This window comes from Arthrobacter sp. KN11-1C (assembly GCF_052180225.1).
In the GTDB taxonomy this organism is placed as follows: Bacteria; Actinomycetota; Actinomycetes; order Actinomycetales; family Micrococcaceae; genus Arthrobacter.
Genome location: NZ_CP197467.1, coordinates 3,069,284 through 3,992,029, shown reverse-complemented (window position 1 = coordinate 3,992,029; position 922,746 = coordinate 3,069,284). Strand labels below are relative to the sequence as shown.

The following is a 922,746-nucleotide window of genomic DNA, read 5'->3' as shown; positions in this document are numbered from 1 at the left end:
CGCACGAGCAGTTTGTAGGTTCTGTCGCCGACGAAGTCGTAAAAGCGCCGGAGGTCATTCTTGTCGATATCCAGGCTGGCCGCTTGACGGAAGAATTGTTTGAACTGAGGTATGCCCATGAGGTCCATGGCTAGTTCTCCTGACGTGGTGTGGATGGGACCTGTGCGCCCGGAATGGAGTTCCGAAGGGGGCGCCTAGATCACCTCGAGCAGACGTTTGTGGGTGGGCGGGGGATGGGCGCGATCCAGGTCGCAGGGCATGAGCCGAACGTCGAGGGTTCGGTGGGATTCCTGAACATGGTCTTCCAGGGCCGCCACATCGAGGTTGCTCACGCACCATTGCCGGATCTTTCCGGCGCGCTGCAGGTATTCGAAGGCTTCGAGCGTTTCGGCCAAGGGAGCAACGCCCGGCCAATGCAGCAGATATAGGTCGATGCTGTCCGATCCAAGGCGTCGCAGGCTGCACTCGCAAGCGTCGACGGTTCCGCGCAGCGTGGCGTGATGCGGCAGGACCTTGGTGACCAGGAACGCTTCGTGGCGGCGTGCTGCCACGGCCCTTCCGATGAGTTCCTCGGCGGCGCCGTTGCCATGCATCTCGGTGGTATCGACCACGGACATCTTTAGGTCCAAGGCCATCTGGATCGCCCGCCGTATCGCACGCAGCGTTGTCGGGGGACTCACCCATTTCCCACGTTCCGACCCCGAGCACTGGGACAGCTTCGCCGGACGGAAGAAGTATCTCGCGCATCGTAACTCCCGTCAGAAAATGCCCGTTCCCTCAGTGGGATGCACCGCGTCCCGTTTTTCTCGCCGGACTACAGCAGACCGCGCCGCCTCGGTTGTTCCGGAACAAATGAAACACTGTGCCGGTTGCCCGGCAAGGGCTTACTTCTGCCGCTGGTCCAAGCGGCCCACCGGTTGACCTGCCGGATGGTCGGGCCGTGCTGCTGACTACACGGACGGTGACCCTGTCCGGCATCGGCGTGTTTCTTCAATCTACTCCGCCGGAACAGGACACGATAGATGGCTAAGTTCGGGATCGACGCCGCACGGCGTTTGGAGCCGAGTTTTTTGGGTAGCGAAATAGTCTTCACAGGAACCAAGTTTCGAAGTGGAGAGTTATCGTTCGCGGATGCAAAGTTCAAAAGCGGGAATTTGTCGTTTTTTCGGGATTTTTGGGGGCTAGGGTGAAGTTCATTGGCCTTCACCCTAGGTTAGGGGCTTGACTGCTGCGAGCCGTGATGGCATGGAAGTAGATTTCCGGCCACCCACAATGTGGACGACGGCCCTCATCGTTCCCTGGCGAAATGGCGAGTCTAGCGCGGCTTGTAGACGTCGGAGCGGTGTTCGATGCGGTGGACGTAGAGGGTGTGCTCTTCGGTGTCGAGGGTGAATAGCACCCGGTAGTCGCCGCGCCGGGCGGTGCGGAGTCCGAGGGGTTCGTTCGTGAGGGGTTTACTCAGCCGGTGGGGGTTCTCGGCAAGTGCTCCGGTGACGAATTCGACGATGGCGGTTGCTGCTTTCTCCGGCAGCCGCCGGAAACTGTTCAGTGCCGGGCTGGTGACTTCGACGTTCCATTGGGCGGTGCCGGTGGATGCTGCGTCGGTCACAACGGCGGCAGCCCGAATTCACGGCGGAGGTCTGCGCCGCTGGTCATGTTGCCGCCGGCGATGTCGCGCCGGGCCTGGTCCAGGTCTTTGCGGATGCCCGGCTGGGAGAGCCAGTGGATGGTTTCCTGCAGGGATTCCAGGTCATCGGCGGACATCAGCACCGCTGACGGGTGCCCGTGCCGGGTGATCTGGATGATCTCGTGCGTCGTGTCTGCTTCCTCCACGAGGGCGGACAGCTTGTCCTTGGCCACATAGGACGCCTCCAGCAGTTGTTCGCAGGTCAAGGCCTTCCAGTACGGGTTGATCCGGATTGTGTCGAATCGAACACCTATGTTTCCGCGAAGCGGATGACCTCGGTAACAAGGTTCAAGGCGCCGGTGTCCTCGCGTTTCCGCTTGGATCCTGTTGTGCGATCTCTTTGGGCCATCCCAGTCGTTCCCGCATCCCGATAAAGGCCGTCGTATCCGTCCCTGTCGCGCCGTCAAGGGTGGGCCGCAGGCCCATCACGCAGTGACGCGGAGGCGCCCTTGACTGAGCGGCGGGGACGGCGAACATGAGAGGCCGGGATGCGATGCCAAGCGGCGGAGGCAGTGTTCATCCGCCGAAACGTCGGTGACGTGTGCGCGCGACGGCGCCGGTCTGATCGTGGCCCGCTCGCCCGGGCATGTGTACGCGCGTGCGCGTGGCCGCAGGATCGACGGCGGGCAGCTCCACGACCTGTTGGCGGGCCGCGTTCGTGCATGCTTCTAGGCCCAAAGTCAACCACGAGGTGAAGTCACACCGGGCCCATCCGCAGGCCGATTCGGTAGACGCGAACGGGCCGAGCGTCTGCCGCCAAAGACCGGCTCCTGGACCCTAGGGATTACCTGGCCTGTCTGGGAGCGTGTCTGTGCGTCAAGCCATGCCTCTACATCGCTGGCGCGATAGCGGATGCCGCTGCCTAATTTCACGAACTTAGGGCCCATCCCTCTATAGCGCCATTGCGCCAATGCGGGCGCCGTCTTGTGAAGCTTGGCTGCCAGCTCTGCCGGGGTCAGCAGTTCCGATTCCATGAGGCCTATTCCCTTCCGCGAAATCCACGTCATATTAGATACACAGTTCCGTATTAGAAGTGTTGTCTATATAGCGTGTATCGTTTCTTATATGGTACATAGCGGAGAGCGGTTGCGAGGACATGACATTGGCCCAACCGGCAAGACTGTCGCTCGGAACCTAAAGCGTTTGCGGGGGAATGTCACCCTGCGGGAGCTTCAGCAAAGGCTAAGGGGCGTCGGGCACGAAATTTCCGCGAGCGGAATACAGAAGATCGAGGCCGGCGTTAGGCGGGTTGATGTTGATGATCTCGTGGCCCTGGCGGTAGTCCTGGGCGTGAACCCAAATGCACTGTTGTTTCCCAAGTCGGTCGACGAACCGGTGGCCGTCACCGGAGCTGATCCGGCTGACCTGGTACGGGTTTGGGAATGGGCGGATGGCATAACACCGATCGACGGCGACGTGGGCAGTGATGACTACGTACGAGGGCTACGCCCCGACTTCATCCCGGCAGGGAATACCAAAATCGGTCCCGTGACGTTCGAGGACCTCAATTTACGGGTGGACGAGCTCAGCGCGATTATCAAGACTCTGGTTGATCAGAACGCAGCGAAAGAACAATCCGGCGATGGCAACTATTGAACCTTATGAGACACGGGCCGGGCGCCGGTATCAGGTTCGCTACCGGAAACCTGACCGGGTACAGACCAAGAAACGTGGATTCAGGACAAAGAGAGATGCCGAGCTTTTCCTCGCCAGTGTTGAGGTATCCAAGGCCCGCGGGGAGTTCATAGATGCGGCAGCCGCAAAGGCCCTGATCGGTCCGCTTGGGGACGCGTGGTTGTCACGGCAGACCCATTTGAAGCCATCTTCATTGCGCCCCGTGGAGTCGGCTTGGCGTAATCATGTCCTGCCGGTGTGGGGCGGTACGGCAGTCTCAGATATCCGAAAGACAGATGTACAGCAATGGGTCTCAAGTTTGACGAAGGGGGATCAGAGCGCTGTCCCGCCCCGGAAACCGAAGGGGGCAACGCTTGTAATCCGCGCTTACGGAGTCTTGGCGGCCATTCTGGATGACGCCGTGAGCGACCGTCGAACATTGAGTAATCCAGCACGGGGCGTAACCTTGCCGCGCAAGATCAAGAAGCCGCACGTCTACCTGAGTCACGAGCAAGTGCATGCACTCGCGGCAGCCAGTAAATATCCGGCACTGGTTCTCGTGCTTGCCTACTGCGGTTTGCGGTGGGGAGAGGCTACTGGCCTGCGAGTCAAGCATCTGGACATGTTGCGGCGGCGATTCGTGATTGAGGAAAACGCGGTTCAGGTCGGCTCTGTGATCGAAGTAGGCACGCCAAAGAACCACAAGAAACGAACCGTGCCGTTTCCGCGATTCCTCGCTGAGCCCCTGGCGCAGCAGTGTAAGAACAAGGACAGAAATGATCTCGTGTTTCCCGGCGAGAACGGCCACCACCTTCGCCTCGCACGCGTGCACGATGACAACATGAGCTGGTTCGCAGGGGCCGTGAAGAGAGCAGGAGTGCCGCGAATCACGCCTCACGATCTCAGGCATTCAGCCGCGAGCTTTGCTGTATCAGCGGGCGCCAACGTCAAAGCGGTGCAAAGAATGCTCGGTCACAGCTCGGCAGCCATGACCCTGGACATCTATGCGGACCTGTTTGACGGGGACCTGGACAGCGTTTCGGACGCCCTGGACCTTGCAGTGTCCCTGGCGAATGTGCCCAAAATGTGCCCAAAACCCTGATTCCGGCAAAGCGAAAGGCCCTGGTTCCCTTGTAAACAAAGGGAACCAGGGCCTTCTCACGTGGCGGTGACGGTGGGATTTGAACCCACGTTGGCTTTTACACCAAACAACATTTCGAGTGTTGCACCTTCGGCCGCTCGGACACGTCACCAACTGAAATAGGGTACCGGAGTGGAGGCCTGTTCCCCAAAACGGCCCCGCCGGAGCGGCCCGGGACGTCAGCCCGGCCGGCGCCTGACGGGTCGCCCGGGCCCCGCCGGAGCGGCCCGGGAGGTCAGCCCTCTCCAACGATCATCCCTTCCCCAATCGGAGCCTCAGGACTAGATTCGCAAGCACGATGACTTTCCCACAGCCCCCATCGAAGAACGCCCAAACCGCCATGGCCTACTGGACCGTCGGCCCATGCCAAGGCGAGCTCCGGAGCGAGGACCTTCCGGCTCCAGCCCAGGGTCAAGCTCAAGTCCGGGCCTTGTACTCCGGGGTCAGCAGGGGAACGGAACTCGTAGTCCATGAAGCGCACGTCCCTCCACGGGTTGCGAAGAAAATGCGTGCGCCCCATCAAACCGGGGATTTCCCAGCGCCGGTGAAGTTCGGGTATCTGTCCGTCGGCGTCGTTGAAGAAGGTCCCGACGATTGGATCGGCCGGAACGTCTTCTGCCTGCATCCGCATCAGGACCGCTACGTCGTACCGCTCACCTCCCTCACCCGAATACCCGATGGCGTGCCGGCCCGCCGGGCTGTGCTCACCGGCATCGCTGAGATCGCCGTCAATGCCTTGTGGGAGGCCGGGCCTCGCCTCGGTGACCGGATCGCCGTCGTCGGCGCCGGACTGGTAGGCGGCATGACCGCGGCACTGTTGCGCAGCTTCCCGCTGGAACGCCTGCAACTGGTGGAAACTGATCCGGGTAAGCGCGGGTTCGTCGAATCCCTAGGCGTCGAGTGCGTCCTTCCGGAAAACGCGAAGCAGGATTGCGACATCGTGTTCCACTGCTCGGCCACGGATGAAGGGCTGGCCCGTAGCCTGCAATTGGCCGGGGACGAGGCGGAGGTCATCGAGCTCTCCTGGTACGGGGACCGGAAAGTCTCCCTCCCGCTGGGGGAGGACTTCCATGCCCGGCGCCTCTCCATCCGGGCCAGCCAGGTGGGAGTGGTGGCACGTTCGCGCAGGCACCGCCGCACCTCGAGCGAGCGGCTGGACCTGGCCGTGTCCCTGCTGCGGGACCCGGTGTTCGATGCCTTCCTGACGGGAGAGTCGCAGTTCGAGGAGCTCCCCGACGTCTTCCAAGCCTTGGAAAACGGCGAACTGGACGACCTTTGCCGAGTCATCAACTACCCCGCAACCAGGAAGGCCTGACGATGTTCAGCCTCACCGTCCGCCGGCACTTCATGATCGCGCACAGCCTTCCGCGGGAGTCGTTCGGCCCGGCGCAGGGACTGCACGGAGCCACTTTCGTGGCCGAGGTGACGTTCCGCCGGGCAACACTGAACGACGACGCGATCGTCCTGGACATCGGCGCGGCCGGAACCATCCTGGACGAGGTGCTGGCCGGCTTGAACTACAAGAACCTCGACGAGCACCCCGACTTCGCCGGACAACTCACGACGACGGAAGTGCTGGCCCGCTTCATCGCTGAGGCGGTTGCGGCGAAAGTCCGCGAGAGCGACGACGGCGGTGCGCTCGCCGGCGTCGACGTCCTCCTCCGGGAACATCCCGACGCGTGGGCTGGCTTCTCGTTGGATTTCGGGCGGTAGCTCGCGCCGGACTGCCGCGGATGGCTGGCAAACGGTGCAGAATGGGGCCATGACGTCCGCTGTGCTTTCCACCCAAACACTCACGCCCGAACTCCTCCGCGCCTGGGCGTGGCATAGGCAGGGCCTGGACGGTTCCCTCACGGGCAAGACGTCCGAGGAAGTCTTGGACCGAGCCGGCTGGGCCCGCTCCGTGGGCGGCGCCAACCCCTACCTCACGCTCTTCGCCCGGGCCGGGATCCGCCGCGAACAGGTCGATCGGGACGTCGCCGAGCTGAGAATCCACGAGCTTCCCACAGCCCGCGGATGCACCTACGTCCTCGGCCGGGACGACTTCGCGTGGGGCCTCCAAGTCGGCCGGGACGCCGCGGTGGCGCCCTTCAAGGTCCTGGCCCGGCTCGGCGTCGAACGCGGAGAAATTACCCTGCTCGAAGAGCAAGTGCTGCACACCCTCATGGAATCCAGCGACCCCATGGATCCCAAACAGCTCAAGGACGAGCTCGGCGAATCCGTCCGCAGCCTCGGCGAAGAAGGCAAGAAAAAGGGTGCGTCCACCACCCTCCCCACGGCGCTGGGCCTCCTGCAAGCCGACGGCCGCATCCGCCGCGTCCCCGTCAACGGCCGCCTCGACCAGCAGCGCTACGCCTACACGTCATGGGCGCTGCCGCCCAGTACCCTCGACGACGACGCCGCCCGCGCGCGCCTGATCGAACGGTACCTGAGCTGGACCGGCGGAGCGACGTTCAAGCAGAGCCAATGGCTTACCGGCTTCACTGTGGCGCAGAGCAAGGCGGCGCTGACCGCCGTCGGCGCCGTCGAAGTGACGACGGCGGCAGGCGAGCCTCTCTGGATGCTGCCCGACGACGTCGAGCACCTTTCCGCGTTCAAGGCGCCGCAGGAGGAACAGATCCAGCTTCTGGCCGGGACGGATTCTTTGGTGCTGTTGCGCAGGAACTCCGCGGACATGCTGGCTGAAGGGGATCGGGGCCGGAAGGTCCTGGACGGCACCCTGGGGCTGCAGGCGGATCTGTCAGACCACCCGATTCTGGACCGGGGACGGATCATCGGGCTGTGGCAATACGATCCGGGCAAGGAACGGATCGCGGCCTGGACATTCGACAAGCCCACCGCGGCCGTCACCCAGCGAATCAGTGAGGTGGAGAGCTGGATCCACGAAGACCTCGGGGATTTCCGCTCGTTCAGCCTGGACTCCGCGGCCTCGCGACAGAAGCGCATCGACGCCCTGGACAGTGCCAACTCGTAAGGCGGACGCTGGTCTCGGCTTGGGGTGCTTCAGTCCACCCAGAATCCGGAGAACTCGCCGGTGGCTTGTGTGAACGCGGCATCCACGTGTTTCACGCGGCCCGGGGCTTCCCGGGACTGCAGCCATTCCAGCAGGGAATCGACGGCTTCCCGATCACCCTCAGCGATGACCTGCACCGAGCCGTCCAACTGGTTGGCCGCTTCCCCGGTCAGTCCGAGCGAACGGGCTTGGTGCATGGTCGAATAGCGGAAACCGACCCCCTGGACGCGGCCGGTCACCATCGCCGTGACGCGTACGTGGCTCATGCGGCACCCGATCCATACGGCCGCGTGATCGCCTCCAGGAAATGCCCGTCCGGATCGGCGAAGTAGACGCCGCGTCCGCCGTCGTTGTGATTGATCTGCTGGGGGCGGGACCGTGCCGGGTCCGCCCAGTAGGGGATTTCCTCGGCCTGGATCCGGGCGAAAATCCCGTCGAAATCTTCCTCGCTGACCAGGAAGGCGTAGTGCTGGGGAGCGATAGGCCGGTCGGCTGTGGCGAAATCGAGCGCTACTCCGTGTTCAAAGGACACGGTCATGAAGGACCACATGGCTTGCGGCTTCGGGAGTCCAAACACCTTGGCCAGGAACTCCGCGGAGCGCCGCTTGTCCGTTGCGTAGACGATGGTGTGGTTGAAAGAGACGGTCATGAAGTCCTCCTCAGCTGTGCTGCCTGAGACCATCTGACGTCCAACACCTGCGGATTTCAAGGGCGCTTGGGCAGGCGTCGCGGATGATTGTTGGCATGAGCAGCGCACTCCCGGGTGGCACTACCCCGCCGAAGCATCCTGTAACACCCGATTCAGAGTTGATGTACTCCGATCCGCGGACGATTCGTAAGCGCGAATTTCTTCGACAGGGGTGGACTGGTTTCGGAGTTCTCTTCTTGGCCTACGTCTTCGCTTTTTCACCAGCTGTGGTCGAAGGTGTCGCCTACGCGCCACTTGAACCTGACAATACCCTGCTCGTGTCAGGATGGCTTTTGCTTGCGTTCTTCACAACTCACGCGTGGATGCCAAGCAGATGGCGACGGGGGAATCGGAAGCTCACAATATAAGCCACCCTTGTACGACCGATCGAGAAATTGGGCGGCCGTGCGCCCGTCCCGACGCCTTTCTGACTACGACAAGGCCGTGACAGCGGTGTGTTGCGCATAATCCGCCCCAAAGTAGGTCACGAAAGCCCTTTTCGAGATCTATGGCCTGCCCTGCGTTGGATTTTGCTGGATCATCCCCCACTCCAGATGTTGTTCACCGCGCGATTGCAAGGGGGACAGGTTTTGTCCATTCGAATGATTGAGCAGAATCCTTCGCCCCCGATCCGGAGGGCAGCTGCTATTTCCGGTGGGTTGCGAAGAAATCGCGCAACAGGGCCGAGCATTCCTCTTCGCGCACGCCCGCGTAGACCTCCACCCAATGGTTGAGGCGGCGTTCCCGCAGGATGTCGAACACAGATCCGGCTGCACCAGCCTTCTCATCCCAGGCACCGAAGACCACCCGCGGAATCCGGGCCAGCACAATGGCTCCGGCACACATCGCGCACGGCTCCAGCGTCACCACGAGGGTGCAGTCCTCGAGCCTCCAGCCGTCTCCGCCTTCGCCGAGCTCAAGTGCATGGCGCTGCAGGGCGGCTGCCGCCTGGCGGATCGCGACGATCTCGGCGTGTGCCGTTGGGTCGCCGTGCGCTTCCCGTTCGTTCCGCCCGGCTCCCAGCACGCCGCCGTCGGGCCCCAGGACCACGGCGCCGATCGGGACATCCTCCGTATCCAGCGCCCGCCGGGCCTCGTCAAGGGCCAGGCCCATCCAGGCCGCGTGCTCCGCGTGATAAGGCTCGTTGGTGCTCATGCCTCAATGATAGTTTTGGAGTCATGCGCACACTCGTCGTGGACCACCCGCTGGTCGCTCACAAGCTCACCGTTCTGCGGGATAAGAACACTCCTTCCCCGGTCTTCCGGCAACTCACCGAAGAACTCGTCACTTTGCTGGCCTACGAGGCCACCCGCGAAGTCAGGACTGAAGCGGTAGAGATCGAAACCCCTGTCACCAAGGCGATCGGCACCGCCTTCACGAAGCCGACGCCGCTGGTGGTCCCCATCCTGCGCGCAGGCCTCGGCATGCTCGAGGGCATGACCAAGCTGGTACCCACCGCTGAAGTCGGCTTCCTGGGCATGGCCCGCGACGAAGAGACCCTCGACATCATCACCTACGCCGAGCGCCTCCCGGAAGACCTCACCGGACGCCAGATCTTCGTGCTGGACCCCATGCTCGCCACCGGCGGCACCCTGCGCGAAGCCATCAAGTTCCTCTTCAAGCGCGGCGCTTCGGACGTCACGTGCATTTGCCTGCTCGCAGCCCCCGAGGGCCTGGCCAAGCTGGAAGAGGAGCTCTCCGAAGCCAACGTCAAGATCGTGCTCGCGTCGATCGACGAGAGGCTCAACGAGAAGGCCTACATCGTTCCGGGCCTCGGCGACGCAGGAGACCGCCTCTACGGCGTGGCTGGCTAGCGAGCCCGTCCGCCAATTCGTGGGTGCGGGCCGTGGGCTGCGTTCCAGAACGCAGCCCACGGCCCACACCCACGGTTTCGGCAGCTAGGAACTAACCCGCCCGGCGCTGGGCCCGGCTTGCCTTGAGCACCATGGGCAGCTTCGACCGCAGTGTGCATTCAAGCAACTCCTCGGCGGTCTCGTCCTGTTCGTAGACTTCCGGCAGGCGGATGCCGATCAGGGTGTTCATCAGCATGCCCTGCGCAAGGAAGTCGCGGGAGGTTTCGGGGGACAGGCCTGCCTCGTCCCGCACCAAGCGGTAGATATCCAGGAAGCCTTCCCTGGCCCGTGCCCCGATGGCGGGTTCATGGCCTGCCACAAAGGCCTGCATCAGCATCATGAGGATCCCGCGGTCTTCAACCAGGTCCGCATACGCGATGGCCATGAGTTGCTTCAGCTGTTCCGGGCGGCCGTTCCCGGCGGCAGGATCGAGGTGCTGCAGTTCTTCGGCGAGGTCTCCGGCGTCGTACGCGGCGATGACCTCGCGGAATGCGCGCATCAACTTGCCGTGTGCGCGGTCCAGAGCCTCCAGGAACAACGTCTCCTTGGTGCCGAACATCCGCACGACATACGGCTGGCTGATGCCCGCAGCCTTGGCCACTTGGTCGGTGGTGGAACCGGCGTAGCCACGCTCGGCGAAGACACCGGTAGCGGCATCCAGGATCAGCTCGCGCCGTTGAGCCGCAGGTATGCGTTCGGCAGTTGCCTGGCTGCCTGAGCCTGCTTCCGGGGCGCCTGTGCCCACTGTTTTCTTCACCACACTTGACATGTTATCAGTCGATAACTAACTTTGGTTTCTAAGTAATCATTCGATTACAACATTCCAACTTAGCGGCACCTCAGCGACCCCGTGGAGTCATCATGAAACGCACCATTCCCGTTTGGCTGGCCATCGTGGCCGCCTCCCTTCCCGTGTTCATGGCCACCCTGGACAACCTCGTGGTCACCAACGCATTGCCCGTCATGCACAAGGCCCTCGGCGCGAGCGTCGAGGAACTGCAATGGATCGTCAACGCCTACTCCCTGAGCTTCGCGGCGTTCATGTTGCTGGCCGTCGGACTCGGGGATCGCTTCGGACGCCGCCACGTGTTCATCGCCGGCCTCGCCATCTTCACCCTCGCCTCCGCAGCGGCGGCCCTCAGCACGGACCCGGGGCAGCTCATCGCGGCCCGCGCCGTCCAGGGCGTTGGTTCCGCGGCGCTCATGCCGCTATCGCTCACCCTGCTGGCGGGCTCGGTCAGCGTCAAGCTGCGCCCACTCGCGATCGGCATCTGGGGCGGAGTCTCCGGCCTGGGTGTCGCCCTTGGGCCGCTGATCGGCGGCGCCGTCGTTGAAGGCTGGAGCTGGGAAGCGATCTTCTGGCTCAACGTTCCTATCGGCATCCTGTCGATTCCGCTGGCGCTTTTCGCGCTGCCGAACAGCTTCGGTGCCCGGGTCCGCGCCGACGTCGTAGGCCTTCTTCTCTCCGGACTGGGGCTTTTGGGGCTCGTCTTCGGCATCGTCCGAGGGAACGACGCCGGCTGGTCCAGTGCCGAAGTCCTCGGCGCCTTGATCGGTGGCGGGGTCCTGCTGCTTGCCTTCGTTCTGTGGGAATCCCGCGTTGCCGCGCCGCTGCTTCCGCTCCGGCTCTTCCGCGACCGCAGCTTCACCGTGGCCAACCTGATCGGCCTGACCTTCAGCTTCGGGATCTTCGGCTCCGTCTTCATCCTCATCCAGTTCCTGCAGGTGGTGCAGGGCCACGGACCCCTCGCCGCCGGCGTCATGACCATGCCCTGGACCCTGGCCCCCATGTTCGTGGCACCGCTCGCCGGTCTGTTGGCACCGCGGCTTGGCACCAGGACCCTGATGATCGCGGGCCTCGTGCTGCTCACTGCGGGCATGTTCTGGCTGGCCGGAGTCCTTTCCGCGACCGTCCCGTACGAAACCCTGGTGCCCGGCTTCATTGCGGCAGGAATCGGCATGGGCCTGGTTTTCGCCCCGATGTCGACGGCGGTGCTCGCCAACATGGGCGCCGAGGACCATGCGAAGGCGAGCGGCACCAACTCGACCCTCCGGGAGATCGGCGTAGCACTGGGCGTAGCCGTGCTGACCGCAGTCTTCACCGGAGCCGGCGGCAAACTTACTCCCACGGGCTATGTGGACGCGGCCATTCCCGCCGTCTACGTTGGCGCGTCCGTGCTGGTCCTTGCGACTTTGGTGGCGTGGCTCCTTCCGTCCCGAGCCCGCGCCCGTAGCCTCGCGGCCCAACTCGCCGCAAGCCAGACCGAAGCCGAAGCGGGAGTAGGCTCCGCCGTCGAACTCGTCAACGCGGGGTCACTTACGGCCTAATTCGAGCAGCAACATGGGCCGTAAGTGACCCCGCGTTGTGCTCCACCTCTACCGGTTTTCAGGCTCCGCCGATAGCCTTTGGCGCATGGACTGGAAACTTGAACTTGTGTTTGTCCCCGTGTCCGATGTGGACCGCGCCAAGGATTTCTACGTCAACAAGGTGGGCTTCAACGCCGACTACGACGAGCGGCCCATGGACGGCATCCGCTTCGTCCAACTGACTCCGCCCGGCTCGGCCTGCTCCATCTGCATCGGCGAAGGCCTGAACGACGCCCCTCCAGGCACCGCTCCCAGCCTGCAGATGGTGGTGGGAGACATCCAGGAGGCCCACAGCCAACTTAAGGCCAACGGCGTGGAAGTCAGCGACATCGACGTCCAGGATTGGGGCCACTTTGTGTACTTCGCCGATCCGGACGGCAACAAATGGGCTGTCCAGTACATCCCCAACAGGCCCAACGGCTAGGACTCACACCGTAAGAGTTGGGCCGCGGACGAGTTTCAGCAGGCAGGATGGATGCATGAACCTGCCTGCTGAAGCCGTGAAAACCCTGACCGTTCGGGCCGTCCTCTTCGACATGGACGGCACCTTGGTGGACTCCACCGCGATCGTGGAGCAAGTCTGGAGCGAATTCGCGGGCCGGTACGGACTCGACATCAAGGAGATCCTGCGGACTTCACACGGGGTCCAAGCCAAGGACACGGTGCGCCGTTTCGCACCGGCCGGAGCCGACATCGACGCGCTCGCGGAGGAACTCGGCGAGATGGAACGGACCCGGACCGACGGGATCGTGGCGCTACCCGGCGCCTCGGAACTGCTGCGGTCCTTGCCTGCCGACGCCGTCGCCATGGTCACCTCGGCGGATCGGATCCTCGCCGGGGTGCGTATGAAAGCAGCCGGACTTGGGATGCCTGCCACCACTGTCACCTCCGAGGCCGTGACCCGCGGCAAGCCCGATCCGGAAGGCTACCTCACGGCAGCCGCGCTGCTGGGTGCCGAGCCGGCCGACGTCGTCGTCTTCGAAGATGCCCCTGCGGGCATCGCCGCAGCCCGTGCGGCCGGCATGCTGACCGTGGTGGTGGGCGACGCCGGCGGCGAGGCGGCGGAGGGGCTGTGGCAGATCGCGGATTACTCAGCTGTCACTGCCGTGTCCAGCCTGGACGCGTCGGGGCGACGGGTGATCGAGCTCCGGTTCTAGCGTCAGCGGGCTGGATGTAGGCCGGACCCCTCCCGTTGTTCCGCGGAGGACAAGCGTTCCTTCGAAGATGATCCTCGCTCCGGTCAGGCTGGTTGAGCCTGGGTTCTCGGAGAGGGCAGCGACGGCGCGCCGGGCCGCGGCGCCGACATTGACCGCGATCGTGGAAAGGGCGGGAAAGGTCGTGGTGGCGAGGGTGTCGTCGCATCCGATGACGCTCAAGTCCTTCGGGACGTCCACGCCCGCGGCCGCGAATCCACCCATCAGGCCGTGAGCGATGACATCGTCAAAGGCGATGACTGCCGTGACTCCGGATGCAGCTACCGAATCGCTGAGCGCCTTCGCGGCTTCGTAGGTTCCCGGATCCGCACTGAAATGCGTCACCTCGAGGGCGTGGACCTTCGAGAAGTTATCCACAGCCGAGCGGCGCTGCTTGTTTGCCCATGATTGCGGCGGACCGCCGACGTACGCCACGCGGCGGTGGCCGAGCTCCGACAGGTGGGTCAGCGCGGAGCGGATGGCTGCCGTGGTGTCCAGGAGTACCCGGTAGGTCTCGGGAACATCGCGGTTGATGAACGCCACCCGCTGGGAGTCGGCGATTTGCCGGATGCGGGCCGAGGCGAGCCGGGATGAAACGACAATCAGCCCTTCAACCTGGGGAGCCATCCGTGAGATGAGACGGTCTTCCCGAAGGGGATCTTCATCCGTGTCCGCCAGGAACACGGATAGTCCGAGATCGCTTGCGTAGTTTTGGGCCGCCCGGACCAGCGGGGGGAAGAACGGGTTGGCGATGTCCGGCACGATGAGTCCGATGGCGCCCGCACGTCCTGTCGAAAGGGCGCGCGCGTGATGGTTCGGTACATAGCCTGCGGCTTCCGCAGCTTTTTGCACCAGTGCCACCGTCTCCGGTTTGAGCAGGTTTGGCCGGGTGAAGGCCCTCGACACGGTTGAGGGGGCGATGCCGAGTTCGGCCGCCAGCTGCGTGATGGTTGGACGGCCCGTCATTGGAGCTCACCCGTGAGTTCCAAGGCGGCCTGGACCAAGGCTTCGGCACTGCCAGGCGCAAAGGGGGCGGGCATCCCGTAGTAGCGGTGCGCGTCCTCCACTTCGTATCCTCCGAAGTCATATTCGTCGGCGGTCGGAAAGTATCCCGGGCAGCCGTTGGTGTAGCCGGTGACCATGACGGGACCGTCCACCTTGGAGGCGACGGCTTCCGTGGTGGCCAGGAATGGTTCTCCGGGTAATCCTACGAGGGTCAGGCCGTGCCAGTTGAAGACGCTCACCGGTGCGCGCCAGGACATGTCCTCTTCGGGGCTCCGGTCCTTGGCCCATTGCCGCCACGCGTTGAGAAGGGATCGCCGGCCGGGATCCGCCGAAACCGCTTCAGCCTCCCACTTCCGGCCCAACTCCGCGGGGGAATCGGCGTCGCGCGAAGTCATTGCGAGGCTGATGGTCCTCCGGGCGGCGGAGGTCTTCCCGGAATCGAAGACCGGCACTAGCGGGGTCTCCACAACGGATGCCGCCACATGTTCTCCGATCTTGCGCGCCTGCTCCATCGTCCTGCCCGCCGAGCCGGAAAGCGAGTACGACGCGTCGGCGCGATGGCCCGAATTGATGTCCCCGGCGGTCCCGGGCAGGAAAAGGGCCACTGAGCCGGGGGAACGTTCCTCCAGGACGTTCCTGGTGAACGCCGGATAGTCGCCGCTGATGAGGCGGTTTTCCGGGCCCAGGACCACCGGATGGCAGGGATAGAGCACGATCCAGGCCAGCACTTGTCCGGCTGGGTCGCTGAACGTGGCAACTTGGACGGGAGGATCCACTGCGCGTTCGGGATGGCGTCGGTTCCTCGCAACATCTACCCCGCGCGATTCGCCGTAGCGCAGGGTCGCCGGCTGCTGCGCGGCCACGGCGGACTCCGCGGCCTCGTGGCAAGCCACGACGATCTCCTCCAGGATCGCCGGGTCATGGCCCCCGAGCCGGCCCGGCATGACGCACGGACCCGCGTGGGTATGCGTCGCGGTGATCGCGACGCGCTCCGGCACAAAGGGCAAAGCGTGTGCGATGCGGGTGCATGTGTCTTCATGGAGGCCGCATACATCCACGGTGATCAAGCAGGTGTCATCGACGGCCAACGCCCGGACGGTTAGCGGATCGTGGACACCGGTGCTCGGTTCCGTCCTCGCCGCGAATCCGGCCAGCGGTGTACCCGCGGGCGGCGAGATCCCGACGACGGCGGCGCCCACCCGCACGGTGGGCTGCTCGGCTTGGGAGGTGCTCATTCCGGTCCGCCAGATACTTTCCGGCCGGACTGGAAAACCTCGGTAATGGTCCCTGTTTCGGGTCCTTCCCCGGTGATCAAGACAAAATCCGCGGGGGAACCGACTCGAAGGTGGCCGAGCCCCGGACGGGTCCCCGGGATCACCCGGGCGGGAGTGGAGGTCACCATTTTGAGGGCCTCCGGAAGCCCCAGGCCGACGTTTCGGATCACGTTGCGGAAACCGTCCGGCAGGGTGGCGGCGGCCCCCGCGAGCAGATCCGTGCCCACGTGGGAGAGCCTCCCGCCCGGGGCAAGATCCACCAGGCCACCCACGGAAGTGCGATGGCGGCCAGGCTCGCTGCCGGCCAGCGCGGTGCTGTCCGAGACCAGGTAGGCGCGTTCGGGTGTCTTTGCCCGGATCATGACTTTCAACGTGTCGCTGGGCAGGTGGTGCCCGTCCGCTATGAGTCCTGCCGTGAGGCGGTCGTCCGCCAGTTGCGTCCACAGGGCGTTGGGGTGCCTGGGCAGGGTGGTGGCGATCCCGTTGCCCAGATGGGTGGCCAGCCTGGCTCCCGCGTTGATGGCAGCGGTGATTTGTTCGGGACTTGCGTGCGTGTGTCCTATGGCCACTTCGACGCCGAGTTCGCGGATTCGGGCGACCTGGGTCGGGGCGTCAGGGGTATGCGGCGAGACGGTGACGATGCCGACCATTCCGCTTGCGCGAAGCCAGCGCCGGACCTCCTGGACGTCCAAGGGGCGGACGAAATCGGCGTCGTGGACGCCCCTGGGACCGTCCTGGTCCGAGATGAACGGGCCCTCGATATGGACGCAAGGGATGGCTGCGCGGGTGGCTGGGTCAATGTCGCATGCCCGCTTGATCTGTTCGAGCGCGCCAGTGATTGCCTCTTCCGACGCCGTCACAATGGTGGGCACCCACGTGGTGACGCCCAGCTTCGCCAGCTCTGCGCCCATGTCGATGATCGTTTGCGGTGTGACGTCGGGGGCGTTGACATCCAGTCCGCCGTATCCGTTGACCTGGCCATCGATAAATCCCGGTGCGATGACGGGCAGCCCTTGGCCAGGGTCGATCTCCCGCACCGACAGGATGGTCGTGTCGTAGGCGATTTCCAGGTTGACCCCCAGATGGGGGTCTTTGCCCACAATCGTTTTGGGGTGTGTCACAGCTTGTGTACCCGTCCTTTGAAACGTGAAATGAATTGCTGATTGGCTGCGTCCCCGCCGGGCGCGTTTCCCGATCTCCACAATGGCGGCTCAATCCCCATTTCGTTCAGCTTGCTGATGGTGGACATCATGAGCCAGTTCAGGGTGAAGGCGTTGGCGAACGTGGACACGGCGGCCGTTTTCTCCTGTGCCCCCGGAACCTTCATGACGGCGTCTCCGATAGGAACCTTCGTGTCAATGTGGTGGTCGACGACGTCGTGCAGGTTTAGTTTTTGCGGATGCCGTGCAGGGTGGTCACTGGCTGTTTCCTCTGCATGCTCGCGCGAGGAAACGCCAATGGTCTTGACCGATAGTTCGCGTGCCGTCAGGGCCGCGTCGATGAGGGCGCTGTTGATGCCGTACGCGTTGACCAGGATGAGGACGTCCCCTGGTCCGAGGCCCGCATCCTGGATGACGATCCGGCCGTAACCCGGAGTCCGTTCCATGGCCATTGAGCGGAGGGCGCCGTTGGAGAGCAGGGTGCCTTCGTCCAAAATGGCGGAGACGTGCATCAGCCCACCTGCCCGGAAGAACACTTCCTGGCTTGCCAGGTTTGAATGACCGCCCGGGCCGTAGATGTGTACCAGTTGGTCCTCGGCCACCCGGGCCGCGAGAAGGTCCGCGGCAACTCCGATGTTTTCGGCTTCTTCCAAGCGGATTCGCCCGAGGAGCTCGGTGATTTTCCCGAGGTAGTCCGCCGAGAACTGTTCACTTGCGTTCATCGGGGATCCGACTCGGCGTCGAGGTAGATGGTGACGTGGGGGTGCGTGCGCAGCGCAGTACCGGGATGGTCTCCGCTGATCGGCTGGTTCAGCGTGTTGTGGACGGCCATCTTTTTCGCACTGCCGGGAACGGAAGCGATGATTTCTGAGGCGTGCAGCAAGCGCGGGATGGAGACGGTGATGGCGCGCTGCGGAACGTCGTCAAAACCGGGGAAATGCCCTTCGTCCACCTGTTGCTGGCGGCTTACCTGATCGAGGGTAATGACGCGTGCGGGCAACGGGTCGGCAAGGTCGGCCGGGGGATCGTTGAAGGCAAGATGGCCGTTCACTCCCAGTCCCAGCAGCACGAGGTCAAAGGGATCTTGGCCCATCAGCGTGCCGTAGCGTCCAGCCTCCTCTTCGGCGGGATTTCCCGGGTTGATGCGGTGAAAGGTAGTAGGCGGCAGTTGGCTGAAGAACGTGCGCTCCAACCAGTTTCCGAATCCTTGGGGTGCGTCGGCCGGCAGCGCGAGGTAGTCGTCCATATGGAAACACGTCAGCCGGCTCCAATCGATGCCGGGTTCCTGGGCAAGGGCCAGAAGCGTTGCCTCCTGGCTGGGAGCTGCCGCCAGCATCAGCCGGACCTCGTGCTGGTTCCGGAGCGCCCTGCGCAGCGTTTCCGCTGCGTGCGCGCCGGCATGTTTCCCCAATGCGGCGCGGTCGGGGTGTGCGGAAACGGCCGGGCTGTAAGTGGTCAGTTCTGTCACGTGTGAGTCCTTCGGGTTTCTAGTTCTGTGGTCAGGAGGAGTGATCGGGCTATATGGAAGGGGTCCTTGACGGGCAGCGCCACGACTTTGTCGAGGGGGTTCCCATCGCGGTCGCGAATTTGCAGCCACTCCTGGCCGGAGGGGTCCGGAAAAGTATCGAGGGTGTAGGACCAGATGCGCTCATGCCAGTCCAGAAGGTCGGGGCGCCCGAAACGCTCGCCGAGCAGCCTGGTTGCGTAGAGGGCCTCCACCTGGACCCACCACAGCTTGGTGTCCCACGTTTGGGTCACCAGGGCCTCGTAGGGGTCGTTGCCGAAGAGCCTGCCCCGCGGTTCGTCCCCAGTGCTGTCGACGTATCGGAAGATACCGCCATGCCGGTCATCCCAACCGGCTTCCAGGGCCCGGACGGCAAGGTCCGGCAGCCAGTCCGGAATTCCGGGTGCCAGCCCAGGCATGATCTCCGCAGCCTCCATGACCATCCAGAGCATCTCCAGCAGGTGGCCGGGGGTGCGGTGGCGGGCCAGGAGTGTGTCCTGGTCGTCGGTGTTGTCCGGCCGGTATTCCCACCAGGTGCCGGCCTTCCACATTCCTTCGGCGTTTCCGTCGCCGAGCAGCTGGGAAAGCGCGGCACCGGCTGTGCGTGCGCTTTCCGCAGAGCCGCTGGCCAAATGCAGCTGCGCGCCCACATTCAGCAGCAGCATCAGCCCGGCCGCGTCCTTGAATCCGGCCCGGACGGGGTATGGCTCGGACGGAGCGCTCCGGGCCTCGATCCGTTCTTCGGCGTGGGCAAGAAGCGCATGGGCTGATTGCAGCCACTCGTCACGTTCCCGGCCCGCGGCTTGGGGAAGCCGGGCCGCACCCGCCAAGCCCAAGGCCGCAAAGAGGTCAGCCAGGACGCTGACGGCGACCTCCCCGTGCGGCCCGGACGGCAGCGCCTGCCCCTCGGCCGATGTGCGGTACGCGGTCACACTGCCGTCCAGGATCGCGTGTTCGTGGATGAACCTGGCCGTTTCAATCGACAACGTGGCCCACAACCGGGAATCTTCCCCGATGATTCCGGCCTCGCTGTCCAACGCAATCCTTGAACAGAGCCAAGCCCAGCGGCCTTGGGACCACGTATATTTTTCGTTAGAGAGCAATCGCCCCGAGTTGGAAAAGCACGTGAAAACTCCGCCGTCTTTCCTGTCGATTCCATTCTCGAGCCACCAAGGGAGGACGCCCTTGAGCAGCTGATCCCGTATTTCGGATGCCGTTGCGCTCATGCCACGGTGCTTTCAACGGGAAGCGATGTGGCCGGCTCGAGGTCCCGGTCCAGGGACTCAACAAGGGCGTCGGACGCCTCGTTGTGCCAGGGGCGCAACCAGCCGAAGACGCAATAGACGATAGCGGAGGCAACAACGGGGGCGGCCACGTTGATAGTCTGCGCACTTGCCGTGCCCAAGCTCGCGATGGGAGCGGCCAGGGCGTACTTCCCGAGTGCGAAAACGATCAAACCGGTGGCCCAGGAGAACAAGGCCGCCGACGGGCCGCAACGACGGAACGGCCGCAACATCCCCCGCAACATGGGAACGGCGATCGGCCCCACCAAGGCACCGAACCAGAGGATGATCAGGCCCAAAACACCGCCGAATGAATCCGCACTTAGGGCAATGACCATCGACAATCCGATGAACACGAACGTGGAAATCCGGCCTCCCAGTAGTTCAGCACGCGACGTCAGGGGCTGCCGGGAACCGCGCAGCGCAGGGATGATGTCCCGGATGACGACGGCGGAAATCGCGTTGGCGTCCGAAGAGGTCATGGCCATGGTGTGGGAGAACATTCCGGCGACAACCAGGCCTACCAGGCCAGCCGGTAGCAGCTGCTGGGTGAGGAGAGCATAGGCCTGGTCCGGGTGCGTCAGATTGGGCAGGATCAGCGGCGCTGCCCACATGGGGAAGAAAAGCACCAGTGGCCACACGAGATAGAGTGCGCCCGAAAGCAGGACTGATTTGCGGGCCGCTGAGCCGGATGGGGCAGCAATGAAGCGCTGGGCCAGATTCCAGGTTCCTCCGTTATAGGAAATAGTGCTGATCAGGCAGTAGGCAAGGAAGAATCCGATGGTGTAGTCGCCGGCGAATGGCTGCGAATGGGAGGCCGGCAGCCGGGACCAGATTCCTGCGATCGAGGAAACGCCCCCGAGCTTGGCCATGGCGACGATGAGCATCGCGACGCCCGCTACGGACTGGATGATGAATTGGCCCATATCCGTCAAGGCGTCAGCCCACAAGCCGCCAACGGTCGAGTAGATGAGCGTGACCCCGCCGACGATCAGGATGCCAACCGCAATGGGAACCCCGGCGAACACGTTCAGCAGGATGGCGCTGGCCGCCCACTTGGCCGCAACATCGAAGACTTTCAAGGCGGCGCCGGACCATGCCAGTACTTGCTGCGCGGGCAGGTTGTAGCGCGTGGCCAGGTATTCGAGCGGGGAGATGATGCCCAGGCGCTGCCTTAGGCGCGGCCAGCGCGGGGCGAAAAAGACGGAGCCAATGAGGCAGGCGATGGTGATGGTGAGCGCCCACCAGACATACAGTGCGAAGCCGGTGGTGTAGGCGATGGCGGCGTAGGCAACGAAGACGGCTGCCGAATAGCCGGACATGTGGTGGGAGATTCCCGCGAGCCACCACGGCATCTTCCCACCGGCCGTGAAGAAGTCCGCGGCGTTTTTCACTCGGCTCTTGGCCCACCAGCCGATCCCTATCATCACGACGAAGTAGGCCCCTAAAACGAGCCAGTCGGCGAAATACATACATCCTCCTTGATGCAACGAAAGCTTGGAAACGGGATCTGCAGTGGCATCCACTTTTCTCTGCAAACGTTTGCAAAACAAGAGTCTTTTTGAAAGTTTTCCTGCGGGTGCTTCAGTTCCGGATTCAGCCCGCCAGCGCGTACACGGTGGTTCCGCCGATGGACTGTGCCTGGAAGTTCGCGGCCACCCATTGCGCGATCTGGGCAGGGGCTTCGGATCCGCTGCTGCCCTGCATGGTTCCGCCGGCGATGAAGTAGTGGATCTTGCCTTGTGCCACGAGTTGTTGGAACTGTTCGAGCGTGGGGGACGGGTCCGTGCCGTTGAAGCCGCCCACCGCCATGACGGGCAGTTCGGTGGCCAGCTGGTAGCCGGCGGCGTTGTTGGAGCCAACGACGGCGGCCGCCCACGTGTACTTCGAGGCGCCGGATTTCAGCGTGGCGACCATTTCCGACGACGGCGTGGTGGCGCCGAGCAGGCCGCCCATGCCGCCGCCTTGCCGGTTCCCACCGAAGCCGCCGCCTTGGGTGCCCGACTGCTGGAGCGCTTGCGGGGGAGTGTTCTGGGTTCCGTTGTTCTGGCCGGCTTGCCCGAAACCGTTTTGCCCGAAGCCGCCCCGGCCCCCAAAGCCGCCGAAGCCGCCGAACGTCGTCGCGGGACCGGCGCTCGGGATGGCGCCGCTGTGCGTCACGGAGGCGGTGGAGATGGAGTACGCCAAAGGCCCGGCGAGGGAGGCCGCGAGGGCGAGCGCCGCCGTCGTGCGCTGAAGGATGCGGGAGGTGAAGCGTCCCGAAAGGAGTAACCCGGCCGCGGCTGCGAGGGCGCCGAACAGGACTGCCCAGCGCAGCAACGGACCATAGGCCGTGGTGCTGCCCAGGAGCTCGAAGGCCGTGAATCCCGCTGCGGCCACTGCGACGGCGAGCATGACCGCAGCGACAAGTTGCGCACGGTGCTGCCACAGGAGCGCGCCACCCAGGCCGGCGAGTCCGGCGATTCCAGGGGCCAGCGCTACCGCGTAGTACGGGTGGATGATGCCCGCCATGAAGCTGAACACCAGCCCCGTGACCAGCACCCACGAGCCCCACACGATCACGGAGGCGCGCACTGAATCCGTGCGGGGGGCACGGCGGCCCAGCCACAGGAGTCCCGCCCCGAGGACCAGCACCGAGGGGAGCAACCACGCGATCTGGCCGCCGAACTCGCTGTTGAACATCCGGAACAGCCCGGGAACTCCCCAGCCGTTGCCGCCCCCGACGCTGCCGGTCTCCTGGCCGCTCAGCCTGCCGAGGCCGTTGTATCCGAGCGTCAGTTCCAGGATGGAGTTGTTCTGGGAACCGCCGATGAACGGCCGCATGTTCGCCGGAACGAGTTCGACGACGGCGAGCCACCAGCCGGCGGCGACCACCATGGCTGCCCCCGCGCCGAGGAGCCGAAGCAGGCGTCGGCCCACTCCACCCGGCGCGGCAACAACGTACGCCACGGCAAACCCGGGAACCACCAGCAGGACCTGGAGCTGCTTTGTCAGGAAACCGAAGCCCAGGAGCACCCCGGCCAGCAGGAGCCAACGCAGCTTATTGTCCTGGATGGACCGCAGCGTGGCGTAGCCGGCGGCCGTCATGAGCAGCACCAGCAGGGCGTCCGGGTTGTTGAACCGGAACATGAGCGTGGCAACCGGGGTGATGGCCATGACGACGGCGGCCAGCAGCCCGGCCCGGTGGGCGATCCGCGGATCGCCGGTGGCGGGGGCCGCGGCCCGCCGGACTGCGAGATACAGCAGCCATGCTGTGGCAACGCCCATGAGCGCCTCGGGAACCAGGATGCTCCAGGAGCTCAGTCCGAAGACCCGCACCGAGAGGTCCATGATCCACAGCGACGCCGGCGGCTTGTCCACGGTGATGGAGTTGGCGGCGTCGGACGATCCGAAGAACCACGCGGTCCAGTTCTGCGAACCTGCCTGGGCCGCCGCGGAGTAGAACGGGTTGGCCCAGCCGGATGCGCCGAGGTTCCAGAGATACAGGACCGCCGTTGCGAGGAGCACGATGCCGAGCTCCACCCGGTGCCGCAGGGCGTGCGGGTCGCGGGCCTGCGGCTCGCGGTCGCCCCCTGCCTGGGGAGCGGCCGCTACCTGCCGCCCTACCGAACTCGACGGCGGAACCGGCTGCCCCGGCGTGGAATCTGTTTCTGTGGAATAGGACGTGGTCATCGGAATCTACTTTGTCAGCTTGTAGACGGTGGAGTTGCCCACGGTCTGGGCTTGGAAGTTGGCTTGTACCCAGGAGGCTACCTCGGAATTGCCGCTTTGGCCTCCGAATCCGCCGCCGCCACCCATGCCGCCACCCTCGATGTAGTAGCCGATCTGTCCCTTGGCCACCATGGCCTGGAACTGTGCCAGCGTGGGGTAGGGATCGCCGCCGTTCCAGCCACCGAGTGCGATCACGTTGGTGTTCGTGGCGAGTTCAAGGCTTGCGGCCTGCGTGGCGCCGGAGACGCTCGCCGACCACTTCGTGGTGGTGGACGACAGCAGCGCGGTCAGTCCGGCGTCGGCCGTTCCCTCGGAACCGGGCCCTCCTGCCTGGGCCGCGCCACCACCTGCTCCGAACCCTCCAGCGCGGTTTCCGAAGCCGCCCATGGCGGAGCCGGCGGGACCCGACGTCGGGATGGACCCGGAATGCGCGGTAGCCGCCGTCGCGAGCGTCCACGCCGCTGTTCCGAGGCCGCCGGCCAGAAGGGAGACGACGACGACGGCCGCCGCCGCTGCGCTCCGGAACCGGCCCGCGGGCCGCAGTGAGTCGAGGCGGAGCAGGATTGCCGCGGCTGCCACCACGCCCAGGACAACGATCACGATGCGCAGCCACGGAAGCCAGGAGGCGTCGCGGCCGAGGAGAACCGCGGACCACGCTGAACTGCCGAGGACTACCACCGCCAGGACGATCCTGGCCGGCCAGTACCCGCGGCCCCGCCACAGCTCAACGCTGCCAATCCCCACCAGGGCGGCGATTGCCGGTGCGAGGGCTACCGCGTAGTAGGGGTGGACGATGCCGCTCATGAAGCTGAACACTCCCGCCGTGACCAGGAGCCAGCCGCCCCACAGGATGAGCGCGGCACGGGTACGGGAGGCTCGCGCTTCCCTCCGGGTGAACCACAGGCCGGCTGCCAGAAGAATCAGCGCAGCAGGGAGAAGCCAGGAGACCTCGGCACCGAAGCTCGTGCCGAACATGCGGGTGATCCCGGCTGCCCCGCCGAAGCCGGTGTTGCCGCCACCGCCGCCGAAGCCGCCCCCGGCGGGCCCGCCGCCTCCACCGGGCGTGCCCTCTCCCGAGCCGGTGATGCGGGACAGCCCGTTGTAGCCAAAAGTCAGCTCGAGGAAGCTGTTGGTTTGCGAACCTGCCATGTAAGGCCGTGCCGAAACCGGAGTCAGCTGGAAGAGGGCGATGTAGCTGCCGGCCACTACCGCGATACCGCCCACTGCGCCGAGCAGGTGCAGCAAGCGCCGCCGCAGCGGGGTGGGGGCGGCCCAGAGATATGCGAGTCCGAGGCCCGGAACAATCAGGAATCCCTGCAGCATCTTGCCCAGGAACGCGAGTCCCACGACGGCGCCGGCTGCCGCGAGCCACTTCCAGCCCGCGCGTTCGATGGCACGGGTAGTGAAGTACGCGGCCAGGACCAGGCAAAGGGTCAGCATGGCGTCGGGATTGTTGAAGCGGAACATGAGCGCCGCCACCGGAGTCAGGGCCAAAGCGCCACCCGCCAATAGGCCCGCGCCCGGTCCGGAGACCCGTTTGACCGTCAAATAGAGGAAGCCGACGGCGGCCACGCCCATCAGTGCCTCGGGAACCAGCATGCTCAGGGGCGAGAAGCCGAAGATCCGGCCCGCCAAAGCGGGAATCCACAAAGAGGCCGGGGGCTTGTCCACGGTGATGGCGTTGCCGGCGTCGAGCGAACCGAAGAGGAACGCCGTCCAGTCCTTGGTGCCGGCCTGGATGGCCGCGGCGTAGAAGGAGTTTCCGTAGCCGGTGGCAGCGAGGTTCCAGAGATACAGGAACGCGGTGGCTACGAGGAGCCCGGCGGCGGACGGGCGCACCCAGCGGGGCTGCCGTCCAAAGGCGTATCGGGTCCAGCGGGGCGTGGCACCGGGGATTGACGCGCCGGCCGAGTGACGGGGTGCGTCGCCAGAACCAGGAATGCCAGTCCCGACGGCGGCAGGAGCCTCTGCACCGGCGGGTCCTGTGCTTGCGGGAGTAATCGTGGAGGTCATGATGCTGCCGTTTCTGTGCGCGTTGTGGCTTGTGTGGTGGGTGCAGTCGCCTGCGCGGCTGGCTGCCGGAAGACCCAAAGTCGGAACAGGAGGAAGCGGACTGCGGTGGCTGCGAGGTTCGCCGCGACGACGGTGAGGAGCTCACCCCAGCGGTCGGGCGACGTCGTACTGTGCACCAAGGCGAGTGCCCCGGAGGTGAGTGCGAGGCCGATCCCGAAGACGATCAACCCCTCGAAGTGGTGCCGGACGGGATTGCCGCCCTGGATGCCGAAGGTGAAGCGCCGGTTGGCGCCGGTGTTGGCGATGGCCGTGGCGAGCAGCGCCAGGAAGTTGGCCAGCTGCGGGTCCATGAAGCCGCGGCAGAACAGGAAGATGAGTACATAAGCCAGGGTGGAGGCAGCGCCGATCGCGGCGAAACGGACCAGTTGCCCGAAAAGGCTGCTGCGCGGGCTCTGCTCGGCAGTACGCGATGACGCCGGAAGCGGCCCGCGAGCAAGTGCAGCGCGCAGTTCCGGAATGGGGATGCGGCCCGAGACGAGATCCCGGGTCAGCCGGACCATGCCGCGGATGTCTGCCAGGGCGGTCCGCACCACGTCCACGCTGGAATCGGGATCGTCGATCCAGTCAACGGGAACTTCGTGGACCCGGAGTCCGCAGCGTTCGGCGACCACCAGGAGCTCAGTGTCGAAGAACCACGAGTTGTCCATGGTGTGGGGGAGGATCTGCTGGGCGACATCTGCCCGGATCGCCTTGAAGCCGCACTGCGCATCGCTGAAACGGGCGCCCATGAACGAGTGCAGCATCAGGTTGTAGCTGCGCGAAATGAACTCGCGCTTGGGGCCGCGGACAACCCGCGAGCTCCGCGTCAGGCGCGTGCCGATGGCAAGGTCGGAGTGGCCGGAGATCAGCGGTGCCAGAAGGGGCGCCAGTGCGGCGAGGTCGGTGGACAGATCCACGTCCATGTAAGCGAGAACCGGGGACGGCGATGCGAGCCACACTTTGCGCAGGGCGTTGCCGCGTCCCTTTTCCTCGAGATGGACAACAGCGAGTTCGGGCAGCTCCCTCGCCACGCGTTCGGCGATCTTCAAGGTGCTGTCCGTGCTCGCGTTGTCCGCGACGGTGATGCGGAAGCCGTGCGGGAACGACTCGCGCAAGTGGCCGTGAAGCCGGCGCAGGCACTCTTCGAGGTCGCGTTCCTCGTTGAAGACAGGGATCGTTACATCGAGCACGGGGATGGCGGTGTGGGTGTCCACGGGGGCGCGCCGCACCGTGCTGCGCTGGATGGAAGTGCTGCGCTGGAGGGGAGCGTTGGGCTGGAGGGGAGCGTTGGGTTGGAGGGGAAGGCCCGGCGGCACCACCGCGGGGTCCTTCAGGGTACCGGAGGTGGATTCGATGAGCGTCATGTATCCAGAGTGCGGCTGCCGATTATGAGGGCTTTAGGCGGAACCTGTGACATGGCTGTGGATGTGTGACCGGCATGGCGAATCACATGTTTGGCCACTAGACGCAGAGGTCCGCCCCTGAAGGGACGGACCTCTGTGTGCTTTGTGCGTGACTCTTGGCTTAGTACCAGTTGTTCGCGAGGTGGAAGGACCACGCCGCGGAGGGCGATCCGTAGCGTTCCTTGATGTAGTTCAGGCCCCAGCGGATCTGCGTCTGGTAGTTGGTCTGCCAATCGGCGCCTTCTGATGCCATTTTCTCGCCCGGCAGCGACTGCCCGATTCCGTAGGCGCCGCTGGAGGCGTTGGTGGCAGTGGTGCGCCAATCCGATTCCTTGTTCCACAAGGTGACCAGTGCGGACATCTCGCCCTGACCCCAACCGTAGGAGGGGAGAAGGCTTGCGGCATAGGCCTGGGCGCCGGAAGGGTCGTCGAGGGCGACAGGTGCGGCCGGGGCAGCAGGCGCGGCGGGGGCTGCCGGAGCTGCCGCCTGGGGCGCGACGGCGGCCGGAGCCGGGGCGGCTGCCTGGCTCGGAACCGGCGTGGCGCTGGGCTTGGCGCTCGCGCTCGCCGACGGCGTGGCGGTGGCCGATGGAGTGGCTGAGTGGCTAGCCGCGCGGGAGTCCGACGAGCGGCTCATGTCCTGGGCATTGATGGCTTGTCCGGCGGCCTGGGTTGCAGCACCGGCGCCGAGGAACACGGCGACGACGCTGGCAACAACTGCCATGCGCTGGCCGGTGCCGAGGTTCGAGGCGGCTCGCCTCAACGTGGAACGTGACTTGTTTCTCCGGGCAGGTTCGCCGCGGTGGCGCGCAACAGAGCGCGACTGATTCCTGGAATCAGACATGGTGATTGCCTCTCGACGCCTGCGGAGTTAGCTGTCGGATTCGGATGAGGTCATCCGGCCGTGGCCACAGGGAATCGTGGCGGTGCGGCTTCACCCCTAGGGCTGGCTCAACATGAGCGCTTGCCCGGAGACCTGGGTCCCCCGTCTCTGCCTGGACTGTTGGCACCGGGGAGGGGCAGAGCTCGGCGCCTACCCGGCGGCGGCCGGAATGATCCAGCGCACCTATTCGACGGTACAGGAGGATCCGGCTTAAGTCACATTTGGGTAACGGAGATCACGACGCCGGTGCGTCGACTTGCGCTCGTCGCGAACCGGCGTCGTGATTCTGTGAACGGTCTTCAGGCCGTGGCGGTCCTCAGCGCCGGAAGGCGCACCGCAAACTCGGTCCGGCCTGGCCGCGATGCCACTTCGACAGTACCGCCATGCGCCTGAACGATGGATTCCACGATCGATAAGCCGAGCCCTGACGTGCCCTCGGAACCGGAGCGGGCGGCGTCGGCACGGGCAAAGCGCGAGAAGATCCTGCCCTGGAAATCCGGCGGGATGCCCGGCCCGTTGTCGGTCACTGTCACCACGGCGCTGCCATCGGCGGAACGCATGACGCCCGTGACCACCGTGGTACCCGCCTCCGTGTGCTTGCGGGCATTGGAGAGCAGGTTCGCCAGGACCTGGTGGAGTTGTGTGGTGTCGCCGCGGACCGTGAGTGGCTCATCCGGGAGCTTGAGCTGCCAGATGTGCTCGGGGGCCATGACTTTCTCGTCGCTGACGGTTTCGATCACCAACTGGGTGAGGTCCACATCGGTGAACTCCGGGGCCTTTCCTTCATCCAGCCGGGCCAGCAGAAGGAGGTCCTCCACGAGGGTGGTCATGCGTTCGGACTGGCTTTGCACCCGGCCCAGTGACTTGCGGCCGTCCTCGGTGAACGTCTCGGTCATGCGCAAGAGCTCTGTGTAGCCGCGGATGGCCGTCAGCGGAGTCCGTAGTTCGTGTGACGCGTCGGCCACGAACTGGCGCACTTTCGTTTCGCTTTGCTGGCGCGCCTCGAGGGCGCTCGAGACGTTGTCCAGCATGAGGTTCAATGCGTGGCCGACGCTTCCCACCTCCGTGCCCGGGTGGGCAGCCGACGCCGGAACGCGCACCGCGAGTGCCACCTCACCGGCGTCGAGCGGAAGTTTCGATACCTTCGTGGCGACGTCGGAAAGTTGCTCCAAGGGGCGCATGGTGCGGCGGATCAGGACGGTTCCGGCCAGTCCGATCAGGACCAGCCCGCCCAGGGACACCAGCACCATGGTCCACACGAGCGAGGCCTCGGTGTCCTCCTTCGAGGCGAGGGGCAGCCCCGTGATGACAACATCGCCATACGGAGTTTCGGCGGCTACCAGGCGGTAGCCCCCATTGGAGAGGGTGCGATCAACAGGGTGGCCGTCGGAGGGGAGAGCCAACAGTGTTCCGGCATCGCTGGGTGACAACGGCGTTCGGGTGGCATCGGAGGACAGGAATCCTGCGTCGCTGCTCACCTGGCCGCCAAGAATTCGCGCGTTCAGGGTGCCGATGCTCTGGCCCCGGGGATCCAAGGGGTCTGGACGGCCGCCGGGATTGCCTTGCGGCGGGCGGCCGTGCGAGGCCTGCATCAATTGCTGGTCCAGTTGCTTCGTGAGGAACACGTCCATGGAGGCATAGCTGACTATCCCGACTGCGCCGCAGATGGCCACGAGGAGCGCCATGGAAAGGAGGATCAAGCGGGTGCGCAAGTGCCAGGTTGAGGGATTGAACCAGCTGTGGTCGGTCTGGCGGGGGATACCGGAGAGTGCGGACATTCGGCGCCCCGGCTATTCGGCAGGCTTGATGACGTAGCCGGCTCCGCGCACGGTGTGGATCATGGGCGGATGGTGGGCCTCGATCTTCTTGCGCAGGTATGAGATGTAAAGCTCCACGATGTTGGCCTGCCCGCCGAAATCGTAGTCCCACACGCGGTCCAGGATCTGGGCCTTGCTGACCACGCGCTTGGGATTTTCCATGAGGTAGCGCAGGAGCTCGAATTGGGTCGCCGTGAGCGGGATGTCTTCGCCGCCGCGGGTGACTTCGCGGGTGTCGACGTTCAGGGTCAGGTCGCCTACCACCAGCTCGGCCGTGTCCATCGCGGCCACGCCCGAGCGTTGGACCAGGCGGTGCAGGCGCAGGAGGACTTCCTCCATGCTGAAGGGCTTGGTGACATAATCGTCGCCGCCCGCGGCCAACCCCACGATCCGGTCCTGCACGTCGTCCTTGGCGGTGAGGAAAAGCGCAGGCACCTCGGGCGCGAAGGCGCGGATCCTGCCCAGCAGCTCAACGCCGTCGAACCCTGGAAGCATCACATCCAGCACCAGGACGTCCGGACGGAAGTCCTTGGCGAGCTTCACGGCGGCAGGACCGTCGCCGGCCACCGCCACCGACCAGCCCGCCATGCGCAGTCCCATGCTCATGAGCTCGGCGAGGCTGGGTTCGTCGTCCACCACGAGGGCACGGATGGGAGAACCGTCCGGGTGGCTGAGCTGCGGAAGGTTGTTGGTCATGGAGTGCGAGGATGCCATGGGACAACTCTCCAATCTGCCGGTTTGCCGGTGCTTAGCCGTTGCTGTGAGCACCCTGTGAGTCCCAGCCTAGCCACCTGTCCAAAGGTTGCGCGGGTTCCCCCAGCAGAATCCGACACAACACCGCCGCAGGTCACAGGGAAGCCTTCAGTTCGGCACAGCCAACGCACAGCAACGCGGCTGACGCTGATTGGGACAAGAACAACCGCGACCAACCAGTCTCGACTTCGATGGAGAACATCATGGATCAGCAAAACAACCCCTCCGTACCTGGTTCCGAGCCGGAGAACGGGCACCCGCAGCCGGTGATCCGTCCCGTTGATGATTCCGGGCAACCTGCCGCTGGTTGGGGTGCTCCGCCGCAGCCGGTGAACCAGCAGCCAGCCTCTGGCTGGGGCGCTCCGCAGCAGCCGGTGAACCAGCAGCCTGCCGCTGGCTGGGGTGCTCCGCAGCAATACAACGCCGGACAGCCCCGACCCTCGTTTTTCAAGAATTGGAGCCTGAAGAAGGGGCTCATTGTTGGCGGCGTCGCGGTGGTGGTCGCTGCGGCGGCCGGAGCCGGTGCATATGCCGCCGGCAACGGGACCGCGGTGGCTGACACCACCAACGCGCAGGGTCCGGGTGCCGGGCAGAACGGCCAGGGCGGATTCGGAGGCCCCGGCGGCACGAACGCAGGTCCGGGCGGGCTCGGGGTGGGCATGGGCGGCCTGAACGCAGCGGTCCACTCGGAATACGTTGTCCTCCAGAACGGCAGCTACGTCACCATGGCGGGCCAGCTGGGAACAGTCACCGACATCTCGGCGAGCTCCATCACGGTCAAGAGCGAGGACGGGTTCACGAAAACCTACGTGCTGGGATCCGACGTCGTGGTAGCTGAAGGCATGCGGCAACGCGGAAGCGGGACCACCGGCACCACCCTGACACTCGCCGATGTGACGTCCGGATCCAGCGTGCGGGTCACTGCGCTCAAGGATTCCGACAAGTACACGGCCCAGTCCATCCAGATCGTGACTGCCACCGCGTCAACCACACAAGGAACCGGCACCACCAACTAACCCGCAGTTGATGTCGTTATAGGCCCCCAAAACGACATCTAATGCGAGTCAGTTGGGTACGATGACAAGGGCCGTCGGACGTGGGTTCATGGACGAGCCCGGCGCGGATAGTGCGGAGGCGGTCAGGCTGACAGCACAGGAGAGTTGAGGGGTATCCATGACCGCGTCGATGGTTGAGCGGCACAATGTCACGGTCTTGGGGGCCACGGACGGCCAGGTCCTGATGTTCGCGCACGGCTTTGGCACAGACCAGAAGATGTGGGACCGGATTCTCCCGCTCCTGACGGAGCAATACCGCGTGGTTCTCTTCGACCACATGGGCTCGGGGGGATCCGACCAGGCATTTTATGATTCGTCCCGCTACTCGAGCCTTGACGCCTACGTTGCCGACCTCCTGGAGATCTGCGCCGAGCTGGACCTCACGGGCGTGACGCTGATCGGCCACAGCGTCGGGGCCATGATGGCCATTGCCGCGGCCACGGCCGACCAGCAGTCGCGCATCGCCCGGCTCGTGCTGGTGACGGCTTCGCCCAGCTATATGAACCACCCTGACGACGACTACTTCGGCGGTTATTCCAGCCATGAGCTGGACGAGCTCTTTGAATCCTTGGACGCCAACTACCTTGTCTGGGCCTAGGCGATGGCCCCTGTGTTCATGAATGTCCCCTCCTCACCCGAGTTCGGGCGGGAATTGCAGGGCAGCTTCCGCCGGATCAACCCCAGGGTTGCCCGCGACTTTGCCCGCGTCGCTTTCCTCTCCGACGTGCGCCATTTGTTGTCCCGCGTCGAATTGCCTGTGCTCATCCTCCAAAGCACGGACGACGTCGTCACTCCTGAACACATCGGGACCTACCTCCAGGAACGCATGCCGACGAGCGTCCTCGTCAGGCTTGCCGCGACCGGCCATTTCCCGCAGACTTCCGCCCCGGAAGAAACAGTCAATGCACTTCTTGACTACCTCGGCACTCCGGTATGACCGACGGGACGGTTGACTATCGGCAGATCTTCGACGCAGCCCCGGCCGGGTACCTGCTCACCCGGCCGGACGGCACCATCGTCGATGCGAACCGGACGATGTACGAGTGGACGGGACGCGGACACGAAGCGCTGCTGGGGCTGAACCTGCTCTCCCTCTTGCCGGCCGGGGACCGGATCATGTTCATGACCCACGCCATGCCGGCCATCGAATCCAACGGCTCCGTGAAAGAGCTTGCGGTGGAGATCCTCGCCGCCAACGGCGAAAGGCTGCCGGTGTTGCTCGCGGTGTCCCGGACACGGATATTCACGGACGTCCCCTCGCCGGGCGTCTTCCAGCCCGACGCCCTCGACGCGGCTGCCCCCGAACTGAACGTCGTCGTCGTTTTCGGCGTCCACGAGAGGCGCCTCTATGAGCGGGAACTGGCCGCCACGTTGCGCAGGCTCGAAGAATCGGAGCTCGAACGGGCAAAGCTCCTTGAAGAGGCCAGGCACCAAGCCACGCACGATGCCTTGACCCATTTGCCGAACCGGACGTTGTTTACGTCGCGCCTCAATGAGGCTTTGGAGCGTGCCGGCAACCATGGCCTGCACGTCGGCCTGTTGTTTTGCGATATCAACCGCTTCAAGGACATCAATGACACCTACGGCCATGCAGTGGGCGACGAGGTCCTCGGCCACGTCGCCGGGCGCCTCGCCGGGGCGGTCCGCGGCATCGACACCGTCGCGCGCTACAGCGGTGACGAATTCGTCATTCTCCTCCCGGCCCTGGAATCACCCGAGGAAATTGCCGTGATCGCCTCCCGCATCATGAACACCTTCGATCCGGAGTGCCTCGTGGGCGAGTCGCAGCTGCGGGTCGAGCTCGCCGTCGGCCACGCCGTGACGGCTGCGATGAGGCCGATGCTCCCCGGGGCGCGGGAAGAATTGGCGCGGCAACTTCTCACGGAGGCCGACGCCGACATGTACCGATCCAAACCAAGGGCCGGGTCGAAGCTGGAAACCAGCGACGCGATGTGAGGTTTGGAAGCCTTGCAAAGGCCCTGCCAGACGATTTGCCAAAGAATTTTCAAGAGAAGCAGATCGAGGATTGGACAAGGGTTGTTTCATATCTCGAGATTCAAAGGCAAGCGCGTGACGTGACTTGAGATTCAAAAAATGATGATCAGATCAAATTTTATTCGAGTATTGCGCGAAGAACGGCCAGTGTGACGAACGAGAATGGGTCACATTTGGACATGTCTGAATTGTGATGTGCGGCACAATAGTCCGATTCGTCTCAAAATGTGGACGGTTCGCCCCTTTGTTACTTGCAAGTTCCCTTTGTTACGTTGCACACTTCAAATGTGAACAAGAACTCAACAGCATCTGCAGCCGCAGCGATCGAGCCCAGCGCACCCGCTGGTTTTTCGATGAGCTGTTGTCGAATGCATGCCTAACTTCAGACCCCAGGAAGTTTCAGGCATTCGCCCCCTGCCCAGCGTCGGGCGCCCCTCCCCATCTCATTGCGGGGACCAGACCAGCATTCGAAGCCGCGATGACGGCTATTCACTTTGAGGTAAGCAATCCATGTCAGTTGCATCCGGATACGTCCATATCTCCGTCCGTAACGCCAATAAGGCCGCGTCGAACGCCGGCCTGCGTCCCGGCTTCGGAAACCGCCCGGCCTACGCCCAGCCCGCACCGCAAGGTGGCAGCCAGGCGCCCGGTTACGTCCCCCAGGGCTACAACCCGAGCTCCTACGGGCAGCTCCGCGCCGTTCCCGCCAACGAGGCCTCGCCAATGACTGCGCCCACGCCGGTCCTGGCTCCCGCAGACCGCTCCATCCGCCCCGTTGCCAGCGACAATGTGGCCCGTGGGTTCGTGCTCTACATGGGCATTGACGAGGACACCGCGGCTGCCGCAGGAACGTCCATCGCCAAGCTTGCCCAGGAGATCCGGGCCTACGCGCAGTCCCTCGTTGCCGGTGCCGAGAGCTATGCCGCCGTCGCGGTAGCCCCGGCCGGTGCGCCGGGTTCCGCGCTCGACGTCGTCCGCTCGACTTTCGGTGACCCGACCGTTGGCAACCGCCAGCGCTCCGAGGCGCTCCGCCCGCAGCCTGCCCAGGAAGCCCGCCCGTCCGGCGTCTTGATCGACCTTGCCCGTCGCGAGGTGCACCTCGACGGCGAATCCCTGAACCTGACGTTCAAGGAATTCGAGCTCCTCAACTACCTCGTCGAGAACGGCACCCGCACCGTGGGCCGCGATGAACTCCTCGAGGGCCTGTGGCGCAACGCCGAAGAGGTCCCGAACGAGCGCACCATCGACGTCCACATCCGTCGCCTCCGCTCCAAGCTCGGCCGCCTCGCGAACACCGTCCGGACCGTCCGCGGCCAGGGCTACCGCTTCTACGAGCACCCCGAGGTCATCGTCTGGGCCGCTCCGGAATACTCGATCTAGCTAGGTTTCGCACCGCCGGAAGGCGGCACAATCCCTCGGCGCCTGCGCTCGTTCCTCCCCGCCGGCCCCTCGCCTCGCAAGCTCGGCCAGGGAACCCGGCCGGCGTGGGCCCAACGCAACAACGGCGCTTTCGGGATGTGCCGCCTTCCGGCTTCCCTAGTTCAGTGAGCATGTGCCTCCGCGGCGATAGGGTGGGGGGATGAGCGAGCATCACATCAAGCGGCTGGTGATCATGCGGCATGCGAAGTCGGACTGGCCCCGCGGGGTGCCGGACCATGAGCGACCCCTTGCCGAACGTGGCCACCGGGAAGCCCCCCTTGCGGGCAAATGGCTCCTCAAGCACCACGTGATTCCGGACTTCATCCTGTGTTCGTCCGCGCTCCGTACCCGCCAGACCTGCACCTGGGTGTGCAGCGAACTGGGGGACAAGGCACCGACGCCGAAACTCGAGGACGGCCTCTACGCCGCCTCCGCGCAGCGGATGTTGACCGTCATCAACCACGTGCCCGAGACCGTCACCACGCTCATGATCTTTTCGCACATGCCCGGCGTGCAGGACCTCGCGATGCACCTGGCTTCCCGCGACTCGGACCATGACGCCTACATGGATGCCGCAACGCGCTACCCCACGAGCGCCGTGACCGTGATGGAACTCGAGAAGCCGTGGGCTGAACTCGACGGGCAGGATGCCCGCCTGACCCACTTCACCGTTCCCCGCCCCAAGAAATAGCCCCGGCTAGTCCACCTCGAGGCTGGCTGCCACATCCTGCAGCAAGCGCACCACGTGGCGGATGCTGGGGCTTGCCGTCATGGTCTTGCGGTACACGATTCCCACTTGGCGTTGCTGCATCGGGTTCACCACGGGCACCGCCACCACTCCGGCGGGAAGCTCAGGCCTGCCTAGCCGCGGCACGAGCGCCACCGCCACACCCTGCTGGACCATGGCGATATGCGTCGAAAAGTCGGGGTCGTAGATGCGGATGTCCGGCACGCGCCCCAAGCCCGCGAGGATAGCGAGCAACGCCTCGTTGCAAATGGCCCCGGCCGGCGTGCTGATCCAGCTCTCGTCCACGAGGTCTGAAGGCTCGACGGCGGTCCGCTCGGCCAGCGGGTGCGCAGAGTTCAGCAGGACGTCTGCGGTGTCCAGGCAGAGGTCCTCGTGGACCATGTTCTCCGGAATGACGAGGGGCACCGAGTGCCAGTTGTGCACGACGCCGAGATCGGCCTCGCCGGTGGCGACCCTTTGGACGGCCTCGCGCGGGTCCTCGGCCACCACCCGGATTTCAAGCCCCGAGCCCCCATGCCCGGAACGCGCCGCTGCTGACGAGGCGGCCTGGGCCGCGCCCAGTTTCCCCAGCATCGGCCCTACCAGCCCGCGGCAGGCGGTGGAGAATGCCACGAGCCGCAACACGCCGCTTGGCTTCGCGGGGTCGGCGAGCAAGGTGGCTTGCAGCTCTTCCAGCTCGCCCAGGATGCGCCGTCCGTACTCGGCCAGCGCCATGCCGCGGTCCGTCAGCAGCACGCCCCGGCCGTGCCGCTCCAGGACAATCACGCCGCTCTGCTTCTCGAGCTTCTTGATTTGTTGGGAGACCGCCGAGGGGCTGAAGCCCATGGCCTCCGACGCCGCCACCACGGAGCCTTGCTGTTCCACGGCTACGAGGGCCCGCAGCGCCGCAATCTCAATCATGAAGCAAACGTACATGATCTGATGCAGAATTCAACGCTGGTGCTTCATCCGCATGACTGTCAGAGTTGAATCGTGAATATCCGACACTCAGCACTCGCCGTCCTTGTCGCCGTCCTTTGGGGCCTGAATTTCGTGGCGATCGACTTTGGATTGCACCCCGGCAACGGGAGCGGTGGCGCGGCCGACGTGCCGCCGCTGCTGTTCGTCGCCATCCGCTTCGTGTTGGTGGTGTTCCCCTGCATTTTCTTCGTCCGCAAACCGAACGTGAGCTGGAAGGCGATCATCGGCGTCGGGCTGTTCATGAGCGCGGGGCAGTTCGGCCTCCTCTACCTGGGGATGGCCCTCGGCATGCCGGCCGGGCTCGCGTCACTGGTGCTGCAGGCGCAAGTGCTCCTGACGGTGCTGTTGGCGGCCCGGTTCCTTGGCGAGCGGCCCAGCAAGCGCCAGCTGACGGGCGTGGTGCTGGGTGTGGCCGGACTAGCCCTGGTGGCGGTGGGTAGAAGCCTGGTGGCTCCGGTGGTACCGCTCATGATTGTGCTTGCCGCCGCGTTGTCCTGGGCTGCGGGAAACATCATCGCCCGCAAGGCCAAGGCGGCCTCGGGACTGGGGCTCGTGGTCTGGTCCGGAGCAGTGGTCCCGTTGCCTCTTGCTGCCTTGTCGCTCATCGTGGACGGCCCGGCCGCCGTCGTCGGGACCCTCTCCAACCTTCAGCCGGCGACCATCCTGAGCGCGCTGTATACCGCCATATTCGCCTCGCTGGTGGGTTACGGCATCTGGAACCGGTTGCTCAGCCTGTATCCGAGTTCGGCCGTGGTGCCGTTTACGTTGTTGGTACCGGTGGTGGGAATGACCGCGGCGTGGCTGCTCATCTCGGAGGTCCCGACGACGGCGGAACTGGCCGGCGGCCTCCTCCTGCTGGGCGGCGTGGCCACTGCCGTGCTGCAGCGTCGTGCGAAGCCTGGGAATGTGGTCGCGCCCGAAATGCGTCAGCGCCTGGGGGCCGGCTTGCGCTGAGCCGGCGATCCCGACGTCGGGCGCTTGGCGGAGGCGGCCGGGGCCGGTTTCCGCGGGACCGCTCGCTTCACGGCCCCCGACGCCGGACGGGCCGCCGGCCGCTGGGCGGGCCTGGCGGACGGGGGAGCAGGCCTTGAAGCAGGCCGAGGCGCCGGACGCCGGGCAGCCGGACGGGCCACCGCTTTCGCACGGCGGGATGGCCAGACCGCCCCCAGGAACAAGACCAGCAGGGAACTGCAGCCGGCAAGTGCGCCGAGGTAGAAGTAGATGTCCGAGTCCTTGGTGCTCACCGCGCTGCCCAGGGCGTTGTCGTCCTGGTTGAAGGCGAGACCCCACATGCGCAGGAAAGCGATTCCGAACGCGATGAACAGGATGGACGAGATGGCTCCGAGAACCAGCATGAAGTGCCTGCGGCGGACGATGACTTCCGTGACGCACGCGAGGTAGCCGAGCGCCAAGACCCCCAGGAAGGTGTACATCACGGTTTCATCGAGGGTGATGGCAAGGAGCACCAGCAAACCAGCGGACACCACGGCAGAGACGATCGCAAGCTTTCCGCTGTTCCCCATGTGACGCATGGGATTAATCATCCCTGACCGGGTGGCGGCGCCACGCCTCTGACGCGGCAGTTGCCATACCGTTACCGCAGTACGTAGCCGCGCATGATGGTCATGATGGCCGCTATGCTCTGCTCCCGGGTGCGCTCGGGGTTGTACGTCTGCCGGTCAAGGCCCACCACGAAGATCGCCCCGAACATCGCAGCCTCGAGGCTGCCCCGGGCAATGCCCGTATCCACGGGGTACGTGGCGGCGACCTTTTCGATCGCCGCGCCGATCACGGCCAACAACTCGCTGCGGAGTTCGACGAAGAGCTTGCCCCACTCGCTGGGAGTCCGCCAGTTCTCGCTGATCCAGAGCCGCGCGAAGGACGGATAGTCGTCCATGAAATCCATGGCCTGGCCGAGCATGGCTTCCATGGCCTCGAGCGGATCGGCGTGCAGGCCTTCAATTGTCTGGAGCCGCCCGAGCATGATGTCGACGCCGTGGCGCAGCAACTGGGCGATCAGATCGGACTTGCTGCCGAAGTTGTAATATACCGTCCCTTTGGACACCCCGGCTGCGGCCGCGATCTCGTCCACCGTGACCCCCGCCGCGCCGCGCTCGCCGATCAGCTCCATGGAAGCGTCGAAGAGGCGCTGCTTGGTCGCGTTCGTGCGTGCCGGGCGGAGCTTCTTCTCAGCGCCGCCTGACTCCGGGGCGCCAGGACCCGCGGCCGGGAGCCCGGTGACATCCGGCTCGTGCATGCTCATACCGCGATCTCCGGTTTCAGGGTCTTGAGGGTCCAGAACTTGTGCTTACGGACAGCCAGCGTGGAAAGCGCGGCTCCCAGCACAGTGTAGCCAAGCAGGCCCAGGACAATCGGCCAGATCATCGACAGGTCGCCGCCGTAGATCAAGTGCCGCATGCCGGTCACCACGTAGCCCATCGGCATGATCTCGTGCACCACATGCAGAGGCATGGGGGTGGTTTGCCAGGGGAACGTTCCGCCGGACGACACCAACTGGAGGACCAGCAGGATCAGCACCACGAACTTGCCAGGGGTTCCCAGCAGAGCCACGATGCCCTGGATCAGGGCCGTGAATGCCATGACCGCAGCCAGCATGAACAACCACATCCACACGGGGTGCGCCGCGTTGAGGCCCAGCCCCAGGTCCACCACGAGGGTGAGGATGCTTGCCTGCAGCACGGAGACCACGAAGAACGGCAGCCAGCCACCGACGGCGATTTTCCATGACGGAGCGTTCGAGGCCAGGGCCCGCTGCGTGATGGGACGCATCGCCTGGACCAGCATGAACACGCCGATCCAGAGGGACAGCGTCAAGAAGAACGGGGCCAGGCCCGCACCATAGGATCCTGCCTTGGCCTGCGAGACGTTGTTGACCGCCACAGGATCGGCGATCACCTTGGACACCTCGCTCTTTTGGGCGTCGTTCGGGTTCGGGACCTTTCCTGCGCCCTTGGCCAACTCGCTGGCCAAGGTGCGGGAACCGTCCGCGGCCGTGGCTGCACCGCTGGCAAGTTGCGCCGCGCCGTCGTCGAGCTTTGCGGCGCCGTCCGCGAGGGCTGCCGTGCCGTTGACGGCCGACTGCTCGCCGGTCGCCAGCGTCGCGGCGCCGGAGCTGAGCTGGTCTGCGCCTGCCGAGGCCTGGCCGATGGCCCCCGTCAGTGCCGGAGTCGCGCCCGCAAGCTTGGCGGCACCCGCGCTGACCGCGGCCGATCCATCGGAGAGCTGCTGGATTTGGGCGGCGTCCGCCGAGATCTTGGCCTTCGCGCCGGTGACAGGGCTGGACGCCGCGGTGGTGTCGAAGTCGGCCAGGATCTTGTTTGCCTGGTCCTGGGTGATGACGCCACTCGCCACGAGTTTCTGGGTGCTGCCAGCTACGCGGTCCCGCGCTCCGGCGTCGAACGCTGAAAGCTGCCCGACGACGTCCTGGACTCTCGCGTTCAGCTGGGCGTTTCCGGCGGCTACTTGGGCGGCGCCGTCGGCAAGCTTCTGGGAGTCGGCCGGGAGGGACGCGGTCTTGTTCTTCAGTTCCGTGAGCCCTGCGCTGAGCTGCCCTGCGCCGCCGTTCAGCTGATTGGCGCCGTCACGCAGCTTGTTTTGGCCCGCCAGGAGTTCCGACGCGCCGCTGCTGAGCTTGCTGGTGCCGTCGTGGAGGGTGGCCGCGCCGTCGCTCAGCTTGCCGGCGCCGTCGGCGAGCTGGGAGGCGCCATCGGATGCCTTGACGATGGAGGCGTGGATGGTCCCGAAGCCGGTGAGGAGTTGGTTGGCAGTCTCCTCGCCGACTTCCTTGGCCACCGTCGAGTGCACCGCGGTAGTCAGCTTGTCCACGATGGTGCTGAGGAGGTAGTTGTTCGCGTCGTTGGTGGTGACGTTGAGCATCGCCTGGTTGGCTGCATTGAAACTGCCGGGCGAGACCAGGTTGGCCGAGAAGTCCTTCGGGATCTTCAGGGCGAAGGCGTACTTGCCGGATTCAACTCCGGCGTCGGCTTCCGCCGCGGTGGTCACCCGCTGCCAGTTGAAGACGTGGCTCTCGACGAGGCTGTCGGCGACCTTCTGGCCTGCCTGGAGTTCGGGGCCGCTTGCCGGCTGGGCTCCCGCGTCCTCGACCACCAAGGCGGCGTCGATCTGGTTGAGGTTGCCGTACGGATCCCAGTTCGCGTAAAGGTACACGGCTCCGTAGAGCAGGGGCACCATGGTCAGGGCGAGGATGGTCAGCTTGGGCAGGAGCCCGCCGGTCATGCGCTTGAGTTCGGAGCGGGCCAGCCGCAGAACAGTCACTTTGCGGTCCTTTGCAGGGTTTCGGGTACTTCTTCGGGATCTTCTTGCGCGTTGTCGAGGGATACTCCGGGTTGCGCGGGTTCGGCGGGTGCCGTGTGGGTGACCGAGTTGCCGATCACCGCGGCAGGGCCGTGCCAGTTGTCCGGGAGGGCAGAAACAACCGCCACGACGGCGAGCGGCCGCCCGGCGTCGTACGCCAACTGCTCAAGGCGGGGGAGCCAGTCCGCAGGGTTCGCGCTGTGGCGGTCCGGGGAGTCGAGCACCAGGAGGTCAAGGGCCGGGTCCGCGAGAGCCAAGGCGGTCAGCAGCTCGAGGCGTCGGTCCGCGGGGAGCTGCTCAATCCACAGCCCGGCGATGTCCTCGAAACGGTTGACCTTGAGCCACGGCTTGCTGAGGAGCGCACCACGGTAGCGGCGGGGGATAAGGGAGAGGTCTTCGGTGACGAGGTCGCGGACGCTCAAATGCTGCTCGGGCTCGTTGACGCCGGGAGCGTCAATGAGGGCGCTCGCGGCCCGGACCTTTTTCGTCTTCGTGGAGTTGTCCCAGCTCAGGAGGCCTTTGCTGGGCTTCATCCGGCCGCTCAACGCTAGTGCCAATGCCGTGCGCTGGTCCTGACCGTCTCCGCTGACCAGGAGGAGCTCGCCGCGCCTGGCTTCGAGGGACGTGGGAGGCAGGAGATCGTCCCGGCGGCCGTCGATCTGGAGTTGCTGTGCAGACAGCACAATTGGACCTTTCGCAGAACCTGTTATCTGCTCCAATCGTAACTGAACTGACCGGTCAGTTCAAATAGACCTCTATCACAGTCCGTACTTCTCCAACAGGCGCAGCCACACCTCGCTGATGGTCGGGAACGACGGCACCGCATGCCACAGCCGATCCAAAGGCACTTCGCCCACAATCGCGATGGTGGCGCCGTGCAACAGCTCGGCCACGCCGGGCCCGGCAAACGTTGCGCCCAGCAGCACCTTCCGGTCCTCGTCCACCACCAGTTGCGCCCAGCCTTGGTAATTTTCCGAATGCAGCTGTGAGCCGGACACGTTGATGGGGAGATCCACCGAGCTTGCGTTAATGCCCTTTTGCAGAGCCTGCTTGAGGCTCGGACCCACGGATGCCACCTCCGGATCCGTGAAGACCACACTGGGGATCGCATATTCGTCGGCCGTCTTTGCCAGGGAAGTCCACGGTTTCGGGGTGCCGTGGAGGGTTCCGTTGGCCCGGGCCACAATAGCGTCGCCGGTTGCCCGGGCCTCGTACTTGCCCTGGTGGGTGAGGAAGACCGATCCCGCGGCGTCGCCGGCCGCGTAGAGCCACAGCCCGCTGGTGCCGTCGCTCGCTGCGCCTTCCACCAAGCCGCTCGAGTCCGTGGCGAGGCGCAAAGGCTTGCCCTCTTCGGCGTCGAGCCCTACGTTCTCGAGCCCCAAATTATCAAGGGCCGGCCTCCGGCCAGTCGCCACCAGCAACTCGTCACTGTTCAAGACCGTCCCGTCGCCAAGCGTGACGCTGAAGGCATGGTCCGGGTCGTGTTCAACCCGAGCCGTGTCGGCCCCAAGGTGCAGATCGACGCCGTCGGCCCGCAGCCCCGCCGCGACCAAGCCGGCGGCTTCCTCGGGGAACGCGCTCAACAGCCGGCCCCGGGCAACGATCGACACCGACGAGCCCAAGCGGGCGAACGCCTGGGCAAGCTCGACGCTGGCGACACCGCCGCCCAGTACGATGAACCGTTCGGGGATGCGCCGCGCAGACGTGGCGCCGCGGGTTGTCCAGTAAGGGACGTTGCGCAAGCCGTCGATTTTCGGGATGAGCGGTGTGGAGCCGGTGGCCACCACCACGGCGTGATGGGCCTTGAGCGAGTAGCTGGTGCCGTCTTTGCCGTCCACTTGGACTTCTCGCGGGCCGGTGATGCGCGCCCGGCCCCGGATGAGTTCGATGCCGGTGTCCTCGAGCCATTGGACCGCGCCGTCGTCCTGCCATTTGTTGGTGAAGTAGTCGCGGTACTTCAGGACCGGTGCGGCGTCCAGGACTTTCGTGACGGCGTCCGATGCTCCGGGCACTGATTGTGCTGTGTGCAGTGCGGTTCCGGGCCGAAGGAGGGCTTTGGACGGTATGCAGGCCCAATAGGAGCATTCCCCTCCGACGAGTTCGGCCTCCACGATGGCCGCGGTGAGGCCGCCCCGGACCACTCGGTCTGCAACGTTCTCACCCACGGCCCCGGCGCCGATCACGATGACATCGAATTCCCGGATATTCTCCTCAGCCATGGGAGAAGCCTACGCCCGGACATAGGCCGGGATGAGGGACCCGGCGACGGATTCTGCAGGATCATTCCTCGGAGCGGAACCGCGGGGCCCGGATTTGCGCGGATCTTTTTTGGTGGGATGCGAATGATCCAGCAAAATCATGCAGCTTTGGCCTCAGTTAGGCGTCCATTGCGCCCTTGAACCAGCCTGCGATGCTGGCCGGGTGCGTGATGGCGGTACCGACGACGACGGCGAACGCCCCGGCGTCGAGGGCCTGGCGGGCTTGCGCTATGCCCGGACACAGGCCAGGATTAGGGACCCGGCGACGGATTCTGCTGGATCATTCCTCGGAGCGGAACCGCGGGGCCCGGATTTGCGCGGATCTTTTTTGGTGGGATGCGAATGATCCAGCAAAATCATGCAGCTTTGGCCTCAGTTAGGCGTCCATTGCGCCTTTGAACCAGCCGGTGATGCTCGCCGGATGCGTGATGGCGGTACCGACGACGACGGCGAACGCCCCGGCGTCGAGGGCCTGGCGGGCCTGTGCGGGGGTATGGATGCGGCCCTCGGCGATGAGCGGCTTGCCTAGCCCGGCGCCGGCGATCTCCGCGAGAAGTTCAAGGTCGGGTCCGTCCGTCTTGGGACGCTCCCCGGTGTACCCGGCCAGCGTGGTGCCGATCAGGTCAGCGCCGGCTTCGACGGCGGCGGCGGCATCGGCGTAGGAACCGCAGTCGGCCATGACCAAGGCGTGCGATTCGGCGTGGAGTCCCTCAATGGTTTGCTTGAGGGACAAGCCATCAGGACGCGTGCGCCGCGTGCCGTCGATGGCCACGACGTGGGCACCGGCATTTGCGACGGCGAGGGCGTGCCGGAGCGTCGGGGTGATGAATACGCCGTCGTGCCCGTCCTTCCAGAGCCCGATCACGGGAACCTCCACGGCGGTGCGGGTGAACTGGACGTCGGCAAGGCCCTGGACCCGGACTGCCGCAGCACCGCCGATCACCGCCGACGCCGCCACCTGGCCGGTGGTCCGGGGATCGCGCATGGGTTCGCCCGGGTAGGCCTGGCAGGACACGATCAATTGCGAGCGGAGGGCTTCGAGGCCATCGGGGGTCAGGATCATGGGGGTCTCCTTGCGAGGGTTCGGGTGTTTCGGTTTCTGGGTGCGCGGGTGTTTGGGGTCAGTTGAGGACGAGTTTGGCCGCGCCCACAATGGCGGCGGTATTGCCTAGCGCCGCGCGATGCACGGGAATGCCGGCAAGCGGGGCCATGAGCTCCTTGCGCAGGGCGCGTTCCATGGGTTTCCACCAGAAATCTCCCGCATCCGCCAGGCCCCCGGAAACCACGACCGTTTCCGGGTCGAGGATGTTGACGAGCCCGCCGATCGCCTGCCCGGCAGCACCCGCGCCCGCCCCGATGGCCTTGATCGCGGCCACACTGTCAGCGGCGTCGGCACTGTCGCCGTCGTGCGCCAGCGCAAACACGGCACGCGTATCACGGACCTCGGGGGAGCCGCCGAAACGGAGGAAGGATTCGTGGATGGCTGGGCCGGAGGCGATGGCCTCGACGTGGCCCGAGCCGCCGCACACGCACGGGAGGGCCTTCCCCTCGTGATAGGCGTACGGCGACGCAAAGTGCCCCACGTGCCCGCCCACATAGTGGTGCCCCAAAACAGGAGTGCCGTCCAGCACAAAACTGCCGCCCACACCCGTCCCGAACGCCACCATGAGCGAACTCGAAGACCCAGCAGCGGCCCCGCGCCACGCCTCACCCAGAGCATGCGCATGCACATCGTTGACCGCGCAGACCGACCCCCTAGGCAAACCCAGGAGTTGCGCCAACCCCGCCGTCAACCTGGTGCCGGCCCACCCGAGGATCGCATCGGTCGCCGAAACTACCTCGCCATTCACGGCATCGATCACCCCGGCCGAACCCACGCCAACACGCCCGACGTCGATTCCCCCACCCGCCGCCCGCCGCATGAGCCGCGCCACGAGCGCCGCCGTCTCCCGCAAAATCAAGTCGCCCCCACCCCGATTCAGCGTAGGAATCTGCTCCGAAAACAACACCTCCCCGTCGGCCCCCACAACTCCCGCGGCAGTCTTCGTCCCGCCAAGATCGACCCCGACCACGTGCATCATGTTTGTCCTCCGGATCGTTCGATTGCTGGGTTCATTGTTGCTGCGGATGGGCTGTGGCCCGGTCAGTTGTGGTTGCGGTGGCGCTGCGCTGCGGTCTGTTCGTGGTCGGGTTCGTTGTGGCTGGGGCGGCGCCAAACCGCGGCCTTGCCGGCGCTTAGACACCTCCCGACGTCGCCTTTCGGTCGCTGGGCGACCTTCAGACGACTCTGGTCGGCGATGCGCGCCTACGCAAGACCCCGGCCCGGCGCCTCAGGCGATCGACTCACCGGACGCTTCGAACGGTTGGCTCGCCGACCGGGACCTGCCGCCTGAAGCGGCACCGTGCGGATCCGGACCGCCTCGAAAGGTTCCGCAATCGCCCGAGTGTCGGAGGGACGGTTTTGTGTAGTCCCGCATCGCCGACCAGAGCTGCATGGACGTCGCCCAGCGACGGGAATGAAGCGTCGGGAGGTGTCTAAGGGACGGCAAAACTGGACCTGCGGCACGACCCGACCACGTCAACCCACGAAAGGTGAGGTGACGGCAACGCGCCCAGGTGAGGGCGGATCGGAAGCTCAGGCGGGAAGAGCCGCCGAATTTTAGACCAGGCCGTTGCGCTCGAGGATCGTGCGGATTGCGGAGGTTTCTTCGGCGTTGAGGGAGAGCATCGGGGCGCTCATCGTGTTGGATTCGATGATGCCCATGATTTGGAGGGCGGTCTTGAAGGCGCCTAGTCCTGCTGCGCCGCCGGAGACGCGGCCGTTGGGGGTGTAGACGATGTCGAAGAGGTCGGCCAGGCGGTCCTGTTCGGCGGCCGCGGCGGTCCAGTCTCCGTCTTGGGTGGCGTCGAACAGGCGGCGGTAACCGGCGGGGTCGACGTTGCCGAGGCCCGGAACTACGCCTTGGGCGCCGGCGAGGAGGGCGCCGTCGACGACGATTTCGTGGCCCGTGAAGATGTCGAAGTTGGGGATGTCCTTGGCTGCGAGGACGAGCTGGCGGAACGAGACGTCGTCGCCGGAGGAGTCCTTGACGCCTGCGATGACGCCGTCGCGGCCGAGGCGGACCAGGAGGTCGGTGGGAAGCTTGAAGTGGGTGCGGACGGGGACGTCGTAGGCGAATATCGGCTTGTCCACGGCAGCGTGGATGCTGCGGAAGTGGGTTTCGGTCTCCTGGGCGTTGCCGATGGCGTAGTACATGGAGGTGACCACGATGGCGTCGGCGCCGAGGTCCACGACCTTGCGTGCTTCTTCGATGACGCGGTTGGTGGTCTGTTCGTTGGCACCGACGATCAGGGGCACGGCGCCGGCGTTCGCGTCGGCGATCGTGGAGACGACCAGTTCGCGCTCCTCGTTGGTCATGTAGGGGACCTCGCCCGAGGAACCCAGCACGAAGAGGCCGGACACGCCGCCGTCGAGCAGGTGCTTGGTGACGTTCTTCAGGGACGCGGTGTCAACGCGGCCGTCAGCGTGGCGGGGGGTGATGACCGGGGGAATGACGCCCTGGAACTGAGTAGACACAGAAATCTCCGTTGCTTGGATCTGGATGGGAAAAACTTAGGTGTGGAGCAGGCTGGGCGCGGCGCCGAGCAGCTTCTTGGTGTAGTCGTTGCTCGGGTTGTCGAAGACCTGGGCGGCCGGGCCTTCCTCGACGATCTGCCCGAAGTACATGACGCAGATGCGGTCGGAGACGTAGCGGACGGTCTGGATGTCGTGCGAGATGAAGACCATGCCGAGGTTCAGCTGGGTTTTCAGGTCGGACAGCAGGTTGAGCACTTGGGCGCGGACGGAAACGTCGAGGGCCGACGTCGGCTCGTCCGCCACGATGATGTCCGGGTCCAAGGCGAGGGCGCGGGCGATCGCCACGCGCTGGCGCTGGCCGCCGGAAACCTGCGACGGCGTGACCTCGCCTGCCGATTGCGGCAGGCCGACGAGGGCCAGCAGTTCCCTGACCTTGTCCGAGCGCGACGCGGCGTTGCCGATGCCGTGCACCTGCAGGGGATCGGTGAGGATGTCCTGGATCGTCATGCGCGGATTGAGTGCCGTGGCCGGGTCCTGGAAGACCACGGAGACGGCGCGTCCGAATTCCTTGAGCATCCGGGCGTTGCGTTTGATGGCCGGCTTGCCGTGGAAGAGCACCTGGCCCGACGTCGGGGGCTGGAGTCCCACGAGCACTGAAGCGAGCGTGGACTTGCCGCAGCCGGACTCGCCGACGATGCCGACCGTTTCGCCGCGGCTGATGCTGAAGTCCACGCCGTTCACCGCTTTGACGATGTTCGGCCGGAAGAGACCGCCCGTGCGGGCACGGTGGTGGACCTTGACGTCCTTGAGCTCGATGACCGGCTTGCCGGTTGAAACGCTCACTTTGCGTCCTCCTTCAGGTGGCTGGCCCAGTAGTGGTCGCGGTCTGCTCCGTCGCCGGCCGGATCAACGACGGCGAGGACCAATTGCTGGTTCGGGTCGGCGTCGGGCCTCAGCGAGCGGGCCGCAAAGCGGTCGCCGGGAGCGAAATCGCGCGGCGACGGGACGGTGCCGGGGATCTGGTGGAGGCGGACGGCGTCGGCCTCGATCGATAGGACGGCGCCCAACAGGCCGCGCGTGTATTCGTGCCGCGGGTTCTGCAGGAGCTCCGAGGCCTGTGCGGATTCCACCACCTGGCCGGCGTACATGACCGTGATGCGGTGCGCCAGGGAGGCGACCAGGGCGAGGTCGTGGCTGACGAAGACCATGGCGAAGCCGAGCTGTTCGCGCAGTTCGTTGAGCAGTTCCACTACCTGCTTCTGGACGGTGACGTCGAGGGCGGTGGTGGGTTCGTCTGCCACCACGATCTTCGGCGAACGGGAGAGCGCCATGGCGATCAGGACGCGTTGGCGCTGCCCGCCGGAAAGCTCGTGCGGGTAGCTGGCGAGCGTCCGGACGGGGTCGAGCTTGACCATTTCCAGCAACTCGGCCGGGGTCTTGCGGCCGCCGCGCCGGGTCAGCTGCGTCATTTGCTCCTTGATCTTCATGGACGGGTTGAGCGAGCTCAGCGCATCCTGGTAGACCATGGCGATCTGTTCGCCGCGCAGGCCCTGGTAGGCCTTGGCGTTGCTGTGTTTCGAGCCGGAATCCAGGAGTTCCTTGCCGTCGAAGGTGATGGAACCGGTGATCTCGGCGGTCTTTGGCAGGAGGCCCATGATCGCGAGGGAGGTGATGGACTTGCCGCAGCCGGATTCGCCCACCAGGCCCATGGTTTCCCCTTCGCGGACCGTGAAGGAGACGTTGTCCACGATCGCTGTTTCGCCAAAGCGGCCGGGGAAGCGGATGGACAGGTTCCTGACCTCCAGCACGTTGCGGGCATCGGCGGGAACCTGGGGGAGCCGGTCCGTGCGCTTGGCCTCGATGGACGCGAGGAGCTCGAGCTCCTTATCCAACAGGGCGTGGGGATTCGTGGCCGCGACCCTCGGATCGTTCAGGACGCGGGTATCGTTCAGGACGGACGCCGCGTAGTCCTCTTCCGAGAGCGGATCGCCGTTGGCGGCGCGAACGCCGTCGAGCTCGTGCTGTTCCACCACGGAAGACTGGGCTACCGACGTCGCGATCTCGGTATCGACGGAGGCGCCAGTCACCGCCGCGCCCGCAAAGGCAGCGGCAGCACCGTCGTCGTCCTTCACCACCGGCGCTTTGCGTAGCTTCGGGTTCACCATGGCATCGGTGAGGCCCTCGGCGAGGATGTTCAGCGCAAGCACGGTCAGGAGGATGGTGAGGCCGGCGAAGGTGGTTGCCCACCAGCCGCCTGAGAGGACCAGGTTGCGGCCGTAGGAGATCACATTGCCCCACGACGGCGCGGGATCCTGGACACCTGCGCCGAGGAAGGACAACGAGGCTTCGAGGATGATGGCATCGGCCACCATGACCGTGGCGAAAACCAGCACCGGTGCAGCGGTGTTGCGGACAATGTGCTTGAGCAGGATGTAGGCGCGGCCGGCGCCCATCACGCGTTCGGCCCGGACATAGTCTTCACCGTATTGGGAGAGCACATTGGCGCGGACCACGCGGGCGAGCTGTGGAGTGTAGATGATGGCGATCGCGACGATGATGGTGGGCACCGAGTTGCCGAACGCGGCCAGGAGTACGGCTGCGAGGGCGATGCCCGGGAACGCCATGAGGATGTCCATGAGGCGCATGATGACCTCGTTGACTGCTTTGCTGGACGTCGCGGCGAGCGAGCCAAGCACCGCGCCGACGACGATCGCGAGGGCCACAGCGCCGAGGCCGATCATGAGCGAAGACTGCGAACCGTAGAGGAGCCGTGAGAAGACGTCGCGGCCCAGGCGGTCGGTACCGAAGAAGTGGTCGCCGTCCGGAGCTTGCGCCGGGATGAACGTTTCCAGGGGATCGTGGGGCGCGATGACCGGGGCGAAGATCGCCGCGAGGGCGATGATCACGAGGAACAACAAGGCAAAACGCGATCCCCACGGGAGGGACTTGAAGCGGACGCCCGGGGCGCTGAGCCGTTCAGCAAGTTTGCTGCGCATGGCTATACCGTCCTGATTCGGGGGTTGATGAGCAGGTACAGGAGGTCAACCACGATGTTCACCAGAACGAAGGTGACCGAGATGGTGAGGACCACCCCCTGGACCAGGTTGACGTCCAGGTTGGTGATGCCGTTGAGGATCAGCTGGCCCATGCCGGGAAGGGCGAAGATCATTTCAATCACGACGGCGCCGCCCAGGAGGTAGCCGATCCTGAGTCCCAGCACGGTCACCGGAGTCACGAGCGCGTTGCGCAGGACGTTCCGGGACACCACCTCGCGGTAGGGGACCCCGTTGCCGATGGCAGTGCGGACGTAGTCGCGGTCCAGTTCCTCCACCATGGACGTGCGGACCACGCGGATGAGGGAAGCGGAGACCGGAATGCCGAGGGCGAGGGCCGGGAGCGCCATCGAGTTGAGCCAACCGCCGAAGCCGGACTCCGGCGTCGCGATTCCACCCGAGGGAAACAGCGGGTTGTCACCGAGCGCGAACCACTGGATGAGCAGGATGCCAAGCCAGAAGGACGGGGTGGCGATGGCCGCGATGGAGAAGATCCGGACCAGCTGATCTTGCCATTTGTCGCGGTAGAGGGCGCCGATGATGCCGAAGACCAAGGACAGGACGACGGCGATGATCACGCCGAGGAAGGTCAGCTGGAGGGTCAGCGGGAAGGCCGAGGCGATCATGCTTGCCACCGACTTGGACGGCGGGGTGGTGACGCCCAGATCGAGATGCAGGAGCCTGCCGAGGAATCGGAAGTATTGGACGAACAGGGGATCGTTCAGGCCGTTGTCCTGGCGGTACTGCTGTTTTGCTGCCTCGCTGGCGCCTTCGCCGAGGGCCGAGCTGGCCTGGTCGCCTGGTGCTGCTTGAAGGACGAGGAAGACCAGCAGCGTGATGCCCAGGATCATCAAGGGCAATGCTGCGAGCCTGCGTCCAAACAGACGCAATATCATGACCAATTTGTTCTCCGGTTGCTTTGGTGCGGGGCTGCGTGGTGCTCCCGCGGGGTAGTGCGTCTGAGGGGTGCGCCCCGCCCAACTAGCTCGCAGTAAGTGTCGTTTTGAGCCGTCTAAACGACAACAAATGCGAGCCAGTTGGGCGGCTCAGCGTGTGGTGTGGCTAGGAGGTGCGGCCGACGCCGATGAAGGACAGTCCCGTGGTGGGCAGCGGCTTGAAGCCCGACAGCTTCTTTTCGTCCCAGGCACTGGGGAGTTGGCGGTGGAACATCGGGTACAGGGGAAGTTCCTCGGAGACGAGGTCCACGATTTGACCGGTAATGTTCTTCGCATCAGCGGCCGCGGCCTGTGATCCCTTATCCATCAAGCCCTGGAGGGTAGCGCTTTCCGGGGTAGTCCAGTAGGCGCGCTTGGCCATCCAGGTGGCGCCGGAGTAGAACCAGCTCAAGAGCAGGTCCGCGTCGTTGCCGAAAACGGAGGGGTCGCCGGGGGCCGCGACTACCGAGAAGTCGGCCTTGCCGACCCTGTCGGAATACAAGGCTCCGGACTGCAGGTTCTTTGCGGTGACCTTGACGCCGGGGATCTTGTTCCAGGATTCCAGCATCAGCGGGGCAACATCCTTGACCCAGGCGGTATCCGTGGTGAGCAGTTCGAATTCGAGGTTGCTCACGCCGGCCTGCTTGAGGAGGTCCGCGGCCTTCTGGGGATCGTAGCCGTAGACGTTCTTTGCCTTGACGTAGTCCGGGTGGCCCTCCTGGAAGTACGACGACGCGGCCTTCGCATTGCCGAACAAGGCCTTCTTGATGATGGCGTCCTTGTCCAGTCCGTAGTGGAGTGCCTGGCGGACCAGCTTGTTGTCGAACGGGGCCTTGGCACAGTTGAACATCAGGAACAGCATGCCGAAGGACTGCACGGATTCGACCCGTGTCTTGGACTTGAGCCCGTCCATGTCCAGGTAGGGGACGTCTTCGATCGCCTGGACGCGTCCCGACTGGGCTGCGGTGACACGGGCTGCCGCGTCCGAGAGCAACAGCCAGGTCATCCCTTTCGCGAGTGCCGGCTTGGGGCCGTTGTAGTCGGCGAATGCTTCGAAGACGATCTTGTCGTCCTTGACGGCCGAGATCAGCTTGTAGGGGCCGGAACCGACGGGCTTGGCATCGAATCCCTTCTGATCGGCCGAGGCCAACGCCTTCGGAACCACCTTCACCACGGAGATTCGCGGTCCGAAACCGGGGAAAGGGTATTTCAGCGAGAATTCGACCGTCTTCGCATCGAGGGCCTTGACGTCTTTGATGAAGGGAATGAACTGGGAGAACAAGGACTTGTTGGCCGGGTCCATCACGCGGGTGAAGGAGTAGACAACATCGTCGGTGGTGACGGGGGCGCCGTTGTGGAACTTGGCGCCGTCGCGGATGGTCACCTGGTAGGTGGTGTCGTTGACCTTTTTGGGGTCGCTCGCGGCCAGCGCGTTATAGGGCTCGCGGGTGGCGGGGTGGAGTTCCACGAGGCCTTCGAAGATGTGCAGGTTGGCGGCCTGCGGCGTGGCTCCGGAGGACGTCAGCGGGTCGAAACCGGTGGACAGGGCATAGGAGATGCCTGCTTCGATGGTGAGATCCTTGTTGACGGTCGCAGTGTTGTTTGCTGCGCCCGTCGTGGTGGAGGCAGGACCGCCACATGCGGACAGGGTGGCCGTGAACGCTGCCGCGGCTCCGATCGCCCCGGTCAGCTGGAGGAAGTTGCGTCGGCTCGCGTCGCTGACCAGCGGCAGTTTGTTAATCGTGTTGCTCATAAGATGCCTCACCATTCAAGTTTTTCTGGTTATCGGATGTAGGACATCCGATGCTCGTAAAGAAACTGTAAGGGCGGTCACATGAAGTCGTCAAGCGAGATCCGGATCACTGGCGACCCGACGGGCGGCTCCGGCGCTGCCGGCGGGGCTGCCGGTGGGGCTGCCGGCGGGGTCTTGCACCGCGGTTCACTTGCGGGGTCGGCCTGAGGCTCAGTCTGGAGCTCGGCCCCGGGGCTCGGTCAAAAATAAGGGCGAACATCTATCAAGGAGATGGGACATCCGATATTGTATGTTGCGAAGCACTATATCCACGGTGGGCGCTAGGCTCACCTCAACATTAACACTGCACTGATTCCTTGTCCCCGGTCCTCAAAGGATCCAGGCCAAGGATGAGTACTTTTGCAAGGAGAGCCATGACCACTTCCGGTGTCGTTCCGCAGGCGCGGTTCAGCGCACAGGCCCGGCTCAGGGCCCTCCAATCCGACATTATGGAATTGATCCTCGAGCGCGAGCTTGAGGCGGGCGATCCACTGCCCACGGAGAATGAACTCTCCGTGGCGTTGGGCGTCGGGCGCAACACTCTGCGCGAATCCCTGAAAGTTCTGCAGGCCCTCGGTGTCATCGAGATCCGCCATGGATTTGGCATGTTCGTCGCCCCGAGCAACTTCGAGGCGCTCGCCGACGGCCTGACGTTCCGGGGCCGCTTGTCGCTGCGCCACCAGGGGCTCGAGGCGCTGCAACTCGTGGACGTGCGCCAGGCCCTCGAATCGGGGCTCATCGGATCCTCGATGGACGTGATGACCACCGAGCAGCTCGCCTTGATCGAAGAGGCCGTCAAGCAGATGGAGGAGCTCGCGAACTCCGGCGAGAACTTCGTCGCCGCCGACGCCGAGTTCCACCGCCGGCTGTTCGAGCCCCTGAACAACGAACTCCTCATCAACCTGATGGGCGTCTTCTGGAAGGTCTACCGGAAAATACACGTGGAGATCGGCTCCGACAACGAAGACCTCGTAGCCACGGCGGCAATGCACCGAAGCATCTACACCGCCGTCGCCACCGGGGACAAGACCGCGGCAGCCGAACTGCTCAACCGCCACTTCGACGGGATCCGCCGCCGCATCAGCGACGCCGTCGCGGTCTAAAGCCTGGCACCCAAGCTCAAGGGCCGCCGTCGTACTTTGTCATGAAGTACGACGGCGGCCCTTGCCTTTTGGGCGGCTCCTGCCGCGGCGCCCTGTGCCTTCCTGACCTTCTTTGGTGTGGGAAAGCGATTGCGACACGGCGAGTCTCGTCATTTTGTGGCCGCGGCGCGGCAAAAGAGGGTCAGGAAGGCGCGGGCCAAAGGCCGGAGAAGGGAGTGACGTCGCCATCCACTTGGGTGAGCAGGAGCCGGGGCGCGAGGCCTGCCTGGACTGGTACAGGGACCCCTTTCGGCTTTCTGGAGGTCCGCAACCGTCCTCCCCATGTTTGGCTTGGGAAAGCGCTTGCGCCACGGCGGGGTCGCGTCATTGGCGCGGCAAACATGGGGAGGACGATACGGCAAAGAGAGTCAGGAGGGCGCGGTCAACCCCGGAGACGAGGGTATCGTCGGCTTGCGCTTGGGTGATCAGATGCCGGGGTCTGCGTCGGATTCCGCTGGATCAATCTCCATGCCGAAGGCCCCGGCCGCGTGATTCCAAGGGTGCCGGCACATGGCGGCGGCAATGATCCAGCAGAATCGTACGAGCATCTCCGGCCGCTTTAGTGAGGTCTGCTGGCCGGGCAGCGCGGCGTGAGTCCTTCGGTTTCCTGGCGGCGTGCGCCTTCCTGACCTTCTTTGGTTTGGGAAAGCAGTTACGACACGGCGAGTCTCGTCATTTGGTGTCCGTGGCGCGGCAAAGAGGGTCAGGAAGGCGCCAACCAACCCGGCCCGGAATTTAACGAAAAAAGACCCGCACCGGAACCGGTGCGGGTCTTGATTTGTGCGCCCAGAGGGATTCGAACCCCCGGCCTTCTGTTCCGTAGACAGACGCTCTATCCAGCTGAGCTATGGGCGCATCTTGGTGATTCTCGGGAGTTTCAAACTCGTTCCCCCCTCGAACCTCAATAAACTTTACGCGAGATCCCTGTTGGTGCCAAATCGATGCGATGTAATCTGCCTAACTAGACCGGTCTATGTGACCTTGGTCACTAAATTTGGCGAATCTCTGAGGCAGATCCTTGATTTTTAGGGGTTTTGCTCCGAAATGGTCAAGAGATCCCATGTCTGGACCCAGATTGGTCTACTCCGCGACCCCTAGCATTTAGGACACACCACTGAACCCGAGGAAGGGAACCACGATGGGCGATCTGGCGCGACTGCCGTTGCTTGAGAAGGCACCTACTACGCATGCACGCCTGTTGGCCTGGGTGGAGGAAGTGGCCGAGCTGACACAGCCGGACCGCATCCACTGGGTTGACGGCAGCGAAGCGGAAAACAAGAAGCTGACCGACGAACTCGTCGCGGCGGGCACCCTGAAAAGGCTGAACCCGGAGACTTTCCCGAACTCCTTCGCAGCATTCTCCGATCCTGCCGATGTTGCGCGTGTGGAAGAGCAGACCTTCATCTGCTCCGAGAACGAGCGGGATGCAGGCTTCACGAACAACTGGATGGCTCCTGCCGAGATGAAGCAGAAGCTGCGCGGCTTGTTCGCCGGCTCCATGCGCGGCCGCACCATGTACGTCATTCCGTTCGTCATGGGCCACCTGGATGCCGAAGATCCTAAGTTCGGCGTCGAGATCACCGACTCCGCTTACGTTGTTGCGTCGATGCGCATCATGGCCCGTATCGGTACCGACGTCCTTGAGCGCATTACGCAGACCGACGCGTTCTTCGTCCCCGCGTTGCACTCCCTGGGAGCTCCGCTGGAAGCCGGCCAGGCAGACGTCGCATGGCCCTGCAACCCGGACAAATGGATCGTGCACTTCCCGGAAGAGCGCTCCATCTGGTCTTTCGGCTCCGGTTACGGCGGCAACGCCCTCCTCGGCAAGAAGTGCTACGCGCTGCGCATCGCGTCCGTCATGGCACGCGACGAAGGCTGGCTCGCGGAGCACATGCTCATCCTCAAACTGACTTCGCCTGAGCAGAAGACCTACTACGTCTCCGCGGCGTTCCCCTCTGCTTGCGGCAAGACCAACCTCGCGCTGCTCGATCCCACCATCAAGGGCTGGAAGGTGGAGACCCTCGGCGACGACATCACCTGGATGCGCTTCGGCAAGGAAGGCGAACTCCGCGCCGTCAACCCCGAGGCCGGCCTGTTCGGGGTCGCTCCCGGCACCGGTTGGGGCACCAACCCCAACGCGATGCGCGCCATCGCCAAGGGCAACAGCATCTTCACCAACGTGGCGATGACCGACGACGGCGGCGTGTGGTGGGAAGGCATGACGGAGGAGACTCCGGCGCACCTGACCGACTGGCAGGGCAACTCCTGGACCTCCGATTCGGACAAGCCCGCGGCGCACCCGAACTCCCGCTTCTGCACTCCGATCGACCAGATCGACATGCTCGCCGAGGAATACTTCAGCCCCGAAGGCGTGGAGCTCTCCGCGATCCTCTTCGGCGGCCGCCGCAAGACCACCATCCCCCTGGTCACCGAGGCCCGCGACTGGTCCAACGGCATCTTCATGGGTTCCACGTTGTCCTCCGAAACCACTGCTGCAGCGGCCGGTGCCGTTGGCGTGGTGCGTCGCGACCCCATGGCCATGCTGCCGTTCATCGGCTACGACGCAGGCGACTACCTGAACCACTGGGTCAACCTGTCCGCCAAGGCCAACCCTGAGCGACTGCCCAAGATCTTCCTGGTCAACTGGTTCCGCCGCACTGCCGAGGGTGGTTTCGCCTGGCCCGGCTTCGGTGACAACGCCCGCGTCCTCAAGTGGGCCATCGAGCGGCTCGAAGGCAAGGCCGACGCCGTCGAGACACCCATCGGCTTCGTGCCGACCGGCGAGGCCATCGATCTCGAAGGCCTGGACATGACCCCCGCCGAGGTGGAAGCCGCAGTACGCGTCGACCCGGCCGAGTGGGAGACCGAACTGGCATCGATCGAGGAATGGTACGCAAAGTTCGGCGGTTCACTGCCGGCCGCGCTGCTCTCCGAGCTCGACGGACTGAAGGCCCGCCTGGCCTAGCCCACCTGCCGAAATCTGGCTTACGACGACGGCGATCCCGCACCTCGGTGCGGGATCGCCGTCGTCGTTTCCGCATGTTGGAGCAGTCGTCGCGGAGCATTGTGCCGTGATCGGGCCAAGAGTAGCTTTTAGAGAACCAGCAGTTCTCTAATTCCGGGGGTCCGCGCTTTGGACGATGCCCAGCAGCACACCAAAGACTCCACGCCGGGGTCGGGACCCCATGAAGCGTCGAAGCCGACCATCGCGCCCTTGGCCCAATTCGGCGCGGGGGACATCGCCGTTGCCGGTGGGAAGGGTGCCGCGCTCGGGGAGTTGGTGCATCAAGGATTCCCGGTGCCGCCGGGCTTCATCATCACCACGGGCGCGTACCTGTCCTTCCTGGCGGAAACGAACGTGGGTGCCGCGCTCGGCAATTTTCTGTCCGTCGAGCCCGAAGAAGCGCCCGACGAAGTGCTCGACGGCGGTGCGCCCGACGGCGGCCACGGCATCGGCGGTGCGGCCCTCCGGGCACTTTTCGCCGCAGCGGAAATGCCTGAGCGAATGCGGCAGGAGATCCTCGATGCCTATGCGCGGCTGGGCGGCGGGGCAGTCGCGGTCCGGTCCAGCGCGACGGCGGAAGATCTTCCGGGAGCCGCGTTTGCCGGTCAACAGGACACCTACCTCAACGTGCTCGGTGGGGACGAAGTAGTCCAGGCGGTCGCCAACTGCTGGGCCTCGTTGTGGACGGACCGGGCGATGGCCTATCGCCGACGGCAGGGGATCGTCCCGCGCGAGGTGGCGATCGCCGTCGTCGTGCAAAAGATGGTGCCGGCCGCAATGGCGGGCGTCCTGTTTACCGCGAACCCGGTCACGGGCGAGCGCGGCGAGATGGTGGTGGACGCGAATCCCGGGCTGGGGGAGGCCGTGGTTTCGGGGCGGGTGACGCCGGAGCACTACGTGCTGGACCGCTCGGGGAAAACGCTCAGTTTTACGCCCGGTGGCCGCGAGCTGGTGATCAGCGCGGCCGAAGGCGGCGGTACACAGGAAAGCCCCGGCGGTCCGGGTTCGAAGCCCGGGCTCTCCGCGGAGGAATTGGCGGAACTGGCCAGGCTGGGAAGGAAGGCGCAGCAGCATTTCGGCCAGCCACAGGACATCGAGTGGGCGACGGCCGACGGAACGCTGTACGTGCTGCAGTCGAGGCCCATGACCGCGCTCCCGCCCCAACCGCCCGTCCTCAACGCGGTCCAACGGCGCGTGGGGCCGTTCTTCATTGAGATGTTCCAAGAGCGGCCCTATCCCTTGGACGTATCCGGCTGGATGAGCCGGGGGATCCTTGCCATGCTGCACGGGATGGCCGGGAGCGTGGGCGTGGTCTTCCCATCGGTGGAGGAGTTGCTGCCGGAGGAAGACGGGGTGGTGGTGCAGCTCATCCCGCCGGTTCCGCACCCGACCGTCCGGACGCTTGCCGCACCGCTCTCCTTGTTGCGCCGGGCGAGGCGATTCAAGGCCGGCGCCTGGACCCAGGATCCGCGTTTCTCACTGTTCCTCGGCAACATCGAACGGCTGAACGGAACTGACCTCGGCCCGTTGCGGTGGCGTGCGGTCGTTGCATTTGCCGGGGAGTGCTTCGCGGCAATGGAGAGCATCACGGATTTGAGGGTCTCGTATCTGCCCGGCATTCTGGTGCCGGTGCTCAAAATGCGTTTCATGCTTCTGTTCCTGGGCAAGACGAAGCTTGCGCCGGCGTTGATCGCCGGGGCGGAAACGCGGACGAGCCAAGCAAACCGGGCCCTCGAACGCCTCGCCTCCATCGCGGCGGACGACCCCGGGCTTTCGCGGGCCCTCCATGATTCGGGACCTCGTGAATTCCTGGAGTTGGTGGACAAGGAACCCGAACATTGTGCTTTCCGCGAGGCTTTCGAGGCTTTCCAGCTCGAGTACGGCCACCGCGAGACCACGAGCGTTGTCCTCAGCAGTTCGCCCACGTGGAGCGATGCCCCCGAGGTGGTTCTGGGGTTGGTCAAGGCCATGTCCGGAGAGCGGCCCCGAACAGTTGACCAGTCCGGGGATGCGCTTGCGGCATTGAAACGCCATCCGGCTCTCCGTTTCGAACCGCTGCGGCGCAGGGTGCTCGCCGCCGTCGAGTCCGCCCAGGCCGGAATGGCGTTCCGCGAGGACAGCCACTTTTACGCCACCAAAGCGATCCCGCCGATCCGCCGGGCCTACCGGGAGCTCGGCCGCCGGTTGGTGCTGGCCGGCGTACTCGATGAGCCGGACGAAATCTATCACCTGCGGTTCGAGGAACTTGAGTCCATCAATGACGCCGACGACGGCGCGCTGCCGGCTTCGCTCCGTGACCGATTCCGGCCGCTGGTGCTGGCCCGCGCGGCGAAGCGGCGCGCGCTCGAAGGCATTCCGTTGCTCGATCCGGCTTTGCTTTTTGCCGGGAACCGCACGGTGGAAGGGGCCCTGGTCTCCGGCACTGCAGCCAGCCGCGGCCAAGCGACCGGACCAGTCCGTGTGATCCGCGGACCGGCGGAGTTCGGGCGGTTGCGCAGTGGAGAGGTCCTCGTCTGCCCGTACACCAACCCGGCCTGGACTCCACTGTTCCAGCGGGCCGTCGCGGTTGTGGTGGACGCGGGTGGGCTCGGCTCGCATGCGGCGATCGTCGCGAGGGAATACGGCATTCCGGCCGTCATGGGAACCGGTGCGGGCACGAGCATCCTGGCCGATGGCCAACGGGTATTCGTGGACGGAACCCGGGGAGTGGTCCTGCCGGCCGCTTCGACGGAGAGGCCTTGAGATGCCGCAGGAGCGGGATCACCGGAAGCTGCCGCGCCGCCGCGGTGCGGCCCTGAACAGCGCAATCTTCGAGGCGGTCCGGGAGGAGATTGCGGAATCCGGCTACGCAGGGTTGACCATGGACAGCGTTGCCGAGCGCGCCAGGGCGAGCAAGGCGTCGCTCTATAGGCGGTGGCCCGGGCGCGCGGCCTTGGTTCTGGAAGCAGCCTACGATGCCATGCCGGGTCCCGCGTCCACGCCCGATACCGGTAGCTTGCGTGGAGATGCCCTGGCGATATTGCGGCTCGTGGCCCAGCAACTGGAAGGAGCAGTGGGGCAAGCCATGCGCGGGCTCTTGGGGGAGGCGCTGCAGAATCCGGCGGTGGCGGCTGAGATCCGGGAGTACGCCCGCGGCAATGTGGCAAAGATCATGCGCGCCATCATTGAGCAGGCCGCGTCCCGCGGCGAATGCGATCCTAGCGTGGCCACGGAGACCAGGATCGAGGCCGGCCCCGCCTTGTTGCGGCAGCGGTTCATCTTCTCCGGAGCGCCTATCGACGACGAATTCCTGGTGCACGTGGTGGACGAGGTGATGCTGCCCCTGCTGCTGGCTGGGCCGCCCAACTAGCTAGCAGTTGTTGTCGTTATGAGGCCTCTAAACGACACCTACTGCTAGCTAGTTGGGGTCATCTGCTGCTTGCTAGTTGGCGAGCCAGATGTCCGGTCCGAAGACTTCGTAATGAATCCGGGTGGCAGGGATTCCGGCGTTGATCGCTTCGTTGCGGATGTGCTTCATGAACGGCAGCGGTCCGCACAGGTACAACGACGCGTCGGCCGGAAGGTCCACTTCGCGCAGTGACATGAAGCCCGTTTTGGCCCCGGCCTGCGGTTCTTCCAGCCAGAGCTGCAGCTCGGCTGCGTCCAAGCGCTCGACGTCGTCCGTCATCTGGCCGCGAAGCGCCCAACTGTCCAGATTGCTCTCGGCGTGCAGCACCAGGACCCGGCGGTCGGAGCCTGAATCGGCCAGTGAGCGCAGGATGGAAGCCGTGGGGGTGCAGCCGATGCCGGCCGAGGCGAGGACGACGGGACCGTTGCCATCCTTGAGCGTGATTTCGCCGTAGGGATTGGAGATCTCCAGGACATCGCCGACCTCGACGGCGCTGTGCAGCACGGGCGAAACCTCACCGCCGTCGTCGATCTTGGTCGTGAAGCTGCGGCTGGCGCCGGCGTCGCCGGAAAGCGAGTACTGACGGACCTGGCGCAAGCCGTCCGGGAGCGTGACCTTGACGCTGATGTATTGGCCCGGCAGTGCTTCGGTGATGGGGGTGTCGTCGGCCGGCTGGAGGATGAAGGTCATGGACCCGGTGCCGGCGGGAGTCTTGGACGCGACCTTCCATGGACTCCACATTTTGCCATTGGCCTGCGCCGCGTACAGTCCCTTTTCGAGCTTGATCAACGCGTCCGCCATGAGCCAATAGACCTCTGTCCACGCTTCGGCGATTTCAGGGGTGATGACCTCGGCCAGGTCCTCCGCGATCGCGGCGAAGAGGTGCTCATAGACCACTTGGTACTGCGGCTCGGTGATCCCCAAGGATGCGTGGCGGTGTGCAATGCGTGACAGGACTGTCTCCGGCAGTGTGCCCGGGTTGCTCACCAGATGGCTTGCGAAAGCAGCGATGCTTCCGGCCAGGGCTTGCTGCTGGCTGCCGGAGCGCTGGTTCGAACGGCCGAACAGCCCGTCGAGCAGTTCGGGGTGCGCTGCGAAGAGGCGGGAGTAGAACTTGGGGGTGATGTGGCCAATCCGGGAGCCGACGAGCGGCAAAGTGGCCTCGATGACGGGGAAGGACTTGTCCGAGAGCATAGGTACTCCTGTCGTAATGGCCCGCGGGCATGCGGGCCGGCCAATACTTGCATTTGGAATGCAAGTATCTATAGCTAAATTTCTACATGCTGTAGAAGGATTTGGCTAATCGGCAGCCCGCTGGTCGTCGGCGGGCGCTCAGACACGGCCTTACAGGCCGGGGCGTAGCCCGATCGCATGGAATGCCGGCAACATTTGCCGTAGCCGGGGCAGGGAAGAGACGACGACGTCATCCAACTCCCGGTAGAAAGCTTCCCTCGCGCGGGCCAGGGCATGGCGCAGGCCGCACTCAGTAATCAGCGGGCAGTCGCCGTGCACGGATTCGCACTCGGCGGGGTCGGGCCTGTTGTTCAACTCCCGCAGAATCTGGCCAACGGTGGCTTTCTGTCCGGCGGCACTGAGCCGGGATCCGCCGTTGCGTCCGCGCTCGACATCGATCAGGCCCAGCTCGCGCAGGCGAACAATGGCCTTGCTGACATGGTGGTACGGAGTTCCCACGGCGTCGGCGATGTTTTGGGTCGTCAGGAGTTCACCTGCGGGCGCGGACGAGAGAACCAGGAGCGCACGCAGGCTCACATCCGCGAAGGCATTGATCTTCATGCCCTCAAGCTTACGGAGTAAGGTCTAGTCCACCCATACGAGGGGTACATTGGTGTCGGCTTCGGCGTTGTCGAAAGTGAAGCCTTCGGCAGTCCGGACATAGGGGACAACGGCTGCCATCAGCCGGCCGCCGCGATGCTCAGCTGCGGCGTGAATCCCGTCGGAGCCGTGTTCCGGAAGGATCACGTCGCTGGCAATCGCCACCGCACGGTAGTCGTTGCGGCCTTGGCGCAGCAATTCGAGGATGTCCGCCAGCATCAAGTCTGTGTCGACGCTTCCCTCATCGTCCGGCTCTCCAGGGGTTACGAAGACGATCCGAAGTTCGTCATCCCCATCGAGAGTGACAGCGAAGGGCAGGAATCCACCGTTTTGCTCCAAGTGTTCCTGTGCCGTTGCCAAGGCGGCCCCCAGGGTTTCACGCACTTCACGGAGTTCGCGTTCCTCGGTGCTTTCGAGGCCTTTGGTTGTGGTGTTCATGCTGCTGCTCCCTTCCGGGGCTGCCGGTTAGGTCCGGACCAGCGCGAGGACGCGGTCCCGGACCTTTTCCATAGTGGCAACGTCCTTCGCCTCGGCGTTCAGGCGCAAGAAGGGCTCCGTGTTGGACGGACGAAGATTGAACCACCAGCTGCCGTCTTTCGCGGTGAAGGTGCTGCCATCCATGGTGTCCACGTCGACGTCTTCGCCGTCGAAATCGGCGCGGACCCGCTCAATGGCCCCTGCTTTGTCTTCGATTTCGGAATTGATTTCGCCGGAAGAGACATAAGGCTCGTACTGGCGGCCAAGCTCTGACAGCGGACCGTCCTGCTCGCCCAATGCCGCCAAGACGTGCATGGCTGCGAGCATGCCGGTGTCCGCGTTCCAGAAATCGCGGAAATAGAAGTGCGCCGAGTGTTCGCCGCCGAAGACGGCTCCTTCTTCTGCCATGACGGCCTTGATGAACGAGTGCCCCACGCGCGTGCGCACAGCCCTGCCACCATCCATCGCCACGAGTTCCGGGACTGCCCGCGAGGTCAGCAGGTTGTGGATGATCACGGGGGTTTCTTCACCGGCGGCCTGTGCACGGGCGATTTCCCGGCGCGCAACCATTCCGGTGATGGCCGACGGAGATACCGGTTCACCCTTCTCGTCGATCACGAAGCAGCGATCGGCGTCTCCGTCGAACGCCAAGCCGATATCCGCGCCGTGCTCGATGACTGCTGCCTGCAGATCGCGCAGGTTTTCGGGCTCAAGGGGATTGGCCGGGTGGTTCGGGAAGGAGCCATCCAACTCAAAGTACAGTGGGACGATCTCGAACGGCAGGGCGGGAAGCAGCTGGTCGCCAAGCACAGCGGGGGTGGTCAGCCCGGCCATGCCGTTTCCGGCGTCGACGACGATCTTCAGCGGACGGGAGCCGTTCAGGTCAACCAGGCTGCGCAAGTACTCCGAGTAGTCCTTCAGGACATCGCGGGTGCTGATTTTGCCCTGCGCCTCTGCAGCCGGGATGCTTCCCGTGTTGAGGTACTCCTCAGCCAGTGCCTGGATTTCCTTGAGGCCGGTTTCGGATGAGATCGGCTGGGCGCCGACCTTGGACATCTTGATGCCGTTGTACTCTGCGGGGTTGTGGCTTGCGGTAAACGTGGCGCCGGCCGCATTGAGGGCACCGCAAGCATAGTAGAGCTCGTCGGTGGAGATGAGGTCCAGGAGCTGGACATTGGCGCCGCGACGGGCGGCGCCGTCGGCGAATGCCTTGATGAATTCGGGGGATGACGGGCGCATGTCGCCGCCAACCAGCACAGTCTCGCCAGCGAGGCCGAGAGCGTCGACGAAGGCCGCGCCGACGGATTCCACAATGTGGGACGTGATGGATTCGCCGACGATTCCCCGGACGTCATAGGCCTTGAAGGAAGCCGAGAGGTCAAATGTCTTGTTCTGCTCGCTAGTCACGCGCTCAATCTTACTGTGGAGCGGGGTCGTGGCTACGCCGGGACTTCATCTATGTGGAATACGTTTGTCCACATCGATGAAGTCACGGGTTCTGGCTGTCTGTGGGTGCTGGAATACTGAAGCCATGCCCAACAACCCCGATGCCGCCCTACTCGCAGCAGAACAGTCCACCACCCGGCTGCAGGCCCTTGAAGTACTGAAGGAACTGGTCGGAAACGCGGACGCCCGATTCCACGACGGCCAGTACGAGGCGATTGAGGCCCTCGTCGACGCCGGAAGGCGCGCCTTGGTGGTGCAGCGGACGGGCTGGGGCAAGTCGGCCGTGTACTTCGTCTCGTCGTTGTTGTTGAGGCGCCGGGGCGCAGGTCCCACCCTCATCGTTTCGCCGCTGCTCGCACTCATGCGGGACCAAGTGGCGGCAGCCGCACGTGCAGGCGTGCGGGCCGTTGCGATCAACTCCGCCAATCAACTCGAGTGGGACAACGTCCGGGAGCAGCTGGCCGCGGACGAGGTTGATGTACTCCTGGTTTCGCCGGAGCGGTTCACCAATCCTTCGTTTCGGGAAAACCAACTTCCCGAGCTCATCCGGCGCACCGGTCTCCTGGTGATTGACGAGGCACACTGTATTTCGGACTGGGGACACGATTTCCGTCCCGACTACCGGCGCATCTCCGACCTCATCGAGCAACTGCCTGGCAGTGTTCCAGTGCTTGCCACCACAGCCACGGCCAACTCCCGGGTGGTCCACGACATCGAAGAGCAGCTCGGGGCCGGAGTATTGACCATCCGCGGGGAACTCGGCCGTGAGTCCTTGCGGCTGGGGGTCTTGAAGCTCGCCGATTCGCGGGATCGCCTCGGCTGGCTGCTGACCCACCTTGCAGACATGCCCGGCAGCGGAATCATCTATACGCTGACCGTTTCGGCCGCTGAAGACACCGCCAGGCTCCTCTCCGAGGCAGGCCACAACGTCTTGTCCTACACCGGACGGACGGACCCCGCGGATCGCGAACGGGCAGAGCAACTCCTCAAGGACAACCAAGTGAAGGCGCTGGTTGCCACCTCGGCGCTCGGCATGGGCTTCGACAAGCCGGATCTCGGGTTCGTCATCCACCTTGGCGCGCCGTCATCCCCGGTGGCCTATTATCAGCAAGTCGGCCGTGCCGGCCGTGGCGCAGCAAATGCCGATGTGCTCCTCCTTCCCGGATCCGAGGACCGCGAGATCTGGCAGTACTTTGCGACTGCTTCAATGCCGTCGGAGGAAAAGGCCGCCGCCGTCCTCAACGTCTTGGCCGAATCCGGCTCTGCCTTGTCCACCGTGGCGCTCGAAGCGCGCGTGGACCTGCGCCGGACTCCCCTGGAACTCCTGCTGAAGGTCCTGGCCGTGGATGGGGCGGTGGAGCGGGTAGGCGGAGGGTGGAAATCCACGGGGCGCCCCTGGATTTACGACGCCGAGCGCTACGCCCGTATCGCTGAGGCACGGGTGGACGAGCAGGATTCCATGGTGATCTACCAGGACACCGCTGGATGCCGGATGGAATACATCACCGCGGTCCTGGACGACGAGTCAGCGCGTGAATGCGGCCGCTGCGACAATTGCGCCGGCACGTGGTTTCCGGCGGACGTGGCAGCGGCAGCCGCCGACGCTGCCGGGCAAACCCTGCGGCGAGCGGGTCTTGCGCTCGAACCCAGGCTTCAATGGCCGAGCGGCATGGACCGGCTGGGCGTGAGCGTGAAAGGCAAGATCAAGCCGGAGGAGTTGCTGTCCGAAGGGCGCGTCCTGGCACGCCTGACCGACCTCGGCTGGGGTGGTGCCCTCCGTGCACTCTTTGCTGCCGGGGCGGCTGACCGCGAGGTTGAACCTGCCATGTTGCAGGCCTGCGTACAGGTCTTGCGTGAATGGTCTGCCGGAGACGGCCGATCCACAGGGTGGAGCGGTCAAGGGCGCCCGGCTGCCGTCGTGAGCGTTCCGTCCAGGAACAAACCTGCGTTGGTCGAATCCTTGGCCCGCGGCATTGCGGGAATCGGCCAGATGCCGTATTTGGGTTCCCTCGAACTCCAACACGGGGGACCAACGGGCGGGCGCGGCGGCAACAGCGCCTATCGGCTGGCAGGCGTCTGGGAGCGCCTTGTGGTGGGTCCGGAACTTGGCGAGAGCCTTGCCTCGCTCGGCGGTCAAGGCATCCTTTTGGTCGATGACCTGGCGGACAGCCGCTGGACGATGACCGTTGCCGGCCGGGTCCTCAGGCTAGCGGGAGCCGGATCGGTGCTGCCTTTCGTCCTCGGTCAAGCAGCGTGACCGGCACCGTCCCGGACGTCCAGTCCGAGTCCAAGTGGCAGCCACGGCTCGCTTTGCTCGTGGCCGCCACCTTTTTCATGGAGTTCCTGGACGGAACGGTCCTGACTACTGCCATGCCGAGCATCGCGGCCGACTTCAAAGTGGTCTCGGCCGACGTCAACATCACCATGACTGCCTACTTGGTGACCGTGGCCATGGGGATTCCGCTCAGCAGCTGGCTCGCCCAACGCTTTGGTGCGCGTCGGATTTTCTGCCTGGCGATCGCCGTCTTCACCTTGGCTTCGCTGCTTTGCGCTGCGAGCCAGGACCTCACCCTGCTGACCTTGAGCCGCGTGGCACAGGGTGCTGGAGGGGCCATGATGGTTCCGGTGGGGACTCTCGTCGTGTTGCGGGGCACGCCCAAGTCGGAGCTCCTCCGAGCCACGGCATTCCTTGTCTGGCCCGGGTTGCTGGCGCCGGTTTTGGCGCCGCTTGTGGGCGGAACATTCACTACTTATCTGTCCTGGCATTGGATCTTCCTGATCAACGTGCCTCTGGGTCTGGCGGCGTTCATCGCAGCCCTGAGGCTGGTTCCGCGTACAGGAGGCGATGCTGGCCGGCGGCTCGATTGGCTCGGACTCACGCTCACCACCTTCGGCGTCGGATCGCTTGTTGTCGGTCTTGAAGCGATTGGCGGTCATGGTGGCGGCGTGGTCCCGGCAGTCGTGCTGTTGGCCGGTGCATTGGCATTGGCCGGAGCGGCCTGGTGGATGCTCAAGGCCAAGGCTCCGCTCTTCGATCTCCGGGTTTTCGCCACGCGCACGTTCCGGGCCACCTCCACCGGAGGATTCATCTATCGCCTGACCATCAGCTCAGTGCCTTTTCTACTGCCATTGTTGTTCCAGGACGGCTTTGGCTGGGATCCGCTCAAGTCCGGAGCCATGGTGGCCGCGGTATTCGTCGGCAACATCGGCATCAAGCCCGCCACGACGCCCATCATTCGGCGGTTCGGATTCAAACCCGTGTTGGTCTTCGCCTCATTTGCATCGGCCGTCACCTTTGCCGCTTGTGCGGCGCTCAATGCGGGGACTCCGGAGCCACTGATTATCGCCTTGCTCCTGGCCAGCGGGGCTTTCCGTTCGATCGGATTCTCGGCTTACGCCTCCGTGCAGTATGCGGACATCGTTCCGGGGGAGCTTCCCTCTGCCAACGCCGTGTCGGCAACATTGGTTCAACTGGCCGCGGGTGCCGGTATCGCAGTGGGCGCGCTCTTCCTGCGTCTCTTCGACCATGTGTCGCTCTTCGGCGGCGGCCCTTCCTCCGCGTACCGCGGTGCCTTCCTCGCGATGGCTGCCGTGATGCTCCTGAGCACGGTGGACAGTCTCACGCTGCACCGGCACGCCGGAGCCGAAGTCAGTCGCAGTGTTGTGAGCAAAGCCCAGAAGCGGCGCTAGGCCCGGGAACGCAAGAGTTAAAGACGGTGTCCGAAGATCCCTGGGCTCCGATGCCGGAGCTTGTTTGTCGTTCGCCAGTCACAAGAGCCGGTTTGGCAAACGAGCGCCGGTTTCACCACACAAGTGGCCCGGGAACGCAAAAAGGCCCCGGTCCGAAGACCGGGGCCAAAACGCGGAGACGGGGGGATTTGAACCCCCGGTGGAGTTGTGCCCCACACTTCATTAGCAGTGAAGCCCATTCGGCCGCTCTGGCACGTCTCCAGTCGCTATTGCTAGCCAACCAAGGATACGCAGAACTGGGCATCCAGTGCAAAACGGGGGCGCGGGCCGCCGTCGGGCGCCGTGCCGCCGCCTGTCGGAGGTGGCGCGGGCCGCCGTCGGGCGTTCCATGGTTGAGAGCGTTAGTGCCCCGAGCGCTTCTTGCCGGCAAGGGCCCGCCACAGGAAGTGCTGGCTACGGGCTTGGAGCGATGCCGCCTGGCGATTGTCCGACGCTCCCGCGTGGCCGCCTTCAAGTGCTTCGTGGAACCACACATTCGGGATGCCCATTGCCTGCATCCGGGCTGCCATCTTCCGTGCTTGGACCGGGCCCACACGGTCGTCGGAGGTAGCTGTCCAAATGAACGTCTCGGGGTACTCCACTCCGTCGTGCAGGAGGTGGTACGGCGAGAAGGTACGGATGTACTCCCACTGTTCCGGGACGTCGGGATCGCCGTACTCGGCAATCCAGGAGTAGCCGGCCGAGAGCTTGGTGTAGCGGCGCATGTCCAGCAACGGGACCCCGCAGGAAATCGCTCCGAACAACTCCGGGTACTGGGTCAGCATGTTGCCCACCAGCAGTCCGCCGTTGGAGCCGCCCACGCAGCCGAGCCGCCTCGGACTGGTGACACCCCGCGAAATGAGGTGCCGTGCCACAGCAGCGAAGTCCTCGAAGGCGCGGTGTCGATTCGCCTGCAAGGCTGCGCTGTGCCAGGCGGGACCGTACTCGCCGCCGCCTCGGATGTTGGCTACGACGTAGACGCCACCGCGTGAATGCGCCGCGGACCCGTCTTCGGACGTGATGCTTTCGCTCCGGCGCTCCAGCCAGGCGCGACCGATGGCTCCGCTGTACGCAGGGGTCCTGGAGACCTCGAAGCCACCGTAGCCCGAGAGCTGTGTGGGATTCTCGCCGTCGAGGTCCAGGTCCTTGGACGCGACCTGGAAATAGGGAACGCGCGTGCCGTCTGCCGAGGTGGCGAAGTGCTGTTGGACCTCGTAGTCCGCGTCGTTGAAGAACGACGGCGAGGACTTCACCACCGCGTGCGTGCTGGACACACCGCCGTCGTGCCCTGCGTCGAGGCTGTAGCTGGCCATTCCCGGGGACAGGGTGCCGCGCATGAGCGTGGTGGGAGTGGTGAATCCGGTGGCCACGAGCCAGTAGTCGTTGCCGGCGTCGTCACCTTCGGTTTCGTCCTCGTCGTCGACGGCGTAGGCATTCACGTCGTGCAGGGGCGGGCACGCGTCCAACAACGTCGAGGCCCACCCGCCGGCGGAGTCCTCGCTGGCCGGGTCGAGCACCCTGATTTCGGAAGAGACGTCATGCAGCAAGTTCAGGAGCAGGTAGTTCCGCGTCCAACTCCACGACTGGAGGGACGTGTGCTGATCCGGGGTGAAAAGCACCGTGAAGTCGCGTTCTCCGGAAAGATAGCCATCGAAGTCGGCAGCCAGCAGGGACCCGGCGGGGTAGGTGGTTCCGTCCACGGTCCAGTCCTGCCGCGGACGGAACATGAGCCATTCACGGTGGGAACTGAGGTTGACGTCGGTGGGGACATCGATGGCAAACCACGCGTCGTCGCGCAGCACCGACGTGGTCCGGTTGAAGAAGTCGATCCAGTCCACGGCGAAAGTGCGTTCGAAGCCCGGGGTGGAGTCGTGGGCGACGAGCGCCATCATGTGGTCTTCGGGGATCTCGAAAATCCGCTCGGCTTTGGCCAAGGACTGGCCGCGGCGGAGTTTCACGCCCGTGCGGGAGTAGGACGAACTGGTTTTCGGCAGGCCGTCGGCGGTCGTGGCAACCAGCAGGGTGTCGCCGTCGAGCCAGCTCACGTTGCCCTTCGCAGTCGGAAGGTCGAAGCCGCCTTGTGCGGGGTCCACGAAGGTGCGGGTCTCGACGTCGAACTCGCGGTGGCGGTTGGCGTCGCCGCCGTCGGGGGAGAGGGCGATGATGGCGAGGCGGTGCGGTTCACCTTCGGCCGGGCGTAGGAAGTTGGCGCCATGGAAAACCCATTCTTCGCCTTCAGTGGCCGCGAGTGCGTCGATGTCGAGCAGCACGTCCCATTCCGGGGCGTCGCTGAGGTAGCTTTCCCACGTGGTCCGGCGCCAGAGGCCCTTGGGGTTCTGCTGGTCCTTCCAGAAGTTGTAGTAGTGCTCGCCGCGCTTGTTGACCATGGCGATCCTGTCCGTGGAGTCCAGGACCTCAAGGATTCCGGCTTCCAAAGCGGCGTATTCGGCGTCATCGAGCAAGTCTTCGGTGCGGGCATTTTGCTCCCGCACCCAGGCCAGCTGTTCCTCGCCGTGAATGTCTTCGAGCCAGATATTCTCGTCGACGGGTTCGGGGGCGATTGCGGTTCCCTGGGCAGTTGCGTTGTCGGGCGCGGGCGCTTGATCAGCTGCTGTGGTGGTCATGCCTCATCCTAGAGTGACTGTCTGAGGAGGAAGCAAGTCACAAGAAGTTAGGCTTGGGCGTGGGTAAATCGCAGAACATTCGGGTCGGGCTGATCGGGGCAGGTCCCCGCGGCACCAGTGTGCTGGAGCGTTTGCTCGCCAATTGGGCTGCGATGGAAACGCAAAAGCGCTCCCTGCACATCGACGTCGTGGACCCGTATCCCGCCGGTCCGGGGCACGTCTGGCAGCCCGGGCAGTCCCGGCTGTACCTCATGAACACGCAGTCGTTCTACCCCACGCTGATCCCCGAGGACGGGCGCCTCGCGCCGCCCCTGGCCGGGGGTTCCTTTGAGCAGTGGCGGGCCGAACAGCGGTCCGACGGCGGCCCGGCCCTGAGCCCCGAGGAACGGGCTGAACTTGCCGGACTCGCATCGCATGACTTCCCCAGCCGCGCCCTGTATGGACGGTACCTGCGCTCGACGCTTGAGGAACTGCTGGAGCGTGTCCCGGCCGGAGTGGAGATCGCGTTCCACCGGAGCAACGCCGTGGCGGCGCATCCCCTGCCGGGCGGTCGGGCGGACGGCGCGCGTGACGGTTCGCCGGGCAATCCCGCGGGCGGAGGGTTCGACGTCGAACTCGACGACGGCGGCAAGCTCACCGTGGATTCCCTCGTCCTCGCGCTGGGCCACCTGGAGTCCAGGCTCAACCCGGAGCAGCGTTCGTTCAGGGAGGTCGCGGCGGAACTCGGGCTGCTCTACGTGCCGCCGGCCGCACCCGCCGACGTCGACTGGGCACTGGTTCCGGACGGGGAGACGGTCCTGGTGCGGGGCATGGGCCTGAATTTCTTCGACGTCATGGGCCAGCTGACCGAAGGCCGCGGGGGACAATTCGTGCCCGCAGAAGATGGTCTCCAGGGGGAGCTCAAGTACGTGCCTTCGGGCCGGGAACCGAAGATCATCGCGGCATCCAGGCGAGGCACCCCGTACCGGGCCAAAGCCGGGCTGGACGGTTACTATCCCAAGTCCGTGCGCTTGCGGTATCTGACCGAGGGCGCGGTGGAACGCTTCGCCGCGGCCGGCATCCAACCTGGCTTCGACCACGACCTCTGGCCACTTCTGCATCGGGACGCCCTGTGGGCTTACTACTCAACGCTGGTGGTGGCCGAACCAGTCGCCGTGACTGACGCGACGGAGTTCCTGTCCGCCCTCGAAGACCTCTTGCAGCCGCACGCACACGCCACAGGGCGATGGGAGAACCAGGTCGGGGAGTTGGTCTCCACGCATGTTGCCGCGTCGCGCCGTCTTGACCTGCTGGGTCTCGCGGCGCCCTTGGCCGGGCATTCCTTCGCGTCCAGGAAGGAACTCGATGCCGCCGTCGTGGACTATCTGGACGACGACGTCCGGCGTTCCGCGCTCGGAGAAGCAGATCCCGTGAAGATGGCCATCGGTGCCTTGCACACCGGACGGGCAATCCTGAAGAGTGCCGTGGCCGACGGCGGCATCACGGACGAATCGTGGGTGGGTGAGCTGCGCGGCTGGTTCGAATCCTTCGTTGAGGGGCTTGCGAGCGGTCCTCCCGCCCTGCGCGCCGAACAGTTGGCCGCTTTGGCGCGTGCCGGCGTCGTGAGTTTTGTAGGCCCTGATCCGCGGTTCAGCGTCGACCGTTCCAAACGTGTCTTCCGCGCGGTGTCTGCTTGGGTGCACGACGACGCCGTGGAAGCCAGGACGCTGATTGAGGCCATGTCCCCGGCGAACCGGGTGGGCGTGAGTGTTTCTCCGTTCCTCCGCCAGTTGCTCGCCGACGGGTTGGTGCGGCCCAAGGTCATGATGACCGCCGAGGGAATTCCCGTGCAGACCTCCGGTTTGGATATCCAGCCGCATCCCTACCGTCTGGTGGGCGCAAATGGTTCGGTGACTCCGGGGATGTACGCCCTTGGACTGCAGCTTTCCTCCACGCAATGGGGAACGGCCATTGCCGCCGAGGCCCGGTCTTCCGAGGGCACCAGCTACCTAAGCGGCCAACGGACCCTCCGCGACGCGGACGAAATTGCCAGGGACATGCTCGGCCTTCCGCCCCAAGAATGAGCATGTTCCACCAACAAAAATGAGCATGCTCCCCGCCCGTTCCGAGGAGTGGACATAAACCTGATATGTCCACTCGTCAGGGCCGGGGGAGAGCATGCTCATCCGGGGTTGGCGCTGCGGCTAGCCCTTAAGGCACTTCTGGTACTCGAGCCATGCGAAGGCGTACTTGATCCAGCCGATCACGTCATACCACTTGCTCGGCGCTACCGGTGCGGTGCACTTCGGAGGCAGTGGGGCGGCAACCTTGACGGCGGCCTTCACCACGGTCCCGGACTCGACGGCGGTCAGTACCAGGGTTCCTGTTCCCGCTGCCGCTCCCGTGGGCACCTTGAGGTTCACCGAGGCGGCACCGGAAGCTACGCTGACCGTTCCCAGCTGTGTCGCGACCCCCTTGGCATCCGTGAAGACTGCCTTGAGCGAGGCGTTTTGCGGGCTCCCGAGGGAGGTCAGGTTCAGCTTGGAGACGGCCAAGGTCATGGCGTCGCCCCTCTTCACTTCTGCCGCCGTGGTGTTCACCACGGCAACCGAACGGCGGGCGAAGTCAGGTGACACCGGATTGTGCGCGCGCAAGTACTTGATCCACGCGTCGCGATCCACCAGTCCTGAGTCCTTGGTGTTGCTGCCGTCCTTGAAGACCCGGAAGTTGTCGCCACCGGCGGCCAGGAAGCTGAACGTTCCGATGCGGTACGACTTCGCGGGGTCGATGAGCGCACCGTTCACCCAAATGGAGGTGATCCGGTCGCCTGCGGGGCGGGCGGCGTCGAACGTGTAGTTCACGTTCTTGGACATGCCCAGCTGCAGGTACGGACGGCTCGGCACGGAACCATCGGCGTTGGTCTGCCACTGCTGCTCAAGAAGCGACTTGAACTTGGCGCCCGTCAGGGAGGTAGTCCAGAGGTTGTTCACGAACGGCAGTACGGCGTTGGCCTCAGCGTAGGTGATAGTGCCGTCGGGGGCGTAGTAGAGCTCGTTGCGCAGGCCGCCGGGGTTCACGACGCCGATCTCGGCACCGCCCAGTTCCGGAGCCTTGAGCGTGTCCACGAGGGAGTCCGCCACCAGGTTGCCGAGAGTGGATTCGCTCGCGCGGTCATCACGCTTGGGAGTGCCCCCAGCAGGGTCCGGCGTGAACGCCGTGGTGATATCCGCGGTGACAGCGCCCACCGGCTGATTGCCGACGACGGCGGCGTCGGCCAGCGCCTTGTCGACGATGGCCTTGACCTGTGCGGCGCGGGGGTAGGTTCCGGACATGTCCGTTGTTGAGCGCTTGACGTTGCCCGCGGTGTACGCGGTCACGGCCATGCTCTTGGTGTCCACGGTCAGCGTGATTCGGCCGATGTTTTCGCCGTAGTTTCCGGTCTGCACGATCGGGCGGGTCTTGCCCGTCGGCTGGCCGTTGGCGCCGAGGATCGGTGCGTCCCAGGCGTATTCCTTGTGGGTGTGGCCGGTGAAGATGGCCGCAACATCAGGTGTGGTTTCCTTCACGAGCTTGGCGAACGGGCCGCCCGTGGCGACTTCCTGTTCGATAGTCGCACCGTCCGGCGTACCGGCTCCGGCGCCGTCGTGGACTTCCGCGACGATCACATCGGCCAGCTTTCCGGCCTTGATCTTGGCGGCAACACGGTTGACGGCGTCCACAGGGTCACCGAATTCAAGGTCGGCAATGCCGGCCGGGCTGACCAGGGACGGGGTTTCCTGCGTCACGGTGCCGATGACGGCCACCTTGATGCCGTTCATGTCCAGAACGGTGTACTCCGGCAACACCGGGGTGGTGGTGCCCTTCTGGTAGACGTTGGCACCGAGAATCGGGAACTTCGCGTTGTTGCCCCCGGCGATGACGCGGTCCCGCAAGTCCGCCCATCCGCCGTCGAACTCGTGGTTGCCCACTGCGGATGCCTTGAGCTCAAGCGTGTTCAGCAGGTCGATGGTCGGCTGGTCCTTGGCCACCGCAGAGGCGAAGAGCGATGCGCCGATGTTGTCTCCCGCGGAGATGAAGGCGGTTGAACCGGCCGCGGCACCGGCCCGGAGCTGTTCGATGGTGCTGGCGAACAGGACCGTGTTGCTGTCGATGCGTCCGTGGAAATCATTGATGCCCAGGAACTGCAGGTCCACGCTGGCCGGTGTGGTCGGCAGGTTCAGGCCGACCACCACGGGATCGTGGTCACTGGCCCGGAATTGGTCCGGGGCGTAGTAGTTGCCGACGTTGTTGTTGTACCTGCTGTACTCGAAGGCAACCGACTCCACCGAGTTGATGTTCCAGATGTCGGTTCCGGTGACCACGTCGTGCGCGGCGGGGGAGGCGAGGATGTGGTCGAGGGAGCCGACCATTCCACCGAACAAGTACGAGTGCTTCCCGGTGCTTGTTTCCAGATCTGCGTAGCCTGCCCCGGTCAGGACGTTGATCGGGTCTTCTTTTGAATAGGCGTTGAAATCGCCGATGAGGAACACTTTGTCGGTGCCCTTGGAGGACTTCAACTGATCTGCGAAGGTCAGGAGCGATTGTGACTGCTTGGTGCGCGCCACGTTGGAAGCGCCTTGGCCCTTGTCGGTGTCGTCCGGTGTTACTGCTGAGCCCTTGGACTTGAAATGGTTCACGATCGCGATGAACTTCTTGTCATCGCTTGCCCCCACGGGCTTGAATACCTGGGCGAGGGGCTTGCGTGCGCTGGCGAAAGCGACGGTGTCGTTGTGGATGATCGACTCACCCAGTGGTTCGGCGCTCGCCTTCTTGAAAATGAAGGCCGTACGGATCATGTCCTCGTCGCTCAGCGGGGGAGCATTGGCAGGCGTGCGGACGTAGTCCCAGATTCCCGGGGTCTCGATGTTGAGGGAATCCACCAGCTTCGCGAGGGCGTCGTCGCGGTTCTTGCCGAATTGTGCCGAGTTCTCGATCTCCTCCAAGGAGACGACGTCGGCGCCGGACTTGGTGATCGCAGCGACGATCTTTGCTTGCTGGCGCTGGAGGTTCTCGGCATTCGCCGCACCGCGGGCGTTGCAGCCGTCCTTGACCGTGATCGGGTTACCGTCCCGGTCCGTGTAGTACGTGCAGCTGCTGAGCTGGTCACCGGTGGTGGGGAAGAAGTTCAACACGTTGAAGGAGGCGATCTTCAGGTTGCCGCCCACGTTGGCGGGGGCCTGGGGGCGGCTACCGGTGAAGCTGACAGGCTGCACCGAATCCGCGGTGGCCGGGGTCAGTTGTGAGAGCGGCTGGAATTTCCAGGAGTTGTTCCCGTAGCCCAGGATCACGTTGGTACGGAAGGTCGCAGCCGATCCGACCCGGACGGGATCGCTCGTTGTCAGGTACGGAAGCGCCTGTGCCTTCGTGGAGGCGTCCTTGAGGAAGTTGGTGGACGCGCCGTCGTCGAGCTTGATGCCGCGAAGTGCATTGTCCGCAACCACGGCGTTGTATTCGGCTGAGCCGTAGTTTGCGACGGCAGTCGGCTGGACCAAGGGTGAGGTCCCGCAGCCAAGCCGATTTCGCCGTACTGGTTCAGTGAATAATTGTCCGTCACGGTGAAGGCGCCCTGGGGTGCCACGAGCATGCCTTCGTAGCGCTCGCGGGTGGCTTCGTCGGCTGGAAGCGCGAAGTTGCTGGGCTTGACTTCAGGCGCGGCTTCGCTGAGCTTCTTCACTCCGCTTGCGTCCACGGTGAGCTGCGTTTGGTTGGAGAACTCGCTCACCGTGCCGGTGAGTTCGAGGTAGTCGCCGATCTGGGTGCTTTCCACGGTGGACGGCGAGTAGACGAAAATAGCGTCCGACGCCGTCCTGGCCGCCGGATCGGTGTCGCCGCCGGTTCCCGGGGTCTGCACGTAGTAGCCGTTGAAACCGCCCGCGGCGTAGACGGCCGTGACTTTGCCTCGGGTGGTTACCGTGGCACCGGTGAAGGGGCTGGCCGCCCCCGTGCCTTGGATTTCCGCAATGGTCTTGGTCCCGGCATCGGTGGGCGGAGGGGCAGTGGCCCCTGCCGCCGTCGGGGTGATGGCGGCGCTGAGGCTTAAGTCGGCGGCGTTGTTGTTGGTGTCCGCTCCGTTGGTCCGGTTCAGGCTCCTGACATCGGTGTTGCTTGCCGGTGCCAGGGCCGCCGCGGTCTCGAAGGTATTCGTGCTTCCGTAACCGAGAAGATCGGCTACGGCGGGGTTGCTCACTACGGAACCCGTGGGGAGGGGGTTCACTGCAGTGCCCTGCTTTGCAAGGACGAGGGTTCCGGCACTTCCGCTCGGGTTGAGCGTTCCGGAACCGTCGACGTCGGCAGCCGGCAATTCTGCCGCCGTCGAGCTTGCGCTGTTGCTGGCGCCCTTGACGAGGAAGAATCCCTTGGCCGGGATGGTGCCGCTGAGGGGAGTGATGAAGGTGGGCGGATTGACGTTGCCCGCCGCGCGGTATTGGAGCGACCAACCACCCAGGCTAACGGCCGCGTCGGAGTTGTTGTACAGCTCCACGAACTTGTTCCGGAATGCAGCGCCGGCGCTTCCTCCGCTGAGGTAGGCCTCATTGATCACCACCGACGGGCCTGTAGCGGTGGGCGTATCGGCTGCCATGGCCGGAATGGTGGCGAGCGGGGCTGCAAGCAATCCCGCCGACACCACCAAACCGACTAGAAGTTTCCCATTTTTAAAATGCATTAGCTCTAACTTTCAATTGGCCCCGTAGGGCGCAGTGGAAGACGCCCGCCGGGTGCGTCGGCGGGCGGTGAACCGGGTTTTACTCCGGTGGGGATATCACGCTCGGCATCACATCAGGCGTGGATGAATACCGGGTTGCCGGTTGGTGACGGCGGCGCGTCGGGGTTCGCATCGCCCTGGGGAAGGCGATCCGTCAACGCGCGAATCGTCGGGGACATGGAAAAGGTCCCCACGGATGTTCCGTGAGGACCTGTGCAAGTGGAAAGTTCCAGCGGATCCCCCGACGCTGACGAAAGAACCCTGCCGGCGGTGCCGGCCATTCCTGGCCAACTCCGGCCGGCAGGGTCCGTGATGGTGCGGGCTTATGCAGCCTGGTTTTGGATGAGCTTGAAGATCGCACCCGTCGGGTCGGTCAGGGTGGCCATCCGGCCGTAGGGAGTGTCCTCAGCCGCTTGGATGACGGTGGCGCCGAGGGCGGTGGCCTGCTCGATCGTCGCGTCGACGGTGTCCACGGCGAAGTAGACGCCCCAGTAGGACGGCACCTCGGCCGGGAGGAACCCGGAGGCGTCCATGATGCCGGCCTTGGAGTCGTCGCCGGCCCCGAGCGTGGTGTAACGGAACTCCGGGGTATCGCCCACGACGGTGGTTTCCCAACCGAAGACGTTCTGGTAGAAGGAAACGGCCGAGTCGTACTCCTTGGCGAAGAGCTCGTGCCAGGCCGGTGCGCCTGTTTCGGCAGCCAGCTGGTAACCCTTCATTTCGCCGAACTGCCAGGCGCCGATTGCTGCTCCGGAGGAGTCCGCGTACATGGCCATGGTTCCCTGGTCCGGCACTTCCATGGGTTCCATGTAGACCTGGCCGCCGTTGGCGACGGCCGCTTCGGTGGTGGCCTTGATGTCGTCAGTACGAAGGTAAGTGGACCAGACATCGGGCATCTGGCCCATATCTGCCTGCTTCTGCATGATCCCGGCAACCATCTTGCCGTCCTTCGAGGCCGTGATGTAGCCGCCGTACTTTTCCTGGTCCCCGGTCTCGTAGGTCCAGCCGAAGAGCGTGTTGTAGAAGGACTTTGCCTTCTCCGGGTCCGAGGTCATCAGGTCGATCCAGCAAGGTGAGCCGGGGGTGATGTCAGGCGTGGGCATGTTTGCTCCTGTGTAGTTACCGCGGTTGTTTCCACGGTTTCATGAGTGGGTGGTGGAGACAGACAAAACCCTATGCGGGGCCTCTGACAGTTTCAATGCCTTCGCATAATGCCGTCAGCGGAACCTAGCCCATGACGAGCATCAAGACGAAGTAGACCACTCCGCCGACTACTGAGTAGATGGCAAAAGGCGTCAGGGTCCGGGTCTCGAAGAAACGAAGCAGGAACTTGGTGGCGAACCATGCGGCGACGGCTGCGCACAGTGCACCGACCAGAAATACGCCGCGCTCGTCGGCCATGGCCGGCGTGAAGAGATCGGGCAGTTTGAGCACTGCGGCAGCGCCGATGATCGGCGTGGCGAGCAGGAAGCTGAACCGCGCGGCGTTCTCGTTGTTCAGCCCGGACAGCAGGCCGCCGGCCATTGACGAGCCCGAGCGGGAGATGCCCGGGATCAGGGCGGCAGCCTGGGCGGTTCCGATTGCCAGGGCGCGCTTCCACGGCAGGTTGGCGATTTCGGCGTCGGAAGCCGTGGCAGTGGTTGCGTGCGCCGCAGCGCGGCGGCTGTCCCTTGTCCGCAGTCGCTCGGCACCAAACAGGACCAGGCCGTTGACCACAAGGAAGACGGCAGCGATCAACGGGGAACCGAAGAGGTTCCGGATGGGCTTTTCCAGGACCAAGCCGATGATTCCGGCAGGCACGGATCCAACCACCAGCAGCCAGCCGAGCTTTGCATACGTGTCCGAGGGAGCGATCTTCCTGTCCCGGATGGAGCGGCCAAGGCCCTTCGCGATTTCAATCCAGTCCCGGAGGAAGAAAAAGAACAGCACGATGGCCGTGGCCAGGTGTGTGGCTATGAGGAAGTTCAGGAATTCCGGCGCCTTCTGGTCCAGGCCCCACCCGAAGAGCTTGGGCAAAATGACGCTGTGGCCGAGGCTGGAAATCGGGAAGAGCTCGGTGATTCCCTGCAGCAGGCCCATAATGATGGCCTGGATCATATTAATCATGGCTTCGATCCTAGTCAGTACCGGTTACTGGGAGATGAACGTTTGCTGGGAGCTGGCCGAGTGCCAGCCGGTCAAGGGGCCCAGCTGACTGTGCTGCAACGGCGCGGGAGCACCTGTCAGCGGGAGAAATGCACGAGAGGCCGGTCATGGAATCCGAAGATTCGCATGAACCGGCCTCTCGGCTGCGCTGTGTCGCGCCACGCGGAAGGTAAGGGATTTGAACCCTTGGTGCGGGGTTGCCGCACACTGGTTTTCAAGACCAGCTCCTTAGGCCGCTCGGACAACCTTCCCTGCCTAGTAGTGTTTCATAGGGAGTTGGCTGCGCCAAAAACCTGCCGCCGCGATTAACGCGGTTAAGGTGTCTCAAAGGCCAACTGCACTGAGCGAGGGATCGGGAGCACTCTATGAAAGCCGTCTTCATCTCCGAACCGGGCGGGCCCGAGGTTCTGGAAATCCGCGACGTCCCCGCTCCGGTTCCCGGCCCCGGCGAGGTTCTTATCGACGTCGTCGCCGCCGGCCTGAACAGGGCGGACGTCCAGCAGCGCCGCGGCTTCTACCCGCCACCACCCGGAGCATCCGACATTCCGGGCCTTGAGGTCTCCGGCAGGATTGCCGCGTTCGGGCCCGACGTGAGCAAGCCGTTTTCCGTGGGGGACAAGGTGGTTGCCCTGCTTTCGGGTGGCGGCTACGCCCAGCAGGTCGCGGTCCCCGCCGAGCAGGTCTTGCGATTGCCCGACGGCGTGGACCTGGTCACCGCGGCATCCTTGCCCGAGGTAGCCGCCACGGTGTATTCGAACCTCATCATGACTGCGCAACTGCAAGCGGGTGAGACGGTACTGATCCATGGCGCCACCGGCGGCATCGGCACCATCGCCATCCAACTCGCCAAGGCGTACGGTGCCACCGTCGCGACGACGGCCGGTACGGCCGAAAAGGTCGGCACCGCGAAAGCCTTCCTTGGCGCAGACATTGCCATCAACTATGCCGAAGAAGACTTCGCCGAAAGCCTCAAGGCACAAAACGGCGGCAAGGGCGCGGACGTGATTCTCGACGTCGTCGGTGCCAAGTACCTGCAGCAGAACGTGGAAGCACTCGCGGACTATGGGCGGCTGGTGGTGATCGGGTTGCAGGGTGGCGCCAAGGGCGAACTCAACCTCGGCCAGTTGCTCAGCAAACGGGCGGCGATCATCGGCACGGCGCTGCGCCCGCGGCCGGTCGCGGAAAAGGGTGTCATCATGAATGCCGTCCGCGAATCGGTCTGGCCGATGCTGGCCGACGGCCGGATCAAGCCGCTCGTAGCCAAGTCATTCCCCCTGGAGCAGGTCCGGGAAGCTCACGAATACTTCGATTCCGGCGAGCACATGGGCAAAGTCCTGCTGCTGCTCTAGCGGCCGCCCGCCAAACCGGCAGCACGAAGGAGGCGTATGTCCATCCGGTACAGCATCCTGGCGTTGCTTCAGGAGCAACCTCGCTATGGCTACCAATTGCGGGCAGCGTTCGAGGAACGCACAGGAGCCGTCTGGCCCTTGAACATCGGGCAGGTGTACACCACCCTGAACCGTCTGGAGCGCGACGCCTTGGTCCGCAACGAGGGCGACGACGGCCACGGCCACGTGCTTTTCAGGATCACCGAGGCCGGGACCGCGGAGATCCGCCGGTGGTTCACGACGGCGGTGGATCGTGGAGCTCCGCCAAGGAACGAATTGGCCATCAAGCTTGCGCTGGCCGTCACGACGGCGGGCACCGATGTTCCCGCCCTCATCCAGGCCCAACGTGAGATTTCCCTGCGCCAACTGCAGGTGTACACCCAGGACCGCAAGGATGTCGCAGCCAACCAAAGGGTCACGGATACCGCCAGGCTGCTCGTTCTGGACTCCCTGATCTTCCATGCCGAGGCGGAGGCCCGTTGGCTGGATCTGTGCGATGCGAGGCTGGTCCAGCAGGCCAATGGCGCCGGCAACGGCATGATGGGAACCGTCCGCGGTAACGGGACAACCACCGCATAGACTGCTCCGCAGGGGAGGTGCTGACATCGAAACATTGACGAATGCCGACGTCCGGATCCGGCTGATCGGCCCCGACGACGCCGACGCGCTGATCCGCCTGGCGGAGACGGATAACTTGTTCGACGAGGACCCGTCCGTTGCGCCGTCTGGTGCCTTGACGTACGACGCCGCACGCTCCTTTCTGGGCGACCCCACCGTTCTGTTTTGGCTGGCCGAGCTCGGTGGCGAGCCGGTGGGATTCCTCCACTGCTGCGTTCAGCGCCGGCGCAACGCCGGACCTTGGGCCGAACTGCTCCTCATGGAAATGGGGACCCATGTGGAGTGGCGCCGCCGCGGCGTCGGACGATCCCTCTTGGCCGTCATGGAGGAATGGATGCGGGAACACGGGATGGAGGAGGTCTGGGTCCCTGCCAACCTGTATGCCACGGGATTCTATGAAAAATGCGGTTTCGCTAAGGACGAAGGCGAAATACTCGTCAAGGCTCTGGGCTGAGTTGCGGCCCATGAGAGTATGAACGCATGAGCGATCAGGACGACACTCAACCCAGTGGCGAGAGTTTTGACGACATACCGGTGGAGGGCACAACCTTGGACGCTGGCGCGGCGCAGAGCACATCGGAAGCGGGGCCCAAGGCCGACGGGAAGGCCGGTGCCAAGAAGGGCACCACCCTGCAGGACCTCGTCGACGAACCCGCCAAGGTCATGCGGATCGGCACCATGATCCGCCAGCTCCTCGAAGAAGTGAAGAGCGCCCCTTTGGACGAGGCAGCACGCGGGCGCCTTGCCGAAATCCACGAACGCTCCATCAAAGAGCTGGAAGAGGGCCTCGCTCCGGAACTCGTGGAAGAGCTGGAACGCATCAGCCTCCCCTTCCCTGAAAACGCCACGCCCTCCGACGCTGAGCTCCGGATCGCCCAGGCGCAGCTGGTTGGTTGGCTCGAGGGATTGTTCCATGGAATCCAGACCGCGCTTGCCGCCCAGCAGGCAGCCCGGGAGCACGCTGTTGCCCAGTTGCAGCTTCGCCAGTTGCCACCCGGAACCATGATCGCCCCGGGCGTCGTTATCGGCGAGAACGGTGAGCCTCAACGTGCCCACCTTCCCGGCAAGGAAGCGGAGCCCGGCAAGCCGGCTCGCGTGGAAGATCCGGACCACGGTCCGGGCCAGTACCTCTGAGCGCTGGGTTGGGATTCTTTGGGGCCGTCCGGCAGGGGCGGAAGGATGATGCTGAACTCGGCAAAGGATTGTGGCGGCGTGCCCACGACCGTTTTCACCGCGGTCTGGATCGGTACCACCAAGTGCTGGAGGGTGTCGAAGACGAACAGCTCTACGGCGAACTCGTAGTCATTGCCAACGAACTCGCGGACTTGTCGTCCCAGGTGCGTGCCATCTGCGTCGAGGCCCAGCTCCGTGCGCCCAGTGAGGGCCTGGACATTCCCGGATCGCTCGCAGGCGTGCATCGGGCCCTGTCCAAAGCGGGGAACTCTCTTGCCACGACCGCGGAGGCCGCGGCGATGCTGCGTCTCGCCGTCGGGCCCGTCCCGGTAGGAGCGGCGTCGGTGCGACGTCGCGCCGAAGCCGTGTACGAGCATGTCGAGGAAGCCGAACGGCTTTTGAAGGCCGGCTCGTAACCTGTTGGCGGATTTAGGTGCAGGCGCGTCTATTCCCACATGGCAACTATTAAGCGCCTAGCTTAGAGGCGCGGAATCCGTAGCCACTGCGGGTGCGCGCTGGCAGGATGGAAGCCATGACTTCGTCACCGAACCTTACTTTTAATGACGGCAACTCCATTCCCCAGCTCGGCTACGGGGTGTGGCAGGTTGAGGACGATGTAGCCGAAAAGGTGGTGCGTCAGGCCTTCGACGCCGGCTACCGCCACATCGATACCGCCAAGATCTACGGCAACGAGGCAGGCGTGGGACGCGCCATCGCATCCTCCGGCCTCAAGCCCGAGGAAATCTTCATCACCACCAAGCTGTGGAACGCGGACCAGGGTTACGAATCCACGCTTGCGGCTTTCGAAGAGTCCATGAACCGCCTCGGCCTGGAAACCCTTGACCTCTACCTGATCCACTGGATGCAGCCCAAGCAGGACAAGTTCGTGGACACCTGGAAGGCCCTCATCGAGCTCCAGAAGCGCGGACGCATCAAGTCCATCGGCGTCTCGAACTTCAGCAAGGAAGGCCTGCAGCGCCTGATCGAGGAAACCGGCGTTGTTCCGGCCATCCACCAGATCGAGCTGCACCCGTTCTTCAACCAGGCGGAACTCCGCGAGTTCGCTGCTGCCCGGGGCATTCTGACCCAGGCCTGGTCGCCTTTGGGTCAGGGCGGCGAGCTTCTTGAGAACGCCACCATCGCCCAGATCGCCGCCAAGCACGGGGCCACCCCGGCGCAGGTGGTTATCGCCTGGCACCTGGCGATCGGCAACGTCGTGATCCCGAAGTCCGTGACCGAGTCCCGGATCCAGGAAAACTTCGCAGCACTCGGCGTCACCTTGGATGAAGCAGACATTGAAGCCATCAACGGCCTGGACCGAGGCGCCGAAGGCCGCATCGGACCGGATCCGTCAGTCTCAGACTTCGCGTAGTTCTACATCGCAACGCGGGGTCACTTACGGCCCATTCAGCGGCACCAAATGGGCCGTAAGTGACCCCGCGTTGCTGACGGTTCACCTCGCGGGGCGGAGAGGCGGGCCGGTGGAGGCTCGGATCGTCAGTCTCCGACGTCGCGTAGTTCTCCACAGGTAGGCCCCGCACCTGACAGGTGCGGGGTTTTCTTGTCATAACTGCTAAGCGGGCTGATGATCGTAGTGTGTTCGCGGTGACCGACGAGGCAGAGGGCCATCCGTCAGGAAAGAGTTGAATCAACGGGAAGCAGACGATGAGCGGGATTGACGATCTCATGGCCGGGCTCAACGATCGTTGGGAGCATGCCGCCAGGAGGGCTTCGGGGATCGCGGACAACGGGCTGGGCGCTGCCGTGAAAACCTACTACACGCGTTATTTTCCTGCCGGCGTGATCGCTTTGATTGCCGCCGGGACCGGGCTCGGGATACTGGCATTTGGGGGCGATTCGCCGGGCTTGTTGTTGTATTTGGTGTTCGGGCTTGCCGCGTTAGGCACTCTGATTGGTGGCCTGGTCTACAACGCGAAGAAAGTGGTGCCCGCAGCCAATTTCGGACGGATCGATGTCCTGCTTTCGCTGGAAAAGGGCGAACAGAAGCAGGTCCGTCGTCAGATCGCGGGGAAGGCAACGATCGAACCGGAACATCTTGCGGTGGTACGGGCCGCTGCGGTGCAGCGGCGAAAAAGCCTCGCCACCCAACTGCTCTTGGCGCCGTGGTATCTGCTCTACTTCATTCCGCAGTCGGTGAACTCTGCCCTGCGCGGTGACGGTACGGGCGCGTGGTTTATGGCAATTGGCGTGGTTGCACTCCTTGTCGGGATCGGGTTTATCGTCCGCGACTTCCTCCGGACGGGCCGGTTCCTGGCACGCACGGAGGCGGTCCACTAAATACGGAGCGCAAGCACGGCTCGCGGCTCACCGCGCGGGGCGGAGGGGCGGGCCCGTTGAGGCTCGGATCGTCAGATGGGTGGGGAGTTCGACTTTCACCCGCATCTGGGAGCGGCCGGGTCGCAGCCTGCTGACGAGCATGTCCGTTGCAACCCGCCCGGCTTGTTCGATGGGGGCCGTGAGGGTTGTCAGGGGCGGCTGGCAGAAATCTGCTCCGAAGATGTCATCGCACCCGACCACGCTCATTTCGTCGGGTACGTCGATGCCGCGTTCCCTCAGCCGGACGAGGACGCCGATGGCAACCAAGTCGTTGAACGCGATGCAGGCGGTGGCCCCGCTGTTGAGCAGTGTGTCAGCGGCGGCAGCCCCGGACCGCGTACTCGGGTGATAGGGGCCAAGGCGCCGGATGGTGATACCCAACAACTCGGATCGCTCCTGCAGGGCCTCCCACCGCCGGCCGTCCGACCAGGAGTTCGGCGGCCCTGCGAGATAGGCAATATCCCGGTGGCCGAGTGAAAACAGATGTTCCATGGCCTGCTGGACCCCTGAAGGGGTATCAATGATCACGCTCGGTACACCGGGTGTGCTGCGGTTCAAGGTCACCAAAGGGGATTTGGCAGCCGCGCTGATGAGCTGCTCGTCGCTGAGGCGGGTCGCGGGAAGAAGGAAACCGACGGCCGAGCTCCGGAACTCGTCCAGGTAGTTTGCTTCCAATTCGACATCCTCTTCGGTGTCGACAAGAAGTTGGGTGTAGCCGGCAGTCTTGAGCTGATGCTGAGTGCTGCGGATGAAGTCAAAAAAGAACGGGTTTGTGATGTCCGGAACCAGGACAGCGACGGCTCCGGACCTTCCCGGGGCGGTGCTGCGGGGATATGCGGACGGCACGTATCCCAGTTCGCGGGCAGCCGCTTCGATGCGTTCCCTGGTGGCTTGGTTGACGCGGTGCGGCTGAGATAAAGCCCGCGAGACCGTGGAGGCGGCCACACCGCTGAGGGCGGCGACGTCCCTGATAGTCGGACCCCGCCCCAGCGCGCCGGTTCCAATACTGGCCTCGCTAATGCTCATAGTGCTGCCCCCTCGCGGCCCCGCAATGCGTTCTGAGAGTCCATCTTCCCTCATCCGGGATCTCCCTTCCCATCTGTGACAGGCCAATCCCCAAAAGCAACGGTGGCAATTTTTGGCAACCGTTGCACTTGTTGCAGCAACTGTCATAGTGTTCCAGCTAACATCCGGTCTGTGTGGCCGGTTCCCCCGAGGATTTCGGGGCGACTCAACGAGGAGCATTAGAAAGACATGAACAACTCAAGGACGCGACTTATTGGCGCGGTCGTTCTCGTTTCGCTGGGAGCACTAGGGGTAACCGGTTGCGGTGCCGACAACGGCTCGTCGAGCGCGAGCGGGGGCGCCCCCAACGGCCAAGGCAAGACCCTGGATGTCCTGGTCGGTGCCAACACCAACAAGTCCGATCAGTTCAAGGCCTGGCAGGCCCACATAGCCGATGCATTCAAGAAGCAGACCGGCGCCGACCTGAAATTCGAGACGTTCGCCAGCGCCAACGATGAGCTCTCGAAAATCCAGACCTCTGTGGTCGCAGGCCAGGGTCCGGACGTCTACGCAGTGGGTACCACCTTCACCCCGACCGCGTACTCAACAGACGCCTTCGTCAAGTTCGACTCGAATATGTGGAACAAGGTAGGCGGTCGCGATCGCTTCGTTCCCGCGACGTTGGGAATTTCGGGGCCGGACACCCAGAATGAAGTGGGCGTTCCGTTTACCTCCAGGCCCTACGTTCTGGCCTACAACACCGAAATGTTCAAAAAGGCCGGGCTGGACAAGCCTGCGAACACCTGGGACGGGCTGCTGGACCAGGCCAAGAAGCTGACCACCGGATCCACATACGGGTTCGCGACCGGATACGCGGACAACTACACGCCGTGGAAGTTTGCCTGGGCCATGGCCAACCAGTCGGGCAACCCCTTGGTGGACGGAAAGACTGCCCGCATTGATGACCCCACCGTGCTCAAGTCCTACGAAACGTACTTCGGCTGGCTGACCAAGGACAAGGTGGTCAACCCGGCCGCCGTCGGTTGGAACGATACCCAGGCCGCCGCTGACTTCGCCTCGGGCAAGTCCGCCATGATGTTGATGACCACCGCATCAACAAAGGTCACTTTCGATGCCTCTGCCGTGAAGGGTAAATACGCCTACGCCGTGATGCCGACTGTACCGCCGGGACAGACTTCCGTGCCCGCCGGGGGCCAGCCGGTCAGCTCCATTATTTCCGGCGACAACCTGGTGATTGCCAAATACTCGCAGAACCAGGACCTCGCGGCTGCTTACATCAAGCTGCTCACCAGCGAAGACGAGCAGGTCAACTACAACAAGCTGTTCGGGGATCTTCCCACCAACGCTGCGGCCGCAAAGAAGGTCCAGGACGCGGATCCTTCGCTGGCGCCGATCATTGATTCAGCGTCCAAGTCCAAGACGACGCCGTTCACCGGCGCGTGGGGCGACATCCAGCTGGCGATGACCAACGTCGTGGTTCAGTCCCGCCCCGATCTTGGCAACGGCAGCTTCAATGAGACCAACCTCAAGGCTGCGCTGGCCAAGGCCCAGAAGGACTCCCAGGCCTCCCTCGACAGGGCGTCGGCAAACCAGTGAGCATCACCGTGAAAAAAGACGCCGCCCTGCGGCGCGCCCCGGAGCTTGGCGGGCAACCGCCCGCCAAGCGCCGGCGGACGGTGAGCGAACGAAATCGGCCACTATGGATGCTCACCCCTGGTGCGCTCCTGATCGGCCTGATAATCGTCGTCCCCCTGATCCTGGGCATCTACATCGCGATGCTGCAACTGGATCAGTACACGATCCGGAAATGGATCAGTGCCCCCTTCGTAGGGTTGAAAAACTTCGTCGAAGCGTTCACGTCCACTGACTTGGTCCATGCCTTCGGCAACAGCATCGGCTTCTCGTTGATCGCCACCGTCATCACGGTACCGATCGGCATTTACGCCGCGCTGGCGACCCAGAATGCCTATCGCGGCAGGTCCTTGGTGCGCTCGATGTTCCTTATTCCCTACGTCCTTCCATCGTTCGTCGTGGGAAGCTTTTGGCGCACCATGCTCCAACACGACGGCATCGTCAACAAGGTGCTGACCGCGTTCGGACTGCCTGCCGGCCAATGGCTCACCGGTCCGGCCAGCTTCTGGGTACTGATCCTGGTCGAAGTATGGGCGGCCTGGCCGTTCATCTACCTGATGGCGCTCTCAGGCTTGCAGTCCGTGGACCAGGAAGTCCACGAGGCCGCGGCGATCGATGGCGCCTTGTGGTGGACGAAGCTGCGCTACGTGATCTTCCCGTATTTGCGCGGGCCGGTCGCCTTGGCGTGCCTTATCGCGACCCTCCACCACATGAACAACTTTTCGCTTGCCTTCTTGTTGTTCGGCGTCCCGGCTCCCTTTGACGTGCAAATACTGCCGACCCTCGTCTACAGCATGAGTTTCACCAGCCTGCGGTTCGGCATGGGAGCGGCGATGGCGCTGATCTCGCTGCTTCTGATCGCCATACCGCTCTACTTTTACTTGAAAGCCGTTCGACTCGACACCGGCACGGACGCGGGAGGCAAGAAATGAGCAACAAAACGCCCGACGTCGTCATGGAGGTCCCGCTGGAGACCTCCAGCCCGCTTCGCACTGGAAGCGCGCCCCGCAAGACCGGACGGCAGACTGCCGCGGTATACCGCCTGCTCCCGACACCGTTGCTGGTCGGAGGCACCATCCTGCTGTGCGCCATGGTCGCGATTCCGTTGCTCTACATCGTGTTTTCCTCGATGAACTCCGATGTGGAAGTGGCCCGGGGGGCATTCTTCCCCACCGAATTCACCCTCGCCAACTACACGAAGATCTGGAGCACCCTGCCCTTGGGCACTGGCCTGATCAACAGTGTCTTGATCGCCGGTGCGGTTGCGGTGGTTTCCTCGTTGCTTGGCATCATCACCGCTTACGTGCTGGTCCGGTTCGAATTCAGGGGCCGCCTAAGCATTCTCCGGGGGCTCATCGGCCTGCAAAGCGTTCCGGGCGGTCTTTTGCTGCTTCCGGTATTCGTTCTCTTCGCCTCGGCTGGCAACTATCTGGGAATCACCGTCATCGGTACCTACTGGGGCCTGTTCCTGGCGTACCTGACGTTCGCCCTACCGTTCTCCATCTGGGTCATGGTCACGTATCTGCGCGGTTTGCCCAAGGAACTGGAGGAAGCAGCCCGCATCGACGGATCTTCTTCGATGGGGGTTCTCTTCCGGATCATCTTCCCCCTCAGCTGGCCCGGGCTCGTGGTCGCCGGCGTTTTTTCCTTCCTGCTCGGCTGGAATGACGTCATGTTCGCCTCGGTCCTGACCCGTCCGAATACCCAGACCGTGGCGGTTGTGCTGCAGATCTTCGGTTCCTCCTCGGAAGGTGGGGCGCTGCCCCTGTACGGCCAGATGATGGCCGCATCCTTGGTGTGTGCCGCACCTGTGGTCATCCTCTATCTCATTTTCCAACGATTCCTCGTCGGCGGCCTGACCGCCGGCGGTGTCAAATAGGCCAGCCACGCCGGCTGCCAACCATGTATTACTTCAAGGAGAAAACGACGTGACCGTCAAGCAAACCCAGTGGACACTGTCTGGATTCGGCGATGAAATAAGCCCTGACCCGCTTATCCAGATCGCAGTTCTGCAGGCCTTGGGCGCCAACCACATCGAAGTCCGCAGCGCTTGGGGCACCAATATCGTGGAGCTGTCCGAAAAGGACCTCGCCCGGCTGGACCAGATACTGCGCGAGCAAGACATGGGTGTGTCGGCCATCGCCTCTCCCATCGGCAAAGTGGACATCACCACACCTGTCGCAATCGAAGTGGATCGCCTCCACGCGGCCATTCGGGCCGCGAAGGTCCTGGGCACCCGCTACATCCGGATCTTCTCGTTCTATCGGGCCGAGGGCCTCAGCGCCGAAGACATCCGCGACGCCGTCATGATCCGCATGCGGGCCTTGGCCGCAGAGGCCCAGGCGCACGACGTCGTACTCCTGCATGAAAATGAAAAGGACATCTACGGCGACACGCCTGAACGCGTCCTGGACATCATCACGACGGTTAATTCCCCGGCGCTGCGGATTGCCTGGGACGCCGCGAACTTCGTCCAGGTGGGCGTCAAGCCTTTCAGCGAGGCCTACGACATGCTCCGCCCGTACCTGGAATATCTCCAGGTCAAGGATGCCCGTGCCGATGACAGCCTGGTGATGCCGGCGGGGGATGGCGACGGCCAACTTCGCGAAACCATCAACGCCTTGAAGGAAGACGGTTTCGAAGGCTTCGCTTCCCTGGAACCCCACCTGGCCAACACCCACCACCTCGGAGGATTCTCGGGACCGGCAGCGTTCGGAGTTGCCGGCCGCTCCTTCAACCGCCTCCTCGACGAAGCCGGAGTTACCACTAAATGACCATCGCGAACACAGCAACCACGCCCAAGCGGCGGCTGCGCACCGCCGTCGTCGGCTGCGGCGTCATCGGCCGTCAGCACGCCAAGCTCATCACCGCGAATGAAGACCTGGAACTCGTCGCCCTCGTTGACCCGCTTGAGCCGGCCGCGACCGCTCTGGCGGACACGGTCGAGAGTGAGCTGCACAGCCCTCGTCCCGCAAGCTACTCGTCGCTGGCAGCTGCACTGAAGGACGCGGGCATCGATCTTGTCGCTGTCTGCACGCCAAGCGGCCTGCACGCGGACCTGGCCGTCGAAGCTTTGAATGCCGGCAAGCACGTCATCATCGAAAAGCCCATCGACGTGGATTTGCCGAGCGCCCGGCGCGTTGCAGATGCGGCGGCCGCCGCAACGGGGCAGGTCGTCTCGGTGATCAGCCAACACCGCTTCGATCCGGCGAGCGTCGCTGTGGCTCGGGCTGTCCGGTCCGGACGCTTCGGCAGGATCACCTCGGGAGTGGCTTCGCTGGCTTGGTGGCGGGGCCAGAACTATTATGACTCCGGCCAGTGGCGGGGCACCTGGGAGCTCGACGGCGGCGGCGCGGTCATGAATCAAGGCGTCCACAGCGTGGATCTGCTTCTTTGGTTCCTGGGAACCCCCGTCCAGATTCAGGCCCACACCGCGCTGCTCGCCCACGAGCGCATCGAAGTGGAGGACACTGCGGTTGCGACGGTCCGATTCGCCTCCGGCGCTTTGGCAGTGATCCACTGCACCACCGCGGCCTATCCCGGACTCACCGCCCGGATCCAGGTCCACGGAGAGACGGGCTCGGCCGTCGTCGACAATGATCGGCTGCAGTACTTCCACGCCGCTGACAATGCTCCCGCAGAAGGAGAATCTTCCTACGGCATGGCCGGGGCCGGGAACCAGGCCGAACTTGAGGTCGGGGCCCATGATGCGTCAGCCAATACGGACGGATCAGACGATCTGCAGACCGCGCACCAAAAGCAGTATGCCGACGTCGTGGAAGCCATCCGTTCCGGAAAGGATCCGCGGGTCGGAGTTGAGGAAGCAACCGCGGCACTCGCTACCGTGCGGGCCCTTTATGTGTCGGCAACACTCGGCTCGGCGGTGTACTTCGAAGACGTCTTGGCCGGCAAGTATGACGACCTCGTCGTCCACACGGGCCGCGCCTAAGTCTGCTTGACTGCCGTGCTGGTGCCGCTCTGTGCGGCGCCAGCACGCAGCTCGCGCAACCACCCCAAGGCTTCTTGTTCATCGGAGAAATATTGGGTGGGGCACTGCGGTGCGGGGAGCCCGTGCCTGCCGTGGGCGATGACACGGTCCACGGGCGTGCTGCCCAGAATCGCGAAGGCCGTAATGGTCGCCGCTTCGCTGAAGAATCTGACGGCGTCGCGGCTGACGTACTCGACGCCGATGACCTGGAGCAGCACAGCGGCGCCCATTCCGCCCGTCAGAGCCATGTAGCGCTCCCGGACAAGAGCTCCGTCCTCTGCGGTGATCCGGCCTCCCGGGCGCAAAGTGATCCGGAGGATCCCCTCACCCGCGTCCTCAATCCTGACATTTTCAGGTTCCGAGCCGAGCCACGCCCCGCCTCCGTCCGCATCGGAAACCGTGTTGACCTCTGCGTCGCGGTGTAATTCGCCCTCGGACTGAACCAGCGTTGTCATCAGATCCCCATGATGTGATTCCACCTGCGACCCCATCGACGCAGTTCCCGGATCAGCAGAGCCGGGTGTGATCACACTACCGGTGAGGTTGCCCCGCGTCCATGATGAGTAAGTATGCGGAGTGTTCCCGTGGGAGCCCGTCTGGTAGCAAGCACCGGACACGGCGAAGGGCGCACCCCGATGGGATGCGCCCTTCGCTAGACGGTCGGGTCAGTCCTTCTTGAAGGCGTCCTTGACCTTTTCGCCGGCCTGCTTCAAATCGCCCTTGGCCTGGTCGGCCTGGCCTTCCGCCTTCAGGTTTTCATTGCCCGTGGCGTTGCCGGCAGCTTCCTTGCCCTTGCCGCCAGCCTTCTCGGCAGCGTTCTCAATCTTGTCGCCTAGTCCCATGGTGTTTCCTCCTCTGGTTCGGCAGCCGATCGATACGGCCGTTATTACATACTAAGCATGCTTCGGGTTTGGATTTCAAATCCGAAAGAGCTGCCGGTCAAGGAATCATGGGAACTATAGGCCCCAACTCACGGGCCGTGGCAGAATCGCCTGATGCCCCTGATCCAGGTTTTGAACGCTTCGCCGGCAACTACCGAGAAGAAGCTTTAAGCTCCGCCAGGGGCCGCTTCCTCGACCGCGGTCAGCGCGGCAGGGATTCTCTTGAGCCGTAGGATGCCGACAGTCCAGAGGCTCACTAGCGCGTGAAGCGCGGCCCATACGATTTTCACCGGGTCAAACAGGGGCCCGTCGATGAACACCACCGTCAGCACGATTGACGCAGCGGAGACCGCAATGGCCGCGATCAGTGGCGACCGGGCTGTTCCTTTTAGGGTGGCGAGGTTCCAGACCCCGATGGCTACACCCGCAACCGATACCACCCCGAAGGCCAAGGTGACGGCGATGACGTAGGCAATCCACTCTGCCGGGGGTTTTACGCCTGAATCGGCCATGTCTCGTAACTGTCCGATACCCGTCGTGGCGCTCGTGACGGTGACCAGACCCGTGAGCAATCCAGTGACCAACTCGAAAAGCCCCACCCAGAAGCGCCAATGCCGTGATCTCATCGCACCGTGGCGGGTAAGGATAGGCACGTCGGCTGTCCGCGATGGCCGTACATAGAGCTGTCTTGCTGCATCGGGCTGGTCGATTTGCGACTGCTTTTCTTGCCCCATCTGGCGTCCCCTTCGAGCGCAGTTGGGGCCGTCCCAGTGCGCCCCCAACCGCCGAGTCTACCTTCGGCCACTTTTTTACGGGCTCCCCGATCGCTGGAGGGACCCTATGCCGTTGAGGTTCCGAGCATCAGAGGCTACGTTTGCCTCTAGTTGACTAGGCTTCGCATAAGCAGGGGGACAAATGAATTTATGGAAGCTGGCCAGAGCCTTGCCACGGCGGCGATCAGTGCGAATTCCGGCGTCGCGGCATTACTTGGGGACTTGGACAGTATGAATGAGATTTGTAACGGCAGTCTGATCAAGGGGCCCACGGCGTTCACTTTCCTGAGGCTGCGTTACAGGTGCACCACGGCTGCCCGGGCTGTCCTCGGCACCACGTTTATCCTCAAAAGTCTTTCAGGAACAGCCGAAGCTGCAAGCCGCAGATCTTCAGCCGGCGGTGCTGGATGACGACGAAAATCACTCGAGCGGGTTGGTGGCGCACCGGAAGGGTGTCACCAAGGCTGGTCTGCCTGGGAGCCGTTTTGGGCGCGGTCGGGGCGCTGGCTCACCTCGGAAGTTACGCATGGGGCCAACAAATCAATGCCTATGCCCTCGTCTGGGGTCTCTACTTCCTGATCCTCGAGGTGATTGTCTTGGCAATCCTTGGGCTGGTTGTTGCCGGCGTTGTCATCAGCGCAAGGTTCCTCGTGACTGAGGCAGCGAGCCGGATGACACGTGCGGTCGTCACTGGCTTCTCGGCACTGATGAGTTCAGGGATACTCGCGTATGCGTTCAGCAGCCTCTTTCCTCCCTTGACGAACCCTGGAGCAATCGCGGCGGTCACCGGTCTTCTGGTGGGCGGCGCGTTCGCCATCGTTTCCTACGGGCATACGTCCCAGCCGTGAACTCTCGGCTATCCACGGGGTGCCCGGGGTGGAAGAAGCCACAGGCCGCGACGGCTTCCCGTAGCCGCGGATAGCTCGCTCCCGGATCCTCGGCTACGGTGACGTCCATAGCCAAGGAGGATAGGGAAATGCAGACGACGATCCGGGTTGTCAGGCACACCCATCTTCCTCGTCAAACCATCGCGGACCTTCGGGTCCTGTTCGACGTCGAATATCACGAGAAGTTCGGCCCATGGGACCCCGATTGTCCCTATGGGTATTCCCCCGCCGATGTCCATGTCCTCGCCTTCGATGGTCTAGACCTCATTGGTCACGTCGGATTCCAGCGAAGGCTGATCGACGTCGGCCCTGTCGGGGTCCTGGTGGGTGGCACCGGCGGCGTACTTGTGGCACGTCGGGCACGAAGAACAGGACTCGGCACCGAGCTGATGGGCCGCGCGCGGGAAGCCATGGAGACTGCTGGCGTGGATTTCGGCTATCTCGGGTGTCGTGAAGACGTGGCGCCGTTCTATGAGTCCTGCGGCTGGCGCCGGATCCGTGCTCAAGAACGGTGCCTATCAAGACGGGACAGGACCACAATCATCGAATCCACGGATACTCCGATCCTGATCTGTTCCGCGGCCAAGAGCGCCGCATCGTGGCCTGCCGGACCGATCGACCTTCGGGGAACCCCTTGGTAGAGCGCCCCGGGATGGAGGTCCCAGTGGGGCCCTTGCAGGCTTGTCCCGGGGGCGCCCGGCATCATTTTGGGGCACGCCGAGTATGTCCTATCCCGCGATGAGCTCCTTGAACGGCCCTTCGTGCAGGGCTAGGTAAACCTCGTTCCGGATCTGGTTGGCCTGTGGATCCGTCATGGTCCGGGCGAGCGGGCGCAGCACCAAACGTATGAGCGCGTTGGCCTGTCCGTCGCGGATGCGGAGCCGTTCCCGCGCTGCCGCCGGGAGCTCTCCCCATGAAGTCAGCGCCAGGAGTTCGACGCTCTCCAGATCTTCGGCTTGCTCGCCCAAGGCTGTCCGTACCCGGTCTCCGAGAACTTCGGCGTCCAAATCCGCGGGGACGACGATGGAAATGTCCCTGCGGATGGAAGGCATTTGGGAGACCGGTTTCCATCGGGACAGGTCCAGCATCTGCTGTTCGATTCTTTTGTCCGTTGACCTGAGCAACCTGATGTCGGGGATGCCTTTGCGGAGCATCAGGGCACGGTCCAAGCCCATCCCTAGAGCCAGCCCCGACCACTTTGCGGGATTCAGGCCGGCCTCGGAGAACAGATGCGGGGCAATGAGTCCGCATTCCGCGAGTTCGAGCCATTCTCCTCCCCTGAGGACATCGAGCTGCAAACCCTCCTTGGTGTACGGGTGAACTGCCGGAACCGCGCGCCATTGTGCTCCCGGAAGGACCGCTTGAACGAGGGAAGCAAGCATTTCCTGGAGATCACCGGCGTCGAGGGCTTCCCTGGAGCTGACCCGCCACAAGTCGACCTGGTGCGGAGTACCCACGTGGGTGCGGTCGATGGAATCGCGCCGGTAGACCAGGCCGGGGATGGCCCAGAGCTCATCGATGGATTCGTCTGAATCCAGTGCCCGCAGCAGGGACGGGATGGAAGCAGAGGTATGGCTGCAGAGCATCACCGTAGGGCTGACGTAGCGGGAATATCTTTGATCCCGCGTGACATCCGATTCGTTGAACCCCAGGCGGTCATAATTGTCAGTCACGCTCACCAGCGGGCTGTGCCGAATGATCTGTTCGGGCACACCCCACTTGCTGCCGAGCGCGTCGATGACACCTTGCAAGAGTGTCTGCATTGCATGGGGCCCCGCGTCCGGATTTGAGAGATCCCGGATAGTCAAAGCATCGTTGAGTTCGGAGGGGCCGAGATAAGCGGGCATTGCTGGTCCTTATGTTCGGATGTGAGCGGCGGGTTCCACCCCCGACTCATATCCGGCGCCAGGACCTAGGCGCGCGCCTGGGAGCCCTCGCGACCGGAAACCGGTCGGGGGCAAGTAAATCGACGCGTGGAGAGCATGGGGCGACTATACCCCAGCTGACGGCCCTGATCGTCGGAGTCGACGCTTCGCGCCGCTACAAACCGAGGTCTTTGACCGCGGTGACCCAGTTATGGGCGATCGCCTTCTGGGCAGCCGACAGGGTGACCTTGCGAGCGCATACGGCCTTGTGCAGGGCGTTCTCCACCGCGTCTTTCGGGTTCGTGGTGCCCGTGGCACTCGCCTTGTTCGGCTCAGGCCATAGATTCGACACGGAGTTGGTACCGCCGAGTTCAAGGCTGATGAGATGGTCGTATTCCGTGGTCTTGACGGCGGTCTGGCCGTATTCGCGCAGGCTCTCGGCCTTCACCTTGTCCGTGTTAGAAGCGGGCGGGCGCACGGTCGCCGTGTAGCCGCTCGTGCAGATGGTCGAGTCGATGTTGTCCTGAGTGACCGCCGGATCGGCCGCGCCTGGAGTGCAGGCCGGGTCCGGCAGGTACTCGCCGGTTGCGGCATCGACCACCTTGGCGGAGCACTGACCGGCACTAAGCTGTTCGTCGGTGGCGACAATGCCGGGGGAGTGGACGGACTTCACGGCTGCGGCCGACGCACCTGACGATGCTTCCCCGGGAGCGGCCGAGATTGCCTGAGGAGCTGCCGGCGACTTCGCTTCTGTGGCGGGACCGGATCCCTGCTGGCATCCGGAGAGGGCCAATGCGGCAAAGAGGAACGCGGCGGGCAGGGCGAAGTGTTTGCGGAAGTTCATGACCCTCATGTGTTCGGCGGCTCGGAAGAGTGTCCCCGGAAAGGGGACGACGGGCGGAAGCCGGAAACTCCCGCCCATCTTTTCTATCCTGTTGCCTGAACTTCGCAGCGCCCGGCGCGCCGCTACGCCTACTTGCCTCGGGTCTCACATCGACGGCTGTGCATTAGGGATTAAGGAGGTACCGGGCGATGAGGTAGAACGCAAAATCGGCGACACCGATGATCATGCCCGCGATCGCGAGCCCGCGCCCACGCAATCCGTGTTCTCTGGCCCGCCGGAAGCCCAGGCCCGAGATGGCGGTCCCGAGTGGGCCGACCATGGCAAAGACGAAAAGCCCGACGCAGCTGATGATGAAACCCGCGATGGCAGCCTTGCTAAACGGTGGGCGTGCCTGGACCGGAGCGTACGGATGAGGAACCTGGGGGGCGCCGGACGGCCAGCGCTTTTCGGGAGGCGGAGGAACACTGTTCATGAGGCCTGTTCTTTCTCCTGGGATGGCGTTAGCCGAGCCTACGATGTGGAGAGTAAGCCTGCCTCCAGGCTCCCGGTGTGTCGGGGCCATTGAGGACCATAAGTGGCCCCCGAACTTCTGACTTAAAAAGGAAGCCCCGCCAAATCCAATGGAATGGCGGGGCTTTTCGAGCTTCCTATCAGAATCGAACTGATGACCTTTTCATTACGAGTGAAACGCTCTACCGACTGAGCTAAGGAAGCACCGCGTTATCGTCCGGGTACCGGCTGAATCACGCAAGATACAACTGTAATAGAGTCACCTCGTCCGGGTCAAAACAGCACCGGGCTGGGCTCCCGTGGCGCCGTTGTTGCGGAATTCACCCGCTCGTCGCGCCGGGTTCAGGCCGCCGTCGCGGACCGGGGGCAAGCTGGGCGGACTAACGTGGCCGCGCGATTTCGGCCATCAACCAGCGAAGGGGCGCCATGAGCATGGACAGCGGCAAGAGGATCAACGCGGACGACGCCGGGGCACATCGTGCGCAGCGGCTCCGGCTTGCTGTCTTGGACATGGTGGGCACCACGATCACGGACGATGGTCTTACGGAACGTGCGATGTCCCGCGCCCTGCAGGAGACCGGCGTCGAGCCCGGTTCGACCCGCTTCGAAAGCATGCTCGGCTACGCCCGGGACACCATGGGATTTTCGAAGTTGACCGTATTCAGTCACCTCTTTGACGAAGCCCAACGGGCCGAGAGCGCCAACAAAGCGTTCGAACGCGCCTACGACGATCTGATTGTCGACGGCGGTGTCCGGGCTATTCCGGGCGCCGAGGAAACCATCGACTGGTTACGGGACTCCGGCGTGAAAGTGTGCCTGGCTACGGGATTCGGGCGGCACACCCAGAACATGGTGCTTGAGTCCCTGGGCTGGATGGGGAAGGCCGATCTCAGCCTGTGCCCCGCCGACGCCGGACGCGGTCGCCCCTACCCGGACATGATTCTTACCGCTGTGCTTGCCCTTGACCTCGATGATGTCCGCGAGGTCGTTGTCGTGGGGGACACGAGCTCGGACATGCTCTCCGCTGTTCGTTCCGGTGCGTCCGCCGTGGTGGGCGTGCTCACCGGCTTCCACTCCGAGGCGGCCTTGCGCGCGGCCGGCGCCACCGCCGTCGTGCCCTCGGTCAAGGACCTTCCGGCGCTGCTTGAGCCCCGCGCGGCACGGCTCTAGCCCCCCGCCCCTCAACAATCCACCAATTTTGGCCCGGGCTCAGCGGCGTGGATGCCGTCAATCCGCCACCCACGCTGCTCGGGGCCGCGCAATAGTGGTCAGAAGTGGCCCGCCAAAAGCAGGAAGTTGTCCACATAGCTAACCCCAGGCCTCCACGGCAACCCTGCACACAGGCATCGTGGAGCCATGGATCTCATAGCGGCCCTTCGTGCACGGGGAGGCGTAGCCATGCGCAGGGATCTCCTCAACGCCGGAGTCGGCGCGTGGCAGCTCAGAACTGCGGCGCGGCGGGGTGGGGTGGTGGTTCCGTATCGCGGCGTCGTGGCCTTGGCCGATGCACCTCCGGAATTCATTGAGGCCTATCGGCATGGTGGTGTCCTCACCTGTGTCTCGGCGGCCCCTCACCACGGACTCTGGCAACTGCATCCTGCCAGCGAACTCCATGTGGTGTGTGGCAACGGGCTACAGCGCGACGGCGTAGTGCCGCACCGGATCGCGTCGTTGCCACCTGTGCCGGGCCGGCCAGTGGCAGCCCTTGCCGATGTCCTCGTGCACGCCTTGCGATGCCGGCCGGCAGCCGAAGCGTTGGTCATGGTTCAATGCGCGGTTGCACGTGGCGACATAACCGTGGAGTTCCTTCGCGGCAGGCTGCCCGGCAACCGGAACGGTCCGGCGAGGGACGTCCTGGATTTCGTGGGCCGGAGAGCCGATTCCCTCCTTGAACCCCTGGCAGCCATGCACTTTCAGAGAGCTGGGATCGCTTTCGCGCAGCACGTTGAACTACCCGGGGTGGGGGAGGTCGATTTCGTCGTCGAGCGCTTCTTGATCGTTGAGCTGGATGGCAAGACGCACTTTGAACCGCGTGCCATCAAGAGGGATCGACGCCGGGACAACAGCTCGGTTGCCGGCGGTTTCACAGTGTTGAGGTACTTCTACGAGGACGTTGTTCACAACCCGGAGGCCATGGTCGCGGAAGTGCAGGCCGCCATTCGGGCCAACCATTCCGGTCCACGCCTCAACAAATGACCACCTTTGCGCACACCGGGCATCAAACCTCCGCGTCGTTCCGCGCACACTCAGCTCGGCCCAGCCCCAAAATTGGTCAGAAGTGGCGGCCCGGCCAAAAACGCAAGGCTCAGCACATGGTCCCGTCCGAAGGCACCTTTCCGTCCACGAAGTAGTTGTCCACTGCGTCGGACACGCACTGGTTGGAGCGGCCGTAGGCGGTGTGGCCTTCGCCCTTCCACGTCACCAAGGACGCGTTGCCGAGTTGCTTCCGCAGTGAACCAGCCCAGGCCACCGGCGTTGCGGGATCCCCGGTGGTGCCGATAACCACGACCGGAGCGGAGCCGGTGTACTTGACGGGAGCCGGCGTGTGTACGGGCTTATAGGGCCAGTCCTTGCAGTTGATGCCGCCATAGGCGAAGTAGTAGCCGAAGGTGGGGGAGAGCTGCTTCAGCCGGGCTTCCTCGGAACGCATCCCGGGCGTATCCGTGACCATGGGGTAGTCAAGGCAGTTGATCGCGTTGAACGCGAACTCGGTGTTTGACGTGTAGGTGCCGTTAGGGTCGCGGTCTGCGCCAAAGTCGGCAATCCGGAGCATGAGCGACACATCGCCCTTGAACGCGGCCTGGAGCGCCTGGGTCAGGACTGGCCACGATTCGTTGTCATAGAGCGGGGTGAAAATGCCGCTGACAAACGCGGCTCCCGTCACCAGCCGGCCGTCCTTGGCCCGCTTGGGATTCTGCTCGACGTCGGCAATGAGGTCCCGGATCTGCTGCACACCATCGTCGACGCTGCCTGTCATGGGGCAGCCGGGCTTTGCTTGGCAATCCGCCACATAAGTGTGGAGCTCCCTTTCGAAGGACTCTGCCTGTCCCGCGGTGAGGTCCTCGTTGTTGAGGGCAGGATCCACTGCGCCATCCAAAGCAAGCTTGCCGACGTTGTTCGGGAACAAGGACGCATAGGTGGCGCCGAGCGAGGTTCCGTAGGAGAAGCCCAGGTAGTTGAGTTTCGCGTCGTTCAGCACTGCCCGGAGGATGTCCATGTCCTTGGCAGAGCTGGCGGTGTCGATATGTGCCAGGGCGGGGCCGGATTTTTCCACGCACTTGGCATTGAGTGCCTTGGTGTCGGCCAGCGCCGCGGCGACGCCCTGGTCGGTGTCGTAGTTGTAGACCTTTTCGCGGGAAGCGTCCCGTTCGGCGTCGCTGAGGCACGTCACCGGAGCCGAGCGCTTGACGCCGCGCGGGTCGAAGCCCACCAGGTCGAAACTGGACCGGAGCTTGCTGGTGAAGTGCGTCTTTCCCGCGTCCCTGACGAAGTCGTAGCCCGATGCGCCGGGGCCACCGGGATTTACCAGCAGCGAGCCCTTCTTTGTGCCCTGGGCCGGGAGCCGAATCGCCGCGATGGAGATGCTGTCACCATCGGGTTTGGCGTAGTCCACCGGCACTTTGATGTTGGCGCACTGGAAGCCCTGTTCGCAGGACGTCCAGTCCACTCTCTGGGAGTAGAAACTCTCGAGTCCTGCCGGCGCCGCGGCGGCGATGGACGGGTCGGCGGTGCTGCCCGACCCGTTGCTCGCGCCGTCGTTGGGCACCGGCACGGAGAACACGCAGCCGCTCAGCAGCAGGCTGGCGGAGACCGTGGCAGCGACTGCCGCTGCCGCCCGCCGCAGTGATGGGAACCGGGTCTTGGAACTGGACCCGGCGGTCCGGCGTCGTGCGGGGGTCATGCGTTTCTCCTCAGGCTGGGGAAGCGTGTTGTACTTCTAAACTATCCGGCTATTGCTGAATCAGGCTGCTCGCCATGGACTCGACGGCCAACAGGGGTGCCACGTTGGTTGTGGTGATCCGCACGCGCGCCTTGTTGATGGCGTCCATGCGCGCCAAGGTGATCTCGGGTGTGGAGTTCGCCGCATAGGCCTCCAGCTCACTCCTGAGTTCAACGTTGACCAACTCCACGGCGTTTCCCATCTGAATGACCAGGACGTCCCGGTAGAAGGACAGCAGATCGGTCAGCGTGCGGTCGAGGGAATCCGTGATGGATCGCTTGGCGCGCCGTTTCTGGTCGTCTTCAAGCTGCTTCACTTGGCTTCGCATCGACGGAGGCAGGGTGCCCGATTCCGGTGCGCCGAGGCTCGCGAGCAGGGCGACCTTCTCGGCGGCGTCGCGTTCGTCATTGGAGCTGTTGGCCTCATCGCTCGCGATCTTGACCAGCTTTTCGGCCATCATCACGGCGGCCGTGACGCCCCGCAGGCCCAGCGGGAAGCGGACAGTCTCCATCCGGCGCTCCCTGGCCTCCGGATCGCGGGCCAGCCGGCGCGCAATGCCGATGTGGCTTTGGGCAGCGCGGGCGGCCCGGTCCGCAACGGCGGGATCGACGCCGTCGCGCCTCACCAGCAGGGCGGCGACGTCGGCAGCGGGCGGAATCCGGAGGCTCACCGGGCGGCAACGCGAGCGGATGGTGACCAGCACATCCGCCGGCGACGGCGCGCACAGCATCCAGATGGTCCGAGGCGTGGGCTCCTCGATGGCCTTGAGGAGGACGTTGGTGGTGCGCTCGGCCATGCGGTCCGCGTCCTCCACCACAATGATGCGCCAACGGCCCGACGCCGGCCGGTCGCCCGCCTTGGACACCAACTGTCGGGCTTCCTCGATGGTGATGGTGACCTTCTCGGTGCGGACAAAGGTCACGTCGGAGTGGGTCTCGCCGAGGATGGTCCGGCACGATGCGCATTCGCCGCAGCCACGGAGTGCCACGTCGTCTTGTTCGCAGTTCAACGCAGCCGCGAATGCCTTGGCCGCGTTGGAGCGGCCCGACCCCGGCGGTCCGGTGAACAGCCAGGCGTGCGTGAGGCCTTCGCCTTGGGCGGCGGCGCGCAATTGCGCGACGACGGGCGCCTGGCCCTGGAGCTCATCCCACACGGTCACGTGCGGCTCCCGAGCAAGTCCTGCACGCGCCGGAGGATCTGCGCGGCGAGATCCTCGATGGCGTCGTTGGCGGGCAGCACGAGGTACGTGTCCGGGCGGGCCTGTGCCAGTTCGAGGAACGCCGCACGGATGCGGGCGTGGAAATCGTCCGGTTCCGACTCGAGCCGGTCCTCGGCAGCGTCTCCGGCAGTCCTGCGGTCCCGGCCATCGCCCGGGTGGACGTCGAGGAGTACCGTAAGGTCCGGTTCGAGGCCTTCGGTGGCCCATTCGTTGAGGCGCCTGACATCCACGGTTCCGAGGTCCCTTCCGGCACCCTGGTAGGCCACGGATGAATCAATGTAGCGGTCCGTGATGACCACTGACCCCTGCGCCAAGGCCGGGCGGATGACCTGGCTTGCATGGGCGGCCCGGGAGGCTGCGAACATGAGGGCTTCGGTGCGGGGATCGATGGTGCCGTGGCCGTGGTCCAGCACGAGGGACCGCAGTTTCTCGCCGATCGGCGTGCCCCCGGGCTCGCGGGTTCGCAGTACGGACAAGCCGAGGGACTCGAGCGACTCGGCCAGGCGGGCAGCCTGCGTGGACTTGCCGGCCCCGTCCCCGCCTTCGAAGGCGAGGAAGAGTCCCGGGCGCTGGTCCGGCATGGGGCTCTGGTCCTTCTTGAGGCGCTGCGTAGTCACGGATCTAAGCCTACAGATGATCACTGACAGTGCCCGACGACGGCGCACGCCCACCCGCGCGGGACCCGCACCCCGGCGCTCGGCAGCGGTTCGCCCGTAACACCTTTCCAGCGCCCCCTCCGCTCGCCGTAGGCTGGAGGAATGAGTCTTTCCCGAGAGCATGCCGCAGATCTGTCCCCTGACACTGTGGTGGTGGCGGCAGGCCGTCCCGAACGAAGCCATGACCAGCCCGTCAACCCGCCCATCGTTCTGTCCTCCACGTATTTCGGCACGGGAGCACTGAGCGACGGCGACCGTGGCTACGGACGCTACGCCAACCCCACCTGGGATCCGTTCGAGGAAGCGCTGGCCCAGCTGGAGGGCGCCGAGCTGCCCGGCTTGCTCTACGCCTCGGGCCTGGCTGCGGTGAGCTCCGCATTGTCGCTCGTGCCCGCTGGCGGGGTGCTCGTCATGCCCACGCACAGCTACGCGGGGTCGCTTGTCATGGCCACCGAACTCGCGGCCAAGGGCATCCTTGAGTTGCGGACTGTTGACATCGCGGACACCGATGCCGTCAAGGCACAGCTCGCCCCCGCGGATGGAAAGCCCGCCAGCATGCTGTGGATTGAGAGCCCCACCAACCCGATGCTCGGCATCGCCGATGTCCGGGCATTGGCTACCGCCGCCCACGAGGCCGGCGCCATCGTGGTCACGGACAACACTTTCTCCACGCCCCTGGTTCAGCAGCCCCTCAGCCTGGGTTCCGACGTCGTGCTCCATTCGGTGACCAAATACCTGGCCGGCCACTCCGACGTCGTACTTGGCGCCTTGGTGACCTCGAATGCCGGGCTGCGCGCGGAACTCCTGCACCACCGCATCATCCACGGCGGCATCGCGGGTCCTTTCGAGGCTTGGCTCGCGCTCCGCGGCCTGCGCACGCTGGCACTCCGGATCGAACGCTCGCAGGCTTCTGCCGCGACGCTGGCCGAGCGGCTGAGCACCCACCCGCGAGTCGAGTCCGTGCGCTTCCCGGGCCTGCCCAACGATCCCGGCCATGAGCGCGCCAAATCCCAAATGAAGGGCTTTGGTTCCATCCTGTGTATCCAACTGGCCGGAGACGGAACCCGCAGCGGTGCCGACGCAGCGGATCAACTGGTGCGCGCATTGCAGTTGTGGATCCCCGCGACCTCCCTGGGCGGCGTCGAATCCCTCATCGAACGCCGACGCCGGCACACGGCCGAACCGCTCAGCGTGCCGGACAACCTGGTCAGGATGAGCGTCGGGATCGAGAACGTGGAAGACCTCTGGGCCGACTTGGAGCAAGCACTCAAGGCGCTTGACGGCTAGGCTTGAGGGCGTGGACGGAAAAATTTTGATTTCATACATCCAGAATGGGATTTGGGTCATTCTGGGACTGGTTGCCTTCGCTTTGGAGCTGTGGGCGCTGGTGGATTGCCTGCGCCACAAACCCTCGTCATTCGAAGCCGCCTCCAAGCGCACCAAGACCTTCTGGCTGGCCCTGACCGGCATTGCAGCCGCGATCGGTGGCATTTCCGTGCTCAGCGGCGGCGGTGGACTGGGCCTCTTTGGCATCGCCGCCGTGACCGCGGCGTGTGTCTATCTGGCGGACGTGCGGCCGGCCGTGAAGGAAATCGGCAACAGCGGCCGCAACCAGGGGCCGTACGGTCCCTGGTAGCCGTGGGCTAGGCCGGAGCCACCGCCGACCAGTCGACAGTAATTTCACCCAAGCGCCAGCGTGACGTTCCGTCCTGAATCGGCCAACCGGCGTCGCGCATTGATTGGCACATGGCGGTCCACCGCTGCCTGCTCCCAAAGGACGCAAGAGGTGCGGCTTCCAGCCAGGCCTGGTCCAGGGCATTCAGGAATGCATGGATGCGTTCCCCCGGGATGTTGCGGTGGATGAGTGCCTTCGGGAGGCGTTCGGCCACGTCGGAGGGCAGTTCGAAGCCGCCGAACCGCATGGACAGGCTCAGGCTCAAAGGTCCGTTCGGACCTAACGCAACCCACGTCACCCTGCGGCCGATTTCGTCACACGTGCCGTCGATGAACAATCCCTGCGGAGCCAACCGAGACTGCACGAGTGCCCAGATCCCGGGCACATCCGATTCCTCGTATTGGCGCAGCACGTTGAAGGCCCGCACCAACACGGGATTGCCCGGAACGGGAACCTCGAAACCGCCCACGTGGAAGCTGAGCCCGGGCCTTTCCAGGGATTTCGCGATCCGGACGCGCTCGGGTTCGATCTCGATCCCGCACACGCGGACGTCCGGGCGGACGGCCTGGAGCCTTTCGAAGAGTTCGACGGCGGTGGCCGGGGAAGCGCCGTAGCCCAGGTCCACTACCAAGGGGTCGACGGCGGAGCGCAGCCGCCATCCCTGCGGGCCCGCCAACCAGCGGTCGAGGCGGCGCATGCGGTTGGGATTCGTGGTGCCTCGGGTGATGTTGCCGACGGGTTTGCCGCGTCTTCCCTGCACCCGCTCCGCTTTTTGCACCACCGTCCCACTTTATCCTCCAACGCGGGGTCACTTACGGCCCATCCGAGGCCCAAACACCGGCGCTAAGTGACCCCGCGTTCCCGTAACGCCCGGCAACGGCAGGTCCTCATCGCTTAGGATGAAAACCATGACTTACAAGCTGATTCTGCTGCGCCACGGCCACAGCGACTGGAACGCCAAGAACCTGTTCACCGGCTGGGTGGACGTCGACCTGAACGACCAAGGCCGCGAGGAAGCAGCGCGCGGTGGAGAGCTCCTGGTCGAGAACAACGTTCTCCCGGACATCCTGTACACGTCCCTGCTCAAGCGGGCAATCAACACCGCGAACATCTCCCTGGACAAGGCCGATCGCGGCTGGATCCCGGTCAAGCGTGACTGGCGCCTCAACGAGCGCCACTACGGCGCCTTGCAGGGCAAGGACAAGGCCCAGACCCTCGCCGAGTTCGGTGAAGAGCAGTTCATGGAATGGCGCCGCAGCTACGACACCCCGCCGCCCCCGCTCTCCGACGACAGCGAGTTCTCCCAGGCACACGATCCCCGCTACGCGGACCTCGGCGACGCCCTCCCGCGCACCGAGTGCCTCAAGGACGTCCTTGTGCGCCTCCTGCCGTACTGGGAATCGGACATCAAGGAAGACCTCAAGGCGGGCAAGACCGTTCTGGTCACCGCGCACGGCAACTCGCTCCGCGCCCTCGTCAAGCACCTCGACGGCATCAGCGACGAGGACATTGCAGGCCTCAACATCCCCACGGGCATCCCGCTGGTCTACGACCTGGACGAGAACTTCCAGCCGATCAACCCCGGCGGAACCTACCTCGACCCCGAGGCCGCGGCAGAGTCCATCAAGGCTGTAGCCGCCCAGGGCAAGAAATAGGCCAGGGCAAGAAATAGTCTTTTGAGCTAACGACGGCGGCCGGCCCACCTCGCAAGGTGGGCCGGCCGCCGTCGTTGTTTGTTAAGCCGGGCTAGAAGCCTTCAGGCTGCCATTCACCGGTGACCAGGTAGGTCACCTTGCGGGCAACCGAGACGCCGTGGTCGGCGAAGCGCTCGAAGTAGCGGCTGGCGAGGGCCACGTCCACCGTGGTGGCAGCCGTCTCGGCCCAAGCAGGATCCGCGATGGCCCTGAAGACGCTCAAGTGCATATCGTCCACCCGGATGTTGAGCTTGAGGATGTCGCGGGCAACTTCCAGGTCGCGGGACTCCAGGAGCAGGGTGACCTTCTGGACGATTTCGAGGTCGAGGCGGGCCATGTCCTTGAACGTTGCCGTCAGCTGCTCGGGGATGACGGTGGCCGGGTAGCGCAAGCGTGCCAGCTGGGCTACGTGCCGGGCGAGGTCACCCATGCGCTCCAGGGACGCGCTCATCCGCAGGGAGCCGACAATCATCCGGAGATCGCTCGCCACGGGACCCTGGAGGGCCAGGATGTCGATGGCCCGTTCGTCGAGGCCGTTCTGCAGGAAATCGATGCGGGCGTCGGCGGCAATGACGTCCTGGGCGAGATCGACGTCTGCACCTTCGAACGCGGTGGTCGCGTTCTGGATCGCCTCAGTGACCAGTTTTGAGATCTCGATGAGGTCCTCACCGACCTGGATGAGCTCCTCCTGAAAAACCTTGCGCACGGTGGCGTCCTCTCCTTGGAATTCTCCTCCGCACCCCTCTGACGGCGCGAAAATCATCACAGCTAACTATGGTCCAACTAGTAAGGGTGGCAGTGGTCAATGAACGATTGCGCACCTTTAGGTGAACGTTAGCTGAATCGGGGCGGTTTGGTGACCGTTCCATATTTTGCAGTGTTTCGAGCGCATAAGCTAGATCCGTGGATCCAGTGCTCATCGGTGTCATCGCAGGTCTCGTCGGCCTGTCGTGCGGCGTCTTTGGCGTGCTCGCATTCAGGCTGAGTGAACGGCAGCGGAAGATCGTGGACCTGGACGTCACCGAACCCCTGCTTCCGGAGGGAGCCGCCGAGGTGCTGTCCGTCGTCGGGCGCGCTTTCGTCGTCGTGGACGCGATCGACGGCGTCGTCCGGGCCAGTCCCGCGGCCTACGCCTACGGGCTCGTGAGGGGCCACACGGTGGTCCACAAGCAGTTGCTGGACATGACCGCAAAGGTGCGGCGCGACGGCGTCATCCTGGAAGAGACTTTCGAGTTGCCCCGTGGTCCGTTGGGCAAAGGAACCATTGTGGTGCAGGTGCGGGCAGCCATGCTCGGATGGGAATATATCGTCCTCTTGGCCGATGACCGCACCGAAATCACCCGCACCGAAGAGATCCGCAACGACTTCGTTGCGAACGTCTCGCACGAACTCAAGACGCCGGTGGGCGCCATCTCGCTGCTGGCCGAAGCGCTCGAGGCGAGTCCCGACGACGAGGAAGCCGTCCGTCGCTTCGCCAAGCGCATGCACAAGGAATCGACCCGGCTCGCCGCGCTGGTGCAGGACATCATCGAGCTGTCCCGCCTCCAAGGTGCCAACGTGGCACAGCAAGGGCACGCCGTGGATATCAATACGGTGATCGCCGAAGCCGTGGATCGTTCGCAGCTCCCGGCCGAACTCAAGAACATCAAGATCGTCGTCGGCGGGCGCACGGAAACAATGGTGTTCGGCGACCAGGACCTGTTGGTGACCGCCTTGCGGAACCTGATCGACAACGCGATCCGTTATTCGCCCGAGAACACCCGTGTGGGAGTGGGGGTCCGCGCCAAAGAAGGCGTCGTGGCCATTTCCGTCACGGACCAGGGCGAGGGTCTCAGCCCCGAGGACCAGGAGCGCATTTTCGAGCGCTTCTACCGCGTGGATGCGGCCAGGTCCCGGCAAACCGGTGGAACCGGCTTGGGCCTCAGTATCGTCAAGCACGTGGTGTCCAACCACGGCGGCGAGGTCACGGTCTGGTCCCAGCCCGGCCAAGGTTCTACTTTCACCATCCGCCTTCCGGAAATGGAAGGCCAGGAAGACCACGACGCCGGGGCGAAGCCCCGAAACGTGATTCAAACGACGGGCGCTGTGCGCGCCCTAGAGCAAGGAGCTGGCGCTTGAGCAGGATTCTGATCGTGGAGGACGAAGAGTCCTTCAGCGACCCCCTGTCCTACCTATTGGGCAAGGAAGGCTTCGATGTCCAGGTTGTGGACAACGGCAGTGACGCCTTGGTGGAGTTCGACCGCAACGGGGCCGACCTGGTGCTGCTGGACTTGCAGCTTCCGGGGACCCCTGGCACCGAGGTTTGCCGGCAGCTGCGCCAGCGTTCCAGCGTCCCGGTCATCATGCTGACCGCCAAGGACTCGGAAATCGACAAGGTGGTTGGCCTGGAGCTCGGCGCGGACGACTATGTCACCAAGCCGTACTCTTCGAGGGAACTCGTGGCGCGGGTGCGTGCCGTGCTGCGCCGCCAAGGCGAGCCGGAGGAACTCATCACGTCCACCGTGCAGGCCGGTCCGGTGCGGATGGACATCGAGCGGCATGTAGTGAGCGTCAACGGCGAACAAGTATCGCTTCCGCTGAAGGAATTCGAGCTCCTCGAGATGCTGCTTCGCAATTCCGGCCGGGTGCTCACCCGCGGGCAGCTGATCGACCGTGTCTGGGGCTCCGACTACGTGGGCGACACCAAAACCTTGGACGTCCATGTGAAGCGCTTGCGGAGCAAGATCGAGCCGGATCCCTCCGTTCCCCGCTACCTCGTGACAGTGCGGGGCTTGGGCTACAAGTTCGAGCCGTAAGGATCCATGCGGCCAGGAACCTGAGCGGCCAGCAACAGCAAAAGGAAGGGCTCCCGTGGGAGCCCTTCCTTTTGTCTTGCCAAGCCTTTTTGTCTTGCCAAGCCGGTTCGTTGCCGAGCGGGGCGGCGTAGGCCCCTAGTGGCCTGTGCTGCTCGCGCTAGGCGTGGGGCTCGCGCTGCTGCTTGAGGTGGAGCTGCTGCTCGGCGTGGCCGAACCGCTGGCGGAGGAGCTCGGTGAAGCGGAAGGGGTGGGAACGTACTTCGCGTATTCCTTCAAGGAAGCATCCAGGACCGGGAACTGCACGGTGCTGGAATCCGATCCGCTCTTGATGGTCACGGGAACCACCGAACCCGGGACTCCGCCGGTGGTGCTCAGGATGACGGCGCTCGTGGTGTCGTTGAGGTAGGTCTCGGAGTTTGCCTTCACCGGAATGGTCGCCTGTGACCCGCCGGCGCCAGTGATGGTGAGGGTGGCATCGCTCGAGGAAGTGTTGAACACGGCACCGATGACGCGGCCCGGCTTGTTGGCATCCGTGGAGATGATGAGCATGTTTCGCAGCTGCAGTGAACCGAGGTCTGCCCTGACGCCGTCAGACGGTGAATACTGCTGGTTCGTCTGCTGGGGGTTGATATAGCCACAGCCGGTCACGGACAAGAGACCGATGCTGATGGCGGCCGCCGCCATCGCCAGTTTGCCGCGCTGGACACGGTTCATCGCAGTAATGCGCACGACACGTACTCCTCTAAGAGTCATTGGAACACTTTTCAGCCATAGCCTATCGGCAAACCGGCAAGAACAAGGATTCCGATCACCATTGTGGCGGCCCTCCAGAAGGAGTAGGGTCATCCGCAACGCTCTGTCCTATGCACTTTTATGCCCTCCCGTCAAGAGGGTGCCGAAGGGCTGAAAAGGCCATTTTCCGCGTATTTACAGGGCTCAGGACCCCTTTCCGTGCCAATCGTATGCCTTAAGCGTGATAAACTGGTCTGCGGGAAAGGGGAAAGTCCACATGGTTTTTGAGGTCGGCGAGACAGTAGTTTACCCTCACCACGGTGCAGCAAAAATTGAAGAAATCAAGATGCGCACTATCAAGGGCGAAGAGAAAATGTATCTCAAGCTCAAGGTGGCTCAGGGTGATCTGACCATTGAAGTTCCAGCAGAAAACGTAGACCTTGTTGGGGTTCGCGACGTAGTGGGCAAAGAAGGCTTGGAGCACGTATTTGACGTTCTCCGCGCCGAGTTCACTGAAGAGCCCACCAACTGGTCCCGTCGCTACAAGGCAAACCTGGAGAAGCTTGCTTCCGGCGACGTCATCAAGGTTGCAGAGGTCGTCCGCGACCTTTGGCGCCGTGATCACGATCGCGGCCTTTCCGCAGGTGAAAAGCGAATGCTGGCCAAAGCCCGTCAGATTCTGATTTCAGAACTGGCACTGGCTGAGAAGACCGACGAAGAGAAGGCCGCAAGCGTTCTCGACGAAGTTCTGGCTTCCTAACAGAGATTCAAAGATTTGAACCCCGGTAGCAACCTGCTGCCGGGGTTTCCTTTTGCCCGAAAGCCCAAGTAGCTCGCAGTAGGTGTCGTTCTGGGGGCCCAAAACGACACCTACTGCGAGCTAGTTGGGCCGGTGGGCACCACGTAGGCTTGGGCGCATGACTACACCATCCCAGCGCGAGGCCACCGCCGTCGTCGTCGTCGCGGCAGGCTCGGGGGAGCGCCTTGGCTACGGCATGCCCAAAGCAAAAGTGCCGCTGGGCGGCGAAACGATCCTGACCCACGCCCTTCGCGGCGTCGCGACGGCGGATGTCGCCCGCCAGATTTGCGTGGCCGTCCCCGCAGGCGACCTGGAGCTGCGCGAGCTTTGCGAGGCATTCCGCCAGGAGCTCGGCGCTGACGGTCCGCTGATCACAGTGGTCGACGGCGGATCCACCCGTGCCGCTTCGGTCCGGGCAGCCCTGGACGCGGTGCTTGAGGGCACGCGCGCCGTGCTGGTTCACGACGCTGCGCGTGCGCTGACACCCGAACGGGTCTTCCACCGTGTCGCCGTGGCGCTTTCGGCGGGCGCCAAAGCCGTCATCCCCGCCATGCCGGTGGTGGATACGGTCAAGATGGTCGCGGAAACGGACGGGGACGACGCCGGAATCGCACCGGAGATCGTCACCGGCACCGCCCCGCGCGAACAACTTCGTGCCGTGCAGACTCCGCAGGGATTCGACTATGAGACTTTGTTGCGCGCCCACTCGGCGGCGGCGACTTTCGACGACGAGCAGTCGGCGGCCGTCACGGACGATGCCATGCTCGTCGAGCTCCTGGGCGTCCCCGTCCACGCAGTCCGGGGCGCCAGCCAGTCGCTGAAGATCACCACGCCGCTGGATCTCATCATTGCCGAAGGCCTTCTGGAAGGACCGCTCGGAGTCCGCTGGGTGGAAGGCTGATGGCCGCACCGGAGAACGTCGCGATGATTCTGCCGCGCACGGGCATCGGGGTTGACGTGCACGCCTATGCACCCGAGGACGATCCGCAGCCGCTATGGCTCGGCGGGCTGTTTTGGGAGGGGGAACGCGGACTCGCAGGGCATTCCGACGGCGATTGCGTCGCCCATGCAGCTGCCGACGCGCTCTTCTCCGCGTGCGGCATCGGCGATCTGGGCACGCATTTTGGTACCGACCGTCCCGAATTCGCGGGTGCGTCCGGGGTGAAGCTGCTGGGGGAGGCGGCCAGGATTGTCCGTGCAGCCGGCTTCGAAATCGGGAACGTGGCAGTGCAGTTCGTTGCCAACAGGCCAAAGTTCGGCCCGCGCCGTGAAGAGTCGCAGCGTGTCCTCAGCGCTGCCGCAGGAGCCGCAGTCAGCGTCACGGCGACCACCAGCGACGGCCTGGGTTTCACCGGCCGGGGCGAGGGCATTTCCGCCGTGGCCACGGCCCTCGTCTACGCCGTGCTGCCAGCACCCCAGGGTGATGGCAGCTAAACAGGGATAGAGGGTGTGCAACGAAACCAGTTGGTGCGCATCCGCTAATCTGGAGCGGTGACCCTGCGCTTTTACGACACTGCATCCGCCGAAGTCCGTGACTTCGTTCCCCTTGAAGCCGGCAAGGCCAGCGTCTACTACTGCGGTGCGACGGTGCAGGGGATGCCGCACGTGGGACATGTCCGATCGGCGATCGCCTTCGACCAGTTGACCCGTTGGCTTGAATACCGCGGTCTGCGTGTCACTGTTGTCCGCAACGTCACGGACATCGACGACAAGATCCTCGCCAAGTCGGCACAGTCCTTCGGGCCGGACTGGGCCGAGGAACCCACAGCCAGGGCCGAGGAAGAATGGTGGGCCTTGGCCTACCGCTACGAGCAGGAATTCGAGCAGGCCTACGACGTCCTCGGCGTTTCCCGCCCCACCTATGAACCTCGCGCCACCGGCCACATCCCGGAGATGCACGCCCTCATTCAAAGGCTCATCGACCGCGGCCACGCCTACCCGGCCCTGGACGACTCCGGGGACGTCTACTTCGACGTCCGCTCCTGGAGCAAGTACGGCTCACTGACCCGCCAGAACATCGACGACATGCAGGGAGCCTCCGACGTCGAGCCTCAATTCAGCAACAGGAAGCGCGATCCGCGCGACTTTGCGCTCTGGAAAGGCTACAAGGACGGGGAGCCGACGACGGCGAGCTGGGTTTCGCCGTGGGGAACCGGGCGGCCGGGTTGGCATCTTGAATGCTCCGCCATGGCCACGAAGTACTTGGGCCAGCAGTTCGACATCCACGGCGGAGGATTGGACCTCCGCTTCCCGCACCATGAGAACGAGATGGCACAATCGCAGGCCGCAGGTGACGGATTCGCCAATTTCTGGCTGCACAACGGCATGGTCACGTATGAGGGCGAAAAGATGTCCAAATCCGTTGGCAATACGGTGAGTCCCTCGGAAATGCTCGAGCTCGCGAGTCCCCGGGTTGTCCGGTACTACCTCGGCCAGGCGCAGTACCGCTCAATCCTGGACTACCGGCCCACCTCGCTCCAGGAGGCTGCGGCCGCAGTCGAGCGCATCTATGGCTTTGTTGCCAAGGCTTCCAAGAAGTTCGGCGGTGACTTCGCCGCGCACCCTGAGTCGAGCCCCGTGCCTGACGCCTTTGCCGTTGCGATGGATGACGACCTCAACGTCCCGCAGGCCCTCGGCGCGCTGCACGAGACTGTCCGTGCCGGAAATACGGCGCTGGCATCCGGGGACGACGCCGCGGCAGCGCAGGCGCTCCAGGCCGTCATGGCCATGACCACCGTGCTTGGACTGAATGACGTCCGCGGCGAAGTCCAGGAGAACTCCGAGACCACCCAGGCCCTTGAGGTCCTCGTGGAAGCCCAGTTGCAGGCGCGCGCCGAGGCGCGGGCCAACAAGGATTGGGCGGCGTCCGACGCGATCCGCGACACTCTCGCGGCAGCCGGTATCGCCGTCGAGGATGGCGCCGACGGTGCCAGCTGGAGCCTCAAACGGGACTGAGAAAGCGCCGGCGCCCCGATTTAAGTTGATTCAGTAGACTTGATTGCAGACGTACTCAACACAATCAAGGGTGGAATTCATGGCCAACAACGGTCGCCGGGCTGTCAAGAGCAAGAAAGGCCCCACCACCGGAACCGGTGGCCACGGTCGAAAGGCCCTCGAAGGCCGGGGTCCAACCCCCAAGGCTGAGGACCGCGAGTACCACAAGGCGTACAAGAGCAAGCAGCTCGCCGAACGCTCGGCGGCAAAGCGCGCTGCCGGGGGCGCCAGCCGCTCCAACCCGGGCGCCCGCTCAGGCCCGAAGGGCCGCGCTACCGAGGAAGTAGTCACCGGACGCAACTCCGTGGTGGAGGCGCTTCGCGCCGGAATCCCCGCGAAGGCACTGCACGTTGCCATCCGGATCGAGATGGACGACCGCGTCAAGGAGTCCCTCAAGCTCGCTGCCGAGCGCGGCATCCCGCTGCTGGAAACCGGTAAGCCCGAGCTGGACCGCATGACCGAAGATGCCGTCCACCAGGGCCTCGTACTGCAGATCCCGCCGTACGAATACCAGGACGCTTACGACCTCGCCGAAGAGACGGTCACCAAGTGGAAGAAGGGGTACATCCCCAACGCGCCCCTCTTCGTCGCGCTCGACGGCATCACCGACCCCCGCAACCTGGGCGCCATCATCCGCTCCGTTTCCGCCTTCAGCGGCCACGGCGTGATTGTCCCGGAGCGCCGCTCCGTCGGCGTCACGGCTTCGGCCTGGAAGACCAGCGCAGGCGCGGCAGTCCGCGTCCCAGTAGCCCGCGCGGCCAACCTGAACAACGCCCTCAAGCAGTTCAAGCAGATGGGCATCTTCGTGCTCGGCCTGGATGGCGACGGCGACGTCTCGCTGCCGGATCTCTCGTTGGCCACCGATCCCGTGTGCATCGTGGTGGGTTCCGAGGGCAAGGGCCTCAGCCGCCTCGTCCGCGAAAACTGCGACCAGATCATCTCCATCCCGATCGACTCCGCCATGGAATCGCTCAACGCCTCCATGGCCGTGGGCATCTCCCTGTACGAAGTCTCAAGGCAGCGCGCTACGAAGTAACCCTGCAGTGGGTGGTGGCACACCCGCCAAACGCTCGCACACTTTTGCCGCGTTTTCTTCCGACGCTCGCTCACATATAGCGCCAAATACAGCAACGCCCGCTCACTTCTTTGGTGCGCGGGCGTCGCTGTTCCCCTAAGCAACCGGGGTTAGAAGTCGCGGCGGTTGGCGAGGACCGGGAGCTTGACCCGAGCGTCCTCGACGACGGCGGCATCCAGCTCCGCGAACAACAGGCCGGGTTCGGCGTCGAGCTCTTGCAGCACGTTTCCCAGGGGGGACACGACGACGGAGTGCCCCACCCCGGTGGGCGCCGCCCCCTTGGGTTCGCGGCCCTGGCTCGCGGGATCGCCCTGGCCGCACGCCAGCACGAAGGTCGTGGTGTCGATCGCCCGGGCGCGCGCGAGCAGCTTCCATTGTTCCGCCTTGCCCGGCCCGGCTCCCCAGGAAGCGGACACGATATTGACGTCGGCCCCGCGATCGGCGTTGGCGGTAAAGAGTGCCGGGAAACGGATGTCGTAGCACGTGGCCAGGCCAAAGGTGAGGCCTCCGGCGTCGAACGTCACCGGATCGGTCCCGGCGTCAACGGTGTCCGACTCCGCAAAGCCGAACGCGTCGAAGAGGTGGATCTTGTCGTAGCTGGTGTCCACCCCAGGCCCGGTGGCGATCAGGGTGTTCCGGACCTTGCCGTTGCTGCTGCCGTCCGAGGCCAGCCCGGGCGTGAACATTCCGGCCACGATCACGATCCCAAGTTCCTGGGCGATCTTCCGCACCCGGCTGGCCCATGGCCCGTCCAGGGGCTCGGCGATATCCAGCAGGGAGTTCCCGAAGGCGCGCATGGTCGCTTCGGGGAACACTACGAGCTCAGCACCGCCCTCCTTGGCCCGGCGGGCGTAGTCTTCCAACAGGATCAGGTTGTCTGCCAGCTCGCGGCCACTGATGAGTTGAGCAAGAGCGATTCGCACAATTACCTCCGCATTGGTGTATAGGCAAAGTATGCAACGACCGCGCCGAGGATACGAACCGGTCCGAATGCGGCCGCGTGAATTGGGCTCATCCGACATAATCCGCGCGAGCGACCGGTTTTGCGAAAAGCGTAACTGGCCGAACGATACGACGTTTCAGCAGGTGAGCGGCTTGTTTGCGTTCGCAGGAGACGCCGGCCTGGCTCCGACCACCTGGCGTCCGCACTGTCATATGGGCTGCGGGCAAGGGAGAATTGGCGTCGGAGACTAAACTCTCAAGTAATGGTTATGCCGATTTTTGACACAGCATCTACAGTGGACGCCTCGCGGCCGTCGCCGCTCGGGCTGAGTGTCCCGCGGCTTGGAAAGTCCGACGGCGACACCCTCCCGCGGGGCCGCGTCAACGTCGCCGTCTGGGCCCCAGGACTCACCCGGGTCGAAATCGCGTACATGGCCCCCGGCGACTCCTGGAAGGTCCATACGCTGCCCAAACTGGAGGACGGCGTCCACCACGGGATTGTGGACGGGCTGCCGCCCGGCACCCGGTACGGCTTCCGCGCCGCGGTCCACGAAGATGCGCTTCCGCTGTCCGTTCCTGCTCCGGACTTTGACGCCGACGACGCCGAGCAACTGCTGCTGGATCCCTACGGTCGGGCGGTGCACCAGCGCGGAGAACTGCTGACTTCCGTGCGGATGGAATCGGCTTTCGATTGGGGTGACGACCGTCCGCCGCACACGCCGTGGCGGGACACCATTGTCTATGAGGCCCACGTCCGCGGCCAAAGCATGCTGCACCCGGATATCCCGGAGCACCTCCGCGGGACCTACGCGGGCATGGCGCACCCGGCCATGATCGAGCACTTCCACTCGTTGGGAGTGACGGCAGTCCAATTGCTGCCCATCCACTTCCACATGGACGAGCAGCACCTGCAGTACTTGGGCCTGACCAACTACTGGGGTTACAACACCGCAGCGTTCTTTGCGCCGCACGCGGACTACGCCACGCAGGCTGCCCAGCTGGCGGGCCCCCACGCCGTCCAGGACGAGTTCAAGGGCATGGTGAAGCTCCTTCACGCCGCGGGGATCGAAGTGATCCTCGACGTGGTCTACAACCACACGGCCGAAGGCGGGCCCGACGGCGACACCTTCAGTTTCAGGGGACTGGGCGAGCAGCGGTACTACCGCCACGACGCCCACGGCCGCTACCTCGACACGACGGGTTGCGGCAACACCCTCAATTTTGCTGAACCGTGCGTCGTGGATCTTGCCATCGATTCGCTGCGCTATTGGGCCGAAGAATTCCATATCGACGGCTTCCGATTCGACCTCGCCGTGACCCTGTGCCGTAATGCGGGCAACGAGTTCGATCCGGAGCACCCGTTCCTGAAGCGCATCGCCGAGGATCCGTTGATCTCCAAGACCAAGCTCATCTCCGAACCGTGGGATGTGGGCTACGGTGGCTGGCAGACGGGGCGGTTCCCCGAAGGATGGGTGGACTGGAACGATCACTTCCGTGATGGCGTACGCCGCTTCTGGCTCTCGGACCGCGCCGCAGCCGACGCCGGGATGTCCGGCGGCAATGTGGGTGTCCTGGCCGACGCTTTGACTGGCTCCACCCGGGTCTTTGAGCCTTCGGGACGCTCCAGGCTCGCCTCGCTCAACTTCATCACCGCCCACGACGGTTTCACTCTTGCCGACCTGGTGTCCTACGACCGTAAGCACAACGAGGCCAACGGCGAACAAAACCGGGACGGCCACGGCGACAACCGCAGCTACAACCACGGATTCGAAGGCCGTACGGAAAACGAGACGATTCTCGCGGCCCGCGCCCTGTCCAAGCGGAACCTCATGACCACGTTGATGATTTCCATCGGCGTGCCCATGATCACCGCCGGTGACGAGCTTGGACGCACCCAGCAGGGAAACAACAACGCCTATTGCCAGGACAATCCTCTGACCTGGATCGACTGGACCCAGACACCCGAGTCGCATGACATGCTGCGCAGCACCAAGCGGGTGATCCGCCTCCGCAAGGAGTTCCTGCAGTCCCAGGACGCCGGCTTCCCGGACAAGGGGACCGGCCTGGATTGGTTCGATGAGAAGGGCCAGCCCATGACGCCGGCCCGTTGGCACGATCCGTCCCTGCGGATTGTGCAGCTCTTGGTGAGTTCGGAGGGCGGTGCTTACCGCGGCTTGCTCGTCATCAACGGGAACAAGGATGACCAGAAGATTGTCCTGCCCAAACTGGTCGCCGAATCCGGGGCCGGTAGCCGTATGTTCGAACTACGGCTGACGACCTCCGAACTCAATGACCGCAGGCAGGGAGCCCTGGTCGCCGCCGGCGAGCGGGAAGTGGTCCAAGGCAACACCATCAACATCTACCGCACCTAGGAACCATGAAGATCTATTCCGCAGATACCTGGACACTGGAAGAACTGCAGGAACAAGTGTCCGACGCCGGCCGCCGCACCGTGATGGTGCCGCCGGCAGCGAACAAGGCAGCCGTCCTGGAAGTGTTCGGCCAAGTACTCGATTTCCCTGAGTACGACGGGGTGGACATGGATGCGCTCAACGATTCACTCCACGATTTCGCGGACAGTGTGTCGGACGACGACCAACCACCCGTCACCCTGATTTGGCAGGTCCCGGCGGCTTACCGGACTGATCGTTCCTTCGGCTTGGTGTGCGAGATCCTCCAGGACGCCGAGTTCTACTCCGGCCGGGACCTCGCCGTCATAGCGGTCTTCGAACAGTAGAGCGACTGGCCGGGTGGGCGATGCCCACCCGGCCGGTTCGTCGCTACGCGTTGACGATCAGCCCCAGTTCCGCCTTCGAAGCCAGGGAGGGGTGCTTCGGGAAGACCCGGACGGTGTAGCCGAAGGATCCGGAGCGGTTGATCAGGATGGAACCGGTGAACAGGTGGCGCCCGTTGCCGAGGTCTTCGAATGAGCTGAGTTCGGCCACGGTGATGTCCTCCAGTTCATCGCTTTCTTCGGCCCGCCCATAAGCCACCTCGACGCAGACGTCGTCCGGTGTCAGCGTATGGAGGGCGATGTAGGCGTTGACCTGGAGGGTGTCCCCGACCTGCGGTTCTTCGGAGACGCCCACGGAGTCGACGTGTTCCACGATCAGCTGGGGCCAGGCGTCGCGGACCTTGCTGGTCCAGGCCGCGAGTTCCTTTGCTTCCTTGAACGAACCAGCCACGGCACGCCGTCCCGACTCCGCCGCAGGGCGGTAGAGCGTGTTGACGTAGTCCTGGAGCATGCGTTCGGCCGAGACGGCCGGCCCGAGGTGGGCCAGGGTGTGCTTGATCATGGACACCCAGTGCGTCGGCACGGCTTCCGGGCCGGTCTGCGAAGGACCGGCCGCTCCGGCGTGTTCGGAGACCGTGGAACCGTAGAAACGCGGGGCCACCTGGGTCTCCAGGAGCTCGTAGAGCGCGGCGGCTTCGATGTCATCGCGTTCGGTCGGGGACGCGTCGTTGTTCGCGGTCGGGATCGCCCAGCCGTTCTCGCCGTCGTACATCTCATCCCACCAGCCATCCAGCACCGAGAGGTTCAAGGAGCCGTTGATGGCCGCCTTCATCCCCGAGGTCCCGCAGGCCTCCAAGGGCCTCAGCGGGTTGTTCAGCCACACGTCGCAGCCCGGGAACAGGGTCCGGGCCATCGCGATGTCGTAGTTGGGCAGGAACACGATCCGGTGCCGCACGGCGGGGTCGTCGGTGAACTTCACCAGGTCCTGGATCATCTTCTTCCCGGCGTCATCGGCCGGGTGGGACTTGCCGGCAATGACCAGCTGGATCGGGTGCTTCGGGTGCAGCAGCAGCGCCTTGAGCCGGGCCGGGTCCCGGAGCATCAGGGTCAAGCGCTTGTAGGTAGGCACGCGCCGGGCGAAACCGATCGTGAGCACGTCCGGGTCCAGCACAGTGTCCGTCCAGCCCAACTCCGCATCAGCCGCACCGCGCTTCTTCCACGCCGCCCGGAGCCGACGCCGGACATCCTCCACGAGGGATACGCGGAGTTGCCGCCGCAGCGCCCACACGTCCTCGTCGCTGACGTTGTAGGCGAGATCCCAGCGCCCCAAGGCCTCGGCCTCGGTCCCAAACTGCTGGCGGGCCAAGGCAGAGATGCGTGGATCCACCCAGGTGGGTACGTGGACGCCGTTGGTGACGGAGGTGATGGGGATTTCGGAGTGGTCGAAGCCTGGCCAGAGCCCGGAGAACATCTCGCGGGAGACCACGCCGTGGAGTTTGGCCACGCCGTTGGCCCGCTGCGCCAGGCGCAGGCCCATCACCGCCATGTTGAAGACCGCGGGGTTCCCGCCGTCGTAGTTTTCACGGCCCAGTTCCAGGACCTTCTCCACCGGCACGTCCGGGGCCAGGCCCGCGTCGAAGAAGTGCCTGATCTGCACGGCCTCGAAACGGTCGATGCCCGCCGGCACCGGGGTGTGCGTGGTGAACACCGTGGACGCCCGCCCGGCGGCGAGGGCCTCGGACCAGCTCAGCGGGGCCTCGGAGGACATGAGCTCCTGGATCCGCTCGATGCCCAGGAACCCGGCGTGGCCTTCGTTGGTATGGAACACTTCCGGGGCCGGGGTGCCGGTGAGGCGCTGGTAGACGCGCAGCGCCTTCACCCCGCCCATGCCCAGCAGCAGTTCCTGCTGCAGCCGGTGGTCACCGCCCCCGCCGTAGAGGCGGTCCGTGATCACGCGCGCGGCGTCGTCGTTGGACGGAACGTTCGAATCGAGCAGCAACAGCGGCACGCGCCCGACGTCGGCCCGCCAGATGTGCGCGTTGAGCTTGCGTCCGTTGGGCAGCGGCAGCGAGATTGTCGCCGGCTTGCCGGTGCCGTCCTCGGACGGTTCGCGCAGCAGTGTCAGGGGAAGTCCGTCCGGGTCGAGGACCGGGTAGGTCTCTTGCTGCCAGGCGTCCCGGGAGAGGGACTGCTTGAAATAGCCCGCCTGGTACAGCAGCCCGACGCCGATCAACGGCACGCCGAGGTCCGAGGCAGCCTTCAAATGGTCACCGGCCAGGATCCCCAGGCCGCCGGAATACTGCGGAAGCACCTCGGTGATGCCGAACTCGGGCGAGAAATACGCGATGCACGCCGGAGCATCCGCACCCAGGCCCTGGTACCAGCGCGGCTCGCTCAGATACCGGTCAAGGTCGGCGGCCGCATGCTGGACGCGCTCTACAAGTTCATTGTTGGAAGCAAGCTGGTCGAGCTGATCGCGGCTGATTGACCCTAGGAGGCTGATTGGATCGTGACGACTTTCCTCCCACAATTCCTGGTCAAGGCTCGCAAAGAGCTCGCGGGTAGGTCGGTGCCACGACCAGCGCAGATTCGTCGCCAGACGGGCGAGCGGCTGGATCGGCTCGGGGAGCAGGGTACGGACGGTAAACCTTCGAATTGCCTTCACGAGCGTCACACTAATCCACTCGGTGGACGGCAGGAACAGCTTTCGGTTTCTTTTAGGTAAATGACACATTGCGGGGAAGAGTCTGGGGTACCTCTTCGCAAAATGTGATTTTTCTCGCTAACGTCGAGGTTGTGACCACTACTGCAGCACCGCGATCCAGCTCAGCATCCAAGTCCAAGCAGAAGACCGGTATCACCGAAGGTCTCAGGTTCGGCAGATTCCCCATCACGGCTGTGCAACCCGTGATCGAGGAAGGCCGGTTTCCGGCCAAGGCCTTGCCTGGTGAAGATTTGGTGGTCGGCGCCACCGTCTTCCGTGAGGGCCACGACCAGCTGGGGGTGAGCGCCATCCTGCTGGACCCGAAGGGCAAAGAACGCCAGCGTGTGCGGCTTGCACCTGCACCGGGTGAGCGCGGCAAGGGAACAGACCGTTGGGAAGGCTTGCTGACCCCCACGGCGCCTGGAGCCTGGACTTTCGCGATCGAAGCCTGGCACGACCGCTACGGCACATGGCACCACAACGCCGAGGTGAAGGTCGAAGCCGGCATCGACGTGGAGCTGATGCTCGCCGAAGGCGTCGCGCTGCTCGCGGTAGCGGCGGGAGAGAGCTCGCGAAGCGCGGCGGACAAGCGGACCTTGCGCGCTGCCTCCGAAGGCCTCGCCGACACTTCCAAAACTGCCGAGGAGCGCCTTGCCGCCGGCTTCAGCACGGAGGTCACGGCCGCCGTCGAGCGCCAGCCGATCCGTGAACTGGTGACCGTCTCCGAACAATATCCGCTCCTCGTGGAGCGTGACCTCGCCGGACGCGGCGCCTGGTACGAATTCTTCCCCCGTTCCGAAGGAGCCGTTTTCGATCCCTCCACGGGAGCGTGGACTTCGGGCAACTTCACGACGGCGGCCAAGAGGCTCGACGCCGTTGCGGACATGGGCTTCGACGTGATCTACCTGCCGCCCATCCACCCGATCGGCTTCCAGCACCGCAAGGGACGCAACAACACCCTGACTCCGGGCCCGCAGGATCCCGGCTCGCCGTGGGCCATCGGCTCCGAAGCCGGCGGCCACGACGCCATCCACCCGGAATTGGGATCCTTCGAGGACTTCGACGCTTTCGTGGCCCGCGCCAATGAGCTGGGCCTCGAGGTGGCGCTGGACTTGGCGCTGCAGGCAGCCCCGGACCACCCCTGGGTAAAGACCAACCCGGAATGGTTCACTACCCGCGTGGACGGCAGCATCGCCTATGCCGAAAACCCGCCCAAGAAGTACCAGGACATCTACCCGCTGAACTTCGACAACGATCCCGCCGGATTGTCCAAGGAAATCCTGCGGATCGTCTTCCTCTGGGTGAGCCACGGCGTGAAGATATTCCGCGTGGACAACCCCCACACCAAGCCGGTGTGGTTCTGGGAATGGCTGATCGGCAAGGTCAACAAAAAGCACCCCGACGTCGTTTTCCTCGCAGAAGCGTTCACCCGCCCCGCGATGATGCACGCCCTCGGCCGGGCAGGTTTCCAGCAGTCGTACACGTACTTCACGTGGCGGAACACCAAAACCGAACTGGAATCGTATTTCCAGGAGATCAGCCACGAATCCCCGGCGTATTTCAGGCCCAATTTCTTCGTCAACACCCCGGATATCCTCACCGAATACCTCCAATACGGGGGTCCGGCCGCGTTCCGCATCCGCGCAACACTGGCAGCCACGGCCAGCCCGCTCTGGGGTGTCTACGCCGGATTCGAGCTGTACGAGCACGTGGCCCGTCCGGGTGCTGAGGAGTACATCGACAACGAGAAATATGAGTTCAAGGACCGCAACTGGGATGCAGCGGCGGCTTCCGGGCACAGCCTCGCCCCGTACATCACACGTCTTAACGCCATCCGCAAGGCCCACCCGGCCTTGGGTGATCTGCAGAACCTGACGTTGCACCACAGCACGGATGACGCCACGGTCGTGTTCTCCAAGCACAAAACCTTGCCTGACGGCAGCAAGGACACCTTGATCATTGTGATCAACGTCGATCCCCACGGGATCAGGGAAAGCACCGTGACCCTGGATCTCTCCGCACTTTCGCTGGATCCGGCCGACTTCACCGCCAATGGACGATTCCGGGTGGATGATTTGGTAAGCGGCGAAAGCTGGGAGTGGGGCGAGTACAACTACGTCCGACTGGACGCCCATGTAGAACCGGCACACATTCTCAATATCCGGAGGTAGCCTTAGTGAGCTTCAATCCGCAGGGTCAGAATCAGTACTTCACGCCGAAGAACACTTTCGAGCTGAACGCCCCGGGTCTTCAACATGACCCACATTGGTATCGGAAGGCTGTTTTCTACGAGGTTCTGGTGAGGGCCTTCGCGGATGCGAACGGCGATGGTTCCGGTGACTTCCACGGTCTGATCGACAAGTTGGATTATCTGCAATGGCTCGGAGTGGATTGCTTGTGGCTGCCGCCGTTCTTCGATTCGCCTTTGCGTGACGGTGGTTACGACATCTCGGATTACACGTCCGTCCTGGACGAGTTCGGCACCATCAGCGATTTCAAGCGGCTCGTGGCCGAAGCCCATGCGAGGGGCGTCAGGGTCATCATCGACCTCCCGCTGAACCACACCTCGGACCAACATCCGTGGTTCCAGGAGTCCCGCAAGAACCCTGACGGCCCGTTCGGCGACTTCTACGTGTGGAGTGACACGGACGAGAAGTACGAGGACGCGCGCATCATCTTCGTGGACACGGAAGAGTCGAACTGGACGTTCGATCCGATCCGCCGGCAGTTCTTCTGGCACCGCTTCTTCAGCCACCAACCCGACCTGAACTTCGAAAACCCGAAGGTCATCGAGGCGGTTCACGACGTCGTCAAGTTCTGGCTCGACCAAGGCATTGACGGTTTCCGGGCAGACGCCATCCCGTACCTCTTCGAAGAAGAGGGCACCAATTGCGAAAACCTGCCTGCCACCCACGGGTTCCTGCGGGACCTCCGCAGGATGGTGGACGAGAACTACCCGGGTCGCGTGATCATCGCCGAAGCCAACCAGCCGCCGCACGACGTCGTGGAATACTTCGGCACGGAGGAAGAACCGGAATGCCACATGGCCTTCCACTTTCCCATCATGCCGCGCTTGTACTACGCGCTCCGCGACCAGAAGGCCGCCCCCATCATCGAGACGCTGCGGGATACCCCTGGAATCCCGGCCGGCGCGCAATGGGGTACCTTCCTGCGCAACCACGACGAACTCACCCTGGAAATGGTCACCGCCGACGAACGTGCCGCCATGCTGGGCTGGTACGCGCCGGATCCGCGAATGCGGGCCAACATCGGCATCAGGCGCAGGCTAGCCTCCCTGCTGGACAACTCCCGCTCGGAGATCGAGCTGATCAACGCGTTGCTGCTTTCCCTGCCGGGCAGCCCCTTCCTGTACTACGGGGATGAAATCGGCATGGGAGACAACATCTGGCTTGACGATCGCGACGCCGTCCGCACACCGATGCAATGGAACCCGGACCGCAACGCGGGATTCTCCAACGCCGATCCCGGAAAGCTGTACCTGCCCGTCATCCAGTCGCTGGTCTACAACTACAGCATGGCGAACGTCGAGGCTGAAGCAGCCCATTCCGGCTCGCTCCTGCGCTGGACACGCCAGATCCTGAGCGTCCGGAGGAACCACCCGGCCTTCGGGCTAGGCGACTTCAAACACGTTCCGGCGGACCACGAAGTGGTTCTTGCCTACATGCGTGAGCTCCGGGAGGACAATCCGGAAGGTGAGGATGCCGAATCGATCCTGTGCGTTTTCAACCTGTCCCAACATCCGGTTGCTACAACCTTGGACATCCCTGAGTACGCCGGAAGAGGCCTGAGGGACGTGTTCGGCGGCCAGCCGTTCCCGGGGATCGGCACCGACGGCTCCCTGACCCTGACGCTCGGTAGCCACGACTTCTTCTGGCTCCGGATCCGTTCGGCGGGTTCCACCGGATCTTCGCCGTACACCCAGGCCATCCCAGTGCTCTCCATCGAAGGCTGACATGAGTCACATGGCGCCCACCACGGTCCTGGCCTCCCTGCTCAAGGAATGGCTGCCCCGGCAGCGCTGGTTTCCGGTCAAGGCAGGGTTATTCGAACTGGATTTCGTCGGCTCGTTCGGTCTTCCCGCGCCCGCAGCCGGGACCGGCCTGGAAGTCGAGCTGATCTCTGTTGCTTACGCCACGGCTGATGGCGGGAGACAGACTGACATCATCCAAGTACCCCTCACGTTCCGCTCCGCGCCCTCGGACGCCTTGGCAACCGCATCGGTGGGTCGGATCGGTGGAACAAGCGAGCAGGACCCGCCAGTGTGGGTATACGACGCCCCCCACGATCCTGACTTCGTGACGGCAATGCTGGATCTCATCCGCGGGCAGGCTTCGGCCGAACCCGGGGAGGGGGAATGCACCGCGAGCGGACATACGGTTCCCGGCAGCCTGCGGCTGCCCACCGCCTCAGGCTCCGTGCGCGTCTCTTCCGGCGAGCAGTCCAACACTTCAGTGATCGTCGACGACGGCGTGTCCGCGGCGATCGTGAAGATCTTCCGGGTGCTGTCAGTCGGCAAGAACCCCGAGGTGGAGGTCGGGGCGGCCTTGACCTCGGCGGGAACCAAGGAAGTGCCGTCGACCCTTGGATGGATCACGGGAACATGGGAGGTACGGACACTCTTGGGCCGCCACGGCACAGCTTCGGCCGATTTCGCCGTGGCCCACGAATTCCTTGCGGGCGGGCAGGACGCTTGGCGTCTCGCCGTCGACGCCGCGGCATCGGGCACTGACTTTGCCGCCGAAGCCCGGCAGCTGGGCCAGGCGACTGCCACTGTGCACCTTCGGCTCGCGGAAACCCTCGGAACCGCCCGGGAACGCGTTCCGGGCCAGGACATCGCGCCCGAAGTAGTCCGGCGTGTGCGCCAGTCGTGGGCTGAGGCCGGCACCGCCGTCGGGCCCCATGAACAGCAGCTTGAGGCACTTCTGACGCAATTGTCGGGTAAGGAAGCCGGGACGCTGCAGCGCATCCACGGTGACCTCCACCTGGGCCAGATCCTCTTGGTGCCCGGCGCCGCCGGCCAACCGGCCCGGTGGGCGATCCTGGACTTCGAAGGCGAACCCCTCAGGCCGATCGAACACCGTAACATTCCCGACGTCCCTCTGCGGGACGTCGTCGGAATGCTGCGCTCCTTTGACTACGCGGCCGGTGCGGCCATCCGCGAGAACCCGGGCGCGCGGGTTCCAGCCACGTGGGTTGACGACTGCGCAGAGGCGTTCCTGGCCGGCTATACCGACATCACCCCTGGAACCATTGACCGCCGCTCGCCGCTGTTTGTGGCATTGTGGCTGGACAAGGCCTTGTACGAGGTGATCTACGAGCTGCGGAACAGGCCGGACTGGTTGCCCATTCCGGTCAATGCTTCGCGGCAGCTCCTCGGAAACACGAGCCCCGGCACGGATGCCGCGGCGACATCGGAAGGTAAGGAAATGACAGGCTCAGCACGTACCGAACGGCCCCGAGTCCCGCTGTATGTGGACGCCGCTACCCTGGGCCGGGTGGCCGCTGGTGCACACCACGCACCGCACTCAGTGCTGGGCGCCCACCTTGACGACCACGGTCACGTCACCATCCGCACGGTCAAGCACCTCGCGGCGGAAGTCGCTGTAGTCACCGAGGCCGGGTCCATCCCGATGACCCACGAGACCGACGGCGTCTGGGTGGCGGTCCTCGAACCGCTGCAGCAAGGCCATGTCCCGGACTACCGCCTGGATGTTGTGTACGGCGACTCCGCGCCGGTGACGATCAACGATCCCTACCACTACCTTCCTACGGTCGGCGAAGTGGACCTGCACCTCATCGGAGAAGGCCGGCACGAACGGCTTTGGGACACGCTGGGCTCGCACGTCCAGCACTACCGCTCCCCGCTCGGCGATGTGGACGGCGTGTCCTTCGCTGTCTGGGCGCCCAACGCGCAGGCAGTCCGCGTCAAGGGCGACTTCAACTCCTGGGACGGGCGTGAACACGCCCTGCGTTCCCTCGGGTCCTCGGGGGTCTGGGAAGTCTTCATTCCCGGGGTTGTAGCAGGGGCGTGCTACAAATTCGAGCTGCTCACAAAGGCAGGCCATTGGGTCGAGAAAGCAGACCCGCTCGCCTTCGGCACCGAAGTTCCGCCCTTGACCGCGTCACGCGTCGTGGAGTCCGGCTACCGCTTCAAGGACGACGCCTGGATGACGGCGCGCGCCAACAAGGATCCGCACAACTCTCCCATGAGTGTGTACGAAGTCCACCTTGGTTCCTGGCGTCTTGGCCTCGGGTACAAGGAGTTGGCCAAGGACCTCGTGGAATACGTGAAGTGGCTTGGTTTCACCCACGTCGAGTTCATGCCCGTGGCCGAGCACCCCTTTGGCGGTTCATGGGGCTACCAAGTCACCTCCTACTTTGCTCCGACCTCCCGCTTCGGGCATCCGGACGAGTTCCGGTTCCTGGTCGATTCACTGCATCAGGCGGGTATCGGCGTCATCTTGGACTGGGTCCCGGCACACTTCCCGAAGGACGCGTGGGCCCTCGCCCGTTTCGACGGGGAACCACTGTACGAACACTCGGATCCCCGGCTTGGCGAGCACCCGGACTGGGGAACGCTCATCTTCGACTTCGGCCGCAGCGAGGTTCGCAACTTCCTGGTCGCGAACGCCTTGTACTGGCTTGAGGAATTCCATATCGACGGACTCCGCGTGGACGCGGTGGCCTCCATGCTGTACCGGGACTATTCGCGCGAGGAGGGGGAGTGGTTCCCCAACGTCCACGGCGGACGCGAGAACCTGGAAGCCATTTCCTTCCTCCAAGAGGTCAATGCCACGATCTACAAGACCCACCCCGGAGCAGTCACCATCGCCGAGGAATCGACCGCGTTCCCCGGCGTCACCGCGCCCACGAACCATGGCGGCTTGGGGTTCGGCCTCAAATGGAACATGGGCTGGATGCACGATTCCCTCAAGTACATCGCCGAAAACCCGGTAAACCGGCGCTGGCACCACGGCACGGTGACGTTCTCGATGGTCTATGCCTTCACGGAGAACTTCCTTTTGCCCATCAGCCACGACGAGGTAGTGCATGGCAAGGGATCCATGCTGCGCAAGATGCCCGGCGACCGTTGGCAGCAGCTTGCCAACCTGCGGGTGTTCATGGCTTACCAATGGGCGCACCCGGGCAAGCAGCTCATCTTCATGGGGACGGAATTCGGCCAAGAAGCCGAATGGTCCGAACAGCACGGGCTCGACTGGTTCCTTGCGGACATCCCGGCGCACCGCGGGCTGCAATTGCTTACCCGCGAGTTGAACACGCTGTACAGCTCGACGCCGGCCCTGTACGTCCGGGACAACGAGCCCGGCGGTTTCCAGTGGATCAACGGCGCGGACGCTGACCGCAACGTACTGACCTTCATCCGGTGGGACCACGATGGCAACCCCTTGGTGTGCGCCGTGAATTTCTCGGGAGGCCCGCACCAGAACTATGTGCTTGGAGTCCCGTCTGCCGGCGCATGGAAGGAAGTACTTAACACCGACGCCGAGGCGTTCGGAGGCTCGGGTGTGATCAACACCGGCGAACTGCTTGCCACCGCCCCCGGGGCGGAAGGACTGCCTGCCGCACTGACGGTCACCTTGCCGCCGCTTGGAGCTTCCTGGTTCACTCCTGCGGGGTAGTTGTTCTGCTTTTCTGCGGTAAAGGGTCCGGAAGCCGTGAGTTTCCGGACCCTTTACGTGGCCCTTAGCGTGGCCCTTGCGTGGCCCTTTGAGCGGATCTTGGGGGCGGTCGCTGAAGGGCAGGAAGCCGCCAGCCGGGGCTTTTGCCTCCCCGGAGAACTGGTGGTATAGTTAATACCCGCGCTGCTCCCCAGTGGAGATCGGTGAAGTTGACTGAGTTCCTCGTGAAGTTCAAGTCAAGAACGCTGATTTGACTAGGAGGCAAGCAGCCGGTAACTTTGAAAAGTTGCTCCGGAGCGATTCTGGACCCTTTGGTGGGTGTGGTTGGTGCCGGGTGTGTCTGTTGTTTGAGAACTCAATAGTGTGCCAAGTTTGTTGATACCGATTTATTTTTTATGAATTGGTTGTTTTGGCTGGTTCTGTGTCACCTCCGTGGCGTGGGGCTGGTTTTTTACAGCTGGTTTCAAATTTTGTGCAGCCCGGCCGTCCGTTATTTCCGGTGGTTGTGGTTGTGTCTGTTTTTGTTTTACTTCAACGGAGAGTTTGATCCTGGCTCAGGATGAACGCTGGCGGCGTGCTTAACACATGCAAGTCGAACGATGATCCGGTGCTTGCATCGGGGATTAGTGGCGAACGGGTGAGTAACACGTGAGTAACCTGCCCTTGACTCTGGGATAAGCCTGGGAAACTGGGTCTAATACCGGATACGACCATCTGACGCATGTCATGGTGGTGGAAAGCTTTTGCGGTTTTGGATGGACTCGCGGCCTATCAGCTTGTTGGTGGGGTAATGGCCTACCAAGGCGACGACGGGTAGCCGGCCTGAGAGGGTGACCGGCCACACTGGGACTGAGACACGGCCCAGACTCCTACGGGAGGCAGCAGTGGGGAATATTGCACAATGGGCGAAAGCCTGATGCAGCGACGCCGCGTGAGGGATGACGGCCTTCGGGTTGTAAACCTCTTTCAGTAGGGAAGAAGCGAAAGTGACGGTACCTGCAGAAGAAGCGCCGGCTAACTACGTGCCAGCAGCCGCGGTAATACGTAGGGCGCAAGCGTTATCCGGAATTATTGGGCGTAAAGAGCTCGTAGGCGGTTTGTCGCGTCTGCTGTGAAAGACCGGGGCTCAACTCCGGTTCTGCAGTGGGTACGGGCAGACTAGAGTGATGTAGGGGAGACTGGAATTCCTGGTGTAGCGGTGAAATGCGCAGATATCAGGAGGAACACCGATGGCGAAGGCAGGTCTCTGGGCATTAACTGACGCTGAGGAGCGAAAGCATGGGGAGCGAACAGGATTAGATACCCTGGTAGTCCATGCCGTAAACGTTGGGCACTAGGTGTGGGGGACATTCCACGTTTTCCGCGCCGTAGCTAACGCATTAAGTGCCCCGCCTGGGGAGTACGGCCGCAAGGCTAAAACTCAAAGGAATTGACGGGGGCCCGCACAAGCGGCGGAGCATGCGGATTAATTCGATGCAACGCGAAGAACCTTACCAAGGCTTGACATGAACCGGTAACGCCTGGAAACAGGTGCCCCGCTTGCGGTCGGTTTACAGGTGGTGCATGGTTGTCGTCAGCTCGTGTCGTGAGATGTTGGGTTAAGTCCCGCAACGAGCGCAACCCTCGTTCTATGTTGCCAGCGCGTGATGGCGGGGACTCATAGGAGACTGCCGGGGTCAACTCGGAGGAAGGTGGGGACGACGTCAAATCATCATGCCCCTTATGTCTTGGGCTTCACGCATGCTACAATGGCCGGTACAAAGGGTTGCGATACTGTGAGGTGGAGCTAATCCCAAAAAGCCGGTCTCAGTTCGGATTGGGGTCTGCAACTCGACCCCATGAAGTCGGAGTCGCTAGTAATCGCAGATCAGCAACGCTGCGGTGAATACGTTCCCGGGCCTTGTACACACCGCCCGTCAAGTCACGAAAGTTGGTAACACCCGAAGCCGGTGGCCTAACCCTTGTGGGGGGAGCCGTCGAAGGTGGGACCGGCGATTGGGACTAAGTCGTAACAAGGTAGCCGTACCGGAAGGTGCGGCTGGATCACCTCCTTTCTAAGGAGCACCATTATCGCCCTTCTCCTTCCGCATGGTGGGTGGGGGGTGTGTGGAAGCAAAGCCCATTGCGCAGGCGTCTGTTCTGCGGTGGGTGCTCATGGGTGGAATATCAGCAGATAGCGGCCGGTTGTTTCTTGTTTGTTCTTCAGTACGGATGCCCCTTGTCCTCGTGTTTTCGCGGTGGTGGGGGTGTTGTGGAAAGGGTGCGGGCAGGGGGTGGCTGGTTTTCGTGTTTGGCACACTGTTGGGTCCTGAGGCAACAGGGCCGGTTCTAAGGGGGTGCGTGGCCTGTGAGGGTTGCGTGGTTTTCCTTGGTTCCGGGTTTGTGTGTTTCTGGTTTCCTGGCTGCATGTCCTGTGCGTGTCCGGCTGTCCTTCTTTTTTGGGGGGTGGTTGGTGTGTGGGGGTGTGGTACGGGGTTGTTGTTTGAGAACTACATAGTGGACGCGAGCATCTAGGCACGCGCATGGTCATTGCCCTTTGGGGTGGTGGGGTGTGTGTGTCTTACAGCAATTTCTTTTTATGAACCTGGCCCTTGTGGTCATGGTTCTCTCGAGAAGTTTTTTGATCTTGTGTGGTCAAGTTTTTAAGGGCACACGGTGGATGCCTTGGCATTAGGAGCCGAAGAAGGACGTAGGAATCTGCGATAAGCCTGGGGGAGTTGATAACCGAACGGTGATCCCAGGATGTCCGAATGGGGAAACCCCGCCAGACGCTGCAAGGTGATCTGGTGACCCGCATCTGAACACATAGGGTGCGTGGGGGGAACGCGGGGAAGTGAAACATCTCAGTACCCGCAGGAAGAGAAAACAAGAGTGATTCCGTTAGTAGTGGCGAGCGAACGCGGATGAGGCTAAACCGTTCCATGTGTGATAGCCGGCGGGCGTTGCATGGGCGGGGTTGTGGGACTTTCCGTACTGGTTCTGCCGGACCGGTGGGGTGAGAGCATGGACATAGGTGAACGGTCTTGAAAGGCCGGCCGGAGAGGGTGTTAGCCCCGTAACCGTAATGTTGTGTGCCGCCTGGAGAGGATCCCAAGTAGCACGGGGCCCGAGAAATCCCGTGTGAATCTGTCAGGACCACCTGATAAGCCTAAATACTTCCTAATGACCGATAGCGGACCAGTACCGTGAGGGAAAGGTGAAAAGTACCCCGGGAGGGGAGTGAAACAGTACCTGAAACCGTGTGCTTACAATCCGTCGGAGCAACCTTGTAGTTGTGACGGCGTGCCTTTTGAAGAATGAGCCTGCGAGTTAGTGTTACGTCGCGAGGTTAACCCGTGTGGGGTAGCCGTAGCGAAAGCGAGTCTGAATAGGGCGAGTGTAGTGGCGTGATCTAGACCCGAAGCGGAGTGATCTACCCATGGCCAGGTTGAAGCGACGGTAAGACGTCGTGGAGGACCGAACCCACTTCAGTTGAAAATGGAGGGGATGAGCTGTGGGTAGGGGTGAAAGGCCAATCAAACTCCGTGATAGCTGGTTCTCCCCGAAATGCATTTAGGTGCAGCGTTGCGTGTTTCTTGCCGGAGGTAGAGCTACTGGATGGCCGATGGGCCCTACAAGGTTACTGACGTCAGCCAAACTCCGAATGCCGGTAAGTGAGAGCGCAGCAGTGAGACTGTGGGGGATAAGCTTCATAGTCGAGAGGGAAACAGCCCAGACCACCAACTAAGGCCCCTAAGCGTGTGCTAAGTGGGAAAGGATGTGGAGTTGCGAAGACAACCAGGAGGTTGGCTTAGAAGCAGCCATCCTTGAAAGAGTGCGTAATAGCTCACTGGTCAAGTGATTCCGCGCCGACAATGTAGCGGGGCTCAAGTACACCGCCGAAGTTGTGGATTTCAGATAGTAGACAAGCCTTCGTGGTTCAGTCGTCTGGAGTGGTAGGGGAGCGTCGTGTGGGCGGTGAAGTCGCGGTGTAAACCAGCGGTGGAGCCTACACGAGTGAGAATGCAGGCATGAGTAGCGAAAGACGGGTGAGAAACCCGTCCGCCGAATGATCAAGGGTTCCAGGGTCAAGCTAATCTGCCCTGGGTAAGTCGGGACCTAAGGCGAGGCCGACAGGCGTAGTCGATGGACAACGGGTTGATATTCCCGTACCGGCGAAGGACCGCCCATGCCAAGCGGGGGATACTAACCGCCCGGAGCCTGCCCAATCACCCTTGTGGTGTGCGGGTTTTGGCCGAGCGCGGGACCTGATCCCGGGAGGTAAGCGTATTAACAGGTGTGACGCAGGAAGGTAGCCGGGCCGGGCGATGGTTGCCCCGGTCTAAGGATGTAGGGTCAGCGATAGGCAAATCCGTCGCTGTGTCTTTGATGACGTTCCTGAGATCTGATGGGACCCCCGTCATGGGGGGATCCGGTGATCCTATGCTGCCTAGAAAAGCATCGGCGCGAGGTTCCAGCCGCCCGTACCCCAAACCGACACAGGTGATCAGGTAGAGAATACCAAGGCGATCGAGAGAATTATGGTTAAGGAACTCGGCAAAATGCCCCCGTAACTTCGGGAGAAGGGGGGCCCCAACCTTGAACACCACTTGCTGGTGGGAGGGGATCGGGGCCGCAGAGACCAGGGGGAAGCGACTGTTTACTAAAAACACAGGTCCGTGCGAAGTCGCAAGACGATGTATACGGACTGACTCCTGCCCGGTGCTGGAAGGTTAAGAGGACCGGTTAGCCGCAAGGCGAAGCTGAGAATTTAAGCCCCAGTAAACGGCGGTGGTAACTATAACCATCCTAAGGTAGCGAAATTCCTTGTCGGGTAAGTTCCGACCTGCACGAATGGAGTAACGACTTCCCCGCTGTCTCAACCATAAACTCGGCGAAATTGCAGTACGAGTAAAGATGCTCGTTACGCGCAGCAGGACGGAAAGACCCCGAGACCTTTACTATAGTTTGGTATTGGTGTTCGGAGTGGCTTGTGTAGGATAGGTGGGAGACGTTGAAGCCCGGACGCCAGTTCGGGTGGAGTCATCGTTGAAATACCACTCTGGTCACTTTGGACATCTAACTTCGGCCCGTGATCCGGGTCAGGGACAGTGCCTGATGGGTAGTTTAACTGGGGCGGTTGCCTCCTAAAAAGTAACGGAGGCGCCCAAAGGTTCCCTCAGCCTGGTTGGCAATCAGGTGTCGAGTGTAAGTGCACAAGGGAGCTTGACTGTGAGAGAGACATCTCAAGCAGGGACGAAAGTCGGGACTAGTGATCCGGCGGTACATTGTGGAATGGCCGTCGCTCAACGGATAAAAGGTACCTCGGGGATAACAGGCTGATCTTGCCCAAGAGTCCATATCGACGGCATGGTTTGGCACCTCGATGTCGGCTCGTCGCATCCTGGGGCTGGAGTAGGTCCCAAGGGTTGGGCTGTTCGCCCATTAAAGCGGTACGCGAGCTGGGTTTAGAACGTCGTGAGACAGTTCGGTCCCTATCCGCTGCGCGCGCAGGAAATTTGAGAAGGGCTGTCCTTAGTACGAGAGGACCGGGACGGACGAACCTCTGGTGTGTCAGTTGTACTGCCAAGTGCACCGCTGATTAGCTACGTTCGGATGGGATAACCGCTGAAAGCATCTAAGCGGGAAGCTCGCTTCAAGATGAGATTTCCATACACCTCGTGTGTGAGAGGCCCCCAGCCAGACCACTGGGTTGATAGGCCGGATGTGGAAGACAGGACTAAAGACTGTTGAAGCTGACCGGTACTAATAGGCCGACAACTTACACCACACAAACACGATCACTGCTTGCGTCCACTATGTGGTTCCCGAACAACAACCCGATACCGGGCTGTTCCGGAACCAACAACTAAATAACAACACCACACATGTTGTAACCACAGACTTCCCACCCCGCACCCAGTGCGGGGATCGGGTAACAGGGTTACGGCGGTCATAGCGTGGGGGAAACGCCCGGTCCCATTCCGAACCCGGAAGCTAAGACCCACAGCGCCGATGGTACTGCACCCGGGAGGGTGTGGGAGAGTAGGACACCGCCGGACAACCATTCACCGGCCAGGCCCCGACACACCGTGTCGGGGCCTGACCCACTTAAACACCCCAAACCCCCGCCCACCAAAACGCGGGACACCCCAAACCCCCGCTCACATATCAGCGGTCGCGCACGAACCCCCGCTCACATATGGGCCGGAACCCCTAAACGCGGGCTCACGTATCCGCGGGAAACCCAAAACCCGCGCTCACATATCAGCAGTCGCGGACGAACCCCCGCTCATGCATGCGGGTTCCACGGCCGAGGCCCGCCCAAATGATGTGACCCGGCGTCCGGCGACGACCCTGCATACGTGAGCGGGCGTTTGGTTGAAACCCCGCATAGGTGAGCGGGCGTTGGGTCCGGACCCGGCATAAATTCAGGCACGTGCTCCCAAACGCCGGCTCACATATCCGCCCGTTTCCCCAAACCCCGGCTCACCTTTGCGCGGGAAACCCCAAACCCGCGCTCACATATCAGCAGTCGCGGACGAACCCCCGCTCAGACATGCGGGTTCCACGGCCGACGCCCGCCCTAATGATGTGAGCCGGCGTCCGGTTGAGAGCCGGCATATGTGAGCGGGCGTTGGGTTGGGACCCGGTATATGTGAGCGGGCGTTCGGTTGGGACCCTGCATAGGTGAGCGGGCGTTTGGTTGAAACCCCTCATACGTGAGCGGGCGTTTGGAAGGCGCCGGAGGCGGGGGTGTCGCTGGGCGGTAAAGTTGGTGCACATGGAGAGCCTCTTTAGTCACCTCGCGCCGGACTCCGAACCTCAGCCTGAGCAGTCCGGTGAGCTGGACCCCGTGGTGTGCACCGTCGTCGTGCCTTCGCCGGTGGCGCATGCTTTCATGGGCTTTACCGATCACCCGCACCTCTGGTGGCCGATGGAGGACCACAGTGTCTACGGGGCGGGCTCGCACGTTGAATTCGAGGAGAATTTGATCCTGGAGACAGCGGACGACGGGCGTACCTCGATATGGGGGACCATCGACGATTGGCAGCCGCCGTTGTCCTTCCACGCGAGTTGGTATCCGGGCAGCACCGCGATGTGGTCCACTGAACTCCGACTAGCCTTCCGTGCGGTTGACGGAGGTACGGAGGTCCGTTTGGTGCATGACGGCTGGGAAGGCGCCGAACACCCCGCGCAAACCCGTGCAAACTACGCGGCTGACTGGCATGGAGTTCTTGAGCGCTACGTCCGGTTCATGGGCGGCGCAAGTGAATAGAATCCGTCGGCTCCAAGCGGCCGACTGGCGTTTGCTTCGCGACGTCCGGTTGGAGATGCTCTCGGACACCCCGATGGCGTACGTGGAGAGCCTCGCAGCCGCCCGGCGCCAGACCGACACTCAGTGGCAAGAGCGAGCAGCCACGATGTCAGGCGACTCGAGCATCACCCTCGTGGCGGATGACGGCACGGACGGCAGCCGGATCAGCGGACTCATGCGCGTCGTCGTCAAGCAGCCACAGGATCCGTCCCAAGCTCTGCAAGCGATGCTGATCAGCGTCTACGTCGCGCCTGAACACCGGGGCCTGGGCCTGGCAGACCAATTGCTTGACGAGGCATGCTCAGTCGCGGGCTCCGAGCTCGGCGCCGGCGTGATCGAACTCGGTGTCCATGAGGACAATGCGCGCGCCAAGGCCTTCTACGCCCGGCACGGCTTTGAATACACAGGTGCCAGCAGGCCGTATCCACAGGACAAAACCAGGTTGGAAATCGTCATGGCCCGCCGGACTCCTCCCGCAGGGAAGACCCGGCAGAGCGAGGGTCCCGGCGGATTCATCGATGAGCTGGCGGCCGCGCTCACGCAGGGGCAAGTCGCCGTCGACGAAGAGACACGAACGAGCTACGCAGCAGACCAAGGACCGGTCCTGGACTTGCAGTTGCCCTTGGCTGTGGTGTTCGCCGAGTCCGTGGATGACGTGCAGCATGTGGTTCGCACTTGCGCCAAGTACGGGGTTCCGATTGTTGCCCGCGGCGCCGGCACCGGGGTTTCCGGTGGTGCCCATGCCAGCCAAGGGTGCATCGTGCTCAGCCTGGAAAGCATGAACCGGATCCTGCAGCTCAACGCCGACGACGAGACCGCCGTCGTCGAACCTGGCGTGGTGAACGCGGATCTGAACGCTGCGGCGGCCGGACACGGCCTGATGTACGCTCCGGACCCTGCGAGCTACAAAATGTCCACGATCGGCGGCAATGTTGCCACGAACGCCGGCGGTTTGCGCTGCGCCAAATACGGCGTGACGAGGGACTCGGTGCTAGCGCTCGACGTCGTGCTGGCCGACGGCTCGCTCATCCATACCGGGCACCAGACGTTCAAAGGCGTGGCCGGGTACGATCTCACGGCACTGTTCGTGGGCTCCGAGGGCACCTTGGGGATCGTGGTGGGCGTGACGGTGCGCTTGCGCTACCTTCCCCGCGAGGTACAGACCGTGGCGGCGTTCTACCCGGACTTCCGCGGTGCCGCCGCAGGCGTCCTGGCGGTCGGAAAGGCGCGCGTCCAGCCGGCCATCATGGAAATGCTCGACGCCGGAACCCTCGCCCAGCTCGACGAACTGTACGGTTCGGACCTCGGAGAACGCGGACAGGCGCTGCTGTTGATCCAGACTGACGGGTTCGGAGCTGCCGCCGAGGCAGCGCTCGTGCGGGAAGTGCTCGCGGCCGGCGGAGCCACGGTGACGGCGGAATCGAATGCGGAAGCCGAGCGACTCATCGAGATGCGGCGCTCGAGTCGAGGCGACGAAGTGGACAACGAATACCGCGTAGGCGAGGACGTCGCCGTCCCGAGGTCGCGACTTGTCGACTACGTGGCCGCGCTCGAAGCCATGGCCGTCACCCACGATGTCCAGCTCAAGGTGGTGGCCCACGCCGGCGACGGCAACCTGCACCCGACCTTTTGGGTGGACCGTGTGGACATGGAAGTGGACGCCGATGCAATGTCCCGCCTCAACAAGGCCTTGGACGACTCCATCGATGCCGCGCTGGAGATGGGCGGAACCATCACCGGTGAGCACGGAGTGGGTCAGTACAAGCTGCGCTGGCTTGGCCTTGAGCAGCCCGCACCCCTCCGCGAGTTGCAGCGGCGCGTCAAGGAGCTTTTCGACCCTGCCGGAGTCTTCAACCCCGGCAAGGCCATCTAAAGCTTTGGTATTCCAAGTCTGATCGTCAAGATCTCGTATCGCATATCCATGCCGGTTTACTTTGCCCACCAATGCCCCTAATCTTATTTGGTATACCAAACTAAGATTCCGGGAAGGCAAGCAATGGGACAAGCACAACCGCCGCGCCGCGGTACTTCCGCGTACGCCGCTCGACGGACCGCCTGGATACTCGTTGCACTAGCGCTTGTCTCCATCAACCTCCGTCCGGCCATTACGACAATCGCCGGCACCATGGGTCAGCTGAAGGCAGGCTTCGGACTCGACGCGCATCTGCTGCCGCTGCTCGGTGCTTTGCCGGTGCTTGCCTTCGGCGTCTCGGCCCCCTGCGGTCCGTGGCTGGCCCGTCGCCTGGGCACTGGCAGGGCCGTAGCGGCGGCACTTCTGGTCCTTGCCGCCGCGCTGATCGTCCGCGTCTTCGTGCCCGGACTATTGCTGCCCGGAACGTTCCTGGGAGGGGCATCCATCATGACCGCCAGCGTGCTCGTGCCACAGATCGTCAAGGCCAACCGCGGTACCGGCTGGTGGACGGGGCTGTGCACTATGGGCTTCGGGCTGGGCGCGGCGCTCGGCGCAGGGCTCGTCCAGCCGCTCCAGCAAGCGCTCGGCGGAAGCCTCGCCGGGGCGCTGGCCGTCTGGGCCGTCCCCGCCGTGCTCGCGGCGGCGTTGATCCACCGCACCGGTCAAACGCCCCGGCGCCCCCACGGGACCGGCGGGACCGATGGAAGCGGCGGACCGGCGTCGGGCGCTTGTTTACAGGAGACGACGACGGCGGGCGGCGCCACGGGCGAGGCCTTCGCCATTCCGCTGCGAAAGCAGGGGACGGCTTGGGCTGTGACGGCTTTCTTCGGGCTGCAAGCCATGCTTTATTTCGCCATTACTTCGTGGTTGGCTGTGTTCCTGGTGTCGAAGGGCCAGACCGCGGTGGACGCGGCCGGGCTCTTGGCCTGGTTCAGCATCGCCGGGCTGCCCGCAAGCCTGCTGGCTCCCGTCCTCGCGGGGCGTCGGGCGGTTCTGAAGTTCATGGCTCCGGGCTTGGGGTTGCTCGTGGCCGCGGCTTTGATTGGCGTCTTGACCGCGCCCGTGGCTTTGCAGTTCCTCATGGTCGGCCTGTTGGGGATCGTCCAGAGCGCCGGCTTCGGGCTGGGAATGGCGTTGGTCGTCATCCGCTCAACTGGACCACAGAGCGTCGGCAGCCTGTCCGCCATGAGCCAGGGTTTGGGTTTCGCGTTGGCCTCTCTGGGGCCCTTGGGCGCGGGATTCCTGCATGAGTGGTCCGGTGGCTGGGACGTTCCCTTTTGGGCCTTGGCGGCGGAGGCGGTGCTGCTTGCAGTTGCCGGATTCCTCGCCGTTCGCGGGCGCGCCGTGACGGTGGCAGCCGCCGAGACCGAGCGCCGTGGCGAGCCCGCCGCCGTCGGGCGCTAAGCGATGGGTGCGAGGCGCTAGCCAAACCAAGCCCGGGCCTCCCACCCGGCCCATCTGACTCGCAGTAGTTGTCGTTATGAGCCCGCATAACGACAACAAATGCGAGTCAGTTGGGCGGGCTTAGACCAGCTCGAGCTGATCCGCCACGACCTTACCGCGGTGGATCACGGTGCGGTCGGTGCCGCGGTCCATGACGGCGGAGGTGACTGTATCGCCGTCGAGCAGCAGGAGTTCGGCGGGATCGCCGACCTCTACGCCCGGGCGGTGTGCCGTGCCCTTCAGCCGGGTGGCGGAAGGGTCGAGGATGCTTGCGCCGCCCACCGTGGCGATCGCGAGGCAGTGCTCGATGAGCTCGTCCTTGCGGAAGCCGTGGGTGAAAGCGAGCTGCCAGGTGCGGTCGAGCATGTCCGTGTTGCCGTAGGGGGACCAGTAGTCGCGCTGGCCGTCCTCGCCCAAGCCCATCCGGACGCCGGCTTCGGCGAGGAGCGGGATGGGCAGCTGGGCCGCCACACCAGTGGAGCCCGGCGCCACCGACGCCATGGAGATGTCCAGCTCGGCGAACTCGTCGATGAGGCGACGCGTGGTGGCCTCGGAGACGCTGCCCAGTTGGTACGCGTGGGACATGGTGACCTTGCCCTGCATCCCCAGCGCGCGGGTGCGTTCGAGCACCAGATCCGTGCTGAAGACGCCGAGTTCGCCGGGCTCGTGGAGGTGGATATCGACGGGGACCTGGTACTTTTCGGCCAGTCCGAAGACGATGTCCAAATGCCGGGCAGGATCGCGGTCCAGGCTGCAGGGGTCGATGCCGCCCATGACATTGGCACCGGCCTTGAGTGCCTGGTCCATGAGGGGCACGGTGCCCTCCTCGAGGAGGAGACCGGCCTGCGGGAACGCGATGATGTCGACGTCGGCCTGGCCTTTGAACTTTTCCTTGGCGGCCATCACGGCGTCGAAACGCTCAAGGCGGCAATCGACGTCGATCTGGGCATACGAACGGACGCGGGTGGTGCCGCGCGCGATCATCCGGCCGAGGGTGTTGTTGACGCGTTCCTGCAGCGGTACTTCGGCGTTGCGCCAGTTCTGCCGGTCGTTCATCATCATGGTCCACACCCCCGGGCCACCGGTGTGTTCGCGGAACGGCAGGCCGATGCGGGTGGAGTCCAGGTGCACATGGACGTCCGAGAACGACGGCACGAGAAGACGTCCGCGGCCCTCGACGACGGTGACGTCGCCCGCCGCTGCGCGCTCCGGGTGGTGAGGTTCGACGCCGGTGATCTTGCCGTCCGTGATGAGGACATCGCTCAATGCTTGTCCCCAAGGGCGAACGGCACGAATCAGGGTGTTCAATGTATTGCTCCTTTGATGTTGGATCTATTGCACACCAGCGAGGGCTGCGGATTCCAGACCTGCGTGGTGGCAGGCCGGGGCAGAGGGCAACCGCGCCCCGGCGCTGGCTGACAAGGAGTGGGCTCCGTCTTTTTTGTATACCAAAAATAGACTAGAGGAAGTTCGATGGGATGTAAATCACAAATATTGTGCTGCCTGGAATACCAAACAGCTCCGTTTTCGTCCGTGTATGCTCGGGTGGAATGCAAGACGACGGGGAAGGAAGGGTGGCCGAAGCCGATGCCCGACACGCTGACAGGCCGCGACGACGAAGCCCGGGCCGAACAGGTCTATCAGCTGGTTCTTGAGGGAATCGTTGCGGGAGGGTATGAGCAGGGCGCACGGCTGCGCGAACGTGAGCTCTCCGAGCTCTACAACGTTTCACGGATCCCCGTTCGCGAAGCCATCCAACGCCTTGAGCAGGACGGCTTCGTGGAAACCTTCCCCCGCCGGGGCGCAGTGGTCCGCCAATTGACGCTCACCGACGTGAATGAACTCTTCGACGTGCGGCTCTGCCTGGAAACGTTCGCCGCCCGTATGGCGGCCGTCCGCGTCGCGGCGGGTGAACCCGGCGGCCGACTGCAGGAACTCCTCGACGACACGAGGCAAGCGATCGACGACGACCGGACGGACGACGTCGTACGCCTCAGCGCGGCGTTCCACGCCGAAATCGTCCGTCTGTCCGGCAACCGGCTGCTCATCGAGTCGGTCAAACCGTTGTTCGGCCGGATGCGCTGGATCTTCGGGCTCGCCCACAACCGCAGCAACGAGCTCCAGCGCGACGAGCACATGGAACTATGCAACGCCATCCTCGGCGGCAAGGCAGACCTCGCCTACACGCTGGCGTACTCCCACATCGAGCTCGGACGCGAACCCGTGCTTAAGGGACTCGCGCAGACGCTGGAGCCCTAAACTCCCGGCCTAGTCGTCCGAATCCGGGTATTCGTCCTCGTCGTACCGGGATTCCTCGGTTTCGGCTTCCAGGATCTTGAGCATCGCAGTGTCCGGGTTGAGCATGATGGCAGCCTCGTCACGCCGGTGGCGCAAGATGGTATCCAGGTAAGACTGCACGGCTTCCGCCAACGGAATGTGGCTGTCCTGCTTCTGGCTCATGTACCAGCGGTGTTCGAGGACTTCGTGGACCACTTCCGCCGGCTCAAGCTTGCCGGCAAGGTCGCGCGGGATGGACCGGACGATGGGCTCGAAGATCTGGCTGACCCACGTGTGGGCACTGATTTCTTCGTCCATGTCCGGATTGTTGTCCGCCCGGAACGAATCCATGTCGTTGAGCAGCCGGCGGGCCTGGTTCTCCTGGGCATCCAGGCCAGTGAGGCGAAGCAGTCGCCGCTGGTGGTGGCCGGCGTCGACGACCTTGGGCTGCAGCTGGATGGTGGATCCGTCCGCGGTGGTCTTGATGGCATATTCCTCGACGTCGAAGCCCAGTTCGTTGAGGCGGCGGATGCGAGCCCCCACGCGCCAGCGCTCGCCGAGCTCGAACGATTCCTTCTCGGTAAGCTCGGTCCAGAGCCTGCGGTACGAGTCCATGATGAGCTCCGACGTCGCCACCGGGTCAACCTTCTCCTCGATCAGTCCGCCTTCGAGCAGGTCCATGAGTTCCCCGGCGATGTTGACGCGCGCGATCTCAAGATCGTACTCGCGCTGGCCCACTGACAGGTCGGGGTACAGCTCGCCGGTCTCGGCGTCCACGAGGTACGCGGCGAATGCGCCGGCGTCGCGACGGAACAAGGTGTTGGACAAGGAGACGTCGCCCCAGTAGAAGCCGATCAGGTGCAGGCGCACCAGCAGCAGCGCCTGGGCATCGATAAGCCTCGTCAGGGTGTCCCGCCGCAGCATCTGGGAGAAGAGTGCCCGGTATGGCATGGAGAACTTGAGGTGGCGCGTGACCAGGACGGGGTTCAGCGGCTTCCCGTCAATCGTGGTCCGGCCGGTGATGACGGCGACCGGCTCGACGCAAGGCACATCCATCCGTGCCAGCTTGCGGAGCATGTGGTACTCGTGCCGGGCAACGTGCTCGGACGTTTCCTTGATGGCGATGACGGAGCCGGCCAGGTGCGCGAAACGCACGATGTGCCGCGAGATGCCTCGGGGCAGGGCGGCCAGGTTCGCCGCGGGCCAGTCTTCGAGCGCGATGTGCCAGGGCAGGTCCAGGAGCTCGGGATCGGCCGCCGCCGCGGTGATGTTGAGGGATCCGATGACGCTCGCCGGTGGTGCAGTGTCATTCGCGCTGGCAGCCTCGGTGCGCGGGAGTTTGCCGATCTGCGCGTAGTCGGTGGGTTCGTCATGCCACTTGGCACCGCTTTGCTCGGTCATGGGGTCAATTCTTCCGTATGGAGGCTGTTGTTAACGACGACGGCGGCCCGTCCACTCGGAAGGGCCGCCGTCGCTTCGATATTAGGGTGCCGGTGGGAACGTCAGTCGCCCAGGCGCAGGCCCGACTTGGTGTCGAACAAGTGCACGTGGCCCGACTGCGGACGAACGAAGATGGACTCGCCCTTCATCGGGGGGCGGCGGCCATCGACGCGGGCCACGATGTCGTGGCTCTTGCCGTCAAGCGTGGTGTGGCCGTAGACGTAGGCGTCAGCGCCGAGCTCTTCGACGACGTCGACCTCAACTTCGAGGCCTTCGCCGGCACCAACGGTTTCGAGGTCTTCCGGTCGGGAACCGAGCGTGACGGTGGTGCCGTGTGCCTCTTCGAGGACATCGTGCGGGACCGGGTAAACCGTGCCGCCGAACTGGACGCCGCCGTCGACGACGGGCAGTTCCAGCAGGTTCATGGCGGGGGAGCCGATGAAGCCGGCAACGAAGACGTTCTTCGGGCGGTCGTAGAGGTTGCGCGGGGTGTCGACCTGCTGCAGGAGGCCGTCCTTGAGAACGGCAACGCGGTCACCCATGGTCATGGCCTCGACCTGGTCGTGGGTGACGTAGACCGTGGTGACGCCGAGGCGGCGGGTCAGGGATGCGATCTGCGTGCGGGTCTGGACACGGAGCTTGGCGTCCAAGTTGGAAAGGGGCTCATCCATGAGGAAGACCTGGGGGTTGCGGACGATAGCGCGGCCCATGGCAACGCGCTGACGCTGGCCACCGGAGAGTGCCTTCGGCTTGCGGTCCAAGTACTGCTCGAGGTCAAGAAGCTTGGCTGCTTCGCGGACACGCTCGGCGCGCTCTTCCTTGGAAACGCCGGCGATCTTGAGTGCGAAGCCCATGTTGTCCGCAACCGTCATGTGCGGGTAGAGAGCGTAGTTCTGGAAGACCATCGCGATGTCGCGGTCCTTCGGCGGGACGTCCGTGACGTCGCGGTCACCGATCAGAATGCGGCCGGAGTTCACATCCTCGAGGCCTGCGAGCATGCGCAGGGAGGTGGACTTACCGCAACCGGAGGGTCCAACGAGGACCAGGAATTCGCCATCGGCGATGTCGATGTTGAGCTTATCGACGGCGGGCTTATCTGTGCCCGGGTACAGACGCGTAGCGTTATCAAAAGTAACTGTTGCCACAGTTATCAATCCCTTCACCGGCAGGTACGTGCCGGACGATCCGTTGTGAATGGTTCATGTTTATTCAGTTGGACTCCCCGCCCTGGGCTAGGCCCGGGCAAGGGAGACTGAGTGACGCCGCACGGTAGTTGTGCGCCACATCACAACCAAGAGTATGGCAGCAGTCCGGCTTATTCGCCTAAATGTTACGAATGTCACATGTGAGATGTGTCTCCCGAGACTTTGCGGCGACGTTCGCGAAGCACGGCCTCGAGGAGTTCGGCGACGTGGACAGGGGCCTCGACGCGGAATTCGGCTTGCGTGAAATCCAGCCCGACCTTCACTCCGACGTCGCCGGAGCCGAGCCTGGCGATCGCGTCCTCGTCCGTTACGTCGTCGCCGGCAAAAAGGATTCCGGTAGAGGAGGTGGCCTGGCGCAGGAACTCGACGGCATCGCCCTTGGAGGAGTGCACCACCGAGGTCTCGAGGACCCGTTTGCCGTTCTTGAGGAAGACTCCCGGCAGGCCTTCGAGCACCGCCCGCGCGGCGGCGACGGCGTCCTCCGCCACGTCGTCTGCGGCACGCCTGGTGTGGAGTACGACGCCGGCGGGCTTGTCTTCGAGGACGGTCCCCGGAGCTTCCTGCGAGATTCCGGCCAGGACTTCGCGGACTTCGGCGAGGAGCTCCCGTTGGGCGTCGTCGAGTTGGAGTTCCGTCGAACCGGGGCCCAGCCAGGCCTCTGCGCCATGGCTGCCTATCAGCAGCGTGGCTTCAGGGGGCGAGGCGACCTCCCGCAGACTGGCCAATGCGCGCCCCGAGATGAGCGCCGTCGTCGTCCTCGGAAGCCTGGCGAGTTCGGCGAAAGCGGCGGCTGAGCGCTCGAGCGGGCGGGCGGCGTCGGCGTGGTCCACGATCGGCGAGATGGTGCCGTCAAAGTCCATGGCCACCAGGAGGTGGTCGGTTCCCGCGATCCTGCGGACGGCGTCGAGCAGCTCGGGCGGCAGGCTCAGCGGGGGAGTGGCGGCTGTATCAGGAGTCATCGCGAACCACGATTTCTGCTAGGGCCGAGAGGAATTCGGCCGACCAATGATCGACGTCGTGGTCGAGGATTTGTTTGCGCATGGACTTCATCCGACGGCGGGATTCATTCGGGGGAAGCTCCACGGCCCGCATGATGGTGTTCTTGAGTCCGTCGATGTCGTGCGGATTCATGAGGAGCGCTTGCTTGAGCTGATCGGCGGCGCCGGTGAATTCGCTGAGGACTAAGGCGCCCGTGTTGTTGGTCCTGGCCGTGACGTATTCCTTGGCGACGAGGTTCATGCCGTCGCGCAATGCGGTTACCAGCATGACGTCGGCCGCCAGGTACAGGGCCACCATTTCCTCGACCGGGTAGCTGTGGTGGAGATAGCGCACGGCAGTGTTCTGCATGGTGTCGTAGCTGCCGTTGATGTGGCCCACGGTGCCTTCAATTTCCTCGCGCAGGAGCCGGTACTGCCGCACGCGCTCGCGGCTGGGACTCGCAACCTGGATCAGTGTGGCGTCCTCTACCTTGAGCCGGCCTTCCTTGAGGAGTTCCTCGAAGGCCTTCAAGCGGTGGGGGATGCCCTTGGTGTAGTCGAGACGGTCCACGCCCAGGAGGATCGTTGTGGGGTTTCCGAGGTCCTGGCGGATCTGCCGGGCACGTTCGACGATGTCAGGGCGCTCGGCGAGCTCACTGATCTGATCCACGGCGATGGAGATCGGGAAGGCCTGAGCGCGGGCAATATGGGTGATCTCCCCATCCGGTCCCTTGACGTGGACCTGTTGCTGTTTGACGCTCGCCCCGATGAAGCGGCGCGCCGAACGCATGAAGTTTGCCGCGTCGCTCGGGCGCTGGAAACCTACAAGGTCAGCGCCGAGCAGGCCTTCGATGATGGCCTGGCGCCACGGCAACTGGGCGAAGATTTCCGGTGGCGGGAAGGGGATGTGGTTGAAGAAACCGATCCGCAGGTCCGGGCGTGCCTGGCGGAGCATGCTTGGCACGAGCTGGAGTTGGTAGTCCTGCACCCACACGGTGGCTCCGTGGGCCGCGTGCTCGGTGACAGCGTCGGAGAACCGTTGGTTGACCCGGCGGTAACTGTCCCACCAGGTGCGGTGGAACTCCGGCGGGGCGATGACGTCGTGGTAGAGCGGCCAGAGGGTCGCGTTGGAGAACCCTTCGTAATAGAGCTCAACATCGTCGGTGCTGAGATCCACGGGAATCAGGTCCATGCCGCCGTGGCTGAAGGGCTCCAGGGCCTCGTCCGGGGCGCCGTGCCAACCCACCCACGCGCCGTCGGTCTTTGTCATCATCGGTGCGAGGGCGGTCACCAGGCCGCCGGGAGAGCGGCGCCAACTTTCCTCGTTGTTTTCCCCGTCATCGCTGGGGTAGCGGTCAACCGGAAGGCGGTTGGAGACCACCATGAAATCGTGCTTCCGGGCTTTTGGAGCGGGATTTCCTTCGGGTGCGCTGTCGATTTTTTCGCTTGCTGGTTGTTGCATTGCTGCCCCCTGGGGTTGCCTGTGACTCTTCTCCCACCCTACCGGCGGGAATCATCAAGGACACTTGCTCGTTCCTCAGACTGGAGTCGAAGACCCCAGCAAAGCTGCCAGTCTTCTCCCGTAAACTGGCACCGTTGCCATAGCTAATAACCAACGCCGTCGATAAATCACGAGGAACTGATGAGCCCCGCAAACGAACCACGCCTGTCCAAGGCAGAGCGCACCGCCCAGGCCCGCGAAAAGGCCCGCGAAATCCGCGAAGCTCAGCTGAAGAAAGACAAGCGCAACAAGTTGCTCATCGGATGGGGCATTGTGGTTGCCGTTGTGGCGATCCTCGCGGTGATCGCCCTCGTGGTCACCCAGAACATTGCGAACAACGCCCCTATTGCCGACCAGGGCCCGACGCCGGCGAACGCCAACGTGCACGGCGGCGTGACGCTGCTGAAGGGCACCGATGTGACGAAGGTGGACGCCGGCACCGTTAGCCTGGCATCTTTGCCGTCAGCTCCGGCCACCGCCCCCACCACTGTGACCGCTCCGGGGGCTGATCCTGAAGCCGGCAAGCCGGTCAAGGTTGTGGCCTACATCGACTTCATCTGCCCCATTTGCAAGAACTTCGAAACCACGTACAGCCAGCAGCTGACCCAGCTGCGCAACGATGGCAAGATCACCCTGGAGTACCGTCCGTTCGGCTTCCTCGACGCCAGCTCCAGCACCAACTACTCGTCCCGCGCCGCCAACGCCGCAGCCTGTGTCGCGAACACCTCACCGGACAAGTACTCGGCACTCGTGGACCTGCTGTACGCACAGCAGCCCGCCGAAGGCAGCGCAGGCATTTCGGACAACGACCTCAAGAAGTTGGCCACCCAGGCGGGATCGGCCAACATTGACTCCTGCATCGACAACAAGACGTACCGGCCATTCATCAAGGTGGTCACCCAAGAGGCGAAGAATATCGGGATCTCCGGCACTCCGACGGTCTTCATCGACGGTAAGCAGTGGGATAACAAGACGGACTTCATGACCCTCTTGAATGCGGCTATCGCAGCGAAGAAGTAGTTCCCTCGTCCGTGGCCTTCCGCCCACTGGGAATTTCCGTGGGCGGGAGGTCTTGGGCTACCCTTATCTAGCGCTCGCGCGCACCAGCCCCGGTTCGCCGGGCATCCTGCTTCGGTAAGTCCGGGGCACCAGCTCCGGCATGCCGGGGCGCGCCTCCTTAGCTCAGTTGGCCAGAGCACCGCTCTTGTAAAGCGGGGGTCGTCGGTTCGAATCCGACAGGGGGCTCTTAGTTTGGCTTTGACCTGCGGGTTTACTGCTTTTGGTCAGAGCCATTTGAACTTTTTGGTGCCGGACTCACCTTTAACTCACCTGAATCAGATTTGGAGACCGGTCTTGCTAGGTGCTCCTGGTCCCCCGTTAGCTGCGTCGAAGGCGCCGAGCACGGCACGTGTGTCGATCGCTTCTTTGTATTCCTCGACGTAGTGCTTTCGAGTCATTGACACCTTGGAGTGCCCTGCCTGGTACGCGGCCGTTTCGGCCCCCATAGTCCGTGCGATGAGAGTCGCGTTGGCCTTGCGGAACGTTTTGAACGTCACCCACGAGTATCCGATGTCATCTGCCGCTTTGCGCCACGTCTTGCCGACATTGTTCGGATCGCACACTGTTCCTGTGGATGACGGAAAGACCAAGTCCAAGGGATTCGCCGTGGCGCTGCTGCTTTGACTGAGGTGTCGCCTTCGAAGCGACTCGGCGAGGTTTGGCGGTACGGTCACGTAGCGGAATCCGTGCTCGGATTTTGGGTGGTCTTGAATGGTGACACCGCCGGTGGAAGTACGGATGACTGTGGCGTGGACATGGACGGTCGGCGGGTCTGCGTCGAGGTCGACATCAGCCCAGGACAGTGCGAACAGTTCGCCTGGGCGCAGGCCTGTGGTGATGAGGACGTCGGCGATTTGGTGGAGTTCCTGGGACCTCGTGCGGCCAAGCACTGATCCCTGTTCCCAAGCAATGAGCTTGGTCCTCAGATCCAGAAACTGTTCCGGATCCAGAGCCTGAGGCTTTGCCGCCCGACTTCTCGGGATAGAGATCCCCAGGACCGGATTGATGCTCACAGCATCGTGGCGCAGCGCAATTTTGAACATCGACGACAACACGGCCCCGCAACTGCGGGCCGTAGCCGGGCCGGCCGCGTCGACAACATTTCGAATGAAGTGATCCACGACGCCTGGCGTGGTCTCTCCAATGCGGACAGAGCCGATTCCAGGCAGAATGTACTTCTTGACGCTGAACGCATACTTGTCTTTGGTCCGCGATGCCTTGTCCGAGCGTTGCAGCTCTGCCAGGTAGACCTCTGAGAGGTCGCGGATCTGGTCGGTTGCGCTGATGAGGGCGTTGCCTTGGGTCTGCCTTTTTTGCAGTTTGATTTGGAGATTTCGCCGTGCCGCTGCGGCGGATGGTCCGCGGGCTTCGATTTTTCGCGTTTGCCCGTCGAGGTCACGGTATCTGGCCCGTGCGCGCCAACTTCTTGCTGTTGCCCGGTTAGTGCGGATGAGACCCCATGTTCCGAGGGGCAGTGGGTACCTGCTCATTTATCGCGTGCAGGTTTTGGGCCGGCTACGGCTCAGCGTGCAGGGACAGCCAGGCAACGAAGTCGCTTTGGCTGATTCGCAGGTGCCTGCCGATGCGGTAAGCGTGTGGCCCGACGTGCTTGGCTCGCCACTGGTAGAAGGTCTGTTCGGGGATCTGTAGCTGTGCGCAGATCTCCTTCGGGGTTAGCCACTGTTGGTCAACCTCGACGGGCTGGTTGCGATTTGGCGTCGTAGTCATTGGAGTCTCCATGGTCGTGGTCACCTGACATACGGCCAGGTTCTGTTCCTACTTCATGGGAGGCAAAGGTGCAGGCGGCATGACCGTGCGCGGAGGAGCAGACTGATTTGATGTCAGAGCTGCCAACCGACAGTAATGGGGCTGATCTGTCGGGAGATCGAATCTTCCAGCCATTGGCCGGGTTGTTGTTGCCGGTTGGCTTGGGACGAAGCCCGGTCAGCAATGCGCTTGAGGTGTTCGTACTGCGATGACTGTTCCCATTCATGGTCCGCCGGTGCAGGTCCCAGAGGGAGGGGTGAGTCGTCGATACCCCAGCGGTCCCTGTAGATGGCAACCCTGGCGACCAGGCGGGCGGTGTCTGCATCGGTCACATTCGGCGGGAGCGTTTGGACGAGTTTTCGCTTCCATTCAGTGTCCTGCGCGATAGCGGCCGACGCGACTTGCTTGGCCCGCTGCCTGATCCTTTGGGTTACCTGGTTGATCATGTCAGCGAGGTCGGGCCGGTTGGTATGAAGTGCTTCGGGGATCACGGCACGATCGCTGGCTGGCATGCCGGATGAGAAATTGACGAGCCGGGCGTGTAGAACGGCTGCGACGTCCTTTGCATCGCGGCTTGTTTCCAAAGCGGCGGTGACAGTCCGCTGGGCCCCGGGCCGGCTGGCCGCGGTCACTCGGCGCCAGGCTGCAACGGCCGCGCCCCACGAGGGGGATTGTTGCAACACCTCAACAATCTCGGGAGTGCGCGCCTCGATGAACCTTGTCAGGTCTTCGGCGGCTGCGATCTGGGCGAGGTAGTCGTATTCGGCGCTGAGCCGTTCCAGGCTGTCGGCGCTTGACTGTTCGGCGTCGCGGACTTCATGAGCGGTTCGTTCGGCGCCTTCTGCCGCGAGCACTTCCCCAAGGATCTCCCGCCACGAACCTTGGAGGGAAGGATCAAGTGGCTTGCGGTCGGTGGGGTCGTTTTCGCTGACGTACGCGCAATTGCCGCCGCGTCCGCGCGTCATGCTGACGTAGAGAAGCTCGCGTGTGAGACGTCCTTGGGTGACGACGGTGTGGCCGGTGTCGAGCGTGATTCCTTGGGAGCGGTGGGCGGTGGTCGCGTACCCCAGTTCCACGGCCGACTCGACGTACTCGCGCTGCAGCGTGACGGTGGCTCCGGTATCCCTGCGGACCGCGGTGAGGGAGCCGTCGCGCCTGCCGACACGTACGACGTCGAGCAGGGTGCCGTTGCGGATGAAGTCACCGTTGCTGTCGGCAACGGCGCGGTCGTTGCGGCGTGCGATGATCGTGTCACCGCGCCCGGCACACAGTGTGTCCGACAGGAGTGCTGTCTGTTCGGCGTCCACAAGACCCCGGATCACGCGGTCCGCCTGGGCGCGTTCGTTGAGCATGCCGACGGTGTCGTTGTCGGCGGCGATAAGGATGGACGACTTTCCCGCACGGATGTCGGCCTGCCACTGCAGATACGCCTGACCGACCATGTCCAGATAGCTTCCATAACGGATCCGTTGATGCTGCTCGTAGCCGCTGATGGCTGCGACGTCCCCGGAACGGAGCTTCAACGAGACATCCCGTTCCCAGGCGTTCTCGAACCGCCAGATGGTGCTCAACCGGGCGGTCTTGCCCTGGCGGTCCAGCCAGCCCAGGACACCGCCGGCGTCAATCGCATCCAGCTGCCCGGGATCGCCCACCAATAAGATCTTTGCTCCGGCGTCCCGTGCCTGTTCCACAAGCGCGGCGAGCTGAAGGGTCGACACCATCGAGGCCTCGTCGACGACAACCAGCTGGTTCGAATGGAACCGCCACCGGTCCTGCTCTGCGGAGAGCCAAGCTGCTTTCTGTGCGAGAAGAGCGGTCTGCGGGCTTGACTTAGCCACAGGATGGGTGAGCCGCCGCTCTGCATCGAAGAACCGCTCAGCCCGGCGACTGGCCCCCTCGCCGGCGGACTCGTACAGCCACTTGGCGACATTCTCCGCGACCACGGACAGTTCCCGCCCGAGAACCTCGGCGCTCGCCGCCGCGGGCGCCAATCCGACGACGCTGCCGGGCCCGAACTCTGCTTCCCAGGCGGCCTTCACCGCGCCGAGGGCGGTGGTCTTACCGGTTCCGGCGGGTCCGACGACGGCGTCGAGCCGGTTACCGCTCAGCAGCACCCCGGCAGCGGCGGCGCGCTGGTCGTCGTGCAGCCCGAATTCGCCGTGGTGCTTGTACCGGGCGAGTACCTCCATGGCGAGGGCCGCGCGGATAGCCGGGCCGCCGTCGTCGTTCCTTGCTTCCATGACGGTCTCCTCGCACGCGAGGGTGGTGGCGTCGGTGTAGAGGCGCGACCCGTGGAAGTCAAAGACGCTCCGCCTGCCGAGGCGCAGATCGGGCCGCGCGTCCGCGGGGACGCTGTAGCGGTACTCGTTGAGGGGCACCGATTGGGTTTCGGCGGCGGTGGCGAGGGCGTCGATCAGGGCGTTGCGGTCCGCGGGTGTGTGGCAGCGGATCGCGGCGCAGACCCGTTCGGCCTCGGCGAGCAGGTTCCACCGGTTCCAGGTGGCGCGCTTGGTGGCGACCCGCTCCCGCGTCAGTGATGCGACGGCGTCCACCCACTCGGCGGTGAAGTCTGACGAGCGGAAAGGGGCAGTCCGTGACCTCCGGACGGTGTTAGCCAGCACAAGTCGGGGCTCGAAGCCCTTGGCTGCCGCGCGTGCCCGCCACTGTACGGAGAGTTGGTTCAGAGGCTCGATGGTCTCGGCTTTGGGGGTTCGTGTGGAGAGAGTTGCCTGCTGGCGGAGCTTGATGGTGGTCGTCGCCGTTGGGTGAGTGCCGTGGGCATCGATCCATGCGGCCACGAGACGATTGGTTTCTACCTCGATGAGGCGGGAGCGGTGGGAGAATTCGCGAATCAACGTGTCGTGGACTCCGGTGAGCTGCGGGCTCGGGTTGTGGGTGCTGGCTGCGGGCTCCCGGATGTCGGTCTCGGTACCCAGGTGGCGGTGAAGGGAGTCGAAGAGCAGACCGTTATAGTGCTCGCTGCCGGCGACCGCTGCCTTGTAGAGGGTCCGGGAGTCCAAGGTCACCCAGGCGCCGTCGGTGATCCGCTGGGCGCGGTTGGCGATGACCAGGTGGGTGTGCAGTTGCGGGTCCCCGGCGCGTGACTCCCAATGGTCAAACCCCGCCGCGATCGCCCCGCGAGTGCCGATGCGGGCAACGCCATTGCGTCCGGATCTTGTGTGGATGACGGACTCTTCCAGCCAGTCCAGGGTGGCGGTGACGGCGTCGTGATGGGTTTGAAGGATCTGGTCCTGGAGAGCGCGGGGGCTCAGTGCCCAGAGCACGGAGACGGACTTGGGGACACTGAACGTCAGATCGAATCCGGCGACAGCGCGGCGCGTGCCGGCTTGACCCTGGCTGTTTTGGACGAGTGTGGGTTGGCCGTGCGGGCGGCCCAGCGGAGCGCCGGTGTCCGGATGGACGGTTTCGTCGAAGATGGCTTTGGCATCGGTTTCGGTGACTGGGTCGCCGCGGGCTCGGGTGATGCCGCCCAGGCCGCTACCGAGCCAGCGCCCCTGCGGTGTCCCGGCCTTCATGTAGTAGCTTGTGGCGTCCGCGGGAGTCGGCGACACATCATCCATCATCGTGGTCTTGAACAGGTACCTCAGACCCGACTGCGCGGAGAGCCTGGCGATGGACATGGTCATGGCCGTCTCCGTGTCCGCCTTCGGCGGTCTCCCTGCCCGTTGCCGCAGCCCGTGGAGCAGAATCGCCGGGAGGTGCGAGACCGTTCGAAGTCTTGAACACATTCACCGCAAGTCTTCCCATTCACGTCGGTTCATCGGGGTGGCATTACGTCGCGACATGACGTGCCGTGAGACGGTGCTCACGGCGACGACCTTTGGTGCCAGAGGTGTAAACAAATGGGGAAGTTCCTTCCGCGTGCAGGGGGATGAGAATTGTGGTGCCGCTTGGCGACGTCGACGCACACTGGTGCGGGGTGAGCCCGTAGAGGTGTATGACGCGGGGTTCGAGGGTGTGCCGGATTGTTGCGGTGAAGCACGTGGGTCTGTGTCCTGATTAGAGGATCCTCCAAGCGGCGTTGATATCGATACTCGCTTCAAAGGATGGGTGATTCTGATGGACGTGATGTTCGAGCGCGTTGCCGGACTGGACATTGGCAAGAAGTCGGTGACCGTGTGCGTACGGGTTCCCGGGCCGGGCGGTGGTCGTCACGGCGAGACGCGCACGTTCCGGACCATGACGCGCTCGCTTGAGCTGATGAGGGACTGGCTGGTCGGGCAGGGCGTGACGCTGGCGGCGATGGAGTCGACCAGCACCTACTGGAAGCCGGTGTTTTATGCCTTGGAAGATCAGATGGAGTGCTGGCTGCTCAACGCCGCCCACATGAAGGCCGTCCCGGGCCGTAAGACCGACGTCAAAGACGCTGAGTGGATTGCGCAATTGCTCGAGCACGGTCTGCTCCGGCCCTCGTTTGTTCCGCCTCCGCCGATCCGCCGGCTGCGGCTGCTGACCCGGTACCGGGTGCAGTTGATGGGGGACCGGAGCAGGGATGCGGGGCGGTTGGAGAAGATGCTCGAAGATGCCAGCATCAAGATCTCCTCGGTGACTACCGTCTCCGCGCGTGCCATGCTCGCAGCGTTGATCGCGGGGGAGGCTGACCCGGAGGTCCTGGCGCAGCTGGCGAAAGGAAAGATGCGCTCCAAGATCCCTGACCTGATCGAGGCGCTGACCGGCCACTTCGACGCCGATCACGCCCGGCTGGCGGTTGCGATGCTGGGTCGCCTGGACCGGGTTGACGCCGCCTTGACGGCACTGGATGAGACCATCGACACCGCTTCGCGGCCGTGGGCCCACCAGATTCAGTTGCTGCAGACGATCCCGGGAGTGGGGCTGAAAGTCGCGCAGGCCATTGTCGCCGAAACCGGCGGCGAGATGTCCCGGTTCCCGTCGGCGTCACACCTGGCGGCTTGGGCCGGTGTCGCGCCGGCGATCCACGAGTCGGCAGGGCGCAGGACCCCGGCTGGTGCGAGGCACGGAAACAAGTGGCTCACCTCGGCACTGGTCGAGGCGGCCGCGTCGGCCGCGCGCAGCAAGAACACCTACCTCTCGGCGCAACAGGCACGGATCGCCTCCCGACGTGGCGCCAAGCGTGCCCAGATCGCGGCAGCCCATTCAATCCTGGACAGCGCCTACTACATGCTCGAACGCGACGAGCCCTACCGAGACCTCGGACCCGACTGGCTGCAACACCGGCACGACGAGGCACATACCCGACGGCTGGTCGCCCAACTCGAACGGCTCGGACACACCGTCGTCATCGACCCAGCCGCCTGATATTTCCGAACCCGCCTATTGCCCGGAGCGACACCTCCGGTGGGTCACCCACGCCCTGCTCAAGTTATTCACGGGTCTGTGAACAAATGGGGAAGTTCCTGCCGCGTGCAGGGGATGAGAATTGTGGTGCCGTTTGGCGATGTCGACGCACACTGGTGCGGGGGTGAGCCCGTAGAGGTGTATTACGCGGGGTTCGAGGTTGTGCCGGATTGCTGGGTGGAGAGCCCGAGCCGGTCCAAGGTGATGATGACGAGGGTGTTGCCTTCGATCAGTGCATCGAGCGCCCGGTCGAATTGGGGTGGTGATGCCCGGGCCTCGGATACGGCGTGGTCCGCATCGGACGCCCGCGGCCAAAAGGTCCGTCTGCTGCTGTCAGTGGACTGAGCCCGGGTTGAAATGCCGGCCGTAGCCGATGAGCTTGGCCATGGCTGCTCCGAAGGGTCGCATAACCAACCTTGGATACACCGATTCAACCAGAAGGTTTCGACACATAGTTATAAGAGCCATTGGCCATCGGCTGGCCGCGGCAAGATCCGTGCTATTCCACCGAAAATCAAGCCGCCATTGCGATCGTTGCCTTTCGGTCTGGCCACGCGAGACGTTTCGTTTCCCTAGGGTTGTGAGACGCATTATGCAGGACGAACCATTTACGGAGCGGCCAGAGGCAAAGTCAGGGGCCCAGTCTTGCCGGCGCGTAAGAGCGATGTGCTTACCACCCGGCTGTTCCCGGGCCACCCTTGAACGGACCAACGATCCGCGTGGTGATCCAACCGCCGTAGAAGTCACCATCTTGGAAGGTCACCTGCTCGCCGTTGACCTCGCAGGAATCCATGCGGCCCGGGTACACCGCCACCCGGGTACTGAGCATCTCGAAATCGCGGGCGGGTTCCGGGTAGGTCCACCCGCCACGGGGAACGACGAGCCCGCCGGCAACGACGTCGAAGTAGTGCGCTTCTCCTTTGAACTCGCAGAAGGTGGTGCCCTCGACCGGGACGAGTACACCAGCAGGGAAAGCGTCCAATGGCAAGTAGTAGACAGGCGGATGACTGGTCTCCAGGACACGCAATACATCGGTGGTGTCGGCAATCACCTGACCGCCAAGCCGCACGATGACCCGTTCCGATCCCGGCTCGACCCGTGGCGGCCGCGGGTAGTCCCACACCGATTCCTGACCGGCATTGGGTTTGATGGGCTGGGGACGCCGGAAGAAGCCGGACATACCGTGAGCGGGAGTCATGTCCTCATGCTGCCATCTTCCGCTGGGATGCCACCGTGAATGCCGGGGAGGTCTCGACCGGCACATATGAGAGCAGGATGAAGGTCCCGATCCGGATTTTTGAATGCTTTAGGGCCGGATGAAAAAATTATTGAACGGTTTTGATGAATCACTTGCCCGGGTCAACAATGTGAACCATGATTCTTAGGAATCCCTCGGGATGGCCCGGGCAGTCCGACGGATGGGGGCCGGGTCGTTCCGAGGGGGCAGGAAGACGGTGTTCCATCATGCGCGGCAATGGCACGGGTGGAGACCCGAATCTTCTGGGGGAAATCAATGGCAGGGATGTTCGAGCTTTTCCTCGACGCGCAGTCGCGGTTCAGGTTCCGGCTGAAAGCCTCCGATGGGACGGTGCTGGCCGTATCGGCGGGCTTCGCCGACAAGCCCTCGGCGATGGCCGGGATCCGGGCGGTGCGCGAATGCGCCGGAACAAGCCTTATTACCGACCTTTCGCCCCAAGGACCATCCCGTCCGCCCCGTTCAGGCGGCGCTGGCATTGCCAGACCGTGACGGGCCCGACGGGTCGCCAACGCAGAGACCGTCCGCCGGAGCGGATGTCCGGCCCCGGGCGACGGGCCGCCCTCGTCAGTCTGAACCGTGGGAGGCACGCTACGTGGTGCTTGGGGTCGCTTTCTCCGTGGCGTCCCGGCCGAGCCAGAGGCCTAAACCGACCATGGCGACACCGAGAACCAGGTGCAGCCAGTCGTCCGCGGCGTTCATGGGCACGAAGTCAGCGCTCATGCTCGACATGGTGATCAGGCCGTAGATCCACAGGACGAGGTAGATTGCGCCGCCACCGATCAGGTAACCGCGCGCCATCCTTCCGGTCCTCGCGAAGTACAGGCCTGCTGCGCCGAACAGCAAATGGACAATGTTGTGCAGGACGGATACTTGGAAGACTCCAAGAAGCATGGCGCCCGAGTCATGTCCTGCAAAGGTCATGGCGCCGTAATTGCTGGTGATGCCCGGGATAAATCCCAAGACGCCAACAGCGAGGAAAACCCAGCCCAAAACCAGTGCTGTGTTGTGCAGCGTGAGCCCCATCACGTGGTGGTGCTGCGCGGGGTGTGAAGCGGTAGTCATTGTGTCTTCCTTTCACGCTGATTGCCGGCTCTTCAGGGGGAGAACCGGCCTCGCGGCAAGGAGTAGCAGGAATCCTGCCGAGACCACCAGCGTACTCCTGGAAACCGCGCCTGAGCAGGGAAGAGAGCGTTTTCCCGAGTACTCCGGGATGGTCGAGGTGAAGGGTCTGCGCAGGCATGCCGAGCCGGCTGTTCGGTCTGATTTCCGGGACCAGGACGCGCGGCCAAACACTCCCTCCCGTCATGTTCTCCCGCTCCGGGCCGGTCGGACGGACGGGCCCAGCATCAAGGCAGGCGGCGTCCAGGAACGTGGCGGTGTTTTAGCGGTTTAGGGATAGTGCGTGCCAGATTGTTGCCGGTGTTGCACTTGCCCTCGAGACCACACCCCCGGGTCTCGTGGGCCGGATCGCGGACCGGTCAGTTGCCTAGCGCGCAGAGACCGGCGGGAGGACCGTGTAGCGGGCCTGATCTTCCGGGATGAGCATGCGGCGCGGGGTCTGGCCGAAGAAGACGATCCAGACGATGGACCCGTCGTCGTTGAGGTCATCAACGACGCCGGGTCCGAGGTCTTCGCTGCCGGCGCGCACCAGGACTTCCTGGCCGCGCAGCAGGGCGCTCCCGTCCGCGGTCAATCCGGTCTTTTCATCGCTGCTCACGTAGGTGTCTTTCAGATCTTCGATCGGCTGTTCCCTCCGGCGTAGAGTCCACCACCGAGGCCCCGGTGAACACTCAGTCCCGGGCGTGTCGCCGGGAAGCAGCATGGCAGAGGATGCTGGAAAGTCTTCGCTCCGCCGGTTCCTGAACCCCGCGTCGATCCCCCTTCCCGGGATGGATCATCGACCGGGCCGGGCATCACGGGCGTGCCATGCTCTTTAGCCTTCGCACTCGACGCAGTAGAAATGGCCGTCTTTTTGACGGGCGATCTGGGAACGGTGCCGGACCAGGAAGCAGGAGGAGCAGGTGAACTCGTCCTCGGCCTGCGGAATTACCTGGACGACCAGTTCCTCGTTGACGAATTCCCCGCCAGGAACCATTGCATCGTCGAGGGCATCTGTTTCATGGAGCTCGCGAATGACACTCTGTGCGTCCGGCTTGTTCGCCGACTGCAGGGCCTCCAGGGAGCTGTCCTGGGATTCCTTGACGTCGTTGCGGAGCTCATCGTAATCCGTTGCCACTGGCCTCTTTCTTCTTGAAGTGATAGCAACATACACCATCACCGGATTCTCCAAGCACCCGGGAACCTCCCCCCGCAGGACCTCACCATTGGGCTAGGCCGCGGGCTGGGTGTCCGGTTGGCTCTTTGCTTCCTCAGACCGGGCAGGCAGGGCGCACCTGCCCCTTAACCAGTAAGAGACCGGCAGGTGCCGGTCTCTTACTGGTTTCCCTCTGCTTAAGAAATCTGTCGTGAGCGTCCGAACTCCAGGAGGAGATGCTCCTCGAAGACTGTCGCTTCGATCAGAGCCTACCCCGGCCCGCGCGTAATGGCCTGCTGTGGGCACGCCGTCGACGGACCTGTTCCCAGAAAAGGGAAAGCCCCTCGGACGAGGGGCTTTCAACGGGTAAGTCAGTGGTAGATAGGTCTGGGTCAGCGGTGATCTGTTCCTCCTTCCCGGACGCCTGATGCGCCCATGCCGAACTGTGGACAAGATTGTAGTAACGGATCCCCCGATTCGTCCAGAATCCGTAGCAGCGTCCCCGTCTGGGCGAATTGATCGACGTCGCTCCGGCGTGCCGGCATGGTGCGGACGGCTCGCCTCGTGTGGGCGAAGGCCAGGTTTACGCAACCCGTACCGGAATGTTTATCATCCGCTCTGGTGCCAGATTGTTGCAGACAGGGGACAACGACCTCAAGGGGGCTTCATGTCACTGAGCCCACCAGGTTTGGTGAGCGGCGCGAATGTCGGCAGTGTCCGAACGCGGCGTTTAGCAGGCGTTGGCCCGGTGGCTGCGTGCGCCGGGGCTATTGCTGCGTGGACTGGGCATCCGTGTCTGTCCCATCGCGCTCCAGCGCGTCAACGAATTGCTCCATCGCCTCGTCCAGCGCGGCAATATCGCAGTGAAGACGGTGCCATAGTCTTCGCGCCCGTTCCGGCCGGCCCGTGTTCAAGGAAGCCTGGATCAGACGCCCATCCCGTTCGAGTTGACGTGCCCCCATCTTCGCCGCGCATGACGCGAGACGGACCACGGAATCCACCGTCGCGGCCAGGTTGCTTTCCTCCAAGACCGTGCCTAGCAGGCTTACATGATCCCGGAGCGTGTCCACCAGGTCGGCCACGAAGCGCTCTGGCCTTTCCGGGGCCTGCTCCTTGATCAGAGCTTTGACATAGGCCGGGTCGAGCACGACCTCCCGGTTCCAAAGTGCCGGGTTGGAACGACCCGGATCCTTATGATGCTTGAGCATCGACATCCCCCTAAAACAAATTCATGCCTTCCATGCAGGCTACTGTGACTATGCCAGGTTTGGATGGCCCGGGTAGGTCGGCTATTTCTGGCCCCACTTCGTGACTCGCCGGGCAACTTGTGACGGTTATATGTGGCCCCGCCTCAGCGCTGAATTCATCAGTGGATGGATGGATGCGGCGGAAGGCTGGTCTGGATGGTGTCGAGAGTGGAGTTGTTCGCGCAGATCAGGAGGGACGCCCGGGTCGAGGGTCTCTCGGTCCGCACACTGGCGACCAGATACCAGGGTTTACCGAAGGACAGCGCGGCAGGCTCTGCTATTCGCCTCCCTCCTGAACGTAAAACCCAGGCCGGGGAGTGGCAAGGAGGCTGGAGCCGTTTAAGGCGGCGACCGATGCCATGCTGGTCGAGGACACGACGGAGGCGCGTAGGCAGCGCCTGCTGCCCGCAGGATCCTTGGCCGCCTCGTTGAGGGGCGCGGGGCAGAGGAACTCTCGTACTCGACGGTTCGCGACTAGGTGCGGGTCTGCTGGGCGCAGATCGATGTCGAGGCCGGTCGCCGGGTGGAGGTTTTCGTTCCGCAGGAGCACGCGCCGGGCGCTGAAGCGGAGGTGTATTTCGGTGAAGTCCGGGTGGTCCTGAGCGGTGTGAAGACTGAATGCCACATGTTCGTCTTCCGGCTGTTCCACTCCGGCAAGGCTATCCACCGGATCGTTGACCGCAGTTCCGACGGGGCTTGTGAAAAGGTGAAGGGTCCGACGACTTGTTTCCCGATCAGCGCCGGTCAGATCAACCCTCATCGCAAGGAAACCACCCGAGTCTTCACCATCCCCAGGAACCTCATGGCCTGGGCAACGCCGCGGGAGTAGCGTGATGCCATGACGGCGCAACAGCCATACCAGATGGTGCGAAGCTACGACGATTTTGAAGTTCGCAGATATCCCGAGCATTTACTGGCCGAAGTCATTGTCGAAGGCACCTTTAAAGAGGCTGGCAACCGTGCGTTCCGGTACCTGTTTTCCTATATCAGCGGAGAGAACCGTTCCAAGCAGAAAGTGGCGATGACTGCGCCAGTGGTTCAGGACGCAGCTTCGGAAAAGATAGCAATGACTGCCCCGGTCGTGCAGCAGGGAATCGCGACGCAGGCCTATGAGGCGGGAAAGCCAAAGTTCCGGGTTGCTTTTGTCCTCCCGGAAGGTTTCACGATCGAGAACGCACCCGGCCCCACCGACCCGAAGGTGTATTTGCGGACAGTTCCCGAAAGCCTTGCAGCGGCAATCCGGTACAGTGGGCGGTGGAGTGCGCTGAGCTATCAACGGCATCTTGAGAGGCTAAAAAGTGCTTTGAGGGCAGCTGGACTCACTCCTGCTGGGACGCCGCGTTTCGCCCGGTTTGATCCACCGTTCAAGCCATGGTTCATGAGACACAACGAGATAGTGCTTGACCTGGAGCCTCCTGGCTGAGCCAACCCGAGGCATGTGCCTGTTCGTTCCCTGCGTCAGGACCCTTGCGCCCCGGAAAGGGTCCGCCGTGTCTGCGGTTGACACATCGCCTCCCTGCCGGTAGCTCAAGGCAACGGGATCCCGACGCCTCCGGAAGCCGGCCACGTTCCGGATGCGGATATCGTGGCGGATGGGATCACCGGGCCGATTGTCCATAACACGCGGACCTGTGGCCATTGATCGGACTGTGACCAGTTGGGCGGCCGGGCACCGCGGACGCGCTTATGGCTGACGACGGGCTCTCTCCAGGTGCCGGTCAGGTGTTCGTCGTTATGGCGCGCTCAACAACGCGGTCCTAGTGGGCCTCATCGGACGAAGCTACGGCGCGCATTCCAGGCGGTGCTTGCCTGATGACGGGCAGAGCTGCCGTGTCGAAGAATCGTTATTCCCTCACGGGAACGCGCGTTATTTTTCCGGCTGCCTCTGCTTTCTCCCGGATGAAGTCTCGGTCGTCCCGGGAGAGTACAACCTGCCCGTGCTGGTCACACTCCATGTCCCGGGTGCGTCCTTGCTGAACTTGGCGGACATTGCGGGGGGCAGGACCAGGCATGCCGGATTTTCCAGAAACCAGGTCCGGGTCCCGGAATCGAGCCGGTCCCACTCTTCTTTGAGGCTCACGCTAGTGAATACCGCCTTCCTGTCTGGGGCTTTCCCGAAGGTGAATTCCGTCCAGAATACCCCTGACCTCAAGCCGATGACGGGACGCCCCTGCACATTCTCAGCGTGCGCTTGTTATCGCTGGAATGGCCCGCCCGGTCCCCCATCGGGCGGCCCGTTTCGTTCCCTTGGAGCCGTTCCGCTGCCAAAGAATCCAAGTGCAACGAAGTTCCTCCAGGAGAAATGTTGACGACGGTTTAGAAGTGCACCACTTCCGAGGCGTTGGGCCGTGTCCGGTCTCACCATAGTTCTCAGGCTGAGCTCAGCGTGGCCTCCGGTCCGGACCGGGGCGGGCTGCTGAATCTGCCGGAGCAGGGTTCACTGGAGCAACGGAAAATCCTTATCTCCCGCGGTAGACCGCGACGGGGCTGGGCAGCGGACCTGGGACACGTGCGGCCAGGACACGGCTCCCTGCTGTGCACCCCGGTCCGGGCGTGCTGGTGCTCAGCGCCGGGACCGTGTCCGGGCGGCAGCCAGTTCCCGTTCCAGGCGCCTGTTGGCGGATTCGAGTTCAAGGACCATGCGGATGCCGGCCAGGTTCAGCCCATTCTCCAGGAGTGCGCCGATCCGGCGCAGGGTCTCCAGATCCTGTTCACTGTACAGGCGGGTTCCCCCGACCGTCCGGCCAGGTTCCAGCAGGCCCCTGCGCTCGTACAGTCGCAGGTTCTGCTGCCCCGTCCCGACAAGTTCCGCGGCCACGGAAATGGCATACACCCCCGCACCCCTCCCGGGTTCCTGCTCCATCCGGCCCTCCTCAAAAACTCCAAAAAACCCGCTTGCCCCAGTGTCACCCCGGTGCTATAAAAAATCTATACCAGCCACAAAAGATAATCGGCTGGGACGAAATGATCGCTACCGATCCACAAGGAGTGAGGAAACCATGCTGATGCGTACCGATCCGTTCCGCGAACTCGACAGACTCGCCCAACAGGTCCTCGGCACCACAGCCCGGCCGGCCGCCATGCCCATGGACGCCTGGCAGGAAGGCGAAGAATTCGTCGTCGCATTCGACCTGCCCGGCGTCGCCGTGGACTCGGTGGACATCGACGTCGAACGCAACGTCCTGACCGTGAAGGCCGAACGCAAGGACCCGGCCGGTGACAAGACCGAGCTCATCGCCGCCGAACGTCCCCGCGGCGTCTTCAGCCGCCAGCTCATCCTCGGCGATGCCCTGGATACCGACGCTGTGACCGCCAGCTACGACGCCGGCGTACTGACGTTGCGGATCCCGGTAGCCGAAAAGGCCAAACCACGCCGGATCGAAATCGCCTCGGACAAGAACCAGCGTCAGGAAATCAACGCCTAGAACCCGCCGGGCACCGGCCAGACATGCAGGACCGGGAGCATTGGACCGGCCGCCGGAAAAGTAAAAGGGCGATGCACACAGTAGCCACGCCACCGCGCCAGTCGCGCACCGGAAAAAGACGGCCCCCGACGATGCCTCCCACACCGATGGTCCCCGGCCCCCACAGGCCGGGGAACATCCCCGCCCCACGACGCCTTCCAAGGCCCCGGGATGGCGGACAAGGCTTGAAACCACACCCCGGAAAAACTTGCCATGAAAGAACGCAACCCGGACCCCTACCAGGTTCTCCACCTCCGGCCCGCAGCCACGGCCCGAGAAATCGCCCACGCCTACCGTTCCCTGATGCGCACCCGTCACCCCGACACCCGGACCCCGAAAAGGTGGCCGCCGGCCCGGAAGCGGCCGCCCGGGAACTGCAGGACATCATGGACGCCTACGCCGTTCTCGGCGACCCCGTCCAGCGGGCAGCCTACGACCGCCACCGGCAGCCATCTCCGTCCCCAGCCCCGGCGCCCCGGCCGCCCGATCCCTCCCGCGCTGCACCACACAGGCATTCCGGCCCTGCCCTGATCATCGGCCCGGTGCGCTGGGAGGACCCCGGGAGACTGGCCCCCGGACAGCAGGCCCCCGGACAGCGAGCCGCCGGCCGGCAAATCACCGGGCTGTGGGACCTGGTCCGCCAAGGGCCGGACCGCGCAGCAGCAGAGGCCGAAGAACCACCCCGGCCCGGTTACCGGATCCTGTGGATCCGCCGCTAACCCAACCAGACCCTGCCCCGTAACAGCACTGTCACGCCGCACCAGCTTGAAAGGAACCCGCCATGAGCGCCTGGCACCCCTACGAACACCTCCTGATGCCGGCGTTTCACGAACGGTTTGAACGACGCTGGGGCAAAGGCACGGACCCGTTCCTGGACCCAGCGGTCCAGGTCCACCTCCGGCCACTGCCTTGGGCCCAGTGGATCAACGCCGACACCGGCGCGGCCATTGCCGTGGTCCCGATCTGGTCCGGAGACCCACGGCACCGCTCCTTCGGCGTCTTCTACCTGCCCCCGTCCGGAGACATCTGGGTCCTGCACCCCGGACACACCGCCTACATCGAGCCAGGCAACACCGACAGCGACGAGCAGGTCACGCTCCGCAACGACGCCTTCAGGAAAGCCGTCAACCACGCCAAGGAATTCATCTACGGCACCCAGCTCTAGGCCTGTTGGGCATCCCGGAGAAGGGCACAGCCAGAAGCTGACCCATGACGTCACTCCCTTCTCTTCATGGCCACGGCACAGCACATCAACGGCACGGCACAATCAGCCGGGAGACCTCCACGTGCGGCTCTAGAGGACCGGGCTCCCCTGCTCAGCCTCCGGATCCGGACGGCTGGTCACCCTCCGGATCCGGACGGCTGGTCACCCTCCGGATCCGGACGGCTGGTCACCCTCCGCCAGAGCAGGACACCTGCAACTGCGGCCGCAGCAGCGGCAAGAACGGAAACAAGAAACGTCTTTCCGGACGGTTGGCCAGTAGGACGGAGTTTCCGCTCCGCACGCAGCACGGCCCGGGACGCGGCCTTTCGTGCCCTGGTGGCGACCTTCCTGTTACCTGTCAGCGTGAGAACCACCCCATGAACGACGTCGGGGACCTGGGCTTCGTCGAGCCGGGACAATGCCCACCGGATGGCCGCTTCCGCCTGCGGGGAACTCTTGTCGGCCGCGTGCATGATCCATTGCCCGGCGCGGTCCTGGGCAGCATGTATCGCTTCGTTCCCAGCCCGGGAAGCCTTGTTCTTTCCGATCACAACTAACTCCTCAGCGGCGGTGGTTTGCTTTCCCGTGAAAGCCTACGCCCGCACCCCGTGGGCAGAAACCCGCAACGGGCTGCCGCATCCGGAGCGGCTCACCCTCGACGGGGACCGTGTTGCACGCGGCACGCCGCCAGGTCTGCCAACACGCCAGATAATGCACGTAGGCGAAGCCGGGCCGCGCCGACCGGCACCGGGCCCCGATCATGCTGACGCGAACGCCCTGCCAGAGCTACGATGAAGTTCTCCTACCGGCACCGTCCGGTAACCAGTGACAGGAGCCATCATGGGTTTGGGTGACAAGATCAAGCACGTCGCAGAAAAGGCCAGCGGCAAAACCAAAGAAGCGGCCGGCGACGCCACCGACAACGACAAGCTGAAAGCCGAAGGCAAAGGCGAGCAGCTCAAGGCAGAAATGAAGCAGGCCGCCGACAAAGTGAAAGACACTTTCAAGAAACACTGACCGGAATACCGGGATCCGGCGCCCTCAACGGGCCGAACTCCGGATCCCGACGCCGGGCCCTGGACCATTGGGGTCTGGTCGGGTGCGCCGGTGATCGCGCGAATCACCGGCGCAGCCCCCCTTTTGGCGCAGGCCAAGGAGGACCCAACACCGGTTCCGGAGCACCGGTCATGCCCTCCCTGCTTTCGTCAAGCCACCATGGCGCGCGTCCCGGTACTGTCAGTATGAAGGCAATGAAAGCTCCCGGTACCGGCGGCCCGGCGGACAGAAGCTCCGTTGGCACTCGGGGGTACTCCTGCATCCGTGGGAGCCGTTATGCGGCCCTGGGTGATTCGTTCACCGAAAATTTCGAAACGACGAGCGGAAGCGTCCTCCTCGTCGGAGCAACCAGGGGCTCGTGAAACGCGCAACGACCTGCCTCTGCCTTCAGCAAGTGACGGCGCCCGCGAAGGGCTGGCCTGTCCACACATTGCCGGGAGATGCCTGGTACAGCCCGCGGAGTTGGTACGTCCAGGCGGCCGGGTGCAAGAAACAGGTCCCACCGGATGTCGGCACGTTGGCCCTGAGAATAGCAACTTGGGGGCCTTGGCCTTGTAGAGGGCTTGGTCGGCGGCCGCGATCATGGTGGCCAGTTCTTCCTCGGCGATGCTGCTGGGTGCGATCCCGTAACTCACGGTGGGGAACGTGAGGCCGTCCCTGTGCCGGACATGTGATCAACCCGGACACACGGGCCCGGGAACCGCAGCTCGCTACGCCATGACCGGGCACGACTGTGGCTATCGAACTCATCCCGCAGACGCCGGCCCAAGGCCCTGAGCGATGGGTGTTGGGTTGCAGGGCCTGGCCGGAACGTTGGAACCGTGTCATATGCCTGTCAGGGGCTGCCGGCTTCTTTGAGCGTGTGGGAGAGGAAGTCCCTCAGGGCGGTTTTGAGGGTGTCGATGTTTCCGGGAAGGTCGAGGGCGGTGCGTGCCGCGGTCGGCATGTCGGCTTTGAGGAGACGTTGTTCAATGCCGTGGCAGACTTGCTCGATGGCGTGGGCCCCGACCATGTGGGCGTTGACTTTGAGGCTGAGCACGGCGTCTATGGCGGTCGCGGAGTCGTTGGCGGCGGTGGCGGTGAGAATGCGGTCCGCACGCCTGTCGAGCATGTTCAGGAAGGTCAGCGCATAGTCCCTGGCAATGCTCGTGCTGTCCAGCTGGTCGGCGAGTTTGAGCAGGGCGCCCGGATGGAAGACTGATCCGCCGGCCGGGGGGTCTTTCAGCATGTGACGGTGCCCGTGAAGGGTTGACCTATCCACACATTGCCGGGAGATGCCTGGTACAGTCCGTGGATCTGGTACGTCCAGGTTCCCGAGGCGGCCGGGTGCTCGGAATAGGTCCCACCTGTGGTTGGCACGTTGACACCGTTGGGGTCCGTCAGGATGAAATCGTAGCCGGTGGCTCGCGGGACGGTTCCATAGCTAACCACAGTGATGCTCAGCTTGCGGCCTGAGGGGCAGCTGGCCGTAACACTCGCGCCGGTCGGTACAGGCAACGACAGGGTCCCGACGCTGGTTGAGGCCGTGGCTGTTCCTTTGAACGCGGCTTGGGCGATGCCGGGAGCGAAGACAAGGATGGCCGCGGCCGCGAGGACCGCGGCGACGCGTCCGGACGCAGGCGTCCGTCCGGCGTCGGCGGTGCTCCGGCTTCTACGCAAGGTGGGCGGCTTTCTGTCGGGCCCGGTGGTCCATTCCATTCTTGCCGCTTTCACGCGGTAAGGGCAGCGGATCCGGTTCGGTTCTTTGAAGGGGATTTCATGCAACGCGGCGGGTGGTGTGACCGCCGAGGGCCTTTTCCAACTGCGGCTGGTGTTGCCGTACGAGTTCCCCGGCCCGGACCGCCTCGGTGTGGTCGGTCATGACCAGGGCGTGTTCCAGGCGGACGCAGTGCTGTTCCATCCGGAGCGCCCCGACCATCGAAGAACTGGTTTTCAGGCTAAGTACCGCATCCATCGCAAGGTCACTGTCGCCGGTGCTCAGGGCGCGGCTGATCTTGTCCACCCGCTGGGGCAGCATCCTGGCGTACGCGGCAGCGAACTTCGCAGCGGCTTCCTTGCTCTTCATTTCCCTGGCCAGGCGCTTGAGGGGGCGGCGGTCGAAGGCCGGCAGGGAGCGTTCAGCGGTGCCGGCGTCCGCGGCGTCGTCGTCTTCGGGCTTTTTCCTCCAGATGGAGACGAGCACCATGACCACCAGGGCGGCCGGAGCGCCGTACATCAGGACCTTCAGGACCATGGGATCACGAAGGGCGCGGATCGCGTTGCCCAGGTAGGGGACGGTGAACACCTGGCGGTCCACCTGGCCTGCTGCCAGTGTTGCTGTCCAGGGGTCGGCGCCGTTGTTGGCGTCGCCCTTGGTGCGGACGGTGGCGGTGCCTTGGCTGTTTACCACCAGGTCGATGATCCGGTGGGTTTCCACCCTTTGGTCCTCCACCGGTATGTGGTAGGTGATGATGTCCCCGACCTTCAGGTTTTGGACTGCGACGGGGACGGTGACCACCACATCTCCGGGATTGATCAGCGGCGACATCGAGCCGGTGAGCATCGTGCTGGTCTGGTAGCCGAGGACGCGGGGCCCGACGGCGAGGAACAGGAACGCCGCGACGGCGGCCACCATCACCGTGGTCGTGATGACGCTGACCAGGGCCCGGACAACCTTCGATCCGGTGCCCCCGGTCTTTTCGGTGAGGGTCTTTTCGGTGCCGGGCTTCTCAGTGCCGGGTGCCGCCGTCGTGGTGGCCGTCCGGGAGACCCGCCGGTGGCGGACCAGTGATGCGGTCATGGCTGGGTCTCCGTTCCTGTGGAAGGCCCTCCGCCGTCGTTTTTCAGGGGGGTCGACGGCGGAGGACTGGCTGGGGGTGGGGGCTGGGTTACTTGGAGGTGGCGGTGCGCTGGGTGCCGGTGAAGTTGAAGTTCACGGTGCTGCTGAGCCCCTGGAAGGTGTTGTCGGCCGCTGCCGGCAGGGTGAGGGTGACGCGCAGGTTGTCGGTCTGGCCTGCGGTGACGGTGTTGAGGTTGGCCAGGGCGATATTCGAGCCGGTGACGGCGTGGGAAGCCAGGACCGAGGTGGTGGTGCCCGTGCAGGTGTAGGTGTATGCGGGGGCGGTGCCGGCTTCGGTCCACGGGACGGAGCAGTTGTCGATGACCAGCTGGAGGCCGTTGGCCGCGTCGGTGTCCAGTTTGGTAGTCGGCAGCGCCGAGGTGGTCAGGGTGATCGCGGAGAGGTTCTGGTTTCCGGTGGCGTTGGCCAGGGTGGCGGTGCGCTGGACGGTGTCGCCGGGGACCAGGCCGGTGGCGGCGACGGACAGCCGGTTCCCGGTGGTGCCTGCGGTGCCCATGGTGATGGCCACGGTGCCGGAGGCGACGGTGTTGCTGGCGGAGGTGCTGGAGGTGAAGGCACCGTAGGTTCCCAGTCCCGCCACGCCGGCAGCAGTGCCGACCAGGGCCAGGGAAGCAACGACTTTGCCGGTGGTGGTTTTCAGGTTGAGACCCATGATGATTTCCATTTCTTGAAGCCCGTTGAGACCGGGGGATTCACGGACTTTGCTGCCCGATGACCTCTACTTTCCGGCAGGAATTTAAGGAAACCGCAAGGATCCCGCAAGCTTTTCTCGAAGATTAGTTAAATATTCAATCAAGATTTTTTGCGAGTGTCGGGCAGCGGTGGCGTACATGCCCTCTTCGTCGCTGACGCGGCCGTTAGTCGCTGGCAAGCCCGGCGGGGGAGGGGCGGCGCCGGTAGAGCGCGTTTCAGGTTTGTCTTGGCGGTCATCTCCACGATGGGGGAGCCGCAGGTCCGCAGCAGGGCAGCGTGTTCGAGCTTGCGGGCGGTGGTGGCCCCGGACTTCTTGTGCATGAAGATGTGGTCCTTGCTGATGCCGGCGGCCGCCAAACTGCCGACCATCATTCCCAAAACACCGGAGCAGGTCGGCTGGGAGCCGCTGTTCCACCACGGGGACCGCCGTCTGAACCGCGACCTCCGCGGCGAGAACGACCGCCGGAAATGGGCCAGGTCGGCGTAAGGCTGGCTGCTGTCCTTGGAATCCGACTACAAAATCCTCGTTCTGGGATGCGACGCGAACAAGCTCACTGACGTCCCCTGCAGCAGCAGGGGCAGTTGGCTGACCCCAGGAACTAGATGTTCTGCCCGTACCGTGGAGCCGTGATCGCCGACGCTGACAGTGACCGCTTTCCAGCGTAAGTCGTCGGCCGTAACCGCGGAGTCTGCGCTAGCCGGCCGGGGCGGGGCAACATTCCTCTGCCGCCGATCGTACTGCGGTCAGTCGGGTGTAAGTTCCCCAAACCGTATCCGCGCTCCTGGTCCGCACATGCCTAAAGGGCCAGCGACGTCTGGGGTGGAGAATCTGAGCTAAGCTCCAAGACCCTCCCGCCGCTGGCCCCGTCTGATAGCAGCAAGCCCGGCCCGGTCCGCTGCGGACTGCTCCAACCGTGGGCCGAAGCCTTGGCCGTTCTGACTTCAGCCGTGTGCTCTTTCATCGCGGGGCTCATGACGGACTGCCTTCTTCTCAAGTCTCTGTTCACCAATCACGCTAGACCCCACGGTCCGTGGGCGCCAACACCGGAACGCACGCGGCCTGCTGCCGTGCCCCTCTTTGGATCACCTGCATGAGGGTGGGCGGCGGGTCTCCCCATCGGGCAGTTCGGCTCCCCGGCATTGGTTGTGGTGATCTCCGTGACGGCGGTGATTGTGTGATGGTGTGCGACGTGCACCACATCACGTCGGCAGAAGGGCTAAACGCAGGATTTGCACAGGGTTTGGCAAGGAATTGCCTAGTACTTCCCGTATTGGTGGGATCCGGCGGCGCGGCAGCTGCGGACGAGGCAACATGGTTCCGGTAGCGTTTCCTGCGCACGTTCATTTGGGGGCTTTCGGTGATGGGAGAGAAAGAACGCGGCGCGGTCGCGGTTCTCGTGGCGTTGCTTATGGTCGTGCTGCTCGGGTTCGCGGCGATCGCAGTTGACGAAGGCATGCTTTATTCCCAGAAGGCACAGATGCAGAACGGTGCGGATGCGGCTGCATTGGCCATCGCCCAGGACTGCGCCAAACGGGGCACCACACTGTGCGTTCCTGCCGCCGGCGGGACCGCCCTGCAGCTCGCCAAAGCCAACAGCAACAACGGCATGGCTGACGCGCCGACACCGTCGTTTCCTTCACCCGGAACCGTCGTCGTGACCACGGCGGCCAGAGACGCCAACGGCAGCGGGGTATCGCTCTGGTTTGCCAGGATTTTCGGCCTTCCGCGTGCCGACGTCCCGGCTTCCTCCACCGCGAAGTGGGGATCCCCTTCCGGGCTCACCACCGCACTGCCCGTGGCCTTCTCCGAATGCCAGTTCGATCTCTCCGGCTCGATGCAGCTGCTGCCCCTCCACGGGTCCACCACCTGTGCCAGTGACAGCCCGTCCGGGCAGATCATTCCCGGCGGCTTCGGCTGGCTAACGCCGGACAACTCGAGCGTGTGCGGATCAACGGTCACCATCGCCAGCCCGGCAGTTTCCTCGAAGAACGGCGACAGTGTGCCGAACCAGCAGGTGTGCAAGCCGGAGTTCATGGCCCTGGAAGGCCAGACAGTCCTTTTGCCGGTTTTCGACAGTATCGATACCGGCGGGAATTTCCATATCCAAGGCTTCGCCGCGTTCCAGATTCTCGGATTCAATTTCCCGGGCCTGTCCTGGAACAACACTGGGACACCTGGCTGCAAAGGCTCGTGCAAAGGGATCATCGGGAAATTCGTCCGATTCGTCACCCTGACCAGCCTCCCTATCGGGGGTGCTGATCTTGGCGCGGAGACGGTGAAGCTGAGCCTTTAGGAGTTGCAGATTCTCCGGTCTCCGCTGCCGGGCTGGCACGGCTTGAGACCGGCAGGGACCAATGACGGCGCCAACAAATCAAGAATCGGACGAGTCCCATCCGTGTGCGCCCCCGGCCCGGCGTAACAGCAGCTCCGGCCAGAACCCTGATATCTGGCCCTTACTCTGCTTCGAGTGACTTTCCCGAGCATTGGTCCTCAAGCCCCAAGTAGGCCTCGGGCATTATCGGGAGAGGGAGTAGAAGGACACGCCGTCGATGTTTTCGGGTGGAAAGTTGTCTTCGACCCATCGTACGATCCGCGCAGATTCTCCCTTCCCTTCAGCGGTCAAAGGTGGAAGGTTCTGGACCACCAACGATCCGACCTTCCCGCTGTGGACCATGTTCTGGAATTGTTCAAGTGTCGGGAAAGGATCCGTGCCATCAAATCCTCCGACCGGCAGAATCGCCTTGGAGCTGTCCAGCTGGTAGTTGGCGGCGGTTTCCGATCCGACCACGGCGGCCGACCACGTCACGGATCCGGGAGCGGCCTTTATTCTGTCAAGGATGCCTGTGTGTGGGATGTCGCCGAACATGACAGCAGTGAACGCTGGCGGCACCCCCGGTGCCAGCTGAGTTCGATCCGGACTATCTGTTCGTATACCGAGGATGCTTGGACCGGCCACTACTCCCGCTCCAACATGCGGACTCAGCACCGTGTTGACGGACCAGATCGTTGGACCCAGGAGAATAGAGACCCCGACTAGGAGAACGGCGGCTGCCCGAAGTCGATTGTTGACCGGGGGAAGCAACGCGATGGCTGCTGCGAGGGCGCCGACAATCAATAGAACTGGGGGCAGCCCGGGGAAATCCAACACGGATCTGGACGCGGAAACGTACGCCAGCACCAGGCTGAGGGCTAGAACAAGACCCGATAGAAGGCGGATCAGGCCGTTGGCGAAGCGGCGCAGGAGATAGACCGTGGCAAGGGCGGCCAGGCAACTCAGTGACGGTACTGTTGAGATCGCGTAATAGGGGTGCACGATGCCTGACATCATGGCCAGGACGGTGGCTGAACAAACAAACCACGTGGCACAGAGCACCATTAAGGAGCGTTGGCCAGGGGTACCGCGTCGGCGGATCACCAGCACCGCGGCGATGCCCAGTCCCGCGATCGCGAGCGGCAGAAACCACCCGAACTGGCCTGAAAACTGCGGCTGAAGGAACCGGGTTAGTCCAGGGTCAAGTTTCGGGTCCACTATGGCGCTTGGCCCCGACATCGTCCGGGTGGCGTCCTCTCCGGTCAGGCGATCCAAGCCGTTGTATCCCAACGTCAGCTCCCAGATGCTATTGGAGCGGGAGCCGCCGACGAAAGGCCTGCTGGCGGGATTGACCGTCTGGGCAATCACAAACCACCATCCGGAGGCTACGACGGCTGCGAGCAGGCCCGCGCCCAGGTGGAGTAGTCGGGTATACACAGGTTTCTTGGCGAAGAGTGCGTACGTCAAGGCGATCGCCGGCAGAACAAGGGCAACTTGGAGCTGCTTGGTGAGGAATCCGGCACCAACCAAGACGCCCGCGCCGAGCAGCCAGCGGAGTTTTCCTCTGTCGATTGCTTCGAGTGTGGCGTAGGCGGCCGCGATCATCAAAAGAGTAAGTAAAGCATCGGGATTGTTGTAGCGGAACATCACGGTGGCAACAGGGGTAGCCGCGAAGAACAGTCCGGCGAGCAGACCGGTCCCAGGGGCGGCGCGCTTCTTCACGATGCGATAGATCAGATAGACGCTGAGCACCCCCATCAGCGCCTGGGGGACAAGGATGCTCCACGAGTTCAGTCCGAAAAGCCGCACGGAAAGGGACATGATCCACAAGGACATCGGCGGCTTGTCAACGGTTATTGCATTGTTGGGATCCGAGGAACCGTAGAAGAATGCCGTCCAATCTTCGGACCCGGCCATGGCGGCAGCCGAGTAGTAGGAGTTGGCCCAACCGTTGCGGTCGAGCCCCCACAAATAGAGGACCGACGTCAGGGCGAGAAGACCCAAAAGGGCCGGGCGCTCCCACGCCGCATCCGCGGGACTACCGCGAAACCACTTCCGAACGATCTGGGAACGGCCTTGGATGACGACGCTTCGGGGTGGTTGACCGCGAAGCCGGCTGGTGTTGTTGCTCATGTCGCCTGCAGCGTGGAGGTCGTGCGTCGGCGCGCATCCGACCGTCGGGCCCGGAAGACCCAGATCCGGAGCAAGACAAAGCGGATCAGCGTGGCGAATACGTTCGCGGAGGTCAGGACGATCAGCTCGGCCCGCGGCGCTGCGTCCGGGTGGATGGCATGGAGCAGCAGCAGGGACGACGAGGTGATGCCCCAGGCGACCAGGAAAACCACGAGCCCTTGAAACTGTTGCGTGAACATCCGTTCGGGTCCGTGGATCCTGAACGTGAAACGGCGGTTCGCTGCCGTGTTTGTAATGGCCGTGAGTAACAAGGCCAGGAAATTCCCCTGTTGCGCGCCAAACGGGCCCTGGAACAGCAGATATAGCAAAGCAAAAGCGAGCGTTGAGAATGCCCCGACGATTCCGAAACGCACCACCTGACCGAAGAAACTGGGACGCGTTGGAGTTGAGATTGGCCTGCGACCAAGTTCCGCGTATATCGCTTGCAAAGGGATATTTCCCTTCATCATGGAACCGGCGACGCGCACGAGGCCCTTGATGTCGTCGACGGCGGTTTGGCGGATGTCCACCCTGCTGTCGGGGTCGTCGATCCAGTCGACCGGGATCTCGTGAATGCGGAGCCCGGAGCGCTCCGCCAAAATCAACAACTCGGTGTCGAAGAACCAGCAGTTGTCCTCCACATAAGGAAGCAGCCGATGCGCGACTTCCGCCCTGATGGCCTTGAAACCACATTGGGCGTCGGAAAACCGTACCTGCATTGTCCGTTTGAGAAGCAGGTTGTAGCTCCGCGAGATGAACTCCCGTTTGGGACCCCTGACCACCCGGGAGGTCCGGCCAAGCCGTGTGCCGATGCTGATGTCCGAGTGTCCGGAAAGCAGGGGAGCGATAAGCGGGGGGAGCGCCGCCAAATCGGTTGAGAGGTCTACATCGACATATGCCAGAACTTTGGCTTCAGAGGATGTCCAGGCGTCCCGGAGCGCGAAGCCGCGTCCCTTGGTTTCAAGGCGCCGATAGCTGACATTTGGAATCTCGTCAGCGAGTTTTCGCGAAATTACGCCGGTTGCGTCAGTGCTGGCGTTGTCGGCAATTGTGATTTTCCAGCTGTACATCAATTCCCGCGACAGGTAGTCGACGAGCCGGTGGATGCTTCGTTCGAGTATGGCGGACTCGTTGAAAACGGGGACAATTACTTCCAGTGCCAAGTCCCCAGAGCTAGGTGTCATGCGGCGATCCTAAATATCACGGTCAGGGATCCGGTGAGGATTCCATTAAGATTTGTTAAATATTCGATCAATGCGCGTGATGGGCTCAAAAGAACAACAATCGCTCCCTCCGGAACGGAACGTGTGTCGGGAGCCGACACGGAGGCAGCCGCCCCCTCGTGGTGCTGGCGGGCGAACCAGGTAAAAAGCTGAAGAGCCGCACCGGCCCGGAGCCGCGGTCCCAGAATGGCCGGGGCTGGTTCGAAAGGGTCCTCCTCGACTCTGGGTGTCGAGGAGGACCGGTCTTTCGGGGAACTGAGCTGTCGCATGGACGAACGCTCAGCTCGGGATTTGGATCAAATGGGAGTTGCCGCTGATGGCGTTGATCGCCGAGAGAAAGATCGGGCCAAGTGCCGTTCCGCTCCCTGCGCAGTAGAAGTAGTCTCCATCGGAATTCTCGGCGGTGATCTGGGCGGCTGTGGAGCAGGCATTTGCCGTGCTCGGATTGCCTTGGGAGTCCGGCGATGCCGCAGCGGCGAGGACATCGCGCACATACGCTCCACTACCCCCGCACCGTGCTGTGCCTAGGTTGTACCCGACGGTAATGATCAGGATTCCACGCGCCTTTGCATCCGCCGCCACTGCCAGGAGATTGTTGCAGGCTGTGATGCCGTTTGAACTTCCAATATCTCCGGGAGTCGACACCGAGGTGGAACCGGCGACGTCAGGCTCGTTGGGCTCACCATCCGTCTCCAGAATGATTGCATTCCGAGGCGTTCCCGAACGTGCAGGCAGAGTTCCCAAGTTGTTGGGGTCGAAGCCCAGAAGGTACCTGGCCGCAGCCTTCATCGGCGATGCGAGGCTGGTGCCCGTTCCCGAGTGGGTCAGGCATTGCAGTCCTTTGACGAGATTGCTGCTGTTGTTCAGTGCCGGTGGTGTGGCTGAGGTCGTGTAGTCGTTGGAAAAGGGGACCGGGAGCCAGGGACCGCTTGTTTGCGAGCTGGCGGGGTTGGTGATGCAACCCGACGTCGACGAACTTCGACCGATAGTGCCCAACGCCACGTATTGCTGGGTGGTGGTCATGGTCTGCAATGTGCTTTGGATGCCTGATTTGAGCGAGGACAGATCGGTGTCGCTCATACTGCCCGTGCGGTCCGCGACAATCGCGACATTCATGGGGTTGGGGCTCTGGGCGCCGCAGGATCCTCTGCAGGCGTTTGAGGAAAGCGTCCCGGTGTTCCCGGTGTTTATGCCGATTACGGGCGCGAAAGCGAAGGGGACGGTCTTGTTGGCCGTGACGGTTATCGTGTTGCAGGTGTTGCCGCTTCCCGGCGAGCAGGGTATCGCGCAGATCGTGGTGTTGCATTTTGCGCCGGCGGTCGTTCCCGGGTTGCAGACAGCCGGTACCTGGCCGCTGGCCACGGTTTTGGTGGTACCTGTGGAGGCGACGACGCACCAGAAGGTGACGGTGGGGGTGGTTCCGAGATTGTTCGATTGGGCGTAAGTGAGAGCATCAGTCTGGGCGGTCGTGGGATTGTCCGGGAGGGAGGTCACCCCTGCCAGGGCTGCCGCGTCCAGGGCATTGCTGACATGCTGACGTTCGTAGAGTAGGTGGCCGAAGTCGATGGCCAACGCTATCGAGCCAAAGAGCACGGGGATCAGCAGGGCAAAGATGAGAATTGACGCCCCGCGCTCCCGGTTTCCTGGCTCCGTGCATCGATCGGCCTGTCTCGTCCGTGGAGGGGCCCCGTTCCGGCGTTCGCCGGTGCCACGCTCAGCATTGCGTCCGGTCCTTCTTAGCGTGTGCATGTTCCTCCGTTCCAGCCCTGTGATCCTGAGGTCACAGTCGCTGTACCTTCCATTTTCATGACCGATTTGGCTTCGAAGTAACCGTTGAGTGCCCATGAGTAGAATCCGGATAGGGATGATTGCGGGTAGCGCAGACAGACAACCATCACCCCGGGAGCGCCCCCGGAAGTATCCACGACGAATTTCACCTGGAGTTTTGAGCTGTCCATCAGTCCCTTGGCCTGGTTGGCCGAGGCGATGACGTCGCCCTGCGTTACCCCCTGCCGGGAGCTCTCGCGCGCCGCTCCCTGCAGGCTGATGCTTTGCCCCAAGGCCGTGCCGAAGTCGACTATTCCAAGGACCATGGAGAGGAGCAGCGGCAGGACGAGGGCAAATTCAACGGCTGCCGCCCCGCGCTGGCGAACATCCCGATTCGCTGCACGTCGTGTCCGGAATCTAGACATCGGTTGCTCCTTCAAAATGGTGTTTTGGATAGTTGAGGACTTCCGCTGGGGCTCGGCCCGGCACCTAGAAGGCCCCGGATATGCTGCCCATCACTTTGATGATCGCCGGCCCGATGATCACGATGAAAAGCGCTGGAAGGATGCAGAACATCAGCGGGAACAGGACCTTGACGGGTAGCTTCATGGCTTTTTCTTCTGCGCGTTGCCGCCGCTTGATCCGCATTTGTTTGGCTTGGGACCGGAGCACGTTTGCAATGGCAATGCCGTAGATGTCGGCTTGGACGATTGCCGATACGAAACTCCGAAGGTCCGGTACACCAGTGCGTTCGGCCATGGAGATGTAGGCGTCTTTGCGTGTTCGTCCGACCTGCATGTCCTGCAGGGTCCGGGCCAGTTCCGCGGCAAGGGGTCCCTTGCCGTTGTGGCAGGCACGGGCCATCGCCGTTTCGAATCCGAGACCCGCCTCGACGGAGATCAGCATCTGATCCAAGGTGTTGGGGAGTTCAAGTTCGATGGCCTTTTGGCGTTCGGCCCCGCGTCCGTGGATCAGGATGTCCGGGACGAAGTATGCCAGGGCCGTGAGGAAAATCGTAAGGAGCAAGGTCGTCCCGCTGGGTGTTTTCAGCAGGATCATGATCGTCAGGGCCGCGACGATAAGCGCGAGGGCCGGTTTTGCCATCAGGAGCCGGTCAAGGGGAAGTCTGGCTGGCCGGCCGGCTTTGGCAAGAAGTTTATCGAGCCAGGCCGCGTACCCTTTCGGGGTAACCCGCAGACCCAGGGGTGTGGATTGCTTGATCTCACTCGTTGAAACTATCCCGGCGCCCAGGTCGCCCAGGATGCTTCGGCCGCGATTGAGGTTGGAACGGATTGCCGCGTATCCCCTTCGGTCCACGGATACGACGGACCACACAATGTACGTGGTGGGAACGATGATGAGTGCCACGATCACCCATGCCATTGCCGTCATGGTCTCCCCTTAGAACTTGATCTTGATGACTCGACTGAGCCAGAAACTGCCGGTGATGAGCAGCAGCGTCCCGACGATGAGCATGATCCACCCCAAGGTGGTTGAGTACAGCGTTCCGACGTAGTCGGGATTTGCCACACTCAACCAAAGGAACACTGAGATGGGCAGACCGATGAGTATGTAAGCCGATAGGCGGCCCTCGGCGCTCAGGGACTTCACCTGTCCCTTGATTTGGGACCTCTCCCGGATGGTCTCGCCCACGTGGTCCAGGACTTCGGCCAAATCCCCTCCGACTTCACGGTGGATTTCTACTGCTTGTCCTGTCCAATCGAAATCATCGCTGTCGAGACGGCGCGCGGCATCCTGCATGGAGTCCCGGAGATCGCGTCCCAGCCTGGTTTCGTTGACGATTCTTGCCAGCTCTTCCGAGGTTGGAGCCTCTGTTTCCTTGGAAACGGCATCTACCGAGCGCAGAAGACTGTGACCGGCCCGCAGCCCACCGGCGAGCATTTGCAGGGTGTCGCCCAGTTGGGCGTCGAATTTCGCCCTACGCCGGCCGGTCAGGAACCTCAGGAAGAAAATTGCGCCTATTGGAGTGGCCAAAAAGAGCACGACCCCGAACGCGATCCCATTAATAAAGAATCCGATGAACCCCGCGGTGGCGGCAACGCATCCCACCATCATGATGAAGTCTGCCTGGCTCATCTTCACGCCGGCCTGATCCAGGGAGGCGCGACTGCCGAACGTGGCTCTGCGGCCAAGCCGGCGTTCGACAAACGATGTTGCCTCGTCGGTGGCCTTGGTCAGCAGGGATCGTTTGTCGCGGACCCCCGGTCGTCTGCGGGACAGGGCGATTTGGCCGCGACCGGATCCGAACGTAACGATCAGCAGGATACTGAGCGCGACAAAGCAAAGTCCTATGCCCAGTGCCAGGAAAGCCGGGTTGGTGCTTGTCACCATGACGCACCCCTGGCGTGGACCGGGGCGAACACAGATGGAGAGAGAGCGATGCCGAGATCGGCAAAGTGATCCGCGAACCGGGGACGCACCCCGGTAGGGACCGGCTGTCCAAGGAAGCGGCCGTTGTCATCGACCCCGGCGGCGTAGTCGAAGACAAACGCATCCTGGAGCGTGACGATGTCCCCTTCCATGCCCTGAACCTCTGTCACGTGCGTGACTCGTCTGGTCCCGTCGCGGAGCCGGGAAATGTGAACAATCAGGTTGATTGCGGAGGCGATTTGTTCGCGGATGGCGCGCAGCGGCAGATCCATGCCTGCCATGAGCACCAGGGTTTCCAAGCGGGCGATCGCGTCGCGCGGGGAGTTGGCGTGCACGGTGGAGATGGAACCGTCATGACCGGTGTTCATCGCCTGGAGCATGTCCAGGGATTCCCCGCCACGTACTTCACCGATCACGATCCGGTCCGGGCGCATACGAAGGGAATTTCGTACAAGGTCTCTGATGCTTATTTCGCCTTTCCCCTCGATATTGCGGGGACGGCTTTCCAAGCGGACAACGTGATCTTGCTGCAGTTGAAGCTCAACCGCGTCTTCAATGGTGACGATCCTTTCATCCGCCGGAAGGAAGCTTGAGAGGACATTCAACAAAGTGGTCTTGCCGGTACCTGTACCGCCGGAAACGATGATGTTGAGCCGGGCCTGAACACAGGCGTGGAGCAACTCTGCCATTTCCGGGGACATCGTGCCGAAGGAGATCAGCTTCTCCACACCGAGGGGCACGTGGCCGAATTTGCGGATGGTGAGCGCCGATCCGTTGACGGCAAGCGGCGGGATGATGGCGTTGACGCGGGAGCCGTCGGAAAGGCGCGCATCGACTAGGGGAGATGATTCGTCGATGCGCCGGCCGACCTTGGTCACGATGCGTTCGATGATGCGTCGCAGGTGCTCTTCGTCGCTGAATTTGCCGCCGGTGAGATGGAGTTTACCGGCCCTCTCCACATAGATCTTGTCCGGCCCGTTGACCATGATTTCCGTGACGGATTCCTCGTCCAGGAATTTCTGCAGCGGACCCAGGCCAAGGACGTCGTCGACGATTTCCTGGACGAGTCTCTGCCGTTCAAGGAGAGTCAGCGGAATGTCATCTTGTTCGATAATGACGCGCAGCTCATCCTTGACGTATTGGTGCAGTTCAGCTTCGTCCAGGGACGCATCGGTGATTCTGCTTCCCATTCGCTCGTAGAGCGTGCTGCCGACGCGGTCCTTGACCGCGTTGAGTGCCTCGTTCGAGTCCGACGCGTCCCTGGCACTGGATGGGCTAGGTGGTTCGGTCAATCCGACGGTCAGCGGGGTGCCCCAAGGACCCGCCCCGCCGTCGCCGGGGGGAACCGCGGCGGCAGTTTCCAGTCCTTGTACGGCCTGCATCCGTTTGCTCAGGTTCATTGGACTACTGCCCTTCTGTGAAGTTTCTTGTGAGAGCGTTCTTCCCAGTCGGGTTTGAACCGGTCGACCAGTTGCGTCAGCCCCTTGCTCGCTGGATCGCGGGTTCCATCCTGAAGGAGCGGCACTCCCTTGTTTGTCGAATACGGCAAAGTCCGGGACCGGGGAAGAACGATGTCAACGGGGCATCCGATGGTGGCTTCGACATCTTTGAGTGAGAGCCCGGTGCGACGGTCGGCAAAATTCAGGACAACGTGCCGGTGTTCGCTGAGCAACCCGATTTCATTGAGTATGCTGAAACCGGTCCGCAGGCCCCTGATGCTGGGGATGTCCATGCCGCATATCCAGACCGAATCGGTGGCGACTTCAAGGGTGGCCAGGACGTGTTCCCCCAGGCCGGGAGCGGTATCGACCACGACAAACTGAAACTCGGTGGAGAGTTGTTGGATCAAGTGGGCCACCTGGGGTCCGGAAATCTTGTCAGAGTCCACTGGATTCAGGGGCGCACAAAGGGCGTATATCCCGGCCGGATGGACCGAAAGATAGGACTTCAGAACCATGCTGTCTTGAACCGCGGCACGTTGGACCGCGTCGGCCAGGGTTCGTTCCGGTTCCAACATCAGTCCTGAAGCAACGTCACCAAACTGCAGGTCGAGATCCAGGACCACAACTCCCATGGGAGCGATTTTTCCGAGCCCCACCGCGAGGTTCGTGGTGACGGTTGTTTTTCCAACCCCTCCCTTGGGGGACATGACCGAGATGATCCGGCCAGCCCCCGGGCGGCTATCAACGGTGGTGCTCAGCCCTCTGCGCCGGCTTGCTGCTGCCAAACTGGAGCGTTCCAGCATGGCCCGGATTTCGTCCGGGTGAGCAAGGGGTGCCAGGAGATCACGGACGCCGGCCCGCATTGCAGGCAGCGCGACGTCCGCTTCCTTCTCGGTAACGACCACGATGCTGATTTCGGGATATTGGAGATCGAAAAGACTCGCAACCCGGATGGAGTCCTCCAGTGGCAGGCCAGGGCCTAGAAGTATGACTTCAACGGGTTCGCCTGTCAGCATCCGTAGAATATCGTCAGGGCCCGGTGGAAGGTAGTCGGCGGCGATGACGTGGACGGTGCCGTGGAGTCCCTTCGCAGCCTGACGGGTACGATGTTCGAAATCCTGGTTTGGTGTGATCAGTAGGAAGCGGCTCATCGGAATACATCTGCCATTTTGACGACTGTGGGCGCACTTTCTTTAGTGGTGGCCGGCTCCTTGGTCAGCCAGATCGTCCCGAATTGCGCGGCCAGGGCTATTTTGGCTGAATCCACGTCGTTTCGGGCGAGGGTCACGAGCAACGACCCGGAAGGAACTTGGGTGTTGGTTTGCGCCTGGGGGTCCTGGGTAGTGGTCGAAGATTTGGATTCCGCGCGTTGGACGCTGGTGACCAGCACTTTGTGGAATACCTGTTGGGCTGTGCCTCCGGCGGCGTTGCTTGTCCCGTCCGAGAAAAGCATGATCACACCGACAGTGTCGCCCGGTTGTAGCCGGCCTCCGATGACCCGCTGTGCGTCCAGTTGCACGGAGATTTCCTGCATTCCCGGTGGAACCGGAACTGAGCCCGGGGCTGCCAGAGTGGTCGGATCCACAAGACGGGCTCCGAGCAACGCCTCACCCGGGAGCAAATCTGTTGAAGCGACTTTGCCTTGCAGACCGTCCAGGCTCTTCAGTGCCCCATTGGGGACCGAAGACTGGGGGAGTGTGACCAGCTTCACGGCTGCTTTGATCGTGTCAAAGGTTGCGCCGGAAGGGATCTGGTTTTGCACTACCAAAACGTCGACGGGTTGGAGATTTTGTTGGGCCCGGGCTTCGGACCCTTGAACGTATGAGACCAGCAGCAATGTGCCAACAATGGCCAGCACAAGAGCAACAATGCCTCCCAGTAGGCGAGTTTTCACTTGTTCCCCTTATATGTATCCCGTGTGGGACGTTGAATAGTGGTTGCCCCTGTGCTGTTCCGTGATAATTGGTGAGTAGGTTTCGGGGCTCGGCCGGCGGTGGCCGGTCGTCGGCGGTCAAACGCTGCCGTGGAGCTTCCTGAGGCTGCGGGCCCCTAGTGGATGTCGGCGGGGGTTGCGGCCTGAAAGCCCTGTAATGGCATTGACTCGGTAATGGAAATGCCCAGGAGCGTTGTCTGCGTTGGCGGACCTTCGGCTCCGATCCTCAGCACCGCTCCTGGGCATTTCTTCGACCCTCGATTAGGGGGGCCGGTGTGATAGTTGTAAAAGCTGTTTTGATCCGACCATCAAGTGATCATGTTCAAGACAATAACCGGTGCGAATATGAGGGCCACCAAACCACCCAATCCAAACTGCGGTAGCATTCCCTCTGGATTTCTCCGCTTTTCACAGCTGCCGATGGAATTGTGGTAGCGACTATTGCCTTGATATTGAGATGTCCCCGCGGGCGGTCAGAGGCTGTTTGAAACGGTGGTGAACGCCGTGTGGATCTGGCCGCCGAGGGTGACGACGGTGCCCACGATCACAGCGGCAATCAGAGCAACGAGGAGTCCATATTCAACGGCTGTTGCACCTTTTTCGGAATTGAGCTTGTCTTTGATGCCGGCGATGAATGCGAGGGTGTGGATCATGAGAGATGACATTGGAAAAACCTTCCCAGATAGGTGAATATTCGTTTACGGAATCCTGCCGCTCACATATCCCGTTTAGCGGATCGGATTTCGATAAGACAAGAATTGCCCAGGGGATAGTTAACTGGCAACGCGAAACGGTACTCGTCTTTTCCGTGAAGGATCGGTCCGACTACTCGAAAAGCAGGAGAGCAGTACTTGGTTCTTTTGACTAAGCACTACCTACGGGGCGGCGTTGGCAGGCGACGGGGCACAAGCGAAGCCCGGGAAGAAGACCCGGGCCCCGACCGTCGAGAAAGAACCAGCTTCAACGCCGCGGATCGCATATATGCCTTTACGGCGGCTAAATTCCGGGGAATGCAGGGCGCATCATCAGCACCGTGATCATCCTGATCACCATAAAACCCGCCAGGCACTCGCAGAACACCTAGTGCTCTCCCCGGAGCCCAAGTAGCCCAAGTACATCCAGAGTGGTGCGGCCGAGCGTTATGTCGTCCGGTCCGAAGCCGCCCGGAGAAAATTCTCGAAGAATCAGGTGACGGAACTCAAAATTATGTTGCCGGTCCCGTATGCGGGAGCGAAAACCCGTTCGGAATGAGGCTTAGTCGACCTCCGTGGAGCGTCGAAAGAGGGATTCAAGGGTGTGCCGGAGCCCAGCGAGCGGTGTGCTGAACAGCCTGCCGGACGTCCCGGCCCGAGGATCCGAGGGGTGTGCAGGCGCAGCAGCCGTTCTACAAGCTTCCAAACGGACTACACACCCCACCGTGCCGAAAAGCTCATTCGGCAGAGCAGGAGCGTCTGGGGAACGGCTCTGATTCCCGGGCCGATTGATTTCAGCGTGGTGCCAAGTCTTGCGCCCGCGGCGTTTCCAGGCACCCTTGTCAAGGCCAACCGTGGGATATTAGCTCTTGTAGCACCTTGGTGCCAGGAAGGAGGCCAGCATGGACGGAGTTCCGCCGCGGGAGACGCCGTTGACCTTGAGGCAGGCTGCCCAGCGGGCAGGGCAGGATGTGAGGGTCTTCAAGGCCTTGGCCGATGATCTGAACGGCGGGGCGGGGGATCTGCGCCTGCCGGGGAACCGTGGCGCAGCCCGCTATGACCCTGCACGGCTCCGTACCTGGCTCAAGGACCGGGAGATCCCCCCGTCCCCGGGCTCTGAGGCGGTGCGGATCACGGCGTCCTGGGATGGGGCGCAGTGGACGGTCCGGGACGGCGAGAGGTGTGTGAGTGTCACTGGCCCTCGGTTGATGGCCGCCCAGCGCTCTCTGGCGACGCGGCTTGCCCAGGTCCTTCCGAGCGGCCGGGACCGCATACAGTTCGACGTAGTTTACGAAGCCGAACGCCCTGACGTGCTCGCCTGGGCAAAGGCCGAGTCTCTGAAGGTACGGGCGGACGAGCTGTTGAATGAAGCCGGGCGGCTCCGCGTGGAAGCTATCCAGGGCCTCATGAACGAAGGCATGACCCCTCCGGAAATCGCGGAGGTATTTGGAGTGTCCTACCAGCGCATCCAACAGATTCTGACCAACGCGAAACGAAAATAACGTTCCGTACTCCCGGGCCCCAGCGGGAAGGACTAGGTATTGCCTTCCGTGAGTTCCGGTGGGCGGTGGCGGAGGGTTTTGGTGTGGAGAGTTTGCTGGATTTTGGACTTTCCTGGTTCTCTCCGATCGTCCCGACAAACCCGGCGGATCAGAATAAGGAGTGTTCCCTGGCTGGTTTGTCAGGCAATTCTGGTGATCACCCTAGGGTGACGCCGACGGCCGAGACTGGCCACAGGTGGAAGTGGTGGCCTTCCTGCGAACTTCCATTCAATCTGCAGTCTATTGGGCTACCGCAGTGGCGAGGTCATGTACGTGGGCCTCGTGTCTTCCTTCGCGGCCAGGAATAGCGAGAGACCCTCCAACGTGGGTTCGCTGCGTCCCCCGCGGTTGACAGGGCCGCGGCGTCGGTTTGTTGGTAGGGGCGTTGTCCCGGAGCGTGGCCCGGAGGAGGTCGGGGCCGCGTCGGCCGTGGGCGTTAGTTTTCGGCTTTGTTCTGATAGAGGCTTCACCGCTGGGCATGAGGGGCCGGAGTGCAACTTGGGGTACCGGCATCGATTCAAAAGTCCGCGAGGAAATAAGCGGAGCGCCGAGCGAAGTTTTGGATTGGGACCGGCGTAAAGCGCCCTGGTTGCGCGGAGGTCCCGCCCAGCGATGATCGAGCATCAGAATGACAAACAGCGAAATATTCTTCTGGCTGTCCGTGGTCAACGGTGTGCGGCCCGACGCGACGCCGGGGTCCTGCACCCCCGTGGGGACACTAATGTCCGAAATGAGTGCCGGAGCGCTCATCGAGGGCGAGTTCGGCTAAAAGACAATGTTCCGCGCTCGACTAGGACGGCTGGCCCTCGATCAATATAGGTCGAAGCCAGTTGGCGGGTGCGACCCGCCGGTCTCGCGCCACTCCAGCGCTTTGCTGCGTGAACACGGGAGCGCCGCATCCCCCTGATTGACCGGCTAACGACTATGACTTTTTGCCGGACGCGCATGCCGAACCTGACGGTCGCAAGAACTTATGGCCGTCATAATGACGACGTGATCATGTTCGTGAAAGTCCTCCAGAACATCCTCTTTGTTGGCCGCTTTCTCGCTATCTGTGTTCTCGCTGCAGTGATCAGCGCTGTCGGCAAACCGGAATTGGAGCTGAGCATTCTAGCCGTTGCCTCGGTCGTGGTCTTGATGCTGGCGGTCGCTACAGGCATCGTGAACACGCGCCATAAGCGGCCGTCAAAGCAGCGCATAAGGCTCAGGCGGGCCGCGCTTCCACTCCGGCTACGACGTACAGCGCAAACGACGGAGACCTTTGATCACGACCCCGAAACGGTCTGGGCGTTCATTCGGCCCGCAGAGAGCGCCGTCCTCCTCTCGGACGCTGAGCTGGCCTTCACCGTCCCCGGAACACCAACCGGGGTAGGGGAGCAGCAGTGCTTCATCAGACGTGACGGGACCGTGTCCATCATCGAAGTCATCGGTGAGGAAAGCCCGAGATGGGCCGCGACAAGGCCTGTCACCCCCGACAAGACAAACAGCCGATCCACCTACACGCTTGAATCGACGCCAACAGGATGCACCCTGACGATGGGAATCGTCATGGAACTGCCGGCAGGCTTTAAATTTGCCGAAGACCCCGGGCAGTGGTGGGAGGCCCGCGCACGCACCTATCTGAAGCGAGCGAAAGAGGTCCTTTCCGCCCGGCAGGGATGACGTTCTCCGAGACTGCGTTCGCACTGGCAAGTCCGTGCTTTTGTCAATCCACCTCTGGCAGTTTGGGGGAATGAGCTGGAAAACAACTTGCTTGACGAAAAGTTCTTAAGGCTCAGCCGAAGGCATGTGGCCTCGGAAGTCTTCAGCCATGAAGACAAGTTGAGGCCTTGCCGAGGTCCTCTCGGCGGCCAGGAGGGAACAGTGGCTGGGCATGGTGACCGACGCGGTCAGGTGGGGCATTATCAGGCAGGCCGCCATTGTGACCGACTCACCTTTAACTCACCTCAATCAGCGGCAACCAATGACAATTCATCACCCATCGATGCCTGCAAAACCCCGAGAATTCGGGCGAAAACCCTGGGATTCAAGGCGCACACAGGCGTCTGAGACTAAAGCGGGGGTCGTCGGTTCGAATCCGACAGGGGGCTCTTAGTTTGGCTTTGAGCTGCAGGTATGTTGATTCTGGTCAGAGCCATTCCGTGCCGCTGTCATCAGCAGCGGGTCAGCGGCGCGGCATCTTCCTGCTTGAAGGCCGCTCTGGCCTCGCCTGGCGCTGACGTGCCGACGCGGGTCATTCCGTCTGGTCGACTGGATCGATCAGGACCGCAGCGGTCGTGACGGCGCTCATTAGACACCTGCGCGCCCCTGTATTCCAGGCTCTACTCCTGGGCCTCGTTCGGGAATCGGGCCTGTGCTGCGTCGCTGATCGGTGTGAAGAAGTTGATCAGGTTGCCGTCCGGATCCCTGACAAGGAGCGAACGGTTACCCCAGGGCATGTCCGTCGGCCGATTGACGAACACTTCGACGACATCCTGAAGAGCCTTATAGGCCGCGTCGACGTCGTCGACGAGGAAGTCCAGGATGATGCTGTGGTTCGCGCGAGCCTCGGCGGCATTGTCTCCGAGCAGCGGCACCGTGGCTGTGCTGGCGAAGGCTAGCGTGCCGGATGGGGTGCGAAGCTCGGCGAACATCGGGTGAAGCCGCACGGCGGTGATTCCGGTGGCTGTTTCGTAGAACGCGACGAGCGCGTCGACGTCGTCGGTGATGATGCGGGTGGCTGCCAACTGCATTGCCGTCTCCTGTTGTGAATGTGAATGTGGCTCACGAACTTGGCCACGGACATGACGGTACTGGTTATACCGGGCGAAAACTGCCCGGTATTTTGGCGATAATGGGTCTCATGGCCGACACAACCGCGCGAGCGCTGCAGTTGCTCGAGTTGCTGCAGTCCTCGCAGCTGCGCACTGTTGCCGAGTTGGCGGAACGCCTCGGCGTCGACGAGCGGACGGTTCGCAGGGATGTGGCGCGACTGTACGATCTGGGAGTGCCCGTCGAGACGCTGCGAGGGCGCTACGGCGGTTATCGGCTCGCACCCGGCCAGCGGGTCCTCCCGATCATGTTCAGCAATGAGGAAGTGGTTGCGGTTTTCCTTGGGCTTGTGCGTGGGAAGGCGGCATCACACGAAGCCGGGATTGCCGCGCAGACTGCCCTGTCCAAGATCAAACGAGCGTTGCCGATCTCTGACGCGAAGCGGATCGACGTCCTGCTCGGGGTGATGACGCGTACGTCCCAGCAGGGGGGAATCGCCCCTGACCCTGCCGTGATGCTGACCTTGGCGGAGGCCGTGAACCTTCGACACGTCCTCGATCTGCGCTATCTTAGCGGCGACGGCGTCTCGTCGCGGCGGACGGTCCACCCCTATGGCCTGGTCGCGCACTCAGACCGGTGGTATCTCGTCGCGTTGGACGTGGACAAGCAGGAAGAGCGTACGTTCCGGGTAGACCGGATTCGAACGGCTCGGGCGATACCCGGAACCTTCGCCCCGCCGCAGCAACCCGATGTGGAAGGTCGCCTCCTGGACCTGTTCGCCGATGCGGATTATCGATGGCAGGTCGTGCTGCGAATTCGAGGGACCGAGGACCACATCCGGGCACATCTGCCACCCAGTGTGGCTCGACTCGAAAGGCTGGACCGTGCGGCAGGCCAAGTTCGAGCCGACGCCCTGCCCTGGCATCGGGCAGAGATCCACGCTGAGAGCCTCGACTGGCTACCGTCGGTGATTGCGGCTCTCGACTGCCAGGTGCTGATCGATCGCCCCGACGAACTCCGAAACCGGGTGAGGGCTGCCGCGACGAGGATGCTTCACGCGGCCGGTGACGATAAACGATCAACCCGGGGATGAGCCACAGCTCGGCTTAGCGCCACGGCCGGAGATCATCCTGCCTGCCGGTGGCAGTAACCGCCATACGATTGCTTCGCGCGTTGGCCGTAATCACCACCGGGTTCCAAAAGGGTCCGAATGGGCCGATCCAATCCTCTTCAACACACCTTCCAGGGTCCTGCCGACCGTGGTAGGACCGAGCGGCACCCCCGGGAACTGCGAAACGGGGTCAGGTGCGGAATTGCACAACGGGACCAGCAAATCAGGGCCAACCGGGGAAGCTCGGCTTGGGCGCAGTTGGCTCGACAGGAGGATCTGGCTGCCTGATCACGAGAGACTCACGTCTCCGCGGCAGGTTCGCCGTCGTCCAAACGTCGAACCCCATAGCAGCGCCGATGTATTCCCGTTGAAATGCCCCTTCTTGAGCGATCCACAGACCGGACGCGTCGGGCATGGCGTTATCAACCTGCCCTTTCCGATACAACGTGCCGTTGAGCCAGACCTGGACGATTTCACCGACAAGAGACTGCCACTGGTCCGTGCGGTGCAACCTGGAGCGGTGGTGCACTAGGAATCCAGGTGTCACTGTCTTCCTTTCTGAACGTCATTCACTTTCGATGTGGATCTCGTACGAGCTATCGGACGGAAGGTGTGGAAGGACGGCGTCGAGCCTGACCCGGCGGACCTATCGGTCACCTGGCGAATATGGTCCACCATGTTGAATGCCTCGTTCCGGGGGCCAAGATGATCAGGTCGGTCCCGGAGTTGAAGGCGTCCGGCGGGCAAGTCATGGGTTCCACTGCGAGGCCAAGGCGGTTGGCGGACGGAGCGGGCTTGTCTGCCGTGTGGATTTGCAACCAAGGGCAGGATGCGTCCCAGCGCATGCCGACGGAGGATCCGGAGGGGTCAGTAAGCATCAGCCGGGACTCTCCCGTGCCGTCAAGGGCGAGGTGAGTGAACGCGTGGTCGATCTCCGTGGCGCCGATGGATCTTGGTGTGCGGAAGTCAAAGACATGACCATCCACCGGCTGAAGCGCCACAGGCAGCAGTCGGTCGGGGGTGACGTTCAGGAATGATCCGGCGTCCACGTGCAGCGTCCAGTCGTCCAGGGGTGCCGGCCCGGCCACCAGATAAGGGTGCGGGCACACGCCGTAGGGTGCGGCGGCCATTCCGGTGTTGGTGGCAGTGACCGTGCAGTGCAGCCCGTCGGCGTCAAGGCGATACTCCGCCGCCACTGCCAGCGACGACGGGTAACCATTCGCTGCATCGACCCGGCAGCGCAGGGTGAGGCTCTCGGCGTCATGCGTTTCCATTTCCCATAGCCGGTCGAAGACCAGCCCGTGGAGGGCGTTGTCACGGCCAGGCTCGTTCAACGGGAGGTGCTGCACAACGCCCTTCCAGCGATAGGCGCCGTCGGCAACCCGGTTAGGCCAGGGCGCAGCGATGATACCCCGGTAGTCTGGGATGGGCAGAGCCGGGTCAAACGGCACCACCAGATCGCGGCCGCGATGCCTGAGCTGGGCGATGGCCGCCCCACGGGCCGTGATCCCGGCTGTATAGTCCCCGGAAGTCATCAGGAATTCCTCCCCGTTCACACCGTTCTCGGCCAGCCTGCCAGCATCTAGTACGCCTGGTTCCACCAGATCTCCTTACTTGGGGTAGCGCAGCTTACGGAGGCCACCAGTCGGTTCCGCACCAGTCACCGCTTACCCGATTTCCGGACCGGTTCAGGTAGTCGCGGTTGTTTGGCAGGGATGTGCCTTCGCGGAAGGATATCCGGGCCTCACAAGATCGCAGCGCCGTCGAACTCGTCGCCTTCGCCGCGATGTCGTGGGTCATACACTAACGAAGCAGCGAATGCTTTGCAACGATGCAAAATAGTGTTATGTTTTCACCCTTGCAAGATTCTTCGACGGAACCGTCGAATTCTGATTCCATCTCGATCAAAGAAGATAGACAGGACGGATTGATGGCAATGCATATCTCAAACAGCGAGGATGCCCGAGTGCGTCCGCGCCGGCGGCGCACCAGCGGGCTTGCGGCCGTCGGCGTCGCAGCCGTAATCGGCGTGGCGCTCACGGCTTGCGGCACCGGCGCGTTGACGCCCAGCGCAAACGCATCGGGCGAGCCTGCCGTCCCAGGCTGCTCCTCCGGTGCGACCGTGCTGAACTTCTGGGGTTGGTCTGCCGGATACAACCTGGCGGTAGACGAGTTCAACAAGACCCACCCAAGCATCTGCGTGAAACTCGAAAACGCAGGCGCAACGACCGCGGAATACGTCAAGCTCAACGACGCGCTCAAGGCAGGCAGCGGCGCGCCAGACATCGCCACCATCGAATACTTCGAACTGCCGTCCTTCGAGGTCACGAAGAGTCTCGTCGACCTGTCGCAGTACGGCGTCGACTCGGCCAAGTCGAATGAGGCACCTGTCGCCTGGTCGCAAACTACCCAGGGCAGCTCGATCTACGCCATGCCAGTCGACCTCGGCCCTCTGGCCCTGTTCTACAACGCGAAGGAGTTTTCCAGCGCGGGGGTCAAGGTTCCGACGACGTGGGATGAGTTCGCGACGGATGCCGCAACAATCCACTCGAAGAACCCCGCGAACCAGATCACCAACTTCGACCCCGAAAGCACCCAGGACGTGCTCGCGCTGATGCAGGAATACAATGCCTTCCCGTTCACCTACACGGGCGGCGACAGTATTGGCATCCACTTCACCGGCGCCTCGGAAACGGCATTCGCCAATTACTGGCAGTCACTCATCAGCAAGAAGCAGGTCACGACGGTGGCCGACTTCTCGCCGGCGCAATGGGCCAACCTGGACAGTGGCGCTAACGCTGCTCGCCTCAGTCCCGCGTGGGGCCCGGTCGGCATGCAGCTGAGCATCAAGAAGACCATCGGCGACTGGGTCACTGCCCCGATGCCGCAGGCCACCGCGGGCGACAACCTCGCGGGCAACTGGGGCGGTTCGGCCCTCTCCGTCGTCAAGGGTACCGCCCACGCCGCGGAGGCCGCAGAGTTCGTGAAATGGTTCAGTTCATCGGCCGACTCTTGGAAGACGCTGAGCGGGCCGGTCGCCGGGGCGTTCCCGGGCTACGTCCCGCTGCTCAACGACCCGGCATTCCAAGCGCGAACCCTGGATATCACCGGCACCACGACACCTAACAGCGTGTTCGCTCAGGCAGCCCAGCACATGGTCAGCCCGCAGTGGCCTCCGATCATGACTGCCGCGCTCACGCAATGGACGTCGACGTTCGCCGGAGTCGCGAACGGCACTGAAACACTGCCACAGGCGTTTGCGACGTACCAGAAACAACTGGTGAGCTATGCCCAGGCGCAAGGCTTCACGGTAACGACCGACTGATAGTTACCCCATGACAGCAATCAGGGTGTCCTCGGCATCGCGTGACCCGAGGACACCCGGCCCCAGTGACGACGATCGTCGCTGATACAGAAAGGATGCGTGCCAGACATGACCGATCAACTCGTTCAACCGGTGCCGCGGATCGCCCGCCGCTTGGTGCCCCCACCGCATACTGGAGACCGAAGGGGAGCCTCGAAGGTGCGGCAGTGGCCGGGAGCAGTCTTCATAGCCCCACACATGCTCATGTTGGGCCTGTTCATGTTGGTGCCGACCGTTTACGCGATCTACACGAGCCTTTTCACCTCGCGCTTGGTGGGAGGCACGACATTCTCGGGCTTGGCGAATTACGGCACCGTGCTGCAATCGTCGGAATTCTGGGATGGTCTCGGGCGCGTCCTGCTCTTCGGTGTGATCCAAGTTCCGGTCACGATCGCGATCGCCTTCTTCTTCGCCGCCATCTTCGACGCCGGCGTCGTGCGGTTCAGCCGGATCTTCCGTACAGTCTTCTTCGTTCCGTTTGCTGTGCCGGGGGTCGTCGCGTCCGTGATGTGGTCATTCCTGTTGCTGCCCGACTTCGGGCCCTATACCCAACTGGCTCAAAGCATCGGCCTAGGCAAGGTCAATTTCTTCTCAAACCAACTCATGCTGCCCACGCTCATTCTCATTGTGATCTGGGAATGGACCGGCTATAACATGACCATCCTCTTCACAGCGCTTAAATCGATCCCGCGAGAAATCACTGAAGCAGCCGTCATGGAGGGTGCCTCCCTCTGGCGCATCATCTTGCGCATCAAGCTCCCCATGGTGATGCCCTCGGTGGTGATGCTGGCCTTCCTCAACACCGTCGGCGCGCTGCAACTGTTTACGGAACCATCGATTCTCGCAGCCTTCCAGCCTCAGGCAATATCGTTCGGCTACACCCCGTCGCTCTACGTGTACAACACCGCGGTCGGCAGCGGCGAGTACAACCTTGGCGCTGCTGCCGCGGTCCTGCTCGCCCTGATCATCGGCCTGATCTCTGTCGGCGGATTCCTTTTGCGGCGCCGAAACGGAGAGTTCAAATGAGCCGGCGGAGCAAGACGGCCGCGGTCGACCAGATGCCTGCGCGTCTCTATGGGCTGCGCAACGGCTCGACGGTGATCCTCACGATCATCTGCTTGCTGTTTGGCGCTTTCGTGCTCGCGCCACTCCTATGGCTCTTAATCAACGCCACCAAGAACCAGGCGAATGTCTACGGCAGCTTCGGGTTCTGGTTCGCTGGCCCCTTCCGTCTGTTCCAGAACCTCGCGTCGCTCGGCCAGGACATCAGCGGCGCAGGCATCTTCGCAAGCTGGCTCGGCAATACGCTGCTCTATGCGATCGTCGGTGCCGTCGGCGCGACCATCCTCTCGGCACTTGCCGGTTACGGTTTCTCCCGTTTCCAGTTCCGCGGGGCGAACGCGTTGTTCTTCCTGGTCATGGCCACACTGCTCGTACCGATCACTTCGCTCGCGCTGCCGCTCTTCCTCGTCTACGCGAAAGTCGGGCTCGTCAACTCAATCTGGGGAATGATCCTGCCGAGCATGGTCTCGGTCGTCGGCATCTACCTGATGCGAACCTACATCGACGCATCCGTGCCGAAAGAACTCATCGAGGCCGCCAGGATCGACGGCGCCAGCGAGCTGCGCATCTTCATCAGGATCGCGCTGCCGCTGAGTGTCCCAGCGCTCATGACCGTCCTTCTTCTGACGGTCGTGGCCGTATGGAACAACTATTTCCTGCCACTTATCATCTTCAGCAAGAACAGCCTGTACCCGCTCACCGTCGGGCTCTCATCGCTCTCCGCCGCGGCCGAGACCGGAACGAAAGCCGATCTCGTACCCATTCTCATCGCCGGCGGCCTCGTCACCGTACTGCCGCTTATCGTGCTGTTCCTACTTCTTGAGCGCTACTTCCGGGCCGGTGCCCTGCAGGGCAGCCTCACCGGCTGAGCCGCAGCGCGACCACTCTCGCTCGAACACCCGACCTACCTACTGGAGGCCCCTGTGACATCAGTCCGCCCCGAATACCCTCGTCCCCATTTCGACCGCTCGCACTCATGGTTGAGCCTCAACGGGCAATGGGACTTCCACCGCGACCCCGAAGGCACCGCGACCGCCGACTCCCTCGGGGGCGACCCCGCCTGGAAAGAACAGATCCTCGTCCCCTACGCCTGGGAGACGGAGGCGTCTGAAGTCGGGGCTAACTGGCTCGCGTACGGCTGGTACCGGCGCAATCTGACAGTGCCGGCCGGCTGGGCCGGACAGCGCACCATCATCCACTTCGGCGCTGTGCACCATGCGGCTACCGTCTGGGTAAACGGCACCCAGGTTGGCGAGCACGAAGGCGGATACACGCCGTTCGAACTCGACATCACGGATGCGCTGCATGGACGCTCCGGCACTATTCTCGTACGCGTCTCCGCGCCCATCGACAAACGATATATCGTTCACGGCAAGCAGCGCAGCATCCCCCGCGACGACTACGACAACTGCTCGTTCACGCCGAGCAGTGGCATCTGGCAGTCGGTATGGCTCGAGGCAAGGCCGGCAACATACATCACCGGCGTGCGACTGAATCCGGTGGCATCCCTGGACGCGATCGAGGCCAGAGTCGACCTAGCCGGCCCCCACGTAGCGGGCTCACGGCTGCGCATCACGATCGAAGGCGAGCCGAGCGTCGAGATCGACGCCGCAGCTGCATCCTTGACCGTGACCCTGCCGATCGCCTTGCCGAAGCTGTGGAGCCCGCAGCAGCCGCACTTGTACAACGTCACCGTTGAGGCCGAGTCTGCCGATGGCACGGACACTGTGATCGGATACACGGGCCTGCGCACGATCGAGGTGCAGGGGGAGAGCCTTGTCCTCAACGGCGAGAGACTGTACGTGCGCGGCGTCCTCGACCAGGGATACTGGCCCCGCTCGGGCATCACCGCCCTCGCCGACGAGGACTTCGTGATCGACATCGGTAAGGCCCGCGAGGCCGGCTTCACCGTGATCCGCAAACACCTCAAGCTCGAAGACCCGCGGTTCCTCTACCACGCCGACAGGCTCGGGATGCTCGTCTGGGCCGAACCGGCTAGCACCGGTCGATTCTCGGCTGAAGCAGCCGAACGCTTCGAAGCCCAGATCGAACCCATGATCCGCCGAGATGCGAACCACCCGAGCATCGTGATCTGGGGCCTGTACAACGAGGAGTGGGGCCTGGACTGGGACGTTGAAAACGACCCGGCGAAACAGGAAGCGGTGCGGCAGGCGTTCCAACTACTGAAGTCGCTGGACACCACCCGGCCGGCCGTCGACAACTCGGGCTGGTCGCACGTGTCGACCGACATCGTCGACTGGCACATCTACGACGAGACGCCTGCCGGATGGAGCGCCAAGGTCCAGAAACTACTAGCGGCGGGGAACAACATCTTCCCCGTGGGGATCGGGATCGGCGTCGTCGTCGACAAACAGCTGATGGCCCTGGACCCGCACGACGGCGACGGCAAGCCCAACCTCAACAGCGAATTCGGCGGCGGCTTCACCAGCGTCGAGCGCGGCTGGAACCTGCGCTGGCAGACCCTCGAGCTACGCCGCCATGAGCGACTGTCCGGTTATGTCTGGACCGAGCTCTACGACGTCGAGCACGAAATGGCCGGCCTCTACGACGCCGATCGCAAACTCAAAGACACTGGAGGCAGCGTGCCCGCCGACACGAACGCCGACACGGTGCTCATCCCCGAGATCACCCCCGTGGCGCCCGGACAAGATGTCCTCGCATCACCCGACGGAACAGTCACCTTCGACGTACGCGTCTCCCACCACGGCACCAGCCCCGTGACCGGAGACCTGGTCACGGCCTGGGGAGCACCTCTTGGCGAAGCGGATCCGGACCGCCTGCGGGAGCTTGCAATCTCGGGTGACTCTGTCAGCGCAGGGACCGCGCACCCCTACCACTCTGGCGACCCAGTGCGAGTGTCGGCGACCCTTCCACCAGGGCGATCCGCCGCGCGTCTTCACGTTGCGCTCGTCGCAGGGGGCGACCTCGTTGCAGTCACCGCCGTGGATGTCGTACGCTAGATTTTGCATCGTTGAAATTTGGGGTTGCGAGATTGTTCAGTAGCGATAAGCATACGGAGGTAGTCGAATGGCCGTCCGCCTGCGCGATGTAGCCGAGCGAGCCGGCGTTTCGATCCGAACCGTCTCGAACGTCGTCAACGGTTATGCCTCCGTCTCGGAGCAGAAACGCATCCGGGTCGAGGCTGCTGTCGCCGAACTCGGTTACCGACCGAACGTGATGGCCCGAAACCTGAAAAATGGGCGCAGCGGCCTCATCGCGCTCGTGGTCCCCGAGCTGGACGTCCCGTACTTCGCCGAACTCGCCCGGGTGGTCGTCACGACCGCCCGGGACTACGGCTACACGGTCGTCGTGGACCAGACCGACGGTGAACCGACTCGTGAGCGCGAGCTCATCATGCGCGACGGCAGCGCAGCCATGTTCGACGGCGTGATCCTAAGTCCGCTCGCACTATCCCAGTCCGACCTCGCCCAGCGTGACGCGACCAGCCCGCTCGTGCTCCTCGGCGAGCGGATCCTCGGGGGCGGCTACGACCACGTCGCGATCGACAACGTGGCCGCCGCGCAGCTAGCGACATCCCACCTGATCGACATCGGGCGCACAAGAATCGCCGCGATCGGCGACCAACCGTACGAGACGGGCGAGACGGCCCAGCTGCGTACCCGCGGATACCGGCTCGCGCACGAGGCCGCAGGGCGCGACGTCGACCCCTCACTCATCATCCCGACACGCCAGTTCCACTTCGACGATGGCATGGACGCGATGAAATTGTTACTGAAACATCCGGACGGACCTCCGGACGCCGTATTTTGCTACAACGACCTGGTCGCGATCGGAGCCATCCGCGCCCTGCTCACCGCCGGACTCCGCGTACCCGAAGATGTCGCGGTGGTCGGCTTTGACGACATCGTGGCCGGCCGGTTCAACACCCCCTCGCTCACCAGCATCGCGCCGGACAAACACGCGATCGCCCGCCTCGCCGTCGGACGCGTGGTCGGCAGATTGGGCGACCAGTCGGGCGACGCACCGGTCGAGCTGTGGGCCGACCACGAACTGATCGTGCGCGAGAGCACGATTGGACGAGCCTAGAGTGTTCCTAAAGTGGTCAGCAAGATGCTGACTGCTCGGAGATCGGCTCCGCCGCGTTAAGTGGGGCCGAGTTTGTCGGGCGCGTACATGGCCTTCCCGGATCCGCCGATTGATTTCAGCTGGTCGATCGAGATGCCGGTAGATGATGCCTCCAAGACGGCGATCGTCGCCGAACTGGTGGTTCGGCGGTGGTTGGCTGGGGGCGGCCGTTGTGGTGGTCGATCTACTCCGTCGGCGTATGGATCAGTCCCGGCTCGGGGTCGTGCTGGCGGCATCACTGGAACGGGTTTGGGCCCGAAAGCCGGGGTCCCTTTTTTCCAGGGTTCGCCCGTAGGGGACTTCGGGGCTCATGGCCACGGTGTAGGTGCCGGGTCCGTGCTGGGTCACCAGGATGCCATGCGCGCGTTCCTGGATCGCATGGGTTTTTACCATGTCGACCGCAGCACCAAGGTCGGCCTGGATGATGGCGGGGGTGTCTCCGGTGATGTGGAAGTGCCGGCCTTCGGCGACGGTAGTGATCATGTGACGTTTCCTGTCGTTGTGTGATCGCGGGGTGGTGCGTCTTGGTTCGGCCGCGCGACGCCGCGGTGGCACGACGCACTGCGCCGTGCCACCGCGCTTGTCACGCTATGCCGCGATGTTCCACTTCTGCGACCAGAGCCCGTTGCAGTCGTAGATCTGCAGCGTCGTTCCGATCGTCGTGTTCCCGGACGGATCATCCAGGCAACGACCGGACTGCGGGTTGAGCAGCGATCCGTTCGCCTGCGGAATCCACTGTTGACCCCCGGCTCCGTCGCAGCCCCACAGCTGGACCTGGGTGAAGTTCGCTGTGCCGTTTCCATCGATGTCGAGGCACTTGCCGAAGGCACGAAGCGTGCCATCCGGGCTAACGGACCATTGCTGGCCCTGCGCCCCGTTGCACGTCCACAGCTGCACCGTGTTGCCGTTGACATTCGTGTTGTGGTTCACATCCACACACTCACTGGTGGTGCCAGGACCGAAGATCGCACTGGTCGGAGCCCCGGCGAGTGTCCACTGCTGTGTCGACAGTCCGTTGCAGTCGTAGATCTGCAGTGTCGTTCCGTTGGTCGTCACCCCGGCAGGGTCATCCAGGCAGCGTCCCGATTGCGGGTTGAGCAGCGATCCGTTCGCCTGCGGAATCCACTGTTGACCTCCGGCTCCGTCGCAGCCCCACAGCTCGACCTGGGTGGAATTCACTGTACCGTTGCCGTCGATGTCGAGGCACTTGCTGAACGCGCGGATCGTACCGTCCGCATTCACTGACCACTGCTGGCCGGGAACCCCGCCGCAGGTCCACAGCTGGGCGGTGTTGCCGTTGACGTCGGTGTTGTGGTTGACGTCGATGCATTTGCCGGTTGTCCCGGGGCCTGTGATCGCGCCGGTCGGCCCGGAAATGACATCCGATCCGAAGGACACCGCGCACTTGCCGTTGCTGATGGACGTGCCGGCCATATACAGGATGGTGTTGCCGTCGACCGAGGGCAGGATGGGCGAGCTGTAGCCGGGGCAGCTGGTCTCGCCGGCGTCATAGCCGCCTGTCGGGTTCACGATGGCCGGCGCCCTCATTTCGGTCCACGATCCGACCCCGAGGTTCGTGTTGGTCAAGAGCGCTTGCCCTGACTCGGCCATCACCGAGATCGAGCCGTCCGCTCCCGTCACCACCCGCTGCCCAGATACGATGAGCGTGCCGTTCACTCCGCCAGCTGGAGACCAGGCGAGCTGGGGCGTGTGCAGGAAATGGCGGCCATCGCTCGTCTGAACGAGCGTGCCCAGCCCCGAGGTTGGAGACCAGTTGTCGCCGTCGGTCGAGGTCTTGAAGTACACCGAACATGCCGCATCGGGGTCGTACCCGTTCTTGCAGTCTTCATACGTCATCCCATAAGTACCGTTCGGGAGCTTCACCACGTCGGTCATCCCCGGACGGGCGATACCGTCCTGCACCGCGACGTCGTAGACCTCGCTGCCCCAGGTGGCCCCGCCGTCCGTTGACGTGACGTGGGCGAGTACCTGGTTATAGCCGCTCGAGGACGGGCGCTCATCCGAGAAGTAGCAATTGAGATTGCCGCTGCTGTCGGTGTTGAAATCGGGCTCCCAGATGCCGTGGCCTTCCGTGTTGGCTTGGCCGGACTCCGAGGTGCACGAGCTGCGATAGGACCAGGTGGCCCCGTGATCGGTGCTCACGAATACTTCGATCGCCTGTTGCGTGAAGTCGTTGCGGACCCAGGCCGTGCCCGACGCGATCAGCGTGCCCGCAGCCAGGTTTCCCTCGGCCTGGGGTAGTTCGTACAGGGCCGGACCATCGAGACCCCAGCCATGGACCGTGTCCGTTACCGTGCCGATCGGGCTCGACGACCAGGTGGCGCCCCCATCCGTCGAGCGGTAGATCGGGAAGTTTGCCGGGGTCGTGCCGACCCCCGAATGCGAGAACGTCGCGAGTAGGGTTCCGTTCGAGGTGCCGCTGTTGGCAAGCCGGATGATTCGGGGGTAGCTTGCGTCTTCGTTAGGATTCGTCGTGGTGTTTGGAGCGTAGAGCGTGCCCGACGTCGTCGCGGCCGCGGGAGCCGCGCTGAGCATGACGGATCCCGCCATTCCTGCGAACCCGAGGGCGAGTGCCGATATGAGGGCTGTGAGTCTCTTTCGACCTCGCCATCGCGACAGCCGTGCGTAACCAGTTGTGTTGTCCGCCATCTGTTCGTCCCTTCAGGTTTGTTGCAACGTTGAAAAATCGAGGTTCAAAACTGTATTGCAACGTTGCAGGATTTTCATCCGTCAATCTATTCCCGTTCCGCCTCGGGCGCAATCGTTTTTTGCCGTAAGTCTTTCTGGATGGTCTTTTCATACCCTGCGCAGACCAGAGCCGTCAGGAAAACTCGGGGCCGGGCCGTCGTACCGGCGGTGAGTTCCCTCAGAGGTTCAGCGGCACTTCTGTCCTTCAGGTCTTTGCCCCGAGTCAAACCATGAGCGTCTGGAGTTGGCGGAAGATCCCTCGGGCGCTGAAGCGCTTGAGGAAGCGGCGGATCGCCAGTGGGATCCTGCCTTCTGTGATGCGTCGCTCGCGCGGATAGCTACGTCCAGGCGATGACCCGCGGGGTGGCCGCCACCCGGCCCGAGAGTGTCTTCGGGGACCCCCTTGAGCCGGCACCTGGTGTTTTGCTGCAGGGTCGGCGCTAGATTGACGCCTCGTCCGGTTCCGCGACACTGGCGCCGACCAGCTCGATGGCCGCTGGACGGGTCTGGCTGGAGCGGATCCGGGCTATGTCCAGTTTGGTGCTGCGATCAAAATTGAAGAGGCCGTTCTTTTCCTGGAAGACATCTGTCAACTGGGTGTAGCAGTAGCCGAACATATTGGGGTTATCCAGGAGGACATCGCAAAGGCCTTGGAATCGGAGGTAGATTTCTTCCTCGTTTCGGACGCGTTCGCCATATCCCCATGAGGTTTCCCGGTCCGTGCCGGCCGCGTCGTCCTCCATCGCCTGGTGTGCTTCCTCGGCGTTCCACCAGATACCTCCGAATTCCGAGACGAAGTACGGCTGCCCGCGATAGGGGACGGAATATTCCTGACCGAATTGGCTTCGGTTCACGAACGGGATTCCCTCTGCCAGGCCGGCCTGTTCGATGTGGAGCTTCCTGGGATCTTGTTCGTAGGAGTGGGAATCATAAATGTCGGTGAGCCGGACGCGGTGGGCATAGCCCGACGCGTCGATGACCGGTCGTGTCGGGTCGGCCAGCTTCGTGGCGAGGAACATCGCCTGGGTGACGTCGTCCAGAACGGTGATGCGGTCGTGCAGTACCTGGTGAGTTTCATTCAGCGGGCACCAGCCGATAATCGATGGGTGGTTGAAATCCCTTTCCAGGGCCTCTAGCCACTGCGCGACGAAGCTGGAGGTTGGCTTTTGGTTGTGCCCCACGGTTCCGCCCCCGGAAACACCCCAGTCGCCAAACTCACCCCAGACCAGATAACCCAGGCGATCGGCGTGGTACAGAAAGCGCTCCTCAAAGACCTTTTCGTGAAGGCGGGCACCGTTAAATCCGGCCGACATTGACAGCTCAATGTCTTTGACCAATGCGTCGTCGTCCGGAGAAGTCATCAGCGAATCCGGCCAGTAGCCCTGATCAAGGACCAAACGCTGGAAGACCGCCTTGCCGTTGAGACGCACGACTTTCTCGTCAAGGGCCACCGAACGTACAGCCGTGTAGCTGCGGACATGATCGACGAGGACGCCATCCCGGTCCAGAACCGAGACTTCCAGGTCGTAAAGGTAGGGGTCGTCAATGGACCAGGGCCGCAGCGCCTCCACCGGTATCTCGAGGCGTACCGATGGTGTGAGGTCCAGGTCAGCGCGCGTCTGCGCAGTAATGCCGAAGTTTCCGGTTCCTGTGAGTACGGCGTTCACCGTGTATCCCGCACGGTTCTGGCTTATGGGAATCTCGATCGTGACGCTCGAATCGGCAAGGCTCGGTGTCATCCGCAAACGCCTGATGTGAACTTCGGGCACGGCCTCCATCCACACCGTTTGCCAGATCCCGGTCGTGCGGGTGTAGAGGCATTCCGTGTTGTTGTACCAGGTGGCCTGCTTGCCTCGTGCCTGCATTTCGTTGCGCGAATCCCTCGCCCTGACAACAATCGTCGCTTCCGTTCCGGGCTCAGCGATTCCGTGCAGGTCAGCGCTGAAAGGTGTGAAGCCGCCCCGGTGTCGGGCCACTTCGACGTCGTTGACCCAGACGGTCGTGTCGTGGTCGACGGCGCCGAAGTGCAGGAAGGGACGGTGACCTGTCCAGTCCTCGGGGATGATTACGGTTCGGCGATACCAGACTGCCTCCATGAAGTCGACGGTTTCGATCCCGGAGAGCTTGGATTCGGGCGCGAACGGTACGAGGATCTCGTCGGAAAGTTCGCGGATACGGAGTCCGCGCTCGAGGCCGGAATCACCGGCGTCGATCTCAAAGCCCCAATACCCGTTAAGGTTCATCCACCTGTCGCGGACAAACTGGGGACGGGGATGCTCGGGTTTGGGAATGATGTGGGTCGCGGTGTGCTGATCTGTCACAGTCTGGTCCTTCAAGTGTTGAAACGGGAACGCTTGGGATGTCAAGACCCGCGATTCGTTCAAAGCGTGCGGGCTTCGCTGCGGTTTGGCCCCTGGATGGGAGCATCGTCAACAAAGGCGCGCCCGAGTATGTGACCGGCGCGTTCGAGCCGGATCTGAACATGTGCCGGGCCGCTGGGAGCCGGAACGCGGAGGTTCGTGCCGTCGCTCAGGGGCACGGCTCAGCGATGACCCGCGACTTGTGCACCGGGCACCCTCGCCGGTCACCGGCCGCCGGAACGCGCCCAGCCGGTGTGTCGTGATGACACCAAACTGCAGAACAGCCAGCCGGCTGGGTGATTCAGATTTCATGACCTTCCTTCGTGCAGGACGCCCAAGTTCGGCCTGGGGGCGAATCTCACCGTTTTCTATCGTTGCAAAAGCATAACCATCAATTTGCAACGTTGCAATAGCCTCGATGTTGAGCATTGAATGAGGAGGCAACCATGGCCGTAGCCACCCTTCGTGACGTGGCCGAACGGGCCCAACAACCAGACAGCGACCTACAGCTACGACGCCAACGATCGGCTGACCCAGATCCGCTTCGGCACCTGGGGCGCCCAAAACAGGGCCCTGACCAAGACCGTCGAGGGGCTAGAATATAGTTAGCACTGCTAATTAGCGTCGCTAACCTTGGCTGGCGGCCACCCCTGGAGGTACCATGACTGATTCCAAAAAAGACTCCCGGCACCCGACGGATGACATCCAGCCGGACGTGCTCGCGATCGATCTGCGGACTGCCGTGATGCGCACCTCCAGGAGGCTCCGGACCGAGGCCAGCGGCGATGTCCTCACGCCCGGCCAGTACACCGTCCTGGCGCATCTTCGGAACGGATCCCAGACCCTTCGGCAACTGGCCGAGCGGGAGCATGTGCAGGCGCCATCCATGACCCGGATCGTGAATTCGCTGACCGACAAGGGATTCGCATCGCGGTCAGCGGATCCCGTGGACGGCCGCCAGGTCCAGGTGGGGATTACTCCGGCCGGTGAGGAAGTCCTGGACGAGGCCCGGAGCCAGCGGACGGCATGGTTGGCTCAGCGGGTTGCCGGACTCAGCGAAGAAGAGCGCCTGACGCTCAGCCGCGCGGCGCACATCCTGCAGGAGTTGAGCGCACGATGAGCGCCATGTTCCGGGCTTTGGAAAACCGCAACTACCGGTTGTGGGCCTCCGGAGCCATGGTGTCCAACATCGGCACGTGGATGCAGCGGGTCGCGCAGGATTGGCTGGTGCTGACGGTCCTGACCAACCATTCCGGTACAGCCGTGGGTATTACCACGGGGCTGCAGTTCCTTCCGATGTTGTTGCTTGGTCCCTACGGGGGCGTGCTTGCAGACCGATACCGCAAACTGAGGATCTTGCGGTGGACGCAGTCGGCCATGGGCCTTTGTGGATTGCTGGTCGGGCTTCTGGTCCTGACCGGCTCGGCGCAATTGTGGCAACTGTATGTGGCCGCCTTGTGCCTGGGAGTGGCCAGCGCCATTGACGGTCCGGCCCGGCAGGCGTTCGTTTCCGAACTCGTGGGGCAGGAGCATGTTGCAAATGCCGTGGCGCTGAACTCTGCGTCTTTCAATACTGCCCGGCTCACCGGACCGGCCATCGCCGGGGTGCTGATCGCCTCGATCGGCACGGGACCGGTCTTCCTGCTCAACGCGGCCAGTTTCGCCGCCGTCCTCGTGTCTTTGTGGCGCATTCAGCCTTCCGCGCTGTTCCCCTCGGCACCGGCAGGTAACGGAAAGCATCCGGTGGTGGAGGGCCTTGGCTACGTGAGCCGACGCCCGGACTTGGTGCTCATCCTCGTCATGGTCGGGATCCTCGGGGCCTTCGGCATGAATTTTCCCGTGACCAATGCGCTCATGTCCACCACGGAGTTCGGGATGGGGCCGGGGGAGTTCGGCCTTCTGGGTTCGATCATGGCGGTAGGGACCTTGGCAGGGGCGCTCATGGCGGCCCGGAGGTCCGGCCCGCGGATGCGTTTCTTGCTGCTCGGGGCCATCACCATGGGCATCTTCACCCTCATCGGGAGCATCTCCCCGTCGTTCTGGCTCTACGCGGCGTCCCTGATTCCGGTCGGTATCGGATCCATGACCTTCCTGAACAGCTGCAACACGAGTATCCAACTCTCGGCGGAACCCCAATTCCGGGGGCGCGTGCTGGCGCTGTACATGGCCGTCATGCAGGGCGGGACCGCCGTGGGGGCCCCGCTCATGGGGTGGATCGGCACTGAATTCGGTCCGCGCTGGGCGGTGGCAGTCTCAGGCACCGTTGTGCTGTTGACCGCCTTCTGCTCGGTGATCGTGGTCAGCCGGAACAATGGCCTGACCTTCCGGAGCCAAGTCCGGACCGTCTTCGTGCGAAAGGTCCACCGGGATCGGAACATTCACGACGTCGAAACCAAGGAAGCTGCGTAATTCCACACAAAATACGCGAGATTGGCGGTTGGACGGGCATAGTTAAGCTCTTGGGCTTGCACTTATGGGTACAGTCACCGCATGAATGCAGCACGGAAACGAACAGGGGCTTGACTTGGCAGGGAATGCAACCTTCAGGCACAGTAACACCGCGCTCCTCTCGGTGAGCTGTATCGAGGCTCCGAGGATCGTGAGTTCCACGGATTTCGACCGCAGGTTGGCTTCAACGCTGCAGCGGCTGAAGTTCCCGCCGCGGCTGCTTGAGCGCGTGGCCGGCATCACGCACCGCCGCTGGTGGGCCGCCGGCACATCATTCGATGACGCCGCGGTCGAAGCGGGCGCGAAGGCCCTGGCCGAGGCCGGCGTCGAAGCGTCCGAAATCGGCCTGCTGATCAATACCTCGGTCACGAGGCGAAATCTCGAACCGTCCGTGGCGGTGAAGATCCACCACGAACTCGGCCTGCCGTCGTCGGCCATGAACTTCGACCTGGCCAACGCCTGCCTCGGATTCGTGAACGCCTTGATCCTGGCGGCCAACATGATCGACTCCGGGCAGATCAAGTACGCCGTCATCGTCAATGGCGAGGACGCCCAAGTGACCCAGGAAGCCACGCTGGCACGGCTTCAGCGGCCTGAGACCACGCGTGAAGACTTCGGCCGGGAGTTCGCTACCCTCACGCTCGGTTCTGGCGCTGCCGCAGCAGTCTTGGGCCCAGCGGACGAGCACCCCGGGGCGCATCGGCTTATCGGCGGCGTGATGCGTGCCGGCACGGAACACCACGAATTGTGTGTGGGGGGCATCGACGGCATGACCACCGACACGAAAGGCCTGCTCGACGGCGGCCTCCAGCTGGTCGTCGACGCCTGGCAGGAAGCCCAGCCGGAGTGGGACTGGGCCGCCATGGACCGCTACGTCACGCATCAAGTCAGCAATGCCTACACCCAAGCGATCATCAACGCCATTGACCTGGACGCGGACAAGGTACCGATCACGTTCCCGCACTGGGGCAACGTAGGGCCGGCCTCGCTCCCGATGACGCTGGCAGCCGAGGCGCAGTCGCTGAGCTCCGGAGACCGTGTGTTGTGCATGGGTGTTGGTTCCGGGCTGAACGCGGGAATGGTGGAAATCGTTTGGTAGCCACCCTCTGGCCCGGGGTCGATCCGGAATGGTCCCGGACAATCAGCGTCCCGTCCACATCCGCCGTCGATGCGCCAGGCACCGTGCGCCGCTGGCACGTGTTGGATAACGGCGCTCAGCTCTCCCGCCGCGGCCTGGCTCCCGTCGGCACCCTGTTGTGCGTGCACGGCAACCCCACGTGGTCCTATCTGTGGCGGACCCTGCTGGCCGCCGGATCGGACGCGGCCCATCCTTGGCGCGTCGTGGCGGTGGACCAGCTGGACATGGGTTACTCCGAGCGCAGCGGCACCTTCCGGCGCCTGGCAGACCGGATCAACGACCTGGGCGACCTCACGGACGCACTGGATCTGGACGGCCCGGTGGTGACGGTGGGTCACGACTGGGGCGGCGTCATCAGCCTGGGCTGGGCATTAGCCCACCCGCGGCAGGTCACCGGCGTGGTGCTGACTAACACCGCCGTGCATCACCCCTCCGATTCGGCAATCCCGCCAGCCCTCCGGCTTGCCTTGCACCCGCTCGTTCACCGGTGGGGCACGACGACGTCGGACGCCTTTCTGCGGGTGACACACTCGCTGGCGAACCCGCCGCTGCCCGCTGACGTTCGGGACGCCTACATGGCCCCCTATCGCGGAGCCTCCCGCCGGGCCGGGGTAGGGAACTTTGTGGCGGATATTCCCGCGGATGCTTCCCATCCGAGCTTCCCTGCGCTCACACGCGTCGCGGAAGGGTTGCGCAGGCTGAAGGTCCCGGCCCTGATGCTCTGGGGTCCCCGGGATCCCATCTTTTCCGACCGGTACCTCAAGGACCTCATCAGCCGGCTTCCGCACGCCGAGGTGCACCGATTCGAAGGCGCGGGACACCTCGTGGCCGAAGACCGGGACATCGCCACGCCTGTCTTCCAATGGCTCGTCGAGCACGGGGGTGTGAGTGCGCGCGAGCCTGCGACAGTCGAAGAAACAACGAGCGGCGGTCAGCGGCCGAACGACGCAGCCAGGCCGTCGCCGTCGGGATTCCGACCCCTCGGGGATCTGCTCGGTGGGCTCGCGACAGGGCCGGCGAAGGGAGATATCGCCGTCGCGGAAATGGCGCGGGACGGCAGCGTCAGCCGTTCGCTCAGCTGGCAGCAGCTGGACCGGAACATCCTTGACCTTGCGTCGGGGTTGCGGGAAGCCGGGGTGGGGAACGGCAGCCGGGTGAGCCTGATGGTTCCGCCCGGAGTGGACCTGACCGTAGCCCTCTACGCGTGCTTGCGGATCGGCGCGGTGGTGGTCGTGGCCGACGCAGGATTGGGGACCAGGGGCCTGGGCCGGGCGCTGAAGGGCGCCAGTGCCGATTTCCTCATCGGAATCGACAAGGCGCTGGCGGCCGCCTCGGTGCTCGGTTGGCCGGGACGGCGGATCAGCGTCCGGGACCTTCCGGCTGCCCGCCGCCGAATCCTGGGTGTCGAAACATCTCTTGCCGCCCTGGCCGGGCTCGGTGCCAGGCATGGTTCAGGGCGGCCCATGCACGTTGTGGACCCGGATGTGCCGGCTGCAGTGCTCTTCACCTCCGGCTCCACCGGTCCGGCGAAAGGCGTGCTCTATACGCACCGGCAGCTGGCCGCGATGCGGGATACGCTGGCCGAAACCTTCGGGATCCGTCCCGGTGCCCGGCTCGTGGCGGGTTTCGCCCCGTTCGCTTTGCTGGGGCCGGCGCTCGGAGCCGTTTCGGTGACGCCAGACATGGACGTTACTGCGCCCCGCACTTTGACGGCCCGCGCGCTGGCGGATGCAGCGGCGGCCATCGAGGCAACCGTCGTCTTCGCCTCTCCAGCTGCGCTGCGCAACGTCCTCGCCACCCGGGATGGCGTGGGTGCGGCAGGGCATCAAGCCCTGGAAGCTGTCGGGTTGCTTCTCTCGGCCGGCGCGCCCGTTCCGGAACCGCTCCTGGCGCAGGTGCAGCGGCTGCTGCCCAGGGCTTCGCTGCATACCCCGTACGGGATGACCGAGGCGCTGCCTGTCACCGACATCAGCCTCGAACAAATCCAGGCCGCCGACGCCGAAACCGCCGCCGGCACTGTGGCGGGAGCAGGAAACGGCGTGTGCGTGGGGAAGCCCGTGCATGGCGCCCGAGTGGCCGTCGTCCCACTCGCCGCGGACGGCACCGCACCTGGATCCGATGCCGTGACGAAAGCTGGCGTGACCGGGGAAATCCTGGTCAGCGCCGCCCACGTCAAGGAAGCCTATGACAGGCTGTGGTTGACCCAACGTGAGAGCATCAGCCTGCCCGGATGGCACCGCACCGGCGACGTGGGCCACTTCGACGACGCCGGCCGGCTCTGGGTGGAAGGACGTCTCGCCCACGTCGTGACGGCGCCCGGGGCCGTGGTGACGCCCGTGGGTGCCGAACGGGCCATCGAACGCCTGGACTGCGTCCGGCTGGCCGCCATCACCGGCGTCGGACCGGCAGGAACCCAGGCCGTCGTCGCCGTCGTCGAGACCGTCCCGCCCTCCCGCAAAGCCGGCCTTGCTGCGCCGGCGCTCGCAGGACGTGTCCGCGAGGCGGCCCTCGAGGCCGGCGTCAAGGTCTCCGCTGTGCTCGCGGTGCCCGCGCAGCCCACCGACATCCGACACAACGCCAAGATCGACAGGACCCGGCTGTCCGGCTGGGCTTCACTGGTGCTGGCCGGCGGCCGGCCGGGGGAGCCGTGAGGGTCCTCGTCACCGGTGCGAGCGGGCTGCTCGGACGGGAAGTTGCCCGGCTATTGACCCGCCAAGGCCACGCCGTGGCCACGTTCCAGCGCCGTCCCTCAGGAGTCGACGGCGCGACGGACTTCCGCGGATCCCTGACGGACGGTGCGGCACTCCGAAGAGCAGTCGAGGGCTCGGAGGGAATCGTCCACCTCGCCGCGAAAGTGTCCTTCACGGGCCGTGCAGCGGAGTTCGACGAGGTGAATGTCGAAGGGACCCGCCGTCTGCTCGACTCCGCCCGCGCGGCCGGGGTACGGGACCTGGTGTTCGTCTCCTCCCCGTCCGTGGCCAACTCCGGCACCTCGATCGTCGGACTGGGCGCGGAGCCGGCCGACCCGCAGCATGCGCACGGCAACTACTCCCGCACCAAGGCCGAAGCTGAGTTGCTGGCGCTGGCAGCGGACGCTCCGGACTTCCGGGTCGCAGCCGTGCGCCCCCATATCGTCTGGGGCCCCGGCGATACCCAGCTCGTGGAACGGGTCCTGGACCGCGCCAGCCGCAACCGCCTCCCGCTGCTCGACGCCGGTGCGGCCCTTATCGACACCACCTACGTGGACAACGCCGCCTCGGCCATCGTCGCCGCGCTGCACCGCATGGAACACGTCCATGGCCGATCCGTCGTCGTGAGCAACGGCGAGCCCCGCCCGGTCGGCGAACTGCTCGCAGGCATATGCGCAGCAGGGGGCGTCGCCGTGCCGTCGTGGACCGTGCCGGGTGGGCTGGCGCGGGCGGCGGGAGCTGTGGTGGAAAAGCTCTGGACCTGGACAGGGCGCAAAGAAGAGCCGCCGATGACCAGATTCCTCGCTGAGCAGCTCTCCACCGCCCACTGGTTCGACCAGCGTGAGACCCGGGAACTCCTCGACTGGACGCCCGCAGTCTCCCTTGATGAGGGACTGGCACGGCTGGCCGAGCACTATCGAGGCGCCCGGGGCTAAAGCTGGGGGTCGGACGTGAGCGCCCGGCCGTCGTCGAGCCGTCCTGCCAGGATCCGAACGAGCTTCGGATCCACCGCAGCGGTGATCTTGAGGTCGTACCAGCCGCCCTGAGTCCGCACCACAACAGTCTTGGCCTGCCCCGGGTTGAGCGCGAGCTTCTGCGATCCGGCGCCGTACGCGTCCGCGAGCGTGAGCGCGGCCGCCGCCGGGCCGGCGTTCTCGATCCGGAACTGCGCGTGGCCGGACGCGCCGTCCCTGGTGACCGTCGCCCGGATGTCCGCGGCCGCCGTCGTGCCCGCGAAGCGGCGGTACCAGCCTGCAGGGCCGTGCATCTGCACGTCGTACTCGGCACCAAGCGCCCAGGACCCGTCGAGGGCCGCGCCCGCGCCGATCGTGTACGAGTATGGGCCCGCGGGAAGGAGGTTCGAGCGCACCTGCACATGTGCGCCGAGCGTCCCGGTGTTCGACCAGCGTGCCGAGAGCTTGCCGTCCCCCACCGTGGCCGCGACGTCGAGCGCGTACCCGAGCGGGCGCGAGGGGCGCGTGCCCTTTTCCTGTGCGGGCATGCTGTTCACCGCCGGCGGTGTCGGAACGTAGTCGGGGTGGCGGCTGTGGTCGGCCGGCTTGTACGCGGAGGTGTCCGGCATGGCCGGGACTGCGCCGCCGGCCGCGGAGAAGTCGAAGGCGCTGGTGAGGTCGCCGCAGACCGCGCGGCGCCACGGCGTGATGTTCGGCGACTTCACTCCGAAGCGGGTTTCGAGGAAGCGGATGATCGAGGTGTGGTCAAAGGTCTCGGAGCAGACCCAGCCGCCCATGCTCCAGGGTGAGATGACCATCATCGGCACGCGCAGGCCAAGGCCGAAGTGGCCGGGGACGTCCTTGCCGCCGTAGAAAGTAGGAGTGCCGTCGTACCACTCGCCGGCGGTCGAGACCGTGGACGCGCCCGGGATCGCGGGGGTGTTGGGGTGCGGAGGAACGATGTGGTCGAAGAATCCATCGTTCTCGTCGTACATGTAAAGCACTGCAGTCTTGCTCCAGACGTCCGGGTTGGACGTCAGGATGTCCAGGACGTTCGCCGTGTACCAGGCGCCGAAGTTCGGGGGCCAGTTTGAGTGCTCGGTGTAGGCCTCGGGGGCCACGACGTAGGAGACCTGCGGGAGCTTGCCCGATGTCACGTCCTCGCGGAGGATCCGGAACAGGTCGTCACCAGCCTTCGCGTTCGTTCCCTTGCGGGCCTTCTCGTAGAGCGGGCTTCCGGGCTGCGCATTCTGGTACTGCTTGAAGTACAACAACGAGTTGTCGCCGTAGTTGCCGACGTACGCGTCCTCCGTCCAGCCCCAGGAGCCTGCGGCGTCGAGGCCGTCGCCGACGTCCTGGTAGACCTTCCATGACACTCCGGCCTTCTCGAGCTCCTCGGGGAAAGTGCTCCACCAATAGCCGTTCTCGCCGTTCCACAAGTCGGGTCCGCCGCCTTTACGGTCCGAATCGTCGCCGCCGGTGAACATGAAGTAGCGGTTGGGGTCCGTGGGGCTCAGGGCGGAGCAGTGGTACTGGTCGCAGACCGTGAACGCGTCAGCGAGGGCGAAGTGGAACGGGATGTCCTTGCGTTCGTGGTGGGCCATCGTGGCATCCGACTTGGCGGGGAGCCACTGATCGTACTTGCCGTTGTTGAATGCCTGGTGCGTGAGCGGCCAGGAATGGTCAAGGTCCTCCATGAACTGCATGCCGAGGTTTGGTGCATCCGGGTGGTAAGGAAGGACGTCACGGCTGCCGTTGTTCTGATGCCACACGTCCTTCCCGTCCGGCAGGATGGCCGGATGCGGGTCACCGAACCCGCGCACGCCCTTGAGCGTGCCGAAGTAATGGTCGAAAGAGCGGTTCTCCTGCATGAAGATCACGACGTGCTCAATGTCCTGAATCGATCCGGTCGCCCGGTTGGCGGGGATCTCCGCGGCGCGGGCGAGGCTTTCGCCGAGCATCTGCGAGAGCGCGGTACTCGCCGCGCCGGCCCCTGATAGTTGAAGAAAACGTCGACGGTTCAGACCTGACATGAGCTGCTCCCGGTGCTTGGATTTGCTGACGAAAAACCCCCGACCGACTCTTCCAGCACCAGGCAAAGGCCAAGTGCAGGGAAGGCAAATTTTGGGCAACATGCCGCATCCGGGTGTCGCGTAAGGTTGTCGGGTTCGCTGTTGATGAAAAAGGAGCTCTAGTGAAATCGTTTGCCTGTGGTGATGTGGTTCCCGGTTGCGAGGCCCGCTGGGTGTGCAGCACGGACGATGAAATCCTGATTAACGTAGCTGCCCACGCCGCATCGGCACACGGGATGGACGCACTGCCGGCCGACGTCGTGGAGTCTGTCCACAAAGCCATCGTCCCCGTTAGTTGAGTCCCGAGGCAGGCGGCGGGCTAAAGGGAACCGGGTCCGCCTCGGGCCCGGACTGGCCGGAGAACCTGGCCGCTGCTTGCCGCGGTGAGGGCCTTTCGGCGGCGTACCAGCCCATCACTGACACCGCCCGGGGAACAGTGGTGGGTTACGAAGCCCTCGCCCGGTTTCCGGGCTTCGCTGAAAAGAACCCTGAAGCGTGGTTTGCCGCCGCACGCGCACACGGCCGGTCGGCCGATCTCGAGGCGGCAGCCCTGCGGGAGGCGCTCAAAGCACGCCCGGTCCTGCCGCCAAACTGCTTCATGAGCCTCAATGTCTCGCCGGAGCTGTTGCGCACCGAGAAAATCCGGGAGATTTGGCGCGGCCAGGGAAACCTCGGCGGACTCGTGATCGAGCTGACCGAGCAAACCCCGATTGACTCCTATCTGGAGCTCGAACCCGATCTCAACCAGCTGCGCGCCGCAGGCGCCCTGATCGCCGTCGACGACGCCGGTGCCGGCTATGCGGGGCTTCGTCACCTCCTTGCGTTGCGGCCCTCGCTGATCAAGATTGACCGGGAGCTCATCCAGGACGTCGACCGCGACGAAGCGAAGCGCGCACTGATCTCCATGCTCGGAACGTTCGCGAGCCGCGTGGATGCCTGGATCCTGGCAGAGGGCGTGGAGCGGGTGGAGGAACTGGACGCGCTTGTTGCCCTCGGCGTTCCGCTGGTGCAGGGGTATTGCCTTGCCCGGCCGGGGCCAGCGTGGGAACAGATCGACCTTGACCTCGCCCACCGCCTCGCGTCGAAACCGTCGGTGACCCACCGAAGCACCGTGCGTGACATCGTGGAACCAGCGACGACGGCCACGAGCACCGCAGCCGCGGCTGCTGCGTTCGACGGCGACCGGGACCTGCTGTCGGTGGTGCTGCTCGGGGAGCACCGGCGGCCGGTCGCGGTACTGGACCCCACGACCGCGGCGCTGGGGATGATGACTCCGGGAATGAAGGTCAACCTCGACACACCGCTCAGCGAGGCGCTGGCGCGTTCCATGACACGGACCCAGGACACCCGGTTCAGTCCGCTGCTGGTCACGGACAACGCCGGCCGCTTTGCCGGCGTCGCCCGCATGGAAAGGATGATCACTGCCCTCGCCGAGGCGGACCCTGCAATGAAAGACCGACAGCACCCGTGATGTGTTCCTGTCGCCCGGCCGCGGCGGGTCCGGCTTTCAACTGCCTGCGGTCCCGCCCAGGGAATGGCCCTTCTTCTCAGTCTTCCGGGCGGTGAGGTAAAGGCGGTGCGCGGTGATGACCAAGACCAGCCAGGCGGCTCCGAGGGTCCACGCTGCCAGGACATCAGTGAGCCAGTGGTGACCCAGGAACACCCGGCTTAGGCCGATGGTCAGGGCGAAGAGGGCAGCAGCGGTCACCGTCCAGGCGCGGGCCCGGCGGGAGCGGCAGCGCAGGATGATCAGGTAGGCGACGATTCCGGCGATCACGAACGAGTTGAGCGAATGCCCGCTCGGAAACGACGGCGAATACTCGTAGGGCGGCACGGCGTCGCTGAGCGGCGGCCGGGCCCGGCCGATAAGCTGCTTGCCCGCCACTGTCATGAGCAGGGAGCCGGCCGCGGCTGTCACGATGAGGATCGCCGGGGTCCAGGAACGGCGCCGCAGGACCAGCACCGCCGTCGCGATCACCGCCAGGATCGGCATCCCGATTCCTCCAGCCAGATCGGTGTATGCAGTGGCTGCGGCGTCCAGCGCGGGGCTGCGCAGGGTCATCGCTGCTTCAAGGACCGGGTGGTCCAGGGCGGCGACGCCATCGGCTTCTGTCACAGCCTCATACACAAGGCCTGTGGTGAAGGCCAGCAGTGATGCGACCGCGGCTCCGGCAGCCAGGATCAGGATCAGCACACCGTATGGGCCGAGCCGGGCACTGGCGCGTTGCGCGCGGGAGGCAAGCCATCTGCCGGCTGGCGTTTTCCACCGGGAAAGGTCGGCGTCACCGACGAACCGGTCGTCAGTGAGTTCGCCTGTGCCTCCGGCTGACTCGTTGTCCGACGTGCCTTCGGGGTGAACACCCATCGTCTTCCGCCTTCCATTGCGCATGGACTTGATCAGTAAGGTTACCTTCTAGGCTGGTTGCAGACCGGACGTTCGAGGATTGGCCCCCGGGCCCCTGGAAGGAGCACTGAGTGGACAACGACGCTGACAGCTGGTTCCTGAGTCGCGCTGAGCGGGGGAATCTGGCCACGGAGGTGCACTCGGGCGGTGCGGGTTCTCCATCGTGGTCCGACGGCAACCTCGTGCGGCCCCTGATTCACGGATCGAGCTACTTTGCCCGATTGCATGAGGAGCTGACTGCCCTGCGGACGGGAGACCGCGTGTGGTTCACCGACTGGCGCGGCGACGCGGACGAGCGGCTTCTGGAAGAGGGACCGACGATCGGTGACTTGCTCGCCGGGTTGGCGCGCTCCGGGGTGGAAGTGCGGGGCCTTGTCTGGCGATCCCACGGAGAACGGGTATCGGCCCCCATGAGCGGCCGATCCAACGAACTCCTGAGTCGCAAGATCAACGACGCCGGCGGAGAGGTGCTGTTGGATCAGCGTGTGCGGCTGTTCGGTTCCCACCACCAGAAGATGTTCGTCATCCGCCGTCGTGACGATCCGTCGCGGGACGTCGCGTTCATCGGCGGACTCGACCTTTCGCACAGCCGTCGGGACGATGCCGGCCACGCGGGCGACCGGCAGGCGGTGACCATGGATCCGCGGTACGGGAAACGTCCCCCATGGCACGATGCCGCGCTCGAACTGCGTGGACCCGTGGTGGCGGATGTGCTGGCAGTGTTCGCTGAACGGTGGAACGACCCCCATCCATTGGACCGGCGCACCCCGTACCGGATGTTGCTGCAACGCCTGGCCCGTATGCCCCGGCACCCCGAACCGCTCCCTGCGGCTGCACCGCCGCCACCGGTGGCCGGCCCTCATTCCGTGCAGCTCCTGCGCACCTACGGGGTGAAACGTCCCCCGTTCCCGTTCGCGCCTGAAGGCGAACGCAGCGTTGCCCGCGGCTACGCGAAAGCCTTCGCCCGCGCCCGCTCGCTGATCTACATCGAGGACCAGTACCTGTGGTCCACAGAGGTCGCGGCCGGAATCGCAGCTGCCCTTGAACGGAACCCCGAGCTGAGGGTGATCGCCGTCGTGCCCCGCTACCCCGACGCCGATGGTCCGCTGACGGGACCGGCAAGCCGGATCGGGCAAATTCGCGCCCTCACGATGTTGCGCCGGACGGCACCGGACAGGGTCGGCGTGTTCGACCTGGAGAACAGCTCCGGAACTCCGATCTATATCCACGCCAAGATGTGCATCATCGACGACATCTGGTTCACCTGCGGCTCAGACAATTTCAACCGCCGTTCCTGGACCACTGACAGTGAGCTCACTTGCGCCGTAGTCGACACCACTGCCGGGGAACCGCCCTCTGCGGGCCACGACTCGTCCCGGCCGTTGGCCAGCGGGCTCCGGCGCCAACTCTGGGCCGAACACCTGGGCTTGGACCAGGACGATCCCGAGCTCCACGACCCGGCGGCCGGGCTCAAGCTGTGGAACGCCGCCGCCGACGCCCTGGACCACTGGCACGAATCCGAACGCCGCTCGCCCCGCCCCACCGGAAACGTGCGGCACCACACCCCGGAACCCGTGTCGTCCCTCCAGCGCTTGTGGGCGGATCCGCTCAGCCGCTTCGTCGTGGACCCGGACGGCCGTCCCCGCCGGCTGCGCGGCACAACCCGGTTCTAGCGAGGAAGCGTCGATGCTAGATACCATAAGTGATTGCGAACCATCTCTTTCGACGCGCCCATGGCCCTTCGGTGAATCCTGGCATAAGGTTTGACCCACTACCCGCTGGCTGAGGTGAGGGAGAACCATGACGCTTGCTCGTGCTGTACATCGAATGGCCGCTCATCGTGCCTGTGTCCCCGCCGCGCCGCCCAGGGTACCGGCTTGCGGGCAGTGCGGCCCGGGGTTCCCTTTGACATTCCATGAGTATGTCCCGGCTGTCTATGCGGTCGATGGCAGCGGATTGCGGCCGCCGTCGGCAAGCTACAGCTGCGCAATATGCGGGACGAAGGACAACCATCAGGTTCCGACGGGCTGGGCCCCGCCCGAGTGGCAGTGGTATTCCTAAGCCAGATACGACAGGGCCGCGACCACCTGGGTTTGGACGCCCAGGGACAGGGTCGGGTCGATCACCGGCGCGAAGAGCGGCGAGTGGTTGGCCGGTATGTCCCGGGACACTGTCCCGCGTTCGACGGCGGCCCGGTAGCTTCCGGGGTCCACGCCGCCCAGGAGCCAGAACGTGTATGGCACGCCGAAGGCGTCCGGAATGCGGCTGAAGTCCTCCGACGCTGTCTGCGGTATGGCCTGGCGCACGGAGTCCGCCCCGAAATGGGCCAGAAATGCGGTCCGGACTTTCTCTGTCACCGCAGGGTCATTGCTGGTGAGCGGGAACTGGTCGTAGTACTCGAAATCGGGGTCTTGCGGCGATCCGGCGGCGGAGCACTCGCCCTTGACTATCCGTTCGATGGCCGCGAGCACGGACGCGCGGACCTGGGTATCGTAAGTGCGGATGTTGAGCAGGAGGGTGGCACGGTCGGGGATGATGTTCGCCGTCGCGCCGGCGTTGAGCGCCCCTACCGTGACAACCGCGAAGTCGCCCGGCTTTGTCTCCCGCGAGACGATGGACTGCAGCCTGAGCACGATCGAGGAAGCCAGCACCACGGGGTCGACGGACATATGCGGCATCGAACCGTGCGCGCCCTTCCCGTACACGGTGATCCTGAGCGAATCGGCGGCTGAGAGGACAGGCCCGGCCGTGGTGGCGATCATCCCCGCCGGGATCGGCATCACATGCTGGGCGAAGGCGACGTCGGGCCGCGGCACTTTGGCGACGAGTCCGTCGTCGAGCATTGCTTGGGATCCGGCCCCGATCTCCTCCGCGGGTTGGAACAGAGCGATGTACGTCCCGGACCAGGCTGCGCGCCCGTCCGCCATGAGCTTGGCCGCGCCGAGCAGTGCGGCGACGTGCAGGTCGTGCCCGCACGCGTGCATGACCCCGTCCACGGCCGACGCATAAGGCAGCCCGGTCGCCTCGGCGACGGGCAGCGCGTCCGTGTCCGCGCGGGCAAGCACTGTTGGGCCGTCCCCGTTTGTGAGGATTCCGACGACGCCGGTGCCGCCGAGGCGGGTTACGGCATAGCCGAACGCCGCGAGTTTGCCCTCCACAAGCTTCGACGTCCTGTGCTCCTCGAGGCTCAGCTCGGGGTGCCTATGAAGATCGATGTACGTGTCCCGGATCCAGCCGAGTTCTGCTTCAAGGCCTGCCAGGACTGTCTCGCAACCGTTCATGGACCATCGCTCTCGGTAGCCGTTCGGAGCGCCTGGGCGAGGTGGCGCAACCAGGAAACCCAGCATAGACCCGGAAACCGAAGCAGGGGAGTCCTGTTCAGTCCCACGGGTTTCTGCCGGGTCCCCGGGGTGCGTCCGTCAGCTGTGAGCCGGGACCCTGTCTCCTGTGAGCAGGGAGTCGATGGCCGCCAATTCCTCTGCCTGGAAATCAAGCGTGGACACGGCGGCCACGTTGTCCTCCAGCTGCTTCACGCTCGAGGCGCCGACCAAAGCAGACGCCACAGTCGCGCCCTTGTGCTGCTCGCGCAATACCCACGCGATGGCCATCTGTGCCAGCGTCTGGCCGCGCCCGGCGGCGATGCCGGCGAGGTCGTGGACGAGTTTCATTTTCTGCTCGGTGAACGACTTTTCGGAGAAGAACCCCGTGGCTGCGCGCGAATCCCGGGGGATGCCTTGCGTGTAGCGCTCAGTGAGCAGGCCCCCTGCAAGGGGTGCGAACGCGATCGTCCCCGCGCCTTCGTCTTCCAGGACGTCCAAAAGGCTTGGTTCGCCCTTTTCGATCCAGCGGTCAACAATGTTGTAGTTCGGCTGGTGGATCACCATGGGAGTACCCAGTTCCCGGAGGATTCTGGCGGCTTTGACAGTGTTTTCCGCCGAGTAGCTGGAAATGCCCGCATAGAGGGCGCGTCCAGATCGCACCGCGGTGTCCAGCGCAGCCATCGTTTCCTCGAGCGGGGTGTCGGGATCGAATCGGTGGCTGTAGAAGATATCGACGTATTCCAGGCCCATCCGTTTGAGGGACTGATCCAAGCTTGAGAGCAGGTACTTGCGGGAACCGCCGTCCCCGTACGGTCCGGGCCACATGCGGTAGCCGGCTTTCGTGGAGATGATCAATTCATCCCGGAACGGAGCAAAGTCTTCTTTCACGTGCCGCCCGAAGTTGGTTTCGGCCGAGCCGTCCGGCGTTCCGTAGTTGTTGGCGAGGTCGAAGTGGGTTATCCCGAGATCGAAGGCACGGCGCAGGATCGCCCGCTGCGTTTCAAAGGGCTTTTCGTCTCCGAAGTTGTGCCAAAGCCCCAGCGATACGGCCGGCAGGCGCAATCCGCTGCGGCCGATCCTGCGATAGGGCATGGCGGTCTGTCCGGCTGATTGGTACCGGCTCTCGGAAGGTTGGTATGACATGGGTCAGTGGTTCCTTTCTTGTACGGGGAGTTGAATGGTGGCGAACCGGCTCCGGTCCTCCAGCGGCCGCGACCCGGCCGGTGCGTCGAGGTCGACGACCGAACGGACACCGTCTTGTTCCAAGCACGCAAGGTTGTCGCCGTCGTGCAGGCGGAAGGTGAGCCCAGCATCGGACCTGCCGACGAGCTCTGCGCTGGACCACAAAAGCTTGCGGCCGTTGCCGAGGTCCAGGTCGCGGCCGAGGAGCAAGCCGCTCCGGGCAGCGAGGCGGATCTTCGCGCCGCCAAACGCCGGCTCCTCGTCCACGGTCACGGTGGTGGTGACCGGATAGCTTGCAAGGTTGAAAATGTTCAGCAGTTCGGACTGATCCGCGTCCGACACCTGCGTGTAGGCGAGCAGGCCCGGGGCGGGCTCTGAAAATCGCACCCTTGCTGTTGCGTCCAGGCGCCGGAACAGCTCCCGGTGGACCTCAAGGTCGCAGGGATAGTCCGCTCCCCACACAATTGCCCGACCCCGTCCGACTGCGACCTCGACGGCGCAAGGTTCTCCGGTCTGGACCTCCCTCAATAGGGTTGTGGACCCCTCGGCATCGTAGAGCTGCGCCGAACCCACCCGGACTTCCGCCCGGGCGGGCAGTCCCGTGCCGTCGACGACCTTGACGGACGGGTAATAGTCGGTGGTCATCCCGAAACCATCGATCCGGTGGCGCCCCACCTCTCCGCTGATCCCGATGCCCAAGGCATTGGAGAGGGCAGTGCAGGGGGTGCCGTCCAGGTCGTGGGTCGGCAGAACCCCGGCGACAAGCAATTTCCCCCCACCAAGGACAAACTCTCCGAGCCTGGACTGGACATCGGCGGCCATGTAGTGGCCGCTCGCGACCATCAGGGTGGTGGTCGATTCCGGTATTTCGCCTGCAGGATTGGCTGCGCCGAGTTCGGAAAGCGAGGAGAGGTTCACCGCATTGAAATCCAGTGAGGACAGCGACATGGCACGGGCGAGGATATCCCGTGGCCCCATGCCGCGGTAGCGTTCGTGGTCCTCCCGGATTTTCTTGCCGTAATCGTCTCCGGGGACAAGATACTCGGTGAGGTATTGGTCCGGAATGAATCCCAGGCTTAGCCCCGTGCGCCTGGGCCGGCTGGTGCAGATCCACTGCTCGTAGGCCCTAAGCGTCTGTGCGGCATCCTGGATGGCGAAGTAGTGCGGCGTCGTTTCGCCTTCAGGCGTGAGGGGCGCGGCGAAGCCGTGCCGTTCTCCGGTGAAGGCGACCCGGTTGTTGCCGTCACCGACCGGGGCTTCCAGGGGTTTGTTGCGGCCGCCCGCGAACAGGTAGTAGTTCAGCATCCGGTTGCCGAGGGCCACAGCCAGCCGGGTCTTGAGGTCGGTGGCGTTCGGGGAGGTCTGGTTGGCCAGGTCCTCTCCGTAGTCGCTGCTCCCGGTTTCGAATTCAAGCGCCGCCAAGGGCTGGTTGGCGGGCTGGGTGGCGTGCGCAAAGAGGTTTCCGGTGACGAAGTCCGGAAGGTTTCCCGTGGTCAGCTCACCCAGGTACATGTCCGAGCCGGCCAGGATGGATTCCTCGCCTGCCCAGGTCCCCAAGAGCTGGGAAATACCGATGGGGTAGGTGCGGCCACGGCCCGCTGATGTGCCGTGGATGTTGATCAGGAAGGGCAGTCCGGTGCAGCCGTACTTCTCCGCGAGGCCGACGAGAACCCGGGAGTAGGCCCGAAAGCGATGCCGTGAAAACCGCGCCAGGTCAAGGGCCAGCCGATGCTCCGATGCCGGGTCCGCGGCGCCTCCTGCCCCAGCCCCGCCGCCCTGCAGATACGCTGCGGCGGCAGCAGGGTCGGCAGGAAGCAGGGGGTACCGTGCGGTCAACTCGGCGGTCCCGTATTGCGTTGCCAGCCATGCCGCGAATTCGCGGGCCACGGCGGGGGAGAGGTCCGGGGAATTGGAAACCCAGCTGAGCATGCCGATTTCGTTGTCGAGCTGGACGGCAATGACGTTGCCGCCCCGATCGATATGCCGGGCGGACAGTACCGGGACGATGGCAGCGAACCAGCCCTCCACTTCGGCCAGGAATTCCGGCGAGGAGTAGTCCAGGGTCCTGGTCGGGTTTTCCGCCCCTCCCCAGCTGCGGGCACGGGTTCCCTCGAGACCGTACAGCCTGTAGGGAATGCCTTCGTTTTTCAGCTCTGCCATGATGAACGGCCCGGGCCGGGGAATGGCATACAAACCGAGTTCCCGGGCCGTGTCAAGGAAAGCCCCGATATCCCGCCACTCCGCCGAAGTGCCTTCGACATCGATGGTCCCATCGGGAAGTTCATGGACAAGCCACGGAATGTACGTGGCGACTGCATTGGCGCCGGCTGCCGCCAGCTGTTCCAGCCGTCCACGCCATTCACTCCGCTCCAGCCGGAAGTAGTGGACTTCCCCGGCGATGACCAGCGTGGGCCTGCCGTCGATCACCACCTGTTGGCGAACAAATTCAACAGTCATCGAATCACTGATTCCTTACGTTCCCGGATTGCCCCTTGGCAGGATGCCAAGTTCGCTTTATAGTCATGTAACCGGTTACATACTAGAGACGCAGATCACATTTTGAAAGGGGGTTGTCTTGACGCCGTCCATCACGATCCGTGACGTAGCACGCAGGGCCGGAGTGTCAGTGGCCACAGTGTCACGGGTAACTTCCGGAAATACCAAGGTTTCCGAGGACACACTCAACCGGGTCAACGCCGCCCTGACGAGCTTGGGCTACGAGCCCAGTCGGCTGGGCCAGGCGCTGGCGCTGAAGCGTCACAACGCCTTCGCGCTGGTGCTTCCGGGCCTGGGCGGCGCCTTGTTCGCCGGCCTGCTCAAGGGCTTCGAAACCACACTTGCGGGCACGGGGATAACGTTCCACGTCCTCGTCGCCCAGGATCCCGAGCGCTTCCAGACGCAGCTGAAGGATCTGTCAACCAGGGTGGATGGCATGTGCGTCTTCGGCTCATTCGCCGGAGATGGCATCGTGTCAACCATCGCGGACCGGATGCCGATCGTGCGAGTTGCCGGAAACCCCGACGCAGCCACTCACAGCGTGAACGTCACCAACTTCGAGGCCGCCCAGGGGCTGACCAGGCATCTGATCGGGGAGCACGGCCTGCGGGACCTGCTCTTCCTGGGCGAATCGGCCCAGTCGCCGGATGTCCAGCAGCGACTCCAAGGGTTCCAAAGTGCCCTTGCAGAGGCCCAAGTGGAGGCTCGGCGCCCTGAACCGTGCAGTCTCACCGAGGCGGGCGGTTTCAAGGCCATGCGGGCAATCCTGGATCGCGGAGGGCGCCCGCAAGGCCTCGTCTGTGCCACGGATGAAGTTGCCCTCGGGGCCCTTTTGGCTTGCTCGGCTGCAGGCATCTCGGTGCCTGGCGACCTCAAGATGACAGGGTTCGATGACATCGAACTCGCTTCACTGATCACCCCTTCACTCACCACGGCCCGGCAGCCGTTCCATGACATCGGCGCGCGGGCGGCGGAAATCCTGCTGGAGCGCGCCCGGCCGGCCCTGCAGGCCACCGGCATGGAATCCACGTGCCTGCCTACTGAACTGATCATTCGCCAAAGCTGTGGATGTTGACGTCCACGGGTTCGGCCAGACTATTCAAGGAAGAATATGAAGAAATCCACCAAGATTGTCCTGATGTGTACGGGTTTTGCCATGGTTCTGACGGGGTGCAGCCCCACCCAGACCGTGAATAGCGGGACATCGTCGGGTAGCGCCGGAATGATATCCCAATTGAATTTCGGAGACTTCGGGGGAGGCTCCAACCCTCAGGTCAACTTCAATCCCTTTTCTCCCAACAAACTCTCCGGTACCAACCTCATCTTCGAATCGTTGATGACCACGAATCACGCAAACTGCGACAGCGTACCGGATCTGGCAACCAAAATGACCTGGTCGCAGGACTCCAAGACCCTCACTTTCGACATCCGCGACAACGTCAAGTGGAGCGACGGCAAGGCTTTCACCGCAGACGACGCCGCCTTCACCTTCAACCTCATGAAGAAATACCCGGCCATCGACAGTTTCGGGCTTTGGAAAGTCCTCACCGGCGTCAAGGCCACCGGGAACACCCTCGTGATGAGCTTCAACACCTCGGGCATCCCTTTCCAGCAGCAGATCACAGAACAGATGATCGTTCCGCAGCACATTTTCGAAACCGCGGGCGATCCGAAGACCTTTGTCAACGGCACCGCTATCGGAACCGGCCCGTACGTTCTGGGCACATTCAACCCGCGCCAGCTGACCATGAAGCGCAACGCCGACTACTGGCAGGCGGACAAGGTCAAGGTCGAACAAATCCAGTACACCAAGGCCGACGGCGGCGGCCAGGTGGACCAGCTCAAGCTCGCCAACGGCGGCTACGACACGAACGCGATGTTCATTCCCCAGGTGGAGCAGGCCTACGTTCAGAAGGATCCGGCCCACAACAAGTACTGGTTCCCTGCCGGATCATCGATCACCCTGGACATGAACCTGACGAAGCAGCCGTTCAACGACGTGAACTTCCGCAAGGCGATCTCGGGCGGGATCGACCGCAAGGCCATGATTGACAAGGCCGAGCTGGGATACGTGACCCAGGCCAGCCAAACGGGGCTGAAGCTTCCGATCCAGGATTCCTGGCTTGACCCGTCGGTCGCAGACAAGGGCATGGTTGCTTTCGACGCCTCCAAGGCCGACGCGGCACTCACCGCTGCGGGCTACACCAAGGATTCCTCGGGAACCCGGCTCGGCCTGGACGGGAAACCGTTGACCATGTCCTTCAAAGTCCCGCAGGGCTGGAACGACTGGGTCCAGGCTGCCGGATTGCTGCAGAACGACATGAAGAACCTTGGTATCTCGGTGGACGTCCAGACTCCGGCCCCATCAGTGGTTGAGGATGCCAGGGCCACGGGCAACTACGACATGGTCTTCGGCGTGCAGGGCGGGGAATGCAACATGTACCGCAATTTCGCCTTCCCGCTGGGAAGCAGCTTCAGCGCACCCGTGGGACAGAAGGCGTCCAGCAACTTTGCCCGCTGGCAGGACCCGCAGACCGACAAGCTCCTCGGCGAGCTCGCCGCCGCCCCGGATACCGACAGCCAACACAAGATCGTCAGCCAGATCCAACAGATCATGGTCAACCAGGTTCCGATGATCCCGCTGTGGTACGGCGCCGTATGGTTCGAGTACCGGACGGCCAACGCCGTGGGCTGGCCCAGCAAGGACGATCCCTACGCCTATCCAGGAGATCAGCTGCTCTGGCTGACGCACCTGACCCCGGCCAAATAGCGGTATCGGATCCATATGCTCTACTTCCTGCGTAAGACAGGATTGTTTGTGCTGACCCTCTGGGCTGCAGTGACGCTGAATTTTCTGATTCCGCGCCTGCAGCCCGGAGATCCGGCCGAAGCAATCGTGCAGAAACTTGCCGGCCAGGCCCAACAGGTCGATCCGGAACAGATCCGCGCCATCCGCCTCATGCTTGGCGTGCCTGACACCTCGCTTTGGAACCAATACTGGGACTATCTGAACGCGCTGGTCCACGGCAATTTCGGCCTCAGCTACGGATACTTTCCATACTCGGTGACACACATGATTGCCGAGGCGCTTCCCTATACCTTGACCCTCGTGGGAGTCACCCAAATCATCGCGTTCGTCGCGGGCACAGGCCTTGGGGCCTGGGCTGCCTGGCGGCGCAATACCAAAATCGACTCATTCATTTCCTTGGGGTCCACGTTCCTGAGCACGCTGCCGTTCTTCTGGATCGCGCTGATGCTGATTTACGTCTTGGCGAACACGCTCCACTGGTTCCCCGAAGGCGGCGCCTACAGCGGGGAAATCGTCCCCGCGTTCTCGAGTGGCTTCGTCGCCGACCTGGCCTACCACGCGGTACTGCCGGCGCTTGCGCTGCTGATCACCGGCTCCATCGGATGGATCCTGGGCATGCGCAACAACATGGTGCAATCGCTCGGTAGCGACTACACCCGCCTCGCCGTCGCGAAAGGCCTCAAGGAACGGCGCGTCGCCTGGACCTACGCGGCCAGGATCGCCCTGCTGCCCAACTTCACCGGCTTCGCCATTTCCTTGGGCGGCGTCTTCGGCGGCACCTTGATCGTTGAGCAGATCTTCTCCTATCCCGGGATGGGGAAACTCATGTACGACGCCATAGGCAACCGGGACTTCCCGTTGCTTCAGGCGATCTTCCTCATCACTACAGTGGCGGTCCTGCTGGCCAACTTCCTGGCCGACGTGCTCGTCGGTGTCCTTGACCCCCGCGTTAGGAGGCAGAGTTCATAATGACCGAAGTAGAAACCCTGGTCCCCAGGGAAACTCCCCCCGACCGGCCGGCGAAAACCGTCAAACGCCGCAACGGCTGGCAGGTCGTCTGGTCAAACGGCAAAGCGCGAACCGGAATCGTCATACTGGCGCTGTTCGTGGCGGTGGCCGTCTGTGCTCCCGTGATAGCCCCGTTCAACCCGAAAGACTCGACTCTGCCCCCTGGACTGCAGCCCGGCGGCGCCTACCTCCTGGGTACCACCAACCTGGGCCAGGACATCTTTTCCCAACTGGTGTACGGGGCCCAGGTTTCCTTGATTGTCGGGCTGCTGGCAGGCGTCGTGGTAACACTGATCGCCTTGGTCATCGGCCTGGTCGCAGGCCTGCTCCAAGGGGTCGTGGATGAGATCCTGAGCTTCTCCATCAACCTGGCGCTCGTGGTCCCTGCGCTGCCGCTCATGGTGACCATCGCAGCCTATTCACCGGTCCACGGCCTGTCCTTGATCATCTTCGTGATCGCCCTGACAGGTTGGGCCTGGGGCGCCCGGATGAAGCGTGCCCAGGTCCTGCTGTTGCGCAGTCAGGACTTCGTGACAGCGGCGCGGTTTTCCGGAGACGGGCTGTGGCGCATCGTCTTCCGCGAGCTCGTGCCCAACATGGTCTCGCTGGTCGTGGCCGGATTCATGGGCGCTGCCATCGGGGCGATTGGTGCCGAGGCGGGGTTGTCCTTCCTTGGCCTGGGCGACCCCTCCACGGTGAGCTGGGGGAGCATGTCCTACTGGGCAAACTCGAACGGCGCCATGTTGACCGGGCAATGGGCCTGGCTCCTTGCCCCCGGGCTTGCCCTGTCCTTGCTCATCACCGCGCTCACGCTGATCAACTTCGGCATTGACGCGCTATCGAACCCGCAATTGCGTGAGGAATAAGATGCCCGCCGCGAACAGCATTGATGAACCGATCCTGACCGTCAAGGATCTGAACATTTCCTTTGTCTCCAAGTACCGGGGTGACCGCCAGGTCATCCGCAATGTCGGATTCGAGATCCGTCCTGGCGAATTCGTTGGTCTCCTTGGCGAATCCGGCTCAGGCAAATCCACCCTTGGCAACGCGATTCTGAATCTCCTCACCCCCACGGCGAGGGTCACTTCCGGAGAGCTGCTGTACAAAGGCAAGAACCTTTTCACCATTCCGGCCGAAGACCTGCGGATCCTGCGGTGGTCTGAAATCTCGACAGTATTCCAGTCCTCCATGGCGTCTTTGAACCCGGTGATGACTGTGCGTGCCCAGATGGAGGACGTCTTTGCCGCCCACCGTGGTGCTTCTGACGCGAAACGGGAGATGACGGTTGAAAAATCCCTGGACTTGGTGAGCATCGACCACAAATACCTCGATTTCTATCCCCACCAGCTCTCCGGCGGCATGAAGCAACGCGTCGCCTTGGCTATGTCCGTGCTCCTGTCCCCGGACCTGATCGTCTTCGACGAACCCACCACGGGGCTCGACGTCGTGGTCCAGAAATCAATCTTGTCCAGGCTGAAGACCTTGCAGGAGAGCATGAAATTCGCCGTGCTCTTCATCAGCCACGACCTTGGCACGGTGATGGAAATGGCCGACCGGGTGATGATCATGTATGCCGGGGAGGTTGTCGAGAATTCTCCGGCAGGCGATGCGTTGTCCGGGGTGGCCCATCCCTACACGATCGGACTGCTCGGTTCCTACGCCGACCCCCGCGACGCGGAGATCAATATCCGGTACATACCGGGGCGCCCGCCGAGCCTTGACACCGTTCCAGTCGGTTGTGCTTTTGCGGACCGGTGCGGCCTGGCCACGCCGGAGTGCCGGGAACCAAAGATTTCGACGGCGGAGATCGACTCCCCGGCGGGACACCGCTCCATCAAATGCGTGCTCTTCGGATCCGAAACCGGTGATTCGTTGCCCGCACCGACGATCTTCGACGAGGTCGGCCAACAGATCGACGTCCATCACGCAGCTCTTGGCGCTGGCGAAGTGGTCTGCAGGGTCGAGGACCTGAACAAGACCTACTCGACGCGCAAGGGCCTGAAACACACGGAGAACCACGCTGTAATCGACGTCGGTTTCGAGCTCAGGAAAGGCTCCGTGACCGCCCTTGTCGGACAAAGCGGATCGGGCAAGACCACTATCGGGCGGATTCTCACTGGCGTTGAAAAGCCCAGTTCGGGAACGGTCACCGTTGCCGGCGTCGACGTCGGCTCGCTGAAGCGTCGGACCCTCCGGAACTACCGGAGCAAAGTCCAGCTGATCTTCCAGGACCCCTTCCAGGCGCTCAACCCGGCTTCATCCGTTGGCTACGCCATCTCCCGGCCGCTCGTGAATCACAGAAAACTTCGGGGGAGCGAGGTGGATGAGGAAGTGGACAGGATTCTGGGCCAAGTTGGACTCACACCGCCCGGCGAATACCGTGACCGGCTTCCGCACGAGCTCTCCGGCGGCCAGAGACAGCGGGTGGTCATCGCACGAGCCCTGGCCGCGCAGCCTGAGATCATCGTCGCCGACGAACCCATTTCCATGCTCGATGTGTCCATTCGTGCCGAGATCCTCCAGGTCCTCAACGAACTCACACGTTCCAACGGCATCGCCATGCTCTACATCACCCATGACTTGCTCAGTGCACGTTTGATCGCGGACGAAATACTCGTCCTCCACGAAGGGAAGGTCGTCGAGACGGGCAGCACCAACCAAGTGCTCACCCAGACCCGCCATGACTACACCAAATTGCTGCTGTCCTCGATCCCGAATCCTTGGCAGTCCCGTCGAAACGCCGCTTCGATTCCCGCAGCCTCAAGCACTTCTGCCCGGGCCTAGCCGCCCGAAAATTCAACAGAAAGCCATCAACTTATGAATCCCACCACCGGCCTGCAGACCCTCACAGCCCCTGACGGAACCAAGTTCCGGGACCTGAACGGCAACGGGGTCATGGACCCCTACGAAAACCCGCAGCTCAGCGCTGAAGAGCGCGTGGCGGACCTGATACCGAGGCTCAGCCTCGAAGAGAAGGCCGGCCTCATGTTCCACACAGTGATCGAGACCGGGCCCGAAGGCACGCTCCTTGAGCGGCCAGGCAACATCAGCAAATCCGCCACGAGCGTCGTCGTCCTCGACAAGAAAATGAACCACTTCAACGTTCATGCCCTCGGAACTCCGAGGGAAGCCGCGCGCTGGAGCAACGCTCTCCAGAAGCTCGCGGAAGGAAACCCCCACGGTATTCCGGTCACGATCTCCACGGACCCCCGCCACGCCTTCATCGAAAACTCAGGCGTGTCCTTCAAAGCCAACCATTTCTCGCAATGGCCCGAACCGATCGGACTGGCCGCCACGGGTGACCGGGAGCTGATCCGGCGCTTCGCCGAGATAGCGCGGCAGGAATACACCGCCGTCGGCATTCGGGCCGCGCTGCACCCGACCGTCGACCTCGCCACCGAACCGCGATGGGCGCGGCAGGCCGGAACCTTTGGACAGGACTGGCAACGCACTTCGGACTTCGCGACGGCCTATCTCGAAGGGCTCCAAGGCGGAACACTTTCCGCGGACTCCGTTGCATGCACCACCAAGCACTTCCCCGGTGGAGGACCGCAGAAAGACGGCGAGGACGCGCACTTCCCCTACGGCCGCGAACAGACCTACACCGGCGGCCGTTTCGAGGAACATCTGGAACCGTTCAAGACCGCGATCGCCCACAACACCAGCGCGATCATGCCCTATTACGGCATGCCGGTTGGCCTCGAAATCGACGGCGAACGCGTCGAAGAAGTGGGCTTCGGATACAACAAGCAAATCATCACCGGCCTCCTCAGGGAAAAGCTCGGATACGACGGCGTGGTCCTCAGCGACTGGGAACTCGTCAACGACAACATCGTGGGGGATCAGGTACTGCCCGCGCGTGCCTGGGGCGTGGAGCACCTCACGGCACCGCAACGCATGCTCAAGATCCTGAACGCCGGCGTCGACCAGTTCGGCGGGGAGGAATGCACCGGGCTGCTCATCGATCTTGTCCGGGAGGGCCTCGTCGATGAAGAGCGTCTCGACGCGTCGGTCCGAAGGCTCTTGCTGGTGAAGTTCCAGTTGGGACTCTTCGACAACCCCTACGTGGACGAGGATGCCGCCGCCGAAACAGTCGGCAACCCGCGGTTCCAGCAGGAAGGACACAACGCCCAGGCCCAGTCGGTGACAATCCTGACCAACCAGTCCACCGGGAACGGCCAGTCCCTCCCGATGCCGCCGGGACTGAACATCTATCTGGAAGGGATGAACCCGGCCAGCCTGGAGGGATTTGCCACCCCCGTCACTGATCCGGAATCAGCCGATGTGGCCATCGTCCGGCTCCACGCTCCCTGGGATCATCGCGATGATCTTTTCCTCGAAGCCTGGTTCCACGCCGGATCGCTGGAATTTCCCCCGGGGCTCATCCACCGCCTGCGCACGCTCGCCCAAAAGGTCCCCCTGATCATCGATGTCGCCTTGGACCGCCCTGCAATCCTGACCCCCCTCGTCGACATCGCAGCCGCACTGACCGGCACCTTCGGAGTCTCGGACAAGGCATTCCTTGATGCAATCACCGGCGTCATCCCGGCCCGGGGGCGGCTTCCCTTTGAAATCCCCGCTTCCATGGACGGTGTCAGGACGTCGCGGCCGGACGTTCCCGGAGACACCGGCGTTCCGCTCTTTGCCTTCGACCACGGACTGGCCCTGCCGGTTCGCGACAGCGTGTCGCCGTAACCCATCCGCCCCGGCTGCCTTCCAGATCTCGCTCAGGAGACCCATGTCATACTCCATCCAGCTCTACACCGTGCGCAGGGAACTGCAAAAAGACCTGCCTGGAACACTCCAGCGCCTCGCTGATCTAGGCTTCAGCAAAGTGGAGCCGTACGACTTTGTCGCAACCGCCGACGCCCTCAGATCCTCGATGGCCACTACCGGGCTCACCGCGCCCTCCGGCCACGCGCCGGTTCTCTCCGCGGATCAGGACAAGATCTTCGACGCCGCCCAAAGACTCGGCATCGGCACGGTCATCGAACCGGGCGTCCCGGCCGATCGTTGGCAAAGCGAACGCGACATTCTGGACACGGCCGAGGCCCTTAATGCCGCTGCCCTCAAGGCCGCCGGGTATGGCATCCGGATCGGCTACCACAACCACGCCTGGGAACTTCAGTCAAAGGTCGCTGGCCGCACGGCGCTGGAGTACTTCGCTGAACAACTGGCGCTCGGCGTCGTACTGGAAGTCGATGCCTACTGGGCAGCCGTTGGCGGCCAGAACCCGGCCGAACTACTTATTCGGCTGGGTGACCGGGTGAAATTCATCCATATCAAGGACGGACCGATCAGTACTGGCACGTTTGGCCAGCAGCCCGCAGGCCAGGGCAGTATCCCGGTGTGGGATGTTATCAACGCTGCTCAATCCCTGGAATTGGGCGTGATCGAATTTGACGACTACGACGGCGACATCTTCGATGCCGTCGCGAGGAGTTTGTCGTTTCTGCAAAACGGTCCGGTGAAGGCATGACGGCCCGGCCAATGGGCGTCGCCGTCGTCGGCGCCGGCAACATCAGCAAGCAGTACCTGAAAAACTTGACGGCCTTCCCTGACCTGAAGGTCCACGTCATCGCGGACCTCTTCGAAGAGGTCGCCGCGGCCCGCGCAAAGGAATTCGGGATAGCCGAATCGGGAGGTGTGGAAGAGGCCCTTTCACACCCGGACGTGGACCTCGTCGTCAACCTGACAGTTCCCGCCGCCCACGTTGAGGTCGCCGCGGCTGCCGTCCGAGCCGGAAAGCATGTCTGGACCGAGAAGCCCTTCTCGCTGGACCGCGAGTCCGGTCTTGGCCTCCTAAAGGCGGCCAACGCCGCCGGTGTGCGGCTAGGGTGCGCACCGGACACATTCCTCGGTGCCGGGCTTCAGACCGCAAGACGGATCATCGAACGCGGAGACATCGGAATCCCGCTGACCGCGCTGGCCTTGTTCCAAACCCCCGGACCGGAGTCCTGGCACCCCAATCCGGCATTTCTGTTCCAGGCGGGGGCGGGCCCTTTGTTTGATATAGGACCGTACTACTTGACAGCGTTGACCCAGACTTTCGGCGCTGTGAAGCGGGTGGCCGCTACCGGCTCGACGGCCAGGCCCATCCGTGTCATTGGCTCCGGGCCGCTGGCCGGCCAAGAATTCCCGGTGGAGGTTCCCACCCACGTCGGTGCCCTCGTCGAGTTCGAAAAAGGAGGCTCGGCGCAGGGCATCTTCAGTTTTGAATCTCCCCGCTCACGCGGCGGCTTCCTGGAAATTACAGGCACCGAGGCAACGCTCGCCCTTCCGGACCCGAACAACTTTGACGGGGACATCCGGATTAGTCGCAGCGGCGACGAAGGCTGGACCGCCATTCCCGCCAGGGGCGCTACCCACGGGCGTGGCATGGGCGTGCTTGAAATGGCCCGTTCCATCCGGGCCGGCGTCCCCCACCGTGCTACTGGAGAGCTGGGCTTCCACGTGCTGGACACGCTGGTCTCGATCAGCGAATCCACGGAAACCGGCACGTTCATCGATGTTGACAGTTCCGCCACGCCGCCACCGCCGCTTCCCGAAGAATGGGATCCGACAGCGTCGACACTGTGACGATGCCCGAGACCATAAGCGGCCTGTCCGCCCATCCAGTACGCAAGGCCGCCCAGCCGGGTCCCGCGTCGACGGATCTCGGCATTTTCGCGCCTCCAGCTCGCGGCAGGATGTACGCCATGGAGTTGGGTGCGCACCACGAAGCGACGGTCCGACACCACGTCGAGAACTGCCTTGCGTCTTTCTGTGCTGCACTCGATGGAGGAGACGAGGACGCATTTTTGGAGCTTCTAGGGAGGACTCCGACCTCACTCAACGGCGGCCTTCCGTTCGATGCACAGGAAGGCCTGGGGGAGCTCTACCGGATTCTGGCGCCGCCCATCCACCTTCGAAGTGTCCATGTATTTCACAATCTTCAAATCCACCTCGAAGGAAACGAGGCCCGCTACACGGCAATCTTTCAACGGTGGACCTCGGGAAGCAGCCCGAGTTGCCTCAACATCGGATACTTCTCCGGGAGCCTGACTGCCGGGCCGCAGGTCTGGTACTGGACTCGGCACAGCGTCACGTCCACCGCCGCTGGGCGCCGGGAGGGCATCTGACGGCAGTCCGCAGTCCGGACACTGCCGTGATCTGCCATCCCGGCAGCCCAACCGGTGCTAGTCGGCGAGGATGTGGTAGAGCGCTCGCCGGGCTTCGTCGATCTTTTCCATGGCCGCCGTGCGCTGTTCGTCGGTTGCGGCGAAGCGGAATTGGTGGATGACCCCCATGAGCTTTGCCACGCTCTGGTGAAACGCGGGTCCTGATCCCTCCGGATCGATGTTCCACGCATTTTCCAGCTCCTCGGCATGCTCTGCTACATATGCCTTGCCGGCATCGGTGAGTGTGAACTCTGTGCGCCGGCCTTCGCCGACGGGTGCAATGAGCTCCTCGTCAACGAGCTGCTGCAGCGTCGGATAGACCGAACCCGGGCTGGGGCGCCACGATCCGGATGTCTTCTCGGCAATTGTCTTGATGAGGCCATATCCATTGGATGGCGATTCGGCCAGGAGGGAGAGGATCGCGAAACGAACGTCGCCCTTGTTCGCCCGGCGCGGGCCGCCGGGACCAAAGCCTGGTCCAAACCCCGGCCCGAAGCCCGGTCCGAAACCGCGGCCCGGCCCAAACCCGCGGCCGGGTCCAAAGCCTCCGTGACCGTGGGGTCCGCGACGGCTCCGGCCGCGTCCGAAGCGTTCCATGTCCGGACCGCAATCTGTGTGCTTGTTGTCGTGAATGCCTTTCATAACGGCATCGTCCTTTCAGTGCTATGCAAGTGCCCCGAAGGGCCGCAGTTTGTTCTGCGATACTTAACGATATATCGCTGACTGTCGTTAAACAAGAGTCGGTCAATCCGGTTCATGTCCGGGTGGTAAGAAGAAGATCGTGTGTTCGAAAGGCGGCAGCCCCGTACCTTCCCTCTTGCGTCCACTCCCGTCCTGTTTAGGGGACTTGGGGGTGGCGGCCCTCGTTGTGCCAGCTACCGTGTCGGCCACGGAGATTGACGCCATGTTCCGGAGTGACCGCGGATTGAGGGCAGTGGTGGTGGAGCAGGGCGAATCGTTCGGCCTGCTGACCCGGGACCATCTGGAGTTCAAGCTGACCGGCCGGCTCGGTTACGGGCGGGCACTGAATACGAGAAGGACGGCTTCGGAACTCTTGCCTGCAGTGGGCTCGTCCATGGCTGCCGAGCTGGACCTGCAGGCCGCCGCGCAAGCCGTCCTGGAGCGGCCTGAGCACGAGCGGTACCAGGATCTGTTGGTTCTGAGCGCCACGGGCCCCCGGATTGTCACGGTATCGGATATCTTTGCCGCCGTTTCCGCGCAGTTCCGCCACGCCTCGCTTCACGACCCGCTGACAGGGTTGCCCAACCGGAGGATGCTCGAAGAGCATTGCCCCGACATCGGTGCGAGCGCCGGACTGCCCGGCGTCGGAATGCTCTTCATCGACCTTGACGATTTCAAGTCCGTCAACGACACCTACGGCCACCGCACCGGTGACGCCGCGCTCACCGAGTTCGCCCGGCGTCTGGCACGCAGCGTCGGAAGCCGCGGATCCCTGATGCGCCTGGGCGGCGACGAGTTCGCTGTCCTCCTCACCGACGTCGACGAGGACGCCGCGTGTGAGGTCGCGACCCGCATCCTGGACAGCCTCGAAGAGCCTTTCCTGCTCGACGGGTGCGAACTGCATATCAGTGCGACCATCGGCCTGGCGCTCGGAGTCGACATCATCGCGGAGGACATGCTCGCCGGTCCCGAAGTCCTGCTCCGGCACGCGGACGGCGCGATGCTCCGGGCCAAGCAGGAGGGCAAACGACGCATCGGCCGCATCGGCCCGTGCCAGGAACCGGCTCCGTTCGCGCGCCAGGCGCACATCCGGCGTCGGCTTTCCTCCGCTGTTGAGGATTCGGCCCTGACTCTCCACTATCAGCCGGTCCTGGATCTTGCGACCGGGGAGGACGCCGGCGTCGAAGCGCTCTTGCGTTGGAACGACCAGGAGATCGGTCCGATCGCTCCGGACGAGTTCATCCCGCTCGCAGAACACACCGGGGATATCCACAGGATCGGGGCTTGGGTACTGGACGAGGCCTGCGCCCAGTCCCGCTCCTGGATTGACGCCGGCACGCCACGGAACATCGCCGTGAACGTCTCCCCGGTCCAGTTCGCGAGCGGCACGCTTCCGTCCGAGATCCTGGCAGCCGTAAATCGGCACGGAATTCCTGCCCGAATGCTGGAGATCGAGATCACCGAGGGGACAGCGATAGTAGACGTCCCCTCGGTGGCAGCGCAGCTGCGTGAACTGATCGACATGGGCCTTGGCGTCGCCTTGGACGATTACGGGAGCGCCTATTCGTCCTTGGCCATGCTTCGGGTCCTTCCGCTGACTACGCTGAAAATCGACAAAGCGTTCATCAGGGACATCGACAGCGAGCCGCACACTGCGATCATTGTCCGAGGGCTGATTCAAACGGTCAACGCCATGGGGGTCCGGGTCACCGCCGAAGGAGTGGAACGCCAGGAGCAATTGAAAATTTTGCGGGACCTCGGCTGCGACACTGCGCAGGGTTATTTGATCGCCCGGCCAATGGCTCCCGCGGAATTTAGCATGGCCACGAACGAGATAGGGGACAACTGATGAGTGAGCAACTGACAACCATCGAGGTGGAAGAATTCCTGCCGCACGCGCCTGCCACGGTTTGGCGGGCGCTGACTGAACCGGAACTGATCGCCCGCTGGTTGATGGAAAATGACTTCCAGGCGATCGTGGGGCACCAGTTCCAGATGCGCGGGATTCCCGTTCCGGCAGTCGGTTTCAGCGGCTTGGTGGCCAGCGAAGTCCTTGACGTGGAAACGGAGAAGCTACTGCGGATTTCATGGCGGGACGCACACTCGGGAAACAACCTCGACAGCACAGTGACCTGGTCGATTGCCGCCGAGGACACGGGCACTCGCCTGTCCCTCGTCCACGACGGCTTCGATCCCAGCGAACCGACGCACGTGGCATCGCACCGCATCATGAGCGGCGGATGGCGGAACCAGGTGCTCCCGCGCCTCGGCCAAACCCTCGCCGAACTGGACGGCACCCAATCCAAGAGCACCGAATCCAACGGCACCGAACCCAACAGCTAAGGCAAACAATGCAATTCGTCGTCTTCTACAGCTCGGATCCTTCGGCGCTTCCGGAGCTCCAGGCCGTCTACCCCCGGCACGTTGAATACATGCAGGCTTTCGCTGCCGAGGGCGGCCTGATCGGCATCGGGACTTTCGATAATCCCGCCGTGAACGGTTCGATGGGCATCTTCACCAGCAAGGAAAGGGCGGAGCAGTTCATTGCGGCAGATCCTTTCGTCCTGGAAGGACTGGCGGTACCCAGCGAGATCCGGGAATGGAACGCCGTGATGTTCAGCCCTCAGGGTGGTTCCTGAACTTCCGCGCACCTCACCGGCACGTCTCCAAGACAGGCTGTACCCGGGGTTCAATGCTCCATGCGGCTCGGTGTAAAGCGGTCGCGATCCAACCCCGCAGTCGGGTCAGCCTCAGGCGTCCTGCCGGGCGTACAGGCACAACAGGCGCCCCCGGCAAGGCACTGCGGCTGTCATTGTGGACGATGCTGATGACTGCGCAAGCCATCATCAACGAAAATTCCATTGTCATCTTCTTCTCATCTAAGCGCGGAGCCCTGAACTGGCGAATCAGTTAGCGGCTGGAAGAAACCCGAATACTCAAAGGCGGAACCGCCGTCGTTCAAGGTTCTGTTAAAGACGCTAAGCGCTCCGGAGGATGATGTCAGCAGCTGTGCCGCTCCCTGCTTTTCCTAGGACTGACCGTCCTACCCTCACCAAAACCCGGCCGAAGATCGACGCCGGCTGGCCGGCCCGGGCTGCGCGGCTCGGGCGAGATCGAACAAATGGGCGGATGCGGCCAGGTGCCGTATCCGCCCACAGTCCATTGCCGGTTTGGGGTTAGTGACCGGGGCCGCCGGTCTCGGTGGCGGTGACCTTGAAGCCCGCGTCGAGCTTGACGGTGGCGTGCGTGCCGTCGGATTGGGTGATGTGGGCTTCGTAGGCGGCGCTGCCGTCGTCCTCAGTGGTCATGTTCTCCACCGTTGCGCCGGAGTTGGCGGCCAGGACAGCGGCCTTCACCTTTGTCGCGGTGTCACCCGTGAGGTCGGTTTCGTTGCCGTGGTTGCCTTGGCCGCCCTTACCGCCGCCGGGGCCGCCGGGGCCGCCGGCTTCAGTTGCGGTGACCTTGAAGCTCGCATCGAGCTTGACGGTGGCGTGTGTGCCGTCGGACTTGGTGATGTGGGCTTCGTAGGCGGCGCTGCCGTCGTCCTCAGTGGTCATGTTCTCCACCGTGGCGCCGGAGTTGGCTGCCAGCACGGCGGCCTTGACCTTGCTTGCGGTATCGCCGGTCAGTGCGGTTTCATTTCCGTGCGTGCCGCCGTCCGTGGCGGGGGCGGACGGGCTCACGGTCGACGTGCCAGTGGTTGCGGCATTGGCGGGCAGTGCCATGGCGGTGAGGGCTCCGCCGCCAGCGACCGCGCCAATCAGCGCGGCGCCCACTGCGATTTTTCGGACTTTGTTCACGATGTTGCTCCTTAGAGGTTCAACTCCGAGGGGTTCGAAGCTGTATCCCATCCTCGAACCCCACGCTTTGGCGCCTCTTTACCTGTGCTGTGCCCGAACTGTGACAATTCCGCCTGGCTCACAGGATCCGGCGGCGTGGCATCGCGAACACCTAGAGGTTGGTCATCCGTTCTGCGGCGTCGTTGTAGCGCCCGCCCTGCACCTGGATCTTGGCGGCGGCGTCCTCGATCTCGCCCAGTTCCGCTGCGGACAATTCGACGACGGCGGCGCCGATGTTCTCCTCCAAGCGGTGAAGCTTGCGGGTGCCGGGAATCGGGACGATCCAGGGCTTCTGGGCCAGGAGCCAGGCCAAGGCGATCTGGCCGGGCGTGGCCCCCTTGCGTTCCGCGATGTTCGCGAGCAGTTCGACGACGGCGGCATTGTGCTGCAGCGCTTCCGGCGCGAACCGGGGGATGGTGCTGCGGATGTCGTTGCCTGCATCGAAGCTGGTGTCCGCGGTAATGGTTCCTGTCAGGAAGCCCTTGCCGAGAGGGCTGTAGGGGACAAAACCGATGCCCAGTTCCTCGCACGCGGCCAGCACTTCCTCCTCGGGGCGGCGCCACCAGAGGGAGTATTCGCTTTGGACTGCGCTCAGGGGCTGGACGGCGTGCGCCCGGCGGATTGTTCCCGCGGACGCTTCGGACATGCCGAAGTGCTTCACCTTGCCGGCCTCGATCAGCTCCTTGACCGCACCTGCGACGTCTTCGATGGGAACGTCGGGATCCACGCGGTGCTGGTAGTAGAGATCAATGGCGTCGACGCCGAGGCGGCGCAGTGAACCGTCCACGACGTCCTTGATGACCTCGGGGCGGCTGCTCACGCGCCCGCTCGGCTTGCGTTCGGCTGCATCGATGTCCCACCCGAACTTGGTAGCGATCACTACTTGGCCCTTGTACGGGGCGAGGGCTTCGCCCACGAGCTCTTCGTTGGCGTACGGGCCATAGATTTCGGCAGTGTCGAAGAAGGTCACGCCGCGGTCCACTGCGGCGCGGATCAGCGAGATCATTTCCTGTCGGTCCGGCTTGTCGCTGTACCCACCGGTCATGCTCATGCAGCCCAGCCCGACGGCGGAGACCTCCAGGCCATGGGTGCCCAAGGTGCGCTTTTCCATCGTTCGTCCTCCCGCGTCGCGAAACAAGATCCAGCTTTGCCGTCAACACTAGGGATAGCCCGGCACGGCAGGGAGTCCCTGTCAGTACCTCTCTCGGACGGGAGTTCCCGACGACGGCGGGCCGCCGCCGTCGGGCGCTGGACGTCAGCAGGCCGGGCGGTTCCGAACGTCGCTCGAGACATGCTGCTTGAGCAGCGAGCCGCCGGCTTCGGCCTTCAATTCCCGGTTTTCAACCATGACCTGTCCGCGCAGGACCGTCATGCTCGGCCATGCAGCCACCTCGTAGCCGTCCCACGGGGTGTAGTCGGCCTCATGCAGGTCTTCGGCGTGGATGGCCCGCTTCACGGTGGTGTCCAGTACCGCCAAATCGGCATCACTGCCCACCGCGATCACGCCCTTCTGCGGGTACAGTCCGAGGATCTTCGCCGCGTTGGCGGAAGTGATGTCGACAAAACGGGTCAGATCGAGCCCGCGTTTGGCCACCCCCTCGGTGTACGCGACAGCCATGCGCATCTCGACGCCGGCATGGCCGCCCGTGGCGTCAAGGATGGTCTTGCCGCGGGTCTTCACTTCGAGGTCGGTGCACACTCCGTCGGTCGCCAGGGTGCTGAGCGAGCCTTCGAGCAGCGATTCCCACATGGAATCGCGGTCGGTTTCCGATTTCAACGAAGGGTAGGTGTGGTAGATCGCGCCGTTTTTCTGTTTGTAGTCCTCGGCCGTGAAGTACGCGTAGTGGGGGAGGATCTCGCCATAGACGGCTTGACCGCGTCCCCTCGCCTCACGGATGGCGTCCACGCCTTCGCGGGCACTGACGTGCATGAGGTAGATGGGCGCGCCGACGTGCTCGGCGAGCGTGATGACCCGCTGGAAGGACAACTTTTCCGAGAGGTTGTTGTGGGCGTGGTGCATGTTCTCCAGCCCGATCCTGCCTTCTCGCTGCAGTTGCTTGTAGGCGTACATGACGATGTCGTCGTCCTCGGCGTGCACCGCGAGCATTGCCCCGGCCTGGGCTGTTTGTTGCATGAGCCCCCACATGTTGCCGAGGTCGGTCTTCTGCTTGGGGCGCGTGGGGGTGGTGTTGGTCATCCAGACCTTGTAGCTTCCGTGGCCGGCCGCGACGGCGTCGGGAATCTGTTCGAGTACCTCGAACGGAATCTCCGGCTCCTTGAACGTGCCGTGCAGGGCGTAATCGGTGTAGCTCGACCCGGCCCACTCCGCCGATTTGCGGGCGAAGGACTCCGAGAGCTCATCGCCGGGCTGCCAGTGCGCGAAGTCCACCAGGGTGGTGGTGCCACCGTAGATGGCGCCTTCGCTCACGCGGTCGGGGCCGAAACACTTGATTCCGCTTTCGGCCGCCGTCGGAAGGACGGAGTTGGTGTGGACGTGCGGGTCCACGCCGCCGGGGACAACCAATTGACCGCGGAGATCGACTGTACGTATTGCCTCCTCGGTGGGTCCGAGGCCGGTCTCGCGGAGGGACACAATCTTTCCCCCCGCAATGCCGATGTCCAGGGTTTTGGCGCCGGACGGGGTAACCACCAGGCCGTTGGTGAGAACGAGATCAAGCATCAGGGGGTCGCGCCTTTCAGTGTTGGTGACGGTTCAGGAGTGGTGAGCGTTCAGGGAAAACGGAGCGGACGTGAAGTAGCGGGCGGCGAGGGAGACTTTGACCGAGGCACGGGCATTGACGAGCTGGGACACGGAAACATCCGCGGCTGCGCTCATCAGCATCGCTGTCTTCTCGCGCGTCCACTTCCGGTCCGCCTGCAGGAGTTCGAGCATGTCGTCGAGCGCAAGCCGCGCGGCGTCGTCGAGCGTTTCGCCGTCGCCGATCGTGATGACGGAACCCCCGGACAAGACCACCGGCCGCTTGACGGTGACCCCGGCGAGGACGTGGCAGGAGAGGACAACGCTGCCTTCGACCTCGACGGCGGTAAGGGAGCACTCGCCGTCGCCCTGCACTGCATGGAGGTCGCCGGCGTAGAGCAACGCGTTGGCGCTCTGCACGGGCAGGATGACAGCGGAACCGGCGGTGACGTCCTTGCAGTCCATGTTGCCGCCGTGCGATCCGACGGTGCTGGAGTTGGGATTGTCCTCGGCCGGTGCAACGCCGATCTTGCCGATCATCGGCCGGATGGGAATCCGGATGTCGTCGTCGAACCGGACACTCCCGTCCGCAATGTCCACAACCCGGCCGGATCGCCCCAGTCCGCCGGTGAAACCGCCGCGCCCGGGAAGCGTGACCATAGCGCCCCGGTCCGCTATCCGGATCTCGTGGACGTCAATGCGGAGCGTGTCCCCGGGGTTGACGCCGCGCACCGCTACCGGCCCGGTCACGGGGATGGACAACTTCTCGTATTCCCCGGTGCTTTCGAAAAGGCCGCCGGTCAGCAGGCTCCGGGCGCCGAGGGAGAACTGCTCGCCTTGGCTGACTTCGATCACGGGGGCGGCGTCGCGGTCAAAGGATCCCGACGCCGATTCATGGCTTGCGTGGAGCATGTTCAGCATGGTGCCCCTTTCGTTGAGGCGGTGGGGTGAAGTCATGCGGTGGGGTAGACGGGCTGTGCCCACTTTTGATCGGCGGCTGCGCGCCCGACGACGGCCTGCCGGTAGGCGTGCTGCAGCTTCCGGGTGAGTTCACCGGCAGTACCGTCGCCGATCGGCGTGCGGTCCACGGACGAGACATGGTTGATTTCGGCGGCGCTGCCGCACACGAAGATTTCGTCGGCCGAGTAGAGTTCCGTCCGGTCGATCGCCCGGATGTCGACCTCGACGCCGAGGACGTTGCGTGCCAGATGCAGGACGCTGTCCCGGGTGATCCCCTCCAGGATGCTGTCCGTGGCCGGGGGAGTGCACAACCGGCCCTGGCGGACCATGAACACGTTGTAGCCGGCACCTTCGGCAACGTGGCCGTCTTCGGTCAGCAGAAGGGCTGCGTCGTACCCGTTGCGCCGGGCCTCCAGCATGGCAAGGCGTCCGTTTTGGTAGTTGGCGATCGATTTGACCCTGGGTGGCATGGAGCGGTCGGACAAGCGGGCCCAACTGCTGATCTGCACGTCCAGTCCGCTGGCACCGAAATAGTTGCCCATGGGGATGGCCGCCATGAAGACGCTCACGGGACCAGTGTCCTCCGGCTTGCCATCGCTCGAGTCGACGAATACTTGTGCGCGCATGTGGAGGTTCCCGCGCAGCTCGTTGGCCCGCACCAGCCCAAGCAATTGTTCACTCAAAACGCCGATGTCCCGAGGCCCGTCGATTTCAACCACCCGCATCGAATCAATCAAGCGGCGCATGTGGTCGGCCACCCGGAAGGCGTAGAGCTGCTGGTCTTCCTCGCTCCAGTAGGCGCGGAACCCTTCGAAGACCCCGACGCCGTACTTCAGGGTGGTGCTCAGGACATGGAGCTTGGCATCTGCGTACTCCACCAGTTCGCCGTCACGGAGCAGGTAGCGAACGCTGGGCTCGAAGGCAGGTTCCTTGGTGTCGGTCACAGTTGCGGATTCACTCAGATTGGTCATTGTTGTCTCCAAATCGTGTTCGGAAAACAGATCAGGGGCTCGGCATCACACCAAGGTTGACATCCGTCTTCATCTTACTGTTGGCGTTGTCACCATAATGAAGATGCTTGATGATCCTGTCAACAGTGACCATTGACACACAATCAAAGACTTCAATAAAGTGATGAAACTTCGATATGCAAATTCTCGGCACGATGTCGAGTGGCTGGAGCCCCGGATGCGCCAGTCAAAAGAAGGCTTTCACCTACACCCGTCAACCGGATCGAGTGCCAATTGAGTGAAACTACGACAATCGAGTCCCGGACTCGGGTGACGTCCCTGGGCGGACGTGCGTCGAGCTGGGCCAAGCAAGGCAGGGCCTGGGCGTACAAGCGATCAGGGGCGGTCCTCGCCGTCGTCGCCGCCGGGATCATTGTGGGGCTGCCGCTTGCGGCGATTTTTCTCCACCTTCCCCAAAACCCGCTCCAGCCGGACGTGGAATCCATGGCCCTGGCCCCCAACTCCGTCCATTGGTTCGGCACGGACGGCAACGGCATGGATGTCTTCTCCCGGACGATTGAATCGGCGAGGCTCGACCTTCCCATTTCGCTGGCGGCGACGGCCATCGCCCTGGTCATCGGCGTTCCCTTGGGCCTGTTCGCTACTACCGGCGTGGCCGGCGAAGCGATCATGCGGGTAGTCGACGCCTTCGCTGCGCTCCCCATCATCGTGATTGCCGTGGTGTCCATCCAGCTCATGGGCGGCGGAGCCGGCGATGTCATCCTCGCCATTGCCCTGGTTGCGGCTCCGCGCTTTGTCCGCTTGTCCCGTGCTGCGGCGATTTCGCTCCGCTCGTCACGGTACGTGGAGGCAGCCGTCGCCATCGGATGCTCGCCCATCCGGGTGGCCTTCAACCACATCTTCAGGAACGCCTACGGTGTGATCCTCGTGCAGGCCACGCTGACCACGGCCGGCGCCCTGAGCACGATTGCCGCCTTGAACTTCCTCGGCGTCGGGGTCAAGCCGCCCCAGCCAAGTTGGGGCGCGATGATCGAAGACGGCGTGAGCATGCTCATCCGGGGTCAGTGGTGGGCAGCGGCGTTTCCCGCGCTGGCCCTCCTCCTGGTCATCGGCTCGCTCAACATCATCGCCGGTGCCATTGAGGACAAGATGGAACGAGTGGAGCACACCCGATGAACAAGACCCTCCAAGTCCGGGAACTCGAAACCGAGTTCCATACTCCCCGGGGTGTGGTCCGGGCACTGCATGGCGTTTCCTTTGAGGTTCACGACAACGAGATTGTCGGGATTGTCGGTGAATCCGGCTCGGGCAAATCGACCGTGGTCCGTTCCATCACGAAGCTGTTGATGCCGCCGGGCAAAGTGTCTGCCGGCAGTGTCGACTTCGCCGGACGCAGCCTCCTGGACCTGCCCGAACGGGAAATGCGCCGAATCAGAGGCAAGGAGATCGGATTCATCGCCCAGAATCCGTTCAGCGCCCTGAACCCCGTGACCCGCATCGAAAAGCAGTTCGCCAATATCGCCAAGGCGCACGGAGTGAAGGTAGACGCCTCCGAGCGCAGCCGCGCATTGCAGTTGTTGGAATCGACCGGCGTCCGCGATCCGGAACGCGTCATGCGCGGCTACGCGCACGAACTCAGCGGCGGCATGGCGCAGCGCGTCGTCATCGCCATGGCCCTTTACCTCAATCCGCAGCTCGTGATCGCCGATGAGCCGACGACGGCGCTCGACCTCACCGTCCAGCGCCAGGTCCTGGATACCCTTCGCCGCCTGACGGTCGGGAGCGGCCGCTCGATGCTGATCGTGACCCATGACCTCGGGGTGGTGGCCTCCTACTGCAACCGCGTCCTTGTCATGTATCGCGGAAACATCGTGGAACAAGGACTCGTTGACGACGTTTTCGTCCGTCCGCAGCATCCTTACACGATCTCCCTGCTCAACTCCGTGGTGCGTCCCGAAGACGAGACGCAATACGTTCCGGGGAGCGCCGAAACACCGGATTCGGCGGAACCGGTAACGCCAGATCCCTCGGAGGCCCAATTGTCCGAAGCCCGGAGGTCTTGAGATGCCGCTCCTTGAACTCGTGGATATTACGAAGATCTTCCGCACTCCCCACGGCGAAGCCCGCGCCGTGGATGGAATCACCCTGTCCGTGGAAGCCGGCGAGACGCTCGGCATCATCGGCGAAAGCGGTTCCGGCAAGTCGACGCTTGGCCGGCTGATCCTGAGATTGGCCGAGCCGGATTCCGGATCGGTCGTCATCGAGGGGCAGGACGTGTTGGCCCTCAGCCGGGGTGAACTCCGCCGGAAGCGCCGCCATTGGCAGATCGTCTTCCAAGAACCGTTCGCGTCATTGAATCCGCGCCTGACGATCCGGCAAATCGTCGAGGAGCCGCTCATCGTCGCCCGGATGGGCGATCGTGCCGAGCGGCGGTCGCGGGTCCTGGCGACCTTGGAAGAAGTGGGACTCTCGGCCGATTTCATGGACCGGCGCCCGGCGAACCTGAGCGGAGGCCAGCAACAGCGCGTAGGCATCGCACGCGCCTTGGTCACGAATCCCAGCCTGGTGGTCCTGGACGAGCCAACGTCCTCGCTGGACCTGACCATCCGGGCCTCGATCCTTCGTACCCTCGCGCGGCTGAGGGCTTCCCGGGGCCTCACCTATGTCTTCATTTCGCATGACATTGAAACCGTGCGGCATTTCTGTTCCACGGTGGCTGTCATGCATCGCGGCAAAATCGTCGAGGTCGGCCCCACCCAGGATGTCTTGATCGCCCCGCAGCACCCCTACACGCAATCGCTCATTTCCGCCGCGTTGCCGGTGGTTCCCTATTCCGCCGTCGTTGGCACTACGAATTCCCAGGGGCAGACTCCATGATCCGCTACATCATTTCAAGGCTCCTGATTGCGGCCTTACTGCTGTGTGGCCTCATCACCCTCAGTTTTGGCCTCGTGTCCCTTCTTCCCGGAGACCCCGCGGTGGCCCTTCTGGGTGAATACGCAACTCCGGCGGACGTCGCGCGTATCCACGCGGAACTTGGCCTGGACCAGCCCTTCTGGGAACGCTACCTCGGCTATATGGGCAGGACCTTGAGCGGCGACCTTGGCCATTCCCTCTTCACGGGCAGTTCGGTGTCCAGCGAAATCCTGACCCGGCTCCCCAATACCTTGGTCTATTTGGTGCCGGGGCTCGTCCTGGCCCTCATCATCGGCATGGCGAGTGGAACGTTCGCGGCTTATCGCTACAGGCGTTTTGCCGACAAGGCCTTCACTTTCTGGATATCCATCCTGATGGCCATGCCGGAATTCGTGCTGGCACTCGTGTTGTTGTTTGTTTTCTATCAACAACTGCGGATCGCGCCCGCGCCGATCGGGATGCTCTCCAGTGCGCAAATCACTCCGCCGCACGTCACAGGATCGATCCCCGTCGACGCGATAATTGCCGGCCAGTGGGGAACATTCTCGTCCATACTCGGCCGCGCAGTCCTTCCCATCGTGACGATGGGCTTGTTCTTCGCCGCCCCGTTCGGAAAGACAGTGCGCTCAGGATTATTGCAAGTGCTCCAATCACCTCAAATCGAGTTCGCGAGGGCCTGCGGACTGCGTCCTGCCCAGGTCTTCCGATATGCCCTCAGTGACATCCGCGGGTCACTCATGACCTACTTGGTACTTCTTTTTGCCGCGTCGCTCAGCGGAGCGGCAATTGTCGAAAGTGTTTTTTCCTGGCCTGGAGTGGGCGGTTGGTCGCTCGACGGCGTGCTCAAAGGCGACGTGCCCGTCATTCAAGGCTTTGTCCTCATCATGGGATCCACAAGCTTGCTTGGCTACGTCATTCTCGACGCCTTGATCACCCTTCTGGATCCCCGTACGCGCAGCAAAGCCGTGGCCGGACGCCGTCAGAAGCGCCTGGGCGAAACACCGGCAGCCATCTCATAGTCATCGCTTAGCCACCTCCCGAGAAGTCTTGACAGACATCTCCCGACTTCAATAGATTGAAGATATGTTCACTAAAGTTCATGAAGATAAAGTCATCGCCCTCGGTGGAACCATTCCGCTCGACGGCCGCGTGAGCTGGGTACCGGCCGGAGCAACCGGCTTCCAGCCGTCGAATTGCTACCTCCTCAGCGAGGGGTCCGGCCGGTTGCTGGTCGACACCGGGCTCGCAGTCCACAGCCAGGAAATCCTCGACGACCTGGTGGAGCTGCTCGACGACGACGGCCGGCTCTCCATGTTCTTCACGCGGAGCGAGATGGATTGCGTTTCGAACCTGGAACCCATCGCCGGTAAATTCGACATCGAGCGCCTCTTCACCGGCGGCGCCATCAACCCCTTCGACGCCTTCGATGACCTCAGCCGGCTCGCGCTCAGGGGCCGCCGGCAGCAGATCGACCAGAAGGGGGAGGGCGGGGATTCCATGGCCCGCACTCCCGAGATCGAGGTGGCCCCGGGCCGTCACTTGACCATCGAGTCGCCCCTCCTGCGGCTCCTCCCGACCTTCTGGGGCTGGGACGCGAATACCGGAACCATCTTCACCTCCGATACCTTCACCCACGGCACCATGACGAGCCCGGACGGTCCCCGCATCATTGACTCGATCGCCCAAGACACCACTACCGCCAAGCAAGTCGCCGAGCACCTCTACGCGAAATACGAGTGGATCCCGCGGGCCACATGCGAGCCGCTCCGGGAATGGCTCTCCGACAAGTTCGAGACGCTGGACCCCGAGACGATCGCCCCTTCCCGCGGCTGCGTGATCCGCGGGCGTGAACTCGTCCGCCGGCACGTTGAATTCATGCTCGCCGCGCTGACACCCGAAAAGGCTTAGGAGAATCCCATGGAAGAACTAGTAGAAACTATGAGCCGCGACCTTCCGCGTGAGGTAGCCGACGGCGTCACCTGGATGAGTTCCTGCCTGCCGTTCCACCTCCAGGACCGCGTAATCCACGGGCACACCTCCACGTACCTGGCACAGGGGACCGAGTCGTCAATCCTCATTGACACAGGCAACCCCTCCAGCTGGAACATCATTTCGGAAACCCTTGACGGATTGCTGGGGGACAAACCGCTGAGCTATGTCTTCCCGACGCACCCGGAGCTTCCGCACACGGGAAACCTTCCCCGCCTCGTGGAGAAGTATCCCGACATCAAGGTTGTCGGCGACATCCGGGACTACCATCTCTTCTACCCGCAGATCGTGCCCAACCTTCACGCCCGGGTTCCGGGGGACAAGGTAGATCTCGGCGGCGGATACGAGTTCGTCATCGTCGAGGCCATGATCAGGGACCTGCCCAATACCCAATGGGGCTTCGTCCCGAAGTCGGGCGTGCTTTTCACGGCCGACGGTTTTTGCTACATGCACCGCCCGGAACTCGATGATGAGGATCCGGTGCACCTCCCCGGCGAATGTGGCCTGACAACAGATGAACTCTCGGCACCCATCGCGGTCGAGAACGCAGCCTTCTTTACCGGCAGCGCGTTGTACTGGGCCAGGTTCGCCAACGACGCCGACCAGGTATACGACCGCGTCGGCAAGCTGATGGACGACCTTGGGGTCAAGATCGTAGCGCCCACCCATGGCAACGTGATCACCAATATTCCGGAGGTGGCGCCCATCATCCGGGCCGGCCACAAGCACGCCTACCGTTACTAATCCACTGCCCACATCAGCAGCGCACTACTCGTAACACGTCCTTTCCCTCTGTACAGAAATTGGAACCAGGCTTATGAAGAATTCGCGTTTATTGCTCGGCTGGGTCGCAGCCGCGGCAGCTGTGTCGCTCACCGGATGCGGGGGAGCCACTCCCACCGCGGCGGTGGCCAAACCGGAGTCGGTCGTCATCGCAGTCGGCGCCCTCCCGGACAGCCTCACCCCCGCCCCCTGGGGCGGCAGTGCATCGCACGTGGTGCTCAGTGGCCTCGGATCCCAGTTGCTGGAGTATAAGACCGGCGCGACGGATGACCAATCATGCTCGACGCCGTCTACCGCGGTCACCGGTCGGCTCGCCGAGAGCGCCGTACCCGCCCCGGACGGCAAGGGTGTCATCGTCAAGCTACGGAAACTGACAAGCCAATTTGGAAACACCCTCTCGGCCGAGGACGTGAAATGGAGCCTGGCGATCGGCATGGTGCGCCAGCCCGTCATGAAGGGGACGCTCAAGAGCAGCGGATTCAACGTGGACAACCTCGTCACCGTGATCGATGACAGCACTGTCGAACTCAACACCCTGGGCATGACGTCATACACGCTCGAGTCGCTGCAGAACAATCTCTTCTACATCCACGACAGCAAGGAAGCGAAACTTCACGTCACGCCGGATGACCCCACGGCCAACAAGTGGCTCTCGAAAAACCTGGCCGACTACAGCGGTTGGAAGCTCGAGGAATTTACTCCCGGAACGTCCCTGACGGTGACCGCGGACCCGAACTGGGGCGGCGACCGGGGCTCGGTGAAGCGGGTTGTGGTCAAGGCCGTTCCCGACACCGCTACCCGGACCCAATTGGTGAAGACCGGCGAGGCCCAGATCGCCAACGGCTTCGAATATGACCAGTACAGTTCGATGACCGGCGTCAGTGGAGTCAGCGTCCTGAAGTGCACCAGCCAGACCCGCGACACGATGATGTTCAACACGAAGACCGGTCCGCTGGCGGATGAGAAGGTTCGCCAGGCAGTCTCCATGGCGATCGACCGCGCTGCCTTGGCCAAGGGCGCCTACGCCGGCCTCGCGGACCCGGCGGGCTCGATCTTTCCCACGGTGAAGGATTCGCCCACCTACAAATACGACCCCGACGGTGCCAAGAAGCTGCTGGCGCAGACCCAGTACCCGAACGGTTTCCCGCTGACACTCAGCTACAGCGTGAGCCGCCCGGGCCCCGTCGCGAAGAGCTCAGCCGTCCTCATCCAATCGATGTTGGCGAAGGTGGGCATCACGGTGCAGCTGTTGAACGTGGCGAGCCCCACCGACTTCTCCTCGGCGCTCATCGACGGCCGCTTCCAGGCCGTCCTGTACTCGGAGCCGATCGTCATTGCCGATCCCGCGTTCTACACTTACGCGTTCTACTCCACGGGAGCTCCGAGCAACAGCACCGGATGGTCCAATCCTGAGTTCGATGCCACCAGGACTCAGCTGGCCGCCACCCCGAGCACCAATACGGACCAGCGGGCAGCCCTGCTCAAGAAGATGGCCGGACTGGTGGACCAAGGCGCTCCGATCCTTTCCCTGGTGGAGGTCCGCAACCTGATCGTCAAGCAGGACACCCTGACGGGTGCGGTCCCGCTCACCAACGACCAGGTGTATTTCGCCGGCCTGGGCAAGTAGCAACCCAAGAACCACGTGGTTCTGGCCGGCGGGCGACCGCCGGCCAGGACTCACCCGACCCCGGATCCGCTTTGACCCCGGCTCCGCTGAAGGAAGAAAGCCATGATTGAAATCTGCGGCAAACCCGTCCGCGACACCCTCGAGGAACTGCTCGATCCCGCCACCACCGCCCTGGTTGTCATCGACATGCAGGTAGGAGCTGTTTCGCACGGAGGCGCAATCGGGGACTCCGGGCATGACATGAGCATGATGCCATCCGTTGTCGAAAAATGCGGGCGGGCCATTACGGCGGCACGCGCCAATGGGGTCCCGGTTTTCCACATTCGCGTCGAGAACCTTCCCGACGGCGCGAGCTCACCGGCCGCCTGGCTGCGTGCACTCTACACCGCGGCGAACGGCCGCCCCATCGACCTCGGCAAGCTCAGTGCCAAAGGCGACCCCGCGACGGAATTCTGCGGACCCTGCATGCCCGAAGACGGGGAAGTCGTGATCACCAAGCGACGCCCCAGCGCTTTCATCGCCACCGAACTCGCCTTGCTGCTGCGCAGCCAAGGGATCGAATCGGTGGCGCTCGTGGGCGTTTCAACCGGTGGCTGCGTGGAAGCGACCCTGCGCGACGCCGTGCACAACGACTTCTACGCTGTGCTGCTCGAGGACGCGGTGGGAGCCTACGACACGGTGGTGCACGACGCCGCGTTGACCGTCATGCGGGCCCGGCACGACATCTGCACCCTCGATGAAGCAATTGCTGTCTGGGAGACAACCAGCACCTCCTGAACCATCCGGATCCAAAGGAAGGAGTGACAATGGGCGGTTTGCTGAGCGGCCGGATCCACCGGCTCGGCGCGGATATCGAACTGGACGAGCACGTGAGCTGGTGCCCGCCCGGCGTTCGGCGCACCCAAGCGGTGAACTGCTACCTGATCAAGGGACCGTCCGGTTCGGTGCTGGTGGACACCGGGATTCGCCTTCACCAAGAGGAGATCATTGAACAGCTCGATCGGCTGCTGTCACCCGGAGAGCCGCTCTCCATTGTCCTCACGCGGACAGAAATGGAATGCTGCCTCAACATCCCGGCCATCGAGGAACGTTTCCCCGTTGGCGCCGTCTGGTACACGGGCGGCATCACTGTGCCCCGTTCGAAGGCCGAATCCAAGCGGATTGCCGTGGATCCGGGGACATCGCGGCGTGTGGAAGTGCTGGACGGCGTCGTCGTCGAACTCGTCTCACCGCTGCTCCGGCTCCTGCCGACGCTCTGGGTTTTCGATCCGGAATCCGGCGGGCTCCTGACTTCGGATGCGTTTACCCACGGCGGGAGCGCCGAGCCGGAGACCCGCGAGGGGCTCCGTAAATTCCGCTGGTTCACCGGGGCGGATACCGGGCCTATCGCCAGGAACATCAGGGATATCTTCCGGGACCGCGATGTCCGCGCCGTCGGCCCCGGCTATGGGGCTCCCTTTGTTGGCGCGGACGTGTGCCTTGAGCAGTCACGGCAGCTGTCGCAGGCAATTGAGGAAATGGGGATTCAGTGAAGGACGATGCAGTCGATCTCCGATGGCTAGCCGACGGAACCTACTGGCTGGGCGGGTGCCTTTCGGCCAACGCTCAGGGCCAGGAAGTCCACTATCACGTGTCCTCCTACCTGGTGGTGGGTTCCAAAGCGACGCTCTTGGTGGACACGGGGGATCCGGCTCATCGGACCCTCCTTCTTGCCCAGCTGGAACTGGTTCTCGATGGACGGCCTTTGGATTATGTCTTCCCGACCCATCCCGAGATCCCGCACGCCGGCAACCTGCCTGCCCTGCTGGACAAGTATCCCGGGGCGCTCGTGGTGGGTGACGTCCGCGACTACCACCTGCATTTCCCCGAATACCGCTCCAGGTTCCGGACGCAGGCGCCCGGCAGCCGGATCGATCTTGGCGACCGTGGGTTCCGCTTCCTTCCGGCCTTCATCCGGGACCTGGAGAACACCCTTTGGGGCCACGACGACGGCGCCCGGATGATGTTCGTTTCGGACGGCTTCTCCTTTATCCACGATGTCCCCGCAGCAGGCGCAGACGGGGACGCAGACGACGACGAACCGGTCCACCTTCCGGGCCAATGCCGCTTGCTGTCGGGCGAGATGCCGGAACCTCCCACCGTGGACCAAGCGGCGTATGGCACCGGCCGGGCCCTCTACTGGACGAAATTCGTGGACGTCAGCGATGCCTTCGACGGTATTGAAGCGGTACTGGACACGCTTCCCACGAAACTGATCGGGCCGGCCCACGGCAACGTGATCGACGACGTCGACGGAATGCTCAGGACGTCACTGGCCGCGCACAGGAAGGTCTATGCGGAAGGCCGCTGATTGTATAGTGAAGTTTGATTCAATATAATGAATTCTAGAACTCGACGCTTCGATTGATAGCGACGAACGGCAAGGAGTGAGTCAATGCGAGACCTCATTGGATACGGGGAAAACCCCCCGGTCGTGACTTGGCCGAATGGTGCCAAGGTGGCCATCTCCATGGTCATCAACTACGAGGAAGGCGCGGAGAGCTCCATAGAAGCCGGTGATGAATGCGATGAGGACGTCACGATTTTCGGTGGCTGGTCTTCGGATCCGGGCCGGCGGAGCTTGATGAAGGAATCCTTCTTCGAGTACGGCAGCCGGGTGGGCATCTGGCGCTTTTTGGCTTTGCTCCGGGACTACAACGTCCCCGCGACTTTCATGGCGTGCGGCGTGGCCCTGGAACGAAACCCCGAGGCCGCGCAGGCGATCGTCCGCGATGGACACGAGATTTGCGCCCACGGCTACAAATGGCGCGGAACCGTCGGAATGACTCCGGCCGAAGAACTCGCCGAAATCCGTGCCTGCGTGGCGGCGATCGAGGGAGTCTCGGGTGTCCGGCCCGTGGGTTGGTACGTCCGCGAGGGAATCACGGAGAACACCCGTGCGATCCTCAAGGACGAGGGCTTTCTCTATGACTCGAATTCCTATGCGGACGACCTGCCGTACTTCGTCTCCGCAGGGGAATCCCGCCACCTCGTTGTCCCTTACTCGGGCGACACGAACGACGCGAGGTTTTGGGGCCCGGGAAGCCTCGGGACTGCGGATGACTTCTTCAATGTACTGAAGGATAGCCTCGACTGCCTTCTGATCGAAGGGGAAACCGTACCCAGGATGATGTCCGTGGGAGTGCACTTGCGCATCGGTGGGCGGCCGAGCGTCGCCTTGGCCGTCAGGCGCTTCCTGGAGTATGCCCGTGCCCGCAACGACGTTTGGTTCGCCACCCGGGAAGAAATTGCCCGGTGGTGGATCGCCAACCCGCCTGCAGCCGGCCAGCTCGAAGCAGCCTACGAAGGCCGCGCGTGACAACGTCAATGCCGGGAGAAAGGACTCCGATGGCCACGGATATTTCGCGCCTGGTCCACAACGTGGATGAACAAGGCTTTACGGCGCTGGAGAAAACGGGACTTCGCGGACAAAAGGATCAAGGCCTCGTCTCCACGCTGATCTCGCGCGACCTGAGCGGCTCCGACGACCTGTGCGTCAGCTGGGGCAGGATCCTCCCCGGGCAACATCACTTGTGCCACCACCACCCCGATGCCTCGGAATTCTACGTGGTCATTTCGGGCGAGCCCCTCGTCCATCTGGGCGATACCGAGTACCGGGCCAAGCCGGGCGACGGCATCTACATTCCCCGCGGCACCACCCATGGCATCACCAACGACGGCGACGACGACGTCAACCTGGTTGTCGGCGTCAGCAAGCCCGCCGACTGGCAGTTCGTGGCGGACGAGTGATGGCGGCGTCGTCGCTGGTCCGGCAGGTCGGACTCATCACGGCCGAGCCGACCCCCACGCTGTTGTCCGTGGTTGCCTATCGAAACCTGGATTTCGTGGTCCTCGACGCAGAGCAGACAACGTTGACGCTGCAGCAATGCGCGGATGCGGTGCAGCGGCTGTCCGGCGCCAATACCCGGGTTGCCGTTCGTGTCCCTGACCTTGATGACATGACCTTGGTGGCGTTCGCCAACACCGGAGTGGACGAGATCGTCCTGCCGAGGGTGCGGCATCCTAAAGAACTTGAACGGGCCTACCGGGCGACGAGGTTCGGCCCTCACGGGTCCAGGCCGAAACAGGCTTCCTTCGCCTCGGCGTTTGGGGCGGACTACTCGCTGGAGCCCCGGCTGACGGTGCTTTTTGAGACAACGGAGGCCGTCGACGCCGTCGAGGACTTCGTGGCTTTGGAGTGTTTCGACGGCGGCTGGGTTGGCCCCACGGACCTTGCCGGCGAACTGCTGAAACAAGGGAGGCCAGGGGCGGTTGCCCTTGAAGAATCCGTCCAGCGCGTCGTCGATATCCTCGGGGCTGCCGGCCAAAGCGTGGGCCTTCCCGCGGCCGCCATCGCCAGTGCCGGCGATGTCCACAGCCGGGGCGCCGATCGAGCCGCGGTGTACTGGGAGCGGGAGCTCGCCGCGATGATCGCGCAGTTGGCAGACGCCGTCGCCCCCGAGACGCGCGTGACGAGGTGTTAGTCCCGAAAATGAGCAGCGTGGTTCTTCTGCAGCGATGCCGATGCTGGCATGCTGTGACGATGAAGGCGGGCTCGACGCCGGAGGATCCAACCAGGATTCTTCGTTTAGTTGACGAGTCTTCGATATACTGATGAGTGCTGAAACACTGAGGAGCTGTATTGGGAAGCACGGAAGTTGTTAAAGTCGACGACGATGACACTCTGCACCGCAACCTGTGGATCACCCATTTGGGGGCCATGCTCAAGGAACAGCGTGCCGGGCGATTCACTGTTGAGGAATTGGCGGACCGGGCCGGAGTGAGCGCCGGACTGATCAGCCAGATCGAGCGCGGCATCGGTAATCCGTCATTCGCCACGCTCCTTCGCCTGGCCAATTCCCTTGGTGTGCCGTTGGCGAGCATGTTCACCGACCCCAGCGAGACGCAGAACCACATGCTGGTGCGCCGGGCCGATCGCCGCCGCATCGAGATTCCTTCACAGGGGATCGTCATGGAACTGATCGTGCCCGATGCGGACCGGAAGCTTGGCGTCATCAACATGACGATCCCTGCGCATTTCGACGGCGCAGAGGTTCCGCATTCGCACGAAGGCGAGGAGTGCGTTGTTGTCCAGACCGGCTCGCTCGTGGCGAGTGTCGGCGGACAGGAATTCACCCTGGGCGAGGGCGACAGCCTGACCTATGACGCAACCCTGCCGCATTGGTGGAGCAACCTCACGGACACGGCGGCGGTCATGGTGGCGATCTCGACGCCGCCGTCGCTGGGCAAATCGCATTGACCAGCCGCCCGCCTGGCCCTTCTTCCCGCTTGGGGATGCTCGTGCCGTCGTCGAACTCGAATGCGGAGTCCCTGACGGCCGACATCCTGGCCGGATCGCCGGACGTGGGGGTCCACTACAGCCGATTCCGGCTCCCGACGGACCTCGATGACCGGATCGACGCGAAGGTTCTCGGCAGTGCGCCGTCACTGCTCAGCGATGCGGAGTTGGACGCCGTCGCGTTCCACGGCACCTCGGGATCCTGGACCGGCCTCGAAGGGGATCGGGCGCTCGCCGAATCATTGACGGAAGCCACCGGCGCACCCGCCACCACCGCTTCGCTCGCGCTTGTTGCCGCCCTGGAGGCGCTCGACGCCGGCCGGGTCGCCGTCGTTTTTCCCGGACCCCCGGGCATCATGGCCCTTATTGAACATGAGTACGCGGCCAGCGGCCTGGAAGTGGTCCGTTCCTCGGTGCCCGCGAGGTCAATGTCCAATCCGGAAATCTCGCGAATGTCCGGCGCGGAAATCGGCGCGCTCATGAGGCCCGCGTTTGGCTCCGACGTCGACGCGGTGGTCTGTATCGGGACCAACCTTCGCTCGGCCTATTTGGCGGCAGGCTTCGAGTCCGAATTCGGCGTGCCCGTGGTCGACAGCGCAACAGCGACCCTATGGCATCTCCTCCGGCTGGCCGGAACTGCGCGCCCGATCACGGGATGGGGCGCGCTGCTCGCTAGCGCTTAGGGTTCGTTGTGGGCAGCCACGCCTCGATGATCTGCGATCGCGTTGCAATCCACGCCGGGCTGCTGCCCGCGTGGGAAAGGAACGTGTCCAGGGCGGCTACGTAGGCAGGCCGGCCAATGAGGCGCGGGTGGAGGCCCACGTTCATGACGGACGGGCCGGGCCTGCTGTCAGTGAGCATCATGTCCAGCGTGCCGCACAATTGGCGGGCGAAAGCGGTGGCCGTGGGGAACTGCCTGAAGAGGCCCGAGTCGTTGGTGTCACCGGCGTAGGGCAGCACCGGCAACCCTGTCCCATTGCCCGCGGTTCCGTCCTTCCCCGCGCTGTCCGTTCCTGTTCCAAGGTGCGGCAAGTCATCGTTGAAGCAATTGGACTCATACATGAATCCAGCGGCGGCGAGAATGTCCCGCGTGCCCGGGTTGAGTCCGTCGCGGGAGTACCAGCTCGTTGGTGGAACGCCGGTGCTCTTGGCGATCGAGTCGCGGGACGCGGCAATGAGCGCGCGTTCCTCCTCGGGAGCGAGCCCGGCGTGGGTGTCCCAGTTGTAGCCGTGGTCGGCAATTTCATGGCCATCCCTGACGAGCGCAGCCGCGATCTGCGGGTTTTGCTCGAGTGCCGTGGCGCAGCAGAAAGCGGTTGCTCTGGCGTCGTGGCGCCTCAAAATGCGCAATACCCGCCAGATGCCTGCCCTGGATCCGTATTCGAAAGCCGATTCCAGCGTGAGGTTCCGGACCGTAGGGTGGGCGGGGTGCTTGATCCAGTGGGCGCCAAGATCGTCCGCAGGGCCTCCGCGGGCGATGCTGCGCTCGGCCCCATCTTCGACGTTGATGACCAGGGACACGGCGACGCGCGCATCTCCAGGCCAGCTGAACTCCGGTGGATGTTCGCCGTAGCCCACGAAATCCCGAGCGGTGGAGGGGACTGGCACTATTGAATCTCCTCTGTGGTTATAGTGAAGATACTTCGATATTATGAACGTAATCGATAGGGAGTCGAATGTCTACGCTCATCCACGGTGGCACCGTAGTGCCAGGCACAGGCAAGACGGTGGTCGAATCAGGAGCGGTCATCCTGCGCGACGGGCGCGTCACCGAGGTTCTCGAGCGGTGGGGCCCCGATCAAGCCTTCGACGGCGAGGTGATCGATGCGAGCGGATGCGTCGTCATGCCCGGTCTCATCAATAGCCACGTCCACGGGGTGACTCCGGGTCCGCTCATGCCCAGCGGCGCCCCCGCGCTGCCCGACGACGAGTGGCTGGCGAATCTTGACCGCCACCTTCTTGCCGGAACCACCACAGTGCTGAACCTTTGCGGTTTTTGCACCATGGACCATGTCCGGGAGGCGGACCGCCGCCATGCTGTCCACGTCCGGGGGGCGACGACGTATTTGCCCGAGGCCGAGCGGGCCGCCCGTATGGCCGACGGCAGGGGATTGCCCGCCCAGTCCGGCCTCAGCACGGTGGAGAAAATGCTCGACGACGGTGCGATCGCGATCGGTGAGCTCGGCGGCGGGCAGACCCTCGGCGGCGGAGGGCAGGACTTGAGCTACATCCCCCGCACCATCGAAAGTGCGAGCGGGGTGCGCGTGCACTCGGCGCAGGCCCGGCGCATGAAGGAAGCCGTGCTTGGCCGGTTCATCGACCCGGACGCTTGCGATATGGCCGAACTCCGCGTCGCGGCCGCCGAAGCCGGCTTGGAAGGACAGATCGAGCTCGTCGAATTGCGGAAAATCATCGCGGATTCCGTGCTGCCTTCCATCGAACCGGCACTCAACGGCATCCGGGAAGGCGTCCAGGCCGCGGCGCGATATGGCGTGCCGGCGATCCTGCACAGCGCAGCGGCGACAGCTCGGGTCATGCGCGAACTGATGGATGGGGCGCTCGGGATCATGCCAGGCGGGCCCAAGACGCCCGGGGCGGCGGCGAGCGTCATTGCCTCCCACGCCAACCACCCCTCGCACACCCCCGCGGAGGCCCTCGCGCTGGCCAAACTCGGCAGGGACCGCGGCTGGCATGCCGAAGTTTCCGTTTTCGACCTCCTGCACCGCAAACAGACCGTGACCACGCGGGAGCACTGGGATGTCTTGCTCCAGGAACCCGGACTTGTGGACGTCCTCGCCACCGACTACGGCCACGAGGGCCATCACGACGAACTGATCTCGGCCGTGCAGGATGTGGCCGAGCACGGTTACCGAACCTTGGCCGGAGCCGTGGCAATGGCGACCTCGGCAGTGACCGGGTTGATTCCGGGGATTGCTCCGAACGGTGGGCGGATTGAGCCGGGGCGCGATGCCGACGTCGTCATCGCCAGCGCTGAGGACTTCCGGGACGTACGTTTCGTCTTCGTCGATGGCGTCTGTGTGGTGCGGGATGGTCGGTTGACTCCGGCGGCGCGCCGGTGAGCGGGCTGCTGACTCCGGAGCAGTCCGCGCGACTCATCGAGTTGGTCGGCGAGGCGATCGAGCGGGAGGACGAGGCCGCCGTCGAACGCTCATTCAATGACTTCAGGCGCGGCATGGCCGCTTTGAGGGCCGATTTCGACGCCCGACGTTTGCAGGAAGCCCCGGGAGGCGACGCGCATGACTGAAGCATGGGAACTGGGAATCGCAGAGGCGTCAGGGCTGCTGCGCCGCGGCGAACTCTCGGCGGCCGAACTCGTCGAATCCGTCATCGGGCGACTTGAAGCCACGGAAGATGCAGTGCAGGCGTGGGCCTACGTCGACAAGCAAGGTGCCCGGAACGAGGCCCGCACCGCGGACAATAGCGCAGCGCGCGGCGAGTTCCTCGGACCGCTCCACGGGATTCCGCTGGGTGTGAAGGACGTCATCGACGTGCGGGGGATGCCTGCCGAAGGCGGATCCCTGGCACTCAAGGGCCGCGTTGCTTCCAACGACGCCGGCGTGGTCCGGCAGCTGAGGCGGAACGGGGCCGTGATCCTGGGCAAGACGGTGACCCACGAGTTCGCCTTCGGGCAGGGAACCCCGCCGTCGAAAAATCCCTGGGGGGCGGAACGCTACGCCGGCGGCTCCAGTATCGGCTCGGGAGTGGCCGTGGCCGTCGGGAGCGCACCTGGCGCCCTGGGCACGGATACCGGTGGATCGGTGCGGAATCCGGCGTCTGTGAACGGGCTGGTAGGCCTCAAAGCCACAGCCGGACTGGTGGACGGTTCAGGCGTTCTCAGCGTCAGCCATACCCTCGACCACATCGGTCCCATCACTCGAAGCGTGGCGGATTGCGCGGCCATGCTCCATGGCATGGTGGGGCCGGAGAGCGCTGCCCGGCTGCAGGAGACGGTGCTCCCCGAGGCGATGCCGGCCCCGATCCGCGTGGCAGTGGATCGTGGCGCCTGGGCCGAGTGGGAGGTCACGCCGGAAGTGGCTGCGGTCCTTGAACAGGCTTTGATTGTTTTGCAAGGACTCGGGGTGGAGGTTGTTGAGGTGTCCTTCCCCGAACTGAAGATGGCACTGCCTGCGAGCCTGGCGATTTCGCTCTCCGAATCGGTCGAACACCATCGCGAACTGCTGGCCAGCAGCGCTGGCAAGTATCTGCCGGGAACCCGTGTGATGATCGAAACCGGTGCCTTGGTGCCGCGCGAGGACGTCCAGTTGGCGCATCAAGTGCGCTCGTATCTTCGTGCCTCCCTGCGGACTGCCATGGACAACGCAGGGGTCCAGGCCTTGGTTTCCCCGACGCTGCCGTCCATCGCGCCGATCGAAGCGGACATGTCCCATTCGCTGACCGGATCGACAGGGAAGGACTCCCTCTCCAGCGCGCTCATGATGCTCTCGCCGGCCAACCTCACCGGCATGCCGGGATTAAGCATCCCCTGCGGATTTGCCGGAGGACAGCCGGTGGGGATGCATTTCATGGGCCGGGAATTCGCGGAGGCAGATCTCTTGGGCATCGCGCACGTCTACGAGAAACACACTTCGTGGCACGCCAAGGTGCCGGTGCGCGCCTGAGCCGTAGTTGTCGTGAACTTTGTCACATAAGCTACTAGGGGAGTAGGAAGAGGTTGGCGGTGCATCCAGAGTTGCGTGGCGTGCGGTTTTTTGGCGCGCGTTGGAAAGCGCGGCCCCTTGCCTCCCAGATCCTCGTGTGGTTGCTCTGCATCCTCTTTGTGACAGTCACGTTGGGCGCCCTGCTGTACACCCAGATCAGCAACCAGACCCTTGAAGACCAGTACCGGCTCCGGGCACTGGGGATCGCCACGACCGTGGCTCAAATGCCGGAAATCGTGACGTCGCTGGGGAACGGAGATCCAACGCACACGATCCAGGCGATTGCGAGCAAGGTCCAGTCCCAGGCGCAGCCGGACTACGTCGTCGTCACCGACCGCAAAGGCGTCCGGTACTCCCACCCGAATCCAAGCCTCATCGGCCAGACCCTGGAAGAACCCGTGGCTGTCCTTGACGGGCAGACCCACGTCGGGATCGACAAGGGCAGCCTCGGCGACTCCGTGAACGCCAAGGCGCCCGTGCGCGCGGCGGACGGGACCGTCGTCGGGCAGGTTTCGGTGGGAATCCTGGAGACCACGGAAAGCAGCGAGCTCACCAAACAGGTGTTGCTGATTGCCGGCTATTCAGCCGTCGTGCTCGTGATCAGCGCCATGGGTTCTGCCCTGCTGGCGCGCAGGATCAAGCGGGTCACCTTCGATCTTGAACCGGTGGAGATCGCGTCCCTGTTGCAGGAGCGCGAAGCCTTGCTGCACGGCATCCGCGAAGCGATGATCGGGTTCGACGACGACGGCCGGGTCACCGTCATCAACTCCGAAGCGCGTTCCCTGCTGCACTTGGAAGAAAACGTGTTGGGGGAGAAGATCGAGGATCTCCTGCCTGCCGGGAGGCTGCGTTCCCTGTTGACCGGACAGATCAGCGGAACCGACCAGATCGTCATCACCGAGGACGCCCTGCTGGTGGTGAACCGGATGTCCGTTGCCTTGGCCGGAAGGAGCATAGGCTCGGTGGTCACACTGCGCGACCGCACCGAGGTTGAGGGGCTGGTGCGCGACCTTCGCTCTGTTGAAGGCCTGATGGAGGCCCTGCGCGCCCAGGAGCATGAGTACGCGAACCGTCTCCACGTGGTGGACGGACTCCTGGAACTCGGAGACGTGGACCAGGCACGGAATTTCGTCTCGCGGATTTCGGACACGTCGCGCTCGCTGGGCGAAGGCCTGCGCTCGCGGATCGAGCCGCCGGAGCTCGCGGCATTGCTGCTCGCGAAAATCACCGTGGCTGCCGAGCAGGACGTCACGATATCGGTCACTGACGACTCGCAGCTGCGCCAACCGTTCCTCGAAACGCAAGCGCTGCTGACGATCGTCGGGAACCTCCTCGACAACGCCGTCGAGATCCTCTCGGAGCAACCCGCGCCCCGCGAGGTGAGCATCCAGTTGGACGATTCCTCGGGCATTTTCATCTGCGTGACGGACAATGGGCCCGGTGTCCCCGCAGAATTGCTTGGCACGATCACCGCCGACGGCTTCACCACCAAGGAACCGCGGCCGGGAATGCGTCGTGGAATAGGCCTTGCACTGGTGAGCAGGATCGTTCACCGTGCAGGAGGCACCATGGATGTTTTCCCGGGCCCCGGGGGACGCTTTGAAATCTGGTTGCCGGAACCCCACATGGAATCCGAAACCCCGGTCATGACAGGAAAATCAATCGAATGATCCGCACCTTGGTGGTCGACGACGACTTCCGCGTAGCCCGCATCCACGCAAGCCGCGTGGCCAAAATCGAGGGATACGAATGCGTCGGCGAGGCCCACACCGCGGCAGAGGCCAGGGAAGCCGTGCAGCGGCTCAAACCGGACCTTCTTCTCCTCGATGTCTACCTCCCCGATGAAGACGGAATCAGTTTGCTGCGGTCCCTTCAGGGGGCCGGCGAAAAGCTCGACGCCGTCATGATCACCGCCGCACGCGACCTTGAGACCGTGCGGGCCGCGATGCGCGGGGGAGCGGTGTACTACCTCGTCAAGCCGTTCGGCTTCGAGCAGCTGCAAACCCAGCTCGAGGCATATCGGCGGTGGCGGCAGGAGGCGGAGTCCCGGACGGTGGCCGACCAGGCGACCGTTGACCAGCTCTTCAGCCTGCGCCGGACGGCTCCACCCTCCAAAGCGCCCCGGCGGCTGCCACCCACCATGCAAAAAGTCCTCGACATGGTGGTTCATTCCACGGAACCCTTGGGTGCCTCGGAGATCGCGGGCAGCGTCGGCATCAGCCGCCCCACGGCGCAGCGCTATCTCAGTGAACTCGAACGCAAGGGACTCGTTGACCTGCATTTGGCCTACGGTTCGACTGGCCGGCCAGTGAACACGTACTTGCCGCGCAAGGGGTGAATGGGGCCTCGATCTGCAACCTAGGGGTTGCTCTTTCTTTCAATTAATGCAACCCTTTAGTTGCAGTAACTGACTGAAAGGACCAGAATCATGACTATGACTGCAAACCAGGCCTCCGTCGTCGACGCCGGCGAATTCACCGTGAGGCGCACCATCACCATCGCAGCACCCATCGAAAAGGTGTGGGCCGCGATCACTGAAGCCGAGCACATCGCGCGCTGGTTCGGACAAACTGCCGTCCTCGACGAGGTGGCCGTCGGAGCCCGCGGCGTCTTCGCTTTCGAGGGATACGGCGCCTTCCCGGTGCTGATCGAGGAACTCGACCCGCCGCGAATGATCGCCTACCGCTGGAGCAACGACGACGCGCGCGGCACCCAGCCGGCCGAGGTCGACCCCGACCACTCGACCGTGTTCCGCTTCACGCTTGAAGTGCTCGACGGCGGAACGCAGCTCACCGTCGTCGAGACCGGCTTCGACACGACGAGCGATCCGGCCTTCAACATGGAGAGCCACCGCCAAGGCTGGGATTCGGAACTCGACGAACTGGCCGCTTATGCCGAGGGTGGGTCGTGACCACGAGCACCCTGGTTCCAGTGTTCGCCGCGCTCGGAGACGAGACGAGGTGGAGCATTCTGGCTGCCCTCGGCGAAGGCGACGCATCGGCGTCGGCCCTCGCCGGGCGGCTCCCGGTCACCCGACAAGCGATCGCCAAGCACCTCGCCGTATTGCAGGAGGCCGGACTCGTTGAATCGCTGCGGGTGGGCCGCGAACTGCGCTACAGGGTGCTCGGATCGCAACTGAGCGAAACGGCACGCAGCCTCGACCGCATCGGAGCCGAGTGGGACCGCCGCCTGGCCGCGATCAAGCAGATCGCGGAAGGACTGTAGTTCTTCGGCAACAGAGTGCTCTACGTCGAGCGCCGGTTGCGCGCCTGGTGCGCCAGCTGGATGAAGCCATAGACGAAGGCTGCCTCGATGAGAATCATCAATCCGAGCCACAGCACCTCGCCCGTGCCGATGAAGTCGATGATCCCGACAAGGACGAGCACGGTTCCAAGGATCAGCGCGTAGACGGCGAAACCCAAGGCCACCCGAGCGCTCCGCACGCCCGTCCGGAAACCAAAACCCAAAGGTTCTCCTCCGGGATAGCCTTGGACGCGATCGTGTCCTGCGGGCTTGAGCCTGTCGAACTCATCCCAAGGATCCTGATCCTGATCGGCCATGACTCCATTATCCCGCGAATGGGGCGGGGTGGCTTGGGGGCTTCGTCGCCGTGTCACGGCGTGGCCACGCGCGTCATACTCGGGAAACGCTCGGGAAAGCCGTGAACAATGGGGGCCATGATGCCCGAAGAACTCACCGCTAGCCCGCGGGCCAAGGACACCGTAGCTGTTGGCGATCAACTGCAAAACGCCGTCTCCCGAGCCTCCGCCTCGAAAGTACCCGAGGTCACCGTCTTGTTCTGGGTAGTGAAGATCCTCACTACCGGGATGGGGGAAACGACCTCCGATTTCCTGGTGCACCGATTCGAACCCGAGATCGCCCTGGGCCTTGGGTTCGCGGCATTGGTGATTTCGCTGGTCCTGCAGTTCCGCGTCCGCCGGTACATCCCCTGGGTGTATTGGACCGCCGTCGCGATGGTCAGCGTGTTCGGGACCATGGCTGCGGACGCCGTCCACGTCGGACTGGGCGTCCCCTATCTGGCGTCGACCCTCTTCTTCACCGTGGCGCTCGCCGTCGTTTTCCTGCTTTGGCACCGGAGCGAGAAGACCCTCTCCATCCACAGCATCACCACCCGCCGTCGGGAGATGTTCTACTGGGCCGCCGTGCTGACCACGTTCGCGCTCGGCACGGCTACCGGGGACCTGACCGCCTACTCACTGGGCCTGGGCTACCTTGCCTCGGGCATCATGTTCGCGGTTGTCATCGCTGTTCCGGCCCTCGCCCATTGGCGTCGCCTGCTGGCGGCGATCCCCGCCTTCTGGTTCGCGTACATCCTGACCCGCCCCTTGGGAGCGTCCTTCTCCGACTGGACCGCTGTTTCCCCTGACCGAGGGGGACTCGACTGGGGCACCGGCCCCGTCAGCCTGGCCCTCGCTGCCGCGATAGCCGTCCTGGTCACGTTCCTGACGATCACTTGGAAACGGGCCCAAAAATAGGGATTTCCGGCTTTTAGGGTTGTTCGTATGTCTTGACATATTTGCGTGAATTCCGTTTCCGGTTCACTGCGGATTCATGGGGGATGACCCGCTCCTTCACCTTGCCCTTGGAAGGTAGTTCCTGCACTTGGGGGACTTTTCGAGAGACAAGATGAAGGAACACCCATGACTAACCGCTTTCTAGCAGCGGCCGCCGTCGCCGTCGTTGCAGCCACCGCTGTGACCGGCTGCGCGCAAAGCAGTACTGCTTCGGCGCAGAACAATGGCGCCAGCGCATCCCCGGACAAGACGATCACGGTGTTCATCAGCGGGGACACCAACGTCCAGAACCTGTGGGAGAAGAGCCTCGTTCCCGCCTTTGAAAAAGCCAACCCCGGCTACAACGTGAAGGTCACGCTCGATCTTCACGGCGAGCACGATGCCCAGACCCTGGCGAAACTGACCAGCGCCACGGAGGAGAACAAAGAACCTGATTTCGACCTCGTGGACGGCGGCTTCGTCTCCAAGGCGTCTGCAGCAAATCTGCTGACCTCTGTGAGCTCGCAGACGATTCCGGCACTGAACGATGTCCCGCAGGATGTCATCAAGGCCGGCGGCACCGGTGGCATCCCGTACCGCGGCTCCGCGGTGCTCCTCGCATATGACACCAAGACTGTTGCCACTCCGCCGAAGACCCTTGACGATCTGCTCGCTTGGATCAAGTCAAACCCGGGCAAGTTCACCTACAACTCGCCCAAGTCGGGAGGGTCCGGTGGCGCATTCGTTGCCACCGTCCTTGACAAGTTCGTTCCCGCCGACGCCCGCGCCAAGATGACGGTGGGCTACGAGAAGGACCTCGAGAAGTACTGGGACCAGGGCTTCGCGACGTTGAAGGACCTCAACTCGTCCGTCTTCCAGAGCGGTGTGTACCCCAACGGCAACCAGCAGACCCTTGACCTGCTCGCCAAGGGACAGATCTCCATGGCCCCGGTGTGGTCTGACCAGTTCATCACCGGCTTGACCAATGGCCAGATCCCGTCCACCGTGAAGGCCACCCAGATCAGCAACCCGTCCTTCACCGGCGGTGCCGCCTACCTCGGCATTCCCAAGTCCTCACCCCGCCAGGAAGCGGCACTGAAGCTTGCCAACTTCGTCCTCTCGCCTGACGCGCAGACCATGATCATCAAGGACATGTCCGGTTTCCCGGCCATCAGCCTGGGCAAACTGCCGGCTGACGTCAAGGACAAGTTCAAGGACGCAGACACCAACAACCTGCGTAAGGGCTACTTCGACCAGATGGGCAAAGACCTGAACAACCTCTGGGACCAGAAGGTTCCCGGCCAGTGACAACCACGCTTCACAAGCCGGCGGAACTGAAACAAACAGTTCCGCCGGCTCGCACCACGCGCCCCAAGCGCCTGGGCCAGCGCGCCGTCGGGTTCTTCATGGCCCTGCCGCCGATCCTGTTGATCGCGATCTTCGTCGGCTTCCCGATCGTGCTCGCCTTCGGCTTCAGCATCGGCCTGACCGGCGGGTTGAACCACACCATCGCCACCATCGGCCAGAACGTGCACGAGGCAGACTCGTGGTGGGGAACGCTGGCGGCATACCAGGAGATGTTCACCAACAAGCGTTTCCTCGGCGACCTTTTGGTCACGGTCATCGTGACGCTGATCAGTACGGCAACGGTCATCTTCCTGGCCTTGTGCATTGGGCTCTACCTCAAGCTCAAGGGCGGTCGAATGGCCCGGCTCCTCTCCGGACTGGCGATCGTGCCGCTCTTCATCCCGGTGGTCATCGCCTCGTGGGCGATCCTGACCTTCTACTCCGGCACGGGTTTCCTACGGAGCGTTTTTGCCCTCTTCGGGCTTGACTTTCCGGTATGGGCTTTCACGATGGTCACGGTCATCATCGGCTCGGTCTGGACGTCCCTGCCGTTCGCGGTGCTCATGGTCTCCTCCGGATTGCAGTCCGTGCCGAACGCCATGATCGAAGCAGCCCGCGACGCCGGTGCCGGCTCCTTGCGCACGATCGTTTCGGTCATCGTTCCGATGGCGGCAGTTCCCATCATCATCGCGACGACGTTTACGGCTATCGGAATTGTTGGATCGTTCACCGTCCCCTACTTCACCGGGCCCAATTCACCGAACATGCTCGGAGTGGACATGTCCAACTACTTCTCTGCATTCAACCAACCCCAGCAGTCCGCGGTCATGGCCTTCACCGTCTTCCTGATTGCCTCCGGAATCGCCGCACTCTATGTGTGGGCGAACTTCCGTTCCGCCAAGGAACAGGGGAAGGTCTGATGGCTGTCTCCACCGGTTCCCCTGCTGTTTCCCGCACCCGCCGGCCGCTCACGCTGGACTCGATTGTCCGCAATGCGCTGGTGGGCCTGTTCGTGGTCCTTATGGTCGTCTTCATCCTTGGCCCCTTGCTCTGGCTGGGCGTCCGCGCTTTCGCCGGCAACTGGACTTTCCCCAACCTCCTTCCCGATGACTGGACGTTGCGCTGGTGGCAGGTTGTCGTCAACGACGGCGCGCTCGGCATCGCGGTGCAGAACTCATTGTTCTTCGCCCCGCTGACGGCGCTCGTGTCTGCGGTCATCTGCTTGCCCGCAGCCTACGCCTTCGCCCGCTTCGATTTCCCCGGCCGCCGCTTCTTCCTGATCAGCCTTTTCGCGACCAACGCCTTTCCCAAGATGGGCTTGTTCGTCACTCTCGCGGCGCTCTTCTACGCGCTAAACCTGATGAACACCGTGCTGGGAATCCTGGTGGTGCACGTGCTGGGCACCGTGGTCTTCATGACTTGGATCCCGGCGGCGGCGTTCGCTGCCGTGCCGCGGAGCCTTGAGGAAGCAGCCCGCGACGCCGGAGCCTCCAAATTGCGCGTGTTCGCTTCCGTGACGCTCCCCATGGCGCTGCCCGGGATTATCGTCGCGGCTGTGATGTCCTTCCTGGCGTCCTTCGACGAAGCACAGGGCACGTACTTGGTGGGTGCACCGGCCTTCATGACCATGCCCACACAGATGTACAGCCTGGTGCTGAACTACCCCACCCAGGTGGCTGCCGTCTTCTCGATCCTGCTGGCCATCCCCTCCGTGGCCCTCATGCTCGCGGCGCACAAGCACATCCTCGGCGGCCAGCTCGCCGAAGGCTTCCAGATCAAATAGCGCCCCGCGCTCAATGTCAGACAGAGAACCCATGACAATCCATGAACCATTGACCGAACCGCCCGCCAGCCCCACGAAGCCGGGCACACCGGCGTCGGGCGGTGGCCTGGCCGTCCGCGGCCTCCACAAGATCCTCGGCGGACGCACCATCATCGACAACCTCGATCTCTCGGTCAAGGAGGGCGAACTGGTGTCCTTGCTGGGGCCCTCCGGCTGCGGCAAGACGACCACGCTGCGCATGATCGCCGGCTTCCTGGAACCGGACTCCGGCTCCATCGAGGTGGAAGGCCAAGAGGTGTCGCACCTCGGCGCGGAGAACCGCCCCAGCGCGATGGTGTTCCAAAACTACGCGCTGTGGCCCCACATGACCGTGGCCAAAAACGTCGGCTTCCCGCTGAAGCTCCGCAAAATGTCCAAGACGGAAATCAAGGACAGGGTGGAAGCCGTCCTGGAGTTGGTCAGTCTTTTGCACCACAAGGATTCCAAACCCAGCCGCATTTCCGGCGGAGAGCAGCAACGCGTGGCTCTTGCCAGGGCGCTCGTGCAGGAGCCGAAGCTCTTGCTCCTCGATGAACCCTTGAGCAACCTGGACGCGAAACTGCGGGTCAAAGTGCGCGAAGACATCCGCAAGATCCAGCAGGAACTGGGCATCACCACGGTCGTCGTCACCCACGACCAGGAAGAGGCGATGTCCATGTCGGACCGCATTGCCGTCATGAATGTGGGCCGGATCGAGCAGTACAGCACCCCGGAAGCGCTCTATGCCCGCCCGGAAACCGAGTTTGTTGCCACCTTTATCGGCAGCATGAACCGCCTGGAAGGCTCGCTGAACAACGGACTCATCACCGCGGGCCCGGACATTCTGGGGATCCGACCCGAGGACGTCATCCTGGCAGACGCGCCCTTCGCGGGTGCGGTCCCGGCGACCGTCGAGAGGGTGGTCCCGCGCGGACATTTCCAGGAAGTGTACGTTCGCAGGGCCGACGCCCGGCTCCGCAGCTTTGTCAGCGGCGAGCTCATGCAGCCCGGCCAACAGACGTATGCGGGGATCCGCAAGGCCATGACCTTCCGGGACGGACGCCTCGTAGCAGAGGCAGGTGCCGCAGTTTGAGCGACGCCATCGACACCAAAAGGACCCGGGCCACGGCCCACCGGGGTGACTCCAGCAAACACCTCGAGAACACCCTGCCCGCCATCGCCTCGGCCATCGACTCCGGTGCGGACCTCGTGGAAGTGGACGTCAGGGTAACGAAAGACGGGCAGGTGATCCTGCTCCACGATGCCTCCCTGCTCAGGATCTGGAGCCTCGACGCCGACGCCGCAGACGTCGACTATGCCCGCATCAGGCAACTGGGCGCCGGAGAGGAACGGATTCCCCTGCTTTCCGAAGCCCTCGAACTCTTCCGCGGCAGCCCGTCAACCTTGCTCATCGACATGGACGAGCCCGGACCCGCGGCAGCGACTGCCGCCGTCGTACGCGAAAGCGGGATCGACGTGGCGTGGTGTGGGAACCTCGACGGAATGAGGATCATCCGCGCCTTCGACCAGGACGCCCGGATCTGGCTGCCCTGGAGCAAGAGGACCGCACCGCCGGAAGAGCTGCTGGCCGAACTAAATCCGGAGTTCGTCAATTCCGAGCACGTGGTCCTCAGCAAGGACATGGTGGAACAGATCCACGCTGCGGGAGCCAAGGTTGCGTGCTGGACCGTGGATAACCTGGAAACGATGCGCTGGGCATTGGGACTCGGGGTGGATTCGATCACGAGCAACCAGCTGGACCTGTTGCAAAGCGCCATCGCCGAAGACCCGCAGGCATGGGCCTCGGCCCAGCCTCCCGGGGGACTTGCCGGGGACGAGGTCCTTGAGTCCCGGAAAGTCGCGTTGGAGCTGGCCGAATGGGCCGTCGGGTACATGCGCGACGCAGATCGCGGCCAGGTCTCGACCAAGGCGCACCCTGCCGACCTGGTCACGGAAGTCGATGTCGCCGTCGAGCGCCACGTCCGTGAGGTGATTGCCGCCCGCCTTCCCGGCCACACGGTGGTTGGCGAGGAAATGGGCGGAGTCGCGGTGCCCGGCGCACCATGTTGGTACCTTGACCCCGTCGACGGGACCACCAATTACGTGAACCGGATTCTGTGGACGGCGTTCTCGCTTGCCTTGGCTGTGGACCGCAGGCCAGCTGTCGCCGTCGTCGTTGATCCCTGGCGAGGCGAGATTTTCGAGGGGTGGTCCGGTCACGGTGCCTGGCTGAACGGAACACCGCTATCACTGGCTCCCGCGGAGAGCTCGACGGCGGCCCTGGCCGGAACCGTGGTGGCGACCGAACTCGCGGGACACTTGCCTTGGCCCGGGATGCTGGAACTGCTCGCGGCGCTGGGTGAGCGGCACAGCATCATGCGGATCATGGGTTCGGCAACCATGACGGTGGTAGGCGTAGCTGCCGGTCGTGGTGCGGGGGCGATCATCGGGAGTTTCAGCCCGATCGACCACTTGGCGGCGACGCTTATTGTTCAGGAGGCCGGAGGCGTCGTCCTCAATTCCGAGGGTGAGATGGACACGTTCCCGGAACAGGGCGGGGTCCTTGCCGCCCGTCCGGAATACGCTGCCGAGCTTTACGAACTGTGGAGGCAGGCGCATGCCGATGCGGGAGACTGAGCTCCTCTCCGCTCTCGACCGGCGGAGCCGCTTCGAACTGCTCGGGGAGATCCGGCTCGACTTTCCGACCCACCACCCGCAGGGCATGGCGTTCGCCAAGGGGCTGACGTTCTTGTCCTCCGTTGAGATCCTCGATGCGCCGCGCCCCGCGGTGGATCCCGCACTGCGCACTCCCGGGCGGGGGATCGGGCACGTGTTCGTCCTCGGACCGGACGGCAGGCTCCTACGCGATATTCCTGTGGGCGAGGACGCCGCGTATCACCCCGGTGGTATCGATTTCGACGGCGACCACGTGTGGGTTTCCGTCGCCGAGTACCGGGCCGCCAGCAGAAGCATCGTCTATACGATCGATCCGGACACCTTCGAGGTTAGCGAGCGGTTCCGTGTGGAGGACCATATCGGTTGGATCCTCCGTGATCCCGGACTGGACGTGGTGTTCGGCGGAAGCTGGGGTTCCCGGCAGCTCTACACCTGGGACACGGGCGGCCGATTGGTGGATCAGTGGGAGAACCCCGGGCACTTCGTCGACTACCAGGATGCCCAACTCCTGGGTCCGGGACTCTTGCTGTGCAGCGGGATTTCCCTCTTGCCGCAGGCCGATGGCGGTGTCCTTGAACTCGGAGGACTGGCGCTGGTGGAACCGGTTCGGCGAAGAATCAGCCGGGACGTGCCCATCAGCGTGTTCAGCGGCGCCGGCCACGTCATCACCCGCAACCCTGTCACCGTCACCTCGGATGAATCCGGACTGCTGATGCACGCCGCTCCGGATGACGGCCACGACGACGGCGGCACGCGGATACTGAGCTACAGAATCATTTAACACAGCCGTGACAGGGCGGAAACGGGTCCTGAACGGGGTCTCGATATCGTGGCCGCATGATCGTCTCCATCATGTCCAAGGTGAGCGCCTGGATCGAAGCTGCCTACTTCTACGACGCCGCCGAGCTGGGGGCCTCCGGAGCTACTGAAGCCACCCGTTATGGCTGGCTCCCGGCCCTCAGCGGTGTGGCCATTGCGGATGCGCAGGCCAGGAAAATGCGTGCTGGGGAGTAGCGCAATGAAGTCGCTTGTGTGCTGAAATAGCTCAGAACCAACAAGCGGCACCTACTCCTTCGATATCCGATGAGGCTTTGATGGAATCTGTTCAGGTATACACCAAAGCCATCCTTAGGTCGTGGGTGGATGTTCCGATCCTTCGGACATATTTTGAATCGGATCTTCCCGAACCCGAGGCGGTAGCACTTCTCGAACGGGTTCTTGCCGCGATGGACCTGCCGGCTGCCGGGGCGGGCCAGGGCGGTGTCGCTCCATACCCTTTGGGGCCCATCGTTGCCATCCACCGTGCGGACTCGACGGCAAGAGCGAGATCCCTTCTGGAAGCTTTGACAGCCGGTATCGAGGCCGAAGGTGCAACCGGAGCCCTCCGGGCTCTTCCGCGGGAGCACCGGATTGTCGGTCATCCCGGGATGGACATGTCTGGGCTTGCAGCCGGGGTGCGCTTGATCGGCGAAAGAGACCCCGAAGCAATCAACCGACTGATTGTGCCTGCTGAACTGATGGATGCCCTGATTGACGTGGCCCTCGAATGGTGCCAGCTACCTTCAGGTACCCATTACGTGAGCACGGCCTGGTCCCACGTGAAATGCACAGCCGACCAGCGCAAAGCCGTACTCAAAACCGGGTGGGACCCCTACGCGTCGAGTTCCCTTGCCTGCGTCAACGGGCCTGACGAAATCAGGATTGTTGCATTCGAAGCGTGGGGGACCGTCCAGTTTGGCCGCCTTGATCCGGATCGTCGCTGGGAACCCGCGGTGGCCGATCTGGCCGAGCTGCTGGCGTCTTTGGCTGATCAGATCGAGTACGGGTGCGTTAAGAGGGCAAGGCTTGGGGATGGATCGTGGCAAGTATTCCAGGACTATGACTGGCCCGAGCGACAGCACCTCAGCGATTCCCAATTCGCAACAATCTTTCTGCCGAGGCAGGTACCGGATGCATACGGTGTCCAGGTCCTTGGCCCCGGACACCAACTGCCGGAGCCCCTCGCACCGATCTGGACAGCGCAACAGGTAGGGACGGGCTCGACGCTCTTGCAGCACCGGGATCTTCCGTCCTGGTTTGAAGATCCGTTTCCCGACCCGGACACTCTCGACGAGGCCCGTAAATCCCTTGGGCCTCTCCTGATAACCACCGAGCAGGTGTTTGCCGCCCGGGGCCTGAAGTAGGGATTTGCGCGGATTGTTGGCCATTATTTCGGAGCCGCGGGACTGGATTGGACGCCCGTCAACGCTCAGATTTGTGCGCCGTTCCAGGGCCGGGGAGTAGCAAAAACCCCGGGATTCCGGGGTTCTTACGTGGCCAAATGTCTTGTTGGACACACTATTCGTTGATGGCGTGTACTATGCCCTAAACTGCTTCACTGAGGTGCCTGAAATGGCACTATGCAGCAACGAAAGTGAACCACAACAATGGCTACCGATTACGACGCCCCACGCAAGACCGAAGAAGAGTCTCCCGCCGAATCGCTCGAGGCCCTTCAGGCATCGCGCGGCTCCGGTGCCCAGACTGCTGTCATCGACGTCGACGAGAACGACACAGCCGAGGGCATTGACCTTCCGGGCGCGGATCTGTCCGGCGAAGAACTGACCGTCATCGTTGTCCCGGAGCAGTCCGATGAATTTACGTGTTCATCGTGCTTCCTGGTCCGTCACCGGTCGCAGATTGCGTTGGAAAAGAACGGCCTCAAGTACTGCCGCGACTGCGAAGGCTAAAGCAGCCCCGCACGACTGGAATCCCAGCAACACCAACCAGCCGAGTGGGGCTTTTGCATGTCACGCACAGCAGACTTTTGGCAGATCTTGCCCGCGAGAATGCCGGAATCCCGGGGTTTGGCAGGCTGCAGACCCCCAAAAAACTGCCGTGCGTGACGCTGGCCACCGGCCCGCGCGCCCGCACCGAGCGACCCCGCAGCGGTAACCCATCCGGCGTCGTTATCCGTGATAACGAACAGGGGCGCGAAACGGCGCTGAATCCCCGGAAAGACGCGGAACCCAGGCTGCACGATCACCTCCCCGTGACCCTTCGTGAGCTCCACTAACAGTTGGGCGCCGAAGCGGAAACGAACCCTCCGAAAGGTCCCGGACGCTCCTACGCTTTGAGGTATCGGATCGCTCAATGATCTAAGGGGAGTGGATCCCGGTGAGAAGGTTTCACGCATGGTTGGCAACAGTGTTAGTGGCCGTCGGGCTTGGCCTCGTGGCTCCAGGAGCAGCATCCGGCGCTCCGTACTGCGGGATCGCGTGGGGATCGCTAGCGAAGTCCAACCCGGCGCTGGCCCAGGCACAAGTGGTCAATGTCAGGACGGGCCCCCAACCATGCTTTGACCGCCTGGTGATCGACCTCAACGGCGCCGTTGCCGGCTATTCAATCCGTTACGTTCCACAGGTACTGCAGGACGGCTCGGGACTTCCCGTTGAGCTGAGAGGCAATGCGTTCCTCCAAATCACTGTCAACGCACCGGCGTACTCCGCCAGCGGCAATGCCACGTACGCCCCCGCCGACAAGAACGAACTGACGAACGTATCAAGCGACAAGACCTTCCGGCAGGTGGCCTTCGCGGGCAGCTTTGAGGGATACACCAGCGTCGGCCTGGGTCTGCGCGCGCGTCTCCCGTTCAGGGTCGTCACGCTGGCCGGTCCGGGAACGGGATCGCGTCTGGTAATCGACGTCGCCCACATGTGGTGAAGCAATCATGAAAGAAGCCCTGTCCCGGGTGATTCCGGAACAGGGCTTCTGGCGCTGGAGGGTTACTCAGGTACTACGAGCGCCGGAGTGTCCTTGCGGAGGGTTTCGCCGCGGAAGAAGCCGGGCCGGACGCGGGCCATGATCACCATGACCACCGCTCCGAGGACCAGGATGCCCACGCCGATGATGAAAACGAGGCCGACGCCGAAGATCTCGGAACCGCTGCCGAACGACGGGGACCAGCTGTCCACTGCAGTCTGAATGAAGACGAGGGTCAGGACCACGCCTCCGACCACCGGGAAGAGCAGGCGCATGAAGAAGTTGCGGACGCTGCTGAACACGCTGTGCCGGAAGTACCAAGCGCAGGCAAAGGCGGTCATTCCGTAGTAGAAGCAGATCATCAAGCCCAAGGCCAGGATGGTGTCGTTGAGGACGTTCTCGCTGACCACCTTCATGATGGCGTAGAACCCGCCGGAGATGGCGCCGGCCATGATGGTTGCGAATCCGGGGGAACCGAAGCGCTTGCTCACGGTGGAGAACTTCTGCGGGAGGGCGCCGTAGTGACCCATGGCGAGCAGGCTTCGGGCGGGGGAGGCCATGGTGGACTGCAGGGACGACGCTGTGCCTGCGAGTACGGCCAAAGACATCAGGATGGCCAAGGGGCCCATCACGGGTGAAGCGAGTGCGGCGAAGATGTTGGATTGGTTGTCCGGGTTGTTGAGCCCGATGCCGTCGCCACCAACGCCAGCCACCATCATGGTCGCGACGATCACGGCGACGTAGAGTCCCAACACGGCGATCGCCGTCGTGGTGCCTGCTTTGCCGGCAGTGCCTTTGCCGCCCTTGGTCTCTTCGTTGACCGTCAGGCAGACGTCCCAGCCCCAGTAGACGAAGACCGCCAGGGACATGCCGGCAGCGAATTGCTCAAAGCTGCTGATCTTCGTGGGGTCGAACCAGTCCCAACTGAAAGCAATGGCTGTGGGGGTGTCACCGGAGGCGGCGTGGGTGAGTGCCATGACGACGAAGACGCCCAACACCACAACCTGGAAGCCCACCATGGCGTACTGCACCAGTTTGGTCGCGTGCAGGCCCCGGTAGCTGACCCAGACGGCCAGTGCGACGAAAGCCAGGCACGTGGCGATGTTCAAGGCTTTGTTGGTGGTGAGGTCGGCAAGATCGGGATTGCCGAACACCTGGGCGAGGAAGAGGTAGAAGAAGTCCACCGCGACGCCTGCCAAGTTGGACAGGACGATGATGTTCGCCGCGAGCAGTCCCCAACCGCCCATCCAGCCAATGAACGGGCCGAATGCCTTGGTGGCCCACGTGAAGGTGGTGCCGCTGTCCGGGGAGTCAGCGTTGAGCTCCCGGTATGCGAACGCCACGAGGATCATCGGGATGAAGGCGACGATGAAGATCGCGGGCAATTGCAGGCCCACTGCGTTGACCGCCGGGCCCAGCGAGCTGGTCAAGCTGTAGGCGGGTGCCACGGAGGAAATACCGAGGACGACGACGGCGAGGAGCCCCAGCTGCCCCGTCTTGAGTCCTTTGCCGCTGATGCCGTGTTCGGTGCCGGCGGGATCGTGGGCCTCCACGGTTTTCCTTGCGCTTGGGCGGGTTATTTGAGTCATGTGCTTGGCTCTTTCTAGATGGGCCGAAGATTGTTGCTGGGTGATGCAGTGAAAGCCGTCTGTGGGGTCATCGAAGCTGATGGCGGGCGGGAGAGGTTGGGGCGCCCGGGTAAGTGGTGTGGATCATGATGGCTGTTCTCCGGTGAGACGGGAGTCACTAAATGAATGACGTTCATTTAGTATGAACGCGGAGAAGCCTTGGCGCAAGTGGTTTGCCGAAACAATTTGGTTTGGGAGTGGATCAGGTGAGCGGGCGTTTGCCGGAAATGGCCCATAGGTGAGCGGGCGTTTGCCGGAAATGGCCCAAAGGTGAGCGGGCGTCGTGGAGGGCCGACGGGTCGAGAGAGCCGCGATCCCGGGGCGCAAGAAGGGACGCTCGCTCACGTATACGGCCAAAAGCGCAGACGCCCGCTCAGATCATGTGAGCGGGCGTTTGCTGGAAAGGGCCTTTAGGTGAGCGGGCGTTTGCCGGGAGGGGCCTAAAGGTGAGCGGGCGTTTGCTTAGGCGCCCAGCTCGGCCCGGAGGGGGTATTCCTTGCTGTCCAGGAGAAGCTGCGTGCAGCGTCCGGTTTCCGGGTTCAGCACGATGGGGGCCGCGAGATTGACCGTTGTCTTTTCCGGAGTCGGGTTGACCACGACCAGGGTGGTTGCCAGCTCGGCCCGGTCCAGGCCGAGGTCCTCCAGCGTCGTGCGGGGGATGGCGGGCGCGTAGTCCGGAAGATAGACGGCGGCTTCGGCCAGGAACATCCGGATGCGCGGACTGGCCGATTCCATCGCGTAGAGCCCGGGGGCGCCGTCGATTCCCCGCAAGGCGAAGCCGTCAGTGGCTTCGAGCCCCGGCATGGGCGCGGTGAAGCTCAACTCCCGGGAAGCCTGTGCCGTGCTCATTTCAGGAAATCCATGAGCGTGGGCTGCAGGGTCTTGGCAGTGACCGCGAGGGCTACCTGGTAGTTGGTTTCCTGCAGCTTCAAGTCCATGACTGCCTTTCCTATGTCTGCGTCTTCAATGCCGGAGCGCTGGACCTCAAGCGAGGCCTTCAGCCCGTCCACGGAGTTCTGCGAGCTCATCAGCTTCGTCTGCCGCGCTCCGACGTCTGCCCGTCCGCTGATGACTGTTTTGATGCTGTCGCCGAGCGCCGTCAAACGGCTGCTGACGTCGGCACCGGAGCGGATGTCGGCGACGACGTTGCTCACCAGAGCGAAGACCGAGGCGGCGCCGCTCCCGAAGATCGCACCGCCGTCGGCGTCTACGCGCACCGTCTGGTTTGCATCGACACGCCGCTGCACCGAACTGCCCGGCGTTCCGTTGAAGACGGGTGGCGTGTCATTGCTGAAGGCGCCCGCTGAATCGGAGCTTCCCGCGAAGATATTGCGGCCGAGGTACTGGGTGTTCGCCTGGGCGAGGAGGTCCTTGTTGAGGCCTTCGATTTCGACGGCGATCGCCTCCTTTGCGGTGCTGTTAAGGGAACCGTTCGAAGCCTGCAGGGTGAGGTCACGGACCTGGTTGAGGATGTTGGTGGCCTGGCCGAGGGCCGAATCGGCTGTGGACAGCCAGCCATTGCCGTCGTTGATGTTGTTCGAATACTGTCCCGCGGCGCTGATCTGTCCCCGCACCGCCAGGGAATTCGCCAAGCCCGTTGGGTCGTCGGAGGGCCGCGTGATGTTGGTGAGGTTGCTCGCTTTGTCTTGGAGGGCGGCGAGCTTGGCCGAACCCGCCTGGAGATTCAGCTGCGCGGCGGCGGCCATCGTCTGGGTGGTGACTCTGTTGAGCATGGCTTACCTTCCCACCAATCCGGTGTGGTTGATCAGGACATCGAGGGTCTCGTCCACCGCAGTCATTGCCCGGGCGGCCGCCTGGTAGGCGTGTTGGTTGGTGAGGAGGCTGATGTTCTCCTCGTCGAGGCTCACGGAGGCACCTGAGGAACGCTGCCCGACGGCGGCAGCGCTCGCCGCGTCGGCGAGCTGCTGGTGCTGCTGTGCCGAACGCGAGGTTGTGCCGATTCCCGTGACGATTCCGGACCACAGAACGTCGGGGGAGCCCTGACCGGTGCCGATTTGGGCCACCGCGTCCGCGATACTGCCGTCGAGGGCGCCGGAGCCGGGGCTGCCGGTGGCGATTCCTGCGGCGCTGGTCGGGACGACGCTGAGGGACAACGCAGCCGGAGCGCCGGGGTTGGTCGCGAAGAAGTCGAGGTTGGTGGCACCTGTGGTGGACTGCCCTGTGCGGTGCACGGCGTTGACGTCGTTCATGAGTTTGGTGGCGAAGGCGTTGTAGGACGCGGCGGCTTCGGCGATGGCCCCGCCGGTACCTCCTGCTGCGGCCGGTGCGAGGAGGGAGACCGCGCCGGCGAGCTTTCCGCCGTCGAGGGGTACCGCGACACCGGGGCGGTCCGCCCACTCCAACTGGACTGGCGAACCGGCAGCGCCCATGCTTGTTTGGCCAGCCAGCGCGAGGTCGCGGTGTGAGGTGCCGGAGACGATGGCGTTCCCTCCGACGAAAACATCCACCGTGCCGTCAGCGTTGTCCCGGACGGTGCCTCCGGCCAAGGACGAGATGGTCTCGGTCACCTGGTTGCGGGCATCAATGAGTTCGTTGGCGGAGCCGCCCGAGGCCGTCACGGAGCGGATGGTCGCGTTGAAGTTGGCGACTTGTGCGGCGGCAGCGTTCAAGGTGGTGACCGTGCTTTGGGCTTCGCCTCGGACCTGTGTCCACTGCGCGTCCAACGCCTTGTAGCCATTTGAAACAGTATTGGCCAGGGTTGTGCCGGCCTGAAGCAGGATGCCGGCAGGCGCGGCCTGTCCCGGGCTGTTGGAGATGCCTTGCCAAGAGGACCAGAAAGTCTGCAGCGCGGTGGATATCCCAGAGGGCCCAGGTTCCTGGAGGGTCCCCTCGATGCTTTGGAGCTCGGTGGAACGGTATCCGGCGTAGCCGGCCTGGGCAGCCGTGGAACGAACCCCGGCGTCGAGGAAGCTATTGCCCAGGCGGGAGATTCCATCGACGGATACGCCTTGGCCCGGCTGGACCCCGGCCGCGACAAGGCCCGTCCGGACCGGCGCGCTGAGGGCTGATTGTTCGATGCGTTGCCTTGTGTAGCCGTCCGTGCCGGCGTTGGCGATGTTCTGCCCCGCCAGGTTGATCGCCTGCTGCGCTGCGGTGAGGCCCAAGTAGGCCGTATTGAGTCCGCCGAATGTGCTCACTGCTTTGTCCTTTGGGTGATCCGGACCTCTGGTGGTCCGGCCTTTGCCTGCTGTGTTCCGGTCAGAATTGCTGGTCGAAGAGGCGGGACCGGGTTGAGTCCGCGGTCCTGCCCATGGACCCTGTCCGGCCGTGGGAGTCGTAGGTTCCGGCCGACGGCTTCAGATCCGCCATGGTTTCCTGGGTGGAACGGACGGCTGCGCGGAGGAACTGCTCGTTTGAATCACGCAGCTGCTTGATGGTGGCGGTCTGTTGCTGCATGGCATTCAGGTGCGAGGTCAGGACGTCGGCCCAGGCCTCTTCGGGTGCGGATGAGGCGAGCGTGCCCAACGAGGACTCCGCGGGAAGGCCCCATTGCTCTGCCACGGCCGCCACTTCCACCGCCCTTGCAAGGCCGGCCCTGGACAAATGCTCCAGTACTTGCTCGACTTCCCGAGTGCCATGCGGCAACCATCGGGATTTGCCCGCTGTGAGGAGCAGTTGCTCTTCCTCGAGCTTGAACGTCAGCAGATCCAGTAACTCACGTTCTCGCCACAGCAGGGCCGACAGTTCATGGATGGCCATGTCGGGTCAACTCCAGTTCCGGGTCGGTTTATGGGGTGCGTTGCCGCGAGAAAGCACTTTCCCCTCTGCTTTCGCCGCGCCAAAGAGAACTATCGGCTGCCGCGGCCCATGCGTTAGGCGTTGTTTATACATGATTTGATCGCTTTGTCCAGTCAAGCGACCGGCAGCGGATTTTGTGGGCCGCCGCAAAATTTCCCTGCGGTTTTTTGCTAACCAACAGGAACGTTGTTCCGATAACCAGAAGTGACAGGCCACGGATGGCCTGGAAGCATCACCGGACCCAATCACGGAGGAATTCACCATGGGCATGACAATCAACAACAACCTGATGGCTAACAACGCCTACCGCAACCTCAACAACACCCAGAACGAAGTGGCCAGCTCGATGGAGAAGCTCTCCAGCGGCCTGCGCATCAACCGTGCAGCCGACGACGCCGCGGGTCTGACCATCTCCGAGGGCCTCAAGTCCCAGGTATCCGGTTCGTCCATCGCTGCTCGCAACGCCCAGGACGGCATCTCGGTCATCCAGACCGCTGAAGGCGCCCTCGGCGAGGTTGGTTCCATTCTGCAGCGCGTGCGTGACCTCGCCGTTCAGGCCGGTAACGACTCGAACAACGCAGCATCGCGTTCCGCGATCAACGCCGAAGCCAAGAGCCTGTCCGACGAAGTGGCCCGCATTGGTTCCTCCACCAACTTCAACGGCATCAACCTGCTCGACGGCAGCATGAGCGGCGGTACCGGCAAGATGTCCCTGCAGATCGGTGCGGGCTCGACTGCCAACGACAAGGTGAGTGTTGACTTCAACCCGTCCAACCTCACCGCTGTCAGCGCGGCGCTGACGGGTATCACGGGCGCCGCAGGCGGCGCCACCGACGGCTTCAAGGACGCCGCTACCGTGACGACCACGATCGCCACCCTGGACACCCAGCTCGCGAGCGTCTCCTCTGCCCGCGCAGGCCTGGGTGCAAGCCAGAACCGCCTCACGCACGCGATCAACATCCTGAACGTGTCCGGCGAGAACCTCCAAGCCGCACAGTCCCACATCGCTGACACCGACATGGCCGCCGAAATGGTGAAGTTCACCAAGAGCAACATCATTGCCCAGGCAGGCACCGCCATGCTGGCCCAGGCGAACCAGTCCGGCCAGGGCGTCCTCAAGCTCCTCGGCTAAACCCGGAACCGCCTCGCGGATCCATCGTCGCCGGTGGCGGTCAGCTCGGGTCCCCATACCCGGCTGGCCGCCATTGGCCGTTAGCCCAGCAGCATAACTTTTGGAGGAACCTCAGTGGGAACATCGATCGACGGTTTGGCGAGCGGACTGAACACCACTTCGATCATCGATTCGCTGATGGCGGTGGAGGCGTTGCCGCAGCAACAGCTGCAGTCCAAGGTCGCCACCGACCAGTCGATGATCAACGCGCTGGGGAGCCTCAACACCCGCCTGACAGTGTTGGGCTCCCTGGCCTCAGCTGCCTCGGCCCCCGGCGCGACCAATCTGTATACGGCCACCACGAACAACCCGGCCTTCACGGCCACCGCGTCCACCACGGCGACCACAGGCTCGATCGACGTGACCGTGACCCAGCTGTCGTCCACCAAGGTCGGCGTAACCCAAGCCCTTACTGCCTGGCCGACTGACGCTTCCGGCAACCCGGCACACTTGACCCTGGTGGACAAGACCGGCAAGGCCACCGAGATCACCCCGGCTTCCACGAGCCTTGACGATGTAGTCAATGCCGTGAATGCCGCCGGCGGGGGAGCGACCGCGGTGAAGGTCCCGGCCGGAAACGGTACCTATCGCCTGCAATTCACCTCCACCACGGGCGGCGCAGCCGGCGACTTCCAGGCGTATCAAGGGACCGCCGCGGATGTCACTGCAGGGACGGCAACGGACCTGTTTGCCGCACCGACTGCTGCCGTCGTCAAACCGGCCGCGGACGCACAGGCCGTCCTGTATGCCGGCACCGCGGCGCAGCAGACCATCACCTCGTCCAGCAACACGTTCAGCGATGTCGTTCCGGGTGTTTCGGTGACTGCCACGGCCGTGAGTTCATCGCCGGTCACCGTTACCGTGGCAAGCGACACTGCCGGTATTTCAAAGAAGGCCAGCGACCTGGTCTCCTCCGTGAACGATCTCTTGGGCTACATCGCATCCAGCAGCGCGGTGACGACCACCACGAGCTCCACGGGCGTCGCCAGCGCGCAGGGCGGCATCTTCACCGGAAACAGCTCCGTCCGGGCTGCCGGCGATGCCGTCACCGAAGCGGTGGTGGCCCCGGTGAACGGAAAGTCGCCCTCCGAGTACGGCATCATCATCCAGCAGGACGGCACGTTCACTTTCGACAGCACTAAGTTTGCCTCGGCATTGGCGGCCGACCCGGCCGGCACCCAGTCGGCCCTGTCGCAGATCGCCACCAGGATCGCCACGGCCACGACGAACGCCTCGGATCCGGTGATCGGCTCCATACCGCAGCTCATCAAGGGCCAGCAGTCCGAAGTGTCGGATCTGAACAATCAGATCAGCGATTGGGACACCCGGCTTGCGGATCGCCGCACCGCCCTCAAGGCCGTCTACACCAACATGGAGGTGCTGCTCGGCGGCCTGAAGTCCCAGGCCTCCTGGCTCACCGGCCAGCTTTCCAGTCTCTCGTCCTCGTCCTCGTCCTCATCCTCCTCGTCGTCAGGAAACTAGACCGTGACAGCCACAGCACTTCGAGCCAGCCAGCTCAGCAAGTACAACACCGACGCAATCCTCTCGGCCCCGCCGGCCAGGCTCCTCACCATGCTGTACGACCGCCTCCTGCTGGATCTGGGCCGGGCCCAATTCGCCCAGGAGAACGCCGATTGGGGCGTCGCGAGGGAAAACCTCCTGCATGCCCAGGCGATCGTCACGGAGTTGTCCTCCACCTTGAAGACCGACGCTTGGGATGGCGCCCCCGGACTGCTGAGCATCTACCAGTACTCGATGGAAGCCATGATCGGGGCCAACATCTACCGAGACGTCAACCGGACCAAGGAATGCATCGCGCTGCTGGAACCGCTTCGGCAAGGCTGGCACGACGCCTCTTCGCAGTTGCCTGCCCAGGGCGGGACCGCCAGCACGAACGGCACTCTCGGTGTCGGCTGACCCGATGCGGGAATGGTCCGACATCCTGGACCGGCTGGAAGCCGACATCGCCGTCGCGGTCTCCGGGGGAGAGCCGGTGCCATGGAGTCCCCCTGTTGAGGCCGGGCCCCTTCCGCCGGCTCTGGCTGACAGGGCACGGCGGCTCCTTGACGCGCAGCTGGAGTCCGTGAGCATCCTCGGCAAAATCCGGAACGACGCCCTTGCCCACCTGGACGCACTCAGCACAGTCCCTGGAAGCCGCGATGCCTCCCGTCCGTTGATCCTCGACGTCCAAGGCTGAAGAAAAGTACCGAAAACTATCCCTGAATCGACTAACGGATCCGCGGCGCGTGCCGATGGTGGAAGTTGAGCAGGGATTGCTCGATGCACGGCCACGGATCGGCCTCTTCATATCTATTCGCGAAGGCAGGCCGTCGTGTTCGACTCAGTGACTTCTGTTGCCCTTGGCAGCGCCCTGGATGGGCTCACCTTGCGCCAGAACACCATCGCCAACAACATCGCGAACATCAATACCCCGAACTACCACGCCAAAAGGGTGCAGTTCGAAGACGCGCTCGCGGCCTCGGTGAGTGCCGGGAATGGCTACGCTGCACCCACGGTGTCAACGTCCCAGGAACCCACCCAGCTCAACGGCAACAACGTGAACCTGGACACCGAAACCCTCTCCAACGTGGATACCGTCCTGCGCTACCAGTTCGCGGCCCGGGCCGTCGGAGACGAATTCACCGCGATCCGCACGGCCCTGAGGACCAGCTGATGACTTTCGACGCGATCGGCATTGCCGGCTCCGCCCTGACTGTCCACCGCAAGTGGCTCGATGCCGTCTCGGACAACATCGCCAACATCAACGACGTATCCCGCACCAGCGGCAAGGCCTTCCAAGCCCGCTACGTCGAAGCCGCCGAAGGCAGCGACGGAAACGGCGTGTACGTGAAGAGCACCCCCCAAGGCAGTGCCACCGGCAGGCTGGTGTACCAACCGGACCATCCGCTTGCCGACGCCCAAGGGTACGTGCGTTACCCGGACATCGACCTCTCCGAACAAATGGGTGCGCTGATTGTGGCGCAGCGCGGCTACCAGGCCAACGCACAAGTTGTTGACCGTGCCCGTGATACTTACCAAGCAGCGCTCGAGATAGGAAAATCCTGATGGCTTTGGACCCGATCGGCGCAATTCAAGGCAGCGGGGGGCTTTCCGTGCAGGGCGTCACCGGCACCGGGTACCTGGGCAGCACAGACAGCGTCAGCGGAACCACCGGGGCGACGGGGGGCAACGGCTTTGCGACGGCGCTGACCGGCGCCGTGGACAACCTCCAGTCACTGCAATCGACGTCGAACCAGCTGGCGGTATCTGCGGTGACGGGCAACCTCGACGACATCCACAAGGCGACGATCGCTGCCACGCGCGCGCAGATCACCATGGAGCTCGTCTCCACGGTACGGAACAAGGGCGTTGACGCGTTCAACGAGATCATGAGGATGCAGGCCTGATGCCTCCACAGATTGCCGCCTTCTTCCGCAAGATAGGCGATGGATTCAAGGGCTTCACCGCCGGGCAGCGCACCATCGCCATCATCGGCATCGCCGTCCTGGTGCTCGGCGGAGTGGCCCTGTCCGCATGGTTGGGCAAGCCGTCCTACTCGCCGCTGTTCTCCGGATTGAAGGACACGGACGCCAATAGCATCGTGGAGCAGCTGCGCAAGGACAATGTTCCGTACGAGCTCAGCAACGGCGGTTCCACCATCCTTGTCCCCGACGACAAGGTCAACGACGAACGGCTGAAAGCGGCCGCGGCGGGCCTTCCGGCGGCCGCGGCCACAGGCTATTCCTTGCTCGACAAGCTCGGGGTGACCTCGTCCGAGTTCCAGCAGACCGTGACGTACAAGCGGGCGCTTGAGGGCGAACTCGCCACCACCATCCAGGCCATGGACGGCGTGAAGACAGCCGCCGTACAGTTGGCCCTTCCGGCTAAAACCGTCTTCGCGGACAACGCGCCCGAGGCCACGGCATCCGTGTTCGTGGAAACGCAGCCGGGTATCACCCTGTCCGCCGACAAGGTCCAGGCAATCGTGCACTTGACGTCCGCGGCGATCGAAAACCTGAAGCCAACCAACGTGACCGTGGTGGACTCCCAAGGCAACGTCCTCTCCACCGTGGGAGGGGGAGCCACAGGGTCCTCGTCCAAGCAAGCTGCCGACTACCAGCAGCGCACCTCCGATTCGGTGAAGGCCGTACTGGACCGGGTAGTCGGCCCCGGCAACGCCACCGTCGCGGTCGCGGCCGACGTGACCGCAGAGTCCGCGCAGCAGCGCAGCGAGACGTTCTCCACCGCCAAGGATGCCGCCCCGCTCAGCGAGAGCACCAAGACCGAGAAGTACACGGGAACCGGCGGCGGCGCCTCCGGTGTCCTGGGTCCGGACAACATTGCCGTGCCGGGCGGCACCAACGGCAACGGGACGTTCGACTCCAGCGACACCACCAAGAACAACGCCGTCAACAAGGTCACGGAAGACCGCACCATTCCGCAAGGCGCCCTGAAACGCCAGACGATCTCCGTCGCCATCAACCAGGCTGCGGCGGCCGGGCTCAACGTCAACTCCGTCAAGGCGCTCGTCACTTCCGCGGCCGGCGTCGATCCCACCCGCGGCGACGTGGTGACGGTCGAGGTGCTGCCCTTCAGCACTTCGGCTGCCGACGCAGCGACACAGGCACTGGGCGCGGCAAAAGCACAAGCCGATGCCAAGCAGCAGTCGGATTTGATGAATACCCTCATCCTGGCCGGAAGCGTCCTGCTGGCAGTGGTCGCGCTGATTGTGCTGGTGCTGATCCTCCTGCGCCGCCGGCAGCGCCGCGAGCCGGTTGATCTTGGCGAGCGGATGGACTACGAGATGCTGCCCCAAGCGGTGACCGCTCCAGCGCTCGAAGGGCCCCCCGCCACGACGGCGATCGAAATGCCTGTGCATCCCGTTCCGGCGTTGCCGATGTCCGGAGCCGAAGCTCTCGACGGCGAACGGCGGCGGGCGCAGATTGAGGCCATGGTTGCTGAGAACCCGGCACGGACCGCCGACTACCTGCGCGGACTCATGGATGAAAGGCAGCCGGTATGAGGGCCGGGGAGCTGGACGTCGCCGGCTTGACCGGTGCCCAGAAGGTGGCCGTGGTGCTGATGCAGATGAGCCCGGCCAGCGCAGCCTCCGTCATGACCCAGTTCTCCGAGTCCGAGGCCGAGGACATCGCCGGCGAGATCGTCCGCTTGCGCCGCGTCTCCTCAACCGTGGCGGACCATGTCCTGACCGAATTCCACGACCTTGCGGTCAGCGGCCGCCGCACGGCCCGCGGCGGCCAGGAATTCGCCGTCGGGCTCCTCGAAGCGTCCTTCGGTGCGGACAAAGCGGCCGGTTTCATGGACCGTCTCGCATCCACGATGGCCGGGAAGTCCTTCGAATTCCTGGAAATGATGGATTCCGGCCAGCTCCTGGCCCTCATCGACGGCGAAATGCCGCAGACCATTGCCTTGATCCTGGCGCATTTGCGGCCGGGCAAGGCATCCGCAGTCATGGCCGGCCTGGGCGACGTGCAGCGCAGTGAGGTGGCCCGTTGCATCGCCACCATGGGGATGGCTTCGCCTGAAGCCGTGGGCATCGTGGCCGAGACCCTCAAGGTCCGCGCCGGAGCCGTCATGTCGCAAAGGAAGTCGAGCGAGATTGTCGGCGGCATCCAGCCTCTCGTCGACATCATCAACCGATCCGACGTCAACACCGAGCGTTCCGTGCTGGAAGGCCTGGAAACCCTCGATCCCGAGCTGGCCACGGAAGTGCGCGCCCGGATGCTGACGTTCGTGGACATCGTGAAATTGGAACGCCGCGACATCCAGCAGATCCTGCGTGGCGTCAATGCCGAAGTACTCGCCGTCGCCATGAAGGGTGCGCCCGCCGCGGTGCTCGAGGCAGTGCGCACCAACGTATCCGGCCGCAACCTCGAAATCCTCGAAGCCGAGATGGCCTCCGCCGGGCCTGTGCGCGCCTCCCAGGTTGAAGAGGCGCGGGCAGAGATAGTCCGTTCCATCCGTGAGCTTGAAGCAGAAGGTGCCATCGTGGTCCGGCGCGGCGAAGAAGACGACTATGTCTACTGAGGCCGGACTCCGGAGGGTGGTCTTCCCGGACATCCAGCCGGCCACGAGCTCACTCAAGGAGGACCGGGGGTACACCCAGGGACACGCGGCAGGCTACGCGGCCGGACTCCGGGCCGCGGCCGCGGAACAGCTGGGTCTCCGGGAACAGCTTCAAGCCGAACACCGCGCAATGCTCGACGCCGGGCGCCTGGCTATGGCGCACGCTGTCCGTGCGCTCGAAGCGGCGGCCGCCGAGTCCCGGCAGCGCCGCGGCGCCGTGCTGGAGGAAGCACAGGATGTGTTGGCAGCCGGTGCGATGGAACTCGCCGAAGCCATCCTGGGCTATGAGCTCAACGACGGCGCGAACACCGCCCGCGCCGCCCTGGCCCGAGCCCTCGCAACGGCCTCCGACGTGCAAACAGTGACCACTGTCCGGCTCCACCCGGAGGACCTCGCCGCGCTGGCCGCCGTCGGGAGCGTGGCCGGCGTCGAAATCAAGGCGGATCCCGCACTGGACCGCGGCGATGCGATCGCGGAATATCCGCAGGGCTGGCTCGATGCCCGGCTCGGTACCGCTGTGGACAGGGCCAAAACAGCCCTGCTGGGGATCGACGCATGAGCGTTACCGCTTACCGGCCGCACGCGGGCCGTTTCCGCGCAGCCCTCGCGGCCGCGGCGCCGCAGCGCGTGGGCACCGTGACGTCCGTGCTCGGCCTTGGCCTGGAGGTCTCCGGGCTGGACTGCGCGGTGGGAGATCTGGTCACCATCGGCGAGGCCCCAGGGCTCGACGCCGAAGTGGTCGCCTCGGTCAGTGGCGCCGTGCGCTGCATGCCGCTGGGACGGTTGACCGGAGTGGCCGCGGGAGACCCGGCCCGTTCCAAGGGCGCTCCGATCCTGGTCCCTACCGGGCGCGGCCTTTTCGGGCGGGTAGTGGACGGGCTCGGGCGTCCGATCGACGGCCAAGGCCCTCTGCCCGCAAGCCCCATGGTCCCCTTGGACAACGAAGCCCCGTCCGCGATGCACCGCGCCCGGGTGGACACACCGCTCCAGACCGGCGTCCGTGTCCTGGACACCATGGCCACCCTTGGCCGCGGCCAGCGCATGGGGCTGTTCGCAGGCTCGGGCGTCGGCAAGTCCTCGCTGCTGTCCATGATCGCCCGCGGTACCGACGCCGAAGTCTCCGTGATTGCCTTGGTGGGGGAGCGCGGACGCGAAGTGCGGGAGTTCCTGGAGGATGACCTGGGTCCCGAAGGCCTGGCCCGTTCAGTGGTGGTTATTGCCACGTCCGATGAACCTGCCCTGATGCGCTTGCGTGCCGCCGTCACGGCCACCCGGATTGCCGAATCCTTCCGCGAGGCCGGCCAGGACGTGGTGCTCATGATGGATTCGCTGACCCGTGTGGCCATGGCCCAGCGCGAAATCGGCCTCTCCGCCGGCGAGCCTCCCGCCACGCGCGGCTACCCGCCGTCGACCTTTTCCGTGCTGGCCAGGCTCCTGGAACGCGCCGGCACTGCCGAGACCGGATCCGTGACCGGTATCTACACGGTGCTGGTGGACGGAGACGACCACAACGAACCGATCGCCGACGCCGCCCGCTCGATCCTCGACGGACACGTGGTCCTGGACCGGAAGCTCGCCGTCACGGGACACTTCCCCTCGGTGGACGTCCTTGGGTCGGTGTCCCGCGTGGCTTCCAAGGTCAACTCCGCTGATCGGACGGCGCTCGCGGCCTCCCTGCGCAGGGTCCTCGCCGCGCGGCGCAGCGCGCAGGACCTGATCGACGTCGGAGCCTACCACCGTGGCAGCAATCCCTTGGTTGACGCGGCACTGGACCATGAAGCCGCCATCAACGGGTTCTTGCGGCAAAGCATGGACGATTCCACCCCGTACAGCGAGTCGTGGCCGGAACTCTTCCGCCTCTCCGCAAGCCTCGAAGGAGCCGCGTGAACCGTCAATTCTCCCTGGCCGGGCTGTTGCGCCTGCGCCAGACCCAGCAGGATGCCGCTGCCAGCGGACTGGCACGCGCCAACTCCCGGACCGCGTCCTTGCGATCCCGGCGCGCCACCGCCCGGGAAGAGCTGGCCGAATCCGCCGGCGATCCCGGAAGCTCCGCCTCGCTCCTGGCCATCGCCGCCTCCCGCGCCTCGGCGCAAAGCATGTTGGCTGAGCTTGACGCCTTGGCCGCCAGCGCGGAAGCGGAAGCCGCCGAGGCCCGTGCGGAATACACCGAAGCCAAGCGCCGGGCCGTGGGACTCGAGAAGCTCGAAACCCGTCACGGCGCCGCTTTCGAGGCTTACGCGCTACACGCCGAACAAAGCGTGCTGGACGAGATCGCGTCCTCCGCGTGGCACCGGAAGGCCACCTCATGAGCATGGCGGAGGCCATCGGGCGCATCCAAAGCATCCAATCGATGTTGCAGCAACTGAGCCAAGGCATCAGCCCGCAAGCAACTGCGACGGCCGACCCTTCCGCGGGCACGGCCCCTTCGACGGACGCGGCATCCTTCGCGCAAGCGCTGAGCACCGCCGTCGGGGGCTCGACGACGCCGGACGTCAGCCAGCTCGCTTCTTCCCTGGGCCTCGACGGCACTGGGGGCCTCGCGGGAACTGCGGGCCTCTCCGGTGTTGCAGCCCTCCCCGGTAATTCCTTGCTCTCCGGCATTGCGGGCCTCGGGGCACTTTCGGGGGCCGGCACCGGCACGGCCGCCGGCGGTGTCACTGGCGATGCCGTAGTGGCTGACGCCAAGAAATACGTGGGCGTGCCCTACGTCTGGGGCGGTACGAACCCGGCCGTGGGCATGGATTGCTCGGGATTCGTGCAGCGTGTCTTCAAGGACCTCGGCGTCGACCTGCCGCGCGTTGTCAGCGATCAGATGCGCCAAGGCACCCCGGTGGCGTCCTTGGCCCAGGCCAAGCCCGGCGACCTCCTAGTCAGTTTCGGCGGCGAACACATCTCCATCTACCTTGGCAACGGCAAAGCGATCGACGCACCCGTCCCCGGCCAGACCATCCAGATCCGCGATGCGTGGGAACAGCAGTCCAACTTGACCGCGATCCGCCGCATAGTCCCGGCGGGAGGCTCGTGATGCAGTTGCCTCCTGCCGCTGCGGCCTCCCCGCGTCCGGCTGTTCCGGGCTCTCCGCTTGTGCCGCAGGCTGGCGCCTCCGCCGGTTTCGAGGCAGTGATGAACGGCGTGCTGGCGTCGGATGCGAAGACCTCCGATGGGACCGCACAAGCGCCCGACGGCGGCGCGCAGCGGGAGCCTGCAGCCGACGGCACCGGGGCGATCACCCGAGCCGCCAAGCCGGAGGGGACGAAGGTCGCCAAGGACACGGTTGATGCGGCGGGTGCGGTTGACGCCGCGAGCGTCGTTGCGGGTGCTGTTGCGGCGGGTGCTGTTGCGGGTGCTGTTCCCGGTGCTGCGGGTGGTCTCGCGGCCGGGACCGCTGCTCCGCAGGCGAGCGGCCCGGGCGGTGCTGTGCCGGTCAAAGACGGCGTGGTCGACGCTACGGCCCCAGCCAAAATGGTTGCAGGCACGGTGGCAACAGCAAGCCTTGTCGCTGGGATGGACACGGGCAGCATTCAGGCGGCGCTGACGGCAAACCCGAGGCCTTCGAAGGCCTCCGGTGCTTCGATCCAAGCTCCTGCGGCCCCTTCTCTTTTGGTCCCTCCTCCCTCTGTGCCGGCACCGCCGCTCGGAAGCCCTGGTCAAAGCTCACGCCAGACCGGTCCGATCCCGACCAGCCCGTTGCCGAGCAGTCTGCAGCCCGCTGGCGCTCAATCGACGAGCCCGTTGCCCGCTCTCCCCGGAACCGCGCTGCCCACCAAGCCGTTGCCCGCTAGCCCCGAACCCGGGGTCAACGCGACCGCGGCCCAGGCAGGCGAGTCCGCCACCGCCGTCGTACTTTCCGGCGGGAAACCCGCGACGCAACAGGAGCCACAGCGGGACTCATCACGGGTGCTTGGGCAGGACACCCCGCCGGCACCCGGGCTTCCCGCGGGGCTTCCGGCGGGGCTTCCGGTGGTGGTGCAACCGGCGTCGCCGTTCCAGCAGGCGACGTCGGCGGCCCCTGCAGGCATGGCATCACTCACGCCCCAGGCAGACCCGGCGAAACTGCTGCCACAAGTGTCCGGGCCGCTGTTTTCCCTTGCATCGGCGGCGCCCGGCGCGCACGTCATGACCTTGAAGCTGTCCCCGGAAGACCTCGGTCCGCTGACGGTCCGGGCCCATATCGATGCCGCAGGGGTGCGGATCGAATTGTTCGCCCCCGGAGAAGCCGGCCGTGAGGCGGTGCGCAGCGTCCTGCCGGAGCTGCGGCGCGGGCTTGGCGAATCAGGCTTCGGCGCCAGCCTCGACCTGTCCGAACACAGCGCTCCGGCCGACGCCGGCGCGGGAGGCTCGGACCCCCGGGACCGACGCCCGGCCGAAAGTCCCGCCTTCCCGCGCGGCAGCGACGGCGAGCCGGTTCGCCTGCCGCGGACCGCCGTCGTACTTCCCCGAAGCAGTACCAGCAGCCTGGACATTCTTGTCTGATGAAGGAGAGCCAATAGTGACCATCCAAGCCATCGCGGCAAGCAGCGGAGTCCAGCCTGGAAACACCGCGACCGGAACCGCCGCGTCCGCACCCGCGCAGTCAATGGACTCGAACATGTTCATGTCCCTGCTTGTGACACAGCTGAAGAACCAGGATCCTAGCTCACCCATGGATACCAACCAGATGATGAGCCAGACCGTGCAGCTGTCCATGATGGAGAAAATGACGGAACTCACCGCCGACGCCAAGGAGAGCTTTTCGCTCCAGATGCGCAGCGCCGCGGCACAAATCATCGGCCACAACGTCAGCTACACGCTCCCGGACGGGACGAAAGGCTCAGGCGTCGCGAGCTCGGTTTCCTTCGCTGCCGGAACCCCCACGGTGGCGGTCGGCGGAGTGAACGTTCCGCTCGATTCCATCAGCGGGATGACGGCCGCAACGTCGCCCACACCCGCTGCTTCGCCCACCGCCTGACGCTCCACAAGACTCCCCGAACCACCCGAAGAAAGGCAACACCATGCTTCGTTCGCTGTACTCCGGAATTTCCGGCCTTCGTGCCCACCAGGCCATGCTGGACGTCACGGGAAACAACATCGCCAACGTGAATACGGCCGGCTTCAAGGCTTCCTCCACCCAGTTCCAGGACACGCTTTCCCAGATGACCCAGGGCGCGGGCGCCCCGCAGACTGAAACCGGTGGCACCAACCCCGCCCAGATCGGCCTGGGCGTGCGCGTGGCGGGAATCAGCACCAACTTCAGCCAGGGTTCATCGCAGAGCACCGGGCGCGCCACCGACATGATGATCTCCGGTGACGGTTTCTTCATCACCAGCAAGGCCGGCCAGCAGCTCTACACACGCGCCGGCGCCTTCGACATGGACGCGGCCGGCCGGCTCGTGAGTCCCGACGGCGGCATCCTCCAGGGCTGGTCCGCTGCCAACGGCGTCGTGAACCAGGGCGGTCCCATTGGCCCCATCGCCCTCTCGCCCAACACCACGTCGGCGGCCGTCGCCACTACCAAGGCCTCGCTGGACGGAAACCTGCCGTCCGACGCGGCCGTGGGGACCAGCGTGGAGCGCCAAGTCAAGGTCTACGACGCCAACGGCGCCTCCCGCAGCTTGGCGCTCACGTTCAGCCGCTCTGCGGGCGGTTGGGATGTGGCCGGGGCAGATGCCAACGGCGCCGCAGGCAACACGACCCTCACGTTCGCGAACGGTGCGCTGACCTCGGGCGGTGCCATGACCGTCGGCGGCATTACGGTGGACATGTCCACTGTTACCGGCTTTGCCTCCATGAGCACGCTCACGGTCGGCAGCCAGAACGGATCCGAGGCAGGAAATCTGGAGTCCTTCACTCTGGGCGGCGACGGCTCACTCATCGGCTCGTTCAGCAACGGTGCCAAGCAGGTGTTGGCACAGGTGGCCCTTGCCCGCTTCACCAACCCCGGCGGCCTTGAAAAGGCCGGTAGCTCGACATACGTGGCTACCGCCAACTCCGGCGCGGCGCAGTTGGGTGCCCCGGGCGCCGCGGGGCTCGGTACCTTGACTGCGGGGTCCCTCGAAATGTCCAACGTGGACCTCTCCCAGGAATTCACCAACCTGATCGTGGCCCAGCGCGGCTTCCAGGCCAACGCCCGCATCATCACCACCTCGGATGAGGTTCTCCAGGAGCTGACGAACCTGAAGCACTAGTGGCGCTTGCTCGGCTGCGTCACGCCACGCAACTTTTTGGCACCCGGACTCCTCCGGATCCCCGGAATCCCGGGCCCACAGTCCGTTGGGGGCGCTGAAAACCTGCGTGGCGTGACGCTGCCCTTTCACAGGTGCCCGTCTCCCAGAAACTGCTCAAGGCCATCATGTTGGCAAGTTGTGGAAATTGTTGCAAATTCGTATGATACACACAGAATTGCATCCTGCACGAGCGAAGGCGATGGGTAGTCCAATGAAGCAGCCACCCGAGGTCAGGCGCCGAAGAATCCTTGAACTCGTGAGCGAAGGGGAATTCCTTAGACCCGCGGACATTGCATCCATGATGTCTGTCTCCGGAGAAACCGTTCGTAGGGACCTTATGGCCTTGGAGCGGTCAGGGGAGCTCAAGCGCATTCACGGTGGTGCCATGCCTCCTGTCAAGGTGACTGATAGTGAACCCGACAGGGCGAACCGTTCCATGGAAAATCCGCAAGAAAAGGACGAGATCGGCGCCGCAGCCGCCGCACTGATCGGCGACACCGACACGATCTTCCTCGATGTCGGAACCACGGTGGAAGCCGCGGCGAGGGCACTGCCCCCAACATTCCACGGCATCGTCATCACCAATAGCTTGGTGGTGGGATCCATCCTCAGTGACCGTCCGGGTGTTGAGCTGTACGTGCTTGGCGGCCGAGTCCGAGCCGGCGAAATGACCACCTACGGTCCCGATGCCCTTGCCCAAGTTCGAAGCTTCAACGCGAACTGGGCCTTTCTTGGCACCGGGGGAGTGGATGCCCGGGCGGGCCTGACGGACTACTCGTCCGAGGATGTTGCAATCAAGCAACTAATGATTGAGAAGTCCGCGCAGACTTATGTCCTGGCGGTTGGTGACAAGCTTGGACGTATTGCCGTCCGCCATGTCTGCGACCTGGACGAGATCAAAGGGGTCATCACGGACAGCAAGGCAAGTATTGCCAGAATCAACTCCCTGAGGGACGCAGGCATCGAGGTTGTCCAAGGTGGGGCATCCAACTAGTTTCCCGCCGCCGACCTGAGCCAGCTCATATGGGTCGAGTCCCGACCTGCTCCGACAGCCCGGTGACGATACCCCGCACGAAAGTGCGGGGTATCGTCGTTTAATGGGGACGTATCGTGGAATTATGTGGACACGTGTCTAGCCAATTTCTCCTATAGATCCCCGTAAAACCAGGAAAAAACTACACGAGTGTGACGTTCGCAACAATCGCCTCTTGACGTCCGGTTCACGCGGATCCATACTTTTCCTTATGAATCCTCACAAATCCACAAAATGGATGGAAGCGATTCCAACGCACGTGGCTCCCAGCGCCCCATAGGCCTCATCAGGCCGCTGTCATGTCGCCATGAACATGAGGCACCACGGACAACCAATTCCAACGAACCAACCCCCGCGCCCGGCCTGACCCAGCAACGACGCTCCGACGGGCACTCATCGAAGGACATTCGCTCCAATGACACACAACCCTCTACCGGCAGGCAGTATCGTGCCAGGCACGGATACAGACGTTGAAGAGTACGGCTACAAGCAGGAAATGAAGCGCGGAACGGGCAAATTCGCCTCTTTTGCTGTCGCTTTCGCGTTCGTTTCCATCGCCACGGGCATCTTTACTACCTATGGCGCGGTCCTCAACAGCTCCGGGCCGGCGGGCATTTGGACTTGGCCGATCGTCACGGTCGGGCAACTCATGGTCGCTCTGATTTTCGGCTCGTTGGCCGCCCGTATCCCGGTGACCGGCTACTCCTACCAGTGGATGTCGCGACTGGCCAACCCGGTATTGGGCTGGATCATGGGCTGGATCTCCTTCACGTTCCTCGCCATCGTGGTGGTCGCCGTCGACTACACCATCGCTTCAACGGTCCTGCCTGTTCTCCTTGGCTACGAGGGAACCCCTGCGAACGCGTGGCTGATCACCAGCATCGTGCTGGCCTTGCAGGCCCTGTTGGTTGCGTTTTCCACGCGTTGGACCGAGCGGGTGAACAACTTCGCCGTCTCGGCCGAACTCATCGGCATGATCTTGCTCGTCGTGCTGCTCATCGTCGTCGGCGCAGTGGCCAAGGAATTGAACGTGGGCAATCTGTTCTCCACGGGTTCCCTCCCGGCACAGGATTACTTCAGCGTCGGGTCTTTGCTCCACGTAGGGCCGTGGATGATGGGGACTTTGCTGGGCGCGTTCACCATCGTGGGATTCGAATCCGCCGCCAACCTCGCCGAAGAAACCAAAGACCCTGCCAGGGTGGTGCCTCGCGCCATGTGGCAAGCCGTCCTCGCTTCCGGCATCCTGGGCTTCCTCTTCCTTCTGGCCATCACCATGCTGGCCGGCGATCCCGCAACCCTGGCCGGGTCCGCAACTCCCGTTGCCGACGTCATCAACCGCGTTCTCGGACCGGTTGTAGGCACTGCGCTGCTGGTGATGGTCGTCATCGCAATCTTTGCCTGCGGCATGGTGATCCTCATGACCGGAGTCCGGCTCGTGTGGGCAATGTCCCGCGACGACCGCTTCCCGGGCCACGCCCTGTGGCGCAAGGTCTCGCCGCGCTTCGGAACCCCCACGGCGGCAACCGGACTCATGTTCGTCCTGGGTGAGCTGATCCTCGGCCTCTTCGCCTTCCAGACCGACGCTCTTTTCAGCCTCTTTGGTGCCGCCACCCTGCTGCCCGCGGTCATCTATGCGGCTACGGTCCTGCTGTATATCGTCAAGCGCAAGAGTCTTCCCCCGAGCAAGGGATTCACTTTGGGCAAGTTCGAGGTACCCGTCATCATCCTCGCCGCCGTGTGGCTGATCTTCATGCTGTCTGTTTTCAGGGATGCATCCTTCATCAACTCCTGGTTGTACGTGGCCATCATGGTGGCAATCGGTGCTGTTTACCTGGTCTTCCTGCTCATCCGACGTGGAGGTCCGTCCGGACTCGCCATGCCCGATCTGCACTCGATCGATGCCGAGCTGGACGCCGACGCCAAACATTCCGAAAGGGCGCAGGGCAAGTGACCACCGTTCTATCCATCGACCAGGGCACGTCCGGAACCAAAGCCGTCGTCGTGTCTGAAGACGGCAAAGTCCTGGGCTTGGCCGAACAAGCAGTCCGGCCGCACTACCTGCCGGGCAGCGGCGTCGAACAGGACCCGCAGGAACTGCTCGATTCCGTCCTCCAGACCGGAAGGGCCGCCGTTGCCCAGTCCGGTGCTTTGATCGATATCGTCACGATCGCCAACCAAGGGGAAACCGTCCTGGCCTGGGACCCGGCGACCGGGAAGCCGCTCTCCAACATGATCGTGTGGCAGGACCGGCGCGCCGAAAGCATCTGCGCCGGCCTCGCGGACCATCGGGACGTATTCGCAAGCCGCACCGGACTGGTCCTGGACCCGTACTTCTCCGCTCCCAAGCAGGCGTGGATCCGGAAAAACGTCACCCGGGACGGTGTTGTCACCACCTCCGACAGCTGGCTCATCCACCATTTGACCGGGGAATTCGTCACCGACGTCAGCACGGCCAGCCGGTCCCTGGCGACCAGCCTGGACAGCACGGAGTGGGACCAGGAACTGCTGGATTTGTTCGAACTTGGCGATGAAAAGCTCCCCAGGATTCTGCCGTCCGACGCGATCGCGGGCTCAACGAGTGCATTCGGCGGGCTCATGGCCGTCGGCGGGCTCATTGTGGATCAGCAGGCGGCCCTCCTGGCCGAGAATTGCCTCGAAGCCGGCGAAGCGAAGTGTACCTTCGGCACGGGGGCTTTCCTGCTGGCGAACACCGGAACGTCGGCAACACGCTCGACGGCCGGACTCGCCGCATCGGTCGCCTGGACCGTCAAAGACAAGCCCACCTACTGCTTTGACGGACAGGTGTACACCGCGGCGTCCGCGGTCAGGTGGCTCCAGGGAATGGGCTTCATCAAGTCGGCTTCCGAGCTCGACGTCGTAGCCGCCGCCGATTCCGGCGGCGTGCTCAGCGTCCCCGCTTTCGCGGGCCTGGCCGCACCATGGTGGAGTCCGGAAGCCAAAGCCTCCCTCACGGGAATGACATTGTCCACCGGGCCGGAACACATCGTGCTCGCCGTCCTGCAGGGTATCGCCGCGCAAGTCGCTGAGCTGGGCTCCCTCGTCGCTTCAGACATCGGCCATCCGCTCCAGCGGCTGCGGGCCGACGGCGGGCTGACGCAGAGCCGTGTTTTGATGCAGGCCGTTGCCGATCTTATGCAGATAGAGATCGACGTGTACCCGTCCCAGCACGCGACGCCCCTGGGCGCGGCTGCCCTGGCCAGAGTGGCCCTTGAACCATCCCTCCCTCTTCAGGACGCCGTCGTTCCCTGGAGCCCCAGCACTGTCTATGAACCGAAGTGGTCTGCAGACCAAGCAGCCGAGTTCCGCGCGCGGTGGGCAACCGCCGTCGAGGCAACCCGGTGACGAAGGAGAATACCCGAATGAGCAACACCGAGAACAAAACCTACGATGTCGCCGTGATCGGCGCCGGCATTGTGGGCTCAGCCATAGCACGGAAGCTGGCCGGATACCGGCTCAGCGTCGTGCTCCTCGACGCGCGCGAAGACGTGGGGGACGGCACGAGCAAGGCCAATACGGCGATCCTGCACACCGGATTCGACGCCAAGCCCGGAACCCTTGAATCGAAGATGGTGCACGAGGGGTACCACTTGCTCTCGGAGTACGCCAAGCAGACGGGAATTCCTGTCGAACACACCGGCGCCATCTTGGTCGCGTGGGATGACGAGCAGCGCGACGCCCTGCCCGGCCTGAAGGTCAAGGCCGAGCAAAACGGATACGCCAAGACCGAAATCATCGACGCCGCGGAAATCTACCGGCTCCTGCCTCACTTGGGCGAGGGCGCCCTGGCCGGGCTCTCCGTCCCGGACGAGTCCATCATCTGCACCTGGACCACCAACCTTGCCCTGGCCACCGACGCTGTCCAGCGCGGAACGGAGCTCCTGCTCCGACGCCGCGTCGCCAGCATCGACAGGGTCGACGGCGTCACACACCTTTACACCAGCATCGACCGGATCAGCGCCCGCTGGGTCATCAACGCCGCCGGGCTGGGCGGGGATACGATCGATCAGCTCTTCGGCTATGACCGCATCCACCTGACCCCCCGACGCGGCGAGCTGCTGGTGTACGACAAGCAGGCGCGGCCCCTCGTGGACAAGATCGTTTTGCCCGTGCCGACGGCACTGGGCAAGGGTGTGCTGGTCAGCCCCACCATTTACGGCAATGTGATGCTAGGCCCCACCGCCGAAGACCTCAAGGACCGCACCGACACGGGCACGTCCGAGAGCGGCTTCGCCTTCCTGAAAGGCAAGGGCGAGAAGATTATGCCCAAACTCCTCGAAGAAGAGGTAACGGCCACATATGCCGGACTCCGCGCAGCGAGCGATTACCCGGACTACCTGATCGAGGTCGACACGGAACAGCAATACGTGATCGCCGGCGGCATCCGCTCCACCGGCCTGACCTCCGGTATCGCCGTGGCCGAGTACGTCGACGAACTCCTCAGGGCAACAGGCGCCATTGAGCTGGTGGAGCAGGACAACTTGCCCGAACCACCACACATGCCCAACATCGGCGAAGCTTTCCTCCGCCCTTACCAAGACGCAGCGAGAATCGCGGAAGATCCTGCCTACGGGAAGATCGTGTGCTTCTGTGAACGTGTCACCGCCGGTGAAATCCGCGACACCTTCAGTTCTCCCATCCCGCCGTGCACCCTGGACGGGCTGCGCCGCCGGACCCGCGCCCAGAACGGCCGGTGCCAGGGATTCTTCTGCGGCGCGGAAGTAAGCGAGCTGCTCGAATCCCGCGGTCAGAGTGCCAACGCCCCAGTCAATCCGAAAGCAAAAGCTACCAGCGTGGAGGTCACCAAGTGAGCACCAACGGCACGGTCCTGACCCCGACCGTCCTGATCATCGGCGCCGGACCGTCCGGCCTCCGCGCCGCAGCCGAACTGGCTCCGCGCGTGAGCGGCGAAGTCCTCGTCCTCGAACGGGAAAGTGCCGCCGGCGGCATCCCGCGGCACAGCGACCATCCCGGCTACGGAATCCGTGACATGGGCAAGTTCATTGACGGGCCCAAATACGCCCGTATTCTGCGGGAGCAGGCAACAGCTGCCGGTGCAAGAATCATCACCAACGCCACCGTCACCGACTGGGCAGGAGAGCGTTCCGTCAACGTCACGATGCCCGACGGGCGGGTGCGCGTCGACGCGAAGGTGGTCATTCTCGCCACCGGCGCCAGGGAACGGCCCCGTCCCGCCCGGCTCATTCCAGGTGACCGCGGCAAAGGCATCTACACCACAGGGCACCTGCAGAACATCATTCACCTCAAGCACGGCAAGGTCGGCAAACGGGCCGTCATCGTCGGTGCCGAGTTAGTCAGTTGGTCGGCCGCTATGACCCTGAAACACGTCAAGTGCAAGTCGGTACTGATGACCACTGAATACCCTAAGGCGGATGCTTACCGGCTATTCAGCGGACCCGGAAAGCTGTTCTTCGGCACCAAAGTAGCCACACGCACAAGGGTTACCCGGATCATCGGAAAACCGAACGTCCAAGGCGTGGAGATCGAAAACATCGACACCGGTCAACGACGGATCGTCGATTGCGACACCGTCATCCTCACCGGCGACTGGATCCCAGACAATGAACTCGCCCGGGCCGCCGACGTCGACATCGACCCCGTCAGCAAATCACCACTGGTGGACGCCGCCCTGCGGACGAACAAAGCCGGCATCTTTGCCATCGGCAACATGCTGCACCCCGTGGATACCGCCGATGTCGCGGCACTCGACGGCGCTGCCGTAGCCGATCACGTTGTCAACTACCTCCGGGGCGACCGGCCGGCGGGAGCACCGCTCAGCCTGACGGCCGACGCTCCATTCAGGTGGGTAGCGCCCGCCCTGCTGCGCCAACACGACCCGGCGCCGCCCCGCCGTCGTCTTCTGCTCTGGAGCGATACCTACGTCCCGTTCCCCGAAGTAGTACTGCGCCAAAACGGCGCAGTCATCGCCCGGAAGCGGCTTTGGTGGCCCGCAGCGCCGGGCCGGGTTTTCCGTGTCCCGTCCAGCATGCTCAGCCAGATCAACTGGAACGACGGCGCCGTCACCATCAGCCTCGCTAAATAGCCACCGGCTCTTGCCGGCGCTGTGCCCCGCTCGTGGGGGCACGGCTCGACCATGCCCGGCACCCGCCGCGCAACCTTTCTATCAGGAGAAACAGAATGACCCAGCGCCAGAACATCTCATCCGGATCCGCCCGCGAACCGATCCTCGGTTACTCCCGCGCGGTCCGCGTCGGAAACCAGATCGTCGTAGCCGGAACCACGGCCGGCTCCAGCAACGGGGCGGTCGGCGGAAATAGTGCCGCCGCCCAGGCCCGCGAAATATTCGACCGCATCGAGACCGCCCTCATCCAGGCCGGCGGATCATTCGCGGACGTCGTGCGCACCAGGGTCTACCTGACCAACATTGCAGACTTCGACGCCGTCGGAGCCGTCCACGGCCAAATCTTCGGCGACATCCGACCCGTCACAGCTGTGGTTGAGGTCGGCGCCCTCGCCGCCGACGACCTTCTGGTCGAAATCGAAGCCGACGCCATCCTGCAGTAACACTCGCCAAAGAAAAGAGGCGGTGACCGCCACTCTTCTACCGTTTATGGTGTCCTGACCAGGGAGACGCGAAGACTTCCCTGGTCAGGAGTCGCCTATTTGGTCACCTCAGTCGGTGCTCCTCCGCAATCTCGGCTTGGTTGAGGCCTTGTCGCCGAAGACGCGCGACCAGATCGCCAGCAACAGGAACATAGGGTCGCGCGGACTAGCCTGCCGATACCGATGAACTTCAAGGACGTACCGGCGAGGCGGAGGAAGGCGGCCGGGTTCGGGAGCCGGTTCGGCTTCACCGCGGGTCTCGACGGTAATCTTTGTTGTGGACCGCCGGGCGTGAGGGCTGGTTCGGTGAAGCGGTCAGCGCCACACACCTTTCGGTGGCGCACTGTGCTCAGGGCGCTCCCGTCCTTGATGGAACGATCGAGGTTTCCGATTCCGACAGAGGGACCCAGTCCGCTGCTCCGCTTCTTCAGCAGGGCAAACGGTGTGTTGCCTTCGTGTTCCAGCGCGTAATCATCCAGCCCCGCCGCGATGCAACGGACGTGCTCCCGGGCATGGTGCTCACGAGTTCCCCGCCAGGCTATCCATTGCTGTTTCCAGCATGCGCCGGGCGTCTTCCACGAGTGCCGCCGCAGGCAGCCGTTTCGCCAGGAGCGCACCAAGATGCCCGACGCCGACGCCTGTCCCCTCCAGGCTTTCCTCGTCGGAGGCCCGCTACGGACCGTAAACGGGCATGGGGGGCTTGGCTAGTTCCTGCTGACGCCACTGACCGGGAGGAAGCCCGACGTGCCGTCGGAAGGTCGCCGCGAATGCGTTTGGTGAGCTATATCCAGTACGGCGCGCGATCTGATCGAGCGTCAGTTCACCGGCAAGCAGGTAGTCGCGAGCTAGCGTCAGCCGCCAGTCCGTTAGATATTGCATCGGTGTTTGTCCAAGTGCGCGTTCGAAATTGCGCGCAAACGACGGACGCGACATCGCGCTGAGCGCGGCCAGTTCGGGAACGGTCCAGGGGTTTGCAGGCATCTCGTGCATGGACCGAAGGGCCGGGCCCAATCGAGGGTCAGCTGCGGCATGATACCAGCGTGGAGCAGCCGGGCCTTGGTCGTAGGACCTTCGCATGGCAAGCCGGTACCGTGGGCGTTTACCTCGTTGCCCCGGTGATGCGCACCGATTTTGCTGCCAACGTTGCGAACTTCCTCGATCAGGCCGAAGTCGCCGGCGTCCAGCACGTAACGTTCCTGAGCGCCTACGGCATGGAGCATGCATCAGAAGCAGTGGCCACTCGCGCCGTGGAGCTCGACCTGATGGGCCGGTCCGGGCTGACGCACACCTTGCTGCGCCCCGCGTGGTTCATGCAGAACTTTAGTGCAACCTTCCTCAAGCCGATCGATGGGGCGATAGTCGTGCCCACTGGCAATGGCTCTGAATCGTTCGTCGACGCCGAGGACATCGCCGCGGTCGCGGCGACGACGCTCGCCGAACCGGTCGCCCACGCAGGGGCCGCCTACAGCCTGACCGGGCCCGAGGCGCTGACAGTCGCCGAAGCAGCCGGGATCATCGGCGAGGCCGCGGGACAGACAATCACCCACGTCGACATCGACCGAGACAGCTGGATTGATGGTGTCTTGGCGAGCGGAGTCCCAACCGAATATGGCGCCGTGCTGCGCCAGCTGACCACAACCATGGCGAGCGGCAACGGGTCGCGACCCGAAGACGTCATTAAGAATGTGACTGGCCGGCCGCCGCGTACCTTCCGGGAATTCGCTACTCGAAGCGCTAGCGCATGGCAGCCGCAACGGGTCGATTAGCCGCAGCCACACGCGCATCCGACTTCACGAGAAACCGCACGCAAGGACAACATTCATGATCGACCACGTTTACGTCTCAGTTACTAACATCGAGCGTTCCCTCGCCTTCTACGCTGCAGCACTGAAACCGCTTGGGTGGAGACCTTTGGGCAACTATGAGGCATCGGCGGGACCCGAGGACGTCCCGGATCTGCACGGCGTCGGCGACGCTGCATACGGCGGCGTGGAAGCAGTTGGATCGAGCATCTGGCTGCGTCAACGCAAGATCGGGGAGAGCGGCCTCTACCTCGGAATCGTGTGCGACACGAACGAGGCCGTTGATGATGCCTATAGTGCTGCAATGAGTGCCGGCGGTATCAATGAGGGCAGACCGGCCTACCGCACCTATTTCGCCCCCGGCTACTACGCAGCGAACGTGGCGGACTTCGATGGAAATCGTCTGGAGTTCGTGCGCAAGTCCGGGAATCCAGTACGAAGCGGTTAAGGGCCAGCAATGATCTACAACTCGAACGATCAGCGCGCTCGACTCAAATAGCTCGACTCAAACAGCGGGGCTCCAACGTCGGAGTCTCCCACTCCTCGCCTGAGGGCGGGACCTACAGACGGACTGTGAGACACGGAGGGAGCGATGCCAGAATCACTGCGTCGCCGGCGGAAACGCGCGCGAATCCAGTCAGCTTGTGGACCACCCGCATTGCATTCGATAGCCTTCCCGGGCCTCCCACATTTTGCGCCGATAAGCGCCTATGTCGCCCGCTAGCAGCGGGTCGTACCATCGGAACCGGGCACCTTGGCGTGAGCGGCTTGCCCAAACTCACGACAACAGACCATTAAACCAAGGAGCCCATCATCATCATCTGGAGGTTGACGTGACAACTGCAATCATTGGAACCGGTAACATCGGGTCCCGGGTCGCCCGGAACCTTGTCCAAGGCGGCGAGCCAGTTGTTTTGGCAGCCCGGGATCAATCCCATGCTGAAGCGTTGGCCGCTGAGCTGGGTGCGCTGGCGAGTTCAGCGAGCGTCGCCGACGCCGTGTCACAGGCTGACGCCGTCGTGATGGCCGTGTGGCTGGATACCGAGAAGGAACTCGTTTCCCAATTGTCAGCGGCACTGGTCGGCAAAGTCGTGTTCGACCCGACCAATCCGATCGGGCCTGACGGCCAGGGCGGATATACCACTACGCTGCCGGAGGGCCAATCAGCAGCCTCGATCGTGGCAGGCCTGCTCCCTGACGGCGCCCATTTCGTGAAGGCCTTCGGCACGTTGGGTGCCGACGCGCTGGGGTCGGCAGCCAACCGGCCGGACGAGCGGGCTGTCCTGTTCTACGCAACCGACGACGACGCGGGGGCCGAAACCGCGGAGCGGCTCATCAGTGCTGCTGGCTTTGATCCGGTCAAGGCCGGGGGAATCGATGCGGCCGGCAGATTGGAGCTGATGCGAGGCGATCTTCACCAGAATGGCGGCCTTGGTGGAAGGCTTTTGAACGCAGACGAGGCGCGCGCCGCCCTCTAGTGGAGGACGGGGGCTGTCAACACCTCAGCGAAGCCTTTAGCGGCCATCGGGGTACCGGGCGTGCCGACGCGAACGCTGAGCCTATGTGAGTTCGCCTGGGCTCTGGGCGCCAACGGCATCCAGAGAATGCTGATTCGCCGAAGGGGCAGGTGGGTGACCCGTTGAAGATGCCTGCGGGCAGTGCCGGCGGTCGCTCGTTTCAGTCTCAATCAAAATGGAACCTTATTGAAGATGTTTCATGTGGTGAGTTAGGCGATGATTGTTACTCCGCCGCTCTTTTCGAGTGCTTCACGGATGGTGGCTGGTGGTTCGGAGTCGGTGATTAGCCCGGTGAGCTCTTGGAGGCCGGCGACTCGATGGCGTGCTACCCGTCCGAATTTTGATGAGTCCGCCAAGACGTACGAGACGGCAGAGTTTTGAATGATGACTTTCCGGGCCGCTGCTTCCTCAAGGTAGTAGTCGGTTAGTCCTGCTGCTGCGTCGATTCCACCGGATCCAAGGAAAGCGATGTCCGGGTGCAGATCTCTGAAGAAGTTTTGGGCGTTGGAGTTGGAGAGCGCCATGTCTCCGCCCCGAAGCCGGCCCCCGGCCACGTGGACCACCACGTTTGGATGATTCGAAAGTTCGATGGCGACAAGCAGCGAATTGGTCGCCACTGTGCCGCGAAAATCGCTGGGGATTGCCCTCGCTACGCTAAGGGCGGTTGTTCCGACATCCAGGACTATGAATTGCCCCGGCTCTAGCAGCGAGGCAGCTGCTTGGCCGATTCTTTCCTTCGCCTCGCTTGCCACGTTGGCGCGTTCCGCAAATGGCGGTTCTTCCCCAGGGGGCAGTGGCAAGGGGGATGTCGCACCCCCGTGGACTCGCGATAGCAGGCCGCGTTTCTCCAACACTGCAAGATCCCGACGAATCGTCTCGTGGGACACAGACAACGACTGGGCCAGATCCTCCGTGCTAACTACTCCGGTGCCATGGAGTTTGTAGACGATCCGACGATGTCTTTCAGCGACCAGCATCGTTGCCCGTTTCCGAGGGTTTCCGTGGGTTCATGTCAATCAGTATGTCGGCGGCAATCGTGTCCCGCAAGCCCGAAACGCCCACATTTTGACTACTAATGACCGATTTCGTGGACTCTGGCTAAATTTCCCGTGCGAAACTCCGCATCGCCCCGATGGCGGATTCTAGCTCTGTTGGCAAGATGCGGTCGGTCGGCCGTGACTTTACTACCGCCGTACTTTCCCGTATTTCCCCTGCAAACATGCGAAGCGACTGCGACTTTTGAGGCGTGGTCGAAGTCACACGGAGATGTAACCCTTGACACACAGCTATCCACAGTTCCACAATAAGTTCCACAAAATCCCTCGCTTTCGGGCATTTTCAGTCAGAGCAACACTTACCCACAGGAGCACAAATTGACTTCAACCAGATGGCGTCTCGCAAAAGGCGCTGCTTTGCTAGCGCTGCCAGCCCTGGCACTTACGGCCTGCGGCGGATCAGCACCCGCCCAGTCGGCGAACGGAGACGATGTTTCCGGTGAGCTCGTGTTCAGCATTTATCCGGGCGTGTTCCAGGACAATTACGTCAAGTCCGTTGTGGAGCCATTTGAGAAGCTTCACCCGAACCTGAAGATCTCGTTTGTCCAGGCTCGCACCAGCGCAGAGTCTCTCGCGGCGCTTCGCGCCGACAAGAACAACCCCAGCGTCGATGTTTCCCTCCTCGATCTGGCGGTGGCCCGCACGGCCAACGCCGAAGGCATCTTCCAGGCGCTGGACCCGGCAGCCGTTCCCAACCTGAAAGACCTCGATCCGAAAGCCCGCATCAACGGAGACTTCGGTGCCGGCGTCACGTTCGACAGCGTCGCGCTGATGTACAACACCAAGACCGTGAAGACCGCGCCCGAGTCGTGGAACGCCCTGTGGGAGGATCCGGCAGCAGACGGCAAGACGGCCATCATCGGACCTCCTGATTTGACCAGCACAGTGGGGCTCACCGTCATCACGACCCAGATGGAGGGCGGCGATTACAAGAAGTCGGTCGATCAGGGCATTGCCAAGCTGGCCAAACTTTCATCCCGGGTCGAGACGTGGAATCCGCAGCCTGACCCCTACACGATGGTTCAGAACGGCAGCGCGTCGTATGGGGTGGGCTGGAATGCCCGCGCGCAGCTCTTTGCCGACCAGTCCAACGGTGCCATGAAGGCTGTCCTGCCCAAGGAAGGGACCGTCCTGCAGGTCAACACCCTCAACCAGGTGAAGGGGTCGCCGAATCCCAAGGCCGCGGCTGCGTTCATCAACTACGCTCTTGGCACCGAAGCTCAGGGCAGCTTCGCCAAACTCATGGCCTATGCCCCAACCAACACAAAGGTCCAGCTCTCGGCCGACCTCCTTGCGAAGATTCCTACCGCTGACCCCGCCAAATCCTCCCGTGTCATTCCTCTTGACTGGGATGTCGTGGTCAAGCAGCGCGATTCCTGGGCCACCCGGCTCAAGACCGAAGTTGTGGCGGCAAAGTAATGACTTCTACAAACCATGACGCCCGGGCGGGCTACCTGAGCATCAGCGCCCTGACAAAGAAGTACAAGAACACCCCCGTGGCCGCCGTCGACCGCGTGTCGCTCAAAGTCGAGGAGGGCGACTTCCTCGCTCTCCTTGGACCGTCCGGATGCGGCAAAACAACAACTCTGCGCATGATTGCCGGGCTTATTGACCCGACATCGGGTTCCATTCACGTACAGGGCAAGGACATCACCAAGACGCCGGTGCACAAGCGCTCCATCGGCATGGTCTTTCAAAACTATGCGCTGTTTCCTCACCTCGACGTGAAGTCGAACGTCGCCTACGGGCTGAAGATGAGGCATATCCCGAAGACGGAAATCGTCGTTCGGGTGCAGAACGTGCTCGATCTGGTCAGGCTGGGACATCTGGCCGACAGGAGGGTGACCGCACTGTCCGGCGGCCAGCAACAGCGCGTCGCGCTGGCCCGGGCAATTGTCGTAAATCCCCAGCTGTTCCTGATGGATGAGCCGTTGTCCAACCTTGACGCCAAGCTCCGGGACGCCATGCGCACAGAGATCCGGAGCATTCAACGCAAGATGGGCATCACCTCGGTTTTCGTGACCCACGACCAGGACGAGGCGCTGACCATGGCGGACAAGATCGCCGTCATGTCCGAGGGTGTACTGGAGCAGTTCGGCACGCCGAGCGACATCTTCGAACGTCCCGCCACGCGTTTCGTCGCCGAGTTCGTGGGCCAGGCCAATCTGATTGACAGCGTCCGAGTATCCAGTAGTGCCGGGCGGCACCTGATTGAGGTGCCCGGAGCAGGCCACCTCAGCGTACCCCGCATCTCCGGAGAGACCGCCGGCACTTCCACGGCGATGATCCGGCCGCACCAGCTAAAGGCACGCAGCGCCTCGGATTCACCTGACGGCATCAGGGGAGACGTGCGTTCGGCGACCTATTTCGGCGACACCATCCAGTATGAAATCCAGACCGGACAAAACCTCCTGAAGGTCCAGATGCGGGCCGACGGCTCGCCGACCCTCGCGGTCGGTTCGGAGGCCGCAGTGACGGCAGCTACGGACAACGTCCACTTCATCGCCGCCTGACAACGGCCCCGAGAACAGAGCAAGGAAATCCCCATGCCAATCATCGAACACCCGAACGGCGCGCAAATCACCCCCGAGCTGAGGTCCAAATTAGCGCGGGCCAGTTACCCAACCCTTGGCCACTTCCACGAACGCGGTTTCGTGGAACCCGAAATCCGATCGCACCTTCCCGGCAGCAAGATTCTGGGACGGGCAGTAACTGTCCAGATCCCGGGGCTGGATTCATCCCTCATGCACAGGGCAGTAGCCCTGCTTGAACCAGGCGACGTACTGGTCGTCTCCACAGGCGGTGACCGCCGCCACGCCCCGGTCGGGGAGGTCGTCGCCCACGCGGTCAAAGTCGCGGGAGGGTCCGCCATCGTCATTGACGGAGTCATGACTGATCTCAACGAAGTCGCCCGTATTGGCCTCCCTGTCTTCGCCCGAGGTACAAGCGTGCTCACGACGAAGTTGCTCGGCGTGAACCAAGGCGGGGTCAACGTCCCGGTCAGCATTGGCGGCGTGGCAGTCTGCGCCGGCGACATCATCCTCGCTGACGACAACGGAGTGCTTGCACTCCCGGCATCGGATGCCGAAATCATCATCGACGAGGCACTCGAATCCGATGCCAAAGAGAACATCCTCATCCGCAAGCTGGACGAGGGAACTCCTCTCCCGGATGTGACAATCGCCAACCGGGTCCTGTTCCCGCACCTCGGAGTGGTTGCAGACCATGTCCACTAAGGAACTGAACAGGCCCGTCGCGGCTGCGCAGGAGAAGCCCCGCCGCGTGCTGGCCCCGATCTGGTCGACAACCTTGAAGCTCGCCCCCGGCCTGCTTCTCATCGGTGTCATCTTCGGGGTCCCGCTCGCTTGGTTGCTGAGAATGTCCTTCAACCAATCCGAGGCCGGAGGCATCATTCATGACGCCTTTGCGTTTGATTCCTACGCCGGATTCTTCAACAGCACGTTCAACCTGGGCCTGATCGGACGAACTCTGTACCTTGGCGTCGCGGTGACAGCCGGGGCCTTAATCCTTGGATTCCCGCTTGCGCTCTTTCTTCTCCGCACGCAATCCCGGTGGAAGAGCGCCCTTCTGCTGCTTGCCCTGGCTCCGCTTCTGACCAGCGCAGTGGTCCGGACCTTCGGCTGGATGGCTATTCTCGGGGACCAAGGCATCGTCAACGAAGTACTTTTGGGGACCGGCGTTATCTCCGAACCGATCAAGCTCGCGAACAACGAGGTAGGGGTCATCATCGCCCTCGTTGAGATCCTCATGCCTTACATGATCCTCAGCGTTGTCACGGGTTCTTCCAGGCTCAACGACACGGCAATGGAGGCATCGGCGACATTGGGGGGAAGCCCTGTCCGCACCTTCTTCCGTGTGGTCCTGCCCCTCACCTTGCCCGGGATCCTCACGGGATGCCTGCTGGTGTTCGTCCTGACCATCAGTTCCTTCGTGACCCCGGCGCTCGTTGGTGGGGGAAGGGTATTTACCATGGCCACCGAGATCTTTGATCAGGCCGTGAACTCATTGAACTGGCCGCTGGCGGCCGCTATTTCCTTCATCCTCATGGCCCTGTTTGCCGGCGTGCTGGTGGGTTACCAGCGCATCATGAACCGCTTGGATTGGAGCCGTTCCTCATGACAACAAGTGTCCTTGGCCGGTGGCCTGTCCGCCTCGGTGTCATACTGCTGTACCTGTTTCTGCTTGCCCCGATCATCATCACGGTCATCATTTCGTTCTCCGCCGACGATTTCCTTCAATTTCCTCCCAGCGGATGGAGCCTGAAGTGGTACCAGGCCCTGTTCGCCAACGGCGGAGGCTTCGCAAGTGCCCTGCAAGTCAGCGTCCTGGTCGCCACGGGCTCGTCCGTCCTTTCGGCCGCGGTTTCCATACCGGCCGCGGTGGCCCTGTCACGCGGCAAGTTCCGCGGACGCCAGGCTGTTGAAAGCATCTTCCTGGCACCACTGCTCGTCCCCGCGATCGTCGTCGGGCTCGGCCTGTTGCTCGTCTTCAGTCCGCTGGGACTCAAGGGAACGTACCAGGGCCTGATTCTTGCCAACGCAGGCCTGGTCATCCCGTACGTTATCCGGACTACGTTGCTGAGCCTGACGACGATGGACGCACGGTGCGAAGAAGCAGCCCAAACGCTGGGAGCGTCGCCCGCCGTCGTCTTTCGCACGGTGACACTGCCCCTGATACTGCCCGGAGTGTTGTCGGGATTTGTCCTGGCCTTCCTGCTCACCTTCGATGAGGCCGTTGTGAGCCTGTTCCTGGTGTCCAGCAGAGTCAAGACGCTGCCCATCGCAATGTTCGACTACGTACAAACCAGGACCGACCCGCTCCTCGCCGCCGTCTCGACCATGCTGATCGTCTTGAGCATCGTCATCGTGATCGTCGTGGAACGGCTCGTTGGCCTTCGTCGAGTCCTGCGCTAGCGAACCCCTCTTCCGAAAGAATGAACATGTCCCCGAAAGTAGCAGTCGCGCAATTCAGCGCCGGCACCGACAAAGCCCAGAACCGCAAAAACATCGCGGCCCTCATCGCCGAAGCAGCGTCCGAAGGATCCGAACTGGTTGTCCTGCCGGAAAACGCGATGTACAGCCACCCCGATTCGTCAAGCGATCTCTATCCACACTCCGAAGACCTCGACGGCGAATTCTCGCGCTTCCTTCAGGCGGCCGCCCGGACCAACCATCTGTGGGTGGTCGCCGGCATGACCGAAAGCATCCACTCCACACGCAAGGTCCACAACACCGTCCTGGTAGTGAATCCGGACGGAGCGCTGCAGGGTACCTACCGCAAGGTCCACCTCTACGACGCCTTCGGCTACCGGGAGTCCGATTCAGTGCAGGCCGGGGAACTGGACGGACCAACCACTTTCTCCATCGGTGGCACAACCTTCGGGCTCATGACCTGCTACGACCTCAGGTTCCCCGAGTCCGCCCGCAGGCTCGTCGACGTCGGTGCGGAAGTGATCGTGATACCCGCAGCCTGGGTTGCCGGGCCCTTGAAGGAAGAACACTGGTCAACCCTCCTCCGGGCGCGGGCAATTGAAAACACCGTCTATGTAGCCGCTGCCGGACAAACCGGCCCCGTCTGCGTAGGCCGGTCGGTCATCGTGGACCCCGCAGGTGTCGTCAAGGCCGACGCCGGACCGCAGCCCGGACTGGCTACCCATCTGTTGGCGGCAGAGCGGCTCGCGGAAGTGCGAAGAGTGGTTCCCGTCCTCGAACACCGCCGCTTCTTCCTGGAAGGGAACAGCAAATGACTGAACGGACTCCATCGCCTACACGCCTGGTCGCGGAACGCCCCGGCCCGGATGGACCTCGACTGCTCGGGGCAATGAGCTGGACCGAAGCAGGTGAAGCGGCCATGGAGAACCCTGTGGTCCTGCTGCCAATCGGAGCCATTGAACAGCACGGTCCGCACCTCCCGTTGGACGAAGACGCGCTCATCGCCGACTATGTGGCACGGCAAATTTCCTCCGCCACAGGAGCCGTTGTTGCCCCGACGATTCCGTACGGCCACTCACACAACCTTCGAGGCTACGCAGGCACCATCAGCCTTCCTCAAGGATTGTTGACGGACCTTGTGGTTTCCATCGGGTCCGAGCTCGCCCGCCACGGATTCAAGCGACTCGTGTTGGTGGACGGCAACGGCGGAAATCTCGGGGCCACCGCGGAAGCAGCATATATTCTCCGGGACCGGTTCGGTACGCATGTCGGACGGCTTTACCCGTGGGGTCTCGGCTATTCCCTCATGAGGGACGCCTATAAGGACCCCGACAAGGTCTACGGACACGGCGCAGAACCTGAAATGTCGGCCATGATGGAGCTCTTCCCCGACGAAGTCAGACTCGACCGCCTCCCCACGCCCGAACTGATAAAGCTCGGCGGGTGGCAACCATCCAGCTACACCCAGGCCCTCATCCCTCCGAACGACCTGCCCGGAGAAATCTTCTGGGACTTCTCCGAAATCTGCCCGACCGGAGTCACCGGAGACTTCAGCGAATCATCAACCGATATGGGCAAGATCTGGGTGCAGCGTGTTGTCGGTTTCTGCATCGACTACGTACGCGAATACGACCGGAACACCCCAGCCACGAAGGACCCGGTCTCCCCGACTCCATACCCGCCAGCAGCCAGACCCGCCCCGACCACAATCACAGTAGGAAACTGACCATGACTACATTGTTCTACGACGAGGACACCGACCTCTCGATCATCCAAGGCCGCAAAGTGGCAGTCATCGGCTACGGTTCCCAGGGCCACGCCCACGCCTTGAGCCTTCGCGACTCCGGAGTGGACATCCGCGTCGGCCTCAAGGAAAGCTCCAAATCAAAATCCAAGGCTGAAGCGGAAGGACTGAGGGTCCTCACCGTCGCCGATGCCGCTGCCGAGGCGGACGTCATCATGATCCTCGTCCCGGACCAGGTCCAGCGCTTCGTCTACACAGAAGACATTGCGCCGAACCTGAAGGCCGGCGATGCCCTGTTCTTCGCTCATGGTTTCAACATCCGCTACGGCTACATCAAGCCGCCATCCGACGTCGACGTCGCCCTGGTCGCCCCAAAAGGCCCGGGACACATCGTGCGCCGCGAATTCGAAGCCGGCCGCGGCGTGCCCGACCTGATCGCAGTCGAGCAAAACGCTTCCGGCAACGCCCGTGATCTTGCCCTTTCATACGCCAAAGCAATCGGTGGCACCCGCGCGGGAGTCATTGAGACCACATTCGCCGAAGAAACCGAAACTGATCTCTTCGGCGAGCAGGTAGTACTTTGCGGCGGAACGGCCCAACTGATCCAATATGGCTTCGAGACCCTGACCGAGGCCGGCTACAAACCAGAAATCGCCTACTTCGAGGTCTTGCACGAGCTCAAGCTGATCGTTGACCTGATGGTCGAAGGCGGCATCGCCAAACAGCGCTGGAGCGTTTCCGACACCGCCGAGTACGGCGACTATCTCTCCGGCCCCCGCATCATCACGCCAAACGTCAAAGAAAACATGAAGGCCGTTCTCGCCGACATCAAGAACGGCGTATTCGCAACGCGCTTCATCGACGACCAGGACACCGGCGCTCTGGAGTTCGAAGCCTTGCGCAAGAAAGCCGAGTCACACCCGATCGAGGCCACCGGCCGCGAGCTCCGCAGGCTATTCTCCTGGGTCCAAAGCGACGACGACTACACGGAGGGCACCTCAGCGCGCTGACCCCCATGACTGGAACCGGTGGTGAACGGGCGCCTGTTCACCACCGGTTTCAGGTTGCATCATCGCCCCCTAACAGCGAGCTTCGGTTGATCCGCCGGGTATTACGGGAACAATCACTATTTGTCGGCAATCAGACTCAGCGCTATTTGAAGCGCGGCATTAAGGTCCGAGCGGAGGTCCCGGTCCGGGATGCTGGCTGGCAACGAGAGCCCAGCTTCGAGCATTCTGCGGAACCTGGCCCAGCGCCGATGCGATGAGTTCCTGTACTTCCTTCGAGCCGGACCACAAGATGAACTTCCATGCAGCATCTTGCTTATTGGATGTTGGGATTCGGCACGAGACTGCGGCTCAGGTATCGGGAGCACATCACACAGAGCGAGTGTCGTCGCTCAGGACGGCCGGCGCGTCACAGACGGCAGTGGGGTTGAGCCTACGCAAACGGCGTAGCTGGACCTCTACACTAATCAAGGCTGTCGAACAGGGAGACAACTGGGCCGTGGCGATTGCCGGTCCCGCGATCCGGCCAAGGAGACAGCCTCCGATTCGCTCGACAGAGGAGACACCCGCGCTTTCCGGCAGAAGAGGTGGTGATGCTTGTTCGGCTGCGTCACGCCACGCAACCTTTTGGCACCCGGACTCTTCCGGAACCCCGGAATTCCGGGCCCACAGTCCGTTGGGGGCGCTGAAAACCTGCGTGGCGTGACGCTGCCCTTTCACAGATGCACCAAAAAGGGTGGCCGGACGTCCTGGACGCCGGCCACCCTTCTGGTGATTACTGCATTTTTAGAGTCCGGCGACGCCGTTCGGGGTGCCGACGCCCGTGGGGCCGTCCCATCCGGTGCCGGAGAGGCACCATTGGCTTGTGGAGCAAGTGCCCGTCGAACCCGAGGCGACGTCATTGAATTGCCCCGAGTTTGTGTACGGGAGGGAGTTGGCCAGCGCCGAGGAGTTGCCGGTGTTCCCGGAAAGCGCATACATGGCCGCGATCAGGGGCGAGGAGAGGCTAGTGCCTCCGTACTGGGCCCATGACGAGGTGGTGCTGCTGCTCGGTGCGTACACTGCCAGACCGGTCTGCGGATCCGCGACGGCGGACACGTCCGCCGAGGCGCGCTTGCTGCAGCCGGTGCCGAACGTGGCAGCCGCAGGCAACGCGGCGTTGACACTTGAGCATCCCGATCCAGAGCCGGACCAGGCAGATTCGCCCCACCCGCGTGAACTGGAGTTCTTGACCAGCGAGGTGCCTCCCACCGCGGTGACGTAGCTCGAGGAAGCAGGGTAGGACGAACCGGTGTACCCGTTGTCACCTGTTGACGCTGTCACAGCGATGCCCGGGTGGTTGTAGTACGCACTGTAGCTGGAGTCCGCCGAATCCCCGCCGCCGTAGCTGTTGGAGATCGCCGCGACGCCGGGCTGCTTGGCGGCCGTTGAAACGGCTGTGCCAAGATCGGTGAGGCCGGCTGTCGTCGCCTGTACCACCAGGATCTTGCAGTCCGGACAAGCTGCCGAGATGGCGTCGACGTCGAGTGAGGTTTCGTCAGCCCACCCGGAATTGAACCTCGGAAGCCTGTTGCCGCCGTTTTGGTCCATGATCGTCAGGCAGCCGTTGCTGACCGTGCATGCCGGAAGGCCGAACTGTGAGCGGTAAACGCCGAGATCGCGTTCAAGATTCGGATAACCGTACGCATCCACGACGGCGACCGTTCGGCCACCGGACTGGAGGCCCGTGATGTTGTAGGCGCTCTGTATATCCGCAGGGGTCTTGCCGGTGGCGGGTGGCGTGCTCGAAGCAGGCTTGGCCTGTCCTCCATGCGCTTGGCCCGCGGCCGTTGAATCATCGACGTACTTGAGCGCAAAACACGAGGCGGAGCCGGCTGGGACATCGGCGCAGGCCTTCTCCGCATGCCAATTGGCTGACGGAGATGGTTGGGCAACTGCCGCCGGTGCTGTCGCTGAGACCGCACTCAGCAACAGCAACAACGCCCCGGAAACGCTAAGAATCTTCTTCACGAATTCTCCCTGAGGATCAATGAGACCCGAGTTGACAGAATAGTCAACTCGCGTGACAAGCTTCGCACCAAACGTCACTATTGTCACCCATGTCACATTCGCCTCCGCGGTCCCATGCGCCACGGCGGTGCGGAGGTGCAGCGTTGGGTTACCGGCGGTTCGAGTGATGAAGGCTGCGAACGTGTTCGCGACGGAAGCCGAGGCCGACGATGCGGCCCAGGCGGCGCTTGACCAAGGGTGTGCGGCTGATGAGGCGCATGAGCTGGAGGGGTGGGTTTCTCCGGGAGAGGGCTGCGAGCTGACGGGTCTGCTGCCGTTGCAGTGCTTGTGCTCGGCGTATCGCGGGTTCACGTCGTCGTTGTACGTGTTGAAGGTCCGCGACGGCAAGGGTGCCCTTGAGCAGCGGTAGTGCGAGGTGATTGGCCGTGGCGACGGCATCGGCGATGGCGTAATTCACCCCGGCGGCGCCAGCCGGTGACATGGCGTGTGCTGCGTCGCCGATGCACAACAGACCGGGCCGGTACCACCGGCGCAGCCGATTCGAGCGCACCGAGAGCAGCTTGACCTGATCCCAGCCGGTCAGCGAATCCAGGCCGGAGGCCAGGAACGGCGCGGCGTGCGCCACCCGGTCTCGGAAGGTGGCGAGGCCCTCGGCCTGAATCTGGGTGAATGTTCCTTTCCCGATGATCGTGCCGCACTGCCAGTAGTCGCCGCGGTCGATCGCGAGCACGATCTGCCCGCCGCCGAGATAGCCCAAAGTCGGCGGCGCATCCTGGCCTCGTGGCACCCGGAACCACAACACGTCGATCGGCATGGCGAACTCCCGCACCGGCAGGTCCGCGTGCTCCCGGATATCGGAGAACCGGCCGTCACAGGCCACCGTGAAATCTGCCCGGATCTCCACGTCGCCCTGGGCCGTGCGCGCCCGTACGCCCGTCACCCGCTCGCCGCTGCGGAGCAGGTCGGTGGCCTCGGTACTCATTTCCAAGCGAAAGGCGGGATATTGCTTGGCCTTGCCGGCCAGGAAGTTCAGGAAGTCCCACTGCGGCATGAACGCCATGAACTTGCACCGGGTGGGAAGGTGCCGGAAGTCCACCAGCCCGAAGGTTTCACCGTCAATGCCGAGGCGCAGTTCCGGTACTTCTGTGTGCGGCAGGCGCAGAAACTCTTCGAGCAAGCCCAGCTCGGCCAGTATTTCGGTAGTCGCCGGGTGGATGGTGTCGCCCCGGAAGTCGCGGAAGAAGTCGGCGTGCTTCTCCAGCACTGTCACCTCGACTCCTGCCCGGGCCAGCAGGTAGCCCAGCATCATGCCGGCCGGGCCGCCGCCAACTATGCAACAGCTCGTTGCCCAGGTTCGTAGGCCGGGACCAGGTGTTGCTTCGGATTCTCCGGGCACCTCCAGCTCACCCCTTCGACTGGCTGAGGCCCTCAAGGATGAGGTTCAGGCCGAAGTTGAACTCGTCTCCGAAGTCGTAGCCGGGTTTGAGGACGTGTTCGGTGGCGATCTCCATCATGTGCGGATACTGGCCGGTCGAAAAGCGTTCAACAATCGGCGCTGTGATCTCAGAGGCGGCGTCCCGGCCGTCAAAGGGCAATGCGGCTTCCTGGAGCGCGAATCCGTAGATGTAGCTGTCGAGCAAGGCATATGCATGGGCCGTCATCTGAACGGAAAAACCTCCTGCCCTCAAGGTCGCGAGCGTCGCTTCGTGGTGGCGCAGGTTGGCTTCGCCCGGAGAAGAGCGGCTCTCCAGCAGTCCGACCGCCCACGGATGGCGTTTGAGCGCGCTGCGCACGGCGTGTGCCCGTCGGTACATTTCCTCGCGCCAGTCGCCGGCTGGGGAGGGGGGTGCTATTTCGCTGAAGACCATGTCCACAATGCCGTCCAGAATCTCATCCTTGTTGGCCACGTAATAGTAGAGCGACATGGGTTTGGTTCCCATGCTCTGCGCGAGCGAGCGGATGGTCAGCGCGGCGATTCCCGACTCGTCGGCGAGATCCACAGCGCAGCCAAGCACCCTTTCGCGGCTCAGCGGAAGGCGCCGTTGGGGGAGCGGCTGTGCAGCGTCCGGCATCGGGACTCCTCGGTTTTCCAGCGGTTCGTACGGGGCTCTAGCGATTTAGTACATTGTACGATAATCTTTTTAGTACAGCGTACGAAAAGTCAGCTGCGCACCCCCAATGTCTCGAAAGGAACGGCCATGACCTCTGCTCAGCATGCTGCGGAGACTCCGATGTCGGGCGGCTCGTCGGGCGGCTCGCCTGCGGCGCAGCCGCATGTCTCTGTCACGATGCGGGCCATCGTCCAGGAGGCTTACGGCTCTGCCGATGTCCTGCATATGGCGCGGATCCCTCAACCGACCATTGCCGCGAACGAGGTGCTGGTCCGGGTCCATGCTGCAGGCCTGGATCGGGGCACGTGGCACCTAACCCGGGGCCTGCCCTATGCGGTGCGCCTGGCCTTCGGCATCCGGGCACCCAAGAACCCGGTCCCCGGGCTGGACCTGGCCGGCACGGTCGCGGCGGTCGGAGCGGCAGTGACCCGGTTCGCCGTCGGAGACGAGGTGTTCGGCGTCGGGAAGGGCCCTTTCGCCGAGTACGCGACGGCGCGCGAAAGCCAGCTCGCGCTCAAGCCGGCGAACATCAGTTTCGAACAGGCCTCGGTGGTCCCGGTTTCCGCGTGCACTGCGCTGCAGGCCCTTCGCGCTGCAGGCCCGACGACGCCGGGACGGAAGGTGCTGGTCCTTGGAGCTTCGGGTGGAGTGGGCAGTTACGCTGTTCAGCTCGCCAAGGCAGCCGGGGCCGAGGTCACCGGCGTTTGCAGTACCGCCAAAATGGACCTTGTGCGCTCGCTCGGCGCCGATCGCGTCCTCGACTACACCACGCAGGACTTCGCCGACGGCACTGAACACTACGACCTCATCCTGGATATCGCCGGTAATCCCACGCTGGCACGCCTACGCAGGGCACTCACCCCCACCGGCACGGCCGTTATCACCGGCGGTGAAGAAGGCGGCTCCTGGACGGGCAGTCTCGACAGGCAATTCCGGGCCTTGGCGCTTTCCCCGTTCATCGGCCAGCGGCTGACGATGGTCATGGGGACGCAAGGCGTTGCGGACCTCGAATACCTTGCCGGCCTGCTCGACGCCGGAACCCTCACTCCGACTATCGACCGCAGCTATCCGCTGGAGCAGGTTCCGGATGCCATGCGCTATTTCGACGCCGGTAAAGTGCGGGGCAAAATTGCCATCATCGTCCAAGAAGCCCAAGGCCACTGAAGCAAGCACTGGCAGTACCCGTTTTAACAGGCACTCCCACGCGGACGCCGAGACTGGTTTCCTAGAATCAGTCCACGCTTCACGGTCCTCGAAAGGAACCACGATGAAACTCGTACCCCCAACCCCCACGGCCAAAGCCCCGACTGAGAGGTTCACGGGAGACGTCTATCTCAACCCTCTCCACAACGGCGAGGCGCCATCGCGTCTCGTGGCGGCGATGGTCCGCTTTACCCCCGGCGCCCGCACCAACTGGCATTCCCACCCCCTTGGCCAGACCCTGCATTGCACAGACGGTGTCGGTTTCGTTGCTACCCGCGACGGCGGCGTGATCCTCATGCGGGCAGGCGACACGGTCCACACTCCGCCCGGCGAGGAACACTGGCACGGCGGAACACGCGACAACATGATGTGCCATTTGGCCTTGGTGGAGCACGATAACGGAATGAGCGCCACGTGGCTTGAACCCGTGAGCGACGAGGACTACCAAGCCGCGCACGCCCGCATCAGCCAATAGTCCGCTTCCACGCGCGTCACGTGAGGCAAGTTTTTGGCACCGCGACTCCGCTGAAACCCCGGAATTCCGGGCTCGCGGTGGATGAGAGGAAACAAAAACCTGCTCAGCGTGACGCCGTGACAGTCCGCACCACACACCGAGGTCCCGCTCCGCGCGCTTACAGCAAACTTGCAGCTTCTGTCCGGTTCCCGTGATGTATTCGAGTTCTATCCTGAGGGGATGGAGCAGAATACGGAGTCTGGGAGCGGCGATCGGGCAGACTCGCGGGAAAACCGCGGGTCCCGTTTCAGGGTCAGCCGGCGTGGATTCCTCACCGGGGCGGGGATGGCAGGCGCGGGGATAGTCGCCGGACTCGGCATCGCGAGGACGGGCGTGTTGCCGGGCGGAACGGCCCCGGTCAGCGCTGCGACACCGACGCCGGCAGCGTCACCCACGCCGTCGGCGGGCAGCACGGCTTCCCCTCCGGCGATTCGTAGCTTCGTGTCGACTGCTTTGACGTCTGCCCGCGTTGCCAGCTGGGCCACGGGGCCCACCGGCGCCGGCCTGCTGTTCGTGGGTCCGATGGGCCATGGCTCGAACGGGCTGATCATGGACAACCACGGGGAACCGATATGGATGGAACCGACCGGCTCCGGCGTGACCGACCTTCGCGTGCAAGCCTTTGAAGGCCAGCCGGTGCTGACTTATTGGACCGGAATCGGAACCGGCGGACACGGCGCGGGGAAAGGCGTCGTTAAGGACGTCCACTACCGCACCGTGGCCGAGGTCAACACGGGCAACGGGCTGCAGGCGGATCTGCACGAGTTCACCATCACCCCCGCCGGGACGGCACTGATGATCTCCTACCCAACCGTCCGGCATGACCTGACGTCGGTGGGCGGTCCCGCGCAGGGCTACATGTTTGATTGCCATGTCCAGGAAGTCGGCATCCGTTCCGGCAAGGTCCTCTTCGATTGGACGGCCTCGGACCATATCGACCTGGCTGAGTCCTATTTGCGCCCGTCCGACAACCCCAAGGCCGACGGTTCCGACGCCACGAAAGCGTTCGATCCGTTCCACCTCAATTCCGTGGACGAGAGCGGGGACGCACTCCTGGTTTCGTCCCGCCACACGCACACCGCCTATTTGATCGGCCGTTCCGACGGGAAGATCCGTTGGCGTCTGGGCGGGAAGCGCAGTGACTTCTCGATGACCCCTGAATCGGTCTTCGCTTGGCAACATGATGTTCGGCGCCGGCCCAACGGCATCATCAGCATGTTCGACAACCACTACAACCAAGGCACCACCGGAACGTCGCGCGGGCTGCTCCTCGCCGTCGACGAAAAGGCGCGCACCGCCGTCGTGAAGCAGGAGTTCAGCAGGGGCGGCCACCGGGGCGACGCCGAAGGCAACCTGCAGTTCCTCGATAACGGGCATGTCCTGGTGGGCTGGGGCGCCGATCCGGCCGCCACCGAATTCACTCCCGACGGAAAAGCGGTATTCGAGGCGACCGGGCTGGGCGACGCCTCCTACCGCACCTACCGCTCGCTGTGGACGGGCCGGCCGGACACCGTCCCCGACCTGGCCGCGGTTCCGGGCAATGGGTCCACGATGCAGCTCTACACGAGCTGGAATGGCGCAACCGAGGTCGCCAAGTGGAGGTTCCTGACCGGAAGCGGCTCCGGTCCAATGTCCGAAGCAGTGACGGTTCCGCGTCGCGGCTTTGAAACGTCGACGGCGGTGGCCGCCGCGCCGAGGGCCGCCGTCGAGGCTTTGGACAAGTCGGGCAACGTTTTGGCGACGTCGACGGTCATCGCAACCGCCTGAGTCTGTACCGCCTGACCCTGTCGGGCCGCGTTACGGCAGCAGGTGTTCGTGCGCTGCTGCCTCCACCTCGTCAGCTTCCGCCTTGGCCAGGCGGGTCTCTGCCTCGACGTCGATGCGCCGCGTCATCAGCCAATACAGCCCGGCAGAGACGGGGAGTCCGATGAACAGCGAGATATCGGCGCCGTCAAGGGCGTGGGCTATGAATCCCACGAAGAGCTTGCCGGCAGAGAAGAAGGGGATCATCACCACAAAGCCGACCAGGTAGGAGATGATCCCGGGCCAGCCCCAGCGTCCGTAGATCCCGTCGGGCTTGAAGATCTCTGCGATGGCATAGTGGCCCTTGCGGACGATGAAGTAGTCGGTCAGGTTGACGGCAGTCCACGGGATGAAGAAGTAGAGCACCAACAGCAGGAAGTCGTTGAAGTTGGCGAGGAAATCGGCGGAGGCAAGGTTCGCCAGGACCACGGAAATCAGGGCGGTGATGGAGATAGTAATGATCCGGATCCGCAGCGTCGGCCGGATCTGCCGCACGCTGTCGATGGACGAAATCAGGGTCAGCGAGCCGCCGTACATGTTCAAGGCAGTCACGGACAGCAGGCCCAGGGCGGCGACGAACAAGGCGATGCCACCGAATCCGCCGAAGAGCTGGTCGGCGGCGGATTTGATCGAGCCGATGGTTTCGAAGTTTTCCCCGGCTGCCGCGCCGATGTAGGCGCCCAGGAACATCACCCAGATACCGCCGAGGGCGCTACCCCAGAACGTCCACCGGAAAGTGCCCCGCCCGCTGGACGGCGGAAGGTAGCGGGAGTAGTCCGAGACGTAGATGGCCCAGGAGATCTGGTAGCCGGCGGCGACCCCCAGCTGGCCCAGGAACGGCACCAAGTGGAAGTCGGCCAGGTTGTATGCGCCCGCGGGTATGGCCAGTTTCACGGCTGCAATGGTGAGCAACGCCAGCATGACGATGGTCAGGTAGGTCAGGTAGCGCTCAAAGGCGTGGATGAGGTCGTAGCCGAACAGGGCGATGACGACCGCCACAATGGTGACCACCCAGAACCAGAGGTTTTGGGAACCGAAGTTCACCGACTCCGAGATTGCTTGGCCGGCCAGGATGGTGTTGAAGATGTTGAAGCCCGCGTACTGAAGATAGGCGAAGAGCCAAACCAGCAGGGCACCGATATACCCGAATTGGGGCCGGGACTGGATCATCTGCGGCAAGCCGAGCTGCGGGCCCTGCGAAGAGTGCGCCGCCATGAACAGCGTGCCGACAAGCACCCCGATGGCGATCGCGAGCAGGGACCAGATCAGGTTGCCGCCGGTGGTGATGCTGATCAACCCCACCGCCAGGGTGGCGATCTGGGCGTTGCTGACGAACCACAGCGGTCCGATGTGGGAGACCTTGCCGTGCCGCTCGTTCAAGGGAACATAATCGATCGAGCGGACCTCCAGCCCTCGGCCCGATCCTTTGTCCGTTGTAGTGCTCATCGCGTTTCTCCTTCGGAGCATCGGTGCATCTTGACTTTGGTTTAGCACAGAGTGGGGCGGCCTAGAAGAGGTCGCGGGATTACTAGGGGAGCCGGTGGTGCCGCCACGTAGGGAACTGGTCCCGCGCTGCTCGGACGGCATCGGGTGAAAGGTCCAGCGTCGCGAAGGCCGGCTCCGTGCCGAGGCTATGCAGGACAGTGCCCAGCGGATCAATGAGCATGCTGTGGCCGATGGACACCGGAGGAGTCTGGGAGACCGCCGCCACATACACCCCGTTCTCGATGGCCCGGGCTTTGGCCAGGGTTGCCCATTGCTCGGTCTTGGCCGTGCCGGGAACCCAGGAGGAACAGACGAGCAGCACCTCGGCGCCGGCGTCGGCGAGGATGCGGGCCAACTCGGGGAAGCGGAGGTCGTAGCAGGTCATCAATCCGAAGGTCATGCCGCCGCAGGAAAAAGTGACGGGCACGGGCTCCGGCGCCGGTTTGATGTAGTCCGACTCGCGGAAGCCTTGGCAGTCGAACAGATGGATCTTCCGGTAGCTGGCAAGGCGGGAACCGTCCGGACCGATGGCCACCAAGGTGTTGAACGCCCGGTCCGGCTCACCGGCCGCTTCCCGCTCACCAGAGGCTTCCGGTTCACCGGTGGCTTCCAGGAGGCCGGCGACGACGGCGATACCGTCACGTGCCGCCGTCGCGCAGAGTCGTGCGGCCACCGGGCCGTCAAGGGGTTCGGCCATGTCCACGAAGCTCCGGTCCACCCGGCTTTTCTCGTACGTCGAGTACTCCGGGAACACCACGAGTTCAGAGCCCTCGTTGGCTGCCCGTGCGCAGTAATCCGCGATGAGGTCGAGGTTACGGCTGACGTCCGTGCCGGAATCGATCTGGGCCAGGGTGATGCGCACGCACTCCTCATTTCTCCCTATGTGCTGTGACCCGGGAAATTCTGTGACCAGTCTTCACACCAGGGCGGGTTCTTTTTCCTCCATCACCATCTCCGGCGGCGCCTTCCGGAACCCCTTGGTGATGATGCCCAGCACCACGACGCCGACGCAGAGCCAGATCAGGCCCAGCGTGATGGCATTCGAATCGAGCTGGGAGAGCAGGAACCCGTCGATGATGGCTCCCACCGCCGGCATGACCACGTAGAACAATACGCTCAGCCGCTGCCCCGAGCGTCGTTGGCGGAGGTAGTAGGCAATGACAGAGACGTTGACGAGGGTGAAGGCGGTGAAGGCGCCGAAGTTGATGAACGACGTCGAGGTGGCTACATCCAGGAACATGGCGATGAGTCCCACCGCGCCGGTGATGACCAGGTTGAATACCGGCGTGTGGAAGGACTTGTTCAGCGCCCCGAAGACCTTCTTCGGCAGGACCGAGTCCCGGCCCATGGCGTAGAGCAGGCGTGAGGCACTGGCCTGTGCCGCGAGTCCGGAGGCAAACTGGGACACCACGAGGCCGGCCAGGAAAACGGCGCCGAAGAACTGCCCGCCGATTTTCAGGGCAATGTCAGACGCCGCCGACGCCGAATCGTCGAACACCCCGCCGGGATGGATCAGCTGGGTCGTGTAGGACACGACGACGAAGATCGCGCCGCCGATGAGTGCCACGAGCATGATCGCCTTCGGCACGGTTTTCTTCGGTTCGATGGTCTCCTCGGTGAGGGTGGACACGGCATCGAAGCCGAGGAACGAGTACGCGGCGATGGCGGCGCCGGCCGTGATCTTGTCGAAGCTCGATGTGTCGTTGAAGAACGGAGCGGTGCTGACCAGGGCGCTCGCGCCGGAAGTCGACACCAAGGTTCCAAGCGACAAGGCGACGAAAAGGACGATCACCAGAAGCTGAAATGCCATCAGCAGGTAGTTGGCCTTGTCAGCCACCTTGACGCCAACCACGTTGAGCAGCGTGGTGATCGCGATGAACGCGACAATCCAGACCCCGATGGGGATGTCCGGGAACTGCGCCGTGAGGTAGGAGCCTCCGATGAGCCAGATGACCATGGGGAGGAACAGGTAGTCCAGCAGGACGGCCCAACCGGCCAGGAAGCCGATCCGGGAATCGATGGAGCGCCTGATGTAGGTGTACGCGGAGCCGGCCACCGGATAGGCAACCGCCATGCGGCCGTAGCTCTGTGCCGTGAAGAGCATTGCGACCATGGCCACCAGATATGCCGACGGGGATGCTCCGCCGGTGGTTTCGGCGATCACGCCGAAGATCGCCAGCACGATGAGCGGGGTCAGGTAAGCCAGGCCGAACAGGACCAGCGAGGGCAGTTTGAGGGCGCGCGTAAGGCTCGGTTGCGTTGTCACCGGTGGTTCCTTAGGAGTTGGGGGACCGCGGGGTCCACGTGGTCGGGTCGATGCGGCCTTGGTAGACGGGCAGGTCAATGGGCGGCTCGCCGGGGCGGAATTGGGACCAGGGACGGTTGAGGTTTTCGGTCCCGTGCGTGCGGACATGCTCGACGGCGGAGAGGTCCAGTTCCGCGGCGAGAAGGGTGGGACGGTCGTCGTCGGCCTCGGCGATCGTGTTTCCCTCGGGGTCGACGATCAGGCTGAGGCCCTTGCCGGTGGGGCCCGCGCAATTGACGCTGACCATGAAGACTTGGTTCACAATCGCGTTCGCCTTGGCGAGGACGAGTTCTTGCTTGCGGTCCGGCGTCGTGGTTTTGACGACGTTGAGGATGACTTCGGCACCCATCCACGCCAGCTGGCGGGTCACCTCGGGGAACCAGGCGTCGTAGCAAATGTTCAGGCCCACCCGGCCGATCCCTTCCAGGTCGACGGTCGTGAACCGGTCGCCGGGGTCGTAGGGCTCGAAGGGGCGCCAAGGGAAAATCTTGCGGTAGTACCCGGCAAGGTCGCCTTCCGGGGAAAGGACCAACTGGGTGTTGAACAATTGCCCCTCGGGTCCGCGCTCGCAGACGCTGCCCGGAACCAGCCAGATCCCCAGGTCCGCGGCGAGCTGCCGCAGCTCGTTGACGCGGGGACCGTCCAGCGGCTCGGCCGAGTCCTGCAGCACTTCCGTGCGCTGCAGGTCCGGGTTGGAGTCCCCGAAAAGGTGCAGTTCCGGGAAGACCACGAGCTTGCTTTGCGGTTGGATCGCGACGGCGGCCGCGACCTCGTCCGCGAAGGCCTGGATCGGCTCGCCGATCAGTCGGGGTGCCGCTTGGGCGGCGATGAGGGGAAGGATGCGTTGCACTGGTTTCTCCACGTTGTCGTTGTGACTCGCCTCATATTAGATCATAATGATCAAATAAAAGGAAGATGGATTTTGCCCCGTAAAGTAGCGGATATGACCCGTCAGCTCGAGGACGCCACCGGCGACTCTCCCATCGATGCTGCCCCTTTGCTCGGAATCGACCGCCGGAGTGCCATCGACGCCGTGCGGTTGCGGATCGGCATGGCCATATCCTTGGGGCTGCTTCAGCCGGGGGAGAGGCTGCCCGACCAGCAAGACGTCGCGCTGGGCCTGTCGGTCAGTCCGATCACCGCGCGGAGGGCCTTGGCCAGTCTGGCTGACCAGGGTGTCGTCGTCCGCCGTCGGGGACGCGGTGGCGGAACCTTTGTGGCTGATGAGCCGCCGCGGAAAGTGCTTGAGCAGCTCGCTGCCTCACCCGCCGAATCCCTTGCCGTGAACCGGCTGGTGGACCGCCGGCTGCTGTTCGAATGCGCGGTCACCCACTTCGCCGCAGTCAATGCCACTGCGGCTCAACTTGACGACCTGGAACGGCTTACCCACGAAATGGCCGGATCAAGCAATTGGTCCGAGTATCACCAGGCCGACGAGCGGTTTCACAGGCTGGTCGCGGCGTCGTCGGGCCTGGGGGCGGCGGTAGACGTCTACAACGAGGCGTTGGCGGAACTCTACGCATACTTCATCCCGTACCCGATCGAGTTCCTCCACGAATCCAACCGCGACCACATCGCGCTCGTGAACGCCCTGCGGGCCGGGGACGATCGCGGTGCCGTGGAGGTATCGCGGCGGCACGTGGACGTCTTGCACAAGACGATGTTCATGGGCCTGGCCGGCGGCGACGGCCGCAAAATGGGTTAATTGACGGCTCTTGCCATATCGTCCGGGATCTCGGACTAATCCTGGACGCCTTTCCGTGATCGGTATCACTTGGCGTGCTCTGATTGATTCTCAGTTGGGGACATCGGACTTCGGTTGTCAAAGTGAGGATGAGGCATGCAGGCCACAGGAAAAGCGGGATCGGGCGGGCCACGCGTTGAGCGTCGTTCCATCGACTTTGTCCCGGAAAATGAACGCCATGGTTCGCCGGGCCAGCAGTTCACGCTCTGGTTCGGGGCGAACATGCAGATCACGGCCATTGTCGACGGCGCCTTGGCCGTACTGTTCGGCGCCGACGCGCTCTGGGCCATCATCGGCCTCCTGGTCGGAAACCTCTTGGGCGGCGCGGTCATGGCGCTCCATGCGGCCCAGGGGCCGAAGCTCGGCTTGCCGCAGATGATTTCCAGCCGGGCGCAGTTCGGGATCTTCGGGGCGGTGATTCCCTTGGTGCTCGTGGTCGTGATGTACCTCGGCTTCGCAGCGACCGGCACTGTCCTCTCAGGACAAGCAATCAGCCTCATCCTCCACACGGACACACCGGCGGTGGGCATGGTCGTCTTCGGGGTGCTGACCATCGTCGTGGCGACCTTGGGCTACAAGTACATCCACATGTTGGGCCGCATCGCGACTGTCGTGGGTGTCCTCGGCTTCACGTACCTGGGCATCAGGTTGTTGACCAGCCAGGATGTCGGCGCACTCCTGGGCGCAGGCGGTTTCGAGTTCCCCACCTTCCTGCTCGCCATCTCGCTTGGCGCCGGATGGCAGCTGACCTACGGCCCGTACGTGGCCGACTACTCCCGGTACCTGCCTTCCAAAACTCCGGCACGAAGGACCTTCATGTCGGCGTACCTAGGCACCGTGATTGGTTCACAGTGGTCCATGACCCTGGGAGCGCTCTTCGCCGCCCTCGCATTGCCCAAGGGCGCACGGTTCCTGGACGGCCAGGTCGCTTTCCTCGGGAACCTGAGTGGCGGCGGACTGATCGCGGTCGTCATCTACTTGGTGATCGTGACCGGAAAACTTACCGTCAACACGCTGAACGCTTACGGCGGCTACATGACCATGCTCACCTCGGTCACGGCGTTCACCCGCAAGTCCGCGGTCGCTTCATGGACCCGGTTCGCCTACGTGATCGGCTTTATCGGACTCTCGGTGCTCATCGCGGTCCTTGCTTCCCCGGATTTCATCGCCAACTTCAAGAACTTCGTGCTTCTCCTCCTGATGGTCTTCATCCCGTGGAGCTCGATAAACCTGGTGGACTACTACCTGGTTTCCAAGGAGAAGGTGGACATTCCGGCCCTCTACGACCTGAACGGGCGCTACGGGCGTTGGAACAAGACCGCGCTGCTCAGTTACGCGATCGGTATCGTCGTGCAGATCCCGTTCCTCGCCCAGACCCTCTACACCGGCCCGATGACCGATCTTCTCGGCGGGGCCGACATCTCCTGGCTCGTAGGCCTCGTGGTCGCGGCAATCGTGTTCTACCCGCTGGCCAAGAGGAACTCCAACGCTCCGGCCGAGATGGTCTACCCGACGGAACCCGGCTCCGAGACAGCAGCTCCGCTAGCCGGTTCCGTGCAGAACGCCGCGTCAGTCTAGCCCTGCCCCCTTCGACGCTCGCTCACTTTTGGGGTGTTTTCGGCGGACGCTCGCTCACGTGAGGTGAGCGGGCGTTCCGGCTTTTGGCCGTATATGTGAGCGGGCGTTTGGGTTGTGCCCTGCCCCCTCGGACGCTCGCTCACTTTTGGGGTGTTTTTGGCGGACGCTCGCTCACGTGAGGTGAGTGGGCGTTCCGGCTTTTGGCCGTATATGTGAGCGGGCGTTTGGGTTGTGCCCTGCCCCCCTCGGACGCTCGCTCATCTTTGGGGTGTTTTCGGCGGACGCTCGCTCACGTGAGGTGAGCGAGCGTTCCGGCTTTTGGCCGCATATGTGAGCGAGCGTTTGGGTTGTGCCCTGCTCCCTCCGACGCTCGCTCACTTTTGGGGTGTTTTCGGCGGACGCTCGCTCACGTGAGGTGAGCGAGCGTCCCGACGTCGGGATCAGGCTTGGGTGCCTAGCCTGCGGGAGATCTCCCTGGCGCACCGGGTCACTTCCGGAATCCACTCCCGGGCGACGTCTTCGATGCGGACCGCCCGTTCCTCTGGCGTCTCGGCGTCCTTTGCCCTGTGCCTCGTGCTCCCACCGGGAAACGCCCGGTTCGACACTGTCAACGTCACGCTGGCCACGGGATAGCGTTGCCGGTCGAGGACGGCGACGGCCACTGAGGAAAATCCCGCCGTGACCTCGTCCTGCTCCCAGGCGTATCCGAGAGACCGTGCCCGTGCCAAGAGATCCTGCAGTGCCGGCAAGGATTGCGGGCCGTTGCTGTGGCGCTCCGCGAAGGCCTCCGGCCCTGGGAAAAGCGCGGCCACCTGGGCGGGGTCCATTTGGGCCATCATCGCCCGGCCGCTCGCTGTGAGGTGGGCGGGAAGGCGGACTCCGGTATCAGTGACCAAGGGGCTTTGCCGCGGGGCCCGCTCCTCGATCACGTAGACGACGTCGCGCCCGTGCATCACGGCAAGGTGCGCAGTCCGGCGGGTCCGGGCGACGAGCCGGGACAGGGGGAACCTGGCGATCCGCTGAATCGGAGCCTGCCGCGAATACCCCGTCCCCAACTCATGGGCGGTCACCCCCAAGGCATACTTGCGCTCCTCGGGAAGGTGGACCAGGAAGCCGTCGTCGATCAATGAAGTAATGAGTTGATAGGTGGTGGACCGAGGCAGTCCAACATCGCGCGCAATGATGGATGCGCTGACCGGTCCGGCCTGGCCGGCGACGTACCTAAGAACCGCCAGCACCTGGGCCGCCGCCGGCGCCTTGGGCCGCACGGAGTGACTGTACATTGTCCTAGAATACGCCTCGGATTGTCCGGTATACCGGACGTTGCGAAAAGCCAAGCGCAGACGGGTTCTGCGTCACGCGCGGCACCTTTTTGCGGTTCTCCGGTCACTCACGCCCCGGATTTGCGGGCTTCTTGCGAGCCCAATGTGCCAAAAGCTTGCTGTGCGTGACGCGCATCCGCTTACAAGAGCCCCGCCAGCCGGGCCCGCGCCGTCTCCGCTGTCCGACGCTCCCGCTCGGCTTGCCGGGCTGCCAGCTTGCGGTTCCGCTCGGCCAGGGTGATCGCCCACTCCGTGGCGGCAAGCTCCTGTTGCAATGCAGCCAGCTTGTCCTTGGCGGCTTTGACGTCGACGGCGAGTTGTTCGCTCCGGCGCACGGCCTCCGACTTTTCGCGCTCGGCCTGGGCGAGTTCCTGGTCGGCCTTGTCCGCATTGCGCTCTGCTTCCGCGAGTGCGGTTTGTGCCTTCTCGCGTTCGCGCTCCGAGTCGGCGCGCGCGAGCTGGGAGCCTGCCCGGCCGCCGTCGTCGGGCTCTTCTTTGCCGGGGCCCACCGTGGGAAGCCCGCCCGCAATCGCCACCGCGCCCGCGAGATCCACGGGTTCCAATCCGTTCGTGGCGAGCGAACGCACCAGCTGCCCGCTGCGGAGCGCCGCGGCAGCGCCGGGATCTGTCATGGCGGCCCTCAACGTTGCCTCGATCTCCATGGCGGCAGCGCCACTGACCTTGACGCCGAGGCCTTCCGCCACTGCCCGGGCCTGCTCGACGGCGGCGCCCAGGACGCGCGGGCGCTGTTGGCCGAGCGTGCGGAGGCGGTCGTGATCCTGCTGCTCCTGTGCCTTCCCGAGCGATGCCCCAAGCTCCAGGACACTCGCGAATTCCTTGGTGCCGTGCCGGACAAGCATGTTGACGGCCCACGCCGCCGTCGAAGGCTTGGGCAACTGGGCGATGTGTTTCGCCAGTTCGGCGTCCCCCGCGAACTTGGCTTCCTTGGCGCGCGCCGTGCGGGCTGCCGTGAAGGCCGAGGGAACCAGCGTGTAGAGCTCGACGGCGACCGCGGCCAGGTCCATGGCGGAAGCGGGCTGTATTACTCGGCGAGGAACTCGGCCAAGGCGTCGGCCATGACGCTAGGTTCCCAGCCGTGGTTGGCGCCTGGAATGGTGGCCTTGCGGGCACTCGGGATGTTGGCCACGATGGAGTCGGCCGCCTTCGGCATGATCGGAATGGTTTGCTCGCCGACGATCGCGAGGGTGGGCTGGGTGATGCGGGACCACAATTCGGCGCGAGGCCCGGACTGGGACCACGCGAGGGATTCGGCGTCGGCCAAAAGGCTTGGGCCCAATCCGATCATGATGGGCCATCCAGGACTGTTCTTGGCGCCGGCCAGCCACTCCGGCGGCATGTCCTTCATGTAGTACTCGATGGTGCCGGCCTTGTCGCCGGAGGCGACCCGTTCCTGGAGCCCGGCGAAGAATTCAGCCCCGCCGGTGCCTAGTTCTTCGCTCAGAGGAGTCTCCCAGAGCGCGAGCTTCGTGACGGGTAGGCCTGCTGCCGCGGCGGCCAGGGAAATCGAGCCACCGGAAGAGCTCCCGAAGAGCGCAGCCTGGCCCCCCGCAATGTCGATCAGCGTGGCGAGATCGTCGAGGTTGTCCTTCAGGGTGAATGACGGGGCCTGCGCGCTTTCCCCGCGGCCGCGCCGATCGTAGTTCAGCACCGTGTATCCCTTGTCGGCCAGGAGCTTGGCCATTTCCACGGTGTTGGCGTCGAAGCCCCTGAATTGCATCGCACCGCCGACCAGGATCACGGCAGGCCCCTCGCCGTGTTGGTCGTAGCCGATGCGGGTACCGTCTTTCGAGATCGCAAATTCGGACATTCCAGACCCTTCGATGTGGCGGATAGTCGGTCCCTAAACTCTGCGGCCCAGCCACGTGCGGGTCAAGGGGAAGGGCGGTGACAAGGAGTTCTTAAGAGCTTCTTAAGTGCGGCGCGCCAGAGTGGAAGCAGGCCGCACCACGGCCGTCACCCCCGAACCGGAGACACCATGCGATCACACCCCAAGCACAACACTTCCACGGAAGGCCGCGCTTCCGCCGTCGTCCGTCACAGTGTGCCGTTGCTTCCGCAGCCCAGGTACTGGCTTCTGTGGGGCATTGTCCTCGCCGCGGCAGTACTGGCCATTGGCTTCAGCGTGCAGGCGGTAGCGGGCCTGACCACCAACGAATTCGGTGTTGACCAGGAACTCAGCCGGCATCACGTGGGCGCACTGACAACCGTGGCCATGGCACTGAATTTCCTTTTCGCCCCCGTAGCGGGAGTTTGCATTGTCCTGATGATCGGCTTGTACCTTCTCCTGGTTCGCAAGTCCTTCGTCCGTGCGGTCATGTTTGTGCTCTTCGCATGTTCGGGCTGGGTCGCCAGCGAGGCTTTCAAACTGATCGTTGCCCGCCACCGGCCCAATCCCGCGCTTCTTTTCGACCCCCTGGCCCCGGAAACAGGTTCCAACAGCTTTCCCAGTGGCCATACCGCCTTCGCCGTAGCGCTCGCCTTCGCCCTGTACTTCCTGGTCCGGGGAACCCGGTGGGGAGTCATCACCGCGTGGGCCGGGGCCGTGCTGGCCGTGGTGGTGGCGTGGTCCCGGATCTACATCGGAGTCCATTACCCCAGCGATGTTGTGGCGTCCTTCCTGGCCACCAGCGCCGCAGTGATCGTCTTGGCCGGGCTTTGGAACCGGTACGCACCGCGGGTTTTCGCGCGGTTGCCGTTTGGTGCTGGTTCTGAAGCCCGCGCGGAAGCAACCGCGTCGGAAGCCATCGCAACCCAAGCACACGGATCCTGAGGAGGACCCCTTGCACGTACTTTCTGCCATGCCCGCGTTCCTTGATCCCACGAGCCTCCTCCAAGGCATGGGCCCGGCGGCGCTTGGCGTCGTGGCGCTGATCGTTTTCATCGAGTCCGGTCTCCTGTTCCCCTTCCTTCCCGGTGACTCGTTGCTGTTCACTACCGGCCTGCTTCACCAGCAATTGCAGCTTGAATTGCCGGTATTGATCGCCGTCGTATCGGCCGCCGCCATCGCCGGAGACCAGATCGGTTACATGCTCGGTCGCAAGTTCGGGCGGCGCTGGTTCAAGGACGACGCCCGGGTCCTGAAGACCGCCCACCTGGATACGGCCGAAGATTTCTTCAAACGCCGTGGTGGCCCCGCGATCGTCTTGGCCCGCTTTGTCCCCATTGTGCGGACTTTCGCGCCGCTGAGTGCAGGCATCGCCCGCTACAACTACAAATCCTTCACCCTATGGAACATCGCCGGCGCCGTCATCTGGGCGACCTCCGTGACACTCCTGGGCTCCTGGCTGGGACACTACGCGTTCATCGCGAACAACATTGACGCCATCGCCGTGATCATGGTTTTGGTCTCCGTCCTTCCGTGGGGAGTCGAGTTCCTCAAAAAGCGGCGCAAGGTCAAGGTAGGCGCCGCGAACGGGAACACACAGGACTAATAGGCGTTTGACGGAACAATAGACAGCATGACAACAGCTGAGCGGCCGTCCCTCCTCCTGGTCGAAGACGACGCCGCCCTGGGGCCGCTCATCGGCGAACTCCTGGAGCCGGACTTCTCCGTCCACTTGGCGGTGAATGGGAGCGACGGGCTCCACCTCGCGTTGACCCAAGGTTGGGATGCGATGGTCATTGACCGGGGGCTGCCGGTCATGGACGGCATCGCACTGATCAAGGCCATTCGTGCCAAAGGGATTGCCACTCCGATCCTCATCCTGACGGCGCTCGGCGCCACCGATGAGAAGATCCGGGGCCTCGACGCGGGCGCGAACGACTACATGAGCAAGCCGTTCGACGCCATGGAACTGGCCGCCCGCTTGCGTGCCCTCACCAGGACATACGCCCAGCCGCCCCAGACCCTGGAAATCGGGGATTGGGAGCTCGACGCCGGTGCCCGCTCCATGCGCTCGGTATACGGTTCAGTCGTCACCCTGACGGCTAAGGAAGCCGGCCTCCTCGAAACCTTGGCCGGCGAACCCGAACGGGTCTTCACTCGTGAAGACCTCATCAACGCCTTGTTCCACCCCACGGACCAGCCCGGCGTGATCGACACCTACGTCCACCACTTGCGCCGCAAGATCTCCAAAACGGTGATCCGGACGGTCCACGGCCTCGGATACCAGATCGGCGAGCCCCATGACTGAGAACAATTCCCATGAGTGAGAACCCGGACCAGGCGACGCTCCGCAAAGCGTCGCTCAAGATAGCGGTACGGATCAGCGCGGCGTGTGCCGTTTTGGTTCTTTGCCTGCTGGCGGCCGCAGCGATCTACTTCTTCAACCAAGCACAGCATCCATCGCTGCCTGGACCCGGCGAATCCGACTCCGTCTATGCGTATCTGGACACCAAGGACCTCCTGAAGGCCATGATCGTTGCCGGGATTGCAGGGATCCTCCTTGCCGGGGCCATCGGCTGGCTTAGCGCTCGGAGTGCCATCAGGCCCCTGGGAGAAGCGTTGGCGTTGCAGCGACGGTTCGTGCAGGACGCCAGCCACGAATTGCGCACACCCCTTGCCATCCTCGACGCACGCGTCCAGCTCGCCCAGCGCGATGCCCCCGCGGACTCCAAAACCGGGGAAGCACTCGCCCGCATCCGCAATGACACCGCGACCCTCACCGGCATCGTGAACGAATTGCTGGTTGCAGCCACTGGCTCGCCTCCGGATGCCCCCGCAGAGCCGAGCGATCTCGCCAAGGTGGCGGGCGCCGTCGTCGAGAGCTTGCAACAACTCGCGGGGGAGAAAGACGTCCGCGTCACCCTGACGGAAAAGGACCGCCCCTTCGCGCTCATTGACAGTAATGGCTTCCGCCGCGCCCTCCTTGCACTGGCCGACAACGCGCTGGCGCACACCCCTGCCGGCGGCGAAGTAGGGATTACGACGGCGGTGCTCGGCAACCGCGCGGTGGTCACCGTCGCGGATTCCGGGGCCGGCATCAAGGGAGTGGACCAGACCCGGATCTTTGACCGCTTCGTGAGGACACACAGTCCTGAAGGCGCACCGGGGCAGCGCAGCTTCGGAATCGGCTTGGCGTTGGTCCGCGAAATCATCACGGCAGCCCGCGGCGCTGTGGAGGTTGAACGCAGCGGGCCACGGGGAACGGTCATGAAAATCACGCTGCCGCTTGCTGCGAAAGATACGGCTGCGAAGGATGCGGCGCCGAAAGACACGGCACCGAAAGACACGGCGCCAGGCCCGGCATAGCTTACTTAGGCGGCCTGCAGTCTGGCGGGCTGGGCGTATTTCTGCGCCTTGGCTTGGTGGCGAAGTCGCCTCCGGTGGTGCCGGGAATGTGGTGGCTCGGTATCCGGTGGCTCGGTTCCTGGTGGCTCGGTGCCTGGTAGGGGTGGCGCTGTTGATCGGTAGTGGTGTCCGGTGGGGGTGCGGAGGTCGATGACGTGCCGTGTCCCGGGGCTGGTTGTTGCTGTCCTGGTTTGTGCTGTCCAGCCGGGGAGTTCTTTGGTGTGGTTGCAGGCTTCGCACAGGCCTGCGCCGTTGGCCAGGGTGGTGGGTCCGTCGTGGCAGGGGATGATGTGGTCGAAGTGGCGGATCGGCGCGTCGCAGTAGGGGGTGCGGCAGGTGTCGTCGCGGGCCTGGATGAAGCGCCGCAAACCCGCCGGGAAAAGCCGGGCCCGTGAGTCTACGCCGACCAGTTCCCCGGTTCCGGGGGCGGTGAAGAGGCTCCGGAGCCAGACCCTCAAATCGTGGTCTTGGGCACCTTGGCCAGGACCACCGACCGCGGGCTGGCCGCGTTTGTAGTTGCCGCTGCCGTTGAGGAGTGTCCGGGCCCAACCGGCGGGGACGATGCCGTAGCCGGGGAGCCGTGCCGGTTCGGCGTCGCCTTGGAAGAGGGTGCGGTCGGTCATGACGAGCTGGACTTCCACCCCGCAAATGCCTGCGGGGGTGCCGGTGGTGCGTTCGACCAGGGCGTCGGCCATGATCTGCCCCCGGGTCCGGGTCTCCTCTGCGGCGTTGCGGAGGGTGTCGGCGTGCCGGGTCAGGGCCGCGTGCACGGCCACGCCCTGGGCGACGGGTAGCAGGGCGGTCAGGTAGGTCATGGTGTCCGGGGCCGGGCGCAGGCTCACGTGCCGTTCGGTGGCGGCGTGGCTCGCGCGTTGGGTGACCGTACGGGGGTCCCGACGGTAGGCCGCGGCCCGGGCGGCGGAGATGATGGCCTTGTCTCCGGCGCCGTCGAAGGTTCCGGTGTCGGCGGCCAGTTCCTCGTCCACCGCGCAGCGGTCCTCGGCGGACAGGCAGGCTGTTTCCTTCACCAGCAGGGTCGCCCGCCACTCGTTCAACCGTCCCGATTCCAAGGCGGCTAACGTGCGCGGCATTTCGGTCACCAACGCCTTCGCGAACCCGAAGAGCCGGGATCCTTTGGCGGGAGATTCCCTGCGGGCCAAGGCCACCTGGGCTGCCACGCCGCGGCCGCGTTCGTCGGCCGGAACACCATCCGCCGTGTCGGCCCTGCGCTGGGCGGCACCGAACGCCACGGCAATCCTCGCCTGCGCAGCCGCTGCCGCGGACTTCAAGTCCTCCAGTGCCCGCAACTGGTTGATCAGGTCAGTACTGTCGGTGCCTGGCCGAAGCGAGGCCACCGCGCCGAGCAGGTCTCCTATTTGGGCCCACGGGAAACCGGCATCCGGACCCGCGTCGCCGGACGGCGCGCCTGGTCCGATCAGCTGCGTTCCCCGATTTCCGGCCATACCCAAAGCATCCCAGGGACCACTGACATTTTTAGGTCGAAGAACACCTGCCCACCGAAAAACCCCGGAAATCAGCAGAAATATTCCGTGTTTGTTCGGGAAGGATCCCGGTTCCCGGGTCTCCTTGCGCCGCCACCGGCTCAACCTCGCAGCCGTCGATAATCACCAGATGGACGACGTAGTGATCGGCTCCGCCGGCGTGGGGATATTAGCCCTCGAACATCTCGAACGAACCCGAGCCGGCGTCGAGCTCAAACGCCGCCGCGTCCCTGTTCCACAGCCGGACCACCAGATCTGCCTGTGCTTTGCGCTGGGCGGCACCGAACGCCACGGCAACCCTGGCCTGCGCAGCCGCTGCCGCGGACTTCAAGTCTTCAAGTTCGCGCAGCTGTTCGATCAGTTCAGTACTTTCAGCACCCGGCCGAAGCGATCTCACGGCGTCGATCAGATCCCGCACCCGGACGCCCGGCACGGCAGCATCCAGGACCGCGCCGCCCGCAAGCTCGCTCGATCCGATCAGCTGGGTTCCCCGATTTCCTGCCATAACCAAAGCATTTCAGGGACCTACGACATTTTAGGTCGAAGATCGTCTGGCCGCCGAAAATCCCGGAATTCGACGGAATTTTTCGAGAGCGGACCGGCCTTGCGGACCGGCCTTGCGGGCCGGCCTTGCCGGGCCCGCCGTCCGGGCGCACCTATGGCGGTTCGCGGTATCGCCCGGAGAGCGCGCTTTAGCCCCGCCTGGCTCTGGCGCGAGTTGCCGAAGCGGACGAGAATGGCCACGTGGTTGCCCCTCGTCAAGGCGGGGACGTCGCCCCGATGAACCCTGCCGCCCGAAAGATCCAAAGCATCTTTCTCACGTTGACCCTTGGCAATACCCTTGCGGCCTCGTTCATCTGGGGGATCAACACCCTTTTCCTGCTGGATGCGGGGCTCAGCAACCTCGAGGCCTTCGCGGCGAACGCTTTCTTCACAGCCGGAATGGTGGTGTTCGAAGTGCCCACCGGAGTGGTGGCCGACGGTTGGGGACGCCGCGTTTCGTTCCTCCTGGGCACCGTGACGCTGGCCGGTTCCACCTACCTTTACTATCTGCTGTGGCAGTTTTCGGCCCCGTTCTGGTGGTGGGCTGCGGTGTCGCTGCTGCTCGGTTTGGGCTTCACTTTCTTCTCGGGTGCGGTGGAGGCGTGGCTCGTCGACGCGTTGCGCTTCACCGGATATGAGGGTGGCCTCGAGACGGTGCTCGGGCGCGGGCAAATGGTGTCAGGTGCTGCCATGCTTGCGGGCTCGGTGGCTGGCGGGGTGATCGCGCAGGCCACCAATCTCGGAGTGCCGTTCCTGATTCGCGTCGGGGTGCTCCTCGCTATGTTCGTCGTGGCCTTCTTCCTCATGCGCGACGTCGGATTCACCCCCGAGCATTCCGCTCACCCGCTCAAGGCGAGCCGCGCCGTCGTCGACGCCTCGATCGAGAACGGTTTGAAAAATCCTCCCGTACGCTACGTGATGCTGGCAGCACCGTTCAGCGCCGGTGTCGGGGTCTACGTGTTCTATGCCCTGCAGCCGTACCTGCTCCAGCTGTTCGGCGACCCGCACGCGTACTCCGTGGCGGGTCTGGCGGCGGCCATCGTGGCAGGAGCGCAGGTACTGGGCGGGTGGATTGCACCGCGCATCCGGCGCCTCGTTCGTCAACGTACCACCGTATTGATTGTGAGCGGAGTGGTGAGCGCATCGATTCTGGTGGCGCTCGGGTTCGCGGGTATCTTCTGGGTGGCGCTCGGGTTCGCGGGTATCTTCTGGGTGGCCCTCGCGCTGTTGACGTTCTGGGCGATGGTCGCCTCGGCTGCCACACCGGTGCGGCAAGCCTACGTGAACGACATGATCCCGTCGAAGCAGCGGGCGACAGTTCTCAGCTTCGACTCACTCATGGGATCGAGTGGTGGTGCAGCCGCTGCTCGGCCGGGCTGCCGATGTGTACGGCTACCCCGCCTCGTTGGCGATCAGCGGCGTCATCGAGTTGATCGCGGTGCCGTTCCTCCTGGCGAGTCGTCGGCAGCGTTCATTTGCTGACCAGGCCAACACCTCGATCGCTGCCTCCGACCCGGTGCCCCGGCAGGAATTGACCTAGGGAAGCCGTGAAGCCCGGAGGAGCGTGGCCGTACCGGCCTTGTCGGGATCAAGCGGTACGGGACTAATTAACACAGCTGGGCCACGATGCAGGATGCCATCCGAAAGCGGTTGGCAGCGCACGCCGCCGCGCCCGCGCATGGCGGCGTGCGCTCCGGGAGCGAGGACCTGGTCCATCCAGGCGCAAGGATGGGCAGGCCGCCCGCCCCGAAGCCGCACACTGTGGAAGCCGCCCGGCCCGCCGCCACCCGATTCCAACGCGAACTCCTCGCCCAGCAGGGGAGCCAAGTGGGCTCCCCTGAGGACTACATTGCGGCGGGTGAGGAGCGGGTCAAAAGGTGCGACCCCCAGCTCGGCAGCCATCGCTTCGAGCGACTCGATGGCTATCAGGGTGACTGCGGCATCCATGTGCGCGGCCTTGCCGAAGAACCGGTCACCGACGATGCCCTTGCCGCTGACGACGTCGACCCGCTCGGCGTCCGTGGTGGGCACGTCGGCGGCACCATCGCGTGCACGGCCGAAGTAGGCGTGGCCGGATGACACGAGGAGATGCAGGATCTCGACGTCGTACCTATAGCTTGCCGTCATGGCATAAGGCTATGCCTGTCCCGGAGTCAGTAACTCAGCTCCAGAACCCGGTGAGCTGCCCGGCAAGGGTTTTGCCTTGCTCGTAACCCGCCTGGGCCGCGGAAGGACGCAGCGACAGATCCATGGCATTGGCGCCGAACATGTGCTCGGAGTTGCTGTCCGGGAAGATCGTTTCGACCCGGCTTCCGCGGGCCCGGAGTTCGTCGACCTGCGTTGCCAGATGCGTGCCCCACTCGAATGGTTGCAGTGATCTGCCACCGAAGGGCGAGAGCACCAGGACGCGCTCATATCCTGCTGCCAGATCGGCATTCTCGGCATTGGATCGGAAACCGCCGTCGAGGTAGAGATTGCCTCCGATCTTGTAAGGCAAGCCGCTGGAACAGCTGGCGGCGATTGCGTCCACCAAATCGACTCCACTATGGCGGTCGAACGCGAGCGGCTCACCAGTACGGGCATCGATCGCCGTGATGAGCACCGTCCGTTCAGGCCACGCTTGGCTGGGTAGCCGCGTGGCGACCGTGCTGCGCCATTGCGATGACCAAGCGCCGTCCGACGCCGCATCCATGTCGAGCGCCGCCGCGCCCAGTCGCCGACGCATGTCAGCCACATTCTGGGCATCGGCGATGATCTTGTTGATCCGCTCGAGGTGGTTCACCACCGGCCGGGCTGATGCGCGTCCGGCTCCGGACCCGACCGGCGCGGGCCGTTGCGGTGGGACGGCGTCAAGGATGTTGGCGAACAGTTCAGTCGGGCTTGCGCCTGCAACCTGGGCCGCGGCCGTCGATCCGGCTGACGTGCCGATGGTCAGATCGGCATCGGTCACATCCAGCCCGGCCTCGAAGAGGCCAGCGAGGACGCCGATCAGCCAGGCATTGCCTGTCGATCCGCCGCCACCGAGGACCAACGCCCGCTCGCGGGAGTGCAAAGGTAAAGAAGATGTTGTGTTCATGGGAGTCGCCTTTCGCGAATTGCCTGTTTGGCGCTCCCAGTGGCGACTATTTCAGTCGCGAGATCGTGGACTGCAGGGGAGCACCCATTGCGGATACTGCGTTCATGGGACTCACCTCCTGCCGATTGATCACGATCGCCACGATGCTAGCACGACGCGCCGCGGCGCGCCATCGGCGACATGCTGTCTCCCTAATCATCCATCGGGAAGGCCACGCCTTCGCCTACAACCCGGAGGCTCAGTTCCGTGCCTGGCCTGGTGATGGACGCGTTCCAGTGGCGGATGGTGATGACCTCTCCGCCTCCTGGATAGGTCCGGGCGGCACCTTCGGCCGGAACGCGCGGAGCGAGCTTGATCCGCACCGTGGTCTCCGGGCCGAAGTAGTCGGTATCGACCACGACGCCGCGGATGGGACCATCCGGAGCAATCCGGATCTGTTCCGGACGGAGCATCAACTGCACCAGGCCCTGCGCCGGGGGACGGCGAACGGGGATGCCGCCCAGCGAACACGTGGCGAGGGAGCCTTCCATCCAAGCGTCCAGGATGACCGCATCACCGAGGAATTCGGCCGTGGCCCGGTCGGCGGGACGCGTGTACACAACGAACGGATTGCCGATCTGCGCCAGCTTTCCGCCGCGCATGATCGCCACCTGATCCGCGAAGGAAAGGGCCTCGGCTTGATCGTGGGTCACCAGGATAGTGGTGACCCCGGCTTCGTTCAGCACCTTGGCCACGGCCCGCCGGGTGGCCACGCGAAGGCCGGCGTCGAGCGCGGAGAATGGCTCGTCGAGGAGCATGAGTTGCGGTTCGCGGGCCAAGGCGCGGGCGAGAGCCACCCGCTGCTGCTGGCCTCCCGAGAGCTGGTGGGGCCGCCTTTTCGCCATGTCCGCATCGAGGGAAACCATGTCGAGCAGTTCCTGGACGCGCGTCTTGACGGCGCGGCGGCCGCCGTCGAGCGCTGACCTATCCAGTCCGAACGCGATGTTCTGCCCCACCGTAAGGTGCGGGAAGAGCGCGCCGTCTTGGGCAACATAGCCAACGTGCCGCTTGTGGGCAGGTACCCAAATTCCGTTCCCGGCTACCTTGTTTCCGTTGAGGCTGATGGAACCGGTGTCCGGGTGCTCGAATCCGGCGATCAGGCGCAACAGGGTGGTCTTGCCCGAACCGGACGGCCCGACGATGGCGGTTGTTCCGCCCTTGGCCACGGAGAGGTTCACGCCCTTCAACACAGCCTGGGAGCCGAAGTTCTTGGTGACCTCGGCGATGTCCAGATGCGTGTTGGTGGTGGGAGCCACAGAGGCCGCAACGCGCGGTGATGGAAGCCTTGAGGGGGATTGTTCAGTCACTGTCCGGCTACTTTCTTGGACTGTTGGAAAAGCAGATACGTCATGGGGGCAGACAGCAAGATCATGAGCAGGGCATAGGGTGCCGCGCCCGCATAGTCGATCTCGCTGCTCTTGCTCCAGAATTCGGTGGCGAGGGTATGCGTGCCGTTGGGGGACAGCAGCAGCGTCGCCGTCAGTTCGTTCACGATGGCGAGGAACACCAGCGCGGCACCGCCGGCGGCCGCTGGAGCCGTGAGGCGCAGCGTCACTTTCAGGAAGGACACCAAAGGAGCCTTGCCGAGCGATTGCGCGGCTTCGTCGAGTTCCTTGGGGGCCTGGGCCAGTCCGGAGCGGATATTGACCAGCGCCCGCGGGAGGAACAACAGGACATAGGCGGCAATCAGGACCCCGGAGGTCTGGTAGATCCCAGGCACCATCCGGATGCTTACCGTGACGAAGGCGAGGCCCACCACGATGCCGGGCAGGGAACTGGTGACGTAATTGGAGAGTTCCAGCATCTTGCTGAACCAGCTTGGGTGCCGCACGGCCAGATAGGCCATGGGGAAGCCGACGACGATTGTCGCCGCGGCGCCCAGGGTGCCATAGGCGAGGGTCTGGAGCAGCGCCGGAAGGAACTCGTCGGCCGACCAGACCTGGGCGCCTCCAGCTATCACCCAGCGCAGGACAAAGAAGATCGGCAATCCGAAGGCCAACACCGTGAGGGCAAGCAGGCCGAGCTGTGAGGGAAGTTGGTAGAGGCCCAAGGGCAGCTTGGTCGGCTTGGCCTGGGCACCGGAACCGACGCGTGCGTAGCGTGCGGTTCCCCGGCTCCTGACTTCAGCGAGGAGCAGGATGAGGCAGAAGAACACCAGGACGCTTGCCAACATGTTCCCGGCCGTGCCGTTGAACGTGGACTGGAACTGGGTCATGATCGCGGTGGTGAAGGTGTCGAAGCGGATCATCGCGAACGCACCGTATTCGGCCAGCAGGTGCAGCGACACCAGGAGTGCGCCACCCGTCATGGCGATCCGTAGTTGTGGCAGCACGACCCGGAAGAAGATGGCCCATGGCCCCAGGCCAAGGGACGCCGCTGACTGCTCGATCGCGGGGTCGAGACGCCCCAGGGTCGCCGCGGCGGGAATGTAGACGAGGGGGAAATAGGACAGCGTGGCGATGAGTACGCCGGACCAGATGCCCTCCAGGGAGGGGACTGCGGTTACCCACGCATAGCTGTTGACGAATGCCGGGATGGCCAGCGGGGCTGCCAGGGCCACGGCCCACCAGCGATGCCCCCGCAGCCTGGTCCGCTCCACGAGCCACGCTCCGCCAACCCCCAACACCAGGCATATGGGCACCGTGAAGACCACCAGCATGACGGTGTTGAGGAGCAACTCGCCGACGCGCGGCCGGACGATGAGTGCGACGGCGGTGTCCCACCCGGTTGCGGCCGTCATGTACGCGACGTACCCCAGCGGGATGAGCGAAAACAGTGCGATCAGCACCGCCAGGAGGGATATTGCGGAAACGCCGAAAGGCGGGCGGGGGCGCTTGCCCCTGCCCGCCGTCGTCGTGCTCGCCGAGGCTTCCGGGACGTCCGGAGAGATGCGAGCCGATAGATCAGTGGTCACAGAATTACAGCAGTCCTGCCTTGGTCATCAGGTCGGTGACCTTTGCGGAGTTCAATTTGGCCGGATCGACGGTGGGAGCCTGCAGATCCTTGATGGGAACGAGTTTAGCGTTCGAGTCCACGTTGGAAGCGATCGCGTATTCGTAGGAAGTGCCGTTCTTGAGGATTTCCTGGCCTTGCTTGCCGGTGATGAACTTGATGAAGGCCTGGGCAGCCGCCGAGTTCTTGGAGGATTTCAGCACGCCGCCGCCGGAGACGGACAGGAAAGCGCCCGGATCCTGGTTCTTGAAGAAGTACGGAGTGACCTTGTTGGAGTTCTCGCCGGTCTTGGCCTGGTCGCCATAGTAGTAGTAGTGGTAGATCAATGCGGCGTCGACTTCGCCGGCATTGACTGCCTTCATGGCTGTGCTGTTGCCCTTGTAGGCCTTGAAGTTGTCCTTCATGCCCTTGAGCCACTCAGTGGTGGCGGCCTCGCCTTTTTGTTCGAGGAGGGCTGCAACGATGGCCTGGAAGTCAGCGCCGGACGGCGAAGCGGCCCACCGGCCCTTCCACTCCGGCTTGGCCAGGTCCAGCATTGACTTGGGCAGCTTGTCGTCGCTGATCTTGGTCTTGTCGTACACGAGGACGGTGGAGCGGGCGGCGATGCCGGTCCACTTGTTGGTGGACGGGCGGTATGCGGCCGGGACCTGGTCCACGGTGGCCTTGTCGATGTCCGCGAAGAGACCGGCGTTCTCAACCTGGGCCATGGCGGGGGAGTTCTCCGTGAGGAAGACATCGGCCGGGGATGCCGCGCCTTCCTGGATGATCTGGTTCGAGAGCTCGGTGTCGGAACCCTGACGGATGGTGACCTTGACGCCGGTCTGCTTGGTGAACGCGTCCACCCATTCCTTGGTCAGGGTGTCGTGCTGGGCGTTGTAGACCGTGATCTCGCCGGCCACTTTAGCGTCGGCGGCCGCAGACTCGGGGGCTGCGGAGGAGGCGGTGCCGTTGCCGCACGCGGCCAGGCTCAGGGCTGCAGTGGCGGCGAGTGCGATGCCGGCCAGCGCGTTAGCGCGAATCTTCATGAGGGCTTCTTTCTGCGAGCAAATCCAAGGGAGCCCGGGGGAAGTAAAAGCGGGCTCACAGCTTGAAACTTTAGGTTAGCCATACCTAAATTTCCATCCAGAAAGCCCCATCGTGACTGGAATCACATGTATTACGCAAGATTTACGTGCCCTAATGCGCGGCTAGTGGAAGCGCCTCCTAGTGGGCCTCGGATTCTTCTGCGTAGACCCTGCTCGCGTAGTCCTCCAAGGCCTGTGCGCATTGGGCCAGGGCGGTATCCGCTTCGGTGGAGCCGGGTGCCTGGAAGGAATCGCGCGCCCGGATCTTGGCAAGCCAGTTGACGAGCTTGGTGTAGTCGACCTCGTTTTCCTCGAGCTCGGCATAGGTGAAGTGATTGGCCTGGTACTCCTTCTCTATCCCGGCGAGAAAGTCCTTGCAGCGGTCAACGATCTCGTCGTATTCATCGGTGCGGGCCGATTGATAGAGGTTCAGGATGTGGGAATCGCCTGCGATGACGGTGGACGACATCAGGATTGCCGTTCCTGGCATGTCAAGGATTTCGTGGCGAAGCTTCTGGAGGGCGCGCTCCGCCGCCGGTGACTTCGGCAGCGCGGCGATCGAGTTCTGCAGATACACGGCGCCCAATCCTTTGAGGCGCCGCCACACCGCAGCGCGCAAGCGGGTGGGCTCGGACGGGACGCGGTAGACGAGGATCAGCCATTCGGCTGCCCCGCCCGCGTCCGGAGTGTCGGTCGATTCGGCAGGGCGCATGTTCGGATTCTATCCGCCGCTGCTCCTTGGCCCCGGGCCGAAGCGTCGGGACCCGGTTGTCGAAAGCCCTTAACTTTTCATTCACCGGATCAGTAGAATCTGTTATGAGTACGGAGTCACGATCAATAGGTTGATGATCTAACAGCTGTTACAAGAAAGCGGCACCTTTGAATACCACCGCGTTGCTCCTGTCCGTCTTCCTCGCCTGTTTGGTCGAAGCAGTGGAAGCCGCCACCATCGTTCTGGCTGCAGGCACCGCCCGTGACTGGCGTTCGGCGCTCTCCGGCGTCGGCGTCGGCCTCGTTGTCCTGGCCGCCGTCGTCATCGTCTTCGGGCCTGCGATCGCCCTGATTCCCTTGGACGTCCTGCGTGTTTTGGTCGGAGGGCTCCTGCTTGTCTTCGGCCTCCAGTGGATGCGCAAGGCCATCCTTCGCGCGAGCGGACACAAGGCCCTTCACGATGAAGACGCCATCTATCGTCGTGAATTTGCCGCGGCACAGTCCGCGGCCGGGGGATCGCGCTTCGGGGTGGGCGATTGGTACGCCTTCACCCTCTCGTTCAAGGGAGTCCTGCTCGAAGGACTGGAAGTTGCGTTCATCGTGGTCACTTTCGGCAACATCCAAGGCCAACTCGGCCTGGCTGCATGGGCTGCGGCAGCGGCAGTGGTCCTGGTGGCCGTTGCGGCGATCATCGTGCGCGGACCCCTTTCCCGGGTGCCGGAGAACACCATGAAGTTCATCGTCGGCATCATGCTGACGAGCTTCGGCATCTTCTGGGGTGCCGAGGGTGCGGGCGCCGTGTGGCCCGTGGCTGATCTCTCCCTCCTGGTCATCATCCCGTCCTTGGCCGTCATCGCCCTGGCCATCGTGGCTGTGCTTCGCCGCCGTCCCTCCAAAGCAACGCCGGCCGCGGTGACCGCGCCAACCGAGTCCGCGCCAACCGAGTCCGCGCCAACCCAGTCCGTCCAGGCATCCGGCGATGCGATCCACGACGGCGGTTCTCCCGCGGGAGCGTCCATGGAGCCCGGTAGTCCGGAAGCCGCAGCGCGGACCCGCACCGTGACCGCGGGGATCACCCCGGCTGCGGGGCCGCGCAAGTCCTCGGTGGCGGGCTCGCTGAAACGGTTCGGCCTGTTTTGGTACGACTTCATCATTGGGGACGACTGGAGGGTGGCACTTGCCATAGCCGCGTCCTTTGCCGTCACCGCGGCGCTGAGCTCCGCGGGAGTCGGCGGAGTCTGGTGGGTGGTTCCCGCCGTCGCCGTCTTGACGCTTCCCATGGCCCTTTCCCGCTTGGTCCGCACGTCCTGACAGGGCTCAGTGGGCCTCTGCTGAGGGGTAGCTGGAGAGACGCAGATCGGCGGCAAGCTAACGCGAGCGAGCATCCGGCCGACAGTAGGGACTGAACCGCCTCCTCACAGCGCCTCCCTACCTAAGCAGAAACGGCCCATGATCGTTGTCACCCGCCTGAACGGCACTCGCTTTGCCGTGAATCCGGACATCATTGAACGGATCCACGAAAGCCCGGACACCCATCTGGTGACCCTCGACGGCGCCACGTACGTTGTACGGGAAAGCCTCGTGGAGGTCGTGGAACTGATTGCGAACTACCGGGCCTATATTCTTCGGCGGGCACAGGATCTCCCCACCGTGACGGGCTATCCCTTGAGCCTCGTGCGCACACCGGACCCTGACGGAAGGTAAGCCATGGATCCCTCAACAATAATCGGCTTGTTCCTGGCCTTCGGCTCGGTGGTCGCCATGGTGACCCTCGAAGACGCCAACCTCATGGCACTCCTGCTTCCCGCGCCCATGGTCCTGGTTTTCGGGGCCACCTTGGCCGTGGGACTGGCCGGGAATACGTTCCGCGATACCATCCGGGCGTTCAAGGACCTCCCCAAGGCGTTCAAGGGAAAGACGGACAAGCCCCAGGACAGCATCGACCAGCTGATCGGCTTCGCCGAGAAGGCACGGAGCGAGGGTCTCCTCTCCCTCGAAGAGGCGGCCACGGAGGAGAAGGATCCCTTTCTGGCCCGGGCCCTGCAGAACATCGCCGATGGCACGGACGCCGAAGAGCTGCGCATCCTCATGGAAGACGAGATCGACTCCAAAATGCGCAGCGACCACGTCTCTGCCAAATTCTTCGCCAGCCTGGGCGGCTACGCGCCGACCATCGGCATCATCGGCACCGTGGTATCGCTGACCCACGTCCTTGAGAACCTTTCCTCGCCCGATCATCTGGGGCCGATGATCGCCTCCGCCTTCGTGGCAACCCTGTGGGGTTTGTTGTCCGCGAACTTCATCTGGCTGCCCTTTAGCTCGCGGCTCAAGCGACTCTCCGAGCTGGAAATCGAACGTATGACCCTCTTGATGGAGGGCATGCTGGCGGTGCAGAACGGGACCCAGCCCCTCCTGCTCGCCGAACGGCTCCGCGCCATGGTTCCCCCGGACCGGCTCGGCAAGGCGAAAACCGCAAGCAAGAGCGACGACGACGAAACCCGCCCCGGCAAATTCGCTTCGTCCAAGGCCGCATGAGGTCCCGACGCCGCCGCGGCTCACCTCCCGCGGAAGAGCACGTCGACGAACGCTGGATGGCTTCCTACATGGACATGGTCACGGTGCTCATGTGCATGTTCATCGTGCTCTTCGCAATGTCCACCGTGGACCAGGCCAAATTCGACAAGCTCCGCAACTCGCTGGCCACGGGATTCGGCACGGTGGTCAGCCAGAAGGTGGACACCGCCACCGGAACCGTCGTCCCGCCGGAATACACCAGCGCCGACGCCCAGGGATTCTCCAACTTGGACCTCGCACTGAAGGAAGCGGCCCGGCTCACCGCTTTGCGCGACGACATGAAGTCCAAGCTCGACGCCGCGGGGCTGGGGGCCAATGTGCAGTTCCAGATCAACGAACGCGGACTCACCGTGAAACTCGTAGGATCGCAGACCTTCTTCGAAGCCGACCGGCCGGACCTCACGCCCCGTGCGAGCCAGGTCCTCGGCATGATTGCCCCCACCATGGCCAAGGCGGGCCTCGAAATCATGGTGGAAGGCCATGCCGCCAACGGGGTCACCTCGTACCCCTCCACGTGGGAGCTTTCTTCCGCACGCTCCGTCAATGTCCTCAGGTACCTCGTCGACCACGGGGGCATTTCGGCAGGGCACATCGGCGCAGTCGCGTACGGATCCGCCCGGCAGGTCAACGACGATTCCACCGAGGCGCTCATGGAACTCAACCGCAGGGTCGACGTCGTCGTCCTCTCGGACAAGCCCGAAGTGGTCCGCGCACTGATCCCCGAGGCGCTCAAGGCCAGGGCCGGCGGCCAATAGCGGCCGTGTGCCATGAGCGGCCGGTGACGGCATGGTGTCGTGACGATGTCGGACACCATGGAAGTGGCCGGCGTGCCGAGGTACGCTCGTGGCATGACCCCGGAAGACATCGCCAGGCTCACGTACTTGCGGAAGGCCCGTGACCTGATCGACCGCGAGTACGCCAAACCCCTCGACGTACCCACCATGGCCAGCCATGCGTTCATGTCACCGGCACACTTCTCCCGGCAGTTCCGGGCCGCTTATGGCGAGACCCCCTACAACTACCTGATGACCCGCCGCATCGAGCGCGCGATGGCACTCCTGCGCGGCGGAATGAGCGTGACCGACGCGTGCATGGAGGTCGGTTGTACGTCACTTGGCTCTTTCAGCTCGCGGTTCACCGAACTCGTGGGGGTGCCGCCCAGCACGTACCGCGCCCGCGAACACCTGGCCGTGGCCGCCATGCCCGCGTGCGTGGCGAAGATACGCACGCGGCCCAGCCGGAACGATGCCAGCAAGAATCGCGAAGCGCTTGCCGTTGCCGCAGACTGACTGACTGATACGCCGTAGCCGGCCAAATACGCCAGAGGTTCCGCCCCGACAGGGCGGGACCTCTGCTGCGTCCTGGACGCCTGCCGGCCGGGACAGCACCACCGCGGGAAAGCGGGTCACATTTGATTTGCGGAAGTTACATGCCGTCATTACCGCATTTGAGGATTATTCTGAAGCTATGCCAAATATTCGAGTATCTGAAGCAGCTCGTTTCCTGGGCGTCAGTGACGATACCGTCCGGCGCTGGACCGAGAACGGCATCCTGACCCCGGTCAAGGATGATTCCGGTCGGCTGGCCGTTGACGGGCTGGAACTTGCCCACCTCGCGCGGGACCAGGCCCAGCTGCCCGAGGATCCCACCCGGGTGGGCCGCTCGGCACGCAACCGCTTCGTCGGACTGGTCACCGGCATCACGGCGGACAAGGTCATGGCACAAGTGGAACTGCAATGCGGTCCCTTCCGTGTCGTGTCCCTCATGAGCAGCGAGGCGGTCCGGGAGCTCGGACTCGAACTCGGCTCGGTCGCCACAGCCGTGGTCAAGGCCACCACAGTCATCATCGAAACACCCCAAGGAAAGAGCGCCATATGAGGATCACCCGCAAGCCCTTCGCCGCACTGCTCGTTGCCGGCGCCCTCGCGGCCAGCCTGGCCGGCTGCGGTTCAAGCACTCCCGCGAGCACCGCAAGCAGCGGATCGGCCAGCGCCACGGAAACGCCAAAACTCTCCGGCACAGTGACGGTCTACGCGGCTGCCTCGCTGAAGGCAACATTCACCAAGCTGGCCAGCGAATTCGAGGCTGCGAACCCGGGTACCAAAGTGGCGCTGAGCTTCGCGGGGTCATCTGACCTGGTCACGCAGATCACCCAGGGCGCCCCCGCGGATGTCTTTGCCTCGGCAGACACGAAGAACATGGCCAAACTGTCCGACGCCAAGCTGCTCGACGGAACGGCCAAGAACTTCGCCACCAACGTCCTGACCATCGCCGTCCCGCCGTCGAACCCGGCGTCGATCAGTTCCTTCGCGGATCTGGCCAAGCCGGGCGTCAAGGTGGTCGTCTGCGCCAGCCAGGTGCCGTGCGGCTCGGCAGCGCAAACCATCGAAAAGGCCACCGGTACAACCTTGAAGCCTGTCAGTGAAGAGTCATCCGTGACTGACGTCCTTGGCAAGGTGGCCTCCGGCGAGGCCGACGCCGGACTCGTCTACGTCACCGACGTCAAGGGTGCCGGGGACAAGGTCAAGGGCATCACCTTCCCCGAGGCGGACAAGGCCGTCAACACGTACCCGATCGGCACCGTGGGCACCAGCAAGAACAAGGACCTGGCCGCGGCATTCATCGCGTTGGTGACGGGAAGCGAAGGCAAGAAGGTTCTCGGCGACGCCGGCTTCGGAACTCCTTAGCCTCCCGCAGGAAGCGAGCAGGATTCGAGAAGCGCGTGTGGGTGCAGCGGACTAGCGTCGTTGCCATGACTATTTCACTGCAGTACTCACACATCACTGTCAACGATCCCGACGAAGCACTCACGTTCTATCGGGATGCCCTCGGCCTCGAGGTGCTCAACGACGTCGCACAAGGCGGATTCCGTTGGGTGACGCTGGGCAGCTCGGACCAGCCGGGTGTTGAAATCGTGCTTTCCGAACCTCACGCGGGCCGGTCCAAGGCCGACGGCGACTCCCTGCAGGAGCTGCTTACCAAGGGTGTCCTGGGGCCGATCGTCTTCCGCTCCGACGACGTCGACACGCTCTTCGAGAAGGTCAGGGCTTCCGGCGCGGAGGTCATGCAGGAGCCAATCGACCAGCCATGGGGTCCGCGCGACTGCGCCTTCCGCGATCCTTCGGGCAACATGGTGAGGATTTCCCAGGCTCCGGCCGCGTAGCCTTCGCCTGAGTTCGTGGGTGTGGCCCGTGGGCTGCGTTTCGGAACGCAGCCCACGGGCCACACCCACGATCCTTCCCAAAACTCGTCCCTTACGCCCGCACTTTCCTTGCCGATAGTGGCAACCGTGAGTGAACAGGAAGATCAATCGGCGGTACGGCAGCGCACCGTGGACGTCTATGACTTCCGCAGGCCCACCACCTTGCCGCGCCAGCACAGCCGCGTCCTGGAAGTCGCATTCGAAACGTTCGCCCGCCAATGGGGAACACAGCTCACGGCCAAGGTCCGCGTGAAGTCCACCGCGACCCTTGAACAGCTCATCATGCAGAGCTACGACGAATACGCGGCGTCCCTCCCTTCGGTCACCTCGATGGTGCTGTGCCGCATCGACGGCAGCGAGTCGCGGCTGGTCATGCAGTTTCCCGCCACGGCGGCCTTGTCCTGGGTCACCCGCATGCTGGGCGGGGCGAGCGAGACGGCAGTCCCGGACCGCAAGTTCACCCAGATCGAGCAGGCCCTCATCAGCCGCATGGTCGAAGACGGGCTGGAGGACCTGAGCTATTCGCTTGGTGCCCTGCTGACCACCCCGGTGCGCATGGACGTCATCCAGTACAACTCCCAGTTCGCCCAAGCCGCGGCTCCGGCGGAACTCATGATCGTGGCCTCATTCACCGTGAAGGTGGGCGAAAGCCTTGCCGCTGCCAGCCTCGCGATTCCGGCCGACATCCTCCTTTCCGGGCTCGGCGACGTAAATCCCACCGTCCACAGCCGCGACGCCGAGGCACTGGTCCGCGCCCAGGTCACCCAGGTGCCGGTGGACGTCGCCATCCAGTTGAGCCCCACTCCGGTGACGCCGGCGCAGATCCTGGGCCTCGCCGTCGGGGACGTCATTCAGCTGCCGCACCTGGAGAACCGGCCGTTCGACGTCGCCATCAACGGCACCCGCCTGGCCACCGCGGCACCTGCCCGCAACGGCTCCCGTGCAGCCGCCGTCATCGTCACAATCGAGGAGAACCAGCGATGAGCATCACCCTGACCCTGCACGAGTCCGCGGCCGAGCGTTTGGCCACGCAGCTGCCGACTCCCGCCACGCTGCACGTCGCCGGCATTGTCCCGCCCCAGGCCGCATCGGCATACGCACCCCTCGCGGTCACGGCTACGTTCGTGGGAGCAGTGACGGCGGACTTCGCCCTCATCCTCACGGACCGTTCCTTCCTGGCCGCTGCCGGCGGCGCCCAGCAAGGCCACTCCGCCGTCGTGTCGGCCATCGACGTCCTGCGTCCCGCGATGGAACACGCAGCCGACGCGTTCGACGCCGGCGTGCTGGGGGAGTTGCGCGAGGAAGACGCCGCCGGGCTGCTGTCCGACCCCGAGACTGCTGTTTTTGAACTCCGCCAGCAGCAAGCGATGGACGGCGGGCAGGCGTTTGGCTGGTTCGCTGTCCGGGTCCGCGAACACGGGACCGTGCAGGACGCTGCCGCCGCGCGGAACGTTCAGTCCGGGGCGGTTTCGTCCCGCCTCGGATTGATCAGCAACGTCGAAATGGCCCTCACCGTGGAAATCGGCCGCACCCGCATGTCCGTGCGCGACGCCCTCGCCCTGGAACCGGGCAAAGTGATCGAACTGGACCGCTCGGCCGGTGCACCCGCGGACGTCCTCCTCAACGGTCGCCTGATCGCGCACGGTGAAGTCGTCGTCGTGGACCAGGACTATGCCGTGCGCATCACCCGCATCCTGGACGTCGCCGAGGGAATCTACTAGATGGATTCCGTCATCCTCGGGCTGCGCGTGCTCGTGGCCCTGGGTGCGGTGCTGGGGCTCATATGGGTCCTGCAGCGCCGCCTGCTCAAAGGAAAGGCCAAAGGCCGACGCCGGGCCAACACCACCCTGACGGTGGTCAGCCGGCAGACGGTCGGCCAAAAGGCCTCCGTTGTGGTGGTCGACGCCGGTGACAAGCGATTCCTTTTGGGCGTCACCGAACACGCCATCAACGTCCTGCACAGCGGTGACGTCCCCGTGGAACTTCCTGAAATCGCGACGGCACCCGAAAGCTTCGCCGATATCTTCCGTGACGCCGGGGGAGCGTCGCTTCCGGACAACGGGCCCCAAACGGCACCCCAAGGCAGCGGACTCCAAGCTGCCGGACACACTCGCCGCAGCGAGATCCACCGGCGCAGCGGGCTGGACAAGGCACAGCCCATGCACGGATCCATCCTTGCCGGTTCCACGTGGCGGCAGGCCGCCGAGGCCATCAGGGGACGCCGGAATTGATCGCGACTCTTGGGCCTGCCGATGCCCACCGCACCGGCAGGAAGTTGCTGGCCGTGCGCAGGACACTGCCCGCGGTGCTCTGTGTCCTCTTGCTGACGGCGCTGTTCCTGTGGCTGGGCACCGCAATTGGGCATGCGGCACCGGTCAGCCCGACTCCACCCACGGCTCCCGCAGTTCCCACGGCACCGGCCCAACCCTCCAACGGCAACGTCAGCATCAACATCAACGGGCTCGACGGAAAGCCATCCACCGCAGTGGTTACCCTGATCGGGATCACGCTGCTCTCCGTGGCTCCCGCCCTGCTGCTCATGATGACCTCGTTCACCAAGATCTTCGTGGTGCTTGCCATGACCCGCAACGCGTTGTCCCTCCCGTCCATCCCGCCCAACCAGGTGCTGGCAGGGCTGGCGCTCTTCCTTTCCCTCTTCGTGATGTGGCCCGTGATTTCGGAGATCAACAACGTCGGCATCCAGCCCTACCTGAACGGGACGCTGGATTTCAACGGAGCCGTTTCGGCCGGATCCGCGCCACTCCAGCACTTCATGGTGGCCCACACCCGGCAGGAAGACATTGCCCTCATGACCCGGGCAGCCAAGCTGGCTAACCCGGCCAACCCGCAATCGGTCCCGTTGCAGACCCTCATCCCGGCGTTCATGATCTCCGAACTCCGGGCTGCGTTCATCATCGGCTTCGTCATTTTCATCCCGTTCCTGGTGATCGACCTGGTGGTCTCGGCCGCCCTGATGTCCATGGGCATGATGATGCTCCCGCCGGTCATGATCTCCCTTCCCTTCAAGATCCTGTTGTTCATCCTGGTGGACGGCTGGGGACTGGTGATCACCGCCCTGATCCAGAGTTATTCGAGCGGCTGATGGATACCAACGCAGTCCTGGACATTTGCCTCCAGGCCCTGATTCTTGCGGCCAAGCTGGCCGCGCCCGCCTTGGTCACCGCACTGGTGGTAGGCCTCGCCATTTCCCTGCTGCAGTCCATCACCCAGCTCCAGGAAGCCACCCTCTCCTTCGTGCCCAAGGCAGTCGCCGTGGCCGTGGCCTTGGTGGTTTGCGGGCACTGGATGATCACCGAGGCTGTTTCCTTCACCAACGAGCTCTTTGCCCGGATACCCGGGCTGATCGGCGGAGCGTGAAGTGGATCTTCCCTTCAACGAGTCCTGGCTTGAGGTCCTGCTGTTGGCCTCCGTCCGGATGACGGCCTTCCTGGTGGTGGCCCCGCCCTTCTCGCACCAGGCAATTCCACTGCGCATCAAAGGGATGCTCGGCATCGGTTTGGGGCTGGCCGTTTCCCAACGCCTCTCCGTTGGCTACACCTCCAAGGACACCGCTGGCTTCATCACGGCCGTGGTGCTTGAACTCGTGACCGGGGTGGTCCTCGGCTTCCTCGTCCTGCTCGTCTTCGCCGCGATCCAATCGGCCGGCAGCTTGATAGACCTCTTCAGCGGCTTCCAGATGGCCCAGGGCTTCGATCCCCAGATGATGATCAACGGTGCCCAATTCACCCGGCTGATGCAGATGGCCGCCCTGGCCCTGCTTTTCGCTTCGGACGGCTACCAGCTGGTGATCGGCGGCCTGACCGGGAGTTTCACCGCGTTGCCGCTGGCCGGGGGACTGGACATGGCCCAGCCTGTCCAAGCCATGATCTCGGCTGTCACGGGGATGTTCCTTTCCGCGGTGCAAATCGCCGGGCCCTTGCTGGTGGTCCTGGTACTCGCCGACATCGGGCTCGGGCTCCTCACCCGCGTTGCGCCCGCCCTGAATGCCTTCGCCCTGGGCTTCCCGCTCAAGGTCTTCATCACCCTCGGGCTCGCAGGATTCCTGTTCCTGGCGCTGCCCCGGCTCGTTGCCATGCTCGCCGAGCAGGCGGCGAACACCCTGATGGGGGTGGGCTGATGTCGGATTCACAGGAGAAAACCGAGCAAGCCACCGACAAACGGATGCGGGAAGTCCGGTCCAAAGGGCAGCTTTCCCGCTCGCAGGACCTCACCGCCTGGCTCGCCGTCGGCTCCGCGGCGGCCATGATCCCCTCCACCATCGAGCGTGCCTCCAACGTTGCCGCGGACCAACTGTTCACCGTCCGCGCCGTGATCGCGAACCCCGAACCGGCCAAGGCAGTGGCGGCGCTCGAAGCCGGATTCGGCTCCTTGGCCCAGGTGCTGGGGCCTTTGTTCGTGGTGGTCATGGTGGTAGTGGTGGCCGGATCCGCCGTGCAGGGCGGCATCCACTTCAAGAAATTCCGCGTTGAGTTTGAGCACTTCAACCTCGTCAGCGGCCTCAAGCGGGTCTTCGGCGCGCAGGCGCTGTGGGGCGGGCTGAAAGCGCTCCTGAAGACCGCCGTCGTCGGGCTTGTCCTCTACACGGTGGTGCAGGGACTCATCCCCGTGCTGCTCACCGCCGGGGGACTGCCGGTGTCCGGCATCCTCGCGGCAGCCACCGGAGGCATCGGTTCGTTGATCCAGTTCGCGGTGCTGGCGGGCCTGGTCCTGGCTGCCGCGGACATCTTCGTGGTCATGCGCCGCAACCGCAAGAAGACGCGCATGTCCAAAAAGGAAATCAAGGACGAAAACAAAAACAGCGACGGCGATCCGCTCATCAAGTCCCAGCGCCGCTCGCGGCAATTGAGCATGAGCCGGAACCGCATGATCGGCGCGATCGCAGACGCCGACGTCGTGATCGTCAACCCGACGCACGTCGCCGTAGCGCTGAAGTACGACGCCGGCAAAGCGGCACCGCGCGTGGTGGCCAAGGGAGCGGGGGTGATCGCTGCCCGCATCAGGGAAGAGGCGGAAGCGAAATCAGTCCCGATGGTCCAGGACATTCCGCTGGCCAGGGCACTGCATTCGGCGTGCGAACTGGGCCAGGAAATCCCCGTAGAGCTGTACCGGGCCGTGGCCGGAGTCCTGGCGTTCGTCATGTCGCTCAAGGCCAGGGGAGCGGCACGCGGACTGCACCGTTTGCCGGGAGTGGCTGGAACCATGGCCGGAGCCCCCGCATGAACCCGAGCCCCCGAACCGCACCCAACAACCACGCCACCCCGGACAGGACACCGCAATGAACAACAGATTCGCCAGGCTCACCGTGCCGGTGGGAATCGTGGGCATCGTGCTGCTGCTGGTGGTTCCCGTGCCGGCCCCGCTGCTGGACTTCCTGATCGTCTGCAACATCCTGCTGGCCCTCCTGGTCCTGCTCACCAGCATGTTCGTCAAGAAACCCCTGGACTTTTCCGTCTTCCCGTCCTTGCTGCTCGTGGCCACGCTGTTCCGGCTGGGGCTCAACGTGGCGTCCACCCGGCTGGTGCTGGGACAAGGGTTCGCCGGCCAAGTGATCGACGCTTTCGGCAAGGTCACCGTGGGCGGCTCCATGATCATTGGCGCCGTGGTGTTCCTCATCCTGGTGGTCATCCAATTCGTGGTGGTCACCAAGGGCGCCGAACGCGTGGCCGAGGTGGGGGCAAGGTTCACCCTGGACGCCATGCCCGGCAAGCAGATGGCCATCGACGCGGACCTCAACGCCGGCCTCATCACGGATGTCCAGGCCCGCAAACGCCGCGCCGAGGTCTCCGCCGAGGCCGACTTCTACGGCGCCATGGACGGTGCCTCGAAGTTCGTCAAGGGCGACGCGATCGCCGGCATCATCATTATCATCATCAACTTCGTTGGCGGCATTGCCATCGGCGTGCTGCAGCGCGGCATGAACGTGGGCGATGCGCTGAACTCCTATGGCCTGCTGACCATGGGCGACGGGCTCGTCACGCAGATCCCGGCCCTCCTCATGGCCGTGTCCACCGGCATGATCGTCACCCGGTCGAATGCCGAAGAGGACATGGGCCGGACGGCCTCCTCGCAGCTCATGCAGTCGCCCAACGCCTTGCTCATCGCGGGACTGGCCGCCGTCGCCATGGCGCTCATCCCCGGCATGCCCATCGTTCCCTTCCTGCTGGTGGGCGCCTTCCTGTTGTTCGGTTCCAGGCGCCTGGCTGCCCAGCAGAAAAAACAGAGCGAGGCGGAGGACGCGCAGGAAACAGCCGCCCTGAGCTCCGAAGAGGACCCCAACGAGCGGCTCATGCAGGACATGCGCATCCATCCCGTCGAGATCCTGCTGGCTCCGGACCTTGTTGACATGGTTTCCGGGGCCTCGGACGACCTCCTGGCCCGCGTCCGCTCCCTGCGCCACAAGATCGCCATGGAGTTGGGGATCGTGATTCCGCCCGTCCGCACGCGCGACAACGCCGAGCTGCCACCGGCCACCTATGCCATCCGCATTGCCGGAGTGGAAGCAGGACGCGGCACGGCGCCGTCGGGCAAGCTGCTTGCCCTCGGCGACTACCTCGACGCGCTACCCGGTGCCTCCACGGTGGAACCGGTCTTCGGGCTGGCCGGAAAATGGATTCCCACCGAGATGCGCCACAGTGCGGAAATGACCGGGGCAACCGTGATCGACCGGGTTTCCGTGCTGGTGACCCACTTGTCGTCGATTGTTTCCGCCAACGCCGCGAGGCTCCTCACCCGCGAAGACGTCCGGGTGCTGACGGAAGGCATGCGCAAACAGAGCCCGGCCGCCGTCGAGGAACTCATTCCCGGGCTCATGTCCCTCGCCGAGGTGCAGCGGGTGCTGCAGGGCCTTCTCGAAGAACAGGTCCCCATCAACGATCTTCCCCGCATTTACGAGGCCCTTGCCTTGCGCGCCAAGGTTTCCACCGAGCCCGAGGCCTTGATCGAAACCGCCCGGCAATCCCTCGGTCCCGCGCTCGCGGCCAAGTTCCTCGACGGCACGATGCTCAATGTGATCATGATCGATCCGCTCCTGGAACAGTCCATGCTCGAAGACATGCGCCCGGCCGAAGGGGGTACCCAGATTGTCATGAGCCAAGCTCGCCTGGACGCCGTCCTGGCCTCCGTGCAGGCTTCGGTGGAGACCGCGGCGAATGCAGGACGGCAGGCCGTTCTGGTGTGCGCCCCGGCGCTGCGGCCGGCGGTCCGGCGCCTCGTGGCAGCTCCCGACGGCGGCATTCCCGTGTTGTCCTACCGTGAAGTGACGTCCGCAAACATCCAGATCGAGACCGTGGGGGTGGTCCGCCATGCCGAAGCAATACAAGCTTAAGGGCACGTCCCTGGACGACATCCGGGTGAAGGCCGAGCAGCAATACGGGCCGGGCGCGCGGATCGTCTCAGCCGAGAAAGTCACCAACCCCGGGATCGCCGGGCTCTTCGCAGCCAATCGCTACGAGGCCACTATCGAGGTTCCATCCCAACTAGCTGGCAATAGTTGTCGTTCTGAGGGCCCAGAACGACAACAACTGCGAGTCAGTTGGGAGGCACACGCAGGCGGGGAGGTGCGCGCTGCCGGTGAGGCTCATGCGTTGCAGGGGCCCGCGATTGCCGCTCTCCTGGAGCAAGCCGACGCGGCCGAGATGGACATGCACCGGCCGGAGGCAGTCGTTTCCACGGCCTCCCCGGATTTCGCCGGGATATTGGAGCAACTGGGGAAGGAATTCCGGGCGCCGACGTCCGGAGCACCAGTGCAAGGGACGCTGACCGCGTTGCCGCCCGTCGTCGTCGGGCACGCCGTTCCAGCGGCGCCTCCAACGGCCGTACCGGCGCTGGCTGCCGTACCGGCGCCATTGGCCGGCAGCGGCAACCTCGTCATCCTGCTTGGCCTCGGCGACGACGCCTTGGGGACTGCATTGGAATTGTCCATCGCAGGGGGCGGCTTCGACGTCCGGACGTCCGGGGCCCTGACTGCTTTCGGCCACCTCCATGTGACGGGGCGCCAGGGCGCGACGGCGGCCCGTGCCCAGGCGGTCGTCACCGGCCAAACCGTGCTGGTGGCCTACGGGCTCGGCAGGCAAGGCGAAGCCGTGACGCATGCGGCGGACATCGCCACCCTCGCGCCAGACCAGTTGTGGCTGGTCGTCGACGCCGGGCGGAAAGCTGAAGACACGGCATCCTGGATCCGGGCGCTCTCCGCAGCCCTGGCCGCCGAGCGCGTCCGTGTCGACGCCCTTGCCGTTTTCGGCGCGTCGGAGACCGGAAGTCCCGAGACGGTCAACGGACTCGGCGTACCCATCGGGTGGGTGGACGGCAAGCCCGCCCGCGTTGCCGTGCTTGGAAAGGTAGATTGAGAGCATGCTGGTACTGACACGCAAGCCGGGCGAACAGATCATGATTGGTGAGGACATCGTCATCACCGTCATGGAAGGCCGCGGCGACGGCGTGCGGATCGGGATCGAGGCGCCCCGCGGGGTGTCCATCCAACGTCGCGAAGTGGTTGAGGCGATCGCCGCGGCCAACCTCGCTGCCGCCCAGGCCGGCCCCGACGCCGAGGAACTCGTTGCCGGGCTGCGTCCGCCGGCACGGAAGCCCCCCAAGGAATAGGCCGGGCCTTAAGCCAAGCCCACGAACTCTGCGAGGAGCGGCAGCGAGCAATCCCTCGTCACGGCCAGTGCCCGCTCGATGTTGGCACTTTCCGCAAGGAGTGTCATGTCATCCACGGTGTCGGCATGCGCCACCGCTCCCGGCGCCATGCTGTCGCCGGGCTCTACTGAGCCAAGCTGCTGGTTCCCGGCGCTTTGTGGCCCCATCAGGAGGGCTTCGACATTGGCGGCCGCGGTTGATTCGACCTGCTTGAGCAGAAGGACCAGGCCATGGTGGTGTTCCTGAAGCAGTTCCGGCCAGATCCCGGGCGGGGCCATTGAAGCGATCATGGGCAGCGTTGCGTTGGCCGACAGGCGCCACTCGATGGCCAGCGCGGACGACTCGATGTTCCGGGCAAGCGTGTCGAACCGGAGGTTTTCCAGGACTTTTTCCACGTCGGCGGCAGTGAATTTCAGCCAATGCCAATTGCCTGCCCGGACGTGCAGCAACTGCGTTTCGAGCCGGTACAACAGCAGTTCCAGCTGTCTCCGCTCACGCCACAGCGTCGCCGAAAGCTCATCCGCCCCCACGGTTCCCCATTCCCCGGTTTGGTCTACGAAACATGGTTCCGCGGCCTCTTTTGTATCTTTTTCATGAGCGTACACGCATTGTTATTTTTCAGATGGTATGTTCACTGAATACATGTCTGTTCCGTGTAATCTTCGGCACGCTGCATCGTCTCAGCAGCTCGCCCATGAAGCCCCTGGAATCAGGCTTGGCAACTCAATAAACAGGTCTCATGGGGGGACTAATTTTGAATCGCGAAGAACGCAACGAGCTGGTGCTGCAGCACTTACCGCTCGTTGGCTATTTGGTGTCGGAGCTCTGCGCGAGGGCTTCTCATTTGTCGCGCGACGATTTCGCGTCGGTGGGGTCGGTGGCGTTGATTACGTCTGCCGATTCTTTCGATCCGGACCTCGGAGTCCCTTTCGGCGCGTTTGCGCGCCGAAGGATCGTCGGGGCTTTCGCGGACGAGATGCGGGCCAGCGACTGGGCCACGCGCTCGGCGCGCAAACGCATCAAGGAAACCATGTCGGTCCAGGAAACGCTCTCCGGTGTGCTTGGCCGCACTCCGTCGGTGGCCGAGACCGCTTCGGCCCTGGGGGTTGAGCGCAGCGTGGTGGAGGCCGCCCTGGCCGATGCCGCGCGGACGCTGTCGCCGCTGGATGACGTCGTGGTGGACACGGTCGCGGCGGAGACCATCTCCCCGGAGCACTCGGTCCTGGCCGATGAGCGCCTGAAGTACCTTCGGGCCGCCGTCGAGGCGTTGCCGGAGAAGATGCGGTACGTCGTCGAGGAGATCTACTTCGGAGGCCGGACCGTGAAGGAACTCGCCGAGGAACTCGGGTCCACGCACGCGGCGGTCTCGCAGCAGCGTGCCGAGGGCATCCGGCTCATGCGCGACGGGCTGTCCGCGCATTACGCCGACGACCCCGAACAGTCCTTCGAGCCCCAGTCGCGGATAACCGCCCGACGCCGGCACGACTACCTCTCGACCCTCGCCACCGCCACCCTGGGCGGAATCACCCGCAGCTTCAGCTCCCCGGATGCCGCCTTGAACCAGGCAGTCTAGACCCCGCCTACTTGGCGGTCGGCACGCGGCGGAGCACGACGGCGGCAAGGACTGCCGCTCCCGCCATCAGTACCAGCCCGATCGCTGCCGTGATGTGGACGCCCGATTCAAAGGCGGCACGCGCAGCGGTGCTCAGGGCGTCGCCCAATGGCTGGGGGAGGGCCGACGCGGTGTCCATGGCTCCGGCGAGTGTCTCCCGCGAGCGTTCTGCCGCGTGGGCCGACAGTTCGACCGGAAGCAGCAAATGGTGTTGGTAGGACGCCGTCAGGATGGAGCCGAGCACGGCTGTGCCCAGCAGTGATCCGAGTTCGTAGCCGGTTTCCGAGATCGCCGATGCCGCGCCCGCCTTGTCGGCAGGAACCGCGCCAAGGATCAGGTCGTTGGAGATGGTCTCCGCCGAGCCAACCCCGATGGCCAGCAGCAGGAGCGCCGTCAAAAGGTACCCCGGCCCCTGGCTGTGGTTTCCCATGGCCGCCACGAGGTATCCCACCGCGCTCAGCGCCAGCCCCGATGCCACCACCAGGCCAGGGCGGATCCGCTTGACCAACGGGACCACCACCAGGCCTGCCACAATCGTGGCAAGCAGGGCGGGAACCATCGCGATCCCGGCCTGCATGGGGGACTGGCCCTCCACCAGCTGCAAGTGCTGGGCAAAGAAGTAGATGAATCCCGTCATGGAGAACAGGGACAGGACGTTGGCCGTGATCGCCGTGCTGAAGACTTTGTTCCGGAAAAGCTGAACGTCCAACATGGGCGATGCCAGCGAGCCCTGCCTCCGGACGAAGACAATTCCCATGGCCAGGCCGAACGCCATGAAGGCCGCGGGAGCCGGACCGAACCCGTGCACGGCGGCCTCCTTGATGCCGTAAACCACGGGGGCCATGGCCAGGATGGACAGCACCACGCTGGGAACGTCCGGCTTGCCCGGGTTGCGGTCCTTGGACTCGGGGATCAGCGACGGACCGAAGGCGAGCAGGGGCAGCAGCAGCGGCACGGCGACCAGGAACACGGCTCCCCACCAGAAGTGCTCCACGAGCCAGCCGCCAAAGATCGGCCCGAGCGCGGCGCCGCCGGAGAACCCCGCGGCCCACACGGCAACCGCGAGCCGGCGGCGGTTCGGTTCCGGGAAGATGTTGCGGATCAACGACAGCGTGGACGGCATGAGCATGGCTCCGAAGATGCCCATGCTGGCGCGTCCGGCAATGAGCCATTCAGCCGATGGGGCGAAGGCAGTGGCCGCGGAAACGGCCGCGAAGCCCGTGCTGCCGATCAACAGCAAGCGGCGGCGACCGATCCGGTCACCCAGGTTTCCCATGGACACCAACAGTGCCGCGAGCACCAGTGGATAGGCGTCCACGACCCACAGCAGCTGCACGCCCCCGACTTCCAGCGACCGGGCGATTTCCGGCAGGGCAAACGTCAGCGCCGTATTGTCCACAGCCACCAGCAGCACCGGGAACATCAGGAGTGCCAAGGCAGCCCAATCGCGCCACGGGGCGGTTTGGATCGAAGGGGTACGGGGGTGCTGGGTTGTGGACGGGTTGAACATGAACATAACTGTACCGTCTGGACGGTATAGTTTCAATTTGACTCATCGAACGGCCGCGTCGAACTAAGGGATGATGGACACCATGCCGCGAAAACCTATTGCCCGGGACGCTGTCCTGGATGCCTTTGAAGCCCTGCTGATCGAGGTGGGGGAGCGGGCTGCCACCCTGGACGCCGTCGCCAAGCGCGCCGGCGTCTCGAAGGGCGGCTTGCTCTACCATTTCCCCAACAAGGAAGCCATGATCAGCTCCTTGCTCGAGCGCATGGACGGGCTGGCCGCGCTGGACATCGAGGCAATGAAGGCGGCCCCGGAAGGTGCTGCCGCGTTCTTCATCAAGTCCTCGCTGTGGGCCGACACGCCCTTGGACCGCGTGTTTGTGGCAGCCACGCGTCTCGCGGAAGTAGCCCACGAAGAAACCCGCAGGCGCTTCGCGGGAATCCAGCAACAATGGCTCGATGTGCTCGCCGAGGAAGTCGGGCCGGAAATGGCCAAGGCCGTCCGGTACATGGGCGATGGACTCTACTTCAACGCAATGCTCGAAGGCGGCGCCGGTGATACGGAAGTCAAGGCCAGCGCGAGGGGCGCCGACGTCGGTGCGCTGCTGGCCGCCGTCGAACGCCTCCGCAGCTGAGTCCCGACCCAACTATCCCCACCGCCACCCTCGCCTCGCAAGCTCGGCCAGGGAACCCTGGCGGCGTGGGCCCCGCAGTTGTTGTCGTTTAGACGCTCCAAAACGACATCTAGTGCGAGCTAGTTGGGAAAGCCGGGCGGCTCGCTGACCCTATTTGCGGACGCGGGCAGTCCATAGGACAATTGGTAGTTGTGGCAGCCGTCACCGGCAACCACTGTCGATTCACACAATTGAATACGCCTTTGATCTGCGGCGGGAGAGTCCTGCAGGCATGTGATGCAGGCGCCGTAGGAGCAAATCCTCCCCAGGAATCTCTCAGGCCCACGCACCGCCGCGGCAAGGCAACTCTGGAAAGCAGCACGCTGACGCGCGCTCACCGACGGTGCAAGCGGACAGTGCCATACGCACGTTTCGCGGAAACTCTCAGGTCCAATACAGAGCGGGGAGGAATCCGATTAGCTGTGGCGTACCCACGCCGCCTTATAAATGGAGTTCCTTCGTGACGGTTAGTTCAACCTCCACCACGTTCGTTGACCGGCATATCGGCGCCCGCCGCCAGGCCGACATTGACATCATGCTCAAGTCTGTTGGCTACGACAGTGTCGATTCGCTCGTAGACACCGCGGTTCCCAATGACATCCGCCAGGACGTCGCACTGACGCTCCAGAACGCCCTCAGCGAGGTGGAAGTCCTTGCTGAACTCCGCAAGCTGGCTTCCAAGAACAAGACGGCCGTGCAGATGATCGGCCAGGGCTACTACGACACCGTCACTCCGCCGGTGATCCGCCGCAACATCCTCGAATCCCCGGCCTGGTACACGGCCTACACCCCGTACCAGCCCGAAATTTCCCAGGGCCGCCTCGAGGCGCTGCTGAACTTCCAGACCATGGTCCAGGACCTCGTGGGCCTGCCCATCGCCAACGCCTCCCTGCTGGACGAAGCCACGGCAGTCGCCGAAGCCGTCCTCATGATGCGCCGCGCCAACAAGAACAAGACGGCCCACGACGGCAAGACCGTGCTCGACGCCGACTGCCTCCCGCAGACGATCGCGATCGTGAAGGGCCGCGCCGAGGCGCTGGGCTTCGAGGTGGAGATCGCCGACCTGTCCCAGGGCCTGCCCGACGGCGACATCAACGGCATCGTGCTGCAGCAGCCGGGCGTTTCCGGCCGGGTGTTCGACCACTCCGCCGTGATCGCCGCCGCCAAGGAACGCGGTGCCCTCGTCACCGTCGCCGCCGACCTCCTCGCCCTCACCCTGATCACGCCTCCGGGCGAGCAGGGTGCCGACATCGCCGTCGGCTCCACCCAGCGCTTCGGCGTGCCGCTGTTCTTCGGCGGCCCGCACGCCGCGTACATGGCCGTCCAGAAGGGCCTCGAGCGCTCGATGCCGGGCCGCTTGGTGGGCGTTTCCAAGGACGACGCCGGCACTCCCGCCTACCGTCTCGCGCTCCAGACCCGCGAACAGCACATCCGCCGCGAGAAGGCCACGTCCAACATCTGCACCGCGCAGGCACTGCTGGCCATCGTCTCCTCGATGTACGCCGTCTACCACGGCCCCGAGGGCCTGAAGGCGATCGCCGAGACCGCCCACAACCACGCCCGCACCCTGGCAGCATCCCTGAAGGCCGCGGGCCTTGAGGTCCTGCACGGCAGCTTCTTCGACACCATCACCGTCCGCGTCCCGGGCAAGGCTGCCGGGATCGTTGCTGCTGCCGAGGCCAAGGGCATCAACCTGCGCGGCATCGACGCCGACACTGTGGGCATTTCTGTTGACGAGACCACGACGGCGGCCGTCGTCGCCGACGTCGTCGCCGCCTTCGGTGCCACGGTGTCGGGTGACGGTGAGGGCTTCGCCCTGGAGGTCGCCGTCGAGCGTTCTTCGGACTACCTGCAGCACCCCGTGTTCAACACCCACCGTTCCGAGACCCAGCTGTTGCGCTACATCCGCAAGCTGTCGGACCGCGACCTGGCGCTGGACCGCACCATGATCCCGCTGGGTTCGTGCACCATGAAGCTGAACGCCACCGCCGAGATGGAAGCCATCTCCTGGCCGGAATTCGCTTCGATCCACCCGTTCGCACCGGATTCCCAGACCGAGGGCTGGCGTGAACTCATCACGGACCTGGAATCCCAGCTGACCGAGATCACCGGTTATGACCAGGTCTCCATCCAGCCCAACGCCGGTTCCCAGGGCGAGCTCGCGGGCCTGCTGGCCATCCGCGGCTACCACCACTCCCGCGGTGACCTGCAGCGCAACGTCTGCCTCATCCCGGCGTCCGCCCACGGCACCAACGCCGCCTCGGCAGTGCTGGCCGGCATGAAGGTTGTCGTCGTGGCCACGGCCGCCGATGGCACCATCGACCACGCGGACCTGCAGGCCAAGATCGACGCCAACAAGGACGTCCTCTCGGCCATCATGATCACCTACCCGTCCACGCACGGCGTGTACGACGCCGACGTGCGCGAGGTCTGCGACTCCGTGCACGCAGCCGGCGGCCAGGTGTACATCGACGGCGCCAACCTGAACGCCCTGGTCGGCCTGGCCCAGCCGGGCAAGTTCGGCGGCGACGTCTCGCACCTGAACCTGCACAAGACCTTCTGCATCCCGCACGGCGGCGGTGGACCGGGCGTCGGCCCGGTCGCGGCCAAGGCGCACCTGGCCCCGTTCATGCCCGGCAATGCCGCGGCCTGGACCGAAGGCAGCGACGTGCCCATCTCGGCTTCGCGCTTCGGTTCGGCCGGAGTCCTGCCGATTTCCTGGGCCTACGTGAAGCTCATGGGCGGCGAAGGCCTCACCGAGGCCACGAAGTCCGCTCTGCTTGCCGCGAACTACATCGCCTCCCGCCTCAACGAGTACTTCCCCGTTCTCTACACCGGCGAAGGCGGACTCGTGGCCCACGAGTGCATCCTGGACCTGCGCGAACTGACGGCCAAGACCGGCGTCACCGCCGAGGACGTGGCTAAGCGCCTCATCGACTACGGTTTCCACGCACCCACCCTGGCGTTCCCGGTAGCGGGCACCCTGATGGTGGAGCCCACCGAATCCGAGGACCTCGGGGAGATCGACCGCTTCATCGAAGCCATGATCACCATCCGCAAGGAAATCGACCAGGTTGCCCACGGCGACTTCACGGTGGAGAACAGCCCGCTGCGTCACTCACCGCACACCGCGGCCGCCGTCGTCTCCTCCGACTGGAACCGTGAGTACTCCCGCGAACAGGCCGTCTTCCCGGTCCACCACCTCAAGCAGGACAAGTACTTCCCGCCCGTAGGCCGCATCGACGGCGCCGCAGGCGACCGCAACCTGGTCTGCTCCTGCCCTCCGATCGAAGCCTTCGAGAACTAAGGACTGACGCAATGACTGAGAACTACACTGCGCTCTACGAAGAGCACAAGAAGCTCGGCGCTTCCTTCACCGACTTCGGTGGCTGGCAGATGCCCCTGAAGTACTCCTCCGAACTGGCCGAACACCACGCCGTCCGTCAGTCCGCAGGCCTGTTCGATCTTTCCCACATGGGCGAAGTCTGGGTCACCGGCCCGGAAGCCGCCGCTTTCCTGGACTACGCCTTGGTGGGCAAGATCTCCGCCATGTCGGTCGGCAAGGCCAAGTACTCGCTGATCTGCCAGGAAGACGGCGGAATCATCGACGACCTCATCACCTACCGTCGCGGCGATTCCACCTTCCTGGTGGTTCCGAACGCCGGCAACGCCAAGGTTGTGGCCGAGGCACTGGCGCAGCGGGCCGCCAACTTTGACGTCGTCGTCGAGGACGCCTCCGCGGCAACCTCCCTGATCGCCGTCCAGGGCCCCAAAGCGGAAGAAATCCTCCTCCGCCTTGTCCCGGCCGAACAGCACTCCCTCGTCACCGGGCTCAAGTACTACGCCGCGGTTGACGTGCCCTTCAGCTTCGCCGGGACCACGACGGAACTGCTGCTCGCCCGCACCGGCTACACGGGCGAGGACGGCTTCGAAATCTTCGTGGACAACGACGCCGCTGCCGCCCTCTGGCAAGCAATCGCGGAAGTTGCCGAGGACGGCGAGCTGATCCCGGCCGGCCTGGCGTCGCGTGACTCCCTGCGTCTCGAAGCCGGCATGCCGCTCTACGGCAACGAGCTCTCCCGCGAAGGCAACCCCTTCTCGGCAGGCCTGGGCCCCGTTGTCTCGCTCGCCAAGGAAAGCGACTTCGTGGGCCGTGCTGCCCTGGAAGCCCTGAAGGCTGAGGGCGCCGGTTCCACCAGCGGCCGCAAGCTGGTCGGCCTCAAGGGCCTGGGCCGCCGCGCCGGCCGCAGCCACTACCCGGTCCTCAAGGACGGCGTCGTGGTCGGCGAAGTCACCTCCGGCCAGCCCAGCCCCACCCTCGGCTACCCCGTAGCGTTGGCCTATGTCGACGTCGAACACGCCGAATTGGGCACGGCTCTGGACGTAGACTTGCGCGGAAAGGCCGAGCCCTTCGAAGTTGTCGCCTTGCCGTTCTATAAGCGGGTTAAGTAGGCCCCCGTACGGTTCCGATTGGTGCGTGACCGTGGTTGCGTTTTGCCCGTCGGGTCCGACATCCTCTGCATGCTCGGTCGCGAAGACGCCCGCTGAGCGGACGTGTCGCTCCCTTAGACGCATGCTGCCGGATGCCGGTCCCGATGGGGCCGTCCTCGTCACCTTTGGTTATCGAACTGATGGGTGGTCATCGAACAGAAGGGGCGGACCGTATGGACCTCGGCTCACCCTTGGTGCTTCTGTTGCGAACCTTGCACCGGTCGCGTTCGATGGCCCTAGGTTTTTGGAAGATGAGCTACCTCCCGCAGCTCGGCCCACGGGAACCACGGGCCCATAACTGAATCCCGAAGGGCCAGCGTTCTTTTCCGGAACCGCTGGCCCCGAAAACTGAACAAGCCTCTAGCGGTGGGGGAGCGGCATCCGGCAGCGTGCGTCAAAGCGACGAAGGAGCAGCACGCCGAGGATGGTGGCCCCCGCCGCGTAACCTGACCACAACTGTTTTCTTAGACCAACGCAAAGGAAAAAACATGGCAAAAGTTGCACCTGAACTCCAGTACTCCGACGAGCACGAGTGGGTTGCCCGCGAAGCCGGCAACCTTGTGTCCGTCGGCATCTCCGCCGTGGCAACCGATGCCCTCGGCGACATTGTGTATGTTGACTTGCCCGAGGTCGGTTCCGCTGTGACGGCGGGGGAGACCTGCGGCGAGGTTGAGTCCACCAAGTCCGTCTCGGACCTGTACTCCCCGGTGACGGGCGAGGTCACGGAAGTCAACCCGGCCGTCGTCGACGATCCTGCCCTGATCAACAACGATCCGTACGGCGCGGGCTGGCTCTTCAAGGTGGCCGCCGAGTCCGACGGTCCGCTGCTTTCCGCCGAGGAATACGCTTCAAAGAACGGTGGCGAGCTGTGAGCGCGGCAAACGGAACCACCGTGTTCGAGCAGGTAGTTTCGCCGAGCCTGGACACCGTGTTGTCCGAACTGGATCCCGAGATCGCGGCGAAGATCGACGACGAGCTGAACCGTCAGCGCTCGGGCCTGGAAATGATCGCATCCGAGAACCACACCGCCGTGGCTGTCATGCAGGCGCAGGGTTCGGTGCTGACCAACAAGTATGCCGAGGGCTACCCGGGCAAGCGCTACTACGGTGGCTGCGAGCACGTGGACGTCATCGAGCAACTCGCGATCGACCGTGTGAAGGCCCTGTTCGGTGCCGAGTACGCGAATGTGCAGCCGCACTCCGGCGCCCAGGCCAATGCTTCGGTGATGCACGCCCTCATCAAGCCGGGCGACACCATCATGGGCCTTAACCTGGCCCACGGCGGGCACTTGACCCACGGCATGCGGATCAACTTCTCCGGCCGCCTGTACAACGTCATCCCGTACCAGGTCCGCGAAGAGGACCACCGGATCGACATGGCCGAAGTGGAGCGACTGGCGCTCGAGCACAAGCCGGCGCTGATCGTGGCCGGCTGGTCCGCCTACGCACGCCAGCTGGACTTCGCCGAGTTCCGCCGCATCGCCGACCTCGTGGGCGCGTACCTCATGGTGGACATGGCGCACTTCGCCGGCCTCGTGGCCGCCGGTCTGCACCCGTCCCCGGTCCCGCACGCGCACGTGACGACGTCGACGACGCACAAGACCCTCGCCGGTCCGCGCGGCGGCATCATCCTCTCCAACGACGCCGACATCGCCAAGAAGATCAACTCCGCGGTCTTCCCGGGCCAGCAGGGTGGACCGTTGGAGCACGTGATCGCCGGCAAGGCGGTGGCCTTCAAGATCGCCGGTTCGCCGGAGTTCAAGGAACGCCAGGAACGCGTCCTGGCCGGTGCCCGGATCCTGGCCGAGCGCCTCGTCCAGGATGACGTCACTGCCAAGGGCATCAACGTGATTTCCGGCGGCACGGACGTGCACCTGGTCCTCGTGGACCTGCGCAACTGCGAACTCAACGGCCAGGAAGCCGAGGACCGCCTCGCCGCGATCGACATCACCGTCAACCGGAACGCCGTTCCGTTCGACCCGCGCCCGCCGATGGTGACCTCCGGCCTGCGGATCGGCACCCCGGCACTGGCAACCCGCGGTTTCGGTGAAGCGGCGTTCCGTGAAGTTGCGGACATCATCGCCGAGGCACTGATCGCCGACGCCGACGCCGACCTCTCCGGCCTGCGTCACCGCGTCGACGCCCTAGCCGCCGCGCACCCGCTCTACCCGGGCGTCGCGAACCTCAGCTGAGGTTCTCCGGACCCGGCAATCCTGTCGGGTCCGGCAGACCCCAGTTTTCACGCGTGCTGCTCCTTCGTCGCTTTGACGCACGCTTTCGAAAACCGCGGCCTGTCGGCCCGCCGGAGGGCGCCGGGCATCCGGCAGCATGCGTCTAAGGGAGCGTCACGTCCGCTCAGCGGGCGTCTTCGCGACCGAGCATGCAGAGGATGTCCGGCACCCTCCCAACCCGACCACAACTAACTAAGGAATCCGACATGGCTGTTGGCGTCTTCGATCTTTTCTCTATTGGGATTGGTCCTTCGAGTTCGCATACCGTGGGGCCAATGCGGGCTGCTGCGGTGTTTTCCGGGGAGCTCAAGTCTTCGGGAAAGCTGGAGCGCGTGGCTTCGCTGCGCGTTGACCTGTACGGTTCCCTGGCTGCGACGGGCCGGGGGCACGGCACCATGACCGCGGTGCTGTTGGGCCTGGAGGGCTACCACCCCGAGCAGATCCTCCCCGATGAAGTGGAGGAGCGGCTTGCGTCGATCGCGGAGACCGGCCAGCTGAACCTTGGCGGCGCCGTCGATCCCGAATCCGGGGTATCCCTGCCTTATGGGGAAGCGGACATGATCCTGCACCCCCTCACGGTCCTTCCCCGGCATACGAACGGGATGAAGTTCTCCGTGTCGGACGCTGACGGCGAGGTGCTGCACGAGGCCACGTTCTTCTCCGTGGGCGGTGGCTTCATTGTCCGCGAAGGCGAAGAGGACGCAGCCCAGAAGGAACTGGAGGAGTCCAAGAAGGAACTTCCGCTGCCCTTCCGCACTGCCGCCGAACTGATGGGCCGCTGCTCCTCCAAGGGACTCGGCATTTCGGACATCATGTTCATCAACGAACGGGCTTCGCGGACCGAAGAGGAAATCCGCGAAGGCCTGCTCCACATCTGGGCCGTCATGGAGGGCTGCGTCGAAGTCAGCCTCAAGCGCGAAGGCGTGCTGCCCGGCGGGCTGAAGGTCCGCCGTCGGGCACCGGACTGGCACGAACGGCTCCTGAAGGAATCCAAAGACCAGGACCCGGACTACTACGACCCGAAGTACTGGCAGGAATGGGTGAACCTGATCGCCCTGGCCGTGAATGAGGAGAACGCCTCGGGTGGGCGCGTGGTCACTGCGCCCACGAACGGCGCCGCCGGGATCATCCCCGCCGTGCTGTACTACGCCCTGCACTTCGCCCCCGGCATGGACAAGGCCACGCAACAGGACCGCGACGACGTCGTGGTGAAGTTCCTGCTCGCCGCGGGCGCCGTCGGTGTGCTCTACAAGGAGCAGGCCTCGATCTCCGGCGCCGAAGTGGGCTGCCAGGGCGAGGTCGGTTCTGCTTCCTCGATGGCCGCCGCCGGCTTGGCCGAAGTCATGGGCGGCTCCCCGGGACAAGTGGAGAACGCGGCCGAGATCGCGATGGAACACAATTTGGGCCTCACCTGCGACCCGATCGGCGGACTCGTGCAGATTCCGTGCATCGAACGCAACGCGATCGCCGCGGCGAAGGCCATCAACGCCGCGAAGATGGCGCTCTGGGGCGACGGCACCCACCGCGTCTCATTGGACGAGGTCATCGTGACCATGCGCGAAACCGGCAAGGACATGTCCTCCAAATACAAGGAAACCGCCATGGGCGGCCTCGCCGTCAACGTCGTGGAGTGCTGACGACCGCTTCCTGATGGTCGAAGCGGCGGGTACCGGACGGCCAGGCCGGGCCGAGCAATGCCGCGGATGCCATGGCGGCGACTACCGACCACAAGCTGTTGCTGCGGCCGGCGGTGAGTGGCGGAATGGGGCGGTAGACGATCATCGGATCCTCCTGGTTCAGGTGTTGTTATGACCACTCTCCGCCACCGGAATAGTTGTGGACTTTGGGGAACCTTTGCCCTGGCTGTGAGGCCCGGATCTGCCATCCACGGGGAGGCGTTGAAACCGGCCATTCCCTAGCTCTCCATGGTGGCCGATAGACTTGGAGCTGAACGCCTGCGCCGCACACCGGTGCCTGCTGCCTCATGTACGCAACTGATTGGACACGGCCCCCTTGCGAGAATTTACCGCACGCTTTGCCACCGCCGAGGAAATCGAACACTGGGACAAACACGTCACAGCCAACCCCAACGGCGGTAACCTCCTCCAATCCGAGGCGTTCGCGGACGTGAAGCAACACTTCGGCTGGAAGCCCTTGCATCTCGTGTACGAGACCGGGGACTACAGCAGCTACAACCTCGTCCTGGAGAAGTCGTTCCCGCTGCTCGGCAAGCTCTGGTACCTCATCAAGGGCCCCGATGTTGCCGGCGTCGAGGACATTCCGGGGATCATCAAAGCCAACCGGGAATTCGTGAAGCGGGACAAGCTTGGCGTGTTCGCCGTGAAAATCGAGCCGGACATCGTCCTCAGCAGCGAAGCACGGGATGCGATTGAAGCCACCGGAGCAGTGAAGACCCCCAACCTGCAGCCGAACGACTCCACAGCCCTGCTGGACATCTCACCCGAGGAGAACCAGCTGCTGCGCAACCTCCATTCCCGCGGCCGCAACGCCGTTCGCCGTGCTATCCGCGAAGGCGTGGAAGTCCACACCATGGAACCCACGGAAGAGAACTTCCGTTCCATGTATGCGCTGATGACCAATACCGTCGAGGCGAAGTCCCAGGTGCGGGTCCGTGAATTCGGGTACTATCGCCAGTTCTGGACCAACTTCATTGACCGTGGTCAGGGCAGGCTCCTGTTTGTCTTCGAAAACGGTGTCCCGTCTGTCGGAGCCTTCGTCATCAACTATGGCCGCAAGGGCACCTACAAGGACGGCGGATCGCTGCAAAAGCGCGCGCAGTACGGCGATTCGCACCTGGTCCAGTGGTCAGCCATCAACCAGGTCAAGGAACTGGGTTGCACTGAGTACGATTTCTGCGGCACTCCGCCCGCGGACCGGCTCAAAGACACTTCGCACCCGTTCCACGGGCTTGGCTTGTTCAAGACCAGCTTCAGCAAGACCGTCACCGACTTCGTCGGCTGCTACGACCAAGTCATCAGCCCGCTGAAGTACAAGCTATGGACTGCGGCCGGGGAACGAATCGCGCGGCAGATCTACACCCGCCGCACGGGCCAACAGTTCTACTAGGCCAGCAGTTCTACCAGGATCTCAACGCCCCCTACCCGCATGTGCATGACACCGTATTTGGAGGAACCACGCCCTTTGGAGGAACACCCGCGTGACTGACCGCCCCGACCACAGGCCCAACACTGACGGATTGCCCAAGACGCAGCCGCTGAAGCCATCCCAGGTGCGCCAGAATGTCAACGCCAAGCGCATGCTCCGCAGGCTCGTGCAGGGCGAGAATCCTCCCACCGCTCCCATGAGCATCGTCGACCGCCTGGCGGGCAGTCCCTACGCCAACCCCATCATCCACGTGGGCGGCGTCGATGCTTCGGCCCGCAAGACCATTGACTTCGCACTGCACATGGCCGAATCGATGTTTCGGTACGGAGCCGGTGCCCTGGAGGTCGAGACCAGCATCATCGCGGTCACGGCGGCACTCGGGTTGAAGAACATCGAAGTGGACATCACCAACCAGTCAGTCCAGATCAACTACGCGCCCAAGGACCAGACCCCCCTGACCCTGCTCCGGGTGGTCCGTTCCTGGACCAACAACTACGCAGGCTTGGCGCAGGTCCACCAGCTCGTCACGGATATCGTGGCCGGCGGGGTGGGCAGGGCCGAGGCAGTGCGCCGGCTGGACGACATCATCAGGAGCAGCAAGCCCTTCCCGCGGTGGATGGTCACCATGGCGTACGGCGTCTTCTCCGCCGTCTTCGTCGGGGTCCTGGGCGGGGGACTGGGAGCGTCTGCCCTGGCGTTCGTCTCCAACATGCTCGTCAATCTCGTGGCCCGGCAATTGGGCAAGTGGCGCACGCCCGACTTCTTCGTGACGGCGGCCTGCTCATTCCTTGTCACGTTCATCGCGCTCATGCTCCATTGGGCCGGGGCGGACATCCCGCCGTCGATCGTGGTGGCGGGCGGCATCCTCTTGCTGTTGCCCACGGGCCGGCTTGTGTCGTCCGTGCAGGATGCCATCAACGGATTCCCCGTGACTGCGGCCGGACGTTTCCTGTCCACCATCCTGACCTTCGGCGCGATCGTTGCTGGGATCGCCGTCGCGGTGGTTGTGGGTGACCTCATCGGCAGCGTCGCGATCGACGTCACGCAAACATTCCCCGAGGCGTATCCATTGTGGGGCCAGGCAATCCTGATCGCCATTGGCGTGATTGCCATCGGCATCACCGAGCAGACCCTCCTCAAACTTCTGCTCCCGACGGCGGCGGTGGGCTTGGTGGGTTACTTCGTCTTGTGGGGGGCTTCCAACCTCGGCTTCGGAGACCGGCTGTCTCCGGCGATTTCCGCTGTCATCATCGGCCTGCTCGCCCGCATGGTCGCGCTCAGGTTGGGGGCCCCGCAGTTGGTGGTGGCCGTCCCGGCCGCCCTCATCCTGCTCCCCGGTCTGAAGATATTCCGTTCCATGTATGTGTTGACGGTGCAGGAAGCAGACGTCTTGCTCGGTTCGGGCGGCATGCTGAACGCAGGCGCGATCGTGCTGGGCGTGGCCGCAGGAATCGTGCTGGGCGACAACCTCGCCCGGCCGCTGACCAAGGGGCTGGCCAGCAACGAGCGCCGCCGGGTGCGCCGGCGCTAACCTGCGCCCTAGATCTGCCCGATCGGGAGTTTCTTCTCTGCCTGGAAATCGTCCTCTACGCGCCCCTGGGCCCAATACCCGGAAAGCGATACCTGGGAGCGCTCGAGCCCACGCTGCTTGAAGAAGATGTCCCGCAGGCCCTTCATGTAGCCGCGCTCACCATGCGCAAACACGTCGACGCGGCCGGGCAGCCACTCCGCCTCGCCCAAGGCATCGAGCAGGATCGAGCTGGATCCGGCCGGGACTCCGGAGCGAAGGAGCCAACGCAGCTCCACGCCGTCGGGGGCCGCTATGGCAAGGATGTCGGCGTCGCTATCGACTTCGAGGAAAGCCATGCCCTTGGCGTCGGCCGGCAGGGACTCGATTGCTGCGGCGATCGCCGGGAGCGCGGCGTCGTCGCCCGCGAAAAGGTACCAGTCGGCGTCGGGCGCCGGGTTGTAGGCGCCGCCGGGACCCGTGAAAACAAGCGTGTCTCCGGGCTGGGCCGCCAGGGCCCAGGGGCCTGCAAGGCCCTCGTCGCCGTGCACCACAAAGTCGATCGCCAGTTCCTGCGCAGCTTGGTCCACCCAACGGACGGTGTAGGTGCGGGTGTAAGGCCACTGTTCGCGCGGCATGGTCTCGCGGATGGCCCAAAGGTCCAGCGGCAGCTCATAGTCGACGCCGGGCTGCGGGAACACGATCTTCACATACCGGTCCACGAAGTCGTTGTTCGCGTAACCGGCAAAACCGGGTCCGCCAGCAATGATCCGCACCATGTGGGGTGAAAGCTGTTCCGTGCGCAGCACAGTGAGATTCACTTGGGGGCGGGTATTGCGGGATGCAGACGACGTCGCGGGCAAAGATGTCATGTAGGCAAGCCTAAGCTAGGGCAGTGGTGGAAGTTCCCAGATGACGGGATCTGCGCCTTGCGCACGGAGCAGGGCGTTGGTCCGGCTGAACGGGCGCGAGCCGAAGAAACCCCGCGACGCGGAGAGCGGGCTGGGGTGCGCGGAAGAGATCACAGCGGCGCCTTCAAGCAGTGGCTCAACCGATTCGGCGTCCTTGCCCCACAAGATCGCGACGAGCGGACTCCGCTGCCCTGCGGCATTGCGGCGGCGGGCGACGGCGGTGACGGCCGCCGTCGTGATGGCCTCCCAACCTTTGCCCCGGTGCGAGCCGGCCGCGCCGGCCGCGACGCTTAGCACCCTGTTCAGGAGGAGTACTCCTTGGCCTGTCCAAGCCGAAAGATCACCGTGGACCCGCGGCGGGAGCCCGAGATCGGCCTCCATTTCCCGGTAGATGTTCGAGAGGCTGCGGGGGATGGGCCGGGTTGGCCCGGAAACCGCGAAAGAGAGCCCGACGGCGTGTCCCGGCGTCGGGTAGGGGTCCTGGCCCAGGATCAGCACCTTGACGTCGGCAAGCGGCTGCCGGAAGGCGCGAAGGAGGTTGGACGCCGCAGGCAGCACCGGGGTTCCGCGCCTGGCCTCGGCCGCCACGAAAGCCAGCACTGAGCGCAACTCGTCCTCGACGCCGGAGAGCGCGTCGGCCCAGTCCGGCGCCATGAGCTCCGCCAACGCCATTCCCGGGAGTGCTTCGAACTCAACGGAGTGATCCTCGGATTCAAGCTCAAATAGTGCTTCTTCGCCTGCCACCCAGTCATTGTCCCTGCCCTGGGGCATCTGGGGAAAGCGAACCCTGGGGCGAGTGCTCCCGCGGCGGGGCAAATGACATTGGTGTTATTCGCCCGTTACCATGGGCGGGGGACATTTTTCAGTCAATGCGTCAAAGGAGTGTGTCGTGGCAGAACCCGCACGGGAACCCATGGCGTCCGAAGCAACTGGATTGGTGCTCGAAGACCTGTCCGCCGGACTCCGCAGCGATTCGCCGCTCGGCGAGCGTGAACAGCAGATGCTCGCCCTGGAGAGGCAGTGGTGGAAGTACGCCGGGGCCAAGGAACAGGCCGTGCGGGAGCTCTTCGATCTGTCCGCGACCCACTACTACCAGCTCCTCAATGCCCTCATCGACACCGAGGAAGCACTGGCGCACGATCCCATGCTGGTCAAGAGATTGCGTAGACTACGTATGTCACGTCAGAGGGCCCGCACAGCGCGCCGTCTCGGTTCCGACGCATAAAGCATCCGCTGATCCCCCAGCAAGCAAGCAGCAAGGACAAGGCTTCACCATGACCAAATTTGCCCGGGATGAATTCGACCGTGTCCCGCAGAGCTCATCGCGCCAAGGTGTCCACAGGCTCGTCGCGTCCGCTTCCCGCGCAGCCTTGTGGCCGGTGCTGCTCCTGGGCGGCATTGCGCTGGCTGTCGGCCTCGTTGCGTTCCTCGTCCTTCCGAAGCTGGGATTCACCTCATCGACGACGCCGCAAGCCGTCGCCACGGCGGGCACCTCGAAGCCGAGTGCCGGGGCGTCGCCCTCTGCGAGCAGCATGCCGTCACCAAATAGCTCGGCGCAGGCATCCGGGCAACCGAGCCCGAGCGACACTCCCTCAAGCACGCCGACCCCCACCACGGCCCCACTGGACAAGACCGCCGTAGTCGCGGTCTACAACGGCACCACCACCGGCGGCCTGGCTGCCCGTGTGGCCGGCATGGTGCAAGGCGGGGGATGGCCGTTGTCCACGGTCGCAAACTGGGGCGGCATGCCCCAGCAGACGTCGTCGGTCTTCTACAAAGGCGCGGCCCAGAAGGGCAACGCCGAAGCGCTCGGCAAATTGCTGGGCATCTCCAACCTTGTGGACAGCGCCGAGTTCCAGCAGCCCGTAGTTGTTGTTCTCGGCCCCGGTTACAAGTAGGAACTCGGTTACGCCTCAATAACATTGCGGCCACCTGCACCCAAGGTTGCGCTACGGCAACGTGACTGTGGTTACAGTAGTTGTGAGCTGGCCCGGAGATCCCGGAAGCCGGCCACAGCTAGTTGAAAGTGTGGGGATCATGGCTTTGGGAACCGTCAAATGGTTCAATGCCGAAAAGGGCTACGGATTCATCACCGTGGATGAATCCGGTGACGATATCTTTGTGCATTGGTCCGCCATCCAGATGGATGGGTTCCGTGCGCTCGAAGAAGGACAAAGGGTCGACTTCGAACTGGGCGAGGGCCAGAAGGGCCCGCAGGCAGAAAGCGTGCGGCTTATCTAGTGGGTGTTGCGGCAACAGGGCAGTCCTGGCCTCTTGGGGTGCGTCGGTCCCGGGCATCGTTGGCAGCACCTCTCCTTGCAGGTTTTGCAGCCTTGGCGCTGGGACTGGCCGGGTGTTCCGCCCCCCTTGGCAACGCCCGGCTCAGCTCCGTTACCCCGAGCGGCGACGGCGTCCTGCGCGTCGGCGTAATTCTGGACAATACGGGTAGTTCCGCCTTCCTCAACGAGTCCGAACTGGCAGCGGCAAAGTTGGCCGTCAAACAGATCAACGACGCCGGCGGCTACAAGAACCGCCCGGTCGAGTTGCTCCCGGAATCCGCGGCCGGTGAAGGCAGCAGCGCCGGCCAAGGGGCCGGCGCGGCGGCCTTCACTGCCGATACAGCCACGCAAGCCAAGGCTTTGCTTTCGGCCCACGCCGACGTCGTTGTGGGCCCGACGGATTCGAGCCACGCACCCGCCGCCATCGATGTGCTGGCTCCTGCCCGGATTCCGCTTATCTCTCCGGCCAACACGGCGTCGGGGCTGAGCAGCTACAAGAACGGCAGGTTCTACTTCCGTACGTCGGCCGCTGATGCCGCACAGGGGAGCGTCCTGGCGAAGCTTGCCCACGACGGCGGCGCCAAGAGAATTTCCGTCCTTCACGAAGCCGGGGACTACGGCACCCGTGTTTCCGGAGCGGTCATGGACGCTGCCCGCAGCCTTGGAATGGAGGCAGTGTCCAACACTGAATTCACGGCCGGCAAAGCAGCTCCCGCCGCGGCGAGCATCAAGTCCGGCACGCCGGACGCCGTCGTCGTGGTTGCCCGTGATGGCGCCCAAGGCGCCCTGGCCGAGCTCTTGAACGCGGGGCTGAGCGGCAAGAACCTGATTTTGAGCGACGGTGCCATCCGCCAATACGGAACCGCGCTCGGAGCCGGCGGCCTCGACGGCGCGCGGGGAATTCTTCCGGGCGTCTTCCCGAGTGCGGAGTTCCAAGCGGACCTGACCGGCATCGACCCCAAACTCAAGGACACGACGTACGCCGCCGAAACGTACGACGCCGTCACCCTCGCGGCCCTCGCGGCCGCAGCGGCGGGCGACGACGCGGGCGGCTCGATCGCTGCCTGGCTCACCACCGTGTCCGGCGGGGCACGTCCGGCGTCGGGTGATGCGGCAACCAAGGAACGCACGTCCTGTACGTCATACAAGGACTGCATCGAGGTGCTGAAGGGGGCCAAGCTCCCGGATTACGACGGCGAGTCCGGCACCATCGGGTTCGACGCCAACGGCGACGTGACATCGTCCAATTACATGGTCTTCACCTACGGAGCTGACAACACTGCGCGGGTGAGTGGCAAGGAGACCGCCTCGCGGACTCCGTGATCGGCTTGTGCCCGTAGCGAATTCCCCTGGCGTGGCGAGCACTTTCCCTCGCTTGCTGCTTGCACTCTCCTCGGGTGAGTGCTAATTATTGATTAGCACTCTCGAGCACTGACTGCTAATTCTTCATGGCTCCGGCCGTCTGGAAATAGTGGGTGCCTGGGAGAACAAAGAAAACCTTGCTGGGGTGAGATCCGGAGCGCGCGGCGTACAGAGGCCGAACGCGAAGGATCGTCCGTCGCGGGCACCGCAGTGAAGGCACCTTCTTAACGACTGTCCCGAAAGGACTACCGCCGTTATGGCCAAGATCATTGCATTTGATGAAGAGGCACGCCGCGGTCTCGAGCGGGGTCTGAACATCCTCGCCGACGCCGTCAAGGTCACCCTCGGCCCGCGTGGACGCAACGTCGTCCTCGAAAAGAAGTGGGGCGCCCCCACGATCACCAACGATGGTGTTTCCATCGCCAAGGAGATCGAGCTGGACGATCCTTACGAGAAGATCGGCGCCGAGCTGGTCAAGGAAGTTGCCAAGAAGACTGACGACGTCGCTGGCGACGGCACCACCACCGCCACCGTCCTGGCCCAGGCCCTCGTCAAGGAAGGCCTGCGCAACGTAGCTGCCGGCGCCGACCCGCTGTCCCTCAAGCGCGGCATCGAGAAGGCTGTTGAAGCCGTCATCACCGAGCTGCTCGCCTCCGCCAAGGAGATCGAGACCAAGGAAGAGATCGCAGCCACGGCTTCCATCTCCGCCGGCGACACCGAAATCGGTAACCTGATTGCTGAAGCCCTGGACAAGGTCGGCAAGGAAGGCGTCATCACGGTCGAGGAGTCCAACACCTTCGGCCTGGAGCTTGAACTCACCGAGGGCATGCGCTTCGACAAGGGTTACATCTCCGCCTACTTCGTCACCGACGCAGAGCGCCAGGAAACGGTCCTCGAGGACCCGTACATCCTGATCGTCAACTCCAAGATCTCCAACGTGAAGGAACTCGTTGCGGTCCTGGAGAAGGTCATGCAGTCCAACAAGCCGCTGCTGATCATCGCCGAAGACATCGAGGGCGAGGCCCTGGCCACCCTGATCGTCAACAAGATCCGTGGCACCTTCAAGTCCGTTGCCGTCAAGGCTCCGGGCTTCGGTGACCGCCGCAAGGCGCAGCTCGCCGACATCGCGATCCTCACCGGCGGCCAGGTCATCTCCTCGGAGGTCGGCCTCAGCCTCGAGAACGCAACCCTCGAACTGCTTGGCAACGCCCGCAAGGTTGTTGTCACCAAGGACGAGACCACCATCGTCGAAGGTGCCGGCGACGCCGACGCCATCGCCGGCCGCGTGGCTCAGATCCGTGCCGAGATCGAGAACTCCGATTCCGACTACGACCGCGAGAAGCTGCAGGAGCGCCTGGCCAAGCTGGCCGGCGGCGTTGCAGTCATCAAGGCCGGTGCCGCAACCGAGGTAGAGCTCAAGGAGCGCAAGCACCGCATTGAGGACGCAGTCCGCAACGCGAAGGCTGCCGTTGAAGAAGGCATCGTCGCCGGTGGTGGCGTTGCCCTCATCCAGGCCGGTGCCAAGGCATTCGCCAACCTGCAGCTCGAAGGCGACGAAGCAACGGGCGCCAACATCGTCCGCGTTGCCATCGACGCTCCGCTCAAGCAGATCGCCCACAACGCCGGCCTCGAGCCGGGCGTTGTCATCGACAAGGTCCGCGGCCTGCCGTCGGGCCACGGCCTGAACGCCGCAACCGGCGTTTACGAGGACCTGCTGGCCGCCGGCGTCAACGACCCCGTAAAGGTCACCCGCTCGGCTCTCCAGAACGCAGCCTCCATCGCTGGCCTGTTCCTGACCACCGAGGCCGTTGTTGCCGACAAGCCGGAGAAGAACGCTCCGGCCATGGGTGGCGGCGACGACATGGGCGGCATGGGCGGCTTCTAAGCCCCCGCGCTAGCTCACCAGCCACACGCACGACGACGGTCCCCGCCTCAGGTGGGGGCCGTCGTCGCCGTTTAACGACGCCCGCTCACCTATATCGGGTTTTGGCGGAACGCCCGCTCACCTTTATTGGGTTTTGGTGGAACGCTCGCTCACCTATGTCGGGTTTTGGTGGAACGCTCGCTCACGTCTGCGGTCCGGGAGTGTCGGGGTGGTCTGGCAGGATGGAAAGCATGACGATTATTGCTGCCGCCGATGGTTCTGCCCTCGGCAATCCCGGGCCTGCCGGTTGGGCCTGGTACGTGAACGACTCTTGCTGGAGGGCCGGGGGGTGGCCGCACGGAACCAACAACCAAGGCGAGCTCATGGCGGTGTTGGACCTGTTCCGGTCCACGGCACACGTTCCCGATGAAGAGCTGAAGATTCTGTGCGACAGCCAGTACGTCATCAATTGCATCACCAAGTGGATGCCCGGATGGAAGCGCAAGGGCTGGCGCAAAGCGGACGGGAAGCCCGTCTTGAACGTCGATCTCCTCAAGGACATCGACCAGGCCATTGTCGGCCGCAAGTACACGTTCGAGTGGGTCAAGGGCCACGCAGGCCACGACCTCAACGAGGCTGCCGACGATCGCGCCCGCGCGGTGGCCACCGCTTACCAGCAAGGCATAGCCGCTCCCGGCGGACCCGGATATCCCGGAGCGGAAGCTGCACGGTCCTTGCCACGCACATCATCGGCCGGCACGCCACCAGCTCGCACGACGTCAACCCGTACCGTGCCTGTGGAGGCGCCCTCGCTTTTCGACGACGATCACGACGACGCCGATGCGCCGGATGAAGACCTGACGTTGTTCGGCGGCCAGGACCTTTCGGACGGGTCGCCGTTGCTCAACGCGACGGCGGAGTTCGCGGAGCAGGAGGCGTTCATCGAGCCCACCCTCTTCGCCGGTGACGACGAACAAGCGGTCCTTGGCCAGGACGGCAGGCGCTCGGACGAAGAGACCGTCATTCTTCTTGAGAGGGAGCTCCTGAGGCCCGACGTCAGGGGAGACCTTGGACGTACAGGGATGCTGCTCCACCCCGACTTTACCGAGATTGGCAGCTCCGGACGTGTCTGGTCCCGGGACGAACTCATGATGGCGTTGGAGGGAAATCCGGGCGAAACCGCGGAGATCGAGGTCATTTCCGCGGAGCGCCTCTCCAGCAACACCATGCTGCTCAACTACAGAAGCTACGGGCGGACCGGCTCGGCCTTGAGGAGTTCCATCTGGTTGCTCGACGACGGCCGCTGGCGGTTGCGCTTCCACCAGTCGACGCCGGAGAAGTAAGGGCATAGGAGCAGGCTGGACCCCGGCGGGAAGGCGGAATGGCCGCCCCGCCGGGGCCCTCAGCCTCAGCGCTCAGTAGCTGAACCGTTGGGTGTTGCCTTGTTCGGTCTGGAGATAGCTTGCGGCGGCGGAGGACAGGGCCAGGTTGATGGATGCCAGCGAGGCCTCCACTTTGTTCTGGGTCAACGTCCACTCCGAGACGAGGGCCTGGAAATTGTTGGCCGCTGATCCCTTCCACGTGGCTTGGAGCTCGTCCAGCCCACGCTTCATCGCTAGGACGTCGGCGCTGATCCGATCCACGGTGGCCTTCACGTTGGCGGATTTGAGCTGGAGCAGTTCGGTATCGACGGAGATAACGCTCATAGGGCGTCGCCTTTCAACTAAGGGGGTCCGCAGGTGCGGCTGGCGTGTGGTCCACACAACGAGCCTAGAAGCGGTCCCATAGCCCGGACAGAGCTGTATCTCCCTATGTGGACAACTCGCTGGACCACCCCCCGGGCCTTAGTCGGAGATCTCCGCCTCGGCAATGCCTATGTCTTCAGGCATCTCGGAGATGTCTTCCTGGAAGGGGAGGCTGACAACCAAGGTGGCCCCGCCGCCGTCGGTCTCGTCGACCCTGACGGTACCGCCGTGGGATCCCACAATGGCCGAGACAATCGCGAGACCGAGGCCGCTGCCGCCGGTCTCCCGCGTGCGCGAAGTGTCGGCCCTGTAGAAGCGTTCGAAAATCCGGGGCAATTCCTCTGCCGGAATGCCGCTGCCGTGGTCCCGTACCTCGAAAACGGAGAGTGGACCGCTCGGACTGTTGCGGACGCCGACGGCGAGCTCGATCGGCGTTCCTTCGGGCGTATAGCGCAGGGCATTGCCTACCAGGTTCCCCAGGACTTGCCGAAGCTTGGCCTCGTCACCCTGGACCGGGGCGGGCACGGCCGGGCCGCCGTCGAGCCCCGTCAGCGTAATCTTCCGCTCGCCGGACGTTGCGAGGGAGTCCACGACGGCGTCGTTCGCCAGGAGCTGCAAGTCCACCGGCTTGAGCTGCAATGGCCTTTGTTCGTCCAAGCGGGCAAGCAACAGCAGGTCTTCCACCATGGATCCCATGCGCTTGGCTTCGCTCTCGATCCGGCCCATGGCGGTGCCCACGTCTTCCGGTTTGGAAAGGGCGCCGTGGCGGTAAAGCTCGGAGAATCCGCGGATGGTGACCAAGGGGGTGCGCAGCTCGTGGGAGGCATCGGCGGCGAATCGCCGCATCCTGGCCTCGGAGGCGGCGCGCGCCGCGAAGGAGGATTCGATGTGCGCGAGCATGGCGTTGAGGGAGGCGCCCAGGCGGCCGACCTCGGTGACCGGATTCTCGATGTCCACACGGCGCGAGAGATCGCCGGCAGCGATGGCGGCAGCAGTCTTTTCAACGCGCGAGAGGGGACGGAACGAACGCGCAACGGTCCACGTGGCGATGAAGAACGCGAGCACCAGGGTCAAGAGGCCGACGCCGACCACCACCAGGGTGGCGTGCTCCATGACTTTGTCCACGGGGGACAGGGGCAGCCCGATGATCACCACTGCGTTTTGCCCGGTCCGGTTGTCCACGACGTTGACCGCCACCACGCGCCAATTGGCGCCGGTGGTGCCACCCACCTGGAAGGGGACGTAGTTGCGGTCCTTGGCTTCAGCCGGGCTGATGCCGGCGATGTTGGGACGATCGGTCTTGCTGCCGCCGAACGGATAGGGTGGCTGGCCCTGGACGTAGAGCGTCAGGGAATAGTCGGTGGGAACGGCAGGGCTCGCCTCGGACAGGTTGGCAAAGGATTGCTGCTGCTGGGCGGTCTGCACGGCAGCCTTGAGCTTGTCATCCACCTGCCCTTGGAGGTAGCTCTTGACGAGCGTCAGCGTCCCGGCGCCTGTGGCGGCCAGGGCAAGGAGCAGCAGCCCCATGATGATGGCGACCAGCTGCGACCTGAGGGAGGCCGACTTCCAACGGTTGAACAAGGTCAGCGCTTCTCGGCCGTCCGCAGTACGTAACCGACGCCGCGCTTGGTCTGGATCAGGGCAGTGGCATCCGGGTCGATGTCCACTTTGCGCCGGAGGTAGGAAATGTAGGACTCCACGATCGAGGCGTCGCCGTTGAAGTCGTATTCCCAGACGTGGTCCAGGATCTGCGCCTTGGAAAGCACCCGGTTCGGGTTCAGCATGAGGTAGCGCAGCAGCTTGAACTCGGTGGGCGAGAGCTCGATGATGGTGCCGCCGCGGCGGACCTCGTGCGCGTCGTCGTCGAGCTCCAAGTCGTCAACGCGGATGACGGCGTCGTCGTCTTCCATCGGCTGGGTGCGGCGCAGCACGGCGCGGATCCGGGCCACCACTTCGTCCAGGCTGAAAGGCTTGGTGACGTAGTCGTCGCCGCCCACGGTCAGGCCGGTGACCTTGTCTTCCGTGTCGTCCTTGGCAGTCAGGAACAGGACAGGGAAGTGCTTTCCGGCGGCCCGAAGGCGGCGGGTGACAGTGAACCCGTCCATGTCGGGGAGCATGACGTCCAGGACCGCGAGGTCCGGGGCGTGAAGATCGGCGGCAGCGAGTGCTTCGCGGCCGTTCGACGCCGCAACGACCTCAAAGCCAGCAAAGCGCAGCGAGGTGGAGAGCAGCTCACGGATGTTGGGTTCGTCGTCGACGACGAGCAGCTTGGCTTCGGGGCCGTTCTTTTTCATACCATTCATGATGCTCCCAGTTTCTGGGAGTTGACTGGATGCTTGTTGTGAGAATTATCCGCGTGTCGAGGCTGCATGCCCGGCTAACTTCCGAGGGCGAGCCCGACGCCGAGACCCATCATGGTGACGGCAATGCCGCCGTCGAGAATCCGCCAGGACGCCGGGCGCGCAAAGAAGCCGCGCAACAGTTTCGCGCCGAACCCGAGCGAACAAAACCACAGAATACTGCCCAGCATGGCTCCGGCGCCGAACCACCACCGCAGGCCGGGCCCTTGCGCGTTCGCCACGGATCCCAGGAGCAAGACAGTGTCCAGGTAGACGTGGGGATTGAGCCATGTGAGTGCCAGCACAGTTGCCAGCGCTGCCGCCAGCCCGCTTCGACCGGCGCCCGAAGACCCAGGGTCCGCGGAGACGAGCGCTTGCGGCTTGAGGATCCGCCGTGCCGCCATGACGCCGTACGTGACCAGGAACGCCGCACCGACATAGCGGAGAACGACGACGGCGGCAGGCGCCGCGGTGAGCAGGGCTCCCGTGCCGAGTACCCCGGCCGCGATGAGCACGGCGTCCGAGATGGCGCACACGGCAACGACTGCTCCGATATGTTCGCCGCGGATTCCTTGCCGGAGGACGAAAGCATTTTGGGCGCCAATGGCAATGATGAGGGCCAGGCCTGTGCCAAGGCCCAGGCCGGCAGCGTGGAGGATGTCGGGGGTGTTCATGTTTCGAGGCTAGGTTTCGCTGTCCACATTAGTCCAGCTAAATATTCTTAGGCATCGTAAGATCATCTTATGGCCAGATTCTCTTCTGAACAGTTGCACACCTTCGCCGCTGTGCTCACGGAAGGCACGCTCGACGCCGCGGCCCGGTCGCTGAACATCACGCCGTCGGCCGTCTCCCAGCGCCTCAAAGCGCTGGAACAAGCATCCGGAAGGGTATTGCTGCAGCGCAGCAATCCGGTCCAGGCCACGGAATCGGGGCACGTCGTGCTCAGGCTGGCGCGGCAGCTTGCCCAGCTGGAGGCCGACGCCGAACTGGAACTGGGCCTGCCCGGCGAATCGCCCATGGTCTCGGTGCCGATCGTGGTCAACGCGGATTCCCTGTCCGTCTGGTTCCTCAAAGCCCTGACGAAAGTCCCCGCGGAATTGAAGGCGGTCTTCGATCTTCACCGGGATGACGAACAGCATTCCACGTCCATGCTGCGTGCAGGAACGGTGATGGCGGCCGTGACCGCGACGCCCGAACCGGTGCAGGGCTGCCGGGTGGAGCCGCTGGGGAGCATGCGATACCGCGCCGTCACCACCCCGCAGTTCAGGGCGAGGTGGCTTCCCGACGGCGTCGACGTTGCCTCGCTGCGCGCAGCTCCCGCCGTGGACTTCGACCGCAAGGATGAATACCAGCACCGCTTCCTGGAACTCCTGGGCGGTGCCGAGCGTGGAATGGAACCGGCCGGGCCGCGCCACTATGTTCCGTCCAGCCAGGAGTTTGCCGAAGCCATTCGCCTGGGTCTCGGATGGGGATTGCTGCCTGAACCGCAATGCGGCCGGGACATAGCCGATGGATCCTTGGTGGAACTCTCGCCCGGGCGGCCGTTGGACGTTCCCTTGTACTGGCAACGGTGGCGGACGCCGTCCCGGATACTGGACGCCGTGACGGAGGCGGTCCGCAGCACGGCCGCGGAAGTGCTGCGGATGCCCTGACAAAACGGCCAAAAGCCAACACGCCGCGGGCACAGTCCTCAATTGTCTGACCCCCGTTTCACACTGGAGCCATGGAAAACAAACAAGAATCACGCGTTGAAACCCCCAACGTCGAATTCCATGTCAGCTACCTGGACACGCTTTCCGGACGCATCGAGCACGAGGAATTCAGCGACCGCCCGGCCGCTGAACGCTTCGCCGCTGCGCAGCTCAAGGATGAGGACTCGTGGGCTGTCGTCGACGTCGTCGTGCTGCAAGTAGCGCAAGGCCAGGAGCGCGCGGAACAACTGGTTGCCTAGCTTGAGTTAGCCAAGCCCCTAGGCGGCGGGTACGTCCTTGGCGTCCATGATCCGGTAGGCGTAGCCCTGTTCGGCGAGGAAGCGCTGCCGCTTGGCGGCAAAGTCCTGGTCGAGGGTGTCCCGGGCCACCAAGGAGTAGAAACGTGCCGCACGGCCGTCCTGCTTGGGGCGGAGCAAGCGCCCCAGCCGTTGGGCCTCTTCCTGGCGGGAACCGAAAGATCCAGATACCTGGATCGCCACGGATGCCTCGGGCAGGTCGATCGAGAAGTTGGCCACTTTGGACACCACGAGGGTCTTGATGTCACCGGCGCGGAAGGCATCGAACAGTTTCTGCCGTACCTTCACCGAGGTATCGCCCTTGATCACGGGGGCGTCCAAGCGCTCGCCGATTTCATCCAACTGGTCGATGTATTGGCCGATCACCAGCAGTTGCTCGCCTTGGTGCAAGGCCACCAACTGCTCCACCAAGTTTGTCTTGGTCTCCGACGTCGCGCAGAGCCGGTACTTGTCCGCGTCCTCCGCCATCGCGTAGGCCACGCGCTCGTCCCTGGGGAGGTCCACCCGGACCTCCACGCAGTCTGCCGGCGCAATGTACCCCTGGGCTTCGATGTCCTTCCACGGTGCGTCGTAGCGCTTGGGGCCGATGAGGCTGAAGACCTCGCCCTCGCGGCCGTCCTCGCGCACAAGCGTCGCCGTGAGCCCAAGCCGCCGCCGGGCCTGCAGGTCCGCGGTCATCCGAAAGATCGGAGCAGGGAGGAGATGAACCTCGTCGTAGATGATGAGTCCCCAGTCGTGCCCGTCCACGAGCTCCAGGTGCGGGTAGAGGCCGCCGCGCTTGGTGGTCAGGACCTGGTAGGTGGCGATCGTGACGGGCCGCACTTCCTTGACCGCGCCCGAATACTCGCCGATTTCCTGCTCGGTCAGCGACGTCCGCTTGAGGAGCTCGTCCTTCCACTGCCGGGCCGCGACCGTGTTGGTCACGAGGATCAGCGTGGTGGTGGAACTGGTGGCCATGGCAGCTGCCCCCACCAGGGTCTTCCCTGCACCGCAGGGCAGGACGACGACGCCGCTGCCGCCCGCCCAGAAGTTCTCCGTGGCGAGTTTCTGGTAGGGCCGCAGGTGCCAACCGTCCTCGTTCAGGGCAATCAGGTGCGGGGTGCCGTCCACGTAGCCCGCGAGGTCCTCGGCCGGCCATCCGAGCTTGAGCAACAACTGCTTGAGCTGTCCGCGCTGCGAGGAATGCACCACCACCGTTTCGCCGTCGATCCTCGGACCCAACAGCGGTGCGATCTTCTTGGCCCGGCTGACTTCCTCAAGTACGGGGTAGTCGCTCGTGCGCATGACCAATCCGTGTTGCGGGTCCTTTTCCAGGCGTAAGCGGCCGTAGCGGGACATGGTCTCTTCGATGTCGATCAGTAAGGAGTGCGGCACCGGGAAACGCGAGTAGCGCAGGAGCGTGTCGAGGACTTTTTCGGCGTCCAGTCCTGCCGCGCGCGCATTCCACAGGCCCAATGGGGTGAGCCGGTAGCTGTGGACGTGTTCGGGGGCCCGCTCCAGTTCGGCGAAGGCCGCAATCGCATGCCGGGCCTCGGTGGCGAGCTCGTGGTCGACTTCCAGCAGGATGGTTTTGTCGCTCTGTACGATCAGCGGACCGTCGCTCACTATTGCTTCCTCACTTGCGCGGATCGCCCGCGGGCTCCACATCGATGATGCGATGGATGGACAAGACTCTTTCGGTGTCCCTGGCGGCGTCGAACACCCTGACGCGCCCTCCCGACACCGATACGGGAACAACGGTTTCGGTATTGGAATTCCCCGCGCCGTCAACCACGTTCATGGTGACCGCTTGCTTGAGCCGGATGGCCCTCTGCAGGGTTTCGAGTCCGAGTTGCGTTGCCGCCTCGCCGGTCATGTCGCCGTGGACCGCCCGATGGTGCCTCAGTACCGAAAGCTGGGCGTCGACGTCGTCGTCCGGCGGTGCGGTGCGGGGCGCCGTGTACACGGGGCGGACGCCGCCGGCCATCGCCGTCGTCCTCTTGTAGCGCACGACGGCGGTCTCCGCCTCCTGCACGGCAGGCGAGAGTCCCAGCTCGCGCAGCACCCTCGCGACCTCCCGCGGGCTCGCCGTGGAGGTCAGCACCGTTGGGGCGATCCGGACAAGTCCGAGGCTTGAGGCTCCCGGCTCCTGAACGAGTTCGGCGATGGCTGCCTCGTCGTCGCTCTGGACGAAACTGGGGCTGCTGGCGACGCGCAGGCGGCCGTGCCGCGAAGCGATGTCCTTGATCAAGTAGCGGAGTGGCTGGGGGACATCAGTGGCCGAGTGGGTGCGCAGGAACCCGAGGATGGATTCCGCGTCCTGGCCGGCGTCCAACGCGCGCCGGATCGAATCTCCGGAGAAGCGGAAGATCGTCGCCGGGCCCTGGCCTTCGGCGTCGGCGATCAGGAGCAGTTTTTCGCTCAGCTCGGGAGCCAGGTACCCGGGGGCGACGGCGGTCAGGTCTGCTTGCAGCAGGACGTGGTTGACCGCGGCGGGGAGGTGTTCGCCGAGGATGCTGAGGGCCAGATCGGGCTGTTCGGTGGCGATCGCCGAACCAAGCTGGGTGAGGGCGCCGGAACCCATGAGCCCCAGGAGTTCCGCTTCATGCAGGATGCCGCGGACAAGGGAACTGAACCGCCGCGACATCCGAGGCTGGGCCCATTCGGCGCGTTCCATGACGGCTTCGGCGTTGAGCACAGGAGCCTTGCCGTCCGGTGCTTCCACCTCAAGGGTGAGTTCTTCGAGGATCTCCAGGATCCTCTTGCGGACCAGCGGGGCGTCGGGGCGCTGGGCCTCGGCGGACAGGGCATTGATGGACGTTGCCGCAGAGCCCGGTCGCGGTGCCGTGGTGGCGGGCCCAACAAGGGCCTGGCCCACGAGGGAAGGAGCGCGCTCGCTGGCAAGCCAGGCGTTGACCAGCCAGAGCCACTGTTCCTGGCGCGGGAGCGTGAGCCATTCCAGCGAGGGCGGTTGCACCCACGTGGAACTGTCCACATCGAGGCGCACCAATCCGGACAAGGCACTGAGCTCGAGGATCAGTGCGGTCTCGGACAAACCGAGGCGGAGGCTGTCGGCGAGGCGTTTGAGCTCGCGCACGCCCACCCCGCCGCTGCGCAGGGTGACCACCGGCTGCTCGCGGACCGCGTACAGGAGTTCACCCACCAGCCGGAGCACTTCGGCGATGGCACCCATGGCGGCATTGCGGCGCAAGGCGGCACTCGTCTGGCCCAGCTCCGGCACGGGAGGCTTCAAGGTGAAGTGGTCCACGATCGAGCCGCCGCGCAGGGACAGGCCGACGCTGTGCGGAAGCTCAACGTGGCCCGCGTCCAAGGGGACAAGCAGCCCCCGGGCCAGGAGCCAGTCCACGGGGCCGACGTCGTGGCCTTCATGGAGCACGGAGGCCTTGCGCTGGGCCTGGGGAACCGCGCCCATCGCCCAACTGCCGAACTTGTTCAAAAGCGGTCGCGTCCGTACAGGTGCCTCGGACAGGATGTGCTGAAGGTTCTCCGGCGTCGACGTCCAACGTTGAAGTGCCAATGCCGCGTCCATGGGCGTCGTGGCGGCCAGGACATGGGCGCCGCTCTGGTGGAGTTCGGCAACGAGATGCACCACGCGCTGGGCGAAGGCCGGTTGCAGCCGTACCAACTCGGTGTAGCTGCGGCCCAAGCCCGCCGGGTAGATGCCGATGACGTCCTTGAGGCTGCCCACCGGCAAGTAGAAGCGCTGCCTGCCAGGATTGTGCACTGTGGCCGGCGGATCTGCCCGGTGGATGAGGGCCAGCTCCTGGAGTTTGTTCAGGATCGGCTCGAGCGCGGCAAGCGTCGCGCCATTGATGCACTTCTTCAATCCGGCCGCCGAGACGCTGTGGCCGGTGTCCGTGTTGGTGCAGAGGTGGAGGGTCTCCAGTACCTGCATCTCCGGTTTGTTGAGCCGCTCCAGGGCGCGCTGCACGCTGACCCGGGCGCTTGCCCTCGCCGCGAGGGCGGCGAAGTCCGGGGCAACGGGAGAGATGAGGTCCGGCCGCGCGGCAAACAAGGCCCGCAGCGAATCGTCGCTGCGCGCTTCCAGTTCCTTGCTGAGCGCGCGAATGAGGGACATCAGTTCAACGTTACCGCCAGCCGGGTCCGCCGTCGGGCTTTCCGGCCGCTCATTGACGGCGCCGTGCCCACACGGAGTCAACCACCAATGCGGCCATCAGGATGAAAGCGAGCGGCAGCCCGTACAGGGCGGTGGACGTGACCCACACCGGTGCCACGCCGTTGCCAAAAGCGATCGCCATGACGGCGGCTACGGCCGCCAGGGACAGGACTGCGACGACGGCGGCAACGATCGTGAGCGGCCGGCGGAAGTCGTGGGGAATCATGCATGCAACGCTAACAGTCCCGGGCCCCATCACCGGTTCCAGGCTGGGGTGCAGTCCGGTTGCGGACAAATGGCGGCGGCACCGGCCTGCGGGAGCCTCAAAGCGCGAATCCGTGGCCGGGCAGGATAACCTTGAAGCAATAGACCAACACGGTCCAGGCAGTTACCCCCATTCCCGCGGCATCCTGCGGATGCGGTGGCGCGCCGGCCGTGTCTCGCAAGTAAGAACGAAGAAGGTTGATTACGTGCCCACCGGCAAGGTCAAGTGGTATGACAAGGACAAAGGCTTCGGATTCCTCGCGGCAGAGGACGGCCAGGAAGTGTTTCTGCCCAAATCCGCGCTGCCCGAAGGCGTAGCGGATCTCAAGGCAGGCACCCGGGTTGAGTTCGGCGTCGCCGATGGTCGCCGGGGCGCGCAGGCCCTTGGCCTCCGCGTGCTGGACAAGTTGCCATCCATGGCCAAGGCCAAGCGCATGAACGCCCGGGAGCTCGCTCCGGTAGTCCAGGATCTCGTTTCCGTCCTGGACAACCTCTCTGGCACCTTGTCCGCCGGCAAGTACCCTGAAGGCGCCAAGGGCAAGGCCATTGCCGCAGCCCTGCGCAAGGTCGCCGACGAGCTGGAAGCCTAAAGCTGCCATGACATCGGAATCCGCTGAAGCCAGTCCTGAAGAAAACGGCACTGGCGCCGCTCCAGCCACGCCTGGTCCCGGTGCTGAGCGGAAGCCGGCAACGGCGAAGCCCCGCACCGGCATCCCCGTGTGGCGCGTCGGTAAGCCGGACGCTTTCCTGGCCGCCGCCGTCGACGTTGCCCGCAACGCGGTGGAGACCATTGCCAGGCCGGGTGAAATCGGCCCGCACATTGCCGCGCGCTCCGAAGGCGAACGCGTGGTCACCCACCTGTTCGAATCGCGGCTGGCCGGCTACGGCGGTTGGCAGTGGTACGCGGTGGTGACCCGCAACTCGCGCTCCAAAGTGGTCACTGTCAGCGAGCTTGGCCTGTTGCCGTCGGAGGACTCCATCCTCGCGCCGGAATGGGTGCCGTGGGCAAAACGCGTCCGTCCGGAGGACGAAGCTACCGCGGCCGAAGAGCTAGCGGAAGAGGCCGTCGTCGCCGTTGACGCGGACGACGACGGCGAGCCTTCCGGTTCGCAGGCCGCCGCTTCCGGTGACGCACCAGAGAACGACGACATCGACGACATCGAGGCTGACTAACCTTTGGCGGACCCGGCGAGTGAATTCCGTGAAGGTGGAAACTGATGTCCACTTTCAAATCGCTGGGTGTCCTTAACTACCGCATCTGGTTCATCGGTGCCCTCATTTCCAACGTCGGCACGTGGATGCAGCGGACTGCCCAGGATTGGTTGGTCTTCGCCCATCTGAGCAATCACGACGCCGGCGCCATGGGCGTGACCTTGGCCCTCCAACTCGGGCCGCAGCTTTTCCTGGCCCCGTGGGCCGGACTGCTTGCCGACCGCTACAGCCGGCGCAGGCTCCTGGTCATGACGCAATCGGCCATGGCAGTCCTGAGCACTGGCTTGGGACTCCTGGTGCTGAGCGGTGCGGCGCAGTTGTGGCATGTCTATGTGTTCGCGCTGGTACTTGGCGTCGTCTCGGCACTTGACGCTCCCGTCCGCCAGACGTTCGTCTCGGAACTGGTCAAGGACGACTATCTTTCCAACGCCGTTGCATTGAACAGCGCATCCTTCAACGTTGCGCGCATGATCGGTCCCGCCGTGGCCGGCGTCCTGACAGTGGCTGTAGGCCCGGGCTGGGTATTCATGATCAATACCCTGACCTTCCTCGCGATGCTTGGCGCGATCCGGGCCATTCCCCTCGCCTCACTGCGTGTCCAGCCCCGGGCAGCCGCAGGCAAAGGCCGCATCCGGGAAGGGCTTCGTTACGTCCGCAATCGACCGGACATTGTGGTTGTGCTCGTCGCGATCTTCATCATGGGCACATTCGGCTTGAACTTCGTCCTCTTCATCGCGGCCATGGTCGGTACGGAGTTCGGCATGGACGCGGGCGCCTTCGGGCTGCTCAACTCGGTCATGGCGATCGGCTCCGTCGCAGGAGCGCTCCTTGCCGCCCGGCGCGGCCGGCCACGGATGCGCCTCATCTTCGCGGCGGCGGGCGGCTTCGGCCTCGCGAGCGGACTGGCGGCGCTGGCACCGAATTACACCATGTTTGCCCTGGCGCTGATTCCCTGCGGCCTGTTTGCCCTGACCATGATCACGAGCGCCAACGGCTACGTGCAATCCACCACCGAACCCGTCATGCGCGGCCGGGTCATGGCACTCTACATGGCCATCTTCATGGGCGGAACGCCCATCGGCGCACCGTTCGTCGGCTGGGTATCCAACGTCGCCGGACCCCGATGGGCTGTGGGCGTGGCCGCAGCCGCGGGCGCTAGCACCGCCGTCGTCGGCATCGTATGGATCATCCGCGCGCGCCAGCTGCGGCTCCGTTTCGACCGCACCGCCCGCGGGATGCGGTTCTTCCGCATTGAGTCCTTTGGCGCGCGCGATGCTCTTAAGAGGGACAGCGCCGTTAAAGAGGCCAGCGCCGCCCGGGATCCGCACCCGGACGACGCCGACAAGTCCTGACCGCGGGAACGCGGCCGGCCCTTACTTCTTCAGTTCGCCCACCACGAAGTCGATGCTGGCGAGCAACGCAGAGACGTCGTCCGGCTCGATGGCAACGAAGGTAGCGATGCGCAGCTGGTTGCGGCCCAGCTTGCGGTACGGCTCCGTGTCCACGATCCCGTTGGCGCGCAGCACCTTGGCGATGGCCGCGGCGTCGATCGAATCATCGAAATCGATCGTGGCGATGACGTTGGAGCGGTCCTCTGCCTTCGCGACGAACGGGGTGGCGTACTCGGAAGTCTCTGCCCACGTGTAGATGCGGTTTGCCGAGTCCGCGGTGCGTCCCGAAGCGAAATCCAGGCCACCGTTCTTGTTGAGCCACTGGACCTGGGCATCCAAGGTCACCAACGTGGACAAGGACGGCGTGTTGTAGGTCTGGTTGAGCTTCGAGTTGTCGATGGCCGTCTGCAGGTCCAGGAAATCGGGGATCCAGCGGCCGCTTGCCTTGATGCGGGCGGCGCGCTCCAGGGCGGCGGGGGAGAAGAGGCCGAGCCACAGGCCGCCGTCGGAAGCGAAGTTCTTTTGCGGCGCGAAGTAGTAGACGTCGGCCTCGGCAACATCGACATCCAGGCCGCCAGCCGCCGACGTCGCATCCACCAGGACCAGCGCGCCGTCGTCGCTGCCCTCTACGCGCTTGACCGGAGCGGCCACACCCGTCGAGGTTTCGTTCTGCGGCCATGCGTACACGTCCACGCCCGCTTCGGCCTCGGAAACCGGCCGGGTGCCCGGCTCGGACGTGATGATGGACGAGGCTTCCAGGAAGGGTGCCTTATTGGTGGCCGCAGCGAACTTGGAGCCGAACTCACCGAAGGAAAGGTGTTGGGCCTTCTTCTCGACCAGGCCGAAACTGGCGACATCCCAGAACGCGGTGGAGCCGCCGACGCCGAGAATCACCTCGTAGCCCTCGGGTGCACGGAAGAACTGGCTCAGTCCCTCGCGGACGGAGCCCACCAGGTTCTTGACCGGTGCCTGGCGGTGGGAGGTGCCGAGGATCGTGGTCGAGGCGGCGGACAGGGCCTCGATCTGCTCCGGGCGGACCTTGGAGGGCCCGGCGCCGAAGCGGCCGTCCTTGGGCAGCAAATCGGCGGGGATAGTGATGCTGTTGTCGCTCACGGGATGCTCCAATGGTGAAGTAGCGGCCTAGATGGGTCGTGGCAGGTGGCAAGCGGCCTCCTTCGACTTCCCAATTCTGCCCGACGCCGCAGGCGGGGGCAGAACCGGAGGTGTCATAGTCCGCCACGTGGAAAGCTTTTGTTCCAACGGTCCACGACCGGGCGCCGGACATGACTCCGGAGCTGGCATGGGAATTATCCGGAGTAATTCCAAATAAGCTAAGCTTGGAGCTGGCGAAAACACGCAAGATACTGCGCTCGAGGAGCTGAGCTGGATGACGGATCTGATCGATACCACTGAGATGTATCTTCGGACCATTTTGGAGCTTGAAGAAGAGAACATCGTGGCTCTTCGCGCACGCATCGCCGAGCGCTTGCGGCACTCCGGCCCCACCGTTTCCCAGACGATCGGTCGGATGGAACGCGACGGCCTGGTGATTGTGTCCAACGACCGGCACCTTGAGCTGACCGAAACGGGCCGGAAACGCGCCACGGAGGTCATGCGCAAGCACCGGCTCGCGGAACGGCTCCTGGCCGATGTCATCGGACTTGACTGGGCCTACGTCCACGATGAGGCGTGCCGCTGGGAGCATGTCATGAGCGAGCGCGTGGAGCGGCGGCTCTACGAACTCCTGGACCACCCCACGGAATCGCCCTACGGCAACCCCATTCCGGGACTCGAAGCGCTGGGCGGAGCCGCGTCCCACGCGTTTACGGACGGCGTGGTCAACCTCCTTGACGCGATGAACGAATACTCACCTGAAAACCGGGTCACCGTCAGTCGCTTGGCCGAACCGATCCAGGTGGAACCGGAACTTCTGGTGCAGCTGGACGAGGGCGGAATCCGTCCCGGTGCCAGGGTTTCCCTGGAACGGGTGGGGGAGTACATCTCCGTCCGCGTGCCCAATATCGACGGCGCCCTGGAGCTGCCGCCCGAGGTTGCCTCGCACGTGTTCGTCACGGTCGCCTAGCCCGCCCGGCAAGGCGAGCGGCAAAGATAACGAAATTATTACCGCGGGGGCTTAATCCCCTATAGTTGACTACTGGCGCCGATACCAAAGCGTTACCTGATCCGAAGCCGAGTTCTGCCAGCGGACCAGGTGGATTAGTCCATTCACTGGCAGAAGCGGGGGAACCACCATCGGCCGTCGAAAGACGGCCTTGGGGTGAAGTCCGCAGCGGAAGCACACATTGCGCAGGGTCCCCTTCGGAGTAGCCCTCCGCTTCGCGTCCTTCGTGCGGACCGGGTCCACGATCTCTCTGGCCCGAATCCGACAGCTAACTTCGCAGGCTTGCCAGAGAGGAAAACCTTGACCACGCAGAACACCAGGGGCCGCAGGCGCGCGTCCGGTCCTGCTGCTGAGCTGCGGAGCGCAAGCGCCGTCGAGCACGAGCGCCCCCGCGATCCCCATCGCGAACTCCGCCGCCGCAAGGGTCCTTTGCGGCAGATGGCCGAGTTCGCAGCCGCGAGCGGAGCGGGACAGAAGGCGGGAGTGGCGCTTGCCGCTACGGGCCTCATCCTGACGCTCGCGATGCCGGGCACCGGCGCCATGTCGGCCACGGCCGAGTCAAACCCGGCCGCGTCGGCAGTGGGTACCCAGCCTGAAATCCCGGCCGCGGCAAGCGCCACGATCGACTTCAGCCGCGCTGCGGTTTCCACCACGGCGGATCCGGACAGCAGGCTCAAGCAGCTCCTGAGCGCGCAGTCCGTCGGCACCATCAAGACGTCGTCCTCCAAGGGCACCCTCGGGGCGCCGCTGGATACCCTGATCACGGCCTCGCCGTTCGGCTACCGCGTGAACCCCATCACGGGCGGCCTGGGGGAGTTCCACCGGGGCCAGGACTTCGTGGCCCAGTGCGGCACCCAGGTCCACGCCGCCGCGGCGGGCAAGGTGACCTTCGCCGGCTGGCATCCGTATGGCGGCGGGAACCGCATTGTGGTGGACCACGGCAACGGCCTGGAAACCACGTACAACCATTTGTCTTCGTTCAACGTCCAAGTGGGCCAGACTGTCAGCCGCGGCGATGTCATCGCGTTGAGCGGCACTACCGGCGCCTCCACCGGCTGCCACCTCCATTTTGAAGTCATGGTCAACGGCGACGTCGTCGACCCCCTGGGCTGGCTGTAGCCAATCCGATGGAAGCCTCTCGCATGCTTGTCACGCTCCGTGACCTGAATGTGACATTCAGCCAAAACTCATGTACCGTCTAACTCGCATCAACTTTTAGAGAGTTGATGCACTCGGGTGGATTGCCTAGCTCTGCCACTGCCCGAGGTTCCGTTCGCAAAACATCGTCTGGCAGAGGCGGGGGACCCACTTTTGGTCATCTTCACCGATGGCCTTGGGGTTAAGTCGCACAGCTTCCGAAAGGGAGGGGTGTGGCCGGATGACTCCCATCCGAATCCGACAGCTTACCTCGCGGGCATAGGGAGAGGCCTCTTAACGTGTCTTCACGCTCTACTGTTGCGCGCCACCGCGCCGTGGTCACCAAGACCAACTCGCTTGCCGTTATCGCTAAGACTGTCGGCAGCAACGCCGGTGGCGTAGGCCGTCAGGCAGCAGTTATCGCAGCTGCTTCCGGACTGGTTCTCACTAGCGGTATCGCAGCCAACGCTGCAGAAACCAATGTCCCCCGCGAGTCCACTGCGACCTCCGCCCTGGAAGTCCAGTCCGTCGCCCAAGCCAGCATTTCGGCCGACTCCTCCGTCGCCATCAAGTACGAGCGCCCGGCGGTTTCCACCGAGGCTGCTCCGGTTGCTCCTGCTCCGGTCGCTACCCAGGAAGCCGCTCCTGCTCCGCAGGCTGCAACGGGTGCCGCTAACGGCGTCTCGACGCTTTCCGTGACTGCTGCTGTTTCGCCCGCAACGAAGGTTGCCAGCGGCCAGGGCGCGGCAATTGCTGCCGCAGCTTACGCACAGCTGGGCGTTGCCCAGGACTGCACGGCTCTGGCTTCGAACTCCTTGGCTGCTGTTGGCATCCACTTCCACGGTTGGCCGGCAGACTACCTCTCCCTCGGCCGCACGGTCAGCGCTGCTGAAGCGCAGCCGGGCGACTTGGTCTACTACCAGAACGGTGGCATGGGCATGGCCCACATCGCCGTTTACGTCGGCAACGGCATGGCAGTCCACGGCGGCTGGAACGGTGGCACCACCGCCCTTTACAGCGTCAACGTCGGCTCCGGCCCGGTCTTCATCCGCGTTGGTGGCTAAATAGCTCCGGCTACATAGCTTCACTGGAACATCCCCGCTGGTCCGCCCGCGGGGATGTTCTGTTTTAACCAGCATGCGCTACGTGTCCGGCACGTGAACTTTGACCGACACTGTGCTGGAACTCCCGCAAGGATTCGTTGATCTGGCCTCCGGGTGTTTACTCTTAGGTTGTCGATCCACAGCCCGTACATGCAGAGGGCAGCCGGCCCTCGCGCCCCTGACGGGTGCGGCCGTGAAGAGGTACGTGCATGCGCACACTCGTTCTGAATGCTGGATATGAACCGCTGGCGGTAGTAACCTTCCGCCGGGCGCTGGTCCTTGTGCTCACCGGAAAAGCGAGCGTAGTGGCCGAAGGCGACGAGCCTGTCGTCGGGCCACAGGAGATTCTCGGACGTCCGTCTGTGATTCTGCTCAATCGCTACATCCGGCCAAGGTACAACACCATCACGGCGGTTACACGCCGCGGCGTCCTGCGCCGCGACGGTCACCGTTGCGCCTATTGCGGGAAAGCAGCCCACACCATTGACCACGTCCACCCCAAATCCAGGGGCGGCGCGGATTCCTGGGAAAACCTGGTGGCAGCGTGCCTGCGCTGCAACAACGCCAAGAGTGACCACACTCCAGCCGAGATGGGCTGGAAACTGAGGTTCACTCCCGCGGCGCCCACCGGGACTATCTGGCAGATCAAGGAGCTTGAGAAACCTGCGCCCGCATGGGATCCCTTCCTCCTCCCTGAATCGGCGGCCTGAACCGGAATTGAGCTCGCTTCCCGGGTAATCTGGGCGGGTGGACTTTGATGCGATGGTATTGGCGGGTGGCAAGTCCTCCCGCCTCGGCGGCGTGCCCAAAGCCCAGCTGAGGTACGGCGGCGCCACGCTCCTTCAGCGCGCCCTGGCGGCCACGCGCGGAGCCGGGAGAGTCGTCGTCGTCGGGCCGGATCCCGGCACTTTGCCGGACGGCACGCTGACCGCACGGGAGGACCCGTCCTTCGCCGGACCGGCAGCCGCGATCGCCGCTGGACTGCTCGCCCTGGGCCACAGCCAAAGTCTGTCCCCGAACCATTCGGCCTGGGTGCTCGTCATGGCCTGCGACATGCCCCTGGCCGCCGCCGCGGTTCCCGTCCTGCTCCAGGAACTTTCCGCTCACCCGGAATCGGAAGGAGCCCTGTCCATTTCCTCCGATGGACGGAAGCAGCCGCTGCTCGGGATCTACCGGGTATCTGCCTTGCAGCGGGAAGTGCAGGCTGTGTCGGAAGAGGGTGGCCTGGCCAACGCCGCGGTCTTCCGGCTGCTTGCTAGGCTTGATCTGCTGGCCGTGCCTGTCCCCGAAGGATCCACCGACGACGTGGATACCTGGGACGATGCCGCGGCGCTCGGAGTGGACGGCGACCTGCCGTGACAACAGCTGTACCGGACTGTGGAGGCGGATCGTGAAGAGCCAGGAAGAAACGCTCGAGGAATGGTGCAGGAGCCTGCTGCAAGCATATGAGCTCGAAAACGTCGAGATCGACATCAACGAGATCCTGTCCCTGGCAGGGGTTGCAGCCCATTCAGTGGTCCGGCCGGCGGCTCCTTTGACCACCTTCATCGCAGGCTTCGCAGCCGGACTCGCAGCGGGTTCGGGGCAGGCGAGCGAATCCGCGTCGATGGATGCCGCGATGGGCCTGGCCCGCACGCTCGCGAAGGACTATACGAACCCCGGAACCGACGCCGGATGACGGAATCCCCTCAAGAAGGCGCCGCGGGAGAAGGCGCCGAGCCGCCCGGCGCCACGACCGAACCGGCCCCGGACGTCGAGCGTGTCCCGCACGCCGACCACTTGTGGGCGGAAGCCCGGCAACTTGCCTTCGACAGTGCCACACCCATTCCCGCCGCGCCCGTCGCCCTGAAGGACGCCATCGGCAGGACCTTGGCCTCGGACGTCCACGCCCTGCAGGACCTGCCGCACTATGCGTCCTCGGCGATGGATGGCTGGGCGGTCAACGGCGGCGGCCCGTGGATCCTGGCGGAGCCGGGCCACAGGCTGGCCCCGCACCAGGCGAGCCCGATCACCACCGGCGGCCTGATCCCGCCGGGTGCCAAGGCGGTGCTGCGGAGCGAGAGCGGAGTCCTGACCACGGACGAGGATGGCTTGCCGCTCCTTGCGCTGGGAGGGAACGCGAAACCCGGCGAACCGCGCAACGGGCAACATATCCGCAACGCGGGCGAAGAAGCCGCGGCAGGAGAGCTACTGGTCAAATCCGGCGTCGTGCTGAACCCCGCCCACCTCGCACTGGCCGCACTGGCCGGGCGCGACGAACTGGACGTCCTGGGCAAGCCACTCGTGAAAATGCTCCTGACCGGCTCCGAAGTGGTGACCGCAGGTGTCCCGGCCCCCGGGCTGGTGAGGGATACCTTCGGTCCCCAGCTTGGCGCCGTCGTCGAGCTCCTTGGCGGGATCGGCGGCGAGCAAATCAAGATAGGCGACTCCTATGCCGAATGGCTCTCGGCCCTGGAAGAAGGCGAGCTGTCTCCGGACACGCCACCTGCTGACGTCGTCATCACCACCGGGGGAACAGGCCGGTCGGGGACAGACCATTTCCGTCGGGCCATTGCGGAGCTCGGCGGCCGCTTGCTGATTGATGGAATCGCGATGCGCCCGGGACATCCCGCCGTTTTGGCCGAATTGCCGGACGGACGCTTCGTGCTGGGTCTTCCCGGCAATCCCCTCGCGGCCATGATGGTTCTCTTCACGATCGGCGCACCGCTCCTTGCCGGGCTGGGACACGGGACGCTGCCCGACGTCGGCGAGGTGCCTTGCGGTGCAATGCTCGACGCCGACCCGGGGCGCACGCGCTTGCTTCCCTTCAGGTTCGTGTACGGCTTGGCGTCGCCGGCCCAGCATGCGGGGCCGGGGATGATGCGCGGCCTCGCCAGCGCGGACGGAGTCATGGTGGTGCCGCCGCACGGCGTGCAACTGGGCGAGGCAGTGCCGGCTTTTCCGTTGCCATGGGGGCCGCCGCTTCCGCAGCCGAAGCCCCCGGAAGACAAGGCCAAGAAGTCTCCCTCCCGTTCTGCCCGCAAGGTTCCGTCCGGGCCGGTGGACTGGAGCGCCCTGACAGGCTGAGAACTTCCGGCGCCGGATGGACGCGGGTGGATTAGCGGGTCAGGCCTTGCAATGATGGGGACATGAACAGGCATGCTCCCGAGCAGGACATCAATGAAGATGACCTCCAGATCCACCCGCCCAAGCGCTCCGCCGCCGGAGTCAAGGCGGTCACCGTGGCATTGGAACGGGGTTGGTCCCAAGCGGGTGTGAGCCGGACCGTCAAGTCAATGCTCCGCGTCAACCAACGGGATGGTTTCGATTGTCCCGGCTGCGCTTGGCCGGAGTCCATCACCGGCAAGCGCAGTCCGGCCGAGTTCTGCGAAAACGGGGCCAAGGCGATCGCCGAGGAGAGCACCACGCGCGTGGTCGACGCGGCATTCTGGGCCCGCCACTCCTTGGCCGAACTTGAGGACAAGACCGAATACTGGCTGGGCAGCCAAGGGCGCATTGCCGAGCCGGTTGTCATCCGCCCGGGAGACACGCACTATTCGCCGATCAGCTGGACCGATGCCTTCACCCTGATCGGCGAGCACGTGAATGCCACGACGCCGGAGCGCTGCGTTTTTTACACCTCGGGGCGGACGGCCAACGAGACCGCTTTCATGTACCAGCTGTTCGCCCGGAGCCTGGGCACCAACAACCTGCCCGACTGCTCGAACATGTGCCATGAGTCTTCCGGGAGCGCCCTCAACCCGACTATCGGCATCGGCAAGGGCACGGTCTCCCTGGAAGACATCCACGAAGCGCAACTGGTGCTCGTGGTCGGCCAGAACCCGGGCACGAACCACCCGCGCATGCTCTCCGCGCTGCGTGATTGCAAGAACAACGGCGGCAAGGTTGTAGCCGTCAATCCATTGCCGGAAGCAGGGCTCCTCAACTTCAAGGATCCGCAGTCGCTCAACGGTGTGGTGGGCGGCGGCACGGACATCGCCGATGAATTCCTGCAGATCAAGGTCGGTGGCGACCTTGCCTTGTTCCAGGCGCTGGGCCACCTCCTGCTGGAGGAGGAGAAGCGGCAGCCGGGAACAGTGGTGGACCGCGCCTTCATCGAGGCCCAAACCGACGGCTTCGAGGCGTACGCCGAAGCCCGGGCTGCCTTGGACTGGGTCGAGACGGAACGCGCCACGGGCCTGAGCCGCATCGAAATCACCAAGGTGGCCGGAATGCTGGCCGCCTCGAAGGGCACCATCATTTGCTGGGCACTGGGCCTGACCCAGCAGCCGCACTCCGTGGACACCTTGCGGGAAATCGTCAACCTGCTGCTCCTGCAGGGAAACTTCGGCAAGCGGGGTGCCGGTGCCTGCCCCGTCCGAGGCCACTCCAACGTGCAGGGTGACCGCACCATGGGCATCTGGGAGAAGCCCTCCGAACGCTTCCTGGCAGCTTTGGACAAAGAGTTTGGATTCACCATGCCACGGGCCCACGGTTACGACTCCGTGGAAACCCAACACGCCTTGGAGAAGGGCGATGTGGACGTGTTCGTTTCGATGGGCGGCAACTTCGCCGCGGCGGGCTCGGACACCGTCGCACTGGAAGCGGGGCTCAAGAGGGCCGGGCTGACAGTGCACATCTCCACCAAACCCAACCGTGCCCACGTGGTGCACGGCAAGACCTCCCTGATCCTGCCCACCCTGGGCCGCACCGACACGGACGACAAACACCCGGGCGGGCGCCAGATCCTCTCCGTGGAAGACTCCATGTCCGTCATCCATTCCACCCAGGGCCGGTTGACCCCCGTCTCGGAGCACCTGCTCAGCGAACCCGTCATCGTCGCACGCATGGCCCAGGCAGTGCTCGGGGATGGCCATCCTGTGGATTGGCGTGCCATGGCGGAGGACTACGACGTCATCCGGGACCATATCGCCAGGGTGATCCCCGGCTTCGAGGACTTCAACGCAAGGGTGCGGACCAAGAACGGCTTCGTGCTGCCCAATCCGCCACGTGACACCCGCACGTTCGCCACGGACATCGGCAAGGCACGCTTCACCGTGAGCCCCTTGGAGTACCTGGAAGCCCCGGCCGGCCACCTGATCCTGCAGACAGTCCGCAGCCACGACCAGTACAACACCACGTTCTACGGGCTCGACGACCGCTACCGGGGAATTTCCGAAGGCCGCCGGGTCATCCTTGTCCACGAGGAGGATCTCCATGAGCTCGGCTTCGTGGACAGGGACATGGTGGACGTCATCTCCACCTTCGGCGGAACGGAACGGCGGGCGGACAAATTCCGGCTGGTTGCATACCCCACTGCGAAGGGTTGCGCGGCGGCGTACTTCCCGGAGGCCAACGCGTTGGTCCACCGGGAGCTCGTTGCCCGTGAATCCAATACGCCGGGCTACAAGGCCATGACAGTGCGGTTCGTCAAGCATGGGGATGCTGCCGGGAGGGTGGGTATCTGAGATGGGCCGGGTGACCCAGCGCCGCAAGGTGCACAAATTTGTCCTGGATGGCTCCGCCCAGGCGTTGGAGCACCCGGTCCGCTACCGGGAGGACTTCCTGGCCGTCGAAGAGCCGCTCGAGGTGCGCCTGGGGCACATGTCCTTCTCGGTAACCATGCGGACGCCCGGCGACGACTTTGACCTCGTGGCCGGCTTCCTGGTCTCCGAAGGCGTCATCTGGGACCCGGCCCAGCTCATTTCCCTGCGCTTCTGTGCCGGCGAGGACGAGAACGGCGTCCAGACCTTCAACGTCGTGGAGGCCCAGTTGCGTCCCGACGTCGTCCTGCCGGAGACAGGCCGCAACGTCTACACCTCCAGCTCGTGCGGAATCTGCGGCACCGACTCCATCGAGGCAGTGCGCAAATCCTCGCACTTCAGCCCGGCGGGCGACCCCCTGAGCGTTCCGGTGGGGGTTCTCGCCTCGCTGCCTGACCGTCTCCGCGAAGCACAAGCGGTCTTCGACAAGACCGGGGGAGTGCATGCTGCTGGACTCTTCCGGATCCACGACGACGGTGCTGCTGAGCTGCTGTGCCTGCGGGAAGACGTGGGCAGGCACAATGCGGTGGACAAGGTGGTGGGCTGGGCGCTGCGCGAAGGACTCTTGCCCCTGCGCGGCACCGTCCTGCAAGTCTCCGGGCGGGCGTCCTTCGAGCTGGTCCAGAAGGCGGCGCTCGCAGGGATTCCGGTTCTGGCCGCTGTCAGCGCACCCTCCAGCCTCGCGGTGGAACTCGCACAGGAGACCGGCCTGACCCTGGTGGGATTCAGCCGGGGGACCAGCCTGAACGTCTACGCAGGCAGTGACCGGGTGGGCGTTCCGGCCGCGTCTTCGGATTTGCGGGGATGACCGCCAATCACTTGGCTATTGTTCCGGAACAACGTAGATTTTATCCATCGAATGGAATCTGTTTCTTCCGAACAATGACCCTGCCGATTCAGGCTGCTCATACCGGTAAGGAAGCAATCAAGCCAGCCCACCGCAAAGGGGACTTCAATTGCACGACGACCGCCGGATCACCGAGAAGCGGCTCGAACGTTTTGTCCGGGAGCGGATAGCGCCCGCCATCCATGGCCGGGCATTGCCTCTTGAATTGAGCAGCTGGGATGCCCCGGGAGAACCGGTGACGGTGTCGGAAGCGGTCCGCCAGGTCTTTGAACCCCAGGAACACGGTGCTGCGTGGGGCAAGGCCTGGAGCACCAAATGGCTGCGGCTTCGGGGCGAGGTCCCGGAGGGCTGGGGAGTCGCGGACGGCACCGCGGTGGAGATCGTCGTCGATCTCGGGTTCAGCATCGACGCCCCGGGATTCCAGTGCGAAGGCATTGCCTGGCGGCCGGACGGCACCATCATCAAGGCGATCTCCCCGCGCAACCAGCACGTCCCGCTGAAGCTGCTCGGTGGCGGCCTCTCAGTGGACTTCTACGTGGAAGCCGCCGCCAATCCGGATCTCAGCCAGGGGTGGAGCTTCGCAGCAACTCCCTTGGGGGACAAAACCACTTCCGGAGACGAACCCCGCTACCGGCTCGGACGCATCGCCATAGCCGAACTCAACGAAGTGGTGTGGGAGCTCCACCAGGACATCTGGACCCTCAGCGGGCTGATGCACGAGTTGCCCTTCGAATTGCCTCGGCGGCATGAGATCCTCCGCGCCTTCGAGCGCATGCTCGACGTCATGGACCCGGACGATGTTGCCGGTACCGCAGCCGCCGGGAGGGAAGCCCTCGCCGAGGTCTTGAGCCGGCCCGCCTACGCCTCGGCCCACGAACTTCTGGCCACTGGCCACGCCCACATTGACTCGGCCTGGCTATGGCCGGTCCGTGAAACCATCCGCAAATGCGCCCGCACCTTCTCGAACGTCGTCGCGCTCATGGACGAGAACCCCGATTTCGTCTTCTCCTGCTCCTCGGCGCAGCAATTGGCATGGATGAAGGAGTTCTATCCTGAGCTGTTCATCCGGATACGGGAAAAGGTCAAGGCCGGTCAATTCGTGCCGGTCGGCGGCATGTGGGTGGAATCGGACACCAACATGCCCGGCGGCGAGGCCATGGCGCGCCAATTCGTCGAGGGCAAGAGCTTCTTCCTGGAGGAGTTCGGCATCGACTGCCAGGAAGCGTGGCTGCCTGACTCCTTCGGATATTCCGGCGCCCTCCCGCAGATCGTCAAGGCCGCTGGTTCCCGGTGGTTCCTGACCCAAAAGATCTCCTGGAACCAGGTCAACAAGATGCCGCACCACACCTTCAATTGGGAAGGCATCGACGGCACGCGGCTTTTCACCCACTTCCCGCCCGTGGACACCTACAACTCCGAACTCCACGGCCGCGAACTCGCCCACGCCCAGCGCAACTACCGGGAGCACGGCCGCGGCACCATCTCGCTGGTCCCCTTCGGTTACGGCGACGGCGGCGGCGGACCCACGCGCGAAATGGTTGCCGCAGCCCACCGGACAGCGGATCTGGAAGGCTCGCCGAAGGTGCGCATGGGAACCGCCGAGGAGTTCTTCAAGCAGGCCGAGGCTGAGTACCGAAACCTCCCGGTCTGGGTCGGCGAGATGTACCTCGAGCTGCATCGAGGCACCTACACGAGCCAGGCCAACACGAAACAAGGCAATCGCCGCTCGGAACACCTGCTGCGCGAGGCAGAGCTTTGGTGCTCGACGGCGGCAGTACGGACTGCAGGTTCGTTCACCTATCCCGCGGCGGACCTCAAGCGGTTGTGGCGGCTGGTGCTGCTCCAGCAGTTCCACGACATCCTGCCGGGCAGTTCCATCGCGTGGGTCCACCAGGATGCGGAGCGGAACTACGCCGCAATCGCCCGGGAACTCGAAGGCATCATTGCGGGTGCCGCGTCCGCGTTGCTGGGCGAGGGAGACACCATGTTCCTGCTCAATGCGGCCCCGCACGAACGCAGCGGCGTACCCGCGCTCGCCGCTGCCGAGCCGGTCCACTCGGATCATCCAGTCAAGGTCACGGAACGCGCCGGCGGGTATGTTTTGGACAACGGCATCATCCGCGCGGTGCTGGACGCCAACGGATTGCTGACCTCCCTGTCGGATTACGCAACGGGCCGGGAAGCCGTTGCGCCCGGGACATTCGGAAACCACCTTGAGCTCCATCGGGACACGCCCAACGAATGGGATGCCTGGGACATTGACGAGTTCTACCGCCGGAACGTCGTCTCGGTAGTCGACGCGCGATCGGTGACGCTGGAAAGCGCAGGCTGGGACGCCGTCGTCGTGGTGGAGCGGACGGTGGGCTCCTCCACGATCACGCAGCGCATTTCACTTGAGGCCGGCGCGGAATCCCTCGGTATTTCCACCACGGTGGACTGGCAGGAACACGAGAAACTGCTGAAGATCGGTTTCCCGCTGGATGTCCGCGCTGACCGTTCCGCCTCGGAGACCCAGTTCGGGCACGTATTCCGGGCCACGCACACCAACACGTCCTGGGAAGCTGCCAAGTTCGAATTCTGCGCCCACCGCTGGATCCACGTGGCGGAGCCGGGTTACGGTGTGGCGGTTTCCAACTCATCGAGCTACGGACACGACGTCACCCGGACCATCCGCGACGACGGCGGAACCACCACCAATGTCCGCGCGTCACTGCTGCGGGCACCCAAGTTCCCTGACCCCCAGGCCGACCTCGGTGTGCACGTCCTGGACCTGAGCATCCGGCCCGGCGCCAGCATCGGCGACGCCGTGGAAGAGGGTTACCGGACCAACCTCAAGCCAAGGCTGCTCGCGGGCGCGAACCCTGTGGAACCGCTCTTCACGGTGTTCAACCAAGCGCTGGTCATCGAGGCCGTCAAGCTTGCCGAGGACGGCTCCGGGGACGTGATCGTGCGGCTTTACGAATCGCTGGGGGAGCGTTCCACTGGCCTCATCACAGCCAACTTCGAATCCACCAAGGTGCAATCCGTTGACCTCTTGGAGCGCCCGGTTGAGGCTCCAGGGGTGAAGCCTGGGGCGGGCGCCGCCGAACTGACTCTGCGCCCGTTCCAGTTGGTGACCTTGCGTTTCAGTTAGCGCCGACGGCGCGGGCGGTGGGCCGGGCCGGTTTACGGCTGACGCACAGGCTCCGTCAGGGAAGCCCCAACCTTCGTTGCGTACCTTGGGACAATGTCCAATGCGATGACGACCGACTCCGGACGGCTGCCCGCCGAACAAACGGAACGGCAGCAGCCCGGGGGACAAGAGCAAGCGGCGGAGTCCACCGCCCGCCGCATCCCTGCCATCCGGCCCGAACGGGCTCCGATCAGCACGTCCGACGGCAGCGTGATTCTTGACGTCGCAATCCCGGTCTACAACGAAGAAGCGGCCCTCGAACCGGCGGTCCGTCGCCTGCATTCCTATCTCAAGGACAGCTTCCCGCACCTGTTCACCATTACCATCGCCGACAATGCCAGCACAGACTCGACCCTGGAGATCGCACGCAGCCTCAGTGCCGAACTCAGCGAAGTGCGCGTCGAGCACCTGGACCGGAAGGGGCGCGGGCGGGCCCTTCGGACCGTATGGCTCGCGTCCGAGGCGGCAGTGGTCGCGTACATGGACGTCGATTTGTCCACGGATCTTGCCGCCCTCGGACCACTCATTGCACCGCTCTTGTCAGGGCATTCGGATTTGGCGGTCGGAACCCGCCTGAACCGTAACTCGCGCGTCGTTCGAGGAGCCAAACGGGAGTTCATCTCCCGAAGCTACAACCTCATCCTCCGCGGCTCACTGGGCGCACGCTTCTCGGACGCGCAGTGCGGCTTCAAAGCCATCCGTTCCGACATCGCGCGCGCCCTCCTGCCGTGCACCGTCGACGATGCCTGGTTTTTCGACACCGAATTGCTGGTCATCGCCGACCGGGCCGGTCTCAGGGTGGCCGAGGTGCCGGTCGACTGGATAGATGACCCGCACTCGTCGGTTGACATCGTGCGGACCTCGATCGATGACTTGAAGGGGATCGCGCGGATCGGGCGGGACATGATGACGGGGCGGATACCGGTCGCCGAGCTGCGCAGCGCCCTTGGCCGCAAGGCCCCGGACAAAGGCAACGGCGCGCTCCTGGGGCAAATGCTCCGTTTCGGCGTCGTGGGTGTCGTCTCGACGTTGGCCTATCTCGCCCTGTTCGTCTTCATGCGTACGTTCGCCGATGCGCAGACCGCGAACTTCGTGGCGATGCTCATCACGGCGGTTGCCAACACCGCGGCCAACAGGCGGCTGACCTTCGGGGTGTCCGGAGCGACGGGCGCTGTACGTCATCAGTTCCAGGGCCTTGTGGTCTTCGCCCTTGGCCTGGCGCTGACTTCCGGGGTGCTCTTCTGGCTGGCTTCCGGAGGTGAGCCGCCTAGAGGCGTCGAAGTAGCGGGCGTCGTCGGCGCCAACCTCCTGGCGACCCTGCTGAAGTTCATCCTGTTCAGGGTCTGGGTCTTCAAGCAACCGCGCCAGCCCTAGGCGTGCCGCAGGCCCACAAACGCTCCATTTCAAAGTGAAAGACACAATGAGCTCCAAATCCATGACTGTCAGCATTCCCACCCGGGACCAGAACGCCGCCGCTCCCCGAGAGGCCGCTTTCGCCCATCGATGGGAGCGCCTCGCGTACGGCGAGAATCAACCGCGATGGGTCAGGCCCTCGGCCGCGGCACTGCTCCTGGTTGCCGCGCTGGTCTACTTGTGGAATCTGACGAATTCCGGATACGCCAATTCCTTCTACGCTGCGGCCATCCAGTCGGGGACAAAGAACTGGACGGCGTTGCTGTTCGCATCCCTGGACCCGTCGAACGCCATTACGGTCGATAAGCCGCCGGCAGCTTTCTGGATACCCGCACTGCTGGGCCGCGTCTTCGGATTCAGTTCCTTCACCATGCTTCTGCCCCAGGCTGCCATGGGAATCGCCTCCGTCGGGATGCTCTACTTGGCCGTCAAACGGGCGGCGGGACCGGCCGCAGGGCTTGTCGCAGGAGCCGCCCTTGCCGCGACTCCGGTAGCCGCACTCATGTTCCGTTTCAACAACCCCGATGCCATGATGGTCTTCTGCCTCATGGTGGCGGCCTGGATGACTGTGAAAGCCACCCAGAAGGCCAGCCCCGCCCTGCTTTTCTGGGCAGGAACGTTTGTCGGCATGGCCTTCCTGAGCAAGATGCTCGAAGGGCTGATGACCGTCCCGGCGCTCGGACTTGCCTACCTGTTGGCCGCCCCGGTTCCGCTCAAGAAGAGGCTTCTGCACTTGCTCGGCGCCGCGGGAGGCATCACGCTCGTCACCGGCGCGTACGCGCTGGTTTTCCAGCTCACTCCGGTATCCGTGCGGCCATACATGGCGGGGTCGCAGGGAAATTCCCTGTGGGAACTCGTCTTCGGCTATAACGGTCTCAGCCGGATCCTGGGCCGGGGCAGCGCGAATCCCGGGGGAGGGGCGGCACCGGACTTCGCCCGCTATTCCGGTGGCGCCGATGCTGTGCCTGGCGGCGGCGGAGGTGGGGCTGGATTTTCGTTCGGTGGCCCTCCCGGCGTCCTCCGCCTGTTCGGCGGCGAGTTCAGCGCTGAAGTGGCGTGGTTCCTGCCCGCCGCGTTCCTCCTCCTGGTAGCCGGACTGTGGTTCACGCGCCGGGCCGCGAGGACCGACGCGATCCGTGCCTCCTTGGTCTTGTGGGGCACATGGCTCGTCATCACCGCCGCTGTCTTTTCCTTCATGAGTGGCACCATCCACGCCTACTACACGGTCGAACTTGCCCCTGCCGTCGCCGCGTTGCTCGGCATCGTCGGGGTCCAGCTCTGGAAACACCGTTCCCAGCCTGCGTCCCGGGCCGTGCTTGTGTCGGCCGTCCTGCTGACGTCGATCTGGTCGTTCGTGCTGCTTTCCAGCGACCCCGGGTGGCTCCCGTGGCTCCGGTGGACAGTCCTCGCTGCAGGCGTCCTGAGCGCAGCCTTGATCGTGGCTGGTCCGATCCGGCTTGGGAAGGCCAGTGCGGCGGCGGCGATCCTGGCGCTCTTGTCAACAGGGCTCGGCGCGGGCGCATGGACTGTAGCCACTGCGGCCACCGGCCATACCGGAGGCTCGCCTTCCGCGGGACCGGGCTCAGGAGCGAACAACCAAGCGATGGGGCTCGCAGGGCTCACCAGCCCGGCCAGTGCCAACTCCCGTAACGGGGCCTTCGACCGCTTCCGTGGTTCCGATGCCGCCAACCCCCAGGCCGCGGCAGGAGGATTCACCGAACCCCTCGGGAATTCCGCGCTGAACACCCTGCTGCAGGCGACGAAGACGAAGTGGTCTGCTGCCACCGTTGGCGCGAACAGTGCCGCGGCCCTCGAGCTCGGTTCCGATACTTCGGTCATGGCTATTGGCGGTTTCAGCGGTTCCGATCCCTATCCGAGCCTGGACCAGTTCAAGCAAATGGTTGCCGCAGGACAAATTTCCTACTTCGTTCCGGGCAGTCCCTTTGGAGGTCCGGGTGGCCAAGGCGCGCCCGGCAAGGCAGGTGCCTCGGATCCTGGAAATCCCGGACAAGGCCCGGCGGCCCGCAGCGATAGCGGGACGGACGCGCGTGGCCTGGGACGGGCAGCAGGGAGCGGCACATCCTCGGCCATCACGCAGTGGGTCCAAGCAACGTTCCCGGCTACAACAGTCGGAGGGAGCACCGTCTACCGTCTGCACCAATGAGCGAGCGGCCCCGGCCCAACTGGCTCGCAGTTAATGTCGTTTACAGCCGCCAAAACGACAACAACTGCGAGTCAGTTGGGTTCAGACGTCGTGCTGGAGGCGCTTGACGAATTGCTTGGTGCGTTCCTCGCGCGGTTCCCGCAGGACCTCCGCGGCAGGACCGCGTTCCACCACCACGCCGCCGTCCATGAAGATGACTTCATCGGCAACCTGGCGGGCGAAGGCGAGCTCGTGCGTCACGATCACCATGGTCCAGCCTTCGTCGGCAAGTTCCTTGATGACACCGAGCACTTCACCCACGAGTTCCGGGTCCAGGGCCGAGGTGGGCTCGTCGAAGAGTAGCAATTGGGGCTTGAGGGCCAAGGCACGCACGATTCCCACGCGTTGCTGCTGGCCGCCTGACAGTTCGAAGGGATAGGCATCGCGCTTGTCCGCGAGGCCCACCCGGGCCAGGAGCCGCTCGGCTTCGGCAACAACTTCCGCGCGGGGGCGCTTCTGGACCTGCAGAGGTCCCTCGATGATGTTCTTGAGCACCGTCATGTGCGGGAACAGGTTGTAGTGCTGGAACACCATGGCGCTGCGGTCCCGGAGGGCGGCGATCTCCCGTTTGCCCACGGTGCCCGCGAAATCGAGCGTCAGTCCCGCGCCGGAGCCCCGGACCGTACCGGCGTCGGCGTCCCCGAAGGTGACCGTGCCGGCGTCGGGCACTTCGAGGCCGTTAAGCGAGCGGAGGACAGTCGTCTTTCCCGAACCGGAAGGCCCGATCAAGGCAACCACCTGTCCGCGGCGGACTTGGATGTCGATGCCGCGCAGTACTTCGTTGCTGCCGAAGGCTTTGGCGAGGTCCCGCGCGGACAGGACCAGCCCGGAGTTCCCCTGGGAGGCGTTGCTGGGCTCAGTGGGCGACATAACGGTCCAATCTACGCTCCAGGGCGGACTGGCCCGTGGAGAGGACGAGGCAAATGACCCAATAGACCAAGGCCGATTCGAGATACAGGATCATGAATTCCTGGCTGAACGCGGCAATTTGCTGGGCGTTGCGGAAAAGCTCGGTGACCAGGATGAGTGAAGCCAGCGAGGTGTCCTTCACGAGGGAAATGAAGGTGTTGGACAGCGGAGGCACCGAAACCCTGGCCGCTTGCGGCAGGATGATCCGCACGAGCGTTTGCGGCCGCGACATTCCGATGGTGTGCCCGGCCTCCCATTGGCCCTTGGGCACGGACAGGATCGCGGCGCGGATGACCTCGGCCGCGTAACCGCCCACATTGAGCGAAAACGCGATGATGGCGCTCGGCCACGGCTCCAGCTTCACGCCGATGCTCGGGAGGCCGTAGAAGATCACGAACAGCTGCACCAACAGGGGCGTCCCGCGGATCACGGAAACGTAGAAGCGCGCGACGCCGGAGAGCAGCTTGTTGGGGCTCAGCCGCAAGAGCGCAACGAGCAGGGCCAAGGCCAGGCCCAGGGCGAACGAGGCCAAGGTCAGGGGGATGGTGCCCGTGACGGCGCCGCCGACGATCGGCCCGAAGGAACTCCAGACGAGGTCCCAGTTGAAGGTCATCTGTTTGGCCGCCGGCTACTTGGTAACGTCTGCGCCGAAGTACTTCTGGGAGATCTTTGCCAGGGTTCCGTCCGTTCGAAGGTCCGCGAGGGCTTTGTCCACCGCGGCCTTGAGTTCGGTGGATCCCTTGCGGAAGACCATGGCGCTTTGCGTCTTGTCGGTGGTCTCTGCCGCGATCTTCAAGCCGGAGTCCGGGGTGCTCTTGGCGTAATCGAGGTAGGTCAGCTTGTCGTTGACCGTTGCGTCGACGCGGCCCTGGCGGACCAAGGTGGCGGCTTGCGCCCAACCTTCGACGGACTGGACGTTGGCGCCCGCATCGACTGCCATCTTGTAGAAGTTGCTGGTCAGCGACTGGGCGGTGGTCTTGCCTTTGAGGTCGGCGAAGCTGTTGATGGAGTTGTTGTCGGACTTGGTCACGACGACGCCGTTGGAGATCGTGTAGGGCACCGAGAAGTCATACTTGGCCGTGCGCTCAGGGTTGATCGAGATCTGGTTGGCAATAGCGTCGAAGCGCTTGGCATCAAGGCCCGCGAAGATGCCATCGAATTGGGTTTCCTGGAAGGTTGCCTTCACGCCGAGCTTGCCGGCCACGGCCTGGGCGATTTCGACGTCGAAGCCTGTGAGGGGGCCGGCTCCGTTGTCGTGGAAGCTGAACGGCCGGTACGTGCCTTCGGTGGCGATGACGATCTCGCCTTTGGACTTGACGTCGGAGAGCGAGGTGTCTCCACCCGACGTCGACGACGGCGAGGAACCGCCGCCGCAAGCGGACAGTGCCAGCGCGACGGCGGCAAGGGTTGCGGACAGTGCTATGCGGCGATTGGACAAGCTCTTCATGAAAGCCATCTTAGTCACGGGACCGTACCGGCTTGTCCCGGGCCTACACACAAGGACGCTTAAAAAGGCTGAGTGGGGGCGGTCCCCAACAGCCCGCCACCACTCATCCCCCCAAAAGTGCTTCCGCACGCGCCACGAACCTTGGAAACCCGTTCATTGATTCAAAGGTCAGGCTGCGTCGCCTTCACACATTCATAATTATGCCACGATATAATGGATTTATGAAAGAGGTTACGCGGTATGTTTTTTACGTTACCGCGCGGCGAGTCCGGCTGGCAACGGTTTTGGACAACCAGATGCCTCCCAAGCCAAGCGCAGCCGCCAAGGCGGCCGAGTAGTTGATGAGCGGGCGCAGCCACGTGTTCGATAGCGGGATGAGCGGAAACACCTGGGAAACGATGAGCAATCCGAGGCCCAGGAGCAGGGTCGCGGACGCGGCGCGGAGCAGGACGGGACCCGGGTTTCGAACTGACCGCCACATGCCCGGGAGTAGGCACGCGGCGACGTAGCCCGGGTAAAACCGTCCCAAAGCGGCGTAGACCTCGAGGGACGGCCCCCACGTCAGCGCGTCCAGGCCCACGCTGGAGCCCGAGGTGTCCGTCGAGAAGAAGAAGGCTGCAGTCAGGACCGCGGTAGCACCCAGGACGGCCAAACCGATCGGCCCGCGGATGGCACGTTCACCGCCATGTGAGCCAAACGCCCTGGCAACCTTGATGCCCATCAGCAGGAACGTTCCGTAGAGCAGGAACCGGAGCAGCAGGTTGCAGAGGTTGAAGTTGCCCAGCCATCCGTCAATCAGCATGTACGGGCCCTCGATGCTGAGCAGGATGTCGAGGGAAATCAGGGCGAACAGGACGAACATCATCCGGTTTTCACCCCGCAAGGCGCTGGGAATGCGAATGGCCGTCAAGGTGACGCAAACGAGGAGCGTGGCCCACGCCAATACGGTGATCATCCCAAGTTCTCCCAGATTCTGTTGTTGTGGTCGAGCTCGTGTTCATGGCGGCGCAGGGCCTTGCCCAGCGCCTGCAGCCGCTCTCCGGCCAACAGTGCCAGTTCGCCCTCGGTCATCCTGTCCAGGGCGGCGCGCCGCGCCCCGGGGGGCCATCCTGCCTCGGCCTCGGTGACGAGGCCGCTGGCCACAAGGCCTCCGGCCGGTCCGACGCCGGCGGCTCGCGACGTTGCCAGGGCCAGTTCAGGGGGCAGCCGGTTGGCCGTCAGGTGCGCGGAGAAGTTCTGCGGCGCGATCCCGGTGACCTCGCTCACGCGATGGCGGAGCTCGCCGTCGTCGATCGCGTCCACCCAGTTCCTGACCGAACTCGCGTGCGGAGTCTCTGCCAGGACCAAAGGCGCGACGCCGTCCCGGGGGCCGGAGCGCTCTACGACTGCACGCAGCAGGTCCATGGTGGAGACCTGGCTGACGAGTTCCGCGTCAGTAGGGGGAACCGGGGTCCCGCGAAGCGCCGCGTAGGCCTCGAATTGCGCCAACGCGTCGAAGGGATTCATGTCGAAGGCCCGGCTGATGCTCACGAGCGAACTCTCGGCCACCTTGCCGCGGACCAACTGCTGGGCCAACGTAGTGCGTTTCACTCCCGAAAAGCGGCACACATCGGCCGTGCTGGTGTCCGGAGCGATACCGTGCAGCCAGCGTTGGAACGCCTTGGAAGGGAGGGACATTAACCACTTTCTGATAGGCGATGACCGGCGGGCGGCGTCCGGCAGGCGGCTCCTGCCAGCTCGCGTGAGGTCAATTTTACGATGAGCGCACATTGAATTATGCTTGATTCTCGAACCCGCTGGTCCGCACACCCCCCAAGTACGGACCAGCGGGTTCTTCCATGCCCCGGTCTTTTTCGCACGGCAGGGTTTTCAAACGGCTGCCCCTTTTCGCGTGGCAGGCCTTTCCGCTCAGGAGCGGAGCAGTGAGAGGATAGACCAATGACTGCAACGCTTGTCGCCAAAGAGCTCTCCGGCGGCCACGGTCACCGCACCTTGTTCTCGAAGCTCTCCCTCACCGTCGCGCCAGGAGATGTCGTGGGTGTCGTCGGCGCCAACGGCGCCGGGAAATCCACCCTGCTGCGCATCCTTGCGGGAGCCGACCGCCCCCAGGAGGGCACGGTCAGCCTCGCTCCCAGCGACGCCTTTGTCGGCTGGCTGCCCCAGGAACACGAACGCACTCCCGGCGAAACCGTCGCGGCCTACATTGGCCGCCGCACTGGTTGCGCCCAGGCAACGGCCGAGATGGAAGCCGGCGCCGAGGGTCTCGCGGCCGGGACCCCTGAAGCCGACGACGCATACTCCCTGGCCTTTGACCGCTGGATGGCATCGGGTGCCGCGGACCTGGAGGACCGGATCCCCGCAGTGTTGGCGGAGCTTGGCCTGGAATCCGGTCCGGATGCGCTCATGACCGGCCTTTCAGGTGGGCAGGCCGCCCGCGTTGCCCTCGCCGCGCTCCTGCTGAGCCGCTTCGACGTCGTGCTCCTCGACGAACCCACCAATGACCTGGACCTCGACGGGCTCGCCCGGCTTGAATCGTTCGTCCACGGCCTTCGCGGCGGCGCGGTGCTCGTCTCGCACGACCGCGAGTTCCTGGCGCGCTGCATCACCAAGGTGCTGGAGCTGGACCTTGCCCAGAACAGCGTGGCGGTCTACGACGGCGGCTACGACTCCTTCCTCGAAGAGCGGGCGGTGGCAAAACGGCACGCACGCGAACGCTACGAGGAATTCGCCAACACCAAGGCGGATCTCGTGTCCCGGGCACGGACGCAGCGCGAATGGAGCTCGCAGGGTGTCCGGAACGCCATGAAGAAGAGCCCGGACAACGACAAGATCCGCAGGGCGGCGAGCGTCGAGTCCTCGGAAAAGCAAGCACAGAAAGTCCGCCAGATGGAGTCCCGCATCGCCCGGCTCGACGAGGTGGAAGAGCCACGCAAGGAATGGCAGCTGCAGTTCAGCATCGGCCAGGCTCCGCGCTCCAGCTCCGTCGTGGCGACCTTGCGCGACGTCGTGGCACGCCAAGGCGATTTCACGCTGGGACCTGTCAATCTCCAGCTCAACGCCGGCGAACGCATTGGCATCACGGGACCCAACGGAGCAGGAAAATCCACCCTCTTGCGGCTGCTGCTGGGACTCCAGGAGCCGGACGCCGGAGACGCCTCCATGGGTGCGTCCGTGGCGATCGGCGAGATCGACCAAGCACGTGGACTGCTGGCGGGGCACCTCACCCTGGCAGACGCCGTCGAATCCGTCCTGATCGAATGGAACTCGGCGGATGTCCGCACCCTCCTTGCCAAGTTCGGCCTCAAGGCGGACCACACCTCCCGGACCGTGGATTCCTTGTCCCCGGGCGAACGCACCCGCGCGGCGCTCGCGCTGTTGCAGGCCCGCGGCGTCAACCTGCTGGTCCTGGACGAACCCACCAACCACCTCGACCTGCCGGCGATCGAGCAGCTTGAGGAAGCCCTCGACGGTTACGACGGCGCGCTCCTGCTGGTCACGCACGACCGCCGCCTGCTCGAAAACGTCCGGCTCGATTCCCGCTGGCACCTTGACAACGGCATCGTGACCGAACTGCACCACACTTCCGGAATGGGGAATCACAAGCCATGAGCATGGATGGCGTCGCCTGGCGCTCGCTCTACAACATCACCCGCGCCAAGAGCGGCTCCCAGCCGTTCTCCCGCGAAACCATCAAGCGCGTCCTCGCTTTCGCGAAACCGCACCGCAACAAGCTGATCGCCTTCGTGCTGGCCTCGATTGCCAGTGCCTTCCTTGCCGTAGCCACCCCCGTGCTGGCCGGCAAGGTGGTGAACGCGCTTATCGCCAAGGCCGGCGTGGACGTCGTGGTAGGGCTGGCAGGGCTTATCGCTGCCGTGGCCATCGCCGACGCCGGAGTGGGACTGCTGACCCGCTGGCTGTCATCCGTGATCGGCGAAGGCGTAATCGTGGATCTGCGGACCCGAGTGTTCGACCACGTGCAGCGCATGCCCATCGCCTTCTTCACCCGGACCCGTACCGGCGCCCTCGTCAGCCGCCTCAACAACGACGTCATCGGAGCCCAGTCGGCCTTCGCGGGCACGCTCTCCGGGGTGGTCAGCAACGTGGTGTCCTTGATCCTGACGCTCGTGGTCATGCTCAACACCTCCTGGCTGGTCACCGTGCTGGCGATGGTGCTGCTCCCCATCTTCCTCATCCCCGCGCGCCGCATGGGATCCAAGCTGGCCGACCTCCGCCGTGAGGCGGCGTCCCACAACGCGGCCATGGGAACCCAGATGACGGAGCGTTTCTCCGCTCCAGGAGCCACGCTCGTCAAACTCTTCGGCCGCCCGGACGAAGAATCCGCCGAGTTCGCCCTGCGGGCCGGCCGTGTGCGGGACATCGGCGTCCGCACCGCGATGTTGCAGTTCACGTTCATCACCGCGCTGACCCTCGTTTCCGCACTGGCCCTCGCGCTGGTTTACGGATTGGGCGGTTGGCTCGCGCTGAGCGGGCAGCTGGCCGCGGGCGACGTCGTCGTGCTGGCGCTGCTGCTCACCCGGCTCTATGCGCCGCTCACCGCGCTGTCGAGTGCGCACGTCGAGGTGATGAGCGCGTTGGTCAGCTTCGAGCGGGTCTTCGAGATCCTGGACCTCAAGCCGCTCATCCAGGAAAAGCCCGACGCCGTCCCGGTGCCTTCGGGACCTGTCGCGGTGGAGTTCGACGACGTCCGCTTCGGCTACCCGTCCGCGGACAAGGTCTCCCTCGCCTCGCTGGAGGAAGTGGCGACGCTCGATACCCGCGGCGGCGAGGAAGTCCTGCACGGTATCAGCTTCCGCGTGGAGCCCGGGCAGACCGTGGCACTCGTGGGGTCCTCCGGCGCGGGCAAGTCCACCGTGGCGCAACTGCTGTCCCGCCTGTACGACGTCGACTCCGGCGCCGTGCGCCTCGGCGGGCACGGGCGCGGTACCGGCCTGGACATCCGGGACGTAACGTTCGATTCCCTCAGGGCGACCCTGGGCATGGTCACCCAGGACGGCCACCTGTTCCACGAAAGCATCGCCTCCAACTTGCGCCTGGCCCGGCCGGGAGCAACGGACGAGGATATGTGGGACGTGCTCCGGCGCGCCCGGCTGGAAGCCATGGTCCGCTCCTTGCCGGACGGCCTGGAGACCGTGGTGGGGGAGCGCGGTTACCGGCTTTCCGGCGGGGAACGCCAGCGGCTCACCATTGCACGGCTCCTCATCGCCCAACCGAAGGTCGTCATCCTGGACGAAGCCACGGCGGCCTTGGATTCCACGAGTGAAGCGGCCGTCCAAGCGGCCTTGGGCGAGGCACTCGAGGGACGCACCGCCGTCGTGATCGCCCACCGGCTCTCCACCATCCGGGCGGCCGACGTCATCCTCGTCGTGGAGGACGGGTCGATCATCGAGCGCGGTTCGCACGCAGAGCTCCTCGCCGCTGACGGCCGTTACGCAGAGCTGTACAACACGCAGTTCGCGGAGGCGACGGCCGTGGCCCAGGAAGCGGTTCCGGAGCTTTAGGCGCGGCGCCGGCGCCGGGCGTTCGACACTGTCACGCTGAGCAACTTTTTAGCGCCCGGCGCCGGAGACAACCCCGGAAACCCGCGGGTTCGGGAATCGGCCACGGCCAAAAACCTGCACCACGTGACGCCGCGATGCCGCGGCTCCGGCGCCGGGCGTCAGCTCCGGGTGTGTTGACGGACTTCCGGCGCGACCTCCACGCGGTTCCGGCCGGCGGACTTGGCGGCGTACAAGGCCATATCGGCTTCCTTGAGGAGGCGTTCGCTGCTGACCCGGTGGTCGGGCACAAAGGCCGAGAGGCCGGCGCTCAAGGTCAGGGTGCCGGAAGGGTTTCCTGAATGGGCAATCCCCAGGCCCCGCACTGCCTCCAGCGCGCGGGAGAGCCTTGCCTCTGCGCCGGATACCGTCTGGCCGGGCAGCAGGAAGAGGAACTCCTCCCCGCCGAACCGGTAGATGCCATCGCTTTCGCGCCCTTGGGCGGCAAGGGAGGCCGCCACCGACTGCAAGGCGAGGTCGCCGGCCTGGTGGCCATAAAGATCGTTGTACCTCTTGAAATTGTCCACGTCGCAGATCGCCAGGCTGTAGTCGGTGCCGTAGCGGGCACTTCGATGATGCAGCTGCTCCAGGTCCTCCGAGAGCTTCAGCCGGTTATGGAGCTTCGTCAGGGGATCGGTCCGCGCTTGCTCCGCGAGCGCGGCGCGGTAGCGCGCAAGGTCCGTGTGCAGCGACGTCACCCTTTGCGCCACCAGCAGCCGGGTGTGCAAGGCGAACGGGTCAAGCGGCTTGGCCACGTAGTCATCAGCACCGGCATGCATGCCCGCGACGACGTCCTCGCGTGCATCCTTCGAGGTGACAAGGACGAGGTACGTGTAGGAATCCTCTTCCGCGCTACGGATGGCGCGGCAGAGTTCCAGTCCGTTGAGCCCGGGCATCATCAGGTCAGTCACGACCACTTGCGGCCGGTGTTGCCGGTACAGCTCCCACGCGGAGCTGCCGTCCGCGGCCACGATGCATTCGTGGCCGGACTGCTCCACTGCCGCCTTCGCCACCAGGCGCGAACCGAAATCGTCGTCCGCCACCAGGACCTTCATGGGGCCACCGACAGTGCGCGGTCCAATGCTTCGTCAACAAGGGCCAATTCGGCTTCAAGGCCGGCCAGGAGCGCTGGATCGACGGGCCTGCCGCTTGATGAGTTGCGCTCCAATTCCTCGCACATCCGGGCCGCGCGGGCGGCTCCGATGTTGGCTGCGGCGCCTTTCAATTTGTGGACCACTTGCCTGAATGCCTCTTCGCTGCCGTTGTGCAATGCCTGGCGGAGTGCGTCCAGGCTCGGTTGAATGTCTTGCCTGAAGGCCTGGGCGGCGGCAGGCAGCAAGCCCAATCCGTCCGCCGGGCCCAGGTCCCGCAATGTTTCCAGCCTCGCGGGGTCGAGGGCGGGGCTAGCACTTTCCTTCGATGTTTCCGGTATCCATCGCGAGAGAACCTGCTCCAGTTTGTCCACGTCCACGGGTTTGGTCAGATAGTCGTCCATGCCGGCTGCAAGGCAGCGCTCGCGGTCCTCATCCAGGGCGCCTGCGGTCATGGCAATGACGGGGAGCCTCCTGCGGCCATCGTGCCGTGCCCGGATGGCCTTGGTGGCCTCGAATCCGTCCATGACGGGCATGTGGCAATCCATCAGGACCGCTGCATACTGTGTTGCCGCAGTGGCGGCGACTGCTTCGCTGCCATCGGCGACGACCTCGGCCTCGTACCCAAGCTTCGCAACCATGCTGCGGGCCACGAGCTGGTTGACCTCGTTGTCCTCGACGACCAGAATCAGGCCGCGCGAAGGCTGGCTGATGGTTACCGGGATCGCCGGGGAAACCGCGGGAGCCGCGAGGGGGCGGGCCGCTACAAGGCGCATGAGCCGGTCATAGAATTCGGAGCTGCGCACGGGCTTCGTCAGCCATTCCTGGACCCCGGCGGCCACGAGTTCGGCTTTGTCCACATTCATCGTGGACGTGAGCATGATGATCCGTGTGGATCCGAGCGCGACGTCGGTGCTCAGCTTGTGGGCCAGTTCCAGGCCGTTCATGTCCGGCATGCACATGTCCAGCACCGCAATGTCGAAGGGACGTCCGGCGGCGGCCTCTTCGCGGCAGCGCTCCAGGCCCTGTTGGGCGTCGCCGACAGCCTCGGGATTCATCCGCCAGCCCGCCAATTGTGCCGTGAGCACCAGCCTGTTGGTCGAGTTGTCGTCCACCACAAGGACCCGCAGTCCCGTGAGCTGGTCGGGGGAGACCGACGGCGGAACTGCGGCGGGCCCGCTCACCGCCAAGGGCAGGGTGGCCCAGAAGGTGCTTCCGTTGCCCAAGGAACTGTCCACCCCGATCTCGCCGTCCATCACTTCGGTGAGCCTCCGTGAGATCGCCAGCCCCAGGCCGGTTCCACCGTATCGCCGGGTGGTAGAGGCATCGGCCTGCGAGAACGACTCGAAGAGCCTGAGATGGTCTGCCGCCTCGATCCCGATACCGGTGTCCCGGACTTCGAAGCGCACCCGCACGTTCGTGGATTCCCGCTCCACGACCTTCACGCTGATGACGACTTCCCCCGAGGGAGTGAACTTCACGGCGTTTGAGGCCAGGTTGAGCAGGATCTGCCGGATGCGGCCGGCGTCGCCCAACAGCATCGCCGGAACCTCCGGCCGGCAGTAGGCAATCAGCTCGAGGCCTTTGGCTTGTGCGGCTTCGGCAAGGAGGACAGCCAGTTCCTCCACGAGGGTGCGCGGATTGAAGGGCGCAGGGTCCAGGTCGACCTTCCCGGCTTCGAGTTTCGAGAAGTCCAGAATGTCATTGATGAGGGTGAGCAGGGCTTCACCTGCCCCCTTGACGCCTTCGGCATATTGGCGCTGGGTTTCTTCCAAGGGGGTGTCCAGCAACAAGCCGGTCAGCCCGATCACGCCGTTCATGGGTGTGCGGATCTCATGGCTCATCGTCGCGAGGAACTCCGACTTCAAGCGGCTGGCTTCCTCGGCGGCTTCACGGGCGGTTACCAACTCGGCCTGGGCGATCCTTCGTTCGGTGATGTCCTGGGCGATCGTGGCGACTCCGCGGATACCGCCGGTGCCGCGGATCGGGGACATTGTGAGCGAGACCGGAACGATGGATCCGTCGACGCGAAGCCGTGCCGTTTCGTAGCTGTGGGTTTCCCCGCCGGCCCTGATGGCCGCCATGAGCTGGTTCTCCTCATCCTGAAGGCCATCCGGAATGATGAAGGAAACGTTCCTGCCGATTGCCTCCGCGGCGCTGTACCCGTAGATCCGTTCCGCACCGGGGTTCCAGCTGGTGATGACGCCGTCGAGGGTCTTTCCCACGATGGCATCGGCCGAGGAGTTGACGATTGCGCCGAGGCCTTCAAGCTCCGCCGTCCGCTGGGCAACCTTCGATTCGAGATCCCGGGTCAGGTTGATGTTCTCCAGGATCATGAGGATCTGGCGCGTGACGGCGAGGGCCAGCACGGTAAGTCCCACGGTCTGGAGGAAGGGGTCGCCGGGGCGCCCGACGCGTATGGGCGCCACCATCACGGCACCGAAAACGGGGACATAGGGGAGGAGCTCCAACGCCAGGGTGTAGAGGCGCCGGTCCGTCCTGGGACGCGGGGCGTAAGGGACCAACGGGGCCAGGGCTATCAGCAGGAACGCCGCGATCCACCCTGCTGCCAAGGGTGTTCCGGTGAGCCCGGTGACGCCGTCGGACGTCAGGTCAACGTAGGTGCTGTCAGTGATCGCGAGGACCAGGAGCCCGCCACCCAGGCAGACCCACCTGAGGCGCTCGCCGGGTGCCCTCCGCATCGTGAGCATGAGGACAAGGGAAACCATCACGATATCGGCAACGGGATAGGCAAGGCCCGTGAGGTGGACGAGGGGTTCCTGCCCCCCGGCCTTGTACATGGAACCGAGGACGGTGGCCCAGCTGATGAACAGTACAGCCGAGGCGATCACTGCCGCATCAAGGAGCCCGCGCAGGAAAGCAACCCGGGAAACCCGGGGACGCGGGAACAAGTAGAGACCGATCGCGGCCGGGATCGAATAGCCGACGAATGCGGCATCGGCCGCGGAAGGGTAGGGATAGTCGTGGTCAAGCGTCAGCCCGTAGAAGGTCCAGATGGATTGACCGATGGTCCAGATCAGCGTGGCCAGTGCCATGACCCACCACGCGCGGGAGCTTTCGTCCTTGCGCCGGGCTGCCCGGGCGCAACTGACGGTGGCGAGCAGCACTGCCGCCAGGATGGCGAGATCACCGGCGGACTGGGCCCCGGACGTCCCGTGGTTGGCTCCAAGGACCATCGCCAGGACCACAACTGCGGCACCGGCGGCAATGACCGTCCACAGCAGGGTGGGCTTTCGCAGGCCGTGGCCGCTCATGCCGATGGCCGGCGCGTCGCGGCGCTCTCCAAGAAAATGCATGCGATCCCCCAGCTGGATCTGACAATGCGGGCCTGTATTAGGTTAGACCAAACTTTGCCACCAGAAGGCGCAAAGCTCCACTGCTTCTTCGCGGCAAAACCCGGAAAATGAGAATCCCCGTGAGGCCGGAATTTCCCGCCGCGGGGATGCCCTACTTTTGGGCGAGCAAGGGCAGCACGTGATCGGTCAGGAGTGGAGCCAAATCGTCCGGAAGTTCGGCAGAGAGATCCAACCAGCGGATCTCTGCGATCTCGGCGGAAGGATGGGCTTCCCACGTGCCCGGTGCCGTGAAGACGGTGGCTTCGATGTCCGTGGCGGCCTCGTTCGCGGCGACAGCGAGCCAGCTCCCCAAGGGCTCCAGCTCAGCCGGATCGACGTCGATTCCGACTTCCTCGGCCAGCTCGCGGGAGGCGGCCTCCGCCGCGGTTTCACCTGGTTCGGGCTTGCCTCCCGGGTGCATGAACTTGTCCGTACCGCGCTTGCGTACCGTCAACAACCGTCCGGCGTCGTCGTAGACGCAGACCGCGCTGACGACTATCACGTCTTTGGCCGAGCCGTTGTGGGTCATTGCTCTCTCCTTAGCCGCGATTCCAGCAGCAAGTCCTTGGCCGGTCCGTGGACGTCCCACGCGTAGCTGAAAGCGTCCGGTCCGCCCCAGAGGTAATTGACTTTGTAGTCATCGGGATCGCACCAGTGGCTGTCCTCGTTGGCGTGGTCGCGGAAGCTCATGCGGTGGAAGGGTTTCCCGTCCGGGAAGTAGACGTCCATGGCGGCGGGGGAGCCGGCGGGCCGCAGGAGGTATTCGCGGAAGGCCGGACCCGTGTGGGTGGGCCACGTCATGGTGCCGTCTTCGCGAAGGAGGAGGCCGCCGTCGGGCGTTCCTGAATAGCGCACGACGCCGGTGAACGTGCCCCGGGCGCCGCTCGCCCGGTCCCACAGGGACCGTTCCACGGTCCAGCTGCCCAGCAGGTAGGCCCGCAGGTCTTGCGTCGGAGACGATTCGCGCAGCTGGTCTTTCAAGTGCCCTCGATTGGAATCGAACCAACGACACCGGCTTTAGGAGAGCCGTGCTCTATCCACTGAGCTACGAGGGCCTGTGCACGGGCTGGAAGCTCCTGGGAGCCGCTGGCCGGGCACGCATACAAGCATACAAGCTGCCGGGGCGGCCCCCGAACACCGCCGCGGGCACCACGGGCGGCGCGGGACGCGGTGGGCTGACGCTAGGCTGGCCCGCATGAGAGAGCAGATGACGGTGCAGGCCGACCCCGGCGACCACCTCCCGGACCTGGCGACCATCCGCTCCAACATCGGAGGCTGGGCCCACTTGAGCGTGGTGCAGTATTTCGTGGCGGAATCGGCGGTGATAGAAGCCTGGCGCGGCCCCGAGCCCTACGATCGCCGGACCGGGTTCATCAGCGATCTTGGGGCGCTCAAATGCGGGGCCTACGAGCACCGCGACGTCTGTTCGCCCCTTCACCTGCTCATGAATGCCTCCTTCGTGGTGCAGGGCCTGGCGTTGCTTTTCGGGGCGTTGCTGCTGAGTTCCGCGCTCCTGTGCATCGCGGCCCGTCCCGGCGTGCGGATCCTGCAAGGCGCCGGCTACCGCAGAGCGCGGGCCACCGCCGTCGCGGTCCGTGTCCTGACGGGGATCTCCGGGCTGGGGACCGTGGTTGTTGGTTTTGTGCCGGAAGACCTGGGGTCTCCCTTCCATTTCGTGGGCGCCCTCATGTTCTTCATCGGTGGTGCATTCGCCCTGGTGCTCCTCGGAGTGCTCTGGCTGCCGCATACACCCATGAGCTGGTTCATCCTGGTATGCGGAGTGCTGACCCTGGGCGCCCTCGTGGTCGGTGGGTTGACGCGGATGGACGTCCCGGAACCGGGAACCCTGGAACGCCTGATGGGCTATCCGGTCACGATCGGATTTTCCGCCGCGGGGCTGGTGGTGGCGCAAAGGGTCCGGGATGTACGGCGAACGGCGCGGCTTGCAAAACGCTGAGTTTTCGCGGGTAGCCTCATGTCAGCGGGTGGGTAATCTTTGCATTATCATGAGTGCACTCACCGGAATGGCGCCGGGCTGAGGGTTCCACGCAGTTTTGGCGCAGACTAGATTGACCGATACGGCAGAACATAGGACCCATGACTCATCAGCTTGTTCTGCGTCGTCCGGGACACGCAGGCGTTATTTTCCTCCTAGGGGCAGGATCCGGCCTTTCGGGTTGTGCCCTTCGGAACCCTCACGGGCCGATCGCCCGACGGCGACAGGCCACACGGCGATGAGCGCCCAGACCCTGCCCGCCCGGGATTCCACGCTTCCCGATGACGCTTCGGAGGCTTCAGCCGAAGATATGACGGCCCCCGCCGACCAGATCACCGTCGACTTGGCGGCGGACGGAATTGTCGAGGTCACCCTGCCGCCGAATTCCGTGGTCCGCTCGCCGGAAGCCCGGGCGGCCGCGGCGGCCGTTCGCATGTTTGCGGACGGCCGAAGGCTTCCGCTTCTGCTCAGAGTGACCGGAGTACTTTCCGTCACCGACGACGCGCGCCTGACGTACACGAATTCCGTGGCGGTTTCAGCCTGTGCCCTCTTGGGGGAGAGCCCTGTGGACCGTGTGATCGCACATTTTCTCCTGCGCGCGAAGCCAGGTTCCCTCCCGGGACAGTTCTTCACCTCAGAGGCGGAAGCCCGTGACTGGTTGAGAGAGCACCACAGTGAATCATGAGCCCCAGGACCCGCGACTCCTTGCCCTTGTTGAAGGGGTAGTGCGGATTGCCGACGGCGACCTCAGCACGAGGATCCCGGTCTCCGGCCCGCGGGACGAGGTGGCTGCCGTCATTACCGGGATCAACCTCATGGCCGACGATCTTCAAGCCATCTACCAAGAGCTCGAGGAACGGGTCGAAAGCCGGACTGCGATGCTGCGCGAGGCCCAGATCGAACTCGAAAGGATGGCGCTCACTGATCCGCTGACTCAATTGGCCAACCGCACGGCACTCGAACGGGCGCTGAACCATGAACTCGTCGAGGCCGAGAGGGGTGAGCTCCCGCCGGCGTTGCTGGTTTTGGACTTGAACTCATTCAAGGGGATCAACGACACCTTGGGGCACGGGGCAGGGGACACCGTCTTGAAGGTCACAGCACGGCGCCTGATCTCAGCGGTCCGCGACACTGACATGGTGGCCAGGCTCGGCGGGGACGAATTTGCCGTCATGCTGCCAAAATCCAATGCCGCGCATGCACGGGGCGTCGCCAAGCGGATCCTTCGGGCTGTCGGTGAGAGCATCGACATCGGCGAAGTCCGGATCATCTGCGGGACCAGCATCGGGCTCCGGGTCGCCGAACCGGGACAGTCGGTGGACGACCTCGTCATGGAAGCCGATACGGCCATGTATGCGGCAAAGGCCGAGCAAGGGAGCAGCGTCAGGGTATTCGAACCGGCCTTGTTGTACGCGCGCCGGCTCCAAGGACTCATGATCTCGGAACTGCGTGAAGCCATCCGCACAGATCAGCTGGTGCTCCACTTCCAGCCTGTTGTCGAGTTGGCTTCGGGCCGGATTGAAGGCGCCGAGGCGCTGGTGCGGTGGAACCACCCCGAAAGGGGATTGTTGATGCCGGATGCCTTCATCCCGCTGGCCGAGGAAACCGGAATCATCCTCGACCTCGGGTATTGGGTCCTTCGGCGGGCAATGCAGCAACTGCGCGAGTGGCTGGATGGCCCGGCCGTGGACGAAGACTTCAGCATGCGGGTCAATATTTCGACAACCGAACTGCAAAGCCTGGAATTGATCGAGCACGTCCGGGAAGTGCTCGCCGAGACCGGAGTGGAAGCATCCAAGCTTGTCATCGAGCTGACGGAGTCAATGGCGGTGAATGGCAGCGACATCGACAAATACTCGCTGACCGGCCTCCGGCGTCTGGGCATCCGTTTGGAAATCGACGACTTCGGCACGGGCTATTCGTCCATCAGCTACTTGCGCAGCCTTCCCGTCAACGTGGTCAAGATCGACCGCTCCCTCATCCAGGACCTGGGCAAGGACGAGAAGGAACGGAATTTTGTGGCGGCCGTTCTCCAACTCATTCATGCGTGCGGAATGCAGGCCGTTGCCGAGGGCATCGAAACGGCAGAACAGGCGGCTGAGCTTGCCCGCTTGGGCTGCGCCAGTGGCCAGGGCTATTACTTTGGACGGCCCATGGCGGCGGACAAGTTTGCGGAACTGCTGCGGGGGGCCTGAACGTACTTACTCCCCGTTTACTCCCCGCGACGGAAGGCAGGCAACAGAAAGGCACCGGACCCAAGGTCCGGTGCCTTTCAGGTGGAGCTAGTTGGACGGAGTGGCGTTGGGCCACCAACCGATTGCCTGTGCCGCACCCTGGGTGGTGGCGTTGGGCCACCAACCGATTGCCTGTGCCGCACCCTGGGTGGCGGCGTTGGGCCACCAACCGATTGCCTGTGCCGCACCCTGGGTGGCGGCGTTGGGCCACCAGCCAATTGCCTGAGCCGCACCCTGGGTGGCGGCGTTGGGCCACCAGCCAATAGCCTGAGCCGCACCCTGGGTGACAGCGTTGGGCCACCAGCCAATGGCTACGGAGGAATCCTGCGACGGGGTCTGGCTGCTGGCGGATACCGCTGCCGAGCCGGTAATTCCCGCGAGCAAGATTGCTGCTGCCGCGAGGAGAGCGGCGAAAGTTCTTTTCATGCGAAAGCTCCTGATATGTTTTTGTGACTGATGCGACTGAAGTGAACAAAGTGAAGCACGCTCATTATAAGAGTAACGACACGCCGTGTCATCAATGCTTGGTCGGCATCTTCCAAAATCGTGCTAATTGCCCTGCCGCGTCTCGATGAAGTGTCTCAGGGACATAATGGAGCTATGCGAGAAAAAAAGGTTGCGCCGGCGTACGCTGCGGTGGAGCTTGAGGCGAGGGAGCACCGCGCCAGCCATGAGTTCACCAAGGCTGCCGACGGCGCGCGTTCGGCCGCCGATATTGCCCGCGACGAGGGCGATTCCACGGGCTGGTGGAACATGACCTTCCTGCAAGCCGAGAACCTTCTCGACGCCGGTGATTTCGCCGAGTGCACTGCCCTGGCGCGATCACTTTCCGAGGCATCGTTGGCTGCGGCCTCACCCCAGCACAGGGCCAGGGCACTCATTTTGATGGCGAACTCCCTGCGGAGTGAAGGACTTCTGGAGATGGCGACGGCGGCCGCGGCGTCGGCCGTGGGCTTGGTCGATGATGACGCAGACATGGAAATCGACGTCCATGCACGGCAGGCTCTGATCGCGACGTATGGCGAATCCGGAAAGCTTGAGGAGGCCTGGGAGGAGTGCCTGTCCCTCTCGGAAAGAATCTCCGACGAAATGGATGACCAGCTGGCCGGCAAGGCGTACTGGGTCATCGGCAATGTGGCATTCCTCTGCGACAAGGTCGATGAGGGCCTCCACTACCATGAGCTCGCCGCCGAAACTTTTTCCCCGTCACGGAACCTGGACGTCTGGGCCAAGTTCAACAAGGCATCGGCGGCGATGAGGCTGGCGGCGGACGTGGCTGACGCCGCCACTTTGCGGTGCATCGAACGTGCCGAACTTGCCACGGATGTTGTCGGGGGGAGCGAAGAGGAAATTCTCCTGCTTCGCCTCAACCGCGCGCATTGGAACTACCTGGCAGGAGACGCCAAAGCGGCGCTTGAGCTGCTGGATGAAATCAGCGGCAGCGCAGATCAGCTGCCTTCGCAGATCGCCGGCGAGATATTCCTCTTGATGGCGCGTGCCCAAGCCGATACCGGGAGCAAGCAGGCGGCGCAGGAAAGCCTGGTCGAAGCCGCCGACCGCTTCGACAAAGCAGGCGCCCACCAGCGTGCCCTCCAAGCCCGGGAGATGCTCGATCCGGGGAGCGATTCGGAAGCCTGATTCTCGGCAGGAGTAGCGGACGCGGGCGTTGGCCCTTCGCTCCGGCGAAGCCGGGGTCTACTCTGGCGCTATGACAGGCTCATCCACGACGGGGGATTTGCATGGGTATGTACCGCGCCGAATCGATGCTTCTCGAATCTGAGGGAGTCCAACAGCTCTTTCTTGAGTCCGCCTTGGGTGTCACCCCTCAAGGCTTGGTCGACAATCCGAGCTTCTTCCGTGGCTTTGCCGTCCGGCCCGAGGTGGTTTCGAGCGCGCTGCTGGCCGTGGCGGATGTGGCAGCGTCACGGTATTTTGATGCGGCCTTCAGGTTGAGCGACGTCCTGGACCCGGTCATGACCGCCGGCGGCGACCGCCTACGCGCGGAGTCCTTCTCAGCCTGCAATGGCGTCTATGCCCGGCTTGACCTGACGAGCAGGGGGCTCGACGGCGGGGAAATCGGCTTTGGGACAACAAACGTGGACATCAATGGTCCGCTTCGCTCAATGCTGGCGAATGTGTCAAGAAACGAGCTCCTCCACTTGGAAGTCGGCCGGGAGCAGCTGGTGGTCTCCACCCCCGGAGAGAGCCATGTTGAACGCCAGGTTGAGCTGCCGGACCGATGGATCCGTGGCTTCGCCGAAACGCCGTCCATCGCAGCAGGAATGGTGCATCTGGCCACTTTGTCCGGTCCGGCGATCACCCAGTTCCTGGCTTCCCTTCCGGCAGCGCAGCCAGGACGCACTGTTTTCCTCGCATCCTCTCTTCGAGGACTCCGGGAAGAGGTCCGCCAGAAACCTTCCACCGTCACCTTGGCAGGCACAGGGAGGCTCGCCGCCGCAAAGAGGGTGGCGCGGTTTGCGTCGAAACTGGAGATTTTTCGCCACGACAGCAGTGCAAGTGCCTGGGTATTCAGGCTTCCCGGAGCCGACTTCACGCTGTTGCTTTCGCCCGAGCCTTACCGTGGATTTTCAGGAGAGGGCGGCATCTTGGAAGCGCTCGCTGTTCCCGGAGCCAAGGAGGATGGGGCCGCGGTGCAGGAGTTTCTCCAGTGGCAGCCCGTCATCTCCGCAACGGCACTGGAAGGCAGAACGGGCATCCCCGCCCAGAGAGTCACTCAAGGCCTCGCCTGCTTGGGGACCTCCGGAAAAGTCGGCTTCGATTTGCTTGAGGGCGCCTACTTCCACCGGGAGCTGCCGCTGGAACCTGACCGGATCGTCAAGGACTATCCGAGGCTTCGGGCTGCTCGCGACATCGTAGCCAAGGAGGGGGGCGTCGAATGGTTAGGGGACCGATGGCAAGTCCAGGCGGGAGTTGGCATTTACGTCCATCACGTAAGAAGAATTGACGGCGTCTACCAGTGCACCTGTGCGTGGTGGGCTGACCACCGGGGCTCCAGGGGGCCTTGTAAACATGTGCTCGCGGTGCAGCTCTTCCGGATGGAGCCTGTACGAGATCCAGGACCGGCGAACTCATGACGGCCGCAGGGGCGGGAATGGGAAGCGCCGAGCCCAGGGTCGTTGAGCATCTACGTCACCTTGTCGAGTCTCGGCAATGGGACGCTCTGCGTGATTACCTCGTAGGGATTCTCCCAGATGAGCGGACGGAAGCGGCACACTGGTTCGCCAAGAAACGCAGATACCTGTTGGCCGACGCCCATGATTGGCGGCAGTACGGAGCAGGCCGATCAATCGACCAAACCTGGGACCTTTTGATGGTTATCCACATCCTGACGGTGGTTTTGGATTCCCCGGTCAGCGCCGCCAGAATCCTGCCTTGGCGGGATTTCCCGATCCGAACTGTCCACATCCTTTTGCTGCTGGACGTTCTGGCTTCCAGAGGTGAGAGCTGGTGCAGGGGATTTGTGGCTGCGGCAATTGCACGCAATGCACGAAGTGGAGAGCGGACAGCAATAAATGTTGTCCGCTGTTGCCTGCCGCTCATGCTGCATTTTGGAATCGAACCGAAGGATTTTGAGGCCTATCCGCGTGTGTGGGCGTGGTTCTACAGGAGCCTTGTTGGCGCTAGGTCCCATGAGGTTTGGAACGACGAAAGCGCCGCGCATTTTGAGTACACCGGTTGGTCCGGCGTCGAATTCCGGATAGGCAACGACGGGCGTGCACAACTCTTTCCGAAGATGCAGAAATCTTTGCTTGAGTTATGGGATCAAGATGCCACGGCTCCTGAAACACTCCTGCGTTGCTTCGAGCTTCCGAACCTGCTCGGTGCGTTGACTTATCGATTCAACGCAGAAAACTGGGGAGTGGAGACCGCGGTTCGTGGCTACATTGAGCGTGGGACATTCAGTCGCGAGTCGGTGATAGCCCATGTCCATACCGCGCTGGCGCGAGGTGACAGCATGCCCACCCAAAGGGTCTTGCTCGATGTGCTGAAGGTGCTCAGTCTCGACCCACGAGAGATGGCCGCGAGCGTGCCACTTTGGTTGTCGACAGTGGCCGCGGCACCGGGGTTCCTCTCGGGCTTTGCGTTGCAGCTCTTGCTCAAAACGCCCCTGGACGGGCGCGATCTGGAGGATCTGAGCGCCACCGTGTTTGGCCGGCCGGAAAAGAACCTGCAGAAACAGTTGGTCCGGCACTTGAAGTCCCAAGCAGTGACCGGGAATTACGACGGCGCCGTCGTCGCCGCATGTTGGCAGGCTGCAGCAGGCTCCTCGGATCTGGAGATCCAGGCCATCGCCACGAAGACCCTGGGGACTCCGCGTACTCCTACCGATCCAGAGGCTCCGGCGCCCGCGCAACTTTGGGCAACTGGCGTAAGACAGCCAGCAGAGAAGCCATTTGCGCCACTGCGACGTGATCCCAGGCGTGCCCTTGCTGAACAGATCGACTACTACGGCTCGCGGATCCAAGAAGAACAAAACCTGGAGCTGCTGCTGCGCGCCCTGTACCGCCGACCTCCAGAACTTCGCGAGGAGTATCGTAAGAAGTACCCATTCCTCGTTTCTCCTCCTGACAATCCACGGGCGAACGGCCTGTTAGAAACTAGCTGGGGTCACTGGGCGACGCCGAGTCCCGGATTCGTGCTGAGGATGTGGGCTTCGGGCGAGCACAACGTGGCCGCCCACCGCAGCGTGATGGAGTTGCTTCGGTGTTCGATGTCCGAGCCGCTCGACTACAGGGATCCATTCGGGGCAACGAATCCGCTGGGCGCAGTCCGCATACTTCGGTTTAGCGAATTGGCCGTCGTGACCGGGACAGCCGCATATTCCCTGGCCACCCCGAGCTACGCGAACTTCCGGGTGAGCTTTGAACGGCTCATCCCAGCCCTTCAATGGTATGAACGTGAAGGGTTGGCGTACGGGGAGGCCGACATGTTTCAAGCCCTGCTTCGGTTGGGGCCTACCTCCGGCATTGACGCGGAAGGCTTGGAAAGGCTCGACGTCAAACCGCTGGACGGATCCGATGATCCGGAGCGGAACGCTGGAAGGATATTGCGCGATTGGGTAGCAGGGGGCGGATTCGTTGCACCTCAGGTCGACGAGCCGCTCACATTGCCCTTGCAAAAGGAACGATTCCCGTCCATCCCACAGCATTTGTTCGAGGCTGAGCTATGGAACACGGCAAAGCGCAGTTCCGACGGAAATGCGGCGGAAGTTCCATTCTGGCCTGAATTGGGTGCCGTGTGGCGTCTGAGGCCCTGGGTAGATTCGTCCTGGTCGGAGTTTGAGGTTTCTAGGCTTGGCATGGACGCTTGGGTCGCCGATGACCTCGGGGTGCACTCACACGAATGGATTGTGAGGGCGCTTGCGTCCGCACACGAAAAGACCCGCGATGCCATAGTGCAAATCGTTCTGGTGCTGGCCGAGGCTGGGCAGTTGTCCGCAGACCATTTGGCGGCCGCCGCGCCAAAGTGTTTGAAAGCCGGAGGCCTTTCATTGGGTCGCCTTGTTCGAAACCTCGCGCTTGTGGCGTACGAAGGATATCTGGATCTCGTCTGGCCGACTCTTGTTGCCTTGGTGGTCGCCATCGGTGAGGAGCAGAGGCTCCCCGCCGGATCCCCGGAGATCCTCGCCAGCTGCACGGAATTCTGGGACTGCATTCCGGTGGGCCATCGGACGGCTGAGAACGTACCGAGGGAATTCGTCGCTGCCGTCCGCGCGCTGGCAAGCTTAAAGTCGGCCACGAAGACGTTCCTCGAAGCGAATCGTTTGTTGTCGGCGATGGGGATCCAACCGGCGCGATAGGGCCGTCCGGTGCCGATCCCTAGCCCTGCCGGATCTTCCGCCGGTCCTCCCGGGACGCCCGCCGCCCCATAAACACAGCCGCGCCGCCAGCCAAAAGGCTCAGCAGGAAGAGTACCCAGCCCGCGACGGTGAGCGTGGAAGCCAAAGCCACCTGGCCGGCGTCGGGCGTTGCGGTTCCCAGCGCGGCGTCGACCGCCACATTGCCGCACAAGCGGACCACCGCGAACAGAAGGGGAGCAGCCCACAGGGCCCAGCGCAGTGCCTTTCCGGCAACGTTGGTGCCAATGAGCAGAAGCCAGGTGAAGCCGAAGATCAGCGGAAACAGGGTTCCGGCGGTCTTGTGGATGTAGCTGAGCTGTCCGCGGGCGTCGTCGGTCATGACGCCATGCAATTGATGGGCATAGTCGGTGGAGAACCCGCCGATAAGGGAATCGGGCATGGCCAGGCCGCCGGACAACTGGGTCATCTGGTTCAGGGTCAGGAGGTGCACGTACCAGAACAGGAACAGGCTGGCCACGACCCCGGCGATCACGATGAGGCGGCCGTTGTTCTGCGCCTTCTCAGGGCCCTGCTGGGCGGTGGGATTGATCACCGACGGCAAGTGGTGCTGGGGCACGGCGGCATTGGCACCGTGCTTCTTGATGCGTTGGGCTGGGGTCTTGGCCATGTCATTCATTATCCCGCCACATAAGCTGGACCCATGACCACTGGCAGGCACTCCGCCACAGAACTTGATCCTTCGCTCGACGACTACGAACTCGCTGCAGCCCTGGTCCGGGAAGCCGGCCAGCTTGCCCTGCTGATGCGGATGGGCGGGCTGCAGGGGGAACGGAAGACCTCGGTTTCGGACGTGGTGACCGCCGCGGACCATGCAGCCGAGGCCTACGTCCTTGAACAACTGCGCCGTTGCCGCCCTGACGATGGCATCCTGGGTGAAGAAGGAAGCTCCGTGGCAGGAAGCAGCGGCCGCACGTGGGTGATCGATCCCGTGGACGGTACCTACAATTTCCTGCACGGCTCAACGTATTGGTGCTCTGCGATCGCCTTAAAGCACGAGGGCACGGCACATGCCGGTGCGCCGGATGCCGACGTCATCCTCGGGGCGATCTATCAACCGGAGCTCGACAAGCTCTGGACAGGCGGCGAAGGCCGCCCCGCGACCCTCAACGACGAACTGATCTCGGGACCGTCCGGAGCTGCCCTGAGCGAACTCGGTGCCGCGACCTACATCCACCCCACTTGGCTCGCCGATCCCCGCGCCGCTATGCCGTGGCACGCCGCAGCGGTGTCCGCCGCTTCACTGCGCATGTTCGGCTCCGGCTCCTGCGATCTCGGTAGGGTCGCCGACGGCGAACTGGGCTGCTGGTTCCAACACAGCTGCCCCGAGTGGGACTGGCTCCCCGGCAAGGCGATCGTCCGCGCGGCCGGCGGGGACACCGACGTCGTGCGAGTCAACGGCCTGGACTGGTTCATCGCGGGAGGCCCGACGGCGGTCCGCGAGTTGCGCGCGGCTCTCACCTCGGTGCCGCAATTCGCGTGAGCATGCGCCTTCCTTGGTGTGAGGAGTGGACATAGTGTTCTGGTCTCTGTGAGCATGAGCCTTCCTTGGGCCTGGGAGTGGACATAGTGCTGTTATGTCCATTGGTTCGGGCGAAGAGGGGGCATGTCCCGTGGGGTGGTGTGGAGTTTGGGCGGCCTGGTCAGTTCTAGTCCTGTGGTTTCTGTGAGCATGCGCCTTCCTTGGTCCGGGGAGTGGACATAGTGCTGTTATGTCCATTGGTTCGGGCGAAGAGGGGGCATGTCCCGTGGGGGAAGCGATCCTGCGTGGCCTCCGGACATTGAGTGTCAGGGCCACCGCCTAGACTGTAAACACCATGGATATGTTGTTTGACCCGTACGCGGATGGCCCCTTCAAAGCTGCAAGCACAGCTGCCACCAAGGCCGCTCCGGCCATGCTTTCGCGCGCCGGAAGCGGCTCTGCACCCGGCGGCTCTGCGCCCGGAGGGGGTTCTGCCTCCGGCGGTTCCGTGCCCGGCGGGGGTGCGTCTGGTGCGTCCTGGGGAGGGACGCCTGGCGGTGCGGAGGAGCGGGGCCACTCGGGCTTGCCGTCCGCGGAGGCATTGCTCCAAGGATTGAATCCACAGCAGGAGGAAGCCGTCAAGCATGCCGGCAGCCCCTTGCTGATCGTGGCTGGAGCAGGTTCGGGCAAGACCCGCGTGCTCTCCAACCGCATTGCTTACCTGATCGCCACCAGGCGGGCCCACCACGGTGAGATCCTGGCGATCACCTTCACCAACAAGGCGGCCGCGGAAATGCGGGAACGCATCGAAGCGCTCGTGGGTGCCCGCGCCAAGTCCATGTGGATTTCAACATTCCACTCCTCCTGCGTGCGGATCCTGCGCCGCGAAGCCGCCAACGTGGGGCTGAACTCCAACTTCTCCATTTACGACTCCGCGGACTCCCTGCGGCTCATCACGCTCGTCGCGAAGAACCTGGACCTTGATCCCAAGAAGTTCGCGCCCAAAGCGATCCAGCACAAAATCTCGGCCCTCAAGAACGAGCTCATCGACGACGATGCGTTCGCCTCGGGCGCCAACTACAACGAACCCTTCGAGCAGGCCGTGGCCGAGGTCTTCAAGGGCTACACCCAGCGCCTGCGCCAGGCCAACGCCATGGACTTCGACGACCTCATCGCGCAGACCGTCTACATGTTCCGGGCCTTCCCCGCGCTCGCAGAATCCTACCGCCGACGTTTCCGTCACGTCCTCGTTGACGAATACCAGGACACCAACCACGCCCAGTACGCATTGGTCCGCGAAATCGTCGGCGAGGGTCCCCACGCGAGCGAGCTGACCGTCGTCGGCGACTCCGACCAGTCGATTTACGCCTTCCGCGGTGCCGATATCCGCAACATCGTCGAATTCGAGAAGGACTACCCGGAAGCGCGCACCATCAAATTGGAGCAGAACTACCGCTCCACCCAGAACATCCTGAGCGCGGCGAACTCCGTTATTTCGCGCAACCCCAACCGCCCGGACAAGAAGCTCTGGACGGCCGAGGGTGACGGCGAAAAGATCATCGGCTACGTGGGGGAGAACGAGCACGACGAAGCACAGTTCATCGCCAAGGAAATCGACCGGCTCCAGGACGAGGAAGGCCTGCGTCCCGGCGACGTCGCCATTTTCTACCGGACCAACGCCCAGTCGCGCTCCATTGAAGACGTGCTGGTCCGGGTCGGCCTGCCGTACAAAGTGGTGGGCGGGACCCGCTTCTACGAACGCAAGGAAATCAAGGACGCCCTCGCGTACCTTCGCGTCCTGGTGAACCCGGACGACGACGTCAACTTGCGTCGCGTCCTCAACGAACCCAAGCGGGGAATCGGCGATCGCGCCGAAGGAGCCGTGGCGGCACTTGCCGAACGCGAACGGACGTCGTTCATGACTGCGGCACGCAAGGCGGACCAGGCTCCCGGCATGGCCACCCGTTCCGTGAACGCGGTCCTGGGATTCGTGAAACTCCTGGATGACCTGGCCGAAGTGGCCTCCGGTTCCGGGGCTGCGGCAGCGTTGGAAGCGGTCCTGGAACAGACGGGGTACCTTGCCGGGCTCCGTGCCAGCACCGATCCGCAGGACGAATCCCGCGTGGAAAACCTCGCCGAACTGGTGGCGGTGGTCCGGGAATACGAACGTGACAACCCCGAGGGCTCGCTGGGTGAATTCCTGGAGCAAGTTTCCCTCGTAGCCGACGCGGACCAGATCCCGGACGCTCCGGAAGGATCCTCCGAGGACGCGGCCGCCGCCGTGGCTGAGGCCAAACGGATGGGCGTCGTCACGCTCATGACCCTCCACACGGCCAAGGGCCTGGAATTCCCGGTGGTCTTCCTGACCGGCATGGAACACGGGCTGTTCCCGCATCAGCGGTCCGCAACCGATCCGAAGGAACTGGCGGAGGAGCGTCGCCTGGCCTATGTGGGCCTCACCCGTGCGCGGAAGCGCCTCTATGTGACCCGCTCGGAAGTCCGCAGCATGTGGGGCCAGAGCCAATACAACCCCGCCAGCCAATTCCTTGAGGAGATCCCCACCGGCCTGGTGGAGTGGAAACGCGAAGGAACCTCCCGCCAAGTGAGCGGTTGGGGCAACGCCCCCATCGGTTCCGGGCGTTACGGTGGATCCTTCTGGGGTGCCGGCACCTCGCGCGGGGCTGCCGCCAGCGCGACGGCGGGCTTCAACGCCGACGTGCCTGCCGCCGTCGTACGCAATCGTGTCCAGCCGCAGAAGGAAGTGGTCGCCGTCGCCGTCGGGGACAAGGTGAATCACACGAGCTTCGGCAACGGCACCGTGATCGGCGTCGAAGGCGCCGGCGACAAGACCGTGGCGAAGGTGAAGTTCGACGTCGGGGAGAAACGGCTGCTGTTGCGTTACGCGCCGCTCACCAAACTGGATTCCTAGCGGCTCCAGGCGTCCTGTCGTCCCGGCATGGCGGCGTCCAGAGCGCCGGAAAACCGCGTCATATAGCGGTTTTTCTACGGTCCATAGAACTGTGTGCTTACTCACTTAACAGGTACTGTAGAACCGGCTGGCCTCCCCGGGGGGCTAAAGTTCGAGAGGAACTTGCGCAATGTGACCGGCTGCTTGTCGGCCGTTCGATGCGCACCTATCCGCAGCCGGTTTTCGCGGTCACCGTGGTTTCCGGCTGTACAGAAACTACTTCGACGTAGAAGGACACTAAACCGTGGACCTGTTTGAATATCAGGCGCGCGATATGTTCGAAGCGCACGGTGTACCCGTGCTCGCCGGCATCGTGGCGCACACTCCTGAAGAAGCAAAGGCTGCTGCCGAGAACATCGGCGGCGTGACCGTCGTCAAGGCGCAGGTAAAGGTCGGTGGCCGTGGCAAGGCCGGCGGTGTCAAGGTCGCAAAGTCCGCTGACGAAGCGCTTGAGCACGCCACCAACATCCTCGGCATGGACATCAAGGGCCACACCGTCAACAAGGTCATGATCGCCCAGGGCGCCGACATTGCTGAGGAATACTACTTCTCCGTCCTGCTGGACCGGGCCAACCGCAACTACCTGGCCATGTGCTCGGTTGAAGGCGGCATGGAAATCGAGCAGCTTGCCGTCGAGCGCCCCGAGGCACTCGCCAAGGTAGCCATCGATCCCGCAGTCGGAATCGACCAGGCCAAGGCCGACGAAATCGTTGCCGCTGCCGGTTTCTCCGAGGAACTGCGCGCCAAGGTTGCTTCCGTCATCCTGAAGCTCTGGGACGTCTTCAAGAAGGAAGACGCAACCCTCGTTGAGGTCAACCCCTTGGTCAAGACCGGCGCTGGCGACATCGTTGCCCTTGACGGCAAGGTCTCGCTGGACGAAAACGCCGGCTTCCGCCACGTTCACCACAATGAACTTGAGGACAAGGACGCAGCCGACCCGCTCGAGGCCAAGGCCAAGGCGCAGGACCTCAACTACGTCAAGCTTGACGGCTCGGTTGGCATCATCGGCAACGGCGCCGGTCTTGTGATGTCCACCCTCGACGTCGTTGCTTACGCAGGCGAAAACCACGGCAACGTCAAGCCGGCCAACTTCCTGGACATCGGCGGTGGAGCCTCCGCTGAGGTCATGGCCGCTGGACTGGACGTCATCCTCGGTGACGAGCAGGTCAAGAGCGTATTCGTGAACGTCTTCGGTGGCATCACGGCGTGTGACGCCGTGGCAAAGGGCATCGTCGGTGCACTGGCCGAGCTTGGCTCCAACGCCAACAAGCCGCTGGTCGTCCGCCTCGACGGCAATAACGTCGAAGAGGGCCGCCGCATCCTGGCCGAGGCCAACCACCCGCTGGTTACCCTGGCAGCCACCATGGACGAGGGCGCCGACAAGGCCGCCGAGCTCGCCAACGCAGCGAAGTAAGGGACGCAAGACTATGTCTATCTACCTCAACAAGGACTCCAAGGTCATCGTCCAGGGCATCACCGGCGGCGAAGGCACCAAGCACACCGCCCTGATGCTCAAGGCCGGCACCAACATCGTCGGCGGCGTCAACGCACGCAAGGCCGGCACCACGGTGCTGCACGGGGACAAGGAAATCACTGTCTTCGGCACCGTCAAGGAAGCCATCGCCGAAACCGGCGCGGACGTCTCGATCGTCTTCGTCCCGCCGGCATTCACCAAGGCCGCTGTGGTTGAAGCCATCGAAGCAGGCATCGGCCTGGTTGTTGTCATCACCGAAGGCGTGCCGGTTCAGGATTCGGCCGAGTTCTGGGCACTTGCCCAGGCCACGGTGGACGCTAACGGCAAGCAGATCACCCGCATCATCGGCCCGAACTGCCCCGGCATCATCACCCCGGGCGAAGCCCTGGTTGGCATCACCCCGGCAAACATCACGGGCAAGGGCCCCATCGGCTTGGTCTCCAAGTCCGGTACCTTGACTTACCAGATGATGTACGAGCTGCGCGACCTCGGTTTCTCCACCGCGATCGGCATCGGTGGCGACCCCGTCATCGGCACCACGCACATCGACGCCCTCGCTGCGTTCGAGGCTGACCCGGAGACCAAGGCAATCGTCATGATCGGCGAAATCGGTGGCGACGCCGAAGAGCGTGCAGCCGACTTCATCAAGGCCAACGTGACCAAGCCGGTTGTCGGCTACGTTGCAGGCTTCACCGCTCCCGAGGGCAAGACCATGGGCCACGCAGGCGCCATCGTCTCCGGCTCCGCGGGTACGGCACAGGCCAAGAAGGAAGCTCTCGAAGCAGCAGGCGTGAAGGTCGGCAAGACGCCGTCCGAGACCGCCAAGCTCCTCCGCGAGGTCTTCGCAACCCTCTAGCACAACCCGCGCAGGGTTTCCGCGCGATTGAAGTACGGCGGCGCCCGTCACCTTCCACGTGAAGGTGACGGGCGCCGTCGTTGTTTAACTGTTGGACGGCCGGACGAACGTTGCAAGGACCAACGCTCGCTCACATATCGCGTCCTTTTCACGAACGCTCGCTCACCTTTGAAGGCTTTCGCCCGACGCTCGCTCACCTACGGTGAGCGAGCGTTTGTGCTTAAGGGGTTATAGGTGAGCGGGCATTTGGCGTTTGGGGCCCATAAGTGAGCGGGCGTCGCTGCGGGAGGGGCGTCACGGCGGCAAGCACTTGTGACGCGATCGGCAAGTTTGTTAGTATGTCAGGACAAACTATTGAAGGAGAACAGATGCCCCTCGTCCGCATCGATGTCAACGAAGGCCGTACTCAGGGCCAGCTCGGCGACCTCAGCAAGCGAATCCACGATGCCATCCTCGCCGAGTATGGCATCCCCGAGCGCGACTACTTCCACATCATCACCGAGCATCCCGCGGGCCAGATCATTGCGCAGGACGCCGGGCTCGGCTTCGAGCGAAGTTCCGGTGTGGTCATGATCCAGATCTTCACCCAGGGTGGTCGAAGTCGCGAAGCCAAGCAGTCCCTGTTCGCCGCCATTGCGGCGCAGCTCAGCGAGATCGGCGTCGCCGGCGAGGATGTCTTCCTGGGGTGCGTCGAAAACACCGCCGATGACTGGTCCTTCGGCTTCGGCCGGGCCCAGTATGTCACCGGCGAACTTGCCGTTCCCGCCCGGTAATTCAGCGTTTTGGGGCGGACTCAAGCCCATATCATCGCGTAATTCAAGCCATTACGTTTCGTTGTAAATATGTCAGTACAAACCTTTGACAGGACATGAATTCTGGTGCAAAGTAGTGGTTGTGGCCCCGCTCACTGCGGGCCGGCAAAAGCACCGGAGCTCTCACCGTCCCGCAAGAAGAGTTCACTACAGAAAGGTCCGCGATCACCGTGACCCACGAACTGCTCACCATCGGGCGCATCAGCGTTGATATCTACCCGAACGACATCGGTGTGGGACTGGAGGATGTGCAGTCCTTCGGCAAGTATCTTGGCGGCTCGCCCTCCAACGTGGCTGTTGCCGCTGCCCGCCACGGCCGCCGTTCCGGCGTGATTACGCGTACGGGTGATGACCCGTTCGGCGTCTACCTCCACCGCGAGTTGCGCAAGTTCAGGGTCGACGACGGATTCGTCACCCCGGTGCCGGGCCTGCAGACGCCGGCCACGTTCTGCGCGATCCAGCCCCCGCACGACTTCCCGCTGTACTTCTACGGCCGTTTCCCGACGGCGCCGGACCTTCAGATCAAGGCCGAGGAATTGGATCTCGACGCGATCAAGGACGCCGGGATCTTCTGGTCCACCGTGACCGGCCTGTGCCAGGAGCCCAGCCGCTCGGCCCACCTCGCAGCCCACGAGGCACGTCCGCGCACCGGACTCAAGGAGGGCCAGTACACCATCCTGGACCTGGACTACCGGCCGATGTTCTGGGCTTCCGAGGACGAGGCCCGGGCTGAGGTCGCCAAGATCCTGCCGCACGTCACGGTGGCCATCGGCAACGACAAGGAATGTGCCGTCGCCGTGGGTGAAGGAACCCCGGACGAGCAGGCTGATCGCCTCCTGGCCGCCGGCGTCGAAATCGCCGTCGTCAAGCTCGGCCCCGAAGGTGTCATGGCCAAGACCCGCACCGAACGCGTCGTTTCCGCACCGGTTCCGGTGGAGACCGTCAACGGCCTGGGCGCTGGCGACTCATTCGGTGGCGCCTTCTGCCACGGATTGTTGTCCGGCTGGCCTTTGGCCCAGGTCCTGGACTACGCGAACGCCGCCGGCGCGATCGTCGCCTCCCGCCTCTCCTGCGCAGATGCCATGCCGACGCCGGACGAGGTCACCTCGCTGCTCGCTGAACGCGGCCGCCTGACCCCCGCCGGCACCGCCGGCACCGACGCAGAAGCTTCCCACGCAGCCGTTTCCGAAGGAGCAACACGTTGAGCTTCAATGACGACCCCCGCCGGTACGAGCACCTCAGTGCCATCCGGCTTGAAGATCCCGACGCCGTTGCCCGCGCCGCCGCCGCCCGTCGCCGCCACCCGGGACTCAAGTACGGGACGCAGAACTTCATCGTCGCGGCCGACCACCCGGCCCGCGGCGCCCTGAGCGTCGGCGCTGACCCGACGGCGATGGCAGACCGCCGGACCCTGCTCGACCGGCTGCAGATCGCCTTGGCGAACCCCGCCGTCGACGGCGTGCTCGCGAGCCCGGACATCATGGACGACCTGTTGCTCCTGGGTGCGCTCGAGGGCAAGCTCGTCTTCGGTTCGATGAACCGCGGCGGCCTCGCCGGGTTGGTCAACGAAATCGATGACCGTTTCACGGGCCACACCGCGGCGGCACTTGATGCCCTCGGCGCCGACGGCGGCAAAATGCTCACCCGGATCTGCCTCGGGGACCCGGACACGGCGTCGATCCTGGAAGCCACCGCCAAGGCAGTGGATTCGCTCGCGGCGCGCAAGCTGATCGCGATGGTGGAACCCTTCCTGTCCGTCCGCGAGGCGAACGGCAAGGTCCGCAACGACCTTTCCCCGGACGCCGTGATCAAGTCGGTCGCGATTGCCGAGGGCCTCGGTTCCACGAGCGCCTACACCTGGATGAAGCTGCCGGTCGTGGCCGAGATGGAACGCGTCATGGCGGCCACCACGCTTCCCACGGTCCTGTTGGGCGGGGATCCGGACGCGGGCCAGGACGAGGTCTTCGCCAGCTGGCAGGCCGCCCTTGCACTCCCCGGGGTCCAGGGATTGACTGTGGGCCGGACGCTTTTGTATCCGGCCGACGGCGACGTGGCCGGGGCCGTTGCCACCGCCGCATCGCTCTTGAAGACGCCAGAGCTGCTAAAGACACCTGCGAAAGTATCGGAGTAAGAGTAATGTCAACGCGCAGAATGACGGTCGCCCAGGCGGTTGTCGAGTTCTTGTCCAAGCAGTACACGGTGGACACCGTCGGCGGGAGCGAGTACCGGGAGCGCCTTATCCCCGGCACCTTCGGGATCTTCGGACACGGCAACGTCGCCGGCGTCGGCCAGGCCCTCAAGCAGTACCAGCAGCTCGATCCGGCGATCATGCCGTATTACCAGGGCCGCAACGAGCAGGCCCAGGCGCACCAGGCTGTCGGCTACGCCCGGCACACCCGCCGTCGCCAGACGTTCGCGATCAGCACCTCGATCGGCCCGGGTTCCTCGAACCTTCTGACCGGCGCGGCGCTGGCCACCACCAACCGTCTGCCGGTGCTGCTGCTGCCCAGCGATACCTTCGCCACCCGCGCGGCGGATCCGGTGCTGCAGCAGCTCGAGCTGCCCTACGCCTACGACATCACGGTCAACGACGCGTTCCGTCCGCTCTCGAAGTTCTTCGACCGAGTGTCCCGCCCGGAGCAGTTGTTCTCCGCGTTCCACCACGGCCTGCGCGTCCTGACAGACCCGGCCGAGACCGGCGCGGTGACGATTTCCCTGCCGCAGGACGTCCAGGCCGAGGCCTTGGATGTCCCGGAGGAGTTCCTTGCCGAGCGTGAGTGGCGGATCCGCCGCCCCGAGGCCGACGACGACGACATCCGCCGCGCCGCCGAGGCCATCCGTGCCGCGAAGCGCCCCCTCATCATCGCCGGCGGCGGCGTCCTCTACGCCTTCGCCAACGAGGAACTCGCCACGTTCGCCGAACTGACCGGCATCCCGGTGGGCAACACCCAGGCCGGCGTCGGCGTACTGCCGTGGGACCACAAGTTCTCGCTCGGAGCCATCGGCTCCACGGGCACGACGGCGGCGAACGCCATCGCTGCCGAGGCTGACTTGATCATCGGCATCGGTACCCGATACGAGGACTTCACGACGGCGTCGCGCACTGCCTTCCAGAACCCCGACGTGAAGTTCGTGAACATCAACGTGGCCGCGATCGACGCGTACAAGCACGGAACCGTGCTGCCGATCGTCGCCGACGCCCGCAAGGCCCTCGTCAAACTCAACTCAGCGCTCGGCGGCTACCGTGTTGGCGCTGACCTCGAGCAGAAGATCGCGGCCGAGAAGAAGCGCTGGGACGCCACGGTGGATGAAGCCTTCGACACCCGCCACACCCCGCTGCCGGCCCAGAACGAGATCATCGGCGCGACCAACCGGGCCATGGACGAGCATGACGTGGTCATCTGTGCCGCCGGTTCCCTCCCGGGCGACCTGCACAAGATGTGGCGCGTCCGGGACCCCTTCGGCTACCACGTGGAATATGCCTACTCTTGCATGGGTTACGAAATCCCCGGAGGCCTGGGCGTCAAGCGTGCCGCCCTGGCCGAGGCCGCCGCGGGCGGCAAGGACCGCGACGTCGTGGTCATGGTGGGGGACGGCTCCTACCTGATGATGCACACCGAACTGGTCACCGCCGTCGCCGAACGCATCAAGCTGATCGTGGTCCTCATCCAGAACCACGGCTACGCCTCGATCGGCTCGCTGTCCGAGTCGCTCGGCTCGCAGCGCTTCGGCACCCAGTACCGCGTCCTGGACAAGGAACAGCACTCCTTCGACGCCGGCGAGAACCTGCCCATCGACCTGGCCCTCAACGCCGAGTCCCTCGGCGCGAAGGTCATCCGGATCGAGCCCGGCGAGAAGGTCATCGCCGAACTCGAACAGGCCATCCGCGACGCGAAGTCGGCGCCGGAAGAGACCGGACCGATCGTCATCCACGTCGAATCGGACCCCCTGCTGGACGCCCCGAGCTCCGAATCCTGGTGGGATGTTCCCGTCTCGCAGGTCTCGGAACTCGAATCCACGCAGCAGGCTTACCGGAGCTACACGCAACACAAGAACAGCCAGCGCAAGCTGCTCGGCTAGACCCCTCAAGCTCTCTTCAAGCACCAGACCCAAGCACCAGACAAGGAAGTCCGCACATGTCGACGACGACCACCCTGACCACCATCAACCATTTCATCAACGGTGTTGAAACCGCCGGCGAAGGCGACCGCAGCCAGCCGGTCTACAACCCGGCCACCGGAGCCGTGACCGCGGAGCTGCGGCTCGCGAACCGGGCAGACCTGGACGCCACCGTCGCCGCCGCGAAGGCCGCGAGCGAAAAGTGGGGCGATTTCTCCCTCGCCAAGCGCACCGCGGTCCTGTTCAAGTTCCGCGAACTCGTCGCCTCCCACGTGGACGAGCTCGCGGCCCTGGTCACGGCCGAGCACGGCAAAGTCATCTCCGACGCGAAGGGCGAGATCGGCCGCGGACTGGAAGTCATCGAGTTCGCGTGCGGCATCCCGCAGCTGCTCAAGGGCGACTATTCGGACCAGGTTTCCACCGGCATCGACGTGTTCTCCTTCCGGGAGCCGCTCGGCGTCGTCGCGGGCATCACCCCGTTCAACTTCCCCGTCATGGTGCCGCTCTGGATGGCACCCATGGCGATCGCCACCGGCAACGCGTTCATCCTCAAGCCCTCCGAACGTGACCCCTCCGCCTCGATGCTGCTCGCGAAGCTCTGGAAGCAGGCCGGCCTGCCCGACGGCGTGTTCCAGGTCCTGCACGGCGACAAGGAAACCGTGGAGGGGCTCCTGACCCACCCGGACGTGGACGGCATCTCCTTCGTCGGCTCCACCCCGATCGCCCAGTACGTCCACGAAACCGCCACCAAGCACGGCAAGCGGGTCCAGGCCCTGGGCGGGGCGAAGAACCACGCCATCATCATGCCCGACGCCGACCTGGACAACGCCGCCGACCACCTGGCCGCCGCGGCCTTCGGTTCCGCCGGCGAACGGTGCATGGCCATCTCGGTCGCGGTCGCCGTCGGGGACGCCGCGGAGCTGCTGGTCAAGAAGGTCGAAGAACGCGCCCTCGCCGTGAAGGTCAAGAACGGAACCGAGCCCGACGCCGAAATGGGCCCGGTCATCACCCCGGCCTCGAAGGAACGCATCGTGCGGATCGTCACCGAAGCCGAAACCGCAGGCGCAGCCATGGTGGTGGACGGCCGCGAGCTTGTGGTCCCCGGCCACGAAGAAGGGTTCTGGGTCGGCCCCACCGTGATCGACCACGTCAAGACCGAAATGACCGCCTACACCGAGGAAATCTTCGGACCCGTCCTCGTCGTCGTCCGCGTCGAAGACCTGGACGAAGGCATCAAGTTGATCAACTCGAACCCCTACGGCAACGGCACGGCGATCTTCACCTCCTCCGGCGCGAACGCCCGCAAGTTCCAGCGCTCCGTCACCGTGGGCATGGTGGGCATCAACGTGCCCTTGCCGGTACCCGTGGCCTACCACTCCTTCGGCGGCTGGAAGGCCTCGCTCTTCGGCGACAAGCACATCTACGGTCCCGAAGGCGTGTCCTTCTACACCCGCGGGAAGGTCATCACCTCCCGCTGGCCCGAACCCACCCACGCCTCCGGCGCCTCCTACAACTTCCCCTCCAACTGACCCCCTCCCACCCAACTAGCTAGCAATAGTTGTCGTTATGGGCCCTCATAACGACACCAAATGCGAGTCAGTTGGGCTGCGGCCCCCGTTGGGGAGCAGTCAACGTTAAGGATTGAGCAATGACAGAGAACAAACTCATCATCGGCACGGCCCCGGACTCCTGGGGCGTCTGGTTCGCGGATGACCCCAGGCAAACCCCTTGGGAACGCTTCCTGGACGAAGTGGCCGAGTCCGGCTACAAGTGGATCGAACTGGGCCCCTACGGCTACTTGCCGAATGACCCCGCCCGCCTCGCCGAGGAACTCAAGCAGCGCGAACTCAAGGTCACCGCGGGCACGGTCTTCACGGCCTTCCACCGCGGCGCCGCACAGTATGAGGAAGCCTGGGAGCCGGCACGCAAGGTTGCCGAACTGACTGCTGCCATGGGCGGCGAGCACATCGTGGTCATCCCGGCGATGTGGCGCGACGACGTCACCGGCGAGGCGGTGGAGAGCGGGGAACTGTCGCAGGAACAGTGGAACGATCTGTTCACCGGCCACAACCGCATGGGCAAGGTGCTGCTGGAAGACTTCGGCCTCAAGCAGCAATTCCACTCCCACGCAGATTCCCACGTCGGCGCCCAAGCGGATATCGAGCACCTGCTCGCCGAGACCGATCCCCAGTACCTGAACCTGTGCCTCGACACCGGGCACGCGGAATACTGCGGAGCCTCCAGCCTGGAACTGATCAAGAACTACCCGGACCGCATCGGCTACCTGCACCTGAAGCAGATCAACCCGGACATCCTGCGAAAAGTCAACGAGGAAAACATGACGTGGGCGGCAGCCAACCTGGCCGGAGTCATGACCGAGCCGCCGAACGGGCTGCCGGATCTTCGCGCCGTCATCGAAGCCGTTGAAGGACTTAACCGCCCGATCTTTGGCATTGTGGAACAGGACATGTATCCCGTGGCTTTCGACGTTCCAATGCCCATCGCCAAGCGCACCCGCAGCTACCTGCTCTCGTGCGGCTCCCGCACGACTGTCAACTAACGCCGCCTCGCAAGCACCGACAACTAAGGACAGAAAACAATGACTGACATTCTCCGCGTTGCCGTCATCGGCGCAGGCCGCATGGGCGCCGACCACATCAAGCGGCTTAGCACCCGCGTCCACGGCGCCGAAGTGGCCGCCGTCGTCGACGTCGACCTCGCCCGTGCGCAGGCCGCCATCGCAGGGATCGACGGCGCCGTCGCCCTCGCCAGCGCCGAGGAGGCCCTCAACAACGGCGACGTCAACGCCGTGCTGATCGCCACCCCGGGGTTCCTGCACGAGGAAATCCTGTACAAGGCACTGGAGAAGGACTTCCCCATTCTCTGCGAAAAGCCGCTCACCCCGGATGCCGAGAGCGCCTGGAAGGTTGTCCAGACCGAAACGGCTCTGGGCCACAAGCGCATCCAGGTGGGCTTCATGCGCCGCTTCGACGCCGAATACGCCGCCTTGGGTTCCGTGATCCGTGACCGGGAACTCGGCGAGCTGCTCATGCTCCACCACCAGCACCGCAACCCGGACACCCCCGCGGGCTTCACCAACGAGATGCTCATCAACGACTCGGTGGTCCACGAGTTCGACGCCATCCGTTTCTTCACGGGCGAGGAGATCACCTCCGTGCAGGTCCGTCTGGGCAAGGCGACGCGCAACGCCCCGAACGGCCAGCACGATCCCCAGCATGTCCTGATCGAGACCGAGTCCGGTGTCCTGGCCGACGTCGAGATCTACGTGAACGCGAAGTTCGGCTACGAAGTCGCCACCCAGGCGTCCTTCGAGGACGGCATCGTGAGCATCGGCGGCGACGGCGGTCCTTACGTCCGCAGCGCCGGCCGCTGGGGCGGCAGGGTCACGCCCGGTTTCGAAGAGCGCTTCGGCGCCGCGTACGACGTCGAGGTCCAGGCCTGGGTCGACGCCGCCCGCCGCGGCGAGATCGGCGGCCCCACCGCCTGGGACGGCTACGCCACCGCTGCCTGCTGCGAAGCCGGCGTCGAAGCCCAGAAGTCGGGCGAAAAGGTCGCAGTACAGCTCAACACCAAGCCTGAGCTGTACAAGTAGGAATCGCCATGAAGATTGCCCTCGATCCCACGCCGTTCCACCACAGCCACAGCCTGCTGGAGTTTCCGCGGTTGGCCGCCGATCTCGGCTACAAATACCTCCAGTTGACCCCGCATGCGGACTTCATCCCGTTCTTCAACCACCCCAAGGCCGACGACGAATTGGTCGGCCAGTTGAAAAAGGCCTGCAAGGACGCCGGCGTCGAGATCGCCTCGGTGCTTCCCGTGCTGCGTTGGTCCGGACCGGACGAAGACGCCCGCGAGGCCGCAGTCCGTTACTGGAAGCGCGCCATCCGGATCACGGTCGATCTCGGCGTGCAGACGATGAACACCGAGTTCAGCGGCCGCCCGGAAAAGGCTGAGGAGTCCGAAAGGGCCTTCTACCGTTCCATGGAAGAGCTTCTGCCGATCATCGAGCGCGAAGGCCTGGACGTACTCATCGACCCGCACCCGGACGACTTCGTCGAGGACGGCCTCGCCGCGCTGCGGGTCATCCGTGGCGTGAATTCCGCCAACATCGGCATGGTGTACGTTGCCTCCCACACGTTCCACATGGGCAACAAGCCGCTCGACATCATGCGGGCCGCGGGGGACAAGCTGCGACTCGTCCACGTGTCCGACACCATGGACCACCACGCTTCACACGGGCTGCGCTACATCACCAACCCGCCCGGAAACGCCGTGCGCGTGCACCAGCACCTCAAGATCGGCGACGGCGACGTCAACTGGGACGAGTTCTTCGGCGGACTGAAGGAAATCGGCTTCCTGGACAAGGACAACACCGTCATGGTGTCCAGTGTCTTCGCCGAGGATGACAACGCGGACGAGGTGTCCCGCTACCAGTTGGAGACGATGGGCAAGTACATCGCGAAGGCCTGACCCCCAACTCGGGGGAAACGGGAGGGCTCCATCCGAATAGATCGGATGGAGCCCTCGTGTTGTTCGTGAACCGGTTATGCCGTAACGTTCAGCGATTCGGAGAGTGCTGCATCCGCGTCCCGTAGGACCTTGGCGGCCACCTCGAGACCTTCGATCCGGCCGAGGGAGGTATCTTCGTGCTCGATGTTGACGAGCATGTTCGGGTCCACTTCGTGCAAGGCACGCAGGAACTCGGTCCAGTAGGCGGTACCGTGCCCGCGGCCGAGGGCAACGAAGTCCCACGCGGAGTCCTTGGGCCACTCGTTGGCCCACTCGTCGCCGCCGAGGTTGGTGCGGTTCTCTTCGGGGGAGAGCCGGCGGAAGCTGTTGTCGAGGACCCCGTAGAGGGCGGCGTTCGCGGTGTTGACACGGACGTCTTTCGCGGCTGCCTGGAAGACCAAGGGGCCGAGTTCGCGGACCACGGCCACCGGATCCATCTGCTGCCAGAATAGGTGCGATGCGTCCAGTTCGATGCCCACGTGTGTGGCGCCCGTGAGCCCGATGAGCTTGTGGACATCGGCTGTGTTGAACACGATGTTCTGCGGGTGCAGTTCGAGGGCCACCTTGATGCCATGCTCCGCGGCGATGCGGTCGGTCTCGCGCCAGAATTTCGCCGCGACGTCCCATTGGTAATCCAACACATCGAGTGCGGCCGAGTTCCAGGCGTTGACCACCCAGTTGACCGTGGTGGCTCCCGGCTCACCCCCGGGCAGGCCGGACATGGTCACCACCCGGTTCTGGCCGAGGCGCTCTGCGAGCCGGATGGAGCGGCGGATGTCCTCGGCATGCTTCTCGCCGATCTCGCGCTTGGGGTGGAGCGGGTTGCCGTTGCAGTTCAGGCCTGCGATGGCGACGCCGGTGCCCTCGAAGATCCCGAGGTAGTCGTCACGGGCCGCATCCGAGACCAAAATGTCGTCGAAAGTAGGGACATGGACGGCGGGCAGGAATCCGCCCGTGTTGATCTCGATGCCGGTAAGACCGAGATCCGCGATAACTTTGAGGGCCTCGGGAAGCGGCCTATCGTGCAGGATTGCGTTGTAGACACCGAGTTTCATAGCGTGATCGTCTTTCCGTTGTTGAGTGCGGATTCCGTGACAGCGCCGAGCAGTTCCATGTTGCGCACGCCTTCGTCGAAGCTGGCGCAGCGGGGGAGGGACTCGGCTTCGGGAAGGCCGGCAACCTCTTCGAGGAACGCCCGGGCCTGGTAGCCGAAGGCGTCGTTCTGGCCGAACCCGACTTCGGGAGCATCCATGGCCAGGCCGCCCGCGATGTAGGGGTGGCCCGGGCCGAGGATGACCTGGCGGTAGCCGTTCTCGTTACCGGAGCCATCGTTGAGGAACAGCTGGATTTCGGAGGGGCGGCGCTGGTCGAACTTGGCCGCACCGTTCTCGCAGAACACTTCGAAGTTGAGGCTGTTGGCGTGGCCGGCGGCAACGCGGGAGACTTCGAAGCTTCCCGCGCCGTTCTCGAACGCTGCGTTGAAGGCTGCGTAGTCGTCGTTCTCTACAGCCTCGAAGGTGTCGCTCACCGCTGCATGGTCGTGTCCCATGACGGCGCCGAGCGGCAGGGGGCGCTTGTCGATGACGGTGCTGAGGCGGCCGCCCGTGATGGACTTGATGTCGCCGCAGAGGAACTCGGAGATGTACGTCAGGTGGCTTCCGACGTCGGCCAGCGCGCCTGAGCCTCGCCCGCCCTTGTAGCGCCAGCTCATGGGGGCGGACGGGCTGAAGCCGTAGTCCGTCCAGTAGCGGCCGCTGAAGTGCAGCACCTTGCCGAGGACGCCGGTGCGGATCAAGTCGCGGATGTAGGCGATGCCGGGCGTGCGGCGGAACGTGAAGCCGATGCGCGCGATGCTGGAAGCGTTGCGGGCGGCTTCCGCCATGGCACGGGCGTCCTCGATCGAGTCGCTCAGCGGCTTCTCGCAAAGTACGTGCTTGCCTGCAGCCAGGAGGCCCTCGACCACTTCGCGGTGGAGGGAGTTCGCGATGACGACGCTCACGATGTCGATATCGTCTGCTTCTGCGATCGCCTGCCACGAGGTGTCATTGCGTTCGTAGCCAAATCGTCGGGCAGCGAGGGATCCGAATTCCGCGTTCACGTCGCCGATCGATACGAGGCGCACTGGCGGAAGCACGGGGCTGTAAAGGGCAGACGCTGTGCGGTAGGCCGCCGCGTGTGCCTTGCCGGCCATTCCTGCGCCGATGACGGCGACCCCTAGGCTCTCAGCCATTGATTTCTCCTTCGAAATTCAGCCTGGGTGCCGAACACCCCTTTGGCATTTTGGAGCGCTACAATTTAGCACCGGACTCAAAGCCTAACCATGTGAGTATGTCCTGTCAATGTTCTGCGCATACCCTTGACAGCAGAGGAGAAAGGTTTCCGAACCATGAGTGCGACAAGTCCCAAAACCCGCCGCCCGACCATCTATGACGTTGCCAAACATGCCGGCGTCTCGCCGTCGTTGGTGTCTTTGGTCCTCCAAGCGCCGGCGAGGGTGAGTGACAAGCGCCGAGAAGCCGTCCAGGCTGCAATATCGGAGTTGGGCTACCGGCCCAGCCGGGCCGCGACCACGCTGGCGAGCAACCGGACCAAGAGCATCGGCCTGGTGATCGACGACTACCGGAACCTCTGGTTCGTGGACCTGCTGAGGGGCATGGAGTCCGTTCTCTCCGACCTCGGCTACCACGTCATGCTGGCCGACTCCCAGCCCGGCGAGAACCGCATCAAAGAAGCCACGGACGGCCTCCTTGCCATGCATATTGACGCGCTGGTGATCGCGGCGGAACCGAGCGAGCCCATGCTGGCCCGGACGTGGGTGCCCACGGTGGTGGCCGGGTGGCGCAAGGGGATGCCGAACGGCGCCGACCTCATAACCAACGACGACGACGGCGGAGGCGCCATGGCCGCCAGCCATTTGCTGGGGCTGGGCCACACCCGCATCGGCCATCTCTCAGGGTCCGACGGCGCGTCAGCCCATCGGCGCGCCGGTTTCCGGCGGCAGATCCAGGCCGCCGGCGTCGAACTTCTGATTGCCGAGTCTGAGGGTACATCGGAGGAAGATGGCTACGCCGCCGCCTCTTGGCTCCTGGACCACCATCCGGACACGACCGCGATCTTTGCGGCCAATGACACCATGGCGGTCGGCGCCTTTGCCGTCCTCAAAGCCCGTGGCCTTCGTGTGCCCGGCGACATTTCGGTGATCGGCTATGACAATTCCCCGTTGGCCAAGTCGAAGTACCTGGACATCACCTCCGTTGACAACCGAAGCGACGTGGTGGGGACCGACGCTGCGCACAGGCTGCTCGCGAGGATTGAAGACCCGACCCTCAAGCCCGAGCGCACCTTGATTGATCCGATCCTGGTTGTCCGCTCGACGACGGCAAAGGTGTCACACACGGCACCTTAGCCGCCATGGCACGTCATCAAACTCCTCCTTCACGTAAAAACATCCTAATGTCAGGACAAAGTGTTGACATATGTGAGGCTAGTCACCATGATCTGTGTAGAGGGCTTTGAGCTCCTGCAGAGTGGCAGGGCCACAACCCCGATCAAAGGAGATAAATCGTGAAGAAGTTTTCCTGGCGGAAGGCGGCACTCGTTGCGGCCGTCGTTCCGATGATGGCTCTCAGTGCTTGTTCCAGCACGGGCGGAAAGCCGGCTGACAGCGCCAACGCCGCCGGAGGCGGACAAGCCGTAAGCACTCCGCGCATGAAGGTGGCCCTCATCACCCACGCCGCTGCAGGCGACACGTTCTGGGACATCGTGCGCAAGGGCGCTGAAGAAGCATCCGCGAAGGACAATGTTGACCTCCTCTACACAAGCGACCCCGAAGCTGGCCGCCAGGCCCAGCTCGTGCAGCAAGCCATCGACCAGAAGGTTGACGGTATCGCCGTCACCCTCGCCACTCCGGATGCCCTCAAGGACGTCCTCAAGAAGGCCGAGGATGCGGGCATCCCGGTGGTGAGCCTCAACGCCGGCGAGGACGTCTCGGCACAGCTCGGGGCTTTTACGCACTTCGGTTCGAATGAGAAGCTCGCCGGCGAGGCCGTGGGAACCAAGCTCGCGGCGCAGGGCTTCAAGCACCCCATCTGCGTGATCCAGCAGCAGGGCCACGTCGGCCTTGAAGCACGGTGTGCGGGCGTCAAGGCGAAGGTCCCGGGAACCGAGGTCCTGTACGTAAACGGCCAGGACATGACATCGGTCCAGTCCACCGCGACTGCGAAGCTCCAGGCAGCCAAGGATGCGGACGTGATCATCGGTCTGGGTGCCCCCATCACCCTCACGCTCCTCAAGTCGGTCACTGACGCCAACAGCTCTGCAAAGGTGGCCAGCTTCGACCTGAACGCTGACCTCGCCCAGAAGATCGTGGACGGTTCCGTGCTCTTCACCGTGGACCAGCAGCCGTGGCTCCAGGGCTACATGTCCGTTGACGCCCTGTGGCAGGCCAAGCGTGGCGGCTTCAAGCTCGGCGGCGGACAGCCTGTCCTGACCGGACCCACCATCGTGGACAAGTCGAATGCTTCCGACGTCCTTAAATTCGCCCAGCAGGGCGTCCGCTAGATCCAGGATTCCGGCCGCGCGGCGGGCGACCCCGCGCGGCCTGACCAACAAGGAGTTTCTTCCTATGGCAAACACAGCAACCCTGCCGCCGGCACCGGCTTCGGCCCCCGGCGATGAGCGGATCGGACGCCGTAGCCCGATCCAGAAGTTTTTGGGGAGGCCTGAAGTCGGCGCCCTCGTGGGGGCCGTTGTCCTCTTCATTTTCTTCGCTTCGGTGTCCGGGACGTTTACCCAGCCGAATGCTTTGGCGACGATTCTGTATGGTTCTTCGACGATCGGGATCATGGCGGTGGGGGTGTCGTTGTTGATGATCGGCGGCGAGTTCGACCTTTCCACCGGTGTGGCCGTGATCTCCTCGGCCCTGACGGCGTCGTTGTTCAGCTGGAACTTTTCCCTGAACGCGTGGGTCGGCGTCGTGCTGGCCCTCGTCGTCTCGCTCGGCATCGGTTTCATCAATGGGTGGATCCTGGTCAAGACGAAGTTGCCGTCCTTCATCGTGACCCTGGCGACGTTCCTGATGCTCACGGGTTTGAACCTGGCGTTGACCCGGCTGATCGGCGGGTCGGTGTCCTCGCCCTCGATTTCGAAGCTGGATGGTTTTGATTCGGCGCATGCGGTGTTCGCGTCCTCGGTCAGCATCGGCGGGGTCGAGGTGAAGATTACGGTGTTCTTCTGGATCATCCTGGTCGCGATCGCGTCCTGGGTGTTGTTGCGCACGAAGGTCGGGAACTGGATCTTCGCCGTCGGCGGGGACGCGAACGCTGCCCGTGCGGTGGGGGTGCCGGTGACGAAGACGAAGATCGGTTTGTTCATGGCGGTCGGGTTCTGCGGCTGGATCCTGGGCATGCACAACCTGTTCGCGTTCGACGCGGTGCAGTCCGGTGAGGGTGTGGGCAATGAGTTCCTGTACATCATTGCCGCGGTGATCGGCGGGTGCCTGCTCACCGGCGGCTATGGGTCGGCGGTGGGCGGTGCGATTGGTGCGTTCATTTTCGGGATGGCGAACAAGGGCATCGTGTATGCGCAGTGGAACCCGGACTGGTTCAAGTTCTTCCTGGGCCTGATGTTGTTGCTGGCCACCATCGTGAACCTCATCGTCAAACGCCGCGCGGAACTGAAGTAGAAGGGCGCAGAAGAAATGAATGCGAAACAGATCGACCAGCAGACCCTGCTGCGCGAGGAGAAGGACCCGTTGACCCACACCCCCGTGCACCTGCTCTCGCTGGAGGCGGTGGGCAAGCACTACGGGAACATCATCGCCTTGCGCGACGTGACGATGGCCGTGGACAACGGCCGGGTGACCTGTGTGCTGGGGGACAACGGTGCGGGCAAGTCCACGCTGATCAAGATCATCGCCGGCCTGCACCAGCACGACGCGGGGGTGTTGAAGATCATGGGGGAAGAGCGGAAGTTCAACTCCCCTAGGGACGCGTTGGATGCCGGGATCGCGACCGTGTACCAGGACCTGGCCGTGGTGCCGTTGATGCCGATCTGGCGGAACTTCTTCCTCGGCTCGGAACTGACCACGGGGTTCGGGCCGTTCAAGTCCATGGACGTGCAGAAGATGAAGGACATCACCCTGACCGAACTGGCCCAGATGGGCATCGACCTGCGCGATGTCGAACAGCCCATCGGCCAGCTCTCCGGCGGTGAGCGCCAGTGCGTGGCGATCGCGAGGGCGGTGTATTTCGGGGCGAAGGTGCTGATCCTGGACGAACCCACCGCCGCGCTGGGCGTGAAGCAGTCCGGCGTCGTGCTCCGGTACATCCTGCAGGCCCGCGACCGGGGCCTGGGCGTCATTTTCATCACGCACAACCCGCACCACGCCTTCCCGGTCGGGGACCGGTTCCTGCTCCTCAAGCGCGGCAAGTCCATCGGCTACTACGACAAGAAAGACATCACCCTGGACGAGTTGACGGCCCAGATGGCCGGCGGCGCGGAACTGGCCGAACTCGCCCACGAACTCGAACAACTCGGCGGCCACACAGAAGCCCTCAAGGAAGTCCAAGCCGAAGTCGCCGGGGTCACAGAAGTCACCGACGTTGCCGACACCTCAAGGGAAAACACCCCGCGGCACGCCTAGCGCGGGGATAGCGCGGATGGAGACGGGGGTCCGCCGGATCAAGCGGACGGGCCCCCGCTCGCCATGCCACCGCGGGAACGGGAACAACGTAGTAGACGGGAAGACAACATGCCGATCCGGGTAGGCGTTATCGGCGCCGGCGTTATGGGCGCAGACCACATCAGGAACCTCTCCACCACCATCAGCGGGGCCGAAGTCACCTTCGTGGCAGACCTCGACGCCGGACGTGCGGCAGCTGCGGCGCCGCCATCCGCGCGCATCACCACCGATCCTTCCGAGCTGATCAACTCCAGCGACGTTGACGCCGTCGTCGTCGCTTCCCATGACTCCACCCATGCGGGACTCGTACTGGAATGCTTCGAGGCGATGACGCCCGTACTGTGCGAAAAGCCGTTGGCCCCCACGCTCCTGGAAAGCCGCGACGTCGTGGAGGCCGAAGCCGACCTCCTGGCCGCAACGGGTGCCAGACTGCTGTCGATGGGCTTCATGAGGCGCTTCGACCCCGGCTATGTCGCGCTCCGCGAAGCGACCCGGGCACGCACCCAAGGCGAGCCATTGCAGGTCCACTGCACCAGCCGGACCGCCTCCGCGGGACCCGGCGCGAGCTCGGAGTCAGCCATCACCAACTCGGCCATCCACGAGCTCGACATCATCCCCTGGCTGCTGGACTCGCCCATCACCGAGGTGTCGTGGCAGTCGGGGCGAAGTTCCCGGCACAGCACCGGTGACCTGCGGGACCCAGCCTTCATGCTCCTGCGCGCGGCCGACGGCACCCTGGCAACGCTCGAACTCTTCCTCAACGCGCGGTACGGCTACACCACCCGGTGCGAGGTCGTGTCAGAGTTCGGCACCGCGGCCCTGCCGGAACCAGCAGCCCTCGATGTCCGGCAAGAGGGGAAGCGCAGTACCGAAATCCCCGCCGATTGGCGTCCCCGCTTCGCCGACGCTTACCGCTTCCAACTCCAGGCCTGGATTTCAGCACTCGAAAAGGGAGAACCTGCCCCGCTCGCCACAGGGGAGGACGGCCTGCGGGCGTCGCAGCTCGCCCAAGCCATGATCCGTTCGCTCCACAGCGACGGAGCCTACACGAAAGTGGTCTACTGATGGTTTCATCCGGCCTTCCGGAATCCAGCCTTCCAACATCAAGGGTCCCGGATTCCCGCGACGCTCCTGCATTGCGTTGGGGGATCATGGGCCCTGGGTGGATTGCCGAACGCTTCACGGAATCGGTGCAGGCCCACTCAACGCAAGTGATTGCCGCCGTCGGCTCCCGTTCCTTGGACCGGTCGAAGGTGTTCGCGGACGCTTTCCGCGTGCCCGCCGCCTACGGGAGCTACGAAGAGCTGGCCGCGGCTCCGGACATCGACATCGTCTACGTATGCACGCCGCACAACTTCCACCACGAGGCTGCCGTCCTCGCCATCGACGCTGGCAAACACGTCCTCATCGAGAAGCCGATCGGCCTCAACGCGGCGCAGGCGCGGGATATCGCAACCCGCGCCAAGGCAGCCGGCGTTTTCGCCGCTGAGGCCATGTGGAGCGTCTTCCTTCCGAAGTTCGACGTGATCCGGCAAGTGCTCGACGCCGGGACGCTGGGTACCGTGACAACGGTCCTGGCGGAATACGGCGAGCACTTCGAACGGAGTCACCACATCTTCGACCCTGCACTGGCTGGTGGGCCCCTGCTGGACCTGGGCACCTACCCACTGGCGCTCATCACCGAGGTTCTCGGGGAGCCCGAACGCTTGAGCGCTTTCGGCGAGCCGCACGATTCCGGTGTCAACGGCCAACTCTCCGCCATCATGCAATTCCCGGGCGGAAGCCAGGCCGTCATGAATACGCACCTGCATAACTTCACCCCCACCGCGGCAACAATCGTTGGCTCCAAGGCCACGTTGACGATCGACGGGCCCTTCAACATGCCCGGCGGATTCGAGATCCGGTTCCCGGACGGCACGCGGCTTCGCCACAACGAGGCTGCGGGCGGGCATTTGGAAGGCCTGCACTTCGAAGCCGCCGCGGTGGCGCGCGCCACCGCCGCCGGTGAGACGGAAACCCCAGAACGGCCCCTGGCCTCCTCCATCCGGACGATGGAAGTTGCCGATGAGATCCGCCGCCAAGTGGGCATTGAATTTCCGGGCGAAGGCAACGCGCCCGCCTGAGCAATTGTTGTACTGACTATCGAAAGGACGGGCCCATGGCCTACATCGAACAGCATTCAGCCGAAGTTCCCACGCCCGTGCGGCTTGGCCTCATCGGCTCCGGCTGGATGGGAGCGTTCCACGGCGAAAGCATAGCCCGCAGGGTTCCCGGCGCGGTCCTGGCCGCCGTCGCCGATCCCAACGTGGACTCCGCAGCGTCCGTGGCTGCCCAGCTTGGCACGGCGAAGGTCACCGCAGACGCTGCGGACATCATGGCCGATCCGGACATCGACGCCGTGATCATTGCCAGCCCGGCGCGCTTCCACGCTTCCCTGATTGCCCAGGCCGCCGCCGCGGGCAAGCACGTGTTTTGCGAGAAGCCCGCGGGCCAGAGCCTCGAAGAGCTCGACGCCGCGCTACTCGCCGTCGAAACGGCAGGGGTACACTTCCAGATCGGCTTCAACCGCCGCTACGCCACCGACTTCCAGGCCGCCAAGAAGGACCTGGCCCAAGGAATTGTGGGAGAGCCGCAGCTCTTGCGCTCCTTGACGAGGGATCCGGGCACCGGGAGCATCGGACACGCAGCCAGGATTCCGGCGTGGACGATTTTCCTGGAAACCCTCATCCACGATTTCGACACCCTGAACTGGTTCAACGAAGGCGCCGAACCGGTGGAAGTCTACGCAGTCGCGGACGCACTGGTGGAACCGGGCTTGCGTGACCAAGGATTCCTGGACACCGCCGTGGTCACCATCCGCTACAGCAATGGCGCCCTGGCAGTAGCGGAAGCGAACTTCAGCGCGCTGTACGGCTACGACGTCAGGGGCGAGGTCTTCGGCTCCAAGGGCATGGTTCAGGCTGGCCGGCCCACCGAAACTGCTGCCGTGCGGTACACCGCAGAGGGCCTTTCCGCAGAGACGCCGAGGCTCAACGTGGAACTGTTCCGCGACGCCTACACCGATGAGCTCGTGGACTTCGCGGCGGCAGTCCGCGCGCGCCGCGATGGCACGCAACCGCCGTCGGGCGCCTTCACCCTCACCCCCGGAGCTGCTGACGCGCGGCGCGCCCTGGCGATGGCGCTGGCGTGCATCGAGTCGGTCCAACAAGGCGGACCCGTGGCGGTCACGGCTGTTTCGAGCAACAAGGCCGGTGTCTGATGCGGCTCGCCGTATGCGCCGAGATGGTCTTCACGGAGCTGCCGTTCGCCGAACGGGTGCGCCGGATCCATGAGGCCGGATTCGACGTCGAACTCTGGGACTCGAGGAGCAAGGACATTGCGGCACTCAAGTCGAGCGGCGCGGTCTTTTCCTCTATGACCGGCTACACGTCCGGCAGCCTGGTTGACGCAGACACCGCCGACGATGTGGTGAGGACGGCGGAGACGCTGATTCCGACCGCCATGGAACTCGGCGTCAGCCGCATGGTGGTGCATTCGGCGGAACTGATCGACGGCAAAGCAGCCCGGCCCGCCTACCGGTCCAACGGCAGTATGTGGATCACGGGTGCCCGGACCTTGGAACGCCTTGGCGCGCTCGGGGAAAAGCATGGACTGACGTTCTGCCTGGAAAACCTCAACACCGTGCTGGACCACCCCGGAATCCCGCTGGCCCGGGCCAAGGACACGTTGGCGCTGGTGGAGGCGGCCGGACACCCCAATGTGAAGATGATGCTTGACCTCTACCACGCACAGTTGGGGGAGGGGAACCTCATTGAGCTGGTGCGCACTGCCTTGCCGCACATCGGCGAGATCCAGGTGGCGGACGTCCCCGGCCGCTGCGAGCCAGGCACCGGCGAAATCAACTACCCGGCGGTGGCCCGGGCGCTCATGGCTGCAGGCTATGAAGGCACTGTCGGCATGGAGGCATGGGCGAGCGGCGATGACATGGAGGCGCTTGACGCGTTCCGCCGGGCGTTCACGCCTGGCGTCGCGGAATCCCGGAACAGCTCAGCATTTTCAACGGAGGCAGCACTATGAAGGACGTCGTTCTCGGACTGGTTGGAGTGGGGCGGATCGGCGTCATGCACGCCAACAACATAGCCGCCCTCAACGGGGAATTGAATGCGCAGGGCATCAACGTCGAGTTGCGGCTCACGGATGTGGCTGAAGACCATGCCCGCAAGGTGGCAGCCGGGCTCGGCGCTCAATTCCTGCCCTCGGTGGAAGCCTTGATCGCCTCCGGAGTGGATGGGCTGGTCATCGCGACCGGAACGGGCACCCACCCGGAACTGATCCGCGCGGGAGTGGACGCCGGTATCCCGGTGTTCTGCGAGAAGCCCGTGGCCATGAATGTGGCCGAGTCGCTGCCTGTGCTTGAACATATCCGCGCCAACGATGGGGTGGTTCAGATCGGCCACCAGCGCCGCTTTGATGCCGGCTACCTCGAGGCCAAGCGCGCCTACCAAGCGGGAGAACTCGGCTGGATCCACTCCCTGCGCGCTGTGACCTGCGATATGGCTCCGCCGCCCGTGGAGTTCCTGGCAACGTCCGGCGGGCTGTTCCGCGATTGCTCGGTCCACGACTTCGACATCCTGCGGTGGTTGACCGGCCGCGAAATCGTGGAGGTCTATGCCAAGGGTTCCAACAACGGCGATCCCGCCATCGGCGAAGTGGGCGATGTGGACACGGCCTTGGCATTGATCACATTCGACGACGGGACGGTCGGCACCGTGTCGGCAACGCGTTACAACGGCGCAGGGCACGACGTCCGCCTCGAAATCCAAGGTTCCAACCGGTCTCTCATGGTCGGCCTGGACGACAAGACTGCCTTGGAATCGGCCGAGGCAGGCGTCGCTTTCCCGTCCGGAGAACCCCACAAGACCTTCGCCGAGCGCTTCGACCAGGCCTATCGCTCTGAAATGGCAGCGTTCGTCGAATTGGTCCTGGGCCAACGGGAGAACCCGTGCACCCCGGAAGACGCCGTCGCAGCTTCCCGCGTAGCCGACGCCGCGCAGGAGTCGCTGGCAAGCGGGGTTCCCGTCAGGGTGGCGCTGGTAACGGCCCAGGCCAACTAGGCGACTACCCGCCCCAACTAGCTAGCAGTTGTTGTCGTTTTGGAGGCCCAGAACGACAACAACTGCTAGCTAGTTGGGTGCGGGAAGGACTTAGGCGCCGAACGGCAAGCGCGGGTCGATGTCCTGTCCGTCCCAGCTCTGCCGCACCCACCCGTGGTGGGGGTCGTCGCTGATGAGCCATTCGCGCACGGGTCCCGGGCCGGCCATGACGTTGAGGTAGTACAAGTCGTAGCCGGGAGCGGCCATGGCGGGGCCGTGCCAGCCGTAGGGAACAAGAACGACGTCGCCCGTGCGAACCTCCGCGGCCACATCGATCGGGCGCTCATCGGAGGCGTAGACGCGCTGATAACCGATCGCGTCGGCGTCGGCCGGGGCGCCGGAACCGTCAGCCACGCGGGTCTCGAAGTAGTAGATCTCCTCGAGCTGCGTTTCGCCGTCCTTTTCCTCGTCATGCTTGTGCGGGGGATAGGAGGACCAGTTGCCCGCGGGGGTCAGCACTTCGCAGACGATGAAACGGTCGGCCTCGAGGGCGGCAGGCGTGCCGAAATTGTGGACCTGGCGCGAACAATTGCCCGCTCCGCGCAGCTCAACGGGGGTTTCCGAGGCGGTGACCAGCCTCGTGGGGTACGACGCGTTGGCCGGGGCGGTCGCGACGGCGACGCGGCCGCCGTCGGGCGAACTGATGGTAACGGCGGCATTCGTGCCGGAATAGAGGACATCGCTGGGGCCATGGAAAACCGACGCCCGCCCCGCAAGGGCATACTCGACGTCGTCGACCGTCACCGTGAAGGCGCCGTTGAGCGGCACAATGATCCGCTCTTCAGCTGCTGCGGGGAGTACGACGGCGGCGCCCGCGGCTAGCGTGGCGACCTTAAGCCCGGTGTGGGCCCAACCGTCCACAGTCAACGCGGAATCGGAGGTTCCGAGCGAGATGTCCCAATCGCCGTCGTTGGCGGTTCCCAGTGGATAGACCCAGTTGGCCATGAAGTTGTGTCCTTGCGTTAGCGCTGTACGAGTGTCATTTCAAAGCTGTAGGAATCGGCCCGGTAGACGTGGTGGCCGGTCTCGACCATGCGTCCGGTGTCGTCGACGGCGGTGCGTTCCATGGTGACCAAAGCCGAGCCGACTTCCGCTTCCAAGAGCGGTGCTTGGTAGTCGTTGGCGATCATGGCGCCGATCCGCTGCGAAGCGAGGCGGAAGTTGACGCCGCCGCGGCGAAGGATGGCGTAGAGGCCTTCCTCGGCGAGCATGGCTTCGTCCATGGTGGCGATGTCGTCGCGGACCCAGTTCTCCATGAGCGCCAGCGGCTTGCCGCCCACTTTGCGCAAGCGGGTGAAGTGGTAGACCTTGGAACCGGCCGGGAGCTGGAGTGCGGTCAGCGTGGCTGCGTCCGCCTCCATGTGCGAAAAGCTGAGGACCTGCGTTGTGGGCTTCTTGCCGTTGTTAGTCAGGTCGTCGTAGAGGCTGGAGAGTTCCAGGGGCCGGCGGACCTGGCTCGACACCACCTGGGTACCGACGCCGCGCTTGCGGACCAGAAGGCCCGAGCGGACGAGCTCGTCCATCGCCTTGCGCATGGTGGGCCGGGACAAGTTCAGCTGGGCGGCGAGGTCAATCTCGTTGTCCAAACGGCTGCCGGGCTCAAGGACTCCGCTGTGGATGGCGGCCTCGATGCCCTGGACCACCTGGTGGTACAACGGCACAGGGGAAGAGCGGTCGATAGTGAGGCCAAGTTGATTCGCCATTGCATGCTCCCTCGCATTCCGGGACTGTCCCGGAAGTTGCGGCATGTCCTCTCATGTTCGCTTGATAGGACATACTGCTTTACTGATGATAGCAGGAGCAATGCGCGGGTCAAGGGTGCCGGAGGCGCCTTTATTGTGCCGTGTCACGGGTCTTGTTTGGGACATGTCCAGACATCAGGACGAGGCGGTTTAGCGGTGACGGCGGTCGATGCGCCTTCCGGCGTCGGGCGCTTTCAGCGGTGCGCCTCAGCGGCGGCGGGCGCTGCTGCGTTGACGGACGTACCCGACGGCGGCAAGGACCGCGCCCAGTCCCTCGGCGACCGCGCTGAGGGTCTTCTCGAAAAACCATACGGGCTCGTACATGGACGGGAGTGGACCGATGGCAGGGATGTCGACATAGCGGTAGAGGAGGACCGCTATGAAGGCGCTTCCCGCGACGATCACTGCAGCCGCGTAGGCCGGCCGGCTGCCTCGGATCAGGACATACAGGGCCACGAGGATTGCGGCTGCGCCCTCGAGCCGAAACAGGTTGCCTTCCCCGATTCCACCAGGCGCACCCAATTGGTAGCCGGAGGCAAGATCGAAGTGCACCACGGCGTCGGTCACCAGGGCCGCCGCCACAAGCAGTCGCAACAGGATGTCCTTCGGCCTGCGGCTCATGGGCTTGCGGCGGGCCGCTTCACGGGTGCTCATTTCACGACCAGCGTTCCGTGCATATTGGAGTGGTAAGCGCAGTGGTAGGGATAGCTGCCCGGCGTGGTGGGCGCCGTGAACTGGGCTGTCCCGCCTCCGCCATCGACGGCGGCGTCGAAGGCCTTTCCGTCGTCCGAGGTGACCGTGTGGGCCTGGGCGTCCTCATTCTTCACGGTGATTTTGGCTCCCGGGCTGACCGACACGGGTCCTTGGTAGCCGAAGTCCTTGATGGTGATGGTGAGCGATTGCGAGGTCCCGGAAGGCGGAGCAGTCGAGGACGCGGCGGAAGGCGGGCTCGACGATGCGCCCTGGTAACCAGCTCCGGATGCACCGCAACCACTCACGGCGATCAGGGTGGCCGCTCCAACGATGACCATCATGGCCTTGGGATTGTTCCTCATGATGGGTTCCCCGTTCCTCGTGTCCGATGGCGCGAATGTGCTTGCCACATTGATGAGACGAATTCCAGGGCGGTCAGGTTCACGGGCGCGGGCAATTGATTTCGGCCAGCGTGGAGTCCCCTCGATCACCCCACTGGACGGAGCGTCCTGCAGACCTCCACGAAAGCCTTGAACGGGGCGAGCCGTTCCTCGATAGGCAGCTGCGAGGCCTCGGGATGCCATTGCACGGATGCCACCCAGCGCTGCGGATCCTCGAGGGCCTCTACCGTGCCGTCCTCCGCGACCGCCGTCACCACTAAGCCATCGCCTACCCGCGCTACGGCCTGGTGATGTCCCGATGCGATCCGCACCGAGTCCCGTGAGCCGTAGAGTCCGGCCACTTTGGAATCCGGTGAAAGTTCGACGTCGTGCCACCCCCAGGCGCTGAGCTCACCTTCCGCCGGGGTCGGGCCGTTATGCTCCACCAACGACGGCTGCATGTCCTGGATGAGCGTCCCGCCGTAAGCGACGTTGAGGAGCTGGTGGCCGCGGCAGATGCCGAGGGTGGGCAAACCGGCGTCGAGCGATCCGCGGGCGACGGCCAAGTCCAAGCGATCCTGGTCAGGATTGACGTCATAGCAGGCTTCAGTTGCTTCTTCACCGTAAAGTCGCGGATCCACGTCCCCGCCGCCGGGCAGCAGAACCCCGTTGAGGGACCGGAGTTCGGTGGCCAGCCGGCCGGTTTCGTCAGTGAAGGAGGCGTCCAGCAGGACAGGCTCCGCACCGGCGTCGCGCAATAGCTCGACGATGAAGTCGAAGAGTTCATTCGCCTCCCCGATGCGAGGATCCGTGATTTCGGAGCTGCTGAGGCGGACGGGAATGCCGATCCGGGGCCGGAAGCTGCTCTGCTGTTCGGAAGTCTGCATGCTCCATGATGCACTGGCCGGCCGACTCCTGCGCAACGGGAATCGCGGGCTTACGCTGATGCCATGAATCCGTCCCGCGCCCTGACTCCCAGTCCCCGCACGCTCGACATTGAGAGCGTGGCCCATTTCGACAGGCTCCTGAGCTCCGGTGCCGCGACGATGCACGGATGGCACGCCCAGTCGCTGGACCTGCGGGGTCGACGCGCGGACCTGCAGCGGCTGGATCCCCAAGGCGCCATCTTCCTGGGCTGCACCTTCGACGACGGCGTGGAGGACTCCCTGCGCAGTCGAGGCGCACTCATCTTTCCCAAGCTGCGCGGGGTGCCGTTCAACCCGTACCGGGGCAGCCTCTACAGTGCAGCCGAACTGTACGAGGACATCGACTCCACGGAGTACGAAGCAACCCTCGACGCGCAGGTCTACCACTGGAGCATCATGCCAGGGCAGCGGACCAGCCTGGACGCCACCCTCGCTGCTGCGCTGCACGACCACGCTATTGGGGACGCCCTGGACGAGCTCCTGGGCAACGGGGATTTCGCGGGGAACAAGATCGTGGGAGTCATGGGCGGGCACGCCGCGCGGCGCGGAACACAGGACTTCGACGACGCCGCGCGGCTGGGCCGGCTCCTGGCCCTGTCCGGCTTCACGGTAGCCACCGGGGGAGGGCCGGGTGCCATGGAAGCCGCCAATTTGGGCGCCTACTTGAGTGGACTGCCCGACGCCGACTTCACCGTCGCGCTGCAGTCGCTCGCGGTGGTGCCGGGTTTCCGCCCCTCGGTGACGGCCTGGGCGCGGGCGGCGGCCGCCGTCGTCGGGCACCATCCGAGCGGAACGACGTCGCTGGGCATCCCCACCTGGTTCTACGGGCACGAGCCGCCCAACCTTTTCGCTACCCACATCGCCAAGTACTTCGCCAACTCCATGCGCGAAGCGATTCTGCTCGAGCTATGCAACGGTGGGATCGTGTTCCTTCCTGGCTCCGCCGGCACCGTTCAGGAAATCTTCCAGGACGCGTGCGAGAACTTCTACGGCGCCCCGGAAACCGTCACGCCCATGGTGCTCGTAGGGCGCGAACACTGGGAGCACAAGTATCCAGCGTGGCCCATGTTGCAGAGCCTTGCTGCCGGGAAAGTGATGGAGGGCCGGATCTTCCTGGTGGACAGCGTCGAAGAAGCACTCGCCGTCGTCGCGGGCTAACTGCTTGGGTTCCGCCCGGCACCGGGGGACATGTCCAGCCTTGGCTCGGAACATTGGACATATTGCGAATATGCCCATCTTTGGACCTCACGGCTGGACATGTCCCTATCCGCGAAAGCATTATGTCCGCTGCTGAGGCCTAGGGCTGGGCATGTCCCGTGGATGACGAGTGAGCATGTCCATTGCGTGAGTTCAGGGCGGGGCATGTCCGGTGCGATACGGGGATGCCGGGCTAATGCGTGGGCCGCCCGCCCAGGCGAGTGGTGATCTTGCGGGCTGCGTCTTGGCATGCCTCGCCGAGGCTGGCGAGGGTGTCCTGCGAAACCCGGAACTTCGGCGCAGGTATGAGGACGGAGGCCACGATGTCTCCTCGATGGTCAAAGACAGGCGACGCAACACCGACTTCTTCGATGGACGTTTCGCCGAAATTGAAGGCCCATCCCCGGGTCGCAGACTCCTGGAGCCGGACCAGGTAGGCCTCGAGGGACTCCTCGTCGAGACCGGGCAATGTGATGGAGCCGCTGCGGAGGAGCTTGCGGACGCGGTCGGCGTCTTCGGTGGCAAGAAAGACTTGCACCGAGGAGCTGAATGCCTCGTTGTAGCGAGCACCCAACGGTGCGAGGTGCTTGACCTGGTGGCGGCTGGCGATTTGCTCCACGCACATGGATTCGCTCCCGTTCCACACCATGAGGGCGCTCGTCTCGCCTGTCCGTTCGCTCAACTCGCGCAACACGGGATAGGCCACCCGGCGCTCTTCCAGCTCGGCGAGGAGAGGCCCGGCAAGGGCGATCATCCCCAGGCCCAGCCGGAAACGGCGGGACTCGGGGTCGCGCTCCACCAGATGTTCCTGTTCGAAGGTCGCGAGGATCCGGGACACCGTGCTTTTGTGCAAGCCGATCCTACCGGCGATCTCGGTGACACCCAGCAGGGGTTCCTCTGCGGTGAAGCTGCGCAGCACGGCAATGCCGTTCTCAAGTACCGAAGCGCCTCTGGAATCGCCGTTGGCCGGAGTTTCGCTGGTGGATGCGCGCGGTGTTGCGCGCGGTGTTGCACGCGGTTCTGCACGTGGTGTTGCATGCCGTTCTGCTGGGGTCATGATGGTCACTATATGGCTCTTTTAATGGGGACATGCCCAGCCTTGGCCCAGAGCAATGAGCATATGAGTCATATGTCCACTGCTCGGGGGCAAGGCTGGGCATGTCCATGGGAGGTGGGGGTCAGGCGCCGATGATGTTGTATTCCGGGCCGAACGGGAACTTGGTGATGTTCTCGGCACCGTCTTCACCGACCACCAGGATGTCGTGCTCCCGGTACCCGCCGGCACCGGGCTGGCCGTCGAGGACTGTGATCATCGGTTCCATGGAGACCACCATGCCGGGCTCGAGGACTGTGTCGATGTCTTCGCGCAGTTCCAGTCCGGCTTCGCGGCCGTAGTAGTGCGAGAGGACGCCGAAGGAGTGTCCGTAGCCAAAGGTTCGGTTGGCGAGCAGTCCGTGCGAAACATAGATCTCGTTGAGCTCGGCGGCGATGTCTTTGCAGACTGCCCCGGGCTTGATGAGTTCCAATCCGCGCTTGTGTACTTCCACGTTGATGTTCCACAGTTCCAGGGAGCGTGCATCAGGTTCACCGTAGAACAGGGTCCTTTCCAGGGCCGTGTAGTAGCCCGAGGTCATGGGGAAGCAGTTCAATGACAGGATGTCGTGTTCCTGGATCTTGCGGGTGGTGGCCCAGTTGTGGGCGCCGTCCGTGTTGATGCCCGACTGGAACCACACCCAGGTATCGCGGATTTCGGAGTCCGGGAACGTCCGGGCGATCTCGTGCACCATGGCTTCGGTGCCGATCAATGCCACCTCGTACTCGGTGATTCCGGCCGTGATGGCGTTGCGGATCGCTTCGCCGCCGAGATCGCCGATCCGGGCGCCGTGCTTGATGACTTCGATCTCTTCGGCAGATTTGATCATGCGCTGACGCATCGCGGCCTGGGCGACGTCCACAAGGGTCGCGCCGGAGAAGGCGGCCTGGATCTTGTTGCGGTTGTCCAGGGGAAGGGAATCGTCCTCGACACCCAGGCGCCGGACGTTGATGCCGCGGGTACGCAGCACTTCCTGGATGCCGAAGATGTAGTTGTCCCGGCGCCAGTCCGTGTAGACCAGGTTGTCTCCGTAGCTGCGGCGCCACGGCATTCCGGCGTCGATGTTGGCGGTCACCGTGACGGTGTCGTCGGCCGTGACAACCATGGCGTAGGAGCGGCCGAAGTAGGTGAACAGGAAATCGGAGTAGTACTTGATGGAGTGGTAGGAGGTCAGGACGACGGCGTCCAGATCCTTTTCGGCCATGATCCGGCGAAGACCCGCGAGGCGTCGTTCAAACTCTGTGTCGGAGAACGTCAGGGAGACTTTCTCTCCGTTGTTGAGGACCTTGAGGCGCTCAAGCTTGGCGACATCGCTGACGGCTTCATTCTCGGTGATGGTCATGGGTGGTGTTCCTTTCAATGGGTGGGTTGTTTTCAGTCCTGCTGCAGGGGCTTCTTGGAAGTCTCCACAGCGAAGAGGACCGCGATGAGGGAAATGACGGAGGCGGCCACGAGATACCAGCCGGGGGCCAGTTGGTTGTGGGTCAGGCCGATGAGGAGTGTTGCCATGAACGGGGCGGTGCCGCCGAACAGGGCGTTGGAGAGATTGAAGCTGACGGCGAAGCCGCTGTAACGGACCCTCGTGGGGAAGAGTTCGGCCAGGAAGCTGGGCAGCGTGCCGTCGTTGAGGGTGAGCATGCCGCCCAGCAGGATCTGGACCAAGACAATGACCAGGAAATTGCCGGTGTCGAGGAGCATGAATGCCGGAACGGTGAGCACCACGAACAGGACGGATGCCGTGATCAGCATGCGCTTGCGGCCGAACCTGTCCGACGCGATCCCTGTCAGGAAGATGAATCCGATGTAGCTGAGGAGGGCAATCGTGGTGGCCAGGAACGATTCCGCCGCACCGAAGTGAAGCTCCTCGGAGAGGTACGTCGGCATGTAGCTGAGGATCACGTAGAAGCCGACGGCGTTGAGCAGCACGGCGCCGGTCGCGATCACCAGCTGCTTGCGGTACGTCTTGAACATCGCGAAGGCCGGAGCCTTGACCGCGGTGTCTTTCGCGGCCATTTCGCGGAATGCCGGGGTGTCCTCGAGCTTGGTGCGGATGTAGCGGCCAATCAGGCCCATCGGGGCAGCCAGGAGGAAGGGCAAGCGCCAGCCCCATTCGCCGAGCTGCTCGCTGCTCAGCACCGAGCTGAGCAGCGCCGCCAGGAGGGAACCGAGGAGCAGCCCTGCCGCGGTACTGGCAGGTACGACGGCGGCATAGAGTCCGCGCCGATTGGCCGGTGCGTACTCCACCAGGAAGGCTGAGGCGCCTGCGTATTCGCCTGCTGCCGAGAAGCCTTGGACAACGCGGACAAGCAGCAAGAGGACGGGCGCCATGACGCCGATGGTGTTGTAGCCGGGGATCAGGGCGATGCAGAACGTTGCCACGGACATGAGCACGATCGACAGGGAGAGTGCGTGCTTGCGGCCGAGCCGGTCGCCGATGTGGCCCCAGATGAATCCGCCCAATGGACGGACGAAGAAGGAGACGGCAAAGACGCCGAACGTGGCGAGCAGGGCTGTCTGCCGGTCCGATGCGGGGAAGAAGACGGTCGAGATGATCCCGGCAAGGTAGCCGTAGACGGCGTAGTCGAACCATTCGACGAAGTTGCCGATGAAGCTGGCAGTGATGACTCGGCGTCGGGTGTCTTTGCTGACGGTGTGGCTAGTGGCTGGTTTTTGTGTGGCGCCTGGGGCGGTAGCCGCATCGGGAAGGTCGCCGGATCCGCCTTTGGATCCGGCGCGAGCGCTTCCCGGGATTGCTGCCACGGAGGATGTTTCGTTTTTCATGAATCCACCAAGACGATTGGGGTTGCATTCAATGCAACACTGTTGCACCAGAATAGATGTGTTGTGCATCACCGTCAAGGACTTCCGGTAACTACCCAACTAACTGGCAGTAGATGCCGTTATGGACGCCCATGGCGACATCTACTGCGAGTTAGTTGGGTGTGGTAGGCGCGTGGGGTGCAACTGGGTTGCACTAAACGAGAGGGCGAGAAGCCATGCATCCCACGCCGGGAATCGCCTGGATATAGGATCGGGCGTTATGGCACTGCGACTTGTTCAGGTGAATTTCAAGGCAAGGGATGACGCGGCTCTCGGGCGGTTTTGGGCGGAGGCCCTTGGCTGGGATGTTTCCAGCGAGGGACCCGGGGTGACCAATGTTGAACCCGTGGGCTTCGCCGGGCCGGACCCCGCGGCCGTTTGCGTCGATGTGGTCACCGTCCCTGACCCCGAGACGGTGAGGTACCGCGCGCATCTCGACCTTGCCACCACCTCTGCGGCCCATCAGTCGGAGCTCGTGGCGCGCCTGGTGGAGCTCGGTGCGACCCCCGCCGACATAGGCCAGGGCGATGTGCCGTGGACGGTCCTGGCCGACCCGGAGGGCAACCTGTTCTGCGTGCTGGAGCCTCGGCCGATCTACCGGGACACCGGGCCGATCGCCGCAGTGGTGGTCGGCTGTGCCGATCCGCGGGCGATGGTCCGGTTTTGGGCCGGGGCGACGGACTGGACCCTGCACGAGGCGAGCGACGATTTTGCGAGGCTGCGTTCGGCCCAGGGCGTCGGGCCTTACCTGGAGTTCGTCCGGACGCCCGAGGCGAATACTGTGACCGGCCGCGTCCATCTCGACCTGAGGCCGTACCCAGGCGACGACCAAGCGGCGGAGGTGGCGCGGCTGCGGACGCTAGGCGCCACAGACGCCGACGTCGGCCAAGGTGATGTGCCGTGGGTGTGCCTCGCCGACACGGAGGGCAACGAGTTCTGCGTCCTCACCCCCGGCTGACGTTTCGCTCGCCACAAGCCATTCCTTCCGGGGCGCCGCCGTGGCACACTTGGTGGACTATCGAGTGACTGGGGGGATCCGGGTCAGGAGATTGGTATGCGTATTCTGATGCACCCCCGCACCTCCGGCCGCCGACTGATGGCGAGCCAGCCATGATCATCGGTTGGGCTTATTTCATGGCCGGAGTAATGACAGTTGATGGGCTCTTGCTGGGCTTGCTGCTGCTGAACGTGAAGTGGCCCAAAAACTGGAAGAGGAACGGCTAACGGCAGCGGTATCCCACGGGCCTAGAGCACCTTGCGGATCGTCTCTTCGAAACTCACCACGTGGTGCAAGGCGAGCGCAGCCGCCCGGTCCTCGTCGCCGTCGGCGATGGCAGTGAGCAGCTCGGCGTGTTCCGCGACGTGGCCCGTCACGGAAGGCATCTTGTCCAGCATGTGGCACCAGATGCGGGTTGCGAGGTTGTCGTAACGGATCAGCACGTCCTCGAGGTGCGGATTGGCCGCGGCCTTATAGATGAGCCGGTGCACCTGGATGTCGTAGCGCATGAGCTCCTGCTGGCCGGCGTCGTGTGCTTCCAGGCCGCTGATGGCCGCGGCGACCTCGCGCAGTTCTTCCCGCAGCTTCGGGCTGGCCATGCGTGCGGCCCGCCGTGACGCCAAGGGTTCAAGCAGTTCGCGGATTTCCGAGACGTCGGCCAGTTGGGTGATGTCGACGCCGGTGGCAAAGGTCCCGCGGCGGGGATATGAGACCACGAGGTGGTCGCTTTCAAGCCGCTTGATGGCCTCGCGCACGGGTGTCCGTCCGATGCCGAGTTCCGCGGCAATCTGACCGTCGTTGATGGGATCGCCGGGTTTGATGTCCAGCATGATGAGCCGGTCGCGTAGGAGCAGGTAGGCGTTTTCCGCCAGGGATGTTCCTTGCGTGCCCGTATCCAGTGCTTCCAATGCTGTGCTCATGTGCTCTCTCCCGTTGCCGCGGTCCCACGTCTGGCGGATCAGTTGCTGCCGGGCTGTTGACGATTGTGTGATCTCCAACATACTATGGCAACAGTTCTAATATATCAGTTGCTTATTAGTCACAAAACATAAGTATTTCAAAGGAGAACATGATGGTTGAACCGCTGATCCGCCCGCTCGCCCAGGCGGACCCGGAGGTTGAACAGGCGATCGCCCAGGAACTCATCCGGCAGCAGTCCACGCTGGAAATGATCGCCTCCGAAAACTTCGCCCCCGCAGCTGTCATGCAGGCACAGGGCTCTGTCCTGACCAACAAGTACGCGGAAGGCTACCCCGGCAAGCGCTACTACGGGGGTTGCGAACACGTGGACGTCATCGAGCAACTGGCCATCGACCGGGTCAAGGCCCTCTTCGGCGCCGAGGCCGCCAACGTCCAGCCGCACTCCGGCGCCCAGGCCAACGCCGCGGCGATGTTCGCGCTCCTTGAGCCGGGGGACACGATCATGGGCCTGGACCTTGCACACGGTGGCCACCTGACCCACGGCATGCGGATCAACTTCTCCGGCAAGCTTTACAACGTCATCCCGTACCACGTCAGCGAATCCGACCTCCGGGTGGACATGGCCGAGGTCGAAGCCCTGGCCCTCGAACACCGCCCGAAACTGATCGTTGCCGGCTGGTCCGCCTACTCGCGCCACCTGGATTTCGCCGAATTCCGCCGCATCGCCGACCTCGTGGGCGCCTACCTCATGGTGGACATGGCCCACTTCGCCGGCCTCGTCGCCGCGGGATTGCACCCCAACCCGGTGCCGTATGCCGACGTCGTGACCACCACCACCCACAAGACCCTCGGCGGTCCGCGCGGCGGAGTGATCCTGTCGAAGGAACAATACGCACGCAAGATCAACAGCGCGGTTTTCCCCGGCCAGCAAGGCGGCCCGCTGGAGCACGTGATCGCGGCCAAGGCCGTGGCGTTCAAAATGGCAGCAGAGCCCGAATTCCAGGAACGCCAGGTGCGGGTGCTCGAAGGCGCCAAGCTCCTTGCCGAACGGCTCCTCAAGGAAGACGTGGCCGCGGCAGGGATCTCGGTGGTCAACGGAGGCACCGACGTCCACCTGGTCCTGGTTGACTTGCGCCACTCGGAATTGGACGGCCAGCAGGCCGAGGACATCTTGCACCGCATTGGCATCACCGTGAACCGCAACGCCGTCCCGTTCGACCCACGGCCGCCGATGGTGTCCTCCGGGCTCCGGATCGGAACCCCGGCCCTCGCCGCCCGCGGCTTCGGTGCCGGGGAATTCGCGGAGGTCGCGGACATCATCGCGACGGCGCTGATCGCCGCAGCCAGCACCACCAACGGCAGCGGCACCCTGGGTGACGAGGCCGCCGTCGGACTCCGGGCAAGGGTAACCGCGCTCGCCGAGCAATTCCCCTTGTACCCACACCTTTCCCAGACCGGCAGCGGCAACGGCGCCGCTGCCACCGAACTCGAGGCAGAAATGATTGGAGCAGCCCAGTGAGCGCAGACCAACTCCCCGAACACCCGGATTTCCTGTGGCGTAACCCGGAACCCAAGGCTTCATACGACGCCGTGATCGTGGGCGGTGGCGGACACGGCCTTGCCACCGCGTATTTCCTGGCCAAGAACCACGGCATGACCAACATTGCCGTCTTGGAAAAGGGCTGGCTGGCCGGCGGCAACATGGCCCGCAACACCACCATCATCCGTTCCAACTACCTGTGGGACGAGAGCGCCGCCATTTACGAGCACGCGCTCAAGCTCTGGGAGATCCTGCCCGAGGAACTCGAATACGATTTCCTCTTCAGCCAGCGCGGCGTCATGAACCTCGCCCACACCCTGGGCGACGTCCGCGAAAGCGTCCGCCGCGTCGGCGCGAACAAGCTCAACGGAGTAGACGCCGAATGGCTGGACCCGCAGCAAGTCAAGGAACTCTGCCCCATCCTGAACATCAGCGACAACATCCGCTACCCCGTGATGGGCGCCACGTACCAGCCCCGGGCCGGCATCGCGAAACACGACCATGTCGCCTGGGCCTTCGCCCGCAAGTGCGACGAACTGGGCGTTGACATCATCCAGAACTGCGAAGTGACCGGCTTCCTCAAGGACGGCAACCGCGTGGTGGGCGTCAAGACCAACCAAGGAACCATCCACACCGAAAAAGTTGGCCTCGCCGCGGCCGGCCACAGCTCCGTCCTCGCCGAAATGGCCGGCTTCCGCCTCCCGATCCAGTCACACCCCCTCCAGGCACTGGTGTCCGAACTGCATGAGCCCGTCCACCCCACGGTGGTCATGTCCAACCACGTGCATGTCTATGTTTCCCAGGCACACAAGGGCGAACTCGTCATGGGCGCCGGCGTCGACTCTTACAACGGCTATGGCCAGCGCGGCTCCTTCCACGTGATCGAGCACCAGATGGCTGCCGCCGTCGAACTCTTCCCGATTTTCGCCCGAGCCCATGTGCTCCGGACCTGGGGCGGAATCGTGGACACCACGATGGACGCCTCGCCGATCGTCGGGCTCTCGCCGGTGGAGAACATGTTCGTCAACTGCGGCTGGGGAACGGGTGGCTTCAAGGGCACTCCCGCTGCCGGACTGACCTTCGCCCACACCATCGCCACGGGCACGCCGCACGAGCTTAACAAGCCCTTTTCGCTGGAGCGCTTCGAGACCGGTGCCCTGATCGACGAACACGGCGCCGCCGCCGTCGCCCACTAGCCGCAGCCCTACTAGCCGCAGCCCTTTAGGAGACCAACCATGCTGCTCATCAGCTGCCCCAATTGCGGGCCACGAGACGAAACAGAATTCCACTACGGCGGCCAGGCACACGTTGCCTATCCGGAAAACCCGGACGCCCTGACTGACCGCCAATGGGCCGAGTATTTGTTCTACCGCGACAACACGAAAGGCGCTTTCGCCGAACGCTGGGTGCACAGCACCGGTTGCCGCCAATGGTTCAACATGCTCCGGGACACCGTCAGCTACGACATTCAGGCCATCTACAAAATGGGCGAAGAACGCCCGGTAGTGAAAAACCCAGCCGCCACCTCTCCGGAAGGATCAACGAAGTGACCCCGCAGAACGCCCGCCTCGCCACCGGCGGCCGCATCGACCGCAGCATCTCCTGGCGGTTCACCGTGGACGGCCAGGAATTCACCGGCCATCCGGGAGACACCGTTGCCTCCGCGTTGCTGGCCAATGGCCGCATCAACGCAGGCAACTCGCTCTACGAGGATCGACCCCGCGGCATCATGTCCGCCGGCGTGGAAGAATCCAACGCCCTGGTCAAGGTGGCTGCCCGTTTCCCGGGCCATGTGGCCGAGTCGATGCTTCCCGCGACCACCGTGTCCCTTGTTGACGGGCTCAGCGTTGAGTTCCTGAACGGCCTCGGCAAGCTCGATCTCAACGAGGACCGCGCCGAGTACGACAAGAAATACGTCCACACCGACGTCCTGGTGGTTGGCGGCGGCGTTTCCGGCCTCGCGGCGGCCCGCGAAGCGGTCCGCACCGGCGCCCGGGTCATTCTGATCGATGACCAGCCCGAACTCGGCGGCTCGTTGCTTTCCGGTTCCACTGCTCCCGAACTCGCCGAAAACATCGAGGGCAAGCCGGCGCTCGAATGGATCTCCGACGTCGAGGCGGAGCTCGTCTCCGCCGCCGAATGCACCGTCCTTAACCGCACCACGGCGTTCGGCTCCTATGACGCGAACTATGTGATCGCGGCACAGAACCGTACGGACCACCTCGGCAGCCCGGCCGCTGACGGCGTCTCCCGCCAGCGTATTTGGCACATCCGTGCCAATCAGGTGGTACTGGCCCCCGGCGCCCACGAGCGTCCGCTCGTCTTCGAGAACAACGACCGGCCCGGCATCATGCTGGCCTCGGCGGTCCGGAGCTACCTCAACCGCTACGCCGTCGCTGCGGGGCGGCGGGTCGTCATCGGCACCACCAACGATTCCGCGTACTTGCTTGCCGCCGATCTGCTGGCCGCGGGCGTCAAGGTGGCCGCCGTCGTCGACGCCCGGCCGAAGCTCAGCGACAAGGCCGCGGCCGCCGTCGAAAGCGGCATCCGGGTCCTCGTCGGCAGCGCCGTCGCCGATACCTCCGGCGCGGGGGAGAACGGCCGGATCGACGGCGTCACCATCCGCAGCCTGAACGACGACGGCGAGGTCACCTCCGGCGTCGAACGGCTCGCTTGCGATCTGCTCGCGGTTTCCGGCGGCTGGAGTCCCGTGGTCCACCTCCACAGCCAGCGCCAGGGCAAGTTGCGTTGGGACGACGAGCTGGCCGGCTTCGTACCGAGCTCCGTTGTCAGGGACCAGCACGTTGTCGGCTCAGGCCGCGGAAGCTACGAGCTCGTGGACTGCCTCGGCGAAGGCGTCTCTGCCGGTGCCGCGGCAGCCATCGCCGCGGGGTTCAGCTCCCAGACGGCGCCGGCCGAAATCAAGGCGCCGAAGGCCTCAGCCCCTACCCGCCAGTTGTGGCTCGTGCCGGGGCAGAGCGGAAACGCGGGGGACTGGCACCACCACTTTGTCGACTTCCAACGCGACCAGTCGGTGGCCGACGTGCTCCGTTCTACCGGGGCCGGCATGCGCTCGGTGGAACACATCAAGCGGTACACCTCGATCAGCACCGCCAACGACCAAGGCAAGACCTCCGGCGTCAATGCCATCGGCGTGATCGCAGCGGCCCTCAAGCAGGCCGGCGAAGCACCCGCCGGAGGCAGCCGGAGCATCGGCGACATCGGCACCACGACGTACCGGGCCCCGTTCACGCCAGTCGCCTTCGCGGCACTGGCCGGACGGCAGCGCGGCGAGCTGTTCGATCCCGCCCGCGTGACCTCCATCCACCCTTGGCATGTTGCCCAGGGAGCGCTCTTCGAGGACGTCGGCCAGTGGAAGCGCCCGTGGTACTACCCGCAAGCGGGCGAAGACATGGACGCCGCCGTGCTCCGTGAATGCGCCGCAGTCCGCGAATCGGTGGGCTTCATGGACGCCACCACCCTCGGCAAGATCGAGATCCGAGGCAAGGATGCCGGTGAGTTCCTCAACCGCGTCTACACCAACGCGTTCAAGAAGCTTGCCCCCGGTTCCGCCCGCTACGGGGTCATGTGCACCCCGGACGGCATGATCTTCGACGACGGCGTGACGTTGCGCCTCGACGAGGGCCGCTACTTCATGACCACCACCACCGGCGGCGCCGCGAAGGTCCTCGACTGGCTCGAGGAATGGCACCAGACGGAGTGGCCCGAACTCGACGTCGTGTGCACGTCGGTGACCGAACAGTGGACGACGATTGCCGTCGTCGGGCCCAAATCCCGCGCCGTGATCGCCAAAGTCGCCCCGCAACTGGCGGCCGACGGCGGGCTGGACGCCGGAGCGTTCCCGTTCATGACCTTCCGCGAGACCACGCTGGCATCGGGTGTGCAGGCAAGGATTTGCCGGATTTCCTTCTCCGGCGAGTTGGCCTACGAAATCAACGTTCCGTCCTGGTACGGGCTCGACACCTGGGAATCCGTCGCGGCAGCAGGTGCCGAGTTCAACATCACCCCCTACGGCACCGAGACCATGCACGTGCTGCGCGCCGAGAAGGGCTACCCGATCGTCGGGCAGGACACGGACGGCACGGTCACCCCACAGGACGCAGGGATGGAATGGATCGTCTCCAAGGCCAAGGACTTCATCGGCAAGCGTTCGTACAGCCGCGAGGACGCGGTCCGCACGGACCGCAAGCACCTGGTCAGCGTCCTCCCGGCGGACGGGTCGTTCCGTCTCCCGGAGGGCACCCAGCTCGTGGAAAAGGGAATTCCGGTCAACCCGGCATACGGCCCGGTGCCGATGCAGGGCTTCGTGACCTCGAGCTATCACAGTGCCGCTTTGGGCCGGTCCTTCGGCCTGGCACTGATCACCAACGGCCGCAACCGGATCGGCGAGACCCTCGTGGCCTCTGTCGGCGATCAGTTGCTGGATGTCGTTGTGGGAGAAACCGTACTTTTCGACGCTGAAGGGACCCGTAAAGATGGCTGAAACAGCAACCCCCGTAAACCCCGAGGCGCTCCGTGCGGCTCGCCGCAGCCCGGCGTCGCACCTCGCGCCGAGCTTTGAGTCCGGTTCCGTTTCCGGAACTGTCGCTTTGAAAGAGATCCCGTTCCAGACCATGGTGGGGGTCCGGGTTGCCAGGGAGTCCGACGCCGGAGCCCGGCTCGCGTCCGTGACCGGCGGCTCGCCGGCCGCGTGCGGCGAGATCAGCGGGAACGAAAGGGCCACCACCTTGTGGCTTGGGCCGGACGAATTCCTGGTTGTCGCACCGGAATCGGCGCACGATTCCCTGGGTGGAGACCTTGTCCGCTCCCTGGTGGAGGCACTGGGCGAGGACCCGGGCCAAGTGGTGGACTTGTCCGCCAACCGCACCACTTTCGAACTCTCTGGAGTCCGCGCGCGGGATGTCCTTGAAAAGGGGTGCTCGCTGGACTTGCACCCCCGTGTCTTCCGCACCGGGACGGCCCTGGCCACGGAAATCGGCAACATTCCAGCGATGCTGTTCAAGACCGGCGAGGACAGTTTCCGGATCTTCCCGAGGGCTTCCTTCGCCGACTTCCTGGGCCGCTGGCTGCTGGACGGCATGAGGGAATTCGCCTCTCCCGAGGTTCCCTGATGGCACTGAGCGTGCTTGACCTGTTTTCCATTGGCATCGGGCCGTCCTCTTCTCACACGGTCGGCCCGATGCGGGCGGCAAAACAGTTCACCGATGGCCTGGAATCCTCCGGGCAACTCGCGGCTACGGTGCGCGTCCAGGCCGAGCTTTTCGGCTCGCTGGGCGCCACCGGCCGCGGCCACGGCTCCGATAAAGCCGTGGTGCTGGGACTGCAGGGCCAATCGCCGGAAACGGTGGACACGTCCACTGCCGACGACCAGGTTGCCGCGGCCGCCCTCGACGCCGCATTGCGGATAGCCGGACACCACCGCGTGGACTTCAACTGGGACGAAGACGTGGTCCTGCACCGACGCAAATCCCTCCCTGCCCACCCCAACGGCATGACGTTCCGGGCGCTCGATCACGCCGGGGAAGTGCTCCGCGAACGGAGCTTCTATTCAATTGGGGGCGGCTTCGTAGTGGACGGCGATGCCTCGGGAAGCGACAAAGTGGTCGCCGACAGCACTGTGCTGCCCTATCCCTTCACTACCGCGGACCAGCTCCTTGCTATCTGTGCACGGGAGGACATGTCCATTTCCGAGGTCATGCTCGCCAATGAGCTCGTGTGGCGCAGCGAGGCCGAACTCCGCGGGCGGCTGCTGCAGATCTGGGCCGTCATGCGCGAATGCGTGGACAACGGCTGCGCCGCGGAAGGAATCCTGCCGGGAGGCTTGAACGTGAGGCGGCGTGCGCCGTCGTTGTTCAAGACCCTCACTGCGGACACCGGCGTGAGCGATCCGCTCCGGGCCATGGAATGGGTGAATTTGTTCGCGCTGGCCGTGAACGAAGAAAACGCCGCGGGCGGCCGCATCGTCACGGCACCCACCAACGGCGCGGCCGGAATTGTGCCCGCGGTGCTGCACTACTACACGAAATTCGTGCGGGGAGCCGACGACGACGGCGTGGTCCGCTTCCTGCTCGCGGCGGCCGCCGTCGGGATTCTGTTCAAGATCAACGCATCCATTTCCGGCGCGGAAGTCGGCTGCCAGGGCGAGGTGGGCTCCGCCTGCTCGATGGCCGCGGCGGGCCTGTGCGAAGTCCTCGGGGGTACGCCCGAGCAGGTGGAGAACGCCGCCGAAGTGGGCATCGAACACAACCTCGGCCTCACGTGCGATCCCGTAGGCGGGCTCGTGCAGATCCCGTGCATCGAACGCAACGCCATCGCCAGCGTCAAAGCCATCAACGCCGCGCGCCTGGCACTGCACGGGGACGGCAGCCACAAAGTGTCCCTGGATAAAGCCATCAAGACCATGCGAGAGACCGGAGCGGACATGAAAAGCAAATACAAGGAGACCTCCCGCGGAGGCCTCGCCGTCAACGTCGTGGAGTGCTAGCCATGACTGCCACACAGAATGAATCCGTTGTGTCGGCGATGCCGGACACCACTGTTGAGCATGTCCTGACGCTCGACTGCCCGGAGACCCGGGGGATCGTGCATGCCGTCTCCGGCTTCCTCCTGGAACACGGTTGCGACATCATCGAGAACAAACAATTCGACTCCCAGCTGGATCGCCACTTCTTCATGCGGGTCCACTTCGCATCGGATGGCGACCAGTCGACCATCGACTCGCTGCGGGAAGCCTTCGCGCCTGTTGCCGAGAACTTCGGCATGCGCTGGCACCTGCAACGCCACGGGGCCAAACGGCGGGTGCTGGTCATGGTTTCCAAGTTCGAGCATTGCCTCAACGACCTTCTGTTCCGGGCCCGGATCGGGGAACTGCCGGTCGAGATTGTCGGGGTGGTCTCCAACCATCCGGACCACCGGCGCACGGTTGAATGGCACGGCATTCCGTTCTTCCACGTGCCCGTCACCCCGGACACCAAAGCGGCGGCCGAGGGACAACTCCTCGATCTCATCGACCGCCTGGACGTTGAACTGGTGGTCCTGGCCCGCTACATGCAGGTCCTCAGCGACGATCTCGCCCGGAAGCTGGACGGACGCGCCATCAACATCCACCATTCATTCCTGCCGAGTTTCAAAGGTGCCAAGCCGTACCACCAGGCCTACGCTCGAGGCGTCAAGACCGTGGGTGCCACTGCGCACTATGTCAACGGCGAATTGGACGAAGGGCCGATCATCGCCCAGCAAGTGGTGGAAGTGGACCACACCTTCGGCCCGGACGACCTCGTGGCGGCCGGCCGCGACACCGAGTGCAAAGCACTCAGCAACGCCGTCCGCTGGCACTGCGAAGGCCGCGTGATCCTGCAGGGAAACAGGACGGTGGTGCTGAAATAACTTTGCGGCCCGATCCATTGCGGGCCGAACCTTCCTCGCATATGGTTGCACTTGCCGGTCAGCCGGCAAATCATTGGGGGGCGAGGTACTCGCCATTTTGAAAGGCGCGTACATTCGTGGTCCGTCGACAAGGCGGCATAATAGCCGCTTGCATTTTTGCCGTCACAGCAGTCGCAGGAGTAGCTGTCCCTGCCCATGCCGTTGATCCGGTCATCACCATTGATCCGACCCCTGCCTGGGCACAGATCTATGCCAACAACCCGCCGGTGCAGCTTTCGTCGTCGGCGACGAGCCTGGACGTCAAACTCCCGTCGGACGCTTCCGCGGTGCTCGGCAAGAGCGTGAACACCACACTCCAGTACCGGGTGTACAACACTGAGGACAACACGGCCACGCCGCTTCTCTCCGGCACCGCCGTGGCCGATTCCTCAACCCTCCACGTGTCTATCCCGATCCCGCAGGGCTTGACGGGCCTGACCCCGGGATCCATGCAGTATTGTCATGACGCCACGGGGAACTGTGCCAACACCTCGGTCCCGGCCCAGGCCTATTCCGGGTTTGTCGTAGCGATCTTGGGGACGCCCATCGCGCCGGGAAACGGCGGGATCTTCGTCCAGAGCGGCTTGACGGCCGGAGGGCCGGCGGGGTCCTCGACCGTTTCGATGGACCTTGGCCTTCCGCAGGCCCTGCCGTTGACCTTCTTCATCCAGAAGGACTCCACCACATCGCTGGCTTCCTACACGGACAAGCTGATTTTCCGCAGCGTGCCGGGATATTTCACCTCCGGCCCGGACAAGACCTGGACCAACGCCTTCCCTTACGGCTACTTCTGGAAGTCGGGCTCTCCAGGGACCAGTATTAATGCCCAGGTGGAGTACAGCGCCGATGGAAGCAAAGCGATCGCCACCGTGCCCACTGCCTCCATTCCCCAGGTGTGTTCCATGCACCCGGAATATTTCGTCATGGGTGTCGCAGATGGCGCCATCGACGCCGCGCGGTACGCCCTCGCCAAGGTCGCTCTGGGGACTCCGCAGTGCACCCAGCGTTTCTCCGACGCCCCCATCAACAGCGGGTTCTATCGTGAGATCCAGTGGCTCGCGAGCCAAGGCATCACCACGGGCTACGCAGATGGAAGCTACGGGGCGACCCTCCCAGTGCATCGGGACGCCATGGCCGCCTTCCTCTACCGTCAGGCTGGCTCGCCCACGTGGACGGCTCCCGCAAACTCACCATTCGTGGACATGACACCCAATTCGCCGTTCTACAAGGAAGTCACCTGGCTGGCGTATTACGGCATCACCACGGGATGGGTGGACCGCAACAACGGGCAGCGAAGCTTCCGACCCGGTGACAACATCAACCGGGATGCCATGGCGGCCTTCCTCTACCGCTTCAGCGGAGCGCCCAGCTGGAATGCCCCGGCAACTTCGCCGTTCAACGACATCACCCCACTCTCGCCTTTCTACAATGAGATCACCTGGCTGGCTGCGGCCAGGGTCAGCACGGGCTATGGGGATGGAACGTTCCGCCCCGTGAACGCGGTCAACCGCGACGCCATGGCCGCGTTCCTCTACCGCTGGCAGACCGGATGGTACCTGGGCACGCAGTAGGGACTCCGGACTAGAACCGGGCCAGGCGGGTTGCCAAGTGAAGGGCGGCCAGCCGGCCGGTTCCTCGCGGATCGCCGCCGCACAGCTCGAAAATCCGCTGGAGCCGGTGGTGCATCGACTGCCTTTCGAGGTGCAGTTCACGTGCGGCCTGTGCCGTATTGCATCCGCTATCCAGCCATACCGCCAACGTCCGCATCAGCTCCGAGCGCCGCTGCTCGTCATGCTCAACCACGGCGCCGAGCTGCCGCCGCACGAATCCCTCGCGGGTTGCCGCGTCGAGGCTTCCCTCCGCCAAGCGCTCGACCGCGAACTCCTCTGCATCGACCACGCCGTTTCTGTCTCCGGATCCCGCTCCCGGCCCGGTTCCCGCGACCGCGATGAGCTCAAGCGTCCGGCGTGCCTCTGCCAGCGACCAGGATGCCTCGCCGATTCCTTGCGCCAGCGGACCCACGGCGACGATCGAGCCATCGGGAACCTCCAAGGCCCCAAGCGCGTGGAGGAGCGCGATGCGCGCGGCCACGGCCGTGGCGTGGGGGAGCGCGGCCAAGGCGATCAATTCGGCGTTGTCGGCATAACTCGCGCTTTGCGGAACCGCGTCCTGCAGGATGGCGTCGAGCTGCGTCCGGAGCTGTCCCGCCGCCGGGGAACGCACCACGACGGCGGCTGCCGGGCCGCTGGCGGAAAACCCTGAGGCCGGTCCCAATTGCTGGAGACGCCAGGACTGGGTTCCCGAACTGATGGCCCGCATGAGTTCGATGCCGGCAAGTTCCTTGAGTCCGGGCGGCATCCGTTGGAGCAGGGCCAAGCCGAGGATGTCGACGCACCGTTCGCCGGCCACCCGCGCGAGGTTCGCGTCGCCGTCGTCGGGCACTTCCAACTCCAGGCGGGCGGCCAGCACGCCGCGGACGGGCACGTCGACGGTGGTGACGGTGCCGGACTCGGGCTGCGCGGCCGCCGTCGCGCTCCCCAGGGTGATGCCCGACGGCGAGACGAGCCTCGCGCTGGAACGCGTCCGGCCGGCAAGCACGGCGAGGAGCTGATCCAGTCCGCCCCCGTGTGCCAGTTCCGCCGCCATGGCATGGCTCGTTTCGTCGCCGAATTGCAATTGCGCGACCGATTCGCTGACCAGCAGCGAGTTGATGGCTTGCATGATCCCGACGAACGGAGCCACCTTGCACAACTCGATGATGGGCAGCCCGGCTTCCTGGCCGGCGTCGAGCATGGACTCCGGTATCGCGGGCAGCTCGGGACCCGTCTCGATGGCCAACGCGGCGATGCCGCGCGCCGCCAGTTGGCGGACGTAGTCCACGCGACGCTCGTCCGAAGCGGTGGCGAGGGCCTGCCCGCCGCTTAGAAGCAGTTCGCCGCCCCGCAGCAGGGGAGCGATGTCCAGCACTTCGCTCGAATGGACCCATCGGAGCTGCCGGGACAGGGCCTCGGGCACATCCGTCCTCAGGATCGGTTCAGCCGCCTTCAGGCTCTCGTGTTCGAAGGCGTCGGCAAGGAGCAGTGACATGACACTCCGTAACTAATTATCTGAATCTATCGTACACATCGTATCTTGTTGCTGTGATGTGGGGCACATACATTGAAGGAGTCCCTTTCCTACACGGAGGATCCCCCAATGCACGAGAACTTATCCACTGCGACGACTGGGGCTGCAACGGCGCAGACCGACGTCGAGCAGAACCTGCAGTCCATTCCCGAATCAGCGCGTACCCGCAGCGTAGCGGGCCAATTCTGGATCTGGGCAGGTGCAAACCTTGCCCCGATCAACTGGGTCCTCGGGGCCCTCGGCGTCCAACTTGGACTGGGCTTTGCCGACACCGTCACCGTCCTGGTGGTGGGAAACCTGATCGGCATGGCGCTCTTCGGCCTCTTTGTCCTCCTGGGGCAGCGGACCGGTGCCACCGGCATGGTCCTGGCCCGGGCCGTCTTCGGCCGCCGCGGCAACTACCTCCCGAGCGCCATCCAAGCCCTCCTCGGTATCGGTTGGTGTGCCGTCAACACCTGGATCATCCTGGACCTGGTGATGGCACTCCTCGGCAAGCTCGGCATGGTCGATCCGGAGCAGCCCAACGTGGGACCCAAGATCCTGGTGGCCTTCCTGATCATGTCCGCCCAGGTCACGATCGCCTGGTTCGGCTACAAGGCCATCGCGGCTTTCGAGAAGTGGACTGTCCCGCCAACCATCGTGGTGCTGATCGCCATGTCCGCCGTGGCCTGGTTCGGCATGAACATCGATTGGGGCTACGCAGGCCCTCCGGGTGCCGTCCTTGAGGGGGGCGCACGAATCGCGGCCATGACCACCGTGATGACCGTCATCGGCATCGGCTGGGGGATCACCTGGTTCACCTACGCGGCCGACTATTCGCGCTTCGTTAGCAAGTCCGTTCCCAGACACAAGGTTTACCTGGCCTCCGTCTTCGGCCAGTTCCTGCCGGTGGTGTGGCTCGGCATCCTGGGCGCTAGCCTGGCAACGAAGAGCGGCACGGCCGATCCCGGCCACCTCATCGTCGATAACTTCGGCGTCCTGGCGATCCCGGTACTCTTCCTGGTGCTGCATGGGCCCATCGCGACGAACATCCTGAACATCTACACCTTTTCGGTGGCTGCCCAGGCATTGGACATCAAGGCGAAACGACGGTCCTTGAACCTCTTCGTCGGGCTTCTGGCGCTGGTCGGCGTCGTGTTCTTCATCCTGCAGCAGGATTTTGCGTCAACCCTGAGCACCTGGCTCGGCGGGCTCGTGGCGTGGGTGGCCGCATGGGGAGGGATCATGCTGGTGCACTACTTCTGGGTGGACAAGCGCAGCCCCGTGGGTGTCGACCGGCTCTTCGACCCCGTGGGCACCCGCCGGCTCCCGGCATTCAACTGGGCTGGGATCACCGCGCTCCTGGTGGGCATCTTTGCCACGTGGCTGTTCATGTACGGCGTCTTGCCGATCATGCAGGGCCCCATCGCCACGGCAATGGGCGGGATCGATTTGTCCTGGCTGGCAGGCGGACTTGTTGCCGCCGCAATCTATGGCGCCCTGGGCCCACGGGTCCATGCCCGGTACCTTCCGCTGCCATCGGCGGCCGCAGTTTCTCCCGCTGCCGCGACGTCGCAGCCCCTTGCGGAAGACGCCGTCGCCAATCTGGTCAACGACTGAAAGGACACACGATGACCACCAACGCATTTCCCGACGAGGCACATCCGATCGCTTGGCCCGAAAACTTCAGGGCCGCGGCATCGTTCACGTTCGACGTCGACGCCGAATCCTGCACCATCGCGCACGATCCCACGAGCACCCGGCGCATGTCCCTCATGAGCCACCAGTCCTACGGCCCGCGGGTCGCCGTTCCGCGACTCTTGAAGATCCTCGAGCGCCAAGAGATCCAGGGGACCTTCTTCATCCCTGGGTTCACTGCGGAAAGCTACCCGGACGTGGTGCGTCGGATCGTCGACGGCGGCCACGAAGTCGCCCACCACGGCTACCTTCACGAACCGATGCAGGGAATCGACGCCGCCACCGAGGCCAACTACCTGGACCGCGGGCTCGAAGCCCTCGCGAAGGTAGCCGGGGTCAGGCCGGTCGGCTATAGGGCGCCCTGGTGGGAGCTCAACTGGCACTCGCCCGCGCTGCTCGTGGACCGCGGCTTCCTCTACGATTCAAGCCTGCTCGACGGCGATGCGCCCTACCGCATGGCGGTTGCCACGGACTCGGGTGATTCTCGGGACATCGTGGAGATCCCGGTGGACTGGGCTTTGGACGACTGGGAACAGTACGCGTTCTACCCGGGAGTGACTGGAAGCGGAGTCATCGAGAGCCCGGCCAAGGTGCTCGAGATGTGGACCCTGGAAGCCGAAGCCCACCACGCCCAAGGAAGTTGCTTCGTCCTGACCAACCACCCGTTCATCTCCGGCCGGCCATCCAAGGCCGTTGCCCTGGAGCAGTTGATCGAACGAGTGAAGTCCATGGACGGGATGTGGGTGACTACTTTGGAACGAATTGCCGAACACACCAAGGCCACGGTCAACGAGATCCACAGCCACGCCCGCATTGAGGTGCCCTCTTATCCGGGTGCAGGAGCCAGCTTCAAGCCCGCCCGGTTGCTGGAAGCCATCCCCAAATAGCTCAGCCATAGAGCATGCTCTTCCTTGGCCTCGAGCAGTGGACATAATGTCGAGCGTTCGTTGAGCATGCTCAGCGCTGGCGTCGAGAAGTGGACATAACGACTGGAGGCTGTCGAGCATGCTCTACCTTGGCCTCGAGCAGTGGACATAGTAGTGATACGTCCACTGCTTAGGCTGAACGGGGGGCATGTCCCGCGAGGAAGCTGGGGGTTGCGGAGGGGCTGGACGGGGCGGCATGTCGCGGGTGGCTCAGGCCCGGAGCACGGTCAGCCTTGGCTGGGAGAATTGGACACCCGGAGCATGCTCTGCCTTGGCGTCGAGAAGTGGACATAACGCCAGGCGGCCGTTGAGCATGCTCTGCTGTGGCCTCGAGGAGTGGGCATAGTAGTGATATGTCCATTGCTCAGGCTGAACGGGGGGCATGTCCCGCGAGGAAGCTGGGGGTTGCGGAGGGGCTGGACGGGGCGGCATGTCGCGGGTGGCTCAGGCCCGGAGCACGGTCAGCCTTGGCTGGGAGAATTGGACACCCGGAGCATGCTCTGCCTTGGCCTCGAACAGTGGACATAACGCCAGGCGGCCGTTGAGCATGCTCTGCCGTGGCCTCGAGGAGTGGACATAGTAGTGATATGTCCATTGCTCAGGCCGAACGGGGGGCATGTCCCGCGAGGTGGGGCTGGGGGCCGGGCTACGCGTCGGCCGGGGTCACAAGTCCGTCCGGCACGGGGCCGTGTGGAGTTTGTAGAGTCCGTTCAGGTCGCCGGCCGCCAAGCCATCGGGGGCACCGATCTCCGGGTACATGAGCTGGATTGGATCATCGACGTGGTCGAGTCCCACCACGTGGCCCAGTTCGTGTTGGATCACCGCGGAGACGTAATGGGCGCCGCCGGGGACATCCAGCAGTTCCGTGATTTGCGGGGCGTCCAGGTCGAGGCTTCCCGTGACGTAGCTCTTGGGTCCCGTGCCGAAGCTGTACATGGTGCTGCCGCCGGTGCCGATGACGGATCCAGTCAACGCCGGAGCCGCCTCGGGAGTGGTCCAGGAAATCAGCAGGGGAGCCCAACGATCTCCGTAGAGCGCGGGCTGGTACGGCTTGCGCTTCTCGGAGGGGGTTTCTTTGCTGGTGCCATCGTCAACGAATGTGAGGCCCGTTGCGGCGGCGATCTTGGCGATCGCGTCGGCGATGAGCCCCTCGGATCCCGCCGAGGCAAGGGCTGAGTTGACCACATAGTGCAATGGCCGGCACGGGGAGTAACCCACGGGCGTGCCGTCGGCGTTGGTGGCCAGGAACTTGTAGGAACTGCTGGCCACGGCAGGTTTGGCGGGGGAGCCGAGTGGGTGCCCGGCTTCTTCCAGGCCAGGCGGCGGGGTATCCGGCGCCCGGGCGGCTTTTTGTGGCCCCTGCCCGGAGGCCGCGGGCCCTGGACTGCTGGCCGTGGCTTGGGCAGAGGGTGCCAGCTTGGGAAGGAGCCCCGTGAAGGCGGGATCACCCCGGAGAAAGCCACCGACAAGTACTGCTACGGCCGCCACGACGGCCACCACCATCAAGTTTCGGAACAGCGCCAACGCGGTACTGGGCCGCCGCTGCGGAGGCGGCGGGCCGCCGTCGTACCCGTAGTTTGAATGCAAGTCTTCCCCCAAATGCTTGATCCCGCCGCCCCGGCGGGCCGGCGCTGCTAACCGATAACAGCGCCGAAGACGAGGCCCAGCCCATACGTGGCCGCGGCCGCACCGAGTCCGATGGCGAGCTGCCGGAGACCGCGGGTCAGCGGCGAGGTTCCGGACAGCAAGCCGACGACGGCGCCCGTCGACAGAAGCGCGATGCCCACCAGCGTACCGGCCACGGCAAGCGCCGAGAAGCCCGTCATGCCGAAGATGAACGGCAGGATGGGCACGATGGCGCCCGAAGCGAAGAAGCAGAAGCTCGAGATCGCGGCGCCCCACGCGGAGCCGACGGCCTCGTGCTCATTGACGGTTTCTTCAACTTCGGGGTGGAGCGAGAGGCTTGGATCGCAATCGCAGCTGTAGAGTCCCATGCGCTCGGCGGCCCGGTGTTCGGCGGCTTCGCGGGACATGCCCCTGGCCAAGTACACGAGCACCAGTTCATTGTGTTCGATGTCCAGGGCCGGGGCTGCGGTCAGTGTGGCCTGGGTGGGGCGGGTGGCCTTGAGGAGCTCGAGCTGGGAGCGGACCGAGACATACTCGCCCGCACCCATGGACAGCGCTCCCGCCAGCAAGCCGGCGACGCCGCTGAACAGGACCACAGTTGCGGGGACCCCGGTGGCCGCCATGCCCATCACGAGGGAAAGGTTGCTGACCAGGCCGTCGTTGGCGCCGAATACGGCAGCGCGGAAGGTTCCGGACAACCTGTTGCGGCCGCGCGTCGCCAGGCCGCGGACTACTTCTTCGTGGATCTGTTCGTCGGCCGCCATGGCGCGGGTTGCCGCTGGATCCTTCGCATAGGGCGAGCGCCCTTCAGCCCGTTGGGCGAGGGCCAGCACGAACACCGATCCGAAGTTCCGGGCCAGGAAGCCAAGCATTTGGCTTCGAGCGGAGGCCGCCTTCGGCATGCCGGCATGTTCGCCGAGGAGCTTGAGCCAGTGTGCCTCATGGCGGCCCTCGGCCTCTGCGAGGGCCAAAAGGATTTCGCGCTCCTCGCCGTCGCGGCGCTGCGCCAGTTGGCGGTACACGGCGGCTTCGGCCCGTTCGTCGGCCAGGTACTGCCGCCAACGCTTGATGTCCGACGACGACGGGGGAGTCTTGGGGGCTGCTGCGTCTTGGGACAGACTGCTTGGGTCCGAGGGATTGTCTGAATGCGAGGGTTTTGTGTGCGGGTGCACCGGGACTCCTGGGTTGCTGGGGCGGGCTTCATCGCCTCATTGCAGCTCCACTTTATCGCCAATTTCCGCGGTTTTTCGGCTGGCAATCCTCACTGGACTTTTTAGGCGCGCCTCAAAAACCGGGAGGCTCGCGGGAGACCTTGACCGCCGCAGGGGGCAGTGCTGGGATGGATGGACAGGGTCCACGAATTGGCGGGGTGGCGTTGGATCGGCTGCCTCATGTGCCTGTGCGATGGGCTCAGTGGCACGTCGAACGGAGGTTGCACCATGGACAGCACCGAGACCCACGCCCGCCATCCCGACCGGCCCACGGTCGAGGCCGATCCCGCCTACGACTACAACGAGGACCTGGCCGTGGACGAAGACTGGGAGGAACAGGCCGAGGTCCTTGACGACGACGAACGGCCGGTCGCGCTCGACGCCGACGAACACCGTGAGTCGGAAGTGATCGAATAGCCCCGGCCCGCTGAAACCCGGCTCGCTGAACTTGGCCGCTAAAACGCGCTAGCTAAAACGCGCTCAAGATGAAGTGCTTCTGCACGCCCGCACGATGCCCGGTTGCCGCAACCGTGAGGGTAAGTTTCCGCGTGGCCGGGAACCAGCGGGCGGGCTGGACTGCTTTTGAAAGCGCTTCGGTGATGAGTCGCGGCTCATGATGCCAATAGCGTTCCAGGTTTCCGTCCACCACGAACGTAATGGAGCCTTGGGAGAGGTCGACGCCGGGAATCACCCGGACGAACTCGTCCACCCGCCGGAAGCGGGGCAACAAGAGGGTGCTGGACTGGGTAGTGTGCGCGGTTGTGGCGGTAGCGCCGTTTTCGAAAGGCATGGCCTTCTCCTGTGGAGTTGCTCTTGCCCGTTCGGTTGTCTCTGGTCCGAACCGGGCCGCTTCTTCATCCGAACCACCCGTGAACATGGGGTTGGCGTGTGGCAAGTCGGAGCTTGGCGCCACATCTCTTGAAGCTGTTCCTACTGTACATGCGACAGCGGCGCCGCACCTCTCGAAGGAGAAGGTGCGGCGCCGCCGTCGTACGAGGTTTTGTGAAACTTAGTGGCTGGCCACCGGGTGGGCTTCCAAGGGGAGTTCCTCCGCGGCCGCTCCGGCAACGCGGCGGTCCCAGGCTTCGCGGACCGCGGGCTCGGTGGGCGGCGTGAGGAGGGAGACCACGAAGTAGACGGCGAACGAGGCGCCGAGGCCCCAGTAGATGGGGTCGTTGGCGTAGACGCCGTCTTCGCTGGGGATGATTCCGGTGGCGTAGGCGATCAGCAAGGCAAGGGTCAGTACGGACCCGACCGCCATGGACCAGGCTGCGGCAATACCTGTACCGCGCTTCCAGACCAAGCCGCCCAGGATGGCAACAAGCAGGCCACCTACCAGGATGTCGTAGGCGATGGTCAGGGCTACCACGACGTCTTGCGCCGCCATCGAGATCAGTACTGCCACGATGCCCAGGCCAAGGACCCAGTAGCGGTTGGCCTTGACGTCATGCTCGGGATTCTCGGTGTCGCTGGTGTTGATTGTCTTGCCGAACCAGCTGGCCACGAACGGGACCACGTCGGCGCGCGCAACGGTGGCTGCGGCGATGAGGGCTCCGGACGCGGTGGACATCATGGCGGCGACTGCTGCGGCCATGACAAGTCCGCCGATGCCGATCGGCAGGATGTGCGTGGCTACCTCGGCGTAGACGACGTCCTTGCCAAGGGCCTTGACGTCGATGTTCGGCAGGGCCACCCGGGCGGCCAGGCCGATCAATGCGCCGGCGACGCCGTACAAGACGCAGTAGATGCCGGCGGTGGCGCCGCCCCATCGGGCCACCTTGGGGGTCTTCGCGGTGAAGACGCGCTGCCAGATGTCCTGGCCGATCAGCAGGCCCAGGGTGTAGACGACGAAGTACGTGATGATGGTCTGGGCTCCGATGCCGTCCAGCTGGAAGAAGCTGGCGTCAACGCGGGCACGGATGCCGTCGAAGCCGCCTGCGGCGTTGAGGACGAACGGGAGCATGAGGAAGAAAATGCCCACGGTCTTGATGATGAACTGCACCTGGTCGGCGAGGGTGATGGACCACATGCCGCCGATGGTGGAGTAGACCAGGACGATGGCGCCGCCGACGGCGATGGCGAGCCAGCGCTCCCAGCCGAAGAGGACGACGAAGATGGTGGCGTAGGCGCCCGTGGACGTAGCGCACAGCATGAGGGTGTAGGCGAGCATGACGATGCCGGAGGTCTGCGTGGCGCGCTGGCCGTACCGCAGGCTCAGCATCTGGGAGACCGTGTAGATCTTGAGCCGCTGGATGGTGCCGGCGAAAAGCAGGCTCAGGAGGAGGACGCCCGAACCAATGGCCACCACCAGCCACATGCCGGAGACGCCGAACTTGTAGCCGAGGCCGACGCCGCCAACCGTCGATGCGCCGCCAAGGACGACGGCGGCCATCGTGCCGGTGTAGAGCATCGGACCGAGGCGGCGTCCTGCCACCAGGAAGTCGCTGTTGTTCTTGGTGCGCGACTTGCCCCACCAGCCGAAGGCCAGCATGGCGAGCAAATACACCACCACGATCGCAATATTGATGAACGAAGAGTCCACGGTTGGCTCCTGAAAGTGATGCGCAGAGCTCTGGGGGATTCCGACGCCGGTCCGCGGGGTTTCGTGCGGGGTTGCGGAAGGTCTCTGCGCTGGTGAGTGGGGAGAGTAGCCTGTGACGTGTGCCTCACAAACAACACTTGTTGCCTATGAGGATACGTAGTGATGCGAGTAACAGTCAAGGCGTTGCCGTGCGCAGCGGGCGCAACGGCGGTCCTCCAGCCATCCGGAGGCCCCGCCACGCAGGCGATCCGGCTACTATTGCAGCAATGACAGGGCCGCCAAAACGGCCTGAAAGGTTCGTGAATGAAGGCTCTCCCCGTTGAACCGAGCAACGTCCCCGTTGCCATCGGTTCCAGAATCCGTGCCGCCCGCCAATCCCAGCGGCTCACCATCGAGCAAGTCGCCGACGCCACCGGCCTGACCAAGGGGTTCCTGAGCCGTGTGGAGCGTGACCTGACATCGCCGTCGGTCGCTTCCCTCGTGACGCTTTGCCAAGTTCTCTCGGTGTCCATCGGAGACCTTTTTGCGGCACCCGAGACGCACCTGACCCGACGCGACGACGGACCGCGGATTTCACTCGGTGGGCAGGGCATTGTGGAACGTCTCCTGACCGCGCGCTCCGAACGGCGATTGCAGATCCTGCAGGCCTCGATCGAGCCCCGCGGCCGGGGAGAGGCCGAGCTCTACGCTGTCGATTGCGACGTCGACGTCCTGCACGTCGTCAAGGGCCGCATCACATTGATCCTCACCAACGAGGAGTACGAGCTCGAAGAGGGAGACACTCTGTCCTTCCCGGGCCGCGAACCCCACACCTGGGTCAATCCCACAGACGAGCCCGTTGAGGTGCTCTGGATCCTGGTGCCGGCAGCCAGCCGCTGACGCCGGCGATGTGCCACGCGACGCAGTTGCGACACGCGGTTTTGCGACACGCGACGCAGTTGCGACACGCGGTTTTGCGACACGCGGTGTGTAACACGCCTGAAACATGACCGACTTCAGGATTTAACCCTGGGGCCTTGGGTGTTACGTGCCTGAAATGATCCGTGCCGAATGCTGAAACAGGGCGACTGTACCTTCGAGTCAAGGCAACTCGTCAAGGTCGGTATCCCGTGGGGTACCAGAACCTGTTCGTTTTAAAAATGGTCTCGCCGTGCGGGCGCCATGGAGCGCCGTATATGCAGGAAGGCTCCCGAAATGAACCCAGTATTCTTCAGCGTAGGGCTGGATGTGAACCCCCAGACCCTCGATCCCGGCGCAACAGCCTGGATGCTTGCAGCTTCCGCCCTCGTCCTTCTCATGACGCCAGGTTTGGCGTTCTTCTACGGCGGCCTCGTCAGGATGAAATCCGTCCTCAACATCATGATGATGAGCTTCGGCGCCATTGGCGTGGTCGCGGTGGTCTGGGCCCTGTGGGGCTACGGACTCGCGTTCGGCCCGGATACGATGGGCGGCTTCATCGGAGACCCCTTCGCGAACTTCGGACTCAGCGGACTGGCCGGCGTCATCGGCGGAAAAGCCCCGGGGCTGCCGGACATGGTCTTCATAGGATTCCAAGCGACGTTCGCCATCATCACGGTCGCACTGATCAGTGGCGCGGTGGCCGAACGCGTCAGGTTTGGCCCATGGCTGCTGTTTGCCGGCCTCTGGGTCACCATCGTCTACGCGCCGATCGCCCACTGGGTCTGGGGTGGCGGCCTCTTCGGATCCACCGGGATCATCGGCAGCAAGATCTCGGCGCTCGACTTTGCCGGTGGCACGGTGGTCCACATGAATGCCGGCATGGCCGGGCTGATGCTCGCGGTGGTCCTCGGCAAACGGCTCGGATTCATGAAAGACCCCAACATCCGGCCGCACAACCTTCCCTTCGTGATGCTCGGGGCGGGCCTGCTGTGGTTCGGCTGGTTCGGCTTCAACGCCGGCTCGGAACTGGCCGCTGATGGAATTGCCGCACTTGCCTGGACAAACACCCTCCTAGCGACAAGCGCAGCGCTCCTCGGCTGGCTGCTTGTCGAAAGGCTCCGCGACGGCCACGCGACGTCCCTCGGTGCCGCATCCGGCGCCGTCGCGGGCTTGGTGGCAGTCACCCCGGCCTGTGGATTCGTGGATCCCATCGGCGCGATCGTCATCGGCGTCATCGCGGGTGCCGTCTGCGCGCTGGCTATCGGGCTGAAGTTCAAGATCGGCCTGGACGACTCCCTGGACGTCGTCGCCGTCCACTTTGTCGGCGGCCTGTGGGGGACCCTGTCCCTCGGATTCTTCGCCGTACCCTCCGCGAAGACTGAAGGCGGGCTTTTCTACGGAGGCGGATTGAGCCAATTCTGGCCCCAGATATTGACGGCACTCGTAGTCACCGCGTGGACGGCGATCATGACGACGCTCATCGGGCTGGCCATCCACAAGACAGTGGGCATGCGCGTCAAGGAACACGAAGAGCTGGCGGGCATCGACATCACGGAGCACGCGGAAACCGCCTACGAGCTGGCCATGGTCGGCGGATCATTCAATCCCGGAGAGCCACAGAACGGCAAAACCCCGCTGGGTTCCAGCGGTGACGAAGAAGCTAGCTCCAACGGAAAAACAGATCGGATCCGCACCAAGGCGACGACGTGAAACTCGTCACGGCCATAGTGCGGCCGGAACGCATCGACGAAGTCCGGGAAGCCTTGGAACACTTTGGAGTCAACGGGATGACCGTCAGCCAAGCCAACGGTTACGGCCAACAACGGGGCTACGTAGAGGTGTACCGGGGCGCGGAATACAACTCCGATCTCCTGCCCAAGATCCGGGTGGAGGTCCTGGCCACGGACGATCTGGTGGACGGAATAGTGGAAGCCATCATCTCCGGCGCCAGTACTGGCCAATTCGGGGACGGCAAGATCTGGACGGTCGACGTATCCCAGGCAGTACGCGTTCGGACCGGGGAGCGTGGCGCCTCGGCGATCAGCTAGAAGGACAGTCCAAGTGTCGGTGCCGCTCCGGGAGGAGCGGCACCGACACTGTCACGTTCAGCCCACGTGCACCCACGGCCGGCGCGTGATGTCCGGTTCGGCTTCGCGGAGCACTTCGCGGGTCACCGGGGCGATCTCGCCCTCGCCGAAGAAGAGGAACTTGCTCAGGTTGGCGATGGGGTTGCCTTCGGTCCAGCGGAAATAGATATGCGGCATCAGCCCCGTGACGTCGCGGATGTGGAGGAGCACCGCGGCCAGCGTGTTGGGCACGTTGTTGCTGTGGATCTCGAGGATCTTGAAACCGTGACGGCGTATGCCCTGGACGAGGAGTTCCTGCTCGAAGTCGGAGCTGTCATCCACGATGATCTCGATAAAGATCGCGTCGCTGTCCACTGGCAAGTGGTTTGCCTGCTGGGCGTGCTGCAGCTTCAACTGGTACCGGTCTGCGCTTAGCCGCTTGGGCTCGTGCGCGATGATCCGGATGGGGCCTTCCTCGTTGGAGGCCGTGAACTCGAGCGCCATCTGGTCCATCTTGATGTGGGTAGCCCGCAACTCGAAGGACCGGCGTACCCGCGACGCGAAGCTCACCAGGACAATGCCCAGGATGAACAGTGCCGCGATCCTGATGCCGTCGGGACGTTCCACCACATTGGCCACCGTGGTGTAGGCGAAGACCACAGCCACCACACCGAAAGCGACCGTCTTGCCCTTCTCCTTCTTCCGGCGTGCGGACAGGGTGACCGCGATCGAGGCCGAGGTCATGAGGACCAGGACGCCGGTGGCGTACGCGCCGCCCTGGGCCTCCACGTTCGCCTCGAAGACCAAGGTGATGATGAAGCCAACGGCCGTGAAAACCAGGACCAACGGGCGGACGGCTTTGGTCCACGCCGGGGCCATGCCGAAGCGCGGCAGGTAGCGCGGCACGAGGTTCAGCAATCCGGCCATCGCGGAAGCGCCGGCAAACCACAGGATGGCGATGGTACTGATGTCATAGACCGTGCCGAAGCCGTCGCCCAGGAATTGGTGCGCAAGGAAGGCGAGGGCTCGTCCGTCTGCTTTCCCGCCCGGCTGGAATTCGGCGGCCGGAATCAGGAACGTGGTGATGAAGCTCGAAGCCACCAGGAAGGCACTCATGATGAGCGCCGCCGTCGTGAGCAGTTTGTGGGTGCCGCGGATGCGGCCTGCCGGATTTTCCTCCGTGTCGCTGGGGCTGCCCTTGATCTGTGGCATGACCGCGACGCCGGTTTCGAATCCTGAGAGGCCGAGCGCAAGCTTCGGGAAGACCAGGAGCGCGATGCCCACCATGATCAACGGGTTGCCGTGCTGTTGGTTCAGTGCGGCCCACCAGTCGGTCACCACATGGGCCTCGGTCACCACGTGCACCAATCCGACCGCGACGACGACGGCGTTCAGCACCAGATAGATGCCCACCAGCACGACGGCGACGTTGATTGCCTCCTTGAATCCCCGGAGGAACACCACGCCAAGCCCGGCGATGAGCGCCAGGGTGATGGTGATTTCCTGCCCGTGGAGCCATTCGGGGGCGAAGGGGTTTTCGATGGCGTGTGCGCTCGCGTCGGCGGCGGAGAGGGTCATGGTGATCATGAAGTCCGTCGCGGCGAACCCCAGCAAGGCGAGCACGAAGAGTTTTCCGCCCCAGCGGGGGAGGAGCCGCTCGAGCATCGCGATGGAGCCTTCGCCCCGGGCACTTTCGGACGCGACCCGACGGTAGACCGGCAGGGCGCCGAGCAAGGTGACGGCGACCAGGACGATCGTGGCGAGCGGCGAGACGATGCCGGCCGCGAGGGCCGCAATGGCGGGCTGGTAGCCGAGCGTGGAGAAGTAGTCGACGCCGGTGAGGCACATGACTTTCCACCAGGACTGGGGCGTGTGGCCCTCGTCCGGCTTGCCGTGTGGACCCTGGCGCTTGCCCGATGTTTCAGGCATTCCGTCGAGCAACCAACGCTTGAATTGCCCCTGCTTGATGTCTCCCGCGGGTCTGCTCCGGTCAGAGGGTTCGGCAGGCGGCCTGGTCAGCGTTGTCACATGGTCCTTTCGTGCAGCCTGGAAGCTGCTCCAGATGGAGCGTACGGGCGGGGCGGGGAGGGGATGCCCGTCTTTATGGAATCTTTACGCCGCCTGTGAGGGGGGTCACTTCCCGACGGGACACATTCACATCATTTGGCATGTGAGCGGCATCACGTAGCATATAGAACGTCCTATGTTGGATGTGAACACAATACGAAAGGGCTACGCATGAATAACCCGCTACTCAGTGACAGGACAAGGGGGCGGCAGCCGTGGAGCAGGCTCGCCGTCTCCATGGCAGCTGCCGCAGTTCTCCTGACGTCAACCGTTGTGCCCGCCTACGCTGCGTTGGATCCGTTCCCGAGTCCCAACGTCCCCTCCAACCCTCCGGGAAGCTACGCCGAGCAGGTCCTCGCTTCCAACGGCGACAACGCCATCGACCCCGTCCTGGGCAAGTACTACCGGATCGTCGCGCTCGCGGATGTGGGCGACGGCGTCCTCCTGGCTTCCTACGATGGCCGTCCCGACGGAGGAGATTCTCCCTCGGCCAACTCCATCGTCCAGCGGCGCAGCGCCGACGGCGGAAAGACGTGGGGCAGTCCTACCTTCATCGCACGGGGACAGATGGGCTCGGCGGGCGTCCAGAAATACGGTTTCAGCGATCCCAGCTACGTCGTGGACAAAGCCACCGGGACGGTGTTCAACTTCCACGTCTACTCGAAGAACGAGGGTTTCGCGGGCAGCGTCCTCGGCAATGACGATTCCGACGCCAATGTGATCAGCTCACAGGTGTCCGTTTCCACCGACCGCGGTCTCACTTGGTCCACGGACCCGGCCAACCAGCCCACCCTGCCCGTTCCGTCCAGTTATCCGGCGGGTTCGGCCTACGCCGGGTTTGCGGGTCCGCTTGTTACCAGTACCGTCAAGCCAAACGGCAGCACCGTCAACGGCGTCCCCAATGTCGGCGGAGTGGTCAGTATGTTCGCCTCGTCCGGCGAGGGCATCCAGCTCAAGTACGGAGCGCACGCCGGTAGGCTCATCCAGCAGTTTGCCGGAACCATCGTCCAGCCCGACGGGAGCCGCCAGATCCAGGCCTACAGCGTCTACTCCGATGACCACGGCAAGTCCTGGAACATGGGCACGCCCACCGGAACGGGCATGGACGAGAACAAGGCGGTGGAACTCTCCGACGGTCGCGTCATGTTGAACTCGAGGGACAGCACCGGCGCCAATCCGCACTTCCGGAAGGTGGCGTATTCCTCGGACGGCGGTGTCACCTACAGCACGCCCGTTGCCGAGACCCAGCTCCCGGATCCGCGGAACAACGGCTCCATCACCCGGATGTATCCGGATGCCGCAGCGGGATCGGCGGATGCCAAGAAGCTCCTGTTCTCCAACTCGCCCACTCCCACAGCCGGCGGTGCGCGCGTGGACGGCATCATCCGCTACTCGGCCGACGACGGCAAGACGTGGGGCTCCTCGCGCGTCTTCAAGCCCGGAAGCATGTCCTACTCCACCCTGAGCGCCCTGTCGGACGGGACTTTCGGCGTCCTGTACGAGGGCGACAACAACACCATCACCTTCGGGAAATTCGACACCGCCTGGCTGAGCCCGGTTGCCGCCGTCGTTGTCCCGGGCGCGGTCACCGTCACGAACGGCGGCAGCGCGCAGCTCAGCGTGACCGTCACCAACAACGACAGCTCGCCGCTTCCCGCGTCGACCGTCAGCCTCGACGCCTTGCAGGATTGGACGTCGACGACGGCGCAGCTCGCCTCCCTCGACCCGGGCGCCTCGGCGACTGTGCAGCTGACCGTCGCGGCGCCGTCGTACGCCAAAGCAGGTGCAGTACCCCTGACGGCCAGGTTGAACGTCGGCGCGGCCTCGATTACTGCGCCGGTGTCAGTGACCGTTGCGGGTGGTTCTGCCGGCAATGTGGTGGGCGCCTACATTTTCGGTGCGCGCAATGATGCCGGAAGGGACCTGGCAACCCATCCGTATGCCGCAGGCAGCTCGGTGCCCTACAAGTTCCGGGTCTACAGCACGGGCAACGTCACGGAATCCGTTGTCCCGCAGTCCGGCAACTTCCAGCCGTTCCTGCCGCCGGGCACGGGCAACTGCCGGTTCAGTGCGCTCGGGGTGTGGGGCAACTACCTTTGCGGCACCCCGCAGCACACCGTGACGACGGACGAAGCGGCGCAGGGATTCTTTGTCCCGAGCACCGTCTGGCAAGTGACCGGAAGCGGCGCCGCCACCCAGAATTACACCGTCACGGGTGACGAGGTGGATCTCTTGGTCCGCAATCCCCAAATGAACGGATCGGTGGTGTCCACTTTCAACGATGTGGACGGGGACGGATTCGCCGGTCCGGGCGACACAGTGACCTTCGCCTACACCGTCACGAACACGGGCAATGTGGCCTTGACGGACCTTTCGGCTGCGGCCCTGGGATTGTCCAAGCCGACCCTGGCCGTGGGTGAGTCGGTCAACCTCACGTCCACCTACACTCTGACCGACGCCGACATTGCGGCCAAGCAGCTCCCGGCGACGACCATCCCGGTCAGTGCGAACAACGGTGCCAAGGTTGCATCGCTCCAGCTGGACAGGCAAGCCGTCGCCCTGAAGGTCAAGCCTGCCATGCCCGGTTCGGAGCCTGCCTTGGCTTCGCGGGAGTTGATCGGTGCCCATCCGCCGCTGGACTTGGGGCTCGGTACGGACAAATACCGCAGCGGCCAGACCGTGACGGTCCACAACGTGGAGTACGGCCAGTGGTACTACCTCTACCTGAACAAGCGCAGCTACCGTCTGGGCTGGTTCTTCCCGACGCAGCAAAACACGCTGTCCTTCGTCCTGCCCACCGACGTGAAAAACGGCATGGACAGCCTCGTCGTGCTCGACTCGGAAGGCCATCAAGTGTCCTTCGGAGACTTCCAAGTGACGCCTTTCGGGAGCAAGTAGCCCACGCGGGGACATGAGGTGACAAGCTGGGCCGGGCTCTGGGGGAGCCCGGCCCAGTCTTGTTGTGGTCGAATGAAAGGTCGGTTATCGGCGTAAACAAGTGATGCATATAAGGCAACTTTGAGTGTATGATTGGTGTCACAGTCACTGTCCGATCCACCTATTCACAAAGGAGTGGCGCATTTTGGAAGAGCTTCGTATTGAGGCCAACGGCAACCTTGGTCCCATTGATTCGGCCCGAATCCCGCGCTATGCCGGTGCTGCCACCTATGCCCGCCTGCCCCGCTTGGACCAGGTTTCCAAGGCCGATGTCACGGTGGTCGGCGTTCCCTTCGACTCCGGTGTCTCCTACCGCCCTGGCGCCCGCTTCGGTGCCAACGCCGTGCGTGAAGCCAGCCGCTTGCTGCGCCCGTACAACCCGGCCTGGGACGTCAGCCCGTTTGAGAACATCCAGGTTGCCGACGCCGGCGACATGGCCGTGAACCCGTTCAACATCAACGAGGCCATCGAGACCATCCAGCAGAACGCACTCGACCTGACCGCCAATGGAAGCAAGCTCGTCACGCTTGGCGGCGACCACACCATTGCCCTGCCGCTGCTCCGCGCCGCCGCCGAACGCGCCGGCGAGCCCGTTGCGATGCTGCACTTCGATGCCCACCTGGACACCTGGGATACCTACTTCGGCGCCGAGTACACGCACGGCACCCCGTTCCGCCGCGCGGTAGAAGAGGGCATCCTCGACACCGAGGCCATCAGCCACGTCGGCACCCGCGGTCCGCTTTACGGCAAGAAAGACCTCGACGACGACCACCGCTTCGGCTTCGGCATCGTCACCTCGGCGGACGTCTACTACCAGGGCGTCCTGGAAACCGTGGCCAAGATCCGGGACCGCATCGGCAACCGTCCGCTGTACATTTCCGTGGACATCGACGTCCTCGATCCGGCCCACGCTCCGGGTACCGGCACGCCTGAAGCCGGCGGCATCACCAGCCGCGAGCTCCTCGAGATCATCCGCGGATTCCGTGGCATGAACCTCGTGGGCGCAGACATCGTGGAGGTCGCCCCGGCCTATGACCACGCCGAGATCACCGGCGTCGCAGCCAGCCATGTTGCCTACGAGCTCGTCACCCTCATGGCCGACAACGCCGTCGAAGGCAACCGCCACGGCGCGCTCAACGGCTATGCCGCCCAGGCCCTGGGCCAGGAATCCCGGCGCCCGGCCGGCTTCGCTCCGGCGGTCACGAAGTGACGGACCAGCGCAACGGCGGGGACCTCGTCGTCGAGACCCTCGAAGCGCTCGGCGCGAAGACAGTCTTCGGGATCCCGGGCCAGCACGCCCTGGGTTTGTTCGACGCGATGGGCCGCGGCAATCTGCATTTCGTATCCTCCCGTGTGGAAAACAACTCGGCCTTCGCCGCTGACGGATATTCCCGTGCCACGGGTGAGGTCGGTGTCCTGTTTCTGTCCACCGGTCCGGGTGCCTTGACTTCCTTGGCCGGCTTGCAGGAAGCGTATGCGACCGGCGTGCCGATGGTGGTCGTGGCGAGCCAGATTCCCTTGGACGGTTTGGGTGCGCGCCGGAAGGGCATGCTCCACCAGCTCGATGACCAGAAGGCCTCTGCCGCGAACGTCACCAAGAGCCAGCGCCTCATCCAGCATGCGTCCGGGATTCCCTCGGCCATCCAGGACGCCTGGACCGAGGCCATCTCCTCCCCGCAGGGGCCCGTGTGGATCGAGATTCCGCAGAACGTGCTCCTGGACCCGATCATGGTCCCGCCAGTGGAAGACGCCCTCGCCGAAGCGGCTGACAACCCGCCGCGCGTGGAGCTGATCCGCGAAGCCGTCAAATGGCTCTCGACGGCGGAGCGTCCGGCGATCATCGCCGGCGGCGGCACCCGCCGTGGCCGGGCCGAGAAGTCGCTCCTGTCGATCGCCGAGAAACTCCGAGCCCCGGTCATCTGCACTCCCGGTGGCAACGGGGCGTTCCCGTGGACCCACGAGCTGTCCCTGCAGTCCTGGATCGAAGACCGACACATGACGGATGTCCTCGAGGACGCCGACGTGCTGATCGTCATCGGTTCCTCCCTGGGCGAGGTAACGTCCAACTATTTCACCTTCGAGCCGCGCGGCCGCATCATCCAGATCGACGCCGAACCCCGGGTCCTCGAGTCCAACCGGCCCGGCCTGGGCATCCGCGCCGATGCAGGCCAGGCGCTTTCCGCGCTCGACGAGGCGTTGCCTCCGGCTGCGACGGCACCGGATTGGCGCGGCGCAACGCCCGAGGATCTTGTCAAGGAGTCCCTGGCCAAGGTCAGGGAACGGCTTGAAGAGCAGGACCTCGGCAAGGAACTGAAGTTCATGGCCGACATCCGCGAAGCCGTTCCGGCGGACATGCAGACCTTCTGGGACATGACGATCTCTGCGTACTGGGGATGGAGCTGCTGGGATTCCCGCGAGGGCCAGTTCCACTCGGCCCAGGGCGCCGGCGGCCTCGGCTACGGCTTCCCGGCTGCCATCGGCGGTGCCGTGGGACTGGAGACTGTGGGCAAACCCGCTGGCTCTGCTCGGGTACTCGCCGTATCCGGCGACGGGTCCTCCATGTACTCGATCTCCGAGCTGGCCACCGCCAAGCAGCACAACGTCCCGGTCACGTGGCTGATTGTCGACGACGGCGGCTACGGCATCCTGCGCGAATACATGGTGGGCGCCTTCGGCAAGGCCACGGCCACCGAGCTCGCCCGCCCCGACTTCGTCAAGCTCGCCGAGGCCTTCGGTGTCCCGGCCCGCAGAGTTGCCCCGGAGGATGTCGGGGACGCGCTCCGGGAAGGCTTCGCCGCGGATGGCCCCAACGTCGTCGTGGTTGAAACCCTCCTGAAGATGTTTGGCCCCACGCACTTGGGCGACTGACTCAACACGCCTCACACTCCAGCGCGAGCTGGCAGTTGATGACCCCTTTTTCGAAAGATGGGGGCATCTACTGCCGGCTCGCGCTCGGTGTTTAACGCACCTCACACATCATTAGTTTCCCAAAGCAATCATTTTGGCGTATAGTTGCTTTAGGCAAACAAAAGTGAGGTGTCTTCCATGGCTGTCGCATCCAGCACAGCAACCGAACTCGTCCATCAGATTTTCGATCTCCAGCGGGTACTGCGTTGCATCGTGACCGCGAACATCGCGAAAGATGCCGACGTCGGATTCGCCCTACAGGGTGTCATGCGCTTCATCGGCGAGGGGGAGTCCCGGGCCACGAAGCTAGCCTCCCGCCTCGGCGTCAGCCCTCCGGTCCTCAGCAGGCACATCGCCGAACTCGAGGAACTCGGTCTGGTGGTCCGCCGCCCCGATCCCGCCGACGGCCGTGCGCAATTGGTGGCCCTTTCGGAAGCCGGGATTGAGAAGGTCCGGGACTTCGAAGAACAGCGCAGCCTCAATCTGCGGGCCTACCTCGCGGAATGGAGCGAGGAAGACGCCTTGGAAGCAGGGCAGGTCCTGGAGAAATTGACCACATCACTCAACCACTCAGTCCGGGCAACGGCGGCCGGCTCCCACCACTCGAACCACACAGCTTAGGAGCAGCAGCAATGGCAACCCGAATACAAGAGCGTTCGACGGCGGTGCCGGCGTCATCCGCGCCCATGACGCACCGCCAGATCATGGAGGCCCTGACCGGCCTCCTTGCGGCATTCTTTACCGCTATCCTGAGCAGCACCATCGTGGCGAACGCCCTGCCGACCATCATGTCCGACCTCCACGGCACCCAAACGGACTTCGCGTGGGTCATCACGGCCGCGCTGCTGGCCAACGCCGCCACCACGCCCATCTGGGGCAAGCTCGCCGACCTCTTCGACAAGAAGCTCCTCGTCCAGCTGAGCATCGTGATCTTCGTGGCCGGCTCCGTCATGGCCGGTTTCTCCCAGAGCATCCCCTTCCTGCTGACCGCCCGCTTCATCCAGGGCATCGCCTTGGGCGGCCTCACCGCCTTGGCCCAGGCCATCATCGGCACCATGATCCCGCCGCGGGACCGTGGCAAGTACTCGGGCTACATGGGCGCCGTCATGGCGGTCGGTACCGCCGGCGGCCCGCTCCTCGGTGGCTTCATCGTTGACAGCCCGCTCGGCTGGCGCTGGACGTTCTTCGTCTGCGTGCCGCTCGCCGTCGTCGCGCTCATCCTGCTCCAGGTGACCCTGAAGATCCAGCACGTCAAGCGCCCGGCCAAGATCGACTGGCTCGGTTCCGTCCTGCTGACCTCGGGCGTGAGCCTGCTCCTCATCTGGGTTTCCTTCGCCGGCAACCCGGACTACTACGACTGGATCTCCTGGCAGTCCGCCCTCATGGTAGGCGGCGGCGTGCTCCTGCTGGCCCTCCTCGTGGTGGTCGAATCCAAGGTGGCCCAGCCCATCATCCCGCTGAAGATCATCTCCCAGCGCACCACCGCTTTGGCGATCCTGGCCTCCGTGGCCGTCGGTATCGCGATGTTCAGCTCCTCCACCTTCCTCGGCCAGTACTTCCAGGTAGCCCGTGGTGCCACGCCCACCGAGGCAGGCCTCCTCACGCTGCCCATGATTGCGGGCAACCTCCTGGGCTCGGTGGTCTCCGGCCAGCTCATCAGCCGCTTCGGCAAATGGAAGCGATTCCTCCTGGCGGGCACCGTGCTCCTGGCCGGCGGCCTTGCCTTCACCGGCACCATCGACCACACCACGGCGCTGTGGGTCACGTGCTGCTACACCGCGATCTTCGGCCTCGGCCTTGGCTTGCTGATGCAAAACCTGGTCCTCGCTGTCCAGAACACCGTCCGCGCCCAGGACATCGGAACGGCCAGCGCGTCCGTGGCCTTCTTCCGCTCCGTCGGCGGTGCGATCGGCGTTTCCGTCCTCGGCGCCATCATGGCCACGCACGTCAAGGACCTCGCCACCCAAGGCCTCGCCGCGGCCCACATCCCGGTGAGCGGGGGCTCCAGCAATGCGAGCATGGACCTGACGGACTTGCCCGCCCCGATCCGCGACATCATGCGTGCCGCTTACGGCGACGCGACAGCCCAGATCTTCATGATCTCCGCCGTCATCGCCGTGGTCGCTTTCCTCGCGGTGCTGTTCATCAAGGAAGTTCCGCTGCGGAAGACCGTGGACGCTTCCCCGGAGAAGGAACTGCTGGCAAACGCTTCCGGCGAGGCCGCCATGACGCTGGACACCTCCGCATTGCCGGTCATCGAATCCGCCGAGTTTGCCCAAGCAGCCGACGACGGCGGCACCCCCTTGGGTGCCAGCCGCGCCCGGGCGGCGGCAGAGAAAGAGCACGATGAGCTTGACCTCGAGTTTGCCCGCATCCTCACGCAGGAACGGCCGGACCCGGCCGCGGGACTGCGCGAGGTCCAGGACCAGCTCGCCCGCACCCAGCGGTTGCTGGCCGAACAACAGCTTCAGCTGAGCGCGGCACAACGCGAACTCCAGGCGCGCGTGCACGAACAGCAGGCCACCGCCGTCGAGCAGTCGCGGATCGCCGAGGAGTTGGCCGCGCTCCGCAAGGAACTCAAGCGCGAACGCCGCCGCCAGGAAAGGGCTGCCTTGCTGCTCCTCGCCGGCGACGCCTCGCGGGCAGGGGAGACCGGGCGGCACGCCGGCTAGGGGAGCCTGACCGGCAACCGCCTGCGGGACGCGTGGCCGGAGCCGCTGCAGCGAGTTTGGACGCTGCGGCGGCTCAGCTACGTCGCAAGGATGATATTCGGCTACCGATATTTCGTTGAGGCAACGGATTTCGTAGAGTTGAGGGACTAATACTGTCAGCGCCTGCTGCTACCTATGTATTAGTCATTCGCACTAATTCATTCGCGCACTCTCATTAAGGATCCGTGGGCATGCTTGTCACCCTGATACGGCGCTACTCCAAGCCGTATTTGCCGCAGATACTGGCCGTCATCATCTTCCAGCTGGCGTCTACGATCGCCACCCTCTACCTTCCAAGCCTCAACGCAAAGATCATCGATGAAGGGGTGTCCCGGGGGGACACCAACTACATCTGGCAAACCGGCGCCCTGATGCTCGTGGTCGCGCTCGGCCAGGTCATCGCGGCCATCGCGGGGGTCTACTTCGGATCCCGCGTGGCCATGGCCATGGGCCGGGACTTGCGCAGGGACGTCTTCCGCAAGGTCAGCAGCTTCTCCGCCAAGGACGTCAACAGCTTCGGCGCACCCACGTTGATCACCCGCGGCACCAACGACGTCCAGCAAGTCCAGATGCTCATGCTGATGGGCCTGAACTTCATGGTTTCCACGCCCATCATGTGCGTTGGCGGCATCATCATGGCCTTGCGCGAGGACCTCAGCCTCTCCTGGCTCGTGTGGGTCTCCGTGCCCCTGCTGGTGGCCGTGGTTGGCTACCTCGTGGTAAGGCTCATGCCGCTCTTCCGCTCCATGCAGATGAAGATCGACGCCATCAACGGCGTCCTGCGCGAACAGATCATCGGCATCCGCGTGGTCCGGGCGTTCGTTCGTGAACCCTACGAGGCCAAGCGCTTCGGCGACGCCAACAAGGACCTCACCCTGGTCTCGGTCAAGATCGGAAACCTGTTTGTCCTGATGTTCCCGGCGATCGGAATGATCCTGCACCTTTCCACGGCGGCAGTGCTGTGGTTCGGCGGCCAAAGGGTAGACGCGGGCAACATGCAGGTGGGTTCCTTGACGGCCTTCCTGCAGTACCTCCTGCAGATCCTCATGGCCGTCATGATGGGTACCTTCATGGCCATGATGATCCCGCGCGCCTCAGTGTGTGCGGACCGCATCGCTGAGGTTCTCGACGTCGAACCCTCCATCCACAATCCGAAGGCGCCTGTGGCGCCCGCGGAAAAGAAGGGCCGCGTCGAATTCCGCGATGTCACCTTCAAATACCCGGGTGCCGAAGCTCCCGTTTTGAGCAACATTTCCTTCACCGCGGAGCCGGGCCAGACCCTCGCCATCATCGGTTCCACCGGTGCAGGCAAGACAACGTTGGTGTCGCTGCTGCCGCGCCTGTACGACGTCGCGTCCGGCGACGTCTTGCTCGACGGCGTCCCGGTCACCAGCCTGGACCGCGACGAAATCACCAGTCGCGTGGCGACTGTGCCGCAGAAGCCATACTTGTTCTCCGGAACCATCGAGCACAACCTGCGCTTCGGCAAGACCGACGCCACGGACCAGGAACTCTGGGATGCGCTGGAAACCGCCCAGGCCAAGGACTTCGTCATGGAAAAGTCCTCCGGCCTCAACCGTCGGGTGGCACAGGGCGGCACCAACGTCTCCGGTGGCCAGAGGCAGCGCCTCTGCATCGCCCGGGCCCTGGTGACGCAGCCCAAGGTCTACCTCTTCGATGACTCCTTCTCGGCCTTGGACGTGGCCACGGACGCTCGCCTTCGCCGGGCGCTGAAGGAAAAGACACAGGATGCCACGGTCATCATCGTGGCCCAGCGCGTCTCCACCATTGCTGATGCGGACCAGATCCTGGTCCTGGACAACGGCCGGATCGTTGACCGCGGCACCCATGAAGAACTCCTGGAAACGTCACCCACGTACCAGGAGATCGTCGAATCCCAGCTGAGCGCGGAGGAAGTGGCATGAGCGAACAGAATCAGCAAAAGCGCGGCTGGGCCGCGAAGGCCGGAGCAGCGAAGGCTGCGCGGTCAGCTCGGGAAGCCAAGGACGCTGAAGCGGCGGACGCAGTCGCGGTAGTAGACGATGATGACATCGAAGAAACCGAATACACCCCAGGCGAAGCCGACGGCGGCATGTTCGGCAACCTGCCGGCCAAGAAAGCCAAGGCTTTCGGGCCGTCGGCCAAGCGGCTCCTCGGGCTGCTCAAGCCAGAGGCTGCCGGAGTAGTCATCGTCATCGGCCTCGTAGTGGTCTCGGTGGTCCTGAACGTCATCGCCCCGAAGATCCTCGGCAGCGCCATGGACGTCATCTTCGGCGGTGTCATAGGCAAGCAGTTGCCGCCCGGCGTGAGCCAAGCGGCCTTCGCCGAGGGCCTCCGCCAGGCCGGCCAGAACAACTTCGCGGACATGGTCTCCAAGATGGAGCTCACCAACGGGATCAACTTCTCCAAGCTCACGTTCCTGATCTCGATCGTGCTCTTGATGTACTTCGTGGCCAACATCTTCCTGTGGGCCCAGGGCTACATCCTGAACAAGATCGTCATGAAGGTCATCAACCGGCTCCGCAACGACGTCCAGGCCAAGCTCAACCGCTTGCCCCTGAACTACTTCGACACCCGCCAGCGCGGGGACATCCTCTCCCGCGTGACCAACGACGTCGACAACGTCCAGCAAGGGCTTCAGCAGGCGTTCGCGCAGCTGGTCAGTTCGGTGTTGACGGTCTTCGGCATCACCATCATGATGTTCATCGTGTCCTGGCAGCTCGCCCTCATCGCGCTGGTTGCCCTGCCGCTCTCCGGCGTCCTTGCCGGCGTCATTGGCTCGCGCAGCCAGAAGCTCTTCGCCGCCCAGTGGAAGAACACCGGCTCGCTCAACGGCCAGATCGAGGAATCGTTCTCAGGCCACGAGCTCGTCAAGGTCTTCGGGCGCGACGCGGACATGCTGGAGCGTTTCGACGAACGCAACGAAGCCCTGTACAAGGCCTCGTTCGGGGCACAGTTCGTTTCCGGCATCATCTTCCCGGCGATGAACTTCGTCTCCTACCTCAGCTACGTGGGCATCGCCGTCGTCGGTGGTTTGCGCGTGGCCTCCGGTTCCATGAGCCTGGGCGACGCCACGGCGTTCATCCAGTACTCGCGTGAATTCACCCAGCCGCTCGGCCAGATCGCCGGGATGGCGAACATGCTCCAGTCCGGCGTGGCTTCGGCTGAGCGCGTTTTCGAGTTCCTGGATGCCGATGAGGAAATGCCGGAAAACGCGGCCCGTCACCTGCCCCCGCGCACGGACGGCCACGTCGAGTTCGAGAACGTGTCCTTCAGCTACGTCACCGACAAGCCGCTCATCGAGAACCTCTCCCTGAGTGCGGAGCCCGGACACACCGTGGCCATTGTCGGACCAACCGGCGCGGGCAAGACCACTTTGGTCAACCTCGTCATGCGGTTCTACGAACTCAATTCGGGGCGTATCACCCTGGACGGGGTGGACATCAAGGAGCTGAGCCGTTCCGAGCTTCGCTCCAAGGTGGGAATGGTGCTGCAGGATGCCTGGCTGTTCGGCGGGACCATCTACGACAACATCAAGTACGGCAACCTCGACGCCACCGAGGAACAGATCATGGAGGCGGCCAAGGCCACCTACGTGGACCGCTTCGTGCGTGCCTTGCCGGATGGCTACCAGACCATCATCGACGAGGAAGGCAACAACGTCAGCGCGGGCGAGAAGCAGCTCATCACCATCGCGCGGGCCTTTGTTTCCGATCCTTCGCTGTTGATCCTGGACGAGGCCACGAGCTCGGTGGACACCCGCACCGAGCTGCTGCTGCAGAAGGCCATGGCTGCCCTCCGCACGGATCGCACCAGCTTTGTCATCGCCCACCGTTTGTCCACCATCCGCGACGCCGACACCATCCTGGTGATGGAAAACGGCAGCATCGTGGAACAGGGCAACCACAACCAACTGCTCACGTTGCAGGGGGCGTACTACCGCCTGTACATGTCGCAGTTTGCTGGTGAGGATGCCGGGGAGACCGTGGTGGATGATTCGACGGCGGTGCACAGCTGAGCCAGCGAATTACGGTCCAGGTGCCGATGCGTTGGGGAGACATGGACGCGTACGGACACATCAACAACGTCCAGATCGTGCGCATGCTCGAAGAGGCCCGCATCGCGGCCTTCGGTCCTCCCCGCGGAGCCGGACTCCCCGGAGTGGAGCCGCCGGTCCCCGTCTTCAATTCCGTTGAAGACGGGGTCATGACCCTTGTGGTGGAGCACAAGGTCCGGTACGTCCGTACCTTGGAGTACCGGAACATTCCGGCGCTGGTTGAGATCTGGGTCGGCGCCGTGAAGGGGGCGAGTTTTGACGTGCACTACGTCATCAAGGATCCCGTGACCGGCGAGGACTGCGTCAACGCGACTACCCATCTGGCGTTCGTTGATGAGTCCACGGGCAGGGTCCGCAGGCTCACTCCCGAGCAGAAGGAGCAGCTGGCGCCGTACCGGGCCTAGCTGAAGCGATAAAGCAGCGCCCTGCGCATCCCGGTGGCCGTAGAGTTTCCCCATGAAACTCGAGATCGTCGCCGTCGGCGCCCAGGGCGCTGCCGTTGCCGCCGAAGAAGGCGCGGACCGGATTGAACTGTGCAGCGCTTTGGAGCTCGGGGGACTGACCCCGAGCCAAGGGCTGATGGAAGCCGCCCAGGAAGCTGCCGACGGACGGCTGGGGATCCACCCGTTGATCCGCAGCAGGCCGGGAGACTTCCTGTACTCCGACGCCGATGTGGACACCATGGACCGCGAGATCCGGTTCCTGCTCAGGCAAGGGGCTCAGGGCGTCGTGATCGGAGTCCTTACAGCCGCGGGCGACATCGACGTCCAAGCCACTCGAAAGCTCGCCGACACGGCCTTGGAGACCAACCCCGACGCCCAACTGACCTTCCACCGGGCCCTCGACCAAACCCCGGACCCGCGGCGGCCGTCGAGCAACTCGTGGAGCTTGGATTCACGCGGGTGCTCAGCTCCGGGGGCGCCGCCACGGTGGGCGCCGGGATCGCGACCCTCGAGCGCATGGTCCACCGGGCAGCGGGGCGGCTCGAAGTCATGGCAGGCGGCGGACTCGCCCTGGCCGATATCCCCGCCCTGCACTCGGCGGGACTGAGCGCGGTCCATTTATCAGCCAAGGCCACGGTTTCCACGTGGAAGAACCGGGGGGACTCCTTCGGAACACCCGGAGATTCGGACCCGACGGCGTACATGGTCACCAACCGGGACCTGGTGAGGGCCGCCCGCGACGCCTCCCGCTGACCCAACTGACTCGCAGTTGTTGTCGTTTTGAGCGCCCATAACGACAACAACTGCGAGTCAGTTGGGTGGGTCCCTTTACACGGCGGCGGCTGGGGTCAAAGATGGATGAAGCATTGCGATTGAAAACGCCATCCAGGAGTCACAAAGATGCAAAAACTGAGCCTCTCCACTATCACCCTGAACATGGCGGAGTTGGGCCCCGATAGCCCGTTGCCGGTTGTCGCGGCAGAACTGGACCAGCCGTACAGAATCGGCGACGGGGTCCCGGAGGAACTGCAGGCCGCGGCCCGCTATGGCCAAGTGCCGAACTTGTTTCCGTACCTGATGCAGGACGGCTACTCGCGCGAGCGGACCGCCCACGAGGTGCCAGCGGTGGTGCTCGAGAACAGCAAACTGCGGGCCGTTGTCCTGCCCACCTTGGGCGGCCGGCTCTGGGAGCTCTTCGACAAGGCCTCGGGCAAACATCTCCTCCACACCCACGGGACCCTGCAGTTCGCCAACATCGCCCTGCGCAAGGCCTGGTTCGCCGGCGGGCTCGAATGGAACATCGGCACCCGTGGGCACTCGCCCACCACGTGCGATCCGGTACACACCGCGATCGTCAAGACTCCCGAGGGCCACGACGTCCTGCGCATGTGGGAGTTCGAGCGCCTCCGCGGTGTGGTCTTCCAGGTGGACGTGTGGCTTCCGGAGGACTCGGACGTCCTGCTGACTGCGGTCCGGATCAGGAACCCCCATGACCACGAGGTTCCCATGTACTGGTGGAGCAATGCCGCCGTTCCCGAGACTGCGGAAACCCGCGTGATTGCGCCCGCCACGGAGGCGTTCGGCAGCGATTACACCACCGACATCGCCCGCGTCTGGCCCACGGAACACCAGGGCCTGGACGCCACCTGGCTGGTCAACAGTCCGCACGCCGCGGACTTCTTCTTCGACATCCAACCCGGGCACCGGCATTGGATCGCGGCAGTAGACCACGACGGCGACGGCCTCGCCATGCTGTCCACAAGCCTCTTGCGCGGGAAGAAGTTGTTCGTGTGGGGCCAGGGCGACGGCGGGAAGCGCTGGCAGGAGTGGCTCAGCCCCGGCGCCGGCCCCTACGCGGAAATCCAGGCCGGGCTGGCGCAGACCCAGTTCGAGCACCTAGCGATGCCTGCCGGCGCCGAGTGGAGCTGGGTAGAGGCCTACGGCAACGCCAAGCTGGATCCGGCGACCTCCCATGGCAAGGATTGGGCTGCGGCCGTGACCCATGCCAGCGCCCGGCTCGAGGACCTCGTCCCGGACGCCGAACTCGAAGTCGCCCTCGCCGAAGCCGCGCGGAACTATGCCCTGCCTCCGGACGAGATGCTGGTGCGCGGCAGCGCTTGGGGTGCTTTGGAGAGCGCCCGACGGCGACACTCAGGCCGCGCGTGGCTGGACGAAAGCGGCACTCCCTTCGCCGACGATCCAACCCCTGAAGCAATCGAGGAAACCGGCCCGTGGCACAGCCTCCTGGATGGAGCGAGTTTCCTGGGCGCGGCGAGCTTCGTGGCTGGGGTCGATTGGGAAGAACTGCTGGCCAAGGATGGCGGAGCGGAGGCGCAGTTCCACCTGGCCACGATGAAGCACGCCCGGCAGGACCTTGACGGTGCGATCGCCGGATACGGTTCTGCCCTGATTGCCGACGTCCTCTCGCCACGCTCCACGGTCCTCGCCCACCGGGGCCGCGCCATCGCGCTGCTGGCGACGGGCAAGATCGACGAAGGCTTGGCTGAACTGGCCACCGCGAGCCGGCTGGAACCATCCAACACCCCCTTGCTGAGCGAAGCGATGACCCTCAGCATCCGGTACGGACATCCTGCCCAAGCGCTCGCCCTGGTGAGCGAGGCACCCGCCGGAATGTCCGACGTCGGACGCGTCCGCTTCCTCACGGCGCTCGCCCTCGCGGGCGTCGGCAGGGGCCCGGAGGCTGCAGAGATGTTGCGCCAAGGCATCGAAATTCCGGACATCCGGGAGGGTGAAGACGGGATCGCCGCTTTGTGGCAGGAAGTATGCCCGGGGGAGCCGGTGCCTGCCCATTACCGCTTCGGAATGCACTGAACTTCCGGGCCTCACAGGCTCGGGGCACATGCGGCAGGAGGCACGTTATGGGGCGCATGTGGCAGAACGTTAGAGGCGGGACGCCTGTGGCGGGGGTGCCGACTTTGCTGATGCCAGCACCAAGTTAAACCATGTAAGTTGGCATGGTGACTCCCTCCACCAAAACCCCACTGACCCGTGCCCCCGGTATCTCCAAGGAGATCGAAGATGCGGCGTGGTTCGTGCTGGGCCCGGGGCTGCAAGGCAAAGCCTCGGCGCTCGACGGCACTACCCGCACCTGGACAGTGGACGCCGCCAGCGAGCTCCTGGAGCGCTTGGAACGCGGCGTCGGAGATGCCAAGGCACCCATGATGACCAACCTGCGCCAGAACCTTGAAGGGGCGTCGCGCGAGGCCAAGCTGCTCGCCGTCGAACTCCTCTTCCTGCAGTCCCTGCCCCTCGCGCACGAGGTCAAATCGCTCAAGGTCAAGCGCGCCCGCGTCGCCGAAGCCGCGTCCTGGCTCGATCCCGAGCTCGAGCTCCCCAAGGAGCTGTACAAGGGCATGACCGATCACGGTGTGATCCGTGACCGGACCGCGGAGTTCAACTGGACCATTTGGGACCATCTGACTTGGCTGTGCCGCTTCGTGGCCCACGTCGATGGACAGTCCAACGCGAGCATCACCAAGGCCCTCAAGGACCCGCTGAAATTCCACGAACTCGCCGCCGCGACCCCCGAGGACCAGCCGGCCATCCGGCGCAGCATCGAATACCTGGCGTGGCCCAGCTACTTCGAGCCAGTGGTTGCCGACGTCGAGCGGCGCGAAATCCGGGACGCTTTCGCTTCACTCGTTGGCGGCGCGCACGGCGAGACGGAAATCGACATCACCGCGGACGTCAACCGCATCCGGCTGTATTTGGACGAACAGGCTGGACAGCGCATCGATTGGTACGACCGCCAGCTCGTCAGCCAGTGGCGCAAAGTGGGAGATCCCGGCCGCCGTGCGTGGCTGCTGCGCACGCACCAAGACTCTGCCGAGCTCCTCGCCGCGTGGCGGGACGAGGAAAAGGCAACGCTCGACGTCGAGCACCTCCGCGAACTCGCCCCGGGCGTGACGGCAGGACTGGTGCAGCATGCCGTGGACGAGGACTACAAGCACCTCGGCTACGTCGAACGCGAGGACACCAAGACCGCTGTTTTCGCGTTCCTGACCGTGATGAAGCCTGGCGACCTTGCCCTGTTCCAGAACTCCGGAGCCATCAGGATCGGCGTGGTCCTGGGCGAACCGGAACACAACGAGGACAACCGCCGGCTCCGCCGCAAAGTGCGTTGGTTCGACGAAACCCACCCGATCGCCGAGGCTCCTAGGCATGTCCAGCGCCAACTCTCCACGTCGGGGATCGTCGTGGACGTCACCAGGGTCATCCAGTCGCTGCAGTCCCTCCTGCCCGCCGAAGCCGAGTCCGACGGCGAGGAAGCCGCCGCCCCGGACGCCGTCGTCGAGCCCGTCATTGAAGGGTTCCGCCCCCTCACCGAAGAGTTCGCAGCGTCCCTCCACATGGAGCTCGAGCCGCTCAAGGAGATCGCCGAACTCCTCGAGGAGAACCGCCAACTGGTGCTCTACGGCCCTCCGGGAACGGGAAAGACCTACCTCGCGAAGCACTTGGCGGCCGAACTCGCTGGAGACAGCACCGATGAGCGCGTCAAGCTGGTCCAGTTCCACCCGTCGTACGCGTACGAGGACTTCTTCGAGGGGTACCGGCCGGACAAGACCGACGACGGCCAGGTTTCGTTCAAGCTGGTCGCCGGGCCGCTCCGCCGCCTCGCGGAAGAAGCCGCGAAGCCCGGAAACTCCAACAAGCCGTACTTCCTCATCATCGACGAGATGAATCGCGCCAACCTGGCGAAGGTGTTCGGTGAGCTGTACTTCCTGCTGGAATACCGCGATGACCGCATCTACCTCCAGTACAGTCCCAACGAGCCGTTCAGCCTGCCGGACAACCTTTACATCATCGGCACCATGAACACGGCAGACCGCTCCATCGCCATGATGGATGCCGCCATCCGCCGTCGTTTCGCGTTTGTGGAATTGCATCCGAAGGTGGAACCGATCCGCGGTTCGCTCCGGCGGTTCCTTACGGCCCGCGGCCTGGACACCCTCAACGCGGACCTGCTGGACGCTTTGAACGACTCCATCGACGATTGGGACCGGGACCTCATGATCGGCCCTTCCTACTTCATGAAGAACGCGGCCCAGAACCCTGCCGGGCTGCGCCGGATCTGGAAGTACGAACTGATGCCGCTTCTCGAGGAGCACTACCACGGTCAATTGAACCGGGCCCAGCTGGAGGAGCGCTTCGGTCTGGACCAGTTGTTGGGTCGACTTGCAGTCCGCTAAGACGGCGCCACCGCGGCCGACCCGCGCACCTGGTACAGGAATGCTCGCAGTCCGCACTTCCGCGAAGGCCTCGGCGGTGCGGCACATCGTCATGGACGAGCTCTCCGGTGGGATCGTGGACAAGCTTGATCCGGACACCGCCGCCCTCCTCAACTCGAGCGGGCTCGCGAAGGCCTCGCCCATCGGGATGGGCCTCTACCGCATCGAGCCGGTGGGCAAGGTGGGGTCCGTGCGGACGCCGACCGTGCAGTTCGAGGTTCGGCCCAAGGACCGCCTCGGCCTGAACCGGCTGCTCTTCTTGCTTAGCTACGCCGGGGACCAGGGATTCCGCGAGGATTCGGTGGCCGCCGTCGAGCACAAGGACCTGTGGAGCGCCCTCGCCGAGTCCCTCGCCCAGTTGTCGGAGCGCGCCCTCAGCCGCGGTCCGCTGCAGGGATATCTCACCGTGGACGAGTCGCTCCGGACGGTCAAGGGCCGCATCCGCATCTCGGACCAAATTTCGCGCCGCCCCGGGATGCTGGTTCCGCTGGAAGTCTCCTACGACGAATTCACCGAGGACATCGCCGAAAACCGCATCCTGCGTGCCGCCCTCGAACGGATGGGCAAGGTTCCCGGCGTGCGGCAAGACGTCCTAAGCCGCTTGCGGCAGCTCAAGGGAAAGCTCGACGCCGTCACGCGGCTGCAGTCCGGGGCACCCCTCCCAACGTGGCAGGCCAACAGGATGAACCTCCGCTACCATCCGGTCCTGCGTTTGGCCGAGCTCATCCTGCGCAATGCCTCCGCCGAAGCGGGGGAGGGGAAGCAGCAGACCGCCTCGTTTGTGGTGGACATGTCCACTGTGTTTGAGGAATTCGTGGGGGTAGCCCTGCGCCAGGCCATGCGGACACACCCCGGTGAAATGCGGCTTCAATACGGCGCCACCCTCAACGAGGCCGTGCGGGATTCGGACCGGCTCACAGTGCGCCCCGACGCCGTGCACTTCCTGGGCGGCAGGCCCGTGGTGGTGTACGACTCCAAATACGCCTCGGCCACCGATTCCGGGGCATCGTTGAACGCCGACCATTACCAACTCCTGGCCTATTGCACGGCCCTCCAAGTGCCCACGGCGTGGCTGGTCTACGCGGGCAAGGGGGAGATGAAGCTGCGGAGGATCCTCAACACGGACATCGACATTGTGGAGTACCCGTTGGACCTCTCTCGCCCACCCGCGGAGATCCTTGCCGCCGTCACGGACCTGGCCCAGCAATCCTGGGGAGAAGTGGTGCGCCAGGCGCGTCTGTGAGGGGCGTCCGGTTCAGTCCGATTCCGTCCTGCCTGTTACCTCATGTCAATACCTCCGGGAAGGGGCATTCGTCGCCTCATTTGAATATCTCCGGTTGGGGCGGCGGTTCCAGCCCTCGTTGACGGGGGGTTTCACGGGTGCGGGCTGCTTGGCCGTGGCGAGGGTTTCGAGCCGGCCCGTGAGGGACAGGATCTGCCGGGACAGGGCAGCAGGTCTGATCTTCTTGTATTCGGTGTCCATGCGGAGCACGGCCATGGGCGAGACGCCGGGGTCGGCTTTCGTGCGTCTGTGCGGGGTTGCCGGAGCGTCGTGCTTCTTGGTGACCTTGGCTCCGACGCGGACCTTGGCGATGAGCTTCTGCTGGGGCAGCAGGTAGTTGGTGAAGATCCGGTCCAGTTCCCAGACCTGGTTCAGCAGCTCCAGTTCCGCGGCGGTGTCGTAGCGCAGGTAGCCGACGAGTTCACGGACCCTGGCCCAGTTTTTCTGCTCCACGTGGGCCCCGTCGTTCTTGTTGCCGGACCGGGAGCGGGTGAAGGTGATGTGGTGTTCCAGGCAGAAATCGTACAGATGGTTGTTGATGAACTCGCTGCCGTTGTCCGAATCGATGCCGATCACGGGAAAGGGAAACACCGACAGGACGTGCTGCAGGGCAGCGAAGACGTGCTTCTGGGCCCGGTTGGGCACGGACCTGTTCACCGTCCAGCCCGTGGCGATGTCGGTGACGGTCAGTGTGAAGCAGAACTGCCCGGAGTTGTTGGACCCTTCATGGCCGACCAGGTCGATCTCCACGAACCCGGGCACGGCATCATCCCACTGCGCCCAGGTCCGGATCGGGATCTGGGATTTCAGCAAGGACCCGGGCTTGGTGTGGGAGCGCCCCCGGGGCAGCAGCTTGGCCCGTTCCCCGGCCAGCCGCCTATCGATCGTTGCAGCGCTCATCCGCGCCAGCAGGGCCGCCTGCGGATCCGTGACCTGCAGCGCTCCCTCGTCCCGCAGCATCGGAACAAGTTCCGGCATCGCCGCCGCCAGCAGCCGTCCGGCCGGCGCCCGCAGCACCGCCCAGCACTGCACCAGGCCCGGCTGCAGATCCGCCCCGTACGCCGGAGCCCGGCCCGCCCGCACCGGACGCGGCCCGGGCGGATCAAGGGCATGCCGCAGCACCGCCCGCGCATAGTCCCGGTGCCAGCCCGTCAGCTCGACCACCTCGTCCAGGATCCTGCCCTTCCGGACCCGATCACCGGCCCGGTAGGTCCTCGCCAGCTGCTTCGTCACGGCCTTGCGCTCGGCCATCGTCAGTCCCATCCACCCTGCGTAACCCGCCACCGCCCGACCGGCAACCCCGAACCAGCCGGAGAAATGCTTATGAGGCAACGTATGCCCCTTCGCGGAGGTTTTTTACGAGTCAACTCGTCCTGTTCCGTCTGGGCGGCGGGCAGACTAGCCTGAGAGGGCAAGTCACTGCAGATGGAGGCGCCATGCACAGCAAGAAAAAGAAAAAGTCCTGGAAGGACATGACTCCGGGGCAACGGGTAGGCGTGCTTGTGGTGGGTGCGGGACAGATGGCGTTGCTCATCTCGGCACAACGCAGCATTTCCAAGACCCCCGCGGCCCAGATCAGGGGAAGCAAAGCCGTATGGCGGGCCGCAAGCTTCATCAATTTCTTTGGGCCGCTGAGCTATTTCCTGTTCGGCCGCCGTCGAGGAACTGCGTGAGCTGACTCTCCAAGGCCGAACGGTCCCGCAGTTCGCATTCCCACACGGTGAGAACCTCCCATCCTGAGGCTCTCAGCAGTTCGCGCTGACCGGCGTCGCGCTCCCGGGTGCGGTTGCGTTTGGCTTCCCAAAAGTCCGCGTTGGCCGTCGGCGCGTGCAGGCCTGCCTTGCAATCGTGGAAGTGCCAGAAGCACCCGTTCACGAAAACCACCTTGCGTCGGCTGGCAAACACGAGATCCGGGCTGCCGGGCAACTTCCCGCCGGCGGCCCGGCCGTGGAGCCGGTACCGGTAACCCTTGGCATGCAGGAGCCGACGGACCAAGAGCTCGGGCTTGGTGTTCTTGCCCCGGATCTTGGACATGTTCAGGCTGCGTTGCTCAGGCGTCAGCAGGTCGCGGCTCTCGCCCATATCCTCAGTCTACGCAACGCCCCCTCCAACGCCCGCTCACGTATGTGGGCCTTTCTTGCAACGCCCGCTCACGTATGTGGGCCTTTCTTCCAACGCCCGCTCACGTATGTGGGCCTTTCCTCCAACGCCCGCTCACGTATGTCGGCCTTTCTTGCAACGCCCGCTCACGTATGTGGGCCTAATCCGAAACCCTCGCTCACTTGATCGCTTGGCTCCCGCGAGAACGTGAATTCTCCACGTGGCGAACGACTGATAGCATTCGCCGGTGAGTCGAGGGATATTTCAGCGTTTAGTAGGCATTGTTATCGCGGTAACAGTTGGCGGTGCGGCGGCTCTATTGTGGTTCGCTATCGCGTCAACCGGGAATTCAGCGGTCGAATCGCGGGCTGAGGGCATCGTCCTTGGCGTCTGGAGGGTCCTCTATGATTCCGTGGCGCCGCAACCCCGCGTCATTCTGACGGCCATCGCTTTTGCACTGCTGCTGTCCGCTGGAGTGGCGTTGCTGGAGCGGCGCATCGCCAACAGATCCCGGCGGTCCGCGAATCCCCGGACGCCCCTCGCGCCAAAGATCGTCATGACGGAAACCCGTGGCGTCTACGCCGGCCCCGTAACCGTTACTGTCTTGATTCCGGCACACAATGAAGAAGCTTCGTTGCCGGCCACTATTGCCTCCCTTTTGACCCAATCGCATCGTCCGGAACGCGTGATCGTGGTGGCCGACAATTGCACCGATGCAACCGCCGCCCTTGCCCGCGAGGCCGGGGTTGAGGTCTTCGAATCGGTGAACAATACGAAAAAGAAGGCCGGCGCACTCAACCAAGCGCTGAAGTGGCTGCTGCCTGGCCAAGGCGATAACGACGTCGTGATGGTGATGGACGCCGACACTAGCCTTGACGATGGTTTCCTGGAGGTCGCAGTCTCGCGGATGACCAACGACAGGGCCTTGATGGCCGTGGGTGGCCTCTTTTACGGGGAGGAGGGGCACGGAATTGTCGGCCAGTTCCAGCGCAACGAATATATCCGGTATTCCCGTGAAATCGGACGACGGCGTGGCCGCGTTTTTGTGCTGACCGGTACGGCCTCGCTTTTCCGTCCCCGTGCGTTGCGCACCGTTGCCCAGAGCCGCGGTGAATCGATTCCGGGAATTCAGGGAGACGTTTACGACACAGCATCGTTGACCGAGGACAATGAGCTCACGATTGCCTTGAAGTCCCTTGGCGGCCTCATGATTTCCCCAATGCAGTGCACCGTCGTCACTGAGTTGATGCCGAATTTCCGCACGTTGTGGGCTCAGCGGCTTCGCTGGCAGCGGGGTGCCTTGGAAAACCTGGGGGCCTACGGAGCAACACCCCAGACGCTTCGATACTGGGCGCAGCAATTCGGCATTGGCTATGGAGTGATTGCACTCAGCGCCTACCTCCTGCTGATCCTTTTGATGGTTTTGTCTCTGGATACCTGGATCTGGTTCCCGTTCTGGCTCGGAATCGGGATCGTCTTCTCGATCGAGCGGGTTGTGACGGCGTGGAAGGGTGGCTGGCGGGCACGCCTCTTGGCCGCCACGCTCTTTCCGGAATTGTTCTTCGATATGTTCCTCAACGTGGTTTATGTCAAAGGAATCATCGACATTTCCCTTGACCGGCAAGCCACCTGGAAACACCTCGACCATTCACAAAGCGGCGAAACCTCGAAGGCGCAGTAATCATGGCTATTCTTGCTTCCATTCCTACCGGAATCTTGTTTTCTGAAGGAATTCTGCATTCCGATTGGTTTGCCGTTCTGGCGACCTTCGTAGCGATTAATACTTTGATGTATGGTGCGCTGGCCATCGCCAAAATCTTGCCGAAAGTGCACCCCGGCGATTGGGTTCGCACCCGGAATCAGCGATCGGAAACCCGGAGCATCCATCCCGATGCCCGCGCCGTGAACGAAGCTACGGACTTCCTCAAAAACCGACGCTGACCGCGATTCGGCTTTGCGAGCTGAATGCCCAGAAGCGCCGCCGCGCGTTGTGCGGCCATTCGGGGTCGAGCGTCCGGACATGTTCCGCTTTATCCGAGAGGTGCTCGACGGCGGGCGGCGGTTCGTCGCTTCACTCGCCTTGCCGCCGGGTAAGGCGGAGGGTGCGGTGCCCCCCGTTGTGCGGCGCCGTGCTGTCGAACGGATGCGATGTAATGAAACGAAGCCTGTGGATAACTTTCTCGCCAAGATAGGCAATTGAGTTACCATTTTGGGAAACGTTCAGTCTTGAAGACTATTTGGGGATAGCAAACCATGACTTCACGAACCTCGGTTTCAGCTCGCAACCGCCTTTTCGTCATTGGCAGCCTCACTGCGGCGTTGACGTTGACTGCCTGCGGGAACACCACCCAGCCGCAGGCCGAACAATCCGCGCCGCCCAGTGTTTCCGCCAGCGCCACTGCCACTCCAACTCCAACCCCGACGGCCGCCTACAAACCCGCGGACGCCAAAGGGAAAGCGCAGAACGTGCCCGTTCCGGTGCTGCCGGAGGCCGCGAAGGCGAACAGCAAGGAGGGTGTGGAGGCGTTTGCTAGGTACTGGTACGACTTGCTCAACTATGGTTTTGAGACTGGTCAATTGGGACCCATTAGGGAAGTAACAAGCTCGACTTGCGCGATGTGCAGCAAGGTCTTTCCTGGGATCGAGAGATGGAGCTCTGATGGCCGATGGATTGTCGGAAGCAAAATCCAAGTTCAGGCCGTAAAGTCGAACTTCGCCGACTCGGTTAGCGGTGAGCGTCAGGTAACGGTGCAGTCGCAACAAGCAGCCGGAACCTTGCATAATTCTGACGGCAGCGTCGGTCAGAATGTTGCGGCCTCCGGTGTTCTCGGCGATCTGATCGTCGCCAAATACGTTGATGGCAAATGGTTCGCTTCGAACGTTGACCGATTGGGTAGCTAGTGGCTGCCTGGAGCCGGGTTGGAGCCCGGGGTTTGGTTAGCCTGTGCCTTGCTGCGGTGGGCGTGTTCATTGCCTCGCCGGCGTCCGCAGAACAGCAGCGCGATTCAGATATTTCGTGGAGCCAGCGCGGGATTGGTGTTTGGAGGTATCACGCTGGCAGCGGGTCGTGGGTGGATTTGCCAGCAGTTGGAGTCGAGGATCCTAAACAGTACAAGTTCGAGTTGCTATGCCTCGACAACGGTCAGAACAACTTTGACAAAGGGTGTCTCGCGGGGGCCGTCGAATGCAAGGAGGGAGAGAACGGGAGGCCGGTCCGGTGGTTCGAGTCGCTCAAAGCTTTCGATCCACCGCTATGGACTGCCATACGGCCGGATCGATGCCTCTATTCAGAGAAGCCGACAGACGTCCTAGAGAAAATCGCCGCCCAAATACAATCGAAATTCGAACAACTTCCAATCTCTCCTGCCATCTCCGGTATCCAGCCATTTCCGCATACGCTGAAGGGGGCTGAGACCAACTTCTACGCAGAGGCCTCAGCACAGACTTTCACTCTTGACATGCTCGGGCAGAAAGTAGTCATACGGGCCGAACCGGTCGAATACAAATGGGACTACGGAGACGGTGAAATGCGCGGGCCGGGACCGACTATGGGCAGTCCACTTCCTGAAGAAAGATGGGGTGAAAAGACGCGCACGAGTCATCGTTACACCGGAACGGGCGACTACTGGGTTGTGTTGACCACCACATTCCGCGGCACCTACTCCGTGAACGGTGGTCCGAACATGCCGATTCCCGGCACCGGACAGTTTGCATCGCCGTCACAGAGGGTGAGCGTCTGGCGGTCGATCACTCGCAACTACGCCGATAACTGCATCGTGAATCCTCGCGGCGAGGGATGCCCGGGCGTCCCCTAGGACTCGGGAAACGCGCCGAGTTCGACGGCGGCACCCGGCCCGCCCGCAGAAGGCGGAGCGCCGCCGTCGTGATGTGATCCGAGTCTCAACAGGAATAGTTGCAGGCGCGTGACAGTTGGCGCTAGTGGACCTGTTCCCGTTTGAAAGGCACTGCCCATGTTGTTTTCCCCTTTGACTCTCGGCGAGATTGAACTTCCCAACCGCTTGGTCATGGCGCCGCTGACCCGCCTCCGTTCGGGCGTCGAGGGCGTTCCCGGACCGCTGGTCGTGGAACACTACCGGCAGCGTGCTTCCCTCGGACTGATCGTCAGTGAAGGCACCTACCCCACGCCTGCTGGGCAGTCCTACCCTGGGCAGCCCGGTCTCGTCACGGAGGAGCAGATCGCGGGTTGGAAGAAGGTGACGGACGCTGTCCATGCCGAGGGCGGTCGGATTTTCGCCCAGGTCATGCACGGTGGCCGCGTTTCCCACCCGGACATCACTGGCGGTCACGAGATCGTCGCACCCAGTGCTGTGGCCATCGACGGCGACGTCCGCACGCCGAACGGCAAGAAGCCGTACCCGGTGCCCCGGGAACTGAGCGCCGATGAACTTCCCGCGGTGATCCAGGAAATCGTCACGGCATCCTGGAACGCAGTCGAGGCAGGATTCGACGGAGTCGAACTGCACTCGGCGAATGGCTACCTGCTGCACGAATTCCTGGCCCCCAACAGCAACATCCGCACCGACAGCTACGGCGGTTCCCCGGAAAACCGTGCACGCTTCGTGATCGAGACCGTCAACGCCGTGGTGGAAGCCTTGGGCGCCAACCGGGTGGGCATCCGGATTTCCCCGGAGCACTCGGTCCAGGGGATCGCCGAGACCGACCCCGCCGATGTCAGCGCAACCTATGAAGTCCTGGTGGACACCATCGCCTCCCTCAACCTCGCGTACCTCAGCATCCTCCACCACGATCCCAAGGGTGAACTCGTCCAGGACCTGCGCGAGCGTTTCAACGGCACGTTCCTCGTGAACACCGGCTTCGGCGTAGTGACTACGCGGGATGAAGCCTTGGCACTCGTGGCCGACGGTCACGCCGACGCCGTGGTGGTTGGCCGCCCGGCCATCGCCAACCCGGACCTCGCGCGGAGGTGGCGTGAGGGTCTTCCGCTCAACGAACCGGATCCGTCCACGTTCTACGGCGAAGGCGCCAAGGGTTACACCGACTACCCGTTCTACGCCAACTAGAACACCCGATCCCCGACGGCGGCACCTCCGAAAGGTGCCGCCGTCGCGGTTTAAGCCGTTCCCGGCTTCCGTCCCGGCTGGCAGGAACAAAATCAAGGGCAAAGTAGTCGCCCCTGGGTGGTTCCCAGTGCCAATTCCGGGTTTAGGGTTTTTAGTGAAGTAACAATCCCGAAGCGGCCCCGGGCCGGGGGAGGGGTGGTTGTGATGGCAACGAAGACCCAGTTTGTCAGGGGCAGTCGTCAGGCCCGTATCGAGCGCGCGATTGCCAGCCCGCACTACAAATGGACGGTCCTGGTCAACGCCACGCTTGGTGTACTCATGGCGACCATCAATTCCTCCATCATGCTGATCGCCCTGCCTGACATTTTCCGCGGCGTCCAGGTGGATCCGCTTGCCCCCGGCAACACGAGCATGTTGCTGTGGCTGGTGATGGGCTACATGGTGGTCACGGCGGTCCTGGTGGTTACCTTTGGCCGGCTCGGCGACATGTACGGCAGGGTGAAAATGTACAACGCCGGCTTCGCAATCTTCACCGTGTTCTCGGTGCTGTTGTCCCTGACGTGGCTTTCCGGCACTTCCGGCGTCCTTTGGCTGATCATCATGCGCGTCCTGCAAGGCGTCGGGGGCGCCATGCTGATGGCCAATTCCACAGCGATCATCACCGATGTTTTCGAGGTCGACCAGCGCGGCCTGGCGTTGGGCCTGAACCAGGTGGCCGGCATCGCGGGGTCCTTCCTGGGCCTCATCATCGGCGGGTTGCTGGGTCCGTTGGACTGGAGGCTCGTGTTCCTTGTCTCCGTGCCGGTGGGGCTCGCGGGTACCGTTTGGGCCTATCTGAGCCTGCACGACACCGGGATCAGGCAGCCGGCCAAGCTGGACTGGTGGGGCAACGCAACGTTTGCGGTGGGTCTGATCGCCGTGCTGGTCGGCATCACCTATGGCATCCAACCCTACGGCGGCAACACCATGGGCTGGACCAACCCGTGGGTGCTCACGGCGCTGATCGGGGGCGCCGCGGTGCTGGGGGTGTTCTGCTGGGTGGAGATGAAGATAGACGAGCCGATGTTCCATCTGGCCTTGTTCCGCATCCGTGCCTTCACCGCCGGGAACCTGGCCTCCTTGATGTCCGGTATCGGCCGGGGCGGCCTGATGTTCATTCTGATCATCTGGCTGCAAGGGATCTGGCTTCCGCAGCACGGCTACAGCTTTGAAACCACGCCGCTCTGGGCCGGCATTTACATGCTGCCACTCACCGCGGGGTTCCTGATCGCCGGCCCGGTTTCGGGCTGGCTATCCGACCGTCACGGCGCGAGGTTGCTGGCCACTTTGGGCATGGTGGTGGCGGCGGCCAGCTTCCTGTGGCTGCTGGTGCTGCCCGTGGACTTCACGTACCTGCCCTTCTCGCTGGCGTTGTTGGTCAACGGCCTGGGAATGGGGCTGTTCGCCGCTCCCAACCGGGCCGGCATCATGAACGCGCTGCCGCCCAACCGCCGCGGCGTGGGTGCGGGCATGAGCACCACGTTCCAGAACTCGGCCATGGTGCTGTCCATCGGTATCTTCTTTTCGCTCATGATCACCGGGCTGGCCCGGACGCTGCCGCAGACACTGACCTCAGGCTTGATGGCGCACGGGGTGGCTGCCGCGGACGCCGCGAAGGTTGCCCATTTGCCGCCGGTGTCTGTGCTGTTCTCCTCCTTGCTGGGCTACAACCCCGTCCAGACATTGCTCGGACCGAAAGTGCTGAACGCCCTCCCGGCCAAGGACGCGGCCTTCCTGACCGGCCGCGCCTTCTTCCCGAACCTGATTTCCGGCCCGTTCGCAGAAGGGCTGGCCGTGGCGTTCGCCTTTGCCATTGCGGCGTGCCTAGTGGCCGCTTTTGCCTCGGCCCTGCGCGGCGGGAAATATCAGTACCAGGAACTTCCGGGCAGGCACGAGGCAGCCGAGCGGCAGGCATCACCCAACTGACTCGCATTTGTTGTCGTTTTCAGCCCTCATAACGACAACAAATGCGAGTCAGTTGGGTCTCCACGCTGGCAAAGGCCCACAAAACCACCGAGTTGCTCCAGGCCTTCCGGCCGGGTGGGCAGGTAGTTGCTCAGTTCCGGTGAGCGCACGACGACGGCGCGCCACTGACCGCGCGACACCGCCACATTGATCCGGTTGCGTGAGAGCAGGAACTCCATGCCGCGCGGTACTTCGGCGGCAGCGGACGCAGCCATGGACACGATCACGACTGGAGCTTCCTGGCCTTGGAACTTGTCCACCGTCCCGACCCGCACGCCGCGTAGGCCAGCCGCCCTCAGTTCGTGCTGGATGAGCTGGACCTGGGCGTTATAGGCAGCCACCACAAGGATGTCCTTTTCGGCCAGCGGCCGTTCCCCGGATGATTCCCGCGGGTCCAGCCACGCCAGGCCAAGATGCGCCCGGACCTGTCGGACTACTTCCGCAGCCTCTTCCGGAGACTGTGTGGAGTTGCCGTCGTGCTGGACGTAGACGCACTCGACGCCGGCCGGGACTCCGGAGAGCCGCCGCCCGGAAGCAGCCGGTGCCGAATGCAGCCGATTGTCATAGGAAAGCTCGGACACTGCAGCGCACAAATCCGGGTGCATGCGCCACGACGTCGCCAGGAAGTAGCCGAGTTCGGCGGGCAGCGTGTGCATACCATGGGCCAGCCAGCCGAGGGCAGACTCATCCACCGGTTCCGGGTGCTTGCCCTGCGTGACTTGGGGCAACTGCTGTGGGTCGCCAAGGAGCAGCAGTCTCTTCGTTGCTCGGCTCACGGCGAGGGTGTTGGCGAGCGAGAACTGACCGGCTTCGTCGATCACGAGCAAGTCCAGGGATCCCACTGGAACGGTCCGGCCCGTCATGGTCCATGCCGTGCCGCCGATCAAGCAGCCGCCCGGCGCGGCAAGCAACCGCTCGATGTCGTCCTTGGCTTGCTGGTCCCAGGGAACGGGATCGTCATGCTTCATTTCCTTGGCGATGAGTGCAGGGTCCACCCCGGCCTTGACTGCGGCGTGGAGCATGTTCTCGACGACGGCATGGGACTGTGCAACAACCCCTACCTTCCAGCCAGCACGCACCAGCCGCGCGACAACGTGCGAGCCGACGTACGTCTTGCCCGTTCCCGGCGGGCCCTGGACGGCCAGATATGACTGGTCCAGGTCCGACACAGCAGCGGCGATGGCGTCCACGTATGCATCGTCGCCGGTCCCGACGGTGGGCAGTTCCGCAAGGGTGGCCAGCCGAGGCGGGATTCTGCGCAACAGGTCCAACGCTGGGTCCTTGGGCCACGACGGCAGATGGGAACGGACCTTGATGGCCAGTTCGCTGAGGGCCTTCCGTTGCCCGTCTGTGTTGACCGGAGCGTCGGGCGTCAAGGCCATGGGAAGCTGCGAGTATTCCTCGGCACCCTTGGGCAGCCGCTCTGAAATGGCCACGACATCCGAAGCGCCATCGTCGGGCCCCGCAAGCGCGCCGTCATCATCAAAGTCGGGATCACCAAGCTCGATGACCTCCGTGCCGGACATCCCCGATCGCCCGAGGGCGCTTTCGTTCTTGCCAAGGAAGGCATCCGGGAGCGGAGGCCCGTACATCCGGAAGTACTTCTTGCCGGGCGCGAAACCGGAGCCATCGGCAGCGTGGCCGAACAGCCGCACCTTCCGGGCCGGGTTGCTGCGCGGAGTCGGCTTGGCCCAGTCTTCCAGCACCTCGCCGCCTTCCACGATGAAGCAGTCCCTCGTGTCTTCCCACTCTGAGACGGGCCGGTCCAAGCGGTCGAAGTGTCCCCACCAGAATTGCTTGTCCTCGCGCCGGTGAAAGCCGACCGCGGCCGCCACCATCGCCACCGCCCGGTTGTCGTCGGAGCGAAGGGAATCCTCCGGCAATTCCGACAGGTAGTCGAGGAGGGCTGTTTCCTCGGGTGCGGCCTCGTACTTGTCCGGCTCGGTCTCCGCGGGCAGCCCGGGTCCCAAAGAGGCTGGAAGACCGGGTTCAATGGAGCGCTCCGCTGCCAAGCCCAGCAGCCAATTCCGCAGTTCCAGCGTGGAGAGGCAGTCGTATTCGTTGTAGTCGGAAATACCAGCCAGGATCGTTGCCGCTTCATCTTCGCGGTTCGCGTCCCGGGCGGTGCAGTAGTTGGCGTAGGCAACCACGGAGGCACCGGCGTCGGTCACGTCACCCGAGCGCAAATGCTCGCCCATGTACAGGGGTTCGAGTTTCTTGATGCTGTACGAATCCGCAGAGATGCGGATGCTGTGCCGGACAGTGTCGTAGAGGTCCACCAGCACGCCTTCGCGGAGAAGGTTGTCCACTGCGGCCTCGCCGACGGTGTGGATGACAGAAAGGTTCCGCAACGCGGTTTTCTCGTAGGCGGCGTAGTGGTAGATCCGCATGTCCGGATACTTCATGCGGCGTTCTGCCACGTACTCGAGGAAATCGATGAACGCTTGCCGTTCTTCAGCCCGCGAGTGTGCCCAGAACGGCTTGAACACGGGAGATCCTCCCGGCTCCGTCGGATTTTCCACGACGCCGAACAAGTACTCGAGTCCCCAGCGGCCGGTGACCGGGTCTTGCCACAAGGGGTCTCCTTCGAAGTCGAAGAAGATGTCTCCGGCGTCGGGCCCGGGGAGCCGGGCCAAGGAGTTGGATTCCAGGACCGAATAGCTGATGCTCTTTGCCTCGCCGGACTTGTCCGTGTAACTGACGGTGCCATCGGGGGTGGCTGTTCCGGTCTGGAGTCGGGCTTGTTCCTGCAGGCGCCGCGTGGCGGAATCCGGGGCGTCGGGCATGTCGGCAAGGGCCTCGATGGTGCAGATGCCGTTGTCCATGAGCTTCTTGCGCCGCGTGATTCTCATCCCCGCCACCATCAGCAGGTCGCGGTGGAGGCGTACTTGTTCTTTGCAGTAGTCGCACCGGCCGCATGCGGTGACTCCGGTCGCGCCCCATTGGACAGGCTCCAAGCCGGATCGGTGCGCGTCCGTCAAAGCGAGGAAACGGTCCCGGCGCTCACGGAATACCGGCAGGACATCGGCGAGCCGGTGGTTGCTGTGCACATAATCGAAGCCAGCAGCGTCCCGCTGAATCGTGGCCCCTAGCACAAGGGTCAGGTCCGGGGCCGGGGTGATTCCCGCCTTGAGCAGTTGATCGCCGTAGGCCGCGAGTTGCAACAGCGCCGTGACCTTGGCGTGGCGGGCGAGCTTGGTGTCGTACACCGCATAGCTGCCGTTGGGCTGTTTGACGAGGAAATCGGACCGTCCGTGAAACTGTCCGTCGAAGAATGCGGCCTGGAAGACCACATCCGCGCCGGATCGCAGCGCCTCGATCGATTCCGCATGCTTGTCTTGCAGGGTGGTGCGGTCCATGGCGTCGGCGGGTACGACGTCGAACACGCCTGTGCGCTTGACCGGATCCCAGGTGCCGAACTCGGCCACGAAACGGTCCAGCACCCTGTGCTCGTGAACGTCGCCCAGCGCGGCGGTGCGCTCCAGCATTTCGTCGACGTCGAAGGCTGGCTTCTGCGCGAGGCCCAGCTTCTCGTCCAACTTGCGCAGCAACTGGTACTCGCAGGTGGAGGCCGTGACGAGGTCGCTGGCGGAAAACACCAAGTCCTGCGCTTGCCCTGCATCTACCGAATCGAGAAAAAACACCGTGTCCCCAGACCGTTGAGCTGATGAAGCCAAGCTATCAGTGCGGTCCGACAGTAAGGCAGCCCCGGCGTGAGTGCCAGCACGAAAGGGGGTCAGCCGCCCAAACGGAGGGTGATCACCAGGCCGATGAGCGCGACCACGCCGGCCAGGAGCATGGCTGCCTTGGGATTGCCGAAGTTGAGGGTCCATCCCAGGCCGAAGCGCCGCGGAACCATGAGAGCGTGGTCTTCGCGGTTGACGTAGAACAAGCCGCTCCGCCAGTATTTGTCGTCTTCCCGGTGGTTCAGGCCGGTATCCTCCTCGCCTTCGTCCCGAGCGCGGTTGTTCCTCGCGAAGACAACCACGGCTACCGCGACGGCGGCCAGGATCGGGATCACGACCACCAGCGGCGCCCATGGCGTGACCGTGCCGGTCCACATCAGCAACGACGAACCCAGCATCGCGAGGTCGATCATCGCGAGCAATCCGAGGAGTGCCTTGGCACCCAACAACATGTACCGGCGGTGCCAGAGCGCGGAGCCTGCCGGGTGCGCGGGGTCGATGTCGGGCCGGCTGCGGAAGAGGATCGCCGCCGCGATCCCCACGAGCAGGGCGGACACGCCGAGCTGCACGAAGACCAGCGAGAACGCGGTGCCGATCGTTTTGGCGGCCAGCCGGTTGGGCGTGCCTTTCGCCGCGTAGTGGACTACGAGCACGTCAGGCATCGAGGGGTAGCTGATCACGCCGATCACCACCGTGGCGGCAATGACGATCAACGCCGGCGCCAGCCAGAGCCAGGGAAAGCGCGGTGGGTCGGTCCGCAGTTCGGTATCCACCGCGATGCCTTGGCGCACTCCCTCATACCAACCCCCGGCGGCCTTGGCGGCCCGGATCTCGTGGTTGGCCAGGAAGAAGCAGCCGTACCAGAAGCCCACGAGCACCAGCACTGACAGCGGCAGGAGCAACGTTTCGCCGGTCATTCCGTAAATGGCAACGCAGACCCCGATAGCGACGATCCCGCTCAGGAGAACCCGCCAACGATAGATGCGGGTCTGCCTGACCACGGCCGGGTCCTCAGTACGCTGGGCCGGTACCCGGACCCCGAAAGGCACCGTCGGGCTGTTGATGGAGGGCAGGACCAAGGCGATGGCGAGAACCAGTGCCGCCAACGCGGAGCTTAGGACGATGGCAACGGTCATGGTGTTTCCTCTGGCGTGGTTCCAAATGAATCGAGAATCGAGCGGCAGGACTCGAGAACTTCCTCGGACGAAAGTCCCCGGGCGACGGCTTCGGCGAGCAGGGTCCGTGCCCTCGAGGTCCATTCCGCGCCGAACAGCGGGTCCGGCGCCGTCGTGGTCACCACCGCGCCTGTCTTGCGGTTGAGCTGGATCAGGCCCTGTTGGCGCAGAAGGTCATAGGCTTTGTTGACGGTGTGGAAGTTGATCCCGAAGTCCGCGGCGAGCGTCCTGGTGGCGGGCAACGAACTGCCCTCGGCCAGCACGCCGTCGGCGATCGCCTCCACGATCTGGTCCCGAAGCTGCTGGTAGATCGGCACCTCGCTGGCCAGGTCAACGTTGAGGATCATCGCTCCCACCTCCGTCTTTATTATATAAGTTATAGAACAAGTAGCGGAAGATTCCCACCTCCGGAAAGCAGGCTCCGAATGAACCCGTCTGACGGCCCAAGCTCCCACGATCCCGCCTTCGAAGCCGCGTACCAGGCAGCCCAAAAGAGCCTTGGCGAAGGTGGCATCCCCATCGGCGCAGCGCTCGCCCGTGGTGGGGTGGTGATCGCGAGCGGGCACAACGAACGCGTCCAGAACGGCGATCCCATTGCGCACGGGGAAATGTCGGCCCTCCGCGCAGCCGGCCGGCAGAAGAGCTACCGGGACACCACCCTCTATACGACCCTCGCGCCGTGTGCCATGTGCACGGGCACCATCATCCAGTTCAAGATCCCGCGCGTCGTAGTGGGGGAGGCCCGCACGTTCGACGGCGAATTCAAGTTGCTGCGGTCGCGGGGCGTGGAGGTGGTGGTCCTCGATGACCAGCGATGCGTGGACATGATGCGCACGTTCCAGGAAGGGAACCCGGAACTGTGGGCAGAGGACATCGCCGAGTAAATCCAGCGGAGCAAACAGCATCTGGCCATGGCCAAACCCCAAGCGTAGGCTGACAGCATCGGCGTCGGTGCCGGGGGTCCGCGTCGATACCCAATCGATCAAGGAGGACTCATGAGTGTTGTGCGCGAATTCATGACCACCAATGCCCAGTGCGTCAAAGAAGAGCAGTCGTTGCGTGACGCGGCTGTCCTGATGCGCGATCTGGACGTCGGTTCTCTGCCGATCTGCGGCAACGATGGAAGACTCAAAGGATTCATCACTGACCGCGACATTGTGGTCAAGTGCGTTGCTGAGGGATTGGATGCTGACCGCCTGACCGCGGCAGATCTCGCCCAGGGGACGCCGATCTGGATCGATGCCGACGCCAGCATCGACGCAGCCATCGACCTGATGGAAAAGCACCAGGTCCGGCGCCTTCCGGTCATCACCGACCACAAGTTGGTGGGCATCATCAGCCAGGGCGACATCGCCCGGAACTACACCGAGGAGCGCGTAGGCGAACTGGTGGAGCACATCTCCGCCAAATCCCCCATGGCGCAACTGGGCTAACCCCAACTTTCGCACCCATCAAGCGTCACGGCCCAGCGGCCGTGGCGCTTCCCCATGTGCGGCACTCGGCTCCGTCTTTAGCCAGGGCAAACTCCGTGAGGCAAAATGTCATGGTGACCCATCTTCCCCAAAGCCAGTCAGCACACCCCCAGTCGGCAGACGCCGCCATCCACGCACTGATCGCCCAGGAACTCGGCGTGAAGTCCTGGCAGGTCAAGGCAGCGGTTGAATTGCTCGACGCCGGCTCCACCGTTCCGTTTATCGCCCGGTACCGCAAGGAAGTCACCGGGACGCTCGATGACACCCAGTTGCGTGAACTCGAGGAACGGCTCCGGTACCTGCGGGACCTGGAGGACCGCCGTCGAACCGTGCTTGAGGCGATTGCCTCGCAAGGCAAGCTGACTCCGGAACTGGAGGCCGCCGTCGTCGGCGCCGATACCAAGTCCCGGCTGGAAGACATCTATCTGCCTTTCAAGTCGAAGCGCCGCACCAAAGCGCAGATCGCCCGCGAAGCCGGCCTCGAGCCGCTCGCCGAGGCGCTTCTCGCGAACCCGCAGCTCGAGCCCGAGCGCGAGGCCGCGAAGTACCTCAACGCTGAACATTCCATCGACGATGCCTCCGCGGCGCTCGCCGGCGCGCGCTCAATCCTCGTGGAACGGGTCTCCCAGGATCCCGATCTCGCCGAAAACCTGCGCGAGCGGTTGTGGACGCAGGGGCGGATGGTGTCGCGCGTGAAGAAGGGCCAGGAAGCCGAGGGGCAGAAGTTCAAGGACTATTTCGAGTTCTCCCAAGTGCCTTCCGGCATGCCCGGCCACCGTGTGCTCGCGCTTTTGCGCGGCGAGAACGACGGCGTCCTGGAGCTTGATCTCGCCGAGGCAGAACCAGCCGACGACGACGCCCTGGCCGCCGCGCGTGGTCGCTATGAGAACGCCGTGGCCAAGTGCCTCGGAGTCGCCGAGCGTGGCCGGCCCGCCGATGCGTGGCTTGTCCAGACCGCACAGATCGCCTGGCGCTCGCGGATTTTGGACCGCCTAAGCAACGACCTGCGTGGCCGCATGTTCGCGCAGGCCGAGGATGAAGCCGTCAGGGTCTTCGCCGCCAATCTCCGCGATGTTCTTCTTGCGGCTCCCGCCGGAAACCGCGCGACGCTGGGCCTGGACCCGGGGCTGCGCACGGGCGTGAAGGTGGCCGTCGTCGATGGCACAGGCAAAGTCGTCGCCACCGACACCGTCTATCCGCACGCCCCGGCCAAGAAGTGGGACGAGGCCCTGGTGACGCTGGAGCGCTTGGCGCGGCAGCACGACGTCGAGCTCGTGGCGATCGGCAACGGCACGGCGTCGCGCGAAACGGACAAGCTCGCCGTGCAACTCATCAAGTCGCTGGCAGCCTCCGGCGGACCCACGTTGCAGAAGCTCGTGGTGTCCGAGGCTGGGGCTTCCGTGTATTCGGCATCTGCGCTCGCGGCCGCGGAACTGCCGGGCATGGACGTGTCCTTGCGCGGAGCCGTTTCGATCGCCCGGCGTTTGCAGGATCCGCTGGCCGAATTGGTGAAGATCGAGCCGAAATCGATCGGTGTGGGGCAGTACCAGCACGATGTCACGGCGGCGAAGCTCGACCGCTCGCTGGACGCCGTCGTCGAGGACTGCGTGAACGCGGTGGGCGTGGACGTGAATACGGCGTCGCCGGCGCTGCTGGCGCGGGTGGCCGGCGTCGGGCCGCTCTTGAGCGAGAACATCGTCGCGTACCGCAACGAGAACGGCCCGTTCGCCAAGCGTGCCGACCTCAAGAAGGTGCCGCGGCTGGGTGCCAAGGCCTTTGAGCAGTGCGCGGGCTTCCTGCGGATCACCGGAGGAGCGGAACCGCTCGACGCGTCCAGCGTCCACCCGGAAGCGTATTCGGTGGCGAGGAAGATCGTGGCTGCGGCGCATGGAGCAGCTGTATCTTCGCTTGACCCGCAGGCATTCGTGGATGGGACGTTCGGCCTGCCCACCGTGCGCGACATCATGTCCGAGCTCGAAAAGCCCGGCCGCGACCCACGCCCGGCATTCGCGGCAGCAACATTCTCCGAAGGCATCGAGAAGATTTCCGACCTCAAGCCCGGCATGATCCTGGAAGGAACCGTCACCAATGTGGCGGCGTTCGGTGCGTTCGTTGATGTCGGAGTTCACCAGGACGGCCTGGTCCACGTCTCCGCGCTGGCCAACAAGTTCGTGTCCGATCCCCGCGAGATCGTGAAATCCGGACAAGTGGTGCGTGTGAAGGTCCTGGAAGCGGACCCGGAGCGGAAACGGATTTCACTGACCTTGAGGCTCGACGACGAACCCGGCACCGCGGGCGGCTCCGGTTCGCGGGGCGGCGGCCGTGACGAGCGGCGCCCGGCACCGCAGGCTGGACAGGGCGCGAAGGCGGTTCCCGGTCGAAAGGCGGTTCCCGGTCGAAAGGCGGCTCCGCAAGCGCCAGTCAATACGGCAATGGCGGAAGCGTTGCGCCGGGCCGGGTTGGGGAAATAGCCTCGTCCGCCTATCCTCTGCGGTGATTCCGACGGGTGCTACTGGTTCCCGAATGGATACGGTGCTGACCACCAGCCGGGAGTGGTTGCGCGAAGGAAATCGGGGCAGCCCTGGTGGCCGAAGGGATCGAAGCCGAAGCTGATTTAAGGGCGGTGGCGGACCCCGGCATGACCGCCGGGCGGGGCTACCTTCTCGGGCGGCCAGAGGATTGGGCACAGTGGGTGAGGTGGTCCCGCATCCGGGAAAGCCGAAGACATCGACGAATCCCGGGCCCGGTAATCCCCATCGCCACCCTCGCATCGCAAGTCCCCGCCGGCTCCCAGCCTTCGCAAACTACTCATTCACCCTTAGCAAGAACACTCATTTTGCGGCCAAACAACACTCAATTTGGCACAATCAGCACCTAGTCGCAATTTCCCGCTACAAATGCAACTTACGATGGTCACTCACTTGCTACAACTCAAAGGGGAGAGAAATGGGCATTGGGAAGAAAATACGAAGCATCATTACGGTTGTGGTGACAAGTTCTGCGCTTTTGGTTGGTGGAATGAACGGCGCAATAGCGGCAACTGTTCCTACGCCCCCACCGCCAAAAACAACGTCGCAGTTGCAAACACCTGAACAGATTCAAACGGCGATTTCTGAGGCGTTCGACGGTGATAGCAGCCGTCTAGCTTTGCTCCTGGAAAGTCCTCAGGTCTCGGCGACGCAAGCGGCGCTAAAAATCCGGCTTGAAGGACGGGGCGACTTTTCCGGTGGACACTTCCTGGCAAACAAAAAGGCACTCGGCGGCGCCATTGCCCCTATGTCGACGGGACGGTATGACTACTACTGCACCGGTTATAACGGAGTCACCATGGGATGGAACGGCAAGGAGATCCTGGCCTGTCACGGATGGCTTGACACCTACATCTCGGGCCGCCATGTTGCACACTATAACCCCGATCTGATTCCCCGTGGCGGACCGGTTTCAATAGGATGTGCGTATGCAGGGTTTGGTGTAATCGTGTCACTTATGGGACCGATAGGAGCAATCGGTTGGGCCGCCTACGGTGCGGGTGTCCTTTTCGCGGCAGGAGGGGTGGTCATTTCTTGTGGATAAGGTGAAAACCACGCCTTGGTTGGCCATCGTCACGACCCAGTTGGTTGCAGCGCTCGGGCTGCTGGCGTTGCTCGTTCGATTCGACGCGCGCTGGTACGACTACATTTGGGTCGTCGCCTTGGTGGCCTACGAGATCTTGGTTATGCGGGCGCTCGTCCGTCGGCAGGGCAATTCGCCGTAACGACTAAAACGACGGCGGCACTCTGGTTCCTTTCGTCAGGAACCGGAGCGCCGCCGTCGTTCGCGTCTAGCTCGAGCCGCTACGGGGCCGGGATCGGGAAGAACGCCCGGGGATCCTGCAACAAGGCCGGGTAGTCGAAGTCCGCGCGGTCGATGATCTTGGTGACCTCGAAGTTGCGCCCGAAACGGCCATCCTCCAAGGTGATCGGCCGCCCGTGGATCTTGCCGAGGGCAAACTTGGCGCCACCCTCGATGGGTACGAGGACGGGCGTGTTGCCGGGGAGGGTGCGGAAGGCCTCGTCTTGGCGTTGGCGGTTGCGGGTGGGCTTCTTCACCAGTTGCTTCGGAGCCTTGCGGGCGGTCTTGCCCGGGCGGCGGGACGTTTCCGATGCGTACACGAACTGGTAACCGTCGCCGTCGGTGTTGGCGGCCTTGGCCTTGCCTGCTGCCGGCATCCCCACCTTGTCGATCTTTTCGGGTTCGACGTCGCCCACCGGAGCGCGAAGCACCCAGATGAAGTCGTCGTAGGGGTCTTCGGGGATGAGCTCGTGACCGGGCTCGGGCCAGAGGTACTCAAGGTCGTTCGGAGTGTCCGGGAAGAGCTCGGCGTAGAAGCGCGGCTCTTTCTGGAGCAGCTTGGAGCGGTGGCTCAGGTGGAAATCGGCGTCGCCCAGCCACGGCGGCATCGGAATCTTGGAGGCGTAGTCCGGGTGGGCTGCCTGGGGTGCGAACTCGGTGATGCTGGCGCGGGTGTTGTCCGGGTTGCCTCGGGCGACCCATTCGTCCACCATGGCCAGGCCGTAGAGAGTAAGGGCGGGAACGTAGCCCATCCACATGCGGATAGCGGGGTGGGAGGGCCGGCCGAACTCGGGGATCACCAGTGCGCGAAGGATCTGCAGTGCTTCGACACGCTGCTTGCCAAGCCTTGCGGTGTCCAAGACGGCAGCACTTTGCTTGAAATCGGGGAACGGGAGGAAGGTCTGCATCCTTTCAGTTTGGGGGCCGAACGGCATAGATCCAAGTTGACACGGTGTGGCCTTCCCCTCGCTTGTGTTATCGGGCCCCTGACGAGCGCGGTTTGCGGCAATACTGGTCCCATGGAAGCCCCCTCGGAATTTGGTGATGAAGTACAGAGCGGTTTTGCGTGCTGGTGTTGCGGTTCGGAGTATCCCGAGGCCAAGATCGTTCGGCTTGGAGCACATCCGGAGGCGGGAGTATGCCTGGCTTGCACGGTTTCCCTCAGGAGTTCTGCGCGCCGGCGGGAGACCGGTGCCGGAAACTGGCCGGCGCGAGCTGTCCTGGGCTCGGTTGACCGCGCCCGGAACGCGGTGATGGCCCGCCGCTTGCAGCACCATCCGGTCTTCGGGTCCCTCCTGCGCAGAATCAATCGCTATTTGCCCTGAACTCATTTTGCGCGGCGTCCAAATGGGGCTGAGTGAGTATTCGTCCTAGGCTTGTCGGGTGGAAACTTTTGGCGAATCGACGACGACGGCGGCACCTCCAGTTGCCGAACTGCACCTACACATCGAGGGGACGCTTCAGCCCGAGCTGATTTTCGCGCTCGCTGAACGGAACGGGATTGAGCTTCCGTACGCGGATTTGGACGAGTTGCGTGCCAGGTACGAGTTCACGGATCTGCAGTCATTCCTTGATCTGTACTACGCCAACATGGCGGTGTTGCGCACCGAGCAGGACTTTGCGGACATGACCAAGGCCTATTTGGCGCGCGCCGCGGCCGGTGGCGTGCGGCACGTCGAGGTCATGATGGATCCGCAGGCGCACATCTCGCGCGGAGTGGCGCTGGAGACGTGCGTCAACGGCGTGGCGTCCGCACTCGCGACGTCGGTGGAGGAGTTCGGCGTCTCGACGCTCCTGATTGCCGCGTTCCTGAGGGACATGTCCGAAGAGTCCGCGCTCGAGGTGCTGGACCAACTTCTTGCCATGAAGGCGCCCATTGCCGGTATCGGCCTGGACTCGGCCGAGGTGGGCAATCCGCCGTCGAAGTTCGAACGACTGTACCGCCGCGCGGCGGAGGCCGGACTGCGACGGATCGCGCACGCCGGCGAGGAAGGCCCCGCATCGTATGTCTACGAGGCCCTTGATCTGCTGGGCGCGGAGAGGATCGACCACGGCATCCGCTGCATGGAGGACCCGGCCCTGGTGGAGCGGTTGGTGTCCGAGCAGATCCCGCTGACGGTGTGCCCCTTGTCCAACGTCCGGTTGCGGGCCGTGGACACCCTGGCTGACCACCCTTTGCCTGCGATGTTGGCTGCTGGGCTGAATGTCAGCGTGAACTCGGACGATCCCGCGTACTTTGGCGGGTACGTGGACGACAACTTCGAGCAGCTTGTCGCCGTGCACGGCTTGACTGTCGGCGAGCGGGCACGCCTGGCCGCAAACTCGGTGCGTTCGTCCTTCGCGGACGAGGCCCGAAAGACCGATTTGTTGGCCGAGGTTGCCGAGTGGGAGAAGGCCACGGGGGAGTAGGGGGGGCAAGAGGGTACCTCAAGCCCTAGCTACCGACCGGTACCCGAGAGCCTTCCATCACTTGCCGGCTTTTGGCCGTAATAGTGGGTCACGACACACGGTGTTTACCAAGAACAGTCGCCAGAATTTACAGAACATTGGCAGACTGCTGAAGGAATGTCCGCCGTTGAAGGAGACCCAGTGGCCAAGTCCACCGTCGAAAAAAGCAGTGTCCGCCTCAAGACCGTCCTGGATGTCTTGGCAGAGGGAACGTGGTCCGAACAGTCGTTGAACGCTGGCGAGATCCTGGCTGAAGCGATTGTCCGCGTCCCGTTGGACCCGCGCGAGAGTGAACTGCTCAGCGGAGGCATTCCGCGCGGCCACAAGAACCTGACAACGGAGACCGCGAAGCTGGTCAAGGCGGGCTGGCTGGTCAAGGGCCGTTCGGGCTGGACTATCACCGATGACGGCCTCCGTGCCACTGTTGCTTTCGCCAAGCCGGACGAGTTCGTCAGCGCCTTGGCTGAGGGCACGCCTGTCCCCGCAGAAACTCCGCTTCCGACTGCGCCCGTCAAGAAGGCTCCCGCCAGGAAGCCCGCGGCCAAGAAGGTTCCCGCAGTGGATAAAGCGCCTGCCGCCGAAGCCGCCGAAGCCGCCGCGACGAAGGCCCCGGCCGCCAAGGCAGCACCCAAGAAAGCTGTCGCACCCAAAGCGGCTGCCGCCGTCGAGAAGCTCGAGCAGCCGTCCGCCGTCGCGATCGCCGGCGACTTCAACACGATTCTCGGCGCGCCGGAAGACTGGGCTCCGCAGTACGACGAGGCGCAAATGAAGTTCAATGCCCGTCGTAAGGTGTGGACCCTCGCCGCCACGCTGCCTGCCGGCTTCTACACGTACAAGATCGCGCTGAACCGTTCGTGGGACGAGAACTACGGCGCGTTCGGCGCGCATGATGGCGCCAACCACGAGCTGCAGCACGACGGCGGCAAGGTCACCTTCACGTACGACCACGCCACACGCGATATCGTCACGGCTTAGCTCGTTGTTCCAAGGTTTCTCCAAGTCCGAACGCGGGCTTGGAGGAAGCTTGGGAACAAAGCGTCCAGGCTCCGAGGTTAGGGTAGGTCAACAGAACCTAGCCGAGGAGCCAGCGATGACCGATGCCACTTTCCGCCACAACGTTGACCGCGAACGCTTTGAAGTGCTCGTTGACGGCCACGTAATCGGGAAGGCTGCGTACAAGGCGTACGACGACGGCGGGTCCCCGCAGCGGATTTTCTACCACACCGTGATCAACGACGAGTTCGGCGGACAAGGCCTCGCGGGCAGGCTCGCCGAAGCGGCCCTGAAGGAAACCGTGGGCGAGGGAGTCGGGATCGTGCCGGTGTGCCCGTTCATCAAGAAGTTCCTCACCAAGCACCCGGAATACGCGGCGAGCACGACTGCCCCGACCCTGGCGCACTTGGAGTACCTCAACGCGGCCCTCGTTCCGGCCGCCAGGAGCTAACGACGGCGGGTCGCCCCGCCGTCGAACCTCACGAATACATCAATGAACCGGGAGTCGTCAGGACTTCGCCGGTTTCCAGCCAGGTCTTGAGGCCGGAGAGGATCATCGGCCAACCGCCGTAGATCTGGTCGTTGCCGCCTTCGCGAAGATCGCTGTGGGTGACGGTCAGGTGGCAGGAGTCGCCGACCGGTTTGATCTCCCAGGTGACGCGTGATGTGCCCTCGGCTTTGACGTCTTCGCCCCACAGTGCGCGCATGGTCTGGACGAGCCGGCGGGGGGGATCGACTTCCACGTTTTCGCCCTCGCCGAGGACCATCCCGTTGGCCTTCGGATTGTGCATCTCGTAGTGGCCGCCCGGCGTCCAGTCCGCAGTGTGGGTGTTGCCGAACTGGTACTTGCTGCGGGTGTCGCTGTCCGTGATGGCTTCCCAAAGCCGCTCCGGAGTGGTCTTGATATAGATTTCGAAGATTATTTCCACGGGACTTTCCAATCTGGTTTTGAGGTCGCTCAACGCAGCGGCCCATGGTTCTGCATATTTGCTCACCCAGCGGTCGTGGACGAGCCTGATGGGTACCGGATTCAGGTAATGGAGCTTTTCGCGACCACGACGGCGGGTCACCACCAGCCCGGCTTCCTCAAGGATCTTGAGGTGCTTCATGATCCCGAAACGGGTCATGTCGAATCGTGCTTCAAGCGCACTGAGTGTCTGCCCGTCCTCGCGGAAGAGCTCGTCGAGCAGATCCCTGCGGGTGGGGTCGGAGAGTGCCTTGAAGACGGCGTCCATGGACTCAGGATAGGTGACCATTTAGTCACATGTCAACGGATCCGGGCGGGTTTGTCCCGGCGCGTATTCGTGGTGCGTTTCGTGCCGGAGCGGGTTTATGTGCGAGTGGGTCTATGTGCGGGTGGGTCTGAAGTGGTGGTTGCGTCGGGGTGTTTGGTGGGGGTCGAGGTGGGGTGGGGGTTTGAACCATGCCGTGCCGGAGTCGGTGGTGATGGTCCAGTGTTCTTTGTGGATGACGTGGTGGTGGTGGCTGCAAAGCAGGACGCCGTTGTCGGTGCCGGTGGTTCCGCCGTGGGACCAGTAGGTGATGTGGTGGGCTTCGCACCAGGGTGCGGGGATGGTGCAGTCGGGGAAGGCGCAGCCTTGGTCGCGCGCGATGATGGCTTTGCGGATGTGGGGCGGGAAGACCCTGGTGGTGCGGCCGATGTCCAGGACGCGGCCCCCGCTGCCGAGCAGGACGGGGATGATGTCCGCGTCGCAGGCGATCTTGCGGATGGCCGAGGGGTGGATCGGGCCCTGGAACGTGGCGGTTCCGGTACCGGGCCGGGCGTTTGTGGTGCCGGGTGCGTGTTGGAGGCGGTTGAGCAGGTCTTGGTAGTCGATGGTGACCATTACCTGGGGGCGGAGGCCGCCGTTGGCCGGCAGTTCGCCGGTGGCCAGGGCCACCGCGCAGGCCCCGGTGAGTCCGTCGAGGAGTTTCTGGGGACGGGAGCGGCGGTCCAGTTCGGGGCCGGTGTCGGTGTCGGTGCCGGCGGGGTGGCGAAGGCGGGGGTTGGTGGCGGTGTTCATGGCGGTGGCGAGGGTTTCGAATTGTTCGGCGGTGGCGAAGATTTCCAGGTGGTGCAGGCCGTGGCGGAGCTTGCGGATGAATGCGCCTTGGCGGTGGCGGAGTTCTTCTTCGCTGGGTTCGGTTCCGTCCTGGTCGATGGCGTCGACCCAGCGTTTGGCCATCCGGTGCACGAAGTCGGGATCGCTTTCCGTGGCGGTCCGGGTCAGGGAGTGTTCCATCTGGCCGGCGGTGTCCGGGTCGGCGTGGTGGCGTACCTGGTCCAGGGCGGTGCTGATGAGGGTGGCCGAGCGGGACGGCACGGCCGCCGCGGCGAGGGCGGCGGCGAGGACCGGGTGCCGTGCGGGGACGTCTTGTCCGGTGATTCCTCTCTGCGGGAGCACGCTTTCGGCCAGGGTGAGCCGGCGCCTGGCTTCGCTGATGCCGATCCGCAGCCTGGCGCGCAGGAATTCGGCGGCGTTCCGGTAGCCGTCGTGGACAGCGTCGGCGGCTTCGGCGAGGCCGGCCGCGGACCCCGGCGCATCTGCCGCGGTTGCCGTGGCAGATTCGGGAAGGGTGGGTTCGGTCCAGCCGGTCCTCCACCCGGGCGCCGGGGAGGTCTGCGGTGCTGTCTGGGCTTCGTTCCGTGTCCGTTCCACGGCCTGGGCCGCGACGACCTGCAGGAACTCCACCGTCCGGGCGATCTCCTCGATCTTGCCGGCGAAATCCGCGGCTTCAGGGAAGCCGAACAGGCGGGTGTCGGCGAGAGCGGTTGAACGCAGCGCATCCATCACCGCCAGTGCCTGACCAAGACCGCCTGCCGGCAGCGGCCCGACGGCTGCGCTTTCGAACTGGGCCAGGTTCTGGTGATGCTCTGCGAATTGCAGCTGCGCTGCGTATTGGACCTGCGCATGGCGGGCGGCGACGGGCTTGAGGCGGCGGGCAACACGCCCCGGCGACGGGATCCCGCCGTCGGGCACGGCCGCCCGAGGTGCGGTGAGTTGACCGATGCCTTCCATGACTAAACCCTGTCACGAGGCTCTGACAATTAAGCCCCCAGGCTGCCACTCGGCGTCGCGAAAAGTGAAAACAAGGAAAACACGTCCCAAGTACTAGCTGTTGAGGTCCCAATGAACCCGGATCGCCTCGGCGATCGGCCCCGCCGTGACATCAACCTGGAACGCAACGGGCGCGGTCCCTGTCGCTTCAATGATGGTGTCGTGATAAACGCGGCCGCAGGCCGGACACAGGGTGTAGAGGTCCTCGTCGTCGGGCCACGCGGCAAGTCCTGCGGGGACCGGCGTGTCAGCTCCGGCGTACACAGGAACGCCCTGTGAGTTGGCTTGAATCAATCCCTCTTTGCTCACGGTGTTTCCGCAGAGACAAGTGATGGTGGTGACATCATGACCGATGACATCGGCGAATTCAGTGTCCATGTGAGCTCCCCGCGGTCGGAAGGGATTGTGCTTGTAGTTTATGCCTCCGGTTGTTCCCCGAGGCCCAGGGCGGGAAGATGTTCCCATGCTGCCTGAAGAGCGTTTCAACGCACTGGTTGATGAATTCAGGGCCAGCCCGGACGTCGGCGTCCCGGGAGAACCGGGGCAACGCGGATTCGGTTCGAACGCGCTCAAGGTCCACGGCTCGATTTTTGCGATGATCTCCGGAGGCAGGCTCGTTGTGAAGCTGCCGCACCAGCGGGTCGAGACGTTGATCGGAACCGGAGTTGGCGCGCCTTTTGACGCCGGAAAAGGCCGTGCGATGAGGGAATGGCTCACCGTCATTACCGACGATGAGGAGTCATGGCTGGACCTGGCACGCGAGGCCTTTGACTTCGTGGGGTCCCAGCGAAGAACGCAGTGAAAGGACGCGATGAAATCCAACGAACTGCTGCTGGATGCCTTTGCCCGGATCCGTGACATAGTGGCCGCCACGCTTGAAGGGGTCGACGACGAGTCCCTGGTCCGTCGGCCCGGCGGCACCGGGAACTCAATTGCCTGGTTGATTTGGCACCTCAGCCGGGTGGAGGACGTCCAAGTCGCGTCCGCCGCCGGCGTCGAACAGGCATGGACCTCGCGGGAGTTCGCCGGCCGCTTTAAGCTGCCACTGCCCGAACGCGACACCGGCTACGGCCACTCGAGCGATAAAGTCGACGCGGTTCAGGCCCCGCCGGAGCTGTTGCTCGAATACTACGACGCCGTCCACCGGCAGACCGTCGCGTTCGTGAAAACTCTCGGCGATGAGGACCTTGATCGCGTCGTCGACACCCGTTGGGACCCGCCCGTCACTCTCGGCGTGCGCCTGGTCAGCACGATTGCCGATTGCCTCCAGCACGCGGGACAGGCCGCCTACGCCAAAGGCCTAGGCGGCCGGTAAAAACCGTTCAGACGGCGTTCCGGGGTTTGAAGACCAACCCCAGGACGGCTGCCAGTGCGAGCGCGGAAAGGACGGTTGCCGACCAGAACCCGGCCCGCCCGCCGGTCAGGAAATCGCCGGGGATAGCGAACGCAGCGTAGATCGAAGCCACGATGGCCAACCCGACGGCGCCGCCCAGCTGCTGCATTGTCTGGAAGAGTCCCGACGCGGACCCGGCGTGCTCGGGTTCGACGTTGCGCAGGGCGAGCGTGGTGAGCGGCATGAACGTCATGCCGGCGGAGATTCCGGTGCCCAGAAGCGCGAGCAAAACAATGGCGAACGGTGTGTCGGCGTTGAGTTGCGTGAGCGGCAAGAAAGCGACGACGCGAAGGGCGGTGCCGAAGATGCCCAGACGAACGGCCCCGAAGCGCTCGAGGAGCCGCGGGACGATCCGCGACATCGCGAAGATGCTCAGCGGCATCGGCAGGAACGCCAGCCCGGTCACCATCGGCGTGAGGTGCAGGTCGTCTTCGAGGTACTGGACCATGAGGAAGAACATCGCCAGCATCCCGCCGTAGGTGGCCGCCATCGCTGCCAGCGCCGCCACGCGGCTCGGGCTGCGCAGCAGTTGCGGTCGGAGCAGCGGGTGGGCCACCCTCCGTTCGGTGACGGCAAGAATTGCGATCAGCGCGGCCCCGACAACCAGGCCGCCGATCGTCCGCGGACTGGACCAGCCGACGTCGCCCGCTTGGATGAGGCCCCACACGATGGCGACGGCGCCGCCCGTCGCGGTGATCGCTCCGAGGATGTCGAAGCGCCCGGGCCGCCGGGGAGTTTCCGCGACGAGGCGCGGCACCGCGATGAGGACCACGACGCCGATCGGCACGTTGATGAAGAGGGTCCACCGCCAGCTCGTGGTGTCGGTGAGAAGCCCGCCCAGGATGAGCCCGAGCGCGCCACCCATGGAGGCAATGGCGGAGAACAGGGCGAGCGCCCGGTTCCGCGCGCCGTCGTCCTTTGCGCTCGTGGTGATGAGCGCGAGCACGCTCGGGGCGGCGAATGCGGCGCCGAGGCCCTGAAGTGCGCGTGCGATGACGAGAAGGAGCGGCGAGGTGGCCAGGCCGCCGAGCAGTGAGAAGAGCGTGAACGCCGCGACGCCCACCAGGAAGGTGCGACGGCGGCCGACGACGTCTCCGATCCGTCCGCCGAGCAGCAGGAGGCCGCCGAAAGCGACGGCGTAACCGTTCAGGACCCAGCTGAGCTCGGCCCGGTCGAAGTGGAGATCGGTGGCGATGTGGGGGAGCGCGACGTTCACGACGGTCGCGTCGAGGACAAGCATGAGTTGGGCCAGCATGACCAGCCAGAGGCCAATGCTGCCGGCGCGACGGCCGGACGTAACGATCCCGGCGGGGGCGCGTGTGGCGATTGTGGGTGTCATGGGAGGTGTCCTGTTCTAGCCGAGGGGGCTGACGTACACTAAGAGGAGAGATGCTCCGTTTAGAACTATACGGAGACACTCTCCGTTTTGCAATGGTGTATCGAAAGGTGTTTCTGTGCGCGCTGACGCTCAACGCAACCGTGACCGGATTGTGGAGGTTGCACGTGCGCTCTTCCGGGTCAAAGGCTTCGAAGCCGTTTCGATGGACGAAGTCGCCAAGGCGGCCGAGGTGGGACCCGGTACGCTCTACCGGCACTTCCCGACCAAAGAGTCGCTGTACGACGCGGTCCTCGAAGCGTGGGCAGACAAGGTCAACACCGCCGTCGACCGGGCCCTGACCCTCGACGCCCCTGCGCGGGAGCGGTTGCTGAACTGGCTGACCGACTATGCGTCGATGCTGACAGAACACAAGGGTGCGGCCGCGCGGATTACTGCCGCGTTGGGCGACCCCGGTTCGCCATTCGCGGCAAAGTGCCAGACCTACCTCGGGGCCAATCAGCGCGTGATCGAAGCGTTGGACTCGGCCTTGCGTCCCGGAGTCGACGCGATGCAGATCAGCCGGCTCGTCGGAGGCGTGGCCGCAGTGGTGGACAATAGCGAACTTCCGGCCGATGCAGCAGCTTCGATGCTCGCGGTAGTCGCTGACGGTCTGATCGCTTCCTGACGCGATTCAGAGGGCTGAGCCCCATTCTCCGGGTGCAATCCGGGCCACACTCGCAAATTCATTAACTAAGTCGAGTAGGGATCACTCAAGGCTGTCCGGAAGCCCGTCCGTAGGATCCGTAGTGAGCCGAAGATGGCTCACTGCCATTGCTTTTTGGAACGCAATGTGCGGCAGTACCAGCCCCGGCAGGGCCCTGAACCATGCCAAGGACGCACATCATGAAAACTGCAAAACTCATGGCCGTGGCTTGCCTCTTGTTTGCTTGGATAGCCATCCCATCCTCCGCCGCGAATGCCGCACCGATGGCGTCTTCGAACCCGGCCGCCGCGTTGGGTAACGACATTTCCTGGCCCCAATGTGGTGGCGGACTGCCTTCCGGCCAGGCGTTCGCGATCGTCGGAGTGAACGGCGGCCGGCCGGGCACCGTGAATCCCTGTTTCGCCGAACAGCTGGGCTGGGCCAGCGGTTCGGCGGGCGGGACGAGTCAAGCAGCGGTCGCCGTGTACGTCAACACTGCCAATCCCGCCGAATATGGCGGGTGGTGGCCGGCATCCAACGCGGACGTGGGCATGGGCCGTCCAAACCCGTACGGGAGCTGCAACGGGACGGCTTCGCCTGCGTGCGCCTACCTCTACGGTTACGGCATCGCGTTCGACGACGTCAATCATTATGGGGTACCGGACCCCGCCAAGCACATGTGGTGGCTGGACGTCGAGACCGGGAACGCGTGGTCCTGGGACACCGTGGCCAACGCCGCGGATCTTGAAGGCATGGCCGCCTACCTGCAAGACATTGGCGCACAGGTTGGCATCTATTCAACCTCGTACCAGTTCGGAGTAATCGCGGGTCAGCTTCATTTCGACAGCAATCTGAACGGGCTCAAGAGCTGGCTTGCCGGGGCAACGTCGCCCGAGTCCGCCGCCGAACTCTGCTCGGCCCCGCCGCTGACAGCCGGGGGCGTGGTTGCGCTCACCCAATTCACCACGGACTTCGACTACAACTACTCCTGCATACCACCCGCGCCGCCACCACCCCCGGCACCCGCTCCGGTAGTGGCCCCGCCGCCGCCCCCGGCCCCGACGCTGACCACCGACGCCAACGGCAAGCGCAAGCCGGTTCTGTCGATACCGCAGAGCTGACGGGTTGTGTTCACATGTGTAGTCGGATGATGAACAAGAAGTAGACCCAGACGGGCAGCGAAAGCAGCGAAAACACGGCCATCGCTGTCCGTTCCCGGGATCGCCCGCGCAGGATCGCGGAGAGCAGCCGGAATGCGAGGATTCCGATGAGCCCTCCGACGCAGTTCAGGATCACGTCGTCGATGTCCGATGCTCCAACCGCAAACACGCCCTGGATGATCTCCACGGCGACGCTGACCGAGACGACCGTGAGTATGGTCAGCCATGCGGACGCCCGACGTCGGAGCCACGATGCGTAGACTCCGAGCGGGATGAAGATCAGGATGTTCCCGATGACGTTGGCGAACGCCACTTTCGCGGTCCCGGGAGAGTGGCTGAACGCGTATTGCGCGATGCTTGCGAACGGGATGAGGTTGATCGATCTCTCCGAACCCGGTGCACGAGAGAAGAGCAGCAGCTTCAGCAGGAAGGCCGCGTAGAGGGCGAAAACGGCGAAGATGGCCACCGTCTCCGCCTTCGCCCGTTTCGTGGTGGGTCGCCTGCCCCGCACATCATCCGTGACCACAGTGGGTTTCGGTTGTACACGCATCCGCAGGACGATACAGAGGCAAGCTGTTGTGCTCCTGTGAAACCGGGATCCGATAACCGCCGCAGAGGGGCGCAACGGTTCGTGACGCGTCGTTTCGTGACCTGAGGCAACGATGGACCAGACTTAGGGACGTGAGCAACAAACCCCGCCCCGGCCTAGCGATCGCTGCATTGAGTCTCGGGACGGCGCTGAATCCGCTGAACTCGTCGATGATCGCGGTTGCGCTCGTGGTTCTGCGCCAGGATTTTGCGCTCGACGTCGCTACGGTCACCTGGGTGATCACGTCCTTCTACCTCGCCTCCGCGGCGGGCCAGCCGCTCATGGGCCGGCTGGCGGACCGTTTCGGTCCGCGGAGGCTCTTCACCTTCGGCATGGCGGTGGTTGCCATTTCCTGCCTACTGGCCCCGTTCTCGCCGAACTTCGCACTGGTCTGCGTGGCCCGCGCGCTCATGGCGGTGGGGACCGCGACGGCGTACCCGTGCGCCGTCGTCATGGTCTCGACGCTCAGCCGGCAGGCGAACATCAGCTCCACTCGACCCCTGGGCCGGATCCAGATGGCGAACACCTCAGCAGCAGCGGTGGGGCCCGTCGTCGGCGGCCTTTTGGTGAGCTTGGTCGGCTGGCAAGCGCTGTTCGCGATCAACGTGCCGATCTCCCTTCTGGCACTGATCGTGGTGCGGCGGGTGGCGCCGCCCGACGTCGGACGCGAAAGCGGCAAGCTCTCCGCCCTCCTGCGCGATTCCGACATTCCGGGCATCCTGGCGTTCATCGCCTCGTTGACGCTGGCGATGATGGCGCTGCTCAACGTGATGCCGGCCTACCGCTGGTGGTTCATCGCCGTCGCCGTGGTCCTGGCGGGGCTGTTCGCATGGCGCGAGTTCCGGTTCACTCCGCCGTTCCTGGACTTGCGGTTGCTCGGCCGGAACCGGCCGCTGCTGTTGCTGTATTTGGGTTTCGCGGTGTTCAGCGCGGTCTATTACTTCGCTTTCTTTGGGCTTCCGCAATTGCTGCAGCAGGCTGGAAAGTACGACGCCGGCGTGGTCGGCCTGCTGATGCTTCCCCTTGCTGCCATGTCGGTTTTCATCACACCGGTGACCGTGCGGTTCATTGAGCGGTTCGGCGTGCGGTCCGTGATGATCGCCGGCGTCGTGCTTTTGGCCCTGGCTTCCGGCGCGCTCGGGGCGCTGACGCTGTCCTTCTGGCCGCCGCTGGTGCTTGTGGTCACGGCGCTGATGGGTGTTCCTTATGGTGTGGTCAGCACGGCGTCCAACCAAGGTTTATATGTGTCCGCACGGCCGGAGGACAGGGGAGTGGCAGCCGGGATTTTCCAGACGTGCCGATACCTCGGGGCCATCACGGCGACGGTGCTCATTGGCGTGCTGTACGGGCCCGGGGTGAACCAGGCAAACTGGGGGCTCATGGTGTTGGTGATGCTGGGGCTGAGCGCGGTGGTGTTCGTGTTGGCGCTGGCTTGGCGGAAGCCGGGGGCAGTGGGTTAATTCCCATCGCGCCGCTCCGATACCCGCTGCGGGTCGACAAACCCCTATACCTACTCCGACGCACTTTCACCACTCATTTTCAGTGCAACGCACACTCAATTTGAGTGCAATGCATACTCAGTGATCGTTTTCGCCCGTAGCGTTGGATAGATTGTCAGGCTAGGGCTCTGGGGCGCTCTCCGCAGATTTGGAAGGCCACCGGTGCCGGGCAATTTCGATGAGAGGTCAATACAGCCTATGGATAGAAATAGTGCACCAAGTCGCCGCCAGCTATTGCTTCCTGTTCAGGACGGAAGCTTGGTCGAAGCGCGCGGTCGCCTGTTCATGGGGGCCGACGGACATGCTTATGTGCGGCCGAGATTGCACCCTGATGAACCGAAGATCGGCTTGCGCGAGCAAGCTCAAATGGACACGACACCATTCAGAATCAGGGTTACCGGTCTGGACCCTCGTGAACTGCAACTCGGCGGCTTGGAGGGTGCCTGGCGCACCATTCAGGGGATCTTAAAAGGAGGGAGCATCGAAGTTACCGCTGTGCTTGATCTCCCTGTGCGGTGGCTCGACACATGGGAGGAAGCGGACCCCAGGTATTCAGAGGCGAATCCTGATGCTCCGACTCAGTGGTTCCTCAGTCCTGACCGCCAGGGGCTTCTGGAAGGAATCTTTGCCAGCTTTGATGAGCACAAGGACTTCTATCCCCTTATTTCATTGGGACTTAACGGCACCTACGAAGGCACCTTCCGCGCCAAGTTGTACATGCTTGCGTTCAACGAAAGTTTCGCATTGTGGGCAGGTAACTACAGCACCGATAACCTGCTTGTTCGATCATTCGTGAGGGCCGTGTAGTTGAGGGGTTTCTCGGTATTTACCGGCATAAAAGTCGCCTTCTGACTGCGACTTCGCATTTGTCCCGGCCTGGGTGACGCCCCGAATCGGGAAGCAGGTTCTTGACACCATCACCTGGCGACGCTCCCCGCACCTTGAGTATCCCGCGGCAGAACACGCCTAGCTTCGATCCGATCACGCGGTGTGATTCGGTCACGGCACTAGAATCGCAGGAACAATTATCCGATATTAATCTATCACTTACAGTAACTTCCGGCTAAACTCACAGCAACGGTCCGGTCTTGTCCGCTCCGGGCGTCTGGGGAAACAACTTTGGGGGTTGTTATGCGTTGGAGAAGCACTGCCGTCGGAGTCACTGCGATAGCTCTTTCACTGGGTGGCGGCCTGGCCGCGAACGCTGCTGGCGGGCCGGCCGAAGCAGCGCCGCCTGCTGACGCGCTGGCCTCGATTCAGCCCTCCTCTTCCGGTATCGAACTGCTGACACTTCCGCCGGTGAGTGAGGAAATGTCCGAGCTGGCCTCGGAACTGAGCGGGAAGCTTGCCGGTGACCCGAACTTTGCCTCGGTGGAGGTGACACGTAAACGAGATCGCCTCATTGTGTATTGGCATGGGGCGCCGAGCCGGGAGTTGCTCGACGCGATCGAAAGGCGACCCTCGGCGCCCATTGAGATCCGACCTACTCAGCTCGCGCCGTCGATGCTGAAAGGCAAAGCTGCGAGCCTGGCACACAAAGATGCCACGGTTGGCTCTATCGGGCTGAAACACGATGGTTCCGGCCTGTTGGTCACCCTAAGGGAATCTCCGGAGAACGGAAGGGAGAAGGCAGCCGCCAGCGGCAGATTCTCGAAGTCGCTAGGCGTGCCAGTTGAAGTGGCATCCGATGCAGCACCCGTACCGGCAGCCAACTCCCGACAGTTCGATGTCAACTACCACTTAGGCGGTGCCAGAATCTATGACCGGGGCAGGAGCGGGGCCTGCACTTCGGGATTCGCAGTAAGGCAGAACATCACAAGTAGGGAAGCAATGATGTTTGCCGCCCACTGCGGCCCTGTAGGCTCCCAATGGTCGGTCTACGACGGAGGACCCCACTATTACATTTGGGGTGCAGTTGCGGCTCGCGACACCTATCATGACGGTGGCATCATTGATTCGGGCTGGTCGCAACCGCATAGCTGGACAGCGGCATGGAATAGCGACGTTCACACCCCGATTAACGGATCGGCATACCCGTACGTTGGCCAGGAGATCTGCTACAGCGGCTCGTTTAGCGGCCTGAAATGCGGCAACATCGTCCACCAGATCGACATGAAGTACGATCTCGGGGGAGACCTCACTGACATCAAGGGCTTCAGAACCCAACATTCCAACGGCGAGCCTGCAGTCGGCAACGGAGACAGCGGTGGCCCTGGCTACCAGATTGTCAGCTCGGCAAACGGCCTGAAGCGCAATGCTGTAGGGATCATCTCAGCAATCCCGGGTGGGTCGGGCTCGACCTGCCAGGGCGTACCCGGAAACAGTGCCCCGGGAGGCCGTAAATGCAGCAGCACGGCCTACGCGACCTCAGTGTCGAGCATAGCCGCGTCGCTGGGCTACTACATCCCAGTGTGGTGAGCAAAAATGAACCCAGGGGCCGTATTGCGCGGAGCGCGAGATGCTCCGTTAGATCCGGATGCGAGATGATCTCCGTGAAGCGCATAACCTTCCTTGGGTCCACCGGCGCCCTGCTGGTGCTGATCTCCGGAGCCGCGTTGACTGCCTGCGACGGGGGTGTCCAACGTCATGCCGGCTCAATACTAGCTACGGATCCGGTCCAGATTACCGAAGCGGCACCGCAAGACGGGGAACTGGCGTCAGCGGCAAGCCTCATCACCGAAGAGTTAAGCGGCGACCCCAACTTCGGGTCAGTCGCCCTTGAACAGGGGAAGCTCGTCATCACGTGGCACGGCCCCGAGAGCGACCGGATTTCACGCTTGCGCGGCCAAGTTCCCGGGGTTGATATCTCGCTCCGTTCCGCAGCGTGCGTTCCGGGAATTGTCATGGACCGGGCGAGTACCCTTTTGAAGGAAGAAGCAAGAGTCCGGGTGGTCGGGATGTCCAATGACGGATCCCATGTGGTGGTCACGGTTTCGGAGGACGCAGATAGCAGTGCCCTGGCCGCCGCGTACGAAGCGCGGCTCGGCTGCCCGGTCCGCCTTGAGTTGGGGGACGTGGTACCGGCCAACTGACGGAACCATTGACACCCTCATGAGGCCGGAATATCGTCGGCCGTATCGGGTTTCGTGGTCTCGTTCCGAGTGATTTAGGCGCTGCCTTTGGGGGAGCTCCGCTGGTCGATTGTGCTAGCGAGGAGAGTCCTCAATGTCTTGGGAATTGTCATGAGAGCCACGCGAGCCACAGCTTTCAGGATGGACCCACGCGAGGCCGGCCTGGTTGCCGTTTTGCTGATTCTCGCGGCGGTGAGCTGGATCGTTTCAGCCGTGCAAACGTCCGGGATGGACATGGGGCGTTGGACCGATCCGGGACCGCTCGGTTTCTTCCTGACCACCTGGGTGGTGATGCTGGCAGCGATGATGTTTCCGTCCGTGGCGCCCATGGTGGTCGCTTACGCCCGGATCACCCACCACCGTCGGGAGACCGGTCGCTATGCTCCGCCGGGTTCCACGGTGGTGTTCGTCGCCGGCTACCTGATCTCGTGGACGATCTTCGGCCTCGCCGCATACGCGCTCTACGCAATGGTCGCGTCCCTCATCCCCGGGCTGTTTTCCTCCGATCCGGGCGGTCGCTACCTGGCGGCCGGGGTGATCTTCGTGGCGGCCGTCTACCAACTCACGCCGGCCAAGAACGTCTCCCTCATGAAATGCCGTACCCCCATGGACTTCATCCTGCGCCGCATCCGCTACGGCACCTTTGGAGCGCTGCGCCTTGGACTCGAGCACGGTGCATGGTGCGTCGCCTGCTGCTGGGCGCTCATGGTGGCCCTCTTCGCGCTCGGCGTGATGAGCGTCGGCTGGATGGCAGTGGTGGGGGCGTTCATCGCGCTGGAGAAGATGCTCCCGTGGAGAAGGATGGCAAACCGGTCAGTCGCGGTAGCGCTGGCCCTGATCGCTGTCGCCATTGCCGTCGCGCCCGGGATGGTGCCTGGACTCGGAATGTAGCGGCGGCCCCCAACGCAATCCTTGACTTCACGGACACGCTCAACAAGGGTGGAAGGGACCGATCCAAGCGAAATTCTTGCGAATCAGGAGATCCACCATGACTCTTCCCAAAGGTTTGACTTCCGGCACCTGGCTGCTCGACATGGCCCACAGCGAGATCGGCTTCAGCGTCCGGCACGCCGGAATCAGCAAGGTCCGCGGCCGCTTCACGGATGCGCAGGCCGAGGCCCGCGTCCGCGAGTCGTTGGCCGACGCTTCCCTCCACGCAACGGTCAAGACGGCAAGCTTCGACTCCGGGGATGCCAACCGTGACGGCCACGTCCGCGGGGCCGACTTTTTCGACGTCGAAACCTTCCCGGAGATGACCTTCCGGGCCACCAGCGTAGAGGGCGACGGCGAGGACTACACTCTGACGGGCGACCTCACCATCCGCGGGATCACCAAGCCGGTGGAGCTGGAAGTTGAGTTCACCGGCGTCGCGGTTGATCCTTTCGGCGCGACCCGCGCCGGGTTCTCCGCAGAAACCGAGATCAGCCGGAAGGACTTCGGGCTGACATGGAACGCGGCTTTGGAGGCCGGCGGTTTCCTGGTGAGCGACAAGGTGAAGATCAACCTCGAAGCCGCCCTGGTGAAGCAGGCCGAACCCGTAGCAGCCGAGTAGTCAAAAGGTAGCCGGCCGTCCGCTCAACTCACGGTATAGGAGTTGAGCGGGCGGCCTGTGCTGCCATACGTGAGATCCAAAACGAGAAGGCCCTTGCGCTCCAGGACGCTGAGGTAACGCTGCGCTGTCGGGCGGCTGACACCTAGTTGCCCGGCGATTTCAGCGGCGCTGATCGGACCCCCGGCGGCGCGGACGGCGTCGAACGCTTTCTGCATGGTGGGCTGCAGGCGCGGCGCCGGAGCCGCGGGCCTGACCCCGGCGGAGCGCGAGTTGTAGAGGCTATCTATGGTGGCTTGATCGGCAGTTGAAGCGGAATCCAGCTCCTGCCGCCAGCTCCGGTAGGCCTCCAATTGCGTGCGGAGCCGGTCAAAGCTAAACGGCTTGACCATGTAGTAGACCGCGCCGCTGGTCATCGCAGACTTGACCGTGGCCAGGTCCTGGGCTGCCGTAATGACAATGCAGTCGACGTCGGTTCCGGCCGCCTGGAGGGATCGCAGCATCGAGATCCCGTCCTCGTCCGGCAGGTGCACATCCAGCAAGAGCAAGTCCGGGTTGAGGCGCTCTATCGCCTCCCGCGCGGCTGCGGCGCTGTACACCTGACCCACGCATTCGAAACCATCAACCCTTGCCACGCGGGCAGCGTGGATTCCGGCGACCCGGAAATCGTCGTCAACCACCAATGTCCTAATCAAAGTCTGGGCTCCTTTCCATGTCCGCGACGGTGCGGGCGTTCCGGTAGTTGAAGCGACGGCAGAAAACGCACAAAACGTGCACTTTTGCGGCTAAGGCGCACAACTTACTGAAGACTTCTGGCCCGGATGCTCCCTTCCTAAGCTTGACACAGTTGCCGTGATCCACATCACGAATTCAAGGAAATCCCGATGAAGGGATTCCAAAGACAGAGAGGTCTTAGCAAATGAATGCTACCCACCCCAACCGGCCGCCCGGGGCCCCCGAGAGGGCTGAGGACGCCGCGGGCATCGACATTGTCGGCTTGACCAAGCGGTACCTCACGCCCAAGGGCGAGACCTTCACTGCCATCCAGAATGTGAACCTGAGGGTCGAACCAGGCGAGTTCTGCGCGATCGTCGGACCGACGGGCTGCGGCAAGTCCACCACGCTGGCTCAGGTTTCCGGCCTGGAGCGGCCAAGCGCCGGCTCCGTCAGCGTTCACGATCGGATCGTCGAAGGCATCACCAGCGGTGTCAGCTACATGTTCCAAGCAGACGCTCTCTTCCCGTGGAAGACCGTTCTCGGAAACGTTTTGATCGGCCCGGTCCTGCTCGGGACGCCCAAGAAGGAAGCCACCTTGCTCGCCAGGGATTGGCTGCGCCGCGTGGGCCTGGCCGGCTTCGAGGACCGGTATCCACACCAGTTGTCCGGTGGCATGCGCAAGCGTGTCGCCATGGCGGCGGCGCTGATCAACAACCCGCGGATCCTGCTGATGGATGAGCCGTTCGGCGCCCTCGACGTGCAGACCAAAGCCATCATGCAGAACGAGCTGTTGGGGCTCTGGGAGGAACTTCGCCCCTCTGTCCTGTTCATCACGCACGACCTCGACGAAGCCGTGGCGCTCGCGGACAAGGTGGTCATCATGACCAGCAGCCCGGGAACCATCAAGGATGTCTTCAACATCGATCTTCCCAGGCCGCGTGGAGACGTCCAGAAGATCCGGCACGAGGAGCGGTTCCTGGAGCTGCAGGGCCAGATCTGGGAGTCCTTGAAGGACGAAGTCACCCGGGCCTACAAGAAATCGGCGGGTGTAGCAGCATGACAACCACAATCAGTAGAGGTGCTCCCGTGCAAGAGCAAGTGCAGGATCAAGCGAGTGAGCTCAAGGCGTCCGCCCGGCGTAGCATGAACCGCCGCAACGCATGGATCTGGATTGGCCGGGCCATCCTCGCCGTAGCCGTGATCGGGGGATGGCAGTGGTTCACCACGGCCGGCTGGGTGGATAAGTTCTTCTTCGGCCAGCCAACGGAAATCTGGAACAGCCTGGTCAAGCTCTTCACAGAGGGGACGGCCTTCGGCACCATCTGGGAGAACCTCTGGGTCACGGTGCAGGAAGCTTTCATGGGCTTCCTGCTCGGGACGTTCGTCGGCGTCGTGCTGGGACTCCTCTTGGGCTCGAACAAGTACCTGTCAGCGGTCGTCGGTCCGTACATCCGGATCGTGAACTCGATTCCCCGCATCGTGCTCGGTTCCATCTTCATCGTGGCTTTCGGCCTGGGAGTCTTCCCGAAGGTGCTCCTCGCCGCCGTGCTGGTCTTCTTCGTCGTCTTCTTCAACGCCTTCCAGGGCGTTCGTGAAGTGGATCAGAACCTGGTCGGGAACGTGCGGGTCCTGGGTGCATCACCGCTTCAGGTCGCGATCCACGTGACCATTCCGTCAGCGATGACTTGGATCATCGCGAGCCTCCACACCGCGTTCGGCTTCGCGATCATCGGCGCCCTTGTTGCCGAGGTGCTCGGTGCCCAACAGGGCATCGGCCTGATCATCAGCCAGGCACAGGGGACCTTCGATCCCAATACGGTCTTCGCCTGCATGGTGATCATTGCGGCGATCACTCTCGGCGCCGAAGCCCTCATCACCGTCCTCGAGCACAAGCTGCTCAAATGGCGGCCGCCGAACCGCTCCGAAGCCCAGGCCATCTGAGTCACCCGGCTTCACCCCTGATTTGCACCAAATCCAGTGAATAACAAAAAGAAAGTGTGTGCCCCAATGATGAAGCACAAGATGTATGCTGTCGCCGCTGCAGGCGCCGTTGCGCTCAGCCTCGCGGCCTGTGGCACCAGTGCCAGCAGCAGCACCCCGGCTTCTGCCGGCGGTTCTACGGCAAATGCGGCTGACATGCCCACCGTGAAGATGATGGTTGGCGGCATCGACAAGCAGATCTACCTGCCGTACCAGCTCGCGCAGCAGCTCGGTTACTACGAGAAGTACGGCGTCAAGGTGGAGCTCTCCACGGAGCAGCAGGGTGGCGTCGGCGCCGAAGACGCTATGGCATCCGGGCAGGTGGACATGGCCGGTGCATGGTACGTCCACACCGTGGACTTCCAGTCCAAGGGCAAGAACGTCATCAACCTCGTGCAGCTTTCGAGTGCCCCGGGCGAACGCATCATGTGCAGCCCCAAGGCAAACGTGAAGACGGGCGCAGACCTCAAGGGCAAGACCGTGGGCGTCACCGACCTCGGTTCGGGAACCGATGAGCTCACCCAGTTCATCGCTGCGAAGGCCGGCCTCGCGAAGAGCGACTACCACACGATCGCCGTCGGCGCCGGAGCAACCGCAATCGCGGCTATCCAGCGCGGGTCCGCTGACTGCGTCATGACCACCCAGCCCACCGTGGGCGCCCTTGAGAGCAAGAACCTCGCCGTTCCCGCGATCGACCTCGCCACGACTGACGGAGCCAAGGCAGCGCTTGGCGGCACCCTGCCGTCTGCCGGTCTCCTCGCCCAGTCGGACTGGGTCAAGACCCACGAGGACGCAGCCCAGAAGGTCGTCAACGCCCTCGTCGACACCATGCACTGGATCAGCACCCACTCCGCACAGGACATCGCGGATAAGCTGCCCCAGTCCTTCGTCCAGAACAGCACCATCTCCAAGGATCAGTACGTCACCGCGCTGAACCAGGACAAGGGTCAGTTCCTCCCGGACGGCATCATGCCTGCCGGTGGCCCGAAGACGATCTTCGACGAAGAGAAGACCATCGGCGTTGACACCTCCAAGGTCAACATCGCCGACACGTTCACCCAGAAGTACGCCCAGGCTGCTCTCAAGCTGGAGGGCTACACCGCCACCAGCACCCCTGCCGGCAGCGACGGCTAATCTCTTCTAGCTCCCACACGATCGGCCTGCGTGGTAATCCACGCAGGCCGATTGTTTTGTTTCTAGGCGATCATCATCTCGGTTGGGATCTTGTTCTGTTGACCGTCCAGACAGCGACCCAGAGCAGAACGACGATGATCAACGTGTCGGTCCCGTTCGGAGCAGTCCCAAACAGTGGTGAGACAAGGTACGGAACGACGAACACAAGTAACCCGGTTGCTACCGCGGCAAATACAACAGTGCGAGCAGACATCTTGCAGACCTCCCTGACAACCCTCGATGCTAGAGCCGCCGCGTACTGTTTCGGTCCCTCTTTTGCCATTCTTCGGAGCTAAAGAACTTTTCCAGCTCCGGTCCTGCGTTGTTCGAGATACGAGCATCGATATCGGTCACGTCGAAGAGGGGAAGGTAGCCTTTTTGTTCCGCCAATTCATTCGCTATCGCCAAGACCGACTTTTCTTCGGCGGACACTGACTCGCCACCGATCACACGCTGCGCAATGTGCTCACACCCGGAAATTTGCAGTATGACCATGAGGTCGAAGTTCCTGAGCTCATGCTCATGCCAGATGCTCTTCAGTTGGAGAGGTCCGATGGTGTTCCTGTCCCCGGCTCTGCTTTCATGGCTTGTCATGGGATCACTTCGCCGAGCAGAAGCAGTTTCCTTACGAGGCGCATGTTTATCTCCATCGGGGAGCAGGCATTTCCAAAACCGGACGAGCGGTTTGTTTAAATTAGGCCATAACACGCCCAAGGGTCAACCCTTGGGCGCGTCTGTGCTTAGGTGTCGATGCTGGCCATGTTGGGGTAACGGGCTCCGGCGGTAGAGCCTGCCGGGGCCAGCTCGTCCAGGCGCTTCAGGTCGTCTTCGGAGAGTACGACGGCGGTGGCCCCCAGGTTCTCTGCCAGGCGTTCGCGCTTCTTGGTGCCGGGGATCGGGACGATGTGCTCGCCCTGTGCCAGCAGCCATGCGAGGGCCAGTTGACCGGGCGTGCATTGCTTCTGGTCGGCGAGTTCTTTCACCCGGCCCACGAGTTCCAGGTTGCGCTTGAAGTTCTCGCCTTGGAACCTAGGGGAGTGCCGGCGGAAGTCGTTCTCGGCGAAATCGTCCTCGCTGCGAATTTGGCCCGTCAAGAAGCCGCGCCCCAATGGGCTGTACGGAACGAATCCGATACCCAGCTCAGCCAGGACCGGGAAGACCTTCGTTTCGGGCTCCCGCTCCCAGAGCGAGTACTCGGTCTGCAATGCGGTGATGGGATGCACGGCGTGCGCGCGTCGGATGGTGTCTGGTGCTGCCTCGGAGAGACCCAGGTGCCGGACCTTTCCGGCCTGGACCAGTTCTGCCATGGCGCCCACGGTGTCTTCGATGGGGACGGACTTGTCCACCCGGTGCTGGTAGTACAGGTCGATGTGGTCCACGCCAAGGCGTTGCAGACTGGCGTCGCAGGCGGAGCGGACGTATTCGGGCGTGCCGTTGACGCGCAGGAAGGATCCGTCCTCGCGCCGTTCGTTCCCGAACTTCGTGGCCACAACGACGTCGTCGCGGCGGCTCGCGATGGCCTTGCCCACGAGCTTCTCGTTGGTGAACGGCCCGTACATGTCGGCGGTGTCCAAGAAGCTGCCGCCAGCGTCGAGGAAGTCGTTGATGGTGGCAAGGGATTCGCGGTCATCCCCTTCGCCGTAGAACTCGCTCATGCCCATGCAGCCGAGGCCGAGGGCAGAAACGGTCAATGAACCAAGCGTGCGGTTTTCCATAGGGTTCTCTCCTAAAGATGGCAGAACGTGCTGGACGGCAGGACGGTGCTCAGAGAGGGATGCAGGTAGGGCCACTATAGGCACGTTGGGCGAAGGGGGACAACGTGGGTTCGAGTTCAGTGGAAGGCGACTGACGCCGACTATCGCCCGAACAGTTCTGCGTCCAGTTGGTCGAGGGCTTCGGGATACCCGGCCACGTCGATGGGTCCGTAGGTGGTCTCGAGTGAGACCACCCGGAAACCTGGGCCGAAGTTGACTGCCGCGAAATCCGACAGCTCCAAGTGCCCGCGGTCCAAGGGCATGCGCCCATTGACAAGGAAAGTAGCAGGGCTTACCCATGGACCGTCCCGAGACTCATTTGTCACGAAGTCAACAAGTGGGGCGCGTACGGAAAGCAAGCCCCGCACCCAGCCATTGGCTACGCCTCCGGGCAAGGGTTCGGGCGAACGAATCCAGCATTCCGTCCACCCGCGCCGTCGCCATAGCTTGAATCTGAGTCGGCTAATCACGCGGGCTACCGCTGACCCAACCACCCATGTGGCCACCAAAGTGAAAAAGAACATGGGAAGTGACTTAGGTTTTTCCCAGCCGAGTGAAAGCAGAACGATCCAAGCAAAAGACGCGCCAACGGCATAGCCGAGGCCGATCGTCAGTATCCGCTCCAACCTCACTTGCTTGCCGGTCATGCCACACTATAGGCCCGGGTCCCACCCGTTGTCGCAGACTTGGCCCCACTGGTGCTGATGTCCGAACGGGCCGCGGACAACGGTGGAAAGTAAATTGGTGCTGGAATACGACGTGCCGTCCGGACAATTCGACCAGCAAAAAGGGAACAGGAATAGGGAAATGAGCGAAACCGCGCTGCGTGCCGCGAACGTCGATTTGATGGTGGCGCGGTGACCGCCCGGCTGCGGGTGTGCCTGCCCGATCAGAAACTCCTGGACGCCATGGAACCTTCCGCCGACGTCGAGTTCGTGGTGTGGGACCTGACCTGTCCTGCCCCGGCCGACGGCTTCGACCTGCTGGTGCCGCCGTACATGGGCCGGCCAGATGCGCTTACGGCGCTGGACGGCGTGACGGTTAGGCTCGTGCAGAGCCAGTCGATAGGGTACGACGGCGTCGCTGACGTCTTGCCGTCGGGATGCGTATTCGCCAACGCGGCCGGCGTCCATGAGACGTCGACGGCGGAACTCGCCTTGGGAATGATGATCGCCAGCCAGCGCGGGATCCCGGACTTTGTTCGGAACCAGGCATCCGGAACATGGGCAAACGGCCAGCGCCCCAGCCTCGCGGACCGCCGCGTTCTCCTGCTTGGCTACGGGGGAGTGGGGAAGGCCATTGAAGCCAGACTCTTGCCCTTCGAAACGCACGTGACGCGGATGGCAAGCCGAGAGCGGGACGATGAACAGGGCCGGATCTTCGGCATCGACTCACTGTACGAACAGTTGCCGCTCCACGAGATCGTGGTGGTCAGCGTTCCCCTCTCCGAGCAAACTCGTGGGTTGGTGGATGCTCGGTTCCTCGCCGCCATGCCGGACAGCGCATTGTTGGTGAACGTGGCGCGGGGTCCGGTGGTGGACACGGAAGCCTTGCTACGGGAGACGTCTTCGGGACGTCTACGTGCTGCTTTGGACGTGACCGACCCGGAACCACTGCCGGCCGACCATGCCTTGTGGACGGTGCCCGGTGTGCTGATTACGCCGCACGTAGGCGGGGCGAGCTCAGCGATGTTCCCCCGGATGGTCCGGCTGATCCAGAAGCAGATCTCGTTGCTGTTGGCCGGTGAGGCGCCGGTGAACGTGGTGCTGGGCGAGGAGTCAGTTGCGACGTAGCTGACTTCGCGGGCAGCCGGAACGGATGGACTCGGGCATGCGGTTGACACCGACGAAGGAGCCGTCGTGGCCGCATTCGGTTCAGAACTTTTTGGCCACGACGACGTCGGCCGGTAGCCGGCGATGACGAGCTTTCGTTGGTGAAGGCCCCGAGTATCCACGGTATCCAACAGGATGGGGGAGGAGGGACAACGGGTGCGTGGTGGGCCGCGGAAGCCTTGCTTGTGTTCGCGCAGGCTCGGCGGCGGCAGGAGTGACGACTCCCGAGCTATCCTGGGCAGATGGCCGCAATTGGGGAAACCGACACAGTGAATTTCGACGCGAAGTTGCGGCGTGAGGCGATGGCATGGCTGACGGTACGTACTAATGATGGCGAGGATTGGCTCACCCGAGAGGACATCAAGGACTTCACTTTGGACGGGGAGCCAAGAAGACTTCAGGCCACGCAGACGGGGATTTGGAAGCCGCGGGATCTTCAGGCGGCACTTTCGATCCAAACCGTTTACAGGGCGCCTGGTAGGGAACGCCCATACAACGATGAAATGGGGGCGGACGGGCTCCTTCGCTATGCATGGCGTGGAGATGACCCGGAGCACCCGGACAATCGCGCGATGCGGTCCGCCATGGAGCAGCAGCTACCTCTTATCTGGTTCTTCGGAGTCGGGATGGGGCCTGCCGTTTTTCAACCGGTCTTCCCCGTCTATCTTCTTTGGGAAGAGCCTGAACTCAAGCAATTCGTCATTGATCCAAACGTTGATCGAGGGCTCATCAGCAAGGAAAGCCCGATAGAGGAGCACCTTCGTCGATATCTCACCGTGGAAACCAAACGACGTTTGCATCAACCTGTTTTTCGCTCGACCATACTTCGCGCCTATAGAACCAGGTGCGCCGTGTGTGCCTTGGCCCACCGAGAATTGCTCGACGCAGCCCATATCGTTCCAGACTCGTCAGAACTGGGTATTGCTTCTGTTGTAAACGGTATGGCGCTGTGCAAGATTCACCATGCTGCTTTTGACGCGCACATTCTGGGCATTCGTCCAGATTTCATAGTGGAAGTTCGAGACGACATTTTGGCGGAAGTCGATGGCCCAATGCTGACTTACGGGATACAAGCGAGACACGGTCAACGTCTCATGGAGCTGCCGCAAAACCGTCGAGAGTACCCGAGCCGTGATTTGCTCGAGCACGCCTATCAGGATTTCAGGAGCGCTTGAGGGCTTGTTTCGGAAGTTCCCGTTGCGGCCCATCGCGCCACCGGCGTCTGGAGAGCGTGACAAGCCCCACCCAGAGGCAGGCTTGCATCAAACCGCTGCAACCTAGGTCGCCCTTATCCCAAGAAAGTCTCCTGCCTATCCTTCTGTGCGGCGCACGGTATTGATCGCTGCGTAGTCCCAGTTGTGCTTTTGTCCGAGTTGCTCTCACGCTCAAGCAGAGGAAATGGGCTCAACTCGGATTACTTTTGGGATCACGGCAACAAAGCGTTCGGCAGAGTCTGCCTGCTGCTCAACGTCCTCCACCGTCAGGTCGAGGGGAAAAGAGGCGAAGTCCCGATGCATCAATTCGTTCCGCGTCCTGCCCAGGGTCAAGAAATCCTTTACTGAGGTCGCAAGCCACTCATGAGATTCAAGCTGACTTTTGAAGTTTAACGCGCACTCCTCGCCAAACAATTTCATGAAATACGTGGCGGTGTTCTCCTTCCACGCGAACAAAGTGTGGTACTGACGTGAAAGGGCCTTGTTCACGACGAAAAGTGTAGCTGAATCGTGAGTGGTGACCTCTTTATAAAAGTCCTCAATGTGCCTTGTGATCTCAGCTTCGAATCTACTTGCCGTGGCTACAACGAGAATTTTGGGTAGGTCAGTCTGGTATACATTGAGCAGCGACCACTCCTTGGCATTCTGAAGCTGCTGTCTAATCTCGACCCGCTCGCGAATGAAAGGTGACATCGACATCGGCGGGATCCTACCGGGTTCCAAACAAATGTTGCCGAGCTAGTTTGATCCTTTCGCCGACATTCTTTGTGTCCGTGGTCTTGTCGGAGGTAGCCGAAACAAAACCTGGATCCTGCATTAGTTTGCGAAGGGTGACCTCATTCAAGACGCCGCCTCCTCCGCCTTGCCAGTAAGCCGCATAGATCGCCTCGAAGACAGGAACACTGAAACGACCAGAAATTAGGAATACGGTCCGGTCAATCTTCGATACGTCCGCGATGAAGTCCTCAAAAAACCTTGCCCGCGAATCGACATCGGCCCTGTCGTACTTACGCGTTCTGTCCGCATATCTATTCAGGAAGCGCACCATAGAAGGCTTGTAAGTTCCTGAATCGTCCGCCATCGCAAGAACTCGAAGAATGATCTCGATATCTTTGAGTTTCGGATCCGGCGTTGCGGCGCCAATGAGCTTCCGCCAGTTCTCCGACAGGTTTAGATCGATAATCCGCTCCATGAGCGCCGAGTCGGCGAGACTCATACGAATCTCCTGCGGTGTCAGGTTCACGCCTGTGGTGTTTAGCCTATTGAAGATTTCGTACACGGCCCCCCGACCCTCCGGGTTCACCTGCTTTATGATGACATTCCGCAGGGTGCGCATACCTAACTGGATTTTTTTATCGCCAAGGGTTTCGTACTTCGCACCATGGAGAGGATTCATGGGGCTTCCGTCGGGCGTGGGTAGTGCAAGCTTGAACGGTTCAAAGAGTTCGTCGTTCTGGAGGACGCTATTCGGAATCGCTCCCTGTATTCCCCAAAAATCACGCAGGCGCGGCTTCGCTGCTTTGCGTGGAAACCTTCCAACCATGAAGAAGTAGATCGACATCAACCGCTGTTGACCGTCGATGATCTGAAAGGAGTTTCGCGCCTCCTCGTATAGGAATACTTGCGGTACAGGGAGCCCGAGGATCAAGGATTCGATAAGTTTCGATGCTCGAGGCCGGTCCCATACAAAGTTCCTTTGATACTTCGGGACCTTGACGGCGCCTGTCTCCAGGAAATTCTGAATGGTCAGCACATTGAAATCGTTCGGCGTCGAGACCAGGTCGTATTCCGTAATCGGTACGTTCTCGGCCTCATCAGTCTCGGGGTCGAATACATCGAGTTCGAAGGGGTCGATTTCGAACGAGGCAAGCGGAGATTGTTGTTCAGTCAATGAAGATCCCTTGAAAGGTGACGTATCCAGATAGCCTCATAGTAGCCATCGGCGAAGGTGTTGGTAGCCACCAGAGGACAACGAGTTCAGTGTTTCTTGCCGACTTCCGGCGCGCCGGGGACAGTGGGGACGACCTACCGATGCCCGCGTCTCAAGCGCAGCCGGCCAGCCCGAGGCACCACCTCTAGGGGCCGAACAGAAGGCCTGCGCTGCGATCAGCGGAAATATGCGAGAAAACCACTTCAGAGATCTGTGCGTGACGACGGCCACCGCAGCACGACTGACGGGAGTCATACTGACTGCGGTTATGCACAGATCGGGTTCCAGCTAGATAGGCCTTTGGCGAGCGCGGATACCGCGGGAATCAAGGACGGGTATCCCGGTCGCTTCCCTCAACCTACAGGCCCCCGGCAAGTCGAGATGTGATAGCGGGAAGGTCTGAAGGCTTCGCTCCGAGTCTCGAATTTAGGCCCCGTGCCATGTCCGGTTCGAGGTCACCCCTGGTACCGGCGATCCGGTGCAAGTAGGCAGCTTCATGACCCAGTCATCCAGATCGCAAGGCATGCAACAGGCCGCTAAGTTGTTGCCAATTCAATCCCCCGAAGGGTTAGGCTGACATAGCTTGGTTAGGAGAGTTGGTCAGCCTTTGAGCTGCTGCTGACGGCCCATCCTGAAAGAAAGATAAACCTGCGAAAGGCCGTCTCCGTGTGGAATCGGGCCAATCTCCGTGTGTTTTGAGCGAATCTCCGTGTGAAAATCGCGAAATTCAGTGTGGAAGAACCGGCGTCTACGTGTTTAGGTCCACGTGTGTCTACGTGTTCGGCACCGCGTCGTCAGGCCCGCGACGGAACCACCGCATGAAGTGAACGCACCCGCCCGGGTGCCGCCCGCCGTCGTGCACCAAAACACCGGCGACGCAACCCGCCGCCTACTCCCCGGAACCAGACTCCGGCAGCTCCTGCGTCCCGGACCCAGGTTCCTTCCTCGGAGACTCGCCATCCGGGCCGAACTCGTCGGAGTAGGGTGCGCGACCTTGGGGGGATGTGTCGATGAGTTCGTTGGCGGCCATCGACAGGAGGTCGCGTTGCAGGACGGGCAGGGAGAGGAGGCCTTGGAGGTAGGCTTCCACCTCGTACTCGCCAACTTCGCCGCCCAGGCTGAAGTACTTGAGCCAGAGGTCGCCGACGTTGATGCGGGCTGACTTCAGGGCAGCGGCCAGCATGCGCTGCTGTTGTGGTTCGTGCGGATCGAAGCCCATGGGGCCGGCCTTATTCCAGGGCTGCCGGAATCCCGGCGACGAGATCGGCACTGATCTGGCCCAAGGTGCTGTTCTGGAGCCGGGCCCGGCGCATCAGTTCGGCAAGGGCCATGTCAACGGTCAAAGAGTGGCGCTGCATCAGTATGCCGCAGGCCCGGTTCACGAGGTCGCGACTATGGAGGGACTCCGCAAGGGCTTCACTGATGCGGTGGGGTGCTTCGCTGGCCTGGATATTCGCAAGGAGCGTTGCAGCCGGGGCGGCAAATAGCTCCAGCACCCGGGCGGAGTCTTCGCCGAAAGCGTCGGCGCAGTCCGAATAGATCTTCAAGGCGCCGATGCATTCTTGCTCTGCGATCAAAGGTGTGCTGACGACGGAACGGATGGGCATGTCCCTCACGGCGTCAGTCCAGTCCGGCCAGCGCGGATCCGTTGCGACGTCCCGGACGATCACCGTTTCCTCCATCGCCCAGGCCGTCAGGCACGGTCCCTGGCCCAATTCATATTGGAGGGCGTCCGCGCGGGTGACCACTTCGTCCGTGGACGCACTGCTGGTCCGCCTGCCCCTCGAATCCAGCATGGAAACCCCTGCGCCGGTGGTCCCGGAAACTGAGTCCTTGATGGCACGGGCCAGCAACCGCACGGCGCGGTCCACTTTCTCTTCCGTCAGCAGCAGGCCCTGGATTCGCGCAATAACGGTCGACAGTTCATCCAGCGGTAGTTTCCGCGCCATAGTCCTCATTCATCTAGGTCGAGTGCATCGAGCCGCAAGCGTTCCTATGTAAGAGAATCCATGACGGCAGTTGGTGCGCTGTTCCTAGCTTAGTCCGCACCATTCCCCACCCTTTGGCTATTCGTCGAAGTAGGGCGCCGGATCCGTCTCACCCGAAACGGAGGCAATCACGTTTGCGGCAATATCCCGGAGTTTGACGTTTCGACTGTTCGACGCCCGGGTCAAAACCTTGAAGGCCGCGTCGCGGCCGCATCGGTTCTGCGCCATGACAATTCCGACGGCGGTGTCGATCGTCGAGCGGGACTGCATCGCTGCGGTGAGATCGTCCCGGGCGTTACGCAACTGGGAGATCATCAACGCCAGGCGCAGGGACTTCGCTGCGCTCCCTGCGAATTCTTCCGCAGCCGTAATGTCCGGTCCGGAAAACCCATGTGGAGTGGTCGAGTAGAGGTTCACGACGGCGTCTGCCTCACCGGCCAGGTCAAGGGGGACTGCCAGGATGGATCCAATGCCGTTCCGCCAAACAGCCTCCATGTAGTCACCCCAACGGCTTTCGTGGCGGCTGTCGACTACCAAAACTACTGAATTGTGCCGAAGGGCGGTGAGGCAAGGCCCGTCGCCGAAATCAATCTGCAGTTGGTCGAGCGCGCCCACTCTTTCATCGCTGCTGGCGCCGATGATGCCTTTTTTCCTCGTGATGACAGTGACGCCGCATGAGACGGCGTTGGAGGAAGAGAAGAGGGTGATCGCTGCCAAAGTTGCCAAGTTAGCAAGGAAATCGTCAAGGTCGACGCTTTCCAAGACAAGCTCCTGGAGGGTGATGCCAAGGTCCTGGTTCGGGTGAGCGGCCAATCCATTCAGTGCATTGCTGGTTGGCCTCGGCTCTGAGTTGGTCATGAGTCTGCCATCCTGTCGGTGTCCAATTCCTGCATTGCCAACGCCAGAAGGTTCATTTGGGATGGCGGGAGTTCGCCGAGCTCATGAAGGTAGGCGTCAATTGCCACTTCATCCACATCGCCCCCCAATCCAAAGAAGTAGGTCCACACACCCGCCAAGCCTGTGTTGCCTTCGAGATACCACTTGGCGGCGATTCTCCGTTGTGCGGATGCCCACTCAGGAAGACCCATGCCCGGCCCCTCACGATTATTCACGGGATACACCCGGGGAAGTCCAATCCCGGGGGACTGATGCGTTGAGGATGTCGGTGGCGATGTCATGAAGACGCCGACTGCTGTTCCGTGCCGCAAGCTGAAGCAGCTCCATCGCGTGGTCCCGTCCACAACGGTTCTGGAGCATGATCAAGGACAGCGCCGCGTCCACCACTGAACGCGACTGCAGGGCAGATCGCAAGTGCTCCGGGTACGGTTCGGGGACATGAAGCCTCAGCGCCAGCCTCAGCGTCTTCGAAATTGTTTCGGCATGCTCCAGCACCCGGGAGACTATGGCCGGGTTAAAGGTCCCGGGCGCATAGGCGTAGCAATTCAAGGCTGCGCGTGACGAAGAATCCGTTCGGATCGGTACCGCCAGAACGGACCGAATACCTTCGCCCGCCACTTGGAGGGCGTAATGCCCCCAGCGGTCGTCGGCCCGCAGGTCATCAATCAGCACGCGATGTTGGTGACGCAAGGCAGTGAGGCAAGGGCCGTCGTCGAACGCGTATTGCTTTTCGTCCAAGCGCTGCGCCGCAGCGGTGCTGCTGGCCACCGTTGAGGGGCCGTCGTCCCGCTCGACCGTGATGGCGCACAAAAGGGGTTCCCGGCCGTCCAACAAAGATGCTGAGATGGTGGCCAAGCCCAGAAGGAATTCGGTGAAGCCCGGACTTTCAAGCAGGAGATCCTGCAACTGTTCCGTAGTGGGTACTGAGTCGTTGCTGGCCATGCGGCCTCGATTCCAAGGATGCCCGGGACCCCCAACCCGGACCTGTAGCCGCACCCGCTCTCGCGCGGCACAGCCCTGATATTCAATCCCCGGACCCGAACGACCCATCCCGAAATCTCCTAATTCGACACTACGCCCTCGTGCGGCCTTTGGACACGAGGCCCCAATTGCCCGCGTTCGCCAGGGAGGTTGCCGGTCGAAATATAGTCATTTTCGTTGACATGACGTAAGTCACTTTTTATATGCTGGAATAGGTCAAGCAGCTGGCTTCTCGATACAAGACGAGGAGGTCAGTCTTGGCACCCATTCAACCCAGTCACCCCCATCTCCATGGTCAAAGGGCCGGCCATCTCGATGTTCGCGCTGTGCGGCGGGGTGCAGTTTGGTCGCAGGAGACCTCGAGTGAACCTTGGCGGGGGTATCTCCCCAGGCAAAGCGCGGTCCAGCAACTGTTTCGGCGGTGGCCATCCGTGCCTTCGCGCGAATTGGAACGCATCCGCCTCGTGCTTCTTCACTGTGATGAACTAGCCCACCCGGCCGCCACGCACCGACTCTCCGAACCGGCCCAGGCGCTGCTGGACCTCGTGACCAGCGAACTCGAGCGGCGACGGGAATCGGGACATCATCAACCGTTCAACGGTAGCCCGGCTACTGACCATCCCGGACAGCTCAAGCTTCCCCGCGGACGCCGCCAGGGCGGACTTCTCTGAGTTTGGTGCCCGGGCTGGCTGTTACTTCTTCGCCGAACGCGGTTTCGCGGCTTTCGGCGGGAGAGTCGCAACGTAGGCGAACGCCTTCTCGACCCATTCCGCCGTTTGTTCGTCGTCGCCGGCAAAGGCTTCGGGGAGGCTGACGTAGCCGCCCATGGCGCGGCCTTCCGGGCCGAAGGGAAGCGTTTGGTGGCTGGCCTCCAGAGCCTCGCGGTCGTCGTCGGAAAGTTTGACGCCGATCATCGGGCCGAACAGGCCGGCGAACATGTTGCCGTTCACGAAGGCACCGAGGTTGCCGAACATCGGCTTGACGACGACGTCAGGGTTCTCCGGCACCACCGCGCGGAAGCGGTCTTTGTCGGCGTCGGACGGTTTGGGCATCTGCATGAGTCTGCTCCGGGGTAGGGGATCGAAAGCCTAGGACTGCATGCAGCATACGACGGCGGGATGCGGGCTGCCAGCGCCGGGGCACCGTGCCCCTTGTGAAACAAGGAAAGTAGGATGGGCCCATGTCGAGTGCACCGGAAAACGAAGCTGCAGGCCTGCTTCAAGGCATTCTGGACCTTCAGTCTGTTCTGGTGGGTGCAGAGAATGCATCTGAATTCCTTACCGGGCTCACCAAGCTCGCTGCCGCCTCGATTTCTGAAGCTTCCGGCGATGAAATCGAATGCGCAATCACCGTCAAAGTCAGGCGCCGACCCCTTACTGCTGCAGGCAGCAGCTCACGCGCCGTGGACATTGACCGGTTTGAGCAGGCTATCGGTGACGGGCCCTGCATCGCGGCACTCCGGGAGATGTCCCCTGTGATCATCGACGACGGTTCGACAGATCTGCGCTGGCCGGCGCTCACCCAGAAATTCGCCGAGATAGGCGTTCACAGCTCGCTGGGGATCCCCATGGAAATCAGCGAGGACGCCAGCGCCGCGCTGAACTTTTTCGCATCCAAGCCAGGCGCGTTCACCCCGGATGTCTTCGATAAAGCTGTGGGCTTCGCCGCCGCTGCCCGCAACATACTCCACCTGTCCGTGCGCATCGACTCCGCCCACCACCGGGCAGAGGACCTGGAGTCAGCCATGCAAAGCAGGACCGCCATCGACGTCGCCTGCGGTGTCATCATGGCGCAAAACAGATGCTCGCAGGCGGAAGCGATGGAAATCCTCACCAAGGTCTCCAGCAACCGCAACCGCAAACTACGGGACATTGCCACCGAACTGATCGAGCAGCTGTCCGGGAACAGCATCGAAACGCACTTCGACGGGTAGGAGCAGGCCACGCTTGGGTGCCGGGGCAGTTTGGATGGTCCCGGCGGAAGGCGCTACTTGTGGATGGGCTTGTTCAGGGCGAGGCTGATGGTCTGGCCGGGAGCGATCTCACCGGTGGGTAGGTCTGCGAAGGCGTACCAGACACGGTCGGTGCCGGTGAGCGGGCGGTTCGCCCACTCCAGATCAGGCATTCCGAATCGGAAGGAGATCTGGCCTTCGGTGTCCCCGGGCGCAGTGGTGTAGGTGAGCGGGATCCCGTCGGCGTCGGCTGTGAAGCTGCCTTGAGCCCCGTCGATCTTCAGCTCTCCTGGTATCAGTCTCACCCTGGTGCCTGCGGGGATGGGCTTGTCAGCGCTGAGGGACGGGTTGTACTGGAGCAGTTGGGCCGTGGTGGATCGGAATTTGTAGCCGAGGCTGTCGAAGGAGTCCCCGTCGACGGTCGTGTAGAAGATGGTTTGCCCGGATGAATTGGTGACGGCCGTACCTGTGCCGGACCTGCTGTCAACGGGATTTTTCTGTAGCTGGATGTGCTTCCCGGCACGGAGAAAGTAAGTGTTGCCCTTCTCGTACACGTACGGGACCTTGTTCGCTTCCGCCAACTGCTCCTCCGTGATTCCGAACCGGTAGGTGATCCCGCCAAGGGTGTCCTTGGGTTCGACGACGTAACTGGTGGGGATGCCGTTCCCGTCGACTGTGGCGTTCCCCTTCGCGCCGTAGATCGGACCCGGCGCCGGGATCAACCGAAGCTTCGTATTGGGTGCCAACGCGTTCACGGGCTGAAGCCCATTGAATTCCGCGATTTCCTTCTCCGTGATGTGGAATGATGCGGCCACCGCTGCAACAGTGTCTCCGGAGACGGTGGTGTAGTAATCCACGTTTCCAAACGAATCGGAAACAGTGGGCCCGGCCAGGGAAGACTTCCCGGCGTCGGACGGTGTCGCCATAGCGGTGACGCTCGGCGCCGCAACGGTGTTGACCGGACCCGTTACCAAACTCGAGGCCACGAATACGCAGGCCGCGACCGCAGCCAGCGCAAGCCCCGCAGCGGCGAAACGCCCCCAATGGCGTTTGGCCGGTGTGCGGTGGAAGGTATGGACGGACCCGCCGACTGCGATGTGGGTGACATCCGAATTCACGAAGGACCGAGACCGATCGCGGCTATGGTCTAGTTCCTCGTCGGTGATCATGAGCGCAGGATCGGCGGCTGAAAGCAGATCGGCGAGGGAAAGGTCCTTGCTCACTCCGTTGCTCCTTCTGGCATTCCCTGCTCCTGAAGTATTCGGCCTAGTTCCTTGCGGGCCCGGTGCAGCCGCATTCGCACGGCAGTCGCCGTCGTATTGAGGAGTTGGGACACTTCGACGGCGGTGAGTCCGTCCCAATACGTCAGCAGCAACACTTCGCGTTCCTTCGGACCTAAGTGGTCGATAGCATCCCGCACGGCGGTTTCCTCTGCGGGGGTCCCGGGGATGCGCTCCGACCGCAAAGCACCGATAAGCCCAGCAAACCGGGACAGCGACCTGTCGTGGTTTCGGAGCACGTTCTTGGCTATTCCGAAAATGACCAGAACCGGGAGCTCGGCGTCCTGTCCGGACTTCTCCCAAGCGATCCTGAAAACTTCAGCGCACAGATCCTCCGCCGTGGCTGCGCCGTCCGTCCTGCGCCGAAAATAGCGGTAGATACGGTCGTGGGACCCCGTGTGAGCGGCAAGGAACCGTTTTTCCCTCTCCAGATCCACCCGTTCCCCCATTGTTTGCAAGCTCATGCCCAGTTAATGTCCGGCAGCCAACAAACTGTAACGAGAATCTCGAAAGAATCCGGCCCTTTCAGAAGGTGCGCGGCGAGTCACGAAGCGAGGGGCCAGCGATCGATCGGCGGGTCGAGGTCTTCCAAGTGATTGAGGATTCCGAGGACGTGGACGAAGCAAGATCAAGGCTGTCCGGTGGGGGCTGAACTGGCACCATTCGGGACCGCACCGGCCTGTGCTAGAGAAGAACTATGAATCAGTGGACGACTGCGCCAGTTCCCGGCTTTCGAGTCGAAGTTCCAACTCGCTGATAACTAGTCCCGCCAGGTCCTGCAGGGTCGCCATGTCAGTTGCGGACATTGTTCGCGGGACCGTGTCGAGTATGCACATGGTTCCGAGGTTGTATCCATCACGAGTCTTCAATGGTGCCCCGGCGTAGAAACCAAGGCCGAAGTCCCCGGCAACGAGGGGATTCGTGAGTGTCCGGGGGTCTTCGGGAGCGTTCTCCACGACCCAGACGTCGCCCTGCAGGATGGCTGAAGCGCACAGGCCCGGGTCCCTGGGAATTTCCTCGGCCGTGATGCCGTGGTGGGACTTGAACCAGATTCGGTCATGGTCGACGATGCTGACGATTGCTATCGGTACGTTGAATAGCCTGGCCGCCAGGGCGGTGATTCTATCAAAGGCGCCGTCGGGCGGGCTGTCCAGTATCCGGTATTGGTGCACGGCGGCCATACGGGCGATTTCGTCGTGGGGAATGATCGAGGGGGCCACTTTGTGCCTGGCCCGGCCTGCGGAGACCTGATCGAACAGTGCCTTGGATGCTTCGCGTGCCGTGGGTCGCTGCAGTGGGTCGGCGGCGGTCATGGCGGTCAAGAGTGTCTTCCAGTCGTGATCCATGTCTTTAGGGATGTGCGGATCCCGGATCAGCCGGGCGACGGCGCTCTGGATCGGGTCTCCGGGAAAGGCGACCTCTCCGGTAAGGCTCTCAAGCAGGACGAGGCCGAGGGAGTAAACATCGCTGGCGGGAGTAACCGGTTCGGCCCGGGCTTGTTCAGGACTGAGGTAGGCCGCGGTCCCCAGGACTCCGCCGTCGGTGTCCCGCGGCGATTCGGACATTAGGGCGATGCCGAAATCGGTGAGTTTCGCGCGTATCCGCGCAGCGTCCTGATGGTAGTCAAAGATCATGATGTTGCCAGGTTTGACGTCCCGGTGAACCACACCGTTGCCATGGATATAGGCCAGAGCGTCAGCCACGTCGTGTCCGATCTGTGCCGTGTGGCGCGGCCCAAGGACACCCTGGGCCAGATGCTGCTTCAAGTCCGGGCCCTCGATGAGCTCCATCACCAGATAGACACATGGCTCACCGGGCCCGTTGCTGTCAACGCCTGCATCAAGGAGGGTGACCAGTCCGTGGTGATTCATGCGGACAAGGACCTTTACTTCGTCGTCGTCGATGGCCGCCGCCACGCCGTTGCGGGCTGGTTTCCTGATGATTTTGACTGCTACGTCGCGCCCAAGAAAGACATCAGTGGACCGATATACGATGGCCATCGCTCCGGACCCGATGCGCTCGATCAGACGGTATCTGCCCCCGAGGGGTGCATCGCCGTCGGCCTGTTGTTTCATGCGGTATCCCTTACTCTCCTGGACCGCAGGAAGACGGAGCCCCGAACGGGGAATTGAAGAAAGATTCCGGTTCCCTTGGCGTTTGCGCTCGGGGACGCGGAGTGGAAAGCAATCGGTCGCGGGAGCGAACCCGGCCTGAGTCAGAAATTTGGTCTAGCTTTCACAGTCCTCCGGTAAACATGCCGGAGGACTGTGAAGTTCGCGTATTGCGACTCGCCTCGGTTGGTGGTCAGCTGTTGAGCCGCTAAACGCGTGACCTGCCGCGGATGAAGTGGAAAATCAGAACGATCACGGCGACAACCAGAAGGATGTGAATGAGCCCTCCGCCGATGCCGCCGATAAAACCGAGAAGCCAGAGAACGGCGATGATGATGGCTATCCAAAGCAACATGTGAATCTCCCTTGTTTGTGTCCGTGCCCTGGCCGGCGGCCTAGAGCACTCATTGGTAAGCATACTTACTAATGAGGTTTGTGGGGGTGGTTAGTGCGGTTTTTCCATTTGGAAGCCGCACCGACACCGAAGGACCCGGGTGCGGAGGTAGGCGCCGAGGAGGTCCGTTGCGAGCGGTTGGGTCGAGAGTGGTGTTAGTGACGTTCTCAGGTCCGGGTTGCTCGGGGCCATGGGTTCCCCGCAGTGGATGTACTCGGCGCCCAGATGAAGGACGTCATCCTTAACGGGGGAGCGGGCCAAGACTGGGGCGACGAGGCCTGCGGTGGTGGACAGCACGCGTGCTCCGCCGCATCGGGTGCAGGTGAAGGCAGCCGCGAGGGTTTCTTTGCGGTGGTCCATGATGGCGATGGAGTCCACGACGAGGTCCAGATCGGTGTCGCAAGTCGCGCACCACGGTTGCGTGCCGCGGGGCTGGTGGGCGTCCCGGGGGATGTAAGTGCTTGAGATGGTGCTCAACGGTTCAGGCCAGGTCCGGATAGCTTGCCAGGATGTAGTCGGCGGCTGCCGGGCCCGTCATCGCCAACCCGTTGCCGACCGGGTGGATCCCCTTCGCCTTCAATGCTGCCCAAAAGATGTTTTCGGGCAACGGCACGGATTGCTTCAGCCAGCACCAGCTCGTGTACAGGCCGTAAAAGCAGTCCCGTCCGAGAGTGGAGTCGGACCGGTCGTGAGTGGTGATGGTGGCTTCTGCAAGGAATTGGTCGAACTGGATGTCGGCCGTTTTAGCCATGGGGTCCCTTTGCGGGTACGTTGCGTGCTGCCATGTCGTTTTAGCAGCGGAGTGGTCGCCCGGTTCTGTGGAATTCTGCGGTTCGGGCGGGCTATGCGTGGTGCGCAGTCACGGACTTAGGAAATGGAGCGCACGGCCGGTGGCGGTGCGTTGAAGTCCGCCTCGATTAATCTGCCGGCGAACCTTACTACAATGTAGACTTTACGCGTAGACTACAAAGTAAGCAAGCGTATTTCCTTCCAAGAGCCGCGATGGAACGATCAGATCAGGATGTAAACCCATGCCTCCCCCAGAGTCTCCGGCCAATCCTTCCGCCGAAGGTGCCGGCGACAAGCCCGCCGGGCAGAAACCCAGGCTGAGCCGGGACCTCGTCCTGTCCGCAGCCCTGGCACTGGTGGACGCGGAAGGACTGGACGCCCTCACGATGCGCCGTCTGGGGCAGGAACTAGGCCGGGATCCGATGAGTCTCTACCGGTACGCGGCCAACCGTGCGGCGCTCCTGGACGGAGTGACAGAGCAGGTCCTGAAAGAGCTTTCCGCCTTCCCGGACCACCCCGACTGGCAGGCACAGTTGCGGCAGATAGCCCACGATCTGCGTCTGTTGGCGCTGCGGCACCCGAACGTTGTGCCATTGCTCGTCACCCGCCCACTGTCGACGCCCTTGGGCCTGCGCCCGCTGGGCACGCTACGCCCGCTTGAGCAGATCCTTTCGTTGCTGATCGACGCCGGCTTCGCCCCGGGCGACGCGCTGCACGTCTACCGGGCGTACTACGGCTTCCTGTACGGCCACATTCTCAATGAACTGCAGGAATTCATCGTGGACCCGGAGGAAAACGAAGCCCTGCTCCGCCTTGGCCTCCACCGCCTGCCCGCGAAGGAATTTCCCCGGCTTCGCGCCCTTGGCCCGGTGCTCGCCGACTACGACGGCGCCGCCGAACTGGACCAAGGCATCAGCATCCTGCTCGCCGGACTCGCAGCACCCCTCGTCCACGAATAGACTCGCGGAATGAAGCTCCGGGGACAACTTCTGATCGCGCTAGGTGTGCTGGCCGTTTTCCTGGCCTTGGCTGTGTTTATCCGTGGGGGTCAGCACCATCTGTTCCGCGGTCGGCCACGCCTACACAGGCGATGTGGAGTTGGTGTTTGCACACGAGCCAACGTCGGTTGCGACATGCTTCGGTGAGGGCTGCACTCCGGCCCCGGTAACCAAGAAACTGGACGGCAGGTGGCTGGTGCCCCAGTCTGCGCCCTACCTGGTGCCGCCCGTCAGTCTCACTTCTGTCTTTGTGGACGCGGTGGACTCTTCGGGTGCGTCGCACGGCAAACTCTTGCTGCCCAACGATTCTCTTTACGCACTCTGCCGGCCTATCTTCTGTTGGTTGTGGGTAGCCTGCTGTGGACTGGGTGGGGCCTCGCAAAGGTTGCAATGAACCTGTCTTCGCCGAGATTCCGGAACGCCCTTCCAAGCATCCGCAAGGGATTATGGAAACCGATTTAGATTCCTCTACGGCTGAATAGATAAGCCAGCGTTCCCTATGGCGTGATGCGCCCCGCCACGCACCCCGCAACAAACTCCGCATCCACGCCCACTCCGCCGACGATCGACGAGTAATGCCCCGTCAACCACGGGAGCCCCACCGCATACAGCCCCGGCTGCTCGGTGACGCCGCGGACATGTCGCGGATAGCTCCATGCGTCCAGGACTGGAATGTCCACGAAGCTGAGGTCGAGCTGGTAACCGGTCGCCCAAAGCACCGAGGTGATGTTCTCGGCGGCCAGGTTGACCCGCGCCGGTGACGAAGGAGGCAACCAGTCGTCCGCCGGCGCCGGCAAAGCCGCAGGCGCATCGATCCCAGCGGCGGCGATGTAGGCGTCGAGCGCCCGGCCCATGCGCTCGCCGAACCCGGCCTCGACTGTTGCCAAGCGGTCGGGGAGGTCGTCCGTGAAGGTGAGCTCGCCGTCGTCGGCTGCTTCCAGGTGGCCGTGCAGCAGGACGCCCTGGCGGCCGAGCTCGCGGAGATGGATGTCGTGGCCGCCGTTGGTGCCGGAGAGCAGGGGATTGCAGGCGAACCGTGCCGCGGGGGAGGGCAACTGCCCTACCGTCAGGGCGTTGACCCCGTACTCGGGCCCGTGGATTCCGGCTTGCAGGAGCCAATAGAGGATGTCGTGCCCGCGATACCGGCGCGGCGCCTCCGGACACATCGACACAGCCAGATGCACCTCGCGCCCGGCCTCAAGCAAGTCTTCCGCGATCTGCCCGCCCGACTGCCCGGTTCCGACAATCAGCACGGCACCTTCGGGCAGTTGCTCCGGATTGCGATAGTGATGCGTGTGGAGCTGCAGGACACTCTTTGGGAGTCCGGCGGCCAGGGCTGGGATCTTTGGTTTTTGATACGCGCCGGTCGCCAGCACCACATTGCGGGCCAGCCAGCCGCCGTCGGAAGTTTCAACGCTGAAGCGGCCATCCGACGTCGAGATCCACGTGACGTCCGTGCCGGTCCGGACCGGGGCGTCGATCCTCCGCGCGTAGTTTCGAAAGTAGTCCACGGCGTCGTCGCGTGCCATGAACGCGTCCGGTTCGGGCCCCGCGTACGGCATTCCCGGCAGGGCGAGCGAGAAGTTCGGCGTGTTCAGCACGAACGCGTCCCAGCGATCCTGCCACGCGCCACCCAGCGCGGGTCGCCGTTCAAGGACCACGTGCTCGACGCCGGACCGGCTGAGAAAGTAGCTCGTGGCCAGTCCCGCTTGGCCTCCACCGACAATGAGCGTGTCGATTTCGAGGGGGCGGTTTCGTTGCGCCGATCTGTTCTGTTGTGCGGCTCTGGGCGGGGCAGTCTCCATGAGCGATCCTTCCGGTCCCTTGGCTGAACTTTACGCCGCGCGATTCCGGTGCGGGAGGTGGACAGCACTGTCAGCTCCGTGGTTGCGTGGAACCGTCGCCATTGCCGCCAATAGGAGGAACAACAGTGAGCAAGCTAGCACTTATCACGGGCGCGAGCTCCGGAATCGGCCAGGCATTCGCCGAACGCCTGGCCGCCGACGGCTACGATCTGGTGATCGTGGGCCGACGGCAGGAACGCCTGGAACAGTTCGCCGATTCGCACCCCCAGACCGCGGTCCGGACCGTCGTCGCCGACCTGTCAACGACGGCGGGTATCGACACGGTCGCCGGGATCTGCGCAACCGAGCCGGTAGCAATGCTCGTGAACAACGCCGGCGTCGCGCACTATATGCCCTTCGCCGAACTTCCTGCCGACAAAGCCACGGAACTCGTCAACGTCAAGGTCCTCGCGCCCACCATGCTCAGCCGGGCAGCAATCGCGGGCATGCAGGAACGCGGCGGGGGAACCATCATCAACGTGTCCGGCATGATCGCCTTCGGCGGACCGGCCCCGCACGCCCAGATGCCCCGCCGTGTTGTCTACGGCGGAAGCCTGGCGTACCTCGTCGCGATGTCCCAGACCCTCAACGCAGAGCTGGAGGGCACCGGAATCACGGTGCAGGTGGTGTGCCCGGGAGTGGTGGCCACCGAGTTCCACGAGCGCCAAGGCATGGACTTGAGCAGGATGCCGCGGATGAGCGCCGCGGACGTCGTCACGGCAAGCTTGCGCGGCCTGGAACTGGGCGAAACCGTGTGCGCACCGGGCTTGGAGGACGTCGGCCTTCTCGACGCCGTCTTCCAAGCAGACCTCGCCGCTTTCGGAGCGCAGAGCCCCGAGCTCGCCACACGGTATCGGTAATTCCGGGTATATCCGGCGAACGAAAGTTGATGCGATCCTCCGGAAACGGTCCTAGAGTGTTGGCCATGGCTATCGCACGCTTCCCGGTCGTGGTACTCGACTGTCCCGACCCCAAGACCCTGGCTGAGTTCTACAGCGCCCTGCTGGAGTGGAAAATCGAGCGGAACGACGACGACTGGTGGTCCATCCGCGCCGATTACGGTGATTCGCTGGCCTTCCAGAAAGTCGAGTCCTTCACGCCGCCACAATGGCCCGGCCAGGACGTTCCGCAGCAGATGCACCTCGACGTCGTGGTGGACGACCTCGACACCGCTGAGGCAGCTGTGCTCGAGCTCGGCGCGACCAAGCACGAGCACCAACCGGGAACGACATTCCGGGTGTTCCTTGACCCGGCCGGTCATCCTTTGTGCCTCTGCCTGGACTGACGACACATCGGTCAGGATCGGAGAAGCGGTCGGTGGGGGCTCGGCATAAAGTCGAAATCACAAAGCAACCCACCTCGCTGAAGGACATGCCATGACCGCCATAGAATCAGTCACCCTCGAAGTTCCCGACACCGCGGCCGCCACCGCTTTCTACGACGCCGCCTTCGGATTAGGCGAGCGGGTGCGCGTACGGGCCTCCGACGCTCCTACTGACGGCTTCCGCGGATTCACGCTGTCGCTCGTCGTGTCGCAGCCGTCCACCGTCAGCAGCCTCATCGAGTCCGCTGTGGAAGCCGGCGCCACGACGCTCAAGCCGGTCGAGAAGTCCCTGTGGGGCTACGGTGGCGTCGTCCAGGCTTCTGATGGCGCGATCTGGAAGGTCGCGACGTCGGCGAAAAAGGACAGCGGTCCGGTCACCCGGGAGGTCGACAAGATCGTGCTCCTGATGGCAGTCGCGGACGTTTCCGCGAGCAAGCGGTTCTATGCCGACAAGGGCCTCGCCGTGGGGAAGAGTTTCGGTAAGTACGTCGAGTTCGCCATGCCGTCGAGTCCCGTCCAACTTGGGCTCTACGCGCGACGCGCCCTCGCCAAGGACGCCGGCGTCTCTCCCGACGGCACCGGATCGCACCGGCTCGCGATCGGCAGCGATGCAGGCCCCTTCACCGACCCCGACGGGTTCGCATGGGAGCCGGCGTCGGCGTGAGGCGTGAGGGATGTCGCGGCTAGCCGCGCCTTACCGCGATTCCCATCGGAACCAGCGGATTCCGACGAAGGCGAACACCACGACGTAAGCGACGCACGCCAAGAGTGAGCCCGTGTCCTGGCCGCTCCAGGCCGACTGGTTCAGGACATCCGAAAAGAGCGTCATGAGGGCGCCCACCGGAGACCAATCGGAGATTGCCTTGATCGTGTCGCCGAGGATGCCGGTTCCGCCGAGGACGCCGAGGAGCAACAAAGCGATCATGAGCAGCCGGCCGATCGCACTGATGGCGTTGGTGGACCGGATCAACCCAACGAGGGCTTGTCCGATAGCCAGGAAGACGGCCGCCCCGAGTATCGCGAGGGCGATGACCAAGAGGTACTGGCCGACGCTCAGTGTCAGGCCATGAACGATTGCCCCGACGATCACCACGACGACGGAAGCGATCATATTGGTGACCACCTGCACGATGAGTCGGCTGGCCATGATCATCCAGTTCGGCGCCGGGGTGACCCGCAGCCTTTGTAGCACTCCGATGTCCCGATCGTGCGCGAGGGCCAGCGTGAATCCGAGCAAACACGACGTGAGCAGGCCAAGGGTCAGGGCCAGTCCTACGATCAGGGTAGATCCGCCGAGCCGAGATTGCCCCTTGCCGAACGTCGTGGCCACGAGGATCACGATCGGCAGCAGCGCGCTCAAGACGAGTGAGGTCTTGCTGTTGAGCATCACAATGGAGTCCGCACGAAGCAGTGAACCCATCGCCAGGCCGAGCGGCGGGCGGGCGGTATCGACCCTGGTGCTAGTCACGGATCTCACTTCCTGTCAGTCCGATGAAGACGTCTTCCAAGGTGGGCGCACCATGCGCTACGGAAAGCACGCGTGGATCCTCCCTGTGCTTATCGATCAGCTCCGATGGCTCCCCGACCGTGAGAAGCACCCCCTGGTCGATGATCGCCACCCGGTCACACACCGCCTGGGCTTCTTCCATGGAGTGGGTGGTGAGAAGAATGCTGTTGCCTTCGCCGCGGAGTTCCTCGATGCGACGCCACAGCCCGCGGCGTGACTGCGGGTCCAGTCCGGCGGTCGGCTCGTCCAGGAGCAGAAGAAGGGGATTGTGGATGGTGGCAATGAACAGCGCGAGCCGTTGCTGCTGTCCGCCCGACAACTGCTTGAACCGTTTGCCCAGTTCCTGCTCGAGCCCGATGGCCCGCATGCTCGTGGCGATCTGCTCACGCGAGAGCTTCACTCCGTAAAGCCCGCCGTAGAGCCTTGCGATCTGTTGAATGGTCAGTTCGGCCTGGAAACTGGAGGACTGCAGTTGCACCCCGAGGCGCGCCTTCGCGTCCAGCGGCTCTTCTTGAACGTCGATTCCGTCAACCAGCAGCCGCCCGGATTTCGGCTTGACCAAACCCTCGATGGCGCTGAGCGTGCTTGTCTTCCCTGCACCGTTCGGACCCAACAGGCCGAAGATCTCACCACGATGAATCTGAAAACTGACGCCGTCGACGACGGTCCGCTCGCCATACGCGACGCGCAAGGCGCTCACGTCCAAAACCGGCGGTTGTGCCGGCATATTCACTTCATTCATCGAGCCGCATCCCTCTCAGGCTGGCCAAGCCCGCTACGTCGCAGGGCACCGTTCCAGCGAGTCTATCTCCGGGAACCTGATGTTTTGATGGGAACCGACACGGCACGCTACAAAACCCGATCCGACCGTTTCCAATGCTCCCGCAGCAACGCGCCGAGCCTCATGAACGCGGCCATGAACTGATCAGACGGCAGTGACTCCAGCGCCTCATAGTCCTTCCCGAGCCGGACGTGTGCCGGACTCCAGTCCCAGCTTCCCGCCCACGCTGGCTCCATGATCCAGCGCTTCGATCAGCGCCCCGTACGCGGGTTGGGCCGGAAGAACGCTCCCAGGAATGTGGATTCCGAATCGGCACCATGGCGGAACTCTGCGCCGCTTGGGACTTCGGGGGAGGGGGAGTCGAGCTGTTTTCCGGGCGAGAGGACAGTGACCCCGGCTTCGAGGGCGGCGGCGGCAGATGAAGGATTTTGACAAATAGTAGCCATCCGCCCAAAGGCCTGTATGCTTGTAGCTGTTGTTGTGTTTGGCATTTGGTAGTTCAGGCAGTTCCCGCGGTTCATCAACCGCGACCTTCTGAAGTAACGGTGGAGAACACCCCACACCGGAGGCCCGACAGTCGGGACAACCTCCACCTTCAGTAAGGAAACTGAAAAAATGGCTACAGGTATCGTCAAGTGGTTCAACTCCGAAAAGGGCTTCGGCTTCATCTCCCCGGAAGATGGCAGCCAGGACGTTTTCGCTCACTACTCTGCAATTAACTCGGGCGGCTACCGCTCCCTCGAAGAGAACCAGAAGGTTTCCTTCGACGTCGAGCAGGGCCCCAAGGGTCCCCAGGCAGTAAACATCCAGGCTCTCTAAGCTTCGGATTTCAAAAAGCAGGGCCGGTCATCGACCGGCCCTGCTTTTTTGTGCCCTGTTTTGGGTTGAGTGACTACTTCGCGACGCGCAAATTACCCGGCGATGCGCTAAATCCCTGTCGACACCTGAATACGGGTGTCGACAGGGATTTGGCGTGTCGCCCAGCTTTTGCTGTAGCGCTCGTCCCTGGGCTTGGTGGGATCCGTCCCGGGATCGTTCTCGCTCGGATGTCGGATTCTGCTCAATCATTCGAATGGACAAGTTGCCGGGCCCGCGGAATCACGGGGCCGGCATCTTTGGCCAAGGGAATGATCCAGCAGAATCCGACGGCGTCCCGAGATCTTCGAACCAACTTCGGTTGCCGGGAGTCATTGCAATGCGGCAAGGCTCGGAAGCAAGCCGAACCGACGTAGATCCCACCGACCTGGACCTGGTCATGGCCCTCCCCGGTCACCGGGATCCGTGGGGCAACCTATCAGCGCCCGGCCGCAGCCCGGGCATTCCAGGGATATGCAAGAACCCCAGCCACCCCAAGCCTCCAAAGCTTGGATATCCCGTAATTCACCGCCGCAAATTACGGGGGATGCGCAAAATCCCTGGCGATACCGGAATACCGGAGTCGCCAAGGTTTTTCCGTGTCGCTCAAATTGCAGGACTGCTTTTCTCCACATAGACGAGAAAGCCTCTTGACGGGGCCCTCACGATCAGATCATTTGGCGCAAATTAGAATCTTTGTTCGATCACGAAAAAGAAGATTCGAATAAATATCCACATGTGCGAGGTTCGGCCTAGAGGCGGCCTCGAAACCCCCGTACCGTCGAAATCAAGAGACCGCCACCAGGAGAGCCATGGAGAAACCACTGCCAAACCACACCTCCTTCGACGCTGGGGGAACACTGAGATTTCATTGGCGCACACGTAGATGGGAAGTAAAACCCCACGTCGGCACACGTAGACGCAGTCCCGAGCACACTGAGTTTCGCCAAAACACCACTGAGAGGGCTGTTTCGGAATCTACGGTTGCCCTTGGAGCGAGGTTCGTCGGCGCACCTGGGGGGATTCCACGGGAGTGCTTGGGAAGTCCGCCTGCCAACGCCCCGGCTAGTGGCAGGAACATTTGAATCGTCCGGACCTTGCACCACTTTTGGCCCGGAGAGCGCTGGATCAGCGCAGCAGAGAAAGTTGGATCGCGAGTGTTCGATCAAGAAGTTCGGCGAACGCTGGACTACGTTGCTCGCGGAATGATGGTTCGAATTGTCGGTGCACCTGGCAGCGGCCGTACGAGCGTCGCGCAAAAAGCTATTGCTGATCTGGAAAAGACCGGGGCGACGGTTTATTCCATTTCGGGACTCCGCTCACATCGGGGAATACCATTTGGCGGAATTCATAGCCTGAGCCTGGATATTCGAATAGGCCAATTCGGAGTTCTGGGCGTGGCTGACACCCTGGCAGGCCGGCTGTCACGGCCGGGGGAGCGCGTGGTTGTGGTCGATGACCTCGAGTTTGTCGACACGGAGACCATAGCGGTTCTGGATGCCGTCCGCCGTCGGACGAAACGGCCCATGATCGTCACCATGAGCGAGCCATCCATCTACTCGATGGCGCAGCCGGCAGTGCTTAGCCCCGGCCCGGAAGCCAGGGTCCACCTGAATCCGCTTCGATACGAGCAGGTGAACGAGCTCATCACCGACATCCTGGGAGCTCCGGCGGACGCTGACACCACCGCCCGCATCCTGACGAAATCGGCAGGGAACCCGCGGCTTGTGGTTCGCATCGCGGAAACTGCCGCACTCAGTGGCTTGATTGTCCTCCGCCATGGGCAGTGGCACATGACAGACGACACCCTGTGGAATGAACACCTCCATGGCACCGTGCAATCGCTCCTCGAAGGACTTGAATCCGACGAACTCACGGGCCTTCAGGCCATGGCCATCGCCGGAACGGCGCCTCTCGATGTGCTGCAACAAGTGGTCCATTCCGACGTCCTCGACAGGCTCGAGCAGCGCGGCCTGATTTCAGTCATGGAGGATCTCCACACCAATGTCAGCGCTTCGATCACCCCGCCGATCCTGGCCGACTACTTCCGTGGTCAAAGGGTGCTCACCAGCAGGCGGGTCCTGAAGAGCAGGATCACGCGAGCCCTGAGTGGATTGCCGCAGGAATCCCTCGTTGACGTCAACTCAGCGGATTCGCTGGTGAGGGTCCTTGCCGCGCTGCGCCTTGAACGCAGCTCCGACGAGGCAGCCACGGCGCGCCACTTTCACGAGCAAATCTCCGTCCTGGAGCGCCAGCGTTACGAACTCTGGGATGCCGACAGATCAGTATCGAACGCGGTGGCGCTTCTGAGCGTCTACTGGGGCTCGCCGATCGACGCTTCCAGAATTGAGCGTGTGCTCGCCCAGACCTTGACCCGGGACGGAGAATCGTGCGAACTGCTGTTCCTGGCATTTACCAAAGCACTTTGGGCGATCCATAAAGGCAAGGGACTGGATTCTGCGGCCGGCGCCCTCAGGAGCTTTGGGAAGGAACGTCCTGAGTGGTCCGCCGAAGCCGAAGCGGCGGAACTATTCCTCAGGGCTTCCTATGAGCGAATGCCGGAGAATCTCGACGAGGCCTTCGCGCAGCTGCACGATGGCCACCCTGAAAGCGGTGTCATTTCCAGCATCCGAGGGATTCTGGAACTCTATCGCTTCAACCCTTCCGCCGCGCTCAAAGCCATCGACACCTCCAACGGGCTAAGGGGCATTTCAGGAGCCGAACCGTTCATCCGCGGAATGGCTTTATTCAGCTCGGGTCGGATTGATGAATCGATTGTCTTCGCGCTCGACCAGCGTTCAGAGGCCCGCCGCAAGCTGGACCAGTTCGGGATGGTTTCCACTACCTATGTTGCTGCCCAAGCCCTCATGTACCGCGGCTATTTCGACGATGCCGAGTACCTCATGGGCAGCATTTTTGCCATGGGGCGGCCGGGCTTCCTTGTGGCTTCCCTCCACGACGCCATGCTGAGGCTCGCTGGACTGAGGACCGCGACGTCGGCGATCTTGCCTGCAGCAACCCTGGCCACCCAGGCGCGGCGCGAAGGCGAAGACATCGGACCACTCCCCGGGACCGCACGAGGAGTCTACGAACTCGTCGCCGCGCGGCCCCTCATCCCCGCCGTATTCGACGCGAAAGCCGCGAAACTCATCCAACGGCAACTCGAACATGGCTATGTGCTGGAGGCGATCTATTCCGCGCTGTTCTTCACGTGCTTGCTCCCTGGCCGAATGGTTCTCGAAAGCCTTCGGCAGACCTTGAAGGAGTATGCCCCCTCCACGTCCCATGATCAGCTTGTGGCAATTGCTGCCGCGGTGGTGGAGGACGACCATCAAATGCTCGGCGTGCTGCTCGAACACTATGAGCCCGACGCCGATTTCTACCAGGTACGGATGCTGCTCCGCGGCGCATTCAAGCGGTACGCCTTCGTGGACAATACTGTCGGGGCGGCCGCGATGGACCGGGCGTACTCCATGTTCGCGACACGTTTTCCTTCGGAGGATGAGCCCATCGCGTTTAGTTCCGGTAGCTACTCGCCCCTGACCGTCCGGGAAATTGAGATAGCGGCCCTGGCCGGTCATCGCTCGAACCCCGAGATCGCCGAGCATCTGGGGATCAGTATCCGGACCGTGGAAAGCCACATTTCCAACGCGCTGCGGAAGACGGGAAGCCCGTCCCGCACCGCACTTTTTGACCTTGTCCGGGATTCGTCTCCGTTCCGGGAGAAGCGGTCTTCCGAGTGAGCCGACATGGTGACTTCCGGACTACAGCGTTGCCCTTTCCTGCTTGAAGACGAAGGAATGGCTAACGGTCAGTTGGTCCGGAACCGTGTGGGAGATGAGGACAACCACCTTGTGCTGTGCCCATTCGCCGAGCTCGCCGATCAGGGCCTCAATGCCTTGGACGTCCATGCCATTGAAAGGTTCATCGATAGCGACAACGGGGGTATCGGCAACGGTGCACATGAGCAACCAGAGCTTCCGGATATTGCCCGTCGACAGCATGGAGACGGGCTGTTCCACCCAGTCCTGCAATCCGTATTTGGCGAGCCTGGCGAGTCCGGCCTCCGGGCCGACCTGGCGGCTGCGGGCCGCAAGAGCCAGATGATCGTGAACAGTCATGGAAGGGTAGAGTGCCGGCGTCGTGCGGCAGACGCTCCGCACGTGTCGCGCGTCGGGAGAACCGGCGTCGATACCGCACAGGCGAACGCTTCCGGCCCACGGTTGGAGGAAGCCGCTGATGAGCTCAAGGAAGGTCGACTTCCCGCTGCCATTGCTGCCGGCCACCCGGTAGAGTCCCGGCTCGTTCATGCTGAGGCTGAGTCCCTCGAGGACAGGGGTGCCCTGCCGGTAGCCGACGGTTACAGAATCAATCTCGATCGAAGTCTCAAAAGACGTTGGCGTAGGCATACGACGGCTCCCAGGATCAAGAGGATGGAATAGCCCGACAACAGCACGGTGCTGAACTCAGGGCTGACAACAAGGATGAGCGAACAAGGAGAGATGAGGAGGAGCGTGAAAAGGGCGTCCATCACATCATTGGCTTTGGTGCCGTCAGTAGCGGCTGGCGGCCGGGAGAGCGATTCGGCGACGACTCCGGAGGCAGCGACGATCACGCCCGCGAGGACAGCACCCGGAGCGGGAACGTCCAAGGCGAGAAGTGCCCCAAGGAAAACAAATCCACCAACGGCGGCCCCCGCCATAAGGTAGATCCCGACGAGCCGGACAACGATCGCGTTGGCGGAGAAGCCGTTCTCCCAGGCAGAGCGGTAGTGGTACAGCTTCGCGGTGGGCCCGATCCGGTTCAGCATCGGTTCCGTGACTCCCAAGCTCAAGAGCACGGCAATACCAATCAAGGATTTGTGCAGTTCCCCGGAACCGAGAGCCGAGTGGACGGGAAGGATGCCCCTGGCGCCCAGCAAGATACCAACGACGGCGATCCAGGCGAGGACGATGGTGCTGATCACCGAGCCTTGTTTGCTACCCAACAGATCGGTGACGACGAATACCCCGAATTTCGACAGCGGTCGATGCCTGCCGCTTCGCGCGGTACTGAAGGAAATCCTGCGATAGCTGAGGCGGCGCCATGCGCGGATGCTGAGGAAGATCAATGTCCCGGACGCAGCGGCCGTCAGCAAGCACAACTCCGGAAGGAAGCGAGAAGGGTCCTCGGCGAGGCCGTTGAGCCGGGAGAGCTGAGGCAGGAGGAATCCGGTGGCAGCCCCGAGCAACAATCCGAGGATGAGGGCCAAGAGGCAGTACCGCCAATGGAGGCCGATCCGTCGCGCAGGTGTTGAAGCGAAATGAAGAACGCAGTAGGCACACGCCGAGGAGGCGAAAGCGAGGACGGAGACGGAAGCCACCACGACGTTGAGGTAGCTCGACGTTTCCTCGAAAAAGACGACAAGGAATACCGCAGCCGAATACCAAAGGATCCCCGTGCGGCGGAGCGCCGGGAGCAGTCCGTATCTCACAACAACTTGCGCGAGGGGAAGCTCCATCGCCCGGAAGAGCTCCAGGTGCGGCGTGCCGGAAACCGCGAGCCGACGGCTTGAAATAACCTCGCTGAGAACCGTCGCCACGGCGGAGTAGAGGATCCCGAGGAATCCCCAGTTGAGCACGGCGGCCGTGTCATGGCGGAGTGGGCCGTCGCGGAGAACTGACATCGTGGACGCGAACACCATTGTTCCGAGCACGGCCAAGGCTATCGATCCGAAGACAGCGAGGGCCCTGAAGCCATCGAGGGTGATCGGCAAACGCATCGCGTTGACGATTTCGAACGCCCGGAAGTCCCGCAGGATCCGGTAATCGGACCGGCGGACCGATGCGGCAGGGACCCTGGGGTTCGACATCTGACCGGCGTCTGCGACGGGAGAGACCGTGGTCCTCATCGGCACCTAGAACTTGCTCCGCGGACTCTTCTTCTGGACTGAGTCCATGAAGGCCACAAGGGTGAGGACCGCGAGTCCGAGCGCACAAACGACGGCGATTGCCGACGTCGTTCCCTGGAACGGAACAACGATGACCGGGCTGAGGGCCGCCGCGTTGGCAAAACCGGCGACGGCGAAAACAGCCGCCTTGAGTGGTAGCCATTTCCCGGCCGGGCTGAAGGCCGCAATCAAGGGTGCTGCCACTCCGAAGACGAGAAGTATGGTGACTGTCGTGTTCTTCACGGCGAGCGGATCGATATTGTTGAGGCCTTCCGGGGCAGGAGATGCCCACACGAGGCCGAGGGAAATGCCGGAGAATGCAGCGACCATGAGGCCCACGATTCGTAGAAGAAGGCCGTAAAGCTGAGTATTCATTGAGGAATTCTGTCCGTGGGTGGTGGTTGAAGATGGTCAGCCGATGGCAACTATTGTTGACAGACCGATGGCTGAGAGCACAACGAGGATCTTCCTGCCTGTGGAAAACCCGCGCCAATGCCGGTAGAAGATCGCCAGGGCAACAACCGCCATCGAAGGGAAATAGGCCCAGTATCCAGGGACATCCCGCGGTTGGATGACGCCGAACACCACACTGAACAGATTCACGGGGATCGTGGCGAGAATGGCGATCACAAAGAAGGCCCCGATATTGACGCGGCCCGCGAGTACCGATTTTCCAGGGATGACCCGTTTGTCCAGGAACGCGGCGAGGGAGAAATACAAAGCGATGATCACGGCGTAGAGCAGGAAGAACATGACGGTGCCGACCGTCATCGAGAGGCTGAGCAAGCGATCGTCGCCGATTTCCGAGCGCACGTCCGCCGGAACGTTCGCGTTGAGGTACTTTCTGGTCAGGGGAAGCCTCAGGGCCACCAAAACCATCAGCACGATGTAGCCCGCGATCCACAGAAAGCGCGATGTGGAAACCCAATCCCGGGCTGCAGTTGGCTCGGGTCGCAACTTTCCGACCTTCGCGACGCTGATGACAGTCTCGGACTCCCGGCCGTCTTCCGTGCTGGTCATGAAATCCTCCTCAGGACTTGAGCTGAATCACGATGGCCTCGATGGCGGCACCGAGGACGATCAGGACTAGGGCAATGAGCAACGTGCCGAGGGAACGGGCCATATCGTCGATGAACGATCTCAGGGTTGGCGGCTCGTTCTTCGTCAGCAGCCGGCGGGCCAGGCCCGCGGCGGGCTGGAATCCAGCGGTCGCCGCCATCACCAGGCCGAGGAATTCGAACGGGACGTACCACATCACGTCGGCAACCAGGCCTGCACTACCGACGGAATGCACCCCGAGGGAAACTGTCGCCCCGACATACAACGCCAGGATTCCGGCCCCGAGAAGCGTAGTCAGCCCGAGGGTCGCGACCCCCGAATACAGCACCAAGGCCGCGCCGACGTTCCGCCCAAGGATCTGGAGGAAATCTTTGCTGTAGAGGGGGCTTCCGCCCATGTCCCTGGCGTCCCGGATCCACGACAGGTCCACCGCTGAGTAGCCGAAGAAGGCTATGGCGGCCATGGCCAGGCCCGTGCTTGGGAGCAACCATCCAGGGATGCCCCCAAGCACGCGTGCTGTCTTAGCAAGCATCGATTTAGGCGACCGCTTGAGCCCGACCGATGCGGAAAAGGATGGTTCGAGCCGTGGCGATCAAGGCACCCGTGATTCCTGCCCCGAATATTGTGCCGATGACAACGAGGGCCCATCCTCCGACCTCGATGGCATGCATGATCTGGGACGCCGCCGCGGCAGAGATGCCAAGGGACCCCGCGATCCACGAAACGGCCAAGCTCGCGCCGAAGATGCCAACCACAGCCAGCGCCGCCGCGGCCGCAGCCTGAAGGCCGGTCCTTTTCGTCATTGTTGATTCCACTACAACCCCATTTCTCGAGTAGAACGGCCAACGGTTTCGCTGGCCCTGAAGAGTGTTGCCCTTCCAAAAAGGAAGGCCATCCACGGTTCAGATTCTCTCGGTGAAATTGGCGTCTACGTGTAAAAAACGGAAAAATCCGTGTGCAAAAGGCCGTTTCTCAGTGTGAACAAGCCCGATCTCCGTGTGCGCGAGGGCTCGTCTACGTGTTTGCGGGGCTAAAACACTGAGAGCCGTTCGCGGCCCTCTTCACGGCCGCGGCCACAGCGGCCGCGACGGACCCGGCCACCACGGCAGCCAACCCCGGCCAAGAAGGCTTAGCGTCGAGTAGAGGGTGCCTTGGCCGGCGAACCGACAATGAACGGCCGTGTGTTGAGCGGCTCGACGGGAAGGACGGCAGGCTTGACGTCGGCAACCGGCTCCGAAGCCTCAACGTGGGAGCCGGTTCCGAGCCCGCGAACCGTCCAGCCTTCCGCCTGCCATGCTCGAGCATCCAGGACGTTGCGCGCGTCCAGCACCATCCGGCGTCGTACGAGCGAGCCGACGACGGCGGGTGAGAGGGCGCGGTATTCGTCCCACTCGGTGAGCAGCAGCACCAACTCGGCGCCTTCGAGCGCGCGCGTCGTGGACGCTTCGAAGCGGAGCTGCGGGTAGCGCATCCACGCGTTGTTGATGGCCTTGGGATCGGTCACGGTAACGTGGGCGCCGGCCGCCGCGAGTTGGAGTGCGACGTCGAGGGAGGGGGAGTCTCGGATGTCGTCGGTGTCCGGTTTGAAGGCCGCACCCAATACGGTGACGGTCCGGCCGGACAGGAAGCCCTTGCACATCTCGCGGGCGACCTCGACGGCGCGGGCGCGTTGGCCCAGGTTGATGGAGTCGACCACACCCATCCACTCATCGAGGGAGGGCACGGACAGCGCTTGTGCCTGTGCGCGGAACGAGCGGATGTCCTTCGGCAAGCAGCCGCCGCCGAAACCCAGGCCGGCGTGCAGGTACCGGTTGCCGATGCGCGGATCCAGGCCCATCGCCTCACTGAGTTCCGTGACGTCGGCCCCTGAGGCGTCGCACAGTTCGGCGATGGCGTTGATGAAGCTGAGCTTCGTGGCGAGGTATGCATTGGAGGCGGACTTGATGAGCTCGGCCGTCGCGAAGTTGCAGACCAACCGCGGGATCCCGGCGGAGATCAGCGGTTCGTAGACGGCGTCGAGCGCAGCCGTGACCGGGGCGCCGGCGGCAGAGTCCTTGCCGCCCGGCACGCCGTACACCAAACGGTCGGGCACCAATGAATCCTTGACCGCCGTGCCTTGGCGCAGGAACTCGGGATTCCAGCCGAGCAGGACATCCGGCCTGCGGGCAAGGATGCCGCGGAGCATGTCCACTGTTCCCACGGGAACGGTGGACTTGCCGACGACGGCGGCGCCCCTCGCCAGATGCGGGAGGAGGCTCTTCGTGGCTGCGATCACGTAGGAGAGGTCCGCCGTGTCCGAGGTCTTGGACTGCGGGGTGCCCACGCAGAGGAAGTGCGTCTGGGCGTCGGCGGCATCGGCGAAGTCGGTGGAGAACGCGAGGCGCTTGGTGGCGAAGCCGTCCCGGAGAAGTTCATCGAGGCCGGGTTCGTGGAAGGGCGCGAAGCCCTTGTTCAGGTGGGCGACCTTCTGGGCATCGACGTCGATGCCCACCACGGTGTGGCCCATCGACGCGAGCGTGGCGGCGTGCACCGCGCCCAGGTAGCCGCAGCCGACAACGGAGATTTTCATGCTGGGAGTCCTTTGCTGGAAGTCACGGAAATGGTGGCAGGCTCGGCCGGTTTGAGCCCGGCCTGAAGCCCGGGCGCCTGAAGCCCGGGCGCCTGAAGCCCGGGCGCCTGAACCGGGCTTGGCGCGGCGGCAGGCTCCACGAGCGCTTCGCCGGCGATCACTGCCTCGTAATGCTGGACAAGTTGCGCGCTCAGCACCGGCCAGGTCCGCCCTTGGACCGAAGCGAGTGCCGCCGTTCCGAACGCGCGGCGCTTGGCGTCGTCGCCCACCAGGTCCTGAACGTAACCCCGCAACTGCGCGAGGTCTCCCGGTTCGTAAAGCCAGCCCGTGCGCGAGTTTTCCACGAGGTCGAGGGGACCGCCGCGGCCGGTGGCCACGACGGGAACGCCGGAGGCCATGGCCTCCTGGATCGTCTGGCAGAACGTTTCGAACTCGCCAGGATGGACGAAGAGGTCAAGGCCGGCCACTACTTGGGCCAATTCCTCGCCGCCCAGGAACCCGGTGAAGAAAGCGTTTGGCAGTGCTGCTTCGAGGGCGGCGCGTTGCGGACCGTCGCCCACAATCACAAGCCGGGTTCCCGGCAGATCCGCGAGAACGGCAAGGTCCTCCACCTGCTTCTCCACCGCGAGCCTGCCGACATAGCCGATGATGCGCTCGCCGTGGGGCGCCACGGAGGCGCGCCACGCCGTCGAGCGCTTGGTGGGGGAGAACCGCGCGGTATCCACACCGCGCCGCCACATGCCCACCCTCAAGATCCCGCGGCCGCGCAACTGGTTGAGCGCGAACGTGGACGGGACCAGTGTCCGGTCCGCCCGGAGATGGATGTTGTCCACCCGGTTCCATGCCCAGTTCTCCAGCATCGGGAGGCCATACCGGGCGGCGTAGCTGGGCACTTCGGTTTGATAAATCGCAACCGTGGGGATGCCGAGTTGGTACGCGGCCTGTACGGCCCGCCATCCGAGGACGAAAGGGGATGCGAGGTGGACGACGTCCGGAGCGTAGTCGGCAAGGATTCTCTTGACCCGGCTCACACCGCCCAACGCCACCCGCACATTTGTGTATCCGGCCAAGGGCACGGAGGGGAGGCGGTGGACGAAAGCGCCGTTCACGACGTCCGAGACAGCAGTGTCCGACGTCGACGGCGCAATCACCATCACTTCATCGCCTCGCTCTTGCAGATGCTCCAGCACCCGCAGGATGGAGTGCGTGACCCCGTTCATGAGCGGCAGGAATGATTCGGCAACGATAGCGATCCTCACCCCTCCACGGTGTGCGCGGAGGTTGGCGATGCGGGGGAATAGGCGTGACGGCAAGGGGAAGGTTTGGTTAACAAACTGATATTGATTTCCCGAGTGGAGGATCCGTGTCGCCGGAAATTTCGCCAATCTGGGTAATTACCGGGCTGAAAGACGGGTAGAAGTTACTCTTATTCCCCCGTGTCGGCCCGCCTTACGGTGACACCGTAGTGAACCTCGTGGCCATGACTGGGGCTTGTCCCGGGCACCGGGGTATTTCGGCAAGAGGGCGCTGACTGGGCGCCGCGCCCTCATGCGCTGAACAGCGCAGGGTGTTTTCGCCCCGCGCCGCCCGTATGTCCGGCCAGGCCGCTGTCTAGAATCGAGCCAGACCCTATGAAAATCGTCAATCGTACTAACCAGGTTGACCAGTACCGGAGGTTCAACAGGACGATCCCCGGCAGATGGTTTACCTGGTTATCCACCGTTGTAGTTGTACTCGCTTTCACCGGCGTCACGGCCGGCATCACCGCACCTGCAGCCCAAGCTGCCAACCCCACCATCGTGACCCTGACTTTTGATGATGCAAATGCCGATCAACTCACCGCCGCGCAGACCATGCAGAGCCTGGGTTTGGTGGGTACTTTCTTCACGCCGTCGGGATTCATCAACAACCCCAATTACCTGACGACAAGCGATATGCAGGGCCTTGTGGCGAACGGCAATGAGATTGCCGGCCACACGGTCACACACCCGGACCTGACTACCGTCACGGCGGATGAGGCAACCCGCCAGATCTGCAACGACAGGGTGAACCTCAGCAACCTTGGATTCACGATCACTGACTTCGCGTATCCCTTCGCCGCCGAGAACGCATCGCTCGAAACCATTGTGAAGAATTGCGGATTGAACAGCGCCCGCGGCCTTGGCGACATCAAGACGCGATTCAGTTGTGCCGGCTGCCCGCTTGCGGAGAGCATCCCGCCGGTGAATGCATACGACACCGCTGCGCCCGACGAGGTCGACAACACCTGGACGCTCGCCGACCTGCAAAAGTCGGTCACCCAGGCGGAGCCGGCAGGCGGGTGGGTCCAGCTCACCTTCCACCACATTTCAGCGACCAGCACTGATCCGCTGAACGTCACCCCGACCCTGTTCAACCAGTTCGCCACGTGGCTCAAGTCCAGGCCCGCAACCACCATGGTCAAAACGGTGGCCCAGGTGATCGGCGGAACCGTCAAGCCGCTTGTCTCGGGACCGCCCGCGCCGCCGGAGGGCACCGGCAACCTCATCAAGAACCCAAGCCTTGAAACCCTCGTGAACGGCGTTCCGCAATGTTGGGCAGCCGGAGGCTATGGCACGAACACTCCAACGTTCTCCACCGTCAGGCCGGGACACACCGGAAAGGTCGCCGAACAGCTCGTGGTGAGTGGATATGTCGACGGGGATGCGAAATTGTTGCCCACCCTCGACCTTGGAGGTTGCTCACCAACGGCCACACCGGGGAACTCCTATTCGATAGGTGCTTGGTATAAATCGACCACGAATACCCAGTTCGAGCTCTACTATCGGACCGGCCTCGGCACGTGGAAGTACTGGACATCAAGTCCTTGGTTCTCGGCGGCTACGACCTATCAAAAGGCCACGTGGACAACGCCTCCACTGCCCACCGGGGCGAGCGGCATCAGCTTTGGGCTGAACCTGTTCAGCAACGGCACCCTCACCACGGATGACTACGAAATGTTCGACGTCGGCACCCCGCCACCGCCTCCGCCGCCACCACCAGCCGGCGGCAACCTGGTTCAGAACCCCAGCCTTGAAACGGCCGGTACGGGCTCGTTCCCGCAGTGCTGGCAGGCCGGCGGATACGGCACCAACACCGCCACGTTCAGCACGGTAGCTACCGCGCACACCGGTACCAAGGCGGAGAAACTCACCATCACGGGATACTCGAGCGGTGACGCGAAGCTGCTGCCCACCATGGACACCAGCACCTGTCCACCCGCGGCAGTCGCAGGACACACCTACTCGGTGCGTGTTTGGTACACCTCCACAGCCGTCACACAGTTCGCTTTGTATTACCGTGACGCCTCGAACAACTGGGTGTACTGGACCTCCGGACCATGGCTGGCCGCCTCCAGCACCTACACGCAGGCAAGCTTCACGACGCCGGCACTTCCCGCCGGGGCCACTGCCATCAGTTTCGGGTTGAGCTTGTTCAGCAATGGATCGGTCACCACCGACGACTACGCGATGTACGACTCGGTGGGAGCTCCGCCGCTCGGCTGAGCAATCCATCAGTGATAAGACAACTGAGGGCGGCTATCCAGCCGCCCTCAGTTGTTTTATTTGCGCTGGGTGCCGGGCCGGTTACCTGGCGGCCTTCAGAACGTCCGGCAGCTCGTCAACGAATACTGTCCCTGGCGGCTCGTAGTAGATGACAAGCACCTCGTCGCCGACGTTGAAGACACTGCTCTTGTCGAAGGGGTGCGCGTGGAAAGCGCTTGTCCCGCCGTGGAACGGAAGCATCACTTCCCCCACAGTGCCTGGACCGATTCGACCCGTGACCCTGCCGATTTTGCCGGTCAGGCTCCGATCAACCTCTTTGTGCATCGGTGTCCCTATGCATCGGGGGTTTTCGTGGGCCGCTTGGGCGCTTCCTTGCCGTTCTTGAGAGCAGCTGTGATCGATGGAAGGTAGTTGCCCACCTGGGACAGGATCCCGCCCACCATGCTGTTGAGGCCTTCGCCACCATTGAGGACCGTCATCTGCCCCACGTGGGCAAACGGTTCAGCCGCGGCAGCCACGATGGCGGGCATGTTCTCCGCCAGCTGCTGGGAAATGACTGCCTCTTGGTTGGTTCCGAGCGCCTCGGCACGGGCTTTGATGCCGTCCGCTTCCGCCAACGACTTGGCCTTGATGGCTGATGCTGCAGCGTCGCCGCGGGCCCGGGTGGCGGCAGCTTCGGCTTCACCCGTGATCTTCGTGGCTCCGGCAATGGCGGCCGCTGCCGTGGCATTGGCTTGAGCTTCGACTTCCACCTTGCGGGCGTTCGCCTGGGCCTCCAGTTCCGTGCGTCGTGCCCGCGCCTCGGACGCGCTGATGTCGGCGGCCTTTTGGGCTTCCGCCTCGGTCCGCTGGGCATACGCCTTTGCATCGGCCGGCTTTCGGATGGACGTCTGGAGCTTCTGCTCCTCGCGATCGGCCTCCAGCTTGGCCACCTCGGTTTCCTGGACCACCACTTGCTGGCGCGCCGTGGCGTCAGCCAACGGTCCTGCCTGGGCGGCGTTGGCCTTGGCGGTTTCGGCATTGGCTTGGGCCGCTGATTGCTTGATCGCCGAAAGGCTTTGGGCGTCCGCGATTTGGGCGGCGGCCTCGGCTTCCCGCTCCGCGGCCTCCCGGTTCCTAGTGGCTTCAGCGATGCGGGCCTCCATTTTGACCTGCGCAATGTGCGGCTTGGCCAGGTTTTGGATGTAGCCCGTGGGGTCCTGGAGGTCCTTGATTTGGAGGGAATCAACCACCAGGCCAAGCTTTTCCATTTCTATGCCGCTGGCGCTGCGGACCAACGAAGCGAGTTTGTCGCGCTCGCGGATGATTTCTTCCATGGTCATGCTGCCGATGATCGAGCGCAAATGCCCCTCAAAAACGTTGTAGACCTGGCTTTGCATTTTGGGCTGCTGGCCGAGAAACCTCCTCGCGGCGTTCGCAATGAAAGGTGCGGCGTCCCCGATTTTGTAAATAACCACGCCCTCCACGATCACCTGGATACCTTGCGAGGTCACACAGTTGACCTGGAGCTCTGTTTCATTCAGTGTCAGGGACAAAGTGCGCACGGTTTGGAGCCCGGGAACCACCAGGGCGCCCTTTCCGGTGACGATTTTGAAATCCATTCCGTCCCTGGTGTCCAAGCTTCCCCGCGTCAAGCCGGAAATGATGAGCGCCTCGTTTGGTTCAGCCACTTTCCACATCAATTTAATGAGAAGCCTAATGACGGCAACGGCGACAACTACCCCCACTACGGTGACAAGAAGGGGGAGATAAGCAACGAGGTCGAACATGACTGTCCTTTCAACGGCAAGCACCCAAGCGGCTCGTGTAGTCAGTCTGCTTCGGTCTGCTCCAGGAGTCCAGCAATTTGCTTACCTTCAATTGACATAACGGATGCTCCTAGGCGTGCGTTCCCGCCAGCGCTTCAGTCCTTGCCGTGCCTTCCGTAGGGACCGCCGGGACGCCGTGGCTTTCTTGGGCGTAGAGCCAGTCGTTGTACTGGAAGTCGCCGTCCATGCGGCTCTTGAAAAGCAGGTTCCGCAAGGTGCGCGCGACGCCGGACACATGCCACGACTCGCCCCACACGCGCGCGGTGCGCTGGACGCGGGCCGTGCGCGCTGCGCGGGCTGAGTTGAAATCGCCGATGGCGCGGTCCCAAGCCGCGGCGTCCACGCCGTCGTCGGTGAACACGGAACCGACGGTGGAGTCCTGGAGGACCGCGGCGTCTTCAAGCGCCTGGCAGGCGCCTTGGGCCAAGTACTGGAGCATGGGGTGCGCGGCATCGCCCATGAGAACCAAGCGGCCGTCGATCCAGTTCTCGATGGGATCCCGATCGTACATGGGCCAGCGGATGCCTGTCGCAAGGTTCCGCAGCGCTCGCTGTACTGCCGGGACGCAGTCCTTGTAAGCCGCCTCGAGTTCGTCGACGCCTCCGTATTGCTCCTCGCCGCGCTCGAACGAGGGCGACTTGAAGACGGCCACAGTGTTGAGCAGTTCGCCTTTGCGCAGCGGGTACTGCACAAGGTGGCAGTCCGGCCCGAGGTAGACGACGACGTCCTCGAGATCCGTCGCCGGGGTCTCAGGGGTGATGGGAACGGTTCCGCGATAGGCGACGTACGACGACGACACCGGTCCGTCCTGCGCGACGGCGGCGCGGAGCGTGGACTTGAGGCCGTCGGCGCCGATGACGACGTCGGCCTCGTAAACGTCGCCGCTCGCCGTGTGCGCCACGCCGCGGTGGTTCACGGTTTCGACCTTTTCGACGACGACATCGTTCACCAAGCGGACACCGGCGTCTTGGCACGCCTCCAACAGGATCCGGTGCAGGTCGCTGCGGTGGATCACCACGTACGGAGCGCCGTAGCGCTGTTCGAACTCGCCATCGAGGGTCTGCCGGGTGAGTTCCTCGCCGCTCAGAGCGTCTCGGAACACCAAGTGCTTGGGCCGGACGCCGATCTCGAGCGCCTTCTCGAGAAGGCCCCAGCGCTTCAGCACGCGGGAGGCGTTGGGTGCCATCTGCAGCCCAGCCCCGACCTCGCCGAATTCAGGTGCCCGCTCAACCAAGGTGACCTCGGCGCCGTTCGCGCGGAGGGCCAGGGCGCCGGCGAGGCCGGCCATCCCTCCGCCGACGACGAGGACTTCAGTGGACTGTTTGCGGTCAGACATTGCTGGCTCCTACAGGGGTGGTGTTTTTGGAGTGGATTTCGGCGGATTTGATCCGGGCCGTCTTGATCTTGGTGCCGATGGCGCCGAGCAGGACGGCCGCGGCAGCTGCGGCTGCCGCAAATGCCAGGAAGTTCGAGTTGACGCCCAGCCCGGCCGCGAGCAGCAGGCCGCCGACTTGGGGTGCGGCGACCGCGCCGATGCGGCCGACGCCGAGGGCCCAGCCAAGCGCTGTGCCCCGCAAATGCGCCGGGTAGTGGCTCGCGACCGCCGCGATGATGAGGCACTGGGTTCCATGGGTGCCCACCCCGGCCAGCACCAACATGAGGTAGACAAGACCCACGGACGGACCCGCCACCAGCACGGCCAGCGCGACGGCGGCGACGGCGGCTGCCGCGATCGCCGTCGGGATCGGACCGAAACGGGTTCCGGCCCAAGCGGTGGCCACCGAGCCGACGACGGCGCCGAGGTTGAGGGCCAGCGCGAAGGTCAGGGCGGACCCGAGGTTGTAGCCGGCCAGTTGCATCAGGTTCGGGAGCCACGTGCCAAGCCCGTACCAGGCAAAGAGCGTCGCGAGGGTGGAGATCGCGAACAGGAGGCTCATGCCGAGGTACGGGGCGCGGAGCAGGGATTTGAAGCCCGTTTGTTTCGCGTTCTTGGCTGTCGGGAGGGTTTCCGGGCGGACGGCCGGGAGCGTCTCCGGGAGGAAACGGATGCCCAGCGGAACCACCACCAGGAGGGCCGCCGCGGCCACGAGGAACATGACCGGCCAGCCGAAAGCGGGAATCAGCGGAATGCCGGCCAGCGCGGCAATTGAGCCGCCGATCGGCACTCCGGACATCATCAGCGTGGCGATCGTGGACCGCCATTTGGCGGGAACCAGTTCCGCGACCAAGGCATTGGCCGAAGGAACAAGTCCACCCAGGCCAATGCCGGCCAGCAAGCGCAGACCGCCGAAGACGAAGGCGTTTGGCGAGAACGCGCACAGGATGGTGAAGAGCGAAAACAGTGCGGCGCAGGCGATGATGGTCCGACGGCGGCCCCAGCTGTCCGACATTCTTCCCGCAAAGATGGCTCCGATCATCATGCCGAGGAACGCCATCGAACCGACCGTGCCGGCGGTGGCTTTGGTGAGTCCCCAGCCCGTGTCGGTGATGAGGGAGGACTGCACGGTGCCGTAGACGATGAGGTCGTAGCCGTCGAAAACCACCAGTAACCAACAGACCAGCACGGCAGCGGCGGAACGCTTGGAGAACCGGGCGGAGGCCTTGGTTGCTGTCCCGGGGGAGTGGTGAACGCCGTCTTGGGTCCGCTCCGGCGCTGCAGCGGATGTGGTGTGATTCATCCCACCACTGTGTGGCCGTTGTTTCTGTGGCCCAATAGAATTCTGTGGTGCAGAATCTTCCAGCCCGCAAGAAGCCGGCCTATTCCATTGAAGCCGTGGACAACGCCCTGCATCTTCTTCAGCTCCTGCGCGACGGCGGCAGCCTCCGCCTCAAGGACGCCGCGGCGGAGCTGGGTGTTGCCCCCTCCACAGCCCACCGGCTGTTGGCCATGCTGGTCTACCGGGGGTTCGCGGTCCAGGACGAGAACCGCCGCTATGTGCCCGGGCCCGCCATGGGAGTGGGCCCAGCGGGGCTGAGTTGGAGTCGTTTGCTGCGCACCGTGGCGCAACCGCACATGGAACTCCTGAGCGGCCGGATCAATGAGACCGTCAACCTCATGGTCCGCGTGGGTACCAAGGTGCGGTTCCTGGCGACGGTGGAGGGGACGAACGCCCTGAGGGTGGGCGACCGGCAGGGGACCGTCCTGCCGGCCAACAAGGCCTCGGGCGGCAAGGCGCTGTTGGCAGAGCTCGAGCCCGCGATGATTGAGCAGTTGTTCCGCAGCCAGAATGCGGAGATCGGCGGGGACAACATTCCCGACGCCGAATATCCGGCTTTCCTGCGCGAGCTCGAGACGATCCGGAGCAATGGCTTCGCCGCGAATTTCGAAGGCACCGAGGAGGGGATCAGCGCTTTGGGTGTGGCCCTACACAACGGCCGCGGCGTTGCAGTGGGCGCGCTGAGCGTCGCGACTCCCGTGGCGAGGTTCCGCAGGCTCTTCGACAGCGGACTCGTGGGCATCCTGCGGGAAACCCAGCGCCAATTGGAGATCGACATCGCCGCCAATCCGGCCGAGTCCCAGCCCTAGCCCACCCAACTGACTCGCATTAGGTGTCGTTTTGAGGGCCCATAACGACAACAACTGCGAGCCAGTTGGGTCAGCCCGTTAGCAAGGTGGGCCAGGGGATTCTGGCTAGCAGAATATGCTGGAGATCACTTGGGGGCCTCCCTAGGGTCAGGAGTACGCCAAAACTGTCCCGTCCCCCCGAGGAGGCCCCTGTGTCCATCAGCGCCGATAGCACAACCCATGAATCGGTCGCGGCCGCGCATGCGGTTCCTGAGCCGACTCCCGAAGAAGCTGCCCAGCTGGAGCAGCTGTATAAGGATTTCGAGGCCGGGAACCTGATTCCGCTCTGGACCGAGATCGCGGACCTGATGCCGATGGTGCCCTCCCCGAAAGCCGTACCGCACGTGTGGCGCTGGAACGATCTGTATCCGCTGGCCGCCCGCGCCGGGGACCTGGTGCCCGTGGGCCGTGGCGGGGAACGTCGCGCCATCGCTTTGGCCAACCCAGGCTTGGCCGGTACGCCGTATGCGACGCCGACGCTGTGGGCTGCCATTCAGTATCTGGGCGCGCACGAAACAGCCCCGGAACACCGCCACTCGCAGAACGCGTTCCGATTCGTCGTCGAGGGCGAAGGCGTCTGGACCGTCGTCAACGGGGACCCGGTGGCGATGCGCCGCGGAGACTTTCTGCTGACGCCGGGCTGGAACTTCCACGGCCACCACAACGACACCGACCAGCCGATGGCGTGGATCGACGGCCTGGACATCCCGTTCGTGCACTACGCGGACGCCGGGTTCTTCGAATTCGGCACCGAACGAGTCACGGATGAGGCCACACCGGACGTCTCCCGCTCCGAGCGGCTCTGGGCCCACCCCGGCCTCCGTCCGCTGTCCGGGCTGCAGGACACGGTGAATTCCCCGATCGCGGCTTACCGTTGGGAGCACACCGACGCCGCCCTGAGTGAACAGTTGGCCCTTGAGGACGAGGGCCACCCCGCTACGGTGTCCCAGGGCCACGCCGCCGTGCGCTACACCAACCCGACCACCGGCGGGGACGTGATGCCGACCATCCGCGCCGAATTCCACCGTCTGCGGGCCGGCGCGTCCACCGAAGCTGTGCGTGAAGTCGGCTCCAGTGTCTGGCAGGTCTTCGAAGGACGCGGCACCGTGGTGTTGAACGGGGAATCGAAGGTCCTGGAGAAGGGCGACCTCTTTGTTGTGCCATCTTGGCAGGAATGGTCCCTTGAGGCCGAGAGCGAGTTCGATCTCTTCCGCTTCAGCGACGCCCCCATTTTCGAGCGACTGAATTTCAACCGCACGTACATCGAAGGACGCAACAAATGAGACTCCTCACCCTCCGCACTTCTGACGGCACCGGCACCGGCACCGGCACCGTGGCCGTCCGCCAGGACGGCGACACCCTGACCGAGATCGACGGCTTCTCCGACGTGGGCGCCCTCCTGCAGGATCCAGCTTGGACGGCCATCGCGGAGGCGGCCAACGGCGCAACGCACGCGTACGACGGCGCCGACCTCGCCGCCGTCGTGCCCTCACCGGGGAAGATCATCTGCGTCGGGCACAACTACCGGAACCACATCAAGGAGATGGGCCGGGAAATCCCCGAGTACCCCACCTTGTTCGCGAAGTACGAGGAATCGCTGATCGGTCCCAACGACGACCTCGCGCTGCCGCAGGAATCGGACACCGTGGACTGGGAGGCCGAGCTCGCCGTCGTGATCGGCAAGAAGGGGCGGCGCATCAGCGAAGCCGACGCGGCCGACCACATCGCCGGGTACTCGGTGCTGAACGACATCAGCATGCGCGACTACCAGTTCCGCACCGTCCAATGGCTGCAAGGAAAAACCTGGGAAAACAGCACCCCGTTCGGGCCGGCCCTGGTCACCAAGGACGAGTTCGCGGCCGGGCCGCTCATGACCTCGGCGGTGGACGGCGAGATCCAGCAGCAGACCCCCACCGGGGACCTCGTGTTCACGCCCGAATTCCTGGTGTCCTACATCTCGACCATCATCACGCTGAACCCGGGCGACGTCATCGCGACCGGTACGCCCGGCGGTGTTGGCCACGCCCAGAACCCGAAGCGCTACCTTCAGGAAGGTCAGCTCCTGGTCACCACCATCGAAGGCCTGGGCCAGCTGAACAACCGTGTGGTGAAGGAAGCCTGATGGTCGCCCGCCACGACCTCACCACCGATCCGGGCCTGCAGGAACAGCTCTTGCAGGCCCGGCGGGGGACTGCGTTCTTCGCCCGCAAGCTCAACGAACTCTCCGACGCCGAGCTCGACGGCGATTCGCTGCTTCCGGGCTGGACCCGCCGCCACGTTGTGGCACACGTGGGCTACAACGCCCGGGCCATCGCCCGTTTGGTGGAATGGGCGTCGACCGGGGTGGAGACTCCGATGTATCCCTCCGTTGCCGTGCGGGATGAGGAGATCAACTTCGGGGCCACCCTGCCTCCCATCGCGTTGCGGAACCTCTTCGACCACTCAGCGGTGCACCTGAGCGTCGAATGGCGAGACCTGCCCGACGACGCCTGGCACCACACGGTCCGGACCATCCAGGGCAGGGAAGTCCCGGCGTCGGAAACTGTCTGGATGCGTACCCGCGAAGTCTGGGTGCACGCCGTGGACCTCGACAACGGTGCATCGTTCGGTGACGTCCCGGCGTCGGTCCTGGAACGGCTGTTGGCTGACATCACCTCGGCGTGGGCGGTCCGCGGGACCGACGCCGGGTTGTTGATCAAGGTCAACGGCACCGACCGCACCTTCGGTGATCCGGACGCCGCCGTCGTGGTCGCAGGGCCTCTTGCCGGCGTCGTGCAATGGGCCACCGGGCGCGGGAGCGACGGCGTGACGGCGGGCGTCGGGCCGGTTCCGGCGGCACCCAAGTGGATCTGACGGCGTCGGGCACAAAGAAGGTTGGCACAGCCCCCGGCTTCTTCACCGCAGGAACTGCACCAACCGCTTGTATGACTATTCAGATTTGGCTGTAGATCCTACCCATTGGCGGCTCCTATAATCCCGGGCTAACTTAATCCGGGCTTTGCATAGGGCTACTTTGCGTCGTCAGCCAGATGACGTGAAAACATCCAGCCTGCGGCGACCATCAGGATGCCCAAGACCATGAACGTCCAGTTGTCGAGCGTGTTCAGCGACAGGAAGTTGGCCGCCGAATCAACCCCGACGCTCAGTCCATACACACTGAGCACGATGTACAAGGCACCGAAGCTCATCAGGGTATTGCGCGCGCTATGGCCGCCCGAGCGGGACATCGCCCAGCTGGTTCCGCCGATGAGCAACTGCACAATGTTGAGCAGCAGCGACACTTGGAACACACCCAGGAGCACTGCGTGCGAATTTGGCCCGAAGAACTGCAATTCCCCGTACCGCATGGTGATGCCCGGAATGAATCCGAGAAGGCCCACCAGCGCCATCAGAGTACCTACACCCATGCCGATGTTCTGGATGTCCGTCCGTCCGAAGTGAACACCGTGTGCATGTGGGGTCGCGGTAGTCATTACGCCCTCCATCCACCTATTGCGAACAATCCAATTTTACGTCTGGCATATGCAAAAAGCGCTGGGAGCGGCGGCGGCCGGCGGGCCTGGCGGCGGCACCGCGACGCCCCCCGACGCTGGCACCGCCCCCGACGCTCGCTCACCTATGTCGCGTTTCTCCGAAACGCTCGCTCACCTGTGTCGCGTTTCTCCGAAACGCTCGCTCACCTATGTCGCGTTTCTCCGAAACGCTCGCTCACCTATGTTGCGTTTCTCCCGAACGCTCGCTCACCTTTACGACGGCGGCGCGGCGGATGTGCGCTAGCGTTTCGCTTTCGTGCCTCATAGGTGAGCGGGCGTTGGCCCGGAAGGCCTCATAGGTGAGCAGGCGTCGGCCCGGGAGGCCTCATAGGTGAGCGGGCGTTGGCGGATTGGCGGGGCGTCCGGGCGCCTGCCGGGGGAGCGGGGCCCGCCGTGGCACGATAGAACACGATGAAACTGCGCGCTGATCAGACCGGTAACCATGGCCTGCCCATGCCCTTGTGGCTGCAGGGTGCCCTTGAGTCGGCCCAGGCCGCGATCATCTCGGCGCTCGTGGTGGTCTTGCCGCTGATCGGCGTCTGGGCAACTGACGGATTCCAGAACCACACCATCGATTTCCTGGCACGCTTGGCTGGCCAAACCTGGTTGCTGGTCCACGGCGTGCCGCTGCAACTGGCCACCGTCAACATGGGAACCGCGAGCCTACCGGGTTCCGGCACGCTGTCCCTTATCCCGCTCGGACTGACCCTGGTCCCGTTCCTCCTGGCGTGGCGCGCAGGCCGCAGACTGGCCAGGGCCTCCTACACGGACCAACTGTGGCAGGCATTCTTCGGAGCCTTGCTTGTCTACGGGGCGTTCGGCGCGGCCACCGGATTCGTGTGCCGCACGCAGGACATCGTCATCAACATCTGGTTCGCTGCCTTGCTTCCGCTTATCCCGTTCGGCCTGGGCATGGTGGTGGGCGCCCGGCGCGAGTCCGGCTCCTGGAGCAGGCTCATTGGCGTCGACGCCGTCGATTGGCTCGCACGCACAAGCCAACATTCACGTTGGGCCGGATCCTACTTTGGTTCCGCCATCAAGGCCGGATTCGTCGCGATCATGGCCGCCATGACCCTCGCGGCGATGCTGCTCGCCGTCGACCTTGTCATGCACTGGACGGACATCATCGCCGTCTACGAGGGCCTGAAAGCCGGTGCCCTCGGCGGTGGCGTCCTGACCATCGCCCAGCTCGGCTACCTGCCCAATCTGGCGGTTTTCGCTTTGGCTTGGTCCTCCGGGGCCGGGTTCTCCCTCGGTGTCGGCTCGCACGTCGGGCCGCTGGGCACCGCCGTCGGGCCCTTGCCTGCCATTCCCGTCTTCGGCGCGCTGCCCACCGGGCAACTCGACTTCGGTGCGGCGGCCTTGGCCGTTCCGGTGATCGCGGGCCTGCTGGCCGGCTGGTGGTTCCTGCGTGCGGGGGAGAACCACTTCGACGAATGGCTCTCCATCAAGATCAAGGCGCGCTGGTTCACGGCTCCTGTTTCCACGCTGTTCCTCGGCGCGCTCGTCGGGGCTGTGGCCGGGGTTTTGGCTGGGGGCCTCGCCTGGCTGGCGCGCGGTTCCGCCGGAATCGGGCGCCTCACCGAGATCGGACCGGACCCGCGGTGGACGGCAGTCTGGATCGCCGCGGAGGTGGGGATCGGCGTCGTGATCGGCTATTGGGTGGGGCCTTGGCTCGAGAGGCGGCAGAAGCTCCACGAAGCGGATTTGGACGATTCCGTGTACGACGGCGACCGCCGCTAAGGCGCCCGCCTCACCTCGGATTGTGCCCGGCTAGCGCAATCCGGAGGGAATGGATTTCTGGAAATCAAGCTGGCACGAGGTCTGGGCGTGGAGAGTCAGCGCGCCTCGTGCGCAGTCCTCGAGGGTGCGGATCTGCTGGAAGAAGACGACGGCGGTGAGCACCAGCAGGCACATGATGGCCGTGACAACCAGCCCGGAAATGGTGCCGAAAAGTACGATGCGCGGTTGCTTGAACCTGATGGTCCGCACAAGGACCACCACTCCGAGCACTCCTGCGACGACGGTGAGGATGCCACTGAGCCAGACGTAGCTGATGTTCAGGATGTAGACGAAGATGGCGCCGAGCACCGTCAGCAGGAAAGTCCTGAACAGCGTCCGGGTAACGGCAAGCGCTGATTTGGCAGCCTCACTCTGTGGCTGGTGCTGCGGGGTGGGTCCAACGCCGGAATTCATGTTTTCCAGCCTACGCGAGCCAGCCATAAGCTAGTGCAATGCGCATTGTTGTCCTCGTCTCCGGCACCGGTTCCAACCTCCAAGCAGTTATCGACGCCGTGAAGGCGGGCGAGCTGGACGTTGAGATCGCAGCCGTCGGAGCCGACCGGCCCGGTACCTACGGCGTGGAACGTTCCGCCGAAGCCGGACTGGACACCTTCGTGGTGGACTTCAAGGACTACGCGGACAGGGCTGATTGGAACGCCGCGCTAACCAAGGCTGTTGCCTCGTACGATCCGGACGTGGTGGTTTCCTCCGGGTTCATGCGGATTGTGAGTCCGGAATTCATCGATGCCTTCGGCGGCAAGTACCTCAACACCCACCCGGCATTGCTTCCGGCCTTCCCGGGTGCCCACGGTGTCCGCGATGCCATGGCTTATGGCGTGAAAGTGACCGGCTGCACCGTGCACTGGGCCGACGCTGGCGTGGATACCGGCCCGATCATCGCCCAGGAAGCCGTCGACATCGCCCCGGAGGACACGGAAGACACCTTGCACGAACGCATCAAGGTGGTGGAGCGCCGGCTCCTGGTCCGTACCCTCGCCGAGCTCGCAGCGGGAAAGCACGCCTGAGTCGGGTACCCCAGGGGACATGCCACCCGTTAGCCGCCACGAGTGGACATGTCCAGTGTGCTCCAAGGGACATGCCCCTTGTTAGCCCCGAAGGATGGACATATTGCTGTTATGTCCACTCGTAGCCGCGGGCAGGGGGCATGCTCAGTCGAGCTCGAGCTGCTTGGTCTCCGGGGCGAACAACGCCATCCACAGCACGGCCACCACAATGAGACCTCCCGCCAAGGCAAACGACGTGGCCAGGCCAAACTCGGGCCAGAAATACGAGGCGAACACGAGCGGCCCGATCCCGGCACCAACCCGGGAGAACGTGGAGGCCCAACCGAAACCGGAACCGCGAAGCTCGGTGGGGTAGAGCTCCGACACGTAGGTGTAGAGCACCGGGATGGCCACCTGGATCACGAAGCCGAACGCCAGGAGCCAGAACACCGCTGCGTCCGGAATGTCCACCACCAATGAGACGATCACCAGGGTCAACGCGGACAGCGGCCCCGTAATGGCCAGGATCCACTTGCGGCCCACGCGCTCCACCAGCACTGCAGCGACCGCCACGCCCAGAAGCCCGACGCCGGCCATCCCGGCTGTCGTCACGAACGCCTTGTACTCCTCGAATCCGGCGCCGATCAGAATCCGCGGCATCCACGTCATGCTCAAGTAGTAGACCATAAGGATGCTGAAAAAGAGGGCCCAGGCCGCCGTCGTGATCTTCCAGTTGAATTGCCAGATCCGTCGCAGCTGCTGCCACGCACTGCCGGCGGAAAGGCGCGGAGCGTCTTGTGGCGCGGGCAGGCTGTAGGCGCGCTGCTCGGCTCCCGTGGCCAGGACGAGACCGTCGATGACGTCGGCGGCCTCTTGGCGGCGGCCCCTGCGGATGAGGAAGAGCGGGGACTCGGGCACGCTCCGCCTCGCCCAAAACACCAGAAGGGCAGGCAACACCATGACGAGCATCGTCAGGCGCCAGTCCGCGAAGGCGGCGACGAGTCCTGCCGAAATGAACCCGCACAGGGCGGCCCCTATGGGCCACCAACCATCCATGGCCGTCAGCACTTTGCCGCGCTGCTTCCGTGGAGTGAATTCACCGACCAACGCGTAGTCCACCGGAATGCATCCGCCCAGTCCGAAGCCGGCAACGAAGCGGAAGGCGCAGAACCAGACGATGTCCGGGGCGAGGGCGCCCAGCACCGTGAAGATGGAGAAGACCAGCAGGGTGGCGGTGAAGGCCCGTTTCCGGCCGATCGTTTCCGCGATGGTGCCCCAGGCGAAGGCGCCCAAGGCCATGCCGATCAGGTTGGCGGTGCCGATCCATCCAGCGTCGGCGGGTTGGAGGGACCAATGCTTGGAAAGCAGCGGAATGAGGATGCCGTTGAGGGTGACGTCCCAGGCATCGAACATGAAGCCGAGGCCGCCAATCAGGAAGATCCTGCCCTGGACCTTCCACCTCCACGGCAGCTCCTGGACAACCTGCTCGCCGCTCGGGACGGTCGTGTAAGTATTCATTTCCCCTCCTGGGGAAACTCTATCCGTGCTTCTGGATCGCCTTCCGCAGGAAGCCGCCGGCGTCATCCAAAGCACTCTTCGCCTGCGCCGGATCGATCCCCGTGAGTACCACCAGGATGGCCGCCTTGACCGATCCGCCGACGGAATCGAGCGCACGAATCGCCGTCTCTGCGTCCACGCCGGTGGCGTGTTGGATGGTCCGCTGGGACCTGGCGAGGAGCTTGTTGTTGGTGGCCCGAAGATCGACCATGAGGTTTCCGTAGGTCTTCCCGAGCTTGACCATGGCGAGCGTGCTGATCATGTTGAGGACGAGTTTTTGGGCGGTTCCCGCCTTAAGCCGCGTGGAACCGGCAACGAACTCGGGACCGACGACGACGTCGATCGCCACGTCCGCCAGCTTGCTGATCGGTGAGTCGTGGTTGCAGGCGAGCGATGCCGTGAAGGCCCCGCGGCTTCGGGCCTCCTCGAGGGCGCCGATCACGTACGGCGTGCGTCCCGACGCCGAGATTCCGACGACGGCGTCCGCCTCGGTCACGCTGATGTCGTGCAGGTCCCGGGCCCCGGCCGTGGCATTGTCCTCGGCGTACTCCACCGGCTTCTGGATGGCCTGGGTGCCGCCCGCGATGATCCCGACGACGAGACCCGGGGGAGTGCCGAAGGTGGGCGGGCATTCGCTCGCGTCCAATACCCCGAGCCGCCCGGCCGTTCCGGCGCCGACGTAGAGCAGCCGGCCTCCGCGGGCAAGGCGCTCCGCAACGGCGTCGACCACTGCGGCGATCTGCCTGCTGGCTTGCTCGACGGCGGCCGGGACGCCGCGGTTCTGCTCATTCATCGCGGCAACGAGTTCGGCCGTGCCCATGGTGTCCAACTCACTGAGCGCGGGCGACGCCGCTTCGGTTTGCAGGCCTCCGAGCTCGGAACGGAGTTCCTCGAGCGGGTCTGGGGAACCGGGAGAAGCTGTTGCGTCAGGCTGTTCCGTCACGGTGAATGTACCTTTCCTGGAGGAGCCCGCGGCGGTTTGCTGCGAGGGCGGCCCCGTCCATGCCATCGCCGAGTGCCGCAACCACCTCAATCCCAGCCGAAGCGAGGGCGTTGTACAAGAGCCGCCTGAAGAACTCCGATTTCACGACGCCACCAACGAGTGCCACCTGCTTGGTGTCGCCCGAAGCATGGGTCACGGTGTTCGTGAGGAGCCGGCAGGCTTCGTCCACGATGCCGCGCGCGACGGCGTCTCCCGCCTCCGCTTCGTCCAGCACCTTGGGGGCGAAACGCGCCATCGTCCGGGCCGGGTTACCGGATTCGGCGAGCCATGCCGGAAGCTGCGCGGGCGGGCCGATCAGGGCGGCAGCCGCGCCGAGCAGCGACGTGGCCGCTCCGCCGTCGTGCGCTTGCAGTGCGGCCTGGAGACCCAGCTGGCCAATCCAACGGCCGCTTCCGCGATCACCCAACAGGGGTCCCCAGCCGTCGGCTCGGTGGAGGGTTCCGGCGTCGTCGAAGCGGAAGGCAACCGCGCCGGTGCCCACAATCAGCACGGTTCCCGGTGCGCCGTCCAAGGCGCCGAGTTGGGCCGCCGTGGCATCCGAGAGAACCGCGGCCGGGACCTTGAAGCGCTCGGAAAGGAGGACGGCGAGTTCGTGGGAGTTCGCCGCCGAGGCCTCAACCCCGGCGACGGCGGCACCGATTCCGCGCAACGAACCTTCCGGGAATGCTGCCGGAAGCCCTCGCGGCAGCGTGGCTGCGGTGTCCGCGAGCAGTTGGAAGGCGAGCCGGGCGCCGTTGTCCATGCCCAGGCCAGGGAAGCCGTGCTGGTCCGCCGAGCCCAACACCGCGTCGCCCTGCCTCAGCTCGATCCTGCATCGGCTCTTGCCGACGTCGGCCACCAAAAACACTTCCGCGGATTCCATGGCCCAACCATATGTTGCGGGCGCCGCCACGTCTCGAAAGACGAAGAGGAGCCACAACACGATAAACTCGTCCGTATCCCCAGCAACCGCGGAATCCCGCGATATAAGACGGAGACTTTTGTGAGCTTGACGCAGCTTGACCGTGTTCCCATCCGCCGTGCACTGATCTCGGTTTACGACAAGACGGGGCTGGAGGAACTCGCGAAGGGCCTGCATGCAGCAGGAGTCGCCATCGTCTCCACCGGTTCCACCGCGAAGAAGATCGCCGCAGCCGGTATTCCGGTCAAGGAAGTCGAAGAAGTCACCGGTTCCCCGGAGATGCTCGATGGCCGGGTCAAGACCCTGCACCCGCGCGTGCATGGCGGCATCCTGGCCGACCGTCGCGTTCCAGCGCACATGGAAACGCTGGCCAAGATGGAGATCGAGCCCTTCGACCTCGTCGTGGTCAACCTCTACCCGTTCGTGGAGACCGTCCGCTCCGGCGCCGCACAGGACGACGTCGTCGAGCAGATCGACATCGGAGGCCCCGCCATGGTGCGTTCGGCCGCCAAGAACCATGCCGCCGTCGCGATCGTTGTGGACCCGAACTTCTACGGCGCCGTGGTGGAAGCCGCCGCTGCCGGTGGCTTCGACCTGAAGACGCGCCGCCGCCTGGCCGCGAAGGCCTTCGCCCACACCGCAACGTACGACACCGCCGTCGCCACCTGGACTGCCAGCCAGTTCCTCGACGAAGACGGAGACGGCATCATCGATTGGCCCGCCTACGCCGGCCTCGCCATGGAACGCTCCGAGGTGCTGCGCTACGGCGAAAACCCGCACCAGCAGGCTGCCCTCTACGTCGACAAGGCCGCGCCCGCCGGTATCGCCCAGGCCGACCAGCTGCACGGCAAGGCCATGAGCTACAACAACTTCGTCGACGCCGACGCGGCCCTCCGTGCCGCATTCGACTTCTCCGAGCCCGCCGTCGCCATCATCAAGCACGCCAACCCGTGCGGTGTGGCCGTTGGTTCGGCCGACGCCGCCGACCCCATCGCCGACGCCCACGCCAAGGCCCACGCTTGCGATCCGGTCTCCGCTTTCGGCGGCGTCATCGCGGCCAACAGCATTGTCACGGCGGGCATGGCGCAGACCGTCGCCGGGATCTTCACGGAGGTTGTCATCGCCCCGGGCTTCGAGCCGGAAGCCGTTGAAATCCTGTCCAAGAAGAAGAACATCCGCCTGCTGGCCCTGCCGGACGGTTACGGCCGCTACCCGACGGAGATCCGCCAGGTCTCGGGCGGCGTCCTCGTCCAGCAAGCCGACAAGGTGGATGCCGACGGCGACAACCCCGCCAACTGGACCCTGGCCGCCGGCGTTGCCGCCGACGACGCCACGCTGGCCGACCTCGCGTTCGCTTGGACCGCTTGCCGCGCCGCCAAGTCCAACGCGATCCTCCTCGCCAACAACGGAGCCGCAGTGGGCATCGGGATGGGCCAGGTCAACCGCCTCGACTCGTGCAAACTGGCTGTTGAGCGCGCCAACACCTTGGGCGTTCAGGTGGAGTCCGACGTCGACGGTGCCGGCGGTGCCTCTAACGTCGGGACGACAGAATCAGGCGCCACTGGCGCACCCGAGCGCGCCCGCGGTGCCGTGGCCGCTTCCGACGCGTTCTTCCCTTTCGCCGATGGCCTGCAGATCCTGATCGACGCCGGTGTCCGCGCGGTCGTCCAGCCCGGTGGTTCAGTGCGCGACGAGGAAGTCATTGCCGCAGCCAACGCCGCCGGCATCACGATGTACTTCACCGGGGCAAGGCACTTCTTCCACTAGGTCCACTCGCTCCACCAAAAAATGGACATGTCCCCCCTTCCCAGGGGGACATGTCCATTTTTTGTGGTCAGGACTGGGCATATTCGCAATATGTCCAGTCCTGGAAGCGAACGGGGAGCATGTCCCCTGCGCTGAGGTTCGGGTTGGGTTGGCGCCCGGGCATGTCCGGGGGCGGGGAGGGGAGGTTACGGGGCCGTGGACGCGGTCTGGTACGTGCCTTGGATGACCGAGCCCCAGTACGGGCCGTACATATTGGCGGAGTTGCCGCCGTAGCCGTAGCTGTTCACCGAGTTCTGGTACCCGTCGGAGCTGGTTCCAGTGAACCACGGGCCGCCGGAGGAACCGCCTGTCATGTTGCAGGGGATGCCCTGAGTGTTGTACTGGGGGTTGTAGGGATCGTTGGCGGCCGTGCCGGAGCAGCTCATGAGTGACTCTCCGGAGAAGGGGGCCGCAGCAGGGTAGCCGAACGACTTGTATGGAAGTCCGCGGGCGGCGTTGAACTGGACTCCTGAGGCACCCACCACGTCGGAGAGCTTTTGGCCATTGAGGGGGTTCATGACGGCGAAACCGGTGTCGTATTGCATGGCTCCACTCGAGGACCACTGGCTCGTGGTGTACAGCGCCTTGGCCGTCCATTTGCCGTAGGGCGCCTCGCCGTTCTGGTAGGCAGGTACGAACGTGAAGTTGCTCGCGTACTCCCCGGGGCCTTGGTTCACGCAGTGGCCCGCAGTGGACACTGTGCTCTGGTTGGCCGAGGTGACGGAGTTTCCGGAGCAGACATAGTTCACGCCGCCGAGAGTGAAGAACACCTTCCCGATGTGCGAGACGGGAGCCTCACCGCCATTGGCTTTGCGATCCACGGCCGGGGACGGTGCTGCCGGGCTGGCGGCTTGCTGACCTTCGATGGTGGTCAGGGCGCTCCCCAGGCCCGGAAAAACCTGATCGGGAGAAACCGGGAGGTCGGCAAGTCCGAGTGCGGCTTGTGCCCGCGTGAGCGCCTTGGTCGCCAGGACGTCGCCTGAGACGGCGTTCTTCATCCGCTCAGGAGTCCAGTAGTCAGCGGTGTTGCCGTCCGACGCCGGGTTGCTGCTGACGGTCGACGCATCGGCGCCGCGGCTTGTGGACGGAGCCGCAGAAGCTCCGCTGCCGGCGCCCAGCGAAAGCAGGGCGGCGGCAGTCAGGCTGAGCAGGCTTGTGGCCAGGGTTTTGGCTCTCGTCACAGTTGTCCTAGATATCGGGGGAGAGGCGGCCGGTTTTGTGGTGGCCGCGTGGACTGACGGAACCGAAACTACCCAAGTCGTGACAAGGATGTAAAGGGATTGTGAGATTTGACTTTCGTTTTGACAAGAAGCGAATTCTGCCCTATTTCCAGGTGGCCGGAAGGCCTAGGAACCGGACGCCAGCTCGTAGGCATCCCGGATAACGGAGCCCCAATAAGGACCGTAGATCACGGCCGGTCCGCCAGGGTAACCGTAGCTCGTAATGGAGTTTTGGTAGGAATCCCGCTCGGAGTCGACCATCCAAGGTCCGCCCGATGATCCACCGGTCATATCGCAGGGAATGCCCTGCGCCTTGAACTGGGGGTTGACGGGATCCTTGGTGGCGTCACCCGAACAGCTCTTCAGCGATTGGCCGTCGAACGGCGGGGCAGCAGGGTAGCCGAAGGCTTCATAGCTGAGTCCCCGGTCCTGGTTGAACTCCACGCCCGACGCCCCGACGACGTCGGCCAGGTGTTTGCCGTTGACCGTGGCAGTGACCGCGAAGCCTGTGTCATAGCGGATATCGCCCGTGGTGCGCCACTGGGGCGTGGTGTAGAGGGCCTTGGCCGGCCAGATGCCGAATGGAGCCTTGCCGTTGAGATAGGCCGGAACGAAGACGAAGTTCTTCACGAATGCTCCCGGACCCTCGTTGACACAGTGGCCAGCGGTCGCCACGGTGCTGTCGTTATCCGACACGACGGCGTTGCCGGAGCAGACATATGCGAAGGCGCCCATGGTGAAGAAGACCTTACCGACGTGGTCAATGGGGTCTTCGTTTTGATGCAGGCTCCCGTTGCTGCCCTTGGCGCTCGCGATTTTCACGGGCGGCCCGGTTTCGACGGCGGCAGCGGCGGTGCTCGACGCGCCCGCTTTTGCGAGGGCCTTGCCTGCGAGGACATCGCCAGGGATTGCTGCTTGCATCCGTTCGGGAGTCCAGTACCCGGTGGGGTCGGTGTTTGTTGTCGCCAGACTGACGAGCTGCTGCGTCCCAGGCGCTGCGAAGCTCGAAACCGCAGTGAAAGGCGTTGCGGCTGCCGCCCCTCCAGCGGCACAGAGGGTCAAAACGGCGGAGGTAAGGAGGCTCAGGAGACCAGTGATGCGGAGTGATTTCTTTGTCATGATTGTCCTGCCAATCGTTTGGCGGCCACGTGACGTCGGCCACAGTTTGACCCAATGAACCTACTCCGATTTGTCGCTGAGGTACATAAGGTTCGGCGAGGTATGACGTGGCAAAGGTCCCAAGAAGCCGTCCCGGTACGCGCCAATCCGGCCCCCTCAGGTAAGTTAGAGATGTTGAAATCTGCAGACTTTCAGGGAGATGCCCCGCCAATGGCAAAGATTATCTATACCCACACTGACGAAGCGCCGATGCTGGCGACGTACTCGTTCCTGCCGATTGTGGAAGCTTTCGCCTCAACGGCTGGCGTGGAGGTCGAAACCCGCGACATTTCGCTGGCCGGCCGAATCATCGCCGTCTTCGGTGACTACCTGACTGAAGAGCAGCGGATCAGCGACGCACTGGCCGAACTGGGTGAACTGGCAAAGAAACCCGAAGCGAACATCATCAAGCTCCCCAACATCAGCGCCTCCGTCCCGCAGCTGAAGGCAGCCATTGCCGAGCTGCAGGGGCAGGGCTACGCGCTTCCGGACTACCCGGACAACCCCTCCTCTGACGAAGAGACGGACATCCGCTCGCGTTACGACAAGATCAAGGGCTCGGCCGTGAACCCGGTCCTGCGTGAAGGCAACTCGGACCGCCGCGCGCCCCTGTCGGTGAAGAACTACGCGCGCCAGAACCCGCATTCCATGGGCGCCTGGAGCGCGGACTCCAAGACCAACGTCGCGCACATGACGGCGAACGACTTCCGCTCCAACGAGAAGTCCGTGGTCATCCCCGCAGATGACACCGTCAAGATCCAGATTGTCCGCGAAGACGGCACCGTCAAGGTCCTCAAGCCGGCCTTCCCCGTCCTCGCCGGCGAGGTAGTGGACGGCACCGTGCTGCGTGCCGCCGCCTTGGACGAGTTCCTGGCTGCCCAGGTGGTCCGTGCCAAGGAAGAAGGCGTGCTGTTCTCGGCACACCTGAAGGCCACCATGATGAAGGTCTCCGACCCGATTATCTTCGGCCACGTCGTCAAGGCGTACTTCTCCGAGCTTTTCAACACCTACGGCAAGCAGATCGCTGCTGCCGGCCTGAGCGCCAACAACGGCCTGGCTTCCATCCTCAACGGCCTCGAAGAACTCCCCGAAGACGTTCGCGAAGGCATCAAGGCGGCCATCAAGAAGGGCCTGGAAGACGGCCCGGCCCTGGCCATGGTCGATTCCGACAAGGGCATCACCAACCTCCACGTTCCCAGCGACATCATCGTTGACGCTTCGATGCCGGCAATGATCCGCAGCTCCGGCCACATGTGGGGACCTGACGGCAAAGAAGCAGATACCCTCGCGGTCATTCCGGACAGCTGCTACGCGGATGTCTACCAAGTGGTCATCGATGACTGCCGTGCCCACGGCGCCTTCGATCCCACCACCATGGGTACGGTTCCGAACGTCGGCCTGATGGCACAGGCTGCCGAAGAATACGGCAGCCACAACAAGACCTTCGAAGTTGAGTACGCCGGAACCATGCAGGTTGTGGATTCCTCCGGGACCGTGCTGATCGAACACCAGGTCTCCCCGGGCGACATCTGGCGCGCCTGCCAGACCAAGGATGTGCCGATCCGCGACTGGGTCAAGCTCGCTGTGACCCGCGCCCGCGCTTCGAAGATGCCGGCTGTCTTCTGGCTCGACGAAACCCGCGCCCACGACGCGCAGCTGATCGGCAAGGTCAAGGAATACCTGAAGGACCACGACACCGAGGGCCTGCAGATCGAAATCATGTCCCCGGAGAAGGCCACCGCGTTCACGCTCGAGCGGATCCGCAAGGGCGAAGACACTATCTCGGTGACCGGAAACGTGCTGCGTGACTACCTCACCGACCTGTTCCCGATCCTGGAACTCGGCACCAGCGCCAAGATGCTCTCCGTGGTCCCGCTGATCAATGGCGGCGGCCTCTTCGAGACCGGTGCAGGCGGATCGGCTCCGAAGCACGTCCAGCAGCTCCTGCAGGAAAACCACCTGCGCTGGGACAGCCTGGGTGAGTTCCTCGCATTGGCGGTTAGCTTCGAGCACCTTGCCACCACCACCGGCAACGCCCGGGCCCAGGTCCTCGCGGACACGCTTGACCGAGCCACGGGCACGTTCCTGCTGGACAACAAGTCCCCGAAGCGCAGGGTAGGCGAACTCGACAACCGAGGCAGCCACTACTACCTCGCCAAGTACTGGGCTCAGGAACTGGCAAAGCAGTCCGACGACGCCGAGCTCGCCGCGGCGTTCTCCGCCGTCGCCGAGGCTTTGACGTCCAACGAGGAAACCATCATTGCCGAGCTGCTCGGAGTCCAGGGTTCGCCTGCCGACATCGGCGGCTACTACCGCCCCGACGCCGCGAAGGCAGAGGCCGTGATGCGTCCCTCAGCAAAGCTCAACGAGGTTGTCGCGACACTTAACTAAGCGCCCGGCCCCACCCAACTGACTCGCAGTTGTTGTCGTTTTGAGAGCTCAGAACGACAACAACTGCGAGCTGGTTGCATTTAAGGCGCCAGCTTCCTGCGGACCCAGGCCGAGAACTGGTCCACCGCGATGATCAGCACCAGCACAATGATGATGTGGGTCAGCATGGCGTCGAAGCGGAACGACTTGATGGCCTGGTTGATCAGCAGCCCGATCCCGCCCGCTCCCACCAAGCCCAGGACGAGCGACGCACGCACGTTCACGTCGAAGCGGTAGAGCAGCAGGCCGACGAACTGTGGCACCACCATGGGCAGCGTGGCATTGGCAACCTGCTGGATCCGGTTGGCCCCGGCAGTGCGCAGCGCCTCCTGCGGCCCGGCGTCGCTCTCTTCCATCGACTCGGCCCACAGCTTGCCCATCACGCCCGTGTTGTGGCAGATCAAGGCCAGCACGCCGGCGAATGGTCCGAGGCCGACTGCCGTGACGAAGATCAGCGCGAAGACAATGTCCGGCACCGCGCGGAAGAAGGACAAAACTGCGCGTGCTCCCTGGTAGACGAGCCGGTGCGGAGCGGTGCTCTTGGCGGCCAGCACGGCCAGCAGCAGGGCGAATGGTACCGAAAACGTGGTTCCCAGAAGACCGATCCAGAGGGTTACGAGAGTGGCCTCGAGCCCAGGCCGAATGGTCTTGTCCCAGCTCAGGTCCGGTGGGAAGGCGTCGGCCACGAAGGCAGCCATGCCCTTCCAGCCGTCCACCAGGAGTCCGGGCTCAAAGCCCGTCCCCTGGATGGCCAGCGCGTGGAGGACGACGACGGCGGCAACGGCCACCGCCGTCGCGGTCCACCGCAGCGGCTGCTTCGGGCGGACCGGAAGGGGTTTGGTCTCAATCGTCACGCCGCCACCATCCGGTCCGGAGCGTAGAGCGCGGCCAATTGCGGGGCGTCGACCTCGGACGACGGCAGGTCAAAGGCCGTGGCGCCGTGGAGCAGTCCGATGCAGCGGTCTGCGTGTCGCAACGCGAGATCAGGCTGGTGGAGGACGGCCGCGACGGCCAGCTTTTCGACGTGAGCGAGGTGGTGCAGGAGGGCCATGACCTGTTCCGCGGCATGCGGATCCAAGGCGGAGACGGGTTCGTCGGCGAGGACAATGTCCGCCCGCTGGCAGAGCGCCCGGGCCACGGCGACGCGTTGCTGTTGCCCGCCGGACAGCCGGCCGACCCGGTCGAAGGCGCGGTCTGCCAAGCCCACCCGGTCGAGGCATTCGAGGGCTTCCTGTTGAACTGAGCGGGGAAAGAACAGCGGAGAGAGGGAGCGGCTCGTGGGAATCCGGGCCAAGGCTCCGGCGCAGACGTTGTCCAGGGCTGTGCGGCGCGGCACCAGGTGGATCTTCTGGAAGATCATGGCTGTCCGTTGCCGGGTTTCCTGCAACTGGCGCCACGGCAAGGTTCCCAGGTCGACGCCGTCGACGGCGATGACCCCGGCGTCCGGTTGGGCGATTCCCATGACGCAACGCAAGGTGGTGGACTTGCCGGAGCCGTTGGCGCCGAGGAAGGCAAGGAGTTCCCCGGCGCGGACGTCGAAGTCCACGCCTTTGAGGACCGGGCGGTTACCGAACGACTTGTGGAGGCCCCGTACGGAGAGCAACGGGGAATGCATTACAGGTTCTTCTCCGTCAGGTTCATGGTCTTGGCGAGGTCGAAGAGCGGCTGGTAGTTGTCCTTGGTGACCTCGATCATCGGCCCGGGAGGGGTCACGTCGAGGAAGGCGCCGACCTTCGCCACGTCGGCGGGATCCAGGTTGAGGAAAGCGTCCTTGACGGCCTTCTTGAAGGCGGGGTCGGCGTCGGGACGGACCGTGATGGGGTCGTTGGGGATGGGGTCGGAGGCCCAGATGCGACGGAAATCGTCCTGCTTGAAGGTCCCCGCGGCGGTTGCGGTGGCGAGGGTCTGGGTGTTGATTTCGGCGGCGTCGACCTTGCCGTTCTTCAGCGCCAGCAACGCCTCCGGGTGTCCGCCTGTGTAGTCCATCTTGAGGTCGGAATCGGCAATGCCCACGCCTCGAAGGCCGAAACGAGGGAGCACGTCTCCGGACGTGGAGCCCACGCTGCCCAGCGCGAGGGACTTGCCCTTGAGGTCGTCGATCTTCTTGATGGGGCTGTCCTTGGCCACCCAGATGCCTGCGGAGTAGCTGCTCAGCTTCTTGTCGGCAGTGGCGAAGGAAACCAGCGGTTCGGCCCCGGCTTTCTGGCTCGCGAACACAAAGCCAAGCGGGCCGAATTCGCCCAGGTCCAGTTTGCCGTTGCGCATGGCCAGGACTTCGGCGGAGTAGTCCTCCACCACCTGGACCTTGACCGGGCAGTTGAGCTTCTTGGAGAGTGCGGCGGCCAGGACATCGTAGGCGGGGGTGAGTTTGGCCGGGTCCTCATAGGGTTCGATGCCGAACTTGATCTCGCCACCCGGGCAGCTCGCGTTGCTGCCGGCGCTTGCGTTTGCACCCGGGGTTCCGGCGGAATTGGCGGTCCCTCCGCACGCGGAGAGCGCCAGCGCCGCGGCGATGGCAAGCGCGGAGGAAGTGAAGAGTTTCGTTTTCATGGGAGTCCTTTGCGAAGGGGAAGGGAGGAGCGGGTCAGTAAAGCCGGGAGATGTTGCGGTGTGCGAGTCCAAAGGACAGAGTCATTCCGACGCCGGATGTCACCGAGACGACGGTGACTCCGGGTTGGGTTTCGCGGACCAGGAGGGGGGACACGGAGCTGGAGGCGTAGATTCCCTGCCAGCGTTCGATGACGTCCAAGGGCGACCCGATGGCCGACTCGATATCCGTGTTCAAGATGGTGGTGACGGCCTCATCCATGAACGGAGCCGCCGTGCGGTGGTAGTGGTGGGAGTCCCCGAGGATCAGGGTCCCGTCGGGTCGTTGCGTGAACATCACGTTGGCTCCGATGTCCATGAGCTCGGGCCGGGCCTTTTCCACTTCCGCCCGCAAAGTGGCCGCGGCCGGCATGTCCGTGAAGGCCGGATAGCGGAGCATTGATGTCGCAGTGAGGACCGCGGGGCCGATCGTCAGCCCAGGTGGCTGGGCGGCGCGGGACATTTGCAGGGCGCAGCGTTGGATTCCGTGCTCCTCGGCCAGCGAAGGAAACAGGTAGTCGACGTCGTGGCCGACGCAGACGAACACTTGCTCACCTTGGAAGTCACCACGGGACGTGCGGACCCTTGGCTGGCCGGTATTGTCTTCGAAGCCGAGGGCGGCGGTGTTCCAGTGGATGTCCACTCCGGGTTGGCGGGCGAGCCAGTCGGCGAGCTTGGCGACCGTGGTCCTGGGGTCCACCCGCACGTCGTCCCGGAGGAAGGCTCCCCCCACCAAGCCGGGCCACGAAGCGGTGGCCGCTCCGCCGTCGTCGGGCGCTGTTCCTTCCGCGCCGGAACCCAGCCGCGACCGCACCCCGGCCGGGGAGAGCAGTTCGACCTGGCCCTCTTCGCGGACTGCGGACAGCTCCCGGAGCACGTTCATTTCGGCATCCGTCCGGGCGAGCACCACGGCACCGGATTCGGCGGCCCAGAAACCGGCCAAGGTGGCGAACTCGAGCCAGTACTTGCGGGACGTTTGTGCCAACTCGTAGAGCTCGCCGGATTGCGCCGTGATGCAGCAGTGGCCGAAGTTCCTGACGGAGGCGCCGACTGCATGATGGTCGCGCTCGAGGATCGTCACGCTCAAACCGTTGGAGACAGCGTGTGCGGCGTGCGCGAGCCCGACGATGCCGGCGCCCACGATCACAACATCGGAACGCGATGCCGACGCCGGCGGGCCGCTGGAGGGGGAAGGTTGGATGTTCACGCCATTGACATTGGACTGCTCGGAACGCGGAATCAAGCCAGAATGCCACTTATATATACAAGTTTACCGAGTCTTTACTTTGAGCCTCGATGGTTCATGCATCGTTTACCTTCAAGCCCCGAAATATCGGACATGGTGCGGCTTCAACTTGTATTATCAACTGGTGAGTATCCAGCAGAACGCACCCCTCCATGTCCGCCTCAGCGAGGAGTTCATGCGCCGCATCACGGACGGCACCTGGCCGCCGGGCTCGCAATTGCCGAGCGAAGCTGCGCTGTGCAAGGAGTTCGGGACGTCCCGCGGTCCCATCCGCCAGGCGCTGGCGTTCCTGCGGGCAGAGGGCGCCGTCACGGGTGGACGAGGCCGCCCGCCGATGGTGCGTTCGACCGTTCCGTCACAGTCGTTCTCAACTTTCAATTCCTTCACCGAATGGGCCATCGGCATCGGCAAGACGCCCGGCCAGCGAACGTTGGAGGTGGCGCGCCGCGAGGCAAGCGCCGAAGCGGCGGACGCGCTTGGACTGGAGCCGGGGAAGAAGGTGGTTGAGCTGCTCCGCGTCCGCTCTCTCGATGGCGTGCCCGCCATGATCGAGCGCACCAGCTTCATCCTGGAGGTGGGCCGCTTGCTCTTCGATTTCGACACCGATTCAGGCTCCATCTTCGCCTTCCTGAAGGCACAAGGCGTGGACCTCTACAGTGCCCGCCATACGATCGACGCAGTGGCCGCGGGCGAGGAAGACGCGGAACTACTCGAACAAGCCGAAGGCATTCCGCTTTTGCGGGAACGCCGCGTGACCAGCTCGGCCAACGGGACCGCCATCGAATACTCGGAGGACCGGTACCTGCCGGCACTCACCAACTTCACCATCGACAACACCGCGGAACGCCGTGCCGCTTTGGTGCGCGTCCACGCCGAATAGACCAAAGGAACACATGATCAAGCTCGTCGCCTGCGACATGGCCGGAACCACCATCGACGAACACGGGGACGTCTACGTCGCGCTTGCCCGCTGCGTGGAAGAGGCCGGGGCAAGCGCCACCCCCGAAGCCGTCCAGGAATGGATGGGAGCCGACAAAGTGGAAGCCATCGCGGCGCTCATCACCAAGGGTGGTGGAACTGCCACGCCGGAGATTGTCCAGGCAGCTTTCCTCCGCTTCAAGGAGCTTCTCGCTGATTTCTACGAGCAGAACCCCCCGGTAGCGCTCGACGGCGTTGAGGACGCCTTCCGCGCATTGCGCCGCCGCGGCGTCAAGATTGCCCTGACCACGGGGTTCTCCCGCGATGTCGCGGAGCCGCTCCTGGCCCGGCTCGGTTGGTCGCTCGCGGGCACGGATACGACGCCCGACGGCGGCGGCTTGCTTGACGCCGTCGTCTGCTCTGACGATGTGGCTGCAGGACGTCCGGCACCCCATATGATCCACCGCGCCATGGAGCTGACGGGAGTGATCGACGTCAGCGAAGTCCTGGCTGCGGGAGACACGACGAACGACCTCATGGCGGCCAGGAACGCGGGAGTGACGGCCGTCGGTGTCCTGACCGGAAAGCTGGGACGCGAGGAACTCGCCGGACACCCGCACGATCACATCCTCGCAGGGGTCAAGGATATTCCGGCCCTGTTGGCGTGACGCACAACGGCCGGACGGCAAAGGGTCCGTTTTGAGCTGCGCCGTCCACATGGAAGATTGGACCGGGTGAAACTCCTCCTTCGTTCGCAGACATCGTCTTCGCGCGGCATCGCGTTTTTGAGGATCGTGTTCGGCGGCCTTTTGCTGCTGCATGGAGTCCAGAAGCTGGTGGCGGGGCAGCCTGCGTTCGAGGCAACCATCGCCGCGATGGGTGTCCAAAAAGCGGAGTTGTTGTCCTGGCTGGTCATTTGGGGTGAAACCGGGCTTGGTGCACTTTTGATGCTCGGCGCCCTGACCAGGCTGGCTGGCTTCCTGGCAGCGCTCATGTACGCCGGGATCTGGTTTGTCACCGAATCAGGCAAGCCGCTGCTGAGCGATAGTCCCGGAATCAACGCTGAGCTGCTGATTCTGTATATCGCGTTGGCGTTGGCGTTTGCCTTCATCGGCTCCGGAGCGCTTTCGCTGGACCGGAAACTGTTTGCCGGGAAGCCGGCCCGGAAGCCACGGCGCTAGGCGCCCTTAGCGCCGGCCCGCCTGGAGACCCGCCCGGGCCATGGCGTCCGCGTAGGAGCGGCCCATTTCGATCAGCCATTCCGTCTGGCGTTCCTTGGAACCGGCGAAGGCGCGACCATGCAGCGAACGTGCCTTGTAGACCTTCAGGCCGCGGCGCCAGATCAGCTGGTTGTCCGTCTTGAGAAGCATCTGCGCCAAGCGGTTGGCTTCCGTTCCGTGCGCAACGATCGCCGAGGCGCGCGGAACGAGTTTGAGGAAAGCGATAAGCGGCTTCAAACCGGCGCTGATCTGCTCGGGGGTCATCTTTCCGTTCGCCTCGCCCGGAGTGAACCACGGGTGGGTGTTCCACGGCATCATCCATTCGGGACGCAGGCCGAGCTGGAACTGCAGGCCCAGCAGGCGTGTAGAGGCGGCGTCGTCGCCGGCCCAGACAACACCCCGTGGGGAGGCCTCGCTCGTGTTGGAAAACAGGGTGACAATCCGGCAATCCTCCACTGAGTGCATCGGATCCACATAGGGGACCTCGAAGCCAGGGCGGAGCTTGCGGAGGAACTCCACATGCTGGTTGACCGGGGCGATGTGCGGGGCGAAGAAGGGGCTGTCCGGAACCGCGGGAGTCACGGATTCCTCCGCGGGAGGCGCTTCGGAGCTTGCCGGTTCGACGACGGCTGGTTCGACCACGGCGACAGTCGGTGTCTCGACGACGGCGGGTTCGACCACGGCCGGCTCGACGACAGCGGGCGCCGGCTCGACGACAGCGGGAGCCGGCTCGACGACGGCGGGAGCCGCCGCAGGTATCACCCTGCGGGTAATGACCGGGCTGGCCATGGGCAACGACGTTGACGACGCCTTCTTCGGCGCGGCTGCCCTTACGGAAGTGGCCTTTGGAGCATCTTTCTTGGCCGGAGCCTTCTTCTCGGCCTTGGCCGGTGCGTCGAAGTCATCCTCGTCGTCGAACAAGCCATCGAAGAGCTTATCGAGCTCGTCGTAGCCGGTTCCGTAGTCGTCGTCGAGCTCGGGGCCGCGCCCGAAACCTTCCTCGTAGCGCGAGTCCAGTTCGGTGCGGTAATCCTCGTCGTGGACTTCGAAATAGTCAGGTTCGGCCAATGCGGTCATGAGAGCGGGGATCTCCTGGGGTCGGGCAAGGACCGGTAGCGGGCGCGTGGAGGCACGTCCGTTTCCGGGCCAGTTGATGGGAGGCTCTCCGGGGCGACCGGTTGAGCCTTTAGATCTTAGCAAGCCCCGGGTGTTCTCATGTCCTTCCGGCGTTCATCTGACTCGGTATGTCGCCCGGCGTCAGCGCTCAGACATGGATGACGAATTGCGCAAGCGCCGCGGCCGCTATGAAACTTGCGGAGAACGTGATTGTCGCCACAATGACCGTGCGCCAGTTGAGTGTCTTCAGCGCGTTGATGTCGCGTCCAACGTTCATGCCGAGCAAAGCGATCGAGCCGAGGCCCACGTAGAGCGGGTCAAGGTTGTGGGTGAAGGAGACGATCATGCCGCTGAAGGGAAGGATCGGAGCCGTGGCCAAGGTGGCGAGGGCAAGGACCCATACGCTCGACGGCACGGCCGGCACGTACTTGGCGAGGACGAACGCCGCCGCCGTAAGGAGTCCGAGGACCACCACGCCGATGACGTCGTTGACACTGATGGACTTGGTGCCCAAAGCGTTGAGGACCACGCCAGCGGCGATGCTGGCAGCGAAAGCGATGATCCACGTTGAAGGCTTCGGGCGCACCTCGGGGTCCTGGAGCACGGCTGAAACGTCCACTTTGGTTCGGTCCTGCGGCCGGCGCAGCTTCGCGGCAACGGCGGTCCCGTTGCGGTCAAGGCGCTTTCCCTCGTCATCGCGGCGGAAGAGGCGCGACCAGAACTTGTAGAGCCGCAGGGAGAGCGGCAACGAAAGGAAGGCACCGGCGTAAAAGCCGACAAGGTTCGTCACCAGGTTCGACAGGGCCGCCAGCGCCATGATCTCCGGTGCCTGCCCCGGATACAGGATGGACAAGGCCGCCACGCCGCCAAGCATCATGGATCCCGAGCCGAGGCCCAGGCCCAATGCCAGCGCAAGCGGGTCGAAGATGCCCATTCCGCCGAGCAGGCCGGCCAGGAGCGAGATGAAGACGGCGCCGAAGACGCTGCCCAGCAGCCATACGGAGAACACGCCGCGGTAGACCGGGGATTTCACGCCGAAACGCTGCAGTGCGTAGGCCAGGTAGGATTCCCGGTCGATTGCCCAGGTGGCACCGATGGCCGTGCGGCCCATGCCCAGCGCGACGCCGACCGGCAGGGCAATGATCACGGTTCCGAAGATGTGGCCGACTTCCTGGAGCAGGATGGCCGGACCGAGGGAAGTCAGTTTGGCGAAGGAGGGTCCCACTTGGGTGCCGAGAGCACCCAGGAACATCACGATGCTGACGTTGAGCAATACTGAGGCCACGGCACGGCTTTGGCCAGACATGGGGCGCACCTTCTGGACGCCGATGACAGCGCCCATCAGGACGGCCCACAAGACGGGCATGAGGACGATGGCGGCGTTGCCCAAGGGAATCTTGTGCGTTCCGGCCAGTATGGCGACGGCGCAGACGGCTGTGGACAGCAGGATCATCGATCCCCATTGCCGTGCGGTCGGGGTGAAGAGGCGGGCCCGTCCGTGATCGACATCGACTACGGGCGTATCCACCTCCGGAGTGGTTGTGGATTGGTTTTTCATCGTCATGCACCCTTCATGTGCTGCATATGCGAGGGACGGATATGTCCCACCCATTTGGTATACCAAAAATGGTAAGGTGGATCACATTGCAACGCAAGACATGTCACAAAAGTTGCTAGGAGTCCTGAAACCTAGGGCATTCATGCGTTCGGCTGGTTTCTAACTTGATCTGCAGCTTTTGACCTGGAATACCAAATTTGGAGGGTTCATGATTACTCAGCTTTCTGCCCGGTACGTCCTCGGCTATGACGGGACCAGGCATGTGATGCACACAGATGGGCAGGTCGTGATGCGGGATGACGTGATCATCTATGTCGGTACCAACTACGCGGGCCCCGTGGACGAACGCCGTGATTTTGGACAGAGCCTGATCGCACCCGGCCTCATCGACCTCGATGCACTGACGGACATTGACCACATGATCTTCGACTCCTGGCCCACGGAGGAGACTGCTCCGGGTTTGCAATGGTCTGAGGACTACTTCCACAACCGTCGTCGCGATGTCTTCACCCACGCGCAGCGACAGAGCGTGCGCAAGTTCGCACTGGCGCAGCTGGCCCTCCACGGCGTGACCACTTACATGCCGATTGCCTCGGAGATCCACAGTTCCTGGGCGGAAACCTTCGAAGAACTCAAAGGAATGGCGCAGTCCAGCATTGAGCTCGGCCTGCGCGGCTTCCTGGGCCCCGCGTACCGCTCTGGGATCAACGTGACCGACGACGACGGCCAGCGCGTGATCCTCTTCGACGAGGAGGAGGGACGCAAAGGATTCGCCGACGCCGAACGGTTCCTCGACTACGCCGACGAGCTCGCACATCCGTTGCTTACCGGCGTCCTGTTGCCGTGCCGCATCGAGACACTTTCGGACGAATTGATGCGCCGGACCGCAGCGCTGGCCACCGGGCGCAACGCCCTGGTCCGCCTCCATTGCCTCCAGGGTGCCAACGAAGACGGGTTCCTCGTCGAGCTCACGGGGCGCACCGTCCTGGAGCAGCTTGCGGATTCCGGTCTGCTGGATGCCCGGCTCCTCATCCCGCATGGAATTGTCATCGACGGCACGGACCCGTCGTCCAGCGCAGAGGGCGGGCCGCTGGATGTGCTGGCCCGGAATGACGTCAGCATCATTCACTGCCCCCTGACGTCGTTCCACTACTCAGGCATGCTCAAATCCTTTGACGCCTTCGCGGCTGCCGGGGTCAACATGTGCCTGGGAACCGATTCATTCCCGCCGGACCTGATCAAGGGCATCGACGTCGGCACGCACCTGGCCCGCATCGCTGAGGGCCGCCGGGACGCCGGCACCGTCTCGGCGTTCTTTGACGCTGCCACGCTGGGTGGTGCCAGGGCACTGGGCCGCGACGACCTGGGACGCCTGTGTCCGGGCGCGAAAGCGGACATCATGGTCGCCTCACTGGGTGACTTCCGTGACGGGGTTGTTGAAGATCCACTGCGCACGCTGATCCTCAACGGCTCGGCACGCAACGTCACCGACACCTACGTCGCGGGCCGCCCAGTGGTTGTTGGCGGCTCGCTCCCAGGCATCGACCTGGATGAGCTACGCGCCGAGGGTCAGCGGCTTTTCGGACAGATGGTGGACGCCTACGGCGAACGCGACTACCGGCGTCGCGATGCGTCCGAGCTGTTTCCCCCGGTCTATGCCCCGGCGGCGGTCCTGATTCATGACACGACGGCATAACGCACCGAAAGGTCCGGAATTCCTTGTGGTGCCACGCATAAGCTCCTCCGCGGGGCCGTTAGCCCTGCGGAGGAGCCGGGGACGGGCCACATCCAGTGCGGTGGAGCAGCCCGAGCCGGTGACTATGCGGGAATGGTTGCCCGGATCTTCCGGCTGGCTATCATCACGATGAGTCCAAGCAGCAGCAGGGCCGCCGCGAACAGCAACCACAAGCCATTGAAGCCAGTGCTAGCGAGAACGGCTGTTCCAGCGCCAACAGCGATCGCTGCGGAAGCTGAGCCGGTGCTGCCTTGCACTGCGGTCCCCGCCGAGGGAACCGAGGCGGCAGGAGCCACGGTGCCTTGGGCATCGCTCGGCGCGTTCACGAACGGCGGGTCGACAACACCAGGGGTGACGGTCGGCGGATTGACCACAGGCGGTGTGACTGCCGACGGGTTGACGACGCCGATGGGGAGACCCAGGCCAATCGAAACGGTGCCGGTCGTCAGCGGGACGTCCAAAGATGCCGTGAGTCCCGTGCCCGAGGGGATGCCGGTGCCTGTCGGGACGGAACCGAGCAGGTTCAGCGAGGTGTCGCCGACGGTGGCCAGTCCGGTTGCAGGTGCCGTGGCGCCGGTGTTTCCGGTGCCTCCAGTGGTGCTGCCGGGCGTCGTGCTGAGGACGTTGACCGAGGTATCACCCACGGTGGCCAGTCCGGTTGCAGGTGCCGTGGCGCCGGTGTTTCCGGTGGTGCCTGTCGGCGTGTTGCTGAGGACGTTGACCGAGGTGTCACCGACGGTGGCTAGTCCGGTTGCAGGTGCGGTGGCGCCGGTGTTTCCGGTGCCTCCAGTGGTGCTGCCGGGCGTCGTGCTGAGGACGTTGACCGAGGTGTCACCCACGGTGGCAAGTCCGGTGCCCGGTGCTGTGGTTCCGGTGGTTCCGGTGGTGCCTGTCGGCGTGTTGCTGAGGACGTTGACGGAGGTGTCGCCGACGGTGGCCAGTCCGGTTGCAGGTGCCGTGGCGCCGGTGTTTCCGGTGCCTCCAGTGGTGCTGCCGGGCGTCGTGCTGAGGACGTTGACGGAGGTGTCACCGACGGTGGCCAGTCCGGTTGCAGGTGCCGTGGCGCCGGTGGTTCCGGTGGTGCCGGTCGGTGTCGTGCTGAGGACGTTGACGGAGGTGTCGCCGACGGTGGCCAGTCCGGTTGCAGGTGCCGTGGCGCCGGTGTTTCCGGTGCCTCCAGTGGTGCTGAGGACGTTGACCGAAGTGTCACCCACAGTGGCCAGTCCGGTGCCCGGTGCCGTGGCGCCGGTGGTTCCGGTGGTGCCGGGCGTCGTGCTGAGGACGTTGACGGAGGTGTCACCCACAGTGACCGGCGCGCTGACGGGAGTCGTCGCCTGGGTGCCGGAGGCTGTTCCAGGGGCGGAATTGCTCAGAACTGCCAGTGAGGTGGCTCCGATATTAACAGGGACCGATATCGGAGCCACCACCTGGGTTCCGGACGGGACGGCTGCTCCGCCGGAATTGGTCGCCGGGGCCGTAGCCTGGGCGGGAACAGGGGTAGCGGTCGCGGCGCCCGAAAGTATCGAGAGCGACGTCGACCCGAGGTTCACCGGAATGGATACCGGTGCAACGACTTGAGTGCCCGAGGCATTGCCTTGCGCGCTTGTCGTGGTGTCTGCCGCGTTCGCGGCAGTTGCGCCGAGGGCTATCAAGCCGCCGGCAAAGAGGGTGCCAAGCAGCCCCTTGCGAATCATGCTGTGCATTGTGTTTTTCTCCTGAATGATTAGTTCCCAAAGGCGCATCGGTCCGCAGGAAAGTGCGGGAGCGCCCGGATCGGCCGTTTGCCGCGGCCCGGAATGGACGTCCGGGGAGGCGGCAGAGCTCGGAACTAATCAGGGGAAGAACCCGGGTCAAACGACACCGGGGCCGGAACTCTGCCGGCAGCGGCCGTGGACACGAGCGTCCCGGCCAAGGGGCAAAACATGTTTGTGCTTTCGAGCCATGCAGCTGCAGCCCCCGAAGGATAGCTGGAAAGGACTGCAGATCCGCTTGCAGTATCGCTGCCGCCCGGTGTACCGGGCGGGAAAGTTCCGCCTGACGAGGGCGCTGGAGGATCCTCGGAATCGCTAGCCCTGACCGTTGCCTTCGGAGGTGTCCCGTTCAGGCCCAACGGACCGCCGGGGCCAGTGAGGCCCGGCAACGAAGCGGCGGGATCCTGAGCGAGCGTTGAGGGGATCTCGGCAACGGGATCAAGAACAGCGGCAGCCCCCGCAAGGGCATCTCCCATGACGACGCGGTCGGGGAATTGGAGGGGAGGGGCCACTATGGGGTTCCCGGGGATGACAACCGGAAGACCGTGGTCAAGCAAGGAACCAGCGCCGTCAACCGCGCTGGCCGCGGGCGACACAACGCCCGCAGTCACGGCACCAACAGTTCCCTGAGGCACGACGGCGCTGATCACGGGGGTGCTGGCCACAAGCTGGTCGACGTTCCGGGCCAGCTGCGGAAGTTCGGTCAGAACATCCTTGGGCACCTGGAGCGCTGGTAGCTGGACTGCGGACACTGGAACGGGCGCCACAGCCGGCGCCGGCACGGACGCGACACTTGCCGGAACGGCATCGCCGACGACTCCGGAAAGCCCCCTTCCAGCGTTGTGCACGGCGTTGGAAACTGTGGAGCCCGCTCCGCCTAGAAGGGTGTTGTTGTTGGTGCTTCCGGAATCAGCGTTTGCCGCCGTGGAAGAGAGGGCGATCCAAACGACGGCACCGGCGCCCGCGAGCATGACCGAGCGGAGAACGTGAAGAACGCGCGACTTACTTTGCTCAGCTTCCATCTCGACACCCCCCAGCGTCAGCTTGGATCGACGATCGCTCCCATCCTAGGCCTCACTAGTTAACTAGTCCAGACGTTGGACGTACGGATTCGTCAATAAGCTCAGCGGGCGTCGCTGGCGTACCGGACTCCCAACTGGGAGCGGACCCCGTCGAAGAGACGCATGGTTTTCAGCGAATCGTCCAAAGGCATCACGGGACTTTCCGTCAGTCCCTGCTGGACGCAGCGGGTCACCTCACGCAACTCGTAGGTGTAGCCGATCCCTACCGCGTCAAAGCGTTCGACCCGCGGTTCGTCCCAGCCGGTCCGAATCAGAAGCTCGCGCGGATTGTTGATGGACCCTTGCGTCTGGAGGAAGCCCTTGGAGCCGGCAACCGATGCCGAGCGGGGCCCATGGGCCAGCAATGAAGAGGTCAGCTGGGCGACGGCGCCGCCGTCGTAAGCCAGGGTGAGCGCATTCTGGGAGTCGACGCCGTCTTCCGTCAAAGTGCCGATCGCGCTGACTGACTGCGGGAAACCGAGGGTGCCCAAGGGCCACAGCAGGGCGTACACCGTGATGTCCAGGAGGGCTCCGCCACCGTCGGCCGGTGCCCAGAGGCGGGCGGAAGGATCGTAAGGGGCGGGGAATCCGAGGTCGGCGCTGACCCACTTGATGTCGCCCAGTTCGCCGGACGCGGCAATCGCGAACGCCCTCTGCATGCTTGGCAGGAATCGACTCCAGACGGCCTCCATCAGGAACAATTTCCGTTCCCGGGCCAAAGCGACGAGCTCCGCAGCCTCACGGCCATTGATGGTTATGGATTTCTCACACAGAACGTGCTTGCCGGCGTTGAGGGCGTCCCTCACGATCTCGAAGTGCTGGGCGTGCGGAGTGGCCACATAGACCACATCGACGGCGTCATCTGCGAGCAGCCGCTGGTAGCCGGGCACACCGCCGTCGTCCCCATAGGACTTCGTGACGCCATGCGTGGCGGCAAAGGCCTCCGCGGATTCCTGGCGCCGCGAGCTCACGGCATACAACTTTGCGTCCTCAAGCTGCGCGAGATCGCCGGCTACGGACTTGGCGATCCCTCCCGTGGCAACGATGCCCCAGTTCAGGGCCTTGCCGGTGGCTGCGCGGGGATCCTGGTTCGGCTGGCTGAACAACCACGGCTTGGCGATATGCAGACTCATGCGGCCTATCCTCTCACTGCACCCCCGTGGGTTGACAGGACGCACCCAGGACGAAGGGCCGGGAACCTTGCGATTCCCGGCCCTTGATCCGCTGCCGTTGTCGAGGAGCCGGTTAGGCCCCGGCACCCACTCGTGGGCGCACGGTTTCCTCGCTCAGTTTGCCCTGCTGAAGCCTGAAGCGGCGTTCGGTCTTCTGCGCCAGGCTCCGGTCGTGCGTGACCACCAGAATGGTGGTGTTGTGGTCCCGGCTCAGCGAACTCAGCAACTCGATGATGTGCTCGCCGGTCTGCTCGTCGAGGTTGCCGGTGGGCTCGTCCGCCAGGATGAGTTTGGGCTCGTTGGCCAGCGCCCGGGCAATCGCAACCCGCTGCTGCTCGCCGCCCGAGAGCTTGTTGATCCGTCGGGACTGTTTCTCCGGGTCCAGCTGCACCTGCTCCAGGAGGGACCTCGCCCGCTCCAGGCGGGCGGCCTTCCGCATGCCCGCGAACTCCATGGGCAGCATCACGTTGTCCACTGCCGAGAGATTGGGGATGAGGTTGAACTGCTGGAAAACGAAGCCGATGTCCCGGCGCCGGTATTCGGTGAGTTTGCCGGCCGGCAGCCCGGCCAGGCTCACGCCATCGACGACGACGTCCCCGCTGGTGGGCTTGTCGAGGGCGCCGAGCAGGGAGAGCAGGGTGCTCTTGCCGCTGCCGCTCTTGCCCACGATCGAGGCGAGGGTGCCCTTTTCGAGTTCGAAGCTCACGCCGTTGACGGGCTTGATGGTGCGGTCGCCGGACTTGAACTGGCGGACCAGGTCTTTGACTTCAATCATGGCTATTCTCCTCGGAGGACTTCGATGGGACGGATGCGGGCTGTGAGCAGCGCTGGTACCAAGGCACCGACGACGGCGACGCCGAACACCGCGGCGACGCCGGCGGCAATGACGCCGGGGGAGGCGCTCGCCGTCACGGAGGTCAGCAGTTGGGAGGCTCCACCGAAGGGGTTCCCGCCGGGAAGACCAGCGCCGTCGAAGCCGCCGCCGGGGCCGCGCTGGCTCGCAGTCGACGTCGAGCTGTTGGAACTGATCAAAGCCGATGCGATGCCGCCGCTGGCGAAGGAAGCAATGGCAGCGCCGACGACGCTGCCGAGCGCTACGAGGACGAGGGCTTCGAGCACGAACTGCAAACCGATGGTCCGGTTGCGGGCGCCGATGGCCTTCAGGACTCCGATCTCACGGCGGCGCTCGCGGACCAGCATGACCATGATGAGCAGGATGATCAGGCCGGCCGTACCGAGTGCCGCGATGAAGGCCACGAGTGAAATGTTCTTGACGCTGTCCAGTGAACTGACGGCGGTCTGGAGGTTTCGCTGCCCCTGGGTGACGTCGGCCTTGCTGGTGCCCAGGGCGTTTTGAAGGGCGGTCTTGGCGGCGTCCACGTTGTCCATGCTGTTGACGGTGACCACCATGCTGGAGAGCTCGCCCGGAGTTGCGGCGAGGGCCTGGGCCTCGGCGAGTGTCGTGTACACGGCGTTGTTGCCGAACGTGGTTCCTGCGTCGAAGATGCCGGCCACGGTGAACGTCTTACCGGCGATGGTGAACGTTGAGCCGGCCTTGAGGTTGTTCTTGGTCGCAAGCGTGGTTCCGACGAGGGCTTTGGTGCTTGCCACGGAGTAGTCGCCCAGACCGGTGCCGCTCGTGATAGTCAGGGCCTTGCCGGAGGTGTCCACCTCGGCGCCGATACCGGTAGCCGTGATGGGCAGGGAGAACGCCGGCGCGGTTCCGGTGTTTCCCGTGCCTGTGCTGCCCGACCCGGTGCTGCCGCTGGCGTTGTTGCGGTTGCCGAGCGTTCCGGCGTCGATGGCTGCTTGGAGGCTTGTGGTGACGCTCGTGCCGCCGCCGGGACCGCCACCACCCGGTCCGGCCTGCTGTGTGGTCGTGCCGGTGGCTGAGGCGGATGCCGCGGTTGCGGTCTCGAGCCGCAATGCCTTGGTGCCCACCACGGAGACGACGTTCGGTACGGCAGCCGCCGTCGCGGTCTGGGCCGTGGTGAGCGGCTCGCCGCCGCCGTCGAAGCCCTGCGCACCGGCGGGGTTGACTGTCAGGACCGTACCCACGGAGGCGTTGAGCTCCTGGACTTTGCCGCCAACGGCCTGGTTGGCTACGAGCATGGCCAGCGCCAGCCCGATCGCGACGGCCAGCACTGCCACGACGGCCGCGGTTCTTATCTTGTTGCGGAAGGCATTGCCTACACTCCGGGCGAGGACGCTCACGATTCTCCTTAGGGACCCGGCCCGCCCCAGCGGCGTGCCTACTCACCTAACAGTGCTCACTGCGGCTGTGCGGTTGTGCTGCGGTTGCTATGCGGGGACTGTGAAGCCTCGCCCGACGGCGGATGGAGCCGGACACGACGACGGCGGCCACCCCCGTGAGTGGGGATGGCCGCCGCGTTTGGTGCCTGGAGGAGAAATACTACTTCGTGATCGGGCCGAGGATCGGATCGTCCACGTAGGCCGTCTTCACGTTGGCCAGCGTCACGATGACCGGCGGCAGCAGGTATGCCGGTACGGTCTTGACACCGTTGTTGTAGGACTTGGTGTCGTTGATTTCCGGGGTCTTGCCGGACTGGATGTCGTTGACCATGGTGATGGCGTGCTCAACGAGCTTGCGGGTGTCCTTGTTGATGGTGGAGTACTGCTCACCGGCAAGGATGGACTTGACCGACTCAACTTCGGAGTCCTGGCCGGTCACGACCGGAATCGGCTTGCCAGCCGCCTTGACCGAGGTGATGATGGCGCGGGCCAGGGTGTCGTTCGGGGACAGCACGCCGTCCAGCGAAGCGCTGGTGTAGGTACCCGCGAGGAGGGTGTCCATACGCTTCTGGGCGTTCTCTGCCTTCCAGCCCTGGGTGACTGCCTGCTCGAACGACTTCTGGCCGGAAACCACCTTGAGGGTTCCGTCGTCGATCTTCGGCTGCAGGATGCTCATGGCGCCGTCGAAGAAGACCTTCGCGTTGGCGTCATCGGGGGAACCTGCAAACAGCTCGACGTTGTACGGGCCGTTCGGCTTCTTGGCCTTGAGTCCGTCCAGCAGGGCCTGGCCCTGCAGCACGCCGACCTTGAAGTTGTCGTAGGCCACGTAGTAGTCCACGTTGGAGGTGTTCAGGAGCAGGCGGTCATATGCAATGACCGTTGCGCCGGCGTCCTTGGCCTGCTTGAGCTGCGTACCCAGCTGGGCGCCGTCGATGGCACCGACGATGATGAGCTTGTCACCCTTGGTGATCATGGCGCTGATCTGGTTCTGCTGCTCCGAAACGCCACCGTTGGCGAACTGCACATCCGGCTTGTACCCTGCGCTCGTGAGCCCGTCGTTGAAGAGCTTCTCTGCGAGGACCCAGTTTTCACTGGTCTTCTGGGGGAGCGCGACGCCGATCGAGGATCCCTTGGGGAATGCCTCGCTGCCGCTTGATGAACCGCCGGAGCTGCCGCTGTCCGCACGGCCGCAGGCCGTCAGCGCCAGTGCCGCGATCGCAGCAACCGCTGCTGCCTTTCCTGCTTTACCAAACATTCGCATATCTTGGTTCGCTTTCTTTGTTGTGGATGGAACAAGTCGTCCCGAAGCCGGTCAGGCTTCCTTGGAGATGGCTTCCCTGGTTGAGGAGGTCTCGTCCGGCGCGTTTTCGCTGCTCCGGCCGAAGTTCTTCATCATCATTCCGATGATCGATTTCTTCCCCTGGGTCTTGTTGTAGACATCGAAGGCGACCGCTGCGAGCAGCACGAGGCCCTTGATGATCTGGGTAAGGTCTGCGCCGACGCCAAGGAGTTGCAGGCCGTTGTTGAGGACAGCCATCACAAGGCCACCGACGATCGAACCGATCACGGTGCCTACGCCGCCGGTGACCGCGGCGCCGCCGATGAAGACGGCCGCGATCGCATCCAGTTCCCAACCGACGCCGTCGAACGGACCCGAAGCGGTGGAACGGCCTACGAAGATCATGCCGGCGAGGCCGGCAAGGATGGACATGTTCATCATGACCATGAAGTTGACCTTCTTGGACTGGACTCCGGAGAGCTCGGCCGCGTGGCGGTTGCCGCCGACTGCGTAGATGTGGCGGCCGATGACCGTCTTGGCGGAAATGAAACCGTAGATCAGGACCAGGACGGCCAGGATGAGGCCCGGGATGGGGAACGAGGTACCGGGGCGGCCCGTGGCGAAGAGGTATGTCGCGTAGAGGATGGCGGCGTTCACCAGGACGAGCTTGGTGACCATGACCCAGCCTTCCTGTACGTCGGCGCCCAGTGCCTGGGCGGTGCGGCGGGAACGAATCGCACTGAAAATCACGAAGGCGACGGCGATAAGGCCCAGCAGAAGAGTCAGGTTGTTATACCCGGTGTTCGGCCCGACCTCGGGCAGGTAACCGGAGCCCAGGTACTGGAAGTCTTCGGGCACCGGAACAGTGTTGGACTTGCCGACGAACTGGTTGAATCCGCGGAACAGCAGCATGCCCGCGAGGGTCACGATGAAGGCCGGGATGCCTACGTATGCCGTCCAGAATCCTTGCCAGGCCCCGATCAAGGCGCCGAGCAGGAGCCCGAACAGGACCGCTACGTACCAGGTCAGATGCCAGTCCCTGATGGCCAGGGCCACCGAGATGCCGACGAAGGCGGCTACCGAACCTACTGAAAGGTCGATGTGCCCCGCGATGATGACCAGGACCATGCCGATGGCCAGGATCAGGATGTAGGAGTTGCCGTTGAAGAGGTTGATGACGTTGCCCGGGGTGAGGGTTCGGCCGTCGGTGAAGATCTGGAAGAAGATGACGAGTGCAACCAGGGCGAAGATCATGCCGAATTGGCGGGTGTTGCCACCGAATAGCTTCTTGAGCGCGTTCATTGTTTTGGGTCCTTGTGTCCGTGTGGTTCTGGGATGACCGGGATCAGGCGGCTTTGCGGCTGGATGTCATGAGCTTCATGAGGCTCTCCTGGCTGGCTTCGTCCTTGTTGAGTACGCCAGTGATGGAGCCCTCGAAGATGGTGTAGATGCGGTCGGAGAGGCCCAGCAATTCGGGAAGCTCGGAGGAAATCACAATCACGCCCTTCCCTTGGTTGGCCAGCTGCTGGATGATTCCGTAGATCTCGTACTTGGCCCCGACGTCGATTCCACGCGTGGGTTCATCCAGGATGAGAAGGTCCGGATCGGTGAACATCCATTTGGCGAGAACAACCTTTTGCTGGTTTCCGCCCGAGAGCTTCGAGACGCCTTCCTCCACGGACGGCGTCTTGGTGCGCAGCGACTTCCGGTATTGCTCGGCCACCATGAATTCCTTGTTGGTGTCCACAACGATTCCCCGGCTGATCTTCTTCAGGTTGGCAGACACCGTGGTGGTCTTGATGTCGTCCAGGAGGTTCAGTCCCAGGCTCTTGCGGTCTTCCGTGACGTAGCCAAGACCGGCGTCGATCGCCTGCCGGACGCTGCGCATGGTGATCGGCTTGCCGTCTTTGTACACCTGCCCGGAGATGAACCGGCCATACGAGTGGCCGAAGACGGACCGGGCAAGCTCGGTGCGGCCGGCGCCCATCAGGCCGGCAAAGCCGACGATTTCGCCGCGGCGCACGTGGAAGTTGGAGTTCTTGCAGACCAGGCGGTCCTGGATCTGGGGGTGCCCGACGGTCCAGTTCTTGACCTCGAAGAACACCTCGCCGATTTTCGGCGTGTGGTCGGGGAAGCGGGATTCGAGCGTCCGCCCGACCATGCCCTTGATGATCCGGTCCTCGTCGACGCCGTCTTCCACGACGTTGAGCGTCTCGATGGATTTGCCGTCGCGGATGATGGTGATCTCGTCCGCGATCTGCTCGATTTCATTGAGCTTGTGGGAAATGATGATGGAGGTGATGCCGCGTCCCTTGAGGCCAAGGATCAGGTCCAGCAGGTGCTGGGAGTCCGATTCGTTGAGGGCGGCCGTGGGCTCGTCGAGGATGAGCAGCTTGACGGACTTGTTCAGGGCCTTGGCGATTTCCACCAACTGCTGCTTGCCGACACCGATTTCCTTGATGGGGGTGTCCGGGTCCTCGCGCAGGCCAACCCGTGCGAGCAGTTCGATGGACCGCTTGCGCGCCTCTGCCCAGTCGATGATGCCGCGACGTACGGGTTCGTTGCCGAGGAAGATGTTTTCCATGATGGACAGCTCGGGGATCAGCGCCAGTTCCTGGTGGATGATCACGATTCCCGCATGTTCGCTGGCCCGGATGTCCTTGAACTGCTGGACTTCCGCCTGGTACACGATGTCGCCGTCGTAGCTGCCGTACGGGTAGACCCCGGAGAGCACCTTCATCAACGTGGACTTTCCTGCACCGTTCTCGCCGCAGATCGCGTGGATTTCGCCCACCTTGACCCGGAGGCTCACGTCCGAGAGCGCCTTCACGCCGGGGAATTCCTTGGTGATGGACCGCATCTCGAGGAGAACCGGATCCTGGTGCGTTATGGGGTTCGACATACCCTCGCGCCTCCAATGTTTGACGTCGTTGTCGGCTCGGGGATGGCGAGCCTATCTGATGAGAAAGTAAACTGGATCACACCGCTTGTCGTCAAGACTTGAACGCAAGACGGCGGTAACAGCGTGGTAACGAAATGTTCAGGACTGCTTGATTCCGGCGTGCTGGAACACCAAAGCGGCCGCCCCGAGGGCCTCCGCCCGGGCGCCGAGCGAAGACATCGCCAGGTGCGTAGTCTCGCCGATGACGGGCACCGCATGGCGCACGAGGCCGCGTCGGATCGGGTCCAGGAGGATGTCGCCGAGGCCGGCCAGCGGGCCACCCACCACGATGACTTCCGGGTTGATGAGATTCGCCACATTGCCCAAAGCGCGGCCCACAGCGAGCCCCGCGTCGTCCACCACGCGAAGGGTTGCCTGATCCCTCGCCAGGGCGTTGCGGACGATGTCCTCGGGCTCGAGATGCAGCCCCGACCCCTTCCCGAGCAACTCGATCATGGTGGAGGTGGAAGCCATCGTTTCCAGGCAGCCGCGGTTGCCGCAGCGGCAGATGGCCCCGTATTCGTGGATGGTCGCATGGCCGATTTCTCCCGTGATTCCCACAGTCCCGTAGTAGGGCGCGCCGTTGATGATGAGTCCAGCTCCGATGCCGGAACCGATCTTGAGGAACATGAGGTTCCCGATCCCGCTGTGTGGCCCCCACGTGACCTCGGAGAGCGCGCCCAGATTGGCGTCGTTGTCAACGTACACGGGAAGATCGAGGGCTTCCTCCAGCCGTTCGAGAATCTGGATCCCCACCCATTCGGGCAGGATGGCACCTTGTGCCACAGTCCCGGAACGGCGGTCGATGGGGCCCGCAATGCCGGCCCCCGCGCCCACCACCGCGCTTCGGTCGACCCCGCTTTCGAGCAGCAGTTTGTCGAGGAGGGCGACGGCGGCGCTGATGCCCTGTTCGGCGTGGTGGCCAAGGGGTAGGGTGACCGTTTCCTCGACGATGATGTGATAGCCCAGGGAGGCCAGGACCACCCGCAGGTGGCGCCGGCCGAAATCGATCCCGACGGCGACCGCTCCGTTGCTGTTGAGCCTGACGTTCAGCGCCCGGCGTCCGGAGCTGGTGATCGGTTCCGTGGAGACGAGTCCCGCGTCCTGCATGATCTTGACGATGTTGGACACGGTCGCCGTGGATAGCCCGGTCTGCCTGGCGAGCTCAGCCTGGGTGGAGGGGCCGCTCAGCAGGCACTCGATGAGCCGCTGCTGGTTCAAATGGCGCAGCGCTGATTGCGAGCCGGGGTTTTTGCGGTGGCTCTTCGTCGAGCTGGATGTTGCAGGCATGACATGAAGCGTGCCTCAAATCACAGTTGCAGTCAAGAAGTTAACGCAATGGAGTAAACTTGCATCGGCATTGTGAACTATGCCCTCATTTTGTACGAACCATCCCCTGCGGGCCTTCCGCGGGTCCATTTGTCCTGTGGGACCGGCCCGTGGCTGGCTAGGCTGGAACCACGAGTAATCCCGGGTGTGTCTCCCACGAACGCCCGTTGGGGGGATGCAAGGTGCTATCGAGGTGGTAATGATGCTGCTGTCCGTTCTGCAGGCCAACGCTGTTGTCCTGGACGTCGACGCCAATCTGAAGACAGTCGACGCGGCGGCACAGCGCGCTGCCGCGGCCGGTGCAGCCTTGCTGCTGACCCCGGAGCTCTTCCCGGTTGGGTATGCACCGCTGAGGCTCCGCGCGGAACTCGATCCAGCGGTTATCCCGGGCATCCGGGGACGCCTGGCGGACATCGCCCGCACGCACGGCATCGGGCTCGTGTACAGCCTTCCCGCACTGGCTGCCGATGGCGGCTGGCATATCTCCGCCACTCTCTTGGACGCGCACGGAACCGTACTTCTGGAGTACAGCAAAGTGCACCTCTTCGGCGAGGAGGAGCGAAAGGCGTTCTCCGCCGCCCAGGCGCCTCCCGGCGTCGTGGACTTCAACGGGATCAAAACGTCACTGCTGATTTGCTACGACGTCGAGTTCCCCGAGACCGTCCGCGCCGCGGCCACGCGGGGCGCTGAACTTCTGGTGGTTCCCACCGCCCTGTCCGCGGGCTTCGACGCCGTACCGCGGGTCCTGATCCGGGCCCGGGCACTGGAGAGCCAGCTCAACGTCGCGTACGCAAACCACAGCGGCCACGAGGACGGCTGCGACTTCCTCGGCGGGAGCGTGGTCGCCGGACCGGACGGTTCGTTGCTCGCTGCGGCCGGGGACGGCTCGGCGTTGCTGTTCGCCGAGATCTCCGCGGAAAGCGTCAACGAAGCCCGGGAACAGGTGCCCTACCTGCGCGAACGCCGCCCGGAGCTGTACCGCGAGTGGGAAGGGTCTGGTCCAAAGGGTTGAGGGCGCGGTTGCGCGGGGAGGCAGCTAGCTCAGCAGTTGACCGCGCCCCCGCGTAAGCTAACGGGCCGTGCCCACTTACGGACTCCGAGAATGAGGCTGCGTCCATCGCCGAAGAACGGCAGAAGGAAAACGGCGTGCAGCAGGAACCAGTGCTGCAGGAATGAGCCGGGTGCGAGCAGGGCAATCAGCGCCCCGACCAAGCAGGATGCACCCGGGCCGAGTATCGCCATGATGGCGATTTGCCACCCGTAGAGACGGCCGACGGGAATGACGGAGAACCGAAGGACTCCGGCAGACACCACGACGTGGGCAACGCCGGGAAGCAGCCTCATGCCTGCGACGTGAGACCACTCATGCACTAGAAACCCGCCCAGCAGGCAGAACGCATGCACAAGGAGCCACAGGCCGGCCTGGAAAAGGATCGGATCAGTCGTCATGACGGCCAGGATGGTACACCCCGTGAAGCCGAGAACCATGGCGCCAAATGGCCATCTGCACGACCGTATGAGTTGTTTTGCCAATAGGCCGGCGGTCGCATCAGAGAGGGTGATCCTGCGAACGGTCACCCCGGGTCGCCCTGCAGGAGCCGCCTCTTGTGGAGCTTTAGCCGTTCCAGGACTGATGCAACGGCAACATAGAAGACAAGTAGTACCGCGAAGACCACGGCGATGGGCGCGCCGTTCGACACTCCCATTTCCAATGCGGTCGCCCCGTCGGGCTGTGCGTGGGGCTCGAAGAAGATCGCGCCGAACAGGCCGAATTTTCTGGCTCCTATTTCCGATGCGGAGAACATTGTGGTGATCAAACTCGCGACAACGACGATCATGGTGACAACAAAGGAGAATGTCAGCCCAATGGTGAATCTAAGCAGCCACTTCATGGCGCGCTATCCTTTCCATTCTCCGCATGCCCAGGACGCTGTAAAAGGCGATCAGTAAGTTAAGGGCAGCGAAAATTGCGACACTGATAATTGGACGAAAGTTAAAGATGTTCAAGCCGAGCGCCACAATCATGACGACTATCACTGTGAGCAACACTCCGATAATGACAGTGAACGGGTTCCCCTTCTCGGGCGGGAAAGCGATGCCAACCAGGGTGGATATGAGGATGTTGCTCAAGCAGAACCCCGCCACTGGCAAGCACGCTTCGAAGGCAACTCCTTGTGCCAGGGAAATCGTGGTGACCGGAATGCCCACAACCATGAGGAGGATGCCTTGCGAGCCCACGAGGCGTAAGTAGTTTGCAACAGCGCTGCCGGGATAGGTGACCATGCGTCGCAGGGGTTCCGAGTTGGCAAATGCATAGACTCCCTGAAACGTTATGAGCGCAAGGGCATAGGGTGGCAGCACCAAATGCTCGAGCCAGGCGAAGACTGAATAAATGATGATAAAAGAGACAGCCACCATTGTTTCGAAACTTCGAAACAAGACCAGAACATACACGCCGAATTTACGCGCTGCCAAGCGTGAAGGCAGAAAGGCGAAGAAGCGACGCATAGGTACGTAGTTCCTGGGCGCAGTGATCACTATCGCTGGAATAATTGCTGCTGATGTTGCGAGCAGCACCAAAATGGAAAACCAGAGTCCGACATCTTCCTGCAGTTTCGCGTAGAGCAACGCAGGGGCAAAGTAGTCGCGCCCGAACACATAGCTTTCGGCGATCCGGGCGCTCAGCTCGTTGGCTTGAGGAAAGGCCAGCGCCAGCCCGAGGGCCAGCACCATCGGGACGACCAGCCCGCGAAGCCGTGCGATCCTGAGGGCTTGAAGGGCACGCTCAAGCAGGTAGTAGCCGAGGCTCAGAAGCAAATACGTTGTAATAGCCGGTAACCAGATGGAGGCCAGAACCCTCGGAATGTAGTCAGTGCCCTCGAGCAACACGGTTGAAATGGAGAAGGCGCCGAAAACGAACACCGTCATAAGGAGAACGAGGGACGACTCAAAGAGCGCGAACGCCATTGTCCTTTCCTTATTTGTCACCGGCAGATTGAAGGAGAGCTTCAAAAGCTCATCAGCCTTCATGAACAGCACTCGGATCAGTGTGTACGCAATAAGTACCCAGAATCCGACGGAAGCGTTGGCGACTTGAAGGACGGCCTTAAGTAGGCCAGTTCCACCGAGATACTGCCGGATCACCACATAGCTCAACACGTTGAATCCGGCGAACGCGGCAACGAACAGGAGTATGGCTGAGAGCCGAGCAGTTGGGCTTGCCAACAGTCCTCGTCCCAAGACACGTCTCATGATGAAGAGCCAGAACAGTCGAAACAGCAGAACTACACTCTTGAGGCGCACTTAAGATGGCTCCATTGCCTGGATGAATTCGTTGGCAAGCTCAGCTATCGTGCCGTGATCGGCGATGATTTTCCGCACGGGAGCCTGAAGCACCAGGGCCCCTTGGACGAGAAGTGCGAGCTCGTCAGCGACATGCTCCAACATAGTGAAGTCATGGCTGCACAGCAGAACTGACCGGCCTTCTTTGGCAAGATCCCGGATATCGCGCTCGAAGAGGTTGATGGCATCGATGTCGACGCCATTGAGGGTCTCATCAATGACGGTGAACCTTCGCCGGAGCATGAACGCGGCGATGAGTTGCAACTTTTTCCTCATGCCGTGTGAGTAGTCTTCGATCAATTCGCGGTGCCTGTCGCGCATGGAGTACCTGGCGAATTGCGCCCTCAGGGCATCGTGATCCATGGATTGTCCATAGAGCCCGTGCATGAAACGCACGTATTCCTCCCCTGTGAGGAACTCAGGGAGGTAATCATTGCTCGACAAGTAGATCGAAGACATTTTGGCACTGCGGCTCTGACTGCTATCAGAGCCGATGCGGACGTCGCCGCTTTGAAGTTGGAGGAGGTCCAGGATGACCTTTATCAGGGTGGACTTTCCAGACCCGTTGGGACCAATGAGGCCCATGACCTTGTCCTCCGCGATCGTGAACGAGACGTCATGAAGCACTTGCGTTCTGGACTTGTAGGCGTAGTTGACATTGGCAACGCTGAGAGTCATGAGGCGTGAATCCGATGCTCTGGCCGTGGTGGCACACTGTCTGTGCCACCACGACGGCTAGCTTGCTGAGAGTTACCTGCATTCAACGAACACAGAGACGCCCCATCGGCTCCAACTCCAGTTGCCGGTAAAGCGGCCTCGACCTTGCGTCAAGCACCACACGGACATCGCTGCGAGCAATGCAAAAGCAAGCACCAGCAGGACGGCAAGAATCACCAGAAACCAGCCATCGTAGCGAACAATCATTTCGTCAATCTTGGTTCGTGCCGTTGCCATGGCACTGCTTGCATTCAATGCGGTCGTAGTGAACACTTCGTTCCTCCACTTCGATTTGAGCTACTGGCTGATCCCGTGTAGCCGGCAGTCGAATGCTAGGCCCCGAAAACCGCGTCTCAGTGGTCAATCGGCGAAATTAAGTGGTGAAACCGGTCAAAATACGTGCGAAATTGACGTATCTCAGTGTGCCGGCGGCCTCGTCTACGTGTATTTCGCATGCGTACACGGAGACAGTCCAGCAGCCAGGAAGTGCCCGGGACTAGCCGTCCCCTCCGCCCACCAACCCGTCGGTGTACTGGAGCGCGATCCAAAGCTCCGCGCGCACTTGGGCCTGGTTCAGATCCGTATCGAGCAGATCGGCGAGCAGTCCGATCTGGCGGCGCACGCTGTTGCGGTGCAACCCGAGCAGTTTGGCGGAGGCGTCCCAGCTGCCGTTCTCGCTCAGCCACCCCCGGAGAACTGCCAAGAGGGGATCGCGCCGATCGGGTTCCAAGGAAAGCACCGGTTCAAGGAGCCTCGCGGCCAGCATGGACCCGGCATCGCGTCCCAGGAGCCCGGTGACGGACCATGTCACCTCGTCGACGCGGGCGCTCCGTCCGCTGGACTGGACCCGTGAACGGAGCGACGTCACCCGCTGGTGCGCTGCGGCGAGGCCTGTCAGTTCGGTCGGGTCTCCGATGACGAGCCGCCAACCCAGCTTTTCCACGTCCGCCAGGAGCGCGTCGTCCACCTTCAGACGAGTGATCGCGGCGAATCCGTAGTCGGTGATTTCCACCAGTTTGGTGTCGAAGAGGCGCCGCCATTGCAATAGCTCCCGCACCGGGCTGTCGCCTGCGGGCCATTCGGGGGAGTCCGCCTTGATGCCCTGGACCACGCGGAGGGGAGCGGATCGGGTGGAGGACAAGCTTTGGGCCAGGAGGTCCTTGAGCCCGTTGACGTGCCGGGTCCCGCCGCTCGCAAGGCTTTCCGGGTGCAGCAACAACGCCGTCGCCAATTGGCTCGGCGCGAGGGATCCGCTGGTCCGTTGGCGGACGAGCAACTCCAGCAACCCCACGACGGACTGCACCACGCTGTTCTGGGCCGGAGTCAACGCGGCGTCCGAGCCCAGGATCAGGGCGCCCAGGTTGGCGTCCTTGGTGCTCCGTAGCGGGTGGCCGAAAACCATTTCCGAACCCGGCTGCTCAAAGCCGTCCATCTCGACCCGCGGCCCGCTGCCTGAAAGGAGCCGTTCCAGCATGGGTTCCAGCAGTGAATGCTCGACGCCAGTGCTGCCGCCGGCAGCGTGGGCGCGCGCACGCACCCGCCCGTCTGCGCCGACGAGAAGTGCCCACACGGGCACCTTCTGGACCAACGCGGCAAGAAGCTCGTGTTCAGGCCTAGGGGAGAGGACTGCCCGCATGAGTTGCCTGTTGGTGTCGGCGAGTTGGCGGAAGACCTTTGCGTTGTCCGATTCGAGGAGTTGGGAGAACTCAAGCCCGATTGCTGCGAACGGGATGGATTCCGGGATCTCAATCAAGGTGAGCTTGTGCCGCCGGCACGCCTTGAGCAGTTCGGCCGGGACGGCGTCGAAATACGGCCTGATCCCGAACCCCAGCGCCGCCACCTTGGCCCCCACCAGCCGCTTCACGTACGCATCGACGTTCTCGCTGGACCCGCCATCTCCCAGGAAAGGGAGCCCCGAGGTCAGGAGGAACTCCCCGTCCGGCAGGTAAGGGGTGGGGTCGTCGAGTTCGCTCGGTTCAACCCAGCGCAGCAGTTCCCCGCCGCTGCCGCCGTCGTGGAGTATCTCCAACTCGGGCGGCAACTGCTTCAGGAACTGCTCCAGCGTGACGAAGCTCAGGCGGCCGGCGGCTGGCTCAGGCGACATCGCTCGGTGCCTCCTGGTAATCGGGGCACTCGTATGCGGCGGCTTCATACACGCGGGGGAGCCGCGGCGCGATCCGGTTGATGATCTCGTCGCCGTGGCTTCCGATGGCGGCGCCCCAATCGTCGGCGCTCGCCGCCCCTCCGGCCGGATCGCCGAACAGGACGGCTGTGTCGCCGACGTCGATACCAGCCGCAACCGGGCCGAGGTCCACCATGAACTGGTCCATGCATACCTTGCCGATCACGGGGACTTTCCGTCCGGCGATCTGGACCAGGCTCCGTCCGCTGATGCCCTTGGGGATGCCATCGGCGTAACCGAGGGGGATGAGTCCGAGGTAGCGCGGCTCGTGCGTGATGGCCTGGTGTTCGTAGCTGACGCCGGTCCCCGCCGGGACCTTCTTCACCATGACGAGCGGCGCCGTGACCCTCAAGGCGGGGCGCAGCCCGAAGGCGGCGGGATCCAGGTGGTCAGCGGGGGCCAGTCCGTAGATGGCCAGTCCGGCGCGGACCATGTCGAAGTAGAATTCGGGCCGCTCCAGGATGTTGGCCGAGCTCGACACGTGCCGCAGCTGCGGGTCCAGTCCGGCAGCGCGGGCTTCGCCAACGGCGTCTTCGAACTCCGCCACGGCTGCGGCGTTTCCGGGGTGCGCGGGAACGTCGGCCCAGGCCAGGTGGGTCCAGATGCCGCGGACCAGGACCGTGCCGTCCTGCTCCGCCTTGCGCGCCCGGGCCACGAGTTCGGGCCAGTCTTCCTTGCGGGCGCCGCCGCGGCTCAGGCCGCTGTCCAGCTCCAGGTGCACGACGGCGGGGCGGCCCAGCTGCCTCGCGATCCCGGCCAGGACCTCAAGTTGAGCGACGCTTCCAAGGGAAACGTCGACGTCGTACTCGAGTGCCTCACGGATGGTCGCGCTGGTCTGGGATGCCAGATACAGCCACGACAGGACCGGCACGGTGATGCCGGCCTGGCGCAAGGCGATGGCTTCGCTCAACTGGGCGGTGCCCAGCCAATCAGCTCCCGCCGCCACGGCCGTGCGGGCAACATCCACGAGGCCGTGACCGTAGCCGTTCCCCTTGACGACGGCCATGAAATGCGGCGCGCTGGTGCGCTTCTTGAGGGCACGGATATTGTCTGAAATCGCAGACAGATCAACGCTGACCTGTCCGGAAAGCGCCGCTTCCGGCGTCGTTTCTGATTGTGCAATACGTCTCATGGTTGATCACTATAGGTCATTTTGCACCGCCGTGAGAGCTGGCTCACAAGCTTAGGGTGGACACGGGAAACCGCAAACTACTCTGAAGGGACGTCAACGGTGACTGTGCCTACCTCCACCCAGACGAAGCCAACGCACGCCACGAACACGGACGCCGGCCACGCCGCCCGCCGCCCGGGACTCGCTTCGCAGCTGCTGCGCCGCAAGCCGATCGGGCAGATGGTCAGCGAGGCCGGAAGCAGCCAGAGCGGTACGCCGTTGGTCCGCAGCTTCGGCGTCCTCCAACTGACGATGATCAGTGTCGGCGCGACCCTCGGCACCGGCATCCTGGTGATCCTGGGTGAATCCGTGCCGCTGGCCGGGCCCGCGGTCTGGATCTCCTTCGTGGTGGCAGGCCTTGCCGCACTGTTCTCGGCCGTGTCCTACGCGGAAATGGCGGGCCTCGTGCCCGTTGCCGGATCCAGCTACTCCTACTCCTACGCCACGATGGGCGAGGGCATGGCCTGGATCTGTGGTTGGTGCCTCGTCCTCGAATACGCGGTCTCCGTCGCGGCCGTCGCCGTCGGTGCAGGGCAATACGTGAACGAAACCCTCTCGGCGTTCGGGCAAGTCCTACCGGATGCGATGTCGCAACCACCGGGCAGCGGCGGCGTGGTCAACATACCCGCCATGCTGATCGTCGTCCTCGCGATGATCCTGCTGGTGCGCGGGGCCAAGGAAAGCGCCTGGATCAACACCGCGATCGTGACCATCAAGATCGTCATCCTGCTGTTCTTCTGTGCCGTTGCCTTCACCGCATTCAACGCCGGCAACTTCGAACCCCTCATGCCCATGGGCGCCGCAGGCGTCTCGGCCGCAGCATCCCGGGTGTTCTTCTCCTACATCGGCTTCGACGCAGCTTCCACCGCTGGCGAAGAGGCACGCAACCCCAAGCGTGACCTGCCCCGGGCCATCCTGCTCTCCATGGTGATCGTGACCAGCATCTACGTCCTGGTTGCCGTGGCCGCCATCGGCGCCCGGCCCTGGGAATGGTTCGGCGGCACCGAGGCAGCGCTCGTCCAGATCCTCGAGGAAACCACCCACCAGCCCTGGATCGCGCTCGTCTTCTCCATCGGAGCCGTGCTCGCCATCGCCAGCATCGTCCTGACCGTGCTCTATGGCCAGACCCGCATCCTGCTCTCCATGTCCCGCGACGGACTGGTCCCCGAGGTCTTCGGCCGGATCTCCCCGCGCACCGGCACCCCGGTGGCCGGAACGCTCATCGTGGGCACCGCCGTCGCACTCACCGCGGGACTCGTCCCGCTCGGTGCGCTCGCCGACGCCACCAGCATCGGCACCCTCTTCGCGTTCGCGCTGGTCAACGTCGCCGTCATCTACCTGCGGCGCAACCGCCCGGAGCTCAAGCGCAGCTTCCGCGTCCCGCTGTACCCGATCACCCCCGTCCTCGGCACGCTGATGTGCGCCTACCTCATGGCCAACCTGGGTGCCGACACCTGGGTGGTGTTCGGCGGCTGGATGCTGGTGGGGATCGCCCTCTACTTCGGCTACGGACGCCGGAACTCCAAGGTAGCGGCGCTCAGCGAAGAGGAATACCGTGAACTATCCGCCAGGGTCGCCGACCCGGAAACTGTGAAGGCAGAACTTTCATGACCACCGCCACCGAATTGCCCACGGAACCCACACGCCGCGGTGACACCGGGATTGCCCAAGCAACGCCGGCCGACGCTCCCATCACGATGTTGAACCCGGACTTCCCGTTCAGCTACGACCACTACCTGGCCCACCCCGATGGCCTCGCGGTTGTCCCGCCGGAGCTGTACGGCACGGAGGTTGCGGTGATCGGTGCCGGCTTGTCGGGACTTGTCACGGCCTACGAGCTCATGAAGCTCGGGCTGCGCCCCGTTGTCTATGAAGCCGACCAGATCGGCGGACGGTTGCGCACCGCGAGCTTCCCCTCTGCTCCGGGCGTGGTGGCAGACCTCGGCGGCATGCGCTTCCCCGTGTCAGGCAAGGCGTTCTACCACTACGTGGACCTCCTCGGCCTGGACACCCAGGAATTCCCCAACCCGCTCGCTCCCGCAACATCGAGCACCGTGATCGAGCTGGCAGGACAAAAGCACTACGCAGCCACCTCCGCTGACCTTCCGGAGTTCTTCCACGAGGTTGCCGCAGCCTGGAAGGCCGCAGTGAATGACGGCGCCGCGTTCCAGGAAATGCAGGAAGCGATCCGGGCCCGCGACACCAAGCGCATCAAGGAACTGTGGAACGAGCTGCTCCCGCTCCTGGACGAACAGACCTTCTACGGCTTCATCGCCGCGAGCACGTCGTTCAAGGAAGCCGGATTTGCGCACCGCGAGGCGTTCGGGCAGGTCGGTTTCGGCACCGGCGGCTGGGACACCGACTTCCCCAACTCGATCCTTGAGATCCTGCGCGTCGTCTACACCGACGCCGATGACCAGCACCGCCTCATCACCGGGGGAGCGCAGCGGCTCCCCGAGGCGCTTTGGCACCACGCGCCGTCGGGCATGGCCCACTGGCCGGAGGGCACCTCGCTCGCATCGCTGCATTCCGGATCCCCGCGCGGGGCCGTGGACCGCATCGAGCGCGGTGCGAACGGCGACCTCATGGTGCGCGAGCGGTGGGGCCGCGAAACCGGGTACCCCGCCGCCGTGACCACCTGCCAGTCCTGGCTGCTGTCCACACGCATCCACACCCAGGAATCGTTGTTCCCCTCGGAACTGTGGACCGCGATCGAGCGCTCGCACTACATGCAGTCGTCCAAGACCTTCGTCATGGTGGACCGGCCGTTCTGGAAGGACATCGACCCCGAAACGGGCCGCGAAGTGTTGTCCATGACCCTGACCGACCGGCTCAACCGGGCGACGTACCTGCTCGACGACGGTCCGGACAAGCCTGCCGTCATCCTGCTTTCCTACACGTGGAACGACGACGCCCTGAAGTGGCTCTCGCTCAGCGCCGAGGAACGCGTCAAGCTCATGCTGCACTCGCTCGAGCAGATCTACCCGGGCGTGGACATCGCGAGCCACATCGTGGGCCAGCCCATCACCGTTTCCTGGGAGGCCGACCCCAACTTCATGGGTGCCTTCAAGGCGAACCTGCCCGGGCACTACCGCTACCAACAGCGCCTGTTCACGCACTTCAAGCAGGACAAGCTGCCGGAGAGCCAGCGGGGCATCTTCCTGGCGGGCGACGACGTCTCGTTCACCGCAGGCTGGGCCGAAGGCGCCGTCACCACAGGACTGAACGCCGTGTGGGGCGTGGTGAACCACCTCGGTGGTTCGTCCGTGGGAGGCAACCCCGGTCCCGGCGATCTGTTGGACGAGCTGGGGCCGATCAGCCTGGACTAACCCTGCGCGTGCATCCCGCGGTGCGCCGCCGCCAGTTCCCGATAGTGCGCCGCGTTGCGCTTCACGCCGTCGAGCTCTTCGTCGCTCAGTTCGCGGCGCACTTTGGCGGGCACCCCGGCAACCAGGGATCGCGGCGGAATGACGGTTCCCTCAAGCACGACGGCGCCGGCGGCCACCAGCGAACCGGTACCGATCACGGCGCCGTTCAGGATGGTGGCGCTCATGCCGATGAGGCAGTCGTCCTCCACGGTGCATCCGTGGACGACGGCGCTGTGCCCGACGCTGACGCGCTCGCCGACCGTGCAAGGGAAACCGGGGTCCGCGTGCAGGACCACATTGTCCTGCAGGTTCGAGCCGGCGCCGACCCTGATGGCGGCGGTGTCGGCACGGACGGACACGCCATAGAAGGCGCTGGAGTCCTCGCCGAGGGTTGCTTTGCCGATGATGGAAGCCGTGGGTGCCACGAAGGCAGTGTCATGGATGGCCGGGGTATCGCCGGCAAACGTGTAAATGGGAGCCATGGGGCAAGCGTAGAACACGCCTTCTGGCCCGCCCATCCCAACTGGGTCGCATTTGTTGTCGTTATGAGCCCTGAAAACGACACTTACTGCGAGTCAGTTGGGCCGGGAGGCGTCCGGAGGACCAGGAACTGGTAGTGCCGGGTCCCCTCGGGCCAGGTCTCAAAGTGCTCGACGTCGCCGTGCGCACCGAAGATGCGGCGCACGGCGTCGTCGCTTCGCAGGCTGAAGAACCGCCGCGGCTCGTCCTCGTCGTCGGGGTTGAGGACTTCTTCGTCGTCACCTGACCAGAGCCCGACGGCGATCGGCGCACCAGCCGCGCTGACCCGCACGAGTTCACGGACGACGTCGTGGATTTCCGCGTTGGGGACGTGCAGCAAGGTGCCCATGGTCCACACGGCCGGGAAGGCGGCGTCGGGGAACGGCAGGGACCGGCCGCTCGCCACGCTGGCGTCGAGCCCTTTGGCGCGGGCGACGTGGATGCTCTCCTCGGACAGGTCGACGCCCGTGTAGTGCAGTCCCGCCCGCACGAACTGCAAGCCTTCGACGCCGGTGCCGCAACCCAGTTCGAACAGCGAGTGCCTGTGTTCCTGCTTGAGCAGGCGAATGAACCGATCGCGGCATTCCACCCGACGCGGCGTCATGGGACCGGTGCCGTCCATGGTCCCAGCGTAGAACACCCAACTAGCTCGCAGTAGATGTCGTTATGAGGCGTCAAAACGACAACAAATGCGAGCTAGTTGGGTGGGGGACGGGCGTTAGTTGAACACGACCGTGCGGGTGCCGTCGAGCAGGACGCGGTGTTCGGCGTGCCACTGGACGGCCTGGGCGAGGGTGCGGCCTTCGACGTCGCGGCCCATCTGCACGAATTGCTCGGCCGTGCGCGCGTGGTCCACCCGGATGACTTCCTGCTCGATGATCGGGCCCTCGTCGAGGTCCGCCGTGACGTAATGCGCAGTGGCGCCGATGATCTTCACGCCCCGGGCATGCGCCTGGTGGTAGGGCTTTGCGCCTTTGAAGGACGGCAGGAAGGAGTGATGGATGTTGATGGCCTTGCCGTTGAGCTCGGTGCAGAGCTCGTTGGAGAGGACCTGCATGTACCGCGCCAGGACGGTCAGCTCGATGCCGTGCTCGTGGATGAGTTCGAGCAGCTTGGCCTCGGCCTGCGGCTTCGTGTCCGGGGTGACCGGGATGTGGTGGAAGGGGATCCCGTAGAACTCGGCCAGTCCTTCGAGGTCCCGATGGTTGGACACGATGACCGGCACCTCGATGGGGAGGGTTCCGGTGCGTTGCTGGAAGAGCAGGTCGTTGAGGCAGTGTGCGTCCTTCGAACCCAGGATCAGGGTGCGGACCTTCTGGCCCACCGGGTTGATCTGCCACTTCATGCCGAATTCTTCGGCCACCGGGGCCAGAGCCGAACTCAGTTCCTCCTGGGTCGAAGACGTGGTGGCTTCCACCCGCATGAAGAAGTTTCCCGTGCTGGGGCTGCCGTACTGCTGGGAATCGGCGATGTTGCAGCCCGCCTCCAACAAGGCGCCTGCAACGGCGTGCACAATTCCGGGCCGATCCGGGCAGGACAGGGTTACAACAAAAGACGCAGGCAGGGTGGAGTCAGTCACACGTAAAGCCTACCGTTGCGCACCTGTTGTACTGTTTAAGTCGTCGCGACTGGCGTTGGGTGGTGTACCACCAGGGAGCGGCACTGATGAAGACCACGGATCGTACGCCTGGGCCGAGGGTCACGTTTTACCGTCGCTGTGCCATGCCTCGTAATCAAAGGCACGGAAAAAACCCAGCCGGTAGCCTGACCTGTAGAAATACCCGTTGCCTATCCAGGAGATCTTCGTGACCACCTCCACCATCACCTCCGCGACCATCAGCAACCAGCCGCTCGCCGAGCTCGACCCCGAGATCGCCGCGGTTCTGGAACAGGAACTCGGCCGCCAACGCGGCACCCTGGAAATGATCGCTTCCGAGAACTTTGCGCCCCGCGCCGTCATGGAGGCCCAGGGCTCCGTCCTGACCAACAAGTACGCCGAAGGTTACCCGGGCCGCCGCTACTACGGTGGTTGCGAATACGTAGACATCGCCGAGCAGCTGGCCATCGACCGCGTGAAGGCCCTCTTCGGCGCGGAGTACGCCAACGTACAGCCGCACTCCGGTGCACAGGCCAACGCAGCAGCCCTGTCCGCCATGATCACTCCCGGCGACAAGATCCTCGGCCTTTCCCTCGCCCACGGCGGCCACCTGACCCACGGCATGAAGCTCAACTTCTCCGGAAAGCTCTACAACGTAGCCGCCTACCAGGTTGAAGAAGACACCTTCCGCGTGGACATGGACAAGCTCCGCGAACAGGCCATTGCCGAGAAGCCCCAGGTCATCATCGCCGGCTGGTCCGCCTACCCGCGCCACCTCGACTTCGCAGCCTTCCGTTCCATCGCCGACGAAGTCGGCGCGCTCCTCTGGACGGACATGGCCCACTTCGCGGGCCTCGTCGCAGCAGGCCTGCACCCGAGCCCGGTGCCGCACTCCGACGTCGTCACCTCCACGGTGCACAAGACGCTCTCCGGCCCCCGCTCCGGCGTGATCCTCGCCAAGCAGGAATGGGCGAAAAAGCTCAACTCCAACGTGTTCCCGGGCCAGCAGGGCGGCCCGCTCATGCACGTGATCGCCGCCAAGGCTGTTGCCTTCAAGATCGCTGCAGGCGAGGAATTCAAGGAGCGCCAGGAGCGCGTCCTCGAAGGTGCCAAGATCATCGCCGATCGCCTCAACCAGGCCGACGTCGCTGAAGCCGGCATTTCCGTGCTGACCGGAGGCACAGATGTCCACCTGGTCCTCGTGGACCTGCGCAACTCGCAGTTGGACGGCCAGCAGGCCGAAGACCTCCTGCACTCCGTGGGTATCACCGTCAACCGCAACGCCGTTCCGTTCGACCCCCGCCCGCCGATGGTCACGTCCGGCCTGCGCATCGGCACCCCGGCTCTGGCTACCCGCGGCTTCGGTGCAACCGAATTCACCGAGGTTGCCGAGATCATCGCTTGGGCGCTGAAGTCCGGTTCCGCTACGGATGTCGAGGCACTCCAGGCCCGCGTCGACAAGCTCGCCGCCGACTTCCCGCTGTACCCGCAGCACGAGCAGTGGTGAACCCGTCCATGACGCAGACCGCGAAGATCCTTGACGGCAAGGCCGCTGCCGCCGCCATCAAATCTGAGCTCACCGAGCGTGTCGCTGCCCTGAAGACCCACGGCGTCACTCCAGGCATTGCCACTGTGCTCGTTGGTGCCGACCCTGCCTCGCAGCTTTACGTGTCCATGAAGCACAAGCAGTCTGTTGAGGTCGGGATGAACTCGATCCAGCGTGAGCTTCCGGCGGACGCCACCCAGGCCCAGGTTGAGGCCCTCATCGACGAACTCAATGCGGACCCCGCCTGTCACGGCTATATTGTGCAGCTGCCACTGCCCAAGCACCTGGACACCGACGCCATCCTCGAGCGGATCGACCCCGCAAAGGATGCCGACGGCCTGCACCCGACCAACTTGGGCCGGCTGGTGCTCAACGTCAACGGAGAGATCACCTCGCCGCTGCCGTGCACGCCCCGGGGCGTCATCGAGCTCCTGGAGCGCAACGGCTACAGCCTCGCCGGCAAGCACGTTGTGGTGGTCGGACGCGGTGTCACCATTGGCCGCTCGATCGGCCTGCTGCTTACCCGGCGGGCCGTGAACGCCACCGTGACCCTGACGCACACCGGCACCAAGAACCTCTCGGAGTTGCTGCGGCAAGCAGACGTGATTGTGGGCGCGGCGGGTTCCAAGCACATCGTCAAGCCTTCGGACGTCAAGCCGGGCGCGGCCGTGCTCGACGTCGGCGTCACCCGTGAAACCGACCCCGAGACGGGCAAGAGCAAGGTCCACGGCGACATCGATCCCGCCGTTGCCGAGGTTGCCGGCTGGATTTCGCCGAACCCGGGCGGCGTGGGTCCCATGACCGTGGCGCTGCTCATGACCAACGTGGTCGAAGCCGCGGAACGCCAAGTGGCAGCGGGAAGCGTCTCCGGCGTCGCCTGATATTGCTGCCCACCAGCGTGTAGGGCGCCTACTCCCGCAGGAGTAGGCGCCCTACACCGTTAACCCGACGACGCCGGCGCCGTCCGCGGCTAGGCTCGGAGCATGCAGCGGCGATTCCAGGGTCCTCCCACGAGTTTCATCGTGATCGCGGTGGCCCTGATCCAGGTCCTCGGGACCGTCTTTTCGGCGAACCACCAGGCCGCCCCCCGTTCCTTGGACCCGCTCGCGTTCCTGCTGCTGTTGGCGGGACCCGCGGCCCTGGCTTTCCGGACCCGCAGGCCCGCCGTCATGCTGCCGATCACCCTGGCGGCCACGTCCATCTACCTGCTCCTCGGTTATGCCTGGGGTCCGATCGTGCTGTCCCTGGCGCTCTCGATCATCCTGACCGCCGCTGCGGGGTTGCGCTGGCTGGCGTGGCTTGGGGCAGGGATTTCCGCCGCCGCCGTCGTTCTGATGGCCGTCCTCGCCGGGGATGAGACGGGACTTGTCCGGGCCTCTGCCGGTGTTGCCTGGGCGGCGATCCTCGTCCTGATCGGTGAAGGCTTCCGACGGCGGGGCGAACGGATGGCCGAATACCGGCGACGGCGGGAGGCCGCGAAACAGGCCGAACGGGACGAGTACCGCCTCACCCTCGCCCGCGACATCCACGACGTGGTGGCGCACTCCCTGTCGATGATCAACGTCCAGGCCTCCGTGGCGCTTCACCTGGGCACGAACGATCCCGAGAAGCTCCGTCCGGCGCTGGAAGCCATCAAGGCCGCGAGCAAGGAATCCTTGGCCGAGGTCCGACAACTGCTCGGGGTGCTGCGCGACGACGCACCGCTGAGTCCCGCGGCGCCGCCTCATCTGGGGCGCATCCCGGAGCTCGTGGAAGACGCGCGGCGCGGCGGCCTGGAGGTGCGGTTCGAGAACTCCATAGACGGGGACAGGGTAGGAACTGCACAACAGGAAGCCGCCTACCGGATCGTCCAGGAAGGGCTGAGCAACGTCCGCAGGCACTCAGGCGCGGCGTCCGCCGTCGTACATCTGGACGTGGCAGGGAACGCGCTGACCGTCCGGATCGACGACGACGGCGCCGGCCTCCGGGGAGCGCCCGCCGGGAACGGATTGAGGGGCATGCGGGAGCGCGTCGAGGCCCTCGGCGGCGCGCTCGGCCTCACGTCGCTGGAGCCCGGGCTGCGCGTGGAAGCGAACCTCCCATTGAACCCCGTGCAAGGACACCAGGCATGATCCGTTTGCTGCTCGCCGACGACCAGAACCTGATCCGGGCCGGATTCCGGGCCCTCCTGGACGCCGAACCGGACATGGAAGTGGTGGCCGAAGCCGGCACCGGCCGGGATGCCGTCAGGCTGGCAGAGCGCGAGGCGCCCGACGTCGTCCTCATGGACATCCGCATGCCCGATGGCGACGGACTGGCCGCCACGCGGGACATCCTGGCCAGCCCCCGCCTCGCACACACCCGCATCATCATCCTCACCACGTTCGAGCTGGACGAATACATCGCCGAAGCAGTGCGCGCGGGTGCCGCAGGCTTCCTCGTCAAGGACACCGAACCGGCGGAACTGATCCGCGCCGTGCGGGTAGTGCACGACGGCGACGCCCTCCTTTCGCCGTCCGTGACACGCCGCATCATGGCCCAGCTCGCCCTGCACAGCAAAGCGGCGTCGAAGACCGTGCCCCTCGGCCAAATCACCGAGCGCGAACGGGAAGTCCTTGCATTGGTGGGGGAGGGCCTGAACAACGCGGAGATCGCCGAGCGGCTGTTCATCACCCCACTGACGGCGAAGACGCACGTTTCACGGATCATGACCAAACTGCTGGTCCGGGACCGGGCGCAATTGGTGGTACTGGCGTACGAATCCGGCTTGGTCCGGCCCGGCTGGAGCAGCTAGGCCCGGACGGCAGTCTCCCGGGGGAGTAGGCGCCAGGCCGCAGGTGACTCCCGGTGGCCGACGCGATTCGATGGGCCAAAAACCAGACTGGAACCAGAGCCGAGATACGGCCTGTTGAGAGTTTGGACTGGACATGTTGACATCACTGAGCACCACCCTCGGCGCCGCGGCCGCCCAGCTGCCCGCCGACGTCGTCCATGGACCCGGGGGCGGATTCGTCTTCTGGCCGTTTTTCCTCCTGATCCCGCTGTTTTGGTTCCTGGTCATCGGTTGCTTCATCTTCTTCGGGCGCCGGATGTGGCGCCGTAACCATTACTGGGCAGCAACCCAGGGCGCCGAAAGCGTGCTGCGGGAGCGCTTCGCACGCGGCGAAATCGACGAGACCGAGTACCGCCAGCGCCTGGAAGTGCTGCGGACGCATCCGACGAAGTAGGGAACCGGCGGATTCTGCTGGATCACTCGCCTGGATAAACCATCGGGCCTTGGAATCACGCGGTTCCAGGGCCTGAGGTGCGGAGCGATCCAGCAGAATGTCGCGCAGGGTCCTGAAGGTTAATCCAGAAAATTGCGGAATACCTCTTTCACGTGTTCCTTGGCTCTACTAGTCTGCTGGGGTGCACAATGAAGCCACCCGCTCTTTCTCCACGTCAGCCAGCTTCCAGATGAACCCAGCCGCAGTCATCACAGCCGAAAACCTCACCAAGAGCTACGGCGAGCTCACCGCCGTCGACGGAATCTCCTTCGAGGTCCCGGCAGGGGAGTCCTTCGGCTTGCTTGGCCCCAACGGCGCCGGCAAATCGACCACCATGAAAATGATCGGCGGAGTCTCCCAGCGCACGTCCGGGAAGCTCAGCATCATGGGCCTGGACCCGGAAACGCACGGGCCGGAAGTCCGCGCGCATCTCGGAGTGGTGCCGCAACAGGACAACCTGGACGAGGAACTGAAGGTCCGCGAAAACCTGATTGTCTATGGCCGCTACTTCGGCCTGCCCTTGAGCTACTTGCGCCCGAAGGCAGATGAACTGCTCGAGTTCGCCCAGCTGACGGACAAGGCCAAGTCGAGGGTCGATGCCCTCTCGGGCGGCATGAAACGGCGCCTCACGATTGCCCGCTCGCTGATCAACGAGCCCAAGATCCTGCTCCTCGACGAACCCACCACGGGGCTGGATCCCCAGGCGCGCCACATCCTTTGGGACCGGCTGTTCAGGCTCAAGGAACAAGGTGTCACCCTGATCCTCACCACGCACTACATGGACGAGGCCGAGCAACTGTGCGACCGGCTGATTGTGGTGGACAAAGGCAGGATCATGGCCGAAGGTTCGCCGGCGAGCCTGATCCGGGAGTATTCCACGCGCGAGGTCCTGGAACTCCGTTTCGGTTCGGAACGCAACTCCACCATTGGCGTCGAACTCGAGGGCATCGGCGAACGCGTCGAGACGCTACCGGACCGGGTGCTCATCTACGCGAACGACGGTGAAGCGGCGCTGGAACAAGTCTCCGCACGCCGGCTCCGTCCCTTGACTTCGCTGGTGCGGCGTTCTTCCCTGGAGGACGTCTTCCTCCGGCTGACCGGACGGAGCCTCGTTGATTAGCGCCCACTCCCCGGCTGTCTCGGCCAGCCGGGCAAAGCGCTGGGGATCCTTCTTCTACGCCGAGCAGGTCCTTCGAGTCATGCGTGGCTACGTCTGGTCAGTGTTCCTGTACAGCGTGGGGCAGCCCGTGGCCTACCTGTTCGCCATGGGAGTCGGGCTGGCGAGCCTGGTGGATGCGAACGGCGGGGCGGTGTTTGGCGGCGTGAACTATTTGACCTTTATCGCGCCGGCGCTGCTGGTCTCGTCCGCGGTCATGACGGCGTCGGGGGACTTTTCCTACCCAATCATGGACGGCTTCAAATGGCGCCGCGTGTTCTACGGCCCGCACGCCTCCCCGCTGGTGCCGCAGCAGATCGCCGCGGGCCACATCATGGCCAGCGCCTTGAAGTTCCTCTTGCAATCGGTGGTGTACTTCGCCATCGTGGCCATGTTCGGTGCCTCGCCGAGTCCGTGGGGCTGGGTGTCGGCGATAGTTGCCACGGTGGCCGGGCTGTCCTTCGGGCTGCCGCTCATGGCCTATGCCTCCACCATCACCAAGGACTCCGGCCAGTTCGCGCTGGTGCAGCGATTCATCGTGGTGCCGCTGTTCCTGTTTTCGGGCACGTTCTTCCCGCTGGATTCGCTGCCGCTCGGGGTTCGCTGGATCGGTTGGATCTCGCCGGTGTGGCACGGAACCCAGCTGGGCCGCGTCTTCACCTATGGACTCGAGGAGAATCCTTTGCTGACCCTGACCCACGTTGTGTTCCTTGTGGGCGCCGCCGCTGCAGGGTGGACGCTGACACGCCGGCAATTCGTCAAGAGGATGGGCGCATGAGCGTTCTGACCGGGGGCCACAGTGCCACTGACGCTGCCCGTGAACGCACTTTCGGTCCGCTGTACTCCCGCAACGCGCTTGCTGTGGTGTCCAGGGGCCTCATGGCCGCGAAAAGCAGCACCTGGTTGATCCTGGTGTCGGGGTTTTTCGAGCCGGTGCTTTACCTGGTCTCCATGGGCGTGGGACTTGGGCCCATCGTGGGTACCGTGGCAGGCCCGGGAGGCCAGGAAATCAGCTATGCGGCTTATATCGCGCCCGCGCTCCTGGCCGTGTCCGCCATGAACGGCGCCGTCTATGACTCCACGTGGAACGTCTTCTTCAAGATGAACTTCGCCAAGCTGTACCAGGGAATGCTCTACACCTCCCTCGGGCCATTGGACGTAGCCATCGGGGAGATCTTCCTGGCCCTGCTGCGCGGACTCCTGTATGCGACGGGGTTCACGGCCGTCATGGCCGTCATGGGACTCATCACCACCCCATGGGCCATCCTGGTCATCCCGGCGTCGGTGCTGATCGCTTTTGGCTTCGCGAGCTTCGGTATGGGCATCACCAGCTTCATGAAGACTTTCCAACAGATGGACTGGATCAACTTCTTCATGCTGCCCATGTTCCTTTTCAGTGCCACCTTCTACCCGCTGAGCGTCTACCCGCAATACATCCAGTGGCTCATCCAGGCGATGCCGCTGTGGCACGGCGTGGAACTCCTGCGGCAGATCAGCATTGGGTCCTTCAGCCCGGCGACGGCAGTCCATATCGCCTACTACCTCGTGATGATCGCGCTCGGCATCACGCTCACGACCGGAAGGTTGCGCAAGCTCTTCCTGAAATAGCTGCGCGGGCTGTTCGCCGGGGGTGGAAGCGAGGGGTTCCTCGCCCGGAGTTTGCGACAATGGGTGCATGCGATCCCTCGGCGACTCCCCGTCATCTGTTCCCTCGTCCGCTTCCGCCCGGAGCCCTTTCAAAGGCTTCCGCATCGGTGGACTGGGCATGACGGTGGTGCTCATCGCTTTCCTGGTGGCCGTCATCTTCGCAGCCAACCACAACGACGTCGTCGGCTGGATCGTTGCCGTTATCTCCTTCGGCTGGCTCGCGCTCGCCGCTTTCGTGGTCTTCAGCATCCAGAAGGCCGCCCGGCGGGCCGGTGAAAAACTCACCGAAGCCCAGAACGCCTTCAACGCGGCAACCGGCCGGGCGCCGTCGTCGTCGAGCGCCGACCATGGCGGCACCCGGGTGGTCTCGGAACGGAACGAAGCGGACGAAATGCGGGACCTCAAACTGGACCACTCTTTCAAGATCGTCCAGGTGCAGGTACGCGTGGTGGAGGACGAACGCGCCAAGGGCGACGCCGCCGATCAGGACACCATCAACCGCGCCTTGGAAACCATCGCCATTACGTCAAGCAACGCCCGGGACATGATCAAGTCCTCCGGCGGCGGCGACGAGCCCGTTTCGGGCACCATCATCGACTAGAGTAGGCGGGGTGAGCTCGGCATTGAAGAAGGACTTCCTTCGCATCGCAACGGTCAACGTCAACGGCATTCGCGCCGCCTACAAGAAGGGCATGGCGGAGTGGCTGGAACCCCGCGACGTCGACATCCTGTGTCTGCAGGAAGTCCGCGCGCCTGACGAAGTGGTCAACCAGCTCATCGGCGAAGGCTGGTACATCCTCCACGCCGAAGCCGAGGCGAAGGGCCGAGCCGGCGTCGCGATTGCCTCCCGGCAGGAACCCGTTGCCACCCGCGTGGGTATCGGCGACGACTACTTCGCCACGACTGGACGCTGGGTCGAAGCGGACTACGTCGTTCGGGACGGCGGCGGCAAGGACACTACGCTGACGATCGTCAGCGCTTATGTGCACTCCGGGGAAGCGGACACGCCCAAGCAGGTGGATAAGTACCGCTTCCTGGACGTGATGACCACAAGGCTTCCGGAACTTGCCAAGCACAGCGAGCACGCCCTGGTGGTCGGCGACCTCAACGTGGGCCACACCGAGCTCGACATCAAGAATTGGAAGGGCAACACCAAGCGTGCCGGTTTCCTTCCTGAGGAGCGCGCGTACTTCGACCGCTTCTTCGGCGACGAGATCGGATGGAGGGATGTCCACAGGGGCCTGGCAGGAAATGTCGAAGGCCCCTACACCTGGTGGTCCCAGCGCGGTAAGGCCTTTGACACTGACACTGGCTGGCGCATCGACTACCACATGGCCACTCCTGGACTCGCGGCAGCCGCACTTTCGGCCGTCGTTGACCGGGCGCCGTCGTGGGACACCCGCTTCTCCGACCACGCACCGCTGGTAGTCGACTACCAGCTCTAAGCTTTCGAAAGTTTCCTCATGACCAGTTCCACCACGACTGAACCCGCTGCAGCCGCAGCCAAGGCAACATCCACCAAACTGGCCGCCGGGGCCAAGCACCGTGTGCTGTCCGGCATGCAGCCCTCCGCTGACTCCCTCCACCTGGGCAACTACCTCGGTGCCTTGGTCAACTGGGTCCGCATGCAGGACGAGTATGACGCCATCTTCTTCATCCCGGACCTGCATGCCATCACGGTGCCGCAGGATCCCGCCGAGCTCGCCCGCCGTACGCGCGTCACCGCTGCGCAGTACATCGCCGGCGGCGTCGACGTGAACAAATGCACGCTGTTCGTCCAGTCCCAGGTTCCTGAACACGCCCAGCTGGCGTGGGTCCTCGGCTGCATCACCGGCTTCGGCGAGGCCTCGCGCATGATCCAGTTCAAGGACAAATCGCTGCAGCACGGTTCGGACCATGCGAGCGTCGGGCTCTTCACGTACCCGATCCTGCAGGCCGCCGACATCCTGTTGTACCAGCCACACGGAGTGCCCGTAGGCGAAGACCAGCGGCAGCACATCGAGCTCAGCCGCGATCTCGCCCAGCGTTTCAACAGCCGCTATGGGGAGACTTTCCAGGTGCCGCAGGCCTTCATCCAGAAGGAAACGGCCAAGATCTACGATCTCCAAAACCCCACGGCCAAGATGTCCAAGTCCGCGGAGTCGCCGGCTGGCCTGATCAACCTGCTCGATGACCCGAAGGTCACGGCCAAACGCATCAAGTCGGCAGTCACGGACACCGAGACGGAAATCCGCTTCGACCGCGAAGCCAAGCCCGGGGTGTCCAACCTGCTGAGCATCTACTCGTCCATCAGCGGGCAGCCGGTGGAGAAGATCGTAGCGGACTACGAAGGCAAGATGTACGGCCACCTGAAGGTCGACCTCGCCGAGCTCGTTGCGGCCCACCTCGGGCCGATCCGGGACCGCGCCAACGAGTTGCTGGCCGATCCCGCCGAGCTCGACCGGCTCCTGGCCCACGGGGCGGACAAAGCCCGCGAAATCGCCTCGGCCACCCTCGCCGATGTCTACGCCAAGGTGGGCTTCCTGCCTTACGGCGGGGCACAAGGAATCCGCTAAAGCCATGTGCGCAGCTGGCAAGCTCAGCGTCGAGGTCGGCTCCCGTTCAAGGGGAGCCGGCCAGGCCGCTGGTGCCCGCCGGGAAACGGCTACGCGCCAGTCTGCCAGCGCCTGCGGGGACAGCCTGTGCGTAGGAGTCATCCTGGGCTTCCCCCGGGAGGTCGCCCAGGAGCTTCAGCAGTGGCGTGCTTCCTTCGGTGATCCCATGGCCGAAGTCATTCCGGCCCACATCACCCTCGTCACCACCACGCCCGCCCAGGACTGGGAGGCCACCCGCGAACATGTTCGCGATATCGCCCGCCGCCAGGCACCCTTCAAGATCACGATTTCCGGCACAGGCTCCTTCCGGCCGGTGTCACCAGTGGTGTTCCTGAAGGTCGAAGACGGTTTCGAGGAGTGCGTGGGCCTGCACGAACAACTGCAGACCGGCCCGCTGGAACGCGATCTTCCTTTCCCCTACCACCCGCACGTGACGGTGGCCCACGACGTCGCTCCCGAAAGCCTGGACGAGGCCGAAACGGTGCTCAAGAACTACACCGCCACCTTCCCGGTGGTTAGCATGGGACTTTACGAGCACGACGACAACGGCATCTGGCAGCTACGGGAAGAGCTCGACTTTGGCGGCGACGCAGACCAATCACGGAAACGCACAGCACAACGACCGGCAGCAGGCCGAGAGGCCACCCCTACCGACTGAAGGCGCGCAGCTGAAGCTGCAGCTCATTCATCGGCAGGTCGAATGGGGCAAAGCCCGGCGCTCGGGTAATCGAGGCGCCACGATACCGGCGTTCATCAACCTGGCCCTCGCCCGGCTGGGCAACTTCCGGCCCATGCGCGCCTTCAACCTCTACAACCTGCGCCATGGTCCGCTCTTGAGCGCCGGCATTGGCTTCACCATGTTCTTCTCCGTGACGGGCCTGCTGGCGACGGGTTTCGCCGTGACCGGTTTGGTCCTCAACGGGCAACCCCAACTGGTTGATTCAATTGTCTCCAGCGTCGCCACGGCGGCCCCGGGACTCTTGAAAACCAACGGCGGCAGCGGCCTGGTGGATCCGCATGATCTCCTGAATCCCACAGGCCTTGGCTGGACAGCTGCCATAGCCGCCGTCGTCACCGTATTTACCGCGCTTGGCTGGATCGCCGGAATCCGGGAGGGAGTTCGCGGAGTCATCGGGCTGGACCCCTTGCAGGAGAACCCGCTGCTGATGAAGGCGCGCGACGCCGGTACCCTCCTGCTGCTTGGCGCAGCCCTGGTGGTCAGTGCCGGTGTTTCGCTGGTGTTCGGGACGGCGGCCGGATGGATCATCGAACGGCTCGGATTGGCTGACGCAGTGGCCGGCCCTGTCACTTGGCTCGTTCGCACGGCCGTTCCGCTCGTCCTCAACTGGGCGACGGCGGTTATCATGTTCCGCTTCGCCGGCCGCCTGAAACTTCGCCGCCAAGCGTTCGTGGAAGGAACGGTGCTGGCCGGTATCGGAACCACCATTCTCCAGATCTTCAGCACGGAGCTGCTGGCGAACGCCGGACGCAACCCCATTCTGGCCTCATTCGCCATCATCATCGGGCTTCTCATCTGGTTCAACCTGGTCAGCCAGGTCTATTTGCTCTCCGCAGCGTGGGCGGCCGTCAGGGAAGCGGACACAGGCGCCAGCGAGCACCCCAAGCCTGCCCTCGGATCGCGGCACCCTGCGCCGCGCACGTTCCCCCGCAAGGGCTCCTGAAGGCAAGCTGAGGCCCAACTAGCTAGCAGTTGTTGTCGTTTAGGAGCCTCATAACGACAACAACTGCGAGTCAGTTGGGCTGGGCCCGCGTTAGTCGCCGAGGTACTGACCGGCCCACGCTGAGATGATCCGGGCAACCCGGGCGGCCTGTCCCTTGCCGGTCAACAGGTGGTCGCTGCCTTCGAGCGAAACGAAGCTCCGCGGGTGCCGCGCGGTTTGGAAGATCTCGCTCGCGTTGTCGATCCCCACGGTGTTGTCCGTGGGGGAGTGCAGGACCATGAGGGGCCGGTGCAAAGTGCGGATGCAGTCCCTGAGGTCGGCCTGCTCCACGTCCTCCACAAAGTGGCGGCGAACCTCCATCCGCCTGCCGCCCAGGTTGACCTCTGCGCTGCCTTCGCTGAGGATCGTGCTCACTTCGGCATCGAACATGTGCTCCACGTGCTTGGGCTCGAAGGGAGCGCCCACAGTGGCAACAGCCCGAACCTCGGGGAGACCAAGGGCCGCCGCCAGGACAGCCGCTCCGCCGAAGGAGTGGCCCACCAGCAGTGAGATTTCCTTGTCATCGGCACGCATGAACTCTGCGGCGCGTATGGTGTCCGCCACTTTCACGCTGAACGATCCGGCGGACCATTCGCCCGCGGAGTCGCCCAGCCCGAGGTTGTCGAAGCGCAGCATGCCGACACCAAGGTCCGCCAAGCCCTTGCAGATACGCGAAGCGGAGGGGCTGTCCTTGCCGAGGGTCAACCCATGGGAGAACACACCCCAGCCCCGGACCGGGCCCTCAGGAACATCCACGATCCCTGCCAGGAGATCTCCGGTGCTGCCTTCGAAGCTGATCTTCATGGATTTGGACACCTGTCCGCCTTTCGTCGTGCGGGTTGCCCGGTTTTCGCGGGCGACTCTTAAAGAACGACGACGGCGTACCCCGCCAAGGGGGACACCGTCGTCGTACTCTGACTTCGGAAACTAGATCTTGCGTGCCAGGATGGCCTGCTTGACCTCGGCGATCGCCTGGGTCACCTGGATGCCACGCGGGCAAGCCTCCGAGCAGTTGAAGGTGGTGCGGCAACGCCACACGCCTTCCTTGTCGTTGAGGATCTCCAGGCGCATGTCACCGGCATCGTCACGGGAGTCGAAGATGAAGCGGTGCGCGTTCACAATCGCGGCCGGGCCGAAGTACTGGCCGTCGGTCCAGAACACCGGGCAGGACGAGGTGCACGCAGCGCACAGGATGCACTTGGTGGTGTCGTCGAACCGTTCACGGTCCTCGACCGACTGCAGGCGTTCCTTGGTGGGCTCGTGGCCCTTGTTGATCAGGAACGGCATGACTTCGCGGAAGGACTGGAAGAACGGCTCCATGTCCACGATCAGGTCCTTCTCCACCGGGAGGCCCTTGATCGGTTCAACGGTGATGGGCTTGGAGGTGTCCAGGTCCTTCAGCAGGGTCTTGCACGCGAGGCGGTTGCGGCCGTTGATGCGCATGGCGTCCGAGCCACACACGCCGTGTGCACAGGAACGGCGGAAGGACAGCGAGCCATCGATCTCCCACTTGACCTTGTGCAGGGCGTCCAGCACACGGTCGGTGCCGTACATCGTCAGCTGGTGGTCTTCCCATACTGGCTCTTCCGAGACCTCCGGGTTGTAGCGTCGCACCCGCAGGGTGATGTTGAAGGTGGGAATTTCCCCGCCTCCACCAATGTGCGCGGGCAGCTCGATCTTGGATGCTGGCTCAGCAAGTTCGGCAGACATCTTAGTACTTCCTCACCATCGGCTCGTAGCGCGTAAAGACAACAGGCTTGGTGCCGAGTCGGATGCCCGCGATTGCTTCCGCAGATCCGTCCGCTGGGGCGTGCTCATCCTTATACGCCATGGAGTGCTTCATGAATTTTTCGTCGTCGCGCTCCGGGAAGTCCTCCCGGAAGTGGCCTCCGCGTGACTCTTCGCGGTGCAGGGCAGCAACTGTCATGACCTTGGCCAGTTCCAGCAGGAAGCCCAGTTCCACCGCTTCGAGCAAGTCAAGGTTGAAGCGCTTTCCCTTGTCCTGGACGCTGATGCGCTGGTAGCGCTCTTCGAGGGACGCGATGTCCGTGAGCACCTGGTTCAGGGTATCCGCGGTACGGAAGACCTGCATGTTGGCGTCCATGGTGTCCTGCAGTTCCTTGCGGATCGCGGCAACCCTTTCGCCACCATCTGCCGTGCGGACGTGGTTCAGCAGATCCAGAGTGTAGGCCTCCGGGTCTTCCGGGAGCTCCACGAAGTCCGCCGTCTTGGCGTATTCGGCTGCGGCGATGCCCGCGCGCTTGCCGAAGACGTTGATGTCCAGGAGCGAGTTGGTTCCCAAGCGGTTGGAGCCGTGCACGGAAACACAAGCAACTTCGCCGGCCGCGTACAGGCCCGGCACGATGGTGTCGTTGTCCTGCAGGACCTCGGTGGTGATGTTGGTGGGGATGCCGCCCATGGCGTAGTGCGCCGTCGGGAACACCGGAACGGGTTCCGTGTAGGGCTCGACGCCGAGGTAGGTGCGTGCGAACTCGGTGATGTCCGGAAGCTTGGCGTCGATGTGCGCCGGCTCGAGGTGGGTCAGGTCCAGGAGGACGTAGTCCTTGTTCGGGCCACAGCCGCGACCCTCGCGGACTTCGTTGGCCATGGAACGGGCCACGATGTCACGGGGAGCGAGGTCCTTGATGGTGGGTGCGTAGCGTTCCATGAAACGCTCACCCTCCGAGTTGCGAAGGATCGCGCCTTCGCCGCGGGCGGCTTCCGAGAGAAGGATGCCCAAGCCGGCAAGACCGGTCGGGTGGAACTGGAAGAATTCCATGTCCTCCAGCGGGATTCCGCGCCGGAAGGCGATGCCCATGCCGTCACCGGTCAGGGTGTGGGCGTTGGAGGTGGTCTTGAAGACCTTGCCCGCGCCGCCCGAGGCGAACACCACGGACTTCGCCTGGAAGACGTGCAATTCGCCGGAGGCGAGGTCGTAGGACACGACGCCGGCAACACGCTTCTGCTTGTAGGGCGTCCCGTCTTCGCGGACTGCGTCTTCCTCGACGGTCAGCAGGTCCAGGACGTAGTACTCGTTGTAGAACTCAACATTGTGCTTGACGCAGTTTTGGTACAAGGTCTGCAGGATCATGTGGCCCGTGCGGTCTGCTGCGTAGCAGGCGCGGCGAACCGGAGCCTTGCCGTGGTCACGGGTGTGGCCACCGAAACGGCGCTGGTCAATGCGGCCTTCGGGCGTGCGGTTGAACGGAAGGCCCATCTTTTCCAGGTCCAGCACGGCGTCGATGGCTTCCTTCGCCATGACTTCGGCTGCATCCTGGTCAACCAGGTAGTCGCCGCCCTTGATGGTGTCGAATGTGTGCCACTCCCAGTTGTCCTCTTCGACGTTGGCGAGGGCTGCACACATGCCGCCCTGGGCCGCGCCGGTGTGGGAACGGGTGGGGTAGAGCTTGGTCAGTACTGCGGTGCGTGCGCGCTGACCGGATTCGATCGCGGCGCGCATGCCGGCGCCGCCGGCACCGACAATAACGACGTCGTACTTATGGACCTGCATACCAGATGCTCTTTCTCTCTAAGTCAGATGGTCGGCGGAGCCTGCTCCGCGCGTGTTGTGCACAGCCGGACGAGCCGGTGGTGCAGCGGAGCAGCTACGGCGCCGGGCAGAACCCGCCCGGCAGCTGAACGCCGTTGGCAACAGGGCACGGGTTGAACGTGAAGATCACCAGAGTGCCAAGAACCACGATGACGACTGTAGCCGCGTAAAGGACCACCTTGAGCCAGAGGCGGGTGGCGTCCTTCTCGGCGTAGTCGTTGATGATGGTGCGGACGCCGTTGGTGCCGTGCAGCATGGCGAGCCACAGCATGGCCAGGTCCCAGAACTGCCAGAACGGGTCGGCCCACTTGCCGGCCACGAAGCCGAAGTCGATGCCGTGGATGCCCTCGCCCACCATGAGGTTCACGAAGAGGTGGCCGAAGATCAGAACCACGAGCACGACGCCGGAGAGCCGCATGAACAGCCACGCGAACATCTCGAAGTTACCCTTGGACCCGGCGCCGCGACGGTACTGCGGAGCAATCTTCCCGCTGCCGATTTTTCCGCTCCGCGGGCTTTGAATGTCAGTGCTCATGGCTTAGTGGCCTCCCAGTGCGAGGGACAAGTGGCGGATGGCGAAGGCACCGAAAACGACCAGCCACAAGACCAGGACGGTCCACAGCATCTGGCGCTGGTACTTTGCGCCCTTCTTCCAGAAGTCAATGGCAATCACGCGCAGGCCGTTGAAGGCGTGGAATACGATCGCTGCGACGAGGCCCGTCTCGCCCAGGGCCATGAGGGGGTTCTTGTAGGCGCCGATAACGGCCGTGTAGGCCTCCGGGGACACACGCACCAATGAGGTGTCCAGCACATGGACCAACAAGAAGAAAAAGATCACAACACCGGTAATGCGGTGTCCAACCCAGGACCACATGCCTTCACGGCCGCGGTACAAGGTGCCAGCTGGTTTTGTCGGCACTGAATAAACCTTCCTGCAACACAGCGGCGCTTGCACGGGATCCATGCGGGGGGAACGCCAGCCGCGAGAGCACTCGTAGCTCAGCCTAAATCTAGGCTTCGCTCACAGCTTATTCAATTTAGGTGCCCCTTGTTGTAACGAGAGTGCGGGTGTTCGCCTGATTTCCGGCCTTTCCGCCGCGAGGGTGAGACGAAGACCACAAAGTGGGACTTGCGCGCGTGTCGGATAAGGTGTTGCGGTGAGTATAGAAAACGCTGCAAGCCTCGAATCGCCATTGCGCCACTTCCACGCGGTTATTCCGGCCGGTGGAGTGGGCACGCGCCTGTGGCCGCTTTCGCGTGCTGCCGCGCCCAAATTCCTGCACGACCTCACGGGTTCAGGAAGCACGCTGCTGCGGGCAACCTACGACCGCCTCGAACCGTTGGCCGGCAACCGCGTGCTGGTGGTCACGGGCGTGGCGCACCGCATTGCCGTCTGCCGCCAGCTTCCCGAAGTGGGCGACGACGAGCTGGTCCTGGAAAGCGAGCCGAAGGACTCGGGGGCGGCCATCGGACTCGCCGCCGCCATCCTGCACCGCCGCGACCCGGACACCATCATGGGTTCCTTCGCCGCCGACCACGTCATCAGCCCGGACGATCTCTTCCGGGAAACGGTCCGCGAGGCCATCCACACTGCCGCTGCCGGAAAAATCGTCACCATCGGCATCAAGCCGACCCACCCGTCAACCGGATTCGGTTACATCCGTACCGGCGACTTGCTCAACATCGACAATGCACCGAACGCGCATGCAGTGGTCGAATTCGTCGAGAAGCCGAGCGAAGACATTGCCAAGAAGTACCTCGAGACCGGCGACTATGTCTGGAACGCCGGCATGTTCGTCGCCCCCGTCGCACTCATGCTCAAGCACCTTGAGGCCAACCAACCGGTCCTGTTTGCCGGACTGCAGGAAATCGCCGACGCTTGGGATACCCCGGACCGCGATGAAGTGACCGCCCGGGTGTGGCCCACGCTGCCGAAGATCGCCATTGACTACGCCGTGGCCGAACCCGCCGCGGCGGCGGGCGATGTCGCCGTCGTGCCCGGCACTTTCCGCTGGGACGACGTCGGAGACTTCGCCGCGATCGGTCGCCTCAACAATGCCGGCGACGTCGATGAGGTGACGGTCCTCGGCGAAGGCGCCCGTGTCTTCACCGAGAACGCCAGCGGGGTGGTTGTATCCGACACGAAGCGCGTGATTGCGCTGATCGGCATCAAGGACGTCGTGATCGTTGATACGCCGGACGCGCTGCTTGTCACCACGAAGGAGCATGCCCAGCGGGTCAAGGGAGCGGTGGACGCGCTCAAGGCCAGCGGGGACACCGACGTTCTCTAGCGCACTCCGGTGGCGCCGGCCGTAACCAAGAGACCCCTTTCGCTATTCGGAGGGTGCGGATGGCTAGAGTTGTGAGGTGCGCAATTTCACTACCGAAACCGAGCCGACCCCCGTGGTGAAGCCGTGGCTTGACGATCTCTTGCCGGAACTCATCGAATTCCGGAGGGACTTGCATGCGCACCCCGAACTTTCCTTCAAGGAATTCCGTACCACGGACAAGCTGGTTGAACGGCTCGAGGCGGCCGGACTTGAACCCCGTCGGCTGGAGGGCTCGGGGCTGACGGTCGACGTCGGCGAAGGGCCGATCGCCACGGCCCTTCGAGGAGACATCGACGCTCTCCCCATCATCGAAGAGACCGGGCTTCCGTTCGCGTCGAAGAACCACGGCGTCACCCACGCGTGCGGGCATGACGTCCACACCACCAGCATGCTCGGCATCGCTTTGGTGCTGCACGCCATGCACCAGGAATCCGCCTTGGGCGGAACGGTGCGCATCATCTTCCAGCCGGCAGAGGAAACCATGCCCGGCGGGGCGTTGTCATGCATCGAGCAAGGCGTGCTCCAGGGTGTCCCGCGGATTCTGGCGCTGCACTGCGATCCGCGCATCAACGTCGGCAAGATCGGTACCCGCATCGGCGCCATCACCTCCGCCTCGGACACCATCAAGATCGAACTGACCGGACGCGGCGGCCATACATCCCGTCCGCACCTGACCGAAGACCTGGTCTTCGCGCTGGCCCAAATCGCCGTCAACGTTCCGGCCGTCCTGTCCCGGCGCGTGGACGTGCGCAGCGGTGTGTCGGTGGTGTGGGGCCAGATCACGGCAGGTTCCGCGCCCAACGCCATCCCCGCCAACGGCTACATGGCAGGCACCATGCGTTGCCTGGACCGCGACGCCTGGCATAGCGCCGGGGAACTGCTCGACGACGTCGTCCAGCAAGTCGCTGCGCCGTACGGGGTGGACGTACACCTCGAGCACACCCGGGGCGTCCCTCCCGTGGTGAACTCGGAACACGAGACCGCGATCATTGAGGCCGCGGCCCGTGCGGAACTCGGCGAGCACGCCGTCGTCCTGACGCCGCAGTCCATGGGTGGTGAGGACTTTGCCTGGTTCCTCGCCGACCTGCCAGGCGCCATGATGCGCCTCGGAACCCACACGCCCGGTGGCGAAGAATACGATCTCCACCGCGGCGACTTCATCGTGGACGAGCGTGCCCTCGGCTTCGCGATCCAAGTCCTGGCCGCCGCCGCGCTGCGAACCATCCGGGATCTCTAAGACCCTCCGCATCAACCGGCATCCACTCACTGCGACGCCCGCTCACTTATGTGGGTTTTTCGGGAAATGCTCGCTCACCTTTGCCGGTCGAACGGCCGACGCCCGCTCACCTATGTGGGTTTTTCGGGAAACGCTCGCTCACCTATGCCGTCATTCAGGCGGACGCTCGCTCACCTATGTGGGTTTTTCGGGAAACGCTCGCTCACCTATGCCGTCATTCAGGCGGACCCTCGCCCAGAGGATCTGCGCGAGGATCCCGCCGTTCGGGCTTGTTTGTGAGCGGGCGTCGGTGGGGTCGGGCTTGTTTGTGAGCGGGCGTTGCGGAACCATTTAGGTTGTGCACAATTTAATTGTGAGCTAGGGTTATACCCATGAGTGAAGCTCCCCGCCTCGACCGCCAGGTCTGTTTCGCGCTCTATTCCGCCTCGAAGGCGGCTACGGCCGTCTACCGCCCGGTGCTGGACGAGCTTGGACTGACATATCCGCAGTACCTCGTGATGCTGGTGCTCTGGGAGGACGAGCCCAGAAGCGTCCGCGAACTGGGTACCGAGCTGGGGCTCGATTCGGGCACGTTGTCGCCACTTCTCAAGAGGCTTGAAGCCCTGGGCCTCGTGGAACGCTTGCGTTCAACCGAGGACGAGCGTCGCGTCGAGATCCACTTGAGCGATGCCGGGCGGGCCCTCAGCGCACGGGCCGGGGCCGTACCGCAACGGCTCGCCGACGCCGCAGGCCTGAGCGCTGCCGAGCTTGCGCAGCTTCACGACACCCTGGGCCGGCTCACCGCCGCCCTCCATTCAGCCATCTGATCGTCCATCCCAACACGTCCATCCCATCGAAGGAAAAGGAACCACAGTGAAGACTTTGTACATAGCGGAGGCGCTTGCCTCCGGTGAAGGCCGCGAAGGCAGTGCACGCACCAATGACGGCAAGCTGGACGTGACTCTGGCCAGCCCGGTGGAACTGGGCGGGAACGGCCAGGGCACCAACCCCGAGCAACTCTTCGCCGCCGGATACGCGGCATGCTTCCACTCGGCGCTGCGGTTGGTAGGACGGAAGGCACGCGTGGATCTCAGCGATTCCGCCGTGGCCGCCAAGATCCACTTCGGTGCCCTGGAAGATCGTGAAGGCTACGGACTCGCCGCCGAACTCGAGATCGCACTGCCCGCCCTCGACCGGGAAACCGCCGAGGAGCTCGTGGCCAAGGCCCACCAGATCTGCCCCTACTCCAACGCGACCCGCGGGAACATCGCCGTCGACATCAAGCTCGTGGAGGTGGCCGCATGAGCGCCGCACTTCCCACACGCACCCGCGAAATCCAGCTGGCCTCCCGTCCGCAGGGACGGCCGGCCACGGAGAACTTCCGCTTGGCCGAGACCGATCTGCCGGAGCTTCAGGACGGCCAGATCCTGGTCCGCAACGAGTTCATGTCCGTCGATCCCTACATGCGCGGCCGGATGAACGACGCGAAGTCCTATTCGGCGCCTTTCCAGCTCGACGCAGCGCTCGACGGCGGTGCGGTGGGTGAGGTGATCGCGTCCCGTTCCGAGTCGCTCAAGGTGGGCGACGTCGTCGTGCACCAGCTCGGCTGGCGCGAATATTCCGTCGTGGATGCGGCAACCGTGACGCCGGTTCCGGCCGGCCTGGCGCCGACGTCGGCGTTCCTCGGAGCGCTTGGCATGACGGGCCTGACGGCGTATGCCGGGCTGCTCAAAGTGGCTGAGTTCAAGACCGGTGACGTCGTCTTCGTTTCCGGTGCCGCAGGCGCAGTAGGTTCGATTGTCGGCCAGGTCGCCAAGGCGATGGGCGCCTCCAAGGTGATCGGCAGCGCCGGTTCTCCGGAGAAGGTGGCTCGCCTGCTGGAACTTGGCTTCGACGCGGCCTTCGACTACCACGATGGTCCGGTGGCGAAGCAGCTTCGTGAGGCCGCGGGGGAGCGGGGCATCGATGTCTACTTCGACAACGTGGGCGGTGAGCACTTGGAGGCTGCCCTCGCAGTGCTCACCGTCGGCGGACGCGTCGCAATGTGCGGCGCCATTTCGCAGTACAACTCCACCGAGCCCACGCCTGGCCCGCGGAACCTGGCCGTGGCCATCGGGAAGCAACTGACCCTCCGCGGCTTCCTCGTCAGCGGCCAGCGCCAACACGCCGCCGAGTTCGGCGGGAAGATGGCCGAATGGCTGGCCGACGGAACGGTCCGCTACGACGAGACGATCGTTGACGGGCTGGAAAACGCACCGCAGGCTTTCATCGATCTCTTGGACGGAGCCAACACAGGCAAGATGCTGGTCCGCCTTGGTGAGCGGGCATCCTAGGACTGTTGGCTGGGAGTTCCACTACTGCTTGGTAACAAAAGCCCAACAATCTTCGGGTTGTTGGGCTTTTGTGTTACCCGGGTGTGTTCAATCCCACTAAAGTTGAGCCATCAGTGCGCCCCAGGCGCAGTGCTGCGAAGCATCAGTGAAAACAGAATTTCAGACTCGAGTTTTCGAAACGGACACTCATTGACCGACTGTCGTAGCATCAATAACTTTCTTCCTGGAGGAAAATTGAAGCAATCACTGCGTGCCACATTAAAGCGCGGTTCATTTGCGGGCGTCGCAACTGCGGGCGCCGCTGCACTTTTGCTGGCAGGCTGCGGTAGCGCACCGTCTGCGTCGAGCTCAGGCAGCGCCACCAAGTCGGACTACACCGCATGCATGGTGTCCGACTCCGGCGGCTTCGATGACAAGTCGTTCAACCAGTCGGGCTACGAAGGCCTTCAGGCGGCAGCCAAGGACCTGAGCATCCAGGAGAAGCACGTCCAGTCCAAGGCAGACACGGACTACGACCCCAACCTCCGTTCCATGGTCCAGCAAGGCTGCAAGCTGACGGTGACTGTCGGCTTCCTCCTGGGCGACGCCACGAAGAACATCGCGACGGCGAACCCGAACAGCCACTTCGCCATCATCGACTACTCGGACCCCACCTTCCCGAAGAACGTCAAGCCAATTGTCTATGACACGGCCCAGGCCGCCTTCCTCGCCGGGTACCTCGCCGCCGGCACGTCCAAGACGGGCAAGGTCGCCACGTTCGGTGGCCTCAACATCCCCACCGTGAGCATCTTCATGGACGGATTCTCCGACGGCGTGAAGTACTACAACCAGAAGAAGGGCAAGTCCGTCCAGCTGCTCGGCTGGGACAAGGACAAGCAGGACGGCACCTTCGTCGGCGACTTCAAGCAGGTGGACAAGGGCAAGGTCCTCACCCAGGGATTCCTGGACCAGGGAGCCGACGTCGTCCTTCCCGTCGCTGGTCCGGTTGGAGCGGGCGCCGGAAGCGCGATCCTTGACGCCAAGGCAAAGGGCACGGACGCAAAGCTGATCTGGGTCGACTCGGACGGCTACCTGACCGCACCCGCGTACAAGTCGGTCATCCTGACCTCTGTGCAGAAGACCATGGCGACCGCCGTCGAAACGGTCATCAAGGCCGACAAGGACGGCAAGTTCGATCCCAGCCCGTACGTCGGCACGCTCGACAACGGGGGCGTGGCGCTTGCCCCGTTCCATGATCTCGACTCCGCAGTTCCGGCTGACATGAAGAGCGATCTTGACCAGTTGAAGAAGGACATCATCTCCGGCGCAGTCAAGGTCGAATCGAAGTCCAGCCCCAAGTAATAATCCGGGCTAAACCGCGTCGCGCTGCCCTTCAGCCGAGTTTTGGCAGAAGGGCAGCGCGTTCTGCGTTGCCCTCAATTTGCTCTTCGACACTCCTTGGCCGAGCACTATGCTGGGAGCACGGTGATGACGAGGAGCCATCCTTTATAGATGGGTTGGAGTTTTGAAACTCGAACTGAAAGGGATCACGAAGCGCTTCGGATCCCTCGTAGCCAATGACCACATCGATCTGGTGGTTGAACCCGGCCAAGTCCACTGCCTCCTGGGCGAAAACGGTGCCGGTAAATCCACCCTGATGAATGTCCTTTACGGACTCTACGACCCCAGCGAGGGCGAAATCCTGGTTGACGGCAAGCCGGTGGTCTTCAAGGGCCCCGGCGATGCCATGGCGGCCGGGATTGGAATGGTCCACCAGCACTTCATGCTGATTCCGGTGTTCACCGTGGCCGAGAATGTCGCGTTGGGAAACGAAGCCACCAAGGCAGCCGGCTTCCTGAACCTGGATGAAACCCGCCGCAAGATCTCCGAGATTTCCAAGCAGTACGGATTCCACGTCGACCCCGATGCCCTCGTGGAAGACCTGCCCGTGGGCGTGCAGCAACGGGTCGAGATCATCAAGGCGCTGGTGCGCGACGCCGAAGTCCTGATTCTCGACGAACCGACCGCGGTGCTCACTCCGCAGGAAACCGATGAGCTCCTGGACATCATCCGGCAGCTCAAGGCCGCCGGAAAATCAATTGTCTTCATTTCGCACAAGCTCCGTGAGGTCAAGGAAATTTCGGACATCATCACGGTGATCCGACGAGGGAAAGTGGTGGGCTCGGCCGACCCCTCCGCCTCCCCGACCGAACTCGCCTCGGCGATGGTGGGCCGGGCAGTCAGCCTGACGCTGGAAAAGAAGCCTGCCCAACCGGGCGAGGCGACGTTCAAGGTCCGCGACCTGACTGTTGTCGACCACAATGGCCAGCACGTCGTGGACGGCCTGAGTTTCGACATCGCCAAGGGTGAAGTGCTGGCCATCGCCGGTGTCCAAGGCAACGGCCAGACGGAGCTCACGGAAGCCATCCTCGGCGTCCAGCCGCACGTCACCGGGTCCATCGTCCTGGACGACGTCGAACTGCTCGGCAAGAGCGTCAAGCAGGTCCTTTCCGCCGGCGTCGGATTCGTCCCCGAGGACCGCAAGATCGACGGACTGGTAGGAACGTTCTCCATTTCCGAGAACATGGTCCTGGACCTCTACGACAAGCCTCCTTTTGCCCAAGGCATCGGCATGAAGCCGGCCTTGATTGCTGCCCACGCGGAGAAGAAGGTCGAAGAGTTCGATGTCCGGACGCCGTCGATCGACGTCGCCGTGGGCACGCTTTCCGGCGGCAACCAGCAAAAGGTGGTCCTGGCCAGGGAGCTGTCCAGGCCATTGAGGCTCTTCATCGCATCGCAACCCACCCGGGGCCTTGACGTCGGCTCCATCGAATTCGTGCACAAACGGGTCATCGCCGAACGGGACAACGGAACTCCCGTGATGATCGTGTCCACGGAACTCGACGAAGTACTCGAACTCGCTGACAGGATCGCCGTTCTCTACCGGGGAAAGCTGGTCGGGATCGTTCCCGCCGGCACTTCGCGCGATGTGCTGGGCTTGATGATGGCAGGCGTTCCGGAACATGAGGCAGAACTGACTGCACACAAGACCCTCGAGGGAGGAACACATGTCTGAGTCCAACACCCCTCGACAGGAAAACGACGTCGAGCCGGAGCGCCCGGAGACATTGGACGACGAGGTCGTCCTGGATGTCGCGCTGGACACGGCGGATGGTGCCATGGCCCCGTCGGTCATACCGGCCACCAGCCAGGGCGGGCAGATCCCGCACGCCGCCGGTGGTTCGGTCTTCAGGCAGATCGTGACCGGAAATGCCATGGTCTCGGTTTTGTCGGTGCTCCTCGCGATTGTGCTCGGCGGAATCCTGATGGCCGTGACCAACCCCAAAGTGGCTGAAACGGCCGGCTATTTCTTCGCGCAGCCGGGGGACATGCTCACCGAGGTCTTCAGGCCCTACGTGGCACTCGTCCAAGGGTCGATCTTCAACTGGGCCGGTGCCGACATCTCAGCCCAGCTGTACCCGATCACTGAAACCCTGACGGTCTCAACGCCCCTGATCCTGGCAGGACTCGGCGTGGCCTTGGCCTTCCGCGCAGGATTGTTCAACATCGGCGCGCAAGGCCAGATCATTTTCGGCGCCCTGTTCGGCGCCTACGTGGGATTCACCTGGCACTTGCCTTTCCTGGTCCACCTGCTGCTTGTCATCGTTGCCGGATTCGTCGGCGGCGCGGTGTGGGGCGGCGTCGTCGGCCTCCTCAAGGCCCGTACCGGGGCGCATGAGGTCATCGTGACCATCATGCTGAACTACATCGCCAACTTCCTGCTCCTGTTCCTCCTCACAACTCCGGCCTTCCAGCGAAAGGGTTCGACCAACCCGATCTCGCCCTTCCTGGACCAGTCGGCACTGTTTCCGGAGTTGCTCGGGCCCCAGTTCAGGCTCCATGCAGGCTTCCTCCTGGCCGTGCTCGCGACGGTTTTCGTGTGGTGGCTCCTGAAGCGTTCCACGCTCGGCTTTGAATTCCGGGCTGTGGGCGCCAACCAGAGCGCGGCACGCACCGCCGGAATCAATGTTCCCCGCACCGTGATCCTTGTGATGGCGATCGCGGGCGCGCTTGCGGGCCTGGCCGGCATTGCGCAGGTATCCGGAACGGAGAAATACCTCAGTGGCGGCGTCGCGGCGTCCATCGGGTTCGACGCAATCACGGTCGCGTTGCTGGGCCGTTCGACGCCCTGGGGAACCTTCTTCGCGGGGCTCTTGTTCGGCGCCTTCCGTGCGGGAGGTGTCGCGATGCAGGCTGAAACCCAGACCCCCATCGACATTGTTTTGGTCATCCAGTCCCTGATCGTCCTGTTCATCGCGGCCCCGCCGCTGGTGCGCGCGATCTTCGGACTGAACCCACGGAAAAAGAAGAAGGCCACTGGCGGCCCCGGCTCCGGAACCATGCCCTCCGGAAAAATCGAGAGCGGAGCTGCAACAGCATGAGCACCACAACAACTCAGTTCGGCGGTGGCACACCCGCCGGTAACGCCCCTGCGCTCCCCGGGAAAACCGGTGCCACCGAGCTGGTGAGCTGGAAGGCCGGAATCGGACTGTCGCTGCTCGCAATCCTGGGCACCGTGCTGTTCGGGTTCATGTCCGATTCGAAGTCGGCAGGCTTCGGCATTGCCGAGGCGGCCAATGAAGCGGCCTCCAGTGTTGCCGCGTTGGTTACGTTCATCCTGGCCCTGCTGCTTTCGGTCGGGCTCGGATACCTGTGGTTCGCCCGCCGTCGTTCAGGCCGCGCTGCAGGTTCGGGCCGCGCCTCGGGTTCAGCTTCAGTGCCGGGTTGGTTGCCGCCATCCACCGTCGCCGCAGTGGTGGTCCTTGGACTCGCCGCGCTGGGAGTGGCGAAGGTTTCCAAGATCACGCTTCCTTCCACGGCCATCGGCTGGATCGCTTCGGTGATTCTCCTGGGCCTGGCCGGTTACACGGTGTACCTGACCCAGGCGAAGAAGGCCACCCCCCGCTGGGTAGGCGGTACTTTTGCCGCAGTGTTCCTCATCGGGTTCATGGTCTGGATCGTGGCTGGCGGAAACGGCGATGAGCCGTCCATCTCGCTCGCCGGACTGATCGCAGGATCCGTCACCCTTGCCGTGCCGCTGGTCTTCGGATCCCTCTCCGGCGTCCTGTGCGAACGCGTCGGCGTGGTCAACATCGCCATTGAAGGGCAACTCCTGCTGGGAGCGTTTTCCGCAGCTGTTGTTGCCACGGTGACCCACAATGTCTACGCCGGACTGGTCGCGGCTGCCGTAGCCGGGGCGCTTGTTTCCTTGGTCCTGGCCGTGGTCAGCATCAAGTACCTCGTCAACCAGATCATCGTGGGCGTCGTGCTCAACGTCCTCATCAGTGGACTGACGAGCTTCCTCTTTTCGACGCTGCTGACGGCTGACCCGGACGGGCTCAACAAGCCGGGGCGCCTGCCTCCCGTGGACATTCCCTTCCTGTCCGACATCCCCATCATCGGCCCCATCCTGTTCCACCAGTCCCTCGTGGGCTATTTGATGTACGTCGCCGTGATCGTGGTCTACCTTGGCCTCTTCCACACGAAGTGGGGACTGCGCGTGAGGGCTGTCGGCGAGCACCCGCAGGCGGCCGACACCGTGGGCATCAATGTCAACCGGACCCGTTTCTGGAACGTGCTCATGGGCGGTGCGATCGCGGGCATCGGCGGCTCGTTCTTCACGCTCGTCTCCGTGGATGCCTTCAGCAAGGACATGTCGGGTGGCCGCGGGTACATCGCCCTGGCGGCGCTGATCTTCGGGCGCTGGAACCCGATCGGTGCCTTCCTGGCCGCGTTGCTGTTCGGCTTCGCGGACAACCTCCAGAGCGTCATCACCATCATCGGATCGCCCGTGCCGAGCCAGTTCATGGCCATGCTGCCTTACGCCCTCACGGTCTTCGCCGTCGCCGGATTGGTGGGCAGGTCCCGGCCACCGGCGGCAAGCGGCATACCGTACGTCAAGGGCTGACCGTGGCGGATACCGAAGTGGACTGGGCGGTCCTCGAGGCCGCCGCGGTCGCCGCCATGGGGAAGGCCTACGCTCCCTATTCGAAGTTCCCGGTGGGGGCCGCTGCCCTCACCGAGGACGGACGGATCGTGAGCGGTTGCAACGTGGAGAACGCCAGCTACGGACTCACTTTGTGCGCCGAGTGTGCCCTCGTGGGAGACCTCCATATGGGTGGCGGCGGCAGGTTGCGGGCGTTCTATTGCGTGGACGCGAAGGGCAATGTCCTCATGCCGTGTGGCCGTTGCAGGCAATTGCTCTATGAATTCCGGGCACCCGGCATGCAACTCATGACCACGCAGGGCATCAAGACCATGGACCAAGTGCTGCCGGATGCATTCGGTCCCGACAACCTGGAGGAGAACCTGTGACACAGAGTGAAGCGTTTGATGCCGTCCAGATCATCAGCATCAAACGGGACAAGGGCACCCTGAGCCCGGAGCAGATTGACTGGACCATCGATGCCTACACCCGCGGCGTCATCGCCGACGAGCAGATGGCGGCCCTGAACATGGCCATCCTGCTCAACGGGATGGATCGTGCCGAGATCTCACGCTGGACCGAGGCGATGATCGCCTCGGGCGAACGGATGGACTTCTCCAGCCTCCGGCGTCCCGACGGCGGCATGAAGGCCACCACCGACAAACACTCCACCGGGGGTGTCGGGGACAAGATCACGCTTCCGCTGGCGCCGTTGGTGGCAGTCTTCGGTGTGGCGGTTCCCCAGCTTTCGGGCAGGGGACTGGGCCACACGGGCGGTACCCTCGACAAGCTCGAAGCCATTCCCGGGTGGCGGGCGAACCTGAGCAACGAGGAAATCCTTGCCCAGCTGCAGGACGTGGGTGCGGTCATCTGCGCCGCCGGCACGGGCTTGGCTCCGGCGGACAAGAAGCTCTACGCCTTGCGCGACGTCACGGGCACAGTGGAAGCCATTCCCTTGATCGCCTCGTCCATCATGAGCAAGAAGATCGCCGAAGGCACGGGCTCCCTCGTGCTCGATGTGAAGGTCGGGTCCGGGGCGTTCATGAAGGACGAAGCCCGTGCCCGCGAGCTGGCCGAAACCATGGTCGCCCTCGGCAAGGACGCGGGCGTCAACACCGTGGCCCTCCTGACCAACATGGGCACCCCGCTGGGCTTGACCGCGGGCAACGCCATCGAGGTGGAGGAATCGGTGGAGGTGCTCGCGGGCGGCGGTCCGGAAGACGTCGTCGAGCTGACCGTCAGGCTGGCGGAGGAGATGCTCGCCTGTGCCGGCGTGCACGACGCCGACCCCGCGGCCGCCCTCAAGGACGGACGCGCGATGGACGTCTGGAACCGCATGATCGAAGCCCAGGGCGGCGACCCGCGCGCCGCCCTGCCCGTCGCGAAGGAATCCGAGATCATCCCGGCTCCGGCAGACGGCGTCCTGGTGGAGCTCGACGCCTTGTCCGTGGGCGTGGCCGCGTGGCGCCTCGGCGCCGGACGTGCCCGGAAGGAAGACATCGTCCAGGCCGGTGCAGGGGTGCGGATGCATGCCAAACCTGGTGCCTTGGTCCGGGCAGGGGAGCCACTCATGACCCTCCTGACCGACACCCCGGAAAAGTTCGAAAGGGCCAAGGAAGCCCTGGAAGGTGCCGTGCTCATCGCGCCGGAAGGCTCACGGCCGGCGCAACGGCTCATCATCGACCGGATCTCCTAGCTGCTGTCCTCCCGGGCATTTTCGGATGCCCGGGAGACAATCCCTGCGGCCATTCGTTGGGAAGACCGTGCAGGCCATCAACGACTTCATCCTCGCGGCAGCCGGGCAGCCTTGGGTCTTGCTCCTGGTTTTTGCCTGCTGCGTGATCGACGGTTTCTTCCCGCCCATCCCCAGCGAGTCCGTGGTGGTGGGGCTCGCTGCCGTTTCCGCGACGGCCGGGACGCCCAACACGTGGCTGCTGATCCTGGTGGGCGCCCTCGCGGCTTTCACGGGCGACAACATCGCCTACGCGATCGGGCGCAAGATAGGTGTCCGCCGCTGGGGGTGGATGCGTTCTCCAAGGATGCAAAGCGCCTTTCGCTGGGCCGGCGGGGAACTTCGACGCCGGGCCGCGTCACTGATCATGGTGGCCCGGTTCATCCCCATCGGCCGCGTGGCGGTCAACCTCACAGCAGGCGCAACCGGATTCCCGCGGCGCATTTTTGTGGCCCTCACGGCCATGTCCGCCGTTCTGTGGGCCAGCTACTCGGTGGCGATCGGATTGTTCTTCGGCCAATGGTTCGAGCACAACCACCTGCTCGGGGCGATCATCGCGATCGTCGCGGCCGTCATCCTCGGAATCATCGTGGACAGGATCATCAGCAAGGTCCGCGGGGACACGCCCGCTACTGAAGAGGACGAAGAGACCGGGGAGCCCGAAGAGGAAGCCGTCATGTGAGACAGGGCGGCCTAGGTGGCGCCGTCTCCTCCCTGGGTATGACTCCCATGGGACCGGAAGATCCGTCCACAGGGGGACGCCGCGGGTGTGACTTGCGAGTTAGCCTTAACTTGTGATCCCGATCGGCTGGGGCGTAGCGAACGACGTCCCGGCCGTGGGACACTGGATAGCGATCTGTGTCGCGCAACCGCGTGACTTTCCTTGAGGAGCAATGCCTGCGTGGAATTCATGAACCACATGCTCGAGCATGCCGCCGGGCAACCGTGGATCTACCCGGTGCTCCTGGTTTTCTTTTTCATCGACGGCTTTGCCACGATCCTTCCCAGTGAGACGGCCATCGTCGGGCTCTCGGCCCTCGCGATGCACCGGGGCGAGCCCAACCTGTGGCTCCTCGGCGCTACCGCGCTTGTCGGGGCCATGGCCGGCGACAACATGGCCTACATGCTGGGCCGCAAGATCGGCCTGGACCGCTGGAAATGGATGCGCAAGCCCAAGGTCCAGAAGATGTTCGCGTGGGCACACTACGAGCTGGACAAACGCGGCGCCGTCCTCATCTTCACGGCCCGGTACATCCCCTGGGGCCGCGTAGCGGTGAACTACGTCGCCGGACAGACCGGATTCCGCCACAAGACCTTCTTCTTCCTGGATGCCTTCGCTTGCTTCACGTGGGTTGTCTATTCGATCGGCGTCGGATCGCTCGCCGGCCACTGGGTGCACAACAACCCGCTCCTTGGCGTGGGGATTGCCGTGGCATTCGCCGTGGTCCTCGGCGTCATCGTGGACCACACCCTGCGCTGGTGGCACAAGCACCTCGAGAAGAAGGATGCGGAGAAAAAAGAAGCAGCTTCCGCGGAGGCAGCCGCAGCAGACGAAGGGACCGCGATTAACGCGGCGGCCGGCGTCGAGCGCTCACACCCTGCTGGCTAAGCCTCTTCCGTCCCCCTAGAGTTGAGACGTGACTGAGCCTATTGTTGATGCCGCCCCTGCCCTTGATTTCGACCTGAAGAGCCTGCCGAAGGTTTCCCTTCACGATCACCTGGACGGGGGACTGCGCCCGGCCACCATCATCGAACTGGCGGAGGCCGTCGGCCACACCCTTCCGTCCACGGATCCCGTAGCGCTGGGCCAGTGGTTCCGTGAGTCCGCGGATTCAGGTTCCCTGGTCCGTTACCTCGAAACCTTCGACCACACGATTGCCGTCATGCAGACCAAGGAAGGCCTGGCGCGGGTCGCCAAGGAGTTCGTTGAGGACCTCGCGGACGACGGCGTCGTGTACGGCGAGATCCGTTGGGCACCTGAGCAGCACCTGCAGAAGGGCCTCACCCTGGATGAGGTTGTGGACGCGGTCCAGGAAGGTCTCGACGCCGGCGTGGACTCCGTCGAGGAGTCCGGCCGCCAGATCCAGGTGGGCCAGCTCATCACCGCGATGCGCCACGCGGACCGCGGCCAGGAAATTGCCGAGCTCGCCGTGCGCCACCGCTACAACGGAGCCGTCGGCTTCGACATCGCTGGAGCCGAGGACGGCTTCCTGCCTTCCCGCTTCAAGGACGCTTTCACCTACCTGGCCGAGCACAATTTTCCGGCCACCGTTCACGCCGGCGAAGCCGCAGGCCTGGACAGCATCCAATCCGCACTGGTGGACGGTCGGGCCCTGCGCCTGGGCCACGGCGTGCGTATCGCCGAGGACATCATGGTTGAGTTCGAGGACGCCGAGGGCGAAGAAGCCGACGACGACGCCGAGGACACCATCGGCATGGTCACCTTGGGTGAGGTGGCCGGCTGGGTCCGCGATCGCGGAATTGCGCTGGAAATCTGCCCCTCGTCCAACCTGCAGACCGGAGCCATCGCGAACTTCGGCGAAGGCATCGAGAACCACCCGCTGGACATGCTGTACCAGCTGGGCTTCAACGTCACCATCAACACGGACAACCGGCTCATGAGCGGCGTGACCCTCACGGACGAGTTCGAGCTTCTCGTGGAGACCTTCGACTACGACCTCGACGACCTCCTCGAATTGACCCTCAACGCGGCCGAGTCGTCGTTCCTGCCGCTCGACGAAAAAGAAGCGTTGGTGGAGTACATCAACGACGCCTACGCCAACCTTGGCTGAACAAAGCCCTGCAGGCGCGGTCCGGGAGTTGCTGGGGACGATAGCCTCTTTGCGGGAGCACTGCCCGTGGATGGGGGCGCTGACCCACGAATCCCTCGTCGAATACCTGATCGAGGAAGCGTACGAAGTGGTCGACTCGATCGAAGCTGGCGCGGCCGGCACCGACACGGCCGACGAACTCCGCGGCGAGCTGGGCGACGTGCTCCTCCAAGTGGTGCTGCACGCCCGGCTCGCCGAGGAACGCGGACAGTTCACCTTCGACGACGTCGCCCGCACCATCACGGAAAAGATGGTGCGGCGAAATCCCCACGTCTTCAGGCCTGACGGATCCCTGCAGGATTCCTTCCCGGCCACCGTGGAGGAGATCGTCAAAAAATGGGACGCCGTGAAGAAGGCCGAAAAGCCCGGGCGCTCGGATCCTTTCGAAGGCATCCCGCCGCACCTTCCTGCCCTCGCCTTGGCGCAAAAGTCGCTTGATCGCGCCGAGCGTGCGGAACGTTCGGGCGGGCCGGAGCGCAGGGACCGTCCCGTCGCGGCGGCGGAGGTTCCCGACTCCGAAGCTGAGCTTGGAGACTTGCTGCTCGCCGTCGTCGCGGGCTCAAGGGAGAAGGGTTTCGACGCCGAACGGGCCCTGCGCGCCGCAGTCCGCCGCTACCAGGGCCGCGACGGCGATGCCACAAAACGTGAGGGGTCCGACGCTGTTCCGTAACCTTGGCCTGTCTCGACTAGGCTAGTGGCGACGAGGACGTCGAGAATTTCCCTCAAGATTCCCAGTAAATCGCTTCACCATAAGGAGCAGTCCATGGCGCTTATCGATGCCATCCACGCCCGCGAGATCCTCGATTCCCGCGGAAACCCGACAGTAGAAGTTGAAGTTCTGCTTTCCGATGGCCAGATCGGCCGCGCGGCAGTTCCCTCCGGTGCTTCCACCGGTGAGCACGAAGCCGTTGAACTGCGCGACGGCGACAAGGGCCGTTACCTCGGCAAGGGCGTCCAGAAGGCCGTTGACGCGGTCATCGACGAAATCGCCCCGGCCCTGATCGGTTTCGACGCCACGGACCAGCGCAGCATCGACCAGGCCATGATCGACCTCGACGGCACCCCGAACAAGGGCAAGCTCGGCGCCAACGCCATCCTCGGCGTTTCCCTCGCAGTCGCCAACGCAGCCGCCGCCTCCGCGGACCTGCCCTTGTACAAGTACCTGGGCGGCCCGAACGCCCACGTCCTGCCCGTCCCGCTGATGAACATCCTCAACGGTGGCTCCCACGCCGACTCCGACGTCGACATCCAGGAATTCATGATCGCCCCGATCGGAGCCGAGACTTTCTCCGAAGGCCTGCGCTGGGGCGTTGAGGTCTACCACAACCTCAAGTCGGTCCTGCAGGCCAAGGGCCTCTCCACCGGCCTCGGCGACGAAGGCGGCTTCGCTCCGAACCTGCCCTCCAACCGCGCTGCACTGGACCTGATCCAGGAAGCCATCAAGAACGCCGGCTACACCCCGGGCAAGGACATCGCCCTCGCGCTGGACGTCGCCTCCTCCGAGTTCTACAAGGACGGCGCCTACCAGTTCGAAGGCAAGGCACTCTCGGCCACCGAGATGAGCGCCTACTACGCCGAACTCGTTGCCGACTACCCGCTGGTCTCCATCGAAGACCCGCTGGACGAAAACGACTGGGAAGGCTGGAAGACCCTCACCGACACCATCGGTGACAAGGTCCAGCTGGTCGGCGACGACCTCTTCGTGACCAACCCGATCCGCCTGCAGCAGGGCATCGACTCCGCCACGGCCAACTCCCTGCTCGTCAAGGTCAACCAGATCGGTTCCCTGACCGAAACCCTGGATGCCGTTTCCCTGGCCCAGCGCTCGGGCTACACCACCATCACCTCGCACCGCTCCGGCGAAACCGAGGACACCACCATTGCTGACATCGCGGTTGCCACCAACGCGGGCCAGATCAAGACCGGTGCCCCGGCCCGCTCCGAGCGCGTCGCCAAGTACAACCAGCTGCTGCGCATCGAAGAAGAACTCGACGACGCCGCTCGCTACGCCGGCCGCAGCGCGTTCCCGCGTTTCAAGGGCTAGTATCCGCTGAAACAGCTGACCGGTGGCTATGGTGGAAAGACCATAGCCACCGGTTCTGTTTAACGAAATGTGCGAGCACTTCGGCAAACCGCAGGCTCCGTGAGGCACACATCGCGCAGCAACCCGCCAGGCAAGCACCAGGCATTACAGGAGTGTCATGGCCACCCGCCGCCCCAAGGTCCCCCGGGCAGATGCCCTCGGCCGCTCGCCCCAGAAGAACACCGACGGCGGCCATGTCATCCGTGCCGATTTCGGCGAGTCCCGCAAGGCAACCGCGCCCCAACAGGAAAGCGCCGTTCACGCCGGGTCCAGGACGCCGTCCAATGCCACGGCCGAAGGCAGCGCCCACAGCAAGGGCCAGTCCGGCACAAAGGCCGGATCTGCCCCGAAACCGGGACGTCCGCTTGCGGGCGGGCCAGGAAGCACGCCGGTTGTCGGCAAGGCATCCGGCGCGGGCTCCACCCACCAGGCCAAGGACCACGGCGCGCGCCCCGTGCCCGCGAAGGCGTTCTCCGGCCGCATGCTTGCCCTCGCCGTGGTGATGATAGCGATCACCATCATGCTCGCGCCCACGGTCAAGATCTGGTTGGAGAAAAAGGCTGAAATCTCGGGCCTGGAAGCCGATATCGCGAGCAAGCAGGCCGAGCAAGCCAGCCTCCAGAAGCAGATCACGCGGTGGCAGGACCCCAACTACGTGAAACAACAAGCCCGGGACCGCATTAACATGGTTATGCCGGGTGAAGCAGGCTACTGGGTGTTTGGTGGCGACGTTCCCGCCGGAACACCCGGTGGAAGCACCAGCTCAGGGGCTTCCGGAAGCCCGTCCAATCTGCCGTGGGTGGATGGGCTATGGGAATCCATCAGGCGCTCGGCAACAGACTAGACGCGGTGCCCGCCGCCGTCGCGCCCTGACGGGCGCGGCCAAACAGGGCAGGAAGGATGGCAGCGCCAGTGGAAGACACCTCGGCACCTGCATCGCAGGAGTCACGCAAGCCATCAGCACACGATCTCGAAATCCTCAGCCGCCAGCTCGGGCGGCCGGTGCGCGACGTCGTCGAAATCCCGGCGCGCTGCGTGTGCGGCAACCCGCTGGTGGCCGCGACCGCTCCGCGATTGAGCAACGGCACTCCGTTTCCGACGACGTTCTATTTGACGCACCCCGTCATCACCGCCGCCGTGTCGCGGCTCGAGGCCGGCGGGCTCATGAATGAGATGAACGAACGGCTCACCGCGGACGAACCTTTGGCTGCCGCTTACAGGGGCGCCCACGAGGCCTATCTCCAGGCGCGAGACGAGATTGCCGGACGTGCCGGTACCGGGGACGTCCCCGAGATCGCCGGCGTCTCTGCCGGCGGCATGCCCACCCGTGTGAAGTGCCTGCACGTCCTGGTTGGCCATTCCCTGGCGGCCGGTCCCGGCGTCAATCCGCTCGGCGACGAGGCCATCGAGGCGATCAGCGAATGGTGGACCGCGGACCGCTGCTATTGCGACGGCGCGTGGGACAGCGCGGGGGAGGCCCCGTCCAGGGACCTCAGCCGCCACGGACCGCAGGGCCTGCCGGACATCGTGGGCCGTCCCGCACCGGTCCGCAAGTCCAAGTCCTCCCACGGAGCAGAAGCGTCCGCGGAGCCGGTCGCAGGGGAGCTCAACGCATGAGCCGGGTAGCCGCCATCGATTGTGGCACCAATTCGATCCGCCTGCTCATCGCGGATTCCAACGGCGCGGGAACAGGCTCTCCATTGCGGGACATTGTCCGTGAGATGCGCGTGGTTCGCCTCGGCCAAGGGGTGGACGCCACCGGCGAGCTTGCCCCCGAGGCGCTCGAACGCACTTTCGCGGCAACCGCCGACTACGCCGAGCTGATCCGCCATCATGATGCCAGGGGCGTCCGTTTCGTGGCGACCTCTGCCAGCCGCGACGCGCGCAACCGGGACGTCTTCGTTGACGGGGTCCGGGAGCTGCTGGGCGTCGAGCCCGAGGTCATCTCCGGCGACGAAGAAGCCGCCCTGTCCTTCGCGGGTGCAAGCAGTGTGCTTCCGTCGCGCGGCAAGGATCCGGTGCTGGTGGTGGACCTCGGCGGCGGAAGCACCGAGTTCGTCCTCGGGGACTCCGACGGCGTCATTGCCGCAAAATCCGTCGACATCGGGTGCGTGCGACTGACCGAACGGCACCTCCGCAGCGATCCTCCGACGCCGGAGCAGATCGCCGCAGCGGAAGCCGACGTCGACGCAGCCATCGACCTCGTCGCCCGCACCGTCCCGCTGGGCCGGGCCACCGCCGTCGTCGGCGTTGCCGGAACCGTCACCACCATTACGGCGCACGCCCTGGGCCTGGGCGAGTACGATCCCGCACTGATCCACGGTGCCAGCCTGGACCTGGAGACCATCACCAAGGCCGCCACGAGCCTGCTGGAAATGAGCCGCGAAGAGCGTGCCCTGCTGCCCTACATGCACCCCGGACGTGTTGACGTCATCGGAGCCGGAGCCCTCGTCTGGCGCCGCATCCTCCAGCGCCTGGCCGAGCACGGAAACGGCTCCATCACAACGGCCATCTCCAGCGAGCATGACATCCTCGACGGCATCGCGCTGAGTATCCGCTCATGACGGGCATCCGCTAAAGATGGGTATTCGCTGATGACGTTGCCACACGGTTGGCGCCGACGCGCGGCATCGGCCGCGTTGGCCGCCATGCTTGCCGGGGGAAGCCTTGCGGGGGCCCTGGTCACCGCGCCCTCGGCGTTCGCCGACTCGTGGCGGGACAAGGAATACTGGCTCAACGAGTACGGCATCACCGCCGCCTGGCAGGTATCCAAGGGCGCGGGCGTGAAGGTGGCCATCATCGACAGCGGGGTGGACGGACAACACCCCGACCTCAAAGGCGCGGTGGTCGGCGGAACCGACGCTTCCGGCGCGGGCGACCCGAACGGCCAGAAGAGCATCGGGGCCAAACCCGAGCACGGAACCCTCGTTGCCACGCTTCTGGCCGGGCGCGGACACGCTTCTCCCAGCCCGTCGGCCTCCCCGTCGTCGTCTCCGTCGCCAGGTTCCAGCGTGGGCCCCGATGGAATCGTCGGCGTCGCCCCCGAGGCCCAGATCTTGTCCGTTTCCGCTTGGCTCGGCTCACCGAACCCGGCGGGGAAGACGGACCAGGAACAGATTCCCGAAGCTGTCCGATGGGCAGTGGACAACGGCGCCAAGGTCATCAATATTTCCCTCGGCAGCACTTCGCCGGATTGGCCCCAAAGCTGGGACGCGGCGTTCCTCTATGCCGAACAAAAGGACGTGGTGATCGTGGCCGCGGCGGGCAACCGGATCGGCGGCAACGTCCAGGTGGGCGCGCCCGCCACGATTCCGGGCGTCCTGACCGTCGCAGGACTCGACCGGAACCGCATGGCCAGCGTCGATGCTTCTTCGCAGGGAATCAGCATCGGCGTCTCGGCGCCCGCGGAAAAGCTGGTGGGTGGCCTGCCCGGGGGGAGCTACGAGGATTGGGCAGGCACGTCGGGTTCCGCGCCGATTGTCTCCGGCGTCGCGGCGCTCATCCGCTCGAAATGGCCTGATATGAGCGCCAAGCAGGTCATCAACAGGATCGTGTCCACGGCCGTGGACGCCGGCGCGCCCGGCAAGGACCCGATCTACGGCTACGGCATCCTCAACGCCGAGGCGGCCCTGAAAGCCGATGTGCCGGAGGCGACGAGCAACCCGGTGGGATCCATTGCCGACTGGATCAGGGTCCACCGGCGCGGGGACCTCAGCAGCCCCACGCCTCAGGCAACGTCGACGCCGAGCATCCCAGCGGCGAGCTTGGCCGATCCCACTGTTCCTGTTGCCAAGGCGCCCTCGCAGTCCGACACAGCAGTTCCGGCGGCTGTGGTGATCGGCTTCGGTTCCCTCTTCGTGGCGATCGTTGCGGGCGCTTCCGTCCAATTGAGGCGCACCTACCGGACGTCCCCGGAACTGCCCGACGGGACCGCGACCGGCGTGGTGGACGTCGTGGATCAGGGCGAGCCGAAATAGCCCCCGGCGCAGGGCGTAGCTTCGGGAAATAGTTAGTGAAGATTTTCACAAGGTGCTGTACTCTATTCTTATGGCAACCACCCCTGAGCTCATTGACCGTCCCCGTGTTCTCGTTGTCGGCGGCGGATACGTCGGCCTGTACGTAGCACTCAAGCTGCAGAAGAAGATCGCGAACGCCGGCGGCATCGTCACCGTCGTCGATCCCCTTCCCTACATGACCTACCAGCCCTTCCTCCCCGAGGTGGCAGGCGGCAACATCGAGGCACGCCACGCCGTCATCTCGCACCGCCAGCACCTCAAGCAGACGGAACTCATCCAGGGCCGCGTCACCAGCATCGACCACCAGAACCGCACCGCCGTTGTTGCTCCGGCCGACGGTGGAGACAACTTCGAGATCCCTTACTTCGACGTCGTGGTTGCAGCCGGTGCCATTACCCGCACCTTCCCCATCAAGGGCCTCGCGGACGAGGGCATTGGCCTGAAGACCATCGAAGAAGCGGTCGCCCTGCGAAACAAGGTGCTTGAGCGCATCGAGGTCGCCTCCACCATGACGGACGCCGCCGAGCGCGCCAAGGCCCTGACCTTCGTGGTCGTGGGTGGCGGTTTCGCCGGTATCGAGTGCATCACCGAGATGGAAGACCTCGCCCGCGCTGCCGTCAAGAACAACCCCCGCATCCGCCAGGAGGAAGTCCGCTTCGTCCTGGTCGAAGCCATGGGCCGCATCATGCCCGAGGTCACCGCAGCCCAGGCCGAATGGGTTGTCGGACACCTCCGCAGCCGCGGCATCGAGGTCCTCCTCAACACCTCCCTCGACAACGCCGAGGGCAGCCTCAAGCTCATCAACCTGCCGGACAAGACCCCTGCCCAGGAGTTCGAAGCCGACACCCTCGTGTGGACCGCAGGCGTACAGGCCAACCCGATGATCCGTTCCACCGACTTCCCACTCGAGCCGCGCGGACGCGTCCGTGTCCTCCCGGACCTGCGGATTGCTGGCGACGAAGGCATTATCGACAACGCCTGGGCCGCCGGCGACATCGCCGCGGTTCCGGACCTCACGGGCAGCGGCCTGCCGGACGGCACCTGCGTTCCGAACGCCCAGCACGCCCTTCGCCAGGCCAAGCGCCTTGCCAAGAACCTGTGGGCCTCCCGCTGGGACAAGCCGATGGGCGACTACAAGCACAAGAACCTCGGTGCGGTCGCCGGTTTCGGCGAGTGGAAGGGCGTTGCCAACATCAACCTCCTGGGCCGCATCGGCCTCAAGGGCGGGCTCGCCTGGCTGGCACACCGCGGCTACCACGGCTTGGCCATCCCCACCGGTGAGCGCAAGGTCCGCGTGATCTTCAACTGGATCCTCGGCATGACCATGGGCCGCGACACCACCCAGCTGCTGGACCTCGACAACCCGCGCGGCGCCTTCGTGGCCGCGGCCACCCCGGCTCCCAAGCCGGCCGCCGCACCCGCACCGGCCGCCGCGCCTTCCGAAGCCAAGGCTCCGGTCACGGCCGACGCCAAGTAGCAGCACCCCAAGCAGTCCCGCCGACGGCGGCCATCTCCCACGCGGGAGGCGGCCGCCGTCGTCGTTTTATTCCTTGTCCGTGCCGTCCGGCCCGCGACGGCGGGTCGGCATCTCCGCGACGCCGGGTCCTAGACTTGCAGCATGGCTGGCGAAAGCGATCTGACGACCCTCCTGACGTCCATGCACCCCGCGCTTCGGGACGGTGACTACGTGTACGCGTTGTGGCCGCACGGCAAACCGCTTGAGGGCCATATCGAAGCCGCTGTCCGCGAAGCGGAGGGCCTCACGGTGGTGCTGCGTCGGGAGGAAGCCGGGCGCCTGGGACTTTCCTACGATTTCGTGGCGGCGTGGATCACCCTTCAAATCCACTCCGCGCTGGAAGCCGTGGGGCTCACCGCCGCAGTCAGCTCCGCACTGACGGCGGCCGGCATCAGCTGCAACGTCCTCGCCGGGTTCCACCACGACCACCTTTTGGTTCCGTCCACTGAGCGGCGGCACGCCATGGAAGTCCTGGAGCTGCTGGGCCAAGGCGTGGTGCTGCGGACGGAGCGGGCGGCGGACCGCGAGCCGGTGCTGGCGCTCACGGCTGCCGCGTTTTCCACGAGCGCGGTCACCGGGCTGCCCGTCGAAGGAGTCCCGGCCGAAGCGAAGCTGCTGAGGGAACTGTTCGACTCCGATGAGTACCTGCCGGCGTTCAGCATCGTGGCAGAGATGGGCGGGGAAATCGTAGGCCACGTCATCAGCACCCGCGGCTGGGTCGGAGAACTCCGGCTCTTGGGACTGGGCCCCATCAGCGTCCAGCCGCACCTCCAGCGACGTGGCATCGGATCTGCGCTTTTGCGGGAAACCGCCCGGCGTGCCGAGGAGGCGGGGGAGCCGGGCATCGCGCTGCTGGGCAGCACCGAGTACTACCCTCGCTTCGGATTTCTTCCGGCCCGGCAGCTGGGCGTGTCGGCCCCCGACGCCGGGTGGGGAGACCACTTCCAGCTCTTGCCCCTCAAAGCATGGCCCGACGGCGCCAGCGGAACTTTTCGTTATGCCGCGCCTTTCCAGGCGCTGTAGGGGGCCAAAAGAGGGGAGTGCGCTGGGTTACCATTATCCGGGCGCCCCAGTAGCCCAATTGGCAGAGGCAGCGGACTTAAAATCCGCGTGTTGTGGGTTCGAGTCCCACCTGGGGCACGCACGGGAAATGCGAGCCGTGCCGCCTCCTTTGTTTGCGCCAAGCTGTGCCGTGACAAGAATTTAACCCCGCGTTCATGCGAAGAACTCTCCGGGCACTGCCGTGACACACCGTTATTAGATCCTGACCTGCGTATATGTGTTCTAGGACACATATTTGGTAGTACTCTCATGGAACATGTTCGAAGTGAAAGTAACTTCGGGCGAATGACCACGAATCAGACGCACCGCGGAGGCTATTTATGTACAGGAAGAAAGTCATTTCGGCGATGGCAGCAGCAGCCACCCTTGGCATGCTCGTGGCGGGCTGTGCGAACCAGGCCGCTCCCAGCGGCACGGAAACCTCGGGTGGCGGCAGCAGGGTCAATATCCCCGCGATCTCCAAAGTCGACGTTCCTGCCGGAGCTGTTTTGCCTGCAGGCGATGGAAAGGGGACATGCCCGTCCACCACCACCCTTGCCTATGCCGGTGCCGAGACAGGACCCAACGCCCAGCTGGGTATCAACATCTTCAACGGCATCCAGCTGGCCATCAACCAGCACAACGCCGCGAACCCCGGCTGCCAGGTCCAGTTCAAGAAATTCGATACTGAAGGCGATCCGAACAAGGCCACTGGCCCGGTGACGCAGATTGTTTCCGAACCGGACATCATCGGAGTGGTGGGCTTGCCGTTCTCCGGAGAGTCCAAGGCCACCGGCAACATCTTCGAGCAGAAGGGCTTGGTGCACATCACGCCTTCCGCTACCAACCCGAGCCTGACCAAGAACGGCTGGACCACTTTCTTCCGGGCCCTCGGCAATGACGCCGTCCAGGGTCCTGCGGCAGCAAAGTTCCTCACGGACAAGCTGCAGGCAAAGAAGGTCTACCTGGTCCAGGACGACTCTGACTACGGCATTGGCCTGGGAACCACAACGTCCGCGGCCCTTGGCTCCGCGATGGTGGGATCCGACAAGGTCGTCACGGGCCAGAAGGACTTCTCTGCCGTGATTTCCAAGATCATGAACTCCAAGGCAGACACCGTCTACTACGCCGGCTACTACGCAGAAGGTGCACCCTTCGACCAGCAGCTGGTCGCCAAGGGATTCACCGGATCCTTCGTGGGCCCCGATGGAGTGAAGGATGACCAGTTCATCAAGCTGGCAGGCGACGCGTCGTCCAACTCGTACTTCACCTGCCCCTGCATCCCGGGCGAGCTGATCCCGAGCTTCGAGACCGAGTACAAGAAACTGGCCAACGCGGAGCCCGGAACGTACTCCATTGAAGGTTACGACGCCGTCACGGTCCTGCTCTCGGGCATCGACAAGGGCAAGCAGTCCCGCGCGGACCTGCTTTCCTGGGTCAAGTCCTACGACGCGGATGGCCTGTCGAAGCACTACAAGTGGGATTCAACCGGCGAACTGGCAACGCCTGATGTCTACGGCTACAAAGTTGAGAACGGCAAGATCGTTCCCATCGGCGTCATCGGAAAATAACACCGAGCCCAGATGAATGCTGGGGGTTAGCATCCATGCCGACCCCCAGCATTTCTTTTGATTACATCAGGAAAGTGCCATGATCAGTGAAGTAATTCCCACTCTGCTCCACTCGGTTCCCGTGGACGACACGTGGATCACGTTCGACGTAAACTCCTTTACCCAAAACTTCTGGAGTTCCACCTTTGACGGGTTGACCTTCGGTGCAATCTACGCCTTGGTTGCCCTCGGCTATACCCTCGTCTACGGCGTTCTCAACCTCATCAACTTTGCCCACTCAGAAGTGTTCATCACGGGCTGCTACGGCGTGTTCTTTACCCTTAGCGCCCTGAATTTCGGCCCCTCTGCCCCCAGGCTGGGATTTTGGGCCATCGTGGGAAACCTTATCCTCGCCCTCGTCGTCGCCATTATTGCCTCAGCCTTGATGGCAGTGATCGTGGAACGGGTGGCTTATAAACCTTTGCGTCAGCGCAAGGCGCCCCGACTGGCATTCTTGATTACCGCAATCGGCGTCTCTTTCGCCATTCAGTACACCATCTACTGGTGGCGCGGACCGAGCCCGGAACCTGCATTGACAATGTTCCGGCCGCTTCCGATTTTCGACGTCTTCGGGACCATCGTCGATTCGCAGCAGGTGGTGATTATCGTCGCTGCGATCATCCTCATGATCGCCACCGATCAGTTCATTAGGCGGTCCCGGACCGGCCGAGGCATCCGTGCCGTGGCTCAGGACCCGGATACCGCAACGTTGATGGGTGTCAACAAGGAAAAGATCATCGTGACCACGTTTATCATCGGCGGTATCTTGGCCGGTGCGGCTGCTTTGTTCTACGTCATGAAAATCCCGTCCGGTGTGCAATACAACGGCGGATTCATCCTCGGCGTCAAAGCCTTCGCGGCCGCTGTCCTCGGAGGCATCGGCAATGTTCGCGGTGCTTTGCTGGGCGGCCTCCTGATCGGTTTGATCGGCAACTACGGCCAGGTGCTCCTGGGTAGTTCCCAATGGACGGACGTTGTCGCGTTCGTGGTCCTGGTGTTGGTATTGATCGTGCGACCCGAAGGTGTCTTGGGTAGCTCGCTAGGAAAGAGTAAGGCATGAGCACAACAGACGGCCCCACGCTTATTCCCGATGATGCCTCAGCACAGGAGATTGCGGACCGCGAAGCAAAGATGCGGCGGCGCAAAGGCTGGTTCCCGGGACTCAGCGACAAATGGAACGCGCTCCCGCGCCAGACTCAATGGCTGATCCTGATCGTCGTGGTAGTCCTTGCGTATCTGCTACCCATCCTTAACCCGCCGTTGATCACGACGGAACCGGGCAACAACTGGCAAATCGCACTCGCGCAAATGTCTGTCTATGCCCTCGTGGCGGTGGGCTTGAATGTGGTGGTCGGCTATGCGGGCCTCCTCGACCTGGGCTACGTGGCCTTCTTCGCGCTTGGATCCTACACTTCGGCAATGTTCACCAGTCCGGATTCGCCGTATGTGCACATTCCCTACTTGTGGACGCTCCCACTTGCGATGGCAGTCGCCATGTTCTTTGGCGTGGTCCTTGGTGTACCTACTCTCCGCCTCCGCGGCGACTACCTGGCTATCGTCACGCTCGGCTTCGGCGAGATCGTTCGCATCCTGGCAACGATCATTCCGGCCATGAAGGGCCAGGTTGGCTTCCAGAACGTCGGCCACCCTCCGGGAACGGATTCCAGCGGGCAGACAATCTTCCAGAACTCGAACGGAACTCCGTGGTACTGGCTGACGCTGACTATCATCATCGTGGTGCTCCTGGCCGCCGGTAACCTGGAGCGCAGCCGGGTGGGACGCGCCTGGATTGCCATCCGCGAGGATGAAGACGCGGCGGAAATCATGGGCGTCCCCACCTTCAAGTACAAGGTGTGGGCTTTTGCAATCGGCGCTTCCGTGGGCGGTCTCTCGGGTGCTTTGTTCGCCGGCCAGGTTGGATTTGTGAACAACCAGAAATTCGATATCGCCACGTCGATCCTGTTCGTCGCCGCTGTTGTCATGGGCGGCACGGGAAACAAGGTAGGGGCGATCCTTGGCGGTGCGTTGGTGGCATATATTCCACTCCGCTTCACCGCGATTGCCGAGTTCAAGTACCTGATCTTCGGGGCGGCGCTGGTGATCATCATGATTTTCCGTCCCGGTGGCCTCCTGCCGGCACGCCAGAGCCTCCTCGCCTATGGACGCGTCGCTTACAACAAACTCAAGGGCGCTGTGGGAGACATTCCCGCTTCGGGCAAAGTCGTTCTTGAACCGGGAAAGGGGGCTGACAAATGAGTGAAGCGATCGAACCGGATATCGACGTCGACGCACTCAAGGAGCAGGGTGTGGACCTTGAGGTCGCCGAGAAGGTGGCCCCTGAGAGGGACATTGTCACCAAGGTTGGCGAAGCCTTGGTCCAGGTCCAGGACCTGACGATCAAGTTCGGTGGCCTGGTGGCCCTGGACAACGTCACGTTCGATATCAACCGGGGCGAAATCCTCGGTTTGATTGGTCCCAACGGTGCGGGTAAAACCACGTGTTTCAATGCCATGACAGGTGTGTACAAGCCGACTTCGGGAAAGGTCTTGCTGGAAGGCCAGTTGCTCAACGGACTGCCGCAGCACAAGATCACGAGGCGAGGCCTGGCGCGGACTTTCCAGAACATCCGCCTTTTTGGTGAGATGACAGCCTTGGAAAACGTGGTTGTCGGCCTCGACGCGCGCCACCGCACGAGCGTCGGCGGGGCACTACTGCGTCTGCCGACCCATGTCAGGGAAGAGAAAACCTCGATTGAACGCGGCATGGCATTGCTTGAGTTTGTAGGCATCGCCGATCATGCCCATTTCCTGTCGAGGCACCTTCCTTATGGGTACCAGCGTCGCCTGGAAATAGCGCGGGCACTTGCCACAGATCCAAAGCTCCTTTGCCTGGATGAGCCTGCAGCCGGGTTCAATCCCGCGGAAAAAGAAGACCTCATGGCCCTGATCCGGACCATCCGCGACGACGGCTATACGGTCCTGCTCATTGAGCACGACATGAAGCTGGTCATGGGCGTGACCGACCGGATCGTCGTCCTGGAGTTCGGGAAGAAGATCGCGGACGCGTTGCCCAAGATCATTCGCGACGACCCGAAAGTTATTTCCGCCTATCTCGGGGAGCCTGAAGATGACCTTGCTTGAGCTGAAGAACGTTTCCGTCCACTACGGCCGGATCCAGGCGATTTCCGACATGTCATTCAGCGTGGAAGAAGGCGAAATCGTCTCGCTGATCGGCGCGAATGGTGCCGGCAAGACCACCACGATGAGGACCATCTCCGGATTGCTGACTCCATCAGCCGGCTCCATTAGCTTTGCCGGCGAGGACATCACCAGGATGAAAGCGCATATCCGCGTTGTCCAGGGTATTTCGCAAGCTCCTGAGGGACGCGGAATCTTCCCCGGCATGACGGTGGAGGAGAACCTTGACATGGGCTCCTACGGCCGCAAGGACCGGACCAAAGTGGCAGATGATTTGGAGCGAGTCTTCGACCTGTTTCCGCGGTTGAAGGAGCGCATCAAGCAGTTTGGCGGCACCATGAGCGGTGGCGAACAGCAGATGCTCGCGATTGGCCGGGCGCTGATGTCCAACCCGAAGCTGTTGCTGCTGGACGAGCCTTCCATGGGGCTTGCTCCGCAGTTCATCCGCCAGATCTTCAAGATCGTCACGGAGATCAACAACCAAGGCACCACGGTGCTCCTGGTCGAGCAAAACGCCAACCAGGCGCTCGCCCGTGCGCACCGTGCTTTTGTCCTTGAAACCGGGTCGATTACGCACCGGGGCACCGGCAAGGAACTGCTCGCCAACCCGGCGGTCAAGGAAGCGTACCTCGGCGTCGGATAGCCGCGTTTGCCGGCACCCTCTCAACAGGCAGGGTGCCGGCATCGACGGCGGTGGAACTTTCGGTGCGGACCAAGCGTGGGAATTGGTAGCGTGAACTATCACTTCGCACCCACAGCAAGAAGGACACCCACCATGGCACTCGGCGGCAACCCGATCTTCAACGGAAAGAATTTCCGTGGAGCCACACAGGCTCCGCCTGTTCCCAGCTACTCCCACGGCCAGCCCCAGTACGGCCAAAACCAGTACGGCCAGCCGGCTTGGACCGCGCAGCAGCCAATGACGAGCGATCAGCTGCAGCAGATGTACAACCAGCCCGCGGCCGGTCCGGCCGAGACGGGCCGTATGACTTTCGACGACGTCATCGTCAAGACCGCGGCCTGCCTTGCGGTGCTGTTGATTGGCGCAGCCATCACCCTGTTCGTTGCTCCCGGCACGGCAAACCTCCTCATGGTTGTCGGCGCGTTGGGCGGCTTTGCGTTGGGCATGGTCAACTCCTTCAAGAAGCAGCCTTCGCCGGCGCTGATCCTGGCTTACGCCGGCCTTGAGGGCTTGTTCCTCGGTGGCCTGACCCGACTGTTGGACGGTATGTTCCCGGGCGTTGGCCTGCAGGCAGTCATCGGCACCCTCGCGGTGTTCGGCGTGACGTTGGCTCTCTTCAAGAGCGGCAAGGTGCGCGCCACCCCCAAGGCGGTGCGCTTCTTCATGATCGCCGTGGTCGGCTACCTCGTCTTCTCGGTGATCAACATGGTCCTGCTGTGGACGGGCGCCGTCCAGTCGCCGTTCGGCCTGAGCAGCAGCGTGCACATCTTCGGCATCCCGCTGGGCGTTTTCATCGGGATCCTGGCCATCGGCCTGGCCGCATTCTCGCTCGTCATGGACTTCACGAGCATCGAGCAGGGTGTCCGGCAAGGTGCTCCGGAGAAATACTCCTGGACGGCCGCTTTCGGCCTGACCGTCACGCTCGTATGGCTCTACGTGGAAATCATCCGCCTGCTGGCGATCCTTCGAGGCGACGACTAGCCTCCAAGGATTTGCTCAGCCTAATGCCCCTGAAGATTCGTCTTTGGGGGCATTACGCGTGTGCGAATTCTGACGACCTAAGACAGCCGTTCGAGGACGACCGCCATGCCCTGCCCGCCGCCGACGCACAGGGTCGCCAGTCCCAAGGTCCCATCCCGTTCCCGGAGGCCATTGAGCAAGGTGGTGGTCATCCGGGCGCCTGTCATGCCAAACGGGTGCCCCAGGGCGATGGCGCCGCCATGAACGTTGAGCTTCTCCGGATCGATGCCGAGTTCACGGGCGCTCGCCACCACCTGGACGGCGAAGGCCTCGTTGAGCTCCACGAGGTCGATGTCCGCCATCCTCAGGCCCGCTAAAGCCAAGGCGCGGCGCGAGGACTCCACAGGTCCCATGCCCATGAGTTCCGGGGAAAGTGCGCTGACGCCGGTCGAGACGATGCGTGCCAGCGGCTCGAGGCCAAGCTCCCGGGCCCGGACGTCGCTCATGACCATCACGGCCGCGGCGCCATCGTTGAGCGGACATGCGTTGCCGGCCGTCACTGTCCCTTCCTTCCGGAAGACCGGCTGCAAGGCGCTGACCGCTTCGAGGGTGACGCCGGAGCGCGGTGAATCGTCGCGCTCCACGACGGTTCCGTCCTTGCGGGTGTACGGTGTGATCTCGCGGGCGTAGAAACCGGAGGCAATGGCCGCTTCTGCACGGTTCTGGCTCCGGACTGCCCACAGATCCTGCTCTTCCCGGCTGATTCCGTAGCTCGTGGCGACGTTTTCCGCCGTCTGTCCCATCGCGATGTAGACGTCCGGCATCCGTCCACCCAGGCGGGGATCCGTCCATGGGGTGTTGGACCCGGCGCGGGCGGCCGTGCGGGCACGCGCCGCCTCAAACAGGGGGTTGTGCAGGCTGGTGTCCGTTTCCCCCGCCCCGACCCAGTTCTGGTACCGCGACACGGACTCGACCCCCGCCGAGACGAACGCGTGGCCTTCCCCGGAACGGATGGCGTGGAAGGCCATCCGCAGGGTCTGCAGGCTTGAGGCGCAAAAGCGGTTGATCGTGGCCGCGGGAACGGTGTCCAGGCCGGCCAGGACGGTCACCACGCGGGCCATGTTCGAACCGGCTTCGCCGCTGGGTTCGGCGCAACCGAGATAGAGGTCATCGAGGCCGCGCCCGTCCAGTGCCCCCGGATCGAAAGCCGGTATCTTGGCCAGGGCGGCAGTCACCACGGCCGCCGCGAGGTCATCGGGACGTTCGTCCTTGAGGGACCCTTTGAAGGCCCGTCCGATCGGGCTTCTGGCGGTGGAAACGATGACGGCCTCAGTCATGCCCCCAGCTTACGCCGGGGCCCCGCTCGCCGAAGGCGGCAAATGAGCCGACGTCAGGCGAGGCGTGCGGCCCCGTCGGCCGGGGTCACCGTGAAGATGTCCGGCGTCGTGAAACCGGCCGCAGCGAAGGCGCGTACGACGGCGGCGCGCACCTCTTGCTCATGTCCCACCGGGGTGAGGGCGATAGCCGAGCCGCCGAAACCGCCTCCCGTCATCCGGGCACCGATCGCTCCATGGGCGCGGGACGTTTCCACGGCGAGATCGAGTTCCGGGCACGATATCTCGAAGTCGTCGCGCATCGAGGCGTGGCTCGCGTCCAGGAGCCTGCCGATGTGCGCTGGTCCCTGGGTGGTGAGGCGTTCCACGGTCTGCAATACACGGTCGTTTTCCGTGACGATGTGCCGCACCCGCCGGAAAGTCGTGCTGTCCAGGAGGCCGCTGGCTTCCTCCAGATCGCCGATGCCCACGTCGCGGAGGGCCGGTACTCCCAGTACCTGCGCCCCGAGTTCGCAGGAAGCCCGGCGGGAAGCATAGCCGCCGTCGGAATGGGAATGGGAGACCTTGGTGTCGATGACCAGCAGCACGAGCCCGGCTTCTTCGGCGTCGAAGGGGACCAGCTGCACGCTTTGGTCGCGGCAGTCCAGGAAGACCGCATGGCCCTTCGATCCGCGGAGAGAGGCCGACTGGTCCATGATTCCGGTGGGGGCGCCCACGAAGTCGTTTTCGGCCCGCTGCGTCGCCAGGACCATGTCTTCGGCTCCGAGTCCCGCCCCGCTCAGCTGGTTGAGGGCCGAGATCACTGCGCATTCGATGGCGTGCGAGGAGGACAGCCCGGCGCCCAGGGGGACGTCCGAATCCATGAGGAGGTCGAAGCCCGGGACAAGGACGCCGCGTTCCTGCAAGGCCCAAACCACGCCGAGCGGGTACTTCGTCCAGCCTTGGGCTGCTTCCGGAACCAACATGTCCACGTCGGCTTCGACCATGCCCTGCCCGCCGAAAGTGGACAGCAGCCGGACCCGTGAATCATGGCGGATCCGGACCGCAACCTTCGCGGTCTTGTCGATCGCGAAGGGCAGCACGAAACCTTCGTTGTAATCGGTGTGCTCGCCGATCAGGTTCACCCGTCCCGGTGCCTGCCACACGCCGTCGGGGGCTGAACCGAACGTCGACTCGAAAAGCCCGGACAAGGCGCCCACGGCCGGGGCGTCGGGAGTGGACGTCATGCTGGGGCCCCTTCCGGAACAGCGCTGCTAGGTTCTTGCCCACGAATTGGCGAATCGCTGGCCACGGCGCGCAGCCGTTCTGCCACGGATTCGGGCGTGGTGTCGTTGATGAAGGCTCCCATGGCGGCCTCGGAACCGGCAAGGTACTTGAGCTTGTCGGCGGCACGGCGCGGTGAGGTGAGTTGCAAATGCAGGTGCCCGGAGGGCCTCAAGGCGGGATCCAAGGGGGCCTGGTGCCAGGCGGAAATGTACGGCGTCGGGGTTGGATACAGGGCGTCCAAGCGCTTGAGCAACTCAAGGTAGACGTGGGACAGTTCGTCGCGTTCTTCGCCACTCAGGGCGGCGAGGTCCGGAACCTGGCGATGCGGGACCAGGTGCACCTCCAGCGGCCAGCGGGCGGCGAACGGCACGTAGGCACTGAAGTGCTCGGCTTCGAGCACCATGCGGCTACCGTCGAGCCGTTCGGATTTGAGGATCGATGAGGTCAGTGATTCCCGGCCATTGGAGCTGTCGAAGTATCGGCTGGCTGCGGCACCGAGGCTCGCAGCGCGGGGAGTGACGTAGGGGTAGGCATAGATCTGTCCGTGCGGGTGGTGCAGCGTTACCCCGATGTCCGCACCCCGGTTTTCGAACGGGAACACCTGCTGGATTCCGGGGAGCGCGCTGAGCGCCTCGGTCCTGTGCGCCCACGCCTCAATGACCGTGCGTGCCCTGGTTTCGCCGAGTTCGGCAAAGGAGCCGGTGTGGCTGGGGGTGAACGAGACGACTTCGCAGCGGCCGTAGGCGGGGCCAGAGGTGCCCCAAGCGGGCGTGCCGGGGATCGTTCCGACCGCAGGTCCCAGCGAGGGGAAGCGGTTCTCGAACACCACGACGTCGTAGTCCGGCGCGGGGATTTCGGAAGGGTTCGCGGGAGTGGTGGGGCAGATCGGACATTGGTCCGCGGGCGGCAGGTGGGTGCGGCTTTGGCGGTGGGCCGCGACGGCCACCCATTCGCCGCTCAGCGCGTCGAAACGCAACTCGCCTGGATCAGCACGCGGCGGCAGCTCGCGGTGATCTGTCAGTGAGCCGGCGTCGCGCTCCGGTGAGCCGGCGTCGTCGAAATAGATCAGCTCCCGGCCATCGGCGAGACGCGTGCTGGTAAGGCGAGTCATGGATTCATGGTGCCACAGAGTGCTCAAAAAGGCAAAATATCTAACAAAAAAGAACATTAAGGGCGGGCCAAGCAATGCGATGGATGCAGTACGGTGGTGCCATGCCTCCCACAACACCATTGTCCGCGCCGGGCGACGAGACCGTAGCCCGTCGCTTTGCCAGCGGGCGCCAGTTCGAGATCCGCCGCGGTGACGCGCTCGCCGTCGTCACCGAACTCGCTGCAGGTTTGCGGTTGTTCAGCCGCGACGGCGTCCAGCTCACCGAAAGCTATGGCGACGGGCAACTGCCGCCCGGTGCCACCGGAATTACCCTGGCTCCGTGGGCCAACCGGATCGAGGACGGGATCTGGTACCTCGACGGGAAGAAGCAACAACTGGACATCACCGAGGTGTCCCGCAACAACGCGAGCCACGGGCTCCTGCGCAACTCGTCGTACGCCCTCGTGGCGGAAGACGAGTTCTCCGTGACCCTCGAAGCCGTGATCTTCCCGCAGCATGGCTACCCGTTCCTGGCCCGGCACCGGGTCAGTTACGAGATCGACGCCGAACTCGCTCTTCGGGTCTCCCAGACTTTCATCAACGATTCGGATGCGCCCGCGCCTTTCGTGCTCGGCGCGCACCCGTATTTGCGCGTCGGCGACGTTGCGCCGGAAGAGATGCTCTTGACTGTCCACGCCGGGACGCGGCTCGTGGCCGACGAGAGGCTCATTCCGCGGAGCTCGGTGCCTGTTTCCGGTGATTTTGATTTTGGCGACGGCCGGAGCGTGGGCAGCCTGGATATCGATGTGTCGTTCACCGACCTGGAGTTCGACGGCGGCATCGCCCGCCAAACGCTGTCGGCGCCGGACGGCCGCAGCGTCTCCCTGGAGCAGGACGAAAACTGCGCCTTCGCCCACGTTTTCGTCACGGACACCTTTCCCGGCCGCTCCAAGGCGGTAGCGATCGAGCCCATGACCGGTCCGGCGAACGCCTTCAACTCGGGGGAGGGCCTCCGATGGCTTGAACCAGGGGAGACCTTCACCATGAGGTGGGGAATTGTGGGCGCGCTGTAGATGGGTTTCCGATCCGGCGCTCCCTGCGGAATTATGGGTGAATGACGCCAGCACAGGACGCCACGCCATCGAGTGACCCCGTTTCGGCCGTGCCCAGGCAGGTGTCCGAGCACCACATTGCGCAAGACATCCCTTATGGAGTGCGGATCGCTGCCGCGTGGGCCTGGCGGATTGGCCTCATCTTGGTGGTCGGTGGAGCCCTTATTTGGCTGTTGGGGAAGGTCAGCTTCCTGGTGATCCCGCTCATGGTCGCTTCCCTCCTGGCTGGCTTGCTCTACCCGGTCACGCGTTGGCTCAGGAAGTTCAGGATGCCGCAAGGAGCTGCCGTTGCCATCACCGTTGTGGGGTTCCTCGGTGTCATTGCCGGAGCCCTGGCGTTGGTGGGACGGCAATTGGCTGTGGGATTCGGCGAGCTCTGGCAGGAGGCGCTTGCGGGCGTCCAGCAAATCCAGGCGTGGCTCGCAGACGGTCCGCTGCATCTGACCGCGGACCAGATCGACACATACATCCAGGGCGCCACCTCGGCCTTGCAGAACAACAGCAGCAGCATCCTGAGCGGTGCACTGTCCTTCGGTAGTTCTGCCGGGCATTTCGCCGCGGGCATGGTCCTGGCCCTCTTCATCCTGATCTTCTTCCTTCTGGAAGGATCCAGGATCTGGCGCTTCATTGTCGGACTCCTGCCCCGGACTGCCCGCGCCGCGGCTTACGGCGCGGGCAAGCGCGGCTGGTCGTCCATGGTCAGCTACGTGCGCATCCAGATGTTCGTGGCTTTCGTGGACGCGGTGGGGATCGGCGTCGGGGCCGCGATCATCCAGGTTCCCCTCGCCTTGCCCCTGGGTGTCCTGGTGTTCATCGGTTCATTCATCCCGGTGGTCGGTGCCCTCGTGACGGGAGCCATCGCCGTGCTCCTGGCTTTGGTGGCCAACGGTCCCCTGAACGCGCTCGGCATGTTGGCCATCGTGCTGTTCGTGCAGCAGCTCGAAAGCCATATCCTCCAGCCGCTCATCATGGGCAAAGCCGTGTCGTTGCATCCTGTCGCCGTGATCTTGTCGGTCGCAGCCGGTTCATACCTGGCCGGAATCCCGGGAGCGCTCTTCGCGGTTCCGCTCCTCGCCGTAGCAAATACGGCGGTTCGCTATATTGCCGCGCGGACGTGGGAACATGAGGAAGGACTGATGACGGCGTACGCCGGCGCAGGGACTGCAGCACCGGACTCCGATGAGGACCCCACCATCAAGGAAGTCCACCGTCCCGGCGCCAACGCGGCCGCACGGTCCAACAGCGGTGAAGGCGCCGCAGGTCAGCACGCGGCTGCGGAACGGACATTCCCCAAGGATGCCGCAGCGCACACCAACAAAGGAGACTAACCCGTGAATACCCTCGATACCCTGCCCGTCACCCTGGACGATGTCCTTAAGGCGCGGGAGCTGCTCGAGGGCATTATTACCAAGACCCCCATCGAGTCCTCGCGGGCCTTGGGAGCCATGGTGGGCGGCGAAGTCTTCTTCAAATGCGAAAACCTCCAGCGGGCAGGTTCCTTCAAGGTCCGTGGTGCCTACGTGCGGATGGCGCGCCTGTCTGCCGAGGACAAGAAGCGAGGCGTGGTGGCGGCTTCGGCAGGCAACCACGCCCAAGGCGTTGCTGTGGCGGCGAAGAGCCTGGGCATCAAGGCGCGCATCTACATGCCGCTCGGCGTGGCGCTTCCGAAGCTCGCTGCGACCCGCAGCCACGGAGCAGAAGTCATCCTGCACGGGCACAACGTCGATGAGGCCTTGGCCGAGGCGCAGCGTTACGCGGACGAAACGGGCGCCGTCTTTGTCCACCCCTTCGACAACGTCGACGTCGTAGCGGGCCAGGGAACCGTCGGGCTCGAAATCCTGGACCAGATCCCCAACGTCGACACCGTACTCATGGGCGTTGGCGGCGGCGGGCTGCTGGCCGGAGTCGCCGTCGCGATCAAAGCGAGGGCGAGGGAGCTGGGGCGCGAGATCCGGATCATCGGCGTACAGGCGGAGAACGCGGCCGCCTACCCGCCGTCGCTCGCTGCCGATGCCCTGGTGCCGCTCAAGAAGGTTTCCACCATGGCGGACGGCATCGCCGTCGGACGCCCCGGCCAGCTGCCGTTCAGCATCATCCGCGAACTCGTGGACGACGTCGTGACTGTGAGCGAAGACTCCTTGGCCCGGGCGCTGATCTTCCTGCTGGAGCGCGCCAAGATGGTGGTTGAGCCGGCCGGTGCCGTCGGCGTCGCCGCCCTCATGGACGGCAAGATCGAAAACCCGGGGACCACCGCCGTCATCCTCTCCGGTGGCAACATCGATCCCATGCTGATGCTCAAGGTGATCCAGCGAGGCCTCTCGGCAGCGGGTCGCTACATGACCGTGCGCATGATGCTGGATGACAGGCCGGGTTCCTTGGCCACGATCGCCCGGATCATCGCCGAGAACGATGCCAATGTGACCGGCCTGGACCACACCCGGGTAGGAGGCGCGATCAGCATGGGCGACGTCTCCATCACCGTCAACCTGGAAACCAAGGGACACGAGCACAGCGAGCAGGTCCTGGCAGCCCTTCGCGCGGAGGGCTTCCACCCGATCGTGGTGCACTGACGCCGTAGCCCAACCCAACTGACTCGCACTTAACGTCGTTTTGAGCCTTCAAAACGACAACAACTGCGAGTCAGTTGGGGGAACGCAAAGCAAAACGGCGGCCCGCCCCGCGAAGGGGAGAGCCGCCGTCGTTGTTTTTGCGGAACTATTAGCCGGCGAACGGCTTGGCGGAAACGATCTCCACCGGAATTTCCTTGCCGTTGGGGGCAACGTAGCTGAGCTTGTCGCCCTCCTTGTGGCCCATGATCGCCACGCCCAGCGGGGACTTCTCGCTGAAGACGTTGAGATCTGAATCACCGGCGATTTCGCGGGATCCCAGCAGGAAGGTTTCTTCGTCACCGGCGATGCGCGCGACGACGACCATGCCCTGCTCGACGATTCCGTCATCGGCCGGAGCTTCTCCGACCTGGGCGTCGCGCAGCAGCACGGTCAGCTGGCGGATGCGGGCCTCGATCTTGCCCTGCTCTTCCTTCGCGGCGTGGTATCCACCGTTTTCCTTGAGGTCGCCTTCCTGACGGGCGGCTTCGATCTTCTGTACGATCTCCGCACGGCCAGGGCCGGAAAGGTGGTCCAGCTCTGCCTTCAGGCGGTCAAATGCGTCCTGGGTAAGCCAAGCTGCAGGCGCGCTGTTGGTGGTCGACACGGACTTCTCCTTATGGATCTGACAAGCAAAGACCCCGCCGGTGCAGGCCACTCGTGGAACTCAGCAACCAACTCAGCGGGGTTAAGGTATTGATCCAGTGTAGTCAATCCTGTGGACAAACCCAAGCTCACTGAGTCGCGGGTCACACCTTTGCTATTTGCCGCCGTCGACAATCCAGCAGTTGTCCACGACGGCGGACACGGCCGCGGACTCGGTGCGCAGGATGGTCCTCTGGGCGGTTGTCTGGCCGCCGTCGGCGCCGTCCTTGGGGGCATTCGGGCCGATCTGGACGACCTTCCAGCCGACCACCCCGAACCCGGAGTCCATGGCCTTGACCGCGCATTTTGCGGTGGCGTCAGGGCTCTTGGTGACTTGGAAATCGACCGAAAGCTGGGTGGCGTCAGTGGCGCTGTAGCCGATGTCCTTGAATGACACAGACGACTGCGAAGAAGACGTGGTGACCCAAAACAAGAGCCCTACGGCCACGAGGAGGGCCCCGATGAAGATGTTGCGTTTGGTCTTTCCCCCGAAGGCGCGCTTTTGGCTGCCGTAGCGATTGGCTAGGCTGGTAGTTGCCGGCAGCGCCGTGCCCGAGGGGTCTTCCGAAGTCACCCACCTAGTTTAGTGGGCTTCCGGCACGTCCTCGCACACGGCGAAGCCGCACGCGTTGGAAACACCTGATCAGCACAGCCACGAGCAAGCCCAGAACAGCATGACCCGGAAAGAGGAACCGTACCGGATGAGCACATCCACCAGCCCCGACACGCAGCTCCGGCTGCTCGCCGTCCACGCACACCCGGACGACGAATCAAGCAAGGGCGCGGCAACCATGGCGATGTATGCGGCTTCCGGAGTGGAAGTGATGGTGGCCACGTGCACTGACGGTTCCCGCGGGGACATCCAGAACCCGGCCATGGAGTCGGCTCCGCACCCGAAGCGGGACATGGCAGGCGCGCGCCGCTTGGAAATGGACAACGCTGCGGCGGTCCTGGGAATCAAGCAGCGTTGGCTCGGTTTCGTGGATTCCGGACTGCCGGACGGCGATCCGTTGCCACCCCTGCCCAACGGCTGCTTTGCGCTTCAGCCCCTTGAGCGGGCGTCGGCACCGCTCGTCCGCTTGGTCCGCGATTTCAAGCCGCACGTCATGGTGAGCTACGACGAAAACGGCGGCTACCCGCATCCGGACCACATCATGGCCCACAAGGTTGCCGTCGAAGCGTTCCACGCGGCGGGAGACCCGGAGCGGTACCCGGGCACGGGCGAAAGCTGGGCGCCCAGCAAGTTGTACTACGACCGCGCCTTCAGTCCCGACCGTTTCCGTGCCTTGCATTTCGCGCTCGAAGAGGCGGGACTGCAATCGCCGTACGCCGAACGTTTGGCGTCCTGGCTGGAAGCCGATGCGGAAGGGCATACTCCGCCGCGGCCGATGCACCAGACCACCACGAAGGTGGATTGCGGTGACTACTTCGAGGCCCGCGACGACGCACTACGGGCCCACCGGACGCAGGTTGATCCGCTGGGCTTCTTCTTCGCGGTGTCCCCGGAGATGCAGCGCAGGGCATGGCCGTGGGAGGACTACACGCTTATCGACTCCCGGATCCCGGCCGAACTGCCTGAAAAGGACCTGTTCGCAGGGCTAAGATAGGATCGCCGGCGATTTCTATCAAGCGTAGAAGTCGCCACCCGGCTGGAAACTCCCATAGAAGGTTTGAACCGTGCACCACTTTCTCATCGCCCTGGCCACGACCCCGTCGCCTACCCCGACCCCGTCGCTGCGCCCCGGCTTGTCGGAAGACCAGGTGACCCCGGGAACCTGGGGTTTCGTCCTGACTGCCTTCATTGTGGTGCTCACGACCTTCCTGATCGTGGACATGGTCCGCCGGATCCGGCGGGTCCGCTACCGCGCCCAGGTCGAGGAAGCCCTTGTTGGCGGGACTGACGGCGCGGAAACCGACGGCCGCGTCCAGGGCAAGCCGGACGCGGAAGAGTCCGACGGCGATGCCGGTTCCGGAGCCCGCTGACCCGGGAACCACCCGGGAATGGCCGGGGGCGTCCAACGCCCTTGGCTCGGAACCGTCCGCCTATCTCCGCCAGCATGCGCACAATCCCGTGCATTGGCGGCCGTTCGGCGATGAGGCCTTCGCTTTCGCGGCGGCCCGCGATGTTCCCGTCTTTCTCTCCATTGGCTACGCCGCGTGCCACTGGTGCCACGTCATGGCCCACGAGTCCTTCGAAGACCAGGAGACCGCCGACTACCTGAACGGCCGTTTCGTGGCCATCAAGGTGGACCGCGAAGAACGCCCGGACGTGGACTCGATCTACATGGCAGCCACCCAGGCCATCAGCGGCGAGGGCGGCTGGCCGATGTCCGTCTTCCTGACGCCCGAAGGCCTGGCCTTCCACGCAGGAACCTATTTCCCGCCAACAGCCCAGCCCGGGAGGCCGTCCTTCCGCCAAGTGCTTGAAGCGGTCCACGAGGCGTGGCTGGAACGCCGGGACGCCGTCGAGCAGAACGCGCGGATGCTCGCCGTCGGCATGGCGAATGCCCAGCTTGCATCGGCGGTATTCCTCGACAGGCCGCCCGAAAGCCTGGACAAGAGCCTGCTGTCGGAAGCCGTGCGGCTTCTCGCCCGCTCGGAGGACCCCGACGGCGGCGGCTTCGGCGGCGCTCCCAAGTTCCCGCCGTCGGCGGTTCTTGAGTTCCTGATACGGCACGCTGCCGTGGCGTCGGATACCTCGGACGCCGCCCGCGACATGGCGGGCCGCACTCTCGCCGCCATGGCCCGTTCCGCACTGTGCGACCAGCTCGACGGCGGTTTCGCGCGGTATTCCGTGACCGCGGATTGGTCCGTGCCGCACTTCGAGAAGATGCTCTACGACAACGCCCAGCTTCTCCGCGTCTACGTCCGCTGGGTCCGGCTCCACGGCGACTGGGTCCTGCCCGCAGGCGAGGCCGCGAGTGTGGCGTCGCGGGTGGCGGACTGGATGCTGGACTCGCTCGGCGTGGGTGATCCGGCAGCCCCGGACGGACTCGCATCCTCGCTCGACGCCGATACCGTGGTGGACGGGGTGCACCACGAAGGGGCGTCCTACCTGTGGACTCCGGCGGCCCTCGAAGCCGTGCTTGGCCCGGGGGACGGCGCCGCCGTGGCCCGGATGATGAACGTGGGGCCGTCCGGAACAGTCTCGGAGCTTGGATCTCCGCTCCATCCCGGGCACCTATTGTCCGGGGCGGAACTGGCGTTGTGGAACCGCGTCGGGCCCGTTTTGCACGCCGCTCGCTTGGCGCGCCCCCAGCCGGCCCGGGACGACAAGGTCGTGGCAGGCTGGAACGGCCTGGCGATCGCGGCGCTTGCCGAAGCCGGTGCGATCCTGGACCGACCGGAACTGGTGACCGCAGCGGAAAGCCTCGCCGAATACCTGGTGCGTGTGCATTGGCGTCCGGCGGCCGATGCGCCCGCAAACCCCGGCGCCAGGGTACTGATCAGGGTCTCGCACGACGGCGTTGCGCGAGGGATCACCGGCTTGCTGGAAGACTATGCGTTTTGCGCCGAAGGCTTCCTGGCTCTCTACGCCGTGACTGGCCGGCGTCGATGGTACGGATTGGCGGAGCAGCTGATCCGGGGAGCCTGCGCACGCTTCGTGGTGGACGGCAGGTTGTCGGATTCCGTGGGGGAGTCGGCCCAGGTTTTCAACGCGCAGGGCCAGCACGCAGGCTTGGATCCTTTTGACAACGCGGCGCCGAGCGGGGCAGCGGCCTTTGCCGGGGTGCTGCTGAGCTATGCGGCCTACTCCGGTTCACACGAGCACAGGGCCATGGCAAGCAACATCCTCTCGCTCCTGCCGCCCGTAGCCGGACGGGCACCACGGGTTGCGGGATGGCTGCTGGCGACCGCCCAGGCGGCCGCAGCAGGACCCATAGAGGCGGCTGTGTCCGGCCCTTCGGGCCAACAGCAGCGCGAACTCCACCGTGCCCTGTTGGCCTCGCCGAGCCCGGGGATGGTGGTGGCCGTCCAGCACGAGATGGCCGGCGATGCAGCCGACGACGACGGCGCGCAGCCCGGTGACCGCCCCGCGGAACCGGAGGTGCCACTGCTCGAGGCCCGCACGCCTGCCGCGGACGGCTCACCGCAGGTGTATTTGTGCCGTGGAATGGTGTGTGACCTGCCGCTTGGCTCCGTCGAGGAACTCACGCAGCGCCTGGACGCGATGACGGAGTCCGCCGGCTAGCCCAGGACCGCGAATTAACTGAGCACGGCAATCATGATCGCGGCGAAATGTGCGGCGAAGGCCAGCACCGTGAGGGCATGGAAGAGCTCATGGAAGCCGAAGTTCAACGGACTCAAGTTGGGCCTTTTGATCCCGTAGAAAACCGCGCCGGCGATGTAGAGGGCCCCGCCCACGCAGATCAGGATTGCGGCTGGAACGTTCGCCGCGAAGAACTCCGGCAAGTAGAACAATGCCCCGCAGCCCAGCGCAACATAGATGGGCACGTACAGCCAACGTGGCGCGCCGGTCCAGAGTACCCGGAAGAGCACTCCCGCCAGCGCTCCGGACCAGATCACCCACAGCAGGAGCACGGCCTTGGGACGCTCCAGCAGCGACCAGGCGAGGGGAGTGTAGCTGCCCGCGATCACCAGCATGATGTTGGTGTGGTCCAGGCGTTTGAGGACCATCCTGGTCTTCGGCTCCCAATTGCCGCGGTGGTAGACGGCGGACACGCCGAAGAGCAGCACACCCGTCAAAGCGTAGATTGCGGAGGCGATTTTGCGATCTGTCGTCGGCGCCAACGTCACCAGGACGATCCCTGCCGCGACGGCGAATGGCGTGGCCACAGCATGTATCCAGCCGCGCCACCTTGGCTTGGTTGTGAGCAGCTCCGACATCGTTAAAGCGTAACCCGCGCCGGGATAAGTTACTGCGGAGTAATGCGTTTTGCGACCGTTTTCCGCTGCCCGGGTGTGCCGACCGACCAGCTTGGGAAGGTAGCCTTGGTGGTGCGCCTACGGCAGCAGTCCGGAGGCGGCGATCGTTGTGTGACTGAAGGCCGACCGCCCGACGGGCCGGCCGCCGTCGTTGTTTTGTTCGCTTTTTACGTGCTGTTCAAAGGAAGTCAGGTGAGTGTCCGGATGGAGTGGCCCGGCTTCCTCTACGGCTTCTACGAGCGCAAATTGCTCCGTTCCCTCGAGCAGGAAAAGATTCCCCGGCACATTGGCGTCATGGTGGACGGCAACCGCCGCTGGGCGCGGCAATTCAACGCCCCAACCAGCGAAGGCCACCAAGCAGGCGCGGACAAGATCCACGAATTCCTCGGCTGGTGCCAGGAACTCGGGGTCAAAGTCGTCACGCTGTACATGCTCTCGACGGACAACATGAACCGCTCGGGCGAAGAGCTCGAACTGCTCATGGGAATCATCGCCAACACCCTCGACCGCCTGGATGACGACGCCAATATCTCGGTCCACGCCATGGGTGCGCCCGAACTGCTTCCGGACTATCTTGCCGATCGGCTCACCAAGCTCACCGCCCGCACTCCGATCCGCGAGCGGCTCCACGTGAACGTGGCCGTCGGTTATGGCGGACGGCGCGAAATCGTCGACGCCGTGCGGGAACTGCTGCACGACGCCGTCGCGCACGGCCGCGACATCACCGAGCTGGCCGACGAACTTTCCGTGGACGACATCTCACGCTTCCTCTACACGCGCGGCCAGCCGGACCCCGATCTGGTGATCCGCACGTCAGGTGAACAGCGCTTGTCTGGCTTCCTCATGTGGCAAAGCGCCTACAGCGAGTTCTATTTTTGCGAGGCGCTATGGCCCGCTTTCCGCAAGGTTGATTTCCTCAGGGCCCTGCGGGACTATGCCGGCCGCCAGCGCCGCTTCGGTTCCTGACGCCGTGACTTACCGGTGAGCTGCCGTTTACGGGAAGTTCACATTTTGTCTACGCGAATCGCCGTTTGGGCTAACCGGAAATGTAATCGCACGGGAATACGTTAATCCCATCAGTAGGCAAACCGCCTGCTGATCGGGGAGGCCAGTAGATGGAGCGAATCATCGCACCAGTTACGTGGGGGGCCGCGCCCGGCCTTCCGGCCGAGCCGCCTCACGAATAAGCCGGGTTCGCCCGGGGCTGGAGTCGATGTGGCTATTTCTGAGCAACTGCCCGTAGTCGTTTCCGACGGGGAAAGTTCAGCTACCTCTCGCACCAAGCGGGCCAACAGTGGACGGACTGCACAGTCCGGTACCCCGACTGGCCGGAGCTATGTGATTGACACTTCCGTTTTGCTTTCCGATCCGCATGCCTTGTTGCGTTTCGCCGAGCACGAAGTCATTGTCCCGATCGTGGTCATCACCGAACTTGAAGGCAAACGCCACGATCCCGAGTTGGGCTACTTCGCCCGCAAGGCCCTCAGGCTCCTCGATGACTTGCGCATCGAGCACGGCGGCTTGAATCAACCGATCCCGATCGGATCCGACGGTGGCACGCTGCGCGTCGAGATGAACCATGTGTCCACCGAAGTGCTGCCGGCAGGATTCCGCGGCGCGGACAACGACAGCCGCATCCTGGCGGTCGCAAAGAACCTCGCCAACGAAGGCCACAACGTCACGGTCGTCTCCAAGGACCTGCCCATGCGCGTCAAAGCCTCTGCGATGGGGCTGTTCGCGGATGAGTACCGCAATGAACTCGTCAAGGACTCCGGCTGGACCGGCATGGCGGAAATCGAGGCCAGCGAGGACGAAATCACCACCCTGTACGGGCACGAGCCGGTTTTCATCCCGGCAGCTGCCGAGTTGCCGGTCAACACGGGCTTGGTGCTGCTCTCAAACCGGGGCTCCGCCCTGGGCCGCGTGGGCGCGGACAAGCAAGTTCGGCTGGTCAAGGGCGACCGCGATGTCTTCGGACTACATGGCCGCTCAGCCGAGCAACGCCTTGCGATCGATCTGCTCATGGACCCCAGCGTCGGAATCGTCTCGATCGGCGGCCGGGCGGGCACCGGAAAGTCGGCCCTCGCCCTGTGTGCCGGACTCGAGGCCGTCCTGGAGCGCCGGGAACACCGCAAAGTGATCGTCTTCCGCCCCCTGTACGCGGTGGGTGGACAGGAACTGGGGTACCTTCCCGGTTCCGAGGCGGAGAAGATGAACCCCTGGGCGCAGGCGGTTTTCGACACTCTCGGTGCACTCGTCAGCCAGGAAGTCGTGGAAGAAGTCATGGACCGGGGCATGCTCGAAGTCATGCCGCTGACCCACATCCGCGGACGTTCGCTCCATGACGCCTTCGTGATCGTTGACGAAGCCCAGTCGCTCGAGAAGAACGTGCTCCTCACGGTCATGAGCCGAATCGGCCAGAACTCCAAGATCGTCCTGACCCACGACGTCGCCCAGCGGGACAACCTCCGCGTCGGCCGGCACGACGGCGTTGCCGCCGTCGTCGAGACCCTCAAGGGGCACCCGCTGTTCGGCCACATCACCCTGACCCGCTCCGAACGCTCGCCGATCGCGGCCCTCGTGACGGAGCTGCTCGAAGGGGCTGAAATCTAAGGTTCCACTGTGCGGAGGGCCGTGGCCGGGTTCGTCGGCCACGGCCTTCCGCCGATTCTTGAGCTTCTGCTGCCCGACGCCCGCTCAGGTATGTCGGGCTTTTCGCCGACGCCCGCTCACGTATGTCGGGTTTTTCGCCGACGCCCGCTCACAAACCCAGGAACTTTGCTGCGGCCTCATGGCCGTCTACTTTCAGCTTCCAGTCCGGCCTAATGAACGCTTCCGGAGCGAGTCGAACGCGCTGGACCTCCACGACGTCGGCGCCCCATTGGTCGCGATAGCTGCCGTTGAACCCGTAACCGAGGCTGGCGGATACACCCAGTGATTGCTTGTTCCACGCGGCAGCTTCCGATGTAGCTTCCTCTGTCTTCAGGAAGTCGAAGGCGTAGCTGAGGGCGGCCGCGCGCATTTCCTTGCCGAGGCCTTGGCCTTGCGCGCTTTTCTTGAGCCAGGAGCCGGTGGAGACGGTCTTCAACGATGCGAAATTCTTCGCCTCGACATCCTGGCAGCCAATGAACTCGTTGTTGTGCCAGATGCCCAGGAGGATCGTCCATGATTCCGGGGCCATTCCCGCACGGCAACGCCAATACCATCGGGCCATGTGGAACCCAACTCGTCCTCGGGCAGTTCCGTCCAGGCATTGCGGAAGGGCGACTTCCCCGGATCGTGAATGCCGCTGAGGGCTGCCGCGACAGCTGCGGCGATGTCAGCATCCTGGATGGGGCGCAACACCAAACGGGGTGTGGTCAAGGTAAGACCCAAGGCGGGTCAGATCGCACTTAGCTCGTTCTTCCGGGAAGCCTAGCGGACTCGGCCGGGATAGCTTGTCATCTGTCGACTCGGGCCACGGATAAGCGAGCGAGCGTTCGGCGGAAGGCGCGTATATGTGAGCGGGGGTTCCAGGGCGGGGGCCGCGCTCATGCGCGGGGGCCGATGTCCCAGCTGATGTGCTTTCGCACGTCGGTGAGGTTCATCGACTCGGCGAGGAACAGATCGTCCAGCATGTATTCGTCCACCCCCAGGATCCGCATCCAGTGCCCCTGACCGGTGGCGTCGCCGTCGAGCGATTGGCTGGAAACGCACACGCCCGTTCCAGAGTCCACCCGCAAGAGCGTGCGTCCAGGGAAGCAGAGCGGCGTTGCCGCATCGGATGCCACGTAGCTGTGTCCCGGCGTCGCGATGGTTTCCAAGGCCGGGCGCCCCTCGTGATCCACTTCCCGGATGGGCCCGAACGACACCCGGTTGGACTCGGGAAACTCCATCGGTACCGGCGCATTTCCCGCGAGCTCGACAGGATCGAGTGCTGCCGCGAGCCGACCGTTCCCGAATGACGGTTCACCATACGCTGCCTCGGGGCGCCGACGGACCAAGCCTGCGGAGTCGTAGACGGGCGTCACCAAGTGGGCCGGCAACAGCCAGGACTTGCGCTTCGAACCGAGGTAAAGCCCGTCGCGGGAGTCATTGATTCCCGTGGTGCTATGGAGCAACCCGCCGTCCATGGTTTCGAGCCGAAGCGCTCCCGGCCGACGCAGCCAGGCGCGCACCTTGGCTTCTGTGGTGCTTGGCCGGTCGAGGTATTCGAACCTCAGGCTGGTCCATTTCCACGGGGAGGAACGGCAGAGGTTCCGGAAGGTGGAGGACATGTCGGCGTCCTGATTGCCTTGGATTTCTGCACTGTAGCGCCCCATATCCACAGTCTAAGCGTGCGTGACCGGCGCAGCTTTGAGAAAACCGATAGCATCCGAGGGTGATCGGACGACTCGGCGAATTGTGGGGGACCAGTCTCCCGGCCTTCTGGCTCCTGCTGGCAGCTTGTGTGTACTTTGCGATCATGGCTGCCCGTCTCACGGTCATCGACGTCCGCCACCACCTCCTGCCCAATCGGATCGTCTTCCCGTCGTATGCGATCGCCGGAGTGTTGCTGCTCGGCGCGGCGATGGCTGTCACCTTGGCTGGGGGAGCGGCCGGGAGCGCAAGCGGCGGAACGGCTGGGTCAGCGCCCGACGGCGGTGCCCCCTTCCTCGGCGTGCCCGCCTTGGGCATCGTGGCCGGGGGAGCCGTGCTGTGGGTTTTCTACTTCATCCTGCGTTTGGCGTATCCGCCCGGGATGGGCTTCGGCGACGTCAAATTGGCTGGTGTCCTCGGCCTCTACCTTGGATACCTGGGTTGGGCGCATGTTTTCGCCGGAACGTTTGCGGCGTTCCTCTTCGGCGGGCTGTGGAGCCTGGGAGTCCTGGCCGCCCGGAGGGGAACCTTGAAATCGGCAATTCCATTCGGGCCATTCATGCTTGCCGGTGCGGCAGCGGCGATGTTTGCACTGCCCGCGTGAAGAGTGCCGTGCGCCGCGTCGGCGGGGGGCGACCGTGTGGGCAGCCTAGCCCGCTGTCATTCGGGCATCGCCGGTGGGATACTCGCCCTACTGGCGGATCCGGTCCGGAAGCGGAGGCAGAGCACGTGTTGGTGATGACTGATTCAACGGAAGCGGATTAGGCCGTGCCGGTCCCGGAATTCATCCGAGAAATCCGCGAGAAGATCGGCAACGATCCGCTGTGGCTACCTGGCGTCCGGGGCGTGGTCCTGGACGACGAGAACCGGGTCCTGCTGTGCCAACGGGCCGACAACGGCCGCTGGACCTTGATCACCGGAATGCTCGAACCGGGTGAGCATCCAGCCCCTGGCTTGATCCGCGAGATCTTCGAGGAGACTGCCGTGGTGGCGGAAACGGAAAGGATCCTGGCAGTGGGTGTGATCGGCCCGGTCATGTATCCCAACGGAGACGTCTGCGACTTCTTGGATATTGCCTTCAAATGCCGCTATGTCTCGGGGGAGGCCCGCGTCAACGACGACGAGTCAATCGCCGTCGGCTGGTTTGCCCTCGACGAGTTGCCTGACATCAGTGCGGGCCACCGCGAAACCATCCGGCTTGCGCTGGAGCCGGGCACCGCCGTGGCGTATCAGCGCGATTGACGGGCCGCGAGGATCGCGCGGGCGGCGAAGAGGCAAGCCGTGGCACCGCAAACGACAGCTCCGACGATGGTCCACCATTCGCCCTTGGCGGCGGCAATGGAGACGGCCAGAAGCCCGAAAAGGACTGCCCCTAGTCCCCATCGAACGGCGGGGCTGATGTTTGCGGATTCTTCGGGCTCTGGACTCATGGGTTCCAGCCTAGGCCAGACTCCGCAAGGCCACGCGCCCCCGGGGCCGGGCAACACAGGGGCGCCGCAACCCCCATAAAATTGCGGCGTCCCTGTTGACCCGGCTCGCTGCCGGTGGGTACGGCGTATGTCCCGCGAGACGGACTTCGGCCCAGTGGACATGCCCGGCTCTGGATTCGGGCAGTGGACATATTCCTCATATGTCCACTCGTCCGAGCCAAGGCAGGGCATGTCCCGGGCTCAGCGCCGGATATGCCCACTCGTCCGAGCCTACGCAGAGCATGTCCACTCGCCCGGGCTAGCGCAGGACAACAGGGACGCCGCAACCCCCATAAGATTGCGGCGTCCCTGTTGACCCGGCTAGCTACCCGCGGGTCGGGCGCATGTCCCGCGAGACCCACTTCGGCCCAGTGGACATGCCCGGCTCTGGATTCGGGCAGTGGACATATTCCTCTTATGTCCACTCGTCCGAGCCAACGAAGAGCATGTCCTTTCGCCCGGGCCAGCGCAGGACAACCGGAGCGCCGCAACCCCCATAAAATTGCGGCGTCCCTGTTGACCCGGCTAGCTACCTCGCGGGTCGGGCGTATGTCCCGCGAGACCCACTTCGGCCCAGTGGACATGCCCGGCTTTGGATTCGGGCAGTGGACATATTCCTCATATGTCCACTTTTCCGAGCCAACGCCGGGCATGTCCAGGGCTCAGCGCCGGACATGCCCACTGGTCCGGGCCAACGCAGAGCATGTCCACTCGCTCGGGCTAGCGCAGGACAACAGGAGCGCCGCAACCCCCATAAGATTGCGGCGTCCCTGTTGACCTGGCCCAGCTGCCGGCGGGTCGGGCGTATGTCCCGCGAGACCGACTTCGGCCCAGTGGACATGCCCGGCTTTGCATTCGGGGGGTGGACATATTCCTCATATGTCCACTCTTCCGAGCCAACGCGGGGCATGTCCGGCTCAGCTTCGTGCGAGCTCAGCGTCGTGCGAGCTCACCGTCATTGTCGCCCACCGGCTCCACCGGCCCCACCGGCCCCACCGGCCCGGACTTCGGCTCGTCAACCGCGTCGACCTCGTCAACCGTCACGTTGGAGGATCCTCCGAGGCGTTCGGCTTCAAGTCGTTCCGCTTCCTCGCCCCCGACAGCCTCGCCCCGGGCCACCATTCCGGCGGTGTCGGAGAGCGGGATCTGCTTGAGGGTGATGGCGAGCAGGAGGGCGGCCGCGATGAACGGGATCAGGTACCAGAACACCGGTGCAAGCGAGTCGGCGTAGGCGTTGACGATGGCGTCCTTGATCTGGACCGGCAGCTGGGCCAAGGTCTGCGGATCAAGCTTGCTGGTTGACTGCGCGGCCTGCGCGGCGGAAGCCCCGGCGCCTGTGAATGCCTTGGTGAGGGATTCTGCGAGCCGCGTGGTGAAGATGGAACCGAAGACGGCGACGCCCAACGAAGCCCCGACCTCGCGGAAGTAGTTGTTCGTGCTCGTTGCCGTGCCGATTTGCTCGGCCGGAACCGCGTTCTGGACCACCAGGACGATGACCTGCATGATCAAGCCAAGGCCTGCGCCGAAGATGAACAGCTGGATGCAGATGACCCAGATCGGGGTTGCCGCGGTGAGCGTGGTCAGCCACAACATGGCAACGATCGTGAGGCTCGCTCCGAGGATCGGGAACATCTTGTACTTGCCGGTCTTGGAGATGCGGATACCGGAGTAGATGGACGTCCCCATGAGTCCCACCATCATCGGCAGCATGAGCAGGCCAGAGACGGCGGCTGAAGTACCGGAGGACATTTGCAGGAAGGTCGGGACGAACGCGATGGCGGCGAACATGCCCAGGCCCAGGGTGAAGCCGATGGCCGTCGCGTTGATGAAGATCCGGTTCTTGAACAGGCTCAGCGGAATGATGGGGTCTTCGGCCTTGCGCTCCACGAGGACGAAGAGGAAGGCGGCGAGCACCATGCCGGCGCCGAAGGCCCACGTGAGCGGGGAATCCCAGCCTTGGTCCTTCTTACCGCCGAAGTCAGTGAAGAAGATGAGGCAGGCCGTGGCAGCGGACAGCAGCAGCACACCCAGGATGTCGATGCGCTTTTCGGCCTTCTTGTTCGGCAGGGTGAGCGTGAACCAGGCGATGGTGAAGGCCGCAATGCCGATGGGGATGTTGATGTAGAAGGCCCATTCCCAGGTCAGGTGATCGACGAAGAAGCCGCCCAGGAGCGGACCGGCCACGGCGGAGAGCCCGAAGATGGCACCGAGCGGGCCCATGTACTTGCCGCGTTCCTTGGCGGGCACAATGTCGGCGATGATGGCCTGCGAGAGGATCATCAGTCCGCCGCCGCCCAGGCCCTGGATGGCGCGGAAGATCACGAAGCCCCAGAAGTCGGTGGCGAAGGCACAACCGATGGAAGCTGCCGTGAACAAGCCGATGGCAATCAGGAAGAGGTTCCGACGGCCCAGGATGTCACCGAATTTGCCGTAGATCGGCATGACGATGGTGGTGGCGAGCAGGTAGGCCGTGGTGATCCAGGCCTGGTTCTCCACGCCGCCGAGCTTGCCGACGATCGTGGGCATTGCCGTGGACACGATGGTCTGATCCAGGCTCGAGAGCAGCATGCCGGCGATCAACGCCGAGAAAATGATCCAGATCCTTCTCTGGGTCAAAAGCAGCGGTGCAGCCGCTTTGGTCTTGAGAGTGGTACTCACGGTTGATCCTTCTGGGGTTCGACGGGGTTGATGTCCAGCGGTTGGGCGAAGAGCGTGCGGGCTGCGTTGAGGTTCCGGTCCAGCAGTTCCCGGTAGGGCTCGGTGTTCTCCTCGGAAAAGAACTGCTTGCTCGTCTTCTTGGTGACCGCGCCGAAGACTGCGGCGGCCATGACGACCTCTGTGTGATCCGCCGGGAGGCCTTCACGGGCGGCGATGAGTTCGGCGAACTGGCGCTCGCGGACTTCGCCTTCGCGGGTCAAACGGCCCAGGAGCTGGGGCTCGGCCGTGACTGCCGCGATGAGTTGACGGATCTCCGACGGACTCACGGTGGACCGTTCGAGGACTGCCAGGGTGAACTGGCGCAGCGCGGACAGCAACGAGTCTGAGATGGTGCCGGCGGCACGGGCGGGGTTGCGGTTGAAGGCCTCCAGGGCCTCTTCGGGAAGCTCGTCGGAGAACGAGCCGATCACTGCGTCTTCCTTGGTGTGGAAGTAGTTGAAGAATGTCCGCCGCGATATCCCGGCCTGTTCGCAGGCTTCCTCGACGGTGAAGCCGTTGAGTCCGCGTTGGGCCGTCAGGGACCGGGCGACGGCGGAGATCGCCGCGCGGGTCTGAGCGCGCTTGCGCTCCCGGAGCCCGCCGTCGTTAGTTGCACTATTTTCCACAAAGTAAAGTTTTGCACCTTTTATCCAATAGTGCAAGAAAATCTCAATGGGAGGAAACGACGACGGCGGCCGACGCCTTCCGTGGGGAAGGTGCCGGCCGCCGTCGGGCTGGCCAGTCGGACTGGTGGGAGGCTAGGCCTTGTGGGCCGGGCGGGTCATGGTGGTGACGTCGAGGGCCTTGTCGAGCTGCTCTTCGGTCAGTTCGCCGCGCTCGAGGTAGCCAAGGGAGATCACGGCTTCGCGGATGGTCAAACCCTCCGCAACGGCCTTCTTGGCGATCTTTGCGGCTGCTTCGTAACCGATGAACTTGTTCAGCGGGGTCACGATGGACGGGGAAGCCTCGGCCAGGAAGCGGGCGCGCTCCACGTTGGCCGTGATGCCGTCGATCATCTTGTCGGCCATGACGCGGCTCGTGTTGGCGAGGAGTCGGATGGATTCGAGCAGGTTGGCGGCCATCACCGGGATGCCGACGTTGAGCTCGAACGCACCGTTGGTACCGGACCAGGCGATGGCGGTGTCGTTGCCGATGACCTGGGCGCAGACCATGATCGAGGCTTCGCAGATGACCGGATTGACCTTGCCCGGCATGATCGACGAGCCGGGCTGGAGGTCCGGGATGGAGATCTCGCCGAGTCCCGTGTTGGGGCCGGAGCCCATCCAGCGGAGGTCGTTGTTGATCTTCATGAAGGAGATGGCGATGTTGCGCAGCTGGCTGGAGCCCTCGATGAGGCCGTCGCGGTTGGCTTGCGCTTCGAAGTGGTCGCGCGCCTCGGTCAGCGGCAGGCCGGTGTCGGCTGCGAGGAGCTCGATGACGCGCTCCGGGAAGCCTTCCGGGGTGTTGATGCCGGTGCCCACCGCCGTGCCGCCCAGGGGGACCTCGGCGACGCGGGGGAGCGCAGCGTTGATGCGCTCGATGCCGTAACGGACCTGCGCGGCGTAGCCGCCGAACTCCTGGCCCAAGGTCACCGGAGTGGCGTCCATCAGGTGGGTGCGGCCGGACTTGACGACGTCCTTGAACTCCACGGCCTTGCGGTCCAGGGAAGCAGCCAGGTAGCCGAGGGCCGGGATCAGGTCGTTGATCAGGGCCGATGTCGCGGCGACGTGGACCGACGTCGGGAAGACATCGTTGGAGGACTGGGAAGCGTTGACGTGGTCGTTCGGGTGGACTACTTTGTCGCTCCCGGCGGCCGCGAGGGCACGCGTCGCCAGCTCGGCGATGACCTCGTTCGTGTTCATGTTGGACGACGTGCCCGAACCGGTCTGGAAGACATCGATGGGGAAATCGCCGTCGTACTTTCCGGCGGCAACCTCATCGGCAGCGTCGGCAATCGCCCCGGCGAGCTCGCCGTCGAGCACCCCAAGTTCGGCGTTCGCGAGGGCAGCGGCCTTCTTGACCCGGGCCAGGGCCTCGATGTGCGCGCGCTCAAGCGTCTTGCCGGAGATCGGGAAATTCTCCACGGCGCGCTGCGTCTGGGCGCGGTACAGGGCGTTCACAGGAACGCGAACTTCGCCCATCGTGTCATGTTCAATACGGAACTCGGCCGCGTTGGATTCTTGAGTGGAAGTCATGGGGCTAGCTTATGGCGAGCAGCCGCTTGACCGAAAACCGGGGGAGCAAAGCTACGGCCGCTTGGTGCCGCCCCTCCGGGGGCGGCGCGGCATCCGGCTTAGAGCTTGCCGATCCCGGAAACTAGCGCCGCGCGGCCTTCGTCCAGTTTGTAGGAAAGCCCGACGACGGCGGCCCGGCCGTCGTCGATCGCGTCGGAAATCACACGGGAACTGTCGGCCAGACGGCGGGCTGTCTGCTTGACGTGCTCCACCACCATCTCGTTGACGTCCGTCTGCTCGTTGCGCATTGCCGTGAGGACGGAGGGCGTGATGCGTTCCACGAGGGAACGGATGAAACCTGCCGGCATTTCACCGGTCTCCACAGCGCTCTTCGTCGCAGTCACCGCGCCGCAACTGTCGTGGCCAAGGATCACGATGAGCGGAACATGCAGTTGGGAGATGCTGTATTCCAGCGAACCGAGGACGGCGTCGTCGATCACCTGCCCGGCCGTACGGACCACGAAGGCATCGCCCAGGCCGAGGTCGAAGATGATCTCCGCGGCCAGGCGGGAATCCGAGCAGCCGAAGATCACGGCGAATGGATGCTGGTCCTCCACGAGGGAGTGCCGGCGGGAAGCGTCCTGGTTGGGGTGCAGGGACTCGCCGGCGACGAAGCGTTCGTTTCCTTCTCGCAAACGGCGCCAGGCAAGTGCGGGAGTCAGATAGGTAGCCACGACGCTACTTTACGGCTTGGGGGTGGCAGGCTGCGAAACCGTGTCGCCGGGCTTCGTGCTCGCGTCCGCGGAAGCGACAGGAGCTGCGTCCATTGCCTTGACCACAGCTGCGCCCAACGTCGAGAACTCGTCCAGTCCGGCGCTGCCGCTCAGGATGACCGTGGTGCCGCGGTAGTTCAGGACCATGCTGCGGTTGCCCTTGGCCGTGTCGTGGAGCTCCCAGTCATGGCCGCCGGCGCTACGCGTGCCGGTAATCGGAGCGCTGCCGGTCTGCTGGAAAATCCAGGTGGGATTGGCCTTGCGGGTCTGGACAATTCCGATGAACATCTGCTGGGGAGTGACGTAGCCGACCTCCCACGTGGGCACGCCATCGCCGGTCCCGGAGTTCCAGCGGGCGTAGTTCGGACTGAATGTGTCGCCGGTATTCGGCGCTACAGGTGTGAAACCCGCCACATCTTTCGCATTGGCGGCGGTTGCGGCCACATCGACGTCGGGCTTGTAACCGCTGCTCTTTGGCGCCGGATTCATGAGCACGATCGGAAGGAACGCCAACACGCACAGGAGCAACGCGATGAGCATGCCGATGACCGAAGCATTGGCCCGTTTTGCGGCTTTTGCCGCGATAACGGGCTTGATGGCCGGCTGGCCGGCGTCATTGCTGCCGGCTGCCTCGTTGCCTCCGTTGCTTGGCGGGACAGCGGCAATTGCTTTGTCTTGCGTTTCACTCACGCTTCAATAGTCTCCTATCGAAGCGGCTAATACACATCGGCCGGTCCGCGCAAGGGGCGTTCCGGGAGTTGGTCATCCCATGACCGTGCCGCTCCGCCGCGACTATGATCTCTTCTAGAGGAATCATTCAGGCCGCCAAGCCCAGCCATTCCTGGTCCCACGAATCGCGTCATCGAAGAAGAGGTTCACGTGTCTCCAGCGCCAATGTCCCAGAAGTATTCCACGATTTCGCCGGCGCTCGCCGTCGGGACCGATGAGCCGGACCGCAACCTGGCCCTCGAACTTGTCCGGGTCACCGAAGCTGCTGCCATCGCCGGCGGCCACTGGGTTGGTTTCGGCGACAAGAACAAGGCGGACGGCGCGGCCGTTGACGCCATGCGCTCCTTCCTCCACACCGTCCATTTCAACGGCGTCGTTGTCATTGGCGAGGGTGAAAAGGACGAAGCCCCCATGCTCTTCAATGGCGAGCACGTCGGTGACGGCACCGGACCCGAGTGCGACGTCGCCGTCGACCCCATCGACGGAACCCGGCTGACTGCCCTGGGCATCAACAACGCCCTCGCCGTGCTTGCAGTGGCCGAACGCGGCACCATGTTCGACCCCTCCGCCGTGTTCTACATGGAGAAGCTCGTCACTGGTCCCGAAGCCGCCGACATGGTGGACCTCCGCCTGCCGGTGAAGCAGAACCTGCACCTGATCGCCAAGGCCAAGGGCGTCAAGGTCAACCAGCTCAACGTCATGATCCTGGACCGCGACCGCCACCGCCCGCTGGTGGAGGAAATCCGCGAAGCCGGTGCCCGCACCAAGTTCATCATGGATGGCGACGTTGCCGGCGCCATCGCCGCCGCACGTTCCGGCACCGGCGTCGACGCCCTGATGGGCATCGGCGGCACGCCGGAAGGCATTGTTGCCGCATGTGCCATCAAGTCCCTCGGCGGTGTCATCCAGGGCCGCTTGTGGCCCACCAGCGACGACGAGAAGCAGAAAGCCATCGACGCCGGACACGACCTCGAGCGCGTCCTCTCCACGAACGACCTCGTCACGAGCGACAACTGCTACTTCGCAGCTACCGGCATCACCGACGGCGACCTGCTCAAGGGTGTCCGCTACTCCAAGGACAAGGTCCTGACCCAGTCCATCGTGATGCGCTCCAAGTCCGGCACGATCCGCTTCGTCGACGGCGAGCACCAGGCCAGCAAGTGGGAGGGCTACGCCCGCAAGTAGGACCCACAAAACCGGGGCTTGTTTCCCATTCCGGCGCTTGAAGCAACGGAATGGGAAACAAGCCCCGGTTTTTTGTGCGGTCAGCGGAGTTTTTCGCGCAGCTTCCGGGCTAGCTGGTAGGCCCCGTAGCGGAGCTTGTTGACGGGAAGGTCCCACGTGCCGGGGTAGGCGATTTCACGGCCCCCGAAGGACTTCTTGAAGGCGGTGAATCCGGCCCACTTGTGGTCAGGCTCGTCTTCCGGGGCCACGCCCCACAAATCGACGTGCTTGAGTCCCTTGTCCTTGGCGTCCGCCATGAGCGTCACGAGCAACGGAATGCCAGCGCTAAGCTTGCGATGCGTGTCATCGAGCGCCGCGTGCGCGTAGGTACGCGTGTCGGCGGAGTCGTACGCCAGCGCCGCCGCGATGGGCTCGCCTTCCAGTTCCGCGATGAACAGCGTGCCGGCACCGGCCGGCATGAGGGATTGGGCCACCGAGCTGAGGTAGTCGTCGCTCTGGGGCTTGAAGCCGTTGCGTGCGGCGGTCATGTGCAGGAAGTTCAGGAGGACCGAGATCTCTTCGGGATCCTGCGAGGACCGGAAGGTGACACCCTTCTTGTGGATGTTGCGGTACAGGTTCCGGTTGGTGGGTTTCATGCCCGCAAGGACGTCCTTGAAGTCGCCCGCCAGATCCACGATCCAGCTCAATTCCGGTTGCTGGTTGGACGGCGCCGGCTGCAGGCCGCGTTCCCGCAGGACCGCACCGGCGTCGGCGGCTTCGAACCCGGCAGTGACAGGTTCCATCCGGACAAACACTGCGCGGCTGCGGCGCGCGATCGCCACGAGGGCGGTTACGGCTTCGTCGAAGGCCTCCAGCGAATCGGCCACGGGTCCGTAGGGCGTGTAGATCACCTTGCCGGCGGGGTTCGTTTCCTCCACTGCGAGGAAACGCCACCCCGGCCCGGATTCCTCGTGCACGGTACGGCCGAGGGATCGCTGGAAGGACGCCCATGCGGGCGTCTGCAGGAAGTACTCCACAGTTAGTTCCCCAAGCCTGTGGTCACGGCAAAGGCGACGCTGGTGCCCGTGGCCCCGGCAACCGGGTGCACCATGACGGGCTCTTCCGACGCCGGGATGAACGCACTCCCGCCGCGCTCGACGGCGAGCTCGCTCTTGGGGGAGTCGAGCACCACGGAACCCGAAACCACGACGACGACGGCGGGACCCGCCTGGGCCATCGGCACCGGTTCCGCTCCGGGACCCAGCTCGATGCGCTGGAGCTGGAATTCCTTGAACGGCGGCACATAGAGATCCTGGCCGAAGCCGGAGATCCTGGGCTCGATGCGCGGGACGCCGAGGGAAGCGAATTCGATGGTCTTCAGGAGTTCCGGAACATCCACGTGCTTGGGGGTGAGGCCGCCACGGAGCACGTTGTCCGACGCCGCCATCACCTCCACGCCGAGGCCTTTCAGGTAGGCGTGGACGTTTCCGCCCGGCAGGTACACCGATTCGCCCGGGGACAGGAAGACAAGGTTCAGGAGCAGGGAAATCAGGACACCGGGATCGCCCGGGAACTCGCTGTTGATGTCCACCAACGTCGAGAGTTCAGCGGCGTGCTGCCCCATCGGTGCGCCCGATTTCAGGATGGAAACCACCTGATCGGTGGCCGCGGAGACGGCCTCCCCGCCGGTAATCAGCCGGGTGAACGCAGCTTTGAGCGCCGAGGGCTCATCGGACCCGGAAAGGTCCGAGACGACTCCGGCGATGACGTCCGGAACGTCGACGGCGGCAAGGTCCAGGAGGGTCGCGAGGTGCTCGAAGACACGCCGCGAATCGGCGGCCGGGCGGAAACCGCAGAGGGCGTGAAACGGCGTCAGCGCGAAGATCATCTCCGGCTTGTGGTTGTCGTCGCGATAGTTGCGCTCGGGTGCGTCCGCTGCCATGCCAGACGCATTTTCCTTCGCGAAGCCGTCCCTGGCCTGCTCGAGGCGTGGGTGGACCTGCAAGGACAGCGGCTTGTCCGCTGCAAGGAGCTTGGTGAGGAACGGCAAGCGGGGACCGAATTCGGCCACGCTCGATTCACCAAGGAAATGCACGGGATCCACGCTGATCAAGGCGTCCAAGGCGACGGAAGAGCCATCCGGACGGGTGGCCACGGACGGCGAGTCCGGGTGCGCTCCGATCCACAACTCCGCTTCCGGACCACCGGAGGCGGGCCTTCCCAGCAGGGCGGCGATCGCCGTCGTCGATCCCCATGCGTAGGGGCGGAGAACATTCTCAAGCTGGTACACGGCGCGGGATCCTTGTCATTGCGGGACGGTTCATTCGGGATTGCCGGGGATGACCTCTGTGCGGCTGCCCGGGCTCCTAGCGGCTGCCCGGTCTCTTAGCGACCGCTCCGGGCGGAGACGTTCGCCGTCGAGAAGACCTCGGCAACCTTGTCGCGGAGCCTGGCACCCTTCTCCGTGGCGGTGTTGTTGAGCTCCTGGGCGAATTCGAGCAGCTCGCCACGAAGCCGCACGGCAAGGTCGTCGCTTCCGGACGCCAGCATGCGTACGGCCAGGAGGCCGGCGTTGCGGGCGCCGCCGATGGAAACAGTGGCCACGGGAACGCCGGCGGGCATCTGCACGATGGACAGCAAGGAGTCCATGCCGTCCAGGGTCTTCAGCGGGACCGGGACGCCGATGACGGGCAACGGGGTCACGGAGGCGAGCATGCCCGGCAAGTGGGCTGCGCCGCCTGCTCCGGCGATGATGACCCGGATACCGCGCTCATGGGCGGTCTGGCCGTAGCGGATCATCTCCGTGGGCATGCGGTGCGCGGAGACGACGTCGGCCTCGAAGGGGATGCCGAATTCCGCGAGGGCGTCCGCAGCGGCTTCCATGACGGGCCAGTCCGAGTCGGAGCCCATGACGAGGCCTACGATCGGGGAGGCGTTCGCTGCCCCTGCATTTTCGGGATCCATGGTTTCTGCGCTCATGCGGTCTCCTCGGTGGTGGTCCCGGCCGGCATGCGGCCGTCACGGATGATGTCGGCCACAATGGTGGCGCGGTGTCGGATGGAGTCGACGTCCGCCGTCGAGTTGCCGACCAGGTTCACATGCCCGATCTTGCGGCCGGCCCGCACGGACTTGCCGTAGCAATGGACCTTTGCGGCCGGTTCGTAGGCGAGGGCCTTCGGGTAGGCGCTGTAGAGATCCTGGTTGTCGCCTCCCAGGAAGTTCTTCATGACGACCACCGCGCCGAGGGCGTCGGTAGCACCGAGCGGGAGATTGAGGACTGCGCGCAAGTGCTGCTCGAACTGGCTCGTGACGGAGCCGTCCTGCGTCCAGTGGCCGGTGTTGTGTGGCCGCATGGCGAGCTCGTTGACCAGGAACCCGACTCCGACGCCGGGCGTTTCGAAGAGTTCCGCGGCCATCACGCCGGTGACTCCGAGTTCATTGGCGATCCGCAGCGCCGCCTCTTCGGCCGCCGCGGCGACCTCCACGGGAATGTCCTGGGCCGGCGCAATCACTTCGTCGCAGACGCCGTCCACCTGGACAGTGTGGACAACAGGCCACGCGCGGGATTCGCCGTCGGGGGTCCTCGCAACCAGCGCGGAAAGCTCGCGGCTGAAGTCGACCTTCTCTTCGGCCAGGAGCGGGCTCATGGCGTCGAACCAGTCGGTGGTGCTACGGGCGTCGTCGGCGGAATGGATGATGCGCACGCCCTTGCCGTCATAGCCTCCGCGGGGGGTCTTCAAGACGATCGGCCAGCCGGTCTGCTCGCCGAAGGCCACCAGGTCTTCGACGCCGTGGACGGCAGCCCATGCCGGGTTGGGGAGCCCCAGGCGGTCGATCGCAGCACGCATCACGAGTTTGTCCTGGGCGTGCACCAAGGCATCGGGGCCGGGCTGGACGTTGACTCCGGCCTCGATCAGCGCCCTCAGGTGCTCGGTGGGGACGTGCTCGTGGTCGAACGTCATGACGTCCAAGCCCTCCGAGAACTCGAGGAGGGCAGCGAGGTCCTTGTAGTCGCCAATGGGAGCCGTTGCCACGGCCCGGACCGCGGAAACGTCCTCGCCTTCGGCAAGGACCCGGAGTTCAAAGCCAAGGGCGGTTGCCGCCGGGGCCATCATTCGTGCGAGCTGGCCGCCGCCAACCACGCCAATTACAGGAAAAGTCACAAGGTTCAGCCTACCGAACCGGCGGCTGGTTCCTTGATTTTGTCCGTCGCCGGCCCCTCGTAGCGTTGGCCCGTGGCTTTTGGGGCCGAATAATTCGGCAAGCTCCAAGGAATCGGAGCTAAAATAGAGCCTCGGCCCATCGGCCCCCTAGAACAACGGCCATGGAGGGTCATGATCAACACACTTGCAGATCGCATGCGCGGGCTCGCCTCGCTCTTTTGGCGCGAAGTAGCGAAGTTCGGCGCTGTCGGCGGTGTTGCGTTCGTCATAGATAACGGTCTGACCTACTATCTCATGCACGGACCGATGTCCGACAGTGAAGCCAAAGCCCGTTTCGTCGGCGCCACCGTGGCCACCGTGTTCTCCTGGGTCGCCAACCGCTTCTGGACCTTCCGCCACCGCCGCCAGGCGAACGTGGTGCGCGAGTTCGTGATGTTCATCGTCATCAACGGCATTGGCATCGGTATCTCCACCGGCCTCACCGCCATCGCGAAATACGGCATGAACATCCAGGACAAGAACGTCCTGTTCGCCGCCGGTGTTGTCGGCATCCTCGTGGCCACCGTCGTGCGCTTCTTCGCCTACCGCTTCCTGGTGTTCAACAAGGAGCTCGACGAAGAAGAGGCCTTCTCGCACGACCACGAGATCATCGAGGCCCACCACAGGGCCAAAGCCAAGGCAATGCATGCCGCCGGCACCGAGGCCGGCTCCGACGAAGGCGAAGACGCGGTCAAGCGCCGCTGACGCGCTCGTTCTCCAGCAGGTGCCCGGTGACCTCAACGTCCGGGTGCACCAGGACTACTGAGCCGTCCTTGTTCCATGCGCCGAGTGCGTCCGCGAGGGCCGACTCCAAACCGTCGGCCGCGCGGACCAGCAGGCGTACGCCGTTGTCATGGTCCTTGGCGAAGCCGTCCAGCAATTCGCCGTGCGAGTGCCCGGTTTCAGGGCGGCGCAGGGCCGGCAGCGCCGCGTCGGGTTCGGCGTGCGCCATGAATACGTCGCCGTGGGAGCGGACTTCAGCCGCGTAGTCCACGACGCCGACCGGCAGTTCTCCCGGCCAGCGCATCGCGAGTGCCGCGAGCGGCACGGCGACGACGGCGTCGAAGCCGGCTCCCGCGCCGGCGTCGGGGGTGTCCGTGACAAGCAGGTCCGCGCTGCCGCCGTCGAGCACGAGCTCCATGCCCAGCTGCCATCCGGCCAGCGCCCACACGAGGGACTTCCAATGGGCCGGCAAGTCCAGTCGAAGGCTCATGCCCGGTTCGGCGTCGAACTCGTCCTGGAGCAGGTTGCTGGTCTTGGCCACCCAATTGTCCAGGACCCGCCCCGAGAGCTCCACCCGTTCGGCGTCCGGTCCGTACCAGGTCAGGCGGGGGGATGTGGCGTGTCCGGAACGCAGGGCTGCCATCAGGTTCATCGCGGGGGTGCTCATGGCTACATCTTGCCACGGGGCGTCAGGCCAGGTCCCGGGGCGTGTGAATTGCGCCACATGGGGCTATGGCGCGACGCGGGCGCGGCGCTCAGAGTGTCAAGCGATTTCCCTGAAATTCAATGAAAATACATCTTAAGTGATGCAAAGCTTCCGTTTTCCGCCATGGCGCGCGGGCGGGGCGAAAAAATACCGGGCGTGGCGCGGCGCTGGTTAGTGCGGAAAGTTGATTATTATCCCGGCGTGGCTTGACGGCTTGGTAGTTACACACGTGTAATTAGATATCGAACGCCGCTGCGGGAGTATCGGGTACATAACCGAGTACCGAATGAGCACGGCAGCAGCTGCAAAAATCAGGAGGGACGCCATGGGGCAAGCGTTGCGTATCCAGGAAGATGCAGTCGTCGCGGATTATGCGTCGGTGAAATACCGGTCGCGCGAAGTTCCGGGGGATTGGTATGTTGACCCGGCAGATCCGCAGGCGGCCGACCGCTATATCGAGGCCACTCGGGAGTCGCTGGAAGATGAGGCAACAGCCCTTCTTGCTGCGCACGAGGCCCTTGTGGGGGGCGCGCCGGTAGATCCGGAGGACGATCTCGATGATCCTCCCATGGAGCTGCGCCGACCGCTCGACAATCCGGCCCAGCCGGTGTGGATCGGGCTTCCGGGCCAAGGTGACTTCGACGATGAAGGCGAACTTGGCTGGCAGACGGACGCCTTGTGCGCCCAGACGGACCCGGAGGCGTTCTTCCCCGAGAAGGGCGGCTCCACGCGGGATGCCAAAAAGGTTTGCGGTGCATGCAATGTCCGTTCGCAGTGCCTTGAATACGCACTCGCCAACGATGAACGTTTTGGTATCTGGGGCGGGCTCTCCGAGCGTGAACGCCGCAGGCTGAGGAAGCGAGCGGTCTGATTCTCAAGGCAGTACACGTTACCGCCGTCGTCGTCTCGCACGACGGCGGTAACTATCTCCCCAGAACCCTGGCGGCTCTGCTGGACCAGACGCGTCCGGCAGATGCCGCCATTGGCATTGATACGGGCTCCCGCGACAAGTCCGCAGCGTTGCTGCAGCGGGCCCTCGGCGCGGCCAACGTCACGAGCACAGGCGAACACAAAGTAGGTTTCGGTGCTGCCGTCACGGCCGGACTGGCCCGTTCGGCCCCTTTGCGGGAGCCGGGAGCCGTTGAATGGATCTGGTTGTTGCACGACGACGCCGCTCCGGCCCCGGACGCACTCGCCGAGCTGCTTCAGGCAGTCGAGCGCGCGCCGTCGGTCACAGTGGCCGGCTGCAAGCAATTGGCCTGGGACGCGGAGCGCAGGCTCGTCGACGCCGGTCTTTCGACGAGCCGCTGGGCCGAGCGTCTGACGCTCATTGAAGCCGACGAGCTCGACCAGGGCCAGTACGACGGGCGCACGGACACTTTCGCGGTGAATTCCGCAGGCATGTTGATCCGCCGCGATGCCTGGGAGCAACTGGGCGGCTTCGACCCCGCGTTTCCCGGCGTGGGAGACGACGTCGATTTCTGCTGGCGCAACTGGCTTGCCGGCAACAGGGTTGTCGTGGTCCCGGCGGCGCGCATGTTCCATGTCGAGCATCGTCCGCACGGCCTCGCGACACCCGCCGCCGCCCGCAAGAGCCAGATCCATTTGAGGCTTACCCACGCTTCGCCGTGGAAGGTTCCCCTGCATGCGCTCGGCGCGCTGCTCGGAAGCATGGCCAGGCTCGTCTTGAGCATCCTGATCAAAGAGCCGGGTTACGGAATTTCCCAGCTCGGCGCCACCATCGCTGCCCTCGGCCGTCCCCGGGCGATTTGGCGATCCCGGCGGAACGCCGCCCGGACGCGACGCGTACGCCGCTCGATGGTCAAGGGGCTGCAGACTCCGCGCCGCGAGGTTCGGGCCCACCGCCGCTCCCTCCTCGAGGCGATTGGCGCCGACGAATTCCACGAGACGGATTCCCTCGCTCCGGAACCGAGCGGCGACGCCGGCGACGATTTCGTGGCCCTCGCGACGAACGAGCGGGGTTGGATCGGCACGGGCGCACTTGCCGCCGGATTTGTTGCGCTGGCCGCCTCCATCGTGGGGCTGCTGGGGCTCCTGGGTGCCAGCGGGGTGACGGGCGGAGGCCTCTTGCCCTTGTCCACCGCCGGCGACATTTGGCGGTCCGCGTCCAGTTGGTGGATCAACTTGGGCGCGGGCTTGCCTGGTCACGGTGATCCATTCGCGTACATCCTGTGGCTTGTTTCATTGCTCGGGGGAGGCGACTCCAGCACAGCCATCGTGTGGCTGTTGTTGCTGGCCATGCCGCTGTCCGGCCTGGGCGCCTGGTTTGCGGCGGGCGCCATGACCACGCTGCGCCGATACCGCTTCATTGCGGCGCTGATCTGGGCCGGAGCGCCGGCCCTCCAGGTTGCCTTGAACCAGGGACGGGCCGGCGCTCTCCTGGCACACGTGGCGATACCCCTGCTGGTGCTGGCCCTCTTCCGGGCCACTGGATCTGCGCTGGGGCGCGACGCTGCGCTCAATAGCCACCGGGTCCAACCGTCCGGCTACGCCGCACCGAAGCCGTTCCCGGGCAAGCCGGGCGTCAACGGCACGCCGTCGTGGACGGCTGCTGCCGCGGCCGGCCTGGCGCTGGCGGTGGTGACGGCCTCAGCGCCGTCCCTGCTGCCTCCGTTTGTGGTCCTCATTGTTTTTTGCGGCGTCGCCTTGGGGCGGCGCGGGCGGACCATTTGGTGGTCGCTGCTTCCGAGCGCCGCACTCTTTGCACCGTATGTCCTCTCTGTCCTGGAACGACCCCGCGCCATGCTGGCCGATCCAGGCCTCCCGCTGGGATTCCAAGCGGCACCGCTCTGGCAGCAGCTGCTTGGCCAGCCCTTGAAATTCGACGTCAACGGCGGACTGGCCGGGTTGGCGCCGTTCGGCCCGTCGGGAATTCCGTGGGCTCTGGCGCTTGCCCTGCTGCTTGGTGCGCCGGTCCTGCTCCTGTCCATTGCCGCACTCTTCGTCCCCGGAAAACGGTCACGGATCGCACGTTTCCTCTGGGCCGGGGCCCTTTTGCTCCTCGCCTGGTCATGGCTCGCCGGACACGTGGCGACCGGTGTGGACGGCAACCTGCTCGTGGCTCCTTTCACGGGCCCGGCGGTATCCGCCGCCGGCTTCGCGTTCCTCGGAGCGGCATTGATCGGCGCCGAAAACCTCCTTCAGCTGAAGGTCAAGGCAGAGGGCGGCCGCCCGGTCCAGCGCGCGGCAGTACGAACCGTCTCCGCTGTCGCAACCCTCCTCCTCATTGCCGGGCCCTTGGCAAGCATGGGCCTGTGGGCAACCCAGAATGCCCTGGCCGGCACAGGCACTTCGCCTTCGGCCAGCGGCGCGCTTGGCACGCCGCGGCTTGTCCAGCCGTCCGGGCAGGGCACGTTGCCTGCCACCGCCGTCGACCACGGCCAAGGACCGGAACAGACACGGACGCTGGTCATCACCGCGGATGACAGCGGTGGCTACACGTCCTCCCTTATGCGCGGCGCCGGAACTACCTTGGACTCGCTCTCCACTGTTGCTGCGTCACGTTCCATCGTCGGATCACCCGGCCAGGAACGCCTGGTGGCCGACGACGACGCCACCGCGTCCATCCGTAACGCCGTAGCCACGATTGTCGCGGGAACGGGCGTCGACCCCCGGCCCGGCCTTGAGCAGCTTGGTGCCGGATTCGTGGTTCTGAAGTCGTCCGACACCGCAGCCCAGTTGACAGCCAACCGGATCGATTCCGTTCCCGGTTTGGTCGCCGTGGGCAAGACCGATTCCGGCTGGCTGTGGCGCGTCACGCCGCTCAACCTGGCCGCCGCAGCCGACGCCGAGACGGCGCACCGTGTCAGGGTGGTGGACGCCAAGGGTGCCGTTGTTGCCCTCTTGCCATCCCTCGGGACGTCTTCCGTCGGCAGTATCCCCGCAGGCGCGGACGGACGCCAGGTAGTGCTCGCCGAGCGGGCGGACTCCGGCTGGAGCGCTTGGTTGGATGGGCGCCAATTGAGCCCGACGACGTCGGGCTGGGCGCAAGCGTTCACCTTGCCGCCCGCAGGCGGCCAGATCGAGATCCGCTACACCACCGTCTGGGAGCCTTGGCTCAGCATCCTGCAGGCCGTGGTCATTGGATTGACCGTCCTGCTGGCCATCCCCATGCCGGCCCGCAGGCCGAAGCCGGGCCTCCTGAAGGAACAAAACTCTCTCCGTAAGGAGTACAGCAGTGTCTGACAACCAAGGCCCGGCACCCGAGGCCGGCGCGGGGCCGCGGAGGCGCGGCCAGCGCAAAGCCCAGAACCACAACAAAGCCCAGAACAAGGGCCAGAAAAAGAACAAAGCCGTCGTGTTGGGAGCGCTTTCCGCGACCCTGCTGCTTGCCGCAGGGGCCGGGATGGTGTCGGCAGCGTCCATCGTGCCGTCCCCGGCAGGAAACAAGACCCTGGACATGTCCCTCGCGGACGTCCCGGCAGGAAAGACAACCGCGGTGTGCCCGGCACCTCCCCGCCTCCCGGAAGGAACCCCGGCGGGCACCGACACCCAGTTCAACCCTGTTTCACGCTCGGCAAAGAGCTTCCTCGATGCGGTAGTCCTTAGTGACGCCACCGGATCCGTTCCCGGGAGCAACCTCGCCGCGCTCGGCGGCTCTCCGATCGCCGGCATCGCCAAACCCCCTGCTGCCGCGCAGCCGCCGGCGTCAGGGCCTCCCGTCCTGAATGCCGGCGTCGTGGCTCAGAGGCCCGCGGGCGACGTCACCGTGGTGGACGCCGATCCCATCAGCGGGCAGCAGGCCGCGGTAGCGGGCTTGATGAGCTACACCGCGGGCGACGGCGATCTCCGCGGACTGGCGGCGGCGCCCTGCCAACAGCCGGTCAATGATGCATGGCTCCTGGGCGCCAACACCGCGCTGGGGCGGACGGCGGTATTGAACATCAGCAATGCCTCGGGCACGCCGGCCACCGTGAATCTTGACTTGTTCGGTGCCCGTGGCCAGATCCAAGCCCCGGATAGCCGTGGCTTGCTGGTTTCGCCCGGAACTACCCGTTCCATCAACTTGGCCGGACTGGCCCCGAACGAGGGCCAGCTCTCCGTCCACCTGCGCAGCAGCGGCGGCCCCGTCGCGGCAACCATCCAGCAAAGCGTCCTTCGTGGCCTCACGGCCGGTGGCGTCGAACTCATGACTCCCGGTGCCGGCGTCGCGGATTCCCAGGTCATGACCGGGGTGGACATCCAGGACCCGGCCGCAGTGAAGTCGCTCGCGGACAAGCCCGGGTTTGCCGACGTCGTTCCTGCCCTGCAGATCACCGTTCCGGGTCCCGTGGACGCCGTGGTGGATGTGCGGTTGTTCGGGCCGAACGGCCAGCGTGCCTTGCCCGGCGGGGGAGCGGTGACCGCCAAAGCGGGTTCGGTCACCGAAGTTCCGCTCACGGGCGTCCCGGCCGGCATGTACACCGTGAGCGCCACTTCGGATGTTTCCTTCGCCGCGTCCTCCCGCGTGACGCGGGGACTGAAGTCCACGGATCCGGTTGATTTCGCCTGGTCTCCCGCCGCGGTCCGCCTGGGCAGCCAGCACATGGTGGCAGTGCCTCAAGGCGGCACCCGCTTCCTGAGCTTCGGTGTACCGACGGGCCGTGCCACGGTCAGTTACACGCCCGTCACCTCGGACGGCAAGGTCCACAAGACGGAAACCGTCGATATCGCCGGGGGGACCACTTCGGTCATCGGCGTTCCTGACAAGTCCGACGGCGCGGCGGTTTCGGGCTACATCGTGTCGGCGTCAGGGGACGCGGCCTACGGCGCGCTCGTGCTCGGCCAGGGCGATCAGCCCGGGATTTCGGTCCTGACCCTCCAGGACGGCGCTGCGGGCCACGAAAAAGTACAGGTCACGCTGGGTTACTGATAACGACGGCGGTACACGGGATCCAGGGTCTCCGGCGGTACTCCGAGCATCTCGGCGGTGTACTCGACGACGACGTCGTGCACCAGGTCCTGCAGGTCCTCGCGGCCGCCGGTGGTGTGCTCGACGACGCGCCGATAGAGCGTGATGACGGGTCCTGCGCCGCGGGCCGCCGGGGTGTAGGAGCCCAGCGGTGCCGCGGTTCCCTCGGCCACGAGTTGTTCAAGGTTCGGCGGGATCTCCTCGACGGCGAACGCGACGCCGTCGAGCCGTTTGCCCCACATGTCCTGCAGCCGTTCCGCGGAATCGAGCACCAGGTCGTCGAACCTCTCGGCGCGCGTCCGGTAGCCCGGAAGGTTGGGCAGGATGATTTCGCCGCGCAATCCCCGCCCGTGGCGGTTCCTGCGGCGCTCCCTGAAGCCGCGTGCGGACGAGCCCGCCGTCGTCGTTTCCTGGCTGTCCCCGGTGTCGGACAAATGGACCGTAAAGCCCGGAACGTGGTGCTGTGACTGCATATATCGACTTTAGACCCGTGATTCGGCCAACGCGACATAATGCCCGCAAAGGGGCAATGCACCGCGCCGCGGCGAAGTGCGGCTAATCTGGGATGTTGTGGGTGCAATTCGTCAGTGTTCCAGATCAGCCTGCCGCCAATCCGCGGTGGCCACTTTGACGTACGTCTACGCCGAATCCACGGCGGTGCTTGGTCCCTTGGCTACGTATGCCGAGCCGCACTCCTACGATCTGTGCGCGCAGCATGCGGAGTCGTTGACTGTGCCGAGGGGGTGGGAAGTCATGCGGCTGGCCATGCCGTCCTCCCCGCCCCAGCCAGGACCGGACGATCTCCTTGCCCTGGCCAACGCCGTGCGCGAGGCCGCGTCGGCCCCGGCACCCGCACCGGAGCTCCGCAGCGTCCGCACGCCCTTTGACGGGCCTGCGCCTGTGGAGGGAACCAGTCGCCACCTGCGCATCCTGCGCGATCCTTCCTGAAGTCCGGCGCGACGGGAACTGCGCGTCGTCTGACGCAGTGTGTCGCTGCTCCGGTGGGACGGGCTTTTGTGACAACGTGCTCAGCGCCGCCGGGTTGTACTCTGGAAGCTGCCATATCTGTCCACAGCGGCGTCCGCGAGATGCCATCCAGGGAGCTTCAACCATGCCAAAGGTCAGTCCTGAATTGTTGTCCATCCTGCGGTGCCCTGTCACCGGGTCCCCGCTGGAGCAGGACGGCGAGGACCTCGTCTCGACGGTCGCGGCCGCCTCGGGTGAAAAGGTCCGCTATGCCATCCAGGACGGCATCCCCTTGCTGCTGCCCCCGGAGCTGCTGGCAGCCGCCAACGCCGCGGCCTCGGACCAACACGACGCAGGCCGGCACGACGGTCTCCGGCACGCCTGAGCTCCACCTGACCTGACCATTCGGTACTTCCAAAGGACTTCCATGACTTTCGACTACAAGGTTGCAGACATCTCCCTGGCAGAAGCCGGACGCCACCAGATCCGCCTCGCCGAGCACGAAATGCCGGGCCTCATGTCGCTGCGTGCCGAATTCGGTCCGAGCCAGCCGCTCAAGCGTGCCCGCATTGCGGGGTCCCTGCACATGACCGTGCAGACCGCGGTACTTATCGAGACGTTGACAGCCCTCGGGGCCGAGGTCCGCTGGGCCTCGTGCAACATCTTCTCCACGCAGGACGAGGCCGCTGCCGCCGTCGTGGTCGGCAAGGGAACCGTCGAGGATCCGCAGGGTGTCCCCGTGTTCGCGTGGAAGGGCGAGACCCTCGACGAATACTGGTGGACGGCAGAGCAGATCCTCAGCTGGCCGGGCGCGGACGCCAACCCGGAGCTCGGCCCCAATATGATCCTCGACGACGGCGGCGACGCCACGTTGCTGGTCCACAAGGGTGTCGAGTTTGAAGCAGCGGGTGCGGTGCCGGCGGCGACTGAAAGCGATCCCGAAGAGTATGCCCTCGTCCTCGAGGTGCTGCGGAAGAGCCTTGCCGCCGACCCGAAGAAGTGGACCCGCGTCGCCGCCGGCATCCGTGGCGTGAGCGAGGAAACCACCACGGGCGTGCACCGTCTCTACCAGCTCGCCGAACAGGGCAAGCTCCTGTTCCCGGCGATCAACGTCAACGACTCGGTGACCAAGAGCAAATTCGACAACAAATACGGTATCCGCCACTCCCTGCCGGACGGCATCAACCGCGCCACGGATGTCCTCATGGGCGGCAAGGTCGCCGTCGTCTGCGGCTATGGCGACGTCGGCAAGGGCGCGGCTGAGGCGCTCCGTGGCCAGGGCTCGCGCGTGATCGTGACGGAGATCGATCCGATCTGCGCGCTCCAGGCAGCCATGGACGGCTACCAGGTGGCCAGGCTGGACTCGGTGGTGGAACAGGGCGACATCTTCGTCACGACGACCGGCAACAAGGACGTCATCATGGCCTCCGACATGCTCCGGATGAAGAACAAGGCGATCGTGGGCAACATCGGCCACTTCGACAACGAGATCGACATGGCCGGACTGGCGAAGGTCCCCGGCGTCAAGAAGGTCGAGATCAAGCCGCAGGTGCACGAGTGGGTGTTCGCCGCGGACGACGGCCGCGAAGAGCGATCGATCATCGTGCTTTCCGAAGGCCGCCTCCTGAACCTCGGCAACGCGACCGGCCACCCCTCGTTCGTCATGAGCAACTCCTTCGCCAACCAGACGATCGCGCAGATCGAGCTGTGGACCAAGAAGGACCAGACTGGCTCTGGCCCAGGGGCCGAGCGCGAATATTCGAACCAGGTCTACGTGCTGCCCAAGATCCTCGACGAGAAGGTCGCCCGGCTGCACCTGGATGCCTTGGGCGTGGAACTGACCGAACTCAGCAAGGAACAGGCGGAATACCTGGACCTTGACGTCGCCGGTCCGTACAAGCCGGAGCACTACCGGTACTGAGAACACCGGCTGGGAGCAGGCCCGCGGGCGCGCTCCCAGCCAATATCAAGCCGCACCGTTTAGGATGCGGCTGTGACATGAGTTTTTTTGGGGGGCGTGAGGTTTTTGGGGGGCGTGAGTTTTGGAGAAAACAGGAATGGGTCTTAATCCCGACGGCGAGCAAGCGGACACTTTCGAGCATGTGGACGCTGCGCGGCTCTTCGACAATGAACAGGGCAGCGGCAACGCCGGTCTCTTTGACACTGCGCCAACCAAGCGAAGCAGGTTCCGGAAGGTCGCCTGGATCGTGGTGGTCTGCCTCATCGCCGCGCTCAGCGGCACGTTCGCGGCGGTGGCCCCGCATGCGGCGAGTGCGGCAATCGAATCCGAGGGGTCATCAGGCGAACGCAGCGAAGCGGCAGCCGTGTTGCCCGTCGTGAAGCCTGCCACGGTGGTCGCCTCGCCTGCGAGCGGTGCCAAGCAAGTGAACCCGGCTGCGCCTGTCACGATCAGCGTCAAGGACGGAACCCTCGACAGGGTCTCCTTGACGAGCTCCCAGGGAAAGACCGTCGATGGTGCGTTGACTCCGGATGGACTGAGCTGGACCGCATCCACGCCCCTCGAGTTCAACTCCTCGTACACTTTCAACTACACGGTTGCGGATTCCGCCGGCCGGGCAACGTCGAAGACCGGATCGTTCACGACGGTGTCCACCCAGAATGAGGCAGACGCCGCCATGTACCCCCTGGACGGGTCCAAGGTAGGCGTGGCGCAGCCCCTCCAGCTCACGTTCAGCGAACCGGTGGTCAACAAAGCCGCCGTCGAGAAGGCCATCAAGGTCACCTCCACCTCGGGCCAGGTCGGGGCCTTCCACTGGTTCAGCGACACCATGGTGCGCTACCGCCCGGAGAACTTCTGGGCAGCGAACAGTACCGTCACCGTGGACCTCAAGCTGTTCGGGGTGGACTTCGGCAACGGCCAGATCGGCAACTTCAACAAGACCAACACGTTCAAGATCGGCGACAAGAAAGTGGCGGTCGCCGACGCAGTTGCCCACACGTTCACGGTCAGCGTCAACGACCAGCAAGTGGGCCAGTGGCAGGACACCATGGGCGACACCAGGTTCCCTTCCGCGCGCGGCTACTTGGTGCTCATGGAAAAGTACCGGGTGGAGCACATGGATGCCTCCACCATCGGCCTCAAGCCGGGGGATCCGGCCTACTACGGACAGCTTGACGTCAACTACGCCACGCGCCTGACACCCAGCGGTGAGTTCATCCACCAGGCCACTGACTCGGCGTTGCCGTACATCGGCGTCACGAACCTGTCCCACGGTTGCATCGGTTTGGGACCTGACGGGGCCAAATGGGTGTTCGACAACATGACCACCGGAGACGTCGTCCAAGTGGTCAATACCCAGGGTGACTACGCCAACTTCGACGACGGTTTTGGCGACTGGAACATCCCCTGGGCCCAATACGCCAATTAGGCACTACGCCCACTGACGGCGCCCTTCGGGCACCGTCCGGGACGCCTCCGCACCCCCGGTAGACTTGGCGGGTCAGTCTTGGGGGCTGGCTTTCTGCCGGGGGATGTGGGGTTGCTGTGGGGTCGCAAAGGAAACGCAAGACCGGGAAGATTCTCGGAATCATGGGAATGTGTGCTGGCGTTGCGGCCGGAGGACTCGGTGTTGCAACCGCCCCTGACTGGCTGCAAACAGCGGTTGAATCGGAAGCCGGAACGCCCCAGCGTACTGATGCCGGGCTCGGATCCGCAGTCGTGAAGGCAGTGGAGCTGGGAATCACGCCCCTTGACGGTGCCCGCGAAGTGAATCCCGCCGTCGGGCCTTCCGTGAAGGCGGTGCACGGCACCCTGAAGGACGTTGAACTGGTGCCGGCCACGGGCGGCAAAGCCGTCAAGGGAACCATCAGCGCCGACGGCAGCACGTGGTCCACGCCGGATCCCCTGGAGTTCAACACTGAGTACCGCTACGGGTTCACCGTTGTCGACGGCGCGGGCCGGGAAACCCGGAAGGCCCAGTCCTTCACCACGGTATCCACGCCCAACGAGGCCAATGCGCTGGTGTTCCCCCGCGATGGCTCCATCATGGGTTCCGGGCAGCCCATCGAAATCAACTTCAGCGAACCCGTGGCGGATAAAGCCGCCATGGAACAGGCCGTGAAGATCAATGTTTCCTCGGGCCAGGAAGTGACCTGGCGCTGGTACTCGGAGCGGAAAGTGCGGATCCGCCCGGAGGCATTCTGGGCTGCCGGCACGAGCGTCACCGTGGACATGCCCCTGTTCGGCAGGGACTTCGGCAACGGAATGATCGGCAACTCCAACGTCAGGGCCACGTTCACGACCGGTCCGCAGCGGATTGCGGTAGTGGATGACGCCACCAAGACCATGAACGTGTATTTCGACGGCGCACTCGTCAAGACTGCTCCTGTCACCCTCGGAAGCCCGGACTGGCTTTCGCCCACCGGCTACGCGGTGATCATGGAGCAGGAGCGCCACTCGAGGTTCAATGCGGGCAGCATCGGCCTCAAACCCGGTGACAAAGGCTACTACGCGCCACTCGTCGTCGAGCACGCCAACCGGCTCACGAACTCAGGGGTGTATGTGCACCAGGCGCTTCCCTCGGCGTACGGGGCCGTCGGCGTGGACAACGTCTCGCACGGCTGCGTAGGCCTGCTTCCTGACGACGCAGCCTGGTTCTTCCACAACATGCGGACCGGGGACGTGGTGCAGGTCCTGAACACCGGCGCCCCCGCAGTGGAACCGCTTGAAGGCTTCGGCGACTGGAACATTGCCTGGGCAAGCTACGCAAAGCGCTGAGCGCTTCCAGGACGTGCCGCAGTAGGCCCGACGGCGGTGCGCACCGTGGGTGCCGCGCGTCTGGACTAGCCCGTGAACGGGAGCTTGTTGAGTCGATCCCCGACGACGGCGCTGCGTTGTTCTGCGCGGCGCAGCCGTTCCAGGTCCCGGTTCCGCCGCTCGCCCAGTACTGCGTGCAAGTAGCCCTCCGGCGTTGTCCCGGGCGGCGGAGGCGGGGCAACGTACGCAGCCAATTCGGTTGCGAGGGCTGCGGCCAGGCTGGCGCGCGAGTGCGGAGCCATCCGGGATGCCTGCTGGATGAACTGCGAAGCCCGCCGCGCCGTGCCGTCCGGAACCCTGCCGATATCCGCGAGTCCCACCCACGCCTGCAAGTACGGAGGCGCGTAGGCAAGGATTTTGGGTTCGGAAGGAACGCGCTGCCTGAGCGAATATGTACCGGCCACGACGTCTCCCAGCCTCTTCGACTTGCCGTTGAACAGCGCCACGGCGATCGCCAATCCGCCGAACGTCGCGTAGATCTCCAGGAATCCGATCAACCCGCGGATCACCGCGTGCCGGAACCGGATGGATCCGCCGTCGTCGCGCACGATCCGGAGCCCCGTGGCCAGCTTGCCCAGCGAGCGGCCGCGGCTCAGCGTTTCCACCGCCACGGGGACGACCACGAGGCACAGGACCACGCTGGACAAGGCCATCGCACGGCCCGCTGCCGCGTCCACATCCGGTGCCACCATACCGAGCAGGAACAACAGGCCAAGCAACAAAACAACCTGAACCAGGACGTCGAGCATGAGCCCGAGCGCCCTCGCTCCGAACGATGCCGGCCGCAGTTCGAGGACCACGGCCTCGCCGGTAATGATCGAACTCAAGCCCGCCCCCAAGCCTTGCGACGACTTCCGCAGGACCGGACGGCTCCCGCTGGATCGAGTCTAGCCGCGGCAACGGCCGCGGAGCCGGGTTTGCTTGGATGCGGGACTGTTTGGGAAGGTGGGATTAGGGTGGAGCCGTGGACATGGATGCCTTCTCTGTCGTGAACGGGACCAAATGGTCCCGTCTGCATGAGCTCGCGCACAAACGGCGCCTCGACGGCGGCGAAGCCGACGAACTCCTGCGTTTGTACCAAGTGGTGTCGTCGCACTTGTCCCTCATTCGATCCGTGGCGCCGGAAAGCGCACTCTCGGCGTCCTTGTCGGCGGCCCTCGCCCAGGCCCGGACCCGCTTCACAGGCGCGAGATCGAACTTCATGGAAGACCTCGCCCGCTTTTTCGTGGTCTCGCTGCCGGCCGCGTTCTACCGCCTCCGGTGGCTCACGGTCGGGTGCGGGACGTTCTTCTGCCTTGTAGCCGCGGCCTACACGCTCTGGATCGGAACGTCCCCGGACGCTTTGCGGGCCCTGGGAAGCAGCGATGCCGTGAAGCAATACGTCGACCATGACTTTGTCGGCTACTACTCCGAGAACCCTGCTGCGTCCTTCGCCGGCGCCGTCTGGACGAACAATGCATGGATCGGCGCGCAGGCCGTGGCCCTGGGCATCACCGGATTCTGGGTGCCCTACACACTGTTCGCAAATGCACAGGGGCTGGGGATCGCTGCGGGCGTGTTTGCCGCCACCGGCAAGATGGACGTGTTTTTCAGCTACATCCTGCCGCATGGCCTCATGGAACTGACCGCCGTGTTCATCGCCTCCGCGGCCGGGCTCCGCATCTTCTGGGCCATGGTTGCCCCGGGCCCGCGGCGCAGGATGCTGGCCGTGGCGGAAGAAGGGCGCTCCCTGATCACGGTGGCCCTTGGCTTGGTGCTTGTCCTGTTCGTTTCCGGACTCGTCGAGGCCTTTGTGACGCCCAGCCCGCTTCCGGTGTGGGCCAAGATCCTGATCGGTTCGCTCGTTCTCGCGGCATACTGGGTCTATGCCTTGGTTCTGGGCGGACGGGCGTTCCGTGCCGGCGCCACAGGCGACCTGGACCCAAACGACGCCGGCTACCGGGAGATAGCCGCCTGACGGCGCCCGGGGCCGGCCGCAATCCGACGTCCGCCGGGGTGGCTCATCGTCTCTCCGCGAGGGCTGACGGTAGGCTCAAAGGCAGAGAAGATTGCCAGCGGACCGTTCCTGCTCCGGCATGTGAATCCTACGGAAGTGAAATCCAAGTGACCGAGAAGAGCCCGATCCCCAACGACCCGGACGCGGATATCCACGACGGCGGCGATGAGCCGGCCTTCGAATGGATGAAGCCCGCCCCCAAGTCCACGGCCGCTGACGCGCGCCCGGCAGGTGCTGCTGACGCAGCCCGGGACTCTTCGAAGCGGGCGCCCAAGGAAAGAAACGCGGTAGCCGAGCCCGTGGCAGGACAACAGCCGGAGAGCCGGGCAGACCGCAAGGCCGCAGAGGCTGCGGAGGCCGGGCCGGAACCGGCCCTCTTCGCAGAGCCGCTGCCGACGTCGGCCCTTCAGGTCCGCCCCCCGGAAGCCGAGGTGGAACGCCGGAACCACGAGCGGGAGCAGGCTGCCAACGCCAAGCCGCTGGCGCCGCGCATTTTCCAGGTCCTGCTGGCTGTCTTCTACCCGGTGGTCCTCCTGATACTGGCAATCCGGGCCGTGGCGAGCCCGCTGTTCCTGTGGGTGGAGTATTACCGGCCGGGATTCCCCGGCGACGGCTACGGCTTCAACGCCGATGACCGCATGACCTATGGTTCCTATGCCGTGGACTACCTGACCAACTGGTCCGGGCCACGATATTTGGGCGAGCTCGTCAACCAGAACGGCGAGAAGCTGTTCAAAGAGGGCGAAGTTTCCCACATGGCCGACGTCAAGACCGTGATTCTCTCCGCATTCGGTGCCGGCGCCCTCATGATCATCATCGGCATCATCGCCATGATCTATCTGCGCAAGCGGAGCACCGGCGGGATCCGCCGCGGACTGTTTGCCGGTTCGATCGTCACCTTGGTGCTCATCATCGGACTGGGCACGCTCGCGGCCCTGGGCTGGCAGCAGTTCTTCACGGACTTCCACCACATCTTCTTCGCCAACGGCACCTGGACCTTTGCGCTCGATGACACCTTGATCCGCTTGTTCCCGGGGCAGTACTGGATGGACTCCGGAATCGCGATCGGCGCTTTGGTCTTCCTCACGGCCCTGCTGACCCTCATCTTCACCTGGCCTACCCGCCGTCGTCGCGGACTTTCTCCCAAGAACGAAGCCGCTGCGGAAGACGCCGCGAACACCGACACCGAGGCTCCCGTGGAAGCCGGCGTGCCGGAGAAGTAGCACTTCGCCAACAACGAAAGAAGCGGCCCGACCGGGAATTTCCAATCCCGGGCGGGCCGCTTCTTTGTGTGCCGCGAACTTCCGGGCAGCCCCCTTAGATCCAGGAAGGCATCCACATGCGCATGTGCCAGTCCTGGTAGCTGATCACTTCCGCCGTCCAGACCGGATAGAAGAACGCCGACAACAGCACGGCAAGGACAACCACAAGGCCCACCAGGTACAGGCCGGAGCGGCGGCGCCACGGAGGAGCGTCACTCCTGCCCAGCACCAGGCCCAACCCATAGACGAGGGCCAGGACCAGGAAAGGCTCGAAGGAGAGCGCATAGAAGTAGAACATGGTGCGCTCCGGGTACATGAACCAGGGCAGGTACCCCGCGGCAACGCCCGCCAGGATGGCCCCGGCCCGCCAGTCGCGGCGTCCCGCCCACCAGAACAGGACCACAAAGAGCGCGATCGTGGCACCCCACCAGACCACGGGGTTGCCGACCGACAGAATCGCCGAAGTGCAGTTGGGTAGGTCGCAACCGGGAGTTCCCGGCTTGGGGGACTCGTAGTAGAACGACGTGGGCCGCCCCATGACGAGCCAGGTCCACGGACTGGCCGAATACGGGTGCGGCGAGCTGAGGCCCTGGTGGAAGTTGTAGGCCTGCAGATGGTAGTAGGCAAGGGAACGCAACGGCCCCGGAATCCAGCCCCAGGTGGCGGAGGGATTCGTGTCCGCCCAGTGCCGGTAATAGGCATCCTTGGAGAGGAACCAACCGGTCCACGTCGACAAATACACGGCACCGGCCACCGGGATCATGGTGAGGAACGCCGGAATGCCGTCCTTGATGATCCCGGCGCTGGGCCAGCTCCGGATGCCCGCGATGCGGCGCGCGCTCATGTCCCAGAAGACGGTCATCAGGCCGAAACCGGCAACGAAGAACAGCGCCGACCACTTGGTGCCGACCGCCAGGCCGAGGCAGACACCGGCCGCGAGCCGCCACCACCGGAATCCGAGCCACGGGCCCGAGGCGAGGTGCAACGCCGTCGGCCGTCCGTCCTTGGAGGCGCCTGCCAACGCGGCAAGCCGTGCCGCCAGGCGGCGGCGGCCGTCGTCGCGATCCATCAGCAAGGCACCAAAGGCGGCGAGCAGCCAAAACATCAGGAAGATGTCCAGCAGGGACGTCCGCGACATGACCAGGTGGTGGCCGTCGACGGCGAGCAGCAGCCCCGCGACCGCGCCCAGGATGTGGGAACGGAACAGCTTCAAGGCGATCAAGGCGATCAGGAAGATGGAGAGGGTGCCCGTCAGGGCAGCGGAGAACCGCCAGCCGAAGGAATTGTCCGAACCGAAGAGCCACATTCCGAACGCGATCATCCACTTCCCCACCGGGGGATGCACCACGTATTCGGGGGAGTTGAGCAGGACGTTGGGGTTGCCCGCATTGAAGGCATCGTTGGCCTTGTCCGGCCAGCTGCGCTCGTATCCGCTGACCAGGAGCGAATAGGCATCCTTCACGTAGTAGGTCTCGTCGAAGACGAGGCTATGCGGATCATCGAGGCGGACGAAACGCAGGATCCCGCCGATCACGGCCGTGATCGTGGGGATCAGCCAGAACCACAGCCTCAACGACGGGGGATAGTCCCGCCAGCTTTGGATGCTGCCAATGAGCCGCGTCCGCAGGGCCTCGGCTGTAAAGGCGTCCTCTGGCCGGGTCAACCAGGTTTGCGGGGCGGGGCGCACGGAGGTATCGGTCACTCAGCCCATGCTACCTTTCGGCTCCGGTAGCTCACTGAAAGCCGCAGCCGGGGCATTAGGCTTGTTGGGTGACTGAACAGCTGAGCTCCCCGGATGAAACCACCGTTCCCGACCTGGCGGAGCCCCTCGAGGAGCAGGCTCTTCCCGCGCTGCCGGACGGCGTAGGGCGGATCGTGCTGGCTGCCACTCCCATCGGCAACGTCGGCGATGCCTCCAGCCGGCTCATCGAGTTGTTGCAGACGGCCGACATCGTCGCCGCGGAAGACACCCGGCGCCTGCACCGGCTGGTCCAGTCGCTCGGCATCACCGTGTCCGGCCGCGTCATCAGCTACCACGAGCACAACGAGGCCGCCAAGACCGAGGAACTGCTGGACCACGTGCGGGCCGGCAAGACCATCATCATGGTGAGCGACGCCGGCATGCCCGCGGTGTCCGATCCCGGCTTCCGCCTCGTTGAGGGAGCCGTGGCGGCCGGGCTCTTCGTCACCGCCTTCCCGGGCCCGTCCGCCGTCTTGACGGCGCTGGCGCTCTCGGGGCTGCCCACGGACCGTTTCTGTTTCGAAGGATTCCTTCCCCGCAAAGCCGGAGAACGCAGCTCCCGGCTAGCGGACCTCGCCGACGAACGCCGGACGATGGTGTTCTTCGAGGCACCGCACCGGCTTGAGCCCATGCTCCGCGCCCTGCACGAGCGGTTCGGCTCTGACCGCCGCATCGCCGTCTGCCGTGAATTGACGAAAACCTACGAGGAAGTCATCAGGGGAACCGTCCGGGAATTGCTGGAGTGGGCGGAGAACAACGAGGTCCGCGGCGAGATCGCCGTCGTCGTGGCCGGCGCCCCCGAACAGGCGCCGGGCAAGCCTGAAGACCATGTTGCCGCGGTCAATGAACTCATTGCACAAGGCATCAGGCTCAAGGAAGCCGTGGCGGCGGTGGCCGAGGAGGCCCGCATCAGCAAGCGCGAGCTCTACTCTGCCGTGCTCGCGGCGCGGTAGGGTCGTTCTCGCGGCGCGGTAGCTTTCACCTCAACAGGGGCTGTGCAATTGCACAAACTCTTGCTCCCGCGGCAGTGCGCGAAGGCGTAGACACTGCTTCGCGGCGGGCAGTACCGTGACAGTAATTCCACAATAATCAAGTGTTGGTGCATCCCTACAAGCTGCGCTGACTGACGAAGGAGTCACTGTGACTGTTACCGCCGATCGCGAAAGCGAACTTCTCGCATCCGTTCCCACGGGGCTGCTCATCAACGGCCAGTGGCTGCCCGCGGCATCCGGCAAGACGTTCGACGTCGAGGATCCCTCCACCGGCAAGGTGCTCGTGAGCATTTCCGACGCCGGAGTGGAAGACGGCGCCGCGGCGATGGACGCTGCCGCAGCCGCCCAGGTCTCCTGGGCCCGTACGGCTCCCCGCGAGCGTGGCGAAATCCTGCGCCGCGCGTTCGAGCTGGTCACGGCACGCGCAGAAGACTTCGCGCTGCTCATGACCCTGGAAATGGGCAAGCCCCTGGCCGAAGCCCGCGGGGAAGTAGCCTATGGTGCCGAGTTCCTGCGCTGGTTCTCCGAGGAAGCCGTCCGCGTCAGCGGCCGCTACTCCGCGGCTCCGGACGGCAAGAACCGCATCCTGGTCCAGAAGAAGCCTGTTGGTCCCTGCCTGCTGATCACCCCGTGGAACTTCCCGCTGGCCATGGCTACCCGCAAGATCGCCCCCGCGGTGGCTGCCGGCTGCACCATGGTGCTCAAGCCCGCCAACCTGACCCCGTTGACCAGCTTGCTCTTCGCACAGGTCATGCAGGAAGCCGGCCTCCCCGCAGGCGTGCTCAACGTCATCCAGACCTCCACGGCAGGCGCAGTCACCGGGCCCCTGATCAAGGACGACCGCCTGCGCAAGATCTCCTTCACGGGTTCCACCGCCGTCGGGCAGTCCCTCATGCGCGAAGCCGCGGACAAGGTCCTGCGCAGTTCCATGGAACTCGGCGGCAACGCCCCGTTCGTGGTCTTCGAGGACGCTGACCTGGACAAGGCCGTCGAAGGCGCCGTCGCGGCCAAGATGCGCAACATGGGCGAGGCTTGCACCGCAGCCAACCGCTTCATTGTGCACGACTCCATCGCTGATGCCTTCGCCGACAAGTTCGCCGCCAAGATCTCGGCACTGAACACCGCGCGCGGCACCGAGCCGGACTCCACGGTGGGCCCGTTGATCGATGGCAAGGCCCGCAACGGCGTGCATGCCCTCGTGTCCGACGCCGTCGCCAACGGCGCGATCGCCGTGACCGGCGGCGCCCCGGTGGACGGCCCGGGCTACTTCTACCAGCCCACCGTGCTCAAGAACGTGTCCGCTGACGCCCGCATCCTGAAGGAAGAGATCTTCGGACCTGTTGCCCCGATCATCACGTTCAAGAGCGAAGACGAGGCAATCAACCTGGCCAACAACACCGAATACGGGCTGGTCGCCTATGTCTACACCAAGGACCTGAACCGTGGACTGCGCGTCAGCGAAAGGATCGAGACCGGCATGCTCGGCCTCAACGCCGGCGTCATCTCCAACGCCGCAGCACCGTTCGGCGGCGTGAAGCAGTCCGGGCTGGGCCGTGAAGGCGGATTCGAAGGCATCGAGGAATACCTGACCACGCAGTACGTCGGCATCGCGGATCCCTACGCCGACTAGTAGGACTTCGGCAGACCTCTCGCAACGGGGAACTGTCGTTGAGTGAAAGGCAGGGCACTGGAACCATTGGGTTCCGGTGCCCTGCCTTTGCCGTTCCAAGCCCAACTAGCTAGCAGTAGGTGTCGTTTTCGGGGCCCATAACGACACCTAATGCGTGGGCCCACGCCGCCAGGGTTCCCTGGCCGAGCTTGCGAGGCGAGGGTGGCGGTGGGGACTAGTTGGGTCAGCGGCGCCAGCGGATCGCTTCGAACAGTCCCTGAAGCGATGCTGCCGCCCGGCGTGCCGCGGCCGCGGAAATGCCACCCAGCCAGCGGAAGGGCGACCAGAGGAGCTGGAACCACCTGGACATCAAGGACGGCGGGAACCAGTCCGCGCGGAAGACGGCGATCCATGAGGCGTTGCGGCGGAACGCGGCACGGACAGCCGCGATCCGGGCCGCGGCCGAGTCCGCTTGCTCCGCAGCCGCAGCCGCAATCGCTGGGATTCCCGCCGGAGGACCGTAGCGCTGCCGTTCGAAGTCGCCCGTGAGGGACGCAAGCGCGCGCTGCCCGGCGTCGTCGGAAGCGCCCGACGGCGACGCTGCCGCCACCGGCGCTCCGAGTGCTGCCGAGGTGCCCAATCGGGCCGCGAAATGCCGCGGCGTTTCGCTGGGCACCGGCGGTACACCGTAATCCGTAGCGAGGTCCTGGAGCTCAGCCCATGCCAGGACCGGGCCATCCCGGGGCGGCGCAACGCCGGCCGCGCGGGCCGAACCGGGCTGTTGTGCCCGCACGGGCCTCAAGCGCCGCGCCCGGATACCGGAGCGGACCAACCGCGGGGAGGCCACCAACACCGCCAAAAGGAGCGCGGTGGCGGTGACGTAAAGAGCGGTTCCCGAGCCCGTGGCCGTGCCCGCTCCGACCCCCGGACCCGCAAGCGGAGGCACAGCAGCTGTGCTCGGCGCGGGAGTCGAGGAACCCGGCACCAGGTTCTCGTCGTGCAGGTTGGTGCTCGGGCCGCCCGCCGCGACAGGCTCGCTGGCATAGGCCGGGACCACTCCACGGGACGGCGTTGGCTCGAAGGCGACCCAGCCGACTCCTTCGAAGTAGAGCTCAGGCCAGGCGTGGGCGTCACGGGAATCCACCTGGAACTCCGGCAGGGGCTCCTGTCCAGCCACGGCAACCGTGGCGCCTGTGGAGTGGCCCGGCGCGTAGCCCACGGCGATGCGGCTGGGGATTCCCTCCAGCCTCGCCATGACCGCCATCGCGGAGGCGAAGTGCACGCAGTAGCCGCTCTTCTGCTGCAGGAAGTCCGCCAGCACGGACATCCCGTTGCCGTCATAACCGCCTTGCACCGGAGCCTGCAGTGAGTAGGTGAACTGGGATGAGCGCAGGTAGTCCTGGATCGCCATCGCCTTCGCATAATTGCCGTTGGCGCCGGCCGTCACCGTCTTGGCGGTGTTCTTCACGATGTCCGGAACATTGCTTGGCAGCTGGATGAAATCCTGCGAGATGGAAGTGGGCTTGGAGTTGTCCTGGCTCAACGTTGCCGGCGTCAGGGCCGGCAGCGCGGAATACACCGTGTACTGCTGGTTCCTCGTCGTGCCGTCCTCGCCACGGATGCTGAGCGTCTCAGGATCCCACGACCAGCGTCCGCTCAGGCCGTCGACGGCTGTCGGGGCATAGGGGACCGGGAGATACGGGCTGGTGAACTGCCCCGTATCGACCACCGTCACTTGGCGCACCAGCTCGGAGGGGAGCGGGTAGTCCGGCGCCATCCGTCCCGGTCCTATGCGCCGGGAGGCCTCGCGGTCGTCCGGTGCCCAGGTATCGCCGTCGAACTTGTCAATGGTGACGGAGCGCAGGTACACCGGGGCCGTGGAACTCGTGGCATAGGTGATGCTGCCGTCGCCGGTGGGATCACGCAGGCTGTTGCCGAGCGTAATCATGGGATTCAGGCCATTGGAGACGCCCCAGGGGTTCAGCCGCGAACCCACGGGAAACGTCCCGCGCTCGAAGCCCGGAACCGCCAACGGCAACAGCAACCCCAGGACCAGCGCCACGCCGCCGATCACCATGGACCGCTTGAGCTGCCCCGTGCCGTGGGCGGTGTCGTTCTGCAGCCGTGAGTCCGGTGCGAACCACTGGCTGCAACCCAGGATCAGAATGAAGCCGACGGCGGCGGCGAGGAATCCTCCCAGCCCGACGCTTTGCGGCTTGATGGTCGCCGGGAAAACGAGGACAACCAGCAGGCCCAAGCCGCTTGTCGCAGGCATGCCGAGCGGGACAGCCAGGGCATCGATCAGGACGGTCGCCAAACCCAGGCCCGCGCAGGCGACGAACACTATTCCGGCGTTCGGGGAGACCGGTGCTGTCTCCGACACCACGGTTTCGCCGGCCCGTTTCAGGAACTGGCCCAGTGTGTCCAGGGTGGCGCCGGAGGGAATGAAGCCCGCGATGCTTTCCGGCCTGAAGAACGTGAAGTCGAGGATGAAGACCAACGCGATCAAGCCGCCCACAGTGGTGAGCACCGGGTGGACCCTCAGGGCACGGAGGACAGCCAGGGTCAATCCGACGATGAACACTGTGGTGATCGCGGGAACCAGCCACACCCAGCCCCTGAAGACCCCATTGAGCGAGAGTGACGCTCCGAGGACGGCGACGGCGATGGCCGCGGACATCGCCCAAGGGTAGGCTCCCGGCCCTGCCTTTCGCGGGCGGAGCCACCTTCCCGGGCCGCGCGACGGGGTGTCGCCTGCCGTTGCCGGGGCCGGGAGCGGGGAACGTCCCGGAGCGCCGTTCCTGGAGGTAGTGGTCATCGCGGCACCGCCGCGCCGCGGCGGACGTCCATCGCTGCCGCAGCGGCGGCGACGATCTCTCCTTGGTCGAAACCGGCCCATGCAGCGGGAAGGTCTGTCCTCGAGCTCACGGCGACGGCCCGCCAGCCGCCCAGTTTCAAGGCTTCGATGACCGGCTGGACATGGTGCGGGTGGTCGGTCACCACGAGGGCAAAAGCGTTGGCCCCGTAGCCTGCGGCCGGCGCCAATGCGCGGGCCTCGGAGAGCGGCATGTTGCCGAGCAGCGCGAGGACGGGACCACGCAGTCGGTGCGCCGCGAGCTTGTCCATCAGATGGTCGTCGAAGGGCGCCTCGGCACCATCGACGACGCCGGCGGCCTCTTTGCGGCCGCGCTCGCCGTGGACATGGCGCGGGCCGCTGAGCTGGATGGCGGCCAGGCTTTCGGCGATGGACTGCAGGCCTCCCAGACCACTGAATTCCTCGGTTTCGGGATACGGTGCGGAACGGGATACGCGGAACGCGGGGTGTCCTGCAGCATCGAGGAAACGCAGCGAATAGTTGCGATCGGCGAGGTGGGCGCTGATGGACATCGCTGCCGTCACCACCCATTCGAAGTTCTCGCTGCTCACCAGTTCAAAAGAGTCCTCGTGGGCAGGACCGAACACCGCTGCCGAGCCGGACACGAAAGCGGAATAGCGCTGGTCCAGGATGATGGTCGCCTCGGGCGTGGTGACGGATTCCTCCTGCCGCACCATGAGTTCGCCGTGCCGCGCCGTCGCGGCCCAGTGGACTCGCCGCATGGGGTCTCCGTGCCGGTATTCGCGGGTCATCACGTCGTCGTCGCTGGGATTGGCCCGGATCCGGGTGGCCGTCACGCCGTCGTTTCCGCGTGCGCCGGCCAGCCCGGTGGCGGGGAGTTCGACGGCGGCGGGCGTCACGGTGAGGATGTCGCCGTCGTCGATCTCGTGGCGGTGCAGAGACAAGCCGAAGGGATCGCAGAACTCGGCCGTCACCGGGCCGATCCTGAACTGGCCGCGCTTGCCGGAGCGCAAATGGTATTCGTAGCGGCTGGTGCCGCCGGACGCGGCCCGGGCAGGAAAGCGGAAGGCCGGAGGTTCGCCGAAACGTGGCGGCAATTGCTCCTCCATGATCACCGGCCCGGCGGCAGCGCCGGTTCGTGCCACGGCCAACCGCACCGTGGCAGTGGAGGAAGTCTCCACGGACGAGGGATGGAATTCGCGGAACACCTGGAAGCGCGGCTTGAGGATACGGACGCCGGCAAGCGATACCAGCGGCAGCACCAACAGCAGGATCCCCAAGGCCAGCAGATCGCGCCTGCCCATGAGCTGGGCCAGCAGCAAGGAACCGATGCCGCTGGCAAGCAAGCCCCAGCCACGGTTCGTGAACAGATGCTTCGGAAGTAGATCGATCAGCGCCATGCCTGCCCCCTTCTTCGCTGCCCTAGGCGCCGCGGCGTTCCGCGCCAGCGTCTTGGCTGACGGGGAGGGAGGCCAGGATGGCCCGGATGATGCTTTGCGGAGTGTCGCCGGAACTCGCGGCCTTGCGGTCCAGGATGATGCGGTGCGCCAGGACGGACTCGGCGACGGAAATGACGTCATCTGGAAGGACGAAATCCCTTCCGTCCAGGGCTGCGGTCGCTTTGGCCGCCCGCAGGAGTTGCAACAGCGAGCGGGGGCTGGCTCCGAGGCGAAGCCGGGCGCTGTCCCGGGTGGCCCGGCCCAAGGCAACCGTATATTCCTTGACGGATTGGGAGACGTAGACCTGCTGCACCGTGGCGATCATCGCAGCGACGTCGGCGGACGTGACCACCGGGGTGACTTTGGCGAGGGGCGAGACCGCCTGGTGGGTCTCGAGCATCTCGATTTCGGAGAGCTTGTCCGGGTAGCCCATCGAGATGCGGGCCATGAAACGGTCCCGCTGCGCCTCCGGAAGCGGATACGTGCCTTCCATCTCGATGGGGTTCTGCGTCGCGACAACCATGAACGGCTCGCCCAGCTGGTACGAATGGCCGTCAACCGTCACTTGATGTTCCTCCATGCATTCAAGGAGGGCGGACTGCGTCTTGGCGGAGGCGCGATTGATTTCGTCTCCGATCACGATGTTGGCGAACACCGCGCCCATCCGGAACTCGAACTGGCGCGAGGACTGGTTGTAGATCGAGACCCCCGTGACGTCCGAGGGAAGCAGGTCCGGGGTGAACTGGATACGGCTGACCCTGCAATCGATGGTGCGGGCGAGGGTCTTGGCGAGCAGCGTCTTGCCGACACCCGGCACGTCTTCCACCAGCAGGTGGCCTTGGGCGAGGAGCACGGTGAGGGCAAGTTTGGCGGCCTCGGCTTTGCCGTCGATGACTTTGTTGATGGCCGCCAGGATCTTCTCACTGGCAGCGTGGAATTGCTCAGGATCCATGACCGTCGGCTTGTGCCCGTTGAAGGACTCACGCTCAGGCGGCAAGGCAACCACGGCCTCGTCCCGTACCAACTGTTCATCAACGGTGCCGTGTCGCTTTGAGTCCATGGACTATCCCCTCAGCCATGACGGCACCCCGGCCGGGCGGCGGTGCCCTGGCCGGGATATACCGCCTTTGTACCAGACTACCCAGCCAAGGCCCGCCGCAGACAGAGGCAGCTTCCGCAGGAACGGGTAGGGAAGGGGTGCAGCAGCGTTCAGGAAGGCGTCAGCAGGGAAAGATAGGGTGGATTCATGTGCAATTCCCTCCCACCGGCTTCCTACCGCGCGCCGGACACCGGCGATTCCCGCAAGGAATACCCTCCTGCGCCCGAGCCTCTGCCGGTCCCCGTGATGGACAACCACACGCACCTCGATTTCCGGCACGGTTTGATCGACGTCGCGGTGGCGGATGCGCTGGACGCGGCCGAAGCCGTGGGCGTCCAAGGTGCGGTGCAGGTGGGTTGCGACCTGGAGTCGTCGCGGTTCACGGTCCAGGCGCTCGACGCCGACCGGCGGCTCCTCGGAGCTGTCGCCATCCACCCCAACGATGCCCCTGTGTACGCGGGCCGCGGAGAGCTGGAATCGGCGCTCGCGGAAATCGAAGAGCTGGCTGTCCACCCGAGGGTCCGCGCGATCGGCGAAACCGGGCTTGATTTCTTCCGCACCCACGGCGACGGCCTGGTGCACCAGCGCCAGTCCTTCCGCCGCCACATCGATATCGCGAAGCGGCTGGACCTCACCCTCCAGATCCACGACCGTGACGCCCATGACGACGTCGTCCAGGTCCTGCGGGAGGAAGGGGCACCTGAGCGGGTGGTATTCCATTGCTTCTCGGGCGATGAAGAACTGGCACGGATTTGTAATATGAACGGCTGGTACATGTCCTTTGCGGGCACCATGACGTTCAAGAATGCGGCGAACCTGAGGGACGCGTTGGCCATTGCGGATCCGGAACTGCTGCTCGTCGAAACCGATTCCCCGTTCCTTACGCCGCACCCTTACCGGGGCCGCCCGAACGCAAGCTACATGGTTCCGTACACGGTTCGGTCCATGGCTGAAGTGACGGGAACCGAGCTTTCCGCGCTGTGCTCGCAACTGGCCGAAAACACCGTGGCGGCATACGGATCCTGGGACTGAGCAAAAGTCGCATTACATACCCGGTATGTAAAAATCTTGGTCACTTTATAACGCTTCGGTTACAGTGGGTAACCAGTAGCCGGGGTCGGGGAAGGCCTTCGGACAACTTACTCCGTTCGCAATTGGTGTTTTCAGTTGAATCGAGTGTGGCGGCGCCCAGCTCCGCTGCAGTCCTCCAGCATGCTTCTGCCTGCTTCGGGACCGCGGCAGGAGGCCCCTGTGCGCTTTTCCCCGTGCCCGGATGGTCCAAAAGTTACGGGCAAACATGGTCAAGTTCTTCACCACGGGCGGCAAGTTCAGTTTCGTCAAGGTCGGTGCGCAGCTGCTGGTTCTTTCGGCACTGGTACTGGGAGTGGTTGCCTTTACGGGCAACAACAAATCAGTCACCCTCAACGTCGACGGCAAAGTGAGTTCCGTCCAGACCTTCGGCAATACCGTTGACCAGGTGGTCAAGGCAGCCAAGGTCGACCTGAAGGCCGAAGACCGGGTTTCCCCGGCTTTGAACACCTCGGTGCAGAACGGCTCTATCATCAACGTCAACCTGGCCAAGGCCGTCACCGTCAGCCTCGATGGCGCCCAACGGACGGTCAACACCACGGCCCCCAACGTCGAAGGCCTCGTCTCCGAGCTCGGCGTCGCGAGCGCCTCGGCTGTTTCGCAGCCCAAGGACACGCAGTTGGCCGTCTCAGGATCGTACGTTTCGATCCTGACCCCCAAGACGATCAGCCTGATCGTTGACGGCCAGAGCTCTTCGAAGACCACGACGGCGCCCGACGTGGGCACCGTGCTCAGCGATGCCGGCGTCTCGCTCGGCGCGAACGACCGGGTTTCGCAGCCGAACTCGGCCCCCGTTGTTCCCAACATGGTGATCAAGGTTTCCCGGGTGGACACGAGCAAGACCGCCACCGAGACCGAGAACGTCCCCTTCGACACGGTCACCACCCAGGACGCCACCCAGTTCAGCGACCAGAAGACGGTAACCCAGGAAGGTGTCCTCGGGCTCCTCAGCAAGACATTCAAACTCGTCCTGGTGGATGGCCGCGAGGCTTCCAGGACCCTGGTCTCATCTGACGTCACCGTCCAGCCCGTCCCTGCGAAGGTGACGGTCGGAACCAAGGCGCGCCCCCAGCCTACCCCCGCCGCCGCTGTTGCCTCCGGACCCACCGGGGCGCCGAACGAGGCAATGTGGGACAAGGTCGCACAGTGTGAGTCCGGTGGGAACTGGGCCATCAACACCGGCAACGGTTACTACGGTGGCCTGCAGTTCGACATCCAGACCTGGGTCGGCAACGGTGGTGGCGCCTACGCTCCGAACGCCGCCGCCGCCAGCAAGGCCCAGCAGATCGACATTGCCAACCGCGTCTACGCGCAGCGCGGCCTGTCGCCGTGGGGCTGCGGATGGGCAGCTTCCAGCTAAGCACGTGAAATTGGCCAGGTCCGGAATCTCCGGGCCTGGCCTTTCGCGTCGTCGATAAGGCGGGCGGGCGCCCCCGCCAGTCGCTCAGACGATACGATACCTAGGTGACTGAACCGAATTCCGAACACGCCGCCGTCGCACCCCTTCTGGGAGCTGCTGACATCCGACGGCTCGCCGAGGAGATCGGTGTCCGCCCAACCAAAACCCTGGGGCAGAACTTCGTCATCGACGGAAACACGATCCGCAGGATTGTCTCTGCCGCCGGTATTGACCCCGAGGAAACCGTGCTGGAGGTCGGGCCGGGGCTCGGTTCGTTGACGCTCGGCTTGCTCGACGCCGCGAAAACAGTCGTCGCTGTCGAAATCGATCCCGTACTGGCCGGCAAGCTGCCGGAAACGGTGCGCACCTGGCGCCCGCAGGCAGCGGACGATTTCCACCTGGTTCTCTCCGACGCCATGAAGGTCACCGAACTTCCAGTGCAGCCCACCGCCCTCGTGGCCAACCTGCCGTACAACGTCGCAGTTCCCGTGGTCCTGCACCTGCTCCAACACTTCCCGAGCCTGCAACACGGGCTGGTCATGGTCCAGGACGAGGTGGCGGACCGGCTGGCCGCGGGTCCGGGCTCCAAGATCTACGGGGTCCCCTCCGTCAAGGCCGCCTGGTACGGCCACATGCGCAAGGCCGGCGTGATCGGCATGAATGTCTTCTGGCCGGCCCCGAAGATCCACTCCGGGCTCGTGTCCTTCACCCGCGGCGCGCCACCGGAAACCCACGCCACGCGCGAACAGGTCTTCGCGGTCATCGACGCCGCATTTGCCCAACGCCGCAAGACGCTCCGCGCGGCCCTCGCGACGTGGGCCGGAAGCGCCGCGGAAGCCGAACGCTTCATCGTGGCTGCCGGCGTTGATCCGACTGCCCGCGGTGAAGTGCTCGATATCAACGCGTTTGTCCGAATTGCCGAGGCACGCCACCCGCTGGACGCATGAATCCGGCAATCAGCGGTGCCAACCGCGGGCGCTTCGTCGCACGGACCGTCCGCGTCCGGGCACCCGGCAAGGTGAACGTTTCCCTCAACGTCGGCCCCTTGCGGCCCGACGGCTACCACTCGGTGGCCAGCGTGTATCTCGCGGTGTCCCTCTACGAGGAAGTAGCCGCCACCAGCACGGAGGGGCCAGGGATCACCGTCAGCATCGGGCCCGCCAGCACCTTGGACCTCGACGGCGTCGACATCCCGCTCGACGAGCGGAACCTGGCCTACAAGGCCGCCGCCATCATGAGGGATGTTTCGGAGAACGCCACGGGCGTGCACTTGGAAATCACCAAGCGGGTTCCCGTTGCCGGTGGAATGGGCGGCGGCTCGGCCGATGCCGCGGCGACCCTCCTGGCCTGCGACGCGCTGTGGAACAGTGGTTTGTCACGCGAAGAACTGGCCCACCTTGCCGCCGAGTTGGGCGCGGACGTGCCGTTCTCGTTGCTGGGAGGGACCGCCGTCGGGCTTGGCGTCGGCGACGAACTCTCACCGGCCCTCGCGAAAGCCCAGATGGACTGGGTCCTGGTCTGCGCCGACTACGGACTCTCCACGCCCGAGGTGTTCCACACCCTGGACCGGCTCCGGAACACCGAGGGACTCGACATCCCCGAACCGCTCGAGGTCGATGCCAAGATCCTGCAAGCGCTCCGCAACGGAGATCCGGACGCCCTGAGCAAAGTCCTCATCAACGACCTCCAGCGCGCCTCGATCGAGCTGGCCCCGCAATTACGGAACACCATCGGGGCAGGGGAGTCGAACGGCGCCCTCGCCGGGATTGTTTCCGGTTCCGGCCCCACCGTGGCCTTGCTCGCCCACAACCCCCGGGCGGCCGAGGGGCTCGCCGAGGACCTTCGGCACCTTGGCCACAATGCCCTTGCCGTGCACGGCCCGGTTCCCGGTGCCCGGATCATCTCCGATACCCTCCTATGACACGTCGCTCTGACTGTTCACACCAGAAAGTAGTACCCAGTGGCCCACCTGCTCGGCGGTGAAAACCTCACCGTTTCGTTCGCAACCCGCACCATCCTCGACGGCGTAACCCTTGGTTTGGAGGACGGCGACAGGATCGGCATGGTCGGGCGCAACGGTGACGGCAAATCGACGCTGATGCGCTTGCTGGCATTGCGCTCGACGCCGGACTCCGGCCGCGTGACCAAACGCGGCGACGTCAACGTCGGCTACCTCGACCAGTCCGACGTGCTCGACGGCGACCTCACAGTCGGCGCCGCGATCGTCGGCGACCAGGCCGACCACGAATGGGCCGCGAACCCCAAGATCCGGGAGATCATGGGCGGACTTGTGGCCGACGTCGATTGGCACGCCAACGTGCATGCCCTCTCCGGGGGCCAAAAGCGCAGGGTCGCCCTGGCCAAGCTGCTCATCGAGGACCACGACGTGATCATGCTCGACGAGCCCACCAACCACCTCGACGTCGAAGGCGTCGCCTGGCTTTCCCGGCACTTGAAGACCCGCTGGCGTGCCAACCAGGGTGCGTTCCTCGTGGTGACCCACGACCGTTGGTTCCTGGACGAAGTCTGCAACCGGACCTGGGAAGTGCACGACGCCATGGTGGACCCGTTCGACGGCGGCTACGCAGCCTACGTGTTGGCGCGCGCCGAGCGCGACCGCTCCGCGTCCGTCGTCGAAAGCAAACGGCAGCAGCTCGTCAAGAAGGAACTGGCGTGGCTGCGCCGGGGCGCCCCGGCGCGCACCTCGAAGCCCAAGTTCCGCATCGAAGCCGCCAACGAGCTGATCGCCGATGTTCCCGATCCGCGCGACTCGGTGGCCCTCAGCAAGATGGCAACCGCCCGGCTCGGCAAGGACGTGCTGGATCTTGAAGGCGTCTCCCTGGACTTCAAGGGCGACGACGCCGGCCGGAAGCTCTTCGACGACGTCACCTTGCGCCTGGCGCCAGGACAGCGGCTCGGACTGGTGGGCGTCAACGGCGCCGGGAAGTCCACCCTCCTGAGGCTCCTCAACGGCGAGATCGCGCCGAGTTCCGGAAAGGTCAAGCGCGGCAAGACCGTTGTCACGGCGGTGCTCAGCCAGGACGTCAAGGAGCTCGACGACGTCTCAGACCTTCGCGTGATCGAAGTCATCGAACGGGAGAAGCGCTCCTTCAGCGTCGGGGGCAAGGAGTTCACGGCCGGCCAGCTCGTGGAGCAACTCGGGTTCACGAAGGAAAAGCAGTGGACGCCCGTCACCGACCTTTCCGGTGGTGAACGGCGCCGCCTCCAGCTCTTGCGCCTCTTGGTGGGCGAACCGAACGTCCTGATGCTCGACGAACCCACCAACGACCTCGATACCGACACCCTCGCCGCCGTCGAAGACGTCCTAGACGGCTGGCCCGGCACCCTCGTAGTTGTCAGCCACGACCGCTACCTGCTGGAACGTGTCACGGATTCCCAAATGGCTCTCCTGGGCGACGGCAAACTCCGCGGACTTCCCGGTGGCGTGGACCAGTACCTGGAACTGCGCGAAGCCGCCCTCGCGAGCGGCGCGGTGACCGGCGGAGCGTCGAGCGGGAGTGCCAGGCCGACGGCGGCAAGCGGCTCGAGTGCCGCCGTTTCCGGGCCGAGCGAAGCGGAGAAGCGTGAAGCCCGCAAGGACCTGAACAGGATCGACCGACAGCTGGGCAAGATCGCACAGCAAGAAGAGAAGCTCCACGTCCAGATGGCGGCGAAGTCCCAATCCGGCGACTTCGACGCCCTCGGCGAACTGAACGCCAAGCTGCAGGAGCTCCTCGAGGAAAAAGAAGGCCTCGAGCTCGAATGGCTCGAGGCGGCGGAGATCCTGGGGGAGTAGGTGCTGTGGGCGGGCGCCTTCAGCCGTCACCCTGGCCCCGGGTACCTTGGGTGCCGGAGCCGGCCCTTCCGCGTCGCTTAGACACAACGCAAGAGGGCCCGCTCGCTCGCTGAGCGAGCTCCCCGGCCCGTTGCGTTGCGATGCGCTCCTTTCGGAAGAACCGCCTCCGGCGGGGGTAAGTCACCTCGCGGGGGCGGACTGCCGGCGTCGTCCGCCTGCGGTGGGATGGGGAACCGGGCGATTCCCGACACCCGAATGTGGTGGCGACTCAGAAAACGGAATTCGATACGCGGATTCCCGTGTCGGCAGGGATTTTGTGTGTCGACGGGACGCATCGGCGTCGAAAGTCCGGGCCTGGGTCGAAACCAGTTGCTTGGTGAATCGTGGGCGATTCCCGACACCCGAATGTTCTGTCGACTCAGAAAGAGGACTTCGATGCGCGGATTCCGGTGTCGATAGGGATTTTGCGTGTCGGCGGGGCACATGTGGGTCGAAAGTACGGGCCCGGGTCGACAGCAGTTGCTCAATGAATCGTGGGTGCTTCGCGACACCCGAATGTTCTGTCGACTCAGAAAGAGGACTTCGATGCGCGGATTCCGGTGTCGATAGGGATTTTGTGTGTCGACGGGATGCATCGGCGTCGTAAGTCCGGGCCCGGGTCGAAAGCAGGTACTTGGTGAATCGTTGGCGCTTCGCGACACCCGAATGTGCTGACGACTCAGAAAGAGGAATTCGATGCGCGGATTCCCGTGTCGGCAGGGATTTTGCGTGTCGACGGGCCGCATCGGCGTCGGAACTGTGAACATCGGGGCGAATCCCAAACGGAACTTTGGCAGGAGCGGCGCTGCGGGCCTTCGGGTAGGAGCGCATCGCGGCGCATCGGGGTTTGGAGGTCGCTCAGCGACCGGAAGACCCCTTATGCGCTGTGTCTAAGCGACGGCGAAGGGCCGTTGCTCCGCGAAGGTGACGACGAGCGACGGCGAAGGGCCGTTGCGCCGCGGAAGTGACCACGGAAACTCGCGGAGGCGACCACGGACAACCGCGAAGGGTGACCGAGGCACAGCAAGCGAAAGTCGCCCGGACGCCCTAGCCCTCGCTCCGGAGTTCCGGCTCCTTTTGCAGGCCCGTCAGGCCGTTCCATGCCAGGTTGACCAGGTGGGCGGCTACTGCGCGCTTGTCGGGCTCGCGGTGATCGAGCCACCACTGGCCGGTCATGGCCACCATGCCCACCAGCATCTGGGCATACATGGCGCCGTCGGACGTGCTGAATCCGCGCCGGGAGAATTCGTCGGCGAGCAGGTCTTCCACGCGGTCGGCCACGTGGGAGAGCAAAGTGGAGAGGGCGCCTTCGGGCTGGGAGGGCGGGGCGTCCCGCATGAGGATCCGGAAGCCGTCGCTGCGCTCTTCGATGTAGCCGAGCAAGGCGAGGGCCGCCTGTTCGACGAGCACGCGTGGTTTGGCTTCGGCGGCGAGGGACTCGTTGATGGCGTCGAGGAGGATCCGGAATTCGAACTCCACGACTTGCGTGTAGAGGCCTTCCTTCGAGCCGAAGTGTTCGTAGATCATCGGCTTGGACACTCCTGCGGCGGCCGCGATTTCGTCGATGGTCGTGGCGTCCAGGCCTCGGGCGGCGAAGAGGCGCCGGCCTATGTCGATGAGCTGGGAGCGACGCTGGGAACCCGTCATCCGGGCACGGGCAACCTGGCCCGCGGGCGGGTGGTTGATCACCCTGGAACCCGCAGCCTGCCGGGGAAGTCCTGTGCTGTTGCTCACGCATCCATCATGCCTTATGTCAAGCGCGAAGCGGCCTCGAGGGAGCTGCCAATAGTGCTGAAAAGGACTCGGGGATGCGCCAAGTCGCGAACACCGCAATGGTCATGGCAAACTAGATTCTTGTGTGTGCGACCCGGTCAACGGGAACCCCGCGGATCCTGCGTCCGCAAGGGGACGTGCGCGCGGTCCGCTCTGGTGTAATGGCAGCACCCCGGCCTTTGGAGCCGTGGAGTATAGGTTCGAATCCTATGGGCGGAACTTGTCGGTGGTCTGCCGGCACCGCCTCTGAAGGCACTGCCTCTCCCGAAGCTGTCCACTGGCTGCGCGGAGGGCTGTGAATCGGCAAGAGTAGGATAGAGCAGATGCCGCAGCCGGGTTCGCCCGGACGTAACCGAGCAAGGAGAGCGACTTCGTGAGCCCCGATACTACTGGCCCCGCCGCTGTGATTGTCCTAGCTGCCGGAGCCGGTACGCGCATGAAGTCGCGGACTCCCAAGATCCTTCACGAAATCGGCGGACGCTCCATGGTGGCGCATGCCATCCTCGCAGCCCGTTCCATCGATCCCCGGCAGCTGGCCCTCGTGGTCCGCCATGAACGGGACTTGGTCGCCGAGCACATTGGACTGATCGATCCCGACGCCGTCATCGTGGACCAGGACGAAGTTCCAGGAACCGGGCGCGCGGTGGAGGTCGCCCTTGACGCCTTGGACGCGAAAGCCGAACTCACCGGCACGGTGGTCGTCACGTATGGCGACGTGCCGTTGCTGACCGGTTCCCTTCTCTCCGAGCTGGTCGCCACGCACGAATCCGAGGGCAACGCCGTGACGGTCCTGACCGCGGTCCTCGACGACGCCAATGGTTATGGCCGCATACTTCGTGCCGAGGACGGCACCGTCCTGGGCATCCGCGAACACAAAGACGCGAGCGACGCCGAGCGCTCCATCCGCGAGGTCAACTCCGGCATCTACGCGTTTGACGCAAAAGTGCTCCGCGAGCAGCTGCGCAAAGTGACCACCGAGAACATCCAGCAGGAAAAGTACCTCACCGACGTGCTCGGGCTGACGCGCGACGCCGGAGGCCGGGTTTCCGCCGTCGTCACCGAGGACCGCTGGCAGGTGGAGGGCGCCAACGACCGCGTCCAGCTCGCCGCCCTCGGGGCCGAACACAACCGCCGCATCGTCGAGGGCTGGATGCGTGCCGGCGTCACGGTCGTCGACCCGGCCACCACGTGGATCGATTCCACCGTCACCCTGGACGAAGACGTCCGCCTCCTGCCGAACACACAGCTCCACGGTGCCACCACGGTGGCGCGCGACGCCGTCGTCGGCCCCGACACGACCCTCACCGACGTTTCGGTGGGCGAAGGCGCGAAAGTGACCCGCACCCACGGCTCGGGATCCACTATCGGGGCCAAGGCCAGCGTGGGCCCGTTCACTTACCTGCGCCCGGGCACTGTCCTGGGCGAGACCGGCAAGATCGGCGCTTTCTACGAAACCAAGAACGTAACGATCGGGCGCGGTTCGAAGCTGTCCCACCTCGGCTATGCGGGCGACGCCGAGATCGGTGAGGACACCAACATCGGCTGCGGCAACATCACGGCGAACTACGACGGCGAGAAGAAGCACCGCACGGTGATCGGCTCGGGTGTGCGGACCGGTTCCAACACCGTCTTCGTGGCCCCCGTAACGATCGGCGACGGTGCATACAGCGGCGCCGGCGCCATCATCCGCAAGGACGTTCCCGCCGGAGCCCTCACCCTGAGCGTCGCTCCGCAACGCAACGCCGAAGGCTGGGTCATCGCCAACCGGCAGGGCAGCAACTCGGCCCGGCTGGCGCAGGCTGCGCAAGCCGCGCATGGCTCCACTGCCACCCCCGATTCCTCAAGTACTCCGGCAACCACAGAAGAGGGCACACAGGCATGAGCGAAATTACCGCACACGGTGAGAAGAAACTAGTTCTCGCCGCCGGACGGGCGCACCCCGAGCTGGCGCAGGAAATCGCCAAGGAGTTGGACACTGAACTCCTGCCTATCGACGCCTACGACTTCGCGAACGGGGAAATCTATGTGCGCTCGGGGGAGAGCGTCCGTGGCACCGATGCGTTCGTCATCCAGGCGCACCCGGCCCCGTTGAACAACTGGCTGATGGAGCAGTTGATCATGATCGATTCCCTGAAGCGCGCTTCGGCGAAGAGGATCACCGTCGTCTCGCCGTTCTACCCGTATGCCCGCCAGGACAAGAAGGGCCGCGGCCGCGAGCCGATTTCGGCCCGCTTGGTGGCGGACCTCTACAAGACCGCCGGCGCGGACCGCATCATGTCAGTGGACCTGCACACCTCCCAGATCCAGGGCTTCTTTGACGGCCCGGTGGATCACCTCATGGCCATCCCGCTGCTTGCCGACTACATCCGCACCAAGGTCGAGGCAGACAACATCACCGTTGTCTCGCCGGACACCGGCCGTGTCCGGGTCGCGGAACAGTGGGCCGAGCGCCTGGGCGGTGCGCCGCTGGCGTTCGTCCACAAGAGCCGCGACCTCACGGTGCCGAACCAGGCTGTCTCGAAGACCGTCGTCGGGCAGATCGAAGGCCGCACCTGCGTCCTGATCGACGACATGATCGACACCGGTGGAACCATCTCCGGAGCTGTCCAGGTCCTCAAGAACGCCGGTGCCAAAGACGTCATCATCGCGTGCACCCACGCTGTGTTCTCCGAGCCCGCGGCGCAGCGACTGGCCGATTCCGGTGCCCGCGAGGTCGTGGTCACCAACACCCTGCCGATTCCGGCCGACAAGCGCTTCCCGCAGCTCACGGTGCTGTCGATCGCGCCGTTGATTGCGCGCGCCATCCGTGAAGTGTTCGACGACGGTTCCGTCACGAGCCTCTTCGACGGCAACGCCTAGGGCCGTTTTCCCTTTGGCGGGACGCGGCTGCTAAACTCTTGGGGATACCTTGGCGAGGGAGAGGCACATCCGGGTTAAAACCGGGTTTGCGGGTCTCCGTTATCGACTGGGTCTGAATCTCCTTCAACGAAGGTGGACTGAACCTGCTGCTCAGCGGCGGGCATTCTGCCGGGCGTGGAAGGTCACCACAGACCTCCGCCCTTGCTGATCGACTTGCCGGCGACGTGCCGGCGCCACAGTAATCAAGGAGTACACATGTCTGAGCAGAAGCTCGCAGCAGAACTGCGCACCGAATTCGGCAAGGGTTTCGCCCGCCGCGCCCGCGCAGCCGGCCAGATCCCGGCCGTCATCTACGGTCACGGCGCAGAGCCCATCCACATCAACCTGCCGGGCCGCGCCACCACCCTGGCCGTCCGCGTTTCCAACGCCCTGCTGGCCCTGGACGTCAACGGCGAAGAGCACCTGGCCCTGGTCAAGGACATCCAGCGCGACCCGATCAAGCAGATCATCGAGCACATCGACCTCCTGACCGTCCGCAAGGGCGAGAAGGTCACCGTTGACGTGGCCGTCCACGTCATCGGCGAAGCTGCCATCGGCGCAGTCGCCAACCAGGAAGCCACCACGGTTTCCCTCGAAGCCGAAGCCACGCACCTGCCGACCTTCGTCGAAATCAGCATCGAAGGCCGCAAGGCCGGCGAGCACGTCCTCGCTTCGGACATCGTCCTGCCGAGCGGTTCGGCACTGCTCACCGACCCCGAGACCCTCGTCATCAACATCTCCGAGGCCACGTCCGAGGCCGAGGAAGAGGCAGTTGCTGCTGCCGAGTAGTCTTTCTGCCCAGTAGTCGGCAGAAGCCTTCGAGAGTGGCCGGGTCCCTGAGGGGTCCCGGCCACTTCTTTTTCATTCCACCCTCCTGATTCCCTAGGATGACTCCATGACAGACACCTGGCTGATCGTAGGCCTTGGCAATCCCGGCGCTGAATACAGCCACAATCGCCACAACGTCGGCCAAATGGTCCTTGACGAACTTGCCTCGCGCATGGGCGGGAGCTTCAAGGCCCACAAGGCCCGGGCCCAGGTGGTCGAAGGCAGGCTCGGGATCGGTGGCCCGCGCGTGGTTTTGGCGAAACCTATGAGCTACATGAATGTCTCGGGGGGACCTGTTTCCGGCCTGGCCCGGTTTTTCGACATTGCACCGGATCACGTGATTGCCGTCCACGACGAAATTGATATTCCCTTCAATACCGTCAAGTTGAAGATCGGCGGTGGGGAAGGGGGGCATAACGGCCTGCGGGATATTTCAAAGGCTTTGGCCACGAAGGACTATTTGCGGGTTCGCGTGGGCGTCGGCAGGCCACCGGGAAGGATGGACACCGCCGACTATGTACTCAGGGATTTTGGAGCCTCCGAAAAGAAGGAGCTTCCGTTTCTCCTGGATGAAGCAGCGGATGCTGTTGAGGTCTTGATGACTGAAGGCTTGCTTGCCGCCCAGCAGAAGTTCCACCCGGTCAAGGCCTGACCCCACCTCCGCGGCCCTACGTGCACTCAATTCAGTGGTTAACAAGTACCCTGATCGTTCGTCGCCTGACTAACCTGTTACCTCATGTCAATACCTCCGGGAAGGGGCATTCGTCGCCTCATTTGAATATCTCCGGTTGGGGCGGCGGTTCCAGCCCTCGTTGACGGGGGGTTTCACGGGTGCGGGCTGCTTGGCCGTGGCGAGGGTTTCGAGCCGGCCCGTGAGGGACAGGATCTGCCGGGACAGGGCAGCAGGTCTGATCTTCTTGTATTCGGTGTCCATGCGGAGCACGGCCATGGGCGAGACGCCGGGGTCGGCTTTCGTGCGTCTGTGCGGGGTTGCCGGAGCGTCGTGCTTCTTGGTGACCTTGGCTCCGACGCGGACCTTGGCGATGAGCTTCTGCTGGGGCAGCAGGTAGTTGGTGAAGATCCGGTCCAGTTCCCAGACCTGGTTCAGCAGCTCCAGTTCCGCGGCGGTGTCGTAGCGCAGGTAGCCGACGAGTTCACGGACCCTGGCCCAGTTTTTCTGCTCCACGTGGGCCCCGTCGTTCTTGTTGCCGGACCGGGAGCGGGTGAAGGTGATGTGGTGTTCCAGGCAGAAATCGTACAGATGGTTGTTGATGAACTCGCTGCCGTTGTCCGAATCGATGCCGATCACGGGAAAGGGAAACACCGACAGGACGTGCTGCAGGGCAGCGAAGACGTGCTTCTGGGCCCGGTTGGGCACGGACCTGTTCACCGTCCAGCCCGTGGCGATGTCGGTGACGGTCAGTGTGAAGCAGAACTGCCCGGAGTTGTTGGACCCTTCATGGCCGACCAGGTCGATCTCCACGAACCCGGGCACGGCATCATCCCACTGCGCCCAGGTCCGGATCGGGATCTGGGATTTCAGCAAGGACCCGGGCTTGGTGTGGGAGCGCCCCCGGGGCAGCAGCTTGGCCCGTTCCCCGGCCAGCCGCCTATCGATCGTTGCAGCGCTCATCCGCGCCAGCAGGGCCGCCTGCGGATCCGTGACCTGCAGCGCTCCCTCGTCCCGCAGCATCGGAACAAGTTCCGGCATCGCCGCCGCCAGCAGCCGTCCGGCCGGCGCCCGCAGCACCGCCCAGCACTGCACCAGGCCCGGCTGCAGATCCGCCCCGTACGCCGGAGCCCGGCCCGCCCGCACCGGACGCGGCCCGGGCGGATCAAGGGCATGCCGCAGCACCGCCCGCGCATAGTCCCGGTGCCAGCCCGTCAGCTCGACCACCTCGTCCAGGATCCTGCCCTTCCGGACCCGATCACCGGCCCGGTAGGTCCTCGCCAGCTGCTTCGTCACGGCCTTGCGCTCGGCCATCGTCAGTCCCATCCACCCTGCGTAACCCGCCACCGCCCGACCGGCAACCCCGAACCAGCCGGAGAAATGCTTATGAGGCAACGTATGCCCCTTCGCGGAGGTTTTTTACGAGTCAACTCAACTAATTGATTCGGACCGGGCGCTATGATACTTTGCAAATCACTGCTGGGGGTGAAGAGGAAATCCTAAAGCAAACGACCCGCTGAACGTCACGTCCGCCAGAGCTGCGAAGGTAGCGTGATCTAAATTGCGAGCAACACCGGAATCAGAAACAGGGCGACCCGCAACGGAGCGGCAGGCACTGGGGGCTGCAGAACGTCGAAAATGGTCGTCGCTGGTCCGGCAGGATCTTCAAAACACGGTTATTGAAGCGCTCGGCGAACCGTCTTCGTACGGAGTGGTGGTGGTTGGCGCACCGGGCGTAGGCAAAGCGACCTTTGCCCGTTCGGTGGAAGCCCGGCTCACTCCAAGGACCCACGTACTGCACCTCCACGGCTCCACGGACGTCAACACTCCGTTTGGGGCGCTCGCCCATCTGGTCGCGAGGCTGCCGGCAGAGGCCGCAGATTCCCCCGGCGCGATCATCTACGGCATCTCGCACTTGATCAGTTCCGATGCCGCGGGACGCAAAGTGCTCGTGGTCCTCTCGGAACTTCCTGCGCTGGACAGCATGAGCACGGCCCTCCTGGTGCACTTGTTAATTAGCGGGACCGCAAAAGTGCTCGTCACGGTCCGCCAAGCCACGGACATGCCGGAAGACCTGATCAGGCTCTTGAAAGACGGCCTCCTCGACGAGGTCGAACTTCAGGTCTTTTCCCGCGCTGAAGTTGCCAAATTGCTGGGCGGCGTCCTTGGAAAACGGGTGACCGCAACGGCAGCAAGCGCCTTGCACGCGTCCAGCGGTGGAAATCCCTTGGTTCTTCAAGCCATCGTCACCGAGCAACTCCGCTCAGGCAACCTGCACCTGGCCGGTCAGGTTTGGGCAATGAAGGGCGAAATCCATCTTTCTTCCGCGGAAGTCCTGACGGACCTCGTCCGGTCGCGCCTGGCCCGGGAGAGTCCCGCGGTCCGGGAAGCCCTGGAGCTGCTTGCCCTCATTCGAACCGCCCCCCTCTCCGTACTGTTGGACGTGCTGGAACCTGAAGTGGTCGCGGAGATGGAGTGGTCCGGTTATCTGCGGATCGAACCGTCAGGTGCGCGCCGCGTGGCGCTGCGCGACGAGTACATGGGTGAGGTCATTCGAGGCTGGATGGACCTGCCACGGCGGAATGAACTGCGGCAGCTTGCCGCCGGGGTGATTGGCAGCATAACCCGGGACCTCGACGCCGAGGCGCTCCTGGGCTTTGCCTCTTCGACGCTGAACGTCCGTGAAACCCTTGAACCGGCAGTGGCCCTGGCGGCCGCGACGGCGGCAAACAGGCAATTCGATCCTTGGTTCGCTTTGGAATGCGCCCGGCAGATCGGGCGCGAGGACAAGGAATGGGTGGCCGCTGCCCAGCAACGCTGCGTTTCCCACGTCATTCTGGCCGAGCACGAGGCAGCGGTGGCCGCATTGAAGGACGTTGCGCCCGAGCAGCTCCGGCGCCTTCCGCCCTACGAATATGCGGACTATGTCCAGGAGCTCTGCAGTGCGCTGTTGTGGATTCCAGGCGGCCACCTCCAGATACCCGGCCTCGTGGCCGAGGCCCAGGAAGACCTTTCCCGCCGGTCGCAGGAAGCCGGAGCGGATGGCACGGAAATTGAACGGGCCTGCGGGATGCTCAGGCTCGCGAGTTTCGAGCTCCAGGTCCATCAGGGCGAGTATGCCGACGTTGCCGAAGCCTTGGAGCAGGAGTACCGGGACGGCATTGATCTTCAGCAGCGGTTGAGCTGCGGGAGCCTGCTGACCATGGCCTGGGCGGTACTCGGCAGGGAAATGGAGGCCATCGAACTGGCGCGCGAGTTGAAGCACAAGATACAGCGCGCCAAGGCCCGGCCGCGGTTGCACAACTGGTTGTCCGAAGGCTTGTTCGCCGCACTCCTCTGCAGCGGACAGTGGGAGGAATTAGCGCGGATGCTGACGGCAACCCTCGATCAGCAGCCAAAGAACATCCACTACCTTGGCGGCGCCGCCGAACTCGCACTGGGTGTTTCCTACACGTATGCCGGACGGGCCTCAGTCGCGATCGACACCCTGCTGGGGGCCCAGGCACAGTTGGAGATCAGGCGCAACTACTACGGACCCGTCCTGGCCTACTCCGCGCTCGCCTTTGCCTACGCCCAGGCCGGCGACGTCAAGGAATCCCGGACTTTCCTCGAATTGGCCGAAAAAGGACAAGGCGAAACCGCGTGGTTCCCCGCATGGATGGCCGAATTCTGCGTCAAGATGGCACGACGCTGGCTGAAGGATCCCGGGGCGAAACAGAGCCTCATCGAGTCGGCCAACCGGGACCTGGCGAAGGGGCGGATCACCACGGCATCCATCAGCCTCTTCGGCGCCACCGTCCACGGCACCGAGGAAGAGTTGTTGCTCCTGGAGCAGGTTTCGTCCCGCCGCCAAGGCAAGATGGCTGCGGTGAACCGGATGGTGGCGGAGGGAAGCCGCAAGAAGGACCCGAAGACGCTGCTTCTTGCCGCTTCCGTAGCCCAGGAACTGAGCCTGGATGCAGTGGAGTCCCGCTGTGCCGTCCTGGCCTTGGACATCGCCCGGGAAGCTGGCGATTCGGCGTCCGCGAGGCTGGCCCAGCAGCGGCTGGACCGCCTGGTGGGTACCGTGCCTGTGCTGCCCCTGACCCCGCACACTTTCGGACCCGAACTGACCGAAAGGGAGCGTCAGGTTGCAAAGATGGCCAGTCAAGGGTTGAGTAACAAAGAGGTAGCCAACCAGTTGCAAGTTTCCGTCCGCACAGTAGAAGGCCATCTGTACCAAATCTTCACCAAAATGGGCATCTCATCGAGGAGCGAGCTTGAAGGAACCCCGCAGTCATGACAACGCTGCGGCGGTGCATGGTCATGTCGGAGGAACCGGCACAAGGCCGCCCGAACCGTGGCTCGATTATGGGCATTTGCTTCCTGGAATTGCGGCGGCAATCCGTGAGGACGATTGTTCGGCCGTCTTCATCGTGGGTGATTCCGGTCTCGGCGCGTCATCGCTCCTGGCCCAGGTGGGCAACGTCTTTGGCGGGGACCTTGCGGTAGTACCGATTCACGGGAGTCCGTCACTGACCGCTGTCCCGTATGGGGTGCTGGCTCCGTTTCTTTCCCACCTCTCACTTGCCGACATATCCTCGCGGGTCGCCGTGCTGCGCTCGCTTTGGGATCACCTCGAGGGCATCCGCGTAGGTACCGGGCCGGCTTTGCTGCTCGTCGATGACGCGCAGTACCTGGACGATGCAACATGCGCGATGCTGACGGAACTTGTTCAGGCAGGATGGGCCAAAATCGTTGCCGCATGCGTTCCGCGGCCGGGAGTTCCGGGCCCGCTCCTGCGCTTGTGGCACGAAGGAACTGCCGAGTGGTTCGACCTGGAGCCCCTGACAGCAGAGCAAGGCCACGAATTGTGCGAGGCCCTCCTGGGGGGTGTCGTCCTGAACAGCACGAGCCACGGTTTCTGGACCGAGGCAGGGGGCAACACCCTGCTTCTGAAGACCCTTGTCCGCGAAGCCGAGAGCTCGGGAACCCTCGTCCAGAGACACGGGGTGTGGCTCAAGGCAGCCGCAACACCTGTGCACACTGTGAAGCTCGAGGCCGTCGTCAAACTCCAGCTGATGCGTATTTCGGCCGCCGGTAGGGAAGCTTTGAACTTGATTGCCTTGGCGGAACCGGTGGACGAGACGTTGATTACCGTCGTGGCCGGAGAAGCGGCCGTGCAGGAGTTGGTGGACCAGCATTTGGTCAAGCCCGGGGGCAATGGGTTGCCAACCCTTCGGCTCGTCAATCCGGTCTACGGAGAGGTGCTTCGGAGCATCGTCCCGGCAGCGCAGAGCCTTCAACTGCACCGTCAGTTGATCGCTCGCATGGATGTCTTGGAAGACAACCCGGACTCCTTGCTGAGGATGGTGACATGGTCACTTGACTGCGGGGCGGATGTGCCCGATCGTCTCCTGATCCGGGCGGCTGTCCTTTCGGCGAGGCTCCTGCAGAGCGAGACGGCGTTGCGCATGGCGACAGCGGTACGGGACCCGCAGTGGCAATCGATTGCCCAGGCGGTCCTTGCCCGGTCGTACTTCAATCTCGGCCGCCGGGACGAGGCCGCGGCAGTCCTGGCACAAGCAACAGTCGACGCCGGCCCCTCCAACGTGGTTTCCGGCAGCCTTCTTCGCGCGGTCACGCGGGCCGCCGTCGGGCAGTCCGCTTCCTTGATCCGGGCAGAAGGCGAGGTCCTGCGCGAATGGGGCGGGCAGCAGCCCGGACTCGAGGGGCAGCGCTCGCCGGATGCGAAAGCCGCGGTGCCGCTTGCCGTCACCGTGATCGGGTTGCTGGCCGGGTCCGTGGACGGCGACTACGGGAGGATGGCCCCCGAACTGGAACGCGTGCTCCTCCAGTCGGAAACAGTGGATGGCTCTTTGCCTCCGCTGTTCAAGGCGCTGGCGCTGGCCATGAAGTCCGAAATGCTCTGCGCCTTCGGCCGCGGGCGCCAGGCAAAGCAACTGGTCCTCGAGGCGGCCACCCTAGCCCAGCCCCAGGAGAACGAGGTCTTCTTCGTCCCCGAGTTCATCTCCGCCCGCCTCGTCATTTGTGCCTTGGCCGTGGGTGACTGGGCGGAAGCGCAAAAGCTCCTCGACAGGTATTACGAAACATCGGGTGTCTCGATGGCGTCCTTCGGCGGAGCGGCCTACGTGGTGGCCGGGTACATCGCCATCAGGCAAGGAAAATCCGGCGACGCCTTGCCGTTGCTGACTGCGGGCCTCGAAGCCCTGAGGGACAGCGATCCGCAGAATCTCTTCGGGCTGTGTGCCGCCATGGCTTTCTACACGGCAGCCGGCGCGGGCTTGCCTGAAGCCGAACGGTTCCAGGCGGACTACAAGGGTTGGGGACAACACAGCACCCACCTTCTCGCGGCACAGGCAAAAAGTTTTTTCGACGCCGCGCTCGAACTCCTCAACGCGGACGGCTCCGGCGTGGAGGCGTTGCACCTCAACGCTGACAACGCGGCGAAGGAAAACGCCACGTACCTCGAACTTCATGCCCTGGAGCTCGTGCTTGGCCTGGGAGACACCAGCAGGCTGGAGCGGTTTTGTGAAACCGCGGCCGCCACCGAAGGCGATTGGGCGCAAGCGCTCGCGGAATACGGGCTCGCTCTTAAGTCCGGGGGTGCCGCGCGGTACCTGTCCGCAGCGGAGAAGCTGGAAGCCGCCACCATCTATCATCTGGCCGCGAAGGCTTATGGTTTGGCGCTGGGAGCATCGGACCGGGGCCACACTAAAGAGCTCAGCGCGATGGCCCGCGCGGGGCTGGCGCGCTGCAACGAAGAACTGGGACACGGCAGGGAAGAAACACCGCACGATTCCGTGGCTCCGAAGCTGACCAGGAGGGAATGGGACATCGTCAATCTGGCGGTCCAGGGCCTCAGCGACCGGCAGATCGCAGACACGCTGCTCATCTCCGTCCGCACCGTCGAGGGACACCTGTACCGGTGCTATTCGAAATTGGGGATCACTGGCCGGGACGAACTTGCCGGGGCTGCCGCCGTCGCGCAAGGAGCGTCGGGCACAGACTGAGGCCGGGAGCGGCGGCAGGGCAGTAGTAGCGTACTCTCGGTTCGAGCCGGAGACACTGCCGGCGACGAGTACCCGGCACCCGGGGCAGGGGTACTCACACCCGCATACGAGTATCCGGTGGCATGAAAGTCGAGTACTCACTACTGGTGTAGGCCTGACGGCTAGCTGGTTAATTGGGGGGTGTCACCACTCGATCACTGGGGGTCTCGCTCATGTTGACAGCAGGCAGTGCATCTACGGTCCATGCCCCTCGGTCCGGGGGCGGGTCCCGGTACCAGGCGTTCGACGCACCCTCGGCTCCAAACCCACATGACGGAGCCGAAGGCAAGCCGGTCATTCCGGCCGTCTGGCCGCCGATCGGGCCCAGGGCCGATGTTGAGGACATTGCCCTGGCACTCGCGGCCTCCAAAGGTGGAGTGCTCGTCACAGGCCCGTCGGGGAGCGGCAAGAGCTACTTGACTACTCGTGCGGTGAACGAACTACGCGGGCGCTCATTCGTCGTCGTCATCCGCGGCAGCGCAGCGTTGGCCAGATCACCCTACGGCGCCCTCAACATCCTTTTGAGCGATCTTGACCCGGGATACCTGGCCCATCCCGTCCTGGTGTTGTCGGCACTCACCAATTTGCTCCGTGAGCGCGCCGAGGGAAAGCCGGTGTACCTGGTCATTGAAAACGCGGCCGAGCTTGACGAGCTGGCGGCCATGACGGTTGCCCAGCTCGCGAGGAACGGCACGGCGCAGCTTGTCCTCACCTGCACCGACCCGCAGCGGCTGTGCGGCGAGATCACGCGGCTTTGCGGCGATGGGTTCCTGCACCGGATAGACCTCAAGGCACTGACTTTCCAGGAATCGCATACCTGGCTCGAGGCCGGGCTGGGAGCCCAGGTCTCGCCGTCCGGCGCCCATGCCCTGTGGACGGCCAGCGGCGGCAACCCCCATTACCTCAAGATGCTCGCGGCGGAGCTCGCCGAGTCCGGTTCGCTCCTGAAAAGCGACGGCGTCTGGGTCCTGACGTCCCGCAGCGAACTGCACGGCAGGGCAATCACCGATCTCATCACTACGCGGCTTGGGCGGATGGGGGCCGGTGAGCGCAAAGTCCTGGAGATCCTTTCACTGGCCAGGGCCGTCCCCCTGGAATCCCTCCTGGCCATCGCATCGGCGGACGATGTGGATTCCCTTGAGAAAAGGAGCATCCTCGTCGTCGACGATTCGCTGCCCAGGATGGCCCACCTCCAGAGCCAACTGGTGGGTGACGTGGTCCGCGCGAATGTCCCACCCGGCCGCAGCAATGAACTCCGCGGCTTGCTCCTGGACTCGATGGATCCGGCCCTCGGCCAACGCTCGATGTTGCTGTCCATGGCCGCGTGGGCCTTGGACTGCGGAGCCACGTTGGGAAGGGAAGAAGCGCTTGAAGCTGCCGCAGTGGCGAATCGGCAACTTGATGCGCGGCTGGCCCTCCGCCTGGTCCGGACCATTCCAGGCCACTCCACGCGGCCCGGGGCAGTAGCCGAGGAAGCCCGTGCGTTGATGACACTCGGCGACGTCGCCGGGGCCCGGGACGTGCTGAGGGTTCGCGTTGATGGGTCCGGTGACGAAGCCGCCCTTGCCGAATGGGTCCATCTCAAGCTGGCGGAGGCTTCGGTCCTTCTGGCGCTCCCCGAAACCACGGCGCAAGCGTGCGAGACCTTGGCACATGTCCGTCGACGGCTCGACGACGAAACGACCACAGCCGCAGACGGCCCGGGAATCGGCACGCTGCGGGAGGAACTTGTCCTGGCCGAATCGCAGGCGGCCAGCTACTCGGGTTCCTACGCTGAGATGGCGGCACGACTGGAAGAGGTGCTTCAAGACTTTGAATCGCACGGCACGGAGTTCCGCCTCCTCGCCGGAAGCTGGCTGTGCGAGGCATGGGCCCTGACGGGACGGCAATCCGAGGCGGCGGACATGGCAGAACAGCTGATGGCTGACTGCCATGATCCGGCCGTTTCCGTCTCCGCAGCCCGACGCGCCACATCGCGGCTGCGGTTCGCCTTCGTACTCGCCGGACGCTGGGACAAGGAAGCGGAAATGGTCCAGCCCGGCGATGATCTCCTGGTCTCCCCCGCCGAGGCCCTGCCGACGGCCATCGATCTTCCCAAAGCGATCTTCCGGTGCATCCAGGGCCGGGGTCAAGACGGTCTGGAAGCGCTCATTCCGGTGATCAGCCAGCTGCGGGTCCAGGACAATGAAGGCATGCTGGATGTCGCCTGCACGGCGGCGGCCTACGCCTCTGCCTTGCAAGGCGAGCAAGAGCAGGCACTGCGCTACCTGAAGGAAGCAGCCACCCAGCTGCGCAGGCCGACGTGGCGGAAGGAACGGACGAAAAGGTACCTCGCGGCTTTGGCCCGGGATCGAATCGAGGGCCAGGAGGCCGCCGTCGGTGAACTCCTGCGCTTGGCCGACGCCGACCGGGACGAGGGTGCCCCTGGTCACGAGATCTTTTCCCTCAGTTCGGCCGTTCGGCTGGGCGCGGTAACAGCCGCTCCGCGGCTGTTGGACTCGGCACTCCGCTGCCAGGGGCAGTTCGCCGAACTGTGCGTCGTGTACGCACGGGCGACAATATCTGGAAGTGCCGAGCTTCTTCTCGAGGCCGCGCGGTTGGCCGAAGACATGCAGAACGACAGGTTCGCCTTCGATATCGCGGAAACCGTGTTGCACCTGGACCATGTCCAGTTGGACAAGGCGGTCCTGAGGAAGGCGCGGCAGCTCGCGGAGACGTGCCGGCAGCGCTTGCGCACACCGCAAAGCGGCAACCAGGAAGGACTGAAGCTGACTGCCCGCGAGTTGGAGATCGCCAGGCTGGCGGCGAACCGGGAGAGCAACAAAGGCATTGCTGCGAAACTCCATGTCTCAGTACGCACGGTGGAGGGGCACCTCTACCAGATCTTCGGGAAGCTGAAAGTCGTGGAACGCTCCGAGCTCACCTTTGCCTTGGGCAACGTCGAAGGAGGTGCGAAATGACTGAGGTGGTTGCAGCCGATGCACTCGTCGGTCGATTCAGCGTGATGGCAGCCGTCGTGGACTGCCTTCTCGATGTCAATGGTCCCGGGGTCCTGCTATTCGGAGACGCGGGCATCGGCAAGACCGCACTGATTAACGAAGTGGTCCATGAATTGGGACAACGTGTCCGCCCTTTCAGGGTCTTTGCCGGTCCCACCCTGGCCTCGGTGCCGTTTGCCGCCTTGGCGCCACTGCTGACGGCGTTGACCCCCGGCCAGATCAATGAACCGTTGTCCGTCCTGAGGGCTGTGGTAGCGGCGTTGAACCCCGCAGGCCAACCGCATCCGGCACCAGCCGTCCTGATCGTGGAGGACGCTCACCACATCGACGACAGCAGCGTGGCTGTCCTGGCACAACTGGCGGCAGCGGAAGCCGCCAAAGTCGTGTTCTTGTGCCGGCCGTATCCTGCCCCGCCCGCCGAGGTTTTCTCGATGTGGTCCGAAGGGCTCGTGGACCGGTTCGACCTGCAGCCGCTCAATGAGCAGGAAGTCAACCAACTTTGCGCCCAGGCCTTGGATGCACCGGTGGTGCAGGGCACCAGCGCGGTCCTCTGCAAGTACTCCGGCGGAAACCCGATGTTCCTGCTGGAACTCATCGAGCACGCCAAGTCGCTGGGCCAGTTGGTGTGCCGCAACGATGCCTGGATGCTTTCGGGTGAGCTTCGGGGGACGAGTGTGCGCCTCATGGACCTCGTGCGGAACCAGATCCTGATGTTGGGAGCCGCGCAGCGTGAAACCCTGGAAACCGTGGCGCTTGCGGAGCCTGTGCCGTTGAACGTGGTGCAACAGGCCAGCGACTCCAGAGCCGTGGACGAACTGCAGGAGCTGCATTTCATCGAGATCGCGTCAGACCCCGCCCGGCATGTCCGGCTGGCCCAGCCGCTGGTGGGCGAAGTGATCCGCCAGCTGGTCCCGACCGCCCACAGCATGACCATCCGGCGGCGCATCGTGGACCTCATGGATTCCAAGCCGCAGACCATGGACGGACTGCTCCGCTACGTCTCCTGGGGATTGGAATCGGGCACAGAGGTCCCGGACTCCGACATCCTGGAAGCAGCCCAGCTGGCCAACCGGTTGTTCATCCCCAGCTACGTGGAACGGGTAGCAGGCGCAATCAAGGATCCTTCTCTGCGGCTGGCAGCCCAGGTTGAGGTGGCACGCGCCAAATGGTACCGGGGCGACATCAGGGGATCGGTATCCTCGCTCGCCGGAGTGGTGGATAGGACAAATGATCCGCGGACGGTCCGGCAGGCATCGATGTTGGCGGCCCAGCTTGCCGGGCGTCAAGGCGTCGGGCCGAACGCCATCAAACAGGCAGCATACGAATGGGAGGCGGCCCTGGCCAGGCTCGCCGAATCCCGTCAAGGCATCGACCCTGATGAACTGGAACGCGGAAAGCTGGGAAGCCGTCTCCTCTCACTGGAGGGCCTCCAAGCCGAAGGCCACTACATCGAGACGGAGCGTGAGCTCCGCCAGATCTGGAAAGAAGCGGACGACGACGAGTCCCGCCTCGTGGCGGGCACCCTCCTCGCGGAGGCCATGGCGGTCACGGGACGGCCGGTTTCCGCCATCCAGATCCTGATGGAGATCCAGGAGATGGTCGCCACGAGCGGCCACTGGAGCCTCCAATACGCAGGAATGGTGATGCGCCGCTACATCCTTGCCCTGCAACAGGCCGGTGAGTTCGGCGTTCTTGAAACGTTCCTCAAGAACCATGTTTCCCAAGCCCCGAACTCCCTGATCTATTCCGGCGGGATGTTCCACTTGGCGGCGGGCATGGTTGACCTGCGCCGGGGAGACCTCGGGGTGGCGCTGCCACGGCTTCGGCAGGCGGTCAGCATGCTGCGGGTCTCCGATATGGGGAGCGACCTGCCCGACGCCGTTGCTGCCGCCGCGTACGCGGCGTCGATCCTGAAGCGGCGTGACACTGCGATGACGTACACCAGCGAATACGACGCGTTGATCCGGGAAGGCGTGCATCCGTCCCTGCTGGCGCAAGGCCATGCGGCAGTTGCGCGGGCCGAACATACCGGAACGCAAACGGCGATCGCGAGGCTCATGGCCCTTGCGGATTCCGCGGCCGCGGACGGAGCGATCGGCGCTGAGATCGACATCCTGATGTTGGTGCTGAGGCTCGGAGACCCGGGAGTGGCACGCCGGCTGACGGCAGTGGCGGAAGGCAGCGAAGGCCGCACCGCGGAGTTTGCCCTGAGCGTCGGACTTGCCCTCGCGCACAAGGACGCGGACCGCCTCATTGAGCTGAGCGACTCGGCAGCCAGGGACGGCCTGGAGCTTGCCGCAGCCGACTGCGCGAGCCACGCCCTGCGGATCCTCGAAAGCAGGGGCGACAAGGCACGCCAGCTCGAGGGCCAGCGTCTCCTCAAGCGCCGCACGGCCGCCCTCGACAAGGCCGGTCCGGCCGTTGACGGAGGCTCCCCGGATCTCCAGAAACTGACCCGGCGCGAACAGGAAATCGCAACGCTGGTGCAGTCGGGATCGAGCAATAAGGACATTGCGCTGAGCTTGGGCCTGTCCTTGCGCACCGTTGAAGGCCATCTGTACCGAATGTTCGCCAAGCTTGGCATCAGCCACCGGGAAGACTTGATGAACGGCGCCCACGGCACGCAGGGCCTGGGCTAGCCGCGGGCGCGACTGGCCCGGCCCCGGCGATGGGTGAGCGCTTCCCCGAAGTCTCCTTCCGCCGTCGTCCGCTGCGGTAAAGGGCCCGAGGCCCAAAAGCGAGTACTGAATCGAGTGGTTAAAAGCGCTCGGACGGGTAGTCAGTGGCCTCGGAAGGGACCGCGCATCCAAAGACGGGTAGAGCCCACTCGCGCCCGCCCTAGGGGTTCGTTAATACGCTTTTCCTGATGGCAACCGCCACTCAATTGGGGATAAGTGGGTCTCGAGATGAAGCGCAGGAAGAATTCTTTGCTACAGGAAAACCACCCGGTAATCCAGCGAGAAATCAACTCCAATGCAACCGGGCGCCCGCATTTGGCGGGTACCCCCACAATCGAGCCGGCGGCGGGCGGTCATGTGCCCTCTGAGACCAGGGCACATCCCGTTTCGTCGCCGGCTTTCTTTCACACTGGAGACAACAGGCACCGGGAGGTCGACTGACCATGGCACCGAACACGAAGGTAAAGACCCTCAAGGCAGAGCCCAGCGGGAGCTCGCAGTCCTTGCACACACAGGCACCGGCATGGCCGGAGGGCGCAGGAACACGGGCAACCACGCAGGACCAGGCTTTTACCTTCGACGTGGCGATCGTAGGCATGGGCTATGTCGGCCTGCCCACCGCACTGGCGATCAACGCCTCGGGCCGGCGTGTTCTCGGCCTCGACGTGTCCGACGCCCGCTTGGCCGTGATCCGCGAGCAACGGGCGGATCTCCTGGACTCCGACAAGGAGCGGCTCCGGAACGCGCTGCTGGACCCGACCTTCATGCTGAGCAGCGACTTGTCCTTGCTTGCCCGCGCGGCGGCAGTGGTTGTCTGCGTTCCCACTCCCGTGGACGAGTACCTGGTCCCGGATCTCGGCATTCTCCGGGCCGCGTGTGCTTCGGTGGTCGATTTCGCGACCACGGGCCAGTTGCTGATGCTGACCTCGACGACGTACGTCGGATCCACCCGGGACCTTCTGGCTTTGCCGCTGGCTGCCAAGGGACTCATTCCAGGCCGTGACGTGTTCGTGGCGTTCTCGCCCGAGCGCATCAACCCCGGCGTGGATTCGTTCTCCCACGAAGACGTCCCGCGGGTAGTCGGCGGCGTGACCCCGGCCTGCGGCGAAGTTGCCGAGCGGCTTCTGAGCGCCAGCACCAAGCTGGTTCACGTGGTGCCGTCGGCAGACGTCGCCGAAATGACCAAGCTGGTGGAGAACACCTTCCGGGCCGTCAACATCGCCTTGGCAAACGAGTTCGCCGATATCTGCCACGAACTCAACATGGAGGTCATGGACGTCATCGATGCCGCTTCCACCAAGCCGTACGGATTCATGGCGTTCACCCCTGGTCCCGGAGTCGGCGGGCACTGCATACCGTGCGACCCCCACTACTTGCTGTGGCAATTGCGCAAAGCCCGCTTGACGGCCCCCGTGATCGAACAAGCGATGGCCGGCATTGCAGGCAGGCCGCACCAGGTGGTTGAGAAGGCCCGGCGAATCCTGTCGGACCGCAACCACGGTGTTGCCGGTGCCCGCGTCATGGTCCTCGGGGTTGCGTACAAGCCCGACGTCGAAGATCTCCGGGAATCCCCGGCGTTGGAGATCATCGCCGCCCTGATCGCCGACGGAGCGGAAGTGGCATTCTCCGACCCTTGGTGCCGGACGGCTCCGGACGGTCACGGCGGGACACTCGAGTCCGAGCAATCGCCGGCCGACTGGGGTGCGGATCTGGTGATCCTGCACACGAAGCACAGCCAGACGCAACTTGACTGGCTGGCCGGAGCACCGGCAGTCCTGGACACGACGTACCGCTTGCCCAAAGCCGATAACGTAACCCGGCTCTAGACCCACCCAGGTTTTCGACGGAAGCAGGAGTAATGAAAACAGCAATAACCGGCGGTGCCGGGTTCATTGGAAGCCACCTTGTTGAGCATTTGTTGGCGGCCGGGGACGAAGTCGCCGTGCTGGACAACTTGTCCACCGGACGCTTGGAGAATCTCAAAGGCGTCATCGGCCACAGGAACTTCCATTTCATCGAGGGCACCATTCTCGACCGCGACGCGGTGGACAAAGTGGTGGCTGGTTCCGACAGGGTCTTCCATTTGGCCGCCGCAGTTGGCGTGAACCTGATAGTCGACCACCCGTTGGAGAGCCTCCGCACGAACATCCATGGCACCGAAGTGGTCCTGGACTCGGTCCTGGAATCGGGTGCCTCGCTGCTGCTGGCATCCACAAGCGAGATCTACGGCAAGAACACCTCGGACAGCCTCTCGGAGGAAGCGGACCGCATCCTGGGATCCGCGCTCAAATCCCGGTGGACCTACGCCGCGGCCAAAGGCATTGACGAAGCATTCGCCCACGCATACTGGCGCCAATTCGGCTTGCCGGTTGCCATCGTGAGGCTCTTCAACACAGTCGGTCCGCGGCAGACGGGCCGCTACGGAATGGTTGTTCCACGACTGGTCCGCCAGGCGCTCGCCGGTGAGCCCCTGACGGTCTATGGAGACGGCCACCAGACGAGGTGCTTCTCCTACGTCGGCGACATCGTTCCGGCCATCGTCCGCATTTCCGAGGAACCGCTTGCCTACGGAAATGCCTACAACCTCGGCGGCAGCTACGAGATTTCCATCCTGACGTTGGCCCAAAGGATAGTCGAACTCCTCGGGAGCGACAGCGCCATCACCTTGGTGCCCTATGAGCAGGCGTACTCGGAAGGCTACGAAGACATGCGCCGGCGGGTTCCGGACAACAGCAAGTCCCTCGGGCTTGTCGGCTTCGACCCGAAGACCACCTTGGATGAAATCATCCGCAACGTCGCGGCCGACTACAAGCCGGCAAAAGTCCTGGATCCCGCGGGATGGAAGATCACCCTCGCATCTTGATGCGTGTTCTATGATGCCGCCGACCGTGCGGCGTCGTTCAACTGAAGTCGTTCAACTGAAGAAGCAGCATCAAAGGAAAGGCTGAGTGCAAATGCAACGTGTTTGGGGGGCGTCCTTGTCTCAACCTCGACATAGGGCCCAACGTTTGAGCCCTGCGGGAAAATCGCGTTGGCTCGCCGGAGTTCTGAGCGTCTTGATGTCAGCGTCTGTTTTCGGGATAGCGGTACCGGCCGCCCACGCCGCGCCAAACACCATTATCACCCTGACGTTCGACGACGCCAACGCGGACCAGATCCCCGCTGCGGCCATCCTCAAAAGCAACGGGCTCAAAGGGACGTTCTTTACGCCGTCAGGCTTCCTCAATGCTCCGAACTACATGACAACGCAGGAAGCACTGGCGTTGCAGGCGGACGGCAACGAGATAGGCGGCCACACCGTCACCCACCCGGACCTGGCCCAAATGGGTCCGGACGAGGTCAAACGCCAGATCTGCAATGACCGGGTCAATCTCACCAACATGGGATTCACGGTCACCAACTTCGCGTACCCCTTCGCGTCCCTCACCCCTGCGGTGGAGAGCACTGTTGCGGCGTGCGGCTACAACAGCGCCCGCGGGCTCGGAGACCTTGAAAGCGTTGTGCCAGGAAGCGCCGGACTTGGATTCGCTGAGACCCTTCCTCCGGCCGATCCTTATGACACGAAGGCCCCGGACGAAGTGGACAACACCTGGACCTTGACCGATCTGCAGAACCTGGTCACCAAGGCCGAGCCGGGCGGCGGCTGGGTCCAAGTGACGTTCCACCACATCGGCACCGGCATCGATCCGACGTCGGGAATCGCCGATCCGCTGACGGTATCCACCGCGCTCTTCACCCAGTATGTACAGTGGCTGGCCGCGGAGAAGGCCGCCGGGCGGATCGCCGTCCAAACGGTGCAAGAGACACTGGGCGGAGCGTCCAAGCCGGTTGTCGCCGGGCCGGCCGCTCCGCCGCCCGTCACCGCGGGGAACCTCGTGAAGAACGCCAGCATGGAAACCGCCGGGCCGGTGGCCTCTGGACTACCGCAGTGCTGGGCCCAAGGCAGCTATGGCAGCCACACGGCGACCTTCACTACGGTAACTCCCGGCCATGGAGGCACCACAGGGACCCACGCCGAACAGCTCCTGATGTCCGCCTATGTCAGCGGGGACGCCAAGCTCTTGCCTACCCTCGACTTGGGCGAGTGCGCGCCGAGTGCTACCCCCGGCCACACCTACGAGATGAAGGCCTGGTATACCTCGACGACCACCACTCAATTCGAACTGTATTACCGCACCGGGCTGGGCACCTGGACGTATTGGACCGCCAGCCCGTATTTCCCGGCATCCACCTCCTGGGCCCATGCCACCTGGACCTCGCCGGTACTTCCCGCCGGTGCTTCGGCCATCAGTTTGGGCTTGAACCTGCTCGGCAACGGCACACTGACCACGGATGATTTCGAACTCTATGACAGTGCAGGCATCAAGCATTTCACCGATGTCACTCCTACCTCGGCCTTCTATGACGAGATCAGTTGGCTATCGAACAATTTGATATCGCAGGGTTGGCCGGACAACACCTACCGTCCCCTCACCTCAATCACCCGCGATGCCATGGCTGCGTTCCTGTACCGGTTCTCCGGAAGCCCTGCGGTGCCGGCGAATGCTCCCACCTTCTCCGACGTTCCTCCCGGTGCTCCGTTCTACAACGAGATCCGGTGGCTGGCTTCAACAGGGATCACGAAAGGCTACCCGGACGGAACCTACCACCCTGGTGAAGCCGTCAGCCGGGCCGCGATGGCCGCGTTCCTCTACCGCATCAAGGGCAGTCCCGCCGTGCCGGCGAACGCACCGCCCTTCTCCGATGTACCGGTGGGCGCTCCGTTCTACAACGAGATCCGGTGGTTGGCGTCCACAGGCATCACCACCGGCTTCCCGGATGGCACGTACAGGCCAACCACCGCCATCAACCGCGACGCCATGGCTGCTTTCCTGTATCGCTACAACATCGATTTCCCTAAAGGCTGACGGCGGCTCGTCCTGAGGGATGGCGGGCGGGGTTTCCCAGGCAATTTCCGGTGAACCCCCACCCAAGGCCACGTACACTGCGAGAAGCACCCGAGAAAGGCCCCTAGGGGAGTGAATGGTGAATACGGCGAAATCGACGGTCAAGCGTTGGAACCGCCCAGCAGTCTGCTGTGCTTTTTCCCTGGCCCTGCTGACGGCGGCCTGCACTGGACCTGGTCCGGCGCCGGGTCCAAGCCAATCAGCCAGCCGATATCCCTGGCACACCGGGATTGTGTCCACGACCTTTTGGGTCGGTGAGATCTTTGATCCCAACGCGGCGGATGGCAGCCAAGTGGTATCGACCTACGACTCCCAATGGATGCAGAGCTACGGAGGCTGTGATGGTGTGGTGACGAACGGCTGCCAGACCGAGGCGAGAACGCCGGCCAAAGGATTCGCGCCAACCAGCATGACTCCGAAGCAGAACCCGTTCTACCTCGATCTTCCTTTTGACGACGTCAACGATCCCGTCGCCTTTGCAGAACGGGCCAGCGTCATCCCCTGGGCCAACGACCCTGGTTTCGCGGGCAATGCCCAGAACCGTTCCTTCAGCTACATGAAGAACCAATGGGTCAGGATCCGGCTGGGCAACCGCGAATGCTACGGACAGATCGAAGATGCCGGTCCGGGCCAGTATCACGACAAGGACTACGTTTTCGGTTCGAATGATGCGCGTCCGGCCAACAAGAACTTCAACGGAGCCGGCATGGATGTCTCACCTGCGCTCAACGGGTGCCTCGGTTTCTCCGAGCTTGATGGCGAGTCGGACAAAGTCGACTGGCAGTTCGTGCCACGGGACCAAGTTCCGGCGGGCCCATGGCTCAACATCGTCACGGTAAGCCAAGTGAAGTAGGCCGGGCCGTCCAAGCAATCCGGTACAAACAGTCCCTCGAAAACTGGAGGTATCAATGCAGTGGCTCAAGAAGCTGTTCCGGCACGGCAACGGCCGGCATCTCGCCCGGCCGGCCGAAGCCAAGAACCAGGGCAGGGCGGAACGTCCCGGCCCGGCATGATCACCGGTCGACCGGCTTGTGGTTCGACCGGCTTGTGGTTCGACCGCCTGCGCGGTTGACCCGCCTACGGGTTGATCTGCGGGGTCACGGCAATTTGGCGCGGAATCCCGCCCCCAACACATCGGAGAAGCGTTGGGTTCCTTGATCGATGCCGCTGCACACGTGGCTGGCCGTGTCCTCCGGAGTGTCCTGCGGGCACGACATGTCCCGGTTGAGGGACCACATGGACACTCTCTGAACCCCCTTGCTAATGGCGAAGGAGTTCAATCCCCGGGCGGCATTAAGGTCAAAGACTTCGCCCGGGAGGTCGTTCCGGCCGATCATGGGGGTCAATCCCATCTTTCCCCAGATCTGCTCGCTGTTGAGGGTCGTCCCTGCGCGCTGATAGATGATGCTGAGCTGATCGTGGGTGGACTGGGCAGCCGACGTTCCGGCGTCGAGCATGCTTTGCGATGGACTCCGGCTTGAACCGTAGTTCATGGTCATGATGTTGACGCCGGACAGCTGGACCCCGGCGGCGAGCATCTGGTCAACGGCCGAGGTTCCGGCGTCGGTCAGTCCTTGCGGGGTGACCGGAAGGGTCAGCCAAATTGACAGGGCGTGCCCTTCCTTGATCCGCTCCTTCTGGAGGGCCGCGATGGCTGAGGCTCGGCGCTGCCAGGCTGCGCTGTCCGCCAGGTTGTCGCCTTCGATGTCAAAGTCGATGGTTGCGGGGTTGTAGCGCTCCAGGACGGCCCGGTAGGCCCTTTCCAAATCTGCTGCGTTCTGGCACGAGTTGGCGAGCTCACTGTTCACTGAACCGCCGAAGGACACGGCGAAGGCGCCGCCATTCGACCGCAGCTTGGCGATCCGGTCCTCAAGCTTGAGCGACGTCTTCGCCGCATCGAGGCTGTACGTGCTACCCCAACTCGGTGTGCACGCCTGCCCAGCCAATGCCACCACAAACGCCAGGGTGACATTCTTGGTGCCCTCGCCCGCAGGTGTCTCGAAGGCGTACTGGGGGACCACGGTGACGTCGACGTAGCCGGAAAACCATGGGGGCTCGAGGGAGCCGTTTGCGTCCGTCGTAAACCGCCACACGAGGATGCCTCCCATCCCCGCCACCACAAGGACCGCGGCAATGCAGGCCCGGGCGAAAGCTGACAGCCGGCGGCGGGGTCCATTGGCTGGGGCGGACAAGCCACGGACCGCCCGCCCGACGCGCGCCCCGACCGCAACGCGGGTGCCGCTTGCCTGTTTCCTGGACACGCTCTCCCGCCATCCTTAACCCCGACTGCCCTGATTGCACCATTTGACCACGAACAGATCGGATTCGCCCCTGCTCGCACCCGGGTTTTATCCCGGTGGTTTCGACGCGTAGCGGACGAGTAGTGGCGTTGTCCGGACGTCAAGGTTGAGTGTAAAGACGGGTAGAGGCTACTCGTGTCCGCCGTCGCCCTGATTCATAGGCTGATGCTGTCAGTTGGTTGAGGGCAACGGGGGAAAGACAGGTCTCACAATGGAAACGGACGCTCTGGTCCGAGCGGCATCAGGACACGGCGGATTAATCCGAGAAGGCGTTTGCCTGGAGTTCGAGCCTGCTTTTGGGGGATCCATCACGGTCCCTCCCATGGACCCAGCGCCAATTGATGGAGCTGCCCGACGGCAGCGCGCCCTCGCAGAGAGGGCCCCTGAGCGGGGGCCGGTGGTGAATAAGCCTTTGAGACCGAGGCTTCCCCCAGTCGCCACCGGCCCCTTCAGGAAAACCGGCAGCGCGGGTTGGCGATGAGTGCCCGGGGGAAGGACATCGCATCCGGCCCGGTCCGCACGTCGAGGAAACGGGCAGGCCTATGGGCTGTCTCCTGGGTGTCGGTGCTGCTCCTGCTGACAGGCGCCACATCCCTGATCAACGGAAACCAAGTTCCGGTCGGCGGGTCCGCGAACAGCCCCACGGCTTCAGCCGAGCCGCTCTCGTCCGTCAGCTTGACGTTTGACGCGGGCCGCGCAAGCCAGATGGAGGCGGCCCGGATCTTGAAGGAGCACGGCCTCCGGGGCACGTTTTTCATCGACTCGGGCTTTGTCGGCGCACCCGACTACATGACAGCGGACAATCTCCACAGCCTTGCCGCGGACCAGAATGAAATCGGCGGACATACAGTCACCCTTGCCGATGTGACTTCGGTGGAGCCGGATGAAGCGTCGAGGCAGATCTGCAACGATCGGGCGAACCTTACGGACTGGGGCTTCAAGGTCACTTCCTTTGCCTATCCGTTCGCGGCGTCGACGCCGAAGTCGGAGGAATTGGTGGCTGCATGCGGCTACAACAGCGCGCGGGGCCTCGGCGAGATCACCACCCCGGTTGACTGCGTGGGTTGCGCGGCAGTAGAAACTGTCCGCCCTGCAGATCCCTTCCGGACACGGGCAACATCGGAGGTCGGCAGCAACTGGACGCTGGCAGACCTTGAGGCGACCGTTGCGCAAGCCGAAAAGGCCGGAGGCTGGTTGCAGCTCACCTTCTACGACGTCGACAACAGCGGCAGTCCCCGCTCCATCAGCCCCGCGTTGTTCGAGCAGTTCGCGACGTGGCTGGCGGCCAAGACCCAACAGGGGACCATGGCCGTGCGCACTGTCCATGACGTGGTCGGCGGCGTGGCGAAACCGGTGGTGAACGGTCCCGTGGCCGCGCCGGCAGCACCAGGACAGAACGCCATTCGGAACCCGGGGCTGGAGATCGCTGGAAAGTATGGCTTGCCGCAGTGCTGGCAGGTGTCGTCCTACGGCAAGAACGCCGTGGTCCTGAGCACCCTGACCCCGGGACACACCGGCGCGGTGGCCCGCCGCCTGGACGTGACCGAATACGCGTCCGGTGACGCCAAACTGCTTCCTGTCCTCGATCTCGGCGCCTGTGCTCCGAGCGTGAGCACGGGCCACAGCTATTCACTCAGGGCGTGGTACCAGTCCACCGCGAAGACACAATTCGAAGTGTATTACCGCAACAAGCTGGGCACGTGGACCTATTGGACAGCCAGTCCGTGGTTCGCGGCCAACACCAGTTACGAGCAGGCAGTCTGGGATACGCCGCCCGTTCCGGCAGGAGCCGAGGCCATCAGCTTTGGAATGAACCTCTTCAGTGATGGCCAGCTTGCTACCGATGATTACGAAATGTACGACACAGTGGGAGCTCCGTCGCCGTGATAGTTCTGCTTTCGATCTTTTTGGTCCTGGGGGTCAGCACGATCTTCTGGGCTGTTGCCGGGCTGGTCCGTCTGGCCGGTGAGGAGTCGTGGCGTGCCCGCGGCCTGTCCTACCGGATCCTCGGTTGGATCGCCATGCTGCGCGGCCGCAAGGCGCCGATCCCACGACGTCAACGGGCCCGCCATCGTTCGAAGGGAGTGCGTATCTCCCCGTCGAATGTCGCGGTCCTCGTGGCCGCCCACAACGAGGCCTTGGTCATCAAGGACACCATACTCGCCGCGTCCGCTTTGGTTCCCCGACGCAACATCCACGTCGTTTCGGACATGTCCACCGACGACACCGCAGCCATTGCGCGGGCCGCCGGGGTGAAGGTCCTGGACCTTGAACCGAACCGTGGCAAGGCCGGAGCGCTCGCAGCGGGCATCGCCCATTTCGATCTCTGCAAGCGGTTCAAGGTGGTCATGCTCCTGGACGCGGACACCCGCCCGACGCCGGATTACCTCGAAACGGGGCTCCCGCTGTTCGACGATCCCACCGTGGTTGCCGTCGCGGGACGCGCGAAGTCGATCATGAGCCCGGCGCCTCCGACGGCGATCGGCCGCTTCCTGGTGGCCTACCGGGAGCGCTTGTACATCGTGGTCCAATTGCTGCTCAAATACGGGCAGGCAGCCCGCGGCGCCAACGTCGTCTCCATAGTGCCTGGATTCGCCAGCATGTACAGAACCAGTGCGCTCGCGAAAATAGAGGTCCTGGCGCCAGGACTGGTGATCGAAGACTTCAACATGACGTTTGAGATCCATGCAAAAAAACTGGGACGGATTGCGTTCCATCCCTCCGCCGCCGTTGCGTACACCCAGGATCCGGACAACCTGAAGGACTACATCAAGCAGGTGCGGCGGTGGATCCTCGGCTTCTGGCAGACCGTCCGCCGGCACGGCCTGCAATTCAGCAGATTCTGGTTTGTCCTGGGGCTGTACATTGTTGAGCTCGTGGCCAGCTGCCTCTTCTTCGTGCTTCTGGTGCCGGCCTTCCTGCTGTCGTCACTCGCGGCCGTAGAGGTGTGGATCTTTGGAAATCGATCGGACGTCTTTGTCTTCCTGTCGGGGGTCCTGCGGCCCCAGGACGTCCTGATTGGCGTCTTCCTGCCTGACCTCTTCCTGACGGTCCTTGCCGCTGTTTCGATGCGCAACCCGCGCTTCTTGTTGATGGCTCCCTTGTTTCCGCTGATGCGGATCCTGGACGCGGTCATCTGCCTCCAGGTCTTGCCGAAGGCGTACTCGTCGAGTTCCTCGGGAGTCTGGGTCAGCCCGGTCCGGAGAATCCAACGCCAATCCCAGGAGATCGCGACGCCGGGGCCTTCCGTCGTGCGGACCGGCTAGGACACTGCCCGCGCACAGTGAGCGGACACACGGACGCCCATGCCGCACAGCCTTTGCGGCTGTGCGACATGGGCGTCCGACATTTCCGGAGTCCGCGGTGTCTTGTCGACCTTAAGGGCTCCGGGAAACGCGTGTTGCGCTAGTTGGTGACTCCGGACGTGGTGACAACGTTGAGCCACGGACCGGCCGGGACGCTGGCGCGGTCAACGAAGCGCCACGAAACGTGGTCATTGTCGCCGTTCAGCTCAGCGAAGCCCAGGCAACCGTTCAGGGCAGGGGACACATCCATGCCCGCACCCTGGCTCGGGTCGCCGGAGAAGGACTTGTTGGCCGGACGGGCGTTGTTCGCGCCGAATACGTAGGCGGAATCGTGGTAGAGGGAGCCGCTGGAAGGACCGGCATCTTCAACCTGTCCGTAGCACACGCCGCCATTGGGGCCGGTGATCTGGACCCAAGCGTTCTTCATGTAGCTGTAGCTCGAGTCCGCGCAGTGGTTGACGCCTGTTTTGGCGTTGTCCGCGGCGGCCCAGGGAATCACATTGCAACGCTGGGCGAACGCGACGCTGTCATTGACGTCGTCGTACGGCAGATCCAGGTAGAACGGGTTCTGCAAAGGCTTGGGCTGGTGCAGCGGGAAGTATCCATTGCTGGCCACGCGTTGTTCCGTGGCGCAGGTGAAGTTCGTGCCGGTGCCGGAGCTGACTCCGTCACAACCGCCGTACGTGCTGCCGGGGCAACCGCTCGCGCTGGAAGGAGTGGTTCCCATGTTGACGCCGGTGTGCTGCAAAGCCCACTGGCCGTTGTAGGTGGAGCAGACCTGGGAGCCGTCCGAAAGGCTGGCATTGAAGATCTCGCCTACCCAGAAGGTGGTGCTCACGATGTTGGTGTGCAGCGGGTAGGTCCCGGTGACAGGCAGCGGCGCTGCCGTGGGGGCGGGCGCGCTGGCGGCTGTTGTGGCCGGAGCGGGCGTCGACGGGGCGGGCTTGCTCGACGGCGTCGAGGCCGGAACGTTGCTGGGCGTGGGCGTCGACGTCGGCGCCGGCGTGGCCTTGGGAGTGGAGGAGGCGGAAGGTGCGGGGGTTGCCCGCGTGCTCGTGCTCGAAGAGCGGTCTCCGGCCTGGTAGGAGGATTTGTGCGAGGACTGGACAGCGGAGATGGTGGCGAACCCGCCGAAGGCAAGGAGCGCCACGGCGACAAGTGCTGTGATCAGGTGTTTCATATTTTGGGTGACATATCTGTTGGGGACATAGACATACGAGACCTGGGCATGGATAAGGCGATCTGCAGGCGAAAATGCCGCAGCGTCGTACACGGCCAAATGGTGTGTCACGACAGAGTTGTTACGGGAATCGGCTGCGCTTCAACTCCCCAGAAGTAGCCAGCCGGAACTTACTCTTGCGGCACCAGCTTACACAGTCAGATCACAGGGCGGTAACAGCGGATGCAAATCCGGCGGAAGGCGCGGGCTGGAAGCGAGGCTTTGGCACCCTCGCCGGGACCCTCGCCGGGAGGCTCCGTGGAGGCTCCGTGGAGCCGCCGCGGAGACCTCGTCGAGGGCCGCGTGGAGCGGGAATATTTCATGCAAGTAGCCCCGGAAAACCAAGTAGTTACCACTCAATCCAGGACTGAAACCCGGAGGTAACGTGTGGAAATGACACCGGTCCGTGCCACAGCCGTCAGGAACGTGTGTCCGGCGGCCCGAAGATGAGACAGGACCATGGACGATACCGAAGGGACCCACACCTCGCCCCCGATCATTCGGGCAGCCGAGCTCCAGGAGATTGTCGTTGCCTTGTCAGGGCCGGAACCGGCCGGGATGGTCATCTCGGGACCGGGCGGCTCAGGAATGACCACCCTCTTGGACGCCGCGGCTTCGGTGCTGGGCGGATCCTTCAGCGTGATCGCCCACAACGTCTCGGAGTCTTTCGCGGACATTCCTTTTGGAATCGCCATGGCGCTTGTTCCGGACCTGCCGGCCAGGGCCAAGGTGTGGCCCGGTTCCATCGTGGCGGCCTGCCGGAAGGCGGTGCGCGGCGCTGCGACCTCCGGATCTCCTGCCCTGCTGGTGCTGGACAACATCGATTTCCTGGATGACATGTCCCTTTGGCTCTTGAGCCAGCTGCTTGTCGAACCGGACATCCGCCTGATTGCCACCCACCGCTCGGACCGGCCGTTGAGGATGGAACTCATGGAGTCCGTGGTTTCGCGGCAGCTGTCCGTTGTGACGCTGGACGATCTCACGGAGGAGCAGCTTCGCGAATTCCTTGATGATCGCCTCGGCGGCCACGCTGCCCGCAGCCTCGTCCGGGACATCCATGCCCTCACCGGGGGCAACCTGCAGACCGCGAAGCTGCTTCTGGACGAAGCCGCAGCGCGTGGCGAGATCGTGGAGCAGGCCGATTCCTGGATGTTGTCCGGACCTATCCGCCTGGACGGTTCACAAGCGCTCGAGCTGACCCGCCACCGCCTTGAGGGCTATTCCGTGCCACAGCGGCAGGTTGTGGACCTTCTCGCCGTGGGGGAGCCGATACCCCTGGCGGTCCTTGGGCAACTTGTCCAAAAGCGCGCGATCGACGCGCTGCGGGCCGACGGAACGATCCGCATCCAAAAAGACAGCCTGGAGACCGCGACGCTGAGCCACGCCATCGAGGGGAGACTGGCCCGGCAGCAGCTGGGGTCCGTCCGGATCCTCGAACTTCACCGGAGCATCTACGTGACGTCCGCACCCGCTGCCGAGGACTCGCTCTGGGCGTTGTTCCGTCGCGTGGACCTCGAACAGGCAAGTGGTCTGCCGGTCCCCGACGCCGACCTTCTGGCCGTGGCCATCGCCGCAAACGATATTCACGACAACCGAAGGGCCCGGCGGGCCGCCGAGGCCGTGAAGGCGCCCGAACTCGCACTGCTTGCAGGTGTGGAACTGGCGAGGGCGCTCTACCAGACTAGGGATTTCCCCGGGGCCGTGACCGTCCTCAAGGGCTTGGTGGTAAACACCCCCGACGTCCTGACCGTGGATTTCGCCCACGCGGTGTGGCTTCTGCTGCATGCGCTTTTGCCGACGTCGCCCGGGGCCAGCGTGCTGCAGGCGGTCCTCCAGGATGCCCGACGGCGGCTGGAGGCTGCCGCCGTCGGCATCCAGCAGGGCGAGCCGGCCCATGCGGACTATGCGGCCGTCCGGGACGAACTGGATGTCCTCCAGCTGTACCTGGACGCCCAGAACGGCAGCTGGCCTTCAGGCAATGGCGAGCTGTTCCAAAGGCTTTGCCACAGCCAATTGGTCGACCCTGGATTGCGTACAGAAGGCCATCCATCGCCGCCGACCCAGGCCGGAGTGCTCTTGATGGCGCTCGTCTCGCAAGGGCTCGCCGTCAGCGGACGGTTCGCGGACGCCGTCGCGCTCTCGACACTGGCCCTCGAGGCCGTCGGGCGGCTGCCGCGGTGCCCCGTGGACTTCCACTCGACCGTGCTGACCATCCACGGCTCCAATCTGATCTGGCGGGGGCAATGGGGCGGCCCCGAAATGTTCTGCGCCGGTAGTTCCAGCTACAGCAACCGGATGAGCTACTTCGGTGGGTCTGCGCATCTCTACAGGGCGCTTGTCCTTGCCAGGCAGGGGAGCCTGGAACTGGCGTGCGAACAGTTCCGCCAGGCCAAGGCGCGGCTGGATGAAGCCGACCCCGACGGGCTCTTGCCACCGGCCCTCGGAGGACTTGCCGCGGCCGCGTGGTTGCTTGGCGATGTCAACCAGGTGCGTCGCGCCCTGGCAGCCTACGATTCGCGGGCCAGCGGCGGGAACTATCTTGCTTCGCAGCTCGCCGAAAGCTATTCGTCGGCCGCCCGGTCAGTGCTGGTTGGTACGGAACACTCGCACCGGAAACTCATCCAACTTGCCGGTTCCGCCGCCAAGAAGGGACACCGGGCGCTTGAAATGTTGAATCTCGGCCTGGCCGCCCGCACCGGTAGCCGGGGATACCGGCAGCTGGGGGCGGGAGTGTCCGAGCTGGTGTGGAGTGTCGAGTCCGGCATGCCGTCCGGACAGGAAGCGGGACAGGAAATGGGAACAGGACAGGTAAGCATGGGAGAAGCCCAGCAAGCGACCGAGCAGGAGGAGGCCTTCGTTTTTGACGAGCCCCACCCGGCCGGTCCGGAGGCCGGATCCTCGGTCCTTCCCGGCGTCGTCAAGCTTTCCCAGCGTGAACGCGAAGTGACCGCGTTGGTGGCCTCCGGGCTGAGTAGCGCGGAAGTCGCTGCCCGGTTGGGGATCGCCGTGAACACGGTCAACGCCCATCTGCAGCGGGTTTACGGCAAGCTCGGAGTTTCGCGCAGGCAGAAGCTTTCCGAACTGTGGGACGAGTTGGCGAAGCCGGAGGAGTAGGGCCGTCGCTCCCGGGATGAAGGCAGCGAAGCCGTTTGGTGGGACAATTACTAGGTGAGCCGCCACTCCTGGCGGTCAGCCGCTCGTGACTGCCACGTAGTCCCAACAACACGTAGTCCTGACAAGGAGCACCGGTTTTGACAATGGTTTCCACCCCCGCGTGGGGAGATGCCCAGGTTTCCGCACTCGATGACGATGAAGTCCGTCGCATCCGCAACGACTTCCCCGTTCTTGAGCAGGAAATCAATGGCAAACCGCTGATCTACCTCGATTCCGGAGCCACCTCGCAGAACCCCCGGAGCGTGCTTGAGGCCGAGCAGGAATTCTATGAGCAGCGGAACTCAGCCGTCCATCGCGGCGCGCACCACCTTGCGGTAGAGGCGACGGACGCCTTCGAAGACGCGCGTGCCACCGTGGCACGTTTCGTGGGCGCGCAGGACGATGAACTGATCTGGACCGCCAACGCCACAGCGGGCCTGAACCTCCTGGCCTATTCGTTGTCGAACGCCAGCGTGGATGGGGCCGCCGGCGGCGCCGAGCGTTTCGCCTTGAAACCGGGCGACGAAGTGCTTGTCACCGAAATGGAACACCATGCCAACCTGATCCCTTGGCAGGAGCTGTGCCGGAGGACCGGGGCGACACTCAAGTACATCCCCATTGACGACGCCGGTGCGCTGCGCCTTGAGGAAGCGGCGCGCCTCATGACCGCGCGCACCAGGATCCTGGCCTTCACCCACACTTCGAACGTGCTCGGCAACATCAACCCCGTGGACGTGCTGGTCCGGATGGCACGCGAGGTAGGCGCCTTGGTGGTCCTGGACGCCTGCCAGTCCGCGCCGCACCTGCCTTTGGACTTCAAGGCCCTGGACGTGGACTTCGCCGTTTTCTCCGGCCACAAAATGCTGGGGCCCACGGGGATCGGCGCGGTCTACGGGCGCAGCGAATTGCTCAATGCCATGCCGCCGTTCCTGACGGGCGGTTCCATGATCACCACGGTGACCATGGAAGAAGCCCGGTACCTGCCGGCCCCGCAACGCTTCGAGGCCGGAACCCAGCCTATTTCTCAGGCCGTGGCCCTCGCCGCCGCCGCAAACTACCTCAGTGAAACGGGAATGCACCGGATTGCCCTACGCGAGGCGGAGCTCGGCCAAAAGCTTGTCACGGGCCTCAGCGCCATCGACGGCGTGCGTGTGCTTGGACCCGGGCAGGGGGAAGAACGGACCGGGCTTGCCGCGTTCGACGTCGCCGGAGTGCACGCGCACGACGTCGGGCAGTACCTCGACAACCTGGGCATCGCTGTCCGGGTGGGCCACCATTGCGCCCAGCCACTGCACCGCAGGCTGGGCCTGAGCGCAACCACGAGGGCCAGTACCTACCTGTACACCACATCCGAAGAAGTCGACATGTTCATTGAGGCCGTTGCCCAGGTCAGGCCCTACTTTGGGGTAACCGCTGCCGGAGCCGCATCATGAGCGGCCTGGACTCCCTGTACCAGCAGCTGATCCTGGAGCACTCCAAGGCCCGCAGCGGGGGAGACCTTGCCAAGCTTCCGGACGCGGCGGACGCGGGACAGAATGGGACGGGACAGAGTGGGACGGGACAGAGCCACCAGCTCAATCCCGTGTGTGGAGACGAAATTACCCTCCGGCTGAGCCTGGGCACCGACGGGGACGGACAAACCGTCACCGAAATCCACTGGGACGGTGACGGTTGTGCCATTTCGATGGCGTCCGCGTCCATACTCAGTGAAATGGCACCGGGCATGTCCCCGGTGTCCCTTCGCCACACGATCGATCACTTCAGGGAATTGATGCGTTCGCGCGGCAAGCTGGAAGCGGATGAGGAATTGCTCCAGGATGCTGCCGCCCTGGCCGGGGTGGCCAAATACCCTGCCCGCGTCAAGTGCGCCATGCTCGCATGGGTTGCCGCGGAGGACGCACTGCGCCAGGCCGAGGCGAGCCAAGGGGTGTCCCGGGCTCTCTAATGCGCGGGACCGAAGGTCGAGTAGCGTCCACTCTATTTCGGGCACTTGGCCGGACCTAGCCTCGAAGCATGATTACCTTGGAGAGCAGGCGCGAATGGCGCCGGAGCCAGCATCGGGTCCGCCGGGCGGAGTTCGTGGTTGTGGGAATGTTGCTCGTCCTCGTCGCGGCGACCATCCTTGCCGCCGTCGCGGGGCTGGTGCAGTAGAAGCCGGAAGCTCCAACGCAGCCACGCTGCGTCGTTCACGGCTGGCTATATGACGTTGGAAAACGGACGAACAAAGAAAAGAAAAGCTCGGACCCGCAAAAACCGGTCCGAGCTTTTTTTGTACCGTTGGCCTAGTCATCGCATCATTTGGGTACCGCTGCGATGAGCACCGAAATTGACATGATACCGAGAATTGCCCAAACAAAGATCAATGACCAGTTCTTCTCGTGGGCTTTCCTGTGGGCCCCATGCCACACTCGTTCCATACTATTCGCGTCCATATCAGCAAGGTATTCCTGCCGATTCCGCCCAAACAGCGTGCCAACCACCCTACTTGAACAGCTCATTACTCCAATTGAAATATCGGCTACTCGTATCATTCCCAGCAGGGCATTTCCTGGGTAACAGCACTCAAAACCCCGGGAATCACTGCGGTTCGGAGATCCCTGGAGAAGAACGATAGGCTGTTTCAGCGCATCCGGAAGTGCTTAGGCCTCAAGCCAATGCAGCCGCTGCGTGCCGTTAGGGAAGGACCGAGTGTTGAAGATTCTGGTGCAAGGCGATCTGGGCCAGGTGGCCTACCACGTAGGTGACGAGGCGATGGCAATCGCCGCGGCCGATGAGCTTCGAGCCCGGTTGCACGCCGGAATCGTCCTCCTCACTCGTGACCCGGGACAGACCAGGGAACTTTACGGCACGGACGCGATAGGCACCTTGGTGTTCCCTTGGCCGCCCGCCGAACGCAGCAAGCACTTGGAGCTCGTCCGCCGGGCCGCCCGCGGAGACCGGACTGCCTTGCCCCCGGAAGATTCCGTGTGGCAGGTCATCGACGAGGTGAAGTCGGCCGACGGCGTGCTGATCGCCGGCGGCGGCAACATGAATTCCTTGTATGGATGGTTGCTCTATGAACGCGCGGCACTGGGCCTTATCGCAAAGGAACTGGGCAAGCCCTTGGTTGTGAGCGGCCAGACCTTTGGTCCCACGCTGTTGCCCCAGGATCAGCACGTTCTTCACGAACTCCTGGATTACGCAGCATTGGTTGGCGCGCGGGAGCCGTCCTCCTACGCGTTGGGCTTCCAGATGGGCTTGGATTCCGGGAAACTGACCCGGGTACTGGACGATGCCAGCTTCCTGGTCCCGCCCGGAACGCTTGGGGTTGCACCCGGATCGGCAGGCCTGAAGGATCCGGCGGCGGAGGAATTCGAGCCTCCGAGCGGCCCCTTCATCGCAGCGACCTTCGGTCCGGAATCCTGGCGGGACGGAACCCGCAGCCTCGCGAAACTGGGAGAAGTATTGGACCGGGCCGTGGAGCTGACCGGGCTTCCCGTGTACCTGATCCCGCATGTGGGCCCTTTGGGCCACGATGGCCAGGGTGGTGACCACGAGTCCCATGAGACCGTTGTGGCACACTCCCGGAACGGCCGGATTCACGTATGCCCCGTCCTTCCGGCCCCCGCAGCCGCGGCATTGACCGTGGCAGCGGAGCTGGTGCTGACAAACCGCTACCACCCTGTGGTCTTCGGCCTCGCGGCCGGCGTGCCCGTGGTTGCGCTCGCGAATGACTCCTATTCGGACGTGAGACTGCACGGAGCCATGGGCAATTGGGGCGTGCAGGACTGGGCGTTGCCGCTGAGCAGCCTCGACATCGGTGGTTTCGACCACGCCATCGCTGAGGCCTGGGCGAGGCGCGCGGAAATCCGTGAGCACCTCGAATCGTTGCGTCCCGGGATACGCGCAGTTCACGAGAACTGGTGGGACGCCGTCGCAAGCATTTTCTCGGCAACGGATGCCGAGGCAGCAAAGGGGCTGGGGGACGTCGTGACGCTTGGATCGGACTCGGAATGGGCCACGCAGGCCAGGGGACAACGCGGCCAGTTCCGTGCCTTGAGCGGCGGAATCGCCAGCCTCTGGACGGAGTGGGACGATGTCCGCTCGCAACGCGATCTACTGGTGCATGAACGGAATGAAGTGATGGAAGAAAATGAACGAATAGTGCGATCACGATCGTTCAGGGCCGCTTCCCTGTTGCGCCGGGGCGCCGGCGTGCTGCGCCGTGCTGCAGGAGGCCGTCGATGAACGCCCAGGCCCGCGTAGCCGTCGTCGTCCGCACGAAGAACCGACCGGTCCTCCTGCGCCGCGCGCTCGAGGACATCTTTGACCAGTCCTTCGAGGATGTTGCGGTGGTCGTCGTGAACGACGGCGGGGATCCCGTTCCCGTGGATGCGCTCGCCAGGACCTGGGACCACCTTCCCGCCGGCAAGCTGACGATCCTCCACCATGAGGCCAGCAAAGGCATGGAGGCTGCGTCCAACGCGGGAATCCAAGCAAGCGCTTCGGAGTTCATTTCCATTCACGACGACGACGATCGTTGGCACAGGGACTTCTTGAAGAAGACCGTGGGGTTCCTCGACGGGACGCCGCAGGCCCAGGGCGTGGCTGTCCGCACGGACATCGTCTATGAGGAGGTCCGCGGGGGAGTCATCGAGCAGACCGGTTCCCAAGGCTTTGAGCGTGAGCTTCGGGCGATCACGCTGTCGGACATGCTTCGCAGCAATCGTGTGGTCCCGATTTCCTTCCTCTACCGCCGTGCTGTCCACGAGCGGATCGGGGGCTACAACGAAGCGTTGGACGCGGTGGGCGACTGGGAGTTCAATCTTCGGTTCCTCTCAGCGTTCCCTATCGAGCTGCTGGACGGCGAGCCCCTCGCGTTTTGGTGCCAGCGACCATCAGAGCGCGGCGACATGGGAAACAGCGTCATAGCCGGTGCCGATGACCACGAGAAGTTCGACCGCTACGTGCGTGATGTCTACCTTCGCGAAGAGGCCGGCAAGTCTGGATATGGAACCTTGCTCTATTTGGCCCAGATGCACGGCCAGCAAGAAGGCTCAATCCATGAATTGCGCGAATTGGCCGAGCGGATTCATTCAAGCGTGGACGAGCTCGGACGAAGGATGGCGTCCTTGGAAGAGACCGTCCTGAACAGGACGAGCTTTACCGATCTTGCGAGGCGTCCCGGCCGGTTGACCGGCAGGATCGTCCGGTTCTTGCGCGGCAACCGCTAAAAGCCGGCCCATCCGCCGTCGTCCGGTTGTTCCTCCCGCGTGACCCGGCGGTAGTGCCGGTTGCGGGCTTTGAGCACGACGGCGGCAAGCACCGCCGCGGCGAGGGAACCAGCGAGGATGGCCACTTTCGCGTGGTCATCGTGCGGAGAGCCGGAGCCGAAGCCCAGCTCGGCGATCAGGAGGGAGACGGTGAAACCGACGCCCGCCAGCATGGCCAGCCCCGCGACGTCGATCCACCCGAGGCCGTCATCGAGCCGCGCACGGGTGGTCTTGGTGATGAGGAATGTGGTGCCGAAGACTCCTGCCGCCTTGCCCGCCACGAGGGCCAGGACGATGCCGATCGCCACCGGGTCGCGCAGGGCAGCTCCGAGGCCCCCGGCGCCGCCCAAAGCCACCCCGGCGGAGAAGAACGCGAAAACAGGCACCGCAAAGCCGGCGGAGAACGGACGCAAGCGGTGCTCGAAGCTTTCGGCGAGCCCCGCCGCTGGCTCGCCTTTCTTGCCGGAGGCCACGACCGGCACCGCGAAACCGAGCAGGACACCCGCGACGGTGGCGTGGATTCCCGAGGCATGGACGAAGGCCCAGGTGGCTGCGGCCAGGGGGAGCAGCAGGTACCAGCTCCGGACGCGTTTCTGGACCAGAACGGTAAAGAGGGCCAACGGCACGGCGGCGGCCAGCAGCATGAGGGGCTCCAGGCCGCTCGAGTAGAAGAACGCGATGATGCCGATGGCAATCAAGTCGTCCACCACCGCGAGTGTCAGCAGGAAGGTTCGCAACGCCGCGGGCAAATGCGTGTTGATGACCGCGAGGACGGCCAGGGCGAAGGCGATGTCGGTGGCGGTGGGAATGGCCCAACCCCGGAGCGTTTCCTGGCCTGAGCCGAGGTTGATGACCACGTAAATGAGCGCGGGAAGAAGCACGCCGCCCACTGCTGCCGCCACCGGGACGATCGCTTTTGCGGGCTTCCGCAGTTCCCCGGCCACGAATTCGCGCTTGAGCTCCAGCCCCGCAATGAAGAAGAACACGGCCAGGAGCCCATCGGAGGCCCAATGGCCCAGGCTCAATTCGAGATGCCAGGGGGCGTAGCCGATTTTGACGTCGCGCAGCGCGAAGTAGCCCTGGGCGAGGGGTGAGTTTGCCCAGACGAGCGCGGCTACCGTGGCGGCGAGCAGGAGTGCCCCGCCAACGGTTTCAGTGCGCAGAATAGCCAAGATCCGCTGATACTCGGGGAAACTGGAACGGCTGAAAACCCTGGTTGGCTCAGCGGGGTGCGTGCGGTTCGCCATGTGGCTCCTCGGGGAGTGCGGGGTCGACAAAACTATGCCGACCAGACTTCCCGGCGCACCTGTGTTCTATTTTACCCGAAGGGTCACCCACCCCGCCGGGCCCCCAACTGGCTCGCAGTTGTTGTCGTTATGAGGCGTCAAAACGACAACAAATGCGAGTCAGTTGGGGCCGGGAGGGGCGTTACGTGAGCAGCGCCGCGATCCCGATGACCGCCGTCGCGAGTCCGAGCACCATGGAGATGGTGACCAACACGACGTGCACCGTGAGGAACTTCGTGGCTTTCCCGTTGGCGTCGTGGGCACGGGAGTCCGCCATGACACGCCGCAGGAACTGTGGCCACACGATGAGGGACCACGCACCCGCGACGATCAGGACGATCGACAGCCCGGCTCCCAGCTGCACGCTAGTGGCTTTCGAGCCAGGCCTGGGCCTGCTGCGACTGGATGTTCAAGGCCTTGCCCACCATCGGTTCGGCTGCGTCGGCGATCTTGCCGCCGAGGAACGGAACCGACGACGTGACGGCACCTTCGAGCTCGACGCGGGTGTTGCCGCCGTCGGCCACGAGGCGCTGCACTGCGGTGACATCCAGCGGGGCGCCGGAGATCTTGAGGGAGATGTTGCTGCTTCGGGAGCCGTCGGCGGTCGGGGCGTCCCACTTCTCGGTCTGGGTGACGGTGAGCTTCTCGCCCACGAACTTGCGGGCGATCTCCGGAAGGCGCGTGGTGGGCAGCGTGCGGACCGTGGTGGTGGTGAAGGCGCCGGCGACGTCGCCGTCGATCTGGAATGATTCCAACGTGCCGCCGACGTACTCGCTCGTGTGGCGCAGGAAGTCTTCGTCAATGAAAGTAGCGGCTACGCGGTCGACGCCGTAGGGCAGGGTGGTGGATGCGTTCAGGGCCATGGGGGTCCTCCGTGAATATCTCGGTTGAAAGCTCTTGCGGCTCCCAAACATCCTACGGTGTGGTCGGGGTAGGCTAGGAACGGCCCGGGATTCGAAAGAATTTCGGGTTTTCGTGCTGCCTTCCCCCATCCGTCTTCCCTCTTCCGAGGAGTGCCAAATGAGCCCCAAAGGCCAACCGTCAGCGGTCAACTCCGGAATCAGCCCTGCCGCTGCTGTCGCATCCCTTGATGGATTGCGGCGTGCCCTGGGTGAGGACCGGACGTTCTCGCGGGTCAGGCCCGAGGCTTCGCGGACGTTCAGTGAACGCAGCAACGATTACCAGATCAGCGCCCCCGCAGGCTTGAGGGCTGCGCTGCTGGCAGAGATGGCCGACGGCCTCGCCTCCCGGAATCCCGACGACAGCGCGGTGGTGCTGGCCGTCACGGCAACCGGCCGCGAAGCTGAGGACCTTACCGCGGCTTTGGCTGCCTACCTTCCCGCGGACTCGGTAGCGGCCTTCCCCAGCTGGGAAACCCTGCCGCACGAAAGGCTCTCCCCGCGTTCGGACACGGTGGGACGCAGGCTTTCCGTCCTTCGGCGCCTGGCCCACCCGGAGAGCTCGACGGCGGGGCCGCTGCGGGTGGTCGTGGCGCCGGTCCGCGCCGTGGTCCAGCCGGTCGTGGCGGGCCTCGGAGAACTGGTCCCCGTGACGTTGAGGGTGGGGCAGGAAATGCCCTTCAGCGACGTGGTACGCCGCCTTGCCGACGCTGCCTATTCGCGCGTGGACATGGTTACCCACCGCGGTGAATTCGCCGTCAGGGGCGGTATTTTGGACGTTTTCCCACCCACCGAAGACCACCCGATCAGGGTGGAATTCTTCGGCGACGAGGTGGACCAGATGCGCTGGTTTGCCGTGGCAGACCAGCGTTCGCTCACCGGCCCGGCCGTGCACCACCCCACCGAATTGCACGCGCCGCCGTGCCGGGAAATCCTCATCACGCCGTCGGTCATGTCCCGGGCGGCCAAGCTCAAGGCCGACTTGCCGGCCGCCGCGGACATGTTGGAAAAGATCGCCGGTGGCATCGCCGTCGAGGGCATGGAGTCCCTGGCTCCGGTCCTGGTGGACGCCATGGTGCCGTTCGTGGACCAGTTGCCGGCCGGTTCGATCGGTGTGGTCATTGAGCCGGAGAAGGTCCGCACCCGCGCGCACGACCTCGCGGCCACCAACGAGGAGTTCCTCGAAGCAGCCTGGTCCACGGCGTCCGACGGCGGGTCGGCGCCCCTCGATCTCGACTCGGTATTGGGCTCCCAAGCCGCTTCAGCGTTGCACACGGCCAGCTTCCAATCCTTGACGGATACCCGGAGCGCAGCCCTGGCCCACGGTGTCTCCTGGTGGTCCATCACGTCCTTGGCCACGGACGAGGAATTGGTCCTCGACATCGACGTCCTCAACCTGCACGCCCGCGAACCGCGCGGTTACCAGGGCGACGTCGCGGAGATGCTCGAATTCATCGGCTCGCACGTCCGCGAGCAATGGCGCATCGTGGTGGCGACGGATGGCCCTGGGCCCGCCCAGCGTCTCGCCGAGTTGTTCCATGATGCCGATATCCCGTGCTCCCGCGTCGAATCCCTGGCCCACGAGCCCCAGGCCGGAATCATCGAGGTGACCACTGCCGCCGTCGGACGCGGTTTTGTCCTGGACGGCCTCAAACTGGGGCTGCTGACGGAAGCGGACCTCCTGGGCCGCACCTCGGCCGGGTCCACGAAGGACATGCGGCGCATGCCTTCCAAACGCCGCAACGCCGTCGACCCCCTCCAGCTGCACGCCGGTGACTTCGTGGTCCACGAACAGCACGGGATCGGCAAGTTCGTGGAGCTGATCCAGCGCAAGGTGGCCGGCTCCTCCTCCGGTCCCTCCGGCGGAGACGCGGGTCTTCGCGAGTACCTCGTGCTCGAGTACGCGGCGTCCAAACGGGGTGCCCCCGGCGACCGGCTTTTCGTGCCGACGGACCAGCTGGACCAGGTGACCCGCTACGTCGGGGGCGACACGCCGTCGTTGAGCAAGATGGGCGGAGCGGACTGGGCAAGCACCAAGTCCAAGGCCCGCAAGGCCGTCAAGGAAATCGCGGGCGAGCTCATCAGGCTGTACTCGGCCCGCATGGCCTCGCGCGGGCACGCCTTCGCGCCGGACACGCCCTGGCAGCGGGAGCTCGAGGAAGCCTTCCCGTATGTGGAGACGCCGGACCAGCTCACTACCATCAATGAGGTCAAGGCCGACATGGAGCGGGAAATCCCGATGGACCGGCTGGTCTCGGGAGACGTCGGCTACGGGAAGACCGAGATCGCCGTCCGTGCTGCGTTCAAGGCGGTGCAGGACGGCAAACAGGTCGCGGTGCTGGTTCCCACCACGCTGCTCGCCCAGCAGCACTACGAGACATTCACCGAGCGCTTCTCCGGATTCCCCTTGCGCGTCAAGCCGCTGTCGCGGTTCCAAGGTGCGAAGGAAGCCAAGGAAACCATAGAGGGAGTCAGGAACGGCTCCGTGGATGTGGTCATTGGCACGCACCGCCTGCTGTCCAAGGACTTCGAGTTCAAGGATCTCGGACTGGTGATCGTGGACGAGGAGCAGCGCTTCGGCGTGGAGCACAAGGAAGCCCTCAAGAAGATGCGCACCAACGTGGACGTCCTTGCCATGAGCGCCACGCCCATCCCGCGTACCTTGGAAATGTCCCTCACCGGCATCCGCGAAACGTCCACGCTGGCCACACCGCCGGAGGAGCGGCACCCCGTGCTGACGTACGTCGGGCCGTTCACCAACAAGCAGACCTCCGCGGCGATCCGGCGCGAACTCATGCGCGAAGGCCAGGTCTTCTTCGTCCACAACCGGGTGTCCTCGATTGAGCGCATCGCTGCCCAGATCCGGGAACTCGTCCCGGAAGCCCGGGTCGAAGTGGCGCATGGGCAGATGTCCGAGAGCCGCCTGGAAAAGATCATCGTGGACTTCTGGGAGAAGCGCTTTGACGTCCTGGTCTGCACCACCATCATCGAAACCGGCCTGGATATTTCCAACGCCAACACCCTGATCGTGGACGGCGCGGACAAGTACGGCCTGTCCCAGCTCCACCAGTTGCGCGGACGCGTGGGCCGTGGCCGCGAACGCGCCTACGCGTACTTCCTGTACCCGAGCGAGAAGCCCCTGGGCGAAGTGGCGCTCGAGCGGCTCAAAGCCGTTGCCACCCACAACGAACTCGGCGCCGGCATGCAATTGGCCATGAAGGACCTCGAAATCCGCGGCGCCGGCAACCTGCTGGGCGGTGAGCAATCCGGGCACATCCAAGGTGTCGGCTTCGACCTGTACATCCGGCTGGTGGGTGAAGCCGTGGCCGAATACCGCGGCGAGGCAGAGGAGAAGGCCGCCGACATGAAGATCGAGCTGCCCGTCAATGCCCACCTGCCGCACGACTACGTGCCGGGCGAACGCCTTCGCCTCGAGGCCTACCGGAAACTGGCCGCAGCCATCACCAACGATGCCATCGACGAGGTCCTGGCTGAACTCGTGGACCGTTACGGTGAGCCGCCGCTGCCCGCGAAGAACCTGATCGCCGTCGCCCGCTTCAGGGTGGGTGCCCGCGAAGCCGGGCTGTCCGACGTCGCGCTCCAAGGAAACTTCATCCGTTTCTCGCCCGCCCAGCTGCCTGAATCCAAGGTCATGCGGCTCAACCGCATGTACCCGGGCTCGCAGATCAAGCCGGCCCTCGACGCCGTGCTGCTCCCCAAGCCGAAGACGGCGAGGATCGGCGGCCGGGACCTGCAGGACGCCGAGATCCTGGAGTGGGCCAACACCGTGATCGAAGCTGTCTTCGCGGCTTCGCCGAATGCGCCCGCTTCGCAGACCGCAGGCTAAACGATGATGGGAGGACATCACGCCGCGTCCGGGGCCGCGGCGTGGATAGCTATCGCTTCAACCGGCCCGTACGCGCTGGGCTGGTACCCGCTGGACGCCACCGGAATCCTCATAGGCGCCATGACGACGGCGGGGACTGCCTTGGTGTGCGACTGGGACCACCGCTCAAGCACCATCGCCCACTCGCTGCCGCCGCTGTCCAATGTGATTGCCGTCGGGATCGAGAAGGCCAGCGGAGGGCACCGGCAGGGAACCCATTCGCTGCTGGGCGCTTCGGCTTTCGTGGTGCTCGCCGCCATGGCTGCCCAGTTCCAGCTGGACACTCCCGTGGGCCGTTTGTCGATCGGGGCCGGGCTCTTGTGCATGTTCATGATCAATTTGGCCGCCAATGCACTCAAGCTGTTCCCGAAATCCGGGTGGATCGCCAACTGGGTCTTTGCCCTGGCCATGGCCGGGCTCGTCACGTGGTTCGCTCCGCATCAGTGGAGCTGGCTGCCCTTGGCCATGCTCACCGGCGTCGTGGTCCACATTGTGGGGGACATGATCACCACCGGGGGAGTGCCGCTGCTGTGGCCCATCGTCATCAAGCCGCCGAAGTTCTGGCGCAAGCTGCCCCTGGTCAGCGGGATCTGGCGATCCAACGGCGCCTTCTCCATCCCGCTGCTCGGCAAGGCCGGTTCGCGGCGGGAATGGCTGGTCCTCATTCCCGTGGGCGGCTATGCCATGGTCGGATTCGGGCTGGCGGCGTGGGCATTGCTCCGAAACAAGTGGCCGGCACTCCTGGCCCTCATGCTCGGCGTGGATGGATGAGGGTGGATTTCAGAACTTCGATGCGCCACCGGAGGTGATCGTACCGATCGGGTTGCCTGCTTTGTCCGCAGCGCCGGGCGTCGGGCTGTAAACCGGGGTCTTCGGTGAGACGTTCGTTCCCGCGGTCCCACCCCCCGTACCCGGCACGCCCAGGGTGATGACCAGCGTCCCGGTGGACTGGGTCCAGGTCATGGTGGACGTTGTGAAGTTCAGAGGCGACGTGGTGCTTGTGTTGTAGCCGCCCACTAAGGCCACGCTGCCAAATGACGGTGCCGCGCACGTGGTGCTGCCGAACGTCAAAACCTCGCCGGTGCTGATGCTGGCGGTACCGGTTGCGGTGTGGGTGGCGGACGTGGAGTCCCAGCCGCTGCATAAGGTGTGTGCGTCCATGTCCGTCGAAAAGACGATACTGAGCGTGTCTCCGGCATCGGCTGTTTTTGCCGTGCCACCGTTGGCCAAGGCGACGGATGAAACTACGGGTGCCAAAGTGTCCTTGACCGAAGTCGCGGTGGCCGCCGGACCCGTGTTGTCGGCCGCGTCTTTGGCGACCGCACCGTACGAAGTGGTGCCATCATTGAGCGCTGCGAGGTTCAGTCCAGAGGTACTCCAGGCCCCCGATCCGCCGGTGGTGACCGTCTGGGTCACAGTGTGCGCCGACCCTGCGTCGCTGACAGTGAGGGTTACCGAGGTACCGGGCTCCGCCGTGCCCGTGACTTGAACATTGCTCTTGTTGGCGATGTTTACGTACGTCGGTACGGAGATCGTGGGAGCAGCCGGGGCGACGGTATCGATCTTGACCGTTTGGGTCTGCGGAGTGCTGGAGTTCCCTGCGGCGTCCGTGGCCGAGTAGCTCAGCGTATGGGTACCCTCGCCGCTGACGCTCACCGCCGCCGTGGCCGCGTTGACGGTTAGGGTGCTGCCGCCGTCGAGTGTGTACTTGATGTTGGCGACGCCGGAGCCGCCTGGGTTGTCCACGGCGCTGAGGTTCACAGTCACCGGACTGGTGTTGTTGAACCCCGCGGCGTTCGGCGTTGGGGAAATAGAGGTGACGCTGATGGTGGGCGGCGTCGTATCGATCGCTACACCCGCGCTCCGGCCGCTTTCTGTGCCCGTCCACAGGGAGATGACGGGCGTGACCGCGTAGTACCAGGTTCCGTCCGGCACGCTTTGTTCGATGCAGCTGAGGCCGGACACGGAACCCGCGCAGCCTCCTCCCGCGGGGACTTTAGTGCCGCCGGAGGGAGACGAGTAGCGGGCCACGGTGTAGCCCGCTACTGCGTGTCCGCCCGGTGTGGCCACGGCCGCCCAGCTGACCGTGACATTTGTACCGTTCAGTGATCGTGCCGGCGTGCTGCCTTGTGGCATCGTGTCGGCTTTGGCTGCGCCGAAATTGCTGCTGCTCAGCGATTGCCAGAAAGCATTCGCCGCCGGGCCGCCCCAGGAGATGAAGAGCACGGCCAGGAGCGTCCACGTCGCGCGACGGCGGAGCGCGTGCCTGTTTCCGCGGCTTGCAGAGTGCTGGGGCTTGTTCATTTGCGGACCGCCATCGTCACTGGAAGGTGGAATACAGCGCCTTGGCAGCTGGATTGTGAGGCCGTCGACATCGATGCGGCCCCTGGCAGGGTGATCAGAATGGAGGAATTCGCCGGTATGGACACCGTTGGCGTGAAAGGAGCGACCGGGGCGTTGAACGTCACACCTGTGGTGGTGCACAGCGGGTGGGATGCATCGGCCGTCGGGGTTCCATTGGAGGCGAAACTGTACACCTGCACCGCGAAGGCGTTTGGATTGCTTGCCCGGACGATGACTTCCGCGGTACCTCCCGGGATGAGAGTGGAAGCGGGACTGTCACCGGCGACGAAGGCGTCCACGGTCACCGTCTGCATGGTGGCGCTGGCGGCCGAGCCGCTGCCAATTCCGATGGTGGACCAATAGGCGTAGGCAGATCCGACTCCCAGCACCAGGCTCAGCACGGCAACCGTCGCGGCTGTTTTGGCTGCCGCCAAAGAGCCGGCCTTCACCCACCTCTTCGCATTCATGTCAGGTGCCCGCATCTCAATTGCCCTGTCCCGTTCCGGAGTAGGAAAGCTGAAGGGTTGCGCCTTTGCAACCGTCCTGGTTCAGCGAAGTGTCCAGCATTCTTATCTGCGGCCATCGAGACGACGGAATTGCGTTCCCGGAAAGCGAGGAATTCCCTGGCGGGGCAGAGATTGGATAAATGCCGCTGAATTGAGTCACGGAATAGTCTGACGGATTGCACGGCCGGTTATTCGCCACGGCCTGGGCGGTCCGGGTGACTCCCGTAACGGCAACGGTCAGGCCGGTGACATTAAGGCTGGAATTGCCCGGGTTCGTCAATTGAAGATTAATCGGTATCGCAGTGCCCGGTGCCAGAAGCCCGGAGAGGTCGCCTGAGATAGTGAACGGTTGGTGCTGCCCTGCGGTCACTGTCAAGGAAACGACGACGACGGCGGACTGTAGCGTTCCGCTGGTCCCCTTGAGGCTCAGGGAGTACGTTCCAAGAGGTGTGGCGGAAGTGGTGGACACGTCGAGGGTTGCTGACGCGGATCCCGGCCCGACGGCGACCACCGTGGGCGAAAACGATGCGTTGGCTCCTGCCGGCAGACCGGAGATCGAGAGTGAGACGTTGCCGACAAACCCGCCGGAGGGCTGGACAACGACGTTGTAGCTTGCCGAGGTTCCCTGGGTGGCGGACCTGCTGGTGGGTGCAAGCTGCAAGGTGATGGTTTTTGGCGTGTTCTGGTTTCCATTGCCATTGCTACTGGCGGCGAGCACGACGCCCGATGTGAGGGTTAACAAAAGGAGGCCCGCCAGAAGCACTTTGGCTCCCGCTCGCACGATGCGAAGCGGCGAGTGGAATGACTCCGGAATGCTCGGCACCGTTTGCTCCTCCGGGTTGTTCTGCGCGGTTTCTGTGGGGACAGCAATTGCTGGTGGGCCCGCGACGGGCCCACCAGCAATTGACTAGTGGCTGGCGTAGGAGAAATTGACGGTGACGTCCTTGCAGGCGTCCTGGTTGCTGGCTTTGTCGTTGAATGCGATCGTCGCTCCGCTCCAGCTGTCCACATTCGTGCCACTGGCTACTTCGTGGCCGACGCCCATTGTCGCGTTGGCGAGGGTGAAGTCGGTCGCGTCGCAGCCAACGGCAGCCACTCCTCCTTTGGTCACGCTCGCGATGCTTGCCGTTACGTTGGCGACGTAGACCGGGCTCGTATTGAGGTTGGTGAAACTGCCGCTAAGGGTCTGAGCGGGGCCGCCCGGCTCGAGACCGGTGACAACGCCAACCTGGTTTACCGTGATGGTGGTGTTTGTTCCTGATGCCCCGGAACCGACACCGCTCCCGGTATTGGTCCAGTACGCATATGCCGCTCCGCCGCTTGCCGCCACGAGGGCAATTGTTGCTGCTGCCGCGTAGACTTTTCCCTTTTTGCTCAATTTGCGCATGAGTGAGACTCCTTTGTGAATTGGTGTTCCCCAGAACAGGCGACAGCGGCAACGAATTCGGAAATTTCCAACCCTTGCTTCGATTGCCCATTCAATCGATGACCAAATGCTTGCATGGGCGGTCTTTAACTAACAACGAGTGGTGTTACCCGTCTTTCGCTGGCAAAAGCGAGTGGTACTACTTGGTTCGACCACCACTTCTGACCTTCTTTGCTGGGAAAACGACGGCGACACGCCCTATTTTGGGGTGTGTCGCCGTCGTCCTCGTTCAAAAGAGGTCAGAAGTGGTGGAGTGATACTTAAACGACTGTGGCCCCGGACCGAAGTCCGGGGCCACAGTGCCTGCAGTTGGTTTCTTAGCTCTCGCCGGCCGAGTTGGAGCGGCCGAGGATGGTCTGCGGGATCCAGAACGCGAGGCCAAAGAGGACCAGGCACACGGCCATCGGCCACGTGTTCTCAAGCGTCAGGAAAGTGAGGGAGTAGATGGCGCCGAGGAACAGGACCATGCTGATCACAAAGAGCAGAATGCTCTGGCCCAGGGGGTTCTCTTTTTCGATGGGCTGGCTGGTGTTCTGGGACATGCTTTCCTCCTCGGCCCCGAGGGGCTCAAAAACTATGGCGGCTGCCGGGAAACTCAGTACGCGGATGAACCTTGTTCACCTTTGACGATGGCAATTCCGGAGCTCGCACCGATACGTGTTGCACCAGCAGCAATCATAGCCTGTGCATCGGCCAGCGAGCGTACTCCGCCGGAGGCTTTGACGCCGAGGTCCGGGCCCACGGTCTTGCGCATGAGGGCCACGTCTTCCACCGTGGCGCCGCCACCGTTGAAGCCGGTTGAGGTCTTGACGAAGTCCGCTCCTGCCTCGACGGATGCCTCGCAAGCCAGGATCTTCTGCTCGTCATTCAGCAGGGCAGTTTCGATAATGACCTTCAGGATGGCTCCACCCGCGTGGACCGCCTCCGCGACGGCCGTGATGTCATCCACCAACGCGCCTTTGTCTCCAGCGCGGGCCGCGGCGATGTTGATCACCATGTCCACTTCATCCGCACCGTCCAACACCGCACCGCGTGCTTCGAAAGCCTTGACGTCGCTGGGGGTAGCGCCGAGCGGGAAGCCGACAACCGAGCAGGTGAGCACTCCGGAACCCTTGAGTGCCTTCGTGACGGTCTTGACCCAAATCGGATTGACGCACACGGACTTGAACTTGTACTCCGCGGCCTCCGCGCAGATCTGGCGCACCTCGGCTTCGCTGGCCTCTGGCTTGAGGAGGGTGTGGTCGACATAGGAGGCGATGCTTGCACTATTGTCCAGTGCGGGGGAGGCTTCGTTGCTCATGGAGGTCCTTCCGTGGCGGGCCGGATGTGCCGCACGGGTCGCGGCTCGTCAAATGACCATCTTGCCACACTGCCCCGCCGCCGTGGAGGCTCCCTCAGGCAGCCGCGGAGCGTGCTGAACGCAGGGACTGTGCGGGACTGGAGGTGCGGAGCCTGGCGTCTTCCTCGAGTCGGGCCGCGCAATAGGCCGCCGCGGCATTCGAGGAGAAGACGAGCCCAAGGCGCATGCCGTCCCGGGAAGCGGCGTCGCCGATCGCCCAGATGCCCGGCACCGAAGTGGCGAAGTCGCGCCCCACCCTGATGCCGCCGTCGGGAGCTGTTTGCAGTCCGGCGCTTTCCGCGAGCCCGTTGCGGGGGAGCCGTTCCTCGGCGAGCACCACAAGATCGCCGTTCATGCTGCTCCCGTCCTCGAAGACGATCCCGGTGGCCGGCAGGGCCGAACCGGCAACGGAAGGCATGACAGCGGCCGGCCGCAAGGTAGTTCGGATAGGCCGGACTCCGCGGGCACGCAGCACAGCCTCGGCCTGGCCGGCTGCCGGGCCGGTGCCAACCAAAATGCCCAACGGCCGACGGCCCAGAACGCGGGTGATGTCCTGGACCGCGGTGCCGATCTGTTCGGCGTCGTCGATGGTGGAGTAACTCAGGCTGCGCGCGGCGCCTTGGACCGGCGGGAACATGGGGGAGGAACCGGTGGCAATGACCAGCTGATCATAGGGGAACTCAAGGCCCTCCGTGGTGGTGACTGTACGGGCGTCGGCATCGATGAAGCTCGCGGACTGGCCGAGACGCACGGAGACCTGGGGGAGGGCGGCGAGCTCCAGGAGCGCCTCGGGGCATTCGTCGCGGTTGCTCAGGACCGTGATGACGCCGTGGAATGTTGCCGTTCCAGGCTGTCGCGCAGTGCTCCCGCCGGTCAGCCGGCGGACCAAAGCCTGGGCTGCGGGCCCGGCTCCGGCGATGACGAGGTGGATGGAGCGTGCGGACGGGGTGATGGACATGGTGGGTCCCTTCGCTGAACTGAGCTGTGGTGGATGTGCCTGTGCCCAGCGTAGGTGCGGGTGTTTTCGGTCGTGTTTCCCCGTTGTTGCCATTTGGCGGTGACCCGTTCCCTGATGGTTACCAGCCGGTAATGAGCTGGGTCACACGGGGGCCGCCGGGGCATAAACCGGGCGCTGCTATTGCGCCGTGCGGGAGCGGTCCGGAGGGGCCAGCCACTCCTGGCTTTTGCTGAGGCCGACAACGCTTTCCATCGTGTCTCCGCCGCGGAGGGCAGCCGCATCTGCTTCCGTGGAAGCTGTGAGGAACCACGCTTCGACGTGGTCGTCCAGGACGCTACGAGCCTCGGGAAGCCACGCGGTGAACACCGGTTTGTCTCCCACGCTGAGGGTTTTCAAGGGCGCGACGCCGGGAGCGTCGCCCAGGATGAGCCGGGCCTTGGCCTGCCTGCCATAAGCGACGTTCGCGGTGCCTTCGACATAGCTGCTGGACTTCCACAGCATCCCGCGGAAGGCGGAATAGTTGGAGACCGCGAGCCTCACCGGGAGCCCGACCGGAGCGGGCTCTTCGATTTCGATGTAGCAGCCCAGCTTTCCGTCCTGGTCGTACTGGGCCGAGACCGTAGTGCCCGTGACCGCGAAGTCGAGGTTGGCCTGGTGCTTGGGCATGCCCCAGATTCCCTTGCCGCCCTTGACCGAGACTTCGGTGCTGACCGGCAGGTCCACCACGAACTGGCCAAGCCCAAACGATTTCTGGAAGATGAACGGCAGAAGCGGCGGGACGGGCCGGCTGCCGTGGGTGACGGCGATCGCAAGGGAATACTCGATGCACTTCCCGAAGGCCGTCGACTCGTAGTTGACCACGGTGACCATCAGTAGGCCCTTGCCGCCGAGGCTGAAGGGGCGCATTTCCTTGCCCGGAAGCAGTCCGGCGGCGGCGCGTTTGTTGACGGGAAAGGCCGCCATCAGCATGGGGAAGCTGTTCGAACTGAGCGGCATCACGTGATTGATGCCATCCACTTTCGCGTGCTGGCCGCTGAGCCTGAGCTGGCGGCGCGGGACCGGGGAGGGGAGCACCCTGTGGAGGGACCTGTGCATCGCCGCGTGCAGCTGTGCGAAGTTTTTCATGGCCGTTCCCTTCTATTTGGCGGGCGCCGTCGAGTTGCGAATGACCAGCTCGGGCGTGAGGCGCTCGTCCGCGACGGGAGCCTCCGGATTATTGAGCCGGTTCATTGCCACAGCTCCCGCGACGCTTCCCAGTTCCATCGCGTGGAGGTCGACCGACGTCAGGTCGATTCCGTGGAGCCGGCCGGTCCGTGAGTTGTCGTAGCCCACCAGTGACAGATCCCCGGGAACGGCCAGGCCTCGGGCGTAGGCGGCTTCGCGTACCGCCATGGCGAACTGGTCATTGTGGGCGAAGATGGCGGTCGGGCGGTCCGCGGCGTCAAGCAGTCCAGCTGCGGCACGCTGTCCGGCAGCCTGGGTGAAGTCATCGGCCGGTGCGGTCCAGGGAACCAGGCCCGCGCCGCGCATTGCCTTCTCGTAGCTCCTTCGGCGGACTGTGTGGCCGTCATAATCCGGCCCGGCAAGATGGGCAATCCGCGTGTGGCCAAGGCCGAGGAGGTGTTCGGTGGCGGCGCGGGCTCCGGCGTCGTCGTCCGAATAGACGCTGTCGACGCCGGGCACCGGCCGCGCGACGTTGACGATCGGGATGATCCGGGCCAGTTCCCGTACCCGCTCGTCCGGGTCCAGCAGCGTTGCGGCGATGATGATCCCCACCCGTGCCTCGATCAGCGATTCCACGGCACCCCGATCCACGCCGTCGATAGACTGGGAGACGCTCAGGATGAGTCGGTTGCGGGCCTGGGGGAGCGCCATCCTGACGCCGCTGAGGATGTCGGCGTAGACCTCGTTGTAGATGTCCATCAAATAGAGCCCGACGGCGGAGCGATGCTTGCGTGCCAGGTCGGCGGCGGCCGCGTTGGGCCGGTAGCCGAGACGTTTTGCAGCGTCGAAGATGGCCTGTTTCGTCTCGCCGCTGACACCGGGTGCATCGCGGAAGGCGAAAGACACAAGCGTGCGGGAGACGCCGACTTCACGAGCCACATCGCTCTGTGTCGCGGGACGGAGCTGCCGGTCAAGACCCATGGTTCATCTTCCCACGGCGCAGAGATCTCAATTAAGTCATTTGTTAGATTGACCTTACATTTAAATCTTTCGCGCGTTAGTCTTTAATTCAGCGCGGGTGTATGACCCGCATCACAAGACAAAGGAGTCCTGATGTCTGCAACGCAAAGCCATAGGGGAGTCGGCAGCGCAATCGCGCTTCCTCCGCTGACGAGCGGTCCGCACCGCAAGCGCCTCGGCATGGTCGCCCTCATCGCCACCTTCGGCGGCCTGCTGTTCGGTTATGACACGGGTGTCATCAACGGGGCGCTCCGGCCAATGACGGCCGAGCTCGGCCTCACTCCGTTCACCGAGGGCATCGTAGCCAGCTCGCTCGTCTTCGCCGCGGCAATCGGTGCGCTCTCGGGTGGCCGCATCTCCGACGGGTGGGGGCGCCGCAAGACGATCATTCTGCTGGCGGTGCTGTTCTTCGCCGGCACCTTGGTGTGCGTATTCACCCCGAGTTTCGGCGTGCTCGTCGTCGGCCGCGTCCTGCTCGGTCTCGCAGTGGGCGGCGCCTCGGCGGTGGTCCCGGTGTTCCTCGCGGAGATGGCCCCGTATGAGATCCGCGGCTCCCTCGCGGGCCGCAACGAGCTCATGATCGTCGTCGGCCAGCTGGCGGCCTTCGTCGTCAACGCGATCATCGGCATCGTGTGGGGTGACATCCCCGGCGTGTGGCGCATCATGCTTGCGGTCTGTGCGTTGCCGGCCATCGCGCTGTTCTTCGGCATGCTCCGCGTGCCCGAATCCCCGCGCTGGCTCGTCGAGAAAGGCCGGCACGACGAAGCCCTCGCCGTGCTGCGGTCCGTCCGCTCAGAGGACCGTGCCCTTGCCGAGCTCGGCGAGGTCGAGAGCGTCGCCAAGGAAGAGCAGCAGAGCCAGCAGATCGGCTGGCGTGCGGTCTTCAGCAACAAGAACCTGTTCCGCATCCTGCTCGTGGGAATCGGCCTGGGCGTCGCCCAACAGCTGACCGGCATCAACTCGATCATGTACTACGGCCAGACGGTGCTCGTCGAGTCGGGCTTCAACGAGAGCGGCGCGCTCATCGCGAACATCGCACCCGGCGTGATCGCCGTGATCGGCGGCGTCATCGCCTTGTCCCTCATGGACCGGATCGACCGTCGCAAGACCTTCATCCTGGGCCTCACGCTGACCACCAGCTGCCACCTGCTCATCGGCTTCGCCTCCATGATGCTGCCCGTCGGCAACCCGATCCGCCCGTACCTGATCCTCTTCCTGGTGGTTGCCTTCGTCGGGTCCATGCAGACGTTCTTGAACGTGGCGGTGTGGGTCTACCTGTCGGAGGTCTTCCCGCTGCACATGCGAGGCTTCGGCACCGGCGTCTCGATCTTCTTCCTCTGGGTCGTCAACGGTTTCCTTTCGCTGTTCTTCCCGTCGTTGGTCGCAGGAGTCGGGATCACCGGCACGTTCTTCCTCTTCGCCGTCGTCGGGGCGCTCGCCCTGGTCTTCGTCGTCAAACAGGTTCCCGAAACCCGTGGCCGCACCCTGGAAGCACTCGAGGAAGACGTCACCACCGGTGCCATCTACCTCGTCCACAAGAACCAGGGCTAGACGCGGAGCCGGTTCCTAGGAGACGCTCGCTCACGTATGGAGGCTTTCCTTCCAACGCCCGCTCACCTATGGGGTCCGGTGTGGAGACGCTCGCTCACGTATGGGCCCAAATCGCCCGGCACTCCTGCGCATGAACTGAACAATTGAAGTGAAGGAGGGTTCGTCGTCTGGCCCCAGGATGAGCGAGGATCGTCCGAAACCGGCCCAAAAGTGAGCGAGGATCGCCCGGAACCGGCCCATAAGTGAGCGAGGATCGCAGGGCTAAACGCGGAGCCGGTAACCTCGTTTGACCACGGTTTCCACGAGCTTTCCGTCCGGCAGCGAGGACCGCAAACGGCTCACGGTCATGTCCAAGGCATGGACCGAGCCACGCAATTCCAGCAAATCGGAAAGCGCCTCGCGGGACAGCACGGCGCCCCCGGCTCCCAAAAGCGCCCGCAGCAAGAGCAGCGGAGCCGGGGCCAGATCCACCGCGGAACCATCGATCCTCAAACAGCGGCCCCGCAGCTCGATATGGCCGGCGGGAGTATCGAGCCGGCGCACATGGTTCAAGGCCAGGTGTTCGGTGACGAGGCGGATGAGCGCGCCCATGCGGTAGCGGTCCGGGATGAGCGGGGAGAGCCCGGCGTCGATCAGCGGCTGTGCGGTGACCGGCCCGACGGCGGCGACGGTCACCTGGGTCTTGAGGGCATCGACCAGCTGTCGGTACAGGCCCATTTCGTGGGCCGTGCTCCACATCGCGTCTACCGCGGGCGCGCTCGTAAAGGTGAGCACATCCAGGTCTCCGGAGCAGGCGGCTTCAATGAGGCGCGGCAGCTTGTCTTCGCCGTCGGGCTTGACCCAGCGGTAAGGGGTAACCGTCAGGACCGTCGCGCCGGACATCCGGAGGCGCTCCAGCTGGCGGACGTCCGTGTACCCGTGCAATTGCACGGCGACGGTCTTCCCCCGCACGCCCTCCTGAAGGAGCATGTCCACTAGCGTGGCGGTGGTTTCGTCACTGCTGATCCCGACGTCGGCAAGTCCTGCCGCGCGGACCGCACCCCGCGCCTTGGGTCCCCGCACGAACATGCGGCAGGCGGCCAGGACGTCGAGGAGTTGCTCGCCGATGCCGAAGGAGTCCGCGGCCTCGCACCAGCGCCGCATGCCGTAGGCGGTGGTCGCGATGCAGATATCCGGCTTGGCCGCGATGATCGTTTTCGTGTCCTCGATGAGCGTCACGTCCTCCTGGACCGGGGCGATCTTCAGCGCCGGGGCGTGCAGCACCGAAGCCCCCCGCCGTTCGAGCGCCTCGATCAAGTCGGGTGAACGCCGGTGTGAAGTCACTCCGATGCGGAAACCGTCCAGCGGCGCGTCGTCGTTTGGTCCGGGGGTGGCCAACGGCGAGCCAGCATCGAGGGAATCAAGGGCATTCAACGTAGTCATGTGTGTTCTTTCAGGCTTCGAGGAGGGAAGCTGCGAGGCGGGCCAGGTCTGCCGTGGCTTCGGCGTGGCTGCGGTTGGCTTCGGCCACCCGGACCACCTCGCCGATGACCAGGACGGCCGGGTTGGTACAGCCGGCGGCCGCGGATTCGATGGTACCGAGTTCGGCGATCGTGGTGCGTTGTCCGGGGCGGTAGCCGCGTTCGACGACGGCCATGGGCATTGCGGGATCCATCCCGGCCCGGCGGAGCCCGGCGGCGAGCTGCGGGAGGGTCCCGATGCCCATCAGGACCACGATGGTCCCGCCAAGTCCGGCAAGGTGCGTGTGCTCTTTTTCGGTCAGGGGTGCGTGGCCGGAGACCACCGTGAACATGTGGCTGACCTCGCGGTGCGTGACCGGAATGCCGGCGGCCGCTGGGACCGAGATGGCGCTTGTGACGCCCGAGATGACCCGAACGGGCACCCCGGCCTGCACGCAGGCGCTGACTTCCTCGCCGCCGCGGCCGAACACGTAGGGGTCTCCGCCTTTGAGCCGGACCACGTTCTTGCCGCTCAATGCGGCATCCACCATGAGCTTTTCGATGTCGCATTGGGCGACCTTGTGGTGCCCCGGGCGCTTGCCGACGTCCACCATCACCGCGGACGTGAGTTGCGCCAGTTCCGCGTAGGGGGCAAGCCGGTCGTAGAAGACGACGTCGGCATCCCGCAGTGCATTGACCGCGCCGACGGTGAGCAGATCGAGAGTGCCGGGTCCGCCGCCGACCAAGGTGACGTGGCCTGACTCGCCTGCGGGAGGTTCGCTCGCGACGGGAATCCCCGCTTCGCGGCAGCGTTCGAGCAAGGGTTCCCATCCGGGCTGGCCGTCGTCGACGGCCGCAACCAGGAAGGGGCGCTCGGGCAGCGGGCCGTCAGCGTCGGCGCCGTCGGGGGTGCTGAGCCGATGGACGACCGCGCCGGCGGCTTCGAAGCGCCGGACGGCCTGCCGTGCGGCGTGGGCCGAGCCGGTGACCAGAACGTCGCGGCCTGTGAGGTCGAGGGTGAGCTGCATGGCTTGTGCTCCTTAGCCCTGGCCGCGAACGGGGATGGTGCTAGCGATGAGGACGCCGCCTTTTTCCTCGTTGGTGGCGGGACGGATCTGGCCGCGTTCGGGGACGAAGGCAATGGCCTCGTCCTTCTGCTCGGGGGCGTTGACGAAGGAGCGGAAGCGGCGCAGGCGTTCGGGGTCCTTGAGGGTTTCGGCCCATTCGTCCTGGTAGGTGTCGATGTGCCGGGCAATCGAGGCTTCGAGCTCGTTGGCGATGCCGAGGGAGTCGTGGATGATCACGTCTTCGATGTGTTTGAGGCCGCCGTCGAGTTCTTCCTGCCAGCGGGCGGTGCGCTGGAGGCGGTCGGCGGTGCGGATATAGTACATGAGGTAGCGGTCGATGTATTTGATGAGGGTGTCATCGTCAAGGTCCTGGGCGAGGAGTTGGGCATGGGCGGGCAGGAAGCCGCCGTTGCCGCCGACGTAGAGGTTCCAGCCTTTGTCTGTGGCGATGACGCCGACGTCCTTTCCGCGGGCTTCGGCGCATTCGCGGGCGCAGCCGGAGACGCCCATTTTGAGCTTGTGCGGGCTGCGCAGGCCCCGGTAGCGCAGTTCCAGATTGATGGCCATCGCGACGGAGTCCTGGACGCCGAAACGGCACCATGTGGATCCGACGCAGGATTTCACGGTGCGCAGGCTCTTGCCGTACGCCTGGCCCGACTCAAAGCCGGCGTCGACAAGTTCTTTCCAGATCTCCGGGAGCTGTTCGAGGCGGGCGCCGAACATGTCGATGCGCTGGCCGCCCGTGATCTTCGTGTAGAGCCCGTACTTCTCGGCGACGGCGGCAATGACCCCGAGGCCCTTCGGCGTGATTTCGCCGCCGGCGATGCGGGGGACCACGGAGTAGGTGCCGTCCTTTTGCATGTTGGCCAGGGCGCGGTCGTTGGTGTCCTGGAGGGTGCCGCGCCCGGCACCCAGGACGTATTCGCTGTTCTGCGAGGCGAGGATCGAGGCGATGGTGGGCTTGCAGATGTCGCAACCCGCGCCGGTGCCGTACTTGGCCAGGATGTCCTCGAAGGATGTCAGTTCCAGGACGCGGATGGCGTCGAAAAGTTCCTGTCGGGAGAGGCTGAAGTGCTCGCACAGGGCCTTGGAGACTTCGATGCCGGACTTCTTCAGCTCGCCTTCGAGGAGTTTCTTGAGCATCGGGACGCAGGAGCCGCACTGCGTTCCGGCCCGCGAACAGGTTTTCAGCTCACCGAGTTCCTGGACCGGTGCGTTGCCCTCGCAGGAGCCGCAGCCGTTGATCGCGTCGCGGACGCTGCCGGCGGCGACGTTGTTGCAGGAGCACAGGATCGCGTCATCCGGCAGTTCGGTCTCGGGCGCGTCTCCGCCGCCCGCGGCGGTGAGGTAGGCGCCGGGTTCGGCGGGGAGCTCCCGGCTGAGCAGGGGACGCAGGCTCATGTAGGGGGTGGCGTCGCCGACGAAGATGCCGCCGAGGAGGGTCTTGGCGTCGTCGGTGGTGACGATTTTCTGGTAGACGCCGCGGGCGGGGTCGGCGTACACGATTTCCAAGGAGTGCTCGGTGGTGGCGAACGCGTCGCCGAAGCTGGCCACGTCCACACCGGAGAGCTTGAGCTTCGTGGCGGTGTCGAAGCCGGGGAACGTTGCTTGCCCGCCGTGCAGGCGGTCCGCCACGATCTCGGCCATCGTGTTCGCCGGCGCCACGAGCCCCAGGCACATCCCTTCGAAGTTCGCCACCTCACCGATGGCCCAAACGCCGGGGACCGGCGTGGCGCAATGGTCGTTGATGACCACACCACCCTTTTTGCCGATTTCGAACAGGTCCTTTGCGCCTGCGTTGGGGCCGTCTCCGGCGCGGAACAGTTCATCGCGGGGGCGGATGCCGATGGACGCGATGACCATGTCCGCGGGGATGATGCGGCCGTCCTTCATGAGGACCCCGGTGACTTGGCCGTCGTCGTCGGACAGTACTTCGGCCGGGTAGGTTCCCGTCAGCACCTCGAGTCCCTTGGCAGCGACCAGCCGGCCCAAGGCCTGACCGGCCCCCTCATCCAGCTGGGCGTTCATGAGCCAGCGCGAACCGTTGATGACGGTTGCCTGCGCGCCCAGCTCCATGGTGCCGGCTGCTGCTTCCAAGCCGAGGAGGCCGCCGCCGATGGTCACGGTCCTGACGGTCCGCCCGAGCTTCTCCCGGAGTTCGGCGATGGCCTTGTTGATGGCCCAGACGTCGTCGAGGGTGCGGTAGACATGGGCGAGCTCACCGCCGGGGAAGGGGAGCTGTGCCGCGTCCGAGCCAGTGGCCACCACCAAGTGGTCGTAGTCGTAGGTATTGCCGGCGGCGGTTTCCACGGACTTGGCGTCGGAGTTGATCTTGACCACCCGCTCGCCCGTGCGCAGGTCCAGGGCGTCGTGCTCCCACATGGACATGTCGCCCAGGGTGAGGTCATAGTCCACATCGGTCAAGGCCTTGCTCAACGTGACCCGGTCATACGGAACGTGCGCTTCTTCGGTCAGGACCGTGACGTGCCAGCCCTTGAGACCGCGGGTTTGCATCGCATCGGCAAAACGGTGGGCCGCAGGGCCCCCGCCGGCCACAACAATACGGCGCAGGTTTTCTGGGGTGGAGGTGTGTCCGGTCACTGGTGGCCTTTCGCAAACGCCGCAGAACGTGCTCCGCAACTTGTCATTTCAGACTACGGACGGGCAGTTTCTCCTCAGTTTCCCTTTTGTTTCGTGGTCTTAACTTCTGGGTCACGATTGGATGTCGGGACGCGTGAGTTCTCTTTTACGCACCGGACACATTGTCTGCGGTCGAGTGAAACACTGCCCGCATACCTTGAAGGTATGGCTGCTGCGCGGCCAGGGCCTGAAAGGAAAGGGCAGCATTTGTCCCGACGCAGGCATAGTGAAAGGGGCTGACATGACCGTCATTCTGGAACGGGAAGAACAACTGACAAGCGCGTCGACGGCGTCCGGCTGGCATCGCATATGCCCGTTGGATGAGCTGGAGCCGGCTTGGGGCGAGGCAGCGTTGATCGACGGCGTGCAGGTGGCGCTCTTCCGCGTCGACGCCGAAAATGTCTACGCGGTTGCCCAGCAGGACCCCGCAACGTTGGCCAACGTCATGGCCCGCGGCATTACCGGTTCCCGGGGATCACGCCCCACCATCGCCTCGCCGTTGCACAAGGAGGTCTACGACCTGCAGACCGGTGAGTGCTATTCCAACCCCGGGCTTCGGCTTCTGGCCTTCAAGACCCGCATGGTTGACGGTTTCATCGAGGTCGAAGTCTGACTAGAGCCCGAGCGCCTCGCGGACGTCCGCGAGGATGTGGTCCAAGGTGGTTCGCGCTGCCTGCCGGGTCTCCGCGAGTTCCGCTGCCGAGCCGACCGGCTTGATGACCTCCAGGTAGCACTTGAGCTTCGGCTCGGTGCCGCTGGGCCGGATGATGACGCGGCTCAGGTCCTTGGTCAGGTAGAGGAGGCCGTCCGTCGGCGGCAACTGCTCGCTTCCCTCGGCCAAGTCCACAAAGGTCTCGATCGCGGATCCGCCGAACGATTCCGGCGGATCGGCCCGGAGCCGGTTCATCATGGCGTCCAGCAATCCAAGATCCGCCACCCGGATGCTGAGTTGATCACTCGCATGCAGGCCGTGCACCAGGTAGATCTCGTCCAGGGTGTCGAAGATCGTCTTTCCTTCGGCCTTGGCCGCAGCGGCCAGCTCGGCGATGAGCAAGGAGGCCGAAATGCCATCCTTGTCCCTGACGAGTTCGGGCGCCACGCAGTAGCCCAGAGCCTCTTCGTAGCCATAAACAAGCCCGGGCACGCGGGAAATCCACTTGAATCCCGTCAGCGTTTCCTCATGTGCGAAGCCAGCCGCCGCCGCAATGCGGGAGAGCAGCCGCGACGAGACGATCGAATTGGCAAACACACCCCGGCTCGAGTCGCTTTGCCGGACGTCGGCGGCGTGCCGGGCCACGACATGTGCCCCAAGCAGGGCTCCTACTTCGTCGCCGCGCAACATCCGCCAAGCACCCGAATCCGGGTCCTTTGCCGCCACGGCCGCACGGTCGGCGTCGGGGTCGTTGGCCAGCACGATATCGGCATCCAGGCGCGCCGCCGCCGCCAAAGCCAGGTCCAGAGCGCCGGGTTCTTCCGGGTTGGGGAAACTGACCGTGGGGAAATCCGGGTCCGGCGCTGCTTGCTCTTCCACGAGTGACACGTCCGTGAAGCCCGCGGCATTGAGTACCGACACCGCAGTCTCACCGCCCACGCCATGCATGGGGGTCAACACGATCTTCAAATCACGGGCCGGGAAATTCCCGACGTCGGCCAGGCCGGCCATCGCGGCTTCGTACTCGTCGGTGATCGACGTGGGCAGCTCAGTCCAGCCGGATCCGGCCAGTTCGATGGAATCCAACGGACCGACGGCTTCGATGCTTGCGGTGATCTGCGAATCGTAGGGCGCCACGATCTGGGACCCCTGGCCGCTTTCCTCGACGGCCCGGCCGCCCAGGTAAACCTTGTATCCGTTGTCCTGCGGGGGGTTATGGCTCGCGGTGACCATGACGCCGCCGTCGCAATCAAGGGAACGGACCGCGTAAGCCAGCAGCGGGGTAGGAAGCGCCGAAGGCATCAGGAACGTGTCGATTCCCGCGGCCGTGAAGATGGCGGCAGACTCGAGTGCGAACACGTCCGAGTTGTGCCTCGCGTCATAGCCGACGACGGCGCGCGGCCGCGTTCCGGGGGCAGCCGCCTCAACGGCGTCCTTGAGGAAGGCCGCCAAACCTGCCGCTGCCCGGCGCACCACCACGCGGTTCATCCGGTTGGGACCGGGGCCGAGGGCGGCACGAAGTCCCGCGGTACCGAACTGCAACGTTCCGCTGAAGCTGTCTTCAAGCTGTTGACGGGCTGCGGCGACCCCGCTGGAGGCGAGTCCGGTCAGCTCGGACAGGGCTGCCGCGGTTGCCGGGTCCGGGTCCTGGGCAGCCCATTCGCCGGCGTCGGATATCAGCTTTTCAAATTCGGCATCGCTCGATGTCATAGGAACAAAGCTATCGTCAAAGAGAATGAATGCCGAGGTCACGGGCTATGGCAGCCGTCACAGTCCGGTCGCCCCACCCCAACTGACTCGCATTTGTTGTCGTTATGAGGCGTCTAAACGACAACTACTGCGAGTCAGTTGGGTGCCGCAGGGGCAGTTCCGTTGTTCGCGGTACCGCTATTTGGTTTTGGTCGAGCGTGTCCGCACCAGAGCGGTGACGCCGGCGGCAAGGCCGATAAGGCCAGCCGCGAGGCCGAACCACCCGGCGGTGGATCCGGCGTCGCTCGTCGATGCCGCGGCTGACGGTGCAGGTGTCGCGGACGGTGAGGCCGTGGAAGCCGCGGCATCGTCACTGGCGGTGGTCACGAAGGAAGGAGCCGGGTGTTCCGGTTCGGGCTGTCCCGGAACGGTCTTCTCGTCCCATTTCACTACTGAGCCGTCGGTGTACGTCTGGGTCGCGGGCAGCGACACGGTGGTGCCGGCGTCGGGCAGGACTCCCACGGAGATAGAGAAAGCCTGGTATTCGTTCTGCCCGATCTGGTGGGCAGCGTCCGCTGTCCAGACCACTGAGCTGATCGCCTTGGTCACTGTTGCTCCTGCAACCGTGATGGGTTTGGGCAGGGTGGTGGTGACGAGCTGGGCCGTCCAGCCCTCGACCGGTTTCACCGACACCGAGTTGAAGGGTGTATCGGTGGGGAGGGAGACTTCGAGCTTGTTGGTCTTGGCCGTCGCGGACTCGTTGGGGACGTTGAAGGTCAAGTGGGTGTAGCCACCAGCTGCGGGATCGTCGGGATTGACGTTGACGTGGGCTGAGGCGGCTGAGACGCCGAAGGCGAGCAGCCCCGCGGCCATCATGGCGGCGGAGGCGGTTTTGAGGGTACGGCGGCGTGAGGTCTTCATGGCAATGGTGCCCTTTCACGAAGGAAAAACGGTGGGGGCCGGGCGGACGCGGGTCCGGACCGGTGAAGGCAGCGAGTTGCCGCCGGACCCTTTCCGTGTGTGAAGACGGGTCTTAGGCGGCGGGCACCAGGGTGGGTGGACCGCGCCGCGAGGGAAGCCGCAGTCCGGCAAGGCCGCGAGGACGCACAGCCGGAGCCCCGCAGGGGGCTGGGGCGCGGAGCGGCTGAATCGCTGTTGGAGCCGGCAGTTGGACCAACGGTCGGAGCCACGATGCCAGGGCCCACAGCGCTTGTTCGCCGCGTGCAAGCACCAGCGCGGTGCCCGCGGTTGCGAGGGTGTGCGCCGCGAGCATTTGCCAGTCGCTTGCCGCGGCGTGGCTCGAGGCGATGGCGCCCACGGCGTCGGGGGAAGGCGACCAAAGAACGTGTCCAGCGTGCCCGGACTGTAATGGGGCCGCGGCGGAAGTCCCGGACAGGGCGCCGAATGCCCAGTGAAGGCAGAGTTGCCCGGCCCCTAGCAATCCCGCGAGGACCGGAAACGACAGCCGGGCGCGCGTCAGGACGGCGACAGGGAGGATCGTCAAGGCACAGAGCGCCGTCAGGATGGCTGGTGCGGGAAGGTTTCCGCCGCCGGCAAGGTGCCCACCCGCGGCCAAGCCCAGGATGATCGAGCCGATCAGGGTAGTTCGTAATAACCGGAAAGGCGCGGATGTCATGATCGGCGGTCCTTTCCGGTTTGGGCGCAGTGGCGGAGAATCACTCAAATTCTACGGTGCCGCCCGGGCCGGAAGTGCCGGGGAGCGTTGACTCCCCGGCACTCGATCAGAGTTTGGCGATGATGTCCGCCAGGAGGCGCGAAATGCGGGCACCCGCCGTCTGGCCCGCCTCGATGACTTCCTGGTGGCTCAGTGGTACCGGGCTGATGCCTGCGGCGAGGTTGGTCACGAGAGAAATGCCGAAGACCTCCATGCCTGCATGCCGGCCGGCGATCGCTTCCAAAGCGGTGGACATGCCCACCAAGTCCGCGCCGATTCGCTTGGCGTACTGGACCTCGGCCGGAGTTTCGTAGTGCGGGCCGGTGAACTGGGCGTAGACGCCTTCGTCGAGGGTCGGATCCACTTCGCGGGCCAGGCTGCGGATGCGCGAGGAGTACAGGTCCGTGAGGTCCACGAACGTGGCGCCTTCAAGGGGCGAAGCCGCCGTCAGGTTGATGTGGTCACTGATGAGCACGGGAGTTCCGGGGGTCCAAGCCTCGTTCAATCCGCCGCAACCGTTGGTCACCACCAAGGTCTTGCATCCGGCTGCCGCGGCCGTGCGCACGCCGTGGACCACTGCGCGGACGCCTTTGCCTTCGTAGTAGTGGGTACGCGCGCCCAGGACGAGGGCCCGCTTGCCCTGCTTCGTCAGCACCGAGCGGATGGTGCCCACATGCCCCTCAACGGCAGGAGCGTGGAAGCCCGGAACCTCCGACGCCGTGAGAGTCGCCGTCGTTTCGCCTATGAGATCCGCAGCGGCGCCCCAGCCTGAGCCGAGGACGAGCGCGACGTCGTGCGATTCGACGCCGGTCTCCGCCGCGATGTAGTCGGCCGCAGCTTTGGCGGCCTCGAATGGGTCTGTTTTCATCAGCTCTGTGTTACTCACTGGTACAAACTACAGTGCCGCGCGCGCTGTTGAACAGGGCGCAGCCGGGCAGGTAAACGGCCTCGTCGGGCGTTCTCAGGTGGGGCTTAGTGGCAGGTCCGCCGGCATTAAGTGAGAATTGAACATTGTGACCATGCATCCTGACTTCAGCTCACCACGAATCGCGATCCTGGGCGGAGGTCCAGGCGGATATGAAGCGGCCATGGTCGCGGCGCACCTGGGCGCGCGGGTAACCCTCATCGAGCGCGCCGGCCTCGGCGGCTCAGCCGTCCTCACCGACGTCGTACCTTCCAAAACCCTGATCGCGACGGCGGATCTCATGACCCGCGTCGGCGAGGCGGGGGAGCTGGGAGTCAAGTTCGCCGTCGACGGCAGTGACGTAGCGCCGGGCATGCGCGCGGACCTCGGGCACATCAACGACCGCGTCCTGCACCTCGCGCGGGAGCAGTCCGACGACATCCGGGTGGGCCTCGAGAACCTTGGCGTGGAAATCCTGATGGGCTCCGGCAAGCTCCTCGACAACCACACCATCGAGGTCATCACTTTGGACGGCGTCAAGACGATCACCGCGGACGCCATTCTTCTCGCTGTCGGCGCCCACCCGCGCGAGCTGCCCACGGCAAAGCCGGACGGTGAGCGCATCCTGAACTGGGCGCAGATCTACAACCTCGAGGAACTTCCGGAAGACCTGATCGTCGTCGGTTCCGGCGTAACGGGCGCCGAATTCGCTTCCGCCTACAACGGCCTTGGCTCGAACGTCACCCTGATTTCGAGCCGTGACCAGGTGCTGCCCGGCTCGGACACCGACGCGGCCCAGGTCCTCGAAGGTGTCTTCAAGCGCCGCGGCGTCCGTGTTTTGTCCCGCTCGCGCGCGGAGGCGGTTGAGAGGACCGACGCCGGCGTGAAGGTGACGCTCGGCGATGGCAGCACCGTCTCGGGCAGCCACTGCCTCGTCTGCGTTGGCTCCATCCCCAACACTGACGGAATGGGCCTGGAAGAGGCCGGCGTAGCTGTCACGGAGTCCGGCCACATCAAGGTCGACGGCGTCTCCCGCACCACCGCGCCCAACATCTACGCTGCCGGCGACTGCACCGGAATCCTGGCCCTCGCCTCGGTCGCAGCCATGCAGGGCCGCATCGCGGTTGCGCACTTCCTGGGCGACGCGGTCATGCCGATCAAGCTCCGCCAAGTGGCCTCAAACATCTTCACTTCACCGGAAATTGCCTCCGTGGGCGTCTCCGAGGCCGACCTTGAATCCGGCAAATACCAGGGCGACGTGGTCATGCTCTCCCTGCTAAGCAACGCCCGCGCCAAAATGCGCAACTCCAAGGACGGCTTCGTCAAGATCATCGCGCGCAAGGGCTCGGGCACCGTGATCGGCGGCGTCGTCGTCGGACCGAACGCCTCGGAGTTGATCTTCCCGATCGCCGTCGCGGTGAAGCAGAAACTGCACGTCGACGACGTCGCGAGTACCTTTACCGTGTACCCCTCGCTGACCGGGTCCATCTCGGAAGCAGCGCGACGGTTGCACGTGCATATGTAGGATTCTGTTCGTATTCGGATCTGCGACACAGAAAATGCCCCACGACGCGCGTATTCGCGTGTCGTGGGGCATTTTGCGTCGCGTGAAACCAGATGCGCGTCTCTCCGCGGCATTCAACTCCCTAACGCCCCAGAACCTCGCTCAGCCTGTCCAATGATTCCGGGTGGGCGGCAATCTCCAACTTGCCTTCGTCGGTCAACAGGGTCATTGCTTGGATCCCGTAGACCTGGATGAACTTATGGTCCTTGCCGCTGACTTTTCGGCGCCCTGGGAGCAGAGCCTGGACCGTGATCGTCGTCGCCCGTCCGGACGGTTCGAGTGTGTCGTAGACCGCGGGCTGGAAGTGGATGGAGCCAGGGCTGGGCGTCGCGATCCCTTGGTTCCAGATGCTGCTCAGTGAGCCAGCCCGGGAGTCCGGGTAGCGGATGTAGGCCATGATTTGGCCGTTTTCTTCGAGGCGGGCTTTGGTTTTACGGCTTCGACGCATTCCGAAGACTGCAAGAACCCAGTAGCCCACTGTCCACACGGAGGCCGTGATAGCGGAGTCCGCCAGGCCGTGCCGTCCAACCGCCATCCAAATAGCTGTGGCCACCACGAAGAAAACAACGTAGCCAAAGGCCATGGCGAGATAGGGGTGCTGCCGGCCCCATTCCTTCATGGGCCAATACTAGATAAGCGCGTCACCATGCGACAGGGCCTGGCTTGGTTCTTCGATTTCACGCATTCCCAAGTAGCAAATGGGTGGCATTTGCTAGCGTCGAGCACATGCCTTCTATTTACCCGCCCAAATTTCGTCGCGGTGACCTGGTGCGCGTGGTCGCGCCTGCGCTTAGCCGCGCTGTGGTCATGGAGCACGACAACACCAGCCACATCGAGAGGCGTTTCGCCGAGATGGGCCTCCGGCTTTCCTTCGGGGAGCATGTCGACGAAATGGACGGACTTCATTCGTCGTCGGTCCAGTCGCGTGTTGACGATCTTCATGCCGCCTTCTCGGATCCGGAAGTGGCGGGAATCCTGACAGTGATCGGCGGATTCAGCAGCAACGAATTGCTTCCGTATCTCGACTGGGAGCTCATCGCGGCCAACCCGAAGATAGTCTGCGGCTATTCGGATATCACGGCCCTTCAGAACGCCATCTACGCACGAACCGGACTCGTGACCTACTCCGGGCCGCACTGGTCCACGTTCGGCATGCGGGACCACTTCGAGGAGAGTCACACGTGGTTTGTGGAGGCGCTCTTTGGCGAGGCGCCGATTGACGTGCGTCCGGCCACCGCTTGGACCGACGACGCATGGTTCCGTGACCAAGACGCGCGAACGGTGATTCCAGGCGATGGCTGGTGGCCGTTGCAACGCGGTGATGCGAGCGGCCGGATTGTGGGTGGCAACCTTTGCACCCTGAATCTCCTGCAAGGAACGGTGAACATGCCGTCCTTGGAAGGCGCATTGCTCTTCCTTGAGGACGACTTCGAAAGCCATCCGGCCACATTTGCGCGGGACCTGGCTTCACTACTGCAAACGCCTGAGGCAAAGGGCATCCGGGGCCTGGTAATTGGCCGCTTTCAGCAGGCAAGCCGGATGACCCCGGATCTGCTGGCGCTGATTATCGCCAAGCAAGCTGCTTTGGCAGGTCTGCCGGTGCTCGCCAATGCAGATTTTGGCCACACTTCGCCAATCTTCACTTTCCCGATCGGCGGCGAGGCCGAGGTATCTGTCGGTGAATCAAGCACTTTGAGGATCACGCGCCACTGACGTAAGGGAAATTTATAGCCGGACTCACTCGCGGTAGATTTCGCGGCGATGACCGGCCTGAACGACGACGATGACGAGTCGGCCGTCGTCGATCCGGTACAGCACCCGATAATCTCCCGTTCGGACGCGCCACTCGACGCGCCCTGCCAGCTTCTTGGCGCCGGGCGGGCGCGGAGTCTCGGCCAGCAACTCGATGGCTGCTTGGACCCGGCGGCGGCCCTCGGGAGGGAGCTTGCGCAGTTGCCGAAGGGCCGCTGGCAGGACCGTGATGTTATAGCTCACGTCAAGCCCAGATCGCGCTTGACGTCCTCCCAAGGGATAGGGGTCTCACCGGTCTGTTTCATCTCTTCCCATGCCATGTCCACAGCCCGGATGTCTTCAAGTTCTTCCGCGGCTTCGCGAAGGCGCTCCAGCTCGGCGGAATCAATCACTGCCGCGACCCGAATTCCGCGACGAGTGAGGAATACCGGTTCGCGCTCACGATGTGCCGTGTCCACAATGGTTGCCAGATGATTCCGGGCTTCGGTGATGGCGATATCGGTCATGGAGTCGATAGTACGCCAAGTGCAGCAAAATGTACGTTGCGTACAGAACTGTCGATAACGTAGGTTCGGGCTATTTTGTCGGTGCCTCCTGAGATGCTTTGGGTATGGAAGCGATCGGACGCCCCGCTGCGCCCGGCGGCGGGTTCGTCGTGTTCCGTAAGGCGCGCGAGCCGCGGATGGTGACGGCGGCTGCTCAAGCGCCGGGTCAAATACCCGGGCCGCGCCGGCTCACTCTGCTGGATCCGCCCGAGGATCGCGACGGCGGTCGCGGCGGTCCGCAGCGGGTTCTGGAGGGCGCACTCGCGGCGTTGCGCTCGCTGGCACGGACGGCGGTGGACGACGTCGGGCCGATGGGGCGGAATGACTCCGCCGCGTTTGCTTCCGGTGTGGAGGAACTCTCCCGCACGCTGGACTATTTGCAGCTGGTCGCCGCGGGGCAGTTGGACCGGGTGCGGCAGGAGGAGCCGGCCGGCGGGACCGGCTGGACGGCCGGCTGGGGAGCCGAAGCGCGGTCGGCCGGCTCCAGCGATGGTCCCGGGAGCCCGGAAACTGAAGGCGGAGCAACCGGGGTCAGTGCCGACGTCGGGAACGGCGGTCTCGCCGCGAGGTCCACCGTCGCCGGGTTCCGGGAGTTCCGGAACACGGGCGAGCACCTGCGCTCGCTTTTGCGGATCAGCGCGGCCGAGGCCCGTCGCCGTCTGGCTCTGGCTGAGGATCTGCTGCCCGGCCGTTCACTTACAGGTCAAAGGATCCAGCCGCGATATGGGGAAGTGGCCGCGGCTTTGGCCTCCGGGAGCATCGCTTCCCGGCCTGCCACCACCATTACGATGGCCCTGGACCGGGTCCGGCCCCTGTGTAGCCCGGAGACAGCCGCGGACATGGAACACGCGTTGACCATGACAGCCGCCGAGAACGACGCCGACTTCCTGGCCAGGATCGCCCGCCGCTGGACCGACGCCGTTGACCAGGACGGTGCGGAGCCCAGCGAAGAAACCCTTCGCCACCTCCAGGGAGCCTTCCTACGGAAACCCAAACACGGGCTGCAGCATGTGGAAATCTTCGCCACCCAGGACCAGTACGAGCACCTGCTCACTGTCATGAACACCGCCACCAATCCGCGGACCCACGCGTCCCAGGAGCCGGGACTCCGGGACCATACGGTGGACGCCGGCGGCGAGGGCCGGCAGGCAAAGGATCTGACGGCTGGTTCCCTCGATGATGACTCGTCTCTGGACCGCCGCACGAGGGCGCAGAAACTGCTGGACGGGTTGATGGGTGCCTGCAAGATTGCCCTCACCACGGGCGCATTGCCTGCGGCCGGAGGCCAGCGCCCCCAGATCATGGCCACTATAGACCACGGGGATCTTCTGGCATCGCTCAAAGATGCGTGGCTGCCGCACCGGCAGCCGACGCTGATTGGGCAGGCACCGCCGCGGCATGGCATGGGGAGCTTTACGTTCACCGGCCCGGTCGCAGCGGCCACGTTGCGGAAGATCGCCTGCGACGCCGACATTATCCCCGTCGTCCTCGGCGGCGAAGGGCAGGTGCTGGACGTCGGAAGGTCCTCCAGGATCTTCCCGGCCCACATCCGTAAAGCGATCACGGCCCGGGACAAAGGTTGCGCGTTTCCCTCGTGCACGATGCCGGCCCCGTGGTGCGAAGCCCACCACATCACGTATTGGTCGAGGGGCGGATCGAGCAGTGTCGACAACGGTGTCTTGCTGTGCAGCCACCACCACCATCTGATCCACAAGGAAGAGTGGCACATCCAGGTCCAAGCAGGCGTGCCGTGGTTCATCCCGCCACCCCACATCGACCCACGGCAAAAACCACGTAAGAACCGCTACTTTCAGTCAGCGGCGGTCGCCTCTGCAGCGGAGCAGTAAAAAGAGGTCAGGACGCTCAGGACAAGCCGATAAGGTATGGCTTTATGTTCCAGCTACAGCTTGCCCCGCAGCTGCCAGTCGGATTTGAGGGCCGCAAATAGCTTGAGGATACTCAGCCAGCACCCGGTCGCTCAGATGCGAGCCAATTGCCCGTTTCCCTGCCGCGGACAGAAGGTACTGACAGACACGACGCGGCCCCGGCGCAAAACCGGGGCCGTTCTGGGAGGCCACTTGCTAGTTGCTCGCCTTTGCCGGAAACACCGGTGCTTCCACACGACCGTAGAGCATCGGCCGGGACATACCCAGTCCTCGAGCCTCTTGTGCCGCTGGCTCGTTTGACTCAATCAGGCGGGCCGCATTCTCGATCTGGCTATCCCTGAATCGAGGTTTGCGCTTTTCTATATCCTTGCCCGCGGCACGTCGTTTACTAACGATGTCGGTGATCCGCTCGGGCTTGATCGCCAGCCCAAGGGCTTGCAGCTGCCACACATCCTCGATCAGCTACGACGGAGCGGCTCTCGCCTTCGTCTTTCTGGCGAGTAGTGTCTCGCCAAGCAAGTACGATTCTGAAAAGACTTATTGGGGGAGAATCGCTAGTGACTGCAGTAGCAACATCGCAGGGACGAAAAGGCCTGCCGCCGACCACGAGGCAGGAGCGATATGGAATCGCTTATCTGGGCGGCGTATGCGCCGAGGCTGGTGTTGGACTAGGCGAAACTAGGCCCGGCGAAGATCACTACGGTATCGACGCCTATCTTCATATGTCCCGTGGCATGGTTTCTGTTCAGGTGAAATGCACCACAAAGCAATTCACCTCTCAACCACCCAAGCACATAACGTGGGGCATTACCGAGGAATGGTGGGATAAGTGGTGCCTCGACTCCGCACCTGTGTTCGTACTTCTGGTGCAAATCCCGAACGATGGGTCCAAGTGGATAGATCACTCGCAAACGGACCTGACACTCCACAACACCGCTGGCTATTGGGTTCAGATCGACAAAACGATGGCTCCCAAGCCAAAGTCTGTAATTCTTCCTCGTAGTCAGCGTTTTACCAAAGACACTCTAGGGGAGTGGGACTTGATCCACAGGAAAGGGTTGGGCCTGCCGTGACGAGCATTATTGAAGATTCACTCGACTTCGACGCGGAGGCAAACCTGAATGACTACCTTGAGTTCAAGGGCTGGGAACCTCTTTCCGAGGGCTCCTTTGGGAAACTGTGGGTCCAACCAGAAAGCGAATCGGAGATAGCAATCCCATTCGGGCTACGCCCGGGGACAGGCATGTGGGATGGGACCATGGGTATGCTTGCAGACCGGGAGGGGGCCAGCCCATCAGCTGTTGACCAAGCTGTTCGCAGGTTCTGGGCGGATGTCCACGACTTCCGCGTCACCAGTTCTGTCGTTCATGGTGACCATATCGCTGCCGAGGCTGGCTCTTCCTTATTTGCTGGCGCGTGGAAAATGCTGCGGTCCTCCGCGACTACTGCGCGAGGGCCGAAAATAGCCATCGCCGGCAACTACTCGCCGACCGGCGACCGATCTATTGATCGGGCTCTCTTTGCTCAAACCCGACCTGGATCGTATGTGCTCCCGCTGCTGCTTCCAATCCGACGGGTTCTGCCTAGTTTGTCTTGGGAAAGTGACATTCAAGCGTCACTACTACCCGGGGACTTTTTCGCGAAGAATGCAGAGGAGTCTGACGAACGCAGGGTGTCGCGAACCATGGCGCAGGCCATTTCTGCTGTCTACGACACGATCATCAAACCCGGCAAGGAGCCTACGCCAGGTGCTGTGAACGAAGCCGTGATGGCAGGGGCTAGCCGCGAAATGGTCAAAGCAATGCACGACGTCGTTAGCGAGCCAAGTGTGACCGGTATGGACGTGAGCTTCAGCTGGGCGCCTAGGGCCGGGCAGGTGCCCAAGAATCTGGTGCGCGTAGAGATACCGAAAGAGTCCGTTGAAGTGCTGAGCCGGGCCTTCAAGCTAATGGTGCCGTCGAAGACGCACATTCGAACAGCAATCAGTGGACCGATGTTGGCGCTTTATCACCCCAAGGGCGCGGACCGTGGCGAGGCGACGATTGAGGCAGCTTACCGTGGGCGAATCAGGAAGATCGTCGTTCAGCTTCGTGGTGTGTCTGTTTTGGATGACGCGCACAAATGGTTCAGGGCGCATGAGACCCTTCTGGTGACGGGCACGGTTCGCCCTACTTCGGACGGGCTCATCATCGACTCGCCAGAGGACGTTCATCCGATTGGACAGAGCATGCTCTTTGCCGAAGATTAGCGCAGGCGCGGCCTTCAATAGGTGTGGGAAACCGTTGGCGTGGGCATCGTGGCGGGACCAGAAGACCGGGGGATCCGCGACAAAAGGCAATAAGCGTCCCACCTCTTCGGAGGTGGGCGCTGCGAGTCGGCGAGCTATGGTCAGCCCTATTGGAAATGTGTTGCGTTTAAAGAGATGGCTCGGGCTGCCTAGTTGCTCGCCGTTTCAGTTCAACGCCTCCATCTGATTTGATGCAAGCGTGAACTCGCTGCTGAAGCCGCCCCTTGCTGTCGTCGTTATTGTCGTTGCATCACTGTTCAGCAGTGCTTGCGCTCCGGAGAAACCATCGGGTAGTTCGGCTTTGCCGACGGAATCAAGCCCTCCGTCCACCCCAGTGAACGCAGCTTCCCCCTCGAATGCGGCGAAGGCCGAGAGCGACATGAAGGCCGCGCTACGTCTCAAGAAAGCTGACGACATGTATCGGCAGCGGCTCATAGAAGGCCATGCGTACAAGGTGGCAGACAAGACGGACTATGTCGACGCGTGGTGGTCATACATGACGGTGGGTCTATCGGGGAGCTGCAAGCTCATCGACAGCGCACAGGTGGCTTACTCGGATGCCACGGACTTCTACGGGCATGGTGGGACGCCGGTTGCCTTAGACGACTGGGACACTCTTATGGACGCAAGAGGTGAGTTTGATATTCACACCTCGCTCTGGCATTCGACGGGCAACGACGCTGAGTATCAAGCGTCATTGATCGTGCTGGACCGGGCAGACCGCCTGGCAGACCAGATCGCGCCAGGCGCCGCGTACACCCCGGCGGCGCTACCGCCTCTCGTGTCGGGCCCCTAGCGCAACGGGCTCGTCGATAACCAAAGACGACCCGTAGAAGTCACGGCCGGGATGATCAATTTGTAGTGTGCTTCAGCAATGTCCGGCCTTCTGGAGGCATAGCCCCTACGCCGCAACCCCCTGGAAGTGCCGTTCGATAATCCCCTTGATGTCCCCATGGCACCCTCCACACCCCGTCCCCGCCCGGGTGGCTTTTGAAACCTCCGGCACGGAAGAGCAGCCATGCAGCACCGCTTCCTCGATGCTCGCACCGCTGACGCCGGCGCAGCGGCACACGGTCCGTTGCGGGTCATCATTCGAAGCAGATGAATCCAGTTGGTCCGGCCCATCCAAGCGAAGCAGGAGTGAACGGTCGGCGGGCAGCTCGGAGCCGCGTTCGAACAGCATGACGAGCTCCGCGGCGGTGCGTGGCATGCCTACCGTCACGAGCCCTTCGAGCGCGCCGCTCCGCGTGGTCATTTTGACGTAGCGTCCGTGCTCGGGATCGGCCCACTGGGCGACCTGGCGCCTGGCCATCCCCTCGGAGACACCAACGGACAACAGCTCGTCATCCCACGGTTCGGCGCTGTTGTCGCCGGCGACCGCCAGGTTGATTCCGCGCGCCTTCAACACGACGACGCCGGGCTTCTCCTGCGGGAGCGGCGCCAAGGTGTCGGCAGCGTCCTGGCCGCCCTCGGCAAGAAGGATCAGGTACTCGGCAAGCCACTCGGCTTGCCGCCAGCCCGGCCCCACCAGCCCGGAAGGACCCAGAGCGGTGCGGCATTCGGGGCACTCGGCGTCGGCGCAGCGGACTTCGGCGCAGTCGCCGATCGCGAACATGTGCGGCTCGTGATAGGTCCGCAGGTGGTGATCCACCAGGATGCCCGTGGCCGCAGGTAGCCCACAGCCTTCGGCCAGTTCGATCCGGGGGCGAACGCCACAGGAAAGGACAAGAAGGTCGCCTTCGATCCGGGACCCGTCGTCGAGCACGAGGGCGGAAAACATGCCGTGCGGGCCGTTGTGCTCCACCGCCGTGGAACGGGCGTTGCCCATCATGGTGATCCCGCTGTTGCGCAGGCTCGCCGCGAGAACGGCTCCGCCGCCGCGGTCGATATTGCGGCCCAACGGGAAGGAGCCGTTGTGCACCACCGTGGTGAGGGCGCCTTCTTCCGCCGCTGCCAAGGCCGTTTCGAGGCCAAGTACGCCGCCACCGAGGACGATCACGCGCTTGCCGGCAGTCACGGCGTCGCGCAATTGAGCGGCGTCGCGGAGGTCACGGAGGGCCGTCACCCCTAGAGGGAGCACCGGGTGCGAAGGATCAGGGTTGATACCCGTGAGGTTCGGAATAACGGGCCTCGAGCCCGTGGCGAACACCAAGCGGTCGTAACCGGGCGTGGTCCCGTCTGAAAGGACTAGCTGCTGGCGGGCGCGATCGATGCGTTTGACCGTGACGCCCAGCCGGACCTCGACGCCGTCGGCCGCCAAATCGCTAGCGTCCGCCATCGCGAGTGCCTCCGCGGTGGTCCGGCCCACGCCGAGTTCCGCCACCATGACGCGGTTGTACGCGGCCTCGGCTTCCTGCCCGACGACGAGCAACTCGACAAGGCCGCTGCGCACGGCCGGCAACAACTCGTCCACCAGCCGGGCTGCGACCGGCCCGAACCCCACCACCACAATTCGCTCGCTCACGATGCCTCCTTGACCTGCATTGACAAGCTGTCCTGCATTGACAAGCTGTCCTGCATTGGCAGTGCCGCCTTACGGACCCAGACGGTGCTGGTCTTGAACTCCGGCATGCCCGAAATGGGATCCGTGACCGCTTCCGTGAGCAGGTTGGCGCTGCCAAGCCCCGGAAAATGGAAGGGCAGGAAGACGGTGTCCGTCCGGATGCTGTTGCTGAGCTCTACCCGGCACACGACCTCTCCGCGTTCGTTGGAGACCCGGACGACGTCCCCGTCGGAGATTTTCCTGACGGCCGCCGTAGCGGGGTGGATCTGCAAGAGCGGCTCCGGCTGCGCCGCCGCAAGTTCGGCCACGCGGCGGGTCTGGGCGCCCGATTGGTAGTGTTCCAGCAGTCGCCCGGTGATCAGTGTGATTGGGTCGGGATCAGAGCCGACGACGGCGGAGGGCCGGGACCGCTTCTGCGGCGCCACCGGGACCATCACCGCGCGTCCGCCGGCGTGCGCGAAACCGTCGAGGAAGAGCCGCGGGGTTCCCGAACTGCCGGTGGGATAGGGCCAGTAGGCGGCTTCTCCCCGGTCCAGCATCGCGTAGTCGATTCCGGAGTAGTCGGCCAGGCCGCCTGCCGAGGCGAGCCGGAGTTCCTCGAAGACGGTCTCGGGATCATCGCTGAACGTCGACGGCGCATCGAGCGATTCGGCGAGCCGGGCCATGAGCCACAATTCGCTGCGGACGCCCGGGGGAGGGGTGAGCGCCTTTCGACGGCGGAGCACGCGGCCCTCGAGGTTGGTCAGGGTGCCTTCTTCCTCGGCCCATTGGGTGACCGGGAGGACAAGGTCGGCTTCCAGCGCCGTCTCGGACATGAAGAAATCGCAGACAACCAGGAAATCCAGGCTGCGCAGGCCCTCGATCACGGCACCGGCGTCGGGGGCTGACACCGCCACATTGGCGCCGTGCACGAAAAGGCAACGGACGCCGTCGGGCTGTCCCAAAGACTTCAACAGCTCCACGGCGGGAAGGCCGGGGCCTGGGATGAGTGATTCGTCCACGCCCCACACCTTGGCGACGTGGGCGCGGGCGGCGGGATCGGTGATCTTGCGGTAGCCGGGGAGCTGGTCGGCCTTTTGGCCGTGCTCGCGGCCGCCCTGGCCGTTTCCCTGGCCGGTCAGTGTGCCGTAGCCGCTGCGGGAGGATCCCGGCAGGCCGAGGAGGAGGCTGAGGTTGATCGCTGCCGTGGCGGTGTCCGTGCCGTCGACGTGCTGCTCGACGCCGCGGCCGGTCAGGATGTAGCTGCCGCCGCGTCGGGCGCCGTCGGCAAGTCGGCGGGCGGTGTCCCGGATGAGCGTGGCGGGTACGCCGGTGATCGACTGGACGCGCTCCGGCCAGAAAGCGGTGAGGCTGCGAACGATCGCCGGGTATCCGGTGGTGCGGTCCTGGAGGTATCCGGTATCGGCGAGGCCTTCGTGGACCACCACGTGCGAGATGCCCAAAAGCAGGGCGAGGTCCGTTCCGGGGGTCGGCTGCAAGTGGATGCCGCCGCTGTCGCCGGTGAATGCGGCGGTAGCGGAACGTCGGGGATCGGCCACGATCAACCCGCCGGAATCCCGCGCGCCCTGCAGGTGCTGGACGAACGGCGGCATGGTTTCGGCAACATTGGAGCCGAGGAGGAAGATGACGCTTGCCGAATCAAGGTCCTCGACGGGAAACGGGAGGCCGCGGTCCACGCCGAACGCGCGGTTTCCGGCCGCCGCGGCGGAGGACATGCAGAAGCGTCCGTTGTAGTCGATGCGCGATGTTCCGAGCGCCAGGCGGGCGAACTTGCCCAACTGGTAGGCCTTCTCATTGGTGAGTCCGCCCCCGCCGAACACGCCGACGGCGTCGGGCCCGTACTGCTCGCGGGTCTGCTTGACGGCTCCGGTGACCAGCATGAGTGCCTGGTCCCACGTGACCGGCCGGTGGACGCCGTCGGACCCCTTGAGCATGGGTTCCGTGACGCGTCCCCTGTGGTTCAACAACGACGGCGATGTCCACCCCTTGCGGCACAGCCCGCCCCGGTTGGTGGGAAAGTCGCGGCCGGACACTTCCAGCGGCGGGAGTGCCTTTGCCGCGGGAGCGGGGTCCGACCCCGGCTGCGCCGAGGGCGCCGCCGGGGTCAGGGTCATGGCGCACTGCAGCGCACAATACGGGCAGTGGGTGTTGGCGCCATTGGGCATATTAGATGTGTCCCATCGCGTTACGGTTGGCCTTCCGAAGGTAGCAGACCCAGCAGACGATGAGCATCAGCACGTAGGCGCAGACGAAGCCATAGAACGCGGGGGTGTAGGAGCCGGAAGCGCTGGATGCGTTGAGCACCTGGGGGATGACGAATCCACCGTAGGCGCCTATCGCCGAGATCAGGCCGAGGGAGGAAGCCGCGAGCCGGGCGGTTTCGGCGGGCTTGGCACCCGAGAGTGCTGCCCGGCTGGACGTGGCAAAGATGACCGGGATCATGCGGTAGGTGGCGCCGTTTCCAAAGCCGCTTGCCGTGAACAGGAACAGGAACAGGACCAGGAAGAGCCAGAAGTTCTTGAGGGGAAGTGTCCAGATCATGGTCAACGTGATGACCGCCATCGCCGCGAACGCCGTGACGGTCATGCGGGCTCCGCCCATGCGGTCGGCCATGCGTCCGCCGTAGGGACGGGCGAGGGAGCCCACCAGCGGGCCAAGGAAGGCGAGCGAGAGGACAACCGCGCCGAGGTGCATGGACGAAAAGGCCGGAAAGTAGTCCTTGATGAGCTTGGGGAAGACTCCGGAGAAGCCGATGAACGAGCCGAAGGTGCCGATGTACAGGAAAGCCATGACCCACAGGTGCGGTTCCTTGAGTGCGGCGATGGAGCCGGCGACGTCACCCTTGGCACTGGTGAGGTTGTTCATGTACTTCCAGGCGCCGAACGCGGCGACAAGAATGAGGGGAATCCAGATGAGGCCGGCCATGGGCAGGTTAACGGTCCCGGCGGCCAGGACCGTGACGGCGATCGGGACGACAAGCTGCGCGACGGCGGCACCGAGGTTTCCGCCCGCGGCGTTCAAGCCCAGCGCCCAGCCCTTTTCACGGGCTGGGTAGAAGAAGGTGATGTTTGCCATCGAGCTGGCGAAGTTGCCGCCGCCGAAGCCCGCGAGGCCGGCTACCAGCAGCATGACGCCGAACGGGGTGCCGGGGTTTGAGACACACAAGGCGAGGCCCGCCGTCGGGATCAGCAGCAGGAGCGCTGAGACGATGGTCCAGTTGCGGCCGCCGAACCTCGGAACCATGAAGGTGTAGGGGATGCGCAGCGTGGCGCCGACCAGGCTGGGGATCGAGATGAGCCAGAAGATCTGGTTGGTGTCGAACTTGAAACCTGCCGCCGGGAGCTGGACGACGACGATCGACCAGAGCTGCCAGACGACGAAGCCGAGGAACTCGGCGAAGATAGACCAGTACAGGTTGCGCTTGGCGATGGAACGGCCCGCGGCCTCCCACTGTTCCTTGTTCTCTGCATCCCAGTTGGCAATCCAGCGGCCAGGGCGGTGTTCGAGCTCGGGGACGAGGGCGGTGGGTGCCTGCTCGTTGGTGAGGATTTCAGTGCTTCGGTCAACTGTCACGGGGTGCCTCCTTTGTGGGGACGTTGTCCTTCCACGTTAGGGAGAGCGCGTTTCGCGGACCGTCGCGGTGTGTAAACGTGCTGTGACATTCACCTATCGGCGGGGGTCACCGGTGCGTGAGGCGATGGTGAGGTTGTGGTACGGACCACAGGATGAGACTTTTGGGAGGGTCCGCATAATGGACGGAATTGTCCATTTGTTGGATACCCGGAACTATTATTGAACTCTCAAATAATCTGCCGGCAGGCTCAGGAACGCCGGGCCGGCGTGAACGAAAGCAACCACTACATGTCTTCCATCGCTGCATCCAAGGAAAGCGAGTCAGTCAAGCCGGTCAACTCGCGGGGGCGGGTGATCTTCGCCAGTCTCATCGGCACGTCCATCGAGTTCTACGATTTCTACGTCTATGCCACGGCAGCCGTGCTCGTCTTCCCCAAACTCTTCTTCCCGACGGCGGACGAGACCACCCAGCTGTTGAGCTCCTTCGCGGTGTTCGGCGTTGCCTTCGTCGCCCGGCCCCTCGGATCGATCATTTTCGGCCACTTCGGTGACAAGTTCGGTCGCAAGGGAACCCTGGTTGCGTCCCTCCTGACCATGGGCATTGCCACGTTCCTGATCGGCTGCCTCCCCACGGCGCAGGTCCCGGGCTGGACCTTCCTGGCCCCCACGCTGCTGGTTGTCCTGCGTTTCGCCCAAGGTCTGGCCCTCGGCGGTGAATGGAGCGGCGCCGCGCTGCTCGCAACCGAGAACGCGCCGGCCAACAAGCGCGCCATCTATGGAACCTTCCCGCAAATGGGTGCGCCGATCGGCTTCATCCTGGCCAACATCATCTTCCTGATCTTCAGCTACACTTTGACCCCCGACGCCTTCGCCGCGTGGGGCTGGCGCGTGCCGTTCCTGCTCAGCGCCGTCATGGTGATCCTCGGCCTCTACGTGCGCCTCAAGCTCATTGAAACGCCTGCATTCACCAAAGTGCTGGAGTCGAACGAAGTGGCCAAATTGCCCATTGGACGCGTGTTCAAGACAAGCTGGCGCCCGCTCATCCTCGGTACCTTCATCATGTTGGCGACGTACGTGCTGTTCTACCTGATGACCACCTTCACGCTGACCTACGGCACCAAACCCACCTTGGCAGGCGCTCAAGCAGCTGCCGTCAAGGCCGGAAAACCCATGACCGACGCGGCTGCAGCGGCATTCGTTCCGGGCCTGGGCTTCAGCCGGAACGACTTCTTGTGGATGCTGATTGCCGGCGTCGTCTTCTTCGGCATTTTCACGCTGGTGGCCGGGCCGCTGGCCGAAAAGTTTGGCCGCCGCAAGATGCTCCTGGCCGTGACGGCGGGAATCCTGGTGTTCGGCTTGCTCTTCGTGCCGTTGTTCAGCGGAGGATTCGTCGGAACCATGGCATTGCTGATCCTCGGCTTCACGCTGATGGGCCTCACCTTCGGTCCCATGGGTGCACTGCTTCCGGAACTGTTCCCCACCAACGTCCGCTACACCGGTTCCGCCGTCAGCTACAACATGTCCAGCATCCTCGGCGCGGCAGTGGCTCCGTTCATCGCGGTCTGGCTCTGGGAATCGGCCAAAGGCAGCACCGTCTTGGTGGGCCTCTACCTCAGCGCCATGGCAGTCCTGACGCTCGTGGCCCTTTTCCTGTCCAAGGAAACCAAGGACACGGACTACGAGAACAACGTCGCCTGATCTTGTCTTAGCAGGCTCACGTTAAATGGCTCCGGCCCCGCACCAATGGTGCGGGGCCGGAGCACTTTAATTGGGCCTACGCTGCCCGGGTTCCCTGGCCGAGCGAAGCGAGGCTAGGGAGGCAGTGGGTGGGCCTACGCTGCCCGGGTTCCCTGGCCGAGCGAAGCGAGGCTAGGGAGGCAGTGGGGACTAGTCTTCGATCGTCGCGATGACAGCGCCTGCGGAGACGGTTTCGCCTGCCTTGGCCACCAGGCCGTGAATGGTGCCGGCCTTGTGTGCGGTGAGGGGCTGTTCCATCTTCATGGCTTCGAGGACCACGATCAGATCGCCCTCTGCAACCACGTCTCCGGCGGCCACTGCCACCTTGACGATGGTTCCCTGCATCGGCGAAGTGAGGGCGTTTCCGCCCGCAACAGCAGCCGTGGCGCCGGCCGAGCGGGAACGCTTCTTGACCTTCGCGCCCTTGGCGCCCGCGCTGGACGCCGCGGAAACCGTGCCGAGGGTCGCAGGGAGGACAACTTCCAGCCGTTTGCCGCCAACCTCGACGACGACGCGCTGCCGCTCACCGGCGTCGGCGGCTTCTGTGCCGGTTCCGGTGGGCGCCCACGCGGGGATGTTGTTGACGAACTCGGTCTCGATCCAGCGCGTGTGCACCTTGAACGGGCCTTCGGGCGGAGCGAACGCAGGATCGGTGACCACTGCGAGGTCGAAAGGAATGACGGTGGGGATGCCTTCGACCACCATTTCCTCGAGGGCGCGGCGGGAACGCTGGAGGGCCTGTTCGCGGCTGGCGCCAGTGACGATCAGCTTCGACAGCATGGAATCGAAGTTCCCGCTGATGACGTCGCCCTGCTCGACGCCGGAGTCAATGCGGACGCCGGGACCCGTTGGGTTCTTCAGGGTGCTGATGGTTCCCGGGGCGGGCATGAAGTTGCGTCCCGGGTCTTCGCCGGTGATCCGGAATTCGAAGGAGTGTCCGCAGACCTCGGGATCGCCATAGCCGAGCTTCTCGCCTCGGGCGATGCGGAACTGCTCGCGGACCAGGTCGATGCCCGTGACTTCCTCCGAAACGCAGTGCTCCACCTGAAGACGGGTGTTGACCTCGAGGAAGGAGATGATGCCGTCCTGGCCCACCAGGAATTCACACGTTCCCGCGCCCAGGTAGCCGGCCTCTTTGAGGATGGCCTTGGAAGACTCGTACAGTCGCTCGTTCTGCTCAGGGCTCAGGAACGGTGCGGGGGCTTCTTCCACGAGTTTCTGGTTGCGGCGCTGGAGGGAGCAGTCGCGCGTGGAGACCACTACGACGTTTCCGTAGGCGTCGGCCAGGCACTGGGTCTCGACGTGGCGCGGGGAATCTAGGAAGCGCTCGATGAAGCACTCGCCGCGGCCGAAGGCGGCAATGGCCTCGCGTACTGCGGACTCGAAAAGCTCGGGGATTTCCTCGATGGTGCGGGCCACCTTGATGCCGCGTCCGCCGCCGCCGTAGGCGGCCTTGATGGCTACGGGCAAGCCGAATTCCTGGGCGAAGGCCAGGATCTCGTCGGCGGATTCGACGGGGTCGGCCGTGCCGGGAACCAGGGGAGCGCCGACCTTTTCGGCGATGTGGCGGGCCTGCACCTTGTCGCCCAACGCCGAGATGGCGTCCGGGGACGGGCCGATCCAGGTGATGCCGGCGTCGATGACCTTGGCAGCGAACTCGGCGTTCTCGGCGAGGAAGCCATAGCCGGGGTGGATCGCGTCCGCACCCGACTGCTTGGCGACCTCGATCAACTTGTCCATCACCAAATACGACTCAGCGGCGGTGTTGCCGCCCAGCGCGTACGCCTCATCTGCCAACCGGACGTGCAGGGCGTCGCGGTCCGGGTCTGCGTAGACGGCCACTGAGGCGATGCCTTCGTCGCGGGCTGCGCGGATAATGCGGACCGCGATTTCGCCTCGGTTGGCGATCAAGACCTTGGTGAGAGGGCTGGAAATGGGCTGCGCCGGATTAGCTGACAAGTTGACTCCTTCTGTCCTTCAGGGAGCCTAGCGTGATTTTGAGGGTTCCGCCCATTTTGATGGGGGATTCCGTGTGTGAGACGGCCTGTCTTTGTAGGGTTGCTACAAAGGCCGGAATCAGGCCACCGGTCCGGCCGTTTGGACGGCCGCTATTCGCTGGGTACGCCGGAGCCGTTGTGGGTCCAGAGTTCGGTGATTCCGACGTTCGCTTGCCCGAGCAGATCGCGGAGGGTCGAGATGGAGAGCCCGACGACGGCATGCGGGTCGCCGTCGACCTTGCGGATGAAGGCGCCACCCAAGCCGTCGATCGTGAACGAACCCGCGCAGTGCAGGGGCTCGCCGGTTGCGATGTAGGCGTCGATGTCGTCCTCGCTCATCTCCGCGAAGTGGACTTCTGCGCTGGACACGGCACCCACCGTGGCCCCGGTGCCGTCGGCCGTCTCGCCGTCGTTCACGTCTGCTGCGGTGTCGCGGCAGTCCACCAGCCAGTGCCCGGTGTGGAGGACGCCCTTGGAGCCGCTCATGCGCAGCATCCGTTCCTTGGCCACGTCCGCCGTGTAGGGCTTGCCGTGCGACTCGCCGTCGAACTCGAACACGGAATCGCAACCGATCACCAAGGCACCCTCGGCGTCGGGCAGGGTAGCGACGGCCTCGGCCTTGGCGCGGGCCAGGAGGAGGGCGGTGTCGTGCGCGTCGGTTACCCCATACCTGGCTTGCACCGCGTCCTCGTCCACGTCCGAGACGAGCACCTCGTGGTGGATGCCGGCGTCCGTGAGGAGCTTGGTGCGGGCAGGGGACTGGGAAGCGAGGATCAATCGGGTCACGGCTCAAGCGTAGTACGCGGGGCCTTCCTCCGACGCCCGCTCACATATACCGGGGTTTCCTCGAACGCCCGCTCACATATACCGGGGTTTGGGCCGACGCTCGCTCACCCGGGTGAGCGAGCGTTTGGGAAAAGGGCGTTAAAGGTGAGCGGGCGTCGGTTCCGGACACAGAACCGACGCCCGTTGACAGGCAACCAGGCGCTTAGTGCACCAGCTCCTTGGCCTCGCCTGCCGGCGTCGTGCGCTGGAGGTTGGCGCCCTCGACGTCGACATCGGGCAGGATCCGGGACAGCCAGCGCGGCAGCCACCAGGCCTTCTCGCCCAACAGGTACATCACGGCCGGAACAATGGTCATCCGAACCACGAACGCATCAACGAGCACGCCGAACGCCATCGCGAAACCGAGCGGCCGGACCATGGTCAGGTGGCTGAAGATGAACCCGGAAAACACGCTGACCATGATGATGGCGGCGGCCGTGACCACAGCGGCGGCATGGCTGAAGCCGGTACGGACCGCTTGCTTCGCGCTCTCGCCGTGCATGAACGATTCGCGCATGCCGGAGGTGATGAACACCTGGTAGTCCATGGCCAGGCCGAACAGCACACCAATCAGGATGATCGGCAGGAAGCTCAGCACGGCTCCGGGGTTGGGAACGTCGAACACGGTGCCCAACCAGCCCCACTGGTACACGGCCACGACGGCGCCGAACGCTGCGGCGAGCGAGAGCAGGAAGCCGCCGGTGGCGAGCAGCGGAACCACGATCGAGCGGAACACCAGGAGAAGGAGGACCAGCGAGAGCCCGACGACGATCGCCAGGTATGGCGGCAACGCGGCACCGAGCTTCGCGGAGACGTCGATGTTGCCGGCCGTCTGCCCCGTCAGCCCGATGGTGGCGCCTGTGGCCTGCTGGATTTCGGCACCCTTCGCGCGCAGTTCCGAGACAACCTGGACGGTGCTGGCGCTCGCGGGTCCGTCCTTGGGGATGACCTGGAAAACGGCGGTGCGATGGTCGGGGCTGAGGGCTACCGGAACGGCTGCCACGACGTTGTCGACGCTGCGCAGCTTGTCCGCGACGTCGAATTGCTTGGTCTTGGCCTGGTCGTCGCTGAGGCCGTCCGGGAACGAGCCGACAACAACGATGGGGCCCGTCATGCCTTCGCCGAAGCTGGTCCGCGTGAGGTCATAGGCCTTGAACGCTTGCGAGTCGACCGGTTCCGAACCGCCGTCGGGCAACGCGAGGCGCAGTTGGGAGGCCGGGAGGGCCAGCACCCCGAGCAGCACGACGCCGGCAAGCAGCGAGACCACGGGGTGCCGGGTCACCAGGCCGCCCCACCCACGGCTGCTGCGGCGCTGGTCCTCGGCGCGGTCCGCAGCGGCGTGCTCCGGCTCCGCGTTGTGGCGCTCTGCCTTGGCCCACGCCCGCTTGGAGATCAGTTTGCGGCCCACCAGTGAGAGGACCGCCGGCGTCAGGGTGAGGGAGACGACGACGGCGACTGCCACCGTCGCGGCGGCCGACACGCCCATGACGGCCAGGAACGGGAGCCCCGGAACCACGAGCGCCGCAAGCGCGATGACGACAGTGAGGCCCGCGAAAAGGACGGCGTTGCCCGAGGTGCCCGTGGCGAGCGCCACTGATTCCTCCGCGTCCATCCCCGAAAGCAATTGTCCGCGGTGGCGGTTGACGATGAAGAGCGAGTAATCGATCCCGACGGCGAGGCCCAGCATGAGCGCGAGCATCGGGGAAATGGAACTCATGTCGATGACGCCGGTGAGCGCAAACGTTCCGCCGACACCCACCGCTACGCCAATGATTGCCATCAGGAGGGGCAAACCGGCGGCGACGAGCGTTCCCAGCATCACAATGAGGGCGATCGCAGCCACCGCGATGCCGATGATTTCGGAGACGCCGAACAACTGCGAGACGTCCTCGGTGATTTCCTTGCTGGCCAGGGCCGTGACACCGGCCGACGAGACTCCGTGGACGATGTCCTGGACCTGCTGCCGGACGGCCGGGGTCAGGCCATTGATAGAGGTCTTGAACTGGACCTGGGCGATCGCAGCTTTACCGTCTGTGGAGACGAAACGCATACCTTGGGAAGCTGTCACCTGGCGTTTGGCCAAGGCAAGCGCGGCGGCGCCGTCGGTGGCTTGCTTCTGTCCGGCGTCGAGCTTCTGGCGCCCGGCCAGGAGCTCGGCCTTTTGCGGGGCAAGTTGGGCCTCGATCTGGGCCGCCGGCATGCCGGCAGCGGTCATTTGCTGCTCGGCCGCCTTGAGTTGGGCATCGCCCGCATCGAGGGCGGCGCGGGACTTGTCCAGCTCAGCCTGCCCGGCGGCCGCCTTCTGTTCCCCGGCGGCAAGGTCGGACGGTGCCTTGTCCAAGGTGGCTTGGGTCGTGAAGGGGTTGACCGTGGACTGCACATCGGGCAGCTTTTCCAGCTGGGCGAGGGCCGACGCGATGGCGTCCTTGCCGGCTTGGTTGAATCCGGCGGCGCCTGCTTCGAAGACGATACCCGCGGAACCACCCGAAGAGGCCGGAAGGTCCTTCTTGAGCTTGTCCAGCATCTGCTGGGTCTCGGTGCCGGGGATCTGGAAGTTGTTGGACATGGTGCCGTGGAAGGCAGCCGCGGAGCCGCCGACGGCCACGAGCACGGCCAGCCAGAGGGAGACCACCAGCCAGCGGTGACGGTAGGAGAACTTGCCAAGACGGTAGAGCAGGAGTGCCATATCGGAACCGATCTGTCGGTGTGTGGTTATGCCGAGTGGTGGGGGGTGGCTTCGGGCTGAGTGCCGTGAGATGCCGGGCCTTGAGGGGCGGGTGCCGTGAAGCCTGAGCCGAGAAGACCGATCGCGTCGATCAAGTGCTGCCGCAAGCTCGCGAGGGATTCGGGGGAAAGATCCGGGCCGTGTTGTTCGAACCAGACGCTCATGGCTGCCTTGCCGCAGGAAATGATGGACCCGGCCAGGGCTCGCAAATAGAGCTCGTCGACATCCGGACCGAGGCGGAGGCGGGCGGCGTCGATGATTTGCGTGGTGCAGTGGTCCCAGGCTTCGAGTTCGGAGCGCACCAGGGCACGGTTGTCATGGGTCAGGCTGAAGAGCTCGGCCATGGGGGAGACCGTCATCGGGTCGGCCAGCGCCATGAGGGCTGCCCGGGCCGAATCGAGGATGGGTTCATCCGCTGGGCGCAGCCGGAATTGTTCCAGGGCATGGTCCAGGAAGCCTTCGGTCACGGAGGCCAAGGCGGCTTCGAGGCTGGGGAAGTAGTTGAAGAAGGTACGACGGGATACGCCGGCCGCTTCCGCGATGTCTTCCACCGTGAAATTGCCGACGCCCCTGCTGCGCAACATGGCGAGGGCCGCGTCCGCGATCGCCTGGCGGTTGGCCAGTTTGTTCTGTTCCCGGCGCGAGGGCAGGGCGGTGGTGTCGGGGATTGTCACGTACTTACACTAAGTGCAACTTTGCACTCAGGGCAAGTTAAATCTCCGGTGGAGCCTCGTGTTCCTGGGGCGCGGCCGACGTCGCGGGCTGCCCTGATTGCTTGGCCGTGGCGCTCGTCAGGTAGATCGACTGGCCCGTGGCGCCCGGCTCGCCTTCGGCCAGGGGGATCGCGAACACTGCGGTGCCGTAGGCGCATACTTCGGTCCAGTTGCCGCCCATCTCGGACGTGTCGAAGCGCATGGCGACGATGGCGTTGGCGCCCCGCTGCTGAGCCTCGTTGACCATGCGGGCCATGACTTCCTGGCGGCTTTCATAGAGCGCCTTGGTCATTTCGGGCAGTTCGCCGCCGCCGAGCGATCGGAAACCAGCCATTACTTGGGCGCCGAGATCCCTCGAGCGGACGGTGAGGCCCATGACTTCGCCGAAGACGGCGTCGATCCTGTGGCCCGGAATCTTGTTTGAGGTGACAATCAGCATGGACAGAGCCTATCCAGAATTCAGCTCTGTTAACACGACAAATCCCCGGGGCATTTCCCGGGGATTTGTCCTTGCAATAGTGGGCCGCCGTCAGGCCTTGGCGGCAGCGAGTTCCCGAGGCTCCCCGCTTGCCTCCGCAGACGCTGTCTCGGCCGCGAATGCCGTTCCCTTGCGGGGTGCGTTGTAGAGCGATTCGTCGAGGATTCCTTGCCGCTTGGCGACGATGGCCGGAACCAGCGCCTGTCCTGCCACGTTGACCGCCGTGCGGCCCATGTCCAGGATGGGGTCGATCGCCAGGAGGAGTCCGACGCCGGCGAGCGGCAGTCCCAGCGTGGACAGGGTCAGCGTGAGCATGACGACGGCGCCCGTGGTGCCTGCCGTTGCAGCGGAACCAAGGACCGAAACCACCACGATCAGCAAGTACTGGCTGAAGTCCAGGTTGATGCCGAAGAACTGGGCGACGAAAATCGCAGCGACGGCCGGGTAGATGGCGGCGCAACCGTCCATTTTGGTCGTGGCGCCAAGCGGCACGGCGAAGGACGCGTAGCCCTGCGGAACGCCGAGGTTGCGTTCGGCGACGCGCTGCGTGAGCGGCAGCGTGCCGATCGAAGAACGTGAGACGAAGGCCAACTGCACGGCGGGCCACACGCCCGAGAAGAACTGCTTGACGGACAGTCCGTGGCTCTTGACCAGGATGGGGTACACGACGAGCAGCACCAGGGCCAGGCCTGCGTAGATGGCCACCGTGAACTTGCCGAGCGAACCAATGGTGTCCCAGCCATAGACCGCGACGGCGTTGCCGATCAGGCCGATGGTGCCCAGCGGGGCGATGCGGATGATCCACCAAAGGACCTTCTGGATGACGGCCAGGGCGGAAGCGTTGAGGTTCAGGAACGGTTCGGCCTGCTTGCCGACCTTGAGGGCTGCGACGCCAACGGCGATAGCGATTACCAGGATCTGCAGCACGTTGAAGCTGATCGAGGTGCTGGCGACGCCGTCCGTGACGCTCGTGCTCGCGCCGATGCCCAGGAAGTTCTTGGGGAAGAGGCCTGTGAGGAAAGCCCACCAGTCGCCTGTCTTGCCGGCATACTCGGCCTTCTTGGTGATGCCGGTTCCCGAACCCGGCTGCAGGAGCACGCCAAGTCCGATGCCGATCGTCACGGCGATGAGCGAGGTGATGGCGAACCAAAGCAAGGTGTTCCACGCCAGTTTCGCCGCATTGGATACTTGGCTCAGGTTCGCGATGGAGCTCACCACCGCGGTGAAGATCAAGGGCACGACGGCGGTCTGCAGGAGCGAGACGTAGCTCGAGCCGATGGTCTGCAACGTGGTGCCGAGCCCGTTGGGAGCCTTCGTGGTGCTACCGGTGGCTTTGGCCACGAGGCCGAGGGCGAGGCCGATCACCAGGGCCGCGATGATCTGGACGCCGAAGGACGTTGCCCACTTGGGAAGCCGGGACGAGGTCTTTCCGGCGGACGTCAAAGTGTTGGATGAATTGCTCACCGGAACAAACTAGGCCCCTACAAATACCACCGCGAGCCGACGTTGAGAAATGTTACATTCCCACATTCAACCCTTTATCAAAAAAGCCTGCGAATTCGCCGCGAAACCACCCGTTTATGAAGTTATTCCCGGAAGGAATGTGGGGAATGTCTCGCGCATATTAGAGAACTGCAGCGGCTCGTGCCTCGCCCAAAGCCGCGCCGATCGCCGACGCCCGGAGGGCGGGCATCCGGCAGCGTGCGTCAAAGCGACGAAGGAGCAGCACGCAGAGGATGTCCGTTCTCCGGGCGGAACCCGGGCGGGGAGTTGGGTCACCCCAGCAAAGCCCGCTTGAGCGTATCCAGGCCGACCGAACCGATGTTCAGGGCATCAGTGTGGAAGGACTTCAGGTCGAATCCGTCGCGGCGTTCGAGTTCGGCGCGGATTTCTTCCCATAGCCGTTGCCCCACCTTGTACGACGGCGCCTGCCCCGGCCATCCGAGGTACCGGGTGAATTCGAACTGGAGCTGGCCCGCACTGATGGGAAGGTTTGCCTTGAGGAATTCGAAGCCCTTGTCCGACGTCCAGGTGCCGCTGCCCCAACGTTCGGGAACCTCCAGCTCGAGGTGGACGCCGATATCGAACACCACGCGGGCTGCGCGCATGCGCTGCATGTCCAGCATGCCCATGTGGTCGCCCGGGTCCTTGAGGTAGCCGAGCTCCAGCATGAGCTTTTCGGCGTAGAGGGCCCAGCCTTCGCCGTGCCCGGAAACCCAGCAGACGTTGCGTCGCCAGTTGTTGAGGAGCTCGCGGCGGTAGACGGCGGTGGCCACCTGGAGGTGGTGGCCGGGGACGCCCTCGTGGAAAACCGTGGTGGTTTCGGCCCAGGTGGTGAAGGTGTCCTCGCCGGCGGGGACGGACCACCACATCCGGCCAGGCCGGGAGAAGTCGTCGGAGGGGCCCGTGTAGTAGATGCCGCCTTCGTCCGTGGGAGCGATACGGCATTCGAGCGTCTTCATGATGTCCGGGATGTCGAAGTGCACGTCGGCCAGTTCGGACACCGCACGGTCGGAGAGGTCCTGCATCCACGCTTTGAGGGCATCGGTGCCCTTGATTTGCCGCTCGGGATCGTTGTCGAGGATGGCTTTGGCTTCCTCGATGGACGCGCCGGGCTTGATTTGTTCGGCCACCCGTTCCTGTTCGGCAATGAGCCTGTCGAGTTCCTGCACGCCCCACGCGTACGTTTCTTCCAGGTCCACGGTTGCACCGAGGAACGAACGCGAGGCCAGGGCGTAGCGTTCGCGGCCCACCGCGTCCTTTTCGGGAGCAAAGGGCAGCAGCTCCGCCTCGAGGAAGGCGGCAAGGCGCAAGTAGGCGGAACGCGCGACGGCGGCACCGGCGTCGAGCGTTTCCTGCAGTTTCGCCGGCAGCGGCTGGCCGTCGATCGAGGCTTCGGCAGCAAGCTTGGCGAAGAAGCCGTCCTCGGCCGCGTACTTTGTGGTCTGCTCGATGACGATCTTCACCTGGCGGACCGCGGAGACTTTCCCTGCGTCCCTGGCCGAACGAAGGGACACGATGTACCCGTCGATCGCTTCCGCAACGTTGGCCGCGCGGCCGGCGATGTGCTCCCAGTGCTCGGCCGTCTCGGTGGGCATGAGGTCGAAGATCGAGCGGATGGTTTGGGCCGGAGACTCGATATTGTTCAGGTCCGCGGCGTCCCAGCCGGATTCGTGGATCTCGAGTGCCAGGCCGAGCCGTTCCTGCATCGCGTCCAGCGTGACGACGTCGGAGGCGTCCGTGGGTTCGAGGGCCGCGAGCTCGTCGAGGGTCTGGCGTGCTGCCTCGGCGAATGCCGCAGCCCCGGCAGGCGAGAAGTCCTGGTACTCGGTTTCGTGTCCGGGCAGGCCGAGAGTGGTGGCGAGGCTCGGGTTGAGGGCAAGGAGGGTGTCCGTGTAGGCGTCGGCGACCGCGTCGATGGCAGTCTGGAGGCGTGCCGGAGCTGTGTTAGGAGTAGTCACCCCACGAGCCTAACCGCGCCCGGTTATTTGTGAAAGGGTTGTTGCAGAAGATCCGAAGGCCAACCCAACTAACTCGCATTAGATGCCGTTATGAGCCGTCAAAACGACATTAACTGCGAGTCAGTTCGGTTACCACGGAACCTAGCCCCTGCTGCGCTTCCAGGCACCCGGTCCGGGCGTCGGATCCATGCGCAGTTGCTGGCGTCGCAGCCAGTGCCGGGTGCTCGGTTTTGGAGCTTCGGCTTCCTCGTGCGATCCGAGGGAGGAGACGACGGCGGCAAGCGCCGCGAGCTCTTCCGGCGTCGGGCTTCCCTTGACCACCGAAAGCAACGGTTCGGCCGGTCCCGCGTCAGCGGAATCGGTCCCGGAGCCTGGAAGGTTATGTTCGGCACTCACAGCGGGATGTTTCCATGCTTCTTGGTGGGCAGGCTGGCGCGCTTGTCGCGCAAGGCGCGGAGGCCCTTGATGATCTGCAGGCGGGTCTCGGACGGCGCGATGACGGCGTCGACGTAGCCAAGCTCGGCCGCCTGGTAGGGGTTGAGGAGCTCTTCCTCGTACTGGCGGATGATCTCGGCGCGCTTGGCTTCGACGTCGCCACCGGCCTCGGCGACAGCGGCAAGATCGCGGCGGTACAGGATGTTGACGGCACCCTGGGCACCCATGACGCCGATCTGGGCCGTGGGCCACGCCAGGTTGAGGTCGGCCCCAAGTTTCTTGGAACCCATCACGATGTACGCTCCGCCGTAGGCCTTGCGGGTGATGACGGTCAGCTTGGGCACAGTGGCCTCGGCGTAGGCGTAAAGCAGTTTGGCTCCGCGGCGGATGATGCCCTGGAATTCCTGGTCCTTGCCGGGCAGGAAGCCGGGGACGTCCACCAAGGTGATGATGGGGACGTTGAAGGCGTCACAGTGACGGACGAAGCGGGCGGCCTTTTCCGAAGCGGAAATGTCCAGCGTGCCGGCGAACTGCATGGGCTGGTTGGCCACGATACCGACCGTGTGGCCTTCGACCCGGCCGTAGCCGATGATCACGTTGGGGGCGTAGAGCGACTGCATTTCGAGGAAATGGGCGTCGTCGACGATCTGCTCGATGACTTTGCGCATGTCGTAGGGCTGGTTGGCTGAGTCCGGGATGAGCGTGTCCAGGGCGAGGTCGTCGTCGTCGAGCTCCAGTTCCTGCTCGTGCTCTAGGACGGGAGCCTCGGACAGGTTGTTGGACGGCAGGAAGTCCAGGAGTTCGCGGACGAACTCGATCGCGTCGGCTTCGTCGCTGGCGAGGTAGGTGGAGGTGCCGGTGGTGGCGTTGTGCTGGCGCGCGCCGCCGAGGGTTTCCATGTCCACGTCTTCGCCGGTGACGGTCTTGATGACGTCCGGGCCGGTGATGAACATGTGGGAGGTCTTGTCCACCATCACGACGTAGTCGGTGAGGGCAGGGGAGTAGGCCGCGCCGCCGGCGCACGGGCCCATGATGAGGGAAATCTGGGGGACGACACCGGAGGAGTGGACGTTGTTGCGGAAGATATCGGCGAACATCGCCAGCGAGGCGACGCCTTCCTGGATGCGCGCGCCGCCGCCGTCGTTGATGCCCACCATCGGGCAGCCGTTGCGCAGGGCGAATTCCTGGACCTTGACGATCTTCTCGCCGTTGACCTGGCTCAGCGAGCCGCCGTAGACGCTGAATTCCTGGCTGTAGATGGCGACGAGGCGGCCGTCCACCGTGCCGTAGCCCGAGACGACGCCGTCCCCGAGGGGCTTCTTCTTCTCCATCCCGAAGGCGGTGGAGCGGTGGACCGCCAAGGCGTCGAACTCGACGAAGGAGTCTTCGTCGAGGAGCATGTCGATGCGTTCGCGGGCGGTGTTCTTGCCCCGGGCGTGCTGCTTCTCGATGGCTTCGGGGCCGGAAGGTTGTTCTGCACGGGCCTGGCGGTCGCGGAAGTCGGCAATCTTTCCCGCTGTCGTTGTCAGATCGTGGCTCATCAAGTGTCTCCGGCTCTGTAGCTGATTTACGCTGGCACTGCTTTGTTAGGCATGCGCTCTTAAGTAGCATCCGTACAAAGTGCGGGCCCTGTTGGCTAGTCTAATGACGCAAAAGCCACAGACCGCTGTAGAAACCCTACAATTTTCCGACTTCAAGTCGAGCAACAAGCAATGTTACTCGCCAGTAACATAGTTGGGCTACAGTGTCTTCATGACCTCAAGCAACGATGCTTCTGCAAGCCCTGCCCTTCCCTACCGGGCGCGTGGATCACTCAAGGGCCGCACCATCCTGATGTCCGGTGGCAGCCGCGGGATCGGCCTGGCAATCGCCACCCGCGCGGCCCGCGACGGCGCCAACATCGTCATCATGGCCAAGACCGGAGATCCGCATCCCAAGCTAGAGGGAACCGTCTTCACTGCCGCTGAACAACTGGAAGCAGCCGGCGGCCAGGCGTTGCCGCTCGTGGGGGATGTCCGCAACGACGGCGACGTTGCCGCGGCGGTTGCCGCCGCCGTCGAACGCTTTGGCGGAATCGACGTCGTGGTCAATAACGCCTCGGCGATAGACCTCTCCCGCACTGACGCGATCGACATGAAACGCTACGACCTCATGCAGGACATCAACGTCCGCGGCACCTTCCTGCTGTCCAAGCTCGCGCTCCCGGCCCTGCGGAAATCGGCCAACGCCCATATCCTGACGCTCTCGCCGCCGCTGAACCTCGACCCGAAATGGGCCGGCATGCATTTGGCGTACACCATGGCCAAGTACGGCATGAGCCTCACCACGCTGGGCCTGGCCGAAGAACTCAAGAACGACGGCGTGTCCGTCAACTCGTTGTGGCCCTGCACGTTGATCGACACCGCTGCCATCCGGAACATGCCCGGCGGAGCACAGATCGTGCAAGCAGCCAGGGGCTCGGAAATCATGGCCGACGCTGCCCACGCTGTCCTGACCGGTGCGCACCTTCCCGCAGGCTCAGGCGGTTCGGCACGGGCTTCGGGCAATTTCTACACGGACGAAGAAGTGCTCAGGGCTGCGGGTGTTTCGGACTTCAGGCCCTACAGTCTGGGGGCCGCGGAGGAGAAGTTGGTGCCGGATATCTTCCTCTAAGCGGACAACTTCTTCCGGGACCGGGCTGGCTGGATAGGATTCTGTCTATGGACGTCGAACAGCCTGCCAGCAGCGAACCACGCGCCCCGCGCCCGGGCCTGGACCGTGATGCCCTGCTCCACCCCGACTTCCTCGCGGCCGCCGGCATTTCGCAATTGAAGGTCGTGGAGACCACCGGCTCCACGAACGCTGATCTGTTGCGCGCCGTCACCACGGAGCCCAAGGAATGGGCTGATCTCGCAGTGCTCACCGCCGAGCACCAGACGGCGGCCCGGGGCCGGCTCGACCGTCACTGGGAGTCTCCCGAACGTTCGGCGATTTCCGTTTCGATCGTCCTGCGTCCCGTCAATGCCCAAGGCCTGCCCGTGCCCACGCAGAGCTACTCCTGGCTGTCCCTCCTGGGCGCGCTGGCCTTGCACGAGACCCTCCTGGAAACCGCAGGCCTGCCTGCCGAGATCAAGTGGCCCAACGATGTCCTCGTCCGAGGCAAGAAGATTGCCGGCATCCTGGCCCAGATGGGGCCGATGGGGGACGGGTCTGTTCCAGCCGTGATCCTGGGGACCGGCCTCAACGTGACGCTCGGCGAGGATGAATTGCCTGTCCCGACCGCCACCTCCCTCCTGCTTGAGGGTGCAAGCACCACGGACCGTACCGTCCTCTTGCGGAACTACCTGTCCCGCTTCGCGACGCTCTACCGGAGCTTCTGCAATGCCGACGGCGACCCTACAGCGGGATTGGCCGGCGGCGCCTCCCTGCATAAGCGGGTGGAAGCCGTCATGGTCACCTTGGGACGCGAAGTGAAGGCACATTTGCCCGGCGACCACGAGTTGGTGGGGCATGCGTCCAGATTGGATGAGTATGGTTCCCTTTTAGTGGTGGACCACGGTGGTCGCGAGCACGTCGTGACCGCTGGCGACGTTGTCCACCTGAGGGCTACCGAAAGCGGTTATGCGTAAAGAGCTCCTGCGTGGGGAGCAAGTCATCGTGATCACGCGGCAGCAGCCCAGGATGCTCTTTGGTCCCGTCCTGGCCTTCATCCTGGTCCCTGCCGCGGCGGCGTTCGCCTGTGCCTGGATAGTCAAGGGCGGGCCGGGCAAGCTGCTGCCGGTCATCACGAGCGACTGGACCCAATGGTTGGTCATCGCGTGCCTGGTGATCGTGGCAATCGTGCTGCTTGGCTACAGCCTCCCGCGATTCATCCGCTGGCGCGGCATCCGGTACATCCTCACAAGCGGCCGGATAGTTGCCCGTTTTGGAATGCTTCGCCGCGGCGACTGGCAAGTGCCCCTGGCCGCGGTGCGTGGCGTGGGCATCAAACAATCGCTGCTCCAACGGATATTGCGCTCCGGGAATATATCCTTGGATACCGGGCACCCCGGCGAGGCCGTTCTCGCGGATGTTCCGGAGGTCGGCAAGTTCCGGAGTTTCATCATGGATGCCATGGCCGAGCTTCCGACGAGTGTCGGGTTCGGCTCCGGCGCTGATGGCGATTTTGACAACTACCCGGATGCCGCGTTGCCCTGGGATATGAGAGAAGGTGGAAGAGATGAGCGTTGACGAGCAGGAGCCTGAGTACATGGACCACGAGCCCGACGCCGTGCCCGAACCTTCCGTGGACCAAGCAGCAACGGGGGTCCTCCCCGTCGTTTCCCCTCCCACCGGCGCCCTGTCTGCGGAACGGGTGGCCATCAAAGCCCTTGAAACCAGGCTTTTGGGCGGCGAACGCAAACTCCGGCGACGCGAAGTGGCGGCCGGCGCGGGCGTCTCGCTTTTGTCTGCCCGCAAACTCTGGCGGGCGCTGGGTTTCCCCAACTTTGGCGACCAGGACGTGGCGTTCACCGAGCGCGACCTCGGGGCGCTGTCCACCATCCTTGACCTTGTCCGCGCCGGAAAGCTCACCGAGGAAGCTGCCATTTCCGTGACCCGCGCCATCGGCCAGATGACCGACCGCATGGTCGTGTGGCAAGTCGAGGCGCTCATTGAAGACATGGTGGTGCAGCAAGGCATTCCCGATGCCGTTGCACGCAAACAGTTGGTCAACGAACTGCCCAACCTTGTGGATGCCATGGAAGAGATCCTGTTGTACTCCTGGCGCCGCCAGATGAATGCCGGTGTGCAGCGCCTGGCCGTGCGTGCCGAGGCCGGTCTCCAGGCCAGCGAGGCCGGCCGCGAAGGGGACGAAGACGACGCACCGTTGCCCTTGGCACGCGCTGTGGGTTTTGCCGACCTTGTGTCCTACACGAGCTTGTCGCGCCGCATGAACGAGAAGACCCTGGCGCAGTTGGTCCAGCGCTTCGAGAACAAGTGCGCGGAAATCATCTCCATCGGCGGCGGCCGCCTCGTCAAGACGGTCGGCGACGAAGTCCTCTATATTGCCGAGACGCCGGCCGCGGGAGCTGAGATCTCCTTGGCGCTCGCCCAGGCCTTCACCGAAGACGAGATCCTCCCGGAAGCCCGGGTGGCCATGGTGTGGGGACGCATCCTTTCCCGTCTCGGCGACATCTACGGCCCTACCGTCAACCTGGCGGCCCGGCTGACGGCACTGGCTGAACCCGGCACGGTCCTGGTGGACGAGATGACGGCGGCAGCGCTGGGCCAGGACGAGCGCTTCGTCCTGGTTCCGCAGACAGCCGAAAACGTTCGTGGTTTTGGGGAGATTCTTCCTGTCCGGCTTGCCCGCGGCCTTGGCAAGGGACTGGTCCTCGACTGATGAATTCACAGTCCGCAGCGCCCACCCCCGGGCCGGGATTCACCGTGAGCTGTGGCTACGGGACGGACCGTGGACTCAGCCGGGAACTCAACGAAGATTCGCTCATCGCAGTGGACCCGGTCTTCGCGGTGGCCGACGGCATGGGCGGACATGAGGCAGGCGAGATTGCCAGCGCGTTGTGCGTACGGACCCTTGGCAACATGCCGCAATTGGCGGCGGGCGTGCGATCGGCGACGGCCGTCGTCGTGCAGAAGTGCATCCTTGCCGCCGACTCCGAGATCCGGAATGCCACGGGTGGCCGGGCCGGAACCACGCTGTCCGGAGTGGTCGTCGCGGAGCATATGGGCGTCGCGTATTGGCTGGTCATGAACATCGGCGACTCTCGGACGTATCGCTTGAGCGGGGGCGAATTCAGGCAGATCAGCGTGGACCATTCGGAAGTCCAGGAACTTGTGGAGGCCGGAAGGATCACGCGGGAAGAAGCCACAGTGCATCCGCGCCGCCATGTGGTGACCCGTGCCCTCGGGACCGGCGGCGAAAACGAAGCGGACTTCTGGTTGTTGCCCATCCAGGACGGCGACCGGATACTGGTCTGCTCGGACGGACTCACCGGCGAGTTGAGCGACGAGCACATGTTCCGGATCCTGAGCACTTCGGAAAAGCCCCAGGACGCGGTGGATGCCCTCATCAAGGAGGCGTTGCTGAGGGGCGGGCGGGACAACGTCACCGCGATTGTGGTGGATGCCAAGACTGCGTAGAACGACGCCGATGGAGCCCGCGCCGGCTCCCGTCGACGGCGATATTGGGGAACGGGATTTGCGACACGCCCGGACTATGTAGGAAGATTCCGGTCAATACCACCCCAACTCCGGGCGGCCTGTGCCGTCCTGCAGAGGTAAACATGACCCAACGCTCCTCCGCGCGCTCTGGCGGCGCGACCCGTGCCGCTGTGCGACGCCCGTTCTCCGTTGCCCTCGCGGGCATTGCCATGGCTGTAGCGATGTGCGCTTTCCCGTTGCTTTCGGCCCACGCCGAGGCCCTCGTGGCTCCCGGGCAGGAACAAGTTTCGCCCACCTCGCCCGCCCCGGCTCCGGACCCGGCACCCCAGCCGACCCAACCGAAAGTCGTGGATCCCGCGCCCTCCAAGCCACCCGTCGTCGCGCCGGCACCCGTCGTCGTACCGGTTCAACCCGCCCCGGTGGCGCCCGCGCCCGCCGCACCCGAACCCGCCCCCGTGGTGACCGTCGAACCGGAACCCAGCATGGCGCCGTCGGAAGCTCCTCTGGACTCCAGCCCGCCGACCCCGACGGACACGACGACGAGCAGCCCCTCGCCGTCGGCGTCGTCCAATTGGAATACCCCGATCCAAGACGGGCTGAAGGCCACCCAGGCCGCCGCGGTGAGCGATGCCAAAGGGCCGGGTTCGGACATGTTCGCGGTGATCGCCATTATGGGCGCCGTGCTTTTGGTGGCGGCAGGCGGCATTGCCTTCGCGTTGTGGAGCCGACACCGCTTTACGCACTGATTCCTGCTTGTCTTCACTGCTCCCGTCCGGGGGCCCTATTTTGTCGCGGCTTTGCGGCAAGATAGGTACGTGAGCACAGCAGAGAGCGAAACCGCAGTTCCAACGGAAGCCGTACGGGAAGAGTACGAAAACCTCGCAGACCTCGTCCGCAAGTACCGCTATGCGTACTACCAGGAAGATGCGCCGACGGTTTCGGACGCCGAGTTCGACTCCCTGTACCGCCGCCTTGAGGAGCTCGAGGCCCTGCACCCCGAGCTCGTGTCCAACGATTCGCCCACACAGGAAGTAGGCGGCGAGGTTTCGGCCGCTTTCGCCGCCGTCGAGCACCTCCAGAGGATGTACAGCCTGGAGGATGTCTTCTCGCTGGACGAGCTGGAAGCGTGGGTCCGCAAAGCCGAGGCTTCGGTCGAGAAGCTGGGAACGGCGGCTACCCGTATTGCGTGGCTGACGGAGCTGAAGATCGACGGCTTGGCGGTGAACCTGCTGTACCGCGACGGCAAGCTGGTCCGTGCCGCCACCCGCGGCGACGGCACCACGGGCGAGGACATCACCCACAACGTGCTCACCATCAAGGAGATCCCGCGCCAGCTCAGTGGCAGCGGATTTCCGTCCGAGGTGGAAATCCGGGGCGAAGTCTTCATTCCGTCCAAGGCTTTCGCTGAATTCAACGAAGCGCTAATCGAGGCCGGCAAAGCGCCGTTGGCCAACCCCCGCAACGCCGCGGCCGGTTCCCTGCGCCAGAAGGACCCGGCGGAAACGGCCAAACGTCCGTTGCGGATGTTCGTCCACGGCATCGGGGCCCGCGAAGGCCTTGACTCCATGAGCCAGTCGGAGACGTACAAGCTGCTGGAGGAATGGGGCCTGCCGGTCAGCCCCTACCTGAAAGTCCTGGACTCCTTCGACGAGGTGCTGGACTTCATCAAGCACTTCGGCGAACACCGGCACGATCTCCTGCACGAGATCGACGGCATCGTGGTCAAAATCGACGACTTCGCCACGCAGCGTGCCCTCGGTTACACCTCGCGCGTTCCACGTTGGGCCGTTGCGTACAAATACCCGCCGGAGGAAGTCCACACCAAGCTGCTCGACATCCAGGTCAACGTCGGCCGCACCGGCCGCGTCACTCCGTACGGAGTGATGGAACCGGTCAAGGTGGCTGGATCCACCGTGGAAATGGCCACCCTGCACAACCAGGACGTGGTCAAGGCCAAGGGCGTCATGATCGGCGACATCGTGATTCTCCGGAAAGCCGGAGACGTCATTCCTGAGATCGTCGGGCCGGTCTTGGCCCTGCGCGATCAACAGGATCCTCCCGTGCGCGAGTTCGTGATGCCGACGGAATGCCCCTCCTGCCACACGCCCCTGGCTCCGGCGAAGGAGGGCGACGTCGATATCCGTTGCCCCAATGCGAAGTCGTGCCCGTCCCAGCTGCGCGAGCGTGTGTTCCACGTGGCGAGCAGGGGCGCCTTCGACATCGAGGCCCTGGGATGGGAAGCCGCCATCGCCCTCACCCAGCCTGCGGAACCGGAAACTCCGCCGCTGCGCAGCGAGGCGGCCTTGTTCAGCCTCACGCCGGAGGATCTCGCCGAGGTCCGCATCCACCGCGAGAAGCGCTCCAAGGGCGTAGGCACAGGAACGTTCGAACTGGTGCCCTACTTCTATTCCAAGGCCACCGCCAAGACCCCTTCCAAACCCACAGCCACCACGGACAAACTGTTCAAGGAGCTTGAGAAGGCCAAGACGCAACCCCTGTGGCGAGTCCTTGTTGCCTTGTCCATCCGGCACGTCGGCCCCACGGCGTCCCGGGCCCTGGCCACGGCGCTTGGGAGCATGGAAGCCATCCGCGCCGCGTCCGAGGAAGAACTAGCCAACGTCGACGGAGTAGGACCGACCATTGCCGCGGCGCTCAAGGAATGGTTTGCCGTTGACTGGCACCAGGAAATCGTGGACAGCTGGGCCACCGCCGGGGTACGCATGGTGGACGAGCGCGACGCCGCCATCCAGCGGAACCTGGAAGGCCTCACCATCGTGGTGACGGGCTCCCTGCCCACGCTGAGCCGGGACGAAGCCAAGGAAGCCATCATCATCAGGGGCGGCAAGGCGGCCGGCTCGGTGTCCAAGAACACCAGTTACGTCGTGGCCGGCGAGAACGCTGGCTCCAAGCTGGACAAGGCCGAGCAGCTCGGCATCCGGGTACTGGACGAGGACGGCTTCAAGGCACTGCTCGACGGCGTCCTGGAACCTGCCGCTGGCGCCGCACCGGATGATGAGGACGCCGCCGTCGCGCTGGCCGGCGCTGCCGCTGCGGAAACGGAAGCCTCCGAATGACGGCCGATGTCTTGGACCTACTCGCGGTCGCCCGCGCGGCAGCTGCGGCCGGAGCGGAGGTACTCGCCGCCCGGCCCGCCGGACCCAACTCGGCGGGGACCCTCGGCGTCGTGAACAAAGGCGACGCCGGCGACTGGGTGACGGCCTTCGATGTCGCGGCGGAGAACGCTGTGCGGGGTGCCATCACGGCAGCCCGCCCGCATGACACCATCACGGGCGAAGAGCACGGCACCACCCGGCCCGAGCAGCCGAGCGGCTACCGATGGTCGATCGATCCGCTCGACGGCACTACCAACTTCATCCGCAACATCGTCTACTACGCCACGTCCGTGGCCGTCGCGGATCCCGACGGCGTCTGGCTGGCCGGCGTCGTCAACGCCCCCGCGCTGGGGCGCATCTACTCGGCGGCACGAGGCCACGGAGCATGGCTTGAAGAAAACGGGCAGCGCAGCCAGCTGAGTGGACCGCAGCTGGGACGCACTGGACTGATTGTGGCCTCCGGATTCAGCTACGATCCCGCCACGAGGGCCGAACAGTTCGCCGGGCTCGGCAACCTGATGGAAGGCTTCGCCGATCTTCGCCGGCTCGGCTCCGCAGCCTTGGATCTCTGCCTCGTGGCCGATGGAACCCACGACGCCTTCGGAGAACGCGGACTCAACGAACACGACTACGCGGCGGGCGCGTTGATCGCCGAGGAAGCCGGATGCTGGGTCCGCCGCCCACGGTTGACCAGTCCGCTTGACGGCGGCCCCACTGTCGCGGACCGACTGGAAGCGTGGACCTGCGCGGGAACCCTCGAGCTATCGGGCAAGTTCCCGCTCTAAGGCCGGGGAGTCCGCGCCAGCCTGGCGAAACCTTGTTCGACGGATTCAAACGCTCGCTCACCTATGTGGGGTATTCCTCCGATGCTCGCTCACCTATGTGGGGTATTCCGCGGTCGCTCGCTCACTTGTGTGGGGTGTTCCGCGCTCGCTCGCTCACTTATGTGGGGTTTTCGGCGGTCGCTCGCTCACTCACATGTGAGCGGGCGTTGGGTGGAACGGCCTTGTTTGTGAGCGGGCGTTGGGGGATCAAGGTGGATATCTGAGCGAGCGTCCGAGGTGGGACGACGCAAAGTCGCCCGTCGCCGTCGTACTCTAAGACGCTCGCTCACTTGTGTGGGGTTTTCCGCCGACGCTCGCTCACTCACATGTGAGCGGGCGTTGGGTGGAACGGCCTTGTTTGTGAGCGGGCGTTGGGTGGAACGGCCTTGTTTGTGAGCGGGCGTTGGGTGGAACGGCCTTGTTTGTGAGCGGGCGTTGGCTGGGACGGCCTTGTATGTGAACTGGCGTTGGGGGAACGGCCTTGTATGTGAGCGGACGTTGGGGGGAACGGCCTTGTTTGTGAGCGGGCGTTGGGTGGAACGGCCTTGTTTGTGAGCGAGCGTTGGGGGATCAAGGTGGATATCTGAGCGAGCGTCCGAGACGGGACGACGTAAAGTCGCCCGCCGCCGTCGTACTCTAAGACGCTCGCTCGCCTATGTGGGGTGTTCCGCCGACGCTCGCTCACCTATTTAGGGTTTTCCGCCGTCGCTCGCTCACTTGTATGTGAGCGGGCGTTGGGCCCAGGGGTGATAGTTCGGTCACGGAAACGCCGCTTTGGCACCTCCGGCCCCGCGGACCCGACTACCATGGATCAGTGCATTCGCAGATTACCGTCCGTCCCGCCCTGCCCGAAGACTACGACGCCGTAGCCCGTATTACGATGGCGTCTTACGTGACCGCTGGCTACTACGGCAGCCCGGACCACCCTTACCTGGAGAAGCTGCGCGACGTGGCCGGGCGCGCCCGGTACGCCGACGTTTTCGTCGCCGAGCGCGATGGCCGGATCATCGGCTCTGTGACGTCGGCCAAGGCCGGAGGCGATTTTTCGGACATCGGCCTTCCGGACGAACTCGAAATGCGCACCCTGGTAGTGGATCCGGAAGTTCAGCGCTCGGGTGCCGGACGCGCCCTCGTGCAGGCGATCGTCGACCAAGCCCGCTCCCTCGACGGCATCAACGCCGTTTCCCTCACCACGGGCGCCACATGGGAAAGCGCTAACGCCCTCTACGCCAAAACCGGATTCGAGAGGGAGCCGGAGCGTGATTGGTTCGTTCCCGGGACCGACATAAAGCTGTTCGTTTATCGGCAGGATGTCCGCCAGCCATAAAGTTTCCTCGTAAACCCCGGTCATCGGGCCGGGTGCGGAAACTGAGAAAGGCGCGGCATGCGCAAGACATTCGGCACGGGCTCGGTCTGGGAACAGACCCTTGGATATTCCCGCGCGGTCCAGGTGGACAACACGCTCTTCATTTCGGCCACGGCGGCGTCAGGGCCTGATGGCATCGTCGGCGACGACTTCTACTCGCAGACCAAGTACATCCTCGAAAAACTGGGTGCGGTCCTGGCCGACGCCGGGTTCGAGTACGAGGACGTCGTGCAGTCCAAGCTCTACCTGACCGACATCAGCAAATGGGAAGACGCAGGCCGCGCGCACGGCGAGGTGTTCGGCGAGATCCGTCCCACGCTTTCCCTGGTCCACGTCTTGCCGTTCCTCGACCCCGAAATGCTGGTCGAAATCGAACTGGTAGCCCAGAAGAGCGCCTAGCTATCCCAACTGACTCGCAGTAGGTGTCGTTTTGACGCCTCATAACGGCATCTACTGCGAGCTACTTGGGTGGGGGCTACTTGGGGGAGAGCCGGGCGGGGACGCCGTAGCGGTGTTCCGGGCGGCCGGTGCTGCCGTAGCGCAGTTGGATCTCGACGGCGCCATCGTCGGCCAGCGAGGACAGGTACCGTTGCGCCGTGGCGCGCGAGACGCCCACGCGTTCCGCCACTTCGGTCGCCGAGTATTGTTCCCCCGGTGCCAAGGACTCCAGCACGGATGCTTCGGTCGCGGAACGAGGCTTTCCCGACGGCGCGACGTCACCGGCGATGAGCGCGCGCTTGGCCCGTTCGATCGTGTCCTGGTCCACGGCGTGCTGCCGGCCGAGAAGACGCCGGTATCTGGCATAGGAACGCAATTGCTGCGACAGCGACTCAGCCGTGAACGGTTTCAACAGATACGCCAGGGCCCCGCGACGCAATGCTGTCCTGATGGACACGGCGTCGGACGCTGCGGTCAACATCATGGCATCCACGTCGAGTTGCCCCAGAAGATCCAGGCCCGAACCGTCCGGCAGGTAGACGTCCAGCAACACGAGGTCCGGCCGCAGGCTATGCACGGACTGCAACGCCTGCACCGTGGATCCCACCGGGGCCAGGGCCAGGAAACCGGCCACGGAGTCCACATAGGCGGCGTGGAGCTTGGCGACATGGAAATCGTCATCCACAATCAACACCCTGAAGTCGTCGCTCACTGCTGTCCTTCCTTGGCTTCGGCTGCGGGTCGTTCGGCTCCGGCGGAGTGCTCTGCAGATTGGGCGTCGCCCGGCGCGCCGGTGACCTTCGGCATCGTGGCCATGAAGACGGCGCCAGGGCCTCCGGGCGAACCCGGGTCCAGGACGCGCACGTCACCACCGCGACGGCGGGCGAGTTGCCGGACCAGCGCGAGGCCGAGTCCCTGCCCACCCGCCCTGGCCATACCGCCATCGGCGGGCTCCGCCGTCGTGAACCCCTCTACGAAAACCCTTTCGGGCCCGACGCCACCGAGGCCGTCGCCGGAGTCCGCGACGACGATGTGCAGCGCGCCGCCGTCGGGTCCCGGTTCGTCGAGCAGCTCAAGCTCCACCCAGCGTTCCGTCGAAGAGCCGGCGACGGCGGCGTTGACGGCATTGTCGATCAGGTTGCCGAGCACTGTGGTGACGTCCTGCGGCTCGGTGACATGCTCCCGCACCAGGGTCTCCGGGCCGATCCGCAATGCCACCCCGCGCTCGTCCGCTTCCACGCTTTTCGCGCCCACGAACGCCTGCAGATAAGGATCCTGGAGGAGCTCGGCCTGCTGCACGGGAAACTTCAGCGGCCCGGTGGCCGAGATCCTGGCGAGATAGTCCTTGGCCTGGCCGTGTTGGCCGATGCTCATGAAGCCGGCGATCGTGTGGAGCTGGTTCGCGAATTCGTGGCGCTGGGCCCGGAGCGCGGCGGACATGGTGCCCACGGCGTCGAGCTGGCGTGTCAGCTGCTGCAGCTCGGTGCGGTCCCTGAGCATGACCACCCAGCCGAGGTCCTCCTTGCGGTGCAGCGCCTTGCGGGCGTTGGCAACCAAGACCCGGCCGCCCGCAACGATTTCCACCGCTTCGGCGTCGTGGGCAGAGGGTTGGGTGAGTGCCTTGAGCTGCGCCGGAACGGAGGCCCGCTCCCAGTCGGTGCCCGCCAGGTCGGCGTCGGACCAGTCGGTGCCGCCAGCGGCGGCGGTGCCCGCCGCTGTGGGGGAGCCGGGAGTTTCCGGGCCTTCCGGCATGCCCAGCAGCCGCCTCGCCGCAGCATTGAAGACCGTGATGCGGCCATCTGCGGAAATGCCGATCACGCCGTCGTCCACGCCTTGAAGCACGGCCACCTGGTCGTGTACCAGGGTGCTGATTTCTTCGGGCTCCAGGCCCAGGGTCAGTCGTTGCAAGCGGCGGCGGAGGAGGAAGGACGCCAGGACGCCGACCAGGAGGGATCCCGCCGCGGTCAGGGCGATGGGAACGATGTCCTCGGCAAGGCTTTGGCCGAGCGACTCCATGGAGTAGCCGACGCTTACTTCGCCCACCACGGTGGTGGTGGAACCCGGTGCGAATACCGGGACCTTGGCCCCCGCGGACGCTCCCAGGGTGCCGGTGTTCCGGGTGGTGACTTCCTTCCCGGACAAGGCGTCCGAGGGATCGGTGCTGACCCGTTCGCCGAGCCGGACCAAGTCCGGGTGCGCCAACCGCAGGCCGGTTTCGTCGGTGACCACCACGAACAAGGCCCCGGTGCGGTTCCTTGCGGCTTCGGCGGCGGCTTGGATGGGCCCGGCCGAGAGAACCGTGGCGGGTGGGGTTCCCTGCTCTTTGCTGATGGCTTCGACCTGGGAACGCATCGCCGGATCCGAGGCCACGGTGCGCGCCAAGGTCAGCGCCTGGTTTTCTGCCTCCATGCCGATCCGGCCGTAGACGAGCCATGCGTGGACGCTGCCACTGAGCAGCACCACGAGGACGACGACGCCGAGCTGGAGGAGCAGGGTCTGCGTCGAGAACCGCAGGGCAAGCCTGGGCATGCTGCCTCCTTCCGGCGGGGAATGGCCGGCTGGAGCGGGGCAGCAGCGGCGCTGTACTTCTACGTCTACCCCTCCATTGAAGCATTGAGCACAATGAGCAAAATGCTCTCAATCAGCAGTATGTCGATCAAATCCCACAAACGCCTTGCTGTGAGCGTGGCCACTATACGTTCTGTATCGCGCATCACATCGACGTGATGCCGTTCACTGTAGTAAGGAGCTGGCTGTGCTGGTATTGCTTGGATTCGCAATGATTGCGGTGTTCATGGTCCTGATCATGACAAAGAAGTTGACGCCCGTTCTGGCGCTGATCATCGTTCCCACCATCTTCGGCCTGTTTGCCGGTGCCGGTCTTGGCATCGGAAGCATGGTGATGGACTCGATGAAGTCCATGACGTCCACGGCCGCCCTGCTGATGTTCGCGATCGTCTATTTCGGACTCATGATCGACGTCGGGCTGTTCGACCCGTTGGTGAGGTTCATTCTCCGAAAGCTGGGCAACGACCCCGCCAAAGTGGTCCTCGGCACCGCCATCCTCGCGGCCGCAGTATCGCTCGACGGCGACGGTTCCACCACCTTCATCCTCACCACCGCGGCGATGCTGCCCGTCTACCTCCGTTTGAAGATGAGCCCCGTGGTCCTGACCTGTGTTGCCGGCCTGGCCAACGGAACCATGAACATCCTGCCGTGGGGTGGTCCCACGGCCCGCGCCGCCACCGCCCTGAAGGTCGACGTCAACGACGTGTTTGTTCCCATGGTGCCTTCCCTCATCGCCGGCCTCGTCGTCGTCTTCGTGTTCTCTTGGCTCCTGGGCCTGCAGGAACGCAACCGCCTCCGCGCCACGGCCCCCGAGATCTGGGGCGACCTCGCCGACGCCGGTGACATGTTCGACGGCGGCACGCGCCGCGGCGGCACGGGCACCAGTGGCTCGGGACGCACCGCCGCTACGCCGGGCACCGGCGGCAGCTCCGGCGTCGTGGTCCTCGAACGAACCGAAACCTTGGTCGACCTCGCCGATGCCGGTTTGACCGACACCGCACTCGATCCCCACCGCAAGACCCTGCGTCCGAAGCTGTTCTGGTTCAACCTCGGACTCACCGTCGCTGTGATGGTCATGCTCGTGGCCAACCTCGTGCCGCTGCCGTACGTCTTCATGGTGGGTTCTGCGATCGCCCTGCTGGTGAACTTCCCCAAGGTCAAGGAACAGGGCGCGCAACTGGTGGCCCATGCGCCGTCCATCGTGGCTGTAGTCAGCATGGTCATGGCGGCGGCCGTCCTCACGGGTGTCCTTAACGGCACCGGCATGGTCAAGGAAATGTCCGCGTGGCTGGTCCACATCATCCCGGCCGAGATGGGTCCGTTCATGGCCGTCATCACCGGCCTGCTCAGCATCCCCATGACGTTCTTCATGAGCAACGACGCCTTCTACTTCGGCGTCCTGCCGGTCCTGAGCGAAACCGCCGCGCACTACGGCATCAGCGGCGCGGAAATGGCCCGAGCCTCCATCACCGGCCAGCCCTTCCACCTCCAGAGCCCGTTGGTCCCCGCGATCCTGCTGCTGGTGTCCCTGGCGAAGGTGGAACTGGGAGATCACCACAAGAAGGTCCTGTGGCGCACGGCGGTCATCTCCGTCGTCATGCTCGCAGTGGGCATGCTGACCGGAGCCATCGGCATCGGCTAACAGCGCAACCACGCAACGCGGGGTCACTTACGGCCCGTTCGGGACCTCCGGATGGGCCGTAAGTGACCCCGCGTTGTTCGCCGTCCAAGCCACGTAGACTAGTCCGGAAAACCATTTGAACTTTGCAGGGGAGATCCATGGCTGCGATCAACCGTGACGACGTCGCGCATCTTGCGCGTCTGGCTCACATTGAAATGAGTGCCGAAGAGCTGGACAGGATGGCCGGCGAGCTTGCCGTCATCGTGGATTCGGTGAAGTCCGTCAGCGAAGCCGCCGGGGACGACGTCCCGGCCACGTCCCACCCGATTCCGTTGAGCAACGTGTTCCGCGAGGACGTCGTGGGCCACACGTTCACCGCCGAGCAGGCGTTGTCCGGGGCTCCGGATTCCTTCGAGGGCCGCTTCAAGGTTCCGGCAATCCTGGATGAGGACTAAGCGAATGACTGAATTGAACAACTCCGAACTCATCCGCCTGTCCGCGGCACAGTTGGCCGCCAAGCTGGGCGCTCGCGAGGTCACGTCGGTCGAGGTTACCCAGGCGTACCTGGACCGGATCGCCGACGTCGACGGGCAAGTCAACGCTTTCCTGCACGTCAACGCCGAAGAGGCGCTCGCCGTCGCCGCCGAGGTGGACGCGATCCGCGCCGCCGGGGGTGCCGAGGCCGAGTCGCTGCACGAGCTCGCCGGCGTACCCATCGCCGTCAAGGACCTCATCGTCACGATCGGCCAGCCCACCACGGCCGGCTCCAAGATCCTCGAAGGCTGGCACAGCCCCTACGACGCCACGGTCATCAAGAAGCTGCGCGCAGCGAAGATGCCCATCCTCGGCAAGACCAACCTGGACGAATTCGCCATGGGTTCCTCCACGGAACACTCGGCGTACGGCCCCACCCGCAACCCGTGGGACCTGGACCGCATTCCGGGCGGCTCCGGCGGTGGCTCCGCGGCCGCCGTCGCGGCTTTCGAAGCTCCGCTGGCCCTCGGCACGGACACCGGCGGATCCATCCGCCAGCCCGGCGCCGTCACCGGCACGGTCGGCATGAAGCCCACTTATGGTGCTGTTTCCCGCTACGGTGCCATTGCCATGGCCTCGTCGCTGGACCAGATCGGCCCCGTCTCGCGGACCGTGCTGGACTCGGCCCTCCTGCAGGAAGTCATCGGCGGCCACGACCCCTTCGACTCCACCTCGCTGACGGACCCCTTCGACACCCTCGTTGCCGCAGCCAAGACGGGCAACGTCACGGGCATGAAGATCGGCATCGTCAAGGAGCTCCACGGCGAGGGCTACCAGGCCGGCGTCGAGAACCGTTTCAACGAGTCCCTTGAACTGCTCAAGGAGGCCGGCGCGGAAATCGTCGAGGTTTCCTGCCCCAACTTCAAGTACGCGCTGGGCGCCTACTACCTGATCATGCCGTCCGAGGTATCCAGCAACCTGGCCAAGTTCGACGGCGTGCGCTACGGCCTGCGTGTCCTGCCCGAGGACGGCCCCATGACGATCGAACGAGTCATGGCCGCCACACGCGCTGCCGGTTTCGGCGATGAGGTCAAGCGCCGCATCATCCTGGGCACCTACGCCCTGAGCGCCGGCTACTACGACGCCTACTACGGTTCGGCACAGAAGGTCCGCACGCTCATCCAGCGTGACTTCGACGCCGCGTTCGCGCAGGCCGACGTCCTGATTTCGCCGACGGCTCCCACCACGGCCTTCAAGCTGGGGGAGAAGCTGGACGACCCGTTGGCCATGTACCTCAACGACGTCGCCACCATCCCGGCGAACATGGCCGGTATCCCGGGCTTGTCCCTGCCGGGCGGCCTGGCCGACGAAGACGGCTTGCCCGTCGGCATCCAGCTGCTGGCGCCTGCCCGCGAGGACGCCCGCCTGTACCGCGTGGGCGCAGTCCTTGAATCCCTGCTCGAAGAGAAGTGGGGCGGCCCGCTGCTGGACCGTGCCCCCGTGCTCGGTTCCAGCTCCACCACCGCCGGAGGTTCCAACTGATGTCTACCGACGCCATCCTCAGCTTCGAAGAGGCCATGGAGAAGTACGATCCCGTCCTTGGCTTCGAGGTCCACGTGGAGCTCAACACCAAGACCAAGATGTTCTCCTCCGCCCCGAACGTCTTCGGCGACGAGCCGAACACCAACGTCAACGAGGTGGACCTTGGCATGCCGGGCGTCCTGCCCGTGGTGAACAAGACGGCGGTGGAATCCTCCATCAAGATCGGCCTTGCCCTCAACTGCAAGATCGCCGAGTATTGCCGCTTCGCCCGGAAGAACTACTTCTACCCGGACACCCCGAAGAACTTCCAGACGTCCCAGTACGACGAGCCCATCGCGTACGACGGCTACCTGGACATCGAACTCTCGGACGGCACGGTGTTCCGCGTCGAGATCGAGCGCGCACACATGGAGGAGGACGCCGGCAAGCTGACCCACATGGGTGGCGCCACGGGCCGCATCCAGGGTGCCGACTACTCGCTGGTGGACTACAACCGCTCCGGTGTTCCGCTGGTCGAAATCGTCACCAAGCCGATCGAGGGCGCCGGCAGCCGCGCACCCGAGCTTGCCAAGGCCTACGTTGCCGCAGTCCGAGAAATCGTCAAGAACCTCGGCGTTTCCGACGCCAAGATGGAACGCGGCAACGTCCGCTGCGATGCCAACGTCTCCCTGCGTCCGCACGGCCGCGAACGTTTCGGCATCCGTTCCGAGACGAAGAACGTGAACTCGCTGCGCGCCGTCGAGCACGCCGTCCGTTACGAAATCCAGCGCCACGCCGCCGTCCTGGACTCCGGCGAGCCGGTCATCCAGGAGACGCGCCACTGGCACGAGGACACGCGCACGACGACGTCGGGCCGGGCTAAGTCCGACGCCGACGACTACCGCTACTTCCCGGAGCCGGACCTCGTTCCGGTGCTCGCGTCCCGTGAATGGGTCGAGGAACTCCGCGCCACGCTGCCCGAGCCGCCCGCGGCCCGCCGCAAGCGGCTCCAGGCCGATTGGGGCTATTCGGACCTCGAGTTCCGCGACGTCGTGAACGCCGGTGTCATGGACTCCATCGAGGAGACCATCGCCGCCGGCGCCAGTGCCTCCGTGGCGCGCAAGTGGTGGATGGGCGAGATCGTCGGACGCGCCAAGACGGCCGACGTCGATCCTTCCGAACTCGGCGTCACGCCGGAAACCATCGTGGAGCTCAACAAGCTGGTCGAGGGCGGCAAGATCAACAACAAGATGGCTGCCCAGGTGCTCGACGGCGTCCTGGCGGGCGAGGGCACTCCGGCCGAGATCGTCGAGAAGCGCGGCCTCGCCGTCGTGTCCGACGACGGCCCCCTGCTGGAAGCGATCGACGCCGCACTGGCCGCCCAGCCGGACGTCGCGGAGAAGATCCGCGGCGGAAAGCTCCAGGCTATCGGTGCGATCGTCGGCGGAGTCATGAAGGCCACCCGCGGGCAGGCCGACGCCGGCCGCGTGCGCGAGCTGATCCTGGAGCGCCTCGGCGTCGAAGGCTGACCACCCAACTAGCTCGCAGTTGATGTCGTTCTGAGCCGTCAAAACGACAACAACTGCGAGCCAGTTGGGCCTGGATCCACAGCCCTCACACAGCTTCAAGGCTCATCATGGAGTCATCAGTTCTTTGCTGCCCGCCCCTTACCGGACCGGGGAGGAGCGGAGGAAGGATTCGGCCATGTCCACCATGACTCCGGGGGTTCGTAGGGCCCTCATCGCCGGCGGAATCGTCGTCGTCCTGGGCGGCGGTGGTGTGGCCGCAGTCTGGGCTGCCGGCCAGATCATCCCCGAGTACGTCGTGAGCGCGACGCCGACCAGCACGGCTTCGCCTGCCACCCCGTCGCCGGCCACCCCGTCGCCGGCCACCCCGTCGCCGGGCAAGGTCCGGCCGTTCCCCGTCCTTCCCCGCGGTTTCGCAGGACCGGGGATCCACGGTGAGTTCACGGTCAAGAACAAGGACGGCAGCTACACGACGCTCGTGACACAGCGCGGCACCGTGCAGTCCGTCAGCGATACGAGCATTTCCGTGAAGAGCGATGATGGCTTCACGCAGAGCTTCGCGATCACATCGTCGACTACCATCGTCAAGCTTCCCGCCTCCGGAACCGGCACGCAAGGCAAGAGGCCATCACCCCAAACCATCAAGGCAACCGACCTGAAGGCGGGCGACACCGTCGCGGTCTCCGGCACGAAGAGCGGCACCACTGTCACGGCCACCCGCATTATCGGAGGTACTTTGCCCGCTGCGTCCAACAATGGCGGACGGCGGCTCGGCTACGGCGGCGTCTCTTCCTGAACCCGCGCCTCCTGAACCCGCGCCCGTTCGTCTGGCTATGATGCTACTACCGCCGGACCACGCCCGAGGTCCGGCGGCTTAGCCACGAAGGAGACGAATGCGCCCCACGATCAAGTCCGTGGCGGCTGCAGCGGGGGTCTCGACGGCGACCGTGTCCTACGTGCTTTCAGGCAGAAGCGGGAAAGACGGCAGCAGGAGCGGTTCCGGGGTGGCGCCAGCCACGGTGCTGCGGGTTCAAGAGGCGGCCCTCGCCCTCGGATATCGCCCCAACCAATCGGCACGGGCGATCCGCACCGGCCGAACGAACCTGCTCATGTTGTCGCTCACGATGATCTCGGATCCGTGGGCACTGGATGTCAGCCGCGCTGTTGGTACGGCCGCGGCCCGGCACGGCATTACGCCGATGATCCTGGCCGATACCGACTGGCGGGTGGCCCTCAAACGGCAAAACGCGGACGTGACGTTCATCGACGGCGCCGACGAGCCCGGTGATGTCGAACTGCTGGCGCAGGCGGCAAGATTGCAGCGCCTGGTGGTTTTCAGCGACACCATGGAACCTGAGGGATTCGACGTCGTGCGGCCGGTGGTGGGTTCGTCGTGCGATCTGGCGGTGGAGCACCTCACCGCGCGGCATCGCCGCGTGGCTTGCCTGATCTCCTCGGCACCTTCGTTGAGCACCCTTGACATCCGCTTGGGCGCCTACACCCGCGGGCTTGCCAAAGCCGGTTTGGAGTACCGGGACGACTACGTCGAGGCGTATGACCGCGACGGACTCAGCGCGTTCGATGCGGCGTTGCGGCTCCTTCAGCGGGCGGACCGTCCTACGGCGATCTATGCGACCACCGACTTCGCTGCAATAGCCGCCATCCATGCGGCCCAACGGCTGCAACTCCGGATTCCAGAAGACGTCGAAGTGATCGGTATCGGCAACACCACCGAAGGCGAGCGTATGACGCCGTCGCTGACCACCGTTGGTCCTGAGGGCTTTTTCGATGGCCTGGCCGCCTTCCTGCTCGACCGTGCAGGGAATCCCGATGGACCCGCCCGCATCCTGGAATTCCCGTGGAAGCTCATCGTGAGGGACTCAGCGCCCTCTGCGTGAAATCCGGGGCGCCCGGTGCATGAACCCGGAGCCCCCGGGGCCCTCCCCGCAGTTTGTCGAAGCACGTGCCCGATGATCGGGTGATCCATCCTTTTTGCACTTTGGTGACGTTTTCTACCCGAAAAAGTTAAGGAAAGATCATTCAGAATCTTGCCTTTAAACGATTAACATGATGTGATCGACTGCACAACACCAGTTGGGTTGGCTGTTCGCCGAATGCGGGCCCGCCCCCGAAGGACCGTCGGTCTTCTGACCAAGACATCGGAGAATTCTTATGAACCACAACGTGACCCGCAGGTCATTCCTTTCTTTTGCGGCTGCCGGTGCCGCCGTCGTTTCGCTCGCCGCCTGCGGCGGGACCAGTTCCGCCGGGGGTAGCGCAGCCAAGGCCGCCTACGCTGCTCCCGCGAAGGACCTGAGCGCCGAGCTGAGCTACGCCATCTGGGACGCGGCGCAAAAGCCCGCGATGCAGAAGATCGTGACCGAATTCAACAAGCAATACCCGAACATCAAGGTCACCATCGACGTCACGCCGTCGAAGGGATCGGCCTACTGGACGAAGATCCAGACACAGGCAAGCAGCAACACCTTGCCGGACGTTTTCTGGATGAATGGCCCGCACATCAAGCTTTACGCGCAAAACAACCAGCTCATGCCCCTCGATGGCCTGGTGTCCGGCAAGGCAGTGGATACCGCCAATTACCCGAAGGCGCTGGTGGACCTGTACACGGTCAACGGGGCCTTCTACGGTGTCCCCAAGGACTTCGATACCAGCGCGCTCTTCTACAACAAGGCGCTCTTCAAGGAAGCCGGGGTGTCCGAGCCGACGTCTAACTGGACCTGGGACGACGTGAAATCCGCCGGTGCCAAACTGTCCAAGTTCTACCAGGGCAAGGGCGTCTACGGATATGCCGGCGACCTCACGGGCGGCCAGACCAGCTACTACAACACGATGATCGAAGCCGGCGGGACCATCATCTCGACCGACGGCAAGAAGTCCGGATACGACTCCGCCGGATCAATCGCCGGCCTCCAGTTCTGGCGCGACCTGATCGAATCCGGCGTATCGCCGTCAATGCAGCAATTGACGGACACCTCCTCAAGCGACATGTTCACGTCCAGGAAATTGGCGATGACCATGGACGGCTCCTGGACCGTCGGGCCGGCCCAAAAGGCTCTTGGTGACGATCTTGGCATTGTCAGCCTCCCGAAGGGCCCGAAGAGCAACCAGAGCGTGATCCACGGACTTGCCAATGTGATTCCCGCCAATGCGAAGAACCCCGCCGCGGCGCAGGCGTTCGTCGCTTTCCTGGGAACCCAGGATGCCGCCAAGATCCAGGCGGAAACCGGGACCGTCATCCCGGCCTTCAACGGCACCCAGGATGCCTGGGTCAAAGCTGTTCCCTCCGTTGACCTCACCGTCTTCCTCGACCTGGCCAAGGATGCCTCGCCCTACCCGGCGTCTGCCAACACGGCCGCCTGGAACGAACTCGAGAACACCTTGCTGCCGCAGGCCTTCGCCGGGACCAAGCCGGTTGCCGACGTCGCCAAGGACCTTGCCAGCCAGATGAATGCAGCGCTGGCCAAAGAATCATGAAAGCCCAGACCCTGACGCCGGCACCCAAAAGCGTCCGTGCGGCCCAAGCAGCGGGGGACCGCCGCAAAGGCAAGTCGAAGTCGGATGGCTGGTGGCCATGGTTGTTCGTGGTGCCAACCGTTGCAGGAATCGGCGTGTTCTACCTTTGGCCGATCGTCCAGACGTTCTACTACAGCTTCACCAAGTGGGGAGTCTTCGGCGGAACCAAGTTCATCGGCCTGGACAACTATGTGCGGATGTTCGCCGATTCCACCATTCCGCAGTCAATCCTCAATACGCTGATCTACACGGTGGTCGTGCTGCTCGGGATTCCCATCGCGGTCATCCTTGCGTCCCTGATCGAGCGTCCCGGCCTGCGCTTCGCGGCGCTGTACCGGACGCTGTACTTCATTCCGTACATCACCATGCCGGCCGCCGTCGGGATCGTGTGGAGGCTGATCTACAACGGCGACTTCGGGCCCATCAACTGGTTCCTGGGCTTGTTCGGAATCCAAGGCCCCTATTGGACATCGACGCCGGGATTCGCGCTGCTCGCCGTGGCTACCGTGGGTCTTTGGATGTCGCTGGGATTCAACCTCCTCATCGTTAGCGCGGGACTGCGCGAGATTCCGCGGGAGCTCTTCGAAGCCGCGGAAATGGACGGGGCCAGCAGGGTCCGCCAATTCTTCAGCATTACCGTTCCGCTGTTGACGCCCAGCATCTTCTTCGTCACGATCGTCACCGTGATCAGCGGCTTCCAGCTGTTCGATCTGCTGTACGTGATGATGGGGAAAGCGAACCTGGCCATGCCGCAGACGCAAAGCCTCGTGTACATCTTCTACAACCAGGCCTTCCTGCAGAACGACAAGGGCTATGCGGCAGCCATCGGCATCTTGATCCTGGTCATCATCGCTCTTCTGACCGCTTTCCAATTCCGTATCCAGAAGAGGTGGGTCAACTATGTCTGAATCGATGCTCTCAACAAAAAGCGGCGTCGAATCGCGGCGCAGCGGACCGGTTGCGGGTCCGCCTCAAGCCGGAGGCACACCCAAGGGCCGGGACGGCAAGAGCCGCAGCACCAAGGGCAGGGGTGCCCCGCGCCCGGCAGGCAAGAGCCAGGGGACAAGGGGAGGCAAGCAAGGCTCGAACGTCCTGGCGCACTGCGTACTGGCCATTGGCGGGCTGGCCATGATCTCGCCTCTTCTGTACCAGATCGTCATGTCGCTTTCGACGAACGCCGAAGTCCAAAGCACTCCGCCCACCCTGTGGCCGAGCGTTGTCCAGTGGCACAACTTCGCCGACGTCTTCACCTCCATGAACTTCGGCTCGCAGCTCTGGGTGACGGTGGCAATCACGGTCATCCGGGTGATCGGCCAGGTGCTCCTCTGTTCGATGGCCGGCTACGCTTTCGCGCGGATGCAGTTCCGGTTCAAAGGGCTCATCCTGGCCGTCGTCTTGTCGATCATCATGGTGCCGTCGCAGTTGTTCCTGATCCCGCAGTACCAGATCATCCAAAACCTGGGGTGGCTGAACAGCATCGCCGGCATCGTGGCTCCGGGCATCTTCAGCGCCTTCGGCCTGTTCCTGATGCGCCAGTTCTTCTTGGGCCTCCCGGACGAACTCGAAGACGCGGCACGGCTGGACGGCGCCAATCCGTTCCAGATCTTCTTCCGGGTCATGCTGCCCCTCGCGGCAAACGGACTGTGGGCCTTGGTCATCATCACCGTGCTGTGGTCCTGGAATGACCTCTTGTGGCCTTTGGTGGTGACGTCGACGGCGAACGCCGCACCGTTGAGCGTCGGGCTTTCGAACCTCCAGGGTGAGCACGCCAACAATTACCCGATCCTCATGGCTGCATCCCTCATGGCCATGGCGCCGATCCTGATCATGTTCCTGCTCATGCAGAAGCGTGTCATGGCGGGCATCGGCCGCTCCGGACTCAAGTAGGGACTCACGCCAGGCACTCACACAGGCACTCACTTCAGGCACTGACGAAGGAAAGGATCGCAGCCTTGACGGAACTGAACCCGGCCCCGGCGGACGGTTGGTCGTTCGTACTCGTGGACTCCTTGGAAAAGGTCTACCCGGACGCTCCACCCCGGCCGTTCGACAGGACCATTCCGATCTCCGTCTTCCCCGGCGAGACCGCGTCGGTGCAGGTGGCCCTCCGGCCGCCGATGAAGCACGATTTTCGGCTCGCGGGGGCGTTGGAAGTTGTTGTCGATGGTCCGTCGGCAGGATATGCCTCCATTTCGCAGGTTGAGCTGGTGCCGTGCTCCTTGGCGGCATTCCCGCAGCATGACGGCGGCTATGACCGGGACACTCCTGGCTTGTATCCCGATCTTTTGCGGCCTGCCCAGGATGGGTTGATTAAGCCCCTCTATGGGCAGTGGACGGCTGCATGGATCGACTTCGTGGTGCCATCTGCGGAGAATGCGGGCGATCACGAACTCGGGATCTCCGTACGGGACGCGGAAGGCAACACGCTCTTCAGCACCCACATCTGCGTCACCGTGCTGCCCGCGCACGCCCCGGAACTGGAGATCGTGAACGCCCACTGGTTCCACTGCGACGGCTTGGCGAGCCATTACGGCGTCGGGGTCTTCAGCGAGGAGCATTGGTCGATCATCGATGCCTTCATGGGGTCCGCGGCAAGGATGGGCGCCAACTCGCTCCTGACACCCACATGGACCCCTCCGCTGGACACGGCCATCGGAGGAACGCGACTGCCCACCCAGCTGATCGGGATCCGCGAAGATTCCGGCTACCACTTTGATTTCAGCAAGCTGGAGCGCTGGGTGGGCCTGTGCGACAAACATGGAATCCGGTACTTGGAAATCGCCCATTTGTTCACCCAATGGGGGGCCAAGGCGACGCCGGCGATCTACGTGGAGACTGCCCACGGACTCGAACGGCGCTTCGGCTGGGACGTTCCGGCAATGGCCGCTTCATACCGGGAGCTCATGGCCGAGCTGCTGCCGGCCTTGCGCTCCTTCCTGGCAGAGCATTGGTCGCTTGACCGGGTCATTTTCCATCTTTCGGATGAACCGGAGGGCGCCGAAGCCCTGGCGGGATACCAACAGGCAAAGGGCGTCGTCGCGGATCTCCTGGACGGGCTGACGGTGGTTGACGCCCTGAGCGACTTCGAGTTCTACAGCAGCGGGGCCGTCCCGAATCCCGTGGTGGCGAGCGATGCCGTGGCACCGTTCCTGGCGGCCGGGGTGAAGGACCTGTGGGTCTATTACTGCGTCGCCCAGGACACCGGTGTTGCGAACCGGTTCATTTCCATGCCTTCAGTGCGAAACCGGGTGTTGGGTCATCAGCTCTTCGCCCTGGAATGTGCGGGATTCCTGCATTGGGGATTCAACTTCTACAACACCGCCCATTCGCTTGCGCCCGTGGACCCGTTCAAGGACACCTGTGCCGGGGGAGCGTTTCCGGGCGGCGATTCCTTCATGGTCTACCCGGGACCAGACGGGATGCCGTTGGATTCGATCCGTTACAAGGTGTTCGCCCAGGCCATGTGGGACCACCGGGCACTCTCGCTCCTGGCCAAGCTGGCCGGCCGCGGGGAGGCTCTGGCGCTCATCGATACGGACGGCTCGGGCGGAAGCCTCGCCATGGACAGCTTCAGCTACGACCCCCTTCATTACCGGAGGGTTCGCGAGCTGGTCAATCAGGGAATCGCTCAGCGCGTGGGCCAAACACCGCCCGCGCATCAACCTATCTAGTTAGGAAAGTACTTATGGACCTCAAAGTAGGCATCGTCGGATTCGGCTTGCGGTCGTCGCTGTGGCGCCACGCGCACAAGCCGGGCCACGGTTCGGAAGTCACAGTCGTGTGCGACCTGGGCGAGCGCGGCAGGGCAGACGCGGCCGAGAAGATCCCGACGGCGGTCATCACCGACGACCTGGACGTTTTGTTGGCCTCTGGCCTGGACGCAGTCCTGGTCCTGACCCCTGACAACCAGCACGCCGCCGTCGCCGTCCGGACGCTTAAAGCGGGCATCCCCACGTTCTGCGAGAAACCGCTCGACGTCACGCTCGAAGCAGCCGACCTCATCCTCCAGACGGCCTTCGACACTGGAACCCGCCTCTACGTGGGCCACAACATGCGGCATATGCCGGTGGTGGTGCAGATGCGAGACATCATCCAGGCCGGGACCATCGGCGACGTCAAGGCAGTCTGGTGCAGGCATTTCGTGGGCAACGGCGGGGACTACTATTTCAAGGATTGGCATGCCCAGCGCGCCAATACCACAGGGCTGCTGCTGCAAAAAGGCGCGCACGATATCGACGTCATCCACTGGCTCGCCGGGGGCTACAGCACCAAGGTGCAGGCGATCGGCGATCTGGCCGTCTACGGGGACGTCGCTTCCCGCCGCGACAACACGGGGCGCCGGATGGGGGACTGGTTCTCGGTGGACAACTGGCCTCCCACCGAACAGACGGACCTCGCCGAGACGATCGACGTCGAGGACATCTCGATGATGAACATGGTCCTAAACAACGGCGTACTCGCCTCGTACCAGCAGTGCCACTTCACCCCGGACTATTGGCGGAACTACACGGTGATCGGCACCAAGGGCAGGATAGAGAACTTCGGTGACGGGGCCGGCGACCAAATCCATGTCTGGACCACGCGGACAACCTCGGGATTCGCCGAGCCCGACCAGAGGGTCGAGGTCCGCGAGGGAGAAGGCGGCCATGGCGGCGCGGACCCCCTGCTGATCGCCGAGTTCCTGCGGTTCGCCAAGGACGGGGGAGCCACCGCGACCTCGCCGATCGCAGCCCGGGAGGCCGTGGCCGCGGGAGTGCTCGCCACCGAGTCCCTCCGCGGGGACGGTTGCGCGAAGCGGGTTCCGGCGTTGCCCGAAGAACTCATGGAGTACTTCAACGCGGGGCAGCCGGCCCGGGTCCGGGAACTATAGCGCCCCGCGCCCCCAACTAGCTCGCAGTTGTTGTCGTTTTGAGGGCTCATAACGACATTAAATGCGTGGGCCCACGCCGCCAGGGTTCCCTGGCCGAGCTTGCGAGGCGAGGGTGGCGGTGGGGACTAGTTGGGCTGGGAGGCGCCAGGTGAGGTGCCCCCGGCGAGTTCGGTCATGACGGTCTGCAGTGCTTCGCAGACCGTCATGACCGATTTCCGTTTCAGGGTTTCCGGCCTCGCCAGGATGTCGATCTTGCGCACGGAATTCACCCCCGCCAGCGGTCGCAGCACCACGCCGGCGTCGAGCACGCGCCGGGCGGTAAACCGCGGGAGCAGGCCTATCGCGCCGCCGTCGGCCACGAGCGAAGCCACGGTGGAATAGTCGTTGATGCGGTGCAGGACATCGGCCGGACGCCCGCTGACGGCGACGACGGCGGCCAGCACGTCCGCGGGGGAGTAGCCGTCGCGGCTGGTCACCCAGGGCTGCCCGACGACGTCGGCCGGCCTGAGTTCGCGGCGCGCCGCGAGCAGGTGCCCGGCAGGCAGCGCGACGTCGAGCGGTTCGTCGGCGAGCGGAATCACGGCTACTTTGTCGGTGGGCCACCCGGGGCTGTGCTCCATCCGGTGTGCCAGCACCAGGTCATAGCGCGCGGCCAGGCCGGGAAAGTCTTCCTGGGCGACGTCTTCGTCGGCGAGCTTCACGCGGGGAACGCTGTTTTCCGGGGCCGCGTTCCGCGCGGTGGTCAGCAAGGCCGCGAGCGGAGCGAACAAAGCCTGGCCGGCACTGTGGAAGGCGCTCACGGTCACAGTCGAACCAGGCGAGTCGTGGTACGCGCCGATGGCTGCCTGGGCGTCGGCCATGGCGCTCACGACGGCGGCTCCGGCGTCGGCGAGGACCCGGCCGGCGTCGGTGAGCACCAGGGCGCGGCCTTCCTTGCGGGTCAGGGGCACGTCCACCGACTTCTGCAAGAGGGCGAGCTGTTGGGAGACGGCCGAGGGAGTGACCATGAGCGTCTCGGCCACGGCCTTGACACTGCCGAGATCTCCTAGTTCCCTGAGCATTTGGAGCTGATGTACTTCCATTTAGCAAATGCTAAATCGTTGATTGAGAAAAACCTAGTTGTGCTAAACAGTCCGTGGGGCTTCAATGAAGTGAAACGGCACACAAACGGCCCAATCCCTTGAGTTAGGAAGACCCATGAAGGCTCTCTACAAGTCCGGTCCCCACGCTGGTTTTGAACTCGTCGAACGTCCTGAGCCGGAGGCAGGTCCCAGCGACGTCAAGATCCGCGTCATGACCACCGGCATCTGCGGAACCGACCTGCACATCCAGTCCTGGGATGCCTGGGCGCAGAGCATCATCGAGACTCCACTGATCGCTGGACACGAGTTCTACGGCGAAGTTGTCTCCGTGGGCGAGGACGTCCGCGACGTCAAGGTCGGTGACCGCGTTTCCGGTGAAGGCCACGTGGTCTGCGGCATCTGCCGCAATTGCCGTGCGGGCCGCCGCCAGATGTGCATCCACACGGTGTCCGTCGGTGTGCAGCGCGATGGTGCTTTCGCCGAATACGTCGTCATTCCCGAGACCAATGTCTGGGTCCACCAGGATCCCTCCATCACCCCCGAGCTCGGCGCCATCTTCGACCCCTTCGGCAACGCCGTCCACACCGCCTTGAGCTTCCCGCTCGTCGGCGAGGACGTGCTCATCACGGGTGCCGGACCCATCGGGCTCATGGCAATCGCCGTCGCGCGGCACGCCGGTGCACGCAAGATTGCCATCACGGACGTCTCGGCTCCCCGCCTTGAACTCGCGCGGAAGATGGGCGTGGACCTCGCCGTCGACGTGTCGAAGATGCGCGTCAAGGATGCCCAGCTCGAACTCGGCATGCGCGAAGGATTCGACATCGGACTGGAAATGTCCGGGCATCCCACGGCCCTGCCTGAGATGATCAACAACATGAACCACGGCGGACGCATCGCCATGCTTGGCTTGCCCAGCCAGTCCATCGACATCGACTGGGGCAAAGTGGTCACCCACATGCTGACCCTCAAGGGCATCTACGGCCGCGAAATGTACGAAACCTGGTACGCCATGAGCGCCATGCTGTCCTCCAACCCCGAACTGCACAGCCGCATTTCCGCCGTCGTCACGGACAAGCTGTCCGCCACCGACTGGGAAAAGGGCTTCGAAATCGCCCGCGCCGGCACCGGTGGCAAGGTTGTCCTCGACTGGACCGAACTTTAGAACGCGGACGTCTAAGACACCGTCCCCAAGACCCCAGTACCAGGAGCCACCATGTACTCAAGCATCAAAGACCAGCTGCAGGGCGAACTTGAAGAGATCCGCACTGCCGGCCTCTTCAAGACCGAACGGCACATCGACTCGCCGCAGGCCAGCCACATCTCCGCGGGCCAGCTCGGCGGGCCGGCGAACACCGTCCTGAACTTCTGCGCCAACAACTACCTGGGCCTGGCAGACCACCCGGACATCATCTCCGCCGCCAAGTCCGCCATGGACGAGCGCGGCTTCGGCATGGCCTCCGTCCGCTTCATCTGCGGCACCCAGGACCTGCACCTCGAGCTCGAGGCCCGGGTCTCACAGTTCCTCGGAACCGAGGACACCATCCTCTTCTCGAGTTGCTTCGACGCCAACGGAGGTGTCTTCGAGTCCCTGTTCGGGGCCGAGGACGCCATCATCTCGGATTCCCTGAACCATGCCTCCATCATCGACGGCATCCGGCTCAGCAAGGCCAAGCGCTTCCGCTACGCCAACCAGGACATGGCCGACCTCGAAGCCAAGCTCATCGAAGCCTCGACCGGCGATGCCCCGGCCCGGCGCAAGATCATCGTGACTGACGGTGTCTTCTCCATGGACGGCTACCTCGCGCCGCTCGAAGCCATCTGCGATCTCGCCGAAAAGCACGACGCCCTGGTCATGGTGGACGATTCCCACGCCGTCGGCTTCATGGGAGCCACCGGCGCCGGAACTCCGGAACACGCGGGTGTTTCCGACAGGATCGACATCTACACCGGCACGTTCGGCAAGGCCCTTGGCGGCGCCTCGGGCGGCTACGTCTCCGGCCGCAGCGAAATCGTCGCCATGCTGCGCCAGAAGGCCCGCCCCTACCTGTTCTCCAACTCCCTGGCCCCCGCGATCGTCGCCGCCACCATCAAGGCCATTGAGCTGGTCCAGGGCTCGGGCGAGCTCCGCTCCAGGCTCTTCGAGAACGCTGGCTTGTTCCGCCGCCGCATGAGCGAGGAGGGCTTCGAACTGCTCGACGGCGAACACGCCATCATTCCGGTGATGTTCGGCGACGCCGTCGCGGCTGCGAAGGTCGCCGACGAGATGCTCCACCATGGAGTGTTCGTCACGGCGTTCAGCTACCCCGTGGTCCCCAAGGGAGCGGCCCGGATCCGCGTGCAGCTCTCTGCCGCGCACAGCTCCGAGGACGTCGAAGCCTGCGTCCAGGCCTTCGTGAAGAGCCGCGCGGCCGCGGGGCTCTGAGTTCCCATGATCCTCACCATCCTGGGCGGCGGGGGATTCCGGGTACCCCTGGTCTATTCAGCGCTGCTGTCGGACCATGGGCCCGGACGGGTCACAGAACTGAGACTGTTCGATGCCGACCCCGCGCGCCTGGGCGTGGTGGCCAAGGTCCTCGCCGAGATGGCCGAAGGAGTGCCTGACGCACCTGGGGTGAGGACGTTCACGGAACTGTCCGAGGCCTTGCCCGGTACCGACTTCATCTTCTCCGCCATCCGGGTGGGCGGCCTGGAGGGGCGCGCCGCCGATGAACGGATTGCCCTGGAGCATGGGGTTATCGGGCAGGAGACCGTGGGTGCCGGGGGGATTTCCTATGCCTTGCGGACCATTCCCGTGGTCCTGGATATCGCCGAGGCCGTGAAGAAGCATGCTCCGCATGCCTGGTTCATCAACTTCACCAACCCGGCCGGGGTCATCACCGAGGTCATGACGCGGGTCCTTGGCAACAAGGTGGTGGGGATCTGCGATTCGCCCGTAGGGCTCGCCCGGCGATGCCTGCTCGCCGCCGGGATCCACCGTGGTGCGGCGGCCTTACGGGATGGCTCCGTGGAGATCGACTACATCGGCCTGAACCACCTGGGTTGGCTGCGCGGGCTGGTGGTCGACGGCACGGATGTCCTGCCGCGGCTCCTCTCCGACGACCGCGCCATCGAGTCCTTCGAAGAGGGCCGGCTGTTCGGCGCTTCGTGGATCAAGGCCCTCGGCGCGGTTCCCAACGAGTATCTGCATTACTACTACTTCAGGCGGGAGGCGCTCGACGCCGACCGGCGCGCCGGAACCACCCGCGGCGCCTACTTGGCGCGGCAGCAGTCATCCTTCTACCGCGGGTTGGCGGAAGCGAACGACGGCGGTGCGGGGCCCGTCGAGGGGGTCCCGTCGTCGAAGTCGGCCCTTGGGCTCTGGGAAAAGACCAAGCTGGATCGCGAAGAGACGTACATGCAGAGCAACAGGGACGCGGCTGGTGCGTTCGAGCGCGAGGCCGAGGACCTGGCGTCCGGCGGCTACGAGGCAGTTGCCTTGGCGATCATGCGCGCGATCAGCCAGGGGGAATCGGCCCGCCTGATCCTGAACGTCCCCAACAAAGGCACTCTGGCCGAGCTCGACGGCGACGCGGTCATCGAGGCGCCCTGCCTCGTGGACGCCCGCGGAGTCCGTTTGCTCGCGGCCAAGGCCCTTCCGGATTACGCTCGCGGGCTCGTCGTCAATGCCAAAGCGGTGGAACGGGCCACGATCGACGCCGCGCTCACGGGTTCCCGGAGCTCCGCCTACAAGGCGATGGCGTTGAACCCGCTCGTGGACTCGGTCAGGGTGGCAGAAGCGCTCCTGGACGACTACATCGGCCATTTCAAGGAGCTCCGGTACCTGCGCTGAACCCCTTTGCCTAAGCCCTGTCCCGAGGGGGAGAGGAGGCCTAGTATCTGCAGCATGGACAAAGATGCAGCACAACGTGTCACCGAGGTGTTGGATTCGCAGCAATGCTGGAATCTCCTGAGGGGCGTGTCCGTCGGCAGGCTGGCCGTGTGGCTCGGAGACCACCCTGACATTTTTCCGATCAATTACACCGTGGACCAGGGGACGGTGGTCTTCCGGACCGGGGCGGGCACAAAGCTCGCCGCGGCCTTGGGCGAATTCCCGGTAGCCATGGAAGTCGACGGCGTCGACGCCAACACCGGCGTCGCATGGAGTGTTGTCCTCCACGGGAAGGCGGCGCCCGTCAAACAGCTCGACGACGTCATCAATTCGTTCTCGCTGCCCCTGTTTCCCTGGGAATCCGGCAAGAAGGACCACTTCGTGCGGGTTCCCGCGGATTCGATCTCCGGGCGGCGATTCACCGTCACCGAACCGCTCACGTGGTGGACTCCTTACAGCGGGATCAAACCCTCCGCCGTGGAGTAGCCCCCTCGCATCTGGGCCTGTGCGCTGACAGGATGGGGGGATGGCTGCAAATTATGATGTCGTAATTGTCGGTGGAGGCATCGCGGGGTTGTCGCTGGCCTCGGCGCTGGCCGGCCAGTGTTCGGTAGCCCTTGTGGAAGCCGAACAGACACTGGCGTACCACACATCCTCCCGCTCGGCCCGGCAGCTGATCCCCAGCTACGGACCCGCCGTCGTGCAGGAACTCACCGTCCGCACCCTGGAACTGATGGCAGCCCGCGACGCCGCATTGCCGGTACCGGTCCTGGAACCGCGATCGTTCATGTTGGTGGGCGACGAAGCCACCGTCAAGGCAGAAGCCAGCGGACACATGCACCCCATCACGCACGCTGAAGCCCTTGAGTTATGCCCGGCACTGAATCCCGGATCCTTCACGGCCGCCGGCCTGGACACCGGGTCATTCGCCTGCAATGCGCCTGTGCTGTTGGATGACCACCGCCAACGCGCCGAGTCCGGGGGAGTGGACATCATCACCGGCGCCCGGGTCCATTCGGCCCAACGCCTCGGTTCCGGCTGGCAATTGGGCGCCGGGCTGGAAGGCTTCCAGTCCGCCGTCGTCGTCAACGCGGCAGGTGCCTGGGCGGATGAACTCGCGGTGCTCAGCGGAGTGGAAAAGCTGGGCTTGCAGCCGTTCCGGCGCACCGCGGCCATCGTCGACGTCGAACGCCCGCTTGCGCAAGGTACCCCCATGGTGTGCGCCGCGGATGACACCTACTACTTCCGGCGAGAGGGGGAGCAAGTGCTCATTTCGCCGTCCGAGACGGTGCCGAGCGGGCCCGAAGACGCACAGCCGCGGTCCGGCGACGTGGAAGAACTCGTGGCCCGGCTGAACTCGATCACCTCGCTGGGCATCCGCTCCGTGGCCAAAGCCTGGACCGGGTTGCGAACCGAGGCCGCCGACGGCGTTCCGGTGGTGGGTTTCGACGCCGAGGCTCCCGGCTTCTTCTGGCTTGCGGGACAAGGCGGTTACGGTTTCCAGACCTCTTCCGCCATAGCGGAGCTCGCGGCCGCGGAGATCCTGGACTATGCATCCGGCACCAGTCCGGCATCCCGGACACCGAGGGAGCTGGCAGCGGCCCGATGGTCCATCCGCCGTTGAACAATAGGTTCATGAGCGGGCAGACGAGCACACTGATCAGCAACATCGGCGAACTGATGACCCAAGACGCTGGGCATCGCGTCCTCAAGGATGCCGCCGTCGTCATCGAAGGCGAACGGATTTCCTGGATCGGTCCCGCATCGGAGGCTCCCTCGGCAGACCAGCACGTGGACGCGGAAGGCCGCGCCGTGCTCCCGGGCTGGGTTGACTCGCACTCACACCTGATTTTCGCCGGCGACCGCACCGCCGAATTCGAGGCCAGGATGGCCGGCCAGAGCTACAGCGCCGGCGGCATCGCCGTCACCACCGGCGCCACGCGCGCCGCGAGCGACGAGGAACTGACCCTGCTCGCTGCCGGGCGCGTGGCCGAAGCCGTCTCCCAAGGCACCACCTACCTCGAGAGCAAGACCGGCTACGGACTGGACCTCGAAAACGAGGCCCGCAGTGCACGCATCGCGGCAGCCACCGTGGACGAAGTCACCTACCTTGGCGCGCACTTGGTCCCGGCCGGAGCCGACGCCGAGGAATACACGGATCTCGTCTGCGGTCCGATGCTCGACGCCGTCCGCCCGTACGTCAAGTGGGCCGATGTCTTCTGCGAGCGCGGCGCTTTCACCGAAGAGCAATCGCGCCGCGTCCTGACCGCGTGCCGCGATGCGGGCCTGGGCCTGCGTGTCCATGGCAACCAACTGGGTGAAGGACCCGGCGTGCAGTTGGCCGTGGAGTTCGGTGCCGCCAGCGTCGACCACGTCAATTACCTCTCGGCGGCGGACATCGAGGCGCTCTCCGGAACCTGGAGCGGCTGGGATCCCTCCACCGGAACGGGCACGCGCGGCACGGTTGCCACCTGCCTGCCCGCTTGCGATCTTTCCACCCGCCAGCCGCTCGCTCCGGGCCGCGCTTTGATCGACGCCGGGGTGCAGATCGCCTTGGCCGCGAACTGCAATCCGGGCACCTCCTACACGAGCTCCATCGCCTTCTGCGTCACCACGGCGGTGCTGCAGATGAAGTTGAGCGTCCACGAGGCCGTCCGGGCGGCCACGTATGGCGGTGCTCTGGCGCTCGGCAGGGAATCGGGCAACGACGTCGACGGCGAACGGGCCGTGGGTTCGATCGCGGTCGGGCACCGCGCCGACCTGCACATGCTCAAGGCACCGTCGGCCACGCACCTCGCGTACAGGCCCGGCATTCCGCTGACTTTCGCGGTGTGGCGGGCGGGTGTCCGCGCGGTCTAGGCCGCTTTCGAGTCAACAAGGCAGGGCCTCTCCGTATGGAGGGGCCCTGCTTTTGCTTGTGCACCCTAGCGACACCGCCACGATCCTTGTGCGATTGAATATGATCGTTTAGTGTTTATATGGATCATAAAACGTCAAAAGCTTGAGTGTTGAAGAGCGCGTTGAAAAAGCGCGGACAGGAATGGTAAGTGCGATGAGTAACAACACCCTCGGGGCCTTCATGGAAGAAGAGCTTGTTTCGCAGCCCGAGGTCTGGCAGCGGGCCATCGGGCAATCCAAGGCGGAGCACCTGCTTCCCGCTGACGGTGAGCGGATCGCCGTCGTCGGTTGCGGTACCTCGTGGTTCATGGCGCAGAGCTATGCCGCAGCCCGCGAAGCCGCGGGAAAGGGAGTCACCGACGCGTTCGCGGCGTCGGAAGCCTTCCTCAATCACAACAGTGCCGGCCGCCAGTACGACGCCGTCATCGCCATTACGCGCTCCGGAACCACCACGGAGGTGCTTGAACTCCTCGAAGCCTTGCGTGGAAAAGTCCGCACTATCGCTGTGATCGGGGACGTGGATTCGCCCATCACCGCGTTGGCCGACGCGGTGATCGGCCTTCCCTACGCCGACGAGAAGTCGGTGGTCCAGACCCGTTTCGCCACGACCGCCCTCGTGTACCTCCTCGCGAGTTTGGGCATCGAACTCGGCGATGCGATCGAGGACGCCCGTACCGCTGTGACCGAAGCTGTCTCCCAGGAGCTGCTCGACGCCGAACAGTTCACCTTCCTCGGTACCGGCTGGACCGTTGGCCTGGCCCACGAAGCCGGCCTCAAGATGCGCGAAGCCGTGCAGGGCTGGACCGAATCCTATCCGGCAATGGAATACCGGCACGGTCCCATTTCCATCGCGGCCCCTGGCCGGGTGACGTGGATCTTCGGTCCGCAGCCCGAGGGCCTGGACGCTGACATGAGCCGCACCGGCGCCCTCTACGTCCACACCGGCAAGCACCCGCTCGCCGAGCTGGCCCGGGTCCATAAGGTCACCCTGGAGCGGGCACGCGTGCGCGGCCTCAATCCCGATCTGCCGCGCAACCTGACGCGCTCTGTTGTCCTGAACGCCACGGCCTAGGCAATCCCATGGTTCTCGGAGCCGCTGAATCCGCAGTCCTGGCCTTCGACGTGGGCGGGACGGATCTGAAGGCAGGCCTTGTGGACACGGCCGGCAATGTCCTTGGCCTGCGCCGCACCGCCACGCCGCACGATCCCTTGCGCCCCGGCGAGGCGATCCTGGACGCCGTCGAGGGATTGGCCTTGGAATTTGCCGCAGAATTCCCCGGCCACCCGGCGAAGGCCGCGTGCATCGTGGTTCCGGGAATCGTGGACTCCGACACCGGAGTGGGGATCTATTCGGCGAACCTGGGCTGGCGGAACTTTCCCTTCGGGGAAAAGGCCGCGCAGCGCCTCGGACTGCCGGTCTCCTTCGGGCATGACGTCAGCACGGCGGCCGAAGCCGAATGCCGCTTCGGAGCCGCCAAGGACTTTCGAAACGTCGTGGTGATGGTGGTGGGTACCGGAATCGCCGCCGCCGTCATCTCCGACGGATACCCGGTGCGCGCAGGCGGCTTCGCCGGAGAACTGGGCCACGCCCTCGTTCCGGACCCCGACGGTCCGGGCCACACGATCCTCGAGGCCGTCGGTTCCGCGGGAGCGATCGCCCGGCGTTACAGCGACAAAGCCGGAACTCCGCGCGCCGGCGCCCGTGAAGTCCTCGAACGGGCCACAGCCGGCGATGCTCTTGCGGCCCGGATCTGGGCCGACGCGCTGGACGCCCTCGCGTTCAGCCTCAGCCAATGCGTCAGCATCATCGGCACCGAAGCAGTGGTGGTGGGCGGCGGACTGGCCGAAGCCGGAGAAGGACTCCTCCAGCCACTGCGTTCGCGCCTTGATGAACTGCTCGATTTCCAACGCCGGCCCATCATCATGCGCGCCCAACTGGGCCAGGATGCGGGTTTGCTTGGCGCCGCCATGAGGGCCCGGGCCCTGCTCCCGGCCGCGAAGGCTGCCTCGGGCACGGGGACGGGCCGATGAACCAAGCCATGAACCAGCCCATGAAACGGGTCATCACCGTGACGCCCAATCCGGCCATCGACCTCAGCTACCACGTCGCCGGGATCACCCCCGGAGCAAGCCATCGCGTTGCCGCACCCCTCAGCCGCGCAGGCGGAAAAGGCCTCAACGTCGCGCGAGTGGCCCACCAGTTGGGCCATCCCGTGCTGGCAATCGCGCCCTCGGGCGGCACGGCCGGTGCCGAATTCGCCGCCGAACTCCGCAGCAGCGGCGTGCCCCACCGCCTGATTCCGGTCGCCGCGGACACCCGGCGCAGCATCGCCCTCGTCGATACAGTGGGCGGCGAAACGTCCATTTTCAATGAAGAGGGCAGTCCCCTCCAACTGTCCGAATGGCAGGCGCTGGCCGCCGCCGTCGTCGACGCCCTGGAGGTCGGCAACCAGGACGGGCAAAGTGCGGGAGTGCTTGTCGGTTCCGGCAGCCTGCCGCCCGGTGCGCCGGCCGACTTCTACCCCGCGCTGGTGCGCTTGGCGCACGACGCCGGGATTCCCGCCGTCGTCGACACCTCCGGTCCCGGGATCGTCGCCGCAGCGCGGGCCGGAGCGGACCTCCTCAAGCCCAACAACCACGAACTCCTCGACGCAACGGGGGAAAGCAGCCTGGCCGTCGCAGCACGGCGACTGATCGCCCTCGGGGCGAAAACGGTCCTGGTCAGTGCCGGCGCCGAAGGGATGCTTGCGTTCCACCATGCGGCGCCCGGAGGCTACTGGAGCGCACGGCTCCCGGAACCGCTCAGCGGCAACCCCACGGGAGCCGGCGACGCCGGAGTGGCGGCGGCCGCCGTCGCGCTCGCGAACGGGATGACCGGCATCACTGATATTCCCGAGATTCTCCGACGGGCAACCGCGTGGTCCGCCGCCGCAGTGCTCATGCCTGCCGCCGGCGAGATCTCACCGCTTTACGCGGACCTCGAAGACCAACTCATTCTCAGCTGGAAGGAGACCCGGTGACGCTCGTCAGTACACGGGAACTCATGGATACCGCCGCGGCCAACGGAATCGGACAAGGCGCCTTCAACGTCATCCACCTCGAAACCGCGGAAGGACTGGTCGCCGGAGCGGAGGCCGCGGGCGTCCCTTTGATCCTGCAAATTTCGGAGAACTGCGTCCGTTTCCACGGCGGACTCGTCCCGATTGCGCGGGGGGCCATGTCCATCGCCCGGGACTCTTCGGTACCCGTGGCCCTCCACCTGGACCACGCCGAATCCGAAGAGCTGGCGCTCCAGGCCGTCGACCTCGGGTTCGGGTCCGTCATGTACGACGGCGCGCACTTGCCTTACGACGTCAACGTCGAAGTCACGCGGAGGGTCGCCGGGTACGCCCAGGACCACGGGGTCTATGTCGAGGCCGAACTCGGGAAAGTGGGAGGCAAGGACGGTGCCCATGCCCCGGGAGTCCGGACGGATCCGGCCGAGGCCCGTTCCTTCGTCGATGCCACCGGCGTCGACGCCCTCGCCGTCGCCGTCGGGTCCTCCCACGCCATGACCGAACGGAGCGCAGCCCTTGACCTCGCTCTCATCACCCGGCTCAAACAGGCCGTCCAGCTTCCGCTCGTCCTTCACGGGTCCTCCGGCGTGGCGGATGAAACGCTGGTGGCCGCAATCCGGGCTGGTATGACTAAGATCAACGTATCCACACACTTGAACGGGTTCTTCACCCGCGCCGTCCGTGAGTACTTGGATGCCAACCCTTCCGTGGTGGACTCCCGCAAGTACATCAAGGCAGGACGGGACGCGCTGGTGTTGGAAACCGCACGTCTGCTGACGCTGTTCGCGAAAGTGAATTAGCCCCAATTTCCGGAAGGTTCGTGATGACCCGCAACGATCGACTGACAGCCATCCTTGATCTCCTCGCCGAGTCAGGACATGTCGAGGTCGACGATATCGTGACCCGCCTGGCTGTCTCGCCGGCCACGGCGCGCCGCGACCTGGACAGCCTCGCCAAGCAACGGCTCCTGAGCCGTACCCGCGGCGGAGCAACCACGGGATCAGTGGCCTACGAACTTCCGGGGCGTTACAACCGGGATGATCACGCCGAAGCCAAGCAACAGATTGCCTTGGCAGCCTCGGAGCTCATCGTGCCCGGGGCCGTGATCGGACTCAGCGGCGGGACCACCAATACGGCCCTGGCCCAGGTGCTGTCCACCCGCGAAGACCTCAACGCCCCCTCCAACAGGCCCATGCTGACGGTGGTCACCAACGCCATCAACATCGCGGCCCAGCTTGCCGTGCGCCCCAACATCAAGATCATGGTCACCGGCGGCATCCTGAACCCGCGATCCTACGAACTCGTCGGGCCCTACACCGATGTCATCATGCAGAAGGTTGCCTTGGACATCGCCTTCATCGGCGTCAACGGAGTCGATCCCAAGATCGGCCCCACCATCACCGACGAGGGAGAAGCGATGGTGAATACCGTCATGGCCCGGCGTGCCACCGACTCCTATGTCCTGGCAGACTCCACGAAGATCGGGAAGCGAGCCTTCGCGGCGATGGCAGGGTACGAGTTCCGACGCCTTATCACTGACGCGGGCATCACGGCTGAGGACAAGGCGGCATTTGAAGCCAACGGCACCGAAGTGATCGTGGCCAAGCACGCCTAGCACCGCCGTGCCCGTCAGAAGGCCATCGGGGGAGCGTTCAGCACGGTTTCGTCGGTGCTCCGCGGCACCCACTGGCTGAACGGGGTGTCCAGGTCGTATTTGCCTTGCTCGTTGCGGACCAGGGTCCGTAGCGCCGCATTGCCCGGGTTGTTGAGCGACTCGAAATACTCCACCGACCAGTGGAACCAGCGCATGCAGAAGAGCCGCATCGTGAGGCCGTGGGTCACCAGCAGGGTGTTGGGCGCGTAGTCGGGCTTTTCCCAATGCCGGTACAGGGTTTCCATGAAGGACGAAATCCGGTCGTACACGTCGGAGCCCGATTCGCCCTCGCGGAACCGGTAGAAGAAGTGCCCGTAGAGGTTGCGGAGCTCCTTCTGGTCCCCGATGTCTCCGGCGATCTGGAAGTTGGCCCAGTCCTGTTCACGCAGCCGGGGCTCCTCGATCACCCTTTCGGTGAGGCTGCCCAGATTCAGCGCCTCGAGGGTTTGATAGGCCCGAAGGTACGGCGAGACATAAACGCACACCGGTTCGCCGTCGAGCTTCCTGCGCAATGCCTCACCCGCGGCCCGTGCCTGCTCGAGGCCAAGCTCCGTCAGCGGGATGCGGTAATCGGGTACACGGTTGTAGATGGACGTGTCGGCATTGGCGGCGGACTGGCCGTGCCGGATCATGAAGATTCGTGCGGGCGCGCTCATCCCACCAAGCATAGGCTCAGCAGACCCGCCGCCCGTGCAAGCGGACTCCGGGTGACCCGGCTCGGAGGGAAACATCAGGCAAATGAAGGCAAGATAGGAGCATGCTCCTAGCCTCAACGCGCCGGTTGCGCGCCGAAGTACTGATTGTCCTCGGGCTGTCCCTGGGCCAATCGGCCGTGTACTCCGTAGTGCAGCTGTTGGACAAGATGACCCAGGGGCCCTTGGCCCATGCGACGTCCACCCTCAACCGTTCGCAGAGCACGCGCGAGTACTTCGATCTCACCTACCAGCTGCTGGACATCGGGTTCGCGCTGGTCCCGGTGGTGTTGGTGTTCTACTTCCTGTCCTTGCACCGCCAAACCGCCGAGAGTCCCTCGGGTTTCACCCGGCTTGGCTTCAACTTCGCCCGCCCGGGCCGCGACGCGCTGCAAGGACTGGGCCTCTTCGCGCTCATCGGAATCCCGTCATTGGGCCTCTACGCTGTTGGCCGCGCCCTGGGGATCACGACGGCGATCATCCCGAGCGGCCTGGACTCCTACTGGTGGACAGTGCCGGTACTGGTCCTCTCCGCGGTGCGGCACGCCATCGTCGAAGAAGTGATCGTGGTGGGCTATCTCCTGGACCGGTTCGGGCGGTTCGGATGGAGCACTCCGTTGGCGATCGTGCTTAGCGCGCTCCTTCGCGGCAGCTACCACCTGTACCAAGGCTTCGGGCCCTTCATCGGCAACGCCGTGATGGGCCTCGTGTTCGGCTGGATCTACACCAAGACCAAACGGGTGATGCCGCTCGTGGTGGCCCACGCGCTCCTGGACATCGTGGCGTTCGTCGGCTTCAGCGTCTTCGGCAAGGCCATCGGCCTGGGGTAGGTGGGCGCGCGGTTCGCTCGGCGACCCCCAGGTTCCCTGAGAACACCCGTATTTACTGAGGACGCCCGGGTTCGCCAGGGACACCCGAACCCGCGCATCCTCCGTCCGTTTGCGACTCCCGGGCGAAAATGGGGGTCGCGTTAAAAGGTTTCGGCCGCCATTGCGGGGTGGCGTCATTGGCACCCGCATATGGCGGCCGAAGCTTTTCCGGGCTTCCTTGCCCGTTGGTCCGTCAGGTTATGACTGGGTGGTCCGTCAGATCGTGACTGCTCCGTTGGCGGTTTCGAACGTTACTGACATGATTCCCGGCGTCCCGTGCGGAGCCATCCATTGGACTGCGACGTCCTCGAGGGGCTTCTCCACGGGTTCACCAAGCCACTCGGTGACGCGCTCCGCGGAGCCGGCAATGGTGAGGCTGGACATCTTGACGTCGCTTGGGTACACGAGGGACGGGTGAAGAGCGGGGTCGCCCTCCCAACGGAGCAGATACGGAACCTGGGGATCGGCGATGAGTCCCAGGATGCCGATCTGCGACCAGACGAGTTCGCGGCCGTCCGGGAACTTGCGGTTGCCCGGGACGGCGGCGCGTCCGAGCCGCTGTTCGAACGGGCTCAGGTCGTCCACAGCGACGCACCAGCCCATCCAGCCACCCCCTGTGGCGGAGCGTGCACGGACGGCTTGTCCAAAAGGTGCCTTGTCGGAGGCCGGGTGGTCCAGGACCTCGACAACTTCCAGGTATTTGTGGTCAGCAAGGGGAATGATCATGTTCCGGGTACCAAAGCGCGGATGCACTCCGCCCCGGACTGCGTCCACTCCCAATGCTGCGGAAATCCGCTCGGTGGTGGCCAACAGGCCATCTCGTTCACAAGCGTAAGAGACGTGATCCATGCGCATGGCTTCATCTTGGCACTTTGTGATGGAGCTCTCAGCTAAGTCAAGCCTAACCAAGGTGGGATGTGTCGAAAAGGCAGCTCAGGGTCACTTCAGGACGCGCCGGGAAAGAAAACTTCCGTGTTCGTCATAAAGCTTCCGGAGCCCGCAATGCCGTCCCTAGACTGGCGGCAACCGATCGCCGGCATGCTGAACCCTTCAGCCCGGCATGCTGAACCCTTCAGCCCGGCAGGCTGAACCCTTCAGCCCGGCAGGCTGAAGCACGGCAAGAGCCCAGACAACCAGGAGTCCGCATGTCCCAAGGATGGTCATTCGAAACGCGCCAAATCCATGCCGGCCAGGAGCCGGACGCCGCTACCGGCGCCCGTGCCCTGCCCATCTACCAGACGACGTCGTTCGTCTTCCCCAGCGCGGAAAGCGCGGCCAACCGTTTTGCGCTCGCCGAGCTGGCGCCCATCTACACCCGGATCGGCAACCCCACGCAGGATGCCGTGGAGCAGCGCATAGCGAGCCTGGAGGGTGGCTTGGCGGCCCTCCTGCTGAGCTCCGGCCAGGCCGCGGAAACCTTCGCCATCCTCAACGTGGCCGAGGCCGGTGACCACGTGGTCGCCAGCCCGAGCCTCTACGGCGGCACCTACAACCTGCTGGCCCATACGCTGAAGAAATTCGGCATCTCCGTGACCTTCGTCGAGGACCCGGACAACCTCGACCACTGGCGGGACGCGGTGCAGCCAAACACCAAGCTGTTCTTCGCCGAAGTCGTCTCCAACCCCCGGCAGGACGTCTTGGACATCGAGGGCGTCTCCCGCATCGCCCATGAGGCCGGAGTCCCGCTGGTCGTGGACAATACCCTCGCCACTCCCTACCTGATCCGGCCGATCGAGTGGGGCGCGGACATCGTGGTGCACTCGGCCACGAAGTACCTGGGTGGGCACGGATCTGCCATTGCCGGTGTCATCGTAGACTCCGGCAACTTCGATTTCGGGAAGGACCCCGAGCGGTTCCCCAACTTCAACACACCGGATCCCAGCTACAACGGCCTGGTCTACGCCCGCGACCTCGGCAAGGACGGGGCCCTCGGGGCGAACCTCTCCTACATCCTCAAGGCCCGGGTCCAACTCCTGCGCGACCTCGGCTCGGCGGTTTCCCCGTTCAACGCGTTCCTGATCTCCCAAGGCATCGAAACCCTCAGCCTCCGGGTGGAACGCCACGTGGACAATGCCACCAAAGTGGCGCACTGGCTCGAAGGGCGCGACGACGTCGAATCGGTTGCGTACGCGGGGCTGCCTTCCAGCCCGTGGTTTGAGCGGGGCCGGAAGTACGGCCCCAAGGGCACCGGCGCCGTGGTGTCCTTCACCATCAACGGCGGGGTCGAAGCCGGCAAGCGCTTCGTGGACGCCCTGGAACTGCATTCGCACGTGGCCAACATCGGCGACGTCCGCTCGTTGGTCATCCACCCGGCGTCGACGACGCACAGCCAGCTAACGCCGGAACAGCAGGCCATTGCGGGAGTGACCCCTGGCCTGGTGCGGCTGTCCGTCGGAATCGAGCACATCGACGACATCCTCGCGGACCTCGAGTCGGGATTCCGGGCAGCCAAGAGCGCCTAGCGCGGACCCGGACGGGATACGAGGCTGGTCGGCGACGCAAGATGAATCTTCGCCGGCCAGCCTTCGCAACCCCCGCTTCGTGAACAAAACGCGGCCAAGTGTCACAAAGATGTCATAATCTTCGTCAGGAGGGGTCCGTTTTTCCTAGACTCTTCCTATAGGTCATGAGTGCCAGCGACAGCCCCGGCTTGCTGGCCGGCAACCCTCCATTCGCGGCGGGGTGCCCCGGGTGAAGACCTGGCCCTTCGCTGTGTTGGCGGCGGGCAAGCGCGATGTGAGGTGTCAACGAATGACAATTGCTGCAACAGCCATACCCCTTTCCGGTACCCAGGACGGAACCCTCAAGTACGTTTCCGTGGGCGGACTCGAGCTGGAGGCCGGAGGTTCCCTCCCGGACGTCGTCCTTGCGTACGAGACGTGGGGGCGGCTCAACGCAGACGCTTCCAACGCTGTCCTCGTGGAACACGCCCTCACCGGCAGCACCCATGTGGCCCGCGGCGAGAGCGACGAAGAAGGCTGGTGGGAGCAACTCGTGGGTCCCGGCGCCACCATCGACACGGACCGCTACTTCGTGGTTTCCGTCAACATTGTGGGGGGCTGCTACGGCAGCACCGGGCCGTCGTCGAGCGCTCCCGACGGCAAGCCGTGGGGCTCCCGCTTCCCGCTCGTGACCCTTCGCGACAGCACGGTAGCCGAGGCCAGGCTGGCCGACGCCTTGGGGATCCACAGCTGGCACACCGTCGTGGGCGGGTCCATGGGCGGTGCCCGTGCACTGGAATGGGCCGTCGGCTATCCGGACCGTGTCAAGCGATGCGCCGTGATCTCCATCGGGGCGTACAGCACTGCCGAGCAGATCGCGTTCGCACAGGCCCAGACGCTCGCCATCCGGCAGGACGCCGACTTCAACGGCGGAGACTACTACGGCCATGCCGCCCCCGAGGCGGGCCTGGCCCTGGCCCGGCGGATTGCCCACATCACCTATCGCTCGGCAGACGAGCTGGACTTCCGCTTCGGCCGGAACGCCCAGGGCGGCGAGGCACCACTCCAGGCTGCCGCGTTGGGGGACCGGGGCCGCTACCAGGTGGAGAGCTACCTGGACCACCAGGGAAGCAAGCTGGTCCAGCGCTTCGACGCCAATAGCTACATCGCCATTACCGAAGCGCTCATGAGCCACGACATCACGCGCGGCCGGGGCTCGCTGGAGGACGCGCTGGCCGTGGCCACGGCGACGTTCTTCGTGGCCTCGGTGGACTCGGACCGGCTCTATTTCCCGGAGCAATCCCGCGAGCTCGCCAAGGCCCTGCCCGGCGAGGTCCCTGTTCACGTGATCGAGGCGCCGATCGGGCACGACGGTTTCCTCACCGAGATCGGACAGCTCGGCCCCCAGCTGCGCGAAGCCTTTTTCGGATAGCGCGCCTTTTCCGCTGAATCAGCCGTTCATGATCTCCTGGCGGAGTTTCATGTAGTCCTCCATGGCGATTTTCCCGTCGCTGTACTTCTGGTCCAGTTCGGCCAGTTTCCGTGCCCGGTACCCTTGGGGCGCGCTGCTCGGCTGGGGAGCGCCGCCCGCTTGCGGAGCAGCCGACGACGGCGGAGCGGCCTGCGACGGCGGAGCGGCCTGCGGTGCGGGCGTCGCCATCGGGTTTTGGGGCGCAGGCGGGATGACCACCGGGGGTTGTTCCGGGTATCCGACCGGGTAGTGCTGTGGAGGGTAGGGCTGCCCGGGGTAATCCTGCGGAGGATAGGGCTGCCCAAGGTAATCCTGCGGAGGGAAGTCCTGGATCCTGCGCTGGCGCGATCGGTTGTACATGCGGATCCCCATGGGAATCAGCCAAGAGCAGACGATGATCCAGAAGATCAGATTGTTCACGGCGGAGGCCTCCCTGTCTTTCACCAGCTTAGCCCCGCTCCCTGTGGCTAAGCTCGCGGTTCGCGCTCAGCTCCCGGGCAGGAGCGTGTCGGCAGGACCGAAGACGGGTCCCGGCGTCGGGCGTTTCGGCAGGATCCCGTCACCGGAGGAGCGGTGCCTGATCCGGCGGATGACCCACGGGACAAAGTATTCGCGTGCCCAGACGAGGTCGCCTGAGCGGGCTTCGCGCCAACTGCGCTGGGGGAGAGGTTTGGGGTAGAGCGGTTCGAGGTTGTGCGGCACATTGAGTGAGTCGAGGACCATCGCGGCGACGGTGTGATGGCCGAGGGGCGAGAAGTGGAGGCGGTCTTCGTCCCACATCTGGGAGTTGGAAAGCTGCCTCAAGGACCACATGTCAGCCACCACGGCATCATGGCGGGCGGCCACGGTGCGAAGGTTCTCGTTGTAGATGGCCACCTTGCCGCGGATCCGGCCGAGGACTGATGACACTGTGTCCGGACCGTTGAAGAGAACCACCGTGGCGCCGTCGGAACTCAGGGTTTGCACGGCGGCATCGAGTTTCTCGGCCAGGGCGTCGGGATCGCCGCCGGGACGGATGAGGTCGTTGCCGCCTGCGGAGATGCTCACGAGGTCCGGTTTGAGGTCCATGCACGGGCCAAGTTGTTCGTCGAGGATTTGCTGCAGCAGCCGTCCGCGGATGGCGAGATTGGCGTAGGCGAAGTCGCGGTGTCCCCGGCTCAGTTCCTCGGCTACGCGGTCGGCCCAGCCGCGATGTCCTCCGGGGTTGTTGGGCTCGGGGTCGCCGATGCCTTCGGTAAAGGAATCACCTAACGCCACGTAGCGGGTCCATGGATGAATCCGCTCGTCCGACTTTGCCACCGTGGAATCAGTGTCACTCACGTCCATATCCTGCCTCTTGCTGCGTCGCTACGCGCCCGTAGCTTGTTACTCATGGGTAACTGCAAGAATAGTCCCATGAGTCAAGCTTCCGCCTTTCCTGCCCCGGTCGTTTTGTGGTCCCACGAAGAGGAGGATCGGGCTGGAAAGCCGTTGCTGGTCCTGTTGCACGGTTATGGATCCAACGAGCAGGACCTCTTCAGCCTGGCCGGCATGTTGCCCCAGGACTTCGTCGTCGCGTCGCTCCGGGCGCCGATCGCCACAGGCCCGGGCTTCACGTGGTTCCCGCTCACGGCGTCCATCGACTACTCCCTCGACGCCGTCAAGGACGCCGCGGAGTACGTGTTTTCCTGGCTGGATTCGGTCAAGTCCAACCACAGCTCAGTGACGCTCCTCGGGTTTTCCATGGGCATGGCCATGGCCACCTCGCTGCTCCGGCAGCGCCCGGCGGACTTTGCCGCCGTCGTCGGGCTTTCAGGCTTCGCCGTCGACGCCGGTGAGGACCCCGCGTTCCGCGACGCCGAGCTGGACGGATCCGTGCCGCTCTTCTGGGGACGCGACCAGCAGGACCCTGTCATCACTCCGGACAAGATCGACTACACGATGGGGTGGGTGCGGAAGCACACGGACCTCACTAAGGTGCTCTACAGCGGCATGTGGCACGGCATCAACCAGCAGGAAATCGGGCACGTCGGAGAATTCCTGGAACACAAGGTCCTCGCGTCCGTCTGAAGACGACGCGGGGTCACTTACGGCCCATTCCGCGACACTTAATGGGCCGTAAGTGACCCCGTGTTGCTGAACTAGGAAGCGGTAGCGATCCGTACCGTCTGGCCGTTGACGGTCACGGTATCGCCCACATGGAGCTGGCGGCCGCGCCGATCATCGATCTCGCCATTGACTTTGACCAGGCCGTTCTTGATGAGTTCCGTGGCTTCCACGCCATCCTCCACGAGGTTGGCGAGCTTCAGGAGTTGGCCGAGCCGGATCATGTCGTCGCGGATGGGGATTTCTTCGATTTCCGGGTTGCTCATACAAGCAATGATGCCTGAAGTAGGGTGGTGAAAATGCCGCAGTCCTCCCGCACCTTGCCTGGAAGTCCCTTCCGTACGCCCCTGCCCCTGCTCACCGGGCTGCTCCTTGCCGTGGCAACCGGACTCGTGATTCCCCTTCAGGGCCGGATCAACGGCGCCTTGGGAGCAACGCTCGACGACGGCATCGCGGCCGCCGTCGTGAGCTTCACCACCGGGCTGGTACTGATCGCCGCGATCGGACTCGCGCTGCCGAAGGGCCGCGCGGCCCTTCGAAGGATCCTGCCTGCCCTCAAGGAGCGGAGCTTTCCGCGGTTCTATGTCCTGGCCGGTGGCATCGGCGCGCTGTTCGTTTTCGCCCAATCGTTCACGGTCGGCCTGCTTGGCGTGGCCTTGTTCACGGTCGCAGCGGTGACCGGCCAGACCCTTAGCGGGCTACTCGTGGACCGGCTCGGCATCGGACCCGGCGGCAAGCGCTCGATCACCGGGGTCCGTATCCTCGGCAGCGTCCTGACGATCGCCGCTGTCGTCTGGGCCGTGTCGCCGCGCCTCGGGGCGGCCACCGACGTCGGGTCCTTGCTGCTCCCCATCCTGTTGCCGGTGGTGGCGGGTTGCCTCATGAGTTTCCAGCAGGCCATGAACGGGACTGCGACCGTCCACTACGGCAGCCCGATCGCCGCGACGCTCGTGAATTTCGTCGCCGGAACGGTGATTCTCTGGATCGCCTGGCTCATCAAAGTGTTGCTCGTTGGTCCCGGCCACGCCCTGCCTGCGGAATGGTGGTACTACCTGGGCGGGCCGATGGGGTGCGTCTTCATCGGCCTGGCAGCTTTGTTGGTCCGCAGCCTCGGTGTCCTGGTCACCGGGCTCGGGATGATCGCCGGGCAGCTGCTGGGATCGCTGGCGCTGGACCTGGTCCTGCCGGCTCCCGGAACAGTGGTCGCGTTCCCCACGATCCTCGGCACCCTGCTGACGCTGTTCGCCATCATCGTGGCCACGTTGCCCTGGCCGAAGGGCGCGCTCTCGTCCCGCCGACCCGCGAAGCGTCTTGAGGGCCGGTCCCGGAGGCAGGACCGCGGCCAAAGGCCGGTAGGCTAGGACACGCAGCTTCCTGCACAGCAATACCTTCGCGCACAACCACGGACCGCACCCAGCGGCCCTGTAGAACATTGGAGTACCCATGGCAGCAAAATCCGTCCTCGACCAGGTCATTTCCCTCTCCAAGCGGAGGGGCTTCGTGTTCCAGGCCGGTGAAATCTATGGTGGCTCCCGGTCCGCATGGGACTACGGCCCCCTCGGTGCCGAGCTCAAGGAAAACATCAAGCGCCAATGGTGGCAGAGCGTTGTCCGCGGCCGCGAAGACGTAGTGGGCCTCGATTCCTCTGTGATCCTGCCCCGCCAGGTGTGGGAAGCCTCCGGCCACGTCGACGTGTTCTCCGACCCCTTGGTCGAGTGCCTCTCGTGCCACAAGCGCTACCGCGCCGACCACCTCGAGGAAGAGTACGAGGAAAAGAAGGGCCGCCCGGCCGAAAACGGCCTCAAGGACATCGCCTGCGCCAATTGCGGCACCCGCGGCCAATGGACCGAACCGCAGGAGTTCTCCGGCCTGCTCAAGACCTTCCTTGGCCCCGTGGCCAGTGAAGAAGGCCTGCATTACCTGCGCCCGGAAACCGCCCAGGGCATCTTCGTCAACTTCAGCAACGTGCTCACCACGTCCCGCAAGAAGCCGCCGTTCGGCATCGGCCAGATCGGCAAGTCCTTCCGCAACGAGATCACGCCGGGCAACTTCATCTTCCGCACCCGCGAGTTCGAACAAATGGAGATGGAATTCTTCGTCGAGCCGGGTACGGACGAGGAATGGCACCAGTACTGGATGAAGGAACGCATGTCCTGGTACACCGGCCTGGGCATCCGGCCGGAGAACCTGCGTTTCTACGAGCACCCGCTGGACAAGCTCAGCCACTATTCCAAGGGCACCACGGACATCGAGTACCGCTTCGGTTTCCAGGGTTCCGAGTGGGGCGAGCTCGAGGGCATCGCCAACCGTACCGACTTCGACCTCTCCACCCACTCGAAGGCCTCCGGCCAGGACCTCAGCTACTTCAACCAGGCCACCAACGAGCGCTACACGCCGTACGTCATTGAACCGGCCGCCGGCCTGACGCGCTCCTTCATGGCCTTCCTCGTGGACGCCTACACCGAGGACGAGGCACCCAACGCCAAGGGCGGCGTCGACGTCCGCACCGTCCTGAAGCTCGACCCGCGCCTGGCGCCGGTCAAGGCAGCCGTGCTGCCCCTGAGCCGCAACGAGGACCTGTCCCCGAAGGCGAAGGACCTGGGCGCCCAGCTGCGCAAGAACTGGAACATCGACTTCGACGACGCCGGCGCCATCGGCCGCCGCTACCGTCGCCAGGACGAGATCGGTACTCCGTTCTGCATCACCGTCGACTTCGACACCCTTGACGACCACGCCGTGACCATCCGCGAGCGCGACACCATGAGCCAGGAACGTGTTTCCCTGGACAAGGTGGAGGGCTACCTGGCCGCACGGCTGATCGGCGCCTAAGCGTGTCCATCGAATACCGCGAATGGCGTGAGGGCGACGACCTCGCGCTCCTGGAAATGTGGGGCGGGCCCGAGACCCTGCCGGCCCAGCAATTCCGTGCAGCCCTGGCGCCGTCGAGCAACAGCGGTCAAGGCCAGCCTTGGCGCCGGTGCATCGTGGCGGAAGACGTCGTCGACGGCATCGGCATCCCGGTGGCCGCGGGCGTGGTCCATGAGGCCTCCCTGCACCCGGATCGGCTCTGGGCCTACATCGAGGTCGCCAAGGACCACCGCCGGAGCGGGATAGGGGCCACGCTCCTGACCATGCTGCGGCGCGAAGCCGAGCAGTCGCCGTCGGGCGTTTCCACGCTGCGCAGCAAAGTGGAGCCCGGCACGGCCGGTGCCGCCTTTGCCGAGTGGGCGGGGCTTGCGCCCATCCAGCGCTCCCGGCTCGTGGTGGTGGATCCCGAGCCGCTCAGGCTGCCGGTGTTTGGGGACGGCTCCGAAGAAGCCGCTTCCGAGCAGGTGGAAGACCTCGCCACGGGATCCGTGGAACTGAGCGACGTCGTAGGCCGGTACTACACCGCCGTGCACCACTGGGACAACCCCGGCGAGCTCGGCATCCCCACGGTGCAGCGACTGTTCCTCGACGACCTGACGGGGGCACACGGGGCGGTTGTGCTGCGCGCGCCAAAGGCGAGTGCCTTTGGCTCGGGCGTCCCGGCCACCCGCAAGGGCAAGCTGCAGGCCTTCGCGATCAGCTATGCGCAGGGCAGCTCGGACGAGCCCTCGGAAGTGTTCCTTGGGCACGATCCGCTCCTGCAGGACGATGAGGCGCGCGCCGCTGTCCGTGACCTGCTGGCGCTCATTGCCTACCAGCACCCCGTGCTCCTCGAAGTGGACGATTCCATGACGGCCGTGTGCGCCGTCGTCGATCCCTTGCTGGAACTGGGCAAGGCAAAGCTCCGCGGCGCGGACACCCTGGTGGTCAGCGAATAGCCGCCCTTCCTTGCCCAACTGGCTCGCAGTTGTTGTCGTTTTGAGCCCTCATAACGACAACAACTGCGAGTTAGTTGGGTGGACCCTTGACGAGTCCGCGGCGTGGGTGTAGGCATGACGACGTAAGCCCCGGCCGTTGGTCTGGTGGGGTGGCGGCGGGTGGAACGGATCCGGTCTCATGAAGAGAATCGGCGGTAACACCCATGAATGGAACAGCCCTCGACGGACTGCGCGAACAGCTCCGCGGGCAACTCATCACCCCAAGTGATCCTGACTATGATTCCGCCCGGGCCGTTTACAACGGGATGATCGACAAACGTCCGGCAGGGGTCGTCCGAGTGGCCCAGGTGGCGGACGTCATTGCGAGCGTGAACTTCGCCCGGGACAATTCCCTGCCTTTGGCCATTCGCGGCGGCGGCCACAGCGCCCCCGGTTTCGGGACTTGGGACGATGCCCTTGTCATCGATTTCGTCAACCGAACCGGTGTCCGCGTTGACCCCGACGCCGGTACGGCCCGTGCCGAGGCGGGGACAACCTGGGCGGATTTCAACCACGCGACCCATGCCTTCGGGCTGGCAACCACCGGCGGGATTGTCGGATCCACCGGCATCGCCGGCCTGACCTTGGGTGGTGGCATCGGCTATCTCGCCCGAAAGCACGGCCTTTCCTGTGACAACCTCGTCTCCGCCGACGTGGTGACTGCGGACGGCAAGTTCCTGACGGCCAGCGAAACCCGGAACGAGGACCTTTTCTGGGCGTTGCGGGGAGGCGGAGGCAACTTCGGTGTGGTGACGTCGCTGGAATACAAGCTGCATCCTGTGGACATGGTCCACGCGGCCATCATCATCTACGGCATGGAGCACGCGGACACCGTCGCGAAGTTCTACCGCGACTACATGGACACCGCCCCTGAGGAATTCGGAGCCTTCGTGGGCTTCCACCAGGGGCCTCCCGTCCCGTTCCTTCCCGAGGAATGGCACGGGAAGCCAGTCTGCGTGGTCATTGGCATGTGGACGGGTGATCCCGCCGAAGGAACAGCCCGCTGGCAGCCTTTCCTGGACGTTGCCCCCGTGGCGGGTTCGCTGGTTGCAACCATGCCGTACCCGGCACTCAACTCGGCATTCGATCCGCTCCTCCCGAAAGGGATGCAGGCCTACTGGAAAGCGGACTTCCTCTCCGAACTCAACGACGGCGCCATCGCGGCCCATCTTGAGTACGGCAGCAAAGTCCCCAGCGTGCAGACATCCGTCCACGTCTATCCGATCGACGGCGCGGTGCAGCGCGTGGGCCAGACGGACACTGCGTTCGTCAACCGCGGCGTCAAATTCTCTCCCGTGATCGCCTGCATGTGGAACGATCCCGCAGACAACGAGGCGAACATCGACTGGGTCCGCAGTTATGCCGCGGCATTGCGCCCGCACTCCTCCCCGGGAGGCTACATCGGCTTCATGGACGGTGACGACCAAGGCCGGATCAGTGAGAACTACGGGGTCAACTACGAGCGGCTGCAAACCATCAAAGGCAAGTACGATCCCGGAAACCTCTTCCACGTGAACCAAAACATCAAACCCGCCTGAACCCCGGCGACGGCCACCGCCCAACTAATCCCCACCGCCACCCTCGCCTCGCAAGCTCGGCCAGGGAACCCTGGCGGCGTGGGCCCACGCAGCAAGTGTCGTTTTGACGGCTCAAAACGGCCGCAACTGCGAGCCAGTTGGGCGGGACACCGGGCTGCCCCACGTAGGCTTGTGGGCATGAGGTTTTGCAGCTAATGGGTCACGGCCATTCACACGGACACACCGAGCATTTCGAGCCAAGCCCGACGGCGCTCGCGTCACGCAGGCGGGCAAACTGGCTCCTCGTGGCCGTGTTGGCTCCGATTGCCGTGCTCACGATCGTTGCCATGCTGCTCATGTGGCCGTCCGGGAGCAAGGAAGGCATCACCTTCGCGAGCCCGTACGCTGCTGCTCCCGGGGTGACGTTCGATACCGGCAAGATCCAAGCCGTCACCCAAGAGAGCTGCACGCAGGGGACCCAGGCTCCGGTAGCGAACGGGGCGAACGGCACGAACGGCACGAACCAAAGCAGCGGAACGCAGCCGCAGGGGTCCCAATGCACCTTCGCGTCGACGCAGCCGGATAACGGCGGCAGTCCCGTGAAAGTGGTCATCAACCCCGATGTCGCCAAGTCCCACGGCGTCAAAGTGGGGGACAGCATCCGCTACTTGAACCTCTCCCGGGTGCAGGGAGCAGCGGCGGGCAACGGCTCGCCGTCGTACGTTTTCCTGGACTTCGTGCGGACCGTTCCCATGGCCCTTCTGGCGATCCTGTATGCCGTGGTGGTCATCGCTGTCGCGCGTTGGCGCGGTTTCAGGGCCCTCCTCGGACTGGCCGGGGCCTATGTGGTCATGGTCAGCTTCATGCTTCCCGGATTGGTGGAAGGCAAGCCGCCCCTGCTCGTGGCATTGGTCGGCTCCACGGCCATCATGATGGGGGTGCTCTATTTCGCCCACGGATTCTCGGCCAAGACCTCCACCGCGTTGCTGGGCACGATCTTCGGCCTCGGCATCACGGCGCTGCTGGCGGCCTGGGCCACGGATGCCGCCAACCTGACCGGGATCGGAAGCAGCGAGGGCGCCACGCTGGTCAACATGTCGGACAAGATCTCGCTCTCCGGGATCATCCTCTGCGGGTTGATCATTTCCGGGCTCGGAGTTCTCAACGACGTGACCATCACCCAGTCCGCGGCCGTGTGGGAACTCTACGAGCTGGCGCCGGAGACCGGGGCGCGCAAGCTGTTCACCTCGGCCATGAGGATCGGCCGGGACCACATCGCCTCCACGGTCTACACCATCGCCTTCGCCTACGCCGGTGCCGCGCTGCCGATCCTGATCATTGTCATGCTGTACGACCGCCCCCTGGTCGATGCCCTCACCAGTGCCGAGTTGTCCGAGGAAGTCATCCGCACGCTGGTGGGCTCCATCGGGCTGGTGCTGGCGATCCCGGTGACCACCTTGATCGCTGTGCTGGTGGTCAAGGCGACCGGTCCGAGGCGGCTCGCCGCCGCCGGTGCCGCGGATTCGGAAGCAGCCCACGACGACGGCGACGTCCGGGAGCTTGAAGCCGCCGGGCCCGCCGACGCCTTCGAATCGTTCGACACCGGCGAGCTTGCAGCCGTTGTCATGACCAGGCGGGCACGCAGGGAAGCAGAGCGCCGCTAACCCCCGATGACATTTGTCATCCCTCATTGGTGACACACGCCCCGGCGCCGGACGCGGATATCGGCTTTGATGGGTACTGGAGTAAACCAAAGCCAAGGAGAGTCATGACAACAGCGAGTGTGCCGGCCGTCCACGCCGCCGGACTGCACAAGAGCTTCGGGAAGGTCCACGCCGTCCGCGGCCTCGACCTTACCGTGCAGCCGGGGGAGGTGGTGGCGTTCCTCGGTCCCAACGGGGCCGGCAAGACAACCACCATCGACATGATCCTCGGATTGAGCGCCCCGGACCAGGGAAGCGTTTCCATCTTCGGCCACACGCCCCGCGGCGCCATCGCCCGCGGCCAGGTGGCAGCCGTGATGCAGACCGGCGGCCTGCTGCGGGACATCAGCGTCCGCGAGACCGTACAGCTCAACGCCGCCATGTTCGATTCCTCCCGCCCCGTGGACGAAGTCCTGGCGCGGGCGGGCATCCTGGAGATCGCCGACCGCAAGGTGGAGAAGTGCTCCGGCGGCCAGCAGCAACGGCTGCGCTTCGCCATGGCCCTCGTCTCCGATCCCGGATTGCTCATCCTGGACGAACCCACCACCGGCATGGACGTCGCCGGACGACGCGACTTCTGGACAGCCATCCGGACCGACGCCCAGCGCGGACGGACCGTCATCTTCGCCACCCACTACCTCGAAGAAGCCGACGCCTACGCGGACCGGATCGTCCTGGTCCGCCAAGGCAGCATCGTCGCGGACGGCACCGCCGCCCAGATCAAGAACCTTGCCTCAGGCCGTACCGTCAAGGCTTCGCTTCCGGCAACCGAACGCGGACTGCTGGCCGGGTTGCCGCCGGTCGAAAGCATGGATTACGACGGCGGCCGCCTCACTGTCCGCACGGGCGACTCGGACGCCGTCGTGCGGTACTTGCTCAACAACACGGGCGCCCACGACGTCGAAGTGGCAGCCAACAACCTCGAGGAAGCCTTCGTGGCCCTCACCGGAGACGATGCCGTGCCGGAATCCCCGAGCATCACTTTTGAAGGAGACCTCGTATGAGCACGGCAACAGTTCTCCAGGAACGGAACCCCTCCGCCGGCGGGGTCAACCGCACGTTCCTGTGGATCGAGATCAAGCGGATGCTCCGGAACCGCCGGACCATCATCTTCACGGTGTTCATGCCGGCCGTTTTCTTCTTCATTTTCGGCTTGTCCAACAAGGACAAGCTCCTGCCCAACGGGCACAGCTACGGCCAGTACATCCTCATCAGCCTCACGGTCTATGCCGCGATGACCGCCGCGACGGGCGCCGGCAGCCAAGTGGCGGTGGAACGTGCCCAAGGGTGGAGCCGCCAGCTTCGCCTCACGCCCCTCCTGCCCGGTGCGTACATCGCGGTGAAAGCCATGGCTGCGCTGACTCTGTCCCTCGTTGCCGTCGTGGCCCAGTTCGTCATCGGCGCCCTTGCCGGTGTCACCATGGATGCCCAGACCTGGCTGACGGCCGGGTTGGTGGCCTGGCTGGGCTCCCTGGTGTTCGCCGCCCTCGGCTTGTTCGTCGGATACCTCATGCCGAGCCAGAACGTCATGCAGATCCTCGGCCCGGCACTGGCCATCCTTGCCATGCTCGGTGGACTGTTCATGCCGATCGAGGTCATGGGGGAGACCTTCGGGAACATCGCCAAGTTCACGCCCGCCTACGGGATCGGGCAATTGGCCCGGAGTCCCATCACCGGCGAGTTCGATTGGGCGTGGATCGTCAACGTGCTGATCTGGCTCGCGATCTTCGTGGCCGGGGCAGCCATGGCGTTCCGTCGCGACACGAAACGTGTCTGAACCGACCGCCAGGACAGGCATCATGACCAGCAAAGCCATGTTCCGCGGTCCTGGGCCACGGGGCTGGTTCATCGGCGCGGGACTCTCCATCCTCCTCTGGGCTTGGCCGACGTGGAACATCGTGTGGTCCGTGGACGAGCCGCTGGCCTGGAAAGTGGCGGCGTCGGCGTCGCTGATCGTGTTCTTCGCCGCCTACGTCTTCCTGCCCCAGATCAGTTGGCGGCTGGGTGTCCGGGTTGGCATCGTGTCAGTCTGCATCCTGCTGGCGCTAAACGGTCTGATGGTCCTCATCATCGGACGGGAAGCCCTGTGGACCTGGACGTTCCTCGCCTGCGCCATTGCGATGACGGCCCTTCCGCCGCGCACGGACTTCTTCCTCATCGTCGCTTTGGCCCTTGTCTCCTTCGCCACGCAGCTGGTGACGGGCAACGGGGAGCAGGCCTTGCTCCAGGCGGGGATCATCCTGTCGCTCGGCCTCATGATGTCGGCCTTCGCCCGGCTGATCCGGCAGACCGCACGGCTCAGGGAAGCACAGACTGAACTGGCTGACGCAGCCGTGGCTGCGGAGCGCAGCCGCGTGGCCCGGGACATGCACGACATCCTGGGCCACTCCCTGACAGTCATCGCCGTAAAGGCCGAGTTGGCGGGCAGGATGCTGGACACCGTCCCCGGCGACTACCCTGCCCGCGACCGGGCAGCCGCCGAGATCGCCGCCGTACAGGACCTGGCCCGCGGGGCGCTCGCCGACGTCCGGGCCACGGTGGCCGGATACCGCGGCGTCAACGTCCTGGCTGAGCTCGCCGTCGCCCGGACGGCCTTGGAATCGGCCGGCATCGACGCGGAATTGCCGGGAACCGTCGAGCAGGTTCCGGCACGTCACCGGGAGCTCTTCGGCTGGGTGCTGCGCGAAGGCGTCACCAACGTCGTGCGGCACTCAGGTGCCGCGCGCTGCCGCGTCCGGTTGACGGCGTCGAGCGTTCTGGTGGAGGACAACGGCGTCGGGCCGGCCTCCGGGGGCCGCTCCGGGAACGGACTGGCCGGGATCCGCGAACGCGTGGGTGCCGCCGGGGGAACGGTCAGCATTGGCCCAAGTGACCTGGGAGGGTTCAGATTGGCGGTGGAGGTATGAGCATCCGATTGGTGATCGCGGACGACCAAGCGCTCGTGCGCGGGGCGCTGGCCGCTTTGCTGGGCTTGGAGCCGGATATCGAGGTGGTCGCCGAACTGGGCGACGGAACAGGGGTGGCGGCCGCCGTCGTCGAGCACTCCGCGGATGTGGCGATGCTCGACGTCGAGATGCCCGGCCTGGACGGGATCAGCGCGGCCGCGGCCGTGCGGCGGGCCGCGCCGTCGTGCCGCGTCCTCATGGTCACCACGTTCGGGCGGCCCGGCTACCTCAAGCGCGCCATGCAGGCCGGAGCCTCAGGATTCGTCGTCAAGGACACGCCCGCGCGGCAACTGGCCGAAGCGGTGCGCCGTGTCCACCAGGGCCTCAGGGTAGTGGACCCGGTCCTCGCCGCGGAATCCTTGACCGCAGGAGACAGCCCTTTGACCGAACGTGAGGGGGAGGTGCTCAAGGCAGCGTCCGACGGCGGAACGGTGGCCGATATCGCGAAGTCGGCGATGCTTTCCGAAGGGACCGTGCGGAACTACCTGTCCGCGGCGATGGCCAAGACCGGCGGCCGGACCCGGGCCGAGGCAGTGCGCATCGCCGAAGACAACGGCTGGCTACTTTAGCGGGCCGCACCCACGTAGTCGATTTGCCCCGCTTTGAGACAATGGACGGGTGACTGTAGTAGCAACGCCCCCTTCGCCCAAGCTCGAACTGCCCCCGCTGCAGCTCGGCCGGATCACCGTGGACAACCCCGTGATCCTTGCGCCGATGGCCGGGATCACCAACTCGGCCTTCCGCCGGCTGTGCCGTGAATACGGCGGCGGCCTGTACGTCGCGGAGATGGTGACCTCCCGTGCCCTGGTGGAGCGCACCCCGGAATCGCTGCGCATCATCTCCCATGACGACGACGAAAAGGTCCGTTCCGTGCAGCTGTACGGCGTGGATCCCGTCACCGTGGGCCAGGCCGTGCGCATGCTCGTCGAAGAAGACCGGGCGGACCACATCGACCTCAACTTCGGCTGTCCCGTGCCCAAGGTCACCCGGCGCGGCGGCGGCTCCGCGCTGCCGTGGAAGATCGACCTCTTCACCTCGATCGTCCAGACGGCCGTCAAGGAAGCCTCCAAGGGCGATATCCCGCTGACCATCAAGATGCGCAAGGGCATTGACGAGGACCACCTCACGTACCTCGACGCCGGCCGCATCGCCCGCGATTCCGGCGTCGCCGCCGTCGCGCTCCACGGCCGCACGGCCGCACAGTTCTACTCCGGCCAGGCCGACTGGTCCGCCATCGCGCGCTTGCGTGAAGCCCTCCCTGACATTCCCGTCCTGGGCAACGGCGATATCTGGTCCGCCGAAGACGCAGTCCGCATGGTGCGCGAAACGGGGATCGACGGCGTCGTGGTGGGCCGCGGCTGCCAGGGGCGTCCGTGGCTCTTCGGTGACCTCCAGGCCGCCTTTGAAGGCAGCGATCAGCGCCACCGTCCGGGGCTGCGCGAAGTAGCCGACGGGGTCTACCGCCACGCCGAGCTCATGATCGAAACCTTTGGCAACGACGAATACAAGGCGTTGCGCGAGATCCGCAAGCACATGGCCTGGTACTTCAAGGGCTACGTCGTGGGCGGGGAACTGCGCGCCAAACTGGCCACCGTGCCGACCCTCGAGGTTCTGCGCGAGCTGTTGGACCAACTGGACATGGACCTGCCGTACCCGGGAATCGACTCGGAGGGCCCGCGCGGACGTGCGGGTTCTCCCAAGAAGCCGGCGTTGCCCAAGGATTGGCTGCTCAGCCGCCAGATGGACGCGGACCAGACCCGCGATATCGCCGCAGCCGAACTCGACGTCTCAGGCGGCTAAAGCGCGGCCCGGGCCGGCGCGTGCACGCGCACGGCTCGAGTCGTGGAAAACTTGCTGCATAGGCACCGGCTGAAGAGACGCCGGCGCACGGCAAGCGGAGGAGGCAGATACCCATGGGAACTGAAGCGATGTCTGCAGCACGCCCGGCCGAAAACGCAACGGGCATTCCAGGCTATGTAGAGGCCGACTCGGCACGCTGGGTCCAGGAATCCCGGAAGAATACGTACCGCTCGGACTTCGAGAGGGACCGGGCCAGGGTGCTGCATTCCTCAGCGCTCAGGCGGCTCGGGGCCAAGACCCAGGTGGTGGCCCCGGACACCGACGACTTCGTCCGCACCCGCCTGACGCACAGCCTTGAAGTGGCCCAGGTGGGCCGCGAATTGGGCCGCGCACTCGGTTGCGATCCTGACGTTGTGGACACGGCGTGCCTGAGCCACGATCTTGGCCACCCGCCTTTCGGCCACAACGGGGAATCCGCGCTCAACGAGGTAGCCCACGCAATCGGTGGCTTCGAGGGCAACGCCCAGACCCTGCGCCTGCTGACCCGTCTCGAACCCAAAGTCCTCGCCGCCGACGGCCGGCCCGCGGGGCTTAACCTGACCCGCGCCAGCCTTGATGCCGCGTCCAAGTACCCGTGGTCCGCCGTCGACGCCCCCGTCATCCACGGGCAGCGGAGCAGCAAATTCGGTGCGTATGAGGACGATCTGCCCGTGTTTGCCTGGCTTCGCGATGGCGCGCCGGGCAACCGCTCCTGCATCGAGGCCCAGGTGATGGACTTGGCCGATGACATCTCGTACTCCGTCCACGACGTCGAGGACGCCATCGTTGCCGGCCATTTCCAGCTCAAGTGGCTGGACAATCCGGACCACCGGGCACGCGTGGTGGGGTACACCAAGCAGTGGTACCTGCCGCACAACGATCCCGCCGAAATCGACGCAGCCCTGGCCCGCCTTGAAGCCACGAGCGTCTGGGTCCGCGAGGCCGACGGCAGCCGCAAGTCGATGGCCGCGCTGAAGGACATGACCAGCCAGTTGATCGGCCGGTTCTGCCAGAGCGCCTTGGAGACCACGCGGGCGCACTTCGGCCCGGACCACCTCACCCGGTACGCCGCGGAACTCATGGTCCCAGGGGACACCGTCACCGAGATCGCGGCCATGAAGGGACTTGCCACGACGTTCGTGATCTCCACTGACCATCGGCAGCCCGTCTATGAGCGCCAGCGCGAAGTCCTGCACGCCCTCGTCGGTGTGCTGAACGCGAGCGGAGACCGGCATCTTGAACCCATGTTCGCTGCCGACTGGCGGGACGCGCCCGACGACGGCGCCCGGCTTCGCGTCGTCATCGACCAGGTGGCGTCGCTGACGGACGCTTCGGCGCTGGCGATGTACGAACGGCTTGTCGGCAGCCTGCCGTCGCTCTGGTAGGCCCCGGCGACACCTACGGCGGGCCCACGGTTGCCTGTGCGGAGCGACTAGGATGGTGACGTGGCTGGCCTGATCAAACGTGAAGATATCGACGAAGTACGCCAGCGTACCGATATCAAGGAAGTCGTGGACGGCTACGTCACCCTCAAGGGCGCTGGCCTGGGCACCTTCAAAGGCCTCTGTCCCTTCCACGACGAGCGCTCGCCGTCGTTCACAGTCCGTCCCCAAGTGGGCCGTTACCATTGCTTCGGCTGCGGCGAAGACGGCGATGCCATCTCCTTCGTCCAGAAGATGGATCACAGCTCCTTCCACGAAGCCGTGGAAAAGCTCGCTGCCCGGATCGGCTACGAGCTCCGCTATGAAGACGGCGGCACCGGTCCCAACCGCGAAGAGGTAGGCAAGCGCCAACGGCTGCTCGATGCCCACAAGATCGCTGACGAGTTCTTTCGTGCCCAATTGCTCACTGCGGGTGCCGCCGAGGGCCGGAACTTCCTCCACGGCCGCGGCTTCGATCGCACAGCAGCCGAACAGTTCGGCGTCGGCTACGCGCCGCAAGGTTGGGACGCACTCCTGAAACACCTGCGCGGACGCGGATTCACGGACGCCGAATTGAAGCTGACAGGAATGTTTTCCGAAGGCAACAGGGGCATCTACGACCGTTTCCGGGGCCGGCTCATCTGGCCCATCCGGGACATCGCCGGCGACACCATCGGCTTCGGTGCCCGCAAACTCTACGAGGACGACCAAGGCCCGAAATACCTCAACACTCCCGAGACCGTGCTCTACAAGAAGTCGCAGGTCCTCTACGGCATCGACCTCGCCAAACGGAGCATCGCCAAGGACCGGCAACTGGTGGTGGTAGAGGGGTACACGGATGTCATGGCCTGCCACCTTGCCGGCGTCGGCACCGCCGTGGCCACGTGCGGTACGGCTTTCGGTACGGACCACATCAAGATCGCGCGCCGCTTGCTGTCCGACGACGGCACCGGGGGAGAGGTCATCTTCACTTTCGACGGCGACGCCGCCGGTCAGAAAGCGGCATTGCGCGCCTTTGAGGAGGACCAGCGATTCGTCGCCCAGACTTACGTGGCCGTCGAACCGAGCGGTGCCGATCCCTGCGACTTGCGCCAGCTCAAAGGGGATGCGGCCGTCCGGGACCTGATCGGCACCCGCCGGCCCCTCTTCGAATTCGCCATCCGGGCCTCCCTCAAACGCCACAACCTGGACACCGTGGAAGGCCGGGTCGCCGCCTTGCGGGAGTCCGCTCCCGTCGTGGCCCAGATCCGGGATTCCGGCATCCGTCCGGCCTATGTCCGGGAGTTGGCAGGCTGGCTCGGCATGCCCATCGAGGAAGTCAGCCGCGCAGTGGGCTCGGCCGCCAAACGTGCCGCCTCGGGCGCACCGGCAACGGGCACCGCGGGAACTGCGGGCAATCCAGGAACACCGGGGCACGGTCAGGGCACTCAGCCGGGCCAAGCCGGCCAACCGGCGGCAGCACCGCCGTCGGACGCCCACATCGCCTTCATGCGGCCGGATCCCCGGGATCCCATCGCCGCCATGGAGCGGCAGGCGCTCGAAGTGGTCATCCAGAATCCCGCTGTCCTTGGGGGCGAGGCTGCCCTTGGCGGCGGAGCTGTGCCCAACGGTGGAGCCTGGGAACGGTTTGAGGCCTGCCACTTCGTCACTCCGGCCTACGCCGCGGTGCACACGGCGGTTCGGGCCGCCGGGCTGGTCCACGCGGGAGACCCTGTGGCCTGGGTGGAAGGGATCCGCCAGGAGGTCCCGGAACCGCTCCAGGGCTTGGTCTCCGAGCTCGCCGTGGTTCCGCTCCCGGCCAGCACACCCGAAGCGCTTCAGCGTTATTGCCGCGACATTTTGGCCCGGCTTTTCGAGCTGCAGATCACCAGGGTCAAAGCGGACAAGATGGGTCAATTGCAGCGCCTGGATGCCTCGGCGCAGCCGGAGGAGTTCCAGCGCCTCAACCGGGAACTCATGCAGCTCGAAATGCAGCGCCGCGCGCTCCGCATGGACAGCTAGGGCCTTCGCGGCGCCGATTTCGTTTCCCGGCGGCCCTTTGTTAGGCTTGTACACGCTTCATTCCTCCGTAGCTCAATTGGCAGAGCATTCGACTGTTAATCGAAGGGTTACTGGTTCAAGTCCAGTCGGAGGAGCTTTACTCAAAAATCCCCGTCCTCAGTAGAGGGCGGGGATTTTTGGCGTCTGATGCAGGGTTAAAGGACAAAACGTGCGTATATCCCCGGCGCGTCGTGTCCGGCCAGGGATCGTCTTCGCCCGGACGTGGGATTCTGCTCAATCATTCGAATGGACAAATTCCGGGCCCGCGGAATCAAGGGGCCGGCACCTTCGGCGAAGGGAGTGATCCAGCAGAATGCGACGGTGTCCCGGGACGCAAGCCCCTCCCATACACACGTTTCGTCCTAAACCGGTCTGTGCATTTACCTCGTGGTGAGGGTGACGTCGTCGAGGTACATCCAGGTGTCGTCGGCGGGGGTGGAGCCGTCGAGGTGGACGTTGAACCAGAGGGTGATGGTCTGGCCTTTGTAGGCGGTGAGGTCGGCGGTGAGCTGGGTCCAGGTGCCGTTGTCATTGCAGAGTTTGAAAAGACTGGCCAGGGTGGTGCCGCTCGTAGAGCGGACTTGTGCTTCCATCCAGTCGTATTGGCAGGCCGTGCCGGAGCAGGGGTCTTCCTGGCTGTGGGGTTGGTACCAGAAGGACAGGGTGGTGGTTCCCGTGGCGGGGATGGTGATGGTCTGGGACAGGTTGCTGTCTCCGAGGGGTTCGGCCCCGGAGGCCAGGCCCAGGAGCGCGGAGCCGGTGCCCGTGTGGGCGATGGTGGAGGCCACCGGTGCCCTGACGCCGCCGGTGATCCAGGAGTTGAGCCCGGATTCGAAGCCGCCGTTGATGATGGCCGAGCTGGTGGTGCCGGTGGGCGTGACCGGTGCGGACGCGGTCGAGGCCGTGGAGGTGCCGATCGCGTTGGTGGCGGTGACGGTGAAGGTGTAGGCGGTGCCGTTGCTGAGCCCGGTGACGTTCGCCGTCGTCGCGGGCGGGTTGCCGGTGATGGTGACCGGGGCCAGGGTGGTGGTGCCGGTGTGCGGGGTGATCGTGTAGGAGGTGATCGGGGAGCCGTTGTTGGCCGGGGCGGTCCAGGACACGGCGGCGGAGGCGTTGCCCGCGGTCGCGGTGACCCCGGCGGGGGCGGCCGGTGCCGTGGAACCCGCGGTGGGCGTGACGGGGAGGGAAGCGGTCGACGCCGGGGAGGTGCCGATGGCGTTGGTGGCGGTGACGGTGAAGGTGTAGGCGGTGCCGTTGCTGAGCCCGGTGATGTTGGTGCTGGTGGCGGGCGGGTTGCCGGTGATGGTGACCGGGGCCAGGGTGGTGGTGCCGGCGTGCGGGGTGACCGTGTAGGAGGTGATCGGGGAACCGCCGTTGGCCGGGGCGGTCCAGGACACGGTGGCGGAGGCGTTGCCCGCGGTCGCGGTGACCCCGGTGGGGGCTGCGGGTGCGGTGGGGGTGGTCTGGTTGTTGGTGATGGCGACGTCGTCGAGGTACATCCAGGTGTCGTCCGCGGGGCTGGAACCGTCGAGGTGGACGTTGAACCAGAGCACGACGGTCTGGCCGTTGTAGGCGGAGAGGTTCGCGCTGAGCTGGGTCCAGGTGCCGTTGTTGTTGCACAGTTTGAACAGGCTGGCCAGGACGGTGCCGCTGGCGGTGCGGACTTGTGCTTCCATCCAGTCGTAGCGGCAGGCGGTGCCGGTGCAGGTCTCGTCGGCGGTGTGCGGCTGGTACCAGAAGGACAGGGTGGACGTCCCGGAAGCCGGCATCGTGATGGTCTGGGACAGGGTGCTGTCCCCGAGCGGTTCGGCCCCGGAGGCCAGGCCCAGGAGCGCGGAGCCGGTGCCGGTGTGGGCAACGGTGGAGGCCACCGGTGCCCTGACCCCGCCGGTGGTCCAGGAGCTGAGCCCGGATTCGAACCCGCCGTTCACGACGCCGGGAACCGGTGCGGTCGGTGTCACGGGCGCCGAGGCCGCGGACGGCGCGGACGTCCCGACGGCGTTCGTCGCTGTGACGGTGAACGTGTAGGCGGTGCCGTTGGTGAGGCCGGTGACGGTCGCCGTCGTCGAGGGCGGATTACCGGAGACCGTCACCGGAGCCAGGGCCGTGCCGCCGGAGGAAGGCGTCACGGAATAGGAAGTAATCGGGGACCCGCCGTTGGCAGGCGCGGTCCAGGACACCGCCGCGGACGCGTTGCCCGCCGTCGCAGCCACCCCGGTCGGGGTCCCCGGAACTGACGGAGCCGTGGGGGTGACGGGCGCCGACGCGGCGGACGGCGCGGACGTCCCGACGGCGTTCGTGGCGGTGACGGTGAACGTGTAGGCGGTGCCGTTGGTGAGGCCGGTGACGGTCGCCGTCGTCGAGGGCGGATTACCGGAGACCGTTACCGGAGCCAATGCCGTGCCGCCGGAGGAAGGCGTCACGGAATACGAAGTAATCGAGGACCCGCCATTGCCCGGTGCCGTCCACGACACCACCGCGGACGCGTTGCCCGCCGTCGCGCTCACACCGGTCGGCGCGGCCGGCGCCGTCGCCGCGGTTGAGGCATTTCCCAAGGCCTGGGCGACCGTTTGAACTGATGTGGTCCCGTTGGCTGTTCTCGCTGCGAGCCAAGTGACAAAGGTTTTGAAGAGATTGGGATCGATGGTCAACGTGGGATCAGTTCCCACCGCGATGTGGTGGAAAGTCAGCTGGACCCAGCCCCCTCCCGGTTCCGCGTTGGTCACCAGGTTCTCGAGGTTTTGTAGAGTCCACGTGCTGTCTACTTCATCAGGTGCCGCTGTGTTGTATGGATTGGCCGGGGGGAGCGTTTCCGCAAAGGGGCAGCCGGAGCAGCTCGCGGGCGAACGGATGTCACCCAGATTGCGCGCACTGGCAAAACCGCAATTTTTCACTATTTGTTCGACGGAAGAGTTTTCAGCGGCGAAGGGATAGGCGAAATCGGTGGCATTGAACCCCCAGCCGGCAAGCGTGGTCCGCCCGCCGCAAACCTCATTGGTGGCGGCCGAGGTGGATAACGTGGTGAGATCCGGGTGGGTGATGGTGTGGCCGCCGATCTCGTTCCCGTCCGCGGCGATGCTGTTCAGGTTGGCGCGGGTGAGCCATGACGGATTATCGATCCAGCTGGTCGTAATGAAGAAGGTGCCGTGCAATCCGAGCGACTTCAGCAACTGTTCGGCCGGGAGCTGATCGGCATTGCCGTCGTCGAAGGTCAGGCTGATGATTGTTTTCGGGAGTGCCGCACGCGCGGGAGGCGCCAAGTAGACAACGGAATAGCCGAGCAACAACAGCACGGACGCGGCGGTGGCCCAGCGGAACCATGCGGGCCGCCGGAACAATATGGTCAGGAGCCGCATCGGCTTCCCCTTTTTCTGAACAGACCGGGTCAGAATCCCCAGGTCCGGAGCCTATTGGCAATGCACGGCACGGGTTAAGAGTGGGGGATACCCGTTTTGGACCGGTTTCCCGCTCCTTCACTCAGGCTCCGATACGCATACTCGGACCGAAGGCCGACCTCTCAAGCGAAGGCCGTCGACTCAGCCGAAAGGGGAGTATGTGCCGTCAGAGACGAGTTCGATTGCCCCTCCGGGCACGCTCAGCATCGGTCCATGGCCCGGGAGGATGGTTTCGGCGCCCAACTCCCCGAGGATCCCTACGCTGGCCACAGTCTCCGCCGGGAGGTGATGGAAGACGGCCGGCAACAGCTGTGGACCGCAGACCGGACTGACGGCGTGGCCTGTGACGAGGGCGTCCCCGGTGACCACGGCTTTGGCTGACGGGATGAAGAAAGACGCGTGGCCGCTGGTGTGCCCTGGCGTGCCAATCATCCGGGGAGATCCAGGGAGCGCGTCCAGGATGTCCCGCGTCATCGCAGCGACGCCCGGGACAGCGACGTCGGACAAGCCCCCGGATCGGACAGCGTGGAGGGCCCACGCGCCGACCCTGGGCCGGAGCATCCTCACACCGAGATCCTTGATGGTGACCTGCTCGAGGACCTCCCGGCGGATGTTTGGCAACTCCGCACGCGACGCAAAGACCGGAATGCCCATTGCCGATATTCTCGCGGCATTGCCGATGTGATCAGAGTGGCCATGCGTCAGGAGAACTCCGGCGGCATTTTCCATGGCCAGTCCCAGGAAATTCACGCTCGACTGGAGCAGCGGCCAGTTCCCGGGATAGCCCATGTCAATGAGGGTGAATTCTTCGCCACGCTTGAGGATGGTCCAATTGACTGCCGGGCCTTGGACGAAAAAGACGTCCTCGGCAACTTCCTTCACGTTGTCCTCGGCTGACCAGTTCTTCGACATGCTTCCTTCTGTTCCTGTGCGTCACGGATGCGCCGTGGACGCATCTCGCGAGCCCCGTGCGCGGATCGTGAGCGCCTCTTGCGCGCCTCGTGCGCGCCGGACCATCGTATCCTCGGCGAGGGCGTCGGCACGGCACCATCGAAGATACCCGGGAGGGGTATTTTGTCGCCCCTCCTGCAGTGCCCGGCGCTCGATTTCACTTGAGGCAAAACCTTTGCTAAAGTCATAACCGCTTCATTCCTCCGTAGCTCAATTGGCAGAGCATTCGACTGTTAATCGAAGGGTTACTGGTTCAAGTCCAGTCGGAGGAGCGCGAAAGGCCCCGTACCGGTTTTATTGGTGCGGGGCCTGTTTTTTTGCTTCGTTTTGCCTGATTTCGCCCGATTATTCGAACGGGCAGAATTCCGCCGCCACGTCTTCAGACGAAGTCCATCTCCACCTGGAGGAACCTCGCTGCTTCGGCCACGGCGGATTGGAAGGCGTCATCCTCGGTGGGCGGGGTCCGCGGTTCCCGCGGGTGCCATTCGTGGGCGGCTGAGTGGACTCGGGTGAATCCGCCCCCTGGGGGTGCGTAGAAAATTCCGAACCGCTGGACGGGCCATTCTGGAGAGGTCTCGGGAGCCACGAGCAGGGCCGCGCCGTTGCTCGGATTGAACCATTGCGCAATCGGGCGGCGGCGGTCCTCCGTGAAGAGTCCGGCCGCATAGAGGGCTGCCGATTGCGGGCTGGTCACGGTGCATAGACGATCCCACCACAGCGGCAGGATGCCATCATCCTTGCGCTGCCATGGAGCTGGAATAGGCTGCAGTTCCTGCCAACGGGGCACATCTCAACTTTATCGCCGGGCCATGACCGGCAACAGGCCCCGCAGCAACGGAAGGCCTGCCTAGTCCCTTTTCCACGGCCCGGGATTGATCCGGTAGAGGAGCGCTGAACCGATAACCGCGCCCAGCAGGGCTCCGAACAGAGGGTTTCCGGCCCCGCGGCCCAGCAAGAAGCCGACGACGGCGCCAAGCACCGCTCCGAGGAAAAGGCCCCTGCCGTTGCGGTGCGGTTTGCGCGTCATGACTTGAGCCTACTTCGCCTTGCGGACGTCCCGCCGTCGAACATCAGTGGATGGACGGGACGGACCGCGGCCGCACGACGAGCCACAGCGCCGCCACGGCACCTGCGAGACACGCGGCCTGGACGGCACCCATGGGAACGGCGGAGCCGACTCCAAGCCAGCCGACCACGGGCGGGATGATTCCGGCCATCAGGAAGTTGGAAGCACCCAGCAGGGAAGCCGCCGTGCCGGCCTGTGCACCATGGTTGGCCAGGGCAATCACCTGGACGCAGGGGAACATGAATCCGGTGGCGAGGATGTAGAACCACAGCGGAACCATGACGCCCCATAGGCCGAAGTGGAGCAGGTCGAACACCACGATCAACACTGCCATCAGCAGCATCCAGACTGTGGCAAAAGCCATGATCCATTGGGGTGCCACCCGTCGGATGACCCTGGAGCTGATCTGGACGCCGGCCACGATACCCAGGGAATTGACACCGAACAGCAGGCCGTATTCCTGCGGTGAGAAGTTGTAGACCTGCTGGAACAGGAAGGTTGACGCGGAAAGGTAGGCAAACAGTCCGCCGAAGTTGAACCCGCCTACGAGGAGCATCCCGACAAAAATCCGGTCGGCGAACACGGCCTTGTACCGTTGGCCCGCCGTCGACGTCGTCTGCCGGCGGAGCTCAGCGGGGTACGTTTCCCGGATGAGGAACACTGCGGCAATGATCACCAGGAATCCGTAGCTCGCCAGGAAATAGAAGATCCCGGGCCATGGCACTACCAAAAGCAGTTGTGAACCGATGATCGGAGCCAGGATAGGCGCCAGGCCATTCACCAAGGACATGCGGGAGAACATCCGCACCATCGCGTAGCCCGCGAAGAGGTCCCTGACCATGGCCATGGCCACCACGCCACCGCCGGCGGCACCCACGCCCATCAGGACGCGGAACAGGGCAAGCGTGCTGATGTCCGTGGACAGTGCCGCGCCGAGGGAGGACCCGATGTGCAGGGCGGTGGCCAGGATCAAGGGCATGCGGCGTCCGAACTTGTCGCTGAACGGGCCCACCACCAATTGGCCGATGGCGAAGCCCACCGTGGTGCCGGTCAGTGTGAGTTGGATCGCAGCCGCTGACACGTCGAAATGACGCTCCAGCTCGGGAAACGCCGGCAGATAGAGATCCACGGTAAATGGACCCAAGGCGGTCAAGGCGCCAAGAAGCAGGATATAGAGGAGTTTTTCGCGTCGACTGAGGGAATCGCCCGGTACAGGGGGAGTGTTCACGATTATCAATCCTATGTGCCACAGATCATATTTATCAGCGATAGCGGGGCGCGCCGCAGGCCTGTCCCGGAAGTTGAGGCTGAAGCCGAATGGTAGTTTTGTGGACAGGTGCGCGTGGGCGGTGGTCATCGTGTGCGTGCAGGAGCCGGGTAGGAGCAAGAAGGAAGCAGTGAGGCGGAACCTATGAGTGGACGTCACAGCGGCCGGGCTGGCCAACGCCCGGGCATTTCGGCGTTGCCGAACACCCTGAAGCTTGCAGCCCGGCTTGCGCCGCGGCAGCTCAACGACGAAATCAGCCTGGCCAAGCTTGAGCTCAAGCGCAAGGGAAAGCACCTGGGTGTTGCCGGCGCGTTCGTTGGCGTTGCGCTGGTCTTTTTGTCTTTGCTCGTCATCGCCCTGGTGGTGGCGGCAATCCTGGGCCTGGCCACCGTCATGCCCCCGTGGCTGGCTGCGCTTGTTGTCGCGGCGGCGTTCCTTGTGATCATTCTCATCGGAGCGCTTGTCGCCTTCCGCGCGTTCAAGGCGGCCATGCCGCTTGTACCCGAAAAGACCATCCGGGGCATCAAGCACGATCTCGGCATAGCCAAGGAGGGCACGTCGTTCGACGCGAGCATCCTTGACCCGTCGTCGGAGGCCTACAAGGCAGCGGAAGCAGCGAAAGCCGCCGCCGCGGAGAAGGCCAAGGCCGAAAAGGCCGCCAAGGAAGAAGCACGCAAAGCCGAGCAGCCCCCCGCCCCGAGCGAAGCCGAGCTGCTCCGCCGTCTGGAGCAGCGCCGTGAGCATCTCGCCGACGTTCGCGACCAGCTCGGCGTCGAGCTCGACGTCAAGACCCAGGGAAAGGTCCTCCTCGATGTTGCCGGGCACAAGCTCGACGACGGACGCCGGTTCGCTGCCGACAAGCTCACGGATTTCAGTGAGAAGGTTCCGGCCGGCTTGCCGGAGCGGCTCGCCGCTCGCTGGAAGGAGCTGTTGCTCTTCGCCGCTTCCGCCACGGTGGCCGCAGTTGGTCTACGGAAGCTGTTCAAGTAATCGGGACGGCAATCACCAGCGTCAGCTGCGGACTACGGAAAGGGGGACAGGTGAAGTTCATCGGTGCAGGCGCGCGCCCGGGCCAGCCACAGATCGATCACGATCTCATCTTCACGGTCCCCAATTTCCTGACTGTTTTGCGCTTCATGGGCGTCCCGCTGTTC

813 protein-coding genes, 11 tRNA genes, 3 rRNA genes, 9 pseudogenes and 8 riboswitches (2 of these 844 only partly in view) are annotated in these 922,746 nt (G+C 64.2%); of the genes and pseudogenes, 499 read left to right on the top strand and 337 right to left on the bottom strand.

From position 1 onward, the window contains the following. The 5 genes from ACSBOX_RS18615 to ACSBOX_RS18595 form a co-directional block, all read right to left on the bottom strand. Nucleotides 1–128 carry the beginning of a DUF1931 family protein gene (locus ACSBOX_RS18615; protein ID WP_442543784.1) on the bottom strand. 322 nt of this gene lie to the left of the window's left edge, so only the first 128 of its 450 coding nucleotides appear in the window; the start codon lies at nt 126–128; the stop codon falls past the left edge of the window. Between the two features lie 66 nt (nt 129–194). Further along, on the bottom strand, nt 195–680 hold the full coding sequence (locus ACSBOX_RS18610) for an aldo/keto reductase (RefSeq protein WP_442543783.1): 486 nt from the start codon (nt 678–680) through the stop codon (nt 195–197). Nucleotides 681–1,315: 635 nt separating this feature from the next. Further along, entirely contained in the window at nt 1,316–1,609 is a 294-nt protein-coding gene (locus ACSBOX_RS18605; protein ID WP_442543782.1) for a type II toxin-antitoxin system RelE family toxin, read from the bottom strand. Next, nucleotides 1,606–1,893, bottom strand: coding sequence for a type II toxin-antitoxin system Phd/YefM family antitoxin (locus tag ACSBOX_RS18600; RefSeq protein WP_442543781.1), 288 nt, complete (start codon nt 1,891–1,893; stop codon nt 1,606–1,608). The genes ACSBOX_RS18605 and ACSBOX_RS18600 overlap by 4 nt, the downstream gene beginning before the upstream one ends. 474 nt (nt 1,894–2,367) lie before the next feature. Next, nucleotides 2,368–2,661 carry a helix-turn-helix transcriptional regulator gene (locus ACSBOX_RS18595; RefSeq protein ID WP_442543780.1) on the bottom strand — a complete coding sequence of 98 codons (294 nt, stop codon included), beginning with the start codon at nt 2,659–2,661 and terminating at the stop codon, nt 2,368–2,370. A gap of 91 nt (nt 2,662–2,752) precedes the next feature. Between ACSBOX_RS18595 and ACSBOX_RS18590 the strand changes: the two genes are divergently transcribed. Both ACSBOX_RS18590 and ACSBOX_RS18585 read left to right on the top strand, forming a co-directional pair. Next, the gene (locus tag ACSBOX_RS18590) at nt 2,753–3,283 is read left to right on the top strand and encodes a helix-turn-helix domain-containing protein (protein WP_442543779.1); all 531 of its coding nucleotides are present in this window, start codon (nt 2,753–2,755) and stop codon (nt 3,281–3,283) included. Next, entirely contained in the window at nt 3,270–4,403 is a 1,134-nt protein-coding gene (locus tag ACSBOX_RS18585) for a tyrosine-type recombinase/integrase (protein ID WP_442543778.1), read from the top strand. The genes ACSBOX_RS18590 and ACSBOX_RS18585 overlap by 14 nt, the downstream gene beginning before the upstream one ends. 61 nt (nt 4,404–4,464) lie before the next feature. Here ACSBOX_RS18585 and ACSBOX_RS18580 read toward each other — a convergent pair. Then, nucleotides 4,465–4,554, bottom strand: a tRNA-Ser gene (locus ACSBOX_RS18580). A 186-nt stretch (nt 4,555–4,740) separates the two neighbouring features. Between ACSBOX_RS18580 and ACSBOX_RS18575 the strand changes: the two genes are divergently transcribed. Genes ACSBOX_RS18575 through ACSBOX_RS18565 form a run of 3 tightly spaced genes read left to right on the top strand, consistent with a single transcriptional unit; the run spans nt 4,741 to nt 7,416 of the window. Next, nucleotides 4,741–5,757 (top strand): zinc-dependent alcohol dehydrogenase, encoded by a 1,017-nt coding sequence (locus ACSBOX_RS18575; protein ID WP_442543777.1) that lies wholly within the window; start codon nt 4,741–4,743, stop codon nt 5,755–5,757. Between the two features lie 2 nt (nt 5,758–5,759). Next, nucleotides 5,760–6,155: a 6-pyruvoyl trahydropterin synthase family protein gene (locus ACSBOX_RS18570; protein ID WP_442543776.1), complete on the top strand. Its 396-nt coding sequence runs from the start codon at nt 5,760–5,762 to the stop codon at nt 6,153–6,155. A 49-nt stretch (nt 6,156–6,204) separates the two neighbouring features. Continuing rightward, nucleotides 6,205–7,416 carry a DNA glycosylase AlkZ-like family protein gene (locus ACSBOX_RS18565; protein WP_442543775.1) on the top strand — a complete coding sequence of 404 codons (1,212 nt, stop codon included), beginning with the start codon at nt 6,205–6,207 and terminating at the stop codon, nt 7,414–7,416. Nucleotides 7,417–7,445: 29 nt separating this feature from the next. On the opposite strand, the gene ACSBOX_RS18560 is transcribed toward ACSBOX_RS18565, so the two are convergent. The 3 genes from ACSBOX_RS18560 to tadA all read right to left on the bottom strand — a co-directional run bounded on the left by ACSBOX_RS18560 (nt 7,446) and on the right by tadA (nt 9,298). Continuing rightward, nucleotides 7,446–7,721, bottom strand: a complete 276-nt coding sequence (locus ACSBOX_RS18560; RefSeq protein WP_078106609.1) for an acylphosphatase — start codon at nt 7,719–7,721, stop codon at nt 7,446–7,448. Further along, the gene (locus ACSBOX_RS18555) at nt 7,718–8,104 is read right to left on the bottom strand and encodes a VOC family protein (protein ID WP_442543774.1); all 387 of its coding nucleotides are present in this window, start codon (nt 8,102–8,104) and stop codon (nt 7,718–7,720) included. Before ACSBOX_RS18555 ends, ACSBOX_RS18560 begins: the two co-directional genes overlap by 4 nt. A gap of 684 nt (nt 8,105–8,788) precedes the next feature. After that, nucleotides 8,789–9,298 carry a tRNA adenosine(34) deaminase TadA gene (gene tadA / locus ACSBOX_RS18550; RefSeq protein WP_442543773.1) on the bottom strand — a complete coding sequence of 170 codons (510 nt, stop codon included), beginning with the start codon at nt 9,296–9,298 and terminating at the stop codon, nt 8,789–8,791. 23 nt (nt 9,299–9,321) lie between these two features. Between tadA and upp the strand changes: the two genes are divergently transcribed. Then, the gene (gene upp, locus ACSBOX_RS18545; protein ID WP_059388604.1) at nt 9,322–9,957 is read left to right on the top strand and encodes a uracil phosphoribosyltransferase; all 636 of its coding nucleotides are present in this window, start codon (nt 9,322–9,324) and stop codon (nt 9,955–9,957) included. 91 nt (nt 9,958–10,048) lie between these two features. On the opposite strand, the gene ACSBOX_RS18540 is transcribed toward upp, so the two are convergent. Then, a complete protein-coding gene (locus ACSBOX_RS18540; protein WP_442543772.1) occupies nt 10,049–10,756 on the bottom strand; it encodes a TetR/AcrR family transcriptional regulator in 708 nt (235 codons plus the stop codon). 101 nt (nt 10,757–10,857) lie between these two features. On the opposite strand from ACSBOX_RS18540, the gene ACSBOX_RS18535 reads away from it, so the two are divergent. The 3 genes from ACSBOX_RS18535 to ACSBOX_RS18525 all read left to right on the top strand — a co-directional run bounded on the left by ACSBOX_RS18535 (nt 10,858) and on the right by ACSBOX_RS18525 (nt 13,520). Next, nucleotides 10,858–12,324 (top strand): MFS transporter, encoded by a 1,467-nt coding sequence (locus tag ACSBOX_RS18535; protein ID WP_442543771.1) that lies wholly within the window; start codon nt 10,858–10,860, stop codon nt 12,322–12,324. An 85-nt stretch (nt 12,325–12,409) separates the two neighbouring features. Then, complete coding sequence (locus tag ACSBOX_RS18530; protein ID WP_236815036.1) at nt 12,410–12,787, top strand: VOC family protein; 378 nt, start codon at nt 12,410–12,412, stop codon at nt 12,785–12,787. A gap of 55 nt (nt 12,788–12,842) precedes the next feature. Then, a complete protein-coding gene (locus ACSBOX_RS18525; protein ID WP_442543770.1) occupies nt 12,843–13,520 on the top strand; it encodes an HAD-IA family hydrolase in 678 nt (225 codons plus the stop codon). On the opposite strand, the gene ACSBOX_RS18520 is transcribed toward ACSBOX_RS18525, so the two are convergent. The 13 genes from ACSBOX_RS18520 to ACSBOX_RS18460 form a co-directional block, all read right to left on the bottom strand. Next, entirely contained in the window at nt 13,455–14,522 is a 1,068-nt protein-coding gene (locus ACSBOX_RS18520; protein ID WP_442543769.1) for a LacI family DNA-binding transcriptional regulator, read from the bottom strand. The two genes, ACSBOX_RS18525 and ACSBOX_RS18520, sit on opposite strands and share 66 nt — an antisense overlap. Beyond that, the gene (locus ACSBOX_RS18515; RefSeq protein WP_442543768.1) at nt 14,519–15,796 is read right to left on the bottom strand and encodes a neutral/alkaline non-lysosomal ceramidase N-terminal domain-containing protein; all 1,278 of its coding nucleotides are present in this window, start codon (nt 15,794–15,796) and stop codon (nt 14,519–14,521) included. Before ACSBOX_RS18515 ends, ACSBOX_RS18520 begins: the two co-directional genes overlap by 4 nt. Further along, entirely contained in the window at nt 15,793–16,956 is a 1,164-nt protein-coding gene (locus tag ACSBOX_RS18510) for an N-acetylglucosamine-6-phosphate deacetylase (protein ID WP_442543767.1), read from the bottom strand. Before ACSBOX_RS18510 ends, ACSBOX_RS18515 begins: the two co-directional genes overlap by 4 nt. After that, nucleotides 16,953–17,717 carry a sugar isomerase domain-containing protein gene (locus tag ACSBOX_RS18505; protein WP_442543766.1) on the bottom strand — a complete coding sequence of 255 codons (765 nt, stop codon included), beginning with the start codon at nt 17,715–17,717 and terminating at the stop codon, nt 16,953–16,955. The genes ACSBOX_RS18510 and ACSBOX_RS18505 overlap by 4 nt, the downstream gene beginning before the upstream one ends. After that, nucleotides 17,714–18,463: a 6-phosphogluconolactonase gene (locus ACSBOX_RS18500; protein WP_442543765.1), complete on the bottom strand. Its 750-nt coding sequence runs from the start codon at nt 18,461–18,463 to the stop codon at nt 17,714–17,716. Before ACSBOX_RS18500 ends, ACSBOX_RS18505 begins: the two co-directional genes overlap by 4 nt. Then, nucleotides 18,460–19,725, bottom strand: coding sequence for an AGE family epimerase/isomerase (locus ACSBOX_RS18495; protein ID WP_442543764.1), 1,266 nt, complete (start codon nt 19,723–19,725; stop codon nt 18,460–18,462). Before ACSBOX_RS18495 ends, ACSBOX_RS18500 begins: the two co-directional genes overlap by 4 nt. Beyond that, complete coding sequence (locus ACSBOX_RS18490; RefSeq protein WP_442543763.1) at nt 19,722–21,254, bottom strand: sodium:solute symporter family protein; 1,533 nt, start codon at nt 21,252–21,254, stop codon at nt 19,722–19,724. The genes ACSBOX_RS18495 and ACSBOX_RS18490 overlap by 4 nt, the downstream gene beginning before the upstream one ends. A 124-nt stretch (nt 21,255–21,378) precedes the next feature. Then, nucleotides 21,379–23,454: an ArnT family glycosyltransferase gene (locus ACSBOX_RS18485; RefSeq protein WP_442543762.1), complete on the bottom strand. Its 2,076-nt coding sequence runs from the start codon at nt 23,452–23,454 to the stop codon at nt 21,379–21,381. 6 nt (nt 23,455–23,460) lie between these two features. After that, nucleotides 23,461–25,506, bottom strand: a complete 2,046-nt coding sequence (locus tag ACSBOX_RS18480) for an ArnT family glycosyltransferase (RefSeq protein ID WP_442543761.1) — start codon at nt 25,504–25,506, stop codon at nt 23,461–23,463. Then, nucleotides 25,503–26,909 (bottom strand): glycosyltransferase, encoded by a 1,407-nt coding sequence (locus ACSBOX_RS18475; protein WP_442543760.1) that lies wholly within the window; start codon nt 26,907–26,909, stop codon nt 25,503–25,505. The genes ACSBOX_RS18480 and ACSBOX_RS18475 overlap by 4 nt, the downstream gene beginning before the upstream one ends. 160 nt (nt 26,910–27,069) lie before the next feature. Next, nucleotides 27,070–27,792 (bottom strand): hypothetical protein, encoded by a 723-nt coding sequence (locus ACSBOX_RS18470; RefSeq protein WP_442543759.1) that lies wholly within the window; start codon nt 27,790–27,792, stop codon nt 27,070–27,072. Nucleotides 27,793–27,794: 2 nt separating this feature from the next. Further along, nucleotides 27,795–27,967, bottom strand: a riboswitch (cyclic di-AMP (ydaO/yuaA leader). A 163-nt stretch (nt 27,968–28,130) separates the two neighbouring features. Beyond that, a complete protein-coding gene (locus ACSBOX_RS18465) occupies nt 28,131–29,609 on the bottom strand; it encodes a HAMP domain-containing sensor histidine kinase (RefSeq protein WP_442543758.1) in 1,479 nt (492 codons plus the stop codon). Between the two features lie 12 nt (nt 29,610–29,621). After that, nucleotides 29,622–30,362 (bottom strand): response regulator transcription factor, encoded by a 741-nt coding sequence (locus ACSBOX_RS18460; protein ID WP_442543757.1) that lies wholly within the window; start codon nt 30,360–30,362, stop codon nt 29,622–29,624. A gap of 242 nt (nt 30,363–30,604) precedes the next feature. On the opposite strand from ACSBOX_RS18460, the gene ACSBOX_RS18455 reads away from it, so the two are divergent. The 6 genes from ACSBOX_RS18455 (at nt 30,605) to ACSBOX_RS18430 (ending at nt 35,561) form a co-directional block, all read left to right on the top strand. Further along, nucleotides 30,605–31,417 (top strand): hypothetical protein, encoded by an 813-nt coding sequence (locus ACSBOX_RS18455; protein WP_442543756.1) that lies wholly within the window; start codon nt 30,605–30,607, stop codon nt 31,415–31,417. Between the two features lie 157 nt (nt 31,418–31,574). Next, nucleotides 31,575–32,054: an alpha/beta fold hydrolase gene (locus ACSBOX_RS18450; protein WP_442543755.1), complete on the top strand. Its 480-nt coding sequence runs from the start codon at nt 31,575–31,577 to the stop codon at nt 32,052–32,054. A gap of 18 nt (nt 32,055–32,072) precedes the next feature. Next, nucleotides 32,073–32,393, top strand: a complete 321-nt coding sequence (locus ACSBOX_RS18445) for an alpha/beta fold hydrolase (RefSeq protein WP_442543754.1) — start codon at nt 32,073–32,075, stop codon at nt 32,391–32,393. After that, a complete protein-coding gene (locus tag ACSBOX_RS18440) occupies nt 32,390–33,412 on the top strand; it encodes a diguanylate cyclase domain-containing protein (RefSeq protein ID WP_442543753.1) in 1,023 nt (340 codons plus the stop codon). Before ACSBOX_RS18445 ends, ACSBOX_RS18440 begins: the two co-directional genes overlap by 4 nt. A gap of 549 nt (nt 33,413–33,961) precedes the next feature. Beyond that, nucleotides 33,962–34,831, top strand: coding sequence for a winged helix-turn-helix domain-containing protein (locus tag ACSBOX_RS18435; RefSeq protein ID WP_442543752.1), 870 nt, complete (start codon nt 33,962–33,964; stop codon nt 34,829–34,831). Between the two features lie 199 nt (nt 34,832–35,030). After that, entirely contained in the window at nt 35,031–35,561 is a 531-nt protein-coding gene (locus ACSBOX_RS18430; protein ID WP_442543751.1) for a SixA phosphatase family protein, read from the top strand. A 6-nt stretch (nt 35,562–35,567) separates the two neighbouring features. Here the strand turns inward: ACSBOX_RS18430 and ACSBOX_RS18425 are convergent, their stop codons facing one another. After that, nucleotides 35,568–36,518 carry a LysR family transcriptional regulator gene (locus tag ACSBOX_RS18425; RefSeq protein WP_442543750.1) on the bottom strand — a complete coding sequence of 317 codons (951 nt, stop codon included), beginning with the start codon at nt 36,516–36,518 and terminating at the stop codon, nt 35,568–35,570. A gap of 72 nt (nt 36,519–36,590) precedes the next feature. On the opposite strand from ACSBOX_RS18425, the gene ACSBOX_RS18420 reads away from it, so the two are divergent. Continuing rightward, nucleotides 36,591–37,532, top strand: coding sequence for an EamA family transporter (locus ACSBOX_RS18420; RefSeq protein ID WP_442543749.1), 942 nt, complete (start codon nt 36,591–36,593; stop codon nt 37,530–37,532). On the opposite strand, the gene ACSBOX_RS18415 is transcribed toward ACSBOX_RS18420, so the two are convergent. From ACSBOX_RS18415 to ACSBOX_RS18355, 13 genes and pseudogenes are all read right to left on the bottom strand, one after another. Further along, nucleotides 37,505–38,110, bottom strand: a complete 606-nt coding sequence (locus ACSBOX_RS18415) for a hypothetical protein (protein WP_442543748.1) — start codon at nt 38,108–38,110, stop codon at nt 37,505–37,507. The two genes, ACSBOX_RS18420 and ACSBOX_RS18415, sit on opposite strands and share 28 nt — an antisense overlap. A gap of 62 nt (nt 38,111–38,172) precedes the next feature. Next, nucleotides 38,173–38,841, bottom strand: coding sequence for a TetR/AcrR family transcriptional regulator (locus tag ACSBOX_RS18410; protein WP_442543747.1), 669 nt, complete (start codon nt 38,839–38,841; stop codon nt 38,173–38,175). Continuing rightward, entirely contained in the window at nt 38,838–40,874 is a 2,037-nt protein-coding gene (locus ACSBOX_RS18405; protein WP_442543746.1) for a YhgE/Pip family protein, read from the bottom strand. Before ACSBOX_RS18405 ends, ACSBOX_RS18410 begins: the two co-directional genes overlap by 4 nt. After that, the gene (locus tag ACSBOX_RS18400; RefSeq protein WP_442543745.1) at nt 40,871–41,596 is read right to left on the bottom strand and encodes an ABC transporter ATP-binding protein; all 726 of its coding nucleotides are present in this window, start codon (nt 41,594–41,596) and stop codon (nt 40,871–40,873) included. Before ACSBOX_RS18400 ends, ACSBOX_RS18405 begins: the two co-directional genes overlap by 4 nt. A 75-nt stretch (nt 41,597–41,671) precedes the next feature. Continuing rightward, nucleotides 41,672–43,132 carry a dihydrolipoyl dehydrogenase family protein gene (locus ACSBOX_RS18395; RefSeq protein WP_442543744.1) on the bottom strand — a complete coding sequence of 487 codons (1,461 nt, stop codon included), beginning with the start codon at nt 43,130–43,132 and terminating at the stop codon, nt 41,672–41,674. Nucleotides 43,133–43,289: 157 nt separating this feature from the next. After that, nucleotides 43,290–43,400, bottom strand: a pseudogene (locus ACSBOX_RS18390) (N-acetylmannosamine-6-phosphate 2-epimerase); the annotation flags it as partial. 147 nt (nt 43,401–43,547) lie between these two features. Then, nucleotides 43,548–44,234 carry an N-acetylmannosamine-6-phosphate 2-epimerase gene (locus ACSBOX_RS18385; RefSeq protein WP_442543743.1) on the bottom strand — a complete coding sequence of 229 codons (687 nt, stop codon included), beginning with the start codon at nt 44,232–44,234 and terminating at the stop codon, nt 43,548–43,550. A gap of 58 nt (nt 44,235–44,292) precedes the next feature. Then, nucleotides 44,293–45,252: an ROK family protein gene (locus tag ACSBOX_RS18380; protein WP_442543742.1), complete on the bottom strand. Its 960-nt coding sequence runs from the start codon at nt 45,250–45,252 to the stop codon at nt 44,293–44,295. 578 nt (nt 45,253–45,830) lie between these two features. Beyond that, nucleotides 45,831–46,748, bottom strand: coding sequence for a dihydrodipicolinate synthase family protein (locus ACSBOX_RS18375; protein WP_442543741.1), 918 nt, complete (start codon nt 46,746–46,748; stop codon nt 45,831–45,833). 36 nt (nt 46,749–46,784) lie between these two features. Then, nucleotides 46,785–47,591: an ATP-binding cassette domain-containing protein gene (locus ACSBOX_RS18370; RefSeq protein WP_442543740.1), complete on the bottom strand. Its 807-nt coding sequence runs from the start codon at nt 47,589–47,591 to the stop codon at nt 46,785–46,787. Next, nucleotides 47,588–49,744 (bottom strand): dipeptide/oligopeptide/nickel ABC transporter permease/ATP-binding protein, encoded by a 2,157-nt coding sequence (locus ACSBOX_RS18365; RefSeq protein WP_442543739.1) that lies wholly within the window; start codon nt 49,742–49,744, stop codon nt 47,588–47,590. The genes ACSBOX_RS18370 and ACSBOX_RS18365 overlap by 4 nt, the downstream gene beginning before the upstream one ends. 2 nt (nt 49,745–49,746) lie before the next feature. After that, a complete protein-coding gene (locus ACSBOX_RS18360; protein WP_216353802.1) occupies nt 49,747–50,652 on the bottom strand; it encodes an ABC transporter permease in 906 nt (301 codons plus the stop codon). Nucleotides 50,653–50,863: 211 nt separating this feature from the next. Further along, nucleotides 50,864–52,504 carry an ABC transporter substrate-binding protein gene (locus ACSBOX_RS18355; RefSeq protein ID WP_442543738.1) on the bottom strand — a complete coding sequence of 547 codons (1,641 nt, stop codon included), beginning with the start codon at nt 52,502–52,504 and terminating at the stop codon, nt 50,864–50,866. A gap of 66 nt (nt 52,505–52,570) precedes the next feature. Here ACSBOX_RS18355 and ACSBOX_RS18350 point away from each other — a divergent pair, with 66 nt between their 5' ends. Together ACSBOX_RS18350 and ACSBOX_RS18345 are read left to right on the top strand one after the other, a co-directional pair. Then, on the top strand, nt 52,571–52,696 hold the full coding sequence (locus ACSBOX_RS18350) for a hypothetical protein (protein ID WP_442543737.1): 126 nt from the start codon (nt 52,571–52,573) through the stop codon (nt 52,694–52,696). A 206-nt stretch (nt 52,697–52,902) separates the two neighbouring features. After that, nucleotides 52,903–53,631: a FadR/GntR family transcriptional regulator gene (locus ACSBOX_RS18345; RefSeq protein WP_442543736.1), complete on the top strand. Its 729-nt coding sequence runs from the start codon at nt 52,903–52,905 to the stop codon at nt 53,629–53,631. 820 nt (nt 53,632–54,451) lie between these two features. On the opposite strand, the gene ACSBOX_RS18340 is transcribed toward ACSBOX_RS18345, so the two are convergent. Further along, a tRNA-Arg gene (locus tag ACSBOX_RS18340) sits at nt 54,452–54,525 on the bottom strand. Nucleotides 54,526–54,808: 283 nt separating this feature from the next. On the opposite strand from ACSBOX_RS18340, the gene ACSBOX_RS18335 reads away from it, so the two are divergent. The 3 genes from ACSBOX_RS18335 (at nt 54,809) to ACSBOX_RS18325 (ending at nt 60,023) form a co-directional block, all read left to right on the top strand. Next, nucleotides 54,809–56,635: a phosphoenolpyruvate carboxykinase (GTP) gene (locus ACSBOX_RS18335; protein ID WP_442543735.1), complete on the top strand. Its 1,827-nt coding sequence runs from the start codon at nt 54,809–54,811 to the stop codon at nt 56,633–56,635. A 168-nt stretch (nt 56,636–56,803) separates the two neighbouring features. Beyond that, a complete protein-coding gene (locus tag ACSBOX_RS18330; protein WP_442543734.1) occupies nt 56,804–59,416 on the top strand; it encodes a PEP/pyruvate-binding domain-containing protein in 2,613 nt (870 codons plus the stop codon). A gap of 1 nt (nt 59,417) precedes the next feature. Beyond that, complete coding sequence (locus ACSBOX_RS18325; protein ID WP_442543733.1) at nt 59,418–60,023, top strand: TetR/AcrR family transcriptional regulator; 606 nt, start codon at nt 59,418–59,420, stop codon at nt 60,021–60,023. Between the two features lie 72 nt (nt 60,024–60,095). Here the strand turns inward: ACSBOX_RS18325 and ACSBOX_RS18320 are convergent, their stop codons facing one another. The 4 genes from ACSBOX_RS18320 to ACSBOX_RS18305 form a co-directional block, all read right to left on the bottom strand. Beyond that, nucleotides 60,096–61,256 carry a globin domain-containing protein gene (locus ACSBOX_RS18320; RefSeq protein WP_442543732.1) on the bottom strand — a complete coding sequence of 387 codons (1,161 nt, stop codon included), beginning with the start codon at nt 61,254–61,256 and terminating at the stop codon, nt 60,096–60,098. A 150-nt stretch (nt 61,257–61,406) separates the two neighbouring features. Continuing rightward, nucleotides 61,407–61,856, bottom strand: a complete 450-nt coding sequence (locus ACSBOX_RS18315) for an RrF2 family transcriptional regulator (protein ID WP_442543731.1) — start codon at nt 61,854–61,856, stop codon at nt 61,407–61,409. Between the two features lie 24 nt (nt 61,857–61,880). Continuing rightward, the gene (locus tag ACSBOX_RS18310) at nt 61,881–62,333 is read right to left on the bottom strand and encodes a hypothetical protein (RefSeq protein WP_442543730.1); all 453 of its coding nucleotides are present in this window, start codon (nt 62,331–62,333) and stop codon (nt 61,881–61,883) included. A gap of 27 nt (nt 62,334–62,360) precedes the next feature. Further along, the gene (locus ACSBOX_RS18305) at nt 62,361–63,779 is read right to left on the bottom strand and encodes a phosphomannomutase/phosphoglucomutase (protein ID WP_442543729.1); all 1,419 of its coding nucleotides are present in this window, start codon (nt 63,777–63,779) and stop codon (nt 62,361–62,363) included. A 124-nt stretch (nt 63,780–63,903) separates the two neighbouring features. Between ACSBOX_RS18305 and ACSBOX_RS18300 the strand changes: the two genes are divergently transcribed. Both ACSBOX_RS18300 and ACSBOX_RS18295 read left to right on the top strand, forming a co-directional pair. Continuing rightward, on the top strand, nt 63,904–66,075 hold the full coding sequence (locus tag ACSBOX_RS18300; RefSeq protein ID WP_442543728.1) for a RecQ family ATP-dependent DNA helicase: 2,172 nt from the start codon (nt 63,904–63,906) through the stop codon (nt 66,073–66,075). Further along, the gene (locus ACSBOX_RS18295; protein WP_442543727.1) at nt 66,072–67,508 is read left to right on the top strand and encodes an MFS transporter; all 1,437 of its coding nucleotides are present in this window, start codon (nt 66,072–66,074) and stop codon (nt 67,506–67,508) included. Before ACSBOX_RS18300 ends, ACSBOX_RS18295 begins: the two co-directional genes overlap by 4 nt. 173 nt (nt 67,509–67,681) lie before the next feature. Here ACSBOX_RS18295 and ACSBOX_RS18290 read toward each other — a convergent pair. Both ACSBOX_RS18290 and ACSBOX_RS18285 read right to left on the bottom strand, forming a co-directional pair. Then, nucleotides 67,682–67,769 (bottom strand) — tRNA-Ser (locus ACSBOX_RS18290). Nucleotides 67,770–67,909: 140 nt separating this feature from the next. Next, nucleotides 67,910–70,171 (bottom strand): prolyl oligopeptidase family serine peptidase, encoded by a 2,262-nt coding sequence (locus ACSBOX_RS18285; protein WP_442543726.1) that lies wholly within the window; start codon nt 70,169–70,171, stop codon nt 67,910–67,912. Between the two features lie 59 nt (nt 70,172–70,230). Between ACSBOX_RS18285 and ACSBOX_RS18280 the strand changes: the two genes are divergently transcribed. Beyond that, nucleotides 70,231–72,234: an FAD/NAD(P)-binding protein gene (locus ACSBOX_RS18280; protein ID WP_442543725.1), complete on the top strand. Its 2,004-nt coding sequence runs from the start codon at nt 70,231–70,233 to the stop codon at nt 72,232–72,234. A 120-nt stretch (nt 72,235–72,354) separates the two neighbouring features. Here ACSBOX_RS18280 and ACSBOX_RS18275 read toward each other — a convergent pair. From ACSBOX_RS18275 to ACSBOX_RS18260, 4 genes and pseudogenes are all read right to left on the bottom strand, one after another. Beyond that, nucleotides 72,355–76,853 (bottom strand): annotated as a pseudogene (locus tag ACSBOX_RS18275) (ExeM/NucH family extracellular endonuclease). Between the two features lie 362 nt (nt 76,854–77,215). Further along, nucleotides 77,216–77,995 (bottom strand): VOC family protein, encoded by a 780-nt coding sequence (locus ACSBOX_RS18270; RefSeq protein WP_442543724.1) that lies wholly within the window; start codon nt 77,993–77,995, stop codon nt 77,216–77,218. Nucleotides 77,996–78,119: 124 nt separating this feature from the next. Beyond that, on the bottom strand, nt 78,120–78,998 hold the full coding sequence (locus ACSBOX_RS18265; RefSeq protein WP_442543723.1) for an undecaprenyl-diphosphate phosphatase: 879 nt from the start codon (nt 78,996–78,998) through the stop codon (nt 78,120–78,122). Between the two features lie 202 nt (nt 78,999–79,200). Beyond that, nucleotides 79,201–79,288: transfer RNA gene (locus ACSBOX_RS18260), tRNA-Ser, on the bottom strand. Between the two features lie 114 nt (nt 79,289–79,402). Here ACSBOX_RS18260 and ACSBOX_RS18255 point away from each other — a divergent pair. The 7 genes from ACSBOX_RS18255 (at nt 79,403) to ACSBOX_RS18225 (ending at nt 84,514) form a co-directional block, all read left to right on the top strand. Further along, a complete protein-coding gene (locus ACSBOX_RS18255) occupies nt 79,403–80,386 on the top strand; it encodes an NAD(P)H-quinone oxidoreductase (protein WP_442543722.1) in 984 nt (327 codons plus the stop codon). Between the two features lie 36 nt (nt 80,387–80,422). Further along, the gene (locus ACSBOX_RS18250; RefSeq protein WP_442543721.1) at nt 80,423–81,004 is read left to right on the top strand and encodes a PadR family transcriptional regulator; all 582 of its coding nucleotides are present in this window, start codon (nt 80,423–80,425) and stop codon (nt 81,002–81,004) included. Nucleotides 81,005–81,038: 34 nt separating this feature from the next. Beyond that, nucleotides 81,039–81,497 (top strand): GNAT family N-acetyltransferase, encoded by a 459-nt coding sequence (locus tag ACSBOX_RS18245; protein ID WP_442543720.1) that lies wholly within the window; start codon nt 81,039–81,041, stop codon nt 81,495–81,497. 26 nt (nt 81,498–81,523) lie between these two features. Next, nucleotides 81,524–82,177: a bacterial proteasome activator family protein gene (locus ACSBOX_RS18240; protein ID WP_306869154.1), complete on the top strand. Its 654-nt coding sequence runs from the start codon at nt 81,524–81,526 to the stop codon at nt 82,175–82,177. Between the two features lie 8 nt (nt 82,178–82,185). Continuing rightward, entirely contained in the window at nt 82,186–82,632 is a 447-nt protein-coding gene (locus ACSBOX_RS18235; RefSeq protein WP_442543719.1) for a hypothetical protein, read from the top strand. Nucleotides 82,633–82,748: 116 nt separating this feature from the next. Then, on the top strand, nt 82,749–83,588 hold the full coding sequence (locus tag ACSBOX_RS18230) for an aldo/keto reductase (protein WP_442543718.1): 840 nt from the start codon (nt 82,749–82,751) through the stop codon (nt 83,586–83,588). A gap of 293 nt (nt 83,589–83,881) precedes the next feature. Beyond that, nucleotides 83,882–84,514, top strand: coding sequence for a hypothetical protein (locus ACSBOX_RS18225; protein WP_442543717.1), 633 nt, complete (start codon nt 83,882–83,884; stop codon nt 84,512–84,514). Nucleotides 84,515–84,541: 27 nt separating this feature from the next. On the opposite strand, the gene ACSBOX_RS18220 is transcribed toward ACSBOX_RS18225, so the two are convergent. Continuing rightward, on the bottom strand, nt 84,542–85,579 hold the full coding sequence (locus ACSBOX_RS18220; protein ID WP_442543716.1) for a LacI family DNA-binding transcriptional regulator: 1,038 nt from the start codon (nt 85,577–85,579) through the stop codon (nt 84,542–84,544). A gap of 228 nt (nt 85,580–85,807) precedes the next feature. On the opposite strand from ACSBOX_RS18220, the gene ACSBOX_RS18215 reads away from it, so the two are divergent. The 5 genes from ACSBOX_RS18215 (at nt 85,808) to ACSBOX_RS18195 (ending at nt 91,160) form a co-directional block, all read left to right on the top strand. Continuing rightward, nucleotides 85,808–87,175 carry an ABC transporter substrate-binding protein gene (locus tag ACSBOX_RS18215; RefSeq protein ID WP_442543715.1) on the top strand — a complete coding sequence of 456 codons (1,368 nt, stop codon included), beginning with the start codon at nt 85,808–85,810 and terminating at the stop codon, nt 87,173–87,175. After that, on the top strand, nt 87,172–88,143 hold the full coding sequence (locus tag ACSBOX_RS18210) for a carbohydrate ABC transporter permease (RefSeq protein WP_442543714.1): 972 nt from the start codon (nt 87,172–87,174) through the stop codon (nt 88,141–88,143). Before ACSBOX_RS18215 ends, ACSBOX_RS18210 begins: the two co-directional genes overlap by 4 nt. 158 nt (nt 88,144–88,301) lie before the next feature. Next, complete coding sequence (locus ACSBOX_RS18205; RefSeq protein WP_442546067.1) at nt 88,302–89,090, top strand: carbohydrate ABC transporter permease; 789 nt, start codon at nt 88,302–88,304, stop codon at nt 89,088–89,090. A 49-nt stretch (nt 89,091–89,139) separates the two neighbouring features. After that, nucleotides 89,140–89,985 carry a sugar phosphate isomerase/epimerase family protein gene (locus ACSBOX_RS18200; protein ID WP_442543713.1) on the top strand — a complete coding sequence of 282 codons (846 nt, stop codon included), beginning with the start codon at nt 89,140–89,142 and terminating at the stop codon, nt 89,983–89,985. After that, the gene (locus ACSBOX_RS18195; protein WP_442543712.1) at nt 89,982–91,160 is read left to right on the top strand and encodes a Gfo/Idh/MocA family protein; all 1,179 of its coding nucleotides are present in this window, start codon (nt 89,982–89,984) and stop codon (nt 91,158–91,160) included. Before ACSBOX_RS18200 ends, ACSBOX_RS18195 begins: the two co-directional genes overlap by 4 nt. Here ACSBOX_RS18195 and ACSBOX_RS18190 read toward each other — a convergent pair. From ACSBOX_RS18190 to ACSBOX_RS18180, 3 genes are all read right to left on the bottom strand, one after another. Continuing rightward, entirely contained in the window at nt 91,157–91,654 is a 498-nt protein-coding gene (locus tag ACSBOX_RS18190; protein WP_442543711.1) for a DUF7793 family protein, read from the bottom strand. The two genes, ACSBOX_RS18195 and ACSBOX_RS18190, sit on opposite strands and share 4 nt — an antisense overlap. Nucleotides 91,655–91,864: 210 nt before the next feature. Further along, the gene (locus ACSBOX_RS18185; protein WP_078106551.1) at nt 91,865–92,041 is read right to left on the bottom strand and encodes a CsbD family protein; all 177 of its coding nucleotides are present in this window, start codon (nt 92,039–92,041) and stop codon (nt 91,865–91,867) included. 206 nt (nt 92,042–92,247) lie between these two features. Further along, nucleotides 92,248–92,733: a hypothetical protein gene (locus ACSBOX_RS18180; protein ID WP_442543710.1), complete on the bottom strand. Its 486-nt coding sequence runs from the start codon at nt 92,731–92,733 to the stop codon at nt 92,248–92,250. A gap of 527 nt (nt 92,734–93,260) precedes the next feature. Here ACSBOX_RS18180 and ACSBOX_RS18175 point away from each other — a divergent pair. Further along, nucleotides 93,261–93,701: a hypothetical protein gene (locus ACSBOX_RS18175; protein WP_442543709.1), complete on the top strand. Its 441-nt coding sequence runs from the start codon at nt 93,261–93,263 to the stop codon at nt 93,699–93,701. A 128-nt stretch (nt 93,702–93,829) separates the two neighbouring features. Continuing rightward, entirely contained in the window at nt 93,830–94,381 is a 552-nt protein-coding gene (locus ACSBOX_RS18170) for a GNAT family N-acetyltransferase (RefSeq protein ID WP_442543708.1), read from the top strand. Nucleotides 94,382–94,468: 87 nt separating this feature from the next. Here the strand turns inward: ACSBOX_RS18170 and srmL are convergent, their stop codons facing one another. From srmL to ACSBOX_RS18150, 4 genes are all read right to left on the bottom strand, one after another. After that, nucleotides 94,469–95,587, bottom strand: coding sequence for a PheS-related mystery ligase SrmL (srmL, locus tag ACSBOX_RS18165; RefSeq protein WP_442543707.1), 1,119 nt, complete (start codon nt 95,585–95,587; stop codon nt 94,469–94,471). 193 nt (nt 95,588–95,780) lie between these two features. Continuing rightward, nucleotides 95,781–96,449 (bottom strand): hypothetical protein, encoded by a 669-nt coding sequence (locus tag ACSBOX_RS18160; RefSeq protein WP_442543706.1) that lies wholly within the window; start codon nt 96,447–96,449, stop codon nt 95,781–95,783. 163 nt (nt 96,450–96,612) lie between these two features. Continuing rightward, on the bottom strand, nt 96,613–96,921 hold the full coding sequence (locus ACSBOX_RS18155; protein ID WP_442543705.1) for a DUF4190 domain-containing protein: 309 nt from the start codon (nt 96,919–96,921) through the stop codon (nt 96,613–96,615). 169 nt (nt 96,922–97,090) lie between these two features. Then, nucleotides 97,091–97,163 (bottom strand) — tRNA-Thr (locus ACSBOX_RS18150). A gap of 222 nt (nt 97,164–97,385) precedes the next feature. Here ACSBOX_RS18150 and ACSBOX_RS18145 point away from each other — a divergent pair. Together ACSBOX_RS18145 and ACSBOX_RS18140 are read left to right on the top strand one after the other, a co-directional pair. Continuing rightward, nucleotides 97,386–98,129, top strand: a complete 744-nt coding sequence (locus ACSBOX_RS18145) for an HAD-IA family hydrolase (protein ID WP_442543704.1) — start codon at nt 97,386–97,388, stop codon at nt 98,127–98,129. A gap of 186 nt (nt 98,130–98,315) precedes the next feature. After that, nucleotides 98,316–99,155, top strand: a complete 840-nt coding sequence (locus tag ACSBOX_RS18140) for an endonuclease domain-containing protein (RefSeq protein ID WP_442543703.1) — start codon at nt 98,316–98,318, stop codon at nt 99,153–99,155. A 109-nt stretch (nt 99,156–99,264) separates the two neighbouring features. Here ACSBOX_RS18140 and ACSBOX_RS18135 read toward each other — a convergent pair whose 3' ends face one another. The 3 genes from ACSBOX_RS18135 to tmk are packed head-to-tail and all read right to left on the bottom strand — an operon-like array spanning nt 99,265 to nt 102,699. Then, nucleotides 99,265–100,860: an alpha/beta hydrolase gene (locus ACSBOX_RS18135; RefSeq protein WP_442543702.1), complete on the bottom strand. Its 1,596-nt coding sequence runs from the start codon at nt 100,858–100,860 to the stop codon at nt 99,265–99,267. A 49-nt stretch (nt 100,861–100,909) separates the two neighbouring features. After that, entirely contained in the window at nt 100,910–102,058 is a 1,149-nt protein-coding gene (locus ACSBOX_RS18130; protein ID WP_442543701.1) for a DNA polymerase III subunit delta', read from the bottom strand. After that, nucleotides 102,055–102,699 (bottom strand): dTMP kinase, encoded by a 645-nt coding sequence (gene tmk, locus ACSBOX_RS18125; RefSeq protein WP_442546066.1) that lies wholly within the window; start codon nt 102,697–102,699, stop codon nt 102,055–102,057. Before tmk ends, ACSBOX_RS18130 begins: the two co-directional genes overlap by 4 nt. 177 nt (nt 102,700–102,876) lie before the next feature. On the opposite strand from tmk, the gene ACSBOX_RS18120 reads away from it, so the two are divergent. After that, a complete protein-coding gene (locus ACSBOX_RS18120; RefSeq protein ID WP_442543700.1) occupies nt 102,877–104,061 on the top strand; it encodes a trans-sulfuration enzyme family protein in 1,185 nt (394 codons plus the stop codon). A gap of 10 nt (nt 104,062–104,071) precedes the next feature. Beyond that, entirely contained in the window at nt 104,072–104,410 is a 339-nt protein-coding gene (locus tag ACSBOX_RS18115; RefSeq protein WP_078106539.1) for a DUF2516 family protein, read from the top strand. 7 nt (nt 104,411–104,417) lie between these two features. Here the strand turns inward: ACSBOX_RS18115 and ACSBOX_RS18110 are convergent, their stop codons facing one another. After that, complete coding sequence (locus tag ACSBOX_RS18110; protein WP_442543699.1) at nt 104,418–105,230, bottom strand: class I SAM-dependent methyltransferase; 813 nt, start codon at nt 105,228–105,230, stop codon at nt 104,418–104,420. A gap of 127 nt (nt 105,231–105,357) precedes the next feature. Between ACSBOX_RS18110 and ACSBOX_RS18105 the strand changes: the two genes are divergently transcribed. Then, nucleotides 105,358–106,104, top strand: a complete 747-nt coding sequence (locus ACSBOX_RS18105; protein ID WP_345451282.1) for a phosphoglyceromutase — start codon at nt 105,358–105,360, stop codon at nt 106,102–106,104. 91 nt (nt 106,105–106,195) lie between these two features. Here the strand turns inward: ACSBOX_RS18105 and phoU are convergent, their stop codons facing one another. Further along, complete coding sequence (phoU, locus tag ACSBOX_RS18100; RefSeq protein ID WP_442543698.1) at nt 106,196–106,849, bottom strand: phosphate signaling complex protein PhoU; 654 nt, start codon at nt 106,847–106,849, stop codon at nt 106,196–106,198. Nucleotides 106,850–107,055: 206 nt separating this feature from the next. Between phoU and ACSBOX_RS18095 the strand changes: the two genes are divergently transcribed. Both ACSBOX_RS18095 and ACSBOX_RS18090 read left to right on the top strand, forming a co-directional pair. Continuing rightward, nucleotides 107,056–108,261, top strand: coding sequence for a sensor histidine kinase (locus ACSBOX_RS18095; RefSeq protein WP_442546065.1), 1,206 nt, complete (start codon nt 107,056–107,058; stop codon nt 108,259–108,261). Further along, nucleotides 108,258–108,938, top strand: a complete 681-nt coding sequence (locus ACSBOX_RS18090; RefSeq protein WP_059388662.1) for a response regulator transcription factor — start codon at nt 108,258–108,260, stop codon at nt 108,936–108,938. The genes ACSBOX_RS18095 and ACSBOX_RS18090 overlap by 4 nt, the downstream gene beginning before the upstream one ends. A gap of 135 nt (nt 108,939–109,073) precedes the next feature. Here the strand turns inward: ACSBOX_RS18090 and ACSBOX_RS18085 are convergent, their stop codons facing one another. Further along, nucleotides 109,074–109,652 carry a hypothetical protein gene (locus ACSBOX_RS18085; protein ID WP_442546064.1) on the bottom strand — a complete coding sequence of 193 codons (579 nt, stop codon included), beginning with the start codon at nt 109,650–109,652 and terminating at the stop codon, nt 109,074–109,076. A gap of 295 nt (nt 109,653–109,947) precedes the next feature. Between ACSBOX_RS18085 and ACSBOX_RS18080 the strand changes: the two genes are divergently transcribed. From ACSBOX_RS18080 to rlmB, 5 genes are all read left to right on the top strand, one after another. Further along, the gene (locus tag ACSBOX_RS18080) at nt 109,948–110,430 is read left to right on the top strand and encodes a CarD family transcriptional regulator (RefSeq protein WP_011690592.1); all 483 of its coding nucleotides are present in this window, start codon (nt 109,948–109,950) and stop codon (nt 110,428–110,430) included. A 157-nt stretch (nt 110,431–110,587) separates the two neighbouring features. Further along, entirely contained in the window at nt 110,588–111,370 is a 783-nt protein-coding gene (gene ispD / locus ACSBOX_RS18075; protein WP_442543697.1) for a 2-C-methyl-D-erythritol 4-phosphate cytidylyltransferase, read from the top strand. A gap of 23 nt (nt 111,371–111,393) precedes the next feature. Continuing rightward, complete coding sequence (gene ispF, locus ACSBOX_RS18070) at nt 111,394–111,903, top strand: 2-C-methyl-D-erythritol 2,4-cyclodiphosphate synthase (RefSeq protein ID WP_442546063.1); 510 nt, start codon at nt 111,394–111,396, stop codon at nt 111,901–111,903. A gap of 57 nt (nt 111,904–111,960) precedes the next feature. Further along, nucleotides 111,961–113,424, top strand: a complete 1,464-nt coding sequence (gene cysS, locus ACSBOX_RS18065; protein WP_442543696.1) for a cysteine--tRNA ligase — start codon at nt 111,961–111,963, stop codon at nt 113,422–113,424. A gap of 79 nt (nt 113,425–113,503) precedes the next feature. Beyond that, the gene (rlmB, locus tag ACSBOX_RS18060; RefSeq protein WP_442543695.1) at nt 113,504–114,499 is read left to right on the top strand and encodes a 23S rRNA (guanosine(2251)-2'-O)-methyltransferase RlmB; all 996 of its coding nucleotides are present in this window, start codon (nt 113,504–113,506) and stop codon (nt 114,497–114,499) included. A gap of 149 nt (nt 114,500–114,648) precedes the next feature. Here the strand turns inward: rlmB and ACSBOX_RS18055 are convergent, their stop codons facing one another. After that, nucleotides 114,649–115,461: a carbon-nitrogen hydrolase family protein gene (locus ACSBOX_RS18055; RefSeq protein WP_442543694.1), complete on the bottom strand. Its 813-nt coding sequence runs from the start codon at nt 115,459–115,461 to the stop codon at nt 114,649–114,651. 282 nt (nt 115,462–115,743) lie between these two features. On the opposite strand from ACSBOX_RS18055, the gene glgX reads away from it, so the two are divergent. Then, the gene (glgX, locus tag ACSBOX_RS18050; RefSeq protein WP_442543693.1) at nt 115,744–117,852 is read left to right on the top strand and encodes a glycogen debranching protein GlgX; all 2,109 of its coding nucleotides are present in this window, start codon (nt 115,744–115,746) and stop codon (nt 117,850–117,852) included. Nucleotides 117,853–117,857: 5 nt separating this feature from the next. Further along, entirely contained in the window at nt 117,858–118,217 is a 360-nt protein-coding gene (locus tag ACSBOX_RS18045) for a barstar family protein (RefSeq protein ID WP_078106531.1), read from the top strand. Between the two features lie 43 nt (nt 118,218–118,260). On the opposite strand, the gene glgP is transcribed toward ACSBOX_RS18045, so the two are convergent. Next, the gene (glgP, locus tag ACSBOX_RS18040) at nt 118,261–120,879 is read right to left on the bottom strand and encodes an alpha-glucan family phosphorylase (protein WP_442543692.1); all 2,619 of its coding nucleotides are present in this window, start codon (nt 120,877–120,879) and stop codon (nt 118,261–118,263) included. Nucleotides 120,880–121,010: 131 nt separating this feature from the next. On the opposite strand from glgP, the gene ACSBOX_RS18035 reads away from it, so the two are divergent. The 10 genes and pseudogenes from ACSBOX_RS18035 to ACSBOX_RS17990 all read left to right on the top strand — a co-directional run bounded on the left by ACSBOX_RS18035 (nt 121,011) and on the right by ACSBOX_RS17990 (nt 139,192). After that, nucleotides 121,011–123,089: an alpha-1,4-glucan--maltose-1-phosphate maltosyltransferase gene (locus ACSBOX_RS18035; RefSeq protein ID WP_442543691.1), complete on the top strand. Its 2,079-nt coding sequence runs from the start codon at nt 121,011–121,013 to the stop codon at nt 123,087–123,089. 5 nt (nt 123,090–123,094) lie between these two features. Further along, nucleotides 123,095–124,891, top strand: a complete 1,797-nt coding sequence (treS, locus tag ACSBOX_RS18030) for a maltose alpha-D-glucosyltransferase (protein ID WP_442543690.1) — start codon at nt 123,095–123,097, stop codon at nt 124,889–124,891. Nucleotide 124,892: 1 nt separating this feature from the next. Continuing rightward, nucleotides 124,893–128,579 carry a 1,4-alpha-glucan branching enzyme gene (locus ACSBOX_RS18025; protein ID WP_442543689.1) on the top strand — a complete coding sequence of 1,229 codons (3,687 nt, stop codon included), beginning with the start codon at nt 124,893–124,895 and terminating at the stop codon, nt 128,577–128,579. Nucleotides 128,580–129,110: 531 nt separating this feature from the next. After that, nucleotides 129,111–130,633 (top strand): 16S ribosomal RNA (locus ACSBOX_RS18020). 578 nt (nt 130,634–131,211) lie between these two features. Beyond that, nucleotides 131,212–134,349 (top strand): 23S ribosomal RNA (locus ACSBOX_RS18015). A 154-nt stretch (nt 134,350–134,503) separates the two neighbouring features. Further along, nucleotides 134,504–134,620: ribosomal RNA gene (gene rrf / locus ACSBOX_RS18010) — 5S ribosomal RNA — on the top strand. Together the 16S, 23S and 5S rRNA genes form the textbook arrangement of a ribosomal RNA operon. A 722-nt stretch (nt 134,621–135,342) precedes the next feature. Further along, entirely contained in the window at nt 135,343–135,837 is a 495-nt protein-coding gene (locus tag ACSBOX_RS18005; protein WP_442543688.1) for a hypothetical protein, read from the top strand. Further along, nucleotides 135,725–136,228 (top strand): annotated as a pseudogene (locus ACSBOX_RS18000) (GNAT family N-acetyltransferase); the annotation flags it as partial. The gene ACSBOX_RS18005 and the pseudogene ACSBOX_RS18000, both read left to right, overlap by 113 nt. A gap of 102 nt (nt 136,229–136,330) precedes the next feature. Further along, entirely contained in the window at nt 136,331–137,749 is a 1,419-nt protein-coding gene (locus tag ACSBOX_RS17995) for an FAD-binding oxidoreductase (protein ID WP_442546062.1), read from the top strand. 123 nt (nt 137,750–137,872) lie between these two features. After that, the gene (locus ACSBOX_RS17990; RefSeq protein WP_442543687.1) at nt 137,873–139,192 is read left to right on the top strand and encodes an MFS transporter; all 1,320 of its coding nucleotides are present in this window, start codon (nt 137,873–137,875) and stop codon (nt 139,190–139,192) included. A 120-nt stretch (nt 139,193–139,312) separates the two neighbouring features. Here ACSBOX_RS17990 and ACSBOX_RS17985 read toward each other — a convergent pair whose 3' ends face one another. After that, nucleotides 139,313–140,539 (bottom strand): amidohydrolase family protein, encoded by a 1,227-nt coding sequence (locus ACSBOX_RS17985; protein WP_442543686.1) that lies wholly within the window; start codon nt 140,537–140,539, stop codon nt 139,313–139,315. A gap of 279 nt (nt 140,540–140,818) precedes the next feature. On the opposite strand from ACSBOX_RS17985, the gene ACSBOX_RS17980 reads away from it, so the two are divergent. Next, the gene (locus tag ACSBOX_RS17980) at nt 140,819–141,490 is read left to right on the top strand and encodes a GntR family transcriptional regulator (RefSeq protein WP_442543685.1); all 672 of its coding nucleotides are present in this window, start codon (nt 140,819–140,821) and stop codon (nt 141,488–141,490) included. 9 nt (nt 141,491–141,499) lie between these two features. Here ACSBOX_RS17980 and ACSBOX_RS17975 read toward each other — a convergent pair whose 3' ends face one another. From ACSBOX_RS17975 to ACSBOX_RS17960, 4 genes are all read right to left on the bottom strand, one after another. Beyond that, nucleotides 141,500–142,909, bottom strand: a complete 1,410-nt coding sequence (locus ACSBOX_RS17975) for a DUF4032 domain-containing protein (RefSeq protein ID WP_442543684.1) — start codon at nt 142,907–142,909, stop codon at nt 141,500–141,502. A 101-nt stretch (nt 142,910–143,010) separates the two neighbouring features. Beyond that, nucleotides 143,011–144,093: an ABC transporter ATP-binding protein gene (locus ACSBOX_RS17970; RefSeq protein WP_442543683.1), complete on the bottom strand. Its 1,083-nt coding sequence runs from the start codon at nt 144,091–144,093 to the stop codon at nt 143,011–143,013. A 194-nt stretch (nt 144,094–144,287) separates the two neighbouring features. After that, nucleotides 144,288–145,112, bottom strand: coding sequence for a trehalose-phosphatase (gene otsB / locus ACSBOX_RS17965; protein WP_442543682.1), 825 nt, complete (start codon nt 145,110–145,112; stop codon nt 144,288–144,290). After that, the gene (locus ACSBOX_RS17960; RefSeq protein WP_442543681.1) at nt 145,102–146,592 is read right to left on the bottom strand and encodes an alpha,alpha-trehalose-phosphate synthase (UDP-forming); all 1,491 of its coding nucleotides are present in this window, start codon (nt 146,590–146,592) and stop codon (nt 145,102–145,104) included. The genes otsB and ACSBOX_RS17960 overlap by 11 nt, the downstream gene beginning before the upstream one ends. A 180-nt stretch (nt 146,593–146,772) precedes the next feature. Here ACSBOX_RS17960 and ACSBOX_RS17955 point away from each other — a divergent pair, with 180 nt between their 5' ends. Then, nucleotides 146,773–147,651: a DsbA family protein gene (locus ACSBOX_RS17955; protein ID WP_442543680.1), complete on the top strand. Its 879-nt coding sequence runs from the start codon at nt 146,773–146,775 to the stop codon at nt 147,649–147,651. A 151-nt stretch (nt 147,652–147,802) separates the two neighbouring features. Beyond that, a tRNA-Thr gene (locus ACSBOX_RS17950) sits at nt 147,803–147,876 on the top strand. Nucleotides 147,877–147,965: 89 nt separating this feature from the next. Here ACSBOX_RS17950 and ACSBOX_RS17945 read toward each other — a convergent pair. The 3 genes from ACSBOX_RS17945 to mobF all read right to left on the bottom strand — a co-directional run bounded on the left by ACSBOX_RS17945 (nt 147,966) and on the right by mobF (nt 153,104). Then, the gene (locus ACSBOX_RS17945) at nt 147,966–149,180 is read right to left on the bottom strand and encodes a site-specific integrase (RefSeq protein WP_442543679.1); all 1,215 of its coding nucleotides are present in this window, start codon (nt 149,178–149,180) and stop codon (nt 147,966–147,968) included. A gap of 25 nt (nt 149,181–149,205) precedes the next feature. Next, the gene (locus ACSBOX_RS17940; RefSeq protein ID WP_442543678.1) at nt 149,206–149,418 is read right to left on the bottom strand and encodes a helix-turn-helix domain-containing protein; all 213 of its coding nucleotides are present in this window, start codon (nt 149,416–149,418) and stop codon (nt 149,206–149,208) included. Between the two features lie 113 nt (nt 149,419–149,531). Then, a complete protein-coding gene (gene mobF / locus ACSBOX_RS17935) occupies nt 149,532–153,104 on the bottom strand; it encodes a MobF family relaxase (protein WP_442543677.1) in 3,573 nt (1,190 codons plus the stop codon). Between the two features lie 433 nt (nt 153,105–153,537). On the opposite strand from mobF, the gene ACSBOX_RS17930 reads away from it, so the two are divergent. Next, nucleotides 153,538–154,755 carry an IS110 family transposase gene (locus ACSBOX_RS17930; RefSeq protein ID WP_442546061.1) on the top strand — a complete coding sequence of 406 codons (1,218 nt, stop codon included), beginning with the start codon at nt 153,538–153,540 and terminating at the stop codon, nt 154,753–154,755. Between the two features lie 709 nt (nt 154,756–155,464). On the opposite strand, the gene ACSBOX_RS17925 is transcribed toward ACSBOX_RS17930, so the two are convergent. Then, complete coding sequence (locus ACSBOX_RS17925; protein WP_442543676.1) at nt 155,465–155,992, bottom strand: DUF427 domain-containing protein; 528 nt, start codon at nt 155,990–155,992, stop codon at nt 155,465–155,467. A gap of 315 nt (nt 155,993–156,307) precedes the next feature. On the opposite strand from ACSBOX_RS17925, the gene ACSBOX_RS17920 reads away from it, so the two are divergent. Beyond that, nucleotides 156,308–156,541: a YegP family protein gene (locus tag ACSBOX_RS17920; protein WP_442543675.1), complete on the top strand. Its 234-nt coding sequence runs from the start codon at nt 156,308–156,310 to the stop codon at nt 156,539–156,541. A gap of 99 nt (nt 156,542–156,640) precedes the next feature. On the opposite strand, the gene ACSBOX_RS17915 is transcribed toward ACSBOX_RS17920, so the two are convergent. The 4 genes from ACSBOX_RS17915 to ACSBOX_RS17900 form a co-directional block, all read right to left on the bottom strand. Beyond that, nucleotides 156,641–157,114 carry a DUF4383 domain-containing protein gene (locus ACSBOX_RS17915; protein ID WP_442543674.1) on the bottom strand — a complete coding sequence of 158 codons (474 nt, stop codon included), beginning with the start codon at nt 157,112–157,114 and terminating at the stop codon, nt 156,641–156,643. Nucleotides 157,115–157,538: 424 nt separating this feature from the next. Continuing rightward, a complete protein-coding gene (locus tag ACSBOX_RS17910) occupies nt 157,539–157,769 on the bottom strand; it encodes a hypothetical protein (protein ID WP_442543673.1) in 231 nt (76 codons plus the stop codon). 216 nt (nt 157,770–157,985) lie between these two features. Continuing rightward, nucleotides 157,986–158,288, bottom strand: coding sequence for a DUF4193 domain-containing protein (locus tag ACSBOX_RS17905; RefSeq protein ID WP_442543672.1), 303 nt, complete (start codon nt 158,286–158,288; stop codon nt 157,986–157,988). Nucleotides 158,289–159,073: 785 nt separating this feature from the next. Further along, nucleotides 159,074–159,520, bottom strand: coding sequence for a hypothetical protein (locus tag ACSBOX_RS17900; RefSeq protein ID WP_442543671.1), 447 nt, complete (start codon nt 159,518–159,520; stop codon nt 159,074–159,076). Nucleotides 159,521–159,870: 350 nt separating this feature from the next. On the opposite strand from ACSBOX_RS17900, the pseudogene ACSBOX_RS17895 reads away from it, so the two are divergent. Then, a pseudogene (locus ACSBOX_RS17895) lies at nt 159,871–160,224 on the top strand (IS21 family transposase); the annotation flags it as partial. 167 nt (nt 160,225–160,391) lie between these two features. After that, nucleotides 160,392–160,976 carry an SOUL family heme-binding protein gene (locus ACSBOX_RS17890; protein WP_442543670.1) on the top strand — a complete coding sequence of 195 codons (585 nt, stop codon included), beginning with the start codon at nt 160,392–160,394 and terminating at the stop codon, nt 160,974–160,976. Nucleotides 160,977–162,116: 1,140 nt separating this feature from the next. On the opposite strand, the gene ACSBOX_RS17885 is transcribed toward ACSBOX_RS17890, so the two are convergent. Next, the gene (locus ACSBOX_RS17885) at nt 162,117–162,416 is read right to left on the bottom strand and encodes a MerR family transcriptional regulator (protein WP_442543669.1); all 300 of its coding nucleotides are present in this window, start codon (nt 162,414–162,416) and stop codon (nt 162,117–162,119) included. A 136-nt stretch (nt 162,417–162,552) separates the two neighbouring features. On the opposite strand from ACSBOX_RS17885, the gene ACSBOX_RS17880 reads away from it, so the two are divergent. The 4 genes and pseudogenes from ACSBOX_RS17880 to ACSBOX_RS17865 all read left to right on the top strand — a co-directional run bounded on the left by ACSBOX_RS17880 (nt 162,553) and on the right by ACSBOX_RS17865 (nt 164,182). Then, the gene (locus ACSBOX_RS17880) at nt 162,553–162,978 is read left to right on the top strand and encodes an Hsp20/alpha crystallin family protein (protein WP_442543667.1); all 426 of its coding nucleotides are present in this window, start codon (nt 162,553–162,555) and stop codon (nt 162,976–162,978) included. A 252-nt stretch (nt 162,979–163,230) separates the two neighbouring features. After that, nucleotides 163,231–163,302 (top strand): annotated as a pseudogene (locus ACSBOX_RS17875) (hypothetical protein); the annotation flags it as partial. 56 nt (nt 163,303–163,358) lie between these two features. Next, nucleotides 163,359–163,736 carry a hypothetical protein gene (locus ACSBOX_RS17870; RefSeq protein WP_442546098.1) on the top strand — a complete coding sequence of 126 codons (378 nt, stop codon included), beginning with the start codon at nt 163,359–163,361 and terminating at the stop codon, nt 163,734–163,736. Between the two features lie 62 nt (nt 163,737–163,798). Continuing rightward, on the top strand, nt 163,799–164,182 hold the full coding sequence (locus ACSBOX_RS17865; RefSeq protein WP_442543666.1) for a hypothetical protein: 384 nt from the start codon (nt 163,799–163,801) through the stop codon (nt 164,180–164,182). 176 nt (nt 164,183–164,358) lie between these two features. On the opposite strand, the gene ACSBOX_RS17860 is transcribed toward ACSBOX_RS17865, so the two are convergent. After that, nucleotides 164,359–164,772, bottom strand: coding sequence for a hypothetical protein (locus ACSBOX_RS17860; protein ID WP_442543665.1), 414 nt, complete (start codon nt 164,770–164,772; stop codon nt 164,359–164,361). 289 nt (nt 164,773–165,061) lie between these two features. Between ACSBOX_RS17860 and ACSBOX_RS17855 the strand changes: the two genes are divergently transcribed. Continuing rightward, nucleotides 165,062–165,238: a CsbD family protein gene (locus ACSBOX_RS17855; RefSeq protein WP_442543664.1), complete on the top strand. Its 177-nt coding sequence runs from the start codon at nt 165,062–165,064 to the stop codon at nt 165,236–165,238. 874 nt (nt 165,239–166,112) lie between these two features. Here ACSBOX_RS17855 and ACSBOX_RS17850 read toward each other — a convergent pair. From ACSBOX_RS17850 to ACSBOX_RS17835, 4 genes are all read right to left on the bottom strand, one after another. After that, nucleotides 166,113–166,505 (bottom strand): Hpt domain-containing protein, encoded by a 393-nt coding sequence (locus ACSBOX_RS17850; protein WP_442543663.1) that lies wholly within the window; start codon nt 166,503–166,505, stop codon nt 166,113–166,115. Further along, a complete protein-coding gene (locus ACSBOX_RS17845; protein ID WP_442543662.1) occupies nt 166,499–166,936 on the bottom strand; it encodes a hypothetical protein in 438 nt (145 codons plus the stop codon). The genes ACSBOX_RS17850 and ACSBOX_RS17845 overlap by 7 nt, the downstream gene beginning before the upstream one ends. A 97-nt stretch (nt 166,937–167,033) precedes the next feature. Then, entirely contained in the window at nt 167,034–168,056 is a 1,023-nt protein-coding gene (locus ACSBOX_RS17840; RefSeq protein ID WP_442543661.1) for a signal peptidase I, read from the bottom strand. Between the two features lie 88 nt (nt 168,057–168,144). Then, complete coding sequence (locus tag ACSBOX_RS17835) at nt 168,145–168,768, bottom strand: TasA family protein (RefSeq protein ID WP_442543660.1); 624 nt, start codon at nt 168,766–168,768, stop codon at nt 168,145–168,147. A 267-nt stretch (nt 168,769–169,035) separates the two neighbouring features. Between ACSBOX_RS17835 and ACSBOX_RS17830 the strand changes: the two genes are divergently transcribed. Together ACSBOX_RS17830 and ACSBOX_RS17825 are read left to right on the top strand one after the other, a co-directional pair. Further along, entirely contained in the window at nt 169,036–169,296 is a 261-nt protein-coding gene (locus ACSBOX_RS17830; RefSeq protein WP_442543659.1) for a hypothetical protein, read from the top strand. An 874-nt stretch (nt 169,297–170,170) separates the two neighbouring features. Then, nucleotides 170,171–171,103, top strand: a complete 933-nt coding sequence (locus ACSBOX_RS17825; protein ID WP_442543658.1) for a pilus assembly protein TadG-related protein — start codon at nt 170,171–170,173, stop codon at nt 171,101–171,103. A 222-nt stretch (nt 171,104–171,325) separates the two neighbouring features. Here the strand turns inward: ACSBOX_RS17825 and ACSBOX_RS17820 are convergent, their stop codons facing one another. From ACSBOX_RS17820 to ACSBOX_RS17775, 10 genes are all read right to left on the bottom strand, one after another. Then, a complete protein-coding gene (locus ACSBOX_RS17820) occupies nt 171,326–173,254 on the bottom strand; it encodes an ArnT family glycosyltransferase (protein WP_442543657.1) in 1,929 nt (642 codons plus the stop codon). Continuing rightward, nucleotides 173,251–174,477 carry a glycosyltransferase gene (locus ACSBOX_RS17815; RefSeq protein WP_442543656.1) on the bottom strand — a complete coding sequence of 409 codons (1,227 nt, stop codon included), beginning with the start codon at nt 174,475–174,477 and terminating at the stop codon, nt 173,251–173,253. The genes ACSBOX_RS17820 and ACSBOX_RS17815 overlap by 4 nt, the downstream gene beginning before the upstream one ends. Before the next feature lie 318 nt (nt 174,478–174,795). Beyond that, on the bottom strand, nt 174,796–176,265 hold the full coding sequence (locus tag ACSBOX_RS17810) for a pilus assembly protein TadG-related protein (RefSeq protein ID WP_442543655.1): 1,470 nt from the start codon (nt 176,263–176,265) through the stop codon (nt 174,796–174,798). After that, the gene (locus ACSBOX_RS17805) at nt 176,253–176,708 is read right to left on the bottom strand and encodes a TadE/TadG family type IV pilus assembly protein (protein ID WP_442543654.1); all 456 of its coding nucleotides are present in this window, start codon (nt 176,706–176,708) and stop codon (nt 176,253–176,255) included. The genes ACSBOX_RS17810 and ACSBOX_RS17805 overlap by 13 nt, the downstream gene beginning before the upstream one ends. Before the next feature lie 64 nt (nt 176,709–176,772). After that, nucleotides 176,773–177,675, bottom strand: a complete 903-nt coding sequence (locus ACSBOX_RS17800; protein ID WP_442543653.1) for a type II secretion system F family protein — start codon at nt 177,673–177,675, stop codon at nt 176,773–176,775. A 9-nt stretch (nt 177,676–177,684) separates the two neighbouring features. Further along, the gene (locus ACSBOX_RS17795; protein WP_442543652.1) at nt 177,685–178,635 is read right to left on the bottom strand and encodes a type II secretion system F family protein; all 951 of its coding nucleotides are present in this window, start codon (nt 178,633–178,635) and stop codon (nt 177,685–177,687) included. Continuing rightward, on the bottom strand, nt 178,629–180,074 hold the full coding sequence (locus ACSBOX_RS17790) for a CpaF family protein (protein ID WP_442543651.1): 1,446 nt from the start codon (nt 180,072–180,074) through the stop codon (nt 178,629–178,631). Before ACSBOX_RS17790 ends, ACSBOX_RS17795 begins: the two co-directional genes overlap by 7 nt. Then, entirely contained in the window at nt 180,071–181,267 is a 1,197-nt protein-coding gene (locus ACSBOX_RS17785) for an AAA family ATPase (protein WP_442543650.1), read from the bottom strand. The genes ACSBOX_RS17790 and ACSBOX_RS17785 overlap by 4 nt, the downstream gene beginning before the upstream one ends. Further along, complete coding sequence (cpaB, locus tag ACSBOX_RS17780) at nt 181,264–182,010, bottom strand: Flp pilus assembly protein CpaB (RefSeq protein WP_442543649.1); 747 nt, start codon at nt 182,008–182,010, stop codon at nt 181,264–181,266. Before cpaB ends, ACSBOX_RS17785 begins: the two co-directional genes overlap by 4 nt. A gap of 512 nt (nt 182,011–182,522) precedes the next feature. Continuing rightward, nucleotides 182,523–182,714 (bottom strand): Flp family type IVb pilin, encoded by a 192-nt coding sequence (locus ACSBOX_RS17775; protein WP_442543648.1) that lies wholly within the window; start codon nt 182,712–182,714, stop codon nt 182,523–182,525. A 929-nt stretch (nt 182,715–183,643) separates the two neighbouring features. Here ACSBOX_RS17775 and ACSBOX_RS17770 point away from each other — a divergent pair. From ACSBOX_RS17770 to ACSBOX_RS17760, 3 genes are all read left to right on the top strand, one after another. Next, nucleotides 183,644–184,243 (top strand): hypothetical protein, encoded by a 600-nt coding sequence (locus tag ACSBOX_RS17770; RefSeq protein WP_442543647.1) that lies wholly within the window; start codon nt 183,644–183,646, stop codon nt 184,241–184,243. Nucleotides 184,244–184,910: 667 nt separating this feature from the next. Continuing rightward, nucleotides 184,911–185,051 carry a hypothetical protein gene (locus ACSBOX_RS17765; RefSeq protein ID WP_442543646.1) on the top strand — a complete coding sequence of 47 codons (141 nt, stop codon included), beginning with the start codon at nt 184,911–184,913 and terminating at the stop codon, nt 185,049–185,051. Nucleotides 185,052–185,275: 224 nt separating this feature from the next. Next, nucleotides 185,276–185,944: a hypothetical protein gene (locus ACSBOX_RS17760; RefSeq protein ID WP_442543645.1), complete on the top strand. Its 669-nt coding sequence runs from the start codon at nt 185,276–185,278 to the stop codon at nt 185,942–185,944. Between the two features lie 659 nt (nt 185,945–186,603). On the opposite strand, the gene ACSBOX_RS17755 is transcribed toward ACSBOX_RS17760, so the two are convergent. After that, on the bottom strand, nt 186,604–187,014 hold the full coding sequence (locus ACSBOX_RS17755; RefSeq protein ID WP_442543644.1) for a VOC family protein: 411 nt from the start codon (nt 187,012–187,014) through the stop codon (nt 186,604–186,606). A gap of 110 nt (nt 187,015–187,124) precedes the next feature. Here ACSBOX_RS17755 and ACSBOX_RS17750 point away from each other — a divergent pair, with 110 nt between their 5' ends. Continuing rightward, nucleotides 187,125–188,126 carry a helix-turn-helix transcriptional regulator gene (locus tag ACSBOX_RS17750; protein WP_442543643.1) on the top strand — a complete coding sequence of 334 codons (1,002 nt, stop codon included), beginning with the start codon at nt 187,125–187,127 and terminating at the stop codon, nt 188,124–188,126. Nucleotides 188,127–188,797: 671 nt separating this feature from the next. Here the strand turns inward: ACSBOX_RS17750 and ACSBOX_RS17745 are convergent. Beyond that, nucleotides 188,798–189,679, bottom strand: coding sequence for an aldose 1-epimerase family protein (locus ACSBOX_RS17745; RefSeq protein WP_442543642.1), 882 nt, complete (start codon nt 189,677–189,679; stop codon nt 188,798–188,800). 395 nt (nt 189,680–190,074) lie between these two features. Between ACSBOX_RS17745 and ACSBOX_RS17740 the strand changes: the two genes are divergently transcribed. The 5 genes from ACSBOX_RS17740 to ACSBOX_RS17720 all read left to right on the top strand — a co-directional run bounded on the left by ACSBOX_RS17740 (nt 190,075) and on the right by ACSBOX_RS17720 (nt 196,638). Further along, nucleotides 190,075–191,469, top strand: coding sequence for an ABC transporter substrate-binding protein (locus ACSBOX_RS17740; RefSeq protein WP_442543641.1), 1,395 nt, complete (start codon nt 190,075–190,077; stop codon nt 191,467–191,469). A 108-nt stretch (nt 191,470–191,577) separates the two neighbouring features. Further along, complete coding sequence (locus ACSBOX_RS17735; protein ID WP_442543640.1) at nt 191,578–192,534, top strand: carbohydrate ABC transporter permease; 957 nt, start codon at nt 191,578–191,580, stop codon at nt 192,532–192,534. Then, nucleotides 192,531–193,439: a carbohydrate ABC transporter permease gene (locus ACSBOX_RS17730; protein WP_442543639.1), complete on the top strand. Its 909-nt coding sequence runs from the start codon at nt 192,531–192,533 to the stop codon at nt 193,437–193,439. The genes ACSBOX_RS17735 and ACSBOX_RS17730 overlap by 4 nt, the downstream gene beginning before the upstream one ends. A 54-nt stretch (nt 193,440–193,493) precedes the next feature. Further along, on the top strand, nt 193,494–195,551 hold the full coding sequence (locus ACSBOX_RS17725) for a glycoside hydrolase family 2 protein (RefSeq protein WP_442543638.1): 2,058 nt from the start codon (nt 193,494–193,496) through the stop codon (nt 195,549–195,551). Nucleotides 195,552–195,618: 67 nt separating this feature from the next. Beyond that, complete coding sequence (locus tag ACSBOX_RS17720; RefSeq protein ID WP_442543637.1) at nt 195,619–196,638, top strand: LacI family DNA-binding transcriptional regulator; 1,020 nt, start codon at nt 195,619–195,621, stop codon at nt 196,636–196,638. Nucleotides 196,639–196,881: 243 nt separating this feature from the next. On the opposite strand, the gene ACSBOX_RS17715 is transcribed toward ACSBOX_RS17720, so the two are convergent. The 3 genes from ACSBOX_RS17715 to ACSBOX_RS17705 all read right to left on the bottom strand — a co-directional run bounded on the left by ACSBOX_RS17715 (nt 196,882) and on the right by ACSBOX_RS17705 (nt 201,629). Further along, nucleotides 196,882–197,160, bottom strand: a complete 279-nt coding sequence (locus tag ACSBOX_RS17715) for a hypothetical protein (protein WP_442543636.1) — start codon at nt 197,158–197,160, stop codon at nt 196,882–196,884. 105 nt (nt 197,161–197,265) lie between these two features. Continuing rightward, nucleotides 197,266–199,347 (bottom strand): ricin-type beta-trefoil lectin domain protein, encoded by a 2,082-nt coding sequence (locus tag ACSBOX_RS17710; protein WP_442543635.1) that lies wholly within the window; start codon nt 199,345–199,347, stop codon nt 197,266–197,268. Nucleotides 199,348–199,826: 479 nt separating this feature from the next. Then, nucleotides 199,827–201,629 (bottom strand): glycoside hydrolase family 2 protein, encoded by a 1,803-nt coding sequence (locus ACSBOX_RS17705; protein ID WP_442546060.1) that lies wholly within the window; start codon nt 201,627–201,629, stop codon nt 199,827–199,829. 582 nt (nt 201,630–202,211) lie between these two features. On the opposite strand from ACSBOX_RS17705, the gene ACSBOX_RS17700 reads away from it, so the two are divergent. From ACSBOX_RS17700 to ACSBOX_RS17675, 6 genes are all read left to right on the top strand, one after another. After that, nucleotides 202,212–202,355, top strand: a complete 144-nt coding sequence (locus ACSBOX_RS17700) for a hypothetical protein (RefSeq protein ID WP_442543634.1) — start codon at nt 202,212–202,214, stop codon at nt 202,353–202,355. A 52-nt stretch (nt 202,356–202,407) separates the two neighbouring features. Next, nucleotides 202,408–202,866 (top strand): MarR family winged helix-turn-helix transcriptional regulator, encoded by a 459-nt coding sequence (locus ACSBOX_RS17695; RefSeq protein WP_442543633.1) that lies wholly within the window; start codon nt 202,408–202,410, stop codon nt 202,864–202,866. Next, entirely contained in the window at nt 202,863–204,155 is a 1,293-nt protein-coding gene (locus ACSBOX_RS17690) for an MFS transporter (RefSeq protein WP_442543632.1), read from the top strand. The genes ACSBOX_RS17695 and ACSBOX_RS17690 overlap by 4 nt, the downstream gene beginning before the upstream one ends. Before the next feature lie 85 nt (nt 204,156–204,240). Continuing rightward, nucleotides 204,241–205,293 carry a 3-oxoacyl-ACP synthase III gene (locus ACSBOX_RS17685; protein ID WP_442543631.1) on the top strand — a complete coding sequence of 351 codons (1,053 nt, stop codon included), beginning with the start codon at nt 204,241–204,243 and terminating at the stop codon, nt 205,291–205,293. Further along, the gene (locus ACSBOX_RS17680) at nt 205,287–207,983 is read left to right on the top strand and encodes an alpha/beta fold hydrolase (RefSeq protein WP_442543630.1); all 2,697 of its coding nucleotides are present in this window, start codon (nt 205,287–205,289) and stop codon (nt 207,981–207,983) included. Before ACSBOX_RS17685 ends, ACSBOX_RS17680 begins: the two co-directional genes overlap by 7 nt. Continuing rightward, complete coding sequence (locus ACSBOX_RS17675; protein WP_442543629.1) at nt 207,980–208,957, top strand: NAD-dependent epimerase/dehydratase family protein; 978 nt, start codon at nt 207,980–207,982, stop codon at nt 208,955–208,957. Before ACSBOX_RS17680 ends, ACSBOX_RS17675 begins: the two co-directional genes overlap by 4 nt. Here the strand turns inward: ACSBOX_RS17675 and ACSBOX_RS17670 are convergent. Further along, nucleotides 208,954–211,008 (bottom strand): phosphocholine-specific phospholipase C, encoded by a 2,055-nt coding sequence (locus ACSBOX_RS17670; RefSeq protein WP_442543628.1) that lies wholly within the window; start codon nt 211,006–211,008, stop codon nt 208,954–208,956. The genes ACSBOX_RS17675 and ACSBOX_RS17670 overlap by 4 nt on opposite strands. A gap of 161 nt (nt 211,009–211,169) precedes the next feature. On the opposite strand from ACSBOX_RS17670, the gene ACSBOX_RS17665 reads away from it, so the two are divergent. Both ACSBOX_RS17665 and ACSBOX_RS17660 read left to right on the top strand, forming a co-directional pair. Next, complete coding sequence (locus tag ACSBOX_RS17665) at nt 211,170–211,346, top strand: DUF1059 domain-containing protein (protein WP_415986553.1); 177 nt, start codon at nt 211,170–211,172, stop codon at nt 211,344–211,346. Then, on the top strand, nt 211,343–212,518 hold the full coding sequence (locus ACSBOX_RS17660) for an EAL domain-containing protein (RefSeq protein WP_442543627.1): 1,176 nt from the start codon (nt 211,343–211,345) through the stop codon (nt 212,516–212,518). Before ACSBOX_RS17665 ends, ACSBOX_RS17660 begins: the two co-directional genes overlap by 4 nt. A 36-nt stretch (nt 212,519–212,554) precedes the next feature. Here the strand turns inward: ACSBOX_RS17660 and ACSBOX_RS17655 are convergent, their stop codons facing one another. After that, nucleotides 212,555–213,412, bottom strand: coding sequence for a phosphatase PAP2 family protein (locus tag ACSBOX_RS17655; protein ID WP_442543626.1), 858 nt, complete (start codon nt 213,410–213,412; stop codon nt 212,555–212,557). 110 nt (nt 213,413–213,522) lie between these two features. Between ACSBOX_RS17655 and ACSBOX_RS17650 the strand changes: the two genes are divergently transcribed. Next, nucleotides 213,523–215,124 carry a phospholipase D family protein gene (locus ACSBOX_RS17650; protein WP_442543625.1) on the top strand — a complete coding sequence of 534 codons (1,602 nt, stop codon included), beginning with the start codon at nt 213,523–213,525 and terminating at the stop codon, nt 215,122–215,124. Nucleotides 215,125–215,508: 384 nt separating this feature from the next. On the opposite strand, the gene ACSBOX_RS17645 is transcribed toward ACSBOX_RS17650, so the two are convergent. The 3 genes from ACSBOX_RS17645 to ACSBOX_RS17635 form a co-directional block, all read right to left on the bottom strand. After that, nucleotides 215,509–216,732, bottom strand: a complete 1,224-nt coding sequence (locus ACSBOX_RS17645; RefSeq protein WP_442543624.1) for an amidohydrolase — start codon at nt 216,730–216,732, stop codon at nt 215,509–215,511. A 138-nt stretch (nt 216,733–216,870) separates the two neighbouring features. Continuing rightward, on the bottom strand, nt 216,871–217,914 hold the full coding sequence (mgrA, locus tag ACSBOX_RS17640) for an L-glyceraldehyde 3-phosphate reductase (RefSeq protein WP_442543623.1): 1,044 nt from the start codon (nt 217,912–217,914) through the stop codon (nt 216,871–216,873). A gap of 3 nt (nt 217,915–217,917) precedes the next feature. Then, a complete protein-coding gene (locus ACSBOX_RS17635; RefSeq protein WP_442543622.1) occupies nt 217,918–220,410 on the bottom strand; it encodes a beta-galactosidase in 2,493 nt (830 codons plus the stop codon). Nucleotides 220,411–220,528: 118 nt separating this feature from the next. Here ACSBOX_RS17635 and ACSBOX_RS17630 point away from each other — a divergent pair, with 118 nt between their 5' ends. The 9 genes from ACSBOX_RS17630 to ACSBOX_RS17590 are packed head-to-tail and all read left to right on the top strand — an operon-like array spanning nt 220,529 to nt 231,387. Beyond that, the gene (locus ACSBOX_RS17630) at nt 220,529–221,524 is read left to right on the top strand and encodes a LacI family DNA-binding transcriptional regulator (RefSeq protein ID WP_442543621.1); all 996 of its coding nucleotides are present in this window, start codon (nt 220,529–220,531) and stop codon (nt 221,522–221,524) included. A gap of 36 nt (nt 221,525–221,560) precedes the next feature. Beyond that, nucleotides 221,561–223,219: an ABC transporter substrate-binding protein gene (locus ACSBOX_RS17625; RefSeq protein WP_442543620.1), complete on the top strand. Its 1,659-nt coding sequence runs from the start codon at nt 221,561–221,563 to the stop codon at nt 223,217–223,219. Nucleotides 223,220–223,267: 48 nt separating this feature from the next. Continuing rightward, nucleotides 223,268–224,227, top strand: coding sequence for an ABC transporter permease (locus ACSBOX_RS17620; RefSeq protein ID WP_442543619.1), 960 nt, complete (start codon nt 223,268–223,270; stop codon nt 224,225–224,227). Next, complete coding sequence (locus ACSBOX_RS17615) at nt 224,227–225,132, top strand: ABC transporter permease (RefSeq protein ID WP_241708038.1); 906 nt, start codon at nt 224,227–224,229, stop codon at nt 225,130–225,132. Before ACSBOX_RS17620 ends, ACSBOX_RS17615 begins: the two co-directional genes overlap by 1 nt. 1 nt (nt 225,133) lies before the next feature. Then, nucleotides 225,134–227,050, top strand: a complete 1,917-nt coding sequence (locus ACSBOX_RS17610; RefSeq protein WP_442543618.1) for an ABC transporter ATP-binding protein — start codon at nt 225,134–225,136, stop codon at nt 227,048–227,050. A gap of 33 nt (nt 227,051–227,083) precedes the next feature. Next, nucleotides 227,084–228,961, top strand: a complete 1,878-nt coding sequence (locus ACSBOX_RS17605) for a glycoside hydrolase family 3 protein (RefSeq protein ID WP_442543617.1) — start codon at nt 227,084–227,086, stop codon at nt 228,959–228,961. Nucleotides 228,962–229,004: 43 nt separating this feature from the next. Beyond that, nucleotides 229,005–229,745, top strand: a complete 741-nt coding sequence (locus tag ACSBOX_RS17600; RefSeq protein ID WP_442543616.1) for a sugar phosphate isomerase/epimerase family protein — start codon at nt 229,005–229,007, stop codon at nt 229,743–229,745. Beyond that, the gene (locus ACSBOX_RS17595; RefSeq protein WP_442543615.1) at nt 229,742–230,845 is read left to right on the top strand and encodes a Gfo/Idh/MocA family protein; all 1,104 of its coding nucleotides are present in this window, start codon (nt 229,742–229,744) and stop codon (nt 230,843–230,845) included. Before ACSBOX_RS17600 ends, ACSBOX_RS17595 begins: the two co-directional genes overlap by 4 nt. A gap of 2 nt (nt 230,846–230,847) precedes the next feature. After that, a complete protein-coding gene (locus ACSBOX_RS17590; RefSeq protein ID WP_442543614.1) occupies nt 230,848–231,387 on the top strand; it encodes a hypothetical protein in 540 nt (179 codons plus the stop codon). Between the two features lie 57 nt (nt 231,388–231,444). On the opposite strand, the gene ACSBOX_RS17585 is transcribed toward ACSBOX_RS17590, so the two are convergent. After that, nucleotides 231,445–232,068 (bottom strand): PadR family transcriptional regulator, encoded by a 624-nt coding sequence (locus ACSBOX_RS17585; RefSeq protein ID WP_442543613.1) that lies wholly within the window; start codon nt 232,066–232,068, stop codon nt 231,445–231,447. 262 nt (nt 232,069–232,330) lie between these two features. Here ACSBOX_RS17585 and ACSBOX_RS17580 point away from each other — a divergent pair, with 262 nt between their 5' ends. The 3 genes from ACSBOX_RS17580 to ACSBOX_RS17570 are packed head-to-tail and all read left to right on the top strand — an operon-like array spanning nt 232,331 to nt 234,746. Then, nucleotides 232,331–233,956, top strand: a complete 1,626-nt coding sequence (locus tag ACSBOX_RS17580) for a putative bifunctional diguanylate cyclase/phosphodiesterase (protein WP_442543612.1) — start codon at nt 232,331–232,333, stop codon at nt 233,954–233,956. Next, nucleotides 233,956–234,450, top strand: a complete 495-nt coding sequence (locus ACSBOX_RS17575) for an SRPBCC family protein (RefSeq protein ID WP_442543611.1) — start codon at nt 233,956–233,958, stop codon at nt 234,448–234,450. The genes ACSBOX_RS17580 and ACSBOX_RS17575 overlap by 1 nt, the downstream gene beginning before the upstream one ends. Nucleotides 234,451–234,458: 8 nt before the next feature. Next, on the top strand, nt 234,459–234,746 hold the full coding sequence (locus ACSBOX_RS17570; RefSeq protein WP_442543610.1) for a YciI family protein: 288 nt from the start codon (nt 234,459–234,461) through the stop codon (nt 234,744–234,746). 537 nt (nt 234,747–235,283) lie between these two features. Here ACSBOX_RS17570 and ACSBOX_RS17565 read toward each other — a convergent pair. The 5 genes from ACSBOX_RS17565 to ACSBOX_RS17545 form a co-directional block, all read right to left on the bottom strand. Further along, on the bottom strand, nt 235,284–235,907 hold the full coding sequence (locus tag ACSBOX_RS17565) for a PepSY domain-containing protein (protein ID WP_442543609.1): 624 nt from the start codon (nt 235,905–235,907) through the stop codon (nt 235,284–235,286). Between the two features lie 151 nt (nt 235,908–236,058). Next, the gene (locus tag ACSBOX_RS17560; RefSeq protein WP_442543608.1) at nt 236,059–237,057 is read right to left on the bottom strand and encodes an aldo/keto reductase; all 999 of its coding nucleotides are present in this window, start codon (nt 237,055–237,057) and stop codon (nt 236,059–236,061) included. A 144-nt stretch (nt 237,058–237,201) separates the two neighbouring features. Then, nucleotides 237,202–238,626, bottom strand: a complete 1,425-nt coding sequence (locus ACSBOX_RS17555; protein WP_442543607.1) for a dihydroorotase — start codon at nt 238,624–238,626, stop codon at nt 237,202–237,204. Nucleotides 238,627–238,659: 33 nt separating this feature from the next. Beyond that, nucleotides 238,660–239,601 (bottom strand): acetamidase/formamidase family protein, encoded by a 942-nt coding sequence (locus tag ACSBOX_RS17550; protein WP_442543606.1) that lies wholly within the window; start codon nt 239,599–239,601, stop codon nt 238,660–238,662. Next, the gene (locus tag ACSBOX_RS17545; protein WP_442543605.1) at nt 239,598–240,575 is read right to left on the bottom strand and encodes a branched-chain amino acid transaminase; all 978 of its coding nucleotides are present in this window, start codon (nt 240,573–240,575) and stop codon (nt 239,598–239,600) included. Before ACSBOX_RS17545 ends, ACSBOX_RS17550 begins: the two co-directional genes overlap by 4 nt. Before the next feature lie 273 nt (nt 240,576–240,848). Here ACSBOX_RS17545 and ACSBOX_RS17540 point away from each other — a divergent pair, with 273 nt between their 5' ends. The 15 genes from ACSBOX_RS17540 (at nt 240,849) to ACSBOX_RS17470 (ending at nt 253,911) form a co-directional block, all read left to right on the top strand. After that, nucleotides 240,849–241,751: an ABC transporter permease gene (locus ACSBOX_RS17540; RefSeq protein WP_442543604.1), complete on the top strand. Its 903-nt coding sequence runs from the start codon at nt 240,849–240,851 to the stop codon at nt 241,749–241,751. After that, nucleotides 241,748–242,638: an ABC transporter ATP-binding protein gene (locus ACSBOX_RS17535; protein WP_442543603.1), complete on the top strand. Its 891-nt coding sequence runs from the start codon at nt 241,748–241,750 to the stop codon at nt 242,636–242,638. The genes ACSBOX_RS17540 and ACSBOX_RS17535 overlap by 4 nt, the downstream gene beginning before the upstream one ends. A 1-nt stretch (nt 242,639) precedes the next feature. Then, nucleotides 242,640–243,452: an ATP-binding cassette domain-containing protein gene (locus tag ACSBOX_RS17530; protein WP_442543602.1), complete on the top strand. Its 813-nt coding sequence runs from the start codon at nt 242,640–242,642 to the stop codon at nt 243,450–243,452. Next, a complete protein-coding gene (locus ACSBOX_RS17525; RefSeq protein WP_442543601.1) occupies nt 243,449–244,510 on the top strand; it encodes an ABC transporter permease in 1,062 nt (353 codons plus the stop codon). The genes ACSBOX_RS17530 and ACSBOX_RS17525 overlap by 4 nt, the downstream gene beginning before the upstream one ends. Nucleotides 244,511–244,574: 64 nt before the next feature. Next, the gene (locus ACSBOX_RS17520) at nt 244,575–245,399 is read left to right on the top strand and encodes a hypothetical protein (RefSeq protein ID WP_442543600.1); all 825 of its coding nucleotides are present in this window, start codon (nt 244,575–244,577) and stop codon (nt 245,397–245,399) included. Between the two features lie 9 nt (nt 245,400–245,408). Continuing rightward, complete coding sequence (locus tag ACSBOX_RS17515; protein ID WP_269994770.1) at nt 245,409–246,224, top strand: MBL fold metallo-hydrolase; 816 nt, start codon at nt 245,409–245,411, stop codon at nt 246,222–246,224. Between the two features lie 73 nt (nt 246,225–246,297). Further along, nucleotides 246,298–247,890, top strand: a complete 1,593-nt coding sequence (locus ACSBOX_RS17510) for an ABC transporter substrate-binding protein (protein ID WP_442543598.1) — start codon at nt 246,298–246,300, stop codon at nt 247,888–247,890. 102 nt (nt 247,891–247,992) lie between these two features. Next, nucleotides 247,993–248,667, top strand: a complete 675-nt coding sequence (locus tag ACSBOX_RS17505) for a cysteine hydrolase family protein (protein WP_442543596.1) — start codon at nt 247,993–247,995, stop codon at nt 248,665–248,667. 29 nt (nt 248,668–248,696) lie between these two features. Next, nucleotides 248,697–249,422 (top strand): hypothetical protein, encoded by a 726-nt coding sequence (locus ACSBOX_RS17500; protein WP_442543595.1) that lies wholly within the window; start codon nt 248,697–248,699, stop codon nt 249,420–249,422. Further along, nucleotides 249,419–250,240: an MBL fold metallo-hydrolase gene (locus ACSBOX_RS17495; RefSeq protein WP_442543594.1), complete on the top strand. Its 822-nt coding sequence runs from the start codon at nt 249,419–249,421 to the stop codon at nt 250,238–250,240. Before ACSBOX_RS17500 ends, ACSBOX_RS17495 begins: the two co-directional genes overlap by 4 nt. A gap of 84 nt (nt 250,241–250,324) precedes the next feature. Continuing rightward, the gene (locus tag ACSBOX_RS17490) at nt 250,325–251,248 is read left to right on the top strand and encodes a polysaccharide deacetylase family protein (RefSeq protein ID WP_442543593.1); all 924 of its coding nucleotides are present in this window, start codon (nt 250,325–250,327) and stop codon (nt 251,246–251,248) included. Nucleotides 251,249–251,277: 29 nt separating this feature from the next. Then, on the top strand, nt 251,278–251,679 hold the full coding sequence (locus ACSBOX_RS17485) for a cupin domain-containing protein (RefSeq protein WP_442543591.1): 402 nt from the start codon (nt 251,278–251,280) through the stop codon (nt 251,677–251,679). After that, entirely contained in the window at nt 251,679–252,413 is a 735-nt protein-coding gene (locus tag ACSBOX_RS17480) for an aldolase/citrate lyase family protein (RefSeq protein ID WP_442543590.1), read from the top strand. The genes ACSBOX_RS17485 and ACSBOX_RS17480 overlap by 1 nt, the downstream gene beginning before the upstream one ends. 158 nt (nt 252,414–252,571) lie before the next feature. After that, complete coding sequence (locus ACSBOX_RS17475) at nt 252,572–253,189, top strand: helix-turn-helix domain-containing protein (protein ID WP_442543588.1); 618 nt, start codon at nt 252,572–252,574, stop codon at nt 253,187–253,189. Beyond that, nucleotides 253,114–253,911 (top strand): maleate cis-trans isomerase family protein, encoded by a 798-nt coding sequence (locus ACSBOX_RS17470; RefSeq protein ID WP_442546059.1) that lies wholly within the window; start codon nt 253,114–253,116, stop codon nt 253,909–253,911. Before ACSBOX_RS17475 ends, ACSBOX_RS17470 begins: the two co-directional genes overlap by 76 nt. Here ACSBOX_RS17470 and ACSBOX_RS17465 read toward each other — a convergent pair. Next, entirely contained in the window at nt 253,901–254,836 is a 936-nt protein-coding gene (locus ACSBOX_RS17465; RefSeq protein WP_442543587.1) for a polysaccharide deacetylase family protein, read from the bottom strand. The two genes, ACSBOX_RS17470 and ACSBOX_RS17465, sit on opposite strands and share 11 nt — an antisense overlap. A gap of 68 nt (nt 254,837–254,904) precedes the next feature. On the opposite strand from ACSBOX_RS17465, the gene ACSBOX_RS17460 reads away from it, so the two are divergent. The 7 genes from ACSBOX_RS17460 (at nt 254,905) to ACSBOX_RS17430 (ending at nt 261,132) form a co-directional block, all read left to right on the top strand. Further along, the gene (locus tag ACSBOX_RS17460; RefSeq protein ID WP_442543585.1) at nt 254,905–256,308 is read left to right on the top strand and encodes an amidohydrolase family protein; all 1,404 of its coding nucleotides are present in this window, start codon (nt 254,905–254,907) and stop codon (nt 256,306–256,308) included. Continuing rightward, a complete protein-coding gene (locus tag ACSBOX_RS17455) occupies nt 256,305–256,493 on the top strand; it encodes a hypothetical protein (protein ID WP_442543584.1) in 189 nt (62 codons plus the stop codon). The genes ACSBOX_RS17460 and ACSBOX_RS17455 overlap by 4 nt, the downstream gene beginning before the upstream one ends. Beyond that, on the top strand, nt 256,486–257,868 hold the full coding sequence (locus tag ACSBOX_RS17450) for an amidase (protein WP_442543583.1): 1,383 nt from the start codon (nt 256,486–256,488) through the stop codon (nt 257,866–257,868). The genes ACSBOX_RS17455 and ACSBOX_RS17450 overlap by 8 nt, the downstream gene beginning before the upstream one ends. An 80-nt stretch (nt 257,869–257,948) precedes the next feature. Next, the gene (locus tag ACSBOX_RS17445; protein WP_442543582.1) at nt 257,949–259,577 is read left to right on the top strand and encodes an ATP-binding protein; all 1,629 of its coding nucleotides are present in this window, start codon (nt 257,949–257,951) and stop codon (nt 259,575–259,577) included. Further along, on the top strand, nt 259,574–260,245 hold the full coding sequence (locus ACSBOX_RS17440) for a response regulator (RefSeq protein ID WP_078106370.1): 672 nt from the start codon (nt 259,574–259,576) through the stop codon (nt 260,243–260,245). The genes ACSBOX_RS17445 and ACSBOX_RS17440 overlap by 4 nt, the downstream gene beginning before the upstream one ends. 90 nt (nt 260,246–260,335) lie before the next feature. Then, nucleotides 260,336–260,818: an SRPBCC family protein gene (locus ACSBOX_RS17435; protein ID WP_442543580.1), complete on the top strand. Its 483-nt coding sequence runs from the start codon at nt 260,336–260,338 to the stop codon at nt 260,816–260,818. Then, nucleotides 260,815–261,132, top strand: a complete 318-nt coding sequence (locus tag ACSBOX_RS17430; protein WP_442543579.1) for an ArsR/SmtB family transcription factor — start codon at nt 260,815–260,817, stop codon at nt 261,130–261,132. The genes ACSBOX_RS17435 and ACSBOX_RS17430 overlap by 4 nt, the downstream gene beginning before the upstream one ends. Before the next feature lie 20 nt (nt 261,133–261,152). Here ACSBOX_RS17430 and ACSBOX_RS17425 read toward each other — a convergent pair whose 3' ends face one another. Then, on the bottom strand, nt 261,153–261,467 hold the full coding sequence (locus tag ACSBOX_RS17425) for a hypothetical protein (protein ID WP_442543578.1): 315 nt from the start codon (nt 261,465–261,467) through the stop codon (nt 261,153–261,155). 117 nt (nt 261,468–261,584) lie between these two features. Here ACSBOX_RS17425 and ACSBOX_RS17420 point away from each other — a divergent pair, with 117 nt between their 5' ends. The 11 genes from ACSBOX_RS17420 to ACSBOX_RS17370 all read left to right on the top strand — a co-directional run bounded on the left by ACSBOX_RS17420 (nt 261,585) and on the right by ACSBOX_RS17370 (nt 271,947). Beyond that, nucleotides 261,585–262,403 carry a COG4705 family protein gene (locus ACSBOX_RS17420; protein ID WP_442543577.1) on the top strand — a complete coding sequence of 273 codons (819 nt, stop codon included), beginning with the start codon at nt 261,585–261,587 and terminating at the stop codon, nt 262,401–262,403. Between the two features lie 165 nt (nt 262,404–262,568). Then, complete coding sequence (locus ACSBOX_RS17415; protein ID WP_442543576.1) at nt 262,569–263,729, top strand: extracellular solute-binding protein; 1,161 nt, start codon at nt 262,569–262,571, stop codon at nt 263,727–263,729. Then, on the top strand, nt 263,726–264,688 hold the full coding sequence (locus ACSBOX_RS17410) for an ABC transporter permease (protein ID WP_442543575.1): 963 nt from the start codon (nt 263,726–263,728) through the stop codon (nt 264,686–264,688). Before ACSBOX_RS17415 ends, ACSBOX_RS17410 begins: the two co-directional genes overlap by 4 nt. Further along, nucleotides 264,688–265,551, top strand: coding sequence for an ABC transporter permease (locus tag ACSBOX_RS17405; RefSeq protein ID WP_442543574.1), 864 nt, complete (start codon nt 264,688–264,690; stop codon nt 265,549–265,551). Before ACSBOX_RS17410 ends, ACSBOX_RS17405 begins: the two co-directional genes overlap by 1 nt. A 31-nt stretch (nt 265,552–265,582) precedes the next feature. Continuing rightward, nucleotides 265,583–266,662 (top strand): ABC transporter ATP-binding protein, encoded by a 1,080-nt coding sequence (locus ACSBOX_RS17400; protein ID WP_442543573.1) that lies wholly within the window; start codon nt 265,583–265,585, stop codon nt 266,660–266,662. Then, entirely contained in the window at nt 266,659–268,206 is a 1,548-nt protein-coding gene (locus tag ACSBOX_RS17395) for an inositol monophosphatase family protein (protein WP_442543572.1), read from the top strand. Before ACSBOX_RS17400 ends, ACSBOX_RS17395 begins: the two co-directional genes overlap by 4 nt. Continuing rightward, entirely contained in the window at nt 268,193–269,026 is an 834-nt protein-coding gene (locus ACSBOX_RS17390; protein WP_442543571.1) for a DUF6454 family protein, read from the top strand. The genes ACSBOX_RS17395 and ACSBOX_RS17390 overlap by 14 nt, the downstream gene beginning before the upstream one ends. A 56-nt stretch (nt 269,027–269,082) precedes the next feature. Next, the gene (locus ACSBOX_RS17385; protein WP_442543570.1) at nt 269,083–269,259 is read left to right on the top strand and encodes a hypothetical protein; all 177 of its coding nucleotides are present in this window, start codon (nt 269,083–269,085) and stop codon (nt 269,257–269,259) included. A gap of 80 nt (nt 269,260–269,339) precedes the next feature. Beyond that, nucleotides 269,340–270,428, top strand: a complete 1,089-nt coding sequence (locus tag ACSBOX_RS17380; protein WP_442543569.1) for a hypothetical protein — start codon at nt 269,340–269,342, stop codon at nt 270,426–270,428. A gap of 243 nt (nt 270,429–270,671) precedes the next feature. Next, nucleotides 270,672–270,974 (top strand): DUF4193 domain-containing protein, encoded by a 303-nt coding sequence (locus ACSBOX_RS17375; protein ID WP_028266109.1) that lies wholly within the window; start codon nt 270,672–270,674, stop codon nt 270,972–270,974. Between the two features lie 427 nt (nt 270,975–271,401). Further along, nucleotides 271,402–271,947 carry an AMIN-like domain-containing (lipo)protein gene (locus ACSBOX_RS17370; RefSeq protein WP_442543568.1) on the top strand — a complete coding sequence of 182 codons (546 nt, stop codon included), beginning with the start codon at nt 271,402–271,404 and terminating at the stop codon, nt 271,945–271,947. Between the two features lie 62 nt (nt 271,948–272,009). On the opposite strand, the gene ACSBOX_RS17365 is transcribed toward ACSBOX_RS17370, so the two are convergent. From ACSBOX_RS17365 to ACSBOX_RS17345, 5 genes are all read right to left on the bottom strand, one after another. Next, a complete protein-coding gene (locus ACSBOX_RS17365; RefSeq protein WP_442543567.1) occupies nt 272,010–273,575 on the bottom strand; it encodes an APC family permease in 1,566 nt (521 codons plus the stop codon). Between the two features lie 501 nt (nt 273,576–274,076). Continuing rightward, the gene (locus ACSBOX_RS17360) at nt 274,077–274,463 is read right to left on the bottom strand and encodes a flagellar assembly protein FliW (RefSeq protein WP_442543566.1); all 387 of its coding nucleotides are present in this window, start codon (nt 274,461–274,463) and stop codon (nt 274,077–274,079) included. After that, on the bottom strand, nt 274,460–275,347 hold the full coding sequence (gene flgL, locus ACSBOX_RS17355) for a flagellar hook-associated protein FlgL (RefSeq protein ID WP_442543565.1): 888 nt from the start codon (nt 275,345–275,347) through the stop codon (nt 274,460–274,462). Before flgL ends, ACSBOX_RS17360 begins: the two co-directional genes overlap by 4 nt. Nucleotides 275,348–275,350: 3 nt before the next feature. Then, a complete protein-coding gene (flgK, locus tag ACSBOX_RS17350; RefSeq protein WP_442543564.1) occupies nt 275,351–276,772 on the bottom strand; it encodes a flagellar hook-associated protein FlgK in 1,422 nt (473 codons plus the stop codon). Nucleotides 276,773–276,833: 61 nt separating this feature from the next. Further along, entirely contained in the window at nt 276,834–277,334 is a 501-nt protein-coding gene (locus ACSBOX_RS17345; RefSeq protein ID WP_442543563.1) for a flagellar protein FlgN, read from the bottom strand. Nucleotides 277,335–277,635: 301 nt separating this feature from the next. Here ACSBOX_RS17345 and ACSBOX_RS17340 point away from each other — a divergent pair, with 301 nt between their 5' ends. The 23 genes and pseudogenes from ACSBOX_RS17340 (at nt 277,636) to ACSBOX_RS17230 (ending at nt 298,431) form a co-directional block, all read left to right on the top strand. Beyond that, the gene (locus ACSBOX_RS17340) at nt 277,636–278,505 is read left to right on the top strand and encodes a flagellin N-terminal helical domain-containing protein (protein WP_442543561.1); all 870 of its coding nucleotides are present in this window, start codon (nt 277,636–277,638) and stop codon (nt 278,503–278,505) included. A gap of 114 nt (nt 278,506–278,619) precedes the next feature. Further along, nucleotides 278,620–280,026 carry a flagellar filament capping protein FliD gene (fliD, locus tag ACSBOX_RS17335; protein WP_442543560.1) on the top strand — a complete coding sequence of 469 codons (1,407 nt, stop codon included), beginning with the start codon at nt 278,620–278,622 and terminating at the stop codon, nt 280,024–280,026. Nucleotides 280,027–280,029: 3 nt separating this feature from the next. Further along, entirely contained in the window at nt 280,030–280,461 is a 432-nt protein-coding gene (locus ACSBOX_RS17330; RefSeq protein WP_415986581.1) for a flagellar export chaperone FliS, read from the top strand. A 4-nt stretch (nt 280,462–280,465) separates the two neighbouring features. Next, nucleotides 280,466–280,741: a hypothetical protein gene (locus ACSBOX_RS17325; protein WP_442543559.1), complete on the top strand. Its 276-nt coding sequence runs from the start codon at nt 280,466–280,468 to the stop codon at nt 280,739–280,741. Nucleotides 280,742–280,876: 135 nt separating this feature from the next. Further along, entirely contained in the window at nt 280,877–281,218 is a 342-nt protein-coding gene (locus ACSBOX_RS17320; RefSeq protein WP_442543558.1) for a flagellar basal body rod protein FlgB, read from the top strand. After that, nucleotides 281,218–281,610 (top strand): flagellar basal body rod protein FlgC, encoded by a 393-nt coding sequence (locus ACSBOX_RS17315; RefSeq protein ID WP_442543557.1) that lies wholly within the window; start codon nt 281,218–281,220, stop codon nt 281,608–281,610. The genes ACSBOX_RS17320 and ACSBOX_RS17315 overlap by 1 nt, the downstream gene beginning before the upstream one ends. Continuing rightward, nucleotides 281,610–281,951 (top strand): flagellar hook-basal body complex protein FliE, encoded by a 342-nt coding sequence (gene fliE / locus ACSBOX_RS17310; RefSeq protein ID WP_442543556.1) that lies wholly within the window; start codon nt 281,610–281,612, stop codon nt 281,949–281,951. Before ACSBOX_RS17315 ends, fliE begins: the two co-directional genes overlap by 1 nt. Continuing rightward, nucleotides 281,951–283,567, top strand: coding sequence for a flagellar basal-body MS-ring/collar protein FliF (fliF, locus tag ACSBOX_RS17305; RefSeq protein ID WP_442543555.1), 1,617 nt, complete (start codon nt 281,951–281,953; stop codon nt 283,565–283,567). The genes fliE and fliF overlap by 1 nt, the downstream gene beginning before the upstream one ends. Further along, complete coding sequence (gene fliG, locus ACSBOX_RS17300) at nt 283,564–284,592, top strand: flagellar motor switch protein FliG (RefSeq protein ID WP_442543554.1); 1,029 nt, start codon at nt 283,564–283,566, stop codon at nt 284,590–284,592. The genes fliF and fliG overlap by 4 nt, the downstream gene beginning before the upstream one ends. Continuing rightward, entirely contained in the window at nt 284,582–285,190 is a 609-nt protein-coding gene (locus ACSBOX_RS17295) for a FliH/SctL family protein (RefSeq protein WP_442543553.1), read from the top strand. Before fliG ends, ACSBOX_RS17295 begins: the two co-directional genes overlap by 11 nt. Next, entirely contained in the window at nt 285,187–286,518 is a 1,332-nt protein-coding gene (locus ACSBOX_RS17290) for a FliI/YscN family ATPase (RefSeq protein ID WP_442543552.1), read from the top strand. Before ACSBOX_RS17295 ends, ACSBOX_RS17290 begins: the two co-directional genes overlap by 4 nt. Continuing rightward, nucleotides 286,515–286,940: a flagellar FliJ family protein gene (locus ACSBOX_RS17285; protein WP_078106343.1), complete on the top strand. Its 426-nt coding sequence runs from the start codon at nt 286,515–286,517 to the stop codon at nt 286,938–286,940. The genes ACSBOX_RS17290 and ACSBOX_RS17285 overlap by 4 nt, the downstream gene beginning before the upstream one ends. Then, the gene (locus ACSBOX_RS17280; RefSeq protein WP_442543551.1) at nt 286,937–287,656 is read left to right on the top strand and encodes a C40 family peptidase; all 720 of its coding nucleotides are present in this window, start codon (nt 286,937–286,939) and stop codon (nt 287,654–287,656) included. Before ACSBOX_RS17285 ends, ACSBOX_RS17280 begins: the two co-directional genes overlap by 4 nt. Then, nucleotides 287,656–289,104, top strand: a complete 1,449-nt coding sequence (locus tag ACSBOX_RS17275) for a flagellar hook-length control protein FliK (RefSeq protein WP_442543550.1) — start codon at nt 287,656–287,658, stop codon at nt 289,102–289,104. Before ACSBOX_RS17280 ends, ACSBOX_RS17275 begins: the two co-directional genes overlap by 1 nt. Nucleotides 289,105–289,120: 16 nt before the next feature. Then, a complete protein-coding gene (locus ACSBOX_RS17270) occupies nt 289,121–289,579 on the top strand; it encodes a flagellar hook assembly protein FlgD (protein WP_442543549.1) in 459 nt (152 codons plus the stop codon). A gap of 43 nt (nt 289,580–289,622) precedes the next feature. Beyond that, nucleotides 289,623–290,795: a flagellar hook protein FlgE gene (locus tag ACSBOX_RS17265; RefSeq protein WP_442543548.1), complete on the top strand. Its 1,173-nt coding sequence runs from the start codon at nt 289,623–289,625 to the stop codon at nt 290,793–290,795. Between the two features lie 199 nt (nt 290,796–290,994). Continuing rightward, nucleotides 290,995–291,159, top strand: a pseudogene (locus ACSBOX_RS17260) (hypothetical protein); the annotation flags it as partial. A 111-nt stretch (nt 291,160–291,270) separates the two neighbouring features. Beyond that, on the top strand, nt 291,271–291,828 hold the full coding sequence (locus ACSBOX_RS17255) for a DeoR/GlpR family DNA-binding transcription regulator (protein WP_442546058.1): 558 nt from the start codon (nt 291,271–291,273) through the stop codon (nt 291,826–291,828). Between the two features lie 454 nt (nt 291,829–292,282). Further along, nucleotides 292,283–293,818 carry an amino acid permease gene (locus ACSBOX_RS17250; protein WP_442543547.1) on the top strand — a complete coding sequence of 512 codons (1,536 nt, stop codon included), beginning with the start codon at nt 292,283–292,285 and terminating at the stop codon, nt 293,816–293,818. Further along, complete coding sequence (locus ACSBOX_RS17245) at nt 293,815–295,230, top strand: FGGY family carbohydrate kinase (RefSeq protein ID WP_442543546.1); 1,416 nt, start codon at nt 293,815–293,817, stop codon at nt 295,228–295,230. The genes ACSBOX_RS17250 and ACSBOX_RS17245 overlap by 4 nt, the downstream gene beginning before the upstream one ends. Nucleotides 295,231–295,247: 17 nt before the next feature. After that, nucleotides 295,248–296,696 (top strand): NAD(P)/FAD-dependent oxidoreductase, encoded by a 1,449-nt coding sequence (locus ACSBOX_RS17240; RefSeq protein ID WP_442543545.1) that lies wholly within the window; start codon nt 295,248–295,250, stop codon nt 296,694–296,696. Further along, nucleotides 296,693–297,949, top strand: coding sequence for an NAD(P)/FAD-dependent oxidoreductase (locus tag ACSBOX_RS17235; RefSeq protein ID WP_442543544.1), 1,257 nt, complete (start codon nt 296,693–296,695; stop codon nt 297,947–297,949). The genes ACSBOX_RS17240 and ACSBOX_RS17235 overlap by 4 nt, the downstream gene beginning before the upstream one ends. A gap of 95 nt (nt 297,950–298,044) precedes the next feature. Continuing rightward, nucleotides 298,045–298,431 (top strand): RidA family protein, encoded by a 387-nt coding sequence (locus tag ACSBOX_RS17230; RefSeq protein WP_442543543.1) that lies wholly within the window; start codon nt 298,045–298,047, stop codon nt 298,429–298,431. 711 nt (nt 298,432–299,142) lie between these two features. Here ACSBOX_RS17230 and ACSBOX_RS17225 read toward each other — a convergent pair. Continuing rightward, on the bottom strand, nt 299,143–299,460 hold the full coding sequence (locus tag ACSBOX_RS17225; RefSeq protein WP_442543542.1) for a helix-turn-helix domain-containing protein: 318 nt from the start codon (nt 299,458–299,460) through the stop codon (nt 299,143–299,145). A gap of 101 nt (nt 299,461–299,561) precedes the next feature. Here ACSBOX_RS17225 and ACSBOX_RS17220 point away from each other — a divergent pair, with 101 nt between their 5' ends. The 3 genes from ACSBOX_RS17220 to ACSBOX_RS17210 all read left to right on the top strand — a co-directional run bounded on the left by ACSBOX_RS17220 (nt 299,562) and on the right by ACSBOX_RS17210 (nt 301,750). Further along, nucleotides 299,562–300,236, top strand: a complete 675-nt coding sequence (locus ACSBOX_RS17220) for a hypothetical protein (protein WP_442543541.1) — start codon at nt 299,562–299,564, stop codon at nt 300,234–300,236. 55 nt (nt 300,237–300,291) lie between these two features. After that, nucleotides 300,292–300,720: a VOC family protein gene (locus ACSBOX_RS17215; protein ID WP_442543540.1), complete on the top strand. Its 429-nt coding sequence runs from the start codon at nt 300,292–300,294 to the stop codon at nt 300,718–300,720. A gap of 385 nt (nt 300,721–301,105) precedes the next feature. Beyond that, a complete protein-coding gene (locus ACSBOX_RS17210; RefSeq protein WP_442543539.1) occupies nt 301,106–301,750 on the top strand; it encodes an NADPH-dependent F420 reductase in 645 nt (214 codons plus the stop codon). A gap of 248 nt (nt 301,751–301,998) precedes the next feature. On the opposite strand, the gene ACSBOX_RS17205 is transcribed toward ACSBOX_RS17210, so the two are convergent. After that, on the bottom strand, nt 301,999–302,541 hold the full coding sequence (locus ACSBOX_RS17205) for a DeoR/GlpR family DNA-binding transcription regulator (protein ID WP_442546057.1): 543 nt from the start codon (nt 302,539–302,541) through the stop codon (nt 301,999–302,001). 108 nt (nt 302,542–302,649) lie between these two features. Continuing rightward, nucleotides 302,650–302,766 (bottom strand): annotated as a pseudogene (locus ACSBOX_RS17200) (DeoR family transcriptional regulator); the annotation flags it as partial. A gap of 396 nt (nt 302,767–303,162) precedes the next feature. Here ACSBOX_RS17200 and ACSBOX_RS17195 point away from each other — a divergent pair. From ACSBOX_RS17195 to ilvC, 8 genes are read left to right on the top strand one after another with little or no spacing between them, the layout of a single operon-like run. Then, nucleotides 303,163–304,263, top strand: a complete 1,101-nt coding sequence (locus ACSBOX_RS17195) for an ABC transporter substrate-binding protein (RefSeq protein ID WP_442543538.1) — start codon at nt 303,163–303,165, stop codon at nt 304,261–304,263. Beyond that, a complete protein-coding gene (locus tag ACSBOX_RS17190) occupies nt 304,263–305,357 on the top strand; it encodes an ABC transporter ATP-binding protein (RefSeq protein WP_442543537.1) in 1,095 nt (364 codons plus the stop codon). Before ACSBOX_RS17195 ends, ACSBOX_RS17190 begins: the two co-directional genes overlap by 1 nt. 33 nt (nt 305,358–305,390) lie before the next feature. Beyond that, nucleotides 305,391–306,080, top strand: coding sequence for an RraA family protein (locus ACSBOX_RS17185; RefSeq protein ID WP_442543536.1), 690 nt, complete (start codon nt 305,391–305,393; stop codon nt 306,078–306,080). Further along, nucleotides 306,070–306,984: an ABC transporter permease gene (locus ACSBOX_RS17180; protein WP_442543535.1), complete on the top strand. Its 915-nt coding sequence runs from the start codon at nt 306,070–306,072 to the stop codon at nt 306,982–306,984. The genes ACSBOX_RS17185 and ACSBOX_RS17180 overlap by 11 nt, the downstream gene beginning before the upstream one ends. Then, nucleotides 306,981–307,778: an ABC transporter permease gene (locus tag ACSBOX_RS17175; protein WP_442543534.1), complete on the top strand. Its 798-nt coding sequence runs from the start codon at nt 306,981–306,983 to the stop codon at nt 307,776–307,778. Before ACSBOX_RS17180 ends, ACSBOX_RS17175 begins: the two co-directional genes overlap by 4 nt. A 26-nt stretch (nt 307,779–307,804) precedes the next feature. Next, nucleotides 307,805–308,611, top strand: a complete 807-nt coding sequence (locus ACSBOX_RS17170; protein WP_442543533.1) for a carbon-nitrogen hydrolase family protein — start codon at nt 307,805–307,807, stop codon at nt 308,609–308,611. Further along, the gene (locus ACSBOX_RS17165) at nt 308,608–309,522 is read left to right on the top strand and encodes a creatininase family protein (protein WP_442543532.1); all 915 of its coding nucleotides are present in this window, start codon (nt 308,608–308,610) and stop codon (nt 309,520–309,522) included. The genes ACSBOX_RS17170 and ACSBOX_RS17165 overlap by 4 nt, the downstream gene beginning before the upstream one ends. Before the next feature lie 2 nt (nt 309,523–309,524). Then, nucleotides 309,525–310,550: a ketol-acid reductoisomerase gene (gene ilvC / locus ACSBOX_RS17160; protein ID WP_442543531.1), complete on the top strand. Its 1,026-nt coding sequence runs from the start codon at nt 309,525–309,527 to the stop codon at nt 310,548–310,550. Nucleotides 310,551–311,333: 783 nt separating this feature from the next. Here ilvC and ACSBOX_RS17155 read toward each other — a convergent pair. From ACSBOX_RS17155 to ACSBOX_RS17145, 3 genes are all read right to left on the bottom strand, one after another. Beyond that, nucleotides 311,334–312,557 carry a S53 family peptidase gene (locus ACSBOX_RS17155; RefSeq protein ID WP_442543530.1) on the bottom strand — a complete coding sequence of 408 codons (1,224 nt, stop codon included), beginning with the start codon at nt 312,555–312,557 and terminating at the stop codon, nt 311,334–311,336. A gap of 148 nt (nt 312,558–312,705) precedes the next feature. Beyond that, the gene (locus tag ACSBOX_RS17150) at nt 312,706–313,866 is read right to left on the bottom strand and encodes an FAD-dependent oxidoreductase (RefSeq protein ID WP_442543529.1); all 1,161 of its coding nucleotides are present in this window, start codon (nt 313,864–313,866) and stop codon (nt 312,706–312,708) included. A gap of 94 nt (nt 313,867–313,960) precedes the next feature. After that, nucleotides 313,961–314,629: a TetR/AcrR family transcriptional regulator gene (locus ACSBOX_RS17145; protein ID WP_442543528.1), complete on the bottom strand. Its 669-nt coding sequence runs from the start codon at nt 314,627–314,629 to the stop codon at nt 313,961–313,963. Nucleotides 314,630–314,755: 126 nt separating this feature from the next. Between ACSBOX_RS17145 and ACSBOX_RS17140 the strand changes: the two genes are divergently transcribed. From ACSBOX_RS17140 to ACSBOX_RS17130, 3 genes are all read left to right on the top strand, one after another. Then, nucleotides 314,756–315,832: an NAD(P)-dependent alcohol dehydrogenase gene (locus ACSBOX_RS17140; protein ID WP_442543527.1), complete on the top strand. Its 1,077-nt coding sequence runs from the start codon at nt 314,756–314,758 to the stop codon at nt 315,830–315,832. A 103-nt stretch (nt 315,833–315,935) separates the two neighbouring features. Continuing rightward, a complete protein-coding gene (locus ACSBOX_RS17135) occupies nt 315,936–316,346 on the top strand; it encodes a (R)-mandelonitrile lyase (RefSeq protein ID WP_442543526.1) in 411 nt (136 codons plus the stop codon). Nucleotides 316,347–316,565: 219 nt separating this feature from the next. Further along, nucleotides 316,566–318,152 (top strand): arylsulfotransferase family protein, encoded by a 1,587-nt coding sequence (locus tag ACSBOX_RS17130; RefSeq protein WP_442543525.1) that lies wholly within the window; start codon nt 316,566–316,568, stop codon nt 318,150–318,152. 30 nt (nt 318,153–318,182) lie between these two features. On the opposite strand, the gene ACSBOX_RS17125 is transcribed toward ACSBOX_RS17130, so the two are convergent. The 4 genes from ACSBOX_RS17125 to ACSBOX_RS17110 all read right to left on the bottom strand — a co-directional run bounded on the left by ACSBOX_RS17125 (nt 318,183) and on the right by ACSBOX_RS17110 (nt 322,828). Further along, a complete protein-coding gene (locus ACSBOX_RS17125) occupies nt 318,183–319,634 on the bottom strand; it encodes a purine-cytosine permease family protein (protein ID WP_442543524.1) in 1,452 nt (483 codons plus the stop codon). 82 nt (nt 319,635–319,716) lie between these two features. Next, nucleotides 319,717–320,535: a carbon-nitrogen hydrolase family protein gene (locus ACSBOX_RS17120; RefSeq protein ID WP_442543523.1), complete on the bottom strand. Its 819-nt coding sequence runs from the start codon at nt 320,533–320,535 to the stop codon at nt 319,717–319,719. A 54-nt stretch (nt 320,536–320,589) separates the two neighbouring features. Next, the gene (locus ACSBOX_RS17115) at nt 320,590–321,939 is read right to left on the bottom strand and encodes an APC family permease (protein WP_442543522.1); all 1,350 of its coding nucleotides are present in this window, start codon (nt 321,937–321,939) and stop codon (nt 320,590–320,592) included. A gap of 10 nt (nt 321,940–321,949) precedes the next feature. Further along, nucleotides 321,950–322,828: a carbon-nitrogen hydrolase family protein gene (locus ACSBOX_RS17110; protein ID WP_442543521.1), complete on the bottom strand. Its 879-nt coding sequence runs from the start codon at nt 322,826–322,828 to the stop codon at nt 321,950–321,952. Nucleotides 322,829–322,921: 93 nt separating this feature from the next. Here ACSBOX_RS17110 and ACSBOX_RS17105 point away from each other — a divergent pair, with 93 nt between their 5' ends. Both ACSBOX_RS17105 and ACSBOX_RS17100 read left to right on the top strand, forming a co-directional pair. Continuing rightward, nucleotides 322,922–323,683: a FadR/GntR family transcriptional regulator gene (locus ACSBOX_RS17105; RefSeq protein WP_442543520.1), complete on the top strand. Its 762-nt coding sequence runs from the start codon at nt 322,922–322,924 to the stop codon at nt 323,681–323,683. Between the two features lie 135 nt (nt 323,684–323,818). Continuing rightward, a complete protein-coding gene (locus tag ACSBOX_RS17100) occupies nt 323,819–325,300 on the top strand; it encodes a purine-cytosine permease family protein (RefSeq protein WP_442543519.1) in 1,482 nt (493 codons plus the stop codon). A gap of 440 nt (nt 325,301–325,740) precedes the next feature. On the opposite strand, the gene ACSBOX_RS17095 is transcribed toward ACSBOX_RS17100, so the two are convergent. From ACSBOX_RS17095 to ACSBOX_RS17085, 3 genes are all read right to left on the bottom strand, one after another. Beyond that, nucleotides 325,741–326,583 (bottom strand): IclR family transcriptional regulator, encoded by an 843-nt coding sequence (locus ACSBOX_RS17095; protein WP_442543518.1) that lies wholly within the window; start codon nt 326,581–326,583, stop codon nt 325,741–325,743. Nucleotides 326,584–326,762: 179 nt separating this feature from the next. Next, nucleotides 326,763–327,647 (bottom strand): hypothetical protein, encoded by an 885-nt coding sequence (locus tag ACSBOX_RS17090; protein ID WP_442543517.1) that lies wholly within the window; start codon nt 327,645–327,647, stop codon nt 326,763–326,765. Between the two features lie 17 nt (nt 327,648–327,664). Continuing rightward, nucleotides 327,665–328,450 (bottom strand): alpha/beta fold hydrolase, encoded by a 786-nt coding sequence (locus tag ACSBOX_RS17085; RefSeq protein ID WP_442543516.1) that lies wholly within the window; start codon nt 328,448–328,450, stop codon nt 327,665–327,667. A 168-nt stretch (nt 328,451–328,618) separates the two neighbouring features. Between ACSBOX_RS17085 and ACSBOX_RS17080 the strand changes: the two genes are divergently transcribed. From ACSBOX_RS17080 to ACSBOX_RS17065, 4 genes are read left to right on the top strand one after another with little or no spacing between them, the layout of a single operon-like run. Continuing rightward, nucleotides 328,619–329,413 (top strand): phosphatase PAP2 family protein, encoded by a 795-nt coding sequence (locus ACSBOX_RS17080; protein WP_442543515.1) that lies wholly within the window; start codon nt 328,619–328,621, stop codon nt 329,411–329,413. A 28-nt stretch (nt 329,414–329,441) separates the two neighbouring features. Further along, nucleotides 329,442–330,074 (top strand): DedA family protein, encoded by a 633-nt coding sequence (locus tag ACSBOX_RS17075; protein WP_442546056.1) that lies wholly within the window; start codon nt 329,442–329,444, stop codon nt 330,072–330,074. Nucleotides 330,075–330,101: 27 nt separating this feature from the next. Beyond that, complete coding sequence (locus tag ACSBOX_RS17070) at nt 330,102–330,776, top strand: response regulator transcription factor (protein ID WP_442543514.1); 675 nt, start codon at nt 330,102–330,104, stop codon at nt 330,774–330,776. 11 nt (nt 330,777–330,787) lie between these two features. Continuing rightward, complete coding sequence (locus tag ACSBOX_RS17065; protein WP_442543513.1) at nt 330,788–331,834, top strand: sensor histidine kinase; 1,047 nt, start codon at nt 330,788–330,790, stop codon at nt 331,832–331,834. 5 nt (nt 331,835–331,839) lie between these two features. On the opposite strand, the gene ACSBOX_RS17060 is transcribed toward ACSBOX_RS17065, so the two are convergent. Together ACSBOX_RS17060 and ACSBOX_RS17055 are read right to left on the bottom strand one after the other, a co-directional pair. Further along, nucleotides 331,840–333,336, bottom strand: coding sequence for a DUF222 domain-containing protein (locus ACSBOX_RS17060; RefSeq protein WP_442543512.1), 1,497 nt, complete (start codon nt 333,334–333,336; stop codon nt 331,840–331,842). Between the two features lie 208 nt (nt 333,337–333,544). Continuing rightward, on the bottom strand, nt 333,545–333,880 hold the full coding sequence (locus ACSBOX_RS17055) for a hypothetical protein (RefSeq protein ID WP_442543511.1): 336 nt from the start codon (nt 333,878–333,880) through the stop codon (nt 333,545–333,547). Nucleotides 333,881–334,155: 275 nt separating this feature from the next. On the opposite strand from ACSBOX_RS17055, the pseudogene ACSBOX_RS17050 reads away from it, so the two are divergent. After that, a pseudogene (locus ACSBOX_RS17050) lies at nt 334,156–335,458 on the top strand (MFS transporter). Here ACSBOX_RS17050 and ACSBOX_RS17045 read toward each other — a convergent pair. The 6 genes from ACSBOX_RS17045 to ACSBOX_RS17020 form a co-directional block, all read right to left on the bottom strand. Next, on the bottom strand, nt 335,455–336,045 hold the full coding sequence (locus tag ACSBOX_RS17045; RefSeq protein WP_442543510.1) for an MOSC domain-containing protein: 591 nt from the start codon (nt 336,043–336,045) through the stop codon (nt 335,455–335,457). The pseudogene ACSBOX_RS17050 and the gene ACSBOX_RS17045 overlap by 4 nt on opposite strands. 34 nt (nt 336,046–336,079) lie before the next feature. Next, nucleotides 336,080–336,994, bottom strand: a complete 915-nt coding sequence (locus tag ACSBOX_RS17040; protein WP_442543509.1) for a patatin-like phospholipase family protein — start codon at nt 336,992–336,994, stop codon at nt 336,080–336,082. 191 nt (nt 336,995–337,185) lie between these two features. Further along, complete coding sequence (locus ACSBOX_RS17035) at nt 337,186–338,340, bottom strand: ABC transporter ATP-binding protein (protein ID WP_442543508.1); 1,155 nt, start codon at nt 338,338–338,340, stop codon at nt 337,186–337,188. After that, nucleotides 338,337–339,947: an ABC transporter permease gene (locus ACSBOX_RS17030; RefSeq protein WP_442543507.1), complete on the bottom strand. Its 1,611-nt coding sequence runs from the start codon at nt 339,945–339,947 to the stop codon at nt 338,337–338,339. The genes ACSBOX_RS17035 and ACSBOX_RS17030 overlap by 4 nt, the downstream gene beginning before the upstream one ends. 4 nt (nt 339,948–339,951) lie before the next feature. Then, on the bottom strand, nt 339,952–341,010 hold the full coding sequence (locus tag ACSBOX_RS17025) for an iron ABC transporter substrate-binding protein (protein WP_442543506.1): 1,059 nt from the start codon (nt 341,008–341,010) through the stop codon (nt 339,952–339,954). A 178-nt stretch (nt 341,011–341,188) separates the two neighbouring features. After that, nucleotides 341,189–341,761, bottom strand: a complete 573-nt coding sequence (locus ACSBOX_RS17020) for a Chromate resistance protein ChrB (protein WP_442543505.1) — start codon at nt 341,759–341,761, stop codon at nt 341,189–341,191. Nucleotides 341,762–341,928: 167 nt separating this feature from the next. On the opposite strand from ACSBOX_RS17020, the gene ACSBOX_RS17015 reads away from it, so the two are divergent. From ACSBOX_RS17015 to ACSBOX_RS16930, 18 genes are all read left to right on the top strand, one after another. Beyond that, nucleotides 341,929–343,071 carry a COG4280 domain-containing protein gene (locus ACSBOX_RS17015; protein WP_442543504.1) on the top strand — a complete coding sequence of 381 codons (1,143 nt, stop codon included), beginning with the start codon at nt 341,929–341,931 and terminating at the stop codon, nt 343,069–343,071. Nucleotides 343,072–343,209: 138 nt separating this feature from the next. Then, nucleotides 343,210–343,464 (top strand): flagellar FlbD family protein, encoded by a 255-nt coding sequence (locus ACSBOX_RS17010; protein ID WP_442543503.1) that lies wholly within the window; start codon nt 343,210–343,212, stop codon nt 343,462–343,464. Between the two features lie 3 nt (nt 343,465–343,467). Then, the gene (locus ACSBOX_RS17005; RefSeq protein ID WP_442543502.1) at nt 343,468–344,295 is read left to right on the top strand and encodes a motility protein A; all 828 of its coding nucleotides are present in this window, start codon (nt 343,468–343,470) and stop codon (nt 344,293–344,295) included. Continuing rightward, a complete protein-coding gene (locus ACSBOX_RS17000) occupies nt 344,292–345,089 on the top strand; it encodes an OmpA/MotB family protein (protein WP_442543501.1) in 798 nt (265 codons plus the stop codon). The genes ACSBOX_RS17005 and ACSBOX_RS17000 overlap by 4 nt, the downstream gene beginning before the upstream one ends. Nucleotides 345,090–345,182: 93 nt before the next feature. Further along, on the top strand, nt 345,183–345,623 hold the full coding sequence (locus tag ACSBOX_RS16995) for a helix-turn-helix transcriptional regulator (RefSeq protein WP_442546055.1): 441 nt from the start codon (nt 345,183–345,185) through the stop codon (nt 345,621–345,623). Nucleotides 345,624–345,801: 178 nt separating this feature from the next. Beyond that, nucleotides 345,802–346,212, top strand: coding sequence for a TOBE domain-containing protein (locus ACSBOX_RS16990; RefSeq protein WP_442543500.1), 411 nt, complete (start codon nt 345,802–345,804; stop codon nt 346,210–346,212). Next, nucleotides 346,209–347,021, top strand: a complete 813-nt coding sequence (gene modA / locus ACSBOX_RS16985; RefSeq protein ID WP_442543499.1) for a molybdate ABC transporter substrate-binding protein — start codon at nt 346,209–346,211, stop codon at nt 347,019–347,021. Before ACSBOX_RS16990 ends, modA begins: the two co-directional genes overlap by 4 nt. A 65-nt stretch (nt 347,022–347,086) precedes the next feature. Further along, nucleotides 347,087–347,497 (top strand): VOC family protein, encoded by a 411-nt coding sequence (locus tag ACSBOX_RS16980; protein ID WP_442543498.1) that lies wholly within the window; start codon nt 347,087–347,089, stop codon nt 347,495–347,497. 126 nt (nt 347,498–347,623) lie between these two features. Next, nucleotides 347,624–348,520 (top strand): flagellar motor switch protein FliM, encoded by an 897-nt coding sequence (locus tag ACSBOX_RS16975; RefSeq protein WP_442543497.1) that lies wholly within the window; start codon nt 347,624–347,626, stop codon nt 348,518–348,520. After that, a complete protein-coding gene (gene fliN, locus ACSBOX_RS16970) occupies nt 348,517–349,257 on the top strand; it encodes a flagellar motor switch protein FliN (RefSeq protein ID WP_442543496.1) in 741 nt (246 codons plus the stop codon). Before ACSBOX_RS16975 ends, fliN begins: the two co-directional genes overlap by 4 nt. Continuing rightward, a complete protein-coding gene (gene fliO / locus ACSBOX_RS16965) occupies nt 349,258–349,767 on the top strand; it encodes a flagellar biosynthetic protein FliO (RefSeq protein ID WP_442543495.1) in 510 nt (169 codons plus the stop codon). 53 nt (nt 349,768–349,820) lie between these two features. Next, nucleotides 349,821–350,639 (top strand): flagellar type III secretion system pore protein FliP, encoded by an 819-nt coding sequence (gene fliP / locus ACSBOX_RS16960; RefSeq protein ID WP_442546054.1) that lies wholly within the window; start codon nt 349,821–349,823, stop codon nt 350,637–350,639. Then, entirely contained in the window at nt 350,639–350,914 is a 276-nt protein-coding gene (gene fliQ, locus ACSBOX_RS16955; RefSeq protein ID WP_078106307.1) for a flagellar biosynthesis protein FliQ, read from the top strand. The genes fliP and fliQ overlap by 1 nt, the downstream gene beginning before the upstream one ends. Nucleotide 350,915: 1 nt before the next feature. Further along, complete coding sequence (locus tag ACSBOX_RS16950; RefSeq protein ID WP_442543494.1) at nt 350,916–351,674, top strand: flagellar biosynthetic protein FliR; 759 nt, start codon at nt 350,916–350,918, stop codon at nt 351,672–351,674. After that, nucleotides 351,674–352,777 (top strand): EscU/YscU/HrcU family type III secretion system export apparatus switch protein, encoded by a 1,104-nt coding sequence (locus ACSBOX_RS16945; RefSeq protein ID WP_442543493.1) that lies wholly within the window; start codon nt 351,674–351,676, stop codon nt 352,775–352,777. Before ACSBOX_RS16950 ends, ACSBOX_RS16945 begins: the two co-directional genes overlap by 1 nt. Nucleotides 352,778–352,832: 55 nt before the next feature. Next, nucleotides 352,833–354,881, top strand: coding sequence for a flagellar biosynthesis protein FlhA (locus ACSBOX_RS16940; protein WP_442543492.1), 2,049 nt, complete (start codon nt 352,833–352,835; stop codon nt 354,879–354,881). Next, nucleotides 354,859–355,902 carry a hypothetical protein gene (locus ACSBOX_RS16935; protein WP_442543491.1) on the top strand — a complete coding sequence of 348 codons (1,044 nt, stop codon included), beginning with the start codon at nt 354,859–354,861 and terminating at the stop codon, nt 355,900–355,902. Before ACSBOX_RS16940 ends, ACSBOX_RS16935 begins: the two co-directional genes overlap by 23 nt. A gap of 4 nt (nt 355,903–355,906) precedes the next feature. Continuing rightward, the gene (locus tag ACSBOX_RS16930) at nt 355,907–356,155 is read left to right on the top strand and encodes a carbon storage regulator (RefSeq protein WP_442543490.1); all 249 of its coding nucleotides are present in this window, start codon (nt 355,907–355,909) and stop codon (nt 356,153–356,155) included. Nucleotides 356,156–356,163: 8 nt separating this feature from the next. Here ACSBOX_RS16930 and ACSBOX_RS16925 read toward each other — a convergent pair whose 3' ends face one another. Continuing rightward, complete coding sequence (locus ACSBOX_RS16925) at nt 356,164–356,724, bottom strand: hypothetical protein (RefSeq protein WP_442543489.1); 561 nt, start codon at nt 356,722–356,724, stop codon at nt 356,164–356,166. Nucleotides 356,725–356,933: 209 nt separating this feature from the next. On the opposite strand from ACSBOX_RS16925, the gene ACSBOX_RS16920 reads away from it, so the two are divergent. Continuing rightward, nucleotides 356,934–357,767: a sigma-70 family RNA polymerase sigma factor gene (locus ACSBOX_RS16920; RefSeq protein WP_442543488.1), complete on the top strand. Its 834-nt coding sequence runs from the start codon at nt 356,934–356,936 to the stop codon at nt 357,765–357,767. 7 nt (nt 357,768–357,774) lie between these two features. Here ACSBOX_RS16920 and ACSBOX_RS16915 read toward each other — a convergent pair whose 3' ends face one another. Then, nucleotides 357,775–359,316 carry an MFS transporter gene (locus ACSBOX_RS16915; RefSeq protein WP_442543487.1) on the bottom strand — a complete coding sequence of 514 codons (1,542 nt, stop codon included), beginning with the start codon at nt 359,314–359,316 and terminating at the stop codon, nt 357,775–357,777. A gap of 82 nt (nt 359,317–359,398) precedes the next feature. Here ACSBOX_RS16915 and ACSBOX_RS16910 point away from each other — a divergent pair, with 82 nt between their 5' ends. The 6 genes from ACSBOX_RS16910 to ACSBOX_RS16885 all read left to right on the top strand — a co-directional run bounded on the left by ACSBOX_RS16910 (nt 359,399) and on the right by ACSBOX_RS16885 (nt 368,344). Next, nucleotides 359,399–359,947, top strand: a complete 549-nt coding sequence (locus ACSBOX_RS16910; RefSeq protein WP_442543485.1) for a TetR/AcrR family transcriptional regulator — start codon at nt 359,399–359,401, stop codon at nt 359,945–359,947. Between the two features lie 243 nt (nt 359,948–360,190). Next, nucleotides 360,191–360,288: riboswitch (glycine riboswitch) on the top strand. A gap of 1 nt (nt 360,289) precedes the next feature. Continuing rightward, a riboswitch (glycine riboswitch) is annotated at nt 360,290–360,395 on the top strand. A 51-nt stretch (nt 360,396–360,446) separates the two neighbouring features. Then, nucleotides 360,447–363,293 (top strand): aminomethyl-transferring glycine dehydrogenase, encoded by a 2,847-nt coding sequence (gcvP, locus tag ACSBOX_RS16905; protein ID WP_442543484.1) that lies wholly within the window; start codon nt 360,447–360,449, stop codon nt 363,291–363,293. An 11-nt stretch (nt 363,294–363,304) separates the two neighbouring features. After that, nucleotides 363,305–364,438 (top strand): glycine cleavage system aminomethyltransferase GcvT, encoded by a 1,134-nt coding sequence (gcvT, locus tag ACSBOX_RS16900; RefSeq protein ID WP_442543483.1) that lies wholly within the window; start codon nt 363,305–363,307, stop codon nt 364,436–364,438. A gap of 527 nt (nt 364,439–364,965) precedes the next feature. Then, nucleotides 364,966–365,349 (top strand): glycine cleavage system protein GcvH, encoded by a 384-nt coding sequence (gcvH, locus tag ACSBOX_RS16895; protein WP_442543482.1) that lies wholly within the window; start codon nt 364,966–364,968, stop codon nt 365,347–365,349. After that, nucleotides 365,346–366,668 carry a serine hydroxymethyltransferase gene (gene glyA / locus ACSBOX_RS16890; protein ID WP_442543481.1) on the top strand — a complete coding sequence of 441 codons (1,323 nt, stop codon included), beginning with the start codon at nt 365,346–365,348 and terminating at the stop codon, nt 366,666–366,668. Before gcvH ends, glyA (ACSBOX_RS16890) begins: the two co-directional genes overlap by 4 nt. Before the next feature lie 245 nt (nt 366,669–366,913). Further along, a complete protein-coding gene (locus ACSBOX_RS16885) occupies nt 366,914–368,344 on the top strand; it encodes an L-serine ammonia-lyase (RefSeq protein WP_442543480.1) in 1,431 nt (476 codons plus the stop codon). Here the strand turns inward: ACSBOX_RS16885 and ACSBOX_RS16880 are convergent. Further along, nucleotides 368,325–368,489: a hypothetical protein gene (locus ACSBOX_RS16880; RefSeq protein WP_442543479.1), complete on the bottom strand. Its 165-nt coding sequence runs from the start codon at nt 368,487–368,489 to the stop codon at nt 368,325–368,327. The genes ACSBOX_RS16885 and ACSBOX_RS16880 overlap by 20 nt on opposite strands. Nucleotides 368,490–368,720: 231 nt before the next feature. Between ACSBOX_RS16880 and ACSBOX_RS16875 the strand changes: the two genes are divergently transcribed. Together ACSBOX_RS16875 and ACSBOX_RS16870 are read left to right on the top strand one after the other, a co-directional pair. Next, the gene (locus ACSBOX_RS16875) at nt 368,721–369,794 is read left to right on the top strand and encodes a lipid II:glycine glycyltransferase FemX (RefSeq protein WP_442543478.1); all 1,074 of its coding nucleotides are present in this window, start codon (nt 368,721–368,723) and stop codon (nt 369,792–369,794) included. 91 nt (nt 369,795–369,885) lie between these two features. Further along, nucleotides 369,886–371,364 (top strand): threonine/serine ThrE exporter family protein, encoded by a 1,479-nt coding sequence (locus ACSBOX_RS16870; RefSeq protein WP_442543477.1) that lies wholly within the window; start codon nt 369,886–369,888, stop codon nt 371,362–371,364. 8 nt (nt 371,365–371,372) lie between these two features. Here the strand turns inward: ACSBOX_RS16870 and ACSBOX_RS16865 are convergent, their stop codons facing one another. Then, nucleotides 371,373–372,212, bottom strand: coding sequence for a siderophore-interacting protein (locus ACSBOX_RS16865; protein WP_442543476.1), 840 nt, complete (start codon nt 372,210–372,212; stop codon nt 371,373–371,375). 15 nt (nt 372,213–372,227) lie between these two features. After that, nucleotides 372,228–373,022 carry a uracil-DNA glycosylase gene (locus ACSBOX_RS16860; protein WP_442543475.1) on the bottom strand — a complete coding sequence of 265 codons (795 nt, stop codon included), beginning with the start codon at nt 373,020–373,022 and terminating at the stop codon, nt 372,228–372,230. Between the two features lie 118 nt (nt 373,023–373,140). Here ACSBOX_RS16860 and ACSBOX_RS16855 point away from each other — a divergent pair, with 118 nt between their 5' ends. The 6 genes from ACSBOX_RS16855 to ACSBOX_RS16830 all read left to right on the top strand — a co-directional run bounded on the left by ACSBOX_RS16855 (nt 373,141) and on the right by ACSBOX_RS16830 (nt 379,099). Continuing rightward, nucleotides 373,141–373,476 carry a DUF3263 domain-containing protein gene (locus tag ACSBOX_RS16855; RefSeq protein WP_059388211.1) on the top strand — a complete coding sequence of 112 codons (336 nt, stop codon included), beginning with the start codon at nt 373,141–373,143 and terminating at the stop codon, nt 373,474–373,476. Between the two features lie 49 nt (nt 373,477–373,525). Continuing rightward, on the top strand, nt 373,526–374,149 hold the full coding sequence (locus ACSBOX_RS16850; RefSeq protein ID WP_442543474.1) for a LytR C-terminal domain-containing protein: 624 nt from the start codon (nt 373,526–373,528) through the stop codon (nt 374,147–374,149). 139 nt (nt 374,150–374,288) lie between these two features. Then, nucleotides 374,289–374,492, top strand: a complete 204-nt coding sequence (locus ACSBOX_RS16845) for a cold-shock protein (protein ID WP_059388209.1) — start codon at nt 374,289–374,291, stop codon at nt 374,490–374,492. Between the two features lie 38 nt (nt 374,493–374,530). After that, nucleotides 374,531–375,853, top strand: a complete 1,323-nt coding sequence (locus ACSBOX_RS16840; RefSeq protein WP_442543473.1) for an ABC transporter substrate-binding protein — start codon at nt 374,531–374,533, stop codon at nt 375,851–375,853. A 295-nt stretch (nt 375,854–376,148) separates the two neighbouring features. Further along, nucleotides 376,149–377,777, top strand: a complete 1,629-nt coding sequence (gene groL / locus ACSBOX_RS16835; RefSeq protein WP_442543472.1) for a chaperonin GroEL — start codon at nt 376,149–376,151, stop codon at nt 377,775–377,777. Nucleotides 377,778–378,007: 230 nt separating this feature from the next. Continuing rightward, complete coding sequence (locus ACSBOX_RS16830) at nt 378,008–379,099, top strand: RNase H family protein (RefSeq protein WP_442543471.1); 1,092 nt, start codon at nt 378,008–378,010, stop codon at nt 379,097–379,099. 72 nt (nt 379,100–379,171) lie between these two features. On the opposite strand, the gene ACSBOX_RS16825 is transcribed toward ACSBOX_RS16830, so the two are convergent. From ACSBOX_RS16825 to ACSBOX_RS16810, 4 genes are all read right to left on the bottom strand, one after another. After that, a complete protein-coding gene (locus tag ACSBOX_RS16825; RefSeq protein ID WP_442543470.1) occupies nt 379,172–379,462 on the bottom strand; it encodes a WXG100 family type VII secretion target in 291 nt (96 codons plus the stop codon). Nucleotides 379,463–379,600: 138 nt separating this feature from the next. Then, nucleotides 379,601–381,082, bottom strand: a complete 1,482-nt coding sequence (locus ACSBOX_RS16820; RefSeq protein ID WP_442543469.1) for a sensor histidine kinase — start codon at nt 381,080–381,082, stop codon at nt 379,601–379,603. A gap of 2 nt (nt 381,083–381,084) precedes the next feature. Then, the gene (locus tag ACSBOX_RS16815) at nt 381,085–381,795 is read right to left on the bottom strand and encodes a response regulator transcription factor (protein ID WP_059388206.1); all 711 of its coding nucleotides are present in this window, start codon (nt 381,793–381,795) and stop codon (nt 381,085–381,087) included. 83 nt (nt 381,796–381,878) lie between these two features. Next, complete coding sequence (locus tag ACSBOX_RS16810; RefSeq protein ID WP_442543468.1) at nt 381,879–382,514, bottom strand: LysE/ArgO family amino acid transporter; 636 nt, start codon at nt 382,512–382,514, stop codon at nt 381,879–381,881. 69 nt (nt 382,515–382,583) lie between these two features. Between ACSBOX_RS16810 and ACSBOX_RS16805 the strand changes: the two genes are divergently transcribed. Further along, nucleotides 382,584–383,492 (top strand): LysR family transcriptional regulator ArgP, encoded by a 909-nt coding sequence (locus tag ACSBOX_RS16805; protein ID WP_442543467.1) that lies wholly within the window; start codon nt 382,584–382,586, stop codon nt 383,490–383,492. Nucleotides 383,493–383,563: 71 nt separating this feature from the next. After that, nucleotides 383,564–383,791, top strand: a complete 228-nt coding sequence (locus ACSBOX_RS16800; RefSeq protein ID WP_442543466.1) for a hypothetical protein — start codon at nt 383,564–383,566, stop codon at nt 383,789–383,791. A gap of 18 nt (nt 383,792–383,809) precedes the next feature. Here the strand turns inward: ACSBOX_RS16800 and ACSBOX_RS16795 are convergent, their stop codons facing one another. The 3 genes from ACSBOX_RS16795 to ACSBOX_RS16785 are packed head-to-tail and all read right to left on the bottom strand — an operon-like array spanning nt 383,810 to nt 388,191. After that, nucleotides 383,810–385,453 carry a DNA repair helicase XPB gene (locus tag ACSBOX_RS16795; protein ID WP_442543465.1) on the bottom strand — a complete coding sequence of 548 codons (1,644 nt, stop codon included), beginning with the start codon at nt 385,451–385,453 and terminating at the stop codon, nt 383,810–383,812. Between the two features lie 10 nt (nt 385,454–385,463). After that, complete coding sequence (locus tag ACSBOX_RS16790; protein WP_442543464.1) at nt 385,464–387,926, bottom strand: helicase-associated domain-containing protein; 2,463 nt, start codon at nt 387,924–387,926, stop codon at nt 385,464–385,466. Nucleotides 387,927–387,975: 49 nt separating this feature from the next. Further along, complete coding sequence (locus tag ACSBOX_RS16785) at nt 387,976–388,191, bottom strand: hypothetical protein (RefSeq protein WP_442543463.1); 216 nt, start codon at nt 388,189–388,191, stop codon at nt 387,976–387,978. Between the two features lie 244 nt (nt 388,192–388,435). Between ACSBOX_RS16785 and ACSBOX_RS16780 the strand changes: the two genes are divergently transcribed. The 3 genes from ACSBOX_RS16780 to ACSBOX_RS16770 are packed head-to-tail and all read left to right on the top strand — an operon-like array spanning nt 388,436 to nt 390,793. After that, nucleotides 388,436–388,819: a cold-shock protein gene (locus ACSBOX_RS16780; protein WP_442543462.1), complete on the top strand. Its 384-nt coding sequence runs from the start codon at nt 388,436–388,438 to the stop codon at nt 388,817–388,819. 7 nt (nt 388,820–388,826) lie between these two features. Continuing rightward, on the top strand, nt 388,827–389,402 hold the full coding sequence (locus ACSBOX_RS16775; RefSeq protein WP_442543461.1) for a DUF3027 domain-containing protein: 576 nt from the start codon (nt 388,827–388,829) through the stop codon (nt 389,400–389,402). Between the two features lie 44 nt (nt 389,403–389,446). Continuing rightward, on the top strand, nt 389,447–390,793 hold the full coding sequence (locus ACSBOX_RS16770) for an MFS transporter (protein ID WP_442543460.1): 1,347 nt from the start codon (nt 389,447–389,449) through the stop codon (nt 390,791–390,793). Nucleotides 390,794–390,814: 21 nt separating this feature from the next. Here ACSBOX_RS16770 and serC read toward each other — a convergent pair whose 3' ends face one another. After that, nucleotides 390,815–391,945, bottom strand: a complete 1,131-nt coding sequence (gene serC, locus ACSBOX_RS16765) for a phosphoserine transaminase (RefSeq protein WP_442543459.1) — start codon at nt 391,943–391,945, stop codon at nt 390,815–390,817. 274 nt (nt 391,946–392,219) lie between these two features. Between serC and ACSBOX_RS16760 the strand changes: the two genes are divergently transcribed. From ACSBOX_RS16760 to ACSBOX_RS16705, 12 genes are all read left to right on the top strand, one after another. Continuing rightward, entirely contained in the window at nt 392,220–392,915 is a 696-nt protein-coding gene (locus tag ACSBOX_RS16760; protein ID WP_078106270.1) for a metal-dependent transcriptional regulator, read from the top strand. A 126-nt stretch (nt 392,916–393,041) separates the two neighbouring features. Next, nucleotides 393,042–393,252, top strand: a riboswitch (cyclic di-AMP (ydaO/yuaA leader). A 2-nt stretch (nt 393,253–393,254) separates the two neighbouring features. After that, nucleotides 393,255–394,073: a peptidoglycan DD-metalloendopeptidase family protein gene (locus ACSBOX_RS16755; protein WP_442543458.1), complete on the top strand. Its 819-nt coding sequence runs from the start codon at nt 393,255–393,257 to the stop codon at nt 394,071–394,073. A 145-nt stretch (nt 394,074–394,218) separates the two neighbouring features. Further along, nucleotides 394,219–394,385, top strand: a riboswitch (cyclic di-AMP (ydaO/yuaA leader). 5 nt (nt 394,386–394,390) lie between these two features. After that, nucleotides 394,391–395,155, top strand: coding sequence for an NlpC/P60 family protein (locus tag ACSBOX_RS16750; protein WP_442543457.1), 765 nt, complete (start codon nt 394,391–394,393; stop codon nt 395,153–395,155). Between the two features lie 248 nt (nt 395,156–395,403). Then, nucleotides 395,404–395,904, top strand: coding sequence for an HNH endonuclease (locus tag ACSBOX_RS16745; protein WP_028266173.1), 501 nt, complete (start codon nt 395,404–395,406; stop codon nt 395,902–395,904). A gap of 37 nt (nt 395,905–395,941) precedes the next feature. Beyond that, the gene (gene mobA, locus ACSBOX_RS16740; RefSeq protein ID WP_442543456.1) at nt 395,942–396,553 is read left to right on the top strand and encodes a molybdenum cofactor guanylyltransferase; all 612 of its coding nucleotides are present in this window, start codon (nt 395,942–395,944) and stop codon (nt 396,551–396,553) included. Between the two features lie 31 nt (nt 396,554–396,584). After that, nucleotides 396,585–396,872, top strand: a complete 288-nt coding sequence (locus ACSBOX_RS16735; protein ID WP_171983416.1) for a DUF6457 domain-containing protein — start codon at nt 396,585–396,587, stop codon at nt 396,870–396,872. Continuing rightward, the gene (locus tag ACSBOX_RS16730) at nt 396,869–398,260 is read left to right on the top strand and encodes a molybdopterin molybdotransferase MoeA (RefSeq protein ID WP_442543455.1); all 1,392 of its coding nucleotides are present in this window, start codon (nt 396,869–396,871) and stop codon (nt 398,258–398,260) included. Before ACSBOX_RS16735 ends, ACSBOX_RS16730 begins: the two co-directional genes overlap by 4 nt. A gap of 62 nt (nt 398,261–398,322) precedes the next feature. Continuing rightward, a complete protein-coding gene (locus ACSBOX_RS16725; RefSeq protein WP_442543454.1) occupies nt 398,323–400,641 on the top strand; it encodes an FdhF/YdeP family oxidoreductase in 2,319 nt (772 codons plus the stop codon). Between the two features lies 1 nt (nt 400,642). Next, complete coding sequence (fdhD, locus tag ACSBOX_RS16720) at nt 400,643–401,524, top strand: formate dehydrogenase accessory sulfurtransferase FdhD (RefSeq protein ID WP_442546053.1); 882 nt, start codon at nt 400,643–400,645, stop codon at nt 401,522–401,524. A gap of 148 nt (nt 401,525–401,672) precedes the next feature. Continuing rightward, nucleotides 401,673–404,696: an alpha-mannosidase gene (locus ACSBOX_RS16715; RefSeq protein ID WP_442543453.1), complete on the top strand. Its 3,024-nt coding sequence runs from the start codon at nt 401,673–401,675 to the stop codon at nt 404,694–404,696. Between the two features lie 105 nt (nt 404,697–404,801). Next, nucleotides 404,802–406,109, top strand: coding sequence for a glycosyltransferase (locus tag ACSBOX_RS16710; RefSeq protein ID WP_442543452.1), 1,308 nt, complete (start codon nt 404,802–404,804; stop codon nt 406,107–406,109). 61 nt (nt 406,110–406,170) lie between these two features. Continuing rightward, nucleotides 406,171–408,312: a glycosyltransferase family 39 protein gene (locus ACSBOX_RS16705; RefSeq protein ID WP_442543451.1), complete on the top strand. Its 2,142-nt coding sequence runs from the start codon at nt 406,171–406,173 to the stop codon at nt 408,310–408,312. 81 nt (nt 408,313–408,393) lie between these two features. Here ACSBOX_RS16705 and ACSBOX_RS16700 read toward each other — a convergent pair whose 3' ends face one another. The 5 genes from ACSBOX_RS16700 to ACSBOX_RS16680 all read right to left on the bottom strand — a co-directional run bounded on the left by ACSBOX_RS16700 (nt 408,394) and on the right by ACSBOX_RS16680 (nt 412,384). Then, a complete protein-coding gene (locus tag ACSBOX_RS16700) occupies nt 408,394–409,221 on the bottom strand; it encodes an amino acid ABC transporter ATP-binding protein (protein WP_442543450.1) in 828 nt (275 codons plus the stop codon). Further along, nucleotides 409,208–409,873 carry an amino acid ABC transporter permease gene (locus ACSBOX_RS16695; protein WP_284764286.1) on the bottom strand — a complete coding sequence of 222 codons (666 nt, stop codon included), beginning with the start codon at nt 409,871–409,873 and terminating at the stop codon, nt 409,208–409,210. The genes ACSBOX_RS16700 and ACSBOX_RS16695 overlap by 14 nt, the downstream gene beginning before the upstream one ends. A gap of 15 nt (nt 409,874–409,888) precedes the next feature. Continuing rightward, entirely contained in the window at nt 409,889–410,707 is an 819-nt protein-coding gene (locus tag ACSBOX_RS16690; RefSeq protein WP_241708172.1) for an amino acid ABC transporter substrate-binding protein, read from the bottom strand. A 247-nt stretch (nt 410,708–410,954) separates the two neighbouring features. Continuing rightward, a complete protein-coding gene (locus ACSBOX_RS16685) occupies nt 410,955–411,662 on the bottom strand; it encodes a hypothetical protein (RefSeq protein ID WP_442543449.1) in 708 nt (235 codons plus the stop codon). Continuing rightward, entirely contained in the window at nt 411,659–412,384 is a 726-nt protein-coding gene (locus ACSBOX_RS16680) for a hypothetical protein (protein ID WP_442543448.1), read from the bottom strand. Before ACSBOX_RS16680 ends, ACSBOX_RS16685 begins: the two co-directional genes overlap by 4 nt. Nucleotides 412,385–412,645: 261 nt before the next feature. Here ACSBOX_RS16680 and ACSBOX_RS16675 point away from each other — a divergent pair, with 261 nt between their 5' ends. Both ACSBOX_RS16675 and ACSBOX_RS16670 read left to right on the top strand, forming a co-directional pair. After that, nucleotides 412,646–414,316, top strand: a complete 1,671-nt coding sequence (locus ACSBOX_RS16675) for an ABC-F family ATP-binding cassette domain-containing protein (RefSeq protein ID WP_442543447.1) — start codon at nt 412,646–412,648, stop codon at nt 414,314–414,316. Beyond that, nucleotides 414,313–416,226 (top strand): ABC transporter ATP-binding protein, encoded by a 1,914-nt coding sequence (locus ACSBOX_RS16670; RefSeq protein ID WP_442543446.1) that lies wholly within the window; start codon nt 414,313–414,315, stop codon nt 416,224–416,226. The genes ACSBOX_RS16675 and ACSBOX_RS16670 overlap by 4 nt, the downstream gene beginning before the upstream one ends. Nucleotides 416,227–416,384: 158 nt before the next feature. On the opposite strand, the gene ACSBOX_RS16665 is transcribed toward ACSBOX_RS16670, so the two are convergent. From ACSBOX_RS16665 to ACSBOX_RS16645, 5 genes are all read right to left on the bottom strand, one after another. After that, nucleotides 416,385–417,317, bottom strand: coding sequence for a GGDEF domain-containing response regulator (locus tag ACSBOX_RS16665; RefSeq protein ID WP_442543445.1), 933 nt, complete (start codon nt 417,315–417,317; stop codon nt 416,385–416,387). Next, complete coding sequence (locus ACSBOX_RS16660; protein ID WP_442543444.1) at nt 417,314–420,670, bottom strand: response regulator; 3,357 nt, start codon at nt 420,668–420,670, stop codon at nt 417,314–417,316. The genes ACSBOX_RS16665 and ACSBOX_RS16660 overlap by 4 nt, the downstream gene beginning before the upstream one ends. 151 nt (nt 420,671–420,821) lie before the next feature. Next, nucleotides 420,822–421,238 (bottom strand): NUDIX hydrolase, encoded by a 417-nt coding sequence (locus ACSBOX_RS16655; RefSeq protein ID WP_442543443.1) that lies wholly within the window; start codon nt 421,236–421,238, stop codon nt 420,822–420,824. Then, the gene (locus ACSBOX_RS16650) at nt 421,235–421,690 is read right to left on the bottom strand and encodes a DUF6314 family protein (RefSeq protein WP_442543442.1); all 456 of its coding nucleotides are present in this window, start codon (nt 421,688–421,690) and stop codon (nt 421,235–421,237) included. The genes ACSBOX_RS16655 and ACSBOX_RS16650 overlap by 4 nt, the downstream gene beginning before the upstream one ends. Before the next feature lies 1 nt (nt 421,691). Then, a tRNA-Arg gene (locus ACSBOX_RS16645) sits at nt 421,692–421,764 on the bottom strand. Nucleotides 421,765–421,904: 140 nt separating this feature from the next. On the opposite strand from ACSBOX_RS16645, the gene ACSBOX_RS16640 reads away from it, so the two are divergent. The 3 genes from ACSBOX_RS16640 to ACSBOX_RS16630 all read left to right on the top strand — a co-directional run bounded on the left by ACSBOX_RS16640 (nt 421,905) and on the right by ACSBOX_RS16630 (nt 424,900). Further along, nucleotides 421,905–422,666, top strand: a complete 762-nt coding sequence (locus ACSBOX_RS16640) for a DUF998 domain-containing protein (protein ID WP_442543441.1) — start codon at nt 421,905–421,907, stop codon at nt 422,664–422,666. Nucleotides 422,667–422,943: 277 nt separating this feature from the next. Beyond that, nucleotides 422,944–423,390, top strand: coding sequence for a DUF7793 family protein (locus ACSBOX_RS16635; RefSeq protein WP_442543440.1), 447 nt, complete (start codon nt 422,944–422,946; stop codon nt 423,388–423,390). Then, complete coding sequence (locus tag ACSBOX_RS16630) at nt 423,380–424,900, top strand: putative bifunctional diguanylate cyclase/phosphodiesterase (RefSeq protein ID WP_442543439.1); 1,521 nt, start codon at nt 423,380–423,382, stop codon at nt 424,898–424,900. The genes ACSBOX_RS16635 and ACSBOX_RS16630 overlap by 11 nt, the downstream gene beginning before the upstream one ends. Before the next feature lie 87 nt (nt 424,901–424,987). On the opposite strand, the gene ACSBOX_RS16625 is transcribed toward ACSBOX_RS16630, so the two are convergent. After that, entirely contained in the window at nt 424,988–425,365 is a 378-nt protein-coding gene (locus ACSBOX_RS16625) for a hypothetical protein (RefSeq protein WP_442543438.1), read from the bottom strand. Between the two features lie 174 nt (nt 425,366–425,539). Between ACSBOX_RS16625 and ACSBOX_RS16620 the strand changes: the two genes are divergently transcribed. The 3 genes from ACSBOX_RS16620 (at nt 425,540) to ACSBOX_RS16610 (ending at nt 430,760) form a co-directional block, all read left to right on the top strand. Next, nucleotides 425,540–426,577 (top strand): hypothetical protein, encoded by a 1,038-nt coding sequence (locus tag ACSBOX_RS16620; protein WP_442543437.1) that lies wholly within the window; start codon nt 425,540–425,542, stop codon nt 426,575–426,577. Nucleotides 426,578–426,678: 101 nt separating this feature from the next. Continuing rightward, the gene (locus ACSBOX_RS16615) at nt 426,679–428,034 is read left to right on the top strand and encodes an SWIM zinc finger family protein (protein ID WP_442543436.1); all 1,356 of its coding nucleotides are present in this window, start codon (nt 426,679–426,681) and stop codon (nt 428,032–428,034) included. A 236-nt stretch (nt 428,035–428,270) separates the two neighbouring features. Further along, nucleotides 428,271–430,760, top strand: coding sequence for a hypothetical protein (locus ACSBOX_RS16610; RefSeq protein WP_442543435.1), 2,490 nt, complete (start codon nt 428,271–428,273; stop codon nt 430,758–430,760). A 19-nt stretch (nt 430,761–430,779) separates the two neighbouring features. Here the strand turns inward: ACSBOX_RS16610 and ACSBOX_RS16605 are convergent, their stop codons facing one another. Next, a complete protein-coding gene (locus ACSBOX_RS16605) occupies nt 430,780–431,427 on the bottom strand; it encodes a hypothetical protein (RefSeq protein ID WP_442543434.1) in 648 nt (215 codons plus the stop codon). Nucleotides 431,428–431,460: 33 nt separating this feature from the next. Between ACSBOX_RS16605 and ACSBOX_RS16600 the strand changes: the two genes are divergently transcribed. The 12 genes from ACSBOX_RS16600 to ACSBOX_RS16545 all read left to right on the top strand — a co-directional run bounded on the left by ACSBOX_RS16600 (nt 431,461) and on the right by ACSBOX_RS16545 (nt 446,999). After that, nucleotides 431,461–432,300, top strand: a complete 840-nt coding sequence (locus ACSBOX_RS16600; protein ID WP_442543433.1) for an inositol monophosphatase family protein — start codon at nt 431,461–431,463, stop codon at nt 432,298–432,300. Between the two features lie 334 nt (nt 432,301–432,634). Further along, entirely contained in the window at nt 432,635–435,208 is a 2,574-nt protein-coding gene (gene pcrA / locus ACSBOX_RS16595) for a DNA helicase PcrA (protein WP_442543432.1), read from the top strand. 283 nt (nt 435,209–435,491) lie between these two features. Beyond that, the gene (gene sucC / locus ACSBOX_RS16590) at nt 435,492–436,661 is read left to right on the top strand and encodes an ADP-forming succinate--CoA ligase subunit beta (RefSeq protein WP_442543431.1); all 1,170 of its coding nucleotides are present in this window, start codon (nt 435,492–435,494) and stop codon (nt 436,659–436,661) included. 13 nt (nt 436,662–436,674) lie between these two features. Continuing rightward, nucleotides 436,675–437,577, top strand: a complete 903-nt coding sequence (gene sucD / locus ACSBOX_RS16585; protein ID WP_442543430.1) for a succinate--CoA ligase subunit alpha — start codon at nt 436,675–436,677, stop codon at nt 437,575–437,577. Between the two features lie 368 nt (nt 437,578–437,945). Beyond that, complete coding sequence (locus tag ACSBOX_RS16580; RefSeq protein WP_442543429.1) at nt 437,946–438,350, top strand: tautomerase family protein; 405 nt, start codon at nt 437,946–437,948, stop codon at nt 438,348–438,350. A gap of 209 nt (nt 438,351–438,559) precedes the next feature. Next, nucleotides 438,560–439,594, top strand: coding sequence for a 5-dehydro-2-deoxygluconokinase (iolC, locus tag ACSBOX_RS16575; RefSeq protein WP_442543428.1), 1,035 nt, complete (start codon nt 438,560–438,562; stop codon nt 439,592–439,594). Then, entirely contained in the window at nt 439,591–440,520 is a 930-nt protein-coding gene (locus ACSBOX_RS16570) for a Cgl0159 family (beta/alpha)8-fold protein (protein WP_284764273.1), read from the top strand. The genes iolC and ACSBOX_RS16570 overlap by 4 nt, the downstream gene beginning before the upstream one ends. A 20-nt stretch (nt 440,521–440,540) precedes the next feature. Continuing rightward, a complete protein-coding gene (iolD, locus tag ACSBOX_RS16565; protein WP_442546052.1) occupies nt 440,541–442,469 on the top strand; it encodes a 3D-(3,5/4)-trihydroxycyclohexane-1,2-dione acylhydrolase (decyclizing) in 1,929 nt (642 codons plus the stop codon). A 56-nt stretch (nt 442,470–442,525) separates the two neighbouring features. Further along, entirely contained in the window at nt 442,526–444,037 is a 1,512-nt protein-coding gene (locus tag ACSBOX_RS16560; RefSeq protein ID WP_442543427.1) for a CoA-acylating methylmalonate-semialdehyde dehydrogenase, read from the top strand. Between the two features lie 119 nt (nt 444,038–444,156). Beyond that, complete coding sequence (locus ACSBOX_RS16555) at nt 444,157–445,068, top strand: sugar phosphate isomerase/epimerase family protein (protein ID WP_442543426.1); 912 nt, start codon at nt 444,157–444,159, stop codon at nt 445,066–445,068. 39 nt (nt 445,069–445,107) lie between these two features. Further along, the gene (locus ACSBOX_RS16550) at nt 445,108–446,121 is read left to right on the top strand and encodes a Gfo/Idh/MocA family protein (RefSeq protein WP_442543425.1); all 1,014 of its coding nucleotides are present in this window, start codon (nt 445,108–445,110) and stop codon (nt 446,119–446,121) included. Nucleotides 446,122–446,129: 8 nt separating this feature from the next. Beyond that, the gene (locus tag ACSBOX_RS16545; RefSeq protein WP_442543424.1) at nt 446,130–446,999 is read left to right on the top strand and encodes a sugar phosphate isomerase/epimerase family protein; all 870 of its coding nucleotides are present in this window, start codon (nt 446,130–446,132) and stop codon (nt 446,997–446,999) included. 74 nt (nt 447,000–447,073) lie between these two features. Here the strand turns inward: ACSBOX_RS16545 and ACSBOX_RS16540 are convergent, their stop codons facing one another. Then, entirely contained in the window at nt 447,074–448,093 is a 1,020-nt protein-coding gene (locus ACSBOX_RS16540) for a sugar phosphate isomerase/epimerase family protein (protein WP_442543423.1), read from the bottom strand. Next, on the bottom strand, nt 448,090–449,268 hold the full coding sequence (locus ACSBOX_RS16535; RefSeq protein WP_442543422.1) for a Gfo/Idh/MocA family protein: 1,179 nt from the start codon (nt 449,266–449,268) through the stop codon (nt 448,090–448,092). Before ACSBOX_RS16535 ends, ACSBOX_RS16540 begins: the two co-directional genes overlap by 4 nt. 156 nt (nt 449,269–449,424) lie before the next feature. Here ACSBOX_RS16535 and ACSBOX_RS16530 point away from each other — a divergent pair, with 156 nt between their 5' ends. From ACSBOX_RS16530 to ACSBOX_RS16490, 9 genes are all read left to right on the top strand, one after another. Beyond that, nucleotides 449,425–450,444: a LacI family DNA-binding transcriptional regulator gene (locus ACSBOX_RS16530; RefSeq protein ID WP_442543421.1), complete on the top strand. Its 1,020-nt coding sequence runs from the start codon at nt 449,425–449,427 to the stop codon at nt 450,442–450,444. Between the two features lie 158 nt (nt 450,445–450,602). Then, nucleotides 450,603–451,598, top strand: a complete 996-nt coding sequence (locus ACSBOX_RS16525; RefSeq protein ID WP_442543420.1) for a substrate-binding domain-containing protein — start codon at nt 450,603–450,605, stop codon at nt 451,596–451,598. Between the two features lie 64 nt (nt 451,599–451,662). After that, nucleotides 451,663–452,721 carry an ABC transporter permease gene (locus ACSBOX_RS16520; protein WP_442543419.1) on the top strand — a complete coding sequence of 353 codons (1,059 nt, stop codon included), beginning with the start codon at nt 451,663–451,665 and terminating at the stop codon, nt 452,719–452,721. Between the two features lie 15 nt (nt 452,722–452,736). After that, nucleotides 452,737–453,681, top strand: a complete 945-nt coding sequence (locus ACSBOX_RS16515; RefSeq protein ID WP_442543418.1) for an ATP-binding cassette domain-containing protein — start codon at nt 452,737–452,739, stop codon at nt 453,679–453,681. A 108-nt stretch (nt 453,682–453,789) separates the two neighbouring features. Beyond that, the gene (locus tag ACSBOX_RS16510; RefSeq protein ID WP_442543417.1) at nt 453,790–454,785 is read left to right on the top strand and encodes a Gfo/Idh/MocA family oxidoreductase; all 996 of its coding nucleotides are present in this window, start codon (nt 453,790–453,792) and stop codon (nt 454,783–454,785) included. After that, a complete protein-coding gene (locus ACSBOX_RS16505) occupies nt 454,785–455,843 on the top strand; it encodes a Gfo/Idh/MocA family protein (protein ID WP_442543416.1) in 1,059 nt (352 codons plus the stop codon). The genes ACSBOX_RS16510 and ACSBOX_RS16505 overlap by 1 nt, the downstream gene beginning before the upstream one ends. A gap of 35 nt (nt 455,844–455,878) precedes the next feature. Next, nucleotides 455,879–456,979, top strand: coding sequence for a Gfo/Idh/MocA family oxidoreductase (locus ACSBOX_RS16500; protein WP_442543415.1), 1,101 nt, complete (start codon nt 455,879–455,881; stop codon nt 456,977–456,979). Beyond that, nucleotides 456,979–457,797 carry a TIM barrel protein gene (locus tag ACSBOX_RS16495; protein WP_442543414.1) on the top strand — a complete coding sequence of 273 codons (819 nt, stop codon included), beginning with the start codon at nt 456,979–456,981 and terminating at the stop codon, nt 457,795–457,797. Before ACSBOX_RS16500 ends, ACSBOX_RS16495 begins: the two co-directional genes overlap by 1 nt. Then, nucleotides 457,794–458,834, top strand: coding sequence for a Gfo/Idh/MocA family oxidoreductase (locus ACSBOX_RS16490; protein WP_442543413.1), 1,041 nt, complete (start codon nt 457,794–457,796; stop codon nt 458,832–458,834). The genes ACSBOX_RS16495 and ACSBOX_RS16490 overlap by 4 nt, the downstream gene beginning before the upstream one ends. Nucleotides 458,835–458,924: 90 nt before the next feature. On the opposite strand, the gene iolB is transcribed toward ACSBOX_RS16490, so the two are convergent. The 5 genes from iolB to ACSBOX_RS16465 all read right to left on the bottom strand — a co-directional run bounded on the left by iolB (nt 458,925) and on the right by ACSBOX_RS16465 (nt 462,575). After that, nucleotides 458,925–459,818: a 5-deoxy-glucuronate isomerase gene (gene iolB / locus ACSBOX_RS16485; protein WP_442543412.1), complete on the bottom strand. Its 894-nt coding sequence runs from the start codon at nt 459,816–459,818 to the stop codon at nt 458,925–458,927. Between the two features lie 17 nt (nt 459,819–459,835). Continuing rightward, complete coding sequence (locus tag ACSBOX_RS16480) at nt 459,836–460,576, bottom strand: GntR family transcriptional regulator (RefSeq protein WP_059388160.1); 741 nt, start codon at nt 460,574–460,576, stop codon at nt 459,836–459,838. 246 nt (nt 460,577–460,822) lie between these two features. Further along, entirely contained in the window at nt 460,823–461,269 is a 447-nt protein-coding gene (locus ACSBOX_RS16475) for a hypothetical protein (protein WP_442543411.1), read from the bottom strand. After that, a complete protein-coding gene (locus ACSBOX_RS16470; protein WP_442543410.1) occupies nt 461,266–461,670 on the bottom strand; it encodes a cupredoxin domain-containing protein in 405 nt (134 codons plus the stop codon). Before ACSBOX_RS16470 ends, ACSBOX_RS16475 begins: the two co-directional genes overlap by 4 nt. Before the next feature lie 125 nt (nt 461,671–461,795). Then, nucleotides 461,796–462,575, bottom strand: coding sequence for a gamma-glutamyl-gamma-aminobutyrate hydrolase family protein (locus tag ACSBOX_RS16465; RefSeq protein ID WP_442543409.1), 780 nt, complete (start codon nt 462,573–462,575; stop codon nt 461,796–461,798). 63 nt (nt 462,576–462,638) lie between these two features. Between ACSBOX_RS16465 and ACSBOX_RS16460 the strand changes: the two genes are divergently transcribed. After that, nucleotides 462,639–463,772, top strand: a complete 1,134-nt coding sequence (locus tag ACSBOX_RS16460; RefSeq protein WP_442543408.1) for an LOG family protein — start codon at nt 462,639–462,641, stop codon at nt 463,770–463,772. A gap of 232 nt (nt 463,773–464,004) precedes the next feature. On the opposite strand, the gene ACSBOX_RS16455 is transcribed toward ACSBOX_RS16460, so the two are convergent. From ACSBOX_RS16455 to ACSBOX_RS16445, 3 genes are all read right to left on the bottom strand, one after another. After that, nucleotides 464,005–464,868, bottom strand: a complete 864-nt coding sequence (locus ACSBOX_RS16455) for an IclR family transcriptional regulator (RefSeq protein WP_442543407.1) — start codon at nt 464,866–464,868, stop codon at nt 464,005–464,007. Between the two features lie 121 nt (nt 464,869–464,989). Continuing rightward, complete coding sequence (locus tag ACSBOX_RS16450) at nt 464,990–466,246, bottom strand: aminopeptidase P family protein (protein ID WP_442543406.1); 1,257 nt, start codon at nt 466,244–466,246, stop codon at nt 464,990–464,992. Nucleotides 466,247–466,278: 32 nt separating this feature from the next. Beyond that, a complete protein-coding gene (locus ACSBOX_RS16445; RefSeq protein WP_442543405.1) occupies nt 466,279–467,685 on the bottom strand; it encodes an MFS transporter in 1,407 nt (468 codons plus the stop codon). Nucleotides 467,686–467,944: 259 nt separating this feature from the next. Here ACSBOX_RS16445 and ACSBOX_RS16440 point away from each other — a divergent pair, with 259 nt between their 5' ends. Further along, nucleotides 467,945–468,682: a VOC family protein gene (locus tag ACSBOX_RS16440; RefSeq protein WP_442543404.1), complete on the top strand. Its 738-nt coding sequence runs from the start codon at nt 467,945–467,947 to the stop codon at nt 468,680–468,682. A gap of 287 nt (nt 468,683–468,969) precedes the next feature. Here ACSBOX_RS16440 and ACSBOX_RS16435 read toward each other — a convergent pair whose 3' ends face one another. Further along, complete coding sequence (locus ACSBOX_RS16435; RefSeq protein ID WP_236815841.1) at nt 468,970–469,641, bottom strand: GntR family transcriptional regulator; 672 nt, start codon at nt 469,639–469,641, stop codon at nt 468,970–468,972. Nucleotides 469,642–469,793: 152 nt separating this feature from the next. Between ACSBOX_RS16435 and glyA (ACSBOX_RS16430) the strand changes: the two genes are divergently transcribed. The 8 genes from glyA (ACSBOX_RS16430) (at nt 469,794) to ACSBOX_RS16395 (ending at nt 480,199) form a co-directional block, all read left to right on the top strand. Then, nucleotides 469,794–471,161 carry a serine hydroxymethyltransferase gene (gene glyA / locus ACSBOX_RS16430; RefSeq protein WP_442546051.1) on the top strand — a complete coding sequence of 456 codons (1,368 nt, stop codon included), beginning with the start codon at nt 469,794–469,796 and terminating at the stop codon, nt 471,159–471,161. Next, complete coding sequence (locus ACSBOX_RS16425; RefSeq protein WP_078106196.1) at nt 471,158–472,378, top strand: sarcosine oxidase subunit beta family protein; 1,221 nt, start codon at nt 471,158–471,160, stop codon at nt 472,376–472,378. The genes glyA (ACSBOX_RS16430) and ACSBOX_RS16425 overlap by 4 nt, the downstream gene beginning before the upstream one ends. Nucleotides 472,379–472,417: 39 nt before the next feature. Beyond that, complete coding sequence (locus tag ACSBOX_RS16420; RefSeq protein WP_442543403.1) at nt 472,418–472,732, top strand: sarcosine oxidase subunit delta; 315 nt, start codon at nt 472,418–472,420, stop codon at nt 472,730–472,732. After that, nucleotides 472,729–475,686 carry an FAD-dependent oxidoreductase gene (locus tag ACSBOX_RS16415; RefSeq protein WP_442543402.1) on the top strand — a complete coding sequence of 986 codons (2,958 nt, stop codon included), beginning with the start codon at nt 472,729–472,731 and terminating at the stop codon, nt 475,684–475,686. Before ACSBOX_RS16420 ends, ACSBOX_RS16415 begins: the two co-directional genes overlap by 4 nt. Beyond that, the gene (locus ACSBOX_RS16410; protein WP_442543401.1) at nt 475,679–476,314 is read left to right on the top strand and encodes a sarcosine oxidase subunit gamma; all 636 of its coding nucleotides are present in this window, start codon (nt 475,679–475,681) and stop codon (nt 476,312–476,314) included. The genes ACSBOX_RS16415 and ACSBOX_RS16410 overlap by 8 nt, the downstream gene beginning before the upstream one ends. Beyond that, nucleotides 476,314–477,687, top strand: a complete 1,374-nt coding sequence (locus tag ACSBOX_RS16405) for an L-serine ammonia-lyase (RefSeq protein WP_442543400.1) — start codon at nt 476,314–476,316, stop codon at nt 477,685–477,687. Before ACSBOX_RS16410 ends, ACSBOX_RS16405 begins: the two co-directional genes overlap by 1 nt. A gap of 2 nt (nt 477,688–477,689) precedes the next feature. After that, nucleotides 477,690–478,589 carry a formyltetrahydrofolate deformylase gene (purU, locus tag ACSBOX_RS16400; protein WP_442543399.1) on the top strand — a complete coding sequence of 300 codons (900 nt, stop codon included), beginning with the start codon at nt 477,690–477,692 and terminating at the stop codon, nt 478,587–478,589. Nucleotides 478,590–478,705: 116 nt separating this feature from the next. Further along, complete coding sequence (locus tag ACSBOX_RS16395) at nt 478,706–480,199, top strand: S-layer homology domain-containing protein (RefSeq protein ID WP_442543398.1); 1,494 nt, start codon at nt 478,706–478,708, stop codon at nt 480,197–480,199. Between the two features lie 10 nt (nt 480,200–480,209). Here ACSBOX_RS16395 and ACSBOX_RS16390 read toward each other — a convergent pair whose 3' ends face one another. Beyond that, complete coding sequence (locus ACSBOX_RS16390) at nt 480,210–481,715, bottom strand: PucR family transcriptional regulator (RefSeq protein WP_442543397.1); 1,506 nt, start codon at nt 481,713–481,715, stop codon at nt 480,210–480,212. Nucleotides 481,716–481,823: 108 nt separating this feature from the next. On the opposite strand from ACSBOX_RS16390, the gene ACSBOX_RS16385 reads away from it, so the two are divergent. Continuing rightward, the gene (locus tag ACSBOX_RS16385) at nt 481,824–483,353 is read left to right on the top strand and encodes a purine-cytosine permease family protein (protein WP_442543396.1); all 1,530 of its coding nucleotides are present in this window, start codon (nt 481,824–481,826) and stop codon (nt 483,351–483,353) included. Nucleotides 483,354–483,364: 11 nt separating this feature from the next. Beyond that, nucleotides 483,365–484,318 (top strand): polysaccharide deacetylase family protein, encoded by a 954-nt coding sequence (locus tag ACSBOX_RS16380; protein WP_442543395.1) that lies wholly within the window; start codon nt 483,365–483,367, stop codon nt 484,316–484,318. A gap of 702 nt (nt 484,319–485,020) precedes the next feature. Here the strand turns inward: ACSBOX_RS16380 and ACSBOX_RS16375 are convergent. Further along, entirely contained in the window at nt 485,021–485,881 is an 861-nt protein-coding gene (locus ACSBOX_RS16375) for a matrixin family metalloprotease (RefSeq protein ID WP_442546050.1), read from the bottom strand. A gap of 110 nt (nt 485,882–485,991) precedes the next feature. Beyond that, entirely contained in the window at nt 485,992–487,101 is a 1,110-nt protein-coding gene (locus tag ACSBOX_RS16370) for a VIT1/CCC1 transporter family protein (RefSeq protein WP_442546049.1), read from the bottom strand. A 321-nt stretch (nt 487,102–487,422) separates the two neighbouring features. Here ACSBOX_RS16370 and ACSBOX_RS16365 point away from each other — a divergent pair, with 321 nt between their 5' ends. After that, a complete protein-coding gene (locus ACSBOX_RS16365; protein WP_442543394.1) occupies nt 487,423–487,611 on the top strand; it encodes a hypothetical protein in 189 nt (62 codons plus the stop codon). 52 nt (nt 487,612–487,663) lie between these two features. On the opposite strand, the gene ACSBOX_RS16360 is transcribed toward ACSBOX_RS16365, so the two are convergent. Together ACSBOX_RS16360 and ACSBOX_RS16355 are read right to left on the bottom strand one after the other, a co-directional pair. After that, a complete protein-coding gene (locus tag ACSBOX_RS16360) occupies nt 487,664–487,984 on the bottom strand; it encodes a hypothetical protein (RefSeq protein WP_442543393.1) in 321 nt (106 codons plus the stop codon). A gap of 14 nt (nt 487,985–487,998) precedes the next feature. After that, a riboswitch (SAM riboswitch) is annotated at nt 487,999–488,118 on the bottom strand. Nucleotides 488,119–488,203: 85 nt separating this feature from the next. Then, nucleotides 488,204–489,736, bottom strand: a complete 1,533-nt coding sequence (locus ACSBOX_RS16355; protein ID WP_442543392.1) for a sodium:solute symporter — start codon at nt 489,734–489,736, stop codon at nt 488,204–488,206. A 303-nt stretch (nt 489,737–490,039) separates the two neighbouring features. Here ACSBOX_RS16355 and ACSBOX_RS16350 point away from each other — a divergent pair, with 303 nt between their 5' ends. The 3 genes from ACSBOX_RS16350 (at nt 490,040) to ACSBOX_RS16340 (ending at nt 492,684) form a co-directional block, all read left to right on the top strand. Beyond that, on the top strand, nt 490,040–490,615 hold the full coding sequence (locus tag ACSBOX_RS16350) for a helix-turn-helix domain-containing protein (protein ID WP_241708237.1): 576 nt from the start codon (nt 490,040–490,042) through the stop codon (nt 490,613–490,615). A gap of 315 nt (nt 490,616–490,930) precedes the next feature. Then, nucleotides 490,931–492,346, top strand: coding sequence for an ammonium transporter (locus ACSBOX_RS16345; protein ID WP_442543391.1), 1,416 nt, complete (start codon nt 490,931–490,933; stop codon nt 492,344–492,346). After that, a complete protein-coding gene (locus tag ACSBOX_RS16340) occupies nt 492,343–492,684 on the top strand; it encodes a P-II family nitrogen regulator (protein WP_442543390.1) in 342 nt (113 codons plus the stop codon). Before ACSBOX_RS16345 ends, ACSBOX_RS16340 begins: the two co-directional genes overlap by 4 nt. A 57-nt stretch (nt 492,685–492,741) precedes the next feature. On the opposite strand, the gene ACSBOX_RS16335 is transcribed toward ACSBOX_RS16340, so the two are convergent. Continuing rightward, nucleotides 492,742–494,730, bottom strand: coding sequence for an amino acid transporter (locus tag ACSBOX_RS16335; RefSeq protein WP_442543389.1), 1,989 nt, complete (start codon nt 494,728–494,730; stop codon nt 492,742–492,744). Nucleotides 494,731–494,940: 210 nt separating this feature from the next. Here ACSBOX_RS16335 and ACSBOX_RS16330 point away from each other — a divergent pair, with 210 nt between their 5' ends. The 12 genes and pseudogenes from ACSBOX_RS16330 (at nt 494,941) to ACSBOX_RS16275 (ending at nt 514,316) form a co-directional block, all read left to right on the top strand. Beyond that, nucleotides 494,941–497,667, top strand: coding sequence for an exo-alpha-sialidase (locus tag ACSBOX_RS16330; RefSeq protein ID WP_442543388.1), 2,727 nt, complete (start codon nt 494,941–494,943; stop codon nt 497,665–497,667). Between the two features lie 184 nt (nt 497,668–497,851). Beyond that, nucleotides 497,852–498,916, top strand: a complete 1,065-nt coding sequence (speB, locus tag ACSBOX_RS16325) for an agmatinase (RefSeq protein WP_442543387.1) — start codon at nt 497,852–497,854, stop codon at nt 498,914–498,916. Beyond that, nucleotides 498,913–500,574 carry a thiamine pyrophosphate-binding protein gene (locus ACSBOX_RS16320; RefSeq protein WP_442543386.1) on the top strand — a complete coding sequence of 554 codons (1,662 nt, stop codon included), beginning with the start codon at nt 498,913–498,915 and terminating at the stop codon, nt 500,572–500,574. The genes speB and ACSBOX_RS16320 overlap by 4 nt, the downstream gene beginning before the upstream one ends. A gap of 177 nt (nt 500,575–500,751) precedes the next feature. Further along, nucleotides 500,752–501,234 (top strand): MarR family winged helix-turn-helix transcriptional regulator, encoded by a 483-nt coding sequence (locus ACSBOX_RS16315; protein ID WP_442543385.1) that lies wholly within the window; start codon nt 500,752–500,754, stop codon nt 501,232–501,234. An 11-nt stretch (nt 501,235–501,245) separates the two neighbouring features. Continuing rightward, entirely contained in the window at nt 501,246–503,285 is a 2,040-nt protein-coding gene (locus ACSBOX_RS16310) for an MFS transporter (RefSeq protein ID WP_442543384.1), read from the top strand. 230 nt (nt 503,286–503,515) lie between these two features. Continuing rightward, nucleotides 503,516–505,249, top strand: coding sequence for an ABC transporter ATP-binding protein (locus ACSBOX_RS16305; RefSeq protein WP_442543383.1), 1,734 nt, complete (start codon nt 503,516–503,518; stop codon nt 505,247–505,249). Continuing rightward, nucleotides 505,246–507,342, top strand: a complete 2,097-nt coding sequence (locus tag ACSBOX_RS16300) for an ABC transporter ATP-binding protein (protein WP_442543382.1) — start codon at nt 505,246–505,248, stop codon at nt 507,340–507,342. Before ACSBOX_RS16305 ends, ACSBOX_RS16300 begins: the two co-directional genes overlap by 4 nt. Before the next feature lie 26 nt (nt 507,343–507,368). After that, nucleotides 507,369–507,785, top strand: coding sequence for an acyl-CoA thioesterase (locus tag ACSBOX_RS16295; protein ID WP_442543381.1), 417 nt, complete (start codon nt 507,369–507,371; stop codon nt 507,783–507,785). Between the two features lie 52 nt (nt 507,786–507,837). Then, nucleotides 507,838–508,577: pseudogene (locus ACSBOX_RS16290) on the top strand (copper homeostasis protein CutC). A 147-nt stretch (nt 508,578–508,724) separates the two neighbouring features. Then, complete coding sequence (locus ACSBOX_RS16285) at nt 508,725–510,656, top strand: DUF5107 domain-containing protein (RefSeq protein WP_442543380.1); 1,932 nt, start codon at nt 508,725–508,727, stop codon at nt 510,654–510,656. 143 nt (nt 510,657–510,799) lie between these two features. Beyond that, nucleotides 510,800–513,034: an McrB family protein gene (locus ACSBOX_RS16280; RefSeq protein WP_442543379.1), complete on the top strand. Its 2,235-nt coding sequence runs from the start codon at nt 510,800–510,802 to the stop codon at nt 513,032–513,034. Between the two features lie 40 nt (nt 513,035–513,074). Further along, nucleotides 513,075–514,316, top strand: coding sequence for a 5-methylcytosine restriction system specificity protein McrC (locus tag ACSBOX_RS16275; RefSeq protein ID WP_442543378.1), 1,242 nt, complete (start codon nt 513,075–513,077; stop codon nt 514,314–514,316). Between the two features lie 45 nt (nt 514,317–514,361). Here ACSBOX_RS16275 and ACSBOX_RS16270 read toward each other — a convergent pair whose 3' ends face one another. Continuing rightward, nucleotides 514,362–515,687, bottom strand: coding sequence for an integrase catalytic domain-containing protein (locus ACSBOX_RS16270; RefSeq protein WP_442543177.1), 1,326 nt, complete (start codon nt 515,685–515,687; stop codon nt 514,362–514,364). 104 nt (nt 515,688–515,791) lie between these two features. Here ACSBOX_RS16270 and ACSBOX_RS16265 point away from each other — a divergent pair, with 104 nt between their 5' ends. Next, nucleotides 515,792–516,028: a PLDc N-terminal domain-containing protein gene (locus tag ACSBOX_RS16265; RefSeq protein ID WP_442543377.1), complete on the top strand. Its 237-nt coding sequence runs from the start codon at nt 515,792–515,794 to the stop codon at nt 516,026–516,028. Here the strand turns inward: ACSBOX_RS16265 and ACSBOX_RS16260 are convergent. After that, a complete protein-coding gene (locus ACSBOX_RS16260; protein WP_442543376.1) occupies nt 515,970–516,437 on the bottom strand; it encodes a very short patch repair endonuclease in 468 nt (155 codons plus the stop codon). The genes ACSBOX_RS16265 and ACSBOX_RS16260 overlap by 59 nt on opposite strands. Before the next feature lie 430 nt (nt 516,438–516,867). Here ACSBOX_RS16260 and ACSBOX_RS16255 point away from each other — a divergent pair, with 430 nt between their 5' ends. The 6 genes from ACSBOX_RS16255 (at nt 516,868) to ACSBOX_RS16230 (ending at nt 523,462) form a co-directional block, all read left to right on the top strand. Next, the gene (locus ACSBOX_RS16255) at nt 516,868–518,136 is read left to right on the top strand and encodes a glycosyltransferase family 2 protein (RefSeq protein ID WP_442543375.1); all 1,269 of its coding nucleotides are present in this window, start codon (nt 516,868–516,870) and stop codon (nt 518,134–518,136) included. A gap of 2 nt (nt 518,137–518,138) precedes the next feature. Next, the gene (locus tag ACSBOX_RS16250) at nt 518,139–518,396 is read left to right on the top strand and encodes a hypothetical protein (RefSeq protein ID WP_442543374.1); all 258 of its coding nucleotides are present in this window, start codon (nt 518,139–518,141) and stop codon (nt 518,394–518,396) included. 312 nt (nt 518,397–518,708) lie between these two features. Next, nucleotides 518,709–519,356 (top strand): DUF6318 family protein, encoded by a 648-nt coding sequence (locus tag ACSBOX_RS16245; RefSeq protein ID WP_442543373.1) that lies wholly within the window; start codon nt 518,709–518,711, stop codon nt 519,354–519,356. Between the two features lie 56 nt (nt 519,357–519,412). Further along, nucleotides 519,413–520,270, top strand: coding sequence for a hypothetical protein (locus ACSBOX_RS16240; protein ID WP_442543372.1), 858 nt, complete (start codon nt 519,413–519,415; stop codon nt 520,268–520,270). Nucleotides 520,271–520,426: 156 nt separating this feature from the next. Next, entirely contained in the window at nt 520,427–521,497 is a 1,071-nt protein-coding gene (locus ACSBOX_RS16235; RefSeq protein ID WP_442543371.1) for an alkene reductase, read from the top strand. Between the two features lie 204 nt (nt 521,498–521,701). Next, nucleotides 521,702–523,462: an MFS transporter gene (locus tag ACSBOX_RS16230; protein WP_442543370.1), complete on the top strand. Its 1,761-nt coding sequence runs from the start codon at nt 521,702–521,704 to the stop codon at nt 523,460–523,462. A gap of 26 nt (nt 523,463–523,488) precedes the next feature. Here the strand turns inward: ACSBOX_RS16230 and ACSBOX_RS16225 are convergent, their stop codons facing one another. The 3 genes from ACSBOX_RS16225 to ACSBOX_RS16215 all read right to left on the bottom strand — a co-directional run bounded on the left by ACSBOX_RS16225 (nt 523,489) and on the right by ACSBOX_RS16215 (nt 528,709). Further along, nucleotides 523,489–527,145, bottom strand: a complete 3,657-nt coding sequence (locus ACSBOX_RS16225; protein ID WP_442543369.1) for a TM0106 family RecB-like putative nuclease — start codon at nt 527,143–527,145, stop codon at nt 523,489–523,491. Between the two features lie 92 nt (nt 527,146–527,237). Next, a complete protein-coding gene (locus ACSBOX_RS16220) occupies nt 527,238–528,323 on the bottom strand; it encodes a DUF1648 domain-containing protein (RefSeq protein WP_442543368.1) in 1,086 nt (361 codons plus the stop codon). Beyond that, nucleotides 528,320–528,709, bottom strand: a complete 390-nt coding sequence (locus ACSBOX_RS16215; protein WP_442543367.1) for a GntR family transcriptional regulator — start codon at nt 528,707–528,709, stop codon at nt 528,320–528,322. Before ACSBOX_RS16215 ends, ACSBOX_RS16220 begins: the two co-directional genes overlap by 4 nt. A gap of 78 nt (nt 528,710–528,787) precedes the next feature. On the opposite strand from ACSBOX_RS16215, the gene ACSBOX_RS16210 reads away from it, so the two are divergent. The 5 genes from ACSBOX_RS16210 to ACSBOX_RS16190 all read left to right on the top strand — a co-directional run bounded on the left by ACSBOX_RS16210 (nt 528,788) and on the right by ACSBOX_RS16190 (nt 533,588). Continuing rightward, nucleotides 528,788–529,246 (top strand): nucleoside deaminase, encoded by a 459-nt coding sequence (locus ACSBOX_RS16210; protein WP_442543366.1) that lies wholly within the window; start codon nt 528,788–528,790, stop codon nt 529,244–529,246. A gap of 111 nt (nt 529,247–529,357) precedes the next feature. Next, a complete protein-coding gene (locus ACSBOX_RS16205; protein WP_442543365.1) occupies nt 529,358–529,795 on the top strand; it encodes a CBS domain-containing protein in 438 nt (145 codons plus the stop codon). 110 nt (nt 529,796–529,905) lie between these two features. Then, complete coding sequence (locus ACSBOX_RS16200) at nt 529,906–532,305, top strand: Tex family protein (RefSeq protein WP_442543364.1); 2,400 nt, start codon at nt 529,906–529,908, stop codon at nt 532,303–532,305. A 475-nt stretch (nt 532,306–532,780) separates the two neighbouring features. Next, entirely contained in the window at nt 532,781–533,407 is a 627-nt protein-coding gene (locus tag ACSBOX_RS16195) for a hypothetical protein (protein WP_442543363.1), read from the top strand. Between the two features lies 1 nt (nt 533,408). Then, nucleotides 533,409–533,588: a hypothetical protein gene (locus tag ACSBOX_RS16190; RefSeq protein ID WP_442543362.1), complete on the top strand. Its 180-nt coding sequence runs from the start codon at nt 533,409–533,411 to the stop codon at nt 533,586–533,588. A 79-nt stretch (nt 533,589–533,667) separates the two neighbouring features. On the opposite strand, the gene ACSBOX_RS16185 is transcribed toward ACSBOX_RS16190, so the two are convergent. Next, on the bottom strand, nt 533,668–534,573 hold the full coding sequence (locus ACSBOX_RS16185; RefSeq protein WP_442543361.1) for an MSMEG_6728 family protein: 906 nt from the start codon (nt 534,571–534,573) through the stop codon (nt 533,668–533,670). A gap of 475 nt (nt 534,574–535,048) precedes the next feature. Here ACSBOX_RS16185 and ACSBOX_RS16180 point away from each other — a divergent pair, with 475 nt between their 5' ends. The 3 genes from ACSBOX_RS16180 to ACSBOX_RS16170 all read left to right on the top strand — a co-directional run bounded on the left by ACSBOX_RS16180 (nt 535,049) and on the right by ACSBOX_RS16170 (nt 537,557). Beyond that, entirely contained in the window at nt 535,049–536,074 is a 1,026-nt protein-coding gene (locus ACSBOX_RS16180; protein ID WP_442543360.1) for an adenosine deaminase, read from the top strand. A gap of 180 nt (nt 536,075–536,254) precedes the next feature. Continuing rightward, nucleotides 536,255–537,088 (top strand): pullulanase X25 domain-containing protein, encoded by an 834-nt coding sequence (locus ACSBOX_RS16175; protein WP_442543359.1) that lies wholly within the window; start codon nt 536,255–536,257, stop codon nt 537,086–537,088. A 115-nt stretch (nt 537,089–537,203) separates the two neighbouring features. Continuing rightward, a complete protein-coding gene (locus ACSBOX_RS16170) occupies nt 537,204–537,557 on the top strand; it encodes a GNAT family N-acetyltransferase (RefSeq protein WP_442543358.1) in 354 nt (117 codons plus the stop codon). A 28-nt stretch (nt 537,558–537,585) separates the two neighbouring features. Here ACSBOX_RS16170 and ACSBOX_RS16165 read toward each other — a convergent pair whose 3' ends face one another. The 3 genes from ACSBOX_RS16165 to ACSBOX_RS16155 form a co-directional block, all read right to left on the bottom strand. Beyond that, a complete protein-coding gene (locus ACSBOX_RS16165) occupies nt 537,586–538,341 on the bottom strand; it encodes an ArsR/SmtB family transcription factor (RefSeq protein WP_442546048.1) in 756 nt (251 codons plus the stop codon). 111 nt (nt 538,342–538,452) lie between these two features. Continuing rightward, nucleotides 538,453–540,126: a DUF222 domain-containing protein gene (locus tag ACSBOX_RS16160; protein ID WP_442543357.1), complete on the bottom strand. Its 1,674-nt coding sequence runs from the start codon at nt 540,124–540,126 to the stop codon at nt 538,453–538,455. Between the two features lie 93 nt (nt 540,127–540,219). Next, the gene (locus ACSBOX_RS16155) at nt 540,220–540,543 is read right to left on the bottom strand and encodes a hypothetical protein (RefSeq protein WP_442543356.1); all 324 of its coding nucleotides are present in this window, start codon (nt 540,541–540,543) and stop codon (nt 540,220–540,222) included. Between the two features lie 85 nt (nt 540,544–540,628). On the opposite strand from ACSBOX_RS16155, the gene ACSBOX_RS16150 reads away from it, so the two are divergent. Continuing rightward, a complete protein-coding gene (locus ACSBOX_RS16150; protein ID WP_442543355.1) occupies nt 540,629–540,967 on the top strand; it encodes a hypothetical protein in 339 nt (112 codons plus the stop codon). A gap of 9 nt (nt 540,968–540,976) precedes the next feature. Further along, nucleotides 540,977–541,480, top strand: a complete 504-nt coding sequence (locus tag ACSBOX_RS16145) for a mycothiol transferase (RefSeq protein ID WP_442543354.1) — start codon at nt 540,977–540,979, stop codon at nt 541,478–541,480. Nucleotides 541,481–541,487: 7 nt separating this feature from the next. On the opposite strand, the gene ACSBOX_RS16140 is transcribed toward ACSBOX_RS16145, so the two are convergent. Then, complete coding sequence (locus ACSBOX_RS16140; RefSeq protein ID WP_442543353.1) at nt 541,488–542,897, bottom strand: MFS transporter; 1,410 nt, start codon at nt 542,895–542,897, stop codon at nt 541,488–541,490. Nucleotides 542,898–543,012: 115 nt separating this feature from the next. Between ACSBOX_RS16140 and ACSBOX_RS16135 the strand changes: the two genes are divergently transcribed. Then, nucleotides 543,013–543,561: a TetR/AcrR family transcriptional regulator gene (locus ACSBOX_RS16135; protein ID WP_442543352.1), complete on the top strand. Its 549-nt coding sequence runs from the start codon at nt 543,013–543,015 to the stop codon at nt 543,559–543,561. A 218-nt stretch (nt 543,562–543,779) separates the two neighbouring features. Then, the gene (locus ACSBOX_RS16130; RefSeq protein ID WP_442543351.1) at nt 543,780–544,700 is read left to right on the top strand and encodes a hypothetical protein; all 921 of its coding nucleotides are present in this window, start codon (nt 543,780–543,782) and stop codon (nt 544,698–544,700) included. A 10-nt stretch (nt 544,701–544,710) separates the two neighbouring features. Here the strand turns inward: ACSBOX_RS16130 and ACSBOX_RS16125 are convergent, their stop codons facing one another. Continuing rightward, nucleotides 544,711–545,289 carry a VanZ family protein gene (locus ACSBOX_RS16125; protein ID WP_442543350.1) on the bottom strand — a complete coding sequence of 193 codons (579 nt, stop codon included), beginning with the start codon at nt 545,287–545,289 and terminating at the stop codon, nt 544,711–544,713. A gap of 131 nt (nt 545,290–545,420) precedes the next feature. Between ACSBOX_RS16125 and ACSBOX_RS16120 the strand changes: the two genes are divergently transcribed. The 6 genes from ACSBOX_RS16120 (at nt 545,421) to ACSBOX_RS16095 (ending at nt 551,450) form a co-directional block, all read left to right on the top strand. Continuing rightward, the gene (locus ACSBOX_RS16120; protein ID WP_442543349.1) at nt 545,421–546,788 is read left to right on the top strand and encodes an MFS transporter; all 1,368 of its coding nucleotides are present in this window, start codon (nt 545,421–545,423) and stop codon (nt 546,786–546,788) included. Nucleotides 546,789–547,085: 297 nt separating this feature from the next. Then, entirely contained in the window at nt 547,086–547,634 is a 549-nt protein-coding gene (locus ACSBOX_RS16115; RefSeq protein WP_442543348.1) for a hypothetical protein, read from the top strand. Between the two features lie 324 nt (nt 547,635–547,958). Then, nucleotides 547,959–549,245 carry a hypothetical protein gene (locus tag ACSBOX_RS16110; protein ID WP_442543347.1) on the top strand — a complete coding sequence of 429 codons (1,287 nt, stop codon included), beginning with the start codon at nt 547,959–547,961 and terminating at the stop codon, nt 549,243–549,245. Nucleotides 549,246–549,319: 74 nt separating this feature from the next. Next, a complete protein-coding gene (locus ACSBOX_RS16105; RefSeq protein ID WP_442543346.1) occupies nt 549,320–549,859 on the top strand; it encodes a hypothetical protein in 540 nt (179 codons plus the stop codon). A gap of 150 nt (nt 549,860–550,009) precedes the next feature. Then, nucleotides 550,010–550,789, top strand: a complete 780-nt coding sequence (locus tag ACSBOX_RS16100; protein WP_442543345.1) for a DUF2182 domain-containing protein — start codon at nt 550,010–550,012, stop codon at nt 550,787–550,789. 97 nt (nt 550,790–550,886) lie between these two features. Further along, complete coding sequence (locus ACSBOX_RS16095; RefSeq protein ID WP_442543344.1) at nt 550,887–551,450, top strand: YceI family protein; 564 nt, start codon at nt 550,887–550,889, stop codon at nt 551,448–551,450. Nucleotides 551,451–551,473: 23 nt separating this feature from the next. Here ACSBOX_RS16095 and ACSBOX_RS16090 read toward each other — a convergent pair whose 3' ends face one another. Then, nucleotides 551,474–552,142, bottom strand: a complete 669-nt coding sequence (locus tag ACSBOX_RS16090; RefSeq protein ID WP_442543343.1) for a response regulator — start codon at nt 552,140–552,142, stop codon at nt 551,474–551,476. 224 nt (nt 552,143–552,366) lie between these two features. On the opposite strand from ACSBOX_RS16090, the gene ACSBOX_RS16085 reads away from it, so the two are divergent. The 3 genes from ACSBOX_RS16085 (at nt 552,367) to ACSBOX_RS16075 (ending at nt 555,278) form a co-directional block, all read left to right on the top strand. Beyond that, the gene (locus ACSBOX_RS16085; RefSeq protein WP_442543342.1) at nt 552,367–553,224 is read left to right on the top strand and encodes an ABC transporter ATP-binding protein; all 858 of its coding nucleotides are present in this window, start codon (nt 552,367–552,369) and stop codon (nt 553,222–553,224) included. A 26-nt stretch (nt 553,225–553,250) separates the two neighbouring features. Beyond that, nucleotides 553,251–554,105, top strand: a complete 855-nt coding sequence (locus tag ACSBOX_RS16080) for an ABC transporter permease (RefSeq protein WP_442543341.1) — start codon at nt 553,251–553,253, stop codon at nt 554,103–554,105. Between the two features lie 66 nt (nt 554,106–554,171). Further along, nucleotides 554,172–555,278 (top strand): ABC transporter substrate-binding protein, encoded by a 1,107-nt coding sequence (locus ACSBOX_RS16075; protein ID WP_442543340.1) that lies wholly within the window; start codon nt 554,172–554,174, stop codon nt 555,276–555,278. A 282-nt stretch (nt 555,279–555,560) separates the two neighbouring features. On the opposite strand, the gene ACSBOX_RS16070 is transcribed toward ACSBOX_RS16075, so the two are convergent. From ACSBOX_RS16070 to ACSBOX_RS16060, 3 genes are all read right to left on the bottom strand, one after another. Next, complete coding sequence (locus tag ACSBOX_RS16070) at nt 555,561–555,911, bottom strand: hypothetical protein (RefSeq protein WP_442543339.1); 351 nt, start codon at nt 555,909–555,911, stop codon at nt 555,561–555,563. Between the two features lie 146 nt (nt 555,912–556,057). Next, nucleotides 556,058–557,032, bottom strand: coding sequence for an aldo/keto reductase (locus tag ACSBOX_RS16065; protein ID WP_442543338.1), 975 nt, complete (start codon nt 557,030–557,032; stop codon nt 556,058–556,060). A 140-nt stretch (nt 557,033–557,172) separates the two neighbouring features. After that, complete coding sequence (locus ACSBOX_RS16060; protein WP_442543337.1) at nt 557,173–557,334, bottom strand: hypothetical protein; 162 nt, start codon at nt 557,332–557,334, stop codon at nt 557,173–557,175. 594 nt (nt 557,335–557,928) lie between these two features. On the opposite strand from ACSBOX_RS16060, the gene ACSBOX_RS16055 reads away from it, so the two are divergent. Both ACSBOX_RS16055 and ACSBOX_RS16050 read left to right on the top strand, forming a co-directional pair. Then, on the top strand, nt 557,929–558,864 hold the full coding sequence (locus tag ACSBOX_RS16055) for a 2-hydroxyacid dehydrogenase (RefSeq protein ID WP_442543336.1): 936 nt from the start codon (nt 557,929–557,931) through the stop codon (nt 558,862–558,864). A gap of 281 nt (nt 558,865–559,145) precedes the next feature. Further along, entirely contained in the window at nt 559,146–560,078 is a 933-nt protein-coding gene (locus ACSBOX_RS16050; protein ID WP_442543335.1) for an HNH endonuclease, read from the top strand. A gap of 210 nt (nt 560,079–560,288) precedes the next feature. On the opposite strand, the gene ACSBOX_RS16045 is transcribed toward ACSBOX_RS16050, so the two are convergent. The 7 genes from ACSBOX_RS16045 to ACSBOX_RS16015 all read right to left on the bottom strand — a co-directional run bounded on the left by ACSBOX_RS16045 (nt 560,289) and on the right by ACSBOX_RS16015 (nt 565,874). Next, entirely contained in the window at nt 560,289–560,816 is a 528-nt protein-coding gene (locus tag ACSBOX_RS16045; RefSeq protein ID WP_442543334.1) for a HEPN domain-containing protein, read from the bottom strand. Between the two features lie 10 nt (nt 560,817–560,826). Then, the gene (locus tag ACSBOX_RS16040; RefSeq protein ID WP_442543333.1) at nt 560,827–562,008 is read right to left on the bottom strand and encodes a DUF262 domain-containing protein; all 1,182 of its coding nucleotides are present in this window, start codon (nt 562,006–562,008) and stop codon (nt 560,827–560,829) included. A gap of 928 nt (nt 562,009–562,936) precedes the next feature. Beyond that, on the bottom strand, nt 562,937–563,266 hold the full coding sequence (locus ACSBOX_RS16035) for a hypothetical protein (protein WP_442543332.1): 330 nt from the start codon (nt 563,264–563,266) through the stop codon (nt 562,937–562,939). A 10-nt stretch (nt 563,267–563,276) separates the two neighbouring features. Continuing rightward, a complete protein-coding gene (locus ACSBOX_RS16030; protein WP_442543331.1) occupies nt 563,277–563,996 on the bottom strand; it encodes a GAF and ANTAR domain-containing protein in 720 nt (239 codons plus the stop codon). Nucleotides 563,997–564,113: 117 nt separating this feature from the next. After that, nucleotides 564,114–564,893, bottom strand: coding sequence for a GAF and ANTAR domain-containing protein (locus tag ACSBOX_RS16025; RefSeq protein ID WP_442543330.1), 780 nt, complete (start codon nt 564,891–564,893; stop codon nt 564,114–564,116). Continuing rightward, nucleotides 564,890–565,123 carry a hypothetical protein gene (locus tag ACSBOX_RS16020; RefSeq protein WP_442543329.1) on the bottom strand — a complete coding sequence of 78 codons (234 nt, stop codon included), beginning with the start codon at nt 565,121–565,123 and terminating at the stop codon, nt 564,890–564,892. Before ACSBOX_RS16020 ends, ACSBOX_RS16025 begins: the two co-directional genes overlap by 4 nt. A gap of 16 nt (nt 565,124–565,139) precedes the next feature. Beyond that, nucleotides 565,140–565,874 carry a GAF and ANTAR domain-containing protein gene (locus ACSBOX_RS16015; RefSeq protein ID WP_442543328.1) on the bottom strand — a complete coding sequence of 245 codons (735 nt, stop codon included), beginning with the start codon at nt 565,872–565,874 and terminating at the stop codon, nt 565,140–565,142. A 470-nt stretch (nt 565,875–566,344) separates the two neighbouring features. Here ACSBOX_RS16015 and ACSBOX_RS16010 point away from each other — a divergent pair, with 470 nt between their 5' ends. Then, entirely contained in the window at nt 566,345–566,584 is a 240-nt protein-coding gene (locus ACSBOX_RS16010) for a hypothetical protein (RefSeq protein WP_442543327.1), read from the top strand. Between the two features lie 21 nt (nt 566,585–566,605). Here the strand turns inward: ACSBOX_RS16010 and ACSBOX_RS16005 are convergent, their stop codons facing one another. Next, nucleotides 566,606–566,971: a TfoX/Sxy family protein gene (locus tag ACSBOX_RS16005; RefSeq protein WP_442543326.1), complete on the bottom strand. Its 366-nt coding sequence runs from the start codon at nt 566,969–566,971 to the stop codon at nt 566,606–566,608. 122 nt (nt 566,972–567,093) lie between these two features. On the opposite strand from ACSBOX_RS16005, the gene ACSBOX_RS16000 reads away from it, so the two are divergent. Beyond that, nucleotides 567,094–567,846 carry a GAF and ANTAR domain-containing protein gene (locus ACSBOX_RS16000; protein ID WP_442543325.1) on the top strand — a complete coding sequence of 251 codons (753 nt, stop codon included), beginning with the start codon at nt 567,094–567,096 and terminating at the stop codon, nt 567,844–567,846. A gap of 53 nt (nt 567,847–567,899) precedes the next feature. On the opposite strand, the gene ACSBOX_RS15995 is transcribed toward ACSBOX_RS16000, so the two are convergent. From ACSBOX_RS15995 to ACSBOX_RS15970, 6 genes are all read right to left on the bottom strand, one after another. Continuing rightward, complete coding sequence (locus ACSBOX_RS15995; RefSeq protein WP_442543324.1) at nt 567,900–569,087, bottom strand: LysM peptidoglycan-binding domain-containing protein; 1,188 nt, start codon at nt 569,085–569,087, stop codon at nt 567,900–567,902. Then, on the bottom strand, nt 569,084–569,608 hold the full coding sequence (locus ACSBOX_RS15990; protein ID WP_442543323.1) for an RNA polymerase sigma factor: 525 nt from the start codon (nt 569,606–569,608) through the stop codon (nt 569,084–569,086). Before ACSBOX_RS15990 ends, ACSBOX_RS15995 begins: the two co-directional genes overlap by 4 nt. Nucleotides 569,609–569,839: 231 nt before the next feature. Next, nucleotides 569,840–571,219: a GAF domain-containing serine/threonine-protein kinase gene (locus tag ACSBOX_RS15985; protein ID WP_442543322.1), complete on the bottom strand. Its 1,380-nt coding sequence runs from the start codon at nt 571,217–571,219 to the stop codon at nt 569,840–569,842. Between the two features lie 244 nt (nt 571,220–571,463). Continuing rightward, complete coding sequence (locus ACSBOX_RS15980) at nt 571,464–571,610, bottom strand: lmo0937 family membrane protein (RefSeq protein WP_442543321.1); 147 nt, start codon at nt 571,608–571,610, stop codon at nt 571,464–571,466. Nucleotides 571,611–571,700: 90 nt separating this feature from the next. After that, on the bottom strand, nt 571,701–572,126 hold the full coding sequence (locus ACSBOX_RS15975; RefSeq protein ID WP_442543320.1) for a hypothetical protein: 426 nt from the start codon (nt 572,124–572,126) through the stop codon (nt 571,701–571,703). A gap of 4 nt (nt 572,127–572,130) precedes the next feature. Continuing rightward, complete coding sequence (locus ACSBOX_RS15970) at nt 572,131–572,400, bottom strand: hypothetical protein (RefSeq protein ID WP_442543319.1); 270 nt, start codon at nt 572,398–572,400, stop codon at nt 572,131–572,133. Between the two features lie 280 nt (nt 572,401–572,680). On the opposite strand from ACSBOX_RS15970, the gene ACSBOX_RS15965 reads away from it, so the two are divergent. After that, nucleotides 572,681–573,397 (top strand): TetR/AcrR family transcriptional regulator C-terminal domain-containing protein, encoded by a 717-nt coding sequence (locus tag ACSBOX_RS15965; RefSeq protein ID WP_442543318.1) that lies wholly within the window; start codon nt 572,681–572,683, stop codon nt 573,395–573,397. A 536-nt stretch (nt 573,398–573,933) separates the two neighbouring features. Here the strand turns inward: ACSBOX_RS15965 and ACSBOX_RS15960 are convergent. Next, on the bottom strand, nt 573,934–575,241 hold the full coding sequence (locus tag ACSBOX_RS15960) for a flavin-containing monooxygenase (protein WP_442543317.1): 1,308 nt from the start codon (nt 575,239–575,241) through the stop codon (nt 573,934–573,936). 125 nt (nt 575,242–575,366) lie between these two features. Here ACSBOX_RS15960 and ACSBOX_RS15955 point away from each other — a divergent pair, with 125 nt between their 5' ends. From ACSBOX_RS15955 to ACSBOX_RS15945, 3 genes are all read left to right on the top strand, one after another. Continuing rightward, the gene (locus ACSBOX_RS15955) at nt 575,367–576,140 is read left to right on the top strand and encodes an SDR family NAD(P)-dependent oxidoreductase (protein ID WP_442543316.1); all 774 of its coding nucleotides are present in this window, start codon (nt 575,367–575,369) and stop codon (nt 576,138–576,140) included. Nucleotides 576,141–576,205: 65 nt separating this feature from the next. Further along, nucleotides 576,206–576,565, top strand: a complete 360-nt coding sequence (locus ACSBOX_RS15950) for a VOC family protein (RefSeq protein ID WP_442543315.1) — start codon at nt 576,206–576,208, stop codon at nt 576,563–576,565. A 91-nt stretch (nt 576,566–576,656) separates the two neighbouring features. After that, on the top strand, nt 576,657–577,268 hold the full coding sequence (locus ACSBOX_RS15945; protein WP_442543314.1) for a glyoxalase: 612 nt from the start codon (nt 576,657–576,659) through the stop codon (nt 577,266–577,268). Between the two features lie 30 nt (nt 577,269–577,298). On the opposite strand, the gene ACSBOX_RS15940 is transcribed toward ACSBOX_RS15945, so the two are convergent. Together ACSBOX_RS15940 and ACSBOX_RS15935 are read right to left on the bottom strand one after the other, a co-directional pair. After that, entirely contained in the window at nt 577,299–578,072 is a 774-nt protein-coding gene (locus ACSBOX_RS15940) for an ABC transporter permease (RefSeq protein ID WP_442543313.1), read from the bottom strand. Beyond that, on the bottom strand, nt 578,065–578,853 hold the full coding sequence (locus tag ACSBOX_RS15935) for an ABC transporter ATP-binding protein (RefSeq protein ID WP_442543312.1): 789 nt from the start codon (nt 578,851–578,853) through the stop codon (nt 578,065–578,067). The genes ACSBOX_RS15940 and ACSBOX_RS15935 overlap by 8 nt, the downstream gene beginning before the upstream one ends. A gap of 654 nt (nt 578,854–579,507) precedes the next feature. Here ACSBOX_RS15935 and cspE point away from each other — a divergent pair. Continuing rightward, nucleotides 579,508–579,711, top strand: a complete 204-nt coding sequence (cspE, locus tag ACSBOX_RS15930; RefSeq protein WP_028266315.1) for a transcription antiterminator/RNA stability regulator CspE — start codon at nt 579,508–579,510, stop codon at nt 579,709–579,711. Between the two features lie 1,433 nt (nt 579,712–581,144). Continuing rightward, on the top strand, nt 581,145–583,490 hold the full coding sequence (locus ACSBOX_RS15925; RefSeq protein WP_442543311.1) for a LuxR C-terminal-related transcriptional regulator: 2,346 nt from the start codon (nt 581,145–581,147) through the stop codon (nt 583,488–583,490). A gap of 21 nt (nt 583,491–583,511) precedes the next feature. Here the strand turns inward: ACSBOX_RS15925 and ACSBOX_RS15920 are convergent, their stop codons facing one another. The 8 genes from ACSBOX_RS15920 to ACSBOX_RS15885 form a co-directional block, all read right to left on the bottom strand. Beyond that, entirely contained in the window at nt 583,512–584,156 is a 645-nt protein-coding gene (locus tag ACSBOX_RS15920) for an ABC transporter ATP-binding protein (protein WP_442543310.1), read from the bottom strand. Then, the gene (locus ACSBOX_RS15915) at nt 584,108–585,643 is read right to left on the bottom strand and encodes a hypothetical protein (RefSeq protein ID WP_442543309.1); all 1,536 of its coding nucleotides are present in this window, start codon (nt 585,641–585,643) and stop codon (nt 584,108–584,110) included. The genes ACSBOX_RS15920 and ACSBOX_RS15915 overlap by 49 nt, the downstream gene beginning before the upstream one ends. Next, entirely contained in the window at nt 585,644–586,051 is a 408-nt protein-coding gene (locus ACSBOX_RS15910; RefSeq protein ID WP_442543308.1) for a hypothetical protein, read from the bottom strand. It lies immediately after the preceding gene. Nucleotides 586,052–586,087: 36 nt separating this feature from the next. Then, on the bottom strand, nt 586,088–586,696 hold the full coding sequence (locus tag ACSBOX_RS15905; RefSeq protein WP_442543307.1) for a hypothetical protein: 609 nt from the start codon (nt 586,694–586,696) through the stop codon (nt 586,088–586,090). A 10-nt stretch (nt 586,697–586,706) separates the two neighbouring features. Further along, nucleotides 586,707–587,267 carry a hypothetical protein gene (locus ACSBOX_RS15900; RefSeq protein WP_442543306.1) on the bottom strand — a complete coding sequence of 187 codons (561 nt, stop codon included), beginning with the start codon at nt 587,265–587,267 and terminating at the stop codon, nt 586,707–586,709. 4 nt (nt 587,268–587,271) lie between these two features. Beyond that, nucleotides 587,272–587,538 (bottom strand): uberolysin/carnocyclin family circular bacteriocin, encoded by a 267-nt coding sequence (locus tag ACSBOX_RS15895; protein ID WP_078106048.1) that lies wholly within the window; start codon nt 587,536–587,538, stop codon nt 587,272–587,274. A 326-nt stretch (nt 587,539–587,864) separates the two neighbouring features. After that, a complete protein-coding gene (locus tag ACSBOX_RS15890) occupies nt 587,865–589,304 on the bottom strand; it encodes a UDP-glucose dehydrogenase family protein (protein WP_442543305.1) in 1,440 nt (479 codons plus the stop codon). Further along, nucleotides 589,301–590,563 (bottom strand): glycosyltransferase family 4 protein, encoded by a 1,263-nt coding sequence (locus tag ACSBOX_RS15885; protein WP_442543304.1) that lies wholly within the window; start codon nt 590,561–590,563, stop codon nt 589,301–589,303. Before ACSBOX_RS15885 ends, ACSBOX_RS15890 begins: the two co-directional genes overlap by 4 nt. Before the next feature lie 372 nt (nt 590,564–590,935). Here ACSBOX_RS15885 and ACSBOX_RS15880 point away from each other — a divergent pair, with 372 nt between their 5' ends. Beyond that, entirely contained in the window at nt 590,936–592,828 is a 1,893-nt protein-coding gene (locus ACSBOX_RS15880) for a polysaccharide deacetylase family protein (protein WP_442543303.1), read from the top strand. Nucleotides 592,829–592,909: 81 nt separating this feature from the next. Here ACSBOX_RS15880 and ACSBOX_RS15875 read toward each other — a convergent pair whose 3' ends face one another. From ACSBOX_RS15875 to ACSBOX_RS15860, 4 genes are all read right to left on the bottom strand, one after another. After that, a complete protein-coding gene (locus ACSBOX_RS15875) occupies nt 592,910–593,152 on the bottom strand; it encodes a hypothetical protein (protein ID WP_284991741.1) in 243 nt (80 codons plus the stop codon). Nucleotides 593,153–593,160: 8 nt separating this feature from the next. Then, nucleotides 593,161–594,597, bottom strand: a complete 1,437-nt coding sequence (locus ACSBOX_RS15870) for a flotillin family protein (protein ID WP_442543302.1) — start codon at nt 594,595–594,597, stop codon at nt 593,161–593,163. Nucleotides 594,598–594,706: 109 nt separating this feature from the next. Beyond that, on the bottom strand, nt 594,707–595,972 hold the full coding sequence (locus ACSBOX_RS15865) for an FAD-dependent oxidoreductase (RefSeq protein WP_442543301.1): 1,266 nt from the start codon (nt 595,970–595,972) through the stop codon (nt 594,707–594,709). Further along, nucleotides 595,965–597,314, bottom strand: coding sequence for an MFS transporter (locus tag ACSBOX_RS15860; RefSeq protein WP_442543300.1), 1,350 nt, complete (start codon nt 597,312–597,314; stop codon nt 595,965–595,967). The genes ACSBOX_RS15865 and ACSBOX_RS15860 overlap by 8 nt, the downstream gene beginning before the upstream one ends. Before the next feature lie 47 nt (nt 597,315–597,361). On the opposite strand from ACSBOX_RS15860, the gene ACSBOX_RS15855 reads away from it, so the two are divergent. The 4 genes from ACSBOX_RS15855 (at nt 597,362) to ACSBOX_RS15840 (ending at nt 601,054) form a co-directional block, all read left to right on the top strand. Beyond that, a complete protein-coding gene (locus ACSBOX_RS15855) occupies nt 597,362–598,162 on the top strand; it encodes an IclR family transcriptional regulator (protein WP_442543299.1) in 801 nt (266 codons plus the stop codon). A gap of 191 nt (nt 598,163–598,353) precedes the next feature. After that, complete coding sequence (locus ACSBOX_RS15850; RefSeq protein WP_442543298.1) at nt 598,354–599,484, top strand: cupin domain-containing protein; 1,131 nt, start codon at nt 598,354–598,356, stop codon at nt 599,482–599,484. Then, on the top strand, nt 599,481–600,323 hold the full coding sequence (locus ACSBOX_RS15845) for a fumarylacetoacetate hydrolase family protein (protein ID WP_442543297.1): 843 nt from the start codon (nt 599,481–599,483) through the stop codon (nt 600,321–600,323). The genes ACSBOX_RS15850 and ACSBOX_RS15845 overlap by 4 nt, the downstream gene beginning before the upstream one ends. Then, the gene (locus ACSBOX_RS15840) at nt 600,323–601,054 is read left to right on the top strand and encodes a maleylpyruvate isomerase family mycothiol-dependent enzyme (RefSeq protein WP_442543296.1); all 732 of its coding nucleotides are present in this window, start codon (nt 600,323–600,325) and stop codon (nt 601,052–601,054) included. The genes ACSBOX_RS15845 and ACSBOX_RS15840 overlap by 1 nt, the downstream gene beginning before the upstream one ends. A gap of 155 nt (nt 601,055–601,209) precedes the next feature. On the opposite strand, the gene ACSBOX_RS15835 is transcribed toward ACSBOX_RS15840, so the two are convergent. Next, the gene (locus ACSBOX_RS15835) at nt 601,210–601,674 is read right to left on the bottom strand and encodes a DUF4383 domain-containing protein (RefSeq protein WP_442543295.1); all 465 of its coding nucleotides are present in this window, start codon (nt 601,672–601,674) and stop codon (nt 601,210–601,212) included. Between the two features lie 471 nt (nt 601,675–602,145). Between ACSBOX_RS15835 and ACSBOX_RS15830 the strand changes: the two genes are divergently transcribed. Continuing rightward, nucleotides 602,146–603,477 (top strand): cell division protein PerM, encoded by a 1,332-nt coding sequence (locus ACSBOX_RS15830; RefSeq protein ID WP_442543294.1) that lies wholly within the window; start codon nt 602,146–602,148, stop codon nt 603,475–603,477. A 30-nt stretch (nt 603,478–603,507) separates the two neighbouring features. On the opposite strand, the gene ACSBOX_RS15825 is transcribed toward ACSBOX_RS15830, so the two are convergent. Then, nucleotides 603,508–603,930 carry a hypothetical protein gene (locus ACSBOX_RS15825; protein ID WP_442543293.1) on the bottom strand — a complete coding sequence of 141 codons (423 nt, stop codon included), beginning with the start codon at nt 603,928–603,930 and terminating at the stop codon, nt 603,508–603,510. Nucleotides 603,931–603,968: 38 nt separating this feature from the next. Between ACSBOX_RS15825 and purN the strand changes: the two genes are divergently transcribed. Further along, the gene (purN, locus tag ACSBOX_RS15820) at nt 603,969–604,541 is read left to right on the top strand and encodes a phosphoribosylglycinamide formyltransferase (RefSeq protein ID WP_442543292.1); all 573 of its coding nucleotides are present in this window, start codon (nt 603,969–603,971) and stop codon (nt 604,539–604,541) included. Between the two features lie 144 nt (nt 604,542–604,685). Here purN and ACSBOX_RS15815 read toward each other — a convergent pair whose 3' ends face one another. The 3 genes from ACSBOX_RS15815 to ACSBOX_RS15805 are packed head-to-tail and all read right to left on the bottom strand — an operon-like array spanning nt 604,686 to nt 607,942. Beyond that, nucleotides 604,686–606,038, bottom strand: coding sequence for an MFS transporter (locus tag ACSBOX_RS15815; RefSeq protein WP_442543291.1), 1,353 nt, complete (start codon nt 606,036–606,038; stop codon nt 604,686–604,688). 19 nt (nt 606,039–606,057) lie between these two features. Next, entirely contained in the window at nt 606,058–607,020 is a 963-nt protein-coding gene (murQ, locus tag ACSBOX_RS15810; protein WP_442543290.1) for an N-acetylmuramic acid 6-phosphate etherase, read from the bottom strand. Beyond that, complete coding sequence (locus ACSBOX_RS15805; RefSeq protein ID WP_442543289.1) at nt 607,004–607,942, bottom strand: N-acetylglucosamine kinase; 939 nt, start codon at nt 607,940–607,942, stop codon at nt 607,004–607,006. The genes murQ and ACSBOX_RS15805 overlap by 17 nt, the downstream gene beginning before the upstream one ends. Before the next feature lie 120 nt (nt 607,943–608,062). On the opposite strand from ACSBOX_RS15805, the gene purH reads away from it, so the two are divergent. Beyond that, nucleotides 608,063–609,748, top strand: a complete 1,686-nt coding sequence (gene purH / locus ACSBOX_RS15800; protein ID WP_442543288.1) for a bifunctional phosphoribosylaminoimidazolecarboxamide formyltransferase/IMP cyclohydrolase — start codon at nt 608,063–608,065, stop codon at nt 609,746–609,748. Nucleotides 609,749–609,933: 185 nt separating this feature from the next. Here the strand turns inward: purH and ACSBOX_RS15795 are convergent, their stop codons facing one another. Both ACSBOX_RS15795 and ACSBOX_RS15790 read right to left on the bottom strand, forming a co-directional pair. After that, entirely contained in the window at nt 609,934–610,968 is a 1,035-nt protein-coding gene (locus ACSBOX_RS15795; RefSeq protein WP_442543287.1) for a trypsin-like serine peptidase, read from the bottom strand. A gap of 165 nt (nt 610,969–611,133) precedes the next feature. Then, the gene (locus tag ACSBOX_RS15790; protein ID WP_442543286.1) at nt 611,134–612,126 is read right to left on the bottom strand and encodes a trypsin-like serine peptidase; all 993 of its coding nucleotides are present in this window, start codon (nt 612,124–612,126) and stop codon (nt 611,134–611,136) included. Between the two features lie 210 nt (nt 612,127–612,336). Between ACSBOX_RS15790 and ACSBOX_RS15785 the strand changes: the two genes are divergently transcribed. After that, nucleotides 612,337–614,556: an NADP-dependent isocitrate dehydrogenase gene (locus tag ACSBOX_RS15785; protein WP_442543285.1), complete on the top strand. Its 2,220-nt coding sequence runs from the start codon at nt 612,337–612,339 to the stop codon at nt 614,554–614,556. A gap of 80 nt (nt 614,557–614,636) precedes the next feature. Here ACSBOX_RS15785 and phnE read toward each other — a convergent pair whose 3' ends face one another. The 4 genes from phnE to ACSBOX_RS15765 are packed head-to-tail and all read right to left on the bottom strand — an operon-like array spanning nt 614,637 to nt 618,388. Further along, nucleotides 614,637–615,449, bottom strand: a complete 813-nt coding sequence (gene phnE / locus ACSBOX_RS15780) for a phosphonate ABC transporter, permease protein PhnE (protein ID WP_442543284.1) — start codon at nt 615,447–615,449, stop codon at nt 614,637–614,639. Then, complete coding sequence (locus tag ACSBOX_RS15775) at nt 615,446–616,210, bottom strand: phosphonate ABC transporter ATP-binding protein (protein WP_442543283.1); 765 nt, start codon at nt 616,208–616,210, stop codon at nt 615,446–615,448. Before ACSBOX_RS15775 ends, phnE begins: the two co-directional genes overlap by 4 nt. After that, the gene (locus ACSBOX_RS15770) at nt 616,210–617,145 is read right to left on the bottom strand and encodes a phosphate/phosphite/phosphonate ABC transporter substrate-binding protein (protein ID WP_442543282.1); all 936 of its coding nucleotides are present in this window, start codon (nt 617,143–617,145) and stop codon (nt 616,210–616,212) included. The genes ACSBOX_RS15775 and ACSBOX_RS15770 overlap by 1 nt, the downstream gene beginning before the upstream one ends. A gap of 34 nt (nt 617,146–617,179) precedes the next feature. Continuing rightward, on the bottom strand, nt 617,180–618,388 hold the full coding sequence (locus ACSBOX_RS15765) for a TIGR03364 family FAD-dependent oxidoreductase (protein WP_442543281.1): 1,209 nt from the start codon (nt 618,386–618,388) through the stop codon (nt 617,180–617,182). A 163-nt stretch (nt 618,389–618,551) separates the two neighbouring features. Between ACSBOX_RS15765 and ACSBOX_RS15760 the strand changes: the two genes are divergently transcribed. From ACSBOX_RS15760 to ACSBOX_RS15750, 3 genes are all read left to right on the top strand, one after another. Next, complete coding sequence (locus ACSBOX_RS15760; protein WP_442543280.1) at nt 618,552–619,307, top strand: GntR family transcriptional regulator; 756 nt, start codon at nt 618,552–618,554, stop codon at nt 619,305–619,307. Between the two features lie 13 nt (nt 619,308–619,320). Further along, nucleotides 619,321–620,013, top strand: a complete 693-nt coding sequence (locus ACSBOX_RS15755; protein WP_442543279.1) for a phosphonatase-like hydrolase — start codon at nt 619,321–619,323, stop codon at nt 620,011–620,013. A gap of 66 nt (nt 620,014–620,079) precedes the next feature. Further along, nucleotides 620,080–620,526, top strand: coding sequence for a DoxX family protein (locus ACSBOX_RS15750; RefSeq protein ID WP_442543278.1), 447 nt, complete (start codon nt 620,080–620,082; stop codon nt 620,524–620,526). A 6-nt stretch (nt 620,527–620,532) separates the two neighbouring features. On the opposite strand, the gene ACSBOX_RS15745 is transcribed toward ACSBOX_RS15750, so the two are convergent. Then, nucleotides 620,533–621,147, bottom strand: coding sequence for a uracil-DNA glycosylase (locus ACSBOX_RS15745; RefSeq protein WP_442546047.1), 615 nt, complete (start codon nt 621,145–621,147; stop codon nt 620,533–620,535). Between the two features lie 682 nt (nt 621,148–621,829). Next, nucleotides 621,830–623,245, bottom strand: coding sequence for a DUF3100 domain-containing protein (locus ACSBOX_RS15740; protein WP_442543277.1), 1,416 nt, complete (start codon nt 623,243–623,245; stop codon nt 621,830–621,832). Between the two features lie 202 nt (nt 623,246–623,447). Between ACSBOX_RS15740 and ACSBOX_RS15735 the strand changes: the two genes are divergently transcribed. Further along, a complete protein-coding gene (locus ACSBOX_RS15735) occupies nt 623,448–624,935 on the top strand; it encodes a chlorohydrolase family protein (RefSeq protein WP_442543276.1) in 1,488 nt (495 codons plus the stop codon). 122 nt (nt 624,936–625,057) lie between these two features. Here ACSBOX_RS15735 and ACSBOX_RS15730 read toward each other — a convergent pair whose 3' ends face one another. The 9 genes from ACSBOX_RS15730 to ACSBOX_RS15690 form a co-directional block, all read right to left on the bottom strand. Beyond that, on the bottom strand, nt 625,058–626,677 hold the full coding sequence (locus ACSBOX_RS15730; RefSeq protein WP_442543275.1) for a hypothetical protein: 1,620 nt from the start codon (nt 626,675–626,677) through the stop codon (nt 625,058–625,060). A gap of 125 nt (nt 626,678–626,802) precedes the next feature. Then, nucleotides 626,803–627,747 carry a hypothetical protein gene (locus ACSBOX_RS15725; protein WP_442543274.1) on the bottom strand — a complete coding sequence of 315 codons (945 nt, stop codon included), beginning with the start codon at nt 627,745–627,747 and terminating at the stop codon, nt 626,803–626,805. Between the two features lie 101 nt (nt 627,748–627,848). Next, nucleotides 627,849–628,919: a Gfo/Idh/MocA family protein gene (locus ACSBOX_RS15720; protein ID WP_442543273.1), complete on the bottom strand. Its 1,071-nt coding sequence runs from the start codon at nt 628,917–628,919 to the stop codon at nt 627,849–627,851. A 112-nt stretch (nt 628,920–629,031) separates the two neighbouring features. Beyond that, complete coding sequence (locus ACSBOX_RS15715) at nt 629,032–629,733, bottom strand: ABC transporter ATP-binding protein (protein WP_442543272.1); 702 nt, start codon at nt 629,731–629,733, stop codon at nt 629,032–629,034. 2 nt (nt 629,734–629,735) lie between these two features. Next, nucleotides 629,736–631,172, bottom strand: a complete 1,437-nt coding sequence (locus ACSBOX_RS15710) for an ABC transporter permease (RefSeq protein WP_442543271.1) — start codon at nt 631,170–631,172, stop codon at nt 629,736–629,738. A gap of 199 nt (nt 631,173–631,371) precedes the next feature. After that, a complete protein-coding gene (locus tag ACSBOX_RS15705) occupies nt 631,372–632,472 on the bottom strand; it encodes a substrate-binding domain-containing protein (protein WP_078106011.1) in 1,101 nt (366 codons plus the stop codon). A 51-nt stretch (nt 632,473–632,523) separates the two neighbouring features. After that, a complete protein-coding gene (mmsB, locus tag ACSBOX_RS15700) occupies nt 632,524–633,792 on the bottom strand; it encodes a multiple monosaccharide ABC transporter permease (RefSeq protein ID WP_442543270.1) in 1,269 nt (422 codons plus the stop codon). A gap of 43 nt (nt 633,793–633,835) precedes the next feature. Next, nucleotides 633,836–635,392, bottom strand: a complete 1,557-nt coding sequence (gene mmsA, locus ACSBOX_RS15695) for a multiple monosaccharide ABC transporter ATP-binding protein (RefSeq protein ID WP_442543269.1) — start codon at nt 635,390–635,392, stop codon at nt 633,836–633,838. A 138-nt stretch (nt 635,393–635,530) separates the two neighbouring features. After that, nucleotides 635,531–636,721 carry an ROK family transcriptional regulator gene (locus ACSBOX_RS15690; RefSeq protein WP_442543268.1) on the bottom strand — a complete coding sequence of 397 codons (1,191 nt, stop codon included), beginning with the start codon at nt 636,719–636,721 and terminating at the stop codon, nt 635,531–635,533. 238 nt (nt 636,722–636,959) lie between these two features. Between ACSBOX_RS15690 and ACSBOX_RS15685 the strand changes: the two genes are divergently transcribed. Continuing rightward, nucleotides 636,960–637,772, top strand: coding sequence for a carbon-nitrogen hydrolase family protein (locus ACSBOX_RS15685; protein WP_442543267.1), 813 nt, complete (start codon nt 636,960–636,962; stop codon nt 637,770–637,772). Nucleotides 637,773–637,801: 29 nt separating this feature from the next. Here ACSBOX_RS15685 and ACSBOX_RS15680 read toward each other — a convergent pair whose 3' ends face one another. From ACSBOX_RS15680 to alr, 7 genes are all read right to left on the bottom strand, one after another. Next, nucleotides 637,802–638,209: a hypothetical protein gene (locus ACSBOX_RS15680; protein ID WP_442543266.1), complete on the bottom strand. Its 408-nt coding sequence runs from the start codon at nt 638,207–638,209 to the stop codon at nt 637,802–637,804. 125 nt (nt 638,210–638,334) lie between these two features. After that, nucleotides 638,335–638,652, bottom strand: a complete 318-nt coding sequence (locus ACSBOX_RS15675) for a hypothetical protein (RefSeq protein ID WP_442543265.1) — start codon at nt 638,650–638,652, stop codon at nt 638,335–638,337. Continuing rightward, complete coding sequence (locus tag ACSBOX_RS15670; RefSeq protein ID WP_442543264.1) at nt 638,636–640,063, bottom strand: hypothetical protein; 1,428 nt, start codon at nt 640,061–640,063, stop codon at nt 638,636–638,638. Before ACSBOX_RS15670 ends, ACSBOX_RS15675 begins: the two co-directional genes overlap by 17 nt. Further along, nucleotides 640,064–640,780, bottom strand: a complete 717-nt coding sequence (locus ACSBOX_RS15665) for an ATP-binding cassette domain-containing protein (RefSeq protein ID WP_442543263.1) — start codon at nt 640,778–640,780, stop codon at nt 640,064–640,066. It abuts the gene before it with no gap. A 72-nt stretch (nt 640,781–640,852) separates the two neighbouring features. Beyond that, on the bottom strand, nt 640,853–641,092 hold the full coding sequence (locus tag ACSBOX_RS15660) for a hypothetical protein (protein ID WP_442543262.1): 240 nt from the start codon (nt 641,090–641,092) through the stop codon (nt 640,853–640,855). 223 nt (nt 641,093–641,315) lie between these two features. Next, complete coding sequence (locus ACSBOX_RS15655; protein WP_442543261.1) at nt 641,316–642,923, bottom strand: PucR family transcriptional regulator; 1,608 nt, start codon at nt 642,921–642,923, stop codon at nt 641,316–641,318. Then, complete coding sequence (gene alr, locus ACSBOX_RS15650; RefSeq protein WP_442543260.1) at nt 642,913–644,133, bottom strand: alanine racemase; 1,221 nt, start codon at nt 644,131–644,133, stop codon at nt 642,913–642,915. Before alr ends, ACSBOX_RS15655 begins: the two co-directional genes overlap by 11 nt. A 219-nt stretch (nt 644,134–644,352) precedes the next feature. Between alr and ACSBOX_RS15645 the strand changes: the two genes are divergently transcribed. Both ACSBOX_RS15645 and ACSBOX_RS15640 read left to right on the top strand, forming a co-directional pair. Next, on the top strand, nt 644,353–645,783 hold the full coding sequence (locus ACSBOX_RS15645; protein ID WP_442546046.1) for an amino acid permease: 1,431 nt from the start codon (nt 644,353–644,355) through the stop codon (nt 645,781–645,783). Further along, nucleotides 645,780–647,501, top strand: a complete 1,722-nt coding sequence (locus ACSBOX_RS15640; RefSeq protein WP_442543259.1) for a flavin monoamine oxidase family protein — start codon at nt 645,780–645,782, stop codon at nt 647,499–647,501. The genes ACSBOX_RS15645 and ACSBOX_RS15640 overlap by 4 nt, the downstream gene beginning before the upstream one ends. On the opposite strand, the gene ACSBOX_RS15635 is transcribed toward ACSBOX_RS15640, so the two are convergent. The 3 genes from ACSBOX_RS15635 to purU (ACSBOX_RS15625) all read right to left on the bottom strand — a co-directional run bounded on the left by ACSBOX_RS15635 (nt 647,498) and on the right by purU (ACSBOX_RS15625) (nt 649,638). Continuing rightward, nucleotides 647,498–648,022 carry a gamma carbonic anhydrase family protein gene (locus tag ACSBOX_RS15635; protein WP_442543258.1) on the bottom strand — a complete coding sequence of 175 codons (525 nt, stop codon included), beginning with the start codon at nt 648,020–648,022 and terminating at the stop codon, nt 647,498–647,500. The two genes, ACSBOX_RS15640 and ACSBOX_RS15635, sit on opposite strands and share 4 nt — an antisense overlap. 83 nt (nt 648,023–648,105) lie before the next feature. Next, on the bottom strand, nt 648,106–648,681 hold the full coding sequence (locus ACSBOX_RS15630) for a class I SAM-dependent methyltransferase (RefSeq protein WP_442543257.1): 576 nt from the start codon (nt 648,679–648,681) through the stop codon (nt 648,106–648,108). Between the two features lie 96 nt (nt 648,682–648,777). After that, the gene (purU, locus tag ACSBOX_RS15625; protein ID WP_442543256.1) at nt 648,778–649,638 is read right to left on the bottom strand and encodes a formyltetrahydrofolate deformylase; all 861 of its coding nucleotides are present in this window, start codon (nt 649,636–649,638) and stop codon (nt 648,778–648,780) included. 35 nt (nt 649,639–649,673) lie between these two features. Further along, nucleotides 649,674–649,759: riboswitch (ZMP/ZTP riboswitch) on the top strand. Between the two features lie 90 nt (nt 649,760–649,849). Between purU (ACSBOX_RS15625) and glyA (ACSBOX_RS15620) the strand changes: the two genes are divergently transcribed. From glyA (ACSBOX_RS15620) to ACSBOX_RS15560, 13 genes are all read left to right on the top strand, one after another. Next, entirely contained in the window at nt 649,850–651,163 is a 1,314-nt protein-coding gene (gene glyA, locus ACSBOX_RS15620; protein ID WP_442546045.1) for a serine hydroxymethyltransferase, read from the top strand. A gap of 8 nt (nt 651,164–651,171) precedes the next feature. Continuing rightward, nucleotides 651,172–652,083, top strand: a complete 912-nt coding sequence (locus ACSBOX_RS15615; protein WP_442543255.1) for a bifunctional methylenetetrahydrofolate dehydrogenase/methenyltetrahydrofolate cyclohydrolase — start codon at nt 651,172–651,174, stop codon at nt 652,081–652,083. A gap of 102 nt (nt 652,084–652,185) precedes the next feature. Further along, on the top strand, nt 652,186–653,313 hold the full coding sequence (locus ACSBOX_RS15610) for a sensor histidine kinase (protein ID WP_442543254.1): 1,128 nt from the start codon (nt 652,186–652,188) through the stop codon (nt 653,311–653,313). Then, the gene (locus ACSBOX_RS15605) at nt 653,310–653,975 is read left to right on the top strand and encodes a response regulator (RefSeq protein WP_442543253.1); all 666 of its coding nucleotides are present in this window, start codon (nt 653,310–653,312) and stop codon (nt 653,973–653,975) included. The genes ACSBOX_RS15610 and ACSBOX_RS15605 overlap by 4 nt, the downstream gene beginning before the upstream one ends. A gap of 133 nt (nt 653,976–654,108) precedes the next feature. After that, a complete protein-coding gene (locus ACSBOX_RS15600) occupies nt 654,109–654,408 on the top strand; it encodes an SHOCT domain-containing protein (protein WP_442543252.1) in 300 nt (99 codons plus the stop codon). 229 nt (nt 654,409–654,637) lie between these two features. Next, nucleotides 654,638–655,567, top strand: a complete 930-nt coding sequence (locus ACSBOX_RS15595) for an ABC transporter ATP-binding protein (protein ID WP_442546044.1) — start codon at nt 654,638–654,640, stop codon at nt 655,565–655,567. Next, nucleotides 655,560–656,381 carry an ABC transporter permease gene (locus tag ACSBOX_RS15590; RefSeq protein ID WP_442543251.1) on the top strand — a complete coding sequence of 274 codons (822 nt, stop codon included), beginning with the start codon at nt 655,560–655,562 and terminating at the stop codon, nt 656,379–656,381. The genes ACSBOX_RS15595 and ACSBOX_RS15590 overlap by 8 nt, the downstream gene beginning before the upstream one ends. After that, nucleotides 656,378–657,211, top strand: coding sequence for an ABC transporter permease (locus ACSBOX_RS15585; RefSeq protein ID WP_078105996.1), 834 nt, complete (start codon nt 656,378–656,380; stop codon nt 657,209–657,211). Before ACSBOX_RS15590 ends, ACSBOX_RS15585 begins: the two co-directional genes overlap by 4 nt. Before the next feature lie 67 nt (nt 657,212–657,278). Next, nucleotides 657,279–657,851 carry a hypothetical protein gene (locus ACSBOX_RS15580; RefSeq protein WP_415986826.1) on the top strand — a complete coding sequence of 191 codons (573 nt, stop codon included), beginning with the start codon at nt 657,279–657,281 and terminating at the stop codon, nt 657,849–657,851. A gap of 10 nt (nt 657,852–657,861) precedes the next feature. After that, the gene (locus ACSBOX_RS15575) at nt 657,862–658,695 is read left to right on the top strand and encodes an exodeoxyribonuclease III (RefSeq protein WP_442543250.1); all 834 of its coding nucleotides are present in this window, start codon (nt 657,862–657,864) and stop codon (nt 658,693–658,695) included. 18 nt (nt 658,696–658,713) lie between these two features. Further along, nucleotides 658,714–659,805: a tryptophan--tRNA ligase gene (gene trpS, locus ACSBOX_RS15570; RefSeq protein WP_442543249.1), complete on the top strand. Its 1,092-nt coding sequence runs from the start codon at nt 658,714–658,716 to the stop codon at nt 659,803–659,805. Between the two features lie 4 nt (nt 659,806–659,809). After that, a complete protein-coding gene (locus ACSBOX_RS15565) occupies nt 659,810–660,502 on the top strand; it encodes a 2'-5' RNA ligase family protein (RefSeq protein WP_442543248.1) in 693 nt (230 codons plus the stop codon). Next, complete coding sequence (locus ACSBOX_RS15560) at nt 660,423–661,526, top strand: YihY/virulence factor BrkB family protein (protein WP_442543247.1); 1,104 nt, start codon at nt 660,423–660,425, stop codon at nt 661,524–661,526. Before ACSBOX_RS15565 ends, ACSBOX_RS15560 begins: the two co-directional genes overlap by 80 nt. A gap of 90 nt (nt 661,527–661,616) precedes the next feature. On the opposite strand, the gene ACSBOX_RS15555 is transcribed toward ACSBOX_RS15560, so the two are convergent. The 5 genes from ACSBOX_RS15555 to sdhC form a co-directional block, all read right to left on the bottom strand. Then, nucleotides 661,617–662,381, bottom strand: coding sequence for an alpha/beta hydrolase family protein (locus ACSBOX_RS15555; protein ID WP_078105991.1), 765 nt, complete (start codon nt 662,379–662,381; stop codon nt 661,617–661,619). Nucleotides 662,382–662,492: 111 nt separating this feature from the next. Beyond that, a complete protein-coding gene (locus ACSBOX_RS15550) occupies nt 662,493–663,275 on the bottom strand; it encodes a succinate dehydrogenase iron-sulfur subunit (RefSeq protein WP_395801497.1) in 783 nt (260 codons plus the stop codon). Nucleotide 663,276: 1 nt separating this feature from the next. After that, a complete protein-coding gene (gene sdhA / locus ACSBOX_RS15545) occupies nt 663,277–665,076 on the bottom strand; it encodes a succinate dehydrogenase flavoprotein subunit (RefSeq protein ID WP_241709463.1) in 1,800 nt (599 codons plus the stop codon). A 94-nt stretch (nt 665,077–665,170) separates the two neighbouring features. After that, entirely contained in the window at nt 665,171–665,650 is a 480-nt protein-coding gene (locus ACSBOX_RS15540; protein WP_442543246.1) for a succinate dehydrogenase hydrophobic membrane anchor subunit, read from the bottom strand. 3 nt (nt 665,651–665,653) lie between these two features. Then, the gene (gene sdhC, locus ACSBOX_RS15535; RefSeq protein ID WP_319801849.1) at nt 665,654–665,989 is read right to left on the bottom strand and encodes a succinate dehydrogenase, cytochrome b556 subunit; all 336 of its coding nucleotides are present in this window, start codon (nt 665,987–665,989) and stop codon (nt 665,654–665,656) included. A gap of 283 nt (nt 665,990–666,272) precedes the next feature. Here sdhC and ACSBOX_RS15530 point away from each other — a divergent pair, with 283 nt between their 5' ends. The 29 genes from ACSBOX_RS15530 to ACSBOX_RS15390 all read left to right on the top strand — a co-directional run bounded on the left by ACSBOX_RS15530 (nt 666,273) and on the right by ACSBOX_RS15390 (nt 696,648). Beyond that, nucleotides 666,273–667,406, top strand: coding sequence for a mannose-1-phosphate guanylyltransferase (locus tag ACSBOX_RS15530; RefSeq protein WP_442543245.1), 1,134 nt, complete (start codon nt 666,273–666,275; stop codon nt 667,404–667,406). Between the two features lie 76 nt (nt 667,407–667,482). Then, nucleotides 667,483–668,682 carry an amidohydrolase gene (locus ACSBOX_RS15525; protein ID WP_442543244.1) on the top strand — a complete coding sequence of 400 codons (1,200 nt, stop codon included), beginning with the start codon at nt 667,483–667,485 and terminating at the stop codon, nt 668,680–668,682. Between the two features lie 371 nt (nt 668,683–669,053). Further along, entirely contained in the window at nt 669,054–669,488 is a 435-nt protein-coding gene (locus tag ACSBOX_RS15520) for a MarR family winged helix-turn-helix transcriptional regulator (protein WP_442543243.1), read from the top strand. A 46-nt stretch (nt 669,489–669,534) separates the two neighbouring features. Next, nucleotides 669,535–669,966, top strand: coding sequence for an organic hydroperoxide resistance protein (locus ACSBOX_RS15515; protein ID WP_442543242.1), 432 nt, complete (start codon nt 669,535–669,537; stop codon nt 669,964–669,966). Further along, on the top strand, nt 669,963–670,994 hold the full coding sequence (locus tag ACSBOX_RS15510; protein ID WP_442543241.1) for an NADP-dependent oxidoreductase: 1,032 nt from the start codon (nt 669,963–669,965) through the stop codon (nt 670,992–670,994). The genes ACSBOX_RS15515 and ACSBOX_RS15510 overlap by 4 nt, the downstream gene beginning before the upstream one ends. A 234-nt stretch (nt 670,995–671,228) precedes the next feature. Then, nucleotides 671,229–672,335 carry a BMP family lipoprotein gene (locus tag ACSBOX_RS15505; RefSeq protein WP_284981093.1) on the top strand — a complete coding sequence of 369 codons (1,107 nt, stop codon included), beginning with the start codon at nt 671,229–671,231 and terminating at the stop codon, nt 672,333–672,335. A gap of 163 nt (nt 672,336–672,498) precedes the next feature. Beyond that, complete coding sequence (locus ACSBOX_RS15500; protein ID WP_442543240.1) at nt 672,499–674,049, top strand: ABC transporter ATP-binding protein; 1,551 nt, start codon at nt 672,499–672,501, stop codon at nt 674,047–674,049. Next, nucleotides 674,042–675,415, top strand: coding sequence for an ABC transporter permease (locus tag ACSBOX_RS15495; RefSeq protein WP_442543239.1), 1,374 nt, complete (start codon nt 674,042–674,044; stop codon nt 675,413–675,415). The genes ACSBOX_RS15500 and ACSBOX_RS15495 overlap by 8 nt, the downstream gene beginning before the upstream one ends. Then, nucleotides 675,412–676,941, top strand: coding sequence for an ABC transporter permease (locus tag ACSBOX_RS15490; RefSeq protein WP_442543238.1), 1,530 nt, complete (start codon nt 675,412–675,414; stop codon nt 676,939–676,941). The genes ACSBOX_RS15495 and ACSBOX_RS15490 overlap by 4 nt, the downstream gene beginning before the upstream one ends. A 56-nt stretch (nt 676,942–676,997) precedes the next feature. Then, nucleotides 676,998–677,348: a cytidine deaminase gene (locus ACSBOX_RS15485; protein ID WP_242598809.1), complete on the top strand. Its 351-nt coding sequence runs from the start codon at nt 676,998–677,000 to the stop codon at nt 677,346–677,348. Beyond that, nucleotides 677,345–678,655, top strand: coding sequence for a thymidine phosphorylase (locus ACSBOX_RS15480; RefSeq protein ID WP_442543237.1), 1,311 nt, complete (start codon nt 677,345–677,347; stop codon nt 678,653–678,655). Before ACSBOX_RS15485 ends, ACSBOX_RS15480 begins: the two co-directional genes overlap by 4 nt. A 67-nt stretch (nt 678,656–678,722) precedes the next feature. Then, complete coding sequence (locus tag ACSBOX_RS15475; protein WP_442543236.1) at nt 678,723–679,373, top strand: DedA family protein; 651 nt, start codon at nt 678,723–678,725, stop codon at nt 679,371–679,373. Nucleotides 679,374–679,610: 237 nt separating this feature from the next. Next, entirely contained in the window at nt 679,611–680,300 is a 690-nt protein-coding gene (locus ACSBOX_RS15470) for a DedA family protein (protein WP_442546043.1), read from the top strand. A gap of 28 nt (nt 680,301–680,328) precedes the next feature. Beyond that, nucleotides 680,329–681,483 carry an adenosine deaminase gene (locus ACSBOX_RS15465; RefSeq protein WP_442543235.1) on the top strand — a complete coding sequence of 385 codons (1,155 nt, stop codon included), beginning with the start codon at nt 680,329–680,331 and terminating at the stop codon, nt 681,481–681,483. 70 nt (nt 681,484–681,553) lie between these two features. Continuing rightward, entirely contained in the window at nt 681,554–682,192 is a 639-nt protein-coding gene (locus tag ACSBOX_RS15460) for a MazG nucleotide pyrophosphohydrolase domain-containing protein (RefSeq protein WP_442543234.1), read from the top strand. 93 nt (nt 682,193–682,285) lie between these two features. Next, nucleotides 682,286–683,566, top strand: a complete 1,281-nt coding sequence (gene eno / locus ACSBOX_RS15455; RefSeq protein ID WP_306961132.1) for a phosphopyruvate hydratase — start codon at nt 682,286–682,288, stop codon at nt 683,564–683,566. Nucleotides 683,567–683,723: 157 nt separating this feature from the next. Further along, nucleotides 683,724–684,449: an FtsB family cell division protein gene (locus tag ACSBOX_RS15450; RefSeq protein ID WP_442543233.1), complete on the top strand. Its 726-nt coding sequence runs from the start codon at nt 683,724–683,726 to the stop codon at nt 684,447–684,449. Between the two features lie 56 nt (nt 684,450–684,505). Next, the gene (locus tag ACSBOX_RS15445) at nt 684,506–685,222 is read left to right on the top strand and encodes a DUF501 domain-containing protein (RefSeq protein ID WP_442543232.1); all 717 of its coding nucleotides are present in this window, start codon (nt 684,506–684,508) and stop codon (nt 685,220–685,222) included. After that, a complete protein-coding gene (locus ACSBOX_RS15440) occupies nt 685,219–686,169 on the top strand; it encodes a Ppx/GppA phosphatase family protein (protein WP_442543231.1) in 951 nt (316 codons plus the stop codon). The genes ACSBOX_RS15445 and ACSBOX_RS15440 overlap by 4 nt, the downstream gene beginning before the upstream one ends. 30 nt (nt 686,170–686,199) lie before the next feature. Then, on the top strand, nt 686,200–687,582 hold the full coding sequence (locus tag ACSBOX_RS15435) for a S8 family serine peptidase (protein ID WP_442543230.1): 1,383 nt from the start codon (nt 686,200–686,202) through the stop codon (nt 687,580–687,582). 70 nt (nt 687,583–687,652) lie between these two features. Continuing rightward, entirely contained in the window at nt 687,653–689,098 is a 1,446-nt protein-coding gene (locus ACSBOX_RS15430; protein WP_078105967.1) for an NAD(P)/FAD-dependent oxidoreductase, read from the top strand. Between the two features lie 141 nt (nt 689,099–689,239). Further along, nucleotides 689,240–690,160: an N-acetyltransferase gene (locus ACSBOX_RS15425; RefSeq protein ID WP_442543229.1), complete on the top strand. Its 921-nt coding sequence runs from the start codon at nt 689,240–689,242 to the stop codon at nt 690,158–690,160. A gap of 43 nt (nt 690,161–690,203) precedes the next feature. Next, nucleotides 690,204–690,277: transfer RNA gene (locus tag ACSBOX_RS15420), tRNA-Leu, on the top strand. Between the two features lie 242 nt (nt 690,278–690,519). Beyond that, a complete protein-coding gene (locus ACSBOX_RS15415; RefSeq protein WP_442543228.1) occupies nt 690,520–691,749 on the top strand; it encodes a branched-chain amino acid ABC transporter substrate-binding protein in 1,230 nt (409 codons plus the stop codon). Between the two features lie 79 nt (nt 691,750–691,828). Next, nucleotides 691,829–692,848 carry a branched-chain amino acid ABC transporter permease gene (locus ACSBOX_RS15410; RefSeq protein WP_442543227.1) on the top strand — a complete coding sequence of 340 codons (1,020 nt, stop codon included), beginning with the start codon at nt 691,829–691,831 and terminating at the stop codon, nt 692,846–692,848. Continuing rightward, the gene (locus ACSBOX_RS15405; protein WP_442543226.1) at nt 692,845–694,044 is read left to right on the top strand and encodes a branched-chain amino acid ABC transporter permease; all 1,200 of its coding nucleotides are present in this window, start codon (nt 692,845–692,847) and stop codon (nt 694,042–694,044) included. The genes ACSBOX_RS15410 and ACSBOX_RS15405 overlap by 4 nt, the downstream gene beginning before the upstream one ends. Next, nucleotides 694,041–694,928 carry an ABC transporter ATP-binding protein gene (locus tag ACSBOX_RS15400; RefSeq protein ID WP_442543225.1) on the top strand — a complete coding sequence of 296 codons (888 nt, stop codon included), beginning with the start codon at nt 694,041–694,043 and terminating at the stop codon, nt 694,926–694,928. Before ACSBOX_RS15405 ends, ACSBOX_RS15400 begins: the two co-directional genes overlap by 4 nt. Then, a complete protein-coding gene (locus ACSBOX_RS15395) occupies nt 694,915–695,628 on the top strand; it encodes an ABC transporter ATP-binding protein (RefSeq protein WP_442543224.1) in 714 nt (237 codons plus the stop codon). The genes ACSBOX_RS15400 and ACSBOX_RS15395 overlap by 14 nt, the downstream gene beginning before the upstream one ends. A 132-nt stretch (nt 695,629–695,760) precedes the next feature. Next, complete coding sequence (locus ACSBOX_RS15390) at nt 695,761–696,648, top strand: Bax inhibitor-1/YccA family protein (protein WP_442543223.1); 888 nt, start codon at nt 695,761–695,763, stop codon at nt 696,646–696,648. A gap of 77 nt (nt 696,649–696,725) precedes the next feature. Here the strand turns inward: ACSBOX_RS15390 and ACSBOX_RS15385 are convergent, their stop codons facing one another. Genes ACSBOX_RS15385 through galT form a run of 3 tightly spaced genes read right to left on the bottom strand, consistent with a single transcriptional unit; the run spans nt 696,726 to nt 700,338 of the window. Beyond that, the gene (locus tag ACSBOX_RS15385) at nt 696,726–697,964 is read right to left on the bottom strand and encodes an acetyl-CoA C-acetyltransferase (protein ID WP_442543222.1); all 1,239 of its coding nucleotides are present in this window, start codon (nt 697,962–697,964) and stop codon (nt 696,726–696,728) included. Between the two features lie 53 nt (nt 697,965–698,017). Beyond that, a complete protein-coding gene (galK, locus tag ACSBOX_RS15380; protein ID WP_442543221.1) occupies nt 698,018–699,187 on the bottom strand; it encodes a galactokinase in 1,170 nt (389 codons plus the stop codon). Beyond that, complete coding sequence (gene galT, locus ACSBOX_RS15375; protein WP_442543220.1) at nt 699,184–700,338, bottom strand: galactose-1-phosphate uridylyltransferase; 1,155 nt, start codon at nt 700,336–700,338, stop codon at nt 699,184–699,186. Before galT ends, galK begins: the two co-directional genes overlap by 4 nt. A gap of 101 nt (nt 700,339–700,439) precedes the next feature. On the opposite strand from galT, the gene ACSBOX_RS15370 reads away from it, so the two are divergent. From ACSBOX_RS15370 to ilvA, 3 genes are read left to right on the top strand one after another with little or no spacing between them, the layout of a single operon-like run. Continuing rightward, nucleotides 700,440–701,390: an aldose 1-epimerase family protein gene (locus tag ACSBOX_RS15370; protein WP_442543219.1), complete on the top strand. Its 951-nt coding sequence runs from the start codon at nt 700,440–700,442 to the stop codon at nt 701,388–701,390. Nucleotides 701,391–701,431: 41 nt separating this feature from the next. Beyond that, the gene (locus ACSBOX_RS15365) at nt 701,432–702,757 is read left to right on the top strand and encodes an AI-2E family transporter (RefSeq protein WP_442543218.1); all 1,326 of its coding nucleotides are present in this window, start codon (nt 701,432–701,434) and stop codon (nt 702,755–702,757) included. 3 nt (nt 702,758–702,760) lie between these two features. After that, entirely contained in the window at nt 702,761–703,999 is a 1,239-nt protein-coding gene (gene ilvA, locus ACSBOX_RS15360) for a threonine ammonia-lyase (RefSeq protein WP_442543217.1), read from the top strand. 148 nt (nt 704,000–704,147) lie between these two features. Here ilvA and greA read toward each other — a convergent pair whose 3' ends face one another. Then, nucleotides 704,148–704,642, bottom strand: a complete 495-nt coding sequence (gene greA, locus ACSBOX_RS15355) for a transcription elongation factor GreA (RefSeq protein ID WP_078105953.1) — start codon at nt 704,640–704,642, stop codon at nt 704,148–704,150. A gap of 153 nt (nt 704,643–704,795) precedes the next feature. Beyond that, on the bottom strand, nt 704,796–705,254 hold the full coding sequence (locus ACSBOX_RS15350) for a DUF4307 domain-containing protein (RefSeq protein WP_442543216.1): 459 nt from the start codon (nt 705,252–705,254) through the stop codon (nt 704,796–704,798). A 127-nt stretch (nt 705,255–705,381) separates the two neighbouring features. Here ACSBOX_RS15350 and mca point away from each other — a divergent pair, with 127 nt between their 5' ends. From mca to ACSBOX_RS15335, 3 genes are all read left to right on the top strand, one after another. Beyond that, nucleotides 705,382–706,287: a mycothiol conjugate amidase Mca gene (gene mca, locus ACSBOX_RS15345; protein ID WP_442543215.1), complete on the top strand. Its 906-nt coding sequence runs from the start codon at nt 705,382–705,384 to the stop codon at nt 706,285–706,287. Between the two features lie 70 nt (nt 706,288–706,357). Next, nucleotides 706,358–706,663, top strand: a complete 306-nt coding sequence (locus tag ACSBOX_RS15340) for a hypothetical protein (protein ID WP_442543214.1) — start codon at nt 706,358–706,360, stop codon at nt 706,661–706,663. After that, on the top strand, nt 706,641–708,872 hold the full coding sequence (locus ACSBOX_RS15335; RefSeq protein ID WP_442543213.1) for a thioredoxin domain-containing protein: 2,232 nt from the start codon (nt 706,641–706,643) through the stop codon (nt 708,870–708,872). Before ACSBOX_RS15340 ends, ACSBOX_RS15335 begins: the two co-directional genes overlap by 23 nt. A 14-nt stretch (nt 708,873–708,886) precedes the next feature. Here ACSBOX_RS15335 and trhA read toward each other — a convergent pair whose 3' ends face one another. Further along, complete coding sequence (gene trhA / locus ACSBOX_RS15330) at nt 708,887–709,528, bottom strand: PAQR family membrane homeostasis protein TrhA (protein WP_442543212.1); 642 nt, start codon at nt 709,526–709,528, stop codon at nt 708,887–708,889. A gap of 243 nt (nt 709,529–709,771) precedes the next feature. Here trhA and ACSBOX_RS15325 point away from each other — a divergent pair, with 243 nt between their 5' ends. After that, nucleotides 709,772–710,533, top strand: a complete 762-nt coding sequence (locus tag ACSBOX_RS15325) for an isoprenyl transferase (protein WP_078105947.1) — start codon at nt 709,772–709,774, stop codon at nt 710,531–710,533. A 372-nt stretch (nt 710,534–710,905) separates the two neighbouring features. Next, on the top strand, nt 710,906–712,180 hold the full coding sequence (locus tag ACSBOX_RS15320) for a PhoH family protein (protein ID WP_269993222.1): 1,275 nt from the start codon (nt 710,906–710,908) through the stop codon (nt 712,178–712,180). Nucleotides 712,181–712,328: 148 nt separating this feature from the next. On the opposite strand, the gene ACSBOX_RS15315 is transcribed toward ACSBOX_RS15320, so the two are convergent. Both ACSBOX_RS15315 and ACSBOX_RS15310 read right to left on the bottom strand, forming a co-directional pair. Beyond that, nucleotides 712,329–712,748 (bottom strand): GNAT family N-acetyltransferase, encoded by a 420-nt coding sequence (locus ACSBOX_RS15315; RefSeq protein ID WP_442543211.1) that lies wholly within the window; start codon nt 712,746–712,748, stop codon nt 712,329–712,331. A 349-nt stretch (nt 712,749–713,097) separates the two neighbouring features. Beyond that, complete coding sequence (locus tag ACSBOX_RS15310) at nt 713,098–713,868, bottom strand: hypothetical protein (protein ID WP_442543210.1); 771 nt, start codon at nt 713,866–713,868, stop codon at nt 713,098–713,100. A gap of 59 nt (nt 713,869–713,927) precedes the next feature. Here ACSBOX_RS15310 and ACSBOX_RS15305 point away from each other — a divergent pair, with 59 nt between their 5' ends. Together ACSBOX_RS15305 and ACSBOX_RS15300 are read left to right on the top strand one after the other, a co-directional pair. Next, nucleotides 713,928–714,509, top strand: a complete 582-nt coding sequence (locus ACSBOX_RS15305) for a prepilin peptidase (protein WP_442543209.1) — start codon at nt 713,928–713,930, stop codon at nt 714,507–714,509. A 164-nt stretch (nt 714,510–714,673) separates the two neighbouring features. After that, complete coding sequence (locus ACSBOX_RS15300) at nt 714,674–715,147, top strand: NUDIX hydrolase (RefSeq protein WP_442543208.1); 474 nt, start codon at nt 714,674–714,676, stop codon at nt 715,145–715,147. On the opposite strand, the gene ACSBOX_RS15295 is transcribed toward ACSBOX_RS15300, so the two are convergent. The 6 genes from ACSBOX_RS15295 to ACSBOX_RS15270 all read right to left on the bottom strand — a co-directional run bounded on the left by ACSBOX_RS15295 (nt 715,135) and on the right by ACSBOX_RS15270 (nt 721,708). Next, a complete protein-coding gene (locus tag ACSBOX_RS15295; RefSeq protein WP_442543207.1) occupies nt 715,135–715,335 on the bottom strand; it encodes a hypothetical protein in 201 nt (66 codons plus the stop codon). The two genes, ACSBOX_RS15300 and ACSBOX_RS15295, sit on opposite strands and share 13 nt — an antisense overlap. 972 nt (nt 715,336–716,307) lie before the next feature. Beyond that, on the bottom strand, nt 716,308–718,032 hold the full coding sequence (locus ACSBOX_RS15290) for an MDR family MFS transporter (RefSeq protein WP_442543206.1): 1,725 nt from the start codon (nt 718,030–718,032) through the stop codon (nt 716,308–716,310). After that, nucleotides 718,029–718,697 (bottom strand): TetR/AcrR family transcriptional regulator, encoded by a 669-nt coding sequence (locus ACSBOX_RS15285; protein ID WP_442543205.1) that lies wholly within the window; start codon nt 718,695–718,697, stop codon nt 718,029–718,031. Before ACSBOX_RS15285 ends, ACSBOX_RS15290 begins: the two co-directional genes overlap by 4 nt. Nucleotides 718,698–718,829: 132 nt before the next feature. Beyond that, nucleotides 718,830–720,266: a class II fumarate hydratase gene (locus ACSBOX_RS15280; protein ID WP_442543204.1), complete on the bottom strand. Its 1,437-nt coding sequence runs from the start codon at nt 720,264–720,266 to the stop codon at nt 718,830–718,832. 98 nt (nt 720,267–720,364) lie between these two features. Continuing rightward, a complete protein-coding gene (locus tag ACSBOX_RS15275) occupies nt 720,365–720,979 on the bottom strand; it encodes a carbonic anhydrase (protein WP_078105935.1) in 615 nt (204 codons plus the stop codon). Between the two features lie 9 nt (nt 720,980–720,988). Beyond that, nucleotides 720,989–721,708, bottom strand: coding sequence for a DUF4245 domain-containing protein (locus tag ACSBOX_RS15270; RefSeq protein ID WP_442543203.1), 720 nt, complete (start codon nt 721,706–721,708; stop codon nt 720,989–720,991). A 204-nt stretch (nt 721,709–721,912) separates the two neighbouring features. On the opposite strand from ACSBOX_RS15270, the gene glpX reads away from it, so the two are divergent. Beyond that, nucleotides 721,913–722,932, top strand: a complete 1,020-nt coding sequence (gene glpX, locus ACSBOX_RS15265) for a class II fructose-bisphosphatase (RefSeq protein WP_171983398.1) — start codon at nt 721,913–721,915, stop codon at nt 722,930–722,932. 80 nt (nt 722,933–723,012) lie between these two features. Here glpX and ACSBOX_RS15260 read toward each other — a convergent pair whose 3' ends face one another. The 4 genes from ACSBOX_RS15260 to ACSBOX_RS15245 form a co-directional block, all read right to left on the bottom strand. Then, complete coding sequence (locus ACSBOX_RS15260) at nt 723,013–723,948, bottom strand: lipid II:glycine glycyltransferase FemX (RefSeq protein WP_442543202.1); 936 nt, start codon at nt 723,946–723,948, stop codon at nt 723,013–723,015. Between the two features lie 2 nt (nt 723,949–723,950). After that, nucleotides 723,951–725,201, bottom strand: coding sequence for a mannose-6-phosphate isomerase, class I (gene manA / locus ACSBOX_RS15255; RefSeq protein ID WP_442543201.1), 1,251 nt, complete (start codon nt 725,199–725,201; stop codon nt 723,951–723,953). A gap of 95 nt (nt 725,202–725,296) precedes the next feature. Continuing rightward, complete coding sequence (purE, locus tag ACSBOX_RS15250; RefSeq protein WP_442543200.1) at nt 725,297–725,890, bottom strand: 5-(carboxyamino)imidazole ribonucleotide mutase; 594 nt, start codon at nt 725,888–725,890, stop codon at nt 725,297–725,299. After that, nucleotides 725,887–727,026: a 5-(carboxyamino)imidazole ribonucleotide synthase gene (locus ACSBOX_RS15245; protein ID WP_442546042.1), complete on the bottom strand. Its 1,140-nt coding sequence runs from the start codon at nt 727,024–727,026 to the stop codon at nt 725,887–725,889. The genes purE and ACSBOX_RS15245 overlap by 4 nt, the downstream gene beginning before the upstream one ends. A gap of 219 nt (nt 727,027–727,245) precedes the next feature. Here ACSBOX_RS15245 and ACSBOX_RS15240 point away from each other — a divergent pair, with 219 nt between their 5' ends. Further along, on the top strand, nt 727,246–727,818 hold the full coding sequence (locus tag ACSBOX_RS15240; RefSeq protein ID WP_442543199.1) for a GtrA family protein: 573 nt from the start codon (nt 727,246–727,248) through the stop codon (nt 727,816–727,818). On the opposite strand, the gene ACSBOX_RS15235 is transcribed toward ACSBOX_RS15240, so the two are convergent. After that, a complete protein-coding gene (locus ACSBOX_RS15235) occupies nt 727,805–728,503 on the bottom strand; it encodes a TIGR03089 family protein (RefSeq protein WP_442543198.1) in 699 nt (232 codons plus the stop codon). The two genes, ACSBOX_RS15240 and ACSBOX_RS15235, sit on opposite strands and share 14 nt — an antisense overlap. Before the next feature lie 364 nt (nt 728,504–728,867). Between ACSBOX_RS15235 and ACSBOX_RS15230 the strand changes: the two genes are divergently transcribed. The 3 genes from ACSBOX_RS15230 to ACSBOX_RS15220 are packed head-to-tail and all read left to right on the top strand — an operon-like array spanning nt 728,868 to nt 734,414. Continuing rightward, nucleotides 728,868–729,413, top strand: coding sequence for a WhiB family transcriptional regulator (locus ACSBOX_RS15230; RefSeq protein ID WP_078105926.1), 546 nt, complete (start codon nt 728,868–728,870; stop codon nt 729,411–729,413). Next, nucleotides 729,413–732,748 (top strand): glycosyltransferase, encoded by a 3,336-nt coding sequence (locus ACSBOX_RS15225; RefSeq protein ID WP_442546041.1) that lies wholly within the window; start codon nt 729,413–729,415, stop codon nt 732,746–732,748. Before ACSBOX_RS15230 ends, ACSBOX_RS15225 begins: the two co-directional genes overlap by 1 nt. Beyond that, nucleotides 732,741–734,414: a DUF5719 family protein gene (locus ACSBOX_RS15220; RefSeq protein WP_442543197.1), complete on the top strand. Its 1,674-nt coding sequence runs from the start codon at nt 732,741–732,743 to the stop codon at nt 734,412–734,414. The genes ACSBOX_RS15225 and ACSBOX_RS15220 overlap by 8 nt, the downstream gene beginning before the upstream one ends. Here ACSBOX_RS15220 and ACSBOX_RS15215 read toward each other — a convergent pair. Further along, complete coding sequence (locus ACSBOX_RS15215; RefSeq protein WP_442543196.1) at nt 734,408–734,926, bottom strand: metallopeptidase family protein; 519 nt, start codon at nt 734,924–734,926, stop codon at nt 734,408–734,410. The two genes, ACSBOX_RS15220 and ACSBOX_RS15215, sit on opposite strands and share 7 nt — an antisense overlap. 97 nt (nt 734,927–735,023) lie before the next feature. Between ACSBOX_RS15215 and ACSBOX_RS15210 the strand changes: the two genes are divergently transcribed. From ACSBOX_RS15210 to ACSBOX_RS15190, 5 genes are all read left to right on the top strand, one after another. Beyond that, on the top strand, nt 735,024–735,401 hold the full coding sequence (locus tag ACSBOX_RS15210) for a DUF3499 domain-containing protein (RefSeq protein WP_442543195.1): 378 nt from the start codon (nt 735,024–735,026) through the stop codon (nt 735,399–735,401). 163 nt (nt 735,402–735,564) lie between these two features. After that, entirely contained in the window at nt 735,565–735,804 is a 240-nt protein-coding gene (locus tag ACSBOX_RS15205) for a Trm112 family protein (protein WP_442543194.1), read from the top strand. A gap of 42 nt (nt 735,805–735,846) precedes the next feature. Continuing rightward, the gene (gene ahcY, locus ACSBOX_RS15200; protein WP_442543193.1) at nt 735,847–737,340 is read left to right on the top strand and encodes an adenosylhomocysteinase; all 1,494 of its coding nucleotides are present in this window, start codon (nt 735,847–735,849) and stop codon (nt 737,338–737,340) included. Between the two features lie 136 nt (nt 737,341–737,476). Continuing rightward, the gene (locus ACSBOX_RS15195) at nt 737,477–738,808 is read left to right on the top strand and encodes a L,D-transpeptidase (RefSeq protein ID WP_442543192.1); all 1,332 of its coding nucleotides are present in this window, start codon (nt 737,477–737,479) and stop codon (nt 738,806–738,808) included. A gap of 161 nt (nt 738,809–738,969) precedes the next feature. After that, entirely contained in the window at nt 738,970–740,157 is a 1,188-nt protein-coding gene (locus ACSBOX_RS15190; protein WP_442543191.1) for an Ig-like domain-containing protein, read from the top strand. Nucleotides 740,158–740,222: 65 nt separating this feature from the next. Here the strand turns inward: ACSBOX_RS15190 and ACSBOX_RS15185 are convergent, their stop codons facing one another. After that, a complete protein-coding gene (locus ACSBOX_RS15185; RefSeq protein ID WP_078105917.1) occupies nt 740,223–741,023 on the bottom strand; it encodes an RDD family protein in 801 nt (266 codons plus the stop codon). A gap of 137 nt (nt 741,024–741,160) precedes the next feature. Between ACSBOX_RS15185 and ACSBOX_RS15180 the strand changes: the two genes are divergently transcribed. Together ACSBOX_RS15180 and ACSBOX_RS15175 are read left to right on the top strand one after the other, a co-directional pair. Further along, complete coding sequence (locus tag ACSBOX_RS15180; protein ID WP_442543190.1) at nt 741,161–742,153, top strand: stage II sporulation protein M; 993 nt, start codon at nt 741,161–741,163, stop codon at nt 742,151–742,153. Between the two features lie 146 nt (nt 742,154–742,299). Beyond that, nucleotides 742,300–743,415, top strand: a complete 1,116-nt coding sequence (locus ACSBOX_RS15175; RefSeq protein ID WP_442543189.1) for a TIGR01906 family membrane protein — start codon at nt 742,300–742,302, stop codon at nt 743,413–743,415. 94 nt (nt 743,416–743,509) lie between these two features. Here the strand turns inward: ACSBOX_RS15175 and ACSBOX_RS15170 are convergent, their stop codons facing one another. Continuing rightward, nucleotides 743,510–745,156 carry a dolichyl-phosphate-mannose--protein mannosyltransferase gene (locus ACSBOX_RS15170; RefSeq protein ID WP_442543188.1) on the bottom strand — a complete coding sequence of 549 codons (1,647 nt, stop codon included), beginning with the start codon at nt 745,154–745,156 and terminating at the stop codon, nt 743,510–743,512. A 113-nt stretch (nt 745,157–745,269) separates the two neighbouring features. Here ACSBOX_RS15170 and rsmI point away from each other — a divergent pair, with 113 nt between their 5' ends. Both rsmI and ACSBOX_RS15160 read left to right on the top strand, forming a co-directional pair. Then, a complete protein-coding gene (rsmI, locus tag ACSBOX_RS15165; RefSeq protein WP_442546040.1) occupies nt 745,270–746,148 on the top strand; it encodes a 16S rRNA (cytidine(1402)-2'-O)-methyltransferase in 879 nt (292 codons plus the stop codon). Nucleotides 746,149–746,335: 187 nt separating this feature from the next. Next, entirely contained in the window at nt 746,336–747,817 is a 1,482-nt protein-coding gene (locus ACSBOX_RS15160) for an NAD-dependent succinate-semialdehyde dehydrogenase (RefSeq protein ID WP_442543187.1), read from the top strand. Between the two features lie 223 nt (nt 747,818–748,040). Here ACSBOX_RS15160 and ACSBOX_RS15155 read toward each other — a convergent pair whose 3' ends face one another. From ACSBOX_RS15155 to ACSBOX_RS15145, 3 genes are all read right to left on the bottom strand, one after another. Then, complete coding sequence (locus ACSBOX_RS15155; RefSeq protein ID WP_442543186.1) at nt 748,041–750,476, bottom strand: transglutaminase TgpA family protein; 2,436 nt, start codon at nt 750,474–750,476, stop codon at nt 748,041–748,043. A gap of 134 nt (nt 750,477–750,610) precedes the next feature. Further along, complete coding sequence (locus tag ACSBOX_RS15150) at nt 750,611–752,032, bottom strand: DUF58 domain-containing protein (protein WP_442543185.1); 1,422 nt, start codon at nt 752,030–752,032, stop codon at nt 750,611–750,613. Nucleotides 752,033–752,054: 22 nt separating this feature from the next. Then, nucleotides 752,055–753,131, bottom strand: coding sequence for an AAA family ATPase (locus ACSBOX_RS15145; protein ID WP_442543184.1), 1,077 nt, complete (start codon nt 753,129–753,131; stop codon nt 752,055–752,057). A 186-nt stretch (nt 753,132–753,317) separates the two neighbouring features. Between ACSBOX_RS15145 and ACSBOX_RS15140 the strand changes: the two genes are divergently transcribed. The 5 genes from ACSBOX_RS15140 to ACSBOX_RS15120 all read left to right on the top strand — a co-directional run bounded on the left by ACSBOX_RS15140 (nt 753,318) and on the right by ACSBOX_RS15120 (nt 759,454). After that, nucleotides 753,318–754,202 carry a TatD family hydrolase gene (locus ACSBOX_RS15140; protein WP_442543183.1) on the top strand — a complete coding sequence of 295 codons (885 nt, stop codon included), beginning with the start codon at nt 753,318–753,320 and terminating at the stop codon, nt 754,200–754,202. A gap of 265 nt (nt 754,203–754,467) precedes the next feature. After that, entirely contained in the window at nt 754,468–755,619 is a 1,152-nt protein-coding gene (locus ACSBOX_RS15135) for a transglycosylase family protein (RefSeq protein ID WP_442543182.1), read from the top strand. Between the two features lie 104 nt (nt 755,620–755,723). Further along, entirely contained in the window at nt 755,724–756,605 is an 882-nt protein-coding gene (rsmA, locus tag ACSBOX_RS15130) for a 16S rRNA (adenine(1518)-N(6)/adenine(1519)-N(6))-dimethyltransferase RsmA (protein ID WP_078105904.1), read from the top strand. Further along, nucleotides 756,602–757,579 carry a 4-(cytidine 5'-diphospho)-2-C-methyl-D-erythritol kinase gene (locus ACSBOX_RS15125; RefSeq protein ID WP_442543181.1) on the top strand — a complete coding sequence of 326 codons (978 nt, stop codon included), beginning with the start codon at nt 756,602–756,604 and terminating at the stop codon, nt 757,577–757,579. Before rsmA ends, ACSBOX_RS15125 begins: the two co-directional genes overlap by 4 nt. 39 nt (nt 757,580–757,618) lie before the next feature. Then, a complete protein-coding gene (locus tag ACSBOX_RS15120) occupies nt 757,619–759,454 on the top strand; it encodes an ABC-F family ATP-binding cassette domain-containing protein (protein WP_442543180.1) in 1,836 nt (611 codons plus the stop codon). Between the two features lie 1,086 nt (nt 759,455–760,540). Here ACSBOX_RS15120 and ACSBOX_RS15115 read toward each other — a convergent pair. Further along, entirely contained in the window at nt 760,541–761,140 is a 600-nt protein-coding gene (locus tag ACSBOX_RS15115; protein WP_442546039.1) for a TetR/AcrR family transcriptional regulator, read from the bottom strand. Nucleotides 761,141–761,413: 273 nt separating this feature from the next. Between ACSBOX_RS15115 and ACSBOX_RS15110 the strand changes: the two genes are divergently transcribed. The 5 genes from ACSBOX_RS15110 to pth all read left to right on the top strand — a co-directional run bounded on the left by ACSBOX_RS15110 (nt 761,414) and on the right by pth (nt 765,644). Continuing rightward, a tRNA-Gln gene (locus tag ACSBOX_RS15110) sits at nt 761,414–761,485 on the top strand. A 154-nt stretch (nt 761,486–761,639) separates the two neighbouring features. Beyond that, entirely contained in the window at nt 761,640–763,148 is a 1,509-nt protein-coding gene (glmU, locus tag ACSBOX_RS15105; protein WP_442543179.1) for a bifunctional UDP-N-acetylglucosamine diphosphorylase/glucosamine-1-phosphate N-acetyltransferase GlmU, read from the top strand. Continuing rightward, nucleotides 763,145–764,125 (top strand): ribose-phosphate diphosphokinase, encoded by a 981-nt coding sequence (locus ACSBOX_RS15100; RefSeq protein WP_078105900.1) that lies wholly within the window; start codon nt 763,145–763,147, stop codon nt 764,123–764,125. The genes glmU and ACSBOX_RS15100 overlap by 4 nt, the downstream gene beginning before the upstream one ends. 255 nt (nt 764,126–764,380) lie before the next feature. Further along, nucleotides 764,381–764,953: a 50S ribosomal protein L25/general stress protein Ctc gene (locus tag ACSBOX_RS15095; RefSeq protein WP_442543178.1), complete on the top strand. Its 573-nt coding sequence runs from the start codon at nt 764,381–764,383 to the stop codon at nt 764,951–764,953. Nucleotides 764,954–765,059: 106 nt separating this feature from the next. Continuing rightward, nucleotides 765,060–765,644: an aminoacyl-tRNA hydrolase gene (gene pth / locus ACSBOX_RS15090; protein WP_269993268.1), complete on the top strand. Its 585-nt coding sequence runs from the start codon at nt 765,060–765,062 to the stop codon at nt 765,642–765,644. Between the two features lie 87 nt (nt 765,645–765,731). Here the strand turns inward: pth and ACSBOX_RS15085 are convergent, their stop codons facing one another. Further along, nucleotides 765,732–767,057 (bottom strand): integrase catalytic domain-containing protein, encoded by a 1,326-nt coding sequence (locus ACSBOX_RS15085; protein WP_442543177.1) that lies wholly within the window; start codon nt 767,055–767,057, stop codon nt 765,732–765,734. Between the two features lie 166 nt (nt 767,058–767,223). On the opposite strand from ACSBOX_RS15085, the gene ACSBOX_RS15080 reads away from it, so the two are divergent. From ACSBOX_RS15080 to ACSBOX_RS15045, 8 genes are all read left to right on the top strand, one after another. After that, nucleotides 767,224–769,944: a LuxR C-terminal-related transcriptional regulator gene (locus ACSBOX_RS15080; RefSeq protein WP_442543176.1), complete on the top strand. Its 2,721-nt coding sequence runs from the start codon at nt 767,224–767,226 to the stop codon at nt 769,942–769,944. Nucleotides 769,945–770,020: 76 nt separating this feature from the next. Then, entirely contained in the window at nt 770,021–772,675 is a 2,655-nt protein-coding gene (locus ACSBOX_RS15075; RefSeq protein ID WP_442543175.1) for a LuxR C-terminal-related transcriptional regulator, read from the top strand. A gap of 212 nt (nt 772,676–772,887) precedes the next feature. Further along, nucleotides 772,888–775,674 carry a LuxR C-terminal-related transcriptional regulator gene (locus ACSBOX_RS15070; RefSeq protein WP_442543174.1) on the top strand — a complete coding sequence of 929 codons (2,787 nt, stop codon included), beginning with the start codon at nt 772,888–772,890 and terminating at the stop codon, nt 775,672–775,674. Then, nucleotides 775,671–778,352 carry a LuxR C-terminal-related transcriptional regulator gene (locus ACSBOX_RS15065; protein ID WP_442543173.1) on the top strand — a complete coding sequence of 894 codons (2,682 nt, stop codon included), beginning with the start codon at nt 775,671–775,673 and terminating at the stop codon, nt 778,350–778,352. The genes ACSBOX_RS15070 and ACSBOX_RS15065 overlap by 4 nt, the downstream gene beginning before the upstream one ends. A 482-nt stretch (nt 778,353–778,834) precedes the next feature. After that, entirely contained in the window at nt 778,835–780,217 is a 1,383-nt protein-coding gene (locus tag ACSBOX_RS15060) for a nucleotide sugar dehydrogenase (protein ID WP_442543172.1), read from the top strand. A gap of 32 nt (nt 780,218–780,249) precedes the next feature. Further along, nucleotides 780,250–781,254 carry a dTDP-glucose 4,6-dehydratase gene (locus ACSBOX_RS15055; protein WP_078105892.1) on the top strand — a complete coding sequence of 335 codons (1,005 nt, stop codon included), beginning with the start codon at nt 780,250–780,252 and terminating at the stop codon, nt 781,252–781,254. Nucleotides 781,255–781,450: 196 nt separating this feature from the next. After that, the gene (locus ACSBOX_RS15050) at nt 781,451–783,298 is read left to right on the top strand and encodes an S-layer homology domain-containing protein (RefSeq protein ID WP_442543171.1); all 1,848 of its coding nucleotides are present in this window, start codon (nt 781,451–781,453) and stop codon (nt 783,296–783,298) included. Nucleotides 783,299–783,746: 448 nt separating this feature from the next. After that, nucleotides 783,747–784,190 (top strand): hypothetical protein, encoded by a 444-nt coding sequence (locus tag ACSBOX_RS15045; RefSeq protein ID WP_241707973.1) that lies wholly within the window; start codon nt 783,747–783,749, stop codon nt 784,188–784,190. 244 nt (nt 784,191–784,434) lie between these two features. Here ACSBOX_RS15045 and ACSBOX_RS15040 read toward each other — a convergent pair whose 3' ends face one another. Continuing rightward, nucleotides 784,435–785,598 carry a chitinase gene (locus ACSBOX_RS15040; RefSeq protein ID WP_442543170.1) on the bottom strand — a complete coding sequence of 388 codons (1,164 nt, stop codon included), beginning with the start codon at nt 785,596–785,598 and terminating at the stop codon, nt 784,435–784,437. A gap of 516 nt (nt 785,599–786,114) precedes the next feature. Between ACSBOX_RS15040 and ACSBOX_RS15035 the strand changes: the two genes are divergently transcribed. Continuing rightward, entirely contained in the window at nt 786,115–787,524 is a 1,410-nt protein-coding gene (locus ACSBOX_RS15035; RefSeq protein WP_442543169.1) for a polysaccharide deacetylase family protein, read from the top strand. After that, nucleotides 787,521–788,903 carry a glycosyltransferase family 2 protein gene (locus ACSBOX_RS15030; RefSeq protein ID WP_442543168.1) on the top strand — a complete coding sequence of 461 codons (1,383 nt, stop codon included), beginning with the start codon at nt 787,521–787,523 and terminating at the stop codon, nt 788,901–788,903. Before ACSBOX_RS15035 ends, ACSBOX_RS15030 begins: the two co-directional genes overlap by 4 nt. A 139-nt stretch (nt 788,904–789,042) precedes the next feature. On the opposite strand, the gene ACSBOX_RS15025 is transcribed toward ACSBOX_RS15030, so the two are convergent. After that, complete coding sequence (locus ACSBOX_RS15025) at nt 789,043–790,233, bottom strand: hypothetical protein (protein WP_442543167.1); 1,191 nt, start codon at nt 790,231–790,233, stop codon at nt 789,043–789,045. Between the two features lie 387 nt (nt 790,234–790,620). On the opposite strand from ACSBOX_RS15025, the gene ACSBOX_RS15020 reads away from it, so the two are divergent. The 6 genes from ACSBOX_RS15020 to ACSBOX_RS14995 all read left to right on the top strand — a co-directional run bounded on the left by ACSBOX_RS15020 (nt 790,621) and on the right by ACSBOX_RS14995 (nt 798,527). Continuing rightward, nucleotides 790,621–793,275, top strand: a complete 2,655-nt coding sequence (locus tag ACSBOX_RS15020) for a LuxR C-terminal-related transcriptional regulator (protein WP_442543166.1) — start codon at nt 790,621–790,623, stop codon at nt 793,273–793,275. Nucleotides 793,276–793,412: 137 nt separating this feature from the next. Continuing rightward, on the top strand, nt 793,413–794,747 hold the full coding sequence (locus tag ACSBOX_RS15015) for a SufS family cysteine desulfurase (RefSeq protein ID WP_442543165.1): 1,335 nt from the start codon (nt 793,413–793,415) through the stop codon (nt 794,745–794,747). Continuing rightward, entirely contained in the window at nt 794,744–795,259 is a 516-nt protein-coding gene (gene sufU / locus ACSBOX_RS15010; RefSeq protein ID WP_442543164.1) for a Fe-S cluster assembly sulfur transfer protein SufU, read from the top strand. The genes ACSBOX_RS15015 and sufU overlap by 4 nt, the downstream gene beginning before the upstream one ends. Before the next feature lie 68 nt (nt 795,260–795,327). Beyond that, entirely contained in the window at nt 795,328–795,465 is a 138-nt protein-coding gene (locus ACSBOX_RS15005; RefSeq protein ID WP_171983394.1) for a hypothetical protein, read from the top strand. Between the two features lie 537 nt (nt 795,466–796,002). Continuing rightward, on the top strand, nt 796,003–797,541 hold the full coding sequence (locus tag ACSBOX_RS15000; protein WP_442543163.1) for a polysaccharide pyruvyl transferase family protein: 1,539 nt from the start codon (nt 796,003–796,005) through the stop codon (nt 797,539–797,541). Next, a complete protein-coding gene (locus ACSBOX_RS14995) occupies nt 797,538–798,527 on the top strand; it encodes a glycosyltransferase family 2 protein (RefSeq protein WP_442543162.1) in 990 nt (329 codons plus the stop codon). The genes ACSBOX_RS15000 and ACSBOX_RS14995 overlap by 4 nt, the downstream gene beginning before the upstream one ends. Here ACSBOX_RS14995 and nhaA read toward each other — a convergent pair. The 3 genes from nhaA to ACSBOX_RS14980 all read right to left on the bottom strand — a co-directional run bounded on the left by nhaA (nt 798,524) and on the right by ACSBOX_RS14980 (nt 800,715). Beyond that, entirely contained in the window at nt 798,524–799,813 is a 1,290-nt protein-coding gene (gene nhaA / locus ACSBOX_RS14990; RefSeq protein ID WP_442543161.1) for a Na+/H+ antiporter NhaA, read from the bottom strand. The two genes, ACSBOX_RS14995 and nhaA, sit on opposite strands and share 4 nt — an antisense overlap. 181 nt (nt 799,814–799,994) lie before the next feature. Then, entirely contained in the window at nt 799,995–800,216 is a 222-nt protein-coding gene (locus tag ACSBOX_RS14985; protein ID WP_442543160.1) for an SCO4848 family membrane protein, read from the bottom strand. A gap of 1 nt (nt 800,217) precedes the next feature. Further along, nucleotides 800,218–800,715 carry a DUF2505 domain-containing protein gene (locus ACSBOX_RS14980; protein ID WP_241707960.1) on the bottom strand — a complete coding sequence of 166 codons (498 nt, stop codon included), beginning with the start codon at nt 800,713–800,715 and terminating at the stop codon, nt 800,218–800,220. Between the two features lie 157 nt (nt 800,716–800,872). On the opposite strand from ACSBOX_RS14980, the gene mfd reads away from it, so the two are divergent. After that, nucleotides 800,873–804,598, top strand: a complete 3,726-nt coding sequence (gene mfd / locus ACSBOX_RS14975; RefSeq protein ID WP_442543159.1) for a transcription-repair coupling factor — start codon at nt 800,873–800,875, stop codon at nt 804,596–804,598. A gap of 3 nt (nt 804,599–804,601) precedes the next feature. Further along, nucleotides 804,602–805,408, top strand: a complete 807-nt coding sequence (locus ACSBOX_RS14970) for a metal-dependent hydrolase (RefSeq protein WP_442543158.1) — start codon at nt 804,602–804,604, stop codon at nt 805,406–805,408. A 9-nt stretch (nt 805,409–805,417) separates the two neighbouring features. Here the strand turns inward: ACSBOX_RS14970 and ACSBOX_RS14965 are convergent, their stop codons facing one another. The 9 genes from ACSBOX_RS14965 to ACSBOX_RS14925 form a co-directional block, all read right to left on the bottom strand. Further along, nucleotides 805,418–806,941: an OmpL47-type beta-barrel domain-containing protein gene (locus tag ACSBOX_RS14965; protein ID WP_442543157.1), complete on the bottom strand. Its 1,524-nt coding sequence runs from the start codon at nt 806,939–806,941 to the stop codon at nt 805,418–805,420. Then, on the bottom strand, nt 806,938–807,447 hold the full coding sequence (locus ACSBOX_RS14960; protein WP_442543156.1) for a hypothetical protein: 510 nt from the start codon (nt 807,445–807,447) through the stop codon (nt 806,938–806,940). Before ACSBOX_RS14960 ends, ACSBOX_RS14965 begins: the two co-directional genes overlap by 4 nt. 16 nt (nt 807,448–807,463) lie before the next feature. Next, nucleotides 807,464–808,309, bottom strand: coding sequence for a COG1470 family protein (locus tag ACSBOX_RS14955; protein WP_442543155.1), 846 nt, complete (start codon nt 808,307–808,309; stop codon nt 807,464–807,466). Nucleotides 808,310–808,393: 84 nt separating this feature from the next. After that, on the bottom strand, nt 808,394–808,873 hold the full coding sequence (locus ACSBOX_RS14950) for a hypothetical protein (protein ID WP_442543154.1): 480 nt from the start codon (nt 808,871–808,873) through the stop codon (nt 808,394–808,396). 356 nt (nt 808,874–809,229) lie between these two features. Next, on the bottom strand, nt 809,230–809,454 hold the full coding sequence (locus ACSBOX_RS14945; protein ID WP_078105872.1) for a hypothetical protein: 225 nt from the start codon (nt 809,452–809,454) through the stop codon (nt 809,230–809,232). A 53-nt stretch (nt 809,455–809,507) separates the two neighbouring features. Beyond that, complete coding sequence (gene deoC, locus ACSBOX_RS14940; protein ID WP_442543153.1) at nt 809,508–810,212, bottom strand: deoxyribose-phosphate aldolase; 705 nt, start codon at nt 810,210–810,212, stop codon at nt 809,508–809,510. Nucleotides 810,213–810,306: 94 nt separating this feature from the next. Next, complete coding sequence (locus ACSBOX_RS14935) at nt 810,307–811,209, bottom strand: FAD-dependent oxidoreductase (RefSeq protein WP_442543152.1); 903 nt, start codon at nt 811,207–811,209, stop codon at nt 810,307–810,309. A gap of 177 nt (nt 811,210–811,386) precedes the next feature. Further along, nucleotides 811,387–812,334 (bottom strand): acetoacetate decarboxylase family protein, encoded by a 948-nt coding sequence (locus ACSBOX_RS14930; RefSeq protein ID WP_442543151.1) that lies wholly within the window; start codon nt 812,332–812,334, stop codon nt 811,387–811,389. A gap of 12 nt (nt 812,335–812,346) precedes the next feature. Next, nucleotides 812,347–813,354, bottom strand: coding sequence for a LacI family DNA-binding transcriptional regulator (locus tag ACSBOX_RS14925; RefSeq protein WP_442543150.1), 1,008 nt, complete (start codon nt 813,352–813,354; stop codon nt 812,347–812,349). A 132-nt stretch (nt 813,355–813,486) separates the two neighbouring features. On the opposite strand from ACSBOX_RS14925, the gene ACSBOX_RS14920 reads away from it, so the two are divergent. Then, nucleotides 813,487–814,944, top strand: coding sequence for a sugar porter family MFS transporter (locus ACSBOX_RS14920; RefSeq protein ID WP_442543149.1), 1,458 nt, complete (start codon nt 813,487–813,489; stop codon nt 814,942–814,944). A 261-nt stretch (nt 814,945–815,205) separates the two neighbouring features. Here the strand turns inward: ACSBOX_RS14920 and ACSBOX_RS14915 are convergent, their stop codons facing one another. The 3 genes from ACSBOX_RS14915 to nirB are packed head-to-tail and all read right to left on the bottom strand — an operon-like array spanning nt 815,206 to nt 820,051. Beyond that, nucleotides 815,206–816,366 (bottom strand): uroporphyrinogen-III synthase, encoded by a 1,161-nt coding sequence (locus ACSBOX_RS14915; RefSeq protein ID WP_442543148.1) that lies wholly within the window; start codon nt 816,364–816,366, stop codon nt 815,206–815,208. A 10-nt stretch (nt 816,367–816,376) separates the two neighbouring features. Further along, the gene (cobA, locus tag ACSBOX_RS14910) at nt 816,377–817,411 is read right to left on the bottom strand and encodes a uroporphyrinogen-III C-methyltransferase (RefSeq protein ID WP_442543147.1); all 1,035 of its coding nucleotides are present in this window, start codon (nt 817,409–817,411) and stop codon (nt 816,377–816,379) included. Between the two features lie 12 nt (nt 817,412–817,423). Further along, the gene (gene nirB, locus ACSBOX_RS14905; RefSeq protein ID WP_442543146.1) at nt 817,424–820,051 is read right to left on the bottom strand and encodes a nitrite reductase large subunit NirB; all 2,628 of its coding nucleotides are present in this window, start codon (nt 820,049–820,051) and stop codon (nt 817,424–817,426) included. Between the two features lie 280 nt (nt 820,052–820,331). Between nirB and nirD the strand changes: the two genes are divergently transcribed. Beyond that, a complete protein-coding gene (gene nirD, locus ACSBOX_RS14900; protein ID WP_442543145.1) occupies nt 820,332–820,703 on the top strand; it encodes a nitrite reductase small subunit NirD in 372 nt (123 codons plus the stop codon). Here the strand turns inward: nirD and ACSBOX_RS14895 are convergent, their stop codons facing one another. From ACSBOX_RS14895 to ACSBOX_RS14880, 4 genes are all read right to left on the bottom strand, one after another. After that, nucleotides 820,704–822,452 carry a phospho-sugar mutase gene (locus ACSBOX_RS14895; protein WP_442543144.1) on the bottom strand — a complete coding sequence of 583 codons (1,749 nt, stop codon included), beginning with the start codon at nt 822,450–822,452 and terminating at the stop codon, nt 820,704–820,706. A 177-nt stretch (nt 822,453–822,629) separates the two neighbouring features. Beyond that, on the bottom strand, nt 822,630–823,352 hold the full coding sequence (locus tag ACSBOX_RS14890; RefSeq protein WP_442543143.1) for a YcnI family copper-binding membrane protein: 723 nt from the start codon (nt 823,350–823,352) through the stop codon (nt 822,630–822,632). 112 nt (nt 823,353–823,464) lie between these two features. Continuing rightward, entirely contained in the window at nt 823,465–824,067 is a 603-nt protein-coding gene (locus tag ACSBOX_RS14885) for a hypothetical protein (RefSeq protein WP_442543142.1), read from the bottom strand. A gap of 106 nt (nt 824,068–824,173) precedes the next feature. Continuing rightward, complete coding sequence (locus ACSBOX_RS14880) at nt 824,174–824,974, bottom strand: purine-nucleoside phosphorylase (protein ID WP_442543141.1); 801 nt, start codon at nt 824,972–824,974, stop codon at nt 824,174–824,176. A gap of 145 nt (nt 824,975–825,119) precedes the next feature. Between ACSBOX_RS14880 and ACSBOX_RS14875 the strand changes: the two genes are divergently transcribed. Beyond that, nucleotides 825,120–826,535, top strand: coding sequence for an NAD(P)H-quinone dehydrogenase (locus ACSBOX_RS14875; protein ID WP_442543140.1), 1,416 nt, complete (start codon nt 825,120–825,122; stop codon nt 826,533–826,535). A 121-nt stretch (nt 826,536–826,656) separates the two neighbouring features. On the opposite strand, the gene ACSBOX_RS14870 is transcribed toward ACSBOX_RS14875, so the two are convergent. After that, nucleotides 826,657–827,193 (bottom strand): hypothetical protein, encoded by a 537-nt coding sequence (locus tag ACSBOX_RS14870; RefSeq protein ID WP_442543139.1) that lies wholly within the window; start codon nt 827,191–827,193, stop codon nt 826,657–826,659. A 107-nt stretch (nt 827,194–827,300) separates the two neighbouring features. Here ACSBOX_RS14870 and ACSBOX_RS14865 point away from each other — a divergent pair, with 107 nt between their 5' ends. Continuing rightward, entirely contained in the window at nt 827,301–828,287 is a 987-nt protein-coding gene (locus ACSBOX_RS14865; protein WP_442543138.1) for a S66 family peptidase, read from the top strand. A 24-nt stretch (nt 828,288–828,311) separates the two neighbouring features. Here ACSBOX_RS14865 and ACSBOX_RS14860 read toward each other — a convergent pair whose 3' ends face one another. Together ACSBOX_RS14860 and ACSBOX_RS14855 are read right to left on the bottom strand one after the other, a co-directional pair. Then, the gene (locus ACSBOX_RS14860) at nt 828,312–828,569 is read right to left on the bottom strand and encodes a type II toxin-antitoxin system RelE family toxin (protein WP_442543137.1); all 258 of its coding nucleotides are present in this window, start codon (nt 828,567–828,569) and stop codon (nt 828,312–828,314) included. Next, nucleotides 828,566–828,832: a type II toxin-antitoxin system Phd/YefM family antitoxin gene (locus ACSBOX_RS14855; RefSeq protein ID WP_442543136.1), complete on the bottom strand. Its 267-nt coding sequence runs from the start codon at nt 828,830–828,832 to the stop codon at nt 828,566–828,568. The genes ACSBOX_RS14860 and ACSBOX_RS14855 overlap by 4 nt, the downstream gene beginning before the upstream one ends. Before the next feature lie 104 nt (nt 828,833–828,936). Between ACSBOX_RS14855 and ACSBOX_RS14850 the strand changes: the two genes are divergently transcribed. Next, a complete protein-coding gene (locus tag ACSBOX_RS14850) occupies nt 828,937–830,718 on the top strand; it encodes a DUF222 domain-containing protein (RefSeq protein ID WP_442543135.1) in 1,782 nt (593 codons plus the stop codon). Between the two features lie 234 nt (nt 830,719–830,952). Here the strand turns inward: ACSBOX_RS14850 and ACSBOX_RS14845 are convergent, their stop codons facing one another. After that, nucleotides 830,953–831,207, bottom strand: coding sequence for a hypothetical protein (locus tag ACSBOX_RS14845; RefSeq protein ID WP_442543134.1), 255 nt, complete (start codon nt 831,205–831,207; stop codon nt 830,953–830,955). 107 nt (nt 831,208–831,314) lie between these two features. On the opposite strand from ACSBOX_RS14845, the gene ACSBOX_RS14840 reads away from it, so the two are divergent. From ACSBOX_RS14840 to ACSBOX_RS14830, 3 genes are all read left to right on the top strand, one after another. Further along, complete coding sequence (locus ACSBOX_RS14840) at nt 831,315–831,830, top strand: DUF4365 domain-containing protein (RefSeq protein WP_442543133.1); 516 nt, start codon at nt 831,315–831,317, stop codon at nt 831,828–831,830. Then, nucleotides 831,827–833,005, top strand: a complete 1,179-nt coding sequence (locus tag ACSBOX_RS14835; RefSeq protein ID WP_442543132.1) for a hypothetical protein — start codon at nt 831,827–831,829, stop codon at nt 833,003–833,005. Before ACSBOX_RS14840 ends, ACSBOX_RS14835 begins: the two co-directional genes overlap by 4 nt. Nucleotides 833,006–833,243: 238 nt before the next feature. Next, nucleotides 833,244–833,840, top strand: coding sequence for a hypothetical protein (locus ACSBOX_RS14830; RefSeq protein WP_442543131.1), 597 nt, complete (start codon nt 833,244–833,246; stop codon nt 833,838–833,840). 105 nt (nt 833,841–833,945) lie between these two features. Here the strand turns inward: ACSBOX_RS14830 and ACSBOX_RS14825 are convergent, their stop codons facing one another. From ACSBOX_RS14825 to ACSBOX_RS14815, 3 genes are read right to left on the bottom strand one after another with little or no spacing between them, the layout of a single operon-like run. After that, nucleotides 833,946–835,508 carry an FAD-dependent oxidoreductase gene (locus tag ACSBOX_RS14825; RefSeq protein ID WP_442543130.1) on the bottom strand — a complete coding sequence of 521 codons (1,563 nt, stop codon included), beginning with the start codon at nt 835,506–835,508 and terminating at the stop codon, nt 833,946–833,948. Next, nucleotides 835,505–837,712 carry a molybdopterin oxidoreductase family protein gene (locus tag ACSBOX_RS14820; RefSeq protein WP_442543129.1) on the bottom strand — a complete coding sequence of 736 codons (2,208 nt, stop codon included), beginning with the start codon at nt 837,710–837,712 and terminating at the stop codon, nt 835,505–835,507. The genes ACSBOX_RS14825 and ACSBOX_RS14820 overlap by 4 nt, the downstream gene beginning before the upstream one ends. A 1-nt stretch (nt 837,713) precedes the next feature. After that, nucleotides 837,714–839,120: an MFS transporter gene (locus tag ACSBOX_RS14815; protein WP_442543128.1), complete on the bottom strand. Its 1,407-nt coding sequence runs from the start codon at nt 839,118–839,120 to the stop codon at nt 837,714–837,716. Between the two features lie 288 nt (nt 839,121–839,408). Between ACSBOX_RS14815 and ACSBOX_RS14810 the strand changes: the two genes are divergently transcribed. After that, nucleotides 839,409–840,818: an MFS transporter gene (locus tag ACSBOX_RS14810; protein ID WP_442543127.1), complete on the top strand. Its 1,410-nt coding sequence runs from the start codon at nt 839,409–839,411 to the stop codon at nt 840,816–840,818. 189 nt (nt 840,819–841,007) lie between these two features. Here the strand turns inward: ACSBOX_RS14810 and ACSBOX_RS14805 are convergent, their stop codons facing one another. The 9 genes from ACSBOX_RS14805 to ACSBOX_RS14765 form a co-directional block, all read right to left on the bottom strand. Continuing rightward, nucleotides 841,008–842,816 carry an acetyl/propionyl/methylcrotonyl-CoA carboxylase subunit alpha gene (locus tag ACSBOX_RS14805; RefSeq protein ID WP_442543126.1) on the bottom strand — a complete coding sequence of 603 codons (1,809 nt, stop codon included), beginning with the start codon at nt 842,814–842,816 and terminating at the stop codon, nt 841,008–841,010. Nucleotides 842,817–842,965: 149 nt separating this feature from the next. Further along, entirely contained in the window at nt 842,966–843,640 is a 675-nt protein-coding gene (locus ACSBOX_RS14800) for a Maf family protein (protein ID WP_442543125.1), read from the bottom strand. 202 nt (nt 843,641–843,842) lie between these two features. Beyond that, entirely contained in the window at nt 843,843–846,365 is a 2,523-nt protein-coding gene (locus tag ACSBOX_RS14795; RefSeq protein WP_442543124.1) for an MMPL family transporter, read from the bottom strand. Between the two features lie 26 nt (nt 846,366–846,391). Next, nucleotides 846,392–847,078, bottom strand: coding sequence for a TetR/AcrR family transcriptional regulator (locus tag ACSBOX_RS14790; RefSeq protein ID WP_442543123.1), 687 nt, complete (start codon nt 847,076–847,078; stop codon nt 846,392–846,394). Between the two features lie 37 nt (nt 847,079–847,115). After that, nucleotides 847,116–847,556, bottom strand: coding sequence for a YbjQ family protein (locus tag ACSBOX_RS14785; RefSeq protein ID WP_442543122.1), 441 nt, complete (start codon nt 847,554–847,556; stop codon nt 847,116–847,118). A gap of 90 nt (nt 847,557–847,646) precedes the next feature. Next, entirely contained in the window at nt 847,647–849,059 is a 1,413-nt protein-coding gene (locus tag ACSBOX_RS14780; protein ID WP_442543121.1) for a dicarboxylate/amino acid:cation symporter, read from the bottom strand. A 311-nt stretch (nt 849,060–849,370) separates the two neighbouring features. Then, nucleotides 849,371–851,056 (bottom strand): DUF885 domain-containing protein, encoded by a 1,686-nt coding sequence (locus ACSBOX_RS14775; RefSeq protein WP_442543120.1) that lies wholly within the window; start codon nt 851,054–851,056, stop codon nt 849,371–849,373. A gap of 141 nt (nt 851,057–851,197) precedes the next feature. Beyond that, nucleotides 851,198–851,452 carry an acyl-CoA carboxylase subunit epsilon gene (locus ACSBOX_RS14770; RefSeq protein ID WP_442543119.1) on the bottom strand — a complete coding sequence of 85 codons (255 nt, stop codon included), beginning with the start codon at nt 851,450–851,452 and terminating at the stop codon, nt 851,198–851,200. Continuing rightward, entirely contained in the window at nt 851,449–853,032 is a 1,584-nt protein-coding gene (locus ACSBOX_RS14765) for an acyl-CoA carboxylase subunit beta (RefSeq protein WP_442543118.1), read from the bottom strand. Before ACSBOX_RS14765 ends, ACSBOX_RS14770 begins: the two co-directional genes overlap by 4 nt. 211 nt (nt 853,033–853,243) lie before the next feature. Between ACSBOX_RS14765 and ACSBOX_RS14760 the strand changes: the two genes are divergently transcribed. The 10 genes from ACSBOX_RS14760 (at nt 853,244) to ACSBOX_RS14715 (ending at nt 863,334) form a co-directional block, all read left to right on the top strand. Further along, nucleotides 853,244–854,143: an SDR family oxidoreductase gene (locus ACSBOX_RS14760; RefSeq protein ID WP_442543117.1), complete on the top strand. Its 900-nt coding sequence runs from the start codon at nt 853,244–853,246 to the stop codon at nt 854,141–854,143. 47 nt (nt 854,144–854,190) lie between these two features. Beyond that, a complete protein-coding gene (locus ACSBOX_RS14755) occupies nt 854,191–855,099 on the top strand; it encodes a biotin--[acetyl-CoA-carboxylase] ligase (RefSeq protein ID WP_442543116.1) in 909 nt (302 codons plus the stop codon). Continuing rightward, nucleotides 855,092–855,700, top strand: a complete 609-nt coding sequence (locus tag ACSBOX_RS14750) for a PH domain-containing protein (protein ID WP_442543115.1) — start codon at nt 855,092–855,094, stop codon at nt 855,698–855,700. Before ACSBOX_RS14755 ends, ACSBOX_RS14750 begins: the two co-directional genes overlap by 8 nt. Continuing rightward, the gene (locus tag ACSBOX_RS14745; protein WP_078105831.1) at nt 855,690–856,853 is read left to right on the top strand and encodes an adenylate/guanylate cyclase domain-containing protein; all 1,164 of its coding nucleotides are present in this window, start codon (nt 855,690–855,692) and stop codon (nt 856,851–856,853) included. The genes ACSBOX_RS14750 and ACSBOX_RS14745 overlap by 11 nt, the downstream gene beginning before the upstream one ends. After that, a complete protein-coding gene (locus ACSBOX_RS14740) occupies nt 856,853–857,611 on the top strand; it encodes a PP2C family protein-serine/threonine phosphatase (RefSeq protein ID WP_442543114.1) in 759 nt (252 codons plus the stop codon). The genes ACSBOX_RS14745 and ACSBOX_RS14740 overlap by 1 nt, the downstream gene beginning before the upstream one ends. Nucleotides 857,612–857,754: 143 nt before the next feature. Continuing rightward, nucleotides 857,755–858,378: a hypothetical protein gene (locus ACSBOX_RS14735; RefSeq protein WP_442543113.1), complete on the top strand. Its 624-nt coding sequence runs from the start codon at nt 857,755–857,757 to the stop codon at nt 858,376–858,378. Nucleotides 858,379–858,429: 51 nt separating this feature from the next. Continuing rightward, a complete protein-coding gene (ligA, locus tag ACSBOX_RS14730; protein ID WP_442543112.1) occupies nt 858,430–860,706 on the top strand; it encodes an NAD-dependent DNA ligase LigA in 2,277 nt (758 codons plus the stop codon). Continuing rightward, a complete protein-coding gene (locus ACSBOX_RS14725; protein ID WP_442543111.1) occupies nt 860,703–861,530 on the top strand; it encodes an inositol monophosphatase family protein in 828 nt (275 codons plus the stop codon). Before ligA ends, ACSBOX_RS14725 begins: the two co-directional genes overlap by 4 nt. A gap of 853 nt (nt 861,531–862,383) precedes the next feature. Continuing rightward, nucleotides 862,384–862,896, top strand: a complete 513-nt coding sequence (locus tag ACSBOX_RS14720) for a GNAT family N-acetyltransferase (protein ID WP_442543110.1) — start codon at nt 862,384–862,386, stop codon at nt 862,894–862,896. A gap of 57 nt (nt 862,897–862,953) precedes the next feature. After that, nucleotides 862,954–863,334 (top strand): RidA family protein, encoded by a 381-nt coding sequence (locus tag ACSBOX_RS14715; protein ID WP_442543109.1) that lies wholly within the window; start codon nt 862,954–862,956, stop codon nt 863,332–863,334. Between the two features lie 76 nt (nt 863,335–863,410). On the opposite strand, the gene ACSBOX_RS14710 is transcribed toward ACSBOX_RS14715, so the two are convergent. Together ACSBOX_RS14710 and ACSBOX_RS14705 are read right to left on the bottom strand one after the other, a co-directional pair. Further along, nucleotides 863,411–864,085, bottom strand: coding sequence for a response regulator (locus tag ACSBOX_RS14710; protein WP_442543108.1), 675 nt, complete (start codon nt 864,083–864,085; stop codon nt 863,411–863,413). Beyond that, nucleotides 864,082–865,902, bottom strand: a complete 1,821-nt coding sequence (locus tag ACSBOX_RS14705) for an ATP-binding protein (RefSeq protein WP_442543107.1) — start codon at nt 865,900–865,902, stop codon at nt 864,082–864,084. Before ACSBOX_RS14705 ends, ACSBOX_RS14710 begins: the two co-directional genes overlap by 4 nt. A gap of 226 nt (nt 865,903–866,128) precedes the next feature. Here ACSBOX_RS14705 and ACSBOX_RS14700 point away from each other — a divergent pair, with 226 nt between their 5' ends. From ACSBOX_RS14700 to ACSBOX_RS14650, 11 genes are all read left to right on the top strand, one after another. Further along, nucleotides 866,129–867,583 (top strand): CitMHS family transporter, encoded by a 1,455-nt coding sequence (locus ACSBOX_RS14700; protein WP_442543106.1) that lies wholly within the window; start codon nt 866,129–866,131, stop codon nt 867,581–867,583. A 137-nt stretch (nt 867,584–867,720) separates the two neighbouring features. Beyond that, nucleotides 867,721–868,017 (top strand): Asp-tRNA(Asn)/Glu-tRNA(Gln) amidotransferase subunit GatC, encoded by a 297-nt coding sequence (gene gatC, locus ACSBOX_RS14695; protein ID WP_078105822.1) that lies wholly within the window; start codon nt 867,721–867,723, stop codon nt 868,015–868,017. Between the two features lie 4 nt (nt 868,018–868,021). Next, nucleotides 868,022–869,578 carry an Asp-tRNA(Asn)/Glu-tRNA(Gln) amidotransferase subunit GatA gene (gene gatA, locus ACSBOX_RS14690; protein ID WP_442543105.1) on the top strand — a complete coding sequence of 519 codons (1,557 nt, stop codon included), beginning with the start codon at nt 868,022–868,024 and terminating at the stop codon, nt 869,576–869,578. Further along, the gene (gene gatB, locus ACSBOX_RS14685) at nt 869,578–871,086 is read left to right on the top strand and encodes an Asp-tRNA(Asn)/Glu-tRNA(Gln) amidotransferase subunit GatB (RefSeq protein WP_078105820.1); all 1,509 of its coding nucleotides are present in this window, start codon (nt 869,578–869,580) and stop codon (nt 871,084–871,086) included. The genes gatA and gatB overlap by 1 nt, the downstream gene beginning before the upstream one ends. 175 nt (nt 871,087–871,261) lie before the next feature. Further along, a complete protein-coding gene (locus tag ACSBOX_RS14680) occupies nt 871,262–871,879 on the top strand; it encodes a DUF5666 domain-containing protein (RefSeq protein WP_442543104.1) in 618 nt (205 codons plus the stop codon). Between the two features lie 97 nt (nt 871,880–871,976). Next, nucleotides 871,977–872,981: a LacI family DNA-binding transcriptional regulator gene (locus ACSBOX_RS14675; RefSeq protein ID WP_442543103.1), complete on the top strand. Its 1,005-nt coding sequence runs from the start codon at nt 871,977–871,979 to the stop codon at nt 872,979–872,981. A 274-nt stretch (nt 872,982–873,255) separates the two neighbouring features. Next, nucleotides 873,256–874,578, top strand: coding sequence for an extracellular solute-binding protein (locus ACSBOX_RS14670; RefSeq protein ID WP_442543102.1), 1,323 nt, complete (start codon nt 873,256–873,258; stop codon nt 874,576–874,578). Then, entirely contained in the window at nt 874,575–875,525 is a 951-nt protein-coding gene (locus ACSBOX_RS14665) for a carbohydrate ABC transporter permease (protein ID WP_442543101.1), read from the top strand. The genes ACSBOX_RS14670 and ACSBOX_RS14665 overlap by 4 nt, the downstream gene beginning before the upstream one ends. Next, nucleotides 875,518–876,504, top strand: a complete 987-nt coding sequence (locus ACSBOX_RS14660) for a carbohydrate ABC transporter permease (RefSeq protein WP_442543100.1) — start codon at nt 875,518–875,520, stop codon at nt 876,502–876,504. Before ACSBOX_RS14665 ends, ACSBOX_RS14660 begins: the two co-directional genes overlap by 8 nt. Before the next feature lie 65 nt (nt 876,505–876,569). Continuing rightward, the gene (locus tag ACSBOX_RS14655) at nt 876,570–878,288 is read left to right on the top strand and encodes a DUF4091 domain-containing protein (RefSeq protein WP_442543099.1); all 1,719 of its coding nucleotides are present in this window, start codon (nt 876,570–876,572) and stop codon (nt 878,286–878,288) included. Between the two features lie 14 nt (nt 878,289–878,302). Then, nucleotides 878,303–879,487 (top strand): Gfo/Idh/MocA family protein, encoded by a 1,185-nt coding sequence (locus ACSBOX_RS14650; RefSeq protein WP_442543098.1) that lies wholly within the window; start codon nt 878,303–878,305, stop codon nt 879,485–879,487. A 125-nt stretch (nt 879,488–879,612) separates the two neighbouring features. On the opposite strand, the gene ACSBOX_RS14645 is transcribed toward ACSBOX_RS14650, so the two are convergent. Beyond that, a complete protein-coding gene (locus tag ACSBOX_RS14645) occupies nt 879,613–880,569 on the bottom strand; it encodes a LysR family transcriptional regulator (protein ID WP_442543097.1) in 957 nt (318 codons plus the stop codon). A 115-nt stretch (nt 880,570–880,684) separates the two neighbouring features. On the opposite strand from ACSBOX_RS14645, the gene tdh reads away from it, so the two are divergent. From tdh to ACSBOX_RS14590, 11 genes are all read left to right on the top strand, one after another. Next, a complete protein-coding gene (tdh, locus tag ACSBOX_RS14640; protein ID WP_442543096.1) occupies nt 880,685–881,731 on the top strand; it encodes an L-threonine 3-dehydrogenase in 1,047 nt (348 codons plus the stop codon). A 51-nt stretch (nt 881,732–881,782) separates the two neighbouring features. Further along, nucleotides 881,783–882,991, top strand: coding sequence for a glycine C-acetyltransferase (locus ACSBOX_RS14635; protein WP_442543095.1), 1,209 nt, complete (start codon nt 881,783–881,785; stop codon nt 882,989–882,991). Nucleotides 882,992–882,997: 6 nt separating this feature from the next. Continuing rightward, on the top strand, nt 882,998–884,398 hold the full coding sequence (locus ACSBOX_RS14630) for a 6-phospho-beta-glucosidase (RefSeq protein ID WP_442543094.1): 1,401 nt from the start codon (nt 882,998–883,000) through the stop codon (nt 884,396–884,398). A gap of 54 nt (nt 884,399–884,452) precedes the next feature. Further along, nucleotides 884,453–884,923: a pyridoxamine 5'-phosphate oxidase family protein gene (locus tag ACSBOX_RS14625; RefSeq protein ID WP_442543093.1), complete on the top strand. Its 471-nt coding sequence runs from the start codon at nt 884,453–884,455 to the stop codon at nt 884,921–884,923. Between the two features lie 40 nt (nt 884,924–884,963). After that, nucleotides 884,964–886,061, top strand: coding sequence for an NAD(P)/FAD-dependent oxidoreductase (locus ACSBOX_RS14620; protein ID WP_442543092.1), 1,098 nt, complete (start codon nt 884,964–884,966; stop codon nt 886,059–886,061). Between the two features lie 11 nt (nt 886,062–886,072). Next, nucleotides 886,073–887,296 (top strand): imidazolonepropionase, encoded by a 1,224-nt coding sequence (gene hutI, locus ACSBOX_RS14615; protein WP_442543091.1) that lies wholly within the window; start codon nt 886,073–886,075, stop codon nt 887,294–887,296. Nucleotides 887,297–887,489: 193 nt separating this feature from the next. Beyond that, nucleotides 887,490–888,407, top strand: coding sequence for an SIS domain-containing protein (locus tag ACSBOX_RS14610; RefSeq protein ID WP_442543090.1), 918 nt, complete (start codon nt 887,490–887,492; stop codon nt 888,405–888,407). A gap of 8 nt (nt 888,408–888,415) precedes the next feature. Beyond that, on the top strand, nt 888,416–889,366 hold the full coding sequence (locus ACSBOX_RS14605; protein WP_442543089.1) for an ROK family protein: 951 nt from the start codon (nt 888,416–888,418) through the stop codon (nt 889,364–889,366). An 8-nt stretch (nt 889,367–889,374) separates the two neighbouring features. After that, nucleotides 889,375–890,355 (top strand): 1-phosphofructokinase family hexose kinase, encoded by a 981-nt coding sequence (locus tag ACSBOX_RS14600; protein WP_442543088.1) that lies wholly within the window; start codon nt 889,375–889,377, stop codon nt 890,353–890,355. Next, on the top strand, nt 890,352–891,191 hold the full coding sequence (locus tag ACSBOX_RS14595; RefSeq protein ID WP_442543087.1) for a class II fructose-bisphosphate aldolase: 840 nt from the start codon (nt 890,352–890,354) through the stop codon (nt 891,189–891,191). The genes ACSBOX_RS14600 and ACSBOX_RS14595 overlap by 4 nt, the downstream gene beginning before the upstream one ends. A 23-nt stretch (nt 891,192–891,214) precedes the next feature. Further along, the gene (locus ACSBOX_RS14590) at nt 891,215–892,006 is read left to right on the top strand and encodes a DeoR/GlpR family DNA-binding transcription regulator (RefSeq protein WP_442543086.1); all 792 of its coding nucleotides are present in this window, start codon (nt 891,215–891,217) and stop codon (nt 892,004–892,006) included. A 14-nt stretch (nt 892,007–892,020) separates the two neighbouring features. On the opposite strand, the gene ACSBOX_RS14585 is transcribed toward ACSBOX_RS14590, so the two are convergent. Further along, nucleotides 892,021–892,701, bottom strand: coding sequence for a histidine phosphatase family protein (locus ACSBOX_RS14585; RefSeq protein WP_442543085.1), 681 nt, complete (start codon nt 892,699–892,701; stop codon nt 892,021–892,023). Nucleotides 892,702–892,802: 101 nt separating this feature from the next. Between ACSBOX_RS14585 and ACSBOX_RS14580 the strand changes: the two genes are divergently transcribed. Next, entirely contained in the window at nt 892,803–893,567 is a 765-nt protein-coding gene (locus ACSBOX_RS14580) for a CPBP family intramembrane glutamic endopeptidase (protein ID WP_442543084.1), read from the top strand. Between the two features lie 255 nt (nt 893,568–893,822). Here the strand turns inward: ACSBOX_RS14580 and ACSBOX_RS14575 are convergent, their stop codons facing one another. After that, a complete protein-coding gene (locus ACSBOX_RS14575; RefSeq protein ID WP_395801670.1) occupies nt 893,823–894,461 on the bottom strand; it encodes a VOC family protein in 639 nt (212 codons plus the stop codon). A gap of 290 nt (nt 894,462–894,751) precedes the next feature. On the opposite strand from ACSBOX_RS14575, the gene ACSBOX_RS14570 reads away from it, so the two are divergent. Both ACSBOX_RS14570 and metX read left to right on the top strand, forming a co-directional pair. Further along, complete coding sequence (locus tag ACSBOX_RS14570) at nt 894,752–896,068, top strand: bifunctional o-acetylhomoserine/o-acetylserine sulfhydrylase (protein WP_442543083.1); 1,317 nt, start codon at nt 894,752–894,754, stop codon at nt 896,066–896,068. 160 nt (nt 896,069–896,228) lie between these two features. After that, a riboswitch (SAM riboswitch) is annotated at nt 896,229–896,344 on the top strand. Between the two features lie 13 nt (nt 896,345–896,357). Next, nucleotides 896,358–897,479, top strand: a complete 1,122-nt coding sequence (gene metX / locus ACSBOX_RS14565) for a homoserine O-acetyltransferase MetX (protein ID WP_442543082.1) — start codon at nt 896,358–896,360, stop codon at nt 897,477–897,479. 18 nt (nt 897,480–897,497) lie between these two features. On the opposite strand, the gene ACSBOX_RS14560 is transcribed toward metX, so the two are convergent. Together ACSBOX_RS14560 and ACSBOX_RS14555 are read right to left on the bottom strand one after the other, a co-directional pair. After that, entirely contained in the window at nt 897,498–897,938 is a 441-nt protein-coding gene (locus ACSBOX_RS14560; RefSeq protein WP_442543081.1) for a hypothetical protein, read from the bottom strand. A 66-nt stretch (nt 897,939–898,004) separates the two neighbouring features. Continuing rightward, nucleotides 898,005–898,844 carry an SGNH/GDSL hydrolase family protein gene (locus tag ACSBOX_RS14555; protein WP_442543080.1) on the bottom strand — a complete coding sequence of 280 codons (840 nt, stop codon included), beginning with the start codon at nt 898,842–898,844 and terminating at the stop codon, nt 898,005–898,007. A 69-nt stretch (nt 898,845–898,913) separates the two neighbouring features. On the opposite strand from ACSBOX_RS14555, the gene ACSBOX_RS14550 reads away from it, so the two are divergent. Beyond that, nucleotides 898,914–899,567 (top strand): alpha/beta hydrolase, encoded by a 654-nt coding sequence (locus ACSBOX_RS14550; protein ID WP_442543079.1) that lies wholly within the window; start codon nt 898,914–898,916, stop codon nt 899,565–899,567. A 71-nt stretch (nt 899,568–899,638) separates the two neighbouring features. On the opposite strand, the gene ACSBOX_RS14545 is transcribed toward ACSBOX_RS14550, so the two are convergent. Further along, nucleotides 899,639–899,869 (bottom strand): RNA-binding S4 domain-containing protein, encoded by a 231-nt coding sequence (locus tag ACSBOX_RS14545; protein WP_442543078.1) that lies wholly within the window; start codon nt 899,867–899,869, stop codon nt 899,639–899,641. A gap of 33 nt (nt 899,870–899,902) precedes the next feature. Here ACSBOX_RS14545 and ACSBOX_RS14540 point away from each other — a divergent pair, with 33 nt between their 5' ends. The 13 genes from ACSBOX_RS14540 to ACSBOX_RS14480 all read left to right on the top strand — a co-directional run bounded on the left by ACSBOX_RS14540 (nt 899,903) and on the right by ACSBOX_RS14480 (nt 915,008). Further along, nucleotides 899,903–900,964 carry a DMT family transporter gene (locus ACSBOX_RS14540; RefSeq protein ID WP_442543077.1) on the top strand — a complete coding sequence of 354 codons (1,062 nt, stop codon included), beginning with the start codon at nt 899,903–899,905 and terminating at the stop codon, nt 900,962–900,964. An 82-nt stretch (nt 900,965–901,046) separates the two neighbouring features. Continuing rightward, nucleotides 901,047–902,432 (top strand): glycine--tRNA ligase, encoded by a 1,386-nt coding sequence (locus ACSBOX_RS14535; RefSeq protein WP_442543076.1) that lies wholly within the window; start codon nt 901,047–901,049, stop codon nt 902,430–902,432. Nucleotides 902,433–902,434: 2 nt separating this feature from the next. Next, nucleotides 902,435–903,409 carry a GNAT family N-acetyltransferase gene (locus tag ACSBOX_RS14530; RefSeq protein ID WP_442543075.1) on the top strand — a complete coding sequence of 325 codons (975 nt, stop codon included), beginning with the start codon at nt 902,435–902,437 and terminating at the stop codon, nt 903,407–903,409. Nucleotides 903,410–903,612: 203 nt separating this feature from the next. Further along, nucleotides 903,613–904,986 (top strand): FAD-binding oxidoreductase, encoded by a 1,374-nt coding sequence (locus tag ACSBOX_RS14525; RefSeq protein ID WP_442543074.1) that lies wholly within the window; start codon nt 903,613–903,615, stop codon nt 904,984–904,986. Nucleotides 904,987–905,180: 194 nt separating this feature from the next. Next, on the top strand, nt 905,181–906,629 hold the full coding sequence (locus ACSBOX_RS14520; RefSeq protein ID WP_442543073.1) for a YibE/F family protein: 1,449 nt from the start codon (nt 905,181–905,183) through the stop codon (nt 906,627–906,629). A gap of 104 nt (nt 906,630–906,733) precedes the next feature. Further along, the gene (locus ACSBOX_RS14515; RefSeq protein ID WP_442543072.1) at nt 906,734–907,672 is read left to right on the top strand and encodes an ABC transporter ATP-binding protein; all 939 of its coding nucleotides are present in this window, start codon (nt 906,734–906,736) and stop codon (nt 907,670–907,672) included. Then, nucleotides 907,669–908,445 carry an ABC transporter permease gene (locus ACSBOX_RS14510; RefSeq protein ID WP_442543071.1) on the top strand — a complete coding sequence of 259 codons (777 nt, stop codon included), beginning with the start codon at nt 907,669–907,671 and terminating at the stop codon, nt 908,443–908,445. The genes ACSBOX_RS14515 and ACSBOX_RS14510 overlap by 4 nt, the downstream gene beginning before the upstream one ends. A gap of 22 nt (nt 908,446–908,467) precedes the next feature. Continuing rightward, on the top strand, nt 908,468–909,574 hold the full coding sequence (locus tag ACSBOX_RS14505; protein WP_442543070.1) for a sensor histidine kinase: 1,107 nt from the start codon (nt 908,468–908,470) through the stop codon (nt 909,572–909,574). Then, on the top strand, nt 909,571–910,182 hold the full coding sequence (locus ACSBOX_RS14500) for a response regulator transcription factor (protein ID WP_234750748.1): 612 nt from the start codon (nt 909,571–909,573) through the stop codon (nt 910,180–910,182). Before ACSBOX_RS14505 ends, ACSBOX_RS14500 begins: the two co-directional genes overlap by 4 nt. Before the next feature lie 49 nt (nt 910,183–910,231). Further along, entirely contained in the window at nt 910,232–911,413 is a 1,182-nt protein-coding gene (dusB, locus tag ACSBOX_RS14495; RefSeq protein WP_442543069.1) for a tRNA dihydrouridine synthase DusB, read from the top strand. A gap of 113 nt (nt 911,414–911,526) precedes the next feature. After that, nucleotides 911,527–912,837, top strand: coding sequence for a deoxyguanosinetriphosphate triphosphohydrolase (locus ACSBOX_RS14490; RefSeq protein ID WP_442543068.1), 1,311 nt, complete (start codon nt 911,527–911,529; stop codon nt 912,835–912,837). A 60-nt stretch (nt 912,838–912,897) separates the two neighbouring features. After that, nucleotides 912,898–914,874 (top strand): DNA primase, encoded by a 1,977-nt coding sequence (gene dnaG / locus ACSBOX_RS14485; RefSeq protein ID WP_442543067.1) that lies wholly within the window; start codon nt 912,898–912,900, stop codon nt 914,872–914,874. 61 nt (nt 914,875–914,935) lie between these two features. Further along, nucleotides 914,936–915,008, top strand: a tRNA-Asn gene (locus ACSBOX_RS14480). Between the two features lie 285 nt (nt 915,009–915,293). Here ACSBOX_RS14480 and ACSBOX_RS14475 read toward each other — a convergent pair. After that, nucleotides 915,294–918,269: a fibronectin type III domain-containing protein gene (locus ACSBOX_RS14475; protein ID WP_442543066.1), complete on the bottom strand. Its 2,976-nt coding sequence runs from the start codon at nt 918,267–918,269 to the stop codon at nt 915,294–915,296. A gap of 180 nt (nt 918,270–918,449) precedes the next feature. Next, nucleotides 918,450–919,220 (bottom strand): MBL fold metallo-hydrolase, encoded by a 771-nt coding sequence (locus ACSBOX_RS14470; RefSeq protein WP_442543065.1) that lies wholly within the window; start codon nt 919,218–919,220, stop codon nt 918,450–918,452. 238 nt (nt 919,221–919,458) lie between these two features. On the opposite strand from ACSBOX_RS14470, the gene ACSBOX_RS14465 reads away from it, so the two are divergent. Further along, nucleotides 919,459–919,531, top strand: a tRNA-Asn gene (locus ACSBOX_RS14465). Nucleotides 919,532–919,638: 107 nt separating this feature from the next. Here the strand turns inward: ACSBOX_RS14465 and ACSBOX_RS14460 are convergent. The 3 genes from ACSBOX_RS14460 to ACSBOX_RS14450 are packed head-to-tail and all read right to left on the bottom strand — an operon-like array spanning nt 919,639 to nt 921,559. Further along, complete coding sequence (locus tag ACSBOX_RS14460) at nt 919,639–920,046, bottom strand: hypothetical protein (protein WP_078105782.1); 408 nt, start codon at nt 920,044–920,046, stop codon at nt 919,639–919,641. A gap of 60 nt (nt 920,047–920,106) precedes the next feature. After that, nucleotides 920,107–920,286 (bottom strand): glycine zipper domain-containing protein, encoded by a 180-nt coding sequence (locus tag ACSBOX_RS14455; RefSeq protein WP_442543064.1) that lies wholly within the window; start codon nt 920,284–920,286, stop codon nt 920,107–920,109. A gap of 43 nt (nt 920,287–920,329) precedes the next feature. After that, complete coding sequence (locus ACSBOX_RS14450) at nt 920,330–921,559, bottom strand: multidrug effflux MFS transporter (protein ID WP_442546038.1); 1,230 nt, start codon at nt 921,557–921,559, stop codon at nt 920,330–920,332. A gap of 177 nt (nt 921,560–921,736) precedes the next feature. Between ACSBOX_RS14450 and ACSBOX_RS14445 the strand changes: the two genes are divergently transcribed. After that, nucleotides 921,737–922,582, top strand: coding sequence for a phage holin family protein (locus tag ACSBOX_RS14445; RefSeq protein ID WP_442543063.1), 846 nt, complete (start codon nt 921,737–921,739; stop codon nt 922,580–922,582). A gap of 50 nt (nt 922,583–922,632) precedes the next feature. Next, on the top strand, nt 922,633–922,746 hold the 5' portion of the coding sequence (locus tag ACSBOX_RS14440) for a CDP-alcohol phosphatidyltransferase family protein (protein WP_442543062.1). The gene runs 510 nt beyond the window's last position; 114 of the gene's 624 nt are visible here — the first part of the coding sequence; the start codon lies at nt 922,633–922,635; its stop codon lies beyond the right edge, outside the window.

Coding starts and splice junctions, on each gene's coding strand:
- ACSBOX_RS17405 (WP_442543574.1), top strand. CDS start 264,688: ATGGCTGTCTCCACCGGTTCCCCTGCTGTTTCCCGCACCCGCCGGCCG.
- ACSBOX_RS14470 (WP_442543065.1), bottom strand. CDS start 919,220: ATGTCGAAGAACTGGTCAGCCGAGGACAACGTGAAGGAAGTTGCCGAG.
- ACSBOX_RS14765 (WP_442543118.1), bottom strand. CDS start 853,032: ATGAGCCACGATCTGACAACGACAGCGGGAAAGATTGCCGACTTCCGC.
- ACSBOX_RS15880 (WP_442543303.1), top strand. CDS start 590,936: ATGAAAATCGTCAATCGTACTAACCAGGTTGACCAGTACCGGAGGTTC.
- ACSBOX_RS17920 (WP_442543675.1), top strand. CDS start 156,308: ATGGCAGGGATGTTCGAGCTTTTCCTCGACGCGCAGTCGCGGTTCAGG.
- ACSBOX_RS16610 (WP_442543435.1), top strand. CDS start 428,271: ATGGTTATCCACATCCTGACGGTGGTTTTGGATTCCCCGGTCAGCGCC.
- ACSBOX_RS15685 (WP_442543267.1), top strand. CDS start 636,960: ATGATGCTGCTGTCCGTTCTGCAGGCCAACGCTGTTGTCCTGGACGTC.
- ACSBOX_RS17995 (WP_442546062.1), top strand. CDS start 136,331: ATGGCCCGCCGGACTCCTCCCGCAGGGAAGACCCGGCAGAGCGAGGGT.
- ACSBOX_RS16200 (WP_442543364.1), top strand. CDS start 529,906: ATGGTGACCCATCTTCCCCAAAGCCAGTCAGCACACCCCCAGTCGGCA.
- ACSBOX_RS16025 (WP_442543330.1), bottom strand. CDS start 564,893: ATGACCAACTCAGAGCCGAGGCCAACCAGCAATGCACTGAATGGATTG.
- ACSBOX_RS16520 (WP_442543419.1), top strand. CDS start 451,663: ATGGCAAACACAGCAACCCTGCCGCCGGCACCGGCTTCGGCCCCCGGC.
- ACSBOX_RS17385 (WP_442543570.1), top strand. CDS start 269,083: ATGATCGTCTCCATCATGTCCAAGGTGAGCGCCTGGATCGAAGCTGCC.
- gcvH (WP_442543482.1), top strand. CDS start 364,966: ATGGCAAAAGTTGCACCTGAACTCCAGTACTCCGACGAGCACGAGTGG.
- ACSBOX_RS18410 (WP_442543747.1), bottom strand. CDS start 38,841: ATGAGCATGCACGAGCCGGATGTCACCGGGCTCCCGGCCGCGGGTCCT.
- ACSBOX_RS18225 (WP_442543717.1), top strand. CDS start 83,882: ATGAGCGGGATTGACGATCTCATGGCCGGGCTCAACGATCGTTGGGAG.
- ACSBOX_RS16390 (WP_442543397.1), bottom strand. CDS start 481,715: ATGTCACTGCTCCTTGCCGACGCCTTCGAACACGAGAGCCTGAAGGCG.
- ACSBOX_RS17800 (WP_442543653.1), bottom strand. CDS start 177,675: ATGACGGCAATGGCATGGGTGATCGTGGCACTCATCATCGTTCCCACC.
- ACSBOX_RS16555 (WP_442543426.1), top strand. CDS start 444,157: ATGACAGAGAACAAACTCATCATCGGCACGGCCCCGGACTCCTGGGGC.
- ACSBOX_RS16865 (WP_442543476.1), bottom strand. CDS start 372,212: ATGACATCTTTGCCCGCGACGTCGTCTGCATCCCGCAATACCCGCCCC.
- ACSBOX_RS18515 (WP_442543768.1), bottom strand. CDS start 15,796: ATGAGCACCTCCCAAGCCGAGCAGCCCACCGTGCGGGTGGGCGCCGCC.
- ACSBOX_RS18315 (WP_442543731.1), bottom strand. CDS start 61,856: ATGAAGATCAATGCCTTCGCGGATGTGAGCCTGCGTGCGCTCCTGGTT.
- ACSBOX_RS14795 (WP_442543124.1), bottom strand. CDS start 846,365: ATGGCACTCCTGCTCTACCGTCTTGGCAAGTTCTCCTACCGTCACCGC.
- ACSBOX_RS18435 (WP_442543752.1), top strand. CDS start 33,962: ATGTCAGTTGCATCCGGATACGTCCATATCTCCGTCCGTAACGCCAAT.
- ACSBOX_RS17345 (WP_442543563.1), bottom strand. CDS start 277,334: ATGGCCATCCATGAACTGTCGGCCCTGCTGTGGCGAGAACGTGAGTTA.
- ACSBOX_RS17795 (WP_442543652.1), bottom strand. CDS start 178,635: ATGGTGACAAGCACCAACCCGGCTTTCCTGGCACTGGGCATAGGACTT.
- ACSBOX_RS17420 (WP_442543577.1), top strand. CDS start 261,585: ATGATGCCCGAAGAACTCACCGCTAGCCCGCGGGCCAAGGACACCGTA.
- ACSBOX_RS16155 (WP_442543356.1), bottom strand. CDS start 540,543: ATGGACACTGAATTCGCCGATGTCATCGGTCATGATGTCACCACCATC.
- ACSBOX_RS14660 (WP_442543100.1), top strand. CDS start 875,518: ATGTCTGAATCGATGCTCTCAACAAAAAGCGGCGTCGAATCGCGGCGC.
- ACSBOX_RS16915 (WP_442543487.1), bottom strand. CDS start 359,316: ATGTTCAACCCGTCCACAACCCAGCACCCCCGTACCCCTTCGATCCAA.
- ACSBOX_RS16185 (WP_442543361.1), bottom strand. CDS start 534,573: ATGCAGACCTTCCTCCCGTTCCCCGATTTCAAGCAAAGTGCTGCCGTC.
- ACSBOX_RS16680 (WP_442543448.1), bottom strand. CDS start 412,384: ATGTCCCTCCCTTCCAAGGCGTTCCAACGCTGGCTGCACGGTATCGCT.
- ACSBOX_RS18335 (WP_442543735.1), top strand. CDS start 54,809: ATGGGCGATCTGGCGCGACTGCCGTTGCTTGAGAAGGCACCTACTACG.
- ACSBOX_RS17590 (WP_442543614.1), top strand. CDS start 230,848: ATGCCCGAGACCATAAGCGGCCTGTCCGCCCATCCAGTACGCAAGGCC.
- ACSBOX_RS18145 (WP_442543704.1), top strand. CDS start 97,386: ATGAGCATGGACAGCGGCAAGAGGATCAACGCGGACGACGCCGGGGCA.
- ACSBOX_RS16100 (WP_442543345.1), top strand. CDS start 550,010: ATGAGAGCCACGCGAGCCACAGCTTTCAGGATGGACCCACGCGAGGCC.
- ACSBOX_RS16675 (WP_442543447.1), top strand. CDS start 412,646: ATGACTGCAACGCTTGTCGCCAAAGAGCTCTCCGGCGGCCACGGTCAC.
- ACSBOX_RS18135 (WP_442543702.1), bottom strand. CDS start 100,860: ATGACCCCCGCACGACGCCGGACCGCCGGGTCCAGTTCCAAGACCCGG.
- ACSBOX_RS14670 (WP_442543102.1), top strand. CDS start 873,256: ATGAACCACAACGTGACCCGCAGGTCATTCCTTTCTTTTGCGGCTGCC.
- ACSBOX_RS14890 (WP_442543143.1), bottom strand. CDS start 823,352: ATGAAGACCTCACGCCGCCGTACCCTCAAAACCGCCTCCGCCGCCATG.
- ACSBOX_RS15845 (WP_442543297.1), top strand. CDS start 599,481: ATGAGACTCCTCACCCTCCGCACTTCTGACGGCACCGGCACCGGCACC.
- ACSBOX_RS15960 (WP_442543317.1), bottom strand. CDS start 575,241: ATGGAGACTGCCCCGCCCAGAGCCGCACAACAGAACAGATCGGCGCAA.
- fliF (WP_442543555.1), top strand. CDS start 281,951: ATGCCTCCACAGATTGCCGCCTTCTTCCGCAAGATAGGCGATGGATTC.
- ACSBOX_RS17785 (WP_442543650.1), bottom strand. CDS start 181,267: ATGAGCCGCTTCCTACTGATCACACCAAACCAGGATTTCGAACATCGT.
- ACSBOX_RS16130 (WP_442543351.1), top strand. CDS start 543,780: ATGAAAACTGCAAAACTCATGGCCGTGGCTTGCCTCTTGTTTGCTTGG.
- ACSBOX_RS15895 (WP_078106048.1), bottom strand. CDS start 587,538: ATGACGAAAAGGACCGGCCTTCAGGCTGCGGCCGCGGCGGCGCTGGCT.
- ACSBOX_RS16365 (WP_442543394.1), top strand. CDS start 487,423: ATGGACAGCACCGAGACCCACGCCCGCCATCCCGACCGGCCCACGGTC.
- ACSBOX_RS15785 (WP_442543285.1), top strand. CDS start 612,337: ATGGCAAAGATTATCTATACCCACACTGACGAAGCGCCGATGCTGGCG.
- ACSBOX_RS16235 (WP_442543371.1), top strand. CDS start 520,427: ATGTTGTTTTCCCCTTTGACTCTCGGCGAGATTGAACTTCCCAACCGC.
- ACSBOX_RS18270 (WP_442543724.1), bottom strand. CDS start 77,995: ATGCCCACGCCTGACATCACCCCCGGCTCACCTTGCTGGATCGACCTG.
- fliG (WP_442543554.1), top strand. CDS start 283,564: ATGAGGGCCGGGGAGCTGGACGTCGCCGGCTTGACCGGTGCCCAGAAG.
- sucD (WP_442543430.1), top strand. CDS start 436,675: ATGTCTATCTACCTCAACAAGGACTCCAAGGTCATCGTCCAGGGCATC.
- ACSBOX_RS18480 (WP_442543761.1), bottom strand. CDS start 25,506: ATGACCTCCACGATTACTCCCGCAAGCACAGGACCCGCCGGTGCAGAG.
- ACSBOX_RS17750 (WP_442543643.1), top strand. CDS start 187,125: ATGGCCGACACAACCGCGCGAGCGCTGCAGTTGCTCGAGTTGCTGCAG.
- ACSBOX_RS18380 (WP_442543742.1), bottom strand. CDS start 45,252: ATGATGCACGTGGTCGGGGTCGATCTTGGCGGGACGAAGACTGCCGCG.
- ACSBOX_RS15830 (WP_442543294.1), top strand. CDS start 602,146: ATGAAACTGCGCGCTGATCAGACCGGTAACCATGGCCTGCCCATGCCC.
- ACSBOX_RS16935 (WP_442543491.1), top strand. CDS start 354,859: ATGCCGAAGCAATACAAGCTTAAGGGCACGTCCCTGGACGACATCCGG.
- ACSBOX_RS15385 (WP_442543222.1), bottom strand. CDS start 697,964: ATGACTGAGGCCGTCATCGTTTCCACCGCCAGAAGCCCGATCGGACGG.
- ACSBOX_RS17045 (WP_442543510.1), bottom strand. CDS start 336,045: ATGACGGCAAGCTATAGGTACGACGTCGAGATCCTGCATCTCCTCGTG.
- ACSBOX_RS14515 (WP_442543072.1), top strand. CDS start 906,734: ATGACAACAGCGAGTGTGCCGGCCGTCCACGCCGCCGGACTGCACAAG.
- ACSBOX_RS17765 (WP_442543646.1), top strand. CDS start 184,911: ATGACAAACAGCGAAATATTCTTCTGGCTGTCCGTGGTCAACGGTGTG.
- ACSBOX_RS15900 (WP_442543306.1), bottom strand. CDS start 587,267: ATGCTTGCTAAGACAGCACGCGTGCTTGGGGGCATCCCTGGATGGTTG.
- ACSBOX_RS16545 (WP_442543424.1), top strand. CDS start 446,130: ATGAAGATTGCCCTCGATCCCACGCCGTTCCACCACAGCCACAGCCTG.
- ACSBOX_RS15460 (WP_442543234.1), top strand. CDS start 681,554: ATGGGGGCGCTGACCCACGAATCCCTCGTCGAATACCTGATCGAGGAA.
- ACSBOX_RS15950 (WP_442543315.1), top strand. CDS start 576,206: ATGGCTATCGCACGCTTCCCGGTCGTGGTACTCGACTGTCCCGACCCC.
- ACSBOX_RS15050 (WP_442543171.1), top strand. CDS start 781,451: ATGTCAGCGTCTGTTTTCGGGATAGCGGTACCGGCCGCCCACGCCGCG.
- ACSBOX_RS18005 (WP_442543688.1), top strand. CDS start 135,343: ATGGAGAGCCTCTTTAGTCACCTCGCGCCGGACTCCGAACCTCAGCCT.
- ACSBOX_RS17315 (WP_442543557.1), top strand. CDS start 281,218: ATGACTTTCGACGCGATCGGCATTGCCGGCTCCGCCCTGACTGTCCAC.
- ACSBOX_RS15910 (WP_442543308.1), bottom strand. CDS start 586,051: ATGAATACTCAGCTTTACGGCCTTCTTCTACGAATCGTGGGCCTCATG.
- ACSBOX_RS16230 (WP_442543370.1), top strand. CDS start 521,702: ATGGCAACGAAGACCCAGTTTGTCAGGGGCAGTCGTCAGGCCCGTATC.
- ACSBOX_RS18385 (WP_442543743.1), bottom strand. CDS start 44,234: ATGATCCTGACCCCCGATGGCCTCGAAGCCCTCCGCTCGCAATTGATC.
- ACSBOX_RS14635 (WP_442543095.1), top strand. CDS start 881,783: ATGTACTCAAGCATCAAAGACCAGCTGCAGGGCGAACTTGAAGAGATC.
- ACSBOX_RS16075 (WP_442543340.1), top strand. CDS start 554,172: ATGATGAAGCACAAGATGTATGCTGTCGCCGCTGCAGGCGCCGTTGCG.
- ACSBOX_RS14475 (WP_442543066.1), bottom strand. CDS start 918,269: ATGCGGCTCCTGACCATATTGTTCCGGCGGCCCGCATGGTTCCGCTGG.
- ACSBOX_RS15450 (WP_442543233.1), top strand. CDS start 683,724: ATGGCCACCCGCCGCCCCAAGGTCCCCCGGGCAGATGCCCTCGGCCGC.
- purN (WP_442543292.1), top strand. CDS start 603,969: ATGCGCATTGTTGTCCTCGTCTCCGGCACCGGTTCCAACCTCCAAGCA.
- ACSBOX_RS16345 (WP_442543391.1), top strand. CDS start 490,931: ATGAACCCAGTATTCTTCAGCGTAGGGCTGGATGTGAACCCCCAGACC.
- ACSBOX_RS16785 (WP_442543463.1), bottom strand. CDS start 388,191: ATGATTCCCCACGACTTCCGCCGGCCGCTCACGATCGTTGCCGCCGTC.
- ACSBOX_RS16405 (WP_442543400.1), top strand. CDS start 476,314: ATGGCACTGAGCGTGCTTGACCTGTTTTCCATTGGCATCGGGCCGTCC.
- ACSBOX_RS16435 (WP_236815841.1), bottom strand. CDS start 469,641: ATGAGCACAGCATTGGAAGCACTGGATACGGGCACGCAAGGAACATCC.
- ACSBOX_RS18395 (WP_442543744.1), bottom strand. CDS start 43,132: ATGGCTGAGGAGAATATCCGGGAATTCGATGTCATCGTGATCGGCGCC.
- ACSBOX_RS16995 (WP_442546055.1), top strand. CDS start 345,183: ATGACCCCGGAAGACATCGCCAGGCTCACGTACTTGCGGAAGGCCCGT.
- fliN (WP_442543496.1), top strand. CDS start 348,517: ATGAGCATCACCCTGACCCTGCACGAGTCCGCGGCCGAGCGTTTGGCC.
- ACSBOX_RS16620 (WP_442543437.1), top strand. CDS start 425,540: ATGCGAGAAAAAAAGGTTGCGCCGGCGTACGCTGCGGTGGAGCTTGAG.
- ACSBOX_RS17085 (WP_442543516.1), bottom strand. CDS start 328,450: ATGTCCGAATTTGCGATCTCGAAAGACGGTACCCGCATCGGCTACGAC.
- ACSBOX_RS16885 (WP_442543480.1), top strand. CDS start 366,914: ATGGCTGTTGGCGTCTTCGATCTTTTCTCTATTGGGATTGGTCCTTCG.
- ACSBOX_RS18430 (WP_442543751.1), top strand. CDS start 35,031: ATGAGCGAGCATCACATCAAGCGGCTGGTGATCATGCGGCATGCGAAG.
- ACSBOX_RS15595 (WP_442546044.1), top strand. CDS start 654,638: ATGAACCCAGCCGCAGTCATCACAGCCGAAAACCTCACCAAGAGCTAC.
- ACSBOX_RS16495 (WP_442543414.1), top strand. CDS start 456,979: ATGCGGCTCGCCGTATGCGCCGAGATGGTCTTCACGGAGCTGCCGTTC.
- ACSBOX_RS17090 (WP_442543517.1), bottom strand. CDS start 327,647: ATGGACCTGGCCGCGGTCGCCGTCGAGCTCTACACGCTGGTTCCCTCG.
- ACSBOX_RS15435 (WP_442543230.1), top strand. CDS start 686,200: ATGACGTTGCCACACGGTTGGCGCCGACGCGCGGCATCGGCCGCGTTG.
- ACSBOX_RS14745 (WP_078105831.1), top strand. CDS start 855,690: ATGAGCGTTGACGAGCAGGAGCCTGAGTACATGGACCACGAGCCCGAC.
- galT (WP_442543220.1), bottom strand. CDS start 700,338: ATGACTCGCCTTACCAGCACGCGTCTCGCCGATGGCCGGGAGCTGATC.
- metX (WP_442543082.1), top strand. CDS start 896,358: ATGACAATTGCTGCAACAGCCATACCCCTTTCCGGTACCCAGGACGGA.
- ACSBOX_RS18345 (WP_442543736.1), top strand. CDS start 52,903: ATGACCACTTCCGGTGTCGTTCCGCAGGCGCGGTTCAGCGCACAGGCC.
- ACSBOX_RS17770 (WP_442543647.1), top strand. CDS start 183,644: ATGGACGGAGTTCCGCCGCGGGAGACGCCGTTGACCTTGAGGCAGGCT.
- ACSBOX_RS16825 (WP_442543470.1), bottom strand. CDS start 379,462: ATGAGCGTTATCTCCGTCGATACCGAACTGCTCCAGCTCAAATCCGCC.
- ACSBOX_RS18175 (WP_442543709.1), top strand. CDS start 93,261: ATGACGACGAAAATCACTCGAGCGGGTTGGTGGCGCACCGGAAGGGTG.
- ACSBOX_RS18025 (WP_442543689.1), top strand. CDS start 124,893: ATGAGTCACATGGCGCCCACCACGGTCCTGGCCTCCCTGCTCAAGGAA.
- ACSBOX_RS16275 (WP_442543378.1), top strand. CDS start 513,075: ATGCTCGCAGTCCGCACTTCCGCGAAGGCCTCGGCGGTGCGGCACATC.
- ACSBOX_RS16160 (WP_442543357.1), bottom strand. CDS start 540,126: ATGGAAGGCATCGGTCAACTCACCGCACCTCGGGCGGCCGTGCCCGAC.
- fliE (WP_442543556.1), top strand. CDS start 281,610: ATGGCTTTGGACCCGATCGGCGCAATTCAAGGCAGCGGGGGGCTTTCC.
- nirD (WP_442543145.1), top strand. CDS start 820,332: ATGACCGTCATTCTGGAACGGGAAGAACAACTGACAAGCGCGTCGACG.
- ACSBOX_RS16685 (WP_442543449.1), bottom strand. CDS start 411,662: ATGATCACCGTATTGGCGTGGGCCACGCTCCTCGTTTGCGTCACCTTG.
- hutI (WP_442543091.1), top strand. CDS start 886,073: ATGAGCGGGCAGACGAGCACACTGATCAGCAACATCGGCGAACTGATG.
- ACSBOX_RS15870 (WP_442543302.1), bottom strand. CDS start 594,597: ATGTTCGACCTCGTTGCTTATCTCCCCCTTCTTGTCACCGTAGTGGGG.
- ACSBOX_RS17020 (WP_442543505.1), bottom strand. CDS start 341,761: ATGCGCCCTGCCGAATCGACCGACACTCCGGACGCGGGCGGGGCAGCC.
- ACSBOX_RS15905 (WP_442543307.1), bottom strand. CDS start 586,696: ATGACCAGCACGGAAGACGGCCGGGAGTCCGAGACTGTCATCAGCGTC.
- ACSBOX_RS15675 (WP_442543265.1), bottom strand. CDS start 638,652: ATGAAGTGGCTGCTTAGATTCACCATTGGGCTGACATTCTCCTTTGTT.
- ACSBOX_RS16515 (WP_442543418.1), top strand. CDS start 452,737: ATGAATGCGAAACAGATCGACCAGCAGACCCTGCTGCGCGAGGAGAAG.
- ACSBOX_RS15890 (WP_442543305.1), bottom strand. CDS start 589,304: ATGAAAATCTCCGTTGTCGGCTGCGGCTACCTGGGCGCGGTGCACGCC.
- ACSBOX_RS18565 (WP_442543775.1), top strand. CDS start 6,205: ATGACGTCCGCTGTGCTTTCCACCCAAACACTCACGCCCGAACTCCTC.
- ACSBOX_RS14850 (WP_442543135.1), top strand. CDS start 828,937: ATGGAAGCGATCGGACGCCCCGCTGCGCCCGGCGGCGGGTTCGTCGTG.
- ACSBOX_RS14930 (WP_442543151.1), bottom strand. CDS start 812,334: ATGAAAAACTTCGCACAGCTGCACGCGGCGATGCACAGGTCCCTCCAC.
- ACSBOX_RS16150 (WP_442543355.1), top strand. CDS start 540,629: ATGCTGCCTGAAGAGCGTTTCAACGCACTGGTTGATGAATTCAGGGCC.
- tadA (WP_442543773.1), bottom strand. CDS start 9,298: ATGAGCACCAACGAGCCTTATCACGCGGAGCACGCGGCCTGGATGGGC.
- ACSBOX_RS16215 (WP_442543367.1), bottom strand. CDS start 528,709: ATGATCCTCAACGTTGACCTGGCCAGCGAGGTGCCGATCTACCAGCAG.
- ACSBOX_RS15390 (WP_442543223.1), top strand. CDS start 695,761: ATGGCACTCGGCGGCAACCCGATCTTCAACGGAAAGAATTTCCGTGGA.
- mmsA (WP_442543269.1), bottom strand. CDS start 635,392: ATGTCGAACCCCATAACGCACCAGGATCCGGTTCTCCTCGAGATGCGG.
- rlmB (WP_442543695.1), top strand. CDS start 113,504: ATGGCCAACAACGGTCGCCGGGCTGTCAAGAGCAAGAAAGGCCCCACC.
- ACSBOX_RS18470 (WP_442543759.1), bottom strand. CDS start 27,792: ATGTCTGATTCCAGGAATCAGTCGCGCTCTGTTGCGCGCCACCGCGGC.
- ACSBOX_RS17280 (WP_442543551.1), top strand. CDS start 286,937: ATGAGCATGGCGGAGGCCATCGGGCGCATCCAAAGCATCCAATCGATG.
- ACSBOX_RS15470 (WP_442546043.1), top strand. CDS start 679,611: ATGCTCGAGCATGCCGCCGGGCAACCGTGGATCTACCCGGTGCTCCTG.
- ACSBOX_RS17145 (WP_442543528.1), bottom strand. CDS start 314,629: ATGCCGGACGCTGCACAGCCGCTCCCCCAACGGCGCCTTCCGCTGAGC.
- ACSBOX_RS17185 (WP_442543536.1), top strand. CDS start 305,391: ATGCCAATCATCGAACACCCGAACGGCGCGCAAATCACCCCCGAGCTG.
- ACSBOX_RS18195 (WP_442543712.1), top strand. CDS start 89,982: ATGACCATCGCGAACACAGCAACCACGCCCAAGCGGCGGCTGCGCACC.
- ACSBOX_RS17885 (WP_442543669.1), bottom strand. CDS start 162,416: ATGGAGCAGGAACCCGGGAGGGGTGCGGGGGTGTATGCCATTTCCGTG.
- ACSBOX_RS16490 (WP_442543413.1), top strand. CDS start 457,794: ATGAAGGACGTCGTTCTCGGACTGGTTGGAGTGGGGCGGATCGGCGTC.
- ACSBOX_RS18215 (WP_442543715.1), top strand. CDS start 85,808: ATGAACAACTCAAGGACGCGACTTATTGGCGCGGTCGTTCTCGTTTCG.
- ACSBOX_RS18450 (WP_442543755.1), top strand. CDS start 31,575: ATGACCGCGTCGATGGTTGAGCGGCACAATGTCACGGTCTTGGGGGCC.
- ACSBOX_RS18120 (WP_442543700.1), top strand. CDS start 102,877: ATGAGTCTTTCCCGAGAGCATGCCGCAGATCTGTCCCCTGACACTGTG.
- ACSBOX_RS18300 (WP_442543728.1), top strand. CDS start 63,904: ATGCCCAACAACCCCGATGCCGCCCTACTCGCAGCAGAACAGTCCACC.
- ACSBOX_RS17080 (WP_442543515.1), top strand. CDS start 328,619: ATGCGATCACACCCCAAGCACAACACTTCCACGGAAGGCCGCGCTTCC.
- ACSBOX_RS16930 (WP_442543490.1), top strand. CDS start 355,907: ATGCTGGTACTGACACGCAAGCCGGGCGAACAGATCATGATTGGTGAG.
- ACSBOX_RS17450 (WP_442543583.1), top strand. CDS start 256,486: ATGACTGAAGCATGGGAACTGGGAATCGCAGAGGCGTCAGGGCTGCTG.
- ACSBOX_RS15540 (WP_442543246.1), bottom strand. CDS start 665,650: ATGAGCACTGACATTCAAAGCCCGCGGAGCGGAAAAATCGGCAGCGGG.
- ACSBOX_RS14705 (WP_442543107.1), bottom strand. CDS start 865,902: ATGCCCAGGCTTGCCCTGCGGTTCTCGACGCAGACCCTGCTCCTCCAG.
- ACSBOX_RS17735 (WP_442543640.1), top strand. CDS start 191,578: ATGACCGATCAACTCGTTCAACCGGTGCCGCGGATCGCCCGCCGCTTG.
- ACSBOX_RS15005 (WP_171983394.1), top strand. CDS start 795,328: ATGATTACCTTGGAGAGCAGGCGCGAATGGCGCCGGAGCCAGCATCGG.
- ACSBOX_RS17520 (WP_442543600.1), top strand. CDS start 244,575: ATGTTCACTAAAGTTCATGAAGATAAAGTCATCGCCCTCGGTGGAACC.
- ACSBOX_RS17900 (WP_442543671.1), bottom strand. CDS start 159,520: ATGTCGATGCTCAAGCATCATAAGGATCCGGGTCGTTCCAACCCGGCA.
- ACSBOX_RS17440 (WP_078106370.1), top strand. CDS start 259,574: ATGATCCGCACCTTGGTGGTCGACGACGACTTCCGCGTAGCCCGCATC.
- ACSBOX_RS17835 (WP_442543660.1), bottom strand. CDS start 168,768: ATGGGTCTCAACCTGAAAACCACCACCGGCAAAGTCGTTGCTTCCCTG.
- ACSBOX_RS14510 (WP_442543071.1), top strand. CDS start 907,669: ATGAGCACGGCAACAGTTCTCCAGGAACGGAACCCCTCCGCCGGCGGG.
- ACSBOX_RS14960 (WP_442543156.1), bottom strand. CDS start 807,447: ATGAATGCGAAGAGGTGGGTGAAGGCCGGCTCTTTGGCGGCAGCCAAA.
- ACSBOX_RS16695 (WP_284764286.1), bottom strand. CDS start 409,873: ATGACCTTCAACTGGGACCTCGTCTGGAGTTCCTTCGGGCCGATCGTC.
- fliO (WP_442543495.1), top strand. CDS start 349,258: ATGGATTCCGTCATCCTCGGGCTGCGCGTGCTCGTGGCCCTGGGTGCG.
- ACSBOX_RS17290 (WP_442543552.1), top strand. CDS start 285,187: ATGAGCGTTACCGCTTACCGGCCGCACGCGGGCCGTTTCCGCGCAGCC.
- ACSBOX_RS17150 (WP_442543529.1), bottom strand. CDS start 313,866: ATGATGCTGGGCTACCTGCTGGCCCGGGCAGGAGTCGAGGTGACAGTG.
- ACSBOX_RS16220 (WP_442543368.1), bottom strand. CDS start 528,323: ATGACCGTTGCCATCGTCCTAAGCTCCGCGTTGGCGGCACTGGTTCTC.
- ACSBOX_RS15430 (WP_078105967.1), top strand. CDS start 687,653: ATGGCAACCACCCCTGAGCTCATTGACCGTCCCCGTGTTCTCGTTGTC.
- sdhA (WP_241709463.1), bottom strand. CDS start 665,076: ATGCAGGTCCATAAGTACGACGTCGTTATTGTCGGTGCCGGCGGCGCC.
- ACSBOX_RS16295 (WP_442543381.1), top strand. CDS start 507,369: ATGCGTTGGGGAGACATGGACGCGTACGGACACATCAACAACGTCCAG.
- ACSBOX_RS16845 (WP_059388209.1), top strand. CDS start 374,289: ATGGCTTTGGGAACCGTCAAATGGTTCAATGCCGAAAAGGGCTACGGA.
- ACSBOX_RS17775 (WP_442543648.1), bottom strand. CDS start 182,714: ATGTCATCTCTCATGATCCACACCCTCGCATTCATCGCCGGCATCAAA.
- ACSBOX_RS17425 (WP_442543578.1), bottom strand. CDS start 261,467: ATGGCCGATCAGGATCAGGATCCTTGGGATGAGTTCGACAGGCTCAAG.
- ACSBOX_RS16705 (WP_442543451.1), top strand. CDS start 406,171: ATGACTGTCAGCATTCCCACCCGGGACCAGAACGCCGCCGCTCCCCGA.
- ACSBOX_RS16070 (WP_442543339.1), bottom strand. CDS start 555,911: ATGACAAGCCATGAAAGCAGAGCCGGGGACAGGAACACCATCGGACCT.
- ACSBOX_RS17040 (WP_442543509.1), bottom strand. CDS start 336,994: ATGAACACAACATCTTCTTTACCTTTGCACTCCCGCGAGCGGGCGTTG.
- iolB (WP_442543412.1), bottom strand. CDS start 459,818: ATGGCCAACTGGGTCTATCCACTGGGAACCGCCAACGACGGCGATTGG.
- ACSBOX_RS14715 (WP_442543109.1), top strand. CDS start 862,954: ATGCGCAAGACATTCGGCACGGGCTCGGTCTGGGAACAGACCCTTGGA.
- ACSBOX_RS17730 (WP_442543639.1), top strand. CDS start 192,531: ATGAGCCGGCGGAGCAAGACGGCCGCGGTCGACCAGATGCCTGCGCGT.
- ACSBOX_RS17190 (WP_442543537.1), top strand. CDS start 304,263: ATGACTTCTACAAACCATGACGCCCGGGCGGGCTACCTGAGCATCAGC.
- ACSBOX_RS17575 (WP_442543611.1), top strand. CDS start 233,956: ATGAGTGAGCAACTGACAACCATCGAGGTGGAAGAATTCCTGCCGCAC.
- ACSBOX_RS17485 (WP_442543591.1), top strand. CDS start 251,278: ATGGCCACGGATATTTCGCGCCTGGTCCACAACGTGGATGAACAAGGC.
- ACSBOX_RS17635 (WP_442543622.1), bottom strand. CDS start 220,410: ATGACTGTTGAATTTGTTCGCCAACAGGTGGTGATCGACGGCAGGCCC.
- ACSBOX_RS16790 (WP_442543464.1), bottom strand. CDS start 387,926: ATGTCCCTCATTCGCGCGCTCAGCAAGGAACTGGAAGCGCGCAGCGAC.
- ilvC (WP_442543531.1), top strand. CDS start 309,525: ATGACTACATTGTTCTACGACGAGGACACCGACCTCTCGATCATCCAA.
- ACSBOX_RS15655 (WP_442543261.1), bottom strand. CDS start 642,923: ATGTCGCCTGAGCCAGCCGCCGGCCGCCTGAGCTTCGTCACGCTGGAG.
- ACSBOX_RS15055 (WP_078105892.1), top strand. CDS start 780,250: ATGAAAACAGCAATAACCGGCGGTGCCGGGTTCATTGGAAGCCACCTT.
- ACSBOX_RS18505 (WP_442543766.1), bottom strand. CDS start 17,717: ATGAACGCAAGTGAACAGTTCTCGGCGGACTACCTCGGGAAAATCACC.
- ACSBOX_RS17435 (WP_442543580.1), top strand. CDS start 260,336: ATGACTATGACTGCAAACCAGGCCTCCGTCGTCGACGCCGGCGAATTC.
- fliQ (WP_078106307.1), top strand. CDS start 350,639: ATGGATACCAACGCAGTCCTGGACATTTGCCTCCAGGCCCTGATTCTT.
- ACSBOX_RS17925 (WP_442543676.1), bottom strand. CDS start 155,992: ATGACTCCCGCTCACGGTATGTCCGGCTTCTTCCGGCGTCCCCAGCCC.
- ACSBOX_RS14925 (WP_442543150.1), bottom strand. CDS start 813,354: ATGGGTCTTGACCGGCAGCTCCGTCCCGCGACACAGAGCGATGTGGCT.
- ACSBOX_RS16035 (WP_442543332.1), bottom strand. CDS start 563,266: ATGGGCTTCGATCCGCACGAACCACAACAGCAGCGCATGCTGGCCGCT.
- ACSBOX_RS15335 (WP_442543213.1), top strand. CDS start 706,641: ATGCCGGTTCCGGAGCCCGCTGACCCGGGAACCACCCGGGAATGGCCG.
- ACSBOX_RS17865 (WP_442543666.1), top strand. CDS start 163,799: ATGAGCGCCTGGCACCCCTACGAACACCTCCTGATGCCGGCGTTTCAC.
- ACSBOX_RS15730 (WP_442543275.1), bottom strand. CDS start 626,677: ATGCACAGCATGATTCGCAAGGGGCTGCTTGGCACCCTCTTTGCCGGC.
- ACSBOX_RS16005 (WP_442543326.1), bottom strand. CDS start 566,971: ATGCAGATGCCCAAACCGTCCGACGCCGACAAAGACCGCTTCCGCGCG.
- ACSBOX_RS15060 (WP_442543172.1), top strand. CDS start 778,835: ATGGCACCGAACACGAAGGTAAAGACCCTCAAGGCAGAGCCCAGCGGG.
- ACSBOX_RS16305 (WP_442543383.1), top strand. CDS start 503,516: ATGCTTGTCACCCTGATACGGCGCTACTCCAAGCCGTATTTGCCGCAG.
- ACSBOX_RS16315 (WP_442543385.1), top strand. CDS start 500,752: ATGGCTGTCGCATCCAGCACAGCAACCGAACTCGTCCATCAGATTTTC.
- ACSBOX_RS16440 (WP_442543404.1), top strand. CDS start 467,945: ATGGCACTGCGACTTGTTCAGGTGAATTTCAAGGCAAGGGATGACGCG.
- ACSBOX_RS15245 (WP_442546042.1), bottom strand. CDS start 727,026: ATGATGGCCCCGGCGGCAACCGCCCTTGGCTTTGAACTCCGGGTCCTT.
- eno (WP_306961132.1), top strand. CDS start 682,286: ATGGCGCTTATCGATGCCATCCACGCCCGCGAGATCCTCGATTCCCGC.
- ACSBOX_RS18325 (WP_442543733.1), top strand. CDS start 59,418: ATGCCGCAGGAGCGGGATCACCGGAAGCTGCCGCGCCGCCGCGGTGCG.
- ACSBOX_RS18520 (WP_442543769.1), bottom strand. CDS start 14,522: ATGACGGGCCGTCCAACCATCACGCAGCTGGCGGCCGAACTCGGCATC.
- ACSBOX_RS17810 (WP_442543655.1), bottom strand. CDS start 176,265: ATGCACACGCTAAGAAGGACCGGACGCAATGCTGAGCGTGGCACCGGC.
- ACSBOX_RS16910 (WP_442543485.1), top strand. CDS start 359,399: ATGCCGCGAAAACCTATTGCCCGGGACGCTGTCCTGGATGCCTTTGAA.
- ACSBOX_RS16285 (WP_442543380.1), top strand. CDS start 508,725: ATGCAAAAACTGAGCCTCTCCACTATCACCCTGAACATGGCGGAGTTG.
- ACSBOX_RS16655 (WP_442543443.1), bottom strand. CDS start 421,238: ATGACCCACAACGGCTCGGCCAAAGACGTGATAGTCGTCAGCGCGGTC.
- ACSBOX_RS17820 (WP_442543657.1), bottom strand. CDS start 173,254: ATGAGCAACAACACCAGCCGGCTTCGCGGTCAACCACCCCGAAGCGTC.
- ACSBOX_RS17325 (WP_442543559.1), top strand. CDS start 280,466: ATGCGGGAATGGTCCGACATCCTGGACCGGCTGGAAGCCGACATCGCC.
- ACSBOX_RS14740 (WP_442543114.1), top strand. CDS start 856,853: ATGAATTCACAGTCCGCAGCGCCCACCCCCGGGCCGGGATTCACCGTG.
- gatB (WP_078105820.1), top strand. CDS start 869,578: ATGTCTACCGACGCCATCCTCAGCTTCGAAGAGGCCATGGAGAAGTAC.
- ACSBOX_RS17695 (WP_442543633.1), top strand. CDS start 202,408: ATGACTGATTCCAAAAAAGACTCCCGGCACCCGACGGATGACATCCAG.
- ACSBOX_RS17135 (WP_442543526.1), top strand. CDS start 315,936: ATGAAACTCGTACCCCCAACCCCCACGGCCAAAGCCCCGACTGAGAGG.
- ACSBOX_RS17340 (WP_442543561.1), top strand. CDS start 277,636: ATGGGCATGACAATCAACAACAACCTGATGGCTAACAACGCCTACCGC.
- ACSBOX_RS17000 (WP_442543501.1), top strand. CDS start 344,292: ATGAGGTCCCGACGCCGCCGCGGCTCACCTCCCGCGGAAGAGCACGTC.
- cobA (WP_442543147.1), bottom strand. CDS start 817,411: ATGCAGCTCACCCTCGACCTCACAGGCCGCGACGTTCTGGTCACCGGC.
- ACSBOX_RS16385 (WP_442543396.1), top strand. CDS start 481,824: ATGCACGAGAACTTATCCACTGCGACGACTGGGGCTGCAACGGCGCAG.
- ACSBOX_RS17555 (WP_442543607.1), bottom strand. CDS start 238,626: ATGCTTGATCTCGTTCTCACCAACGGCCTGGTGGTTACCCCGTCCGGC.
- ACSBOX_RS18140 (WP_442543703.1), top strand. CDS start 98,316: ATGGATCTCATAGCGGCCCTTCGTGCACGGGGAGGCGTAGCCATGCGC.
- ACSBOX_RS15585 (WP_078105996.1), top strand. CDS start 656,378: ATGAGCGTTCTGACCGGGGGCCACAGTGCCACTGACGCTGCCCGTGAA.
- ACSBOX_RS18190 (WP_442543711.1), bottom strand. CDS start 91,654: ATGACAACGCTGGTTCAGTCCGAGGGCGAATTACACCGCGACGCAGAG.
- ACSBOX_RS14455 (WP_442543064.1), bottom strand. CDS start 920,286: ATGACGCGCAAACCGCACCGCAACGGCAGGGGCCTTTTCCTCGGAGCG.
- mfd (WP_442543159.1), top strand. CDS start 800,873: ATGAGCCCCAAAGGCCAACCGTCAGCGGTCAACTCCGGAATCAGCCCT.
- ACSBOX_RS14490 (WP_442543068.1), top strand. CDS start 911,527: ATGGGAACTGAAGCGATGTCTGCAGCACGCCCGGCCGAAAACGCAACG.
- ACSBOX_RS18460 (WP_442543757.1), bottom strand. CDS start 30,362: ATGGCATCCTCGCACTCCATGACCAACAACCTTCCGCAGCTCAGCCAC.
- ACSBOX_RS15205 (WP_442543194.1), top strand. CDS start 735,565: ATGCCAAAGGTCAGTCCTGAATTGTTGTCCATCCTGCGGTGCCCTGTC.
- ACSBOX_RS16140 (WP_442543353.1), bottom strand. CDS start 542,897: ATGACACCCACAATCGCCACACGCGCCCCCGCCGGGATCGTTACGTCC.
- ACSBOX_RS16640 (WP_442543441.1), top strand. CDS start 421,905: ATGAGAGAGCAGATGACGGTGCAGGCCGACCCCGGCGACCACCTCCCG.
- ACSBOX_RS15815 (WP_442543291.1), bottom strand. CDS start 606,038: ATGAATACTTACACGACCGTCCCGAGCGGCGAGCAGGTTGTCCAGGAG.
- ACSBOX_RS17755 (WP_442543644.1), bottom strand. CDS start 187,014: ATGCAGTTGGCAGCCACCCGCATCATCACCGACGACGTCGACGCGCTC.
- ACSBOX_RS17545 (WP_442543605.1), bottom strand. CDS start 240,575: ATGACCAATCTGAGTGAATCCGCAACTGTGACCGACACCAAGGAACCT.
- ACSBOX_RS17460 (WP_442543585.1), top strand. CDS start 254,905: ATGTCTACGCTCATCCACGGTGGCACCGTAGTGCCAGGCACAGGCAAG.
- gatC (WP_078105822.1), top strand. CDS start 867,721: ATGGCTGCGATCAACCGTGACGACGTCGCGCATCTTGCGCGTCTGGCT.
- ACSBOX_RS17505 (WP_442543596.1), top strand. CDS start 247,993: ATGATTGAAATCTGCGGCAAACCCGTCCGCGACACCCTCGAGGAACTG.
- ACSBOX_RS16880 (WP_442543479.1), bottom strand. CDS start 368,489: ATGATCGTCTACCGCCCCATTCCGCCACTCACCGCCGGCCGCAGCAAC.
- ACSBOX_RS18045 (WP_078106531.1), top strand. CDS start 117,858: ATGAAGATCTATTCCGCAGATACCTGGACACTGGAAGAACTGCAGGAA.
- deoC (WP_442543153.1), bottom strand. CDS start 810,212: ATGAGCAACGAAGCCTCCCCCGCACTGGACAATAGTGCAAGCATCGCC.
- ACSBOX_RS18220 (WP_442543716.1), bottom strand. CDS start 85,579: ATGAGCATTAGCGAGGCCAGTATTGGAACCGGCGCGCTGGGGCGGGGT.
- ACSBOX_RS14585 (WP_442543085.1), bottom strand. CDS start 892,701: ATGAGCGCGCCCGCACGAATCTTCATGATCCGGCACGGCCAGTCCGCC.
- ACSBOX_RS14675 (WP_442543103.1), top strand. CDS start 871,977: ATGCGCCCCACGATCAAGTCCGTGGCGGCTGCAGCGGGGGTCTCGACG.
- ACSBOX_RS16085 (WP_442543342.1), top strand. CDS start 552,367: ATGAATGCTACCCACCCCAACCGGCCGCCCGGGGCCCCCGAGAGGGCT.
- ACSBOX_RS14945 (WP_078105872.1), bottom strand. CDS start 809,454: ATGTCCCAGAACACCAGCCAGCCCATCGAAAAAGAGAACCCCCTGGGC.
- ACSBOX_RS15315 (WP_442543211.1), bottom strand. CDS start 712,748: ATGGCCCCGGAATCATGGACGATCCTCCTGGGCATCTGGCACAACAAC.
- ACSBOX_RS15970 (WP_442543319.1), bottom strand. CDS start 572,400: ATGGCTAAAACGGCCGACATCCAGTTCGACCAATTCCTTGCAGAAGCC.
- ACSBOX_RS14605 (WP_442543089.1), top strand. CDS start 888,416: ATGGTTCTCGGAGCCGCTGAATCCGCAGTCCTGGCCTTCGACGTGGGC.
- ACSBOX_RS15635 (WP_442543258.1), bottom strand. CDS start 648,022: ATGGCTCCCATTTACACGTTTGCCGGCGATACCCCGGCCATCCATGAC.
- ACSBOX_RS18575 (WP_442543777.1), top strand. CDS start 4,741: ATGACTTTCCCACAGCCCCCATCGAAGAACGCCCAAACCGCCATGGCC.
- ACSBOX_RS15155 (WP_442543186.1), bottom strand. CDS start 750,476: ATGTCCGCGGCCATCGCCGTCGCCGTCCTCGGAGCGTCACTCTCGCTC.
- ACSBOX_RS16730 (WP_442543455.1), top strand. CDS start 396,869: ATGACGGAATCCCCTCAAGAAGGCGCCGCGGGAGAAGGCGCCGAGCCG.
- ACSBOX_RS15215 (WP_442543196.1), bottom strand. CDS start 734,926: ATGCAGTCACAGCACCACGTTCCGGGCTTTACGGTCCATTTGTCCGAC.
- ACSBOX_RS18170 (WP_442543708.1), top strand. CDS start 93,830: ATGCAGACGACGATCCGGGTTGTCAGGCACACCCATCTTCCTCGTCAA.
- ACSBOX_RS18255 (WP_442543722.1), top strand. CDS start 79,403: ATGAAAGCCGTCTTCATCTCCGAACCGGGCGGGCCCGAGGTTCTGGAA.
- ACSBOX_RS17065 (WP_442543513.1), top strand. CDS start 330,788: ATGAGTGAGAACCCGGACCAGGCGACGCTCCGCAAAGCGTCGCTCAAG.
- ACSBOX_RS15665 (WP_442543263.1), bottom strand. CDS start 640,780: ATGACTCTCAGCGTTGCCAATGTCAACTACGCCTACAAGTCCAGAACG.
- ACSBOX_RS15095 (WP_442543178.1), top strand. CDS start 764,381: ATGTCTGAGCAGAAGCTCGCAGCAGAACTGCGCACCGAATTCGGCAAG.
- ACSBOX_RS16850 (WP_442543474.1), top strand. CDS start 373,526: ATGACCAAATTTGCCCGGGATGAATTCGACCGTGTCCCGCAGAGCTCA.
- ACSBOX_RS17515 (WP_269994770.1), top strand. CDS start 245,409: ATGGAAGAACTAGTAGAAACTATGAGCCGCGACCTTCCGCGTGAGGTA.
- ACSBOX_RS17255 (WP_442546058.1), top strand. CDS start 291,271: ATGGAAAATCCGCAAGAAAAGGACGAGATCGGCGCCGCAGCCGCCGCA.
- ACSBOX_RS15395 (WP_442543224.1), top strand. CDS start 694,915: ATGACCTTGCTTGAGCTGAAGAACGTTTCCGTCCACTACGGCCGGATC.
- ACSBOX_RS17580 (WP_442543612.1), top strand. CDS start 232,331: ATGTTCCGGAGTGACCGCGGATTGAGGGCAGTGGTGGTGGAGCAGGGC.
- ACSBOX_RS17100 (WP_442543519.1), top strand. CDS start 323,819: ATGCAGGCCACAGGAAAAGCGGGATCGGGCGGGCCACGCGTTGAGCGT.
- ACSBOX_RS15735 (WP_442543276.1), top strand. CDS start 623,448: ATGATTACTCAGCTTTCTGCCCGGTACGTCCTCGGCTATGACGGGACC.
- ACSBOX_RS15840 (WP_442543296.1), top strand. CDS start 600,323: ATGGTCGCCCGCCACGACCTCACCACCGATCCGGGCCTGCAGGAACAG.
- mca (WP_442543215.1), top strand. CDS start 705,382: ATGAGCACATCCACCAGCCCCGACACGCAGCTCCGGCTGCTCGCCGTC.
- ACSBOX_RS17605 (WP_442543617.1), top strand. CDS start 227,084: ATGAATCCCACCACCGGCCTGCAGACCCTCACAGCCCCTGACGGAACC.
- ACSBOX_RS15045 (WP_241707973.1), top strand. CDS start 783,747: ATGACTCCGAAGCAGAACCCGTTCTACCTCGATCTTCCTTTTGACGAC.
- ACSBOX_RS15415 (WP_442543228.1), top strand. CDS start 690,520: ATGTACAGGAAGAAAGTCATTTCGGCGATGGCAGCAGCAGCCACCCTT.
- ACSBOX_RS15140 (WP_442543183.1), top strand. CDS start 753,318: ATGTGCAATTCCCTCCCACCGGCTTCCTACCGCGCGCCGGACACCGGC.
- ACSBOX_RS15510 (WP_442543241.1), top strand. CDS start 669,963: ATGAGCGCCGCACTTCCCACACGCACCCGCGAAATCCAGCTGGCCTCC.
- tmk (WP_442546066.1), bottom strand. CDS start 102,699: ATGCCGGACCAGCGCCCGGGACTCTTCCTCGCCTTCGAAGGCGGGGAC.
- ACSBOX_RS14540 (WP_442543077.1), top strand. CDS start 899,903: ATGCCGCAGTCCTCCCGCACCTTGCCTGGAAGTCCCTTCCGTACGCCC.
- ACSBOX_RS14680 (WP_442543104.1), top strand. CDS start 871,262: ATGTCCACCATGACTCCGGGGGTTCGTAGGGCCCTCATCGCCGGCGGA.
- ACSBOX_RS15135 (WP_442543182.1), top strand. CDS start 754,468: ATGGTCAAGTTCTTCACCACGGGCGGCAAGTTCAGTTTCGTCAAGGTC.
- ACSBOX_RS18265 (WP_442543723.1), bottom strand. CDS start 78,998: ATGATTAATATGATCCAGGCCATCATTATGGGCCTGCTGCAGGGAATC.
- ACSBOX_RS17715 (WP_442543636.1), bottom strand. CDS start 197,160: ATGATCACTACCGTCGCCGAAGGCCGGCACTTCCACATCACCGGAGAC.
- ACSBOX_RS18250 (WP_442543721.1), top strand. CDS start 80,423: ATGTCCATCCGGTACAGCATCCTGGCGTTGCTTCAGGAGCAACCTCGC.
- purU (WP_442543399.1), top strand. CDS start 477,690: ATGACTGCCACACAGAATGAATCCGTTGTGTCGGCGATGCCGGACACC.
- ACSBOX_RS16945 (WP_442543493.1), top strand. CDS start 351,674: ATGTCGGATTCACAGGAGAAAACCGAGCAAGCCACCGACAAACGGATG.
- groL (WP_442543472.1), top strand. CDS start 376,149: ATGGCCAAGATCATTGCATTTGATGAAGAGGCACGCCGCGGTCTCGAG.
- ACSBOX_RS18530 (WP_236815036.1), top strand. CDS start 12,410: ATGGACTGGAAACTTGAACTTGTGTTTGTCCCCGTGTCCGATGTGGAC.
- ispD (WP_442543697.1), top strand. CDS start 110,588: ATGACTACACCATCCCAGCGCGAGGCCACCGCCGTCGTCGTCGTCGCG.
- ACSBOX_RS14915 (WP_442543148.1), bottom strand. CDS start 816,366: ATGACTACGTTGAATGCCCTTGATTCCCTCGATGCTGGCTCGCCGTTG.
- ACSBOX_RS15985 (WP_442543322.1), bottom strand. CDS start 571,219: ATGAAACAACAGGCCGACGGCGATGCACCCCTCGGGGGCAGATACCGT.
- ACSBOX_RS16550 (WP_442543425.1), top strand. CDS start 445,108: ATGACTGACATTCTCCGCGTTGCCGTCATCGGCGCAGGCCGCATGGGC.
- ACSBOX_RS16605 (WP_442543434.1), bottom strand. CDS start 431,427: ATGGCCAAGACCCCAGCCCAACGCATCAAGAAGCACGGTGCCAATGCC.
- ACSBOX_RS14555 (WP_442543080.1), bottom strand. CDS start 898,844: ATGGACGTGAGTGACACTGATTCCACGGTGGCAAAGTCGGACGAGCGG.
- ACSBOX_RS15865 (WP_442543301.1), bottom strand. CDS start 595,972: ATGTCTGACCGCAAACAGTCCACTGAAGTCCTCGTCGTCGGCGGAGGG.
- ACSBOX_RS16980 (WP_442543498.1), top strand. CDS start 347,087: ATGACTATTTCACTGCAGTACTCACACATCACTGTCAACGATCCCGAC.
- ACSBOX_RS16690 (WP_241708172.1), bottom strand. CDS start 410,707: ATGAAGAGCTTGTCCAATCGCCGCATAGCACTGTCCGCAACCCTTGCC.
- ACSBOX_RS17595 (WP_442543615.1), top strand. CDS start 229,742: ATGACGGCCCGGCCAATGGGCGTCGCCGTCGTCGGCGCCGGCAACATC.
- nhaA (WP_442543161.1), bottom strand. CDS start 799,813: ATGGCGAACCGCACGCACCCCGCTGAGCCAACCAGGGTTTTCAGCCGT.
- ACSBOX_RS17215 (WP_442543540.1), top strand. CDS start 300,292: ATGATCGACCACGTTTACGTCTCAGTTACTAACATCGAGCGTTCCCTC.
- ACSBOX_RS16805 (WP_442543467.1), top strand. CDS start 382,584: ATGGCCAGATTCTCTTCTGAACAGTTGCACACCTTCGCCGCTGTGCTC.
- ACSBOX_RS15805 (WP_442543289.1), bottom strand. CDS start 607,942: ATGGAATCCGCGGAAGTGTTTTTGGTGGCCGACGTCGGCAAGAGCCGA.
- ACSBOX_RS17840 (WP_442543661.1), bottom strand. CDS start 168,056: ATGACCGCATCACTGGTCCGCCACCGGCGGGTCTCCCGGACGGCCACC.
- ACSBOX_RS18465 (WP_442543758.1), bottom strand. CDS start 29,609: ATGTCCGCACTCTCCGGTATCCCCCGCCAGACCGACCACAGCTGGTTC.
- ACSBOX_RS17175 (WP_442543534.1), top strand. CDS start 306,981: ATGACAACAAGTGTCCTTGGCCGGTGGCCTGTCCGCCTCGGTGTCATA.
- iolD (WP_442546052.1), top strand. CDS start 440,541: ATGACGGTCGCCCAGGCGGTTGTCGAGTTCTTGTCCAAGCAGTACACG.
- ACSBOX_RS17180 (WP_442543535.1), top strand. CDS start 306,070: ATGTCCACTAAGGAACTGAACAGGCCCGTCGCGGCTGCGCAGGAGAAG.
- ACSBOX_RS16445 (WP_442543405.1), bottom strand. CDS start 467,685: ATGAAAAACGAAACATCCTCCGTGGCAGCAATCCCGGGAAGCGCTCGC.
- galK (WP_442543221.1), bottom strand. CDS start 699,187: ATGACGTCCACTCCCGACGCCCCGGCCGTGGGCGCCTTGTCCGGGCTT.
- ACSBOX_RS14785 (WP_442543122.1), bottom strand. CDS start 847,556: ATGCTGATTGTCACCTCAAACAAGATTCCGGGCCACAGGATCGACGCC.
- ACSBOX_RS15600 (WP_442543252.1), top strand. CDS start 654,109: ATGTTGACATCACTGAGCACCACCCTCGGCGCCGCGGCCGCCCAGCTG.
- ACSBOX_RS14880 (WP_442543141.1), bottom strand. CDS start 824,974: ATGAAAACAGACCCATTCGAGGCCGCCAAAGCTGCGGCCGACTACATC.
- ACSBOX_RS14760 (WP_442543117.1), top strand. CDS start 853,244: ATGACCTCAAGCAACGATGCTTCTGCAAGCCCTGCCCTTCCCTACCGG.
- ACSBOX_RS14995 (WP_442543162.1), top strand. CDS start 797,538: ATGAACGCCCAGGCCCGCGTAGCCGTCGTCGTCCGCACGAAGAACCGA.
- ACSBOX_RS14580 (WP_442543084.1), top strand. CDS start 892,803: ATGCTCCTAGCCTCAACGCGCCGGTTGCGCGCCGAAGTACTGATTGTC.
- ACSBOX_RS16250 (WP_442543374.1), top strand. CDS start 518,139: ATGGCTATTCTTGCTTCCATTCCTACCGGAATCTTGTTTTCTGAAGGA.
- ACSBOX_RS16615 (WP_442543436.1), top strand. CDS start 426,679: ATGGGTATGTACCGCGCCGAATCGATGCTTCTCGAATCTGAGGGAGTC.
- ACSBOX_RS15150 (WP_442543185.1), bottom strand. CDS start 752,032: ATGGCGCTGATCGATCTACTTCCGAAGCATCTGTTCACGAACCGTGGC.
- ACSBOX_RS16020 (WP_442543329.1), bottom strand. CDS start 565,123: ATGGGTCTTCCTGAGTGGGCATCCGCACAACGGAGAATCGCCGCCAAG.
- ACSBOX_RS15145 (WP_442543184.1), bottom strand. CDS start 753,131: ATGGACTCAAAGCGACACGGCACCGTTGATGAACAGTTGGTACGGGAC.
- ACSBOX_RS15235 (WP_442543198.1), bottom strand. CDS start 728,503: ATGAGCACCCCCGCGATGAACCTGATGGCAGCCCTGCGTTCCGGACAC.
- ACSBOX_RS15715 (WP_442543272.1), bottom strand. CDS start 629,733: ATGATTGAAGTCAAAGACCTGGTCCGCCAGTTCAAGTCCGGCGACCGC.
- ACSBOX_RS15580 (WP_415986826.1), top strand. CDS start 657,279: ATGCGATCCCTCGGCGACTCCCCGTCATCTGTTCCCTCGTCCGCTTCC.
- ACSBOX_RS15990 (WP_442543323.1), bottom strand. CDS start 569,608: ATGAGCTTGCAAACAATGGGGGAACGGGTGGATCTGGAGAGGGAAAAA.
- ACSBOX_RS14520 (WP_442543073.1), top strand. CDS start 905,181: ATGGGTCACGGCCATTCACACGGACACACCGAGCATTTCGAGCCAAGC.
- ACSBOX_RS15495 (WP_442543239.1), top strand. CDS start 674,042: ATGTCTGAGTCCAACACCCCTCGACAGGAAAACGACGTCGAGCCGGAG.
- ACSBOX_RS14590 (WP_442543086.1), top strand. CDS start 891,215: ATGACCCGCAACGATCGACTGACAGCCATCCTTGATCTCCTCGCCGAG.
- ACSBOX_RS14750 (WP_442543115.1), top strand. CDS start 855,092: ATGCGTAAAGAGCTCCTGCGTGGGGAGCAAGTCATCGTGATCACGCGG.
- gatA (WP_442543105.1), top strand. CDS start 868,022: ATGACTGAATTGAACAACTCCGAACTCATCCGCCTGTCCGCGGCACAG.
- ACSBOX_RS15035 (WP_442543169.1), top strand. CDS start 786,115: ATGAGTGCCCGGGGGAAGGACATCGCATCCGGCCCGGTCCGCACGTCG.
- ACSBOX_RS16625 (WP_442543438.1), bottom strand. CDS start 425,365: ATGAAAAGAACTTTCGCCGCTCTCCTCGCGGCAGCAGCAATCTTGCTC.
- ACSBOX_RS17295 (WP_442543553.1), top strand. CDS start 284,582: ATGTCTACTGAGGCCGGACTCCGGAGGGTGGTCTTCCCGGACATCCAG.
- ACSBOX_RS14600 (WP_442543088.1), top strand. CDS start 889,375: ATGAACCAGCCCATGAAACGGGTCATCACCGTGACGCCCAATCCGGCC.
- ACSBOX_RS16450 (WP_442543406.1), bottom strand. CDS start 466,246: ATGACCATCACCGAGAATGAAGCCGTCAGCGATGTCGCCAAGCTTGAG.
- ACSBOX_RS18570 (WP_442543776.1), top strand. CDS start 5,760: ATGTTCAGCCTCACCGTCCGCCGGCACTTCATGATCGCGCACAGCCTT.
- ACSBOX_RS18080 (WP_011690592.1), top strand. CDS start 109,948: ATGGTTTTTGAGGTCGGCGAGACAGTAGTTTACCCTCACCACGGTGCA.
- ACSBOX_RS17955 (WP_442543680.1), top strand. CDS start 146,773: ATGAGCCCCGCAAACGAACCACGCCTGTCCAAGGCAGAGCGCACCGCC.
- ACSBOX_RS17740 (WP_442543641.1), top strand. CDS start 190,075: ATGGCAATGCATATCTCAAACAGCGAGGATGCCCGAGTGCGTCCGCGC.
- ACSBOX_RS17570 (WP_442543610.1), top strand. CDS start 234,459: ATGCAATTCGTCGTCTTCTACAGCTCGGATCCTTCGGCGCTTCCGGAG.
- ACSBOX_RS17105 (WP_442543520.1), top strand. CDS start 322,922: ATGACCCGTCAGCTCGAGGACGCCACCGGCGACTCTCCCATCGATGCT.
- ACSBOX_RS16260 (WP_442543376.1), bottom strand. CDS start 516,437: ATGGGCGAGAGCCGCGACCTGCTGACGCCTGAGCAACGCAGCCTGAAC.
- ACSBOX_RS15755 (WP_442543279.1), top strand. CDS start 619,321: ATGATCAAGCTCGTCGCCTGCGACATGGCCGGAACCACCATCGACGAA.
- ACSBOX_RS18155 (WP_442543705.1), bottom strand. CDS start 96,921: ATGAACAGTGTTCCTCCGCCTCCCGAAAAGCGCTGGCCGTCCGGCGCC.
- ACSBOX_RS15770 (WP_442543282.1), bottom strand. CDS start 617,145: ATGAAAACGAAACTCTTCACTTCCTCCGCGCTTGCCATCGCCGCGGCG.
- ACSBOX_RS16770 (WP_442543460.1), top strand. CDS start 389,447: ATGTCCACTTTCAAATCGCTGGGTGTCCTTAACTACCGCATCTGGTTC.
- mobF (WP_442543677.1), bottom strand. CDS start 153,104: ATGACCATGTCCATCGCCAGGCTCTCCGCGCAGTCGGGTCTGAGGTAC.
- ACSBOX_RS16745 (WP_028266173.1), top strand. CDS start 395,404: ATGCGCACACTCGTTCTGAATGCTGGATATGAACCGCTGGCGGTAGTA.
- purE (WP_442543200.1), bottom strand. CDS start 725,890: ATGAGCGCAGAAACCATGGATCCCGAAAATGCAGGGGCAGCGAACGCC.
- ACSBOX_RS17070 (WP_442543514.1), top strand. CDS start 330,102: ATGACAACAGCTGAGCGGCCGTCCCTCCTCCTGGTCGAAGACGACGCC.
- ACSBOX_RS15195 (WP_442543192.1), top strand. CDS start 737,477: ATGGGTCTTAATCCCGACGGCGAGCAAGCGGACACTTTCGAGCATGTG.
- ACSBOX_RS17915 (WP_442543674.1), bottom strand. CDS start 157,114: ATGACTACCGCTTCACACCCCGCGCAGCACCACCACGTGATGGGGCTC.
- ACSBOX_RS16710 (WP_442543452.1), top strand. CDS start 404,802: ATGACGACCGACTCCGGACGGCTGCCCGCCGAACAAACGGAACGGCAG.
- ACSBOX_RS14545 (WP_442543078.1), bottom strand. CDS start 899,869: ATGAGCAACCCGGAAATCGAAGAAATCCCCATCCGCGACGACATGATC.
- ACSBOX_RS14650 (WP_442543098.1), top strand. CDS start 878,303: ATGGACCTCAAAGTAGGCATCGTCGGATTCGGCTTGCGGTCGTCGCTG.
- ACSBOX_RS17690 (WP_442543632.1), top strand. CDS start 202,863: ATGAGCGCCATGTTCCGGGCTTTGGAAAACCGCAACTACCGGTTGTGG.
- ACSBOX_RS15400 (WP_442543225.1), top strand. CDS start 694,041: ATGAGTGAAGCGATCGAACCGGATATCGACGTCGACGCACTCAAGGAG.
- ACSBOX_RS17980 (WP_442543685.1), top strand. CDS start 140,819: ATGCCCGACACGCTGACAGGCCGCGACGACGAAGCCCGGGCCGAACAG.
- ACSBOX_RS16475 (WP_442543411.1), bottom strand. CDS start 461,269: ATGAGCACCCGTGAAGCGGCCCGCCGCAAGCCCATGAGCCGCAGGCCG.
- ACSBOX_RS15445 (WP_442543232.1), top strand. CDS start 684,506: ATGGCAGCGCCAGTGGAAGACACCTCGGCACCTGCATCGCAGGAGTCA.
- ACSBOX_RS16045 (WP_442543334.1), bottom strand. CDS start 560,816: ATGTCGATGTCACCTTTCATTCGCGAGCGGGTCGAGATTAGACAGCAG.
- ACSBOX_RS16535 (WP_442543422.1), bottom strand. CDS start 449,268: ATGGCTGAGAGCCTAGGGGTCGCCGTCATCGGCGCAGGAATGGCCGGC.
- ACSBOX_RS15100 (WP_078105900.1), top strand. CDS start 763,145: ATGAGCGAAATTACCGCACACGGTGAGAAGAAACTAGTTCTCGCCGCC.
- ACSBOX_RS17615 (WP_241708038.1), top strand. CDS start 224,227: ATGACCGAAGTAGAAACCCTGGTCCCCAGGGAAACTCCCCCCGACCGG.
- otsB (WP_442543682.1), bottom strand. CDS start 145,112: ATGACTCCTGATACAGCCGCCACTCCCCCGCTGAGCCTGCCGCCCGAG.
- ACSBOX_RS18160 (WP_442543706.1), bottom strand. CDS start 96,449: ATGAACTTCCGCAAACACTTCGCCCTGCCCGCCGCGTTCCTCTTTGCC.
- ACSBOX_RS15980 (WP_442543321.1), bottom strand. CDS start 571,610: ATGTTGCTTTGGATAGCCATCATCATCGCCGTTCTCTGGCTTCTCGGT.
- trpS (WP_442543249.1), top strand. CDS start 658,714: ATGACCAGTTCCACCACGACTGAACCCGCTGCAGCCGCAGCCAAGGCA.
- ACSBOX_RS17975 (WP_442543684.1), bottom strand. CDS start 142,909: ATGACCGAGCAAAGCGGTGCCAAGTGGCATGACGAACCCACCGACTAC.
- ACSBOX_RS15720 (WP_442543273.1), bottom strand. CDS start 628,919: ATGAGTCTGCATATCGCCAAGCCGTGGTTGTTCAGCCAGCCGAACCAG.
- ACSBOX_RS14970 (WP_442543158.1), top strand. CDS start 804,602: ATGATGGGAGGACATCACGCCGCGTCCGGGGCCGCGGCGTGGATAGCT.
- ACSBOX_RS16410 (WP_442543401.1), top strand. CDS start 475,679: ATGGCTGAAACAGCAACCCCCGTAAACCCCGAGGCGCTCCGTGCGGCT.
- pth (WP_269993268.1), top strand. CDS start 765,060: ATGACAGACACCTGGCTGATCGTAGGCCTTGGCAATCCCGGCGCTGAA.
- ACSBOX_RS14935 (WP_442543152.1), bottom strand. CDS start 811,209: ATGTCCATCACCCCGTCCGCACGCTCCATCCACCTCGTCATCGCCGGA.
- ACSBOX_RS15835 (WP_442543295.1), bottom strand. CDS start 601,674: ATGACTACCGCGACCCCACATGCACACGGTGTTCACTTCGGACGGACG.
- ACSBOX_RS17415 (WP_442543576.1), top strand. CDS start 262,569: ATGACTAACCGCTTTCTAGCAGCGGCCGCCGTCGCCGTCGTTGCAGCC.
- ACSBOX_RS16465 (WP_442543409.1), bottom strand. CDS start 462,575: ATGCAGACTTCCGAACAGCAGAGCAGCTTCCGGCCCCGGATCGGCATT.
- gcvT (WP_442543483.1), top strand. CDS start 363,305: ATGACTGAGAACTACACTGCGCTCTACGAAGAGCACAAGAAGCTCGGC.
- ACSBOX_RS16000 (WP_442543325.1), top strand. CDS start 567,094: ATGTCGAGTGCACCGGAAAACGAAGCTGCAGGCCTGCTTCAAGGCATT.
- ACSBOX_RS14865 (WP_442543138.1), top strand. CDS start 827,301: ATGCCTTCTATTTACCCGCCCAAATTTCGTCGCGGTGACCTGGTGCGC.
- ACSBOX_RS16860 (WP_442543475.1), bottom strand. CDS start 373,022: ATGCCCCAGGGCAGGGACAATGACTGGGTGGCAGGCGAAGAAGCACTA.
- ACSBOX_RS16170 (WP_442543358.1), top strand. CDS start 537,204: ATGACCGATGCCACTTTCCGCCACAACGTTGACCGCGAACGCTTTGAA.
- ACSBOX_RS16760 (WP_078106270.1), top strand. CDS start 392,220: ATGACGGATCTGATCGATACCACTGAGATGTATCTTCGGACCATTTTG.
- ACSBOX_RS15790 (WP_442543286.1), bottom strand. CDS start 612,126: ATGACAAAGAAATCACTCCGCATCACTGGTCTCCTGAGCCTCCTTACC.
- ACSBOX_RS17990 (WP_442543687.1), top strand. CDS start 137,873: ATGGGACAAGCACAACCGCCGCGCCGCGGTACTTCCGCGTACGCCGCT.
- ACSBOX_RS17225 (WP_442543542.1), bottom strand. CDS start 299,460: ATGCACGAGATGCCTGCAAACCCCTGGACCGTTCCCGAACTGGCCGCG.
- ACSBOX_RS16920 (WP_442543488.1), top strand. CDS start 356,934: ATGGGGGGACTAATTTTGAATCGCGAAGAACGCAACGAGCTGGTGCTG.
- ACSBOX_RS14620 (WP_442543092.1), top strand. CDS start 884,964: ATGGCTGCAAATTATGATGTCGTAATTGTCGGTGGAGGCATCGCGGGG.
- ACSBOX_RS17530 (WP_442543602.1), top strand. CDS start 242,640: ATGCCGCTCCTTGAACTCGTGGATATTACGAAGATCTTCCGCACTCCC.
- ACSBOX_RS18185 (WP_078106551.1), bottom strand. CDS start 92,041: ATGGGACTAGGCGACAAGATTGAGAACGCTGCCGAGAAGGCTGGCGGC.
- ACSBOX_RS14920 (WP_442543149.1), top strand. CDS start 813,487: ATGTCTGCAACGCAAAGCCATAGGGGAGTCGGCAGCGCAATCGCGCTT.
- ACSBOX_RS15690 (WP_442543268.1), bottom strand. CDS start 636,721: ATGCCTGCAACATCCAGCTCGACGAAGAGCCACCGCAAAAACCCCGGC.
- ACSBOX_RS15725 (WP_442543274.1), bottom strand. CDS start 627,747: ATGGAAGCTGAGCAAAGTAAGTCGCGCGTTCTTCACGTTCTCCGCTCG.
- ACSBOX_RS18535 (WP_442543771.1), top strand. CDS start 10,858: ATGAAACGCACCATTCCCGTTTGGCTGGCCATCGTGGCCGCCTCCCTT.
- ACSBOX_RS15230 (WP_078105926.1), top strand. CDS start 728,868: ATGGGGCAAGCGTTGCGTATCCAGGAAGATGCAGTCGTCGCGGATTAT.
- ACSBOX_RS17170 (WP_442543533.1), top strand. CDS start 307,805: ATGTCCCCGAAAGTAGCAGTCGCGCAATTCAGCGCCGGCACCGACAAA.
- ACSBOX_RS14735 (WP_442543113.1), top strand. CDS start 857,755: ATGACCCAACGCTCCTCCGCGCGCTCTGGCGGCGCGACCCGTGCCGCT.
- ACSBOX_RS16505 (WP_442543416.1), top strand. CDS start 454,785: ATGGTTTCATCCGGCCTTCCGGAATCCAGCCTTCCAACATCAAGGGTC.
- ACSBOX_RS17075 (WP_442546056.1), top strand. CDS start 329,442: ATGCCCGCGTTCCTTGATCCCACGAGCCTCCTCCAAGGCATGGGCCCG.
- glpX (WP_171983398.1), top strand. CDS start 721,913: ATGTCCCAGAAGTATTCCACGATTTCGCCGGCGCTCGCCGTCGGGACC.
- ACSBOX_RS14500 (WP_234750748.1), top strand. CDS start 909,571: ATGAGCATCCGATTGGTGATCGCGGACGACCAAGCGCTCGTGCGCGGG.
- ACSBOX_RS17230 (WP_442543543.1), top strand. CDS start 298,045: ATGACCCAGCGCCAGAACATCTCATCCGGATCCGCCCGCGAACCGATC.
- ACSBOX_RS15115 (WP_442546039.1), bottom strand. CDS start 761,140: ATGACGGGTTCCCAGCGTCGCTCCCAGCTCATCGACATAGGCCGGCGC.
- upp (WP_059388604.1), top strand. CDS start 9,322: ATGCGCACACTCGTCGTGGACCACCCGCTGGTCGCTCACAAGCTCACC.
- ACSBOX_RS17560 (WP_442543608.1), bottom strand. CDS start 237,057: ATGGAAAAGCGCACCTTGGGCACCCATGGCCTGGAGGTCTCCGCCGTC.
- ACSBOX_RS16700 (WP_442543450.1), bottom strand. CDS start 409,221: ATGTCGCCCACTGAGCCCAGCAACGCCTCCCAGGGGAACTCCGGGCTG.
- ACSBOX_RS18230 (WP_442543718.1), top strand. CDS start 82,749: ATGACTTCGTCACCGAACCTTACTTTTAATGACGGCAACTCCATTCCC.
- ACSBOX_RS16800 (WP_442543466.1), top strand. CDS start 383,564: ATGGAAAACAAACAAGAATCACGCGTTGAAACCCCCAACGTCGAATTC.
- ACSBOX_RS16110 (WP_442543347.1), top strand. CDS start 547,959: ATGCGTTGGAGAAGCACTGCCGTCGGAGTCACTGCGATAGCTCTTTCA.
- ACSBOX_RS16815 (WP_059388206.1), bottom strand. CDS start 381,795: ATGAAAAAGAACGGCCCCGAAGCCAAGCTGCTCGTCGTCGACGACGAA.
- ACSBOX_RS18425 (WP_442543750.1), bottom strand. CDS start 36,518: ATGATTGAGATTGCGGCGCTGCGGGCCCTCGTAGCCGTGGAACAGCAA.
- mmsB (WP_442543270.1), bottom strand. CDS start 633,792: ATGAACGCGCTCAAGAAGCTATTCGGTGGCAACACCCGCCAATTCGGC.
- fdhD (WP_442546053.1), top strand. CDS start 400,643: ATGGGCCGGGTGACCCAGCGCCGCAAGGTGCACAAATTTGTCCTGGAT.
- ACSBOX_RS15945 (WP_442543314.1), top strand. CDS start 576,657: ATGACCGCCATAGAATCAGTCACCCTCGAAGTTCCCGACACCGCGGCC.
- ACSBOX_RS16530 (WP_442543421.1), top strand. CDS start 449,425: ATGAGTGCGACAAGTCCCAAAACCCGCCGCCCGACCATCTATGACGTT.
- ACSBOX_RS16195 (WP_442543363.1), top strand. CDS start 532,781: ATGGGCATTGGGAAGAAAATACGAAGCATCATTACGGTTGTGGTGACA.
- ACSBOX_RS16265 (WP_442543377.1), top strand. CDS start 515,792: ATGCACAGCAAGAAAAAGAAAAAGTCCTGGAAGGACATGACTCCGGGG.
- ACSBOX_RS17685 (WP_442543631.1), top strand. CDS start 204,241: ATGCAGCACGGAAACGAACAGGGGCTTGACTTGGCAGGGAATGCAACC.
- ACSBOX_RS15490 (WP_442543238.1), top strand. CDS start 675,412: ATGAGCACCACAACAACTCAGTTCGGCGGTGGCACACCCGCCGGTAAC.
- ACSBOX_RS18560 (WP_078106609.1), bottom strand. CDS start 7,721: ATGAGCCACGTACGCGTCACGGCGATGGTGACCGGCCGCGTCCAGGGG.
- ACSBOX_RS16205 (WP_442543365.1), top strand. CDS start 529,358: ATGAGTGTTGTGCGCGAATTCATGACCACCAATGCCCAGTGCGTCAAA.
- ACSBOX_RS15860 (WP_442543300.1), bottom strand. CDS start 597,314: ATGAATCACACCACATCCGCTGCAGCGCCGGAGCGGACCCAAGACGGC.
- ACSBOX_RS17720 (WP_442543637.1), top strand. CDS start 195,619: ATGGCCGTCCGCCTGCGCGATGTAGCCGAGCGAGCCGGCGTTTCGATC.
- ACSBOX_RS16940 (WP_442543492.1), top strand. CDS start 352,833: ATGAACAACAGATTCGCCAGGCTCACCGTGCCGGTGGGAATCGTGGGC.
- ACSBOX_RS17525 (WP_442543601.1), top strand. CDS start 243,449: ATGATCCGCTACATCATTTCAAGGCTCCTGATTGCGGCCTTACTGCTG.
- ACSBOX_RS15705 (WP_078106011.1), bottom strand. CDS start 632,472: ATGCGAATGTTTGGTAAAGCAGGAAAGGCAGCAGCGGTTGCTGCGATC.
- ACSBOX_RS16810 (WP_442543468.1), bottom strand. CDS start 382,514: ATGAACACCCCCGACATCCTCCACGCTGCCGGCCTGGGCCTTGGCACA.
- ACSBOX_RS16095 (WP_442543344.1), top strand. CDS start 550,887: ATGACTCTTCCCAAAGGTTTGACTTCCGGCACCTGGCTGCTCGACATG.
- ACSBOX_RS14725 (WP_442543111.1), top strand. CDS start 860,703: ATGACGGCCGATGTCTTGGACCTACTCGCGGTCGCCCGCGCGGCAGCT.
- ACSBOX_RS16420 (WP_442543403.1), top strand. CDS start 472,418: ATGCTGCTCATCAGCTGCCCCAATTGCGGGCCACGAGACGAAACAGAA.
- ACSBOX_RS15965 (WP_442543318.1), top strand. CDS start 572,681: ATGCCTCCCCCAGAGTCTCCGGCCAATCCTTCCGCCGAAGGTGCCGGC.
- ACSBOX_RS16580 (WP_442543429.1), top strand. CDS start 437,946: ATGCCCCTCGTCCGCATCGATGTCAACGAAGGCCGTACTCAGGGCCAG.
- ACSBOX_RS14820 (WP_442543129.1), bottom strand. CDS start 837,712: ATGCCCAATGGCGCCAACACCCACTGCCCGTATTGTGCGCTGCAGTGC.
- ACSBOX_RS16165 (WP_442546048.1), bottom strand. CDS start 538,341: ATGGACGCCGTCTTCAAGGCACTCTCCGACCCCACCCGCAGGGATCTG.
- ACSBOX_RS16050 (WP_442543335.1), top strand. CDS start 559,146: ATGGCCGCAATTGGGGAAACCGACACAGTGAATTTCGACGCGAAGTTG.
- ACSBOX_RS14665 (WP_442543101.1), top strand. CDS start 874,575: ATGAAAGCCCAGACCCTGACGCCGGCACCCAAAAGCGTCCGTGCGGCC.
- ACSBOX_RS15740 (WP_442543277.1), bottom strand. CDS start 623,245: ATGACGATGAAAAACCAATCCACAACCACTCCGGAGGTGGATACGCCC.
- ACSBOX_RS17805 (WP_442543654.1), bottom strand. CDS start 176,708: ATGTCTAGATTCCGGACACGACGTGCAGCGAATCGGGATGTTCGCCAG.
- ACSBOX_RS17380 (WP_442543569.1), top strand. CDS start 269,340: ATGGAATCTGTTCAGGTATACACCAAAGCCATCCTTAGGTCGTGGGTG.
- ACSBOX_RS14625 (WP_442543093.1), top strand. CDS start 884,453: ATGGACAAAGATGCAGCACAACGTGTCACCGAGGTGTTGGATTCGCAG.
- ACSBOX_RS14885 (WP_442543142.1), bottom strand. CDS start 824,067: ATGACATCCGCGCCTTTCCGGTTATTACGAACTACCCTGATCGGCTCG.
- ACSBOX_RS18105 (WP_345451282.1), top strand. CDS start 105,358: ATGACTTACAAGCTGATTCTGCTGCGCCACGGCCACAGCGACTGGAAC.
- ACSBOX_RS15410 (WP_442543227.1), top strand. CDS start 691,829: ATGATCAGTGAAGTAATTCCCACTCTGCTCCACTCGGTTCCCGTGGAC.
- ACSBOX_RS17365 (WP_442543567.1), bottom strand. CDS start 273,575: ATGACTCAAATAACCCGCCCAAGCGCAAGGAAAACCGTGGAGGCCCAC.
- ACSBOX_RS17645 (WP_442543624.1), bottom strand. CDS start 216,732: ATGAACGGTTGCGAGACAGTCCTGGCAGGCCTTGAAGCAGAACTCGGC.
- ACSBOX_RS14525 (WP_442543074.1), top strand. CDS start 903,613: ATGAATGGAACAGCCCTCGACGGACTGCGCGAACAGCTCCGCGGGCAA.
- mgrA (WP_442543623.1), bottom strand. CDS start 217,914: ATGTCATACCAACCTTCCGAGAGCCGGTACCAATCAGCCGGACAGACC.
- ACSBOX_RS17140 (WP_442543527.1), top strand. CDS start 314,756: ATGACCTCTGCTCAGCATGCTGCGGAGACTCCGATGTCGGGCGGCTCG.
- ACSBOX_RS17055 (WP_442543511.1), bottom strand. CDS start 333,880: ATGGCAGGAAATCGGGGAACCCAGCTGATCGGATCGAGCGAGCTTGCG.
- ACSBOX_RS15825 (WP_442543293.1), bottom strand. CDS start 603,930: ATGAATTCCGGCGTTGGACCCACCCCGCAGCACCAGCCACAGAGTGAG.
- ACSBOX_RS16360 (WP_442543393.1), bottom strand. CDS start 487,984: ATGCCTTTCGAAAACGGCGCTACCGCCACAACCGCGCACACTACCCAG.
- ACSBOX_RS16015 (WP_442543328.1), bottom strand. CDS start 565,874: ATGGCCAGCAACGACTCAGTACCCACTACGGAACAGTTGCAGGATCTC.
- ACSBOX_RS16350 (WP_241708237.1), top strand. CDS start 490,040: ATGAAGGCTCTCCCCGTTGAACCGAGCAACGTCCCCGTTGCCATCGGT.
- ACSBOX_RS16470 (WP_442543410.1), bottom strand. CDS start 461,670: ATGAGGAACAATCCCAAGGCCATGATGGTCATCGTTGGAGCGGCCACC.
- ACSBOX_RS17275 (WP_442543550.1), top strand. CDS start 287,656: ATGCAGTTGCCTCCTGCCGCTGCGGCCTCCCCGCGTCCGGCTGTTCCG.
- ACSBOX_RS14645 (WP_442543097.1), bottom strand. CDS start 880,569: ATGGAAGTACATCAGCTCCAAATGCTCAGGGAACTAGGAGATCTCGGC.
- ACSBOX_RS17710 (WP_442543635.1), bottom strand. CDS start 199,347: ATGGCGGACAACACAACTGGTTACGCACGGCTGTCGCGATGGCGAGGT.
- ACSBOX_RS15520 (WP_442543243.1), top strand. CDS start 669,054: ATGAGTGAAGCTCCCCGCCTCGACCGCCAGGTCTGTTTCGCGCTCTAT.
- ACSBOX_RS14950 (WP_442543154.1), bottom strand. CDS start 808,873: ATGCGCAAATTGAGCAAAAAGGGAAAAGTCTACGCGGCAGCAGCAACA.
- ACSBOX_RS18365 (WP_442543739.1), bottom strand. CDS start 49,744: ATGCGCAGCAAACTTGCTGAACGGCTCAGCGCCCCGGGCGTCCGCTTC.
- sdhC (WP_319801849.1), bottom strand. CDS start 665,989: ATGTGGTCCTGGGTTGGACACCGCATTACCGGTGTTGTGATCTTTTTC.
- ACSBOX_RS17655 (WP_442543626.1), bottom strand. CDS start 213,412: ATGGGTGTTCACCCCGAAGGCACGTCGGACAACGAGTCAGCCGGAGGC.
- ACSBOX_RS18320 (WP_442543732.1), bottom strand. CDS start 61,256: ATGCTCTCGGACAAGTCCTTCCCCGTCATCGAGGCCACTTTGCCGCTC.
- ACSBOX_RS14610 (WP_442543090.1), top strand. CDS start 887,490: ATGAGTAACAACACCCTCGGGGCCTTCATGGAAGAAGAGCTTGTTTCG.
- ACSBOX_RS15280 (WP_442543204.1), bottom strand. CDS start 720,266: ATGACTTCCACTCAAGAATCCAACGCGGCCGAGTTCCGTATTGAACAT.
- ACSBOX_RS17265 (WP_442543548.1), top strand. CDS start 289,623: ATGCTTCGTTCGCTGTACTCCGGAATTTCCGGCCTTCGTGCCCACCAG.
- ACSBOX_RS16635 (WP_442543440.1), top strand. CDS start 422,944: ATGAGCGCCCAGACCCTGCCCGCCCGGGATTCCACGCTTCCCGATGAC.
- ACSBOX_RS15070 (WP_442543174.1), top strand. CDS start 772,888: ATGTTGACAGCAGGCAGTGCATCTACGGTCCATGCCCCTCGGTCCGGG.
- ACSBOX_RS16665 (WP_442543445.1), bottom strand. CDS start 417,317: ATGAAGGTCCTGGTGGCGGACGACGATTTCGGTTCGCGCCTGGTGGCG.
- ACSBOX_RS15190 (WP_442543191.1), top strand. CDS start 738,970: ATGGGAATGTGTGCTGGCGTTGCGGCCGGAGGACTCGGTGTTGCAACC.
- ACSBOX_RS15630 (WP_442543257.1), bottom strand. CDS start 648,681: ATGGACGGCACCGGTCCCATGACGCCGCGTCGGGTGGAATGCCGCGAT.
- ACSBOX_RS15440 (WP_442543231.1), top strand. CDS start 685,219: ATGAGCCGGGTAGCCGCCATCGATTGTGGCACCAATTCGATCCGCCTG.
- ACSBOX_RS17790 (WP_442543651.1), bottom strand. CDS start 180,074: ATGAACCTGAGCAAACGGATGCAGGCCGTACAAGGACTGGAAACTGCC.
- ACSBOX_RS18555 (WP_442543774.1), bottom strand. CDS start 8,104: ATGACCGTCTCTTTCAACCACACCATCGTCTACGCAACGGACAAGCGG.
- ACSBOX_RS18310 (WP_442543730.1), bottom strand. CDS start 62,333: ATGAACACCACAACCAAAGGCCTCGAAAGCACCGAGGAACGCGAACTC.
- ACSBOX_RS18350 (WP_442543737.1), top strand. CDS start 52,571: ATGAAGTCGTCAAGCGAGATCCGGATCACTGGCGACCCGACGGGCGGC.
- ACSBOX_RS18485 (WP_442543762.1), bottom strand. CDS start 23,454: ATGACCACGTCCTATTCCACAGAAACAGATTCCACGCCGGGGCAGCCG.
- ACSBOX_RS15550 (WP_395801497.1), bottom strand. CDS start 663,275: ATGTCTGCCGAACTTGCTGAGCCAGCATCCAAGATCGAGCTGCCCGCG.
- ACSBOX_RS16500 (WP_442543415.1), top strand. CDS start 455,879: ATGGCCTACATCGAACAGCATTCAGCCGAAGTTCCCACGCCCGTGCGG.
- ACSBOX_RS17390 (WP_442543571.1), top strand. CDS start 268,193: ATGCGGGAGACTGAGCTCCTCTCCGCTCTCGACCGGCGGAGCCGCTTC.
- ACSBOX_RS16990 (WP_442543500.1), top strand. CDS start 345,802: ATGCCAAATATTCGAGTATCTGAAGCAGCTCGTTTCCTGGGCGTCAGT.
- ACSBOX_RS17880 (WP_442543667.1), top strand. CDS start 162,553: ATGCTGATGCGTACCGATCCGTTCCGCGAACTCGACAGACTCGCCCAA.
- ACSBOX_RS16560 (WP_442543427.1), top strand. CDS start 442,526: ATGTCGACGACGACCACCCTGACCACCATCAACCATTTCATCAACGGT.
- glyA (WP_442546051.1), top strand. CDS start 469,794: ATGGTTGAACCGCTGATCCGCCCGCTCGCCCAGGCGGACCCGGAGGTT.
- ACSBOX_RS18455 (WP_442543756.1), top strand. CDS start 30,605: ATGGATCAGCAAAACAACCCCTCCGTACCTGGTTCCGAGCCGGAGAAC.
- ACSBOX_RS16245 (WP_442543373.1), top strand. CDS start 518,709: ATGACTTCACGAACCTCGGTTTCAGCTCGCAACCGCCTTTTCGTCATT.
- ACSBOX_RS16145 (WP_442543354.1), top strand. CDS start 540,977: ATGAAATCCAACGAACTGCTGCTGGATGCCTTTGCCCGGATCCGTGAC.
- ACSBOX_RS16300 (WP_442543382.1), top strand. CDS start 505,246: ATGAGCGAACAGAATCAGCAAAAGCGCGGCTGGGCCGCGAAGGCCGGA.
- ACSBOX_RS16310 (WP_442543384.1), top strand. CDS start 501,246: ATGGCAACCCGAATACAAGAGCGTTCGACGGCGGTGCCGGCGTCATCC.
- sufU (WP_442543164.1), top strand. CDS start 794,744: ATGAGCGGCCTGGACTCCCTGTACCAGCAGCTGATCCTGGAGCACTCC.
- ACSBOX_RS17930 (WP_442546061.1), top strand. CDS start 153,538: ATGGACGTGATGTTCGAGCGCGTTGCCGGACTGGACATTGGCAAGAAG.
- ACSBOX_RS16280 (WP_442543379.1), top strand. CDS start 510,800: ATGGTGACTCCCTCCACCAAAACCCCACTGACCCGTGCCCCCGGTATC.
- ACSBOX_RS17670 (WP_442543628.1), bottom strand. CDS start 211,008: ATGTCAGGTCTGAACCGTCGACGTTTTCTTCAACTATCAGGGGCCGGC.
- ACSBOX_RS15610 (WP_442543254.1), top strand. CDS start 652,186: ATGCAGCGGCGATTCCAGGGTCCTCCCACGAGTTTCATCGTGATCGCG.
- ACSBOX_RS15565 (WP_442543248.1), top strand. CDS start 659,810: ATGTGCGCAGCTGGCAAGCTCAGCGTCGAGGTCGGCTCCCGTTCAAGG.
- ACSBOX_RS17940 (WP_442543678.1), bottom strand. CDS start 149,418: ATGACTACGACGCCAAATCGCAACCAGCCCGTCGAGGTTGACCAACAG.
- ACSBOX_RS15365 (WP_442543218.1), top strand. CDS start 701,432: ATGACGCCAGCACAGGACGCCACGCCATCGAGTGACCCCGTTTCGGCC.
- ACSBOX_RS17060 (WP_442543512.1), bottom strand. CDS start 333,336: ATGGCCGGAAATCGGGGAACGCAGCTGATCGGACCAGGCGCGCCGTCC.
- ACSBOX_RS18285 (WP_442543726.1), bottom strand. CDS start 70,171: ATGACCACCACAGCAGCTGATCAAGCGCCCGCGCCCGACAACGCAACT.
- ACSBOX_RS14630 (WP_442543094.1), top strand. CDS start 882,998: ATGATCCTCACCATCCTGGGCGGCGGGGGATTCCGGGTACCCCTGGTC.
- ACSBOX_RS18475 (WP_442543760.1), bottom strand. CDS start 26,909: ATGACGCTCATCGAATCCACCTCCGGTACCCTGAAGGACCCCGCGGTG.
- ACSBOX_RS16065 (WP_442543338.1), bottom strand. CDS start 557,032: ATGGAAAACCGCACGCTTGGTTCATTGACCGTTTCTGCCCTCGGCCTC.
- ACSBOX_RS15640 (WP_442543259.1), top strand. CDS start 645,780: ATGACCACCGCCACCGAATTGCCCACGGAACCCACACGCCGCGGTGAC.
- ACSBOX_RS18445 (WP_442543754.1), top strand. CDS start 32,073: ATGAATGTCCCCTCCTCACCCGAGTTCGGGCGGGAATTGCAGGGCAGC.
- ACSBOX_RS17960 (WP_442543681.1), bottom strand. CDS start 146,592: ATGCAACAACCAGCAAGCGAAAAAATCGACAGCGCACCCGAAGGAAAT.
- ACSBOX_RS17745 (WP_442543642.1), bottom strand. CDS start 189,679: ATGACTTCCGGGGACTATACAGCCGGGATCACGGCCCGTGGGGCGGCC.
- ACSBOX_RS15920 (WP_442543310.1), bottom strand. CDS start 584,156: ATGCCTACGCCAACGTCTTTTGAGACTTCGATCGAGATTGATTCTGTA.
- tdh (WP_442543096.1), top strand. CDS start 880,685: ATGAAGGCTCTCTACAAGTCCGGTCCCCACGCTGGTTTTGAACTCGTC.
- ACSBOX_RS14445 (WP_442543063.1), top strand. CDS start 921,737: ATGAGTGGACGTCACAGCGGCCGGGCTGGCCAACGCCCGGGCATTTCG.
- ACSBOX_RS18240 (WP_306869154.1), top strand. CDS start 81,524: ATGAGCGATCAGGACGACACTCAACCCAGTGGCGAGAGTTTTGACGAC.
- ACSBOX_RS17510 (WP_442543598.1), top strand. CDS start 246,298: ATGAAGAATTCGCGTTTATTGCTCGGCTGGGTCGCAGCCGCGGCAGCT.
- ACSBOX_RS16455 (WP_442543407.1), bottom strand. CDS start 464,868: ATGACCCCAGCAGAACGGCATGCAACACCACGTGCAGAACCGCGTGCA.
- flgL (WP_442543565.1), bottom strand. CDS start 275,347: ATGCTCAACAGAGTCACCACCCAGACGATGGCCGCCGCCGCGCAGCTG.
- ACSBOX_RS14855 (WP_442543136.1), bottom strand. CDS start 828,832: ATGACCGATATCGCCATCACCGAAGCCCGGAATCATCTGGCAACCATT.
- ACSBOX_RS16600 (WP_442543433.1), top strand. CDS start 431,461: ATGACCACTGGCAGGCACTCCGCCACAGAACTTGATCCTTCGCTCGAC.
- ACSBOX_RS15310 (WP_442543210.1), bottom strand. CDS start 713,868: ATGGGGCGCTACAGTGCAGAAATCCAAGGCAATCAGGACGCCGACATG.
- ACSBOX_RS16660 (WP_442543444.1), bottom strand. CDS start 420,670: ATGCATTTTCTTGGAGAGCGCCGCGACGCGCCGGCCATCGGCATGAGC.
- ACSBOX_RS17855 (WP_442543664.1), top strand. CDS start 165,062: ATGGGTTTGGGTGACAAGATCAAGCACGTCGCAGAAAAGGCCAGCGGC.
- ACSBOX_RS14980 (WP_241707960.1), bottom strand. CDS start 800,715: ATGGCCCTGAACGCATCCACCACCCTGCCCTACGGCGTCGACCGCGTA.
- ACSBOX_RS15935 (WP_442543312.1), bottom strand. CDS start 578,853: ATGAATGAAGTGAATATGCCGGCACAACCGCCGGTTTTGGACGTGAGC.
- ACSBOX_RS15605 (WP_442543253.1), top strand. CDS start 653,310: ATGATCCGTTTGCTGCTCGCCGACGACCAGAACCTGATCCGGGCCGGA.
- ACSBOX_RS14505 (WP_442543070.1), top strand. CDS start 908,468: ATGACCAGCAAAGCCATGTTCCGCGGTCCTGGGCCACGGGGCTGGTTC.
- ACSBOX_RS17815 (WP_442543656.1), bottom strand. CDS start 174,477: ATGACACCTAGCTCTGGGGACTTGGCACTGGAAGTAATTGTCCCCGTT.
- ACSBOX_RS17550 (WP_442543606.1), bottom strand. CDS start 239,601: ATGACTTCACCCCACCGCCTCAACGAAAGGGGCACCATGCTGAACATG.
- ACSBOX_RS17825 (WP_442543658.1), top strand. CDS start 170,171: ATGGGAGAGAAAGAACGCGGCGCGGTCGCGGTTCTCGTGGCGTTGCTT.
- ACSBOX_RS16830 (WP_442543471.1), top strand. CDS start 378,008: ATGACGATTATTGCTGCCGCCGATGGTTCTGCCCTCGGCAATCCCGGG.
- ACSBOX_RS18415 (WP_442543748.1), bottom strand. CDS start 38,110: ATGCGTCACATGGGGAACAGCGGAAAGCTTGCGATCGTCTCTGCCGTG.
- pcrA (WP_442543432.1), top strand. CDS start 432,635: ATGGATATGTTGTTTGACCCGTACGCGGATGGCCCCTTCAAAGCTGCA.
- ACSBOX_RS17600 (WP_442543616.1), top strand. CDS start 229,005: ATGTCATACTCCATCCAGCTCTACACCGTGCGCAGGGAACTGCAAAAA.
- ACSBOX_RS17705 (WP_442546060.1), bottom strand. CDS start 201,629: ATGAACCTTAACGGGTATTGGGGCTTTGAGATCGACGCCGGTGATTCC.
- ACSBOX_RS18585 (WP_442543778.1), top strand. CDS start 3,270: ATGGCAACTATTGAACCTTATGAGACACGGGCCGGGCGCCGGTATCAG.
- ACSBOX_RS18490 (WP_442543763.1), bottom strand. CDS start 21,254: ATGTATTTCGCCGACTGGCTCGTTTTAGGGGCCTACTTCGTCGTGATG.
- ACSBOX_RS17010 (WP_442543503.1), top strand. CDS start 343,210: ATGATCGTTGTCACCCGCCTGAACGGCACTCGCTTTGCCGTGAATCCG.
- ACSBOX_RS17360 (WP_442543566.1), bottom strand. CDS start 274,463: ATGAGCACGGCACAGGCTTCCCGGGAGTTGAGCTTCACCGCGCCCATG.
- ACSBOX_RS18440 (WP_442543753.1), top strand. CDS start 32,390: ATGACCGACGGGACGGTTGACTATCGGCAGATCTTCGACGCAGCCCCG.
- ACSBOX_RS15615 (WP_442543255.1), top strand. CDS start 651,172: ATGACGCAGACCGCGAAGATCCTTGACGGCAAGGCCGCTGCCGCCGCC.
- ACSBOX_RS18595 (WP_442543780.1), bottom strand. CDS start 2,661: ATGGAATCGGAACTGCTGACCCCGGCAGAGCTGGCAGCCAAGCTTCAC.
- ACSBOX_RS16670 (WP_442543446.1), top strand. CDS start 414,313: ATGAGCATGGATGGCGTCGCCTGGCGCTCGCTCTACAACATCACCCGC.
- ACSBOX_RS16540 (WP_442543423.1), bottom strand. CDS start 448,093: ATGAAACTCGGTGTCTACAACGCAATCCTGCACGATAGGCCGCTTCCC.
- ACSBOX_RS18360 (WP_216353802.1), bottom strand. CDS start 50,652: ATGATCCTGGGCATCACGCTGCTGGTCTTCCTCGTCCTTCAAGCAGCA.
- ACSBOX_RS18525 (WP_442543770.1), top strand. CDS start 12,843: ATGAACCTGCCTGCTGAAGCCGTGAAAACCCTGACCGTTCGGGCCGTC.
- ACSBOX_RS14870 (WP_442543139.1), bottom strand. CDS start 827,193: ATGAAGGAATGGGGCCGGCAGCACCCCTATCTCGCCATGGCCTTTGGC.
- ACSBOX_RS17850 (WP_442543663.1), bottom strand. CDS start 166,505: ATGCTGAAAGACCCCCCGGCCGGCGGATCAGTCTTCCATCCGGGCGCC.
- ACSBOX_RS15485 (WP_242598809.1), top strand. CDS start 676,998: ATGGGGAAGGCCTACGCTCCCTATTCGAAGTTCCCGGTGGGGGCCGCT.
- ACSBOX_RS15065 (WP_442543173.1), top strand. CDS start 775,671: ATGACTGAGGTGGTTGCAGCCGATGCACTCGTCGGTCGATTCAGCGTG.
- ACSBOX_RS15875 (WP_284991741.1), bottom strand. CDS start 593,152: ATGCACAAAGAGGTTGATCGGAGCCTGACCGGCAAAATCGGCAGGGTC.
- ACSBOX_RS14965 (WP_442543157.1), bottom strand. CDS start 806,941: ATGAACAAGCCCCAGCACTCTGCAAGCCGCGGAAACAGGCACGCGCTC.
- ACSBOX_RS15325 (WP_078105947.1), top strand. CDS start 709,772: ATGGAGTGGCCCGGCTTCCTCTACGGCTTCTACGAGCGCAAATTGCTC.
- ACSBOX_RS18355 (WP_442543738.1), bottom strand. CDS start 52,504: ATGGTGAGGCATCTTATGAGCAACACGATTAACAAACTGCCGCTGGTC.
- ACSBOX_RS15240 (WP_442543199.1), top strand. CDS start 727,246: ATGATCAACACACTTGCAGATCGCATGCGCGGGCTCGCCTCGCTCTTT.
- ACSBOX_RS18495 (WP_442543764.1), bottom strand. CDS start 19,725: ATGAGCGCAACGGCATCCGAAATACGGGATCAGCTGCTCAAGGGCGTC.
- ACSBOX_RS17240 (WP_442543545.1), top strand. CDS start 295,248: ATGAGCAACACCGAGAACAAAACCTACGATGTCGCCGTGATCGGCGCC.
- ACSBOX_RS17125 (WP_442543524.1), bottom strand. CDS start 319,634: ATGAGCACTACAACGGACAAAGGATCGGGCCGAGGGCTGGAGGTCCGC.
- ACSBOX_RS16510 (WP_442543417.1), top strand. CDS start 453,790: ATGCCGATCCGGGTAGGCGTTATCGGCGCCGGCGTTATGGGCGCAGAC.
- ACSBOX_RS16460 (WP_442543408.1), top strand. CDS start 462,639: ATGAATCCGTCCCGCGCCCTGACTCCCAGTCCCCGCACGCTCGACATT.
- glgX (WP_442543693.1), top strand. CDS start 115,744: ATGGTTATGCCGATTTTTGACACAGCATCTACAGTGGACGCCTCGCGG.
- ispF (WP_442546063.1), top strand. CDS start 111,394: ATGATTCTGCCGCGCACGGGCATCGGGGTTGACGTGCACGCCTATGCA.
- ACSBOX_RS18205 (WP_442546067.1), top strand. CDS start 88,302: ATGGTCGCGATTCCGTTGCTCTACATCGTGTTTTCCTCGATGAACTCC.
- ACSBOX_RS17535 (WP_442543603.1), top strand. CDS start 241,748: ATGAACAAGACCCTCCAAGTCCGGGAACTCGAAACCGAGTTCCATACT.
- ACSBOX_RS17005 (WP_442543502.1), top strand. CDS start 343,468: ATGGATCCCTCAACAATAATCGGCTTGTTCCTGGCCTTCGGCTCGGTG.
- ACSBOX_RS17130 (WP_442543525.1), top strand. CDS start 316,566: ATGGAGCAGAATACGGAGTCTGGGAGCGGCGATCGGGCAGACTCGCGG.
- ACSBOX_RS16210 (WP_442543366.1), top strand. CDS start 528,788: ATGAACCCGTCTGACGGCCCAAGCTCCCACGATCCCGCCTTCGAAGCC.
- ACSBOX_RS16775 (WP_442543461.1), top strand. CDS start 388,827: ATGACATCGGAATCCGCTGAAGCCAGTCCTGAAGAAAACGGCACTGGC.
- srmL (WP_442543707.1), bottom strand. CDS start 95,587: ATGCCCGCTTATCTCGGCCCCTCCGAACTCAACGATGCTTTGACTATC.
- ACSBOX_RS16060 (WP_442543337.1), bottom strand. CDS start 557,334: ATGCCCTTGGACCGCGGGCACTTGGAGCTGTCGGATTTCGCGGCAGTC.
- ACSBOX_RS14755 (WP_442543116.1), top strand. CDS start 854,191: ATGGACGTCGAACAGCCTGCCAGCAGCGAACCACGCGCCCCGCGCCCG.
- ACSBOX_RS17095 (WP_442543518.1), bottom strand. CDS start 326,583: ATGTACAGTCACTCCGTGCGGCCCAAGGCGCCGGCGGCGGCCCAGGTG.
- ACSBOX_RS15425 (WP_442543229.1), top strand. CDS start 689,240: ATGGCTGGCGAAAGCGATCTGACGACCCTCCTGACGTCCATGCACCCC.
- ACSBOX_RS15405 (WP_442543226.1), top strand. CDS start 692,845: ATGAGCACAACAGACGGCCCCACGCTTATTCCCGATGATGCCTCAGCA.
- ACSBOX_RS17375 (WP_028266109.1), top strand. CDS start 270,672: ATGGCTACCGATTACGACGCCCCACGCAAGACCGAAGAAGAGTCTCCC.
- ahcY (WP_442543193.1), top strand. CDS start 735,847: ATGACTTTCGACTACAAGGTTGCAGACATCTCCCTGGCAGAAGCCGGA.
- ACSBOX_RS17945 (WP_442543679.1), bottom strand. CDS start 149,180: ATGAGCAGGTACCCACTGCCCCTCGGAACATGGGGTCTCATCCGCACT.
- ACSBOX_RS16480 (WP_059388160.1), bottom strand. CDS start 460,576: ATGGCGAATCAACTTGGCCTCACTATCGACCGCTCTTCCCCTGTGCCG.
- ACSBOX_RS16725 (WP_442543454.1), top strand. CDS start 398,323: ATGAACAGGCATGCTCCCGAGCAGGACATCAATGAAGATGACCTCCAG.
- ACSBOX_RS15020 (WP_442543166.1), top strand. CDS start 790,621: ATGGACGATACCGAAGGGACCCACACCTCGCCCCCGATCATTCGGGCA.
- ACSBOX_RS15645 (WP_442546046.1), top strand. CDS start 644,353: ATGGTCAGCGAGGCCGGAAGCAGCCAGAGCGGTACGCCGTTGGTCCGC.
- ACSBOX_RS14535 (WP_442543076.1), top strand. CDS start 901,047: ATGGCAGCAAAATCCGTCCTCGACCAGGTCATTTCCCTCTCCAAGCGG.
- ACSBOX_RS15370 (WP_442543219.1), top strand. CDS start 700,440: ATGCCTCCCACAACACCATTGTCCGCGCCGGGCGACGAGACCGTAGCC.
- ACSBOX_RS14575 (WP_395801670.1), bottom strand. CDS start 894,461: ATGCGCATGGATCACGTCTCTTACGCTTGTGAACGAGATGGCCTGTTG.
- ACSBOX_RS17490 (WP_442543593.1), top strand. CDS start 250,325: ATGCGAGACCTCATTGGATACGGGGAAAACCCCCCGGTCGTGACTTGG.
- ACSBOX_RS15125 (WP_442543181.1), top strand. CDS start 756,602: ATGAATCCGGCAATCAGCGGTGCCAACCGCGGGCGCTTCGTCGCACGG.
- ACSBOX_RS16030 (WP_442543331.1), bottom strand. CDS start 563,996: ATGGCGCGGAAACTACCGCTGGATGAACTGTCGACCGTTATTGCGCGA.
- ACSBOX_RS16380 (WP_442543395.1), top strand. CDS start 483,365: ATGACCACCAACGCATTTCCCGACGAGGCACATCCGATCGCTTGGCCC.
- ACSBOX_RS14570 (WP_442543083.1), top strand. CDS start 894,752: ATGTCCCAAGGATGGTCATTCGAAACGCGCCAAATCCATGCCGGCCAG.
- cspE (WP_028266315.1), top strand. CDS start 579,508: ATGGCTACAGGTATCGTCAAGTGGTTCAACTCCGAAAAGGGCTTCGGC.
- modA (WP_442543499.1), top strand. CDS start 346,209: ATGAGGATCACCCGCAAGCCCTTCGCCGCACTGCTCGTTGCCGGCGCC.
- ACSBOX_RS14895 (WP_442543144.1), bottom strand. CDS start 822,452: ATGACATCGAGCGATGCCGAATTTGAAAAGCTGATATCCGACGCCGGC.
- ACSBOX_RS17890 (WP_442543670.1), top strand. CDS start 160,392: ATGACGGCGCAACAGCCATACCAGATGGTGCGAAGCTACGACGATTTT.
- ACSBOX_RS17625 (WP_442543620.1), top strand. CDS start 221,561: ATGAAGAAATCCACCAAGATTGTCCTGATGTGTACGGGTTTTGCCATG.
- ACSBOX_RS17025 (WP_442543506.1), bottom strand. CDS start 341,010: ATGAAGATTCGCGCTAACGCGCTGGCCGGCATCGCACTCGCCGCCACT.
- ACSBOX_RS17480 (WP_442543590.1), top strand. CDS start 251,679: ATGGCGGCGTCGTCGCTGGTCCGGCAGGTCGGACTCATCACGGCCGAG.
- ACSBOX_RS14810 (WP_442543127.1), top strand. CDS start 839,409: ATGTCTTCCATCGCTGCATCCAAGGAAAGCGAGTCAGTCAAGCCGGTC.
- trhA (WP_442543212.1), bottom strand. CDS start 709,528: ATGTCGGAGCTGCTCACAACCAAGCCAAGGTGGCGCGGCTGGATACAT.
- ACSBOX_RS14550 (WP_442543079.1), top strand. CDS start 898,914: ATGAGTCAAGCTTCCGCCTTTCCTGCCCCGGTCGTTTTGTGGTCCCAC.
- ACSBOX_RS17610 (WP_442543618.1), top strand. CDS start 225,134: ATGCCCGCCGCGAACAGCATTGATGAACCGATCCTGACCGTCAAGGAT.
- ACSBOX_RS15775 (WP_442543283.1), bottom strand. CDS start 616,210: ATGCATTCCCCGTTGCTCTCCGTACGGGGCCTCCACAAGTCGTTCGGT.
- alr (WP_442543260.1), bottom strand. CDS start 644,133: ATGAGACGTATTGCACAATCAGAAACGACGCCGGAAGCGGCGCTTTCC.
- ACSBOX_RS16330 (WP_442543388.1), top strand. CDS start 494,941: ATGAATAACCCGCTACTCAGTGACAGGACAAGGGGGCGGCAGCCGTGG.
- ACSBOX_RS17250 (WP_442543547.1), top strand. CDS start 292,283: ATGACACACAACCCTCTACCGGCAGGCAGTATCGTGCCAGGCACGGAT.
- ACSBOX_RS15295 (WP_442543207.1), bottom strand. CDS start 715,335: ATGAGTCCAGAGCCCGAAGAATCCGCAAACATCAGCCCCGCCGTTCGA.
- ACSBOX_RS17500 (WP_442543595.1), top strand. CDS start 248,697: ATGGGCGGTTTGCTGAGCGGCCGGATCCACCGGCTCGGCGCGGATATC.
- ACSBOX_RS18085 (WP_442546064.1), bottom strand. CDS start 109,652: ATGAACCGTGTCCAGCGCGGCAAACTGGCGATGGCGGCGGCCGCCATC.
- ACSBOX_RS18590 (WP_442543779.1), top strand. CDS start 2,753: ATGGTACATAGCGGAGAGCGGTTGCGAGGACATGACATTGGCCCAACC.
- ACSBOX_RS15680 (WP_442543266.1), bottom strand. CDS start 638,209: ATGACGACTGATCCGATCCTTTTCCAGGCCGGCCTGTGGCTCCTTGTG.
- ACSBOX_RS17400 (WP_442543573.1), top strand. CDS start 265,583: ATGACAATCCATGAACCATTGACCGAACCGCCCGCCAGCCCCACGAAG.
- ACSBOX_RS17585 (WP_442543613.1), bottom strand. CDS start 232,068: ATGAAAGGCATTCACGACAACAAGCACACAGATTGCGGTCCGGACATG.
- ACSBOX_RS17165 (WP_442543532.1), top strand. CDS start 308,608: ATGACTGAACGGACTCCATCGCCTACACGCCTGGTCGCGGAACGCCCC.
- ACSBOX_RS16125 (WP_442543350.1), bottom strand. CDS start 545,289: ATGCGTGTACAACCGAAACCCACTGTGGTCACGGATGATGTGCGGGGC.